784 protein-coding genes, 25 tRNA genes, 10 rRNA genes, 1 other RNA gene, 44 pseudogenes and 1 riboswitch (2 of these 865 running past the window's edge) are annotated in these 922746 nt (G+C 46.2%); of the genes and pseudogenes, 507 read left to right on the top strand and 357 right to left on the bottom strand.

Annotated features, from left to right (window positions below):
• Together ACT6PV_RS13660 and ACT6PV_RS13655 are read left to right on the top strand one after the other, a co-directional pair.
• Positions 1 to 1648: the 3' portion of a GGDEF domain-containing protein gene (locus tag ACT6PV_RS13660; RefSeq protein WP_445117124.1), read on the top strand. The gene continues 71 nt to the left of window position 1, outside the view; 1648 of the gene's 1719 nt are visible here — the last part of the coding sequence; its start codon lies off the left edge, out of view; its stop codon occupies positions 1646 to 1648.
• 566 nt (positions 1649 to 2214) lie between these two features.
• The gene (locus tag ACT6PV_RS13655) at positions 2215 to 2868 is read left to right on the top strand and encodes an IS1595 family transposase (RefSeq protein WP_445116826.1); all 654 of its coding nucleotides are present in this window, start codon (positions 2215 to 2217) and stop codon (positions 2866 to 2868) included.
• 24 nt (positions 2869 to 2892) lie between these two features.
• Here the strand turns inward: ACT6PV_RS13655 and uvrA are convergent, their stop codons facing one another.
• Positions 2893 to 5724 carry an excinuclease ABC subunit UvrA gene (uvrA, locus tag ACT6PV_RS13650; RefSeq protein WP_445116825.1) on the bottom strand — a complete coding sequence of 944 codons (2832 nt, stop codon included), beginning with the start codon at positions 5722 to 5724 and terminating at the stop codon, positions 2893 to 2895.
• A 293-nt stretch (positions 5725 to 6017) separates the two neighbouring features.
• Between uvrA and ACT6PV_RS13645 the strand changes: the two genes are divergently transcribed.
• On the top strand, positions 6018 to 6374 hold the full coding sequence (locus ACT6PV_RS13645) for a DUF1304 domain-containing protein (RefSeq protein ID WP_445117123.1): 357 nt from the start codon (positions 6018 to 6020) through the stop codon (positions 6372 to 6374).
• A gap of 77 nt (positions 6375 to 6451) precedes the next feature.
• On the opposite strand, the gene ACT6PV_RS13640 is transcribed toward ACT6PV_RS13645, so the two are convergent.
• Positions 6452 to 6826, bottom strand: coding sequence for a hypothetical protein (locus ACT6PV_RS13640; RefSeq protein ID WP_445117122.1), 375 nt, complete (start codon positions 6824 to 6826; stop codon positions 6452 to 6454).
• A gap of 343 nt (positions 6827 to 7169) precedes the next feature.
• Positions 7170 to 7838 carry a thiaminase II gene (gene tenA / locus ACT6PV_RS13635; protein ID WP_445116824.1) on the bottom strand — a complete coding sequence of 223 codons (669 nt, stop codon included), beginning with the start codon at positions 7836 to 7838 and terminating at the stop codon, positions 7170 to 7172.
• A gap of 232 nt (positions 7839 to 8070) precedes the next feature.
• Between tenA and ACT6PV_RS13630 the strand changes: the two genes are divergently transcribed.
• The 3 genes from ACT6PV_RS13630 to ssb all read left to right on the top strand — a co-directional run bounded on the left by ACT6PV_RS13630 (position 8071) and on the right by ssb (position 11288).
• Positions 8071 to 9156: a DUF475 domain-containing protein gene (locus tag ACT6PV_RS13630; RefSeq protein WP_445116823.1), complete on the top strand. Its 1086-nt coding sequence runs from the start codon at positions 8071 to 8073 to the stop codon at positions 9154 to 9156.
• Positions 9157 to 9295: 139 nt separating this feature from the next.
• Positions 9296 to 10660 (top strand): MFS transporter, encoded by a 1365-nt coding sequence (locus ACT6PV_RS13625; RefSeq protein ID WP_445116822.1) that lies wholly within the window; start codon positions 9296 to 9298, stop codon positions 10658 to 10660.
• A gap of 52 nt (positions 10661 to 10712) precedes the next feature.
• A complete protein-coding gene (ssb, locus tag ACT6PV_RS13620) occupies positions 10713 to 11288 on the top strand; it encodes a single-stranded DNA-binding protein (protein ID WP_445116821.1) in 576 nt (191 codons plus the stop codon).
• 255 nt (positions 11289 to 11543) lie between these two features.
• Here ssb and ACT6PV_RS13615 read toward each other — a convergent pair.
• Positions 11544 to 11648, bottom strand: a pseudogene (locus tag ACT6PV_RS13615) (JmjC domain-containing protein); the annotation flags it as partial.
• A 198-nt stretch (positions 11649 to 11846) separates the two neighbouring features.
• On the opposite strand from ACT6PV_RS13615, the gene ACT6PV_RS13610 reads away from it, so the two are divergent.
• Positions 11847 to 13247: a CAP domain-containing protein gene (locus ACT6PV_RS13610; protein WP_445116820.1), complete on the top strand. Its 1401-nt coding sequence runs from the start codon at positions 11847 to 11849 to the stop codon at positions 13245 to 13247.
• Between the two features lie 504 nt (positions 13248 to 13751).
• Here the strand turns inward: ACT6PV_RS13610 and ACT6PV_RS13605 are convergent.
• Together ACT6PV_RS13605 and mqo are read right to left on the bottom strand one after the other, a co-directional pair.
• Positions 13752 to 14234, bottom strand: a complete 483-nt coding sequence (locus ACT6PV_RS13605; protein WP_445116819.1) for a hypothetical protein — start codon at positions 14232 to 14234, stop codon at positions 13752 to 13754.
• Positions 14235 to 14500: 266 nt separating this feature from the next.
• Positions 14501 to 16135 carry a malate dehydrogenase (quinone) gene (mqo, locus tag ACT6PV_RS13600; protein WP_445116818.1) on the bottom strand — a complete coding sequence of 545 codons (1635 nt, stop codon included), beginning with the start codon at positions 16133 to 16135 and terminating at the stop codon, positions 14501 to 14503.
• Positions 16136 to 16668: 533 nt separating this feature from the next.
• Between mqo and ahpC the strand changes: the two genes are divergently transcribed.
• The 4 genes from ahpC to ACT6PV_RS13580 all read left to right on the top strand — a co-directional run bounded on the left by ahpC (position 16669) and on the right by ACT6PV_RS13580 (position 21159).
• Positions 16669 to 17232, top strand: coding sequence for an alkyl hydroperoxide reductase subunit C (ahpC, locus tag ACT6PV_RS13595; protein ID WP_445116817.1), 564 nt, complete (start codon positions 16669 to 16671; stop codon positions 17230 to 17232).
• Between the two features lie 483 nt (positions 17233 to 17715).
• Positions 17716 to 18591 (top strand): pirin family protein, encoded by an 876-nt coding sequence (locus ACT6PV_RS13590; protein WP_445116816.1) that lies wholly within the window; start codon positions 17716 to 17718, stop codon positions 18589 to 18591.
• Between the two features lie 432 nt (positions 18592 to 19023).
• On the top strand, positions 19024 to 20325 hold the full coding sequence (locus ACT6PV_RS13585; RefSeq protein ID WP_445116815.1) for an FAD-dependent oxidoreductase: 1302 nt from the start codon (positions 19024 to 19026) through the stop codon (positions 20323 to 20325).
• 3 nt (positions 20326 to 20328) lie between these two features.
• The gene (locus ACT6PV_RS13580) at positions 20329 to 21159 is read left to right on the top strand and encodes an SAM-dependent methyltransferase (RefSeq protein ID WP_445116814.1); all 831 of its coding nucleotides are present in this window, start codon (positions 20329 to 20331) and stop codon (positions 21157 to 21159) included.
• On the opposite strand, the gene ACT6PV_RS13575 is transcribed toward ACT6PV_RS13580, so the two are convergent.
• Positions 21101 to 22099 (bottom strand): LysR family transcriptional regulator, encoded by a 999-nt coding sequence (locus ACT6PV_RS13575; RefSeq protein ID WP_445116813.1) that lies wholly within the window; start codon positions 22097 to 22099, stop codon positions 21101 to 21103. The genes ACT6PV_RS13580 and ACT6PV_RS13575 overlap by 59 nt on opposite strands.
• Positions 22100 to 22252: 153 nt before the next feature.
• On the opposite strand from ACT6PV_RS13575, the gene ACT6PV_RS13570 reads away from it, so the two are divergent.
• Positions 22253 to 22918: a LysE family translocator gene (locus tag ACT6PV_RS13570; RefSeq protein WP_445116812.1), complete on the top strand. Its 666-nt coding sequence runs from the start codon at positions 22253 to 22255 to the stop codon at positions 22916 to 22918.
• 181 nt (positions 22919 to 23099) lie between these two features.
• Here ACT6PV_RS13570 and ACT6PV_RS13565 read toward each other — a convergent pair whose 3' ends face one another.
• On the bottom strand, positions 23100 to 23327 hold the full coding sequence (locus ACT6PV_RS13565; RefSeq protein ID WP_445116811.1) for a hypothetical protein: 228 nt from the start codon (positions 23325 to 23327) through the stop codon (positions 23100 to 23102).
• Positions 23328 to 24025: 698 nt separating this feature from the next.
• On the opposite strand from ACT6PV_RS13565, the pseudogene ACT6PV_RS13560 reads away from it, so the two are divergent.
• Positions 24026 to 24193, top strand: a pseudogene (locus ACT6PV_RS13560) (IS3 family transposase); the annotation flags it as partial.
• 139 nt (positions 24194 to 24332) lie between these two features.
• Here the strand turns inward: ACT6PV_RS13560 and ACT6PV_RS13555 are convergent.
• The 4 genes and pseudogenes from ACT6PV_RS13555 to ACT6PV_RS13540 form a co-directional block, all read right to left on the bottom strand.
• Positions 24333 to 26093 carry a DGQHR domain-containing protein gene (locus ACT6PV_RS13555; RefSeq protein WP_445116810.1) on the bottom strand — a complete coding sequence of 587 codons (1761 nt, stop codon included), beginning with the start codon at positions 26091 to 26093 and terminating at the stop codon, positions 24333 to 24335.
• Positions 26090 to 27352 (bottom strand): DNA-methyltransferase, encoded by a 1263-nt coding sequence (locus ACT6PV_RS13550; protein ID WP_445116809.1) that lies wholly within the window; start codon positions 27350 to 27352, stop codon positions 26090 to 26092. The genes ACT6PV_RS13555 and ACT6PV_RS13550 overlap by 4 nt, the downstream gene beginning before the upstream one ends.
• Before the next feature lie 185 nt (positions 27353 to 27537).
• Positions 27538 to 28260 (bottom strand): annotated as a pseudogene (locus tag ACT6PV_RS13545) (tyrosine-type recombinase/integrase); the annotation flags it as partial.
• 103 nt (positions 28261 to 28363) lie between these two features.
• A tRNA-Ser gene (locus tag ACT6PV_RS13540) sits at positions 28364 to 28453 on the bottom strand.
• Between the two features lie 120 nt (positions 28454 to 28573).
• On the opposite strand from ACT6PV_RS13540, the gene ACT6PV_RS13535 reads away from it, so the two are divergent.
• Entirely contained in the window at positions 28574 to 30454 is a 1881-nt protein-coding gene (locus tag ACT6PV_RS13535; RefSeq protein ID WP_445116808.1) for a potassium transporter Kup, read from the top strand.
• Between the two features lie 233 nt (positions 30455 to 30687).
• Here the strand turns inward: ACT6PV_RS13535 and ACT6PV_RS13530 are convergent, their stop codons facing one another.
• The gene (locus ACT6PV_RS13530; protein WP_445116807.1) at positions 30688 to 31311 is read right to left on the bottom strand and encodes an LOG family protein; all 624 of its coding nucleotides are present in this window, start codon (positions 31309 to 31311) and stop codon (positions 30688 to 30690) included.
• 347 nt (positions 31312 to 31658) lie between these two features.
• Here ACT6PV_RS13530 and ACT6PV_RS13525 point away from each other — a divergent pair, with 347 nt between their 5' ends.
• From ACT6PV_RS13525 to ACT6PV_RS13500, 6 genes are all read left to right on the top strand, one after another.
• Positions 31659 to 33248, top strand: a complete 1590-nt coding sequence (locus tag ACT6PV_RS13525; protein WP_445116806.1) for a TerC family protein — start codon at positions 31659 to 31661, stop codon at positions 33246 to 33248.
• The gene (locus ACT6PV_RS13520; protein WP_445116805.1) at positions 33248 to 33745 is read left to right on the top strand and encodes a YchJ family protein; all 498 of its coding nucleotides are present in this window, start codon (positions 33248 to 33250) and stop codon (positions 33743 to 33745) included. The genes ACT6PV_RS13525 and ACT6PV_RS13520 overlap by 1 nt, the downstream gene beginning before the upstream one ends.
• A gap of 39 nt (positions 33746 to 33784) precedes the next feature.
• Positions 33785 to 34429 carry a trimeric intracellular cation channel family protein gene (locus ACT6PV_RS13515; protein ID WP_445116804.1) on the top strand — a complete coding sequence of 215 codons (645 nt, stop codon included), beginning with the start codon at positions 33785 to 33787 and terminating at the stop codon, positions 34427 to 34429.
• 39 nt (positions 34430 to 34468) lie between these two features.
• A complete protein-coding gene (gene niaP, locus ACT6PV_RS13510; RefSeq protein WP_445116803.1) occupies positions 34469 to 35788 on the top strand; it encodes a niacin transporter NiaP in 1320 nt (439 codons plus the stop codon).
• 201 nt (positions 35789 to 35989) lie between these two features.
• Positions 35990 to 38212 carry a DNA topoisomerase IV subunit A gene (gene parC, locus ACT6PV_RS13505; RefSeq protein WP_445116802.1) on the top strand — a complete coding sequence of 741 codons (2223 nt, stop codon included), beginning with the start codon at positions 35990 to 35992 and terminating at the stop codon, positions 38210 to 38212.
• Positions 38213 to 38378: 166 nt separating this feature from the next.
• The gene (locus tag ACT6PV_RS13500) at positions 38379 to 40055 is read left to right on the top strand and encodes an AMP-binding protein (protein ID WP_445116801.1); all 1677 of its coding nucleotides are present in this window, start codon (positions 38379 to 38381) and stop codon (positions 40053 to 40055) included.
• Positions 40056 to 40628: 573 nt separating this feature from the next.
• On the opposite strand, the gene ACT6PV_RS13495 is transcribed toward ACT6PV_RS13500, so the two are convergent.
• Together ACT6PV_RS13495 and ACT6PV_RS13490 are read right to left on the bottom strand one after the other, a co-directional pair.
• Positions 40629 to 41516, bottom strand: coding sequence for an SDR family NAD(P)-dependent oxidoreductase (locus ACT6PV_RS13495; protein WP_445116800.1), 888 nt, complete (start codon positions 41514 to 41516; stop codon positions 40629 to 40631).
• A gap of 455 nt (positions 41517 to 41971) precedes the next feature.
• Positions 41972 to 42171, bottom strand: a pseudogene (locus tag ACT6PV_RS13490) (bifunctional O-acetylhomoserine aminocarboxypropyltransferase/cysteine synthase); the annotation flags it as partial.
• Between the two features lie 294 nt (positions 42172 to 42465).
• Between ACT6PV_RS13490 and ettA the strand changes: the two are divergent.
• Complete coding sequence (gene ettA / locus ACT6PV_RS13485; RefSeq protein ID WP_445116799.1) at positions 42466 to 44127, top strand: energy-dependent translational throttle protein EttA; 1662 nt, start codon at positions 42466 to 42468, stop codon at positions 44125 to 44127.
• 103 nt (positions 44128 to 44230) lie between these two features.
• Here the strand turns inward: ettA and ACT6PV_RS13480 are convergent, their stop codons facing one another.
• The 7 genes from ACT6PV_RS13480 to ACT6PV_RS13450 form a co-directional block, all read right to left on the bottom strand.
• Positions 44231 to 44599, bottom strand: coding sequence for a tetratricopeptide repeat protein (locus ACT6PV_RS13480; protein WP_445116798.1), 369 nt, complete (start codon positions 44597 to 44599; stop codon positions 44231 to 44233).
• Between the two features lie 208 nt (positions 44600 to 44807).
• Positions 44808 to 45107, bottom strand: coding sequence for a hypothetical protein (locus ACT6PV_RS13475; RefSeq protein ID WP_445116797.1), 300 nt, complete (start codon positions 45105 to 45107; stop codon positions 44808 to 44810).
• Positions 45108 to 45552: 445 nt separating this feature from the next.
• Positions 45553 to 45894: a hypothetical protein gene (locus tag ACT6PV_RS13470; RefSeq protein WP_445116796.1), complete on the bottom strand. Its 342-nt coding sequence runs from the start codon at positions 45892 to 45894 to the stop codon at positions 45553 to 45555.
• 102 nt (positions 45895 to 45996) lie between these two features.
• A tRNA-Glu gene (locus ACT6PV_RS13465) sits at positions 45997 to 46072 on the bottom strand.
• Positions 46073 to 46112: 40 nt separating this feature from the next.
• A tRNA-Ala gene (locus ACT6PV_RS13460) sits at positions 46113 to 46188 on the bottom strand.
• 57 nt (positions 46189 to 46245) lie between these two features.
• Entirely contained in the window at positions 46246 to 47754 is a 1509-nt protein-coding gene (gene gltX / locus ACT6PV_RS13455; RefSeq protein WP_445116795.1) for a glutamate--tRNA ligase, read from the bottom strand.
• 141 nt (positions 47755 to 47895) lie between these two features.
• Entirely contained in the window at positions 47896 to 48204 is a 309-nt protein-coding gene (locus ACT6PV_RS13450) for a DUF4179 domain-containing protein (protein ID WP_445116794.1), read from the bottom strand.
• A gap of 625 nt (positions 48205 to 48829) precedes the next feature.
• Here ACT6PV_RS13450 and rsmH point away from each other — a divergent pair.
• The 7 genes from rsmH to ACT6PV_RS13415 all read left to right on the top strand — a co-directional run bounded on the left by rsmH (position 48830) and on the right by ACT6PV_RS13415 (position 56847).
• The gene (rsmH, locus tag ACT6PV_RS13445; RefSeq protein WP_445116793.1) at positions 48830 to 49756 is read left to right on the top strand and encodes a 16S rRNA (cytosine(1402)-N(4))-methyltransferase RsmH; all 927 of its coding nucleotides are present in this window, start codon (positions 48830 to 48832) and stop codon (positions 49754 to 49756) included.
• Entirely contained in the window at positions 49753 to 50085 is a 333-nt protein-coding gene (gene ftsL, locus ACT6PV_RS13440) for a cell division protein FtsL (RefSeq protein WP_445116792.1), read from the top strand. Before rsmH ends, ftsL begins: the two co-directional genes overlap by 4 nt.
• A gap of 10 nt (positions 50086 to 50095) precedes the next feature.
• On the top strand, positions 50096 to 51934 hold the full coding sequence (ftsI, locus tag ACT6PV_RS13435) for a penicillin-binding protein PBP3 (RefSeq protein ID WP_445116791.1): 1839 nt from the start codon (positions 50096 to 50098) through the stop codon (positions 51932 to 51934).
• 10 nt (positions 51935 to 51944) lie between these two features.
• A complete protein-coding gene (locus ACT6PV_RS13430) occupies positions 51945 to 53447 on the top strand; it encodes a UDP-N-acetylmuramoyl-L-alanyl-D-glutamate--2,6-diaminopimelate ligase (RefSeq protein WP_445116790.1) in 1503 nt (500 codons plus the stop codon).
• A gap of 2 nt (positions 53448 to 53449) precedes the next feature.
• Positions 53450 to 54856, top strand: coding sequence for a UDP-N-acetylmuramoyl-tripeptide--D-alanyl-D-alanine ligase (locus tag ACT6PV_RS13425; protein ID WP_445116789.1), 1407 nt, complete (start codon positions 53450 to 53452; stop codon positions 54854 to 54856).
• Complete coding sequence (gene mraY / locus ACT6PV_RS13420) at positions 54857 to 55975, top strand: phospho-N-acetylmuramoyl-pentapeptide-transferase (RefSeq protein WP_445116788.1); 1119 nt, start codon at positions 54857 to 54859, stop codon at positions 55973 to 55975.
• A 68-nt stretch (positions 55976 to 56043) separates the two neighbouring features.
• Positions 56044 to 56847 carry a putative RNA methyltransferase gene (locus tag ACT6PV_RS13415; RefSeq protein WP_445116787.1) on the top strand — a complete coding sequence of 268 codons (804 nt, stop codon included), beginning with the start codon at positions 56044 to 56046 and terminating at the stop codon, positions 56845 to 56847.
• Positions 56848 to 57385: 538 nt separating this feature from the next.
• On the opposite strand, the gene ponA is transcribed toward ACT6PV_RS13415, so the two are convergent.
• Positions 57386 to 59929 (bottom strand): penicillin-binding protein PBP1a, encoded by a 2544-nt coding sequence (gene ponA, locus ACT6PV_RS13410; protein WP_445116786.1) that lies wholly within the window; start codon positions 59927 to 59929, stop codon positions 57386 to 57388.
• Between the two features lie 164 nt (positions 59930 to 60093).
• Here ponA and ACT6PV_RS13405 point away from each other — a divergent pair, with 164 nt between their 5' ends.
• The 10 genes from ACT6PV_RS13405 (at position 60094) to ACT6PV_RS13360 (ending at position 74231) form a co-directional block, all read left to right on the top strand.
• On the top strand, positions 60094 to 61152 hold the full coding sequence (locus tag ACT6PV_RS13405) for a pilus assembly protein PilM (protein WP_445116785.1): 1059 nt from the start codon (positions 60094 to 60096) through the stop codon (positions 61150 to 61152).
• Positions 61152 to 61784: a PilN domain-containing protein gene (locus tag ACT6PV_RS13400; protein ID WP_445116784.1), complete on the top strand. Its 633-nt coding sequence runs from the start codon at positions 61152 to 61154 to the stop codon at positions 61782 to 61784. Before ACT6PV_RS13405 ends, ACT6PV_RS13400 begins: the two co-directional genes overlap by 1 nt.
• Positions 61781 to 62509 (top strand): type 4a pilus biogenesis protein PilO, encoded by a 729-nt coding sequence (locus ACT6PV_RS13395; protein WP_445116783.1) that lies wholly within the window; start codon positions 61781 to 61783, stop codon positions 62507 to 62509. Before ACT6PV_RS13400 ends, ACT6PV_RS13395 begins: the two co-directional genes overlap by 4 nt.
• Positions 62506 to 63033, top strand: a complete 528-nt coding sequence (locus ACT6PV_RS13390; RefSeq protein ID WP_445116782.1) for a pilus assembly protein PilP — start codon at positions 62506 to 62508, stop codon at positions 63031 to 63033. Before ACT6PV_RS13395 ends, ACT6PV_RS13390 begins: the two co-directional genes overlap by 4 nt.
• Positions 63034 to 63053: 20 nt before the next feature.
• Positions 63054 to 65228 (top strand): type IV pilus secretin PilQ, encoded by a 2175-nt coding sequence (gene pilQ / locus ACT6PV_RS13385; protein ID WP_445116781.1) that lies wholly within the window; start codon positions 63054 to 63056, stop codon positions 65226 to 65228.
• Positions 65229 to 65264: 36 nt separating this feature from the next.
• Positions 65265 to 65807: a shikimate kinase AroK gene (aroK, locus tag ACT6PV_RS13380; protein WP_445116780.1), complete on the top strand. Its 543-nt coding sequence runs from the start codon at positions 65265 to 65267 to the stop codon at positions 65805 to 65807.
• A gap of 25 nt (positions 65808 to 65832) precedes the next feature.
• A complete protein-coding gene (gene aroB / locus ACT6PV_RS13375; protein ID WP_445116779.1) occupies positions 65833 to 66933 on the top strand; it encodes a 3-dehydroquinate synthase in 1101 nt (366 codons plus the stop codon).
• Complete coding sequence (locus ACT6PV_RS13370) at positions 66930 to 67796, top strand: hypothetical protein (protein WP_445116778.1); 867 nt, start codon at positions 66930 to 66932, stop codon at positions 67794 to 67796. The genes aroB and ACT6PV_RS13370 overlap by 4 nt, the downstream gene beginning before the upstream one ends.
• 439 nt (positions 67797 to 68235) lie before the next feature.
• The gene (gene gltB, locus ACT6PV_RS13365; RefSeq protein ID WP_445116777.1) at positions 68236 to 72711 is read left to right on the top strand and encodes a glutamate synthase large subunit; all 4476 of its coding nucleotides are present in this window, start codon (positions 68236 to 68238) and stop codon (positions 72709 to 72711) included.
• Between the two features lie 98 nt (positions 72712 to 72809).
• Positions 72810 to 74231 carry an FAD-dependent oxidoreductase gene (locus ACT6PV_RS13360; RefSeq protein WP_445116776.1) on the top strand — a complete coding sequence of 474 codons (1422 nt, stop codon included), beginning with the start codon at positions 72810 to 72812 and terminating at the stop codon, positions 74229 to 74231.
• 172 nt (positions 74232 to 74403) lie between these two features.
• Here the strand turns inward: ACT6PV_RS13360 and ACT6PV_RS13355 are convergent, their stop codons facing one another.
• The 9 genes from ACT6PV_RS13355 to ACT6PV_RS13315 form a co-directional block, all read right to left on the bottom strand.
• On the bottom strand, positions 74404 to 75021 hold the full coding sequence (locus tag ACT6PV_RS13355; protein ID WP_445116775.1) for a LysE family translocator: 618 nt from the start codon (positions 75019 to 75021) through the stop codon (positions 74404 to 74406).
• A 207-nt stretch (positions 75022 to 75228) separates the two neighbouring features.
• Positions 75229 to 75609, bottom strand: a complete 381-nt coding sequence (locus ACT6PV_RS13350) for a Na+/H+ antiporter subunit G (RefSeq protein WP_445116774.1) — start codon at positions 75607 to 75609, stop codon at positions 75229 to 75231.
• A 9-nt stretch (positions 75610 to 75618) separates the two neighbouring features.
• Entirely contained in the window at positions 75619 to 75894 is a 276-nt protein-coding gene (locus ACT6PV_RS13345; protein WP_445116773.1) for a monovalent cation/H+ antiporter subunit F, read from the bottom strand.
• The gene (locus ACT6PV_RS13340) at positions 75891 to 76415 is read right to left on the bottom strand and encodes a Na+/H+ antiporter subunit E (RefSeq protein WP_445116772.1); all 525 of its coding nucleotides are present in this window, start codon (positions 76413 to 76415) and stop codon (positions 75891 to 75893) included. The genes ACT6PV_RS13345 and ACT6PV_RS13340 overlap by 4 nt, the downstream gene beginning before the upstream one ends.
• Positions 76416 to 78224 (bottom strand): monovalent cation/H+ antiporter subunit D, encoded by a 1809-nt coding sequence (locus ACT6PV_RS13335; protein WP_445116771.1) that lies wholly within the window; start codon positions 78222 to 78224, stop codon positions 76416 to 76418.
• Positions 78224 to 78589 (bottom strand): Na+/H+ antiporter subunit C, encoded by a 366-nt coding sequence (locus tag ACT6PV_RS13330; protein ID WP_445116770.1) that lies wholly within the window; start codon positions 78587 to 78589, stop codon positions 78224 to 78226. The genes ACT6PV_RS13335 and ACT6PV_RS13330 overlap by 1 nt, the downstream gene beginning before the upstream one ends.
• Before the next feature lie 5 nt (positions 78590 to 78594).
• A complete protein-coding gene (locus ACT6PV_RS13325; RefSeq protein ID WP_445116769.1) occupies positions 78595 to 81432 on the bottom strand; it encodes a monovalent cation/H+ antiporter subunit A in 2838 nt (945 codons plus the stop codon).
• 352 nt (positions 81433 to 81784) lie between these two features.
• Entirely contained in the window at positions 81785 to 83182 is a 1398-nt protein-coding gene (locus ACT6PV_RS13320; RefSeq protein WP_445116768.1) for an AAA family ATPase, read from the bottom strand.
• 40 nt (positions 83183 to 83222) lie between these two features.
• Positions 83223 to 84716 carry an AAA family ATPase gene (locus tag ACT6PV_RS13315; protein ID WP_445116767.1) on the bottom strand — a complete coding sequence of 498 codons (1494 nt, stop codon included), beginning with the start codon at positions 84714 to 84716 and terminating at the stop codon, positions 83223 to 83225.
• A 182-nt stretch (positions 84717 to 84898) separates the two neighbouring features.
• Here ACT6PV_RS13315 and rrf (ACT6PV_RS13310) point away from each other — a divergent pair.
• From rrf (ACT6PV_RS13310) to ACT6PV_RS13295, 4 genes are all read left to right on the top strand, one after another.
• Positions 84899 to 85012 (top strand): 5S ribosomal RNA (rrf, locus tag ACT6PV_RS13310).
• Between the two features lie 189 nt (positions 85013 to 85201).
• Positions 85202 to 86902 carry a ShlB/FhaC/HecB family hemolysin secretion/activation protein gene (locus ACT6PV_RS13305; protein ID WP_445116766.1) on the top strand — a complete coding sequence of 567 codons (1701 nt, stop codon included), beginning with the start codon at positions 85202 to 85204 and terminating at the stop codon, positions 86900 to 86902.
• Between the two features lie 52 nt (positions 86903 to 86954).
• On the top strand, positions 86955 to 92498 hold the full coding sequence (locus ACT6PV_RS13300; protein WP_445116765.1) for a two-partner secretion domain-containing protein: 5544 nt from the start codon (positions 86955 to 86957) through the stop codon (positions 92496 to 92498).
• A gap of 2 nt (positions 92499 to 92500) precedes the next feature.
• Positions 92501 to 92737, top strand: coding sequence for a hypothetical protein (locus ACT6PV_RS13295; RefSeq protein ID WP_445116764.1), 237 nt, complete (start codon positions 92501 to 92503; stop codon positions 92735 to 92737).
• A gap of 263 nt (positions 92738 to 93000) precedes the next feature.
• On the opposite strand, the pseudogene ACT6PV_RS13290 reads toward ACT6PV_RS13295, so the two are convergent.
• Positions 93001 to 94074: pseudogene (locus tag ACT6PV_RS13290) on the bottom strand (IS3 family transposase).
• Positions 94050 to 95209, bottom strand: a protein-coding gene (locus ACT6PV_RS13285; RefSeq protein ID WP_445116763.1) for an IS3 family transposase whose coding sequence is annotated in 2 segments (ribosomal slippage) — positions 94050 to 94963 and positions 94963 to 95209 — 1161 coding nt in all. Because the reading frame shifts where the segments join, the coding sequence is not laid out codon by codon here. The pseudogene ACT6PV_RS13290 and the gene ACT6PV_RS13285 overlap by 25 nt, the downstream one beginning before the upstream one ends.
• 189 nt (positions 95210 to 95398) lie before the next feature.
• Here ACT6PV_RS13285 and ACT6PV_RS13280 point away from each other — a divergent pair.
• Positions 95399 to 96171 (top strand): annotated as a pseudogene (locus ACT6PV_RS13280) (IS110 family transposase); the annotation flags it as partial.
• 496 nt (positions 96172 to 96667) lie between these two features.
• Positions 96668 to 98701 (top strand): PhoX family protein, encoded by a 2034-nt coding sequence (locus ACT6PV_RS13275; protein ID WP_445116762.1) that lies wholly within the window; start codon positions 96668 to 96670, stop codon positions 98699 to 98701.
• A gap of 150 nt (positions 98702 to 98851) precedes the next feature.
• Here the strand turns inward: ACT6PV_RS13275 and ACT6PV_RS13270 are convergent.
• The 5 genes and pseudogenes from ACT6PV_RS13270 to fadB form a co-directional block, all read right to left on the bottom strand.
• Positions 98852 to 99157 (bottom strand): annotated as a pseudogene (locus ACT6PV_RS13270) (DsbA family oxidoreductase); the annotation flags it as partial.
• A 3-nt stretch (positions 99158 to 99160) separates the two neighbouring features.
• A protein-coding gene (locus ACT6PV_RS13265) for an IS3 family transposase (protein ID WP_445114756.1) occupies positions 99161 to 100308 on the bottom strand; the annotation gives its coding sequence in 2 pieces (ribosomal slippage) (positions 99161 to 100062 and positions 100062 to 100308; 1149 coding nt in all).
• A gap of 65 nt (positions 100309 to 100373) precedes the next feature.
• Positions 100374 to 100664 (bottom strand): annotated as a pseudogene (locus ACT6PV_RS13260) (DsbA family oxidoreductase); the annotation flags it as partial.
• A 221-nt stretch (positions 100665 to 100885) separates the two neighbouring features.
• Positions 100886 to 102058, bottom strand: a complete 1173-nt coding sequence (gene fadA, locus ACT6PV_RS13255; protein WP_445116761.1) for an acetyl-CoA C-acyltransferase FadA — start codon at positions 102056 to 102058, stop codon at positions 100886 to 100888.
• A 12-nt stretch (positions 102059 to 102070) separates the two neighbouring features.
• Positions 102071 to 104224 (bottom strand): fatty acid oxidation complex subunit alpha FadB, encoded by a 2154-nt coding sequence (gene fadB / locus ACT6PV_RS13250; RefSeq protein WP_445116760.1) that lies wholly within the window; start codon positions 104222 to 104224, stop codon positions 102071 to 102073.
• Positions 104225 to 104744: 520 nt separating this feature from the next.
• On the opposite strand from fadB, the gene ACT6PV_RS13245 reads away from it, so the two are divergent.
• Positions 104745 to 105839, top strand: a complete 1095-nt coding sequence (locus ACT6PV_RS13245; RefSeq protein WP_445116759.1) for a hypothetical protein — start codon at positions 104745 to 104747, stop codon at positions 105837 to 105839.
• Positions 105840 to 105970: 131 nt separating this feature from the next.
• Entirely contained in the window at positions 105971 to 106885 is a 915-nt protein-coding gene (gene lpxO / locus ACT6PV_RS13240) for a lipid A hydroxylase LpxO (RefSeq protein ID WP_445116758.1), read from the top strand.
• Between the two features lie 92 nt (positions 106886 to 106977).
• Here the strand turns inward: lpxO and ACT6PV_RS13235 are convergent, their stop codons facing one another.
• The 4 genes from ACT6PV_RS13235 to ACT6PV_RS13220 form a co-directional block, all read right to left on the bottom strand.
• Positions 106978 to 107871 carry a LysR substrate-binding domain-containing protein gene (locus ACT6PV_RS13235; protein WP_445116757.1) on the bottom strand — a complete coding sequence of 298 codons (894 nt, stop codon included), beginning with the start codon at positions 107869 to 107871 and terminating at the stop codon, positions 106978 to 106980.
• Positions 107872 to 107933: 62 nt separating this feature from the next.
• A complete protein-coding gene (locus ACT6PV_RS13230) occupies positions 107934 to 109229 on the bottom strand; it encodes an MFS transporter (protein ID WP_445116756.1) in 1296 nt (431 codons plus the stop codon).
• A 105-nt stretch (positions 109230 to 109334) separates the two neighbouring features.
• Positions 109335 to 110426 carry an iron-containing alcohol dehydrogenase PsrA gene (gene psrA / locus ACT6PV_RS13225; RefSeq protein WP_445116755.1) on the bottom strand — a complete coding sequence of 364 codons (1092 nt, stop codon included), beginning with the start codon at positions 110424 to 110426 and terminating at the stop codon, positions 109335 to 109337.
• A gap of 418 nt (positions 110427 to 110844) precedes the next feature.
• Positions 110845 to 111867, bottom strand: coding sequence for an AAA family ATPase (locus tag ACT6PV_RS13220; protein ID WP_445117121.1), 1023 nt, complete (start codon positions 111865 to 111867; stop codon positions 110845 to 110847).
• A gap of 241 nt (positions 111868 to 112108) precedes the next feature.
• Between ACT6PV_RS13220 and uvrC the strand changes: the two genes are divergently transcribed.
• The 3 genes from uvrC to pgsA all read left to right on the top strand — a co-directional run bounded on the left by uvrC (position 112109) and on the right by pgsA (position 115530).
• Positions 112109 to 113908, top strand: a complete 1800-nt coding sequence (gene uvrC, locus ACT6PV_RS13215) for an excinuclease ABC subunit UvrC (RefSeq protein WP_445116754.1) — start codon at positions 112109 to 112111, stop codon at positions 113906 to 113908.
• Positions 113909 to 114045: 137 nt separating this feature from the next.
• Positions 114046 to 114840, top strand: coding sequence for a thioesterase family protein (locus ACT6PV_RS13210; RefSeq protein WP_445116753.1), 795 nt, complete (start codon positions 114046 to 114048; stop codon positions 114838 to 114840).
• A gap of 99 nt (positions 114841 to 114939) precedes the next feature.
• A complete protein-coding gene (gene pgsA / locus ACT6PV_RS13205; RefSeq protein WP_445116752.1) occupies positions 114940 to 115530 on the top strand; it encodes a CDP-diacylglycerol--glycerol-3-phosphate 3-phosphatidyltransferase in 591 nt (196 codons plus the stop codon).
• Between the two features lie 209 nt (positions 115531 to 115739).
• Here the strand turns inward: pgsA and ACT6PV_RS13200 are convergent, their stop codons facing one another.
• Complete coding sequence (locus tag ACT6PV_RS13200; protein WP_445116751.1) at positions 115740 to 116756, bottom strand: CorA family divalent cation transporter; 1017 nt, start codon at positions 116754 to 116756, stop codon at positions 115740 to 115742.
• A gap of 158 nt (positions 116757 to 116914) precedes the next feature.
• Here ACT6PV_RS13200 and ACT6PV_RS13195 point away from each other — a divergent pair, with 158 nt between their 5' ends.
• The 9 genes and pseudogenes from ACT6PV_RS13195 (at position 116915) to ACT6PV_RS13155 (ending at position 126233) form a co-directional block, all read left to right on the top strand.
• Positions 116915 to 117514: an LOG family protein gene (locus ACT6PV_RS13195; protein ID WP_445116750.1), complete on the top strand. Its 600-nt coding sequence runs from the start codon at positions 116915 to 116917 to the stop codon at positions 117512 to 117514.
• Positions 117511 to 117918, top strand: a complete 408-nt coding sequence (locus tag ACT6PV_RS13190; RefSeq protein ID WP_445116749.1) for an NUDIX hydrolase — start codon at positions 117511 to 117513, stop codon at positions 117916 to 117918. The genes ACT6PV_RS13195 and ACT6PV_RS13190 overlap by 4 nt, the downstream gene beginning before the upstream one ends.
• Before the next feature lie 636 nt (positions 117919 to 118554).
• Positions 118555 to 120824 (top strand): annotated as a pseudogene (locus ACT6PV_RS13185) (type VI secretion system Vgr family protein); the annotation flags it as partial.
• 58 nt (positions 120825 to 120882) lie between these two features.
• Complete coding sequence (locus tag ACT6PV_RS13180) at positions 120883 to 121260, top strand: helix-turn-helix domain-containing protein (RefSeq protein WP_445114631.1); 378 nt, start codon at positions 120883 to 120885, stop codon at positions 121258 to 121260.
• Positions 121257 to 121787: an IS630 family transposase gene (locus ACT6PV_RS13175; RefSeq protein ID WP_445117120.1), complete on the top strand. Its 531-nt coding sequence runs from the start codon at positions 121257 to 121259 to the stop codon at positions 121785 to 121787. Before ACT6PV_RS13180 ends, ACT6PV_RS13175 begins: the two co-directional genes overlap by 4 nt.
• A gap of 22 nt (positions 121788 to 121809) precedes the next feature.
• Positions 121810 to 122271 (top strand): annotated as a pseudogene (locus tag ACT6PV_RS13170) (DUF2345 domain-containing protein); the annotation flags it as partial.
• A 23-nt stretch (positions 122272 to 122294) separates the two neighbouring features.
• Complete coding sequence (locus ACT6PV_RS13165; protein ID WP_445116748.1) at positions 122295 to 123365, top strand: T6SS immunity protein Tli4 family protein; 1071 nt, start codon at positions 122295 to 122297, stop codon at positions 123363 to 123365.
• A 35-nt stretch (positions 123366 to 123400) separates the two neighbouring features.
• Positions 123401 to 124459 (top strand): T6SS immunity protein Tli4 family protein, encoded by a 1059-nt coding sequence (locus ACT6PV_RS13160; RefSeq protein WP_445116747.1) that lies wholly within the window; start codon positions 123401 to 123403, stop codon positions 124457 to 124459.
• A gap of 1 nt (position 124460) precedes the next feature.
• Entirely contained in the window at positions 124461 to 126233 is a 1773-nt protein-coding gene (locus ACT6PV_RS13155) for a lipase family alpha/beta hydrolase (RefSeq protein ID WP_445116746.1), read from the top strand.
• Positions 126234 to 126661: 428 nt separating this feature from the next.
• Here ACT6PV_RS13155 and ACT6PV_RS13150 read toward each other — a convergent pair whose 3' ends face one another.
• Together ACT6PV_RS13150 and recG are read right to left on the bottom strand one after the other, a co-directional pair.
• On the bottom strand, positions 126662 to 127291 hold the full coding sequence (locus tag ACT6PV_RS13150) for a ComF family protein (RefSeq protein ID WP_445116745.1): 630 nt from the start codon (positions 127289 to 127291) through the stop codon (positions 126662 to 126664).
• Between the two features lie 97 nt (positions 127292 to 127388).
• Positions 127389 to 129434: an ATP-dependent DNA helicase RecG gene (gene recG / locus ACT6PV_RS13145; protein ID WP_445116744.1), complete on the bottom strand. Its 2046-nt coding sequence runs from the start codon at positions 129432 to 129434 to the stop codon at positions 127389 to 127391.
• 45 nt (positions 129435 to 129479) lie between these two features.
• Here recG and ACT6PV_RS13140 point away from each other — a divergent pair, with 45 nt between their 5' ends.
• Positions 129480 to 130295: an NAD-dependent epimerase/dehydratase family protein gene (locus tag ACT6PV_RS13140; protein ID WP_445116743.1), complete on the top strand. Its 816-nt coding sequence runs from the start codon at positions 129480 to 129482 to the stop codon at positions 130293 to 130295.
• 62 nt (positions 130296 to 130357) lie between these two features.
• Here ACT6PV_RS13140 and plsB read toward each other — a convergent pair whose 3' ends face one another.
• Complete coding sequence (gene plsB, locus ACT6PV_RS13135) at positions 130358 to 132934, bottom strand: glycerol-3-phosphate 1-O-acyltransferase PlsB (protein WP_445116742.1); 2577 nt, start codon at positions 132932 to 132934, stop codon at positions 130358 to 130360.
• 312 nt (positions 132935 to 133246) lie between these two features.
• Between plsB and ACT6PV_RS13130 the strand changes: the two genes are divergently transcribed.
• Both ACT6PV_RS13130 and ACT6PV_RS13125 read left to right on the top strand, forming a co-directional pair.
• Positions 133247 to 134122 carry an acyl-CoA thioesterase gene (locus ACT6PV_RS13130; RefSeq protein ID WP_445116741.1) on the top strand — a complete coding sequence of 292 codons (876 nt, stop codon included), beginning with the start codon at positions 133247 to 133249 and terminating at the stop codon, positions 134120 to 134122.
• A 166-nt stretch (positions 134123 to 134288) separates the two neighbouring features.
• Positions 134289 to 135518 carry a dicarboxylate/amino acid:cation symporter gene (locus ACT6PV_RS13125; RefSeq protein ID WP_445116740.1) on the top strand — a complete coding sequence of 410 codons (1230 nt, stop codon included), beginning with the start codon at positions 134289 to 134291 and terminating at the stop codon, positions 135516 to 135518.
• A 47-nt stretch (positions 135519 to 135565) separates the two neighbouring features.
• Here the strand turns inward: ACT6PV_RS13125 and yihA are convergent, their stop codons facing one another.
• The 5 genes from yihA to ACT6PV_RS13100 form a co-directional block, all read right to left on the bottom strand.
• Positions 135566 to 136384: a ribosome biogenesis GTP-binding protein YihA/YsxC gene (gene yihA / locus ACT6PV_RS13120; RefSeq protein ID WP_445116739.1), complete on the bottom strand. Its 819-nt coding sequence runs from the start codon at positions 136382 to 136384 to the stop codon at positions 135566 to 135568.
• Between the two features lie 97 nt (positions 136385 to 136481).
• Positions 136482 to 136919 (bottom strand): RrF2 family transcriptional regulator, encoded by a 438-nt coding sequence (locus tag ACT6PV_RS13115; RefSeq protein ID WP_445116738.1) that lies wholly within the window; start codon positions 136917 to 136919, stop codon positions 136482 to 136484.
• A gap of 163 nt (positions 136920 to 137082) precedes the next feature.
• On the bottom strand, positions 137083 to 138294 hold the full coding sequence (gene hmpA / locus ACT6PV_RS13110; RefSeq protein ID WP_445116737.1) for an NO-inducible flavohemoprotein: 1212 nt from the start codon (positions 138292 to 138294) through the stop codon (positions 137083 to 137085).
• A gap of 150 nt (positions 138295 to 138444) precedes the next feature.
• The gene (locus tag ACT6PV_RS13105; RefSeq protein WP_445116736.1) at positions 138445 to 139962 is read right to left on the bottom strand and encodes a helicase HerA-like domain-containing protein; all 1518 of its coding nucleotides are present in this window, start codon (positions 139960 to 139962) and stop codon (positions 138445 to 138447) included.
• Positions 139963 to 140000: 38 nt separating this feature from the next.
• Complete coding sequence (locus ACT6PV_RS13100; RefSeq protein ID WP_445116735.1) at positions 140001 to 141227, bottom strand: PLP-dependent transferase; 1227 nt, start codon at positions 141225 to 141227, stop codon at positions 140001 to 140003.
• A 160-nt stretch (positions 141228 to 141387) separates the two neighbouring features.
• On the opposite strand from ACT6PV_RS13100, the gene ACT6PV_RS13095 reads away from it, so the two are divergent.
• The 30 genes and pseudogenes from ACT6PV_RS13095 (at position 141388) to ACT6PV_RS12950 (ending at position 157614) form a co-directional block, all read left to right on the top strand.
• On the top strand, positions 141388 to 142140 hold the full coding sequence (locus ACT6PV_RS13095) for a type 1 glutamine amidotransferase (protein ID WP_445116734.1): 753 nt from the start codon (positions 141388 to 141390) through the stop codon (positions 142138 to 142140).
• Between the two features lie 249 nt (positions 142141 to 142389).
• Entirely contained in the window at positions 142390 to 142701 is a 312-nt protein-coding gene (gene rpsJ / locus ACT6PV_RS13090) for a 30S ribosomal protein S10 (protein ID WP_004725677.1), read from the top strand.
• A gap of 61 nt (positions 142702 to 142762) precedes the next feature.
• Positions 142763 to 143401, top strand: a complete 639-nt coding sequence (gene rplC, locus ACT6PV_RS13085) for a 50S ribosomal protein L3 (RefSeq protein ID WP_445116733.1) — start codon at positions 142763 to 142765, stop codon at positions 143399 to 143401.
• 11 nt (positions 143402 to 143412) lie between these two features.
• The gene (rplD, locus tag ACT6PV_RS13080) at positions 143413 to 144015 is read left to right on the top strand and encodes a 50S ribosomal protein L4 (protein WP_445116732.1); all 603 of its coding nucleotides are present in this window, start codon (positions 143413 to 143415) and stop codon (positions 144013 to 144015) included.
• Complete coding sequence (gene rplW, locus ACT6PV_RS13075; protein ID WP_445116731.1) at positions 144012 to 144332, top strand: 50S ribosomal protein L23; 321 nt, start codon at positions 144012 to 144014, stop codon at positions 144330 to 144332. Before rplD ends, rplW begins: the two co-directional genes overlap by 4 nt.
• A gap of 11 nt (positions 144333 to 144343) precedes the next feature.
• On the top strand, positions 144344 to 145168 hold the full coding sequence (gene rplB, locus ACT6PV_RS13070) for a 50S ribosomal protein L2 (protein ID WP_445116730.1): 825 nt from the start codon (positions 144344 to 144346) through the stop codon (positions 145166 to 145168).
• A gap of 19 nt (positions 145169 to 145187) precedes the next feature.
• Positions 145188 to 145463, top strand: a complete 276-nt coding sequence (rpsS, locus tag ACT6PV_RS13065; RefSeq protein ID WP_086189610.1) for a 30S ribosomal protein S19 — start codon at positions 145188 to 145190, stop codon at positions 145461 to 145463.
• 11 nt (positions 145464 to 145474) lie between these two features.
• A complete protein-coding gene (gene rplV, locus ACT6PV_RS13060) occupies positions 145475 to 145804 on the top strand; it encodes a 50S ribosomal protein L22 (RefSeq protein ID WP_445117119.1) in 330 nt (109 codons plus the stop codon).
• A 1-nt stretch (position 145805) separates the two neighbouring features.
• Positions 145806 to 146619, top strand: a pseudogene (rpsC, locus tag ACT6PV_RS13055) (30S ribosomal protein S3); the annotation flags it as partial.
• On the top strand, positions 146562 to 146975 hold the full coding sequence (rplP, locus tag ACT6PV_RS13050) for a 50S ribosomal protein L16 (protein WP_445116729.1): 414 nt from the start codon (positions 146562 to 146564) through the stop codon (positions 146973 to 146975). The pseudogene rpsC and the gene rplP, both read left to right, overlap by 58 nt.
• Positions 146975 to 147172, top strand: a complete 198-nt coding sequence (gene rpmC, locus ACT6PV_RS13045; protein ID WP_445116728.1) for a 50S ribosomal protein L29 — start codon at positions 146975 to 146977, stop codon at positions 147170 to 147172. The genes rplP and rpmC overlap by 1 nt, the downstream gene beginning before the upstream one ends.
• Positions 147169 to 147426, top strand: coding sequence for a 30S ribosomal protein S17 (gene rpsQ, locus ACT6PV_RS13040; protein WP_445116727.1), 258 nt, complete (start codon positions 147169 to 147171; stop codon positions 147424 to 147426). Before rpmC ends, rpsQ begins: the two co-directional genes overlap by 4 nt.
• 92 nt (positions 147427 to 147518) lie before the next feature.
• Positions 147519 to 147887, top strand: a complete 369-nt coding sequence (gene rplN / locus ACT6PV_RS13035; protein ID WP_004657680.1) for a 50S ribosomal protein L14 — start codon at positions 147519 to 147521, stop codon at positions 147885 to 147887.
• 9 nt (positions 147888 to 147896) lie between these two features.
• Positions 147897 to 148217 carry a 50S ribosomal protein L24 gene (rplX, locus tag ACT6PV_RS13030; protein ID WP_445116726.1) on the top strand — a complete coding sequence of 107 codons (321 nt, stop codon included), beginning with the start codon at positions 147897 to 147899 and terminating at the stop codon, positions 148215 to 148217.
• 15 nt (positions 148218 to 148232) lie between these two features.
• Positions 148233 to 148769 (top strand): 50S ribosomal protein L5, encoded by a 537-nt coding sequence (rplE, locus tag ACT6PV_RS13025; protein WP_445116725.1) that lies wholly within the window; start codon positions 148233 to 148235, stop codon positions 148767 to 148769.
• A gap of 9 nt (positions 148770 to 148778) precedes the next feature.
• Positions 148779 to 149084, top strand: a complete 306-nt coding sequence (gene rpsN / locus ACT6PV_RS13020) for a 30S ribosomal protein S14 (RefSeq protein ID WP_445116724.1) — start codon at positions 148779 to 148781, stop codon at positions 149082 to 149084.
• A gap of 11 nt (positions 149085 to 149095) precedes the next feature.
• A complete protein-coding gene (gene rpsH / locus ACT6PV_RS13015) occupies positions 149096 to 149491 on the top strand; it encodes a 30S ribosomal protein S8 (RefSeq protein WP_445116723.1) in 396 nt (131 codons plus the stop codon).
• Positions 149492 to 149504: 13 nt separating this feature from the next.
• On the top strand, positions 149505 to 150038 hold the full coding sequence (gene rplF / locus ACT6PV_RS13010) for a 50S ribosomal protein L6 (protein WP_445116722.1): 534 nt from the start codon (positions 149505 to 149507) through the stop codon (positions 150036 to 150038).
• 14 nt (positions 150039 to 150052) lie between these two features.
• Positions 150053 to 150403, top strand: coding sequence for a 50S ribosomal protein L18 (gene rplR, locus ACT6PV_RS13005; protein ID WP_002049741.1), 351 nt, complete (start codon positions 150053 to 150055; stop codon positions 150401 to 150403).
• A 2-nt stretch (positions 150404 to 150405) separates the two neighbouring features.
• Positions 150406 to 150903 (top strand): 30S ribosomal protein S5, encoded by a 498-nt coding sequence (gene rpsE, locus ACT6PV_RS13000; RefSeq protein ID WP_445116721.1) that lies wholly within the window; start codon positions 150406 to 150408, stop codon positions 150901 to 150903.
• A 6-nt stretch (positions 150904 to 150909) separates the two neighbouring features.
• Positions 150910 to 151086 (top strand): 50S ribosomal protein L30, encoded by a 177-nt coding sequence (gene rpmD / locus ACT6PV_RS12995; RefSeq protein WP_089605404.1) that lies wholly within the window; start codon positions 150910 to 150912, stop codon positions 151084 to 151086.
• 3 nt (positions 151087 to 151089) lie between these two features.
• On the top strand, positions 151090 to 151530 hold the full coding sequence (rplO, locus tag ACT6PV_RS12990; RefSeq protein ID WP_445116720.1) for a 50S ribosomal protein L15: 441 nt from the start codon (positions 151090 to 151092) through the stop codon (positions 151528 to 151530).
• A gap of 45 nt (positions 151531 to 151575) precedes the next feature.
• On the top strand, positions 151576 to 152895 hold the full coding sequence (gene secY / locus ACT6PV_RS12985) for a preprotein translocase subunit SecY (RefSeq protein ID WP_445117118.1): 1320 nt from the start codon (positions 151576 to 151578) through the stop codon (positions 152893 to 152895).
• Positions 152896 to 152915: 20 nt separating this feature from the next.
• Positions 152916 to 153032, top strand: coding sequence for a 50S ribosomal protein L36 (rpmJ, locus tag ACT6PV_RS12980; protein WP_039619814.1), 117 nt, complete (start codon positions 152916 to 152918; stop codon positions 153030 to 153032).
• 106 nt (positions 153033 to 153138) lie between these two features.
• Positions 153139 to 153495 carry a 30S ribosomal protein S13 gene (rpsM, locus tag ACT6PV_RS12975; RefSeq protein ID WP_445116719.1) on the top strand — a complete coding sequence of 119 codons (357 nt, stop codon included), beginning with the start codon at positions 153139 to 153141 and terminating at the stop codon, positions 153493 to 153495.
• A 19-nt stretch (positions 153496 to 153514) separates the two neighbouring features.
• Complete coding sequence (gene rpsK / locus ACT6PV_RS12970; RefSeq protein WP_001040166.1) at positions 153515 to 153901, top strand: 30S ribosomal protein S11; 387 nt, start codon at positions 153515 to 153517, stop codon at positions 153899 to 153901.
• A gap of 12 nt (positions 153902 to 153913) precedes the next feature.
• A complete protein-coding gene (gene rpsD / locus ACT6PV_RS12965) occupies positions 153914 to 154540 on the top strand; it encodes a 30S ribosomal protein S4 (protein WP_445116718.1) in 627 nt (208 codons plus the stop codon).
• Between the two features lie 17 nt (positions 154541 to 154557).
• Positions 154558 to 155565: a DNA-directed RNA polymerase subunit alpha gene (locus tag ACT6PV_RS12960; protein WP_445116717.1), complete on the top strand. Its 1008-nt coding sequence runs from the start codon at positions 154558 to 154560 to the stop codon at positions 155563 to 155565.
• An 18-nt stretch (positions 155566 to 155583) separates the two neighbouring features.
• Positions 155584 to 155961 carry a 50S ribosomal protein L17 gene (gene rplQ, locus ACT6PV_RS12955; protein WP_445116716.1) on the top strand — a complete coding sequence of 126 codons (378 nt, stop codon included), beginning with the start codon at positions 155584 to 155586 and terminating at the stop codon, positions 155959 to 155961.
• Between the two features lie 183 nt (positions 155962 to 156144).
• Entirely contained in the window at positions 156145 to 157614 is a 1470-nt protein-coding gene (locus tag ACT6PV_RS12950) for a flavin-containing monooxygenase (RefSeq protein WP_445116715.1), read from the top strand.
• Positions 157615 to 157778: 164 nt separating this feature from the next.
• Here ACT6PV_RS12950 and ACT6PV_RS12945 read toward each other — a convergent pair whose 3' ends face one another.
• A complete protein-coding gene (locus tag ACT6PV_RS12945) occupies positions 157779 to 158951 on the bottom strand; it encodes an acyl-CoA dehydrogenase family protein (RefSeq protein ID WP_445116714.1) in 1173 nt (390 codons plus the stop codon).
• Positions 158952 to 159135: 184 nt separating this feature from the next.
• On the opposite strand from ACT6PV_RS12945, the gene ACT6PV_RS12940 reads away from it, so the two are divergent.
• The 5 genes from ACT6PV_RS12940 to ACT6PV_RS12920 all read left to right on the top strand — a co-directional run bounded on the left by ACT6PV_RS12940 (position 159136) and on the right by ACT6PV_RS12920 (position 164469).
• A complete protein-coding gene (locus tag ACT6PV_RS12940; protein WP_445116713.1) occupies positions 159136 to 159393 on the top strand; it encodes an FAD assembly factor SdhE in 258 nt (85 codons plus the stop codon).
• A gap of 5 nt (positions 159394 to 159398) precedes the next feature.
• Complete coding sequence (locus ACT6PV_RS12935; protein ID WP_445116712.1) at positions 159399 to 159806, top strand: hypothetical protein; 408 nt, start codon at positions 159399 to 159401, stop codon at positions 159804 to 159806.
• A gap of 544 nt (positions 159807 to 160350) precedes the next feature.
• On the top strand, positions 160351 to 161460 hold the full coding sequence (locus tag ACT6PV_RS12930) for a hypothetical protein (protein ID WP_445116711.1): 1110 nt from the start codon (positions 160351 to 160353) through the stop codon (positions 161458 to 161460).
• Between the two features lie 49 nt (positions 161461 to 161509).
• A complete protein-coding gene (rrtA, locus tag ACT6PV_RS12925; protein ID WP_445117117.1) occupies positions 161510 to 162091 on the top strand; it encodes a rhombosortase in 582 nt (193 codons plus the stop codon).
• A gap of 179 nt (positions 162092 to 162270) precedes the next feature.
• The gene (locus ACT6PV_RS12920) at positions 162271 to 164469 is read left to right on the top strand and encodes a TRAP transporter large permease subunit (protein WP_445116710.1); all 2199 of its coding nucleotides are present in this window, start codon (positions 162271 to 162273) and stop codon (positions 164467 to 164469) included.
• A gap of 172 nt (positions 164470 to 164641) precedes the next feature.
• Here the strand turns inward: ACT6PV_RS12920 and ACT6PV_RS12915 are convergent, their stop codons facing one another.
• From ACT6PV_RS12915 to rnr, 4 genes are all read right to left on the bottom strand, one after another.
• Complete coding sequence (locus ACT6PV_RS12915; protein ID WP_445116709.1) at positions 164642 to 165067, bottom strand: hypothetical protein; 426 nt, start codon at positions 165065 to 165067, stop codon at positions 164642 to 164644.
• A 15-nt stretch (positions 165068 to 165082) separates the two neighbouring features.
• The gene (locus ACT6PV_RS12910; RefSeq protein WP_445117116.1) at positions 165083 to 165292 is read right to left on the bottom strand and encodes a YheV family putative zinc ribbon protein; all 210 of its coding nucleotides are present in this window, start codon (positions 165290 to 165292) and stop codon (positions 165083 to 165085) included.
• A 41-nt stretch (positions 165293 to 165333) separates the two neighbouring features.
• Complete coding sequence (locus ACT6PV_RS12905) at positions 165334 to 167388, bottom strand: M3 family metallopeptidase (protein WP_445117115.1); 2055 nt, start codon at positions 167386 to 167388, stop codon at positions 165334 to 165336.
• Positions 167389 to 167546: 158 nt separating this feature from the next.
• Positions 167547 to 169985 (bottom strand): ribonuclease R, encoded by a 2439-nt coding sequence (gene rnr / locus ACT6PV_RS12900; protein WP_445116708.1) that lies wholly within the window; start codon positions 169983 to 169985, stop codon positions 167547 to 167549.
• A gap of 264 nt (positions 169986 to 170249) precedes the next feature.
• On the opposite strand from rnr, the gene ACT6PV_RS12895 reads away from it, so the two are divergent.
• From ACT6PV_RS12895 to ACT6PV_RS12875, 5 genes and pseudogenes are all read left to right on the top strand, one after another.
• Positions 170250 to 170341 (top strand) — tRNA-Ser (locus ACT6PV_RS12895).
• A gap of 18 nt (positions 170342 to 170359) precedes the next feature.
• A tRNA-Arg gene (locus ACT6PV_RS12890) sits at positions 170360 to 170436 on the top strand.
• Positions 170437 to 170489: 53 nt separating this feature from the next.
• A tRNA-Arg gene (locus ACT6PV_RS12885) sits at positions 170490 to 170566 on the top strand.
• A 210-nt stretch (positions 170567 to 170776) separates the two neighbouring features.
• Positions 170777 to 171058, top strand: a pseudogene (locus ACT6PV_RS12880) (phage integrase central domain-containing protein); the annotation flags it as partial.
• A gap of 129 nt (positions 171059 to 171187) precedes the next feature.
• A complete protein-coding gene (locus tag ACT6PV_RS12875; protein ID WP_445116707.1) occupies positions 171188 to 172114 on the top strand; it encodes a helix-turn-helix transcriptional regulator in 927 nt (308 codons plus the stop codon).
• Between the two features lie 144 nt (positions 172115 to 172258).
• Here ACT6PV_RS12875 and ACT6PV_RS12870 read toward each other — a convergent pair.
• Positions 172259 to 172462 (bottom strand): annotated as a pseudogene (locus ACT6PV_RS12870) (IS5/IS1182 family transposase); the annotation flags it as partial.
• A gap of 361 nt (positions 172463 to 172823) precedes the next feature.
• Here ACT6PV_RS12870 and ACT6PV_RS12865 point away from each other — a divergent pair.
• From ACT6PV_RS12865 to ACT6PV_RS12850, 4 genes and pseudogenes are all read left to right on the top strand, one after another.
• A pseudogene (locus ACT6PV_RS12865) lies at positions 172824 to 175044 on the top strand (TonB-dependent receptor).
• Between the two features lie 40 nt (positions 175045 to 175084).
• Positions 175085 to 176308, top strand: coding sequence for an MFS transporter (locus ACT6PV_RS12860; RefSeq protein ID WP_445116706.1), 1224 nt, complete (start codon positions 175085 to 175087; stop codon positions 176306 to 176308).
• A 56-nt stretch (positions 176309 to 176364) separates the two neighbouring features.
• Entirely contained in the window at positions 176365 to 177489 is a 1125-nt protein-coding gene (locus tag ACT6PV_RS12855) for an SIP domain-containing protein (protein ID WP_445116705.1), read from the top strand.
• A 51-nt stretch (positions 177490 to 177540) separates the two neighbouring features.
• Positions 177541 to 178029 (top strand): annotated as a pseudogene (locus tag ACT6PV_RS12850) (MATE family efflux transporter); the annotation flags it as partial.
• Here ACT6PV_RS12850 and ACT6PV_RS12845 read toward each other — a convergent pair.
• Positions 178019 to 178477: an IS630 family transposase gene (locus tag ACT6PV_RS12845; RefSeq protein ID WP_445117114.1), complete on the bottom strand. Its 459-nt coding sequence runs from the start codon at positions 178475 to 178477 to the stop codon at positions 178019 to 178021. The pseudogene ACT6PV_RS12850 and the gene ACT6PV_RS12845 overlap by 11 nt on opposite strands.
• A gap of 68 nt (positions 178478 to 178545) precedes the next feature.
• The gene (locus tag ACT6PV_RS12840; RefSeq protein WP_445114631.1) at positions 178546 to 178923 is read right to left on the bottom strand and encodes a helix-turn-helix domain-containing protein; all 378 of its coding nucleotides are present in this window, start codon (positions 178921 to 178923) and stop codon (positions 178546 to 178548) included.
• Between ACT6PV_RS12840 and ACT6PV_RS12835 the strand changes: the two genes are divergently transcribed.
• From ACT6PV_RS12835 to ACT6PV_RS12820, 4 genes are all read left to right on the top strand, one after another.
• Positions 178883 to 179851, top strand: a complete 969-nt coding sequence (locus ACT6PV_RS12835; RefSeq protein WP_445116704.1) for an MATE family efflux transporter — start codon at positions 178883 to 178885, stop codon at positions 179849 to 179851. The two genes, ACT6PV_RS12840 and ACT6PV_RS12835, sit on opposite strands and share 41 nt — an antisense overlap.
• Before the next feature lie 263 nt (positions 179852 to 180114).
• A tRNA-Arg gene (locus tag ACT6PV_RS12830) sits at positions 180115 to 180191 on the top strand.
• 198 nt (positions 180192 to 180389) lie between these two features.
• Positions 180390 to 180890, top strand: a complete 501-nt coding sequence (locus ACT6PV_RS12825) for a YcxB family protein (RefSeq protein ID WP_445116703.1) — start codon at positions 180390 to 180392, stop codon at positions 180888 to 180890.
• 54 nt (positions 180891 to 180944) lie between these two features.
• The gene (locus ACT6PV_RS12820; RefSeq protein ID WP_445116702.1) at positions 180945 to 181583 is read left to right on the top strand and encodes a fumarylacetoacetate hydrolase family protein; all 639 of its coding nucleotides are present in this window, start codon (positions 180945 to 180947) and stop codon (positions 181581 to 181583) included.
• A gap of 86 nt (positions 181584 to 181669) precedes the next feature.
• On the opposite strand, the gene ACT6PV_RS12815 is transcribed toward ACT6PV_RS12820, so the two are convergent.
• Positions 181670 to 182914: a YihY family inner membrane protein gene (locus ACT6PV_RS12815; protein ID WP_445116701.1), complete on the bottom strand. Its 1245-nt coding sequence runs from the start codon at positions 182912 to 182914 to the stop codon at positions 181670 to 181672.
• A gap of 113 nt (positions 182915 to 183027) precedes the next feature.
• On the opposite strand from ACT6PV_RS12815, the gene wrbA reads away from it, so the two are divergent.
• On the top strand, positions 183028 to 183621 hold the full coding sequence (gene wrbA / locus ACT6PV_RS12810) for an NAD(P)H:quinone oxidoreductase (protein WP_445116700.1): 594 nt from the start codon (positions 183028 to 183030) through the stop codon (positions 183619 to 183621).
• A gap of 194 nt (positions 183622 to 183815) precedes the next feature.
• On the opposite strand, the gene ACT6PV_RS12805 is transcribed toward wrbA, so the two are convergent.
• The 8 genes and pseudogenes from ACT6PV_RS12805 to ACT6PV_RS12770 all read right to left on the bottom strand — a co-directional run bounded on the left by ACT6PV_RS12805 (position 183816) and on the right by ACT6PV_RS12770 (position 190748).
• Positions 183816 to 184181 (bottom strand): hypothetical protein, encoded by a 366-nt coding sequence (locus ACT6PV_RS12805; protein WP_445116699.1) that lies wholly within the window; start codon positions 184179 to 184181, stop codon positions 183816 to 183818.
• Positions 184182 to 184730: 549 nt separating this feature from the next.
• Positions 184731 to 186464, bottom strand: coding sequence for an esterase/lipase family protein (locus ACT6PV_RS12800; RefSeq protein ID WP_445116698.1), 1734 nt, complete (start codon positions 186462 to 186464; stop codon positions 184731 to 184733).
• 1 nt (position 186465) lies between these two features.
• On the bottom strand, positions 186466 to 187524 hold the full coding sequence (locus ACT6PV_RS12795; protein ID WP_445116697.1) for a T6SS immunity protein Tli4 family protein: 1059 nt from the start codon (positions 187522 to 187524) through the stop codon (positions 186466 to 186468).
• Between the two features lie 23 nt (positions 187525 to 187547).
• A pseudogene (locus ACT6PV_RS12790) lies at positions 187548 to 187703 on the bottom strand (hypothetical protein); the annotation flags it as partial.
• A gap of 688 nt (positions 187704 to 188391) precedes the next feature.
• Positions 188392 to 188502, bottom strand: a complete 111-nt coding sequence (locus ACT6PV_RS12785) for an integrase core domain-containing protein (RefSeq protein WP_445117113.1) — start codon at positions 188500 to 188502, stop codon at positions 188392 to 188394.
• Between the two features lie 10 nt (positions 188503 to 188512).
• On the bottom strand, positions 188513 to 189088 hold the full coding sequence (locus tag ACT6PV_RS12780) for a xanthine phosphoribosyltransferase (protein WP_445116696.1): 576 nt from the start codon (positions 189086 to 189088) through the stop codon (positions 188513 to 188515).
• 101 nt (positions 189089 to 189189) lie between these two features.
• Positions 189190 to 189894, bottom strand: a complete 705-nt coding sequence (locus tag ACT6PV_RS12775) for a DUF3108 domain-containing protein (protein WP_445116695.1) — start codon at positions 189892 to 189894, stop codon at positions 189190 to 189192.
• Positions 189895 to 190046: 152 nt separating this feature from the next.
• Positions 190047 to 190748: a hypothetical protein gene (locus ACT6PV_RS12770; protein WP_445116694.1), complete on the bottom strand. Its 702-nt coding sequence runs from the start codon at positions 190746 to 190748 to the stop codon at positions 190047 to 190049.
• Between the two features lie 233 nt (positions 190749 to 190981).
• Here ACT6PV_RS12770 and ACT6PV_RS12765 point away from each other — a divergent pair, with 233 nt between their 5' ends.
• Positions 190982 to 191863 (top strand): TonB family protein, encoded by an 882-nt coding sequence (locus ACT6PV_RS12765; RefSeq protein ID WP_445116693.1) that lies wholly within the window; start codon positions 190982 to 190984, stop codon positions 191861 to 191863.
• Positions 191864 to 192018: 155 nt separating this feature from the next.
• Here ACT6PV_RS12765 and ACT6PV_RS12760 read toward each other — a convergent pair whose 3' ends face one another.
• The 4 genes from ACT6PV_RS12760 to miaB form a co-directional block, all read right to left on the bottom strand.
• A complete protein-coding gene (locus tag ACT6PV_RS12760; RefSeq protein ID WP_445116692.1) occupies positions 192019 to 192321 on the bottom strand; it encodes an antibiotic biosynthesis monooxygenase family protein in 303 nt (100 codons plus the stop codon).
• Between the two features lie 79 nt (positions 192322 to 192400).
• Positions 192401 to 192886: an rRNA maturation RNase YbeY gene (gene ybeY, locus ACT6PV_RS12755; RefSeq protein WP_445116691.1), complete on the bottom strand. Its 486-nt coding sequence runs from the start codon at positions 192884 to 192886 to the stop codon at positions 192401 to 192403.
• 9 nt (positions 192887 to 192895) lie between these two features.
• Positions 192896 to 193993: a PhoH family protein gene (locus ACT6PV_RS12750; protein ID WP_445116690.1), complete on the bottom strand. Its 1098-nt coding sequence runs from the start codon at positions 193991 to 193993 to the stop codon at positions 192896 to 192898.
• A 40-nt stretch (positions 193994 to 194033) separates the two neighbouring features.
• Positions 194034 to 195488: a tRNA (N6-isopentenyl adenosine(37)-C2)-methylthiotransferase MiaB gene (miaB, locus tag ACT6PV_RS12745; protein WP_445116689.1), complete on the bottom strand. Its 1455-nt coding sequence runs from the start codon at positions 195486 to 195488 to the stop codon at positions 194034 to 194036.
• Positions 195489 to 195853: 365 nt separating this feature from the next.
• Here miaB and ACT6PV_RS12740 point away from each other — a divergent pair, with 365 nt between their 5' ends.
• The 4 genes from ACT6PV_RS12740 to ACT6PV_RS12725 all read left to right on the top strand — a co-directional run bounded on the left by ACT6PV_RS12740 (position 195854) and on the right by ACT6PV_RS12725 (position 200129).
• Positions 195854 to 197752, top strand: coding sequence for a transglycosylase SLT domain-containing protein (locus ACT6PV_RS12740; protein ID WP_445117112.1), 1899 nt, complete (start codon positions 195854 to 195856; stop codon positions 197750 to 197752).
• A gap of 35 nt (positions 197753 to 197787) precedes the next feature.
• Positions 197788 to 198456: a ribonuclease T2 family protein gene (locus ACT6PV_RS12735; protein WP_445116688.1), complete on the top strand. Its 669-nt coding sequence runs from the start codon at positions 197788 to 197790 to the stop codon at positions 198454 to 198456.
• Positions 198457 to 198618: 162 nt separating this feature from the next.
• The gene (locus ACT6PV_RS12730; protein WP_445116687.1) at positions 198619 to 199605 is read left to right on the top strand and encodes a malate dehydrogenase; all 987 of its coding nucleotides are present in this window, start codon (positions 198619 to 198621) and stop codon (positions 199603 to 199605) included.
• 266 nt (positions 199606 to 199871) lie between these two features.
• On the top strand, positions 199872 to 200129 hold the full coding sequence (locus ACT6PV_RS12725) for a DUF2789 family protein (RefSeq protein ID WP_445116686.1): 258 nt from the start codon (positions 199872 to 199874) through the stop codon (positions 200127 to 200129).
• Between the two features lie 120 nt (positions 200130 to 200249).
• On the opposite strand, the gene ACT6PV_RS12720 is transcribed toward ACT6PV_RS12725, so the two are convergent.
• Complete coding sequence (locus ACT6PV_RS12720; protein ID WP_445116685.1) at positions 200250 to 200777, bottom strand: hypothetical protein; 528 nt, start codon at positions 200775 to 200777, stop codon at positions 200250 to 200252.
• A 75-nt stretch (positions 200778 to 200852) separates the two neighbouring features.
• A complete protein-coding gene (locus ACT6PV_RS12715; RefSeq protein ID WP_445116684.1) occupies positions 200853 to 201455 on the bottom strand; it encodes a 2OG-Fe(II) oxygenase in 603 nt (200 codons plus the stop codon).
• A gap of 115 nt (positions 201456 to 201570) precedes the next feature.
• On the opposite strand from ACT6PV_RS12715, the gene ACT6PV_RS12710 reads away from it, so the two are divergent.
• The 11 genes and pseudogenes from ACT6PV_RS12710 to ACT6PV_RS12660 all read left to right on the top strand — a co-directional run bounded on the left by ACT6PV_RS12710 (position 201571) and on the right by ACT6PV_RS12660 (position 212685).
• Positions 201571 to 202428 (top strand): 23S rRNA (adenine(2030)-N(6))-methyltransferase RlmJ, encoded by an 858-nt coding sequence (locus ACT6PV_RS12710; protein ID WP_445116683.1) that lies wholly within the window; start codon positions 201571 to 201573, stop codon positions 202426 to 202428.
• Between the two features lie 48 nt (positions 202429 to 202476).
• Positions 202477 to 203304, top strand: coding sequence for a CDP-diacylglycerol--serine O-phosphatidyltransferase (gene pssA, locus ACT6PV_RS12705; protein WP_445116682.1), 828 nt, complete (start codon positions 202477 to 202479; stop codon positions 203302 to 203304).
• Positions 203305 to 203328: 24 nt separating this feature from the next.
• On the top strand, positions 203329 to 204411 hold the full coding sequence (locus ACT6PV_RS12700; RefSeq protein WP_445116681.1) for a DUF6670 family protein: 1083 nt from the start codon (positions 203329 to 203331) through the stop codon (positions 204409 to 204411).
• Between the two features lie 423 nt (positions 204412 to 204834).
• Positions 204835 to 206373, top strand: a 16S ribosomal RNA gene (locus ACT6PV_RS12695).
• A gap of 61 nt (positions 206374 to 206434) precedes the next feature.
• Positions 206435 to 206511: transfer RNA gene (locus tag ACT6PV_RS12690), tRNA-Ile, on the top strand.
• A gap of 48 nt (positions 206512 to 206559) precedes the next feature.
• Positions 206560 to 206635 (top strand) — tRNA-Ala (locus tag ACT6PV_RS12685).
• A gap of 349 nt (positions 206636 to 206984) precedes the next feature.
• Positions 206985 to 209876: ribosomal RNA gene (locus ACT6PV_RS12680) — 23S ribosomal RNA — on the top strand.
• Positions 209877 to 210051: 175 nt separating this feature from the next.
• A 5S ribosomal RNA gene (gene rrf / locus ACT6PV_RS12675) occupies positions 210052 to 210166 on the top strand.
• Together the 16S, 23S and 5S rRNA genes with 2 tRNA genes alongside form the textbook arrangement of a ribosomal RNA operon.
• A 462-nt stretch (positions 210167 to 210628) precedes the next feature.
• A pseudogene (locus ACT6PV_RS12670) lies at positions 210629 to 210778 on the top strand (hypothetical protein); the annotation flags it as partial.
• A gap of 110 nt (positions 210779 to 210888) precedes the next feature.
• A protein-coding gene (locus tag ACT6PV_RS12665; RefSeq protein WP_445114732.1) for an IS3 family transposase occupies positions 210889 to 212027 on the top strand; the annotation gives its coding sequence in 2 pieces (ribosomal slippage) (positions 210889 to 211147 and positions 211147 to 212027; 1140 coding nt in all).
• A gap of 151 nt (positions 212028 to 212178) precedes the next feature.
• Complete coding sequence (locus ACT6PV_RS12660) at positions 212179 to 212685, top strand: DUF2247 family protein (RefSeq protein WP_445116680.1); 507 nt, start codon at positions 212179 to 212181, stop codon at positions 212683 to 212685.
• A gap of 41 nt (positions 212686 to 212726) precedes the next feature.
• Here the strand turns inward: ACT6PV_RS12660 and ACT6PV_RS12655 are convergent, their stop codons facing one another.
• The 6 genes from ACT6PV_RS12655 to rplM all read right to left on the bottom strand — a co-directional run bounded on the left by ACT6PV_RS12655 (position 212727) and on the right by rplM (position 216356).
• The gene (locus tag ACT6PV_RS12655; protein ID WP_445116679.1) at positions 212727 to 212972 is read right to left on the bottom strand and encodes a hypothetical protein; all 246 of its coding nucleotides are present in this window, start codon (positions 212970 to 212972) and stop codon (positions 212727 to 212729) included.
• Between the two features lie 597 nt (positions 212973 to 213569).
• Positions 213570 to 214229 (bottom strand): hypothetical protein, encoded by a 660-nt coding sequence (locus tag ACT6PV_RS12650; RefSeq protein WP_445116678.1) that lies wholly within the window; start codon positions 214227 to 214229, stop codon positions 213570 to 213572.
• A 26-nt stretch (positions 214230 to 214255) separates the two neighbouring features.
• The gene (locus ACT6PV_RS12645) at positions 214256 to 214687 is read right to left on the bottom strand and encodes a ClpXP protease specificity-enhancing factor (RefSeq protein ID WP_445116677.1); all 432 of its coding nucleotides are present in this window, start codon (positions 214685 to 214687) and stop codon (positions 214256 to 214258) included.
• Positions 214688 to 214698: 11 nt separating this feature from the next.
• Positions 214699 to 215352 (bottom strand): glutathione S-transferase N-terminal domain-containing protein, encoded by a 654-nt coding sequence (locus tag ACT6PV_RS12640; protein WP_445116676.1) that lies wholly within the window; start codon positions 215350 to 215352, stop codon positions 214699 to 214701.
• A 176-nt stretch (positions 215353 to 215528) separates the two neighbouring features.
• A complete protein-coding gene (gene rpsI, locus ACT6PV_RS12635; RefSeq protein ID WP_010113617.1) occupies positions 215529 to 215915 on the bottom strand; it encodes a 30S ribosomal protein S9 in 387 nt (128 codons plus the stop codon).
• Between the two features lie 12 nt (positions 215916 to 215927).
• Positions 215928 to 216356 carry a 50S ribosomal protein L13 gene (gene rplM, locus ACT6PV_RS12630; protein ID WP_445116675.1) on the bottom strand — a complete coding sequence of 143 codons (429 nt, stop codon included), beginning with the start codon at positions 216354 to 216356 and terminating at the stop codon, positions 215928 to 215930.
• Positions 216357 to 216639: 283 nt separating this feature from the next.
• Here rplM and pdxA point away from each other — a divergent pair, with 283 nt between their 5' ends.
• The 3 genes from pdxA to ACT6PV_RS12615 are packed head-to-tail and all read left to right on the top strand — an operon-like array spanning position 216640 to position 219334.
• Positions 216640 to 217608, top strand: a complete 969-nt coding sequence (gene pdxA, locus ACT6PV_RS12625; protein WP_445116674.1) for a 4-hydroxythreonine-4-phosphate dehydrogenase PdxA — start codon at positions 216640 to 216642, stop codon at positions 217606 to 217608.
• 36 nt (positions 217609 to 217644) lie between these two features.
• Positions 217645 to 218469: a 16S rRNA (adenine(1518)-N(6)/adenine(1519)-N(6))-dimethyltransferase RsmA gene (rsmA, locus tag ACT6PV_RS12620; protein ID WP_445116673.1), complete on the top strand. Its 825-nt coding sequence runs from the start codon at positions 217645 to 217647 to the stop codon at positions 218467 to 218469.
• 1 nt (position 218470) lies between these two features.
• On the top strand, positions 218471 to 219334 hold the full coding sequence (locus ACT6PV_RS12615; RefSeq protein ID WP_445116672.1) for a symmetrical bis(5'-nucleosyl)-tetraphosphatase: 864 nt from the start codon (positions 218471 to 218473) through the stop codon (positions 219332 to 219334).
• A 49-nt stretch (positions 219335 to 219383) separates the two neighbouring features.
• Here the strand turns inward: ACT6PV_RS12615 and ACT6PV_RS12610 are convergent, their stop codons facing one another.
• The 4 genes from ACT6PV_RS12610 to hflX all read right to left on the bottom strand — a co-directional run bounded on the left by ACT6PV_RS12610 (position 219384) and on the right by hflX (position 222352).
• Positions 219384 to 219830, bottom strand: a complete 447-nt coding sequence (locus ACT6PV_RS12610; protein WP_445116671.1) for a DUF2147 domain-containing protein — start codon at positions 219828 to 219830, stop codon at positions 219384 to 219386.
• A 94-nt stretch (positions 219831 to 219924) separates the two neighbouring features.
• Entirely contained in the window at positions 219925 to 220593 is a 669-nt protein-coding gene (locus tag ACT6PV_RS12605; RefSeq protein ID WP_445116670.1) for an LrgB family protein, read from the bottom strand.
• A 10-nt stretch (positions 220594 to 220603) separates the two neighbouring features.
• Positions 220604 to 220975, bottom strand: a complete 372-nt coding sequence (locus tag ACT6PV_RS12600) for a hypothetical protein (RefSeq protein ID WP_445116669.1) — start codon at positions 220973 to 220975, stop codon at positions 220604 to 220606.
• A 36-nt stretch (positions 220976 to 221011) separates the two neighbouring features.
• Positions 221012 to 222352 carry a ribosome rescue GTPase HflX gene (gene hflX, locus ACT6PV_RS12595; RefSeq protein ID WP_445116668.1) on the bottom strand — a complete coding sequence of 447 codons (1341 nt, stop codon included), beginning with the start codon at positions 222350 to 222352 and terminating at the stop codon, positions 221012 to 221014.
• A 399-nt stretch (positions 222353 to 222751) separates the two neighbouring features.
• Here hflX and ACT6PV_RS12590 point away from each other — a divergent pair, with 399 nt between their 5' ends.
• Positions 222752 to 223615: a lysophospholipid acyltransferase family protein gene (locus ACT6PV_RS12590; RefSeq protein WP_445116667.1), complete on the top strand. Its 864-nt coding sequence runs from the start codon at positions 222752 to 222754 to the stop codon at positions 223613 to 223615.
• A 78-nt stretch (positions 223616 to 223693) separates the two neighbouring features.
• Here the strand turns inward: ACT6PV_RS12590 and ACT6PV_RS12585 are convergent, their stop codons facing one another.
• A complete protein-coding gene (locus tag ACT6PV_RS12585) occupies positions 223694 to 225325 on the bottom strand; it encodes a phospholipase D family protein (protein ID WP_445116666.1) in 1632 nt (543 codons plus the stop codon).
• A gap of 95 nt (positions 225326 to 225420) precedes the next feature.
• Between ACT6PV_RS12585 and ACT6PV_RS12580 the strand changes: the two genes are divergently transcribed.
• Positions 225421 to 226431, top strand: a complete 1011-nt coding sequence (locus ACT6PV_RS12580; RefSeq protein ID WP_445116665.1) for a metallophosphoesterase — start codon at positions 225421 to 225423, stop codon at positions 226429 to 226431.
• 173 nt (positions 226432 to 226604) lie between these two features.
• On the opposite strand, the gene ACT6PV_RS12575 is transcribed toward ACT6PV_RS12580, so the two are convergent.
• From ACT6PV_RS12575 to trhA, 10 genes and pseudogenes are all read right to left on the bottom strand, one after another.
• Positions 226605 to 226907, bottom strand: a complete 303-nt coding sequence (locus tag ACT6PV_RS12575) for a hypothetical protein (protein WP_445116664.1) — start codon at positions 226905 to 226907, stop codon at positions 226605 to 226607.
• A 59-nt stretch (positions 226908 to 226966) separates the two neighbouring features.
• Positions 226967 to 227925, bottom strand: a pseudogene (locus ACT6PV_RS12570) (IS3 family transposase); the annotation flags it as partial.
• Positions 227926 to 227973: 48 nt separating this feature from the next.
• A complete protein-coding gene (locus ACT6PV_RS12565) occupies positions 227974 to 228381 on the bottom strand; it encodes a hypothetical protein (RefSeq protein ID WP_445116663.1) in 408 nt (135 codons plus the stop codon).
• 598 nt (positions 228382 to 228979) lie between these two features.
• Positions 228980 to 229387 carry a hypothetical protein gene (locus ACT6PV_RS12560; protein WP_445116662.1) on the bottom strand — a complete coding sequence of 136 codons (408 nt, stop codon included), beginning with the start codon at positions 229385 to 229387 and terminating at the stop codon, positions 228980 to 228982.
• A gap of 234 nt (positions 229388 to 229621) precedes the next feature.
• Positions 229622 to 230002 (bottom strand): hypothetical protein, encoded by a 381-nt coding sequence (locus ACT6PV_RS12555; protein WP_445116661.1) that lies wholly within the window; start codon positions 230000 to 230002, stop codon positions 229622 to 229624.
• Positions 230002 to 230547, bottom strand: coding sequence for a type VI secretion system amidase effector protein Tae4 (locus ACT6PV_RS12550; RefSeq protein ID WP_445116660.1), 546 nt, complete (start codon positions 230545 to 230547; stop codon positions 230002 to 230004). Before ACT6PV_RS12550 ends, ACT6PV_RS12555 begins: the two co-directional genes overlap by 1 nt.
• Before the next feature lie 2 nt (positions 230548 to 230549).
• The gene (locus tag ACT6PV_RS12545) at positions 230550 to 231137 is read right to left on the bottom strand and encodes a PAAR domain-containing protein (protein ID WP_445116659.1); all 588 of its coding nucleotides are present in this window, start codon (positions 231135 to 231137) and stop codon (positions 230550 to 230552) included.
• Positions 231138 to 231191: 54 nt separating this feature from the next.
• Complete coding sequence (locus ACT6PV_RS12540; protein WP_445116658.1) at positions 231192 to 231329, bottom strand: hypothetical protein; 138 nt, start codon at positions 231327 to 231329, stop codon at positions 231192 to 231194.
• Positions 231330 to 231772: 443 nt separating this feature from the next.
• Positions 231773 to 233086 carry an MFS transporter gene (locus ACT6PV_RS12535; RefSeq protein WP_445116657.1) on the bottom strand — a complete coding sequence of 438 codons (1314 nt, stop codon included), beginning with the start codon at positions 233084 to 233086 and terminating at the stop codon, positions 231773 to 231775.
• A 139-nt stretch (positions 233087 to 233225) separates the two neighbouring features.
• Positions 233226 to 233867 (bottom strand): PAQR family membrane homeostasis protein TrhA, encoded by a 642-nt coding sequence (gene trhA, locus ACT6PV_RS12530; RefSeq protein ID WP_445116656.1) that lies wholly within the window; start codon positions 233865 to 233867, stop codon positions 233226 to 233228.
• A 99-nt stretch (positions 233868 to 233966) separates the two neighbouring features.
• Between trhA and ACT6PV_RS12525 the strand changes: the two genes are divergently transcribed.
• Both ACT6PV_RS12525 and ACT6PV_RS12520 read left to right on the top strand, forming a co-directional pair.
• Entirely contained in the window at positions 233967 to 235184 is a 1218-nt protein-coding gene (locus ACT6PV_RS12525; RefSeq protein ID WP_445116655.1) for a class I SAM-dependent methyltransferase, read from the top strand.
• A 37-nt stretch (positions 235185 to 235221) separates the two neighbouring features.
• Positions 235222 to 235659 carry a GNAT family N-acetyltransferase gene (locus ACT6PV_RS12520; RefSeq protein WP_445116654.1) on the top strand — a complete coding sequence of 146 codons (438 nt, stop codon included), beginning with the start codon at positions 235222 to 235224 and terminating at the stop codon, positions 235657 to 235659.
• Between the two features lie 53 nt (positions 235660 to 235712).
• On the opposite strand, the gene ACT6PV_RS12515 is transcribed toward ACT6PV_RS12520, so the two are convergent.
• The 4 genes from ACT6PV_RS12515 to ACT6PV_RS12500 form a co-directional block, all read right to left on the bottom strand.
• On the bottom strand, positions 235713 to 236042 hold the full coding sequence (locus ACT6PV_RS12515; protein WP_445116653.1) for a hypothetical protein: 330 nt from the start codon (positions 236040 to 236042) through the stop codon (positions 235713 to 235715).
• Positions 236043 to 236237: 195 nt separating this feature from the next.
• Positions 236238 to 238373, bottom strand: a complete 2136-nt coding sequence (locus ACT6PV_RS12510; protein WP_445116652.1) for a 3-hydroxyacyl-CoA dehydrogenase NAD-binding domain-containing protein — start codon at positions 238371 to 238373, stop codon at positions 236238 to 236240.
• 11 nt (positions 238374 to 238384) lie between these two features.
• Positions 238385 to 239590 (bottom strand): acetyl-CoA C-acetyltransferase, encoded by a 1206-nt coding sequence (locus ACT6PV_RS12505; protein ID WP_445116651.1) that lies wholly within the window; start codon positions 239588 to 239590, stop codon positions 238385 to 238387.
• Positions 239591 to 239845: 255 nt separating this feature from the next.
• Positions 239846 to 240856 carry an AraC family transcriptional regulator gene (locus ACT6PV_RS12500; RefSeq protein ID WP_445116650.1) on the bottom strand — a complete coding sequence of 337 codons (1011 nt, stop codon included), beginning with the start codon at positions 240854 to 240856 and terminating at the stop codon, positions 239846 to 239848.
• Positions 240857 to 241067: 211 nt separating this feature from the next.
• Here ACT6PV_RS12500 and ACT6PV_RS12495 point away from each other — a divergent pair, with 211 nt between their 5' ends.
• Positions 241068 to 242198 carry a CaiB/BaiF CoA transferase family protein gene (locus tag ACT6PV_RS12495; RefSeq protein ID WP_445116649.1) on the top strand — a complete coding sequence of 377 codons (1131 nt, stop codon included), beginning with the start codon at positions 241068 to 241070 and terminating at the stop codon, positions 242196 to 242198.
• 57 nt (positions 242199 to 242255) lie between these two features.
• The gene (locus ACT6PV_RS12490; protein ID WP_445117111.1) at positions 242256 to 243251 is read left to right on the top strand and encodes a DUF2804 domain-containing protein; all 996 of its coding nucleotides are present in this window, start codon (positions 242256 to 242258) and stop codon (positions 243249 to 243251) included.
• Between the two features lie 48 nt (positions 243252 to 243299).
• On the opposite strand, the gene ACT6PV_RS12485 is transcribed toward ACT6PV_RS12490, so the two are convergent.
• Complete coding sequence (locus ACT6PV_RS12485) at positions 243300 to 244175, bottom strand: metal-dependent hydrolase (protein WP_445116648.1); 876 nt, start codon at positions 244173 to 244175, stop codon at positions 243300 to 243302.
• A 179-nt stretch (positions 244176 to 244354) separates the two neighbouring features.
• On the opposite strand from ACT6PV_RS12485, the gene ACT6PV_RS12480 reads away from it, so the two are divergent.
• The 5 genes from ACT6PV_RS12480 to ACT6PV_RS12460 all read left to right on the top strand — a co-directional run bounded on the left by ACT6PV_RS12480 (position 244355) and on the right by ACT6PV_RS12460 (position 249758).
• On the top strand, positions 244355 to 245401 hold the full coding sequence (locus ACT6PV_RS12480; RefSeq protein WP_445117110.1) for an AraC family transcriptional regulator ligand-binding domain-containing protein: 1047 nt from the start codon (positions 244355 to 244357) through the stop codon (positions 245399 to 245401).
• Between the two features lie 295 nt (positions 245402 to 245696).
• Positions 245697 to 246500, top strand: coding sequence for a tryptophan synthase subunit alpha (trpA, locus tag ACT6PV_RS12475; protein ID WP_445116647.1), 804 nt, complete (start codon positions 245697 to 245699; stop codon positions 246498 to 246500).
• The gene (accD, locus tag ACT6PV_RS12470; protein WP_445116646.1) at positions 246497 to 247393 is read left to right on the top strand and encodes an acetyl-CoA carboxylase, carboxyltransferase subunit beta; all 897 of its coding nucleotides are present in this window, start codon (positions 246497 to 246499) and stop codon (positions 247391 to 247393) included. Before trpA ends, accD begins: the two co-directional genes overlap by 4 nt.
• Positions 247390 to 248676: a bifunctional tetrahydrofolate synthase/dihydrofolate synthase gene (gene folC / locus ACT6PV_RS12465; protein ID WP_445116645.1), complete on the top strand. Its 1287-nt coding sequence runs from the start codon at positions 247390 to 247392 to the stop codon at positions 248674 to 248676. Before accD ends, folC begins: the two co-directional genes overlap by 4 nt.
• Positions 248667 to 249758: an SPOR domain-containing protein gene (locus tag ACT6PV_RS12460; protein WP_445116644.1), complete on the top strand. Its 1092-nt coding sequence runs from the start codon at positions 248667 to 248669 to the stop codon at positions 249756 to 249758. Before folC ends, ACT6PV_RS12460 begins: the two co-directional genes overlap by 10 nt.
• Before the next feature lie 80 nt (positions 249759 to 249838).
• On the opposite strand, the gene ACT6PV_RS12455 is transcribed toward ACT6PV_RS12460, so the two are convergent.
• Together ACT6PV_RS12455 and ACT6PV_RS12450 are read right to left on the bottom strand one after the other, a co-directional pair.
• Positions 249839 to 250429 carry a dual specificity protein phosphatase family protein gene (locus ACT6PV_RS12455; RefSeq protein WP_445116643.1) on the bottom strand — a complete coding sequence of 197 codons (591 nt, stop codon included), beginning with the start codon at positions 250427 to 250429 and terminating at the stop codon, positions 249839 to 249841.
• A 342-nt stretch (positions 250430 to 250771) separates the two neighbouring features.
• Positions 250772 to 251413, bottom strand: a complete 642-nt coding sequence (locus ACT6PV_RS12450) for a peroxiredoxin (RefSeq protein WP_445116642.1) — start codon at positions 251411 to 251413, stop codon at positions 250772 to 250774.
• A 334-nt stretch (positions 251414 to 251747) separates the two neighbouring features.
• On the opposite strand from ACT6PV_RS12450, the gene secA reads away from it, so the two are divergent.
• From secA to ACT6PV_RS12410, 8 genes are all read left to right on the top strand, one after another.
• The gene (secA, locus tag ACT6PV_RS12445) at positions 251748 to 254471 is read left to right on the top strand and encodes a preprotein translocase subunit SecA (RefSeq protein ID WP_445116641.1); all 2724 of its coding nucleotides are present in this window, start codon (positions 251748 to 251750) and stop codon (positions 254469 to 254471) included.
• 132 nt (positions 254472 to 254603) lie between these two features.
• The gene (locus ACT6PV_RS12440; protein WP_445116640.1) at positions 254604 to 254975 is read left to right on the top strand and encodes a hypothetical protein; all 372 of its coding nucleotides are present in this window, start codon (positions 254604 to 254606) and stop codon (positions 254973 to 254975) included.
• 167 nt (positions 254976 to 255142) lie between these two features.
• Positions 255143 to 256363 carry a bifunctional glutamate N-acetyltransferase/amino-acid acetyltransferase ArgJ gene (argJ, locus tag ACT6PV_RS12435; protein ID WP_445116639.1) on the top strand — a complete coding sequence of 407 codons (1221 nt, stop codon included), beginning with the start codon at positions 255143 to 255145 and terminating at the stop codon, positions 256361 to 256363.
• 131 nt (positions 256364 to 256494) lie between these two features.
• A complete protein-coding gene (nadA, locus tag ACT6PV_RS12430) occupies positions 256495 to 257562 on the top strand; it encodes a quinolinate synthase NadA (protein ID WP_445116638.1) in 1068 nt (355 codons plus the stop codon).
• A 152-nt stretch (positions 257563 to 257714) separates the two neighbouring features.
• Positions 257715 to 257791: transfer RNA gene (locus ACT6PV_RS12425), tRNA-Pro, on the top strand.
• Between the two features lie 47 nt (positions 257792 to 257838).
• Positions 257839 to 257915: transfer RNA gene (locus ACT6PV_RS12420), tRNA-Arg, on the top strand.
• A gap of 41 nt (positions 257916 to 257956) precedes the next feature.
• Positions 257957 to 258032: transfer RNA gene (locus tag ACT6PV_RS12415), tRNA-His, on the top strand.
• Positions 258033 to 258061: 29 nt separating this feature from the next.
• Positions 258062 to 258138: transfer RNA gene (locus ACT6PV_RS12410), tRNA-Pro, on the top strand.
• 126 nt (positions 258139 to 258264) lie between these two features.
• Here ACT6PV_RS12410 and ACT6PV_RS12405 read toward each other — a convergent pair.
• From ACT6PV_RS12405 to ACT6PV_RS12395, 3 genes are read right to left on the bottom strand one after another with little or no spacing between them, the layout of a single operon-like run.
• Entirely contained in the window at positions 258265 to 258744 is a 480-nt protein-coding gene (locus ACT6PV_RS12405) for an OmpA family protein (RefSeq protein ID WP_445116637.1), read from the bottom strand.
• A gap of 16 nt (positions 258745 to 258760) precedes the next feature.
• Complete coding sequence (locus tag ACT6PV_RS12400) at positions 258761 to 259978, bottom strand: sensor domain-containing diguanylate cyclase (RefSeq protein WP_445116636.1); 1218 nt, start codon at positions 259976 to 259978, stop codon at positions 258761 to 258763.
• Positions 259979 to 259983: 5 nt separating this feature from the next.
• Complete coding sequence (locus tag ACT6PV_RS12395) at positions 259984 to 260400, bottom strand: YfiR family protein (protein ID WP_445116635.1); 417 nt, start codon at positions 260398 to 260400, stop codon at positions 259984 to 259986.
• 660 nt (positions 260401 to 261060) lie between these two features.
• Here ACT6PV_RS12395 and ACT6PV_RS12390 point away from each other — a divergent pair.
• The 5 genes from ACT6PV_RS12390 to rrf (ACT6PV_RS12370) all read left to right on the top strand — a co-directional run bounded on the left by ACT6PV_RS12390 (position 261061) and on the right by rrf (ACT6PV_RS12370) (position 266392).
• Positions 261061 to 262599, top strand: a 16S ribosomal RNA gene (locus tag ACT6PV_RS12390).
• Between the two features lie 61 nt (positions 262600 to 262660).
• Positions 262661 to 262737 (top strand) — tRNA-Ile (locus tag ACT6PV_RS12385).
• A gap of 48 nt (positions 262738 to 262785) precedes the next feature.
• Positions 262786 to 262861: transfer RNA gene (locus ACT6PV_RS12380), tRNA-Ala, on the top strand.
• Positions 262862 to 263210: 349 nt separating this feature from the next.
• Positions 263211 to 266102: ribosomal RNA gene (locus tag ACT6PV_RS12375) — 23S ribosomal RNA — on the top strand.
• Between the two features lie 175 nt (positions 266103 to 266277).
• A 5S ribosomal RNA gene (rrf, locus tag ACT6PV_RS12370) occupies positions 266278 to 266392 on the top strand.
• 71 nt (positions 266393 to 266463) lie between these two features.
• Here rrf (ACT6PV_RS12370) and ACT6PV_RS12365 read toward each other — a convergent pair.
• Positions 266464 to 267513: a 5'-methylthioadenosine/S-adenosylhomocysteine nucleosidase gene (locus ACT6PV_RS12365; protein WP_445116634.1), complete on the bottom strand. Its 1050-nt coding sequence runs from the start codon at positions 267511 to 267513 to the stop codon at positions 266464 to 266466.
• Positions 267514 to 267606: 93 nt separating this feature from the next.
• The gene (locus ACT6PV_RS12360; protein WP_445116633.1) at positions 267607 to 268998 is read right to left on the bottom strand and encodes a dihydrolipoyl dehydrogenase; all 1392 of its coding nucleotides are present in this window, start codon (positions 268996 to 268998) and stop codon (positions 267607 to 267609) included.
• A gap of 144 nt (positions 268999 to 269142) precedes the next feature.
• Here ACT6PV_RS12360 and ACT6PV_RS12355 point away from each other — a divergent pair, with 144 nt between their 5' ends.
• On the top strand, positions 269143 to 270804 hold the full coding sequence (locus ACT6PV_RS12355) for a hypothetical protein (protein WP_445116632.1): 1662 nt from the start codon (positions 269143 to 269145) through the stop codon (positions 270802 to 270804).
• 237 nt (positions 270805 to 271041) lie between these two features.
• Here the strand turns inward: ACT6PV_RS12355 and ACT6PV_RS12350 are convergent, their stop codons facing one another.
• Positions 271042 to 271377: a TIGR01244 family sulfur transferase gene (locus ACT6PV_RS12350; RefSeq protein WP_445116631.1), complete on the bottom strand. Its 336-nt coding sequence runs from the start codon at positions 271375 to 271377 to the stop codon at positions 271042 to 271044.
• 126 nt (positions 271378 to 271503) lie between these two features.
• Here ACT6PV_RS12350 and ACT6PV_RS12345 point away from each other — a divergent pair, with 126 nt between their 5' ends.
• From ACT6PV_RS12345 to ACT6PV_RS12335, 3 genes are read left to right on the top strand one after another with little or no spacing between them, the layout of a single operon-like run.
• A complete protein-coding gene (locus tag ACT6PV_RS12345; protein ID WP_445116630.1) occupies positions 271504 to 272400 on the top strand; it encodes an alpha/beta hydrolase in 897 nt (298 codons plus the stop codon).
• Complete coding sequence (gene trxC / locus ACT6PV_RS12340) at positions 272400 to 272837, top strand: thioredoxin TrxC (protein WP_445116629.1); 438 nt, start codon at positions 272400 to 272402, stop codon at positions 272835 to 272837. The genes ACT6PV_RS12345 and trxC overlap by 1 nt, the downstream gene beginning before the upstream one ends.
• Before the next feature lie 55 nt (positions 272838 to 272892).
• On the top strand, positions 272893 to 273261 hold the full coding sequence (locus ACT6PV_RS12335) for an acyl-CoA thioesterase (RefSeq protein ID WP_445117109.1): 369 nt from the start codon (positions 272893 to 272895) through the stop codon (positions 273259 to 273261).
• 60 nt (positions 273262 to 273321) lie between these two features.
• Here ACT6PV_RS12335 and ACT6PV_RS12330 read toward each other — a convergent pair whose 3' ends face one another.
• From ACT6PV_RS12330 to ACT6PV_RS12320, 3 genes are all read right to left on the bottom strand, one after another.
• On the bottom strand, positions 273322 to 273843 hold the full coding sequence (locus ACT6PV_RS12330; protein WP_445116628.1) for a nuclear transport factor 2 family protein: 522 nt from the start codon (positions 273841 to 273843) through the stop codon (positions 273322 to 273324).
• Between the two features lie 153 nt (positions 273844 to 273996).
• Positions 273997 to 274500: a DUF4442 domain-containing protein gene (locus tag ACT6PV_RS12325; RefSeq protein WP_445116627.1), complete on the bottom strand. Its 504-nt coding sequence runs from the start codon at positions 274498 to 274500 to the stop codon at positions 273997 to 273999.
• A 31-nt stretch (positions 274501 to 274531) separates the two neighbouring features.
• Positions 274532 to 275020, bottom strand: coding sequence for a YajQ family cyclic di-GMP-binding protein (locus ACT6PV_RS12320; RefSeq protein WP_445116626.1), 489 nt, complete (start codon positions 275018 to 275020; stop codon positions 274532 to 274534).
• Between the two features lie 91 nt (positions 275021 to 275111).
• Here ACT6PV_RS12320 and ACT6PV_RS12315 point away from each other — a divergent pair, with 91 nt between their 5' ends.
• Positions 275112 to 275426: a rhodanese-like domain-containing protein gene (locus ACT6PV_RS12315; protein WP_445116625.1), complete on the top strand. Its 315-nt coding sequence runs from the start codon at positions 275112 to 275114 to the stop codon at positions 275424 to 275426.
• A gap of 344 nt (positions 275427 to 275770) precedes the next feature.
• Here the strand turns inward: ACT6PV_RS12315 and ACT6PV_RS12310 are convergent, their stop codons facing one another.
• The 5 genes from ACT6PV_RS12310 to ACT6PV_RS12290 form a co-directional block, all read right to left on the bottom strand.
• Positions 275771 to 275866, bottom strand: a complete 96-nt coding sequence (locus ACT6PV_RS12310; protein ID WP_445117108.1) for a transposase — start codon at positions 275864 to 275866, stop codon at positions 275771 to 275773.
• 184 nt (positions 275867 to 276050) lie between these two features.
• Positions 276051 to 277961 (bottom strand): FAD-dependent 5-carboxymethylaminomethyl-2-thiouridine(34) oxidoreductase MnmC, encoded by a 1911-nt coding sequence (mnmC, locus tag ACT6PV_RS12305; RefSeq protein WP_445116624.1) that lies wholly within the window; start codon positions 277959 to 277961, stop codon positions 276051 to 276053.
• 37 nt (positions 277962 to 277998) lie between these two features.
• Positions 277999 to 278493 (bottom strand): hypothetical protein, encoded by a 495-nt coding sequence (locus ACT6PV_RS12300; protein ID WP_445116623.1) that lies wholly within the window; start codon positions 278491 to 278493, stop codon positions 277999 to 278001.
• Positions 278494 to 278497: 4 nt separating this feature from the next.
• Positions 278498 to 278800: a YciI family protein gene (locus ACT6PV_RS12295; RefSeq protein WP_445116622.1), complete on the bottom strand. Its 303-nt coding sequence runs from the start codon at positions 278798 to 278800 to the stop codon at positions 278498 to 278500.
• Between the two features lie 25 nt (positions 278801 to 278825).
• Positions 278826 to 279440, bottom strand: coding sequence for an inner membrane-spanning protein YciB (locus tag ACT6PV_RS12290; RefSeq protein WP_445116621.1), 615 nt, complete (start codon positions 279438 to 279440; stop codon positions 278826 to 278828).
• A 44-nt stretch (positions 279441 to 279484) separates the two neighbouring features.
• Here ACT6PV_RS12290 and ACT6PV_RS12285 point away from each other — a divergent pair, with 44 nt between their 5' ends.
• A complete protein-coding gene (locus ACT6PV_RS12285) occupies positions 279485 to 280336 on the top strand; it encodes a PHP domain-containing protein (RefSeq protein ID WP_445116620.1) in 852 nt (283 codons plus the stop codon).
• Between the two features lie 94 nt (positions 280337 to 280430).
• Here ACT6PV_RS12285 and ACT6PV_RS12280 read toward each other — a convergent pair whose 3' ends face one another.
• Both ACT6PV_RS12280 and radC read right to left on the bottom strand, forming a co-directional pair.
• On the bottom strand, positions 280431 to 281342 hold the full coding sequence (locus ACT6PV_RS12280; RefSeq protein WP_445116619.1) for a bestrophin family protein: 912 nt from the start codon (positions 281340 to 281342) through the stop codon (positions 280431 to 280433).
• Between the two features lie 59 nt (positions 281343 to 281401).
• Entirely contained in the window at positions 281402 to 282106 is a 705-nt protein-coding gene (gene radC, locus ACT6PV_RS12275; RefSeq protein ID WP_445116618.1) for a RadC family protein, read from the bottom strand.
• 114 nt (positions 282107 to 282220) lie between these two features.
• On the opposite strand from radC, the gene coaBC reads away from it, so the two are divergent.
• The 4 genes and pseudogenes from coaBC to ACT6PV_RS12255 all read left to right on the top strand — a co-directional run bounded on the left by coaBC (position 282221) and on the right by ACT6PV_RS12255 (position 285320).
• Positions 282221 to 283504 carry a bifunctional phosphopantothenoylcysteine decarboxylase/phosphopantothenate--cysteine ligase CoaBC gene (coaBC, locus tag ACT6PV_RS12270; RefSeq protein ID WP_445116617.1) on the top strand — a complete coding sequence of 428 codons (1284 nt, stop codon included), beginning with the start codon at positions 282221 to 282223 and terminating at the stop codon, positions 283502 to 283504.
• Positions 283505 to 283661: 157 nt separating this feature from the next.
• A pseudogene (locus tag ACT6PV_RS12265) lies at positions 283662 to 283751 on the top strand (cytochrome b562); the annotation flags it as partial.
• A gap of 120 nt (positions 283752 to 283871) precedes the next feature.
• Positions 283872 to 284720 (top strand): bifunctional transcriptional activator/DNA repair enzyme AdaA, encoded by an 849-nt coding sequence (locus ACT6PV_RS12260; RefSeq protein WP_445116616.1) that lies wholly within the window; start codon positions 283872 to 283874, stop codon positions 284718 to 284720.
• Positions 284704 to 285320, top strand: a pseudogene (locus tag ACT6PV_RS12255) (alpha-ketoglutarate-dependent dioxygenase AlkB family protein). Before ACT6PV_RS12260 ends, ACT6PV_RS12255 begins: the two are co-directional and overlap by 17 nt.
• Positions 285321 to 285452: 132 nt before the next feature.
• Here the strand turns inward: ACT6PV_RS12255 and secB are convergent.
• The 4 genes from secB to rsgA all read right to left on the bottom strand — a co-directional run bounded on the left by secB (position 285453) and on the right by rsgA (position 287807).
• Complete coding sequence (gene secB / locus ACT6PV_RS12250) at positions 285453 to 285911, bottom strand: protein-export chaperone SecB (RefSeq protein ID WP_445116615.1); 459 nt, start codon at positions 285909 to 285911, stop codon at positions 285453 to 285455.
• A gap of 60 nt (positions 285912 to 285971) precedes the next feature.
• A complete protein-coding gene (gene grxC / locus ACT6PV_RS12245; RefSeq protein WP_445116614.1) occupies positions 285972 to 286229 on the bottom strand; it encodes a glutaredoxin 3 in 258 nt (85 codons plus the stop codon).
• A gap of 12 nt (positions 286230 to 286241) precedes the next feature.
• A complete protein-coding gene (locus ACT6PV_RS12240) occupies positions 286242 to 286655 on the bottom strand; it encodes a rhodanese-like domain-containing protein (protein ID WP_445116613.1) in 414 nt (137 codons plus the stop codon).
• A 93-nt stretch (positions 286656 to 286748) separates the two neighbouring features.
• On the bottom strand, positions 286749 to 287807 hold the full coding sequence (rsgA, locus tag ACT6PV_RS12235; RefSeq protein ID WP_445116612.1) for a ribosome small subunit-dependent GTPase A: 1059 nt from the start codon (positions 287805 to 287807) through the stop codon (positions 286749 to 286751).
• A gap of 125 nt (positions 287808 to 287932) precedes the next feature.
• Here rsgA and orn point away from each other — a divergent pair, with 125 nt between their 5' ends.
• The 5 genes from orn (at position 287933) to ACT6PV_RS12210 (ending at position 291591) form a co-directional block, all read left to right on the top strand.
• Complete coding sequence (gene orn / locus ACT6PV_RS12230; RefSeq protein WP_445116611.1) at positions 287933 to 288484, top strand: oligoribonuclease; 552 nt, start codon at positions 287933 to 287935, stop codon at positions 288482 to 288484.
• Between the two features lie 230 nt (positions 288485 to 288714).
• On the top strand, positions 288715 to 289449 hold the full coding sequence (locus tag ACT6PV_RS12225; RefSeq protein WP_445116610.1) for a Bax inhibitor-1/YccA family protein: 735 nt from the start codon (positions 288715 to 288717) through the stop codon (positions 289447 to 289449).
• Positions 289450 to 289615: 166 nt separating this feature from the next.
• Entirely contained in the window at positions 289616 to 290419 is an 804-nt protein-coding gene (locus ACT6PV_RS12220) for an enoyl-ACP reductase FabI (protein WP_445116609.1), read from the top strand.
• Positions 290420 to 290693: 274 nt separating this feature from the next.
• On the top strand, positions 290694 to 291197 hold the full coding sequence (locus ACT6PV_RS12215) for a DUF6586 family protein (RefSeq protein ID WP_445116608.1): 504 nt from the start codon (positions 290694 to 290696) through the stop codon (positions 291195 to 291197).
• Positions 291198 to 291312: 115 nt separating this feature from the next.
• Positions 291313 to 291591, top strand: coding sequence for a hypothetical protein (locus tag ACT6PV_RS12210; RefSeq protein ID WP_445116607.1), 279 nt, complete (start codon positions 291313 to 291315; stop codon positions 291589 to 291591).
• A 94-nt stretch (positions 291592 to 291685) separates the two neighbouring features.
• On the opposite strand, the gene ACT6PV_RS12205 is transcribed toward ACT6PV_RS12210, so the two are convergent.
• From ACT6PV_RS12205 to ACT6PV_RS12190, 4 genes are all read right to left on the bottom strand, one after another.
• Entirely contained in the window at positions 291686 to 293401 is a 1716-nt protein-coding gene (locus ACT6PV_RS12205; protein ID WP_445116606.1) for a cation:proton antiporter, read from the bottom strand.
• Between the two features lie 144 nt (positions 293402 to 293545).
• Positions 293546 to 293701 carry a 50S ribosomal protein L33 gene (gene rpmG / locus ACT6PV_RS12200; RefSeq protein WP_001205031.1) on the bottom strand — a complete coding sequence of 52 codons (156 nt, stop codon included), beginning with the start codon at positions 293699 to 293701 and terminating at the stop codon, positions 293546 to 293548.
• Positions 293702 to 293713: 12 nt separating this feature from the next.
• Positions 293714 to 293950, bottom strand: a complete 237-nt coding sequence (rpmB, locus tag ACT6PV_RS12195; protein WP_445116605.1) for a 50S ribosomal protein L28 — start codon at positions 293948 to 293950, stop codon at positions 293714 to 293716.
• Positions 293951 to 294115: 165 nt separating this feature from the next.
• The gene (locus ACT6PV_RS12190) at positions 294116 to 295567 is read right to left on the bottom strand and encodes a coniferyl aldehyde dehydrogenase (RefSeq protein WP_445116604.1); all 1452 of its coding nucleotides are present in this window, start codon (positions 295565 to 295567) and stop codon (positions 294116 to 294118) included.
• A gap of 123 nt (positions 295568 to 295690) precedes the next feature.
• Here ACT6PV_RS12190 and ACT6PV_RS12185 point away from each other — a divergent pair, with 123 nt between their 5' ends.
• The 5 genes from ACT6PV_RS12185 (at position 295691) to ACT6PV_RS12165 (ending at position 299604) form a co-directional block, all read left to right on the top strand.
• Entirely contained in the window at positions 295691 to 296383 is a 693-nt protein-coding gene (locus tag ACT6PV_RS12185; protein ID WP_445116603.1) for a TetR/AcrR family transcriptional regulator, read from the top strand.
• Between the two features lie 85 nt (positions 296384 to 296468).
• A complete protein-coding gene (purU, locus tag ACT6PV_RS12180; RefSeq protein WP_445116602.1) occupies positions 296469 to 297335 on the top strand; it encodes a formyltetrahydrofolate deformylase in 867 nt (288 codons plus the stop codon).
• Positions 297336 to 297732: 397 nt separating this feature from the next.
• Complete coding sequence (locus ACT6PV_RS12175; protein ID WP_445116601.1) at positions 297733 to 298539, top strand: energy transducer TonB; 807 nt, start codon at positions 297733 to 297735, stop codon at positions 298537 to 298539.
• A gap of 34 nt (positions 298540 to 298573) precedes the next feature.
• Positions 298574 to 299200, top strand: a complete 627-nt coding sequence (locus ACT6PV_RS12170; protein ID WP_445116600.1) for a MotA/TolQ/ExbB proton channel family protein — start codon at positions 298574 to 298576, stop codon at positions 299198 to 299200.
• Positions 299200 to 299604: an ExbD/TolR family protein gene (locus ACT6PV_RS12165; RefSeq protein WP_445116599.1), complete on the top strand. Its 405-nt coding sequence runs from the start codon at positions 299200 to 299202 to the stop codon at positions 299602 to 299604. The genes ACT6PV_RS12170 and ACT6PV_RS12165 overlap by 1 nt, the downstream gene beginning before the upstream one ends.
• A gap of 60 nt (positions 299605 to 299664) precedes the next feature.
• Here the strand turns inward: ACT6PV_RS12165 and msrA are convergent, their stop codons facing one another.
• From msrA to thyA, 5 genes are all read right to left on the bottom strand, one after another.
• Positions 299665 to 300189: a peptide-methionine (S)-S-oxide reductase MsrA gene (msrA, locus tag ACT6PV_RS12160; protein WP_445116598.1), complete on the bottom strand. Its 525-nt coding sequence runs from the start codon at positions 300187 to 300189 to the stop codon at positions 299665 to 299667.
• Between the two features lie 119 nt (positions 300190 to 300308).
• Entirely contained in the window at positions 300309 to 300764 is a 456-nt protein-coding gene (locus ACT6PV_RS12155) for an META domain-containing protein (RefSeq protein WP_445116597.1), read from the bottom strand.
• A gap of 80 nt (positions 300765 to 300844) precedes the next feature.
• A complete protein-coding gene (locus tag ACT6PV_RS12150) occupies positions 300845 to 301927 on the bottom strand; it encodes an Lnb N-terminal periplasmic domain-containing protein (protein WP_445116596.1) in 1083 nt (360 codons plus the stop codon).
• A 26-nt stretch (positions 301928 to 301953) separates the two neighbouring features.
• Positions 301954 to 302466: a dihydrofolate reductase gene (locus ACT6PV_RS12145; RefSeq protein ID WP_445116595.1), complete on the bottom strand. Its 513-nt coding sequence runs from the start codon at positions 302464 to 302466 to the stop codon at positions 301954 to 301956.
• Positions 302467 to 302484: 18 nt separating this feature from the next.
• On the bottom strand, positions 302485 to 303327 hold the full coding sequence (thyA, locus tag ACT6PV_RS12140) for a thymidylate synthase (protein ID WP_445116594.1): 843 nt from the start codon (positions 303325 to 303327) through the stop codon (positions 302485 to 302487).
• Positions 303328 to 303694: 367 nt separating this feature from the next.
• Here thyA and ACT6PV_RS12135 point away from each other — a divergent pair, with 367 nt between their 5' ends.
• Positions 303695 to 304255, top strand: a complete 561-nt coding sequence (locus tag ACT6PV_RS12135) for a CHAP domain-containing protein (RefSeq protein WP_445116593.1) — start codon at positions 303695 to 303697, stop codon at positions 304253 to 304255.
• Positions 304256 to 304350: 95 nt separating this feature from the next.
• Here ACT6PV_RS12135 and ACT6PV_RS12130 read toward each other — a convergent pair whose 3' ends face one another.
• The 3 genes from ACT6PV_RS12130 to lgt form a co-directional block, all read right to left on the bottom strand.
• Complete coding sequence (locus ACT6PV_RS12130) at positions 304351 to 304689, bottom strand: hypothetical protein (protein ID WP_445116592.1); 339 nt, start codon at positions 304687 to 304689, stop codon at positions 304351 to 304353.
• A 47-nt stretch (positions 304690 to 304736) separates the two neighbouring features.
• A complete protein-coding gene (locus ACT6PV_RS12125; protein ID WP_445116591.1) occupies positions 304737 to 305123 on the bottom strand; it encodes a hypothetical protein in 387 nt (128 codons plus the stop codon).
• Between the two features lie 99 nt (positions 305124 to 305222).
• The gene (lgt, locus tag ACT6PV_RS12120; protein WP_445116590.1) at positions 305223 to 306041 is read right to left on the bottom strand and encodes a prolipoprotein diacylglyceryl transferase; all 819 of its coding nucleotides are present in this window, start codon (positions 306039 to 306041) and stop codon (positions 305223 to 305225) included.
• 93 nt (positions 306042 to 306134) lie between these two features.
• Between lgt and ACT6PV_RS12115 the strand changes: the two genes are divergently transcribed.
• Positions 306135 to 306920, top strand: a complete 786-nt coding sequence (locus ACT6PV_RS12115) for an NRDE family protein (RefSeq protein ID WP_445116589.1) — start codon at positions 306135 to 306137, stop codon at positions 306918 to 306920.
• A gap of 89 nt (positions 306921 to 307009) precedes the next feature.
• On the opposite strand, the gene ACT6PV_RS12110 is transcribed toward ACT6PV_RS12115, so the two are convergent.
• From ACT6PV_RS12110 to ACT6PV_RS12055, 12 genes are all read right to left on the bottom strand, one after another.
• Complete coding sequence (locus ACT6PV_RS12110) at positions 307010 to 309187, bottom strand: PhoX family protein (RefSeq protein ID WP_445116588.1); 2178 nt, start codon at positions 309185 to 309187, stop codon at positions 307010 to 307012.
• A 193-nt stretch (positions 309188 to 309380) separates the two neighbouring features.
• Positions 309381 to 310160 carry a twin-arginine translocase subunit TatC gene (gene tatC / locus ACT6PV_RS12105; protein WP_445116587.1) on the bottom strand — a complete coding sequence of 260 codons (780 nt, stop codon included), beginning with the start codon at positions 310158 to 310160 and terminating at the stop codon, positions 309381 to 309383.
• Positions 310157 to 310621 carry a Sec-independent protein translocase protein TatB gene (tatB, locus tag ACT6PV_RS12100; protein WP_445116586.1) on the bottom strand — a complete coding sequence of 155 codons (465 nt, stop codon included), beginning with the start codon at positions 310619 to 310621 and terminating at the stop codon, positions 310157 to 310159. Before tatB ends, tatC begins: the two co-directional genes overlap by 4 nt.
• A gap of 17 nt (positions 310622 to 310638) precedes the next feature.
• Positions 310639 to 310869: a Sec-independent protein translocase subunit TatA gene (gene tatA / locus ACT6PV_RS12095; RefSeq protein ID WP_445116585.1), complete on the bottom strand. Its 231-nt coding sequence runs from the start codon at positions 310867 to 310869 to the stop codon at positions 310639 to 310641.
• A 432-nt stretch (positions 310870 to 311301) separates the two neighbouring features.
• A complete protein-coding gene (gene rdgB, locus ACT6PV_RS12090; RefSeq protein ID WP_445116584.1) occupies positions 311302 to 311943 on the bottom strand; it encodes an RdgB/HAM1 family non-canonical purine NTP pyrophosphatase in 642 nt (213 codons plus the stop codon).
• A 97-nt stretch (positions 311944 to 312040) separates the two neighbouring features.
• Positions 312041 to 312631, bottom strand: a complete 591-nt coding sequence (locus tag ACT6PV_RS12085; protein WP_445116583.1) for a tetratricopeptide repeat protein — start codon at positions 312629 to 312631, stop codon at positions 312041 to 312043.
• Positions 312628 to 313221 carry a methionine biosynthesis protein MetW gene (metW, locus tag ACT6PV_RS12080; RefSeq protein ID WP_445116582.1) on the bottom strand — a complete coding sequence of 198 codons (594 nt, stop codon included), beginning with the start codon at positions 313219 to 313221 and terminating at the stop codon, positions 312628 to 312630. The genes ACT6PV_RS12085 and metW overlap by 4 nt, the downstream gene beginning before the upstream one ends.
• Entirely contained in the window at positions 313211 to 314380 is a 1170-nt protein-coding gene (gene metX / locus ACT6PV_RS12075; protein ID WP_445116581.1) for a homoserine O-succinyltransferase MetX, read from the bottom strand. Before metX ends, metW begins: the two co-directional genes overlap by 11 nt.
• Positions 314381 to 314461: 81 nt before the next feature.
• The gene (gene leuA / locus ACT6PV_RS12070) at positions 314462 to 316159 is read right to left on the bottom strand and encodes a 2-isopropylmalate synthase (RefSeq protein WP_445116580.1); all 1698 of its coding nucleotides are present in this window, start codon (positions 316157 to 316159) and stop codon (positions 314462 to 314464) included.
• 270 nt (positions 316160 to 316429) lie between these two features.
• Positions 316430 to 317539, bottom strand: coding sequence for an alpha-hydroxy acid oxidase (locus ACT6PV_RS12065; RefSeq protein ID WP_445116579.1), 1110 nt, complete (start codon positions 317537 to 317539; stop codon positions 316430 to 316432).
• Positions 317536 to 318219 carry a Fe2+-dependent dioxygenase gene (locus ACT6PV_RS12060; RefSeq protein WP_445116578.1) on the bottom strand — a complete coding sequence of 228 codons (684 nt, stop codon included), beginning with the start codon at positions 318217 to 318219 and terminating at the stop codon, positions 317536 to 317538. Before ACT6PV_RS12060 ends, ACT6PV_RS12065 begins: the two co-directional genes overlap by 4 nt.
• 122 nt (positions 318220 to 318341) lie before the next feature.
• Positions 318342 to 320576, bottom strand: coding sequence for a catecholate siderophore receptor Fiu (locus ACT6PV_RS12055; protein WP_445116577.1), 2235 nt, complete (start codon positions 320574 to 320576; stop codon positions 318342 to 318344).
• Between the two features lie 680 nt (positions 320577 to 321256).
• Between ACT6PV_RS12055 and tig the strand changes: the two genes are divergently transcribed.
• The 4 genes from tig to ACT6PV_RS12035 all read left to right on the top strand — a co-directional run bounded on the left by tig (position 321257) and on the right by ACT6PV_RS12035 (position 325648).
• Positions 321257 to 322588, top strand: coding sequence for a trigger factor (tig, locus tag ACT6PV_RS12050; RefSeq protein WP_445116576.1), 1332 nt, complete (start codon positions 321257 to 321259; stop codon positions 322586 to 322588).
• 193 nt (positions 322589 to 322781) lie between these two features.
• The gene (gene clpP, locus ACT6PV_RS12045; RefSeq protein ID WP_445116575.1) at positions 322782 to 323393 is read left to right on the top strand and encodes an ATP-dependent Clp endopeptidase proteolytic subunit ClpP; all 612 of its coding nucleotides are present in this window, start codon (positions 322782 to 322784) and stop codon (positions 323391 to 323393) included.
• A gap of 35 nt (positions 323394 to 323428) precedes the next feature.
• Positions 323429 to 324742: an ATP-dependent Clp protease ATP-binding subunit ClpX gene (gene clpX / locus ACT6PV_RS12040; protein WP_445116574.1), complete on the top strand. Its 1314-nt coding sequence runs from the start codon at positions 323429 to 323431 to the stop codon at positions 324740 to 324742.
• Positions 324743 to 324898: 156 nt separating this feature from the next.
• Positions 324899 to 325648: a DUF2846 domain-containing protein gene (locus ACT6PV_RS12035; protein ID WP_445116573.1), complete on the top strand. Its 750-nt coding sequence runs from the start codon at positions 324899 to 324901 to the stop codon at positions 325646 to 325648.
• Positions 325649 to 325812: 164 nt separating this feature from the next.
• On the opposite strand, the gene ACT6PV_RS12030 is transcribed toward ACT6PV_RS12035, so the two are convergent.
• Positions 325813 to 326349 (bottom strand): DUF2059 domain-containing protein, encoded by a 537-nt coding sequence (locus tag ACT6PV_RS12030; protein WP_445116572.1) that lies wholly within the window; start codon positions 326347 to 326349, stop codon positions 325813 to 325815.
• Positions 326350 to 326423: 74 nt separating this feature from the next.
• The gene (locus ACT6PV_RS12025; RefSeq protein ID WP_445116571.1) at positions 326424 to 327950 is read right to left on the bottom strand and encodes a fumarate hydratase; all 1527 of its coding nucleotides are present in this window, start codon (positions 327948 to 327950) and stop codon (positions 326424 to 326426) included.
• Between the two features lie 210 nt (positions 327951 to 328160).
• Here ACT6PV_RS12025 and ACT6PV_RS12020 point away from each other — a divergent pair, with 210 nt between their 5' ends.
• Positions 328161 to 328775 (top strand): class I SAM-dependent methyltransferase, encoded by a 615-nt coding sequence (locus tag ACT6PV_RS12020; protein WP_445117107.1) that lies wholly within the window; start codon positions 328161 to 328163, stop codon positions 328773 to 328775.
• Between the two features lie 213 nt (positions 328776 to 328988).
• Here ACT6PV_RS12020 and pta read toward each other — a convergent pair whose 3' ends face one another.
• The 3 genes from pta to ACT6PV_RS12005 all read right to left on the bottom strand — a co-directional run bounded on the left by pta (position 328989) and on the right by ACT6PV_RS12005 (position 334000).
• Positions 328989 to 331127, bottom strand: a complete 2139-nt coding sequence (gene pta / locus ACT6PV_RS12015; protein WP_445116570.1) for a phosphate acetyltransferase — start codon at positions 331125 to 331127, stop codon at positions 328989 to 328991.
• Between the two features lie 70 nt (positions 331128 to 331197).
• Complete coding sequence (locus ACT6PV_RS12010; RefSeq protein WP_445116569.1) at positions 331198 to 332397, bottom strand: acetate/propionate family kinase; 1200 nt, start codon at positions 332395 to 332397, stop codon at positions 331198 to 331200.
• A 337-nt stretch (positions 332398 to 332734) separates the two neighbouring features.
• Positions 332735 to 334000 (bottom strand): glutamate-5-semialdehyde dehydrogenase, encoded by a 1266-nt coding sequence (locus ACT6PV_RS12005; protein WP_445116568.1) that lies wholly within the window; start codon positions 333998 to 334000, stop codon positions 332735 to 332737.
• Positions 334001 to 334310: 310 nt separating this feature from the next.
• Here ACT6PV_RS12005 and ACT6PV_RS12000 point away from each other — a divergent pair, with 310 nt between their 5' ends.
• Positions 334311 to 335645, top strand: a complete 1335-nt coding sequence (locus tag ACT6PV_RS12000) for an alpha/beta fold hydrolase (RefSeq protein ID WP_445116567.1) — start codon at positions 334311 to 334313, stop codon at positions 335643 to 335645.
• A 25-nt stretch (positions 335646 to 335670) separates the two neighbouring features.
• Here the strand turns inward: ACT6PV_RS12000 and ACT6PV_RS11995 are convergent, their stop codons facing one another.
• Both ACT6PV_RS11995 and nagZ read right to left on the bottom strand, forming a co-directional pair.
• On the bottom strand, positions 335671 to 336534 hold the full coding sequence (locus ACT6PV_RS11995) for a class I SAM-dependent methyltransferase (protein ID WP_445116566.1): 864 nt from the start codon (positions 336532 to 336534) through the stop codon (positions 335671 to 335673).
• Positions 336535 to 336660: 126 nt separating this feature from the next.
• Positions 336661 to 337680 carry a beta-N-acetylhexosaminidase gene (nagZ, locus tag ACT6PV_RS11990; protein ID WP_445116565.1) on the bottom strand — a complete coding sequence of 340 codons (1020 nt, stop codon included), beginning with the start codon at positions 337678 to 337680 and terminating at the stop codon, positions 336661 to 336663.
• 189 nt (positions 337681 to 337869) lie between these two features.
• Here nagZ and ACT6PV_RS11985 point away from each other — a divergent pair, with 189 nt between their 5' ends.
• From ACT6PV_RS11985 to ACT6PV_RS11925, 13 genes are all read left to right on the top strand, one after another.
• A complete protein-coding gene (locus tag ACT6PV_RS11985) occupies positions 337870 to 340059 on the top strand; it encodes a carboxy terminal-processing peptidase (protein WP_445116564.1) in 2190 nt (729 codons plus the stop codon).
• Between the two features lie 200 nt (positions 340060 to 340259).
• Complete coding sequence (locus tag ACT6PV_RS11980) at positions 340260 to 342332, top strand: putative bifunctional diguanylate cyclase/phosphodiesterase (RefSeq protein WP_445116563.1); 2073 nt, start codon at positions 340260 to 340262, stop codon at positions 342330 to 342332.
• A gap of 163 nt (positions 342333 to 342495) precedes the next feature.
• Positions 342496 to 344088 (top strand): peptide chain release factor 3, encoded by a 1593-nt coding sequence (locus ACT6PV_RS11975; protein ID WP_445116562.1) that lies wholly within the window; start codon positions 342496 to 342498, stop codon positions 344086 to 344088.
• A gap of 116 nt (positions 344089 to 344204) precedes the next feature.
• Positions 344205 to 345029: a hypothetical protein gene (locus tag ACT6PV_RS11970; RefSeq protein WP_445116561.1), complete on the top strand. Its 825-nt coding sequence runs from the start codon at positions 344205 to 344207 to the stop codon at positions 345027 to 345029.
• A gap of 86 nt (positions 345030 to 345115) precedes the next feature.
• Positions 345116 to 346108, top strand: a complete 993-nt coding sequence (locus ACT6PV_RS11965; RefSeq protein WP_445117106.1) for an RsiV family protein — start codon at positions 345116 to 345118, stop codon at positions 346106 to 346108.
• A gap of 7 nt (positions 346109 to 346115) precedes the next feature.
• Positions 346116 to 346940, top strand: coding sequence for a TatD family hydrolase (locus tag ACT6PV_RS11960; RefSeq protein ID WP_445116560.1), 825 nt, complete (start codon positions 346116 to 346118; stop codon positions 346938 to 346940).
• 275 nt (positions 346941 to 347215) lie between these two features.
• Positions 347216 to 349918, top strand: coding sequence for an aconitate hydratase AcnA (gene acnA / locus ACT6PV_RS11955; RefSeq protein ID WP_445116559.1), 2703 nt, complete (start codon positions 347216 to 347218; stop codon positions 349916 to 349918).
• A 161-nt stretch (positions 349919 to 350079) separates the two neighbouring features.
• Positions 350080 to 350322 (top strand): hypothetical protein, encoded by a 243-nt coding sequence (locus ACT6PV_RS11950; RefSeq protein WP_445116558.1) that lies wholly within the window; start codon positions 350080 to 350082, stop codon positions 350320 to 350322.
• Between the two features lie 260 nt (positions 350323 to 350582).
• Positions 350583 to 351359: a tRNA threonylcarbamoyladenosine dehydratase gene (locus ACT6PV_RS11945; protein WP_445116557.1), complete on the top strand. Its 777-nt coding sequence runs from the start codon at positions 350583 to 350585 to the stop codon at positions 351357 to 351359.
• A 226-nt stretch (positions 351360 to 351585) separates the two neighbouring features.
• Positions 351586 to 352236 (top strand): hydrolase, encoded by a 651-nt coding sequence (locus ACT6PV_RS11940; RefSeq protein WP_445116556.1) that lies wholly within the window; start codon positions 351586 to 351588, stop codon positions 352234 to 352236.
• A gap of 244 nt (positions 352237 to 352480) precedes the next feature.
• Positions 352481 to 353152: a CsgG/HfaB family protein gene (locus ACT6PV_RS11935; protein WP_445116555.1), complete on the top strand. Its 672-nt coding sequence runs from the start codon at positions 352481 to 352483 to the stop codon at positions 353150 to 353152.
• 18 nt (positions 353153 to 353170) lie between these two features.
• Complete coding sequence (locus ACT6PV_RS11930) at positions 353171 to 353533, top strand: DUF4810 domain-containing protein (protein WP_445116554.1); 363 nt, start codon at positions 353171 to 353173, stop codon at positions 353531 to 353533.
• Complete coding sequence (locus tag ACT6PV_RS11925) at positions 353530 to 354216, top strand: DUF799 domain-containing protein (protein WP_445116553.1); 687 nt, start codon at positions 353530 to 353532, stop codon at positions 354214 to 354216. The genes ACT6PV_RS11930 and ACT6PV_RS11925 overlap by 4 nt, the downstream gene beginning before the upstream one ends.
• A gap of 43 nt (positions 354217 to 354259) precedes the next feature.
• Here the strand turns inward: ACT6PV_RS11925 and dusA are convergent, their stop codons facing one another.
• Positions 354260 to 355282 (bottom strand): tRNA dihydrouridine(20/20a) synthase DusA, encoded by a 1023-nt coding sequence (gene dusA, locus ACT6PV_RS11920; protein ID WP_445116552.1) that lies wholly within the window; start codon positions 355280 to 355282, stop codon positions 354260 to 354262.
• Between the two features lie 163 nt (positions 355283 to 355445).
• On the opposite strand from dusA, the gene ACT6PV_RS11915 reads away from it, so the two are divergent.
• Positions 355446 to 355667 (top strand): hypothetical protein, encoded by a 222-nt coding sequence (locus ACT6PV_RS11915; protein ID WP_445116551.1) that lies wholly within the window; start codon positions 355446 to 355448, stop codon positions 355665 to 355667.
• Between the two features lie 645 nt (positions 355668 to 356312).
• Here ACT6PV_RS11915 and ACT6PV_RS11910 read toward each other — a convergent pair.
• Positions 356313 to 356966 carry an IS1595-like element ISAbe5 family transposase gene (locus ACT6PV_RS11910; RefSeq protein ID WP_445117078.1) on the bottom strand — a complete coding sequence of 218 codons (654 nt, stop codon included), beginning with the start codon at positions 356964 to 356966 and terminating at the stop codon, positions 356313 to 356315.
• A gap of 175 nt (positions 356967 to 357141) precedes the next feature.
• Here ACT6PV_RS11910 and ACT6PV_RS11905 point away from each other — a divergent pair, with 175 nt between their 5' ends.
• The 17 genes and pseudogenes from ACT6PV_RS11905 to ACT6PV_RS11825 all read left to right on the top strand — a co-directional run bounded on the left by ACT6PV_RS11905 (position 357142) and on the right by ACT6PV_RS11825 (position 380505).
• Positions 357142 to 358887: a ShlB/FhaC/HecB family hemolysin secretion/activation protein gene (locus ACT6PV_RS11905; RefSeq protein WP_445116550.1), complete on the top strand. Its 1746-nt coding sequence runs from the start codon at positions 357142 to 357144 to the stop codon at positions 358885 to 358887.
• A gap of 52 nt (positions 358888 to 358939) precedes the next feature.
• A pseudogene (locus tag ACT6PV_RS11900) lies at positions 358940 to 363226 on the top strand (two-partner secretion domain-containing protein); the annotation flags it as partial.
• Between the two features lie 355 nt (positions 363227 to 363581).
• Complete coding sequence (locus ACT6PV_RS11895) at positions 363582 to 364544, top strand: Imm49 family immunity protein (RefSeq protein ID WP_445116549.1); 963 nt, start codon at positions 363582 to 363584, stop codon at positions 364542 to 364544.
• 20 nt (positions 364545 to 364564) lie between these two features.
• Complete coding sequence (locus ACT6PV_RS11890; protein WP_445116548.1) at positions 364565 to 365671, top strand: VENN motif pre-toxin domain-containing protein; 1107 nt, start codon at positions 364565 to 364567, stop codon at positions 365669 to 365671.
• Complete coding sequence (locus tag ACT6PV_RS11885; RefSeq protein ID WP_445116547.1) at positions 365671 to 366513, top strand: immunity 49 family protein; 843 nt, start codon at positions 365671 to 365673, stop codon at positions 366511 to 366513. Before ACT6PV_RS11890 ends, ACT6PV_RS11885 begins: the two co-directional genes overlap by 1 nt.
• A 112-nt stretch (positions 366514 to 366625) precedes the next feature.
• Positions 366626 to 371212, top strand: a pseudogene (locus tag ACT6PV_RS11880) (hemagglutinin repeat-containing protein); the annotation flags it as partial.
• A 75-nt stretch (positions 371213 to 371287) separates the two neighbouring features.
• Positions 371288 to 372223 (top strand): EndoU domain-containing protein, encoded by a 936-nt coding sequence (locus tag ACT6PV_RS11875; RefSeq protein ID WP_445117105.1) that lies wholly within the window; start codon positions 371288 to 371290, stop codon positions 372221 to 372223.
• A gap of 16 nt (positions 372224 to 372239) precedes the next feature.
• Positions 372240 to 372623, top strand: coding sequence for a hypothetical protein (locus ACT6PV_RS11870; protein ID WP_445116546.1), 384 nt, complete (start codon positions 372240 to 372242; stop codon positions 372621 to 372623).
• 129 nt (positions 372624 to 372752) lie between these two features.
• A pseudogene (locus ACT6PV_RS11865) lies at positions 372753 to 374285 on the top strand (hemagglutinin repeat-containing protein); the annotation flags it as partial.
• 12 nt (positions 374286 to 374297) lie between these two features.
• A complete protein-coding gene (locus ACT6PV_RS11860) occupies positions 374298 to 375128 on the top strand; it encodes a hypothetical protein (RefSeq protein WP_445117104.1) in 831 nt (276 codons plus the stop codon).
• A 4-nt stretch (positions 375129 to 375132) separates the two neighbouring features.
• Positions 375133 to 375468, top strand: coding sequence for a hypothetical protein (locus ACT6PV_RS11855; RefSeq protein WP_445116545.1), 336 nt, complete (start codon positions 375133 to 375135; stop codon positions 375466 to 375468).
• Positions 375469 to 375528: 60 nt separating this feature from the next.
• A pseudogene (locus tag ACT6PV_RS11850) lies at positions 375529 to 375933 on the top strand (VENN motif pre-toxin domain-containing protein); the annotation flags it as partial.
• A 469-nt stretch (positions 375934 to 376402) separates the two neighbouring features.
• Complete coding sequence (locus ACT6PV_RS11845; RefSeq protein WP_445116544.1) at positions 376403 to 376735, top strand: hypothetical protein; 333 nt, start codon at positions 376403 to 376405, stop codon at positions 376733 to 376735.
• Between the two features lie 51 nt (positions 376736 to 376786).
• Positions 376787 to 377934 (top strand): IS3 family transposase gene (locus tag ACT6PV_RS11840; RefSeq protein WP_445114756.1). Its coding sequence is split into 2 segments (ribosomal slippage): positions 376787 to 377033 and positions 377033 to 377934, totalling 1149 coding nucleotides; the frame shifts between segments, so codons are not numbered across the junction.
• A gap of 47 nt (positions 377935 to 377981) precedes the next feature.
• Positions 377982 to 378119: pseudogene (locus ACT6PV_RS11835) on the top strand (VENN motif pre-toxin domain-containing protein); the annotation flags it as partial.
• 886 nt (positions 378120 to 379005) lie between these two features.
• Positions 379006 to 379968, top strand: coding sequence for an immunity 49 family protein (locus ACT6PV_RS11830; protein ID WP_445116543.1), 963 nt, complete (start codon positions 379006 to 379008; stop codon positions 379966 to 379968).
• A gap of 102 nt (positions 379969 to 380070) precedes the next feature.
• Complete coding sequence (locus ACT6PV_RS11825; RefSeq protein WP_445116542.1) at positions 380071 to 380505, top strand: hypothetical protein; 435 nt, start codon at positions 380071 to 380073, stop codon at positions 380503 to 380505.
• 131 nt (positions 380506 to 380636) lie between these two features.
• Here ACT6PV_RS11825 and ACT6PV_RS11820 read toward each other — a convergent pair whose 3' ends face one another.
• The 3 genes from ACT6PV_RS11820 to ACT6PV_RS11810 form a co-directional block, all read right to left on the bottom strand.
• Complete coding sequence (locus ACT6PV_RS11820) at positions 380637 to 381827, bottom strand: MFS transporter (protein WP_445116541.1); 1191 nt, start codon at positions 381825 to 381827, stop codon at positions 380637 to 380639.
• Between the two features lie 18 nt (positions 381828 to 381845).
• Positions 381846 to 382274, bottom strand: a complete 429-nt coding sequence (locus tag ACT6PV_RS11815) for a RidA family protein (protein ID WP_445116540.1) — start codon at positions 382272 to 382274, stop codon at positions 381846 to 381848.
• Positions 382275 to 382390: 116 nt separating this feature from the next.
• Positions 382391 to 383317, bottom strand: a complete 927-nt coding sequence (locus ACT6PV_RS11810) for a DMT family transporter (RefSeq protein ID WP_445116539.1) — start codon at positions 383315 to 383317, stop codon at positions 382391 to 382393.
• A 691-nt stretch (positions 383318 to 384008) separates the two neighbouring features.
• Between ACT6PV_RS11810 and ACT6PV_RS11805 the strand changes: the two genes are divergently transcribed.
• From ACT6PV_RS11805 to ACT6PV_RS11795, 3 genes are read left to right on the top strand one after another with little or no spacing between them, the layout of a single operon-like run.
• The gene (locus tag ACT6PV_RS11805) at positions 384009 to 385136 is read left to right on the top strand and encodes a Re/Si-specific NAD(P)(+) transhydrogenase subunit alpha (RefSeq protein WP_445116538.1); all 1128 of its coding nucleotides are present in this window, start codon (positions 384009 to 384011) and stop codon (positions 385134 to 385136) included.
• Between the two features lie 11 nt (positions 385137 to 385147).
• Complete coding sequence (locus ACT6PV_RS11800) at positions 385148 to 385462, top strand: proton-translocating transhydrogenase family protein (RefSeq protein ID WP_445116537.1); 315 nt, start codon at positions 385148 to 385150, stop codon at positions 385460 to 385462.
• Positions 385463 to 385474: 12 nt separating this feature from the next.
• Positions 385475 to 386929 carry an NAD(P)(+) transhydrogenase (Re/Si-specific) subunit beta gene (locus ACT6PV_RS11795; protein ID WP_445116536.1) on the top strand — a complete coding sequence of 485 codons (1455 nt, stop codon included), beginning with the start codon at positions 385475 to 385477 and terminating at the stop codon, positions 386927 to 386929.
• Positions 386930 to 387144: 215 nt separating this feature from the next.
• Here ACT6PV_RS11795 and rsfS read toward each other — a convergent pair whose 3' ends face one another.
• The 5 genes and pseudogenes from rsfS to ACT6PV_RS11770 all read right to left on the bottom strand — a co-directional run bounded on the left by rsfS (position 387145) and on the right by ACT6PV_RS11770 (position 392562).
• Positions 387145 to 387540, bottom strand: a complete 396-nt coding sequence (gene rsfS, locus ACT6PV_RS11790; protein ID WP_445116535.1) for a ribosome silencing factor — start codon at positions 387538 to 387540, stop codon at positions 387145 to 387147.
• Between the two features lie 91 nt (positions 387541 to 387631).
• Entirely contained in the window at positions 387632 to 388426 is a 795-nt protein-coding gene (locus tag ACT6PV_RS11785) for a hydroxypyruvate isomerase family protein (protein WP_445116534.1), read from the bottom strand.
• A gap of 43 nt (positions 388427 to 388469) precedes the next feature.
• Positions 388470 to 388805: pseudogene (locus tag ACT6PV_RS11780) on the bottom strand (NAD-binding protein); the annotation flags it as partial.
• Positions 388806 to 388828: 23 nt separating this feature from the next.
• Positions 388829 to 389617 carry a crotonase/enoyl-CoA hydratase family protein gene (locus ACT6PV_RS11775; RefSeq protein ID WP_445116533.1) on the bottom strand — a complete coding sequence of 263 codons (789 nt, stop codon included), beginning with the start codon at positions 389615 to 389617 and terminating at the stop codon, positions 388829 to 388831.
• Between the two features lie 143 nt (positions 389618 to 389760).
• Complete coding sequence (locus tag ACT6PV_RS11770) at positions 389761 to 392562, bottom strand: GacS-like sensor histidine kinase (RefSeq protein ID WP_445116532.1); 2802 nt, start codon at positions 392560 to 392562, stop codon at positions 389761 to 389763.
• A gap of 153 nt (positions 392563 to 392715) precedes the next feature.
• On the opposite strand from ACT6PV_RS11770, the gene cysM reads away from it, so the two are divergent.
• From cysM to ACT6PV_RS11700, 14 genes are all read left to right on the top strand, one after another.
• Positions 392716 to 393645, top strand: a complete 930-nt coding sequence (gene cysM / locus ACT6PV_RS11765; protein WP_445116531.1) for a cysteine synthase CysM — start codon at positions 392716 to 392718, stop codon at positions 393643 to 393645.
• Between the two features lie 19 nt (positions 393646 to 393664).
• Positions 393665 to 394486: a 3'-5' exonuclease gene (locus tag ACT6PV_RS11760; protein WP_445116530.1), complete on the top strand. Its 822-nt coding sequence runs from the start codon at positions 393665 to 393667 to the stop codon at positions 394484 to 394486.
• A 20-nt stretch (positions 394487 to 394506) separates the two neighbouring features.
• Positions 394507 to 395898 (top strand): 23S rRNA (uracil(1939)-C(5))-methyltransferase RlmD, encoded by a 1392-nt coding sequence (gene rlmD, locus ACT6PV_RS11755; RefSeq protein ID WP_445116529.1) that lies wholly within the window; start codon positions 394507 to 394509, stop codon positions 395896 to 395898.
• 30 nt (positions 395899 to 395928) lie between these two features.
• On the top strand, positions 395929 to 398235 hold the full coding sequence (locus tag ACT6PV_RS11750) for a RelA/SpoT family protein (protein WP_445116528.1): 2307 nt from the start codon (positions 395929 to 395931) through the stop codon (positions 398233 to 398235).
• A 204-nt stretch (positions 398236 to 398439) separates the two neighbouring features.
• Positions 398440 to 399204 carry a nucleoside triphosphate pyrophosphohydrolase gene (gene mazG / locus ACT6PV_RS11745; protein ID WP_445116527.1) on the top strand — a complete coding sequence of 255 codons (765 nt, stop codon included), beginning with the start codon at positions 398440 to 398442 and terminating at the stop codon, positions 399202 to 399204.
• Between the two features lie 65 nt (positions 399205 to 399269).
• Entirely contained in the window at positions 399270 to 399689 is a 420-nt protein-coding gene (locus ACT6PV_RS11740) for a ComEA family DNA-binding protein (protein ID WP_445116526.1), read from the top strand.
• Positions 399690 to 399942: 253 nt separating this feature from the next.
• The gene (pcnB, locus tag ACT6PV_RS11735; RefSeq protein WP_445116525.1) at positions 399943 to 401418 is read left to right on the top strand and encodes a polynucleotide adenylyltransferase PcnB; all 1476 of its coding nucleotides are present in this window, start codon (positions 399943 to 399945) and stop codon (positions 401416 to 401418) included.
• Positions 401415 to 401903, top strand: a complete 489-nt coding sequence (gene folK, locus ACT6PV_RS11730) for a 2-amino-4-hydroxy-6-hydroxymethyldihydropteridine diphosphokinase (RefSeq protein WP_445116524.1) — start codon at positions 401415 to 401417, stop codon at positions 401901 to 401903. Before pcnB ends, folK begins: the two co-directional genes overlap by 4 nt.
• Positions 401904 to 401943: 40 nt before the next feature.
• Positions 401944 to 402753: a 3-methyl-2-oxobutanoate hydroxymethyltransferase gene (gene panB, locus ACT6PV_RS11725; RefSeq protein WP_445116523.1), complete on the top strand. Its 810-nt coding sequence runs from the start codon at positions 401944 to 401946 to the stop codon at positions 402751 to 402753.
• A gap of 2 nt (positions 402754 to 402755) precedes the next feature.
• A complete protein-coding gene (gene panC / locus ACT6PV_RS11720; RefSeq protein ID WP_445116522.1) occupies positions 402756 to 403601 on the top strand; it encodes a pantoate--beta-alanine ligase in 846 nt (281 codons plus the stop codon).
• 35 nt (positions 403602 to 403636) lie between these two features.
• On the top strand, positions 403637 to 404488 hold the full coding sequence (gene rapZ / locus ACT6PV_RS11715; protein ID WP_445116521.1) for an RNase adapter RapZ: 852 nt from the start codon (positions 403637 to 403639) through the stop codon (positions 404486 to 404488).
• Entirely contained in the window at positions 404485 to 404754 is a 270-nt protein-coding gene (locus ACT6PV_RS11710) for an HPr family phosphocarrier protein (protein ID WP_445116520.1), read from the top strand. Before rapZ ends, ACT6PV_RS11710 begins: the two co-directional genes overlap by 4 nt.
• Before the next feature lie 2 nt (positions 404755 to 404756).
• Positions 404757 to 405296 (top strand): ribosome biogenesis factor YjgA, encoded by a 540-nt coding sequence (yjgA, locus tag ACT6PV_RS11705; RefSeq protein ID WP_445116519.1) that lies wholly within the window; start codon positions 404757 to 404759, stop codon positions 405294 to 405296.
• A 350-nt stretch (positions 405297 to 405646) separates the two neighbouring features.
• Positions 405647 to 406111, top strand: coding sequence for an OmpA family protein (locus ACT6PV_RS11700; protein WP_445116518.1), 465 nt, complete (start codon positions 405647 to 405649; stop codon positions 406109 to 406111).
• Between the two features lie 225 nt (positions 406112 to 406336).
• Here ACT6PV_RS11700 and ACT6PV_RS11695 read toward each other — a convergent pair whose 3' ends face one another.
• The 3 genes from ACT6PV_RS11695 to ACT6PV_RS11685 all read right to left on the bottom strand — a co-directional run bounded on the left by ACT6PV_RS11695 (position 406337) and on the right by ACT6PV_RS11685 (position 410309).
• Complete coding sequence (locus ACT6PV_RS11695) at positions 406337 to 407806, bottom strand: amino acid permease (protein WP_445116517.1); 1470 nt, start codon at positions 407804 to 407806, stop codon at positions 406337 to 406339.
• A 24-nt stretch (positions 407807 to 407830) separates the two neighbouring features.
• Positions 407831 to 408844 carry a methyltransferase gene (locus tag ACT6PV_RS11690; protein WP_445116516.1) on the bottom strand — a complete coding sequence of 338 codons (1014 nt, stop codon included), beginning with the start codon at positions 408842 to 408844 and terminating at the stop codon, positions 407831 to 407833.
• 94 nt (positions 408845 to 408938) lie between these two features.
• On the bottom strand, positions 408939 to 410309 hold the full coding sequence (locus tag ACT6PV_RS11685) for a uracil-xanthine permease family protein (protein ID WP_445116515.1): 1371 nt from the start codon (positions 410307 to 410309) through the stop codon (positions 408939 to 408941).
• 173 nt (positions 410310 to 410482) lie between these two features.
• Here ACT6PV_RS11685 and typA point away from each other — a divergent pair, with 173 nt between their 5' ends.
• The 3 genes from typA to ACT6PV_RS11670 all read left to right on the top strand — a co-directional run bounded on the left by typA (position 410483) and on the right by ACT6PV_RS11670 (position 413859).
• Complete coding sequence (gene typA, locus ACT6PV_RS11680) at positions 410483 to 412321, top strand: translational GTPase TypA (RefSeq protein ID WP_445116514.1); 1839 nt, start codon at positions 410483 to 410485, stop codon at positions 412319 to 412321.
• Between the two features lie 299 nt (positions 412322 to 412620).
• A complete protein-coding gene (gene mscL, locus ACT6PV_RS11675; RefSeq protein ID WP_445116513.1) occupies positions 412621 to 413052 on the top strand; it encodes a large conductance mechanosensitive channel protein MscL in 432 nt (143 codons plus the stop codon).
• Between the two features lie 69 nt (positions 413053 to 413121).
• Positions 413122 to 413859 (top strand): HAD family hydrolase, encoded by a 738-nt coding sequence (locus tag ACT6PV_RS11670; protein WP_445116512.1) that lies wholly within the window; start codon positions 413122 to 413124, stop codon positions 413857 to 413859.
• On the opposite strand, the gene ACT6PV_RS11665 is transcribed toward ACT6PV_RS11670, so the two are convergent.
• The 5 genes from ACT6PV_RS11665 to ACT6PV_RS11645 all read right to left on the bottom strand — a co-directional run bounded on the left by ACT6PV_RS11665 (position 413827) and on the right by ACT6PV_RS11645 (position 418806).
• Positions 413827 to 414111 carry a peptidylprolyl isomerase gene (locus tag ACT6PV_RS11665; protein ID WP_445116511.1) on the bottom strand — a complete coding sequence of 95 codons (285 nt, stop codon included), beginning with the start codon at positions 414109 to 414111 and terminating at the stop codon, positions 413827 to 413829. The genes ACT6PV_RS11670 and ACT6PV_RS11665 overlap by 33 nt on opposite strands.
• A 6-nt stretch (positions 414112 to 414117) precedes the next feature.
• On the bottom strand, positions 414118 to 414945 hold the full coding sequence (gene mutM, locus ACT6PV_RS11660; protein WP_445116510.1) for a bifunctional DNA-formamidopyrimidine glycosylase/DNA-(apurinic or apyrimidinic site) lyase: 828 nt from the start codon (positions 414943 to 414945) through the stop codon (positions 414118 to 414120).
• A 373-nt stretch (positions 414946 to 415318) separates the two neighbouring features.
• Complete coding sequence (locus ACT6PV_RS11655; protein ID WP_445116509.1) at positions 415319 to 416140, bottom strand: tetratricopeptide repeat protein; 822 nt, start codon at positions 416138 to 416140, stop codon at positions 415319 to 415321.
• Between the two features lie 227 nt (positions 416141 to 416367).
• Positions 416368 to 417078: a DsbC family protein gene (locus ACT6PV_RS11650; protein ID WP_445116508.1), complete on the bottom strand. Its 711-nt coding sequence runs from the start codon at positions 417076 to 417078 to the stop codon at positions 416368 to 416370.
• A 285-nt stretch (positions 417079 to 417363) separates the two neighbouring features.
• A complete protein-coding gene (locus ACT6PV_RS11645; RefSeq protein ID WP_445116507.1) occupies positions 417364 to 418806 on the bottom strand; it encodes an NCS1 family nucleobase:cation symporter-1 in 1443 nt (480 codons plus the stop codon).
• A 202-nt stretch (positions 418807 to 419008) separates the two neighbouring features.
• On the opposite strand from ACT6PV_RS11645, the gene ACT6PV_RS11640 reads away from it, so the two are divergent.
• Positions 419009 to 419713 carry an aspartate/glutamate racemase family protein gene (locus ACT6PV_RS11640; protein ID WP_445116506.1) on the top strand — a complete coding sequence of 235 codons (705 nt, stop codon included), beginning with the start codon at positions 419009 to 419011 and terminating at the stop codon, positions 419711 to 419713.
• Positions 419714 to 419803: 90 nt separating this feature from the next.
• On the opposite strand, the gene ygfZ is transcribed toward ACT6PV_RS11640, so the two are convergent.
• Complete coding sequence (gene ygfZ / locus ACT6PV_RS11635; protein ID WP_445116505.1) at positions 419804 to 420526, bottom strand: CAF17-like 4Fe-4S cluster assembly/insertion protein YgfZ; 723 nt, start codon at positions 420524 to 420526, stop codon at positions 419804 to 419806.
• Positions 420527 to 420784: 258 nt separating this feature from the next.
• On the opposite strand from ygfZ, the gene acnD reads away from it, so the two are divergent.
• The 5 genes and pseudogenes from acnD to cpaB all read left to right on the top strand — a co-directional run bounded on the left by acnD (position 420785) and on the right by cpaB (position 426509).
• Positions 420785 to 423391, top strand: coding sequence for a Fe/S-dependent 2-methylisocitrate dehydratase AcnD (gene acnD / locus ACT6PV_RS11630; RefSeq protein WP_445116504.1), 2607 nt, complete (start codon positions 420785 to 420787; stop codon positions 423389 to 423391).
• A 229-nt stretch (positions 423392 to 423620) separates the two neighbouring features.
• A pseudogene (locus tag ACT6PV_RS11625) lies at positions 423621 to 423919 on the top strand (IS3 family transposase); the annotation flags it as partial.
• A 97-nt stretch (positions 423920 to 424016) separates the two neighbouring features.
• On the top strand, positions 424017 to 425384 hold the full coding sequence (locus ACT6PV_RS11620) for a metalloendopeptidase CpaA (protein ID WP_445116503.1): 1368 nt from the start codon (positions 424017 to 424019) through the stop codon (positions 425382 to 425384).
• Positions 425350 to 425814, top strand: a complete 465-nt coding sequence (locus tag ACT6PV_RS11615) for a zinc-dependent metalloprotease family protein (RefSeq protein WP_445116502.1) — start codon at positions 425350 to 425352, stop codon at positions 425812 to 425814. The genes ACT6PV_RS11620 and ACT6PV_RS11615 overlap by 35 nt, the downstream gene beginning before the upstream one ends.
• A gap of 2 nt (positions 425815 to 425816) precedes the next feature.
• Positions 425817 to 426509 carry a metalloprotease secretion chaperone CpaB gene (cpaB, locus tag ACT6PV_RS11610; RefSeq protein WP_445116501.1) on the top strand — a complete coding sequence of 231 codons (693 nt, stop codon included), beginning with the start codon at positions 425817 to 425819 and terminating at the stop codon, positions 426507 to 426509.
• Positions 426510 to 426654: 145 nt separating this feature from the next.
• On the opposite strand, the pseudogene ACT6PV_RS11605 reads toward cpaB, so the two are convergent.
• The 4 genes and pseudogenes from ACT6PV_RS11605 to ACT6PV_RS11590 all read right to left on the bottom strand — a co-directional run.
• Positions 426655 to 426795 (bottom strand): annotated as a pseudogene (locus ACT6PV_RS11605) (IS3 family transposase); the annotation flags it as partial.
• Between the two features lie 109 nt (positions 426796 to 426904).
• Positions 426905 to 427879 (bottom strand): formylglycine-generating enzyme family protein, encoded by a 975-nt coding sequence (locus tag ACT6PV_RS11600; protein WP_445116500.1) that lies wholly within the window; start codon positions 427877 to 427879, stop codon positions 426905 to 426907.
• A gap of 108 nt (positions 427880 to 427987) precedes the next feature.
• Positions 427988 to 429667, bottom strand: a complete 1680-nt coding sequence (locus ACT6PV_RS11595) for a sulfatase-like hydrolase/transferase (protein WP_445116499.1) — start codon at positions 429665 to 429667, stop codon at positions 427988 to 427990.
• 279 nt (positions 429668 to 429946) lie between these two features.
• Positions 429947 to 431094 (bottom strand): IS3 family transposase gene (locus tag ACT6PV_RS11590; RefSeq protein ID WP_445114756.1). Its coding sequence is split into 2 segments (ribosomal slippage): positions 429947 to 430848 and positions 430848 to 431094, totalling 1149 coding nucleotides; the frame shifts between segments, so codons are not numbered across the junction.
• Positions 431095 to 431373: 279 nt separating this feature from the next.
• Between ACT6PV_RS11590 and ACT6PV_RS11585 the strand changes: the two genes are divergently transcribed.
• The gene (locus tag ACT6PV_RS11585; RefSeq protein ID WP_445116498.1) at positions 431374 to 431718 is read left to right on the top strand and encodes a zinc ribbon domain-containing protein YjdM; all 345 of its coding nucleotides are present in this window, start codon (positions 431374 to 431376) and stop codon (positions 431716 to 431718) included.
• Positions 431719 to 431803: 85 nt separating this feature from the next.
• On the opposite strand, the gene ACT6PV_RS11580 is transcribed toward ACT6PV_RS11585, so the two are convergent.
• Entirely contained in the window at positions 431804 to 434008 is a 2205-nt protein-coding gene (locus ACT6PV_RS11580) for an OsmC domain/YcaO domain-containing protein (RefSeq protein WP_445116497.1), read from the bottom strand.
• 553 nt (positions 434009 to 434561) lie between these two features.
• On the opposite strand from ACT6PV_RS11580, the gene ACT6PV_RS11575 reads away from it, so the two are divergent.
• On the top strand, positions 434562 to 434957 hold the full coding sequence (locus tag ACT6PV_RS11575; protein ID WP_445116496.1) for a VOC family protein: 396 nt from the start codon (positions 434562 to 434564) through the stop codon (positions 434955 to 434957).
• Between the two features lie 126 nt (positions 434958 to 435083).
• On the opposite strand, the gene ACT6PV_RS11570 is transcribed toward ACT6PV_RS11575, so the two are convergent.
• Positions 435084 to 436202, bottom strand: a complete 1119-nt coding sequence (locus ACT6PV_RS11570) for an NAD(P)-dependent alcohol dehydrogenase (RefSeq protein WP_445116495.1) — start codon at positions 436200 to 436202, stop codon at positions 435084 to 435086.
• A gap of 582 nt (positions 436203 to 436784) precedes the next feature.
• Here ACT6PV_RS11570 and ACT6PV_RS11565 point away from each other — a divergent pair.
• The 8 genes from ACT6PV_RS11565 to ACT6PV_RS11530 all read left to right on the top strand — a co-directional run bounded on the left by ACT6PV_RS11565 (position 436785) and on the right by ACT6PV_RS11530 (position 444011).
• The gene (locus tag ACT6PV_RS11565) at positions 436785 to 437018 is read left to right on the top strand and encodes a hypothetical protein (protein WP_445116494.1); all 234 of its coding nucleotides are present in this window, start codon (positions 436785 to 436787) and stop codon (positions 437016 to 437018) included.
• 229 nt (positions 437019 to 437247) lie between these two features.
• Positions 437248 to 437619: a ribonuclease E inhibitor RraB gene (locus tag ACT6PV_RS11560; RefSeq protein ID WP_445116493.1), complete on the top strand. Its 372-nt coding sequence runs from the start codon at positions 437248 to 437250 to the stop codon at positions 437617 to 437619.
• Between the two features lie 197 nt (positions 437620 to 437816).
• A complete protein-coding gene (locus ACT6PV_RS11555; protein ID WP_445116492.1) occupies positions 437817 to 438263 on the top strand; it encodes an SRPBCC family protein in 447 nt (148 codons plus the stop codon).
• A gap of 18 nt (positions 438264 to 438281) precedes the next feature.
• Positions 438282 to 438632 (top strand): DUF488 domain-containing protein, encoded by a 351-nt coding sequence (locus ACT6PV_RS11550; RefSeq protein WP_445116491.1) that lies wholly within the window; start codon positions 438282 to 438284, stop codon positions 438630 to 438632.
• Positions 438633 to 439066: 434 nt separating this feature from the next.
• Positions 439067 to 439408 carry a YegP family protein gene (locus ACT6PV_RS11545; protein WP_445116490.1) on the top strand — a complete coding sequence of 114 codons (342 nt, stop codon included), beginning with the start codon at positions 439067 to 439069 and terminating at the stop codon, positions 439406 to 439408.
• Between the two features lie 208 nt (positions 439409 to 439616).
• Positions 439617 to 440081 carry a YybH family protein gene (locus tag ACT6PV_RS11540; RefSeq protein ID WP_445116489.1) on the top strand — a complete coding sequence of 155 codons (465 nt, stop codon included), beginning with the start codon at positions 439617 to 439619 and terminating at the stop codon, positions 440079 to 440081.
• A 165-nt stretch (positions 440082 to 440246) separates the two neighbouring features.
• On the top strand, positions 440247 to 441431 hold the full coding sequence (locus ACT6PV_RS11535; protein WP_445116488.1) for a low temperature requirement protein A: 1185 nt from the start codon (positions 440247 to 440249) through the stop codon (positions 441429 to 441431).
• Positions 441432 to 441776: 345 nt separating this feature from the next.
• The gene (locus tag ACT6PV_RS11530) at positions 441777 to 444011 is read left to right on the top strand and encodes a phosphocholine-specific phospholipase C (protein ID WP_445116487.1); all 2235 of its coding nucleotides are present in this window, start codon (positions 441777 to 441779) and stop codon (positions 444009 to 444011) included.
• Positions 444012 to 444097: 86 nt separating this feature from the next.
• Here the strand turns inward: ACT6PV_RS11530 and ACT6PV_RS11525 are convergent, their stop codons facing one another.
• On the bottom strand, positions 444098 to 445669 hold the full coding sequence (locus tag ACT6PV_RS11525) for a sensor domain-containing diguanylate cyclase (RefSeq protein ID WP_445116486.1): 1572 nt from the start codon (positions 445667 to 445669) through the stop codon (positions 444098 to 444100).
• Positions 445670 to 446260: 591 nt separating this feature from the next.
• Here ACT6PV_RS11525 and ACT6PV_RS11520 point away from each other — a divergent pair.
• The 8 genes from ACT6PV_RS11520 (at position 446261) to ACT6PV_RS11485 (ending at position 456037) form a co-directional block, all read left to right on the top strand.
• Positions 446261 to 447556: a sensor histidine kinase gene (locus tag ACT6PV_RS11520; RefSeq protein ID WP_445116485.1), complete on the top strand. Its 1296-nt coding sequence runs from the start codon at positions 446261 to 446263 to the stop codon at positions 447554 to 447556.
• Positions 447557 to 447786: 230 nt separating this feature from the next.
• Positions 447787 to 450537, top strand: a complete 2751-nt coding sequence (gene glnE, locus ACT6PV_RS11515; protein WP_445116484.1) for a bifunctional [glutamate--ammonia ligase]-adenylyl-L-tyrosine phosphorylase/[glutamate--ammonia-ligase] adenylyltransferase — start codon at positions 447787 to 447789, stop codon at positions 450535 to 450537.
• A 26-nt stretch (positions 450538 to 450563) separates the two neighbouring features.
• A complete protein-coding gene (locus tag ACT6PV_RS11510; RefSeq protein WP_445116483.1) occupies positions 450564 to 451490 on the top strand; it encodes a branched-chain amino acid transaminase in 927 nt (308 codons plus the stop codon).
• An 86-nt stretch (positions 451491 to 451576) separates the two neighbouring features.
• Positions 451577 to 452452 carry a mitochondrial fission ELM1 family protein gene (locus ACT6PV_RS11505; RefSeq protein ID WP_445116482.1) on the top strand — a complete coding sequence of 292 codons (876 nt, stop codon included), beginning with the start codon at positions 451577 to 451579 and terminating at the stop codon, positions 452450 to 452452.
• A 9-nt stretch (positions 452453 to 452461) separates the two neighbouring features.
• Positions 452462 to 453487, top strand: coding sequence for a glycosyltransferase family protein (locus tag ACT6PV_RS11500; protein ID WP_445116481.1), 1026 nt, complete (start codon positions 452462 to 452464; stop codon positions 453485 to 453487).
• Positions 453488 to 453489: 2 nt separating this feature from the next.
• The gene (locus ACT6PV_RS11495; RefSeq protein ID WP_445117103.1) at positions 453490 to 454245 is read left to right on the top strand and encodes a polysaccharide deacetylase family protein; all 756 of its coding nucleotides are present in this window, start codon (positions 453490 to 453492) and stop codon (positions 454243 to 454245) included.
• On the top strand, positions 454242 to 455018 hold the full coding sequence (locus ACT6PV_RS11490; protein WP_445116480.1) for a glycosyltransferase family 2 protein: 777 nt from the start codon (positions 454242 to 454244) through the stop codon (positions 455016 to 455018). The genes ACT6PV_RS11495 and ACT6PV_RS11490 overlap by 4 nt, the downstream gene beginning before the upstream one ends.
• Complete coding sequence (locus ACT6PV_RS11485) at positions 455015 to 456037, top strand: glycosyltransferase (protein WP_445116479.1); 1023 nt, start codon at positions 455015 to 455017, stop codon at positions 456035 to 456037. Before ACT6PV_RS11490 ends, ACT6PV_RS11485 begins: the two co-directional genes overlap by 4 nt.
• On the opposite strand, the gene ACT6PV_RS11480 is transcribed toward ACT6PV_RS11485, so the two are convergent.
• Complete coding sequence (locus ACT6PV_RS11480) at positions 456025 to 456906, bottom strand: glucosamine inositolphosphorylceramide transferase family protein (protein WP_445116478.1); 882 nt, start codon at positions 456904 to 456906, stop codon at positions 456025 to 456027. The genes ACT6PV_RS11485 and ACT6PV_RS11480 overlap by 13 nt on opposite strands.
• Before the next feature lie 102 nt (positions 456907 to 457008).
• Here ACT6PV_RS11480 and ACT6PV_RS11475 point away from each other — a divergent pair, with 102 nt between their 5' ends.
• The gene (locus ACT6PV_RS11475) at positions 457009 to 457773 is read left to right on the top strand and encodes a glycosyltransferase family 25 protein (RefSeq protein ID WP_445116477.1); all 765 of its coding nucleotides are present in this window, start codon (positions 457009 to 457011) and stop codon (positions 457771 to 457773) included.
• Here the strand turns inward: ACT6PV_RS11475 and ACT6PV_RS11470 are convergent.
• Positions 457758 to 458543, bottom strand: a complete 786-nt coding sequence (locus ACT6PV_RS11470; RefSeq protein ID WP_445116476.1) for a glycosyltransferase family 25 protein — start codon at positions 458541 to 458543, stop codon at positions 457758 to 457760. The genes ACT6PV_RS11475 and ACT6PV_RS11470 overlap by 16 nt on opposite strands.
• Before the next feature lie 532 nt (positions 458544 to 459075).
• Here ACT6PV_RS11470 and ACT6PV_RS11465 point away from each other — a divergent pair.
• On the top strand, positions 459076 to 459645 hold the full coding sequence (locus tag ACT6PV_RS11465) for a polysaccharide pyruvyl transferase family protein (protein WP_445117102.1): 570 nt from the start codon (positions 459076 to 459078) through the stop codon (positions 459643 to 459645).
• Between the two features lie 150 nt (positions 459646 to 459795).
• Here the strand turns inward: ACT6PV_RS11465 and ACT6PV_RS11460 are convergent, their stop codons facing one another.
• The 4 genes from ACT6PV_RS11460 to ACT6PV_RS11445 form a co-directional block, all read right to left on the bottom strand.
• On the bottom strand, positions 459796 to 460014 hold the full coding sequence (locus ACT6PV_RS11460; protein WP_445116475.1) for a hypothetical protein: 219 nt from the start codon (positions 460012 to 460014) through the stop codon (positions 459796 to 459798).
• Positions 460015 to 460174: 160 nt separating this feature from the next.
• A complete protein-coding gene (locus ACT6PV_RS11455) occupies positions 460175 to 461041 on the bottom strand; it encodes a lysophospholipid acyltransferase family protein (protein WP_445116474.1) in 867 nt (288 codons plus the stop codon).
• Positions 461042 to 461553: 512 nt separating this feature from the next.
• Positions 461554 to 463341 carry an aspartate--tRNA ligase gene (gene aspS, locus ACT6PV_RS11450; protein WP_445116473.1) on the bottom strand — a complete coding sequence of 596 codons (1788 nt, stop codon included), beginning with the start codon at positions 463339 to 463341 and terminating at the stop codon, positions 461554 to 461556.
• Between the two features lie 173 nt (positions 463342 to 463514).
• Complete coding sequence (locus ACT6PV_RS11445; RefSeq protein WP_445116472.1) at positions 463515 to 464285, bottom strand: DUF4184 family protein; 771 nt, start codon at positions 464283 to 464285, stop codon at positions 463515 to 463517.
• Positions 464286 to 464424: 139 nt separating this feature from the next.
• On the opposite strand from ACT6PV_RS11445, the gene znuD (ACT6PV_RS11440) reads away from it, so the two are divergent.
• The 5 genes from znuD (ACT6PV_RS11440) to ACT6PV_RS11420 all read left to right on the top strand — a co-directional run bounded on the left by znuD (ACT6PV_RS11440) (position 464425) and on the right by ACT6PV_RS11420 (position 473065).
• On the top strand, positions 464425 to 466563 hold the full coding sequence (gene znuD / locus ACT6PV_RS11440; RefSeq protein ID WP_445116471.1) for a zinc piracy TonB-dependent receptor ZnuD: 2139 nt from the start codon (positions 464425 to 464427) through the stop codon (positions 466561 to 466563).
• 288 nt (positions 466564 to 466851) lie between these two features.
• The gene (gene znuD / locus ACT6PV_RS11435) at positions 466852 to 468906 is read left to right on the top strand and encodes a zinc piracy TonB-dependent receptor ZnuD (protein WP_445116470.1); all 2055 of its coding nucleotides are present in this window, start codon (positions 466852 to 466854) and stop codon (positions 468904 to 468906) included.
• 101 nt (positions 468907 to 469007) lie between these two features.
• Entirely contained in the window at positions 469008 to 470471 is a 1464-nt protein-coding gene (locus ACT6PV_RS11430) for a phospholipase D family protein (protein WP_445116469.1), read from the top strand.
• A gap of 466 nt (positions 470472 to 470937) precedes the next feature.
• Positions 470938 to 471489 carry a hypothetical protein gene (locus ACT6PV_RS11425; RefSeq protein WP_445116468.1) on the top strand — a complete coding sequence of 184 codons (552 nt, stop codon included), beginning with the start codon at positions 470938 to 470940 and terminating at the stop codon, positions 471487 to 471489.
• A gap of 103 nt (positions 471490 to 471592) precedes the next feature.
• Entirely contained in the window at positions 471593 to 473065 is a 1473-nt protein-coding gene (locus ACT6PV_RS11420) for a hypothetical protein (RefSeq protein WP_445116467.1), read from the top strand.
• 64 nt (positions 473066 to 473129) lie between these two features.
• On the opposite strand, the gene ACT6PV_RS11415 is transcribed toward ACT6PV_RS11420, so the two are convergent.
• Complete coding sequence (locus ACT6PV_RS11415; RefSeq protein ID WP_445116466.1) at positions 473130 to 473552, bottom strand: hypothetical protein; 423 nt, start codon at positions 473550 to 473552, stop codon at positions 473130 to 473132.
• Between the two features lie 171 nt (positions 473553 to 473723).
• Between ACT6PV_RS11415 and ACT6PV_RS11410 the strand changes: the two genes are divergently transcribed.
• Positions 473724 to 474206 carry an RcnB family protein gene (locus tag ACT6PV_RS11410; protein WP_445116465.1) on the top strand — a complete coding sequence of 161 codons (483 nt, stop codon included), beginning with the start codon at positions 473724 to 473726 and terminating at the stop codon, positions 474204 to 474206.
• 38 nt (positions 474207 to 474244) lie between these two features.
• Here ACT6PV_RS11410 and ACT6PV_RS11405 read toward each other — a convergent pair whose 3' ends face one another.
• From ACT6PV_RS11405 to ACT6PV_RS11390, 4 genes are all read right to left on the bottom strand, one after another.
• Positions 474245 to 474748 (bottom strand): phosphate-starvation-inducible protein PsiE, encoded by a 504-nt coding sequence (locus ACT6PV_RS11405; RefSeq protein WP_445116464.1) that lies wholly within the window; start codon positions 474746 to 474748, stop codon positions 474245 to 474247.
• A 381-nt stretch (positions 474749 to 475129) separates the two neighbouring features.
• Positions 475130 to 476911, bottom strand: a complete 1782-nt coding sequence (locus ACT6PV_RS11400; protein ID WP_445116463.1) for an acyl-CoA dehydrogenase C-terminal domain-containing protein — start codon at positions 476909 to 476911, stop codon at positions 475130 to 475132.
• 167 nt (positions 476912 to 477078) lie between these two features.
• Positions 477079 to 478881: an acyl-CoA dehydrogenase C-terminal domain-containing protein gene (locus tag ACT6PV_RS11395; protein ID WP_445116462.1), complete on the bottom strand. Its 1803-nt coding sequence runs from the start codon at positions 478879 to 478881 to the stop codon at positions 477079 to 477081.
• Positions 478882 to 479183: 302 nt separating this feature from the next.
• Positions 479184 to 479816 carry a hypothetical protein gene (locus ACT6PV_RS11390; RefSeq protein WP_445116461.1) on the bottom strand — a complete coding sequence of 211 codons (633 nt, stop codon included), beginning with the start codon at positions 479814 to 479816 and terminating at the stop codon, positions 479184 to 479186.
• Between the two features lie 136 nt (positions 479817 to 479952).
• Between ACT6PV_RS11390 and baeS the strand changes: the two genes are divergently transcribed.
• Positions 479953 to 481608 carry a sensor histidine kinase efflux regulator BaeS gene (gene baeS, locus ACT6PV_RS11385; RefSeq protein WP_445116460.1) on the top strand — a complete coding sequence of 552 codons (1656 nt, stop codon included), beginning with the start codon at positions 479953 to 479955 and terminating at the stop codon, positions 481606 to 481608.
• Between the two features lie 15 nt (positions 481609 to 481623).
• On the top strand, positions 481624 to 482310 hold the full coding sequence (locus ACT6PV_RS11380) for a response regulator (protein WP_445116459.1): 687 nt from the start codon (positions 481624 to 481626) through the stop codon (positions 482308 to 482310).
• A gap of 76 nt (positions 482311 to 482386) precedes the next feature.
• Here the strand turns inward: ACT6PV_RS11380 and ACT6PV_RS11375 are convergent, their stop codons facing one another.
• The 5 genes from ACT6PV_RS11375 to ACT6PV_RS11355 all read right to left on the bottom strand — a co-directional run bounded on the left by ACT6PV_RS11375 (position 482387) and on the right by ACT6PV_RS11355 (position 488822).
• A complete protein-coding gene (locus ACT6PV_RS11375) occupies positions 482387 to 483832 on the bottom strand; it encodes a protein adenylyltransferase SelO (RefSeq protein WP_445116458.1) in 1446 nt (481 codons plus the stop codon).
• Positions 483833 to 484020: 188 nt separating this feature from the next.
• Entirely contained in the window at positions 484021 to 485187 is a 1167-nt protein-coding gene (locus ACT6PV_RS11370; RefSeq protein ID WP_445116457.1) for an acyl-CoA desaturase, read from the bottom strand.
• A gap of 258 nt (positions 485188 to 485445) precedes the next feature.
• Positions 485446 to 486168 carry a glycerophosphodiester phosphodiesterase gene (locus ACT6PV_RS11365; RefSeq protein ID WP_445116456.1) on the bottom strand — a complete coding sequence of 241 codons (723 nt, stop codon included), beginning with the start codon at positions 486166 to 486168 and terminating at the stop codon, positions 485446 to 485448.
• 110 nt (positions 486169 to 486278) lie between these two features.
• Positions 486279 to 486872, bottom strand: coding sequence for a cob(I)yrinic acid a,c-diamide adenosyltransferase (locus ACT6PV_RS11360; protein WP_445116455.1), 594 nt, complete (start codon positions 486870 to 486872; stop codon positions 486279 to 486281).
• Between the two features lie 111 nt (positions 486873 to 486983).
• The gene (locus tag ACT6PV_RS11355; RefSeq protein WP_445116454.1) at positions 486984 to 488822 is read right to left on the bottom strand and encodes a TonB-dependent receptor plug domain-containing protein; all 1839 of its coding nucleotides are present in this window, start codon (positions 488820 to 488822) and stop codon (positions 486984 to 486986) included.
• Between the two features lie 36 nt (positions 488823 to 488858).
• Positions 488859 to 489084: riboswitch (cobalamin riboswitch) on the bottom strand.
• Between the two features lie 155 nt (positions 489085 to 489239).
• Between ACT6PV_RS11355 and ACT6PV_RS11350 the strand changes: the two genes are divergently transcribed.
• From ACT6PV_RS11350 to ACT6PV_RS11330, 5 genes are all read left to right on the top strand, one after another.
• Positions 489240 to 489905 carry a phosphoribosylanthranilate isomerase gene (locus ACT6PV_RS11350; protein WP_445116453.1) on the top strand — a complete coding sequence of 222 codons (666 nt, stop codon included), beginning with the start codon at positions 489240 to 489242 and terminating at the stop codon, positions 489903 to 489905.
• Positions 489865 to 491109: a tryptophan synthase subunit beta gene (gene trpB / locus ACT6PV_RS11345; protein ID WP_445116452.1), complete on the top strand. Its 1245-nt coding sequence runs from the start codon at positions 489865 to 489867 to the stop codon at positions 491107 to 491109. The genes ACT6PV_RS11350 and trpB overlap by 41 nt, the downstream gene beginning before the upstream one ends.
• Before the next feature lie 217 nt (positions 491110 to 491326).
• The gene (locus ACT6PV_RS11340) at positions 491327 to 491875 is read left to right on the top strand and encodes a GNAT family N-acetyltransferase (protein ID WP_445116451.1); all 549 of its coding nucleotides are present in this window, start codon (positions 491327 to 491329) and stop codon (positions 491873 to 491875) included.
• Between the two features lie 205 nt (positions 491876 to 492080).
• Positions 492081 to 493724 (top strand): nitrite/sulfite reductase, encoded by a 1644-nt coding sequence (locus tag ACT6PV_RS11335; RefSeq protein WP_445116450.1) that lies wholly within the window; start codon positions 492081 to 492083, stop codon positions 493722 to 493724.
• Positions 493717 to 494202 carry a DUF934 domain-containing protein gene (locus tag ACT6PV_RS11330; protein WP_445116449.1) on the top strand — a complete coding sequence of 162 codons (486 nt, stop codon included), beginning with the start codon at positions 493717 to 493719 and terminating at the stop codon, positions 494200 to 494202. Before ACT6PV_RS11335 ends, ACT6PV_RS11330 begins: the two co-directional genes overlap by 8 nt.
• An 88-nt stretch (positions 494203 to 494290) precedes the next feature.
• On the opposite strand, the pseudogene ACT6PV_RS11325 reads toward ACT6PV_RS11330, so the two are convergent.
• The 3 genes and pseudogenes from ACT6PV_RS11325 to ACT6PV_RS11315 form a co-directional block, all read right to left on the bottom strand.
• Positions 494291 to 494781, bottom strand: a pseudogene (locus ACT6PV_RS11325) (VOC family protein).
• A 127-nt stretch (positions 494782 to 494908) separates the two neighbouring features.
• Positions 494909 to 496084 carry a thiolase family protein gene (locus ACT6PV_RS11320; protein ID WP_445116448.1) on the bottom strand — a complete coding sequence of 392 codons (1176 nt, stop codon included), beginning with the start codon at positions 496082 to 496084 and terminating at the stop codon, positions 494909 to 494911.
• 114 nt (positions 496085 to 496198) lie between these two features.
• Entirely contained in the window at positions 496199 to 496687 is a 489-nt protein-coding gene (locus ACT6PV_RS11315; protein WP_445116447.1) for a GspH/FimT family pseudopilin, read from the bottom strand.
• Between the two features lie 420 nt (positions 496688 to 497107).
• Here ACT6PV_RS11315 and omp38 point away from each other — a divergent pair, with 420 nt between their 5' ends.
• The 4 genes from omp38 to ACT6PV_RS11295 all read left to right on the top strand — a co-directional run bounded on the left by omp38 (position 497108) and on the right by ACT6PV_RS11295 (position 501814).
• The gene (omp38, locus tag ACT6PV_RS11310; RefSeq protein ID WP_445116446.1) at positions 497108 to 498142 is read left to right on the top strand and encodes an outer membrane protein Omp38; all 1035 of its coding nucleotides are present in this window, start codon (positions 497108 to 497110) and stop codon (positions 498140 to 498142) included.
• Positions 498143 to 498450: 308 nt separating this feature from the next.
• The gene (gene thrS, locus ACT6PV_RS11305) at positions 498451 to 500373 is read left to right on the top strand and encodes a threonine--tRNA ligase (protein WP_445116445.1); all 1923 of its coding nucleotides are present in this window, start codon (positions 498451 to 498453) and stop codon (positions 500371 to 500373) included.
• A gap of 5 nt (positions 500374 to 500378) precedes the next feature.
• Positions 500379 to 500930 (top strand): translation initiation factor IF-3, encoded by a 552-nt coding sequence (gene infC, locus ACT6PV_RS11300; RefSeq protein ID WP_445117101.1) that lies wholly within the window; start codon positions 500379 to 500381, stop codon positions 500928 to 500930.
• A 266-nt stretch (positions 500931 to 501196) separates the two neighbouring features.
• Positions 501197 to 501814 carry a glutathione S-transferase N-terminal domain-containing protein gene (locus ACT6PV_RS11295; RefSeq protein ID WP_445116444.1) on the top strand — a complete coding sequence of 206 codons (618 nt, stop codon included), beginning with the start codon at positions 501197 to 501199 and terminating at the stop codon, positions 501812 to 501814.
• A gap of 7 nt (positions 501815 to 501821) precedes the next feature.
• On the opposite strand, the gene ACT6PV_RS11290 is transcribed toward ACT6PV_RS11295, so the two are convergent.
• Positions 501822 to 502598 carry a TonB family protein gene (locus tag ACT6PV_RS11290; RefSeq protein WP_445116443.1) on the bottom strand — a complete coding sequence of 259 codons (777 nt, stop codon included), beginning with the start codon at positions 502596 to 502598 and terminating at the stop codon, positions 501822 to 501824.
• Between the two features lie 259 nt (positions 502599 to 502857).
• Between ACT6PV_RS11290 and rpmI the strand changes: the two genes are divergently transcribed.
• The 4 genes from rpmI (at position 502858) to ACT6PV_RS11270 (ending at position 504579) form a co-directional block, all read left to right on the top strand.
• On the top strand, positions 502858 to 503052 hold the full coding sequence (rpmI, locus tag ACT6PV_RS11285) for a 50S ribosomal protein L35 (protein WP_001096359.1): 195 nt from the start codon (positions 502858 to 502860) through the stop codon (positions 503050 to 503052).
• Between the two features lie 11 nt (positions 503053 to 503063).
• Positions 503064 to 503423, top strand: a complete 360-nt coding sequence (rplT, locus tag ACT6PV_RS11280; protein ID WP_004723060.1) for a 50S ribosomal protein L20 — start codon at positions 503064 to 503066, stop codon at positions 503421 to 503423.
• A 286-nt stretch (positions 503424 to 503709) separates the two neighbouring features.
• Positions 503710 to 503907 carry a hypothetical protein gene (locus ACT6PV_RS11275; protein ID WP_445116442.1) on the top strand — a complete coding sequence of 66 codons (198 nt, stop codon included), beginning with the start codon at positions 503710 to 503712 and terminating at the stop codon, positions 503905 to 503907.
• 186 nt (positions 503908 to 504093) lie between these two features.
• Entirely contained in the window at positions 504094 to 504579 is a 486-nt protein-coding gene (locus ACT6PV_RS11270) for a GNAT family N-acetyltransferase (protein ID WP_445116441.1), read from the top strand.
• Positions 504580 to 504634: 55 nt separating this feature from the next.
• On the opposite strand, the gene ACT6PV_RS11265 is transcribed toward ACT6PV_RS11270, so the two are convergent.
• Complete coding sequence (locus ACT6PV_RS11265; protein ID WP_445116440.1) at positions 504635 to 505666, bottom strand: hypothetical protein; 1032 nt, start codon at positions 505664 to 505666, stop codon at positions 504635 to 504637.
• Between the two features lie 349 nt (positions 505667 to 506015).
• Between ACT6PV_RS11265 and pheS the strand changes: the two genes are divergently transcribed.
• The 3 genes from pheS to ACT6PV_RS11250 are packed head-to-tail and all read left to right on the top strand — an operon-like array spanning position 506016 to position 509707.
• Positions 506016 to 506996: a phenylalanine--tRNA ligase subunit alpha gene (gene pheS / locus ACT6PV_RS11260; RefSeq protein WP_445116439.1), complete on the top strand. Its 981-nt coding sequence runs from the start codon at positions 506016 to 506018 to the stop codon at positions 506994 to 506996.
• Positions 506997 to 507029: 33 nt separating this feature from the next.
• Entirely contained in the window at positions 507030 to 509411 is a 2382-nt protein-coding gene (gene pheT, locus ACT6PV_RS11255) for a phenylalanine--tRNA ligase subunit beta (protein ID WP_445116438.1), read from the top strand.
• On the top strand, positions 509408 to 509707 hold the full coding sequence (locus ACT6PV_RS11250; RefSeq protein WP_445116437.1) for an integration host factor subunit alpha: 300 nt from the start codon (positions 509408 to 509410) through the stop codon (positions 509705 to 509707). The genes pheT and ACT6PV_RS11250 overlap by 4 nt, the downstream gene beginning before the upstream one ends.
• Before the next feature lie 139 nt (positions 509708 to 509846).
• Here ACT6PV_RS11250 and ACT6PV_RS11245 read toward each other — a convergent pair whose 3' ends face one another.
• The 3 genes from ACT6PV_RS11245 to trxA form a co-directional block, all read right to left on the bottom strand.
• Positions 509847 to 510122, bottom strand: a complete 276-nt coding sequence (locus tag ACT6PV_RS11245) for a hypothetical protein (RefSeq protein WP_445116436.1) — start codon at positions 510120 to 510122, stop codon at positions 509847 to 509849.
• Positions 510123 to 510562: 440 nt separating this feature from the next.
• Positions 510563 to 511831: a transcription termination factor Rho gene (rho, locus tag ACT6PV_RS11240; RefSeq protein WP_445116435.1), complete on the bottom strand. Its 1269-nt coding sequence runs from the start codon at positions 511829 to 511831 to the stop codon at positions 510563 to 510565.
• Positions 511832 to 512155: 324 nt separating this feature from the next.
• Complete coding sequence (gene trxA, locus ACT6PV_RS11235) at positions 512156 to 512485, bottom strand: thioredoxin (RefSeq protein ID WP_445116434.1); 330 nt, start codon at positions 512483 to 512485, stop codon at positions 512156 to 512158.
• Between the two features lie 293 nt (positions 512486 to 512778).
• On the opposite strand from trxA, the gene ppx reads away from it, so the two are divergent.
• Genes ppx through ACT6PV_RS11210 form a run of 5 tightly spaced genes read left to right on the top strand, consistent with a single transcriptional unit; the run spans position 512779 to position 517913 of the window.
• Entirely contained in the window at positions 512779 to 514299 is a 1521-nt protein-coding gene (ppx, locus tag ACT6PV_RS11230) for an exopolyphosphatase (protein ID WP_445116433.1), read from the top strand.
• A gap of 48 nt (positions 514300 to 514347) precedes the next feature.
• Positions 514348 to 515172, top strand: a complete 825-nt coding sequence (locus tag ACT6PV_RS11225; protein WP_445116432.1) for an acetyl-CoA carboxylase carboxyltransferase subunit alpha — start codon at positions 514348 to 514350, stop codon at positions 515170 to 515172.
• Positions 515109 to 516461: a tRNA lysidine(34) synthetase TilS gene (gene tilS / locus ACT6PV_RS11220; RefSeq protein WP_445116431.1), complete on the top strand. Its 1353-nt coding sequence runs from the start codon at positions 515109 to 515111 to the stop codon at positions 516459 to 516461. The genes ACT6PV_RS11225 and tilS overlap by 64 nt, the downstream gene beginning before the upstream one ends.
• A 25-nt stretch (positions 516462 to 516486) precedes the next feature.
• Positions 516487 to 517317: a pyrroline-5-carboxylate reductase gene (gene proC, locus ACT6PV_RS11215; protein ID WP_445116430.1), complete on the top strand. Its 831-nt coding sequence runs from the start codon at positions 516487 to 516489 to the stop codon at positions 517315 to 517317.
• 26 nt (positions 517318 to 517343) lie between these two features.
• Positions 517344 to 517913, top strand: a complete 570-nt coding sequence (locus ACT6PV_RS11210) for a YggT family protein (RefSeq protein ID WP_445116429.1) — start codon at positions 517344 to 517346, stop codon at positions 517911 to 517913.
• A 137-nt stretch (positions 517914 to 518050) separates the two neighbouring features.
• Here the strand turns inward: ACT6PV_RS11210 and polA are convergent, their stop codons facing one another.
• The gene (polA, locus tag ACT6PV_RS11205) at positions 518051 to 520816 is read right to left on the bottom strand and encodes a DNA polymerase I (protein ID WP_445116428.1); all 2766 of its coding nucleotides are present in this window, start codon (positions 520814 to 520816) and stop codon (positions 518051 to 518053) included.
• A gap of 163 nt (positions 520817 to 520979) precedes the next feature.
• On the opposite strand from polA, the gene ACT6PV_RS11200 reads away from it, so the two are divergent.
• Positions 520980 to 523670 (top strand): DUF2339 domain-containing protein, encoded by a 2691-nt coding sequence (locus ACT6PV_RS11200; protein WP_445116427.1) that lies wholly within the window; start codon positions 520980 to 520982, stop codon positions 523668 to 523670.
• Between the two features lie 225 nt (positions 523671 to 523895).
• On the opposite strand, the gene ACT6PV_RS11195 is transcribed toward ACT6PV_RS11200, so the two are convergent.
• Together ACT6PV_RS11195 and ACT6PV_RS11190 are read right to left on the bottom strand one after the other, a co-directional pair.
• A complete protein-coding gene (locus tag ACT6PV_RS11195; protein WP_445116426.1) occupies positions 523896 to 524825 on the bottom strand; it encodes a mechanosensitive ion channel family protein in 930 nt (309 codons plus the stop codon).
• A gap of 9 nt (positions 524826 to 524834) precedes the next feature.
• Positions 524835 to 525662, bottom strand: a complete 828-nt coding sequence (locus ACT6PV_RS11190) for a hypothetical protein (protein WP_445116425.1) — start codon at positions 525660 to 525662, stop codon at positions 524835 to 524837.
• Positions 525663 to 525756: 94 nt separating this feature from the next.
• Between ACT6PV_RS11190 and gspE the strand changes: the two genes are divergently transcribed.
• Entirely contained in the window at positions 525757 to 527244 is a 1488-nt protein-coding gene (gene gspE, locus ACT6PV_RS11185; RefSeq protein WP_445116424.1) for a type II secretion system ATPase GspE, read from the top strand.
• A 22-nt stretch (positions 527245 to 527266) separates the two neighbouring features.
• Here gspE and ACT6PV_RS11180 read toward each other — a convergent pair whose 3' ends face one another.
• The 5 genes from ACT6PV_RS11180 to ACT6PV_RS11160 form a co-directional block, all read right to left on the bottom strand.
• A complete protein-coding gene (locus ACT6PV_RS11180) occupies positions 527267 to 527695 on the bottom strand; it encodes an organic hydroperoxide resistance protein (RefSeq protein ID WP_445116423.1) in 429 nt (142 codons plus the stop codon).
• Positions 527696 to 527926: 231 nt separating this feature from the next.
• Complete coding sequence (locus ACT6PV_RS11175; RefSeq protein ID WP_445116422.1) at positions 527927 to 528751, bottom strand: carbon-nitrogen hydrolase family protein; 825 nt, start codon at positions 528749 to 528751, stop codon at positions 527927 to 527929.
• Between the two features lie 27 nt (positions 528752 to 528778).
• Positions 528779 to 529294 (bottom strand): anti-anti-sigma factor GigB, encoded by a 516-nt coding sequence (gigB, locus tag ACT6PV_RS11170; protein ID WP_445116421.1) that lies wholly within the window; start codon positions 529292 to 529294, stop codon positions 528779 to 528781.
• A 113-nt stretch (positions 529295 to 529407) separates the two neighbouring features.
• Positions 529408 to 530376 carry an RsbU family protein phosphatase GigA gene (gene gigA, locus ACT6PV_RS11165; RefSeq protein WP_445116420.1) on the bottom strand — a complete coding sequence of 323 codons (969 nt, stop codon included), beginning with the start codon at positions 530374 to 530376 and terminating at the stop codon, positions 529408 to 529410.
• Positions 530377 to 530510: 134 nt separating this feature from the next.
• Positions 530511 to 531428 (bottom strand): MlaA family lipoprotein, encoded by a 918-nt coding sequence (locus ACT6PV_RS11160; RefSeq protein ID WP_445116419.1) that lies wholly within the window; start codon positions 531426 to 531428, stop codon positions 530511 to 530513.
• Between the two features lie 585 nt (positions 531429 to 532013).
• On the opposite strand from ACT6PV_RS11160, the gene ACT6PV_RS11155 reads away from it, so the two are divergent.
• From ACT6PV_RS11155 to rrf (ACT6PV_RS11135), 5 genes are all read left to right on the top strand, one after another.
• Positions 532014 to 533552: ribosomal RNA gene (locus ACT6PV_RS11155) — 16S ribosomal RNA — on the top strand.
• A 61-nt stretch (positions 533553 to 533613) separates the two neighbouring features.
• Positions 533614 to 533690, top strand: a tRNA-Ile gene (locus tag ACT6PV_RS11150).
• 48 nt (positions 533691 to 533738) lie between these two features.
• Positions 533739 to 533814, top strand: a tRNA-Ala gene (locus ACT6PV_RS11145).
• A gap of 466 nt (positions 533815 to 534280) precedes the next feature.
• Positions 534281 to 537172: ribosomal RNA gene (locus tag ACT6PV_RS11140) — 23S ribosomal RNA — on the top strand.
• A gap of 175 nt (positions 537173 to 537347) precedes the next feature.
• Positions 537348 to 537462 (top strand): 5S ribosomal RNA (gene rrf, locus ACT6PV_RS11135).
• Between the two features lie 627 nt (positions 537463 to 538089).
• On the opposite strand, the gene ACT6PV_RS11130 is transcribed toward rrf (ACT6PV_RS11135), so the two are convergent.
• Positions 538090 to 538413, bottom strand: a complete 324-nt coding sequence (locus ACT6PV_RS11130; protein ID WP_445116418.1) for a DMT family transporter — start codon at positions 538411 to 538413, stop codon at positions 538090 to 538092.
• On the opposite strand from ACT6PV_RS11130, the gene ACT6PV_RS11125 reads away from it, so the two are divergent.
• Together ACT6PV_RS11125 and ACT6PV_RS11120 are read left to right on the top strand one after the other, a co-directional pair.
• Positions 538373 to 538750 (top strand): helix-turn-helix domain-containing protein, encoded by a 378-nt coding sequence (locus ACT6PV_RS11125; protein ID WP_445116417.1) that lies wholly within the window; start codon positions 538373 to 538375, stop codon positions 538748 to 538750. The two genes, ACT6PV_RS11130 and ACT6PV_RS11125, sit on opposite strands and share 41 nt — an antisense overlap.
• Positions 538747 to 539277 (top strand): IS630 family transposase, encoded by a 531-nt coding sequence (locus tag ACT6PV_RS11120; RefSeq protein ID WP_445116990.1) that lies wholly within the window; start codon positions 538747 to 538749, stop codon positions 539275 to 539277. The genes ACT6PV_RS11125 and ACT6PV_RS11120 overlap by 4 nt, the downstream gene beginning before the upstream one ends.
• Here ACT6PV_RS11120 and ACT6PV_RS11115 read toward each other — a convergent pair.
• The 5 genes from ACT6PV_RS11115 to ACT6PV_RS11095 all read right to left on the bottom strand — a co-directional run bounded on the left by ACT6PV_RS11115 (position 539264) and on the right by ACT6PV_RS11095 (position 543556).
• Positions 539264 to 539977: a DMT family transporter gene (locus tag ACT6PV_RS11115; RefSeq protein WP_445117100.1), complete on the bottom strand. Its 714-nt coding sequence runs from the start codon at positions 539975 to 539977 to the stop codon at positions 539264 to 539266. The genes ACT6PV_RS11120 and ACT6PV_RS11115 overlap by 14 nt on opposite strands.
• Before the next feature lie 311 nt (positions 539978 to 540288).
• Positions 540289 to 541032, bottom strand: a complete 744-nt coding sequence (locus ACT6PV_RS11110) for an amino acid ABC transporter ATP-binding protein (protein WP_445116416.1) — start codon at positions 541030 to 541032, stop codon at positions 540289 to 540291.
• Positions 541033 to 541045: 13 nt separating this feature from the next.
• Entirely contained in the window at positions 541046 to 541723 is a 678-nt protein-coding gene (locus ACT6PV_RS11105; RefSeq protein WP_445116415.1) for an amino acid ABC transporter permease, read from the bottom strand.
• Positions 541724 to 541725: 2 nt separating this feature from the next.
• A complete protein-coding gene (locus ACT6PV_RS11100; protein WP_445116414.1) occupies positions 541726 to 542568 on the bottom strand; it encodes an amino acid ABC transporter permease in 843 nt (280 codons plus the stop codon).
• 97 nt (positions 542569 to 542665) lie between these two features.
• Positions 542666 to 543556, bottom strand: a complete 891-nt coding sequence (locus tag ACT6PV_RS11095; RefSeq protein WP_445116413.1) for an amino acid ABC transporter substrate-binding protein — start codon at positions 543554 to 543556, stop codon at positions 542666 to 542668.
• Positions 543557 to 544049: 493 nt separating this feature from the next.
• Between ACT6PV_RS11095 and ACT6PV_RS11090 the strand changes: the two genes are divergently transcribed.
• The 5 genes from ACT6PV_RS11090 to hisG all read left to right on the top strand — a co-directional run bounded on the left by ACT6PV_RS11090 (position 544050) and on the right by hisG (position 548367).
• The gene (locus tag ACT6PV_RS11090; protein WP_445116412.1) at positions 544050 to 545501 is read left to right on the top strand and encodes an RNA polymerase factor sigma-54; all 1452 of its coding nucleotides are present in this window, start codon (positions 544050 to 544052) and stop codon (positions 545499 to 545501) included.
• A gap of 183 nt (positions 545502 to 545684) precedes the next feature.
• Positions 545685 to 546017, top strand: coding sequence for a ribosome hibernation-promoting factor, HPF/YfiA family (gene hpf, locus ACT6PV_RS11085; protein WP_445116411.1), 333 nt, complete (start codon positions 545685 to 545687; stop codon positions 546015 to 546017).
• A gap of 143 nt (positions 546018 to 546160) precedes the next feature.
• On the top strand, positions 546161 to 546412 hold the full coding sequence (gene ibaG, locus ACT6PV_RS11080) for a BolA family iron metabolism protein IbaG (RefSeq protein WP_445116410.1): 252 nt from the start codon (positions 546161 to 546163) through the stop codon (positions 546410 to 546412).
• Positions 546413 to 546418: 6 nt separating this feature from the next.
• Positions 546419 to 547681 (top strand): UDP-N-acetylglucosamine 1-carboxyvinyltransferase, encoded by a 1263-nt coding sequence (gene murA, locus ACT6PV_RS11075; RefSeq protein ID WP_445116409.1) that lies wholly within the window; start codon positions 546419 to 546421, stop codon positions 547679 to 547681.
• Positions 547678 to 548367, top strand: a complete 690-nt coding sequence (gene hisG / locus ACT6PV_RS11070) for an ATP phosphoribosyltransferase (protein WP_445116408.1) — start codon at positions 547678 to 547680, stop codon at positions 548365 to 548367. Before murA ends, hisG begins: the two co-directional genes overlap by 4 nt.
• Before the next feature lie 41 nt (positions 548368 to 548408).
• Here the strand turns inward: hisG and ACT6PV_RS11065 are convergent, their stop codons facing one another.
• The gene (locus ACT6PV_RS11065) at positions 548409 to 549281 is read right to left on the bottom strand and encodes a sigma-70 family RNA polymerase sigma factor (protein ID WP_445116407.1); all 873 of its coding nucleotides are present in this window, start codon (positions 549279 to 549281) and stop codon (positions 548409 to 548411) included.
• Positions 549282 to 549286: 5 nt separating this feature from the next.
• On the bottom strand, positions 549287 to 549718 hold the full coding sequence (locus ACT6PV_RS11060; RefSeq protein ID WP_445116406.1) for a carboxymuconolactone decarboxylase family protein: 432 nt from the start codon (positions 549716 to 549718) through the stop codon (positions 549287 to 549289).
• A 257-nt stretch (positions 549719 to 549975) separates the two neighbouring features.
• Between ACT6PV_RS11060 and hisD the strand changes: the two genes are divergently transcribed.
• Positions 549976 to 551265 (top strand): histidinol dehydrogenase, encoded by a 1290-nt coding sequence (gene hisD / locus ACT6PV_RS11055; RefSeq protein WP_445116405.1) that lies wholly within the window; start codon positions 549976 to 549978, stop codon positions 551263 to 551265.
• 65 nt (positions 551266 to 551330) lie between these two features.
• Positions 551331 to 552419, top strand: coding sequence for a histidinol-phosphate transaminase (gene hisC, locus ACT6PV_RS11050; protein WP_445116404.1), 1089 nt, complete (start codon positions 551331 to 551333; stop codon positions 552417 to 552419).
• Positions 552420 to 552426: 7 nt separating this feature from the next.
• Here the strand turns inward: hisC (ACT6PV_RS11050) and ACT6PV_RS11045 are convergent, their stop codons facing one another.
• Positions 552427 to 553803 carry an anthranilate synthase component I family protein gene (locus ACT6PV_RS11045; protein ID WP_445116403.1) on the bottom strand — a complete coding sequence of 459 codons (1377 nt, stop codon included), beginning with the start codon at positions 553801 to 553803 and terminating at the stop codon, positions 552427 to 552429.
• A gap of 247 nt (positions 553804 to 554050) precedes the next feature.
• On the opposite strand from ACT6PV_RS11045, the gene filA reads away from it, so the two are divergent.
• The 6 genes from filA (at position 554051) to filF (ending at position 562244) form a co-directional block, all read left to right on the top strand.
• Entirely contained in the window at positions 554051 to 554962 is a 912-nt protein-coding gene (gene filA / locus ACT6PV_RS11040; RefSeq protein WP_445116402.1) for a putative pilus system protein FilA, read from the top strand.
• 202 nt (positions 554963 to 555164) lie between these two features.
• Positions 555165 to 556001: a putative pilus system C39 family peptidase FilB gene (gene filB, locus ACT6PV_RS11035; protein ID WP_445116401.1), complete on the top strand. Its 837-nt coding sequence runs from the start codon at positions 555165 to 555167 to the stop codon at positions 555999 to 556001.
• 50 nt (positions 556002 to 556051) lie between these two features.
• Positions 556052 to 557284: a putative pilus system protein FilC gene (filC, locus tag ACT6PV_RS11030; RefSeq protein ID WP_445116400.1), complete on the top strand. Its 1233-nt coding sequence runs from the start codon at positions 556052 to 556054 to the stop codon at positions 557282 to 557284.
• Between the two features lie 12 nt (positions 557285 to 557296).
• The gene (gene filD / locus ACT6PV_RS11025; RefSeq protein ID WP_445116399.1) at positions 557297 to 558961 is read left to right on the top strand and encodes a putative pilus system OmpP1/FadL family transporter FilD; all 1665 of its coding nucleotides are present in this window, start codon (positions 557297 to 557299) and stop codon (positions 558959 to 558961) included.
• 23 nt (positions 558962 to 558984) lie between these two features.
• On the top strand, positions 558985 to 560283 hold the full coding sequence (gene filE, locus ACT6PV_RS11020) for a putative pilus assembly protein FilE (protein WP_445116398.1): 1299 nt from the start codon (positions 558985 to 558987) through the stop codon (positions 560281 to 560283).
• Between the two features lie 17 nt (positions 560284 to 560300).
• On the top strand, positions 560301 to 562244 hold the full coding sequence (filF, locus tag ACT6PV_RS11015; protein WP_445116397.1) for a putative pilus system protein FilF: 1944 nt from the start codon (positions 560301 to 560303) through the stop codon (positions 562242 to 562244).
• A gap of 26 nt (positions 562245 to 562270) precedes the next feature.
• On the opposite strand, the gene ACT6PV_RS11010 is transcribed toward filF, so the two are convergent.
• Together ACT6PV_RS11010 and ACT6PV_RS11005 are read right to left on the bottom strand one after the other, a co-directional pair.
• Positions 562271 to 562924: an IS1595-like element ISAbe5 family transposase gene (locus ACT6PV_RS11010; RefSeq protein ID WP_445117078.1), complete on the bottom strand. Its 654-nt coding sequence runs from the start codon at positions 562922 to 562924 to the stop codon at positions 562271 to 562273.
• Positions 562925 to 563052: 128 nt separating this feature from the next.
• Positions 563053 to 563601: an NUDIX hydrolase gene (locus ACT6PV_RS11005; RefSeq protein ID WP_445116396.1), complete on the bottom strand. Its 549-nt coding sequence runs from the start codon at positions 563599 to 563601 to the stop codon at positions 563053 to 563055.
• 125 nt (positions 563602 to 563726) lie between these two features.
• Between ACT6PV_RS11005 and ACT6PV_RS11000 the strand changes: the two genes are divergently transcribed.
• The 9 genes from ACT6PV_RS11000 to ACT6PV_RS10960 all read left to right on the top strand — a co-directional run bounded on the left by ACT6PV_RS11000 (position 563727) and on the right by ACT6PV_RS10960 (position 572198).
• Positions 563727 to 564350, top strand: coding sequence for a CoA pyrophosphatase (locus ACT6PV_RS11000; protein WP_445116395.1), 624 nt, complete (start codon positions 563727 to 563729; stop codon positions 564348 to 564350).
• 58 nt (positions 564351 to 564408) lie between these two features.
• Positions 564409 to 564939, top strand: coding sequence for a gamma carbonic anhydrase family protein (locus ACT6PV_RS10995; RefSeq protein ID WP_445116394.1), 531 nt, complete (start codon positions 564409 to 564411; stop codon positions 564937 to 564939).
• A gap of 142 nt (positions 564940 to 565081) precedes the next feature.
• Complete coding sequence (gene tsaB / locus ACT6PV_RS10990; RefSeq protein ID WP_445116393.1) at positions 565082 to 565747, top strand: tRNA (adenosine(37)-N6)-threonylcarbamoyltransferase complex dimerization subunit type 1 TsaB; 666 nt, start codon at positions 565082 to 565084, stop codon at positions 565745 to 565747.
• Positions 565748 to 565761: 14 nt separating this feature from the next.
• Complete coding sequence (locus tag ACT6PV_RS10985; protein WP_445116392.1) at positions 565762 to 566586, top strand: undecaprenyl-diphosphate phosphatase; 825 nt, start codon at positions 565762 to 565764, stop codon at positions 566584 to 566586.
• Positions 566580 to 567395, top strand: a complete 816-nt coding sequence (locus tag ACT6PV_RS10980) for a class I SAM-dependent methyltransferase (protein ID WP_445116391.1) — start codon at positions 566580 to 566582, stop codon at positions 567393 to 567395. The genes ACT6PV_RS10985 and ACT6PV_RS10980 overlap by 7 nt, the downstream gene beginning before the upstream one ends.
• Positions 567396 to 567525: 130 nt before the next feature.
• Positions 567526 to 568968 (top strand): C13 family peptidase, encoded by a 1443-nt coding sequence (locus ACT6PV_RS10975; RefSeq protein ID WP_445116390.1) that lies wholly within the window; start codon positions 567526 to 567528, stop codon positions 568966 to 568968.
• 31 nt (positions 568969 to 568999) lie between these two features.
• Complete coding sequence (fghA, locus tag ACT6PV_RS10970) at positions 569000 to 569836, top strand: S-formylglutathione hydrolase (RefSeq protein ID WP_445117099.1); 837 nt, start codon at positions 569000 to 569002, stop codon at positions 569834 to 569836.
• Positions 569837 to 570018: 182 nt separating this feature from the next.
• Complete coding sequence (locus ACT6PV_RS10965) at positions 570019 to 571131, top strand: YjgN family protein (RefSeq protein WP_445116389.1); 1113 nt, start codon at positions 570019 to 570021, stop codon at positions 571129 to 571131.
• A gap of 14 nt (positions 571132 to 571145) precedes the next feature.
• A complete protein-coding gene (locus ACT6PV_RS10960; RefSeq protein WP_445116388.1) occupies positions 571146 to 572198 on the top strand; it encodes a M48 family metallopeptidase in 1053 nt (350 codons plus the stop codon).
• A 49-nt stretch (positions 572199 to 572247) separates the two neighbouring features.
• Here ACT6PV_RS10960 and ACT6PV_RS10955 read toward each other — a convergent pair whose 3' ends face one another.
• Positions 572248 to 572526, bottom strand: a complete 279-nt coding sequence (locus ACT6PV_RS10955) for a DUF2218 domain-containing protein (protein ID WP_445116387.1) — start codon at positions 572524 to 572526, stop codon at positions 572248 to 572250.
• A gap of 219 nt (positions 572527 to 572745) precedes the next feature.
• Here ACT6PV_RS10955 and rpe point away from each other — a divergent pair, with 219 nt between their 5' ends.
• The 6 genes from rpe (at position 572746) to ACT6PV_RS10925 (ending at position 577965) form a co-directional block, all read left to right on the top strand.
• Complete coding sequence (gene rpe, locus ACT6PV_RS10950) at positions 572746 to 573432, top strand: ribulose-phosphate 3-epimerase (protein ID WP_445116386.1); 687 nt, start codon at positions 572746 to 572748, stop codon at positions 573430 to 573432.
• A gap of 326 nt (positions 573433 to 573758) precedes the next feature.
• A complete protein-coding gene (locus ACT6PV_RS10945; RefSeq protein WP_445116385.1) occupies positions 573759 to 574250 on the top strand; it encodes a hypothetical protein in 492 nt (163 codons plus the stop codon).
• A gap of 100 nt (positions 574251 to 574350) precedes the next feature.
• Positions 574351 to 576102: a copper resistance system multicopper oxidase gene (locus ACT6PV_RS10940; protein ID WP_445117098.1), complete on the top strand. Its 1752-nt coding sequence runs from the start codon at positions 574351 to 574353 to the stop codon at positions 576100 to 576102.
• Positions 576089 to 576895, top strand: coding sequence for a copper resistance protein B (locus tag ACT6PV_RS10935; RefSeq protein WP_445116384.1), 807 nt, complete (start codon positions 576089 to 576091; stop codon positions 576893 to 576895). The genes ACT6PV_RS10940 and ACT6PV_RS10935 overlap by 14 nt, the downstream gene beginning before the upstream one ends.
• Before the next feature lie 235 nt (positions 576896 to 577130).
• The gene (locus ACT6PV_RS10930; protein WP_445116383.1) at positions 577131 to 577448 is read left to right on the top strand and encodes a DMT family transporter; all 318 of its coding nucleotides are present in this window, start codon (positions 577131 to 577133) and stop codon (positions 577446 to 577448) included.
• A 31-nt stretch (positions 577449 to 577479) separates the two neighbouring features.
• Positions 577480 to 577965, top strand: coding sequence for a methylated-DNA--[protein]-cysteine S-methyltransferase (locus ACT6PV_RS10925; protein WP_445116382.1), 486 nt, complete (start codon positions 577480 to 577482; stop codon positions 577963 to 577965).
• 37 nt (positions 577966 to 578002) lie between these two features.
• Here ACT6PV_RS10925 and ACT6PV_RS10920 read toward each other — a convergent pair whose 3' ends face one another.
• Positions 578003 to 578770 (bottom strand): hydroxymethylpyrimidine/phosphomethylpyrimidine kinase, encoded by a 768-nt coding sequence (locus ACT6PV_RS10920; protein WP_445116381.1) that lies wholly within the window; start codon positions 578768 to 578770, stop codon positions 578003 to 578005.
• 101 nt (positions 578771 to 578871) lie between these two features.
• Here ACT6PV_RS10920 and ACT6PV_RS10915 point away from each other — a divergent pair, with 101 nt between their 5' ends.
• The 4 genes and pseudogenes from ACT6PV_RS10915 to ACT6PV_RS10900 form a co-directional block, all read left to right on the top strand.
• Positions 578872 to 579549 (top strand): HAD-IA family hydrolase, encoded by a 678-nt coding sequence (locus tag ACT6PV_RS10915; protein ID WP_445116380.1) that lies wholly within the window; start codon positions 578872 to 578874, stop codon positions 579547 to 579549.
• Between the two features lie 86 nt (positions 579550 to 579635).
• Positions 579636 to 580757: an acyltransferase family protein gene (locus ACT6PV_RS10910; protein WP_445116379.1), complete on the top strand. Its 1122-nt coding sequence runs from the start codon at positions 579636 to 579638 to the stop codon at positions 580755 to 580757.
• Between the two features lie 71 nt (positions 580758 to 580828).
• Entirely contained in the window at positions 580829 to 581077 is a 249-nt protein-coding gene (locus ACT6PV_RS10905) for a hypothetical protein (RefSeq protein WP_445116378.1), read from the top strand.
• A 594-nt stretch (positions 581078 to 581671) separates the two neighbouring features.
• Positions 581672 to 581902 (top strand): annotated as a pseudogene (locus tag ACT6PV_RS10900) (VENN motif pre-toxin domain-containing protein); the annotation flags it as partial.
• Between the two features lie 189 nt (positions 581903 to 582091).
• Here the strand turns inward: ACT6PV_RS10900 and ACT6PV_RS10895 are convergent.
• The 3 genes from ACT6PV_RS10895 to ACT6PV_RS10885 all read right to left on the bottom strand — a co-directional run bounded on the left by ACT6PV_RS10895 (position 582092) and on the right by ACT6PV_RS10885 (position 583600).
• Entirely contained in the window at positions 582092 to 582556 is a 465-nt protein-coding gene (locus ACT6PV_RS10895) for a hypothetical protein (RefSeq protein WP_445116377.1), read from the bottom strand.
• Positions 582557 to 582672: 116 nt separating this feature from the next.
• Positions 582673 to 583137, bottom strand: coding sequence for a hypothetical protein (locus tag ACT6PV_RS10890; protein ID WP_445116376.1), 465 nt, complete (start codon positions 583135 to 583137; stop codon positions 582673 to 582675).
• Between the two features lie 28 nt (positions 583138 to 583165).
• Positions 583166 to 583600 carry a hypothetical protein gene (locus ACT6PV_RS10885; RefSeq protein WP_445116375.1) on the bottom strand — a complete coding sequence of 145 codons (435 nt, stop codon included), beginning with the start codon at positions 583598 to 583600 and terminating at the stop codon, positions 583166 to 583168.
• Positions 583601 to 583699: 99 nt separating this feature from the next.
• On the opposite strand from ACT6PV_RS10885, the pseudogene ACT6PV_RS10880 reads away from it, so the two are divergent.
• A pseudogene (locus tag ACT6PV_RS10880) lies at positions 583700 to 583798 on the top strand (IS982 family transposase); the annotation flags it as partial.
• A 232-nt stretch (positions 583799 to 584030) separates the two neighbouring features.
• Here the strand turns inward: ACT6PV_RS10880 and ACT6PV_RS10875 are convergent.
• From ACT6PV_RS10875 to ACT6PV_RS10850, 6 genes are all read right to left on the bottom strand, one after another.
• A complete protein-coding gene (locus ACT6PV_RS10875) occupies positions 584031 to 584537 on the bottom strand; it encodes an IS630 family transposase (RefSeq protein ID WP_445117097.1) in 507 nt (168 codons plus the stop codon).
• Positions 584538 to 584557: 20 nt separating this feature from the next.
• Entirely contained in the window at positions 584558 to 584935 is a 378-nt protein-coding gene (locus ACT6PV_RS10870; RefSeq protein WP_445114758.1) for a helix-turn-helix domain-containing protein, read from the bottom strand.
• A gap of 37 nt (positions 584936 to 584972) precedes the next feature.
• On the bottom strand, positions 584973 to 585248 hold the full coding sequence (locus ACT6PV_RS10865) for a hypothetical protein (protein WP_445116374.1): 276 nt from the start codon (positions 585246 to 585248) through the stop codon (positions 584973 to 584975).
• Positions 585249 to 585367: 119 nt separating this feature from the next.
• Entirely contained in the window at positions 585368 to 585817 is a 450-nt protein-coding gene (locus ACT6PV_RS10860; RefSeq protein ID WP_445116373.1) for a hypothetical protein, read from the bottom strand.
• Between the two features lie 174 nt (positions 585818 to 585991).
• Positions 585992 to 586462: a hypothetical protein gene (locus ACT6PV_RS10855; RefSeq protein WP_445116372.1), complete on the bottom strand. Its 471-nt coding sequence runs from the start codon at positions 586460 to 586462 to the stop codon at positions 585992 to 585994.
• Between the two features lie 8 nt (positions 586463 to 586470).
• Entirely contained in the window at positions 586471 to 586860 is a 390-nt protein-coding gene (locus ACT6PV_RS10850; RefSeq protein WP_445116371.1) for a M15 family metallopeptidase, read from the bottom strand.
• 92 nt (positions 586861 to 586952) lie between these two features.
• On the opposite strand from ACT6PV_RS10850, the gene ACT6PV_RS10845 reads away from it, so the two are divergent.
• A protein-coding gene (locus ACT6PV_RS10845) for an IS3 family transposase (RefSeq protein WP_445114756.1) occupies positions 586953 to 588100 on the top strand; the annotation gives its coding sequence in 2 pieces (ribosomal slippage) (positions 586953 to 587199 and positions 587199 to 588100; 1149 coding nt in all).
• Between the two features lie 18 nt (positions 588101 to 588118).
• Here the strand turns inward: ACT6PV_RS10845 and ACT6PV_RS10840 are convergent.
• From ACT6PV_RS10840 to ACT6PV_RS10810, 7 genes and pseudogenes are all read right to left on the bottom strand, one after another.
• Positions 588119 to 589018 (bottom strand): annotated as a pseudogene (locus ACT6PV_RS10840) (LysM peptidoglycan-binding domain-containing protein); the annotation flags it as partial.
• Between the two features lie 2 nt (positions 589019 to 589020).
• Positions 589021 to 589572 carry a DUF2345 domain-containing protein gene (locus ACT6PV_RS10835; RefSeq protein WP_445117096.1) on the bottom strand — a complete coding sequence of 184 codons (552 nt, stop codon included), beginning with the start codon at positions 589570 to 589572 and terminating at the stop codon, positions 589021 to 589023.
• A gap of 151 nt (positions 589573 to 589723) precedes the next feature.
• Positions 589724 to 589996 (bottom strand): hypothetical protein, encoded by a 273-nt coding sequence (locus ACT6PV_RS10830; protein WP_445117095.1) that lies wholly within the window; start codon positions 589994 to 589996, stop codon positions 589724 to 589726.
• Positions 589997 to 589998: 2 nt separating this feature from the next.
• Positions 589999 to 590790 carry a hypothetical protein gene (locus tag ACT6PV_RS10825; RefSeq protein WP_445116370.1) on the bottom strand — a complete coding sequence of 264 codons (792 nt, stop codon included), beginning with the start codon at positions 590788 to 590790 and terminating at the stop codon, positions 589999 to 590001.
• Position 590791: 1 nt separating this feature from the next.
• Positions 590792 to 593602 carry a type VI secretion system Vgr family protein gene (locus tag ACT6PV_RS10820; RefSeq protein WP_445116369.1) on the bottom strand — a complete coding sequence of 937 codons (2811 nt, stop codon included), beginning with the start codon at positions 593600 to 593602 and terminating at the stop codon, positions 590792 to 590794.
• A gap of 261 nt (positions 593603 to 593863) precedes the next feature.
• Complete coding sequence (locus ACT6PV_RS10815; RefSeq protein ID WP_445116368.1) at positions 593864 to 594817, bottom strand: 3-hydroxyacyl-CoA dehydrogenase NAD-binding domain-containing protein; 954 nt, start codon at positions 594815 to 594817, stop codon at positions 593864 to 593866.
• A 73-nt stretch (positions 594818 to 594890) separates the two neighbouring features.
• On the bottom strand, positions 594891 to 595181 hold the full coding sequence (locus ACT6PV_RS10810) for a hypothetical protein (protein ID WP_445116367.1): 291 nt from the start codon (positions 595179 to 595181) through the stop codon (positions 594891 to 594893).
• 207 nt (positions 595182 to 595388) lie between these two features.
• Between ACT6PV_RS10810 and lptM the strand changes: the two genes are divergently transcribed.
• The 6 genes from lptM (at position 595389) to ACT6PV_RS10780 (ending at position 600508) form a co-directional block, all read left to right on the top strand.
• A complete protein-coding gene (gene lptM / locus ACT6PV_RS10805) occupies positions 595389 to 595634 on the top strand; it encodes an LPS translocon maturation chaperone LptM (RefSeq protein ID WP_445116366.1) in 246 nt (81 codons plus the stop codon).
• Positions 595635 to 595668: 34 nt separating this feature from the next.
• Entirely contained in the window at positions 595669 to 596913 is a 1245-nt protein-coding gene (gene lysA, locus ACT6PV_RS10800; protein WP_445116365.1) for a diaminopimelate decarboxylase, read from the top strand.
• A 12-nt stretch (positions 596914 to 596925) separates the two neighbouring features.
• Complete coding sequence (gene dapF, locus ACT6PV_RS10795) at positions 596926 to 597771, top strand: diaminopimelate epimerase (RefSeq protein WP_445116364.1); 846 nt, start codon at positions 596926 to 596928, stop codon at positions 597769 to 597771.
• 153 nt (positions 597772 to 597924) lie between these two features.
• Positions 597925 to 598461, top strand: coding sequence for a chorismate--pyruvate lyase family protein (locus ACT6PV_RS10790; RefSeq protein WP_445116363.1), 537 nt, complete (start codon positions 597925 to 597927; stop codon positions 598459 to 598461).
• An 8-nt stretch (positions 598462 to 598469) separates the two neighbouring features.
• Entirely contained in the window at positions 598470 to 599354 is an 885-nt protein-coding gene (gene ubiA, locus ACT6PV_RS10785; RefSeq protein ID WP_445116362.1) for a 4-hydroxybenzoate octaprenyltransferase, read from the top strand.
• A 341-nt stretch (positions 599355 to 599695) separates the two neighbouring features.
• The gene (locus tag ACT6PV_RS10780; protein ID WP_445116361.1) at positions 599696 to 600508 is read left to right on the top strand and encodes an undecaprenyl-diphosphate phosphatase; all 813 of its coding nucleotides are present in this window, start codon (positions 599696 to 599698) and stop codon (positions 600506 to 600508) included.
• Between the two features lie 74 nt (positions 600509 to 600582).
• On the opposite strand, the gene ACT6PV_RS10775 is transcribed toward ACT6PV_RS10780, so the two are convergent.
• The gene (locus tag ACT6PV_RS10775) at positions 600583 to 603477 is read right to left on the bottom strand and encodes a valine--tRNA ligase (RefSeq protein ID WP_445116360.1); all 2895 of its coding nucleotides are present in this window, start codon (positions 603475 to 603477) and stop codon (positions 600583 to 600585) included.
• A gap of 200 nt (positions 603478 to 603677) precedes the next feature.
• Between ACT6PV_RS10775 and ACT6PV_RS10770 the strand changes: the two genes are divergently transcribed.
• Both ACT6PV_RS10770 and ACT6PV_RS10765 read left to right on the top strand, forming a co-directional pair.
• Positions 603678 to 604346: a hypothetical protein gene (locus ACT6PV_RS10770; protein WP_445116359.1), complete on the top strand. Its 669-nt coding sequence runs from the start codon at positions 603678 to 603680 to the stop codon at positions 604344 to 604346.
• A 32-nt stretch (positions 604347 to 604378) separates the two neighbouring features.
• A complete protein-coding gene (locus tag ACT6PV_RS10765) occupies positions 604379 to 605185 on the top strand; it encodes an SDR family NAD(P)-dependent oxidoreductase (protein ID WP_445116358.1) in 807 nt (268 codons plus the stop codon).
• A gap of 425 nt (positions 605186 to 605610) precedes the next feature.
• On the opposite strand, the gene adeK is transcribed toward ACT6PV_RS10765, so the two are convergent.
• From adeK to sdsA, 6 genes are all read right to left on the bottom strand, one after another.
• The gene (gene adeK / locus ACT6PV_RS10760) at positions 605611 to 607077 is read right to left on the bottom strand and encodes a multidrug efflux RND transporter AdeIJK outer membrane channel subunit AdeK (protein ID WP_445117094.1); all 1467 of its coding nucleotides are present in this window, start codon (positions 607075 to 607077) and stop codon (positions 605611 to 605613) included.
• Positions 607077 to 610253 (bottom strand): efflux RND transporter permease subunit, encoded by a 3177-nt coding sequence (locus ACT6PV_RS10755; RefSeq protein ID WP_445116357.1) that lies wholly within the window; start codon positions 610251 to 610253, stop codon positions 607077 to 607079. Before ACT6PV_RS10755 ends, adeK begins: the two co-directional genes overlap by 1 nt.
• 12 nt (positions 610254 to 610265) lie before the next feature.
• A complete protein-coding gene (locus ACT6PV_RS10750; RefSeq protein ID WP_445116356.1) occupies positions 610266 to 611537 on the bottom strand; it encodes an efflux RND transporter periplasmic adaptor subunit in 1272 nt (423 codons plus the stop codon).
• Positions 611537 to 612169: a phosphatase PAP2 family protein gene (locus ACT6PV_RS10745; RefSeq protein ID WP_445116355.1), complete on the bottom strand. Its 633-nt coding sequence runs from the start codon at positions 612167 to 612169 to the stop codon at positions 611537 to 611539. Before ACT6PV_RS10745 ends, ACT6PV_RS10750 begins: the two co-directional genes overlap by 1 nt.
• 158 nt (positions 612170 to 612327) lie before the next feature.
• A complete protein-coding gene (locus ACT6PV_RS10740; RefSeq protein ID WP_445116354.1) occupies positions 612328 to 614382 on the bottom strand; it encodes a site-specific recombinase in 2055 nt (684 codons plus the stop codon).
• A 20-nt stretch (positions 614383 to 614402) separates the two neighbouring features.
• Positions 614403 to 615380: an All-trans-nonaprenyl-diphosphate synthase gene (gene sdsA / locus ACT6PV_RS10735; protein WP_445116353.1), complete on the bottom strand. Its 978-nt coding sequence runs from the start codon at positions 615378 to 615380 to the stop codon at positions 614403 to 614405.
• Positions 615381 to 615803: 423 nt separating this feature from the next.
• Between sdsA and rplU the strand changes: the two genes are divergently transcribed.
• From rplU to ACT6PV_RS10695, 8 genes are all read left to right on the top strand, one after another.
• On the top strand, positions 615804 to 616115 hold the full coding sequence (rplU, locus tag ACT6PV_RS10730) for a 50S ribosomal protein L21 (RefSeq protein WP_445116352.1): 312 nt from the start codon (positions 615804 to 615806) through the stop codon (positions 616113 to 616115).
• Between the two features lie 18 nt (positions 616116 to 616133).
• Entirely contained in the window at positions 616134 to 616391 is a 258-nt protein-coding gene (rpmA, locus tag ACT6PV_RS10725; protein WP_445116351.1) for a 50S ribosomal protein L27, read from the top strand.
• A gap of 211 nt (positions 616392 to 616602) precedes the next feature.
• The gene (gene lolA / locus ACT6PV_RS10720) at positions 616603 to 617292 is read left to right on the top strand and encodes an outer membrane lipoprotein chaperone LolA (protein WP_445116350.1); all 690 of its coding nucleotides are present in this window, start codon (positions 616603 to 616605) and stop codon (positions 617290 to 617292) included.
• A 212-nt stretch (positions 617293 to 617504) separates the two neighbouring features.
• Positions 617505 to 618221, top strand: a complete 717-nt coding sequence (locus ACT6PV_RS10715) for a hypothetical protein (protein ID WP_445116349.1) — start codon at positions 617505 to 617507, stop codon at positions 618219 to 618221.
• A gap of 96 nt (positions 618222 to 618317) precedes the next feature.
• Entirely contained in the window at positions 618318 to 619097 is a 780-nt protein-coding gene (locus ACT6PV_RS10710) for an RsiV family protein (RefSeq protein WP_445116348.1), read from the top strand.
• A 131-nt stretch (positions 619098 to 619228) separates the two neighbouring features.
• Positions 619229 to 620500, top strand: a complete 1272-nt coding sequence (gene serS, locus ACT6PV_RS10705) for a serine--tRNA ligase (RefSeq protein ID WP_445116347.1) — start codon at positions 619229 to 619231, stop codon at positions 620498 to 620500.
• 84 nt (positions 620501 to 620584) lie between these two features.
• Complete coding sequence (cysG, locus tag ACT6PV_RS10700; RefSeq protein WP_445116346.1) at positions 620585 to 621961, top strand: siroheme synthase CysG; 1377 nt, start codon at positions 620585 to 620587, stop codon at positions 621959 to 621961.
• Between the two features lie 48 nt (positions 621962 to 622009).
• Positions 622010 to 622486: a tRNA (cytidine(34)-2'-O)-methyltransferase gene (locus tag ACT6PV_RS10695; RefSeq protein WP_445116345.1), complete on the top strand. Its 477-nt coding sequence runs from the start codon at positions 622010 to 622012 to the stop codon at positions 622484 to 622486.
• Between the two features lie 63 nt (positions 622487 to 622549).
• Here the strand turns inward: ACT6PV_RS10695 and ACT6PV_RS10690 are convergent, their stop codons facing one another.
• Positions 622550 to 622951 (bottom strand): winged helix-turn-helix transcriptional regulator, encoded by a 402-nt coding sequence (locus ACT6PV_RS10690; protein WP_445116344.1) that lies wholly within the window; start codon positions 622949 to 622951, stop codon positions 622550 to 622552.
• 129 nt (positions 622952 to 623080) lie between these two features.
• On the opposite strand from ACT6PV_RS10690, the gene ACT6PV_RS10685 reads away from it, so the two are divergent.
• Entirely contained in the window at positions 623081 to 623635 is a 555-nt protein-coding gene (locus tag ACT6PV_RS10685) for a flavodoxin family protein (RefSeq protein WP_445116343.1), read from the top strand.
• A gap of 83 nt (positions 623636 to 623718) precedes the next feature.
• On the opposite strand, the gene ACT6PV_RS10680 is transcribed toward ACT6PV_RS10685, so the two are convergent.
• From ACT6PV_RS10680 to rpoD, 6 genes are all read right to left on the bottom strand, one after another.
• Positions 623719 to 625104 (bottom strand): APC family permease, encoded by a 1386-nt coding sequence (locus tag ACT6PV_RS10680; protein ID WP_445116342.1) that lies wholly within the window; start codon positions 625102 to 625104, stop codon positions 623719 to 623721.
• A 301-nt stretch (positions 625105 to 625405) separates the two neighbouring features.
• A complete protein-coding gene (locus ACT6PV_RS10675; RefSeq protein ID WP_445116341.1) occupies positions 625406 to 626590 on the bottom strand; it encodes an iron-containing alcohol dehydrogenase in 1185 nt (394 codons plus the stop codon).
• 3 nt (positions 626591 to 626593) lie between these two features.
• Positions 626594 to 627124, bottom strand: a complete 531-nt coding sequence (locus tag ACT6PV_RS10670) for a hypothetical protein (protein ID WP_445116340.1) — start codon at positions 627122 to 627124, stop codon at positions 626594 to 626596.
• Positions 627125 to 627207: 83 nt separating this feature from the next.
• Positions 627208 to 627906 (bottom strand): lipoyl(octanoyl) transferase LipB, encoded by a 699-nt coding sequence (gene lipB, locus ACT6PV_RS10665; protein ID WP_445116339.1) that lies wholly within the window; start codon positions 627904 to 627906, stop codon positions 627208 to 627210.
• A 132-nt stretch (positions 627907 to 628038) separates the two neighbouring features.
• Positions 628039 to 628326 (bottom strand): YbeD family protein, encoded by a 288-nt coding sequence (locus tag ACT6PV_RS10660; RefSeq protein WP_445117093.1) that lies wholly within the window; start codon positions 628324 to 628326, stop codon positions 628039 to 628041.
• A gap of 124 nt (positions 628327 to 628450) precedes the next feature.
• Complete coding sequence (rpoD, locus tag ACT6PV_RS10655) at positions 628451 to 630400, bottom strand: RNA polymerase sigma factor RpoD (RefSeq protein ID WP_445116338.1); 1950 nt, start codon at positions 630398 to 630400, stop codon at positions 628451 to 628453.
• Positions 630401 to 630739: 339 nt separating this feature from the next.
• On the opposite strand from rpoD, the gene ACT6PV_RS10650 reads away from it, so the two are divergent.
• The gene (locus tag ACT6PV_RS10650) at positions 630740 to 630940 is read left to right on the top strand and encodes a PA3496 family putative envelope integrity protein (protein WP_445116337.1); all 201 of its coding nucleotides are present in this window, start codon (positions 630740 to 630742) and stop codon (positions 630938 to 630940) included.
• A 69-nt stretch (positions 630941 to 631009) separates the two neighbouring features.
• Positions 631010 to 631534 (top strand): YecA/YgfB family protein, encoded by a 525-nt coding sequence (locus tag ACT6PV_RS10645; RefSeq protein ID WP_445116336.1) that lies wholly within the window; start codon positions 631010 to 631012, stop codon positions 631532 to 631534.
• A 67-nt stretch (positions 631535 to 631601) separates the two neighbouring features.
• Here ACT6PV_RS10645 and tmpT read toward each other — a convergent pair whose 3' ends face one another.
• On the bottom strand, positions 631602 to 632243 hold the full coding sequence (gene tmpT / locus ACT6PV_RS10640; protein WP_445116335.1) for a thiopurine S-methyltransferase: 642 nt from the start codon (positions 632241 to 632243) through the stop codon (positions 631602 to 631604).
• A gap of 280 nt (positions 632244 to 632523) precedes the next feature.
• Between tmpT and ACT6PV_RS10635 the strand changes: the two genes are divergently transcribed.
• On the top strand, positions 632524 to 633582 hold the full coding sequence (locus tag ACT6PV_RS10635; RefSeq protein WP_445116334.1) for an LLM class flavin-dependent oxidoreductase: 1059 nt from the start codon (positions 632524 to 632526) through the stop codon (positions 633580 to 633582).
• Between the two features lie 82 nt (positions 633583 to 633664).
• Here the strand turns inward: ACT6PV_RS10635 and trhO are convergent, their stop codons facing one another.
• A complete protein-coding gene (gene trhO / locus ACT6PV_RS10630; RefSeq protein ID WP_445116333.1) occupies positions 633665 to 634597 on the bottom strand; it encodes an oxygen-dependent tRNA uridine(34) hydroxylase TrhO in 933 nt (310 codons plus the stop codon).
• 91 nt (positions 634598 to 634688) lie between these two features.
• Here trhO and ACT6PV_RS10625 point away from each other — a divergent pair, with 91 nt between their 5' ends.
• Both ACT6PV_RS10625 and ACT6PV_RS10620 read left to right on the top strand, forming a co-directional pair.
• A complete protein-coding gene (locus tag ACT6PV_RS10625; protein WP_445116332.1) occupies positions 634689 to 635198 on the top strand; it encodes a DUF1289 domain-containing protein in 510 nt (169 codons plus the stop codon).
• 36 nt (positions 635199 to 635234) lie between these two features.
• The gene (locus ACT6PV_RS10620; protein WP_445116331.1) at positions 635235 to 635861 is read left to right on the top strand and encodes a LysE family translocator; all 627 of its coding nucleotides are present in this window, start codon (positions 635235 to 635237) and stop codon (positions 635859 to 635861) included.
• 85 nt (positions 635862 to 635946) lie between these two features.
• Here ACT6PV_RS10620 and panD read toward each other — a convergent pair whose 3' ends face one another.
• The 10 genes from panD to ACT6PV_RS10570 all read right to left on the bottom strand — a co-directional run bounded on the left by panD (position 635947) and on the right by ACT6PV_RS10570 (position 642339).
• Positions 635947 to 636327, bottom strand: coding sequence for an aspartate 1-decarboxylase (panD, locus tag ACT6PV_RS10615; RefSeq protein WP_445116330.1), 381 nt, complete (start codon positions 636325 to 636327; stop codon positions 635947 to 635949).
• 189 nt (positions 636328 to 636516) lie between these two features.
• A complete protein-coding gene (gene pth, locus ACT6PV_RS10610) occupies positions 636517 to 637107 on the bottom strand; it encodes an aminoacyl-tRNA hydrolase (protein ID WP_445116329.1) in 591 nt (196 codons plus the stop codon).
• 8 nt (positions 637108 to 637115) lie between these two features.
• Positions 637116 to 637745 (bottom strand): 50S ribosomal protein L25/general stress protein Ctc, encoded by a 630-nt coding sequence (locus tag ACT6PV_RS10605; RefSeq protein WP_445116328.1) that lies wholly within the window; start codon positions 637743 to 637745, stop codon positions 637116 to 637118.
• Positions 637746 to 637842: 97 nt separating this feature from the next.
• Positions 637843 to 638796, bottom strand: coding sequence for a ribose-phosphate pyrophosphokinase (locus ACT6PV_RS10600; protein ID WP_445116327.1), 954 nt, complete (start codon positions 638794 to 638796; stop codon positions 637843 to 637845).
• A gap of 36 nt (positions 638797 to 638832) precedes the next feature.
• Positions 638833 to 638907: transfer RNA gene (locus tag ACT6PV_RS10595), tRNA-Gln, on the bottom strand.
• A gap of 93 nt (positions 638908 to 639000) precedes the next feature.
• Positions 639001 to 639075: transfer RNA gene (locus ACT6PV_RS10590), tRNA-Gln, on the bottom strand.
• A 28-nt stretch (positions 639076 to 639103) separates the two neighbouring features.
• Positions 639104 to 639178: transfer RNA gene (locus ACT6PV_RS10585), tRNA-Gln, on the bottom strand.
• The gene (gene ispE / locus ACT6PV_RS10580; protein WP_445117092.1) at positions 639177 to 640013 is read right to left on the bottom strand and encodes a 4-(cytidine 5'-diphospho)-2-C-methyl-D-erythritol kinase; all 837 of its coding nucleotides are present in this window, start codon (positions 640011 to 640013) and stop codon (positions 639177 to 639179) included. The genes ACT6PV_RS10585 and ispE overlap by 2 nt, the downstream gene beginning before the upstream one ends.
• A gap of 24 nt (positions 640014 to 640037) precedes the next feature.
• A complete protein-coding gene (gene lolB / locus ACT6PV_RS10575; RefSeq protein ID WP_445116326.1) occupies positions 640038 to 640619 on the bottom strand; it encodes a lipoprotein insertase outer membrane protein LolB in 582 nt (193 codons plus the stop codon).
• 7 nt (positions 640620 to 640626) lie between these two features.
• Positions 640627 to 642339, bottom strand: a complete 1713-nt coding sequence (locus ACT6PV_RS10570; protein WP_445116325.1) for a tetratricopeptide repeat protein — start codon at positions 642337 to 642339, stop codon at positions 640627 to 640629.
• 79 nt (positions 642340 to 642418) lie between these two features.
• Between ACT6PV_RS10570 and hemA the strand changes: the two genes are divergently transcribed.
• Positions 642419 to 643705, top strand: a complete 1287-nt coding sequence (gene hemA, locus ACT6PV_RS10565) for a glutamyl-tRNA reductase (protein WP_445116324.1) — start codon at positions 642419 to 642421, stop codon at positions 643703 to 643705.
• A gap of 23 nt (positions 643706 to 643728) precedes the next feature.
• Here hemA and ACT6PV_RS10560 read toward each other — a convergent pair whose 3' ends face one another.
• Positions 643729 to 645621: a CHC2 zinc finger domain-containing protein gene (locus ACT6PV_RS10560; RefSeq protein ID WP_445116323.1), complete on the bottom strand. Its 1893-nt coding sequence runs from the start codon at positions 645619 to 645621 to the stop codon at positions 643729 to 643731.
• Positions 645622 to 645757: 136 nt separating this feature from the next.
• Entirely contained in the window at positions 645758 to 646162 is a 405-nt protein-coding gene (locus ACT6PV_RS10555; RefSeq protein ID WP_445116322.1) for a transposase, read from the bottom strand.
• A gap of 112 nt (positions 646163 to 646274) precedes the next feature.
• Between ACT6PV_RS10555 and ACT6PV_RS10550 the strand changes: the two are divergent.
• The 3 genes and pseudogenes from ACT6PV_RS10550 to ACT6PV_RS10540 all read left to right on the top strand — a co-directional run bounded on the left by ACT6PV_RS10550 (position 646275) and on the right by ACT6PV_RS10540 (position 651853).
• Positions 646275 to 649018 (top strand): annotated as a pseudogene (locus ACT6PV_RS10550) (type VI secretion system Vgr family protein).
• Positions 649019 to 649041: 23 nt separating this feature from the next.
• Entirely contained in the window at positions 649042 to 650097 is a 1056-nt protein-coding gene (locus ACT6PV_RS10545; RefSeq protein WP_445116321.1) for a T6SS immunity protein Tli4 family protein, read from the top strand.
• A gap of 4 nt (positions 650098 to 650101) precedes the next feature.
• Entirely contained in the window at positions 650102 to 651853 is a 1752-nt protein-coding gene (locus ACT6PV_RS10540) for an esterase/lipase family protein (protein WP_445116320.1), read from the top strand.
• Between the two features lies 1 nt (position 651854).
• Here the strand turns inward: ACT6PV_RS10540 and ACT6PV_RS10535 are convergent.
• Together ACT6PV_RS10535 and ACT6PV_RS10530 are read right to left on the bottom strand one after the other, a co-directional pair.
• A protein-coding gene (locus ACT6PV_RS10535; protein WP_445114676.1) for an IS5 family transposase occupies positions 651855 to 652668 on the bottom strand; the annotation gives its coding sequence in 2 pieces (ribosomal slippage) (positions 651855 to 652287 and positions 652286 to 652668; 816 coding nt in all).
• 217 nt (positions 652669 to 652885) lie between these two features.
• Positions 652886 to 653989, bottom strand: a complete 1104-nt coding sequence (locus tag ACT6PV_RS10530; RefSeq protein ID WP_445116319.1) for an outer membrane protein assembly factor BamD — start codon at positions 653987 to 653989, stop codon at positions 652886 to 652888.
• A 71-nt stretch (positions 653990 to 654060) separates the two neighbouring features.
• Between ACT6PV_RS10530 and rluD the strand changes: the two genes are divergently transcribed.
• From rluD to ACT6PV_RS10515, 3 genes are all read left to right on the top strand, one after another.
• Complete coding sequence (gene rluD, locus ACT6PV_RS10525) at positions 654061 to 655113, top strand: 23S rRNA pseudouridine(1911/1915/1917) synthase RluD (RefSeq protein WP_445116318.1); 1053 nt, start codon at positions 654061 to 654063, stop codon at positions 655111 to 655113.
• Between the two features lie 65 nt (positions 655114 to 655178).
• The gene (gene pgeF, locus ACT6PV_RS10520; RefSeq protein ID WP_445116317.1) at positions 655179 to 655919 is read left to right on the top strand and encodes a peptidoglycan editing factor PgeF; all 741 of its coding nucleotides are present in this window, start codon (positions 655179 to 655181) and stop codon (positions 655917 to 655919) included.
• A gap of 42 nt (positions 655920 to 655961) precedes the next feature.
• Positions 655962 to 656522: a flavodoxin family protein gene (locus ACT6PV_RS10515; RefSeq protein ID WP_445116316.1), complete on the top strand. Its 561-nt coding sequence runs from the start codon at positions 655962 to 655964 to the stop codon at positions 656520 to 656522.
• Between the two features lie 282 nt (positions 656523 to 656804).
• Here ACT6PV_RS10515 and ACT6PV_RS10510 read toward each other — a convergent pair whose 3' ends face one another.
• Positions 656805 to 657011 carry a hypothetical protein gene (locus tag ACT6PV_RS10510; protein ID WP_445116315.1) on the bottom strand — a complete coding sequence of 69 codons (207 nt, stop codon included), beginning with the start codon at positions 657009 to 657011 and terminating at the stop codon, positions 656805 to 656807.
• 634 nt (positions 657012 to 657645) lie between these two features.
• Between ACT6PV_RS10510 and ACT6PV_RS10505 the strand changes: the two genes are divergently transcribed.
• The 5 genes from ACT6PV_RS10505 (at position 657646) to ACT6PV_RS10485 (ending at position 663047) form a co-directional block, all read left to right on the top strand.
• Positions 657646 to 658179, top strand: a complete 534-nt coding sequence (locus ACT6PV_RS10505; protein WP_445116314.1) for a fimbrial protein — start codon at positions 657646 to 657648, stop codon at positions 658177 to 658179.
• 73 nt (positions 658180 to 658252) lie between these two features.
• Positions 658253 to 658978, top strand: coding sequence for a fimbrial biogenesis chaperone (locus tag ACT6PV_RS10500; protein ID WP_445116313.1), 726 nt, complete (start codon positions 658253 to 658255; stop codon positions 658976 to 658978).
• Between the two features lie 72 nt (positions 658979 to 659050).
• Positions 659051 to 661612 carry a fimbria/pilus outer membrane usher protein gene (locus ACT6PV_RS10495; protein WP_445116312.1) on the top strand — a complete coding sequence of 854 codons (2562 nt, stop codon included), beginning with the start codon at positions 659051 to 659053 and terminating at the stop codon, positions 661610 to 661612.
• Complete coding sequence (locus tag ACT6PV_RS10490; protein WP_445116311.1) at positions 661609 to 662622, top strand: fimbrial protein; 1014 nt, start codon at positions 661609 to 661611, stop codon at positions 662620 to 662622. Before ACT6PV_RS10495 ends, ACT6PV_RS10490 begins: the two co-directional genes overlap by 4 nt.
• A gap of 152 nt (positions 662623 to 662774) precedes the next feature.
• A complete protein-coding gene (locus ACT6PV_RS10485) occupies positions 662775 to 663047 on the top strand; it encodes a hypothetical protein (protein WP_445116310.1) in 273 nt (90 codons plus the stop codon).
• Between the two features lie 176 nt (positions 663048 to 663223).
• On the opposite strand, the gene ACT6PV_RS10480 is transcribed toward ACT6PV_RS10485, so the two are convergent.
• Both ACT6PV_RS10480 and ACT6PV_RS10475 read right to left on the bottom strand, forming a co-directional pair.
• Positions 663224 to 664228, bottom strand: a complete 1005-nt coding sequence (locus tag ACT6PV_RS10480) for an ABC transporter substrate-binding protein (protein WP_445116309.1) — start codon at positions 664226 to 664228, stop codon at positions 663224 to 663226.
• A 3-nt stretch (positions 664229 to 664231) separates the two neighbouring features.
• Positions 664232 to 664819 (bottom strand): ANTAR domain-containing response regulator, encoded by a 588-nt coding sequence (locus ACT6PV_RS10475; RefSeq protein ID WP_445116308.1) that lies wholly within the window; start codon positions 664817 to 664819, stop codon positions 664232 to 664234.
• A 535-nt stretch (positions 664820 to 665354) separates the two neighbouring features.
• Here ACT6PV_RS10475 and ACT6PV_RS10470 point away from each other — a divergent pair.
• The 13 genes and pseudogenes from ACT6PV_RS10470 to ACT6PV_RS10410 all read left to right on the top strand — a co-directional run bounded on the left by ACT6PV_RS10470 (position 665355) and on the right by ACT6PV_RS10410 (position 679825).
• A complete protein-coding gene (locus tag ACT6PV_RS10470; protein WP_445116307.1) occupies positions 665355 to 666695 on the top strand; it encodes an MFS transporter in 1341 nt (446 codons plus the stop codon).
• Positions 666696 to 666739: 44 nt separating this feature from the next.
• On the top strand, positions 666740 to 669280 hold the full coding sequence (gene nirB, locus ACT6PV_RS10465; protein ID WP_445116306.1) for a nitrite reductase large subunit NirB: 2541 nt from the start codon (positions 666740 to 666742) through the stop codon (positions 669278 to 669280).
• Between the two features lie 21 nt (positions 669281 to 669301).
• Positions 669302 to 670921, top strand: a complete 1620-nt coding sequence (gene nirD / locus ACT6PV_RS10460) for a nitrite reductase small subunit NirD (RefSeq protein WP_445116305.1) — start codon at positions 669302 to 669304, stop codon at positions 670919 to 670921.
• 50 nt (positions 670922 to 670971) lie between these two features.
• A complete protein-coding gene (locus ACT6PV_RS10455) occupies positions 670972 to 673758 on the top strand; it encodes a molybdopterin-dependent oxidoreductase (RefSeq protein ID WP_445116304.1) in 2787 nt (928 codons plus the stop codon).
• Positions 673759 to 673773: 15 nt separating this feature from the next.
• Positions 673774 to 673920, top strand: coding sequence for a hypothetical protein (locus tag ACT6PV_RS10450; protein WP_445116303.1), 147 nt, complete (start codon positions 673774 to 673776; stop codon positions 673918 to 673920).
• 147 nt (positions 673921 to 674067) lie between these two features.
• Entirely contained in the window at positions 674068 to 674265 is a 198-nt protein-coding gene (locus tag ACT6PV_RS10445; RefSeq protein ID WP_445116302.1) for a hypothetical protein, read from the top strand.
• Positions 674266 to 674322: 57 nt separating this feature from the next.
• The gene (moaA, locus tag ACT6PV_RS10440) at positions 674323 to 675339 is read left to right on the top strand and encodes a GTP 3',8-cyclase MoaA (RefSeq protein ID WP_445116301.1); all 1017 of its coding nucleotides are present in this window, start codon (positions 674323 to 674325) and stop codon (positions 675337 to 675339) included.
• A gap of 90 nt (positions 675340 to 675429) precedes the next feature.
• Positions 675430 to 675538 (top strand): annotated as a pseudogene (locus tag ACT6PV_RS10435) (hypothetical protein); the annotation flags it as partial.
• A gap of 24 nt (positions 675539 to 675562) precedes the next feature.
• The gene (modA, locus tag ACT6PV_RS10430) at positions 675563 to 676324 is read left to right on the top strand and encodes a molybdate ABC transporter substrate-binding protein (RefSeq protein ID WP_445116300.1); all 762 of its coding nucleotides are present in this window, start codon (positions 675563 to 675565) and stop codon (positions 676322 to 676324) included.
• Positions 676325 to 676391: 67 nt separating this feature from the next.
• Positions 676392 to 677075 carry a molybdate ABC transporter permease subunit gene (modB, locus tag ACT6PV_RS10425; RefSeq protein ID WP_445116299.1) on the top strand — a complete coding sequence of 228 codons (684 nt, stop codon included), beginning with the start codon at positions 676392 to 676394 and terminating at the stop codon, positions 677073 to 677075.
• Between the two features lies 1 nt (position 677076).
• Entirely contained in the window at positions 677077 to 677742 is a 666-nt protein-coding gene (locus tag ACT6PV_RS10420; RefSeq protein ID WP_445116298.1) for an ATP-binding cassette domain-containing protein, read from the top strand.
• Positions 677743 to 677836: 94 nt separating this feature from the next.
• Positions 677837 to 679069: a DNA cytosine methyltransferase gene (locus ACT6PV_RS10415; RefSeq protein ID WP_445116297.1), complete on the top strand. Its 1233-nt coding sequence runs from the start codon at positions 677837 to 677839 to the stop codon at positions 679067 to 679069.
• The gene (locus tag ACT6PV_RS10410; RefSeq protein ID WP_445116296.1) at positions 679070 to 679825 is read left to right on the top strand and encodes a hypothetical protein; all 756 of its coding nucleotides are present in this window, start codon (positions 679070 to 679072) and stop codon (positions 679823 to 679825) included.
• Positions 679826 to 679880: 55 nt separating this feature from the next.
• Here ACT6PV_RS10410 and ACT6PV_RS10405 read toward each other — a convergent pair whose 3' ends face one another.
• Positions 679881 to 680333 carry a very short patch repair endonuclease gene (locus ACT6PV_RS10405; RefSeq protein ID WP_445116295.1) on the bottom strand — a complete coding sequence of 151 codons (453 nt, stop codon included), beginning with the start codon at positions 680331 to 680333 and terminating at the stop codon, positions 679881 to 679883.
• On the opposite strand from ACT6PV_RS10405, the gene ACT6PV_RS10400 reads away from it, so the two are divergent.
• The 4 genes from ACT6PV_RS10400 (at position 680332) to ACT6PV_RS10385 (ending at position 684976) form a co-directional block, all read left to right on the top strand.
• On the top strand, positions 680332 to 680496 hold the full coding sequence (locus tag ACT6PV_RS10400; protein ID WP_445116294.1) for a hypothetical protein: 165 nt from the start codon (positions 680332 to 680334) through the stop codon (positions 680494 to 680496). The genes ACT6PV_RS10405 and ACT6PV_RS10400 overlap by 2 nt on opposite strands.
• A 112-nt stretch (positions 680497 to 680608) precedes the next feature.
• On the top strand, positions 680609 to 681805 hold the full coding sequence (gene sbmA / locus ACT6PV_RS10395) for a peptide antibiotic transporter SbmA (protein ID WP_445116293.1): 1197 nt from the start codon (positions 680609 to 680611) through the stop codon (positions 681803 to 681805).
• 516 nt (positions 681806 to 682321) lie between these two features.
• Entirely contained in the window at positions 682322 to 682846 is a 525-nt protein-coding gene (locus tag ACT6PV_RS10390; RefSeq protein ID WP_445116292.1) for a hypothetical protein, read from the top strand.
• A 270-nt stretch (positions 682847 to 683116) separates the two neighbouring features.
• Positions 683117 to 684976, top strand: coding sequence for an ATP-binding protein (locus ACT6PV_RS10385; RefSeq protein WP_445116291.1), 1860 nt, complete (start codon positions 683117 to 683119; stop codon positions 684974 to 684976).
• Between the two features lie 47 nt (positions 684977 to 685023).
• Here the strand turns inward: ACT6PV_RS10385 and gatB are convergent, their stop codons facing one another.
• From gatB to gatC, 3 genes are read right to left on the bottom strand one after another with little or no spacing between them, the layout of a single operon-like run.
• The gene (gatB, locus tag ACT6PV_RS10380) at positions 685024 to 686502 is read right to left on the bottom strand and encodes an Asp-tRNA(Asn)/Glu-tRNA(Gln) amidotransferase subunit GatB (protein WP_445116290.1); all 1479 of its coding nucleotides are present in this window, start codon (positions 686500 to 686502) and stop codon (positions 685024 to 685026) included.
• Positions 686502 to 687980 (bottom strand): Asp-tRNA(Asn)/Glu-tRNA(Gln) amidotransferase subunit GatA, encoded by a 1479-nt coding sequence (gene gatA / locus ACT6PV_RS10375; protein ID WP_445116289.1) that lies wholly within the window; start codon positions 687978 to 687980, stop codon positions 686502 to 686504. The genes gatB and gatA overlap by 1 nt, the downstream gene beginning before the upstream one ends.
• Before the next feature lie 51 nt (positions 687981 to 688031).
• Positions 688032 to 688346 (bottom strand): Asp-tRNA(Asn)/Glu-tRNA(Gln) amidotransferase subunit GatC, encoded by a 315-nt coding sequence (gatC, locus tag ACT6PV_RS10370; protein WP_445116288.1) that lies wholly within the window; start codon positions 688344 to 688346, stop codon positions 688032 to 688034.
• Between the two features lie 132 nt (positions 688347 to 688478).
• Between gatC and ACT6PV_RS10365 the strand changes: the two genes are divergently transcribed.
• The 6 genes from ACT6PV_RS10365 (at position 688479) to ACT6PV_RS10340 (ending at position 693231) form a co-directional block, all read left to right on the top strand.
• Positions 688479 to 689519 carry a rod shape-determining protein gene (locus tag ACT6PV_RS10365; protein ID WP_445116287.1) on the top strand — a complete coding sequence of 347 codons (1041 nt, stop codon included), beginning with the start codon at positions 688479 to 688481 and terminating at the stop codon, positions 689517 to 689519.
• A gap of 15 nt (positions 689520 to 689534) precedes the next feature.
• A complete protein-coding gene (gene mreC, locus ACT6PV_RS10360) occupies positions 689535 to 690392 on the top strand; it encodes a rod shape-determining protein MreC (protein ID WP_445116286.1) in 858 nt (285 codons plus the stop codon).
• Entirely contained in the window at positions 690379 to 690876 is a 498-nt protein-coding gene (gene mreD / locus ACT6PV_RS10355) for a rod shape-determining protein MreD (protein WP_445116285.1), read from the top strand. Before mreC ends, mreD begins: the two co-directional genes overlap by 14 nt.
• Complete coding sequence (locus ACT6PV_RS10350) at positions 690864 to 691430, top strand: Maf-like protein (RefSeq protein WP_445116284.1); 567 nt, start codon at positions 690864 to 690866, stop codon at positions 691428 to 691430. The genes mreD and ACT6PV_RS10350 overlap by 13 nt, the downstream gene beginning before the upstream one ends.
• A 39-nt stretch (positions 691431 to 691469) precedes the next feature.
• Complete coding sequence (gene rng / locus ACT6PV_RS10345) at positions 691470 to 692924, top strand: ribonuclease G (protein ID WP_445116283.1); 1455 nt, start codon at positions 691470 to 691472, stop codon at positions 692922 to 692924.
• Between the two features lie 130 nt (positions 692925 to 693054).
• Positions 693055 to 693231 carry a PA1571 family protein gene (locus ACT6PV_RS10340; protein WP_445116282.1) on the top strand — a complete coding sequence of 59 codons (177 nt, stop codon included), beginning with the start codon at positions 693055 to 693057 and terminating at the stop codon, positions 693229 to 693231.
• 34 nt (positions 693232 to 693265) lie between these two features.
• On the opposite strand, the gene ACT6PV_RS10335 is transcribed toward ACT6PV_RS10340, so the two are convergent.
• Entirely contained in the window at positions 693266 to 694648 is a 1383-nt protein-coding gene (locus ACT6PV_RS10335; RefSeq protein ID WP_445116281.1) for a WS/DGAT/MGAT family O-acyltransferase, read from the bottom strand.
• A 241-nt stretch (positions 694649 to 694889) separates the two neighbouring features.
• Entirely contained in the window at positions 694890 to 695510 is a 621-nt protein-coding gene (locus tag ACT6PV_RS10330) for a phosphoadenosine phosphosulfate reductase domain-containing protein (protein WP_445116280.1), read from the bottom strand.
• Positions 695511 to 695683: 173 nt separating this feature from the next.
• Here ACT6PV_RS10330 and thrH point away from each other — a divergent pair, with 173 nt between their 5' ends.
• Entirely contained in the window at positions 695684 to 696301 is a 618-nt protein-coding gene (gene thrH / locus ACT6PV_RS10325; protein ID WP_445116279.1) for a bifunctional phosphoserine phosphatase/homoserine phosphotransferase ThrH, read from the top strand.
• Positions 696302 to 696418: 117 nt separating this feature from the next.
• Here thrH and ACT6PV_RS10320 read toward each other — a convergent pair whose 3' ends face one another.
• The 3 genes from ACT6PV_RS10320 to ACT6PV_RS10310 form a co-directional block, all read right to left on the bottom strand.
• Positions 696419 to 697849, bottom strand: a complete 1431-nt coding sequence (locus ACT6PV_RS10320) for an OmpP1/FadL family transporter (protein ID WP_445116278.1) — start codon at positions 697847 to 697849, stop codon at positions 696419 to 696421.
• A gap of 566 nt (positions 697850 to 698415) precedes the next feature.
• A tRNA-Arg gene (locus ACT6PV_RS10315) sits at positions 698416 to 698491 on the bottom strand.
• Between the two features lie 140 nt (positions 698492 to 698631).
• On the bottom strand, positions 698632 to 700002 hold the full coding sequence (locus ACT6PV_RS10310) for an amino acid permease (protein ID WP_445116277.1): 1371 nt from the start codon (positions 700000 to 700002) through the stop codon (positions 698632 to 698634).
• 320 nt (positions 700003 to 700322) lie between these two features.
• Here ACT6PV_RS10310 and prpF point away from each other — a divergent pair, with 320 nt between their 5' ends.
• From prpF to ACT6PV_RS10295, 3 genes are all read left to right on the top strand, one after another.
• Positions 700323 to 701513, top strand: coding sequence for a 2-methylaconitate cis-trans isomerase PrpF (prpF, locus tag ACT6PV_RS10305; RefSeq protein ID WP_445116276.1), 1191 nt, complete (start codon positions 700323 to 700325; stop codon positions 701511 to 701513).
• Between the two features lie 289 nt (positions 701514 to 701802).
• Positions 701803 to 702765: a GGDEF domain-containing protein gene (locus ACT6PV_RS10300; protein WP_445116275.1), complete on the top strand. Its 963-nt coding sequence runs from the start codon at positions 701803 to 701805 to the stop codon at positions 702763 to 702765.
• A 135-nt stretch (positions 702766 to 702900) separates the two neighbouring features.
• Complete coding sequence (locus ACT6PV_RS10295) at positions 702901 to 703812, top strand: polyprenyl synthetase family protein (RefSeq protein WP_445116274.1); 912 nt, start codon at positions 702901 to 702903, stop codon at positions 703810 to 703812.
• A gap of 98 nt (positions 703813 to 703910) precedes the next feature.
• On the opposite strand, the gene ACT6PV_RS10290 is transcribed toward ACT6PV_RS10295, so the two are convergent.
• From ACT6PV_RS10290 to ACT6PV_RS10275, 4 genes are all read right to left on the bottom strand, one after another.
• Positions 703911 to 704765, bottom strand: a complete 855-nt coding sequence (locus ACT6PV_RS10290) for an SPFH domain-containing protein (protein ID WP_445116273.1) — start codon at positions 704763 to 704765, stop codon at positions 703911 to 703913.
• A gap of 30 nt (positions 704766 to 704795) precedes the next feature.
• Positions 704796 to 705263, bottom strand: coding sequence for an NfeD family protein (locus ACT6PV_RS10285; RefSeq protein WP_445116272.1), 468 nt, complete (start codon positions 705261 to 705263; stop codon positions 704796 to 704798).
• Positions 705264 to 705429: 166 nt separating this feature from the next.
• Positions 705430 to 706347, bottom strand: a complete 918-nt coding sequence (locus ACT6PV_RS10280) for a patatin-like phospholipase family protein (RefSeq protein ID WP_445116271.1) — start codon at positions 706345 to 706347, stop codon at positions 705430 to 705432.
• Positions 706348 to 706393: 46 nt separating this feature from the next.
• The gene (locus ACT6PV_RS10275; RefSeq protein WP_445116270.1) at positions 706394 to 707035 is read right to left on the bottom strand and encodes a 1-acyl-sn-glycerol-3-phosphate acyltransferase; all 642 of its coding nucleotides are present in this window, start codon (positions 707033 to 707035) and stop codon (positions 706394 to 706396) included.
• 370 nt (positions 707036 to 707405) lie between these two features.
• Between ACT6PV_RS10275 and ACT6PV_RS10270 the strand changes: the two genes are divergently transcribed.
• The 4 genes from ACT6PV_RS10270 (at position 707406) to ACT6PV_RS10255 (ending at position 712505) form a co-directional block, all read left to right on the top strand.
• Positions 707406 to 708686, top strand: a complete 1281-nt coding sequence (locus ACT6PV_RS10270) for an MFS transporter (RefSeq protein ID WP_445116269.1) — start codon at positions 707406 to 707408, stop codon at positions 708684 to 708686.
• A 128-nt stretch (positions 708687 to 708814) separates the two neighbouring features.
• The gene (locus ACT6PV_RS10265; RefSeq protein ID WP_445116268.1) at positions 708815 to 710476 is read left to right on the top strand and encodes a phosphoethanolamine transferase; all 1662 of its coding nucleotides are present in this window, start codon (positions 708815 to 708817) and stop codon (positions 710474 to 710476) included.
• A 17-nt stretch (positions 710477 to 710493) separates the two neighbouring features.
• Positions 710494 to 711174, top strand: coding sequence for a response regulator transcription factor (locus ACT6PV_RS10260; protein WP_445116267.1), 681 nt, complete (start codon positions 710494 to 710496; stop codon positions 711172 to 711174).
• Positions 711175 to 711185: 11 nt separating this feature from the next.
• Complete coding sequence (locus ACT6PV_RS10255) at positions 711186 to 712505, top strand: sensor histidine kinase (protein WP_445116266.1); 1320 nt, start codon at positions 711186 to 711188, stop codon at positions 712503 to 712505.
• Positions 712506 to 712672: 167 nt separating this feature from the next.
• On the opposite strand, the gene ACT6PV_RS10250 is transcribed toward ACT6PV_RS10255, so the two are convergent.
• The 6 genes from ACT6PV_RS10250 to ACT6PV_RS10225 all read right to left on the bottom strand — a co-directional run bounded on the left by ACT6PV_RS10250 (position 712673) and on the right by ACT6PV_RS10225 (position 719326).
• Complete coding sequence (locus ACT6PV_RS10250) at positions 712673 to 713425, bottom strand: phosphatase PAP2 family protein (RefSeq protein ID WP_445116265.1); 753 nt, start codon at positions 713423 to 713425, stop codon at positions 712673 to 712675.
• A gap of 365 nt (positions 713426 to 713790) precedes the next feature.
• Positions 713791 to 714978, bottom strand: coding sequence for an ammonium transporter (locus ACT6PV_RS10245; RefSeq protein ID WP_445116264.1), 1188 nt, complete (start codon positions 714976 to 714978; stop codon positions 713791 to 713793).
• A 283-nt stretch (positions 714979 to 715261) separates the two neighbouring features.
• Entirely contained in the window at positions 715262 to 716671 is a 1410-nt protein-coding gene (locus ACT6PV_RS10240; RefSeq protein WP_445116263.1) for a short-chain fatty acid transporter, read from the bottom strand.
• A gap of 151 nt (positions 716672 to 716822) precedes the next feature.
• Entirely contained in the window at positions 716823 to 717452 is a 630-nt protein-coding gene (locus ACT6PV_RS10235; RefSeq protein WP_445116262.1) for a CoA transferase subunit B, read from the bottom strand.
• Positions 717453 to 717469: 17 nt separating this feature from the next.
• Positions 717470 to 718165, bottom strand: coding sequence for a CoA transferase subunit A (locus ACT6PV_RS10230; RefSeq protein ID WP_445116261.1), 696 nt, complete (start codon positions 718163 to 718165; stop codon positions 717470 to 717472).
• Positions 718166 to 718438: 273 nt separating this feature from the next.
• Complete coding sequence (locus tag ACT6PV_RS10225; protein ID WP_445116260.1) at positions 718439 to 719326, bottom strand: LysR family transcriptional regulator; 888 nt, start codon at positions 719324 to 719326, stop codon at positions 718439 to 718441.
• Between the two features lie 765 nt (positions 719327 to 720091).
• Here ACT6PV_RS10225 and ACT6PV_RS10220 point away from each other — a divergent pair.
• On the top strand, positions 720092 to 721519 hold the full coding sequence (locus ACT6PV_RS10220) for a GntP family permease (protein WP_445116259.1): 1428 nt from the start codon (positions 720092 to 720094) through the stop codon (positions 721517 to 721519).
• Positions 721520 to 721596: 77 nt separating this feature from the next.
• On the top strand, positions 721597 to 722382 hold the full coding sequence (locus ACT6PV_RS10215) for a 3-hydroxybutyrate dehydrogenase (RefSeq protein WP_445116258.1): 786 nt from the start codon (positions 721597 to 721599) through the stop codon (positions 722380 to 722382).
• A 137-nt stretch (positions 722383 to 722519) separates the two neighbouring features.
• On the opposite strand, the gene ACT6PV_RS10210 is transcribed toward ACT6PV_RS10215, so the two are convergent.
• From ACT6PV_RS10210 to ACT6PV_RS10195, 4 genes are all read right to left on the bottom strand, one after another.
• A tRNA-Asn gene (locus ACT6PV_RS10210) sits at positions 722520 to 722595 on the bottom strand.
• Between the two features lie 4 nt (positions 722596 to 722599).
• A tRNA-Asn gene (locus tag ACT6PV_RS10205) sits at positions 722600 to 722675 on the bottom strand.
• Positions 722676 to 722820: 145 nt separating this feature from the next.
• Positions 722821 to 723447 (bottom strand): superoxide dismutase, encoded by a 627-nt coding sequence (locus ACT6PV_RS10200; RefSeq protein ID WP_445116257.1) that lies wholly within the window; start codon positions 723445 to 723447, stop codon positions 722821 to 722823.
• Positions 723448 to 723700: 253 nt separating this feature from the next.
• A complete protein-coding gene (locus tag ACT6PV_RS10195) occupies positions 723701 to 724459 on the bottom strand; it encodes a Nif3-like dinuclear metal center hexameric protein (RefSeq protein ID WP_445116256.1) in 759 nt (252 codons plus the stop codon).
• Between the two features lie 169 nt (positions 724460 to 724628).
• Here ACT6PV_RS10195 and ACT6PV_RS10190 point away from each other — a divergent pair, with 169 nt between their 5' ends.
• The 6 genes from ACT6PV_RS10190 to gyrA all read left to right on the top strand — a co-directional run bounded on the left by ACT6PV_RS10190 (position 724629) and on the right by gyrA (position 733062).
• Positions 724629 to 725807, top strand: a complete 1179-nt coding sequence (locus ACT6PV_RS10190; protein WP_445116255.1) for a S1C family serine protease — start codon at positions 724629 to 724631, stop codon at positions 725805 to 725807.
• Between the two features lie 261 nt (positions 725808 to 726068).
• Positions 726069 to 726962, top strand: coding sequence for a tyrosine recombinase XerC (locus tag ACT6PV_RS10185; protein WP_445117091.1), 894 nt, complete (start codon positions 726069 to 726071; stop codon positions 726960 to 726962).
• 188 nt (positions 726963 to 727150) lie between these two features.
• Positions 727151 to 727525: a hypothetical protein gene (locus tag ACT6PV_RS10180; protein WP_445116254.1), complete on the top strand. Its 375-nt coding sequence runs from the start codon at positions 727151 to 727153 to the stop codon at positions 727523 to 727525.
• A 530-nt stretch (positions 727526 to 728055) separates the two neighbouring features.
• Positions 728056 to 728808, top strand: a complete 753-nt coding sequence (locus ACT6PV_RS10175) for an electron transfer flavoprotein subunit beta/FixA family protein (protein ID WP_445116253.1) — start codon at positions 728056 to 728058, stop codon at positions 728806 to 728808.
• A gap of 17 nt (positions 728809 to 728825) precedes the next feature.
• Positions 728826 to 729758: an FAD-binding protein gene (locus tag ACT6PV_RS10170; protein ID WP_445116252.1), complete on the top strand. Its 933-nt coding sequence runs from the start codon at positions 728826 to 728828 to the stop codon at positions 729756 to 729758.
• Between the two features lie 343 nt (positions 729759 to 730101).
• Complete coding sequence (gene gyrA / locus ACT6PV_RS10165; protein ID WP_445116251.1) at positions 730102 to 733062, top strand: DNA gyrase subunit A; 2961 nt, start codon at positions 730102 to 730104, stop codon at positions 733060 to 733062.
• A gap of 61 nt (positions 733063 to 733123) precedes the next feature.
• Here gyrA and ACT6PV_RS10160 read toward each other — a convergent pair whose 3' ends face one another.
• The 3 genes from ACT6PV_RS10160 to ACT6PV_RS10150 are packed head-to-tail and all read right to left on the bottom strand — an operon-like array spanning position 733124 to position 736954.
• Positions 733124 to 735166 carry a GtrA family protein gene (locus tag ACT6PV_RS10160; protein WP_445116250.1) on the bottom strand — a complete coding sequence of 681 codons (2043 nt, stop codon included), beginning with the start codon at positions 735164 to 735166 and terminating at the stop codon, positions 733124 to 733126.
• 16 nt (positions 735167 to 735182) lie between these two features.
• Entirely contained in the window at positions 735183 to 736163 is a 981-nt protein-coding gene (locus ACT6PV_RS10155) for a glycosyltransferase (RefSeq protein WP_445116249.1), read from the bottom strand.
• Positions 736160 to 736954 (bottom strand): ChbG/HpnK family deacetylase, encoded by a 795-nt coding sequence (locus ACT6PV_RS10150; protein WP_445116248.1) that lies wholly within the window; start codon positions 736952 to 736954, stop codon positions 736160 to 736162. Before ACT6PV_RS10150 ends, ACT6PV_RS10155 begins: the two co-directional genes overlap by 4 nt.
• Before the next feature lie 632 nt (positions 736955 to 737586).
• On the opposite strand from ACT6PV_RS10150, the gene ACT6PV_RS10145 reads away from it, so the two are divergent.
• Both ACT6PV_RS10145 and ACT6PV_RS10140 read left to right on the top strand, forming a co-directional pair.
• Positions 737587 to 738285: a hypothetical protein gene (locus tag ACT6PV_RS10145; protein WP_445116247.1), complete on the top strand. Its 699-nt coding sequence runs from the start codon at positions 737587 to 737589 to the stop codon at positions 738283 to 738285.
• 26 nt (positions 738286 to 738311) lie between these two features.
• Complete coding sequence (locus ACT6PV_RS10140) at positions 738312 to 738884, top strand: PAAR domain-containing protein (RefSeq protein ID WP_445116246.1); 573 nt, start codon at positions 738312 to 738314, stop codon at positions 738882 to 738884.
• On the opposite strand, the gene ACT6PV_RS10135 is transcribed toward ACT6PV_RS10140, so the two are convergent.
• Positions 738874 to 739949, bottom strand: a protein-coding gene (locus ACT6PV_RS10135) for an IS3 family transposase (protein ID WP_445114685.1) whose coding sequence is annotated in 2 segments (ribosomal slippage) — positions 738874 to 739697 and positions 739697 to 739949 — 1077 coding nt in all. Because the reading frame shifts where the segments join, the coding sequence is not laid out codon by codon here. The genes ACT6PV_RS10140 and ACT6PV_RS10135 overlap by 11 nt on opposite strands.
• 72 nt (positions 739950 to 740021) lie before the next feature.
• On the opposite strand from ACT6PV_RS10135, the pseudogene ACT6PV_RS10130 reads away from it, so the two are divergent.
• Positions 740022 to 741073 (top strand): annotated as a pseudogene (locus ACT6PV_RS10130) (IS3 family transposase); the annotation flags it as partial.
• A gap of 296 nt (positions 741074 to 741369) precedes the next feature.
• Here ACT6PV_RS10130 and gltP read toward each other — a convergent pair.
• Positions 741370 to 742662: a glutamate/aspartate:proton symporter GltP gene (gltP, locus tag ACT6PV_RS10125; protein WP_445116245.1), complete on the bottom strand. Its 1293-nt coding sequence runs from the start codon at positions 742660 to 742662 to the stop codon at positions 741370 to 741372.
• A 477-nt stretch (positions 742663 to 743139) separates the two neighbouring features.
• Here gltP and serC point away from each other — a divergent pair, with 477 nt between their 5' ends.
• Positions 743140 to 744219 carry a 3-phosphoserine/phosphohydroxythreonine transaminase gene (gene serC, locus ACT6PV_RS10120; RefSeq protein WP_445116244.1) on the top strand — a complete coding sequence of 360 codons (1080 nt, stop codon included), beginning with the start codon at positions 743140 to 743142 and terminating at the stop codon, positions 744217 to 744219.
• A gap of 1007 nt (positions 744220 to 745226) precedes the next feature.
• Here the strand turns inward: serC and ACT6PV_RS10115 are convergent.
• The gene (locus ACT6PV_RS10115) at positions 745227 to 746156 is read right to left on the bottom strand and encodes a hypothetical protein (RefSeq protein WP_445116243.1); all 930 of its coding nucleotides are present in this window, start codon (positions 746154 to 746156) and stop codon (positions 745227 to 745229) included.
• 369 nt (positions 746157 to 746525) lie between these two features.
• On the opposite strand from ACT6PV_RS10115, the gene ACT6PV_RS10110 reads away from it, so the two are divergent.
• Positions 746526 to 747308, top strand: a complete 783-nt coding sequence (locus ACT6PV_RS10110; protein ID WP_445116242.1) for a DUF2726 domain-containing protein — start codon at positions 746526 to 746528, stop codon at positions 747306 to 747308.
• Positions 747309 to 747572: 264 nt separating this feature from the next.
• Here the strand turns inward: ACT6PV_RS10110 and ACT6PV_RS10105 are convergent.
• From ACT6PV_RS10105 to argG, 4 genes are all read right to left on the bottom strand, one after another.
• Positions 747573 to 747648, bottom strand: a tRNA-Glu gene (locus ACT6PV_RS10105).
• Positions 747649 to 747668: 20 nt separating this feature from the next.
• Positions 747669 to 748328 (bottom strand): ribonuclease T, encoded by a 660-nt coding sequence (gene rnt, locus ACT6PV_RS10100; RefSeq protein ID WP_445116241.1) that lies wholly within the window; start codon positions 748326 to 748328, stop codon positions 747669 to 747671.
• Entirely contained in the window at positions 748313 to 749347 is a 1035-nt protein-coding gene (pyrC, locus tag ACT6PV_RS10095) for a dihydroorotase (RefSeq protein ID WP_445116240.1), read from the bottom strand. Before pyrC ends, rnt begins: the two co-directional genes overlap by 16 nt.
• Before the next feature lie 253 nt (positions 749348 to 749600).
• A complete protein-coding gene (gene argG / locus ACT6PV_RS10090; protein ID WP_445116239.1) occupies positions 749601 to 750959 on the bottom strand; it encodes an argininosuccinate synthase in 1359 nt (452 codons plus the stop codon).
• A gap of 690 nt (positions 750960 to 751649) precedes the next feature.
• Between argG and lldR the strand changes: the two genes are divergently transcribed.
• The 9 genes from lldR (at position 751650) to cas3f (ending at position 765438) form a co-directional block, all read left to right on the top strand.
• Positions 751650 to 752399: a transcriptional regulator LldR gene (lldR, locus tag ACT6PV_RS10085; protein WP_445116238.1), complete on the top strand. Its 750-nt coding sequence runs from the start codon at positions 751650 to 751652 to the stop codon at positions 752397 to 752399.
• Entirely contained in the window at positions 752396 to 753550 is a 1155-nt protein-coding gene (gene lldD, locus ACT6PV_RS10080) for an FMN-dependent L-lactate dehydrogenase LldD (RefSeq protein WP_445116237.1), read from the top strand. The genes lldR and lldD overlap by 4 nt, the downstream gene beginning before the upstream one ends.
• Before the next feature lie 397 nt (positions 753551 to 753947).
• Positions 753948 to 755981 carry an FAD-dependent oxidoreductase gene (locus ACT6PV_RS10075; protein WP_445116236.1) on the top strand — a complete coding sequence of 678 codons (2034 nt, stop codon included), beginning with the start codon at positions 753948 to 753950 and terminating at the stop codon, positions 755979 to 755981.
• A gap of 1183 nt (positions 755982 to 757164) precedes the next feature.
• Positions 757165 to 758337, top strand: a complete 1173-nt coding sequence (locus ACT6PV_RS10070) for a hypothetical protein (RefSeq protein ID WP_445116235.1) — start codon at positions 757165 to 757167, stop codon at positions 758335 to 758337.
• Positions 758334 to 759221, top strand: a complete 888-nt coding sequence (gene csy2 / locus ACT6PV_RS10065) for a type I-F CRISPR-associated protein Csy2 (protein ID WP_445116234.1) — start codon at positions 758334 to 758336, stop codon at positions 759219 to 759221. The genes ACT6PV_RS10070 and csy2 overlap by 4 nt, the downstream gene beginning before the upstream one ends.
• Before the next feature lie 24 nt (positions 759222 to 759245).
• Entirely contained in the window at positions 759246 to 760307 is a 1062-nt protein-coding gene (gene csy3, locus ACT6PV_RS10060) for a type I-F CRISPR-associated protein Csy3 (protein WP_445116233.1), read from the top strand.
• Positions 760308 to 760309: 2 nt separating this feature from the next.
• Entirely contained in the window at positions 760310 to 760921 is a 612-nt protein-coding gene (locus ACT6PV_RS10055; protein WP_445116232.1) for a type I-F CRISPR-associated endoribonuclease Cas6/Csy4, read from the top strand.
• A gap of 19 nt (positions 760922 to 760940) precedes the next feature.
• Complete coding sequence (gene cas1f / locus ACT6PV_RS10050; RefSeq protein ID WP_445116231.1) at positions 760941 to 761894, top strand: type I-F CRISPR-associated endonuclease Cas1f; 954 nt, start codon at positions 760941 to 760943, stop codon at positions 761892 to 761894.
• Between the two features lie 313 nt (positions 761895 to 762207).
• The gene (gene cas3f, locus ACT6PV_RS10045) at positions 762208 to 765438 is read left to right on the top strand and encodes a type I-F CRISPR-associated helicase Cas3f (RefSeq protein ID WP_445116230.1); all 3231 of its coding nucleotides are present in this window, start codon (positions 762208 to 762210) and stop codon (positions 765436 to 765438) included.
• 148 nt (positions 765439 to 765586) lie between these two features.
• Here the strand turns inward: cas3f and ACT6PV_RS10040 are convergent, their stop codons facing one another.
• The gene (locus ACT6PV_RS10040) at positions 765587 to 765889 is read right to left on the bottom strand and encodes a hypothetical protein (protein WP_445116229.1); all 303 of its coding nucleotides are present in this window, start codon (positions 765887 to 765889) and stop codon (positions 765587 to 765589) included.
• Positions 765890 to 766022: 133 nt separating this feature from the next.
• Between ACT6PV_RS10040 and ACT6PV_RS10035 the strand changes: the two genes are divergently transcribed.
• Positions 766023 to 766763, top strand: a complete 741-nt coding sequence (locus tag ACT6PV_RS10035) for a 4'-phosphopantetheinyl transferase family protein (protein WP_445116228.1) — start codon at positions 766023 to 766025, stop codon at positions 766761 to 766763.
• 86 nt (positions 766764 to 766849) lie between these two features.
• Here the strand turns inward: ACT6PV_RS10035 and ACT6PV_RS10030 are convergent.
• The 4 genes and pseudogenes from ACT6PV_RS10030 to ACT6PV_RS10015 all read right to left on the bottom strand — a co-directional run.
• Positions 766850 to 767034: pseudogene (locus ACT6PV_RS10030) on the bottom strand (enterobactin transporter EntS); the annotation flags it as partial.
• A gap of 36 nt (positions 767035 to 767070) precedes the next feature.
• Positions 767071 to 768453: pseudogene (locus ACT6PV_RS10025) on the bottom strand (condensation domain-containing protein); the annotation flags it as partial.
• A 12-nt stretch (positions 768454 to 768465) separates the two neighbouring features.
• The gene (locus tag ACT6PV_RS10020; protein ID WP_445116227.1) at positions 768466 to 768681 is read right to left on the bottom strand and encodes an MbtH family NRPS accessory protein; all 216 of its coding nucleotides are present in this window, start codon (positions 768679 to 768681) and stop codon (positions 768466 to 768468) included.
• Complete coding sequence (locus ACT6PV_RS10015) at positions 768678 to 769238, bottom strand: hypothetical protein (protein ID WP_445116226.1); 561 nt, start codon at positions 769236 to 769238, stop codon at positions 768678 to 768680. Before ACT6PV_RS10015 ends, ACT6PV_RS10020 begins: the two co-directional genes overlap by 4 nt.
• 267 nt (positions 769239 to 769505) lie before the next feature.
• Here ACT6PV_RS10015 and ACT6PV_RS10010 point away from each other — a divergent pair, with 267 nt between their 5' ends.
• From ACT6PV_RS10010 to ACT6PV_RS09995, 4 genes and pseudogenes are all read left to right on the top strand, one after another.
• Positions 769506 to 770276: an SDR family oxidoreductase gene (locus tag ACT6PV_RS10010; protein ID WP_445116225.1), complete on the top strand. Its 771-nt coding sequence runs from the start codon at positions 769506 to 769508 to the stop codon at positions 770274 to 770276.
• Between the two features lie 50 nt (positions 770277 to 770326).
• Entirely contained in the window at positions 770327 to 771553 is a 1227-nt protein-coding gene (locus tag ACT6PV_RS10005; protein ID WP_445116224.1) for an isochorismate synthase, read from the top strand.
• A 13-nt stretch (positions 771554 to 771566) separates the two neighbouring features.
• Positions 771567 to 771737, top strand: a pseudogene (entE, locus tag ACT6PV_RS10000) (2,3-dihydroxybenzoate-AMP ligase); the annotation flags it as partial.
• 18 nt (positions 771738 to 771755) lie between these two features.
• Positions 771756 to 771944, top strand: a pseudogene (locus ACT6PV_RS09995) (isochorismatase family protein); the annotation flags it as partial.
• Between the two features lie 416 nt (positions 771945 to 772360).
• Here ACT6PV_RS09995 and ACT6PV_RS09990 read toward each other — a convergent pair.
• The 4 genes from ACT6PV_RS09990 to ACT6PV_RS09975 are packed head-to-tail and all read right to left on the bottom strand — an operon-like array spanning position 772361 to position 776950.
• Positions 772361 to 773368, bottom strand: coding sequence for a PLP-dependent cysteine synthase family protein (locus ACT6PV_RS09990; RefSeq protein WP_445116223.1), 1008 nt, complete (start codon positions 773366 to 773368; stop codon positions 772361 to 772363).
• Between the two features lie 20 nt (positions 773369 to 773388).
• Positions 773389 to 774765, bottom strand: coding sequence for an ABC transporter permease (locus ACT6PV_RS09985; RefSeq protein ID WP_445116222.1), 1377 nt, complete (start codon positions 774763 to 774765; stop codon positions 773389 to 773391).
• Positions 774762 to 776201 (bottom strand): ABC transporter permease, encoded by a 1440-nt coding sequence (locus ACT6PV_RS09980; protein WP_445116221.1) that lies wholly within the window; start codon positions 776199 to 776201, stop codon positions 774762 to 774764. The genes ACT6PV_RS09985 and ACT6PV_RS09980 overlap by 4 nt, the downstream gene beginning before the upstream one ends.
• Positions 776198 to 776950 (bottom strand): ABC transporter ATP-binding protein, encoded by a 753-nt coding sequence (locus tag ACT6PV_RS09975; protein WP_445116220.1) that lies wholly within the window; start codon positions 776948 to 776950, stop codon positions 776198 to 776200. Before ACT6PV_RS09975 ends, ACT6PV_RS09980 begins: the two co-directional genes overlap by 4 nt.
• Before the next feature lie 285 nt (positions 776951 to 777235).
• Here ACT6PV_RS09975 and ACT6PV_RS09970 point away from each other — a divergent pair, with 285 nt between their 5' ends.
• From ACT6PV_RS09970 to hisC (ACT6PV_RS09950), 5 genes are read left to right on the top strand one after another with little or no spacing between them, the layout of a single operon-like run.
• Positions 777236 to 779407 carry a TonB-dependent siderophore receptor gene (locus ACT6PV_RS09970; protein ID WP_445116219.1) on the top strand — a complete coding sequence of 724 codons (2172 nt, stop codon included), beginning with the start codon at positions 777236 to 777238 and terminating at the stop codon, positions 779405 to 779407.
• Positions 779408 to 779418: 11 nt separating this feature from the next.
• Positions 779419 to 780834 (top strand): alanine racemase, encoded by a 1416-nt coding sequence (locus ACT6PV_RS09965; RefSeq protein ID WP_445116218.1) that lies wholly within the window; start codon positions 779419 to 779421, stop codon positions 780832 to 780834.
• Between the two features lies 1 nt (position 780835).
• Entirely contained in the window at positions 780836 to 781840 is a 1005-nt protein-coding gene (locus ACT6PV_RS09960; RefSeq protein ID WP_445116217.1) for a hypothetical protein, read from the top strand.
• Entirely contained in the window at positions 781834 to 783237 is a 1404-nt protein-coding gene (locus tag ACT6PV_RS09955) for an MATE family efflux transporter (protein WP_445116216.1), read from the top strand. The genes ACT6PV_RS09960 and ACT6PV_RS09955 overlap by 7 nt, the downstream gene beginning before the upstream one ends.
• A gap of 21 nt (positions 783238 to 783258) precedes the next feature.
• A complete protein-coding gene (gene hisC / locus ACT6PV_RS09950; protein WP_445116215.1) occupies positions 783259 to 784380 on the top strand; it encodes a histidinol-phosphate transaminase in 1122 nt (373 codons plus the stop codon).
• Positions 784381 to 784800: 420 nt separating this feature from the next.
• Here the strand turns inward: hisC (ACT6PV_RS09950) and ssrS are convergent.
• The 3 genes from ssrS to ACT6PV_RS09935 all read right to left on the bottom strand — a co-directional run bounded on the left by ssrS (position 784801) and on the right by ACT6PV_RS09935 (position 785937).
• A non-coding RNA gene (gene ssrS, locus ACT6PV_RS09945) (6S RNA) lies at positions 784801 to 784986 on the bottom strand.
• A 103-nt stretch (positions 784987 to 785089) separates the two neighbouring features.
• Positions 785090 to 785374: a cell division protein ZapA gene (locus tag ACT6PV_RS09940; protein ID WP_445116214.1), complete on the bottom strand. Its 285-nt coding sequence runs from the start codon at positions 785372 to 785374 to the stop codon at positions 785090 to 785092.
• The gene (locus ACT6PV_RS09935) at positions 785371 to 785937 is read right to left on the bottom strand and encodes a hypothetical protein (protein WP_445116213.1); all 567 of its coding nucleotides are present in this window, start codon (positions 785935 to 785937) and stop codon (positions 785371 to 785373) included. The genes ACT6PV_RS09940 and ACT6PV_RS09935 overlap by 4 nt, the downstream gene beginning before the upstream one ends.
• Before the next feature lie 65 nt (positions 785938 to 786002).
• Between ACT6PV_RS09935 and ACT6PV_RS09930 the strand changes: the two genes are divergently transcribed.
• The 5 genes from ACT6PV_RS09930 to ACT6PV_RS09910 all read left to right on the top strand — a co-directional run bounded on the left by ACT6PV_RS09930 (position 786003) and on the right by ACT6PV_RS09910 (position 791065).
• On the top strand, positions 786003 to 786638 hold the full coding sequence (locus ACT6PV_RS09930; protein ID WP_445116212.1) for a UPF0149 family protein: 636 nt from the start codon (positions 786003 to 786005) through the stop codon (positions 786636 to 786638).
• A gap of 152 nt (positions 786639 to 786790) precedes the next feature.
• On the top strand, positions 786791 to 788116 hold the full coding sequence (gene pepP / locus ACT6PV_RS09925; RefSeq protein WP_445116211.1) for a Xaa-Pro aminopeptidase: 1326 nt from the start codon (positions 786791 to 786793) through the stop codon (positions 788114 to 788116).
• 81 nt (positions 788117 to 788197) lie between these two features.
• A complete protein-coding gene (locus ACT6PV_RS09920) occupies positions 788198 to 789409 on the top strand; it encodes an FAD-dependent monooxygenase (protein ID WP_445117090.1) in 1212 nt (403 codons plus the stop codon).
• On the top strand, positions 789406 to 790638 hold the full coding sequence (locus ACT6PV_RS09915) for an FAD-dependent monooxygenase (RefSeq protein ID WP_445116210.1): 1233 nt from the start codon (positions 789406 to 789408) through the stop codon (positions 790636 to 790638). The genes ACT6PV_RS09920 and ACT6PV_RS09915 overlap by 4 nt, the downstream gene beginning before the upstream one ends.
• 172 nt (positions 790639 to 790810) lie before the next feature.
• Positions 790811 to 791065: a hypothetical protein gene (locus ACT6PV_RS09910; protein WP_445116209.1), complete on the top strand. Its 255-nt coding sequence runs from the start codon at positions 790811 to 790813 to the stop codon at positions 791063 to 791065.
• 123 nt (positions 791066 to 791188) lie between these two features.
• On the opposite strand, the gene rsmI is transcribed toward ACT6PV_RS09910, so the two are convergent.
• Positions 791189 to 792028: a 16S rRNA (cytidine(1402)-2'-O)-methyltransferase gene (gene rsmI, locus ACT6PV_RS09905; RefSeq protein ID WP_445116208.1), complete on the bottom strand. Its 840-nt coding sequence runs from the start codon at positions 792026 to 792028 to the stop codon at positions 791189 to 791191.
• 12 nt (positions 792029 to 792040) lie between these two features.
• On the opposite strand from rsmI, the gene ACT6PV_RS09900 reads away from it, so the two are divergent.
• The 4 genes from ACT6PV_RS09900 (at position 792041) to ACT6PV_RS09885 (ending at position 795070) form a co-directional block, all read left to right on the top strand.
• The gene (locus tag ACT6PV_RS09900) at positions 792041 to 792985 is read left to right on the top strand and encodes a penicillin-binding protein activator (protein WP_445116207.1); all 945 of its coding nucleotides are present in this window, start codon (positions 792041 to 792043) and stop codon (positions 792983 to 792985) included.
• 16 nt (positions 792986 to 793001) lie between these two features.
• Positions 793002 to 793427, top strand: a complete 426-nt coding sequence (locus ACT6PV_RS09895) for a YraN family protein (protein ID WP_445116206.1) — start codon at positions 793002 to 793004, stop codon at positions 793425 to 793427.
• 91 nt (positions 793428 to 793518) lie between these two features.
• Positions 793519 to 794196, top strand: coding sequence for a BON domain-containing protein (locus tag ACT6PV_RS09890; protein ID WP_445117089.1), 678 nt, complete (start codon positions 793519 to 793521; stop codon positions 794194 to 794196).
• 10 nt (positions 794197 to 794206) lie between these two features.
• Positions 794207 to 795070 (top strand): alpha/beta hydrolase, encoded by an 864-nt coding sequence (locus tag ACT6PV_RS09885; protein WP_445117088.1) that lies wholly within the window; start codon positions 794207 to 794209, stop codon positions 795068 to 795070.
• 29 nt (positions 795071 to 795099) lie between these two features.
• On the opposite strand, the gene nudC is transcribed toward ACT6PV_RS09885, so the two are convergent.
• From nudC to dnaQ, 3 genes are all read right to left on the bottom strand, one after another.
• Positions 795100 to 795855, bottom strand: a complete 756-nt coding sequence (gene nudC / locus ACT6PV_RS09880; RefSeq protein WP_445116205.1) for an NAD(+) diphosphatase — start codon at positions 795853 to 795855, stop codon at positions 795100 to 795102.
• A complete protein-coding gene (locus ACT6PV_RS09875) occupies positions 795855 to 797510 on the bottom strand; it encodes a chemotaxis protein (protein WP_445116204.1) in 1656 nt (551 codons plus the stop codon). The genes nudC and ACT6PV_RS09875 overlap by 1 nt, the downstream gene beginning before the upstream one ends.
• Positions 797511 to 797637: 127 nt before the next feature.
• The gene (gene dnaQ / locus ACT6PV_RS09870; RefSeq protein ID WP_445116203.1) at positions 797638 to 799134 is read right to left on the bottom strand and encodes a DNA polymerase III subunit epsilon; all 1497 of its coding nucleotides are present in this window, start codon (positions 799132 to 799134) and stop codon (positions 797638 to 797640) included.
• Positions 799135 to 799351: 217 nt separating this feature from the next.
• On the opposite strand from dnaQ, the gene ACT6PV_RS09865 reads away from it, so the two are divergent.
• The 6 genes from ACT6PV_RS09865 to ACT6PV_RS09840 all read left to right on the top strand — a co-directional run bounded on the left by ACT6PV_RS09865 (position 799352) and on the right by ACT6PV_RS09840 (position 809467).
• On the top strand, positions 799352 to 802567 hold the full coding sequence (locus tag ACT6PV_RS09865) for a LysM peptidoglycan-binding domain-containing protein (RefSeq protein ID WP_445116202.1): 3216 nt from the start codon (positions 799352 to 799354) through the stop codon (positions 802565 to 802567).
• Between the two features lie 87 nt (positions 802568 to 802654).
• On the top strand, positions 802655 to 804451 hold the full coding sequence (locus ACT6PV_RS09860) for an extracellular solute-binding protein (RefSeq protein ID WP_445117087.1): 1797 nt from the start codon (positions 802655 to 802657) through the stop codon (positions 804449 to 804451).
• Between the two features lie 30 nt (positions 804452 to 804481).
• Positions 804482 to 805549: a microcin C ABC transporter permease YejB gene (locus tag ACT6PV_RS09855; protein WP_445116201.1), complete on the top strand. Its 1068-nt coding sequence runs from the start codon at positions 804482 to 804484 to the stop codon at positions 805547 to 805549.
• The gene (locus ACT6PV_RS09850) at positions 805549 to 806562 is read left to right on the top strand and encodes an ABC transporter permease (RefSeq protein ID WP_445116200.1); all 1014 of its coding nucleotides are present in this window, start codon (positions 805549 to 805551) and stop codon (positions 806560 to 806562) included. The genes ACT6PV_RS09855 and ACT6PV_RS09850 overlap by 1 nt, the downstream gene beginning before the upstream one ends.
• A complete protein-coding gene (locus tag ACT6PV_RS09845) occupies positions 806537 to 808123 on the top strand; it encodes an ABC transporter ATP-binding protein (protein ID WP_445116199.1) in 1587 nt (528 codons plus the stop codon). Before ACT6PV_RS09850 ends, ACT6PV_RS09845 begins: the two co-directional genes overlap by 26 nt.
• Positions 808124 to 808222: 99 nt before the next feature.
• The gene (locus ACT6PV_RS09840; RefSeq protein WP_445116198.1) at positions 808223 to 809467 is read left to right on the top strand and encodes an NADH:flavin oxidoreductase/NADH oxidase family protein; all 1245 of its coding nucleotides are present in this window, start codon (positions 808223 to 808225) and stop codon (positions 809465 to 809467) included.
• Positions 809468 to 809574: 107 nt separating this feature from the next.
• Here ACT6PV_RS09840 and ACT6PV_RS09835 read toward each other — a convergent pair.
• The 3 genes from ACT6PV_RS09835 to ACT6PV_RS09825 all read right to left on the bottom strand — a co-directional run bounded on the left by ACT6PV_RS09835 (position 809575) and on the right by ACT6PV_RS09825 (position 812331).
• A tRNA-Glu gene (locus ACT6PV_RS09835) sits at positions 809575 to 809650 on the bottom strand.
• Between the two features lie 215 nt (positions 809651 to 809865).
• On the bottom strand, positions 809866 to 810744 hold the full coding sequence (locus tag ACT6PV_RS09830; RefSeq protein WP_445116197.1) for a hypothetical protein: 879 nt from the start codon (positions 810742 to 810744) through the stop codon (positions 809866 to 809868).
• A 156-nt stretch (positions 810745 to 810900) separates the two neighbouring features.
• Positions 810901 to 812331, bottom strand: coding sequence for an amino acid permease (locus ACT6PV_RS09825; RefSeq protein ID WP_445116196.1), 1431 nt, complete (start codon positions 812329 to 812331; stop codon positions 810901 to 810903).
• 249 nt (positions 812332 to 812580) lie between these two features.
• Here ACT6PV_RS09825 and ACT6PV_RS09820 point away from each other — a divergent pair, with 249 nt between their 5' ends.
• Complete coding sequence (locus ACT6PV_RS09820; protein ID WP_445116195.1) at positions 812581 to 813051, top strand: YaiI/YqxD family protein; 471 nt, start codon at positions 812581 to 812583, stop codon at positions 813049 to 813051.
• Between the two features lie 15 nt (positions 813052 to 813066).
• Positions 813067 to 813981, top strand: a complete 915-nt coding sequence (locus tag ACT6PV_RS09815; protein WP_445116194.1) for a DMT family transporter — start codon at positions 813067 to 813069, stop codon at positions 813979 to 813981.
• A gap of 37 nt (positions 813982 to 814018) precedes the next feature.
• Here ACT6PV_RS09815 and ACT6PV_RS09810 read toward each other — a convergent pair whose 3' ends face one another.
• Positions 814019 to 814597, bottom strand: a complete 579-nt coding sequence (locus tag ACT6PV_RS09810) for a PilZ domain-containing protein (protein ID WP_445116193.1) — start codon at positions 814595 to 814597, stop codon at positions 814019 to 814021.
• A 22-nt stretch (positions 814598 to 814619) separates the two neighbouring features.
• Between ACT6PV_RS09810 and ACT6PV_RS09805 the strand changes: the two genes are divergently transcribed.
• The 3 genes from ACT6PV_RS09805 (at position 814620) to ACT6PV_RS09795 (ending at position 819068) form a co-directional block, all read left to right on the top strand.
• Positions 814620 to 815855 (top strand): lipoprotein-releasing ABC transporter permease subunit, encoded by a 1236-nt coding sequence (locus ACT6PV_RS09805; RefSeq protein ID WP_445116192.1) that lies wholly within the window; start codon positions 814620 to 814622, stop codon positions 815853 to 815855.
• Positions 815848 to 816531, top strand: coding sequence for a lipoprotein-releasing ABC transporter ATP-binding protein LolD (gene lolD, locus ACT6PV_RS09800; protein WP_445116191.1), 684 nt, complete (start codon positions 815848 to 815850; stop codon positions 816529 to 816531). Before ACT6PV_RS09805 ends, lolD begins: the two co-directional genes overlap by 8 nt.
• A gap of 95 nt (positions 816532 to 816626) precedes the next feature.
• The gene (locus ACT6PV_RS09795) at positions 816627 to 819068 is read left to right on the top strand and encodes a DNA internalization-related competence protein ComEC/Rec2 (RefSeq protein WP_445116190.1); all 2442 of its coding nucleotides are present in this window, start codon (positions 816627 to 816629) and stop codon (positions 819066 to 819068) included.
• Here ACT6PV_RS09795 and ACT6PV_RS09790 read toward each other — a convergent pair.
• On the bottom strand, positions 819057 to 820037 hold the full coding sequence (locus tag ACT6PV_RS09790) for a lysophospholipid acyltransferase family protein (RefSeq protein ID WP_445116189.1): 981 nt from the start codon (positions 820035 to 820037) through the stop codon (positions 819057 to 819059). The two genes, ACT6PV_RS09795 and ACT6PV_RS09790, sit on opposite strands and share 12 nt — an antisense overlap.
• A gap of 141 nt (positions 820038 to 820178) precedes the next feature.
• On the opposite strand from ACT6PV_RS09790, the gene sppA reads away from it, so the two are divergent.
• Together sppA and ACT6PV_RS09780 are read left to right on the top strand one after the other, a co-directional pair.
• A complete protein-coding gene (gene sppA / locus ACT6PV_RS09785; protein WP_445116188.1) occupies positions 820179 to 821198 on the top strand; it encodes a signal peptide peptidase SppA in 1020 nt (339 codons plus the stop codon).
• Positions 821199 to 821260: 62 nt separating this feature from the next.
• Positions 821261 to 822073 (top strand): alpha/beta fold hydrolase, encoded by an 813-nt coding sequence (locus tag ACT6PV_RS09780; RefSeq protein ID WP_445116187.1) that lies wholly within the window; start codon positions 821261 to 821263, stop codon positions 822071 to 822073.
• Between the two features lie 123 nt (positions 822074 to 822196).
• Here the strand turns inward: ACT6PV_RS09780 and ACT6PV_RS09775 are convergent.
• Positions 822197 to 822461, bottom strand: a pseudogene (locus ACT6PV_RS09775) (hypothetical protein); the annotation flags it as partial.
• Between the two features lie 415 nt (positions 822462 to 822876).
• Here ACT6PV_RS09775 and ACT6PV_RS09770 point away from each other — a divergent pair.
• The 4 genes and pseudogenes from ACT6PV_RS09770 to ACT6PV_RS09755 all read left to right on the top strand — a co-directional run.
• Positions 822877 to 824391 (top strand): aldehyde dehydrogenase, encoded by a 1515-nt coding sequence (locus ACT6PV_RS09770; RefSeq protein ID WP_445116186.1) that lies wholly within the window; start codon positions 822877 to 822879, stop codon positions 824389 to 824391.
• Between the two features lie 51 nt (positions 824392 to 824442).
• The gene (locus ACT6PV_RS09765) at positions 824443 to 826149 is read left to right on the top strand and encodes a GMC family oxidoreductase (protein WP_445116185.1); all 1707 of its coding nucleotides are present in this window, start codon (positions 824443 to 824445) and stop codon (positions 826147 to 826149) included.
• Between the two features lie 94 nt (positions 826150 to 826243).
• Positions 826244 to 827008 carry an alpha/beta fold hydrolase gene (locus ACT6PV_RS09760; protein ID WP_445116184.1) on the top strand — a complete coding sequence of 255 codons (765 nt, stop codon included), beginning with the start codon at positions 826244 to 826246 and terminating at the stop codon, positions 827006 to 827008.
• 124 nt (positions 827009 to 827132) lie between these two features.
• Positions 827133 to 827231: pseudogene (locus ACT6PV_RS09755) on the top strand (IS1595 family transposase); the annotation flags it as partial.
• Between the two features lie 130 nt (positions 827232 to 827361).
• On the opposite strand, the pseudogene ACT6PV_RS09750 reads toward ACT6PV_RS09755, so the two are convergent.
• Positions 827362 to 827579, bottom strand: a pseudogene (locus ACT6PV_RS09750) (transposase); the annotation flags it as partial.
• Positions 827580 to 827758: 179 nt separating this feature from the next.
• Here ACT6PV_RS09750 and folE2 point away from each other — a divergent pair.
• The 5 genes from folE2 to thrS (ACT6PV_RS09725) are packed head-to-tail and all read left to right on the top strand — an operon-like array spanning position 827759 to position 832937.
• Entirely contained in the window at positions 827759 to 828664 is a 906-nt protein-coding gene (folE2, locus tag ACT6PV_RS09745; RefSeq protein ID WP_445116183.1) for a GTP cyclohydrolase FolE2, read from the top strand.
• Positions 828658 to 829077, top strand: a complete 420-nt coding sequence (gene hisI / locus ACT6PV_RS09740; RefSeq protein WP_445116182.1) for a phosphoribosyl-AMP cyclohydrolase — start codon at positions 828658 to 828660, stop codon at positions 829075 to 829077. Before folE2 ends, hisI begins: the two co-directional genes overlap by 7 nt.
• 12 nt (positions 829078 to 829089) lie before the next feature.
• Complete coding sequence (locus tag ACT6PV_RS09735) at positions 829090 to 829650, top strand: gamma carbonic anhydrase family protein (protein ID WP_445116181.1); 561 nt, start codon at positions 829090 to 829092, stop codon at positions 829648 to 829650.
• On the top strand, positions 829640 to 830995 hold the full coding sequence (locus ACT6PV_RS09730; protein WP_445116180.1) for a dihydroorotase: 1356 nt from the start codon (positions 829640 to 829642) through the stop codon (positions 830993 to 830995). Before ACT6PV_RS09735 ends, ACT6PV_RS09730 begins: the two co-directional genes overlap by 11 nt.
• A gap of 31 nt (positions 830996 to 831026) precedes the next feature.
• Entirely contained in the window at positions 831027 to 832937 is a 1911-nt protein-coding gene (thrS, locus tag ACT6PV_RS09725; protein WP_445116179.1) for a threonine--tRNA ligase, read from the top strand.
• A gap of 348 nt (positions 832938 to 833285) precedes the next feature.
• Here the strand turns inward: thrS (ACT6PV_RS09725) and ACT6PV_RS09720 are convergent, their stop codons facing one another.
• The 3 genes from ACT6PV_RS09720 to purM all read right to left on the bottom strand — a co-directional run bounded on the left by ACT6PV_RS09720 (position 833286) and on the right by purM (position 836260).
• A complete protein-coding gene (locus tag ACT6PV_RS09720; RefSeq protein WP_445116178.1) occupies positions 833286 to 834062 on the bottom strand; it encodes an N-acetylmuramoyl-L-alanine amidase in 777 nt (258 codons plus the stop codon).
• 484 nt (positions 834063 to 834546) lie between these two features.
• Entirely contained in the window at positions 834547 to 835179 is a 633-nt protein-coding gene (gene purN, locus ACT6PV_RS09715) for a phosphoribosylglycinamide formyltransferase (protein WP_445116177.1), read from the bottom strand.
• 10 nt (positions 835180 to 835189) lie between these two features.
• Entirely contained in the window at positions 835190 to 836260 is a 1071-nt protein-coding gene (purM, locus tag ACT6PV_RS09710) for a phosphoribosylformylglycinamidine cyclo-ligase (protein ID WP_445116176.1), read from the bottom strand.
• A 135-nt stretch (positions 836261 to 836395) separates the two neighbouring features.
• Here purM and cxpE point away from each other — a divergent pair, with 135 nt between their 5' ends.
• The 7 genes from cxpE to ACT6PV_RS09675 all read left to right on the top strand — a co-directional run bounded on the left by cxpE (position 836396) and on the right by ACT6PV_RS09675 (position 845878).
• On the top strand, positions 836396 to 837601 hold the full coding sequence (cxpE, locus tag ACT6PV_RS09705) for a chloramphenicol efflux transporter CxpE (RefSeq protein WP_445116175.1): 1206 nt from the start codon (positions 836396 to 836398) through the stop codon (positions 837599 to 837601).
• Between the two features lie 21 nt (positions 837602 to 837622).
• Complete coding sequence (hda, locus tag ACT6PV_RS09700) at positions 837623 to 838330, top strand: DnaA regulatory inactivator Hda (RefSeq protein ID WP_445116174.1); 708 nt, start codon at positions 837623 to 837625, stop codon at positions 838328 to 838330.
• Positions 838331 to 838434: 104 nt separating this feature from the next.
• Complete coding sequence (rbtA, locus tag ACT6PV_RS09695; RefSeq protein ID WP_445116173.1) at positions 838435 to 840243, top strand: rhombotarget A; 1809 nt, start codon at positions 838435 to 838437, stop codon at positions 840241 to 840243.
• 48 nt (positions 840244 to 840291) lie between these two features.
• Positions 840292 to 842694 (top strand): CSLREA domain-containing protein, encoded by a 2403-nt coding sequence (locus ACT6PV_RS09690; protein ID WP_445116172.1) that lies wholly within the window; start codon positions 840292 to 840294, stop codon positions 842692 to 842694.
• 307 nt (positions 842695 to 843001) lie between these two features.
• On the top strand, positions 843002 to 843784 hold the full coding sequence (locus tag ACT6PV_RS09685; RefSeq protein WP_445116171.1) for a tellurium resistance protein: 783 nt from the start codon (positions 843002 to 843004) through the stop codon (positions 843782 to 843784).
• A gap of 9 nt (positions 843785 to 843793) precedes the next feature.
• Positions 843794 to 844921, top strand: coding sequence for a toxic anion resistance protein (locus tag ACT6PV_RS09680; protein WP_445116170.1), 1128 nt, complete (start codon positions 843794 to 843796; stop codon positions 844919 to 844921).
• A gap of 21 nt (positions 844922 to 844942) precedes the next feature.
• Positions 844943 to 845878, top strand: coding sequence for a hypothetical protein (locus ACT6PV_RS09675; protein WP_445116169.1), 936 nt, complete (start codon positions 844943 to 844945; stop codon positions 845876 to 845878).
• Between the two features lie 67 nt (positions 845879 to 845945).
• Here ACT6PV_RS09675 and ACT6PV_RS09670 read toward each other — a convergent pair whose 3' ends face one another.
• A complete protein-coding gene (locus ACT6PV_RS09670) occupies positions 845946 to 846554 on the bottom strand; it encodes a DsbA family protein (RefSeq protein WP_445116168.1) in 609 nt (202 codons plus the stop codon).
• Between the two features lie 342 nt (positions 846555 to 846896).
• On the opposite strand from ACT6PV_RS09670, the gene ahpF reads away from it, so the two are divergent.
• From ahpF to arsB, 4 genes are all read left to right on the top strand, one after another.
• Entirely contained in the window at positions 846897 to 848462 is a 1566-nt protein-coding gene (gene ahpF / locus ACT6PV_RS09665) for an alkyl hydroperoxide reductase subunit F (RefSeq protein ID WP_445116167.1), read from the top strand.
• A gap of 415 nt (positions 848463 to 848877) precedes the next feature.
• Positions 848878 to 849201: a metalloregulator ArsR/SmtB family transcription factor gene (locus tag ACT6PV_RS09660; RefSeq protein WP_445117086.1), complete on the top strand. Its 324-nt coding sequence runs from the start codon at positions 848878 to 848880 to the stop codon at positions 849199 to 849201.
• Positions 849202 to 849212: 11 nt separating this feature from the next.
• Positions 849213 to 849686, top strand: a complete 474-nt coding sequence (locus ACT6PV_RS09655; RefSeq protein WP_445116166.1) for an arsenate reductase ArsC — start codon at positions 849213 to 849215, stop codon at positions 849684 to 849686.
• A gap of 4 nt (positions 849687 to 849690) precedes the next feature.
• Complete coding sequence (arsB, locus tag ACT6PV_RS09650; protein ID WP_445116165.1) at positions 849691 to 850725, top strand: ACR3 family arsenite efflux transporter; 1035 nt, start codon at positions 849691 to 849693, stop codon at positions 850723 to 850725.
• A gap of 9 nt (positions 850726 to 850734) precedes the next feature.
• Here arsB and ACT6PV_RS09645 read toward each other — a convergent pair whose 3' ends face one another.
• On the bottom strand, positions 850735 to 851136 hold the full coding sequence (locus ACT6PV_RS09645) for a MerR family transcriptional regulator (RefSeq protein WP_445116164.1): 402 nt from the start codon (positions 851134 to 851136) through the stop codon (positions 850735 to 850737).
• Between the two features lie 65 nt (positions 851137 to 851201).
• On the opposite strand from ACT6PV_RS09645, the gene ACT6PV_RS09640 reads away from it, so the two are divergent.
• Positions 851202 to 851831 (top strand): cation transporter, encoded by a 630-nt coding sequence (locus ACT6PV_RS09640; protein ID WP_445116163.1) that lies wholly within the window; start codon positions 851202 to 851204, stop codon positions 851829 to 851831.
• Between the two features lie 244 nt (positions 851832 to 852075).
• Here ACT6PV_RS09640 and ACT6PV_RS09635 read toward each other — a convergent pair whose 3' ends face one another.
• Complete coding sequence (locus tag ACT6PV_RS09635) at positions 852076 to 852855, bottom strand: ferredoxin--NADP reductase (protein ID WP_445116162.1); 780 nt, start codon at positions 852853 to 852855, stop codon at positions 852076 to 852078.
• Between the two features lie 105 nt (positions 852856 to 852960).
• Between ACT6PV_RS09635 and tsaA the strand changes: the two genes are divergently transcribed.
• Positions 852961 to 853677: a tRNA (N6-threonylcarbamoyladenosine(37)-N6)-methyltransferase TrmO gene (gene tsaA, locus ACT6PV_RS09630; protein ID WP_445116161.1), complete on the top strand. Its 717-nt coding sequence runs from the start codon at positions 852961 to 852963 to the stop codon at positions 853675 to 853677.
• Between the two features lie 335 nt (positions 853678 to 854012).
• A complete protein-coding gene (locus tag ACT6PV_RS09625; protein ID WP_445116160.1) occupies positions 854013 to 855770 on the top strand; it encodes a GspE/PulE family protein in 1758 nt (585 codons plus the stop codon).
• Positions 855771 to 855890: 120 nt separating this feature from the next.
• Here ACT6PV_RS09625 and hemP read toward each other — a convergent pair whose 3' ends face one another.
• Entirely contained in the window at positions 855891 to 856061 is a 171-nt protein-coding gene (gene hemP, locus ACT6PV_RS09620) for a hemin uptake protein HemP (RefSeq protein WP_100241596.1), read from the bottom strand.
• Positions 856062 to 856204: 143 nt separating this feature from the next.
• Here hemP and ACT6PV_RS09615 point away from each other — a divergent pair, with 143 nt between their 5' ends.
• Positions 856205 to 857128: an NUDIX domain-containing protein gene (locus ACT6PV_RS09615; protein ID WP_445116159.1), complete on the top strand. Its 924-nt coding sequence runs from the start codon at positions 856205 to 856207 to the stop codon at positions 857126 to 857128.
• A 45-nt stretch (positions 857129 to 857173) separates the two neighbouring features.
• Here the strand turns inward: ACT6PV_RS09615 and ACT6PV_RS09610 are convergent, their stop codons facing one another.
• Together ACT6PV_RS09610 and mrcB are read right to left on the bottom strand one after the other, a co-directional pair.
• Positions 857174 to 857728, bottom strand: a complete 555-nt coding sequence (locus ACT6PV_RS09610; RefSeq protein ID WP_445117085.1) for a tetratricopeptide repeat protein — start codon at positions 857726 to 857728, stop codon at positions 857174 to 857176.
• Between the two features lie 29 nt (positions 857729 to 857757).
• The gene (gene mrcB / locus ACT6PV_RS09605) at positions 857758 to 860157 is read right to left on the bottom strand and encodes a penicillin-binding protein 1B (protein ID WP_445116158.1); all 2400 of its coding nucleotides are present in this window, start codon (positions 860155 to 860157) and stop codon (positions 857758 to 857760) included.
• A gap of 234 nt (positions 860158 to 860391) precedes the next feature.
• Here mrcB and ACT6PV_RS09600 point away from each other — a divergent pair, with 234 nt between their 5' ends.
• Positions 860392 to 861297 (top strand): NAD(+) kinase, encoded by a 906-nt coding sequence (locus ACT6PV_RS09600; protein WP_445116157.1) that lies wholly within the window; start codon positions 860392 to 860394, stop codon positions 861295 to 861297.
• Between the two features lie 2 nt (positions 861298 to 861299).
• Positions 861300 to 861572 (top strand): YeaC family protein, encoded by a 273-nt coding sequence (locus ACT6PV_RS09595; protein WP_445116156.1) that lies wholly within the window; start codon positions 861300 to 861302, stop codon positions 861570 to 861572.
• Between the two features lie 121 nt (positions 861573 to 861693).
• Here ACT6PV_RS09595 and ACT6PV_RS09590 read toward each other — a convergent pair whose 3' ends face one another.
• A complete protein-coding gene (locus ACT6PV_RS09590; protein WP_445116155.1) occupies positions 861694 to 862686 on the bottom strand; it encodes a glycosyl transferase family protein in 993 nt (330 codons plus the stop codon).
• A 318-nt stretch (positions 862687 to 863004) separates the two neighbouring features.
• On the opposite strand from ACT6PV_RS09590, the gene pheA reads away from it, so the two are divergent.
• From pheA to yaaA, 4 genes are all read left to right on the top strand, one after another.
• Entirely contained in the window at positions 863005 to 864114 is a 1110-nt protein-coding gene (gene pheA, locus ACT6PV_RS09585) for a prephenate dehydratase (RefSeq protein ID WP_445116154.1), read from the top strand.
• 9 nt (positions 864115 to 864123) lie between these two features.
• Complete coding sequence (locus ACT6PV_RS09580; RefSeq protein ID WP_445116153.1) at positions 864124 to 866370, top strand: bifunctional prephenate dehydrogenase/3-phosphoshikimate 1-carboxyvinyltransferase; 2247 nt, start codon at positions 864124 to 864126, stop codon at positions 866368 to 866370.
• A 112-nt stretch (positions 866371 to 866482) separates the two neighbouring features.
• On the top strand, positions 866483 to 866851 hold the full coding sequence (locus tag ACT6PV_RS09575) for a hypothetical protein (protein ID WP_445116152.1): 369 nt from the start codon (positions 866483 to 866485) through the stop codon (positions 866849 to 866851).
• 309 nt (positions 866852 to 867160) lie between these two features.
• On the top strand, positions 867161 to 867940 hold the full coding sequence (yaaA, locus tag ACT6PV_RS09570; protein WP_445116151.1) for a peroxide stress protein YaaA: 780 nt from the start codon (positions 867161 to 867163) through the stop codon (positions 867938 to 867940).
• 174 nt (positions 867941 to 868114) lie between these two features.
• Here the strand turns inward: yaaA and ACT6PV_RS09565 are convergent, their stop codons facing one another.
• From ACT6PV_RS09565 to ACT6PV_RS09550, 4 genes are all read right to left on the bottom strand, one after another.
• Positions 868115 to 868918, bottom strand: a complete 804-nt coding sequence (locus tag ACT6PV_RS09565) for a DUF4198 domain-containing protein (RefSeq protein WP_445116150.1) — start codon at positions 868916 to 868918, stop codon at positions 868115 to 868117.
• A gap of 298 nt (positions 868919 to 869216) precedes the next feature.
• Positions 869217 to 869699: an FKBP-type peptidyl-prolyl cis-trans isomerase gene (locus ACT6PV_RS09560; RefSeq protein WP_445116149.1), complete on the bottom strand. Its 483-nt coding sequence runs from the start codon at positions 869697 to 869699 to the stop codon at positions 869217 to 869219.
• Positions 869700 to 869855: 156 nt separating this feature from the next.
• Positions 869856 to 871142, bottom strand: coding sequence for an NAD(P)/FAD-dependent oxidoreductase (locus tag ACT6PV_RS09555; RefSeq protein ID WP_445116148.1), 1287 nt, complete (start codon positions 871140 to 871142; stop codon positions 869856 to 869858).
• Between the two features lie 146 nt (positions 871143 to 871288).
• Positions 871289 to 872557, bottom strand: coding sequence for a D-alanyl-D-alanine carboxypeptidase PBP6B (locus tag ACT6PV_RS09550; RefSeq protein WP_445116147.1), 1269 nt, complete (start codon positions 872555 to 872557; stop codon positions 871289 to 871291).
• A gap of 178 nt (positions 872558 to 872735) precedes the next feature.
• On the opposite strand from ACT6PV_RS09550, the gene ACT6PV_RS09545 reads away from it, so the two are divergent.
• The 5 genes from ACT6PV_RS09545 (at position 872736) to codA (ending at position 878976) form a co-directional block, all read left to right on the top strand.
• Positions 872736 to 874439, top strand: a complete 1704-nt coding sequence (locus ACT6PV_RS09545; protein WP_445116146.1) for a M61 family metallopeptidase — start codon at positions 872736 to 872738, stop codon at positions 874437 to 874439.
• Positions 874440 to 874607: 168 nt separating this feature from the next.
• Positions 874608 to 874835: a transposase gene (locus ACT6PV_RS09540; protein WP_445116145.1), complete on the top strand. Its 228-nt coding sequence runs from the start codon at positions 874608 to 874610 to the stop codon at positions 874833 to 874835.
• Positions 874836 to 875161: 326 nt separating this feature from the next.
• A complete protein-coding gene (codB, locus tag ACT6PV_RS09535; RefSeq protein ID WP_445116144.1) occupies positions 875162 to 876433 on the top strand; it encodes a cytosine permease in 1272 nt (423 codons plus the stop codon).
• Positions 876434 to 876467: 34 nt separating this feature from the next.
• Positions 876468 to 877685: a PucR family transcriptional regulator gene (locus tag ACT6PV_RS09530; protein WP_445116143.1), complete on the top strand. Its 1218-nt coding sequence runs from the start codon at positions 876468 to 876470 to the stop codon at positions 877683 to 877685.
• 25 nt (positions 877686 to 877710) lie between these two features.
• Complete coding sequence (gene codA, locus ACT6PV_RS09525; RefSeq protein WP_445116142.1) at positions 877711 to 878976, top strand: cytosine deaminase; 1266 nt, start codon at positions 877711 to 877713, stop codon at positions 878974 to 878976.
• Positions 878977 to 879077: 101 nt separating this feature from the next.
• Here codA and uraH read toward each other — a convergent pair whose 3' ends face one another.
• Both uraH and ACT6PV_RS09515 read right to left on the bottom strand, forming a co-directional pair.
• Complete coding sequence (gene uraH, locus ACT6PV_RS09520; protein ID WP_445116141.1) at positions 879078 to 879476, bottom strand: hydroxyisourate hydrolase; 399 nt, start codon at positions 879474 to 879476, stop codon at positions 879078 to 879080.
• Positions 879477 to 879665: 189 nt separating this feature from the next.
• The gene (locus tag ACT6PV_RS09515; protein ID WP_445116140.1) at positions 879666 to 880451 is read right to left on the bottom strand and encodes a pseudouridine synthase; all 786 of its coding nucleotides are present in this window, start codon (positions 880449 to 880451) and stop codon (positions 879666 to 879668) included.
• A 196-nt stretch (positions 880452 to 880647) separates the two neighbouring features.
• On the opposite strand from ACT6PV_RS09515, the gene icd reads away from it, so the two are divergent.
• Positions 880648 to 881901 (top strand): NADP-dependent isocitrate dehydrogenase, encoded by a 1254-nt coding sequence (gene icd / locus ACT6PV_RS09510; protein WP_445116139.1) that lies wholly within the window; start codon positions 880648 to 880650, stop codon positions 881899 to 881901.
• Between the two features lie 72 nt (positions 881902 to 881973).
• Here the strand turns inward: icd and ACT6PV_RS09505 are convergent, their stop codons facing one another.
• Positions 881974 to 882651 carry a hypothetical protein gene (locus ACT6PV_RS09505; RefSeq protein ID WP_445116138.1) on the bottom strand — a complete coding sequence of 226 codons (678 nt, stop codon included), beginning with the start codon at positions 882649 to 882651 and terminating at the stop codon, positions 881974 to 881976.
• Between the two features lie 470 nt (positions 882652 to 883121).
• Here ACT6PV_RS09505 and ACT6PV_RS09500 point away from each other — a divergent pair, with 470 nt between their 5' ends.
• The 3 genes from ACT6PV_RS09500 to ACT6PV_RS09490 all read left to right on the top strand — a co-directional run bounded on the left by ACT6PV_RS09500 (position 883122) and on the right by ACT6PV_RS09490 (position 888383).
• Positions 883122 to 884516, top strand: coding sequence for an L-cystine transporter (locus tag ACT6PV_RS09500; protein ID WP_445116137.1), 1395 nt, complete (start codon positions 883122 to 883124; stop codon positions 884514 to 884516).
• 101 nt (positions 884517 to 884617) lie between these two features.
• Positions 884618 to 885472, top strand: a complete 855-nt coding sequence (locus ACT6PV_RS09495; protein WP_445117084.1) for a PhzF family phenazine biosynthesis protein — start codon at positions 884618 to 884620, stop codon at positions 885470 to 885472.
• Positions 885473 to 885617: 145 nt separating this feature from the next.
• Complete coding sequence (locus ACT6PV_RS09490; RefSeq protein ID WP_445116136.1) at positions 885618 to 888383, top strand: M16 family metallopeptidase; 2766 nt, start codon at positions 885618 to 885620, stop codon at positions 888381 to 888383.
• A 157-nt stretch (positions 888384 to 888540) separates the two neighbouring features.
• On the opposite strand, the gene ACT6PV_RS09485 is transcribed toward ACT6PV_RS09490, so the two are convergent.
• Positions 888541 to 888942 (bottom strand): DUF3144 domain-containing protein, encoded by a 402-nt coding sequence (locus ACT6PV_RS09485; protein ID WP_445116135.1) that lies wholly within the window; start codon positions 888940 to 888942, stop codon positions 888541 to 888543.
• Positions 888943 to 889335: 393 nt separating this feature from the next.
• On the opposite strand from ACT6PV_RS09485, the gene ACT6PV_RS09480 reads away from it, so the two are divergent.
• From ACT6PV_RS09480 to ACT6PV_RS09460, 5 genes are all read left to right on the top strand, one after another.
• Positions 889336 to 892164: a type VI secretion system Vgr family protein gene (locus ACT6PV_RS09480; RefSeq protein WP_445116134.1), complete on the top strand. Its 2829-nt coding sequence runs from the start codon at positions 889336 to 889338 to the stop codon at positions 892162 to 892164.
• Positions 892165 to 893568 (top strand): hypothetical protein, encoded by a 1404-nt coding sequence (locus ACT6PV_RS09475; RefSeq protein WP_445116133.1) that lies wholly within the window; start codon positions 892165 to 892167, stop codon positions 893566 to 893568.
• An 855-nt stretch (positions 893569 to 894423) separates the two neighbouring features.
• Complete coding sequence (locus ACT6PV_RS09470) at positions 894424 to 894927, top strand: hypothetical protein (RefSeq protein WP_445116132.1); 504 nt, start codon at positions 894424 to 894426, stop codon at positions 894925 to 894927.
• 114 nt (positions 894928 to 895041) lie between these two features.
• Positions 895042 to 895755: a hypothetical protein gene (locus ACT6PV_RS09465; RefSeq protein ID WP_445116131.1), complete on the top strand. Its 714-nt coding sequence runs from the start codon at positions 895042 to 895044 to the stop codon at positions 895753 to 895755.
• A gap of 242 nt (positions 895756 to 895997) precedes the next feature.
• The gene (locus ACT6PV_RS09460; protein WP_445116130.1) at positions 895998 to 896360 is read left to right on the top strand and encodes a hypothetical protein; all 363 of its coding nucleotides are present in this window, start codon (positions 895998 to 896000) and stop codon (positions 896358 to 896360) included.
• A 120-nt stretch (positions 896361 to 896480) separates the two neighbouring features.
• Here the strand turns inward: ACT6PV_RS09460 and ACT6PV_RS09455 are convergent.
• Both ACT6PV_RS09455 and ACT6PV_RS09450 read right to left on the bottom strand, forming a co-directional pair.
• Positions 896481 to 896597 (bottom strand): annotated as a pseudogene (locus ACT6PV_RS09455) (transposase); the annotation flags it as partial.
• 165 nt (positions 896598 to 896762) lie between these two features.
• Complete coding sequence (locus tag ACT6PV_RS09450; RefSeq protein ID WP_445116129.1) at positions 896763 to 898223, bottom strand: CYTH domain-containing protein; 1461 nt, start codon at positions 898221 to 898223, stop codon at positions 896763 to 896765.
• Positions 898224 to 898523: 300 nt separating this feature from the next.
• Between ACT6PV_RS09450 and ACT6PV_RS09445 the strand changes: the two genes are divergently transcribed.
• The 5 genes from ACT6PV_RS09445 (at position 898524) to rapA (ending at position 904727) form a co-directional block, all read left to right on the top strand.
• Complete coding sequence (locus tag ACT6PV_RS09445) at positions 898524 to 898880, top strand: Mpo1-like protein (RefSeq protein WP_445117083.1); 357 nt, start codon at positions 898524 to 898526, stop codon at positions 898878 to 898880.
• 133 nt (positions 898881 to 899013) lie between these two features.
• Positions 899014 to 899640: a thiamine phosphate synthase gene (thiE, locus tag ACT6PV_RS09440; RefSeq protein WP_445116128.1), complete on the top strand. Its 627-nt coding sequence runs from the start codon at positions 899014 to 899016 to the stop codon at positions 899638 to 899640.
• A gap of 73 nt (positions 899641 to 899713) precedes the next feature.
• Positions 899714 to 901021, top strand: coding sequence for a glutamate-1-semialdehyde 2,1-aminomutase (gene hemL, locus ACT6PV_RS09435; protein WP_445116127.1), 1308 nt, complete (start codon positions 899714 to 899716; stop codon positions 901019 to 901021).
• 81 nt (positions 901022 to 901102) lie between these two features.
• Positions 901103 to 901747, top strand: a complete 645-nt coding sequence (locus ACT6PV_RS09430) for an RluA family pseudouridine synthase (protein ID WP_445116126.1) — start codon at positions 901103 to 901105, stop codon at positions 901745 to 901747.
• A gap of 142 nt (positions 901748 to 901889) precedes the next feature.
• Complete coding sequence (gene rapA / locus ACT6PV_RS09425; protein WP_445116125.1) at positions 901890 to 904727, top strand: RNA polymerase-associated protein RapA; 2838 nt, start codon at positions 901890 to 901892, stop codon at positions 904725 to 904727.
• Between the two features lie 107 nt (positions 904728 to 904834).
• On the opposite strand, the gene ACT6PV_RS09420 is transcribed toward rapA, so the two are convergent.
• Both ACT6PV_RS09420 and fabR read right to left on the bottom strand, forming a co-directional pair.
• The gene (locus ACT6PV_RS09420; RefSeq protein ID WP_445116124.1) at positions 904835 to 905851 is read right to left on the bottom strand and encodes an AI-2E family transporter; all 1017 of its coding nucleotides are present in this window, start codon (positions 905849 to 905851) and stop codon (positions 904835 to 904837) included.
• A gap of 316 nt (positions 905852 to 906167) precedes the next feature.
• A complete protein-coding gene (gene fabR / locus ACT6PV_RS09415; protein WP_445117082.1) occupies positions 906168 to 906854 on the bottom strand; it encodes an HTH-type transcriptional repressor FabR in 687 nt (228 codons plus the stop codon).
• A 164-nt stretch (positions 906855 to 907018) separates the two neighbouring features.
• On the opposite strand from fabR, the gene ACT6PV_RS09410 reads away from it, so the two are divergent.
• Positions 907019 to 908086 carry a ferredoxin reductase gene (locus ACT6PV_RS09410; protein WP_445116123.1) on the top strand — a complete coding sequence of 356 codons (1068 nt, stop codon included), beginning with the start codon at positions 907019 to 907021 and terminating at the stop codon, positions 908084 to 908086.
• 12 nt (positions 908087 to 908098) lie between these two features.
• Positions 908099 to 909193 carry a fatty acid desaturase family protein gene (locus ACT6PV_RS09405; RefSeq protein WP_445116122.1) on the top strand — a complete coding sequence of 365 codons (1095 nt, stop codon included), beginning with the start codon at positions 908099 to 908101 and terminating at the stop codon, positions 909191 to 909193.
• A gap of 104 nt (positions 909194 to 909297) precedes the next feature.
• Here the strand turns inward: ACT6PV_RS09405 and ACT6PV_RS09400 are convergent, their stop codons facing one another.
• Positions 909298 to 910065, bottom strand: a complete 768-nt coding sequence (locus ACT6PV_RS09400) for a TSUP family transporter (RefSeq protein WP_445116121.1) — start codon at positions 910063 to 910065, stop codon at positions 909298 to 909300.
• A 244-nt stretch (positions 910066 to 910309) separates the two neighbouring features.
• Positions 910310 to 911023 (bottom strand): SIMPL domain-containing protein, encoded by a 714-nt coding sequence (locus ACT6PV_RS09395; RefSeq protein WP_445116120.1) that lies wholly within the window; start codon positions 911021 to 911023, stop codon positions 910310 to 910312.
• A 481-nt stretch (positions 911024 to 911504) separates the two neighbouring features.
• Between ACT6PV_RS09395 and ACT6PV_RS09390 the strand changes: the two genes are divergently transcribed.
• Together ACT6PV_RS09390 and ACT6PV_RS09385 are read left to right on the top strand one after the other, a co-directional pair.
• A complete protein-coding gene (locus ACT6PV_RS09390) occupies positions 911505 to 912878 on the top strand; it encodes a diaminobutyrate--2-oxoglutarate transaminase (RefSeq protein ID WP_445116119.1) in 1374 nt (457 codons plus the stop codon).
• A gap of 6 nt (positions 912879 to 912884) precedes the next feature.
• Positions 912885 to 914414 carry a pyridoxal phosphate-dependent decarboxylase family protein gene (locus tag ACT6PV_RS09385; protein ID WP_445117081.1) on the top strand — a complete coding sequence of 510 codons (1530 nt, stop codon included), beginning with the start codon at positions 912885 to 912887 and terminating at the stop codon, positions 914412 to 914414.
• 639 nt (positions 914415 to 915053) lie between these two features.
• Here ACT6PV_RS09385 and ACT6PV_RS09380 read toward each other — a convergent pair.
• Positions 915054 to 915410 carry a hypothetical protein gene (locus ACT6PV_RS09380; protein ID WP_445116118.1) on the bottom strand — a complete coding sequence of 119 codons (357 nt, stop codon included), beginning with the start codon at positions 915408 to 915410 and terminating at the stop codon, positions 915054 to 915056.
• Between the two features lie 546 nt (positions 915411 to 915956).
• Here ACT6PV_RS09380 and ACT6PV_RS09375 point away from each other — a divergent pair.
• From ACT6PV_RS09375 to sohB, 5 genes are all read left to right on the top strand, one after another.
• Positions 915957 to 916982 carry a substrate-binding domain-containing protein gene (locus ACT6PV_RS09375; protein WP_445116117.1) on the top strand — a complete coding sequence of 342 codons (1026 nt, stop codon included), beginning with the start codon at positions 915957 to 915959 and terminating at the stop codon, positions 916980 to 916982.
• A gap of 101 nt (positions 916983 to 917083) precedes the next feature.
• The gene (gene pstC, locus ACT6PV_RS09370; protein ID WP_445116116.1) at positions 917084 to 918463 is read left to right on the top strand and encodes a phosphate ABC transporter permease subunit PstC; all 1380 of its coding nucleotides are present in this window, start codon (positions 917084 to 917086) and stop codon (positions 918461 to 918463) included.
• Entirely contained in the window at positions 918460 to 919854 is a 1395-nt protein-coding gene (gene pstA, locus ACT6PV_RS09365) for a phosphate ABC transporter permease PstA (protein WP_445116115.1), read from the top strand. The genes pstC and pstA overlap by 4 nt, the downstream gene beginning before the upstream one ends.
• Positions 919855 to 919867: 13 nt before the next feature.
• Entirely contained in the window at positions 919868 to 920785 is a 918-nt protein-coding gene (pstB, locus tag ACT6PV_RS09360; protein WP_445116114.1) for a phosphate ABC transporter ATP-binding protein PstB, read from the top strand.
• A 249-nt stretch (positions 920786 to 921034) separates the two neighbouring features.
• The gene (sohB, locus tag ACT6PV_RS09355) at positions 921035 to 921997 is read left to right on the top strand and encodes a protease SohB (protein ID WP_445116113.1); all 963 of its coding nucleotides are present in this window, start codon (positions 921035 to 921037) and stop codon (positions 921995 to 921997) included.
• A 108-nt stretch (positions 921998 to 922105) separates the two neighbouring features.
• Here sohB and ACT6PV_RS09350 read toward each other — a convergent pair whose 3' ends face one another.
• Both ACT6PV_RS09350 and ACT6PV_RS09345 read right to left on the bottom strand, forming a co-directional pair.
• Complete coding sequence (locus ACT6PV_RS09350) at positions 922106 to 922417, bottom strand: hypothetical protein (RefSeq protein ID WP_445116112.1); 312 nt, start codon at positions 922415 to 922417, stop codon at positions 922106 to 922108.
• Positions 922418 to 922665: 248 nt separating this feature from the next.
• A pseudogene (locus tag ACT6PV_RS09345) lies at positions 922666 to 922746 on the bottom strand (alkyl hydroperoxide reductase subunit F); its annotated part runs 141 nt beyond the window's last position; the annotation flags it as partial.

Raw genomic sequence — 922746 nt, 5'->3', positions numbered from 1 at the left:
CTTATTATGTATCTCTGTCCCCCTGATTGTGAGCAGTTATCAGCAATATGTCAAAACAAAACAGGCACTGATTGATATTCAGAGTCTGAGGGTGTTTGCTGAGACTTCAAATAAGATTTCCCGGGAGCGGGCGCCTTCCAACAGGGCGATGTCCAGTCCGCCGGAGACATTGCCGCAGAGAAGGCAGGAATTGGCTGAATATCGACAGGAAGTCGATCAGCAGATTGAAAGAACGGTGAAAACCCTGGATCGGGCCGGGCTGCATCATCTTGCCCGCGCTGTGAATTATCAGTTAAAGAAAGACTTGCGATCGGCCCGAACCGTTGTGGATGCCTATCTTGCAATGCCACAGGCTGCAAGAACATCCGCTCAGATGGATCGGGCGATTTTATCGCTTTTTAATGCCTGGGACAGTTGTCGGGCCATTTTTAAACAATTGATTGTTCAGTCCAAAAGTAAGAACAGTGAAGTCACCAATTATTCAATCCTGATTCTGATTCTGGCTGATCTGCGTGATCAGGCAGGACGTGTGGCATCCAACATTATGGCGCCGGTCACTTTTTCTGAGAAAATGCCCAGAAGAAATTATGCACATTCATTACAGACACAATTACAGGCCAGATATCTGTGGGGGCTGATTGACACCATTCAGCCGGAGAAGGCAAAAACTACTGAATATTTCCGACTGCATCAGCGGGTGAAATCTGAGTTTCTGGACCAGGGTATTCCGATCATCACCAGGCTGATGCAGGAGAGCAAAGATAATCAATCCTACTATTTAAGCGGTACACAACTGACCGAAGCCGTGGTGGATAAACTTGTGACCGTCATTGACCTGCAGACTTATCTGCTGGACTTCAATATTGCTGAGGCAAAGAAGAAAATGCATAGTGCCCAGCGACAGTTTGTGATTACTCTGTTTATTACCGGTTTTTCTTTGTTGCTTGCATTATTCACTATGATTTATACGCGCAGGAAGATTTTTTCGCCATTACTTCAGGCCCGGACATTAATTCTGGATTTATCTGATGCATCAGGTGAAGCGCTGCACGACGACCCGCAACGCAATCGTCTGAATGGAGAAATGGCATCATTATTTTCGGCTATTCACAGACTGCAGCGCAAACTGAAACAGCGTGATGTACTGGAATTTCAGCTGAAAAATATTGCCAATACCGATCCATTAACCGGGGTATCCAACCGCCTTGCATTGAAGGAATATCTGAAAATTCTCAAGCATCAGCCGCAGAAATTTCTGACCATGAGTCTGATGGTGATTGATATTGATGACTTCAAGCAGGTCAATGATCATTATGGTCATATTATGGGCGACCAGGTGATTACCACCATTGCCGGGCAATTGAAGACCAGCGTGAAGGCATCTGATCTGATTGTACGTTTTGGTGGGGATGAGTTTCTGATTTTATCGGAAGACATGCTCCGGGAAGAGGCTTTGCAGATCGCTGAGCGCATCCGCATGGTTGTGTCCGAAACGGAAATCTGTAATGAACAGTCGGGTCGGCCCATCCGGGTTTCAGTCAGTATTGGTGTGGTGGTCGGAGCGAAAAACTGGATGGAGTTACTGGAAAAAGCAGATCAGTCATTGTTCAGGGCCAAAGCAAAAGGAAAAAATGCAGTGGCCGGCTAAACTGCTGATATTTTGCGGTGACGTCTCTGAAAGGCTGAATTATAGTCAAACCACCTAACTATTCATACACTTGATTTGATTCAAACTATTGGCTATCAATTAATTTTTTGTACTTTTGAATCATGGATGGTTGTCCTACCGTGGGGCGACATGGATGTCGCCGTTGGGCGGACTTGCGCTGCCTTCAAAGCAGTGCTTTATAGTTGCTCAGGATGTACCCCTCGCCCAGCAGAAGATTTTTGTCATCTTTTCATCTCTGAAAAGTGAAGTATCGCCTACGCAAACTTATCCAAACTTTCAAAGCAAAATGTGGCAATGAAAGCTTTTTTATAATTAAACAATTCGTTTTCTCATGTAATTGATTTAATTAAAAATATTAATAAAGAGAAATTATATTCATGTGTGTGGGTTTTTTGACAGGTTGACTGTGTTGTATGCATTCAGAAAAAATAGGTTATTAAAAACATAACAGCAATAAAAAATGATGCATGCAGCATCATTTTATCATGGCACTGAAATAAAAAACTAGGGGCTGTAGTAGATTAGTATTGTGATAGTCTACTTTTATGAAGATAACCAGATGTAAATTAAATAAAAAAACTCAAAGAAAGCTGTTGGAGTTTTTTATTGCTGAAGTAACGGCCAGAACTGCTGCTGATTTACTTGGAATACAACCTAATTCTGCTGCATTGTTCTATAAGAAAATTCGTCAAGTCATTATGTTTCATCTTGATCGGGATGCCATGGAAATATTTGATGGGCTTATCGAACTTGATGAAAGCTATTTTGGTGGTTCCCGCAAAGGAAAACGTGGTCGGGGAGCTGCGGGCAAGGTGATCGTGTTTGGTTTGCTAAAGCGACATGGCAAAGTTTATACCATCATTGTTCCTGACACCAAATCTAAAACATTAATGCCTGTAATCACAAAGAAAATTACACCTGACAGTATTGTTTATACTGACCATTGGCACAGCTACAATGCACTGGACATTGCAGGATTCAGCCATCATAGAATCAATCACTCAAGCCATTTTGCTGATGGATTAAATCATATTAATGGTATTGAGAATTTTTGGAATCAAGCAAAAAGAGTCCTTCGAAAATACAATGGAATTGACCGAAATGCCTTTCCATTGTTTATTAAGGAATGTGAATTTAGATTTAATTATGGTAGTCCAAAACAACAGTTAAAAATTCTGTTAAATTGGACTGGAATTTAACCTTATCTACTACAGCCCCAAAAACTATTTCAGCAAGGGCTTTAAGAATTTTGCAGTATGTGAAACTTTTGATTTCACAACCTGTTCAGGTGTGCCTTCTGCAATAATCTGGCCGCCTCCGGTACCACCTTCCGGCCCCAGATCCACAACCCAATCGGCTGTTTTAATTACATCCAGGTTATGCTCAATCACCACAATGGTATTGCCCTTGTTGCGCAGCTCATGCAGGATATCCAGCAGCTTGGCAATATCATGAAAATGCAGTCCTGTAGTCGGTTCATCCAGAATATACAGGGTTTTACCGGTGTCGCGTTTGGCCAGTTCCCGTGCCAGTTTGACACGCTGAGCTTCACCGCCGGACAGTGTGGTTGCTGACTGCCCAAGACGGATATAACCCAGCCCAACCTGATGCAGTGTTTCCAGGCGGCGGTGAATCACGGGAATCGCTTCAAAGAAATGCATGGCATCTTCAACGGTCATTTCCAGCACATCAGAGATATTTTTACCCTTATAACCGACTTCCAGGGTTTCCCGGTTGTAGCGTTTACCATGGCAGGTATCGCAGGGTACATACATATCCGGCAGGAAGTGCATGGCCACCTTGATCATGCCATCCCCCTCACAGGATTCACAGCGACCGCCTTTGACGTTAAATGAGAAACGACCTGCACTGTAACCACGTGCCCGGGCTTCGGGGGTCTGGGAAAACAGCTCACGGATCGGGGTAAACAGACCGGTATAGGTGGCCGGATTGGAACGTGGTGTACGCCCGATTGGACTCTGGTCAATATCCACCACTTTGTCCAGAAATTGCAGGCCCTCAATGGAATCGAATTTTTCCGCAGTCAGCGTGGTTGCACCATTGAGCTGAGTTGCTGCCAATGGCAGTAAGGTTCGGTTGATCAGCGTGGATTTACCTGAACCGGATACGCCGGTGACACAGGTCATAATCCCCAGTGGAATGGTCAGGTCGACATTTCTGAGATTGTGGCCGGATGCACCCATCAGTTTAATCTGCTGTTCCGGTTTGGGGGGCTGGGTACGCTGTTCCGGGACCGCAATTTTTAATTTGCCGGAAAGATATTGCCCGGTCAGTGAGTTTTCATTTTTTGCCAGTTGTTCATAGGTCCCTTCGGCAATCACATGTCCGCCATGTATGCCCGCACCCGGACCGATATCAATAATATGGTCCGCTGCACGAATGGCATCTTCATCATGTTCGACCACCAGTACGGTATTGCCCAGATCACGCAAACGCACCAGGGTGTCCAGCAGACGGTCATTGTCACGCTGGTGCAGGCCAATGGACGGTTCGTCCAGTACATACATGACGCCCATGAGTCCTGCCCCGATTTGTGATGCCAGACGGATCCGCTGAGCCTCACCACCGGACAGGGTTTCGGCAGAACGTGAAAGACTGAGGTAGTTCAGCCCGACAGAGACCAGGAAATGCAATCGTTCACGGATTTCCTTAAAGATTTTATCGGCAATTTCACCTTTGGCCCCCGTTAAATTCAGCCCGCGGTAATAACTTTCTGCATCGCCAATCGACATTTGAGTAATTTCAGCAATGGTCTTGTCCTGAACACGGACATTGCGTGAAATTTCATTCAGGCGTGAACCGCCACAGGCGTCGCAGGCGGCATTGGAAAGATACTGAGCCAGGTCATCCCGGACATAGTTGCTTTCCGTTTCACGATAACGGCGTTCCAGATGCGGTATCACACCTTCAAAAGGCTGAATGCGATTGTGCTTGCGTCCGCGTTCATCAACATAACTGAGATCAATTTTTTCTTTGCCGGTGCCATACAGAAATTTTTTCTGGGTGTCTTTATCCAGTTCATTCCACGGCGTTTCCAGTGAAAAACTGAAATGCTCTGCAACTTTCTGAATCATGCTGTAATAATACGGACGCTGGCGGTCCCAGCCACGGATGGCCCCCTGGCTGATGGACACCTCAGTATTCGGAATGAGTTTTTCGGCACTGAAATGACTGCGGGTGCCCAGGCCATCGCAGACTGGACAGGCACCAAAAGGATTATTGAATGAGAACAGACGGGGTTCCAGTTCAGCAACTGCCCGATCACATTTCGGGCAAGAGTGTTTTGCCGAAAAAATACGATCCGGTTGTTCACCGTTCATCCATGCCAGAATGGCAAGATCACTGCCTAAGCGCAGTGCTGTTTCAAATGATTCAGCAATGCGGTTTCCCAGGTCATCGCGGACCTTAAAACGGTCAACCACCACTTCAATGGTATGTTTTTTCTTTTTATCCAGTTCTGGTGGTGTGTCGATATCAATAATTTCACCATCGACCCGGGCACGGACAAAACCCTGTCCCTGAAGCTGTTCGAACAAATGGGTATATTCACCCTTACGCTCACGGATTATCGGAGCAAGCAGCATTAAGGCGGTACCTTCTTCCAGCGCTTTTACGGCATCCACCATCTCTGTCACGGTTTGTGCCACCATGGGTAAACCATGCTCGGGGCAGTAGGGTGTGCCGACACGTGCATACAGCAGACGCAGGTAGTCATAGATTTCGGTGATGGTGCCGACAGTGGAACGCGGGTTATGGCTGGTGGATTTCTGTTCAATGGCAATGGCCGGGCTCAGGCCTTCAATGGAATCCACCTCGGGTTTTTCCATCTGGGACAGGAACTGGCGGGCATAGGCCGACAGGGATTCCACATAGCGGCGTTGCCCTTCGGCGTACAGGGTGTCAAATGCAAGGGAGGATTTTCCTGAACCCGAAAGCCCCGTAATCACCACGAATTTGTCCCGAGGGATATCAAGGTTCACATTTTTTAAATTATGGGTGCGTGCGCCTCGAATACGGATATGACTCTGGTTCATAAAACATCCCGGGAATAATCAATGGAAGGTTAGGGGGTGGCATTTCATGCTTGCTGCTCAGCTCAGCGGTTTATGCGTTGTCAACTGACCTTATATGATAGCGATTTAAAATTGTTCAAGTTGTAAAAAATAATTTTGAGCGACATTTTGTGTCGGATACATACGTCATTTGCAGAATTTCAGCAGGTTTCAAGGGCAGAATGGAAATCCGGATTGAAAAATGCCGGCATTTACGGCATAAATCATGTGGATTGATGTGAATGATTCATGATGGTTATAGCCGGGGAAATCAGATGATTGCTGCTAAAATTCTCATTGCACTGATTGCAATTTTACATGTCTATTTCCTGGTGCTGGAAATGTTTTTATGGGAACAGCCAAGGGGCTTGAAGGCATTTGGCAATACGCCTGAAAAAGCCGCGATCACCAGGGTGCTGGCTCAGAATCAGGGCCTGTATAATGGTTTTCTCGCTGCAGGACTGTGCTGGTCACTTTTTGCTCCTGCTGGTGAGGCAACAGCGCTGGCAAACTTCTTTCTGGCATGTGTACTGATTGCGGGAATTTACGGTGCGATGACTGCAAGTAAAAAGATTCTATATATTCAGGCCTTGCCGGCACTGGTGGCAATCATCGTGGTGAATCTCAACTGATAGGTTACTGGCATGCACGAACTGAGACGTCTTTACCACGTTACGGGAATTGGGCCGGATAAACAATATCTTACTTATTAGCATGCCAGTGAAAATGTTCGTTCAAAAACCGATTCCACATGTTCAAAAGCGAATGTCCGGGCCATCTCATGATGCTGACGTGCATAAAAATTGACTTCATTTTCCAGGGTCTGCAGAAAATCATTATAGGTCTCTTCAAAGTCATGCAAATCCAGCAGATCAAGACCTTTTGACAGGTGACAATTATAGCGATTGATAAATTTCAGCATTAAGCCCTGAATGTGCCTGTTGGTAAAATAAATCAGATAGGTGGCAGCAGAACCACAGTGCTGACAGCCCTTTTCCAGGTAAATTTCTTCATTGTTCAGCCAACAGCATTGCAGGGTGAAAAATGCACGAATGGCTTCAGTGCCCAGGTTATGTTGTTGCATCATGGTACCTCGCAGGAAAAGCAATACAGCAATCGGGAGTTTAATGCGATAAAGTTAATGATAATTGTTATCATTTATTGTGTTGAATTTTTCAGTCAATGTCCAGTACTTAAATGAGATTTGTTGCAGAATTTGTATCTGAAAATTTGATTTATATTTTAAAAATAATTCTTTGCCTGGCCGTGCAGGCAGTGGGTCAGTAAACAGCGATGAGCTGTTGCTGAATAACCATTCAGAAGCTCAGGCATTTTTATCCTGCGATCCTGTCAGACCTGGGGCCTGCTGAAATAGACATGCCGGCAGCGTAGCGGGAATGCTTCCCGGCACTGCGCAGAGGGATGGATTAATCCAGTCCTGGCCACTGTCGCTGATGATATGCGCCGTCCCAGAATAACCATTCCAGTTCAGCACCACGGGTATAGGCCTGATGCATTTTTTCAATGGTATCTGCATCGCAGTGTTCCGCCACCTGATCAATGGTCTGAATGACATGCTGAACAGCCTGATGAAATTCTTCACCGGAATAGGTGTCAATCCAGGCCTGATAAGGGTTGTTGGGCGCCGTCTGATGGACAATATCCTTGCCGACTTCTGCATAAATCCAGAAACAGGGTAATAGTGCGGCCAGCACGACCGGGTAGCTTTCAGCCCATGCGGTGGCAGTTAAAAAGCTGGTATAGTGATGACAGGCCAGCGTCTGGGGTGTGGTTTCGAACTGCTGACCGGAAATGCCAAAGCTTTTCATAAAGCCGTCATGCAGGCTGCGTTCAACCACAATGGCTTCTTTTGCGCCCTGGGTAAACTGAATGATGTCTTCTGTTGCAAAGGCTTTTGCCCCGCAGATGGCCAGGGCACGGCCATAGGCCACCAGATAATGTGCATCCTGAATGATATAGTGACTGAACACATCCTGCTCCAGGCTGCCCTGAGCCAGTTGCTGATTAAAGGGATGTGCCAGCGTTTGCCGGTATAAGTTCAGGTTGCGCTGCCAGACGGCCTGGGAAAAACGCATATCGGGTTCCTGTAAAGGCTATAAGTATGGATGGAATGACTATAACAGGACTGTTGCTGTGATTAAATGATTGTCGAAGGGGCAGGCTGACCGACTGGAACCGAAAAAACACAGAAAGAACTTTTAATCGGTCCCTAAAAGTCGTCATAATTGCTGCACTGAAAATTACGGCTTTTTTCCGGCGTTTACTCGATTTTCCTCTATTAAACTATTGTTCACAGGTCGATTTGTCATGATGAAACATTTTGGTTTCTCAATCATCTTCACAATCGTGTGTCTGGCGATTGCTGCATACTGGGGCTATGCACATGGTCCGGAAGCCGGTGTCAAAGCCATGCTTACAGCCTTTACGGTGACGGCAATTCTGGCGGTTATGGAAGTTTCCCTTTCATTTGACAATGCAGTGGTTAATGCATCTGTGCTGCGTGGGTGGGATCATTTCTGGAAAATGATCTTTCTGACCGTCGGGATTGTTATTGCAGTATTCGGTATGCGGTTGGTGTTCCCCATTGTGATTGTTGCAGTAACCGCAGATATGGGCATGCTTGAAGTGGTGCAGATGGCGCTGAATAAGCCACAGTTTTATTCTGAAAAACTGATGGCACATCATGCTGAAATTGCTGCCTTTGGCGGTTCATTTCTGTTGCTGGTCTTTCTGAATTTCTTTCTGGATGAAGGCAAGGACACCCATTGGTTCAGATGGCTGGAACGCCGTCTGGCCAGTCTGGCCAATGTACCGGCAATCTCTGTATTTGTTGCGCTGATTACCCTGTTGGTGATGGTGGCCTATGTGGAAGAAAGCAGCCGGCTGGTGGTGACCATGGCGGGGATCTGGGGAATTGTGGTGTATATCGGGGTTCAGGTGCTGAGTCATATGCTGGGGGGCGAACCTGAAATTGATGAACAGGGTAATGCTGTCGGGCATGATGCTTCCGGCGCATCGACCGGGATTATTAAAGCTGGTCTGGGGGGCTTTATTTACCTGGAAGTGCTGGATGCTTCATTCAGTTTTGATGGGGTCATCGGTGCATTTGCCATTACCTCTGATGTTGTGATTATTATGCTGGGCCTGGCCATTGGCGCAATGTTCGTGCGTTCCATGACCATTTATCTGGTGGAAAAGGGCACACTGGATGCCTATATCTATCTTGAACATGGTGCACATTATGCCATTGGTGCGCTGGCATTCATTATGCTGGCCAGCGGAACGGGGGTGCATGTGCCGGAAATTGTGACCGGATTGATTGGCGTGGCATTTATTGTCTGGGCGGTGATTGCCTCGATTCAGTACAGTAAGCGTCAGCAGCAGATCGGTTAAGCAGAACATGGATCGGACCGGTCCGGGTCGTACTCTCCGGTATGTCAGCATGTCTACAACCCTGCAGCAATATGAGATGATGGGAATGACACAGCGTCAGTCGGTTTTCAGTCAGCCAGTTTTTTAAAAGCCAGTAAATATGATGAATGCTTTAGAACGCCGTTCAACCTTTGCCTTAAGTAGTATTTTTGCCTTGCGCATGCTGGGGCTGTTCATGATTATCCCTGTATTTTCAGTGGCAGGACAGTCCTATCTGTATGCAACGCCAGCTCTGATCGGTCTGGCGGTCGGTATTTATGGTTTAAGTCAGGCCATCTTACAGATTCCTTTCAGTCTATGGGCTGACAGATTCAGCCGGAAGCCCTTAATTGTGATCGGTTTGCTGCTTTTTGCAGTGGGAGGCGCTGTTGCTGCGCTGTCTGAAAGCATCTATGGCGTTATTCTCGGACGGGCAATTGCCGGTGCCGGTGCTGTATCTGCGGTGGTCATGGCCTTACTGGCAGATGTCACCCGGGAAGAGCAGCGAACCAAAGCCATGGCCATGATGGGTATGAGCATAGGCCTGTCCTTTGTGGTGGCGTTCAGTATGGGACCGTGGCTGACCGGCCTGGTGGGCATATCCGGTTTATTCTGGATCACCACGGTGATGGGCCTGTGCGCAATGCTGATGCTGTTGATGGTGCCGAAGACCACGCGGCATCATCAGAATTTTGCACAGGGTTATCTGCGTCAGCTCAGGCAGGTACTGAAAATTGCAGATTTAAACCGCCTGCATATTTCGGTTTTTGCCCTGCATTTATTGCTGACTGCCATGTTTGTTTATGCACCGTCCCAGTTGATCAGCTATGCGGGTCTTCCATTGGCAAAACATGGTCTGGTATATTTACCGCTATTGTTCATCAGTCTGTTTGTTGCTTTTCCGGGGATTATTCTTGCGGAAAAATATAAAAAGATGCGCAGTATTTTCCTGACGGCCATTGCCGGTATTATCATCGGCTTGTTGTTGCTGATTTTTGGTTTTGAGTCGAAATATATTTTATTTGCAGGACTTGGGCTGTTTTTCATTGCCTTTAATGTCATGGAGGCATTGCTGCCTTCATGGTTGTCCAGGGCAGCGCCGATTCAGTCCAAGGCAACGGCAATGGGGGTCAACGCCAGTGCACAGTTCCTGGGCGCCTTTTTTGGCGGCACGCTGGGCGGGCAGTTATTGATGCTGCATAATACCGCACTGGGCTGGAGTGTTCTGGCTGTAATTGCTATCCTTTGGCTGTTGATCAGTGCCGGACTGGCTCAGCCGCGTTATCTGACGTCAGTGGTGCTGCGTTTACCGGCACTGGAAAAAAATGATGACTGGGCCTTTCAACTGCTTGCCATTCGTGGTATTGAAGAAGTCGTGGTAATGCCTGAACAGCAAGTGGCTTATATTAAGGTGGATAAACAACAGCTTGATGCTGCTGCGCGACATCATTTAACGTCCTTGTTGGGTAAAGAGGTGGTTATCTAAGCATAACTCTTATAAAGTAAAACACAGAATTGAAATAGGAAGATAAGCTCTGATGCGTGGTGTAAATAAAGTAATTCTGGTGGGTACCCTGGGCCGTGACCCGGAAACTAAAACTTTCCCAAATGGTGGGTCATTGACTCAGTTTTCAATTGCGACCAGTGAATCCTGGACAGACAAGACGTCCGGCGAAAGAAAAGAACAGACGGAATGGCACCGGATTGTGTTGCATAACCGTCTGGGTGAAATTGCACAGCAATATTTGCGTAAAGGATCCAAAGTCTATATTGAAGGTTCATTGCGGACCCGTCAGTGGACAGATCAGAATGGTCAGGAACGCTATACCACGGAAATTCGTGGTGAGCAGATGCAGATGCTGGATTCCAGTCGTCAACAGGGCGAACAGGGCGCAGGTGGTGACAATGCCGGATTTGGTCAGCCGCGTTTTAATAATAATCAGCAGAGTGGTTATGGCCAGCCGCAAAATAGCGGTTTCAATAACCCACAGGGTGGCAACCAGTCAGGTTATGGCAATGCCGGAAATGTCAATCAGGGCTTCCAGTCTCCAAAGTCGCAGCAGCCGGCAGCGGCGCCTGCTCCGGCAGACCTGGATGATGATTTACCGTTCTGACACTTACCAAAGACCTATATTTGTTAAGTGTAACTCTAAGTAATTGATTTAAATTAATTTTAAAGAAAGGTTTGCAGTTTTTAAATGAAGAAACTGTAAACTTTTTTAGTCTTTATCTGGTGTATTTCACACCTGGCGTTATTGTTAAGTCAGCTTATGGTCATTAAAAGATTTGTAATGGGTAGTGGTGAGAGATTTGTTATTCTTCTTGATGAGAATGGTCTTTTTAGCTTACCCAAATCTTTATTCAGTCATTAAATATTCAAATCCTGTCGGGGCGAATGTTGCAACTGCTAAATGAAAGGTTTCTTCGTCTAAAGGCAACGGGTCATGTCACCAATCACGAGGAATAGTAATTATGACCATATTAACAGTAATCATTAAGTATCTTATATTTAGTTAGTTAAAACATCAGACAATTATAACACTACCCAAACTATGAAAAATGCAATACCCCAGAATAAGATGAAATATTCTTCATCAGTATTGCTTATCAATTGCTGAGACTGAACAATACATATAACACGAAAAAAATGATGCTTTAAGAATGGAGTCCCAATGGTTATTTCAAAAACGTTTGCACCGGTATTGCTGACTGTTGCAGTCAGTCTGGTGATGGCAGGATGTGGCGGTGGATCAGGTGGTGATGGTGATTCATCCGCCGGTATGGCTCCAGCTGCGGCAGACAGTGTCAGTACACCGGATAACAGCGCTACTCAGAATGGCAGTAGCCCGGCTGGTGGTGCAGATCAGGGCAGCAGTGGATCGGCCACAGCAGCCAATGGCACAGCCACACAGCCAGACGGTTGCACTACGGCACAATATAATGAAAACGGCAGTTGTCACAACAAAACCGTACAGTCCATTCAACCGTTGGTCATCAAACGGTTTCTGACAGGACAGGCGTATACCCTGAGTCTGAAAACCAGTCAGAATTTGCCGGTGAAATTTGCCAGCACTGATTCAGTCGTCTGTGACTTTGTCGCCGGTGAACTGAAAGTATTCAGTACAGGGAAATGTATGCTGACGCTGACACAGGAAGGAACCAGCCGAATTCTGCCATTCAATGACAGCATGACGGTTGATGTGATTAGCCCTGATGCAGAGGCCAGTACAGATATAAACGCCTGTCAGGCAGGTCAGATCACAGAGGCAGAGCGGCAGACTTTTATCAATGCCATCAATGAGGTTCGTGCACTGCATCATCTTCCGAAAATGACATATGATTATGAACATGAAGACCAGATGATGCAGGCGGCATTGGTACTGACGGCCAATAACAGAATATCTCATTATCCTGATAGTGGCTGGACATGTTTCAGTGATATTGCTTACCAGGGGACAACGACCTCAAATTTAAATTTAGGCAGCTCAAGCGGTGTATTCAAAGATACCAGTGCCGGGCAACATGTACTGAACTGGTTAACAGAACAGTATTCAGCTGATCTTGGACATCGTCGGCATATTTTAAATCCGTTTCTGACCAAAACGTCTTTTGGTCAAGTGCTGAATAGCCGGGCAGCAGGTGGCGGCAGTGTCATGAGTGCGGCAATGAAAACCATTTATGCCGGGACTGACAGCGTCAGGACCACGGCTGCAAAAGGGGTGATTGCCTATCCTTACGAAAACTATCCGATCAGATACTTTCTCAAAAGCGTTCCTTTGTCGCTTTCCATTCTGGACAATCAATCAGGTGCATACAGTAATCGGACAGTCAATTTTTCCCAGGCGAAACTGACCGTCACCAGACGGGATACCGGTCAGGTTCAGACCATCAGCAATATTAAATATGACAATAGCTATACGGGATTGCCCAATAACCTGCAATTTAACTTTTCCGCAGTGGAGAATGACGTCATTTACGATGTCAAAGTCAGCAATGTACTGGTGGGTGATGTTGCGAAAGACTTCTCATACTGGTTTAAGATTGATAGCAAGGTGGAAAAGCCTGCACAGTAAAATGTAACAGGACCATTGATTCAACTGGAAGGCCAGCCTTGTGGCATTGATGGATGAATGATGGTCCTGTCCTTCCCGTGTTTTTTGTCTGACAGGACGTGTGCAGACCGGTTTTAAAATAGCTGCGCGATGCAGTGGGTGCTGGGTATAATTTTGTCGGCTTTATACCGGCTCTTATGCTGATTCAGCGACCAGGCTGGTCAGAATGTGATCTTCCTATTGGCCGTTCAGTTTCAGTAGCGTCGGTATAGCCTTGCTTTGAATCCCGGCCGGCGCAGCAGAGCGCCGCTGGATATTCTGAGGAGTATAGGCTGCCTCAGGTGTAATGTTTTCATCAATGGTTGAGACAGGGTTGTAAGGCTGCAGTCATTAATCCTTTATCCTGGTCAAGCGCATAGCCCGGACAGCAGGACTGAAAAGCACCGTAAGCTGATTTACAGACCATAACGCTATGATCGGATTTGTAGTTTGTTTCCCCGGGTGGTTTTTATTGTTTATGCGAGCTTATAAAGCGCCAAACTGTTGCCATGTTTCTCCATTGTGCAGCGTGCTGTAATAATTTTTGAGTTTTGCCAGTTCGTGGTGCTGAGTCGCAGCAAGGGTAATCAGTGACACAATTAATCCGATTTTCAGCGCATTTGAATATTTTTGCTTTTGCTGCCATGACTTCAGGCCCGGCAAGCTTAAAAAAATGGCAGGAATCAGTGCAACACATTTTAAATAGTTAAAAAAAGCAAACCCATGGGTGTTCCATAGGCAGAGCAGCAGCAGTAGAATGCCTACGGCACTGTAGTAGTATGGAATTTTTTTAATCAGCACCAGAAATGTCTGTATGATTAAAATCAGGGCAGCAAAAAAATAAAAACTCGTCCCTCCAATGATTGCGATATAACTTGCATTCAGTGCGCAGTAAGTTTCAATAATCGCAACAAGGGGGAAAAACAGGTAATAAAAAATCCTGTCAAAATGTGCAGTTATTTTAACCATGAGTTCTCTTTGTTTGCCCTCTTCTCACTGAGCACAACAGCATAACCATGTTGTGGGTGAAGGTCCATTCCGGAGCGTAAGTTTTTCTTTACAAAATAAGTCACGGATTAGCAGAAATTAAAACATCATTTAGCTGATATGGAATGGGGGCGAGAAATGTGTGCAATGAAGCCTGAAATGCAAAAGGGATGCGCCTGAGCGCATCCCTTTTTCAGTAGGTGGATCACTTTCCCTGCTTCAGGGTAAATGACGCTACTTTGGATCCGTTACTGTGCCTTTGCTACAGCTGCATGTTCATCATTTGCTGCTGTGGCGGGTGGCGTATATTTTAAGCCCAGCGTCTGACTGGTGTACTGACGGACCTGATTCAGTAATGCAGGGTCAGTGCTTAAATTCTGTTGATAGGACTGCACAATTTCATGCAGTTTTGGATTCCACTTACCTTTCACTTCCTGTGGGAAGGCTTTTTCAAGTAAGCCCAGCATAATGTATGGAGAGGTTGAGGCACCCGGCGAAGCACCCAGCAATGCGGTCACTGAACCATCCTGGGATGCAAAAACCTCAGTACCAAATTGCAGGCTTGCAGGTTTACCTGGTGTTTTCTTAATGATCTGCACACGCTGACCGCCCTGGTTCAGGCGCCAGTCTTCAGGTTTTGCATCGGGATAATATTTTTTCAGCTCATTGAAACGGTCCTGATCGGTCATCATCACCTGACTGACCAGGTATTTTACCAGGTCCAGATTTTCCATACCGACAGCAGTCATGGGTAATACATTGCTTTTAGTGGTGGAGTTCAGCAGGTCAAGCTGTGAACCATTTTTCAGGAATTTATTGGAATAGGTTGCAAAAGGCCCAAACAGCACATATTTTTTCCCATCAATGTAGCGGGTATCAATATGTGGAACAGACATTGGTGGTGCGCCCAGTTCAGCACGGCCATAGACTTTTGCCGTATGTCCGGTGGTGACTGCCGGGTTATCCGTCATCAGGAAAATACCGCCAACCGGGAAGCCTGCATATTGTTTCGCTTCAGGCAGGCCTGTCATCTGTAACAGCTTAATGGCAGCACCGCCTGCCCCGATAAAGACAAAACGGGTTTTGACATATTCGCTTTTACCGGTTTTTAAGTTTTTGAATGCAACGGTCCAGGTTTTGTCATCATTCTGACTGATGCCGGTGACTTCTGCGGAGGTTTGCAGTTTAAAGTTTGCCTGCTTATTCAAATGATTGACCAGCTGTGTGGTAATCGCGCCATAATTGACGTCTGAACCAATATCCATACGGGTCGCAGCCACTTTCTGGGCAGGATCGCGTCCCTGCATGACCAGCGGTGCCCATTGTTTGATTTCATCTGCATTTTCAGTAAATTTCATGCCACGGAACATGGGGTTCTGCACCATTGCAGCATAACGTTTTTCCAGGAATTTCACGTTATCTCCCCAGACAAAGGCAATATGCGGCACCGGGTTAATAAAGCTTGCAGGATTATTTAAAACACCCTGTTTGACCTGATAAGCCCAGAACTGCTTGGCGACTTCAAACTGTTCTGCCACGTTGACTGCCTTGGAAATATCCATCTTACCGTTCTTCTCTTCGGTATAGTTCATTTCCATAAAACCGGAGTGACCGGTCCCGGCATTGTTGAAACCATTGGAACTTTCCTGGGCAACCTGATCCATGCGTTCGTACATGCGAATCTGCCAGTCGGGTTCCAGTTCACTCAGATAGGTCCCCAGTGTTGCACTCATGATGCCGCCACCGACTAAAACGGCATCCACAACAGGTTCACTGGCTGTGGTCTGGATTTTTTTGGAAGCAACTGGCCTGAATAAGAATACAAGTGCTGCAATTAAAATAAGGATGATGAATACCAACAGGTATTTCAAAAATTTTTTCATGTGATTAATACCCTGGGAGATGTCATTCTGATTATTTTCAGATTAACTGGAAATAATGAAAACCAGCATGACAGATAAGGATGAAAATGGAGATGAACTGAATACAACAGACCCGGGCTGTCTTTATGATGATCACTGGATCATGGTTCAGTGAATTCAGACATTCATATGGATTTATTGTAGATCAATTGTTGACTGCCTTTATAATTTTTCTTATAAATGGCAATTAAAAAGCTATCAATTCTGATGATGTTTCTTTAAGTATTTTATATATTTAATTGATTAAATTAAATATTTTATATCATTTGGGTTGATTTTCCTGAAGGATAGCTGCCCTGAAATAATGCAATGCTGAGGTGGATTCCGTTGCCTGGCTTATGAGGTTTCCGGTGGAGATGTCGCACCTGATGAAAATTATAAATCTTATTTTTCGATTAATAATATAAAAAATTACTGTTTTACCGATTACGAAATCTTTCCTATCATGAGTTTCACATAGAGCAATCCCTGCAACTCTGAAAGAGGAAAACCAGATGAATCTGATGAATACTGAAGTTAAACCCTTCAACGCAACAGCATACAAAAATGGCGAATTTATTGAAGTGTCCGAACAGGACCTTCAGGGTAAATGGTCTGTGGTGTTCTTCTATCCGGCCGATTTTACTTTTGTCTGCCCGACTGAACTGGGTGACCTGGCAGATCATTATGCTGAATTTCAGCAGATGGGTGTGGAGATTTATTCTGTATCCACAGATACTCATTTCACGCACAAAGCCTGGCATGACAGTTCTGAAGAAATTGGTAAAATTCAGTATGCCATGATCGGTGATCCGGTATGGACACTGGCCCGCAACTTTGAGGTGCTGATCGAAGCTGAAGGTCTGGCAGATCGGGGGACATTCGTGATTGATCCTGATGGAAAAATTCAGATCATTGAAGTCAATGCCGGTGGTATTGGACGCGATGCTCAGGAGTTATTGCGTAAAGTGAAGGCTGCTCAGTACGTGCATACACATCCTGGTGAAGTCTGTCCGGCTAAATGGAAAGAAGGTGATGCCACGCTGGCTCCATCCATTGATCTGATCGGTAAAATTTAATAGTTGGTGAGTAGATATCTGGCTGGCCCGGAACCAGCGTTCCGGGAGGCTGGGTAGGTAACCGGAACGCTCCTGAGCCAGTTCCCTTGGGCCATTGACCAATAGATCAATCAGTTTTTCCTGCTAATGAGTGCATGAACCACGTGGTTCTTGTCTAAGCGAATATATTTTTTAGCCATTATTCTTTCCCCGGCATTTACTGTAAGTTCAGAATTACAGACACGGGCCGGTGTTAATGCCGGGTTATGAGATTCATCTTAGGGCTCATCTGAAGGAATAAGGAATTAAGCCTATATAAGAACAAACAATCATCTCTTTGAGATTATTTATCGAAAAACTGGTGCTGCATATCACGATAAATTGCCACTTTGCCTATGTTATTGTCCCGAAAATATGATGCTGTGTGCTGCATACGATGTGCTGGACAGGCTTTAAAAAGCAGTCAATGCCCACATAATATGATCAGAGAACAGGAGCTTTGAGATGAAAAAAATTACTGGCGTTTATCGGAACCGCGAGATGCACTGGGTCGGAGATGGCTTTCCTGTCAAAAATTTATTTTCCTATGAACGTCTGGGCCAGGTCATCAGCCCATTCCTGCTGCTGGATTATGTTGAACCGTATCAGTTTTCGCCAGTGACCACGTTACGTGGTGTGGGATCACATCCACATCGTGGCTTTGAAACGGTGACCATTGCCTATCAGGGTGAAGTCAGTCATAAGGACTCCGGTGGTGGTGGCGGAACCATCAGGACTGGCGATGTCCAGTGGATGACGGCAGGTGCCGGCGTGCTGCATGAGGAATTTCACTCCGAAGCATTTGCACAGCAGGGTGGTCCGTTTGAGATGGCGCAGCTCTGGGTCAATCTGCCGGCAGCAGACAAGATGACAACACCACGCTATCAGGCGATAGAAGCACAGCAGATTCCTGTGATTAAGCTGGAGGATAACGCCGGGCAGATCCGTGTCATTGCAGGCCGATATGCTGAGCAAACCGGCCCGGCTGCAACATTCAGTCCGGTCAATGTCTGGGACGGCACGCTAAAGGCAACGCATATTCAGCATATTCATGTGCCGGTAGATCACAACACGCTGATTGTGGTGCTGGAAGGTGAACTGCTGATTAATGGAACCCAGCATGTTCAGGGCAGCTCAATTGTGATCTTTGCCAATGATGGTGAAGCAGACATTCAGTTACAGGCTGTTCAGGATGTGAAATTCCTGGTGCTGACCGGCAAGCCATTGAATGAGCCGATTCAGGGTTATGGACCTTTTGTGATGAATACCAGTGATGAGATCAGGCAGGCATTTGATGATTTTAATCGTGGTAAATTCGGAGAACTTCCGGTCACGGTCTGATTGGTGCATCAATTGTATCGGACATAAAAAAAGGATCTCTATCAACGCGTAATAGAGATCCTTTTTACGCTGTAATTTCTTTATTATTTTTTTACTGTTGTTATTGTTGTGTTCTGTGAAATGAATCACGTTCTCTATTAAATGGTAAGTAAAGAAGTTTTTTTTGTAAATAGTGACTGTTAAGAAATATTGAATGGCAGATTTTTATTTTTTGGTGAAATTTATATAATATATTGAAAGTTAATAAATTTAAGTCGTATGGTGGTCGGGTTGAGTGATCATAATTTGTGCGGATACCTCTGCATTTTTCAGTGTGTCAGCAGGGTTTCCTGTCACGGGCAATGAAAAACCTGAAAACTGGTATTTTTTAATATCATATTTTCCACAGTGATCCCGCATAATAAAAAAATGATCAACATCTGGATAATAGTTTTGGATATTGCAGTGATTGGCAGTGGCATGGCAGGGCTTGCCACTGCAAGAATTCTTAAAAATGCCGGACATCAGGTGGTGATTTTCGAAGCGCTGCCGGGCAGGGGGATGGACAGCCACAGCATTGCTTTTGAAGGTGGCCTGATTGATGCCCCGCTGCGGGTGATGAATCCAAATTTATGGAAGAATACACTGAGCTTTGCAGCCTGGCTGGGCATCAAAGCCTTTCCGGTGCGCACCTACATGGCATGCAGCTGGCTATTTGAAGATAAAACGGAGACCTGGCTGACAACAGGCAGAACCCGGGTGGGGAATTTTCCCATCATCAATAACCGCAAGGGCGTTAAACAGTATGGCTGGCGGCTGGTCAAAGGCATGCTGCAATTAAAGACGGCTCTGCATCAGTTTTTTAAATCCAGTGATCAGCAGATCACACTTGCCGAATTTATCAATAAAAATGACATTGAAGAAGTGTTCTGGCACGGGGCAGTCATGCCGGTGCTGTATACCATTTGTACCTGTAACCCCCGAACGATTGGAGAGTGGCCGGCAAAACCACTGCTGATCTTTTTAAAACAGCTGACGGATGGGGATACGCTATTGCGTTTACATGGCGGTACGCCGGCACTTGTCGATAAATTGATTGATGGCATTGAAATTTACAGCGGTACAGCCATTACCCGGGTAGAGGAACAACAGGATCGTGTCATGGTGGAAACTGGGCGTGGGGAGCAACTCACCTTTGATCGCGCCATAATTGCCACACCCACTAATAAACTGGAAGATTTTCTGGATAAGACACAATTTGCAGAAGACCTGGCGCTGTTGAAGCAGTTTAAATTTGAACAGGGCGAGCTGGTCATGCACACAGATCCTTCGGTTATGCCGCCAAAACGTAAGGACTGGGCGGTACTCAGCTATATGATGGACCGTCAGTTTACCCGACAGCAGTTTACCGTGTGGCTGAACGCCATAGAACCCAGTCTGGTGGGGAAAACGCCGGTTTTTCAGACCTGGCGGCCTGTGACAACCATTGATCCCAGACTGATTATTTCCACGGTCAGCCTGACCCGGGCCGTGGTGGATTCGCACACGGTTGAGCTGAATAAACAATTACAGGCACGGCACCGAATGCCGAATCGGAAAGTGTTTTATTGCGGTTCCTGGTCATGTGACGGTTTGCCCATTCTAGAGTCAGCCGTTACATCAGCCATGCATATAGCCGAAATTTTTGGTGCGCCATTGCCATTTAAGGGATTAAAACCTACAGTTGAAATTGCGCCTCAGCTTGGTTATTCATGAACCGTGAAATTGCTTCAATATATTCAGCACCGATTGCCGCATAAATATGCCATTAATGCGCAGCAACTGGGAGATGATGCCGTACTCGCCTGGACCAGTCTGGGCTGGTGGGATGAGACAACGCTTTCTTATCCACAGGCATGCCGGCAGATGGCCGATCAGCTGGCGCAGCGCATCCGGTTAAATGCAGCTGACCGCCTGCTTGATCTGGGCTGTGGGCAGGGTGCCAGTCTGCAACACTGGCTGGGTCATTACCGGGTCCGACGACTGGAAGCGGTCGAGTTGCAGGCAGATTGTGTCAGAACAATTCAACAGCAGTCGCTTGCAATTGACGGCATTCATGTCCAGTCTTTTCTGAATTTAAAACAAATTGTCTTTCAGTCTGCATTTGATGCAATCGTGTGTCTGGATGCAGCTTATCATCATCCCCTGAATTCATTTCTCAGTGCAACAGGCACGGTTTTACATCCGGGCGGACGACTGGGATTTCATTATCTGATGCTGTCCGAACAATGGCATAGCTTAAATACGCTGCATCGGCAGAAATATACATGGCTGCTGCGGTCGGCAGATATCAATATCCGTAATTTAGCTACGGAGAGTCAGCTGAACCAGATACTTTGTCAGCATGCGTTTACCGACATTGAAATCCAGGATATCTCCGCGCAGGTATTCGGTGGTTTTTCAGCCTATATTTCCCGCCTGGAACATGATTTTTTCCATAAAAACAAAGGGTTGGACTGGATTAAAATACAGATGACCGCAAAATTATGCGCTAAATTGTATCGGGATGGTCTGATCCGTTATGTACAGATTGCTGCACGGCTGCAATAGCCGCGGCGCTGTGCTGATGCAGGGTGGGCTCCTGTGTCAGTTTATCCGTCAGAAACTGAATAAAGACTTTGAGCTTGGGCGGTAAATGACGGGTCGGTGGATACAGCACCCATGCGCCGCCACTGTAATGGGTTTTAAAATGCCAGTCTGACAGCACCTGTACCAGCTGACCGGTTTCAAGCGCATGCCGGGCCACAAAATGAGGAAGACTGGCAATGCCGATGTGTTTCAGGGCGGCATCCAGTCGGATTCCGGTATGATTGGCTGAGTAGCGGCCTCTGACTGCAACGGTCAATAATCTATTACCCTGCTGAAATTTCCATTTTGAATCCGCGGCTTGTTCTCCCAGATAGATACATTGATGATGCTTCAGATCATGTGGATGCACAGGCAGGCCATGTGTTGTCAGATATTCAGGTGAAGCGCAGAGTAGATGCTCAATATCAATCAGTTTCCTGCCCATTAAACCGCCGGGCGGATGCTCGGTGATACGAATGGCAAGGTCCACCTGATCGTCAATTAAGTCGATATAGCGATCTTCCAGTAAAAGCTGCAGGTCAATGCCGGGATAATGAGCCAGGAACTCCGGCAGGTGTGGATGAATCATAAAATGGCCGACGGCTTTGGGCACGCTGACGCGAATGGTCCCTTCCGGTTCTGCATGGAAATGCCCGGACTTCTCCATGACCGCATAGGCAGCATGCACCATATCCAGGCAGCTGGCATGAATCTGTTCGCCACTTTCACTTAAGCGCAGTTTACGTGTGGTCCTATGCAATAACCGGGTGCCGAGACTACGCTCCAGCCGTGCAATGCTCCGACTGACTGCTGAGGGGGTGGTCCCGAGCTGCCGGGCAGTTTCCGAGAAGCTTCCGGTTTCCACCACCTTGACGAAGGTTGCCATTTCATTCAACAGGGCGAGGCCTTGATTTGTGCTCATGAGGCAAAAGTCATTTTGATTTTTAATGGATTATCGCGATTATTTGCATGCCCTACAATACTTTTATGAAAAAGATCAAGGTGATCTGAGATGTATGGATGTCTGTGCATCATCCACTGTATAAGACTCAAGCAAAGGGGAAAGGGGGCTGCCATGTTTTTAAATCACGGGCATGAATTTCTGGCATTGGCGCTGGTCCATTTTATGGCTGTGGTCTTGCCGGGTCCGGACTTTGCAGTCACCGTCCGGCAGAGTGTTCGTTATGGTTATGTGACCGGCTGTGTTACCGCATTGGGCATTGGCATCGGAATCTCGGTTCATGTGCTGTATACCCTGATCGGTCTTGGCATTGTCATACAGAAAACGCCATGGTTGATGTCTGCGCTGAGTACATGCGGGGCATTGTATCTGCTGTATCTGGGCTGGTGTTTAATTCGCAGCAAAGCGATGGATCCGGCATTGCTGACGACTGAACGCCAGGCCGTGCAGCGGCCGGCACTATGGCAGGCTTTTATGACGGGTTTTCTGACCAATGCCTTAAACCCCAAAGCCACTATATTTTTCCTGGCGATTTTTACCACGCTGGTGAGTCCGGCAACGCCGCTGAAAATTCAGGCACTGTATGGGCTGTGGATGTGCATGGTCAATGCGCTGTGGTTTATATTGGTCAGTCTGCTGTTTTCCCGGCTCTGGGTCCGGCAGACTTTTCTGAAACTGGGGCACTGTTTTGAAAGTGTGATGGGTCTGGTGCTGATTGCGATTGCATGTAAATTATTATTTTCGGCATTCTTATTGTACAGGATCAGCATGTCTGTATAAATGCTGTATGAGGCATTGTACAGTGCTGCTGGGCAGGATAACTCACAGGACAATGGTGAGTTATCTCTGCATATCTGGAATGGATTCGGGTTTTATAACAACAGGTCGGCGTTTACCGGTTTTCGACATTGTCGGGAGAATGAGTATCTGCCTGAAGAAAATATTGCGGTCGTGGTCAACATTACTTACTCCTTAAAATCTGATCTAAATCATGTGCACAATCTTCAAGGGTCAAAGCCATGTCTATTTGCAGTTGCGGCTTAAGCTCGTCTGCCAGCTTTCTCCATTGTTCAATCAGCCTGATGGCTTTCTGAATCTTGTGCCTGTTTACATCCTTAGCAATTGTGGGGGTATAGCCACCACGTTTAGCATTCTTGACTTGTCTTACATAATTATTGCTGTTATTCATTCTTACTCCCGAATAGCAGTTTTCTATGTTTTCAATTTGCTTTATCGCTACCTGGTTACCGCATCATGATTGTAGGTGAGGGAAATGGCCTCAGTGTGAATATGTTGCTGTAATTCTAAAAATTTATCCTCCTTTTATAGCTTGCCGAATTTATCTTTTAAACTGATGGTAATGGATGAATTCAGCAATTGAAATACTGTGTTGCCATTTATTTGATGCGGTGCTGTATCATGATTGTTACGATAGTTATTTAATGCTGCTGTATGCGGTCAATTGCGGCTATACTGATTGTCCGGCTCTGGTTTTTACATCTGTAATTCCATTTTTATTTTAAAAATAATTGTTATATATTAGGGTCTTGTGTTTTTTCAATGAATTGCTGATCAAAATCAGACATTTTCCTGAAACGACTTTTATGGATGCAAGGCATTCAATTTCTTCGATATGTTCAATGCCACGTTTTAATTGCTCTTCATAATTTAGTTAAATTGCCATTTTTCAGTTTTTATTCCAGGCAGTTTTCTGCGTAGCATCATTAATTTACTCAGTTTTATCAATACTTTTAGTTTGATTTTATTGATTTAACTTATTTTCTGTTGCTGGAACAATATTCTGAGATTAAATTTTACCATGATCAGTATTATGAACCCATGTCCTCAAGTGTCCTATAGGGTCAAAAAACAAAAAGGCTTAAACCCTTTTTCAGCAGCCTGAAGAAGGAAAGAATTAAAAAGAGAATCTATAAAACTCGAGAAATGGCCCGTGCAGATGTGTTTGATTATATCGAGATGTTTTACAATCGAATCAGGCGTCATTCGCATCTTGATGGGATGAGTCCGGAAGCATTTGAGGCAGCTTCAAAATGAGACTGTCTCGTGTCCAGGAGAGTGGTGGCAGTCCAGAATAGACGATATTTGTCCAGGAGAGTGGTGGCAGTCCATTTCCTATATCAATGAGTCTATACTTTTAAAGTCATTTTAGCTCATAGAGTTGGATAGGGCTAACTCAAATATTATTTTTAAAAGAATGTTCATAAATTTCTACGCCAAGTTGATTCCAATGACTAGATTTAAAATTTTCAAATGGAAATTCTGAGATGTTTTTAAATTTATCTTTATAAAAATCTAAACTTCTCTCATCTTTATTTTCAATAATTAATCGTAGACATTTAAGAAATCCATTGATAGATGTTGGGGTAAGCATTTTACTTTCATGCCCTACTTTCCATCCTTCAGGAAAAGACATTCGCGCGGCATTTAAGATAAGATTTATTTCTGTTACACAAAAACTTAAATAGTCTTGCAAGTCCTCTGGACTCTTTTGAGCTAAGATATTCTTCTTTTTCACTTCCTCAGACCAGATAGTGAATAGTGAATTGGGACCATCTTTTTTTGTAAGAGGTTTAAGACCGTAGCTTACAATAGAAGAGACTTTTAATTTATCTATAGTATCGAATACGTGCTCTTCTAGCTTGTCTTTCAGAGCTCCTTTGCTAGAGAGTTGAGTAAGTACGGATTTTGCAATTGCTGTAGATGAGTAAGGATTAACAATAACTTCGATTTCTTGTATGAGAGCGGATTTAACACTTGTTTGCTTGCTATTAATCTCTAAGAATAAAGTAGCTTCGAATAATATTCGATCATGACTAGAAATATTATCTGGATAAATTATCCCTGTAACTAACAGATTTTGTTTTCGACGTAATTTACCAATTCTATCTTCATATGAATCTGAACCTTCATGATAGGAGTAGACACGATGTTGTCCATCAATTAAGCCCACGACATTATATTGATCGGGTAAAGTTATTTCTATTGGCTTCACTTCACCTTGTTGATCAGGAGGCAATTGGTCTAATGTATTGATATCACAGATTTTAGTGCTAGATGGTAATGTTGCTATGATATTTCCAAGATAGACTCTTTCATTATCCGATAAGTATTTTCTCATCAGCTTAATTTTTCGCATATCTAAAATTCTTTGATATGAAAGGTTTGGAGTTATCCAACTATTTTTGCGTAAGACAAAACTTTTTTTTAGAAGGGATGCTGGATCTACGTAAAATGAAACAACTTTGAATCCATCAGGATAACTACTATTTGCTTCTGGGAGAAGAAAGCCTTTATATGAGCTAAAAGCTCCCGAGCTTCCTCCAGATAACCTATTAGAACCTAGGGATGAGTAAGGTATTTCTAAAAACTTTAATAGTTCATATTTTGCAGAGGAAGCGATATTTTTAACTAAAGCATAAAAGTAATTTGTTAATGCTCTTTCAACGACTCTAATACCAATTCGATTAGCACTTTCTACATACTCCGAGTCAACAGGATGCATACTGAAATAAAGTGTTTTTAAAATATAATGTTCATTATCATAAAGTGCCTTGTCACAACTTTGTTTAAACTCAGGAATGTTGCTTTTTAAGCAGTCAATAAATTGATTTTTATTTCTTAATGCAAGATCAAAAATTATTTGTTTTTTAGACAAATGATTACCTGGAGAATTTGTACAAGTGTCTTCTACAATGACAACGACATTCTCATATATAAATATTCCATCAAGCTCAGTTGTACGAGAGCCTTCTAGGGTTTCAAAAATGAACTCTTTATTTTCAGATGTGATATAGTCGAAACCAGACCCTGTAAAGATTTCTTTTACCGAAGATCTAAATTTTTTTTCTTCTCTACTCTTTTTTGCAGCAGCGAGTCTACGTTTGCGTTCTTCAGTAGATATAGGTTTTTTTTTGGATTTCTGCGCTGCTGTCATTTGGTGTTCCTATAAATTTCTTCATTGATATTTACCGCAATAGTGCTGTAAATAAAGCTATTTGAAGCAGAAGGTTTTGCTACAAATTGATGAGTATTGTTGTGTGAATAAATAAATAATTCATTGTCAGGTAATAGTTCTGCAAATTCGTCAAGGTTACGGGATAGTAAAAATTTAGACGAAATTCCAAATTTGGAAAGAGGAGGAACACTTATTATTTCATTAATTACTGTAATAATATCTGCATCAGTGAGAGACGTATTATTCGGTTCAATTAGTAATAAATAATGTCCTGCAGCAATGTCATGCTTTTTATTTAGAGGTTCCTCAGAATGTTTAGTGAACATTTTCTGAACATTTATTCCAGATGACTTCATTTTTTTTGCTAATACACGACCATATTTAAGTATTCTCAGGTCAATAATTTTTTTCTTGAACTCATTCTCATCCAGAGTAATTCTTGAAGCTCTATAGGAATCTAAGCGAGTTACCAAGTTGGCTTCTAAGTAAGATTCAAACATCTGGAGATATTCAGGATTTAATTCAAATCCATAGTATTCTCTTTCCATAAATGCTGCTTGAGATGGTACAGTTCCTGAGCCAGAAAATGGATCAAAGACTAGGTCTCCTTCATCTGTAGTCAGAGTAATTATTCTTCGAACTAGATCTTCTGGAAGTGGGCAGAAATGGCGAATATATCCTTCGCCCCATGAACCTTGGGTAGGAATACTAAATTCCCATATTTCTTCTAAGCTTTTACCGTTAGGATTATAACGTTCAGGATAACGAATCCACCATTCTTTTAAATCAGTTATTTCTCTAGCTCTTTCTGAATAATATTTAAATTCATTACTCTTAGAAAAAAATAAAACATATTCAAAAATTTTTCTTGTAGCACCTTTTTTGCTCCAAGGTACGGTTTTATCTTTTTTCCAGATAATGATATCTTGCAATTTCCAACCAGTTTTACTTATTTCTCTAACAAAATCAAATGGTAGTGGGACGACTGCTCCATCTCTTTTGAATGTGTCGATGACTACCCATAAAGAGCCAGATTCTTTAGTTGCATCGTAGACATCTTTAAACACTTTTTGTAAATCATTTAAATATGCCTCATAAGACTGTCCAAAGCCAATTTGGTTAGTATGACCATAATCTTTCATGTCAAAATAAGGAGGAGATGTTATTGTGACGTCAATTGAAGATAATTTTATCTTATCTTTTAAGTTTCTAGCATCATCTAAAAATACTTTTGACATCTAACAGGTTCTCTATAACTGCCTAAAATTTATCTAATAAATAAATTTATTTTAAAAGCGAATTTTATCAGATTAATGCAAATATGAAAGAAATAGTTTTTAAAAAATAAACGCTATAATTCAGATTTAATTATTTTTTTCAATAGCTTATTCAAAAAATGTAGCCCATACCTAAACATATCTATTTAAATAGTTTTATATTTAGGAAAAGGAATGACTTTATTCCTCAAACCATCAATAAAATCAGACCAATCCTGCATCATCTTGATACGGTAGTCTAGGTGTTGAGCGTGGTTGTAAGCTTGAGAAACGGCATTACCCACTCTATGGGCAAGTTGGATCTCTATCGCATCATGCATATAACCTTGTTCATGTAAGGTTGTAGAAGCAAGCCCACGGAAGCCATGTCCTGTCATCTTACCGTTATACCCCATTGTACGAATTACGCATAAAAGAGCATTACTGCTCATAGGCTTAGCTGTACTGTGATTATAGAATACGTATTGCTTGTTTCCTGTAAGAGGGCGTAATCCCTCTATTAACTCGATTGCTTGTTTCGACAAAGGAACAATATGTGGTTGAGCCATCTTCATTTTATCAGCAGGTATACGCCACAATTTAGTTGCAAAATCAATTTCATCCCATTCCATCATTCTAAGTTCAGCAGTACGTACGGAAGTTAAGGTCATCAACTGAATCGCTGATTTAATCATTGTATTACCATGATAGCGATCCATACGCTCAAGGAATAGCGGAAACTCTGAAATATCCAAACGGGCCATATGCTTCACTTTACGAGGCTTTAAGGCATCATGCAGGTGAGGTGTTGGGTCATTCTCAATCATTCCTTTACGAATGGCAAAACGAAAAATACCTCCAGTCAGAGGAATTGAGCGTTTAGCCATCTCAGGATTCAATAGGGTAAATTGGAAAACATAAGGCAATAAAAAGGCTTAAACCCTTAAAATTTAAGCCTTTTAGAATTCCACGAGACATCGCAGGAATGAATCTTGGCGGTGAGAGAGGGATTCGAACCCTCGATACGCGCAAACGTATACACACTTTCCAGGCGTGCTCCTTCAGCCACTCGGACACCTCACCAAGGCCAGCGATAATAACCGGAAAAATCAATTCTGCCAAGCTGAAACAATAGATTTAAAGCAAAAGTTTTTCGCTGGTGCTATGATTGCGCAAAAATAGTGTCCAGTACGAAGACGAAATATGCAAAATACCGCAAAAAAAGCTGCATTGCCTGCGATTACCCTGGCCGCGCTGGGGGTGGTGTTCGGTGATATTGGAACCAGTCCATTATATGCCCTGCGCCAGTGTTTTCTGACCGCACACATTGCCATTACCGATGCAACAGTGCTTGGCATTCTGTCGCTGATCTTCTGGTGCATGATGCTGACCATCAGCTTTAAATATGTCACTGTGATCATGCGCGCGGACAATAATGGTGAAGGTGGGATTATGTCCCTGCTGGCCCTGAACCTTCGTTCAACCCGGATTGCCGAAAATAAAAAGATTTATCTGGTGGCACTTGGTTTTATCGGTGCCTCACTTTTTTTTGGTGATGGTATTATTACCCCGGCAATCTCTGTGCTTTCAGCGATTGAGGGCTTAAGCGTTGCAACACCGGTATTCAATAAGTGGCTTATGCCGCTGGCGATTGGTATTCTGACCGGATTGTTCCTGATCCAGCGACATGGGACCGGGACCATGGGAAAACTTTTTGGTCCTGTAACACTGCTGTGGTTTCTGGCCATTGGTGCAGCCGGTATTTTCAGTATTTTGCAGACGCCTTTTGTTCTGACCATGGTCAGTCCGCACTGGGCATTCAATTTTGTGTCCCATCAGCCGTATATCGCTTTTCTGACGATGGGTGCAGTGATCCTGACCATGACCGGTGGTGAGGCGCTGTATGCCGATATGGGGCATTTTGGACGGATACCGATTAAACTGGCCTGGTTTGTGATTGTATTGCCCTGTCTGTTGCTCAATTATGCAGGACAGGGCGCATTGCTGCTGCGTGATCCGAATGCCATAGAAAATCCGTTCTATCTGCTGGTGCCGGACTGGGCTTTATATCCGATGATCGGCCTGGCGACAGCAGCTGCGGTCATTGCCTCTCAGGCGGTTATTTCCGGTGTGTTCTCCATGGTTAATCAGGCGATCCAGCTGCGTTATTTACCGCGTCTGACCGTACATCACACCTCCGATGTGGAACAGGGGCAGATTTATATTCCTTTCATTAACTGGGTGCTGTTTGTTTCAGTACTGATACTGATTTTACTGTTTCACAACAGCGCCAATCTGGCCAGTGCATATGGTGTCGCAGTGACCATGACCATGTTGTGCGGGACTATTCTGATTTCAGTGCTGGCCTATGGTCTATGGCGATGGCCCGTCTGGAAAATTGCATTGTTTGCGATTCCATTTCTGTTGCTTGATCTGATTTTTGTGGCATCCACGTCACTGAAAATTGCAGCGGGTGGTTGGGTACCTATTCTCATTGGGGTTATTGTCTGTATCATTCTCATGACATGGAAGGATGGTCGTGCCATTGTGCTGAAACGACTGGCTAAGGATGCTCTGCCAATGGATTTGTTCATTAAGAGCGTCAGCCGGAGCCATGAATCACTGACCGTTCCCGGTGAGGCCATTTTTCTGACGGCAACGCCGGATATTGTCCCGCATGCGATGCTGCATAATATTAAGCACAATAAAGTGCTGCATGAGCGGAATATACTGGTGACCGTCATGACCCGTGATGTACCCTATGTTCCGACCATTGAGCGGGTCCGGGTGGAAAAAATGGATGATCGTTTTTACCGGGTTTTTATTTATTATGGTTTTAAGGATCAGCCCAATGTTCCGGATGCCCTGCAACTGGCTTATGATCAGCTCGGTTTTGAAATGGACATGATGCAGATGAGCTTCTTTATTTCCCGTGACCGTTTAATTCATACCGTTGGAGATGGAATGGCGCCGTGGCGTGAGAAACTATTTATTTCCATGCAGCGTAATACCAGTCCGGTCAGTGATTTTTATCAGATTCCACCGAACAGGGTGGTGGAGATGGGCAGTCAGATTGAAATCTGAGTCATTGTGGCGCAGAGGTCAGTCAGGGACCGTACATGCGTATTTTAAAAGTCAGTGATTTCGGTCACTGACTTTTTTATAAAGGGCCCGTTTTATAAAGGCCTGGATGTATAAAAACTAGGTGAGTTTGCCTGAACTGGAAGCGGCCATGTGAATTCCGGCCAGCTGGCCGGCACAGATGTCTGATGCGAGGGTTTGGAAGGGTTGAACGGACAGAGATTTAAATTACGACTTTAAATCGCAAATTGCCGGGGACTTTTCATGTTGTCAAGGGCATTCAGAATCTGATCTGCATGGTTGCATACAATGATCTTGGCCCGGTGCTGAGGCGGCAGAAAACCCTCCTGAACGGCATGGTCCAACTGAGCAATCATATGGTCATAAAAACCGTTGACGTTATACAGCATCATAGGTTTTTGATGCTGATTCAGTTGTCCCCAGGTCGCGACTTCCAGAATTTCCTCAAAAGTTCCCAGTCCACCCGGCAGCGCAATGAATGCATTGGCACGTTCCGCCATCATGGCTTTACGTTCGTGCATGGTCTGCACAATATGCAGTTCGGTTAAATTACCATGTGCAATTTCATAATCCAGCATAAACTCCGGAATGACCCCGACCACCTCACCGCCGTATTCAGTGACTGTATCTGCAACCTGGCCCATCAGTCCGATACTGGCACCGCCATAAACGATACCGAAGCCATGTTCAGCAATGCTTTGTGCCAGATAAATGGCTTTTTCCCTGTAAACCGGGTTATTGCCGGGGCGTGAGCCGCAGTAAAGTGCTATCAGGGATTGTGTGGCTTTAATTTTAATGTCTCTGGATTCGCTGGTCATCTGTATGGGTGCACTGATCATAATGTTTTCACCTTAAACCTATCACGTTCTTCTGCATTTCACTACTCTAAGTCACAAATATGACAGCGCTGTGGGGATTCAAATACAGTTTGCAATGTTTTGTAATGTGGGTGTAAAGAATGGAAATACGACTACGGAAGCACATAAAAAAAGATGAATTTGCTGGAAATCTTGCCTATACTGATCAGCAGGTTTTACAACAAATGAATGAACATGGGTAGTGGTTGTCGTCGCTCCGAAAATACACAATCTTCTGAAAGTATAAAATTTCAATATGATCTGAAGCCATCCTTCAGATTTCAGGCATTCAAAAAACAATATTCAGATCTTCTGCTGGAGAAGGGACCATGATACTGGAATGGATGTCGGACCCTTCAGCCTGGGTAGGCCTGGCCACCCTGGTGGTGCTGGAAATTGTACTGGGAATTGATAACCTGGTATTTATTGCCATTCTTGCCGAAAAATTACCGCCTGAACAACGCAATACAGCACGGATTGTGGGACTGCTGCTGGCGCTCTGCATGCGTATGGTGTTACTTGCGTCCATCGCCTGGGTGGTGACACTGACTGCACCGCTGTTTCATATTTTTGAGCATCCATTTTCCGGACGGGATCTGATTTTACTGTTCGGCGGGGCATTCCTGCTGTTCAAGGGAACCATGGAACTGCATGAACGTCTGGAAGGTGGTCAGCAGCTGAAAGAAGAAAATCCGGTACACGCGGCATTCTGGATGGTGATTGTGCAGATTATTGTGCTGGACGCAGTATTCTCACTGGACAGCGTGATTACGGCTGTCGGCATGGTCAAGGAGCTTTCGGTGATGATCATTGCCGTGATTATTGCGGTCGGTATTATGCTGTGGGCATCCCGGCCGTTAATGGACTTTGTCAATAAGCATCCAACCGTGGTGATTCTCTGTCTTGGCTTCCTGATGATGATCGGTTTCTCGCTGATTGTGGAAGGTTTTGGATATCATATTCCAAAAGGCTATTTATACGCGGCAATCGGTTTCTCTGTGCTGATTGAATTCATGAATCAGACCATGCGTAAAAATCAGGAAAAAATGGTGACTACTACCGATCTGCGTTTTCGGACGGCTTCTGCAGTATTGCGCATGCTTGGCGGTAAAAACACCGCTAATTCTGATGCTCAGGGCAAGCAGTCTGAAGATGTGCTGGCCACTCAGGCACTGGCCGATGAAATGTTTGATCCGGGAAATGGGATTTATCACAGCGTGATGGTGCAGGGTGTACTGGGATTATCTGAACGTCCGGTAAAGTCGGTAATGACACCGCGCCCTGAACTGGAGTGGATTGACCTGGATGATGACTCGATCAGCATCCGGGAACATCTCATGTCAATGACACATTCCCGTCTGATTGTGGCGCACGGTGAACTCGATAATATTGCCGGCATTGTGCCGACGCATAAAGTACTGAATGATTATATTGAAACCGGTGTACTGAATTTTGAAAAGCATCTGCGTGAACCGGTGATTGTGCATGAAAATGCACAGGTGCTGATGGTCATGGAACAACTGCGTCAGGCGCCGTTACAGATGGCAATCATTTTAAATGAATATGGCTCCATTGAGGGCATTGCCACGCCGATTGATGTGCTGGAGGCCATCGCCGGAGAATTCCCGGATGAAGATGAGCTGGAAGCTGCGGCGGAAAGTCTGGCAGATGGCTCATTGCTGTTGGAAGGTTCAACGGATATCCGTCATGTTTCGCTGTTGCTGGGGTGTGATCTGGTGGATGAATCGGAGCAGTATTCGACCTTGTCCGGTTATTTACTGTCGCATCTGGGCCGGTTGCCTGAAAGTGGGGAAACCCTTGAAGCAGATGGATATCGTTTTGAAGTGGTGACTATGGATGGTCATAAAATTGAGAAAGTACATATCATGGCGTTAGCGCGCCCCGGTGATGATGCGTAATGGCTGATCCGGCCTGTCCATGTGGTTCAGATGAACTGGTCAGCTATGTGGATTGCTGTCAGCGTCTGCATTCGGGCCAATCCATGGCTGCAACAGCAGAGCAGCTGATGCGCTCCCGTTACTGTGCCTTTGTCAAACATCAGGTGGATTACATTGTCCAGACCACAGCCACGGGTCAGCAGCATGGACTGGATCGTTCAGCACTGGAGCAATGGAGTGCTGTAAATCAGTGGTTAAGGCTTGAAGTGGTCAGCGTGCGGGGCAAACTGGATAAAACGCATGCATCGGTTGAATTCAGGGCACATTATCATGATGGTGAACAGTTGAGGGTTCATCATGAAGTGTCATATTTTGTCAGGCAGGGGGCGACGTGGTATTTCCTGGACCCGACCCTGGCGCTGCAGCTGACCATGAAACAACCCTGTCTTTGTGGTTCCGGCAAAAAATTTAAACAATGCTGTGCACAATATTTATTGTTTCCATCAGAAATATCTTAGAATAGCGCGCATCTTTTACCCATCAGTGGATTACAGGCCATGTTGCTCACGGTGATCTATATCATTGCAATTACAGCTGAAGCCATGACCGGTGCCCTGTCGGCCGGCCGGCGCAGCATGGACTGGTTCGGTGTGGTACTGATCGCGTGTGTGACGGCACTGGGCGGCGGTTCTGTGCGGGACGTGCTGCTTGGGCATTATCCGCTGACCTGGGTGAAGCATCCTGAATATCTGGTGCTGACCTGCTGTGCTGCTTTTTTTACCATTGTGATTGCCAAATGGATGCGCCATTTGCGTTCCATTTTCCTGTTACTGGACGCACTGGGACTGATTGGTTTTACCATCATTGGCTGTCAGATTGCTCTGCAGATGGGACACGGTTTTGTGGTTTCTGCAGTGGCGGGTGTGCTGACCGGTGTGTCTGGCGGTATTTTGCGGGATATTCTCTGTAATGATGTTCCACTGGTATTCCGCCGTGAACTTTATGCCAGTATTTCCTTTGCCGCAGTTATTTTTTACTGGTTCTGTATTCAGATTGGGCTGGCACTGGAAATCACCGTCATGTCCACCCTGGTTTTTGGTTTTCTGCTGCGCTGTGTGGCTATTTATTTTGGGCTGGAAATGCCTAAATTCATTTATAAAGAAGATGATACCGATTCAGCATCTTCAACCGATGCACATTAACTGATATAAGCATAGTTATAACCCTGACGAGTCCGGCGTATGGATTTAGTTTCACGTATACAGCGTTTACCCATTGGCAGGTTTCATTATACCCTGCTGTGGGTCATTGGCCTGGGGTGGATGTTCGATGCCATGGACACCGGGCTGATTTCCTTTATTCTGACGAAAATGGCTGAAGAGTGGCAGATGACGCCCGCAGAAAAAGGCTGGGTGGTGTCCATTGGTTTTGTCGGTATGGCTATTGGTGCAGTCTGTTCCGGTGGTCTGGCAGATCGCATCGGGCGCCGAAGTGTATTTGCAATGACGCTGGTGATTTACAGCATCGCCACGGCTTTATGCGCCTTTGCCCCGAATTTAAGCTGGTTGCTGATTTTTCGTTTTATTGTCGGACTGGGGCTGGGCGGCCAGCTGCCGGTTGCCGTGACGCTGGTCAGTGAATATATTCCGGCGCAGGTCCGTGGCCGTTTTATTGTGCTGCTGGAAAGCTTCTGGGGGCTGGGCTGGTTGCTGGCGGCATTGATCGCCTGGTTTGTGATTCCGGATTATGGCTGGCATATTGCATTTCTCATCGGTGGCCTGCCGGCAATTTATGTATTCATCATTCTGAAAAAAGTACCTGAGTCGATTCCATATTTAATTAACCGTGGCCGGATTGATGAAGCACATGCCCTGGTCCAGCGCATTGAACGTCAGTGTGGGGTTGAGGTCATTCAGCAGATTGAAGTCAAACCGGTGGCCGCCAGCCAGGATGTTTCATTTTCTCAGTTATGGTCTGCGGCATTTGCCCGGCGGACCCTGATGCTGTGGCTGATCTGGTTTGGTATTGTCTATTCCTATTATGGCATTTTCACCTGGCTGCCCAGTCTGCTGGTGGCGCAGGGTTATAGCATTGTGCAGTCCTTTGAATATGTATTGGTGATAATTCTGGCACAGTTGCCGGGTTATATTGCTGCGGCATGGCTGGTTGAAAAACTGGGACGTAAAGCCACGCTGTCCGGTTTTATTGGCATGTGCGCTGTATCTGCATACTTTTTCGGTCAGGCCAATACTGTCATGTTGATTATGATCTGGGGCTGTCTGATGTCATTTTTCAATCTGGGGGCCTGGGGAGTTTTATATACCTACACGCCTGAGCAATATCCTGCCAATATCCGGGCTTTTGGTTCCGGCTGGGCCTCTGCCATTGGCCGTATGGCGGGCATTGTCGCCCCATTGGTGGTGACGCAGATGATGGCCATGCAACATGGATTCAGTGCGGTATTCATGATGTTTACTGTGGTACTGCTGGCAGTGGCGCTGATTATTGTGGTATTGGGCGAGGAAACAAAAGGCAAAACGCTGGAATCCATTGGCCTGTAAAATATGTCTGGGATTTGATGGGCCGGGTTGATCATTGTCCTGAAAATAGCTATTTTTACGACACGAGACACAATATGTCGCAGAGTATGGCAGGTTACTGTAGTAGCGTGTAGAGTATAGCCAGGCCCGCTGGTGCAGTCTGATACTGCAATTCAGGATAAGCACTGATAAAAACCCATTCATTCAGGATAAAAGGTTGTTATGACAAGCCTTGTACATCATTCCACAGAAAACCGCTCTGTCGCAGAATTTACTGAACAGGCTTATCTCAACTATGCCATGTATGTGATTATGGACCGTGCATTGCCGCATATCAGTGATGGTCTGAAGCCGGTGCAGCGCCGCATTGTCTATGCCATGAGTGAATTGGGGCTCAAACACAGCGGCAAGCCGAAAAAATCTGCACGGACGGTTGGTGATGTACTGGGTAAATATCACCCGCATGGCGATTCGGCATGTTATGAGGCCATGGTGCTGATGGCTCAGCCTTTCAGTTACCGCTATCCGTTTATTGAGGGGCAGGGTAACTGGGGTTCACCGGATGACCCGAAATCATTTGCTGCAATGCGTTATACCGAAGCCAAGCTTTCACAGTACAGTGAAGTGCTGTTATCTGAACTGGGGCAGGGCACCTGTGACTGGCAGGACAATTTTGATGGTTCAATGAAAGAACCGGTCAGTCTGCCTGCGCGTGTGCCGAATATCCTGTTGAATGGTACGACCGGTATTGCTGTGGGCATGGCCACCGATATTCCACCGCATAATCTGCGGGAAGTGGTCAAGGGCACCATTGCCTTAATCCGCAATCCGAATTTAAGCGATGAAAAAATTGCAGAATATATTCCTGCACCGGATTTACCGACCCGGGCTGAAATTATTACTGCACCGGATGAATTGCTTAAAGTTCAGTCCTCCGGGCGTGGCAGTTATCGTATGCGGGCGGTTTATCGCATTGAAAAAAATGAAATTGTAATTACCGATTTACCTTACCAGGTTTCCGGTTCACGGGTGATTACCCAGATTGCTGATCAGATGCTGGCAAAGAAATTACCACTGGTCAGTGATGTGCGGGATGAATCTGATCATCAGAATCCAACCCGGCTGGTGATTATTTTACGTTCCAGCCGTATTGATGCTGAAGCAGTGATGAGCCATTTGTTTGCCACCACGGACCTGGAATCCAGCTATCGGGTCAATATGAATATGATTGGTGCGGATGGCCGTCCGCAGGTGAAATCAATCCGCCGGATTTTATTGGAATGGATTGAAATCCGTAAAAATACGGTGACCCGTCGTCTGCAATATCATTTAAATAAAATAGAAAAACGTCTGCATATTCTCGCAGGTTTAATTATTGCCTATCTGAATATAGATGAAGTAATCAGAATTATTCGTGAGGAAGATCAGCCAAAGCCTGTTTTAATGTCGCATTTCAATATTGATGACATTCAGGCGGAAGCCATTCTGGAACTCAAGTTGCGTCATCTGGCAAAACTTGAAGAAATGGAAATGCGCCGTGAGCAGGAAGAACTGGAGGCGAAAGCTGCGGTGATTCGTGAACAGCTGGGCAACCCTGAATCCTTAAAAGCATTAATTATTGATGAACTGAAGGATGATGCAAAGAAATTCGGTGATGATCGTCGCTCTCCAATTGTACAGCGTGCTGAAGCCACTGCAATCAGCGAGCAGGATTTAATGCCGGCTGAGCCGGTTACTGTGGTATTGTCCGAAGCGGGATGGATCCGTTCTGCCAGGGGGCATGATGTTGATGCGGAACATCTGAACTATCGTGCAGGGGATCAGTATTTAAGCCATGCGCAGGGCAAATCCAATCAGAAAGTGTATGTACTGGATGAAAGCGGGCGCAGTTATGCATTGGCCATCAGCAGTTTACCGTCTGCACGGGGGCTGGGCGAGCCGCTGAGTTCAAAACTTGCACCTGCCAGCGGGGTTGGCTTTATTCAGGTGCTGATTGCCGAGGATGACAGTGAAGTGGTCGCCGTCAGTTCTGCAGGCTATGGCTTTAAAACGCAGGCAAAACAACTGGAGACCAGCGCAAAAGCCGGCAAATCCTTCCTGACAGTGGCAGACAAAGCACATGCGCTGGCGCTGAATAAGGTGAATGACGGGACTCATCTTGCCATACTGAGTACGGCAGGGCGCTTGCTGATTATTGACCTGACGGAGTTACCGGTCCTGAATAAGGGCAAGGGAAACAAGTTGATACAACTTGAAGCCAAAGAACAGATTCTGTCCTTAACTGTATTGAAATTAAATGAAATTGTTCAAGTGGTTGCAGGATCACAACAGCTGAAAATCAAGGGTGATGATCTTCAGAAATATATCGGTAAAAGGGCAACCAGAGGGCACTTGTTACCACGGGGATATCAAAAAGCCAGTAAACTGTTTATTCAGGGGAAATAATATTGGCAGGGACAATAATACTGGCATCCGTGGGCTGAAATACGTTATAAATGGTGGGTATTCAGAATTATGGATATAATGTTGGACACAAAGAACGCAAACAAATTATGTTCGACATTGAAAAGCGGTTTAAAACCCGGGATTATTGACAGGAGAATATGGCATTATGGAAAAGATCTGGCTCGCTGAATACCAGAAGTATGGGATTCCAGAAACAATAGAATTACCGTCTGAAAACACATCACTGATTGATGTTTTTGAGCGTAGTTTTCGGGACTTCGGTTCACGTGATGCATTTATCTTCATGGATAAATCTATATCTTTCAGTGAGCTGGAGCATGAGAGCCGTAAATTTGCCACTTACCTGCAAAGCCTGGGGCTGGCAAAAGGCAGTCGTGTGGCGGTGATGATGCCAAATGTATTACAGTATCCTGTAATTACCCTGGGCGTGTTCCGTGCAGGTCTGATTCTGGTCAACGTTAACCCTCTGTATACAGCACGTGAACTTGAACATCAGCTGAATGATTCCGGTGCTGAAGTATTGGTGATTATTGAAAACTTTGCTTCTGTTTACCAGTCACTTGCGGGTAAAACTTCTGTGAAGCATGTTGTGGTCAGTTCAGTGGGCGATATGCTTGGCATGTTCAAGGGGACGCTGGTCAATTTTGTGTTACGCACAGTGCGCAAGCAAATTCCAGCCTGGAATATTCCTGGTCACATCAAATTTAATGCAGCAATGTCCGGTGTGAATCCAGGCAACTATAAACGTCCGGAAGTGATGCTGAATGACACCGCACTGCTGCAGTATACCGGTGGTACGACTGGGGTTGCCAAGGGCGCAGAACTGACGCATCGTAATCTTGTTGCAAACCTTTTACAGTGTGACGCACTTTTCCAGGAAACATTCGGCACAAGCGGCGAAAGTTCGGCCGATGAACGGGTGTTCTGTGCGTTGCCGCTTTATCATATTTTTGCATTCATGGTCTGTGCGCTGTATGGCATGTATACCGGCCGCGCCAATGTTCTGATTCCCAATCCGCGGGATTTACCGGCAGTGGTTAAGGAGTTGCGTAAACATCAGCCAGCTTTTTTCCCGGCAGTGAATACATTATTCAATGCATTGGTGCACAATGAAGAGTTCAAACAGCTGGATCACAGCAAACTGAAAATGGCTATGGGTGGTGGTATGGCGGTATTGCCTTCAACTGCCGAAGCATGGAAAAAAATTACGGGAACCACCATTATTGAAGGTTATGGTCTGTCGGAAACCTCTCCGGTTGCCACCGCCAATCCACCAACTGCTACAGAGTTCAGTGCCACCATTGGTATTCCATTGTCTTCAACTGAGGTTGCCATACTGGATGATGATGGTCACTTTATGCCGGTGGGTGAGCAGGGTGAGATTTCAATTCGTGGACCTCAGGTCATGAAGGGTTACTGGAACCGCCCGGATGAAACTGCAAAAGTGATGACGGCAGATGGTTTCTTCCGTACCGGTGATGTCGGCATCATGAATGAGCGTGGTTTTACCAAAATTGTAGACCGTAAAAAAGACATGATTCTGGTTTCAGGCTTTAATGTATACCCATCTGAAATTGAAGAAGTGATTGCAGCACATCCCAAAGTATTGGAAGTCGCCGCAATTGGGGTGCCTGATGAAAAATCCGGGGAAGTGCCTAAACTGTTTGTGGTGAAGAAAGATCCTTCTCTGACCACGGAAGAATTGCTGGCCTATGCAAAAGAAAACCTGACCGGTTACAAGCGTCCGCGTTATGTTGAGTTTATGGACGAATTGCCAAAATCCAATGTCGGCAAAATCCTGCGTAAAGATTTACGTAAGTAAGCAGGATGTCCTGAGCTGTTTTGATCCGCTTCCGGACGGGGAGTTAAGTCGGCAGTTTGTATAAAGAAAAGGCTGAGTTCTGTATCGCAGGGCTCAGCCTTTTTAATTGCTGATTTTTGTCATGAATTCGGATTAACGTGTTGTATAGTCAAACCACCTCATTATTTATACATGTGATTTGATTCAAATTATTAATTATAAATGAAACTTATATTTTTGTATGAGCTTTTAGAAACTATTGGTTACCCATTAGTTTTTGTACTTTTGAATCATGGATGGTTGTCCTGCCGTTGGCGGACTTGCGCTGCAAACAAAGCTGTGCTTTGTTTGCAGCGCAAGGTTTGGCATCCCCTACGCAAACTTATTTAAACTTTCAAAGCAAAATGTGGCAATGAAAGCTTTTTCATAATCAAACAACTCATTTTCTCATGCAATTGATTTAATTTAAAATATGAATCAAGAGAAATTATATTCATGTGTATGAGTTTTTTGAAAGGTTGGCTATATACTGAAACATGAAATACATTCAGCACAGTAAACCCATGCCCGGTCGTTTTTTCCGGGTATGTGCCCTTACCAGTGTTCGCCGGGAAATAATCGGGCATAGGCTCGCTGGATCAGATTCAGTTTTTCCTGCTGACCGACAGAGGCGGTTGAACTTGGGAATAAATTGAATCCGATGGACATCAGTTTATTGTTGACGCCGGGTGCAATTGAATACGTGATGGAAGCCAGTCGGCCTAAACCGGTGGCCACTTTCTTCGGTCGTTTTACAATGGCGTAGGCAATCAGGTCAGCGGCCTGCTCCGGTGAAAGGGTCGGGACATATTTATAAATTCTGGTCGGTGCAATCATGGGAGTGCGTACCAGCGGCATATAGACTGAGGTGATTGCAATTTTATGGGAGTGGACTTCCGCAGACAGGCAGCGGCTGAAGGCATCCAGTGCAGCCTTGGATGCTACATAAGCTGAAAAACGGGTTGCATTGGCCAATACACCAATCGAACTGATATTAATGATGTGGCCATCCTTCCGGGTCATCATCTGCGGCAGAATATTCAGGACCAGTCGCACTGCACCAAAGTAATTCAACTGCATGGTCCGTTCAAAATCATGAAACCGGTCAACGGATTCATGCACGGCACGGCGGATTGAGCGGCCGGCATTGTTAATTAAAAAATCAATATGATCAACCGATTGCAAAATTTTCTGTGAGATTTCATCAATTGCATCCATATCATTTAGATCACATGGGAAAATGCTTGCCTGTCCCCCCGCGGCCTGTATATCTGTCTGCACCTGCTGCAGGGTGTCTTCGGTACGTGCGACCAGTAATACATGAGCGCCTGCCGAAGCGAGTTTTTTGGCCATCGTTAACCCGATGCCACTGGATGCACCGGTGATCAGTGCGATTTTTCCCTGGACTTTTTGCTGAAACAGCTTCTCCATTTTTGGATTCATGTGCATTTCCCTGATGTGATGAAGCGTAACGGACCTGTATTTATTTTATGACGTGATCATTTTTTATTTAAGCGATGATCTGTTACTGCGAGTGAAAATAATAACAGAATATGTAAAAAAGAATGGAACTCAAGCACATGAATTTATAAATATTTTTAGAGTAATTGCTCTATTTTTCATGCTGTATCAAGTGATTTTTAACATGGATGATGAAGAAATCAAAGCCTGAAAATAAAAAAAGCTTCCCTGCCCGGGGAGGGAGTCGCCACAGACTGTGTGGTTAAACACTGGTTAAAGCCTGTTCCAGATCAGCCAATAAATCATCAATATGCTCAAGCCAACCGAAGGGTGAGCCATATTTGCATTGATCCCCGCCGCTGCCAGGTTCCTGCTCGTTTAACTGGCAATGGGTGGTTGTCGGATGACAAGAGAAATTATATTCATGTGTATGAATTTTTTGACAGGTTGGCTATAACTGTCGTAATGCATCCGGTGTAGATATCTACCTGTATTTTAAAATCAAATAAATCAGCACCATGCTGAGTGTTGTCAAATGCGTAGGATGTAGTCTGATAAATCGGGACAGCCACGGCTTTCGTGGTGGCTCAGGTGTGTATCCTGCATGAATGGCAAGGATTTCATCTTTATAAGTCATGATGCTGTCATCGTAATACGTTTAAATATCAATCAAGTGTGGCGTTAAACCCCATGAAATGAAGCGACAGAAATATGCAAATCTATGTATTTTGTTGCATCAGCGTGAATATGATTCCGACAGCACTGAATAACCCTGTCAGTATTTAAGCTGTCTGTTTTTTTAATGGCGATTTTCAGGGAAACAACTTGCATGATGCAAAGCATCCCTTATTTTTTCAGCGCTTTCATCGTATAATGTCCGCATTATTTTATCGCAATTGCGATATTCTGGTTTTCAGTTGAGGAGTCCTGCGTGGCCCAATATATTTATACGATGAACCGGGTGTCCAAAATGGTTCCGCCCAAGCGCGAAATCCTGAAGAACATCTCTTTATCATTTTTCCCGGGCGCTAAAATTGGGGTGCTTGGTTTAAACGGGGCAGGTAAATCGACCCTGCTGCGTATTATGGCTGGTGTGGATAAAGACTTTTCCGGGGAAGCCCGCGCGCAACCTGGCATTAAAATTGGCTACCTTGAGCAGGAACCACCACTGGATCCGAGCAAGGATGTACGTGGCAATGTGGAAGATGGTCTGCGTGAACCACTTGATGCCCTCGCCCGTCTGGACGAAGTCTTTGCTGAATACGCGGCTGAAGATGCCGATTTTGAAGCCCTGGCCAAAGAACAGGAAAAACTTGAATCGATTATTCATGCCTGGGATGCACATAACCTGAACAATCAGATGGAACAGGCAGCCGATGCACTGCGTCTGCCGGCCTGGGATGCGGATGTCACTAAACTCTCCGGAGGAGAGCGTCGTCGGGTGGCGCTGTGCCGTCTGTTGCTGTCCAGACCGGATATGCTGTTACTGGACGAACCGACCAACCATCTGGACGCAGAGTCGGTCTCATGGCTGGAACGCTTCCTGAAAGACTTTGCCGGTACCATTGTGGCCATTACCCACGACCGCTATTTCCTGGATAATGTGGCGGAATGGATTCTGGAACTGGACCGTGGACATGGTATTCCTTACGAGGGTAACTATACTGCCTGGCTGGAACAGAAAACTACCCGTCTGGAACAGGAACAGAAACAGGAAGAATCTTTTGCCAAGGCACTGAAGAAGGAACTTGAATGGGTCCGTTCCAATGCCAAAGGGCAGCAGAAGAAAAATAAAGCACGGATGGAGCGTTTTGAAGAGCTGAATTCCAAAGAGTTCCAGCAACGTAATGAAACCTCTGAGATTTATATTCCACCAGGTGCCCGTTTAGGCAACAAAGTGGTTGAAGTGGAAAATATCAGTAAATCATTTGGTGACCGTCTGCTGTATGAAAACCTGAGCTTTAATGTTCCGCCGGCGTCCATTGTTGGGATTGTCGGACCGAACGGTGCCGGTAAAACCACATTATTCCGCATGATGACGGAAGAGCAGAAGCCGGACACAGGAACGGTCAGCCTGGGCGAGTCGGTCAAGGTGGCGTATGTGGGCCAGATCCGTGATACCCTGGATGACAAAAAGACGGTATGGGAAGAAGTTTCCGGCGGTCTGGACATCCTGAAAGTGGGAGATTACGAAATTGCATCCCGGGCCTATATCGGTCGTTTCAATTTTAAGGGACAGGATCAGCAAAAACGTGTGGGTGAGTTATCCGGTGGTGAAAGAAACCGTCTGCAACTGGCGAAAATTCTTCAGCAGGGGGCAAATGTCATCCTGCTCGATGAACCCTCCAATGACCTTGATGTGGAAACGTTGCGTGCACTTGAAGATGCCATTCTGGTGTTTCCGGGTACAGTGATGGTGGTTTCGCATGACCGTTGGTTCCTGGACCGTATTGCGACACACATCCTGGCGTTTGAAGATGAAGGTCCGGTATGGTTTGATGGCAACTACTCTGAGTACGAAGCCTATCGTAAGAAAACCCTGGGGGATGAAGCACGGCCTCATCGAAGCAAATATAAGAAAATCAGTGGTTAATCGCTGATCTGTTATATGAAAAAACCGGCACGTACTGTACCGGTTTTTTATTTGCGGGTTGTTTTATCGCCTCTGTGAAGATCAATGCTGTCCCGGGGCAGGGCTAAACAGGAATCTGCGTGGTGCTGATTTTTAATAATTCATCGCGGGCCTCAGTATGTCCCTGACGGGCCGCCAGCATTAACCATTGTTCTGCCTTGAAGAGATTGGATGTCACGCCCAGCTGACCGTTTAAATAGCACTGCCCCAGTTTGAACTGTGCTGAACTGTAGCCGCGTGTTGCAGCAGATAAAAAACACCACATGGCATTGCGTTCATCTGAACAGGAGGGTGAGGTTCTATGGGGGTGAGGACGGCTGAAACCGTATTGTTTTGCCAGGAACTCATAATATCGGGCTTTCTGATAGTGCAGATAGGCATCGGAAACATGGCTGTGCTGGACACCGTGATTTTTATAATTCAGATAAGTCATGACACCATTTTTTATGAACGATATTATTTTGATTAGTTTCATCACCTGATCTTCTTGTGAAAATGATGAAAAGCGGTAACATTATTTTTATGTGTAGGCATTTCATCTGTATTTAAAAATAAAAGCCTATCAGGCTGGAAAACCAATGATAAATCAGTTTTCCAGGTATGCTTTCCATGTCAGCACAAGCCAGTCAGCAAGATGAAGATCAGGAAAAAGCAAGTTGATTATAGGCTTTCAGTAATTCCAGTCTGGCTTGTGGATGACCCTGATGGGCCGCCTGGACCAGCCATTTCTCGGCGTACGAATAATTACGATCCAGACCAAGCTGACCGTTTAGATAGCTTAAGCCCATTTTATACTGTGCTTCCTTATCACCTCTTAAGGCGGCACGCAGGTAAAACCACATGGCGTTGCGGATATCATGTTCCTCATCATCGCTGAGCAGTCCGGCATAGGATGCATGTGGGCTTGCAACGGCATTTCGTTCAGAGTGATAACTCTGCACGGAAGATCCATGATGCGGAGCTGTATCAGGCTGCCTGTCTGATACAAGTGCTGATTCAGAATGATATTTAAAACGTCTGAAAATATGTGTAAACATATATACCTCCCTGTTAATCCATTAACAAAGTATGTGAATAGCTGATCTGTATATATTGATTAGCTTCTCTTAATTTAGTTGTTTTTAGTGGCTTTGTGAATAATAAAATTGTAATTTGTCAACAGTAAAATATATTTTTTTGTATAACAATGATTTATTTTGAGTGGGTTTTTTGATTTTGCTATGGGGATATCGGCTTGCCGGCTGGGCATATTGCCCGGAGCTGATCCGGGGTAAATTTATGTCCGCAGACTTATTGAAGAAATAGGCCGGATTCTGCCTGGTGATTTATATGTGCAGTCCGCTGGACAGCGCATGCAGGGAATGATCTGTGTTGTGAATGCAGGGATTAAACCTGCCACTCGTGATGACAGTCCCGGCATTTCCAGTTCTTGTTGGCATTCATGAAGGCCTGCATGGAAATTTTAAAATCAGGCAGATCACGCCAGAACATGATTGCAGCCATGATGCAGATGAGAAAAACCACCACGGTGGCAATCTGTATAACCGGTCCGGCCCCATTGCCGAAAAGCCACATGGCGATACTGATGATGACCAGAAGTAACAGTACAAAAATAGCAGGTACCAGGACGACCAGGCTCCGGGGTACAACAGGACGGACCGCAGGTGCAGTGGCACTTGTGACGGGCAGAATTTTACGGCTCTGGCAGTTGGGGCACTGGTATTGCATGATGACTCCACAATTTATTTCGACTGAATTTTATAACAATGTGGTGCAAATCTAAAATTCAAAGCAATAAAAAACCACTGAAGATCAGTGGTTTTTTGAATTTGGCGTCCCTACGGGGATTCGAACCCCGGTTACCGCCGTGAAAGGGCGATGTCCTAGGCCTCTAGACGATAGGGACTTATGAGGCAAAACACAACGGAGGTTGGTTTATACATACATGGTGGAGCCAAGCAGGATCGAACTGCTGACCTCTACAATGCCATTGTAGCGCTCTACCAACTGAGCTATGACCCCAGTCTGTGTGAGCGCCATATTAGGGATATTCCGCCGGCACGTCAATAAAAAAATGACTTAAGTTTTATCAACTGCATCATTTTTCGGCAATTTCAGGCTTTCATTGAGTTTTTCCCATACTTTGCTCTCTTTTTTGCTCGGACCGCCGACAATTTCGAGGGCATGACGCAAACGGGCAAAGGTCAGATCAGGGCCAATAGTCACCATGGATTGCATGACCGGTGTGGAACTGGTGGAACCGGCAATGGCAATAAAGAAAGTCGGCATGAAATCACGCAGTTTAATTTCCATCTGCGTGGCCAGTTCCATCAGAGTCTGACTGACCGTGTCGTTGTTCCAGCTGAACAGGCTTTCCAGGCGCCAAATGGCAAATTGCAGACTCTGGCGCAGTTGTTCTTCAGTCAGTTTACTGCCGGCAAATTGTTCCTTTGAAAGCTGGGGAAACTGGTTGAAATAAAAGCCGGCCCAGTTGACAGCATCAGACAGCAGGTTAATCCGTGGCTGAATGGCCGCGGCAATTTCCTCGAGTTTATTGCGATCTGATTTCCATGCCAGCAGGGTGTTCAGTAACTCGGCAGGGGACAGCGCCTTGATCCATTGGCCATTCAGCCAGTTGAGTTTTTCAACATCAAAAATCGGGCCACCGAGGGAGACGCGCTGAATGTCAAAATGTTCAACCATTTCAGCCAAACTGAACTTTTCACGTTCATCCGGCATGGACCAGCCCATGCGTCCCAGGTAGTTTAACAGGGCTTCAGGCAGCACGCCGATGTCTTTGTAGTAATTAATCGATGTGGGATTTTTACGTTTTGACAACTTGGACTTGTCTGGGTTACGTAATAACGGCATGTGACACAGAACCGGCATTTCCCAGCCAAAGTACTGATAAAGCAACTGATGTTTGGGTGCAGAAGGAATCCACTCTTCGCCACGAATTACATGGGTGATTTGCATTAAATGATCGTCAACCACATTGGCAAGGTGATACGTCGGCAGACCATCAGTTTTCAGCAGAATCTGCATGTCGACCTGTGCCCAGGGGATTTCAACTTCGCCCCGCAGCATGTCATTGAACCTGCACACGCCTTCCTCGGGGACTTTCATGCGGATGACATGGGCAACGCCTGCTGTCAGGCGCTGCTGGATTTCATCTACCGACAGTTTCAGACCACGACCGTCATAGCGGGGTGTTTCTCCACGGGCCTGCTGTTCGGCACGCATCTGGTCCAGCTCTTCTGCCGTGGCGAAGCAGTAAAAAGCATGGCCATTTTCCACCAGTTGCAAGGCGTATTGTTTATAAATGTCCATCCGTTCCGACTGACGATAGGGCGCATATGGACCACCGACATCAGGCCCTTCCGACCAGTTTAGGCCCAGCCAGCGTAGTGAATCCAGAATCATTTTTTCAGATTCAGGGGTGGATCGCAGCTGGTCTGTATCTTCAATGCGAAGAATAAACTCTCCGCCATGCTGTCTGGCAAAGCACAGGTTAAACAGTGCAATATATGCGGTTCCTACGTGAGGAAAGCCTGTTGGAGAAGGGGCAATACGGGTACGGACAGTCATAACTAACAAAGATTCGGAAGGTAAATTGTGTTTATTATAACGAAAAAGCCCAGGTGCTTAAGGTTTTATTCACCATAAGCACCTGGGCTTTTTCCCGAATTTCAGGGGAGTAATGAATCCGGATTTATTCAGTGATATGAATCAGGAGTTGTGTGGCTGGAGAAAGGCCTGTACAAAACGTGAAAAGCGCTGATGCTGTTCAGCAAAAAAATTCTGAGTCGGTGCGGCCTTAATTGAGGTCAGAACCCTCAATTGATCATTGTCGGGGACAAGCTTGTTGTCTCCACGCTTTTGCTGGGTCAATGCTTTTTCAATTGGCGACAATTTTTCTGTGACAATTGGTGAGCTAATCTGCTTTTGTGTATCTTTAATGATCGCCGTATGTCCTGCCTGGACACATAGGCTCAGTAAAAAACTTAAACCGACTGTTTTATAAATCCGGGTATTCATTTCAAACATCCCCCCCATGGTTGATCGTTGTTTTTTTAACTTAACCAAAGACTTTTAATCCCAAGCTACATTTTAACCGCAAATGATAATAAAAATCATAAACAGGTCACATTTTTTTACAAAAAACATAAAACAATGGGTTGAATAGTGTGCTTTCTGTTGCGGGTACACATATTCAGGCTATTTTTTAACAAATAATTGTGGAGATAGCGTGAAGATATGCCCCTGGATAATGAGATATTTTCTCATTTATTATATACAAAAACAGGCAAGGGGTAATTTTAAAAACAGGTCTTCCTTACTCTTCTTTGTTTAAGTATTTGAGCATTAATTATAAAAAATAAAAATATAGTGCTGCAAATTATTAAAAAACGCGTGTAAACAAATAAAAAGATTTACGCTGCTGTCTGATCGGGTTAATCGGTCTTGAGCGGCACAGGCGGTAGCTATGCAGCAAGAGAGTTTTTAATTGCCTTCGCTGGGGAGGCTTTTTCATGCAGTCTGAAGGTGCTGCAACGATTTTTTCCATGAAAAGTAATATTTTCCTACAAAAAGTCGTTTGGTGCTTTGTTAAAACAGGGTAATAATGTGCAGTTACATTTTTCAGTCGAATTGAAATCCACTTATGTCCCATATTTCTGTATTACTACATGAAACTGTTGATGCTTTACTTGCAGATCGCAATACAGGAATTTACGTTGACGGGACATTCGGCCGCGGTGGACATACCCGTTTACTGCTCTCCAGACTGGATGAAAATGCCAGGGTGTATGCTTTTGATAAGGACCCGCAGGCTTTAACGGTTGCCGCCGCGCTGGAGCAGGAAGACTCACGCTTTAAAATGATTCATGCAAGCTTTGCAGATTTACAACAGCAACTCAACCAGCTTGGGGTATATGCAGTTGATGGCATTATGGCAGATTTAGGGGTGTCTTCACCGCAGCTGGATCAGCCGGAGCGGGGCTTCAGTTTTATGCATGACGGGCCATTGGATATGCGGATGGATAATTCGCAGGGGCAGACGGCGGCACAATGGCTGGTTGATGTGGATGAAGAACATCTTGCCAATGTAATTTTTCAGTACGGTGAGGAACGTTACAGCCGGCGCATTGCAAAAGCAATTAAGCAGGCGGGTTATATTGAAACCACCGGGCGTCTGGCGGAAATTGTCAAGCTTGCCCACCCGAAATGGGAAAAAAACAAACATGCAGCGACACGGACTTTTCAGGCGATTCGCATCGAAATGAATAAAGAGCTGGAAGATGTACATGCCTTTTTACCTCAGGCGGTGGATTTGTTAAAATCACAGGCACGGCTGGCGGTCATCAGTTTTCATTCGCTTGAAGACCGGATTATTAAACAATTCATTCAGAAAGAATCCACCCTGGCTGAAGATCATGGCTGGGGAATGCCGCAACAGCGGGAAGATACCCGTCGGCTGAAAAAAGTTGTCCGGACTCGGGCAAGTGACACAGAAGTAAAACAGAATCCCCGGTCACGCAGTGCGTGGCTCAGGGTTGCAGAACGCCTGGAATCAGAAGATGCAGCATGAAAGAAGAAACAGTTGAAACAAAAGGCAGTAAGCCGCTTTTGAAGCCCCTCCTGGTTTATGGTCTGCTGATTGTATTAGTGGTGGGCAGTGCATTTATGGTGGTGCTTCAGGTGTTTGCGTATCGCCATGATTTCCGGGATTTAAACGCCTATATGCGTGAACGGGAAGACATTAATGCCGAATGGGGACGGCTGTTGATTGAACAGCAGACTTTCGGTGCAACGGCACAAATCGGGACCCGTGCTGTTACCCAGTTGAGAATGTATTCTCCACCACCATCCCAGACAGTGGTCATTTCATTACCGACTGAAACAGAACAGAAGAAATAAGGCATGCTGTATGGTAAATAAACAGACAAAACAGACACGGCAAGCACAACCGCGCAGAAAACAGCAGTCGATTTCGGAAAAACCTTCCATTGCTGTTGATATGTGGCGCTTTTATCTGATGTGGGGTGTGGTATTGCTCTGCTTTGTTCTGCTGGTGGCCCGTGCTTTTTATGTACAGGTGGTGAATAAGGATTTTCTGCAGAATAAGGCCAATGCCAATATTTTAAGGACAGAAAAGCTTAAGGCCATGCGTGGTGTGATCAGTGACCGTTATGGTGTGCCACTGGCGATCAGTACGCCCATCATGAAAGTGGTGATTGATCCCCGGGAATATTTTGAAACCCGGGAAGAGTTCGATACAGTGACTGAGGCCCTGAAAAAAGAGCCGAATAATCGGAAGCTGAAACGTCAGCTGCCCAATAAAAATCTCAATCTGGATGAACTGGCCGATGCCGTGGGCATTGACCGGGCAGATCTGAAAAAGAAATTGAAAGAACGGCCACGTTCGCGCTATCTGGTACTGAAAAAGGAAGTGCCGCCACCGCAGTCAGATCTGATTGTTAAACGTAATTTTGCCGGCGTTTATGCTGAAAAAACCTATAAGCGTTATTATCCACAACCGCAACCGAATGCACAGATTATTGGCCTGACCAACAGTGAGGGCGCCGGGATAGAAGGGCTGGAAATGCAGCTCAATAAACGACTGGCCGGTATGGATGGCGAACAGAAAATTGCCCGTGATAAACATGGCAACCGGGTGAAGATTCCAGAAGTCATTAAGGAAGTTGAAGCCGGGGAAAACATGACTTTAAGCATCGACTCCCGTTTGCAGTACATCATGTATCGTGAATTGACCACAGTCGGGGTTGCCAACAATGCCCGTTCAGCTTCTGCGATTGCTGTGGATGTTAAAACCGGTGAAATTCTGGCCATGACCAGCTGGCCTTCCTATAATCCAAATGATAAAAATGGCCTGAAAAATAAGGATGCCATGCGGAATCGGGGCGCAATTGACATGTTTGAACCCGGTTCAACCATGAAGCCCTTTACCATTTCGTCGGCACTGGAAAGTGGAAAATACACGCCGAATACGATAGTCAATACCAGTCCGGGTTCCATGCGTATTGGTAATCATACCATTCGGGATACCCACAATTATGGTTCGCTGACGGTGACCGGGGTGATTATTAAATCATCCAACGTGGGCTCAGCAAAAATTGCCCTGTCCATGCCGTATTCCACGCTGCCGACCTTTTTTAAGCGAATTGGTTTTGGTGAACGTTCGGCGGTAAAATTCCCCGGAGAAAGTGGTGGCCTGATCTTACCGCCCACCAAATGGAATGTGTCAGAAGTCGGGACCATGGCCTATGGCTATGGCATTAACGCGACCATGTTGCAGCTCGCACAGGGTTATGCCATGCTGGCCAATCATGGCATGAAACATCCTTTAAGCTTATACAAGCTGGAAGGGGAACCGAAAGGCGAGCAGGTACTTGAACCTAAAATAGCCGATCAGGTTCTGCTGATGCTGGAACAGGTGACCATGCCGGGTGGTACCGCGACACAGGCCAATATTCCCGGTTATCGGGTCGGGGGCAAAACCGGGACTGCACATAAATTGCGCCCGGATCACCGGGGCTATTCCAATACTGAATATCGGGCCTTATTTGCCGGTGTTGCACCCATCAGTGATCCACGGCTGGCGATTATTGTGGTGGTGGAAAATCCACGTGGGCAATACTATGGCGGTCTGGTGGCCGCACCTGTGTTTGCCCGGATTATGCAGGAGTCGCTGCGTCTGATGAATGTGCCACTGGATAAACCGCTGAATACAGGAAAAGCTTCCTGATGGATAACATATGACAATCAGCTTTCAGGACATTGACCGTTCCATAGCAGGGCCGTTATGGGTGTCCGAGCCTTTTACGGGATTTTGCCTGGACAGCCGTGATGTGCAGCCAGGCCAGATATTTATTGCGCTGGACAGTTATTCCCAGCCTGGAAAAACCCTGCAGTTTGCACAGTCGGCCCTGGAACGGGGCGCACTGGCGGTCATCAGTGAAACGGACCTGGGTATAGCGGAGAGTCTGGCCTGCCCTAAAGTCCGTCATCTGATGGGCGGCTGGCAAAACACATATTTACAGGCAACAGATGCTGTACAGCCTGCCAGGCTGCTGGCGGTGACCGGAACCAATGGTAAAACCACCATTTCCCGCCTGATGGCAGAACTATTGACTCTGCAGGGACACAAATGTGCCGTCATGGGCACCACCGGCAATGGTATTCTGCCGCAGCTGGAAGTGTCTTCGCATACCACACTGGATGCTCTTCAACTACAGAATCTGCTACATGATTTTGCAAAAAACGGTGCAGAATTTGCTGCTATTGAAGCCAGCTCCCACGGCCTGGAGCAGGGCCGTCTGAATGGCTGTGAAATTGAAATTGCGGTTTACAGTAATTTAAGTCGGGACCATCTGGATTATCATGGCACGCTTGAAGCCTATGCCCAGGCCAAGGCTGAACTTTTTAAGTTTGCATCGCTGAAAGTTGCGGTCATTAATATGGATGATGAGTATGCGGCGGTCATGCTGGCGGCCGCACGCAGCAATCCGGCTGATCCGGCAATATTGACGTATTCAACCCGTCAACCGGCAGATTACCAGGTCCTTGCCGTCCAGTATGCACTGGAAGGTGTGCATTTCCGCCTGAAAACTCCCCAGGGTGAGTTTGAGGTGCAAAGTCCATTACTCGGGCATTTTAATATTGAGAATGTGGTGGCAAGTCTGATTGCAGTGCAACAGGCAGGCTTTGATTTACAGCAGTTGATTGACAGTGTGCCTCAACTGGTGGGGGCGCCGGGCCGTATGCAGGTGATCCGTGACCGTGAACGGCTGTTTGTGGTGGATTATGCGCATACACCGGATGCACTGACTCAGGTACTGCAAACGCTGAAACGGCATGTGTCCGGGCAGCTATGGGCGTTATTCGGCTGTGGTGGTGATCGAGACCGGGGCAAGCGTCCATTGATGACCGAAGCTGCGTTGGCGCAGGCCAATCCGGTCATTCTGAGTTCGGATAATCCACGAACAGAAGACCCTGAACAGATCTTTGCAGATATGAAACAGAGCGCGGATTTCAGTCAGCATACGGTGTATGAAATCCATGATCGCCGTGAAGCCATTAAATATGCGGTCAGACAGGCCCAGCCTGGTGATATCATTGTCATTGCTGGAAAAGGGCATGAGAACTATCAGGAAATCAATGGTATTCGTCACTGGTTTGATGATGCAGTGGAAGTGCAGTCAGCAATTGGTGCACAATCCCACACCACAGATTCAGCTTATCCAGCTCATCAGGAATAAGAATGCATACTTCGACGACAAGTACAGTCCCACTGGATCCCTGGTCAGCCGCTCAGTTGGCTGAGGCCACCGGCGGATATTGGTATTCAGGTCAGATCCCTCAGGGTGAAATTAAACGAATTTTAACCGATTCACGACATGCAGAAGCGGGGGATGCTTTTCTGGCGCTAAAGGGTGAACGTTTTGATGCGCATGATTTTATCCGGCAGGTTGCAGACCATGACTGTCAGATTGCCATTGTGAGTCATCCGGTTGATGTGGAAATCTGTCAGTTGGTGGTTAAGGATACCCGACTGGCATTGGGGCAGCTGGGGGCTTATCGTCGTGGCCAGCATCCTCAGCTGAAAGTCATTGCACTGACCGGCAGCAGCGGCAAAACCACTACCAAGGAAATGCTGGGCAGCATATTTTCGCAGCTGGCACCGACGCTGGTGACACGTGGCAACCTGAATAATGATCTGGGTGTGCCGATGATGCTGCTTGAACTGCGTGCAGAGCATCAGTATGCCGTGATGGAGCTTGGTGCAAGCCATCAGGGTGAGATTGATTATACCTCAAAGCTGGTACAGCCCCATGTGGCGGGGATTCTGAATATTGGTACCGCACACCTGGGCGAGTTTGGCGGTCGGGATGGAATTTGCCGGGCCAAAGCTGAAATTTATCGGCATATTGATGCAACCGGAACATCCATCATTCCGGCACAGGATGATTTCAGTGATGAGATCCGAGCTGCTGTGCAGACTGAAAAAGTCATCAGTTTTGGTGTGGGAGGCGATGTATTTGCAACAGACGTTGAATTGCAGACACAATCTGCACGTTTCCAGCTCAATACGCCAGAAGCAACGCATCCGGTCAATTTACCCTTTGCCGGCCAGCATAATGTACATAATGCCGAGGCAGCTGCGGCATTTGCACTGGCCGCCGGTGTGGGGATTGCAGAGATTATTCGTGGGCTTGAACAGGCGCAGGCTGCAAAAGGGCGGCTGAATTTTATTCAAAAGGGTCATCATTTGTTGATTGATGATACTTATAATGCCAATCCTGCCTCCATGCGTGCTGCTGCCGAAGTGCTTGCTCAGCAAGCCGGTATCAAAGTCATGGTGATGGGAGATATTGGTGAACTGGGCGCTTCGGCTGCACAGCAGCATTATTTACTGGGGCGTGATCTGGTTGCGCAGGCGGTGAATTTTGTAGTGGCGGTCGGAGAGTTCGCGCCGGCGGTGCTGGAAGGTGCGCGCAGTACCCAATATGGAAAAAAAATGCAGGCTTTCCTGACTCAGGAACAGGCCCTTCCTTTTTTAATTGATCTGGTCGATACACATCAGCCACAGTCCATGAGTTTCCTGTTCAAGGGGTCTCGCTATACCCATATGGAAACGCTGATGACGGATTTGATGGAGAAACTTTAAATGCTGTTATGGTTATTTGAACATCTGGCGGGCTATAACAGCACGTTTCAGGTGGTTCGATACTTGTCCCTACGGGCTTTACTGAGTGTTCTGACGGCGCTGATGATTGGACTAGTGTTGGGGCCCATCATGATCCGCAAATTACAGGCATTGAAATATGGTCAGTCGGTCAGTTCCTATGCACCTGAAAATCATGCCAGGAAAATGGGCACACCGACCATGGGTGGTATTTTAATCCTGCTGTCGATTGGTATCAGTACATTGCTGTGGGCAGATTTGTCCAATCCCTATGTGTGGATTGTGCTGGCTGTGATGATCATTTTTGGTGCCGTCGGCTGGGCAGATGACTGGATTAAGATTCGCTATAAGGATAATGCCGGTCTGCCTGCCCGCAAGAAATTCCTGTGGACGTCAATTGGCTCACTGGGTGCCGGTATAGCCCTGTATGTGATTGCAATACATCAATCCAATCCTGTACATACAGCCAATATGCTGGACCTGCTGATTCCATTCTTTAAAAATCTCAGTATTCCGTTGTCTGCCATTCCACTGGGAATTGGTTTTATTCTGTTTACCTATCTGGTGATCAACGGTGGGTCTAATGCTGTCAACCTGACCGATGGGCTGGATGGCCTTGCAATTATGCCTGTGGTGCTGGTGGCAGCCGGGCTGGGGGTGTTTGCCTATCTGGCTGGTGATATCCGTTTTGCAAATTATCTGCATATACCTTATGTCAAATACACTTCAGAGCTGGTTATTATCTGTGCGGCAATGATTGGCGCCGGCCTGGCATTTTTATGGTACAACGCACATCCGGCGCAGGTGTTCATGGGAGATGTCGGTGCATTGTCACTGGGAGCCATGCTGGGAACTATTGCGGTAATGGTGCGTCAGGAAATTGTGTTTGCGATTATGGGGGGCGTCTTTGTGGTGGAAGCCATTTCGGTTTTTCTGCAAATCGGTTCATTGCGCATGCGTAATAAGCGGGTATTCCTCATGGCGCCTTTGCATCACCATTATGAGAAAAAAGGCTGGCGTGAAACCCAGGTTGTCATCCGTTTCTGGATCATCACCATCATGCTGGTGGTGCTGGGGCTGATGACACTGAAATTACGTTAACTGGAATTGATTGTAAAAGTCGGCAGTTGTTTTGATCTGCCGACTTTTTTATATGCCGGAGTCAAAGAATGAATTTGCTGATGTGTCCTGTCTGTCGTCAGGGGTTAACACTTGCGGGCCACAGCTGGCGTTGTGTAAATAATCACCATTATGATGTGGCAAAACAGGGCTATGTTAATCTGCATGTGGTGCAGCATAAGCACAGCAAAAATCCGGGGGATACCGTTGCATCGGTACAGGCGCGCCGTGCCTTTTTAAGTGCCGGTTTCTATGCAACGCTGCAACAGGCTGTGGTCAGCAGGATCGGTGAGCTGCGCATTGAAAATCTGCTGGACATTGGCTGTGGCGAAGGCTATTACACTCAGGCCATGCAGGATCAGGTGATGCAATGTGTGGGCGTGGATATCGCAAAAAATGCAATTCAGGTGGCGGCAAAACTGAACCGGCAGGTCACCTGGGTGGTGGGAACTGGTGCAACATTGCCGGTATTGGATCACTGCATTGACTTGTGTACCAGTCTATTCAGCCCCATTCCCCGACAGGAAATATTAAGGGTTTTAAAGCCGAAAGCCTGGCTGATGGTGGTCACTCCGGCACCTGAGCATTTATTTGCTTTGCGTGAGGCATTGTTTGATGAAGTCAGAGTGCATGAGCCACAGAAATTTATTGCACAATTGCAGGATGACTTTGAACTGGTGGATCAGCAAGTGGTTGAGTCTGAGTTAAACCTGAGCAATGAACATCTGAAAAATTTAATTGCCATGACCCCCTATGCTTATAAGGCCCGGCCTGAGAAACGACAGTTGCTGGAACAACAGCAGTTATTGACGGTCAGGGCAAGTTTTCAGATGTATCTGTTTCAGAAGAAGTAAAATGTAAGATTGAGTCGCATAATAAAAAGAAGATGGGTTTATATTATAGTCAAACCATCTAATTATTTATACATGTGATTTGATTCAAATTATTGATTATAAATGGAACTTATATTTTTGTATGAGCTTTTAGAAACTATGGGTTATCAATTAATTTTTTGTACTTTTGAATCATGAATGGTTGTCCTTGCCGTGGGGCGATATGGATGTCGCCGTTGGCGGACTGCGCTGCCTTCAAAGCAGTGCTTTATAGTTGCTCAGGATGTACCCCTCGCCAAACCTTGCGCAAACTTATTCAGACTTTCAAAGCAAAATGTGGCAATGAAAGCTTTTTTATAATCAAACAACTGATTTTCTCATACAATTGATTTAATTGAAAATATGAATCAAGAGAAATTATATTCATATGTATGAGTTGTTTGACAGGTTGGCTATAACATAGGGGCTTAGGACGTTAAGCAATCAAAAGAAAAAAGCGCCATAAAAGCGTTATGGCGCTTTAAATAGTGATCAGTCTGACCACCAGTCCTTACTCACCTTACTCAATTTCATTGATCAGATTTTCCAGCGAATCATTGGATTCGCGTTTTGTTGTCGGTGCTCCGGGATTCATGGCCGGCGGTGTGGTACCGGACGGCTTCAGGGCTTTTTCATCAGGCAGATCTTCAAAATCACTGGATGGGTTAGGCGTTGGTGCAATCGGTGCCGGGCGATAAATTGGACGTGCCAGCGGCGGTGAGGAGCGGTTATTTTCCTTTTGTTCGATAACCTGCAATTGTCCACGCTGATCATGGGTCAGTGGTGCTCCGGCATTTTTATCGAACTGGACCCATGACGATGGTGTGCCTGCCAGCGACTTACTCATGAAGTTGACCCATAATGGCAGCGCTGCAATTCCGCCATATTCCCGACGGCCAAGCGTCGATGGCCGGTCAAACCCAACCCAGGTAATGGCCACCAGCTGGCCATTAAAACCGGCGAACCATGCATCCTTGGCATCATTGGTGGTTCCTGTTTTCCCGCCAATATCATCACGTCCGATTTTCAGTGCAGCACGTCCTGTCCCGTGGACGATAACGTCGTGCAGAATGTTGGCCATTTCAAATGCAGACTGTGATTTTAAAATACGTTGTGCCTGACGGTACTTACTTTGTTCTTCCCTGGATAAGGTTGTTTTGACCTGTTCCTTTTTCAGCGACTGACTGGTGATTTCAATCACTTCATCATCAGGTGTGGTGGCCTTCTGGTCCGCTATTGTGTTTTTTTCACTGATGCACGCAATACATGCATATTCGGGATTGGCCTCATAAATGGTTTTACCGTAGGCGTCTTCAATACGGCTGATAAAGTGTGGCTGAACCCGGTAACCCCCATTGGCGATGGTTGCATAGCCGGTAGCCATCTGAACCGGCAGGACCATCGGTGTTCCCAGGGCAATGGTAAAGTTGCGGGGAATATGATTTTCCTGAAGTCCGAAGTCCATCAGCAGCTGGCGGGCACGTTCCACACCCACACTCTGCAATAATCTGACAGAGACTGTGTTACGGGATAAATACAGCGCGCGGCGCAGGGGAATCATGCCCAGATAACGGCCATCAGAGTTTTTCGGTGTCCATTTGCCAATGGTAATCGGATTATCATTGACCATGGTGTATGGGGTCATTCCCCGTTCAAGTGCCAGTGCATAAATAAAAGGTTTGATGGTGGAACCCGGTTGACGCCACCCCTGTAAGGCACGGTTGAATTTGGACTGATAGAAATTATAACCTCCGACAACAGCTTCAATGGCACCATTATTGGGGTTGATGGCGATCAGCTGGCCCTGAACTTTGGGAACTTGTACCAGTGACCATGCTGTTCTGGTGGCATTGGGTCTCAGGCGGACAATATCCTTCACTTTTACAATCTGTGAGGGTCTACTGGGCGCAGCACCGGTGCTGTTTGCATTTCGGTAGGGTCTGGCCCAGGACATACCTGACCAGGGTACTGTAATTTTTGTACCATCCTGCATCAGCGCCTCAAAATTATTATTGTTGACTTTAATTACTTCAGCCGGATACGTATTGGCATAGGCCTGAAAATTCTGCAGCGGTTGGTCATGTGCTTCTGCGCCGCGCCAGCCATGTCGGCGGTCATAATCTTCCAGACCTTTCTGAACAGCTTCTTCTGCATAGGTCTGACGCTGACTGTCAATGGTGGTATAAACCCTATAACCTGAATCGACGGCCTGTTCACCAAATTTCTCAATCAGTTCAGAACGGACCATTTCACCGACATAGGGAAATCGATTGCTGATGCCACGGTCCGGCATGTTCAGGTTAATCGGCTCTGCAACGGCTTTCTGGTATTGCCCCTGGTTGATATAACCCAGTTGCAGCATACGTCCGAGAATCCAGTTGCGGCGCTCAAGGGCCCGCTCAGGGTTGACCACCGGGTTATATTTCGACGGGGCTTTGGGCAGACCGGCAATCATGGCCATCTGAGCAATGCTCAGCTGATCAAGGTTTTTGTCATAATAAATTTTTGCGGCTGCAGCGATACCATAAGCGTTTTTCCCCAGGAATATTTTATTGACATATAACGCCAGGATATCTTCCTTGCTCAGGTTCTGTTCTATTTTTCGGGCCAGGAAGACCTCGGTCAGTTTTCGTTTCAGGGTTCTTTCAGGAGATAAATAATAGTTTTTGGCCACCTGCATGGTAATGGTGGAACCACCGGTCTGTACATTGGAGCCGGTGACGCTTTCACTGACGGCTCGGCCCAGTCCCTTGAAGCTGATGCCATTATGCTCAAAAAATGAAGAATCTTCGGCAGCAAGGAAGGCCTGAATGAATGCAGGCGGGATCTGGTGATACTCAACCGGTACGGAAAGTTTGCCGCCATATTCGGCAATCAGCTGCTGATCTGCGGTATATACTTGTAATGGTTTCAGTAATGGTGCTTTTTTTAATGAGCCCATTTCCGGCAGGGATGGGGCAATATAGAGATACATGCCATAAAAACCCATTGGAATTGCAATTAAAATACTAATAATCAGTAAAAAAAAAGGATGAATGAGACCCAAACGAGATAGCTTTTTCATAACAAGTAAGTTTTAATAAGGGCTTATGGCAAACTAATGAATGGTCAGTATAGCTTTTCATTTAACGGATTGTTAGATGAGATATTGTATCTGTAAAAAAATTAGGATCAGTTTTAGTTAGTTTGTATCTTGCCTGGGGATAAAAAAATAATAGGAAGCATATTGTGCTTAGACTCTATCGTAAGCCAAATAAGGGGTTGATCGGGGTGGATATCAGTTCCACTTCTGTAAAATTACTGGAACTCTCTGTTAAGAACGGTCGTTACTGGGTTGAAAGTTATGGATTGAGTCCATTACTGGAAGGCAGTGTGGTTGAAAAAAACATTCTGAATCCGGAATCTGTTGCTGATGCAGTGGAGCGCGCATTCAATATTGCCAACCCGCAGTCACAGAATGCGGTCATTGCTGTTCCGACGTCCATGGTGATCCACAAGGTGATCGAGATGGATGCAGATATGCAGGATGAAGAGCGTGAAGTTCAGATCCGTATGGATGCAGAACAGTATATCCCTTTTCCACTGGACGAAGTCAGCCTTGATTTCGAGGTCCTGCCTGACCGACTGAACAGTCCGGGGCGGGTCAATGTGCTGCTGGTGGCCACCCGGACCGAAAATGTTGACTCGCGTGTGGAAGTGGTCGAGATCGCAGGTCTGACGCCGAAAGTTGCAGATGTGGACAGTTATGCGCTTGAACGGGCTTTTGAAGTATTTGCAGATACTTTACCCATTGGGGTCAATATGGTTGGCATTCTTGATATCGGCCATACCATGACCACGCTTTCCGTGATGCAGAAAGGCAAGATTATTTATACCCGTGAGCAGGTGTTTGGAGGCAAACAACTGACTCAGGATGTGCAGAGCCGTTATGGCCTGTCCTATGACGAAGCCGGACGGGCCAAAAAAGATGGAACTTTACCTGACGATTATGACATTGAAGTTCTGACCCCATTTCTTGATGCCGTGGTTCAGCAGGCAGCACGATCCCTGCAGTTCTTTTTTTCGTCTTCCCAGTTCAATGAAATTGACCATATTCTTCTGGCTGGCGGTAATGCCAATATTCCGGGACTGTCCCGATTGCTGCAGCAGAAACTGGGTTATCGGGTGACCATTGCCAATCCATTTCTACAAATGGGCTTCTCTCCGCAAATTGATCTGAAAAAAATTGAAAATGATGCACCGTCATTGATGATCGCATGTGGCCTGGCCCTGAGGAGTTTTGATTAATGGCAAAGATTAACTTACTCCCGTGGCGTGATGAACTCAGGGAACGGCGCAAGAAACAGTTTATTGTGATCTGTATTGGCGTGGCACTGCTGGGGCTGGTGGCGGTCATGCTGGCCTGGGCTTATTTTGATCATAAACTGAATGATCAGGAACAGGCGAATCAACTGATCAGTAGTACTAACCAGAATCTGGATACACAGCTGAAAACCCTGGATGGGTTGCAGGAACGCAGAAATGCCATTATTGAAAGAATGAAGCTGATCCAGGGGCTGCAGGGACAGCGACCGGTGACTGTACGGTTGGTGGATGAGCTGGTTCGGGTGATTCCGGCGACAATGTATATTACAAAGTTCAGCCGGGCCGGAGATAAGTTCACCATTGAAGGTAAGGCGGAAAGCCCGAATACCGTTGCTGAATTACTGCGTGGGCTGGAAGCGTCACAATGGTATAGAAATGCCTTTATGAACTCTTTCCTGGCGGCAGAAGAAAATAAGAATAAGCCGGTAAGTTCGATTGTACCCCGGGTGGAGGAGGCTTACGGCAGCTTTGTCGTCACTGTGGATCTGGGTGAAATTGCGATGCCTTCTGATCAGGGTTCGAAGCAGCAGAATCATCAGGGAGAGGTGAAATGAACCACGATGAATTCAATCAGCAGGACCCGGAAAACCAGAGGCCTAAAAATAAAAAAATGACAGTTGAAAAATTCTTCCAGCAGTTTAATACCCTGGACATGAATAACTACGGCAGCTGGCCGATTCCCGTGAAAATCACCTGTTGGTTATTTGTATTTTTCCTGGTGTGTGCTTTGGGGTACTTTCTGGTGATCAGACCCAAACTGGAGATTATTCAGACTGCTCAGGCGCAGGAAAAAAATCTATTGAGTGAATTCAGGGAAAAGGATTCAAAACTCAGGAACCTGCAGCAATATCAGGTTCAGTTGCAGGAAATGGAGGCAAACTTTGATCAGCAGCTTGAACAGTTGCCAAAAGAGACGGAAATACCCGGCCTGGTGGAAGATATTAATATTACCGGGGTCAGTGCCGGCCTGAAATTTAAAAATATTCGCCTGGAAAATGAAGTGAAACAGGAGTTCTTTATTGAACAGCCGATTTCCATTGATGCGACCGGGGATTATCATGCATTCGGCAGTTTTGTCAGCGGTATTGCTGCCTTGCCACGAATTGTGACCATGCATGATTTTGTGATTGATGCTGTATCGAGTCCGGACAGGAAAACTGATATTCCTGTGGTGAATTATTCATTAAAAGCAAAAACATATCGCTATATCGGGGCTGAAGATAAAAAGAATCCGGATGCGCAGACATCCGCCAGCCAGCCAGGGGGGGAAAAACAATGAAAGTCATCAAAATTGCCTGTGGTCTGATGATGGCAGTCAGTCTGACGGGGTGTGACTCGCGGATTGATGCAGTGAATCAGGAAATGGCCAATATCCGCAGTCAGCAGCCTTTGCCGATTGAACCGGCACCGGTATTTGCTGCAGTGCCTGTCTTTATTTATTCGGCACAGCAGCTGCGCAGCCCATTCCTGCCATTTTCACTGGCCAATGAATTAAAAATCATGTCGGGCAAGCGGGTTTATCCTGATGCTTCCCGACAAAAGCAGCCACTTGAAAATTATGCCCTGGAAATGCTGAGCATGAAGGGCAGTATGAAGGGCAATGGCGGACAGGTGACTGGATTGATTCAGACACCGGATGGTGAGATCGAGCGGGTCCAGCGTGGCAATTATATGGGGATGAATCAGGGGCGGATTATTGCCATAACGCCGACACGTATTGATCTGCTGGAAATTGTGCCCGATGGTCGGGAGGGGTATATCGAAAGACCGAGAAGTCTGGTGCTGATAGGGCTGACCGATTGAGCCTAAACTAAGGAATAAAAATGAAAAAAAGTGTGAAAAAATTTTGTATTGGGGACGGTGAATTCATGAGTTTTAATCTTCGACAGTGTTCAGTGGCGGCCGTGTCTGTGGCGGTCATGCAGGTTGCTTCGGCACAAATGACCATGACCCGTGTGGTGCCGATGCAGATTCCGGGCCAGGGTACAGAGATCCGGATCATGTTTAATGGTCTGCCACCGCAGCCACAGGCCTATGAACTGGAAAATCCTGCCCGACTGGTGCTGGATTTTGATCAGGCAAAACAGGGCCTGGGTCAGACGGTGATTCCCGTGGCAACCAGTGAAGCAAGTTCAGTCAATGTTGCATCGGATGATCAGCGTTCACGTCTGACCATCAATCTGAAAAATAAAAGTGCTTTTACCACCCGCGTGGAAGGCAATACCTTTATTCTGAAGATCAGTCCTGAAAGTCAGGGCAGTGATGCTGCACCGAATACACCGGTTGCCAGTCAGCAGCGTCAGGGGATTTCAGATATTGGTTTTCAGCGCGGCAATGCCGGTGAGGGACAGGTCAGCATTAATTTGCTGGGGGCCGGCACACCTGTGGATGTACAGCAGCAGGGAAGTAAGGTGGTGGTGCGTCTGCCGGGAAGCAGAATACCGGCACACCTGATTCGCCGTCTGAATGTCAATGATTTTGCAACGCCGGTGTCTGCAATTGATGCCTATAACGATGGTGCAAATGGGGTGATCAGCATCCAGTCATCCGGCAGTTATGAATACATGGCATATCAGGCAGAAGATAAACTGACGGTCAGTCTGAAACGGCCTGAAGAGAACAAACTGGTGCATCCTCAGTCGAGCCAGGCCTATACAGGCAAGAAAATCTCGCTTGATTTTCAGGATATTGAAGTGCGTCGGGTATTACAGTTGCTTGCCGATTTCACCGGCATCAATATGGTGGCCGCAGATACAGTACAGGGCAATATTACTTTGCGCCTGAAGGACGTGCCCTGGGATCAGGCCCTGGATATTATTCTTAAGACCAAAAATCTGGATAAACGTCGTAATGGCAGTGTGATCTGGATTGCGCCCGTTACTGAGTTAATCAAGGCTGAAGAAGAGGAAGCCCGGGCAATTGCACAGAGTGTAAAACTGGCACCGATTCAAACTGAATATATTCAGTTAAGTTATGCAAAAGTAGCGGATATTCTAAAGCTGTTGCAGGAATCCCGTGATGGTAAAGGGGCCGAGGCTAATCGTACTGCAAATTCAGATTCGCTTGCACTTGAAAGTTTACTGAGTTCAAGAGGAAGTGCAGTTGCTGATTCACGGACGAATACTTTAATTATTAATGATACTGCACAAAATATTGATAAAGTACGACGTATGATTGACTTGCTTGATGTTTCAATCCGGCAGGTGATGATTGAAGCCCGGATTGTACGTGCCACCACGGATTTTACCCGGGAAATGGGGGTGAAGTGGGGTATCCTTTCCCAGGGCATTACCCGGAATAACAGCCTGCTGGTCGGAGGTAGTGAGCGGACCTTATGGGATTTAAAAACGCCGGATGATGATGGTCGATATACAATTAACCGTGATGGTGGCAATAATTTAAATGTGGATCTGGGTGTGACTGGTGCCGGTGCAAGCAAGATTGCATTTGGTTTAATCAGTCTGTCCGATTTTATGCTTGATCTTGAATTATCGGCATTGCAGGCAGATGGCTATGGGGAAGTGATTTCAACCCCTAAAGTATTGACTGCGGACAAGCAGAAAGCCAAAGTGTCTTCAGGTCAGCAGATCCCTTATCAATCCACACAGACTGTGGGTGGTGCTGCTGCGGCAACCACGGAATTCAAGGATGCCCTGCTCAGTCTGGATGTGACACCGAGTATTACACCGGACGGTAAGGTGCAGATGCAGTTGCATATTACCAGTGATTCTCCGGCAGGGACTGCACCCAATGGTGAAATTATTCTGAATAAAAATGAGATTAACACCAATGTATTGGTGGATAATGGCGAAACTGTGGTATTGGGCGGGATTTTTGAGCAGGAATCCAAGAAAAGCCAGACCAAAGTCCCGTTCCTGGGGGATCTGCCCGGCGTTGGCCGCTTATTCCGTAAGGACGCCAAAACAGAGAATAAGCGTGAACTGCTGATCTTTGTGACACCAAGAATTGTTAATGACAGTGCTGACAGAAATCATTAATATAGTTTTAATGATAGCAATTCAATAGGTGACTCCTTGCCAGGCAAAGAGTTTGACACCCTGCCAAATATTTATCTGGTGGGGCCGATGGGGGCTGGAAAAACAACAGTGGGTCGGCACCTGGCCGATCTGTTGGGACGTGAATTTCTTGACAGCGATCATGAAATAGAAAAAAAAACCGGTGCGACCATTCCCTGGATTTTTGAAAAAGAAGGGGAACAGGGCTTTCGTTCCAGGGAATCGGTGGTGATTGATCACCTGACTTTAAAACAGCAGCTGGTAATCGCCACCGGTGGCGGTGCTGTAACGCAGGCCGTGAATCGTGAGTTTTTAAGACAGCGCGGCATCGTGGTTTATCTGTATACCCCGGTGGAGCTGCAGTTGCAGCGAACCTACCGGGACAAAAACCGTCCTTTGATTCAGGTTGAAAATCCAGAACAAAAACTAAGAGATCTGTTAAAGGTCCGGGATCCACTTTACCGTGAAGTTGCACATTATATTATTGAAACCAATCAGGGGGCTGCACGTGACCTGGCTGTCAGTATTTTGCAGCTCATTGTTTCAAAAGCGTTAAACTGAATTTAGGCTTCGAGTACTGGAAATCATGCAAACCTTATATGTTGAACTGGGGGATCGTCGTTATCCTATTTTCATTGGCAGTCAATTGAAACCACAGCAACTGCTTGAGCCTTATATCCCGGCGAAACAGCTGATGATTGTCACCAATACCACCGTGGGTGAGCTGTATCTGGATGACTATGTGACGGCCATTCAGCAGCTGGGAAAAACCGTGGCGACATGTATTTTGCCTGATGGTGAAAAATATAAGAATATTGAACACTTAAACTTAATTTTTGATGCGCTGCTCGAGGCGGGATTTAACCGGGATTGTACCGTACTGGCACTGGGTGGCGGTGTGATTGGCGATATGGCCGGTTTTGCATCTGCCTGTTTCCAGCGGGGGGTGTATTTTATTCAGGTGCCTACCACGCTGTTATCTCAGGTCGATTCCAGTGTGGGGGGGAAAACCGGCATTAATCATCCACTGGGTAAAAACATGATTGGTGCCTTTCAGCAGCCACAGGTGGTGCTGGCAGATATGTCACAGCTGGCCACTTTGCCGGATCGTGAGTTGTCTGCGGGACTGGCCGAGGTGATTAAATATGCGCTGCTGGGAGACATTGAGTTTCTGGCCTGGCTTGAGGCGCATATGGACGGGCTGGTTGGTCGGGATGCGACGCTGCTGGCCGAAGCGGTATATCGCTCATGTGCGCATAAGGCCGCTATTGTTGCCCGGGATGAAAAGGAACAGGGTGAACGGGCATTGCTGAATCTGGGGCATACCTTTGGCCATGCCATTGAATCCTATCTGGGGTATGGCGTGTGGCTGCATGGTGAAGCGGTGGCTACAGGCATGGTCATGGCCGCAGATTTATCACATCGCATGGGTTGGATTTCAGCTGAGGATCTGGCCCGTACAAAAAATATTATTCATCGTGCAAATTTACCTGTAGCATGTCCGGAAATTCCGCTGGATGACTTTCTGGCCTATATGGCCCATGATAAAAAGGTGCTGGATGGTCAGTTACGTCTGGTTTTATTGAAGCAACTGGGGCGTGCCATCATTACCCGGGATTTTGATACTAAACAGATGAAACAGGCCATTCTTGCAAATCAGAATGAACGTGACAGGGATTATTCATGACCACAACAGCGCACCTGAATTGGCAAACTATCCGACAATATATCTGGTTGATTGCCAGTGTGCTGTGTCTGGTGATTGCACTGATTTTCTGGATCATGACAGACAGCAGGGAACTGGTGAAAGTGGCCAGTCCGATTGAGGAAACTCAGACGCAGATTCAGCCGGAGAAAGTAGCTGCCAGTTCCCATCTGGGCAGTCTGACGGACGAAGTACGGCCACTTGAGCTGACTACTCGTGTGATCGCAGCCGGGAATCATGAAGCTGAATTTCAGGGCACAAAATTTATCCAGGACAATAAGAAAAACTGGACGCTGGAATTATTCCGGGTCACGGATGAAGATATCATCCGGAGTTTTCTGCAACGGCAGCAAAATCGCCATCCCTTTATTTATTTTCGTTTAAGCGGTGAAGATCAGGTTGCCCAGTATATCCTGGGTTACGGGGTATTTAAGAGTGAAGTCGATGCCGCCCATCAGCTGAAACAATTGAAACTGGGGTTGCCGGACTCAATACATCCCCGGGCCGTACAGCTGGAGCAGTTTGCATCGCTGGTGAATGATCTGAGTGCGGTGGAAATGCAGGGAACCAATAAACTGTATGAAGTCAGACTCCGGCCAGCGGCGTTGCCTGTGATTGATGAAAGTCTGATGGTTCAGCCTAAACCGGCTGCCCCTGCTGTAACGGATGCTGCCGATGCAACCACTAAAACCACCATTACCCGTAAAGACTCACAGGGGAATGTGGTGGATGTACAGCGTTCACATACGGCTGTGATGGATCAGCCTAAGCCCCAGGAATCCAGGCCCGCAGCACCGGTTGAGAAAAAGCCGGCGCCACAGGAAATCAGTGATCCTTTCAACTGACAGCAGTATTGGCGCATTATTGGAGTCAAAATGGCGCACTGTGGTTCAATAATTATAATTATGCACAAAATTGGTGCAAATAATACAATATAAAATAGCGCTTTTATTCTGCGTGTTTATTTATTTGTTTATATTTTAGTGATTTGCTAATATATTGTATCTTCTGGCATATTTTTTGCTTTATTGATGCGCTAATTGTGCTGGTTGTCCCTGTTTTGGCGCGAAACGAGCCGGTTAGTGTGCGATCTCAGCTGTTTCATCTGCTTTAAAGTGGTGCATGGATTGAAAATAATTCTTGCAATTAAAGTCAAAGTTGACTGGAAACGAGCCCTCTTTAAATGCTTTACTGATGAGTATCTATACTCTTTTAGTGTGAATGCTGAAATTTGAATGTTTTTTTGCCCGCCAGGGCCTGTTGAAGGAAGGGTACGCTATGCACATGCCATCGCTTAATACTGTAGCTCCCGCTCAGGGGTTATATCAACCTGATGAGTTTAAGGATAACTGTGGTTTCGGTCTGATTGCTCATATGCAGGGGGATGCAAGTCATGATCTGGTCAGGACCGCAATTCATAGTTTAAGTTCCATGACGCACCGTGGCGGTATTGCTGCAGATGGCAAGACGGGGGATGGCTGTGGATTACTGCTGGCCATGCCAAAACAGTTTTTCCGTGACGAAGCAAAGAAACTCAGTGACATTACATTGAGTGAAACATTTGCGGTGGGAACTGTATTTTTAAATACTGATCCTGCAATTGCACAGCATTCGAAACAGATATTAAGCCGGGAAATTGAATCCGAGGGGCTGAAAGTCCTTGCATGGCGTGTTGTGCCGACCAGTAACGACGCATTGGGTGAAATTGCACTCCGCTCATTACCGGCATTTGAACAGGTGATTGTCAACTGTCCAATGGGGCTGACAGAAGTTGAATTCAATCGTAAATTATTCCTTGCCCGCCGTCGTGCAGAGCAGCAGTTAAGCGCAGACACTTCATTTTATGTCACGACGCTGTGTTCAACTGTCATCAGCTATAAAGGCCTGATGATGCCGGCTGCGATTGCAGATTTCTATACCGATCTGGCTGATGAGCGTTTACAGTCGCATATTGTGGTATTCCATCAGCGTTTCTCCACCAATACCCTGCCCTTATGGCCATTGGCGCAGCCCTTCCGTTATCTTGCACATAATGGTGAAATCAACACCATTACGGCAAACCGTAACTGGGCAATGGCGCGGGTACCAAAACTTGAGAACCCGCTGCTACCGGGTCTGACTGAGCTGAAACCGATTGTAAATCGGACCGGTTCTGACTCGTCAAGTCTGGACAACATGCTGGAGATTCTGATCGGTGGCGGCATGGATCTGTTCCGTGCCTTGCGGATGCTGGTTCCACCTGCATGGCAGAACGTGGAAACACTGGACGCTGACCTGCGTGCATTCTATGAATTCAACTCCAAACATATGGAAGCCTGGGATGGCCCGGCGGGTCTGGTGATTCAGGATGGCCGTCATGCCATCTGTATGCTGGATCGTAATGGCCTGCGCCCTGCGCGCTGGGTAATTACCCGAAATGGCTATATTACCCTGGCGTCTGAAATAGGGGTCTGGGGTTATAAACCTGAAGATGTCATTTCCAAGGGACGTGTGGGTCCCGGCCAGATTCTGGTGGTGGATACCCTGACCGGCAAAATGCTGGATACGCAGGACGTCAGTACTCATCTGAAAAAAATGCGCCCTTATCGTGAATGGCTGCGTGAAAACTCATTCCGTCTACAGGGCAGTCCGGAACTTGAAGAATATCTGTGTGACCAGGGGCTGAAAGGCGATGCGCTGAAAGCCGCTCAGAAAATGTTCATGGTGACCTTTGAAGAGCGTGATCAGCTACTGCGTCCAATTGCAGAAAGTGGTCAGGAAGCTGTGGGGTCAATGGGGGATGATACGCCAATGGCAGTATTGTCACGTCAGGTCCGTCATGTGTCTGACTATTTCCGCCAGCAGTTTGCACAGGTGACCAATCCACCGATTGATCCATTGCGTGAATCGATTGTCATGTCGCTGGAAACCTACCTGGGCCGCGAACAGAACGTATTTGAACAGGGTCCTGAACATGCCGATCGTCTGATTATTTCCAGTCCGGTCATGTCCAATTCAAAAATGCATCAGCTGCGTACCCTGGGGCGTCCGGGATATGAAATTGTCGATATCGATCTGAACTATACAGAAAGTGAAGGTTTGCAGGCTGCGATTTCACGCATTTGTGAAGAATCTGCACAGGCAATCCGTGACGGTAAAACTTTACTGGTGCTGACCGATAAGAAAATTCGTGAAGGTTATTTACCGGCCAATGCCCTGATGGCGACCGGTGCAGTACACCATTATCTGATTCAGACCGGTTTACGTACCGATGCCAATATTATTGTGGAAACCGGCCTGGCGCGGGATCCGCATCAGTTCGCTGTTCTGCTGGGTTTTGGTGCGACAGCTGTTTATCCGTATCTGGCTTATGATGTGATTAATGACCTGGTTGCCAAAGGTGAGCTGCTGGGAGATCCGATTCATGCACAGGCCAATTTCCGTAAGGGCATTGAAAAAGGCCTGCTGAAAGTTCTGTCAAAAATGGGTATTTCCACCGTGGCGTCCTACCGTGGCGGTCAGCTGTTTGAAGCAGTGGGTCTGTCCAGTGAAGTGGTCGATAAGTGCTTCATTGGGGTGCCCAGCCGTATTCAGGGCGCAACTTTCAGCGATCTTGAAAATGACCAGAAAAAACTGGCGGATACTGCGTGGAAATCACGTAAGCCCATTGATCAGGGTGGTTTGCTGAAGTTTGTATTTGATAAGGAATATCATGCATTTAACCCGGATGTGATCAATGCGTTGCACAAGTCTGTCCGTTCAGGCAACTATGCAGACTTTAAGGAATATGCAGAGTTGGTCAATCACCGTCCGGTGGCAACGATTCGTGATTTATTCAAACTGAAAACCGGGAAGCCAATTCCACTGGATGCGGTTGAATCGGTTGAGGCTATTCTGCCGCGTTTTGACTCGGCCGGAATGTCGCTGGGAGCATTGTCTCCAGAAGCCCATGAAGCGATTGCCATTGCCATGAATACCATTGGTGGCCGTTCCAACTCTGGTGAAGGCGGTGAGGATCCGGCACGTTATGGCACCATCCGTAACTCGAAAATCAAACAGATTGCATCGGGTCGTTTTGGTGTGACTCCAGCTTATCTGACTTCTGCTGAAGTTTTACAGATTAAGGTGGCACAGGGTGCAAAACCGGGTGAAGGCGGTCAGTTGCCGGGTGGTAAAGTTAACGGGCTGATTGCGCGGTTGCGTTATTCGGTTCCGGGGGTAACGCTGATTTCACCGCCGCCGCATCATGACATTTATTCCATTGAAGACTTGTCCCAGTTGATCTTTGACTTAAAACAGGTTAATCCACAGGCTATGGTGTCCGTCAAACTGGTGTCTGAGCCAGGGGTGGGAACCATTGCAGCTGGTGTGGCCAAGGCCTATGCCGACTTCATTACCATTTCAGGTTATGACGGAGGTACAGCAGCTTCTCCACTGTCTTCAATTCACCATGCAGGTTCCCCGTGGGAGCTTGGATTGAGTGAGGCGCATCAGGCACTTCGTGTCAATGATCTGCGGGGTAAAGTCCGTGTTCAGACGGATGGTGGTTTAAAAACCGGCCTGGATGTGATTAAGGCTGCCATTCTGGGCGCAGAAAGTTTCGGCTTTGGTTCAACTCCAATGATTGCGTTGGGCTGCAAATACCTGCGGATCTGCCATTTGAATAACTGTGCGACCGGGGTTGCCACACAACAGGATCATCTGCGTCAGGAACACTATATTGGTGAACCTGAAATGCTGATTAATTTCTTCCACTTTATTGCAGAAGAAACCCGTGAATGGCTGGCTGCATTGGGCGTGGCCAGCTTAAAAGAGCTGATTGGCCGGGTTGATCTGCTTGAGGTCCTGCCGGGTGAAACGGAAAAACATGCTCACCTGGATTTAAGCGCTTTATTGGAATCACATCCGTCTGCTCAGGGCAAGGCGCAATACTGTGAAGTTCAGGGCAATGAACCCTTCGATAAGGGCATACTTGCCGAAAAAATGGTTGCAGAGATGCTGCCGGCCATTGAAGCGGGTACTGGCGGTGAATATCATTTCAGCATTGGTAACTGTGACCGCTCCATTGGGGCACGTATTTCCGGTGAAATTGCCCGTCGTTATGGCAATCTGAGCATGGAAGCACATCCGGTGAAAGTCAATCTGACCGGTACTGCGGGCCAGTCACTGGGTGTGTGGAATGCCGGTGGTCTCTATATTAAACTGGAAGGCGATGCCAACGACTATGTCGGTAAGGGTATGGCCGGTGGACGGATTTCCATTTTCCCGCCAAAGGGGTCGCCGTTCCAGACGCAAAATACCTCAATCATTGGTAATACATGTTTATATGGTGCAACTGGTGGTAAAATCTTCGCGGCTGGTATTGCCGGTGAACGTTTTGCTGTCCGTAATTCCGGTGCATTTGCCGTGATTGAAGGCGCAGGGGATCACTGCTGTGAATATATGACCGGTGGTATTGTCACAGTGCTGGGTAAAGTCGGACATAATTTCGGGGCAGGCATGACCGGTGGTTTTGCTTATGTACTGGATCTGGACAATGACTTTGTCGATCACTATAACCATGAGTTAATTGAGTTGAATCGTATTTCGACAGAAACGATGGAAGAGCATCAGGAGTTCCTGAGCCGTATACTGGATGAGCATATTCAGGAAACGGGCAGTGCCTGGGCATACAAGATCCGTAATGAGTTCGATTTTTACAGCCGTAAATTCTGGCTGGTTAAGCCAAAAGCTGCGAATTTGCAGACGCTTTTGAAAACAACTCAGGCAGATCCACAGTAAATTCCACTACTCAAATTTTAGGCAGGTGTGGATAAGTTCTGATTTATACACAGCAGTATAAGTCAGAGCAGCTTCACACTGACCCCACGGAGAGAGACATGGCAGAGCGCCTAAACAATGACTTTCAATTTCTGGATGTAGCGCGCCAGGATCCAGAGAAAAAAGATCTGACGGTCCGCAAAGCGGAGTTTGTGGAAATTTATAAGCCATATACAACGGAAATTGCAGCCAATCAGACGCATCGCTGTCTGGAGTGCGGTAATCCGTATTGTGAGTGGAAATGCCCGGTACATAATTATATTCCCAACTGGTTGAAGCTGATCACCGAGGGCCGTATTTTTCAGGCGGCAGAGCTGTGCCATCAGACCAATACCCTGCCGGAAGTCTGTGGCCGTGTCTGTCCGCAGGATCGTCTATGTGAAGGGGCCTGCACCCTGAATGACGGTTTCGGTGCGGTCACCATTGGTAATGCAGAAAAATATATTAATGACACAGCCTTTGCACTGGGTTGGCGCCCGGATATGTCTTCGGTCAAATGGACCGATAAAAAGGTGGCAATTATTGGTGCCGGTCCAGCCGGTTTGGGCTGTGCGGATATTCTGGTGCGAAATGGGGTCAAACCGGTGGTGTTTGACAAGCGTCCTGAAATTGGTGGTTTGCTGACCTTCGGCATTCCAGAATTCAAGATGGAAAAGGATGTCATGAAGCGCCGCCGTGAAATTTTTAATAATATGGGTATTGAATTCCGTTTAAATACAGAAATCGGTACGGATATCAGCATTGACCAGTTACTGGCAGATTATGATGCCGTATTTATGGGAATGGGGACTTATACCTACATGAAAGGCGGTTTTGCCGGTGAGGATCTGGACGGTGTTTATGATGCGCTGGATTTTCTGATTGCCAATGTAAACCGCTGTCAGGGCTGGGAAAAGGATCCTGCTGAATACATCAGTGTTGAAGGTAAAAAGGTGATTGTACTGGGAGGTGGGGATACGGCAATGGACTGTAACCGAACCTCCATTCGCCAGGGAGCGCTGGAGGTAACCTGTGCGTACCGTCGTGATGAGGAAAACATGCCGGGTTCACGCCGTGAAGTCAAAAATGCCGGTGAAGAAGGGGTTAAGTTCCAGTTTAACCGTCAGCCCATTGAAATTGTGGGTGAAAATGGTAAAGTCACCGGAGTTAAGGTGGTGACTACTCAACTGGGTGATCCGGATAGTCGCGGCCGCCGCAGTCCGGAGGCTGTGCCAGGTTCAGAAGAAGTATTGCCTGCCGATGCTGTGTTACTGGCGTTTGGTTTCCGGACCAGTCCGGCGGATTGGTTTGCTGATGTCAATATTCAGCTGGACGGTTCAGGCCGCGTGGTTGCAGCAGAACAGCAGACCTATAAGTTCCAGACCTCTAATCCAAAAATCTTTGCGGGTGGTGATATGGTGCGTGGTTCTGATCTGGTGGTGACAGCGATCTGGGAAGGCCGTCAGGCAGCAGAAGGTATTCTGGATTACCTGGATGTCTGAAATAAATCAACTACATGAAGTAACTCAGTAAGATTGAGTAAGCAATTATTCAGTTATTTACAAGGCCTGCAATCATGCAGGCCTTTTTATTGCCGGATTATTGATTTACTGGATTGAAGAGAAGATGGGTTGTGGACTGATTTATTGTGAAATGGTGTTGAATTGATACAGATCAGGACATGAAAAACTGAAACGTTTCCATAAGAGGCGAGACGATTGAAAGCACCAGTAAAATAGACATTGAAATATTAAACTTACGGACTTTCCCCGGATCATGAATAAATTTTTGCAGCTTATCTCCGGCATAGGCCCAGACGCCGACACAGGGAATACTGACAAGGCCATAAATCACGCCAATCATAATAAAAACAGTGATATCGCTGGTTGATGATGTATAGGTTGTCACAGCGCCCATGGCCATGATCCATGCCTTGGGGTTGACCCATTGAAATAATGCCGCCTGGACCAATGTCATTGGCTTTTGCGTACTATTGGTCGTATTGACACGATCTGCTTTGAATATCTGATAGGCCAGATACAGTAAATAACAGATACCGGCAATTTTAACCATCTCATATAAAAGTTTAGACGATGTCAGTATGGAACCAATTCCGGTGCCCACCAGAGAGACCATGAGCGCAAAGCCACAACCGATACCAAGAATATGAGGGATTGATTTTTTAAAGCCAAAAGTAAGGCCAGAAGAGATCAGCATGATATTATTGGGCCCGGGTGTAATCGATGTGACAAAAGAATAAATGAGAAAAGAAACCAATGCATAAACGGTCATGATTAAGAACACTCTGAATTCATCTTCATATTTCAAAATAGTCTATTTTTCAAGGGAAAATTATTGCTGTTGTCGTGCTGCTGTAATGGTGTGCTGAAATGAAGAAAAATCATGCGTACGTATCATGTTCTCCTCTCTGTCAAAAAATAATGGCAGATCTTAATCCGGGAAAGTGGCAGTCCATTTCTCCTCAGTGAACCATGCCATTTACATCTCATCCTTAAATTGTTTCATCCGCCGCCGGTTTTGCCATGGCAATGGCCGGTTCAATGCCTCGGGCACCTCACCACTGGTGGAGCGCAGTCTCAGATGAATGGCCGCCTGTGCAATTAAATTGGCAGATACCGGTGCTGTAATAAAGGCCAATAAACTGATCAGCAGTTCAGCCAGTCCCAGTCGGCTATGTGCGGCAGCATAGAGCATGGCTGCAATCAGAAAACTGCCCAGGCCGAGCGTGCTTGATTTGGTGGGCGCATGCAGCCGCATAAACAGATCGGGCAGTTTGATCATGCCTATTCCACCGACCAGGGTAAAAAAGGCCCCGATGATCAGAAATACGGAAATGGCGATTTCAAAAATAAGTTGCATATCATTCCCCTAGTCGATGACATGGCCTGTGGTAAAGTAACGTGCCAGTGCTGCGGTGGATACAAATCCGAGCATGGCCATCAGTAATGCACCTTCAAACATCAGGCTTGTGGCCCAGTAAATGCCCAGGATCACCACCAGACAGGTTGCATTCAGAAACAGGGTATCCAGTGCCAGCAACCGGTCAACAATGGAAGGTCCTGTCACCAGTCGGATCAGACACAGCAGCATGGAAATGGTGACTGCAAGCAGGCAAATTCCCAGCGTATAGGGCAGGATCATCATCTCTGTTCTCCCGGTTGAATATTGAAGATCGCTATCAGTGGAGTCTCATAGCGGGCCTTGATGTTCTGTATGTCCTGATCGGGATCATCTGAACTTAAGGCATGCACCAGAATATCACCGCGTTCCTGGTCGATTCCGGCACTGACAGTGCCCGGTGTGGTGGTAATGATCATCGCCAGCAGGGTATTGACATGTTCATGACTGGTCTCAAGCGGCACACGATACCATTTGGGATGGAGTTTACTGGTGGGACCAAGAACCTGTATGGCAATGCGGATATTGGAAACGATAATGTCCCACAGCACCACAAAAAACAGCTGCACAGCGCGTTTCCAGTGAATATTGGGGGTTCTGACAATGAATGGCTGGATCAGGTGCGGAATGATGAATCCCAGCACGATGGCCACCATGATGTCAAAGCCCTGCAGACTATGGTTCAGCATCAGCCAGCACAAAGCCACAATCACCGAAACAAAGGGGTGTGGCAGACAACGATCAATCAGCGAAAGATTTTCCTTCATTTATTGCTCCATTGGCTTCAGGCTGACGTTTTGATCAAATGTATGTTGCTCGTGTTCCTGCTGCTGGATCTGACGTTGTTTATATTCCGAGAGATGCTCACCTTCAAGGGTATTTTTATTGATCATATACGGAATGTAATGCGCATTGGGATCTTCAGTCTCACCGCCATATTTGGTTTCGGGTAAATAGTCGGGGTCAAATGGCTGGACACTGATCACCTGCTGATTTTCATCCCGTTTCAGAATGGTCTGAGCATATAAATCCGGCTGTTGAATCTGCTGCGCGGTCTGCTGAACATAATTCAGAATCGGGGCAGCACATAGCACATACAGCATGAGTGCGGTCAGTAACAGGTAAATGGCCTGATCATTCCTGGGGGGTGCTTTTTCCGGAAGCAACTGATAGGCAATATAGGCAGCCTCTTTCGGATTCTCTTCAGGTGAGGTTGCCCGCCAGAACAGAATGAATCCGACCCGGGTAAAAGCAATAATACTGAGCAGACTGACCGTTAAAATAAAGCCAATGACCCAGCCCTGATCCGGGAAACCGGCAGTGGCCTGCAATATCATGATCTTACCCAGGAAACCACTGAAAGGTGGTAACCCTGCCATCATTAATGCAATGATGAAAAATGTCGCGGCAATTATTCTATCCTGCTTCATTTTAGGCGCCACTTTCAGGTGGTCCTTGAATTCACCCCGCTGTGAGGTAATCCATCCGCACAACAGATAAAGTGAAGCAGCAATCAGGGTGCTGTGCACCAGGTAATACAGTCCTGCTGCCCAGGCAGCTGTACTGGACATGGATATTGCAATGAGAATGGTGCCAACCGATGATAGAATCATAAAACCGGCAAAGCGCCGTAAGCGTTCAGCGGCCAGTGCGGCAATCACACCATACAGTGAAGTGATCAGACCAATGGGCAACAGCCAGTGACTGAACAATGTCTGACCGGATTCACCACCGAACACCGTACCATTGACCCGTAAAATGGCATAAATACCGACTTTGGTCATAATGGTGAATAATGCTGCAACCGGGGTTGCGGCAACGGCATAGGTTTTAGGTAACCAGAAACCGACTGGCAGCATGGCCGCTTTGATTCCGAACACCACGAACAGCAATAGCCCACCTGCCACGGCCAGTTGATGTCGGTCATTTTCCAGCGTGGGCAACAGGCGGGCGACATCTGTCATGTTCAGGCTGCCGACACTGCCATAAATCATGCCGAGTCCAATCAGAAACAGTGCAGATGCAAGCAGGTTAATGGTGACATAGTGAATGCCAAGCTGAAAGCGGGCCTTGCCCTGTCCGTGCAGCAGCAGAACGTAGGATGCCATCAGCAGGATTTCAAAGAAGACAAATAAATTGAATAAATCTCCGGTCAGGAATGCACCGCAGAGCCCCATCAATAAAAAATGAACCATCGCATGAAAATAGCGTCCGCGTTCATCCCATTTTTTACTTGCAAACCACAGCAGCGGGACTGCCAGGCTGTAGGTCAGCACCAGCATGAATGCAGACAGGCGATCCAGCACCAGGACAATACCAAAGGGTGCGGCCCATTCACCGAGCTGATAGACATAAATGTGTCCGGTATTGCTTGCAATCAGATAGCTGACAGCGGTGACCAGCCCGCACAGGACAGAGACCAGGCTGATTGTGCGGCGCCATGGCTGACGCCAGTCGTGTGTCAGTGAGCCTGAACCTGGATTGCCCAGTAAAACCAGAATGAATGCCGTAAATGCAGGAATTAGTATACTCAAAACTGGCATATGCTGATGCCAGAAGTCCAGTGGCGTGATCATTATGGTTCATCCTCACGCGGGTCATAGTTACTCAGTTCTTCTTTGGAGTCGACATGATCACTTCCGGATTCATAGCGACTGCGCAGTGCCAGCTGTACAATAAAGGCTGTGGTTGCAAAACCAATGACAATGGCGGTCAGCACCAGCGCCTGAGGCAGGGGGTCGGTGACTCTGGTGGCGTCAGTCAGAATGGCCGGGGCACTGAGCTGAACTCTGCCCATGGCAAATAAGAAAAGATTGACGGCATAACCAATCAGGGCCAGCCCCATGACTACCGGAAAGGTCCGGGCACGTAACAGCAGATAAATGCCAGTTGCCATCAGTAATCCAATCCCGGAAGCCAGTAAAAATTCTATGCTGATCATGATGATTACTCCCTGGGTAGCGGACCGGACATGCCTGAGTGCCTGGAGTCGCCCAATACGGAAATTAATAACAGGGTTGCACCTACAACAGTTGCATAAACACCTAAATCGAAGGCTGCGGCAGATGCCAGATGCATTTTGCCGAAGAGGCCGGTTTCTACATAAATATGTGCACTGGTCAGGAATGGACGTCCCCACAGCCATGCAGCAATTCCGGTTAAGCCGGCAATCATCAGGCCGAGGCCAATCCATATTTCATACAGACGGCCGGATCGGGCTTTCAGCATTTGCTCGGCCTGATCCTGTCCCAGGGCAATATACTGAATCACCAATGCAATGGCCGTGATTAAACCGGCAATAAAACCGCCTCCGGGGTAATTATGGCCCCGGAAGAAAATATACAGGCTGACCACCAGCGCCAGTGGTAAAATCCATGAAGCCGTCATACGGAACATCAGGGGAGATGGGTTAAAGCGATAGGTCAGTCCCTGAGTTATGGTGGTGCCATGCGCCCGCATGCCATCCATCAGGCACAGGGCACCAATGGCGGCAATGCCCAGCACAGCAATCTCACCAAAGGTATCGAAGCCACGGAAGTCAACCAGAATCACATTCACTACATTTGAACCGCCGCCCAATGGCAGTGCCTGCTGCACAAAGAACCATGAAATGGAATCGTGGTCGCGTGTCAGCATCAGCCAGCTGATCCAGCCAATGCCCAGTCCACCGCCGATGGCAATAATGGCATCGCGCCAGCGTCGGGTACGGCTGGATTCATACGGAGTCAGCTGAGGCAATAATGACAGACTCATCAGCAGCAATACGGTAGTGACTACATCCACGGTGATCTGGGTCAGTGCCAGATCCGGTGCAGAAAGTATGACAAAGATCAGGGTGACGATCAGCCCGACAACACCACTGATCAGTACGGCTTTAATCCGTTCATGATGGAACCACAGCATCATCCAGCAGGCAGAGAACAGAATGAGCCACAGCACAATGGCAATAACTGGTGCATGACTGAGTTCACGGGTTCCAGTGCTTAAACCCTGATTGATGAAGGGTGTCGCCACCAGCACAAGAGTGAAGACTGCAATCCACAGCAGGTAATTCTGCAGTGAGCCGGTTTCGGTTTTTTGTTTGATTTTCCGGGAAACTGTCAGCAGTTGTTTCAAAAAAGCGTCGAAGATCAATCTGCCCTGCAGTTTGCCCAGGCTTGTGTCGAGGTCAATGTCACGGATCCGCCCACCTTTGGCCAGGGCAAAGTAAAAAATGACACCGCCTGCCAGTGCAATGAGACTCATCAGTAAAGGCAGGTTAAAACCGTGCCAGATGGCCAGATGTACCCCTTCAAAGCCGGCCAGCTGGGTGCTGGCCCGGGTGCCGGTATTGACAATATTCTGAACGAGTAATGCCGGAAGAATACCCACCAGTATGCACAGGCCAGCCAGCAGAATAACCGGTGAGCGCATGCCAATTGGAGGTTCATGGGCATTTTTTTTCGGGACTTTATGGCCGACATCTCCGTCAAAAAATACCCCGTGTACCAGTCGGGTTGAATAGGCAACGGCAAACAATCCGGCACAGGTTGCAACAATGGCTGCAAACACCATGAATCCGCCGGACAGACTGGCGAGTAATTCGGTAAAGAACATCTCTTTGGATAAAAAACCGTTGGTTAACGGCACACCTGCCATCGCGGCTGATGTAATCATGGCCAGGGTTGCTGTAAAGGGCAGCAGTTGCCATATGCCGCTGAGTTTTCTTAAATCCCGGGTGCCTGTTTCATGGTCAACAATACCGGCAATCATGAACAGTGCCGCTTTGAAGGTGGCATGGTTAATGATGTGAAAAATTGCCGCAGCCACGGCCAGTGGAGAGCCGATCCCCAGCAGACAGACAATTAAACCCAGATGGCTGATGGTTGAATAAGCGAGCAGACCCTTTAAATCTTCCTTGAAAATGGCAAAAAAAGCAGCCATGCACAGGGTCAGTAAACCGACGGTGGTCACCAGGTTATGGTAAAGCACAGATCCGACAAAAATCGGCAGTAAGCGCGCCAGCAGGAAAATTCCTGCCTTGACCATGGTTGCAGAATGCAGATAGGCCGAAACCGGCGTCGGTGCCGCCATGGCATTCGGCAGCCAGAAATGAAAGGGGAACTGAGCACTTTTGGTAAATGCCCCCAGCAGAATCAGCAACAATGCCGGAACAAACAGTGCATGTTGCTGAATGGCTGGAGCCATGGCCGTGATCTGATCAATCTGATAGGTGCCGGTGATCTGCCCCAGTAAGACAAATCCACCGAGCATGGCAAGCCCCCCCATACCGGTAATGGTCAGGGCCATGCGTGAACCCCGCTGGGCGGCTTCGTAATTACTCCAGTAACCCACCAACAGGAAAGATGAAATACTGGTCAGCTCCCAGAAGACCAGTAAAATCATCAGATTATTGGACAGGGAAATCCCGAGCATGGCCGCCATGAACAGCATCAATAAGGCATACAACTTACTGAGTGAATTTTTGGGGTTGAGGTAATAATAAGCGTAAATATAAATCAGCGTGCCGATGCCGGTGATCAGCAGGGCAAAGATCAGGCTGAGAGCATCAAGGCGGAAACTGAAATCGATTCCCATCTGAGGCAGCCATGACCAGCTTTGCAGGATGGGAATATCATTGAAGACTGATTCAGCCTGAGTCAGTAACAGGATGAAGCTGGTCAGGCTGACGCCGATTGCCCCCAGCGCCGTGGCACCACGGGAGAATTGTTTCAGCCATCTGACGAGGATTGTACCCAGTATGAGAGGGAACAATATAATAATTGGCAGCACGCTCGTATCCAATTTTATGAATAGGTCGAAACCCGGAGTAAAACTTATCTTTCAGGGATTGAAGGAACGCAAAGAGCATTCCAAAACGACTAAATCCTGAAAGCCGAAACTGAATTTGAACAGCAAAAAACCAGATTGTGTTGCGCAACCTGAAAAAGTAATTGCAAAAAAACCAACAGAATAAAACATCTGAATAAGGGTTTTATCTTATTACATGAGCAGAATAACATCAATGATTTTTGCCGATTTTGCGAACAGGCGCACACATGGTGCTATTGACGGTTTGTATGGGGAAAGAGCGTCATCATGCCCTTTAAAAACCCGGTTCATGCGGCAGTAGGTTTTTTAGCGTTGAATACTGTGCTTATATGGAAGGCTGGTGTAATGAACTGTCATCGCCTTCCTGTATCAGCCGGTACAGTTCCTGTCGTTCTGCTTCATTCATATGCTGAATCCGCTGAAAAACATGCTGTGCAGCCGAGGTTTCGACCGTGGAAGACGGTTCAATCAGGGGCGCAGGGTCTGAGTTGCCATGGGGATGCAGCAAATGCTCATAAATGCTGTCGAATGCAGAGCGGTTATGACTGAAATCAATTTCATGAACGCTGTGGTTTTCAATTTTAAAACACTGATAGGACTCTGCAGTTTCCAGCATGTCGCTGCGGTGGCTGGTCGCAATAATCTGCAGTCGGGGGAAGGTCTGATGCAGTCTTTGCAGAATGCTGTGTGCATGATCCTGATCCAGCTGCTCATCAATATTGTCGATCAGTAAAATACCTTCGCCTTCAATACATGGATATAAACTATGGGGATTTAACAGGCACAGACGCCGGACAATATCACCGGTCAGGGCAATCCAGTTCCTGACGGACGCCGGTAATTGCTGATACATAATGGTCTGCTGGTGATAGGTCACCATGAGTTGTAAGGTCGGCTGGTATTCCAGTCGGATGTCTGTCAGTTCCGGTATCATGCTGTTTAAGCTGCTCTTGAGTGCCTGCAGGCAGGGGCTGCGCAGTTGCATGCTGGTCTGAAGGAAAGCAGTTGAAAAATCCTGTGCTGGAACCTGCTGGTCTGTATCCTGGTTTTTTTTGTTGGAAGCCTGCTGGGAGATGATCTGCTGAAACAGTTGAGCCGCCTGTGCATTTTCAATATCACTGATTTCCCTGAACCATTCAAAAAAACGGGTAAACGTTGTAAAGGGAATTGCGATCAGCTCATAGGCTGTTGATGCATGAAAAATCCCGGGATTATTTTTATTCAGCAGATTAATGTCATTGACGAAGCGTTCAGCGGGATAATAAGCGATCATAGGCAGACCCAGTAAGGGATCCCGGGTAAGGGCCTGCATATATTTACGGGTCAGCTGTTCCATCTGCTGTACTTCAACTTTACTGATGCCCACTCCATTTGAGTTCAGGGTTTTATAGAGTTGCCAACTGCACAGCTGCGTATCGTTCTGGCGGGAATCACTGCTTTCTGCCAGTGTTCCGACTTCTGTCGGAATACGGACCTGGATATGTATACTGGACTGGTTGCGATGGTGCATGATGTCCTGATCCGGCATGACAATTCCCGGAGTGCGCAGGTCCTTAAAACGGGCCGGAAACCAGGACAGTGCCTGAAAGATATTTTTAATAATGGTGGTTTTACCTGCGGACTGATCTCCAATGATGAGGCTGACAGGCTGTTCCACATTAAAATTGATGCTTAAGTCGGAAAAATGACAGGTATGTCTGAGCTGAACAGATTGAAGTTTCATAAAATACCTATCAACTTACAATTTAATTTAAAGGGTTTATTTATGCGGGTGTTTTATTTTTCAGAGCAGGTCTGAGTTTAAGTTGTTGTACCAGCTCATGGATGTGGTGAATATTTAAGCTTACTTTAGCCCGTGTGCAGGCAACGTATAATAATCGTAACTCCTCATCGCTGATTTTATGTTCCAGTCCGTTTATTTTAAATTGATAGTCATCTTCCAGATGGACCCGGTTCCACTCCAGTCCCTTTGCTTTATGTGCGGTGGAAATGACGTAATCCGCCTGTTCAATGGGGGTGATTTTTGCCAGTGCTTTTTTCAGCGGATCGGTACCATGATCATCCACCAGTCGGACCAGCGGTTTAATATCACTGCCATCATGGGTTTCACAGTATTCATGTACATCATGCCAGGAATTGAACCAGGCCAGTTCAGGCACGTCCGTGACACGTTTGCCTTGTTTCAGCAGGCTGGCTGCATCTACAAAACGGTTCAGTTTGACGTGATCTGCCTGTAGGCTGACCTTATCGCCCTGAACCAGACCTGAGAGCAGCAGTTCCATGGCCCGGGCATTGGTCCGGCATAAAATGGCATCGCGCATCCGGGTATGTGGTTTATTGGTCACGGTGGATTTTGCATCAGGGTTTCCCAGCAAGGGAACAGTTTCATCCAGTGCGCCAAGCAGATGGTTGGCGATATCGGCAATGGGTTCACCAAAACGGAATGAGGTGGTCAGACGTGACTCGGGCAGTGGCATCTGCTGCATGGCATTCACTGCGCCCCGCCATGCGTAAATCTGCTGATGTGCATCACCGACATAAATCACCTGAGTGTTGCGCTGGCGAAGCAGAATACCCAGCATCAGCGGGTCTGCATCCTGTGCTTCATCAAACAGCACGTAATCCGAGGGAATCACAGGGTCTGACAATGCCCACAGCTTCAGATAAATGTCATGACCAATGCCGGCTTGATGACGGGTATCAATGGATTCCAGCCATCGTTTTTCCACAGCAGGATATAAATGTTTCTGCAGGGACTCCACATCATCTGCATGTAACCAGCCGGGCGCCTGGATATGTCGTGGAGCAGGATATTGTGAGTTTGTGGAGCAGAAATAGCTGACGGCATTGGCCACCAGGCTGGCCAGTCGGCTGGGCATCAGCACATATTTTTCATAACGGCCACCCATCATCCGGCGCAGGGTAATCGGTTCAAGCCGGTAGTCTTTGGCAATAAAGCCGGGGCTCAGACGTGGCAGGCGTAATTTGTCGGTGACTCCACGTGGAACGCTGCGAAAAGCCAGCGAGTGGAAGGTACGGCAGTCGACATTCCGGTGAAAGCGGCTCTGGGCCCCGGTTGCAATAGCTTTGTTAAATGCCAGATACATGCCGCGCCGTTCAGACATGGCATTGCTGATCAGCTGTAAGGTGGTTGTCTTACCGGTGCCGGCATAGGCAATCACTTTGAAGGATTGACCTTTTCGTGCTTCGCTGATTGCAAGGCTTTGCTCTGCTGTAGGGCTGGGGGAGTCGGACACGGTTATAGGAAATCTTATATGCGGATTATGGCTGTTCAGCAGTATAGCAAAAAATAAATCAGACAACAGGAGTATTGTTGGCCGCCTGTAAAACTGGAATTTTGCACTGAAGCTGGTATTTTACAATTCAGTTGAAGCTTAACTCTATAATAGGGGTTCCATGCCCGGGAAGTACGGTTTGTACTGGTTTTATAGCGAGAGTGAACCACCTGATCCCATCCCGAACTCAGAAGTGAAACCTCTTAGCGCTGATGGTAGTGTGGGGTTACCCATGTGAGAGTAAGTCATCGCCAGCTCATTATTTCCGCACCCCGGCCGAAAAGGTCGGGGTGTTTTTTTGTGAGGAAGTTAAATCTTAAAAAAAGCTTAATTTATTAGGTGTCTTTTGTAATATTATAATGTATCATTGCGGCTATTGTGTTTTATCTTTTATAAAAAATGTAATGCTAAAAAAAATAGTCACGATGGGTTTTATTTGTTGTTGTATGGATTCTGTCCATGCTGCCGATGATCCATCCCTTCCGGAAGTGGTACGTCAGGATCAGCGACTGAATGAGCTGGAAAAACAGCTGACGGATGGAAATGTACAGCTGAATCCGCAGCAGGCGAGGCAGAAACTCAGTGCTGAAAATATCATCGTAACGGAAACGCCCTGTTTCAGAATAGACCGACTGGAGTTTGTCCTGCATGACCCTGCATCACAGCCGGGCACTGATACATTCAGCAAATTGTTTTACGATCTGAACCGACCGGGATTCATTACCGGACAGTGCGTTGGAACGGAGAGTCTGCAGAATATTGTCAGATATGGACAGAATGAACTGATTCGGCAGGGCTACATCACCACGCAGCTGGCAGTTCAGCCTCAGGACCTGAATCAGGGGGTTCTGCGCCTGGACCTGTATCCAGGAAGGATTGACCGGATTATCTCACGGGATCACGCTATAACAAAAATAGGGCTGTACAGTGCCTTACCCTTATCGGGTGGTGAAATCCTGAATCTGAGAAAAATTGATCAGGGCCTGGAAAACCTGAAGCGGGTATCCGGGCGGGAGGTGGATATCCGGATTGAACCGGCTGTAGCCGAAGACGGCACGGAACGGGCAGGCTACAGTCATGTGGTGGTCAGTGCAAAGCCGTACCGGAAGGCTACGGTCAGCATTGGTGCTGATAATTCCGGCTATAAAAGTACCGGCAGATATTTGGGGAATATAGGGCTGACCCTGAATAATCCACTGCATCTGAATGATACCCTGTATATGAATGCCAGCCATTCACTGGACAATTGGGACAGTAACATGAACCGGAGCTGGTACATTAATTACGCTGTTCCTTTCAGAAACTATGACTTCTCTGCAAGTTTCAATGAATACACCTATGAGCAGAATACCCCGGGTTTCAATGGACCACCCATCACCTACGAAGGGAAAACCCGGCAGGGCAGCGCCACTTTGTCCCGGCTGCTGAGCCGTGGACCACAGCATAAAACCAGCCTGTATGGGCGGGGCTATCATAAAACCACGCGCAATACCTTTGGCGGCATACGGCTGAGTGAATCACAGGACAGGACCACCGCTGGCTGGAATCTGGGGATTCAGCACCGGCAGTACCTGGGCAGTGGTCTGCTTGACGTTGCACTGGACTACCGCCGGGGGACCGGAGCCTTCAATGCAAAACCTGCACCTGAAGAACGGATCCGGGATATTTATGGGAACCCCCTGCCGGTGGAAGGTTATGCACGTGCACCGCTGTGGACGGCCGACATCCGCTATACACAACCTTTTACGATCTCGGATCATCCGGTGCAGTACCGCCTGAACTGGCGTGGTCAGTATGCTCCGAAAATCCTGACACCGCAGGATCGCTTCTTTATCGGTGGTCGATACAGTGTACGGGGATTCAATGGAGAACTGATGTTGTCCGGAGATAATGGACATTACCTGCAGCAGGAGTTCAGCTGGAATATCCCCTTACCCTCAACACAGCTGTATGCAGGTATTGATCAGGGATGGGTCAATGGCCGTAACAGCAATCCCGGGCAACGCTGGCTGATGGGGGCTGTATTCGGTGCCCGCAGCTATTTCAGGGGGGTGTATGTTGACGCCTTTGCCGGGCATGGGCTGAGCGCCCCGGATGTCATAAAAAAGGAATGGAATACAGGATTCAGTATTAATTACAGCTATTAAGCTTAAGAAATACATTAACACACATACTCATAAAACTTAAGAGAACAGAACCATGAATAAGAACCGCTATCGTATTATCTTCAGTAAAAGCAAAAGAATGTTTATTGCCGTGGCAGAAAACATCAGCAGCAGGGGGAAGGCCTCGGGTCAGACGGCTGTAATGGGGCATCCGGCAGAGCCTGTCTCACAACCGTCGGCCACATCACTGCACCAATGCTGGCAGGTCAGGGGGTTGGTGGCCTGTATGAGCCTGCTGATGGCACTGACCCCGGTCTACGCCAATATTCAGGCTGATTCGGCTGCCGCTGCTGCCAGACAACCGGTGATTGCCGCCGGGACCAATGCACAGGGACAGCAGGTGCCGGTAGTGAACATTCAGACCCCTCAGAACGGTATCTCCCATAACGTCTACAACCAGTTTGACGTATTACAGCAGGGCGTTGTCCTGAACAACAGCCGTGGTGGTGCACAGTCGGTCCTTGCCGGACAGGTTGCTGCAAACCCCTTCCTGCAGACCGGAGAGGCCCGGATGATTCTGAACGAAGTGAAATCATCTGAAGCGAGTCGGTTTGAAGGTAACCTTGAAGTTGCCGGGCAGCGGGCAGATGTGGTGATTGCCAGCCCATCCGGAATTAATGTTCAGGGGGGTGGTTTTATCAATGTTAACCGGGCCACGCTGACCACCGGGCAGCCGCATTTCAATGAAGACGGCAGCCTGCAGAAATTTGTAGTGGATCAGGGGAAAGTCAGCATTAATGCAGCTGAAGGAAGCCACCTGGGACTGGGAGGGAACAATAACACTGCACAATATGTGGACATTTATGCAAAAGCGGTTGAGCTGAATGCAGAAACACGTGCCAGTCAAACCTTAAAGATAGTAACAGGATCAAACACCTTTGAAGGGGAAGATCAGGCGCAGATCACTGCAAACCAGCCTGGTAGTACCACAGAAAACTTTGCGCTGGATGTCAAGGCGCTGGGTGGCATGTATGCCAATAATATCTATATTGTCGGGACAGATAAGGGGCTTGGCGTCAGTAATGCCGGGTATACTCACTTTCAAAACAACCTTGTTATTACCAATGCCGGTAAAGTGGAGAACACGGGACAGCTTGCAAGCAATAATTCTGCAGCTAGTCTAATCAGTATCAATACTGATGAAGGTGCAGATATTGTTAACAATGGGAAAATAGCCGTAGCTTCCGGTTCCATATTATTGGATTCCGGTCAGAATATCAGCCTGGATGGAGGTGAGCTAGTTAAGAATGAAGCAGGTGACGCCAGTGCCATTTCAGTCAGTGCTCAGGGTGATATCAGTTTACAGAATGGCAGCAATATACAGAACCTTGTGGAAGGGGGTGATATCTATCTTGAGGCCGGAAATATTCAGGTCGGGAATGCTGATTCCACAGCCAGTGTTAGTGGCAACGGTCAGGTTCTATTAAATGCCCGGCAGAACCTCAGTACGGAATCTGTCGGCAATCTTTCCGGAAAGAGTGATGTAGGCCTGTATGCCGGAAACCAATTGTCCGTTAGTAATACTGATTTACGGTCCGATACCGGCAACCTGAACTTGGTCACTACGGATGAGAACTCAGCTGCAATGCTGAACAGTGTCGGTCTGAATGCAGCAGGTGATGTCAACATCAGCGGTACCGGAAATGTCAGCTTGAATCAGCTTAGGCTGAATAGGAATGAAACAGGGGATGCAACACTCAGCCGGAACTTCAGTGTTGAATCATGGGGAGATCTGAGCTGGCAGAATGCAGCAGACAGTATTCCGACGCTGAGTGGGAAGCTGGATCTGCGGAGTCAGGGTAAATTGGACATCTCCGGCAGTCAGTTCAGTGCCCGTGAGGGAATTAATCTGCAGGGTCGGGAACTTGCGGTTAACAGTAAGTTGAGGTCAGATCAGGGCATTAGCCTGACGGCAACTGAACAGGATGTTAACCTGAATTTAGGGATTGAGCTTTCCTCAGCAGCAGATATCAACGTGGCTGCACTGCAGGGCAGTATTAATACCCATAGCCTGCAAGCAAACTCATCAGAGGGCAAAATATCGATCCTGGCGAAAAATAATGTAGAACTGAAATCTCATCAAGCTATAGATGGTACAGATTCTTTTATCAAAGAAACAACCCCAACTACAATTAGTGGGGGAAATGGGATAACCATTGGTTCATTAGGAGATGGAGTGGTAGGTCTTACATCTGTAAACTTAAAGGCTACTAATGGAGATATTTATATTTTAAGCAATAATGGTATAAATTTTTATAATAATATAGATGGTTATTATGGGCGTCCTCCTGATTATAATCAGGAGGAGCCTTATATTCAAAATAATTTAATATCTAGTAATATTCTTATTGAAAACAAGAATTCTGCTACTAATATTTCTAATACATTATTAGAGGCAAAAGGGAATGTGGAAATTTTTTCAAATGATGATATGTATTTAAATGGAATGAATTTAAAATCAGGGTATCATACTGCAATTAATTCTAATGGTAATATTAGTAGTGGTGTTTTTAGTACAATCGATTCGTCAGGGCTTTTATCTTTAGTTGGTAAAAAAAGCATAAATGCAGCATTTTTGCTTACAGGGGGGAGCGTATTAGTAGAAGCGGATAATATTGATGCATCTAAAATTTCTGCAAAAACTATCGATAGTGATATTTTAAAAAATAATTTAGATTTAAGTGAGTTAAATGGTGATTTAACTATTCAGGCAAATCAAGAACTTATTTTTAATAAGAAAAAAATATATTCAGCAGGTGACCTTAATTTGATTTCTAAAAATGGGGCGTTGACTATAATTGGATTTGATGACTCTCCTTATGCTAAAGGAATAATTGATCTTTCAGAATTTCATGCTGATGGTAATATACTTTTTGAAGGTAATAGTGTTCAACTCAGTGGAGCTAAAATAAATGCTAAAAATGATATTAATATCATTTCAACACAAAATGATTTCAGGCTAGATGGGGCATCCCTTGCATATGACGATACAACTTATTTTTTCGCAGATAAAAGAAATATGGTAAATGGTGATCAAGAAAAAACTGATTTTTTATCAAGTTGGGTTATGGGGGGAGTGGAAAATTTTAATACACAATTAATCAGCTTGGAAGGTGATATTAATTTAGCATCAAAAAAAGGGTTGTCTATAACTGGAGCTGATATTGACGCAAAACAGGGTTATGTCAATATTCAAGCACAAGGTGCGTTAGATGGGTTTTATAAAACTACAGCTATAGAAAATGATAATACACCAAAAACTATGGGAGCTAGTATTATTATAGATGGGAATATTGATGCTTATGGAAAAGGAAGGGAGAGTGATCAAGACTATAGCTATAGGGAATATGTAAATCCAACGGATATTAATGGGGAAGCAGGCGTTAATATCCGTGCAATGGGGGAGTCTATAAATGATAATATTATTTTACAGGGGGTTGGAATTACCTCTAATAAGGGTGATGTTAATATAGAAGCGAATAAAAGTATATTATTTGATGTGGCGCTTGAAACTTTATATGATCGCTCTACAAAGATAGAAACAAAGCGTTCGTGGTATGGTAAGAAAAAAGTCATAACAACAACGGCTATTGGCGATGTAGTTGATCCAGCTTCTGTTGACATTTATGGAAAAAATATTAATGTGGTAAGTGCATTTAAGAACTCAATACGTTCAGATGGCACAAGAGACCCGAATTTAGATACATCAATAGATATTTACTCTGCACGTTTTAATGCAGATGGAGGACAAGTATCAATACAATCAGGTGGTAACTTAAATTTTTTAACGGTCTCTGCAATAAATAATTCTAATGTAAATACAGTAAAAAAATCTTCGTGGTTAGGTCTCAATCTTGGTACTTCGAAAACGAATGCTACACGAAATCAGACTACTCAACTCCCTGCTCAATTAAAGGCAGATTATATTGAAACTAAATCGGGTTATGATACTCGATTGGATGGGACTGAATTTGAATATTTGAAAACAGCAAAGATTCAAGCGGGTGGGACGATTACCCTAAATGCAATTATGGATAGAGTTGAAGAAACTCTTCAAAGAGAAAAAACATCTACTATTTGGCAGTCGATGCAGGACAAAGGCTCAATTACTGAAACAGGAAAACTACCGAGCTTTAATGGTCCGACCCCACCGGTATTTCATGCCGAAGGTGGACTGGAAGTTCAGATACCGATTGGGGAAAGAGATCAGAACCGGGTTGAGCTGATGGATGAAGTCCTGAAGTTGGCCCGCCAGCCTGGTAATGAATACCTTTCAGGATTGGTTGATCGTAATGATGTGGATTGGCAGAAGACTATTCTGACCCAGCAGGACTGGGATTATAAGCAGCAAGGTTTGACAGGGGCTGGTGCTGCACTCATTGTAATTATTGTTACTATCGTAACAATGGGAACGGGTACGGCAGCTGCCACATCTGTAGCAGGTGCCACTGGAAGTACAGCATTAGGGGCGGGAGCACAAGCTGCTGTAACAACACTTGCCTCACAGGCTAGTGTTAGTCTGATTAATAATGGCGGTGATATTGGAAAAACGCTCAAAGATTTAGGTAGTAAGGATAATGTTAAAGGGCTTGTTGCTTCAGTAGTTACAGCTGGATTATTAAATCAAGTAGGAACTACACTTGGTTTACAACCCGATAGTACTTTATTGTCAGACAGAATCATTAACAATTTTACTAATTCAGTAGGATCAACTTTAGTGCAAACGGCTGTAAATGGAGGGAGTTTACAAGATAATTTAGAAGCAGCATTTTTGTCTGGCTTGGTTGGAGTTGTACAAGGTCAGTTAGCTTTTGAAGTAAAACCATTAGAAAATATAGATTACGTTCTTCATAAAATTGCCCATGCTGCTGTAGGCTGTTTAGCAGGATCAATACAGAAACAGTGTGAAGCAGGAGCTATCGGTGCATCTATAGGTGAAATAGTAGCAAGCTATTTTAATGATGGTACTCGTCAACTATCTGAAAATGAAAAAGAACAGATAATTGGTAAAAGCAAGATTGTTGCAGCTACTATTGCTGCATACACTGGTCATGATGTAAATACTGCTGCAAATGCAGCGGATATAGCAGTTAGAAATAACAATATGGAAGTTATTTATCAAGCGGAGGTTGATAGTTTATGGGAGGACTCCAAAGGAAATAAAGATGCATATTATGAAGGTCTTCAAAAAATTGCGGAGAGAGATGCTCTCGCTTTAGATATTTTGATGTTGCCATTGGGAGGCGGTTTATATACTTTTAAAAGCTTCTTGAAAACAGCTGAAATATTAGTTAGTAAAGCAAATATAGTTGTAACTAAAGATGGTCTTACTGCAGCAGCTAGAAAGTTATCTAGTCATGCTCAAAGGACTGGTGGTACATTTCCAAAACCAACTGGAAATATAGCCCAACAAAATGCGCAAGCTGAAGAAATTTTAAGAAACATTTTAAACAACCCTCAAACAAGAGTGACTAATTTAACTAGAGGTGGTATAGAATATAGAATGCCAAATGGGCAAGGTGTCCGATATAATGCAGATGGATCATTTAGTTCTTTTTTAGACCCTAAACGGAGGTAAAAATGAATTCTTCTTTTGGTATTGATTATGTTTCTGATTCAGAATATGAAGAATTAACAGTAGAAATTTCTTTTGGAGGTCAAATTTTATGCCAAATTAGCCAAGATAAAGGTAAAGATAAATTAGAAATTGAGTTTTTTCATCAGTTCTATCTAAATAAAAATGATGAAAAATTTAAATTTTTTTTAAAGGATTTTTTAGATGTTGTTAATGAGGCAATAAGCGATTTATGGGGTTAAAAAAGTGTATTGAGGTGTAGTAGCTTGTATCTTACCCCTCATAGTGATTAGCTATCACTATATTGCAAATTACAGAGTTTCGTGTACTAGCAAAACATAAAGTTTGAGTTTGAGATAAAACCTGTAATTTGCCCTAATCACTTGCACAACTCTGGACGGTAACTAAGCACTCTGATGCTGTATTCACAAGAAAAGACAGTGATTATGCTAAAACAACAGTTGGTTAGATCAGGTAGTGACCTCCTCCCCAAAGTAGCTACAACCTAAACTGTAGACATGGCCTGTTGGTGATTCCTTACAAATTCGCTGGGGGTCATATAACCGAGTGAGCTATGGGGTCTTTCCCGGTTATAATCCTCACGCCACGCTTCAATCTTATTTCTCGCATCGTCCATGGATAAAAACCAGTGTGTGTTTAAACACTCATCCTGTAGCTTACCATTAAATGATTCTATATAGGCATTATCTGTCGGGGTTCCCGGTCGGGAAAAGTCCAGGATAACACCTTGCTCATACGCCCATTTGTCCAATGCCCTGGAAATGAATTCACTGGTTGTCCGTTCGTATTTTTGCCGGCAGCCGGCCATGTAACAGCCTGAGCTCCTCCATAGCCATGACCACATGTTCCCCCTTAATCGAAGCAGCAATATGAATCATAAGACATTCCCGACTAAAATTATCGACTACAGTCAAGGCCCTGAAACGCTGACCATTGAAGAGGTTGTCAGCGACGAAATCCATGCTCCAGCACTGATTGATATCAAAGACCGGATCACGCTGCATCCGGTGTTGCCCGCTGACATGACGGCGGGGACGTTTACGCCGCAAATGCAGCCCTTCCTGACAATAGATACGATAGGTTTTTTTATGGTTAATGAGCCAGCCTTCCCGACGCAGCAGGACATGAATACGTTCGTATCCGTACCGGGCCCGCGTTTCCGCAATTTCCCTGATCCGTTGTGTAATCACACGATCATCCTTACAGGATTGGTAGTGGTAAACCGATGTGCTTTGTTCAATCAGATTACAGCTGCGTCTCAGACTGATACGGTAAGCATCAGGCAAGTGATTGACCAACTGACGTTTCTGGGCCGGCTTTAAAACTTTTTTCGCAGGACATCCTGCAGCATTTCCTTATCCAGGCTCAAATCAGCTACCAGTCGCTTCAACCTCTGGTTTTCCTCCTCAAGCTGCCGCAATCTCCTCAGCTCACTGACTCCCAGACCGCCAAATTTCTTCTTCCAGTTATAAAAAGTCGCTTCTGATATGCCCATCTTACGGCAAACCTCAGCGACCAGGACGCCACTTGATCCTAGACAGTGTTGTGGACAGCCGATCCCTCTAAATTCTTAAAATATTTTTGTTCAAAGGCTTCAGGACTTAACCAGCCATTTGCTGAATGCCTTCTGATTCGATTGTAGTAAATCTCAATATATTCAAACAAGACAGAATTGGTCTCTTTTCGGGTAGTAAGCACACTACCGTGAACTACATGAGCTTTTAGTGTATGAAAGAAGCTTTCCGTCACCGCATTATCCCAACAGTTTCCTCGTCTAGACATGCTTTGAATGCAGTTATTCGTCAATAATAGCGATCTAAAGTCACGACTACAATACTGACTACCTTGATCAGAATGCACCATAACACCCGTTGGATACCCCTGACGAGCCATTGCATAATTAAATGCATCACACACCAATTGACGGTCTATTCGATGGCTGGTTTGCCAACCCACAATACGACGACTAAATAAATCCAGCATCACACATAAGTACAACCAACCTTCTTTGGTGTGGATATACGTTATGTCGGTTGTCCAAACTCTATTTGGCCGAGTGACTGTAAACTGGCGATCTAATAAATTCGGTGCCGTCGGCAAACGATGATTCGAATCAGTCGTATGCTTATATTTACGTGCAATCTTACTGCGTAAACCGAGCTTTTTTAACATCCTTCCAACTGTACGTTCACTCATGCAGTAACCTGAATCATGCATGTCGTGTACCAATGAAGGTGCTCCTAAGCGAGCATGGTGCTGCCAATATGCAACTGTTAAATCAGTATACTTCTGATTGACGTAAATCTGTTTCTTTCGCCAAGCATAGTAGCCTGAAGCACTAACACCCAGGCATTTACAGGCAGACGAAATCGTAATTTCAGTCATAGCCAGACCCTGGATTACCGTGTACTTTTCCTGGCATGATCTGTTAGGAAGTACACATGCGCCTTTTTTAAAATATCATTGGCTTCCCTGAGTTGTTTGACTTCTTTTTCTAAATCGAGAATACGCTGTTGTTCTGGCGAGAGTTGACGTTTGCTTGAACCCGCGGGATTAGCCTCACGAATCCATTTATCTAATGTTGAATAACCCACACCTAATTTCTGGGCGATTGCAGCTACAGACTCGTGTGAGTTTGAAAGTGCATAATCAATTGCTTGCTGTTTAAATTCCGGACTAAAGCGTTTAGCCATTTTTACATCTCCAAAGTTAACGTTACGTTATCTTTAGAGGGACTATGTGTCCATTATTTTGTCTAGGATCAACTTTCAGATTGCTTCAGTGCAAACGCGATTTGCTCTTCAGTAAATTTGCTTCTCTTCATCTTTGCATGCCTCTTAACATGAGTTAAATATACGGCATATCTCCAATTTTAAGTGAGCCTGTTTTCAGGGGGGAGGTCAGTCTGTGTAACCAATCCTGCCAGAGCTCGATATTTTGCTCAGAGTATGTCCAGGCTGAATAAAACAGACAAGGTAGATAGTGAAGTTTTAGCCAGATTTGCAATGACAGCAGATCTACATTTTTGGCAACCTTTGCCTAAACATATTCAATTGCTTAATGCCTTGCTAGAGAGAAGAGCTGTCCTTTACGAAGATTTACAACGTGAAAAGAATCGTTTGGAAAAAGCAAAGTCTACTTTTACTATGGAACCTGTACTCGAATCTCTTCATAAGAGTATTGCGCAATTAAACAAACACATACAAAATATTGATCAGCAAATTGATAATCATATTGACCAAAATCCCGATTTAAAAAATGACAAAGAACTGCTCAGTAGTATTCCTGCTATTGCAGATCGAACCAGCTTATTAATGCTTAGTTTCTTGCGTAGCCATACTTTTGAAAAAAAGCTAGTCAAGCAGCAGCCTTTATCGGCTTGGTTCCAATTCAAAAGCAATCGGGTAGCTCCATTCGTGGTAGAAGCCGCTTATCTAAAGCAGGCTCTTCCAAAATACGTGCTGGTTTATATATGGCAGCCGTTGTCGCAACTCGACATAACCCTCATATCAAAGAAATGAATGAACGCTTATTAGCGAATGGTAAAACCAAGATGATGGCGATTGGAGCTGCGATGAGGAAGTTAGCCCATCTTTGTTATGGTGTGCTCAAACACCAACAACCTTATCAAGCAAATTATTGCATCAATTCTTAATAATTTACTTGACAGTGGAGACGGTATCTCAAACCTGATCTGACAGTTACCCATTTTTTCGTGTGTCTGTCAGGTTAAATCTTGGCTTTAATGAACTGCAGGGGCTTGCGCGTTTGCCGGAAACCCTCAATGGTGGCCAGTTTTGAAGGATCAGCGGTCTGCGGTGGCTGATACAGGAGTTCGGCTGGAATTTGTGCATGAACCTGACTCAGCAGGGTAAGGATGAGCCCACTTATAATTATTTTAAAAAAGTACATATATTTTATTGTTCAGAATGCAGGTGCTTTATCATGCACTGTAATCTTATTAAAATCAAATTCCTGAATTCCTTTACACTATTCTGAGCTTGGCAGGTAAGGCATCTTTATTTGCAGGGCTGGCTGGTCTACCGGACGAACTCCTGCCAAATAAGTAGAAAGTGAAACATGAACGTCATAATTCATTCTTAAACTTGCGGGCAGGGGAAACACTCTATATTTAAATGATGGATTAATTTATGACAAATTCAGCCAGCCAGCATACCCGCCGTGAAGTGCTTAAATGGTTAGCCAGTATTCCTTTTTTACCACTTGGCGCCATGGCAACTTCTGCTGCATTAACCGGTTGCAATGACGATAACGATACAGTAGTGGTTAGACCACCAGTCAATCCTGCAAAACTGAAAACAGCAACATTTATTTCCATGGATGCGCCAACCAGATCAGCTGACTCACCGACTCCGGAAGATTTGGCTGCTATGGCGACCACAACAGTCACCTCAGGATTGAAAGTCGATTGGGATGATGGAGCGGAAACCACTTATGAGCTAGCCTATAAGACCTTCCTCCACACTGGCGAGATGGTCAGTGATGGTAAAGGCGGGCAGATTTTGGCAGGCGGCTATTACAATATCAAGAATCAGCCGATTATGGACAATTCTGTTCCGGGGAAAGAGCGTCAGTTTTTTTCTGACTGTCCGGATGGTACATCTCTGCTGACGGTGAAAGATGCAAAGGTTGATGGAGTCAAGGGTAACCCTGTATTTGCAGTGGTTCAGTTTGAATACACCACCCGTGATCAGGCTGAAAATGACATGTATGGCAAGATACCGTCGCCTATTGCGGTACTGACCCTGGATCAGGACCCGGCCACTGGTCATCTGTCATTGGTAAAATATCATAATGTGGATACCTCTGCAGCGCATGGTTTATGGATTACCTGTGGTGCCAGTTTGTCTCCGTGGGGAACCCACCTGTCCAGTGAGGAATATGAGCCGGATGCTTTCGGCCAGGGTCTGGGGACGGATATGAAGACGATGAAAGCCTACAGCTTAAATGTTTATGGTGATGAAGATTCTGCAAATCCATATAATTATGGACATTTGCCTGAAGTAACCGTGCATGCAGATGGCACTGGAACCGTGGTCAAGCATTACTGTATGGGACGTATTTCACATGAACTGATTCAGATGATGCCGGATAGACGTACCGCGATTATGGGAGATGACTATACCAATGGTGGTCTATTTATGTTTGTTGCAGATAAAGCGGAAGACTTATCTGCCGGAACATTGTATGTGGCGAAATATATTGATGAGTTGAATGAAACATCGACCGCCCGGATTCAATGGCTCAATCTGGGGCATGCCACCAGTCAGGAAATTGAAAATCTGGTGAATGTTGATCGGTTAAAATCGACTGATTTGATGGACAGCCTGGCTGAAGCTCCAAAAGACGGGCAGGAAGGCTATACCCGGATTATTCTGCAAAAAACGCCGGTGTGGGTCAAACTGAAACCAGGCATGGAAAAAGCAGCAGCTTTCCTGGAAACGCACCGTTATGCGGCCTTAAAAGGTGCAAGTATGGCATTTACCAAAATGGAAGGGACCACGGTCAATGTGAAGGATAAAGTCGCTTATTCCGCTCTGGCCAATATTCAGGATTCCATGGTCAAGGCGGCAGATGACTCAAAAGGATGGGTGGCTGAACACAATGTCGCGTTTGCAAAAACGGTGAAGGCTGGTGGAATCCTGGCACATGATCTGGGCGGCGGGCAAAAAGATGCAGATGGTAATGCCATTGACAGTGAATGGGCGCCCTACCAGTCACATATGCTAAGAATGGGGCAGGATATTGCTGCTGCTGATGATCCGTTAGAGATAGGCAATACGGCTGATCCGAATAATATTGCCAGCCCGGACAATCTGAAATTCTCTGAAACATTCCGGACGCTATTTATTGGTGAAGACAGTGGGAACCATGTCAATAACTATCTGTGGGCTTATAATGTGGATACCAGACAATTGGACCGTATTTTGTCCTGCCCGGCAGGTGCCGAATCCACAGGCCTGCATGCAGTTGATTCGATTAATGGCTGGACCTACATTATGAGTAATTTTCAGCATGCCGGAAACTGGGAACCATTGCATGACAAAGTAAAAGATCAGCTGGATCCGTTAATCCGTGCTAATTATAATGATCGTTTTTCTTCTGCAGTGGGTTACCTGACTGCGGACCCAATTGCGCCTTCAGTTGAGAAAAAAGGTTCCTGATACTGAAAAGCAGTTGATATTTCCTCATGAAAAAACCCGCATAATGCGGGTTTTTTCTGTCATAAGGTCGCTTGTTTTATTGTTGATCGGTTGCCTTTTCACAGAATTTTTCAGGGTGAAGTGATGCCATCCAGTTGCTCAGATATAGACTTAACGGTCCGTAGTAAGTACCTGTTTTAATACCTGTGCAAATACTTCACGGGGTTGAGCACCGGTAAGTACGAGCCGCTGATCAAAAACAAAGAATGGAACCCCTGTTATATGCAGTTGTTCGCGGGCAATTTTTTCATCCTGCCGGACAAAATCTGCAAACTCATCTGAATCCAGTACACGCTCTACTTCACTATGATCGAGTCCAATAGCTAAAGCGATATTTTTCACCGTTTCACGCTCCCCAATGGGCAGACCTTCGGTCATATAGGCATGAAAAAAAGCTTCTTCTGAATAGCCACTAAGAATCTAGATACACGCCAGCTTCATTTCATAAAACGTCTCGAAGTCCTTTGGCGACCGCTGGTCGTTAGCACCATGGCGACGTTTCACGTTGTAGAACATCTCAATATACTCAAATATATCTGATCTAGCTTCAGCACGCGTTGAATATATTTTCCGTTTAACTCTTTCTCGTTTCAGTAATTGGAAAAAGCTCTCTGCCACAGCATTATCGTGACAGTTGCCGCGACGGCTCATGCTGCTTTCCAAACCATGTTGCTTCAGAAAGGCTTGCCATTCATGACTGGTATATTGGCTACCTTGGTCAGAGTGAACCAATACTTTATTTGTTGGCGATCTACGCCAAACTGCCATCAATAAAGCATCAAGAACTAGCTCTTTAGTGATCATTGGTTTCATAGACCAGCCAACGACTAACCTTGAGAAAAGGTCAATCACAACAGCTAAATACAGCCAGCCTTCATGAGTACGGATATAAGTGATATCTGTTGCCCATGCTTGATTTGGCTGTGCAGGATTAAACTGCCGATCTAATGTATTGGCTTGAACAATAGGTTGATAGCCCTTTGAATATCCTGGTTTTCGATAGCCACGTTGGGATTTCAAGCCTTCCTGTCGCATCAGTCGATGTACACGATTAACTCCACAAGGCTCACCAATATCACGCAAGTCACAGAAAATCTTGCGATAGCCATATACACCGCCTGACTCTAACCAAAACTGTTTAATCAGGCCTGACAGTTGTTTGCTACGTTTGGCTGTAGCACTCAAAGGTTGTTTCAACCATGCATAATAGCCACTGGGATGAACCTCCAGTACCGAGCACATTCTATAAATTGACCAGACCTGCTGGTGATCCTTGATAAAGGCGTACCTCATTTTGACTGGCTGGCGAAGTACGCCGCGGCCTTTTTTAAGATATCACGCTCTTCTGTAACTCGTTGCAGCTCTTTCTTTAATCGAGCCAACTCTTTGGTTTGATCTTCAAGAGCAGTAGCTTGGGGTGTTTTAGGAAAGTATTTCTTAACCCAAGCATAAACACTATGGGTCGTTGTGCCTAATCTTCCCGCAACCTCTGCAACACTGTAGCCTTTCTCAATGACTTGCTGCGCTGCTGCAATCTTGAACTCTTCGGTAAATCGTTTGCCACTCATAAAAACACCTCTTAATTAGCTATTTTATCTAACTATTCGGTATCGACAAACTTAGTGGCTATTCAGAAGGTATTGCCTGAGCTGGCCTTCTGCCAGTTAAACTGGATACCTTCACTCAATGCTGCCTGGGCGATATTGCGTTGCATTTCTTCGCTTTGTTCCAGGCTGCGGTTATATTTTTGTGCCAGTCGTTCAGTATTGGAGACATTATGTTTTTCCGGGGCATTCGGATCCAGTTCAAAGCTATGCCAGATAATGTCAGGTTGAATGCCGGCTTCGGCGGCTGCATGTTCCAGTCGTTTTTTGCCGATATAACAAAAGGGACAAACCACATCTGACCAGATGTCTATGTGCATAAGGAAATCTCCAGTTTGATAGTTCAGACTGATGATGAAAGTAATTACAGCCAGATTAAAGCTGTAATTTGCAACAGTGAATGATGAAATTGCAACTCTGCGGTGTGTACTTCTAAATGGTACAGACCTGGCGCATCAAATAATCAGTTCAGTTATGTTTTGAGTGACATAAAAAATCCCCGCATGAAAGCGGGGACTTTTATCTGAACACATCGAAAAAATCAGACACGTTCAATAATGGTTGCAATACCCTGACCTAAACCGATACACATGGTTGCAAGGCCCACCTGGGTGTCCTGCTGTTCCATGACGTTCAGCAGTGTGGTGGTAATACGGGCACCGGAACAGCCCAATGGGTGACCCAATGCAATTGCACCACCATTTAAGTTAATTCTGTCCTGACGGTCATAGATGTTCAGTCCTTTCATTACAGACAGGCCCTGAGCAGCAAATGCTTCATTCAGTTCAATGGTCTGAATGTCATCTATGCTTAAACCGGCACGTTTCAGTGCTTTCTGTGTTGCAGGTACAGGACCGTAACCCATAATTGCTGCATCACAGCCGGCAATTGCCATGGAACGGATGACTGCACGTGGCTTAAGCCCCAGGTCCTGCGCACGCTGAGCTGACATGAGCAGCATGGCAGACGCACCGTCAGACAATGCAGAGGAGGTTGCAGCAGTCACTGTACCGCCTTTCGGATCAAATACAGGGCGTAATGCTTCAAAGGCTGCAAGGTTTGCATCCGGGCGAATCACTTCGTCCACATCGCAAAGTTCCAGGAAACCTTCCTGGTTGTGGCCCAGAATACCAACGATTTCATTTTTGAACAGGCCTTCCTGAGTTGCTGACCAGGCGCGGACGTGAGATTCAACACCGAACTTGTCCTGCTCCTCACGGGTGATGCCATTCATGCGACCCAGCATTTCAGCAGTCAGGCCCATCATGTTGGATGCTTTGGCATAGTGCCTGGATGCTTCAGGGTTCAGGTCAATACCATGCATCATGCCCACATGGCCCATGTGTTCCACACCACCGATAATGAACACATCACCCTGGCTGGTTGCAATCTGAGCTGCGGCTGTATGAATTGCCTGCATGGATGAACCACAAAGGCGGTTGACAGTCTGACCGCCAACAGTTTTTGGCAGGTCAGCCAATAATACGATATTACGGCCAATGTTCATGCCCTGTTCCAGGGTCTGGTTGACACATCCCCAGATGAGATCTTCAACTTCATTGGTGTCAAACGGGTTACGGGCAATCAGGGCACGGACCAGCTCAGCAGACATACTGTCGGCACGAACATTTCGGAACATGCCGTTTTTCGATTTGCCCATGGCGGTACGTACACCATCAACAATCACAACGTCACGTGGATTTAAAGTAGCCATTCACGTCGCTCCTTAACCGTAGAATTTTTTGTTGTTAGCAGCCATGTCACGCAACATCTGTGGCGCTTCATAAGCCTTACCTAAGTGTGCATATTTGTCGCACAGGGCAACATATTCAGCAACACCTGTCTGGTCGATGTAACGGCATGGACCACCACGGAATGGCGGGAAGCCGATTCCCATGATCATGGCCATATCTGCTTCAGAAGCCGTTGCAACAATGTTGTCTTCCAGGCAGCGAACTGTTTCGTTGCATAGTGCAAGCATCATACGGTCAATGATTTCCTGAGCATCAAACTCATGTTTTGCCGTAGTTGCCATGGAAGCCACAAGCTCATATGCTGCCGGATCGACCACTTTGGCTTTTTTACCCTTACGATCAAGTTCGTATTTGTAGAAACCGATGTCATTTTTCTGACCAAGGCGTTTGTTGTCGTACATGATTTCAATGGCGCCCTTGTAATCAGGCTTCATACGGTCAGGAAAACCTTCTGCCATGACTTCTGCACCATGTACGCCTGTATCGATACCCACCACGTCAATCAGGTAGGCAGGACCCATTGGCCAGCCAAATTTTTCCATGACTTTATCGATTTGCTGAAAATCAGCACCGTCTTTCAATAACAGGTCAAATGCGCCAAAGTAAGGGAACAGCACACGGTTGACCAGGAAGCCTGGACAATCGTTCACTACGATAGGTGTTTTACCCATTTTCTGGGCAAGCACAACAGTGGTTGCAACAGCTTCTTCAGAGGTCTGTTCACCACGGATTACTTCCACCAATGGCATCATGTGGACCGGATTAAAGAAGTGCATACCGACAAAGTTTTCAGGACGCGCCAATGCTTTCGCCAGGCGGGTAATGGAAATGGTTGAGGTATTGGAAGCAATAATTGTGTTGTCACGCACCTTGCTTTCCGTATCCTTTAATACTGCTTCCTTGATTTTTGGATTTTCAGTGACGGCTTCAATGACAATATCCACTTCCTTAAACTCATCATAGCTTAAAGTCGGACGGATACGGGCAAGGGTTTCACCCATTTTTGCCGGGGTGAGTTTTTTACGCTCAACCTGTTTGGTCAGTAACTTATTGGCTTCAGCCATCCCCAGCGCAAGTTGTGGATTACCAATATCCTTCATGATGATTGGTGTGCCTTTGCTTGCTGCCTGGTAGGCAATGCCGCCACCCATGATCCCTGCGCCCAGTACGGCAGCCTGGTTCACCGGATGTGCACCTTTTTCATGATGTTTGGATGCTTTCTTGACCACCTGGTCATTGATGAACAGACCAATTAAAGCGCCGGCCTGCGGTGTAACAGCAGCTTTTGCAAAACCTTCTGCTTCAACTTTTAAGGCTTCATTGCGTGGCAGACTGGCGCCGGCCTGAAGTGAGTCAAGCAGTAGTTTCGGTGCCGGGTATTGTGCCGGGTTGGCTTTGGCCAGTACCACCCCTTTGGATGAATTAAACGCCATCATCTGTTCAAGCATGTCCAGTTTAACCGGTTCAAGCTTTTCCTGACGTTTTGCTTTCCAGTCCAGACGACCGGCAATAGCCTGTTTAACCAGGTCAACGGCAGCATCCTGTAATTTGTCGGCAGTAACCACGGCATCCACCGCACCATCTTTCAGTGCAGCTTCCGGTTTTTTAGGCACGGCCATGGCCATCCATTCAATGGCATTGTCAATACCGATGATACGGCTTAAACGCACACTGCCACCAAAACCAGGGTAGATGCCCAGCTTGATTTCCGGCAGTCCAACCTGAGCAGTTTCAGACATGACCCGGTAGTCACAAACCAGGCACATTTCAAAACCACCACCCAGTGCCATACCATTAATGGCTGCTACTTTAGGAATCTCCAGATCTTCAAAGCTGTTGAAGACCTCATGAACGGGCATGAGCCACTCAACAATGGCTTTTTCACCCTGAGCGAAATTATCACCGAATTCTGTAATATCTGCGCCTACGATAAATGTAGATTTAGCTGAAGTGACAATTAAGCCTTTTACATTACTGTCAGCCTTCACTGCTGCAATGGCAGCCTTGAAATCTTCAATTGTTGCGCGGTTGAATTTGTTAACCGACTCACCCTGTAAGTCAAAGCGGAATTCTGCAATTCCGTCCGAAAGCATCTGGACGGTAATGGCATTGCCAGCGTGGATCATGCCCTGATCTCCTTTTTGGAGGACTTCTAAGTTAATGGTTTGAAGCGTGCGTGCATTTTTCACACACATTTTTGCTTCACTCATCTTACGATAACTATAGCTAAAAAGAACATAACAAGTTGTATCAAGCCGTGACGCAAGGGTCACCGATTTTATGACATGGAGATCACATAAAATGAAGGTTGCGTTGTATCTGAATTTTACTGCTTCAGCATAACCTGGTTTTATTGAGCTTTTGTGTCGATGCTGGTTTGAAATATCCGTTCGCAGCTTTTTATCCCGGAATATTCTGCGTGGATAACATGACCTGACTATTGCCGAAATTCTGATTCATGAGTTTTTTTATGAATCTTTCATGATCTTTTTCCGAGATACTCTGCATGACTTCCAGGGTGGATAACCTGCCAGGCTGAGTATCTCAGCGGTTGGGAAATATGGATGGATCTGTTTTCGCTCAGTTGATCAAATTGTGAAGAAAAGATAGACTTACTGCACGATTCAGTAAAAATAGAAGTAGTTTATGTTAAAAATAAAAAATTCCGTCGCACTAATCACATTGCCTTTCTTTATCGCTGCCTGTGGCGGCGGAGGTGGTTCAGACAGTGGAAATGCGTCTGCTCCCTCCTCCCCGGCCAGCAACAGAACACCTGTTCCACAAACATTGTTTGACGGAGAAAAAACACTGTATGCCTATAACGTGCAGCAGGATGATGATTTCTCTGTATGGGGCAGTACAAAAACAGAATGGTCCCTGGATCAGGGCGTATTGTACGAAAAAACAGCGAATCCTGCGTTTAATCCCTATATCGTGACTGAAAAGGGTGGTTTATATGTCCCGGAAACCCGGGAAAGCTATGATGCAATTCAGGGGTTCAGGCATGTTTTTGTTCAATCTGTGGGTGAGACTGAGTGGGTCACTACCCCGTATAATCAGGCCGGTCTGAGGGAGCTGAAGATGACCCGGACTTTTCGGGTGATTGATTTAAACGGCGTGCGTATTTCAGAACAACTGGTTCCGTTTGCACCGGTTTTATATGATTTGTGGACTGCCAGGGGAGAGCAGGCTGCCGATCCGGAGGCATTTATTTCCAGACTGGGTGCAAGTCAGGATGTATTTCCGGCCGGTGCAAAATGTATTCAGATGCAATCTGTAAAGGCCGGAGCGGTTTCCCTGCAATTTAATCCGGATCCGGCGCTGGCGATCACAGGTGTCCGGAATTTACAGGGTTGGGCTGAGCAGGAAAAAATAGCTGGGAATGTATCCAGTGCCAATCCAGTCATTGAAACATGGGGTGGTTTAAGGGTTGGTTATCTGGTGAAGGATGGTACAGACAACACTGGAACTGAGTATCTCTTTGCGATTGAATATCAGGGGCAGGTCTATCGTGCCTATCCGTCCGACGGCAGTTGGTCGCTGGATGCTTTTATTAATGCATTGAGCAATGAGCTGAAACAGGGTAACTCATATACTGAGCTGATCAATATTATGGGTGCCGACGATGCTGAATCCTATGTGAATCAGACCATTGAAGTGACCCGCAATAAATGTGATTTTTACAATACCGCAGCGGCAGAAAATATCGACACGCTGCTGGATAAACTGAACGGAAAATAAGTGTTCTGGCTATGACGTTAAGCCTGGACATTGAGTGCAAAAGCAACCACTTGCTTTTGCACTTTAAAAACTATTCCTGATTTCATCAGAAATAGTTAAAATATGCCTAATTTTTTTGTGGTGGATATTTGATGATTAAGTGGGTCATCCTGGCGATTTTTGTGATTTCGGCGTTGTATATTCAGCATCGGGGGAAAGTGCGCCATTCGTTTTATCGTCAGTTTTTTGATCATTCGACTATACTCGCACCTGTTAATTTTCTGATGTATATGTTCTCCAGGGTTCCAAACCAGCCGTATATTGAGGCGCAGCATTTTCAGGATCTCAAGGTGCTGGATGACAATTGGGAGATGATCCGTGATGAAGCGCAGAGCTTATATGACAGGGGCGGTATTAAAGCCTCCAGCAGCTATAATGATCTGGGCTTTAACTCATTTTTTAAAACCGGCTGGAAGCGTTTTTATTTAAAATGGTATGACTCTGCCCATCCATCTGCGGCGGAACTCTGCCCGAAAACCACGGCACTTTTAAAGACATTACCGACCATTAAGGCTGCGATGTTCACTGAACTTGCACCGGACAGCCGATTGGTACGTCACCGTGATCCTTATGCAGGGTCATTGCGTTATCATCTGGGGCTGATCACGCCCAATGATGATCGCTGTTTTATTGATGTCGATGGCGAACGCTATAGCTGGCGGGATGGACAGAGCGTGGTGTTTGATGAAACCTATATTCACTATGCCGAGAATAAAACGGATGAAAATCGGATTATTTTATTCTGTGATGTAGAGCGTCCCTTAACCACCCGATGGATGGAACGTTTTAACCACTGGTTTGGTAAAAAGGTCATGACAGCGGCCAGTTCTCCCAATGAAGCAGGAGATCAGACCGGTGGGCTGAACAAAGTATTCGGTTATGTGTATCAGATCCGAATTAAAGCCAAAGCACTCAAAGCGCATAACCGCAAGCTGTATTATGTTCTGAAATGGTTTTTGATGCTGGGTTTATTCTTTCTGATTTTTGTACGTCCCTATGTGTTTTGATGTGTTCTGATACGCGCTTTAACCCTGTAAATCAGTTGGTGCTTAAACGGCCGGGAATATGGATGATTCCCGGGCTTGTACGATAGCTGAATCTATGTAAGGTCTGATTGTGAAATGCCGGCACTGGATATGCAGTCATGAAACAGTTCAGCAATCATGGGGCGTTGTTTGCGAATGGCCAGGCAACACAGACGATATTCAATATGAAAGGGATGCTCAACAAAGGTGATGGCCCGGGTATTGGGTGTATCCATATACTCCACCAGTGAGACAAAGCCAATGCCGACTCCGTGGGCAATGGCATGTACAATCGCTTCACGGCTGTTCAGCCGCATGACACAGTCCAGTTCAATTCCTCTTTTTTTACAGTCCTCTTCCACAATTTGCCGTGTCCGGGATCCACTTTCACGCAGGACCAGCTTTTCATTGCGGATCTGATCAACCGTGATCTGTTTTTGCCGTGTCCAGGGATGATCTTCACGTACCACAGCAACAATGGGGCAGCGCTGATACAGACAGGTGTACAGGTCAGCAGGAAATTCCGGTTGCGCCAGAATGGCAACATCAATATCAAAGTTATACAGTTTTTCCAGAATGTCAGCAGCAGAAGACAGTGTGGTCTGCAATTCAATATCCGGGTATTGCTGTTTCAGTCTGTAGGTCAGATCCATGGCGATGGGTGGCGACACGGCACCAATGCGGAACATACCGGCCTTGCGTTGCCGGAAGCTTTGCAGCAATTGCACTGCTTCATCTTCCAGGGCAAACATGGGGCGGGTAATTTCGTACAGCTGACGTCCGGCCAGGCTCATTTCAATAAAGCTGCCGCGTCTGTGAAACAGTTCGACCTGGAAAACCTCTTCCAGCGCACGGACCTGCTCACTGACCGTGGGTTGGCCGATGCTTAAATATTCCGCAGCAAGTGTAAAGTTACCTTTATGTGCAACAGCATAGAAGGAGCGAAGCCATTTATGATATTTATGCATAGTTAACCTGGTTATTGAATCACAATTTCAGTTAAGCCCCTGAGCTGCTGGCTGCGTACAGGCTATCTGCGTACAAACAGTGCGACGAAGGCACTGCATATACAGGCAACTGCAACCACCATGAAAATCAGCGAGGTGTTGCCGGTGATATCCAGAATTCTACCAATAATCGGCTCTGCCATCCCGGCAAACAGATAGGATGAAAAATTCATGATACCGGTTGCTGTTCCTGCACGTCGGGCACCGACCAGATCAGGACAGAGTGCCCAGAAACTGGAGGCTGGTCCATAAACAAAGAAACCGCAGAGGAATAATGCAAAGATTCCGACCATGCTGTGGGCTGGCAGGCTCCACATCCAGATACTGGTGATTGCACCCAGAACCATATACAGCATTACCGCCAGATAGCGTTTTGAACCAAATAATTTATCGGATACCCAGCCATTGCTGAGCGCACCCACCGCCATGCCGACCGGTAAGGCCACTGTAATCCATTTTGGATCAATCAGACTGTCACCACTTTTCCAGTCAGCGCCCAGAAAATGTACCGGCACCCATATAATCAGACCATAACGGGCAGCATTCTGAAAACCCAGTGAAACAGCGGCAATCAGCAGACGTGCATTTTTCAGAACGGCCTTATAGCGCTGCCATGAACTTTCGGCTTGTGTGGTGGCTTCATGAACCTTATCTGCCGGGTTGGCAACACCGGTGTCCTTTAAGGGTTCAAACCCCAGGTCCTGCGGGCGTTCCCGGGCGACCAGGTACAGCATGATGCCCGCGGCCAGCATTAACAGGACCGGTAAACGGAAGATCCAGCGCCATTCGAGCCCAAGTACATCAATGATGACGACTGAGGTAATATAGGACAGGACTGATGAACAGCCTGCGGCAAAGGTATAAAAACCATAGACCTTACCACGTTCAGAAATACCCCACCAGTTTGACAGCAGCCGGCTGCCGGGTGCCCAGCCCAATGCCTGAAAATATCCATTGATACTCCACGGCATGAGTAAACTGAGAAAGCCGGTGCCAAAACTCATCATCCAGTTGGTACCGCATGACAATACAGCACCGCTTGCCATCAGTCTGCGACCACCGAATTTGTCGGTCAGGTTCCCGTTAATGGCCTGTCCGATGGCATAAGCCCACAGCATGGATGCAGAGATCCACCCCAGTGCGGTGCTGCTGAGGCCCAGTTCAGCCTGAATGCCGGGAATGGCAAAACCAAAGGTTTGCCGCCCAGTGTAAAAGAACAGATAGCAAAACATGACAGCCAGCAGCATGCGCCACTGTGCACGACGGAATACAGGAGGATGTTGTCCTGCAAAAGCGGGGATAGTCTGTGTACGGTCCATGACTTTTACCTTTTATTATCTCTGTGCCTGCACGGTGCAGGAAAAATGGTGTTGTTCTGAGGTATCTGTAAATAAGAAGGTGGCATTATTGCGGCCTTAAAATTTTCATGTGTTGTCTGATCCAATAAAGTTTTTTCCACGTGCACCCTGCATGGCAGATTGAATGATTTGCTCTGCTTCCGGTGCTGAAACACCATAGTCACTGAACTGGGTGGCAACATTCAGACGGTGTAAAAAGGATGTCAGCGCAGCCTGTGCATATTCACGATCCGGGCCGAACAGGCGCCGTAAAATCTGATCCCGTGAAGGGTCACATCCCCAGGCCAGCCCCAGCACATAGGGCAGGCAGAATGAACAGGCAATGCCATGTGCCAGACCATAGCGCAGCGTCATTTCATAGGAAATTGAATGTGCAAGTGCTGTCCGGGTGTTGGAAAACGCCAGTCCTGCCTTTAAGGCCGCCAGCGCCATATGTGAGCGTAACTGGAGATTTCTGGGATCCTGATGCAATTCCGGCAGATATCTGAGAATATCTTCAGCCGCGGCAATCGCCAGTGTGTCCGAGACGGGATTGGCATTGACATTCCAGATGGCTTCCAGGGCATGTGAAAGTGCATCCAGGCCGGTGGAAATGGTGATATGAACCGGCAGGGAAAGCATCAGCTCCGGGTCAATAATGGCAATACTCGGCCAGGTACATGGCAGGTGCAGGGAATATTTTTTCTGTCGGGCGTGATCCCAGATGGTGGCCCATGGGGTCACTTCACTGCCTGTTCCGGCAGTGGTTGGTACTGTGATCAGGGTTTTACAGTGTGTGGGGCTGAATGTCTGCTCCTCAGCCAGCCATGCCTGTAATTCATCAAAACGACCGGAAGCGGTACCGGCCATCAGGGCTTTGGCGGTATCAATGGTACTGCCGCCACCGACTGCCACAATCACCTGACAGTCGGCGGTCTGTTTCCAGAACTGCTGATAGGTCTGCGCCAGCTGACTGACATCCGGGTTGGGCTGAATATCTTCAACAATATATATCAGACGCTTTCCCAACAGCTTTTGAATCCGTTCGGTCAACCCCAGTTGTCGTGCTTCGGGAAAGATTACCAATGCGACTTTCTGACCCTCAGTCAGATCGGAAATCCGCTGAATACTGCCATTGCCGGAATATGTGGTGACCGGGTTATAAAACATCGTGGACATACAGTTTTGTCCGAGGGTTATTTATAATATCCGGTATAATTGTGCTTTATATAAATGGACTCAAATCGATAGATTTTAACTGGTTATCGCTTAAATCGATACCTGATTTTTATATAAAAATTTTCATCATGCTGAAATATTTATGTAATAAAATTCCAATTAAATTAATTATCTATTAAATATTTTTCATAATCATTTCTCTTGATAAATCAAATGGTTTTTGAGTGTTATAAAATACAGTTAACTGAATAAAATAATTGATAAAATAAAAAACCGCCTGGTAGATTAAACTAAAATATGCGACAAGTCTGGTCTTGATAAAACAATATAACTGAAATATTTCTGTCATTTTTAAAACATTCAGTAAATATTTTTAAAATAGAAATTTTTTGTAATTTCGCCCAATGAAGGAACGGAGTTATGTTGATGTGATGTCCAGTTGCCCGGCAACATCATCCACGACCAGTTTCCTTGTGTCGGGATATTTCAGAAAATGAACGGCCAGCAGAGGGTCCAGCTCAGTCCGCAGTCTCCTGGCCAGGTGCCTTGCGCCGAACCGGAGGTCATGATTGCGATAAAAACGAGCTTTGGCTGCATCGGTCAATACAATTTCACGGCGCTGATGCCGCAGACGCAGGTTGAGCTTTTCCAATTCAATCTCAACCAGTTGCGGCAGAACATCATTTTTTACCGGCTGGTAATGCAGGGTGCGTTCTATACGGTTTAAAAACTCCGGATCAAATTTTTTAAACAGGGCTTTTTCAATAATCCGTTGTGTCGGAATTTGCTTCAGGCATAAATTCTGAATTTTTCCGGGTAAAAATTTTAATTTGTCCAGATAGTGCTGAGCGGCCTGTGCGCCGGCATTACTGGTCATAAAAATCATGCAGTTGCGAAAGTCGATGGTTTTTGTTCCGGCGGTTAATGTCAGTTTGCCGGTATCCAGCACATTCATCAGTCCCCGCAGTACTTCAGTACTGGCTTTTTCCAGTTCATCAAATAACACAATACCCGGGTAGTGATGTGAACCCTGAATGGCGGTTTCATCAAACAGACTATGGCCTTCCCTGGAGCCAACATAGCCTGGCGGTGCGCCGGTGATGGCTGCTGCATAATGCTCCTGGGCCAGGGTATTCATGTCGATCCGGCAAAAAGCATCCGGACGGCCGTAAATGGCTTCACTGATGAGGCGTACAGTTTCAGTTTTTCCGACGCCGGTGGGGCCAAGCATCAGCGTAACGGACAGCGGGCGTTCAGGGCTGGAAAAGTCAGCTTTGACCACATGCAGCATTTTCTCAATTTCATTCAGTGCCGGGGCCTGCCCCAGAATGCGCTGACGTAAAAACTGCATGACCTGTGCCGGATCAAAATAAAAACGCGGCAGTTCAATCCGCTTGTCGCGCTGCAGGTCTGAGGAAGACCGGGCAACAGGGGGAAGCATGTCTGCAGTGGATTCAGCCTGGTTCATATTACGCACCCTTACATGTTCATAAAATCGATCAGATCATGATCTGTCAGTTGCATTATTTCAGCATAACAAAAACCCGGATGCGTGGGGAATTTTATCGCCCCGGGCGCTGTTAAAACCGCAATAGGGCACGTACAGTTGCTGTATGTCTGCTTGAAAAGCGTAGAATGAAGACTTATACATACACCACTATAGATGATCTGACAGGATGATTGTGAACACCAGTGCCCGCCCGCATATCGAAAAAATTCTGGCCAATATGACCCAGCTGCCCGGTATTTACAAAATGCTGGGCAAAGAGGGGGAGTTATTGTATGTCGGAAAGGCAAAGAATCTAAAAAACCGGGTGTCGAGTTATTTTTTAAAGAACATTGAACACCCTAAGACTCAGGCGCTGGTTGCCCGGATTTATGATATTGAAACCCTGGTGGTGCGTTCTGAAACAGAAGCCCTGCTGCTGGAACAGAATCTGATCAAACTGCATCATCCGCCGTATAACATCATGTTGCGGGATGATAAATCCTACGTCTATATTTTTGTGTCTGCTGATCAGCCATATCCACGGATTGCCAGTGGCCGGGGTAAGGGAAAACATCAGGTCGGGAAATTCTTTGGGCCTTATCCGAGTGCCTATAATGCACGGGATACGCTGCTGGTGGTGCAAAAATTATTCAATGTGCGGCAGTGCGAAAACAGTTTTTTTGCTCAACGTAAACGTCCCTGTCTGCAATACCAGATCAAACGCTGTACCGCACCCTGTGTTGGGTTAATTTCTCCTGAGGAATATCAGGAAGATGTTAATAGCTCAATTCGTTTTCTGAACGGGGACACCCGGGAGCTGAATCAGGAACTGATTGGGAAAATGGAAAAGGCTGCTGAACAGCTGGAGTTTGAAAAAGCCGTCTTTTACCGGGACCGTATGGCCTTATTGCGGGATGTACAGGCCCAGCAGGCCATTTATAAGCTCAGGGGGGAGGCGGATATTATTGCCATTGCCTATCAGGCGGGGGTGACCTGCGTCCAGATCATGCATGTGCGTAACGGTAAAATGCTGGGCGGCAAAAGTTATTTCCCCGATATGCTGGGCGATGACCTCGGGCAGATGCTCTCAGATTTTATGGCCAATTTTTATTTTCAGGTGGCCGATGAAGTTCCAGCGGAGTTGATTGTCAATGTTGATCTGCCCAATCGTAAGGATATGGAAGCTGCGCTGCGACAGCAGTTCGGGAAAAAAATACAGATTAAGCCACATGTCAGGGAAACCCGTGCCGAATGGCTGGAACTGGCAGAGATGAATGTGCAGCATGCCATCAGGGGCAAGCTGGCCAGTTATCTGGAACTGAATGAACGTTTTTATCAACTGGAACAGGTGGTGGGGCGTCCTGTGGACCGGATTGAATGTTTTGATATTTCCCATACCATGGGGGAAGCCACCATTGCCTCCTGCGTGGTGTTTGATCATGGCGGCGCGCGTAAGCGGGATTATCGCCAGTTTGCAATTCATGATATTACCGCCGGGGATGACTATGCTGCGATGCGTCAGGCTCTGACACGACGTTATAAAAAGGCAATGCTGCCGGATTTATTGCTGATTGATGGCGGTAAGGGTCAGTTGCATATGGCAATGGAAGTGATGCAGACACTGGGACTGGAGGCTTTCATGATCGGGGTATCCAAGGGTGAAGGCCGTAAACCCGGACTGGAAACCCTGCATTTTACCGACGGGACAAAAATTCAGTTACCGGAAGATCATAAAGCGCTGCATCTGATTCAGCAGGTCCGTGACGAAGCCCATCGTTTTGCCATCACAAAACATCGGGCAAAACGGGACAAGCGGCGGGGTTCATCCGTGCTGGAAGCGATTCCGGGACTGGGACCCAAACGCCGCCGTGATTTGCTGACTCATTTCGGTGGTATTCAGGGAGTGCTTAAAGCCTCGGAAAAAGAATTAAGCCAGGTCACTGGTCTGGGTGAGGTCATGGCCCGGACCATTTACAGCGTTCTGCATGAATAGCCCGGCCATTATCAGACCAGGGTTGCCGGCGGTCAAAAAAGATGGCCGCAATGCAGCTGACGCATAAGTCACTCATCAGTGATGGCACTGTGCTACATATACAGCATGAATGTATTGGCAAAAAATAGGGATCAGTTATGTCATTATCACAGATATTCAGCGAAATTGAACGCGGTGAGGCGGTCGGCCTTCCGGCAGGGTGGTTACAGGGCAGAACCATTTACGGTGGCCTGGTGGCCGCGATGCTGGTACATAAGGCAATACTCACCGTTAACGATCCTGAAAAATGTCTGTTGAGCACCAGTATCACTTTTGTTGGACCGGTACAGGAAGCCAGTGTGAGACTCACGGCTGAAATATTGCGCCAGGGCAAGTCGGTGACCAGTATTGAAGTCCGTCTGTGGCAGGATGATGCCGTACAGAGTATTCTGCTGGCCAGTTTTGGAACTCAGCGCGACTCGGCCATTGAGGTGCATCATGAAAAGGTTGCGCCGGCATATCCCGGCGTTGATCAGTTGATGATTGTGCCGGATAATCCATTTGCACCACAATGCTTTCAGCAGTTTGAACTGGCCTGGGCAGAGGGGAATTATCCATGCACAGCGAGCAAAATGCCGGATTTTGGCGGCTGGTTCCGTTTTGATCCGACCCTGCACGAAAGCCGGGACATGTCAGTGGCCGATCTCATGGCTCTAATGGATGTATGGCCGCCGGGTGTGCTGCCCATGTTAAAAATACCGGCCCCGGCAAGTTCACTGAACTGGCATGTCAGTTTTGTCAGCCCGATTCAGTACAATATGCATGACTGGTTTAAGTACAGGGTTGTCACGGATCATGCTGAACATGGTTATGCCATCGAATATGCCTGCATCTGGGATGCTCAGGACCGTCTGGTTGCCATTTCCGGGCAGACCGTGACTGTATTTGCCTAGTCGACAGCGTCATATGAATCGTTTAATATGACCGGGAATAAAGGGCTTTCTTTAAAATTTTTTGCCTGATAACAATAGGCGGATAGGGGACAAACTGCGGTGTCTACTACGGGTCGTATCCTGAACATACCAAATATTCTGACGCTGGCACGTATTGCGTTAATTCCTGTATTTCTGCTGATCGCCTATTGGCCGCCTGCAATTGGTGTGGGGGGACATGAGGGCAGTGTGACCCGTCATGGTATTCTGACGGCTGTTTTTGTATTGGCGGCAGTGACGGACTGGCTGGATGGCTATCTGGCCCGTACTCTGAACCAGACATCGGCTTTCGGGCGTTTTCTCGATCCTGTTGCCGATAAATTAATGGTGGCTGCTGCACTGATTGTATTGGTGCAATGGAAGCCGAATATTGCCATGGCATTTGCCGCCATTGTCATTATTTCCCGGGAAATCACGGTTTCAGCATTGCGTGAATGGATGGCGGAACTCGGTGCGCGGACCAATGTCGCGGTGTCCACTGTGGGTAAATATAAAACGGCATTTCAGATGATTGCCATTACGGTATTTCTGTTTAACTGGCAACCGCTTGAATTACTGGCGTATGCCCTGCTTTATACCGCGGTAATTTTAACGCTGTGGTCCATGTTCATTTATCTGAAAGCAGCCTGGCCTTATTTAAAGCGCCCCTGATCTGACGAATATTCAAATTTTTTTATTCCACAGGATGAACCAGGTGGGCGCTGTCCTGTAACGCAGTAAAACAATCAGACGATTTCATCTGAACCGCGAAAGTGGGCTGCAGTTGTTTTCCCTGGTTTTTTCAAAAAATAAATCAGTCCATCGGGACAGGCATATGGGGTGTCGCAAAACCGATTTTGATGTGATCTACCGGAACAGGTTTAAATCCATTTTTTCCATCGGAAGTAAATCAGTGGTCCGACAAGGAATGCCATGAGAATGGCAAATACCACGGTAAAACTGGTGGCGCCATGTGCAAACGGCAGAATCTCGGTATTCATGCCGTAGATACTGGCAATCAGCATGGGAGGTGCCAGCATGCTGGGTAAAATGGAGAATCGACGAATGGTGTCATTCTGTTCGGTATTAATGAATCCTGATGTGGTGTCGAGCAGGAACCGTACTTTCTGGAACAGGAATGCATCGTGTTCCACCAGTGAGCGGACATCTTCACTGAGCTCCCGGATATCGGCATCGTAAATATGACTGCCCAGTGCCCGGGGGCGGGCCAGAAAAGTCAGTACACGACGTAAATCGATCAGGCACAGCTGTGCTTTCCCCAGAATATCTTCTTTTTGTGCCAGGCGGGTGATCATGTCGTCCAGGTCCAGAATCGTTTCACGGTGACGGACGTTCAGTACTTCTGTGGAATACAGTTCCAGATCCTTGTGGATATCTTCCAGGATATCCGCAAGTTCATCCAGTTTGGCTTCAAGCAGGCCCAGCAGAATCCAGGTGGGATCCTTGTAGTCAATTTCATAGTCATTCCGGCGGGCCCTGGCTCGAAATGCCCGGAATGCCACCAGTTTTTCACCGCGAAGGGTAAACAGCCGGCTTTTATGCAGAATGAAGGCAACCGTCTGCACAGTGGCCAGCATGTTGGATGAGTCTTCAGGATCACTGCTTTCGACCTGATAATTTTTGTTTTTCGTTAAAAAATAGGTACTGATGTGTAAAATACCATCATCATCACGGTAAAATCGGGCAGATGATGAGATGTCTTCCAGCGATTTTAGGGTTGGCAGGTTCTGCTGGTAAGCTTCAAGGACCCATTCCTGTTCTTCCTGTGATGGAGCAATCAAATCCACCCATACCAGCTCGGGGTGCAGGTCGAATCCGCCATTAATCGTCGCATCTTCAAGGCTACCGCGCTCGGTGGCGTAAAAGGCTTCAAGCATTGTGTCTTTTTTCTCCCTTGCGCAGCAGGAATGAAATCGATGCGTGTATTTTAGACAAGGATGCGGTGAAAAACACAGATTACATCGCTATTTTTTTTAAAATCTCTCAGATAGTCTACTTTTAAAGCATGACAAAAGTACAACAGGGTTAAAGATATATGAAATCTATTGCTATTTTTTGCGGCTCAGCCTTAGGAACGGATCCGGTTTTTGAAAAAACAGCACGTCTGACGGGTGAAACCATTGCCAGTCAGGGCAAAACCCTGGTGTATGGTGGTGGGCGTTCAGGTCTGATGGGCGTTGTCGCAGACAGTGCACTGGAAGCCGGTGGTCGGGTCATTGGTGTGATTCCACAGGGACTGGTGGATCGGGAACTGGCACATCCTGAGCTGACAGAACTGCATATTGTGACGAATATGCATGAGCGTAAAAGCATGATGTCGGAACTTTCAGATGGATTCATTGCCCTGCCTGGCGGTGCCGGTACGATTGAAGAGATTTTTGAGCAATGGACCTGGGCGCAGCTGGGCATACATTTAAAACCCTGTGCATTTTTAAATGTGGAAGGCTTTTATGATGATCTGATCCAGTTTATTCAGCTCACTGCGGAAAAAGGTTTTTCCCGGACACGTTTTACTGAAACGCTGATTCATTCGAATTCCATTGCCACCGTGCTGGCATTATTTGAATCCTATGCAGCACCGGAACCCAAGTGGAGCAGCAGGGATCAGGAAGCATTGGTTCAGCTTGACTCATGAACAGCATTACCGTTGCAGCAGCCATCATTTTGAATGAACGGAATCAGTTACTGCTGGTCAGAAAACGCAATACGGCCTATTTCATGCAGGTGGGAGGTAAGCTTGAAGCCGGGGAATTGGCTGAAGTAGCCATGCTGCGGGAAATTCAGGAGGAAACCGGCAGCCAGGCAACCATCCGGCAGTTTATTGGCCGTTTTGAAACCAGGGCAGCCAATGAAGCGGATCATCAGCTGATCAGCTATGTTTATTGGGTTGATTTGCATCAGGCGCCATATATGAATGCTGAAATTGCAGAAATGAAATGGATGGGACTGGATGATGATCAGACCTTACTTGCCCCTTTGACCACGGAAGTGGTGATTCCGTGGTGTAAGCAGAATCTGTTGCATGCATCGCAAGTTTAGGCTGAGCCAGCTGTCCGGTCTGCTGTGCAGGCAGGATCCAGTCATCCAGTGTGGTACGGGCGATATTGAACGTCGTACAGGTATTTGATTTATGCTTACTCTTTTTGTAGGAGTTCATGACTTTCCTGTGTAAATCTTCTGAATATATCTTTGGCATGATAGCAGGCAATCCAAAAGGGTTTACCTATTGTAGTTCAAAAAATGTATCCAGCTATAATTGCAGGGCTTATCAACTGGATGATTAAAATATGATTTACGCAAGAAGTCTATTCAAAAGTACAAAAAACGAATTGATAGCCAATGATTTGAATCAAGTCACATGTATGAGTAATTAGGTGGTTTGACTATATTGTTATGGTGCAGCACCTGAAATATACAATTTCTTTTACTCATTTTTTGATTTATATTCCAGACCACCTGTCCGAAAAAACAGCGTATAAAATCCAGTCTGAAAAAGAGAAACTGATAAAATACTCATTAAAATAAATACACTGGTTTGAATATGACTTTTTGTAACAAAATGTCTGTAAAGAATTATTACCATTAAAATTAAAATGTTGATGGATAAACCGGCAATTCTGTTTCTATAATGCAGACAATGCATTGAATAACAATTAATTTCTGCTAATGAATTTCATATTACAACACATCCACGCCGAAATGGACCGGCTCGGGCTGAGTGCCCGCAACCGCAGCCTGCACATCCAGTTTTCAGACCCGGGCCTGAACCTGCAGCTGTTCCTGCAGCGCATCGACGCCGGACACGCCCTCAATGCCGGACTGAAGGCCGAACTGCTGTGCCTGTCCATCAATGCCCATATCGAACTGAAACAGCTGATCGGCTGCCGGGTGGCCGTGGACACGGTGACCGACCTGGGGCAACTGCACCGCATCAGCGGCATCATCACCGGGGCGGAAGCCGGCCAGTCGGATGGCGCGCTGAGCATCTACCGGCTGCAGCTGCAGGATGCCACGGCACTGTGGGAAAAACGCCGCAACAGCCGGGTGTTCATGAACAAAAGCGTACCGCAGGTGGTGGAGATCCTGTTCCGGGAATGGCAGCAGCGCAGTCCGCTGTTTGCCGCATCACTGCAGCTGGACACCCGGGGCCTGAGGGAGGATTACGACATCCGGCCCTTCATCATGCAGAGCATGGAAAGCGATGCGGCATTCATCCAGCGCCTGCTGATTTCCGAATCCATCAACAGCTTAATTGACGAAAGCGAGCCGGTCCCGGCAGACGTGACCAGCCCGATCCAGCCGCAGCTGCTGCGGCTGATTGACGACAACCGGCACTACCGCGCACTGGCACGGGGCAGCATCCGCTACCACCGCAGCGATGCCACCGAAGCCCGGGACAGCATCGACAGCTTCAGCGCACAGCGCAGCCTGCAGCCGACCGCAGTCCACATCCAGCGCTGGCAGGCGGAAGGCCTGTACCGGCAGGACGGCAGCGGTTCAGTGCCCAGCCTGCATCAGCACTCGGCCCAGCACAGCGTGGCCCGGCTGGGCCTGGAGGATGCCCGGCAGGACAGCCCGGCGTGGACCGCGGACCTCAACGGAGACGACGGCGCCACCCGCGCCGGCAACAGCCAGCCGGAACGGCTGAACCTGCACCTCAGCCGGCTGCACGAACTGCGGGCAAAACAGTTCACGGCAGAGGGCAGCGTACGCGATGCCCGGGTGGGCTACTGGTTTGAACTGGAACACCACCCGGAACTGCAGCGGCATGAGCGGTCTGAGCGGGAACTGCTGATCACGGCAAAAAGCCACTGGCACGAGAACAACCTGCCCAAAGCACTGCAGCAACAACTCAATGCCTTACTGACAGACCGGGAACGGCATACTCACAACAACAGCAACCGGCACCAGCGCAGCCGGCTGAGCCTGATCCGGCGGCAGATCCCGATGGTGCCGGAGACTACGACGCCCGGCAGCAGCCGGTGGCGCATCCGCAGCGGGCCCGGGTGGTGGGTCCGAAAAGCGAGGAACTGCACACTGACCGGTGGGGCCGCATCAAAGTCCGCTTCCTGTTCACCCGTGAAGACGACCATGCCCATGACGGCGGTGCCGGAACCAGGGACAATGACAGCGACTCCGCCTGGGTGGATGTCCTGACCCCGTGGGCCGGGGATGGCTACGGAGCACGCTTTCTGCCGCGGGTTGATGAAATCGTGGTGATCCAGTTCTTTGACGGCAACGTGGACCGTCCCTACGTGGCCGGACGTCTGAATGAAGGCCATCGCTCCCCGACCCGCTTTGACGGACTGGGCCAGCTGCCGGACACAAAAAAGCTCAGTGGCATTCGTTCTAAAGAAGTTGGCGGCGAAGGTTATAACCAGCTGCGTTTTGATGATACGACAGGGCAAATCAGTGCCCAGTTACACAGCAGTCATGCTGCAACCCAGCTGAATTTAGGCCATTTAAGTCATCCGAAAGACAAAGCTGAAAGTGAGGGTCGTGGTGAAGGATTTGAACTGCGGACGGACCGGTGGGGGGCGATCCGTGCGTCAAAGGGAATTCTTTTATCTTCAGAATCATCAGAGCAAGCGCAAGGCGAGCAATTAAGCAGATCCAGTATTCATGAAAATCTAAAGTTTCATAACGAAAGTAATCAATATTTTAAAGAACTTGCGTCAGCTCATGAAGTTGATGAACCTGACCTGGAATCACAAAACTCTCTTCTGGAAAAGGTTGCACAGTGGAATGAAGGTTCAGATGCTTTGGTCGCTTTACATAGTGAATCGGCCATGGTGTTCAACAGTAAAGAGAACATGCTGCTCGAAGCAAAACAAAATATTGATGTCAGTACACCGAAAAATCTTCAGTTCTTTACGGGTAAAAGCTGGATTGCAAAGGCACTGGATAAAATCAGTATTTTTGCAAAACATGCAGGGATCAGGATTATAGCAAGATGCACTTTTTGAGCTACAATAGACAAACCCCTTTAAATTGCTTATCCATATGCCAAAGATATATTCAGAAGATTTACGCCGGAAAGTCATGGAATTCTACCGAAAGAGTGGTCATAAATCGAATACCTGCACGACGTTCAATATCGCCCGCACAACATTGGATGACTGGATTCTGCTTGAACAGCAGACAGGACAGCTGGCTCAGCCTAAACTTGTCAATGTGGGCAGACCTTCAACCATTAAGGATCTGCCTGCTTTCAAAGTATTTGTTGAAAATACAAAGTTCTCACAGGCAAAAGACCTGGTTCCACTCTTTAAAAACCAGTTCGGATATGCAGTTTCCTATGATGTCATATTGGCAACGCTTCATAAACTGGGATGGACGCATAAAAAAAGAGTTTCCTCTACAGACAGGCCTGCAAAATAAGCAGAACCGTATTTCAGTGGATTCTTCCTCAGTGGGAACAGGAATATGGCAGGGAAAATATTCTGTATATCGATGAATCAGGAATCAATACAACTGACACGGCAGAATATGGCTGGTCATTTAAGGGGAAATGCTGTCAGGATTTAAAGTCAGGCGGTCATGGAAAAAGAATGAGTATGATCAGTGCGGTAAGGTCGAGTGCTCCCTGCAGTTTTCTATCACCGCTGGTTTTTCAGGGTTCATGTGACAGACATTTATTTACAGGGTGGCTTGATTATTTATTTCGGAATTTACCCGGGTCAGGGTATCTTTTGATCCTGGACAATGCATCCATTCATAAAGGCCGGGAAATAGAACAGCTTGCTGAAACGTATAATGTACGGATCGCCTACCTTCCGGCATATAGCCCTGATTTGAATCCGATTGAACAGGCATGGTCTGTACTGAAAAGGAAAGTCAGGAATATTGTAAGTCAACAGAATATTTCCATCTGTGAGGCTCTGGATATCGGATTTAAAGAAATGTAGCCCTTAATTTGCATGTGGCTATAAATCCGGTGAAGGTGATGTGGACGTCACAGCACAAAAAGGAAAAATGACATTATCTTCTAAACAACAAATGCATGTGTATTCACTCAATGACCTTGTAAGAGTGGAAAGTGGAAAAGGTATTCTCATTACATCAGGTGGTGGTGGATATATCAAAATCGAAGATGGAAATATTGAAATTGGCTGTCCGGGTCTGATGGAACTTAAAGCAGGCCAGGTAAAAATCAGTGATGGCGCATCACTTTCCAGTCAGCTTCCAGCAATGCCTGAGTTGAAATCCAGCTATGACGAACATTTTATTTTGTACTATCCAGATGGAGCACCTGTAAAAAATCTTAAATACAAAATCACGGCGGAAGATGGGCAGGTTTTTGAAGGGGTTTCCGGTGAGGATGGTAAAACGGATGTTTGTACAAAAGACGTAATGGCCGTACTGAATATTGAAGTATTTCCGCCTGAATAAGGAAGAATTATGGGATGTAATATATGAAATTATTTAAGAGTATAATTCTTTGTTTATTTACAATAATGTCTTTCAGTGCCTGTTCAAATGTTGAGAAACAGAAAGAAGGAATTCAAATGATTGATTATCATAATCCGAAGAAAGTATGTTTTGGTCGTATTGAAGTGACTGTACCGAAAGAAACAGAAGTGGAATATAGTAACTTTAACTACAACGGCAGTAATATTGAAGTTGTGGAAGATATAAAAAATTATGACGCTTTTAAAAAACTGATTGCAGATAAAATTCAGTATTTAAAGCATGAACCTCATGAAACTGAAGGGGTTTTATTAAAGCAGGAAATACAGGGTCCTGTAGATCCAACTAGTCGTATGATTAGCCATATTATTGTTTTTAGAGATGGAAAATACGTTACATCACTTTATGAAATTTATGCTTATTTATATCTCCGCCCCAATAAATTTCTTATTTTAAAAAGTGGGGCAAGTAATGACTTGTTAAATGAATCAATAGCAGATATGCAGCATACCCTAAAAAGCATAAAAATAAGATCAACCAAAGGTGAAGAGCAGGCTGGTCTCTGCTGGAAAGAGTTTTTTATCGCTGATGATATGAGCAAAAACCTACCATTTATGGGTGGCAATTTGTATTTAGACTTTCCAGGTTACCCGGGTGTACGTGCAAATATAGATCATCGGATTCGATTGACATCAGATATTCCATTAATTGATCTAATGCGGAAAAATCAACAGGAATTGCCTGTAATGTTAAAATTACACCTCGATATGAAAAACCTGAGAGAACATGAAAAAACCATTCATGGTCTAGCAGGTGAAGAAGTGCTGAGTCATGTTTCTCAACGTGGTCATTTTGAACGTGGTTCAGAACTCGGTGCATGGCAATATTTAGGTTCTTTAGACAACAAAAATGACCCATATATTTATTACACTTTAGTCAGTGCTGTAATGACGGATCCTGATGAACCTTTGAACTCAAATGTCAGTCAAAAAAATTTTTTACGGTTGAATGACTTTATTCTAAATAGTATCCAGGTTTCACCAAATAATAAGAAGGAAAATAAAATACAGAAATAATCTTAAATTTAATCTTATTTAAAAGTGTAATTAACATGGTCCAATTAAGAATAGTTATCCTCAGCCTATTAACAACAATGTCTTTCAGTGCCTGTTCAAATGTTGAGAAACAGAAAGAAGGAATTCAAATGATTGATTATAGTAATCCGAAGAAAGTATGTTTTGGTCGTATAGAAATGACCGTACCCAAAGAAACACAGGTTGAATATAGTAACTTTAACTACAATGGGAGTAATATTTCAATTGATGGGAGCATCAAAACTTATGAAGCCTACCAGAAACTCATTAATGATAAGATTCAATATCTAAAAACTGAACCTCACAAAACCGAAGGCGTTTTACTTAAAAGTGAAACACAAGGACCTGTACAACAAGTTGGACGTTCAATCAGCCATATTATTGTGTATAGACAAGATAAATATACTACTGAAGCGTATGAAATATATGGTTATCTTTTTATAAGACCTGGTAAATTACTGGTTTTAAAAAGTGGCGCTGATAATGATTTGCTAAATGAATCATTAGCAGATATGCAGCATACCTTAAAAAGCATAAAAATAAGATCAACCAAAGGTGAAGAGCAGGCAGGTCTCTGCTGGAAAGAGTTTTTTATCGCTGATGATATGAGCAAAAACCTACCATTTATGGGGGGGCATTTGTATTTTAAATTTCCAGCTTATCCGGGTGTACGTGCAAATATAGAGCATAGGGTTCGATTGACCTCAGATATTCCACTAATTGATCTAATGCGGAAAAATCAACAGGAATTGCCTGAAATGTTGAAATTGCATCTCAATATGAAAAATCTGAGAGAACACGAAAAAACCATTCATGGTTTAGCGGGTCAAGAGGTTTTAAATCATGCACATCGACGTGGTCATTTTGAACGTGGTTCAGAATTGGGTGCATGGCAATATTTAGGTTCTTTAGACAACGAAAATGACCCATATATTTATTACACTTTAGTCAGTGCTGTAATGACGGATCCTGATGAACCTTTAAATTCAAGTATCAGTCAAAAAAATTTTTTACAGTTGAATGACTTTATTCTAAATAGTATTCAGGTTTCACCAAATAATAAAAAGGACAAATAATATGGCACAAGCCGTCGTAAAATCGCAATCTGCAACCAGTCCGACCGCAAACAAGATGGGTACAATGGTTGAGGTGCCGTTAAATGACACTATTCCGATTATTTTTATCCCAGGCATTATGGGTTCAAATATTTGTGATTTAGCAGGGAACCCAGTCTGGAGAATCGGAAATAGTGCATTGCCATTAAGTACTGTATGGGATCGTATGCAAAAATCCCCTGCAGTTTTACAAGAGGAATTAGACCCTGAAAAAACCCGTTTAGACACCAGTGGGACAATTAAGGTTGATCCACGTTTAAAACTGACTGAAAAAACCTTGCGAGAGCGCTATTGGGGGACAGTGCATTGGGCAAGCTATGGCGGCATTTTGACTTTTTTACAATTGCATTTAAACAATATTGCTTTAAGCAAACCATCTCCACCTGAAATGAATAAAGTTTCTGGCGATTCAATGGATATGCGAGCTGAGAGAATGGTATATGCAAGACAATTAGAATACTACAACAAAGCAACTGAATATACCGATAACTGGCTCAGTCTTCTGAATAATCAGGAAATTCAGACATGGCACCCTCAACAGCTACCCTTTATTAACATCATACAGAAAGATATCGAGCATTTAAAAGCCTTCCATTTTCCTGTTTATGCCCTGGGGTATAATTGGTTACAGTCCAGTGAAATTGGTGCGGCGATAGTTGCAGAAAAACTCGATAAAATTAAAAAAGAGTATGGTACAAGATTTCATAAATTTATTGTGGTCACGCATTCGATGGGGGGCTTACTCGGTCGTCGCTTAGTTCAACTTCGAAGTAGTGATATTGCAGGTGTGGTGCATGGTGTTATGCCTGCTGAAGGTGCGCCTGCGGTGTATCGCAGATTTGTCGCAGGTTCTGTAGAAGGTGCAGGTGCTAAAGCATACGCAACAGGGTTGGTATTGGGGAAAGATGCCGAACATACTACCGCTGTACTTGCCAATGCACCGGGTGGATTAGAACTTTTACCCAGTAGAAATTACAATCAAGGCCAACCGTGGTTAACCTTGCAAGGCAGGAATGAGCGTAATCAATTAATGCAGATAAAACTCCCGACTAAGAATGTTCGCGGCGAGGTTGATCCTTATGAACAAATTTATAAGGCCGACAAAGTCTGGTGGGAAATGGTCAAAGAAGAACTGATTGATCCTGCTAATATGGTAAAAAGAGATAATCCTAAAAAGTCCGTCAAAAGTGTATATTTTCTAAAAATCAATGCTGTACAAACCTTTCACGACCAGATCGCTAACCAATACCACCCGCATGCCTATGTGAATTATGGCGATGATGCGAAGTTGATCGGTTTTGGGAGTTTAACCTGGACTTTAGACAAGTCTTTAAAAGGGTTAACGCCACAGCAAATCAAAACGTTGCCTCGAGTGAGCAAGAAAGAAATAGATGCTTATAATCATCAGGTTTATAAAGATACAGCATATATGGGACCAGGTGCATCGTCTTATATTAAGGCTAATGTAAAAGAGAATAATGGGTTGCGATATATTAAATTGACAAATGGGAAATTTGGAACGTTTAAAATCTCAGATCAGGATTCAACAGGTGACGGTACAGTACCCTGGCAATCAGGTCGTGCACCTTTGAACCAGGCAGGTGTAAAGCAGACATTTAAAATGACTGGATTTGACCATCAAGGTTCATATAACAATGATCATGTACGACGTTCAGTTTTATATTCAATTGTGAAAATTATTAAAGAAAATAATATTCAGCCGAAGTTTAGATAAACCTGGATGTGTGTGAAAATTAAAAAACTTCTGCTGACATTCTGGTACATTTTACTCATGTCACAGGTAATCCCCCCTAAAAATAAAAGAAATTCAAGTGATTGATTATCGTAATCCGAAGAAAGTATGTTTTGGTCGTATTGAAGTCTTGGAAGATATAAAAAATTATGACGCTTTTAAAAAACTGATTGACGATATAGCCACATGTGGATTAAGGACTACATTTCCTTAAAACCGATCTCCAGAGCCTCACAGATGGGAATATTCTGCTGACTGACAATATTCCTGACTTTCAGGTGCAAATCTTCTGAATATATTTTTGGCATGATAGCAGGCAATCTAATAAGGGTTTACTATTGTAGCTCAAAAAATATATCTGGCTATAAACGTTTATTTGAACTGCTGTGTGCGGTTCTGTGCAGCAGTTTTTATTCCGCAGCTGCAATGCAGGCCGCATAAATCTGCTGGCAGCCGAGTTTTTCGAGCGCCTGGCTTAAGGCATGCAAGGAGCTGCCGGTGGTGACGACATCATCAATCATTAAAACCCGTCGGTATTTGCGGCGCTGTGTCCGAATTATCTGAAATTGCCGTTCCATATTTTCCAGGCGTTCCAGCCGGGTCAGTCCTTTCTGCGAATGCTGTGCCAACCGGATCACCGGTTGCCACACCGGAACCTGTAATTGTCTGGAAAGGAGCCGGGCAATGATCAGCATCTGGTTATAGCCGCGTTCCGCCAGTCGTTCGGTTGAAATGGGCATGGGGACAATGGCCTGAACCCTGGGCAGTTTTAAGGCCAGCAGACTGTGCGCGAGTAAGGTCTGATACTGCAATTGCTGCTCATATTTATATTTCTGAATGATACGATCGACTGGAAACGTATAGTGGTGTGCGGTCAGAATCTGTTGTTGATGACGCTCCACCTGTTGTCCTAACCACGGTAATTGCGTCCAGCAGTCTGTGCAGAGCGAATGTGATTGCTGCTGATCCAGTCCGCACAGCTGGCAGGGGCTGATTCGCTGAATACCTTTGTGGAGCATTTGATGGATCAACTGGAACATGGTTTTTATGCTGATTTTAAAGAGATGGGATTATGTCGGTCCCTGTTAATTTTGCACAGTCAGGGCAGCAGTGCAATCGCTTTTAAGCACAGGCCTTTTAAACATAGGCATAGCGTGGTGCTTCAGGCAACCATCGTTTCAGCAGCGCTTCAGCATTTTCAGGGTGATGCTGTAATACCTGCTGAGCCACATAATGCGCCTGACTGAGCAAATGCTCATCCCGTTCAAGTTTTGCCACTCTGAACCCCATATCGCCGGTTTGCCGGGTGCCCAGCAATTCGCCGGGACCGCGGATTTCCAGATCCTTTTCTGCAATAACGAAGCCATCATTGCTTTCACGTAAAATACGCAGGCGTTCCTGGCCATGCTGTGAAAGTGGACTCTTGTACAGTAATGCGCAGAAACTGGCGGTTGCACCCCGACCGACACGACCACGTAACTGATGCAGCTGGGACAGTCCCAGTCGTTCTGCATTTTCAATCACCATAATTGAGGCATTCGGTACGTCCACGCCGACCTCAATTACCGTGGTGGCGATCAGCAGCTGTAAGTTATTGTCTTTGAACTGCTGCATTACCCGCTGTTTTTCATCTGCTTTCATCTTTCCATGCACCAGCCCAATATTCAGATGAGGAAAACGTTGTCTGATTTCCTGGAAAGTGGCTTCAGCGGCCTGAGCATCCAGGGTTTCTGACTGTTCCACCAGGGTACAGACCCAGTATGCCTGTCGGCCTTCGGCACAGTTGCTGGTGATGCGGTTTAAGACTTCCTCACGCCGTTCCAGTGGAATGGTTACCGTCTGAATGGGTGTCCGGCCTGGGGGCAGTTCATCAATGACAGAAGTGTCCAGGTCACCGTAGGCAGACATGGCCAGCGTACGTGGGATGGGTGTTGCAGTCATCACCAGTTGATGCGGTGTGGTGTGGTCAACGCCTTTATTGCGCAGTGCCAGCCGCTGGTCCACTCCAAAACGATGCTGTTCATCAATAATCACCAGGCCGAGACGGGAAAATTCGACGTTTTCCTGAAACAGGGCATGTGTGCCAATGATCAGGTGTGCGCTGCCATCGCTGATGCTTTGTTCAGCTGCTGCACGGGCTTTGCCTTTTTGTTTGCCGGACAGCCAGCAGACGGTTAGTCCGAGCGGTTCAAACCATTTCCTGAAATTTAAATAGTGTTGCTCTGCCAGAATTTCAGTGGGCGCCATCAGGGCAACCTGCCAGCCTTCTTCCAGCGCATGGCAGGCAGCAATGGCGGCTACCAGGGTTTTTCCGGCGCCGACATCGCCCTGAATCAGCCGTAGCATGGGTTTATTCTGTTTTAAGTCATCAACAATTTCTCTGGACACCCGTTTTTGTGCCTGGGTCATAGTGAAGGGCAGTGTGGCCAATAAGGCTTTTGCAAATTTCTGACTGGCTGAAAAAGCAGGAGCAGCAATCCGCTGGATATAAGCCCGCCGGGTCAGTAGACTGATCTGATGGGCGACCAGTTCTTCAAAAATCAGTCGTTGCTGGGCCGGGTGCGACCCCTGTGACAGCTGCAGCATATTGGCATCCATCGGTGGATGATGAATATATTGCAGTGCCTGCTTTAGTGCATAGCCATTGGTCAATTTTTCCGGGAGTAGTTCGGGTAAATTGTCACTGTACTGACTTAATGCCTGTCTGATATATTCCCGCAGTTTCGGCTGACTGAGGCCCTCTGTGGCCGGATAGATGGCGGTTAACTGGCTTGCCGGTAAGGGTGTGTGTTCCGTAATCAGCTGAATTTCAGGGTGGTAGAGTTCAAGGCCCCGGGCACCGACACGGACCTCACCAAAAATCCGTAAGCGGTTGCCGGCCTTTGCCCGATCTGTCAGCGCTTTATATATATGATAAAAACGCAGGGTGACCTTGCCGTAATCATCCTGTAGCAGAATTGCCATCGATTTGCGTTTACCAGGGGGCAGGTCAATGGACTTGACAATACCTTCAAGCAAATAGCTGCGGCCCACCACCAATTGGTTCATGGGAATGATCGTGCTACGATCTTCATAATCCCGTGGCAGATGAAACAGTAAGTCATCTGTTGTAAAGATATTCAGTTTTTCAAATAAAGCAGCAGAGGCAGTGCCAACGCCTTGCAATTGATGGATTGCAGCCATTTGCCCTCAACCAGGTTTTCGGATCAGCGCGAATCAGGACATTCAATGCATATTTTATTTATGGGTTATGGTCAAACATCCAGGCGTGTCGCTGAAGCATTATTTCAGTCAGGCCACCAGATTACCACAATTAGCCGCAGTCGGAAAAGTGATGATTTTGCACAGCATCTGATTCAGGATGTCCGTCAGCCTGATCTGAGCCGGTTCAAACCGATCGATATGGTCTATATTCTGCTGGCGCCATCACACAGTACAGTGGAGGCTTATCAGCAGACTTATGTGGATTCGGTTGCGCCGATGGTCAATGCACTGCGCCCTCACCCGATTCAGAGGATTATTCTGGTGTCATCGACACGGGTGTACGGACAACAGCAGGGTGAATATATTGATGATGATACCGCATTGGTCCCGCATGACTGGCAGGGACAGTTGCTGTTGCAGATGGAACAGCGCTGGCAGCAGGCCTATCCGGCACAGACTGTGATTGTACGGCCTGCCGGAATTTATGGAATATCTGTTGCCCGTATGCTGAAACTGGCGGAAACCACTCGAAGCTACCCGGGTATTCACTGGTCAAATCGGATTCATATGGATGATCTGGCGGGATTGCTGGTTCATCTGAGTCAGCTGCAACAGCCTGAAAAATCCTATATTGCAACGAATAATCAACCTGTTCCCCTGCATGAAATAATCCTGTGGTTTCAGACGCAACAGCATCTACCGCGGCTGTTATTACAAAGTGAAGCTGTTTCAGGGAAACGGATTCTTGCCGCACGTATGTCGGAGAGTGGCTTTCAGTTAAGTCATCCGGATTGTTTTGAGGATTATCAGGGCATGCTGGATGCGCTAAAGAAATTTTAAATCAATAATATATTTAGTAATTTTTTAAAAACGCCACACGGTTGCGTGGCGTTTTGCGCGAATTACTTCTTTTTGCGTTTTAAGCGTTTTTTCGCCTGCTGAGCCGCAACGGCATCCAGCGCCTCCTTTAATTCCTGGTCGGTAAATGAAGTAATGTGCTGCAACATCTGCAGGGTGACATCATCCAGCACCAGATTGGCATATTGAGCAACATGACTGAAATTTTCATCGAAGATGATTGAACCATCTTCACTGGTGCTGATATAGCCCTGTTGCGTCAGTACCCGCAGGAAACTCTGGAACAGGGCTTTATCAAAGAATTCAGGAGAGTTGAATTCGTAAAGCACAGACAGACGCTGTCCCAGCAGATGGCTTAAATCTTCAACCTGTTTTGCTGAAATATTGCCGGAACCCCGCTGTGTGATCAGTGCCAGGGTCATATAATAACGTTCAAGGCTCTGCATGACTGGTGCGGCAAGTACTGCCAGCTGATTGTGATCCTCGGAGTTGCGTATCGGACTGTGCAGACAATTGTCCTCACTGTCTATGCTCAGCAGCCCAGCCTGTGCCAGTGCCTGAACATATTGTGCAATCTGTTCCTTAATTTCACTGTCTTGCCATTTCAGGAACAATTCTGCTTTCAGGAATGGGTAGAGGGTGCGAATCACATTGATCAGATCATGCTGATGAATTTTACCGTTATGCTCCACCATGGCTGCAATCAGTGACGGAAGAATGAACGCATGCAGAATGTTATTGCGGAAATAGGTGAGTAGCACCGCCTGGTTGTCTTCAATGGCAATGATATCTCCCAGCACATGCTGTACACGCTTGATCAGTTTCAGCTTCAGACCGTAGGCAATAATTTCCTTGCCGGACAGTGGCGTTACCTGGGTGCGCTCATCATAGGGCAGGGCTGTCACCAGATTACGGTAAGTGTCCAGTTGTTTGATGCAGATTTCTTCATCCAGTGTGTGTTTTGGCGTGGCCAGTAAAATCAGTGACAGCAATGAAACCGGATTAATCACCACGGCACGGTTGATATTTTCCTGAATGGTATGTGCAGCACTGTTTACGGTTGCTGAAACCTCAGCAGGAATTGGGTCATCATTATGGGCAATTCTGATTTGATCGGCCTGATGCTCTTTCAGAACATCATCCAGGAAGACCGGTTCACCGAAATTGACATGGACCTTACCAAAGATCCGTTCAATTTTTCTTAAGGCCTGAATAATGCCAAAAATGGATTCTGCTTCCTTGGGTTTACCATTCATTTCCCCGACATAGGTTGCCCCTTCCATCAGACGCTCATAGCCGATATAGGTGGGAAGAAAGACAATGGGCTTGGCCCGGCCCCGTAAATGGCTGTGTACTGTCATGGCGAGCATGCCGGTTTTTGGCGGCAGCAGGCGCCCGGTGCGGGAACGGCCACCTTCAATAAAATATTCAAGTGGCGTGTTGCGTGACAGGATGCTGAATAAATATTCCTTAAAAACAGAAGTATAAAGTGCATTTCCCCGAAAGGAACGACGGATGAAGAATGCACCGCCACCGCGTAATAACTGCCCGACAAAGGGCATATTCAGATTATCGCCGGCGGCAATATATGGCACCATCAAACCACGCTTATAGATGACATAGGACAACAATAAATAGTCAATATGGCTGCGGTGACATGGGGTATAAATGACCTCATAGTCTTTTGCCAGTTCGCGGGCCGTGCTGAAATTATGGACTTCCACACCATCATAAAGCTGGGTCCACAGACGGGTTAATGCCATATCTGCAAAACGGATGGCTGAATATGAATAGTCAGATACAATTTCATTGACAAAGCCAATGGCACGTCGCTCAGCTTCAACCAGGCTGATTTTTGCACGAACACTTTCCTTGCTGATGGCATCCTGTACATCTTCAGATTTGATCAGTGACTGCATGACATTACGTCGATCAGATAAATCCGGTCCCAGTACCACTTCGCGCTGGCGATCCAGGTATTCGTTCAGCTCATTGACAATATAGGTGGCCGGGGAAACATTCGGATGGCGTAACCGGGCATGGTTGACCAGTGCCCTCAGCGACTGGGCCTTGTGAAACTCCAGATAGGACTGACGTCCATGCAGACCAATATTCATCAGCTGTTTGACTGTGCCGGGGGTTGCCCAGGTGTCGGTAAACAGCAATTTAAACCAGGAATCTTCTTTATCCGGTGAGCGGCCCCATAGTACAGTGACTGGAATCAGCTCGACATCATAATTCGGATATTGCTCCAGCAGTTCAATCAGACGCAGTAAGCGGGGGGGGAATGACGATGCGGTGGGATGAAGTAAATTATTCTCATCCTGATGCTGTAAAAATAAAACCGCAGCCTTTTCCCGGTGTGTATCCACCATCAGCGGATCCAGCGCCGCAGGCAGTTTTAAGCGGCGTGTTTCGCCGTCCACCACCAGTGCATTACTACGTGAATGATTCTGTAGGACATAGCACACGACTTTTTTTTCTGTCGGTGCATTTTCATCTGTGCCTGTTGCGGTTTCAGGTTCAGCCGGGACTTCACCAAGAACATGTGGCGTGACGACCAGATCAAGTACCTTACTGGACAGTCGACGATACAGTTGACCAAAACTGCTCCTGGACATAAAAACTCCTGGCGAATGATGAATATCGCAGCTAAGCGAATAAGGGCGGATATTTTATGAAATAAAAGTACAAAACAATATGTCATTTTCGGACAAATTGTAGCGATACTGGTAGATTTTGTCGTTAAAAATCGTATTTTTAGTGATTGCCATATGAAAATCCAGTCAGCGCCACAAGCGTGTCAGTGAGCTGCTGCTGCATTTTCGCTGAAATATATGGCAGAATACAATAGATTATTGCTGATCGCCTTGCTCCGGGGCAGGGAATGCATTGAAAAATTTATCTGTAAACCGTCAGGCATGGACCCATATATGAATCATTTAACTCAGGAACTGGTGGACCTTTTAACCCTGGAAAAACTCGAGACACATATCTTTCGTGGCCAGAGTCGCAACCTGGTCGGTAAGCGGGTGTTTGGTGGTCAGGTACTGGGTCAGGCATTGCGGGCAGCGTCTCATACGACGGACCGGCCTGCAAATTCCATGCATGCCTATTTTCTATATGGCGGCGATATCAATGCACCCATTGTCTATGAAGTGGATATTTTAAGGGATGGCAAAAGTTTTCAGAGCCGGCAGGTTCGTGCCATTCAACATGGACGGGTTATTTTTTCTGCCATGGTCTCTTTTGCCAGCCACGAAGAAGGGTTGGATTATCAGATTGCAGAGCCGGAATATCCGGCACCGGAAGACTTACAGTCCGAGCAGGAACTGAAAGAAAACCTGGTGAACTTCATTCCTGAAAATATCCGGACGGCTTTCATGCGTCCGCGGCAGGTGGAAATCCGTCCGGTGAATATTGGCAATCCGTTTCAGCCACAGCCTGAAGCGCCTTCCTATGCACATTATTTGCGTACCCATGAGCAGTTGCCACAGCAATTGGCTGATGATGCTTCTCTGCACCAGGCCATTATTGCTTTTTATTCGGACTATACCCTGATGATGACTGCTTTGCGGCCACATGGACTGAACTATTTATCGCCAAGTCTGCAATGTGCCAGTATTGATCACGCCATTTACTTTCATAAGCCGCTGCGTGCCGATGAATGGATGCTCTATGATATGGATGCCACGGTCAGTGCCGGTTCAAGAGGGCTGAACTTTGGTCGGATGTGGCAAAATGGGCAGTTGGTTTGCAGTGCCACCCAGGAAGGCTTAATGCGGTTGCGTGAAATAGAAACGCAATAATTGCATATATAAGTTGTGATTGCTGAGTGGGGTATGGATGAGTCATTTTCGGTTTTAGGCTCTGCTTTTTACAGGGCATTTAACAAAGCGCTTCATAAAATAATGTCGATCATTCCATGTATCAATGGCATAGTACTGAAATGGATCAATCATAAAGCATGCAAAGATGAGCTTAAATACCCGGATTCTTATTGCCGCAGTCATCGGTGTGGCATTTGGTTTTTTTCTGAATTTATTTCCACAGACCCAATTTTTTAACAGCAGTTTATATCTGCTGGGTGTGATCAGCAGTATTTTTATCGGTCTGCTGAAAATGCTGCTGGTGCCGCTGATCTTCAGTTCCATTGTGGTCGGTGTGTCAAACCTTGAAGCCGGCGGGCAGTTGGGCAGGGTGTGGAAAATCACGTTGGCCTGCTGTGTCACCACCACCACACTGGCATTGATACTGGGACTGGCCTGCGCCCATATTTTTCAGGTCGGGCAGGGCGTTGATATTGCACTGTTTAAGGATGCAATGAGTCAGCATCAAAGTCCGGATACACTGACACCGGGTTCATTTTTTACCAATTTCATTCAGAATACCCTGATCAATCCCTTTAAGGCTTTCAGCGATGGCAATGTGCTGGCTGTGGTGGTGTTTGCGCTGTTGCTCGGGCTGACCCTGGTACAGGGTGGAGCACGTTTTCAGACCATCCGGGAGATTTCACGGCAGTTTTTTGACATCATGATGATGCTGGTGTCATGGGTCATGAAACTGGCACCCATCGGTATATTTGCTCTGCTGGCAAAGTTGATTGCCACGGAAGATATTTCCATTTTAAGCCGATTGGCTGAGTTTGCAGCTGTTGTGACCGGAACCACCATTTTTCATGGGCTGGTGGTATTGCCTTTATTGCTGTGGATTTTTGGGCGAATGGACCCGATCACGTTTTTTAAGGGCACCCGGGCCGCATTAATCACAGCTTTTGCCACCAGTTCCAGTTCTGCAACGCTGCCACTGAGTTTAAAATGTACACAGGAAAATCTGGGAGTCAGACCACAGATCGCCGGTTTTGTGGTGCCCTTCGGTTCACAGCTGAATATGGATGGTACTGCACTGTATGAAGCAGCAGCGGCTTTATTTATTGCCAGTTTAATGGGCCTGGAGCTGTCATTGACCCAGCAGTTAATTGTCTGTCTGACCGCGATGATTGCTTCACTGGGCGCGCCGGGGATTCCCAGTGCAGGCATGGTGACCATGATTATGGTCTTACAGTCTGTGGGCTTGCCGGCTGAGGCCATTGCAATTTTGCTGCCGATTGATCGCTTGCTGGATACTGTACGTACCGTGGTCAATGTCCAGGGCGATATGATGATCAGTGTGGTGGTGGATCGGCATACCCGGGAGACCGGCTGACAACAGGAGCTGATCAGCCATTGCCGGAGATGGGCCGAATATGCAGTCTATTCAGCCGGATGGCTGTTGTTGTCAATATCTACCTGCTCAGGCTCAATATCTTCTTCAGAGGCCATTGGAATTGAGGCGAAATCAGGATTGGCAGGCTGGTCAAGGGTGTAATTCAGTCGCCCTGCCATGACACTGGCCAATTCTTCAAGCCCCTGTTTATTCAGTGAAGAGAACAATTGAATTGAAAACACCAGCTTCATTTTTTTCAATTGTTCCTTTACATCGAGCAGGGCTTTACTGGCCGGTCCCCGATTGAGCTTATCCGATTTGGTCAGCAGCACATGTACGAATAACTGACGTGAATAGGCCCATTCCAGCATCATGACATCAAAATGCTGCAGTGGGTGCCGGATGTCCATCAGTAATACCAGGCCCTGCAGGCTTTTACGATGAATCAGATAATTTTCCAGTTCCTTCTGCCATACGATTTTCATTGCTTCAGGCACGGCGGCATAGCCATAACCGGGTAAATCCACAAGACGCTGGTCCGGATTACCCAGGCTGAAAAAGTTGATCATCTGTGTGCGGCCGGGTTTTTTGGAAGCCCGTGCCAGCTGCTTTTGATTGGTCAGTGCATTAATGGCACTGGATTTACCGGCATTGGAGCGGCCGGCAAAGGCAACTTCATAACCACTGTCTTCCACACAGAGACTGAGTTTGGGCGCACTCATGAGGAATTCTGCCCGACGCAGCCAATTCAGCGAAGCAACAGCATAGGCGGTAATGGCAGAATCAACCTTTTTTTCGTAGCTGATTTTCTGCGCTGGTGCTCTGGTCGTTTTACTGTTTTTTGACTTCCCACTGCTGCGATGCATAATTCAACTTCAATAAAATGATTGACAGGCCGTATTATAAAGCAAGTCCATGGTTCAGGCGAACTTTCAGGGCCTGTTGATGCGGCAGTACTGCACCTCAGAGATTGATCAGTGCAATGGGGGAGCTTCTGGCGGGTTGTGGCGGCGCGGTCAGTACATCAGCAAGGGCATACTGATCTAGCTGATGGTAGAACTGCTCCACAGCTTCATCCAGAATTCCCTTTAAGCCACAACGGGAGCGTAAAACACAGGGTGGGGTATTGCATTCCACAATGGGGGTCTCCCCCTGTAGAATGCGGACGATTGAACCCAGTTTCAGCTGCAGGGCACCGGGATTCAGACGTATTCCACCGCCTTTGCCGCGGGTGGTCAGAATCCATTGCTGTTTGCCCATAAAATGTACAATTTTCACCAGGTGATTCTGAGAAACCTGCAAATCAGTTGCGATTTCTGCAATGGTATAAGGCGTATCTTTCGCACTGGAAATATACATGAGTATACGCAAGGCATAATCAGTGAATTTATTGAGTTGCATGGCATCAGTCAATCTATTGCTGTAAATAGAGAAGGTCAGGGTCTGCCGCATTTCACGGCTGCCTGTGCCAGGGGACACTTTCGGGTCGATGGCACAGGCAGGGCTGAAATGTCAGTAGAAGCTAGTTTATCACAGGCTGATCTGATGCAAAACGAGCAGGCGATCAGCTGAGTTTGACGCCGCCTGTACCAAAAGCTTCACTATGGATGTTTTCAGCAGGAATACCCCGGGCAACCAGTGCTTTATGCTGCTGGGTCATAAAGGCTGCCGGACCACATAAATAATAATCGGCATTGGCCGGGAGTAAAGCGGTATCGATGGTACTTAAATCCAGCCGTCCGGCCACATCATAATCCTGTCCTGGAATATCGCCTTCATGCGGGAATTCATAGGCTGTAAAGGTACTGAGCTGTGGATACTTTGCCCTGGTTTCCTGAATATGCTGTTTCATTGCATGCACCTGGCTGCTGCGACAGGCATGAATAAAGTTGGCCGGTTGGGGCATGTCCAGCGTAATCAGTTGATTGAGCATTGCAATCATTGGCGTCAGACCGACTCCGGCACTAATGAAGACATTGAGTTTGTTGCTGTCAATCAGGTGAAAGTTACCTGTAGGTGCCGACACTTCAATTTCTGAACCTTCTGCCAGTCCATGCAGTGTGCTGGACACCCAGCCGCCGGCCAGTTCCCCTTTTTGGTCTTCACGTTTTACCGAAATGCGTAAGTAGTCGGCCTGTGGACTGGTGGACAGACTATATTGCCGTGGTTGTTTTAAACCCAGTTCCTCGACAAACACACGCACCGAAATATATTGACCGGCCTGATACTGCGGTAAGGCTTCACCATCTACAGGTTTAAGATAGAATGAAGTGATTTCCTCACTTTCCATGACTTTTTCAGCAATTTTAAAATTCCGCCAGCCCAGCCAGCTGCCTTTTGTATGCAGGTGTTGTGCATAGATTGCCTGTTCTGTATTGATGAACAGGTCAGCCAGCTGACCATAAGCCGCTGCCCATGCAGCAATGAGTGGATCTTCCATGGAAATATTCAGCACTTCGCTGATGGAGTGCAAAAGGTTGTCGCCCACAATATTATAATCGGGTGACTGAATATTCAGACTGACATGCTTATGGGCAATCAGTTCAACAACCGGTAAAAGTACTGAGGGGTCTTCAATATTTTCTGCATAGGCCAGCACGGCTCCTGCAAGGGCCTGAGCCTGGGCACCACTGCGCTGATGTCCCATGTTAAAGGTTTCCTTTAATTCCGGATGATTGCCCAGCATGCGCTGATAAAAATATCCGGTTAATGCCACGCCATTTTCACGAAGGACAGGCACGGTTGCTTTTACAAGGTCGATTTGCTGTGGAGTCATGGCTGATCTCTCCTCACTTTTGTTTATAAGATGTATTTAAAATACATCTTATAAAGTGTATTTGCAATGCACTTTATAAAAATAACCCTAAAAAAATGAAGGGATATAAAAATATCCCTTCATTTTAAATCAGTTGTGAATGGTTGATCGTTAGCGTTTGCCAAACAGGGACCCCAGTAACCCCCGGACAATTTTCTGACCGGTGCTGCCACCCAGACTGCGGGCTGCGCTTTTGGCAAAGGTGCCAATCACATCCTGGGTCAGTTTTTCACGGTCACGCTGCGCTTTGTCGGCAGCTTTCTGCTGCTCTTTTGCCAGTTGCTCCTGTTCTTTTGCCTGCTGTGCTGCAACAGCATCTGCCTGTTGCTGTTGTTCACTTTCAGCGACCTTTTTCTGTAATGTCTCATAGGCACTGTCGCGGTCCACCATCTGATCATAGACGCCGGCAACAATGCTCTGTGCCATGTATGCCTTACGTTCATCCACACTGATTGGGCTGAAGGATGAATAAGGTGGCATCACCATGCCACGCTCGACAATCTGTGGTGTACCCTGTTCATCCAGACAACTGATCAACGCTTCGCCGACCGCCAGTTCGGTAATGGCCTGATCAACTTTAAACTCAGGGTTGGCCCGGAATGTATCGGCAGCAGTTTTGACGGCTTTCTGATCTTTAGGGGTAAAGGCACGCAAGGCATGCTGGACCCGGTTGCCCAGTTGTCCCAGTACACTTTCCGGTATATCAAGCGGGCTCTGGGTCACAAAATAAATGCCGACACCCTTGGAGCGGATCAGTCGGACCACCTGCTGAATTTTTTCCTGTAATGCTGCACTGGCATTGTCAAACAGTAAGTGGGCTTCATCGAAGAAAAACACCAGTTTAGGTTTGTCCGGATCACCGACCTCAGGCAATTTTTCAAACAACTCAGAGAGCATCCACAGTAAGAAAGTGGCATAAAGTTTCGGGGTGTTCATGAGTTTGTCGGCGGCCAGCAGGTTGATATAGCCGTGCCCCTGACTGTCGGTCTGGATAAAATCCATGATGTCCAGACTCGGCTCACCAAAGAACTGTTCTCCGCCCTGATCGGCCAATGCCAGCAGATTGCGCTGAATGGCGCCCAGGCTTGCAGGAGATAAATTGCCATATTCAGCCTTGAGGGCAGCAGCATTTTCACTGACATAGGTCAGCATGGCTTTTAAGTCCTTAAAGTCAATCAGTAACAGGCCCTGATCGTCTGCAATCCGGAACACTGCAGCAAGGACCCCTTCCTGGGTGTCATTTAAGTTCAGCATCTGGGCAAGCAGTAAAGGGCCGATTTCTGAAATGGTTGTACGGATTGGGTGCCCCTGTTCACCGAATAAGTCCCAGAAAATTACTGGAGACGGTGCAAAGGGAATGCTGTCGATGCCCAGGCTCTTAATCCGTTCCTGCAGTTTTGGGTTGTTTTCCCCGGCTTTGGCAATGCCGGAGACATCCCCCTTGGCATCTGCTAGGAATACAGGAACACCCAGCCGGGAAAAATTTTCAGCAAGTACTTTCAGGGTAACGGTTTTACCGGTCCCGGTTGCTCCCGCAATTAAACCATGACGGTTGGCAAACTGTGAATGCAGGACGATATCCTGAGATGAGTCTGAGGTCTTTCTGGCAATGACAAGAGGTGTGCCCATATGATTTCCCATTTCTGTTTATTAAAAAGTTTCAGTGTTTAAAGATCCGATATGACTGATGGCTGATCACTGTGTGATTTTAACTGATGCAGTGCCTGAGCAATATCCTGGATTAAGTCTTCGGGATCTTCCAGTCCTATGCAAAAACGGACCAGTAAGCCCTGTTGCAGATGTGCAGAAGTTGCTGTCCGGACCTGTTTCAGATCATACAGCATGACCAGGCTGATCGGGCCTGCCCAGCTGAAACCGAGTTTAAACAGGGACAGGGCATCGCAGAACTGACGTACGGCTATTAAATCATATTGCTGTTTAAAAATAACACTGATCAGTCCGGCACTTTTTCCGGTGGGGCAGTTTTCCAGCCAGAACTGATGACTGGCGACATTGTCCGGATTTGCCGGATGCAGGACCTGTGCAAACTCGGATTGTTGCTTCAGCCATTCCAGCAACATTCGGGCACTTTGTGCCTGGTGTTCATAGCGGATCTGCATGGAGGGCAGGCTGCGCTGAATCTGTGCAGCATCATCGCCCGAAATGGAAATGCCCTGAATGGCATGGACGCTGAGCAGGCGGTGATGCAGTGTTTTATTTTTTGTGGTTACAGCACCCATTAAAATATCGCCGCCGCCACTCGGATACTTGGTCAGTGCATGTACGCTGATATCCACACTTAAGTGTTCATCTGAGAAATCAAAGGCATGAAATGCAAGGCCGGCTCCCCAGGTGTTGTCCAGCGCAGTCAGAACCTGGGCCTGCTGAGCTTTTTGCACCAGTTTTTTCAAATCCGGAAATTCAAGTGTCAGTGAGCCTGCTGCTTCCAGCCACAGCAGCCTGGTCCGATCGGATGGGATAAAGCTGTTTGCATCCAGCGGATTATAGACTCTGACCACAATGCCGCAGTGAGTTTTCAGGTAACGCAGGTGTTCCATATTCGGGCTGTAAATATTGTCTGCAACCCAGACTTCGTCGCCGTGATTCAGAAAACTGGCATTGACCAGCTGAATGGCAGACAGGCCGCTGGGCGCAAGCAGACAAAAGTCACCACCTTCAATCCGGGCAATACTGTCAGCAAGTGTATAGGTGGTTGGTGTGCCATGCGTGCCATAACTATAGTCATAAGCATCGCTCCAGTGGCGGTTGAATAATGCATCGGTGTTTTTAAAAATAATGGTGGATGCACGATATAGGGGAGGCTGAATCGTGGAGATATATTGTGGCGCATTTCGGGGCGCATGCAGCAAGGCAGTCTGGGATTTTTTTTTCACGGATTTACTCAGAATTTCAGTATCGGGCCGGTATCATTAAGAAAAGCATAATAAATACAGAAGACAAAGCAAAGAATTGTGAACATTCATGAACACAAATGAGATTGGCTTCATTTTTGCTAGTACTTGGCTATATACGTAAAAAATCAGGGTGCTTAAAATGAAAAAATTAAAGGTGCATTATTTTCAGCATATTGCTGGTGAAGGTTTTGGCAGTTGTCACGATTATCTGAAAGCACAGGGCGCGGAGATCACCGCCACAGAGTTTTTTGCCCTGCCGGTAGAGCTCCCACTGGAAATAGAAGCATTGCCCCGTATGGAGGATGTTGATCTGCTGATCATCATGGGCGGGACCATGAGTGTCAATGACGAAGCCAATTTCCCGTGGCTGAAAATTGAAAAGCGCTGGATTCGACGTTATCTGGCAGCCGGAAAGTCTGCCATAGGCCTGTGTCTGGGCGGGCAGCTGATTGCCAGTGCGCTCGGGGCGGCGGTCGGCCATCATACTGATCCGGAAGTCGGATGGACAACGGTACACAGTGTCAAACATGCCCCGGATTATTGCTTTAAGCTGCCGGATCAGTTCCGGGTCATGCAATGGCACAATGAAACCTTTGAAATACCGAAGGGAGCGGTTCATCTGGCGGAAAACAGTGTGTGTCGTAATCAGATGTATCAGATCGGGACCAATGTACTGGGGTTTCAGTTTCATCCGGAAATGACACCACAGACGCTGGAGCTGTTCCTGGAGAATGAGGAAGAAACAGCAAGCTTCAGTGGCGACTTGCAGCCTTCCACGGAGCTGAAAAAATCTGATCGGCGCAGTTTTATGGAAGGCAATCAGTTGCTGAATAAGGCCATTGCCTATGTTACGGCATTTCATGCCGGTGCCGGTATGGCTTCCAGTGCCTGAGGGCTATACTGCGGATTGCAATGCATGCGGACTTTCAAAATAAAATTTTAAATCGAATTGCATAAGACTTAAACAGCCGTTATAATGAGCGGCCCTCAATATGGGGGGCTGTATGACGACAGTCATCAGATATCGTTACAGTCGTGGCATCGATCACGACCTTAGTGATTTTCACTGCCTTTGACACTTACCAATGGGTGAGGTGCGTCAAGGGTGATTCTTTATATATTTGGCTTGGAGTTTACTGGTATGTCTAACCAGAGAATCCGTATCCGGTTGAAGTCTTTTGATCATCGTCTGATTGATCAATCTTCCCAGGAGATCGTAGAAACCGCTAAGCGTACTGGCGCACAGGTGTGTGGTCCAATTCCGATGCCTACCCGCATCGAACGCTTCAACGTTCTTACTTCACCGCATGTGAATAAAGATGCGCGTGATCAATATGAAATTCGCACCTATAAACGTCTGATCGATATCGTTCAGCCAACAGACAAAACTGTTGATGCGCTGATGAAACTGGATCTTGCGGCGGGTGTTGATGTTCAGATCGCATTGGGTTAAGGCTTTCGGTTAATTAACATTCTGATAAGTTAATTAAGCCGCTTTTTTAGAGGTTACACACATGGCTATTGGTTTAGTCGGTCGCAAGTGCGGTATGACCCGTATCTTCACAGAAGCCGGCGTTTCTGTGCCGGTTACAGTGATCGAAGTTGATCCAAACCGCATCACACAGATCAAAACACTTGAAACTGATGGTTATCAGGCAATTCAGGTGACGACTGGTGAGCGCCGTGAATCCCGCGTTACCAGCGCTCAGAAAGGTCACTTTGCGAAAGCAGGTGTTGCTGCCGGTCGTCTGGTAAAAGAGTTTCGCGTTGCGGAAGCTGATCTTGAAGGTCGTGAAGTCGGTGGTACGATCGGTGTTGATTTGTTCACAGTCGGTCAAATTGTTGATGTTACCGGTCAGTCTAAAGGTAAGGGTTTCCAGGGTGGTGTTAAGCGCTGGAACTTCCGTACTCAGGATGCGACACACGGTAACTCGGTTTCTCACCGTGTTCTCGGTTCTACAGGTCAGAACCAGACCCCTGGACGTGTGTTCAAGGGCAAGAAAATGGCTGGTCACCTGGGTGATGAGCGCGTGACTGTACAGGGTCTGGAAATCGTTTCTGTTGATGCTGAACGTTCAGTTCTGGTGGTCAAGGGCGCGGTTCCTGGTGCAACTGGTGGCGACGTTATCGTTCGTCCTGCGATTAAGGCCTGAGGGGAAATAACGTGAATTTAAAAACTGTTTCCGGCTCTGCTGTTGAATTGTCTGAAGTTGCTTTCGGACGTGAGTTTAATGAAGCGCTTGTACATCAGGTGGTTACAGCTTATCTGGCTGGTGGTCGTCAGGGTTCAAAAGCTCAGAAATCACGTGCAGATGTTTCTGGTGGTGGTAAAAAACCATTCCGTCAGAAAGGTACTGGCCGTGCCCGTGCAGGTTCCATCCGTAGCCCAATCTGGGTGGGTGGTGGTAAAACTTTTGCTGCCCGTCCACAGGACTGGTCTCAGAAAGTGAACCGTAAAATGTACCGTGGCGCCATGCAGTGTATTCTGGCTGAACTTGTTCGTCAGGATCGTCTGGTACTGGTTGAAGAGTTTGCTGTTGCAGCACCTAAAACAAAGGAACTGCTTGCAAAACTGAATGACCTGAATGCTACACGTGCATTAATTGTAACTGATGCAGTTGATGAGAATCTGTATCTTGCAGCGCGTAACCTTCCACATGTTGATGTGGTGGATGCAACTGCAATTGATCCTGTGGGTCTGATTGCGTTTGAAAAAGTTGTCATGTCCGTTGCTGCTGCTAAGAAAATTGAGGTAGAACTCGGATGAACAACGAACGTATCTATCAAGTCCTGAAAGGGCCTGTATTCTCAGAGAAAGCACAAGTTTTAGGTGATACTGCCGGTGTTCAGGTATTTAAGGTTGCACTTGATGCAAACAAGCTTGAAATCAAAAAAGCAGTAGAACAGCTCTTTGGTGTGGAAGTTGTGAAAGTGAATACAACCATCACCAAAGGTAAGACAAAACGCTTTGGTAAGACATTGGGACGCCGTTCCGATGTTAAAAAAGCATACGTCACCCTGAAAGCCGGCCAGGATGTTGAAATGGCTGACTTGGGCGATACCGCTGAAAGCGCAGCGGAATAAGGACGAAAATTATGCCGATTCAAAAATGTAAGCCAACGTCTCCGGGGCGTCGCTTTGTAGAGAAAGTGGTTCATAGTCACCTTCACAAGGGCGCACCGTATTCACCATTGGTTGAAGCAAAAAAACGTACTGGTGGTCGTAACAATAACGGTCACATTACAACCCGTCACGTGGGTGGTGGACATAAACAACACTACCGTATCGTTGACTTTAAACGTAATAAGGACGGTGTTCCTGCGGTTGTAGAGCGTATTGAATACGATCCTAACCGTACTGCGCATATTGCTTTGCTGAAGTATGCTGACGGTGAGCGTCGTTATATTATTGCGCCAAAAGGCCTGCGTGCAGGTGATAAGGTTCAGTCCGGTAACGATGCGCCAATTCGTCCGGGTAACTGCCTGCCACTTCGCAATATGCCGCTGGGTTCTACACTGCACAACATTGAACTGAAAATTGGTAAGGGTGCGCAGCTTGTGCGTTCTGCCGGTACTTCTGCTCAATTATTGGGTCGTGACGGTTCTTATGCAATTATTCGTCTGCGTTCAGGTGAAATGCGCAAAGTGCATGTTGAATGCCGTGCCGTGATTGGTGAGGTTTCCAATCAGGAAAGCAATCTTCGTTCATTGGGTAAAGCCGGTGCTGCGCGCTGGCGTGGTGTTCGTCCTACCGTCCGCGGTATGGCAATGAACCCGGTTGACCACCCGCATGGTGGTGGTGAGGGGCGTAACAAGGGTATTCAACCTGTAAGCCCATGGGGTCAAAAAGCGAAAGGGTACAAGACACGTACCAATAAGCGTACGACTAAGATGATTATTCGCGACCGTCGCGTTAAATAACAAGTAAAGGAATCTGACAATGCCTCGTTCTCTGAAAAAAGGCCCATTCGTCGATGCGCACTTGTTTGCCAAGATTGAAGCGGCTGTTGCAAGTAATTCCCGCAAGCCGATCAAAACATGGTCACGTCGTTCGATGATCCTCCCGGATTTTGTTGGTTTAACAATTTCTGTTCACAATGGCCGTAATCATGTACCGGTAATCGTATCTGAGCACATGGTCGGTCATAAACTCGGTGAATTCGCGCCAACCCGGACCTATCGTGGTCACGGTGTTGACAAGAAGTCTAAACGTTAATGGGTGCTATGATGGAAGTAACTGCTAAATTACGCGGTGCCGCTATCTCGGCACAAAAAGCACGTTTGGTTGCAGATCTGATTCGCGGCAAATCTGTTGCGCATGCTTTGAATATCCTGAATTTCAGCAATAAAAAAGCTGCGGTTCTGGTAAAAAAAGCGCTGGAATCTGCGATTGCAAACGCTGAACACAATAACAGTTTAGATGTTGACGACCTTAAGGTTGCTACGATTTACGTTGATGAGGGCACAAGCCTGAAACGTATTATGCCGCGTGCCAAAGGCCGTGCGGATCGTATCACTAAGCGTACTTGTCACATCACCGTTAAGGTAGGGGTTTGATATGGGTCAGAAGGTTCATCCAATCGGTATCCGCCTGGGTGTTGTGAAACGTCATAACGCTAACTGGTATGCGAATCCGAAACAATACGCTGAATATTTGCTTAAGGATCTTCAGGTTCGTGAGTTTTTAACTAAAAAACTCAAGAGCGCGATGCTGAGCAATATTCTTATCGAACGTCCGACAGGCGCTGCTAAAATTACCATCAGCACTGCCCGTCCTGGTATCGTTATCGGTAAAAAAGGCGAAGACATTGAAAAATTACAGCGTGAACTTACTCAGATCATGGGTGTTCCTGCGCAGGTAAGTATCAACGAAATTGATCGTCCGGATCTGGATGCGCGTCTGGTTGCTGAAGCAATTGCTTCACAGCTGGAGAAGCGTGTGATGTTCCGTCGTGCCATGAAGCGTGCGGTGCAAAACACCATGCGTGCCGGTGCGAAAGGGATCAAGGTTGAAGTTTCAGGCCGTCTTGGTGGTGCAGAGATTGCGCGTACTGAGTGGTATCGTGAAGGTCGTGTACCTTTACATACGCTTCGTGCAGACATTGACTATGCAACCATGCGTGCTGAAACAACTTACGGTACGATTGGCGTTAAAGTGTGGATCTTCCGCGGTGAGATTTTAGGTGGCATGAAACAAGTCATGAACCCTGCGCCGCAAGAAGAACGTCCAGCTAAACGCGGTCGCGGTCGTGGTGAAGGTCAGGAGCGTCGTGGTCGTCGCAATGATCGTTCTGCTGATAAAGGAGAATAATCCATGTTGCAACCTAAACGTACTAAATTCCGTAAGGTGCAGAAAGGCCGTAACACTGGTCTTGCGCATCGTGGCAGTACAGTATCATTTGGTACGATTGCACTTAAATCGGTCGAACGTGGTCGTATGACTGCACGTCAGATTGAAGCTGCGCGTCGTACTATTAGCCGTCGTGTTAAACGTGGTGGTAAAATCTTTATCCGTGTATTCCCGGACAAGCCAATTACTCAGAAGCCTCTTGAAGTGCGTATGGGTAAGGGTAAGGGTTCTGTGGAATACTGGGTTTGTGAAATCAAGCCAGGTAAGATCCTGTACGAAATGGAAGGTGTGAACGAAGAACTGGCGCGTGAGGCATTTACGCTTGCTGCTGCCAAGCTTCCGTTTAAAACCACTATCGTGACTCGGACGGTAATGTAATGAAAACTAAAGATCTACGTGAAAAGTCGGTAGAAGAGTTGACAGCTTTGCTTGATGAGCAACAGTTAAACCAATTCCGTCTTCGTATGGCAAAAGCAACCGGTCAGCTGGGTAAGTCGCATGAAGTGCAGGTTACCCGTAAGACAATTGCTCGTATTAAGACACTCCTTACCGAAAAACAGGGGAACGGACAATGAGTGAAAAAACAGTCCGCACGTTAACCGGCAAAGTCGTAAGTGACAAAATGGACAAGTCTATTGTGGTACTTATTGAACGCCGCGTTCAACACCCGTTGTATGGCAAATCAATCCGCCGTTCAACTAAATTACACGCTCATGATGAGAACAACACTGCCAGAACCGGTGATGTTGTGACCATCAAAGAAAGCCGCCCAATTTCTAAAACCAAGGCCTGGACTTTGGTTGAAGTGGTTGAAGCTGCTACTGAGTAATTAGACGTTCTTGTTGCATCATCGGGGGATTTCGAGTACTCTTTGAGCCTTTCGAAATTTCGACCGGTGATGCTCGGTTTTGGAGTAGGGCAATGATTCAGACCGAAAGTATGCTCGACGTAGCAGACAACAGTGGGGCACGCCGCGTACAATGTATTAAGGTACTTGGTGGTTCACATCGTCGTTATGCTTCTGTTGGCGACATTATTAAAGTTACTGTAAAAGAAGCCATTCCTCGCGCACGTGTTAAAAAAGGTGACGTGATGAATGCAGTTGTTGTTCGTACCAAATTCGGTATTCGTCGTCCAGATGGTTCTGTGATCCGTTTTGATGATAATGCCGCAGTTATTCTGAACAATAACAAGGCTCCGATTGCCACCCGTATTTTCGGACCAGTGACTCGTGAACTTCGTACTGAACAGTTCATGAAAATTATTTCATTGGCTCCTGAAGTTCTATAAGAGGCAATCATGGCTAAGATTAAAAAAGGCGATCAGGTTATCGTGATCGCAGGTAAGGAAAAAGGGAAGCAGGGTACTGTACTGTCTGTTTCCAGTGACCGTGTTAAGGTTGAAGGCCTTAACCTGGTGAAGAAGCATCAGAAGCCGAACCGTGTAACTGGCGCCGAAGGCGGTATTGTTACTCAGGAAGCTTCGCTTCATATTTCGAACGTGGCAATTTTTAATGCTACAACCCAGAAGGCTGACCGTGTTGGTTACCAGATTGATGCAGAAGGCGTGAAAACCCGCGTTTATAAGTCAAATGGTGAATCAGTGGCGGTAGCGAAGTAATAGGTTGAAACGGCAATGGCCAGACTTAAAGCACGTTATAATGACGAACTCAAGACGAAGTTGAAAGAAGAACTTGGTCTTGCAAATGTGATGGAAACTCCACGCATTACTAAAATTACCCTGAATATGGGTGTTGGTGCAGCTTCAGCTGATAAGAAATTATTGGATGGTGCACTGGCTGATATGCAGGCAATCGCTGGTCAAAAACCAGTGCTTACTCTTGCGCGTAAATCAATCGCAGGTTTTAAAATCCGTGATGGTTGGCCAATCGGTTGTAAAGTGACCTTGCGTGGCGACCAGATGTATGAATTCCTGGACCGTCTGATTTCGATTGCAATCCCGCGTATCCGTGACTTCCGTGGTTTCTCTGCGAAATCATTTGATGGTCGTGGTAACTACTCGCTGGGTTTGAAGGAACAGATTATGTTCCCTGAAATCGATTTTGACAGGATTGATCGTATTCGTGGTATGGACATTACCATTACTACGACTGCTCGCACCGATGACGAAGGCCGTGCGCTTATGCGTGCATTCGGCTTCCCGTTCAAATAAGAGGTCGATATGGCTAAGAAAAGTATGATTAATCGCGAATTGAAGCGCGAGAATACAGTTGCTAAATATGCTGCAAAACGTGCCGAATTAAAGGCAACCATTGCAAATATCAATGCAACTGATGAAGAGCGCTTTCAGGCGATGCTGAAATTACAGGCGCTGCCGCGTAATGCATCTCCGGTACGTCTGCGTAATCGTTGTGGTCTGACTGGTCGTCCTCATGGTTACTTCCGTAAGTTCGGTTTAAGCCGTAACAAATTACGTGACACAGTAATGCAGGGTGATGTACCAGGCGTTGTTAAGGCAAGCTGGTAAGGAGCGACTAAATGAGTATGCAAGATACCGTTGCCGACATGCTGACCCGTGTTCGTAACGCACAAATGGCAAAGAAACAGACTGTTTCAATGCCGAACTCCAAGCTGAAGGTTGCAATTGCAAATGTTCTTCAGCAAGAGGGTTATATCTCAGATGTGGAAGTAGCTGAAAATGAAGGCAAACCTACACTGACGATTACGTTAAAATATTTCGAAGGCAAACCAGTTATTGAAACTGTGAAACGTGTAAGCCGTCCAGGCCTGCGCCAGTATCGCGGTAAAAATAAACTACCAAGCGTTAAGCAAGGTCTGGGTATTGCAATTGTTTCTACAAGCAAAGGCATCATGACTGATCGCGCTGCACGTGCTGCAGGCGTTGGTGGTGAAGTTATTGCTTTTGTTTCTTAATAGGTGATTCCTCATGTCTCGTGTGGCTAAAGCCCCAGTAACTGTACCCAATGGTGTGACAGTTACTCAGAACGGCCGGCAGGTCGAAGTGAAAGGCAGCAAAGGTACGTTGTCTTTCAGCCTGCATGCGCTGGTCGAGCTGAAACAGGAAGAAGGTAAACTTCAACTTGCTCCGGTAAAGGAGTCGAAAGACGCCTGGATGCAGGCTGGTACTGCTCGCGCTGTTCTTAATAACCTTGTAAAAGGTGTCAGCGAAGGTTTCGAACGTAAGTTACAACTTATTGGTGTTGGTTATAAAGCTGCGGTAAAAGGGAATGTTATTAACCTTAACCTCGGTTACTCACACCCGATCGATTATAAACTTCCTGAAGGTGTAACTGCTGAAACTCCAACTGCGACTGAAATCATTCTGAAATCAGCCAGCAAACATACGTTGGGTCAGGTAGCTGCAGATATCCGTGGATACCGTCCACCAGAGCCATATAAAGGTAAGGGTGTTCGTTATTCGGACGAAGTTGTTCTTCGTAAAGAAGCTAAGAAGAAATAAGGCGCGAGGTTCTTATGAACGAAAAGAAACAATCCCGTTTGCGTCGTGCGAAAAGCACACGCTTGCACATCCGTGCACTGGGTGCGACTCGTTTGTGTGTAAACCGCACGCCGCGTCACATCTATGCTCAGGTTATTTCAGCAGATGGTGGCAAAGTTTTAGCTCAGGCTTCTACTTTGGATGCATCATTACGTAGCGGTACTACCGGTAACGTTGATGCAGCAACTAAAGTTGGTGCATTAATCGCGGAACGTGCGAAAGCAGCAGGTGTAACCAAAGTTGCATTTGACCGTTCTGGTTTCAAATATCATGGTCGTATCAAGGCCCTGGCTGATGCTGCCCGTGAAAACGGTCTGGAGTTCTAATCATGGCTAAAGTTGAACAAAACGAAGGTCTCGTTGAGAAACTGGTTGCCGTTGATCGTGTAGCCAAAGTTGTTAAGGGTGGTCGTATCTTCTCTTTCACAGCACTGACTGTGGTGGGTGATGGTAATGGTCGCGTAGGTTTTGGTCGTGGTAAGGCGCGTGAAGTGCCAGCGGCTATTTCCAAGGCGCTTGAAGCGGCACGTCGCAACATGATTACAGTTGATCTTGCAGGTACAACACTGCAGCATCCTGTGAATTCCCGTCATGGTGCAAGTCGTGTCTATATGCAGCCTGCTTCTGAAGGTACCGGTGTAATTGCCGGTGGCGCAATGCGTGCCGTGCTGGAAGCTGCCGGTGTGCAGAACGTGCTTGCTAAATGTTATGGTTCTACCAACGCTGCAAACGTAGTTAACGCAACTTTTAAAGGTTTGCGTGATATGACTTCTCCTGAGAAAGTTGCTGCGAAACGTGGTCTGTCCGTAGAACAAATTCAAGGGTAATCAATCATGAAAACGATTAAAGTTACCCAGACTAAATCTTCTGCGCATCGTTTAAAAAATCATAAACTTTGCCTGCAGGGTTTAGGTCTGCGTCGTATTGGTCATACAGTGGAAGTTGTGGATACACCTTCCAACCGCGGTATGATCAACAAAGTCTACTATATGGTCAGTGTAGAGGAATAAGCCATGACTCTGCGTTTAAATGAGCTTGCACCTGCTGATGGTGCAAAACGTGACAATCGTCGTGTAGGCCGTGGTATTGGTTCTGGCGTTGGTAAGACCGGTGGCCGTGGTGTCAAGGGTCAGAAGTCACGTAAAAGTGGCGGCGTACGTCCGGGCTTTGAAGGCGGTCAGACTGCGTTATATCGCCGTCTGCCTAAATTCGGTTTCACCAGCCAGTTGGCATTGAAAACTGCTGAAGTACGTCTGTCCGAACTTGCCAAGGTTGAAGGTGATATTGTTTCACTTGAAACATTGAAAGCTGCGAATGTGGTACGTAAAGATATGGTACGTGCGCGCATTGTACTTTCTGGTGAAATCACCCGTGCAGTGACTGTACAGGGTGTTGCCGTGACTAAGGGCGCTAAAGCTGCTGTTGAAGCAGCTGGCGGCAAAGTCGAGGAGTAATCGCCAGTGACGATGTCTCCTGGTTCTTCTGGTCATGTTCACATGATGAAAGGCCAGCCATTTCATGTGAAATATCGTGAAATTATTCGCCGACTGATGTTTCTGGTCGGTGCATTGGTGGTCTTTCGACTGGGAGCGCATATTCCGTTACCGGGCATTGATAATGTTGCACTGGAACGTTTTTTTAAAGCCAATGAAGGTACTTTCCTTGGCTTGTTTAATATGTTCTCGGGCGGGGCACTCGAAAGAATGTCCATTCTTGCACTGGGTATCATGCCGTACATTTCTGCCTCGATTATTGTGCAGTTGATGTCGACCGTGGTTCCTTCGCTGGAAGCATTAAAAAAGGAAGGCGAGCAGGGTAAGCGTAAAATTAATCAATATACGCGTTATGGCACCTTATTCCTTGCATTGGTGCAGGGTATCGGAATGTGTGCCGGTCTGATCAGTCAGGGAATTACCCTGACTTCAGGTCTGGCATTTTATGTTCCGGCAGTTACCTCACTGGTTGCAGGAACAATGTTCCTGATGTGGCTGGGAGAACAGATTACCGAACGTGGTATTGGTAATGGTATTTCCATGATTATTTTTGCAGGTATTGTGGCTGGATTACCAAATCTGATTATCCAGTCATTTACATCGGTGCAAAATGGTCAGTCCAGCTTAATCAGCCTGGCGGTTTTTGGTTTGCTTTCCCTGGCTGTTCTTGCAGCGATTGTGTTTATTGAAAAGGCTCAGCGGCGCATACCTGTAAATTATGCCCAGAAACAGCAAGGCCGTCGTTTGTTTACGGCCCAGCAAACCCATTTGCCATTGAAAATTAATATGGCAGGGGTGATTCCGGCAATTTTTGCAAGTTCACTGTTGTTGTTCCCGGCAAGCCTGGGGCAATGGCTGGGAAGTACTGATCCGAATGCCGGTATGGTAAAACGCGGTCTGCAGGAACTGGCATTGGTGCTATCACCTGGACAGCCTTTATATCTGGTGCTGTTCGGTGCGTTAATCATTTTCTTCTGTTACTTCTATACTGCACTTGTGTTCAGTCCAAAGGAAGTGTCAGAGAATCTGAAACGCAGCGGCGCTTATGTACCGGGTATTCGCCCAGGTGAGCAAACTGCTCGTTACCTGGATCATATTCTTAACCGTTTGACGTTTATTGGTGCCATTTACATTACCATCATCTGTTTAATGCCGATGATTCTGCAAAGTTCGTTTGGTATTCCATTCCATCTGGGTGGAACCTCCTTACTGATTGTAGTGGTTGTTGTAATGGACTTTATGGCGCAGTTACAGGCACATCTGACTTCGCACCAGTATGATAATCAGACGTTAATGAGAAAAACGACTGCTCATCCCAAGGGATAAGCGCACTTAGAGGTTTCATCATGAAAGTACAGGCTTCTGTAAAGAAAATATGTGGTAACTGTAAAGTTATCCGTCGTAATGGGGTAATTCGCGTAATTTGCAGCGCAGAACCCCGTCATAAGCAGCGTCAGGGTTAATCTGATCAAGACCTGTTGATTTCAGTAGGCTAATTGGGTTATTATCCGCCCCTCAAGATTTTGTGGGGCGGTTGATTATCTCTACTGCCTTTTTGGAGAAGATTGAATGGCTCGTATTGCCGGTGTAAACATTCCGGATAACAAGCACGCTGTTATCTCCCTCACGTACATATTTGGTATTGGTCGTCGCACTGCTCAGAATATCTTAGCTGCTGCCGGCATTCAGACTACTACTAAAATTCGTGAATTGGATGATGCTCAGCTTGATGCGATTCGCGCAGAAATTGCCAAGGTTCCGACCGAAGGTGATTTACGTCGTGAAATTTCCATGAACATTAAACGTTTAATGGATCTGGGTTGCTATCGCGGCCTTCGTCATCGTCGTAGCTTGCCTGTCCGCGGACAACGCACCAAAACTAACGCACGTACCCGTAAAGGTCCGCGCAAACCAATTAAGAAATAAGATTTCTGGAAGCTAAAAGATGGCTAAAGATACTCGCACACGCAAGAAGGTCACCCGTACCGTCTCTGAAGGTGTTGCACACATTCACGCTTCTTTTAATAACACCATTGTGACTATTACTGATCGTCAGGGTAATGCACTGGCTTGGGCCACCTCAGGTGGACAAGGCTTCCGTGGATCACGTAAATCAACACCGTTTGCTGCTCAGGTAGCTGCTGAAGTTGCTGGTAAGGCAGCTCTGGATTACGGTTTGAAAAACCTGGACGTCCTTGTAAAAGGTCCTGGTCCTGGTCGTGAATCTGCGGTTCGTGCATTAGGTGCAGTGGGTTATAAAATTAACAGCATTACCGATGTGACTCCAATTCCGCACAACGGTTGCCGTCCACCCAAAAAACGTCGCGTCTAAGGAGAATCATTCATGGCTCGTTATATTGGTCCAAAATGCAAACTCTCTCGCCGCGAAGGGACAGACCTGCAACTGAAATCTGGCGTTAAACCATTTGACGTCAAAACTAAAAAAGCTGCTAAAGCTCCTGGCCAGCATGGTGGAGCTCGTGGTGGCAAACAATCTGAGTATTCACTACAATTACGTGAAAAACAAAAAGTACGTCGTATGTACGGTGTGTTAGAGCGTCAATTTAGTAATTACTATAAAGAAGCTGCCCGTGTTAAGGGTGCAACCGGTGAAAACCTGTTGAAACTGCTTGAAAGCCGCCTGGATAACGTTGTTTATCGTATGGGTTTTGGTTCTACACGTGCAGAAGCCCGTCAGCTGGTATCTCACCGCAGCATTACGCTGAACGGCCGTCGTGTAAATATCGCGTCCATTCAGGTGAAAGCCGGTGATGTAATTGCAGTTCATGAAGGTGCTAAGCAACAGTTGCGTATTAAAAACGCAATTGAATTAGCTGCTCAGCGTGGTACTCCTTCATGGATGGAAATTGACCATTCCAAGCTGGAAGGTACGTTTAAAGCTGCACCGGATCGTTCTGATTTACCTGCTGAAATCAACGAAAGCCTGATTGTGGAATTGTATTCTAAATAATCCTTGAGGTAGCAATAATGACGCGTACTGCAAACGAGTTTCTAACTCCGCAAGCGATTAAGGTCGAAGCGGCAAGCGGGACCTCGGCAAAAGTGATTCTGGAACCTCTGGAGCGTGGCTTTGGTCATACTCTTGGTAATGCTTTACGTCGTATCCTTCTGTCTTCTTTACCTGGCGCTGCTGTGGTTGAAGTTGAGATTGAAGGTGTCGAACACGAGTACAGTACTTTGGAAGGCTTGCAGCAGGACATCGTCGAGCTCTTGCTGAACCTTAAAGGATTGTCGATCAAGTTGTTCGATCAGAATGAAGCTTATCTGACATTGGAGAAACAGGGTCCTGGCGATGTAACTGTTGCTGATCTTCGTTTACCTCATAATGTTGAAGTGGTTAATCCTGACCATCTGATCGGTACATTGAGTGCTTCAGGTTCATTGAAAATGCGCCTGAAGGTTTCTCAGGGTCGCGGTTATGAAACATCTGACTCACGTTTTCCTGAAGGGGAAACACGTCCTGTAGGTCGCCTGCAGCTGGATGCTTCCTATAGTCCGATCAAACGTGTTTCCTACACCGTTGAAAATGCGCGTGTGGAACAGCGTACCGACCTTGATAAACTGGTCATTGATCTTGAAACCAACGGGACGGTTGATCCTGAAGAAGCAATCCGCAAAGCGGCAACAATCCTGCAACAGCAAATTGCAATTTTTGTTGATCTTCAGAAGGACCAGGCGCCTGTTGCTCAGGAACCACGTGAAGAAGTTGATCCGATCCTGCTTCGTCCAGTGGATGATCTGGAACTTACTGTTCGTTCTGCCAACTGTTTGAAAGCAGAAAATATTTACTACATTGGTGATCTTGTTCAACGTACTGAGGTTGAGTTGCTGAAAACGCCTAACCTGGGTAAAAAATCGTTGACTGAGATTAAAGATGTGCTGGCTTCAAAAGGCTTGCAACTCGGCATGCGTCTGGAAAACTGGCCACCAGCCAGTCTGCGCATGGACGATCGCTTTGCCTATCGTAGCCGTTAATTAAGTAGGACTATCACCATGCGTCATCGTAATAGTGGTGTGAAATTAGGCCGTACCAGCAGTCATCGTAAAGCGATGTTCCAAAATATGGCGAATTCTTTGTTTGAACACGAGTTGATTAAAACAACTGTGCCTAAAGCGAAAGAGTTACGTCGTGTTGCTGAGCCTTTAATCACTTTAGCTAAAAACGATACTGTAGCAAACCGTCGTCTGGCGTTTGCTCGTACTCGTTCAGCCGCAACTGTAGGTAAATTATTTACAGTGCTTGGCCCTCGTTATAAAGAACGTAACGGCGGTTATCTGCGTGTTCTTAAAGCAGGCTTTCGTGCAGGTGATGCTGCGCCGATGGCTTATGTTGAACTCGTGGATCGTGAAGTTAATTCTTCAGCAGAATAATTGCTGATGATTTTAAAAAAGGCCGGTTATTTAACCGGCCTTTTTTATGCATATTGTCGGACAGTTTCCAGCAATTGTCCTGAAATGACATGAAATATACTGGAATAATGCAAATCTGACATTGCACATTGTCAAATTTGTGTTTTAATGAAAATGTATTGATGAACAGGTTATAAAAATAGCATGGAAAAGCAAGTTGATATTCTGATTGCAGGTGCCGGGATCTCGGGTATTGGTGTTGCAGTACACCTCTTAAAAAATTGTCCGGGCCGGCAATTTGAGCTGCTGGAACGACGTGAAAATATTGGTGGGACATGGGATCTGTTTAAATATCCCGGCATTCGTTCGGATTCAGACATGTCGACATTCGGCTTTAATTTTAAGCCATGGCGGAAGGCCAGTGTATTGGCGGATGCTGGTTCAATTAAACAATATCTGGCAGAAGTGGTGGATGAATTTCAGCTGCATAATAAAATTCATTTTAAACACCGGGTGTTGTCAGCGAATTATGATTCATCCATTAAAAAGTGGGTGGTGCAGATTGAAGATGATCAGCAGCAACAGCAGACCTGGATGGCAAATTTTGTCGTAGGGTGTACAGGTTATTATAATTATGATCAGGGCTTCCAGCCGAATTTCCCGAATCAGGAGACTTTTAAGGGCCAGTTGATTCATCCGCAGCACTGGCCGGAACAGCTGGACTATGCCGGTAAAAAGGTGGTCATTATTGGCAGTGGTGCAACGGCAATTACCCTGGTACCGGCTATGGTGAAGGGTGGCGCACAGCATGTAACCATGTTGCAGCGTTCACCCACCTATATTACGTCCATTCCGTCCATCGATTTTGTTTATGACAAAATGCGTAAAGTATTGCCAGAAGATGTTGCCTATAAACTGACTCGTGTACGTAATATCGGAATTCAGCGTGGCTTATATGCTTTGGCACAGAATCATCCTAAAACCGTTAGAAATTTTTTACTGAGGCGAATTGAACGTCAATTAAAAGGTTCAACTACTGATATCAAACATTTCACGCCAAGCTACAATCCCTGGGATCAGCGTCTGTGTGTGGTTCCCGATGGAGACCTGTTTAGAGCTCTGCGTTCAGGTCGAGCCAGTGTTGAAACAGATCAGATTAAGAAATTTACTGAAACAGGCATTCAGCTGAAATCCGGCCAGCAATTGGATGCGGATATCATTGTGTCGGCAACCGGTCTTGAAATCCAGATTTTAGGGGGCATGAAAGCTTCGATTGATGGCCGGCCACTGGATACCTCAAAGAATATGTTGTATCACGGCGTCATGGTCAGTGATGTGCCGAATATGGCCATGATTATCGGCTATATTAATGCGTCGTGGACGCTTAAGGTTGATATTGCCGCTGATTACATTTGCCGCCTGATCAACTATATGGATCGTCAGGGCTATGATGAAGTAATCGCAGCGGCGGATCAGGGTGAGCGCATGGAAGAGACCGTCATGGGTGGCCTGAGTTCCGGTTATATCGCACGAGCAGCGCATGTTATGCCGAAACAGGGTAGACATGCTCCCTGGAAAGTGACCAACAACTATCTTGCAGATCGTAAGGCATTAAAAAATGCCAGTTTTAATGATGGCATATTGAAGTTCCACAAACGTGCCGCTGCGGTATGATCTCAACAGGAGTGCGTGACTGATCCTGTTGACCATCATCATAAGTCAGTAAAAGTCACGTAACCATGAGCATCAGTCATCAGCTCTGATCAGTGCCCGTGGCAGTAATGCTACGGGTTGCTGCGATTTTGGGTACTCAGCCAATGCCACCCCTGAATGGTTGACTACAATGAACGTGAAATTAACTCTTTCATAATTTCATTGGTGCCGGCGTAAATCCGGTTGGCCCGGTTGTCAATATAGGCACGTGCAATGGGATACTCCAGCATATAGCCATAACCGCCATGCAGTTGCAGACATTCGTCCACGACCGAAGAAAACATGTCGGAAATTTTATATTTTGCTGCAGCAGCAGCGTCAACAGCCAGTTGTTCTGTCAGTTGCAGTTCCATGCAGCGATCCAGATAGGCGCGACAGAAGTCAATCTCTGTACGTAATTCTGCAAGTTTGAAACGGGTATTCTGAAAGTTGCCAATCGGCTTGCCGAAAGCTTTGCGATCCCGGGTGTACTGTACTGTGTGTGCAAATGAGGCTTCAGCACCTGCCTGGCAGATGATGGCGACCAACAGGCGTTCCCAGGCAAGTTCCTTCATCAGCATGATAAAACCCATGCCTTCCATGCCCAGCAGGTTTTCCCGGGGAACACGGACATTGTCGAAAAATAGCTCGCAGGTGTCCTGGCCTTTCATGCCAATTTTGTTTAATGGTTTGCCCTTACTGAAACCTGCCCGGTCTGCTTCAACAATCATCAGGGACAAATTGGCGGAACCTTTTTCACCTGCACCGGTTTTGCACACCACAATAACCATGTCGCACAGGTAGCCATTGGTAATGAAGATTTTGGAACCGTTAATGACATATTCATCTCCCTCCAGTACCGCAGTGGTACGTACTGCCTGTAAATCAGAGCCGGTGCCGGGTTCTGTCATGGCAATGGCAGTGACGGTTTCACCCGATGCCATTTGTGGCAGCCATTTTTTCTTCTGTGTGTCATTGCCAAAATGATTAATGTAGTTGGCAACAATATCGGAATGTAGAGAAAAGCCGGTTGATGAATCCATGGCATAGGCCTGCTCTTCAATCAGAATCATGCTGTAGCGCCGATCCACACCCGAACCGCCATATTCTTCAGGCATGGTGGCGCATAACAACCCCATGTCACCGGCCTTATTCCACAGCTCACGGTCGACATGCTGCTGCTGTTCGTACTTCGCGATGTTGGGAACCACTTCCTTTTCATAAAATTTGCGTACAGTTTCACGAAAGGCGTCGTGTTCAGCATTGAAAAGAGTGCGTGGTAACATGTTGGCCAGTGGTCGGATTGCGCCTGATTGCATTTTTGCTATCCTTATGCAGTGTTATGGTGTGATTAAAGAAAGTAAAAGAAGCGCCTGACCGCTACAATGAGATGAATGCTCATTTATTTCACAGAAATGATCGATCCGGCCATTCGATCAATTTATTTGCTGTGTCGGTGGCTGAATCGGTTAAACTTGGATAGGAATAATTCGGGGAAATAACATGTCTGATGATATAACGCTGGAAGAACGCAAGGTCATTTATCGTGCACGTCGTGGTTTAAAGGAAATTGATGTGTATTTTGATCCTTACGTCAAACAACATTATTTGCAGGCGGATGACGAAGAAAAAGCCTTATTTAAAATGCTGGTGGATCAGGAGGATCCGGATCTGCTGGATTGGTTCATGGAAGTTTCAGCGCCACCGCGTCCTGAATTAAAACAACTGATTGTCAAACTGAAACACTATGTTCATGGCTGAAGTGGATGATTGAGCGGGATGAGTCGCCGGCCTATTCATGTTTTACCCTGACACGCAGCCGCATGGCCATTGTATTTCAGCTGAGTTCCCTGGTGCTGACTGGTTTTTGTCTTTATGCTGTGCTGACGCCGGTTATATGGTTGCTTTCCCTGCTGGTGGCATGCGTGGCCTGGTTTGTCCTGCTTAAGCGTGCCGGGGTCAGACAGTTCAGGCAGCTGGATCATCAATACTGGTCGTTGATTTTTGAGCCGTCCGGTCAGACATACCGGGTGGAAATGGTTAAAATGACGGATCATCATTTTTATGCAGTGATCCGTTTTCGTTCAAAAAAGGTGGATTCCCTGTTGGTCTGGCGGGATCAGTTGCCGGAAAAACAGTGGAAAATGCTGAAAACAAGAATAAAACTGGGGTAATTGTCTGACAATTAAAATATAAATTATTTTTAATAACTATTAAAAATCATATACTTATGTTTAATCTGGATGTATTTTGATATTTTTGTCCAGTCAGATCAATAGAAAATTCCCGGAAAGACAAATTGTCAGACAATTATGTCTGCATATTTCCTGATCCGCATGTACATTAAAAAAACCAACAGCGAATGAGGAATCTCAGATGGGTGAAGTTCATACGTGGTTGTTCCTGGTGGTTGCCATATTTATGGCGATAGTCGTAGGGAGACTGGGAACCGTGTTGAGGGAACGAATTGAACAATCTAAAACCAGACTAAAGAAACTCTCCTAGAGTTTCATCAGTTAATAAGTAGCATGTGCTGAACCGTCGCAATGCTACTTTTTTTTGCCTAAAATTTTTATAAAATTCGAATTGGGTCAATTCCTGGCAGCATGATCAATGCTAGATTGGCAAGCTATAATCAGGGTAGGTACGCTTTAATTCAGATGCTGTCTGATACTTGAAGCAAAAAAGGAATAAACAATTATATTGAGGACAGGAAGTATGTCTAAGCTTCTTCAGGCAGGCCGTTTTATGGTGACTGCCGTCATTGCATCATCTGTTTTATCCGGTTGTTCCTATGTGGTGAAAACAGGGGCAAATGCAACGCTGGCATTCAGTGAAAAGCATGTCGTTCCGCCAATCCTGGCGATGGGTGATACCGATATGACCTGTAATTCAGGCAATGCGCTGACGCCTGCGGTGATGGCAACAAAAGGTATGGGCGCAGACCCGACAAAGATGGCTGTGCTGCTGTATGCGTCGGCGGGAATGTGTGCTGAAAATCATGCACTGGAGGCTGAACTGCGTTATTTACGTGCCTCAAAAGACGGTAAAGTCAGTGAAGCACAGGATGCGCGTATAGAACAAAAACGCTGGGCGGCAATTGCCGCTGAACGTCAATATACCGGTTATCAGCTCTTTGCAGAACGCTGGCAGGCGAAATATAAATATAAACTGGGGGATTCCTGTCCGACCATGCATAAGGACCTGGATCAGACCGTGTATCTGCTGGGGATGCTGAGTGGCCTGCAGTCCATGACCAATGATATTAATTCCGGTGGCCAGGCCAACGTACCTAAAGATATTGCTGCGATTGTTGAACGCGGCATGACCTGTCTGGACAACACTAAATTCTGGGGTGCGCCCAATGCAACCCGTGCCGTGATCTGGACATTATTGCCGGGTGCCGGTGAAGGCAAACCAGATCCGTATCAGACATTGAAACAATCCATGCAGATTGGTGAGCAGAAAGGCGTGCGTCTGTCGCATGCATTGTATGCCGTGGCTGCTCAGGCCAGTGGCGATGACACGAAAATCCGTGATGCATTACGTGCCTATGCTGCATCCCGGGCAGAAGAGAAGCCGGTAAACCCAGAGTTTCGTCTGATTGACAGTATGGCCGGTCAGATGGTGCAGGGTATTGCAGACCGTTACTGGACAGAGCATACCGGCGTCAGGGCTGCCGATGACGGTATGAGCACTTTCTGGGATGATCAGACCAGTTCAGCAGACGATGAATTATTTGAAGCGCCACCATCCAGTGAGAGTGATACGCCAGATTCAGCACCAGCAGACACGGGGACTTCAACTCAGCCACCGGTGAAGCAATAACGGATATGAACATTGGGATATTTGCCTGATGAATGCAGGGCGAAGCTGGATGAATGATCAGGCGTGGATCAGAAAAATTGTTTTTCTGGCAGTCTGCCTGTGTATTTCTGCTTGTTTACAGGTATTTCAGCGGTTTTTTATTTATTGGCGCCCTCATTTTTTTGCAGAACCGTGGCGATGGTGGACGGCGCACTGGGTGCATGTTGGCTGGGTTCATTTCCTGCTGAATATGCTGGCATTTGCCTGCCTGCCTTTTATTTTTCCGCAGATTAAACAGCGTTATTTAATTTTGTTGCTGTTGACGCTGTCACCGCTGATCAGTCTGGGATTTTATTATTTTTATCCGCATATTGAAGCGTATGCGGGGCTGTCGGGAGTGTTGCATGGGCTGTATGTGGCCTGTGCTGTTTTTTATCTGCAATTTAAGCGGGAGCGGGGCTTTGCTTTGCTGGTACTGTTGCTGGTGCTGGCAAAAATTGCCTGGGAGAATACCTTCGGTTCATTGCGGACGGCTGAATTAATTGGCAGCCCTGTACTGGTGGAAGCGCATTTACTGGGCGTCATCTGGGGAGCGGGCTGTGCTGTGGTCTATCTGGCATACCGATACAGTCTGCAACGCTTGCGTGGTTGACCGGTAAATTTAAAACCATGCAATCAGAGTCATTATATTTGTATTGAATCTGGTCCAGATTGATGCAGATTAGATGAAAATATATCCGGGGCCGTGAGGTCTCATAATTTTAGTGAATCAAACGTTGATTTTATTGACTGAAATGGATTCAGCAATGAAGAATAATAGTGGAAAAGGATATGAAGACAAGTCATGAACAAAGATCGGGCTTAGGTCTTATCAGCCATTTGTGGAATCAGTGGATTTCTACATTTGCCATACTGATGCTTTTATTGCTGACCCTGATCATTGGGACAGGAGACATGATTCATGGGCAAATGCTTCGTTTAGGTGAACGCCTATATGGAGATGACAAAATAGGAATGCAATATTCCTTTTTACGCGCTGAGCCCAAAAAACCTTCATGTGACCGCAATGTAGATATCGATAAGCTTGTCAAAGAAAAAATGCAACAGGAAGCCAGTGATCCTGATGCGGCATTTTTTGGTTTAACACCAGAGGCCGATGTTCGCGCTTCATTCGTTTCAGCTCAGACGGATTGTGAACAAAAATATGTGTTCTATGATAAGTTGATCAAACATATGGAAGATCATCCTTCTCTTCGTTCATATCGTTCGATGGAAACGGGTTTCTTCTGGATATTGAAATGGGGTTCTGAACATCGCGTACTCATCCTGATTTTGATGGTCGTGATTGCTGCAATTACAGCATCATTGAAGATGCATCATATTGGGCTACGTCCAGCACGTACTAAGCTTGATTTTAAAGTCTACAATATTGCGATGGTGTTGGGTAATACGTTACTGAGTTTCTCAGTCATTAGCCAATATCGTTCAGTGTTAAATTCCGGTGTTGAATCCACCTTTGAAACGATCGGGGTCTATTGGCTATGGATGATCCTGTTTGTTGTCCTAACAGTCATCAGTCTGTTTAAATTATTCCGTACACCAGAAAATGCTGAAGAAGGCGGTAAATTTGGGCTTGCGTTGTTGAGCATACCTTTATATGCCTTTATGGCAATTGTGACGGGTATTGCGTTTACTTTCTTTATGGACTACCCAATGGGACAAGGTATTTACCTTGGCTTATTGACTGAATTTTCAAATATCTTCCTCAACTTGGCACTGTTTATCTGGGCTGGTATGTTATTGACCCAGACACGTGTGATGGATCTTTTCCTGGCGATTCTTCGTCCCTGGAACCTGGCGCCTGAAACGTTGACGTGGATCATTTTGATTGGTGCTGCAATTCCAACAGCATATACAGGTGCTTCGGGAATCTTCGTTGTTGCTGCCGGTGCAATTATCTATAAAGAAGTGTGGAACTCAGGCGCACGTCGTCAATATGCCCTGGCTGTTTCAGCAATGTCAGGTTCATTGGGTGTTGTATTACGTCCGTGCCTATTGGTGATCTTAATTTCAATGCTGGATAGCCGTCATGTCACTTCAGATGAGTTATTTAATCATGGTATTTATGTATTCTGGCTGACATCGCTGATTTTCCTGAGTGTTTCGCTGTTCCTTGCTGAGGAAAAATTCAGGATTAATCCACCGGTTGTGGCCGTGCCGGGAATGTTACGCGCCATGATTCCGGTGATTCCCTACGTGCTGATTATTCTTGCCATTGTCGGATTCTATAAATTTGGTCTGGACACGAAAATGGATGAATTTACAGCACCTGTAATTCTTCCAGTCATGTTATTGGCATTTATTTTATTTGATAAGTTATTGGGTAATAAATTACCGATACCAGAAAATCCAAATAAAGCACTTGCCCTGCAGCATGAAAAAAATTCTGAATACTTACGTGAGCATGGTGAAACTGCTGAAACGAAACGTAGCTTCCGTAGCGCAATTCGTTTTGCAACATCTGAAAGTGTTGGTCATATTGGTGCGTTAATTATCCTGATGGCGTTGTCTGCAAGTGTTGGTGGTCTGATTGAACGCAGTGAAATCGTGACCATGATTCCAACGCACCTGGGTAGTATATTAGTGACTCTTGGCTTTATGGCATTGTTACTTGCATTAATTGGTATGACAACAGATCCATTTGGTGCGGTGATCCTGGTGGCTGCAACCATTGCACCGGTCGCCTATGAAAATGGGATTCATCCGATCCATTTCTGGATGATTGTGCTGGTGGCATTTGAGTTCGGCTATGTGGCTCCGCCGGTTGCACTGAATCATCTGCTGACCCGGTTGTCTGTCGGCGACGAGGAAGTGGCCGCAGCAGATGCGGAGGCCAAAGCCATGTACAGCAGTTTTTATTATCGTTATGAACGCTGGATCTTGCCGATTATTGTCTTATTTACTTCGCTGGCACTGGTCACATTTGTCCCTTATCTCCTCAATTTATTTGACTGGTATTCCGGTAAATAATGAAGGGACCCAACTGAAAAAACACCTGCGGGTGTTTTTTTGTGCCGCTATAACAGGGAAATGATGTCTGTGTGTCAGGGCATGGCACTGATCTGCACAGTTGCTGAAATAAAAAAGGGCCTGAAAATACAGACCCTTTCTGTTGCCGCTTTTTAAATGTGGCTGATGAGTATTACTGCTGCAGATTCTGCTGTTCTTCCAGTAATTTGATCTGTTCTTCCTTTAACTTGATTAATTGATCGGCATCACCATGCTGAGCTTTCAGGATTTGCTCATGTAAATCCAGTTGCTTTTTAATCTCCTGTAGTCGGGCAAGTTCTTCATTTGCAAGACTGGCGTTCTGGGGGACTTCATCACTCAGGGCTTTTTCATTGATCAGTTCCTGATTTGCCGGTTCAGAAGCCGTGGTCTGTTCAACGGGCTGCGGAGGCGCGGGAACCGCCTTTTCAGCAATGGCTGGTGCAGGTGTTGCGGTCTGCTGTGGTTTATCATCCGGTTTCAGCAAGATAAAAATCAGGGCAAGCAGTACGATGACGACAGTCAGCCCGCCGGCAATGATCCACATCAGTCCGGGATTATCTCTTTGTGTTTTATTCATTGTTCTGGATCCAGTTTATTTTGCGGAGCGGGGACGGAACTGGATGACCCCAATTTCATCTGCAATTTCCGGCTCCGCTGGGGTGTCAACATGTGTGGGACGATTTTCAGAATAACCGCATTCGACGCATTCAATCCATTCAGCATCGGCAGTGGTGAGCATGACAATACGATCCACTGCGTTACACTTCGGACACTTTGCCCCCGCAATGAAACGACGTCTGATTTTCATATCCTCACCACACCTGAATGAATTGCTGACTTAGTTTAAGTGCTCTCAGGGGTGTTCGTCCAACCCTGATGACGCAACAATGCATCAATTTCAGGCTCCCGTCCACGAAAATGTACAAAAGCATCCAGTGCCGTGTCCTTGCCGCCAACCGCTAAAATTGCCTTACGGAACTCAGCACCGGTAGCGGTGTTGAATATACCTTCGTGTTCAAAGCGGTCAAAGGCATCACTGGCCAGAACTTCGGCCCATTTGTAGGCATAATATCCGGCAGCATAACCACCTGCAAAAATATGGCTGAAACTGTGCTGGAACCGGTTGTAACTGGCGGTCGGTGCAACTGCAAACTGTTCACGGATCCGGTTCAGGCTGTGCTGGATCTGCCTTGCTTTCAGGGCCGGGGTCTGTCGATGAATGGTCAGGTCAAACAGTGCGAACTCAACCTGACGCAGGGTCTGCATACCGGACTGGAAGAAGCTGGCATCCAGTAAGGCTGTCAGTAAGTGCTGGGGAAGGCTTTCACCGGTTTGAATATGCTGACTGATCAGTGCCAGACTTTCAGCGTCCCAGGCCCAGAACTCCATGAACTGGCTGGGAAGTTCAACCGCATCCCAGGCCACACCGTGTGTGCCCGCCACTGAAATATTGTCTACTTCGGTCAGCAGATGATGCAGGCCATGTCCAAACTCATGGAATAAAGTCACTACTTCATCATGGGTCAATAAGGCCGGCTGGTCACCGACAGGCGGGGTGAAATTACCCACCATGTAGCAGATCGGTTTTTGTAAACCGTCTCTGGTCTGCATACGTGAACGGAAACCGCTCATCCAGGCACCACCGCGTTTGCCATTTCGGGCATACAGGTCAAAATAGAATCCGCCGGTGACTGTACCATGATCTTCCACTTCGAAATAATGGACATCCGGATGCCATAATGGTGCTTCACGCTCCACAATGCTGATGCCGTACAGGCGATTGACAATGCTGAACAGGCCCTGGATGACCCTGGCTGCCGGGAAGTAGGGTTTCAGCGATTCCTGAGAAAGATTGAACTGCTGTTGTTTTAACTTTTCAGAATAATAAGCGGTATCCCAGGGCTGTAACTGGTCAATTCCATCTGCTGTGGCAATGGCGTTCAGTTCTTCAATTTCCCTGAGTGCCGGTTTATGGGCATGTTCAGCCAGATCGACCAGAAATTGATCTACAGTTTTGACATCCGGCGCCATCTTACTGGCCAATGAATAGGCGGCATAATGGTCAAAACCGAGCAATGCTGCAATTTCCTGACGCAGGCTTAAGATTTCTTCCATCACCGGTGTATTGTCAAATTCAGTCTGTGTCGACTGGTCAGAAGCCCGAGTGGTATAGGCTTTATACAACTCTTCCCTTAAAGCCCGGTCATCTGCATACGTCATAATGGCCAGGTAGGATGGCATGTCCAGGGTGGCCACAGCCTGGTCCAGGTCACGCTGCCGGCCATATTGTTTTAAAAGCTCAACACTGTTTTGTGACAGGCCCTGAAGCTGTTGCTCTGTCAGCGGTCTGGCATAGGCCTGTGTGGCATCCAGTACATGGTTGGAAAAGTCTGAAGACAGTTGTGATAAACGCGCGGAAATTTCCGCAAAGCGTTTTCTGGCTGCTCCCTGCAGTGCTACACCGGACAGTCGGAAATCCCGTAATGCCAGTTTAATGGCACTCTGCTGTGCCGGAGGCAAGCTGCTAAACAGCGCAGCATCATGAATATGCTGATAGGTCTGATAGAGCACCGTGTGTTGTCCCAGCTGTGTGTAATATTCACTCAAGGCAGGTAACAGGGACTGATACAGTTCGCGGGTTTCGGCATTGTTCATGACGGCATTCAAATGCGATAGAATTCCCCATGACTCATTCATGCTGTTTTCAAGCGTATCCAGTTGTTCCAGTAGCTTCAGCTGTTGCTGGATACTTTCCGGGACCTGAGTCAGCTCTGACAGAAAGGTCTGACCCTGCTGAATGTTCTGTTCAATCTGCTGTTTTAATGTTTCCAGACGAAGCTGGTCAAAGCGGGGAACCGGCAGGGTTGCCTTGTCTAATGTCATGTGTTGGTGCCAGATGATTTCCTGAGTTATCTGTAGATGTAAGGGCTTTGTTCAGGGAAATCAAGCCTGGAGGGTGATTTTAATTGTCATATGATGGACGGAAGCTTATCGGTATTGATCTGCAACAGGCGAATGATCAAAAAGCCCTGCATTGGCAGGGCTTTCGGTGAAAACTAATCCTGTTTTGCTTTCGCATTGGATTTTTTCTTTTTCGGTCTGGATTTTTTCCTGTCTTTTTCCTTTACTTTGCTTTCGGATTTCGTCTCCGTTTTTTTGACAGGCTTTCCGGTATAAGAACTTGGCTTACCGGGGGCCTTCTTTTTACGGACCGGTTTTTCACTGTCGTTACTGAGCTTTGCTTTTGCCGGCTGCTCTTTAAAGCTCTCTTCTTTCGCTGTAGGGGCTGCCGCTTTTGCAACACGTGGCGCACGACTGCGAATGACACGACCCGCATGAGACAGTTGCTGGATCAACTCAAAGTCAATTTTACGGTCTTCAAGATTAACCCCGGCGACTTTGACCCTGACCTCGTCACCCAGGCCAAAGATCTGGCCACGGTTCTGACCGATCAGACTTTGACTGGCCTGATCAAAAACAAAGAAGTCATCACCCAGCTGACTGACGTGAATCATGCCATCGACATATAAGTCTTTCAATGTGACAAATAAGCCGAATTCAGCAGTTGCGCTGATGGTACCGGTAAACTCCTCGCCCAGATGCTGTTGCATATAATGACATTTCAGCCAGGTGGTGACGGAGCGTGAGGCTTCATCTGCACGGCGCTCAGTGGCAGAATAATGCTCTCCGGCATCATCCAGTGCTGCTCCGGACAGCGGATAGGGTTTTTTCGCCAGTTGCGCCTTAATGGCACGATGCAGCAACAGATCAGGATAGCGGCGAATCGGTGAGGTAAAATGAGTATAGGCTTCATAGGCCAGACCATAATGGCCGGCATTCCTGGCACCGTAATAGGCCTGCATCATGGAACGTAACAGTACAGCATGAATACTTGGCGCATCAATACGATCTTTCGTGGCTTCGATTACGGCCTGATAGTCTGCCTGTGTCGGTTGTTCCGGAAAGTTCAGCCCCAGTAATTTCACAAAGTCCCGGACTTTCTGAATCCGGGAAAACTCAGGGGCTTCATGCACCCGGTATAGCATGGGAATATCATGTTTTAACGCATATTCCGCTGCAGCCACATTGGCCAGTAACATGCATTCTTCAATCAGTTTGTGGGCATCATTGCGGGTGCGGGGCAGAATCTGGTCGATGCCGCCCAGCTCGTCAAAGGTCATGTAGGTTTCGACGGTTTCAAATTCCATTGCATGGCGCTGTGCACGTAGGCCTTTCAGGGTCTGGTACAACTGAAATAACGTATTCAGTGATTTCTGGATATTACGGTCCGCCGGAATTGCGGCACTGTCTCCCTCAAAATATCGGGCCACCTGGTCATAGGTGAGCCGGGCTTTGGAGTGCATGACCGATGGATAAAATTCAAAACCGGTGACACGGCCAGTGCGTGACAGCGTCAGATCACAGACCATACATAACCGGTCCACATGCGGGTTTAAGGAACATAGACCATTGGACAATGCTTCAGGCAGCATCGGTAAAACAAAGTGGGGAAAGTATACAGAGGTTCCACGGTCCTGTGCTTCATTATCCAGCGGCTGGTCCGGGCGGACATAATGACTGACATCGGCAATGGCGACCACAACCCTGTAGCCACCACCCGGACGTTTTTCTGCATATACGGCATCATCAAAATCCCGGGCATCTTCACCATCAATGGTCACCAGCGGTAAATCACGCAGATCGATCCGCCCTTTACGATCCCTGGCCCCGGGTTCCTTAAAGCTTTCTGCTTCCTGCACAACCTCTTCAGGAAACTCATAGGGCAGTCCATATTCCAGAATGGTTTGTGGAATAATAATTTCCGTATCGGCTTTGTCGGCCATGGACTGGATAATATGACCGGTTGCGAATTCCTCACGGGTTGGAAAATCATCAATTTCTATCCGCAGCGCATCGCCTGTGCGGACCTGCGCATGTTCAATGAGTTCCTTTTCCAGTGGAATTGGCTGATGTGCATTGGGACCGGCAGGCTGAATGAAGTATTCACCTTCATGCTCTGCCAGTTTACCGATGATCTGTCTGACACGGCGCTGGGTGACTTCGGTAATATATCCCCAGGCCTTGCCTTTGCGGTCCACGGAAGTCTGCTGGACTTTGACGCGGTCTCCATGGAAGACCAGTCGCAGTTCACGCTCCGGCAACAGAATTTCATCTTTTTTACCATCCAGACTGGCAGACCCCAGGCCTTTGGCATTGATATAAACCGTGGCATCATAAGTCGGCTGATCTGCCATTAACTGAAACTGGAAACCGTCCTTCATCAGTTGACCATCACGAACCATGGCACTTAAGCGGTGACTCAGGGCGTCTATGCTCTTTTGATCGGCAATATCAAAATGTTCCACCAGGTCAGCATGTGAGACCGGTGTCTGTTTTTGCTCAATTATTTCCAGGATCAATGTACGACTGGGAATAGGATTGTCGTAACGTTCAGCTTCCGTCCTGGCTTCAGGATCGTCCCAGTTTTTCATCATGTTTTTAGCTTTATGTCAGAAGATGTGTTTAGCATAAGTCATGCAGACGCAGACTGCACGTAAATGATTGCAATATTATGTTTTATGGCGTTATTTTTTTAATCAGTATGAATCAGGGCTATGTGGAAAATACGGCATTGCAGACCCGATAAATGCAGTACCTGCATATTGTTTAAAAAGTATCTGATTGATCAAAAAAAACAGATATTTTTTAAATGTGACTTGAAGATTCAGTGTTTAATTTGTATTATGGCGGCTCGTTACGGTGAGGTGGCCGAGTGGCTGAAGGTACTCCCCTGCTAAGGGAGCGTGGGCTTTAACTCCCACCGAGGGTTCGAATCCCTCTCTCACCGCCACGTTTATTTACCTTATTTGCGCTCATAGCTCAGCTGGATAGAGCACTTGGCTACGAACTAAGGGGTCGGGAGTTCGAATCTCTCTGAGCGCACCAGGTAAAGAAACGAACACTGACGAAGCGGCCATGCATGATCAGGCTGCAATTTTGCGCTCATAGCTCAGCTGGATAGAGCACTTGGCTACGAACTAAGGGGTCGGGAGTTCGAATCTCTCTGAGCGCACCAGATAAAACATCAAACAATGAACCGCTGATCAGGCGGTTTTTTTGTGCCTGGTCCAGGCATTTCCCGGATATTCCGGCCCTGTAAATGCTGTAACATGTAATATTGCTGCTGTTTATGGTTCATGGATATGACACTGGCGCTTGTCCTGAATTCGTCTGGATACCAGGCATTCAGTATAAAATGGGCAAAATAGTACTGACCGGGCAGGGGGAAGATGAAACGATCCGTCGTTTAAGGCACGATGTTTATCCCTGCATTGGTGATTTGACCTTTCCACAGCTTTACCCCCTGAAAATACTTGAGATTAAGGTCCTTAAGCGGATTATCGAACGTGGTGCATTGTCTGTTGTCAAACGTCTTAAGCCAGACTTTAACCAGATATTTAGGTCAGCACGTAAGAAAAAGCTGATTCAGTATGATCTCATTGAGGATATTGAACTACAGAAACCACAGAACGGAAACTTTGCGGTAGTGACTAGGGCTACTGCGTTACATCAGTTATTCATAGTTTATCTTTATTCTTTTGACACAAATTCACTTTTTCTTACTTATTTTACCATTGACAATAATAACGCAAAAAATGAAAATAATTATCATTAACCTTTGAAAAGAACTCTTAAAATGTCGGTTTATATTGACTCTCATAAGGTAGTGTTGAAACAAGTAGGCGATATATTTTTAGATTCATGTTCTCCTCTGCCCAACCATCATTTGAATCATTTCAACCCATCTGATGGAAACGGTTATAGTGAAATTTATGATTTTGGTAAACTTTGTGTAGGTAGAGGAAAATATTGGATAGATCATCCACTAAAGATGAGTGCTGAGACACCCGCTCATTCTTTGGGGATCACGATACTTCTTTCTGGAACACATCATATAAAAAATCACAAAAGTAATCATAAATATGAAATTCGTTCCCCGATGATTATTTTGCGAAAAGGAAGTCTGGGCTTACAAACAATTTACCTTCAAGAGCATAAAGAAATGTCTTTAGTTTCTTTAGATTTTAATAAAACTTTCCTTGAAATCATGAAAAGTAATTCCCTGCATTCTGATTTTGCCAAATTCTTTTTGATTGAGCCAGGGCCGGCATTAAAAACTATAAATATCCCTAATAAAAATGTGTTGCATCAAGCCCATTATTTACTAAATATTCCGTCAGCCCAGTCATCAATTGATCTTCTTCATTTGGAGGGAGCGGCATTAGAGTTAATCAGTCTATTGCTGGGTAACAATCAAAAATCGAACGAAATACCTTCATCAGTCAAAAAAACGATCTTTATTTTAGAGAATGAATTTGAAAAAAAGATCACAATTCGCACTTTAGCCAAACAAGTCGGGATTAATGAGTGTGATTTAAAAAAAATATTTAAGGAATACACAGGCAAAACTATTGGACACTATTTATTGGAAATTCGAATGAAATGCGCGCAAATTTTACTTAAAGAAGGTGTTTCAATTGAAAATGTCGCCAATCAAGTCGGGTACAGTAGTACTCAGTATTTTAAAAAAACTTATGAACGTTATTTCAGCTATAGTTGTTAGTCATGTGCGTTGAAATTACAAGAGAATGTAACTTGAGAGATTTTAGGCAGTCAACAGGTTTTGTTGCACAAAGATTTAAAAGTTAAATTTCCCCCTGATCGAGTCAAATTTAAGTCACAACCTGGATGTGAGGTCGAGCTAATAGCGCTTAATTGTTCGAAGCAATTTATTTCTCTGCTGTGGACTGATTCCTGTATCTTTCCAGGCTCTGGGATTTCTTTAGGATGGAATCACTGCATGCGCTTGTCGATCTGAAATCACCTGTCGGCAGCATTTCGTATCATAAGCTCCATCGATATAGACAGAATCAATCGGTTCATCCTGTGGAATTTGATCGAGTAAATCGTCGAATAATCCGGTATTCCCCAACCTCAACCTGATAACTTAATCAGGCTTTGAAAAAAGCCTGTGGCTATTTCATTTGAGAATTATATTACTGAATAAGCCCTTAACTGTAGGTTTGTGCAACAAAGCCCTGGAAGGATAGAACCAAATATTAAATGAGAATTATCTGTCACTTTAAAATAGCAGTCATTTCCAAAATGTCAAATTTTCTGCAGTTTATATATTTCTTGGTTTTGTAAATATTTAAATTAAATCAACCGCTTTCCTGATTTTATAAATTTATTTCGGATAGTTTCGTTAATTGAGAATGATTCTTGATAATATTCTTGCTCTTAAACAGGAGTCTTTCTATCCAGGGTGAAAAATGAATAGTTCATATCAATTTAAAAGATCTGTTTTGTTTGTCAGTTTAGCTTTACTTTCGACACAATATGTTTTGGCTGGGGGATGGACTGGATACAATTAATTCTCAAACTATTAATAGTTTAAAAACAGAAACAAATGCAGCAGTGATAAATGGTAATGCTGTCAAAGAGACGAAAGAACAAACACTGCCAACAATCGTGATATCTGCCGCCCATGACCAAACATTATCTGGCGGTCAAATTAGTAAAATAAGCCAGGTAGGTATGTTGGGTGATAAGTCTGATATTGATACGCCATTTAGCATTACCAGTTATACCTCAAAATATATCGCAGATCAGCAAGCGACTTCTGTTGCTGAGGCGCTTAAAAGTGAGCCTTCGGTGCGTAGTGTGTTCTCTAAAGGTGGCATAGGCGAATACTTCAATATTCGTGGTTTGTATACCCAGAGTCATGAATTGGCCTGGAATGGTTTATTTGGTTTATTGCCCCACAACCGTGTACCAACTGAGTTTTTAGAACGTATTGATGTCTTTAAAGGGACCAGTGCCTTACTCAATGGCATGTCGATTGGTGGTGCTGTTGGTGGTGTCATTAATGTCGTTCCAAAGCGCGCAACATCCGAAGACATTACTCGTTTAACTACGACTTATGAGTCTGATGCCACTTTTGGTGCGCATATTGATGTAGGTCGTCGCTTCGGTGAAGGTGATAAATTTGGTGTTCGTGTTAACGCACTGAAGTCTTATGGCGACACGGCACTCGATGGACAAGAAGAAAACCGTTACCTGGGTTCTATTGCACTTGACTATAAAGGTGAAAAACTCCGTGCCAGTTTGGATTTATACGACATCAATGAGAAACTGGACGGCGGTCAACCCTTAATGGTGTCATTCGCGACATCGGTTATACCTAAAGCTCCGGATTCTAAACTTAATCATCAACCGGGATCATACTCGCATACCAAAACTCGTGGGGTGATTGGACATTTAGAGTATGATTTTTTGCCTGATTGGACTGCTTTTATTTCAGCTGGGACTAAACGACAAGACGGTGTGGGGGTAATTGCCAACAATGCTTTAGGTAATGCAGCACAGCCCAATGGTGACTATATGGCCATGTCACGGATGAATGCCAACAAAACCAATGCTGATTCAGGTGAATTGGGTATTCGAGGCCAATTTAACACAGGTGCGATTAAACATAATGTAGTCATCAGTGCCAATTCATTGGACCAGGATACGCATATGGGGCTGGTGATGGGCACGCCCTGGGCATCGAATATTTATCGACCGACTCGCCCTTCATTAAATGCACCACGTCCAACTTATGTTCCCAAAACTTTAGATACCACACTGACCAGCTTTGCAGTGGCAGATACATTGTCGAGTCTGGATGATAAGTACCAACTCACCCTGGGTGTTCGTCATCAAAATGTGAAATCTCAAAGTTACAGCATCCTTGATGGTGCTCCGAACAGTCCATATTATGATGAAAGTGCTGTAACGCCGATGGTCGGTTTTGTGGTTAAACCCTGGGACAATTCACTGTCACTTTATGCGAACTATATAGAGGGTTTATCTCAAGGCGATACGATTACAGACCCTACTAATCCACTTATTGCTGAAGAAACGCTTAAACCTTATAAGTCAAAACAATATGAAATTGGCACTAAATGGGATATGGGTAAATTTAAAAACACCTTCAGTGTCTACCAAATTACTAAAAATGGTTTAGTGCAAGACGCTAATCGTAATTACAGTGAAAGTGAACAACGTAACCGTGGTATAGAATGGACCACGGCTGGTGAAATTATCAAAGACGTGCGCTTATTAGGTGGTGTGTCTTATTTGGAGGCTGAATGGGAAAAAACCGCAGGCGGTGAGATGGATGGCAATGATGTAAAAGGCATTCCGCACTGGCAATCAAACCTTGGACTTGAGTGGGATGTGCACGCGCTTGAAGGGTTAACCTTGACTGCCAATACGATTTATACAGGTAGTCTGTATGCCAATGATACCAATACGCAAAAAATTCCGGATTGGTTTGTAGTCGATTTAGGTGGACGTTATGCTACCAATATTGCCAGGCATAATGTTGTATTCCGTGGCGGTGTTGACAATGTTTTTGATAAAAAACACTGGGCAGGAGTATGGAATGGTTATGTTGGTGTCGGCGGTGACCCTCGTACGTATAAACTTTCAATGCAAATTGATTTCTAAAAACAAACAATATTTGAAAAGGGTCCAGGGGCATCACAATATGAATAATACGTCAAAGCCATGGGTTTTATTGATCAGCACTTATACTACGCAATATATTGGTGTGGCATTTATCATGTCTGCTGCATTTGCCATTTTAAGACAAAGTGGTATAGCACTCAATCAATTGGCTTTGCTGAATCTTATTGCGATTCCAATGCTTTGTAAAATTTTATATGCGCCATTTGTGGATAGCTTTCGTTTATTTACCCAGGGGCAGTATCGAAGCTGGTTGATTTTTGCACAGATGTGTATGGCCGTATTGTTATTGATTTGTGGGTGGCTCGACATTCAAAATCAATTTTCCATCGTATTGGTCTTATTTATTGTTTACACCTTGTTTATGAGTATTCAAGATGTTGCCAGTGATGGTTTAGCCAGTAAGATTTTCCAGGCATCTGAACGTCAATTTGCCAATAGTATTCAATATGCCAGTAACTTACTGGGCAATATTATTGGTGGTGGTTTGCTTTTAATTTTGTATCCATGGTTACAGTGGAAAGGTGCGTTATGTGCACTTGCCATACTAACCGCGATCACCTGTATTCAATTGCTGTTTTATCGTGAACCTGAAGATATTTATATCAATCCACATCACACTATTGCTTCGCAATTTAAAAGCCTGGGACAACAACTCAAGGTCTTTATATATGAATATCGGCGTTGGTTTTTATTGTTGTTTATTTACCCGATCGGTTTTACCGCTGTCTTTGGCATTTTAAATCCCTTACTTGTAGATGCCAAATGGTCCCTGGATGGTATTGGCTTTGCCACCAAAGTCTTTGGATCCATTATTGGCATATTATCGGCATTTCTTGCCACACTTTTGATCAATCAATTACAGCGTAAAAAAGCCCTCATTACTTTAACTATTATGCAAGGCTTGACCCTATTGTTATTTGTTCCTTTGACTCTGGGCTACACCTCAAAACCAATGGTGTATTTGGCAATTTTTGGCTATTTCATTGCCAATCCGGGGCTAATGGCAACGCTCTCTACACTCATCATGGATCGTGCAGCCAGTATGCCGGCCAAAGCAACATTTTTTAGTTTGCAACTTAGTTTGGTCGTCTTTATGGGTTTTGCGTATTCAGCACTTGGTTTAACTTTGGCTCAGCATATTGGATATACCGCTGTAGTGATTTTGACCTTTATTTGTGCTTTAGGTGTTGCAGTTTTGGCGTGGAAATTATTGCCATCTGATGATCAAAAAGCCTCGATTTAGTATTTTGAGCATCCAGTCACTTTTATTTGTTTTATCTGAGAAATTTAGGCAGCTTTATGAAACACTTCACCACGATTAAAGACCAGGACCGTAAGCTTGATATTATGGATCATGTGAATCAGGATCACCATAAAGAGTTACTAATCATTGCGCAGACTTATGGTAAAAATAATGCGATTCATGATGCTGTTATTGTCGATATTTATGAAGAAGGCATTCTGCTACATACCCAGGATCCTTCTTCAGCATCAAAACAAGATTTATTTATTCAGTTTGAATTAAAAGGCGATTTAGAAGAACAAATTTTGTATTTAGCTTATAATTCATTTGCCAAACAAAAAATTGAATTTAGCAACAACGCCAAACAGTTTTTTGAAGTGATTGCGAAATCGCAAGTCAGCCCAAACATGACAAGACTCACCATTAAAAGCCAGACACCGCTTCCCGAATACTATGCTGGTTATGCCTATGGTTTTATTTTAAAATTGTTAGAAAAAGCACCTGTGGTACAAACCAATACGTCTAACCAGAGTGGTACATTAAAAAATTTATTTGACCGTGGCTTTTTATGGGTAATGAAGCATTTATCTACGCAAAAACGTCAAAAATTGATGAAAAACATGAATAAAGATGTGCGTCTTTATACTTTAAGGCAAGCATTTGCATCGGGTTCAGATGAACAGGGTTTGTATTTTGGTTATGTAGATGTGTTTACACATGGCACCAGTCCTGGTAGTCAGTGGGTTCAGCAACTGAATACAGGCTCTTTAATTTCAAGCCGCACTGAAACTGATGATAAGCATGATCATTTGCATGAAGGACAGGCAGTTTTAATTGCAGATGAAACAGCATTTCCTGCGCTTGCAGGTATTCTGGATTTTTGGAAAAATCCAATTCCGCCGATTATTATTCTACTTTGTGCAGATGAGGTGGATTTTGCGTATTTTGATGATTATGTATTTCCTGAAAAAGCCAACATTAAAAAAATCACAGGTATTGTCAATGAACAAGGTCAGAAAACTATTGAGCTGCTCAGATTATTGACTCAATTGGATCAGGTTTGGGGGGCTTTAGAAAATAATGCCGCTAAACAGATTCGCCACTATTTCCGTAATGAGCGTAAATTGGCAGGTAAAAATAATCACATTAAAGGATATTGGCGCTTAGATAAAAAGCATTAATTGGGTAATTTGTTTTTTTCGTATTTTCCTGGGCTTTAAGATTTGAATGATATGAATATTTTAAAAGACATTTCCTTACCTGTATTAAAGTTGGCACTCCCTTTAATTTTAATACAAATTTGCCAGGCTTCTTTAGGCGTGATTAATACCATGGTGGCAGGTCGTTATTATTATATCGATCTGGCAGGTGTTGGTTTGGGAAGTAATATGTGGACGCCTGTATTTATTTTATTTACAGGAATTTTATATGTGCTGGTACCTAAAATTTCAGCGATGCAACAGAGCAATTCAAAGGATATTGGTTCGCTCATTCAGCAAGGGAAAAAAGTCGCTTTTTTACTGTCGATATTTGGTTTTGCTCTGATTCAATTGCTGGCATTTCTATGTCCCTGGCTTATTGAAAATCAGCAAGTTGCACAAATTGCCAAACAATATCTGCATTTTATCGCTTTTGGTGCGCCAGGCCTTGTATATATGACGTTATTTCGTTTTATTAGCGAAGGTCATATAGCCACATGCAAATTAAGGGCTACATTTCTTTAAATCCGATATCCAGAGCCTCACAGATGGAAATATTCTGTTGACTTACAATATTCCTGACTTTCCTTTTCAGTACAGACCATGCCTGTTCAATCGGATTCAAATCAGGGCTATATGCCGGAAGGTAGGCGATCCGTACATTATACGTTTCAGCAAGCTGTTCTATTTCCCGGCCTTTATGAATGGATGCATTGTCCAGGATCAAAAGATACCCTGACCCGGGTAAATTCCGAAATAAATAATCAAGCCACCCTGTAAATAAATGTCTGTCACATGAACCCTGAAAAACCAGCGGTGATAGAAAACTGCAGGGAGCACTCGACCTTACCGCACTGATCATACTCATTCTTTTTCCATGACCGCCTGACTTTAAATCCTGACAGCGTTTCCCCTTAAATGACCAGCCATATTCTGCCGTGTCAGTTGTATTGATTCCTGATTCATCGATATACAGAATATTTTCCCTGCCATATTCCTGTTCCCACTGAGGAAGAATCCACTGAAATACGGTTCTGCTTATTTTGCAGGCCTGTCTGTAGAGGAAACTCTTTTTTTATGCGTCCATCCCAGTTTATGAAGCGTTGCCAATATGACATCATAGGAAACTGCATATCCGAACTGGTTTTTAAAGAGTGGAACCAGGTCTTTTGCCTGTGAGAACTTTGTATTTTCAACAAATACTTTGAAAGCAGGCAGATCCTTAATGGTTGAAGGTCTGCCCACATTGACAAGTTTAGGCTGAGCCAGCTGTCCTGTCTGCTGTTCAAGCAGAATCCAGTCATCCAATGTTGTGCGGGCGATATTGAACGTCGTGCAGGTATTCGATTTATGACCACTCTTTCGGTAGAATTCCATGACTTTCCGGCGTAAATCTTCTGAATATATCTTTGGCATATGGATAAGCAATTTAAAGGGGTTTGTCTATTGTAGCTCAAAAAGTGCATCTTGCTATAGTTTGCTCAAACCGATTATGTCGACCTATTTTATTTTACTGATCTGTGATGCTTCACTCTGTGTCGCATTGGTCAATGGCATCGGATTTGTTCCTGAAATGGGAGGGGTAGGTGCAGGACTTGCTACAGCGATCAGTGCTTATATTGCTTGTTTTTGCATGTATCAATTTGTGAGCAAGGCCGTTCCTGAGCTTAAAACCACAGAAGCGAAAGTGAGTTTTAAAGAAAGCTTAAAATTGTTACAGCAAGGTTTACCAATCGGGATTACCCTGGTCCTTCAAATTTTAGCCCTGGCAACACTCGCGTTCTTTGCTTCACAACTTGGCGCGAAAACCATTGCAGCACATCAGATTGTGATTAATATTGCTATGCTGATTATCATGATTCCGATTGCCATTAGCAGTGCAACGACTATTCGAGTCGCTCATTTTTCAGCAACAAACAATCAGCAAGGCAAAATGTCTACGAGCCTTTTTGTGGCTGTGATTACCTTGATTTATGGTGCTGTGATTGCCTGTTTTTTGGTTGGCTTTGCGCAGCAAATTGCAAGTTTATTTACCCAGGATACAGAAGTTTTACAGATTGCTATGGGTTTGATGTTGTTTGTAGCGATTTTCTTGATTTTTGATGCGGTACAAACGGTTGCTTCAGGTGTGTTGCGTGGTTTACATCAGTTTATGCAGCCTTTATTTGTGATTTTGTTTTGCTATTGGTTCATTATCATTCCGATGAGTTATTTCATGGGGGTAAAAGGGTGGTTGCAGGCACGTGCCAATGTGGATGTGATCTGGATGGTATTGATCTGGGGGATTAGCCTGGCAGCAGTTTTATTGACTATTCAAAGTTACCGTTATTTAGCCCGAAAATGAATGAAAGTAATTGAAAAGGATCCAGGGTAATCCCCCCTAAAAATAAAAGGATCTAAAAGTAGAATTTTCTCTTAAAGTACAGGCAGGAGATTTTGCATGAAAATATCACGTTTTACTGACAGTCAGATTATGTCCATCCTGAAATCGGCTGAATCTGGTATGCCTGTCCTGAATTCGCCTGGATACCAGGCATTCAGTATGAAATGGGTAAAATAGTACTGACCGGGCAGGGGGGAAGTGCGTATAATGTGCTGCATCTTGTCGCGCTCATAGCTCAGTTGGATAGAGCACTTGGCTACGAACTAAGGGGTCGGGAGTTCGAATCTCTCTGAGCGCACCAGTCGGATCAATATTTAAAAACCGCATTGAATGCGGTTTTTTATGTCCATTATATTCTTTGGATATTTAAATATGATTGCATTTGAATGAACCGAATATGAACGAAGCGATGGTGTAAATTGCTGCGGAAGCGCTGAAGAAAGTTCTTAATCCAGTGTAATATTCTGCTCATCTGTATTGAAATGTGTTGAATCAGTCTATGTCAGACAGCAAAGCTGCATTATTTTTACGCTATTATCTGAATCTGGATGAGTCTCAGGATGGCTTTAAGCTGGCGACCTCCGGGAAAAAGCAGTTGACCCGGTTTTTTACCCCATTGGTCAGTATTGCCATTGTCCTCTGGGGCTTTTATCTGGGCCTGGCAGGCGTGGGGCGTTATTATGTCATGCTGGGCATATTCTTTTTAATGTTACAGGCGATCATGCGTTATTGGTTATTGCCCATGATCTTTAAGCGTCAGTTTGTCAAATATCAGTTTGGCCAGAGTGAACAGGGCATTGAGTTGTTTCAGGACCATGCAGAACTGTTCAGCAGTGGCCGTCCTAAACAGCGCTTTCATTATACTGAGGTGCAGAATTTTGCAGTGGGTAAACTGACCTATATGATTGAGCTGAAAAATCGGACGGTGGTGATTGTGCCAAAACGTGTGTTTGCCTCGGCAACAGATCAGTATATATTTGAAAATACCTTTAAAAAATAAATGGAAATCAGCATTGCATGACACTGAAATGTCAACAAGCCATAAGGAAAATTTATGAATACGCCTCCATCTAAAATTATTTGTGTCGGTCGTAACTATGCAGATCATGCGCGGGAGCTGGGAAATGAAATCCCGGATCGTCCGGTTTTATTCATTAAGCCACCGAGCAGTCTGGTTGCGCTGGAAGCGGGAATCAGCTGGAACACGGCCTGGGGCAGTTGTCATTATGAATGTGAGCTCAGCCTGCGTATTGACCGGCCTTTGCAAGGTGAAACGGATGCGCAGAAAGCCTTGCAGGCTGTGGGTGCTGTCACGCTGGGGCTGGATCTGACCCTGCGTGATTTGCAGGATCAGTTGAAGAAAAAGGGACAGCCCTGGGAACGGGCCAAGGCATTTGATGGTGCCTGTATGCTGGCAGACTGGATTGATGTCAGTGAGGTAAAAGCCTGGGATCAGCTGCGCTTTAATTTTCAGGTCAATGATGAAATTCGTCAACAGGGGGATACATCATTACTGATTTTTAATATTGCTGATTTATTGGTGGATATTAATCAGGTGTTCTCATTGCAACCGGGTGATGTGATTATGACGGGTACGCCGGCCGGTGTGGCCGCACTGACTTTTGGTGATCAGCTGACCATGACCCTGCATGGACAGACCCAGGACTTTGTATGGAAAACCTTTGTAAAATAAAAATATTTACAGGCTGATCTGAATCAGCCCGGTGGTCTTTATCTGGTTGATAATATCCAGAAAACACAGCAGTGATGCTGTGTTTTTTATTTTTCCTCAAGGATGGTCGACAGAGGAATGGACAGTTTTGCTGCCAGGTACTCATCCGACTCAATCAGCATTGGACCAATATGCTGGACCCAGAGATCATCTGAATGGATATTCTCGACATCCTCACGGCGGGGCAGGGTAAAGGGCAGGGTTTTGTAAAAACTCCAGAAATCGACCTGGTCCAGGTTACGTACCAATACATATTCATTATTTTCAGTGCGTTTAACCAGGTTCTGTTTTTCAAGCATGCTGACATAGGCAGGCCAGCGTCCAATTTCACCACGCCCCAGGATATCCAGCGCTTCTGCATCGGTCACCACTTCGCCGGTCTGTTGTTTCTTATAAAATAATTCCAGGATATCCAGCAGGGTCATCACAGGATGTCGTGTCTGAATTTTCCCGGTATGAAAGGCGGTCAGGGCATAACTGATTTCCACACCCAACAGAACAATATTCCATGACAGGAAAATCCATAACAGGAAAATGGGGACTGCGGCGAAAGCACCGTAAACAAGCTGATAACTGGTGAAATTGGTCATCACAAAACCGAACAGGCTTTTTAATAGCGTAAAGACAGATGCACTGAAAAGAGCTGCAATTGCTGCTGATCTGGCAGGCACTGTCCGGTTGGGAATGGTCCAGTACAGAATAAAAAAGCCCAGCGTGGTCAGTGCAAAGGGAATAATGGACAATAATGCAGTACGGTCCACTTCATAACCTGTAAAGTTATTGCTGAGAATACTCATGGAAGCCAGGGTGGAAGAAATGACAAAGGCGCTGCCCAGTAAAATCGGACCCAGGGAAATAATGGTCCAGTAGCGCATAAACCCGATAATGCCATTGCGGGTTTCCTCAACGCGCCAGATCCTGTTAAACACTGCTTCAATATTGGTCAGCATCATTACGGTTGTGACGAATAGAAACAGCACCCCAATGACGGTTAAATTACTGGAATTCTGAGTGAATGCATTAAAGGCTTTGTCAAAGGCAATGCTGGTTTTTGGCAGAAAGTTGCTGTAAACCAGTTGCTGTAACTGCTGACGGGCAGGTTCCAGTGCTTTAATTGAAGAAATAATCACCAGGAAAACAGTCAGCATGGGTACCACGGCAAACAGCGTGGTATAGGTGAGAGACCCGGCCTGGTCCCTGCAACGGTCTGCCTCAAAACGTTTCAGGACAAACAGGATAAACTGAAACCAGCTTTTGTCATAAAAGGGTAGTTTCTTCAACACATCCATCATAAATATAAAGTCTCTGTTCTTTTATTCATATTGTTACAATTTCAGCCGTTAGCTTAACCAGAAACCAGGAAAAATACCGTATAGTTTTCTTTTTCGGTTATGTCATAACAACTATGCAAGCATATGTACTGGTCTTATATTACAGCAAATCCGGCTCAATTAAGGAAATGGCGCATTTAATTGCCAATGGCATTGAATCCACTGGCCTGGCGGTTAAAATTCGGACGGTACCGGAGATTTCCACGGTAGTCAGGCAGGCAGAGCCGAGTATTCCACAGGAAGGTGATATTTATTGCAGCCTCGGAGATCTGGAAAACTGCTCAGGACTGGCGTTGGGTTCTCCCACCCGTTTTGGCAATATGGCTGCTGAAATGAAATATTTCTGGGATCAAACCTCAGAACTGTGGCTGAATGGCGCACTGCATAATAAGCCGGCATGTGCGTTTACTGCATCGGGTTCCATGCATGGGGGACAGGAAAGTACCGCACTGAGTATGTTTCTGCCGCTGTTTCACCACGGCATGATCATTATGGGCTTAACCAATGCCAGTCCGGCACTGGCCAATACAATGTCCGGGGGCACGCCTTATGGTGCAAGCCATGTCAGTGGTCCACTCAGTGACCGGGGCATCAGTGAGGATGAAAAAGTATTGTGTGAGGAGCAGGGCAGGCGACTCGGTGAAATTATCAGAAAGTTACAGGCATAATTCACTGAGGCGGGCAGACTGAAGACTACAACTGCCCCGCTTTGTTCCGTTGACTGAATATATTGATCTGCGGACTGATCTGAACGAGTGATATTGACTGATTTGCATCAGTATCAGGTTTTGTAACAATGGCCTTTTATCGTCTGATCAGACGCTGATTTGCAGCGAAACTGGCATGATGCCGGATTCTGACATTAAGCCTGTATGTTTTGTTTGAATCGATAGCCGCATTTTAAGCATCGGAAATCCTGAAAAATATTTTTGTCGATCATGACGCCGGCTTTCTTGCCAAAAATATTGCCCACGACACCGCCGGTAATGCCCACACTGATTGCACCGATAAAGGTTCCCACGGTTCCACCGACAATGACTCCCAATGGACCGGCAACCGTGCCAATGGCTGCGCCCACTGAGGCACCGGTTGCTGCACCGCCAACAGTTCCTGCCGTTGTTCCTGCTGCGGTCAGCAAAACCCCACCTGTGGTTCTGAGTAATTGGTCATGATCACGTTTTTCAATTTCTGTGGAACCACATTTTGGACATTGCATAACTTTTTCCATCAACTTTTATCAACGCTCTGTGTTTTGGCGATTTTGCATTATACAGGCTGAAATCTGATTTATATTGACCACAGGAGGTACTTTATTGTTGTTTATTTTTTATTTGTTATTTCAATAAGTGTCTATATTTCATGTGAATAATTCTCTAATTTTGACTTGCTGAAAAACAGATCAGTTTTTTAGTTTGTTTTAAAGCGATAGGTTTGTAAGCCATTTTTCAATCCCACTGGTGTTGGTATAGCTGGATACATTTTTTGAGCTACAATAGGTAAACCCTTTTAGATTGCCTGCTATCATGCCAAAAATATATTCAGAAGATTTGCACCTGAAAGTCAGGAATATTGTCAGTCAGCAGAATATTCCCATCTGTGAGGCTCTGGATATCGGATTTAAATAAATGTAGCTTTTGATTTACATGTGGCTATGCGGGAATGCCGGGTCAATCCCGACTTTTTATTTCATAATCTGTGAAAATTCAAACTCCTGTGGCATGAGGAAAATGTACCAGAATGTCAGCAGAAGTTTTTTAATTTTCACACACATCCAGGTTTATCTAAACTTTGGCTGAATATTATTTTCTTTAATAATTTTCACAATTGAATATAAAACTGAACGTCGTACATGATCATTGTTATATGAACCCTGGTGATCAAAACCTGTCATTTTAAAAACCTGTTTTACACCACGCTGACCCAATGGCGCATAACCAGACTGATAAGGTACCGTACCATCGCCATCTGAGTCTTTATCAGATATTTTAAACGTTCCAAATTTACCACTGGTCAGTCTGATATACCTTAATCCATTATTATCTTTCATATTTCTTTGCATATAGTAACTTGCGCTTTGCCCCATTTTCATCGCATCCCTGGCTACGCCCTGATTATAGGCTTCCACCTCTTGTGCACTCACCCTCGGTAATCTTTTCATTTGCTCAGCGGTTAAACCTCGCAATGCCTGGTCTAAGGTCCATGTCAGTGTCCCAAAACTTGAATGTTTGGGGTCATGCCCATAATTGACATAGGTACATGGATGATATTTATTAATAATTTTATCGTGGAATTCTTTCACTTTATCAATCTTTTTAAAATATACATCTTTTATTCTTTTACCTGGATTTTTACTTTTTACCATCTTAGCAGGATCAATTAGCTCCTCCTTAACCATCTCCCACCAGACACCATCAGCTTTATAAATTTCTTCATAAGGATCATTTTTAGGCAAAGAGACTACATTGGTGTGTAAATCCTTACCATTCATCAAGCCTGAACCATTTAAAAATAACCAGGGTTTACCGTTATTATAGGCCTTACCTGGTAATAGCTCTAAGCCACCAGGGGCATTAGCCAGCACTGCTGTGACATGCTCAGTATTTTTACCCAGTACATAGGCTGGTAAGGCACCCACGTCGGCGGAACCTGTTACAATCCGACGATACGCAGCCGCTGCACCCTCAGCAGGCATTACCCCATGCACCACGCCCGCAATATCAGCACCGCGCAATTGAGCTAACCTCCGTGTAAGTAAACCGCCCATTGAATGGGTGACCACAATAAATTTATGAAATCTTGTACCATACTCCTGTTTAATTTTATCTAACTTTCCAGCAACAATAGCCGCACCGTTTTCACTGGATTGTAGCCAGTTATAGCCCATCGCATACACAGGAAAGTGAAAACTACTTAAATGATCAATATCCTTTTGATCTATCGGTGTAAAACCTTCCTGTGGGTGCCATTTTCCAGATTCTGACTTACTTAACAGACTCTTCCATTCATGTACAAATTCCTGCAATTTCATCTGTTGATACATGCCATACCCTGCCGTAGCCCCACTGAAGTTAGGCGTAGCATCGTCTGCTTTTTTCTCTACCTGAATATTATTTAAGGCAAGATGCAGATAGGTGAGAATCCCACCATAACTATCCCAGTGAACCGTTCCCCAATAGCGCTCTCTAAGTACTTTTTCTGTCAATTTAAGTCGCTGATCAACTTTGATATCTCCATCAAGGTCAACTCTTGTATTTAATGGATCCAGTTCCGTTTGTAAATCAGCAGGAGTTTTTTTCATTTGTGATGTTACGGTATCCACTCGACCAGTAATACCATTACCAATTCTCCAAACTGGTTTCCCTAAATTGGTATTAAAAATATTTGATCCCATAATGCCTGGGACAAAGATAATGGGAATGGTGTCGAGTAATGGAATCTCAACATAGGTGCCTGTTTTATTGGATGTCGGACTGGTTGCTGATATGGCTTGAGCAAGAATATTGTTCGCCATCTTATTGCTCCTTCTTATTATTTGGTGAAATTTGGACGCTGTTTAATACAAAATCATAGAGCTGCAAGGCATTTTTTTGACTTACCGTAGAGGTTAGAGATTCATCATCATGAACTAACTCAGCACTTTCAAAATCAAATTTAATATATGGGTCATTATCATTATTTAAATCACCTAAATATTGCCATGCTCCATCTTCAAACCCTCTTTCAAAATACCCCCGCCGTGATATATGGTTCAGAACTTCTTCGCCCACCAAACCGTTAATGACTTTTTTATACTCTCTTAAGTTCTCAATTTTCATTTTAGCTTTTACAATCCCTGGTAAATCATCTTTATTTTTTTTCATAAGCTCAATCAATGGTACATCCGACTCTAAGCGAACGCGATGATTTATATCCACTCTGACTCGAGGATAGCCAGGAAATCTAAAGTGTAAATATCCTCCTGTAAATGGGATGTTCTTGCTCATATCATCTGCTATAAAAAACTCTTTCCAGCAAAGACCAGCCTGTTCTTCCCCCTTAGATGATCTTATTCTTATACTTTTTAGATTATGTTGTATTTCTGCTATTGCTTCATCTAAAAGATCATTACTTGCACCACTTTTAAAAATAAGAAATTTATTGGGGCGGAGATATAAATAAGCATAAATTTCATAAAGTGATGTAACGTATTTTCCATCTCTAAAAACAATAATATGGCTAATCATACGACCAGTTGGATCTACAGGACCCTGTATTTCCTGTTTTAATAGAACCCCTTCAGTTTCATGAGGTTCATGCTTTAAATATTGAATTTTATCATCAATCAGTTTTTTAAAAGCGTCATAATTTTTTATATCTTCCACAACTTCAATATCACTGCCGTTGTAGTTAAAGTTACTATATTCCACTTCTGTTTCTTTCGGTACAGTCACTTCAATACGACCAAAACATACTTTTTTCGGATTACTATAATCAATCACTTGAATTCCTTCTTTCTGTTTCTCAACATTTGAACAAGCACTGAAAGACATTGTTGTAAATAAACAAAGAATTATACTCTTAAATAATTTCATATATTACATCCCATAATTCTTCCTTATTCAGACGGAAATACTTCAATATTCAGTGCGGCCATTACGTCTTTTGTACAAACATCCGTTTTACCATCCTCACCAGAAACCCCTTCAAAAGCCTGCCCATCTTCCGCCGTGATGTCGGCTTTCAGCCCGGCATTGAGGGCGTGTTCGGCATCAATGCGCTGCAGGAACAGCTGCAGGTTCAGGACCGGGTCTGAGAACTGGATGTGCAGGCTGCGGTTGCGGGCACTCAGCCCGAGCCGGTCCATTTCGGCGTGGATGTGTTGTAATATGAAATTCATTAGCAGAAATTAATTGTTATTCAATGCATTGTCTGCATTATAAAAACAGGATTGGCGTTTTATCCAGCATCATTTTAATTTTAATGGTAATAATTCTTTGCAGACATTTTGTTACAAATAATCACATTCAAAATAGTGTATTTATTTTAATCAGTATTTTATGTATTTCTCTTCTTTCAGCCTGGATTGTATACGCTGTTTTTTCGGACAGGTGGTTTGGAATATAAATCAAAAAATGAGTAAAAGAAATTGTATATTTCAGGTACTGCACCATAACAATATAGTCAAACCACCTAATTATAGTTGGATACATTTTTTGAGCTACAATAGATCAACCCCCTTTAAATTATTGCCTATCAAATGCCAAAAATATATTCAGAAGATTTACGCCGGAAAGTCAGGACTATTGTCAGTCAGTAGAATATTTCCATCTGTGAGGCTTTGGCTATCGGATTTAAAGAGATGTAGCCTTTAATTTTCATGTGGCTATGAGTATATAACGATGCGTAAATCTCTGAAAAATAATCTGACCTCCCCCCCCCAAAAAAAAAGTAGCTACACCCTAAACTGGAGACATGACCTGTTTGTGATTCCTTACAAATTCGCTGGGGGTCATATAACCGAGTGAGCTATGTGGTCTTCTCCGGTTATAATCCTCAGGCCAGGAAGAAATAGTTTTGTGCTTATTCCTTTACAAAAGTGACCAGGCCTTCGGCCAGTGACTCAATCCGTGCCAGTGATTCGACCCGGTAGCCTTGATCCAGTAGCAACTGGCGGCCTGGCTGAAATGATTTTTCAATGACAATGCCAATACCGATCACTTCCGCATTGGCCTGATGAATCAGGTCAGCCAGGCCCAGCGCAGCCTGGCCATTGGCCAGAAAGTCATCAATCACCAGGGCTCTGTCATGTGCGGCGAGGTGCTTCCTGGAAATGGCAATGGTACTTTCGGTCTGTTTGGTGAAAGAAAATACTTTAGAGCGATATAGGTCATCTTTTAGAGTCAGGGATTGGTATTTACGTGCAAAAATAACCGGCACGCCAAGCTCCAGGCCGGCCATCACCGCAGGAGCAATCCCCGATGCTTCGATGGTAATGATCTTGGTAATGCCGGTATTTTTAAAACGACGTGCAAATTCCTGACCAATCTGTTGCATTAATACCGGATCAATCTGGTGGTTTAAAAATGCATCGACTTTCAGAACCTGATCAGATAGGACGATACCTTCATCCAGAATTTTTTGTTCCAGGGCTTGCAAGGGAGAATCCTCCAGGGCGGGGTGCTTTTTCAGGAAAAGCGTATTTTAAAAAGCCCTCGAAAAAATGCAAGTCGAATTTGTACCGGCTACGGATATTTCGCTTAATTTTTATATCCGGTCAGGGACATGCTATATGAGGTTTTTCCATCCTGGTGCGTCATTTTGACTGGCAGATAGTCCAGTTTCGGCGCCAGCCAGAAGACGGAGTTTTTACCGGCTTTATCATGTTTCATGACCACTTTGATGGTATCGAAAGTACCAAAGGCAGTTTTGACCGTTTCATTGCCCTGTTTGACAAATTGTCGGCTCTCCACCTCTTTGGCATCTGCAATCGCATAACCGTTTTTCAATCCACCATTTTTTAAGTCTTCACGGACCTGCAGTTCTGCATTCAGCTCATCCAGTACACCGGCTTGCCACGGAAAAGAACGTGCTTTGTCATCTTTTCGGGTATTGATGGTTTTGGTTGCCGGGTTGAAATTAATGTTCATGGTGCTGTTATGTATCAGCACTTTACTGTTGCGGCTGAAACTATTTGCGCTGATTTTTCCATTGTCAAAGCTGAAACGGCTGGTCTCGCTTGCAGAGGCCAGTGCAGCAGCTTTTGCAGCAAAAACATAAGTCCAGTCATTGCCGTTTTTACTCAGGGTGCGTGTTGCAGAACCTACATTTTTGCCGTTATAGGCAAACTGATAACTGGCCTGAAATGGGCTCATGGCAAGTACATTGCCGGAAACGCCGGCCAATAGCAGGCTTGTCAATATACCGGTCGCCATACGCAGTGTTGTTAAAATATTTTTTGCCATCTGTATATATCCTGTCCTGTGCAATAGCACTGATGTTTTGCAGTCAATGTCTATTATGCCGCTCAAATACGGAGAAAAAATCAGCTTTAAAGTCAAAACTGTATACTTGTGTATCTGTTCTGAGTGGAAAACAGACAGGCGAAAACAGGAGATCAGGCTTGTTTCTGCTGGATTGGCGTGACGGTGGATTCTTCGGTGATGAGCTCACTGTTATCTTCATCATCTTCCTTGAGTGCTGCCCTGGAATTACTGTATTTACCAAAGAGTGCAGTTAAATTGACGTTGCCAATCACCACCAGTTCCGCTTCACGCAGTTCCGCATGATTCACATGGACCTTGCGTAATGTGTCCATAATGGAGCGGTTTTTACCCAGCCAGCGGTTCAGATCCAGATGCAGTAAATCATCTTTGACCTGAATAACCTGGTATTTTTCCAGAACTATGCCCAGTGGATCTTTACGTAATACTTTCTGATAGAAAAACAGGGCACATCTGAAGCCCATTTTCATCCATACATTTTTAAATTGGGCTTCAATCACCTGCGTGTCACTGATCTGTTCAAATACAATCAGCTGCATATCCTTATTCAGCTCCATCTGCAGCAGTTTTAAATCAACAGAAAGAATGGTATACAGCCCTTTCACATTCAGGGTTGCATAGAGTCTGAGCCAGTCATGATGCAGGTCGGCATGCAGATCTTCTAAAATGTTAACGTTATTGGTGACGAAACGTTCAAATGTCGCATTCAGGAAAATCTGGGAAACAGGGAACTCGCGCTCTTCTTCTATGAATCCTTCAGCCTTCTGGTATGCTTGTCGAATACGTCGGGCAATATTGGTAATCAGCATTGGCATAAGTGTTGTTCCGGAGACATCGTGATTTGATCAGGCAGTACTTTTGCCGATTTGTTTAAAATTTTCAAGTCTGGTGATTGCAGTTTAGCAAAATTCCATGCACTATTTTATCAATTTAAAATAACGGTTTCAAAACTTACAGTGGGTCACAGATGAACCGTGAAAATGTCAGAATATAGCTATTTTAAATTATTTTAAATGTTCAGTCCGGGGTGCTTTGTCAGTTTAATGTCATGATAAAAAGTAGAATGAGTGGTCCAGAACAGACAATCCAGTGGTGGCAGGACCCACTGTTTATTGGCGCAGTGCTGGCTGCGGGACTTTTGCATCTTATATTTTTATCATTGCAATTTGCCATGCCCCGGCAGAGTGATGCTGCCAGTAAGGAAATTGCAGTGGCGATTCGCCCGAGTACAGATAAAGTCAGGGACGCTGACTTTCTGGCACAGGCAGATCAGCAGGGTTCGGGAATGTTCAGAAAAATGCATCGGATGTCCAGTGAAATGCCGGCACAGTCTCAGGAGCTGAGTGCTGGAGACCAGCAAATGCAGGCACTGGAAAAAGTACAGCAGCAGCGTGAACTGAAATTTGAAGAAAAAGTACTGATGACGGTGTTGAGTTGGCAGAAACAGGCGGAGCAGAACGAACGGAAAAAGGCCATGGATGAACTGCAGAGTCAGTTTCAGGCCAAAGCTGCCATGGTGGCCAGTCTGGAAGCACAATATCTGCAGAAACAACAGAATTTCAGTCGACAGCAAAAAATTAAAACGGTCGATGGCATTCAGGCCAGACAGGATGCTTCGGCGGGTTATCTGGACAAATTCCGGGAAAAAGTCGAATTATATGGCAACCGCTATTATCCGGAGCAGGCGAAACTTCAGCGGCTGGCAGGTGAGGTCCGGCTGATGGTGATTCTGAACTCATCCGGCGGGATTCGTGCTATTCGTCTACTGGAGAGTTCAGGACATCCCATGCTGGATGAAGCAGCGAAAAATTCAGTGCGCAAAGGCGCACCATTTGGCCGTTTTGACCCGGGAATGAAGGATATTTCCGAATTGCGGATTATTCGGACCTGGCGGTTTGATCCGGCCGAGGCTGAGTTTGAAGTGCATTGATAAATGGATTTTAAGCAGTAATCAATTCATCATCTAAGCATGAGCCTGGTCACGTTCAATATCATCCTGATCATAGGGAAAGACTTTTTCCTGTAAAAGTTAAAGATAAAAATAGCAGGGTTGGACGATCTGTAAAGTGACAATATTTTTGGAGTTTATTTTAATTTTGGGGCTGTATAGGTTCTTAAAACTTCACAGATTTCAACACTAAAGTATTGGTACCATTGACCTTTGCCGAGTTGTTGAGCCACCTGATGTTCAGCATCTTTATGCCAGGCTTGAATACCTTCAAGTGAATTCCAATAAGATAAGGCAATTTCAAAATCATTTTCGGAAATCGCTTCAAATTTCTGACAACTAAATTGAGTTAAGGCTTTTTCATGTAGTTGATTGGCTGTATCAAAGTATTCTTGATCAAGAGATTGTATTTTTGCTTTGAAAATAACGACGTATTTCATATTTTTTAGATTCAGATTTGTATTTGAAGTAGTACTGAATTAGCCCTCTCCCGAAGAAAAGGGATGAGTTTTCATTAAATCAGCTTTCTTTTACAGTATATGGATTTTCAAATCCTAATTTTTTCAAAATCTCTATTTCTAAAGCTTCCATTTCTTCAGCATCTGCATCAGACGTTTCATGGTCATAACCCATCAAATGCAAAGTACCATGTACTAACATATGAGTAAAATGCTCAATCGGTGATTTTTGCTGTTCAATGGCTTCTTGTAAAACCACAGGAGTGCAAATCACCAAATCACCAATCGGCAAAGCATCCAGCATCGGTAAAATTTCTTCTGGAATATCGCTGGGAAATGATAACACATTGGTGGGTTTGTCTTTTTCACGATATTCGAGATTGAGCTTATGACTTTCATCATTGTCGACACAGGCAATCCCGATTTCACAATCTTGATCGACATCGATATAGCGTAAAGTTGTTTCAATGACTTTTTTTAAATAAGCACGTTTGAGCACCAATTCAGGTGCTTCAAACGATTGCTGCAATGACAGACTGAGTTTCAAATCGATTCCTCAGGCATTTCCCTGTTGTCCAGCCTGATGCTGTGCATCGGCAGCGGAATCATTTTCAGAGATCAGTGCGTCCTGGCGGGCTTTGCGTTCAGCGCGCCCTTCGGCACTCAGACGATGTTGTTCACTGTCCCAGCCTTCGTAGGCTTCGACAATTTTCTGTACCAGCTGATGTCGGACCACATCCCGGGAGTGAAAACGGGTGATGTGGATTTCCTTAATCGGTTCCAGTACACGCAGGGCATGAGCAAGACCGGATTGCTGACCACGGGGCAGGTCCACCTGGGTAATGTCTCCGGTAATCACTGCACGGGAACCGAATCCCAGTCGGGTCAGAAACATTTTCATCTGTTCCGGGGTGGTGTTCTGTGCTTCATCGAGAATCACGAAGGCATGGTTCAGCGTCCGGCCACGCATATAGGCCAATGGTGCAACTTCAATAATCTGACGTTCCACCAGTTTTGTGACTTTCTCGAAACCCAGCATTTCGTACAGCGCATCATAAAGCGGGCGCAGATAGGGATCAATTTTCTGGCTTAAATCGCCGGGCAGGAAGCCGAGTTTTTCGCCGGCTTCAACAGCGGGGCGCACCAATAGAATGCGCTGGATTTCATTGCGTTCCAGCATATCCACGGCAGCGGCAACCGCCAGATAGGTTTTACCTGTTCCGGCAGGGCCGATACCAAAGGAAATATCACTTTGCAGAATACGCTGTACATAGCGTTTCTGGTTGGCGCCCCGGGGGTTAATGCGACCCTTACGGGTCTGGAGCCAGACTTCATCAAGACCGGTATGTTCCTGGTCCGGATCAACCTGTAATTCCAGATCGGTCTGGCTGCCCTGAATCATCACATGCAATGTATCTGCGCTGATCTGCTGGGTGTGTTCTGCTTCAGCGTGCAGACGCTGCAACAGACTTTCTGCTCTTTCGACGGCATCAATTTCACCATCGATAAAAAAATTATCCGCCCGCTGGGCGATTTTGACATCTAAACGTTGTTCGATTTGTTTCAGATGATCGTTATAGGCACCCAGCATGCTTTTTAACCGCTCTACTGAAATACCTGGAAAAGCCACTGTACGTCGAATCGCTGCAGTCAAGAGATATCCTTTTTTTAAAAGTTAATTTTATCCCTCTACATTACGCCACGTCAGGCTCCAGATTCAAGAGTTCTCCGTAAACTAAATTCAGGGTCTGAATTGCTGTAATCTCAATGTTTGCAAAGCGTCCGATCCAGTTTGCGTCTCCTGCAAATGTTACTAAACGTGTATTATCTGCTGTTCCGACCAGTAAATCCGGATTTTTCTCTGAGACATTTTCAATCAGCACGCGCTGCGTTGTACCCAGCATGGCATCTGTTTTCTTAATACTGGAGCGTTTGATCCATTGCTGAACTCTGGCCAGCCGTTCTTTTTTCACTGTTTCAGGTGTGTCATCAGCCAGTTCAGCCGCAGGTGTCCCGGGACGTCTGGAATAGATAAAGCTATAGGAGTGATCAAAGTCCAGGTCCTGAATGAAGCGATAGGTTTCTTCAAAGTGTGCGTCCGTTTCTCCCGGGAAACCAATAATAAAGTCGCTGGACAGATGCAGATCCGGGCGGATTTCACGCAGTCGGGAAATTTTGTCAATATATACGTCAATGCTGTGATTGCGTTTCATAGCCTGCAGTACATCGTTTGAGCCACTTTGTACCGGCAGATGCAGATGGGAAACCATTTGTGGCAGATCCCGGTAGCATGTGATCAGCTCATCGGAGAATTCCAGTGGATGTGACGTGGTATAGCGGATACGCCCAATGCCGGGAATTTCAGCGGTCAGCCGCAGTAATTCTGCAAAAGTACAGATGCCGCCTTCAAAGGTTTCGCCGCGGTAACCATTGACGTTCTGGCCGAGCAATGAAATTTCACGCACGCCTTTTTCCGCCAGTCCGGCAATTTCCGCCAGTACATCGTCCAGCGGGCGGGACACTTCTTCACCACGGGTATACGGTACCACGCAGAATGAACAGTATTTTGAGCAGCCTTCCATAATGGAAACAAAGGCCTTGTAGCCTTCGACACGGGGTTCTGGCAGGAAGTCAAATTTTTCAATATCCGGGAAGGAGATATCCACCAGCCGGATTTTTTCCTTTTTCGGTTTTTCAAGCTGATCATGATGCTGATCCAGCATCTGAGGCAGGCGGTGCAGGGTTTGCGGACCGAAAATCATATCCACATAGGGTGCACGTTTCTGGATATTATCGCCTTCCTGAGAGGCCACACAGCCACCGACGCCGATCACCAGCTCCGGATTTTTTTCTTTCAGTTTGCGCCAGCGGCCCAGTTCAGAAAATACTTTTTCCTGGGCTTTTTCACGGATTGAGCAGGTATTCATCAGCAGAATATCAGCTTCGGCGGGATCGGCGGTGAGTACATAACCGTGTGAGTCACCTAAAAGATCTGCCATCCGATGACTGTCATACTCATTCATCTGACACCCCTGCGTTTCGATATACAGTTTTTTGACTGCTGTATCGGCTGGGGTGTGCTGTGGCTGGAGAACAGTTTTTTCTGAGGCAGCTTTGGCACGGGCTGGAATGAAGGTCTGAACCGTCATGAAGGCTCCTGTTGAGATCTAAAGGGGCATATATATTGTTTGAGCTGGGTCAGATTATCGCACAGACTCAATAAAAGCTGCATATTTTACAGTATTTAGTCTCAAAGAAATAATAAATCTCCATACTGTTTTCTGCCGGAAATCAGGAACAAAAAATGTAACTGATTAATGGTGATGAATCATAAGGTTACACAACACAACAGTAGAAATGCGTTAGACTAATTAAACTATATCCAAATCAATACCCATACCGGTAACAGGCAAATGGTCATAGGCACATCATGCAGGATGAAAAAACGGTTGTGAAAAAAAATGTGTTGCAGCAATTAAATCAAAAAAAATTAAGGATTTATTTTTTCAGTCTGATGGCTTGCGGCAGCGTACAGATTTCCCATTCGGCAGAAGAGCAGTTCAATGAAGCATTGCGGGCCGCAGATAATCCGGCATTACTGGAGCAGTACCGGGCTTCCATGCAGAATGATGTGCTTGGTTATTATCCGGCGTACTGGGCCTTAAATTCCAATCTGGGTTTTCAGCCATCGGCCAGTATTACCGCTTTTGCGCAGCGTTATCCCGATTCTGCGATGGCGGAGAAACTGGCGGCCGATTATGTCGAGGAAAAGGTCAAACAGGCTGATTTTGCCAGTGCCCAGCCGGTATTGCCCTATGTGACCAATCCGGATCGGGCTGAAAGCTGTGCAGTGGCTCAGGTGCGTGCCAGAACAGGAGACGCGCTGGTATTTGCAGAGTATAAGGACGTCTGGCTGGCGACTGACTCACAGCCTGAATCCTGTGCAGGTCTGGGCAGAATGATGCTGTCCAGTCCACTGATGACCACGGGAGACCGTCAACAGCGTCTGTATGCACAGCTGCGTGCCGGGCAGGCCGGAGCTGCGATGGCGACAGCACAGAGTCTCGGGCTGAATCTTTCACTGGCGCAGCTGAATCAGATCCAGGCGGGACCATTAAACTATTTGTGGTCTGCGCCTAAAAATAATGTGCAGGATTATGCCTACCTGGTTTTTGCACTCGGTCGTGCAGCAGATAGCGACCTGACTTCTGCCTTGCAGTCGGTGCCTAAGCTGGTACAGGGCGTGCCTGCCGATGTGCAGAAATATATTTATCGGACTGTCGGTTATATCGGCGGAACCACAGTGATGAAAAATAACTTTAACCGTGAAGTGCTGAATAGTTTTGATGCCAGTTACGGGGTGCCTTTCAGCCCGGAAGAGGCTGAGATTTATGCCCGTCAGGCCATCCGCTTTGGTCAGTGGGAAAGTGTGATCCGTGCTGTGGACAGCATGAGCGTGACGCAGAAGCAGGAAGAACGCTGGCAATACTGGCTGGCCCGGGCAATGGAACAGCGTAAGGACAGTCAGTCTGGTAAAGATGCTCAGCAGATCTTTAAACGACTGGCCATGTCCGGTGATGATTACCATAATCTGTTGGCAAAAGACCATCTGGGGCAGCGCTATAATGATTCTCCTGCAAAAGAGCAGCCATCGAGCAGTGATTTACAGCGGCTGGACCAGGACATTCACTTCCGGCGGGCATTTGCCCTGCGTAATATTAATGCGCCGGCAAATTACACCAATCGGGAGTGGAACTGGGCAGTACGACAGGCTTATCTGAAACATGATGATGGTTTGTTATTGGCTGCATCCCGGCGTGCAAGTGATATGGGGTGGTATGATCGTGCCATTTATGCTGCGGAGCGGACCGAAAAGAAACATAATTATCTGTACCGTTATGCAACACCGCATCAGGCAACCGTGGTCAACCACAGCCGTAATGCAGGTATAGACCCGGCCTGGGCATATGGTCTGATGCGCCAGGAAAGCCGATTTGTCGGTTCGGCTCGTTCGCATGTGGGGGCCGGCGGTCTGATGCAGATTATGCCGGGGACCGCGAAACTGATCGCACGGCAAATGGGAGAAACCTATAATCCTGCTGCATTGACTGATGTCAATACCAACATCCGTTATGGGACCTTTTATCTGTCCATGATCCAGAATCAGCTCAGCAACAATCCGGTACTGGCCACGGCAGGATATAACGCCGGTCCGAATCGGGCAAAACGCTGGCAGCCGGATAGTCAGAATCTTTCTGCAGATCAGTATACCGAGTCAATTCCCTTGAATGAAACACGTGATTATGTCAAAAATGTCATGACCAACGCAGCGCATTATGGAATTTTACTGGGGCAGGGGCCTCAGGCCATTGAAAGTCGGATGCCTGTTATTCCTGTGCGTAGTGCACAGTAAGTTTTTTAAATTAAATCAATTCAGTGCCTGAATGAATGAAAGACAGAATATCTCGAAAACTGAACAAAGCCTGGCTGATAGGTGGGGTCGCCTGTGCTGCATTTCCTGTATTGGATGTGCAGGCGAATACTGCCGGAGCACGGTTACAGGGCTATGTCATGCAGGTACAGATGACACCGGCTGTCTGTGCGCTGGATTCAAATAAACGAAAACAGCGTAAATGTCTTGAAGGCTATTCCCTGATTGTGACGGGCTTATCTCCGGAGACCAGTCAGAATGACTGTGCCACGCGTTCCTCTGCGGCACTATCGCCTTTGCAGTCCCGGGTTGTAGCCAAAGTGATGCCTGAAGAAAATGCACGCATACAGCTATGGCACAGTGTTGGAGGCTGTGTTCCCATGAATGCAAGTCAGTATTTCAGAACCGTGACCAATTTTGCGGAAAAACTGAAGATTCCAGCTGATCTGACCGGTTCTGAAAATAAAAACATACAACAGACAGCATTAAGGTCGCAGTTTCTGAAATTGAACCCGGGCATGTCAGGCAACAGTATCCATTTTAATTGCAGTTCCAGCCGTTCCGGTCCCAATACCATACTGACTGAGGTGCAAGTCTGCTATCGGGTGAATGGACGCTACAGGCAGTGTTCAGCACAGGTGGTTTCAAACTGTCCGGATTCCTTCGCAATTCAGGGCGCTTATTGAGCCTTTTTTATTTGTATTTCTCATGACAATTTTGTGGCAATTCATCCTCTTTTACATGCATCTGTCGACGTATTGGAGTACAATCTTTGCCGTTTATGCTAATTCGATTAAATGGAAATTACTGTTTAGTCACATTAACGATCCTCAATTGGAGATAATTACATGAAGCAACCCGTTCGTGTTGCCGTTACTGGCGCTGCAGGTCAAATTGGTTATAGCTTATTATTCCGTATCGCAAGCGGTGAGATGTTAGGTAAGGACCAACCGGTTATTTTGCAAATGCTTGAAATCCCAGTTGAGAAGGCTCAACAGGCGCTGAAAGGCGTGATGATGGAACTTGAAGATTGTGCATTCCCATTACTGGTCGGTATGGTGGGTACAGATGATCCAAACGTGGCATTTAAAGATGCTGACTACTGCTTGCTGGTAGGTGCGCGCCCACGTGGTCCGGGTATGGAACGTGCTGACCTGTTACAGGAAAATGCAAAAATCTTTACTGTTCAGGGCAAGGCCATCAATGATCACGCCAGCCGTGATGTTAAAGTGCTGGTTGTGGGAAATCCTGCCAACACCAATGCCTATATTGCAATGAAATCTGCACCGGACTTAAACCCGGGCCAGTTTACTGCAATGCTGCGTCTGGACCATAACCGTGCGTTAAGCCAGATTGCTGCAAAAACCGGTAAAGCTGTCAAAGACATTAAAAATCTGACTGTATGGGGTAACCATTCTCCAACCATGTATGCAGACTATCGTTTTGCAACCATCAATGGCGAAAGCGTAAAAGACATGATCAATGATCAGGACTGGAACGCCAATGTATTTCTGCCGACAGTCGGTAAGCGCGGTGCTGCAATTATTGAGGCACGTGGTCTGTCGAGTGCTGCTTCTGCTGCGAATGCTGCCATTGATCATATGCGTGACTGGGCATTGGGTACAAATGGCGAATGGGTCACCATGGGTATTCCTTCTGACGGTTCCTATGGAATTCCGGAAGGCGTCATGTATGGTGTGCCTGTGACGTGTGAAAATGGGCGATACACCCGTGTTGAAGGTCTTGAAATTGATGCATTCAGCCGTGAACGCATGGATTCCACTTTAAATGAACTGGAAGAAGAGCGTGCAGCAATTGCTCACCTGTTCAACTGATCTGATTCAGTTACTGCACTGAATTGGATGAGTAAAAAGCACCTCTCAAGAGGTGCTTTTTTTATGCAGAACGTAAAGCAATCAGACAGAGCAGTCTTGAGTGTATTGTTGGGAGAAGTGTTATTGATTTATGGTATTGTCATGCATGATTAAAATTTGAACACAAATTAAAACAACAAAACCGGACTGAAATGCTGTTTTTTTAGTCGGATTTCTTATAACTTAAATGGATGTTGAACAACAGTTTAACTGATAAGGAGAATCTTATGCTCAGGACGAACACTGCATCCATGCAATCACTGTTTGCTCAGCTGGGGCTGCCCAATAGCCTGGCAGCAATTGAACTCTATATACGCACCCATCAGTTACCGGCCAGTCAGTCATTACATGATGCACCCTTCTGGAATAAATCACAGCGGGATCTACTGATCAGTCATCTGATACAGGATGATGACTGGGCCATCTGGATTGATGAGTTAAACCAGCAATTACATCTGGATGCCTGTAAATTCCGTACGGTCTGACCCGGATGCTTTCAGTATTCTTTTCTTTCCTGGACGCAACACTGCATAAAACGACAAACTGAATAAAATGAAGCGCCGTACATAAAAAACTCTCCTGCCACCGGGAGAGTTTTTATGGATTTAATGCAGCCGCTCCTGAATCAGCTGGACAAACCAGGCATCTTCCCTGAAAGCATCAAAGGCAGAGTGTTGTTTCAGTGCGACGGGATCAAACTCTGCAGTCCTGCTGTATTTGGTGAGCCAGTAACGGGTCAGGGCGTTTTCCTGTCTGACCGCACAGGCATAGGCCAGCAGCAGGTAAATATCCCCATGCTCATGGACTGTCATTGGTTTTAGAATCTGTTGGGTAATCAACGCAAAGCGTTGCTCCTGCGTGATTTTAAAATACAGCATATAGGCTCTGGCCAATTGCAGGGATAAATCCACAAACAGGCGTATTGGCATTTCTTCATATTCAAAGCGTGCCTGTTCCAGCAGGACAATACCTTCCTGTAAAAAATGAATCTGTTCCTGGCGTGAATGACTGATGTTGACCAGTTGTAAACGCAGACTGGCGCGCTCCAGTGCAAGTTCAGGTGTGTTGTCTGTCAGATACAACTGGTCTGTTTCGCCAATCCGTGCAATTACCTGTTCAGTATTTTCAAACATAAGCCCTGCCTCGCCTCATTGATGAATATGGCTTTATATGTGGTCAAAAAATGTAATTTAAAGGCAGATCTGCTGTCAAAACAGGGAGCTGCCACTGCGTAACCATGCGGTAATGGATAAGCGTTGATGGCGGGCTTCAATCACTTCGTGCAGTAAATTACTCTGAAACAGGGCAAGACGGTTGGGCTGCGGCTGAATATCATGCCATTGACCCTGTTTATCCTGTAGGTGCAGGGTGCCGCCCCAGTCCTCCTGCCAGTTGTCATGTAGATAATAAACCGTGGAAATGACCCGGTTGTTTTTATGGTGTGGATTATCCCGGTGCCGGGCGTAGAATTCGCCCGGGTGATAGCAGGCAAAATGTGCTTCGACATCCTGAATTCCCAGGTAAAAATACTGATTCAACTGCTGGGACAGTGCTTTTAAAGACTGAATATGTTGTCCGGCCAATGGAAAGCTGTCATTGATCCATAAAATATGATCACTGCGGATATTGCTGACCATGCCATGCTGAATGGCGGCTTGCCGGAAATGACTCAGGCGGGCTGTGCATTCCTGGTTCAGCTGATGCATATAGCTCAGTGAATAGGCATCATCAATGATTGCAACGCCATGCTGCTCCAGTGCTTCAGTGATCTGATCAATATTCCAGCCAGCAGGCAAGAAGGGACCTTCCATAAAATTTCATCAACCGCATAAAAGAAAATTCAGGGATATCTTAGAACAAAGGACAGGCAGTGAAGAATATTTTTTCATGCTAAAATGCAGCTGAATATGAGGAATTAAATTTACAATGAATTATCGTCACCATTTCCATGCCGGCAATTTTGCCGATGTCATGAAGCATGTGCTGTTATTGCAACTTCTGACGCGTTTGAATGCCAAGGATAAACCCTATCGTTATATTGATACACATGGTGGTGCCGGTAAATATGATTTATCCACAGCGGCTGCACAGAAATCAGGTGAGTTTTTAAATGGTATCCATCGGTTGGTCAAACTGAATGATTCAGTTACCCGTCAGGCGCCGGAAGGGGTTCAGCAGTATCTGAAAATTGTGGAGCGGTTACGCAGTGGATCAGGACAGGGCGCATACCCCGGTTCGCCGTGGTTCGCACTGGAAGGTATGCGTGATATCGATCAGGCTACGATTTTTGAAATGCAGCGTGACGTATTTCAGCAGCTGTACATGAATATTCGGGACCGTCGTGCCGGCCTGCATGAGCGTGATGCCTATGAGGGTTTGCTTGGTGTGATTCCACCGAAGGAAAAACGCGGCCTGGTGATGATTGATCCGCCCTATGAACTGGAGCGTAAGGATTTTCCACAGTTGGTTGAACTGCTGGTGGCGGCACATAAAAAATGGCCCACAGGTGTTTTTGCGGTATGGTATCCGATTAAGGATCGCGCCATGATCGAGCGTTTTGAAAAGAAAATGTTTAAAACAGGAATTCGCCGTCAGCTGATTTGTGAAATTTGTGTATGGCCGGATGATACACCGGTCGGATTAAATGGCTGTGGTTTACTGGTAATTAATCCACCGTGGAAATTTTCCGAAGATGCTGATCAGGCATTACAATGGCTCTTTCCACATTTGCGTATGAGTGAAAATGGCGGCCATGCTGCTGTGCGCTGGCTGGTGGGGGAATAAGTCAATGCGCCTGGAGAATCACAGGATCATATATTGGGGTCAGCAGGAATGACAGATACAAACAAACCGCAGGGCGAATCTTCTGTGCATGATGATCACAGTTTTGATGGCATCACCTTTGAGGTGGAAGAAGAGGAACATACCCATGAGGGGGAAAAGGTCAGACGCCGTGGAATTTATCTGTGGCCGAATCTGATTACGACGGCTGCATTGCTGTCTGGTTTTTATTCGATTATTGCCAGTATGAATGGTGATTTTACCCATGCGATTTACGCCATTCTCGTGGCGGCCCTGCTGGATGGGCTGGATGGTCGGGTGGCACGTGCCATTGGTGCGCAAAGTGCTTTCGGTGAACAATTTGATTCACTGTCTGATTTACTTGCCTTTGGTGTCGCTCCGGCAATTCTGATGTACAGCTGGAGCCTGCATGACCTTGGCCGGATCGGGTTGGCCTGCTGCTTTGTCTACACGGCCTGTGCTGCATTCCGGCTGGCGCGTTTTAATGTGCAGATTGGTGTGGTGGATAAACGGTACTTTATTGGTGTTGCAAGTCCATTGGCGGCCATCATCATCATCTCACTGGTTTGGGTGGGACGTGATTTTCCTGAAATTTTTGATTTAAGGGAATTCGGTATTCAGATCGTCAACGCAGTCATTATTGTGGCTGTGGGTTTACTGATGATCTCCAATATGAAATATTATTCATTCAAGCAGGTGGACCGTAAGCGGGTTCCTTTTGCGGTGCTGCCCATTGCCGTTTTTATCCTTGCTGCGATGACCTATAATATCCCTGTGGGCATTCTGGTGATTTCCATCATTTATGCACTTTCAGGATTTGTCACCACATTTTTTGCCAGAAATAAAGTAAAAACATAGAGCATGCAGTAAAAGGAGCCGGGTATGCAGTTGCTGATGAATCTGGAAGATCATGCGAGACAACTGAATCAGGCCCGGCCTTCATTGGAGCTCAGCTGTTCTCCTCCAGGAGGATGGTTTAAAATTGTTTATCAGGGGCTGATTCTACCCGGGCTTGCTGCCCCGCTGCATTATTTCAATTTTCAGACCCTGATGGGGCAGCCGAATATTCCCATATTGCGTAATGCGCAGGCCATAAAAACTACAGCATTGGACACCGCAGCAGTCATCAGCAGTGTCAGCCCTCAGATGACGGGGCATTTTAACTCCTACGGCATTGAAACAGAATGCAGTTTGCAGTGCGAAGAATATCAGTTCGGTGAGCGGGAACGACTGACGGGAACATTTCCTGAATTTACACTGCAAAGACAGGATGAAGAACTCAGTGTTTATTTGAATATCAGGACGCAACCGGTTGTTTCACATTTTTCCAGAATGAAACTGGGATTGTTTGAACACTGGTCTGTGCTGTGTCAGTGCAGGGGTGAAATTACTTACCGGCATCAGCGTTTTCAGATTGATCAGGCCGGGGCTTTCGAATATGCCCGCGCCATTAATATTCCATATTTGCCCATCTGCTTTTTTATTTACCAGATTATTAACCTGAAAGACCAGCGGCAATTACTACTGACCCAGTTAAGAAATAATTTTAATCAGGTGATCCAGTCCAGAATTTATTTGCGGGATCTGAGCACTCAGACATCGGAACTGTTTGATGAACAGGTCTACTTTAAAGTGCATCGTGTGTATCCCTGTGTGACTACACCGAACCGGCAGGATATGTACTTACCGCGCGAATTTGAGTGGAGTTATAGCGATGGAAAGCGAAAAATACAGGTCTGTGGTCAGAGTCGTGGGGATTTTAAATCTGGCCTGACAGCAGGCTATGTCGGGAGTTTCCGTTATCAATTGCAGATAGATGACCATCAGGAGCAGGGTGTTGCAGGATATTGTGAATATATTGATTGCCGTCCGCTGAAGTGGCAGGAAAAAAACAGTAAAGAAAGTAAAATGGCACATCTGGTTCAATCTGCACCGGCAGCATTAAAAAACAAGCAAAAACTGTAAAATGGAACAATAAATAAGCAGTTGCATAAAAAGTCCTGAAACAACGCTTGCAAGGCATTTGAAATGCTCTATAATGCACATCCATTGGCGGTGACCTGATAAAAAATCTGTTGAATAACAGGTAGATGGCTTAAGTGCTGAGTTTTTATCCGGGCTGGGTATTTCTTAAAAACCTGACAGATACCTGTTGACATTTAAGAGATAGCGAGTAATATAGCCGACCTGTCCTGATGCTGCTGAGGCATTGGGTTGATCATTAAGAGCTTATGAAGAACAACTTGTGTGGATTTTCACTGATTGATTGATCGAAATATTATCATTGATTGATTGGTTTAAATTACTCGAAGTTTATTTGAGAGAATTTGTCAGTAATTGATGAGCCGGAATTGGCACCTTGTCTTTAAATAAGGTGCAAAATGATTTTAACTGAAGAGTTTGATCATGGCTCAGATTGAACGCTGGCGGCAGGCTTAACACATGCAAGTCGAGCGGGGGATGTTGCTTCGGCAACTGACCCAGCGGCGGACGGGTGAGTACAACTTAGGAATCTGCCTGTTAGTGGGGGACAACGTTTCGAAAGGGACGCTAATACCGCATACGCCCCAAGGGGGAAAGGATGGGATCACTTGTGACCATTCGCTAACAGATGAGCCTAAGCCGGATTAGCTGGTTGGTGGGGTAAAGGCCTACCAAGGCGACGATCCGTAGCGGGTCTGAGAGGATGATCCGCCACACTGGGACTGAGACACGGCCCAGACTCCTACGGGAGGCAGCAGTGGGGAATATTGGACAATGGGGGGAACCCTGATCCAGCCATGCCGCGTGTGTGAAGAAGGCCTTATGGTTGTAAAGCACTTTAAGCGGGGAGGAGACTGCATTGGTTAATAGCTGATGAGAGTGGACGTTACCCGCAGAATAAGCACCGGCTAACTCTGTGCCAGCAGCCGCGGTAATACAGAGGGTGCGAGCGTTAATCGGATTTACTGGGCGTAAAGCGTACGTAGGCGGCTGATTAAGTCGGATGTGAAATCCCCGGGCTCAACCTGGGAATTGCATACGATACTGGTCGGCTTGAGTATGGGAGAGGATGGTAGAATTCCAGGTGTAGCGGTGAAATGCGTAGAGATCTGGAGGAATACCGATGGCGAAGGCAGCCATCTGGCCTGATACTGACGCTGAGGTACGAAAGCATGGGGAGCAAACAGGATTAGATACCCTGGTAGTCCATGCCGTAAACGATGTCTACTAGCCGTTGGGGCCTTTGAGGCTTTGGTGGCGCAGCTAACGCGATAAGTAGACCGCCTGGGGAGTACGGTCGCAAGACTAAAACTCAAATGAATTGACGGGGGCCCGCACAAGCGGTGGAGCATGTGGTTTAATTCGATGCAACGCGAAGAACCTTACCTGGCCTTGACATACTAAGAATCCCGTAGAGATACGGGAGTGCCTTCGGGAATTTAGATACAGGTGCTGCATGGCTGTCGTCAGCTCGTGTCGTGAGATGTTGGGTTAAGTCCCGCAACGAGCGCAACCCTTTTCCTTACTTGCCAGCATTTCGGATGGGAACTTTAAGGATACTGCCAGTGACAAACTGGAGGAAGGCGGGGACGACGTCAAGTCATCATGGCCCTTACGGCCAGGGCTACACACGTGCTACAATGGTCGGTACAAAGGGTTGCTACACAGCGATGTGATGCCAATCTCAAAAAGCCGATCGTAGTCCGGATTGGAGTCTGCAACTCGACTCCATGAAGTCGGAATCGCTAGTAATCGCGGATCAGAATGCCGCGGTGAATACGTTCCCGGGCCTTGTACACACCGCCCGTCACACCATGGGAGTTTGTTGCACCAGAAGTAGCTAGCCTAACTGCAAAGAGGGCGGTTACCACGGTGTGGCCGATGACTGGGGTGAAGTCGTAACAAGGTAGCCGTAGGGGAACCTGCGGCTGGATCACCTCCTTAACGAAAGATTGACGATTGGTGAGAATTCACAACAGGTTGTTCTTCATGACGATGTATCTGAGGGTCTGTAGCTCAGTTGGTTAGAGCACACGCTTGATAAGCGTGGGGTCACAAGTTCAAGTCTTGTCAGACCCACCACTACTGACGAAGTACGGAAAATCAGACACATTGACTTATTGATAAGTCGGGGACTTAGCTTAGTTGGTAGAGCGCCTGCTTTGCACGCAGGAGGTCAGGAGTTCGACTCTCCTAGTCTCCACCACTGATTACAAACTGAGAGATTACAGAATTTAATGAACATTCAGTTTATTAACTTCTGTGATTCATCACGGATACCTACCTGCTGACGAGGCGGTATGGAATCATTAACAGCATATATTTGAGTTGAAATAATTGTTTAGCTTATTTTATGAAGTTTTAACAGAGAACTGTTGATGCTGAATGAAATGAGCACTAGCGAACAAACTGAATCAAGCGTTTTGGTATATGAAATTGATTGAAGCTGTACAGTGATTGAATTCACAGTACTTCAGACTGTAGGGGATTGATGAGCAATCATTGTCCCTGTCTTATTACTCCTTGTAGGTAATAACGACTGTTTGGGGTTGTATGGTCAAGTAATTAAGTGCATGTGGTGGATGCCTTGGCAGTCAGAGGCGAAGAAAGACGTGACAGCCTGCGAAAAGCTCCGGGGAGGCGGCAAATATCCTTTGATCCGGAGATATCTGAATGGGGAAACCCACTTACCATAAGGTAGGTATCGCATGATGAATACATAGTCATGCGAGGCGAACGGGGGGAAGTGAAACATCTCAGTACCCCCAGGAAAAGAAATCAATTGAGATTCCCTGAGTAGCGGCGAGCGAACGGGGAACAGCCCATAAAGTGATGCATGTTCTAGCGGAATGCTCTGGGAAGAGCAACCACAGAGGGTGATAGTCCCGTACACGAAAGGGCATGCATGATGAAGACGAGTAGGGCGGGGCACGAGAAACCCTGTCTGAACATGGGGGGACCATCCTCCAAGGCTAAATACTCCTGACTGACCGATAGTGAACCAGTACCGTGAGGGAAAGGCGAAAAGAACCCCTGTGAGGGGAGTGAAACAGATCCTGAAACCGCATGCATACAAGCAGTGGGAGCCGACTTGTTCGGTGACTGCGTACCTTTTGTATAATGGGTCAGCGACTTATATTCAGTAGCAAGGTTAACCGTCTAGGGGAGCCGTAGGGAAACCGAGTCTTAATAGGGCGCATAGTTGCTGGGTATAGACCCGAAACCAGGCGATCTATCCATGAGCAGGCTGAAGGTCAGGTAACACTGACTGGAGGGCCGAACCCACTGTCGTTGAAAAGCCAGGGGATGACTTGTGGATAGGGGTGAAAGGCTAATCAAGCCTGGTGATAGCTGGTTCTCCCCGAAAGCTATTTAGGTAGCGCCTCGGACGAATACCACAGGGGGTAGAGCACTGTTTCGGCTAGGGGGTCATCCCGACTTACCAAACCGATGCAAACTCCGAATACCTGTGAGTACTATCCGGGAGACAGACTGCGGGTGCTAACGTCCGCAGTCAAGAGGACAACAATCCAGACCGCCAGCTAAGGCCCCAAAATCATGGTTAAGTGGGAAACGATGTGGGAAGGCACAGACAGCCAGGAGGTTGGCTTAGAAGCAGCCATCCTTTAAAGAAAGCGTAATAGCTCACTGGTCGAGTCGGCCTGCGCGGAAGATGTAACGGGGCTAAAACCATGTGCCGAAGCTGCGGATTTGACTTATGGTCAAGTGGTAGGGGAGCGTTCTGTAAGCTGATGAAGGTGTGTTGAGAAGCATGCTGGAGGTATCAGAAGTGCGAATGCTGACGTGAGTAACGATAAAACGGGTGAAAAACCCGTTCGCTGAAAGACTAAGGGTTCCAGTCCAACGTTAATCGGGGCTGGGTGAGTCGACCCCTAAGGCGAGGCCGAGAGGCGTAGTCGATGGGAAACTGGTGAATATTCCAGTACTTCTGTGTAATGCGATGAGAGGACGGAGAAGGTTAGGTCAGCCTGGCGATGGTAGTCCAGGTGAAAGGTTGTAGGCATGTATCCCAGGCAAATCCGGGGTGCTTTATGCTGAGAGCTGACATCAAGTAAGTTTTACTTACGAAGTGGCTGATACCCTGCTTCCAGGAAAAGTCTCTAAGCTTCAGTTACACAGGAATCGTACCCGAAACCGACACAGGTGGTCAGGTCGAGTAGACCAAAGCGCTTGAGAGAACTCTGCTGAAGGAACTAGGCAAAATGGTACCGTAACTTCGGGAGAAGGTACGCTGCTGACGGTGACGGGACTTGCTCCCTGAGCTGTTGGCAGCCACAGAAACCAGGCCGCTGCAACTGTTTATTAAAAACATAGCACTCTGCAAACACGAAAGTGGACGTATAGGGTGTGATGCCTGCCCGGTGCTGGAAGGTTAATTGATGGGGTCAGCGCAAGCGAAGCTCCTGATCGAAGCCCCAGTAAACGGCGGCCGTAACTATAACGGTCCTAAGGTAGCGAAATTCCTTGTCGGGTAAGTTCCGACCTGCACGAATGGCATAATGATGGCGGCGCTGTCTCCAGCAGAGGCTCAGTGAAATCGAAATCGCTGTGAAGATGCAGTGTACCCGCGGCTAGACGGAAAGACCCCGTGAACCTTTACTGCAGCTTGACACTGAACTTTGACCTTATCTGTGCAGGATAGGTGGGAGGCTATGAAGATTGGACGCCAGTCTGACTGGAGCCATCCTTGAAATACCACCCTGGTAATGTTGAGGTTCTAACTCTGTCCCGTTATCCGGGACGAGGACCGTGTCTGGTGGGTAGTTTGACTGGGGCGGTCTCCTCCTAAAGAGTAACGGAGGAGTACGAAGGTGCGCTCAGCGTGGTCGGAAATCACGCGTAGAGTATAAAGGCAAAAGCGCGCTTGACTGCGAGACCCACAAGTCGAGCAGGTACGAAAGTAGGTCTTAGTGATCCGGTGGTTCTGAATGGAAGGGCCATCGCTCAACGGATAAAAGGTACTCTGGGGATAACAGGCTGATACCGCCCAAGAGTTCATATCGACGGCGGTGTTTGGCACCTCGATGTCGGCTCATCTCATCCTGGGGCTGAAGCAGGTCCCAAGGGTATGGCTGTTCGCCATTTAAAGAGGTACGCGAGCTGGGTTTAGAACGTCGTGAGACAGTTCGGTCCCTATCTACCGTGGGCGCTGGAAATTTGAGAGGATCTGCTCTCAGTACGAGAGGACCGGAGTGGACGAACCCCTGGTGTACCGGTTGTGACGCCCGTCGCATCGCCGGGTAGCTATGTTCGGAAGGGATAACCGCTGAAAGCATCTAAGCGGGAAGCCCACCTCAAGATAAGATTTCCCTTGAACTTTATGTTCACTAAAGATCCGTTCGAGACCAGGACGTTGATAGGCTGGATGTGGAAGCACGGTGACGTGTGAAGCTGACCAGTACTAATTGATCGTGAGGCTTGACCATACAACACCCAAGCGGTTGTTTATGAGGCATTGATTGATTTCATGAAAAGGATCAAAGTTAATTGATTCAGTTAAAAAGCCGGATACAATATTCAACTCAGATATTCTGTTAATACTCTTTTGGCTGAAAGCTGTGGCATTTAAATAAGACCGCAGTGAGTATCCATAACAGTTGTGCTGGCGACCATAGCGAGAGTGAACCACCTGATCCCATCCCGAACTCAGAAGTGAAACCTCTTAGCGCTGATGGTAGTGTGGGGTTACCCATGTGAGAGTAAGTCATCGCCAGCTCATTATTTAAACACCCCGATCTCTAACCAGATTGGGGTGTTGCTTTTTGGGTGTATGCAGGATCGAAACAGGGAAAGAAAAATAACAGAGTAGTTTAGTTAAAATATATCTAATAAATTATCGGATATAAAAAGAAAACCCCATCATCCTGATGGGGTTTTCTTCGTATTGGTAAGAATGTAATGTTAAAAAATAGTGACTATGGGTTTTATTTATTGCTGTATGGGTTCTGCTCATGCGGTAGATGATTTATCTCTCCTGTGTTGTCCGACAAGATCAGCGTTTAAATGAATTACAGAAGCAGCAATTGGATGAGCGGAGGCTCTTGTCGCCTCAGAAAAAGCAACAGTATAGCCTTGAAAATATTTTGGTTTTTGAACAGCCGTGTTTTGAAATTAAACAACTGGAATTTATAATCAATGATCCCGTACACGATGAAAATTTATCAAAATTTAATGCATTTCAAAAACCAATAGTACCCGTGTTCAGCTCACGGAACTTCCTGCCAAATTAAAAGCAGATTATATCAATGTTAAAGCGGATGATATCCGTTTAGTGGGAACTGAATTTAATTACCTGCAGGGTGCCACCATTGAAGCAGGTCAGCCCCTGTCCTTGTTTGGACTGCCACCACTCTCCTGGACAAATATCGTCTATTATTTGGACTGCCACCACTCTCCTGGACAAATATCGTCTATTATTTTTGCATAGGAGAGAACATTATGAGCGGACAACGATACACCCCGGAATTTAAAGATGAAGCTGTTAAATTGATTACTGAACGTGGATATTCTGTCACTGATGTCGCAGAACGTTTAGGGGTATCACAGCACAGCATTTATAAATGGCTAAAGGCAGTACAGCCTTTACGCAGCAACCCGGATGAACATGAACTGCTTGAGGCAAAGAAAGAAATCCTGCGTCTTAAAAGTCAGCTTAAACAGACTGAAGAGGAACGGGATATCTTAAAAAAGGCCGCAAGGTACTTTGCAAGCCTGCCCGAGTAAAGTATCAGTTTATTCTTGAATACAGCCATCAATTTAAGATTAAAACGATGTGTCGGGTTCTTGGGATTGCCCGTGCTGGCTATTACGTTTGGTTGCATGAACCTGAATCAGGCAGGACTATTGAAGATAAGCGATTATTACAGCTCATCCGTTCTTCTTATGATGCCAGTTATGGCATCTATGGTTATCGTCGCATCACGCTGGATCTTAAAGAGCTGGGTGAAAGCTGTGGACCTAATCGTGTGCTGAAGATCATGAAGAACAATGGTATTACCGCTGTTCGAGGATATAAGAAGCATAAAAGCCATAGTCACGGTCGTCCTCAGATTGTTCCACCAAACCATTTAAATCGAGAGTTTGTCGTAAACACACCTGACACCTCCTGGGTGACTGATATAACTTACATTCGCACCTGGCAAGGCTGGTTATATCTGGCTGTGGTTCTTGATTTATATTCGAGAAAAGTTATCGGTTGGTCAATGAAACCTACGCTTGCCAGGAATATCGTATTGGATGCGCTTTTAATGGCAGTATGGCGACGCAGACCCAATGAACCTGTGATCATACACTCAGACCAGGGCTCACAATACAGCAGCGCAGACTGGCAGAAATTCTGTCAGAAGCATAATTTGGTTCCGAGTATGAGTCGTCGCGGAAATTGCTGGGACAATGCCGTTGCTGAATCCTTTTTCAGCAGCCTGAAGAAGGAAAGAATTAAAAAGAGAATCTATAAAACTCGAGAAATGGCCCGTGCAGATGTGTTTGATTATATCGAGATGTTTTACAATCGAATCAGACGTCATTCGCATCTTGATGGGATGAGCCCAGAAGCATTTGAGGCAGCTTCAAAATGAGGCTGTCTCGTGTCCAGGATACTGGGAGCAGTCCAATTTTTGCATAGGAGAGAACCTTATTGTAAGTTGAAGGAGGTTTTAATGATAAAAAGAGTATATTTGATATATTATTGATAACAAAAGAAATATTTATACCTGAAGGTGCAGTGACATGAATTTATATCCAATACCTGTTGAGTTTATTGATCAAACAGTGAATCTTTCGTGGTGTGATATCAAATGGGGTTATGAAAATAATCTGATTACTTCAGAAGTAGCAATAAAAAAAGCAGAAAAAAATGTATTAACAGGGAGCTATACTAAAGCTGAACTTGAACTATCATTTGTTATACCGAATGAATTAAATTATATGCCCTCTTTTTTTAATGAATTATGTCCGGATTTTAAAGAGGGGGAGGTTTTGATAATTAAACAAAAGTGGCTTTATCTAATTCTTGGCTGGCTTTGGATTAATCGCGCTGGCTTTGAAGATCCATTAACTGAAGTTGAAACCATTTATGCTGATTTTGACTATCCTTCCGAAATAGAGGGTTTTATTAAATATATGCCTCCTACTGATGGGTACAACCCATCAATACATTCGCATATGGAAAATATTAATCATTTAATGAATAATTGGGAAAACTATTTAAAAAAGAGTGCTGTCACATTCAAATAGATGCATTGTGTCAGATTAAGTCGGAACTAATACATATTAAGCTACTCTTGATTTCCACCTTTACAAAAATCAATATGTTTTAACTCGTCTGGAATTAAATCCGGTCTTTTACAAAAAACCGTTCCTATAGCATTGTTTAAGTCTGTTACAGCATAAGCAATTTGCAGACGGATTTCTTTCTTCTCATTCTGAAGTTCATCGCAGTGATTCAAAGAAATCATTATTTTCTCCAATTCACTAATAGAAGAATAAAGATTACGTACAATGTCTTCGGATAATAGTTCCATAAATTATAAAACCGATTTAATTCTGTCAAATAATGATGCTGGTTGACCAGGGGGAAAACCACTCTCTGTAAAATTGAAATTTGCCTGCATTCTTAAAACTAATCCTTCTTGCACTGCCGCTTTTGAGTAAAAATATTTTAGAGCGAACTATCTGATTATTTTAGCAAGGATCATTCCATGTAAAATAGAAAAATCAGGCCCAATCTAAATAGTCTTCACCATTCTTTTTCTGCCATTTCCAAACAGGAGAAATGGACAAAATTCTGGCTCATAAATTACCAACCATGTACTCCCATATTTAAAACATCTCCCTCTGATTCAGGAAATATTTTTCTAAACCGATTTGGCTGTTCACTAATAGAAATATCAACAACAATTGGATAAGAAATACTATATTACCTAAGCTCCTTAGGCTGGACCAGATGCTACTTAAGCCATGCCCTTTCGGGCCATAAATTATTCTTCTATTAAGAATGTTGATGATTTCTTTCATCTGTGGATTGTCGTAGATTAACTGTTCTTATGACAAAGTTTATAGCGAAAGAATAAAACGGCCAGAATGTAGTTTACATGACCGTTTTTATTGTCATCCGGGTTTTAAAAAATATGCTGTAGGGCATTCCATAAGATCAGTAATACAATCAGTGCAACTACGGGCTCAGCAATTTTAGACCAGACCGGTTGTTCAGGTTGAAGCACTTCATCTGCAGCATGATGAGTTTCGCTGTGCAGATCAGGCTGTTGATTAATCATCTGATTAAATTCCTTCATGCTTTCATCGAGTGACAGTTCTTCTGTAACAACAGGCTGAGAACCAATCAGTTCAGACAGTTCATTGGTTGACCAGACCCAATCACCGGCCTGGCCGGATAAATGTTCGATTTGTCCCAATAGCAGCTCCCGCATGCCATTCTGACCGAAATGTCCGGTTTCATCCAGTTGCTTCAGTTCTGCAAATTGCAGGCTCAGTATTTCAGTGCTTGCCTGCTCCAGTTCGGCTTTTGGCAGGCTTGATTCATTTTTGCCGGATGTGGTTAAGTGCCTGGCAATTTCCTGAATATACAGATGATCCTGGGCATGAATTTCCTGATATATCCGCGTGTCATCTTTTCGCCATAGGGTAATGAGTCTTCCAAGGCTCAGTGCATTAATTTCTGAAAAATAATGCTGACGATCTTCTGCCGAATACTGACTGAGGAGCTGAGGCTTTTGAAGCTTAATCTGCTCAGTAAAATATTGCACTAAATCAAAAGCCATAAATTGCTTCCTCTCCCACCTTTAAATTAATCCAGAATTCTTAAACCTGGATTTTTCTTTGGTTTTTCTGGTTCCTGTGATTCTCTGGCCGTTTCTTTTAAAGGCTGATCAGATTGCACATTAGCATATTCTTCAGGGTCAAAGAACATTCCCTGACCATTTTCACGGGTGTAGATCCCGAGCAGGGCATCCATTGGTACAAAAATTTCTCTGGGAATACCACCAAAACGTGCCGAAAAACGAATGGCTTCATTGCTGATATGCAGCTGATGAACGGCATGAGGTGCAATATTCAGAACAATCTGGCCATCCTGTACAAATTGAGTCGGGACATCGGTATAGGGGCGTGTTGCATCCACCAATAGGTGAGGGGTTAAGTTGTTATCGCAAATCCATTCATATATTGCGCGTGCAAGATATGGGCGAGTCGGACTTAAATTCAGTTCTTGTTCAGCCATCGAAAAGTACTCTATTGATTTGCCAGAAGTTCACTATAACGGTTTTTTTCCTGAAAAGTCATCGACTTTATAAATGCAGGGCGGTTAAAAATACGTTGACAGTATAGCAGAATCGGACGGCTCTGCTGACGGGGTAACTCAACTCCCATCTTTTTTAACCGTAGGAAAACCGGTGCCAGCATGCAGTCCAGGATATTCAGGGATTCAGACATGAAATAGGGATAATGCTGAAAAAGTGGTGTCAGGGAAATCAGTGTATCCCTGAATTGCTGTTGTGCTTTTTTTTGCTGGTTTTCATCCAGGCTGTCCGGATGCCGTAACATCAGATCAGCGAGTTTCAGCCAGTCCTGTTCAAAACGCCAGATATACTGGCGTTGTTCCGAACGTGGCGCAGGAGCATCTGCATAAAGCTTGTTCTGACGATAACGGTCGTCCAGGTATTCAGAAATAATGGCGGCATTGTATAGTTTTAAGTCATTTTCAATCAGCATGGGTAGCTGATTATAGGGATTCAGGCTGGCCAGATCTTCATCGCCTTCTTCTGCAATAATCAGGGTGTATTTAATTTGTTTCTCAGCAAGAACATAGCGGATCCAGTGTGAACGGAAGTCATCTGCATGACTGTAAAGTGTGATTCCCTGATGAGGTGTATTTTCGGCAGACATATTCCAGGAACTGAGCGGCGTAATAGCACAGGATACTAAAATTACAGATTAAAATCACGGTGCCAGTCGGGAAATGTTGTAATCAGGGTACTTGAGAGGGTGGATCTGCAATTCTACTGCGGATATTAAAAAACCCCGGAAAATCCGGGGTTTCTGGTACACCTTCGCTAAACGGATTAACGTTTAGAGAACTGAGGACGCTTACGTGCTTTACGTAAACCAAGTTTCTTACGTTCAACTTCACGGGCATCACGGGTAACGAAACCAGCCTGACGCAGTGCAGGTTTCAGAGTCTCGTCAGCAGCAATCAGCGCACGGGTAATACCGTGACGAATCGCACCAGCCTGACCACCGATACCACCACCGGCAACGGTGATGTAAAGGTCATATTTTTCAGTTGCGTCTAAAAGCTCCAGTGGCTGACGGACAACCATGCGGGCAGTTTCACGACCGAAATACTGTTCAAGTGTACGGTTGTTGATGACAAGTTTACCTGTACCGGCTGATAGGAAAACTCGTGCAGTTGCGGTCTTACGGCGACCTGTACCATAATTAGTAGCCATGTGCTGTATCCCTTAGATGTCCAGAATTTGTGGCTGTTGAGCAGTATGAGGATGCTCAGTACCAGCGTACACTTTCATTTTTTTGATCATTGCATAACCAAGAGGACCCTTCGGTAACATACCTTTAACAGCACGCTGAAAGATTTCTTCCGGTTTGTGGGCAACCAGCTTTTCAAAGTTGGTTTCACGGATACCACCAGGGTAACCCGTATGGCGGTAGTATTTCTTATCCAGTGATTTGTTACCAGTCACATGAACCTGTTCAGCATTGATCACCACGATGTAGTCACCGGTGTCAACGTGAGGGGTATAAGACGTTTTGTGCTTACCGCGTAAACGGCGAGCGATTTCAGTCGCAAGACGACCTAAAGTTTTGCCAGAAGCGTCAACAACATACCAGTCGTGTTGAACTTCAGCTGGCTTAGCGCTGAGAGTTTTCATTAAACCACTACCTATTATAGTTGGTTTGGACGATACAATCTGTCCAAACAAAAAGGAGAGCGAATTCTACCCGAAAGACGGCTGAATCACAATCGAAATATAAAATTTCAGGTGCGCCATTTTATCCGATTCTGCCCGGAATGTGAAGTGTTGCTGCGGTATTCAGGGAATATCATGTGCGTATGCTGAGGATTGGCCTGAAAATGAAAGATTTACAGTAAATTGCCGATGAGCTGCGGATCTGGATGTATAATTGACAGATATCTTTTGTTCAGAACCTCACATGCTGCCTTTGTATATTACGAGTGGTGAACCTGCCGGTATTGGTCCGGATATCTGTTTAAGCCTGGCTGAACGTATGGATCTGCGGCCTGTGGTGGTGCTGGCCGACATGCAGATGCTGGGTCGGCGTGCTGAAATGCTCAGACAGCCGATTGAGCTGATTGAATATAGGGGCCAGACGGATGCAGCTGCTTCGGGACAGCTGTATGTGGAGCATATTGCCCTGAATGAAGATGTGGTGCCGGGCAGACTGAATGCCGGGAATGCCGGTTATGTCATTGAACAGCTGCGTCGTTCAGCCGATTATGCCATGCAGGGGCGCAGTGCCGGTGTGGCCACTGCTCCGGTTCAGAAATCGGTGATCAATGATGCAGGCATCCATTTCAGCGGACATACGGAATATTATCAGCAATTTGCCGGTGTGGAACGGGTGGTGATGATGCTGGCAACCCGCACTTTAAGGGTTGCCCTGGTCACCACTCATCTGCCGCTGCGTGAAGTGCCGGACGCGATTACAGCACAGCGGCTGCATCAGGTGATTGATATTCTGATTCATGACCTGAAAACAAAATTTAAAATTGAGAATCCACGGATTGCTGTTTGTGGTTTAAACCCACATGCCGGTGAAGATGGCTATCTGGGCCGTGAGGAAATTGAGGTGATCAATCCGGTGCTGCAGCGTTATCGGGCGACGGGAGTCAATATCAGCCTGAGTCTGCCCGCCGATACACTGTTTACACCGGAGCATTTAAAGGGCGCGGATGCGGTATTGGCAATGTATCACGATCAGGGCTTACCTGTGTTAAAATCACAGGGCTTCGGTGAAGCCATTAATATTACCCTGGGTTTGCCATTTATCCGCACCTCTGTCGATCATGGCACGGCACTCTCCCTGGCAGGCAGTGGACTTGCAAAAAGTTCCAGTCTGCATGTCGCTGTGGATGCAGCACTGAATCTGGCGCGTCAGTAATCTGGCCGGACCATCACTTCATACTGGAAATGTTTTATGTATCAGATTAATGCCCTGAACCCAAAAGAAGAGGGGCATCAGGCTCGAAAACGATTTGGTCAGAACTTTTTGCATGATCAGCGGGTGATTGCAAAAATTGTGCGTTCGGTGAATCCTCGGGCTGGAGAAAATATTGTTGAAATCGGACCGGGACTGGCAGCACTGACTGCTCCGTTAATCGGGGAATGTGATGCGCTGACTGTGGTGGAGCTGGACCGTGATCTGGCTGCCGGCTTGCCGGGGCGTGTGCCGTATCCGGAGCGTCTGAGCATTATCGAAACTGACGCACTGAAATATGATTTTACTGAACTATTTCAGGAAGGACGTCCTTTACGGGTGGTGGGTAATTTACCCTACAATATTTCAACTCCGCTGTTATTTCATCTGCTGGCGTTTGGTGACAAAGTCAGGGATATGCACTTTATGCTGCAAAAAGAAGTGGTGGACCGCATTACCGCACAACCGAATACGAAGGAATATGGGCGATTGTCGGTGATGATTCAGTATTTCTGCAAACCGACATTTCTGTTTGAGGTACCGCCTGGCTCTTTTAATCCGCCACCGAAAGTGACATCTGCGGTATTTCGACTGGAGCCCTACGCAGAAAAACCGATTGTGGCAAACAATGAAAAAGCACTGGCCCGGCTGGTCTCGCATGTGTTTACTCAGCGCCGCAAAACTCTGCGCAACAGTCTGAAAGCGATGCTGGTGGAAGATGGCTTTGAGAAAGCAGGTGTGGATCCGATGGCACGTCCGGAAACGTTAACCCTGGCTGAGTTTGTCTCCCTGTCAGATCAGATGGTGATGGGGCAGGTGGGATAAAATGGCACGCTATAATTATGTGATTGGTGACATACAGGGCTGTTTTGAGGCGCTTAAGGCCCTGCTGAAGCAGATTCAGTTTGATGCGGATCAGGACTTCATTTGGTTTGCCGGGGACCTGGTGGCACGTGGGGAGAACTCACTGGGGGCATTGCGTTTTATCAGGAAGCTGGTGGAAGCCGGTTCTGCCGCCACGGTACTGGGCAATCATGACTTAAATCTGCTGGCGTGTGCACGTGGAATTAAGCCTGTCAAAGCCAGGGACAAAACCCAGGAAGTAATTGATGCAATTGACAGTGATGAACTGATTGACTGGCTGCGTAAACAACCGCTGTGTTTATTCCCGGATGAGCAGACTATTTTAACCCATGCCGGTATTCCCTGCATCTGGACCGCAGAACAGACGGCAGGTTTTGCCGGGGAAGTTGCAGACGTACTGGCAGATGATGATTTTACGGTTGTGGATGATTTTCTGAAACAGATGTATGGCGCAGAGCCTGATCTGTGGTCGGATGATTTAACCGGCAATACCCGATTGCGGGTGATCACCAACTATCTGACCCGTATGCGTTTAACCGATGAGGCTGGCCGTCTGGAATTCAGTTTTAAAGATGAGCTGGATGCACCGATGCCGAAAGGTTTTCAGCCCTGGTTTGAATATCCGTCAAAAGCCGCTGAGACGCATCAGATTATATTTGGACACTGGGCTGCACTTCGGGGTAAAACCATCAGTCCGAACATTCAGAATGTCGATGGTGGGGTTGTGTGGGGCAATCAGCTGATTGCCTGGCGTCTGGAAGACCGGCAGCTTTTTCAGGTGGATAATCCTGTCCTGCAGGATATATCCAGTGGGAATGCCGTTTAAACACCAGCACCACGATGTTGAGGCACTGGCTTTGGATGGACTGAAACACTCAGTTTTCACGGATCCAGGTCTGACTGCGCCCCAGCGCGGAGACACCAATATAGCCTCTGAGCTGTAAGCGTTTGCCGTTGGCACTGAGTTTTGCCTTCATGGCGTAAATTTTCCCGGTTAATGGGTCAAGAATACGGCCACCGCTATATTCATTGTCTTTCCCGCTTTTCAGACCGGTGATGACATCCAGTCCGAGAATGGGTTGATTGGTATAGGGGGCGGGGCAGTGTACGCAGGTTTCTTTCGGCGTATATCCGGGTCTTGGTGTGACCTTAGTGATTTTCCCACTGAAAGTCCCGTTGCTTTCCTTGCGAATTTCAATAATTGCTTTGGATGAACCGGTTTTATCATCAATACTTTTCCATGTACCGCTGATGTCCTCTGCAAAAACCCCACCACTGAACGTTGCAAACAATAATGCAAATAAAAATTTATTCTGGCCCATTTTTGAGTCCCTGGCTGAATTGAATAAAATGGAGCTTTGATATTAAGACGAATAATGATCAGATGCAATCATCATTGTTTTTTATAACTGTTTGTTATTGAATGAAAAGCATGAATGCAGGTAACCAGATGGCAGTAAAGACTGCATTGACCGCCATCCCAAATGCAGCATAGCGTCCTGCAACGGCACCACGTTGCCAGGCCTGTGCTGTGCCAATGGCATGTGCGGCCAGTCCCAGTGCCAGGCCGGATGCCCGTTCATCATTAATATTCCTGAGGATGATGGGGGAAAAGGCGGCACCAATAACGCCGGATAAAATAACGATTAAAGTCACCAGGCTGATGGGCGAATGCAATACTGTGGCGATGTTAATGGCAATAGGCGTGGTGACGGCACGGGTAGCGAAGGCCAGAATGGTGGGTTCGGACATATGCAGTAAATAAGCCAGGCTCATGGGCAGGGCAACGGCACTGATGCTGGCAAATACCAGGATGCCGATAATGGACTTCAGTGGTAAATCATCGTAGCGCATTGCTGCAAGTGGAATGGCCAACGCAACAGTGACATAGCCCAGCAGATGACTGAAAATAGCATTCATCCGGGCATTGTAGACTTCATAGGGAATTCTGAATAACAGCAACAGCCCGATGACAAAAAACATGGCAATCACCAACTGAGGTAGCTGGGGGAAGCGCCTGTTTACCGGTCTGGCCGCAAGATAGGCCACCAGCGTGATGAGAAAACCGATAAAAACACTGAACATGCGACGGCTCCTACAGCCATTTCCTGGCCATGCGGGCATAGACCCACAGGGGAATCAGAGTACTGATCAGCAGGACCAGCAGAAACAGGGGAACCTGTTTGCCCATGGTGACCAGCATCAGTAGAGAGCCTGCGCTGATGGGTAAAAAGGCAAAGCTGCTTTCCTTCATCAGTTTATTGTTGGTATCTACCAGGCGGGGCGGGATTTTTTTAAATCTACGCCACAGGGTCAGCACCAGCAGCAGACTGAGCAGTCCGGTCAGGTTCCCCAGTTCAGGATGATTAAACTGGGACATGAGCAGTACTGAAGCTTCACGAAAGAAGATAATCAGTGCCAGGGTCAGTCCCCAGGCCTGCCAGTCGATATGTCTGAACGCATCCATGTTTTGACGTGATATGAAAATTTACTCTTTCCCGTTTTAACCGATCTCATGCTTAATTTCAAACTCTTCGAGTGTCCGCTCAAACATTTTTGCTCCGGTACCAAGTATTTCCTGCAGAGGTAAGTGTGCCTGCTTAATCAATTGTTCCAGTTTATGAGGTGCCATGCTGACCTGTAAATGTAGATCACCCTGTTCATCATAATGTTCGGTCTGAATCACATTCAGTGCATAGAGCTGGGTTCGCAGTTTGCCATAGGCCGGTTTGAGGACCAGTTCAAACTGCTGCAGCTGCCCCATCAGACATTCCTGTACCGCCTGACGCAGCAGATCGATTCCCTGGCCTGAGTGTGCAGAAACGTAGACACGTTCCGGTAAATGCGGTGTGCTGTATATGATTTTTGCTGCCTCGCCGGAGACATCTATTTTGTTGTACACCAGCAGGGTGGGTACATCTGCCCCAATTTCCTTCAGCACACGTTCTACCGCATCAATCTGTTCCATCATGTCTGGACTGGAGGCGTCAATCACATGCAGCAGCAAGGTGGCTTCCAGGGTTTCTTCAAGCGTGGCTTTAAAGGATTCCACCAGCGCATGTGGCAGGTTGCGTACAAAGCCTACGGTATCTGCCAGCACCAGTGCGCCAATGCCATCCCAGTTCAGGCGTCTTAAGGTGGGGTCAAGGGTTGCAAACAACTGATCAGCGGCATAAACACTGGAACTGGCCAGCAGGTTGAACAGTGTGGATTTTCCGGCATTGGTATAACCGACCAGTGATACGGTGGGAATCGCTGCTTTTTGCCGGGCTGCCCGGCCCTGAATACGCGTCTGGCGGACTTTTTCCAGTTTGTCCTTTAACTGTCCCATACGTACACGCAATAAACGTCGGTCCGTTTCCAGCTGGGACTCACCGGGGCCACGTAAGCCGATTCCGCCTTTTTGACGTTCCAGATGCGTCCAGCCCCGGACCAGTCGGGTGGATAAGTGTTGCAGCTGTGCCAGTTCAACCTGCAGTTTCCCTTCGTGGGTCCGTGCCCGTTGTGCAAAAATGTCCAGGATCAGTCCGGTCCGATCGACGACACGACACTGTACAATTCTTTCAAGATTACGTTCCTGAGCCGGTGACAGTGCATGATCAAAAATCACCAGTTCGGCATCAAGCGATTTGACCAGTTCAGCAATTTCTTCTGCCTTACCGGAACCGATAAATCGTTTGGGGTCCGGTTTAATGCGTTGCGCCTGAATGTGCGTTAAAATTTCAGCACCTGCGGATTGCGCCAGCAATCGAAATTCTTCTGTGTCCAGGTCTTCCAGCAGCTGTACGGATACACTGACTAAAATGGCACGCTCACCGCCCTGATAGCGATCAAAATATTCCACAGATATTCAGGCTCTTTTATCAATTGAAAGATTTATTTTAAAGGAAATATACCGGCAAATGGGGAAACTGGCCTTAAAGAACCGATATAAAAAACCTGGACAGCAAAATCAGGCTGCCACAAAACAGGATCAGATAGCCCAGTATCAGGTTGATACGGATTCTGGTCAGGAGCTGATGAATCAATTTAACGACTTTATGGATGTGCATGCAGTGTGGCTCATTATCCGGCTCTGAAAATCAGGGGGAGTTCAGGAACATAACACGAAAAAATGAATCGATGAAGGGATGTGAATCGGATAATCGGATGATTCTGCCCTGATGGTCAATGCAACTTTTTATGGATATGTATACAATGTGCCGCATGAAATTTAAAAAATATTCTGTATCAGTGAAGGTTTATGACTCAACAACAGCCTATTGTAAAGCCAGCTTCAGCTGCTAAATTAAGTACGTTGTCCAGACTGGCTTTGTACGGTAAAAAGACCATTTCAGGGACAACGGTGATTGCAGAAGGTTTTTACCTGGTTTTCCGGCATCAGTTATATAAAAATCCCAATAATCCGGCAAACACCCGTTATGTCCAGTATTTCTGTCGCCGTCTGTGTGATGTGTTTAATGTCGACATACGCATTCATGGTGAGATTCCAAGAGAACCCGCTCTCTGGGTCAGTAATCATATTTCCTGGCTGGATATTGCTGTATTGGGTTCTGCGGCGCGGGTATTTTTCCTGGCGAAAGCAGAAATTGAAAAATGGCCGGTATTGGGCCAGCTGGCAAAAGGGGGAGGAACACTGTTCATCCAGCGGGGGTCAGGAGATTCAGTACGTATTCGCCAGCAGATTGCCACATTCCTGAGTCAGGATATTCCGGTTTTATTTTTTCCGGAGGCAACCACCACCGATGGTACAGCAGTCAAAAAGGTGCATGGACGCATCCTGGGCGCGGCCATAGAAGCGGGCAGGCCGGTTCAGATCTGTCTGATCTGTTATGTGAACCAACAGGGGCAGCTGGATCAGGTGACGCCATTTATTGGTGAAACCACGTTTATGGAACATATTCAGTCGATACTGGAAATGCCAAAAGTCACGGCCCATTTAAAGGCATTTCCGGCAATTTCAGTTGAGGGGCATACCGTTGAAAGTCTGACCCGGCAGGTCCAGCAGGTCATGCGGGATGGCCTGGCTGATTTACAGCGGGATGTACTGGGTGCAACACCAGCCCTGACAGTCCGGGTAAATGCATTGTCCCGTGTGGATGATTGATGTAAGGGAATTTTCTTTGAGGCTGATCTGCCGGATGTGACCAGCTGGCTGGCAGAGATGATTGCAGGGATGCAGAGCTTACATAAAGCCTTCGATGGGCAACCAGGAAATAATCTTCAGACCGGCTTTTTTCCACCATTTCATTTTGGGTTCGTGGTGATAGGTGACTACACCTTTCGGGGTCTGACGTTGCCAGTTAATGTTTTGCTGCGAATCCAGCACCAGTTTATAGGCATATTTTTTTAGAGTGTCGTCCATGGTGCTGTGTACGGCTTTGGCCAGTGGCGGGCTGTTGATGATTACGCCAATTTCCGTGTTTAAATTGGCAGATCTCGGGTCAAAATTAAAGGAACCGATGAACACCTGTTTTTCATCAATTGCCATGAGTTTGGCATGCAGGCTTGAACGGCTCAGGCCCTTCAGACTGATTCTGGCTTTTTTGGACAGTTCATGCAAATTTTCGCTGATCTCGTCATCGGAGAGTACCGGCAGGAACTCATAAAGCTCCACGCCGTGTTCCAGCAGGTTTTTTCTGTATTTTGAATAGAACGCATGCACCAATGGCACATCATTGGCCTTGAATGAATTGGTCAGGACCCGGACCTGGACCTTGTTTTCTGCAAGCCCGATCAGTCGGTCTTCCCCTTTTTTCTGAGGGACAAAATAGGCAGAAATCAGATCAACACTGTGTTCCGGAGTTTCCAGCCGTTTGACCATCTGGAAATTGAGGTGTTGTTCCTTCTTCGCTTTGTCCTTAATTTTTTCTGGGGAGTCCTTCACCACTTCAGCCTTGACCCAGTCGAGCTGAATGTGATTGTTTAACCAGTTGTCAAAATCATTGGAGCGATTGCTTAAGTCCAGGTAATTCTGAACGGTGATTTCCTTATAGTGCCGGGTCAGTTGTTCCTTAAGGTCTGGATAACGCAGGGTGTATTGGCTGGCATTGACAATCTGTCGGACCGGATAGGCATAATTATCATTCCAGTATTCATCAAAAGAGTGACTGATATCATCTACAGCCTGGCCGGCCAGCATGACATCGACATCTGAAAACTGGTAGTTGTCGCTGACGTTGTAATACTGATTGCTCATGTTGCGGCCACCGATCAGTGCAATCTGATGGTCAGCAATAAAGCTTTTATTGTGCATCCGCCGATTGATTCGTTTTAAATCCAGCACCATGTCAATGGGACGGACACGTCTGAAACGATAGGGGTTAAAAAGCCGGACCTCAATATTGGCATGCTGATCCAGTGCCAGGTAAATGGCTTCCATGGATTTTGCATTATTGTCGTCAATTAATAAGCGGACTTTGACCCCGCGATCTGCAGCCTGAATAATTTTATATAAGGCTAGTGAGCCGATTCTGTCGTTATCCCAGATGTAATATTGCAGGTCCAGGTTTTTTTGTGCCTTGTCGATCAGATGAATACGTGCCGCGATGGCTTCCAGTGGCTCATAAAGGACATGGTATCCGGTCAGATTGGGATTCTGTTTTTTTAAGGGTTCTACAATGCGGGCCAGATCGGTATGGGAGGTGTCGGTATCATAGGCATATTGTGGTGCATGCACTTCCTGCCGGGGAAGCGTGCTGCATGCCGGCAAACCGCACACCAGGCATGCACTGAAAATCAGCATTGTGCGGGGAGATAACTTCCGTGTGTTATTCAATTGAGGTAATTGAATAGGCGTATTGAAGGTTTGCGTCATAATATATTCAGAGAGGTCACTGAGCCAGAGTATACTTGTCATGACCTGAAAGATAAATACAGAGATGTCAGGCATCGTTAGCTCAGAGATTCAATATGTGGATGACCAATTCAATCATTTTGTACTTTTACATCAGTTTTGCCGTACTGACGGTATGGGGTGTAGCACAGGCCTGGATCAGTCAGTCCAGGACGGAAACCATTCATCCCTTTAAATCTTTTGTACATTTGCTCGCATTTTACCTGTCTTATTTGTTATTTCCGTTGTTGTTGTTTAGTGTCTATGCTGGCTGGGTCAATATATTTTCCAGGCAGGAGAGTATTTTTCTGTTTTTACTCAGCTGTGTGCTGATTTATGCGCGGTTTATTGAACCACAGATGCTGCATGTCCATCATGTTCAGTATCAGCTGGCGCAGGACAGACCTTTTAGCCGACCTGTACGGGTGGCATTGATTGCAGATCTGCATATCGGTTTGTTTTCAGGCCATGCCCGGCAACTGAAAGCCATTGTTAAAAAGATCAATCAGCAACAGCCGGATTTTGTTGTGGTGGCCGGTGACTGGACCTATGAGCCTGAAAACACCCTGGCTGAAGCGCTGGCTGTGATCAGGGAGATACAGGCCCCGGTGTATTCTGTCAGGGGCAATCATGATGAACAGTATCCGGGACCGCCGATTCAGACCTTATTGGCCCATGCGCTTGAGGTAAATCAGGTGATGGATATTGAAGGTAAAATTGTTGAATTTGATGATTTTCGTCTGATTGGGGTGGGAGACTTATGGGCCGGCAGGACCGATATGCGGGATATGCCGGATTTACCGCAGGATAAGCCGTGGCTGATTCTGTCGCATAATCCGGATACGGTGGACATGGTGCCGAATTTACCGACACGTCCACTCATGCTGTCCGGGCATACGCATGGTGGACAGGTGGAGCTTCCCTGGGTGACCAGTTATATTATGAGGCGTGTGTCCATTCTGGGCCATAAACGCGGCTTGTACCAGCATGACAATGCTGATGTTTTTGTGAGTGTCGGAACAGGAATGGTAGGGGTTCCGTTTCGTTTTCGGGTGCCGCCCAGTATTGATATTATTGAGTTGCTTTAAGTGAAAAAGAGGACCCGAAGGAATGCATCATCTTTTTACTTTGACAATACAGATGTTTCTTACTGAAACAGAATCATGCTCAGGCCTTTTTTCATTCAGGCAATGCCGGTATTGGGGTACATAGTTATCAATGAGGCTTTAGATATCGGATTTAAAGAGATGTAGCTCTTAATTCACATTTGGCTATGTCTCTTAGTTTCACCGAATATTGCATCCTCATACCAGATATTTGCATTTATTTTTATTGATTCATCTGTTATTGATGAGAGGGATTCTTGCATTTTTTCCTTATATTCAAGATGTCCAGCCCTATACATTTCTAAAAAATATGTGAATTCAGCATAGCTATACATAGGGTCACTTTTAGAAATACGATTTAATTCTTTTTTTATTGATTTAGCTGATATTTCATAACATTGTTTTTTTATATTTTTTTCTTTCTTTAAAAATTCCAGAAGCTGGTGTCCACTTCCCATTTATTGAGACACTTCTAAACTGGAGTTTTCCAGTTTCACCCTGTACACCGCAGGGGGTAATACGCATTGAGAAACTCCCGCCTAAACGAACCATTAAATCGCTCAATAAAAGCATTCTGCTGTGGCTTCCCAGGTTGTATATGCACCACTTCAATGCCTTGATCTTTACACCAGTCCAGCAATCGCGCAGATATCAGTTCGGGACCATTATCAACACGAAGCTGCTTCGGCAAGCTACGTTGTTGAGCCAGTCGATCCAATACTCTGACAACACGCTCAGCCGGTAACGAGGTGTCTACTTCTATATCCAGACATTCGCGAGTCCCCTCATCAACTATATTCAAGGTACGGAATCGTTTACCGCAATACAGACTGTCACTCATAAAATCCAGCGCCCATTGATGGTTGGCTTGTGCAACCACTTGCAGTGGTCGTGCAATACGCTGGGGCAACGTTCGTTTCTGTCGACGGGGTAAGTTCAATCCCATCTGGCAGTAAACCCGATAAACACGTTTATGATTCCAGTCATAACCCTGCCGACGTATGCGACCAAAACACTTCCAAAAGCCAGACTGGGGAGATTGTTTTAACACCTGATTTAATGCATCAATGACAGCAGCATCCCGTTTGCGCCAGCTCGTGCTTTGCCGATAATAGCTGGCTCGACTTAGTCCACTCAGGCGACAGGCCTGTAATACAGTTAACCCAAGTGAAGCCAGAATACGAACGCATTCTCGCTGATCTGCTGTCACCAACCCTTTTTTGAAAACAGTTCCTTCATGGCATGGTTCTCCAGACTGAGTTCCGCAAACATCCTTTTGAGTCTGGCATTTTCTTCTTCCAGCTCACGCATGCGCTTAACGTCAGATGCTTCCATACCGCCGTATTTGCTTTTCCAGACATAATAGGTGGCATTGCCAATACCATGCTTACGGCAGATATCATCCACTTTCATCCCAGCATCTGCTTCTTTCAAAATGCTGATGATTTGGCTCTCGGTAAATCGTGATTTCTTCATGACTGTCTCCTGACCTTATTTAATCAGAAAACTCCAGTTATGGATGTCTCAGTTTAAGGGAAGTCGACACTGGCATCTAAATGCTATTTTATTTGCTGTTGGATTTTGTTCTATTTGTAGTTCATTCAGCTTATAAGCCTCACCATATTGCTCAGTTTGCATATAAATATTCATAAGAATATTATTTCTTTCTTGATTGTTCTGTATTTTTAGAGCTTTAGGTAAAAACAGTCTTAATTCTTGATGAAATTTTATTTCATCTCCATTTTTTAAATGCTCACTAATTTGGTTGTATTCTTCTATGGATTTTCGATCACTGGCAGATAACTTACTTTTTTTCTCTAAATCTGATGCTAACTTATTTTCAAAATTATTTTTTTCATACCCGCAAGCAAAACCACCACTAATAACTATACTTAGTAAGCATAACTTTAATACTCTTTTTTTTAAAAGCATTTTTATATTTTCCTGGCAACAGAGCTTATGCTAAATACGTAAGATACAGACGATGGCATGGGAATTACTTGCCCAACAGCTCCATTATATTGTGCCGTATATCCTAAAGTAAGTTTTACTTTTACAACTTGTAAATCAGGCGGCTTTGTTGCGAAATTGCATAAGATATTGATTTTAATATATTTAATCTTTGGCTGAAAATAAATCAAATTTTTTAAAATTATATGGTTACAAAATATTTATGCACAAAGCCTATCAGATTTAAAGAGATGTAGCTCTTAATTCACATGTGGCTATATTCGTGAAAAATACAACGCTTCCACAGGCAAAAGACCTCGTTCCACTCTTTAAGAATCAGTTCGGATATACAGTTTCCTATGATATCATGCTTGCTGCATTTCATAAATCAAGCTTGGACCCATAAAAAAGAGTTTCCTCTACTACAGACAACCCTGCAAATTTGGAGCAGTGCCATCCCTTCTTATAAGCTTTCACAAATCAAATCATTTAAAGGGTTGTCAATGTCTCCTATGATATCTTCAATTTTTTGTTGCTCTGACAAAGAATTTTCAATCAATTCATTTTGGTCTTCAGAAATTTATATATTTTTTTCTGATTTCGTTTTTGAGTATTTTTTAAGAAATTTATTACTTATACACAATGAATCTAAGGCATCTATAGTCATCTTACTTTTTTTACCTAAAGACATTAGTTTCAAATCATTTTCAAAATTTATTCCTAAAGATTCATATGTGATTTGTATTGAGTGCATTTGAAAAGCTGCAAAATTAAATAATTGATCATTAGTTTCAGAAATTTGAGTTGCATCTTTATACGCAGCTTTAAAAATATATTTAGTGTAATAAAGTTGATTAAATTGAGCATATAAAGAGGCTTCACTTGCTTGTTCAAAATCTTTTTCTGTTATTTCATTTGATTTATTGGCTTGAGTACACCCAGTAGTCAAGCTTAGTGATAAAATTATAGATATTTTAATATTTTTCAATTATTAGTCCCCCATTTTTCTCATTTCAGATAATAGTCTAAGATTTCGACACATGGTTTCGTAGATTTGTTTATGATCTTCAGTTTTTTGGGAACTCACCAAATTTTTAAGTTTTTCCTTATGACCTGCCTGACACATGGCAATATAGTTCCAATAGTGGCATTTTTTATTATATCATCTTAGGCTAAGCATAAACCATATTATGTTAATTTCAGGAAAACTAGCTAATTTCACCTATTGGTTCTTTATTATAAATTCTTTTTGTTTTTTTACTTTTTTAAAGTAACTTAAAGAATTATATAGTTCTAAACACTGAATAAGATAGGAAGGTTTTCCCGTACTTTGATAGGTGCTGTTTTTTCCTGCCATATACTTATCTATATGGTTCTTAATATTTAAATACGCATCTTCAGTATAGTTTCCAAGCTGGAAGTACCCTCCCATTGCCAAAGATGCTTCAGCTTTTAGAGCTGTATCATCAGCTTTACTTAAGCAATAAGTAAAACCAAAATTTTTTAAGTTAGATTCATCTGTAGTTAAGGAGGCTATAGTATTTGTTTGAGCATAGCAATCATTTAGTAAAAATATTGACAATATAAAAAAAATGATTTTCATTATCTTAAGTTCCAAAATAGAATTTCTGTAGTTCTTACAGATGGTCGATCATGTATAAAATAACAACTGTCACCACAATCAGCACCATTCCATAAAGTAACATGCCCAGTAGCATCGTCCCAACCAGTTACTCTAAAAATAATAATTCCCTGTTTCCCTTTCAACTGAGAAGATACATCTTCATTCTTATTTGGTTTAAAAAAAGTATCAGCCTTACCAAAGTTTTTCTTAACAAATGTGATCATTTCACGAACGCGTAAAAGATATGGCTTATTGTCAGCTCCTTTTACTTTATATCCTTCTGTCGATGGTTTTATCGGCATTCCACCATAATTTAATGATCGGCTTAATCTAAGGGCACACGCATTTGCATAACCTATAGGATTCTCTACATATAAGGCATTAGCTTGTCCTCCAACCATTCCATAAACATCGCCTGCGGCCATTTTTACTGGATAGTTTTTCCATAAATCTGTAAATAGTGGTCTATTTACCTGGACTCTTGCTGTCTGACCACCGGCGCTTGCTCTTATACCTGTACCCATTATTAATATTCCGTATCAATTAACATTTTTTTGCCATGAAAAACATTTTTGAATATTCCACTACCATCACTTTCTATTTTTATAGACACAGTAAACTTTTCAAAAGTGTTAATATCTGATTCTTCTGGCTCGATAGTTAATATTACTGATTCCCCAATTAAATAGCCTGTTGTTTCAATATGTATATTTAAATCATCATAATATCTGGACTTTTCATTAAGAGTTGCTAATTCCTCTCCATAACTCCATGAAATTTTATTTATATTTTTGGGTAATTTATTTTCACCTATAAAGCTATTACTCATATCCTTATAAGAGGGACTCCCACTATCTCCAACCACATGAGATTGTTTAGGTAAAATTCTCGCACCACAACTGAGTAAATCATCAACATAAGCGACTGGTTGACCATACATAATAATATGATTATGACTTGGCTGTATTGTTGACCAGCACTTACACTGAGGACAGTAGTGACCATCTCCTGCACGTAGAAATAAATTCCCCATTTGAGATGCACGTTGCTGTGTTGCCTGAATAATTCCACCGTGAGTAGTCATGGAATTATGAATCGCAAAACCTTTAACCATGTTGAACATCCTCTTCTCGTTTTAAGAAATTTTCATTCCTGGTTTTAGCCCCATTTATAGCAAGGTGATAAAGATTTCTGGTCTATATTGGACATAAAGCTGTTCTGCTTTAATTGTCTGTTCAATATCTTCTTGAGACATTTGTTTTAATTGTCCAATGGGTAGTTCATTTAGAAAAATAGGACTGGTCATTTTTATATCCTTAAAATTATTCTAATCAAAATAACATACAAAAAGTGAGATGGCTATGGCCTATACACCTTATTCCATAAATCAACAGCTTAACAAAGTGAGTGAAGCGAGGTTAAAACATCCGGGCTTTAGCAGGGCACGACTGCTTTTCCTTTTTAGTTTTTAAAATTTTTTAAAAGCTTTTCGGCCCATTATATATAGCTGATGCACTTTTTGAGCCACAAAATGGATAAAACCCGAGTATGGCTTTAATCATCGCCATGCTAACTTATACCTCAATTTGCTTTAAATTACTCTGTAACAATCCTTTTTAACGTTCTAAGGCCCTTATTTTTATTGTACATTATTTCAGCTTTTTTACAGGATTGTTGTCTGGTTCAGCATCAATTGCCGGTTTCATTAAAAAGCCAGCAATCATGCTGGCTTTAAGGTTCAGATCAGCTTTAAATTTGATTATTGACATCATCATGGCGGGTTTCACGAATCGCCAGGAAGGCCAGCAATGACAGAATGGCTGCTGCGCTCAGATAGTACCCCACCGCCTGTAAGCCATATTTGGTTGCTAGTTCAGTGGCAATGACCGGTGCAAAGGAAGCACCGAAAATACCGGCCAGATTAAAGGCCAAGGCAGAACCGGTATAACGCACGGACACTGGAAACTGTTCAGAAAGCACTGTACCGATTGGACCATAGGTCATACCCATGATGGCAAGCCCGGTACACAGGAACAGGAATACGATCATGGTATTGCCGGACTCAAGCATGCTGGAAAAGACTAGGCCGAAGAGTGCCGCAATAATACAGACACCAATGGATGTGGTTTTACGGCCAAATTTTTCGGCAAAAATGGCAGAGAGAGGAATAAAACCTGCAAAGCACAGGGTTGCCACCAGCTGAAGTTCCAGAAATTCAGTACGTGAATAGCCAAGTTGATTGGTTGCCCAGTTCAGTGAAAATACCGTGGTCAGATAAAAGACCACAAAGGTACAGATGGCAGCAATGGTACCCAGTGCCAGGGTCCGGAAATGCTGAGTTACTACGGTTTTTACAGGGATTCTGACTTCTTTCTGCTGGTTTAGAACCTTCTGGAATGCCGGTGTTTCATGCAGTTTCAGACGAATCCATAAACCAACAATGACCAGCAGGGCACTGGCAATAAATGGGATGCGCCAGCCCCATTGCAGAAAGTCCTGTTCAGACATGAATGCACCCAGGGTCAGGAATGAGCCGGTGGCCAGAATAAAGCCAATCGGCGCGCCCAACTGGGGAAACATGCCGTACCAGGCGCGTTTCCCCTCGGGTGCATTTTCAGTGGCCAGCAGTACGGCACCACTCCATTCACCGCCCAGCCCGAGTCCCTGTCCAAGACGGCACAGTGCAAGCAGTAAAGGTGCAACAATACCAATTTGTGCATAAGTGGGAAGCAAACCAATACATACGGTGGAAACTCCCATGGTCAGTAAGGCGGCAACCAGCGTGGCTTTACGGCCAATCCGGTCACCCAGATGGCCGAACAGCGCGGCACCAATGGGGCGGGCAATGAATGCGATGGCAAATGTCGCCAATGACTGGATGGTTGCAGTCATTGGGTCTGTACCTACCGGGAAAAACAGGTGCGGGAAGATAATGACAGCAGCTGTTGCATAAATATAAAAATCAAAAAATTCGATGGTTGTGCCGACGAGACTTGCGAAAAGTACCCGGGCCTTGGAGTTTTTTATAATTTCAGTCGTGGTGGTATCGGATAAAATCGTCATGGTAGACCTTACACTTTGAAAAAGTAAAATGATTTCTAAGGACCCATCTTTTTAAATAAAGATGTGATTTTTAAAAAAATAAGGGAATTAATCCGGATTTACCCCTTTTCAGGATGGCTGAAACTGAGAGATTTAAGGATTAAATCACATAAAGATAGATCGCCAGGAAATGTGATCCAGCACCTATCAAAACAAAAATATGCCAGATGGCATGAGTGTATCTTACTCGTTTTAAGGCATAAAACAATGCACCGATGGTATAGGCAAGTCCGCCGACGATGAGCAGCTGAATGGCTTCCGGACGTAAAAAACGTTGCATGTCATCCATGACCAGCAGTGCAAGCCATCCCATGATCAGGTAGGCAAGCAGTGAAATTTTCTGAAAACGATGAATGAACACCAGTTTGAACAATGTACCGATTGCCGCAATAACCCACAGTGCAATGAGCAGGCCATGTGCTTTTGCCGTGGGAATGGCAATCGCCAGAAAAGGGGTGTAGGTCCCGGCAATCAAATAATAAATGGCAGTATGGTCCAGTTTTTTATACCAGTTGCGTTTTGCTGGATCCACTGCAAAGTGATAAATGGCAGAGCTTGTGAACAGCATGATCATACTCAGTCCATAAATGACCAGGCCGGTGAATTGCCAGCTCGGCAGGCCATTGCCCTTTATCAGCATGAAAATTGTGCCAATCACGGCGAGGACCGCGCCACATGCATGACTATAGGCGTTAATCTGTTCTTCCAATGGATCATAGGACTGTATTGGGGCTGTTGGCATAGTTTCTGGATGATTAAAAGTACAAATGTATAGTAATGCAGTTTTACCTTTTAGGTAAGAGGCTTTAAAATCACGGCTTCATTTATTCGGATGCAGCCTATGTCTCAGCCGGTTTCGCCCTCAGTTGAGGAACAGCAATTCCTGGCGCTTGTTCAGCAAGCCATTGAAACGCAAAATTTTGAGCGGATGGTGTTCAGCCAGTTTCAGGGTGAACAGGAGCCGCCCGAAAAAGTCAGTCTGCGGATGATTCAGCTTCAGAATGAACCGGCCCTGAGCTGCCTGTACCGCTATAAAACCCGGGATGTGACCAAAAACCATCCGCTTGCAGAAGCTGAATTGCAGATTGCCGAATTACTGGCGCAGTGCCGGCAGGCCAATTTGCTGACCCGGGACCAGGACATCCAGCTGAAGAAAAATAAGAAGAAAGCCATGCTGAGTCACAGTAAGATTAAAACATCCAGTCAGGCCGCACCGATACAGCAGCATGACCGCGAGAAAAAACGCTATGTCGATCAGCACAGCCCGTTTCTGTATGATCTGGGCGTTACTGATGCCGGTCAGCAGGTCATTCCCGCAATGGCGCGTAAGTGGAAGCAGATCAATAAATTCATCGAAATTTTCTCTGGCGCATTGCAGCAGATTCCGCAGCCGGACAATGGGTTGCGTGTGGTGGATTTCGGTTCGGGGAAGGGTTATCTGACCTTTGCTTTATATGATTACCTGGCAAAACAGCATCAATTACCCTTTGTGACCGGCGTGGAGCTGAGTGAAAAAATGGTGGCGTTCTGCCAGCAAGTGGCCATGGACAATCAGTTCACGCAACTGGATTTTTTCCAGGGTGATGTCAGAACCTACCAGCCTGAGCATCTGGACGTCATGATTGCCCTGCATGCCTGTGATGTGGCGACGGATTTTGCCATTCATAGCGGTATTCGTCTGAATGCATCAATGATCATGTGCGCGCCGTGCTGTCATAAGGAATTGCGTCCACAATTAAAAAGCCCGAAGGTCTTGCAGCCAATGTTACAGTTTGGCATTCATGCCGGACAGCAGGCTGAAATGCTGACTGATACCCTGCGTGCCTTATTGCTGAAAGCCTATGGTTATGACACTCGGGTGTTTGAATTTGTGTCACTGGAACATACCAGTAAAAATAAAATGATTCTGGCCACCAGAAATCAGCATGCCGTTGTACCTGATCCTGCTGTGCTGGCGCAGATTCAGGCACTTAAGGACATGTATGGCATTCAGCGGCATTCGCTGGAACTGTTGCTGAATCATCAGTGGGACCAGCAGAATGTTGGTTTGAAATGCTGATAGTGTTTTTAAAATCAGTGGGTTTATGGGTGAGAAGATGAATCCTGTGTCTCAGTTTACAGTCCGTTCAGGCAGCTGGCCTATATTGCAGCAGGATGCACGATTTATTCGTGAACAGGTGTTTATTCAGGAACAGCAGATTGCCGCTGAGGATGAATGGGATGACCAGGACGCCGTCAGTCTGCACTTTATTGTCTGTCATGAGCAACAAGCCATTGCCACGGCAAGACTGTTGCCGAACAACAGTATTGGTCGGGTGGCTGTACTGAGTGCTTATCGTGGAAAAGGTGCAGGCATGCTGCTGATGCAGGAGATTATCCGTCATGCTGAAAATGAACAACGGGCAAATCTGATTCTGTCTGCTCAGGTGCATGCGATTCAGTTCTATGAACATTTCGGTTTTAAGGTTCAGGGCGGACAATATCTGGACTGCGGCATTCCCCATGTGGATATGGAATTAATTTTACAGTCCTGAAAAGATTTCATTGCCGGCAGAACCCAGGCACAGAACAGGGATGCCCGGGGGGATTAGTGCGTCTGTTCTGAATGCGTACCGTGTTGCATATGGCTCATGTCCTGATCAGACATCTGCATCTTATCCATTTTTTCGTCAGACATTTGCATCTGCATTGCAGCTTGCTTGTGCTGCTGTGCTTCAACCAATGCTTCCTGAGACATGACCGGGGCATTTTTAAACGCCGTCTGATGGGTGTGCTGCTGCTTTTGGCTTGGCATGTAATCAGGTTCATTGCTGACGGCAAGGTAGAAAAAACCCAGGAAAAATGCGCTCAGGATAAAAGCAATGATCAAGGCTTTCCAGCCCCACGGTGATTTTTCAGGAGAGGTCATGTCATTCATGAATGGATTCCAGCGGGAAAAAATCGGAGATTCGTTTTATTTATAGCACAATCTGCCCCAAAAATCAGGTCAAAACAACAGGATCTACAACGAATGGCGCTGCGGATACTGCAATATAAGGCCTGACAGAGGAACATTCATTATTCCTCTGTCAGCAGGATCAGTATTGTATGAACACAGGCCATTGGCCGATGCTCACTGGATGACTCCACCGGACTGCGCCGTGCTCTTTAGCATTTCAGGTGCTTTGAAACGTGCCCCATATTTTGCTTCCAGTCCATTGGCACGGGTCAGTGCCCTGTTTAAACCATACTGGTTCAGGAACTGTAAGGCACCGCCACTCCACGGCGCAAACCCGATACCGAAAATGGAACCGATATTGGCATCGACAACTGACTCAAGCACACCTTCTTCATAACAGCGTAGGGTATCCAGTGCCTGAACAAACAGGAAGCGATCAATCATTTCCTGCTCAGAAATATCAACTTCTTTTTTCCAGTGACGCAACCCATCCCATAAATGCTTTTTACCGCCTGCTGGATAGTCGTAGAAACCGGCACCTGCGGTTTTGCCTTTGCGGTCAAACGTGTGGATCATGGTTGCAATGACTTCATCGGCATCGGAGTGCGGTAAATCCCTGCCTTCTGCCTGGAGTGCCTTGCGTGTTTCAGCCACAACATGTTCAGACAGTGTCAGTGAGACTTCATCCTGAATGGCTAATGGCCCAACCGGCATGCCTGCTTTCAGGGCTGCCATTTCAATCCGCGCCGGATGAACTCCTTCGGCCAGCAGGCGCAGGCCTTCCTGTACAAAGGTTCCAAATACACGACTGGTGAAGAAACCACGGCTGTCGTTGACCACAATCGGGGTTTTACCAATCTGCTGCACATAGTCATAGGCTTTTGCCAGGGTCTCCGCAGAGGTATTGTGTCCCTTGATAATTTCAACCAGTGGCATTTTATCGACCGGGCTGAAAAAATGCAGACCAATAAAGTGCTGATCATTTTTACTTGCTTCGGCCAGACCGGTAATAGGCAGCGTGGAGGTGTTGGACGCCATGACGCCTCCCTCAGCCAGGAAAGCTTCTGCTTCCTGGGTCACTTTTGCTTTCAGTTGCTGGTTTTCAAACACGGCTTCAATGATCAGATCACAGCCTTTTAAGTCTTCAGCACTGGCGGTTGCTGTGATCAGGCTGAGAATCTGATTGCGTTTTTCAGCGCTCATCCGCCCTTGTGAAACTCGTTTGTCGAGCAGCTGCTGGCTGTAGGCCTTGCCTTTTTCTGCATTTTCAGCAGAGACATCCTTCAGGACAACAGGAATCCCTTTGACAGCGGTAGAGTAGGCAATCCCAGCGCCCATCATGCCAGCCCCCAGTATGCCGACACGGGTGGCCTGCCAGTGGGCAATATCTGCCGGTCGGCTTGCACCGGCTTTAATTGCATTCAGGCCATGCCAGAAGGTGCCAATCATATTTTTGGCGATCTGACCGGTGGCCAGTTGTGTGAAGTGACGTGATTCAATCCGCAATGCCGTATCAAAGTCAACCTGGGCACCTTCAACCGCCGCTGCCATAATCGCTTCCGGGGCAGGATAGCAGCCTTTGGTTTTATCACGCAGCATGGCTGGTGCAATCGCCAGCATCTGAGCAACTGCCGGTGTTTTCGGGTCGCCTCCTGGAATTTTATATCCTTTGACGTCAAAAGGCTGTTGTGAGCTGGCATTGGCTTTGACCCAGGCCGTGGCTTTATCCATCAGTTCCTGTTCAGTGTCTGCCGTGTCCTGAACCAGCTCCAGTGATCTGGCTTTATCGACATTAAATTGCTTGCCTTCCAGCAGAAAGGGAAAGGCATTCTGTAAACCCAGTAACCGCACCATGCGGGCAATGCCGCCACCGCCTGGCAGCAGGCCCAGTGTGACTTCAGGCAAACCGAACCGGGTTCTGGAGTCATTCAGGGCAATACGATAATGACAGCTCAGAGCAAGTTCCCAGCCGCCACCAAGCGCGGTACCATTCAGTGCTGCAACCACAGGAACGCCCAGGGTTTCGATATAACGAAGCTCAGCCTTCAATTTTTCCACCATCTGGAAAAATTCAGTGGCATCTTCCGGACGCACCTGAATCAGCTCATCCAGATCCCCACCGGCAAAGAAAGTCTTTTTTGCTGAACGGAAAATAATACCGCTGATTCCGGTTTCCGCTTTCAGCTGTTTTACAGTCTGTTCCAGCGCTATCCGAAAGTCAGCATTCATGGTGTTTGCAGATTGGTTGGGGGAGTCCAGGGTCAGAATAACAATGCCGTCAGCATTTTTTTCAAATTGAATTGCGCTCATTGTTTTTCTCCTTATACCCGCTCAATAATGGTGGCAATACCCATACCGCCACCAACACACAGGGTGGCCAGACCACGTTTTTTACCCTGACGTTCCAGTTCATCCAGCAGGGTGCCCAGTATCATGGCGCCTGTTGCGCCCAATGGGTGCCCCAGTGCGATTGAGCCACCGTTGACATTGACTTTTTCAGCAGGAACCTGCAGCTCATTCATAAACCGCATCACCACCGAGGCAAATGCTTCATTGACTTCAAAGAGGTCAATATCATCAATGCTCAGACCTGCCTTTGCCAGTGCCTTACGGGCAGCCGGGGCCGGGCCGGTAAGCATGATGGTTGGATCTGTGCCCACCAGTGCAGTGGCCAGGACTCTGGCGCGGGGTTTCAGCCCCTGTTCCCTGACGGCTTTTTCTGAAGCCAGTAAGACCACAGCAGCACCATCGACAATGCCGGAGGAATTTCCGGCATGATGCACATGCCTGATTTTCTGTGCTTCAGGGTATTTCTGCAAGGCCACGGCATCAAAGCCCATCTGTCCCATCATTTCAAAGCTCGGGTTCAGTTTTGCCAGTTCTTCGGCTGTGGTGGACGGCCTGATGAATTCGTCTTTTGCCAGAATAGTGACACCTGCAGCGTCTTTAATGGTCACAATGGAGCGATCAAAATAGCCATTGGCCTGGGCGGCAGCTGCCTTTTGCTGGGAACTGGCGGCAAATGCATCGACATCTTCACGACTATAGCCGTCCAGTGTTGCAATCAGATCTGCACCAATACCCTGTGGGACAAAGCCCGATTTTAAGTTGGTCTCAGGATCCAGCGCCCAGGGGCCGCCATCGGAACCCATTGCAATACGTGACATGGATTCCACGCCTCCTGCCACCACCAGGTCTTCCCAGCCGGAACGGACTTTCTGTGCCGCAAGATTGACCGCTTCCAGGCCGGAGGCACAGAAACGGTTAATCTGAACACCGGCGACATCATTGTTCCAGCCTGCAGCAATGGCCGCAGTTTTTGCAATATCACCGCCCTGATCGGCAATGGGTGTAACACAGCCGAGTACAATATCGTCCACGCTGGAGGTGTCCAGCTGATGACGCTGCTGTAGCTCATTGAGCAGGGTGGTCAGTAAAGTGATGGGTTTCACTTCATACAGTGAACCCTGTTTTTTTCCTTTTCCGCGTGGGGTGCGAATGGCGTCAATGATGTATGCCTCGCTCATGGCTGTTCCTTATTGATGATTTTTAAATTGATGCGCTTAATGGAGGGATAAAAACCAATAATACTGATCTGAGTGTAGCGAGTGGATGACAGAGTGCAATGGCGGGAATGTCTTGCTGGCCTGATGTTTTTTGCCATGCTGGCAGATTTGTTACAGGATATCGGTGCTGTATGGAACCGATGAAGGCAGATGGGCTGCTGGCTGAATATACAGATAAAAAAAGCCCGGCTGGTGCCGGGCGGGGAAACCGAAAACTCAGTGATAACCGTGTAACTGACGGTACAGGCCAGGTGTTACGCCGGTCCATTTTTTGAAGGCGCGATGGAAGGTGCTGGTTTCACTGAAACCGACCTGTTGAGCAACATCTTCAAGGGTCAGGTCGGGATTCAGCAGTAAGTGAATGGCGGCATCACGGCGCAGTGCATCCTTAACCCCCTGATAACTTTTGCCTTCTGTTGCCAGTCGACGCCGCAGGGTTTGCGGTGACAGATACAGCATGGATGCAACATCATTCAGCGTTGGCATTTCCTCTCCAATCTGGCTTTTCAGAACTTCGCGGATGCGTGAGGTCAGGGAATTGGTGTTTTTGAACTTGACCAGTAACTGGGCCGGTGCGGCTTTCAGAAACTCTTCCAGTGAAGCCTCGTCCTGACGGATGGGCAAATCCAGATAATCTGCGGCAAAGGTGATTTCAGTGCGCGGCATGTCAAATTGCATGACCGGTGCGAAAAACAGGGCATCGTATTCATCGGCATGCGGTGGACGTGGATAACCAAAATGCACACGCTCCAGTGGAATTCGGCGTCCGATTAACCACGAGGCCAGACCATGCCAGATCATCAGCATACTTTCGGTAATGAAATGATCCGGATCCATACTTTTCGGGATCAGTGGAACCAGTCGTGCTTCGTGTTTATCCCGTGCAAGGGATACCGACCATTCATCCCCAAACAGCTGATAAAACTGCGAGGAAAGTTCCAGTGCCTTGCCCAGGGTTTTTGCATGAATGATCAGTTGACACATAATGGCGAAGGTCCCCAGGCGGCGTGGCTGGATATCGAATCCGGCATGTTCGTCCTGAGTGACCATCCATAACATTTTAATAAAACGGGTGTATTGTTCGGGTGAAATTCGGGCTTTGGGCTGGTACAATAATTCAGCTTCTATGCCGACATGCGAAAGCAGGGTCTCGACATCCATGCCAAGGCGTTTAGCCCCTGTGAGCGCCGCGTTGACAAAATGGATACTGATTGTATCGCGGCTCATGCTAAATCCTTCAGTCTCTTTGATATTCACTTGTATTTGACCTAAATGACGCTAAAAAATATTCAACCGGCAATTTACAAAGATGTAAATGACCTGATCCGCCATGTTAAATGGCGGGAATGATCAAGGTAAATGGCTGAACATGACATTGTTTTGTTGATTTTATATTTCTAATATGAGGTAAAAATCAACAGAATACAGGTAAAAAAGTATGACAGCTGCGCTGAATGGACTAAAAATACTGGATTTCTCAACCTTGCTGCCTGGCCCCTTCGCCACCTTGTATCTTGCGGATATGGGCGCGGACGTGGTGCATGTTGAATCACCAGCCCGCCCGGATCTGATCCGTTTGCTGCCGCCGTATGCGCATGGTCAGGCGACTGCACACAGTTATTTAAATCGGAATAAGCAGTCCATTGCACTGGATTTAAAAAATCCGCAAAGTATTGCGCTGATCAGACAGAAAATTTCAGAATTTGATATTGTGGTGGAGCAGTTTCGTCCGGGAGTTATGCAGCGTCTGGGGCTGGATTATGCAACACTGGCTGAAATCAATCCGCGTTTAATTTATTGTTCCATCACCGGTTATGGACAGACGGGCAGTTACAGCGATAAAGCCGGGCATGACATTAACTACATGGCATTGTCCGGCATTGCAGGGCACAGCGGACGTCAGGTCAGTGGACCGCCGCCGCTGGGGATTCAGGTGGCGGATGTTGCCGGTGGCTCCCTGCATGCAGTGATTGCCATTCTGGCGGCAGTGATTGAGCGTCAGGTCAGTGGTCTGGGGCAGTCTATTGATATTGCCATGACCGATTGTGTGGTGCCCATGAATACCATGGCGGCTGCGGCAGTACTGGCCGGTGGTCAGCCCCAGTATGCAGAGCAGGCACATCTGAATGGCGGCACTTTTTATGATTATTATGAAACTGAGGACAGTCATTATTTATCGATAGGCAGCCTTGAACCTCAGTTTATGTCAGGACTGGCAGCCGCGCTGGAGCTGCCTCTGCTGCTGGAAAAAGGGGCTTCACTGCATGCTGAGGACCGAAAAGCTGTGAAGCAGGCAATTCGTGAGAAAATAAAAACCCGCTCACTGACTGCATGGCAGCAGATTTTTGCAGGGCTGGATGTCTGTGTGGAACCGGTGCTGCAACTGGATGAAGCCCTGTATTCCACCCTGGCAAAAGAAAGACAGTGGGTGGTGGATGTACCTCTGGCGGTGCGTGCTGAAAATGATGCTGAAACAATGGAGCCACAACTGGCTTGTCCGATTAAATTTTCACGGTCTGAAATGCAGTATGGACATACCGGTCAGCAACTGGGCGCCGGGACGTGGTAACCTGATTGTGGAATACGGGCCAGCGACGTGCAGGACAGAGAAAGTGAAGTACTGGAAATGGATTTAATACAGTCAAATGGACAGCCCCGTTATGGGCGTTTTACCGAATTGCCCACAGCCATCAGCGTGGAGCGCTGTATTTACAGGACCGCTTACGGTAAAACCCTGAGTGGATGGCGTAAAAAGCTGAGATATAAAAAATTTAAATTTTGCAGCATTCAGCACGAACATTTCAGCATTGGCGTTGCCATGGCTGATATTGGCTGGGCAGGGCATGGATTTATTTATATTTATGACCATCAGACGGGTCAGGCGGTGGAATGGCGTACCAGTACATTGCCCGGACGGAATACCGTGGTGGATGAACAGCCGTTAAGCAGCCATAGCCATTTTAACTGTGCTTCTTTTCAGATAGAGATGCGGCATGCCAATGATGTGCGTTATATTCGGGTCAGACAGCGTGGCCAGGAAATCCTGAACGTCCGGATTTTCTGTGCCGGTACAGCGCCATTGAGTCTGAGCAGTCCCAATGGCATTAATGGCTGGACCTATACACAGAAACTTACCACCCTGGCTGTAGAAGGTTGTTTTATGGGCCGGCAGGGCAGGCGTATTGAATTGAATGAGCTGAGCTTTGCCATGCTGGATGACAGCTGTGGTTTCCTGCGTCCGGAAACTGCATGGTTCTGGCTTTCGGCCAGTTTTCGGGATGTGCAGGGAAACCGGATTGGTCTGAATCTGGCCTCAGGGGTCAATGAAAGTTTTGGCAATGAAAATGGTGTATGGGTCAATGGCGTGCTGTATCCTGTTGCAGATGTTCTGTTTGAACAACAGGATGAACAGTGCTGGCAGATCCGCAGCCTGGACGGGCAATTGACGCTTTCGGTCCAGACAGGGTGGTGCAGTCAGGAGAATCTGAATCTGTATGTGGTTGGAAGCCGGTTCAGTCAATGGCAGGCCAGCATCAGTGGACAGATTCAGGTCGGGGGACTGGAAATCATCCGGCCCGATCGGGCCCACGCTCTACTGGAACAACATTATGCAAAATGGTAATGCTGTTCCATTTTGAGTTTTATACCTGCTGTATGGCTGTGCTGAGTTTTACAGAGCCGCCTGCCAGAAGGCATCGCCTGCCGCAATCGGATCATTTGTTTTTTTCAGGGTTTCCAGCCAGGTGTCATACTGGCGGATAACAGGATGCTGTGAGGGATGAAAATCCCTCTTGAACCAGTCCAGGTATTGACCTTTCATAACAGATAACGTGCCATGTTTGCCGAAGAACCACGGCAGGCCCCGGTAGATCAGGCCTATACGTTGCCATGTTGTAAAACCATCATATTTCAGCATGATATTGGTGCGGTACAGGGTCAGGCTAAAAAGCATCAGGGATATAAAAATCAGAGCAAATCTGCGCAGAAGCTCCGGAACTTCCCCGACCTGTTGCATGACATCAAAAGTGACATCACGGTGTTCCATTTCTTCAATGGCATGCCATGCAAATAAGGCACGAACATAAGGATGGGCGTCCTGCAAAGTGGTTTTATGCCGATAAAAGCTTTCAGCCATCAGTGCGGTCAGGTGTTCAGTCGCCGCAGTCATGGCAATATTGTATTGAGCAGAGCGCTTGTTGAGTTCAAATTGTAGAATCTTTTTGATCATGGCTACAAACTGATCGACAGGCATGCCCTGATCTTTCATCATTTGATTCATTTTGTCATGGGCAATGCCATGCTGGGCTTCCTGCCGAATAAAGGCCCTGACCTTTTGCTGTAACTCAGGATCGGTAATTTTATGCCTGAACAGCCGGACACTTTCAATAAAATAGCGCTCACCTTCAGGAAAGGCCAGGCTTAAGGCATCGAACATGCGTGTCCGGAATGGATCACCGCCAAACCAGAAACGCGGGACTTCATCCAGCCTGAAATCCAGCTGGGTACGAATCACAGGATCAACCTGATATTTGACAGATACATTCATTTTATTTTACGGATCTGGTTTTTGATGCTTTCAGTATGGGTGAGCTTTACAAAATTGTTTTGACAGATATCGCCATTTTTTATACATTTTACGACAAATTGAAAATATACCATGTCACTTAAACCTGTCATGGTAGCCTGGCGTGCAGCGCGCGTAGTGTGTAGGGTAGTGTGATGGTCATGCAGGATTTACAGGTCCCCAATGGTTATTTTCATCTGTGGCAAATCTATTTGTCTGCACGGGGTGCAGATGAGCGGACACTTGATTTGTCAGACCATGAAAAAGTTCAATTGCAATATATCCTCTCGCTGCCCATCAATGCTCAGGTGCCGTATTCATTTTTTGCCAGGGTGATTGAAAAAACCCGGCAGGCCCTGAGTTGTCCCCAGCTGGTTTTTGAGATGGCAGAATATGTCAGACCGGAGCATCTGGGTGTGCTTGGTTATATGGCTTCACTGAGTCATACCGTGGCAGAAGGTCTGCAGCACATTTTGCGTTTTAGTCGGTTGCTGATTGATGGCGATGATATTCTTGCTCCGGTACAGATGGTGCATCAGGGGCGGTATATTTATTTAAGCTGGGCATTGGTCGATGACAAATACAGCCTGCTTCATGAGTTGAGTATTGCATTATTGGTGAATCTGGCCCGACACACGCTTTTTCCGCTTCACCTGGCATTGCATGGGGTGCATTTTGCCCATTCGCCACAAATGGCCGTTTTTCATTATCAGAAATTTTATGGCTGTGACGTATTATTCAACCAGCCTCAGCATGGTATCGTGTTCAATGCGGAGAGTCTGAATTTAATTTCACAGCAGGCAGATCCTGCTCTGATGCAGCTATTGGTCAAACAGGCAGAAGAAGCACTTGCCTCCAGACCCGGTTTTGCGACCATTGTTCAGCGTTTACAGCTGATTGTTGCCGAATATTTAAGGGTGCGTAAACAGGCACCGAAAATTGAACAGATTGCCCGGGAACTGAATATTTCAGTCAGGACGCTGCAAAGACAATTGGGTGATGCAGACACATCATTCAGGGAAGTGCTGGAACAGGAACGGATGCAGCGTTGTGAACAGTTACTGCATCAGTCGCTGAGTCTGACTGAAATTGCCATGCAACTGGGTTATTCTGATCAGTCAGCGCTTGCACGGGCCCATAAGGCATATAACGGGCAGACGCTGTTACAGCGGAAACAGCTACAGAAAAGAAAACAGCAATCCGAATAGGTACAGCGTATCCCGGAAACAGTTTTCAGTAATAGGGGCTGCTGTGTTGCTGACCGTTGTTTATTCGGTTTTATCGGTCGGGTCAGAAAAACAGGAAGTTTTGATCATTGTCCGCTCACGCAAAATAGCGCTAAATAGGGCACTCAGGCCGTTGTCTGAATCCGGAATATGGGATGTCGGTCTTTGATGGGGGCATGTGTGCTGTTCAATGGATAAAAAATAGCGTTACAATGCAGTCTCTTGTCTTGTGAACCCAAGCCGTTTCACATTTTAATCATTCAGGAATGTACCATTCATGTCACGTTTAGCCACCCGATTTGCACAGCTTCAATCACAACAGCGCAAGGCGCTGGTGTCCTATGTCATGGCAGGGGATCCCCTGCCACAGGTGACTGTACCGCTGCTGCATCGAATGGTCGAAGCCGGTGTGGATGTGCTCGAGCTTGGGTTGCCATTTTCCGATCCGATGGCAGATGGTCCGGTGATTGCGCTGGCCGCAGAGCGGGCGCTGGCCGCAGGCACCAATACACTGGATGCACTGAATATGGTGAAACAGTTCCGTCAGCAGGACAGCACCACACCTGTGGTATTGATGGGTTACTTAAATCCGGTGGAAGTGATTGGCTATGAAAAGTTTGTCACCCTGGCCAGTGAAAGCGGTGTGGATGGTGTATTGCTGGTGGATTTACCGCCTGAGGAAGCACAGGATCTGGGCGAAATATTGAAAAAACATGAGATGGACCAGATTTTCCTGCTTGCACCGACCACAACGGATGCCCGGATTCAGCATGTGGTTCAGCAGGCCAGTGGTTTTATTTATTATGTCTCGCTCAAGGGCGTGACCGGTGCAGCCAGCCTGGATACCTCAGAAGTGGCCGCACGTATTCAGAAGATTAAATCATTTACAGATATTCCTGTAGGGGTTGGGTTTGGCATCAGTGATGCCGCTTCTGCCAGGGCAGTCGGCCGTGTTGCAGATGCGGTGATTGTCGGCAGTGCTTTTGTGAAACCCTTTGCAGAGCAGACACCGGAACAGGCGGTGGAACTTACAGTCAATAAAGTCAGGGAGCTTCGGGCTGCGCTCGATGAATCAGTATGAATCAGGAAGTGAAAGCAGGAAAAATACTCAGTGCATCGGCGCCGTGGACAGATCGTTCCATTCCGGGCATTCGTGTACCGGATCAGCAGCAGACGCTCAAGGCAACCTTTACCGAACCCACCATTGAATGCCCTGAATGTCATGCGCTGGTGACACGCACTGCAATGTCCTTTAATGCCTATGTCTGTCCGCAGTGTGATGAACATCTGAAAATGAAGGCCCGTGATCGTTTAAACTGGTTCTTTGACCAGGTGACGGCAGAGCTGGGGCAGGAATTTGTGGCAAAGGACCCACTGCGTTTTGTTGACAGTCGGCCGTATCCTGAGCGCATGAAGGAAGCTCAGCAAAAAACCAGTGAAACTGAGGCACTTGTGGTGATGGAGGGTCAGTTAAAAGGACTGCCTATGGTCGCCTGTGCCTTTGAGTTTGATTTTATGGGGGGTTCCATGGGCACAGTGGTCGGAGACCGCTTTGTCCAGGCCGCTGAAAAAGCCATTGCAACCCGGGAGCCGCTGATCTGTTTTGCTGCTTCAGGCGGCGCCCGGATGCAGGAAGGCATGCTGTCCCTGATGCAGATGGCGCGAACTTCAGCAGCCATTCAGCGCTTGAAGGATGCCGGACTTCCCTACATCGTGGTGCTGACGCATCCGGTTTATGGTGGGGTTACCGCATCACTGGCCATGCTGGGAGATGTGCAGATTGCAGAACCGAAAGCCATGATTGGCTTTGCCGGTAAACGGGTCATTGAACAGACCGTGCGTGAAAAACTGGATGAGCCGTTTCAGCGTGCAGAATTCCTGCTTGAACATGGCGTCATCGATCAGATTGTTCATCGTCATGCCTTACGTGATACAGTATACCGTATTGTTGCTAAACTGATGAATTTGCCTTGAATCCAGCCGCACCTTCAGCGACCGATGATTTACAGACATGGCTCAACTACTGGGGCCATGTTCACGTTACGGGTATTGATCTTGGCCTGGACAGGGTAATTCCTGTTGCTGAGCGACTGGGGGTGACAGCGCCGGCTGCAAAAGTGCTGACTGTAGCAGGCACCAATGGCAAGGGATCCACCACCACCGCACTGGCCGCCATCTTAAATGCTCAGGGCTATAAAGTCGGTTTGTATCAGTCTCCGCATATTTATCAATTCAATGAGCGCATCACACTGGCGGGCCAGCCGGCAGATGATCAGATGCTGATCAAGGCATTTGTTTTGGTCGATCAGGCTCGCCGGGACTGTGGTTTAAGTCTTTCCTTTTTTGAAGCCACGACGCTGGCGGCTTTTGTTATTTTCAAACAGATGCGTTGTGATGTCTGGGTCCTTGAAGTCGGTCTCGGTGGGCGTCTGGATGTGGTGAATGTCATTGCCCCTGATGTTGCAGTCATTACCAATATTGGCCTGGATCATACAGAGTGGCTGGGGGACAGCATTGAACAGATTGCATATCAAAAGGCCGGAATTATCCGTCCGGGAATTCCGGTCATTTTCGGTGGACTACAGGCCTTGCCACAGGCCATACAGGAAAAGGCGGATGGTTGTCAGGCCCGGCTTTATGTTGTAAATCGGGATTATTTTTATGCAGATGCCGGAGATGGGCTGAGCTGGAATTTTGCCAGTCCGGGAACGACCATGCGGTTGCCGCTGGGGGCGCTGGCCCTGGAAAATATCTCGACTGCGGTGGCAGCAATACTGGTCAGCGGGCTGATGGTTTCCCGGCAAGCCATGGTACAGGGGATTCAGGCTGCCCGCTTACAGGGCCGTTTTGAAATCTGTAAAATTGCCGATAAAACCGTTGTACTGGACGCAGGGCATAACCCGCATGGTGTAGAATTTTTGTTAAAGCAATTGCGAAAATTGCTGGAATACAATAAACAGTACACAGAAGTCGTTGCTGTTTTTTCCATGCTGGCAGATAAAGATATGAAAACCGTTGTCAAATTGTTGAAAAACACTGTATTAATGTGGAAAATTGCACCGCTGGCTGTACCCCGTGCAGCTTCGCTGGCACAATTGCAGTCCGCATTGCAGGGGGAAACAGTACAACCGTTTCAGAATGTGCAGGCCGCATTTCAATCCGCGCTTGAGGAATTAAAAAATAATCAGCTGATTCTGGTGTGTGGTTCATTTCACACCCTGGAAGCGGTCTGGGAGTATCTGGAAGAATGTCAATGAATAACAGGCAACGCTGGCTGGGAAGTGTTGTTTTATTGAGTGGTGGTGTTTTACTGGCGGCATTGCTTCTCAAAGGCCGGGAAGAAATACATGACATGCAGCAGGCACAGAACCCACCGGTAAAACAGGCTCAGCAGCAGAATAAGGCTCCAGCCGGTGAAGCGGTGCAATTGCAGCCTCTGACTGTGGATGTTGCAACAGAAAAACGTCTGCTTGAAGAGCAAAAACGTTCCCGTGAAAGGGCAGTGGCTGAGCAGGAAGCAAAAACGGCAGAATTTCTGAGGATGCAGCAACAGGCTGAAGCAGATGCAGCGCGTAAGGCAGCTGAGGAATACGCTGCAATGAATGCCCGGCGTGGTGGCGCGCAGGAAAGTTCTGATAATATTCCGCCGGAACTGGTTCAGGATGAAAAAGCAAAAGTACAGCAAAAATCGCCTGAACAGCAGAAATCGCCGCAGCAAAAGCAGGACATACAGAAGCAGGATCAGCTGAAACAGGACCAGCAAAAGGCAGACGCTGAACAAAAACTGGCAGAGCAGAAACGTCAGCGTGCTGAGGCTGAAAAGAAAGCAGCCGAAGATAAACGCAGAACTGAGGAAGCGGCGAAGAAAAAAGCTGCTGATCAGGCTGCCGCAGATAAAGCCGCTGCTGATAAGAAAAAAGCGGATGCAGATAAAGCTGCAGCAGAAGCCCGAAAAGCAGAAGAGACTAAAAAAGCAGAAGAGGCAGAACGTAAGGCTGCTGAAGATAAAAAACGCAAAGCTCAGGATGAAGCCCGTAAAAAGGCTGAAGCAGATAAGGCACGTGAACTGCTGGAAGGTGGTGACCGTGGCAATAAACAGTGGATGGTTCAGGTGGCGCTGGCTGCAAACGAGGCTAATGCAGATGCGCTGGCGTCAAAACTGCGCGCCAAAGGCTATAAGGTAACCAGAAGCCCGACATCCAAAGGGATCCGTATTATGGTTGGGCCTGCGAAGGATCGGGATACTGCAGATGCCACCCGTAAAAAAATTAATACGGATGAAAGCCTGGGGATGAAATCTGCCTGGGTCATCGACTGGACACCACTGGAGCAGCGTTAATCTGCAACGAAGTTTTCGGTTGCTGATTTCAGGATTGTAAATTTCAGGATTCTGATTTTAAAACGCCTGTTTTAAGATGTTCAGGATGGATTCGCCAGGTGCTGGCGAATCCATCGTATATTTTCAGGACGGAATAATTTTTCAATATTGATCCAGACCGGATGAAAACCGTAGCCACCCTGTTTCATTTCAGCCAGTGCGTCGTCCACTGACCAGTGCTCAAAAATAATTCGATACATGGCAATGCCGGCACCGGTACGGTCCGAGCCGTGGTAGCAGTGAATCAGTACTTTCTGCTGATGCTGTCGGGCGGTCTGAATGGCTTGCATGACCTGCAACAGATCATTCCGATTCATTGCCCAGGTGTGAATCGGGATATGCACCAACTGGAATTGCTGTTGATCCAGCAGTAATAACCGGTCCTGATCACGGCTGCGTAAATTAATGATGGTCTGAATGCCATACTGATTTAATTGTGGAATGAGTGCGGTGTCCGGCTGTTCACTGCGGTAAACCGTCTCACTGATTTTATAAAAATTGTGTGATCGGCTGATGGGCTGACCCCACTGCTGTGGCCGTTGAAGGTCCGGCAGGGCCGGCGTGGTGATACAGCCTGTCAGCTGGACTGAACAGCAGCCAATCAACAACAGTACATAAATGCTTTTCTTCATGACCGGATTTTAAATATATTTTCCTATTTTAAACATATTTTCCCGGATCATAGGGAGTATGTGCAGACGTCTGGCAACGCTATACGCTATTTATTTAACTGGCAGAAGCGATGATTTCCGTAAATCTGATTTGTGGGAATGCTGAGGATAAAGGTATCGTAAGACCGGTAAGCGATGGTTCCATGTCATATTTTAAATTATGTTTTGAAATGTAAAACCAGAACGTTCAGTTGCCCTGTTTTTGGGGAAAATCGGCGGCGTTGAACAGACGGTTTAAAAAATGGTCGATAAAAAGCCCATCAGCTGATGAGCGTCAGCTCAGATCATCTGTGATTTCCGTCTTCAGGTTTTATCCGGTTGTGGAGTCAGACGCAGATAAGGCTTAACCGCCGTATATCCTTTGGGGAAACGCTGTTTCAGTTCAGCCTCATCCTTGATGGATGGGACAATCACTACATCCTGGCCCTGTTCCCAGTTGGCCGGTGTGGCCACTTTATAATTGTCTGTGAGTTGCAGTGAATCAATCACCCGCAATACCTCATTGAAATTACGGCCTGTGGACGCTGGATAGGTAATGATTAATCGCACCTTTTTATGTGGATCGATAATCACAAGGGAACGTACAGTCACCGTTTCACTGGCGTTTGGGTGAATAAAATCATACAGCGTGGAAACTTTTCTGTTCTGGTCTGCAATGATTGGGAAGTTCACCGTGGTGTGCTGGGTTTCATTGATATCGCTGATCCAGCCCTGGTGTGATTCCACATCATCCACAGATAATGCAATGGCTTTGACCCCCCGTCGTGTAAACTCATCCTGCAGTTTTGCGGTGTACCCCAATTCTGTGGTGCATACCGGTGTATAGTCAGCAGGATGTGAAAACAGAATGCCCCAGTTGTCTCCCAGGAAATCATAAAAGCGCAGTGTGCCCTGACTTGATTCCTGTTCAAAATCCGGTGCGGTATCGCCTAAACGTAATGTCATGATGTCTGATCTCAGAATTGATGATGGTCAATGGCTCGTCGCTCACACTATTACGCAAATTATTTATAATGAAAAATAGTGTTTTTATATTTTCTTATCTGTTATTTGACTATAGGACTGCTTTAAAAGCGGATTTTTTCAGTATTCCTCTGAATCTGCTATGTGTGTCCTGCTTAAATTTGCTACATTAATGCGCCCCGGATGACTTATTGCTGGAGCCGGCTGCCACAATTTTTTATCTGGTTTTGTGTAAAAGCCTTGTACTTCGAATTTCCGGCAGCATAATAACGTCTGGGAAAAATTTATTTTGACAAGCAAGTTTTAGAGAGTCTATATGTTGGCAAGTCTGATCGGAGGAATCTTCGGTACAAAAAACGAGCGTGAACTGAAACGCATGCGTAAAATTGTCGATAAGATCAATGCGCTCGAGCCGACGATATCAGCCTTAAGTGATGCAGACTTATCTGCAAAAACCGAAGAATTCAAACAACGATATAAAAATGGCGAAAGTCTGGATGCCCTGTTAGCTGATGCATTTGCAGTATGTCGTGAAGCGGCGAAGCGTGTCATGGGGATGCGTCATTATGATGTTCAGCTGATCGGTGGTATTACCCTGCATGAAGGCAAAATTGCTGAAATGCGTACCGGTGAGGGTAAAACCCTGATGGGAACGCTGGCGGTTTACTTAAATGCCATCAGTGGTCAGGGCGTACACGTGATTACCGTGAATGACTATCTGGCACAGCGTGATGCTGAATTAAACCGCCCTTTATATGAGTTTCTGGGGTTGACGATTGGGGTGATTTATTCCATGCAGTCACCGATGGAAAAATCCGAGGCCTATCGTTCAGATATTACCTATGGGACCAACAACGAATTCGGTTTTGACTATCTGCGGGACAATATGGTGTTCTCCATGGCGGAGAAAAAACAGCGCGGTCTGAACTATGCGATTATCGATGAGGTCGATTCAATCCTGATTGATGAAGCACGGACGCCGTTGATCATTTCCGGCCAGAGTGAGGATTCATCACAGCTATACGCCGCAATCAACAGCATTCCGCCTAAGCTTCATCCACAAAAAGAAGAAAAAGTCGCAGATGGCGGACACTTCTGGATTGATGAAAAACAGCGCTCCGTGGAAATGACCGAAGTCGGTTATGAAGCAGTGGAACATGAACTGATTCAGATGGGGCTGCTGGCAGAGGGTGAAAGTCTCTATTCTGCAACCAATCTGAATCTGGTGCATCATGTCACAGCGGCCATTCGGGCACATTTCCTGTATCAGCGTAATGTGCACTACATTGTTCATGACGGTGAAGTGATTATTGTCGATGAAAATACCGGTCGGACCATGCCGGGGCGTCGCTGGTCAGAAGGCTTGCATCAGGCAGTGGAGGCAAAGGAAGGACTGGATATTCAGCCTGAAAACCAGACACTCGCCACCACGACATTCCAGAACTATTTCCGTTTATATAAAAAGCTTTCCGGTATGACCGGTACTGCAGATACTGAAGCTGCGGAAATGAAAGAAATTTATGGCCTGGATGTGGTGATTATTCCAACGCACAGACCCATGATCCGTGAAGACCTGAATGATCTGATTTATCTGAATCGCAATGGTAAATATAACGCCATTATTCAGGAAATTAAAAAAATTCATGAGTCCGGTGTGGCACCGATTCTGATTGGTACAGCAACCATTGAGGCCAGTGAAATTCTGTCAGATAAACTCAGGGATGCCGGCATCAGCCACGAAGTACTGAATGCCAAACAGCATGAACGTGAGGCGGACATTATTGCGCAGGCGGGTTCGCCGAACGCGGTGACCATTGCCACCAACATGGCAGGTCGGGGGACCGACATCCTGCTGGGGGGGAACTGGAAAGCACGGCTGGCAAAAATTGAAAACCCGACTGCTGAAGATGAAGCACGTCTGCGGGCGGAATGGGAAAGACACAATGAAATGGTGCTGAGCTCGGGTGGTCTGCACATCATCGGTTCTGAACGCCATGAATCACGCCGTATTGACAACCAGTTGCGTGGTCGTTCCGGTCGTCAGGGAGATCCGGGTGTGTCCCGTTTTTTCCTGTCTCTTGAAGATGACCTGATGCGTATTTTTGCCGGTGACCGGGTGGTGGCCATGATGCGGGCAATGGGCTTGCAGGAAGATGAAGCGATTGAACATAAAATGGTTTCCCGCTCCATTGAAAACGCACAGCGCAAGGTTGAAGCCCGTAACTTTGATATCCGTAAGAACCTGCTGAAATATGATGATGTCAATAATGAGCAGCGTAAGATCATCTATTCACAGCGTGATGAGGTGCTGCAGGAGCACACACTTCAGGAATACATCGAAGAAATGCATCGTGAAGTGATGAAAGGAGTGATTGCCAATTATATTCCACCTGAATCCATTCATGATCAGTGGGATATCAACGGTCTCGAAAATGCCCTGCAGGTCGATCTGGGGATTAGCCTGCCGGTCAGCCAGTGGCTGGAGGAAGACCGCCGTCTGGATGAAGAAGCCCTGACTGAACGTATCAGCGATGAAATCGTTGCACGCTACCGTCAGCGCCGTGAACAGATGGGTGATGAATCTGCTTCCACACTAGAGCGCCACTTCATGCTCGGTTCACTGGACCGTCACTGGAAAGACCATCTGGCAGCCATGGATTATTTGCGTCAGGGTATTCATTTGCGCGGTTATGCCCAGAAGAACCCGGAACAGGAATATAAAAAGGAAGCCTTTAACCTGTTCATTAACATGCTTGGTGTGATTAAATCTGATGTCGTGACTGATCTGTCCCGTGTACATATTCCTACACCTGAAGAGCTGGCCGAAATGGAGGCACAGCAACATGCGCAGGCAGACGCAATGCAGTTGTCCTTTGCGCATGATGAAGTGGATGGGTTGACCGGTGAGGTGACTGCCGGGGAAGTGCTGAATGAAGAAAAGCCCTTTCCGAATGGCAGAATCGTCGCACCTGAAAGCCGCAATGCGCCCTGCCCATGTGGTTCAGGTCTGAAATACAAACAGTGTCATGGTAAAATCTAAACCGGACATACAGAACAGCAGAACTTTTGTTCTGCTTTTTTTCTGAGATTTATACAACTTGTGAATAAGCATTGCAGAATGGGCCGGTAAATGGTATTTACTTGCACATGCGATATGTGATCAGGACACACAATGAAAAAATTATTAAAACCTTTATTTGTATTTATGCTGGTTTTGCCGACGCTGGTATTTGCAGAAGCGACCGCGCCACAGAAAACCACGGTTGCAAAAGTGCAGGCAGCGACTGGTGTTGCGGCTGCACAGACTGAAGTAAAACATGAGTCCACCACAGTGATCAGCCCGCGTACCGGCATTCGGTATACCTTGGGAAATACCGGTGGTCGTCCCATCATTTTAAAAACAGCCGGCATTGCTGCGGTGACACCTGCTACGGTTAACCGTGTGGTGGCATCCAACCCGGCGTTGTCAGCTGTCAGCCAGGAAAAAGTCAAACAGGCATTACTGGGTGACACGGTAGCTGCAGAGACTGCACAGTCTCAGTAATATCATCCGGAATCAAAAAAATGGTTCGTCAGTCAGGATCTTATCCGGCTGGATGGTTTGTGAGTGCAGGGAACGCATTTGATTGTATATTGGCTTTCTATATTCACTCGATTTCCGGCATGATTTCTAATAAGCTGTGCATTCCTATTTTAAGGCTGGTGTTTTAAATGGCTGTTGGTGACGTGACAATGCCACATATGCATGTGGTGCAAGGGGTGAAAATTGGTTCGGCTGAGGCATATGTCCGTTATCCGAATCGACGGGATCTGGTCATTTTTGAACTCGCAGAAGGCTCACATGTTGCCGGTGTGTTTACCCAGAGTGCCTTTGCTGCAGCCCCTGTCATTTTGTCAAAACAGCATCTGGCAGAAAACGCTGCCCGTTATCTCATTATTAATACCGGCAATGCCAATGCTGCAACGGGGGAAACCGGTTTAATCAATGCCGGGGCCATCTGTGCAGCGCTGGCTCAACTGGCCGGTGTAAAAGAAAATCAGATTTTACCCTTTTCAACGGGTGTCATTGGCGAACAGCTTCCTGTTGAACGCGTACTGCAGGGTATACAACCGGCCCTCGACCAGCTTAAGCATGATGGCTGGGTGGAAGCGGCCACCGGGATCATGACGACGGATACCACGCCCAAAGGTGCTTCTGAGCAGTTTGAGCTGGATGGTGTGACCTACAGTATGACCGGCATTTCCAAAGGTGCCGGTATGGTCCGCCCCAACATGGCGACCATGCTGAGCTTTGTGGCAACAGATGCGCCATTGAGTCATGCATTGGTTCAGAAATTACTGGCCAGCACGGTTGAACACTCATTTAACCGGATTACCATAGATGGCGATACATCGACAAACGATTCATGTGTTTTTGCTGCGACCGGTCAGGCCGGCGGTCAGCCAGTCAGCACTGAAGATGACCACCGTTATGCGAAGATACAGAATGTATTGGCCCGCATAATGAACCGTCTGGCACAGCTGATTGTTCGTGATGGTGAAGGTGCAACCAAATTTATTACCGTGGCAGTTGAAGGGGGTGAAAACACCCAGGAATGCTGTGATGTTGCATACAGTATTGCCCAGTCACCTTTAATCAAAACCGCAGTTTTTGCCTCGGATCCGAACTGGGGGCGCATTGTCATGGCCATTGGTAAAGCCGGTGTGCCACAGCTGGATCACAGCAGGGTCCAGGTCTGGCTGGATGAGGTACAGATCTGTCGGGATGGCGGTGCGGCAGAGGATTATACAGAAGAGGCCGGAGCCCGGGTCATGGCTCAGCCGGAAATGACCATTCGGGTCGATCTGGGACGGGGTGAGGCAAAAGATACAGTATATACCTGTGATTTTTCTTATGATTATGTCAGGATTAATGCTGATTACCGGTCATAATTCCGCTGCCCGGAAAGCATCTGCTGAGAGATGTTCCCCTATATGGCAGTGCCGGATATGAATGAGATAAAACATGGGCCACATGCCAGCGCCAGCAATACAGCAAGCGAAAAGATCAGAGAACACCGATTATGAATGATGCGACCAATTTAATTGCCAATGAAGCAAAGTCGGTTGTCACAGCACATCTGGACCGTCTGGGGGAGCCGAAGGACAACACGCTGAGCCCTGAGGAAAAACAGCAGAAATTTGCACAGATTCAGGCTGAATTAAAACAGCGGAATGCGGTACTTGTTGCACATTATTACTGTGATCCGGATGTTCAGGAACTGGCAGAGGCAACAGGAGGATGTGTGTCTGATTCACTGGAAATGGCACGTTTCGGGCGGGACCATGCTGCATCCACACTGGTGGTGGCAGGTGTGAAATTCATGGGAGAAACCGCTAAAATCCTTTCCCCTGAAAAAACCATTCTCATGCCGACGCTGGAAGCAACCTGCTCACTGGATCTGGGCTGCCCGGTGGATGAGTTCACCCGCTTTTGTGATGCTCATCCTGAACATACCGTGGTGGTGTATGCCAATACATCTGCGGCAGTCAAGGCGCGTGCAGACTGGGTGGTGACCTCCAGCTGCGCTGTGGAAATTATTGAACATCTTGATGGCCTGGGTGAAAAAATCATCTGGGCGCCGGACCAGCACCTGGGACGATATATTCAGAAAAAAACCGGCGCAGATATGCTGTTATGGGATGGATCATGCATTGTGCATGAAGAGTTTCGTTCCCGTGGTATCAGCCAGATGAAAGCACTGTACCCGGATGCAGCGGTGCTTGTACATCCGGAGTCTCCGGAGTCGGTGATTGATATTGCAGATGCTGTCGGCAGCACTTCCCAGTTAATTAAAGCCGCTCAGACATTGCCGCATAAGACTTTGATTGTGGCAACGGACCGGGGGATTTTTTATAAGATGCAGCAGGCTGTGCCGGATAAAAAACTCATTGAAGCACCAACAGCCGGTGAGGGAGCAACCTGTCGCTCATGTGCACATTGTCCGTGGATGGCCATGAATGAACTGGATGGCATTCTGCAGGTTCTGCAAAAAGCTGACCAGCAGATATTTGTCGATGCAGCCCTTGCAGAACGGGCAAAATTACCGCTGGATCGGATGCTGAATTTCAGTGCAGCACTGAAGCGTTAAGGGCAATATGAAAGCGTCTGAAATGCCTGATAAATATACATATGGCCTGTTTTTTCCACTTTTTTTAACGATAGGTGTTGACGTCTATGGGCGTCACGCCTAGAATGCACTCCGTACCGCACAATGTGCGATACAATGAAGCTGAGACGAATCGGAGTATGGCGCAGCCTGGTAGCGCATCTGGTTTGGGACCAGAGGGTCGTAGGTTCGAATCCTACTGCTCCGACCAATTCTTCAAGGCAAAGGTATCGCGTGATATTGATTATCATCGGTTACGCGCCTGTAGCTCAGTTGGATAGAGCATCCGCCTTCTAAGCGGATGGTCACAGGTTCGAATCCTGTCAGGCGCGCCATTTCATGGTAGCTTGATCTTGCCGAACCCAAATTTATGACGGTGGATGTAGCTCAGTTGGTAGAGCCCCGGATTGTGATTCCGGTTGTCGCGGGTTCGAATCCCGTCATTCACCCCACACCCCGACTTTTATTTAAAAGTTGACCCCGGAGTATGGCGCAGCCTGGTAGCGCATCTGGTTTGGGACCAGAGGGTCGTAGGTTCGAATCCTACTGCTCCGACCAATTAAAATTCAGTATCATTTCAATCATCCGCTGCTCAGCGGTTTTTTTATGCCTGAATCAGGCTCTTCCGACGCCAAAGGCCTCAGAAAGAGGCCGGTCATATATGTTGCATCTGTTCATTGATGATTACGGAATAATCACGATGGAAACACGACGATTGGCTGCCCGGTGCTCCTTTGTGTCATTTTCCAGAATCGGTTGCTCAGCCCCTTTGCCGATCACATATACATTCTGTGAACTGAATCCATTGGCCAGAAACAGATTTGCAACACTCTGCGCGCGCTGTCTGGACAATTTCAGATTGTAATCTGCACTGCCGATATTATCGGTATGCCCGACAATTTTAACTCTGTTTAAATTGTAGCCATGCAATTGTGTGGCCAGACGGGTAATTTTGTCTTCCTGTCCCGGTGCAATGTTCGCTTCATTGAAGCCGAACAGCAAACGTTCCGGAAGACCCAGACTCCACCCTTCCTCGGTCAGTACAAAACCTTCCTTTTTCAGAATGCGGACCTGTTTATGGCTCAGCGAACCCAGGCTCAGGCATGCCGATAATGCAATGCACAGTGCACTGGAAAGCAGTACTTTTATTGCTTGATTGAACATTTTTTACCCCGGGAGATTATGAGTGGTAAATATACCAGTGGTGTTGTAAGGATTTGGCCTTATACATGGCCTGATCAGCCTGTGAGATCAGATCCTCAGGATTGGCCGCCTGACTTGACAGAGAGATACCAAGGCTGAAACTGAAGTAAATCGCCTGATTTTTATACATCAGCGGCTCATCAGAGCATTTAACTAAATTTTCAGCAATGGAGATCAAATGCTCTGATTTATCAATATGTTGTAGAATAATGGCAAATTCATCTCCGCTGAGACGTGCAACAAAATCCCCCTGTCGGATATTGTTCTTTAGACGGTAAGCCATTTCTTTCAGTACGGCATCACCGACCAGGTGTCCATATTGGTCATTGATGGCCTTAAAGTTGTTATTGTCGATAAAAATCAGTGCAGATTGATGACGTTGTCTGGAATCTTCAAATATATTGCATAAAATCTGGTAAAAATAATTGCGATTGGGCAACTGCGTCAGATGATCATGCTGGACCTGATGAGAAAGTTGATGGTTTTCATTCTGCAGATGCGTATGCCAGGACTGTATTTCTTCCAGTAACTGATTAAATACAGAATTGAGGTTATGAAATTCCTTGATGTCATTTTCAGGAAAGCGCAAATTGTAGGCTTTCTGGCTGCTGAGCAATTGGGCAATCTGTGTGATCGGTGAGATGGATTGCATAATATGACGATAAGTTGAATTCACCGACCACCATAAAGCAAAAATCATAAAGAGCATGCCGATTCCAAGACCAACAAAAATTTTGATCATAAAAATAAGTATTTCATTGGAACTGCCATATAAAACAACTCTACCAACCTTTTTTTCACGGTGCAGTACCTGCAGATTAATGGCATCCTTCAAAAAAATATGATCAAACAAATTTTGCAGATATGAATAATGCTCAACGCTTTTTACACTTTGTGCGAGCAGCGTGCCTTCATCGTCATATACCTGGATCAGGCGGATGGAATGCTGATGGGTGTATTCGGTTAAAATCTGGGATAATGCAAACTTATCCTTAAAAACCAGTGCGGGTTGAATACGCTCTGAAACGGTGCGGCTGATCAGCAATAAATTCTGTTTTGCATAAGATTCGATGGTAAACACCGATATGGATGCAAAGGTAAAGGTACAGATAAAGAAAGTAATGGCAAAAATCGTAAACTGGGATTTGCGGAACAACACCTGCAGGGATGTGGATTTATATAATTTATCCATCATTGTCATTACTCCTGCTCCGAATTTCTGGCCAGAAGCAGGACACGGGGGTCAACATGCACCTTGCTGCGTGTAAGGCTGTCCAGGTTGACTTTAAACAGAGTATTGTCACTTTTTGATGAATACAGGCAAAACGAACTGCCAATTTCACATTCAGCGTTATTGGTACTGAAGGATAAAATGGACTTATTCTGGGATGTATTCAACAGTTTTTGTTCAGATATGGGTGTGCTGTTGGTAAAAAAAACAGCGTCGCAGTGTGTTTTTCTCAGATCGGCATTCTGAATGGGATTTATTGCAAAGGGGTATTTATTCTGCCGGGTAAGATAACTGAATTGAGTGGCCGTTGGTTGGTTGCCCGCAATACATAATACGGGATTGGGTGTGTTCCATTGAACATAGCTGAGAATGGACAGCGTCGTCATGTAAATATTATGAGATGAATTGGCTGAGGAGAAAGTACTGATCGACAGTAATATTCCCAGACATAAAAGCCTTTTGTTGATTAAAAAATCAGCCATTTTAATAATAACAGTTCATAAATGTTGTTGATGAAGACTAGTTTAATAAAAAACCGTGCAGATAGACAGTTTAAGTTTTAAATAGCACATTGATGGTTGTTCGATCTATTTCGGGGGAATACGCCGAAAAAAACAGCGTTTGGTATGCGGTGTTAAAAAAAAGAGTTGCGAGTTGGGGATATTGGCCTATAATGCGAATCCTGAGTTGGTGTTATTGTATAAAACATCTTATAAATCAGATGCTTGATTTGGTCACTGGGATTCCTGAAGGAATTTTATGTGCTGAACCTGCTGAAGATTGAACAGATAAAAAGATGACAGCATATATTGACTTTCTGCAGATAGCGAGTAATATAGCCGACCTGTCCTGATGCTGCTGAGGCATTGGGTTGATCATTAAGAGCTTATGAAGAACAACTTGTGTGGATTTTCACTGATTGATTGATCGAAATATTATCATTGATTGATTGGTTTAAATTACTCGAAGTTTATTTGAGAGAATTTGTCAGTAATTGATGAGCCGGAATTGGCACCTTGTCTTTAAATTAAGGTGCAAAATGATTTTAACTGAAGAGTTTGATCATGGCTCAGATTGAACGCTGGCGGCAGGCTTAACACATGCAAGTCGAGCGGGGGATGTTGCTTCGGCAACTGACCCAGCGGCGGACGGGTGAGTACAACTTAGGAATCTGCCTGTTAGTGGGGGACAACGTTTCGAAAGGGACGCTAATACCGCATACGCCCCAAGGGGGAAAGGATGGGATCACTTGTGACCATTCGCTAACAGATGAGCCTAAGCCGGATTAGCTGGTTGGTGGGGTAAAGGCCTACCAAGGCGACGATCCGTAGCGGGTCTGAGAGGATGATCCGCCACACTGGGACTGAGACACGGCCCAGACTCCTACGGGAGGCAGCAGTGGGGAATATTGGACAATGGGGGGAACCCTGATCCAGCCATGCCGCGTGTGTGAAGAAGGCCTTATGGTTGTAAAGCACTTTAAGCGGGGAGGAGACTGCATTGGTTAATAGCTGATGAGAGTGGACGTTACCCGCAGAATAAGCACCGGCTAACTCTGTGCCAGCAGCCGCGGTAATACAGAGGGTGCGAGCGTTAATCGGATTTACTGGGCGTAAAGCGTACGTAGGCGGCTGATTAAGTCGGATGTGAAATCCCCGGGCTCAACCTGGGAATTGCATACGATACTGGTCGGCTTGAGTATGGGAGAGGATGGTAGAATTCCAGGTGTAGCGGTGAAATGCGTAGAGATCTGGAGGAATACCGATGGCGAAGGCAGCCATCTGGCCTGATACTGACGCTGAGGTACGAAAGCATGGGGAGCAAACAGGATTAGATACCCTGGTAGTCCATGCCGTAAACGATGTCTACTAGCCGTTGGGGCCTTTGAGGCTTTGGTGGCGCAGCTAACGCGATAAGTAGACCGCCTGGGGAGTACGGTCGCAAGACTAAAACTCAAATGAATTGACGGGGGCCCGCACAAGCGGTGGAGCATGTGGTTTAATTCGATGCAACGCGAAGAACCTTACCTGGCCTTGACATACTAAGAATCCCGTAGAGATACGGGAGTGCCTTCGGGAATTTAGATACAGGTGCTGCATGGCTGTCGTCAGCTCGTGTCGTGAGATGTTGGGTTAAGTCCCGCAACGAGCGCAACCCTTTTCCTTACTTGCCAGCATTTCGGATGGGAACTTTAAGGATACTGCCAGTGACAAACTGGAGGAAGGCGGGGACGACGTCAAGTCATCATGGCCCTTACGGCCAGGGCTACACACGTGCTACAATGGTCGGTACAAAGGGTTGCTACACAGCGATGTGATGCCAATCTCAAAAAGCCGATCGTAGTCCGGATTGGAGTCTGCAACTCGACTCCATGAAGTCGGAATCGCTAGTAATCGCGGATCAGAATGCCGCGGTGAATACGTTCCCGGGCCTTGTACACACCGCCCGTCACACCATGGGAGTTTGTTGCACCAGAAGTAGCTAGCCTAACTGCAAAGAGGGCGGTTACCACGGTGTGGCCGATGACTGGGGTGAAGTCGTAACAAGGTAGCCGTAGGGGAACCTGCGGCTGGATCACCTCCTTAACGAAAGATTGACGATTGGTGAGAATTCACAACAGGTTGTTCTTCATGACGATGTATCTGAGGGTCTGTAGCTCAGTTGGTTAGAGCACACGCTTGATAAGCGTGGGGTCACAAGTTCAAGTCTTGTCAGACCCACCACTACTGACGAAGTACGGAAAATCAGACACATTGACTTATTGATAAGTCGGGGACTTAGCTTAGTTGGTAGAGCGCCTGCTTTGCACGCAGGAGGTCAGGAGTTCGACTCTCCTAGTCTCCACCACTGATTACAAACTGAGAGATTACAGAATTTAATGAACATTCAGTTTATTAACTTCTGTGATTCATCACGGATACCTACCTGCTGACGAGGCGGTATGGAATCATTAACAGCATATATTTGAGTTGAAATAATTGTTTAGCTTATTTTATGAAGTTTTAACAGAGAACTGTTGATGCTGAATGAAATGAGCACTAGCGAACAAACTGAATCAAGCGTTTTGGTATATGAAATTGATTGAAGCTGTACAGTGATTGAATTCACAGTACTTCAGACTGTAGGGGATTGATGAGCAATCATTGTCCCTGTCTTATTACTCCTTGTAGGTAATAACGACTGTTTGGGGTTGTATGGTCAAGTAATTAAGTGCATGTGGTGGATGCCTTGGCAGTCAGAGGCGAAGAAAGACGTGACAGCCTGCGAAAAGCTCCGGGGAGGCGGCAAATATCCTTTGATCCGGAGATATCTGAATGGGGAAACCCACTTACCATAAGGTAGGTATCGCATGATGAATACATAGTCATGCGAGGCGAACGGGGGGAAGTGAAACATCTCAGTACCCCCAGGAAAAGAAATCAATTGAGATTCCCTGAGTAGCGGCGAGCGAACGGGGAACAGCCCATAAAGTGATGCATGTTCTAGCGGAATGCTCTGGGAAGAGCAACCACAGAGGGTGATAGTCCCGTACACGAAAGGGCATGCATGATGAAGACGAGTAGGGCGGGGCACGAGAAACCCTGTCTGAACATGGGGGGACCATCCTCCAAGGCTAAATACTCCTGACTGACCGATAGTGAACCAGTACCGTGAGGGAAAGGCGAAAAGAACCCCTGTGAGGGGAGTGAAACAGATCCTGAAACCGCATGCATACAAGCAGTGGGAGCCGACTTGTTCGGTGACTGCGTACCTTTTGTATAATGGGTCAGCGACTTATATTCAGTAGCAAGGTTAACCGTCTAGGGGAGCCGTAGGGAAACCGAGTCTTAATAGGGCGCATAGTTGCTGGGTATAGACCCGAAACCAGGCGATCTATCCATGAGCAGGCTGAAGGTCAGGTAACACTGACTGGAGGGCCGAACCCACTGTCGTTGAAAAGCCAGGGGATGACTTGTGGATAGGGGTGAAAGGCTAATCAAGCCTGGTGATAGCTGGTTCTCCCCGAAAGCTATTTAGGTAGCGCCTCGGACGAATACCACAGGGGGTAGAGCACTGTTTCGGCTAGGGGGTCATCCCGACTTACCAAACCGATGCAAACTCCGAATACCTGTGAGTACTATCCGGGAGACAGACTGCGGGTGCTAACGTCCGCAGTCAAGAGGACAACAATCCAGACCGCCAGCTAAGGCCCCAAAATCATGGTTAAGTGGGAAACGATGTGGGAAGGCACAGACAGCCAGGAGGTTGGCTTAGAAGCAGCCATCCTTTAAAGAAAGCGTAATAGCTCACTGGTCGAGTCGGCCTGCGCGGAAGATGTAACGGGGCTAAAACCATGTGCCGAAGCTGCGGATTTGACTTATGGTCAAGTGGTAGGGGAGCGTTCTGTAAGCTGATGAAGGTGTGTTGAGAAGCATGCTGGAGGTATCAGAAGTGCGAATGCTGACGTGAGTAACGATAAAACGGGTGAAAAACCCGTTCGCTGAAAGACCAAGGGTTCCAGTCCAACGTTAATCGGGGCTGGGTGAGTCGACCCCTAAGGCGAGGCCGAGAGGCGTAGTCGATGGGAAACTGGTGAATATTCCAGTACTTCTGTGTAATGCGATGAGAGGACGGAGAAGGTTAGGTCAGCCTGGCGATGGTAGTCCAGGTGAAAGGTTGTAGGCATGTATCCCAGGCAAATCCGGGGTGCTTTATGCTGAGAGCTGACATCAAGTAAGTTTTACTTACGAAGTGGCTGATACCCTGCTTCCAGGAAAAGTCTCTAAGCTTCAGTTACACAGGAATCGTACCCGAAACCGACACAGGTGGTCAGGTCGAGTAGACCAAAGCGCTTGAGAGAACTCTGCTGAAGGAACTAGGCAAAATGGTACCGTAACTTCGGGAGAAGGTACGCTGCTGACGGTGACGGGACTTGCTCCCTGAGCTGTTGGCAGCCACAGAAACCAGGCCGCTGCAACTGTTTATTAAAAACATAGCACTCTGCAAACACGAAAGTGGACGTATAGGGTGTGATGCCTGCCCGGTGCTGGAAGGTTAATTGATGGGGTCAGCGCAAGCGAAGCTCCTGATCGAAGCCCCAGTAAACGGCGGCCGTAACTATAACGGTCCTAAGGTAGCGAAATTCCTTGTCGGGTAAGTTCCGACCTGCACGAATGGCATAATGATGGCGGCGCTGTCTCCAGCAGAGGCTCAGTGAAATCGAAATCGCTGTGAAGATGCAGTGTACCCGCGGCTAGACGGAAAGACCCCGTGAACCTTTACTGCAGCTTGACACTGAACTTTGACCTTATCTGTGCAGGATAGGTGGGAGGCTATGAAGATTGGACGCCAGTCTGACTGGAGCCATCCTTGAAATACCACCCTGGTAATGTTGAGGTTCTAACTCTGTCCCGTTATCCGGGACGAGGACCGTGTCTGGTGGGTAGTTTGACTGGGGCGGTCTCCTCCTAAAGAGTAACGGAGGAGTACGAAGGTGCGCTCAGCGTGGTCGGAAATCACGCGTAGAGTATAAAGGCAAAAGCGCGCTTGACTGCGAGACCCACAAGTCGAGCAGGTACGAAAGTAGGTCTTAGTGATCCGGTGGTTCTGAATGGAAGGGCCATCGCTCAACGGATAAAAGGTACTCTGGGGATAACAGGCTGATACCGCCCAAGAGTTCATATCGACGGCGGTGTTTGGCACCTCGATGTCGGCTCATCTCATCCTGGGGCTGAAGCAGGTCCCAAGGGTATGGCTGTTCGCCATTTAAAGAGGTACGCGAGCTGGGTTTAGAACGTCGTGAGACAGTTCGGTCCCTATCTACCGTGGGCGCTGGAAATTTGAGAGGATCTGCTCTCAGTACGAGAGGACCGGAGTGGACGAACCCCTGGTGTACCGGTTGTGACGCCCGTCGCATCGCCGGGTAGCTATGTTCGGAAGGGATAACCGCTGAAAGCATCTAAGCGGGAAGCCCACCTCAAGATAAGATTTCCCTTGAACTTTATGTTCACTAAAGATCCGTTCGAGACCAGGACGTTGATAGGCTGGATGTGGAAGCACGGTGACGTGTGAAGCTGACCAGTACTAATTGATCGTGAGGCTTGACCATACAACACCCAAGCGGTTGTTTATGAGGCATTGATTGATTTCATGAAAAGGATCAAAGTTAATTGATTCAGTTAAAAAGCCGGATACAATATTCAACTCAGATATTCTGTTAATACTCTTTTGGCTGAAAGCTGTGGCATTTAAATAAGACCGCAGTGAGTATCCATAACAGTTGTGCTGGCGACCATAGCGAGAGTGAACCACCTGATCCCATCCCGAACTCAGAAGTGAAACCTCTTAGCGCTGATGGTAGTGTGGGGTTACCCATGTGAGAGTAAGTCATCGCCAGCTCATTATTTAAACACCCCGGCCAAAAAGGTCGGGGTGTTTTTTTATATGCATGAGAAAATGACTGAACAGGACTAATTCGTAGCAGTCCATTCCTGAATGAAGTTCATGGTCAGTCTGGCGGCATTGCGCTGTGCTACGCCTGAACTGAAAAAAGCAGCTACATTGGGGTCATGGTCTGCACCTGCAAGGTCGGAAAGACTGCGAAAGGCGATGAAGGGAATGCTGTTGGAGTAAGCAACCTGAGCGACTGCTGCGGTTTCCATGTCGACGACATCCCCGGCCATTTGCTGATGTAAGTAATTACGATATTCAGTATTTGCAAGAAATGCACCACCGGATACACCCCGCTGCCCCATGATAATTTTAGGTTGATAACAGTCGTTACTGGTCTGGCAAATGGCTTCCAGATGACGCTGTGTATCATGTTGTACTTTACTGGCAATGCTCAGCATTTTCGCATCAACAGGGAAATCAGTTTTCATTTCACCATATGCAACAGGAGTTTCACCGTGATCATCCTGGGTACTTAAAGCCACCTCCTGGTAGTTGTTTGCATTGATGACGTTGGTCTGACGAAAAAACTGAGTGCCATAGGCGGGAATTGTTTCATCAAGTTTTAAACCCAGGCAGGAAATATCTCCGGCTTTCCCGCAGGCGTCAGGTAATTCCTGATTTGCAGCATAATAAACCTCGTTGGGTGCGATCCAGCTGCGGGCAATGACAACATCGCCAACCTGCAGATCAGGATTTAAACTGCCTGCAATTCCACTGAAAACAAGACCTTTTAACTGAAAGTGGTCAGTCATCATCTGGGTGGTCATTGCTGCATTGGTCATGCTGATGCCGCTGAGCGTAATCACGACGTCGGTATTTTCCAATTGTCCGGTTATAAATTTCCGGCCATTAATTATGTATTGTTTTCTATGCTCTGTTGATTGTATGAGTAAGTCAGCTTCCTGACCAAATGCCGCAATAATACCGAGTCGGGGCGTATCATCTGTTAAATGGCTGGTGCGGTTATCCGGTTGCGAGGCCTCAGCTGAAGAGGATTTGCAGGCTGTCAGGTAGATGGCTGGAACGGCGGCACAAAGGACAAGCAGGGATAATTTGAATAAATGCATGGCAGACCCATAAATGTAAAAATTAAAAATAGATTAAAAGTTAAGCAAGCAAAAAATATTCCAATGCCAAATATTCTCTGCTTTATGATTATGTTATGGTTTTGATGATGATTGATCCAGTTGCCGCCTTGCATGCTTCAGTGCGGTGCGTAAGCCTTCTTCCAATGTTGGATGAAAAAATGGCTTTTTCAGGATTTCATCAATGCTGAGTGCTTCGCCCATGATCCAGCTCAGCAGGTGTGCCATATGTTCGGCATCTTCAACAAAAAGTTCTGCCCCCAGCAGTTTGCGTGTGTGCTTATCGACATAGACTTCTGCAGCCCCTTTGTTTTTTCCGGTCAGAATTGCACGGCCCTGTCTTTCATAGGACACAAATCCGGTCACGAAATCTGTATCAGACTCACTCAGGTTTGCATAATTCTGCCCTATGCGGGCCATTTCAGGAGAACTGAAAACAATGGACAGCGGAATCAGTGTCTTAATATTCTGAATTTTTGGGTAATTCAGGCAGTTATGCACAGCGAGCCGGCTTTCTACAGCGGCTTCATGCTGGATGGGTGTTTCGGTAAAAGCATCTCCGGTAATAAAAATTGGATAATCACCCAGTTGTTTGGTCTGGGGATCAACGGGCAGCCGGGTGCTATCACTGAATTGCGGATCCAGATTGCCAAGATTCAGATGGCTGAGATTACTGCTTCTGCCGATTGCACTGAGAACATAGTCTACTTGCAGCTGGTGCTCTTCCTGGTCCTGCTGATACTGGATTGTCACGCCTGCTGTAGTCTTTTTGACAGTATGTGGCAATGTTTTGAGTTTAATATCCAGTTCTTTTGATATTTCTGTCTGAACCAATTGCCGTAAATTCGGGCTGGTTAATGGGCCGATTTTCGTACTGCGTGTAAACACCGTGGTTTTTACTCCAAGCCGGTGCATGGCCTGGGCCAGTTCTATGGCAATGACGCCACTGCCGATGATGGCCAGTGTTTCGGGGAGTGACTCAAGTTCAAAGATTTCATCTGAAGTGACCAGTCTGTCTCCCAGCTCCTGCTGCCATTCCGGTTCAATGTTGGGCGTGGAGCCTACGGCCAGAATAAAGCTCCTGGCCTGGTACTGGTTTCCATTGACTTCTATGGTGTCAGCATTAATAAATCGGGCTTCACCTGAGACTTTGTGGGCTGGGTTCCAGCTGTCGACATCCTTCAGGGTTGCACCGGTAAAACGATCCCGCAGTGCCCTGACCTGTTGCATGACAGCCGATGTATCAATTTCAGCTTTGACGTTCAGGGAAAGTTCATTTGCATGCTGGATATCATTCATTCGATTGGCAATGGAGATCAGTGCCTTGCTTGGCATACATCCTGTACGGGCGCAGGTGGTATCCCAGCTGCCTTTATTTACAATCAGTAAATTGGATGTATATTTTATGGCTTCTTTGTAGGCACTGATTCCTGCTGTACCTGCACCGATGATGATGATATCAAACATGAGCTGAATCCTGATTCTGACTTGTTCACAATAAAAAACATTTTTTGCATGATGTTTACAGTTTCCATGAACTGTGTTTACATATCAGCAAATATTTACAACATAACAAACTTTCTTTGTGTAATGGGGAAATCGGGGAATTAAATGGATACAAAAAAATTTACTGCAAAACTTTCTGCAATTGCTATATCTATTTTGTTGGTCAGTTGTGGTGGTGGTGGAAGTGAAGGCTATTACAGGGCGGAGCCTGTGCAAAGCCCGGCCGGTAATGGCTCAGAAAATGGTTCTGAAGGAAGTGAAGGCACTATCCAGGATTCTGGTAACTACTATGTCAATGCCTCAGCTGCAAAAACAGCGTTATTATTGACGGGGGATACCGCTGTCTTAAATGTCAAATTACTGGATGCAGATACCGGCGGCGCCATCAGCGGGGGAACTGTCAAATTACAGATTGTGAATGCTCAGGCGCTGGGGGCTTCTTTTGAAGGTACGGCCGAACAGACAACAGATGAAAATGGTTATGCTGTTTATACGGTTCGGCTGGCACAATCATCCAATCGGGCCTTATTGTCCGATGGTATTCAGATCAGAATTATGAATGCAGAAGATCAGCAGATTGGTGAATATAAATTTACAGTTGTTGAGTCTGAGGCAGAAAAGCCGCTTTATGATTTATTTATCCAGTCCAATAAAAATAATTTATCGGTGAAAGGGGATAACGCCTTCATTACGGTGAAGGCGCTTGATGCCGGTGCCGGTTCATTGGCAGGTCAGACGGTTTCACTTGCTGTGCTGGATTATGATAACAACAGGGTGACTATAGAAGGGCCTTCCACGGGTGTGACAGACCAATATGGGAATGCAGGCTTTAATATCCGATTACCCATGACGACAGGATCTGCTGCTACTGCATTAATGTCGCAGGGGATCAGCCTGGAAGCGACCATTACTGACCCGAATGGTGTCAAAGTCATGAAGCCGCTGAAGCTGAATGTGATTGAGGGCAATACGGTTACGCCGGTAGGAAATATTACTTTTGGTAATTCCAATGAGCTTTCTTCAAATCCAGCGCGGACTTTCTATTCTGAAAATTTTTCAGCGCAGGTTGTTGATATCGATGGTAAGCCCTTAAAAGACCAGAAAGTTACAATGACCATAGATATTGTGTCCGGTACCCGAGGGCAGTTTGTTACCGGGGAAACAGTCGAGCGTTTAAGAAATGCTGATATTCTGGACATTGATATCCGTGAATTACAGCCATTACAGCAGCGTCTGGGTGGATTGCAGTCCGAATTGGTTGCTCTGAACAGTCAACTGGCTGCAGGGGCAGATGAACTGGAAAAGAGGCGTATTCAGGGGCAGATTGATGCAAAGAATTATGAAATCAGTATGGTGAATAATTCAATCGCTGAAGTGGAAAGCCGTAAAAGTCTGATTGAGCGTTATGAGATTTCTCCACGGACTCAGGTGGTCTGTGGGGCAGTGGCAGAAGCGAGCAATGCATCGCTGGCCACAAGTCTGGTTGATCAGAATAACAATGAAGTCGCAAATGAATATACCTACACCACAGATGCATCAGGTAAGTTTGACTTTAAGGTGAATTACCTGAGAAGGTATGCCGGATGGCAGACTGTTCAGATCAGGGCAACATCAACGGTAAGTGGTAAAACGATCGAATCAGCCATGATCTATGTTTTAAATGCCACACGGACTGACATGGAGTCAGTAAGCGGACAGCCCTTTGATTCAAGCCCATACGGTTCATCCGGTTGCTCCTTTATCAAGCCGTGGACTGCATTGCTGTAGTCCCTTACATGAATACAGGTGATTGAATAAAAAAACAGCGCTGAGGCGCTGTTTTTTTATTCTGGTTCAGGCAACGGTGTTATAGCGGTGTTCCCATGCTGACCCCAACGGTCGGCCTGACATTCATAGAGCTGCATGAAGCAACGGCAAAACAACACAGCATGATCAGTAATATTCTATTCACGTATGCATCCTCAATTCAATGTCTGCCAGTTTCAACTGGAAGTGACGTATGTTTCAGTCATCCAGCAGATCCATTTGCCTGGCCAGCTGGAATAAATTGTTCGAGCGGTTACCGGTACGACAGAACATCAGAATGGGTTTGGGTAATTCATTAAAGTGATTGGCAAAGGTGCGGACATCGATTTCAGTGATCTGTCCGGCCACCACCGGCTGATAAACATAATCCAAGCCTGCGGCACGGGCCGCTTCTTCAATCTGTGCGCTGGCCGGTTGCTCAGGACCACCTTCCATATCCGGGCGATTATTAATTACGGATTTAAATCCTTTTTCAGCAACCTGTGGGATCTGTTCAGGGCCAATCTGACCTGCAAAACCTACATTTTCACTCATGGTGTCACTCCGGCATCCAGCAAAAACAATTATGCTAATATAATAACATTAAGCCTGGATCTGAGTTTAAATGACAAAGCATATTGATAAAAGAATACCAGAAAAATATAACGCAATGGAGCGCGTATGTATGCTTATACCGTAGAACCTCTCTATATTCAGAGTGGGCAGAATATTATTGCTGGGGATTTCTATCAACCGGAAGCTATCAAAAAACCAGCTGTGATTATTATGGCACATGGTTTTGCTGCGCTGCGTCAATTTAAACTGGTTCAGTATGCACAGCGCTTTGCCCAGGCCGGCTATGCCGTGGTTCTGTTTGACTATCGTTTCTGGGGAGGCAGTACAGGATATCCCCGTGAGCTGGTCTCCATTAAGCATCAGCTGGACGACTGGAAAACCGTGGTGACGCATGTTGCTGCTCAGAAAAATATCAATCATCGGAAAATTGTGCTGTGGGGGACGTCATTAAGTGGCGGCTATGTACTGACGCTGGCGTCGGAGCTGAAGAATGTGCAGGCTGTCATGGTACAGATGCCATTTGTTGATGGTGCAGAAAGTGCAAAGTCCTATTCGATTCAGCAGCTTCCACGGGCATTGAAATTATCAAGCCAGGATTATATGGGGTCTGGCGTGGGTCTTGCTCCGAAAAAACTACCTGTAGTTCATCCCTTTGATTTATGTTTTATCCCCGGCCAGGACAATTACCAGGGCTATATGTCGATTGTCAGTTCTGAATATTACTGGAGTGGCGAAGTCCCGGCCCGGGTATTTCTGAATCTGATCCGTTACCGACCTGTTCAGACCGTCAGGAAGATTAATATTCCGGTGCTGTTTATTGCAGCACTGAAAGATCAGTTTGTTCCCATTATTTCCAGCCGTGAAGCAGCAACCAATATTGCACCATTTGTACAGTATCATGAATGGGATCTCTCTCATTTTGATATTTATCATGGTCAGTGGCGGGAAAAAGCCATTGCAACGCAGCTGGAGTTCCTGCATCAATATACCGGAGTGAGGTGATGATTATTGTCTGTCCATCCTGCCATGCAAAAAATCGTGTGCCTGAAGAAAAAATTGATTCCAGTCCGAATTGCGGCCAGTGTCATCATACATTGATTCCATTGGCTCCGATTGAATTGAACGAACAGAATTTCAGTGATTATGTGACCTATAGTGACTTGCCCATTCTGGTTGACCTGTGGGCCGACTGGTGTGGCCCGTGCAAAATGATGGCCCCGCATTTTGCTGAGGTTGCAAAACATAATCCGCATGTGGTATTCGGCAAAATTGATACCGAAGCCAATCCACGGCTCAGCAGTGCTTTTCATGTACGCAGTATTCCGACGCTGGTGCTGATGAATAAAACCACGGAAGTTGCTAGAATAAGCGGAGCGCTGCGCTCCAGTCAGTTACAGGAATGGCTGGACCAGCAATTGAATGTCCATGCCCGGAGCTAATGTGTCAGATTCTCAGATAAAACCTGAAGGTACATTGTCCCTTCAAACGATTGCAATGCCGGCGGATACCAACTGGAGTGGTGATGTATTTGGTGGCTGGATTGTTTCACAGATGGATCTGGCAGGAGCAATTCATGCGGAGCGTTTCAGTCAGGGACGCTGTGCAACAATCTCAATTAATCAGATGACTTTTCTGGTCCCGGTGAAGGTGGGTGATGTCATTAGTTGTTATACCCGAATTTTAAAAGTCGGCAATACATCCATCCAGATGCAGATTGAGGTCTGGGACAGTCATGACAGCTCCCGGATACCCAAACGTGTTACAGCAGGGGTGTTCACTTTTGTTGCTGTGGATGTCAAAGGGGAGAAACGTCAGATTACTGAAGAGGTCAGGCAGAAATATCTGGCATACGAGGGAAGTTAACCCTGTGCTGATGATCTGCTGAATGAAAAAATCCCGGCCATTGCCGGGATTTTTGCTTGATCAGAACATGGTGTTGTTATTGGCGCTTTGTTCAGGAATCGGCTGGATGACATCCCAGAGTTCCACGATTTTGCCATTTTTCACTCGGAAAATATCCATGATTGCAGCTCCACGGTCCTGCTTATTCCGAGTGGAATGCACATGTAATACAACCAGATCTCCCTGTGCAATCACACGTTTGATGGAGGTAGTTGCATCTGGATTTTCTTTGAAGTAAGTCGTAAAGTATTCTATAACTGCGTTCTTGCCGTCAGGAACAGATGGATTATGCTGGGTATAGGTATTGCTAATATAGCGGTCCGCATATTCCTGTACTTTATGTTTGAGAAATATGCCTTCATAAAAGTCAATCACGATGGCTTTATTTTGTTGTGCCTGTTGGGCTGCTGAAATCGCTGATAATGTGTTGCCCGTTGCAGCTTTAGCCACTTGATCTGGATTCTGGGCACATGCAGTGAGAAATAAAAGAGGGCTTAGAATTAGGCTAAGTGCAATAAATTTTCCTGGAGTAGCTGATCGCATGACTATTCTCAATAGTTCGGTGGTCGTGGAATAACACCATTTTGATGAGTAAATAGGTATGAATACAGTGAATAATCGTCACTGATTATTTGTGCTTTGGTAAATTTTATACTTACTAAACAGTAAGTTTTATTTACATTTCCAGATTTATCCTTATTTCTTTTTCAGACGTTCTTTTGACACCCATGCCCACACCATCTGGCATTCTACAGGCTCTTTTCCAGACTCATCCATAAGGGTGACTGGAACCAGTGTTTCACCTTTTTCAGAGCTTTGCATTTCTAAGATTTGTTCCTTGCTCAAAGTCGCTGTTGCAGTCATATCACCTTTAGATGGTCGTTTATATTCAATATGCATGCTTTTAATCAGGACAATACAGGAGTCCGGGACATTCATGCCTGTGACAAAACCTGTTGCTGTTTCAGCAATCAGCGCCATTGCAACAGCGTGTAATTGTCCAATATGGTTTTGCATGGCACGGTGGTTTTTAATTTCTACCACAACTTTTGAATGGCTGACTTCCAGGTATTTAATATTGGCTGTACCCACCATAGGCACAATTCGACCAAACGCCTTACTCCACAGCGTACTGCGAATGCCTTTAGGGAATTTAGAGGTCGCTTTTACAAGTTTGGATAAACGGTTGGTCTGAGTCATGATAGTGGGTCCACCTGATATGAAAAGACGTTCAGTCTTTAAAATTATTAAACTGTAATGGAACGCCAAATTGCTGTTCTTTCAGAAACGCCATGACCTGTTGCAGGGTATCGCGTTTTTTGTCTGTAATCCGAATTTTGTCGCCCTGAATGGATGATTGCACTTTAATGCCACTTTCTTTAATGGCTTTATTTATTTTTTTTGCGGTGTCAGAGTCAAGTCCATCCTTGAGTTTAATCTGCTGGACAATGTGTTTGCCAGAAGCGGTGGCTGGCTGAGGGTCAAGCGCCTGAATATCGACTTTACGTTTAAAGAAATGACCTTCAAGCATGCTGTACACCTGTTCACACTGGAAATCGCTTTCCGTGCTGATTTTAATTTCCTTTCCCTTTTCGTTCAGCTCAATGGAAACGTCCTGCCCACGGAAATCAAAGCGTGTTGCAATTTCTTTTTGTGTGTTCTGAACTGCATGATTGACTTCAAAAATTTCTAATTCAGAGACAATATCGAATGAAGGCATCGTTTAGACCTTTACAAATGGAAAGAATATCTGAGATGCTAGGGATGTTTTCTTCATTTGCCAAGTGTTGTTTACATCAAAGGAGTGCACAATGATCCGTAAACAAGAAATTACAACATTTGAGTTCCCGGAAAATGCAGTCATATGGGATGTCCGTGATGCAAAATCATATGCGGAAGGCCATATCAGGGGGGCGGTAAATCAACCCATTGATGATTTGAATGCAGACAGTCTGGCTCAGGTGAATTCGGATCAGTCCATTTATATTTTATGTGGTGGTGGCAGTAAGGCGCCACGTGCTGCGGAAAAAATGGAAAACCTTGATAGCTCACGTGATTATGTTGTTCTGATGGGCGGAACACGTGCCGCACGTGCTGCAGGCTTACCCCTGGAAGAGGGTGTATAGGAAAAGAGCGCCGCAAGGCGCTTTTTTATGGCCAATGAAAGCATCTGTTTTGTATGCACACGGCATTGAATTAACCAGACAGCACTTTTAAAGTATATCTGATTTTTAAATACATCCTATTTCAAAATACCTCATATTCGCTTACGCCCGATTCAGGCTCAAATATTGTAAGGTCGCTTTGCTCGGTTCATCCGGTTAGAGAAAGCTTTATAATCAGAAAAAAGCAATGGGAATTTTTATGCTGCTCAATCACTCGTAGATACTCGCCCTATTTCAGCTGAGAATTGTTGTATAGCCACATGTAAATTAAAAGCTACATCTCTTTAAATCCGATGTCCAAAACCTCACAGATGGAAATATTCGCTGACTTTCCTTTTCAGTACAGACCATGCCTGTTCAATCGGATTTAAATCAGGACTATATGCCGGAAGATAGGCGATTGGTACATTATACGTTTCATCAAGTTTTTGTATTTACTTGACTTTGTGAATGAATGCATTGTCCGGGATCAAAAGATGCTTTGACCTGGGTAAATTCCGGAATAAATACTCAAGCTATCCGGTAAATAATTTTCTGTCACATGAATTCTGCAAATAAGCTGGATCAGAAAGCCTGGCACCTGAATCAGGACAGTGATCTGCGGGATTTCCTACGCTTTTCAAAGCGCAGCGGGTCCAGCTGTAGGAACAGTTTTTCCGGAAGCGGGCAGGCTTCACCCAACAGGAGGGCCATCAATAGTTCACTGCATAGCGGGGCATACAGGAAGCCTTTTGAACCGAGCCCGGCCAGGGTGTAAATTTCAGAATCCGGCTGCAATTTCCCCACCAATGGAAAAAAATCCGGACTTTGTGCGCGGATGGAGGCACGGCCCTGCCATTGTTCCACGGGGCTCAGTTGTTCTGCATACTGTGGAAATACCTTGTGGATAAGATCATGGTTATGCACATGGTCTTCGATCAGTACTTCATCATCTTCCCGCCCGGGGTGGAAGGACGCCCCTAAAATCAGCTGTGCAGGATCCAGTTGCATGCAATACCCCCCATAACTATAGGCCTGATCAGTATTTAAAACCGATTGCTGATTGTTGAGCCAGCTGATCTGCCCTCGGATCGGTCTCAGTATTGGGTAGTTTTCAAAAAATGCATGGCTGTGCCTGGCACAGCAGACAATGGCATGATCAAATATGCCCAGTGAATGCTGATCAGTATCCGATACGGTCAGGCGGCCATCCGGCATTTTTGTTATGGCGCCAGCATGGGCCTGCTGAAACTGGATCAGGGGATGATTCAGCATCTGATCGCTTAACTGATGCGGGCGGATGGTGCCGGCCTGTGTCAGGTATAGACTGGCATAGGCTGTTGTCATGTCCAGTTCACCGGCTTGTTGGGCTTTGAGCAAGCCCTCGGGATATTCTCCGGCAAGACCCAGCAATTCATCCGCTTTTTTCAGTGCAAGCTGATGCACTGCAATTGGACGAAAGGCGTCAAATTGCATGTAATGATTCAGTGCAAACTGCCAGGCCACGGTCATCAGATGCACTGAACTCTGTTCAATTGGACTGAGTCTGGGGGTGAGCAGTGCCAATGGGTTGCCGGATGCACCTGCCAGTGGGGCTGTCTGATCGTACAGTACTACTTTATGGCCCCGCATGGCCAGTGCCCATGCGCAGCTTAAACCGGCAATTCCAGCACCAATAATGGCAATCTGACGCTGAGCATGGACCATTGATTGCTGTTGAGCAGAAACGGCATCTGTACTGGTGCCGGCATCCAATGTATTCACAGTCAATGTGTTTTCCGGAGCCGTTACAGGCCAGATGGCTTTCAGCATTTCCCGTTTGTGCCCAAAGCCGCGGGGGCTTGAAACCTGTATACCGTGCTGTCTCAGACCGCGTTTTAATACACCGGCTACGCTGAAAGAGGCAAAGGTGCTGCCAGGTGCTGAGAGACGCACAATATGCTTTAGAATATTGTCCTGCCACATGTCCGGATTACATGCAGGCGCAAAACCGTCCAGAAACCATGCATTGACGGCTTTTAGTACTGGAATGACCGGGAAAACAGTGTCTGCATCCCCCAGCCATAAATCCAGCGAAAAACGTTGTTCAGGGAAATTCAGGCGGTGGCAACCCGGAATGGGCAGGGGATATTGTTCAGTCAGCTGCTGTGACAATGGCTGTAACTCAGGCCAGGCGTTTAAGGCCCGGATCAGATCATCCCGGGTCAGGGGGAACTTTTCAACACTGATGGCATGCAGATGGCTGTGATTATCCGGTCGGACCTGCTGCCATAACTGCCATAATGCCAGGATATTCAATCCTGTGCCAAATCCTGTTTCACCGACGCAGAAATATTCATGGTCCTGTAGATATGTAAGACGGGTGGATAAATCATTGCCATTTAAAAAGACATGCCGGGTTTCTTCCAGTCCATTGTCCCTGGAAAAATAAACGTCGCCAAACTGGCGGGACACTGGAATTTCAATACCGTCGGCAATTTGCCAGTCCAGTAAGGCAGTTTGAATGGCTTCAGACAAAACAGGAGAACCTTTCAGAGATCAGGACGTAATACCATCACCACTGGCGGCGGCGTTTGGTATAGATATAGCTGGCAATGAAGAAGCCCAATAGGACGCCGATTGCAATGGTCGCAGCACCATAAAGAAACATCTGTGCGCTGGTTTCACTTTGCAGGACCTGTAACTGTACGCCCAGGTTGTCATTTTTCAGCTGTAATTCCTGATTCTGTGACAAAGCTTCCAGATTGGCTCTTTCCAGTTGTTGCAGGCGGATCCCCTGATCTTTCAGCTGTGCTTTGACCTTTGCATCCTGGGAGGTTTTTTCGCGGTTGATCTGTTCTGCTGTCAGCGGTTTATCCTGCGGAGCCTGTACCCGGGGGCCGGTACCTGCAACCGCAGGAATAATGCCGGGCCTGGACGCAGGCTGACCGGCATCGGCTGTTGTTGCAGTTGTCGTCTGTGCAGTTGTGGTATTGGGGGGGGACGGTTCTGCCCAGGCCAGCGAGCAAAGCAATAAGGAACCCATGAGGCTTTTGAGCAGAATATGCATTATTTTATCCTTCCGGCAGCGCTTTATTGAAAGGTTTGACATCAATATGCGCATAAACGCCTTCCCTGAGAAAGGGTTCTTCAGCCAGCCAGGCGTCCAGGGCTTCACGGGTTTCAAAATCCAGGATCATGGTACTGCCATAGAAACCGGCCTGTGGGTTTTCCCGGTCTTTTGGCATGGCACCTGCAACAATGACACGACCTTCGGCATCCAGTAAGCGGATACGGGCTAAATGCTGTGGACGGACCGCTAGGCGTTTTTCAATGGTCCCTTCGTGATCCGTGCAGGTAATTACAAATAAAGGCATGTGATTTCTCTGGTTTGATAACACATTATTCATCAGTCGATTTAAAGTGTTTACGTAAGACAATAAACTGGATAATGATAAAGGAAAACATCACAATCATGTCACCAAAAGCAGTAAATTCACCCCAGTATTTTCCATTCATGAAGATAAAGGCGAAAAAGGTATGCAACAGGGACATGACAATGAACATAATGACCCAGGCATAATTTAAATTCATCCAGCCTTTGGGGGAGAGTTCCAGTACCGGACCGAATAACCGCTGGATCAGTGGTTTTTTATCGCTTCCAAAATAAGGGGACAGCAGGAAAGCACCGGCAAAAACCAGGTTCAGGAGAATGGCTTTTAATTTGATATAGGTTGCATCCCTTAAGGCCAGTGTCACACCACCCAGCACAATGGTCAGTAATAAGACAATCCATTGCTGTTTTTCAAGTCTGAATTTCTGGTAAATAAACAAACCACCGTAAATGACCAGCATGGAAATAATTAAACCCGCAGTTGCAACAAGAATGTCATTATTATTTGCCCCCCCGGAATAGTCGATCAGTTGTAGCAAAGGATGGTGGTTATCCTTGGGGTCAACGGTTTTCAGTAAATAATAGAAAATAATGATTGGCACAAAGTCCAGGAGTGCTTTCATGTTAGAGTATCTGATCTGTTCAGGTGGATGGGATAGTATAAAAGATGCAGGGCGTGGATTTACATACACACAGTAATATTTCTGATGGAACGCTGTCCCCGGCAGAATTGGTTGCTGCTGCACTGGAAAAAGGGATTCATACCCTGGCACTGACTGACCACGATAGCATGGATGGCTTAATTCAGGCCGAACAGATTGCAAAAAGCCAACCAATCCGGCTGATTTCCGGTGCGGAAATTTCCTGCCAGTGGGCAAGGCCTGCCACCCGGAAAAGTTATGGGGTTCATATTGTGGCGCTGAACATGCAGAACCCGGAACCCCTGCAGCAATTGCTGGCGCAGCAACAGAAGATTCGTGCTGAACGGGCCAGGCAGATTTGTAATTTACTCATCCCCCTGACAGGTCAGGACATTTATGCGGATGTGATGGTCCAGGTGGATGGTCAGGCGGACCGGATTACCCGGACACATATTGCCCGTGCACTGGTGGAAAAAGGTGTTGTGGCACGACCTCAACAGGCATTTGATAAATACATTAAGGAAGGGAAAAAGGCCTACGTAAAATTTGATGGGCCGGGATTGGCTGAAACCATTGCAGTGATTCATCAGAGCCAGGGGTTTGCAGTATTGGCGCATCCAACCCGCTATGATCTGTCGGCAACCAATGTCCGTTATCTGATTGAACTTTTCGCCGGGCATGGTGGCGACGCAATTGAACTTCCTCCTGCAACGGAGCCTGCATCGACCCGGCAGATGGTGGATCGGATGATCGCTCAGTTTAATTTAAAGGTCTCCGTGGGCAGTGATTTTCACGGGGAAAATATGCCGTGGATTAAACTGGGCAATGTCCCGAAAGTGCATGAAGGGCAGGCAGGGATCTGGGAAAGCTTTCAGTAAACTGGCCGGTACTTTAAGTTTGTACTCAGGCTGTTCCGGCCCGGCTTTGCTGTTTGTGCGGCATGCAGTGAACAGTGGCCAGGGCATGCGGAACTCAAAGCAGGTTATGATCCTGGGCCTGAATTGGTGGTGGCGTCGGTTTACCCAGGGTTCCCAGTAATTCAATTTCAATGGTTCTGACCATTGAATCCAGCGGAAGGTCATTACTCTGGGTGCCAAACGGTTCTTCAATTTCGGTACTCAGCGCATCCAGCCCAAGAAAAGTATAAGCGAGGATACCCACCAGCAACGGCGTTGCCAGTCCAAGCAGGGAACCCAGGCTGAAAGGCAGCATAAAACAGAAAAAATAAACCGTGCGGTTCAGCAGGACCGAATAGGCAAAGGGCAGGGGCGTAGTGGCAATACGATCACAACCGGTTTGTACCAGGCTCAGCTCGGCAACATATTGATTTATCTGGGTGTAAATAATGTCGGAAATTTCATTTTCCTTCAGCGCCTGCATCAATTCCCACTGAATCAGGCTGAGGGTGTATTGCGGTGCATTGTTCTGCTGATACAGCTGGGCCAGCGCCTGCTGGCTCATGCCGCTGGCTTCCACCAGTGACATGGGGTTGGCGGTCTGGTGCCTTAACCGGTCCCGCAGTACATTGGCAAAAACAATCACATGCTGAATTACACGTTCGCGTCGGCCCTGAGGCAGAATACGGCAGTCACGGTCAAAATGACGGGCAGTGGCAATCAGGCTTCCCCACAGTTTGCGGGCTTCCCACCAGCGGTCATAGCAGGCAGTATTTTTAAAGCCCAGAAAAATGGAAAGTACGACCCCAATCAGGGTAAAACCCACCAGCGGAAGTTCAGGAAAGCGATATAGATCTGCATATTCAACCCCGCCGACCACAGCGGAAATCAGCATCACAAAACCAAGCGGCGGCAGTACTTTGGGTAGAATGGTGCCACGCCATGAAAAAAGCAGTCTCAGGGTGTCATTCTGTTCGCGGACAATCATGTGATCTGTTTCTGGATATTTTTCATCTGATCCTACTGGTTCATGTCATTTTGTCAATATCATCCGGCATCCAGCAGCAGGGGTTTGATTAGATTATGTTCAGCAAAGGAAAAAGTCTGCTCAGTTGCAATAATCACATGATCCATCAGCCGGATTTCAACCAGTTCACAGGCACTGGCAATTTTCCGGGTTAACTGCAGGTCCTGCTCGGAGGGCTGTGCCATGCCCAGGGGATGATTATGTGCAATCACCAGGTAAGTGCTCTGTTGCTGAATGGCATGTCTGAGCAACTGGTTGATGGAGATATCACAATAATTGACCGATCCGAAAAACAGTTTTTTAAAACTCAGGTTGCGTAGCTGACTGTCCAGGCACAAGACTGCAAAAACTTCCCGGGATTCGCCCAGCAGTTCATAACGCAGATAATCCTGAACCAGGTCTGAACGGCTTAAGTCCGCTTTGTGAGCAATATGATGTTTTAAATAACGTCGTCCCAGTTCCTTGACCGCCATCAGCTGGGAATATTTGGTGGCGCCAATGCCATGAAACTGGCTTAAGTCGTCCAGTGAGGCATCAAAAACCGGATTCAGTCCACCGAAATGCTGAATCAGTAAACGAGCCAGTTCCACAGCGGAATGTTGTCTGGAACCTGAGCGCAAAAAGATGGCCAGCAGTTCTGCATCAGACAGACTGGCGGCCCCCTGTTGTAATAGCCGTTCTCTTGGCCGTTCCTGTTCAGGCCATTGTTTAATTGAATTATTCATTGTAGGTCACTGTATTGATTTATATTACTTTTCATAATTGCAGACCGAAGGTCTTGGGTCCCGGATTATTTAATGATATTGTGAGCGCCACTGCAACAGAAAGGTGGTCTGATAGTGAGTTTCGATCTCAGTGTGATTTCCAGTAAAAATATTATTCTTGCGGTTACCGGCGGCATTGCGGCCTATAAAAGTGCCATACTGGTACGCCGGTTGAAGGATTATGGTTTTAATGTCCGTGTGGTCATGACCCAGGGGGCTCAGGCCTTTATTACGCCGCTGACATTTCAGGCATTATCGGGTAATCCTGTGCATACTGAATTACTGGATCCGGCTGCTGAGGCCGGCATGGGACATATTGAGCTGGCGCGGTGGGCAGATCTGCTGTTGGTGGCTCCGGCAAGCTGTGACACCATGGCCAAATTTGCAGCCGGTCTTGCCGATGACCTGCTCAGTACCTTATATCTGGCCACCAGTGCCCCAGTCTGGGTGGCACCGGCCATGAATCAGCAAATGTGGGCGGCCAGGGCAACACAGCGTAACCTGAATACCCTGGTGGATGATGGTGTACACGTGATTATGCCCGATGCCGGTGCTCAGGCCTGTGGGGATGTCGGTCTGGGGCGGATGCCGGAACCTGAGGATGTGGCACGGCAGGTCATGCAGTATTTTCACAGAGCGCAGCGGGCTGTTGCAGAAAAATTCGGGCTGCTGGCAGGCCAGCATGTGGTGATTACCGCAGGTCCGACCCGTGAAGCGATTGATCCGGTTCGCTATATTTCCAATCACAGTACCGGGAAAATGGGATTTGCCATTGCCGCGGCCTGTTATGCCGCCGGTGCAAAAGTGACTCTGATTGCCGGCCCGGTCAGTCTGGAGACGCCGAATGGCGTGCGGCGTATCAATACTGCATCTGCCCTGAATATGCTGGATGAAAGCATGAAACAGTTGAAGGAAGGCTGTGATATTTTTATTGCCACTGCTGCGGTGGCGGATTATCGGGTGGCACAGATCGCTGAACATAAAATTAAAAAAACCGGTGATGAACTGCAGGTTTCACTGGTCAAGAATCCGGATATCGTAGCCGCCATTGCTCAGCAGCAAAAGCGTCCATTTATGGTGGGTTTTGCTGCTGAAACCCGTGATGTGGAAAAATACGCAAGCGAAAAACTGGTGGCAAAAAAACTGGATATGATTGCCTGTAATGACGTCTCCCGTCCGGATATTGGTTTTGCTTCAGATGAAAATGCCATGATGGTGTTTTTTGCGGCGCAATACCAGATGGAAAAACGGGAACTGGAAAAAGCATCCAAACAGGAAATCGCACAGCAACTGGTGGAAGCCATTCATGATGCCTTGCATTATGAGGCTGGATCCGCCCAGTCTTCGTCACTTTTATAAAAATATAAAGATGCTGATCGGGGCCGGGCCGACAGCATTCAATGGATATTTCATCTATACAGACCAGCCACAGTGTTCATTTGATGGGACATTGATATGATAAAAAACGATAACTGCAGTTTTTATGCTGACATTCTTTGTGTTGCACAGTATGGCGCTGGTACAGGCGGGAAAGCTGGATGAAGTGAAGCAGCAGGGCAGGAAACTGGCAGAGATCCGGGATCCGGGGCATCAATATTATCGCTGATTTTTGTGGCTGTTTGCACGACACAATCGGTCTAAAAAGCTGAACTCAGCATGATTCGGATTTTCAGTCACGGCCGGCACTGTTAAAGTGCATGCATACAGGTTTTTTCAGGATATCAATATGCGCTCACAGATGAATTATGACCGTATTGCTACAGCGATTGACTATATACAGCGTAATTTTCAGCAACAGCCGGGGCTGGAAGAAATAGCGGAATATCTTCATTTAAGCCCGGCACATTTTCAGCGCCTGTTTACCGAGTGGGCAGGGACCAGTCCAAAGAAATTCCTGCAATATATCAGCCTGGCGCATGCCAGGAAGATGCTCAGACAGGAACATGACAGTAACGTCCTGGATGCGGCTTATGCAACAGGGCTGTCCAGTTCCAGCCGGCTGCATGATTTATTTATACAGATTGAAGGCATGACCCCGGCTGAATATAAAAATGGCGGCAAAAATTTACAGATCAGTTATGACCTGGATATGACGCCTTTTGGTCCGGTGCTGATTGCGTCCACATCGCGGGGAATTTGTCATCTGGCTTTTATTGATGATGCACAGAATGCGATTGAGCAGCTGCGGCAAAAGTTTCCGGCGGCTGAGTTTCAGCAGCAGTCTGACGACATGCAGCAGCATGCACTGCAGATTTTCAGATATGAGCGGAGCCAGTTGAGCCAGATCAAGCTGCATTTAAAAGGCACCGATTTTCAGTTGAAAGTCTGGGAAAGCCTGCTCAGAATTCCCATGGGACAACTGATGAGTTATGGCGATATTGCACAGCAGATGGGACATCCGAAAGCATTTCGCGCGGTGGGAACCGCCATTGGCAATAATCCGGTTGCTTTTTTAATTCCCTGTCACCGTGTGATTCAGGCAACAGGAACACTGGGCGCATACCGATGGGGCAGCATTCGCAAAACGGCAATCATTGGCTGGGAAGGAGGTCATCTGCATGCAGAAAACAGCTGAAGGCGCCCAATTGTATCCAAACCTGCTGCCCTGTGATGGGATGGTACATTATTATGGGAAAATCCTGAATGCGGCGCAGGCCGATGATTTTTTTGAACAGTTGCTGCACAGTATTGCGTGGCAGCATGACGAGGCCGTCATTTTTGGTAAAAGGATTGTGACCAGTAGAAAAGTGGCCTGGTATGGCGACCAGGCATTTGAGTATACCTATTCCAATACTTCGAAATATGCCTTGCCCTGGACCAGAGCCTTACTTGAGCTGAAAGGGATGATTGAACAGTTCAGTGGTGAACAATTTAATTCATGCTTACTGAATCTGTACCACAGCGGCAGTGAAGGCATGGCCTGGCACAGTGATGGTGAAAAGGATTTAAGAAAGGACGGTGCCATCGCTTCGCTGAGCCTGGGGGCGGAACGAAAATTTGCTTTTAAACATAAAAAGACACAGGACAAAGTTGATATATGGCTACAGCATGGCAGTCTGCTGATCATGAAGGATAAGACACAGACTTACTGGCTGCATCGTTTGCCACCGACAAAGCGGGACAGACGGCCCGCATCAATCTGACCTTCAGGACCATTGAAAACTTTACAACATGAGTAGTGCTGCATGAATGTTGACACATGAGACCAACAAAAAAAAGGCTGAAATGATTTCAGCCTTTTTTGTTCAGGACGAGGCAGGCACAACAGACAACATTGATCCTGGCAATGTTTGAGGCCTGTGGTTTTTTAAGCCTGACCTTCAGCAGCAGTTTCGCTGACACGTTGTACATTTGCCTCAAACTCTGCATCAAAATTGATCGGAGTCAGCAGTAATTGAGGGAAGCTTCCACGGGTCACCAGATCATTGACTGCTTCACGTAAGAACGGGAACAGAATGTTCGGGCAGTACGCACCCAGAATGTACGGCAGGCGGTCTTCATCGATATCACTGATCAGGAAAATACCGGACTGAGTGGCATCGACAATAAATGCCGTATCACCGGCATTATTGGCCTGTACCACAACTTTTAAGGACACTTCATAATGGGTCGGGTCAACCTGTTCAGCAGCAGAAGACAGGTTAATGTTCAGCTCAGGCTGCCATTCTTTGGTAAAAACGCTGGCCCCTGGGACTTCAAATGACAAGTCTTTGGTGTAAATACGTTCTAAAGCGAGTTGTGGCTGCGCCTGTTGTTCTTCACTCATTCTTTATTTCCTTAAATATGAAGCGGATGATTTTATGATAAATGTCTGGATGGTCAGTGTTCAGGTCAGCATCTGGTCAAGTTTGCCATCACGCTCCAGCGCGTATAACTGGTCAAAACCGCCAATGAACTGATCATTAATGAAAATCTGAGGCACCGTCCGGTGACTGGTTTTCTGGGTAAGTTCCATACGGACTTCCGGTGCTTCATTGGAGAGATTGATTTCTGTATAAGCAACACCTTTACGCTCGAGAAGCTGTTTTGCACGAACACAGTATGGACAGAAAGTTGTTGAATAAACTTTTACTTCAGCGGTCATGATTCTGACTCCTTAAGCCTTTTTCGCTTTAATCAGGGGCAGGCCCTGAGCTTTCCAGTTGCTGACACCGCCATCGAGACGATAACTGTCTGCATGACCGACCTTCTGCAGGGCACTGCCTGCAACCTGGCCCAGATTACAGATGAAGACCAGGGGGCGGTCTGCTGATTTTAACTCATCAATATGACTTGAAATCTGGCTGAATGGAATATTACGGCTGCCACTGATATGACCATCGCGGAAATCCTTGCCATCCCGTAAATCAATCAGCATGGCATTTTTAGCCTTGACCAGAATACCCAGTGACTGTGGTGAAATCTTACGCCCATTGCGCTGTCCTTCAAACACAAAGAACAGAACAATCAGCACCCCTAAAATACCAAATAAAAAGGGGTGATTCCCCATAAATTCCAACCAGCGTTCCACAAGCCACCTAAATTACAAATCAAAATTGGGTTTGAGTATAGCGTATATATATGGTGATCAAAATCATCGCTTCAAGGGCTGCGCAAAAGAAAACTAATTTTTTTGTTGTGCCTCAGTAATTTCTTCAATCAGCTGCAAATAGCTGTTCAGGCGTCGTGGCAATATTTCCCCGGAGGCAGCGGCCTGTTTTAAGGCGCATTGTCTTTCATGGGTATGGGTACAGTTTCGATACTGACAATAACCGATCCGGTCGGAGATTTCCGGGAAGCCCTTTTCAATTTTTTCCATGTCCAGATGCCACAGGCCAAACTCCCGGATACCGGGTGAGTCAATCAGTGCGCCATTTTCACCAAAACCGATTAAACGGGTGGATGTGGTGGTGTGCTGCCCGAGGGCAGAATTCTCAGAGATGATATTGGTCTTTTGTGCAGCATCCGGCACAATGGCATTGATCAGTGAGCTTTTACCGACACCAGACTGGCCGACCAAGGCAACTGTTTCACCATCCAATCGCTGAATGAGCCCATTCAGATCACCGTCGGACTGACATTGCATGACTTCATAACCCAGGGACTGATATTCTGCCGTCAGTTGTAAAATCGGGTCATCCGGTTGCAGCAGATCGGCTTTATTCAGCAGCAGCAGTGCCGGGATGTCAGCATCTGCACAGGCCACCAGGTAGCGGTCAATCAGTGTCGGTGCCGGTTCCGGCAGGGGTGCAAAGACAATCACAATTAGACTGATATTGGCAGCCACGGGTTTGACTTTATGATAGCGATTCGGCCGTGTCAGCAGTGATGTGCGCGGGTGAATGGCGGTAATGATCCCTAAACCGGTATTGGGGTCTGCCTGCCATTTGACTCTGTCACCAGTGACCAGCAGTTCCAGGTTGGTGCGGGTGTGACAGCGCCATATACTGCCGATTTCAACCGGTTTCCATGCGGCTTCGGGCTCTCCGTTCCGGGCTTCCGGTTTAATGGATGGCACATCTGGAACCGACAGGGCCTGTACTTCAAGCTGCCGTCCATAATGCTGAACCACCAGGCCTTCCAGGTCGCTGGAGGTGTCCATGTCCTGCTGGCGTGTCTGCTGCTGTTTCTGAATGCGGCGCTGCTGTTGTTCAGTTAAACGACGCTTACGGATTAAAGCCATTCATGTCCTGAAAAACCATAGTTTCTGTAAGGCAAAAATAGCATGATGAGGGTATTAATTACAGCGAAGATACAGGAAATTTGCTACCATAGCCGTTTTTTAACCTGTATTAAGATTGCACATTTATGAGCAGCACGCCGGATACCCGCCTGATTTGGATTGACCTTGAAATGACAGGTCTCGACACGGACAACGATCAGATTATTGAAGTTGCCACGATTATCACTGATAACCAGCTGAATATTGTAGCGGAAGGTCCGGTGCTTGCAGTGCATCAGCCTGATCGGGTGTTGAATGCAATGGATGAGTGGAATACCCGTCAGCATGGTCAGTCCGGCCTGACAGAGCGGGTCCGTCGCAGTAAACTGACTGCACAGGATGCAGAGCAGCAGACGCTGGAATTTCTGAAAAAATGGATCAATCCGAAAATATCGCCAATGTGTGGTAACTCCATCTGCCAGGACCGCCGTTTTCTGCATCGTTTAATGCCGGAACTGGAACAGTACTTTCATTACCGCAATCTGGATGTTTCTTCAGTGAAAGAGCTGGCAAAGCGCTGGCGTCCTGAGATTATGGATGGCCTGAAAAAAAATGCGTCACATCTGGCGATGGATGATATCCGTGACTCCATTGTTGAACTGAAATATTATCGTCAGTACTTTTTTATTGCCTCATAGTTTATTGCGTCATGGTTTATCTTGTCATGGTTGATGCATCAGGGGCACAGCAGTGTCCTGGAATCATTTCTGAATGCAGGTGGATTGGCTGTCAGGCATTTTGCAGTGTGTATTTTTAGGCTATACTGATGGAGTTTGTATGTTACAAAAAGATGCGTGCTGTTCATCAGTCTGAAAATAAGCCGTTTTAAAATTTTCCTATCTTTTAAATTATTACAACGAGTTGAGCTATGCAAAGTAATAACCCTATTTTAAATCGTGTTGAAACTTACAGCGATATCAGTCAGCCCATGACGGTCCAGGGCGCCATTCAGAAATCAGTGTTATTGACGGTGATTGCTGCCGTTATTGGCATGGGTTTATTTTTCTACAGTTTTGCGACCACGAATTTTTCCATTGCCTATGCAGCTGCCATGGTCGGGGCCATCGGTGGTCTGATTCTGGCCCTGATCGCGACATTCAAGCCCACTACAGCACGAGTGCTGGCCATTCCCTATGCATTGTTTGAAGGTGCATTCATTGGCGGTATTTCGGTGATTTTTCAGCTGAACTACCCGGGGGTTCCATTGCAGGCTTTACTGGCAACATTTGTTACCACACTGGTAATGTTTGGTCTGTACCGTTTCCAGATCATCCGTGCGACTGAAAAATTCAAATCCGTAGTGATGTCCGCAAGTATTGCCATTGCGCTGGTCTTTGTGGTGCAGTTTGTGATGCGATTGGCCTTTGGTTCCAGTATTCCCTACATTTTTGAAAGCAATTGGCTGGGCCTGGGCTTCGCTGCATTTGTTGCGGTCATTGCTGCATTAAATTTAATCCTGGATTTCGATTTAATCGAATCTGCAGCAGCACAGCATGCCCCTAAGGCATTTGAATGGCTCTGTGGTATTGCGCTGCTGGCAACACTGGTGTGGATGTATTATTCATTCCTGCGTCTGCTCAGTCTGCTGCGTGGTGATGACTGAATCAGTCTTTATACATGCTGATGTATGGAAGCCGGACAGAAAGTCGTTCCCGTGAGGGGGCGATTTTTTTATGGTCAGGTCAGAGTTGAAAAAAGATGCATTATGCAATTTCGTAATGTGTCTGGACCTGACATGATGTAGATCTATTATTTGAAGTGAGATTCTCATGGCGCAGGGACTTCTGGCGGGTAAACGCTTTCTGGTTGCAGGTATTGCAAGTAAATTATCCATTGCATTCGGTATCGCTCAGGCCTTACACCGTGAAGGTGCTGAACTTGCATTTACTTACCCCAGTGATAAGCTGAAAAAACGTGTGGATGACTTTGCAGAACAGTTTGGCTCGACACTGGTTTTTCCCTGTGATGTTGCCAGTGATGCAGACATCGAAGCTGTTTTTACCGAACTTGCAACGCACTGGGATGGGCTGGATGGGGTGATACATTCCATCGGTTTTGCTCCGGCACATACACTGGATGGTGATTTTACCGATGTAACCGACCGTGAAGGTTTTAAAATTGCCCATGATATCAGTGCCTATAGTTTTGTGGCGATGGCACGTGCTGCAAAGCCATTGCTGACGGTCCGTCAGGGATGCCTGCTGACACTGACCTATCAGGGTTCTGAACGTGTCATGCCAAATTACAATGTCATGGGCATGGCCAAGGCTTCATTGGAAGCCAGTGTCCGTTATCTGGCTTCCAGTCTGGGCGCTGAAGGCATTCGTGTCAACGCCATTTCCGCAGGTCCGATTCGTACCCTGGCGGCATCCGGTATTAAATCTTTTCGTAAAATGCTGGACGTCAATGAAAAAATCTCTCCGCTGAAGCGCAATGTCAGTATTGAAGATGTCGGCAATGCGGCATTGTTTCTGTGTTCGCCGTGGGCCAATGGCATTACCGGTGAGATTTTATATGTGGATGCCGGTTTTAATACGGTTGGCATGAGCCCGGATCTAATGGATGAAGATTAATCCATAATTGATACGGATGCGCAGTCTCCCTGAACTAATGATGCGCTGACCAGGCTTGGATGACGGATAAAAATTATGGTGGGGCCATATATTTTATCTGTGATCCGGGCCTTTTACTTATAGTGACCTGATGGGGAAAAGTGGCTCGGAAAGCTGTCTGACCAGGGCTGGAAATCATGTTTTTATGCCGACGCGATGAAAAAAATATATTCAAATGTCTGAGAGGGCGGTAATCTAGGCAGATACCGGTTGTTGTTTGTGTAAAGGAAAAATCATGTCCCGTGTTGCCCGTTATCATGCTGATCGTACCAATCAGAAGCTTTACTTTGCACGACTTGCATGTCAGCAGGCAGAACAGACCGAGCATATTCAGCAGGTTCAGGCCTATCGGGAGTCTGCGGTATTTCATCTGCATGGTGCTGTGCTGGCTTTTTTACAGGAACTTGCCCGTTATTATCGCCTGAATGATCTTCAGCCGACCCTGAAATCCATTGAAGAAAATATGGAGGAGAAAGGCCAGATTTCTCCTGAGGTGTCTGTCATGCAGCAGCTGGCAAAGGATGGATTTATTGCAGAACTGAAACGCGCTTATCGCATGTGTCAGTATGCACCTGAGCCGAGCATTCCCGAGCCGGAAGATGAAACATCTTCCAATCTGATCATTAAAGTCACACAAACCCCGCAGGCTTGGCTGCCTGATATTAAAATCCTGCGTGAGTGGCACCGGGACCTGACTCATTTAATTGACGGTTTTCGCAATGAAATGGTCGAATTCTGATCTTTTTTTGTGATCTGTCTTGAAATTCAGCATCTGATACCGATATAACATGTTTAAGAGTTGCAAAGTGTCATACGGCATTTTGCCCCATGTTGAGCATGGAGGGGATGTATATATGTCTATAGAACAGTTAAAAGAGTTATTTGGTAATCAGGAAGCGATTCTCGAGCTGGTTCAGCTTGAAAATGGTGAATTGGCATTACGCAATTCCGGTTCCGAACAGGAACCACTGGTAACCATTCAGTTTAATGAAGAGATAAAGGCCCTGTTGGGGGATCAGACTCCTGTCATTGCTCAGCATATGGTTCAGGCGGCTTTATTTGCCCTGATGGAAAAACAGGTCAGTCAGTGGCAGGCTGAGGTGGTCGATGAAGAACCCAGATATATGAGCTAGGTTCTATTTTTCAATAAAAACGCACCTCCGGGTGCGTTTTTATATGCTGTAACCTTTTGACTGATTCAGTTGTAACGACCTGTCATTCAGCCATTCAGTGGGTAGGGGGATGTCGGTGGGCAATCTGAATCTGATTTAAAATATGATTGCTCATATTTTTCGCCATTTCCTCTTTGGCATAATACACCTCGCCAATCTGCTCAGCACGGATGACCTCGGCTTCTTCCTTGCTTTCTGCGCAAAGCAGTACCTGAATCTGTGGGTTCAGCAGTCTGGCTGTTTCCACAATTTTATGAATGTTGACAATATCCGTGGGTGAAATCACCAGCAGACGGGCATGCTGAATATGTGCCTGAATCAGGACGCCCGGCTCGGTGGCCTGTCCGGAAACAGCGGCAATTCCCTGGTCGCGCAGATCCTCGACTTTTTCCCGGTTTTCTTCGGCAATCACCACTTTAATGCCGTCATTCATTAAGGTCTGGGTAATGCGTCGGCCCACGCCGCCATATCCGATAATCACCACCTGATCACGCAGATACTCCTGATCGACTTCGTCGGGTAACATGGCCAGTGGGTCACTGCTGCGTTCCAGTAAGCGGGCCAGTTGCGAACGTTCACGGATCCAGTTCTGTATGGGTTCAATGGCAGAAAACAGAAATGAGTTCAGGGTAATGGAAAATAGTGCACCTGCCAGAATAAGATTCTGTGCCTCATGGGTCAGCAGACCGAGTGACAGCCCCATTGTGGCCAGGATAAAGGAGAACTCACCAATCTGTGCCAGGCTGGCCCCCACAGTCAGTGCGGTATTGATGGGATAGCGGAAGAACAGTACCAGTGCCATCGCCGCCAGGGTTTTACCAACCATAATAATGGCAATCACGGCCAGAATATGGAGCGGTTGTTCAAAAATAATCCGTGGATCAAACAGCATGCCCACCGAAATGAAAAACAGGATGGAGAACACTTCACGCAGGGGCAGGGTTTCTTCTTCTGCGCGGTGACTGAAATCTGACTCCCGGACCACCATTCCGGCAAAAAAAGCCCCCAGTGCCATGGACACGCCAAAAATGGCATAGGAACCGTAGGCAATGGAAACGGCAGCAGCAACCACCGTCAGGGTAAATAGCTCTCTTGAACCCAGCCGTACCACAAATTGCATGATCATGGGAACCAGCCGCTTGCCAATGACCAGCATGAAGGCGATAAAGCCTGTGACTTTCAGTAAGGTCATGCCCAGTGTCAACCAGAGATTATGGCTTTCATGACCGATTGGTGAATGGCCCCCCATTAGTACTGCTGTTGCAGGTAAAAGCACCAGCACCAATACCATGACCAGGTCTTCAACCAGCAGCCAGCCGACGGCAATTTTACCATTAATGGAGTTGAGCAGGCCTTTGTCACCCAGTGCCTTGAGCAGGACCACGGTACTGGCACAGGACAGGCTCAGACCGAATACCAGTGCTGAACCGAAACTCCAGCCCCAGCACATCGACACTGTCATGCCAAGCAGGGTGGCAACGGCAATCTGTAGAATGGCACCGGGCAGTGCAATACGCCGTACCTGCATCAGATCATTCAGGGAAAAATGCATGCCGACCCCGAACATCAGGAACATAACACCAAGCTCTGCCAGCTGATTGGCAAGTGTGATGTCAGCAACAACACCCGGGGTATTGGGGCTGATCATCATACCGGCAATCAGATAGCCGATCAGGGGCGGGAGGCGTAACCGTGCAGCAATATAGCCAAAAAGAAGGGCTATACCAAAACCGACTGCAAGTAAAATGATCAGATCGACATTATGAGGCATCGAGCACTCCTTTTATGGCTGGAGGAATTCTCAGGAAAGCATGATGCATGAACAATGCCGGTAGCCCTTCTGAAAAGTCTGACAGGACGGGAAAAAAGCGAAAAAAAACGACCTCGCAAGAGATCGTTTTTCTGAAAGCAAAAATTATTTAATTTTTGCTTCCTTGAAAATAACATGCTGACGAATTTTTGGATCAAATTTTTTGATTTCCATTTTTTCCGGCATGGTACGTTTGTTCTTGGTGGTGGTATAGAAGTAACCTGTACCAGCAGAAGAAACCAGGCGAATTTTGTCACGCATTGTACTGACTCCTTAGATCTTTTGACCCTGAGCACGCAGATCTGCAACGACCTTTTCAATGCCCAGCTTGTCGATAATACGCATACCTTTTGGTGTCAAGCGAAGACGTACAAAACGTTTTTCACTTTCCAGCCAGAAACGGTGATGGTGCAGGTTCGGCTCGAACCGGCGCTTGGTTTTGTTGTTGGCGTGTGAGACGTTGTTACCAACGACTGGACGCTTGCCGGTAACCTGGCAAACCTTAGACATGGTGTTCTCCATTGATTCAGCCAACAGCAAATCTGTATGGCCAGTCATATAAATAAATAGATGAATTCATTCAAGGGGCGTTTTATACCAAAAATCCGATCAAAAGACAAGCGGAAATGGTGAAAACTCAGCATGATTGTGTGTAACAGATCATGCCTTGACCAGCTATCGGAGAAAGGTTTTCTCCAATACTTTGAGCGCTGCTTTTTTGTTGAATGGCGGTAGGATCAGTTTAAGGCTGAAAAGCTTTGGAATAGACATGACGGAGCGTTCATTGGACAAACTGAAGAACCCCTCCGGGCCGTGATATTTGCCCATGCCGGAAGCGCCCACGCCGCCAAAAGGTAAGTCATCCTGTGTCACATGGGTCAGCACGGCATTCTGACCAAAATGACCTGAATGTGTGCGCTGTGAAATATAATCTGCGCGCGCGTTATCAAAATCAAAATAATATAATGCAAGCGGGCGTGGGCGACTGTTAATAAAATCAATCACCTGGTCAATCTGATCATATTCCATGACCGGCAGTACCGGACCGAAAATTTCGTGGTTCATGATCTCCATGTCTGCAGTCACACCGGTCAGAATGGTCGGTGCGATTTTGTGTACACCGGTCAGGTCTTCATGTGCCGGGTTGATTTCAGTCAGCTGAGCGCCCTGTTGCTGCGCTTGCTGGACATAATGCTGTATCCGTTGATACTGTTTGTCATTGATGATAGCCGTGTAATCCTGGTTGTTCTGCAGGTCCGGGTACATGCTGCTGACAACATCCTTATAGTTTTCGATGAATTCGGCAGTTTTCCCTCTGGGCAGAAACATATAGTCCGGTGCCACGCAGGTCTGACCGGCATTCCATAATTTCCCAAAGGCAATACGCTGAGCAGTTTCTTTCAGATCACAGGATGGATGTACAACAACCGGAGATTTTCCGCCGAGTTCCAGGATTACAGGCACCAGGTTTTCTGAGGCTGCTGCCATGACAGTTTTACCGACAGCGGTTGAACCGGTAAAAATGATTTTATCAAAGGCCAGATGGCTGAATGTGTCAGAAATCACTCCGCCGCCAGTCACCACGGCAACCAGTTCCTGTGGGAAGGCTTCAGACAGAATGTTTTCAAGCACCTGACCAAAATGCATGGAAGCACTGGAGATTTTGAGCATGGCGTGATTGCCGGCAGCCAGTGCACAGATCAGCGGTCCAACAGAGAGCAACAACGGATAATTCCACGGTGCGATGATGCCGACCACACCCATGGGCTGGTACTGTACCCAGGCTTTGGCCGGCTGGTGAATGAGTCCGACGTGACGCCGGGACGGTTTCATCCAGTTTCCCAGGTGTTTGCTGTAATATTTGATGTGCTCCACACAGGTGAGCAGTTCACCAATTTTTGTTTCTGTAATGGAACGGTTACCATAATCCTGATCAATTGCATCAGCAATTTGATCCTGATATTTTACAAGGACTTTCTTGAGGCGTGTCAGTCGTTCGATCCGTTCTTTTGCCGTAGGCAGAGGATAATGCTGATAGGCTGATTTCTGCAGAGCCAGTAACTTATGCAGGCGCTGAACTTCGGGTGGCAGGGATGTCAGGTTTCCCATATCTGTCGGACTGTTCATGGTAAGTACCATTGACGGAAAATTAAAATATATATAATTTTAGAGTAAATACTCTAATTGGAATAGTCAAGTCACTTCAACCTGATGTGACAAGTTGAATTAACGGTTAAAAACGGTATCTGGATGTCAAGCCCTAAAACACTGAAAACGAAAGATCGGATATTGCAGACCAGTCTGCAATTATTCAATGAGCGGGGTGAGCGCTCGGTCACTACCAATCATATCGCAGCAGAACTGGGGATCAGTCCGGGCAATCTTTATTATCATTTTCGCAATAAACAGGAAATCATCAGGCAGCTGATGGAACAATACCAGCAGGAAACGCTGGCGATGATGGCACTGCCCGGTGACCGTGTGGTGAATGCCAATGACAAAATCCATTATTTTCAGGTTTTGAGTAACCAGTTGTGGGGGTACCGTTTTTTGCATCGGGATGTTTATCATCTTGCTGAAAACAATAAATATTTCAAAGAAAAATATTTGTGTTTTGCCGGTCAGATCATGCAGCAGGGGCAGAAAATTTATCATGCCTTTGTTGATGCAGGGCTGATGCAGATGACCGCCTCAGAGATTGAAGCACTGATTATTAATATCTGGATTGTACTGACCAACTGGACCAATTTTCTGTACATGTCCGGCCATCTGAATGATTCCGGTCACCTGGACGAAAAATGGGTGTGGCAGGCGCTGCGGCAAATGGTGTTTCTGGAGGGTCCTTACCTGCGTGGGGAAAGTCGAGAAACTTATGAGCGCCTGCTGGATACCCTCGGTTCGTCGACATTATTTGCCAGTTTATCCGGCATAAAACAGCACTGAACCGGTTGTGGGCGTTGAAAGCAGTGTAAAAAGCGTTAGAATAGCTGCGCTGTTTTTTCAAATTATATAAGCGATATCAATCAATATGAATATGACGACTGCCTATACAGCCCGTTTACTGATTACCTGTGAAGACAAACCCGGGATTGTGCAGGCTGTATCGAGTTTTCTGTATCATCAGGGTGCAAATATTACAGCACTGGATCAGTATGCAACAGCGGCTCAGGGTGGGCGCTATTTTATGCGGGTTGAGTTTGAGCTGGAGCATTTGCAGGCCCGTAAGGAAACCCTGTTGCATACCTTTGCCGCGAATGTTGCGGAGCGCTATGCCATGCAATGGCGTCTGGCGCTGGTGAGCGATGTCAAAAAAGTGGGGATTCTGGTGTCCCGGGTGGACCATGCCCTGCTGGAGCTGTTGTGGCGGCATTCCCGGGGAGGACTGCCCTGTGAGATTACCCGGGTGATTTCCAACCATGAAGATTTGCGTGAGTCTGTGGAAAACTTTGGCATTCCTTTTATTGTGGTGCCTGTGGAAAAAGACAATAAAGCGGAAGCCTATGCAGAAATCAATGAATTGATGCAGGACAATGACCTGCTGATTTTAGCCCGCTATATGCAGATTCTGAGTGAAGACTTTGTGTCCATGTGGCCCATGACGATCATTAATATTCATCATTCGTTTCTGCCGGCCTTTGTCGGTGCCAATCCCTATAAGCAGGCCTATGAAAAGGGTGTGAAACTGATTGGTGCCACCGCGCATTATGTAACGGCTGAACTGGATCAGGGACCGATTATTGAACAGGATGTCGAACGTGTCAGTCATGATTTTACCGTGGAGCAGTTGCGTGAACTGGGACAGGATGTGGAGCGTAATGTACTGGCCCGTGCCGTGAAATGGCATCTGGAGGATCGGGTCATTGTCGATGGTCACAAGACGGTGGTGTTTCAGTAAGTTCAGGTAAAACGACTTGTCATCAATGCCGGAAACATATGCTGATGAAGCAATGCAGGCAGGTATACGGGGGGATGCGGATGGGCATCCCTTTTTATCTGTTCGGTTTGTCATGTCGTCTGTATCAGCGTGACTGTACACGCCAGTGATGATGCTGAATGTGGCTCTGGATTGTATTACTTTTTGTTATGCAGATCATGTATATGACTGAATTCATAACGCTTACAACGGGTGCCAATGCAACAAAAAAGCATCCAAATAGGGGTTGCAAATGAAAACACTTCTCATTTATTATAGCTGCACTTCAATTGTTCCAACCGATGAGCTGGATCCGCAAAACCGTTTTGTGTGACGGTAATGTGTGGTATTCAGCCCAGTTTCAGGTATCCAGATTCATATGAGTCAGTCTTCCACCGCCAGCCTTAAGACGTCACCACCAGCGAAGAAAAGAATTATGATTGCACTACTGACAGTCATGATTGGTCATTTGGTGGTGCTGTGGGTGGTCAGCCACATGAAAGTGCCTGAGTTAACGCCCATTGAAAAGAAACCGTTAAACGTCAAGTTTGTAAAACTGAAGGAAGATGCGCCACCACCGCCACCCCCTGTGGAACCGGTCAAGCCGAAAGTGGAACCAAAACCGGAACCTAAAGTGGTTGAACCACTACCAAAACCTGTGGAAAAGCCGAAGGTGATTGCCCAGAAACCTGAGAAAAAGCAGGAAAAGGCAATTCAGCAGGACGATACACTGGAAAAGCAAAAACTGGAACAGCAACGCCAGGAACAGCAGTTAAAAGAACAGCAACAGCGCGAGCAGGAACAGCGTGAGCAACAGCAGCGGGAACAACAGCGTCGTGAGCAGGAACGGCTGGATCAGCAGCGCCGTGAGCAGGATAATCAGAATAAGGCCCGCAATGTCAGTAAAGGGGATCTTTCCTGGAAATTCAAACCCAGAATTGATCCTGAGAAATTAAGTAAATATATCAGTAAGGGGCAGCAGGTCAGTATTGTATTGTTGTTTGAAGCAGATGCAGAAGGCGCGGTAAAATCAGTCAGACTGCAGAAATCCACAGGCATTCCGGAACTGGATAACTACATTGTGGGTCAGGCTCAGAAATCGACGTTTAAAGCTTACCGGGAAAATGGCGTTAAGGTCCCATTCAAGGTCATTCAGGATTTTATTCTGGAAGGTCCCAAGTCGTAACAGATTAAAGATTTGATCAGATCAGGAAATGAATATGAATTTTTCAGTCTATTGGCAACATGCAGATGCAGTCAGTAAAACGCTGTATTTTATACTTCTGGCGATGTCTATTGCGACATGGACTATTTTTGTGCTGCGCCTGATGGGTACACGCCAGTTGAAACAGCAGGCCAGTACTCAGCTTGCCCAGGCCATGACCCGTCTGAAAACCAGGCTTGCGCCATTGGCACTGGAACAACGCAAGGCTGTTGCAGAACAGGCATTATTGCGTCAGATTTCAACAGAGAAATCTTCTGCTGAAAAAGGGGTTTCCGTATTGGGGACCATTGCATCACTGGCACCGTTTGTGGGCTTGTTTGGTACTGTGTGGGGAATTTTCCACGCGCTGGTGGCCGTCGGTAAAAGCGGCCAGGCCGGACTGGCACAGGTGGCAACACCGGTCGGTGAGGCGCTGATTATGACCGGCCTTGGTCTTGCTGTCGCCATTCCTGCCGTATTGGCCTATAACATCTGTCTGCGTGCCAACCGTGCATTGTCGCATGCATTGCAGGATCAGGCGCATGGTTTGTTGATTGATACCATGCTGCAACAGGATTCTTCTGCGGTGCAGCAGGTGGAGACCACTGCAACTGAGCAGGGGCTGGCTGGAGGTCAGGTTTAATGGCTTTTCAACTGGGTGAAGACAACGATTCGGGCATGAATGAGATGAATCTCATTCCATTGATCGACATTATGCTGGTATTGATGATTATCTTTCTGGTGACAGCAACCGTTGCGAACCCATCAATACCATTAACACTGCCAAAAACGACTGCTGAGATTGTGGATCCGCCACCGGAAGCGATTACGGTCAGCATCAACGACAAAAATCAAGTTGCATGGAATGATCAGGTCGTCACACTGGAAGAATTGCAGAGGCGTTTTGATGAAGCCGGTCAGAAGGAAACCAAACCTTCAGTACAGCTCAGGGCTGATAAGGATGCGCGTTATGACACCGTGGCTCAGGTCATGTCCCGTGCCAGTGAGGCAGGCCTGACTGACCTGGCTTTTTTGAGCGATAATTAATTCTGCATATTGTCTAAAGCGTCTGCGATGTTTTAAAAGTGATTCCATGGAGTCACTTTTTTATTGTGCTTTTAAAAGGTCCTGAAACTTAGTGCGAAGTTTCAGCAGTTTGGGGGGGATGGAAAAATTACAATAGCCCTGAGCCGGATTACGGGCATAAAAGTTCTGGTGATAGGCTTCAGCCGGATAAAACACGGGAGCGGCCGCCAGCTCGGTTACAATATCCAGGCCTTCCGCCTTTAAGTCTTCGATATAAAACTCGGCCTGTTGTTTCTGTTTGTCATCCAGCCAGAAAATAACCGAGCGATATTGTGTACCGACGTCATTGCCCTGACGATTCAGGGTGGTGGGATCATGGGTGGCAAAAAATACATCCAGTAACTGCGGATAACTGATCTGCTGTTCGTCAAAGTCAATCAGAATCACTTCTGCATGCTGGGTATTGCCCTGGCAGATTTCTTCATAGACCGGATTGGTTGTATGTCCGCCTGCATAGCCACTGACAACCTTTGTAACGCCTCTGAGCTGTAAAAAAACCGCTTCTACACACCAGAAGCATCCACCGCCCAATAGTGCCTGTTGCATTGCTGAATCCTTATGATGATGTTAAACGGGTCATGTGGAAATGATGGCTGATGTGATCATCATGTCATTTTATGGTGAAAATGAAAAGGCCTGAAATTCGTTCAGGCCTGACTGGAGGATCAGTGAATCTGCGCTGAATGCGTAAATTGCAGCACCGGATTGCCGTGATTGTCCAGCAGTTTCAGCGTTCTGCCATAAACCTGATAACCGGTGACAGTGTCCAGTGCTTCGGCATATTTGTTGGCCAGTTCCATTTTACCCTCGCAATACATCCGGGTGGTGGCCAGTGGTCCCAGTTCAAGATGATTGTCCTTAATGAGATAGGTCCCGGCCATCCGGTTACAGCCGTCTGAGCCATTGACCTGCATGGATGCTGCATTAAAGCGGATGCTCGGTGTGGCCGTGTGTGTGGCCGGATCATTTGCGTATTCAGTCGCGCCAATATGGGTCATGCTCCAGTCCTTATTCTGCAACAGGGATAAGTTTTTCTGCTGGAGTGCGCTGTGTGTTGTGGCACAGCCGGTAAAAGCGAGCGTGCAACCGAGTAAGCTGACGGCAATGATTTTTTTGAACATGCGGGTCTCATGAATACAGTGATTTTCATTATATAAACAGAAAAACAGGGAAATCACCACATCTGACCGTGATTGCCGCGTTATTTTTTGAATGAATCCGCAGGGGCTGAAACCGGCATTAAACCGGTTCGGATCAACCTGGAGAAATGTAGGCTGTCCGGGTGGTCGGTGTGGTCAAATCCTGCAGTTTTCGGATTGATATGTGCATGCTGGTACCATTCCCTGATGCTCCAGTGATGATCAAGTGCACCCAGGTCATATAAATAATTCGGTAAATAACCCGAGGCGAGCAGCCGGTAATCTCGGGGCAGTTTATGTGGATCAATTGCCTGAATCATGTCAAAAACCAGCGTGGTGCAGTTACTGGTCAGCGTGTTATACCATCGGGGCTGTGCCCGTAATTCATCCGATTTTTTTAAATACTCAAGAAACAGGGCCTGCATTTCTGCTTTGGGCATATTAATGGGGAAAAAATAAACCTGTTCTCCCCGGACATTGCTGCGGGTGTAGATAATATCTTTTTCATCTGCAGCAATCAGGCTCAGCTCAAACTGACGGAAAAACCCGCCAATGGCAGAAAAACCTTCGGTCTTTTCCTTGCGCACCTCAATGGAGAATACCAGTGGCCGCTGGTCCGTAAAGTCAAAACTGACCAGGGTATGTGCAATCTGCGGCCCCATCCAGTAAGAGGTGATGATGTTGATACCGCGGATATGGTTCAGGTTATAGGTCCGGCTGTCCCAGTGCGGGTCAGACTGATCTTCACTGTACCATGTAAAATTACGGATATTGTGCAGTGTGACAATGCCGTTTCCGTGTTTTTCATAGCTCAGTATCCGGGCGACGTCCGGACTCCAGTCGCGGTCCTGTCGGGCGGGAATATTAAAATACCAGACCAGGCTGCATGCAATGGCGATCATATAGACCGAAATATCCTTGCGACGGCTGAAAAAGTGCTGGCTGATATAAATGCCCAGTATACTCAGTGCAAAGGCAATCCAGAGGCCAATGATGATTCGGCTGAGCAGCCATCCGCCGGGTTGCTGAATCCATACTGCAAGGCACAGCCAGATGGAGGACAGGATCACAAACAGGCTGAACAGGGAATGAATCAGCCCGGTGCCCAGCGCGCGCAGGAATTCCGTTTTTCCTATGTTATGCATGACAGGTAATGTGTTTTGAACATGGTTTATCTGGTATAGCTTGCAAATTCAAAGGCAATGCCGCTTTTGTCATCGACATGCTGTTCGGAGAATACTTTTTTAAACTCAGCCGGAATTTGTGGATAATGCGTGTCCCCATGCACATCCAGGTTGACATGGGTCAGCTCCAGACGGTCTGCAATGGCGATGGTCTGTTTAAAAATCTCACCACCGCCAATGACAAAAATACGTCCGGGTTGCGTGGATGCCTGAACATCGGCTGCTGCCTGTTCAAAAGCGGCTTCAATACTGCGTGCTGTTTTCACGCGATCAAATGACCATTCTGCATCCCGGGTGACCACCCAGTTGACACGACCAGGCAGGGCCCGTCCCATCGATTCCAGGGTTTTACGGCCCATGACCACGACACCGCCGTGGGTAATTTGCTTAAAATGTTGCAGATCTGCCGAAAGATGCCACGGCAGGTTATTGCCCTGACCAATACAGAACTGTCGGTCCACAGCCACCACATGTACAATTTCAGAATTCTGATAAGCCATTGATTATTCCTCAACTGATTAAACAGCGACGGGTGCCTTGATGCCCGGATGGGATTCATAGCCGATGATTTCGATATCTTCAAACTGAAATGCCGAAATATCTTTAATGTCAGGGTTCAGTTTGAGCTGACACAGTGGCAAGGGTTCGCGACTGAGCTGTAATGCCGCCTGCTCAAAGTGATTGGTGTATAAATGTGTATCGCCGCCGGTCCATACGAAGTCCCCCACGTCCAGTTCACAGACCTGTGCAATCATATGGGTCAGCAGGGCATAACTGGCAATATTAAATGGCACGCCCAGGAAGACATCTGCGCTGCGCTGATATAGCTGGCAGGAAAGTCTGCCATCCTGTACAAAAAACTGAAACAGCGTGTGGCAGGGTGGAAGCGCTACCTGGCCGGCTTCGACCGGATTCCAGCCGGATACAATTAAGCGTCTTGAATCTGGATTGTTCTTAATTTCATTGATCAGCCAGCTGATCTGATCAAAACCATCCTGTTCATATAAACCGTCCTCTTTTTTGGTTGCACCGAAATTTCGCCACTGATGGCCATAGACGGGTCCAAGCTCGCCTTCGGGGCGTCCAAAACGGGCAGTTTGTTCAGCGGTCGACCATTCATCCCAGATGGAGACCTTATTTTCCTGTAGATACTGAACATTGGTATCGCCTTTTAAAAACCACAGCAGCTCAATCACAATGGAACGGAAATGCACTTTCTTGGTGGTCAGCAGAGGAAACCCCTTTGAAAGATCAAAGCGCATCTGGTAACCAAATACGGAGCGTGTACCTGTACCTGTACGGTCACCCTTGTCACCGCCGTTGTCGAGGATATGTTGTAAAAGGTCTAAATATGCTTTCATAAAAATTCCAGATCAGGTCTTTTGCTGCATTGCAGGTGTTAAAAGGCATGAATCACCTTGAACAGGCCGCCATAGAGTTTATACTAAAGCACGCAGGTTTTTAAGAGATGATCCGGTGAAAGCCGGCACAGATTAAAATTTGCAAGGGATCAGGCCGGGGCAGGGAATTTTCCGGGACTGAAATACAGACGGCTGAATGGTCGGTTGTTACATTATAACAACAAATTTACTGCGATAGTTTTATAGGAAAATTCAGGATTCAATGAATACTAGTCTGATTTTATTTATTTGAGTTTTGATTGAATAATGAGGTTGGGCTTTTGTAGCTGGATCTGCGTTGTTTTTGAAAGAAGCCAGAGGTTAAGGAATGCTTATTGATCATTATGCATCGGATGTAAATGAAACAACCCGCGTTGAAAATCAGAATAATATCGTCATTCATCAGAATGAATCTTCAGGAAATAATCGGTTTAACCCGGAACTGTTCCTCAGGAACAACCAACCGGCAGCACAGACAGCGAATGCAGATTCAGAGGACGAAGACTCATCGCCGAAAAGCAGTCACCGGATTGATATCAGCAAATTCATTAAAAAACTGGAAAGTATTTCTGCAACCAGAAGTGCGCAGCGCTGTGCCAGAAGTATCAGAATTGCGTTGGAAACTGCCGGTGCCCGGATTTTAAATCACCCGGTTGCCGCTGCAGACTGGGGCCGCACCCTGACGCAGATTGGTTATAAACAGATCAAGCCGGCATTTGATAATCCTGAAAAAGGTGATATCTATATCATCAATAGAACCAGAGGCCATAATTACGGGCATATTGCCGGGTTTACCGGAACGGAATGGGTCTCGGATTTCAGACAGAGAAGCTATGACGTTTATAAGAGTGATAATGTCAGCTACCAGTATTACAGACTCGGTTTGTAAGTGATGCCGGGTCATACCGGCAATGAAATGAATGAGTTGAATTCAGTGATCTGTTTTTGCAGATCAACAGTTTACAGTTGTTTGATGTAAAAAATTTAAAATGATTCAGAACGTCTGGTCCGGTTTTCATAAATTGAAACAAGAAATAAACCGATACAGATAAAGCCGAGACACTGGAGAGTGGTATATAACCGATGTTCCGTTGGCAGGAACAAAATTAGCAGGCCCAGCGCACTCAGCGGAAAGACCAGTAGCAGCACCTTAAACCCCGCATCACAGTAACGACAGTGGGGGCCGCCGGGAAATTTCAGGCTTAAATTGCGCAGTATATGCATCACAACCCCTATGGCAAGACTGATCCCGGCGAACAACGGCGTCAGCTGCTGAATGCCGGCGCAATAATAGATGATGGCGCAGGTGATGATGCAGATCATGAGTCTGACCTGCCGGTTGCACCGTGCCGAATACCAGTAATCCAGCATTACTCAGACCCGGAAGCTGAAGCATTTTTGTGCAACAGGGATAAGGGTGACAGCAAACAAACCGTCAGTGCCATAAAGCCAATGCCCTGTGCGCCGGGAAGCAGGATCTCCCCATTTTTCATCTGCATAAAAATCAATGCCAGTAACAGCGCAATGGGAATCCAGGTCAATAAACGATACAGTATGCCGGTGGGATGGGCTGCCGCAAAATGCAGCTTGCAATAACGGCAAATTAAAAAAATGATGCCAATTCCGCAAAACATCAGAATTGTGTTCAGTGCCAGCGGCAGGATGTTATAAAGAATTGCAGTCACAATTGCAATCAGTACAAAACTCAGAACTCTTTTACTCAGTGATGTCTGTGGGTCAAACCAGAATTCAAACATAATTCATTCAGATCATGGGTGGTGTTTAACTTTAGCATAAAAAAGGTGAAGCATTGCTTCACCTCTGAGACTGGATCAGTCTGACAGTTTAAGGCCAGTTCAGGGGTTTTTCTGTGGACCCCAGTCAAAAATTCTTCTGTGATAAGCATACCAGATCATCCATAAACCAACCAGAATCATCGGGAAGGATAAAATCTGTCCTTTGGTCATCCATCCGAACAGGATATAACCCTGATCTGCATCCGGTTCACGGAAAAACTCCATAAAGAAACGGGCACAGCCATAACCCATTAAAAATATTGCGGATACGGCCATTCTCGGGCGGGGTTTTGTACTGAACCACCAGAGAATAATAAACAGCAGTAAGCCTTCACACAGCGCCTGATAAATCTGGGAGGGATGGCGGACCAGTTGCAGTGGGTCTGTCGGGAAAATCATACCGAAAGGAAAACCGGGGTCACTGACCTGACGTCCATACAGCTCTCCGCCAATAAAATTGCCAATCCGGCCGAACATGAGTCCGGTGGGTACGCAGGGTGCAATGAAATCAAGGGTTTCAAACCAGGTCTTCTGATATTTGTGGCACCAGAGCAACATGGCAATCATCACCCCGAGAAAACCGCCGTGAAAGCTCATGCCACCAGTCCATACTTTGAATAGCCAGACGGGATCTGCCAGGAATTTATCAAATTCATAAAACAGCACATAACCAATACGGCCACCGAGGACTACGCCCAATGCACCGTAGAAAATCAGGTCGGAAATCATTTCAGATCCCCAGTTGTCCCTTTGTCTGGCACGGTAGGTCGCCAGGCCCCAGGCACATAGAAATGCGAGTAAATACATCAGCCCGTACCAATGGACTTTCAGTGGCCCCAGTGAGAGGGCAACGGGGTCAATATTCGGGTAGGTCAGCATGCCTGTTCCTTGATTTTCTATTTTGCAGAGATTTTAGCGGAAAGAGATGAAAAATGTTGTACATTCAGTGTGTACAGTTCAGGGGAATCCTATATGTGTATTGTGGCACTGGCGTGGCAGGTTTTTGAAGGAATGCCTGTCTGTCTACTTTCAAATCGTGATGAATTTTATCATCGTCCTGCCAGTCAGTTACATCGCTGGCCGGACAGTCCAATTATTGCCGGTCAGGACTTACAGTCCGGTGGGACATGGATGGGCGTGACTGCGCAGGGGCGCTGGGCACTGGTGACTAATTTTCGTAATGCCACAGACCGGCAAAAGTACCCGACTTCCCGTGGAGATCTGATCCGCACATTTCTGGAGTCTGAACAGACGCCGATCCGATTCGCCCGGGAACTTGAAACAAGACAATGTGATTATGCCGGCTTCAATCTGTTTGTTGGAAATATGGAACAGTTGGTTTATATGAGTAACCGCGGCCAGTCCCCGCAGGTTTTGCCGAAAGGGGTGTTTGTGGTTTCAAATGGTCTGATGTCGGATCACTGGGAACAAACACAGCATTTACGGCAGCGTTTTACTCAGGAATTTATCCCTCTGATCTCATTGCCACATGTCTCTGAATCCGATCTGACCCATACAGCATGGGACTTACTGGAAGATCAGCGGAAAATTATACCGGAATTACTGCCACAGACCGGCGTCAGTCCGGAAATGGAGGAGTTGCTGTCGTCCACGTTTATTCAGAGCCCGCTTTATGGAACCCGTTGTTCCAACCTGTTGATGGTCAGGGACAGCCAGATCCAGTGGACTGAGAAAACGCAGCAGGGCGAGCACAGCGGTGAGCAGGTGATGGAAATCATTCAGCGTGAATCATCATGAAAAAAGCCATGCCGGGCATTGACCGGCATGGCTGCTGTTAAGCCTGGAGGTCACCAGGCTGTCAGTAGAGTTATGAGGAGGTCATCAACTTAACCGGCAATGACGCCACCATCCTTACGGGTAATGACCACGGTTGCCGAACGTGGGCGGGCCGTACTATTGCCGGCATCGGTCTGTGTTGCCGGCCAGTGACTGGTTGGCGTTGCATAACTGCTTGACCTTTCACCCGGATGCTGGACATTAATAAAGATTGCCTTGTAGTCCGGTGTCATGGTGACGCCAGTGATTTCACATTCTTTGGGTCCGGTCAGGAAGCGGCGTAAGTTTTCATCATTTACCTGAGCACCGACAATGGTTTCCTGACCTGAGGAAGTGGTGGCTTTTATCCCATCGCCAACATTGCCTGGCAAAGCTGCCAGCATCATACAGTTGGTGACATCGGTATAGGCGCTGTCATCAGTCTGGATCCATAGCACACCACGCGGGTCAAACCACATGCCGTCCGGTGAGGACAGATCATTGTTGTCGGTTAGGCCAGATAGGTTGATGTTGCTGGCCATACGGGCTTCTGCACCAAACAGGTAAATGTCCCAGTTGAAGGACTCAGCCGTGGTCTTATTGTCTGTTTCCTGAAAGCGGATAATATGACCATTGACGTTGCCTCGCCCACCTTTATCATTGCTGTAACTTCGTGGATTTGCTGCATCGAGGGTATCGCGGGTACCACGGTTTGAGTTGTTGGTCAGTGTGACATAGACTTCACCGTTTTCTGGATTCACAGCGACCCATTCCGGGCGATCCATTTTGGTGGCACCGACCGCGTCACCGGCAAGACGGGCAAAGGTGGTAACTTCAGCCTGAGACCTGAATGGATATACGGTACTGGATTCATCCAGTCCATTTTTGCCATAGCTCAGTTCGATCCACTGACCGGTGCCGTCACTGTTGAATTTTGCTACATACAGTTTGCCTGAGTTCATGTACTTATCACCGGCAGCATAACCGCCGTTGACATCCCTGGCGTCCCATTGGGCATCGGAAACGAACTTGTAAATGTATTCGCCAGTTGAATCATCTCCCATATAGAAGGCAAGATTTTCACCTTCAATCAGACGACTGGAACGACAGTCTTCGTGTGCAAAACGTCCCAGTGAGGTGCGTTTCACGGGGTTCTGCTGGCTGTTAAATGGATCAATTTCCACAATCCAGCCAAAAGTATTGGCACTGTTGCGGTAATCCTGAGCCGCTGAGTCTGCAATAACCGATGAATTCCAGCGATCATAAAGGTCCTGGCTTTCCAATTGGCCGACAGCTGTTTCCCAATCGTAGCGGGAGCTGGAGCCTTCCCTCAGGCCATAGCGGTTCAGAGCAATAATTTCAGCTGGAGAACGTCTGGCATTATCTCCTGTATTGCGGATGAAATAACCAATGTAGTTTTCTTCGGTGGTTAAATAGGTTCCCCACGGCGTATAGCCATTACCACAGTTATTATGGGTGCCGCGGGTTTTTCGTGCAGCAGGTGAGTATTTGGTCTGAAGCAATTCAGAACCTGCAACAATACCGGTAAAATCCATTTCGGTAGAGGCGGTAATACGGCGGTTGAAAGGGGAGTTTTTGACAACCTCCACCTTTTGTGTGGCTGGGTCTTTTTTCAGTTCAATAATGGATACGCCGTGAGCGTTGACTTCACGGATGACCTCGTCTTCGGGACGATGATCATCTACAAAGGTTGCACCTTGTGGATGCAGAAAAGTCTGATTGATATATTCATGGTTCATCACCAGCAGACCACGGTCTGAAGCCTGTGCGCTGTATCTCAGTGTGTCTTGATTCAGGCCAAAAAAACTCATGCCGTCATGACAGTCGCCTGAACGGAACTGGAAGCTCGGTCCGGAAGGAATATTGTTGTCATCCCAGTCAGAATAGGCCGCATTCATCGGATCACCCAGGGCATACAGAATATCGGCCTGATAGCCTTCCGGTACAGTGACAATATCATCCCGGTTTTTTGCCACAGGGCTGAAAGTGAGTGTTTCCGGGCGTTTTGCCGGGTCTACAGGGGTGATCGGTGCTGTGTTGTTTACAGAATTGTCATCATTACAGCCTGTCAGACCTGACACCATGGCCAATGCAGCAGCACCACTTGCAGTTTTAGTAATTAAGCTGCGACGGGTAATCCGTTGTTCCAGAATATCCCGGAAATGAATGTTGTCGGAAGTGTTATTGTCGAGTTCCTGATCTTCATGATATGGCGTCAGCTCTGTCATGGAGTTTCCCCTGATTATATAATATGGCTTAATAAAGAAAGCCCTAGTCTAGGATGGGGACGTGTAAGTAGCTTGACAGTTTAATGACAGAATAATGACGGTTTACATATTTTAAAAAAATGAAACCTGTTGGTGACCTAAAAAAATTTATTTAATTTTAAAAAAATCGAATGATTCAGTTGTTTAATTTGAATCATTCAACAGCTTTGCGCTTTTCTACAACTTTCCCGAATAACAGCCCCAATTCAAAAAGCATCCACATGGGAACGGCCAGCATGATCATGGAAACCGCATCCGGTGGTGTCATAAACATGGCAATAAAGAAGCAGCCAACTACAATAAAGCGCCTTTTTTCTGCGAGGGTTTTGGTGGTGACCATGCCAATCAGGATCAGAACCAGGGTAATGACCGGGATTTCAAAGGTAACGCCAAAGACCAGAAACAGTTTTAAGCAGAAGGTCAAATAACTGTTAATGTCGGTCATGGGGGCGACGGTATCAGGAGAAACACTGATAAAAAAGTGCAGTATTGAAGGCAGTACAATAAAATAGGCAAAAGCAATGCCGGAGTAAAACAGGAAGATACTGCTGAATAATAATGGAAATGCCAAGCTTTTTTCCTTTTCATACAGTGCAGGTTTAATGAAGGCCCACAACTGATAAATAATGAACGGCATGGCCAGCATGAGTGCAATAAAAAAATTCAGCTTAAAAGGTGCCATGAATGTCGCAGTGACATCGGTTGCGATCATGGACGAATTGGCCGGCAACTGTGCTCTGAGGGGAGCTGACAGAGTTGAATAAGTTGTATTGGCAAAGGGCAGCAGACAGAAAAACAGTACGATCAGCACCCCGACAATTTTAAATAAATGCTGACGCAGCACCATTAAATGTCGGGTAATGGGCATGGACTCAAGCTGGGGTTGGTCATCCTGTGGCTGATTCTGTACCTGGGGAGTCAGTGAAGATGTCATACAGCAACCTTTAATTGCAGTGTATTCTGCAGTTCAGAGGGGAGCTGATAGAGCTCCTGATGGGAATGCGTTATTTTTTTCAGCCAGGCTAATGGCAGGTAACCGGCAGGAACCGTGAACTGGACGTAATGATAGCTGGGACAGGTGCTATGAGACTCTGTTGCTGTGGTCTGTTTTTCTTTTTCCGCAGCCAGGGCTGACTGTTGTTGCAATTCCTGCATCTGAGTCTGCATCTTCTGCTCAAGCTCTTCAATGCGCTGCATTTCCTTTTGCATCTGGTCACGCAGTTCTGACAGACGTAATTCACGGTCAATGTCATTCTGGACATTGTTGATGACCCGCTTAAATTTGCTGTACCATTTTGCAGCAGAACGGATGGCTTCCGGTAATTTCTCGGGTCCCAGGACCAACAGGGCGATAATACCGAAAACCAATAGTTCGGAAAATCCAACATCAAGCATGATTTACGTCTCTCAGCTCAGCGTTTTACTGTGGAGTTCACATCATTATTGCTGTTCTGGTGTTCCAGAGTGCGTGGTTCATTGATGGATGCAGCAGTTGTTGCTTCATCATCATCCTTAATGGACTTTTTAAAGTCCTTGACTGCACCGCCAACATCCTTACCCAGGTTTTTCAGTTTGGATGTGCCGAACAGCAGGATTACGACAATTGCAAAAATCAGTACATGCCAAATAGATAATCCGGCCATAATGGTTACTCCTGTTTGATTAACGCTATCTCAACAGCTATTTATGACAACAAGGTGACATTTTACTTCATTTTAAAAACGAACCCAACAATCAATTGTTTTAACATGACTATGCTGTTGCATGCCACCATTAATTTTCAAAGAAACTGGCATGTCTGTCCATAGCTTTGTTGTTACTAATTTTTTCGTTTATCTGTGGTCTGATTCCCGCATCAACAGCACTGATATCAGCAGCATATTCCATACTGTTAAAGTCATTGTTTTCAGTACCGGTGGCCGGTGTATGTATTCATTCCTGTGGTTATGCTCTACAACCATGAAAGGACCACACCGGGCAAACAAAGGAAGGCCACCTCTGATGGCTGCTTAACCTCTACTTTTACTTCCTTTTATTTTCAGGGGGGGAGTCACACCATAAAAGAGAAGGCCAGGTCAGACAGCGTGGTCCTGTACTTCCAGGCTGGCTTTAAATAGTCGCATGGCCTGGCCACGATGACTGATCTTATTCTTTTCCTGTTTTGACATTTCAGCACTGGACATGTGCAGTTCAGGCAGCCAGAACAGCGGATCATAGCCAAAACCCTGTTCACCCCGGGCAGATTCCAGTATTTCACCGTGCCAGATGCCCTGAAAAATCTGTGGCAGTGGATCATCTGCATGCTGCACCAGTGCCAGTATGCAGACAAACATGGCTTTGATGGTCTGACCTTCCTGACGATAAGGCCTCAGTTCAGTCAGTAATTTCTGATTGTTGGCTGTATCATTGCCATGTTCACCGGCATAGCGGGCTGAATAAATGCCGGGTGCACCGCCAAGGACCGGGACACAGATTCCCGAATCATCGGCAATTGCAGGTTTGCCGGAAATACGGGAGGCATGGCGGGCTTTAATGATGGCATTTTCAACAAAGCTCAACCCGTCTTCAACTGCATCTTCTATATTCAGCTTGCCCTGGGCAATGACTTCAACAGGCAGGCAAAGCTGTTCAAAAAGTGTTTCAAACTCGGCGATTTTACCTGTGTTATTACTCGCCAGGACCAGTGTTCCCTGAGACAGCCATTGCGGTGCAGACATGATGAAAAGCTCTGATTTTTAAAAACAGCATGGATTTTAACTGATTTCATGTAATAAAAAAGCACCCGGAGGTGCTGTTGCAATGTATCTGTTGCTATTACTGCGCCTGAATCCATTTGTCTGCACGGTCACGGGCAGTACGGATCTGTTCAGGGGTCAGGTTGGCAGCCAGTGCTGTTTTTTTGCTTTCAGACATGTTTATGACTTTGTTGTCGAGCATGCCATCGCGGGTGGACAGTTCATACCATTGGTAGGCGCCCATGTAGTTTTTCTTCTGCTCTTCCATTACTGCAAGATTGAAGCTTGCGCGGTTATCACCATGACTGGCTGCTTTTTCAAAGTACTGGCGTGCCAGCGTTTCATTTTTTGAAGTCCCGAGGCCGTCTGCATACATACGACCGACATTCAGCTGGGCAGAGGAGATGCCCTGGTCAGCTGCGGCTTTGTACCAGGTAAATGCCTGTTTCAGGTCCCGGGGTAAGGTTTTGCCTGACTGGTAATGTGTTGCCAGGTAAAACTGAGCAGCGGGCTGGCCTGCTTTGGCCGCTTTCTGCAAATCAGCAACATTCATATGGGCATACTGGGCGGCCAGGGCAGATGTTGATTGCTGTTGCGGGACATAATCTGCATGGGCCTGAAAACTCAGCAGCCCAAACAACAAGGTACTGCCTGTCAAAAATTTCTTCATAGTGCGCTCACTCGATAAATTGCGACTTCACCGAACAAGTTGGGCATATGCCTGCTGAGCAGACTTCCCTGTTGATTCCCATTTACGGCGAGTCTATTAATAATCTGTATCTGATTTTCTGCACAGAGTGCTTCAAAATCGCGAAAAGTACATAAGTGGATGTTTGGCGTATCGTACCACATATACGGTAAAGCTTCAGAAACAGGCATTTTCCCTTTTAAGGCCAGGAAGGATCGGGTCTTCCAGTACGCAAAATTCGGGAAAGTAATAATGGCTTGTTTCCCTACACGCACCATGTCACGCAACAGCACATCAGGTGCATCTACAGCCTGCAGCGCCTGTGCCATGACCACATAGTCGAATGACTGATCAGCAAAGCGTCCCAGACCGAGGTTCAAGTCTTGTTGTATGATATTTAACCCTCGACTGACAGCAATTGCAATCTTTTCCTGATCAATTTCCAGTCCATAGGCCCGAATTTGCTGTTTTTTACCCATCTGTGACAATAATTCGCCATCACCGCAGCCTAAATCCAGCACACTGGAACCCGGACTGATCCATTTATCTGCCAGTTGCTGATCAATACGCATCTGTCATCCCCTCAGGTGTAGTCTGCAGGTGTTCACGGCCCCCCAGGAATGCCCGCAGTGTTTTGACATAAAGCGGAATGGGGAACAAAAATGAATCATGGCCCTGTTCGGCGTCAATGTCGACATAACTGACCGATTTGTGGCTGCTGATCAGCGCATTGACAATTTCCTGGGAGCGTTCAGGACTGAAGCGCCAGTCCGTGGTAAATGAAATCACCAGAAAACGGCACTGGGTCTGGGCCATGGCATCGGTCAGCGACTGTTCATATTCACGGGATGGATCAAAGTAATCGAGTGCCTTGGTCATGATCAGATAGGTATTGGCATCAAAATTACGGCTGAATTGTTCGCCCTGATAACGTAAATAGCTTTCAACCTGAAATTCCACATCAAAACCGTACATGAACTTACCGGATTTTAAATCCCGACCGAATTTCTGTTTCATGGCTTCTTCGGATAGATAGGTGATATGACCGACCATGCGTGCCAGAATCAGACCGCGTTTAGGCGAACTGTCGTGTTCCAGGTAGCGCCCATGATGAAAGTCAGGATCCGACAGAATCGACTGTCGGGCCACTTCATTAAAGGCAATATTCTGTGCAGAAAGTTTGGGCGCGCTGGCAATGACCACACAGTTTTTTAAACGGTGAGGATAATCCACGGACCATTGCAGGGCCTGCATACCGCCCAGTGAACCGCCGATAATGGCATACCAGCAGTCTATGCCCAGCCGATCTGACAACATGGTCTGAGTTTTCACCCAGTCACGTACGGTGACCAATGGGAAGTCCGGACCATAAGGGCGATCATCATTTTCCGGGTTGGGGGAGGTCGGGCCTGTGGAACCGTTGCATCCGCCTATATTATTCAGCGCCACCACAAAAAAGCGGGAGGTATCAATGGCTTTTCCCGGACCGATACAGGCGTCCCACCAGCCGGATTTTTTGTCATCTGCATGATGATAGCCGGCTGCATGATGGTGCCCGGAGAGGGCATGGCAGATTAAAATGGCATTGGAACGGTCTGCATTTAAACTGCCGTAGGTTTCAACCATCATTTCGAAACGTGGCAGAACCCGGCCACACTCCAGCGCTAAGGGTGCTTCAAACTGGAATTTTTGTGGTGTAACCAAACCCACCGAATCAGCTGGAAAAGACACGGAAATAATTCGTCCTAAATCTTTAATGTGAATAAATAAAAGGATACCACCCGTGGTATCCTTTCCAAAGTCTTTTATCGTTTAAACAGCGGCAGCAACGACCTGCTCCGTGCTGAGGATACCCTGTTCAATCAGACGGTTAATACTGGCGATAATGGCTTCGATGGATGAGGTGACAATGTTGTCATGCACCCCGGCGCCAAATGCAGATTTACCGGTACCCTGTACCTGAAGTTCAATCAGTGCCAGTGCTTTGGCCCGGGCACCTGCACTGATGCCGCGTTCTTCATAATTCAGCACGTCAATGGGAAGCTGCAGAGCATTCAGAATGGCGGAAATCGGTCCATTTCCTTCCCCCCGTAAATGCTGGCTTTCACCGTTGATTTCCAGTTCAAGCTCAATCACCTGATTGCCATTTTCATCTGACAGTCTGTAATTTCTTGCAGAATAATGATTGTCTTTTGCAGCAACGTAGGTGTCCTGAAATAAGGTCCAGATGTCCTGTGCTGAGACTTCTGTTCCCTGTTCGTCGGTATGTTGCTGAACCGTCTGTGAAAATTCAATCTGTAGTCGGCGTGGCAGTACCACGTTGTAATTTGATTCAAGCAGATAGGCAATACCGCCTTTGCCGGACTGCGAGTTGACCCGGATTACGGCATCATAGTCACGACCTAAATCACGTGGGTCGATCGGTAAATAAGGCATATCCCAGATTTCTTCGTCTTTCTGGAACTCAAAGCCTTTTTTAATGGCATCCTGATGTGAACCGGAAAATGCGGTAAAGACCAGGTCGCCGGCATAGGGGTGACGTGGATGCACAGGCAAACCGGTACATTCTTCAACAGTGGCAATGATCTCGTTGATATTTGAGAAATCCAGTTCAGGCGCAACACCCTGGGTATACATGTTCAGGGCCATGGCGGCAATGTCGACATTACCGGTGCGTTCGCCGTTACCGAATACACAGCCTTCGACCCGGTCTGCACCTGCCATGATAGCCAGTTCAGAGGCTGCAATCCCACAGCCACGGTCGTTGTGACAATGCACGGAAATAATTATCCCGTCACGACGGGCAAGATTACGATGCATCCACTCAATCTGATCGGCATAAATGTGCGGGCCCGAAACTTCCACCGTTGCCGGTAAGTTCAGAATGACCTTTCGGGATGGCGAAGCTTGCCAGATTTCGGTCACTGCATCGCAGACTTCCCTGGACACGTCCAGTTCCGTTGCTGAAAAACACTCCGGGCTGTACTGAAAAATCCAGTCGGTTTCAGGTTGTTCTGCTGCATATTCCCTGACTTTCTCTGCGGCATTGATGGCCAGCTGCCTGGCTCCGGCGGCGTCAACATTCAGCACTTTTTTACGGAAAGTCGGAGAGTTGGCATTATAAATATGTACGATGGCACGCTTAGCCCCCTGCAGGGCTTCAAAAGTACGCTGGATCAGATGATCACGTGCCTGGACCAATACCTCAATATAGACATCGTCAGGAATATGGCCTTCTTCAATGAGTTTGCGGGTGAAGTCAAAGTCAACCTGTGATGCTGAAGGGAAACCGATCTCAATATGCTTAAAGCCAATTTTGACAAGCATCTGGAACATTTTGAATTTCTGTTTCGGATTCATGGGTTCAAAAATGGCCTGGTTACCGTCACGCAGGTCAGTACTCATCCAGATGGGTGCTTTGTTGATTTCCTTATTCGGCCATTGACGGTCGGGCAGGTCAACACGCTGGTACATACGACGGTATTTTTTACTGGGATCTGCCAACATCATGTGAAAACTCCTTGCACAGCAATTGGTTCCGGGCTGGGATAAAAAGTGAAGCGCCTGTTATCTGAACTGTATCCATTTTCGGTGATGGACCGGTTTTTTTGAAGCAGGATCACCTGCCAGTCAAAATGATCGGTGAATTCCGCTCAGTATATCAGCACGGAAGCCCACGAATCTGTAAATGGATTGATTCCATGATTATATTAATGCAATTCAACCGGAAATTTTTCCCTCAATTTGCATATAAAATTTAAATATGGAAAATATTTACCGTTAAAGTGTGAAATTATGGGAAATATAGTGCTTACTAATCTCTTTTATGGTTGGTGTTCCCATAAGTGCCATGGTGATTTCAAATTCTTCCTTTAAGATTCTGATGACATGAGCAACCCCTAAAGCCCCGGCCACTGCCAGGCCATAAATGTAGGGGCGACCAATCAATACGGCGGAAGCGCCTAAGGCAATGGCCTTGAAGATATCTGAGCCGCGTCGGATACCGCCATCCAGCAGCAATGGGAAGCCGGTGGGGGCAAGCTGCTGAATGTGATATAAGGCTTTCAATGGTGAAATGGTGGTGTCGAGTACACGTCCGCCGTGGTTGGAAATAATCAGACCCTTGACGCCATACTGAATTGCCCGTTCCGCATCGCCGGGATGTAATACACCTTTTAAAACCACAGGCAAGTGGGTATTTTCAACCAGCCATTGAATATCATCCCATCTGGGGGCAATCTGCATTAAGCCGTCAAATAGCGGGTGCTGATTGTGCTGAATTTCAGGCAAGGGCATAGGAGGACTGTGTGGATGCTGCATGTTTTCAGGCAACCGGAAAAAAACACGTCTTTCACGGTCACGGATGCCGCTGTGTGGTGCGTCGATGGTGATGACCAGTGCTTTATACTGGTGTTGTTCTGCCAGCCTGACCAATGCCAGTGAGCTGCTGCGGTCGCCCTGCCAGTAAAGCTGGAACCATTTATGAAGATTTTCAGGGGGCATTGCAGTTAAATCGGTATTGGTCAGTGTGCTTAAAATCAGATTGCTTTGCAGTACCCCGGCGGCCAGTGCAGAGGCTTGTTCAGCCTGGGGATGAAACAGCGCCTGGTGTCCGATGGGGGCCAGAAAAACAGGATGCGGGAATGTCTGCCCGAGGATCTCACAGCGTGTATTGCCCTGGCGCAGATCATTCAGGTGCCGTGGAATCAGTTGTATCTGCTGGAACTGAGTCAGATTTTCTGTGACACTGATTTCACTCATGGCACCGCCCTGTAAATAGTGCCAGCTATTTTCAGGCAGATGTTTCTGCGCCTGCTGCTCATAATCTGCAATGGTCTGTAAATAGGCAGGAATCTGCTCCAGCGGTGGCAATGGTTCAGGAAAGCTCATAGCTCTCCCCACTGACGCAGCAGATTGTGATAATGACTGGTTAAATGCAGCACCTCTTCGCTGTCTCCGACTTGTTGTCTGAGTTTCAGAATGGTCATGTCCAGGTTGAACAGCATATTGCGTTGCCAGTCATCCCTGACCATGCTTTGCAGCCAGGTAAAGGCGGCCAGTCGCGTGCCCTGAGTGACTGCTTCGACACGATGCAGACTGGTGGCCGGGTAGAGAATGGCGTCTCCGGCATCAAGTTTGACTTCATGGCTACCGTAGGTGTCTTCAATAATCAGTTCACCACCTTCATATTCATGGGGTTCCGATAAAAACAGGGTAATTGAAATGTCTGTTCTGATTGCCTGACCGTGTTCAGCGCAATATTGCACCGCGCTGTCGACATGATTACCATAGTTGCCCTGTTCCTGGTAGCAATTAAACAAGGGAGCAAGAATATGTTTTGGCAAGGCAGCAGATCGGAGCAGCGGATTTTGCTGCATGGCCTGTAAGATGACCGGAGATATTGACTGATATACAGCACTGTTGATATCCAGTTGCAGATTTTTTTTAATTTGTCTGGCCTGTTCGCCGGCACTGGTTTGTCCATCCGTCCAGGCATGACTGTGATCCAGTTGCTGGCGCAGTGGCTTAAGCTGTTGTGACGTCAGTAGGGCTGGAATATGTAACATCATCAGTTTTCATGCACTCCCTGGATGAGTTGAGTGGATTGAGTCGAATTGAGCGTATGCCGGACTGGAAAGTCATGTGTCAGATGATATAACACACGACTTCAGTCAAAAGATAAAACGGCGCTTTAAAACGTGTAGTTAAAGGTCAGGGCAGCCGAGCGTGGCTGGCCTGAAATCAGACGACTGCCACCGTTATTCAGAGTGCTGATATATTCTTTGTCTGCAAGATTATAGAGATTCAGGTTCAGGGAAGCATGTTTGTTGAAGCTGTAAGCTGCCATCACGTCGAACACTACATAACCGGGAATGGACGGCATTGCAGCTGCCGCGGTGCTGTCGGTAATCACCCGTTTCTGATCATCGACATAACGGGCACCCAGACCGAGTCTGAAACCTGCAATATCATAGGTTGACCATAGACTTGCGGTCCATTCCGGTGACCAGCGGACATTCCTGGTGGTGGTAATTGCACCGGTGTCTGCATTGACACTGATCTGATCTTTCTGTTCAGTTTTCATATGGGCAATACCGGCTGAAATATTCCAGGCTTCGGTCATTTTACCCACAGCACTCAGTTCCACACCTTTGACGGTGGTTTTACCTTGCTGGATGGATTCCTGAGTGATGGCATCCTGCGTAAACTGGTTTTCATTTTCAGTATAGTAGACGGCGGCATTCAGGGCCAGCTGGTCATTCAGAACATCCCACTTGGTGCCAATTTCATAGTGATTGGTCTGCTGAGGCTTTGCTGCTGAACTGTTGATCCCGCTGCTGGATAAATTAAAGTTGGCACTGCCGGGTGGGGTCAGTGATTTCGCATAGGATGCATAAATACTGCTGGATTTTGTCGGTTTAAATAAGCCACCCAGCTTCCAGCTGACCAGTGTGTCATGTGCGCCCAGCACCGAAGGCACCAGTGCATTGCTCCCGGAAGGCAGGGTTAAGGCGTCATATTCGGTGTCGTAATAGTCGACACGGACACCGCTATTCAGCTGAAACTGTTCATTCAGTTTTACGGTATCAAATAAATAAACTGCTGCTGTATTGGTCTGACCATCTGTATAGCCGCCATTGTAGATTAACGCTGGCACGCTTTCATGACGGTCCGGGTGGTAGAGATTGGCAGTGACTGTCGGGATGGGCTGTCCCGGCATCTGAGTGGCCATGGTTTTGTTGAATTGCTGTTCCTGTAACAGTTCCAGTCCGGCCGCGAAATTATGTTCGATGGCCGCTGTTTTTACATTGAAATTCAGTGTGGTCTGACTGGCCAGAATTTTATTGTCCTGATCAATCCCCTGACGTGAGCGGTTGACGGTCCAGTCCTGCGGATTGGCTGAACCATTGCTGTTCAGGGCATTGACACCGGTCAGCACACGCTGCATTTCAGTCCTGCCAAAACGGGTCAGGTTGGTCAGTTTTAAATTTTCGGTAAGATCACTTTCTATTTTTGCCGTAACCATGTCTGCATCAACATCTTCATGGTCATTGACATTGCCGTAGTAGTTTTCAGGGTTGACTTTCGGTGCATTATCCAGGATTGAAGCGGCATTAAAAAAACCTTTCATACCAATGGCTGGAATACCGCCATCCGGTATGTTGCGCTGACGGATATGCTGTGAATACAGGTAAAAACGTGTGTCGGTATTCAGACCAAAGGCGATGGCGGGTGCAATGGCGTAACTGTTGTTTTCAATATAGTCACGACCTTCAATACCACCTTGCTGCCCCATGGCATTTAAGCGGACTGCGGTATTACTGGAAATGACCTGGTTGATATCTGCAGCCAGACGGCCATGTTCAGCTGTGTTGTAGTTTGCGGAAAGTTCACGGCTGTTGTCAGCGGAGGGAAGCTTGCTGACCAGATTGATATAACCGGATGACGCACCACGGCCTGCCTCGGAACCGGAAGGCCCTTTAACTACTTCAATCTGATCCAGGTTAAAGACATCACGGCTGATGGCGCCTAAGTCCCGGATACCATCTACATAGGTGGAGGTCTGTGTTGAAAAACCACGCATTTGAAAGGCATCACCGACACTGGTATTGCCATTTTCACCCAGTTGCAGGGTAATTCCCGGTGTATTTCTCAGTGCTTCAACCAGGGAAGTGGCACCCTGTTCCTGTAAAATTTGCTTTTTAATGACAGAAATTGTCTGAGGTGTGTCGACCAGTGGCTGAGTATATTTGGCAGAGCTGAGCTTGTCAGTCTTATAGCGGTTTTCTGTTTTTGACTGAACTGAAATGGTGGGTAGTCTGCTGATATCTTCCTGCTGTGCCGCATGTGCCATAAGTGGGAGCGAAGCCGCCAGTACTGCAAGCTGAGTGGTTCTGTGGTGTTTGCGGCTTTTAATCTGTGCCATTGTGGGGATTCCCTGATGTGATGAATACAGTGTGATTCCATTTGTTGCCCATCATGTTTGCTGGTCTGATCCAACATGCAAAAATGGAGTGATTGTTATGGCCAGTAACAAATGCGGATTTTAGTGATAATCGTTATCATTCACAATTGGTTGTGATCTAAATATTTTGTTGAAAATAATGGAAAAAATGTTTAATTGCGTCATTTTTATTTGGAAAGGCAATCATGAAGAATGAAAAGTAAGATAATTGCGAATGTTTTTATAAATCATAAAGTTAGGATTGTGGTGTTGTGTTTTTAAAATAAGTAATTAAAAATCAGTTGAAATCTGAATCCTGCGTTGTTTTTATCCATGTGTGAATTACAATAATGAAGAAAAAATTAATAATTGTTTCAGTATTTTTACATTAAATTGAGATGCTGCGGTGTCTGGATGATTGATGCAGAAATTTTTGAAAACAGAAAAGAGCACAGTACATTAAATTGCATAAGTGGTTCATTCTGTTGCCGGGTCTGCAAAAGCCGGCTGAGTGTGTAAAATCAGCACAGGACTGAACGGTATGCAGGAAAATGCTGAAAATTGCCGGGTTCAGCGATCGTGCTTTGTATATCTTCCAATGTTGTCATATAATGTGACACTTTTTTAAAAACTGTAATGACTAAAATTCTATCGAGGAAGCCATGCAAGTAACTTCTGAAGCGGTTTCGGGCGTCGCCCGTCGTTTAAATGTATCTGTACCGACGAGCCGTGTGAACGAGCAATTTGAAGCCCGTTTGAAACGCACTGCCAAAACTGTGAAGATCAACGGCTTCCGTCCGGGTAAAGTGCCATTGAATGTGGTACGCCGTGAATATGGTGCAGGTATTTACCAGGATGTGGTGAATGATGTGATCCGTGACACAGTGTTTGAAGCGATCCAGCAGGAAAAAATCAATGCGGTGGGAATGCCAAACATTGAAAAAGTCGAAAATACTGATGACGCGCTGGTCTATGAAGCCACTGTGGAAATTTATCCTGAAGTTGACGTGAAATTCAAAAAGCTTGAAGTTGAGCGTAAAGCGACTGAAATCAACGACAAAGATGTTGATACCATGCTTGAAAACCTGCAGAAGCAGCGTCAGGGCTGGGTTGAAACCAAAGGCATGGCGAAAAAGGACATGCAGGTCACTTTCGATTTTGAAGGTTCCATCGACGGTGAAAAATTTGAAGGCGGTTCTTCTGAAGACTTTAAACTGGTCCTGGGTTCAGGTCGCATGATTCCGGGCTTTGAAGACGGCATCATCGGGATGAAAAAAGGCGAAGAGAAAGTCATTGATGTAACTTTCCCGGAAGATTACCAGGCTGAAAACCTTGCAGGTAAACAGGCTCAGTTCAACATTAAAGTGAAGCAGGTTGAAAAACCGAAACTGCCTGAAATTGATGCTGAATTCCTGCAGATTTTTGGTATTGCAGAAGAAGAAGGCGTAGACAAACTTAAAGCGGACGTGCGTAAAAACATGGAACGTGAAGTGAAAAATGGTCTGCGTAACCAGGTGAAGGGTGCAGTTTTTGATGCATTGGTTGCTGCAAATGACGTGGAAGTTCCGGCGTCCATGCTGGCTCAGGAAGTGGACCGTCAGCGCCAGCAGATGATTCAGCAGTTTACTCAGCAGTTTGGTGCGCAGGGTGCCGGTGCATTTGACAGCAGCATGCTGCCGGATGATCTGTTTAAGGAACAGGCTGAAAAATCCGTAAAACTGGGGATTCTGGTCAGTAAAATTCTGGCGGATGCGAAAATTGAAGTGGATCCGGCACGTGTCGATGCTTATATCGAAGATATGGCCTCCTCCTATGAAGATCCGGCTGAAGTGATTGAATACTTCAAAACCGACAAACAGCAGCGTTCACAGATTGAAGCGGTGGTGCTGGAAGATCAGGTGGTGGATCATATTCTGGCTGAGGCAAAAGTCACTGACAAAGCTGTCAGCTATGAAGAGTTGCTGAAAGAGCAGCAGGCCCGTCAGCAGGGGTAATGCTCCGATGAACATGAAAAAGGCGCACTGGCGCCTTTTTTTATACAGGATTCAGATGATTGAATTTCCCCGATATAGTAGGTACATACCGGCAAATGTCAGACATTTATTGGGGAATATTTTGCATTTTCATTCATTATCCCTCATATTGTGGACATGAGTGAAGTAACAGAAATTCAGGAATAAATGACATATGTATGTTCCAGCAATTGAAAATGCCCTGGTGCCTGTGGTCGTGGAACAATCTTCCCGTGGCGAGCGTTCTTTTGATATTTTTTCACGTCTTTTACGTGAACGGGTGATCTTTCTGACCGGCGAGGTGGAAGATAACATGGCGAATCTGATCGTTGCGCAAATGTTATTCCTTGAGGCTGAGAATCCGGAAAAGGATATCCATTTATATATCAACTCACCGGGCGGTTCTGTCACAGCCGGTATGGCGATTTATGACACCATGCAATTCATTAAACCGGATGTGGTGACCTACTGCATGGGACAGGCAGCCTCAATGGGTGCGTTTCTGCTGAATGCAGGAGCAAAGGGTAAGCGCTATTGTCTGGAAAATGCCCGGGTGATGATTCATCAGCCTCTGGGTGGCTTTCGGGGGCAGGCGTCAGATATTGAAATTCACGCCCGTGAAATTTTATTTATCAAAGAGCGCCTGAACCGTCTGATGGCAGAACATAGTGGTCAGGACTATGAGCGTGTTGCCCGCGACACCGACCGTGATAACTTTATGACTGCACAGGCTGCAAAAGACTATGGTCTGGTGGATGAAGTCCTTTCCAAACGTCCGCAAAACTAAGTTATTCAATTAAAGATACAGAATCTGGAGTGAAAATGTCCGAATTTCCTCAGGGACAAAAACATTGTTCATTTTGCGGTAAACCGCAGTCTGAAGTCGGGAAACTGATTGCAGGTGAGGACGCCTATATTTGTAATGAGTGTGTGGATGTATGCATGGACCTGGTACAGACCAGCCAACAGGTGGAAATAGGCGACTGGGCAACCCGGCCGCTGCCAAAGCCGCACGAGATTCGTGAAGCGCTGGATCAGTATGTGATTGGTCAGGATACGGCGAAAAAGACTTTGTCTGTTGCGGTTTATAACCATTACAAGCGTCTGAAAGTGACGCAGTCATCTGCACATAAATCCAGGGATGCCATAGAAATTGCCAAGAGTAATATTCTGCTGATTGGGCCGACCGGTTCCGGTAAGACATTACTAGCCCAGACGTTGGCACGCCTGTTGGATGTTCCTTTTGCCATGGCCGATGCAACCACTTTAACTGAAGCCGGTTATGTGGGTGAAGATGTTGAAAACATTGTGCAGAAATTACTGCAAAAAGCAGACTATGATGTGGAAAAGGCCGAGAAGGGCATTATTTATATTGATGAGATTGACAAGATTACCCGCAAATCTGAAAATCCATCAATTACCCGTGATGTTTCAGGGGAAGGTGTTCAGCAGGCCTTGTTGAAAATGATTGAAGGCACTGTGGCATCCATTCCGCCACAGGGTGGCCGTAAGCATCCACAGCAGGAATTTATCCAGATTGATACGGCAAATATTTTATTTATTTGTGGTGGTGCATTTTCCGGGCTGGAGCGTATTGTCCAACAGCGTCAGGAAAAGGGTGGCATTGGCTTTACTGCAGATGTCAAAAGTAAGGATGATGCCAAAAAAACCTCAGAACTGTTCCGTCAGGTTGAGGCGGCCGATCTGGTCAAATTTGGTCTGATCCCGGAATTTATTGGCCGTTTACCGGTGATTGCAACGCTTGAAGAACTGGATGAAGATGCGCTGATGCAGATTCTGACTGAGCCGAAGAACGCACTGACCCGTCAGTATCAATATCTGTTTGAGATGGAAGATGTCGATCTGATTTTCGAGGACTCTGCATTGCGTGCGGTGGCTAAAAAGGCATTGGAACGTAATACCGGTGCCCGTGGTCTGCGTTCAATCCTGGAAAATGTCCTGCTTGAAACCATGTATGATCTGCCGGCGCGCAGTGATGTCGGTACTGTCATTATCAATGAAGCGGTGATTAATGATAAGGCAGAACCGGTATATCAGGCCGAACGTCAGCCCAGGGTACAGCAGGATGTAGACGACAAGGCAGAATTGAAGGTGATTGACAGCAAATCTGCCTAGGCAGATGGCAGGCGTTCATGTAATTCGTCTGAAACGTGTAGGAAGTCTGACTTTTTACACGTTTTTTTATTTTTAAAATGCCAGCGGAATGTTAAGCTCGGTATACAGGGAGAGGGGTTAAAAAGCAAAATAACAAATACGCGGTGAGGGAAAATCATGCGTTACTTCGGGATCATACTCACCATCGGTTGTGGGCTGGTGGGGTGTCAGAGTCATCAGGTGATGAAGCAGCCATCAAATCAGGTTGTTTCAACATTGGATACCATTCATTTTGAAAAAGAAAACACGTTTTTTTCAGCGAAACGGGACCAGTACAGAATTGGTAAATTTTCAGTCGGTTCGTGGGTCAATCAGCAGCCGGGTCAATATTTTAAACTGGTCAGACCTCAGAATCCGCAGGCGGCTGTCGTGTATTTTTATCGTCCGGACAGTCGCTGGAACAGGCAGGAAATTATAGCCACCAGTTTCTTTTTAAACGGGAAGCGCATTCCAAGTCTGATCAGTAATCATTATTATTGGGTGGAACTGGCAGAAGGGGACTATAAATTAAGCCTCAGCCGGCCATTGGGGGTCATTCACTTTCAGAAACCCAGAATGGCTTACTTCAGTGTAAAAGCCGGGCAGCAGTACTTTGTCAAATATGAAGAAGAGCAATTCCGGGGTGGACCGAATGGCGATGCCGGATTACTGCGGGTGGGTCCTCTGATGCAGATGCCGACCCGTCAGGCGCTGAAGGAAATAGGCATGACGCAGCTGAAGACACCAGGGCTGAATTTTGTGGCGCAGCTGAGCGAAGATGGTAAGCTGATGAAAAGTCCTGAAAAAATTGACAGTGGTAAATACAGAGCCAGTGACGATGTGCATATGACGACGCCATTTAAAATATGGAATCCCCTGACCTGGTAATCCTGGTTTTCTGGATCAATGCAATTTCTCATCAATGCTTGCAGTTGTCTCCGGACGGATCATCATCCTGTCTGCTCCTCATGTTATATACACATTTTATGCATGTGTTGTTGATGCATATCTGCTGACAGAAGGACATTCGGTCCTTCTGTTCAGGGATTACATTATTTATTTTCACCCGCCTTTTTCTTCAGCTCGGCAAGCTGTTTGTTGATTTCCTGAAAATCCTTTTCAGCAGATTGCATGGTTGCAGCCATGCGGGTGTTCATAATTTTCATGGATTCCTGTGCGACCAGCGGGGTCTTTTTTAAAATGGATTGACCTATCGCTGACGAATAGAAATCGATCTGTGCCTGAACTTCTTCCGCAGTATAGGCCTGTTTATAAATTTTTTGCCAGACCGGTTGCATTTGCTGCCAGGAAACGGCCTGTTTGCTTTGCTCAAACAGTTTGTTCGCCAGTTGATTGGCAATGACCTGTTCCTGTGGCGTCAGTTGTTCATGTTTTACAATATTCTGCACAATGGCATAAGCCTGCTGATCCATTTGCGGCCGGATCTGCTGCATGGTTTCCTGCAATAACTGATTCATATTCATGACCTGCATCAGTTTCTCAATGGCCTGATCCGAAGGAGGCGCTGCCATGGCAATACAAGACAGGCCATTGAGACTGCACGCCAGTATCCATGATGTAATTTTCATTTTTATATTCCGGAATTAAAAAAGCACCCTAATCTTAGAGTGCTTTCCATACCGCTTTCAAGTTTTAATCCGAATTAAACCGCTGCAGCATCCACCACCGGAATTTTTCCGATTTTTGCCTGCCAGATTTTAGGTGCAATGGCATGAATGGAGGTGCCATTGACATCCACAGCGACAGAAACTGGCATATCTTCAACCACAAATTTATAGATTGCTTCCATTCCCAGGTCGGCAAAGGCCACTACTTCTGCTTCACGCACTGCTTTGGACACCAGGTAGGCTGCGCCACCGACAGCCATCAGATAAGTGGCCTGATTGTCCTTAATGGCTTCAATAGCCGTCGGACCACGGTCTGCCTTGCCGATCATGCCGAACAGACCGGTATGTTCCAGCACCTGACGGGTAAATTTGTCCATGCGGGTTGCTGTGGTCGGACCGGCAGGGCCAACCACTTCATCACCGACTGGATCAACCGGACCGACGTAATAAATAAATTTGCCTTTCAGATCGACTGGTAACTCCTCACCATTGTTGATCATATCCACCATGCGTTTATGTGCAGCATCACGACCGGTATAGATGGTGCCGTTCAGCAGCAGGGTGTCACCCGGTTTCCATGAATTCATTTCTTCCTGAGTGATGCTGTCCAGGTCAACACGGCGGGACTGGGATGAGTCCCAGGTCACTGCCGGATAATCTTCCAGTTTAGGGGCCTGAATGTGTGCAGTACCTGAGCCATCCAGCTGGAAATGTGCATGACGGGTTGCAGCACAGTTTGGAATCATACCGACAGGTTTGCCGGCTGCATGACATGGATAATCCTTGATTTTAATATCCAGTACGGTGGTCAGACCGCCCAGACCCTGCGCGCCAATTCCCAGCGCATTCACCTTTTCAAAGATTTCAATACGCAGCTCTTCCATGTTGTTCTGTGGACCACGGCGCAACAGTTCATCCATGTTGATTTCTTCCATTAATGCTTCCTTGGCAAGCATCATGGCTTTTTCGGCGGTTCCACCAATGCCGATACCAAGCATGCCCGGCGGACACCATCCGGCACCCATGGTCGGTACGGTTTTCAGCACCCAGTCCACAATGGAGTCAGACGGATTCAGCATGGCCAGTTTGGATTTGTTTTCTGAACCACCCCCCTTGGCGGCAACGGTAATATCAACTTTATTGCCGGGGACCAGTTTGTAGTGGATGACCGCCGGTGTGTTGTCTTTCGTATTCTTACGGCCAAAAGCCGGGTCTGCCAGTACGGAAGCGCGCAACACGTTTGAACTTTCCAGATAGCCCTGGCGTACGCCTTCATTCACAGCATCGTCCAGACTCATGCTCAGCTCAAATTTAACCTCCAGTCCCACTTCAAGAAATACATTGACAATACCGGTATCCTGACAGATCGGACGATGCCCTTCGGCACACATGCGTGAGTTAATCAGAATTTGTGCAATCGCATCCTTTGCGGCCTTGTTCTCTTCACGGTCATAGGCACGGCTCATGGCCTGAATGAAGTCCTGTGGATGGTAATAGGAAATAAACTGAAGTGCATCCCTGATCGAAGTGATCAGGTCGTCCTGCTTGATAATCGTGGTCATATCAAAAAAACTCCTGAGCTGGCTGTTGGCTGGCGGATCAAATTATACGGGATAAAGCCGTTTTTGTGGGCATTTTACTCAGAGGAAGGCTTAAAAATTCAGTCCATTAGCTCGCGTGAGCGACATGGTGAATGTGGTGTGAAGAGGATGGTTTGCTGGCTTCGGTTTGCTATGATATGAGACATCAGCTGATTCAGATGTATGAAGAAAATGACAGATCAGGCGCATTTTGCTAAAAATATTATTGAAATTTATAAAAAACATGGTCGTGCATGGACAGAAAAGCGCGGGCAATGTCTGTATGAAAAAGCATGGCTGGATCATTTTCTTGCATTGCTGCCTGAACATTCAGCTATATTGGATCTGGGCTGTGGTTCAGGCCGGCCGATTGCGGCTTATCTGATTGCGCAGGGGCATTGCATCACGGGAATGGACAGTTCAGATGTCATGATTGATATGGCCCGCAATAACTTTCCGGAACAACACTGGGTTCAGGCCGATATGCGGCAGATTGATCTGAATCAGAAGTTTCAGGGCATTCTTGCCTGGGACAGTTTTTTTCATTTAACTGCGGATGATCAGCGGCAAATGTTTCAGCAGTTTTCACAATCTGCGGAACGGGGTACTGTACTGATGCTGACCACTGGACCCGAGCAGGGGGAAGCCATGGGCGATATGTTTGGTGAGGTGTTGTACCACGCCAGTCTGTCACAGGATGAATACCGTGAATTGCTGAAAACGCATGGTTTTAAGGTGGTAAATATGATCGCAGAAGATGCTGAGTGTGCAGGGCATACTGTATGGCTGGCACAATATGTTGCATGATTGACAGTGGTATTTTATACCCTGGTTTTAAAACAGTGATCTTAAAGCAATGATTTTAAGATGTTGAGGCATTCAGGCGTCAGCTGCTTAGTCAATTGAATGATTGTACCGGATGATCATCAGATTCGTTGTGCTTTCACCTGATGGATTTTATCTGAGCTCTCCGCTAAAAAACCACCCGATCCTTCAATCGGGTGGAGATCAGACGGCTGGTTATTCCGCCTGTTGTTCAGCCTGAATCGCGGTTAATGCAATGGTAAAGACGATATCATCCACCAGCGCACCGCGGGACAGATCATTCACAGGTTTATTCAGACCCTGTAGCATTGGGCCGACACTGACCACATTGGCAGCACGCTGTACTGCCTTATAAGTGGTATTTCCGGTATTTAAGTCAGGGAAAATAAAAACATTGGCACGTCCGGCAACCGGGGAGTCCGGGGCTTTGGAATGCCCGACACTCTCTACGGAGGCCGCATCGTATTGCAGTGGGCCGTCAATCAGTAAATCAGGGCGGCGCTGTCTGGCAATCTCCGTCGCTCTGGCAACTTTTTCGACATCTGCACCGGCGCCTGATGTTCCTGTGGAATAAGAAATCATGGCGATACGTGGGTCAATGCCAAAGGCTTTTGCAGAGTCGGCAGACTGAATGGCAATTTCAGCCAGCTGCTCTGCATCCGGGTCCGGGTTAATTGCGCAGTCGCCATAGACATAGACTTCATCCGGCAACAGCATAAAAAAGATGGATGAAACCAATGAGTAGCCGGGGGCGGTTTTAATCAGCTGAAACGCCGGGCGCACGGTATTTGCCGTGGTATGCACCGCACCTGAGACCAGACCATCCACCTGATCCAGTGCCAGCATCATGGTGCCGAGTACCACCGTATCCTGCAGCTGCTCCCGGGCCTGTAACTCATTCAGTTTGCCCTTGCGCAGTTCAACCATTCGGGCCACATAATTTTCACGGATCAGGTCCGGATCAATAATTTCCAGTTCGGATGGCAACTCAATATTGCGGGCCCTGGCGACATCCAGTACGGTCTCCGGCTTTGCCAGCAGTACACACTGGGCAATGCCGCGGGACTGACAGATGGCAGCCGCCTGAATGGTGCGTGGCTCATCACCTTCCGGCAGGACGATGCGTTTTTTTGCTGCAATGGACTTCTGTACCAGCTCATGACGGAATGCAGAAGGTGACAGACGTGGGGTGTAATCACCATTCATAATCCGGGTCAGCCATTCCGGATCAATATGGCTGGAGACAAAACGGGTGACCTGGTCGGCACGCTCTATATCATCCACCGGAATTTCATTACTCAGACTGGACAGTTGCTGGGCTGTTTCAAAGGTGCTGCATGTCGTATGCAAAATGGGTAAGCCGTTTTTAATGGCAGACTGGCAGAATTTCAGGACCTGGGCATTTGGTTCATGATGTTCAGTCAGTACCAGTCCTGCCAATGGAATACCATTACTGGTGGCCAGGCTGCTTGCCAGCAGGACGTCTATCCGGTCTGAGGCGCTGATAATCAACTCACCCGCCACAAATTTATGTAATTCGTGTTCTATATTGGAGGCAATCAGGCTGCTGTGCAGCACTCTGCGCTTACGGGCACTACCTTCATTGATCCACACGGCCTGAATCTGCGCGGCCAGATCTGAGACACGAGGCACACTTAAGATATCACTGAAAGGTACCAGTCCGATGATGGGAAACTGACTGCTGCCAATATGTGGATGTGTGGCCTGGATGGCGGCTGTAAATTTATTGATCTCCGTGATCAGGCGCAGGTCGGTATCCATGGTGACTGGAATCTGTGCCGAATCTGCGGGCAGCCCACGGGTACGCATGAACAGGACACCTGCTGTCCGTGTCGAACTGGCACCACCGAAATGACGCAACTGGGAGTCGATTTTTTCAGCCGCATATTTAGCCTGATGAATATCTGCATTGCTGACAAAGATTACCTGGGCATCCAGCGCCTGTGCCAGTGAGGTGTTGACTTCACTGACAAAGGTATCCCGTGCATTGGGTGCCAGGCCTTCAACCACAATAAAATCATGGGCTTTTGCAACCTGACGATGCAGGCTGACGGCTTCTTCAAGCAATTCATCTGTTTCATCGGAATTCAGCAGGTGCGTCAGCTGAGCGTAGGGAATAGGCTCCACTGTTTCTGACTTTGAAACGTGACGATACAGTGCTGTGGTACGGTCAGCATCTGTGGTGAGTTCCTGGGAAAAGGGTTTCAGGAAACCGGCACTTATACCCTGGCATTCCAGTGCGTAAACCATGCCCAGACATGCGGATGTTAAACCTACACCTTCCCCGGTGGGGATCAGTAAAATTGTTTTCATATGCTTTTTCTTAATTCACTGGATATTGAAAGAATTGCTGATCAGGCTACGTAACATCATAGCATCTGATTCAGTTCTGCTGTAAGTCGGAAGGTTGAGTGACCACCTGTCCGGTCTCATGGGCAATCCGGCCTTCTTCATCTGTGGGAATGACCCAGATCTGAGGGCCATTACCCTGATCAACCCGTCCTTCAGCACCACGTTTTAAGCTGTAATTACCTTCCTTGCTCAGATTGAAACCGAAGTGCGGTAAATGAGCGATGGTTTTTTCACGGATATAGGCTGAGTTCTCGCCAATACCACCGGTAAAGATCAGACCGTTAATATGCGGCAGGGCACAGCTTAATGCTGCCAGTGATTTTGCAAGCCGATAACAGAATACTTCAAGGGCAAGTACAGCATATGCATTGCCCTGCTCAGACGCTTCGATGACCGTACGCATATCATTTGAAAGTTCAGATAGTCCCAGTAATCCACTTTGCTGATTCAGCATGTGATCAACCTGATCAATGTCCCAACCCAGGTTATGTACAAGGAAACCGTGCAGGCTTGGGTCCACGTCACCGCTGCGGGTGCCCATGACGACGCCTTCAAGCGGGGTCATGCCCATGGAGGTGTCCAGGCTCTGGCCATTCCAGACGGCACAGGTTGAGCTGCCATTACCCAGATGAGCGCTTAACCATCCGCCCTGTCTGAAGTGACCGGCGAGACTGGATGCACGTTCTGAGACATAGGCATGGCTGGTGCCATGAAAGCCATAGCGCCGGACATTGTGCCGGGTATATAAAAAACCGGGGATTGCATAGCGGTAAGCATGTGCAGGCATGGTCTGGTGAAATGCGGTATCAAATACCGCCACCTGCGGCAATTGTGGAAACAGGCGCATGGTTGCATCAATGCCCAGTAAATGGGCAGGGTTGTGTAATGGTGCCAGCGGGGTTGCTTCACGAATACGTTCAATGATTTCAGGGGTCAGTAATTCTGCTCTGGTCAGGGTGCCGCCATGGACTACACGATGACCAATCGCCTGAGGTTTGTACTGGGAGAGATGACTGAGGATGGTTTCCAGTGCCTGCTCATGGTCGGCATGGGGAATGGCCAGCTCAAGCGGCTGATTGTCTGCTGTAGTTCCCTTAATCCGGGCATCGGCAGAACCTAAATTTTCTGCCAGGCCGGAGATCCGGCTTACATGCTGGTCAGGCTGTTCTGTAATCAGCGCATATTTGATGGATGAAGAACCGCAATTGATGACTAAGACTGGTATGGACACGTTAATTACCTGAATGAATGGAAGAAGTCACTGTTCTGATTGATCAGACTATTATTGTGCAATATTTGGGCGTACTGTTCAGAGTGGACTTCAGGAGATTAAGTTTAACGACTGATCTGATTTACAACTTTTTCATATTTATCAGTATGTGAGTTAACTTATCACAATTAGGGTGCAATAAAAGTACCGGCAGACGAAGAAAGGAAATTTTTTGTTAATCAGCCCTGAAATGGGGCAGGATGGTTCAGATGGCAGACTGCCATGGTGCGATGGGTGATGGTTTTCGAATCGGGGTGCAGCCGGAGGCTCAGTCTGAATCTCCGGTCTTTAAACTGATTTACTGACGAATTTGGCCGTCTCCCAGGACAATCCATTTCTGCGATGTCAGACCTTCCAGCCCCACCGGGCCACGGGCATGAATTTTATCTGTGGAAATACCGATTTCCGCGCCCAGACCATATTCAAAGCCGTCAGCAAAACGGGTCGAAGCATTGACCATGACTGAACTTGAATCCACACGAGTCAGGAACTGACGGGCCAGGCTGAAATTTTCAGTGATAATCGCATCGGTATGGTGTGAACCATATTGATTAATATGCTGAATGGCTTCTTCAATGCCACCGACCACCTTAATGGCAAGAATGGGCCCCAGGTATTCGGTGTACCAGTCTTCCTCACTTGCCGGTTGCACAGCAGCACCCAGAATTCGCTGTGTCTGCAGGCAGCCGCGCAGCTCCACCTGTTTTTCAGCATAAAGTTCAGCAATGCGTGGCAGAAACTCTTCTGCGACTTTTTCATCGACCAGCAGGGTTTCCATGGCATTACAGACACCATAACGGTGTGTTTTTGCATTCAGTGCAATGGGCAGCGCCTTATGCAGATCAGCCTGAGCTTCCACGAAGACATGACAGTTGCCATCCAGATGTTTAATGACGGGAATGGTGGCTTCATTGGTAATGCGTTCAATCAGGCTTTTGCCGCCACGGGGTACAATGACATCCACATATTCAGACATGGTAATCAGTTGGCCGACGGCTGCCCGGTCAGCAGTATTGATCACCTGAACGCAGCTTTCCGGTAAACCGGCTGTTTTTAAGCCATGCTGTATGGCCTCGGCAATGGCTTTATTGGATTCCAGCGCTTCTGAACCACCACGCAGAATAATGGCATTGCCGGATTTCAGGGCAAGCGATGCCGCTTCCAGGGTAACATTCGGGCGTGATTCATAGATCATGCCGACCACACCCAGTGGAACCCGCATTTTCCCAATCTGAATGCCGCTTGGCCGATAGGTCAGATCGGTAATTTCACCAATGGGATCAATTAGGCTGATGACGTCCTTTAAACCCTGAAGCATGCCTTTGAAGCGTGCCGGAGTCAGTTCCAGTCGGTCAAGCAATGCACTGTCCAGCTGATTGGCATGCGCCTTTTGCATGTCTGTCTGATTGGCAGCCAGAATAAGGGGTTCATTGTTTTGCAGGGCAGTATAAATTGCAGACAGGGCATTGTTTTTCACCAGTGTAGAGGCAGCAGCAAGTGTGGCTGACGCCTTGCGTGCCTGCTGTCCAGTGGTTTGCATATATTGCTCAATTGAGTCTTGCATGATGATTTGTCTGAATTACCGGAAAATTTCCATTTGATATTAACAGTCTGTGCCATAACAATCCATGCTTATTCAGCGGGAAAAATCAGGGGTGGATCGGACTGGCAATCATTTTTTTGTATCCTGGCCCCTAAAACTGGATAAATGGTCAACATTATGATTGCGGAGAAAACAGACTATTCTATAGAATGAGACAATAAGGATATTGACCTCATACAATTTTAATTGCCCGCGCGGACTGGAAGAGCGGACAATACAGCTCGTACAGGACTTGCACAGTAAAAGAATAATGCAGGGATGGAGGAAGGGAATGAATTCCATTATTCAGATGGATACGGAAGTGCACCAGGCCGGTTCAGGTTTCGGTTTTTTCGATATCTACAACAGAAACAGCTTTAAGCAACCTGCGCGCATCACGTGGATTGATGGCTGGAAAATTGAATACATGGCGATCGCGGACCCGCGGACCATGTATGAAACACCGATTATCATTGTCGGCGGTGCTTTTCAGAATTTTAACTCATACAAATATTGTGTCGAGCAACTGTTTGAAAAGGGGCCTGTCATTCTGATTGATCTACCTTCACTGGGATCCAATCAGCAGATCAGCAACCGGGATAGTGGTGTTTCGGCCGGAAGCCTGGAGCTACCGGATTTATCCGCAATGCTGGGAGCATGGCTGGATATTGTCGGCATTGCAAAAGTTTCGGTGATGGGAATGTCACTTGGATCGGTGGTGGCGTCCTGTTTTGCGGTGCAGCGCCCTGAACTGGTTGACCGTATGATCCTGATGGGCGTCATGCAGAAGACTCGCAAAAGCTGGCGTATGCTGCTGGAAGAGTCTTTGTTGCTGATGAAGGAACAGCGCATGGATGAATTTGGCCAGGCAGTGATTCTGTATCTGGTGAATCATGCAAAACTGGATAAAACCCGGATGTCTCCGACCGCAAAGCGGCTGTTTTTCAGGCAGATGGCTGAATTCTCTGCAACCGAACAGCAACGCTATGAAATTAACTGCAATCGTTTGCTGCGTCTGCAGAATGTACCGGTACCGCAATGTAAGACGCTGGTGGCCTGTGGAGAGTTCGACAGTTTTACCCTGCCGCATGAAAATGCCAATTTTGCCCTGCAATGTCCGGATATGGAATTTGCACTGATTGCCAATGCTGACCATGTGCCGCAATTACAGCGTCGCAAGGAAACCATGAATTTGTTTACCACTTTTTTAAAGGAAGAATCCATTCAGAAAGTTGAAGGGATTATTTGCCTGACACGTGAACAAATGCAGTACATGGAGCGGCGGGGTGAAGAGCGTATTGCGGTGCTGGAGGCGGAGACGGTGTTAACCCATCGGCACAGACCGGATCAGCTCAGCGTAAATATTGTGGATATCAACTACTTTGGTGTGTTGTTCAGTCTTCAGAATACGCAGCAATTGCATTTTGTAAATCAGTTCCCGCGTGATTTGGCCTTGCATCTGAGTGATGCTGAGGGCGAATTTAAAATTGAATGTCTGATTTTTGAAGCCGATGAAAAACAGGTGCGGGCGTTGTTTAAACATGGCAGTTTTGATATTGCGGACCGATTGCTGCGCTTTATTGCACGTCAGAAACAGACGATTGCTGAAGTGGAAGTGGTGGTGTGAGCCACCACTGATCAGTGCTGAATGCTCAACTGGATTGTGCGTGTATGACCCAGACCAGATCACCCTGATGCTGTTCAGGATCTGTGTTGTCAGGCGGGGTGGTCTGAGGTGAATGTTCACTGACATATAACCGTGGCTGTATTACTTCCACCTGTCTGAAACCTGCCTGATGAAAGAAATCACGAACTTCTGCCGGACGGGTAAAATGAAAACTGAATGCACTGCGGGACATCAGTTTTAAGAATCTGCTGCTGCTCCAGATGAGTCGGGCCAGTTTATGCTGGACCGGTTCAGGATAGAGGTCGGTTAAATAATGCAGTGCCTTGAATTGCTGTCCATATCGGACAATTGATTGAAGCAATTGCTGCAATAAGGGCTGATCAAAATAATTGATTAGCCCTTCACTGATAATCACCAATGGCCGCTGTTGATCAAAAACCTCAAAAGCACGCTGGAAATCTTCAGTAAATAGATCGGCTGAAAGCACATTCGGGCTGTTTTGATCCATACGTTGCAGGGCCGCCTGTTTGGTGCTGGCCATGTCAGGCAGATCCAGTTCGCGGTAATCGATATCAGGAAAATGCTGTCTGAACCACCAGCCCCGGGGAGACAGTCCGGCTGCAATTTCCAGCACCTGCATATCGGGATACTGCAGGATCAGCTGAGTCAGTTGTTCATCCAACAGGCGATGCCGGGTTTTTAAGGTGGTGCGCATACTGCCACCGATATATCGCTCCGCCAGGCTTTCCACAGGATGTATAAGGCCGGCGAGGAATTTGCCTTTTGCCGTTGCAAGCAATGGATGAGAGATGCCCATTTGATACCAGATATAACCGGTATAGTGTGCTGTAAAGGAAATATGGCGATGTCGGGAAAGTGGCTCAGTCATGATCATCCCTTAAATGACTTTGTTGTTTTGTGGGTGTCTGCCTGTGGCAGCTCCTGTTTTATGGCGATATGAAGGCAGGTTGTATACCATGCCGGGAACAGCAGGCTTTTGCTGTTCCCTTTCTTTTTATAAGGAATCTGTAAATTTTTCAATGGTCTTTTTGACAGATTGCCATACCGGCCCCAGTTCGGGCGGTGAGCAGTTCTGTCGCGGTGGAATGGTGCCGCGCATACGTTCCAGGCGTTGCTGATTTGGCAGCGGGAAATGCGCAATACTGTTCAGGGCCAGCAGGGCAGCCTCGCGGTTATTACAGACCAGGCCCATATCACAGCCAGCCTGCAGGGCGGCCTGAATGCGTGCATCAGCGCCACCGGCGATACCGGCAGCTTCCATGCTTAAATCATCGGAAAAAAGCACACCATCAAAATTCAGCTGCTGACGCAACACCTTCTGCAGCCAGAAGGAGGAAAAACCGGCAGGATTCGGGTCGACATTTTCATAAATGACATGTGCCGGCATCAGGGCATCCAGTTGTGGCTGTAAGTGGATAAAGCTCTGCATATCGTGGTCATGAATGTCCTGATAACTGCGTGGGTCAATTGCAGCAGCAACATGTGAATCTGCCTGGACTGAACCATGTCCGGGGAAATGTTTGCCGGTCGTGGCCATACCGGCAGCATGCATGCCTTTCATGAAAGCCCGTGCCAGTGGAATGATATCGTCCATATTGCTGGAAAATGCACGATTACCGATGACATCACTGATGCCATTGATATCCAGTACCGGCGCAAAACTGAAGTTAATACCGACGGCAAGGACTTCTGTGGCCATCAGCCAGCCGCATTGTTCGGTTAAACTCAGTGCCTGCTGTGGTTCGGTCTGGTAAAGTCTGCCAAAATCCCCCATCGCCGGCAGTGTGGTAAAACCAGACCTTAAGCGCTGAACCCGGCCACCTTCCTGATCAACGGCAATTAAAATTTCCGGACGGATCTGACGCATATGATCGGTCAGGGCGCGGACCTGTTGTGGAGATTCGATATTACGGGAAAATAAAATCATCCCGCCGACTTGCGGAAACCGTAATAGTTCAATATCTTCCTGAGTAAGTTCTGTGCCTGCAATATCAAGCATCAATGCGCCAATCATGGGAAATCCGTCATTGTATTTTTTAAAAGGAAACAATACTCGAATTTTGCAATGATTTGCTACATTTTATTGGTACAGATTATGATAAAACTACACGACACAGATCGATAAAGTTGTTTAAGATTTTGAATCTGTTGAATTCAGACTGAAAACCATGCAACTGGAAACCTCGAGGAAGTATTAGGATTTATGAAACTTCAAACAATTGCCTGCGCCGTTGCCGTTGCAACTGGTGGTTTATTTTTTACGCACACCATCAGTCAGGCTATGGCAGAAACCAGGCCTGCTTCCGTTTCCCGTTCAATTCAACCGACTCAGGAGCAGGCATTGGTTGCGCGCCAGCTGGCTACACTGGTCGATCGTCAGCATTATCTGAATATGCGTCTGGATGCCAATACCTCAAACCGGATTCTGGACATGTATATTGACAGTCTGGATCCGGAACACACGCTGTTTCTGGCGTCAGAAGTTACCGCTTATAAAAAGCAATATGGGGCGACGCTGGGGGCATCATTGAAGGCAGGTGATTTATCCGGTCCCTACGCCATTCATGCAAAATACCGGGAGCGTCTGAAAGCTTTCTATACATTTATGCTGGCAGAGCTGAAGAAACCACAGAATTTAAATCAGCCGAATAGCTATATTGACACAGACCGTGAAAAGGCAGCGTTTTTCAGCACGCAGGGCGAGCAGGAAAATTACTGGCAAAAAATGCTGGTGTCGCAGCTGATCAATCTGACCATTACCCGGCAGGAAGAGCAGGCGAAGCAGAAGGCACTGAAAGCTGACCCTTCGCTGGCGGATGGCCAGGACTTAACGGCTTCAGAAGATCTGACCCCGGTTCAGACCCTGACTAAGCGTTATAGTCGCCAGATGGAACGCATTGGACGCATGAAAAGCGATGATGTGCTGGAAAAAATTCTGAATTCGATGACGCTGACCTATGATCCGCACAGCAACTATTTCCCGCCACTGGATGCAATTGAACTGAATCGTCAGACGACGCTGCAACTGGAAGGGATTGGGGTATCCATTCGCCCTGAGCGCAGTAATGAAGACTACACCCGTATTGAAACCATTGTGGAAGGTGGTCCGGCCAGCAAATCCGGTCAGGTGAAATCCGGAGACCGGATTATCGGTGTTGCTCAGGACGGCGATAAAAAAATGGTGGATGTTATTGGCTGGCCAAGTTCGGAAATTGTTGGATTGATCCGGGGTAAACGCGGTACAAAAGTTACGATTAAACTGCTTGGTTCGGGGGCATCCATGAATCAGGCACGGTCAGTGACACTGACCCGGGATGTGATTCAGGAAGAAGATGCCGGTGTGCGTTCCCGTACTGTTGAAGTCAAACGCGATGGCAAGGCACATAAATTTGGCGTGCTTGAAATTCCGTCTTTTTATCTGAATTACCGTGCGCGCCGTGCAGGAGGAGAATACCGCTCGGTTGCAGAGGATACCAATAAGGCACTGAAGTCCCTGGCGGCTCAGAATGTAGAAGGTATTATTATCGACTTGCGTAATAATCCGGGTGGCTCACTGGAAGAAGTTGCAAAAATGATTGGTCAGGTCATTAAACAGGGGCCTGTGGTGCAGATCCGTGATGGCAATGGCAATGTCAGTGTTTTTGAAGATTATGATAATGACGCACAGACCTATGCCGGTCCACTGGCGGTGATTATCAACCTCGCATCTGCATCTGCCAGCGAAATTTATTCAGCTGCGATTCAGGACTATGGTCGTGGGGTAATTATTGGCAGTACCACCACCGGAAAGGGAACCGCGCAGGTGCAGCTGGATAGTCTGGCCTATGGTCAGGCGACATTGACCCAGCGTAAGTTCTACCGGGTCACCGGTGGCAGCACCCAGAACAAGGGGGTGATTCCGGATATCAAACTGGTGGATATCTATGATGAAGAGTTTGGTGAACGCAAGGCAAAAAATGCGCTGAAATGGGATACCATTCCGACTGCACCGTTTAAACGCGATGGTGTCATCCAGCCCTATGTCCAGCAATTGGATGGATTTTCGCAAAAACGGGTGGTTCAGGACCCGCAATTTCAGTATCTGAAAACACGTAAGGCCATTGCACAGCAAACTAAGGATCAGAAAAAAATTGTGCTGGATATTGACCAGCGCAAGGCTGAACTGGAAGCGCTGGAACTGAAAACACTTCAGGCAGAAAATAAACGCCGGACTGAAACCGGGCTGAAGCCTTATTCCAACTGGGAAAGTTATCAGGCCTCGCTGGATGCACTGGCAGAATCACGTGCCAAAATGAAAGCGACTCAGCGTCCGCCACTGCCGGAAGAGGAAGCTTTTGTAACGGAATCGGCAAATGTACTGATGGATCTGGCAAACATCAGGAAAAATAACTAGATTCTGTTTTTAGTTATATGAAAAGAGTGTATTCTGATATGCTCTTTTTTATATAGATTGATAAAGAACTTGATCTTCAATGAGATAGTGATATTTTAAAAGGATTCAACATTCCTTAAAAAAAGCGAAGCTTTCGCGGTTTTCCGTCATTTTTTTGTTGCCAATAACAATAATGAGTTCACTTTCGGAAGTGTTTTTTTATGATTCATATGGATTATGACAGTCATCTTGTAGTTGGTTCTGCAATTGTTGCAGTCATAACCTGTTACCTGGCGATTTCGCTGGAGCAGCGCATTTTTAATCATGCCCGTCCCGGCTACCGGAAGCTGATGTCAGTGATTTGCGGTATGCTTTTAGGTCTGGTGATCTGGGCCATACATTTTATTGGAATTTTTGCCTGTCATCTGCCGTCGGGTTACTCCTTTGACCCCGGACTGACGTTCTTTTCCTACGTTATTGCAATGGTTGCTTCTATTTTTGCCATATGGCTGATCATCCGGGATACCCTGCCGCTGGCACGGCTGGTACTGGGGGCAATACTGATGGGCGGCGGGATTGCCGGTGTGCATTATGTCGGCATGCTGGGGCTGAATATTCCGGACCGTGAAATCCGCTATGATGCCTTATTGGTGGTATTTTCAATTTTAATTGCCATCAGTGGTTCCGGTCTGTCTTTCTGGCTTTCCTTTAAATATAAAAAAGCCCAGCAATATAGAAATATTTTTAGACTGGCCGTGGCCTGCATGATTACACTGACCATTCTGGGCATGCACTATACCGGAATGGCGTCATCGTCCTTTTCTCCGTTGCAGGACAATGAGCTGCTTTTTCGGGATTATCAGGACAGTCAGAATCAGGCCTTATTTGTTGCCATTTTTATTACCAGTCTGATTATGGTGGCTGCTTTTTCTGTGGCGATTCTGGAATTGCGGCTGGAAGAACGCAACCTGCAACTTCTAATGGCCAACCGGGAACTGGAAAATCAGGCGCTGCAGGACAACCTGACTAAATTGCCCAATCGTTTCTTCCTGCTGGATTATACCAACTCATTATTTGCTTCCTTTAAGCTCGGTGAGCATAAAATTGCATTCATGTATATCGATCTGGATTTGTTTAAATCCGTGAATGATGCCTTCGGGCATCATATTGGCGATGAGTTACTGGTGAAACTTGCACAAAGACTGCATGCCCTGTTGCGGGAAAATCAGAAACTGATCCGCATTGGGGGGGATGAGTTTCTGTTAATTCTCAAATGCTCATCACAGGCGCAGGTCGAAGAAATGGCCAGCCTGGTTTTACAGCGGATTCAGGAAAGTTTTTTAATTTCAGAAAAGGAAATTAACATTTCGGCCAGCATTGGGATTGTCTTTTATCCGGAACATGGCAATAACCTGCAGGATCTGCTGATGAACGCAGATGCTGCCATGATGCTGTCCAAGGAACAGGGCCGTAACACCTATAGTTTTTTTAACCATTCCATTGACCGGCAACAACTGAACAGAAGTCAGTCCAAATTGATTAACGACCTGTATAAAGCTGTTGAAGAACAGCAATTTATTCTGTTTTATCAGCCGAAATTTACAACGGATTATAATATTTGCGGCCTGGAAGCACTGATCCGCTGGAAACATCCAACCCTGGGCTTGCTGGCACCGGGCATGTTTATTGATGGTGCAGAACAGACGGGTTTAATTATCCGGATGGGCTATTGGACCCTGGAACAGGCCTGTAAGCAAATTCAGACCTGGACAGAAAAGCATTTTAAGTTTTATTCCGTTGCTGTGAATTTGTCTGCTGTTCAGTTTGAACATAAGCATCTGATTGAAACACTGGAAAGGCTGATTCAGAAGTATCAGTTACAGGATGGCAGTCTGATGATTGAAATTACTGAATCAACGGCTATGCATCATATTGAAACCAGCATTCAGACCTTTGAGAAACTCCGCGAACTGGGGATTCGGCTGGCGATTGATGATTTTGGAACCGGTCATTCAAGCTTCCTGTATTTAAAGGATTTACCGGTGGATGAGCTGAAAATTGACCGGGAGTTTATCCGTGATTTATCAGTTGGATCCAAGGAAGAAATGATTCTGGAAAGCATTATTCAGCTGGCCGTACGACTGGGGTTGATTGTGACTGCAGAAGGCGTGGAGACGGAGCAGCAGGCAGACATTTTAAAACGTCTCGGGTGCCAGCAGTTACAGGGGTATCTGCTGGGTATGCCGCTTCCTGTGGACCGTCTTGAAGAAAACTATCGTATCCAGTGGAACTGAGGTCATGCAAAATGCCCGAATGTGGGGATTGCAGTGATTGATTCATTTTTTGTCTGATCGGCCATGTGATTCAAAAACAGTATTGATCTGTTACAATATGGCCAGTTCTTAATATTGATCAGCGTTTGATCCTGATGCTGCACTTTTGCAGTAGGTATCCCCCATGAGTTTTAAAGATCAACTGGCGGCACAGGTCGCCCAAAGACGAACCTTTGCCATCATATCGCATCCGGATGCCGGAAAAACCACCATGACAGAAAAATTGCTGTTATGGGGAAAGGCCATTCAGGTGGCGGGGATGGTCAAAAGCCGCAAATCTGACCGTGCTGCCACATCTGACTGGATGGAAATGGAAAAGGAGCGTGGTATCTCAATCACCACCTCTGTGATGCAGTTTCCATTCAGGGAGCATGTGATTAACCTGCTGGATACGCCAGGGCATGAAGATTTTTCCGAAGATACCTATCGGACACTGACCGCTGTTGATTCTGCGCTGATGGTTATTGATGGTGCCAAAGGGGTCGAGGAGCGAACCATCAAATTGATGGAAGTGTGCCGCATGCGTGACACGCCAATCATCTCTTTTGTCAATAAAATGGACCGTGAAATCCGTGAGCCGCTGGAATTACTGGATGAGATTGAAAACGTCCTGAATATCCGCTGCGTCCCGATCACCTGGCCACTGGGCATGGGGCGGGACTTTGCCGGGGTATACAACCTGCTGGAAGAAAAGCTTTATATTTATAAGGCTGGTTTTGGCTCCACCATTACCGATATTGAAGTACGGGAAGGTTATGATTATCCGGATATCCGTGAGAAAGTCGGTGAACTGGCGTTTGCAGCATTTGAAGAATCACTGGAACTGGTGCAGATGGCCAATGAACCGCTGGATCCTGAACTGTTCCTGCAGGGCAAGCAGACACCGGTACTGTTCGGTACTGCTTTAGGTAACTTTGCCGTGGATCATGTATTGAATGCCTTCATTCAGTGGGCACCACAACCGAAAGCACATCCGGCCCAGGAACGTGCAGTCGAATCTGCCGAAGAAGGGTTCAGTGGCTTTATTTTTAAAATCCAGGCCAATATGGATCCGAAACACCGGGACCGGATTGCATTTATGCGCATCTGTTCAGGTAAATACGAAAAAGGCCTGAAAATGAACCATGTTCGTCTGGGCAAGGATATCCGCATCAGTGATGCACTGACTTTCCTGGCCGGTGAGCGTGAACAGCTGGAAGAAGCATGGCCGGGCGATATCATAGGTTTGCATAACCACGGCACCATTCAGATTGGAGATACCTTTACTTCCGGTGAAAATCTGCACTTTACCGGTATTCCACACTTTGCACCTGAAATGTTCCGCCGGGTGCGGCTGAAGGATCCATTGAAATCCAAACAGCTGCAGAAAGGCCTGAAGGAACTTTCAGAAGAAGGTGCGACTCAGGTGTTCATGCCACAGATCAATAATGATCTGATTGTCGGTGCTGTGGGCGTACTGCAGTTTGATGTGGTGGCCTATCGCTTGAAGGAAGAATACAAAGTGGATTGTATTTATGAACCGGTTAACATTAATACCGTGCGCTGGGTGTCCTGTGACGATGAGCGTAAATTCAATGAATTTAAAAAGAAAGCACATGATCAGCTGTCACTGGATGGCGGAGGGCATCTGACCTACCTGGCGCCCAGCCGGGTCAACCTGCAGCTCATGCAGGAGCGTTATCCGGATATTCAGTTCCGGGCAACACGGGAACATTGATCATGTCAGGTTTCGTGTTGCAGTAAAATGTAAATGCAGCTTCCTCGGGGAGCTGTTTTTGTATCAAAATAGTCGATCTTGAGATTTTAAGCACCGTAAATACAGGAACACAGATCATGCGGAAGACCGGATTACAGAAGAATAAGATCAAAATCAGATGGGTGCTGTGTCTGAGTGTGTTGGCCGTCAGTGCCTGTGACTCCGGGAAAAATCATGATCAGCAGACTGCACAGGACAAGGGTACTTCGTCAAAAGCCTTGCCGCATTTAACGCTGAAGGAAACCCGGGCGGCTTATGCCCTGCCATTTTGTGAAAAGAAAGACTGTATTGAGATGGATATTCAGACCATTCAGACGCAGGATGCATGGCTGAATCAGTGGATTACAGATCACCAGGCCATGGTGGTTCAGAGCCAGATTGGTTTAAGGCAGAACATGACGCTGCAACAGGCGGTGGATGCCTATATCAAAAAATCAGATGCCTGGCAGGCAGAGTTTGATCAGAATCCGGCTTATGAATTGCATATGCAGACGCGAATTGCATCGCAGCGAAATCAATATGTGCTGTTGCAGATTTCAGTCAACAGCCGACAGGCAGATACATCAATACAGGAACGACAGTATTTCTTTGTAGCTGATCGCAAAATGAAGAAAAATCTGAAGGTTCTGGATGTCATTCAGGCCGGTGAGCAGAATAAAATGAATGGTTTTATTCAGACACAATATCTGCAATGGCTGAATAAGCAGGACAGTCATATCAAACAGGCGGCACCGAAAAAACTCTACTGGGGACAGTCCGACTGGTTCTTTGACGGTGAAGGGGTAGGGTTGCATTATCGGACCAGTGAAATCACTGATGATGGCAGCCAGCTTGATATTTATCTGTCGAAGGAACAAACTCAACAGGTATTAAAGCCTGAAGTTTATAAGCAAATGTTTTAGGGGATGTGGTGGCTGGTGGCGGATGTGCATCGCTCTGGCCCGGCGAAAAAGTTGATGGATTCTGGAACAGGTATAGGGTTGGTATGATGTTAAATGATAGAACGGCTGCGGCACTTGGCGTATTGATTTCAACACTGGCATTGCTGGCCTGTCAGCCAAAGGCTGATCAGAAGCAGCAGGATACTGAGCAGCAAAGTGTTTCAGAAGTACAGGATACCACACTGACATTACAGGGAAATGCTGAAAAATTACCATTGGAGATCCCTGAATGCGGTGGTAACAGTTGTCCTGATTTTTCAGTGGACCGGCTGCATACGAATCAGTTTGTGGTGGATGACATCATTGACCGTGAGATTCTGAAAAATCTTGACCGGATCCTCGAAATCAGCAATCAGAGCCCGCGTATTCAGGCTGAAAAAGCCAGAACCGTCAAGCAGATTGCAGCAGTCGATCAGCAACTGTCCGCCAGTGCCGCCATTGAAAAAAATGCAACCAGAACAGCCGCTCAGCAGATGGCCGGGCAGGTACAGCCTTATGTGACGGCATTTCTTGCACTGGATCAGGAATTGAAAACGCTGGGGGCAAGTGGCCGGATCAATTTAATGGTCAGCCCTAAAATCCTGAATTCGGGTGTCAATGGGCCACTGGCAACCGTGGTGCTGAACACCACCAGTTACCTGGGAGGCGCACATGGCTCATCATCACAGACGTATTTAAATTTTGATTTAAAACATCAGAAACAGGTTGAATTGAATGATTTGCTGTTGCCGGATCAGAAGCCGAAGCTGGAGCAACTGGCACATGGGGTATTTAGCCAATGGGTGACTGAATCGAAACTGGCGGACAGTGTGCCTGAATATGAGCAGGTGTGGAAATTTAAATTATCCAGTAATTTTTATCTGGCGAAGCAGGGGCTGATTCTGCAATATGGCGAGTACGAAATTGGCCCTTATGTGGTGGGTTTGCCCCGGCTGGTAATTCCCTATGCACAATTGAAAAATGTCCTGAAACAACAATATTTGCCTGCTGAGGTATCGGTTGAGCAGGCGCAGGCCTCCGTTGCTGCCGGAAAGGGCTAGCTAGGCAATGGCTGAACTGGCGTTGTTTGATACGCATACCCATTTTGATGTTTCTGATTTTGATGCAGATCGGAAGCAGCTGGCGTATCAGGCAAAAGCGGCCGGTGTGGAAAAACTGATATTGATCGGATTTATTCAGCAGAGGTTTCAGTTGCTGACGCAGACCCATCACTTTCTGAATCAGCTTGCCTGCGCACCACGGAGTTATCTGGCGCCAGGGTTGCATCCTTCCTATATTGAACAGCATCAGACAGCGCATCTGACGGAACTGGAAAACCTGCTGCGTACAGAGGATTGTGTGGCTGTGGGCGAAATAGGGCTGGACACCTATCTGAAACAGCATAAGCAGGCAGATATTTTCCAGAAGCAAAAAGATTTTTTTTCAGCACAGCTGGAAATGGCCCGGCAATTTCAGAAACCTGTGCTTTTACATATCCGCAAGGCACACGCTGATGTGATTGGCTTACTCAGACAGCATCAGTTTAAACAGGGCGGAATTGCCCACGCCTTCAGTGGTGGCGTCGAGGAAGCCCGTGCCCTGATCAGACTCGGTTTTAAAATCGGGGTGACCGGACAGATCACCAGTCCCAATGCAAAAAAACTGCATACGGTGGTTCAGGCCATTGGCGCAGAACATGTAGTGCTGGAAACGGATTGCCCCGATATGACACCGCTATGCTGTCAGACGTCGCATGAACACCGGACCCGCAATGTTCCGGCAAATTTACCCTATGTACTGGATGGACTTGCCGCCACCCTGAATCTTCCCCGCCAGCAACTGGCACAGATGGTCTGGGATAATGCGCATCAGGTGCTTGGCCTGGCGATTTAATGGTCAAATCATCTGAAATGCCCGAATGATTCCAAAACAACACTTTTCATCTTTTTGGTGGCGGGAATACCGGTCAGTTCAGCACCATTTTAAAATGATTAACGGTCAGCATCAGAAATGAAATTCTGAGTCTTTCCAGTGAGATGCTGTTATTTGAAAATAATTTGAAAATTAACCAATAAGTAACACGGAAGGCCCGAATTTGGCATAAATTAGAATGGTATCCACCTCGTTAGCCGAATGATCATTTCATGCCAAGCCAGAGGAGCAGATTCATGGCGAAATATACCGATATTAATAGCTTTAATGCGCTACAGACATTACAGGTTGCTTCAGAAAGTTATCAGATCCTCAGTCTTAAAGTAGCCCAGCAGCAACTGGGTGACATTTCCAGACTTCCCAAATCCCTGAAAGTGCTGCTTGAAAACTTATTGCGTTTTGAAGACGGTCAAACTGTAAAAGTGAAGGATATCCAGGCGATAGTTGACTGGCAGAAAAACAGAAGCTCTGATCAGGAAATTCAGTATCGGCCTGCGCGTGTACTGATGCAGGATTTTACCGGTGTCCCTGCCGTGGTTGACCTGGCTGCAATGCGTGCAGCGGTTGAAAAAGCCGGAGTGGATCCTGAAAAAATTAATCCACTTTCACCGGTGGATCTGGTGATTGATCACTCTGTTATGGTCGATTATTTTGCCACTGAAAAAGCCTTTACACAGAATGTGGATGTTGAAATGCATCGTAATGGCGAACGTTATCAGTTCCTGCGCTGGGGGCAGTCTGCATTTGATAATTTCAGTGTGGTTCCGCCGGGGACCGGGATCTGTCACCAGGTGAATCTTGAATATCTGGCACAGGCGGTCTGGCTGGGCGAAAGTGATGGGCAGCGCTTTGCATTTCCGGATACCCTGGTTGGCACAGACTCACATACCACCATGATCAACGGGTTGGGTGTACTGGGTTGGGGTGTCGGCGGAATTGAAGCCGAAGCGGCCATGCTGGGCCAGCCGATTTCCATGCTGATTCCGGAAGTCATTGGCTTTAAGCTGACCGGTAAATTAAAGGAAGGCATTACCGCAACAGATCTGGTGCTGACCATTACGCAGATGCTGCGTAAAAAAGGCGTGGTGGGTAAATTTGTTGAATTTTATGGAGACGGCCTGGCAGATTTACCATTGGCGGACCGGGCAACCATTGCCAACATGGCACCGGAATATGGTGCAACCTGCGGATTTTTCCCAATTGATGAGGTCACACTGGGCTATATGCGTTTAACCGGGCGTAAGGACGAACGTATTGCGCTGGTTGAAGCCTATTGCAAGGAACAGGGTTTATGGCGCCATGCCGGCGACGAACCGGTCTTTACCGACACCCTGAATCTGGATATGGGAACCGTGGTGGCGAGTGTTGCCGGACCAAAACGGCCACAGGATCGTGTTGCCTTGCCGGACGTACCCCGGACGTTCAGCGCATTGATGGAACTGGATTTAAAACCGGCCGATGCTCAACCCAGGGCCGCCGCAGATGAATCACACTATGTCATGGAGGGGCAGCGTTATCCGTTGATCCATGGCGATGTGGTGATTTCCGCAATTACTTCATGCACTAACACCTCCAACCCAAGTGTGATGCTTGCAGCTGGTTTACTGGCGAAAAAAGCAGTGGAAAAAGGCCTGCAGCGCAAACCGTGGGTGAAAAGCTCACTGGCGCCGGGCTCCAAAGTGGTGACGGATTATCTGCTTGCCGCAGGCCTGACCCCTTACCTGGACCAGCTTGGCTATAACCTGGTGGGCTATGGCTGTACCACCTGTATCGGTAACTCGGGTCCGTTGCCAAAACCGATTGAAGATGCTGTCCAGTCCTATGACCTGAACGTGGCGTCAGTACTTTCGGGAAACCGGAATTTTGAAGGTCGGGTACATCCGCTGGTCAAAACCAACTGGCTGGCTTCGCCACCACTGGTGATTGCATTTGGTCTGATGGGCAATATCCGTCAGGATATCACTTCCGAACCGCTGGGTGTGGATCAGCAGGGACAGCCTGTTTATCTGAAAGATATCTGGCCGACTCAGCATGAGATTCAGGATGCCCTGCAAAAGGTCGATACTGAAATGTTTCATAAGGAATATGCGGCAGTTTTTGATGGGGATGACCAATGGCAATCGATTCAGATTCCACAGAGTCAGACCTATGAATGGGCCGGGGATTCAACCTATATCCGCCATCCACCGTTCTTTGATCGCATCAATGAACCGGCGGCATCCATTCAGAATATTGAAAATGCCCGCATTCTTGCAGTGCTGGGTGATTCGGTGACAACTGATCATATTTCTCCGGCCGGAAATATAAAAAAGGACAGTCCGGCGGGGCGCTATTTACAGGCGCAGGGGGTTGATCCGAAAGATTTTAACTCCTATGGTTCCCGTCGTGGTAACCATGAAGTGATGATGCGCGGTACTTTTGCCAATATTCGGATTAAAAATGAAATGCTGGGTGGAGAAGAAGGCGGCAATACTATTTATGTGCCCAATGGTGAAAAACTGGCGATTTATGATGCCTCCATGAAATATCAGCAGGACGGTACCCCACTGGTGATTATTGCCGGGAAGGAATATGGCACCGGTTCATCACGTGACTGGGCGGCAAAAGGGACCAATCTACTCGGTGTCAAAGCAGTGATTGCCGAAAGTTTTGAGCGGATTCACCGTTCAAATCTGGTGGGCATGGGCGTTCTACCACTACAGTTTGTGGAAGGTCAGACCCGCCAGACCCTGAATCTGACAGGTCATGAACAATTGTCCATTCACGGTTTATCTGATGATATTCAACCGCATCAGCCACTGGATATTGAAGTGAAGCGTGTGGATGGGACTACGGATCGTTTTAAGGTGTTGTGCCGGATTGATACCTTAAATGAAGTGGAATACTTTAAGGCAGGCGGTATTCTGCATTATGTATTACGTAATCTGATCGCATCTTAATTCATCATGGATGACAGGCCCTGTAACAACAGGGCTTTTTTTGTGCCGGATTTTTTCAGGGTGCCGATGTTCGATTGATACAGGGTTCTGAAATGTAAGATTGCTATAGTCAGACTACTTAATTATTCATCACGTGATTTGATCCAATATATTGATTGTAAATGAAAAATATATTTTTATATGAACTTTTAGAAACTATGGGTTATCAATTAATTTTTTGTACTTTTGAATCATGGATGGTTGTTCTACCGTGGGGCGACATGGATGTCGCCGTTGGCGGACTTGCGCTGCCTTCAAAGCAGTGCTTTATAGTTGCTCAGGACGTACCCCTCGACCAACATGAGCAAAAACAAAGCACAGCTTTTGTTTGCAGCGCAAGGTTTGGCATACCCTACGAAAAGTGAGGTATCGCCTGCACAAACTTATTCAAACTTTCAAAGCAAAATGTGGCAATGAAAGCTTTTTTTAAATCAAACAATTCACTTGCTCATGCAATTGATTTAATTGAAAATATTAATTAAGAGAAATTATATTCATGTGTATGAGTTTTTTGACAGGCTGGCTATAGTCGGAAAAATCATGCGTGGACCCGATACATGATTGCATCCTTTCCAGTGTGAATTCCGGTAAAATGGTGCTGAATTTCCCGGACTCATGATGTGCAATGACAGACCTTCTCCCTGACGATGAATATGACCGCCGTTTTGCCGGTGCTGCCACAATTTACGGAGACGATGCCTTTCATCATTATGTGCAAAGTCATGTCATGGTCATCGGCATTGGCGGTGTTGGTTCCTGGGCGGTGGAGGCACTGGCCCGGACTGGTATTGGTGAACTGACACTGGTGGATATGGACTCGATTGCAGCGTCCAATATCAACCGGCAGTTACCGGCCCTGACCACCACACTGGGACATGAAAAGATTGAAGTCATGGCAGAGCGCTGCCGTGCCATTAATCCCCGCATCAGGGTTAACCTGGTGGATGACTATCTGAGTGCTGATAATGTCAGGGATCTACTGCAAAATACGCCTGATCTGGTGCTGGATTGCATGGATGATGTTAAAGCGAAACTGGCGCTGATCCTGCATTGCCGTTTTAACAAAATCCCATTGATTGTATCCGGTGGAGCCGGTGGGAAACTGGACCCGCTGAAAATTCGGGTGGCAGATTTGTCCCAGACTGAGCAGGACCCAATGCTGGCAAAATTACGGACGCAGTTGCGTACACTGGGCATCTGTAAAAAACCAAAGCAAAAGTTTGGTATCAGCTGTGTCTATTCCACCGATAACCCTTTTTCCGGTGCAACACTTTGTGCCGGTGCGGGCTTGCGTTGTGGAGGCTATGGTTCCGCTGTCGTGGTGACCGCCAGTTTTGGAATGGTCGCCGTGGCTGAAGTATTAAAAAAACTGGCGTTAAAAAAAGTAGATCAGTCTATCTGAGCTGCGATTATTGACGGACATGGATTCTCTAAAGTGCGGGATGTGCAGGATGCAAACGCAGAAATCAGATCGGCCCAGGCTGACAGATCAGGAATATTCCTCCAGGTTACTCTTTTTACCCTTGTTGCCTTATTGTTAATTTATATGCGTAATTAGTTTTTTTTGCCAAACGGTCAACATTTTTTGCCAGCATGTGTAGACAATTAAATGAGATAGGATAAAGAAAATGTCTACTCCAGCTAATTTTAATGGTCAGCGTCCAGTGATTGATCCTGCTGATTCCGTCATGCTGCTTATTGATCATCAGAGTGGTTTGTTTCAGACGGTTGCAGATATGCCCATGATTGAGCTGCGTCAGCATGCGGCGGCACTGGCGAAAATGGCTTCGCTGGCCGAAATTCCGGTTATTACTACAGCATCTGTACCGCAGGGACCCAATGGTCCACTGATTCCCGAAATTCATCAGAATGCTCCACATGCAAAATATGTTCCCCGTAACGGCGAAATCAACGCATGGGATAATCCGGCATTTGTGGAAGCGGTAAAGGCGACCGGGAAAAAAACCCTGATTATTGCAGGGACAATCACCAGTGTCTGCATGGCTTTCCCGGCGATCAGTGCCATTGCAGAAGGCTATAAAGTCTTTGTCGTGGTGGATGCATCAGGCACATACAGCAAAATGGCTCAGGAAATCACCCTGGCCCGGGTGGTTCAGGCCGGTGCGGTGCCGATGGATACTGCAGCCGTTGCTTCTGAGATACAGAAAACCTGGAACCGTGAAGATGCAGAGGAATGGGCAACAGTTTATACGCAAATTTTCCCGAGCTACCAGCTGCTGATCGAAAGTTATAAGGAAGCACAACAAGCCGGATCATGATGAATGACATAAAAAGCCACCCGTCGCATGCGGGTGGCTTTTTATTATTTTGAATATACAGGTTTTTTGGAGATTATCATCAATGACCATTCAGTTGTACCGAGTGCTGACTGGATGCATTGCACCGATGCATCTGTTTCATTCAGTATTTGCTATGCAACTTTTAACAGATAGTGTATAACTTTGTTTAAAAATAGAGTTATATCATTCAATTTATTTTAGAAGTGATTGTGTAAGGGTAAAAATGAAAAAACAATTGATTGTCATTGGTTTAATGGGTTTTGCACTCAGTGCCTGTTCTACAACGGAAACATCCAGAAGCATTCAGAGTCCTCAGGTTGCAGCAGCAATTGCGCAGGTGAAATATACCGGTGTGAAGGTTCCTGTGTCCATTGGTAAATTTGATAACCGCTCCAGTTATATGCGTGGGATTTTCTCGGATAATGTAGATCGCCTGGGTGGGCAGGCTAAAACAATTCTGGAAACGCATTTGCAGCAGACCGGATATTTTACAGTGCTGAATCGTGACAACCTGTCTGAGTTAAAACAGGAAGTGGGTTATGCCAATACCAGTCAGGCGATTAAGGGTGCACGCTACGTGATCACCGGTGATGTCTCTGAATTTGGTCGTAAGGAAGTGGGTGATCAGCAGCTTTTCGGTATTCTGGGGCGTGGTAAACAGCAGGTTGCCTATGCCAAAGTCAATCTGAATATTGTGGATGTGCGGACATCTGAAGTGGTTCATTCGGTACAGGGTGCAGGGGAATATGCATTAAGTGCCCGTGAAGTACTGGGATTTGGTTCAACAGCATCTTATGACTCCACACTGAATGGTAAGGTACTGGATCTGGCGGTGCGTGAAGCAGTGAATAACCTTGTGACTGATATTCAGAATAATCGCTGGTCGGCTCAATAATTCAGGCTTGTTGTACTTATGAAAAGAATTTTATTTTGCGTTGTATTGGCGCTGGGGGGATGTGGGACTGCGCCTGAATCGTTATATGGCTGGGGCAGTTTTCCACAGCAGACATATTTAATGTACAGTGCGCCAGGGAAAGCCTTGCCATCGGAACAGATTATTCAGCTGGAGTCAGAACTGGAGAAATCCAGGGCAAAAAGTCTGGCGGTTCCTCCGGGTCTATATGCACATCTGGGCCTGATGTATTTACAGATCAATAACGCTCAGAAAGCAGGTGAATATTTTCAGCTGGAACGTCAGGTTTATCCGGAATCCACGGTACTGATGGATCGTATTTTGAAAAAAATGAATATGAAAAGTGAGCCGCCACAGTCATGATCAGAAAAATTTTAGTCCTTTTGGTGGTTTTATCAGGGCTGTCATTTGGTGGATGTGCGGTATCTCCTGCCGTGAACAACAAGGATATTTCCGCTTTCCAGACACATATGCCCAGATCAATTTTAGTCTTACCACCGGTCAATGACTCACCGGATATCAAGGCAACCTATGCGTACTGGCCGACAGTCACCATGCCTGTTGCTGAAGCAGGTTATTATGTTTTTCCTTTATCTGTCGTGGATTATATGTTTAAGGAAAATGGTATTACCACCAGTCATGATGCCCAGGAAATTCCACCTCAGAAATTGCAGGAGATTTTCGGTGCAGATGCTGCGTTATATATCAGAATTAAGGAATACGGTTCTAAGTATCAGGTGATTCAGAGTGTTGCTACGGTGTCTGCTGAAGCGAAACTGGTGGATTTAAAAACCGGCGATACGCTGTGGACCGGAGAAGACAGGGTGGTTCAGTCCAGTAATAATGGCAATAATGGCCTGGTGGTGGCGCTGGTTGGAGCATTGGTCAATCAGATTGCCGGGAGCCTGAAGGATGCTTCCTATCCATTGGCTTCGACACTGAATCAGCAGTTATTTACACCGAGATCATCCCGTCCGGGTGTGGGGTTGCTCTATGGACCACGTTCACCGCATTATCAGCAGGATGGCCTGGCAAACCGCCGATAACTTCTATTATGATTTGTCCCTGGAGTCCGATCCTGTATCGGTTTCAGGGGAGTTGTTTTTCCTGTAAATACGTTTCCGTGCGCTGAATGGCGTCCTGAATGTTACGGATTGCATCATACACGTTGGTCATAGTGGTGGCATTGCCACCGCTTAAAGCCTGGCGCCATTTACGTGCGCCGGGTAAATGCTGAAACAGGCCCAGTATATGTCGTGTAATGATGGAAAGCGGTGCGCCTTCCTGCAGACGGTTCTCAATATAGGGCAACATCCGGTCGATAATTTCAAAGCGATCCGGTGCGTCCAGATTCCACAGTTGTCCCAGTTCAGCCAGCAGATAAGGGTTGTGATAGGCTTCACGGCCAATCATTACACCGTCCACATGTTGTAGATGCTGTCGGGTCTCGGCAAGTGTCTTAATCCCGCCATTGATCTCAATGCTTAACTGTGGCCGTTCCTGCTTTAAACGGTAGACATCTTCATAGCGCAGGGGCGGGACATCACGGTTTTCTTTGGGAGACAAGCCCTGTAACAGGGCAATGCGGGCATGTACAATAAAGTTATGACATCCGGTCTGGGCAACGGTATCAACAAAATGCAGCATTTCCTCATAAGACTGCATCTCATCAATCCCAATACGGTGTTTAACAGTCACGGGGATATCCACTGCATTCTGCATCTCTGCGATGCATTCGGCCACCAGTTCCGGCTCAGCCATCAGACAGGCCCCGATTTTATTGTTCTGTACCCGATCACTGGGACAACCCACATTCAGATTGACTTCATCGTAGCCCCAGTCCTGTGCCATACGGCTACAGGTGGCCAGATCTTTCGGATTTGAGCCGCCCAGCTGCAATACAACCGGATGTTCTTCGTGGTTATAGTCCAGGTGACGGTTTGCGCCGCCAAACAAAATGGCACCGGTGGTGACCATTTCTGTATACAGGATAATATTCGGGTTAAATAAACGGGCAAAGAAACGGTAGTCGCGCGTTGTCCAGTCGAGCATCGGGGCGACGGATATACGTGGAAGCTTTGATATATCTGCGTTTTGTTTTAAATTAGTCATTTAAACACCTATGATAACCCGTAACATTTACGATAAATTTGTATCTTTCCCTATCTTTTTTGCAACTCTTGCAACTCATTCAGCGGTTAATCAAAAATAGTTGCAGGTATGAGCGATATCACAGAGTTAAAAATCCAAAACCCAGGGTGCCAGCTACAAGGCTGTGATCAATATTCGTAAGCCAGGTGAGGGTATTGGGTACTTTGATACTGAAATATCCAGTACCAGCGCTTTGGCAAAAGCGCGGCTAAAAAGAGAAGAGGACAGATTAGAAAAGAATCCTCACTTGCTGTCAACAGATAAAGATGCGGTTGCATCTGCCGTCATGTCGTTGTCGTTGGCAATGACCAGGTATAAATCCGAAATTTCAGACTATGAGGGCTAAGGCATTCACATTGGATATGCTGAAAAAGTTCGATATTTCTCAAAAGTCACTGTCAGCTCAGGTTTGAGCTACTACAATGCTAAAGTCTGTACTTGATCATGCAGATATATGGCTGGGCCTATACACAGGTCGTCATTTGGGTGAACTTGCCACGGCTTGAAATACAGCATTATGCTTGTGAGCACCAAAAATGGTATTTGGAAGGCATTAAACATTCAGCGAAATAGAATAATGATAAATAAATGGTTTATGGTGTCTGATGAAGTAGCAGAAATTATTGCTGAATTGCTGAATTGCTGAATTGCTGAATTGCTGAATTGCTGAATTGCTGAATTGCTGAATTGCTGAATTGCTGAATTGCTGAATTGCTGAATTGCTGAATTGCTGAATTGCTGAATTGCTGAATTGCTGAATTGCTGAATTGCTGAATTGCTGAATTGCTGAATTGCTGAATTGCTGAATTGCTGAATTGCTGAATTGCTGAAGCCTGAAATCCGTAAAAAGATGCTGTTACGTGGTAGTTAGCGTGCTGCTACAAAGCGGCTCGTCGTGAACAGCCGGTACAACAAAGGGCCTGTGATCTTCTGGATATGCAGAATAGTCTGTATGAAAAGATTTATTTTTTGGGGCTGTACTAGATAAGGTTTAAATTCCAGTCCAAAATCGCAAAACTTTCAATTGTTGTTTTGGGCTTCCATAGTTAAATCTAAACTCGCATTCTTTCAAAAACAAGGGAAATGATTCCTTCGGAATACCATTATATTTTCGCAGTATTCTTTTCGCTTGATTCCAAAAATTTTCGATCCCATTAATATGATTTTTCCCATTTGCAAAGTGAGTAGAATGATTAATTCTATGATGGCAGAACCCCGCAACATCCAAAGCATTGTAACTACGCCATTGATCAGTATAGACGATGCTATCAGGTGTTATTTTCTTTGCAATTACAGGCATTAAGGTACTGGATTTAGTGTCTGGAACAACAACGGTATAGACCTTTCCATTACGCTTTAATAATCCAAAAACTATCATTTTATCAGCAGCACCACGACCACGCTTACCTTTACGAGTGCCGCCAAAATAGCTTTCATCTAACTCAATCTCACCATCAAATATTTCGAGAGCTTCCATCTCTAAATAATAAGCAATAATTTTACGAACTTTAGTAAAGAAAAGAGCAGCCGAATTATGATGAATTTCTAATAAATCAGCAGCAGCTCTTGCAGTTACACCGAGCACGAAAAACTCCAGCAACTTTAATTGAGTTTTCTTATTTAATTTACAATTGGTTAGCTTCATTTTCATAGATTAGCACATTGCTAATCTAGTACAGCCCCTATTTTTTTATTCAGCAGAAAAAATGTGATTTAACACGGACATCAATGGATTCCCCCTTTTTGTAACATCGCTTTACAGTATTTAACACATTTGGAATAATAAATAGTCAAGTATGTTACAATTTTATAATTATCTAATGAAAAAATTTAAAAGAACCCCGGTTGCGATCAGTTTATTTTTGTTGGTTGCCTCTTCTTTCGCATACACTGCTGAACCACCACCTCGACCTGAGTTTGAAGCTGATGCGATTATACGCCAACAACAACGTGATCAGGCTTTAGAACAACAAATTCAACCTGAAGTATCGGTGAGTGCTGGTTTAGAACAACAACTGCAAAAGTCAGCTCAACTGCATAATTTACAATCGCACAGTGAAACCCCCTGTTTTGAAATTAAAAAAATTCTTCTGGAAGGGGACGAGGCTCATCAATTTATTTCTGATTTTAATGTCATTACGGTTGGTGAAGATAATATTATTGGGCGTTGCCTGGGAGTGAATGGATTAAACCAGGCACTTGACCTGGTTCAGAACAAGATTATAGCTGACGGTTATGTGACGACACGGATCTTGCTTCCTCAACAGAATATTGCATCTGGTGTTGTACGCGTCCGTGTCATTGCCGGTCGGGTTGATCGGATCAGGTTCGTGGAGGGTACTTCAAAACGTGCACATAAATTCAATGCCCTCCCTGTAAAAGCAGGCGATTTGCTCAACATTCGTGATATTGAACAAGGCCTGGAAAACTTTAAACGCGTGCCTACGGTTGAAGCTGATTTTAAAATCGAACCCTCTGTAAATAATACAGCTCCAGGCTATAGCGATCTGGTTTTGGCATGGCAACAATCTAAACCGTATCGATTACATTTAGGTGTGGATGATTCAGGGTCAAATGCCACAGGAAAATATCAGGGCACAGCGACATTATCTTTAGATCATTTACTGACGTTAAACGATTTATTCTATGCCAGTTATAACCATGACTTAGGTGGTGGGGACTCGGGGAAGCGTGGGACGGATGGCTACTATATCAGCTATAGTATTCCTTTTGGTTATTGGATGCTGACCAGCAGTGTCAGTCGTTTTAATTATAATCAAAACGTCGCTGGTGATAGTCAAAGCTATAACTATAGCGGTGAAAGTACATTGATTGGTACAGATGTATCCCGTGTACTGTATCGGGATTCACACCGTAAAACGATGGCTTCCTTTGGGGGCTGGTATCGCCAGTCACACAACTATATCAATGATGTCGAAGTTGAAGTGCAACGCCGAAAAACTGCGGGTTGGAAAATCAGCCTGGATCATAATGAATACCTATCCACTGCGACCTTAAATGGTAATGTCACCTATAAACGCGGTACGGGTGCATTTAATGCGATGCGTGCCCCGGAAGAAGAATTTGGTGAAGCCTATACCCGCGTTGGTATTTTACAAGCCAATGCCAGTTTGCAAGTGCCATTTCGGGTTGGGCAACAGAACTTACAATATCTTGCTGAATGGCGTATGCAACACAGCAAGAAAGCCCTGACGCCACAGGACCGGTTCTCGATAGGTAACCGTTATACCGTGCGTGGCTATGACGGTGAGCAAACGCTGATGGCCGATAATGGTTTTTTGATTCGCAATGAACTAAGTGGTTCGATTGCGAAACTTCCAATGCAATGGTACAGCGGTATTGATTATGGTGAAGTGGGCGGAACCACCGCACATTATCCCAATCCATTGGTGGGAACCAGCTTGTTAGGCGCAGTGATTGGTTTACGCGGACAGCTCGTTAAGTCGGTCAGTTATGACGTATTTGTTGGTGTGCCGTTGAAAAAGCCTGACTATTTTAAAACCGATGATTTCACCACAGGGTTCAGTGTGAACTGGATGTACTAGGCCGCACGTTTGATTGTTTTTTAATTAAATAAATAAAGATTGAGTATTGGGTATGAATAAGAATCGATATCGCGTTATTTTTAGCCAGGCGCGTGGCATGTTTATAGCAGTTGCTGAAAGTGTAAAAAGCCGTAGCAAAACAGCCGGACAACGCGATTCTGTTGCAACCGATTCGATGGTCATGCCATCGCTTACTTCTTATAAGAAACTGAACCCACTGAATTTTGCTGTGATTGGTTTGCTTGGTGCTGTGATTTATACACTGCCATTAAGCAGTCTTGCCAATACCCAGATTATTGCAGATCGCTCAGCACCGACCAATCAACAACCACAGATTCTAAACTCAGCCAATGGCACGGCACAGGTCAACATTCAGGCCCCAAGTGCAGGCGGGGTATCGCGCAATACCTATAGCCAGTTTGATGTGGGGCAAGAAGGCGCGATTTTGAATAATGCACGTAATAACACGCAAACTCAGATTGGTGGATGGGTACAGGGCAACCCACAGTTGGCCAGAGGTGAGGCGAAAGTTATTTTAAATGAAGTGAATAGCAGTAATCCGAGTCAGCTAAGAGGTTATCTCGAAGTTGCCGGTAAGTCAGCACAGGTGGTGATTGCCAACCCATCGGGTCTGGTGTGTGATGGCTGTGGTGTCATCAATGCGGAACGCTTTACGTTAACCACGGGACAGGCGGTGATGAATCAGGGTTATCTTGAATCGTTTCGGGTGCGTGAAGGGCAAGTGACCCTGGACGGTAAGGGCCTGGACGGAAGTTTAACGCCGTATACTGACATTTATACGCGCGCATTAACTGTCAATGCCGGATTGTATGCCAATGAGCTCAAGGTGGTATTGGGCCAGAATGAGATTAATGTAAACGACCCAACAGCACCACAGGTCAACGCAGTATCATCGATTACAGACACGGATTCAAACAGGCCTGGCTTTGCGCTGGATGTCGGGCAGCTGGGCGGAATGTATGCAGGCAAGATTTTCCTGGTGGGTACTGAACAAGGGCTTGGAGTACGAAATGCGGGTTCAGTCAATGCACAATCAAACCAGCTGATTTTAAATGCCAATGGTGATCTGATCAACAGTGGAAATCTGATTGCCAATAAAGATCAGTTGCACCTGAACGCCGAAAATATTAAAAATACCGGCAATATCAGTAGTGCAACCTCACAAGTCAGCGTGCAGAGCCAGAATCTGGATAACTCAGGACTTATCAGTAGTGCGGATGAATTACGCATCCTGCAACAGGATCACCTCAACAATAGTGGAACACTCAATGCGGCACGTGTGATGGTGGATGCAGGCAGTTTAAGGAACAGTGGTTCGATTGAACAAACAGGGGCGCAGGCATTAGATCTTAACGCGGGTCAAATGAGTAATCTGGGGGGTAAAATCGGGATTGCCCAGGCGAATACTTCAGGTGGTAATGGCAGTGAATCGGGCGGAACATCACAACCTGTCGAGCCAGCCAATCCAGCTCAGGATGGTGGAAGTCTTGAGGTGGCGACATCGCCTGAAACAGCACCAAAAACATATGATATTGGGGTTATTCAGGTCACAGGGACGTTTAATAATGATGAAGGTGCGATTGTTGCACAAGGTGGAATTGATCTTGAGAGCAATAACGGTCTGGATAATCAGGGCGGACAGCTTAACTTGCGTACCGTTAAAGTTCAGGGTGAACACTTTAAGAATGATCAGGGGCAATTAACGGTTAAGCAGGCGGAAATTCTGACAGATCAATTCACCAATCAACATGGTTTACTGCAGTCATCAACGTCTTTGAATATAAGTACCCGGAAGATTGATAATCAGGGGGGTAAAATCAATGCGCTTCAGAATATTGATCTTACTGCCAGGCAGAATATCAACAATCAGGCTGGACAAATTGCGAGTCTGGCCGATTTACGCTTACAGGGCCAGAATTTAAATAATACTGAAGGTGATCTTGAAGCTGGACAGTTATTGCAACTAACACTTTCTGGACGTGCGAATAATCAGCACGGCAAGATGATTAGTTTGAGCAGCATGGATGGGTCAATGTCGGGTCTGGAGAATGATCAGGGTGAAATTACTGCAAGAAATATCTCCCTTCAAACTAACGATCAGGGGCTTAATAATGCAGCTGGAAGCATCCATGCCGATCAGAATCTCAATATTCAGACAGCATCTTTAGACAATGCAGGCAATGGCGTGATCTCCAGTCATGGAAATCTCCAGATCAATAGTCAGCAGTTATCCAATCAGGGCTATATCCGTGCTGATCAGCAATTACAGCTGTACAACGCAGGAACATTCACTCAACAGAATGGAATCATTTCTGCACAGGGTGATGTTAAGTTAATCAGTCAGCGTCTGGTGAGTGATAAGAACAGTATTATCGCGGCAGGTATTAATGCACAGGGCGAACAGGATCAGGGTACTCCAGCCGATTTAACGATACAAACAGATCAGGCGCTTGAGCATCATGGGAAATTACTGGCAAGTGCGAATATCGACTTAAATGGATCAAGCGTAGATGTGTCTCAGGGGGCCGTGGCAGCCAGGAATATCCAGATCACGGCACGAGAGGGTGATTTAAATAATCAGTCTGGTCAATTACAGGCTGAATCCATCCAACTCAATGCCGCACAAAAAAATCAAAGCCTGATCAATAAAAATGGACAGATTCTGGCTCAAAAACTAAATCTGAAGATTGGACAGGATATCCACAACCAGCAAGGTGTGATCCAGCATACGGTAAGCGATGATCTCAATCTGAATGTACAGGGAAGCATTCATAACCAGCAGGGTCGTATTCTGACCAACGCAAATCAGTTGAATATTCAGGCACAGGAGTTCAACAGTGATTCTGGTCTGATCCAGCATGCAGGTCAGGGGGTGCTGAATCTGGATGTACGCAACCTTCATGCTCAAAATGCTGAACTGAGTACCAATGGTCTCTTTAAACTCATGACAGATCAGGCGGTATTTGATCAATCGAAAGTTTATGCAGCACAAGGCGATATTCAGGCCAGTCAATTTGCTGATCGCAATGGCGAAATGCTGTTTAGCGGGAAAAATGGTCCAAGCTCAATTCGGGTTAGCGGGGATTATCAGCATCAGGGGGGAGTATTGCAAAGTAGCCATGATCTTGAAATTAAGGCTGCTTCGGTGAACAATCAAAATGGCGTGATTCAGGTTGTTCAGAAAGATCCTTTAACGCCGGTTCAACTTAAGATCAGTAGCCAGGAGGAGATGAATAACGACCAGGGCCGCATCCTGAGTGAAGGACAACTTGCCGTTCAGGCAGGCAAAGGTTTGAGTAACCAGCAAGGCGCACTCATTAGCGCCGCTGATCTGGACGTGAACACCGATCAGGCAGTGAATAACCAGCAGGGACAACTACAGGCAAAAAATATCCAGGTGTCTGCATCTGCACTGGAGAATAGTTCGGGGCAGATGATTGCTCAAACTGGGGATCTATCCCTGAATATTACAAATGAATTAAATAATGGCCATGTAGAACAGGAAAAACAGGCGGGCATTATTCAGGCGGCAAAAAATATCAGTATTCAGACGGGTCAATTCGATAATCGTGGTTTGGTCTATGCCGGTCAAAATCAGACACTTGAGGTGAATCAAAGCCTCAAAAATGCCGGTCAGCTGGCTGCTCACAATAACCTGAATGTAAAGGCAGGCAGCCTTGCACAGACCGAAACAGGTTCGATGATTGCGGGATTGGCATCAGCGGGTACATTGGCGAAACAGGGCAATCTTGTTCTGAGTACGACAGGTGATGTGAATGCTCAGGGACAATTGGTTGCAGGCGGTGACTTAACGAGTCAGGCAGCGAGCCATGTACTCGATCAAAGCCTTGTTCAGGCAAAAACTATCTCACTAAACAGTCAGTCTGGACAGCTCAGTGCGCAGCAAAGTTCGATTCAGGCAGCCGAACAACTGAATTTAGTTACACCGGATACCCTGAACACGCAGCAGGCAACGCTTAAGGCGAATCGGATTCAAATTAATGCACAGGATTTGAATAATCAGTCTGGACATATCCAGCAAACAGGCACAGATGAGACCGATATTCTGCTCTCAGGTGCCTTGAACAATCAAAATGGACAGATTGATAGCCAGGGGCAACAACTTCAAATCAATGCACTCAACATGACGAATCAAAATGGTCTGATTCAGGCCAGTGCGGCGGATGGTCAACTGATACTGAACGCATCCAATACCCTGAATAACGATCAGGGTACGATCAACGCGGCGGGTCGCCTCCAGAGCACCAGTCAAAAACTTCATAATGATGCCGGAACCATACAAAATGGATTTACGGTAGTAAAAGGCGGTAAATATGGTTCAAATAACGGCTTTGACCATGTCTGGGTTGCAAAGGATGGCAGTGTAACGATTCTTTCAGACAGTAAACAAATTACCAATGGAACTGTAAAACTATCTTCTAATGCGGCAGGCGGTAATACACAGTTATCAGATGCTTGGATTAATAAGGTTCTAGATAACTTACCTCTAAATGATCCTGCTGGAATCGCAATTCAAAAAGCTAAAGATTCAGGCAAGCTGAAGACAGCTGTAACGGGTATTGATCGCTCAACAGGTAAAGCAGTGATTATTCCTGTTAATGTACCGTCTAAACCAATAAATTCTAAGATTTTGAAATAAAAGGAAGCTATCTATGCAGATGAATATGATGTGTGCGCGACGAGAATTTAGAAATGCACAGCAACGCTTTGACCATATGACAATGGTTATTAATAGTTATCGAGAAAGTGGAGAAATCATTTCTATAGATTCATTGCCTTATATACAAGAGAGAAGGGGTAATCCTTTTGCTGCGATGCAAAGTATTGCTAGGAGATTTGACGCTCATATGGCAGGTGCCTGGTTATTTAATAAAGATTTGAAAGTTTTTAAAAAGTTAGCTTATGTTTACTCAAAACTTGTGATTCTTCAAAGTGTTGGGGCTGATGATCCAATGCCGTTCTTTTTTCCAGCCTCTAACAATAATGTAAAAAGCCCAATGTTTCATATGTTAATGAGCGATAGTACTGAAGTAAGGGATTTTTTAATACGAAATATTGAAGAAGTCGCAAATAATACAGAAGATTTAGATGATGAATATGATTTAAACCGTCAAATGATTTACAACACTTTACTCATGCTGGAAGGAAAGCAATTAGAACGCTTAAAACAGCGTAGCCAGAAAGTGCTCGATGCTCCGATACCAAAAATTAAGCAATTTGCTAAAGAACTTGAATTAAGAAAATATGATTTTCAATTTTTTTTGGCTTTTGCAGAGCGAGATTTAGAAGGAATGAAAAAGGCATTGGCCCCTTTTTTTACAAAGAAGATAGCTCAGGATGCAGCTAAACATACGCTTGTCTATTATGATTTTTATTTACAACCTCAGGTTGTGGTCTATGCAAAACTGGCGTCATTGCATGGTTATGATTTAGGCATTGATCATGAAATTGCACCTAAAGAGTTGATCCAATACCAGCCGCTTCCTGAAGAGGAATATCATGATATCGTTGATTTTATGAAACCATACAAGTTGTCTTATCCGTATGCATACCTTCAAAACTGGATTGATTACTATACTAATAAAACAGAGTATCTTTTATTTCCACAGTCGTAGGAAGACAGCTTAAGGGTTCAATGGCTGGCAGTGATCTAACTCATTATCGATTTAGGGGGGGTAGTGCGGTTGGTGATTCAGCATTTAATGCGCAGTTGAGTGGTGTAGTTGCACAGAATGCGGTGGAGAATAATAAAACCTCATATAAGCAGGATATTCAACATGCCTTAACCTGCTGGGGGGCAGAATGCCGTCAGAAATATAACGAGATGGATGCAAGACAAGAGGCGGCCTATCAGAAAGGTGCGGATCAGGCGATGACGAAATTTACTGATGATCTGAAGAACTTACCCAATGTACCCCAGGAACTTTATGACGCTTTGAAAAATGATCCAAAAGGTCTGGCGAAAGCCCTCTATGAAGGGGTAAAACAAATCCCTGGAGACCTTATAGACACAGGTAAAACCATAGCTACTGTGAATACTGCAGGAGATACCCCAGCCGAATTTGAAAAGTTAGGTAATGTAGAAATGACAGTAGCTTTAAATACTCTTACAGCGGCAATTAGTGCAGGCACAGTTACAGTTGCTAAAAAAGGCGGTGGAGTTGTCATTGAGGCTGCTAAGGATGCCCGGAGAGTATTACAGAATGATCCTGCGAAATTACCGCCAGTAAAAGCATCCACTTCAGGGAATATTAGTGCAAACCAAATCACAACAAATGGAAAAATTATTGATCCCCCAAAAGAAGTACTAAATAAACAGCAGCAATTGCTCAATAATACTGATAACAATAAATCGGGGATTTTACGTGAAGAAATTGCAGACAGCTATTTCAAAAGCAGTGGCTATACGAAACTTGAAAGTAAGTGTGGGAGTAACTGTTTTGATGGTGTTTACACAATGAATGGTGAACTTTATATTGTTGAGGTAAAGCCATTAAAAGAGAGAGGCTCGATTAAACTCTCAGCTGAAAACACTAAAACTGGTTTACCAACACAAATGACAGATAAGTGGATTAAAAGTAGGGTGGTTGCATTAAAAGATACAGGGAAAATGGATGCAATTAAAACGGCGAATCAAATTGAAGCAGCAATTAAACAAGGTAAACCAATTAATAAAATTGTTGTGGGTGTCAATGATAGTCGAGCTATTACTGTGAATTTAGGAAATAAGGTTGGAAAATAATGAAAGAAGTTAGTTTGTTGCAACGTTTAGAAATATCAATGTTATCGTATGAGAATAATGAATGTGATGATATTAAGTTGATTGAAAAAGGTATAACTAAAGGTGATTTGAATGGATATATTTATGAATCATTGACCATTGGTAGTATTCGTAAAGGTTTATTTTCTTTAGTTGGTGAAAATAATATCAATAAACTAAAACAATGGTTTTACGTATCCGGTTTATTACGGGAGGAAAGTTGTAAATATTCAGGTGGCTGGGATATGTGGACACCACATGCATTTATATTTCCATTACTAACAGATCATCAGGCTTTAATTAAAGAATATAGTACATTGACAACAGTGAATGACAATGATCACCATAAATCATTGTCGGAGGCAATCAATTATCCAGGAGAGGGGCGTTTTGAAGTTTTAAGATTTCAGGCTGTATTACGCCAGGATTGGAATACTGTCAATCAAATGAAAGCTCTCTTTTTTGAGAAAGTAACTAAACCAAAGAATTTTGATTTATGGGAAATAGGTTTTTATGAAGCTTTGCAAAATAAGGATAAAAATTCAGCAAAAGATATCATTTATGAATATTTGAACCCGAAAGTACATAAATATTTAAATCAGCATTTAGTTGAAGAGTTCAGTGGAGATATTTGGTCCCACCACCCTGTGATGTTTACCAAATTGGCATGGATGAATGGATTGGAAATCGAAATAGATAACCCACTTGTTCCTATGGAACTCATGCCGGTAAAGCCATTAGAACATTACGATTATCACTATGACTTTTTAGACCCGAACTGGAGACCCAAAAGCTTTCTGGGAAAATTGTTTGGCAGGAAATAGAAATATGTGAAAAAACAGATGCATTGCCCTGCAAGCAGGCAATACCTACAACCAGCAGGTTGCAGATGTGGCCGCTGCTAAAGACATCAATATTACAGCACAAACGATTAACGTGGCGAATAATGCTTTGTATAGCCGGAATCCGGATAGTCGTGCGGGATATCTGGTTGAGACTGACCCGAATTTTACCCATTACACCCAATGGGTCTCGTCGGACTATATGCTGGATGCACTGGGGCTGGACCCTGCGTTACAACAAAAACGGCTGGGTGATGGTTACTACGAACAACGCATGGTGCAGGACCAGATTGCCCATTTAACAGGCTATCGTTTCCTTGAAGGGCATGCAAACGATGATGAGCAGTATAAAGCCTTAATGAATAATGGGGTGAGTTATGCCCGGCAATACAATTTGCGCCCGGGTATCGCCCTCAGTCCGGAACAGATGGCGCAATTGAGCAGCGATATTGTGTGGCTGGTTGAAAAAGAGGTGATCTTAGCCGATGGTACCCGGACAAAAGCACTGGTTCCGCAGGTTTATGTCAAAGCCCGGGTCGGTGACTTAAAAGGGGACGGGACCTTAATCAGTGCTGACAGTATCCACTTAAACCTGAGCAAGGATCTGAGCAATGCAGGAAGCATTGCCGGGCGACACGTGGTTCAGATAGACAGCCAGAATATAAATAATCTGGCAGGAACGATTCGCGGTGGGGTGGTCAGCCTTGCGACCGAAAAAGACCTGAATACGATCGGTGGATTGCTACAGGCCGATCAGGCCATGAATTTACAGGTGAAAGGCGACCTGAACATTCACAGCACGACACAAAGTAATCAGAATACTGCAGGGCAGAGCAACTACAGCTGGACAGGCCTGGATCGTATAGCTGGACTTTATGTTGGACCGGCACAACAGCAGGCACTGCAGGATCAGACAACGCTGGTGGTCAACGTGGGGGGTGATACGAGCTTACAGGCAGCCACGATCCAGAACACCAGTGGTGGACAAAGCGTGATCCGCAGCGGTGGCAACCTGAAGGTCGGTCATGTCACTACCGAAACAACCAGTAATGTGATTCGCGACCCGGCATCCTACCATCTGGATAGCCGTCAGGTGGAGGTTGGAAGTCAGATTCAGAGTCAGGGAGATTTGATTTTACAGGGCAGGAACATCCAGATTCATGGCGCACACCTCAGCAGTGCAGAAGGACTGACTGCACTGCAGGCCGGCGAACAACTTCAGATTGAGGAAGGCCGTAATCGAATTGACCAGCAGGATCAGTCGAGCTTCAGCAAAAAAGGCACATTCAGCCGTTCGAGCACCAGTGACTTCAGCCATCGCAGTTCAGACCGTGCGGTTGGCAGCATTATTGAAGGGAAGAACGTATTACTGGATGCGGGAACGATGCATGTACGGGGCAGCGATATTGTTGCAGATGAACAAACCCGGTTGCAGGCCAGAGAGAACGTGCAGATTGAAGGGGCACAAAACCAGTACACCAGTGAAACCAGGAGTGTCGTTAAAAAATCAGGATTGACCGCAAGCCTCTCAGATGGTGTAGCCAGTATGGGTTATGGCAAATCCAGTATAAATAGCAAAGATAACCATCAATCCACTGCCCTGGTTCAAAGTGCGATCCTCAGCAGAAATGGTGATACAAATATCATTGCAGGCAAAGACCTGACGACCGAAGCGGCTATTTTAGGTGCAGGTAAAGACCTGAATCTACAGGGTGAAAATGTCAACTTGAATGCAGGCTATGAAACACTGAATCAACACACACAGGTACAGAGCAAAAACTCAGGCGTTTCGGTGGGCATAACCTATTCACCATTAACCGCAGCGGCATCGACCTATCAAAAAAATACAGACAATCATCAGTACTCAGACAGTGCTGTCGGTCAGGTCATGTCACAGGCGGATGCAATTGATAAATCCCTTATGGCAGCTCAGACCCCTATAGTGATGACTGCGGGTCGACAAAAAACCAATGAGACCAGTGATTACAGCCATACACAGGCGGTCGTGACCCAGGCCTCAGCACAGGGCAAATTAAATATTATTGCCACGAACGGAAACATAAACAGTCAGGGAGCACAGCTTGCAGCGGAAGGAGATGCCCTGCTGCATGCAAAAGACCGTATTAACCTGAGTTATGTGACTGATCATGAAGCCCAGACGGCCGGCAGCCAGCAAACCGGCTTCAGTCTGGACAACCGTAACTGGACTGCACCGGCCGGGGTGTATAACAACAAAAACCAGGGCGCAGGCACCATAGACAAAGTGACCGGAACACAGCTTTCAGTGGGTGGAAAAACCACACTGCAGACAGAACAGGGTGACATCAACATTCTGGGCAGCTCGGTTGCATCACAAGGTGATGTGAAGATCAATGCTGCGAATGATATCAATATCAAATCAGCACAGAGTAGTCAAAGCCAGAGTCAAAGCAGCGCGAATAAAGGAATTGGCAGTGCACAGATCTCCGATACAGAACAATTCCATGGCTACATGAAAGGTCAGAGCCAGAGCAATAGCAATGACATGGAACAACAGCGCAGTCAGGTCGGCAGCCTGGCGGGGAATGTCAACATACAGGCAGGCAATACCTACAACCAGCAGGTTGCAGATGTGGCCGCTGCTAAAGACATCAATATTACAGCACAAACGATTAACGTACTGGAAGACCACAATACAGGCAGTTCCAGCCAGTCTGCGGATGATCTAAAAATCGGGATATTCAAACGAATCAGCTCACCGATACTGGACCTGCTGGGTGCAGGAGATAAAGTTGCAAACAGCAAAGCCGATGACCGAACCCAGGCCCTGCAGGCTTTAGCAACAGGTGCACAGGCGTATCAGAGCTACAGCGACATCCAGGGCGGGGCATTATTCAAAGCCGAAGCCGGCATTGGATTCAGCACCAGTGAAAACCAGCAAAGCAACAGCTATGCAGCATCACAGCAAAACAACATCACCGCAGGGAACAACGTCAACCTGAACAGTACAGAGGGCAATATCCACCTGCAAAATACCCAGGTTAAAGCGCAGGACACCATCCGGCTGGATTCAGCCAGGGATATCCTTTTAGAATCCGGCCAGAGCCAGGAACAAGCCGATGGCAGCAACAGCAACGCAGGCCTGAGTGTGGGTTATGGCGTCTCTGTCGGTGCGCAGACGGGTGTCTACATTTATGGCGAAGCGGGCTATGGCAAAGGCAGTACCCATCAGGACAGTACCCGCCACAGCAATACCCGCCTGGATGCAGACCGGATCAGTCTAAAGAGCAAAGGCGATACCACGCTGAATGGCGCACAGGCAACGGCGAAGCGAATAGATGCGGATGTGGGTGGCCAGCTGAGTGTGATCAGTCCACAGGACAGCGAAAACCGGCAGATAGAACAAATGGGCGTTGGTGGCCGTGTACAGGCGTCCTTAGGGACAGCATGGCAAGCCTCAGGCAACTACAGCAGCAGCGAAGCCAATGGCCAGTCGAATAGTGTGAAACAACAGACAGGCTTATTTGCAGGCGATGGCGGTTACCATGTCAAAGCAGACAGTGTCGACCTTCAGGGTGGTGCCATTGTTTCAACAGCAACGAAAGAAAATAACGATTTAACAGCAAATAGTCTGACCTTCAGCGACATTCAAAACCGGAGTGCCTATGATGCAAAAAGCGTCGGTTTATCCGGTGGCACCAGCTCCAGCTTTAACAAAGACAAGTCAGGAACAGGGACTCAGACCACCAAAGCAGCCAATCCGACCAATAACGAAAACTGGCGCAATGCAACCAGCTTCAGTCCAGTCCTGCCACAATATGAATCGGACAAAGACAGCAGTGTCACCCGTGCAACCCTGAGCGAAGGCAACATCACCATTGGCGGTCAAAAAACCACCACGACAGCGCTTGGGATTCACCATGATGCCGCTACAGCACATCGCAGTGTAGACACACTACCCAACTTACAGGAGATCCTGGACAAACAGAAAAGCATAGCCGATGCGACCTCAACCATTGCGGCAGCCACCAGAACCTATAGTCAGAATCAGCAACAACAGGCGGAAGCGGAGAAACAGGCTCAAAAGCAACAGATACTGTCACAAATTGGACAAAACAGTGAGGCACTGGACTATTACCAAAGTCTTGATCCAGTCAAACAGGAAGAATATTTACGCCAGTATTCCCCTGACTATGAAGCTGCTTCAAAAACAGCCCGGGCCTGGGGCATGGGTGGAGACAGGAGCCGTGCACTGAATGCAGTCACGATGGTTGTTACAGGAGCACTCGGCGGACAGACGGATATCCAGGTTGCGGCGAATACCCTTGCACCGTATATTGCACAGGGGATTGGCGAGCAGTTCGGGCATGGAGAAGATAAAAACACCGCAGCGCAACTGGTCAATCATGCGATACTGGGCGCAGCACTGGCCTATGTCAATGGCGGTAACCCGGCGGCAGGCGGCAGTGCGGCGGTTGCAAGTGAAGCGGCGGCGGATTATCTCACCAGTCAATACAAAGACAAAAAGCAGTATCAGGATGCCAATGGAGAGTTTCAGCCGAACCTTTTACCGGAAGATGTGAAGACTCAGATCCGGGATCTGACTGCAGCGATAGGCGCAGTGGTTGGAGGAACAGTGGGTGATTCCGCATTTAATGCGCAGCTTGCGGGTGTGGTCGGGCAGAATGCGGTGGAGAATAATAAAACCTCATATAAGCAGGATATTCAACATGCCTTAACCTGCTGGGGGGCAGAATGCCGTCAGAAATATAACGAGATGGATGCAAGACAAGAGGCGGCCTATCAGAAAGGTGCGGATCAGGCGATGACGAAATTTACTGATGATCTGAAGAACTTACCCAATGTACCCCAGGAACTTTATGACGCTTTGAAAAATGATCCAAAAGGTCTGGCGAAAGCCCTCTATGAAGGGGTAAAACAAATCCCTGGAGACCTTATAGACACAGGTAAAACCATAGCTACTGTGAATACTGCAGGAGATACCCCAGCCGAATTTGAAAAGTTAGGTAATGTAGAAATGACAGTAGCTTTAAATACTCTTACAGCGGCAATTAGTGCAGGCGCAGTTACGGTAGCGAAGAAAGGAGGGAAAATTGTATTAGGACTTAAAGCTGATTTTGATCCGAATCTGAATGTTCAAGTGAATGGAGCGTCTGGTGGGAAATCTAAAACAAATTCTATTGATGAGGAAAAGAAAGCCTTAGAAAAAATCAAGAATAATCCTAAGGGGGAAAATTTATCTAGTAAGCTAAATGATACGGTTATTAATCAGCAAGCTAGCAAACGAGTAAATCAAGTAACAGCCCCGATTGATTTCGACGGACATATTTTAAGTGCAGAGGTTAAACCAAATGGTAGTGTTGTTGGTGGACATTCTACGGCAACTGGAAATATTAAAGTTCTGCAAGTTATAGGGAAGCCAGATAAAAATGGAGTTTACCAAGCTAGAGTTGCGGTATCCGATAAGTCTGGACAATATGTGAATAAGACCAATAATGGTGGTGTTTCAACTATGTTCCCAGATAGTTGGTCTGCTGATAGGCTTAAGGTTGAGGTAGATGCTGCCTATAAGAATCGTCAGCCTGTTCCTAATAGACCTAATATGTGGCAAGGAAAAACACCAAGTGGGGTTGAAGTTGCTGGTTATTTACAACCTAAAACTACTGTTTATCCAAAACCTCCGACGCAATAGAAGATTGGAGCTATATATGAAGATAAAGTTTTATTGGTATTCTGATGGTATTGAACAACATAAATTACTGCCTGCAGTTGAAATTAAATGTGTAGATGAGCAGATAATTAATTGTTTGCATGGTGTATTAACTGACGATGCAGGAATAAATTCAATCGCTTGGTTAGAAAAAGGGGGGGGGATATTTGAAGATGCAGAAAATAGTCATACTCCAATAATATGGGATCGTGATTCTTGGGGGAGTGAGTATGTTGATGGCAGAGTTAAGTTATATTCACTCTATGATGATGAATACTATGTTTATTTATCTTTAGAGAATTTTAGGAAAATTTTAAATGCATGGGTGGATTTTAATAAATCATCCCCAGATTTAGAAAATTATATTTATTTGGAAATCTAATTTCTAATAAAGGTGGAATGGAACGCCAAATTTAGTATGGGCAGGTTATCAGCAGGAAAGAAGATAAGACAAGAATGCCAGCCACTGGCAAAAAGCGGGTATGCTATTAGATGTGGTGTCGGCAGGTTTGTCTACATTTATGGCGAAGCGGGTTATGGCAAAGGCAGTACCCATCAGGACAGTACCCGCCACAGCAATACCCGCCTGGATGCAGACCGGATCAGTCTAAAGAGCACAGGCGATACCACGCTGAATGGCGCACAGGCCACAGCCGAGCGCATAGATGCGGATGTGGGTGGCCAGCTGAGTGTGATCAGTCCACAGGACAGCGAAAACCGGCAGATAGAACAAATGGGCGTTGGTGGCCGTGTACAGGCGTCCTTAGGGACAGCATGGCAAGCCTCAGGCAACTACAGCAGCAGCGAAGCCAATGGCCAGTCGAATAGTGTGAAACAACAGACAGGCTTATTTGCAGGCGATGGCGGTTACCATGTCAAAGCAGACAGTGTCGACCTTCAGGGTGGTGCCATTGTTTCAACAGCAAAGAAAGAAAATAACGATTTAACAGCAAATAGTCTGACCTTCAGCGACATTCAAAACCGGAGTGCCTATGATGCAAAAAGCGTCGGTTTATCCGGTGGCACCAGCTCCAGCTTTAACAAAGACAAGTCAGGAACAGGGACTCAGACCACTCAAGCAGCCAATCCGACCAATAACGAAAACTGGCGCAATGCAACCAGCTTCAGTCCAGTCCTGCCACAATATGAGTCGGACAAAGACAGCAGTGTCACCCGTGCAACCCTGAGCGAAGGCAACATCACCATTGGCGGTCAAAAAACCACCACGACAGCGCTTGGGATTCACCATGATGCCGCTACAGCACATCGCAGTGTAGACACACTACCCAACTTACAGGAGATCCTGGACAAACAGAAAAGCATAGCCGATGCGACCTCAACCATTGCGGCAGCCACCAGAACCTATAGTCAGAATCAGCAACAACAGGCGGAAGCGGAGAAACAAAGAACAGAACAGACAGCGATAGCCGAACTACAGGCCAGAGGCGGAAAAGAATGGGATGAATACCGGAACTCCACCAGTGAAGCAGAGAAACAGGACATTCTGAAAAATAACTCAGAAAGCTATAAATCAGCCTCTGACCAGGCCCGGGCCTGGGGCATGGGCGGAGATAAGAGTCGTGCATTGAATGCGGTGACCATGGCAGTTACGGGAGCACTCGGCGGACAAACGGATGTACAGGTTGCAGCGAACACCCTTGCGCCATACGTTGCCCAGGAGATTGGCGAGCAGTTCGGGCATGGGGAAGATAAAAACACCGCAGCGCAACTGGTGAATCATGCGATACTGGGCGCAGCGCTTGCGTATGTGAATGGAGGGAATCCTACGGCAGGCGGCAGTGCGGCGGTGGCGAGTGAGGCCGCGGCGGATTACTTAGCGAAACGCTATAATGATGGCAAAACAGCCATTAATCCACAGACGGGTCAATTCGATCCGAACTTATTGCCGGAGGATGCCAAGACCCAGATCCGGGATCTGACTGCAGCGATAGGCGCAGTGGTTGGAGGAACAGTTGGCGATTCCGCATTTAATGCGCAGCTTGCGGGTGTGGTCGGGCAGAATGCGGTGGAGAATAACGCATTGGAAAATGTGTTAATGCCACATGAGATAGATGAAATTAAAAATGATAAAACTGGGCAATATGGCCAGGAGCAGTTACAAGCGATCAAGGATAATAGTACATACAAAATTAATGGAGATGGAGACTTTATTGTTTGTATTAAAGTTGCAGGTTATTCATGTGCTCCAAGAGTAGGTGAACGTTATGCAACAGAAAAAGAGATATTGGAAAAAGGTGGTGAAACAATAGCTACAACAGCTGTATCATGGGGCGCGGCTAAGCTATTAGAGCCAATTGTTGTTGTGGCAAGTAAATCAGGAGTTTGGACAAAAGTAACAGATACTGTTCAAGGGTGGTTTGGAAAAAACAAAATAGATGTAAATCAAAATCAAATTATAAAAAATGCAGAAGACGTAAAAGAAATAAAGGTTACCGACACGCCTTTAGAAGGGCAAGCTAGATTAAATACAAAAGATGTAGGGGGGAATGGTAAATTAAATCCGGCGGAAGCAGCAACAGCAGCTCAGCTTGAGAAAGTTTTGGGGAAAATGGAGCGTGCCCCAGCAGGAGCAGATTATGATTTTATAACAGCGAGTGGGAAAAAAGTTGATATTATATACAGTACAAAGAATCTAAGTCAGAAGGAAATAGATGGGTTAAATAAGTTTTATGAAAAAAATATGACGCAATCAATTGTTGAGGGTAGTTTACCACCAGGTAAACAGCAAATAATTGATCATCTTAATAAGGCTGATGTTGTGCCTGTAGACTTTAGAGTTCTAGATCCCCATAATCAGGTAATTTTTAATGACTTTATGAAAAGCCTATCTTCTTCACAACGAGAAAAAATTTTAATAGTGAGATAAAAATATGAGTATGACCTATATTATTGGTAAGGAAAAAACTCTTTCTGATAAAATATTGTTAAGTGTTAATATTAACTCAACAGCTGATGATTATATATCCAATCTGATTTCATACCTCTTTGAGGATAAGTATCCAACAATATATGAAAAAATAGTTGAACAAACCATTTTTATGCGTTTTGATGAATTAAATAAAAACGAGTTTAATTTTGTTTTAGATCAAATAGATTCTTTATTCGACCATTGTTATGATTTGCCTGAGAATATAAGGGATGGTCTTTACTGGTGGGGAGAGTTAATAAAACCAATTGTTGATAGAGATGAAAGACGGTGTAATTAAGCTTTGTTACAAAATAACATTATTTATAGGGGCTTATTTAGCAAGATAATTATCTAATCAATAAGCCCCTATACACTTGCACCGTATATTGCACAGGGGATTGGCCAGCAGTTTGGACATGGGGAGGATAAAAACACCGCAGCGCAACTGGTCAATCATGCGATACTGGGCGCAGCGCTGGCCTATGTGAATGGAGGAAATCCTGCGGCAGGCGGCAGTGCAGCGGTGGCGAGTGAGGCCGCGGCGGATTACTTAGCGGAACGCTATAATGATGGCAAAACAGCCATTAATCCACAGACGGGTCAATTCGATCCGAATTTATTGCCAGAGGGTGCTAAGACGCAGATCCGGGATCTGACTGCAGCGATAGGCGCAGTGGTTGGAGGAACAGTGGGTGATTCAGCATTTAATGCACAGCTTGCGGGTGTGGTCGGGCAGAATGCGGTGGAGAATAATGGGCTTACAATTTTCCCTGTTCATCCAGATCGGATGGCTGCAGCTCAATCATTGGCTGAATATGGAATTGAGAATGGATGGAGTGATAAAAAATTACAAGAAGAAGTTAATAAAAGCTTAAGAGGAAATGGAGTTGAAATCACAAATGAAGATGCAGTTGAGGTCTTAGATAAGGCGGGTAAAGTTTCTACAATTATTGGTGCTTATCCCTCACCATATACAAAGCCTATAGGTGCTGCAGGCGCAGCTTTAGGAACATTAAGTATCTTGGTTGATAATAAAAAAACACAGGAGCAAAAAGTTTTAGAAATATTTGGCTCAGCACTAGGTTCATTTGGTTCGGGAGCGGTATTGAAAAATGTTCCCGTGTCACAGGGAGCAAAAAATATCCATAATGCTATATCCGGCGAAATTGGTGGTAAAGCAGGTGAGGCTATTTATCAATGTAAGCAAGATCCAAAACAACCAGGATGCTAAAATGTTAAAAGATTTATTATTAAATTACATCATGGGGAAATATCGTAAATATCTTACTATTTTTTCAATTGTATTTTGTACACTATGTACAATAAGGTATTACTTTGTTATGAATTTACCGATTTATATCCCTGAAATGATTATTCTTCTGTTTACTCCTGCGCCATTTGTATTAACACTCTTTAATGTTCCTGTGTTAGGTATGCCTTCAATAAATAAAAGTTCAAGTGGCTTGGATGTTAATTTAAGAGTTTGTGGTTTAATGGCAACATTGATCTTAATGTGTTTATATGCGTTATTTACTTTTTGTCCGAATTGTTTGAATAGCCACTAAGTTTGTCGATACCGAATAGTTAGATAAAATAGCTAATTAAGAGGTGTTTTTATGAGTGGCAAACGATTTACCGAAGAGTTCAAGATTGCAGCAGCGCAGCAAGTCATTGAGAAAGGCTACAGTGTTGCAGAGGTTGCGGGAAGATTAGGCACAACGACCCATAGTGTTTATGCTTGGGTTAAGAAATACTTTCCTAAAACACCCCAAGCTACTGCTCTTGAAGATCAAACCAAAGAGTTGGCTCGATTAAAGAAAGAGCTGCAACGAGTTACAGAAGAGCGTGATATCTTAAAAAAGGCCGCGGCGTACTTCGCCAGCCAGTCAAAATGAGGTACGCCTTTATCAAGGATCACCAGCAGGTCTGGTCAATTTATAGAATGTGCTCGGTACTGGAGGTTCATCCCAGTGGCTATTATGCATGGTTGAAACAACCTTTGAGTGCTACAGCCAAACGTAGCAAACAACTGTCAGGCCTGATTAAACAGTTTTGGTTAGAGTCAGGCGGTGTATATGGCTATCGCAAGATTTTCTGTGACTTGCGTGATATTGGTGAGCCTTGTGGAGTTAATCGTGTACATCGACTGATGCGACAGGAAGGCTTGAAATCCCAACGTGGCTATCGAAAACCAGGATATTCAAAGGGCTATCAACCTATTGTTCAAGCCAATACATTAGATCGGCAGTTTAATCCTGCACAGCCAAATCAAGCATGGGCAACAGATATCACTTATATCCGTACTCATGAAGGCTGGCTGTATTTAGCTGTTGTGATTGACCTTTTCTCAAGGTTAGTCGTTGGCTGGTCTATGAAACCAATGATCACTAAAGAGCTAGTTCTTGATGCTTTATTGATGGCAGTTTGGCGTAGATCGCCAACAAATAAAGTATTGGTTCACTCTGACCAAGGTAGCCAATATACCAGTCATGAATGGCAAGCCTTTCTGAAGCAACATGGTTTGGAAAGCAGCATGAGCCGTCGCGGCAACTGTCACGATAATGCTGTGGCAGAGAGCTTTTTCCAATTACTGAAACGAGAAAGAGTTAAACGGAAAATATATTCAACGCGTGCTGAAGCTAGATCAGATATATTTGAGTATATTGAGATGTTCTACAACGTGAAACGTCGCCATGGTGCTAACGACCAGCGGTCGCCAAAGGACTTCGAGACGTTTTATGAAATGAAGCTGGCGTGTATCTAGATTCTTAGTGGCTATTCAGTTTGTTGATGTAAAGATTATCAAATTTGAAAGATGTGAAGACCCATATCCGGGATCTGACTGCAGCGATAGGCGCAGTGGTTGGAGGAACAGTGGGTGATTCAGCATTTAATGCGCAGCTTGCGGGTGTGGTCGGGCAGAATGCGGTGGAGAATAATACTGTTTCTGATATGGTTAATGCACATTTGAAAGGCAAGACACTGGCTCAGGAGGCAGAAGACCTCGTTAAAGAACAAGATGAATTATATAGAAAAAATAATTGTTCAGGTTTGAGTGCATCTGCTTGTTCTGCTCAGATGTATAATGAGCGCCGGGAAGTACTTTGGATAGGAACTGGTTTTATACCTGTAATTGGTGATATTCAAACCTTTGCACAGGCACAATCTGCAGCTGACGTACTTTGGGGAGTCGCTGGAATTGTACCCGGACTTGGCGAAGCACGTAACGCTTATAAAGTTGCTGAAAAAGCTGGCGACTTAGCCGAAATGAAAAAAGCCCTGGAAAAAGGCGTAGCAGTAGCAACAGAGAAAGGGCATGTAAATAAGGCGAAAGTAACAGCAAATCAAACAACGTTAAAAGTCGATTCTAAAGCTGATCAAAATTTAGTGAATAAAATTGCTAAAGGTGAAGATAAAGGTGGGCAGTTAACAGAAGAGTTATTTAGCTCTTTAGCCAAACAAAATGGATTTACGGTAGTAAAAGGCGGTAAATATGGTTCAAATAATGGTTTTGACCATGTCTGGGTTGCAAAGGATGGCAGTGTGACGATTCTTTCCGACAGTAAACAAATTACCAATGGAACTGTAAAACTATCTTCTAATGCAGCAGGTGGTAATACACAATTATCTTCAGACTGGATTATGGCAGTTATCGGGGAATTACCTACAAATGATCCTGCTAGAATTGCTGTTTTACAAGCAAGAAGAGCAGGAACATTAAAAACAGCAGTAACAGGTGTTGATCGTGCCACAGGTAAAGCGGTGATCGTTCCTGTTCAAGTTCCTTCCAAACCTGCAGTTTCTAAAAAAGTGATGAAATAAAAGGAAGCTACCTATGCAAATGAATATGATGTGCGCGCGACGAGAATTTAAAAATGCGCAGCAACGCTTTGACCATATGACAATGGTTATCCGTAGTTATTTTGAACGTGGAGATATTATTGCTAAGGATGCCCTACCTTATATAAATGAAAGAAAGGGGAATCCATTCGCAGCTATCTCGGAAGTTTTGATGGGGATAGGTGCATTTATGTCAGGTTATTGGTTATTTGATAAAGATTTAATCAAATTTAAGCAATGTGCCTATGTCTATTCGAAATTGGCAATACTCGAAAGCGTGACCTATGATGATCCAATGCCGTTCTTTTTTCCAGCCTTTAACAATAATGTAAAAAGCCCAATGTTTCATATGTTAATGAGCGATAGTACTGAAATACGAGATTTTTTAATACGTAATATGGAGGAAGTTGCTAACAATACAGAAGATTTAGACGATGAATATGATTTAAACCGTCAAATGATTTACAACACTTTACTCATGCTGGAAGGAAAGCAATTAGAACGCTTAAAACAGCGTAGCCAGAAAGTGCTTGATGCTCCGATACCAAAAATTAAGCAATTTGCTAAAGAACTTGAATTAAGAAAATATGATTTTCAATTTTTTTTGGCTTTTGCAGAGCGAGATTTAGAAGGAATGAAAAAGGCATTGGCCCCTTTTTTTACAAAGAAGATAGCTCAGGATGCAGCTAAACATACGCTTGTCTATTATGATTTTTATTTACAACCTCAGGTTGTGGTCTATGCAAAACTGGCGTCATTGCATGGTTTTGATTTAGGCATTGATCATGAAATTGCACCTAAAGAGTTGATCCAATATCAGCCACTTCCTGAAGAGGAATATCATGATATCGTTGATTTTATGAAACCATACAAGTTGTCTTATCCGTATGCATATCTTCAAAACTGGATTGATTACTATACTAATAAAACAGAGTATCTTTTATTTCCACAGTCGTAGGAAGACAGCTTAAGGGTTCAATGGCTGGTAGTGATCTAACTCATTATCGATTTAGGGGGTAGTGCGGTTGGCGATTCGGCGTTTGAAGCGCAGCTTGCGGGTGTGGTCGGGCAGAGTGCGGTGGAGAATAATGGTTTTTCGATTATTGATGAGAATTATGGAAAGGTAGTCAAAGAAAATACTGAAGAAAAATTTTCTTGTCCGACTGGATATGTTTGTCCAATACCTGAGAAAACTTTGGATCAAAAGGCTGTACATTTCATAAATGATATGACTGTCCGTCAACTTGCAGCAGCTTTAGGTGCTGATAATGATCCATTAACAGGAGAATATATTACTCCAAACGAAAGACAGCTGGCTAAAGCCTCGATGCTGAGTTTGGGTTTTTCTAAAACTTTATCTGGGCCGATAAAATTAACAGATAATGCATTGATTGCGATTGAGAAGAAATATGGTAAGGATATTACAAAGACTTTAATGGAACCTGAGGCAGATTTTGCTGGACGTATTCCTATTCGCCCAAGAGATGGAATATAGCAAAATGCACTTTTTGAGCTACAATAGACAAAACCCTTTAAATTGCTTATCCATGTCGCCACGGTAAGGCAACCATCCATGATTCAAAAGTACAGAAAACTAATGGATAACCAACAGCATTTGCCTGGAAATTAACTTTTCTGCAATCTGGCAGCATAAAAGTAATCGAGCAGAGAGAAAGCTGCGGCACCCAGCACCAGACCAAGCCCGACCAGGCAGGCCATGTTCCAGCCGCCATGATACCAGGCATATACACCCAGGATAGAACCGCATGCACCACCCGTGAAATACAGAGTCATGTAAATGGCATTAATGCGTGACCTGGCATCTGGTCTGATGCGGAAAATAATATTCTGATTACTGCTGTGAATCATGGCCAGTCCCAGGGCTATCAACCCATAGCCCGCAATATAACTAACCAGTATATGTCCACCTATGTAGAGAAAATACCAGCTGATAGCCATAATAACGCATCCCAGCGTGGTCAGAATGCCGGTCAGACCGCGATCAGCCAGTTTGCCGGCGTACTGGGTGGATAAGGCACCAAATACACCGGCCAGCGTGATCACACCGACAAAGACATCGGCAAGCTGGAAAGGTTCGGACGTGAGCAGCAGGGCAATGGTGGAAAATAGAATGCTCATGGCCGCAAAGGCACAGCCACCGACAACTGAACGTAAGATCAGGCGCCTTTCCTGTCGGAGTAACTGACCCATTGAGCGGAATACCTGAAAATAGCCCATTTTGTAGGCCATAACATAGGGTAAGCGTGATTTCAGTAAAAACGCCAGCAGCAGCATCAGCGCGCCACTTAAACTATAAATCAGCTTCCAGTGAAAGAGGTTGGACAACAGTCCCGATAAGCTGGTGGACAATAACAGGCCGACCAGTAAACCGCTCATGAGAAAACCAATCACTTCACCGGTTTTTTCCGGTCGGGTGGCCATAACAGACAGGGGAATCAGCACCTGGGCTGCAACAGAAAATAATCCGGTGATGACGGTACCCAGCCATAGCATGGGTAGATTGATTGCAAAGGCACAGATCAACAAACCGATGGCCGTAAAAGACATGAGCAAGGGAATGAATTTAGTTTTGTTGACAATATCCCCGGCAGGAACGATCAGCAATAACCCCAGCGCATAGGAAATCTGGGCAAAAGTGACGGTCAGGGCGACCTGTGATTCGGGAACATCAAAATATTGCTGGATGGAGTGAATCAGCGGCTGACAATAATAGTTGGCTCCTGTAGACAGACCACAGGCAATTGCCATCAGCCAGAGCAGTGACTTATTCTGGCTGATATCGGGTGAAGATTTCATAGTGCTCCATGAGTTCCGTTAACGACAGTAGGCCGTTGCTTCAATTTCAATCAGCATCCCCTGTATGGCAAGGCACGGCACAGGAATCAGTGTACAGGCCGGGAAAGCCTGATCTTTCCATAATTGCTGTATTTCCTGAATTAAAAACTGATGTTTTTCAGGACTGTGGTCAACAACCAGGATTCTTAAAACAGCGATATCCCCTAAAGCTGCATCCACATGTTGCAGCGCATGCTGGACATTGCAAAAAGCCTGATGCAGTTGTTCTGAAAAATGACTGGATAAATGTCCTTCACTGTTTTCGCCGCCCTGGCCTGAGATATGAAGGATACGCAGGAAATTTTTTACTTCGGCGATATGACTATACGCAAAAGGGCGTGGATTATAAAGTGTATTCGGGTTAAGCAATTCAAATGGTGCTGAGCGGGGTGCCGGCTGATTTTTCATTCTGATTTTCCTTTGACAGGTGAAATGATTCATGCATAAAAGATACTGGCGATCTGTACTGTACCCCGGGACTTTGATCACAGGGGAATTATATTGATACAGCCGGAAATCTGTCTTTAATGCACTGGCTTTTTTTTCGACAGCGTGATCATCATCACACCCATAATATTCAGCAGACAACCGAACCATTGCAGAGTGTTCAACTGTTCATCCAGGAAAATAACCGCCAGTACAATGGTCAGGATGGGGCCGATGGATGCAATCATTGCAGATTGTGAGGCGCCCACCCGCTCAATGCCCTGCATCAGCAATATTGTGGGCAGCAAGGTCACCAGCAGGCCCAGTCCGATACCATACCAGATGACGCTGGTCGGTAACTGGGTCAGTAGAGTGATCGGTTCCGGTGTAACCATAAAATAATGGACCAGCATGCCGATACAGGCCGTAATGAGGGTCAGCCCGGTAAAATTCCAGGAGCCGAAGGTTCTGATCAGGGGCGGAGAGAGTAACAGATATGCTGCAAAGGCGATGGCACTGGCAAACACCAGGCTGACACCCAGCCAGAAATTATGTTGATGCGGCATATTGCTCTGCTCCTGCAACATGACCAGCACTGTACCGCCATAACTTAATGCAATGGCAAATACGCTTTTCATGTTTAAGGGCTGTTTATAAATAAAACTGGAAGCAATGACTGTTAACGTGGGGTACAGAAATAAAATGATTCTTTCCAGTGAAGCACTGATAAACATCAGGCCTGCAAAGTCCAGCCAACTGGCCAGATAATAGCCCAGTAGTCCGGCCAGGAACAACAGGCCCCAGCTTTTTTTGCTTACACCACGGTTACGATGACGTGAAAACCAGCAAATGATCAGAAAGAAAGGCAAGGCGCAGGCCATTCTCAGCGTCAGCAAAACTGTGCTGTCAACCAAAGGGGAAAGTGCGTAGGCCTGTTTAATGAAAATAGCTTTAATACTGAATAAAAAGGCTGCGCACAGTGCAAACAAAGCACCTGCCTGGCTGCGGGAAAGTGAGATGTTCATGTGATCCGTCTGGCTGAGTCCGTATCCGTGGCTGGACGTTCTGGAGGGTATGCACAGTATAAAGTTTTTAATTTTTCAGGTGAAATGCAAAAAAAGAATCAACTCCATGAAAAAAGGTCATATAACAGATCATCATGTTGCGCTGTTGCCGATTGTCAGTTGTATGCCGCCTGATTCATGTGTTGTAAATAAAAGGTCGATATACATTCAGATGATGAGTGGGCAGGGTGGTTATAGGTTAGTGTGCTGGAGGATGGTATTGAATGCTTTAAAAGGGTGCATTCCAGGTGGTGGTATGTTGCTTCAATTGCAGCACTATCATGCGGGGAAATGATGGCTGAATTATTTTTCATGAATTTATAAAGAAAAGGATGACTGTCTATGAAAGAATAAAATCATTCTGCTGAATGCTGAGGCGGTAGAAAAAATCCGTATTTCTCAGGAGGATGATAGGAAGCTGAAAGGACTGCTTCAATAGATTTTAACGGTGCAGGCAAACCGATACATATTATTTCATATAATGATGTTAGTGAATCATCAGTTAAAAATATAGGTATTTATTAAATAAATATTGGGTGGTAATTTTAAAAAGTTCAATTAGAATCCAAAAATTCAACAAAGAATGCATCCTGGGGGAGGCATTGTTTATCCACGATGTCTACTTTAAGAAAACTTAGCTTGAGGAATGCTCATGCAGATCGGAATTCCAACCGAAACAGTCGTCGGTGAAAATCGTGTAGCTGCTACGCCAGAGACGGTAAAGAAGTTGACTGGCGCTGGCCATAGTGTCGTCATTGAACGTGGAGCAGGTGTCAGGGCTGCTTATATTGACAGTGCTTATGAACAGGCCGGTGCAAAAATTACGGATGATGCCTATACAGGCAGTCAGCTGATTCTGAAGGTTCGTGCACCGAAGGGTGAAGAGATTCAGAAACTGGCTGCAGATACCGTCGTTGTGGCCATGTTTGATCCATACCGCAATACTGAGCTGGATCAGTTTGCATCACAGCAGCTGTCTGCATTTGCACTTGAGCTTCTGCCGCGGACGTTGTCCCGTGCGCAGAATATGGATGTGCTGTCTTCTCAGGCCAACCTTGCCGGTTATAAGTCTGTACTGCTTGCTGCTGCGGAATATCAGCGGATGTTCCCCATGCTGATGACCGCTGCCGGGACGGTAAAACCTGCCCGTGTGGTGATTATGGGGGTGGGTGTTGCAGGTCTGCAGGCGATTGCAACGGCGAAGCGACTGGGTGCTGTGGTTGAAGCCACTGACTTGCGTCCGACTGCACGCGACCAGGTTGAATCACTGGGCGGTAAATGGCTGGATGTGCCAATGTCGGATGAAGAAAAGCAGAAAGCTGCCGATGCGGCCAGAAATGGCTATGGCTGGATGCCGGGTGAACAGTACATCCGTGATCAGGCAGTTATTGTGGATAAGGCGGTTGCCAATGCAGACATCGTGATTACCACAGCATTGCTGCCAGGGCGTGATGCACCGCGTTTAATCAGGGCGGAAACCGTTGCTAAAATGAAACCGGGATCAATTATCCTGGATATGGCGGTTGAAAGCGGCGGTAATGTTGAAGGCTCAAAATGCGGTGAAAATGTCGTCACAGATAATGCTGTGACCATTCTGGGCATTCCGAATATTCCATCGACCGTATCGACTGAAGCGTCGGCACTGTATGCACGCAATGTTTTTAATTTCGTTGAAACCCTGTTTGATGCAGAGAAAAACCTTGTTCTGAATCAGGAAGACGAAATTCAGAAAGCCCTACTCGTAACTCATGGCGGCCAGGTGCTGTTAAAACGTGGTTAAGGAGACTATTCATGGTTGAAACTATTACAATTTTTGTCTTAGCCATTTTTGTTGGTTACTACGTGGTCTGGGGCGTGACCCCGGCATTGCATACGCCATTAATGGCGGTGACCAATGCATTGTCTTCGATCATTATTGTCGGAGCAATGCTGCAGACTGTGGGTATGCCGGTCCTGGGTGTGGATGCAAATGCGGCATTCCAGAGTGTGAACGTGGTGAGCGTACTGGGTGCGGTTGCTGTATTTCTGGCAAGTATTAATATTTTCGGTGGATTCGCAGTCACTGCGCGTATGCTGGAAATGTTTAAGCCTAAGCAAAAGAAATAAGAGGGCATTGACATGGAATTTATTCAGGAAAATGCGAATTGGTTGTACCTGGTTGGGGCAATCCTCTTTATTCTGACCCTGCGTGGTTTATCCGGTCCGAAAACCGCAATTCAGGGAAATCGTTACGGTATGATCGCCATGGCGATTGCCGTGATCACCACTTTTTTTGTGGCCAGTCATCCGGTGATCTGGATGATCGGCGGTGCCATGATATTAGGGGCAATTGTCGGTATTGCCCGTGCCCGCACGGTGCCGATGACACAGATGCCGGAAACAGTGGCGCTGATGCACTCATTGGTGGGTTTGGCGGCAGTTCTGATTGCCATTGCGGCTATTTTGCATAATAACCAGCTGACTGCGTTATTTGCGCAGAATGAAGCTGCTTTGACCGCGGCCGGTGCTGAGCATGCTCACATGAGCAAGGTGCATTTGTTCGAATTGTTTGTCGGATGTTTTGTCGGTGCCATTACCTTTACCGCTTCGGTTTTTGCCTATGGTAAACTGGCTGCCAAAAAATGGGCGAAAACCATTTCCGGTGCATGGGTGAAACCGGTTCAGGCCATTGTTTTCCTGGCCATGCTGGTGTCTGGCATTTACTTCTTCACCACGGGCAATATGAGTGCATTCTGGGCAATGACAGCGCTGGCGCTGGTCTTTGGCTGGGTGTGGATTGCACCGGTCGGTGGGGGCGATATGCCGGTGGTGGTGTCCCTGTTGAACTCATTTTCAGGCTGGGCTGCCGCAGGGATTGGTTTCACACTTGAAAATAACATGCTGATTGTTGCCGGTTCACTGGTGGGGTCATCCGGTGCGATTTTGTCCTACATTATGTGTAAGGCCATGAACCGTTCCATCATCAATGTACTTTTCGGTGGTGCAATGGGGGGCACTGTCACGGCAGCGGCAAATAGCGGTGAACAGGTTCAGCGCAATTACCGCTCCGGTTCTGCTGATGATGCCGGGTTCCTGATGTCAAATGCTGACAGTGTTGTGATTGTTCCGGGTTATGGAATGGCACAGGGCCGTGCGCAGAATGCTGTGAAGGAATTGTCTGAATTGCTGAAAGAGCAGGGCGTCACGGTTCGTTTTGCCATTCATCCGGTTGCCGGTCGTATGCCGGGTCATATGAATGTCCTGCTGGCGGAAGCAGATGTGGCCTATGAAGATATCCTGGAAATGGATGAGATTAACTCTGATTTCCCGGCAACAGATGTGGTGCTGGTCATCGGTGCAAATGATGTGGTTAACCCTGCTGCCAAGGATGATCCGAGTTCACCGATTTATGGCATGCCTATTCTGGAAGCCCATAAGGCACGGACCATTATGGTGATCAAGCGTTCCATGGCAACCGGTTATGCAGGCCTGGACAATGATCTGTTCTATAATGAAAAAACCATGATGATCTTTGGGGATGCCAAGAAAGTGGTGGAAGATATGACCAAAGCTATTAATGGTGGTGGTCACTGATCTGAATCAGCCTGGTAAAAAGTCACCTTAGGGTGGCTTTTTTATGATTGATAGCGACATTCCTGATTGCTGGTTTGTCGCCTTACCGTCTGTGGTGGTTTATTGGCTGTGATGGTTTTATGAACTGAACAGACAGACCAGACTTTGAATGCTAAAAAAGCGACCAATCGGGTCGCTTTTGCTGCATGACAATGCTGTTATTCAATAGCTGTCATTCATACCATTGGGTTGGTACGCCACAGGCTTTCAAGATCATAGAATTTGCGTGCTGTTGGAAGCATGACATGCACCACCACAAAGCCGAGATCAATCAGGATCCATTCGGCATCACGTTCGCCTTCGACACCCAGAGGACGGAAACCGGCTTTGCGTGCTTCATCAGCTACATGGTCGGCAAGTGCTTTGACATGACGGGTGGATGTGCCGCTGGCAATCACAATGGCATCTGAGACATTGCTGATGGTGCTGACATCCAATTCAAGAATTTCTTTGGCCTTTACATCAAGCAGGGCCTGATGGATGACTTTTAAACAGGTCTGAACATCTTTGTTTGAAGAATTCATTACGGGTTCGTGAGAATTAGAAACGCTGGGCGATGGTTCTAAATTCATATGAAGTATATTTTCCTGACAATTACTCACTGTCTAATATAGCGCCTTTCCACTGGAAATTCAAATGATGGAATCAGCCGTTTCAATTCATCTAAATGGAGTGGTTGTTGCTGAAGTATTTATTTTTCCAGGCAAAAGATTGATTTGACTGATATTGGGGTTTGTATTCTGCCGCAATATAACCCGTATATGCACTGTGTTTCAGCCATTCAAAAATGGTCTGAAAGTTAATTTTCCCGGTATCCGGTTCGTGACGTCCGGGGCAGTCTGCAAACTGAATATGCCCAATCTGCTCAAGATTTTCCTGGAGTGCCTCAAGTACAGGTTCACCCATCATGGCCATATGATAACAGTCATATTGCATTTTTAAGGCGGGATGCTGTACTGCTTCCAGCATTTCCTGCGCCTGTGCAACATTCTGCACCAGAAAGCGGGGCATATCTGTGCCATTCACCATTTCAAATACCGGCTGAATCTGTTGTTCTGCCAGCAGATGACTGGCGAGTTTCAGGTTGCTGGCCAGTGTGCTCAGGCAGGGCAGCAAGTCGCTGTCTTCCGGTTGTCTTCCAGCCAGTATGTTGACACTGGGCACCTGGAGTGCAGTGGCATATTCAATGGCCAGTTCCAGCGCCTGATGAAAGGCAACTTCACGTCCGGGAATACCGGCCAGGCCATTTCCACCCTGCATTAAGTCTCCAACAGGGACATTAATCAGGCAGAGTGTCAGGTCATATTGTTGCAGCTGAGCACGGATATCATCAATGCTCAGTTCATAGGGGAACTGAATTTCAATATGACTGAACCCCTGGGCATGTGCCAGTGCGAATCGTTCAATCAGGGGGACTTCGGTGAAAATCATGGATAGATTTACTGCAAGTTTGATCATCGTCGGCTCTCCATGCACTTTGTAATCATGTTCAGGACTGGATTTAAAATTCAACCTGCTGAATGAGGGTGGCTAAATCTGCTTCAGCATAACCGCTGTCCTGATGTGCTTTCAGTTGTAACAGAGCGCTGCTGGCCACGGGAATGTTCAGTTTAAATTTTTGTGTCAATTGTATGGCATTGTTTAAATCCCTGGAAAGTGTCTGTACTTTCCATTGTACAGGTTCAAAACTATGCGTTGCCATGCGTGGTGTCAAGATCTGAAATGGTTTTGAATCAGCAAAGCCATCTGCCAGTGTCGGTGCAAGCAGGGTGGTATCCACACCGGCCTGCTCAGCCAGCGCCACGGCTTCGGCAATCAGGGTGCTGCTGGCGGCCACGCCGAATCAGGTGCAGGCGCGGGTTATTTGTATTGACGTGCCAGAAACTGCACTTCAGGATTTTTATCTTTTTTGCGGGCCAACTGACTGTTTTTGCCGATCAACAGTTTCAGTTGCCAGATTTTTTCAAGACGCAGTGATTTGCGCGGCTCAAGTTGCATGGCATCCAGGACACGCTTGACTGCAACCAGCGCGTCCGGTGAACGCTGCTGCATTTCTGCGGCAATTGCTTTTGCCCTGGCCAGTGGATGTTCATCCAGATGCGTCACCAGTCCGATGTCCCGGGCATAGTGACCATCGAATATTCGGGCGGTCAGCGTCAGTTCCTTGGCCAGGTCAAGCCCGATGGTTCCTCTGAGGGTCCGGCTGAGTCCCATATCCGGCACTAGCCCCCAGCGGCTTTCCATGATTGACATTTTCGTGTCCGGATGCGCAATACGGATATCTGCGGCCAGCGCCAGCTGCATGCCGGCACCAAAGCAGAACCCTTCCACTGCGGCAATCACCGGGACCGGAAGTTCCTGCCAGATCAGGAATGCTTTCTGGAACAGGCTTTGCCCCGGTTTGATCAGTTCCCAGGCGGCATAAGCGGTATTTTTCGGGTTGTTTAAGTCGGACAGGTCAATTCCAGCACTGAATACCCCGGCTTCACCGGTCAGAATTACACAGCGGATGCTGCGATCCTTTTTGAGTTGTTTTGCCGTGGTGATCAGTGCCTTTAACATTGCAAAACTCATGGCATTGCGCTTTTCAGGGCGGTTTAAATACACGGTTGCAATACCATCCTGTTTTTCCACACGTAATAGCGTCATGGTGTTCCTTTTGCCGGTCTTGTCAGTTCGTCAGTATGCCATGTATTGTGGATGGATCCATAGCAGAAATGTGCGGGGAATCAGTCATCAACGCCATAAGGTTGCTGATGCTGACAGGTTGTTTTTGCAGTGCTGAACATGAATCAGTTATTCAGAATCTGCTGTGCAGCACTGCTGACTTCATGAATGACCAGTTGCAGCTCATCCAGCCGGTGCAGAGTGTCCTGGATGAATTGCCCATCCGCCTTACGACGTTCTTTTCTCAGGGTGGAAATGAACTGTTCAAAATCCCCTGTTACCTGCTGTAATCTGGGGGTGCCGACATAGCGGGTTGCCCCATACAGCCGATGCAGCACATGCTCCAGTTGCGGAAAATCTTCAAGTTCGATCAGCTGCTGTATTTCCGTCAATTCCGTAGGGAAACTTTCCACCAGCATACGCAGTAAATCCTGGGCAAGGTCTTCCTTGCCGGCAGCCAGCTGCAGACTCTGCTTCCAGTTTAGAATATCCGGATTCAGCCCGTCGATGTACGGAGTCCGATCGGCCTGCAGGGCAGGATGAGCAAATTTGTCTGTGGTCCAATGGGTCAGAATCTGAATCAGCTGTTCAATCTGGATGGGTTTGGTGACATAGTCATCCATGCCCACTTTCAGCAGTTTTTGCTTTTCATCGGCCAGTGCATGGGCAGTCAGGGCAATAATCGGCATACGCATGCCATCCAGGGTGGATTCCAGTGAGCGTATTGCACGGGTGGTGTCAATGCCTGACATGACCGGCATCTGAATATCCATAAACACAAGATCAAAGGGCTTCAGGCCCTGATCGATATTGTGCTGCAGGATATTCAGTGCTTCCTGACCACTCAGGGCACGGGTGGTTTTGACATTCAGTTCACCCAGTAAGGCTTCCAGTACAATTAAATTCGGTAAGTGGTCATCTACAGCCAGTACATGCAGATCACGATCCTTAAAGTCATCATGTTGTTCCAGTTCAAACAGCGGTTTGTTATCCAGTAAATGAATCAGTGCAGTACGGCTCAGTGGCTGATACACCGGCCTTGCCCTGAACTCTGTCAGCATGGATGGGTCCAGCGTCATCTGATAGCCATACACGGCCAGATTGCCCTGATAGCGGCCCCGGATTTCCTTTAATAATGCTTCGGTATCGCCACTGTGGTCAACAATCAGCCAGGTGTTTTCCGGGTCATGTGACAGTGAATTCAGACGGCTGAACAGATCCAGGATGGATTGTGTTTCAGTATGCCGGACCTGATAATTTTCAAGATAAGAGCGCAATACATTGGCCGTTGCAGGATGCGCCAGATACGATACCACGTGGATCTCCGGGAACTCTGGATGCTGAATGCCGGATTCGGCTCCGGTACCGAACATTGCTGTAAACCAGAAGGTGGACCCCTTTTCAGTGGGGGCACGTTCCTGGTTGTCTTCAAAACCGATCTGACCATGCATGAGGCTGACCAGTTGCTTTGAAATGGCGAGACCCAGTCCGGTACCGCCAAACTGACGGGTGACGGACGCATCTCCCTGAGAGAAGGACTCAAACAGACGTTTGCGGTCTGTTCCACTTAAGCCAATGCCACTGTCCTGCACACTGAAATGCAGCAGGCACTGTTCAGGATCACTATGTTCCATGCGGACACGGACGATAATTTCACCATCCGGGGTGAATTTAATGGCATTGGAAATCAGGTTGGTCAGAATCTGCTTGACCCGCAGCACATCACCGGTGACATGTTGTGGAATATTGGCGGCATAATAAAATGCCATATCAATCTGCTTCTGTGCTGCCAGTGGGGACAGCATGTCCATGACATCAAAGATGACTTCTTCCAGATCAAAGGGTGCTGTTTCAAGCTCCAGTTTGCCGGCATCGATTTTGGAAAAATCAAGCACATCATTGATCAGGGCCAGTAAGTGCGCCGAAGACTTGCGGATGGTCTGTAAATATAAACTCTGATCATTGCTCAGATTTCCCTGACGCAGCATCAGATGAATAAAGCCATCTATACTGTTCAGTGGTGTGCGTAGTTCATGGCTGATATTGGCCAGGAAAACCGATTTTGCCTGGTTGGAGGAAATGGCCTGATCGCGTGCCTGTTTATAGGTAATGTTCTGAACCTCCAGCGTGTCCAGTGTGCGGCGCAGATCGTCTTCAGTCTGTTCGGTATGTTCCCGGAGCTCCAGAAAGCTGAAATGCAGGCGTTTGACCACATTGGCGATATCTCTTTGCAACAGGCGCAACTCGCCGGTACTGTTAATCACCATATGCTGATCAAGCGTATCGGCATTCAAACGCTGTAACTGCATCCGGATTTCATACATCGGCGCAATCCAGCGTCTTGAATAAAAATTCAGGCAGATCAGCAGCAGTAACAGGGTCAGCAGGCCTGTGGTAATCAGGACAATCATCACCCGGTAATGTGAAATCTGTAAAGGCTGGTTGTCCAGTTTAATCACCAGCCACATGTTCTGATGCGGGCCGGTATTCAGCCGCAGACCGTAAATATTATTCTGTTTGTCCGGCAATGGGCCAAAAAAGCTTTTTTGTGTGGGAATTCCGGGCCATTTACTTTTGCTCAGATAACCGACACTGGCATGATTATTATTCTGTGCATCCAGGATGGCAGCGCTGAGCAGATGCTTTTCATTGAGCATATTCTGTAAAATATTTTCTGCGTCAGACTGCGTGGTGGCCGATGTTGCAAGGCGTTGCATCAGTTGTTCGGCAGTGGGCTGATAGCGGCTGAGAATGGCAATTGCGGCAAAACGCTGCTGGGCTTTTGCCGAGCTTGAGATTTCAGAAAGAACGAGCGCGGCTCCGACACAGGCCAGAATCATGATGGGCACAAAAATCAGTGCAATTAATTGCCCATAGGCATGATTCAGCCTCAGACGTTTAAAGAGTTTGTTGTTGAAATTCGACATGGATTCAGCTGCTCATTCACCATAGCGGGCATATTAACACGCTTTATAAAAATGAGAATGTTTTGCCCTGTATTCAATAAAAAGGCTCGGAAAGATGTGCAGGGTGAGGTATTTTTTCATACAATAAGTCCACCTCGATATAGGTGCATATGGATGAGTAATACACAACCTGATTTTCTGGCAGACGAATTTTTACTGGACCATTATGTGGGCAAAACGCCGCTGGTGCGTTTACAGCGGCTGGCAGATCATACTCAGGCAACGGTGCTGGCCAAACTTGAAGGCAATAATCCGGCGGGTTCGGTCAAGGACCGCCCGGCCTATAATATGATTATGCAGGCGGAAAAGCGTGGTCAGATCAGGCCGGGAGATACCCTGATTGAGGCGACAAGTGGCAATACAGGCATTGCACTGGCGATGGTGGCGGCCATGCGTGGCTATAAAATGCAGCTGATCATGCCGGACAACATGAGCCAGGAGCGCAAGGACGCCATGCGCGCCTATGGCGCTGAACTCATTGAAGTGACAAAGGCGCAGGGGATGGAGGGCGCACGGGATCTGGCACTGCAGATGCAGCAGGACGGCAAGGGTTTGGTGCTGAATCAGTTTGGCAATCCGGACAATGTTGAAGCGCATTACCTGACCACAGGTCCGGAAATCTGGACACAGACTGGCGGTAAAATTACGCATTTTGTCAGTTCCATGGGCACCACCGGGACCATTATGGGTGTATCGAAATATCTGAAGGAAAAAAATCCGGACATCCAGATCATTGGTCTGCAACCGGAAGATGGTGCCAGTATTGCCGGAATCCGTCGCTGGCCGGAAGCATACCTGCCGACCATCTTTGACCGCAGCCGGATTGACCGGGTGATTGACATTCCACAGCTGGCCGCAGAAAAAACCATGCGCCGACTGGCCCGGCTTGAGGGAATCAGCGCCGGGACATCTTCCGGCGGGGCTGTATGGGCTTCCATCCGTCTGGCAGAGGAAAATCCGGATGCCGTGATTGTATGTATTGTCTGTGACCGTGGCGACCGCTATCTTTCAACCGGTTTATTTTCTGTCATCGACCCGGACTGATTGAGGGAGCACTCCATTCATGCGTCTTCCTGTACTGGTGTTTGATATAGAAACGCTGACTGATCTGAAAGCCGGCGCACATTTATATGGTCTGAATCTTTCTGCGGAGGATACCGGACAGGCCCTGACCAAATTGCGCCGTCAGGAATCCGGAATGGAGTTTCAGCGCTTGCCATTGCATGAAATTGTCTGTATTTCGGGTTTATGGATTGACGAAGACAGCAGCATCAAACTCTTTTCATTCAGTCGTGAACAGTATACCGAAGCAGAAATTCTGAAAAAGTTTCTTTCCATTTTTGATAAGCGCCATCCGACCCTGGTCAGCTGGAACGGTTCACAGTTCGATTTGCCGGTGATTCTGTTCAGGGCCATGTATCATGGTCTGTCAGCACCGGGATTATTTGATCAGGGTGAGATTGATACACAAAAAAGATATAATAACTACCAGAATCGGTATCACCATCGCCATGTCGATCTCATGGATGTGATGGCCATGTTCAATGGACGGCATTTTCAGAAACTGGATGATATTGCTCACCTGCTCGGTTATCCGGGCAAGCGGGGGATTTCAGGCTATTTTGTACCTGAATATGTCAGAAATCAGCAGTGGCTTGAACTGACCCGGTATTGTGAGGGTGATGTGCTGAACACATGGCTGATTTATTTACGGTGGCTGTTGCTCAAGGGCCAGCTGCTGGCAGCGGATCATCAGTTGTGGATTCAGGCCACCATTCACTATTTGCAGGGCCAGCCGCAGCAACAGACATTTTTGCAGGCATGGCGTGACACCTCTCAGCAGACTGAATTCAGCGCAACAGATTTTTCCTCCATATCCAATTAGTATCCAGTTAGGTTATTTCCTTGAAATCCAGAGCCAGGCCACGATATAGCAAACCCCAGCAGTATGTTTTCAGGGTTGAGGCGTTTTCACATGAAGGGCGGGGAATCGCCCATTATGGTTCTGAAACGGATCATCCACCGGAAAAACGTGGTAAGAAAGTCTTTATTCGTTATGCCCTGCCGGGTGAAACGATCCGTTCCCGGATGATACATCAGGCTAAAAATTTCGAGGAAGCAGATGGCATTGAGTTGTTGAGTGAGCCGAATCCGTACCGTGTGGAGCCGATCTGTCCGCATTTTGGGATTTGTGGCGGCTGTAATATGCAGCATATCCATCCGGATGAACAGATTCGCTTAAAGCAGAATACCCTGCAGTCACATTTTGAGCATTTTGCCGGACTGGCTCCTGAACAATGGCTGGAACCACTGCGTTCAACCCGGACTGATTATCGTCACAAAGCCCGGATCGGTGTACGTTATCTGGCGGCACGTCAGAAGTTGCTGATGGGTTTTCGCACAGCCAGAAGTAATGATCTGACTGAAATACAGACCTGTAAAATACTGGATCAGCAGCTCGATGCAGCCTTGCCCGAACTGCGGGTATTACTCGAAAGTCTAAGAGGCAAAGCCGACATTGGTCATATAGAATTAGCCAAAGGGGATCACGACGTTGCCCTATTGGTCCGGCATACTGATCGCCTGGCGGAGATTGATGTCAACCAATTGCGTCAATATGCGTTACAGAGACAGTGGCAGTTGTATTTGCAGCCGGCAGGCACAGCCAGTCTGCATCGGGTTGATGATGCGCAGGCAGCCATGCAGTTGCATTATCGCCTGGACAGTTTTGATGTGGATTTTGCATTTAATCCAGTCGATTTCACGCAGGTGAATCCATCGGTAAATACTCAGATGGTGACACTGGCATGTGATTTGCTTGATCTGCGACATGGCGAAAGCGTACTTGATCTGTTTTGTGGGCTGGGAAATTTTTCCCTGCCGCTTGCGGTAAAGGTGGGGCCGACCGGTAAAGTCGTTGCGGTTGAAGGCAGTGAGGAGATGGTCAGGCGGGGTACAGAAAATGCACTGAACAATGGCCTGAACAATGTTAAATTCCATATGCAGGATTTGACCAGGGATTTTTCACAGCAGGCCTGGGCCAGTCAGGGATTTGATGCACTGTTAATTGATCCACCACGGGCAGGTGCTGAAGAGGTGATGCATTATGTGCCTAATTTTGGGGCAAAAAAAATCGTTTATGTGTCGTGTAACCCGGCAACGCTGGCACGGGACGCCGGTATTCTGGCGAAATACGGTTACCAGCTGAAAAAAGCAGGAGTCATGGACATGTTTCCGCATACCGGGCATGTTGAATCCATTGCTTTATTTGAGAAGAAACAAGAGATAAACGATTAAAAATGAACAGTACAGTCAGAGGAGAATGGTATGGTCACAGTACGTGAACAGTTACCTGGTCAACTCACAGAGTTATCTGAGGAAGCGACTGTAGGACATGCCGTTGAGGCACAGCAGGGCCTGGTGGCCTGGCTGGAACGGGTCAGTGAAATTCTGGACGGTATTGGTCTGGATCAGCTCAGGGACGTTGCTGAATTAATATTAGAAAAAGAGTTAAAGGTCAATACCAGCCACCGGACCAGTTCCTTTGCCATCGGCCTGGGCCTGGCAGATATTCTTGCACATTTGCATGTCGATGAGGACACTCTCTCTGCGGCGTTGCTGTACCGCAGTGTCCGTGAAGGCCTGGTCCCAATGGAAGAGGTTCAGCAGAAATTCGGTGAACAGGTGTATAACCTGGTCAAGGGCACCCTTGCGATGGGGAAACTGTCTGAGCTGATCGAAAAGAATAAACGATTGGAAGATCATTTTAATAATAATCAGCGTGAGCATCTTTCCGGAATCTATAAGATGCTGATTTCTGTGACCGAAGATGTCCGGGTGGTGCTGATTAAACTGGCTGAGCGGACACATGCCCTGCGCGAACTGGCACATTCTTCCAGGGAGCGTCAGGAACGTGTGGCCCGTGAAATTCTGACTATTTATTCACCCCTGGCACATCGGCTGGGGATTGCCCAGCTGAAATGGGAGCTGGAAGACCTGGCATTCCGTTATCTGGCGCCGGAGCGCTATAAGGAAATTGCCGCACTGCTGAATGAAAAACGGCTGGAACGTGAGCAATACATTCAGTTCGTGGTGGAAAAACTGAAGAATGAATTGGCTGACCATCAGATCGAAGCTGAAATATCCGGTCGGGTGAAACACATTTATTCGATTTATCGAAAAATGAAGAGTAAAAACCTCAGCTTTGATCAGTTGTACGATATCCGTGCGGTTCGGGTGCTGGTGAAAAACGTGTCGGAATGCTATCACGCTCTGGGGATTGTGCATCAGATCTGGCGACATATCCCGCATCAGTTTGATGACTACATTACCAATCCGAAAGCCAACGGTTATCGTTCCCTGCATACTGCGGTCATTGCAGAAAATAAATCGCTGGAAATACAGATCCGCACGCTGGAAATGCATAAAGAGGCTGAGTTGGGGGTCTGTTCACATTTCAACTATAAGGAAGGTTCAAAAACCACGGATTATTCATTTAATCATCGTTTGCATTCATTACGTGCGGTACTTGAACATTACCAGGAACGGAATGAAAGCAGCGCACATCCCACAGAAGATGAAACCGAAGATTTTGAACAGATTCAGGATTTCGAAGGTTTTGAAAAAATTTATGTGTTCAGCCGGGATGGTGACATTAAGGAGTTGCCGCGTGGTTCCACCGTACTTGATTTTGCCTATCATGTGCATACCGAGGTTGGCAATAAGTGCTATGCGGCGCGGGTAAACCAGCGTTATGTGCCACTGACTTACATGCTCAAAACCGGTGAGCAGGTTGAGATTCTGACCAAGAAGGATCGTGAGCCGAATCGTGACTGGCTGGTGAATTCACTGGGCTATATTAAAACGGCCCGGGCAAGAGATAAATTGCGGCACTGGTTCAGACAGCAGGATCGCAGTAAAAACCTTGAGGTTGGGCGGGAAATCCTGAACAAGGAACTGTCCCGATTGGCAATTCATCCAAAAAGCATTGATTTAAATGATTATTGTACGCATTTTAATGTCAGGGCGGGTGATGATATCCTGATTGCACTGGTGAATGGCGACATCAGCCTGCATGCACTGATTAATCAGGTGAATCGGCATATGCATCTGGATCAGGATGAACCTGAACTGGTGCTTAAGCCGGCGCTGAATCCACGGGCAAGCCATACGCTGTCTGCACATGGCATTCTGATTGATGGCCTGGACAATGTCGAGTTGCATATTGCACAGTGCTGTCAGCCGGTGCATGGTGAGTCAATTGCCGGCTATATCACCCTGAATCGCGGGGTCAGTATTCATAAGGTCGCCTGTCCGGATTATGTGCGCATGATCGGCCTGGAACCTGACCGGGCGGTTGAAGCCGACTGGGAAATGCAGCCGACCCGTGGCCAGAGTGTGCAGATTGTAGTGGAAGCCTACGACCGTCGTGGTTTATTGAAGGACCTGACCCAGGTGGTTTTTTCAGATCAGATCAATATCCGCCAGGTGAATACCATTTCAGAAGCCGATGGAATCGCCAATATGAAATTGCTGATTGAGGTCAAGGGCCTGGCGCAGTTGTCCCGTTTACTGGCCCGTCTGGAGCAGCAACCGGGAATTATCAGTGCCCGGCGTCTGATTCAGGGCAGTTGATTTAAAGTGGATGAATGATCAGATCTGGGCTTTTTAACGATATTCGGTTAAAAGGCCCTGTATTTCCTGCAAGGTAAACACATGAATCGATTGAATCAAATCAATGCTGAATTAAAATTGATGAATACAGGCCGGATTTAACCAGGAATACATAAATTTTTACTACAATATTAGCGTCTTAGCCCGGCTACACAGGACCTGCATATGGAACAGCTACTGGCAATTATGAAAAAACTCAGGGCTGAATGTCCCTGGGATCAGGCACAGACGCCGGAAAGTCTGACCCGATATACCATTGAAGAAGCCTATGAAGTTGAGGAAGCCATCCGTTCGGGCAATAGCAATGATATTCGTGATGAACTGGGCGATCTGTTATTACAGGTGGTGTTCCAGGCAGAGCTGTACAGTGAACAGGGTGTTTTTGATTTTCAGGATGTAGTGACAGCCATTTCACAGAAATTGATACGTCGCCATCCACATGTATTTAAAGCAGATCAATTTAAGGACTTAAGCGCAGATCAGGTTGCTGGGTTATGGAAAGAAATCAAGCAACAGGAAAAGCAGGGGAAACCGCCGCGTCGTCTGGATGAGATCAAAAATGGTCCGGCCTTGAGTCAGGCCGAACAGATTCAGCAAAATGCAGCCGGCATCGGTTTTGATTTTGCGACCATGCAGGATGCCTATGGCAAATTTGAAGAAGAACTGAACGAATTTAAGCAGGCTGTGGCAGATCAGAATACTGATGAAATCATGGCGGAATTCGGTGATTGTTTATTTTCCCTGGTGAATGTCGGGCGTAAACTTGGCTTGTCCAGCGAAATGGCGTTATTGCGTACGATTTATAAATTTAAGACACGTTTTGCCTATATTGAAGATCAGGCCAGGCAACAGCATAAATCGCTGGAAGGTATGAGTCTGACGGAGATGGATCAGTTGTGGGAGCAGGCTAAACATTGCTCAGGGCAGTAAAATCTGGACGAGTGAATTTAAAATACGACATTGAAAATACAACACTTAAAAATAACAGGCATGGCATGAAAAAATATTTGATTCAAAAGGTTTTCTATCTGATGGTGCTGATGCTGGGCGCAGGGCAGGTGAGTCATGCTCAGAAGTTTGATCAGGCTTATCTGAAATGGAAAGCTGAACAGCAGGCACATGATGCCCGGTTAAAACAGCAGGAGCATGACAATCATTATCTGTCAAAACCATCTTCAGGCCGTTCCGCCGGAGCGGCTGGACACATAGTTCAGGTGACAGCTCAGAAAATCAGTCTGAATTCGGCAGATGTGATGCAGTTGCAGCAGTTGAGTGGTGTTGGCGCAAAAAAGGCACAGGCAATTATTGAGCATCGCAATCAGCATGGGAAATTCAAAAGCATTGATGAGTTAAAACATGTCAAGGGCATCGGTCCGGGGCTTTTTGAAAAAAATAAGGCGCAGCTGAGTTTATAGAATGGACGTCGGGCATGATCATTGTTACAGATTGGGACATCAATCTGTAAAAATGAAAAACAGCGTCATGAATCACACAGTGAATCCATGTTTCAGGATGGGTGACCGAAGTAGACCATGTTGATTTGATCAAACAGAAAATAATGTCAGTATTGAGAATCAGATTGTGATAATCAAATTGCCCTTTAATGGTGTTAGGGATATGATTAGCATAATTATGATTTTTACGTCCTGACGTAGGAGACAGTGTCTTTTGCAAACTTTGCGTGCGTCAAAGTGTGGATTATCCACCTCCCGGTTACCTTCTTCCATTCTGGATGTTATTGATTCTTTAACCAAAGCAGGCTATGAGGCATATATCGTCGGTGGCGGTGTGCGTGATCTGATGCTTGGGCTGAGTCCCAAGGATTTTGATGCCGTGACGGATGCCACGCCATCACAGATTAAGGAAGTGTTTGGCCGACGCTGTAAAATTATCGGGCGTCGTTTTGAATTGGCACATGTGTATTCAGGACGTGAGCTGATTGAGGTTGCCACATTTCGTGCACCACCCAAAAAAGCAGTGACCTCTGCAACAGGCATGATTTTACGGGACAACAACTGGGGCAGCATAGATCAGGATTTTGTCCGTCGCGATTTTTCAATCAATGCCATGTACTATCAGCCACGCAAGGGTCAGGTATTGGACTTCTGTAATGCAATGGCGGATATCCAGTGTAAAACACTGCGTTTATTGGGTGATCCGGTATTGCGCTTTGAGGAAGATCCAGTGCGAATGCTGCGTACGTTGCGTTTTGCAGCCAAACTGAATTTCAGTATTGCACCTGAGATTCTGGATGTTTTTACGCCTGAGATGACCCAGTTATTGCGGGATGTGTCGCCGCATCGTCTGTATGATGAATCACAGAAACTATTTACCATGGGACATCTGCATCAGGTACTGCCCATGCTGATTGACTTTGGTATATGGAAGCAATTATTTGCGGATATTCCACCGCAGATCACGCCGTTTATTGAACGGGCAGCTAAAAATACTGATCAGCGTATTCAGATTGGAAAGACCATTAATCCGGCATTTTTCTATGCCGTTTTATTGTGGAAACCGTTTCTGGAACGTTGTGATTTTTATCTGTCCAAAGGGGTGGTGGCCGTTGAGGCACGTGCTCAGGCCGGTATGGATGTATTGAAGCGTCAGGCGACCCGGACCATTATTCCCCGTTTTGCAGAAACATTTGTACGTGAAGTCTGGGAAATGCAGAGCCGGTTATTGAATCCAAAACCACAGCAAATTGAAGCTTTATCGGTACATGCACGTTTCCGGGCGGGTTTTGACTTTTTATTGTTGCGTGAAAAATCCGGCGATGAAACGACGCAGGGCATGGGTGAGTGGTGGGAGTCCTATCAGAACTTATCCGCAGATGAAAAAGAACGGACCATTCACCAATACAACCGGCAGCGTACCAGAAAACGGCGAAAGTCTGCGGAAGTGGCCGAAGCGCCGGAGTCCGTTGTCAGTGATGCGACTGAGATTGAACCATTGGTCAGGGAGTCGGAGTCACGCAGTAACCGTCGCTCCCGCAACAGGACACAGAGCGGTTCAGGCGGCAGAGACAGAACGGTAATGAAAAATGGTGCTGAATCCGGTGTTGATACAGATCATCCAATTTTAAAACGCAAGCGTGTACAACGTGATTTAGCTCAGGTGACCTTTGGGCCCATACAGCCATGAGTACTACCACTTATATCGGTCTGGGCAGTAATCTTGGCGATTCCCGGCAGTTAATGGCTGAGGCCGTACATAAACTGGCACAGCTGGGCGGCGTGAGAGTGTCCCGACTGTATCAGAGCCTGCCGATGGGACCTCAGGATCAGCCGAGTTATCACAATGCGGTTGCCCAGTTGCAGACAATGCTGGAGCCGCTGGCTTTACTGGATGAATTACAGCGTTTTGAGCAGGAGGCCGGACGTGTGCGTCTGCGTCACTGGGGGGAGCGCAGCCTGGATCTGGATCTTTTGCTTTATGGTGAAAAAAATATTATAAATGAAAGGCTCATTGTGCCGCATGTTGGAATTTTTCATCGTGATTTTGTCATTATTCCGTTACTCGATCTGAATCAGAACCTTGAGATCAAGGGCCATAAACTCCATGATCTGGAGATTGTACAGCATTCAACTTTGACAGTACTTGCTGATTCAGACTGGGCGGAAATTTAAGCCTGTTTTATCCGGAACGCTCATTGATAGAGGAATCGTCATGATCAGCCTAAGTGATTTAAGACAATTTAAGCAGCAGGGACGTAAGTTTTCATGCCTGACCTGCTACGATGCGAGCATGGCAAAGGCCATGGAGCTTGCTGAAATTGACAGTATTTTAGTTGGCGATTCGCTGGGAATGGCAATCCAGGGGCGTGACTCCACGTTGCCTGTGACGGTTGCTGACATGGCTTATCATACTGCTGCAGTACGTCGTGGGAATCAGCATGCATTTTTGCTGACCGATCTGCCCTTTATGAGCTATGCCACTTTAAATGATGCATTGGTCAATGCCCGCACGATGATGCAGGCCGGTGCACAGATGGTCAAGATGGAAGGCACCGCCTGGCTGGCGGAAACCGTACAGGTCCTGACCCGTAACGGGATTCCGGTATGTATCCATCTGGGGCTGATGCCTCAGTCGGTACATGTGTTTGGCGGTTATAAACTACAGGCCCGGACCCGGGCCGCTGCGGATCAGCTGATTGCAGACTGTCAGGCCGTTGTGGATGCAGGCGCTGCACTGCTGTTGCTGGAATGTGTGCCTGCACAGCTGGGTCGGGAAATTGCTGAGTTATTCCCTGGGGTTCCGGTCATCGGGATTGGTGCTGGTGTGGATACTGACGGCCAGGTGCTGGTGGTACAGGACATGCTTGGACTGACCTTCGGCCGTGTTGCACGTTTTGTCCGTAACTTTATGAAGGAACAGTCCGGTGAGACTGCAATTACGGATGCATTCAGGGCATTTCATACAGCGGTGCAGGATCAGAGCTTTCCTGCAAAAGAACATACATTCCAGGTTGAACTGTAAATATGAAAACTGAAACAACCATCCAGGGGTTGTCTGCCTCTTTGAACCCTGCCCGGGCAGCACGCAAAATTATTGGCTTTGTTCCGACCATGGGTAATCTGCATGAAGGTCATTTAAGCCTGGTCCGTGAAGCCAGAAAGTTATGTGATGTGGTGGTGGTCAGTATTTTTGTGAATCCCATCCAGTTCGGTCCCGGTGAAGATTTTGACAACTATCCCCGGACGCTGGAGCAGGACAGTCATCTGCTGGCGGAAGTGGGCTGCGATATTTTATTTGCACCATCGGTTGAACAGATGTACGGCAACCGGCCGAATCTGACCAGTATCAGTGTGGGTGAAGTCAGCAGCGGCTTATGTGGTGCACAGCGTCAGGGGCATTTTGATGGTGTGGCTGTGGTGGTGACCAAGCTGTTTAACATCGTTCAGCCGGGCTTTGCTTTTTTTGGGCAAAAGGACTACCAGCAACTGATGGTGATCAGACAATTGGTACGGGATCTGAACATGCCGGTTGAAGTGATTGGCGTCCCGATCAGCCGGGCTGAGGATGGTCTGGCTTTAAGCTCACGTAATGGTTACCTGTCCGATGCAGAACGTCAGACGGCCCCGGAAATATACGGAACCCTGAAAACGGCTGAAGAGCATCTGCATCAGGGCCAGGCGCTGCAGGATGTACTGGCGCAGATACGAACCAGTTTAACTGATGCCGGCTTTGTGGTGGACTATATTGAAGCCCGCAACCCTAAGTTACAGATGGTTGACCGGTTTGATCAGGACCTTGTCTTGTTTGTTGCTGCAAAACTGGGTAAAACACGTCTTATAGACAACTTACAGGTGAAGTATTCCGCCTGAATTTCCATTGAGAATCCATTGAGGGTTACCTGAGCATGAAGCGTATACTTATCGTCACAGGACAGTCCGGCTCAGGGAAGTCATCTGCATTGCAGGTACTTGAAGACCTGGGTTATTACTGTATCGATAATTTACCATTGGTCCTGTTGCCTGAAATCGTGGAGAAACTGGACAAGGAAAACAACCTGGAACAGCTCGCCCTTGGGGTGGATGTCAGAAGTACCCGGGAAGATTTACAGGGCTTTGACCAGGTTTTTCAGCATTTACAGGAACATGGTGCGGTGGATGTGATTTACCTGACCACCCGGGATCAGGAGCTGATTGCCCGTTTCAGTGCGTCACGGCGTCCACATCCATTATCGACACGCTATCAGAGTCTGAATGAATGCATACAGGAAGAAAAAAGTTTACTGTTGCCCATTCAGCTGCGTGCGACGGTGCATATTGATACCACAGACAAAAGTGTACACGATTTAAAGGATACCTTATTGTCGAAACTGGGGCAGTCCGATAAACTCATCCTGATTTTACAGTCATTTGGCTATAAGCATGGCATTCCACTGGATGCCGATTTTGTATTTGATGTCCGGCATTTGCCTAATCCACACTGGGATCTGGAGCTGCGTAAGTATTCAGGTCTGGATGAGCCCGTACGTAAATTTCTGGAAGACAGTGAGCAGACAACGGAGATGTTTCAGGATATTTATCAGTTCCTGAACAAATGGTTGCCTGCCTTTGCAGAAGGACATCGTCACTATCTTACGGTATCCATTGGTTGCACCGGCGGCCAGCACCGTTCGGTTTATATTGTGGACAGACTGAAAGAGGCGCTGGCGTCAAAATGGTCTGTTCAGGTTTTACACAGGGAAATGAAGCACTGGTCATGATTGACACAACTGTTGATGTAATTAATAAACTGGGATTGCATGCGAGAGCGTCTGGAAAACTGATTGAAGTCACGACGAAATTCCGTGCATCCATTCAGATTGGCAAGGGTGAAAAACTGGTGGACGCCAAAAATATTCTTTCCCTGCTGATGCTGGGGGCGGGTAAAGGCACCACTTTGCGGCTTGTGATTGAAGGCACAGATGAAGAACATGCCTTATCTGAAGTTCAGGCACTTTTTGCAGCAAAATTTTACGAGGCAGATTAATCGTGGCACGTCGTCCGCAACGTTTTACCGAAGATGATTTTGAGTCTCTGGAAGGACGTGCAAGTAAAACCGAACAGAAGAAAGCCGTGCAACGCATGGCAGCACTGGGAGAACAGCTTGCAGAGCTGTCAAAAAAGCAAATTGAACAGTTGCCTGTCGAGCAGCGTCTGATAGAGGCGCTGCTGGATGTGCAGTTGATCACGTCATTTGAAGCCCGCCGGCGTCAGTTTCAGCGGATTGGTAAATTATTGCGCAATGAAGATGAAACCATTGTGCTGTCCTATCTGACCCCGAAGCAGGGCGCCAAAAAAACGGCACAGCTGCAACGCTGGGTGGATCGGATTATTGTCCAGGGCGATCCGGTGATTCACGAATTTGCCAAAATTTACAATGCTGCAGAGCGACATACCCTGCGTCAACATTTACTGCGGATCCAGCGGGACATGAGCCGGCAGGCACCGGAAGCTGAACTGGATGAGTCAAAACTCAGGCTGTTCAACTATGTCCAGCAGGTGGCCCTGATTTCGGATAACGCCAGATAAACAGCATTCATCCACAGTTTTCATAGCCATTGTTTTATGTATTTGTCTTATGCATTTCAGGAAGCAGATACGCCGGTAAAGCATGCTAAGACCTGTCGGACATGCAATGGAAAGACTTAATTGTATAAATTTTGCTGTATGAATTATTGTATATTTCTGCATCCCTAAAGTGATTTAAAGAAAAAACTATCCAGATATACGCCACTTTTTTTTACCACCGATGGTGGATGACGATGTTATGGGAATATTCCGAAGCTGGAAAATGTCGGAATCAGCTTCCCATTTTTGTTTTTTACATGTTAGACTTTAAAAGTAATATCTAATAAAAATCCATAGTTAAGAGAATATTCATGAAACTTATTATTCCGGCACTGATATTGACAGCTTTGTTTTTAGGTGGATGTACCACGACTAAACAGACGACAAAACCCAGTCAGACCATCAGCCCTGAACATCAGAAAGTTATTGATGAGTTGCGAAAGGGCGCATCCATATATTTCAACAAAAATTCATCTGATATTGATCCCCGTTATGAAAGCTATCTGGCCACAGCGGCAAGCATGCTGAACCAGAATACGCATTATGTTGTGGCGTTGCAGGGGCATACGGACAGCAGTGGTTCAGCCACCACCAATTCCCGTATTTCCTATACACGTGCAAATACCATACGCAATCTGCTGGTGACACAATATGGCGTGGATCCTGCGCAGGTGACAGCGGAAGGTGTGGGCTCAGCAGATCCGGTGGCTTCAAATGACACACCGGATGGCCGGGCTCAGAACAGACGTGTTACCGCAACCTTGAAAATCCGATAACCGGTTTGATTGAATCGGGTGATTTTCCGGGCTTCATGTGGAAGGCCCCGATGCTTTGAGTGCTCCATACTCAATTACTGTTGATCGATCTATTCCCGCAAATTGCTGTTGATCTCTGTAAGCCAATGAAAACTTTCTGGCAGCACAGAGCGATGAAGTATCGTCAGGACAGCGATGACATGAAATATAAAAAAGCAGCCGGCAAGGCTGCTTTTTTTAAATGGATCAGGATGATTCCTTATCGACCTCAACAGGTCTGACATCCATCTGTTGATAGGCAATAAGCTTAGTTTTATTTTTCCATTTATAGCCCAGCCAGATCACCAGGAACAGTGGAATGCTGATATATGTGGAGAGCACGGACAGCCATTCACCCTGCACAATGGCCTGATAGTTCTGCCCGAGTACCACAATGGAACAGAGAATAAAGGCAAACCACGGTGCAAAGGGGAAGAATCTGGCACGGTAGGCCAGGTCTTCAAGCCTGTAACCTTGCGCCAGATAGCCTTTTCGGAAACGATAGTGGGAAATTGCAATCCCCAGCCAGACAATGAAACCGCACATTCCGGACATATTCAACAGCCAGTTGAACACCTGCTGTTCTCCAATGAAGGTGGTCAGGAAACACAGTGCAGCAACTGCCGTGGTGGCATACAGCGCATTCATGGGCACGCCACGCATGTCCAGCCGGGCAAACCACTCTGGTGCACGGCCCTTGCGTGCCATGTCAAACAGCATACGGGTGGATGAATACATGCCTGAATTACCCGCAGACAGAATGGCTGTTAAAATGACGGCATTCATCAGGCCTGCAGCAAAGGCCAGACCAGCTTTTTCATACAACAGGGTAAACGGAGACAGGGTAATGTTGCCATCGCCTTCTGCTGCCAGCGAAAGATTCGGGTCGGTATAGGCAACCAGGGTACCGATAATAAAAATACACAGGATATAGAACAACAAAATGCGCCAGAAAATCTGCTTAATTGCCAGGGGAATGGTCTTTTTCGGATCCCTGGATTCACCGGCCGCAACCCCTACCATTTCAGTGCCCTGGAACGAGAATCCGGCAATCATGGCAACACCGATCATGGCCTGTAAACCACCGACAAAAGGGGCATCTCCAATGGTCCAGTTTTTCAGAATGGTGTCCTGTGGATCCAGCATGATCCGGCCGATCATGAAGAGACCAATGCCAATAAAGACAATAATGGCAATGACTTTGACCAGTGAAAACAGGAACTCGGTTTCACCGAAACCCTTGACGGTCATGGCATTGATAAAAAAGATAATGCCCAGGAATAAGGCGCTCCACCAGAAGCCGGCAATATCCGGGAACCAGAATTTCATGATGAACTGGACGGCGACCAGCTCAAAAGCAACGGTAATGGCCCAGTTGTACCAATAGTTCCAGCCCAGGGCAAAGCCAAAACCTTCTTCAACATATTTATTGCCGTAGGTAAAAAATGCGCCGGAAGTCGGATTATGAGTGGCCAGTTCGCCGAGGCTGGTCATGAGAAAGTAAATCATCACACCGATCAGCATATAGGCAAGCAGTGCACCACCGGGACCTGCAGTGGCAATGGTCTGGCCTGAAGCAAGAAATAGACCTGTACCGATGGAGCCACCAATGGCGATCATATTGAGATGTCGGGCGCCAAGCTTACGCTTGAGCTGCGGGTGATGTGTTTCGCTCATTGCGATTCCTTAATCTTGTCGTTTTCAGGCATGGGCATATAGCACCTTAAAGCCCTGCTGATCAGCTTTAATGGTACATTGACCAAAACGCTGCTCAATTAATGCTGGATAGTTTAAAAAACGATTGGCAACAATCCACAACTCACCACCGGGTTTCAGGTGTGATCTGGCTTCATGACACAAAGCTTCACTCACATCATAACTGGTGTGAATTCCCTGATGAAAAGGCGGATTGCTGATAATGGCATCCAGTCCGGTCGGTGCATCACCGAAGCCTGTTACGGCCTGAAGATGCAGTTGCTCTGCTGGAATGGCATTATGCTCAAATGTCTTTTGTGTGGAATACAGTGCAAATGCATCGACATCCATGGCGTAAATGAGATTGGCCGTATTTAATTTTGCCAGATAGCAGCCAATAATTCCCGCACCACAACCAAAGTCGGCGAGTTTACCTGATTTTACCTGATTCAGGTAAGTTAAAAGTACTGTAGTGCCCGTGTCTGGACGATCCTGACTGAATACACCGGGCAGGGCGTGGATCTGAAGTTTTTCGTTATTGACTTGAATTTCATAGTGTTTAAACCATGAATCCAGCGGTTTAAGCACGGTGGTCTGTTCAAGTGTCATATGCCAGAACTGGCAGTGACGGGCGCTGTCGAGTTTGACGGTTTTGCCAAAGGGTTGCAGTTGTTTTGCAGCGCGTTCCACACCGCCTTTTTTCTCGCCGACCAGAAAAATATCAGCCCCTGCTGACAAATGACCGGCAACCGTATGCAGAATATAGTTCAGCAGTTCCCTGGATTTCGGCACAAAAATAACGACCTGGTCCACGCGCTGCGCCGGGAATTCAACTGAAAAATGGGCATGCAGACCTGCTCTGAGATGGGCCTGATATTCACTGAAATTCCAGCTCCAGAGGGTGGCCTGAATCTGTGGTCCCAGGTGCTGAATCAGTTGATCCGCAGGCGCATTAATGAACAGGACTTGTCCTTTCAGATAACTTTTTTGCCGGATAACCACTTCACTTTTTGGATCCATGTAAACCACTCATTGTTAATCACTGGAATAATATTGTTCGACCATCATCAATCAGGCCCGGCGGGAACCGGGTACATTACAGGGAATCAGTCAGTTATTTCTGGGATATCGGTAAAATAATATTCAGAATCAGTGCGGCAATGCCACCGGTTGCCACGCCGGAGCTGAAAATATTGCGGATCAGTTCCGGCATATGCTCCAGAATCTGGGGTACCTGAGCAACACCCAGTCCCAGGGCCAGCGAAACTGCAATAATCAGCAATGCCCTGCGGTCAAGATGAACGCCGGACAGAATATTAATGCCGGAGGCAGCCACCGCGCCGAACATGACCATGACTGCGCCGCCTAATACGGCCTGTGGAACAGCCTGAATAACTGCCGCAACCGCTGGAAAGAGTCCCAGGATGATCAGCATCAGGGCAATCCAGATGCCGACATAACGACTGGCGACGCCGGTCAGTTGAATCACGCCATTGTTCTGGGCAAATACCGAGCTTGGAAAAGTATTGAAAATACCGGCCAGCAGGGAATTTGCACCATTGACCAGTACACCGCCCCTGATCCGCTGCATCCATTGGGGGCCGTCAACCGGTTGACCGGAAATTCTGGAGGTGGCGGTAATATCGCCAATGGCTTCCAGTGATGTCACCAGATAAATAAAGGCAATGGGAATAAACAGTCCCCAGTCAAAACTGAGACCGAAATGCATTGGCATCGGGATCTGTATCAGTGGCGCATCGCTGGGACCGGAGAAATCCAGATATCCCATAAAACCGGCCAGGATATAGCCGGTGATCAATGCAATGAGGATGGCTGAACTCTTAATCCATACAATAGAAACCCGGTTCAGCAGAATAATGATTGCCAGCACGCTGCATGACATGATCAGATTATCCGCATTGGCAAAAGTTTTGCTTTCCATGGCCTGATAACCGCCCCCCATGCTGATCAGTCCCTCCTTGATCAGTGTCAGGCCAATCAGTAAAACCACAATACCGGTCACCAGCGGGGTAATCAGTTTTTTAACCCAGGGTAAAACACGCGATACGCCCATTTCAATAAAAGAACCGGCAATGACCACCCCAAAAATGGCTGCCATCACCTGATTGACCGGAACACCGGATGCGGTCATGGCTGAACCGATGGCAATAATGGGACCGATGAAATTAAAACTGGTGCCCTGGACAATCAGCAGACCGGCACCCAATGGTCCTATTTTTTTGCATTGCAGGAATGTGGCAATCCCGGAAATCACCAGTGACATGGACAAAATCATGCCGGTGTCCTGTCTGGAGACACCCAGCGCCAGACAGATCAGCAAGCCCGGTGTAATAATGGGAACAATAATCGCCAGCAGGTGTTGCAGGGCAGCAAAAAAAGCAATCAACGGTCGGGGATGGTCATTCAGACCGTAGACAAGATCACTGTGATTTTGCCGGTCTGGGGGAGTGTGTGAGTCAGCCATAAAGAAATGGAACAGCAGTAATTTGCTGTTATTCTAATCGAGTTACATGACTTTACGGAATAAAAAAGCGGAATAATCATCAAAAAAACTTGTAACTGTCAATAAACTGTCACTACTCAAAGGCATCATTTTTTTGTATAATTTGCCCTCAAATTTTAGGCGTATCGAAATTCATGTCAGATATTAAAAATCTCCGCAACATTGCAATTATTGCACACGTTGACCACGGTAAAACCACTCTTGTCGATAAACTATTACAACAATCAGGCGCACTCGGTGAACGGGCGGGTGAGATTGAGCGTGTCATGGATTCGAATGCGCTGGAAAGTGAGCGCGGTATTACCATTCTTGCAAAAAACACCGCCATTAAATGGCTGGATAAGCGTACCGATACCGAGTACCGCATTAATATTGTCGACACACCGGGACACGCAGACTTCGGTGGCGAAGTGGAACGGGTCATGTCGATGGTGGACTGTGTGCTGCTGCTGGTGGATTCCCAGGAAGGTCCGATGCCGCAGACCCGTTTTGTAACGCAGAAAGCATTTGCACGCGGGCTGAAACCGATTGTCATCATCAATAAAGTGGACAAGCCAAGTGCACGTCCGGATTGGGTGATTGATCAGGTATTTGATTTGTTTGATAACCTGGGCGCATCGGATGAGCAACTGGATTTCCCAATTGTTTATGCATCCGGTCTGCGTGGTGTTGCCGGTCCGGCACCGGATCAGCTTGCCGAAGATATGACCCCATTATTTGAAACCATTGTGGACATTGTTGAACCACCTGCGGTGGATGCAGACGGTCCATTCCAGATGCAGATTTCATCACTGGATTATAACAGTTTCGTTGGGGTAATCGGTGTCGGTCGTATTCAGCGTGGTTCAGTCAAAACCAACACCCCGGTCACTGTGGTGGATAAGGAAGGCAAGACACGTAATGGCCGGATTCTGAAAATCATGGGTTATCACGGTCTGGAACGTGTGGATGTGGAGTCTGCACAGGCGGGTGATATTATCTGTATTACCGGTATTGATGCCCTTAATATTTCCGACACCATCTGTGATCCAAAAAATGTTGAAGCATTGCCGCCGTTATCTGTGGATGAACCAACGGTTTCCATGACATTCCAGGTCAATAATTCACCATTTGCAGGTCGTGAAGGTAAATTTGTAACATCACGTAACATTCGTGAGCGTCTGGATCGTGAGCTGATTCACAACGTTGCACTGCGTGTGGAAGACACGGATTCTCCGGATCGTTTCAAAGTATCTGGTCGTGGTGAACTTCATCTGTCCGTTCTGATTGAAAACATGCGCCGTGAAGGTTTTGAGATGGGGGTATCCCGTCCGCAGGTGATCATGAAGGAAATTGATGGTCAGATGCAGGAACCCTATGAAAATGTAACCTTTGATGTGGAAGAGCAGCATCAGGGCGCCATCATGGAGCAAATGGGCAACCGTAAGGGCGAATTGACCAATATGGAAGTGGATGGCAAGGGCCGTATCCGTATTGAGGCAACTGTTCCATCCCGTGGTCTGATTGGTTTCCGTTCTGAGTTCCTGACCATTACCTCCGGTACCGGGATCATGACGTCCAGCTTTTCGCACTATGGTCCTGCGAAACAGGGCGCAGTTGCAAAACGTCAGAATGGTGTACTGATTTCCATGGTCAATGGAACCTGCCTGGCATTTGCCTTATTCAGCCTTCAGGACCGTGGCCGTCTGTTTGCAGAGCCACAACTGGAAGTTTATGAAGGGATGATCGTCGGTATGAACTCACGTTCAGACGATATGGTGGTTAACCCGACCAAGGCAAAACAGTTAACCAACATGCGTGCTTCCGGTACGGATGAAGCGCTGATTCTGACCCCTGCCATTAAATTCACGCTTGAACAGGCACTTGAATTTATTGAAGATGATGAACTGGTTGAAGTCACGCCGAAATCTGTACGGATCCGTAAGAAATTCCTGACGGAAAATGAGCGTAAACGTGCTTCACGTGGTATGTAATATGCTTTGATCCGCATTTGGTCAGGCTGATTTAAATCAGCCTCGCCGGGTTTGTTGACAGATCATATCCTGCCTGCATGATGAGCTGAATATTTGCGGCCTTGGCCGAAAGGCTGACAAATGCTGAGCCGGATGTGTGACAAAAAGCCGCAATCTTTAATTGAATTGCGGCTTTTTTGTATAAAAATCACTACAACGCATTGGAAAATAAAAAAAACGCTGTAAATTATGTCAAAATGTATATGTCAAAAATTATACTGCGTCAAAAAAATAGAGAAGCAAAAATTCTGGAGATTTAAATGAGTATTATTAATGAGTTCCGCGAATTCGCGGTGAAAGGCAACATGATGGACATGGCGATTGGTGTGATCATCGGTGGTGCCTTTGGTAAAATCATTGATTCGCTGGTCAAGGATATCATCATGCCGTTAATTTCCGTCCTTACCGGCGGTGGTGTGGATTTTACCCAGAAATTCGTTGTGCTTGGAGACAACCCCAATAACCTGCAATCGCTGGATGAACTGACCAAGGCCGGTGTCAACGTACTGACCTATGGTAACTTTATCACCATCTTCCTGAATTTCCTGATTCTGGCATGGGTGGTGTTTCTGATGGTGAAAGTGATTAACCGTATCCGTACGCCGGCTGAAGTTGAAGCAGCTGCAACACCTGAAGATGTGACACTGCTGCGTGAAATCCGTGATGAGCTGAAAAATCGTCCTCAGGCTTGAGGGTCTGTCAGATGAATAAAAACGGCACTTAAATTTAAGTGCCGTTTTTTTATAAAAAATAAAAGTTAAATGTCTCATTTATCTGTTGATCAGGTGATTATTTTTGATCTGGACCGGACCATTTTTGACTGGGACCGGGTGCAGCAGTTTGCCAGGCAACAGGTGAATCAGTTACTGGCTGGCCATTATATTGATGCCGATAATTTCTGGCAGCGTTATGATGTAATTCAGCCACAACTGTGGCAGCGTGTGCAGGATGGTAAGATCACGATTGAGGCATTTCGCAGATTACGTTATGTCCGTCCACTGGAAAAAATGGGTGTGGATGTACAGCTGGCCGATCAGTTGAATGCATGTTTTGTTGAACATGCATTGAATACCGCATTATTTTGTGAAGGGGCCACTGAGCTGCTCGACTGGCTGCTCAGCCAGCCGGTGCAACTGGTGCTGTTGACGAATGGTCCGAGTGATGGACAGCGTCAGAAAATCAGAAATTTACAACTGGATCGATGGTTTAAGCATTATTTTATCAGCGAAGAAACCGGACATTCCAAGCCGGCACCCGCAGCATTCATGCAGATCTGTCAGCAGCTGAACGTTGTTCCGGCGCAATGTTTAATGGTGGGGGATGATCGGGCGCTGGACATTGCAGCGGCCATGCAGTCTGGTATGGCAGTGTACTGGGTCAGACCACCGGGGGGTGTTACAGCAGATGAGCATTTGCATATACGACAGGGTAGCCTGAGCGAGTTGAAGCATGTATTGCAGCGTCGCCTAAAAATCCATCCGGAATTTAATTTCCACTAAATGAAATCCAAACTGACTTTTAACCGGTCCATGCAGAATCCGTTCTGCACCGGTGAAGACCAGTTTGTCGATGACCGGAACCATTTGCCCCTTTTTGACTTCGCCCAGTTCACCCCCTTTTTTTGCAGAATTACAGGTTGAGTATTGCATGGCAATTCTGGAAAAATCTGCGCCGTCATGAATTTTCTTTTTTAACTGCTCAGCCAGATTTTTTTCTTTCACCAGAATATGACGGACAATTGCTGTCTTCATTTTACTTTACCTCATTGGATTTGTTTTCCTGAACGGCTGGCACTGGGGGCAGAATACACTGGCCCGTTGTCCCAGTTTCAGGTTTTCCAGTGTGGTTTCGCAATTGACGCACATCTCACCGGCCCGGCCATAGACCAGCAGGGTCTGTTGAAAATAGCCATTTTCACCCATCGCATTGCTGTAGTCTCTCAGGGAAGAACCCCCCAGCTCAATGGCCTGTTTCAATATGCGCTTAATCTCCATGACAAGCGTGTGAATCTGTTCAGTGCTCAGACTTGATGCAGGCTGAGCAGGATGGATCCCTGAATTGAATAAACTTTCGCTCGCATAGATATTGCCGACACCCACCACTGTATGGTTATCCATTACTGCAACTTTTATGCCGACATTCTTATTTCTGAGTTTTTGCACCAGATATTCGGTATTAAAGGCTGCACTGAGTGGTTCAGGTCCCAAAGGATCCAGTAGCTTGCTTTGAGTCTGCGCATCGCGCCACAGAATACAGCCAAAACGCCGGGGATCATGATAACGCAGTTGCATGTTTTCAAACTGAATGATCAGATGATCGTGTTTTCTGGTTTCAGTATTGGCCTCACATAATCTGAAACTGCCGGACATTCCCAGATGCCACAGCATGCTGTCCTGTTCAAATTCGGCCAGCAGGTATTTGGAGCGACGGCTCAGACTGAGCAACCGCTGGCCCTGAAGCTTATGCATATCGGCTGGAATGGGCCAGCGCAGGCGGGATTCACGGACCTGAACAGAAACCACCTTTTGTCCAGTCAATGGCAGCAGACTGGTTCGGGTGGTTTCAACTTCGGGTAGTTCAGGCATGTCATTCTCAATATTCAGATTTTCCGTTAAGGGTCATTGTAGCCAGGAAAAAATGATCAATAAAGCGGATGGAGGATGGTAAGTGATACACCATTAAAATGGGTATATGATTAAGCTGGAATCAATATTAGACTTCTTTTGCAAGTATCATTTTTAATGATTTTGGATATTAAAAATTCCTGAAAAATCATAACTTATAGAGGCTTTGTTGCACAAACCTATTCTTGACGGTTTATTCAGCAATATAATTTCCGAATGAATAAACTTAAATCTAAAATTTATCGTACAACCAATAGAAAATTATATCCTGATTGCAGCAAAAAATAATAAAAAAAACTCTCCGAAGAGAGTTTGATCAGGGAGAGCAGCTGGGTTATTTTTTTGTCGGTGTTTTTTCGGCAGTTTTTGCCGGCGCCTTTGCCTGTTCAGCAATCATTTTGTTGACCACATCCAGCGACTCTCTAGCTTTGGGCACATTGTCCTGTGCCAGTGCGGTATAGATTTTTTTCGCTTCAGGCAGGTTCCGATCTACAATATTGCCATTGGTCATCATATTGGCAACAGCCATTAATGCCGGAATATAACCTTTTTTCGCAAGGTCCTGAATAGCTGTTAAGCCCTGTTTAATCAATGCTTCATTTTTGGTTTTAAAGCCATTGGTAATGTCATACAGTGCTTTGGCATGAATGGCCTGATAGTTGCCTTTTTTCAGCAGGGGATCAAGTTTCTGTAAAGCCTGTTTATCTGACTCAGGTTTTCCCTCGGCAAATAACATAACAGCCCACTCTACGGTGGCATCATCCAGTCCCTGGGCTGAAGCTTTTTCCAGATATTCCCTGGCTTTTTTCTCGTCTTTTGTCAGGCCCAGTGAACCGGTGCCATAACTCTGAGCAAGCAGGTAACTGGCGATCGAATAACCCTTATCTGATGAATCCTGATAATATTTCACCGCTTTTTTATCATCTTTAGCAGTGCCCTGGCCTGTATGCGTCAGGTAGCCGAGATTGTACATGGCCTGCGCATTACCGGCCTTTGCCAGTTTATCCAGTTCCTGATAGGCCGCAGTAAAATTTTTAGCCTGAACCAGCGCTTCGATTTTTGCAAAAACAGGATCAATGCCTGTCTCGGGTGCATCCGCTGCAAAGCTGCCGGCAGCAGACAGGGAAAGCAGTGTCGCGAGTAGAATTTTTTTCATACAGTGTTCTTACCTTGTTGTAACGTCAGCATTATTCCATTGATGCAGATCGGAAAAATATTTTAAGCCCTTTCAATCTTAATTTGAATGTTGTGAATGTAAATAGGGCAATTGTATGGGATGCTGTATTTATGTCATATTTTTATTAAATAAAGTGGATGAAAAATTATGTCTGATGACATCCGCAGGGTCAGCATACAGGCGCGTGCGAGTGGTGCAAATCCGTATTATTTTACCGCATTCAAAAGCCGTTCAATGTCGCTGGCACTGCGTGCCCCTGAAATACGACTGCCATCGCTGAGGAAAAATGTCGGTGTGCCGCTGATCTGCAGTTGATTGGCCAGCTGGATGTTCTTTTCAACCGGTGTGGTGCAGTCCGCAGTTTTTTTCGGTTTTTTCTGATGGATCAGATAATCCTGCCAGCTTTGATACGGATCCTTTGAACACCAAACCTGACGGGCCACATTGGCTGCATTGGGATGTAATCCGGTGATTGGGTATAAAAACAGATAAATGGTGACATTCTCAACTTTCGCCAATTCCTTTTCCAGTTTCTGACAGTATGGACAATCCGGATCACTGAACAGATATAACACCCGTTCCCCCTTGCCTTTAACATGTTTGATGGCCTGATCCAACGGCAGGGTTTTGACATCAATGCGCTTTAAGATCTGTTCACGTTGTTCGGTAATATTTTTCTGTCCTTTGACGTCAATCAGATTCCCCACAAGAAAATATTTGGCTGTTTCATCGGTATAGACAATTCGTCCTCCCATATAGACTTCGTAAATGTCCTTAAATGGTGATGGATTGACTGATTTCACCGGAATTTCAGGATACTGCGCCTTGAGGTTCTGTTGCAGGGTTTTGATATCTGCATGTGCTGTGGCAGTGAAGCCGATTATACTGAAGAGCAGGGCGGTCAAACGGATTTTCATGGACAATACTCAAAAAATACTGCTTTTATCCTGCTGGAAATCGGATGCCGGATATAGCTCAGTCGTGTAACTTTTCAGATTTTTTCCGATAAGATTGAGCGTTGATATATGTGTCCTGGATGTTCTGACAACGCTGACAGCATATATAAGGTCATTATCATATCAAACATCCTCTCTAAATCTCCTCCCACCTTTAACCGGTCTGTCGTCAGACCTTGTGACCGGTGGGGCGTGTAACAGTGGGCTGGAAATGAGCTAAAAGTACGATGGGAATGGTCATTGAGATTATTTACCTGAGATTTTTGAAAGCGCTGTTTGTGTGACGGTAGCGGGAACACGTGCCAGGAAGTAATAAAATGATGAACCCAGCAGTGCGCCAATAAACCAGTTAAACGGTGCCAGATGCTGCAGGGCAGGGACCAGGGTAAACACCAGACCGATGACGACTGCAGGCAGTAACGCAGCAATGGCTTTGGGATTAAAGCCACCTTTATACCAGTATTGTCCTCCGGGCTGATCATTGAACAGATCATCCACAAGCACCTGCTGTTTTTTAATGAAATAAAAATCTGCAATTAAAATGCCGAACAGCGGGCCGATAAAAGCAGCAAGTACATCCAGGGTGTAATGGATCAGTTCAGGAGAGTGAAACAGATTCCAGGGGGTGATCAGCACAGAACCTACGGCAGCGATCATACCGCCGGTTCTGAAACTGATTTTCCGTGGAAAAATATTGGAGAAATCAAAACCGGCGGATACAAAATTGGCGACAATATTAATGCCGATGGTTGCTGTCAATACGGTCAGCAGGCCGAGAATCACCACAACAGTATGATCAATCATGGCCACCGTTTCCAGTGGATCGGTCACCATTTTTCCATACAGGCTATAGGTACCGGACACAGTGACCACGGTAATCAGTGAAAAGAAAATAAAATTAAAGGGCAATCCCCATAAGTTGCCTTTTTTAACCTGTTGCATGGATTTTCCATAACGGGAAAAGTCACCAAAATTTAATAATGGGCCTGAGAAATAGGAAACCACCAGTGCAATGGCAATCATCAGCTGACCGAACTGTTCTGTTGCGCTCAGTTGTTTCTGACTTAAATTAAAGGAAATATTATGCCATCCCACCTGACTGACCAGCCAGGCGGCCAGAGCGAACATTACCACGTAAACCATGGGGCCGGCCCAGTCAATAAAGACTCTAATGGCCTGCATGCCTTTCCAGAACACCAGTGCCTGTAAGATCCACATGAACACGAAGCATATCCAGCCAATTGCAGAAAGGCCGGCAAAGCTGGACTGTGTCAGCGGCGCAAGCTCAGGAAAGAATTTCAGCAACATCAGCATCAGTGCATTTGACGCAAGCCAGGTCTGAATTCCGTACCAGGACAGGGCAATTAACCCCCGGATCAGTGCCGGAATTCTGGCGCCATAAACACCGAATGCCTGGCGGGCAATGACGGCATAGGGCACACCACTGAGCTGACTGGGTCTGGCCACTAAATTGGCACAGAGCTGAACAATGACAATGCCGATGATCAGTGCGGCAAATACCTGCCAGCTGGCCAGTCCAAGGGCAAATAGACTGGCGGCCACTACATAACCACCGATACTGTGTACGTCTGACATCCAGAAGGAAAAAATGTTGTACCAGGACCAGTTTTGCCGGGATGGTGCAAGATCGGCATTGGTCAGTTTTGGGCTATAATTTTTGTTCTGCATGGCAATTCCCTGGGTGAGCGCTTGTTATGTTTTGAGCAGGAATTGTGCCAATTGGTGATTTTTAAATTTAACTTATTGAAATGTATTGATTGATTCTTTCATGGACATAAAGTGGTTTAATCCTTGCAGGGTGAATGACCATGATGGGTTGTTATTTTTATATTTTTAAAAACTGATTAGAAAACAAAACAGTGGAGTTGTTATGACCATCAGAATACAGGTAATTAATCCCAATACCAGTCAGCAGATGACGTCTTCAATTGGTGCAGTGGCTCAAGATGTTGCAGCAGCGGACACGGAAATTATCACTGTATGCCCACAGCATGGTGTGGCGTCCATTGAAGGGCATTATGATGAGGCGATTTCAGCCGCAGGAGTACTGCAACTGGTGCAGCAGGGAAAACAGCAGCAGGTGGATGGTCATATTATTGCCTGTTTTGGAGATCCGGCATTGCATGCTGCACGTGAAGTTGCAGACGCTCCAGTGATTGGAATTGCAGAAGCGGCTTTTCATATGGCCAGCCTGGTGGCAACGAAATTTTCCATTGTCACCACGTTGCCACGGACCCGCATTATTGCAGAACATCTGCTACAGCAATACGGTTTTGACAGGCATTGTGCCCAAATCCGTTGTATCGACCTGCCTGTACTGGCGCTGGAGAGTGAACGGGAGTTTGCTTACATCAGATTGCTGGAAAACTGCCATCAGGCCCGTGAGCAGGACGGAATCGGGGCGATTGTGCTGGGTTGTGGTGGTATGGCTGACATGGCAGAAGAAGTCAGCCGGGAGTTGAATATTCCAGTGATTGATGGGGTGCGTGCGGCGGTAAAACTGATTGAAGGCTTGCATGGTATGGGGTTAAAAACCAGTAAATGGGGTGATTATGCCTATCCGACGCAGAAGTAAAGAAGAACACCCTTCAAGTTAGACGAATTCGTGTCTAACTTTCGGGTGCAATTCACGAGAGACTTTAGACTATAATAGTTCAACATAAATTTACTGTGGTCTGGCTACATCACCATTCAGGCCTGCCGGTAGATCCAGTACCTGAACATTCAGATCAAATAAATTGGCCGGACGGGCAATGACCAGGCCATACCAGCCATTCACCACGTTAATGCTATTGACCACTTCAATGCCATCCACCAGTGTTTCTCCGGCTGCAGGCGCAGCCCCTTCACCGGATACCAGCTGTAGCCATTGTTTCGGTTTGGCCTTGAACCACAGGCGGGCAATAATTTCCTGACCGATATAGCAGCCCTTGTCATAGTGCACACCTTCACGCTGGTGTAAACGTAACTCCTGAGGCTGGAACTTTTCTGCGGTGATTGCACTGATCCAGGCCTGCCCGGATCGGATTGCCTGTTGCTGCCATGCAATGACATCTGTTTCAGTGGTATCAAAATCAGTTGTATCCGCATGAATGACGGGGAATACCTGAGCATCCTGCGTCAGTTGCATTTTTGAAAATGCCCCGTACTTTCGGATATGTGCGGCAAAATCATCGGCCTGATCCTGAGTGGTCACAATGACAAAGCTTTCCGCATTCAGTTTTTTCAGCCATAGACCAAATTGAATCCGGCCCTTTAAATTACAGATGGCAGTATAGCGTGTGACGTTTTCAGCCAGTGCTTCAGCATTCAGGGTGACCTGACCCTGCAGGAATTTCTGTGCATCCACACCATTTAAAGTGAAAGAAGAAAAAGCTAAATCGCTCATGGGATGATCTCAAAGCCGGTATTCAGGACAAAATATTGCTGTCTATTTTGCGCCATTTTGTAAAAAAAATCAGCTTTGGCACAAAAAAGCTGAAATATATGTAAATGGATGTTTCTTAAATCCCTATTTTTATGCCTAAGATAATGAAATATAAAACATTTGGGAAATGGGCTTGCAGCAGCGTACAATGCCAGGGATAAAGATTGCATGCAATCGACAGGAAACACGCAGTCCCGATGATTTAAACGCAGGTACGCTATGAATAACAATTACCGTAAACCACTAAAATCCACCCAGCTCGAATACTTTGACGTGCGTCAGGCCGTTGAAGACATCCAGCCAGGCGCATATGCGAAACTTCCCTATACTTCAAAAGTACTGGCGGAACAGCTGGTACGCCGTTGTGATCCTGCCATTTTAGTACAGTCTCTGAAACAACTGATTGAGCGTAAGCAGGACCATGATTTTCCCTGGTATCCGGCACGTGTGGTATGCCATGACATTCTGGGGCAGACTGCACTGGTTGACCTGGCCGGTTTGCGTGATGCCATTGCAGATCAGGGTGGGGATCCGGCCAAAGTGAACCCGGTGGTTCCAACCCAGCTGATTGTTGACCACTCGCTGGCGGTGGAATATGGCGGCTTTGACCCGGATGCCTTTGCAAAGAACCGTGCGGTGGAAGACCGTCGCAATGAAGACCGTTTCCATTTTATTGAGTGGACCAAAACAGCATTTGAAAATGTCGATGTGATTCCGGCCGGGAATGGCATTATGCATCAGATTAATCTGGAAAAAATGTCACCGGTGATTCAGAACCGTGATGGCCTGGCTTTCCCTGATACCTGTGTGGGAACCGACTCGCATACGCCGCATACCGATGCACTCGGTGTTATTTCAATTGGAGTCGGTGGGCTTGAAGCTGAAAATGTCATGCTGGGCCGTGCGTCCTGGATGCGACTGCCGGACATGATTGGTGTGGAACTGGTGGGTCAGCGTCAGGCAGGTATTACGGCAACCGATATTGTGCTGGCTTTAACTGAGTTCCTGCGTAAGGAACGTGTGGTGGGTGCATATCTGGAGTTCTTTGGTGAAGGTGCAGACACCATGTCTATTGGTGACCGGGCCACCATTTCCAATATGACACCGGAATATGGTGCAACTGCGGCCATGTTCTATATTGATCAGAATACCATTGACTACTTGACCCTGACCGGGCGTGAAGCAGATCAGATCAGCCTGGTTGAGACTTATGCGAAGGAAACTGGTCTGTGGGCCTCTGACATGACGCAGGCTGATTACCCACGTGTTCTTCGTTTTGATCTGTCCACGGTGACCCGGAATATTGCCGGTCCATCCAACCCGCATGCACGGGTCTCTACGGCTGATCTTAAAGAAAAAGGCATTGCCGGTGTGGTGGAACAGCGCATGGATGGCTTAATGCCGGATGGCGCCATCATTATTGCGGCCATCACGTCCTGTACCAATACTTCTAACCCACGCAATACAGTGGCGGCTGGTTTACTGGCACGTAAGGCCAATGAACTGGGTCTAACCCGTCAACCCTGGGTGAAATCATCTTTTGCACCAGGCTCCAAGGCTGCGGCTTTATATCTTGAAGAAGCGGGTGTCATGAAGGATCTGGAAAAACTGGGTTTTGGTATCGTGGCTTATGCCTGTACCACCTGTAACGGCATGTCCGGTGCGCTGGATCAGGACATTCAACAGGAAATCATTGACCGTGACCTGTATGCAACTGCGGTACTTTCAGGGAACCGTAATTTTGATGGTCGTATCCATCCCTATGCCAAACAGGCATTCCTGGCGTCTCCACCACTGGTGGTTGCCTACGCCATTGCCGGAACCATCCGTTTTGATATCGAAAAAGATGCTTTAGGGCATGACCAATCCGGTCAGCCGATTTACCTGAAGGACATCTGGCCATCTGATGCTGAAATTGATGCCCTGGTAAAAGAGGCGGTGAAGCCTGAACAGTTCCGCCAGGTCTATATCCCAATGTTTGACCTGGGGGAATCGGAAAAATCCGAGAGCCCATTGTATGACTGGCGTCCACAGAGTACCTATATCCGCCGTCCGCCGTATTGGGAAGGTGCTTTAGCTGCACCACGGACCCTGGCCAATATGCGTCCACTGGCGATTCTGGGGGATAACATTACCACTGATCATTTATCGCCGTCCAATGCGATTCTGCTGGATTCAGCTGCAGGTGAGTACCTGCATAAGATGGGCGTACCTGAGGAAGATTTTAACTCCTATGCAACACACCGTGGTGATCATCTGACGGCCCAGCGTGCGACATTTGCCAACCCGAAATTGTTCAATGAAATGGTGCGTCGTTCTGACGGCACGGTTAAGCAGGGTTCCAGAGCACGTGTAGAGCCAGAAGGCGAAGTGATGCGGATGTGGGAAGCGATTGAAACCTATATGAACCGTAAACAGCCACTGATTATTGTTGCAGGCGCGGATTATGGCCAGGGGTCCAGCCGTGACTGGGCCGCCAAAGGCGTACGTCTGGCCGGGGTGGAAGCCATTGTCGCAGAAGGTTTTGAGCGGATTCACCGGACCAATCTGGTGGGGATGGGCGTTTTACCGCTTGAATTTAAGGCTGGGGTAAACCGCAATACCTTAAAACTGGATGGAACTGAAACCTACAGTGTCATTGGTAATATTGCACCACGTTCCGACCTGACCCTGGTGATTGAGCATTCAACGGCAGAAGGCAAGGAGGAAATCATTGAAGTGCCTGTGACCTGTCGTCTGGATACTGAAGAAGAAGTGTCTGTATACGAAGCGGGTGGAGTTCTGCAACGGTTTGCACAGGACTTTTTGCAAGGGCAGGTGGTCTGAATACTCAAAGCTGAATTGATCGTAATTATATTGCAAAAGCTCTATCTTGATGGTGGAGCTTTTTTGTTACTGGAGTCGGTGTAAGTGAATAAAAAAATTAGAAAAATAGGGTGTCACGGCAGAGTCATCCGAAAATTGCAGCGACTAAACAATTGGATGTGTCAGGTGGTGATGCATGGCGTCAAATCATAAAGTTGCAGACTAAACTGGCATTAAGGATGTGCAGTTTCGCTATGCCAATCGGCTGGAAATAGTGAATTTGAGAGCATCAGCTGGTACAACAGGAGGCTCACATGACAATGCTTTGGCTAAAACAGTGAATGGCTTGTATGAATATGAAATGGAGGTCATTGAATATTTAAAATCAGACTGATCAGGTTCAGCTGATGTTGAATTGACAGCATTACACCGGGTAGGGTGGATTGGTTCAATAAAAAACGATTACACAGTGCAACTGGATATGTCTCGCTTTTTCAATTTGGAGCAATGTACTATGCTAGGATTGAACCGTCAGGCTTGGTCGCCTGACTTAAATAAACTGTCTCCGATATAATCGGTACGGTTCAATACATTCCACGCCATTATTACTATAAATTTGCAAAATTAAATATAGCAGGAAAATCAAATGAATAAAGTAAAAGTTATAATAGCACTCGTTACAAGCAGCCTGGTTACGTTTGCTATAGCTGCAACAACCCTGTCACCCAACCAGAATAACCAGAGTGGTATTATTCCTGGTGGTTATGATGATCTTATATTTAGTGTTTCTAATGGCAATTGGGTAAAAACTATTTCTTTACCGGATACTGCAAAAGAAGATGCCCTGTTAACCCTGAGTTCAAGAGCAGGCTATGACAGTGAATTTGATTTAAGCAATATAAGAATCAACAAAACAGGCTATCTTCCGCTAAAGGCTGGTAATACATATCAATTTAAATTCCATAACGGCAAGTGGGAGTTTTACGTATCTGAATCAAATAGTCTGAACCCAAAAAAAACTGGAAGTACAATCCCGGCATTTGAAGAATCTTTCACGAAATATACAATCGATGATACGGCCTGGACTGATATTGTTCATTTGCCACAAACTGCTAAAGATGGACAACTCATTGTTATAGAGTCAAAGGCTTCAGCAGCAACAAAAATTGATTCACAATACACATTATTCCCCAGTACCTTAACTTTGCATAAAAATGACCTCTATATATTCCAATACAATCTAGAACTAAATAAATGGGTGCCCTTCTCAACACCTACTCGCATATTCAATGTTCAGGGTGACACAGCGACCTTCAACCAGAAACTACAAAACTTAACCGCGCCTAAAACAGAAATTCGCTTTGCAGATGGGGCATGGATTCCTTCATTAAAACTACCACAGTCCGCCAATGATAGAGATCGTCTGATTATTACTTCCTCAGCAACCTGGCAATCTACTATTGAAAATGAAAATACCGATACTACTGCTACAATGAAATTGAACTCAGGTGATCGATATGAATTTATTTATATTGCAGATAAGGCTCAATGGATTTTAATTTCTTCCCCTAAAACAGTATTGACTGCAAAAAAAGCGGCTCAGGGCTTTACATTCAAAACCCCTATTGTCGAAATCATAGCTGATAATACAGAATGGGTATCAACGATTAACCTACCAAATATAGCTCAGTCAGGTGATAAAGTAATTTTATCCAATTCTGCTGACACGGCATTTAAAATCACAGGGAATAATATAGCGGCGACGCTAAACAAAGGAGATAAGATTCGTTTTGTATTCAAAAACAACGTATGGAATATCGATAGTCATCAAATTGATTTATTGATCGTCAATAGTCCTGTTGTAAATGAAAAACTTGGTGCAACAGCTGCAAAGATAAGAGCGCGTGAGGCTCTGCGATTGACGAATGAAGCGTTAGAGAATTCCCAGGCCAGAGCTTATTTCAGGGAAGTCGGCTATTTTGGATTATCGCATTCCAGGTACAACTTTAGGTGATGCAATAAACTTAGGTCGATCAGACGATATTGTGCAAGCAGAAAGAACCCGAACAGGTGCTGATGCAGTGTATACATTTACAGATCATACGGGTTGTGGGTTGGCATACATAAACACAAAACCAAATAAAAACAATATGATAGGTTCGGAAAACTACGGATGTGGTATCACAGCCATGCGACATGAGCTGGGACACAATATGGGAATGGGTCATGGGCAGTCAGAAAGAACTTCTGGCTACCATCGGGGTTTTACCCATCCATTAGGCAGTACAATCATGGCCGGTAATAGTATTGGTCTTTACTCCAGTCCCAATCATTATAGTCCAGAATATGGCGTTCGTTTAGGAGAAGCCGAAAAATATGATGGGTTGAGAATAATTAATGAAAATGCAGAAACGGTTTCTAAATTTTTAGTTGCGGTTAAATAAATATGAAAAAACAGACATACATTGTTATTTTTGTCGTGTCATTGATTGCTCTTTTGGTTTGGCTGATGCCAAACCAAAAGAAAGTCCAGGATAAAGCAGAAGCGAATACAGTTAGAAAAGAAATTGAGCTTAAATATCTATCACAACAAGTATCGACCCTGCATTTCACAGAAGCGGAGGTGCAGGCAAGGGTTCAAAAAAGTACGGCCAGGCGTAAACTTGTAAACCTGGATGAAAATAAATTACGTCAAGGCATCTCAGAAAAGGAGATGTTTTATACAAGTGATGTAAATAGGGTGACTAAACATAATCCGATAGAACTTAGTGAAGCACAAAAAAATGATGGGCGTATCTTTTTAGGTAATAATATTTATACACTGGAGGGAAAAACTATTGGCGACCGAGTTGGATTTACTGTTCCAGCATATGGATTAAAACGAGAAGCAATTATTGAAAAAATTGATGTAGATCTTGATGATGATATTGTCAGTTGGTCTGGGCACCTGGAAGGTGGTGATAAAAATAATGAAACTTTCCATATCACTCAAACTGTTAAAGATAATTTCACAATAGGAACGATTAATTCCGAAGGTCGAACATATGCAATGCTGATGAAAAATGGATATGGATGGATAAATAATGTAGAAAACGAATCTGCTGCAATTTTAGCAGGAGAAGGTCACCATGATCATTAGATTGAATATGTTGTTTTGTGTATAACTCCGGGAGAAAAGTTATCTTCCCATAAATAACCGAAGTTAAAAGTAGGGGTTAAGCAGCCATCAGAGGGTGGCCTTCCTTTGTTTGCCTGGCGTGGTCTTTCATGGTTGTAATGCCAGTACGAAGTGTTTCAGGAGTACAACCAATCTTAGAAGCAATTGCTGTGATTGCGGCCCAGGTAGAAGGGTAATCTTTTTCAGATTCAAGAACCAGGCGAACAGTTCTTTCTTTGATTTCAGGGGTATATGTTGGTTTTTTCATCGCGACATTCTCTTGGGAAAATTAGTCTCCGACAATCTCGGTACGGTTCAGTCGGGATTGACTGATCAGCGTACTGCCTGTGTGATAAGGGCGATTTATGCTACATATATTATAGCCGTTGAATACAGCGAAATCCTATATGACTGGTTGATGTATCGACTGCTTGAGGTTGTCGCGCTGCAGGTCGATAACGACGACAATAGTTTGCTGCACATAAATGAGAACCACCTTTTACCACCATACGAGCAACATTTGGTTGTTGTGGATCATAGCTTTGTTTTTCAGCTATATTACGTGGGTTTTTGGGAGTACAACACGTTTTACCCGTATGAGCAGTATGCGTATTTTGATAAAAATCACTGGTCCATTCCCATACATTCCCAATCAAATCATAAATTCCAAGTGCATTGGCAGGAAATGTTCTAACCGGAGATGTATATGCATAATTCCCCAATGTTAAACGCTCATAGGGAAATTCTCCATACCAGATATTAGCTAATTGTTTGCCCTCCGGAGTCAGCTCACTTCCCCAGGCAAATTCTTCAGGTACTTCAACACCACCAATAGCAGCAAACTCCCACTCAGCCTCACTTGGTAATACTTTCCCTGCCCATGAAGCATAGGCTAATGCATCAGTATAGCCAATATGCACCACAGGATGCTTTTCTAACCCTTCTAAAGTGCTTCCTTTTCCATAAGGAGATTGCCAATATGCACCAAACTCAAAACCCCACCATGCGGAAAAATCATTAAGTGTTACCTGGTGTTGCGGAGATTTAAAAATAACTGATCCTGCCTTTAACATCTCAGGAGGAGCATGAGGATAATCTTCGGCTTTGGGTGCGAACTCAGCGAAGGTGATGTATCCTGTTTCCACTACAAATTGGGCAAACTGCTCATTGGTTACTGGCGTTTCATCCATCCAGAAACCATCGACGCGAACCCGATGTGCTGGCGATTCTTCAGGGTAATGATGGTTGGATCCCATTATAAATTCACCGCCAGGAACCCATACCATATGGTTTGGTGATGGTGTTCTCCGAGAAAGATGATGGGGAATTTCCCTTTTATTTTGTTGAGCCATGGTTAGTTCTTCGTGTTAAATATCATATTTTTAATAAACTTTCCGCAGGAAAGCAATTAAGTTTCTATTTGTAAGGGGAAATTAAACAATTATACAAATTGTCTAATTTTATAGTGGTTTTTTTCGATAATCAGACGTATTTTCCTGAATAGTTGATAATAAATTATCCAGCTCTTTAAGACGAAGCTCATTTTTTTCAGCAAGATTAGTCTGTTCTCCTGGATCTTCATCTAAATTATAAAGTTTGTTCTGATTCGAATATCCAGTTTCTACACCGGCCACAAATGACCGCTTATTGCTACTGGGTGGAATTAATTTCCAATTGTTTTGACGAATTGCCAGTCCTTGTGCATCAAGTACAACACTACTGCGTCCTGTATTTTTTATACCTGTAAATGCATCCCATAAATTAATACTATCCTGAGGTACACCAGATGTCAGACTCCCGACTGGTAATGTTTGTTTTGTTGCTGCGGCAATAGAGGCGACAAAATCCACCTGGCTGACAATCGCATGACTCACTTTACCCTGCGGAATTCCACCTTTTGGCCAGCTGATAATTAATGGAATACGTGTTCCTGCTTCAAATTGGCTGTATTTACCTCCTCTTAACGGACCTGTTGGATTTTTCCCCCCATAAAAGCTGACGGCTTGGTCCGTATAGCCATCATCCAATACAGAACCATTATCACTGGTAAAAATAATAATGGTGTTATCTAATACTTTATGATCAGCCAGAATTTGTTTAATTTGTCCTACAGTCCAATCTAAACGCAGTAGCGAATCACCGCGTGCACCATAGCCGGATTTACCAGCAAAACGCTCATCCACTAAACGTGGTACATGAACATCTTGACTGCTAAATCCTAAAAAGAAAGGTTTAGACTTATTATTTTGGATAAAGTCATTGGATTTCTGTAGAAAATTATCGGTCATAGTGTCGTCACTCCACCGCGCACTATTCCCTCCAGTCATATAACCAATGCGTGGAACACCATTAATAACCGTGCCCTTATGACCTGAGTCACTTGGTAATTGCCGAAGCTGATTTGTTTTTCCTTGCTCAATATAATCCTGATAATCTAAAGTGTCCCCGCGTAGCCGACTTTTGTAGCTGATCGTGATTGGATCATTCGCATCCAAATTGGCCACTTGATGATTTTCGACATAGACAGTGGGAACACGATCATTGGTTGAAGGCATGATATAGGCATAGTCGAACCCAACCTCTAATGGTCCAGGCGATAAAAAGCCATTCCATTGAGGCCCCTCTTCTTTTGTGCCTAAACCTAAATGCCATTTACCCACAATTCCTGTAGTATATCCCGCTTTCTTTAATAAAGAAGGAAGCGTTGTGGTATGAGGCTGAATAATAGCAGAAGCCTCCCCACTGGCGACATTTGTCCCAGCCTGTCGCCAGGCATAAGTCCCTGTAAGCAATGAAAAGCGCGACGCGGTACAGGTCGCAGCCGTCGCATAGGCATCTGTAAATCTTACACCTTCTTCAGCTAAAGTGTCTAAGTTAGGTGTGGGAATATTTTGCTTACTGTTATAACTTCCCAACTCTCCATAACCCAGATCATCAACTAAAATCAAAACAATATTTGGCTTGTTTTCTACTAATGAAATTGATTTTTCAGGATTCGCTAATGAGATTAATTTTGCCTTAGGGGTTACTGCAAATGAATCATCGTTATTTCCACATCCAGCACTGAAGATGCTCACTGAAAGTAATGATCCAAAAATAAGTTGCTGATTGAATGATTTTGTATAAGGCAGGAGTTGCATCCTATATGTCTCATGATACTAAGAGCATCAAAAGTATCAAACAGGGAATAACGTTCCAAATAATAAATATTAATAAATATATATGTAATCGATAATTTTAAAATCAACAAATTAAAGCTCTTGCAAAAGCCAGAATTTGCATTAAGAGCTACATTTCCTTAAATCTGATATTCAGAGCCTCACAGATGGAAATATTCTGCTGACTGATAATAATCCTGACTTTCCGGCTCAACTCTTCTGAATATATTTTTAGCATCCGATTGAATAGCCACTAAGAATCTAGATACACGCCAGCTTCATTTCATAAAACGTCTCGAAGTCCTTTGGCGACCGCTGGTCGTTAGCACCATGGCGACGTTTCACGTTGTAGAACATCTCAATATACTCAAATATATCTGATCTAGCTTCAGCACGCGTTGAATATATTTTCCGTTTAACTCTTTCTCGTTTCAGTAATTGGAAAAAGCTCTCTGCCACAGCATTATCGTGACAGTTGCCGCGACGGCTCATGCTGCTTTCCAAACCATGTTGCTTCAGAAAGGCTTGCCATTCATGACTGGTATATTGGCTACCTTGGTCAGAGTGAACCAATACTTTATTTGTTGGCGATCTACGCCAAACTGCCATCAATAAAGCATCAAGAACTAGCTCTTTAGTGATCATTGGTTTCATAGACCAGCCAACGACTAACCTTGAGAAAAGGTCAATCACAACAGCTAAATACAGCCAGCCTTCATGAGTACGGATATAAGTGATATCTGTTGCCCATGCTTGATTTGGCTGTGCAGGATTAAACTGCCGATCTAATGTATTGGCTTGAACAATAGGTTGATAGCCCTTTGAATATCCTGGTTTTCGATAGCCACGTTGGGATTTCAAGCCTTCCTGTCGCATCAGTCGATGTACACGATTAACTCCACAAGGCTCACCAATATCACGCAAGTCACAGAAAATCTTGCGATAGCCATATACACCGCCTGACTCTAACCAAAACTGTTTAATCAGGCCTGACAGTTGTTTGCTACGTTTGGCTGTAGCACTCAAAGGTTGTTTCAACCATGCATAATAGCCACTGGGATGAACCTCCAGTACCGAGCACATTCTATAAATTGACCAGACCTGCTGGTGATCCTTGATAAAGGCGTACCTCATTTTGACTGGCTGGCGAAGTACGCCGCGGCCTTTTTTAAGATATCACGCTCTTCTGTAACTCGTTGCAGCTCTTTCTTTAATCGAGCCAACTCTTTGGTTTGATCTTCAAGAGCAGTAGCTTGGGGTGTTTTAGGAAAGTATTTCTTAACCCAAGCATAAACACTATGGGTCGTTGTGCCTAATCTTCCCGCAACCTCTGCAACACTGTAGCCTTTCTCAATGACTTGCTGCGCTGCTGCAATCTTGAACTCTTCGGTAAATCGTTTGCCACTCATAAAAACACCTCTTAATTAGCTATTTTATCTAACTATTCGGTATCGACAAACTTAGTGGCTATTCAGATAGGCAATTTAAAGGGGTTTATCTATGGTGGTTCAAAAAGTGCATCTGGCTATACCTGTGAAGCCATTTCTTTAATAATGTGAATTTTTCATAAAATTACTTACTATAACCCCTGATTTTTCATGTGTTTTAACTGCATGAAAACCATAACAATGCTATATTTCAGCCTGATACTTTATATTTACCGGGTTTTTTATCTTCTGAGGTTTTTTATGTCCCTGCCAGATTGTCCGGAATGTCAGTCCGAATATACGTATGAAGATGGTGAGCTGCTGATTTGTCCGGAATGTGCTCATGAATGGAAGGAAGGGGAGCAGACCGCCGCTGAAGAACAGCATGTGATTCAGGATGCTGTCGGTAATGTTCTGAGCGATGGTGACACGGTGACGGTTATTAAGGATCTGAAAATAAAAGGTTCTTCATCTGTGGTGAAAGTGGGAACCAAAGTAAAAAGCATTCGTTTATTGCCGGATGCCAGTGACGGCCATGATATTGACTGTAAAATTGAGGGTATTGGCGCCATGAAGCTGAAATCTGAGTTTGTAAAAAAAGCTTAGCAAGTTTTTAGTCATTTTAATGAAAGCGATGATGGCTGGAGCAAACCGGCAGTATGCCTGGTTGCTCCGCCGTTGATTGACCCTTTTAATCGGATAAAGCTGCCATTCTGGCACGGGCCATATGCAGTTTTTTGTAGCTGTCAATGAGACGCAGATGCCGATCAAGCCCTTCCAGTTTCATGCTGGTCGGTGTCAGTCCGAAGAAACGGACATTACCATCTACAGACCCCATGACAGCGTCCATGCGTTCGTTGCCAAACATGCGGCGGAAATTGATTTCATAATCACTCAGTTGCAGTTCATCGTCCAATAGCACGTCCAGCACCACATTCAGGCACTGATAAAACAGGCCACGTTCAACTGTGTTGGTGTTGTATTGAAGGAAAGCTTCCACCAGCTCCTTCGCTTCTTCAAACTGTTGCAGGGCCATATAAATCAGCAGTTTTAATTCCAGGATTGTGAGCTGGCCCCACACGGTATTGTCATCAAACTCAATGCCGATCAGGGTTTTAATTTCGGTATAATCGTCCAGTTCACAGTCTTCCAGCCGTTCTGCCAGCGCTTCAAGTGCGGCGTCATCCAGCCGGTGCAGATTCAGGATATCTTCACGGAATGTCAGGGCTTTATTGGTATTATCCCAGATTAAATCTTCCACCAGATAAACTTCTGAATAACCCGGCACCAGAATACGACAGGCGGTTGCACCTAAATGCGTATACACAGCCATGTACACGTCCTTATCCATCTCCTTAAGGATGTTAAACAGGGTTGCAGCTTCTTCTGCATTGGCATTTTCACCCTGAGCGCTAAAATCCCATTCAACAAAATCAAAATCAGCACGGGCACTGAAAAAGCGCCATGACACCACACCGCTGGAATCAATAAAGTGTTCAACAAAGTTATTTGGCTCAGTGACGGCATTGCTGCTGAAGGTTGGCTGTGGTAAATCATTCAGACCTTCAAAGCTGCGCCCCTGCAGCAATTCGGTCAGGCTGCGTTCCAGGGCGATTTCAAGGCTTGGGTGTGCTCCGAATGAAGCAAATACGCCACCGGTACGTGGGTTCATTAAGGTGACACACATGACCGGGTATTTCCCGCCCAGTGAGGCATCCTTGACCAGTACCGAAAAACCCTGTTCCTCAAGGCCCTGAATGCCTGCCACAATACCCGGATATTTCGCCAGTACTTCCTGTGGAACATCAGGCAGAGCCATTTCAGCTTCAATAATTTCCCGTTTCACTGCACGTTCAAAAATTTCGGACAAACACTGTACCTGAGCTTCAGCCAGGGTGTTACCTGCACTCATGCCGTTACTTAAATACAGGTTTTCAATTAAATTCGACGGGAAATAAACAATTTCACCATCCGACTGACGGACAAAGGGCAGGGAGCAGATTCCCCGTTCGGTATTGCCCGAATTGGTATCATATAAATGTGAGCCGAGCAGTTCATCTTCCGGGTCATAAATGCTCAGGCAGTATTCATCAAGAAGTTCTTTCGGAAGCTCATCATTCGGGCCTGGCTGAAACCATTTTTCATCCGGGTAATGCACAAACTCAGCCTGGGCGATCTCTTCACCCCAGAATTGATCGTTATAGAAGAAATTACAGTTTAAACGTTCGATGAATTCACCCAGTGCCGAAGCCAGCGCGCTTTCCTTGCTCGAGCCCTTACCGTTGGTAAAGCACATCGGAGATTGTGCATCACGAATATGCAGAGACCACACGTTCGGCACAATGTTACGCCATGAGGCGATTTCAATCTTCATGCCAAGACCCGCCAGAATGCCGGAGATATTGGCAATGGTTTCTTCCAGTGGCAGGTCCTTACCCGGGATACAGGTTTTGCTTTCTGCAGTCAGAGCTGGCATCAGTAAGGCCTGTGCATCGGCATCAATGCTTTCAACATCTTCAATCACAAAATCCGGGCCGGTCTGCACCACTTTCTTGACTGTACAACGGTCAATCGAGCGCAAAATCCCCTGACGGTCCTTATCGGAAATATCAGCCGGTAACTCAATCTGTATCTTAAAAATCTGTTTATAGCGATTTTCCGGATCAACAATATTGTTCTGAGACAGGCGGATATGTTCGGTGGAAATATTACGGGCCTGGCAATATACCTTGACAAAGTAGGCCGCACACAACGCCGATGACGCCAGAAAGTAGTCGAATGGCCCCGGTGCCGAACCATCTCCCTTGTAGCGGATGGGCTGATCAGCAATGACAGTGAAGTCATCAAACTTCGCTTCAAGCCGAAGATTGTCGAGATAATTGACTTTGATTTCCATGCGGGCACCTGATTATTCCTATGGATCCATGCGAAATACATAAGAATTTGAATATTGAAATGCAACCTGAATCGGGGTTGAATGAGTCTGATTCTACCGTGAATTACGGATAAGACGCTGACTTTAAAAAAGTAATGGTCACTGAATATCGTTCAGTGAGCCCTGTTGAGCGGTTAATTCTGTCAACAGGCATACACTATATAGGCCGCATTTTACAGAATTATTGGTGTGCGTTGATGACTTTTGTCTGCCTTTCCGGTTGATTTATGAGAAATACTGAAAACAGACAGCTGTCATGGTTTTAGCTGTGATTGATCGCAGAAAGAATATTCAGGATAAAAGAATATTCAGGATATATGGCTGAATAAATTGCAGAGAAAGCTGAGTGAGCAAGATATCAATATGTAATAACATTGTAAAACATCGGCTTAAGTGATTGTTTGATGCCGAAAGAAAAGATCCTGAACTGAGTATTTGCTTAAAAATTTCAGAAAATAACACAGCTGATGCTTTGGGATGTTATAAAACCTTAATTCTGTTATTGGACCAGAACATGAAAATCTACGTGACCAGCGTCCTTGTGGACGATCAGGAAAAAGCCCTGGACTTTTATACCCGGAAACTGGGGTTCCAGAAAAAACATGATGTTCCAGTCGGTGAATATCGCTGGTTAACGGTTGTTTCACCGGAACAACCTGGTGGGGTGGAACTGTTGCTGGAGCCGGATGTACATCACGCTGCAAAGCCTTTTAAAGCGGCAATGAAGGCAGACAAAATTCCATGGACTTCCTTTCAGGTGGACAATATTGAACAGGAATATGAACGGTTGAAGGCACTGGATGTGGAGTTTACTCAACCCCCCATGCCGGCCGGAAATGTTAAGATTGCTGTGTTTGATGACAGCTGTGGCAATCTGATTCAGATCATGCAATTGTCTGAACAGGAATAAAAATGCTGTAAAAGCCAGTCATTGCGCAAAGAATACTGAAGATGCGAGGCAAAATAAAGAAAGGTTTCCCCTCATGATGAAGAGAAACCACGCTGAAAGGAAAGCAGGTATTATGAATGCAGCGTTTTAGCTGGCAATTCTGATAATGGGTTTCAGGGTAATACCGCTCTTGCTGTCTGCAACCGCCTGGTTGATTTCATCAAAAGCATAAAATTTAACCAGTTTGTCAAATGGGAATTTGCCCTGCAGATACAGTTCGACCAGTTCCGGAATGAACTTTTTAGGTGAACCATTGCCTTCGACCACACCCATAATGGATTTACCGCCGAGCATTAAATCATTGACATCAAATTCAGCAGTTGTACCCAGCGGTGGCGCGCCGACAATTGCCAGTTTGCCCTGAAGGCCAAGTGCGTCAATGCCCTGTTTTAAAATTTCCGGACGCCCGGTACTCTCCAGTGCGAAGTTGGCACCGCCCTGGGTGATTTCCTTAATGCGTGCCACAGGATCCGTATCCTTGCTGTTAATGGTATGGGTTGCACCCAGTTCCTGTGCAAGTTCCAGTCGGGAGTTGACAATATCCACGGCAATAATGGTGGACGCTCCGCAGATTTTAGCGGCAAGTAAGGCACTTAGCCCGACAGCTCCGGTTCCCCACAATACAAAGCTGCTGGCAGGTGTTACTTTCATGGCATTAATGACCGCGCCGGCGCCGGTCTGAATGCCACAGCCCAATGGACCGAGGTATTCCAGTGGTGCTGCTTTACTGACTTTAATGGCATTGTTTTCACGACTGAGGGCATAGGTGGAAAAAGACGACTGGGCAAAGAAATGATCATGGATGCCGTCGCCATGATGGTTGCAGATGGCCATTTGCCCATCTATATCTGCACCGCTGAAATTACGATTATAAAAATCGATGCAGTAGGCCGGGCTGCCGGAAGTACACTGGGCACACTCACCACAGTGACCATAACTTAATACCACATGATCACCGACTTTAAGATTTTTAACCGCAGGGCCAACGGCCTCAACAATACCTGAGCCTTCGTGCCCCAGGACCACAGGCAGTGGAACCGGATAATACTGATCGCGAATAATGACGTCGGTGTGGCACATGCCGGTCGCAACAATTTTGATTAAAACTTCATCCTGCCTGGGTTCACGAATTTTTAAATTCTGCAACTTAAAATCAGCCCCTTTGGTTTCCACGACGGCTGCAATAATATCTTTTAATACAGTCATGACTGAGTTCCTTTGAACGTATAAAATTAGATGGATTCTGGGTGGATCATATGTTGATTGATATTCCCGGCTCGGGGGGCGCAATGTTCATTCACTGCCGCATGTTAAATTTTGTTTTAAAATATTCTAAACAATCTAAAGCACCCTGCTGGATATTTATTGCTGTTCCCTCAGAATGATCAACACGCTAAAGGTGATGGATGAACATATGGTATATCGCTGAGCCATTCAGTTGTAGCTGAATAATTGTGACGTTGCCTCCCTGTGTCTGACCGGACTTCACTGACCGGAAATTTATGATTATGTTGTGTTTCAGTACGTGCTGATTATTAAGTTATCGGATTAAATATCCTGTGGCAATATGTTTTTTATGCCAACTTTTTGCTATGCCGTATTACCGGCCGGGTTGATGCGGATCAGAGATGGCCGGAGTGATGGCATCTGGCTGGTGAGAACACTCATCAGATTTTTCTAAAAGAATCAGGTTTTACTCTAAAATAAAACAGCACATTATCGGGGGAATTATTTTTTCAGGTTTCGGCATCATTAAAGGATGGACTTGAAGCAGTGTGGGTGGTACGTATGTTACAGCAGCGTTATGTCCCGGTGGACTTGCTGGTGACCATTGCTGCCAGTGTTGCCCGCTGTCTCAATTACTTTTCAGCTAACGATCTGCTGGGGACCGATCCCGTGTATGAAGACAACCTGGCATTGGCTACGGATCCTCAGCAATATGTTGAAAATATTCATTTCCCGGCACAGGATCGGGTTTCACATATGGCCATTTCCAGGATCGGCCCCTCCGGCGAAGGTTAATGCCCAGCTACAGCAATTGCCGTTGCAGCGACTGCTGGATGAACTTGCCATATGGGCCTGTATGTCCAGGCTGCAACTTTTATTGTGCCGGGCTGTTGTATTGTACAAGGCTGTTTATTTTGTACAGGACTGCGCTGGTCAGCACGGTGAGCAGAAATTATCTCCAAATTGAAACAAAACTGAGCTAATCTAGTTCGGAAATGACAAAAGCATAACAAGGAATACGCCCATGACCCGCGATTATGAACAATTTCCAGATGACGATAACGGCAATGTCCTCTGGCAGATGGTTGAAGATGGTGATGATTTAACAGAATCCCACGATATTGAATTTTCCATTGCATTTACAACGCAGGAGCAGGCAGAAAAATGTGCGTTGTACCTGTTGCAGGAAGAGCAGAAAATCACCCTGTTTGCAGATGAAGATGTGGACCCGGTGGAGTGGATTATTACTATTTATGTGAATATGGAACCTGAGTATTCAGACATTGTTGATCTGGAAGAATGGTTCAGCAAAATTGCTGAGCAGCACGGCGGTGAATACGATGGCTGGGGCTGTATGGCTTATGTCTATGATGATGAAGATTCAGAAGACGAATAAAAAGCAATTTTAACAGTTGTCAAAGCTGAGTGAGACAGCAGGATAAAACAGCATGTTGCACGGGTGGCATGCTGCGGTTACCTTTATTGTGAATCGGGTTGTTGCGAATCAGGGATTCAGTATCAAAAAAATACAAAATGGCCGTGTGAGCAGCAGTAAACTGAGGCTCCGACAATAATAAATCTTATGGAAAAGACATGACCAATACTGTGAAATTACATCGTGTATTCAGTGCGCCTCCTGAACGGGTCTATAAAGCCTTTCTGGATCCGGACGCGTTGGTAAAATGGATGGCACCGCATGGATTTACTGCAAAGGTTCACCATCTGGAGGCCCGGGAAGGAGGAAGCTATAAAATGTCCTTCAGCAATTTTTCCACAGGTTCCACACATTCCTTTGGTGGTGAGTATATTGAACTGATTCCGGGTCGGTTAATCCGTTATACCGATCAGTTTGAGGACCCGAATCTGCCGGGGCAGATACAAATGACCATTGAGCTTAAACCGGTACTGGTGGGAACGGAAGTTCATATTACACAATCCGGTTTGCCCGAGGTAATTCCGGTTGAAGCCTGTTATCTGGGTTGGCAGGAGTCGTTACAGTTACTGGCTTTGTTGGTAAATCCGGAAATCCCTGATCAATAGCCTGAATGGATTATAGGCATGGATATCCGCATTAAAAGAGCTTATGTTGCGCCATCAGCAGCTGATGGCAAGCGTATGCTGGTTGACCGTCTGTGGCCACGCGGCATAAAAAAGCAGGATGCTGATATTGATCTATGGCCAAAGGAAATTACGCCGTCAACTGAATTACGCAAATGGTACCATGAAGATACTGTGCAACGATGGGAAGAGTTTCAGCAGCGTTATCGGGCTGAACTGATGCAGTATTCGGACAGGATTCGGCAACTCAGAGAGATGGCAACCCGGGAGACCGTTACACTGATTACCGCTGCGAAAAATGAAACACATAATCATGCCACGGTGCTGAAACAGCTGCTGGAAGAAGGTTAAAGTTGGGCTTTAAATATAATGTACTGGTAACTTGATGCAGTACAGCGCTATATTTTATCCCTTCCCGGGCAGACCACTGTCGATTTCCATCTGAACAGTGCTGTCAGAATAGCCGGATCCGACGCTGTTCGCGCTGGAAGCTGAAGACATTCATCTGATGTTGTGGTGATAAAATACTTTTTTGCTGATCGGTACACTGACTGCAAGTAGGTCACAAGCGCTGTCGGGTGTTTATGGTTTATACAGGCGGTTGATTTATAATGGATTATTTTTTATCTGTCTGTGGAAGTTATGGCATCTGCATATACAAAAGAAATAACAATTTCAGCTTTTGAAATACTTGAAAGTCATTTATATTCAGTGTGAGTGGCGTAATTTTTATTCAGAGAAGCGCCGTATATCTACAAAAATGTTAAAATAAACAGAGGTCGAATATGTCAGGATGGTATGAAATCAGTCAGGCGAAAGATGGTCAGTATCACTTTGTACTTAAAGCGGGTAATGGTGAAGTGATTCTCAGCAGTGAACTGTACAAGGCGAAAGCTTCTGCCCAGAATGGTATTGCATCCGTTCAGAAAAATAGCCCGGATGATGCACATTATGAGCGTCTGGTGGCAAAAAATGCTAAACCCTATTTTAATCTGAAAGCTGCCAATCATCAGATTATTGGGACCAGTCAGTTCTATTCAGGCGAAGCCGCCCGTGATAATGGCATTGAGTCTGTCAAGAAAAATGGACCATCGGATAAAATTAAGGATCTGACTCTGGACGCCTGATCTGCGTTTTATATATAAAAGCATGTTTCAACATGCTTTTTTTATGTGTTGTAGTTCTGTCTGAATGCGTGTCGGTTGGTTCAGATGTAAAGCGGCAATTTTATTTTTCAGCATAAAACATAAAAATAAACATAAAAATGTTAACACTCTGGATTAAAAGTGATAACTTAATCACAAATATATGAGAATCAGCAGAGGTTTGTGATTGATGCGTGTCGAAATTGAGGGTGACCGTAATATCGCAGCTGAAGTACTTCAGCAAATTCAACGCTGGGATCGTGCTATTGCCGGGAAGCATATTGATGACCTCATGCATCAATGTGCTGATGATATCCGCATGTTCGATGTCAGTTCTCAGCTGAGTGGCGCGGTACAATATAAAACTGCATGGGAGAAATTCAGCCCATATTTCAATGACAATATGCAGATTATACGGCGGGATGCCAAATTATATGCGGAGGAAGGACTGGCGATTCTACATTGTTTTTCCCGGGTCGAAGACGGCGATGGTCAGGGTGAATTACAGATGCCCTGGTGCCGCACGACGCTGTGCCTGCACAGGAAAGAGGGGCAGTGGCAGGTGATACACCAGCATATTTCCATCCCCGTCGATATGCTGACAGGTAAAGCCATCCCGTTGAAGGATCAGTCAAAATTAAGACTTGTGGTTTAGTCGGGAAAATAACTGCATGTGTGTCAGCGTTGTCTTTAAGCTGTCGCTGTTTCCACATAACCCAGCCTTTTGTTGAGCCTTGCGGGGTACAGCCCCGAAATTGGGCTTGTATCCTATGCCCGGATTTGAAAAAATTGGATTAAATAACGCAAAGTCTGCCAGCACATGTCAAATTCCTTTTTAACAAAATATGAATGGCTGAAGCCATTAATGCCCAGAAATCCATATGAATCACATCGGGCTGCCACACCACTGGAACTATTGTTTGATCTGATTTTTGTGGTTGCCATTGCCACAGCCGGACAACAGTTTCATCACAGTATGATCGAAAACCATATCAGTTCAGGTTTAATCAGTTATCTGATGGTTTTCTTTGCCCTGTGGTGGGCATGGATGAATTTCACCTGGTTTGCATCGGCCTATGATAATGATGATGCCTTTTACCGGATCATGACCTTTGTACAGATTACCGGTTCAATGGTGATTGCAGCAGGGATCCCGGCGGTTTTTCAGCATCAGGATTTTCATGTCATTATCATTGGTTATGTGATTATGCGACTGGCACTGGTGACGCAATGGTTCAGGGTTGCCCGACATGATCCGCTGCGGCGGAAAACGGCAATCCGCTATGCAACAGGCATCACCCTGGTGCAGACAGCCTGGCTGTTCTTCTATTTTTCGTCCATTGATTTTACTTTTTATATGTTTATTGCATTGGTGATTGCTGAATTGAGTGTGCCGATCTGGGCCGAGTCACATAATGCAACGCCCTGGCATGCACACCATATTACTGAGCGTTATGGTTTATTGACCATTATTGTACTGGGTGAATCCATTGTCGGCAGCTACACCGCAATTGCCGATGCCCTGAGCAATCAGCTGTTCAGTATTGAGTTATTATTTTTGATGGCGGGTGGCCTGCTCATGATGTTCAGCATGTGGTGGGCTTATTTTGATCATAAGGCGGTGGATCGGCTGAACAACCGCAGGCGGGCTTTCAGCTGGGGATATGGTCATTATTTTATCTTTATCAGTATTGCTGCTGTGGGGGCAGCACTGGCAGCATCTGTTGATGTTGTCACTGGCCATGCGGAAATTTCAGTTCAACTAACCTCGTGTCTGGTGGCCATTCCATTGATTATTTACACCGCAGGCTTATGGATTTTATACGAAGTCCATCATTTAAGCGGCATGAGAAAATGGCTGTATCCGCTGACCATTATTATTGTGCTGAGTATTCCACTGTTGCCGATGGGGATTGGCTACAGTGTCTTTGCAATGGCGGTGGTTTATGCCCTGCGTTTGTTTTTATCCCGGTGTTTTTTAATTCGTTCAGTCCAGCCGGAGTGAAATGTCGCCATGCGATGACATGAGGAGTGGCATGGTGGCTGAGCGATGCCTTGTCAATGTAAGCAATTTTAAGGACTGCCATTTGAGAATAACCGGATTGCAATAATTCGTTCACTCATTGGTCATAACTCAAAAATATAGTGGTGAGCATCGTTTTTGATGAGCAACACCAGTGAAATCCTTTCCGTACAGATCCAGCGTTCTGCTGCTATTACCGGTGCTGCTGATGTCGGTGCTGGTGGCAGGCTGTCATGATGACAGTCAATCATCTGCTTCCCCGCCAGAACAGTCCGGAAAACCACTGATGCGTTGTGCCCCCTGATCCATTTCTGAAATTTAAATATCATGATTACAAGACGTAAATTTTTAGGCCATAGTTTAAAAACAGGTATGGGCATTGCGGCCTTATCTGCATTTCCCGAGAGTATCCAGAAGGCATTGGCGATTCCTGCAAACAATCAAACCGGAACCATTCAGGACGTGGAACATGTGGTGATCCTGATGCAGGAAAACCGGTCCTTTGACCATTATTTTGGAACTTTAAAAGGGGTGCGTGGTTTTGCTGACCGGCTGACCATTCCCTTGCCGGGTGGCCGCAGTGTCTGGCAACAGCAACGGAAAAATGGCAGCCTACTGACGCCATATCACCTGGATGGAACCCGCAATAATGCCCAGCGTGCCGATGGCACACCACATGGCTGGGATGACAGTCACAGAGCCTGGGACAATGGCCGCATGACGGACTGGCCAACCCACAAAACAGATACCTCAATGGGTTATTTCAGGGAGCAGGAAATTCCGTACCAGTTTGCATTGGCGAATGCCTTTACCCTCTGCGATGCCTACCATTGCTCCATGCACACCGGGACGGATCCAAATCGCTCATTTCATTTGACGGGAACCAACGGACCGACCGCCACCAATACCTCCTTTGTTAATAATGAATGGGACTGGATTGATGGAGATCCGGCCACGGCTGACCGGGGTTACAGCTGGATGACCTATGCTGAGCGACTGGAAGCGGCCGGGATCAGCTGGATCTGTTATCAGAATATGCCGGATGAATGGGGCGATAATATGCTGGGGGCATTCCGTAACTTCAGAAAAGCCAATATTGCTTCAGGTTTCCCGGTTTCAAGTGGCGGTAAGCCTGGAGAGCCTTATGCTTCCACAGGTCAGCCACTGCCGTACCATGCCTATGATCATGCCACGGACAATGATCATAATCCGCTTTATAAAGGTATTGCAAATACACTGCCGGGTTCTCAGCCGGAACAGTATCTGGATGCGTTTAAGCGGGATATCCGGGAAGGAAAATTGCCTCAGGTTTCCTGGGTTAATGCACCGTCCATTTATTGTGAGCATCCGGATCCATCCAGTCCTGTTCAGGGCGCATGGTTCATACAGGAAATTCTGGATGCACTGACCGCTGTGCCGGAGGTGTGGAGCAAGACCATTTTTCTGGTTAATTTTGATGAAAACGATGGTTATTTTGACCATGTTCCATCTCCGTCTGCCCCTTCAATGCACGTGGATGAGCCAGGCGGCTATGCCGGTAAAAGCACGCTCAGTGATGTAGATATGAGTTATGAGTATTTTGTACATGATGCACCGCCGGGCAGTACCGGTCAGCAGAAAAAAGACAACCGGGTCTATGGTCCGGGGCCACGTGTCCCGATGTATGTGATTTCGCCCTGGAGCCGGGGTGGATGGGTCAATTCACAGGTTTTTGATCATACTTCTGTACTGATGTTGCTGGAACAGCGCTTTGGGGTGAAGGAAGATAATATCAGCCCATTCCGCAGGGCAGTCTGTGGTGACCTGACCACTGCATTTAACTTTAAAACGCCGAATGAAGCACCGTTAGCGGAATTAAATGGCAAACTTTCCCGTACAGACGCAGACATGCTCCGTCAGAATCAGGAGGCCCTGCCGGCAGTACCATTGCCGCAGGATGCGAAACTGCCGATACAGGAGAGTGGCATCAGACGTTCACGGGCCTTGCCTTATGAATTGCACACCAGTGCTCAATGTTCCGCAGATGGCCGGGTAAAACTGATGTTTTCCAATACCGGACAGCAGGGTGCAGTGTTTCATGTCTATGATCGATTGAATCTGGAACGCATGCCGAGACGCTATGTTGTTGAAGCCGGTAAACTGCTGGAAGATGACTGGGATGTGCTGAAGGACAATCTGGGGCAATATGATTTATGGGTATTGGGACCCAATGGTTTTCACCGTCATTTCTGTGGAGACACGGTACGTATTCAGGACAGTCGGACTTTGCCTGAAATCCGGGTGTGTTATGACATTCATAACGGCGATGTCTATCTGGACCTGATGAACCCGGGGACCGAACCGGTTACATTTACAATTAAGCCGGTCGCCTATCGCAATGATGCCGCAGTCCAGCTGTCGGTCAGGGCTGGTGAAACCGTGACCCGGCACTGGGCGCTGGCCGATGTCGGTTACTGGTATGATTTTGCTGTCAGTACGGACAGTGATCTGAAATACTATCGGCGCTTTGCCGGTCGTATTGAAACCGGGCAGGACTCCTACAGTGATCCGGCCCTGGCATAGAAAAACCTTCTGAGGCAATCAGAGAATATCTGAATGAATCGCTGACAGACTGTCCCGCGTCTGTCAGCGGTTGTTGGGCAGGAGTTTTATCGAATACGGTTTCTGCCCGCAGATTTTGCAAGATACAGCCGTTTATCTGCCAGTTTGAATGCGCTTTTGACATCCGGAGACAGTACCGGATCACAATAGGCGATGCCAATGGAAATGGTAATATAGCCGACCGAATCGATAACACTGGTTTCCATATGCTGCCGCAGCCGTTCTGCTACAGAGCGGGTCATGGGTTCACTCAGGTCCGGCACAAGTACAATAAACTCCTCACCACCGGCACGGCAGCAAATATCCTTTTCCCTGAAATTGGACTGGATATGCCGGGCGATGGCCTCCAGTACCACATCGCCCTTATCATGGCCATATAAATCATTGACCAGTTTAAAATGATCAATATCAATGGCAATAATGGAAAAAGGCGTTTCAGATTTCACAAACTCATCCACAAAAGTATCCATACCCCTCCGGTTATAAAAACCGGTCAGTGGATCCGTGTTGACATAAAAATTAAGTTCGCTGATTTTTTCTCTGAAATGCCGGGTGCTGGTCAGTAAGGAATGTCTGAATTTATAGACTTCAAAATACCAGGGATTGACGGTTCTGATTTTCTGATCCATTAATGGTTCATTCAGGTGTCCTGCCATATTTGCCAGGTCAAAGAGCGGTCTGGAAATAGCATTGGAAAACCGCCAGACCAGCAGGAAAATAATGATATAAAAACAGGCCATGCCCAGAATGATTTTATAAATAATGGCTGAGGCCTGGTCCAGTAATTCATGAATGGGCTGCTGGGAAACCACAATCCAGTCTGTGGTGGGCACGTGTGCGAAGCCGGCAAGTTGTTTCACGCCTTTGTGATTGGTAAAAATCACTTTGCCTGATGGATGTTCCGCCATGAATTTCAGGTAGGACCCGGCAGTGGCGGGGGTACCGATACGCTCTTCACTGGGATGAAAAATAATGGTCTTTGACTTGTCCAGTACATACATAAAGCTATTTTTGTAGCCGTACTTAATGGTCAGTAACTGATGGATAATGTTGTCTTCCTTCAGATAAATCATGGCTCCGATGAATCCAAGATATTTTTTATGCGGGTCAAAAACCGGCTGGGTCAGAAAAATCACCAGATTGTTATTGATGGAATAATGAGGTAGCGGGATCAGCGGTTGTTTGTCATCAAGCGATAAATGAACATCCAGTGTATTATTAATGACATATTGATTAATTTCAAAGTCGTGTGGTGCATAATTCAGAACGTTGCCCTTATAATCAGCAATCACCACACTGTTAAAGGAGGTGGACTGACCTTTTAAACGCTCCACTTCACTCCGTCGTATGTGCTCATCATTAAATGAAGTCTCCAGCTGTTTTGCGCTATAGCTCAGCTCCTGCATAATTGCCTTGAGATGACTGTCTGTTCCATTGGCAATTTTAATCGCGTACTCCATGTTGACGGAGAGTGAGTTTTCAATGAGTTGATTTTTCTGAATAAAGTAGTTAACCAATAGTGTGGCGATAAATAAGCTGAATACACTGAATACTGTCAGAAACAGAATAAGTTTTCTAAGATTGAGGTTCAGGTTATAAATAATTTTTTTTAATGACATATAAGAACAAATTGGACATATATAGAGTATTAACACATCTTTTGGATGGTTTCCGGGATATCTTATTCCACCTGGGAATAATGCATATGGGTAAAATGAATATGCCGATAAATTTGATCTGTAACCTGTAATTAAAAATCATGGGTGTTAATTTTACAACATTAACGTGTGACTCTCAAAGTAACTTTTAATGTCCTGCCTGCTGTCTGGGAGGAAAATTCTGTTGACCCGGATGCCGGGCAGCTGGTGCACACAGTATATTCTAAATTTGTGGTATGAATAAAAAAGGAATCATTAAAATAAATTTTTATATAGTCACAGGGGTGCCGGTGCTTTATATTCTGCCATGTGAAGTTATGCAGCATGGCTTAACAAAGTGATGGAGTGTTGAGGTTTTTCATGAAACTATTTCAATATTCTTTTAAGTATTAATAGCTTATTCTGATTTTTTTGGGCTGTGCTGATCATGGTCACTGCTTGAAACAGTATTAATTTAAAAATATTGCTGTTATATTGTTTTATGTGAGATTTTGTAAAAATCAATAATAATTGAAATCGGCATATAACATTGGATCAGACAGAGAGGTGAGCATGAAGTTGCAATTGCTTGAAATAGATCAGGCGGACCAGCTCGGTGCTTGTTCACTGTCTTTATTACTGGGGGTCTTTACCGAAGAGAATCGCATTGCCGGCTTTCTGAGATTTGCACGCGGTATTCTCCAGGCTGAGTGTGCCATTCTGGCTTTTCATCATGAGCCGTACATCTGGTATTCGTCTCCACAGGGTTTTAAGGCCTTGCAGGTCAGCAAGGACGTCAATCTGAATGCCTATTTTGCCGGGGAGACTGTGCTTGGGACCCAGCATGTCAATTATCAGAAATTCTCCGATTATATTCAGACACTCGGTATCAAACATCAGCGTATCATTGCTTTTGACTTAAAAACCACCAGCATGGATTCAATTGGTCAGGTGCTGTTATTTGATCATCAGACTGAGCCTTATCAGCATGACCAGCTGGAACTGGTGCGTGAATTTGCCATGAGCCTGATCAATATTATTGAACTGCGCTCAGACTATGCAGAGTTAAAGGATTTATATGAACAGCAGTCGGCACTGAATTTCAGTAAAACCAAATTTTTTCAGATTATTGCCCATGACCTGCGTGCGCCGTTCCATGGTTTGCTGGGCTTTTCTGAAGTACTGGCTCAGGAAAGGGACACGCTGGATGAATCCAATGTCCAGAATATTGCGGATTATCTGCATGATACAGCACAATCCACCTATAACCTGCTGGAAAGTCTGTTGAACTGGGCCATGGCAGAGGGGGGGCGTTTTGTTTACCATCCGATTAATTTTAAACTGCAACAGGTTTCAAAAATTGTCTTTGATGTATTGAATACACTGGCGGTAAAGAAAAATATTGAGTTAATTGAAGATGTTCCGGAAGATCTGCGGGTGTTTGCCGATATTAATATGATCACCTCTGTGGTGCAGAACCTTGTTTCCAATGCGCTGAAATTTACCCGGGTTGATGGTTCCGGAAAGGTGTTTCTGCGGGCCATACAGGCAGAACATGAGGTTGAAATTTATATTCAGGATACGGGGCTGGGGATGAATGAGCAGCAGATTCAGCAAATATTTGATCCAAGTATTAAAGTCAGTTTCAAGGGCACGTCAGGCGAAAAAGGAACCGGTCTTGGCCTGGTTCTGTGCAAGCGCTTTGTCGATTTGAATCAGGGCAGGATTTCAGTCAGTTCAAAAGAAGGTGAAGGCACGGTTTTTAAAGTAGTGTTACCAGCTGCGTCAGCTTCACATCATGCGCTGCCCCCTGCTGAAAGCATACCGTGCGGTGTGGAATTGATGGATGGGAAGGTCCAGGCCATATAATTTTTTTAATGGTTTTCAGCATGATGCGTATTGAACAATGAACACCGGATTTTTAAAGCATTGTACAGGTCCTGGAGAGACTGTGCCGGTACTGAAGCTGATATGGTCATGGCAGCTGTGAAAATTATCTGAAATGCTGAAAAAATACAACGTCCTTCTTTCTGTACGCTGTGGTCAGCTGTCATAAACTGTTATAAATAACGGTATAAATGAGAGCAATGGTTTTTTTGATGAATGCGGAACAATTACAAAAAACGTTAAGGGCAAGTCAGTATGCAGAGCAGGTACTGAGTTTACATCAGGCTGTACTGGAACAGGACTATGTTGTGGACCGGTATCAGTCCGCACTGTCGACACAGCAGATTCAGCAGCTTGTTCAGGACACCCTGGCGCCCATTCATGATGAAAATGAATGGATGCGGGTGATTCGTATGTTACGTGCCCGTTTAATGTTCCGCTGGATCTGGCAGGATGCCAACCGGCAGACCAATGTGGTGACGCTGACCCGGGAGCTGTCAGATTTTGCAGATGCCAGTATCCATGCGGCAAAGGATTTTGCCCGGGCACCATTGGTCAGTAAGCATGGTGAACCCATTGGTTATGGTGGCAAAGTTCAGGACCTGATCGTGATTGCCATGGGGAAACTCGGGGCACAGGAGCTGAACCTGTCCAGTGATATTGATCTGATTTTTGCCTTTGATGAACAGGGTGAAACCAATGGCCGAAAATGTATAGATGTTCAGCAGTTCTGCATTTTATGGGGCCAGAAAATTATCCATTTGCTGGAACAGATCAGTGCCGACGGTTTTGTATTTCGGGTGGATATGCGTTTGCGTCCGTGGGGCGATGGTTCTGCGCTTGCCATCAGCCATGCCGGGCTGGAAAAATATTTAAGTCAGCATGGGCGGGAGTGGGAACGCTATGCCTGGATCAAGGCCAGGGTGGTTTCCGGTGGAAAGCAAGGCGATGAGCTGCTGGAAATGACCCGCCCTTTTGTGTTCCGTAAATATGTCGATTACACCGCTTTTGAAGCCATGCGTGAAATGAAGACCATGATTGAAAGGGAGGTGGTGCGTCGTAACATTCCGGAAGACATTAAGCTGGGTGCCGGTGGTATTCGTGAAATTGAGTTCATTGTTCAGGTGTTCCAGCTGATCTATGGCGGAGCCAGACGGGAGTTGCAGGATCGGCAGTGCCTGGTCAGTCTGAAGCATCTGGGTGAGGTGGGATTGCTGGATGAGCAGGCGGTCACTGACCTGGAAGATGCCTATCTGTTTCTACGCCGTGTTGAACATGCTATTCAGGCGCTGAATGATCAGCAAACCCAGTCCTTGCCTGTTGAACCTGATTTGCGGGAGCGGATGGTGGATACGCTGGGTTTTGACAGCTGGCAGGCGTTTTCTGAGGTACTGCATCAGAAACGCAGTAAGGTTACCTATCAGTTTGAGCACCTGATTAAGGAAAAAGGAACGGATTCTCCTGCGGAAAGTTTCAGTCAGCTTGAACAGCAGCTGAATGACGTACTGGATGAGCATAGCCGGAATCTGATCCGGGAATTCTGGTCAGGGCATGCCATTAAAAAACTGCCGGTGAAGGCTGCTCAGCGGCTCAGGGAGTTCTGGCCACATTTAATTGAAGCCATTCTGCAATCGAGCCAGCCACAACTGGCCTTGCTGCGTCTGATGCCGCTGGTTGAATCGGTGATGCGCCGTACCGTTTATCTGGTGATGCTGATTGAAAGCAAGGGCGCTTTGCAGCGCCTGGTTAAAATGGCAACCGTCAGCCCCTGGATCTGTGAGGAGTTGACCCATTACCCGGTACTGCTGGATGAGTTTCTGTCCATGGATTTTGCATTACCACGACGGCAGGATTTACAGGACTCGCTGCGTCAGCAATTACTGCGGATTGAAATTGATCAGGTTGAAGATCAGATGCGGGTGTTGCGCCTGTTTAAAAAGTCCAATGTGCTGACTGTGGCCGCCAGTGATGTACTGGCAGAAAGCCCGCTCATGAAAGTCTCGGACGCCCTGACTGATATTGCTGAAGTCTCGGTGATGGCTGCGCTGAAACTGGCCTGGCAAATCGTTGCCGGAAAATATGGTTATCCATTGGATGCTGAAGGACAGCGCTGTTCACAGGAGCAGATGGCTTTTGCCGTGATTGGCTATGGCAAGGTGGGTGGTATTGAACTCGGTTATGGTTCTGACCTGGATCTGGTGTTTATTCATTATATGGACGAACAGGCAGATACTGACGGCACAAAGCCAGTCAGCGGTTTTGAATTTGCCATGCGGGTGGCGCAGAAGTTTATCTCGCTGATGACCACCCAGACCCTGGATGGCCGTGTGTATGAAGTTGATACGCGGTTGCGTCCGTCCGGGGAAGCCGGTCTGTTGGTGACCAGTTTAAAGGCCTTTGAGCAATATCAGCTGAAAAGTGCCTGGCTGTGGGAACATCAGGCAATTGTCCGCGCTCGCTCAATTGCCGGTGAACCGACCTTAAGAGAAAAATTTGAGCAGTTACGCCGTCGTGTTCTGACCCGGATCCGGGATGAAGCAACCGTGCGTCAGGAAGTGCTGAAGATGCGTCAGAAAATGAGAGATCATCTCGGTTCGTCAAAAGAGCAGAAAGAAGGTGGAGTTTTTCATTTAAAACAGGATGCAGGAGGTATCGTTGACATCGAATTTATGGCACAGTATGTGGTATTGGCCTGGAGTGGGACGAATCCTGATCTCGCCCATTATTCCGACAATGTAAGAATCCTCGAAGATGCTGAAAAGGCAGGTCGCTTATCCAGTGACGATGTGTCAGCACTGATTCAGGCTTATCTCAGTGAACGCGCCGAGAGCCACCGTTTAGCCCTTGCAAATCATAATATGCAGGTCAGCGCTGCGGATTGGCACGATACCCGGGTGATCGTTTGCAAGTTATGGCAAAGATTAATTGATCCAGCTGAACAAATTCTGCTGGAGCGTGAATAATTGTGTAAAAATTTGGAGTGTGTGCCATGAATCTGGCCGATCGTGATGGTTTTATCTGGCAGGATGGACAACTGGTTGACTGGCGTGATGCGAAAATTCACGTCTTAACCCATACCTTACATTACAGTATGGGGGTTTTTGAAGGGGTCCGTGCCTATGAGACTCCTGACGGTACTGCAATTTTCCGTCTTCAGGATCATACAAAACGGTTGTTGAATTCTGCAAAAATTTATCAGATGAAAGTCCCGTTTGACCAAAAGACCCTGGAACAGGCGCAGATTGATGTGGTACGTGAAAATAAACTGGCATCCTGCTATTTACGGCCCTTAATCTGGATTGGTTCTGAGAAACTCGGTATTGCAGCCACCGATAACACCATCCATGCGGCTGTTGCTGCATGGGGATGGGGGGCTTATCTGGGGGAGGAAGCGATGGCCAAAGGCATTCGGGTAAAAACCTCGTCGTTTACTCATCATCATCCCAACGTGACCATGTGTAAGGCCAAAGCCTGCGGTAACTATACCGTTTCCATTCTGGCACATCAGGAAGTGGCACATTCCGGGTATGATGAAGCCATGCTGATGGACCCTCAGGGTTTTGTCTGTCAGGGCTCCGGAGAGAACGTTTTCCTGGTGAAGGATGGTGTGCTGCATACACCGGATCTGGCCGGTGGTGCATTGGATGGAATTACCCGTCAGACGGTGATTACCATTGCCAATGATCTGGGCATTCAGGTCATTGAACGTCGGATTACCCGGGATGAGTTTTATATTGCCGATGAAGCATTCTTTACCGGAACAGCTGCGGAAGTCACGCCGATCCGTGAATATGATGATCGTGAAATCGGTTCAGGCTCACGCGGTCCAATCACTGAGAAAATTCAGAAGATCTTTTTTGATGCAGTTCAGGGCAGGAACCCGAAATATGCCCATTGGCTGACTTACGTAAAATAAGTCGATCGGTTAAGATCAGGGGCGAAACATCAGTTTCGCCTTTTTTTATTGTAATGAGAGTCTCAGGGTTTAAACAGGATGCGTTTATGCATATTGTCTATGTAAGTGACGGCAAGGCCGGCCATCGTTCTCAGGCGCTTGGCCTATACAGGGCAATGCAGGAACAAAGTATGGATGAAGTATCCTTTGAAGAGATTGCAGTCAGTGATTTACCCTTATCCGGTTTGCTTGCGGGTGTATTCAAAAAGACAGTCCCTGCTGTCACTGCGCAGCCGGATTATATTTTTGGGGTGGGCAGTCATACCCAGCTACGGGTTCTGCTACTTGGAAAAGTGTATCGCCACGCAAAAACCGTGATTCTGATGAAACCGAATTTTCCATCCAGTTGCTTTGATTATGCGGTTATTCCTGAACATGACGGTGTTACCGCATCTGAGCGGGTGATTACCACCCAGGGCGCATTGAACCCGATTGTGAATCAGCAGCGTCATCAGCACAACCGCATACTGATTGCATTGGGCGGTTCGTCAAAACGGCACCGGTGGAATGCACAGAAGGTACTGCAGGCCATTGGGAATATTGCTGAAACCAGTCCGCAGGTGCAGATCATTCTGACCACGTCACGCCGCACCCCTGAACCATTTCTGGCACAATTGCAGCAGCAGGAATATTTGCCACGGCTTCAGATCTGCCCCGTTGAACAAACACCGCAGGGCTGGATTTATGAGCAAATGCAGCAGGCAGAAGTGGTCTGGGTGACCGAAGACAGCGTCTCCATGATTTATGAAGCATTGACTGCAGGCTGTTGTGTGGGCGTGATTCAGATGGATCGTGTGAAATCTGATAGAATTACCCGCGCTGTTGATCAGTTGCTGCTCCGTTCAGATGAATCGCAGGGAAACCTGTTGAGGCTGGAGTTGAACGAGGCAAGCCGGGTGGCTGATATTTTATTGAAGACATAGAGATATTTTATGAAAATATTACATATTGCGAACTTTGGTTTTAATAAACAGGGGGCTCATTTTTATTGTACTGACCGCAAACTGTCTGCGGGACTCATTGAAAATGGCCATTTTGTTTATGATTTCAGCTTTCGTGATATGGCCAGAATGGGAACGGTATTTAAGACCAAAAAACTGGGGGCCAGCTGGGCAAACCGGGAAATTTTAAAAATTGTCGATAATATTGAACCGGAACTGGTGCTGATCGGGCACAGTGATTTAATGAACCCGAATGTGCTGAAACAGATTAAACAGCAATATCCACAGACTAAAATAGCTTTCTGGTATGTCGACCCGTTGTATCTGGAGCATAAACTCGGTTTTGTTCATGATTTTTCCCCCTATCTGGATGCCATTTTCTGTACAACCGGTGGCGCGTCGCTTGCAAAATTAAAGCAGCCACATCTGCGAGTGGCCTATATGCCGAATGTCGGGCATGCAAATGTGGAACAATTAAAGCAGTTTGAGGCCAGTACAACAGAGCAGGAATTTATTTTCTGTGGGGTGGTCTATAAAGAGCCGGAACGGGAGAAATTTTTAAGTGACCTGGCCGACACCCTGAAAAAATATCAGATTCAGCATCAGTATTACAGCTGTTTTAACCAGCCTTGTGCTTATGGTAAGGGCTACTTGAATGTGCTTTCCCGGGCACGGATGGGCCTGAACTATTCACGTAAAAATGACATTACTTTATATAGTTCGGACAGGATTGTGCAATTAACCGGAAATGGCTTACTGACGTTCAGTCCGAAAATCCCGGGCTTTGAAAAACTGTATTCTGCACAGGAAATAGTCTATTTTGATGATCAGGTTGATCTGGCAGAAAAAATCAGATTTTATACTGAGCATCCTGCTGAGGCAAAACGGATTGCTGAAGCCGGGTGGCATAAAACCCGTTCAGCCTTTAATGCAAAACGGATTAGCCGGTTTATGCTGGAAATCATTATGAATCAGCCGTTATCGGAAGATTATGAATGGTCGCATGAGGTGTACTGATGATGATGTGGGCGTTGTATATATTCACAGGTCTGGTTGTGCTGGCCGCCGTACTTTATCTGATGGGGAATTATACCTTCTGGCTGCCTTTTCGCGGTGCCGGACTCCCAAGGATTGTCATGCTGCATCAGGTGACGCCACATACAGCAGCTTCCGGGATGAACATGCCACCACAGAAGTTTGAACAGCTGTTGCAGTACCTGGTAAAAAAAGGCAGCGTATTCTGTTTTGTTTCCGAGCTGGAGCAATATCAACATCAGAAAAATGTGGTGGCTCTTAGTTTTGATGATGGTTTTATGGACAATTATCAGTATGCCTATCCGTTATTAAAAAAATATGGTGCAAAAGCGACGATTTTTCTGGCCACTCAGATTGAAGGCATTGAAAAACTGACGGCTGAGCAGATTGTGGAAATGGCTGAATCAGGCGTGGTTGAGTTTGGCGCACATACACAGCATCATGTAAATCTACTGAAGTTAAGTGACGACGAGGCTTACCGGGAAATGCAATTGTCCAGGCAGGATGTGCAGGCACTGACGGGTGACTGTCCCAGCTTTGCCTATCCATTTGGCCGGTTTAATGAGCGGCATCAGCAAATGGCCAGGCAGATCGGATTTAAAAATGCAGTATCCACACGTAAAAAAATTGAAGCATATAGCGCTGAAAATCAGTTCAATTTACCCCGTGTCAGTACGCATGGGGCAATGAATGCCCTGCAGATGCGCATTGCGCTGGCGAAAGGACGCTACAAACTATGAATATTCCGTGCAGTGTCTATATCGTTACCCTGAATTGCGGTAAGTGGCTGGAAGACACCTTAAACAGTGTTGCTGATTTCGAAGAAGTGATTATTCTGGATTCAGGAAGCACCGACAATACCTATGCCATTGCACAGCAATTTCCGAATACCCGGATTTCCCACCAGGACTGGCAGGGTTATGCACAACAGAAAAGCCTGGCCCTGGCCGTATGTCAGCAGGCGTGGGTACTGAATCTTGATGGAGATGAAGTGCTTTCGGCAGAGCTCCGGCAGGAGATTGTGGACACCATTCAGGCGGATCAGATTGATGCATTAATTACACCGATTAATGACGTATTTCTGGGCGTGCCGAACAGCAAACATACCAAAAAGCATGCAAAAGTCCGCTTCTTCCGCAGGGACAAAGGGCATTATGACCCTGAGAATAAAGTGCATGAAAATGTGATTGTGGATGGTGACAGTGCGCGTGCCCATGGGGATATTTACCACTACGGGGAATCCAGCATTTTTGTGAAAGTGGAAAAAAATAATCAATATTCAGAGTTAAAGGCAGCCGAGAAATTTCAGAAGGGAAAACATCCCGGCATCCTGAAACTGGCGCTGGTTATGCCGCTGACTTTTCTGAAGTCATATTTTATCCGGCGGAGTTTTTTAAATGGATGGCGTGGTTTTGTCAACAGTATGATTAATGCCTTTTATGCCTTTCTGAAGGAGGCCAAACTATTTGAGCAATATCAGCAGGCCCGTAAGCAAAAGCGGGATGATTCATGAAAATTGTGCAGGTCATGGCCACCAGTGGTGGAGGCATAGGTGGGCTGGAAAAGCACACTTTTGATTTGTGCAAAAGCCTGACGGACCTGATGGAAGTCCATCTCATTCTGGATAGGAAGTATGCTGAACAAAAAAATATTTTGCCACAGGTACAATGCCATTATGTTGATTTCTCCAGAAATCGATGGAGTATCGGACTTTTATTTAAGATTTATGGAATAATCAGAAAAATACACCCAGACATTATTCATGCACAAGGTGGTAAAGCATCGGGAATAGTATCCTTCCTTTCCGTTTTTTTTCAGATCCCAACGGTTGCAACGGTCCATGGGATGAAAAATCACGTTCGTGATTATTTAAGTTTTACACAGGTCATTGCTGTTAGCTCTAAGGCGGCAGAGAAAATCAAGGCTCATCGTATGGTACATATTATTTATAATGGTATCGCTGAGGATACATTTATAAGATCTCAGGAAAGTTATATCTCCGATAAATTAAAGCCGCAAAAGGCTCTGGCAATTGGCAGACTTGATGCGGTCAAGGGTTTTGATCTGTTGATTCGGGCCTGGAAAGGCATAGATCTACAATTGGAAATCTGGGGTGAAGGAAAGGAGCATGAATATTTACAGGGGTTAATTGAACATGAGCAATTACAGAATAAAATTAAATTGATGGGCTTTTCAGATAATATTCTACAGCACCTGTCCTCGTGTGATTTTGTGATCGTTTCTTCCCTTAAAGAGGGAGGGCCGTTGGTTGTTGCTGAAGCTTTGTTACAGCATAAACCTGTTATTGCAACTGATGTGGGAATGGTCAGAGATTTTATACCTGAAAAATATATTACAAAAACAAATGATGCTGATGCTTTACATCAATTAATTCAATTGACTATTCGGGGATCTGATGATTTATCCCATGATTTCAGGGAATCCTTTGTAAAAGCGGAAAGAAATCTGACATTGAAAGCAATGAGCGAAAATACATTTCGTGTTTATAAGGAATGTTTTCAGCGGGTTTGAGTCAGGCGAATTGCATCCAATACAACAAAATTTTCCTGAACATTTATGGTATGACAGCCATCATCCTCTTTATTCCAGTCGGGCAGCATTATTTCCAGGAGTTGCTCTTTATAGGTTGTTGGACTGAGCTCCTGGATGAACTTGAATTCAATATTACCGCCATAACGTTTCAGCGAGTCCTGACTGGGGCGTATTAATTTATCCTGATAATGAAAAACTTTCCCTGCCATACGGTATTGAAGAATACCCTTACAGACAGGATTCAGGGGATGTTCTTTCCAGTCTGGATTCAGAATATCTTCTGTATGGAAAATATCCAGACGGTCACCAAATTTTTTGCAGTTACGTCGGGTGGATGTAAATAAGTACCAGCGATCCTCATGATAAAACGGGGTGCTGTCAACGGCCTCAATATTTTCCATCAGATTGGAGTGTTTTTCCCATTTGAGTGGAAAGTCGGTACATTTCCAGAGTTCTATGGTCTTATTGGCACTGGTTTCAGGAATCATATACCAGTCATCTCTGATCTGAAAGACACAGGGATAGGACAGGTGATAATCCAGCTTTAAGACGGGTTGCGGTTCAGTATGGGTTCCGTCCTTAAAGACCTCGAATACCGAGAGGAAGCCAACCGGATGCTGATCATCCACTTCTTCAAAAAAGATATAGTGCCGGTTATCATGCGCTGCATAAAAGCAATCGGCAAAGGTCAATTTATTGGGGGAATGCACCTCATATAACTGTTTCAGCTGATCCAGCTGTGTGAAGGGCTGGTCCAGCCAGCCGAAACGGATGTACCAGTGGGAGTTAAAGTGGCGTATCTGCTGTTTTTGTTTAAATTTATACCATTTTTTTAATAATGAGCGCATTTTAGTCCAGACAGATAACCTCAATAAAATGGCATTATAACTAAGTTCTCGCTACAAAATCAGGTAAAATAACGGATCTGTCCTGTTTGCTCTTGTCCTGCAATGAAAAAATATATTATCAGTATTGAGCCTGCTGAAAGTCCTAGAATCAGTAAGCTCTTTGCTCAGAAGACCTTCAGTCAATATAGGGATGACTTTAAGTTTTTTGGTGTCCTGGGTAAGGCGTTGACCGTCAGTGAATATTTTCAGCAAGGGGTTGCCGGAAAGCAGAAGCCCATGACTCCGGGAGAACTGGGATGTACTTTATCGCACGTGGCTGCATTAAAGGACTTTCTGATTTCTGATGAAGCATATGCCATTATCTTTGAAGACGATGCCATTGAGCGTTTTGAGCTGAATCTGGATGAGCTTGAACAACGTGTCAGACAATTGGAGCTGGCACCGTGCTTCTTGCTAAGTCTTGGTGGCATACAGATGAAAATCTGTAATCGGGTGCGTGGAGCCCAGTTGTCGGATCAGCTTTATGATCAGAAAATATTAAAAGTAGATGATGATTTCCTGGACAATCTGTCTTATGCCTATGCTTATATTGTTGACAGGAAAATGGCAGAAATGCTGATTCATTATCACCAGCCACCACGCATCTACGACCATTGGCAGGATTTACTGGTGTTGGATACGCCTGTTCATTTTTATGCGACCTTTGTGTTCGATCATCCTGCGATTGAACAGGATGAAAACCTGAGCTATCTGGAGCAGGAGAGGAAAAATATGGAGGTATATGGAAATCAAAAAAATGATCAATTTCGATATTTAAGAAAAAAAATGAAAAAATATATGCTTAAAAAATATCAACTACGGGGGTAGTTCTGTGTAAAAAAGCGTTTGATCCGCTTTTTGTAAAGCTTTTTTTTCTGCTTAAAATAAATGGTCAGCAATGCGAAAAAGGAGGATGGAAGACTCGACGGTTTTAAAATGCTCAGTCGTTCATTTTCTATGGAGCTTTGTGTATTATTGATAAAGTTCAGCTCAGGATGATTAAGGAGATCCGTGAAATAAAAATGGATGCCTGGATTTTCTGCTAAAAAACCTTGCCAGTCATCGGCCAATTGAATGGTCTGATGGTATTTGATATAAGCCTGAGCTGCTCTTTTATCCATGATATAACCCATCGCATAAAATGCTTTATCGCTAAAATAAGGGTGCAGTTTTAATATGGGTTGATCTGCATACGTTTGTGATAATAGACTTCCTCTTGCTTTACGGCATAAAAATAAGTTAATTCCCCCAAGACTTAAAATAAATCCTTCATTTAAAAAGCTAAGATCTGTATCAAAATCGATATCTTTTTTAAATGTTACATCATCCTCGAACACATAAGCATATTCAGCATCAGAGTTTATAAAATCCTTCAAAGCCTGCAAATGGGATAATGTGCATCCCAGTTCGGCAGGTGTAAGTGGAGTTATATGGTTACCAACAGCCAGTTCAAAGTAGTCTCTGGTGGAAAGTTCGATACCTTTTATACCGTAAATATTAAAGTCACTTTCCTGGAAATTATTTTTCTCAAAAAAAGCATCGTATCGGCTTTCTCCCTTTTTCTGAATGGAAATTAAGTATTTTTTATGATTTTTCATTTCTGCTCACAGATATATAACCGGATTATTTATTGTCCTGATTCCATTGAGTGATAATAGTATGACTAATACTTGGAACCATGTGGCGAGAGTTCAGCTGTAACGTGAATGCCTTTATTATTATGCCATTTCAAGGGATTAATCTCAATGCAATCTGAAATCATGGAAGATCAATGATGGAGAACTTCCTATTGGGAGGATTCACATGGAAAAGTCAGGTATATGCAGGTCAACAGTAATGTCGTGCTGGGGATTGATGTACTGCAAACGGTATATTGAACAACTATAATCATCTGTTCAAATTTTCCTGTATCAGATCCCCATAAAGCAAATTGAAATTTCCAACTTTGGTGATTGGATCGGACCTTATTTACTTGCGAAGATAACTGATCGGCTTATGGTGAATGTAAAAGACCATAAAAGAGAGAATGCACTATTTTCAGTGGGATCCATTCTGGAACACATTGACCGGGATTTTTATGATGCGGAGGTATGCGGGAGCGGATTGATTCAGCCACCTCACTGAAAACGGATCAGAAAACTGAATAAATTTATTAAAAAATTTCATGTTGTCCGTGGTTTAAAAACATTTAATGCACTCTGGGACCATACCGGTTTTCATGTTGCTGAAATCTTCGGTGATCCGGGATTAATCATGCCGAAATTTTATGAACCAAACATGAGTTTAATGAACAGCAAAATTTCAATTTACCCATATTTTCCCCATTTTCATCACTTTTCAGCTTTCCAGGACTCGACTCATTTTGAGTTGATTGATGTTCAGCAATCCCTGTATAAGATCGTAGATCAAATTATAAGCTCCAATATGTGTATCTCCAGTTCATTGCATGGTCTTATTATTGCTCAGGCCTATGGTATACCGTGGGTCTGTCTCAATTTATATGAACCATCACTGGATGGTCATGATTTTAAATTTGAAGACTTTTATTTAACATTGAAATATCCTGAAAAGGTCTGTAGAAGTCAGTTCTTATTGAAGGATTTAAATGAAATGAACCTTAAGGCACTTAGTAGAAATGCCGTAGTGAATGAGTTTAAATATGATCTGGATGCCTTGCTGGAAAGTTGCCCTGGCTATTGAGGTATAATTTTTATAGTCTGCATTCTCAATGACTTTTATTTGTGTCCGGTTGGCTTTAATCCAACCCGGGAAAATATTGGGATATTGTGATCAAGGTGTTGGAATGATCTTTAATTTTAAAGCAATTGATTGATTTATAATAAAATTTGGTTACCCTTCCTCCTGATTCCCCTTAATAATCATATAAATCACAGCACCAAAAATTAAGAAAGCGCCACCAAAACTGCTCAGACAGAAATATAGAATACGTTGTGATGTATCCAGGTTAAACAGCTGATGATTCAGGATATAACGCATGAAACCCCACTGAATTATGGCAAAAGCAATCAAAATAAGTGTATGACGACGGACATCTGAACGCATGGCCATGAGAGTTTACCTGTAAGATGAGCGGCTTCATTATGCCATTTCTGAGAATTAATCTCAATTCAATCAGCCATGCGAAAAATCAATCCGGCTGGACGGATCAGTGATCAATGTACAGATGAAATGGCTGCCAGTCCTGTCTCAGCTTTCTTGATATTGAGCATTATCGATGATAGATACTCGATTGCCCAGGAATATTCCGAAAACGCTTATAGGACCAGATGTACTGTTCCGGTGCAACATTGATCATGTCCTGCATATCCCGGTTCAGACTATTGACCGAATGCTGTAAGTCGGTGGAGAGGATGTCATCGGACAGGCGCAGGCAATGTACATCAAAACTGGAAATGTCGTCGTTGCGAATACAGCTGAGCCCGATCACATTGCACTGGGTTTTACTGGCCAGCCTCGAGACCAGTGTGCTGGACAGGATATTCTGTCCAAAGAATTCAGAATAAATACCGCCGGAGGGTTTGGGTAAATGGTCCGGCAGGATCACGGTCAGGCCGCCCTGTTTCAGATGTCTGAATATGGCACGTACGCCACGGTCATCAATGGATACCAGCGTGGCATTGGATTTCTGGCGGGCTTCCAGCATATAACGGTTAATGCCCTTATTTTTACCGGGTTTATACATGATGACCGGAGCGCTGGATAAATTCAGCCAGGCATTCAGTAATTCCCAGCAGCCGAAATGGGGAATCACTACAATGACACCTTTCTTATTGGCCAGTGCCTCAGCAAGATAATGGGCGCCATCAATATTTTTGAGCAGACTCAGGCTGTATTCAGATGGCATTCCCCAGCATTTTAAGAATTCAGCATAGGTTCTGCACTGACTTGTTAAACTGTTCTTAATCAGCAGTTGTTGCTGTTGACTGCTCAGATCAGGATAAACCAATCCAATGTTAATGCAGGTAATGTGTTTGAGTGATGAATCATAACGGTACAGAATCATGGCCACCCAACAGGCCAGCAACTGTAATAAACGCAGTGGAAGTAACGCGATAACCTTGAGGATAAAATACATAAATAAACTGCTGACGGCCTGATTGCTGTGAAATGTGTGTGAAAGGGGAAGTTCTGGGAAGATTTACAGCACATCAGATCCTGTCTGACGCTGGATCATGCAGGGGAATGAGAAAATCCTGAGAACAAAATCATATGGGGGGAATGAATGTCTGCCAGGGGCTTGTTCAGCAATCAATCCACTGGAAATACAACATGTATTCAGATGAGCGGATGCATTTTCAATGGTTTCCGGTGTTCAGCTGATGTACAGAGTCGATATAAGTACATTCGTTTGGGCTGAATATGCATGCTATAGCACAGAGCTCAGTTTTAAAGTACTGGAAACGTAATTTGTAAGATGGGAGAGCGTTTATGGGTGCGGTGATGATATATCGATGATCATCAGGAGCTGTTGCCGGGTTTGCCAGTGTTTTCTCTCCAATAAAAAGACGCTGCCAGTGCAGCGTCTTTTTTATGTCATTTTTTAATGTTACTGAACCAAAATCTTTGAATCAAAGTTACTGAATCAAATCAGGTATTTTTGTCTTCAGCTTTGGGTTTTTCACGCAGGCGAATGCCCAGGTCACGCAGCTGACTGGCTTCAACCGGTGCCGGTGCCTGAGTCAGCGGACATTCAGCAGTTTTGGTTTTCGGGAAGGCAATCACATCACGAATGGAAGATGCACCTGTCATCAGCATCACCAACCGATCCAGACCAAATGCCAGGCCACCATGCGGCGGTGCACCGAATTTTAAGGCGTTCAGCAGGAAGCTGAATTTCTCTTCAGCTTCTTCTTCACCAATACCGAGGGCTTCAAAAATGGCTTTCTGCATGTCCAGGGTATAAATCCGCAGTGAACCACCGCCGATTTCAGTCCCATTCAGGACCATGTCATAGGCAACGGAGAGTGCCTGTCCCGGGTTGTTCCTGACCTCTTCCACACTGCTTTTTGGCAGAGTGAATGGATGGTGAACAGAGGTCCATTTGCCATCATCAGTTTCTTCGAACATCGGGAAATCAACAACCCACAGTGGCGCCCATTCACAGGTCGACATATTCAGATCGTGACCAATTTTAACCCGTAAAGCGCCCATGGCATCGTTGACAATCCTGGCTTTGTCGGCACCAAAGAATACGATGTCGCCATTTTCTGCGCCCACCCGCTTCAGCAGATCAAGTACGATTGGCTCAATGAATTTTACGATTGGAGACTGAAGCCCTTCAACGCCTTTTTCAAGTTCATTGACTTTAATATAAGCCAGGCCTTTTGCACCGTAAATTCCAACAAATTTAGTGTATTCATCAATCTGGCTGCGTGGCAGTGAACCGGCACCCGGAACACGCAAGGCGACAATACGGCCTTTCGGATCTTTGGCAGGTCCGGCAAATACCTTGAATTCAACGTCCTGCATCAGATCCGCAACGTCAACCAGTTTCAGCGGAATACGTAAATCAGGTTTATCCGAGGCATAATCACGCATAGCATCTGCATAGGTCATACGCTGAAATTTATCAAACTTCACGTCCAGTAGCTCATTGAATAATTGAACAGTCATGCCTTCCATCAGGTCCATGATGTCTTCATCGTTCAGGAACGATGTTTCAATGTCGATCTGGGTAAATTCAGGCTGACGGTCAGCACGTAAATCTTCATCACGGAAACATTTGGCGATCTGGTAATAACGGTCAATACCACCGACCATCAGCAGTTGCTTAAACAGTTGCGGCGACTGCGGCAGTGCATAGAAACTGCCATTGGATACACGGCTTGGCACCAGGTAGTCACGGGCACCTTCTGGGGTTGCACGTGTCAGAATAGGCGTTTCAACATCCAGGAAACCATGATCATCCAGATAATTACGGATTAAGGTGGTGACACGGGAGCGAAAACGCAGGCGATCCAGCATTTCAGGGCGACGGATGTCCAGGAAACGATATTTTAGCCGGAGCTCTTCAGATACGCTGGTGTTTTCATCATTTAACGGAAATACAGGGGTTTCAGATACGGCAAGAACGTCGATGTCTTTTCCTAAAACTTCAATCTGACCACTGACCATGCCGGCATTTTCTGTGCCTGCATAGCGGCGACGCACCCGACCGGTTATTTTCAGTACATATTCAGAGCGGGCTTTGTCTGCGGTTGCAAAGGCTTCAGGAGTATCCGGGTCAATGACCACCTGAACCAGACCATCACGGTCGCGCATATCCAGAAAGATGACACCACCATGATCACGGCGCCGGTGGACCCAGCCGCATAGTGTTACGGTCTGGTCAATTTCGGCTTCAGTCAGTGAGCCGCAGTAATGAGTTCGCATCATAGCGTAAAAAATCCAACTATATGGGTTATGGAAAGCGTATACGTAAACAGCGTACCGCCTTTGGATGTAGGATTATGCCTCTTTGAGCATTCAGTCACAAGAAGCAGATTGAAAAACAGCACAATTTCAAAGTATCGGCAGCAAAGGCGCTGCGCAGGAAATAGATGTTCAGATCAGGCTTGATTCAGGCGTTGTTTGTGATCCATGATCCAGAAGATCATACAGCCCAGACTGAAACTGAGCAGCCAGCCCCGGGCAAACTGATTGACTGATTTGCCAATATACCAATATAGATCATTCAGCCTGGGATCATGCTGAATCTGCTGGCTAAAATGGAGATAGCACAGGCAGCCACTGAAAAAAGCAATGCTGAACAGGCTCAATGCATAAATTCTGATGCCGGAAGGGACCGGTTGTGGCTGTTTATGTTGCTGATAATAATGAACGCACATCCAGGCCAGAAATGGCAGCGCAATGACTGACGATGCAATTTGCAGTATCCGGTGTACGGGGTAAGGCTGTCCCCATAAGCTGATATGACGGTCCAGCAGGTCTGCAAATGCAATGGTCCGAAAGTCTGAATGTGTCAGTCCATCCCACAGCAGGTGCGTTGCAATGCCGATCAGTGATGCCAGCAGGGTACTGAGGATAAAGCCGGCAATCTGATTCAGACTGGTCAGATTCAGTGGCTGATGCAGTCCCAGAAATCTGAAAATTGCTGTTCTGTACAGGCCATACCACAATAGACAGAAACCGGCTGCAATGAGTAAATTGGGGATAATCAGCCCTGACCATTGATGAGTGAGATGGACATCATCTGTGGTAAATAAACGATACAGATCAGGCGTCATACAACCGATGGCCAATGCAGCAACAGGCAGGCGGTTTCCGCTCAGACGGGCAAGGGGTGGTGCAAGTACAGCATGGGAAATGGTAAAGGGCATTTAAACCGACGGGGATATGGGGTGAGCAATCATCATACAGTTTAAAGAAAAAATGTTCAGGCAATGTTTTTTATTGCAAATATAATGAAATGTTATAATATAACGAAAATTTAAAATATCGAGCTTTGAGAGCCATTCTATGTCATTGACTAAAAGTGTTCTGACACTTTCCATTTCAGCGATTGTTTCAACTACATTGTGGGCTGAAGAAAATACCGAAGAGCAGCAGACTGATGTGCAGAAATTGCCGGCGATTGTCATCAGCGCACATCCATTGTATCGGTCTGATGCTGATTTTGGTGTAAAGGATCTGAAGGTCAGCCGTGAAAAGCTACAGCAGGTGGGGACCACACTGGGTGAGGCATTGAAGGATGAACCCGGCATTTACTCCAATACCTTTGGTGCAGGGGCAAGCCATCCGGTGATCCGTGGTCAGGAAGGTGCCCGGGTCAAAGTCACTCAGAACGCAACTGAAACCATGGATGTCTCTGGATTATCGCCGGATCATGCCGTGACCATTGATCCACAGCTGGCAGAGAATATTGAAGTGATCCGTGGGCCATCTGCACTGCTTTATGGTGCCGGTTCGGTGGGTGGGCTGGTGAATGTCACCGATACTAAAATGCCGACTAAAATGCCTGAGAATGGCTATGAGGCAAATGTGGGTGCCCGCTATAATACGGGCAATGATGAGAAATTGGCACATGCCGGCGTAACAGTTGGCCTGAATGACAATATTGCCCTGCGTGTTGAAGGTCTGAAGCGTGATGCCAACGAGTACATTACGCCGAATTATATGGTGACGGATGACCACGGGAACACTAGCAGACAGCGTCGGGTGAAGGATACTTTCTCTGAATCCGACAATGTCAATGTCGGTCTGTCGTGGATTGGTGCCCGTGGCTTTGCCGGGATTTCCTATGGCAAGCGTGAAGACAAATATGGTTTGCCGGGGCATAACCATGAATATGAATCCTGTCATCGTCATGGTATGGAATTACATTGTGGTGAACATGAGGACGGCGGCGGTACAGCAGCTGTAACCGATCCCGCAACAACGCCGGCAGCAGGTGGACATAGCCATAATCATGGTCCAAGCCAGGGTGCTGAGGAAGAAGAAGCCGGTCCGTGGATTAATCTGAAATCCGAGCGTTATGACTTTCGTTCCGAACTGGAAGAGCCCTTTGCCGGCTTTAAAAAGTTAAGGGCACAGGCCAGCTATACCGACTATACCCATGCTGAAATTGAAGGTGATGAAGCAGCCTCAACCTTTAACAGCAAAGGTTATGAAGGGCGGATTGAACTGGTACACCATCCGGTTGCCGATTGGGAAGGGGTAGTTGGGGTACAGGCCAGTCAGCAAAAACTGGATATTACTGGTGAAGAAGCCATTCTGGCGCCGAACAAAACCCAGAAGTACAGCGTTTTTGGGCTGGAACATAAACAATGGAATGATTTCCACTTTGAACTGGGGGCCCGATTTGACCATCAGAAAGTGGATATCAATTCAGACCAGCAGGATTTTGACGGCAACGGCTTCTCCTACTCCGGGGCGGTCAACTGGGAATTTGCACCGAATTATAAACTGTCGCTGGTGGGCTCACATGAAGAGCGTCTGCCACTGGCTCAGGAACTTTATGCAGACGGCGTACACCCCGCGACCAATACCTATGAACTGGGGAATGACCAGCTGAGTAAGGAAAAATCCAATAATGTGGAGCTCGGTCTGCACTACAATGATCAAAAACTCAGCTATCACCTGCATCTGTATCACAACTGGTTTGACAACTATATTTATGCCAGAACCCAGGATCGGTACAAAGATTTCCGCCTGATTCAATACGCTCAGGACAGTGCGAAATTCTACGGGACCGAGGGTGAAGTAGCGTATCAGTTGACATCGGTTTATAACGCCAGCTTATTTGGTGATTATGTACGGGGTAAAATTGATGGTGAAAATGCACCACGTGTTCCTTCAGGACGGCTGGGAACCCGGGTCAATGCCAGTTTTGATGATCACTGGTCAGGTTCGGCGGAGTACTATCATGTCTTTAAACAGGATGATATTGCCTCCTTTGAAACCGAAACCTCAGGTTATAACATGTTGAATGTCGGCGTAGCCTATAAAGGAAAATATGGCAGTGATCAGCAGGATTACCGCTTGTTCTTCAATGCCAATAACCTGCTGGATGACAATATTTATGAGCATTCATCCTTCCTGGCCAGTATTCCACAAATGGGACGTAATTTTGTCATGGGTGTGGATTTTAAATTCTGATTTTGCATGAGTGGCTCTGTATCGCCTGATGTGTATTGATTATTACGAAATCAGGGTTACAGAATCAATGTAAAAGCCCCGGTCTGATCATCAGGCCGGGGCTTTTTTATGTATGAACAGTAAAATTATCTTGATGATTTCATTGTTGATGGCATATGTTTAAAGCTGTTTGTTATTTTTATATAAGTGTAACCGGCACAGGGTTTTCGGGGTGTTTTTATTGCAAACGGTAAGGAATGTTATAACATAACAAAAATTCCGGGTGCATTACCCTCTGAGAGCATCACCATGTCCTTTACCAAAAGTGCTTTAACCATTTCAATTCTGACGATTGTCTCAACTGCCATCTGGGCGGACGATACGCCAGGTGCAGGTGATACAGGTTCGGTGCAGCAATTATCACCGATTATTCTCAGGGCACATGCCCCGGATCAATCCCGGGAAGATTTGCTGGATAAACAGGTTGTCAACTCAGCAACGCTGATGAAGGGTGGAACAACGATTGGTGATGCAGTCAATGGCTTACCGGGCGTTTATGCAGGACAATACAGTGGTGGTGTCAGCCATCCGGTTGTGCGTGGACAGGATGGTTCCCGCGTTAAAATTGTACAGAACGGCGCAGATATTCTGGATGTCTCTTCACTGTCCCCTGATCATACAGTGACTGTAGAGCCGACTTCTGCTGAAAAAGTTGAAGTCCTTCAGGGGCCGGCTGCACTTTTATATGGTGCCGGATCTGTTGGCGGGCTGATTAATGTCATTGATGAAAAAATTCCGGTCAGAATGCCGGACCAGAAAGTCGAAGGAAAAATTGGTACCCGATATAATTCGGGCAGTGACGAACTACTTAGTCATGCGCAGGTCACCGCTGCACTGGGCGATCAGTTTGCACTGCGTCTCTCCGGTTTAAAACGTGATGCCAATGACTATATTGCACCGAATTATATTGAAAATGGTGAGTCACAGCGCCGGGTTGACAGTACTTTTGCTGACTCAAAAGATTTTGATGCCGGGCTGTCCTGGATCTATGACCGTGGCTATACCGGGATTTCATTCAGCCGGCGACATGACAAATATGGTATACCGGCAGACAACGAGCTTTATGGCGCCTGTGAGTTAAACAGTCTAAGACTGGATTGCCCATCTGCAACCGAAGGCGGAGATGACGCCGAAACGGTACGGGACAATACCTGGATTAATTTAAAATCAAAAACATATGCCCTGAAAAGTGAATTACGTGATCCGTTTAAAGGCTTTTCAAACTTAAAAGTCCAGGCAAGTCACACAGATTATCAACATCAGGAAATGGATGGTGACGAGGCCGATACTACTTTTAAAAGTAAGGGAACGGAAGCCCGGGTAGAGCTTGTCCATCAACCGCTTGCCAATTGGACAGGTACAGTCGGGGCACAATACACCCAGCAGAAATTAACGATTGGCGGCGAAGAAGCATTGATGGCGCCAACGGATAACAAAAAATACAGCCTGTTTGCGCTGGAACACAGACAATTGGGTGATGACTGGCATCTTGAACTGGGTGGCCGTCTTGATCATCAGAAAACTGAGATTGACTCTGACCAGAAAAACTATGATGGCACTGCGTTTTCAGCTTCAGCCGCAGCCACCTGGAACTTTATACCTGACTATAATCTGACCCTGACTGCATCTCACCAGGAACGTTTACCGATGGCTCAGGAGCTTTATTCCAATGGTAAACACATGGCAACCAATACCTATGAATTGGGTGATGACAGCCTGGACAAAGAAAAATCAAATAACCTGGAACTTGGTCTGCATTATGATCATGATAAATTGAATTACCAGGCGCATATTTTCCACAGCTGGTTTGATAACTTTGTTTATGCCAGAACGCTGGACCAGTTTCAGGACTTCCGTCTGATTCAGTACAGTCAGGATCATGCCAGATTTTATGGTGCGGATGCTTCGGTCAGTTACCAGCTTTCACCGATCTACACGGCTACGCTATTTGGCGATTATGTCAGAGCAAAACTGGATGATGAAGGCAATGCACCACGTATTCCGGGTGGTCGTGCCGGGGCGCGGGTCAACGCAGAGTTCGGCAATGGCTATTCAGGTCTGGCAGAGTATTATCATGTGTTTAATCAGGATGATATAGCGCACTATGAAACGGAGACGCCGGGTTATAACATGCTCAATTTGGGATTGGCTTATTCAGGCAAGTGGTCCAAAGCAGAAGATTATAAACTCTATGCCAAAGCCAATAACCTGCTGGATGATGCTGTTTATCAGCATGAATCATTCATTGCGGCAGTGCCTCAGGTCGGGCGCAACTTTACAGTCGGCCTGGAAGTCGGTTTCTGATCTGACCGCTGTAGTCGGGGTTTTCTGAATCCACACGAAAATCCTCTTGAAAAATCAACTGATAAAACCTAGTCTGATCACATTGGACTGGGTTTTTTCTTATGCGCATTTTTCAAAGAATTCACAACAAACTGAACTGGTCATCACGAGGCTATGTCATGCTTATTGTCGGTATACTGGTATTGGGTTATCTGGCGTCTGCCATTTATCATAGCTACAAACCGCTGCCTGAGGGGCTGGATTATACCGGTCCATTACGCCATGCAGATGTTAAATTGCTGGTGGATCAGACCTATATCGATGCTCAGGGCAAACAGCAGATGGATCAGCAGATCTTTGATCAGATTCTGAAGTTGATTGGAGAGGCACAAAGCACCATTGTGCTTGATATGTTTCTGTTCAATCAGGAAACCGGTGATTCCAGGCTGCCGCAGAGACCACTCATGCAGCAATTGACCGATGCACTGATTCATCAGCGGGCCATGAATCCGAACCTGGAAGTGAAGTTTATTACCGATCCCATCAATTCAGTTTATGGTGGCATTTTACCTGAACAATATCGTCGCTTGCGTCAGGCGGGTGTGGATGTCATTGAAACCAATCTGAAACCATTGCGGACACCGAATCCGGCCTGGTCCGGCTTTTGGTATATCTGTTGTCAGACCGCGGGAAATAACCCTGAAAAAGGCTGGTTGCCCAATCCTTTTGGGCAGCAGAAAATTACACTGCGCAGTTATCTGGAATTATTGAATTTCAGGGCCAATCACCGTAAGACCATTGCCGTGGATACGGTGGATGGATGGAAAAGTATAGTCACTTCGGCCAATCCGCATGATGGCAGTTCCCGGCATTCCAATGTTGCACTGCTGGTATCCGGTTATACAGCAATTGACCTTTTGAAATCTGAACAGCCCGTGGCGCATATGTCCGGTGGCGAGACGCCGTTTATTGTGATTGGTGATATTGATGGTCGGGCGACTGATCCTCAGATTCAGGTGTTGACGGAAGCTGCCATTTACAAAGCAGTGCTGAATTTACTGCAAACCGCCAGCGCGGGTGATCAGATTGATATGGCGATGTTTTATCTGTCTGAGCGTAAAGTTATTCAGCAGCTGATCGCGGCCCGGCAGCGTGGTGTCAGACTGCGTGTGTTACTGGATCCGAATAAGGATGCATTCGGTCGACAGAAGAATGGCATTCCCAACCGTCAGGTGGCTTCAGAGTTGCATCAGGCGGGTATTGATGTACGCTGGTGTAATACGCAGGGTGAGCAGTGTCACAGCAAACTGATTGTCAAACAGAATACAGCGGCTGCGGAATTGATGTTGGGATCAGCAAATTTTACGGCACGTAATTTAAAAAATTACAATCTGGAAACTGATCTGCGTGTGATCGGTCAGCCACAGCAGCAGGTTTTTGTGGATGCGACCCGGTATTTTGACTCAGCCTGGTCAAATTTAAATGGCCGTCAGATGAGTGTGGATTACAGTACATATGCGGACGAATCCATTGTGAAATACTGGCTCTATCGTTTTATGGAGTGGTCAGGACTGTCGACATTTTAAGGTATTTTAAAGCCATCTATCTGACATTGATCAGTGCCACTATTCTCTGAATTGCGTTCAATCTGAGGTATCGGAACCGGGGCAACAACGTTGTTGTCCCGGTTTTTTTAGTGTGTTATGCATATTTTAATGAAACCTTTTATCTGAAAGAGTCCCTATGACTACGGTTTTGGTATTTTATTTAAAATAATTAAACGATATGAGGGTGAGGTTGTGTTCTGGGTAGTCATTCCTACCAGTCAGAGATACAGCATCAATCGATTTTTATTTCTTTATTTTCGGAATATTCTTGTTTTTTTATTAATTTTTAAAGTTTTCTTTATTTTTCACTATGATATTTTTACATTAAATCACCTAAAGATATTTAATTTCACATAATGAAATATAGGGTTACATTTTAATTTTTTCTAAAATATTAAGAATATGTTAATAATCTGAAGTGTAAGCATAAGTGCCGGAATAAATTGTGAAGCTGATAAAAATCCTTACACTGGTTGTTTTAAGTGGTGTCGCCGTGCTGTTGCTGGTCAATGGTTGCAGTGCCCGGTCTGTAAAAAATGAGCAGCAGACCATGTCTGCTCCACCGCAGGGGGCAGTCACATCTTCCTCCGCTATAAAGAATAATGTTCGGGCAGACCAGCGGCATTCTGCCCGCTTGAAGGGGGAGGATAAAAATAATGATGGGATCAGGGATGATATTGAGGAGGTGATCGTGACTGAATTTCCTGATACGAAACAACGTCAGGTTGCGTTCAGAGGTGTTCGGATTTTGCAGCATGTTTTTGATTTACCTGACGAACAGATTGCTGATCAGCTGAAAAAATATGATTGTTCGGTACTTCCACTGACTCAGAGTGATCAGACGCTGATCCGGGCGATGGTCTTCAATACTGAAGATCGTAAACAGGTAATCCGTAACGCAATGGCAGGATATGTTCCCCCTGTAAGCGTTGAAATTCAGATTGATGCGAATGGCAATGCAATTCACCCATGCCGGGCTGACATGATTGCCGGATAGATATCCATATGGCCGTATTTTTATAAGGAACAGATAGATTATGAATATTTTGTCTTCTTTTACATCCTACAAAAGTAAATTGTCATTTGCAGTATTTACAAGTATGAATTTATTGGTGTCAGGCAGTCTGCATGCCATGCAGTCTCCTCCAGCTGCACCGACGGTGGTTGAGTCCGGGATTTTTGATTGTCTGAATACGGGCGAGAATGTTGAACAGCCTGCAACCATTGTTTATTTCCTGAATGGTATCTCTACCACAGATATTCAGGCACAGACCGGCGCAATCGGGATCTTTAATCGATTAAAGGAAGAATCACTGTTTAAGGATATGGTGGACCAGCAGCAGGTCAGAATGAAGACCCTGTATAACCCGACAGATCCTGTATTTGGAGATTATATTGAGCTGTTTGTAGAAAATTCAATTCAGCAGACAGCCACCGATGCGACAAACCGATTGATGGAAGAGCCGGAATATAAGGATCTTACAGGGACAGCACGGGAAACCGTCCGGCAGGCGATTTATGATGAACAGCTTGACCAGGCTTACCATACCTATTGGGCCCGGAGTTTCGGCCAGTTATCATTCCTGGTTTCGGATGGGCAGCGTCTGATTTCCCAGTATCTGATGCTGGCGAATGAAGTGGCGAGTACTTTACTGGCTGGGAATAAAGTCGTTATTGTGGCGCATTCTCAGGGGAATTACGTTGTTCAGGGCATTGCCGCATTCCTGACACAGCAATCGGTATTATCTGATCTGCTCAAAAGTTCCCTGCGTGTGGTGGGGGTGGCAAATGTTGCTGCCACCACACCGAATGACAGATATACTACGATTGATCAGGACAAGGCTGTATTTTTCCTGCATAAGGATTTACAGGGCGGCCACCCAATGGAGGGTAACTTTGATGCAGTTTTTGCAAATGGCGAAGACCTGAGTGGTTGGTGGCCGTGGCCATCACAGGCGCAACAGCAGACAGACATCAATAATCATGGGATTATAGACACCTATATGTCAGCCAGATTCGATGACAAGGCTGAGTTTATCCCACATGATCCGACGATTGTGGCGCGTGATAAACGTGATTTCCCGCTGTACAGGAAAATAACCGGTCAGGTCATGGACAGTCTGAGGGAAATCCGGTGGCCAAAAAAAGTGACATCTCAGGGGGTAATCAGTTCGACCCTGACCTGGTTTGGTGATTCCAATCTGAACTTACAGGTGAATGAGCCAAAGGCAAAGGTTGATGAAGACGCTCCATCGGGTGTGCTGGGAAAATTGGATTTACACAATAACAATGGAACCGGTGCGGAATATTATGGCGTAACCTGTTCAAGTTTAAATACGCTGATCAGTGATAAAAATCAATCACTTGATTTTTCAATTGAGGCACCACAACGCAGCAGCGTTTCTCAGAATGCAACCCTGGGTCTGAAAATAGGATCCTACCCATTGGTTCAGCGTGGCGATTTAAAGGCAAATGATGACCAGAGTCTGGGTAAACGTTATCAGCTGGACTTGAGCTTGTCAGAACGAACCCGGGACAAATCGAAGTACCAGTTCACTCTGACTGAGTTTTAATTATGGTTAAACCGTACGATATTGATCAATATTGTACGGTTTTTTAGGCATGCTGATGTTTTGCCTATGCTTCAGGCAGAATCAGCTGATCCAGCTCCGCCAGATCAGTTTTGATGTTCCACTGTTTTTCATCTTCCACGGGGGTGGGCAAGCGGGCTTCCAGCCAGTCGCAAATCACATCCGGACTGAAATCGGGATGGTTGCACTGAATCACCCAGGCCAGGAACTCCCTGGCTTCCCCATTCATATAGGGGGGTGGGGACACCGGCAGAAACTGTGTTGGCAGGCGCTCACTGGTCGATAAATAATTGAGTACATGTCCCAGCTCCTGGACAGTCTGCCATGCCAGTGGATGATCAATATTAATCTGGAACTTAAACCACCATGCATGGGCACCATCGGTTCCATAGGCATCAATCAGGGACTGCTGAATTGCCGGGACCTTACAGAAAAATTGGTGCAGACGATCAAAATTCAGCTCAGCCACAATACATCATCCACTCAGTAAAAACGTTATCTTAGCAGAAGCTTTTATCTTCTGTAGCCGTCATGGGGGCTTTTGTCATGAGAAATCACCAGCATGCCGGTTTTTTATTCATGGTTTCTGCTGAATTTAAGATTAGAATAAAAACATCAACAGCACAGGCAAGGGGGGAGCATGTATAAAATAATGATGCTGATGACAGCGGGACTGTTTTGCATGCTGCCTGTTTCAGGGATGGCAGATGCAAAGGACTGGAATAATTATCGGGCGGTGGAGCGCCATTCACATACGGATAAAAGTCCCTATACTTCGTCCTATCAGGGCTATGCAACACCTTATGGTCATTCCTTTACTCAGCAGTATCCGGTACGTCCGTCACAGTATCTGCGGCCATTGCCCCGCAGCTATGCAGACCGGCCTTATACTGTTTATCCGCCGAATAATGGGGTGACTATCATTTATAATCATCAGTTTCCGACACAGACTGAGTATCATAGCGACAGCCAGGCCTTTGTCAATGGAGATGGTCATGCTTCCATTGAAAGCTCAACCTATACCCTGATCAGTGACTGGCGGCGATATAACCTGCCGGATCCGGCTGTGGGCATGCACTGGATTTTTCAGCATGGCCGTTATCTGCAGGTGCCCAATGACTGAGTAAAAAACTGGAACTGAATATGTACAGGCTCAGGTTTTCATGCCAGTTCATCATCTTCAGGGCGTGGTGTTTTGCCCTGGGTCAGTGGTTCGTCGGTACTATGCTTGTCGCGAATGACCGATGGATAGTTCCATGAAGCAAAGCGGACCACCAATATGGCCACAGCAAGGATCAGCACTGAACCGGTGATAATGATCAGATCCATATCGGCCTTATGGTCATGGTCGTGCTGGATATCGGAAATCAGTAACCGGGTCAGGGCGGTAATGGCAATGTAGATCAGAAAGCGAACCGGCATGTGATTGGTTTTAAAATAGATGCCGACCATGGCGCCCAGTTCCAGATAGATGAACAGCAGCAGAATATCGTCAATGGTGGCATATGGCTTGATGGTCAGCATGTCAATCACGGTATGTACCGCGGACCAGGCAATCATACAGCCGATAATAAACAGGGCAATATAATGAAAGGCTTCCACCGCAATGTTGCCATAGCGATCAAGCCGTTTTTCCATTTTTTTCATATCGGGAGCTTTATTCATTTATTTTTACTTCTGTGGAATGGTTGATCTGGTTTCAGTAAAACTCATGCAAATTTCATGCATATTAAATGGCTGCTGACTCATGCCTGAATCTATTACCTGTCTGTCAGTATTGAGCCATTGCCCCTGTATCATTATGGAGTTATAGCCAAACCACCTAATTATTCATACACTTGATTTGATTCAAACTATTGGTTATCAATTAGTTTTTTGTACTTTTGAATCATGGATGGTTGTCCTATGTATGAGTTTTTTGACATGGGTGGATGTGTCCGATTCTCCCATGGTGAAATTCATCCGTGAGTTTCATCCTGCACATGGTAAAAAAGAAAAACGCCTGATATTTCAGGCGTTTTAATGGTGGTTGACTATGGCTGCAGATTAAGACTGATGGGTAAAGTAATCTTCACTGAAATTCATAATTACTTCTGAACCCGCTTTGATTTTAGCAATACGGGCATGCAAATCAGGCAGAATTCGCTGAATAAAATAATGTGTCAGCGCCAGTTTGTCCTGATAGAACGCTCCGGTTTTGTGCTGAGCAGCATTGGCAATTTTTGCGAACATATAGGAGAAGCTCAGCAGCCCCACAACATGCAGATAGTCGACAGCAGCGGCATTCGGGAATTCTGGATTTTCCTTCGCACGTTCCAGAATATACTGAGTGATCATTTCCACTTCGGTGGCGACATCCAGGGTTGCGTCCTTAATGAAGTTCAGGTCAGTATCCAGGCTGTTGGTGAAGTCACGGATTTCAGCAATGTATTCAGCAATGAATTCACCATTGGATTTAATGGTCTTACGACCGATCAGGTCCTGTGACTGAACACCGTTGGTGCCTTCATAAATCTGAGCGATGCGTAAATCACGGACGCATTGTTCCATGCCCCATTCACGGATATAGCCATGACCACCAAATACCATCTGTGCGTCAATGACGGCGTCAAAAGCGGTATCGGTTAAATAGGCTTTGGCAATCGGGGTTAGCAGGGCAACACGGTTATTGGCCTGAGCAACAGCCTCTGAGTCGGTTGAAAATTTGGTAATATCGAGTTGCTGACCGACATAAACTGCAAAGGCACGTGACGCTTCGTTGTTGGCACGGGCATTTAACAGCATGCGGCGTACATCACCGTGTACCAGAATGCTGTCAGCCGGTTTGTCCGGTGACTGCGGTCCGGTTACACTGCGGCCCTGTAAACGGTCAGTTGCATACTGAGCGGCATTCTGGTAGGCATATTCAGATGCTCCCAGGCCCTGAATACCCATGGACAGACGTTCATAATTCATCATGACGAACATGGCTGCCAGTCCTTCATTTTCCTTGCCGACCAGATAACCTTTTGCGGCATCAAAGTTCATGACACAGGTTGCAGAGGCCTTAATGCCCATTTTATGCTCAATGGAGCCCGGACCTGCACTATTGCGCTCACCAGGTGAGCCATCTGCATTGACTATGAATTTAGGTACGATGAATAGGGAAATGCCACGGGAACCGGCAGGCGCATCCGGAGTTTTTGCCAGTACCAGGTGAATGATGTTTTCAGTCAGGTCATGGTCACCACCGGTAATGAAGATTTTGGTTCCGGTAATGTTATAGCTGCCATCTGCATTCGGTTCGGCTCTGGTTTTAATAATCCCCAGATCGGTACCGGCATGCGGTTCGGTCAGGCACATGGTTCCGGACCATTCACCGGTGTAAATCTTCGGCAGATAGGTTTGTTTCTGTTCCTGAGAAGCATAGCTGTTCAGTGCCATACCGGCACCAACGGACAACAGTGGATACAGCATGAAGGATGGATTGGTGGCAAACAGCATTTCATCGGCAAGTACAGTCAGCATTTTGGGCATGCTCTGTCCGCCCCATTCCTCATCTGCTCCAAGCCCAATCCAGCCGCCTTCGGCGTATTGTCTGAATGCTTCCTTAAAACCGGCAGGTGTGGTGACTGCGCCATTTGCATAGTGCGCACCTTCTTCATCACCGGAACGGTTTAAAGGCAGGGTGACGTTCTGGGCAAATTTTGCCATTTCCTCAAGAATGGCTTCAGCGGTTGCCGCATCAAGATGTGCAAGGTTTTCATTGGCCTGCCAGAATTGTTCTGCATTGAATACATCGTTAAGGATGAAACGCATATCTGCAAGAGGTGCATTATAAATTGGCATAGGGAATTACCTGTTTTTGTTTGAATCAATCAATTGAAACGCTGTCTTGACCTTTATTTTATCAGGATCAGAGGGCTGAATTTAAGCGCTATCATATCATTTATAAAGAAAAAGGACTGCCAGATTCATGGCCGTCCTTTTCTTTTATCACTGAATGAATGCAGACATCAGAATACGAAATGTTCTGCATCAAGTGACATCAATGGCTCCAGTCCACCTGCAATGACTTCAACATGCGAGCGTACACGTGGCAGGATCTTTTTGAAGTAGAAGCGTGCAGTGGCAATTTTTGCATTGTAGAAATCTACATCCGTTGTGCCGGCAGCAAGCTTTTCCTGCGCAGTCAGTGCCATGCGTGCCCACAGGTAAGCCAGGGTGACATAGCCTGAGAAATACAGGTAATCCACCGCAGCAGCACCGACTTCATCTGGATTCTGCATGGCACGCATACCAATTTGCATGGTCAGATCACCCCACTCTTTGTTCAGGGCAGCCAGGGGTTCAACAAATTCTTTCAGATCTGCATTGTCCTTGTTGGCTTCAGCAAATTTGTGAATGATTCTGGTGAAATCCTTCAGCATGGCACCCTGAGTCTGCAGGACTTTACGGCCCAGTAAGTCCAATGCCTGAATTTCAGTGGTTCCTTCATACAGACAGGAAATACGGGTATCACGGACAATCTGTTCCATGCCATGTTCTGAAATAAAGCCATGGCCACCGAATACCTGTACACCATGTTTGGCAGATTCAGAACCGGTTTCAGTCAGAAATGCCTTGGCAATTGGTGTAAGCAGGGACAGGATATTGTCTGCAAATTTACGGTCTTCTTCGGTGACACCCTGTTCAACGATGTCTGCGTACTGAGACAGGAAGTACACCAGGGCGCGGCCACCTTCAGCAAATGCCTTCTGTGTCATCAGCATATTACGTACAGCAGGATGAACAATAATTGGGTCGGCTTCTTTTTCAGGCGCTTTAGGCCCTGAAAGTGAACGCATGGCCAGGCGGTCTTTTGCATAGGCAAGCGCTCCCTGGAAAGAAGATTCAGAAGCGGTCAGCCCCTGTACCGCAGTCCCGATACGTGCAGTATTCATGAACGTGAACATGGCATGCAGGCCACGGTTTTCAGGTCCGATCAGGAAGCCCCGGGCATTATCAAAGTTGATAACGCAGGTGGCATTACCATGAATTCCCATTTTGTGTTCAATGGAACCACAGCGTACAGCATTGCGATCACCCATTGAACCGTCAGCGTTGACGTTGAATTTCGGTACGATAAACAGTGAAATCCCTTTGGTGCCTTTCGGCGCACCAGGCAGACGGGCTAAAACGATGTGAACAATGTTGTCCGCCATGTCGTGTTCGCCGGCAGAGATAAAGATTTTTTCACCGGAAATGGCAAAGCTGCCATCTGCATTCGGTTCTGCTCTGGTACGGATAATCCCAAGATCTGAACCGGCATGTGATTCAGTCAGACACATGGTACCGGTCCATTCACCTGAAACCAGTTTAGGCAGATAAGTGGCTTTCTGTTCGTCTGAACCATGATGTTCAATGGTACGTACTGCACCATGTGACAGGCCCGGGTACATACCCCATGCCCAGTTGGCAGCACCAACCATTTCAGAAATTGCAGTGCCAAGTGAACCTGGCAATCCCTGGCCACCATGCTGTTCCGGTACAGAAAGGGACGGGAAACCCAGTTCGATATATTTTTGATAAGCTTCTTTAAAGCCTGTTGGTGTAGTGACGACACCATCGTTCCATGTACAGCCTTCACGGTCACCGCTCTGGTTCAGTGGAGACAGTTCATTTTCACAGAAATCAGCAGCAGCTTCCAGATATTGGTCGACCAGCTCACGACTTACGTTTTCCTGGAATGCAGGCAGTTTTGCATAGTGTTCTTCGGCATTTAATAATTCATGCAAAACGAATTGCATATCACGTAAGGGCGCTTTGTATTGTGGCATATCGGTTTCCTCAATACTGGTTAAACCAGATTTATAATCCTAATAACAAGAAAAAGTGTCTTCAGTGACACATTTTTGTGTCGCTACATCCTGCAACATCTTATGGCAGCGTACAAGATTTCGCAGTGGTTTCTCTGTGACTGTAAAGTCAGAGATTTTCCCGGCAGCCATCTTACGCCTGTCAAGTGTATAGCGATTTGTTTAAGAAATGGTGAAACCAATGGCAGGAAATCGTAAAAAGATATGTTGAAAAAAGGCGCTTCTGCGCCTTTTAAAATCTCATACTGCAAACAATCAATGGATCAGGTTTTATTTTGCTGTGGTGCGTTGAGTAAAGCCGATGGGGCTTTGTCCGCTGATCGCTGGACCTGAAATCTCATGACACAGCGTCCGTCAATCAGCTTGTCTCCCAGTTTGACCTGAAGGGCTTTGCCATTGCTCTGGCTACTGCAGGCGTTCTGAACTGCTTGCCATTGTGCACGGCGTTCGGTCCGTTTCTGCTGGAATTGCTGTTTCATTTCAGCACGCTGTTCATCCGTCATGTCCTGCATGGCTTCAGCACGTTGCTTATAGTTCATGCGGCCTTCATGATTGCGGAAACCGGCTCTCATTTCACGCATGGCCTTATGGTCCGGTTGGAACACGACATGACAGGACCCGGCAATGGTTCTGTCACCGCTTTGAATCTGTACACTTTCACCGATTGCTTTACCATCGCAGGCCGTTTTCATCTGACGGGCAATCTGTTTGCGCTGTTCACGGAATTTTTTCCATTGTTCACGTTGTTCAGGGGTCATGTGGCGGCCATGTTTATCCGCATGCGTCATGCGTGCATCATAATTTTCCTTTGGTGCACCGGTTGACTGACAGGCGGTCAGTGCACCTGCACTGATCAGGCTGGCGGTTACAACTGCAATTTTTGTCATTGTCTTCATGTGGATGACCTCGGGTAACGTTTTGTGTCTGTCGATGCGTTAAAGATTAGGTAATAATGATGTAGAAACAATGGAGAGTATTTTGGGTGACTGTTCTGTACAATGCTGAATTAAGAAGGAAAACGAGAGAGCTGTTTTGAATATACGCCGGGTCCCCATCGCATTGCGTTTATTCCTGACCGTGTTGCTGACCATGCTGGTGATCACAACAGTCAGTCTGAGTGTATTGCACTGGACCATGCAGAAAAACTTTGCCCGCTATGTTGCAGATGTTGAAATGCAGAAACTGGATCATCTGATTGAAAATCTGGCAGGGGTGTATGGCGTCTATCAGGACTGGGGAAATGCAGTACAGGCACAGATTCTGCAAATGGAAGGAACTGCAGCACCGGATGATTATGACCGGTTGTCCCGCTGGTGGCTGAGACGTCAGTATGATATTGCATTGCAGCAGGGTTATTTCAAGGAACATGGCCTGATTAACCGATTGCAGGGCGATACTCCGACTGAGCAAAAAATGGATGATGAGGAACTCAAGATACTGGAGGAGAATTTGCCTTCGGAATATCAGCCATTTGAAGGTTTAAACTTTCCCTTAAGCTCAAATCAGCATTTATTTAAATCGTCCGATAAAAAGAAAAAAACACTGACGATGGTAACCATAGATCAGAAAAATGGTAAAAAGCGCTTTATTTCCATGCCGGATCGACTGGGATTGGGCGGTCGTCTATCTTTATATGATGCAAAACAGCAGTTCATTCTGGGGGAACCGTCTGAGGATCCGGTGTCGTACCGGCCGATTGTGGTCAACAATAAAGTTGTGGGTTACCTGGGACTGAAACCTGTATTGGATCAGGATGATGCCCTGAGCATCAATTTTTTCAGTAATCAGAAGCGTTATCTGGTGCTGATCTATATTCTGACGGTATTTGCCAGTCTGATGGTTGCCCTGCTGCTGGCGGCATATTTCAGAAATCCCATCCGGCGCTTACTGGGAGCAACCCGTGAGTTGACCCGCGGTAATTATCAATACCAGATGCAGGTCAAGCGTAATGATGAACTGGGGGATTTATCCAATGAAATTAATCAGCTGGCGGTCATTCTGGATCAGCATGAAAACTCGCGGCGTCAATGGGTTGCAGATACTTCACATGAATTGAAAACACCATTGGCGGTATTGCAGGCGCAGATTGAAGCCATGCAGGATGGTATCCGTAAGCCGACAGCAGAGCATTTTGAATCCATGATGCGTCAGGTGATCAGCCTGAAAAAGCTGACTCAGGACCTTGCTGATCTGGCACAGGCTGAAGCTCAGCAATTAAAATGTTATTTCGCTGAAATGAATCCGTGGGATGTGGTCCTGCAGGAAATTGAAAACTTCAGACCAAAATTTGAACAGGCTGGTTTGTCTGTCTCTGTTGCCGGAGAAGGTGCGAAATTACAATTGGATATAGATCGTTTTAAGCAAATTATGGTCAACTTGCTGAGTAACAGTATTCGCTATACAGAAGCCGGTGGTGAGGTAAAAATTCACACTGAACAGGATGACCGCAGCTGGAGCATTTATGTGGATGACAGTCCGCTGGGTCTGAGTGATGAACAACTGGCCCGTCTGGGAGAGCGTTTTTACCGGGTGGATGATTCACGGACCCGCAGTACCGGGGGGACCGGACTGGGGCTTGCACTGTCCTGTAAAATTGCCGAGGCACTGGGAGGGACGCTCCGCTTTGAACACTCACCATTGGGCGGTTTGCGCTGCAAACTGACCTTTCCAAAACATACAGAAGTCTGAAAGGAATAAGTACCTATGAAACATATTATGCTTGTGGAAGATGAAGTGGAACTTGCGCAGCTGGTCCGGGATTATCTGGAAGCAGCAGGCTTTGAAGTCAGTATGTTCCATGATGGTCAGGATGCCTATGAGAGTTTTCAGCAACGCAAGCCGGGCCTGATGATCCTGGATCTGATGGTCCCAGGAATGGATGGTTTAACCATTTGCCGGAAAGTGCGGGAACAGTCTGATCTGCCCATTATTATGGTCACAGCACGTACCGAAGAGATTGACCGTGTACTGGGCCTGAATATGGGAGCGGATGACTATGTCTGTAAACCGTTCAGTCCAAAGGAGCTGGTGGCTCGGGTGCAGGCGGTTTTACGCCGGCTGGAACGTAAGGCAGAACCTGAGGAAAATAACCTGTTCCGGATGGACAAGGCTCAGCAAAGAATCTGGTATAAACAGAAATCGCTGAATTTAACACCAACGGAATTCCGCTTGCTGGAATTATTCCTGGAACATGTGGGGCAGGTCTATTCGCGGGCGCAGCTGCTGGATCATATTAATCCGGACAGTTTTGATGTGGCAGATCGGGTAATTGATAGTCATATCAAGAACTTAAGAAGAAAAATATCTGAAGCAGCAGAGACAGGAAACCGGCATGAATGGGTCCAGGCAGTCTATGGTGTGGGCTATCGTTTTGAATACCCGGAAGATTAATATGCAGTCTGGGTCAGACTTATACTGTGGATAAGCACAGGCTTATCCACAGGAAATGTGTATAACTGCGATTAATTTACGACGAACAACTCACAACGATTTCAGGCACATCTGATGGCAAGGGCGCCAGGTCTTCAGGTTTTTCCAGCATCGTCTGTTTTACATAGGGCTGACTGAGCAGCTGGAACAGTCGGTCAACTTCGGAAAAATCATCCTGTTCAGCCAATTCAATGGCTTTTTGCAGCATATGATTGCGCAATATGTAGATGGGATTGGCCGAAAGCATGTCGGTATTCAACTGGTCGGTATCCTGATGCGTCCGGATCTGTTCATATTGGGTCAGGAAAGTTTCAAATTGATGCCGATCCAGGCAGTCATCCTTGATTGCGTCGTATTCCTGTTGCTGTAAACGAATAAAATTCTGCGTGTAATCCAGCTGTTCCGATTGCAGAATTTTCAGGAAGGCCATGCCACAGTCAAAGCTGTCTGTATGAAACTGCGGTAGTCCCATTTTCTGACAGAGTCCAATACGGTAGTGCTCCAGGAAGGTCGGTTCAAACTGTTCTAGGCTATGGGCAAGATCTGCTTTGAATTGTTCTTTTTCAGCAGGGTCTGTGGCCAGTGGAATTAAATTATTCAGCCAGTTCCACAGATTCCAGTGTGCGATACCCGGTTGGTTCTGGTAGGTATAGCGACCATTATAATCGGAATGGTTATTAATCCAGTCGGGCCGAAAGCGTTCCATAAAGCCGTAAGGACCGAAATCCAGGGTTGAGCCGGTAATATTCAGATTGTCGGTGTTCATCACACCATGTGCAAAGCCGACCAGTTGCCATTTTGCGATCATAATCGCGGTGCGCTGGATCACCTGAGTGGCAAAGGCCAATATGGGCTGTTCCGCGGTCAGGCATTCAGGATAATGCCATTCAATGCATTTTTGTGTGAAGGATGACAGTAAATCAGGCTGATATTGGTTAATCCATTCAAAATGTCCAAGGCGGATATGGCAATCTGCGGTTCTGAGCAGCATGGCTCCAGGTTCCAGTTTTTCCCGCTGGACACCCTGGGTGGATGAAGTAAAACCAACGGCGTTGCTGGAGCAGACCCCCAAGGCATTTAACGCATGTCCTGCCAAGTATTCACGAATGACAGAGCGCAACACAGCGCGGCCATCTCCCATGCGTGAATAAGGGGTTAAACCCGCGCCCTTCAGGTGCAGGTCTATGGTTTGTCCCTGCCGATCCACAATTTGAGCAATCAGCAGTCCCCGGCCATCTCCCAGTTGTCCGGCCCATTGTCCAAACTGATGGCCGGCATACACCATTGCCAGTGGCGGAAACTCAGGAAAGGTTTTCTGACCACTGCAAATGGCAACCCAGTCCGACTGCTCTTCGGCTGACCATTGTAATTGCTCAGCCAATGGCTGGTTGAAATGACCAGCTTTGGCACCTTTTAAAGGAAGCGGCATTTGCTGATGATAAAGCCGGGCATCGAGTTCAGGATAGCGTGGATTGAATTGCATGATGAATACACAGAAGCGGGTTGAATTTCAATATAGCAAAGTTATGTCCTGGAATGTGTGACTGTGTAAAATGGGGTTCTCCACATGGGATGGTCGGATCAGAGGGGAGATGGGCGGTGCATAAAATATATGGCTGAAAGGAAAAAAGAAAAGCTCCCGAAGGAGCTTTATCACAGCTGGATCTGATCTCAGTCAGAAATCATATTTTTTTTAACGTTACGCATCAGCGTTTCCAGTCGCGCGCGGTGATAACTCAGTTTTTGCTCTACCAGCTGAAAGTCGACTTTCAGTTTGTCATCAATCTGGTGAATTTTTTCAGCAACAGAAGCTTTCTTCGCCTGTAACTCCTGTTCCTTCAGTCTGGCCCAGTCATTCAGTGTGTGGCTGAATGCTTCGTACTCCTGCGAAATACGCTGTTTCATTGCATGAATATCGGCATTGACGTCATGACCATAGACCGCCAGATCCTGTTCGGCATATTTAAATCTCATGGCCAGTTCAGCTTTTTTAATATTGAAGCTTGGGATCCGGCGTAGATTTTTTGCCAGGCCCACTTTTGAACAGGACCAGATGAGCCATTTGGTCGGATCATATTGCCACCATTTTACGCCATTACGATAATCGTACTGGAAAATATGATGATAGTTATGATATCCCTCACCCCAGGTGGCAATTGCCAGCCAGAAGTTGTCACGGGCTGTATTTTCATCGGTATAGGGCCGTTTACCCCACATATGGCATAGCGAGTTGATAAAGAAGGTCACGTGATGGCTGATAATCAGACGCAGTAACCCGCCCAATAATACTACGCCCCACACGTCACCGACCGCCCAGCCGACTGCTCCGAGAATCACAATATGCACTGCAACCGCCAGTAACACATAGTATTTGTGCTGGAACATCACCAGTTTGTCATTCAGTAAATCCGGTGCATTTTTATAATTTGCTTCTGCTGCCGGATAGTTACGGAGCATCCACCCGATATGTGCATACCAGAAGCCGTTATTAATTGAATACGGGTCCTGGTCGACATCGTCGACATGACGGTGATGGGTACGATGGCCTGAAGCCCAGAACAAAACACTGTTCTGAACGGCAAAGGTGCCCATGATCATTAAAATAATTTTCAGTGGCAGGGTGGCTTCGTAGGCACGGTGCGCCCATAAGCGATGATAACCTGCGGTAATACCTAAACTACTGACACCCAGCAATACAACCAGACTGATCCAGGCACCGACACTGAAATCCCGGTAATATGCGTAAATCGGAATGGCAATGAGGGTGATAAGTGGAATGATGATCAGTGCAACCATTGCATTCCAGTTGATCGGGGCTTTGGGTAGGGGAGCATTCATCTCCGGCAGCACTCCTGAGACCTTGAAAAGGCAAAAAAACGGAATCATAGCTGACTGTTTTTATAAGGCTATGACTTATACCATATTAGCACGGGAAAACAAATGTTCACCACTATTATTGTACATCTGTATTGAATAAAACAGTAACAGAATAAAACCCCGCATTGATCAGGCCTTATCCGCTGATGTCGCTGTATATTTTAATGTTTTAAAATAATGAGATGGGTTTAATATTCAGTGTAACATATGCATAACAAATTATTTGATTTGTCCCAGCTGCTGTTGCATCAGGCTGGGAAAGTCAGTGATTAGCCCCTGAATTCCCATTTCCCGAAGCTGCTGAGCCCGCCTAGCATCGTTGACGGTCCATACGCTGATGTTCAGCTGTGCATCCTGAGTGGCACGAATCATCGCATCACTGGCCAGTGCATTCATCCAGCCGATCTGAGCACATTGCAGTTGCAGCGCCTGTTCGATGGCAAGTTGCTGAATATCATGCTCGATGAGCAGACCGCGTTTAAATACGGAAGCCTGCTGTTGCAGTGCCTGATGAATTTTTAAATCAAAACTGGTGATGATGGCGGTATTTTCAAAGCCGGCCAGCTGTTGCTGTAAGGCAGACACGATTTTTTCGGCATCAGCCATGTGGTCGACGGCCTTGACTTCCACTTCAATGTGTTCAAAGTTCTGGATAATGTTGAGGGTCTGACGCAGGGTCGGTGTGATCTGTGGGGGCCAGTCCATCCAGATGTGTGCCTGGTTATGGGCTTCCAGTTCTATGGCTGCACATTCATAGAGATTTTTGTCCACACCGGTGGTACGGATAAAGTTGTCGTCATGCATAATGACGAGTTCACCATCCTTCAGCTGGCGGACATCAAATTCAACAGCCCGGATCCCTGAGTCGTGGATGTACTGAAAACCGCCCAGTGTATTTTCCGGTGCCTCACCACGTGCACCACGATGACCGATAATTCTCATATTCAGCTCACTATTTCAAACCAGTCTGAAATCTGATTTTTGACCTGCGTCCATCTTAACGCCAGATTAATTCAGTTGAAAAGTATTGGCACTGTGAAATGGCACAATGGTTAAAACAGTTTAAGATTTTCATTGATGTTCTTTTGCCACAGTACTTCACTGCCATGTTCGGCACGTTGCAGGCTGCGTGATGCGACAAAGAGCCAGTCAGATAAGCGATTCAGTAATTGCAGGGCAGTGGCCTGAATATTCTGATCCCGGCCATGCACAGTCATCAGACTGCGTTCAGCACGACGACACACTGCACGGGCCTGATGAGCGTGGCTGCAGGTCAGTGTACCGGTGGGTAAAATAAAGTCCTTCAGCATGGGTAAATTTTCATTCATGCGGTCAATGTCTTTTTCCAGGAATTCAATACAGGCCGGTTGCAATAAGTGATAGTCGGGAATGCAGACTTCACCCCCCAGGTCAAATAACCAGTGTTGAATGAGACTCAGCGAGTGATCCCAGTGTGCCTTATGTTCAGCTTCAAGTGAACTGAGGGTAATCTGCGCGCGCAATACGCCAATGACTGAGTTCAGTTCATCCACATCGCCCAATGCGGTAATGCGCAGGTCGTCCTTGGCCACACGGGAACCATCTCCAAGTCCTGTGGTTCCCGTATCCCCGGTGCGGGTATAGATTTTACTTAAACGATGGCCCATGCGTTGTCCTGAATTTTATGAAATACATCAAAAAGATCATGCTACATAGGAATGACATGATCCCGGGGGGCATATCCGGAGAATCAGATTCAGAAAAATAGCACCGGAAACTCAGTATTTAAAGGTGACACCTGCTGTCGCCAGTCGTCCGCCATTGATATAGTAACTGCCGCTGCTGTATGCGGTGCGGTAATTTGAATCACCGACATTCTGAATGTTGGCAAAAAGCCTGACATTGTCATTTAAATTGTAGTGACCATGCATGTCAATGCGAAGATGTCCCGGAACCCTGATGTCATCAAAGGTACTGTTGTCATAGGCACTGTTTGCCATCAGGGTGGTGGAAAAGCCGTAACGTTCATCCTGCCAGCCTGTGGTCAGTGAAATATTCTGACGTGGACGACGGCTCAGGTTTTCATCCGTCTGATCATCCTTAGCACGGACATAGTTGTAGCCGGCATTGGCATAAAGGTTTTCACCCTGCCATTTGACATAGACTTCACCACCTTCCATTTTTGCCTTGTCAATATTTTCCATCTGGTTGTTGTTGAAATTAATCAGGTTGTCTGTGCGGGTGCTATACAGCGACAGACCGGTTGAAATGTTATGTGCCAGTTGCTGATCCAGGCCGACTTCATAAGAAATACTTTCTTCCGGCTTTAAGTCAGGATTGCCGCCAAAGCCATACATATCATTCAGTTTCGGTGCACTGAATGCGGAACCAATGTTGGCATAAACGCTGGTCAGCGGCAAAATCTGATAGCGGACTGCACCCTGTGCAACCGTATGGGTCCCAAAATTTTCATTGTCTTCGACACGGACCCCCAGCTGGGTATTCAGGCCGGCATGGTTATACTGATGCTGAATGTAGTAACCGGTTGAATCGATATTTTCACTGTAGGGGGTGCCAAATGAAAGAACGTCTCCGTCCATATTGCTGTGTGTCACACCAAGCAGAATGTTCTGATGAGCGCTAAAGTCCCACTTACCATAAAGTTCTGCTTCCTGGGTTTTGCTGTGTGCAAAATCATCTGATTGTTTCTGATCAAGCTCGTCTTTGAACTGGGAAAGGCGTGCATTCAGTTCCACGCTGTCAATGGGTTTGATTTTTGCCTTTACATTAATGATTTCATTTTTAAAGTCCTGATTGACCGGGTTGCCAAAGTTGTCATAGGCACTGTTGCCTTCATTCTGACTATAGTCTACAGAAGCTGCATAACTGTCTTTTTCAACACCTATTTTTGCACTGTAGCCTTTCTGGTCATATGAGGCATCGGGAGCACCGGGCATATCGTTTACAGGTGTGCCATCCGTTTCAAGGCGCTGTCCACGCAGCTGAGCATAAAAACCATTTTCTGCCAGGTCGGCACCAATGACTGACTTATAGGTTTTATTTTCTCCGGCTTCGGTGCTGATGAAGGCTGAGGTCCTGTCAGGGGTGCTGGACAGCAGCTGTACCACGCCACCGATTGCATCTGTGCCATACAGGACCGATGCCGGGCCTTTCAGAACTTCAATCTGTTGAATATCCGTTGTGTCAATCAATGGCAGGGAGGCCATGCCGGATGTGGCGGAATTCAGCCGGACGCCATCACGTAAAACAAGGGCCTGATTTGAATTGGTTCCACGCAGGAATATAGAGCTGATCTGACCATAACCGCCACTTTGCACCATGTTAATGGCAGGATCGGTCATTAAAAGATCCGGCAGGGATGCCACCGGAGACTGTTTGATAATCTGAGGTTCAATAGTGGAAATACGTGCCGGCACATTGCCGATTTTTTCTCTGGAGCGGCTTGCCGTGACGACAATGGTGTCCAGTGCAGTGACTGACTGGTCTGCAGTCGGGGCAGATTGTGTTGACGGCTCCTGCGCAAAAACAGTGGATGACAACCCCATCGCAACTGCGACGGCCCCTACAAGTGTGGCAGGTTTAAAAAAAACAGACATGATATGCTCCATACATTCACCCCTCGTGAATGACTGAGTTTAAGGACACAACAAGCTGGTATCCGGACTTGAATATAATATCCGCTGTATTTCAGCCGATATGGGCATATCCACCTTCTCACATGTATGCAGTGGTGTTGTTTCGCCGCTAAGCAAACTTTGTAATGATATGATTTTCGTTCTTACCGTTGCGGGGGCAGTGCTGGATTTTAACCGGCTTCCCTGAGCACCTGGTGACTCGACTTGTTGCATTTTCGCGCAGTATAAGGTCTGATTGATGTTTAAACAATGACAAACAGATATTCGTGCTGAACTTTAACGCAGCCGGCTGAATTTGCATTACAATGGTGTTGTTTTGAATGCCTTCCTGAACATTGGGGGAATGGCATCAGCAAGCCAGTTATTGAGTCAGAATATATGCGCACCCGTGCCAAAATATGTGGAATCACCCGATCGGAAGATGTGCTGGCCGCTGTTCATGCCGGGGCAGATGCCATTGGTTTTGTTTTTTTTGAAGCCAGCCCGCGTTATGTTTCCATCCTGCGTGCACAGGAACTGGCCCGCTCTATTCCGGCCTATGTCAGCATTGTCGGTTTATTTGTCAATGCCGATCAGGATGAAATCATACGGGTGGTGGATCAGGTGCCGCTGGATATTTTACAATTTCATGGTGATGAAACGGCCGAACAGTGCCGGCAGATTGCACAGCATACCCGACGGCGCTGGTATAAGGCGATTCAGGTACAACCGGATGTGGATGTGGTTCCGGCAATCCTGCAATACCGGCAGGCGGGGGCAAGTGCCATTCTATTGGATGCATGGCACCCGGAACTCAAAGGTGGCACAGGACAGCAGTTTGACTGGTCGAAATTCCCGAGTCTCGAAATTCCCCTGATTCTGGCAGGTGGCTTAAAACCTGAAAATATTGAAGATGCCATCAGAATAACGCAGGCCTATGCGGTGGATGTCAGCGGAGGCGTGGAATCTGCAAAAGGCATGAAAGACCGACAACTTATTGAACAATTTATGCAAGGAGTCCAGCGTGGATCAGCAAAGTACGAATCACAACAGTCAGGTGGTTGACTACACCCGGTTTCCGGATGCACATGGGCATTTTGGCATTCATGGTGGACGTTTTGTGTCAGAAACGCTGATGGCGGCACTGGAAGATCTGGAAAAACTCTATTTCCGCATGAAGGATGATGCACAGTTTCTGGCAGAATTTGACCGTGATCTGGCCTATTATGTGGGGCGTCCGAGCCCGTTGTATCATGCTGAACGCTGGTCGGAGGCATTGGGTGGCGCACAGATTTATCTGAAGCGTGAGGACCTGAACCATACCGGCTCACATAAGGTCAATAACACAATCGGACAGGCTTTACTGGCGAAGCTTTCAGGTAAAAAGCGCATTATTGCTGAAACTGGTGCCGGTCAGCATGGTGTGGCCACAGCCACCATTGCTGCACGCCTGGGGCTTGAATGTGTAGTGTTTATGGGATCTGAAGATGTCAAACGCCAGGCCATGAATGTATACCGCATGCGTTTGCTGGGCGCGACTGTCGTGCCGGTGGAAAGTGGCTCCAGAACGCTGAAGGATGCAATGAATGAGGCCATGCGTGACTGGGTGACCCATGTCGACAGTACGTATTATGTCATTGGGACGGTTGCCGGACCGCATCCATATCCACAGCTGGTACGTGATTTTCAGTCGATTATTGGCCGGGAAGCCCGCAAACAGATTCAGGAGCAGGCAGGGCGCTTACCCGATGCGCTGGTGGCCTGTGTCGGCGGTGGTTCAAATGCAATGGGACTGTTTTATCCATTCCTGAATGATGCAGACGTCAAAATGTACGGGGTCGAAGCCGCCGGTTATGGGGTGGACACAGGAAAGCACTCGGCACCGCTGAATGCTGGTCATGTCGGTGTGCTGCACGGTAACCGGACTTATCTGATGTCTGATGAGCAGGGGCAAATCATGGAAACGCATTCCATTTCTGCCGGTCTGGATTATCCGGGAGTCGGGCCGGAACACAGCTTCTTAAAAGACATGCACCGTGTGAATTATGTCCCGATTGATGATACGGAGGCACTTCAGGGGTTCCGGGATTTAACCCGTATCGAGGGGATTATTCCCGCGCTTGAAAGTTCGCATGCCATGGCTTATGTGACCAAACTTGCACCGACCATGTCGAAGGATCAGATTATTATTGCAACTGTATCCGGTCGTGGGGATAAGGACCTGATGACGGTCGCCCGTATTGATGGTGTGGAAATGGTGGAGATGTAAATTCTCCGTTTTCTGTATTTATATATCTTCTGAAATGATCAGCAATCGTGTCCGGTAAACGCCGGGCACGATTTTTTTATGGCGAATGATTTGCTTTGATGGGGAATGGCAGGATCGTTAGTCTTTTGGATTGGTCATCAGTTCAGCTGATTCATATTCCGGAAGGATTCAGCGGTTAAAGTAACAATATCAGGGGACTGATCTTTCGGGGTTTGACATGGATATTATTTTTCTTGAAGAATTTAAACTGGATTCAGAGACAGAGGCACACATTTCAAACCTGCTCAGGCTCTGTTTTCCTCAGCAGAATTTTGAAGGGCGGAGCTATTTCAGGCAAAGGCCGCATTATCGCCTATTAATGACTGTTGATGACCGACTGGTTGGACAGATGGGACTGGATTACCGGATGATGTGCCTGAATCAGCAGCCAGTTGCTGTGCTGGGAATCATCGACCTGGCCATTGATCCTGAATGCCGTCATAAGGGTTATGCAACATTATTATTGAAAGCGCTGGATCATCTTGTGGATAAATTCCCTCATAATATTGATTTTTTATTGCTTACATCGGAACCGGAACAGCATCAGTTTTATCAGAAGTTCGGGTTTCAGCGCACACAACAGACAGTACGGTGGCTGGCGATAGAAAACCACAGCAGTTATGGCCTGAAAGAAGAGTTGATTGAAGATCAGCTGTTGTATAAACAGACCGGATATAAAAAGTGGGTGAACCATTCAGTGCTGGATATGCTTGGGTACTGGTATTGAGCTGTTATTGTAAATTCAGATCAGTATTCAATACCGGTATTCCTGGCTGAATCATGGCAATACTGCCGGGAAAAGTTTTCAAAACAATGCCATATATTTTACTTATCAATAAAATCGCTATTGAGTATGTAAAAAATATATTTTATTGATAGATCAAATCCCGTTATGCTGTGCATCGTTATCATGAAATTACTAGCTGTACGCCATGTATTTATATACTGATTTCGACCAGCAACTGGTCAATGAACGTGTCGCTCAGTTCCGTGATCAGACGGAACGTTATTTAGCGGGTAAACTGACAGAAGATGAATACCGCCCGCTTCGACTGCAAAATGGTTTATATGTACAACGCTATGCGCCCATGCTGCGCATTGCGGTGCCCTATGGGCTGATGAATTCAAGGCAGTTGAGAAAAATTGCTGAAATTTCAAAAGAGTATGACCGTGGTTATGCTCATGTATCCACACGTCAGAATATTCAGTTGAACTGGCCGGCGCTGGAAGATGTGCCGGACATCCTGGCGGAGCTGGCCACGGTGCAGATGCATGCCATTCAGACCTCAGGCAACTGTATTCGCAATACCACCACAGATCAGTATGCCGGTGTTGTTGCCGGGGAAATTGCAGATCCGCGTCCGACCTGTGAGCTGATTCGTCAATGGTCAACATTCCACCCTGAATTTGCCTTTTTACCGCGTAAATTTAAAATTGCGGTGTCGGCTTTGACAGAAACAGACCGTGCTGCGGTTTCTTTCCATGATATCGGCGTATATATCGTACGTAACGACGCGGGTGAAATCGGTTATAAAATTAAAGTGGGTGGCGGTCTGGGGCGGACTCCGATAATCGGCAGTTTCATTCGTGATTTCCTGCCGCGTGAAGATCTGATTGCCTATCTGGAAGCCGTATTGCGTGTCTATAATCTGCATGGCCGCCGGGACAATAAATACAAAGCCCGAATTAAGATTCTGGTCAAGGCGCTGACACCGGAAGTATTTGCAGAGAAAGTGGAAGCTGAATTTGTACATACGGTACAAAGTCTGAAAATTCAGCCTGAAATTCTGAGAAAACTTGATGAAGAGTTCAGGCCGTTTGCGTATCAGGATTATGCAGATGAAGATTTCACTGAATTGTTTGCAGCGCATCCGAAGTTTAAGCAATGGTTTAATATCAATACCAGTCCACATAAGGTTAAAGGTTATCGTATTGTCACGATTTCCCTGAAACGTGCCGGTATTGCACCGGGGGATATGACCACCGAAGAAATGAATTTCATTGCCGACCTGGCGGATCAATACACATTCGGTGAGTTACGCACCACACATGAGCAGAATATCTCGCTGGTCGACATACCACAGAAAAATCTGTTTGAGGTATGGCAAACCCTCGAAGCACACAATATGGCACGGGCACACATTGGTTTTATTACCGATATCATTTGCTGCCCGGGCGGGGACTTCTGTTCGCTGGCCAATGCCAAATCCATTCCGATTTCCGAAGCCATTTCACGCCGTTTTGAGGACCTGGATACGGTCTATCATCTGGGGCATATCGATCTGAATATCTCTGGCTGTATGAATGCCTGTGGTCACCATCATGTCGGTAATATCGGGATTCTGGGGGTCGATAAAAAAGGTGCGGAATTCTACCAGATTACCCTGGGTGGCAATGCTGATCATGATGCATCCATTGGTGATATTCTGGGGCCATCATTTGCCGCTGAAGCGGTGCCGGATGTGATTGATGAAATTCTGAATACCTATCTTGATCTGCGCAGTGAAGGTGAGGAATTCATAGAAACCTACCGCCGTGTCGGAATTCAGCCATTCAAGGAGCGTGCATATGCTTAATACTGCCTTACAGGTGTTGTTTAAGGATGGCACGATTGCGGACAACAGCTATCAGCTGATTGCTGAGGATGGAACAGTGCCTTCGGGCGATGTGGTGCTCAGCACGACTCAGCTTGATCAACTGGCCGCTGTTCAGGGTAAAAAGGCCCTGTACATTACTGTGGAAGACTCGCCTGAAGTAAACGAATTTCCCCTGGATCAGTTTGATGCAATTCTGATTGAATTTGCCGGGTTCAATGATGGCCGTGGCTATTCATTTGCTGCCTTATTACGCCGTCAGGGCTATCAGGGGGAGCTGCGGGCTGTCGGAGATATCTTTAAGGATGTCCTGAATTATCTGAAACGTTCCGGCTTTGACAGTTTTGTGATTAAGGAAGGCAAGGATATTCAGGAAGCCGCCGCTGGGCTGAATGATTTTAAACATCCCTATCAGGCATCAACTGCGGTGACTGAAGCGCATTATCAGACGGGTGCTTAATTTTTTTCGATGATTATTCGGCTGTGAGGTCAGAATATTAAAAAAGCTGGATATCTTATCCAGCTTTTTTGTGTTGGAAATTATGACATTACATTTGTTCAAGCTGACAATTCACCATCCATTTCACCCCGAACTGATCTGTAAAGGCGCCATATAAAGCACCCCAGAAGGTATTGGCCAGTTCCATTTCAATCTGGCCATTCGCCGACAGGGCATCAAAAAGGCGTCGGGCTTCATCTGATTCATGTGCTTCCAGATTAATGGAAATATAGTGATTGTTGCCTTTGGTAAATACGGTATTCATCGGAGAACAGAACTGATCACTGGTGTCGGAGCCCATCAGTACAGTGAATTCATTGACCGGCAGTGAAACATGCAGAATATAATTTTTTTCCTGCTCTGAAAGATTGACACCACTTTCGGGTGGCAGTTCTCCATAGCGTTTCAGAAATGCAAAGTCTCCGCCAAAGACAGACTTGTAAAAGTTAGAAATGCAAAGTCTCCGCCAAAGACAGACTTGTAAAAGTTAAAGGCTGCTTCGGTTTCGCCCTGAAAGTTGAGGTAGTGGTTCAATTGCATCAGATATTCCCTTATTGTTGTTGTGGAGCGCTTAATTTAACAGCTACATTCTGATGCTTTTATGAATATTTGTAAATTTTGCCATTAAAAAATCCCGTAGAGTACGGGATTTTTTAATGCTTTGAAATTAAAGCAGTTCAATAGCCACAGCTGTTGCTTCTCCACCACCGATACACAAGGTGGCAATGCCTTTTTTTGCACCGGTACGCTTCAATGCGTGGATCAGCGTCAGAATAATGCGTGAACCGGTTGAACCGACAGGGTGGCCCAGGGCGCAGGCACCGCCATTGATGTTGACCTTTTCAGCATCCAGCTGGAACTCATCCATGGCAGCCATGGTGACCATGGCAAAGGCTTCATTGATTTCCCATAATTCAACTTCCTGAGAAGTCCATCCAGCCTTGTCCAGCACTTTCTGAATGGCGCCTACGGGAGCAATGGTGAACTCTGACGGGTGCTGTGAGTGCGATGCAGTGGCAATAATTTTCGCCAGTGGCTTCAGTCCGCGTCTGGTGGCTTCATCGGCTGACGTTAACACCAGTGCTGATGCACCATCGGAAATTGAACTGGCATTGGCTGCGGTAATGGTTCCATCTTTGGCAAATGCCGGGCGCAGGGTTGGAATTTTATCAATATTGGCGTTTAAAGGCTGTTCATCCTGATTGACAATGACATCTCCCTTACGGCCTGAAACGGTTACCGGTACAATTTCATCTGCAAAATAACCTTCGGTAATTGCCGTCTGGGCCCGTTTCAGGGAACGGATGGCAAAATCATCCATCTGCTCACGGGTATATCCCCGGGTGTTGGCCATGTCCTGGGCAAAGGATCCCATCAGGCGGCCGGTTTCAGCATCTTCAAGACCATCCAGAAACATGTGGTCCTTGATGTCACCATGCCCCATGCGATAACCGCTGCGTGCTTTGGTGAGGATATAGGGCGCATTGCTCATGGACTCCATGCCACCTGCAACCACAATTTCAGCAGAACCGGCCTGAATCATATCGGTTGCCTGCATCACGGCTTTCATACCGGAGCCACAGAGTTTATTAATGGTGACCGCACCTGTTGAGTCCGGCAAGCCGGCCTGTCGCATTGCCTGACGTGCAGGACCCTGTTTTAAACCCGCCGGAAGCACACAGCCCATAATGACTTCCTGAACATCGCCGGGTTGCAGTCCGGAACGTGCAATGGCCTCTTTAATGGTCGCAGCACCAAGCTCAGGTGCTGTCACACCGGTCAGACTGCCCTGAAAACCACCCATTGCTGTACGGGCGCCATTTACAATTACGATGTCTGTCATTGTTTTCATCTCCACAGTTTAACTTTTGTTCCACAGAACAATTTCAGCAGTATATTGCAATTTGCATGGGAATAAAGCGTCATTGTTTCATCTTCCTGAACGGTCGGTCATGCATTAACATTTCAGGGCTTTATCTGCTCTGAGATGCCCCATGCTGCCAATGGCAAAATACTGATTGTTTTTTGCATGCCGGAAACTGCAGTAATGAAAGCCGCCCTGTGCTCCTCTTGGCAGCCCGGTATCTCCTTTAAAGGTCAGGGTATGCGGGCTGGAAACACCGCCTCTGAATTCAAGTGTCCCATACTGAATATTGGTCTGGATCCGCGAAAGTATGATCTCACCGGAATCGGGTTGTCTGTTTCTGTTCAGATCCTGAAATATCAGCATGCCGGTGTGCCATTGATCATGCTGGCACTGCAGCATGTCTCCGGAGGCACAGATCATGATGTCTGAGCGGTGGATCCGGGCATGATTTTTGGCTGAACTGATCTGCTGACGGAGCAGGGAGTGCAGATGTGAAGTCTCCTGGCGCTCCCTGAAATGCTGCCAGGCGGGTAGGCTGATAACGGCAATTATCGCCAGTATGGCGATGATTGTGACCATCTCAACAAGTGTAAAAGCGCTTTCTTTACAATAAAAATACATGGTCTGGTCTGTTTTTAAGTTATGCAGTCATATGAATAGTCAGGATTTTTATTTATATCATTGCGTGATACGCATGATAATGAAATATTTATTACTATCGTTTTCGATTGCTGTTAACATATGCAAAGTGAAAAGATAAGCTATTCACAACAGGCGATTGAGTAAAAATTTACCGAATTACAACGGAAATTGTAAGTAATTTTGTCAATAATTTACTTGATTAAAATTATCAAGCACTTGGAAAAAAACTCAAGTGTTTGTATGATTCAACGTGAGTAGCTTAAAAAATAATACTGGGGTAAATACAAAGCCTATCTCAGGAAGCCAAAAAATTTTAGGCTGAGCTTGAACAACAATTGTTATCTCTGGAGGATATCCATGAAATTGAGTCGTATTGCACTTGCTACTATGCTTGTTGCCGCTCCATTTGCTGCTGCTAATGCTGGTGTAACGGTTACTCCGTTACTGTTAGGTTATACCTGGCAGGACTCTCAACATAATAACGGCGGTTCTGATGGTGAGCTGACTAACGGCCCAGAGCTTCAGGACGATTTATTCGTTGGTGCGGCATTGGGTATTGAATTAACCCCGTGGTTAGGTTTTGAAGCTGAATACAGCCAGGTAAAAGGTGACCTGGATGGTACGGCTGATCAGGGTGCTGAATACAAGCAGAAACAAATCAATGGTAACTTCTATGTTACTTCTGATCTGATCACTAAAAACTATGACAGCAAAATCAAGCCATACGTATTATTGGGTGCTGGTCACTACAAATACGAAATGGATACCCTTGCAGACAAGGAAGGTACATTGGGTAATGCCGGTGTTGGTGCTTTCTGGCGCTTAAATGATGCATTGTCTCTTCGTACTGAAGCTCGCGGTACCTATAACTTTGATGACAAATTCTGGAACTATACAGCGCTTGCCGGTCTGAACGTTGTTCTTGGTGGTCACCTGAAGCCTGCTGCTCCTGTAGTGGAAGTTGCTCCAGTTGAACCAACACCAGTTCAGCCTGAGCCACAACAGCTGACTGAAGATCTGAACATGGAACTTCGTGTGTTCTTTGATACAAACAAATCAAATATCAAAGATCAGTACAAGCCAGAAATTGCTAAAGTTGCTGAGAAGTTAACTGAATACCCGAATGCAACTGCACGTATTGAAGGTCACACAGATAACACTGGTCCACGTAAGTTAAACGAACGTTTATCCCTGGCTCGTGCTAACTCTGTTAAATCAGCACTTGTCGGTGAATACAACATCGATGCATCCCGTCTGTCCACTCAGGGCTTTGCGTGGGATCAACCGATTGCTGACAACAAAACCAAAGAAGGTCGTGCTATGAACCGTCGTGTATTTGCGACGATCACTGGTAGCCGTACCGTAACTGCAGAACAGCCTGCTGCTCAGTAATCTGAGTTTTTCAGGAAAGAAGAAGCGGCTCAATTGAGCCGCTTTTTTTATATGTTTTTTATGTATTGCTGATATGAGCTGGAGGTTTATCGCTGTAGAGTGGGTCATGGGGTACATGAGTCGTCTGTAAACGATATCATTTAATGGATAAATTTCCCGCAGAGGTTTATAAAAACAATATTACCGTGTAGAATTCTGAACACTTTTTATTTTGTTCCACCGATTTTATCTTTTGAGCTCAGTCTCGATCATAATCTCGCGGTGACATGCTCCATTGTACGGGGCATCACTCCTTAAGGATTTTTCTTATGCCGATTATCACATTGCCAAATGGTGATCAAAAAAGTTTTGGGCAAGCAGTTTCCGTGATGGATGTTGCACTCAGTATTGGACCAGGTCTTGCAAAAAATACAATTGCGGGCCGTATCAATGGTCGCCTTGTTGATGCAAGTGATTTAATTACCGAAGACGCAACCCTCCAGATCATTACCCCTAAGGATCCGGAAGGGCTTGAGATTATCCGTCATTCATGCGCTCATCTGGTGGGGCATGCGGTAAAGCAGTTATTTCCGGATGCAAAGATGGTGATTGGCCCCGTCATCGAAGAAGGGTTTTATTATGATATCTGGATGCCACGTCCACTGACCCTGGATGATATGGCAGCAATTGAAGAGCGTATGAAACAGCTCATCAATCAGGATTATGATGTCATCAAAAAAATGACACCGCGTGATGAAGTCATCAAAATATTTTCTGAACGTGGCGAAGACTATAAATTGCGTCTGATTGAAGATATGCCCGACGAAACTCAGATGGGGCTGTACTATCACCAGGAATATGTGGATATGTGCCGTGGTCCGCATGTGCCGAACACCCGGTTTCTGAAATCATTCAAGCTGACTAAAATTTCCGGCGCATATTGGCGCGGCGATGCCAAAAATGAGCAGTTGCAGCGTATTTATGGTACTGCCTGGGCAGATAAAAAAGAACTGGCGGCTTATATCAAGCGTATGGAAGAAGCAGAAAAGCGTGACCATCGTAAAATCGGTAAGGCGCTGGATCTGTTTCATATGCAGGAAGAAGCACCGGGTATGGTGTTCTGGCATCCAAATGGCTGGACCATTTATCAGGTGCTTGAGCAGTACATGCGCAAGGTTCAGCAGGAGAATGGATACCAGGAAGTCAGAACGCCACAGATTGTGGACTTCAGTCTCTGGGAAAAATCAGGACATGCGGCGAACTATGCAGAAAACATGTTCACCACGCATTCTGAAAATCGTAATTATGCTGTGAAACCGATGAACTGCCCGTGTCATATCGAGGTGTTTAATCAGGGTCTGAAATCTTACCGTGACCTTCCGATTCGTCTGGCTGAATTCGGTTCCTGTCACCGTAATGAGCCTTCAGGATCATTGCATGGCATTATGCGTGTACGTGGTTTTACTCAGGATGATGCACACATTTTCTGTACCAAGGAACAGATTGGTCATGAGGTTGCTGATTTCATTCAGTTGACGCTGGATGTTTATAAGGACTTTGGATTTGAAGAAGTCCAGATGAAGCTCTCAACACGCCCGGAAAAGCGTGTCGGTTCAGATGAACTGTGGGATCTGGCTGAGAAATCACTGGCGGATGCGCTGGATGCAGCAGGTCTGGAGTGGCAGGAACAGCCGGGTGAAGGTGCATTCTATGGTCCGAAAATTGAATTTTCACTGAAAGACTGTTTGGGACGCATCTGGCAGTGCGGTACCATTCAGTGTGACTTTAACTTACCCGTGCGTCTGGATGCGTCTTATGTCACAGAAGATAATGACCGCGATCACCCAGTGATGTTACATCGTGCAATACTTGGCAGTTTTGAGCGTTTTATTGGTATACTTATCGAACATTACGCCGGTTTTATGCCGCCATGGCTGACACCTGTTCAGGCATGCGTCATGAATATTACCGATGCTCAGGCAGGAGCCTGTGAACAGGTGGTCGCAAAACTCAGGGAAAATGACATTCGGGTCATTTCGGACTTGAGAAATGAGAAAATCGGCTTTAAGATTCGTGAGCGTACTTTAGAGCGTATTCCTTATCTGCTGGTGCTTGGTGACCGTGAGGTGGAAGAAGGTACGGTGAATGTTCGTACCCGCTCAGGGAAAAACTTAGGGACTATGTCAATTGATGCATTTATTGACCTGGTGAAAACAGCCGTAGCCGAACGCGGCCGGTATATTGTGGAGTAAGAAAGATTAAACAGCCTGACCGTAATCAGCAACAAGGTGCTAAAAGCAATCGTCCTGCATTAAATGACGAGATTCGTGCAAAAGAGGTACGTCTCGTTGGTGCAGATGGGGAACAAAAGGGTATCGTTTCATTGGCTGAAGCGTTGCGTGCTGCCGAAGACGCTGATCTTGACCTGGTTGAGATTGTGGCAAATGCAGAACCGCCTGTTTGTAAAATCATGGATTTCAACAAACATTTATTTGATCTGAAGCAAAAACAGAAGGATGCCAGAAAGAAACAGCATCAGGTTCAGGTCAAGGAAATTAAGTTGCGCCCAGGCACGGATATTGGTGATTACAATGTTAAGTTGCGCGCCATTCTTCGTTTTCTGGAAGAAGGGAACAAAGTCAAAATTACGTTGCGTTTTCGTGGGCGTGAAATGGCGCACCAGCAACTGGGTCTGGCTCAGTTGCAGAAAATTGAGACTGATGTGGCTGAGTTCGGTGTCGTTGAACAGACACCGAAAATGGAAGGTCGCCAGATGGGCATGCTGCTTGGACCGAAAAAGAAAAAGTAAGTATGTTTTTGTGTGAAATGAGCACCGCCCTGAGCGGTGCTTTTTTATGGTCTTTATTTAAAAAAATATGTTATAAAATATTGATTTTATTTTATATTTTATGGAGCTTTGTGGGTATTTCGCTGTCTGGCAGATCCAGGTAATGCCGGTCTGCTGTTGAATTGTATGTATCCTTTACTGTGTTATCACATGAAAACATGCTATAAAAAACGGTGCTGTGGTTGCACAAAAGATTCAGAATCTGTAGTAAGGGAAAAGGATTTGACATGATAGATCTCTATTACTGGGGTACGCCCAATGGTCAGAAAATCACTATCGCACTGGAAGAAATGGGGCTGGAATATCAGATATTTCCAATTAATATTCTGGAAAATGACCAATTTCAGCCTGATTTTTTAAGAATTTCTCCCAATAATAAAATTCCTGCAATTGTTGATCAGAATGGTCCGGGCGGAGAGCCCATTTCCATTTTTGAATCCGGTGCCATTCTGCAATATCTGGGGCGTAAAACGGGGCTTTATTACCCGGTGAATGAACAGGAGCGGGTTGAGGTGGAACAATGGCTGATGTGGCAAATGGGTGGTTTTGGGCCGATGCTTGGGCAGAATCATCATTTCAGCCAGTTTGCCAGGGAAAAAATTCCCTATGCCATTGATCGCTATGTCAATGAGACCCGGCGCTTATATAATGTGCTGAATCAGCAGCTGATCGGTCAGAAGTTTGTTGCCGGTGCTTATTCCATTGCAGACATGGCAATTTTGCCGTGGATTATGCGTTATGAATGGCAGCAGATTCAGCTGGAAGACTATCCATATGTGCAGGACTATGTAGAACGCATGATGGCCCGTCCGGCGGTGCAGAAAGCCATGTCACTCAAGCTTTGACCGGGATTTACTGACAACTGCCGGCCTTGAATTGAATCTCATCACTCAGGGTGGATTTTTTATAGAGCCATAAAGTGGCTGCAGTTCTGTTGACCTGAACCTGACTGTGGGAAAGTGCTTCAATTACCTGCTGATCAATTGCATTGACCCCTGAGCGTTTTTTCAGTTTCACATGGGTGACTTCACCCTGTTTGTTGACCCTGAATTTAACTTTGACCACGCGTGTACTATTCTTCAGCGCTGTTTCGTGGATCTGAAGCTGAGGTTGTTGCCGGTAGCTGAAAGGGACCGATTTATTCTGCTGCTGTCTTAACCAGTTGGCAGAGTCAAAGTGATAAACGCACGGTTGCCGGGCATTGGCCTGGTCTGCTGAATCCTTTAATTTCAGGGTAAAGTTCTGATAGCCGATAACTGATTGCGCTGTACCGTTCTGGAGATGAGGTTTGATTTTTGCCTGGGACACTGCGGCAATCAGTTTTTGATCCAGCGCCTTGACTCCGGTACTTTCCTGAACAGTGGTGCCGACCACATGACCGGTTTTGTCTGCCTGTATGCGGATAATTGCAGAGCGATCCTGACCGGCCAGTTCTTCAATTTTATATTGCAGATGCGGGTATTTGATCCATTGGATACGTGTTGTCAGGTGAGCAGGTTCAGCAGTAATGGTTTCGGTCGTCAGTCGTTTAATGCGGGAAGGTTCTGCAGCGTGTATTGTGGTCAGGGGAAGGCACATCAGTAACGTAAGGTAAGAGAGTCTGTTCATATTCAGGTAGGGTTGATTCATCCTGCAGCTGCAGGGTGTTTTTGATTTAAATTGTGCCAAGTATTTCCTGGATTGACCGATCCCGCAATAGAAAAAACAGTGTAATCGTTATGGATTGGTGAAATGTGACCGGGATTGCTGAAAGGCCGGTCAGTCCTGAAAATATCATGGTTTTTGCTTTTGTTTTATACAAAGATGATTTAGAATACTGCCTTCCTTACCTGCAGGTCGTGATTGCAATGGTGCAAACCGTGCCGAACAGGTGCTTAAAGAGGTTGTTATGGCTAAGTTAAAAACTCGCCGTGGTGCAGCTAAACGTTTCAAAGCGACTGCAAACGGTTTCAAGCGTAAACAAGCGTTTAAACGCCACATTTTGACCAAAAAATCTGCTAAGCGTATCCGTCAATTGCGCGGCTGTGTAATGGTTCACGTCAGTGACGTTGCTTCAGTTCGTCGTATGTGCCCATACATCTAAGGAGATTATAAATGGCTCGTGTAAAACGTGGTGTACAGGCTCATCGCCGTCATAAAAAAATTCTTGCTCGTGCTAAAGGTTACTATGGCGCGCGTTCACGTGTTTATCGTGTAGCGTTCCAGGCAGTAATTAAAGCAGGTCAATACGCTTACCGTGACCGTCGTCAAAAGAAACGTCAATTCCGTGCTTTATGGATTGCGCGTATCAATGCTGGTGCCCGTCAAAATGGTTTGTCGTACAGCCGTATGATCGATGGCTTGAAAAAAGCGCAGGTTATTATTGACCGTCGCGTACTTGCTGACATCGCTATGCATGACTCAGTTGCATTTGCTGCTTTAGCTGAAAAAGCTAAAGGCGCATTAGCTGCTTAATCATCGCTGATGACTGAAAAGACCGCTGAATGCGGTCTTTTTTATTTGCCGGATGCATGCACAGCCATCAATGCTGGTAGATCGGATATTGCTGTAGACGGGAATGGTGGATAGCAGTGCTAATTCACTCAGATTAAAGTGGGCATTGGGTCCGGTTGAATGTGGATGAAGAAGCGATCGTCTGCGATGAATGCAAAACATGACTGATACAATCCTGTGTAAAAACTGGATCTGCTTTGGGTTAATCTTGAAGTTATGTCTCATCAATAACAAAACGGGAGTTCTTATGCAGGTACATATCGAAGGTCTGGATCAGGGTGCAATCGAGGTTACGCTGGAGGTTCTGCCGCGTCAGGGTGAATATCTGAAAATTATGTACGGTCCGGATGCAGAGGTTGAGGGGGAAGTGGCCTCAGTCAGTCATTATATTAATCAGCATGCAAATGAGCAGAAGGTGACCATTACACTTAAGCCCAGTTACTGAGTATTGATGAATGATCTGAAAAAGCAGCGAATAAGCTGCTTTTTTTCTGAGCGGGATATTGTGCCGGAGATAAAGTTTATTGAGGGCGGTGGGAACCGGAATAAAGCATCAGAAGAAGGGCAAATGTGCTGACGCCGGCGGTCAGATCGATTATTGTAAAGCTTTCTTATCTTCATCTTCTAAAAAATGATCGGACTTGCAAAAAGCCATGATGCAGTACAAATTGCAAAGCTACATGTGCAAAGCTGGCTGGAAAGCTATGAGGGCATGGTCCGACCTGAAATTTTGCTCAGTCTGGACGTCAGCCAGAAGCAGCAGTTGTGGGCTGAACTTTGTGAAAGCCCGGTGCATAAAATTTTTGTCTATGAGCAGGACGGCGAAATTCAGGGTTTTCTTGATGGATATTTGCCTGACACACTGCCGGTTGCTCAGGTGATGGCTTTTTATCTTTTAAAACGGGTACAGCGCAAAGGCGTTGGGATGCAATTATTTCACCATTTTTTGCGTGAGATCAGACCAGAGAGATACCATGCGTTGCAACTGGAAGTATTTGATCTGAATTCAGCCCGTTATTTTTATGAAAAACTGGGCGGGGAAATCATTGCCGAACAGGATGCTTCAGATTATGGCGAGAATCTGAAAACACTGCATTATCAGTGGCGCCTGGGTTAAGCTGTAACATGGTGGTGATGTTATGTCTGGCCTTGATGGTGGTCTGTACAACAGCTCAGAGCCCAAAATAATAAGCACACAGGCAGAGAATCAGAGTAACGATGATTAAGGTCAGTACACCTGACTTACTGGCTTTGTGTGTACCGGGTTTTTGTGGTGTGTGAAACGTCTGTTTTTTCTCAGTGGCGTCGGTATCAAAAGGTGAAGGGGGGACTTTGGGCGTCAGTCGTGCAGACGGGTAGTGGTTGGCAGCCTTCACAATGAATCTGGCGGCCAGTTCATCCGTTTTCTGGGCAAAATGCCGCAGATCCAGCTGTTCATCCGGTGCCAGTATTTCGCCGTTGTCATCATAAGGGTGTCTGATCCTTGTCTGAATAAACGCAGACAGTGCATCCAGTCGGTGCAAGGTCTGATGAACATAATCTGCCGGATGATCGTCAGGTAACAGCGGTAGATACTGACTGTCTGCATGTGGATCATCAGGGGCATCAATGGGCCTGGTCTGGCCGTAAAAGGGCAGGTTAAGTTCCGCTGGTTGCTGAAATTGCTGTGCATACCGGGAGTTGAACAATTCATGGTCCATATAATGCTGAATCTCATCCCAGTCAGGCTGTTGCAGATCAGCTTCCACACGCTTAATCAGTTTAGGACTGAGTTGAAAACGCCAGAATGTTTCATGGCGAACTGTGGATTGTTGTTGTAGCGGTGCCTTGAAATCATCCTCCGAGTTATACCATTCCGCCAGTTCCTTGCCCAGGATCCAGGCGGATTTCTGCTGCTGTTGATGGCTCACTATAAAATGTGCAAAAGCCAGCAGTTCAACATTGGCATTGGGGTTCTGTTCATCATTTAAAATTGTTGAACTATGCAGGCTGATCCGGGAAACGCCCTGTTGTTTCAAGCCTTCAAGCCAGACCTGAAAATGCTGTGCCAACAGATGCTGTGACAACAGGTCACGAAATGCCAGCACATGTCGGTTGAAAATAGCATGTCTGTGCCATTGATTCAGACTTAAATTCTGACGCAGAAATGCATTGCCATAAGTGACAAGGGCGAGCTGTTGTTTCCAGATTTGATCGAGTGCCATTGGTTATCCGTCTCAGTGACCTTTATCTCAGTGCAGATTGAATTATTTTATAGCGCAATTTTATGAATAACTACTCTATTTTCGCAGAATGCGATGAGTTTTCTGACAGGGTCATGCCGTAAAAAGTGACATGAATGGGCTGGACAGGGTACCTGTGAATGGATGGATACCGGTATCGATACGGTAAACAGCGGATTGTTGTTGTCATTTTGCCCGCTTGTCACTCTGCTATTTTTCCAGGGGAGCACGGCACGGCTAATTTTCCTGTTCAGTGCTTCATCCCTTAGTATAAAAACTGTTAGAATAATCAGTTATATTATTTTCTGAATTTGTTGCCCTGAGAGTTACTATGTCACTGGAAGTCCTGACCACCGAAGCGCTCGCTGCGATTGCCGCAGCCCAAGAACTTGCTGCACTTGACCAGGTGAGGGTGCAATTTACAGGGAAAAAAAGCCAGCTGGCGGAACAGTCCAAAGCATTGGGGAAAATGGATCCTGAGGAGCGTAAAATTCAGGGTGCGGCGATTCATGCGGTACGTGAAGCGATTACTTCTGCGTTGGCTGAGCGCCAGACTGTCCTCCAACAGGCTGCATTACAACAAAAACTGGCCAGTGAAAGCATTGATATTACCCTGCCGGGCCGCGGGCAGCAGGCCGGCAGTCTGCACCCTGTGACTCAGGTGCAGGATCGTATCTGTCAGTTCTTTACCAAAGCAGGATTCACCATTGCAAATGGTCCGGAAGTTGAAGATGACTATCATAACTTTGAAGCGCTGAATATCCCGGGGCACCATCCGGCACGTGCCATGCATGACACTTTTTATTTTGATGCCAGCCATTTGCTGCGAACGCACACGTCCGGGGTGCAGATCCGTACCATGGAAACCAGTCAGCCTCCGATTCGTATCGTCTGTCCGGGGCGGGTCTATCGCTGTGACTCCGATCAGACACACTCTCCGATGTTTCATCAGGTTGAAGGCCTGTACGTGGCTGAACACACCAGTTTTGCAGAGTTGAAGGGCTTGCTGGTCAATCTGTTAAATGAATTCTTTGAAAAGGATCTGCAGGTTCGTTTTCGCCCATCCTATTTCCCATTTACCGAACCCAGTGCCGAGGTGGATATTATGGATGAACGTGGCCGCTGGCTGGAAGTGCTGGGATGCGGCATGGTGCATCCGCATGTTCTGCAGGCAGCCGGGATTGATCCTGAAAAATATAAGGGCTTTGCATTTGGCCTGGGGGTTGAGCGTTTTGCAATGCTTCGCTATGGCATTAATGATCTGCGGATGTTCTATCAGAATGATGTGCGTTTTTTACGCCAGTTTGCTTAAACAGAATTTCAGAATTTTTAAGGTTTTATAGATATGAAAATTAGCGAAAATTGGCTGCGCACGTGGGTGAATCCGGAAATTGACAGCGAAACCTTATCGGACCAGCTGACCATGCTGGGTCTGGAGGTGGATGAAATGCTGCCGGCGGCTCAGCCTTTCAGCGGGGTGGTGACGGGTGAAGTGCTGACGGTTGAGCAGCATCCTGATGCAGATCGTTTGCGGGTAACCACCGTCAATATCGGTTCTGCTGAACCTTTACAGATTGTTTGTGGTGCGCCGAATGTGCGTGTTGGTATGAAAGTGCCGGTTGCAACCATTGGTACGGTATTACCAGGTGATTTTAAAATTAAGAAAGGCAAGCTGCGTGGCGTTGAATCACAGGGGATGCTGTGTGGTGCATCGGAAATTGATCTTGAAGATAAGATTGATGGTCTGCTTGAGTTGGCTGCGGATACACCGGTGGGGCTTGATATTCGTGAATATCTGAAGCTGGATGATCATGTGATTGATATCAGCATTACACCGAATCGTGGTGACTGTTTCAGTATTCGTGGGGTGGCCCGTGAGATTGGCGTCATTAATCAACTGCCGGTGACTGCACCTGAAATCAGCGAAGTGGCTGCAACCATTGCTGATCAGAAAAAGGTGGTGGTCAGCAGTGAAGGTTGTCCACGCTATCTGGGGCGTGTGATCCGTAAGGTCAACACCAGGGCGGCTACGCCGGAATGGATGGAGCGTGCGCTGGCCCGTTCTGGCATTCGCCAGCACAGCATTCTGGTGGATATTACCAATTATGTGCTGATCGAGCTGGGTCAGCCATTGCATGCATTCGATGCGGATAAAATACAGGGTTCGGTACAAGTCCGTCAGGCAACGGCCACGGAGAAACTGGTACTGCTCAATGAGCAGGAAGTGGAATTGTCTGAAGATGTGATGATCATTGCTGATGATGAGAAAGCACTGGCACTGGCCGGGATTATGGGCGGATTGTCATCTTCGGTGACAGATGAAACGACGGATGTCTTTCTGGAGTCGGCATTCTTTGCACCATTGCATATTGCCGGTCGTGCCCGCCGTTATGGTTTGCATACCGATGCCTCCCAACGCTATGAACGTGGTGTGGATTTTGAGTTACCGTATCTTGCCATGAATCGCGCCTCGCAGCTGATTCAGCAACTGGCAGGCGGGGAGTTTGGTCCGGTGACGGTGGAGGAACAAATCCCGTTATTACCGAAACGCGAAGTAATGGAACTGACTCAGCAGCAGGTTGATCAGCTGCTGGGTTATGCTGTTGATGGTGAATTTATTGCTGATACGCTACAGCGTCTGGGGTGTGAGGTCACCGTAAAAGCGGTGGGAGAATGGCGTGTGGTTCCGCCATCATATCGTTATGACATGAGTATTTACCAGGACCTGATTGAGGAAATTGCCCGTATTCATGGCTATGACAATATCCAGATGAGCCTGCCGGTGATGGATATCAGACTGGCGAAGCATCAGGACCGGTTTGAGCAGGTTCAGCTGACACAGACCCTGGTCACATTGGGGTATCAGGAAGCGATCAGTTTCAGTTTTGCCGATGCAAAACTTGAAAAGCAGCTGAATCCGGATGTCAGACTACTCATGTTGGCCAATCCAATTTCCAGTGAGCTGGCAGCGATGCGCTCCACTTTACTGTCCAGTCTGATTCCATGTGTACAATACAACATGAATCGTCAGCAAAATCGGGTGCGTTTCTTTGAACTGGGCCTGCGTTTTGATTATCAGCATGCCCGGGATATTCAGGACCTGAAACAGATTCCGACGCTGGCGATGATTGCAGTCGGTGCAAAAACGACTGAATCATGGCATGGTAAAGCGCAGCCGATGGATTTCTTTGACCTGAAGGGGGAAGTGGCAGAAATTCTGGCTGCGGCACGGGTTCATGCAACCTATGTCCCTGCTGAGCGTGCATGGCTGCATCCGGGACAATCTGCTGAAATTATGGTCAACGGACAGTCCATCGGCTATCTGGGGCGTTTGCATCCATCACTTGAAGATATGCTGGATTTGGGGGTTACCTGGGTTGCAGAGCTGGATCAGACTGCTGTTTTGCAAACTTATGTATCTAATTTTACAGAATTATCACGTTTTCCATCAGTTAAACGTGATATTGCGCTTTTAATTAATGATAAGATTAATGTCAGCGAAATTCAGCAACTTATCGAAAAGACCGGTGGTGAGCTTTTGGACTCTGTCTGGTTGTTCGATGTGTACACTGGTCAGGGTGTTGAAGAGGGCAAGCGTTCTCTGGCGTTTGCCTTGTTGTGGCAGCATCCATCACGTACCCTTGAAGATGCTGAAATAAAGTCCGGTATGGATCAAATAATTCAGGTGCTGGAAAGCACTTATCAAGCGACATTGAGGGCCTCATGACAGCATTAACAAAAGCAGAAATGGCTGATCATTTAAGTGAGCTGACGAGTTTAAACCGTCGGGAAGCAAAACAAATGGTTGAGCTGTTCTTTGATGAAATCAGCCAGGCGTTGATTGCCGGTGAACAAGTCAAACTTTCCGGATTCGGTAATTTTGAGCTGCGTGATAAACGTCAGCGTCCGGGACGTAATCCCAAGACAGGTGAGGAGATTCCGATTTCTGCCCGTCGTGTTGTGACTTTCAGGGCTGGTCAGAAGTTCAGGCAGCGTGTGGGTATTGAACAGAATGAGGGCTGATTGATCGGCCCGGAACAAAGCTTCAGGTGTGCAAATGCCTGGAGCTTTTTTGTTGGTTGGCCTGAATTAACAATAAAAATGACAGGCATAAAAAAAGAGAACCATTGGTTCTCTTTTTTTGTAACCGCCGAAACGATTATTAGTGAGCAGCTTCAGAAGCAGCAGCAGTTGCGTCAGCAGCAGCATCAATAGCGTCAGAAGCAGCAGCTACAGCAGTGTCAGCAGCAGCAGTCGCGTCAGAAGCAACTTCCTGAGTAGCAGCATCAGCAGCAGCAGTCGCTTCAGAAGCAGCTTCTACAGCGTCAGAAGCAGCAGCGTTTGCATCAGCAGCAGCTTCGTCAGTTTTTTTAGCACAACCAACGAAAGCTAGAGTAGTAGCAACTGCAGCAGCAATAGCAATTTTTTTGAATAACATGGCATCACTCTCATAAAATAAATTGAGACAAAAAACCCAGGTCAGTCTGTTGTGTGCCTTTATTATGTTTGACCTGTTATAAATAACAGGTGAACAACACATGCACAGGCTAACCGGTACGGAGTTATGCTATCACTGCACATGGCTAATTTCTACTCCCTGAGTGAAAAAAAACAAGGAAAATGATGAAAATAAGCTGTTTTTTAACAGGAAATTACAATGAATGCGGTGGTTTTACATTGATTTGCTGATGATTAAATTGCTAAAAAACATAGGGTTTTATAGGGTAGGTATTGAAAAATCATTCACTTAGCAACAGAAGTTACATGAAAAATGTCCAAATTGTATATTTATGTAAGAGGTGTCAACCCATAAAAAAGCCATCGTTGTGCGATGGCTTTTTCCAGATCAGGATGATGATTTAAATGACTTTAAATCACCTAGTTGGCAGCTTTACGTTTCATCTGGTCAAAGAAATCATCATTGGTTTTGGTTTCCTTCATACGATCCAGCAGGAACTCCATGGCAGCCAGTTCATCCATTGGATGAAGCAGTTTACGCAGGATCCAGACTTTACGCAGATTGTCTTCATCCATGAGACGTTCTTCACGGCGGGTACCGGATTTCTTAATGTTCATGGCCGGGAATACACGTTTTTCCGCAATACGGCGGTCCAGGGTAATTTCCTGGTTGCCGGTACCTTTGAACTCTTCGTAGATCACTTCATCCATTTTACTGCCGGTTTCAATCAGGGCAGTGGAAATAATGGTCAGTGAACCACCTTCTTCAATATTACGGGCAGCACCGAAGAAACGTTTTGGGCGTTCCAGTGCATGTGCATCCACACCACCGGTCAGTACTTTGCCTGATGATGGAATGACGGTGTTGTATGCGCGGGCCAGACGGGTAATGGAATCCAGCAGAATCACCACATCCTTTTTATGTTCAACCAGCCGTTTGGCTTTTTCAATGACCATTTCGGCCACCTGAACATGACGGGCAGGGGATTCATCAAAGGTGGATGCAACCACTTCACCACGGACGGTACGCTCCATCTCTGTGACTTCTTCAGGACGCTCGTCAATCAGCAGTACAATGAGGAATACTTCCGGATTGTTGCGAACAATTGACTGTGCAATATTCTGCAATAACATGGTTTTACCGGCTTTTGGCGGCGCAACAATAATTGAGCGCTGGCCTTTACCAATCGGCGCGACCAAATCGACAACGCGTGCGGTCAGATCTTCCGTGGTCCCATTGCCCAGTTCCATGATCAGTTGTTCTGTCGGAAATAACGGGGTCAGGTTTTCAAAAAGGATTTTGTTGCGGGAGTTTTCCGGAGTGTCGTAGTTAATCTGGTTGACTTTTAATAACGCAAAATAGCGTTCGCCTTCCTTGGGTGGACGGATGGTACCGGTAATGGTATCACCGGTCCGCAAATTGAAGCGGCGAATCTGTGAAGGACTGACGTAGATATCGTCAGGACCGGCCAGGTAGGAACCTGCAGCGGAACGTAAGAAGCCAAAACCGTCAGAGAGAATTTCCAGTACACCATCGCCGAAAATTTCTTCACCATTCATTGCATGACGTTTCAGGATGGCAAAAATAATGTCCTGCTTACGGTTACGTGCCATTCCTTCAAGGCCCATAAATTCAGCAATCTTAATGAGTTCGCCAATCGGTTTTTTCTTGAGTTCAGTTAAATTCATAGATGATCAGATTGATAAGGATGTGTGATACACAGATAAGGATAAGAAGCAAAAGACGTCCGCAGTCAGTAACTGAGCTGCAATTGTATGAATACAACAACAAACCCAGACTCTAATTCATTTTTTCGAGGAGAAATGCATACAACAATTTCTGTTGCCGAGCGGCGATCTTATGTTTTGTGTCTTTAAAGAAACGTGAGAGAAAAATCCTGATGTTTCCTGAAAACGAAATATAAGTGAGATCAGGCGATTTGTCAATTTAACTGGAGAAAAATGCGCCATAAAAATATAACGCATTTCACCGTTTGCTGCGCCTGCGTGAATTCAGATGTTTCCTTCGATGAATTCAGTCAGTTTTGATTTGGGTACAGCACCAATCTGCTGTGCAACCACTTCACCATTTTTGAACATGAGCAGGGCAGGGATGTTGCGGATATTGTAGTTGACAGCAGTTGCTTCACATGCAGTGACATCAACCTTGACAATTTTTACTTTGCCTTCGTATTCATCTGAAAGGACTTCAAGCACAGGAGCAATTGCCTTACATGGCGCACACCACCCTGCCCAGAAGTCCACCAGTACAGGGACTTCAGAATTTAAAACATCTGCTTCAAAGTTTGCATCAGTTGTATTTACAATTGTATTGCCGGACATGGATTCAGCTCCAGGAATTTAAATTAGGGATGATGGTCATTCATCCGTTATTGACATGTACCATGCAGCTTAGTATTGCACAGCCATGTTTAACAAAGTAGGGTCATGAGTGAATTTTCGATTTTAATTGTGGAATTGTCCAATTGATCCTCACGATATCGATAATCGGTGTAACACAATGGTCATAATGCGAAAAAAATAATGGCATGGCACTTCTGTCTGCATAAATGGCTTTTAAATTGCATGTATGTGAATTAATCTAAGCAGCAATTCTTAACGGGTTTGTATAAATAATGTCTGATTTTTTGATTGATGAAGAATTACTTGCTGCCATCGATATGGGGTCAAACAGTTTCCATCTGGCCATTGCCCGTGTAGATCATGGCGAAGTTAAGAAAGTTGCTTCAATGTCAGAAAAAGTTCAGCTTGCAGCCGGTCTGGATGAAAATAAAAATTTAACCGAAGCCGCACAACAGCGCGGTCTGGCCTGCCTGGCCAGATTTGTGGGGCGTCTGAGTTCCGTACAGTCAAATCGGTTGCGGATTGTGGCCACCAATGCCCTGCGTCAGGCAAAAAATGGACATGAGTTTATTCAGAAAGCCGCAGAAATATTACCCAAACCCATTGAGATCATTGCCGGGCGTGAAGAAGCACGATTAATCTATCTGGGCGTTTCACATACCATGGTCAACAGTGGCCGCCGTCTGGTGATTGATATCGGTGGTGGGTCAACAGAGTTGATTATCGGGGAAGCGTTTGAACCGATTCATACCGAATCCCTGCAAATGGGGTGTGTTGCTTATACCCAGGCGTATTTCCCGACCGGGGAAATTAATCAGCGCAATTTTGATCGGGCGGTCGTTGCTGCACGTAAGGAACTTTCCGCCATTGCCAACACTTATAAAGCCGAAGGCTGGGACACTGCGGTGGGTTCAAGCGGTACCATCAAGGCATGCAGACAGATTACCGTGAATATGGGATGGAGTGATGAGCAGGAAAATCTGACACACGACGGACTGGAAAAACTAAAAGATAAATTGCTGAAATATAAAAATGTTTCAGATATGGAATTTGAGGGACTGAAGGAAGACCGCCGGGCAGTGTTGCCTGCGGGGCTTGCGATTCTTTATGCTATTTTTGAGGTATTGCATATTGATAAACTGGTGTATTCCGATGGTGCCCTGCGTGAGGGGGTCATGTATGACCTGTTGGGACGTTTTCAGCATGAAGATGTCAGGGATCGCAGTGTGCAGGCGATGATGGGGCGTTATGGTGCAGATCTGAAACAGGCTCAGCGTGTGGTGGACACGGCACAGCATTTATTTGAAGGCGTGGCGAATCGGCTGAGACTGGACAGTGATGACAGTGATCTGCTGCGCCGGGCAGCTTATCTGCATGAAATCGGACTGGCCATCAGTCATGGCGGCTATCATCGTCATGGTGCCTATTTGTTGCAGCATTCTGATATTCCCGGTTTCTCACAGATTGATCAGAATCATTTGTCCCTGCTGGTGGCACATCATCGCCGTAAATTACGCAATGATGCTAAAATTGATGTCATGCGCATGGGGGGAAACAAGCTGATTTATCTCAGTCTGTTACTCCGTCTGGCGGTGCTGCTGAATCACAGCCGCAGTGATGAGATGCTTCCTGCCATTGAATTGAGCGTATCAGGTGAGCAACAATGGCAACTCAGCGTTTCCGGCGATGCCAGACAGTGGCCTTTGCTTGTTGCTGACCTGTATGATGAACAGGTGCAATTTCAGCATTGGGATATTGAACTGAATATTCAGTCGGAACAATTTATCGATTAATACTCCATCGGTGAATGATTTATTGATGGATCTGGAAGTGCAAGACTTATGAAAAATAAAGCTGCTCAATCTAAAACCTGGAAAACGGTGCAGATTGCACGTCATCCTGACCGTCCGCAATTCCTGGATTATGTGGGTGACATTTTCACCGAGTTCGACGCCCTGCATGGTGACCGTGTATTTGGCGATGACGGTGCAATGGTCGGTGGTCTGGCACGTTTTGAAGGTCAGCCTGTGATGGTGATTGGCCAGCACCGTGGCCGCAGTACCCGTGAAAAATTACAGCATAATTTTGGCATGAGTAATCCGGAAGGTTACCGTAAATCGCAGCGCTTACTGCATATGGCTGAGCGTTTCGGCCTGCCGGTTTTTACCTTTATTGACACCATGGGCGCATACCCGGGTGTGGGTGCAGAAGAGCGTGGCCAGGCGCAGGCCATTGCTGCCAGTCTGGCGCAGCTGTCCAGTTTAAGGGTTCCTGTTGTTGCGACCGTACTGGGAGAAGGCGGTTCAGGCGGTGCATTGGGCATTGGGGTGGCAGATCGGGTGATTATGCTGTCACACAGTATTTATTCGGTGATTTCACCGGAAGGCTGTGCGTCCATTTTATGGAAAACTGCGGAAAAAGCGGAACAGGCCAGTGAGGCGCTGGCGCTGACTGCAGATAAACTGATGGAACTGGGTGTGATTGAACATGTGGTTGATGAAGGTGAGGGAGCACATCTGCATCCTGAACAGGTCATGAACCAGTTGAAAATTGTACTGAAACAGGTCCTGGATGAACTACAACCCATGAGTGCTGAAGAACGATGCGAAGCACGTTACCAACGTTTAATGAAGTTTGGCAGCAACAATTCAGGCTTGATGTCCTAAAACAATCCAGCCTGCTTGCTGAAAACAGCACTTTTCTGATCGGGTGCAGTGGTGGCATGGATTCCATGTTACTGCTGCATCTGATGTCACAGCTTTTCCCCGGGAAAATCCGCGCGATTCATATCAATCATCAGTTACAGTCCGTCAGTGATGATTGGGCGCTGTTTGTCCGGCAGCAGTGCCGGCAGCTGAATGTGCCCTGTATGGTTCAGTCTGTTCATGTGGCTGGAGGAAATCTGGAAAATCAGGCACGTGAAGCACGGTATCAGGCATATCGGCAGCATTTGAATCCGGATGAGATACTGGTACTGGCGCACCATCAGCAGGATCAGGCTGAAACCGTCATGTTGCGCTTATTGACCGGTAGCGGGGTGCGTGGCTTATCTGCCATGCAAGCGGTGGATGCCCGTGACTGGCTGATGATCTGGCGCCCCTTGCTGGACATCAGTCGTGAGCAGATTGCTCAGTGGACACAGCAACTGCGGCTGGATTATGTCGATGATCCGACCAACATGGATACGCATTATGACCGGGCATGGTGCAGACAGGAACTGTGGCCGGTTTTACAGCATCGTTATCCCGGCATGCAGCAGGCACTGGCACGCAGCAGTTATCTGATGCAGGATGCAGACGAGATTCTGAACGACGTGCTGAAACAGGATCTGGCAGCATGCGGTCATGCCGGGCAACTGCAACTGGAAAAACTCAGCCAGCTGTCTACTGCCCGACAACGGCAATTGCTTTCGGCATGGATGCAGGGAGAACATAGGTACCGGCCCCCCTTTGATATGGTGCAACGGCTTCAGCATGAAGTCATTCATTCCAGAGTGGATGCACAGGCCGCATTGCACTGGAATGGCTTTTATTATGTACGTTTTCAGCAGGTGCTGTACCGGCTGGACAAAGCCGTTTATGAGGCAGAAAGGTCTATGCAGCAGGTACCGGACCAGCAGGTTAAGTTTTTGCTGGATCAGTCGATACGGCTTGACTCAGGTCTGTTTCAGATTGAACGTATGCGGATGGGCTTGTCTGTTGCGTTGCTTGGTGAAAAACTCAATTTAAAACATCGGGCTGGTGGTGAGAAAATTCACCTTTATGGCCGGACGGGCAGTCGGCCACTGAAAAAAATCATCCAGGATGCACATATTTTTCCGTGGATGCGTCATACAATTCAAATATTAAGTATGGATAATGTTATGCTTGGTGTTTTTACACCGGAAGGTTTCTGGCTGGCGCAATCCAGGTATTGTGAAGCGGGGGGATGGCAGCCGGATTTGATCGATGGGTGAAGGAATTTAATGTCGAGTGTGATTCATGGGTACAGCTTTAAATTGTAATATCGGTTTCATTGGTGGCGGGAATATGGCGCAGGCCTTAATTGGCGGCTTGATCAGTCGTGGTCTGCCGGCAACCCGCATCACAGTTTCAGATCCTGCTGAAAAAATAAGGCAATTATTACAGGAAGAAGATGTACATGTCACCGATGATAATGCAGCTGCAATTCTGCATGCAGATGTGGTGGTACTTGCAGTCAAACCGCAGGTACTGACCTCAGTCCTGCAGCCATTGAAGGGTCTGTTTCAGGGGAAGCTGATTGTTTCAATTGTGGCAGGTGCTGAGATTAAGACCATTGCCGTGCTGACCGGTACAGGCCGGGTTGTTCGGGTCATGCCGAATACCCCGGCATTGGTTCAGACAGGAGCACATGGTATTTTTGCAACAGATGCAGTGAATGCTCAGGACCGTGAGCTGGCCAGCCAGATATTGGCTGCGACAGGTTTTACCATCTGGGTTGACAATGAAGCACAGATTGATGCGGTAACCGCAGTTTCCGGTTCAGGTCCGGCCTACTTTTTTTATATGATGGAAAGCATGATCCGTGCTGGAAAAAATATGGGCCTGGACGAAAAAGTTGCAACAGCATTGACGTTGCAGACAGCACTTGGGGCTGCACAGATGGCAATTACCAGTCCGGATTCGCCCTCAGAACTACGAAAAAATGTAACCTCACCCAATGGGACAACCCAGGCGGCGCTGGAGGTTTTTGATCGTGCTCAGATTTCACAGAACATTCAGACTGCGCTGGCGGCTGCACAAAAACGCAGCCAGGAGCTGGCGCAGGAATTAAGTGACAGTACGAAATAATTTGATTTAATTAGGAAAATTTCTTTATGGGTGCAAGTCCTGCTGACATTTATGGCATTGTTCTTAACGTGGCGATTTTACTCGTATTCTTCCGATTTTTAATGCAGCTGGCGATGGTCAGCCCATATAATCCAGTGGTGTTGTCGACTGTAAAGGCCACCCGGATTGTCGATATCTTCAGTCGTATTTTTCCGGCGTTGGGCAAGGGGCGTGTCAATACAGCAGCTTTAGTATTAGTTGTAGTGTTATATCTGCTGAAAATCTTTGGCACGATGTATTTGCAGGGTGCGATACCAAATAGCCCAGTACATTTAATTATTCTGACTTTTGTGACCATGATTCAGGATTTAATTCGTTTTTGTCGTTATTTAATTTTTGCGACAATTATTTTGAGTTGGGTGGTGATGTTTACTCAGTCCAGATCACCTTATATTGAAGTGATTCAAGAGCTGGCTGAGCCTTTATTGGCGCCGTTCCGCCGTATCATGCCAAATATGGGTATGATTGATCTTTCTCCAATTCTTGCTTTCCTGGCATTATGGATTGCTGAAATATTAATGAATAAAGTGGCAGAGATTCTACTTATCGGTCTTTAATTCACCAGTTCAAATAGCAAAAGGACTCAATAGAGTCCTTTTTTATGAATGTTAAAATATAACATTAAGTATATTTTCAACAAAAGATGATCTCTCCCTAACCCTGTTCCAGAAAGTTAGGGAGTTTTTTTAAAGGCTTAATGCGCTTCGCCCCAGTTTTTGCCCTGACCGACTTCCACCACCAATGGTACCGAGAGTTTGACTACATTTTGCATGACCTCTGCAATTTTTGATGTAAGTGTATTGGCAACAGCTGCATCCACTTCAAAGACCAGTTCATCGTGGACCTGAAGCAAAAGTTTAGCTTGATTGCTGGGTAAGATTTTATTGACTTCTATCATCGCCATTTTAATGATTTCAGCCGCAGAGCCTTGCAGTGGCGCATTAATCGCAGCACGCTCAGCACCTTTGCGGACCATCATATTTCGAGCATCAATATCTGGTGTGTATAAACGACGACCTGTAATGGTTTCTACAAAACCTTGTTCCAATGCGACTTGGCGGGTACGTTGCATATACTCATAAATACCCGGATAACGATGGAAATATTGTTTGATATAGTTTTGCGATTCTTCACGGGTAAAGCCCAGTTGACGAATCAAGCCAAACTCAGACATACCGTACAATAAGCCAAAATTCACTGCTTTGGCCTGGCGGCGTTGGTCAGAAGTCACATTTTCCAGCGCGACACCCAAGACCTCAGATGCTGTACGACGGTGTACATCTTGCCCATTTTTGAAGGCATCAACCAATGCATCATCCTGGGAAAAATGGGCCATAAGACGCAGTTCAATCTGGGAATAATCGGCTGCCAGCAGTACACGACCTTGCGGTGCAATAAAGGCTTTACGAATCTGACGACCAATTTCTTCACGTATTGGAATGTTCTGTAGGTTGGGATCGGTTGAAGACAAACGACCTGTTGCTGTTAAGGCTTGATGGTAACTGGTATGTACGCGGTGGGTATCGGGATTTGCTTGTTTGACTAAAGCTTCAGTATAAGTACTTCGCAGTTTGGTTAAACCACGATACTCAATGATCAGTTGTGTAATTGGATGGTCAATTTTTTCCAAAATAGCTTCAGAGGTACTATATTGTCCAGTTGCTGTTTTTTTGCCACCTTTTAATCCCAGTTTTTCAAATAAAACTTCACCGACTTGTTTGGGTGAGCCGACATTAAAAGATTCGCCGGCGATTTCGATAATTTGATTTTCAAGATTTTGAATGGTATTGGCAAAGTCCACACTGAGCTGATCCAGGAAGCCCAGATCAAGTTCAATCCCATTTTCTTCCATGGTCGCCAGAACACTGGCTACAGGCATTTCAATATGATGCAGAATATGGGACAGCTCAGGAATCTGTTTCAGTTTATGGTCAAGAACTTCGTACAGGCGCCAGGTGACATGTGCATCTTCAGCGGCATAATGTGCTGCTGTTTCGATCTCAATCTGATTAAAACTTTTCTGTTTTGCCCCTTTCCCCGCCACCTGTTCATAGGTGGTGGTCAAGTGACTGAGATAAACCCGGGCGACGTCATCCATGCCATGACGTGTAACCACGGCATTCAGTACATAGGAGGCCAGCATGGTATCAAAATACCAGCCCTGTAAATGGATGCCATGATTTTCAAAAATATGTGCATCATATTTTAAATGATGACCAATTTTTTCAATTCCGGCATTTTCCAGAATGGGTTTGATCTGAGCCAGGATCTGTTCACGATTGAGTTGTTCAGGTGCGCCTTCGTAGTCGTGCGCCAGCGGAATATAATAGGCATCCATTGCATCAAAGGCCACGGAAAAGCCCACCATTTCAGCTACACGATAATCAAGGCTGGTGGTTTCAGTATCAATGGCAAAGCGTTTTGCACTGTTCAGGCGGGCAAAGAACTGTTCCCAGTCTGCCTGGGTCAATATAGTGTGGTAGGTGGCCTGTCCCAGCTGATCATCCACACTGGTGAGGATGGCCTGGTCTTCGGTCACCATGTCACTGGTCTGCTGTGCAGCTGTTTCAATCACGGTGGAGGTCTGTTTGTAGACCGTACTGTTCGGGTTGTTTGGATGATCCAGCGATTGCAGCTGATTACGGAACTCAAGTTCAGTATACAGGCGACGTAATTCGTCTGTATTCGGATCACAGAGTTTCAGGTCCTCATGCGTCAGTGCGATGTCCAGATCACAGACAATGCTGGCCAGTTGATGATCCAGTGCAATGCCTTCGACATTATCCCGGATACTCTGACCGACTTTTCCCTTAATCTGCTCAATATTTTCCAGGATGCCGCCAATGGAACCATATTCGGTCAGCAGTCTGGCCGCAGTCTTGGCACCGACACCGGGAACGCCGCGAATACCATCAGAGGCGTCTCCCATCAGGGTCAGATAATCGATGATCTGATTGGGCCACACCCCAAATTTTTCAAATACCCCATCCACATCCATGGGTTTGTCCTTGAAGCTGTCTTCCAGGGTGACCTTGTCGGTGACCAGCTGTGCCATGTCTTTGTCACCGGTGGAAATCAGCACCTGGTGGCCGGCTTTTTCTGCACGTTTGGCCAGTGTGCCAATGACGTCATCTGCTTCAGCACCGGGCAGGGTGTACAGCGGAATGCCCTGTGCACGGATCAGAGCGTGCAGGTAGGGAATCTGCTGGGAAAGTTCATCCGGCATGCTTGGCCGATCCCCCTTGTAAATGGGCGAAAGCTCATGCCGGAATGTCGGTTCAGGCGTGTCAAAAATAACCGCCATGTGGGTCGGCTGAATGCGGCGCATCAGTTTCTGAATGGCAGAGATTGCACCACGAATTGCATTGGTATGCAGCCCGGTTGATGTGGTCAGTGGTGGCAGCGCATGATAAGCGCGAAACAGAAAATATGAACCATCAACCAGTACAAATGGTGGCATTGAAAAAATCCTAATTCAGATAACGGTTTTATTGTACGTGATTTTTATGAAGTTGCGCAGAAACATGCTTACTGAGCGTTACTGAATATCTGATGAAAGCCCAGTCACTGCGGAAAACACTGATGTTATGATCGGGGACATAAAGGAAAGAGATAATCATAAAATGCTGAAAGGGCAGAGTGAAATTCGCATGATCTGGCTGATGTTACTGATCATTGCAGCGGTCGGGGCCTGGTTTCTGGATGTACACGCACTGACTTATATCTGTGGTCTGGCATTGATCATGAGTGTCATGCAGTTTGTGGATGCGATTGAGAAACCTGTAGATGCACTGGCAGATCAGACTCACTTGCCGGTTCAGACCACATCCAGGGTTCCACTTTATCTTTCTTCTATTGTTATTGTCACCGGCGGGCTCATGAACTGGGGCTGGATGACCGGCCTTGGCATTACGGTCTGGATTTATTTCCTGCTGCGATGGCTCAGGCGGCTTGAAACCTATTTAAACCAGATACAGTTTCAGTTGCAACAGACACCTTTCACGGCTGCACCCGAGGTTCGATCAATGGATGTATCCGGGCATCGGCCTGTGGCAGCATCGACAACACAGGAGAGTGGGCTGACTGATCAGCTCCGGCAATGGTTTTTACTGGGCAATCCGGTTTTAAAAGTCGCCATTTTAATCTTGGTGATGGGCATTATTCTGCTGCTGCGTTTTGCCACGGAACACTGGCAGTTCAGCCTTGGTCTGAAACTTGCCATTGTTGCCGGAATCAGCTGTATGGTGACCGGACTGGGCTACTGGACTGAAGTCAGGAATCGCAGTTTTGGTCTGGCACTCGAAGGACTGGGCCAGGCAGGATTGTTTCTGACACTATTTTTTGCGTATTACAATCAGGTGCTGGGTTCGTTTTTTGCCGTCAGTCTGTATTTTGCCGGCATCATGCTGGTGACTCTGATCTTAAGCCTGCGTCAGCAGTCGATTGAACTTGCTTTAATGGCGCTGATGATTGCCGGTCTGGCACCATTTACCCTGCCGGTTCGCAATGCCACAGCGGTTGAATTGATTGCTTATTATCTGGTGATTAATCTGGCCATTGTTGTTTTAAGTACATTGCGTCCCTGGAAAATTCTGAATCAGATGTCCTTTTTAATGACAGTGCTGGTCGGTGGAAGCTACGCATTTTTATATGGTGATGTACAGCAAAGAAGCGCATTGAGCGGGCTGGTATTGGCGCATGCCGCAGTTTTTATATGGCTGAGTTTTCGATTCAGCCAGCTGATTGCCAGGCAGGATATTGAACGGTTCAGACTGAAACCTGCATTGGATATTGCGTTGATTTTTGGTGCACCGATCATTGCCTATATTTTTCTTTATCTGATGTATTTCCAGGAAGCAACCATACAGGCTGCATTCAGTGCTGGATTTGCCCTGTTGTATGCAGGACTGTATCAGCTGGCGAAAAAAAACCAGTCAATTCAGCTGATTTCCCAGAGCTATTTCAGTCTGATGTTGATTTTCCTGACCCTGATCCCGCCGATTCTGCTGCCTGAACCATGGAGCGTGGCTGGCTGGGCAGTTGAGGGATTGATTATCTTCATTTATGCACTGCATAAAAATGCTGTGATCAGCCGTTATCTGGCGATGGGCTTACTGGTACTGGCCGGATTGTCCGCGCTGTATGATCTGGTAGAACAGCAGGCATTTCCAGACAGCATCCACTGGATTCTCAGCCTGAGTTATTTTGCCGTGGTGATTATTGCCAACAGTCTGGAACGCTTCCGTCAACAACTCAGCACGGCGACTGTGGTGTTTTTCAGTATGCTGACATTGTCGGCAACATCCATGCTGCTGGCGTTGTTGATGGATCAGTTCACAGGTCCCGGCCAGTATGTGATGAGCCTGCTATTGGTTAGTTTATTCCATTTTATAATCAATGAGTTGCTGTTGTTTCGTCAGGCAGGGTGGTCATGGCTGGCTCCCAAATGGCTAGGGCTGGTTCCCGTATTTATCTTTGCACTGGTGCTGCTGATTGATCGCAGTGAACAGGGCATGCTGATTTGGCATTCGGCATTTGAGCGATGGGGCTTTGCTGTGGCCGGTGGCCTATTAACGGTCGTGTGGCTGAGGCCTGTCAGTGCTGTGCATTCGGAAAAGGAATGGGTCAGTGCCGGTGTATTTGCCAGTCTGAGTATGATGAGTCTGAGCCTGATTCCTGCAATGCCCTATATCAGCATTGTCATTTTACCGCTGCTGTTCTGTGCATGGTGTTACTGGCGTAGAGCGGATGACTGGCAGATGTTCTGGCAGAGTAAAAGCAGTCTGGTGTTCATGATCATCTGGATGATCTGTTCACAATTGTTTTCTCGGCAGGCCTTTGTGGGGTATTGGTTTCCGCTGTTGAATGCCTTCGATCTGGTCAGTTTACTGATGCTGGCCGGTTTTATGTGGGCGCTGTCCGTACAGCTGAAAAACGGGATGGAGCGGGGGATTGTGGCAGTCATGGTGGTGCTGAGCCTGCTATGGTTAAGCAGTTATGTTGTTCTACGGGCGCTGCATGTCTACCTGGGTACGCCGTATAATGCACTGGCGCTGTGGCAGAGTGCGACCGTTCAGCTGAGTCTGACCCTATTGTGGGTCAGTCTGGCATTGGTGACCATGCGGCTGGCCAGTCAGAAGCAGTTGCGTTCCATGTGGATTCTGGGCGGCAGTATACTGGTGTTGGTGACGTTGAAGCTGATCCTGCTGGATCTGTCTCATATCGGTACACTGACCCGGGTCATTTCATTTCTGGGGGCTGGTTTTGTCATGCTGATCATTGCCTATATTGCACCTGTTCCCGAAAAACTGTAGCGGTTGTTATAGCTGAATTTTTATCAGACAGCGTGATGAGATTTGAAAAAGCGTTTTGTTATTTCTATTTATGGTCTTTCTGATCAATTTCTGTCGGGAATGTAAGTGATGAGTAAAGTGTCTCCAGGACAGACCTGAATCGATCAGATTTTCGATTGACGGAACGCATATAAGGTCCATGCTCCGGAGCTGACAGCAATCCGGAGCATACTCAGATCAAGCCAGTCAGGTCCTGGGTTCGCGTTTCACTTCACTGTTGTTGCTGTATAGGTCAATATCTTCATTGCTGAGAGCGCTATGCGGGGTCAATGGACGGTTGGCAAAACCAATTTTAGGCACTGGAATTTCAATCTGATTGTCCATAAAACCATTGCGGATCAGCTCATGAATTTCATCTCTGACCCGTATGAAATTTTCCTGTCTGCACCAGGGGGTAAATAGCAGCTCAATGGACGAATCACCAAAAGCAGTCACACTGACCCGCGGTTTCGGGTCTGCCAGTACCAGTGAGTAATCACTGGCGACCTTGAGCAGGACTTCACGAACCTTAATGATATCTTCATTGAAGTTGATGGCCAGGCTGATGGGAATACGCCGTATGGGAAATTTGGATAGATTGTGTACCGGTGCCCGGATCAGCTGTTCATTGGGTAACCGTATATAAATATTGTCCCAGGTCAGTAATTTGACGGACAGCAGGTCAATGGAAATCACATCTCCCTCAATGGTATGACCACGGATCAGGGTGATCTGAATGGTATCTCCGACTTCAAAGGAACCCTCACCAATCAGAAATAAACCGCTGATCAGGTTACTGGCCGAGGTCTGGGAGGCAAAACCCAGCGCGACGGTTAAAATGCCTGCCGCCCCCAGGAATACACTGAGCTTAAAGCCGGCCTCCTTTAAGCTGGCAATGACAAATAACAGGAAAATAAAATAAAAAATACCGCGTCGCCACACCAGTTGCTGATGTGCATTAAAGCGGGCGCCCATGGTCCGTACAAAGGTGTTGGAAACCAGCCGTGCCAGTAAAAAGCCCAATAAGGCCAGTGAAAATGCAACCAGGATTTCACTGAGACGATCGGTATTGATATTGGTGAAAATCCCTTTCAGGCTGCTTGCAATATCCTGAGGAATACTGATTGAATTTGCCATGCCGGACTCCTAAAAAAATGAATCAAACATATTGAAAAGGGCACCACCCGGAGAACGTGGTGGGTGAACATAAATCACTTCACCTGCCAGTGGTGGAGTACGGGAATCAATTTTAATTCTGGGCAGACGGTCACTGCCTTCATGGAAGACTTTTATCTGGGATGTCCATAAACGTCCGGTACTTTCACTGTAAAATAAGGGCAGAGCCGGAACTGGAACATTCATCCGGTCAAAACGCAGCTGATGATGACTGATATTATGAAAAATAATGGGAGTGACCGCGCGGAATGCTCTTGGGCGCAGTAAATTCAGTTCGGTCCGGCCATCCACAGCGGTGGCATAGCACATCTCACCGGTACGATGATTGGGGCCGAACCATGTATCCTTGGGTAAAATGACCGGAAAATCAAACAGGGGTTCCTTTTGATCCGGGGCAAATCCTGAAATCCATAATGGCGTGCTGATATACAGCGTACCCCGTTGCCCGGCAGGAATATAAATCGGATCAACCGGCCGGATCACCACAGAGCGGTCAGCCAGGCGTGGCATCAGCTGGAAGGTGTCATGGGTTTCCCGGAACATGTAGCGTTCAACATGTACCGGCTGAGGGAATGCAAAATTCACATCCTGAATATGATTCCAGCGCTGCTCGTAGTCATATTGGAACTGTGGACGATGATATTCCAGGCGCCACTCCTGAAGTCCGCGGGTCAGGCGCACGATCATTGAACCGAATTGCCATGCCCTGGCCTGATTCAGCTCAAATTTCTGTTCCCCCCACCATTTTAAGTTGGAGAGTTCCGGTTCCAGGTGTTCATGATTGCTGGACAATGGCATTTATCCTTATATTACATTCTTTAAAAAACAGACTTCACGCTGCAATATGCTTAGAGTACACTGAAAGCTATTTTAATGATCATTATAAGATGTAATGCAAGTACTCAAACAAATACAAATTCCCTATAGTTTCGCAAAACGGCACGGTGTGCTGCTGCGTTACGAAGGTGATCAGGTTTATATCGTACGCCGTCAGGATACCGCGCCTATAGCCATTCAGGAAGCGCGTCGTTATCTGGGGTGTTCTGCACAGCATCAGTTATGCAGTGAAACTGACTTTAATCATATGCTCAGTTCCAGCTATGCAGGTGAGACCGGAGAATCCCAGCAGGTGGCTGCCGGACTTGAGGATCATCCTGATTTACTCAGTCTTGCCGATCAGGTGCCAGAAATGGAAGATCTGATGGATCAGGAAGACGATGCGCCGATTGTCCGCTTAATTAATGCCTTACTGTCTGAAGCCATTCGTGTCAGTGCTTCCGATATTCATATTGAAGCCTTTGAGAAAAAGCTTTCAGTACGTTTACGGGTGGATGGCCAGTTGCGTGAGATTGTACAGCCGCGTCGTGAACTGGCACCCTTGCTGGTTTCACGGATCAAAGTCATGGCGAAACTGGATATTGCAGAAAAACGTATTCCACAGGATGGTCGTATTTCGCTGCGCCTTGCCGGGCGTGAAGTGGATGTGCGGGTATCAACCTTGCCTTCATCACATGGTGAACGTGTGGTGATGCGTTTGCTGGACAAGCAGGCCGGAAGACTGAATATGACACATCTGGGGTTAATGCCGGATGACTATGCCCGTCTGACACAGCTTGTGCATCGCCCGCATGGGATTATTCTGGTGACCGGTCCGACAGGCTCAGGTAAAACCACCACACTTTATGCGGCGTTATCAGACTTGAATGATGGCTCCAGGAATATTCTGACAGCAGAAGATCCGATTGAATATCAGCTGGAAGGTATTGGACAGACTCAGGTCAATACCAAGGTGGATATGACCTTTGCCCGTGCCTTAAAAGCCATGCTGCGTCAGGACCCGGACGTGGTGATGGTCGGGGAGATCCGTGATCTTGAAACGGCTGAAATTGCGGTTCAGGCATCACTGACCGGTCACCTGGTCCTGTCCACTCTGCATACCAATACGGCCATTGGCGCTGTGACACGGTTAAAGGATATGGGTATTGAACCCTTCCTGCTGGCCAGTTCATTGATTGGTGTGATTGCACAGCGGCTGGTGCGGACTCTGTGTTCACATTGCCATGGCTGGCGTGAGGCGGATGATTTTGAAAAGGGGGTGTTTCTGCATCTGGATGCCAATGCAAACTTAAAGTTGCCTGTTCCGAATGGTTGTGATCATTGTTCCCATACCGGATTTATGGGACGTACCGCGATTTATGAAATTGCGCCTGTTGATGATCAGATGCGCCGTCTGATCCATGGCAATGCCGCGGAATATGAGCTGGAAAATTATGCCCGGAAGCAATCAGGTTCGATCCGGGATGATGGTTTGCGTAAAGTTTTGGCAGGTAAAACGACGATGGAAGAAGTGCTGCGTGTGACCAATGAATCAGCAGAATAAGCTGATCCATTGGTGACAGGGTTTATGAGGTGATGACATTCAGGGTCACATCAATATTGCCACGGGTGGCATTGGAGTATGGGCAGACAATATGTGCGGCATCCACCAGTTTATGGGCTTCGTCAGCATTCATGCCTTCCAGGTGAATGTTTAACTTTACCTGAATACCAAAACCGGTTGCAATGGGGCCAATACTGACTTCACCTTCAATGCAGGCATCCTGGCTGATGTTGAATTTATCCCGGTTGGCCACAAACTTCATGGCACCGAGAAAACAGGCAGAATATCCTGCTGCAAACAACTGTTCCGGGTTGGTGCCACCACCGGCACCGCCCATTTCTTTGGGCACCGCCAGTTTGATATCCAGAATTCCATCTGATGAGGTCGCACTGCCATCACGTCCTCCGGTTGCTTTTGCGTGGGCGGTATATAAGATCTTTTCTAAAGACATGTGATTTATCCCAATAGCATTTGACGGACTTTTATCCTGTCGGATTTTATGGGGAAATTAAGCGGTGTTTTTGTAATTTTTATCCATGCTATATCCATTGGTGGCTTTGATCAGATCCGGAAAATTGAAAACGCAATGGATGCTGTAAGCCTGCTTAGCCATTGATGAGGGGAAGCAGTGGTCTTAGGACCCATCATGTTAAAGCTGGCGGCCTGTCTGGTGTGAATGTCGCTAAAATCTGATCAGTTGATGATGTTGTATAAGGGGCATGGATCTGCGGATTTTATCCTGTTTTTCCATATCGAATGGAACAGTAATCAATCCGGTTCCTTCGGTCTCAATCATATCCATCAGCTGCCCCAGGCTGTCAGTGGCTGCTGAGTGTCCCCAGGTCTGACGTTTTTCACCATGCCAGCCCTGCTGAGCTGCGCCCAGCAACTGGCATTGACTGTCCATGGCACGGGCCTGCAACAGCAATTGCCAGTGCATCTGACCGGTGGTATGGGTAAATGCCGAAGGCGCCGTTAAAATATGTGCGCCTTTTGCGCGCAGCGCCAGCGCCAATTCAGGGAAACGCAGGTCATAACAGACCATCAGGCCAATATCACCGAATGGTGTGCGGGCGACCACAGGCTCTGTTCCTGGTTCAAAATATTTTGACTCCTGATAACCACCGACTGCATCATCCACCTGCACATCAAACAAATGAATTTTGTCATAGCGGGCTTCAGTTTTTTCAGGGCTGATGCATAGACTGACCGTACGGACACGGCCATCGGTAATGGCAGAACCATCAGGACGGAATGGACAGGGCAGGGTTCCTGCGATAATCCATATCTGATAGCGATGGGCCAGCTGTTCCAGGCGTTGCTGAATGACTTCAAACTGTTCTGCGGTTTCCCGTTGTCTTCCGGCGGCAAAACAGACAAAATTTTCAGGAAAGACAATCAGGGAAGCTCCCTGCGTCTGACTTTGTTGCAGCAATGATTCAATGATACTGAAATTCGCTTCAATGTCATTCTGGGCATTCATCTGGGTAACACAAAGAAAAGTCATGGGCTCATACCCGTGTGATGACTGGGCTTACTTGCCTGCTGATACCGGTTCCATGGTGTCCTGTTGTTTTTCAAGCTGTTTGACCAGGGGTTCAAACATGTTCTGATTACTCTGGTTGAGTTTCATCAGGGTTTTGTGTGCATCGAGTACGGTACACAGCATGTTGTTGTGAGTGATATTGTCATCAATCAGTGTCCGGGTACATACGGTTGGATCACTGCAATAATTCAGGATGACAAAAACCTGCCCGAGCCCCATGCTATTGGCCAGCGTAGTGATATCGGGATTGGTAGATAACATGACAGCCTGGATATGGTGAACCTGTTTCAGCTTTAAGCCTAACTTTGCCAGAATACCTAAAACTGTGCTGTCGATAAATGTGGTTTCGGTTAAATCAACAATGGCGCCAATGACGTTTTCCTGTTGTTCAATCCTTGCCAGTAGTTTGTCCAGACTTATACAAGATTGGGCACGCACTTCACCAATAAGTTTAAAAATATGCGTTCCATTCAAGCTTGCATATTCAACATGACCTGTTGACATATAAATGCCATTTGCAGAGAAGGATGGCAAAATTATCCCATAGCCGAACATGATTCTCAAGTATCCAGTAACAATAGAATCATCGGTGTTGAGGTATGCTTTTGATTATAAAATTAATTCATTCTTCTTAAACTGAGAATGGCGATATCATCCGGCACATGATCCGGTGTCTGGAAGGACTGATTTTGCAGGTGAAAAACCAGTTGTGAAAATTGTTCATTCAGACCGCCATCAAAGGGTTCAAGTGCACCATCTGAACAAATGATGAACCGGGCCTGGTGGGTCAGGGAACATTCATACTCTTCAACTTCCAGATTTTCAGTCAGGCCCAGTGGAAAACTGCTGGTGTTCAGTATCCTGGGGGGCTGACTGGGCTCAAGAATGATGGGCGGAGGATAATGACCGGCGCTGGACCATGTTAAAACATGCGTTTCCAGATTCAGGACACCGGCAATCATGGTAATGTGTTTTTCAATATTTTCCTGAACCAGCATGCCATTCAGCTTTGTAATCAGTTCACGGACTGTTTTTGCACGGCCATGGAAAGCAGCCATCCATGAAGTCAGCAAGGAGCTTGCCACACCGTGGCCGGAAACATCGGCCAGGTAAAAAAGTACTTCCTGATCACTGATTTTCCAGTAATCGTACCAGTCTCCGGACAAATAAGCGGACGGTTTAAATAAGGCTTCAACCTGATAATTCTGTAATTCCACCGGATTGGGCAGTAATTTTTTTTGCAGTGCCGCCGCGGTAGGCAAGTCACGACTGTCCTGATTACGTTTATATTGTGCATCAATCCTGGAAAGTGCATGCTCAGGATGGTCTGGAAGGTGATCCCATATCCAGCCGGCAAGCGCACCTGATTCCCATGCCTGGGAGAGTGCAGCCCCCTCATTTTCACCAGCAATGACCACGGTGGGCAAATGCCATTGATGCTGCAAATAATCATGAACATCCGCAATTACAATAATGGTTGGATCATAAAGATGGATATTTTCGATATGAATCATTTGCAGGCCTGGAAGTGCATTCAGTATCTGATCTGAATTCGGGATGTCACGGGTGGGCTGAATGAAATACATAAAGTTGATCAGTGATTCCTGAGTGATTGATTATCAAGGCAAGATATGAATAGTAGATGTACTATAGATCACAGGATTTTGCCAGCAAATGACTGCAATTTGCTGGCAATTAAGTTTAACAAAATATGTGAAAATTACTGACCGGAGCCGGTAGGTGTACCCTCAGTGCTGTCATCTTCGTCATCATCAACAAATGAAATTGCCTCAGCACCCTTGCCTTTTTTCTCGGCAATCTGGAAATTTTTCCGTTGCAGATAAATGTCACGGATGGCGGAATATCTGTCTCCCTGAAGCACATCTTCCACATCCAGCAGTTGTGCACGGGCATCTACACCACGCCATAACTGTTCAGACCAATACAAACCATTCTGATCATCCAGAATGTATTTCTGTGGCCGGGCCTGGCTGTCTACAAGCAAGCCAAAGCCGTCACGGAAAGTACTTGGACCCAGAATCGGCAACATCAGATAGGGACCGGACGGCACCCCGTAATAGCCCAGGGTTGTACCAAAATTCTCCTCTTCCGGTGTCATGCCCAGTCGTCCGGCCGGGTCTGCCAGTCCCAGTGAAGTAACGGTATTTACCGTAAAACGCCCCAGAGTTTTGGCTGCACGACTAAAACGGCCCTGTATCACCTGGTTGACGGCATTCCAGGGTTCCATCAGATTTTTTTTGAAAGAACGGTAAGAACCACGAACTTCGGTCGGCACTTTTTTTACATATTGAACAGCCAGTGGGCGGGCAACATATTGATCCAGCTTATCGTTGAACACATAAATTTCACGGTTCAGGGGTTGTAATGGATCTTTAATGCTATCGGACTGTGCTGCATTGGCATTGACCTTCAGGTCATTGACTTTAATATTTTTGAGGTCTGTCAGGGCTTTCAGGCGGGGATGTCTGGCAGATTGCTGAGAATCATTTTCACCGATGGGTTGTATTGTTGTCTGAGCCTCGGAACTGGTTTCTGCTGTCGATAAGTCCTGAGCAAAAACTTGAGATGTAAAAACAGGAATAAGCATGCTTGCCCATAATAAAGTAAATCGATGCATAATAAAGTCCTGAAATTATACAAAAAAAGGGGGTTGCCTGAAATTATAGCAAAGGAATAGATCAGAGTTTATTCTATCAGCTGTTAAAGTCTAAGTGTTATTCAGGCAATTTTGATGAAAATATGTGAACAACCATAATATACGCCGAAAAAAACAGCGTTTGGTATGCGGTGTTAAAAAAAAGAGTTGCGAGTTGGGGATATTGGCCTATAATGCGAATCCTGAGTTGGTGTCATTGTATAAAACATCTTATAAATCAGATGCTTGATTTGGTTATTGGGATTCCTGAAGGAATTTTATGTGCTGAACCTGCTGAAGATTGAACAGATAAAAAGATGACAGCATATATTGACTTTCTGCAGATAGCGAGTAATATAGCCGACCTGTCCTGATGCTGCTGAGGCATTGGGTTGATCATTAAGAGCTTATGAAGAACAACTTGTGTGGATTTTCACTGATTGATTGATCGAAATATTATCATTGATTGATTGGTTTAAATTACTCGAAGTTTATTTGAGAGAATTTGTCAGTAATTGATGAGCCGGAATTGGCACCTTGTCTTTAAATTAAGGTGCAAAATGATTTTAACTGAAGAGTTTGATCATGGCTCAGATTGAACGCTGGCGGCAGGCTTAACACATGCAAGTCGAGCGGGGGATGTTGCTTCGGCAACTGACCCAGCGGCGGACGGGTGAGTACAACTTAGGAATCTGCCTGTTAGTGGGGGACAACGTTTCGAAAGGGACGCTAATACCGCATACGCCCCAAGGGGGAAAGGATGGGATCACTTGTGACCATTCGCTAACAGATGAGCCTAAGCCGGATTAGCTGGTTGGTGGGGTAAAGGCCTACCAAGGCGACGATCCGTAGCGGGTCTGAGAGGATGATCCGCCACACTGGGACTGAGACACGGCCCAGACTCCTACGGGAGGCAGCAGTGGGGAATATTGGACAATGGGGGGAACCCTGATCCAGCCATGCCGCGTGTGTGAAGAAGGCCTTATGGTTGTAAAGCACTTTAAGCGGGGAGGAGACTGCATTGGTTAATAGCTGATGAGAGTGGACGTTACCCGCAGAATAAGCACCGGCTAACTCTGTGCCAGCAGCCGCGGTAATACAGAGGGTGCGAGCGTTAATCGGATTTACTGGGCGTAAAGCGTACGTAGGCGGCTGATTAAGTCGGATGTGAAATCCCCGGGCTCAACCTGGGAATTGCATACGATACTGGTCGGCTTGAGTATGGGAGAGGATGGTAGAATTCCAGGTGTAGCGGTGAAATGCGTAGAGATCTGGAGGAATACCGATGGCGAAGGCAGCCATCTGGCCTGATACTGACGCTGAGGTACGAAAGCATGGGGAGCAAACAGGATTAGATACCCTGGTAGTCCATGCCGTAAACGATGTCTACTAGCCGTTGGGGCCTTTGAGGCTTTGGTGGCGCAGCTAACGCGATAAGTAGACCGCCTGGGGAGTACGGTCGCAAGACTAAAACTCAAATGAATTGACGGGGGCCCGCACAAGCGGTGGAGCATGTGGTTTAATTCGATGCAACGCGAAGAACCTTACCTGGCCTTGACATACTAAGAATCCCGTAGAGATACGGGAGTGCCTTCGGGAATTTAGATACAGGTGCTGCATGGCTGTCGTCAGCTCGTGTCGTGAGATGTTGGGTTAAGTCCCGCAACGAGCGCAACCCTTTTCCTTACTTGCCAGCATTTCGGATGGGAACTTTAAGGATACTGCCAGTGACAAACTGGAGGAAGGCGGGGACGACGTCAAGTCATCATGGCCCTTACGGCCAGGGCTACACACGTGCTACAATGGTCGGTACAAAGGGTTGCTACACAGCGATGTGATGCCAATCTCAAAAAGCCGATCGTAGTCCGGATTGGAGTCTGCAACTCGACTCCATGAAGTCGGAATCGCTAGTAATCGCGGATCAGAATGCCGCGGTGAATACGTTCCCGGGCCTTGTACACACCGCCCGTCACACCATGGGAGTTTGTTGCACCAGAAGTAGCTAGCCTAACTGCAAAGAGGGCGGTTACCACGGTGTGGCCGATGACTGGGGTGAAGTCGTAACAAGGTAGCCGTAGGGGAACCTGCGGCTGGATCACCTCCTTAACGAAAGATTGACGATTGGTGAGAATTCACAACAGGTTGTTCTTCATGACGATGTATCTGAGGGTCTGTAGCTCAGTTGGTTAGAGCACACGCTTGATAAGCGTGGGGTCACAAGTTCAAGTCTTGTCAGACCCACCACTACTGACGCAGTACGGAAAATCAGACACATTGACTTATTGATAAGTCGGGGACTTAGCTTAGTTGGTAGAGCGCCTGCTTTGCACGCAGGAGGTCAGGAGTTCGACTCTCCTAGTCTCCACCAGAGTTTCGGATCAGCAAAGCAACGCTTTGCCGAAACGCAAGACAAGCAGCTATGCTGCGCGTAGTATTTGATTTTACATGACAGTGAAAGAAAAATATTGCAGGAAGCTGTGCTTCGCGCAGGCACCCATTTGAAAGACAGGATTGATTATGGAATTTAATGAACATTCAGTTTATTAACTTCTGTGATTCATCACGGATACCTACCTGCTGACGAGGCGGTAGTGAATCATTAACAGCATATATTTGAGTTGAAATAATTGTTTGGCTTATTTTATGAAGTTTTAACAGAGAACTGTTGATGCTGAATGGAATGAGCACTAGCGAACAAACTGAATCAAGCGTTTTGGTATATGAAATTGATTGAAGCTGTACAGTGATTGAATTCACAGGCCACAAATAGTAGCGATGAATAATCGCACGGACAACACTCACTTGTAGGTGTTGACGACTGTTTGGGGTTGTATGGTCAAGTAATTAAGTGCATGTGGTGGATGCCTTGGCAGTCAGAGGCGAAGAAAGACGTGACAGCCTGCGAAAAGCTCCGGGGAGGCGGCAAATATCCTTTGATCCGGAGATATCTGAATGGGGAAACCCACTTACCATAAGGTAGGTATCGCATGATGAATACATAGTCATGCGAGGCGAACGGGGGGAAGTGAAACATCTCAGTACCCCCAGGAAAAGAAATCAATTGAGATTCCCTGAGTAGCGGCGAGCGAACGGGGAACAGCCCATAAAGTGATGCATGTTCTAGCGGAATGCTCTGGGAAGAGCAACCACAGAGGGTGATAGTCCCGTACACGAAAGGGCATGCATGATGAAGACGAGTAGGGCGGGGCACGAGAAACCCTGTCTGAACATGGGGGGACCATCTTCCAAGGCTAAATACTCCTGACTGACCGATAGTGAACCAGTACCGTGAGGGAAAGGCGAAAAGAACCCCTGTGAGGGGAGTGAAACAGATCCTGAAACCGCATGCATACAAGCAGTGGGAGCCGACTTGTTCGGTGACTGCGTACCTTTTGTATAATGGGTCAGCGACTTATATTCAGTAGCAAGGTTAACCGTCTAGGGGAGCCGTAGGGAAACCGAGTCTTAATAGGGCGCATAGTTGCTGGGTATAGACCCGAAACCAGGCGATCTATCCATGAGCAGGCTGAAGGTCAGGTAACACTGACTGGAGGGCCGAACCCACTGTCGTTGAAAAGCCAGGGGATGACTTGTGGATAGGGGTGAAAGGCTAATCAAGCCTGGTGATAGCTGGTTCTCCCCGAAAGCTATTTAGGTAGCGCCTCGGACGAATACCACAGGGGGTAGAGCACTGTTTCGGCTAGGGGGTCATCCCGACTTACCAAACCGATGCAAACTCCGAATACCTGTGAGTACTATCCGGGAGACAGACTGCGGGTGCTAACGTCCGCAGTCAAGAGGACAACAATCCAGACCGCCAGCTAAGGCCCCAAAATCATGGTTAAGTGGGAAACGATGTGGGAAGGCACAGACAGCCAGGAGGTTGGCTTAGAAGCAGCCATCCTTTAAAGAAAGCGTAATAGCTCACTGGTCGAGTCGGCCTGCGCGGAAGATGTAACGGGGCTAAAACCATGTGCCGAAGCTGCGGATTTGACTTATGGTCAAGTGGTAGGGGAGCGTTCTGTAAGCTGATGAAGGTGTGTTGAGAAGCATGCTGGAGGTATCAGAAGTGCGAATGCTGACGTGAGTAACGATAAAACGGGTGAAAAACCCGTTCGCTGAAAGACCAAGGGTTCCAGTCCAACGTTAATCGGGGCTGGGTGAGTCGACCCCTAAGGCGAGGCCGAGAGGCGTAGTCGATGGGAAACTGGTGAATATTCCAGTACTTCTGTGTAATGCGATGAGAGGACGGAGAAGGTTAGGTCAGCCTGGCGATGGTAGTCCAGGTGAAAGGTTGTAGGCATGTATCCCAGGCAAATCCGGGGTGCTTTATGCTGAGAGCTGACATCAAGTAAGTTTTACTTACGAAGTGGCTGATACCCTGCTTCCAGGAAAAGTCTCTAAGCTTCAGTTACACAGGAATCGTACCCGAAACCGACACAGGTGGTCAGGTCGAGTAGACCAAAGCGCTTGAGAGAACTCTGCTGAAGGAACTAGGCAAAATGGTACCGTAACTTCGGGAGAAGGTACGCTGCTGACGGTGACGGGACTTGCTCCCTGAGCTGTTGGCAGCCACAGAAACCAGGCCGCTGCAACTGTTTATTAAAAACATAGCACTCTGCAAACACGAAAGTGGACGTATAGGGTGTGATGCCTGCCCGGTGCTGGAAGGTTAATTGATGGGGTCAGCGCAAGCGAAGCTCCTGATCGAAGCCCCAGTAAACGGCGGCCGTAACTATAACGGTCCTAAGGTAGCGAAATTCCTTGTCGGGTAAGTTCCGACCTGCACGAATGGCATAATGATGGCGGCGCTGTCTCCAGCAGAGGCTCAGTGAAATCGAAATCGCTGTGAAGATGCAGTGTACCCGCGGCTAGACGGAAAGACCCCGTGAACCTTTACTGCAGCTTGACACTGAACTTTGACCTTACCTGTGCAGGATAGGTGGGAGGCTATGAAGATTGGACGCCAGTCTGACTGGAGCCATCCTTGAAATACCACCCTGGTAATGTTGAGGTTCTAACTCTGTCCCGTTATCCGGGACGAGGACCGTGTCTGGTGGGTAGTTTGACTGGGGCGGTCTCCTCCTAAAGAGTAACGGAGGAGTACGAAGGTGCGCTCAGCGTGGTCGGAAATCACGCGTAGAGTATAAAGGCAAAAGCGCGCTTGACTGCGAGACCCACAAGTCGAGCAGGTACGAAAGTAGGTCTTAGTGATCCGGTGGTTCTGAATGGAAGGGCCATCGCTCAACGGATAAAAGGTACTCTGGGGATAACAGGCTGATACCGCCCAAGAGTTCATATCGACGGCGGTGTTTGGCACCTCGATGTCGGCTCATCTCATCCTGGGGCTGAAGCAGGTCCCAAGGGTATGGCTGTTCGCCATTTAAAGAGGTACGCGAGCTGGGTTTAGAACGTCGTGAGACAGTTCGGTCCCTATCTACCGTGGGCGCTGGAAATTTGAGAGGATCTGCTCTCAGTACGAGAGGACCGGAGTGGACGAACCCCTGGTGTACCGGTTGTGACGCCCGTCGCATCGCCGGGTAGCTATGTTCGGAAGGGATAACCGCTGAAAGCATCTAAGCGGGAAGCCCACCTCAAGATAAGATTTCCCTTGAACTTTATGTTCACTAAAGATCCGTTCGAGACCAGGACGTTGATAGGCTGGATGTGGAAGCACGGTGACGTGTGAAGCTGACCAGTACTAATTGATCGTGAGGCTTGACCATACAACACCCAAGCGGTTGTTTATGAGGCATTGATTGATTTCATGAAAAGGATCAAAGTTAATTGATTCAGTTAAAAAGCCGGATACAATATTCAACTCAGATATTCTGTTAATACTCTTTTGGCTGAAAGCTGTGGCATTTAAATAAGACCGCAGTGAGTATCCATAACAGTTGTGCTGGCGACCATAGCGAGAGTGAACCACCTGATCCCATCCCGAACTCAGAAGTGAAACCTCTTAGCGCTGATGGTAGTGTGGGGTTACCCATGTGAGAGTAAGTCATCGCCAGCTCATTATTTCAACACCCCGATCTCTAACCAGATCGGGGTGTTTTTTATGTGAAAAGAGAGTAAAAAGAGTATAAGAAATGGCAGGTGATGGACGATATAGTCAAACCATCTAATTACTCATACATGTGATTTGATTCAAACTATTGATTATAAATGAAACATATATTTTTTTATGAACTTTTAGAAATTATTGGTTATCAATGAGTTTCTTGTACTTTTGAATCATAGATGCTCGTTCTACCGTGGGGCGACATGGATGTCGCCGTTGGCGGACTTGCGCTGCCTTCAAAGCAGTGCTTTATAGTTGCTCAGGACGCTACCCCTCGCCCAACATGAGCAAAAACAAAGCACAGCTTTGTTTTTGCAGCGCAAGGTTTGGCATCCCCTGGGAAAAGTGAGGCAGCGCCTACGCAAACTTATTCAAACTTTCAAAGCAAAATGTGGCAATGAAAGCTTTTTTATCATCAAACAACTCGTTTCCTCATACAATTGATTTAATTGAAAATATTAATCAAGAGAAATTATATTCATGTGTATGAGTTTTTTGACAGGTTGACTATAGTAACTGCAACTCTTTGCCCTCACGAAGGCCCAGAGTGATGGATGTAAGCTTTTCAGGCTCATAAGCTCACTCTTTTAACTTAATGTTATGTTGATTAATCTGCTGTATCTTTCTGGATTGATTGCAAATAAATACGCCCAGAATTACCACACCTCCACCCAGGATCATGGAATGGCTTATTGTTTCCTTGAGTAATAACCAACCGAAGAAAACACCAAAAACAGGGACTAAAGATACAAATACTCCAGCGGATGAAGCGCCAATTTTATCTATTGCAGAATAATATAACGTATAGCAAAATGCATTTTTTGAGCTACAATGGGTAAAGTCCTTTAAATTGCTTATCCATATGCCAAAGATATATTCAGAAGATTTACGCCGGAAAGTCATGGAATTCTACCGAAAGAGTGGTCATAAATCGAATACCTGCACAACTTTCAATATCGCCCGGACAACACTGGATGACTGGATTCTGCTTGAACAGCAGACAGGACAGCTGGCTCAGCCTAAACTTGTCAATGTCGGCAGACCTTCAACCATTAAGGATCTGCCTGCTTTCAAAGTATTTGTTGAAAATACAAAGTTCTCACAGGCAAAAGACCTGGTTCCACTTTTTAAAAACCAGTTCGGATATGCAGTTTCCTATGATGTCATACTGGCAACACTTCATAAGCTGGGATGGACGCATAAAAAAAGAGTTTCCTCTACAGGCAGGCCTGTCAAATAAGCAGAACTGTATTTCAGTGGATTCTTCCTCAGTGGGAACAGGAATATGGCAGGGAAAATATTCTGTATATCGATGAATCAGGAATCAATACAACTGACACAGCAGAATATGGATGGTCCATTAAAGGAAAACGCTGTCAGGATTTAAAGTCAGGCGGTCATGGAAAAAGAATGAGCATGATCAGTGCCGTGAGATCGAATGCACCCTACAGCTTTTTGTCACCCCTGGTTTTTCAGGGTTCATGTGACAGACATTTATTTACAGGGTGGCTTGATTATTTATTTCGGAATTTACCCGGGTCAGGGTATCTTTTGATCCTGGACAATGCATCCATTCATAAAGGCCGGGAAATAGAACAGCTTGCTGAAACGTATAATGTACGGATCGCCTATCTTCCGGCATATAGCCCTGATTTAAATCCGATTGAACAGGCATGGTCTGTACTGAAAAGGAAAGTCAGAAATATTGTGAGTCAGCAGAATATTTCCATCTGTGAGGCTCTGGATATCGGATTTAAAGAAATGTAGCTCTTAATTTGCATGTGGCTATATAAGCGAGCGCTGAACCAATGGAGCCCAGAAATAACAACATGGATAATGACTGGTGGTCCAGGATTGCCAGGTCAGATTGTATTTGAGTGGGATTGGAAAGGTTGAGTAGAAGCAGAATAATCGTTCCAATAATGGCTGAGTAGTATACGGCATGGATTGAACCTATGACAGGCACAACTTTTTTTGAAAATACTGTATAGATCCCCCAGCTTAAAACCCCTCCAAAAATCCATAGTTCTCCGATAAAATGATTATTCATATGGACAGCGGAGGGATCTTTTGAGCTGATGACGATATAACATCCCAAAATACAACATAAAATCCCCAGTATTTTATAGCCATTAAGGCTCTCTTTCAGAAAGAGGAAGGAGAGTAGGGCAATGACGGCTGGGTTCATTGCGACAATGAGTGATGCACTGGAGGCTGGAATCAGGTTCAGACCTTTAAAAAAGCAGATGTTATAAATCACAATTCCAAAAATACCCAATAAAGTCAGCCACAGCAGGTCCGATGCTTTTATTTTGATGATCAGACTTTTACCCATTATGATGATTAACAGTGATAATGAAATTGAAGCGATAAAAAATCGGATAAAAGAAGAAAACAAGGGGGATATGCCGGGATCAACTAACCTGCCTGCAATAAAAGTTCCGCCCCATATGGCAGCAACTACAATAAGTTTTGAATAGCTGATGAAGTTCTTGATTTAATAACTGGATGATTGGAATATATTCGTTTATTTGAAAAAATGCGAAAACTCACTCATTCATACTGGCTTTATTCCCGGTTTAAGATTCATACCTGACATTTGTTCCGATATGTTCAATGTATTATTGTGATCGTATTTAAAAAGGTAAAGAGATGGTTAATATCTGTATTGCTGCATAAATAATTAACCCGATGATTGATCCAATCTATTTTTGGGTTAAAATTTATACAGCTTACTTGAAATCATGGTTTTATATTATGCTGATGTAAAAAGCCTGACTAATGTACCATCGAAATTTTTTCCAGGAAGTGTTTTGTCCTTTCATGCCGTTCTTCAGGCTTATTAAAGAAATCATCAGTTGCACAGTCCTCCAGGATTTTGCCCTGGTCCATGAAAATTACCCGGTTGGAGACCTTGCGGGCAAAGCCCATTTCATGGGTGACACACATCATGGTCATGCCTTCTCTGGCCAGGGTGCTCATTACTTCCAGTACTTCTCCGACCATTTCAGGGTCAAGTGCAGAGGTGGGTTCATCAAACAGCATGCAGACCGGGTCCATACATAACCCTCTGGCAATGGCCACGCGTTGTTGCTGACCGCCTGAAAGCTGTCCCGGGAATTTGTCCTTATGTGCCGATAAGCCGACACGATCCAGGTATTGCAATGCTTTTTTCCGGGCTTCGTCTTTTGATCGATTCAACACCTTGAGCTGCCCAAGGGTTAAATTGTCCAGCACTGTCATATGGGGGAACAGTTCAAAATGCTGGAATACCATGCCTACACGTGCACGGAATTTTGCCAGGTTGGTTGTGGAATCTTCCAGTGAAGTGCCATCGACAATAATATTGCCTTTCTGAAAAGGCTCAAGAGCATTCACGGTTTTGATGAGTGTGGATTTTCCTGAACCGGAAGGGCCACAGACCACAACCACTTCGCCTTTTTCAATGGATGTGGTGCAGTCAGTTAACACCTGAAAATCTCCATACCATTTTGAGATATGTTGTATTTCTATCATCGGCATATCGATTCTCCAATTATCGTATTATTGCTATTTTTTGATGCAAACGTTTCACCAGGCGTGAAAGTGCAAAGGAAATACAGAAATAAATGACAGCAACAATCAGATAGAAGGTCGCTTTTGTTTCTGAACCATAGGTGTTGGCCAGGGTGTTTGCATTCCCCAGGAAGTCGGGTGCGCTGATGACATAGACCAGGGAAACGTCCTGAAATAGCACAATGGATTGTGTCAGTAGTACCGGCAGCATGTTTCGGAATGCCTGGGGTAAGACCACACTGGACATGGTCTGGCCATAGCTCAACCCCAGTGCATAACCTGCATTGACCTGTCCCCTGGAGACAGACTGGATGCCTGAGCGAACGATTTCCGAGAAAAAGGCCGCTTCAAAAATCGCAAAGGTCACCACACTGGAAAACAGGGGGCCGTAGTAGGTACTGGACTGGAATTCAAAAAACTTGGGCAATAAGAAGTAAAAAATGAAAATGACCTGTATCAGGGGAACGCCGCGGAAGAAATCCACATAGAATTTGGCAAAACTGCTTGCGGCTTTATTGCCTGAGAGTCGCATCATGGCCAGTGGTGTGCCAATGAGAATCCCGCCAATGATGGATAAAACCGTAACCGTAATCGTAAATTTGAATCCGGCCAACAGTGCTGAGACAACATCGTGATTTTGTAATATGCTGAAATCCATGATTATCTATCTCCCGAGCCCAGTCCGGGCACGGACATGCGTTTTTCGATCCAGGCCATGAGGTATTTAATACAGTAAGTGATGATCAGATAAACTGGTGTGGAGAGGACCAGAATAACAATATCCTGTGAGGTTTCTTCACGCATGGTTTTGGTGTATGCAAAGAAATTCAGGATGCTCAGTGCAAACAGAACAGCCGAATTTTTAAATACATTCATTGCTTCAGAAGTCAGCGTTGGCCATACAATACGATAAGCCACAGGCAGAATAACGTAGCGATAGCTCTGGTTCTGGGTCAGGCCAATGGCATAGGCTGCATTTTTCTGTCCGGTGGAAACGGTATTGATCCCGGCGCGGACCTGCTCGGCAATTCGGGCTGCGGTATAGAGGCCCAGTGCAAAAACACCAATAATGGCAGGGTTGTCATTCAGGATGTTCTGCCACCAGCCGCCATGAACCATTTCACCACTGCCGGTACTCATACTGAGTGGTAATAACTCGGGAAACACAAATGCCCAGAAGAATAACTGTACGATTAGCGGGATATTGCGAAACAGCTCAACATAGCAGGTGCCAATAAACGCCAGTGGTTTATTGGGCATGGTGCGGATAATGCCGATCAGTGACCCCAGAATGAATGCAACGGCAAAAGCTGCAATGGCTGTCCAGACCATGGTCCACACACCGGACGCCAGTAATTGCAGCCAGGTGGGCGCATCTGCTACAGGGGAATAGCTTTCCCCCCCAATTGCATGGCAGATTGATTCCGCCCAGGCGGCCTTGTCCAGGCTGTATTCATTGGAAGGGAGGCAAAATGCTGTCCAGTTCAGTGAGCCTGTTGACATGCGTGCTCCTTATATTTTTATCATTTTTAAATGTTTTATGGACCGGAACATGGTCATGTCCCGGTCCATAAGCAGTGGTTTTACTCAGTATGCACGATCAGTTAATGCCGGCATCTGTTGGTTTGGCTTTCAGTTTCAGATATGAAGTGCTCATTGGCATATTCAGATTGACATTTTTAGGTGGAATGGCTGACTGGAACCATTTTTTATACAGGGTTGCCATCTGTCCATTGTTCCACATGGTGGTGACGACACGATCGGCAATTGCCTTGTAGGCTACATCACCTTTTGGAAGCATGATACCGTATGGTTCAGATGACAGGACGGGACCAACGATTTTATAGGCTTTAGGGTCGGATGATTTGGCAATCAGGCCGGCGAGAATATTGTCATCCATAACGAATGCCGCAGCACGGCCGGAAGTCACCATTGCAAATGAGTCAGAATGGTCTTTACCGTAAACGTTGTTGACATTCACTTTCTGACCTTTCTCATTCATTTTGATGTATTTGTCTGAGGTGGTTCCCTGGGTGGTCACCACAGCCTTACCGTTCAGATCCGCAATGGATTTAATTGGTGAGCTGGCTTTGACTGCCATACGGACTTCAGTGGCATAGTAGTTGGTTGAAAAAGACACCTGTTGCTGACGTGGGATGGAGTTGGTGGTAGTGCCACATTCCATGTCAATATTCCCGGCCAGCATTTCAGGGATGCGGGTGGATGAAGTCACAGCCTTATACTGCACCTTAAGGTCTGGCATTTTCAGGGATTTTTTCAGCTCATTGGCAAAATTGTTACAGATGTCAATGGCATATCCCATAGGCTTACCACCTGAGACATATGAAATCGGATCTGAAGACTCACGATAACCAATGGTGACTTTACCGGTCTGTTTAATCTTTGCAAGGGTATCTGCTGCCTGAACCTGTGAAAATGCACCACCCGCCATTAAAATTCCAAGGCACATTGTCAATGTTTTTGTAGACATCGTCTTCATCATGAAGTCTCCGTTTTACTATTATTAATAAATGATCAGTTTCCTGGATTGAATTCTGCTCTGTCTAATTGTGTGGGCTCCATGTCTCATTCAAAAGAGGATGATCCTTCATGGTTTCCTCATTTATTTTTATACTTTCGCTTTGTATAAGTAAAGAATAAAAAATAATTAATTCAGATAAGCTCCGGTTGTGCTTCTGCTGTGGTATGGGCTGGACAGTACTGCTTTTACTGGCAGGATTGGTGTGGAGTGAGCACTTTTGTGGTTATATCTTTTTGAAATACAGTGTGATTTTTCAGCATTTTCCGGGTTAAAAATATGCAGCCATGTCATGGGATCAGTGTGACTGGTTCTGTAGGGGAAATGGCAACAGCACATAATTTCTTGAGTTTTTACTGTAAAAATTTGATTGGCTATGCTATATAAAGCCTGAATAGGCATAAATTTTGCTTGTAAATATCCGCCTTGAGGGAAGGTTCTGTTTATGAAGTTATCGGTTGGTCTGAAAGTTGCAAATTCGTTGTCGCTCACACCGCAACTGCAACAAGCCATTCGATTGTTGCAGTTGTCGAGTCTGGAGCTTGAACAGGAAATACAGGTTCAGCTGGACAGTAATCCACTGCTTGAAAAAGTGGAGGATGAAAATGCGCCTGAAAGTCTGGACAGCATACAACAGGATCAGCAGGAACAGGAATTATCGGAATCGCTGAATGCCGATCATTTGCCGGATGAACTCCCGGTCGATACAGACTGGGATGATGTGTATACGCATCAGTCCACTGCCATGGAACGTCCTGGTTTTGAAGAACGCGAAGATAACCGCCAGGGACAGACTTCATTAAAGGAACACATGTTGCAACAGGTCAACCTGCTGCATTTTTCACCTGTGGATAAGCTGATTGCCTATTGCATTGTCGATGCGCTGGATGACAAGGGTTATCTGGAGGCTGAAATTGAGGAAATTATTGAATCGGTACAGCATCTGTTAAATCAGATGGATTATGAAATTGATGTGGAAAAAGATGAAGTGCTGGTGGTGCTCAAGCATATTCAGCGACTGGAACCGGTTGGGGTGGGTGCACGCAGTCTGGCGGAATGTCTGTACATTCAGGTTGACTCTCTGCCTGTTACTACTGTGTTTCGCAGGGAAGCCATGTTGTTGCTCCATGATTATGAATTACTGATTTCCAATGATCTGAACCGATTGATCAAACAGACCGGGCTGAATGCAGATCAGCTGAAATCTGCAGTGGAGTTGCTCAGGACATTGAAGCCTTATCCCGGGCTTGAATTTGAAGATAAAGAGTCAGATTATCAGGTGCCGGATGTAGTGGTTTTTAAAAAGAATGACACCTGGCATGTTCAGTTGAATCCGGATGTGGTGCCTAAGCTGCGGATTAATTCGTTTTATTCCGGAATGATCCGCCGGGCTGATCGCAGTGAGGATAATCAGTATCTGCGGAATCAGATGCTGGAAGCCAGGAATTTTATCAAGAGTGTCGACGAGCGCCATAAAACCCTGTTGAAAGTGGCAAGCTGTATTGTCAGGCATCAGCGGGAGTTTCTGGAAATTGGTGCTGAAGGTATGAAACCGCTGGTCCTGCGGGAAGTCGCCGAAGAAGTTGAACTGCATGAATCCACTGTTTCCAGGGTGACCACCAGTAAATTTCTGCTGACCCCGCGCGGCTTGTTTGAGCTGAAATATTTTTTTTCCAGTCATGTGGGAACCACGACCGGTGGAGAAGCGTCTTCCACAGCAATCCGTGCCAAGATTAAAAAACTGATTGCCGATGAAAATCCGCGTAAGCCTCTGTCCGATAATATTATTGCCAGTATGCTGAAGGAAGGTGGCATTGATGTGGCCCGGCGGACCGTTGCGAAATATCGTGAATCGTTACATATTCCATCATCTTCTGATAGAAAAGTCTTGATCTGAATTTTAAAGTGTGACTATTCTAGGGGTTCATTATGACGAAATAATGAATCTCTTTTTTGTTTATTTGGAGTGGCTGAAATGATTGCATGATGCTGTAAAAGCAGAATTTCCCGAAAAGGGATCTGTCATGACATTGTTTCAGCTATGATTGGTCACATCCTGAAAAAGGAGAGGGATATAATTATGCAAATTACAATTCGTGGACATCATTTAAGCATTACCCCGGCAATTGAGGATAATATTCGTTGTAAGTTCAGCCAGATGACCCGGCACCTGGATCAGGTGAACAGTCTGCAGGTGAAACTGAGCAAGGATCATCAGCAGGACCGGCGATCGAAAAAAGGCAGTGCCAACCACATTGCAGAAGCAATTTTACGTTTGCCGGGTGTTGAGCTGTTTGCTCAGGCCTCGGCAGATGATATGTATACTTCAATCACTAAGCTGACTGAAAAACTGAAAAAACAATTGAATCGGCATCGTAAAATGCAGCTGGATTATCAGCCGATTGCAATTTAAATTTTACAGTGCTGCTTAAAAGAGAGGTTGAAATATACCTCTTTTTTTATTCATAAAATTTGTACCGGCTGATGAATTATTCTCATGAGTTATAGTAAAATAGCCAATTTTTACACTGTCAGTCCCATAATGAGGTCGATGTAATGAATAGTGAACAGCTAACCGAGATATTAAAGGCGGCTTTTCCTGATGCTGAAGTTGCTGTGAGTGGACAAGCCGGTAAATTTGACCTCCGTATTGTGGATGACCAGTTTGACGGGAAAAGAACCGTGGCTCGTCAGCAGGCTGTATATGCGCCATTGAATCCGTATATTGCAAGTGGTGAAGTGCATGCTGTGACCATTCGCGCAATGACAAAGGAAGAGTGGCGTCAGGCTAGTCTGTTTGGAGCTTGAGCGTTAATGGATAAATTTTTAATCAACGGTGGTGTGAAACTTGAAGGTGAAGTGCGTATCTCCGGCGCCAAGAATGCTGCACTGCCTTTACTTGCAGCCATGATTCTGGCGGACTCTCCGATTACCCTGACCAATGTTCCAAACCTTAAGGATGTCAACACCCTGGTAAAGCTGATTGCCGGTCTGGGGATCAAAATCAGTTATGAAGGGGATACGGTTGTTGCTGATACTGCGACCCTGGACAATCAGTTTGCGCCCTATGAGCTGGTTAAAACCATGCGCGCTTCCATTCTGGTCCTGGGGCCATTGGTGGCGCGTTATGGCAGTGCAAAAGTTTCCCTGCCGGGTGGCTGTGCCATCGGCTCACGTCCTGTCGACCAGCATTTAAAAGCGCTGGAAGCGCTGGGGGTACATATTGAAGTTGAAGCCGGTTATGTCCATGCCAGTGTTGACGGTCGTTTGAAAGGCGGCGAAGTCATTTTTGACATGGTGACCGTCGGGGGGACTGAAAATATTCTGACTGCTGCGGTACTGGCAGAGGGAGTGACCACCATTCGTAATGCAGCACGCGAACCGGAGATTACCGATCTTGCGAAAATGCTGATCAGGATGGGGGCAAAAATTGAAGGCCTGGATACCGACACGCTGGTGGTGACCGGTGTGGAAAGCCTGCATGGCTGTGAGTATGCAGTGGTTGCTGACCGTATTGAAACAGGTTCATATCTGGCCGCAGCGGCAATTACCGGAGGCAGGATTAAAACCACTCATACAGATCCGAATTTGCTGGAATCAGTATTGGATAAGTTTGAGGAAATGGGTGCGGAAGTGACCCGTGGTGAAGACTGGATTGAACTGGATATGATGGGCAAGCGTCCAAAAGCCGTCAGTTTCCGGACCTTGCCACATCCTGAGTTTCCGACAGATATGCAGGCGCAGGTCATGGCGGTGAATGTCATCGGTCGTGGCTTTGCCACCATTTCTGAAACGATTTTTGAAAATCGATTTATGCATGTCCCTGAATTGTCACGTATGGGGGCGAATATTCAGGTGGAAGGCAATGATGCCGTGGTGACCGGTGTGGAAAAACTTTCTGCGGCACCGGTTATGGCAACCGATTTGCGGGCGTCTTTTTCGCTGGTGCTGGCTGCACTTGCGGCGGAAGGTGAAACATTGATTGACCGGATCTATCATATTGACCGTGGTTATGAAAATGTTGAGGAAAAACTACAGGCGCTGGGGGCTCAGATTAAGCGGGTGGTTAATTCATGAATGATATGCGTAACAATGATCCAAATTTTGATGTCATGGGTAATTTTGATCATGGATTGACTCTGGCATTAAGCAAGGGACGTATTTTAAGGGAAACTTTACCTTTGCTGGAGACAGCGGGTATTCAGCTGCTTGAAGATCCCGATAAGTCCCGTAAATTAATTTTTCCGACCACACACCGACAGGTCCGGATTCTGATTTTACGTGCCTCTGATGTGCCGACCTATGTGGAAAATGGTGCTGCTGATCTGGGCGTAGCCGGTAAGGACGTGCTGATGGAACACGGTGCACAGCATGTATATGAACCGCTTGATTTAAAAATTGCCAACTGCAGGCTGATGACCGCCGGCAAGGTCGGTATGCTCCGTCCAAAGGGTCGTTTAAAAATTGCGACTAAATACGTCAATTTAACTCGTCAATATTATGCGAGCTTAGGTGAGCAAGTTGATGTGATTAAGCTTTACGGGTCAATGGAGCTTGCGCCATTGGTTGGTTTGGGTGATTACATTGTTGATGTGGTGGATACAGGGAATACCTTGCGTGCCAATGGTTTAGAGCCATTAGAAGAAATCTGCAAGGTTTCTTCACGTTTAATTGTAAACAAGGCCAGCTTTAAGCGTAAACAAGTGGTTTTAAATCCAATTTTGATGCAACTTGAGCAAGCTGTTAAAGCACGTCAAAACTAAGTTTTAGGATGGATCTAAAAGGTCGGCTTCGGTTGGCCTTTTTATTTGAGTTTTTCTGGGTTACGTAAAGCATAGATATTTTTCAGCTGTTGCTGATTATTGAAAGCGAAAGTAAGTACCATGACACAACAATGGTTTGAGTTATATAATTTGAAACCGGCACCGCCATTGATATGACACATTTCCCAGGATAATTCAGTCCATGCCTGAAAGAGTAAGCGTTGGAAGAAACGTAAAATAGCTGGGAGATCATTCAAAGGTTCCCGAATCGCAGATACTTTTCCACCACCATCTGCTGCAAACTGAATATCGTCACTGAGTAGTTGTTTCAATTGATCCAGATTGTGTGAATGAATAGCCGCTTTGAAGGCATTCAATAAGAGGATTTGCTGATCAGTTGGATGGGTCGAAAGTATATTGGGTTCATCTGAGATGCGTTTTCTGCTACGGGTCACTAATTGTCGACAATTACTTTGCTGTTCTTGAAGAATCCCGGAAATCTCAGCATAGTCAAGATTAAAGATATCATGTAATAAATACGCTGCTCGCTCTTTGACGGAAAGCTTCTCAAGAACTAAAAGAAAGGCAGTAGAGAGTGTATAGTCCGACTCTATCGAGAACGTTTCTGTATGGTGATAGGGTTCAGGTAACCATGTTCCAGTATATTCAGTTCTGGATCTATGATGCGAGCGGAGTAGATCAATACAGTGGCGTGTACATACAGAGGTCAGCCAGGCTTGAGGATTGGTAATATCTTGTTTAGGTTGCTGCTGCCATTTTATAAAAATATCCTGTAAGACATCTTCGGCATCACTTGTTGAACCTAACAACCGATAAGCGAGACCAAACAAAAATGTTCGACTCGCCTGAAATATCCTGAAGTCCTGTTCAGTCAAAACTGTTCCCGTTTTCATTGATGTTAATGCTGTGAAATTGCAATCCGATTCCATAGATTAATCATGCCGGTCAGTAAAGTTAAAGCTGAAATCTGTTGCTCACTGTAATATTTTAACAGCGTTATACGTAACGGTTCATAATCAGTGAGTGCATGTAAAGTGGTAAGCGCCTCAACCCAGGCAAAAGCCGCTTTTTCCTGCTCAGTATAATCATTGCAATGTCGCCATACCACCAGACGATCCAGGCGTGATTGTATTTCACCATCCGCCGGCGCTTCGGCAATATGCATCTTCACGCAAAAAGCACAGCCATTGATTTGTGAGGCGCGTAATAGAACAAGGTGGTAAAGAGAGCGGTCAATCAGTGCCAGGTCGAGAATATTTTGATGAACCTGATAGAGGTAATTAATTGACTGTGGTAAATGTTTTTTCGGATCGATGTTGTGAGTCGACATGTTCTATTCCTCATCTGAATTAATATGGACGTTAAATTGACGAATCGGCTCTGAGGTTTGTGACATAAAATATGAATATAAGTTTCAACCAATTGTTTTTGTTTGTTAAATAATTTTACTGACCGCTGTAAATTAAGAAATATGCCTTGATCGGAAAGCTGAGTCTTTTTGATGGGTTTTTTCGCCTATATTCCATCCACAAGCCTGGCGAAAAGGAGTAAACTTAGCGCTCTCTTATTCGTCTTGTGGGTAAATTGATGCGACGTTTATCGACTCAGGATCAAAACTTTAAACAGGCTTTTGCTGAACTTCTGGCATTTGAAACTGTGAATGATCCTCAATTAGTACAAACTGTAGACCAGATCATTGCTGATGTTCGTCAGCATGGTGATGATCATGTACTTAAATTAACGCAGCAGTTCGATCGACATCCAGCGCATCAATTCTCTGACTTAGAGCTAACCCAGGAACAGCTGAAAACTGCATTTGACGGTTTAAGTACTGAAATTCGTCAGGCGCTGGAGCTGGCAGCAAAACGTATTCGTTCTTTCCATCAGGCGCAAAAGCAAGAGGGATGGACGTATGTGGATGAGCTGGGTAATACCCTGGGCCAAAAAATAACTCCGCTTGATCGTGTCGGAATTTATGTGCCTGGTGGATTAGCATCTTATCCATCATCTGTACTTATGAATGCTTTGCCTGCACATGTAGCGGGTGTATCTGAAATCATCATGGTGTTTCCAGCACCGGATGGTGAATTGAATCCATTGGTACTGGCTGCTGCATATTTAGCAGGGGTGAGCCGGGTATTTACCATCGGTGGTGCACAGGCCGTTGCGGCATTGGCTTATGGTACACAAACCATCCCAGCTGTCGATAAAATCACAGGACCAGGCAACCGTTTTGTTGCCGCAGCAAAAAGAGCTGTTTTTGGTCAGGTCGGTATTGATATGATTGCGGGGCCTTCGGAAATTCTGGTCTATGCCGAGGGTGAAAATAATGCTGAATGGCTGGCGATGGATGTATTGTCTCAGGCAGAGCATGATACTGTCGCACAGGCCATTTTTATTACCCCTGATGAAGCATTGTTAAATGCAGTCGATGCTGCGATTGAAAAACATTTAACTGAGTTACCAAAAGCGGAAATTGCCAGGACTTCAATTCAGAATCGCGGTGCATTGGTGTTGGTTAAAGATCGTGCAGAAGCCGTTGAACTGATTAATCAGGTTGCACCTGAGCATTTGGAATTATGTCTCGATGATGCGGAATTGATGAGTCAGGATATTCGTCATGCGGGTGCGATCTTTATGGGGCGTTATACCCCTGAAGCGATCGGCGATTATTGTGCAGGTCCAAACCATGTTTTACCGACTTCTGGCACAGCACGTTTTTCATCGCCACTCGGTGTTTATGACTTCCAGAAACGCTCGAGCCTGATTATGTGTTCGCAGGAAGGTGTTAGAACACTGGCCAAAGCAGCCGATGCACTTGCTGTACAGGAAAACCTTGATGCCCATGCGCGCTCAGCACGTTACCGTTATCAATAACCGATTCGAAGCATGGATGGGGGCTGATAAGAGCCCCTTTTTTTGAGATATATGAGGGTGGAACAATGACGTTTACAACAGAACAAATGCGTTTTTGGAGTCCGGAAGTTCGTGAATTAGAGCCTTATGTGCCAGGCGAGCAACCCAGAATTCAGAACGTACTCAAATTGAATACGAACGAGAATCCATATCCGCCATCGCCAAAAGTGGTGGAAGCAGTCCAGGCTGTTTTAGTGGATCATGCAGATGCTTTACGTCTATATCCAGACCCGGATGCAACTGCTTTAAAGCAGGCAATTGCTGTTCAGCAACATGTTGATATCGGCCAGGTCTTTGTCGGCAATGGTTCAGATGAAGTGCTGGCGCATATTTTTAAGGCATTTTTTATTCAGGAACATCCCATACTCTGTCCGGACATCAGTTATAGTTTTTATCCGGTATACAGCCAGTTCTTTGCAGTTCAGACCCGTAAAGTGGCATTGAATGATGACTTTGAAATTGTGGTGGCGGATTATCAGCAACCCAATGGCGGTATTATTATTGCCAATCCGAACGCACCCACCAGCATTGCATTGGGGTTGGATGCCATTGAAAGTCTGTTGCAGGCAAATCCGGATTCCGTTGTGGTGATTGATGAAGCCTATGTGGATTTTGGTGCAGCATCCGCTGTTACCCTGGTGCGTCAGTATGAAAATCTGGTGGTGTGTCAGACCACCTCAAAATCCCGTTCGCTTGCCGGACTGCGTGTTGGATTTGCCATTGCACAACCACATTTGATTGCCGCATTGGAGGCTGTGAAAAACAGTTTCAACTCATATCCGATTGACCGTTTTGCCATTGCCGCAGCGGTGGCGTCATTTGAGGACCAGGCCTATTTTGCAGCGCAGTGTCAGAAAGTGATACACAGTCGTGAACAACTGGTGGCAGACTTAAGGGCACTGGGGTTTAAGGTGTTGCCTTCACATGCCAATTTTATTTTCGCATCATTGCCTGGCCGTGATGCAGGCGAGCTGGCGAAACAATTGCGTGAGTCCGGCATTATTGTCCGTCATTTTAACCAGCCGAGGATTGACCAGTTCCTGCGGATCACCATTGGGACTGATGTGCAGAATCAGCGATTGGTGGATACCCTGAAACAGCAGATTGCGGTTTAACCGGGGTTTAGTGCCATGTGTTGATTAAATCCAGCATGGCTGAGACTTTATCAAAACATTCCTGATATTCGGCATCACAATCGGAAGCAACGGTAATTCCACTACCGGCCCATAATGACAGCTGGTCCTGTTGTTTTTGAATGGTACGGATTAAAATATTCCATGATCCGCTGCCATCAAAGTTAAAAAAGCCCATAGAACCGCAATAGGCACCCCGTGGTGCGGCCTCCAGTTCCTCGATAATCTGCATGGCCCGGATTTTGGGAGCGCCGGTGATCGAACCACCAGGCAGCGCGTCCATCAGCATCTCTACAGGATGGACATCCTGCTTTAGGGTTGCAGTGATTTCACTGACCATATGATGCACCTGGTTAAAACTTTTAATTTCAAATAAGCCCGGGGTTTTGACCGAGCCGGTTTCAGCATGCACACTCAGGTCATTGCGCAGTAAATCCACAATCATGACATTCTCTGCCTGATCCTTGGCGGAATGCGCCAGCATCTGCCTGGATTGTTCATCCAGGATCGGATTGTCATAACGTGGCGTGGTGCCCTTAATCGGCCTGGTCACGATGTGCCGATCCGAATAAAAATTGATGAACAATTCCGGTGAGCAACTGAGTAATTCGAAATCATCGAAAGCGAAATAACCTGCATAGGGTGCCTGTGTCAGTTGCCACATCTGATCGGCAGTGTCCAGCAGTGTACCTTCAACAGTTGCAGTAAACTCCTGAGTCAGATTGACCTGATAACAATCTCCGGCCCGGATATAGTCCTGCACCTGTTCAAAGGCCTGACTGTATTGTGATCTGGACCATAATGGCTGACAGGCAGTGTGTAATTTAAATGGCGTGGGCGTGGATGGCGCAGCTTCGGATAACAGCAGTTCAGTCACCTGTTGCAGTATCTGGCTGAAACTCTGTTCATCGGCGTACAATATCCATTGATCATTTTCATATTTCAGGAACGTGCTGTAGCGTCCCAGGAAAAAGCCTGGCTGCATGCGGTGATGGTTATCAATCTGTTGTGCTGCTGCAAAGTCATAGTCAAAAAAACCAAGATATCCACCTTTAAAATCAATTGTCCGGCAGTTGGCTGCTGTTCTGTCATCAGGGGCAGCAAACTGAACAAATTCAGGAATGGACAGGGTGTGGACGCTTTGTCGGTATTGAAATTTTCTGGTATGCGGATCACTGATCCGGTGATATTGCCGGGTGTGTTGTCCGCTATGTATCAGAAAAGCTGAGGGTAATAGTCCAATGACCGGCATATCATTATTTTTCAGATAAATACATCCAGGCAGGCGGTTCAGCCGTTTCAGGATATCGGCAATGTCAGATCCGATATGTAATGGATGTCTTTTTAGGAATGAATCACTGGACATGATGGGCCACAATGCTGAATTTACGCTATTTTACAATAAAACTGTAGATAAGATGGCATGCGGATACCGTCTGTCGGTTAAATAGTTTTTTTGATCAATAGCAGTTGAACAAAAAATAACATACGGTTAATTTAAAAGGGCAAAACGGACTACTCAAGGATTGAGGTTACTGTTGTAGAAAAAGAAAAACAACAGGCGCTGCGGAGAGTGGTTAAAAATGAAAAAAATACTCTTGGGAGGAGTGTACATGAAATTATTTACTCAACTTGCTTTGGTTTCAGCCGTGGCGATCAGTTCAAATGCAATGGCATTACAGGCTATGGATGACAGCGCTCTGAGTGCAACAACAGGGCAGGATGGTATCTCGATTGGTATTGGTATTTCCAAAGTGCAGATTGATAACCTGAACGTATTTGATGGTGATGGTCTTGCAACAACAGCAGGTACTCCACCAGTCAGTACGGCAGGTGCAGCCGGTGCGATTAATCTGACTGATGTTGTGGTCAGCGCGCCTTTAAATGCAGCAGGTACAGGTCCGGATACTACCCGTATGCTGGCTTCACATAACCTTGCAGATCTGAAAATTGACACTGATGGTGGTAATGGTGCGCCGTTCCTGAATGTTGCAGCAGCAGTTTCCGGCCTGGATATTCATCTGGGTCCGATCTATGTGGCTGAAGCGACTCAGGACAGCACAACAGGTTTATATACAGCAGACACCGGTGCATCTTCTACCAGAGCGGAAATTTTAAGTGGTCTGTCTCTGAAAACCGGTATCACCACTGCAAATATTCAGTTGGGTAATACACCACAGGGCGCAATGATTAAACTGGACGGTTCAATGATTGGCGGTCTGGAAATCAGTAACCTCTCACTGAAAGATGCTTCTGCCGGTGGTGGTGGTTCAATCGTCATGGGTAAAATCAAAGTTAACGATACAGGTTCAACAGACCTGGCTCTAAATGCTGATGTGGCTGTACGTCCGGAAGGTCTGCAGATCACTGCAATGAAAAATGCTCAGGATATTTATATCCAGAACATTCGCCTGGGCAGCGCATCATCCAGCTCAATTGGTGATGTTCAGGTCAGTGGTTTGAAAGTATTTAATGGTGCTACAGGTACAAATCCTGGTGCAATTATTACTATTGCTGGCCACTAAGACTTTAATATATAAAGGAAAACGCGTGTCCGCACGCGTTTTTTACAAAAAAAACCTGAAATTCATGCAAAAAAATAAAAAAAAGCTGTATTTTTAAAAAAAAACGGGTATCTTTTAATCACAGGGATGTAGAGTATTTACTCTAAAAATAAAATCAACTCTATTTGGCAATTGATACGCCGATACATGAATAGTTAACATTATGTTGGAAATTACTTTGGGGTCGGCATTAATTTATTATTTTGCCAGCCATGCACTGGATGTAAAACAAAAACCGGCAGATGCTGTTTATTATACTGAGCTTGCGGATCCAAGGAATCAATCATTTTCCCGATTCCACCGTGAAGCGGTTGAAATTAAACCTGCGGTTGAAAATCAATTCAGAGGCATTGTACGCCAGGCTTATGACTATAGTTGCGGCTCTGCTGCATTAACCACCCTGCTCAATGGTCATGTGGGCACTCAGCTGACTGAACTGCAAACCATGGAAGGCCTGCTGAAATTCGGTGAATATAATCGGATTGTCGAGCGGCGCAGTTTCTCACTATTGGACATGAAACGTTTTGTGACGGCACTTGGCTATGAAAGTGGCGGTTATAAAGGCGAACTCTCCGATCTGGTCCAGCAAAAACAACCTGCAATTGTCCCAATTTCCTACGCGGGTTTTAAACATTTTGTCGTATTTAAGGCTTATAAAAATGGCCGTGTCTATGTGGCCGATCCGGCACTGGGCAATATCAGTTTTGATCAGGAAAGATTCAAGCAGATCTGGGAAAATAACACCCTGTTTATTGTCAGTGTTCCAAAAGAGCAACAAAAGGATTTACTGGCCTTGCAGGATGCAGATTTAAGACATGTGGATGATGCAACCATCAACCGTTATGCATTGGTCGATGCACAATTTTACAATGATCAGCACATCAATAAAATTGCAGATAAAGCATCGACCATGAGACGTATTATTGATCCGGATAGGAACTCGAGTACGTATGGTCAGCCCGTTACATCTTTTATGCGTCTGTATTATAAACGCAAATAAAAGATCAATAAAAAACGCAAATAATCAAAACTGTTTCTGGTGGGAAAAAGATGAATAATCATTGGATGAAAAAAACACTGCTTGTGCTCAGCATTCAGCTGGTTACCGGTGGAGTCTATGCAGCTGAAACTGCGGATGCTGTGGCAGCCAGTGCCGACCATGCGAATGATCAGACAGATCAAAGTCCGGCAACCCATGCGAAAAGTGTGGAAAGTAAGGCGGTCAGTACGGCAAGTCCGGATCAGCAGGTTCAGCCTGTTGCCGAACCTGCCAGGATGAATCAGGATGAAACACCGTCACTGGTGCCTGCAGCCGGTAGTCAGGCGGCTACTGCCCTGCAGCAACAGGAAGGTGATGCAACCCAGGAAACCAATTTGCAGGAAGTCTTCACCTCTAATGAACGTCAGTATTCATTGATTAAGAAAGGTGATCTTTCAACTTTTTATGATCTGGATTATTCCTACTATCGGGATACGCAGATTAATGCGGCCATCAATAACGGCACGCCATTCCAGCTGCGGGTGGATGAGGATGCCAACCATACGCTGTCCAATACCTTTACGATGCAGTATGGGGTGCTGGATAATCTGACGCTCACTGCATCCGTGCCGCTGATTGCAAAATCAGACAATCTAAAAGATACCAGCACGGCAGGTCTCGGAGATATCAGTTTTGGTGCACGCTGGGAACCCTTTCCGCTGAAAACCGGTCGTTTGCCTTTAATCCTGTTTGGTAATGTTTCGACCAAAACCGGCGACAGTCCGTATGAAATTAATCCACAGACCGATCTGTCAACAGGTAAGGGCTATTACTCTGTCGGTCTGGGTGCCAGTACCCGTAAATATATTGACCCGGTGGTTCTGTTTGCATCTGTTTCAGCCAACTATGGCTTTAAGGAAAGTGGACTGGATCAGCCTCGGGGTGGCGATGAAAACGGACCGCGTTACCTGGAGGAGTTTGATCCGGGCGTGACCGGTGGTTTTTCTTTTGGTTTTGCCTATTCGTTTAACTACGATGTGTCGATGACCATGTCTTATCAACAGTCCTTTAACACCAATACGTCGTTTACCTATAGACCACGTGAGGACGGCCGGGTTGAATCCTATAAGGCTGCTGACCAGACCAGTGCCATGTTTTCCATTGCCCTGGGAGTGCGTGTTTCACCTGAAACCATTGTTAACGGAACGCTGGGGATTGGTTTGACCGAAGATTCTCCTGATGTGTCATTAGGGTTGTCTTTCCCACTGGATATTCTGGGTCTCAGTAAGAAAAAAGCACGCTAAAAGGGAACTGGTATGAAAAACATACGTTTGCGCCCGTTAGTCACTGCAATCTTCTTAACGGGATGTTCTACTCAGGCCTTTGCTCACCTGGGCCTGAACCTGTCTGTGGATGTACGCTCTTTAGCCCTGGGCAATGCTGTGACAGCAGATCCGCCCGGGATCAGTGCCATTCATTTTAACCCTGCCGGTTTAACAAAGCTGAAGGGACTACAGACGGATGTGCAGGGAATTGTTGCAAACTTTGATATACAGCGGAGTTTTTCAGCCCCGGCGGGATACAATGTTTTTGGCTATTCAGATGATCCGCTGGTCTGTAATGACAGTCCGGATAATCCATCCAACCTGTGTACTGACTACAAGGGCGAAGTCCGCGGCGATGTGGAATATGCCAGTCTGTATGTGCCTTTTTTAAAAAAGATTGTTGATCTTGGAGAAGGCTGGCCGGTTCTGGCTCCGACAGGTGGCGTTTCATATAATCCGCCTGGCTCCAGGCTGACCTATGCAACTGCGGCATATGCGCCCATGGTTGCAGGCTTTGGTTCTGAAAATGGCAATCCCGGAAACTATATGGGACAACAGGTGGCCATTGAGCGGGTGACTTATTTGTCTCCTTCCATTGCCTACCAGGTGAATGATGAGCTGTCCATCGGTGCATCCATCGGCATGTCCTATAATGCGATGGCTTTAAAGAGCGATCTGCGTTTCCCGAATGAAATGATCGGGGTTCTGCGTATGATGGATGAATCCGTTTGCGCACCATTCCGGGAAAACTCCAATGTCATTACCGATCTGCTGCTGTTCGGTATCTGTAATGCAAAAGAAGGCATGAATCCTTTTAGTAAGTTTGGGCAGTTGCAGCTTTCCATGGAGCAGAGCCTGAGTCCAAGCTATAACCTGGGGCTTATGTGGGAGCCGAATGATGAATTCGGTTTCGGTATGGTGTACCAGAGTGCCGCAAAAATGCGTATGAAAGGCAAGTACTACATTGATAACGCCAATGCGCCGCGTGAGTTGATTAAAGGATTGAATTCATCTGCAACCGGGCAGATTCTTGCTGCAATATTAGGATTCCCCAATAACATTCCGGCTGCGGAATCTGGTTTAGTGGCCATGGATCTTGAATATCCGGCACATTTTCAGGCCGGGATCAAATATAAGATTTTACCTGACTTACAGGTGAATTTTGATCTGGGATGGACTGATTTTAAAGCCTGGGATAAATTCAAATTTGAATTTGACCGACAGGTTTCGGCCTTGAAAATTGCAAAACTGCTGTCCAGTGATGTCACGGACACCAGTCTGTCATTGCCACTTGGATTTAAGTCTCCGTGGAGCTGGGGCATCGGCTTTGAGTATTCGGCCACGGATCGTTTAAAGCTACGGGTCGGTTATGAACCCCGTGCCAGTGCGATCCCTGATAATAAACGTAACACAATGGTGCCGATTAACAATGCCCAGTTGTTCGGTCTCGGATTGGGCTATCGCTTTGATGAAGATACAGATATTGACCTGTCGGTCGGCTTCCTGCGCAGCCGCGATAATATTCCGGCCAATACCAGTGATTTAGCCAATAGAACAGGTGTGGATAATCTTTTACTGAATCCCTATGCCGGACTGGATGTCAAGACCAACACCAAAGTTACTATTCTGGGCCTGAACTATAGAACGAGATGGTAATGTCCTTAAAAATGGAAAGAATCATGACATATCGACAGGCTGTGATGTCCCTTTGCCTGGGAGTGACTCCAATGGTCTGGGGTGGTGGTTTTTATACGATTATCGGGCCGGATGGTCGTCCAATCGTGGTTCAGCAGCGTGTTGAAGTGCAGCAGAAAACTGTTGAACCAACGAAATTGCAGCGTGAAATTGCCAGGCAGCCGCTGCCGGTAGAGCAAAAAGAAGAAAAACCAGCGGTAAAAAGTGTGCCGCTACAACATGAAGCAGAACCATCGGGGGCTGTGCTTAGCCCAGCTACAGTGGTTGAGCAGAATACGGTCACTGAAAAAAATACGGTAATAAAAAGCCCGGTGATTGAAGTTGAAAAGGCAGTAACAGTAAAAACGGATCATTCTGCGGCTCAGTCTATGGATGCTTTGAAAAGCCAGCAGCCCCTGCATGAACATAACACACCATCCACGGCAATGGTACCGCCGGCGATTGCTTCATCCAGTCAGATGAATCAGCAGGCTGTTGCTCCTGCAGTGCCGATTCAATCCGCTGAATCACAACATGCTCATGCTTCCCGGCCATCCGCAGTGGTAAAAAAGAATGATGATCAGGCTGGACCGGCATTGGCTGCAGATAAAAACTTTACCGTGATTGACGGGGTGAAATATGTCAATAACGAATATCTGGAAGAAAAGGAATTTAACCTGGAAGGCAAAAAACGTTTTTATGTCATGCCGGAAATGCCCGGAGTGGGCAGTGCAGGGCGTCTTGAAAGCGTAGAAAGGGAAAAGGGCGTTGGGCGTTCCACGATTGACTGGATCCGTGGCAGGAAATCTGAACAGCATGCACCCATGGCACTTTCATCCAGTTATTACAGATTGCCACGTGCAGAAGTGGTCCAGACGCTGGGTCAGTCCTGTTTCAGTGGGAAAAAAATAGACAAGGCCAAATCCCTGAGTCTGAAAAACCAGCAGATTGGTTTCTGGCCAGTGCCGCCAATTAAGGAAAATTTTGCTTTTGAAATCGTAAAGCTTGATCCGGGGGTGCAGGACATTTTATTGACCTCCTATGCATCATCCAGTCGGGAGCCCAGCTACTACTGGCCACTGGTGGTGTTTCTGGATCAGCAGGGTTGTGTGATTGAAGGGGTCAGTGGATTTAAAAATCAGGAAATTAATGCAAACCATCTGCAACATGCTGCACTTGAAGGCCTATTGAAAAAACCGGCTTCTGCAGCCTATCTGTTCATGACCCCCTTGTCTGCGGCCATTGATGCTGAAAACAAACAGCTGACCAATCAGGGACAAATCAAATTGAGTGTCATACGTTAAATTACAGGATCGGGATAATGAAAAATCAACTAATTTTACCTTTTGCCCTGAGTACTTTACTGACCGCACTTTCCGGGTGTGGTGGTGAAAGTGCCACCATTTTTGAGGATCCGACCACTGGGGTAAAGACGTCCACCAATGGCTGTCTGGCATCTGCAGATAAATGTCTTTCATTTGTACTGGATTACCCGGTTGAAGGGCTGAATTTCGATTGCAGCAGTGATGGCAGAAATCACTTTGTGACGGAGAACATTAATAATACAGTCACCGGAGGTTGTACCGTCGGTGACAAGGTGAAATTTTATATCCAGGGTTCCCAGACGGCACATCAAATCTCCCTGGGTGAGGTTGATCTGAACAGAATCAGATCAGTCAGGATCGATCAGCAGCCGGCTCAGATCGGGCTGCTGGACATTGCTGCTGCAATGACCGGAAAGCCTGTTGCTCAGCTGTCCATGAGTGATGACACATTCAGGGTCATGGTGGGGCTGGTACGTATTTTCCAGGCTGTTTCCGTGGCACAGGATGCAGGTATTGAAGGCGATATACAGCCGATTGGCTTGACGGATACACTGAAGAATGACCTGAGTAAGATTGAATCATCCATTGATGTCAACAATCTGCTGAACGGAAGTTATGTTTCAATTTTAAAACCGTGGATGGATGTCAGCAGCATCAGTGAGGCATCTGCACAACAGGTGGCAGAGCGGCTGATCAGACTGGCCAATGTCAGTAACTACACCACCAACTTTCTGATCCTGAGCACGGCGCTGGTGGATATACAGGGGTTCAGTGGCAAGGGGGTATTAAATACTGACCAGGAAGCCCTTGCAAATATGTATTTATTGACCACTCGCGAGGGATATACGCTGGGCTATGCGGTGCAATGGACCGGAAAACCGGTGAGTGTTCAGGGTCCCGTCAGCAATTTCCTGACAAAATATCAATTACTGAGTCAGGTGCCGCCACAGAAATTAAATGCAGATGCCCAGAGTGGATGGATCAACCCACTGACGAAGAAGATAGAAAGTGGGCAGCCATTGGTGCTTCGTTCTGCTGCAAATCTGGCGGATCATTTAAATATCTATCAGGGCACTTTGTTGAATGGTACCAATATTGTCGGTACAGAGTTCATGTATAAAAATGTCACAGGAGACAGCCGGGCGCCCGCGGATACCAATATCTATGGTCGATGGACCCAGACGCTGAATAACGAAGAATATGCCGGGTCAATTGATGTTTTCCGCTCAAATCCTGCCACCTATCTGGATAAGCAGGTATTTCGCAGTATCAATACGGTGAAAACCGGAGAACAATATGTTTTCCCGCTGTATGCAAATTTGATTTTTAACTTTGCAGATAGCACGATCCCAAGTGTAAAACTGGGCGTGGTCATTGATGAAAATGGTGATATACGGACTAATATTGGCGCGAACCCGACGGCGACGGATCTTTCATCTTCACAATGTACGAATGTGGATCCGGTCACTTATCAGGATACCACTACAGGGGTGCAGCAATACCGTATCGGTACGACAGGTATTGCCACCGCTGCTGACCGCAATAAATTATTGACCATCCGTATGATTCTGTCGAATCCGGTTTTTGGGAATATAGATGGCGCCCTGGTGGGTTTAAATGAAGCACTGGTTTCTTTGCCGACCCAGTTGTCTGATAATAATGCAGGTGAAAATGTGGTGACTGTCGGTGGAGTCCGTCTGAATCTGCAGAACCTGATTGTTGATCCGTCAACATCACGTGGAATCAATATCACAGGCTGGTCGGGGGATACTTCAGTGGTTGCGGAATGGACCAATATGCATGCTGCTTATCAATTCAGCTATAATACGAATCCTGATAATGCAGCGAAAGTCAGTGATGCTCAGCGGGAACTGGCAAAACGCCAGCGCGGGACGCTGGGGATCGAATTACCGGGTTGTTATAGCATTAAAACTAAGTAATAACAAGGGGCTGTACTAGATAAGGTTTAAATTCCAGTCCAAAATCGCAAAACTTTCAATTGTTGTTTTGGGCTTCCATAGTTAAATCTAAACTCGCATTCTTTCAAAAACAAGGGAAATGATTCCTTCGGAATACCATTATATTTTCGCAGTATTCTTTTCGCTTGATTCCAAAAATTTTCGATCCCATTAATATGATTTTTCCCATTTGCAAAGTGAGTAGAATGATTAATTCTATGATGGCAGAACCCCGCAACATCCAAAGCATTGTAACTACGCCATTGATCAGTATAGACGATGCTATCAGGTGTTATTTTCTTTGCAATTACAGGCATTAAGGTACTGGATTTAGTGTCTGGAACAACAACGGTATAGACCTTTCCATTACGCTTTAATAATCCAAAAACTATCATTTTATCAGCAGCACCACGACCACGCTTACCTTTGCGAGTGCCGCCAAAATAGCTTTCATCTAACTCAATCTCACCATCAAATATTTCGAGAGCTTCCATCTCTAAATAATAAGCAATAATTTTACGAACTTTAGTAAAGAAAAGAGCAGCCGAATTATGATGAATTTCTAATAAATCAGCAGCAGCTCTTGCAGTTACACCGAGCACGAAAAACTCCAGCAACTTTAATTGAGTTTTCTTATTTAATTTACAATTGGTTAGCTTCATTTTCATAGATTAGCACATTGCTAATCTAGTACAGCCCCAATAACAAAAAACCAGGCCATAACAGACCCGTAAAAAAACCATCCGAGAGGATGGTTTTTTTACGGCAGAAGCATTGCCGTGCATGAAGGTCAGCCGGTCTGATCCAGTCGGGACCCGAGGGTTTCCAGGTGCAGGGGATAACAATTGTTCCTGCGGTCTTCAAAATAATGACGCAGGGTACGTTCCACACTGGGAAAAGCCAGCTCATTCCAGGGAATTTCATGTTCTTCAAACAGGCGGCTTTCTATGGTTTCCTCACCGGCACCAAACTGACCGTCGATAATGTCTGATTTGAATAAAACGTAGATCTGACCAATGCGTGGAATATTGTACATGCAGTATAGTTGTTCAATGTGCACTTCCGCTTCAGCCTCTTCGCGGGTTTCACGTGCGGCCCCCTGTTCCATGGTTTCATTCAGTTCCATATAACCGGCGGGCAATGTCCACAGACCATAGCGGGGTTCGATTGCCCTTCTGCAGAGCAGGACTTTATTTTCCCAGAGTGCCAGGGCGCCGCAAATGACTTTAGGGTTAATATAATGAATGGTGCCGCAGTTGGGACAAACCTGGCGAATTCTGTGGTCACCCAAAGGCATTTGTTCTATGGTTATATGTCCGCAGGTCGTACAAAAACTCATAAGCGTCATGGAAAATATCGGATGGTTCAGCATAACTGAAAATCTTTGGTTTCGCATCATTTATAGCCTAATCCATAAAATTTCATATATGATGTCCTTCATGCTCAAAAGAGATATGACAACAGATGCCGGATCATCCATTAACACAGGTATTACAGCAGCGGTTACGATTTTCAAAGCGTATTCAGCCTGCATCTGCCGCAGTGTTAATCGCCATTACGGATGAGCCTGATGCTAAAGTTTTACTGACCCGCCGTTCCACTGCCCTGAACAAACATGCCGGTGAGGTTTCCTTTCCGGGAGGGAAACGTGATCCGGGGGATACCAGTAATATTGTGGTGGCATTGAGGGAAGCCTGGGAAGAAACGGCACTGAATCCATTTGATGTCCGGTTGCTTGGCGATTTACCCATGCAAAGGGCCGTCAGTGGCATGTCGGTGAAACCGGTGGTGGGGCTGATCCCGCCTGGTGTTCAACTGGTTGCACAACCGACTGAAATTGACCGTATTTTTTTCGTGCCTTTAAAACAGTTGATGGAGTCACCTCCCACTCCGCATGAAGTACGGTTGAGCCGTCAGCCGGTCCATTTCCCCAGTCTGAGTGTTGAAGGTGAAGTGATATGGGGGCTGACCGCACGTATTCTGATGACACTGTTTCAGTACGGGCTGGATTATCATAAAGAATGGCCATTTTTACTGAATCCGCCGGATTTTAACCCGGAAAATTCTGACGGATCTGCATCTTCATAAAAACGAAGTATGATTTAAATCATCGGAGACGTGGTCTGTATTCAGGGAGTTTAATTTGATGATGTATACATTTCAGGGACATTCACCCATTGCCATGACTCAGCCCTGGGATGGCTGGATTGCGGAAAATGCAACCGTGATTGGTCAGGTGGAGTTGGGTCGGCAAGTGAGTGTCTGGTTCGGCGCAGTGATACGTGGTGATAACAGCGTGATCCGACTGGGAGATTTCAGTAATATCCAGGAAAATGCAGTACTACATACTGATCCGGGAATTGAGTTGAATATTGGCCGTTATGTCACCATTGGGCATCAGGCGATGCTGCATGGCTGCACGATTGGAGACAATACGCTGATTGGCATTAACGCGGTGGTACTGAATCATGCCGTGATCGGTAAAAACTGCGTCATCGGCGCAAATGCCTTAATTCCGGAAGGCAAAGTGATTCCGGACAACTCCCTGGTGATGGGGTCACCCGGCAAGGTAGTGAAAAGTCTGGATGCAGATGCAGAGGTCCGTCTGAAAATGAGTGCCATGCATTATGCTGAACATTTTAAACATTTCATGCACCTGGAAAAGTTTGAGTTTTAGCCATATAGCAATTGTCGGTGGATATGCCGGCTTTTTTGTATCGGCATCATGAGGAATTTTTTGTACGACGTAAACGCTATGTAAATGAGTGAAGCAGTGGGGTATTATAGGCGTTATTTTAAAAGCTTCGCTAAGGTTGTGCATGAAATTGCTGGCACTGGAAACTGCCAATGAGCAGTGTTCTGTTTCTATTGTTGACGAAACCCGGGGACTGTTTTTCCAGTCGGATGAACGGGCAAAAGCACAGACACAGGCCATTTTGCCCATGATTGAACAGGGTTTACAGCAGACCGGGCTGCAGATTTCAGATCTGACGGCAATTGCTTTCAGTCGTGGTCCGGGTTCCTTCAGTGGAGTGCGCATTAATGCTGCAGTGACACAGGCATTGGCCTGGTCAAATGATTTGCCAGTGATTCCAGTCTCCACTTTACAGGCAGTTGCTCAGGCGGCATTCCGGCAAGCCGGGCTGCAACAGGTCACAGTTATGCTGGATGCCCGGATGCAGGAAGTCTATATTGCCAGTTTTCAGCTGGATCAGCATCAGCTGATGCAACTGGTCGACGAGGAAAAACTACTGGATTATCAACAGGCAGCAGCATATCAGAAATTTACAGTGGTCGGTTCAGGTTCGGTTCTGATTCAGCCTGATCAGGAGCAATACCGGCAAATCAGTGCAAGTGCAGAAGACATTGCCGTGATTGCACGGTTTGATGCCATGCAACAGCAATGGGTCAGTGCTGAACAGGCGTTGCCGGTTTATTTGCGTGATAATGCCTGGAAAAAAATTTCAGAACAGGGTAAACCCTGACTTTAGGATACGACATGGATCTTTTACTGCTGCTGAAGGCAGCAATTATGGGAATTGTGGAAGGAATTACCGAATTCCTGCCAATTTCCAGTACAGGACATCTGATTCTGGCATCAGAGCTGATGAGTTTCTGGACAAAGGAAAAAAGTGACGTGTTTGTGGTCGCCATCCAGATTGGCGCCATTGCTGCGGTCATCTATGAATACTGGACAAAACTGTGGGGCGCCGCACTTGGCTTATTGACCGGTGAGAAAAAAGGTCGTCATCTGGGGATCAGTCTGATTGTGGCGTCCATTCCCATTATGCTGGTCGGGCTGACCTGCGGTCAGAAAATAAAAGAACTGTTATTTAATGATATTTCTATTGCCCTGGGCCTGATCATTGGCGGTTTGATCATCTGGTGGGTGGAAAAAAATCCGCCGAAAGTCAATGCCGAAGAAGTGGAACAGATTTCCATTAAGGAAGCCATTTATATTGGCTTAATTCAGGTGCTGGCGCTGGTGCCCGGGACTTCCCGTTCAGGTGCTACCATTATTGGTGCCATGATGCTGGGGGTTTCCCGTAAGGCCGCCACGGAGTTTTCATTTTTTCTTGGAATTCCGGTGATTATCGGGGCCGGCTTGCTGGATTTGTATCAGAGCTACCATGTATTTAACGGTGCACAGGATTGGCTGGTACTGGGGCTGGGGACATTGGTCTCGTTTATTTCGGCATTGCTGCTGATCCGGGCGCTGGTGGCTTATGTGGCAAAACGTGATTTTATGATTTTTGCCTGGTATCGCATTGCCTCGGGTCTGATCATTTTATTGTTTGCTTTCACAGGCTGGACCTTATGGTAAGCGGGATGCGCTTATTGACGGAAGACCGGTTTATGGAAAAAGCACAGGCTTATCAGGCAGTGCTTTTTTCACGTGGTGTGGATGTGAACATTGAGGTTGTGAATCAGCTTAATGCCCGGTTTCTGCGGCTGAACCCTGACATGGCATTGTGTGTGGATGCCTCCGGGTTGTGGCTATGTGGCAATGGCATGAAAATGCAGCCCGACTGGACAGCAGAAGTACCCCGTTTAAAAAGAGCCAGCTTAAAGTCGGAAATGATTGCACGCGCCTGTCATCTCAGTGAAAAACCTGCTGTGATTGATGCAACCGCCGGATTGGGCCATGACAGCCTGCTGATGGCTCATCTGGGTGCCAGGATTACCCTGATTGAACGGCATCCGATTCTGTTTACCCTGCTGGAAGATGCAAAAAATCAGGCAGAGTCAGATCCATTTCTTGGGCAGGTTGTTGCACGAATTCAACTGGTATTTTCAGACTCAGCAGTTTATCTGGATCAGTTGATTGCCCGGCAGCAGATGACGGATGTGGTTTATCTGGACCCGATGTTTCCTCAGCGGGATCAGCATCAGCAGGTGCAAAAAAAACAGGCTCAGGTCAAAAAACAAATGCAGTTATTGCATTTGCTGTTGCCGGAGCAGGGCGAAATGGACCTGGGAGATCATCTTTTAGTCTTAGCCCGGAAAATAGCGAAGCGGGTTGTGGTAAAACGTCCACGTCTGGCGGTTTTTCTTGCAGCGCAGCAACCGGATCATCAATGGCAGGGTGACACCTGTCGCTTTGATGCCTACTTTAATGAAAACATGTATTGAGTAATTTGGTAATTGTTTCAATAATAGCCGGAAAGTTGTTATATAGTTGAAAGCAATACTGATAAAGCCTTCACAGGATATTAACCACGGATGCTGATCTCAGCCGACCACCCACCATAACTGAATTTCTATGATAGACCTTAAACCCTCCATTAACTTCTGGCATGATTTGAAAAGTAACCAGCGTGCGGGAATGTGGTTATTTCTGGGGTCGCGTAAGTCATTGCAGATTGTCCATCCGTCCATCATGCAGCTGATTTTCTGGGGCATCCTGGGGGGCAGTGCCAATACACTGTTCAGTTGGTTGGTGGCCGGAGATGGCGGTGTTTTTAACCGACAGGGATTGGTCAGTTATGCGCTGTGGCCTTTTATTGCCTTGATTGTCGGCATTTTTCTGTCTCAGCGGATTAATAATTCAAGGCTCATGCTGGTGCCTGCCCTATTGTGGCTGGTGCTGGATACCCACATTATGCTGTTTCAGTGTCTGATTCAGTATCTGGGGAACCTGGATTATCTGCCGGGTGTGTTGTATGACTTTGTTCCGGTGCTGTTTGTGGTGCTGTTTGTGTGGCAGAGCCTTGCCGTGGTGTGGGTGTTTTCACGTGAGCTGAAGTGGCCCTGGTGGGAACGGGCACTGATTATGCTGGCCACCTTTTGTACCCTGTTGGTCTGGCAGGTGTCCATTAAGGAACAACCAATCTGGAAAGTGGAGGAAACGCCACCGACACTTTCTGAAAATGCATTTTATGCACAAAGCCGTTTGTTGAATAAAGCATTGGAACAGGTTCAGTTCGGTGAGTTTGCACAGACACACTGGTATTTCCTGGGAGTGGCCGGTGCCAGTTATCAGGATGTTTTCAAGCTTGAAATTGAACGGATCAGGGAACAGTTTGACACCCGTTTTGGGACCTATGGTCGTTCCCTGGCGCTGGTGAATAACCCGGAAACCCGGACAGAACTTCCAGTTGCATCCCGGACCAGTATGGAAATGGCACTGCGCCGTATTGGTCAGCAGATGAACCGTGAAAGTGATGTGCTGTTCCTCTATATGACCTCACATGGTTTACCCAACCAGTTTGAGATGGAAAATGAGCCGATTGATCTGAAAGATGTCGATCCGACATGGTTAAGGGCAGCGCTGGATAGATCCGGCATTCGCTGGAAAGTCATTGTGATTTCTGCGTGCTATTCAGGCAGTTTTATACCGGCCTTACAATCTCCGGACACGCTGATCATTACGGCTTCTGCCGCAGACCGGGCTTCATTTGGCTGTTCCAGTGACACGGACTCCACTTATTTTGGCCGGGCCTTTTTTGATCAGGCCATGCGTGAACATAACAGTTTGAGGGCCGCTTTTCAGCAGGCAGTTGAAACGGTGACAAAATGGGAAAGTAGTCAGGGTTTTGAACCCTCTGAGCCGCAGTGGGTCATGGGTAAGAATATGGAGCTGATGCTGCCACAGCTGGAACAGCATTTATTTCCACAAACCGGTGTTCAGCCGATCAGTCACCCGGCATCGGGTGGGATGACTGAGCAGAAAACAAAACTGAAAGCAATCAGCTTAATACATTAATTGTTAAGGCACTGAAAAAGGAGGACATGTGATGGAACTTATACAGCGCAATACCTGTTTTGAAGGGGAGCAGCGGATTTATCAGATCTCCTCATCTGCTTTGAAAGGCCAGACCCGATTTGCCCTGTATTTACCGCCGCAGGCCTTAAAAGCACAAAAATGTGCCGCGGTTTTTTTCCTGGCAGGACTGACCTGCACCGAAGAAACCTTTGTTATCAAGGCACATGCCCAGCGTCTGGCGGCCCAGCTGGGACTGATCCTGATCAGCCCGGATACCTCACCACGCGGTGAAAATGTGGCCAGCGCGGATTCATGGGATCTGGGGCAGGGGGCTGGCTTTTATATCAATGCCACACAGGCACCGTGGGCAGAGCATTACCGGATGGAAAGTTATCTGGTGGATGAATTATATCCACAGCTACTTGCTGAATTTCCCATTCGGGATCAGGCAGTAGGAATATTCGGTCATAGCATGGGCGGACATGGTGCCCTGACACTGGCCTGGAAATATCCACAGAAATTCCGATCGGTTTCTGCGTTTGCACCGATTTGTGCACCCAGTGAATGTCCATGGGGAGTCAAGGCATTTTCCAGTTATCTGGGCAATGATCCGGTTGAATGGGCACAGCATGATGCCACGCAACTGCTGTTACAGAAAGGGGCATTATTTGATGAGGTGCTGATTGATCAGGGTCTGGCCGATCAGTTCTATAGCCAGCTGAATCCTGAACTGTACCGGCAGGCCTGTGAGCAGGTCGGGCAAAAACTGACTTTAAGACAGCATGAAGCCTATGATCATGGGTATTATTTTATTCAGAGTTTTGTGGATGATCATCTGCAATTTCATGCATTGCAATTGCAGAAATAGCCGGTTTAGCTGGCAGATTCAGTAATAGCGGCAGCCACCGAGCGCTCTGCTATTTCATTTGCATTCAAAAAGATATAAACTTTCTCTTTATTATTTGCACTTAAAAAACCAGTGATTCAAGTCAATCATGCAGACATTGAAAATCACCCTTGTCCCGATAAATTTAAAAAAAGAGAACATACATGCAGGAACAGAATTCCCCGCAACAGCCAGACCGTTTTTCCACAGCTGCTGATACCGGATTGCCTCCAGTTAAGGTACCATTTCAGTTCTCTGCTGATTCAGGTCAGTTGCATCGATTTAAATTTCACGGTCAGGCGATGGAATATTTCAGAATCTGGATCGTCAATATTTTATTAACCATTGTGACTTTAAGTCTGTATGCGCCGTGGGCAAAAGTCAGACGGCTGCGTTATTTTTATGCAAACACTGAATTCTTTCAGCGCTTTTTTGATTTTACCGGATTACCGGTCAAAATTTTATATGGCCGTCTGATTGCACTGGGGATATGGGCTGCATTTGCAGCATTCGGCTATCTGGAACCGAAGGTTGCCATTTTTGGGTTTTTATTTATTTATCTGGCGATTCCGTGGTTACTCAGAGCGACCTTACGTTTTGCTTCAAGAAACAGTAAATATGGCAACAGTCGTTTTTATTTTGAAGGCACGACCGGAACCGCCTATAAACAGTTTTTCCTGGGGCTGCTGATTATTATTTTTACACTGGGATTATTTACTCCGGTGGCGGTGTGGTTGTACAAACGCTATACGTTGGACCATCTGTATGCCGGGCAGTTGCGTTTTAAGCTGAATAATTCATGGTCAGATTACATGACCGCCGTGTATGTGCCGGTTGTGCTGTTTATCGTGCTATTGATTGTGATTGGCGTGTTGATAGTTACGTTAATCCCGATGGTAGGCAGTGGCTTGGGGCAAGCCGGTGTTTTCCTGTTTTTTGCGGCTTATCTGCTGGGGATTATTTTTGTTGGCCCGCTGATACAGGCCCGTATTTTTATCACCAGCTGGAACCACACCACGCTTGGACAGAGCCAGTTTGAGACAGACTGTAATCAATGGCGCTATGCCTGGATTGTGGCAAGTAACTGGATTGTGAAACTGCTCAGTCTGGGATTGATGTCAGCATGGGCTGCCATTCGTCTTGCCAGATATCAGATTGAGTCCTTAAGCTTGTCGCTGGCGGATGATCCTGATCAGATGGTGAATATGCTACAGACGGATCACAGTGCCATTGCGGAAGAAATCAGTGATATTTTTGATTTGGATATTTCATTGTAATCCAGGATGATCCTATGCAGTCAGTTTCCGTCATTTTCTACGATGGCCTTGTTTCAAAACCGCATCATGCAGAATTGATTGCAATTGATGCAGATTCGATGATGGTCAGTTATGACGATCAGGGCAAAAAGCAGCAACGGCTGAAGACGGAACAGATGACGCTGATTGGTGCACTGGGGAAAAAGCCGCCGGTTATTGAACTGGATAATGACGCACGTATTGAATTTCTCAGTCATGAAGTACCGGACTGGTTGCCTGTGCAGAAGAATCAGTTTCAGCACCGTGTCTGGAAGCTGGAAAAATCACCTGCCTTGATTGTATTCAGCGTAATTGTGGTGGTTGCACTGGCATTCGCTGTACTGAAATGGGGAATTCCTGCGACTGCCCGGCTGGTGGCTTTCCAGTTGCCTGAAAATACCCTGATGCAGGTGGGAAATCAGGCAGAAAAATATATTGTTGAGGACTGGACCCGGCCCAGTCAGTTGCCGCAGAGTCGTCAGCAGCAGATTCGGTCTGAATATCTGCAGAAAATTGCCGGGGACAAGGCTGCGAAACTGATTTTCCGTCAGGGCAGTAAACTGGGGGCAAATGCAGTGGCATTGCCCAATCACACCATTATCATGACCGATGAACTGGTGAAAATGACTGCCAGTGATCAGGAAATTCTGGCGGTGCTGGCACATGAGCAGGGCCATCTGGTGGAGAGGCACAGTTTGCAGCAGGCACTGTCCAGTCTGGGCATGAGCATACTGTATATCGCCATGACCGGAGACAGTTCGGACCTGTTGACCTCACTGCCGATTGCCATCATTGGTTCCGGCTATTCACGTAAATTTGAACAACAGGCCGATTTTTATGCGCTGCAATTGATGGATCGGCAGAAGATTGATGTCTCACATTTTGCAGACTTTCTGCAACGTATGAGTGAAGAAACTGCCACTGAGAGAAAGGAGAAAAAACAGCAGGCCACCGGCAGTGGGATGTCTGATATTTTTTCTTCTCATCCGGCAACGGCTGAACGCATCAGAATGGTCCGTGATTTTGAAAAGCAGCAGAAACGACGCTGAGAATCATCGTTTTTCCTGTGTGGCCATGATCCTCATCATTTGGGCAGTATCAGTTTTGGTGCTGCCATTCCACATCGAATTGCTGCTGCGCCATTCGGTTCAGATGGTTAATAACAACCTGCTCCAAGTGTAAATAATCTTCACGTTGTGTATCAATCTGAACGGCCAGTTGATCTGCAAGTGGTTGCATAATGACAGTCGCATCCGGCATAAAAATGCTCAGAGATGTTCCAGTTTCCTCTACTTCAAATTTATGCTTCCAGTGATTCAGCAGCCGTTTGGCAATACGTTGTGATTCATGGGTCAGAATAGCTGTATTACTTTTCATTTTCATTTACTCCTGAGCTGAAAGTTAAACATAGCAAATGTAATAGGGGCAGTGTAGGGGGCGAATGGAGCCTTTGGTTGGTTTTTTTTTGCGATACTGTTCCTGCAATGATAGATTTGAAACAGGGAGGGGATTTGAATTGGAAAGCTGAGACCATCCTGATGATTGACTAAATTTGTTATACTTGTGTCATCAGAAAGTTCACAGCCAGGTAAGTCCATGTCCAAGCCCTATCTAATCGCACCTTCCATTTTATCCGCAGATTTTGCCCGTCTGGGGGAAGAGGTGGAACATGTACTGAAGGCCGGTGCAGATGTGATCCATTTTGATGTCATGGACAATCATTATGTCCCAAACCTGACCTTTGGTGCAGGGGTGTGCAGGGCCTTAAAGAAATATGGGATTCAGGCGCCGATTGATGTGCATTTAATGGTGTCTCCGGTAGATCGTCTGATCGGGGATTTTCTGGATGCCGGTGCAGATATTATTACGTTTCACCCGGAAGCGTCAGACCATATTGACCGTTCCCTGCAACTGATTCAGGCGGGTGGCGCAAAGGCAGGCCTGGTATTTAACCCGGCGACGCCGCTGCATTATCTGGACTATGTGATGGATAAGGTCGATCAGGTTTTATTAATGAGTGTCAACCCGGGCTTCGGTGGACAGAAATTCATTCCGATTACGCTGGAAAAACTCCGTCAGGCACGTCGTATGATTGATGCATCCGGCCGGGATATCCGACTGGAAGTGGATGGCGGTGTGGGGCCGGGGAACATCCGTGAAATTGCAGAAGCGGGTGCGGATATGTTTGTTGCAGGTTCTGCAATTTTTGGACAGCCCGATTATAAAGCTGTCATTGACGAAATGCGTACTGAGCTTGCCCGCGCCGGTGCCGTAACTGCATAAAATATTCCACAGTTCAGAGCGGCAAGTTGTGGATAACTCTGATGATAACTCTGTGGATAACTGTGTTGATAACCCGATGTATAAATTGGGTATAGATTAAAAAGAATTACATCAGGCATTTATGAAAGGGCTGACAGCCTGTTGGAAACAGCATGATTTCATGTGAATTCCGTGTGTGGGCTGTGTAGTATGCATAAAAAATATGGGATTCAATAGTTTTGCAAATGCATATGGTTATTGTGGAAAGGCTGATGCCCGGATTTGCGCCTGCTGGCCATACGGGTTATGCTTGGCACCTTACTATTCAATGCTGAGTCGGATTGATCTTGCTGACACAACCTGTTAAACCGCTGTGGTTTATCTGTCTGATGGCGTTTGTCATTGGGTGGAGCAGTGTGTCCATGGCTTCCGTTAAAAGCATGCACCTGACCATGCAGGGTCAGCATCAGCAGATGCTGCATGAAATGTCCGGTATGTCGCAACAGCAAATGCAGCAGCATTGCAATCAGACCCCGGCAACTGAAACTGTTGACCGGCAGCATATATCACATCAGCAACATGCATTACATCAATCGCAGAGGTCACATCAGCAGCTGGATTGTATGTCCGGTATGTCGCAACAGCAAATGTTACAATCCCACCATTGTCAGGATTGCAGCCTATCCATGTGTCAGTCGCTGATTACATGGCTGAGTATTGAGGCACTGTATCTGTCTGCACCTTTGAGTTCACAGGCTGTCCAGCCGATTATTACTGATTATCAGATGCGGCATCTGAGCGGCTTCTGGCAGCAAATTTTACGTCCCCCAAAAGCTTAATCCATTTTTAAAAACTATCTTTTTTAAAGATCATTGTTTAAAAAATCAGGATTAAGTTATGTCTATTCAATTATTTAGAAGCCTTTTATTGGGCATTTGTATGTTTTTTTCATCGGGTCTATTCGCCGCCGTGAAGCAATATCACCTCAATATCGATGAAACCACTGTCAATGTTAACGGGAAACCATTCAAGCGGATTACGGTCAATGGCCAGTTTCCGGCTCCCTTACTTGAATTTGAAGAAGGGGATGAAGCGGTGATCCATGTGCATAATCATCTAAAAAATCAGGATTCATCCATTCACTGGCATGGTCTGCTGCTGCCTGGGCTGATGGATGGTGTCCCGGGTTTCAATGGCTTTCAGGGGATCCAGCCGCAGGGGGATTTCAGCTACAGATTCAGGGTCCGTCAGAGTGGAACCTACTGGTACCATGCACACAGTAAGGGGCAGGAACAGGATGGGCTATACGGCCCGCTGGTGATTTATCCCCGTGGCAGACAACCGCTTGCAGCATATGAAAAAACGGACCGTGATGAGGTGGTGATGCTGTCGGACTTCCATGAAAATACCAGTGCTCAGATCATGAGTAATCTGAAAAAATCAGCTGAATATTATCAGAATCGGCGGGAAACCGTGTCTGATGTATGGAAGCAGTTGCAGCGGGATGGACTGAAGTCCACATGGCAGGACCGTTCGATGTGGAATCGGATGCGGATGCTGAAAACTGATTTGTCAGATGTGACCGGCTATACTTTTCTGGTGAATGGCAAAACCCCTCAGCAAAACTGGACCGGGTTGTTTAAACCCGGTGAAAGTATCCGTTTGCGTTTTGTGAATGCTTCAGCCATGTCTTTTTTTGATGTGCGGATTCCAGGGCTGAAGATGACAGTGGTCAGTGCCGATGGGCGGCCTGTACAGCCTGTACCGGTGGATGAATTCCGCATTGGCACCGCTGAAACTTACGATGTGATTGTAAAGCCTCAGGCTGCGCATTATCAGATTGAAGCTGAATCCATTGATCGCTCCGGTTATGCCCTCGCAAGCCTGCACAATGAAAATACGCCATTGACAGAGGCTGTGCATATGCCTGCGCCACGTCCGCGTGCCTTACTGACCATGGAGGATATGGGACATGGTGGAAACAATGACAGTCTGAATCATTCCGGTATGCAGCATCAGCCTGGGCAGGCACAGATGCCGGCTATGTCAGCGCCGGAGACATCGACTGAACATATGGGGCATTCTTCTGCTGATTTATCCAGGAAAAGTGATTCATCTCAAAAAATTGATCCATCTCAGAAAAATGACGCAGTTGTTTATGGCTGGGCCAATGCCGCTGTACCTCCCGGGATGAAGGTGCTGCAATACAGTGACCTGAAAGCACTGAGACCACAACCGGATACCCGTGAGGCAGAAACTGAACTGGTGATTCGCCTGGGCGGTACGATGGAACGCTATATCTGGACCATGAATGGTCAGAAATTCAGTGATGCAAAACCGCTTAAAGTAAAATATGGTGAACGGATTCGTCTGAAATTTATCAATGACAGTATGATGGCGCATCCAATGCATTTGCATGGGATGTTTATGCAGCTGGAAAATGGTCAGTCTGCGGCTGACATGCCGGATAAACATACGATCATTGTCCCGCCGGGTCAGACAGTAACTGCCTTATTAACCGCCAGTGAAATAGGGGAATGGGCCATTCATTGCCATCTGTTGTACCACATGAACGCCGGGATGATGAACAAACTGATTGTTGTCCGTGTTGCTGAAGTCGGGGAATCAACTCAACCCACACAGCAGACCAGTCACACGGCTGTACAGGGAGATCAGCATGCGCATCATTAAACTTTTCTCAATAGCGGTTTTCAGTGGCTCATGTCTGTTGTTCAGTGCGATGGCTTTTGCTCATGAAGGGCAGGTTGTACCGATGCAGGATGGTATGACGTCTTCTGAAACTCCTGAACACCAGGCTCATGATCATCGGAAGGATCATGGCGCACAGATTCACCAGCTCACTACTGTGGAAAGCAAATGGACACTGGATGACAGTGGCCAGGGCACCCTGAAATCTGAACTTGAAACACGGGTGGGTTCTGATGAAAATCGATTATTCATTAAAATCAATACCGATCAGCCAGAATCACAGCAGACAGCATATAAGGCCAAAGCATTGTACAGTCGCATGATTTCAGATTTCTGGGATGTTCAGGCCGGGGTTCAGTACAGTCATGATCAGGGCAGGACGGTGGATCGGCATCAGACCAGTGCTGTGCTGGGGTTATATGGCCTGGCGCCGTATTTTTTTGAAACGGAAGCTTATGTCTATATTGGAGAGGACCGGCAGCTTTCGTTCAGTCTGGAAACTAAGCGGGACGTACTGCTGACTCAGCAACTGATTTTAAAACCGCATCTGGATTTCAACGTTATTTTCAGTGATGATTCTCCACATGCTGTCAGAACCGGATTGAACAGTGCCCAGGCGGGACTGGAAATCCGCTATGAAATCAATAAAAAAGTGATGCCATTCATTGATGTTGCCTATGCATACCACAGGGGCAATCAGCAGACGGAGTGGCAGCATGCGTCATCCTCAGAACAGGGTGGTTTATATGCTGCCGGGATACGCTTTAAATTCTGACTGGTCGGTGGCGGCATAAGCATGAATAGCATGCATTATTCTGATCTCTGATCGTTCTTTTATTTCTGGCAATAGATGGGCGAACCATATATTGCCTGCACTGAAGTCAGATCACCGTGATTCGTTGTATGTTTATACGATATAATGATGCATGCTCAGGAGGAACGACCTCCCTCGCGGGTGCGGGAAAATTTTTCAGGACGTCCTGATCCCATTAATACATGTGGAGGGCGTGATGGCCTGGATTATCCTGATTTTTGCGGGTCTTTTTGAAGTGGTGTGGGCATATTCCATGAAACTGTCAGAAGGTTTTACCCGACTTACACCGGCAGTGGTTACCCTGGTTTTTATGGTACTGAGTTTTAGTCTGCTCGCCTATGCAATGCGGAGCTTACCATTGGGAACCGCCTATACCATCTGGACCGGAATTGGTGCGATCGGTTCATTCCTGGTCGGTATTTTTATACTGGCGGAACCGGTGACGGCCATGCGGATGCTGGCTGCAGTACTTATTGTTTCCGGTTTAATTCTGATGAAGTTATCATCGTCCTGACGTATGGGTGGAACGAACAGAAGCAATGGCAATGCAGCTTTCATATATGGAAATCAGCTCCCCGGTCGGTTTGTTAAAACTCGTGGCGACACAGACGGCACTGGTTGCAGTACTGTGGGAAAATGAAAATCCGAAACGGGTACGACTGGCAGAGCTGATCGAAGACAGACAACATCCGGTTTTGCTGGCAACTCAGCAGCAACTGAATGAATATTTTGTCGGGCAGAGAAAAGTATTTGATTTACCACTGGAGTTTGAGGGCACGGAATTCCAGCAGAAAGTCTGGCAGGCCCTGCTGACGATTCCCTTTGGAGAAACCCGCAGTTATCAGCAGATTGCGGAGCAGACCGGCAATATCAAAGCGGTACGGGCTGTTGGTGCTGCCAATGGTAAAAATCCCATTTCCATTATTGCGCCCTGTCATCGGGTGGTGGGGGCAAAGGGTCAGCTGGTGGGTTTTGCCGGTGGCCTGGGCAATAAGCAGACGCTTTTAAACATTGAAGCCGGCCTATTTTGACCGATTCAGCAAATAAGCGCTGAGTTGAAGCAGAAAACTAAAACCGTTTTGGAATTTTCTGCCCACCGGGAACGGGTGTTTCTGCATTTTTCAATGCACCAGATAACCAGATTTCGGCATGCTGAACCGCTTGTTTCAGATGGTCTCCCTGTGCCAGACGCCCGGCAACAAAGCTGGCCAGTGAACAGCCTGAACCATGATATTCCCCTGGCAGACGCGGGTATGTGCTTTCAGAGACCATTTCCATATTGATATACAGAGCATTGCGGATATGGTCGGGGGTGTCTTCATGGCCGCCTTTGACCAGAACTGCTTTTGCACCCATTGCGAAAAGTTTCCGGGTGGCTTTTTCCAGATCCTGCTCGCCGGTCAGGGCCCGCAGTTCCACTGTGTTGGGGGTCAGCACCGTTGCCAGCGGAATCAGTTCAGCAAATGCCCTGACCAGGGTTTGCTGGTCCCCCAGTGCGCCGCCACTGTTTGCAACCAGTACGGGGTCCAATACGTACAGATAATCCGGGTGTTCTCTTAAAAACTGAGCCAGTGCGGCAATGTTGTCTGTGGTTCCGAGCATGCCGGACTTTACACAGCGAATGGGTAAATCACTGACTACGGCATTGGCCTGAGCCAGTAATAACGGACTGGAAACGGCTTCAAAGCCAAAAACCTGCTGTGAGTTCTGAATGGTGAGCGCAGTACAGGCAATTGCTGCATGTGCGCCACTTTGACCAATGGCTTCAATATCTGCCTGTAAACCTGCACCACCGGAAGGATCCAGGCCAGAAAAACACAACACAACAGGGCGCATACCGATGTCCTTATTTCACAGAGTTCAGGTTAGTATAGGTAAATTCGCTGTAAGTCTCGAATCATTTCTTAAGGTCAGAATGGAAATAACAGGGGGGTAATATGATTAAGAATCTGCTGATTGATCTGGACGGAACGCTGACGGACCCTAAAGTTGGGATTATCACTTCGGCACGCTATGGTCTGAGTAAAGTAGGCTGCGTGGTGGCTGAAGATGAAAATCTGGACTGGATGATCGGACCGCCCTTAAAGGCATCCTTTGCCCAGATATTAAATGTGTCGGTGGACGATGCGCTGGCAGAGCAGGCTGTACAGGGATACAGGGAGCGTTTTTCGGTGACGGGATTATTTGAAAATGAAGTTTTCCCGGATGTTGCAGCAACTCTGCAGCGGTTACAGGAACAGGGCTATCGTCTGTTTCTTGCCACGGCCAAGCCGGAAATTTATGCCAGGCGGATTCTCGAGCATTTTCATTTAATCCAGTATTTTGATTATCCCTATGGCAGTGAATTAACAGGAGAACGCACCAATAAAGGTGACTTAATTGCCTATATTCTGGAAAAAGAGCAACTGAACCCGACAGAGTGTTTAATGATTGGTGACCGTGAACATGATATTCTGGGGGCACGTCGTCATGGTATTGACACCATTGCCGTAGAGTATGGCTATGGTGTGGCGGCAGAACTCGATGCAGCCAGGCCACTGGCACGGATTCAGCAGTTTTCAGCGCTGATTGCACTGCTGGATCAGCACCGTGCCATGCAGGCTGATAACCGCTGAGTTCTTCATCTGCTCGTTAACGCTCAGCAGCGGTTTTATATCAGGCCGCAGCATTATTTCAACAATTGCAGCAATGAATGGATCTGATGCGAAATTATAAGATTGATGTATTGCGTGGGCTGGCCATTCTGCTGGTACTGATTCATCACTTTAATATTCCCTATACATTGCAGGATACCGTGCTTGGCATAGCGGTTTTCGGGGAAAGTCTGAGTACGTTGATTGCCAGGAATGGCAATTATGGTGTGACCTTATTTTTTGTGATTTCAGGTTTTTTAATCACGCAGCACACTTTACAGCGCAGTGCTTCGCTGGTGCAGATCAACATCAGGGATTTTTATATTCGTCGCATTGCCCGGATTATTCCCTGTCTGATTTTACTGGTGGTGATGGTCACCCTGCTGGGCAGCCTCGGGCTTCAGCCATTTGTGAACCATGCACCAAAGGGTGCAGAGGTCTCCTATGGCATGACTGTATGGTCTGCATTGACCTTCTGGATGAATCTGCTGATCATCAAATATGGCTGGGTGAACTATGCATTGGGGGTGTTGTGGTCACTTTCTGTTGAGGAAGTGTTTTATCTGGCTTTTCCGTTGCTCTGTGTGCTGCTGGGGCGTGGCCGGGGGCTGATTTTATTGCTGGTGGCAACGATTGCCTATGCGCCGTATTTCCGGTTTTTACATGCCGGCGAAGACAGCGAAGTATGGCTTTATCATTATTTTGTCAGTTTTGATGGTATCGCAATGGGTTGTCTGACCGCATTAATCCGGCAGAAATGGCAGTGGCATCACGGTTCAAATCCCTGTGTGCTGATGCCGGTGGTCATATTGATGTGTGCCTTATACCTGTATGCACCCATCCGGGAGGTCAGCACATGGGGGATCAGTGCTTTTGCATTATTGTCCGCAGTGCTGATTTATGGTCTGGCAGATAACCGTCGGATTGAACGTCCATCCCGGAGGGTTGCAGGCCTGGTGTGGGTGGGGCAGCGCAGCTATGAGATGTACCTGTTTCACCTGATTATTCTGGGAATCATGAAGGTTTTTTATGCGCCTAAGCTCATCTTGCCTGGGGAAAAATTATTGCTGTTTCCGATTTTTCTGATGACAACTTTTCTGTTGAGCTGGTTCATTGAAAAATATTATTCAACGCCGTTGAATCTAAAAATAAGAACCAGACTGCTGCAATCGACAAACAGCAAATGGTAATTCCCCCGAAAACAGGCCATGTTTACAGTTTAGAGTGTATCGACTTTGGGGAGGAGATCAGTGCAGGCGGTATGGTTATTACCAATTGGTTAAAAGGGGATCCTATTTTGAAAGATGTACCTAAATCTGCTGTTGTAGGAGCCTTAATTCCGACTATTAGTGGTGAGGCAGCGGTTGTTGCTGCTGGAAAAACCAGTAAAACCATTGAAACTGTTGTGGGGATAAATTCAGGTATTGTAGGAGTGGGTGCTGAAGCGATTCAAAAAGTAAAGCCCAAAGAATTACCAAAAAATGAGCAACACAAGAAGGAAGGGAAATAATAATGGATGAATTAAATTATTCGGAACCTTCTTATGTGCATAAAGATTCAGATCGTATCACGGTTTTACTATCTTCATTATTTTTTCTTGGATTTTTAGTCAGTATCCCGATATATATATAAGGTTGGATGGGAGCATGCTTTAGCCGGTTCAGTTTTAGAAAGAGTTTTTGGAGTGGGATTGTTATTTGGTATAGTGTTCATGACTCTTTCAGGATTATCCTCGGTATTTCCAATTTATATTAATAATGGGGGAGGAAAGTATCGAACGCTATTTTTAAGAAGAAAAAACCTTAAATGGGAAGATGTTGATAAAATTGTTATTTTGAAACTAAGATATAATTGGAGGATAAAGTATCATGTAATTATTATTGGCAAACAAAAAAAATAAGATGGGGCGTTGAAACGTATAAAGGCGATGCTTATAGTGAGTTATATACAGTGATAGATTATTATGTTAAAAAATATAAAATTAAAATAATTATGAAAAATATATTGGATAATAGTGTCCAGGAATTAAAAGAAATGCCTGAGGAACTGAATTTCTTGGGATAAATTTTGAAGATGAGAAAAGGCTCGGGTCTGACATGGCACAGCGGTTGCAAGTGAAGCGGCGGCGGATTATCTCACCAGTCAATACAAAGACAAAAAATAGTATCAGGATGCCCATGGCGAGTTCCAGCCGAACCTTTTACCCGAAGATGTGAAAACTCAGATCCGGGATCTGACTGCAGCGATAGGCGCAGTGGTTGGAGGAACAGTTGGTGATTCAGCATTTAATGCGCAGCTTGCGGGTGTAGTTGGGCAGAATGCGGTGGAGAATAATGGGCTTACAATTTTCCCTGTTCATCCAGATCGGCTGTCCACAACACTGTCTAGGATCAATTGAACGTCGTGCAGGTATTCGATTTATGACCACTCTTTCTGTAGAATTCCATGATTTTCCGGCGTAAATCTTCTGAATATATTTTGGGCATATGGATAAGCAATTTAAAGGGTTTTATTTAAATTGTTTTTAAGAACATGACTTTAATGTACTTTCCTTTAGAAACTTTCGATAGTTCATAAAATCTTTATTTAGTTCTTTCTGAACTTCTGAATCATTTATTCTTTCAATATATTTTGTCTTATTAGTCCTTTTACTTTCATCATTATTCAAAAAAACATAAGCAAATGTATTAAGGTAACCTGATCTATATTTTAAATTATTGAAATATAAAATTCTCTCTGTTCCATAAACTCCAGAATCTCCATCTATCTTAGAAATAATAACGCATAATTTTTTATCGATCTTATAGATGCTAATATTATCCTCATAAATAGCACCATCATTTTCAGCCTCAAAATCTAAAGTAGACTCTTGTATTTTTTTAAATTTTTTATTAATTTCTTCGCCTGTATATTTCTCATAATTGATACTCATAGTAAAACAACTACTAACCATTAGACTTATAAAAAACAATATATAAATATTATTCACGAATATTCCTCACACTAAAAAGTTATTTTTTTATAGTTTCCAACACCTAATTTTAAAAGCTAGGGCTTTAAACTACGCCATGTTTTTCCATTAGGATGTAATTAAAAATTTAAACACTAATTAGAACAAATGTTTAAAGTTTTTTGATTAATCTTATTTATATATTTACCAAATTCCCTATTTAGTTCAACCAGTGATCTTTTAATTTTAGGCTTTTCATAATTTACTTTATTCAATTTAATGGAATCATCGCTATTTGAAAATATATAATTGTAATTTACATAGTATCCAAATGAAACTTTAGAGTTATAAAAATATAAAATGGTTTCTGTCCCATACACCCCAGAATCACCATCTATTCTAGAGACCATAATACATTGGTTTTCACTTGCTTTGTAAATACTTACATCACTATAAAAAACAGGACCTCCATTTTCCACTTCATAATCAGTAATAAAATCTTGTAATACGGTAAATTTATACCCGATCTCATAACCAGTATATTTATACTTACCATTAGCCTGAGCTATACAACTGCTAGATAGTAAAGAAAGCGAGATTGTAATTAAGAAAAACTTCATTCCATACCTCAAATATCAAAAAGCGCATCTAGCTATAACATTGCTTTAGTACTTTATTTGGTATCCTTTTTTTATAAATATTGAACTTTTTAAATAATGCTCTATTTTGGTTTGCTCCATATGTTCTATCAAAATCCACAATTATTTTTGTATCAGGCTTCATTTCATAAACATTTACAGGATATTTATAACCAACATGCCGCGTATTTATTAATCTCTTTTGGTTAAATCTAAATGCATATTTTTCCTGTCCCATTTCTCCATATAAGTTCAATACCAATATACAATAATTCTTAGATTTTAAAACTTCAATGTCTCCTCCTTGAGTGGAAACTCTTTCATCGGTTAAATCTAATTCAAAAATCTTTTTTGGAATATTCTGTGTTCCTACAGCATATATATCCGGGCTTACAAAAAACAAGAGAACGAATATATATTCTACTATTTTTCCAAAAATTATCATATATTTAATTTTCCACATATTTAACTTTTAAAGGATCACCACCTGCACTACTAACTGCTTGTCTTAATTGAACCAATGATAACCCAGTCTTGAGTTCAAGTCGCGGATTATTTTGCAGGGATTTATGCATCGTTATGTCCCCATCAGGTTTGTCACCAAAATAAGCCGACCATTCACATTATAAAAACATCGGATTAAGCAGGACTTAGGTTAACTACATTTACTCAAAGTTTTTTTGTTCATTTGCTTTAAATAGCCTTGAAAGCTTTCTTCTAACATAGATTTAACTTCATTATCTGGAAAAGGTTTTAAGTAATTAATTCCATCATCTTTCCGCCCCAATCCAGTAAATGGTCTCAAGCTGGCAGAAAGTAGTTTTTTATTTTTGAAAAAAATTAAAGTTTCACTATAGCCACATGCAAATTAAGAGCTACATTTCTTTAAATCCGATATCCAGAGCCTCACAGATGGAAATATTCTGCTGACTCACAATATTTCTGACTTTCCTTTTCAGTACAGACCATGCCTGTTCAATCGGATTTAAATCAGGGCTATATGCCGGAAGATAGGCGATCCGTACATTATACGTTTCAGCAAGCTGTTCTATTTCCCGGCCTTTATGAATGGATGCATTGTCCAGGATCAAAAGATACCCTGACCCGGGTAAATTCCGAAATAAATAATCAAGCCACCCTGTAAATAAATGTCTGTCACATGAACCCTGAAAAACCAGGGGTGACAAAAAGCTGTAGGGTGCATTCGATCTCACGGCACTGATCATGCTCATTCTTTTTCCATGACCGCCTGACTTTAAATCCTGACAGCGTTTTCCTTTAATGGACCATCCATATTCTGCTGTGTCAGTTGTATTGATTCCTGATTCATCGATATACAGAATATTTTCCCTGCCATATTCCTGTTCCCACTGAGGAAGAATCCACTGAAATACAGTTCTGCTTATTTGACAGGCCTGCCTGTAGAGGAAACTCTTTTTTTATGCGTCCATCCCAGCTTATGAAGTGTTGCCAGTATGACATCATAGGAAACTGCATATCCGAACTGGTTTTTAAAAAGTGGAACCAGGTCTTTTGCCTGTGAGAACTTTGTATTTTCAACAAATACTTTGAAAGAAGCCAGATCCTTAATGGTTGAAGGTCTGCCGACATTGACAAGTTTAGGCTGAGCCAGCTGTCCTGTCTGCTGTTCAAGCAGAATCCAGTCATCCAGTGTTGTCCGGGCGATATTGAAAGTTGTGCAGGTATTCGATTTATGACCACTCTTTCGGTAGAATTCCATGACTTTCCGGCGTAAATCTTCTGAATATATCTTTGGCATATGCATAAACAATTTAAAGGACTTTACCCATTGTAGCTCAAAAAATGCATTTTGCTATACCACCAAAACCAGAATCACCAAAAGTTTTCCCTACAATTGCGCATTGTTGATTATTGATCATATAAATATCAACTTTTGTTTCCGTGATTGCTCCATCTTGCTCTTCATTTTCAAAAAAATAAATAAAACTTTGCAGTTTATTATGTCTTTGCTCTATATCTTGTCCAGTTATATTCTTAGAAGTCATATTAGTACTTGTACAACCGAATAAAACCACTAATAAAAACATTGAAAATGCATTAGTTTCTTTCATAGTTTCACCTAAGGATCTCCATCAGCATATTTAGTTAATTGTCTAAGCTTAGCTATAACGATTTTTATATGTGCCAAACATGGATGAAATAGAAAATACAGCCTAAACATTAAAAAATGTTAACTACATTTATTTAACGTATTTTTATTAAACTTTTTTCTATATTGAATAAAATCTTCTTTTAAGCCTTGCTGAACATCTCTCCCATTTAAAAAATCACCATATTTTATTTCTTTAGACTTTATTTTTGCATCATCATCCAAGAATATAGAAAAAAAACTTTGTTTTGAGTTGCGCAGCATAGTTCCTTTTTTAAAATAAATAATATCTTCATAGCCACCGAAATTAGACTCATTATCCAACCTGGAAACGACAACACATTGATTATTCATTTTGTACACACGAGCGTATTTATTTAACACCATTCCATTGTCATAAATTGCAGGTATCTCCATAGATTGCAGTAATTTATAATTTTTTTTAATTTCAACCCCACTATACAGCTTTTCTTTTGCTTCAATATTTGTACTTACAACAAATAAAAATATAGTGAGGACTCTTAAAAACATAATAAATTCCATCGCTTAAAAAGTTAACTTTTTATAATTTTTTACACCAATCTTTAAAAGTTGGGGTCTTAAAACCCTTCATGTTTTCCCAATTTTCATTTATTTGATAGTAAATAAACAGAGCTGTCGAGAAGTTACTCAATTTTAAAACATGACTTTCTGTAATTTTAGATTTTACGGTGTAACACTACAACTTTTCAGAGTATTTTTATTCATTTGCTTAAGATAGTTTTTGAAGTCTATACGTAACTCGTTTTGACTATCAGAATCATTCATAAACTCATCATATCTTATTTTTTTCGCTTTTTTCATTGCGTCTTTATCTATGAATGTAGAAAAAAAACTCCTCGTATATCCTGATTTCATTTTTTTATTCGAAAAATATATAACATCTTCATAGCCACCAAAGTTTGATTCATTATTCAAAATAGCAACAATCGCACATTCCCTATTTTTCATTTTATATATTGTTGCATTTTTATCTGAAATCCTTCCATCTTCATACTCATAAGGAATAATTATGGATTGTAATCTATTAAATTTATTGCTTATTTCAACACCTGTGTAAGTAAAAGCCAATATTTGACTATTAATACAACCAACTATAGAGAACATTAGAGTTAAATAGCCTATAACTTTTTTCATGATTTCACCTAAAACTTTAAATTTTTATAATTTTTTACACCTAACTCCAATAGTTGAGGCTTTAGTTCTCTCCAAGTTTTACCATTTGGAGATAGTTGGAAATGTGGCCAATCTTTCTTTTTCCATGATCCTCCCCATTCTAATCCCAACTCTTGACCTATTGGTCCTATTTTTTGACTATCAAGTTTAGATTGATTGTCATCAGAAAGGTACGTTATCTCCCCCTTTCTGACAGAAACAATGTCTATTGCCAATCCATATTGATGATAGCTTTGCAGGGCTTTAGCATTAGTATTAGCACGTGGTAAAGCGTCTTGTGCTGATGGGCTTCTATAACCATCTGTAATGACCCAAGTTATTCCAAGCCGCTGATATGCAGTATTTATTAGTTTAATCACATAAGGTTGGTAAATCGGGTGAAGCTCTGAATAGCCACTAAGTTTGTCGATACCGAATAGTTAGATAAAATAGCTAATTAAGAGGTGTTTTTATGAGTGGCAAACGATTTACCGAAGAGTTCAAGATTGCAGCAGCGCAGCAAGTCATTGAGAAAGGCTACAGTGTTGCAGAGGTTGCGGGAAGATTAGGCACAACGACCCATAGTGTTTATGCTTGGGTTAAGAAATACTTTCCTAAAACACCCCAAGCTACTGCTCTTGAAGATCAAACCAAAGAGTTGGCTCGATTAAAGAAAGAGCTGCAACGAGTTACAGAAGAGCGTGATATCTTAAAAAAGGCCGCGGCGTACTTCGCCAGCCAGTCAAAATGAGGTACGCCTTTATCAAGGATCACCAGCAGGTCTGGTCAATTTATAGAATGTGCTCGGTACTGGAGGTTCATCCCAGTGGCTATTATGCATGGTTGAAACAACCTTTGAGTGCTACAGCCAAACGTAGCAAACAACTGTCAGGCCTGATTAAACAGTTTTGGTTAGAGTCAGGCGGTGTATATGGCTATCGCAAGATTTTCTGTGACTTGCGTGATATTGGTGAGCCTTGTGGAGTTAATCGTGTACATCGACTGATGCGACAGGAAGGCTTGAAATCCCAACGTGGCTATCGAAAACCAGGATATTCAAAGGGCTATCAACCTATTGTTCAAGCCAATACATTAGATCGGCAGTTTAATCCTGCACAGCCAAATCAAGCATGGGCAACAGATATCACTTATATCCGTACTCATGAAGGCTGGCTGTATTTAGCTGTTGTGATTGACCTTTTCTCAAGGTTAGTCGTTGGCTGGTCTATGAAACCAATGATCACTAAAGAGCTAGTTCTTGATGCTTTATTGATGGCAGTTTGGCGTAGATCGCCAACAAATAAAGTATTGGTTCACTCTGACCAAGGTAGCCAATATACCAGTCATGAATGGCAAGCCTTTCTGAAGCAACATGGTTTGGAAAGCAGCATGAGCCGTCGCGGCAACTGTCACGATAATGCTGTGGCAGAGAGCTTTTTCCAATTACTGAAACGAGAAAGAGTTAAACGGAAAATATATTCAACGCGTGCTGAAGCTAGATCAGATATATTTGAGTATATTGAGATGTTCTACAACGTGAAACGTCGCCATGGTGCTAACGACCAGCGGTCGCCAAAGGACTTCGAGACGTTTTATGAAATGAAGCTGGCGTGTATCTAGATTCTTAGTGGCTATTCACTCAGCTATTCGAGCTAAAGTTCTCTTATAGTGTTTTTCTCCTCCACAGGCTTGAGGTAACAACCCTTTTGCATTGACTGGTGCAGGAGATTCCACTTTTGCTACAGGTGTTTTTTCCTTATTCTTTGATGCATCTTGTTTTACTGTCGGAGGTCTAACAGGCTTGTTCTCTTCTTTTTTCTTCTCAGGCTGTGATTTAGATACCGCAGATGCTATTTTACGGTCATAAACTCTTAATTTTTGATTTTGACTTAATTTATCGCTGTTTAGCCCGCTTAATTTCTTAATCTCATCAACTGTATTACCAGTCAATTTAGCAATCAACGATAGAGTATCTTTTTGCTGAACAACAATAATCTTCGTTTTTTCTTGCTGACTTTGTTTTTCTGGCTGTGGTTTTGGCTTACTTTCAGGTGGTGGCGTTGGTGTTTCTGATTTTTTGGGAGGGAGCTTTAGAATTTGACCGGCACGAATATCTGTATCATCCTTGAGGTTATTAATTCTAACCAGTTCATCAATAGTCGTAGCGTTATCAACAGCAATTCGCCCTAAATAGTCGCCCTCAGCAACAATGTAGGTCGATCTGACGTATGTACCTGTTGCGACATCTCTGGCAGAAAGATTTAGCCCTTTAAGTAGCACTTTTGGGCTACGGACAATAAAAACTGTTTTTTCACCAATGAGTTGTATTTTAACTTTGGATTTATACTCTCCAGAAGTAATACTTCTAACCCGAACATCAATAACTGTACCAATTGGACGTTTAATCCAGACAGATTCACCACTGGCTGGAGTAACATAATCAGAGATTAACGTTGGGCCTACCCAGAGTTGATGAACTAAACCATTAATCGGCTGATCAAGCGCATCCAGGAATTTAATATTTGCTAAGCAATCCATAATTATATTTCCCCCTCATGCTCATGATATTCATGTGAGCCACAACTACAGTTATACTCAAAATTATCATCATTACTGCCATCATCTACTGAAATACTCCAGTCATCATCAGTACCAATGAGCATGTCATAATCTTCATTATTGGCTGTATTCATTCGCTGGGTTCGCCCATGTTGATCCAGTCCACCTGAAACATAGGTATTATTTTTATTATTGATTAATTTATATTTTACTTCTGAAAAATCAGCCTCATAAAATAAATCGTAAAAATCCCACTTATTGGTAAAAGTTTTGATTTCATTCACAATAGGTAAATGGGGCATTTCTACAGCAACCTGTTCCCCTGGTCCAAAATCATACTGCGCCGCATAAATGGTGCATTTCCCCTTGGTAATCAGGTAAATTCCCGAACCATTTATTATCACCTCAGAATTCAAGGACTTGATGCTGATTTCATGGGCCGCACTGAAATCAATATGTTCTTCCGTCGAATCGATCTGCATGTCGTTACGGGAAATCAGGTCAATGCCATTGCTATGTGCCCGGATGTCCACCTTGCTTGATCTCAGGCACAAAAACTTTCAGTGTTCCCGTTGGGCTTTTGTACTCAAAATTGAAACTCCTATGACATGAGGTAAAATGTACCAAAATGTCAGTAGAAGTCTCAATTTTCACAAGAAATGATATGGTTTTTTGAAAACCACCTTATTTACTTTGTTTTTTACATTCAGGTAAAAATTTTTCTATCATAAAGTTAACTATATCTGTTTCACCTCTAGCCTCTCTAACTTTTTCGGAATTATAAGTTTCCCATGCATCATCCCAATGATTTTTAATATAATTAACCATACACTCCTTATAAGGTTCTGGAGTATTTTTATGAACATGCTTTAGAAAGTTTTCTTGCTGTTTAATTTTAGAGCTTGTACAACCAAACAAAGATATCATAATAACCACTCCTATGCTTAATCTTAATATTTTCATTTTTTAATATATCCTTCTGCAACAATAGGATCTTTCTCTTTCGGGTTTAAAATCCAAGAGTTATTTAAATGAAGTCCATCGCTAGATAAAACAGCTTTACCCGAAGTTTTAGCTAAAGAAGGATAAATAATTTCAGGCTTTGCAAATTTTGATTGAGTAAAATTGTAGTGCCACATGTAAGGATTAATAACTTTTAAAACTGGAGCCCCACTTTGTTTTACAGCACCAACACCTTTAGGTAAGTTGCTAATATAATTAACTAAAATATCATATGCTGTTTCAGCGCATGTATCGTTAACCCATGCAGTATACTTTTGATCACCACTTACAATTTCTGTTCGTACTTTATTGGTTTCTTCTATAATTTTTTTTGCAATTTTTTCACTAACCAACATTCTATACAAGGTTGTTTTTTCACTAATACCATAATCTGGTGTCCCTGGTCGGCTACTGGCGTATCCATTTTTTACAACTGCACCTGTATTCCAACCATTCGGTGATTGGCTATTGCCTTGATTGAACCATCCATCCTTTCCAGCCCCCTTGGGACCAAAACTAAAAAAAACTTCAACAATATCGTTTTTTGTAACATAAAAAAAAGCATGACCATAATCAATATCTAGTAGTTGAGTTCTTTCATTACTTTTTGTGATCCAACCATTATCCTGGATTACAAAAGCATTTGGATAGTTAACTTCAAAACCAACAACAATAGCATACTCATTTAAGGTTACCGTTACTGTGGGTTTATTTATTTCTGTATTACTTTTATGTGTATTTCCAAGCATATTAACTTAATCCGAGTTGTTCCATTTTTTCTATAGCTTCAGCTGCATAAAAAATTTGCAGCACACTTTTTTTTGCATAAAACACACGTTTTGTTAAACCATCTTTATCCGTTTTTCCTATATGAAATTGACTATTCTCATCTAAAATAAGGTAATCAATGTTCTCTTTGGGGTTATTATTTTCATCCACTATTTTAAATTGTTGACTCTCCTCATAAGGAATCAACATTGGTAAAATTATTGCAGGCGAAACGACTTTCTCCCCACTCTCAAACTTATGCTGCGCCGCATAAATGGTGCATTTCCCCTTGGTAATCAGGTAAATTCCCGAACCATTTATTATCACCTCAGAATTCAAGGACTTGATGCTGATTTCATGGGCCGCACTGAAATCAATATGTTCTTCCGTCGAATCGATCTGCATGTCGTTACGGGAAATCAGGTCAATGCCATTGCTATGTGCCCGTATGTCCACCTTGCCGCCGGCGGCTACGGCACTGAGGTCACTCTGTGCTGCATACAGGCTGATTTTGTTCTGTGCCTGAGCCGTCAGGTCCTTTTGCGTGCTCAGGTTAATGCTGTCACCGGCAGTCTGGCTGATCTGGGTATCTGCACTCAGATGAATATCCTGACTGCTGCTCAGCGCCGTGGATTGACCCGAGGCCAGTAGCATGATCCGGGCCTTGAAGGCTTCTGCCTGCGCTGGATCTTCCACTTTCAGCTCTGCGATGCAGCCCAGCAGTTCATTCAGCATGGCCAGCGCCGGCAGGGGATCCATCTGCTGACTTTCTGCACTTTCACTCAGCGCCGTGGCACTCTCCAGCCCGGACTGTAACTGCTGCCGGGCTTCTGCTGCATCCAGGTGGCTGCCTTCAGCCCGCCTGCGTGCATGCGTACTCAGCAGCAGTCCTTCACCGGCCCGCAGTGCTCCCCACCGGTCCGTCCGCAGCTCAAAGCCTTCGCCGCGGCCGGGACTCCTGTCAGTGCCGTCCTGTAACGTGTCCTTCGGATGGCTTAAATTACCCAGGTTCAGCTGACTCGAGGCATGGCTGCTCTGTAGCTGTGCACTGACCTGGTCCCGGGTGTCGTCAAAGCGTAGCTGGTTCCAGTCCGTGCCATCCACTTCCCGGGTACGGATGCCGCTGAGCTTTTTTGTGTCCGGCAGCTGGCCCAGCCCGTCAAAGCGGGTCGGGGAGCGATGGCCTTCGTGCAGCCGACCGGCCACGTAGGGACGGTCCACGTTGCCGTCAAAGAACTGGATCACCACGATTTCATCAACCCGCGGCAGAAAGCGTGCTCCGTAGCCATCCCCGGCCCACGGGGTCAGTACATCCACCCAGGCGGAGTCGCTGTCGTTGTCCCTGGTTCCGGCACCGCCGTCATGGGCATGGTCGTCTTCACGGGTGAACAGGAACCTGACTTTGATCCGGCCCCACTGGTCTGTGTGCAGTTCTTCGCTTTTCGGACCCACCACCCGGGCCCGCTGCGGATGCGCCATCGGCTGCTGCCGGGCGTCGTAGTCCGGCACCATCGGGATCTGCCGCCGGATCAGCTTCAGCCGGCTGCGCTGGTGCCGGTCGCTGTTGTGATGGTTGTTGTGAGCGCTGCTGTCACCGAGCAGGCGGTTCAGCTGTTGCTGCAGCGCTCTGGGCAGGTTGTTCTCGTGCCAGTGGCTTTTTGCCGTGATCAGCAGTTCCCGTTCGGACCGCTCATGCCGCTGCAGTTCCGGGTGGTGTTCCAGTTCAAACCAGTAGCCCACCCGGGCATCGCGGACGCTGCCCTCTGCCGTAAATTGTTTTGCCCGCAGTTCGTGCAGCCGGCTGAGGTGCAGGTTCAGCCGTTCCGGCTGACTGTTGCCGGCGCGGGTGGCACCGTCGTCTCCGTTGAGGTCCGCTGTCCACGCCGGGCTGTCCTGCCGGGCATCCTCCAGGCCCAGCCGGGCCACACTGTGCTGGGACGAGTGCTGATGCAGGCTTGATACTGAGCCGCTGCCGTCCTGCCGGTACAGGCCTTCCGCCTGCCAGCGCTGGATGTGGACTGCGGTCGGCTGCAGGCTGCGCTGTGCGCTGAAGCTGTCGATGCTGTCCCGGGCTTCGGTGGCATCACTGCGGTGGTAGCGGATGCTGCCCCGCTTCAGTGCACGGTAGTGCCGGTTGTCGTCAATCAGCCGCAGCAGCTGCGGCTGGATCGGGCTGGTCACGTCTGCCGGGACCGGATCGCTTTCGTCAATCAGGCTGTTGATGGATTCGGAAATCAGCAGGCGCTGGATGAATGCTGCATCGCTTTCCATGCTCTGCATGATGAAGGGCCGGATGTCGTAATCCTCCCTCAGGCCCCGGGTGTCCAGCTGCAGTGACGCGGCAAACAGCGGACTGCGCTGCTGCCATTCCCGGAACAGGATCTCCACCACCTGCGGTACGCTTTTGTTCATGAACACCCGGCTGTTGCGGCGTTTTTCCCACAGTGCCGTGGCATCCTGCAGCTGCAGCCGGTAGATGCTCAGGGCACCATCCGACTGGCCGGCTTCCGCCCCGGTGATGATGCCGCTGATGCGGTGCAGTTGCCCCAGGTCGGTTACAGTGTCCACGGCCACCCGGCAGCCGATCAGCTGTTTCAGTTCGATATGGGCATTGATGGACAGGCACAGCAGCTCGGCCTTCAGTCCGGCATTGAGGGCGTGTCCGGCATCGATGCGCTGCAGGAACAGCTGCAGGTTCAGGCCCGGGTCTGAAAACTGGATGTGCAGGCTGCGGTTGCGGGCACTCAGCCCGAGCCGGTCCATTTCGGCGTGGATGTGCAATGGCTTGATCATGTTCGGCATGCTGATTATTTTTAAGCAGTTTTTTATAATTATGGGTGGTTTGATCGGCAAGTCCACCCCATAAATTGTAATACTTTATGACAGTTAAACAATAAGGGAATCCATGATGGATTTCCTTATCTTTCAGCAGGATGTTTTTACCAGTTTTAAGCGATATACGCAGGGCTGTAAGCTGCCTGCTCATTTATGCACCATAAAAGATGCAATGAACGAACCAATAAGGACTTTTACAGGTTTTATGAACAGCAGCGTTTAAGGTAAATCAAGTTTTTTCCTCAGATTGAGAATCTCTATCAGTGCTTCATCCCGCTTGCCCTGTAAATCATAGCCATCCCCAAGCTTGTCGATGAAGTTCTGAGTTTCCTGTCCCAGATGTTCAATTTCTTCGTCATTGAGGCTATAGCTGTGCATATCGCCCCACCACTCCATCATTGGTCCCCCCAGATGATGCATGGCGGCTTTAAAGCCCTGCTGATTGGCCAGTTGCATATTCAGATACGGCCCGAATACGGCCCAGCGGATGCCAGGTCCATTGGCAATGGCGATATCAACATCTTCAGCGCTGCACACGCCTTCAGAGACCAGATAAAAGGCTTCCCGCCACAAGGCGGATTGTAATCTGTTGGCGACGTGACCCTTGACTTCCTTATGGATCAGAATCGGTTTTTTCCCAAGGCTTGCATAAAACTGATATGCGTCATCAATAAACGAGCGCTCGGTTTTTTTCCCACCAATAATTTCAACCAGCGGCAACAGATGCGGCGGATTAAATGGATGCCCCAGCAGCACGCGCTCAGGATGGATGGCATCTTCCTGGATGTCTGAAACCTTCAGGCCTGAAGAACTGGATGCAATAATGGTGTCACCAGGGCAACTCTCTGTAATCTGTCGATAGAGTTCCTGTTTTAATTCCAGCCGTTCCGGGCCACTTTCCTGAATGAAGTCCGCATCATGAACTGCTTTGGCAATGTCTTTTTCAAAGGTTAATTGGGTAAGCAGGCGCTGGACCTGTTCATCTATTGCATCGACACGGTCCAGTTCAAACAGGTCCTGTAGAAATACGGTGACTCTGGCTTTCAGATTCTCTTCTGCATTTTCTGCCGGATCATAGGCACTGACCGCATATCCTTTATACAGAAAAAATGTTGCCCAGCTTGCGCCAATGACACCGGTTCCAACAATTGCAACCTTTTGCACCTGTTTCATAACTCACCTCTATAAATGATGACTACGGGAATAATCTGTGACCCGTCTATAATAGAGCATTAATGGAATAGTATTACAATATTGTTTTTTTATAGCAGGAGAGAAGCATGGTGGTTTTTTTGGATTTATGTGATTTAACTGTATAAAAAATAAATAAAAAATAAAAAGTCCGGGCAAATATTTTTTTATTTTTCCGGTAAGTTGAGCTAATTTTTCCAGATTCAACGACCGGAAGAATGAATACAATGCCAGACGGAAATATTACAAAATCCGTAGAGAATGGCTCATCATCCTGGCGATTGGATATTTTGGTTTTTACAGACCAAAGCAAAAATGAATGCTGAACATATCCATCAGTATGCATCGTACATATTCCCGGGAACGTCAGTCTGCGACTGGCGTTTTTTTATGTGCAGAAGTTTGATGTGGAGTAGCATGATGGAAGGAATTATTTGAGAGGAGCTATCAGGAGAAGAATCGTCATAAGCGGCCACATCTCCTGTTTTTAATACTTCAATGCCAGCCCCAATCAGGGTTATACTGCCTGAAATTTAATTTTTAGGGTGGTCAGATGCGTTTTGTCATGTGCTGCATGAGTTTACTTACAACGACGCTGGTGATGAGTGGCTGTGGCCAGTCGGGTGCTTTACAGCTGCCAAATGATCCGAATCATGACGATAGGGCAAAATATTTGCTTTATTCAAATAAGCAACAGGCAGTTCAGCCAGAGCAAAAAGCAGCAGAAGCAAAAGTAGTGGAAGGAAAAGTAGAAGACCGTGCAGAACAATCAGCTGCATCTGAGACAGGCACAGATTAATCCGGATGCCGGTTGTCATTGAAAGGATAGATTCATGAGTTTTACCCGAATTCAAGGGACCCTGCATGCAGAGCAATGTTCGCTGCAACAGCTGGCACAGCAATTTGGCACACCACTTTATGTTTATTCAAAGGCTGCTTTTGAAAAACATTATTCACAGATGGATCAGGCCTTTGATTTTATTGACCACCAGATCTGCTTTGCGGTGAAGTCCAATTCCAATATTGCAGTGCTGAATGTACTGGCCCGTCTGGGTTCAGGTTTCGATATTGTCACAGGCGGAGAGCTTACACGGGTGCTGGCCGCCGGTGGCGACCCGGCAAAAATTGTGTTTTCGGGACTGGGGAAAACAGAAGCCGATATCCGGCGAGCCCTGGAGGTCGGGATTGCCTGTTTTAATGTGGAGTCACATGCAGAGCTGGACCGGATTCAGCAGGTTGCTGTTGAAATGGGGCTGAAAGCGCCGGTATCGTTACGTGTCAATCCGGATGTCGATGCAGGGACACATCCCTATATTTCGACCGGTTTAAAGGAAAATAAATTTGGTATTCCGTCCGATGCGGTGCTTGCAACCTATCAATACGCCGCGTCATTGTCGGCACTTGAAGTGACTGGCATTGACTGTCATATTGGTTCACAGCTGACCGAAACCCAGCCTTTTGTCGATGCGCTGGATCGGGTCATCAGCATGATTGATCAGCTGAAGGACATGGGAATCCAGCTGAAACATATCGATATTGGTGGTGGACTTGGGGTGACCTATAAGGACGAAATACCGCCGACGGTTCAGGAATATGCCAGTGCACTGCGGCCGGCACTGGAAAAACTGGGTTTAAAGGTTTATATGGAACCTGGCCGCAGCATTTCGGCCAATGCCGGTGTACTGTTGACCCGGGTGGATTTGTTGAAGCCAACCAGTTATCGTAATTTTGCAGTGATTGATGCTGCCATGAACGATCTGATTCGCCCGTCGCTGTATGAAGCGTGGATGGATATTCAGCCGGTGATACAGCAGGCAGCAGTGGACAGTAAATGCTGGGACGTGGTCGGGGCCATTTGTGAAACCGGCGATTTCCTGGGGAAAGAGCGTGACCTGGCCATTCGTGAAAATGATTATCTGGCTGTGCTGGGGGCCGGTGCCTATGGTTTTGTCATGAGTTCAAATTACAATAGCCGTGGCCGTGCCGCTGAAGTGATGGTGGATGCTGACCAGGCACATTTGATTCGTCAGCGCGAAACGATCGAATCACTCTGGGAAAATGAATATTTATTGCCATAGGAGTCATTCAGAATGTTACTTGAATTTACAAAAATGCATGGTCTGGGCAATGATTTCATGGTCATTGATGCAATCAGCCAGCGCATACATCTGGATAAAACCATCATCCAGCGTATGGCAGACCGTCATTTTGGCATTGGTTTTGATCAATTATTGATTGTTGAACCGCCTGATTTTCCCAATGTCGATTTTAAATATCGTATTTTCAATGCTGATGGTTCTGAAGTTGAGCAATGTGGTAACGGCGTACGTTGTTTTGCGCGGTTTGTGCATGATCGTCATCTGACCAATAAAACCCGGTTCAGGGTGCAGACCTGTGCCGGAATTGTCGAGCCTGAGCTTGGAGCAGATGGCAGAGTCCGCGTCAACATGGGCTATCCAAAATTTTTACCGGAAGAGATTCCATTTATTGCAGATGAACCCGAAAATCTATATGACATTGTGCTGGCGGATGCTAAAAAACTGAGCATTGATGTGGTCAATATGGGAAATCCGCATGCGGTGACCATTGTGCCGGATGTGCTGACTGCCGATGTGGCAACACTTGGCCCGCAGATTGAAGCACATGAACGTTTCCCTCAGCATGTGAATGCCGGATTCATGCAGATTATGGATGAAAAACATGCCCGCTTACGTGTGTTTGAACGGGGTGTCGGTGAAACACTGGCATGTGGAACGGGAGCATGTGCTGCTGCTGTTTCAGGGATGCGCCGTGGTTTGCTGGCCAGCTCGGTGGACATTGAACTGGCGGGGGGGAAACTGCAGATTGAATGGCAGGAAGGCGGCGTGGTGTGGATGACTGGCCCGACGGCAACTGTTTATGAAGGCCGCCTGGATTTACGTTATTTCCAGGGGTGACGTTCAGAATGAATACTGAAAGCCCTGATGGTTCGGGAGCTTTATCATGATGATCCGTTCTGTTCCTGACATGGGAATAATCATCTGAATGCCCTGCATTATTCAGCAGGGTATTTTGGTCCGACTGGAAACGGGTTTCTAGGTGAGTAGCTTATGCGCAGACGGCAACCGATACAGCAGCAGAATTTGAGTCCTGAGCTCAGGACCTGGTTATATGCATCCGGTTCCCTGACGCAGCAGCTGACAGAACTGGCCCATGGTGTGTTTCGGGTTCAGCTGACCGGAGAGCGATTTCAGCGTCTGACGTTTATGGACAGTCAGTGGCTGCAGATGCCGCATCAGCATACTTCCTGGGTGCGTGAAAGTGATCTGTACGGCAGCAGTGAACAGCCCTGGGTTCGTGCCAGGAGTATTTTTCCGATTCTGAGTCTTCAGCGCCGGGCACGCCTGTTCCCCCATATCGGCGAGCAACCGATTGGCCGGTTCCTGTTTCAGCGGACCTGGCCGCAGTTTGAGCGGCGTGTCATGCTGCTGGATGAAGGATGGACCCGTCAGAGTTGTTATGTGTGGCATGGCTGTAAGTTTATTGTACAGGAAACATTCCTGCCTGCTTTTGAGCAGTTTATTGCAGAGCAGCAGACCGAAAAACAGCGGCTTGCAACGCAGAACATCGACCGATCGGACAATTAGGAACAGGCATGGTAAATCCAGTGACCAATACAGTGACATGGCGTGAACGTTTGATTGCGTATGCTCATCTGTGCCGTTTTGATAAACCCATTGGAACAGAATTAGTGCTCTGGCCAGCTATGTGGGCTATGTGGATTGCAGCAAAGGGGATGCCCGACTTTAAGGTTCTGGTCATCATGCTGCTGGGTGTTCTTTTTATGCGGGCTGCAGGTTGTGCAATCAATGATTTTGCAGACCGCAAGGTGGATGCTCATGTGGCAAGAACCCGTGAACGTCCGTTGGCCACCGGGGTGATCAGTGCCGGGGAAGCGATTGGTGTATTTTTGATTCTGATTACAGCAAGTGCCTGCTTACTGTTTTTTTTACCGATACAGACCTTTTACTGGTCATTTGGCGCTTTGCTGCTGGCCTTTATTTACCCGTTCATGAAACGTTATACGCATTTGCCGCAGGTTTTTCTGGGGGCTGCATTTTCATGGTCCATTCCAATGGCTTATACCGCAGTGGGCGCAGAACCGGATCTGAGCTGTGCATTGCTGTATTTGGGCAATCTGGCCTGGACGATGGCCTATGATACTCAGTATGCAATTACTGATCGTGAATATGACCTGAAAATCGGGGTGAAATCCACTGCAATTTTATTCGGTCAGTATGACATTCAGATCATTGGCATGTTACAGGCCATCAGTGTGTTGTTGATTGGTACAGCACTATATCGGGAACAGCTTTTATTTCCTTATGGCATGCTTGCGCTGATGGTGGTGGTTGCAGACTTTATATATCAGGGCTATATAACCCGTGATCGTGATCCGCAGCGCTGTTTCTGGGCATTCCGGCATAATCGCTGGATTGGCCTGATCATTTTTGTGGGCATTTTTATAGCACTGCTTTGAATGTTGCATGGCTTTGAATGTTGCGTAGCTATGAAATGCATGGGCATCGTGTCATGCTCAGGTTTTTGCATGATCCTGCCCTGGTCTGCCTGTTAATTGCACAGCAGTTGATGGCAGGTCTGGATCAACTGTCAAGATTTTTTCTTTATTTTATATAAATCAGAACCTTAAAAAAATCTATCCTACAGAAAAAATGGTGCGTACGATGGCCTGGGGTTAAAAGCAAGTTGTTGTTACATATGTAACTATTTTCAGATTGAAAATTGCAATGCAAAGCATATTATTTCCCTCTGTTATACAGGGCTTTCACATCGCATCCAGCATTTGCATTGAGTTGATCTATGGAATTATTAAAGGCATTTTTTTTAGGGTTAATTGAAGGATTAACCGAATTTTTACCGATCTCCAGCACCGGGCATCTGATTTTATTTGGTCAGATGATCAATTTCCACTCAGACAGTGGTCGTGTCTTTGAAGTCGTCATTCAGATGGGAGCGATTCTGGCGGTGTGCTGGCTGTACCGAAAAAAAATCTTTGATTTGTTAAAGGGGTTGTTCAGTCAGGATGCCGAAGCCCGGCATTTTGCCCTGAGTGTGATTCTGGCGTTTATTCCTGCGGTGATTATTGGGGTGCTGGCGGTCGATTTTATTAAAAAAGTATTGTTCAGCCCCATTGTGGTTGCAATTGCCCTGATTACCGGCGGGTTGATTATTTTCTGGGCCGAATCGCGGCAGTTTGAAGCCACCACGACAGAGTCAACCCGAATCACCTTTAAACAGGCCATTCTGGTGGGGCTGGCGCAGTGTGTTGCCATGATTCCTGGAACTTCCCGTTCGGGTGCCACCATTATCGGTGGGATGTTTGCCGGTTTGTCGCGGAAAGCGGCGACTGAGTTTTCATTTTTCCTGGCCATGCCAACCATGCTGGGCGCAGCGACTTTTGACCTGATTCGTAATGCCGGCAGTCTGACGGAAAGCAATTTACTGAATATTGCGATGGGTTTCATTGCGGCATTTATTGCGGCGTTATTTGTAGTCAGGGCATTGGTTATTTTTGTAGAAAAGCATACGCTGAAAGTGTTTGCCTGGTACCGGATTATCTTTGGCGTCATTATTCTGGTGGTATTTGCAGGTGGTTTTCTCAGTTTTCAGTAAATGAGTGGCAAAAAATCAGGGGCTGATTTCAGCCCCTGATGCTATTGGAGGAATTTGTGATGACAGGTGATGCCTTAAAGCGCAGCGATCTGGTCCATATTCGCTTTGATTTTTGCTAACTGATCAGCAAATTCTGCCAGTTTCACTTTTTCACCGTCAACCACCGCTGCTGGTGCCTTACTGACAAAACCTTCATTGGACAGTTTCCCGGCAATCTGGTCGTGCTGTTTCTGAACTTTATCAAAGTCCTTCTGCAAACGGCCCAGTTCTGCTTTCGGGTCAATCAGTCCCTTCATGGGTACCAGCACAGAGGCGTGGCCCACTACAGAAGAAGAAGACAGGGGTGGTGTTTCCTGCTGAGTCAGAAAGCTGATGCTTTCCACTTTGGCCAATGCTTTAAACAAGGGCTCAATACGGGAAATCTGCGCTTTCTCTGCATCGGTGGTGTTCTGTAGCAATACCGGCAACAGACGTGCATTGCCCAGCCCCATTTCACCACGAATGTTACGTACCGCACCAATTAAGCCCTGTAACCACTGCATGTCTGCTTCGGCCTGTTCATTTATCTTTTCAGGTGATGAAACCGGATAGGGTGCGGTCATAATGGTGTCACCCCCCAGACCAATCATTGGCGCCAGTGTCTGCCAGATTTCTTCAGTCAGGTATGGCATGATCGGATGGGCCAGGCGCAGCGATGCTTCCATCACCGCCAGCAGTACACGCCTCACTTCCGCCTTACGCTCAGAAGGAACCTCCGGATCATTCAGAACCGGTTTGGTCAGCTCTACATACCAGTCACAGTATTCATTCCAGATGAAGTCATACATTGCCTGTGCTGCCAGATCGAGTCGATAGCCTGCAAATGCCTGATGCACACTGGCTTCTGCTTTTTGCAGCCGGCTCATGATCCACTGTTCAGGCAGTTCCCATAAGTCAGGACGTGCCGTCTGGCCAATCGGCTGCTCTTCGCAGTTCATCATGACGAAACGGGTGGCATTCCAGATTTTGTTACAGAAATTACGATAGCCTTCAACCCGCTTCATATCAAACTTGATATCACGACCGGTATTGGCCAATGCACAGAAGGTAAAGCGGACTGCATCGGTACCATAGGCCTGGATGCCTTCCGGGAACTCTTTCCGGGTCGATTTTTCAATTTTCGCTGCCTGTTTCGGATTCATTAAACCGGTGGTGCGTTTTTGAACCAGGGTTTCCATATCCACACCGTCAATCAGATCCAGCGGATCCAGTACGTTGCCCTTGGACTTGGACATTTTCTGGCCTTCACCATCCCGGACCAGGCCATGAACATAGACAGTTCTGAACGGAACCTGAGATGTGCCGTCTTCATTTTTCATGAAGTGCAGGGTCATCATGATCATCCGGGCAACCCAGAAAAAGATGATGTCAAAACCGGTCACCAGGACATCGGTCGGGTGGAAGGTGTTCAGGAAATAATTTTCCTGATCCTTTGCCTCATCACCGGTCCAGCCGAGGGTGGAGAAAGTCCACAGTGCAGAAGAGAACCAGGTATCCAGCACATCTTCGTCCTGTTTTAATTCAACAGCAGCATCCAGTTTATTGTCTTTACGGACTTCTGCTTCGTTACGGCCGACATAGATATTGCCATCTGCATCATACCAGGCGGGAATGCGGTGCCCCCACCATAACTGACGTGAAATACACCAGTCCTGAATGTTGTTCATCCAGGCCATATACATATTGCTGTACTGTTCAGGTACAAATTTGATGTCGCCATTCTTAACCGCTTTAATGGCAGGCTCTGCAAGTGGCGCAATTCTGACATACCATTGATCTGTCAGTAATGGTTCAACGATAACACCGGAACGATCACCACGAGGTGGTTTAAGTGTATAGGGTTGAATCTGATCGAGCCAGCCTTCAGCTTCAGCTTGTTCGACTAATTTTTTACGTGCAGCAAAACGCTCTAAACCAATATATTCTGCCGGTGCAGGAATGACCCTGGAAATCGCTTCACCCGCTCTGGCAATGTATTCAAACTCAGCCAGGATTTCAGCATTTTTGTTAAAAATGTTGATAATGGCGAGCCCACAGCGTTTACCCACTTCATAGTCATTGAAGTCGTGTGCAGGTGTGATTTTTACACAGCCGGTACCAAATTCTTTATCAACATACTCATCCTGAACAATTGCCACAGTACGACCGGTCACTGGCAGGATAATATTTTTACCTGTAAGGTGTGCATAACGTTCGTCATCAGGGGCAACAGCAACAGCAGTATCACCGAGCAATGTTTCAGGACGTGTGGTTGCAACGACGATGTAATCCTTACCATCGTGAGTACGAAGTGACTTATCTTCAAAGAAATATTTAAAGTGCCACAATGAACCTTGTTCTTCCTTATCTGATTCGACTTCAAGGTCTGACAGGGCAGTCTGCAGTTTTGGATCCCAGTTGACCAGGCGTTTACCGCGGTAAATCAGACCGTCCTGATGCAGACGGACAAAAACTTCCTTTACGGCAGTAGACAGACCTTCATCCATGGTGAAGCGTTCACGTGACCAGTCTACAGATGAACCAAGACGACGGATCTGACGGGTAATGGCGCCACCGGATTGCTCCTTCCATTCCCAGATTTTTTCAATAAATTTTTCACGGCCCAGGTCATGCCGGTTGATATGCTGTGCCGCCAGCTGACGTTCAACCACCATCTGAGTGGCAATACCGGCATGGTCGGTGCCAGGTTGCCACAGGGTGTTTTTACCCATCATACGGTTAAAGCGGGTCAGAGCATCCATAATGGCATTGTTAAACCCATGACCCATATGCAGACTGCCTGTGACATTGGGCGGTGGAATCATGATACAGAAGGCATCACCGTGCCCGGATGGCTTGAAATAGCCATTATTTTCCCAGATGCTGTACCATTTTTTTTCGATCTCAGCCGGGTCATAGGTAGTTGCAATATTTTGTGCCGAATCAGCCATAGTAAAACAGACCAGAGGTGTATAAAAAATTGCATCCATTGTAGCAAAAAAATGCTGTGATGAGCGCTGTTGGGCAAATGCTTTCCTCGGGGAATTCATACACAATGCACAAATGGACAGGGCATTTCAGACGCCGACACAAAAACAGCAGCGGGAATTGCCGATTTTTCAGAACATAGCACAAAGCTCAGGACGAAATCATGACACAAACCATTATACTCAGACTTAAACCGGATACGTATCAGCGTTTTCAGGACATTCACAGCAGACTGAATGCAAATGAGAAAACAGCACTGGCAAAACCACTGGGTGAAAATCTGGCGGATATTGCCTGTGAGGTGATTGATCAGGTTTTTGGTTCGCTGGCAAAAATGTCCGGCGCCGGTGACCGGGAGTCTGAAAAAATACTGAAACAGATCTCGGAAACCTTACACAAATATATGCCCTGGTCAGTTTCTTTCTTTGGTAATGAGCGTTTAACACCGATGGTGAATTATCTGGAAAAACTGACGTATCAGAAAGATGGTCAGCAGTATTTGACCTACCAGGTGGAACAGGCCGTAATTGATGAGCTGATGGATTGTGTCAGGCATCTGAAACAGGATGATAACAGTTATGTTGCACCGACGCTGAAAATATTTACCCAGGTGGTGGATCAGGGGGTGACCAGTCTGATCCGGGAACCGAAAAAAATGCTGAAATTTAACCTGGTGGTGGATAAAACCCTGAATGGTGTGATCAATGTCACAACAAAGCTGGGATATAAGCGTTTTGATCAGTTGGGAACTGTATATGATGCACAGACAATGAGTAGTTTTTTTAATCATTTTCTTGATTTTCTGGACAATGCACCTAAAAATACGACTTAACCATCGGCTCTAAAAAATGCAGGAATGAACAAATGGCAAAACAGGATCGTCTGGAAAATAAAGTGGTCTGGATCACAGGCGCGTCTTCCGGTATTGGAAAAGCGATTGCTGTCGAATGTGCTGCGCGTGGCGCTGAAGTGATTTTAATGGCACGCCGTTTTGAAGAACTGGAAAATGTACGTGCCAGCCTGGCAAATCCCGAGCGTCATCTGTCTATTAGTGCTGATATTACCGATGAATCTCAGGTGCGTCATGCCTATGAGCAGATACTGGAAAAGAAAGGTCGCATTGACTGGTTGCTGAATAACGCCGGGCTGAGCCAGCGTGCCTTAATCTCAGAAACCACCATGCAGACTGAAAGAGCGATTATGGAAATCGATTACTTTTCACAGGTGTTTTTAACCAAGCTGGTATTACCGACATTCCTGAAACAGAAATCAGGCCGTATTGCCTATGTTTCAAGTGTGGCCGGTCTGTTGGGAACACAGTACCGTGCGTCCTATTCGGCAGCAAAATCTGCAATTCATATGTGGGCCAACAGTCTGAGGGCAGAAGTGGCGGATGAGGGTATTGGCGTTTCAGTAATCTTCCCGGGTTTTATCAAAACCAATGTGTCTGTCAATGCCCTGAATGGAGAGGGTAAGGCACAGGGGTATGACAATGAAGCAACAGCCAATGGTCTGGAGGCCGAGGATTTTGCCAGACAGTCGGTTAAAGCTTTGATGAAGGGCAAGGAATATATTGTAATTGGTGGCAGCAAGGAAAAAATGGGCGTGATTATTTCGCGTCTTTCACCATCCATGCTGTATGGCGTTATTCGTAAGACGAAGGTGAAATAGCCGCCGCAATGGATCTTCCAGTCTGAATCTGTTGCCGTCAAAAAGTAGATTACTGGAAGGCTGTTTGCTGAAATATTTTCATGTTTTTCCCTGACCCGGCCGATGCCGGGTTTTGTTTTACTGAATTTCTCTATCACCCTGGATTCAGATCACACATTTCAGGTCATCATGTCATGTATAGTCAACCTGTCAAAACACTCATACACATGAATACAATTTTTTTTGATTCATATTTTTAATTAAATCAATTGTATGAGAATGAGTTATTTGATTATAAAAAAGCTTTTATTGCCACATTTTGTTTTGAAAGTTTGAATCAAATTACATGTATGAATAATGAGGTGGTTTGACTATAGTGTGGCAGTCCATTGTTCAGGTCATAAAAAAGCCCACCGAAGTGAGCTTTGATGAACCACAGATCAATACTAATTTGCCGACGTATTGCCGTTTCTTAACTCTGCTGTGGAAGGTTGCCGAACCACCTGATCAGCAGTATTGGCTTTAATACCGCCCCCCAGGGTTTTATACAGTTCCACCTGATTATTCAGGTCTGCCTGTTCAAGTAACAGCAGGCCCTGTTCAGCTGAATAGGAAGAACGCTGTGCATCCAGTACTGTCAGGAAGTTGTCAATACCGGCACGGAAACGGGCATTGGACAATTTATAGGTAGTATTGGTTGCATCGACTAAATTACGTTGTGCTTGCAGACGGTCACCGATATTGTGGCGGGTTGCCAGGGCATCATTGACTTCACGGAAAGCAGACTGAATGGATTTTTCATAATCAGATAAGGCAATTTGCCGATCCGTTTCAGAAATTTTCACATTTGCCCTGCGGGTTCCCCAGTCCCAGATCGGCAGATCCAGACTTGGACCGACCGACCACAGGAAGGCGCCGGATTTGAATAAATCACTGAGCTCAGTAGAGGCATAGCCGGCTGAACCGGTCAGACTGATGGTGGGGAACATGCGTGCTTTGGCAGCACCCACATTTGCACCGGCTGCTGAAAGCTGATATTCAGAAGAACGTACATCCGGCCGGTTGTTCAGCAGATCGCTGGGTAAGCCGGCAGCCAGTGCTGTGGTACTGGTAATGCTTGTCACACGCTGAGCAGGCAGCAGATCATCCGGAATGCTTTGTCCGACCAACAGTACCAGCAGGTTTCTGGCTTGCTCAATCTGAGTTTTATAGTTGGCAACATCATTGCGGGCAGTTTCGACAGAAATCTGTGCCTGACGAACAGGTACTTCACTGTCGATACCGACATCGAAACGTTTTTTGTTGAGCGTATAAGATTCAAGCTGTGCTTTCAGGGTCTGATCAGCAAGTTTCAGATTGGCATTGGCAAATGAATAGCTCAACCAGGCCTGAGCAACCTGACCGATCAGTGAAATCTGAGTCGCATCACGGGCACTTGCAGTGGCCAGGTAATTATCCAGTGCATTGTCCTTCAGACTGCGGACCCGCCCCCAGAAATCCAGCTCATAGGCTGTAACACCCAATCCCACCTGATAAGTCGAGTAGGGGTTATTCGGATCACGGGTTGGCGTCACCTGACGCAGTGCCTCTCCGGAGGCCCCAATGGTCGGCAGTTGATTATTTTTAGTAATCTGATATTGCTGCTGTGCGCGCTGGATATTCAGGGTTGCAGTACGCAAATCACGGTTATTGGCTAAGGAAAGATCAATGACCTTAAGTAAACGCGGATCTGAGAAAAAGTCTTTATAACCTTGTTCTGCAATTGAAGTACCGGAAGCGCTGCCAGAATAACCTTCTGGAATGCCTGCCTGAGCTACGGGTTCTGGGCCACGCATGCTCTGACATGCTGTCAGAGCAAGCGCAAGTGCCGATACCGCAATGCTACGACCTGGAATAGACCATATATTATGCATCACGATGATTGCTCCTGATGATTAGTTTGCTTGGGTTTGTACTTAAAGATACTACGGATCCATACGAAGAATACAGGAATAAAGAAGATACCTAAAAGTGTGGAACTGAGTACACCACCGAGTACACCATAACCGACCGAGTGCTGACTTCCTGCGCCTGCACCGTTTGCCAGGGCAAGTGGAAGTACACCGAAGCCAAAGGCAAGCGTGGTCATGATGATGGGACGTAAACGCATTCTTGCAGCATGCAGGGTTGCTTCAAACAGGTCCTCACCTTTTTCCTGGAGTTCTTTGGCAAACTCCACAATCAGAATCGCATTTTTTGCAGAAAGACCAATAACAGCAACAATTGCGACCTGAAAGTAAATGTTGAAGGAAAGGTTTGGGTCGCCTTTAATGGTCATGCCCAGCCAGGTTAAAGTAAATGCACCGACAACACCCAATGGTACCACCAGCAATACAGACACTGGAATGGACCAACTTTCATATAATGCTGCAAGGCACAGGAATACAATCAAAAGCGAAAGAATCAGCAGTGGAAGCGTCTGGCTGCCGGAATCACGTTCTTCCAGTGAAAGCCCCGTCCATTCATAGTCAAAGCCAGGCATGCCCATGGATGGTAACTTATTGATGATTTCCTCCATGGCCGCCATTGCATCACCGGAACTGACGCCCGGTGCAGGGGTACCCTGAATGTTGACCGAAGAAATACCATTATAACGTTCCAGGCGTGGTGAGCCATAGCTCCATTCACCGGTTGTAAAGGCCGAGAACGGAACCATGGTGCCCTGGTTATTACGTACATACCACTTATTCATGTCTTCCGGCATCATCCGGGAGTCAGCCTCACCCTGGACGTAAACCCTTTTCACACGGCCGCGGTCAACAAAGTCATTGATATAGGAACTACCCCATGCAATACCCATGGTGGAGTTAATATCTGCAATGCTGACACCCATTGCACCGGCCTGAGCGTTATCCACCGTAATTTGATATTGCGATGTATCTTCCTGACCATTCGGACGTACCGAGGTCAGGCGTTTGTCCTGAGCAGCCATGCCTAAAATTGCATTACGCGCAGCCATCAGTTTTTCATGTCCCTGACCGGAGACATCCCTCAATTGCAGGTCAAAACCGGACATGACACCCAGCTCCGGCATGGCCGGTAACTGCAGTGGCAGGACGTAGGATGCATCCTTAATCATGTTCAGTGCCATACCGCGCTGAATGACTGCACCGATCTGTTGTTCCGGTGTGGTCCGTTCACTCCAGTCCTTCAGCCTGACAAATGCCAGACCTGCGTTCTGACCGATACCGGTAAAAGAGAACCCGGCAACAGTAAAGATGGAGCGGACCGATTCCTTCTCTTTATTCATGAAGTAATCGGTCATGGTGTCCAGGGTTTTTCCGGTGCGGTCCAGGGTTGCATTCGGTGGCAACTGAACCAGGGTCATGACCACACCCTGATCTTCTTCCGGCAGGAATGAAGTCGGCATGACCTTATACAGAACGGCCAGCACGACAATAACAGCGATGTAGATCACACCGGAAAATATTTTGTGGTGGGTCATACGGTTGACGCCGTTTTTATATTTTTCCGCTATGTTCTCAAAGCTGTTGTTAAACCAGCGGAAAAAACGCGCAAAGATATTATTACTCTTTGCCTTGTTCGGATCATGCTGTCTCAATATGGTAGTACACAGTGCCGGTGTGAATGTCAGCGCAACAATGAGTGACAGGACCATTGCCGTAACCAGGGTAATGGAGAACTGACGGTAAATCACCCCGGTGGTTCCTCCGAAGAAGGCCATGGGAACAAATACCGCACTCAGTACACTGGTAATACCGACCAATGCGCCTGAAATCTGTTTCATGGAAACTTCAGTGGCCGTCACCGGATCCAGATGTTCTTCCTGCATGACCCGCTCAACGTTTTCGACCACAACAATGGCATCATCCACCAGTAGACCAATGGCAAGCACCATTGCGAACATGGTCAGCGTGTTAATGGAGAAACCGAAAACGTTAATGACTGCAAATGTTCCCAGTACCACGACCGGGACTGCAAGCGTTGGAATAATGGTTGCACGCCAGTTCTGCAGGAACAGGAACATGACAATAAACACCAATACAATCGCTTCAATCAGGGTATGAATCACACTTTCAATGGAAAGACGAATGAACGGTGTGGTGTCATATGCAAGGGTATCTGCCATGCCTGACGGATAGTTCTTGCGTAATTCGACCAGTCGTTCTTCCACGGCTTTGGCAGTGTCCAGCGCATTGGCACCGGTTGCAGGTTTAATGGCGACACCACCTGCCGGTTTGCCATTGAATTTGGAATCAAACTGATAAACCTCAGAACCCAGTTCAACCCGTGCCACATCAGAAATGCGGACCTGTGCCCCGGATGGTGTGTTTTTCAGGAAAATGTTTTTAAACTGTTCAGGGGTTTGCAACATACTCTGTGCATTAACCGTTGCGTTCAGAACCTGCCCCTCAACTGAAGGTGCTCCACCCAGCTGACCGACGGCAACCTGAGCATTCTGTGCACGGATTGCATTGGCCACATCATTTGGTGTGACCTGAAGACTGTTCAGTTTTGCAGGGTCCAGCCAGATGCGCATGGCATAGGAAGAACCAAATACCTGAATTTCACCCACACCGGTAACCCGGCTGAGTGGTTCTGAAATGTTGGAGTTTACATAGTCTTTAATGTCATTTGCAGACATACTGCTATCCGGCGAGTAAAAAGCAAGTACCTGAAGGAAGCTTGCTCCGGACTTGGTGACTTTTACACCCTGACGCTGGACATCCTGCGGTAACAGGGGGGTTGCAGACTGGAGTTTGTTCTGAACCTGTACCTGAGCGATATCCGGGTCAATACCCTGTTCAAATCTCAGTTCGATGGTTGCCTGACCGTTACTTGCACTGTTTGATGTAATATAGCGCAAGCCGTCCAGACCATTCATCTGTTGTTCAACAATCTGTGTGACTGTGTTTTCCACTGTCGAGGCAGAGGCTCCCGGGTAAGTTGCCGAGATGGTGACTGTTGGAGGAGCGACTGTCGGATACTGGGAAATAGGCATCTGGGTCAGTGTAATGACACCCGCCAGCATAATCACCAACGCAATCACCCAGGCAAAAATAGGGCGATGAATAAAAAAATGAGCCATTTTATCTACTCCTTATGTGTTTGAAGTAGCTTTTTGTTCAGCTGGTTTTGTTTCTGCCGCTTGCGCTGGCTGGCCGGTATTTCCGGATTTAGCTCCTTCAGCAGCCGGCCCCTGTGGCGGTGCTGCCTGAGGTTGATATGGCTTGGCAACAACCTGCTGTTCAGGTTTCACTTTGGCAATGCCATCCACAATTATTTTTTCGCCGGATTTTAATCCGTCAGTGACAATCCAGTCTTTACCCTGGGTTCCGGAGGTTGTAATTGCACGACTTTCAACCTGCCCCTTGGCATTGACAATCATTGCCGTTGCCTGACCTGTCGGGGTACGGTTGACCGCAGCCTGTGGAATCAGAATCGCATTTGGAATAATACCCTGTACAATCTGTGCATTGGTAAACATACCTGGCAGCAGTAAATGATTCGGGTTGGAGAATACCGCACGCAAGGTGACTGTGCCGGTATCCGGGTTTACGCTGGCATCAGAGAAAGCAAGGTTGCCTTCAATCGGATACTGGCTGCCATCTTCCAGCTTCAGGCGGACTTTGGTGTTGTTACTGCGGTCAATGCTGCCCTGGCTTAATTGCTGACGTAAGCGAAGCAATTCTGCACTGGACTGATTGATATCCACATAAATTGGATCAAGTTGCTGGATGGTGACCAGCGCGCTGGCCTGGTTTGCCGTAACCAATGCACCGGCTGTGACGGAAGAACGGCCTGACTGACCTGAAATCGGTGAGCGGACAGTGGAATAACCGAGATCAATCTGCGCAGTTTTCAGTGTTGCCTGAGAAGCGGCAACATCGGCCTCTGCAAGTTTGACCTGTGCGACCAGATCGTCATATTCCTGTTTGGATACGGCATTGATGCCGATCAGCTGACGATAGCGATCCGTCTTTACCCGAAGGGCATTTAAGTTGGCTTGCTGACGGACCAGTGCAGCTTTGGCACTGTCCATGCTGGCGCGGTTTGTACTTGGATCAATTTCGTACAAAGGCTGACCTTCACGCACGAAGCTTCCTTCAGTAAACAGACGTTTCAGGATCACACCATTGGTCTGAGGACGCACTTCAGAAATCTGATAGGCCGAAGTCCTGCCGGAAAGTTCAACGGATTGTTCAACGCTTTGTGGCTGAGCAACAATGACACCAACTTCTGGCGGCGGCATTTTTTGAGCATCAGCACCTTGCGGGGCTTCATTGGTATTTTTGCTGCAACCCACAAGTGCAATACTTGTTGCTAAAGCACAAGCAGTAAGGGCAGGGGCCCAGAGCTTTGCCGACATCATTATTTCACCTCGTTTAGATTTTTATCTAAAAATAATTTATCAGTACTCAGAAAGTGTGGAAACACCACTGTGAGTATAGTTATCCAGATCAGACCAATACTCCATCCTGCCAGTACATCCGTAGGGAAATGCACGCCAAGATAAACTCTTGATACCCCCATGACCAACCACCACAGACCAGCAATACAGCCAATTATCTTAATCCGGGAATGTTTATAAAATAAGAACAGTAAATATGCCGTGACCACTGCATAAATACTGTGTGCACTTGGGAATGATGCACCATGGGTCTCCACCATCTGATAAACAGCATCAGGACGGGGACGGTTGACCAGATATTTCAGTATCCAGCCGATTGCTGAACTCCCCAGAATACCAAGACCAGCAAATACAATGCCTGTATACTTCTTTAAGTGAATCTGTTGCAGGCACCATATTCCATATATCAGCAATATAGAGGGCAAACCGCCAATATGGGACAGAGCAATGGCAATTCCATCAGAAAATGTGGAACGATGCTGGCTCATCCAGATTACAGCTGACGCATCTAATTTCTGTATATAGGGAATATTCAGTCCAATACTGCTTATACTTAATCCAATACAGCCAATTACAAGTATCAAGTAAGGCATAAGTTAACCTTGATTATATTAATCCGGTATCCGGGATTAATGATGTGTTAAAGTGTACTAGTCAGTACACTTTTTTTCAAGTGAGCAATATTGAATAATTGATACTAAATTCTTTTCTCAAAATTTTTAATAGTTTGCACAAAATAATAACAAAATGACTAATGGCTGTTTTTCTGATTTGCTGTATCGTCTTCTTCCATTTGCAGGGTTTGCGCAGGGGGCCAGAAAAAGTCGGCTGGCCGGGTAAAAAAATGAGTAAATACAAGTTTTGCCAATGGTTTCCATTGGGCAAAACGAACCTGTCTTGCGCGCAGTGCGACAATAATCGTCAGTGAAAAACTGACAAAAAGGTTGGTCAGGCCAATCAGGATCACCCCCAGGAATGAGACAATAATCAGGCCAATTTCAGGACTGCCATTAATGGTCATCAGCCCCTGAATAAAGTTTGCAGATGCAAAGGCAATATGGCGGATATCAAGTGGCAATCCCAGAATAAAACCGATGGTTCCCATACTGCCGAGCATGATCCCGAACAGAAAGTTACCGGCAAGTGCACCCAGATTGCGTTCAATATAGTCTGCAAATTTATTCAGTTTCTGCTGCCCCAGCATCTGTTTCAGGCGGGAATGTTCCTTCAGACGTGGTCCGACTTTGCGGTACACTGCCATATTGTCAAAATAACCGGCCACCAGGCCTGACAAAAACAGACAGACTCCGGCAATTGCCGCATGCAGGACAGCCAGTGAGGTAAACGGGTTCAGGCTGTGCAGCAGACTTGTTGCCTTGGCATGCGTCAGTAAGGGTTCGTGCATCATGGCCTGCCACAGAAAAGTGATCAGGGCTGCTGTTGGAATGGCAATGGAGATATTTCCCAGTATGGCAACAAACTGGGTGCGGATGATATTGATGATCAGTGCTGCAAGTTCAGCAATCTGAGCCGTTTTGGAGCCTTTTCTGTGCTGGACTGTTGCTGCCAGTGCGGCAGCAGTCATTGCCGGCTGTTTGGTGGCAACCGTAAAGTGCAATACATGAATCAGCATAAAACCGAGTGAGTAATTCATGCTGTAGATGAAGGCATGCATGAGGGGCGCCAGCGCCAGTCGGGTTGCCAGAATCTTAATGGTGGCCATGATGGCAATAATGACGCCTGCACCGGCAGCCGCCTTATACATGCCCAGGAAGCCCTTTTTGTCAGTGCTGACATAATGCTCGCCGGTTTTGCTGGCATTTTCAGTAACCTGTAGTGAAATCAGTTCGCTGTTGGTTCTGAGTAAATCACGGACACTGGTTTCACTGTAATGCGCCTGAACAAAATCGGTCAGCAGTTCGCCACAAGCCAGATAAAGCGCTTTGTCATCTTCCACAATCAGGCTGAGCAGCAGTTCTATCCGATCCAGGCACTGTTCCAGCAGGGACAGCAGATAAGTCAGACTCAGGCTGACGCCAATGCGTTTGGTGGACCGCCTGATTTTAAGAACAACATCCCGGCATTGTTCAACCATGACCAGCGCCTGATCTGCATCAGGCGGAGCGATGACTGCAATATCATCTGTGCTGCGATGCTGCTTTTTATAGGTCTCAATGAACTCAATAATTTCCCGGTTCTGTACCAGAAAAGGGGATTCATATTCGGTCAGTTCAGGCTGTGCGTTAATAAATTCCGGGTATAGACCAATACCGCTGATCCGATAGGACAGGATGGTAATGGCCTTGATGATTTCTTTCTTGATGCCAAGCCTGGCGGAGTTATGACTGTGCCCCTGATTCAGTAATTGAAATAACTGAATCCAGCAGCTATTTTCAACGTTTTCCAGCCAGTATTTGTCACTGCGCTGATGAAATACCTTGCCGACCAGGTCCCTTAAGTCCGTTTCATCTTTCAGCAGTGGCAGAAAATGCGCACCGAGGCGCTGACTCAGCTGGTTCCAGAAACCATCCAGCGAGAGAATGCCACTGTCTGCATACAGGCTGGTTTGTTTGTGGTGGTTGATCAGTTTGAGCAGATAACCCTGAAAATTGATGGCAGCGGTGGGCGTACGTAATAAGCTCTGAATCAGGGCCTGTAGTTTTTTCTGAATTTCTGCAGTGTTGTCAGGGCTTTTCGGTCTTATTCTGTTGACCAGTTCAATGAGGATGTTTTCATCAGGCGTCACTTGCTGATGGACAAGCTGTGCCTGCATTTGCTGGAAGAGATCGTTAAAATTTATATGCATAAGCCAGGTTGTGTTCAGATTTATTGGATGCGGTGTAAGGCAAACTGGGTCAGATTATACAGTGCCTGCCGGTATTGGCTTTCAGGGAGTTGATTCAGGGCTGCCACTGCTGACGCTGTTTCCTCATGAGCCCTTTTTCGACAGTAATCCAGCGCACCTGAACTGTGAACAATGTCAATGACACGGTCAAGCTGTTCGGTACCGCCCGTTGCAATACTGTGGCGGATCAGCTGGTGTGCTTCGCCGGTGGTATTCTGTAATGCTGAGATTAAAGGTAAAGTGGGTTTGCCTTCCATTAAATCATCACCAATATTTTTACCTAATGTTTCAGCGTCGGAAGTGTAGTCTAAAATATCATCAATAATCTGAAAAGCATTACCAAAATGACCGGCAAACAGACGTAAGGGGCCACGGTATGCCGGTTTCCCTGCAAGAATGGCGGCACCTTCCGTCGCCAGTTCAAATAAGCGGGATGTTTTCCCGTGAATAATACTTAAATAAGTGGTTTCATCTGTTTCAGGCTGATGCTGTGCCTGAAGCTGCAGTACTTCGCCTTCTGCAATTTCGCAGGTGCCGGTTGAAAAATCCTTGAGCAATACCATGTCGTTTAAATCAACCAGCAAGTCAAAAGCACGTGAAATCAGGAAATCACCGACCAGTACGGCCGTCTGGTTGTTCCAGGTGGCGTTTGCAGTCGGTCGGCCACGGCGTAGCCCCGATTCATCCACCACATCATCATGCACCAGCGTTGCAGTATGCAGCATTTCGATAATGGCCGCCAGTTGCCTGGCCCGACTCAAGTCTGTTTCACCACAGGCATGGGCAGCAAGCAGGCACATGATTGGACGCATGCGCTTGCCGCCGGCTTCAACCACATGTTTACTGACTGCCATGACCAGCGCGACTTTTGAGCTGATGCCTTCATTGATCAACTGGTCCATTGCAGCAAAGTCTGACGCAACAGGAGCGAGAATATCCTGCTTGAAATCGATGGTCATATGAAGGTATTCCTCTGTGCTGATGTGTTCAGTGGTGCTGACTGATGATGACAATACAACATTGGGTCATGCTGCAAAAGTAAACAGCGATCTTTGAAAACTATAGTGATTTATCATGAATTTGTCCAAAAGACAGATGAACGCTGCATCTGTATCATCATTCAGGGTTACAATAGTAGCGGATTTGTTTTAAAAATCTATTCCATTTTCATATAAAAAACAGCTAAATCATTTACTAATGATCCATTATGTAAGGATCGGTACAAATAATCTGCGGCCAGTGTCATTAATTCATTAAAAATGCTTGTTGTTTAGCCGATTTTCACTTAAAATCCCCGGTCTTGTATAAGCCCCAGTGGCGTTCGTTTTAAGATCGGTATATTCCTTTACCGACACGACGACACGGGTATGTTGGAGTACATTATGTACGCGGTAATCCAGAGCGGTGGTAAACAGCACCGTGTTGTTGAGGGTGAAACCCTTAAAGTTGAACTGCTGAAGGCTGAAACCGGCGCAACACTTACATTTGATGATGTATTAATGGTTGTGAATGGTGACAGTGTTCAAATTGGTGCTCCAGTTGTTGCTGGCGCAAAAGTAACTGCAGAAGTGATTGGTCATGGCCGTCACGACAAAATCCGTATTATTAAAATGCGTCGTCGTAAACACTACCGTAAACAACAGGGTCACCGTCAGTGGTTCACCGAGTTGAAAATTACGGGCATTGCAGGCTAATCACGAGGAGTAAGAGACATGGCTCACAAAAAAGCCGGTGGTTCGACACGAAATGGTCGTGATTCGAATCCTAAAATGCTGGGTGTAAAAATGTATGGTGGCCAGGCTGTTGTTGCCGGTAACATCATTGTCCGTCAGCGTGGTACAGAGTTCCATGCCGGTGCAAATGTTGGTATGGGCCGTGACCATACGTTATTTGCAACTGCTGATGGCGTTGTAAAATTTGAAGTGAAGGGTCAGTTTGGCCGTCGCTACGTTACTGTTGAAACTGCATAAGTTTAAACGGTCGGAAAAAACCCACAGTTGCTGTGGGTTTTTTTATGGCTGAACCATGATAAAAAATCTTCATCATGATGAATGAAAGTCTACATTGTGAATTAATAACAATACAAAAGCGCTTATTTCTTCAATGATTAGCACGAAAAACTGGTTTAAGATGACACATCAGACAAATTGCAATAGCGCAAAACAGAGCAAAGGTGAGGATATGAATATGCTGCGTAAAACGATGCATGCAGTGATGATGGGTGCGGTCATTTCTGTACCGGTTATGAGCTATCCTGTGTTCGCAGCAGCAGCTTCGGAACAACAGGCAACGGCAGCACTGGTCAGACAGCTGAGTGGTATTAAAAGTCTGAGTGCAGATTTTGAACAGACCACAAAAGTGAGTGATGGCAGCAAACCTGCTCAGAAAAAAGGTTTGTCCGCACAGCATATGAACCAGACCTTTAAAGGGGTTATGAAAGTTGCCCGCCCTGGAAAATTCTACTGGGAAACCACCACACCGGCAAAACAGACCATTGTGACCACAGGCAAAACGGTGTGGATTTATGATCCGGATTTACAGCAGGCCGTGCGTCAGCAGCTGGATGAACAGGTTGCAAATACTCCGGCGCTTTTGCTGTCCGGCAATGCAGATCAGATCATGCAGTCCTATCGCATTACCCAGCCGGATGCAGCAAAGACCTATTACACCCTGTATCCGAAGCGGGATGGTGCTTTTCAGAGTCTGACCATCAGTTTTGGGGTCAATAAGGCACCAAGCCTGATGATCCTGCAGGATTCACTGGGGCAGACCACGACCGTGCGGTTTAACAATGTGAAAGTCAACTCTGCCATTGCGGCAGCAACGTTTAATTTTACACCACCCAAAGGCACGGATATTATTGATCAGTAAGCATTGATCAGTAAGCATTGATCAGTAAGTACTGGTCAATCAACAGGGTCAGTTACTGATGGTGCATCAGATATGGCTACAGGCAAAGCCATAGTCCTGTAATCCGGGTATGCCGTCTTGCGGTTTACAGGGAGAAACCGCATTGCCATGCAGGGAAACCGAGCAGGGAATCCAGGTCTGGAACCGGGTTATTTACGAAGGGGGAGCTGGTTATGATGCACTGCAGTGATGGCGACCATCAGGTCATTCATTATATTTCTGATTATAAAATGACGATTCTGGGGCGCTATGTTCCAGATGAATTGGGGCGGACCGTTTTTGAAACCTTCTGGGTCGGCGGGGGCGCTATTACTTCCCATACGCCGGGGCCCGTGGTATTTGTTTCTGCCCTGGATGCTGAAATCATACGTCAGCTGGCTAATCAGGAACTGGCTGCCGATGAGAAAGAATGGTTGTGCTATGATCTGAATCTCCTTGATCTGCCTCAGATGATGACGATGCTGAATGGATTGGTGACATTACATATTTTTGTTGCCTATTTGGCGACACAGCTGAATACACTGGTTACCTCACATGTGGTTTCACCCCGGATGAGCCTGATACCTTTCAGCTTCAGTCGTCCTCCCGGGGGGTTCCCTGAAGATGGCAGTCAGGTCACATTTGAGTTTCATCCCCGTCTGTTCAGTGGCCTGCGTGAGTACTGGAGCGGTATTACCACAGATGACTATGCCGACTCACTGGCGCTCATCAACAATAGGGATACCGAAGAATTGGTTATGCTCGCACAACAGGCCATTCAATCCATTCAGATTTTGCCGATGGAACAGGTAAAGTTTGGATTGATTGACCAATTGGCCGTGTTCTCGTTAACTGCTGGAATATGGCGATTCGGGGAGGATCGTTATGAGCAGCCGCCAGGTGTGAGTTAGGGCAGCCCATTCATTGATCGGATACATTTTTTAAATTTCACTGGATTATCAGGCTTGTATAATGGTCAGATCAGGGAAATGGGGTCTTGAAATAAAATGGCACAAATGAACAAACAATGGTTATGGGCAATTCCGGTCTGTGCAGCGGCGCTGATCATGGGAGGCTGTCAGGAGAAACCGGCAACTCAGTCAGAAAAAAGTCAGACTGAGGCAACCCGGAAAACTGCAACCATTCCGCTGATTCAGGCAAAAGTGGTGCGTATCAACATACCGCAGAAGCAGTTTTGTGATGAACAGGGCTGTACCCAGTATGATTTACAGACCATTCAGACCAATGTGCAATGGATTGATGACTACTTTCTGCAACGCATTAAAAAAGATGTCCCGGATGCATTTATCCGGCAGGAACAGACAAAAAATACAGTTGATACCCAGGCAGGCCTGAATGAGAATTCAATTTTTGTGCGCTTTGTTGCACAACAGTACAATCTGGCCACATTTGCCATACAGTCCTATAACTATGCTGCAGGGGCTGCGCATGGCATGCATCATGAGGAATTTGTGACCTTTGACTTAAGTACTCAGAAACGACTGGCGTTAACGGATCTGTTAAAACCGGGTGTGGAAACCCAGGTTGCAGAAGCTCTGTATGATGAAAATTCAGTCTGGTTGCAGCAGCACAGCATAGAGCGCAGCAAATTACAGTTGAGTGATAACTATTATTATGGTGCAAACGGCATTGTTTTCGTCTATCCGCTGTATGAACTGGCGTCCTACGCAGAAGGCATGAGCGAACTGACTCTGCCTTATATGGTGGCAAAGGACTTAATTAAAACTGAATATCTGCCGGTTTTACCTGAGTACGATACCCCTTGATTTACTGCACAATAGCGCAGCAATGGCTATGATATTGTGCTGAATATCTGCGGCAGTCTGTCCCGGTTACTATATTTTTTGTAATGAAGGGCTTACACTATGTTCAGTTTTTTCTTTCCTGATGACTGGCTATGATTGACCCGAAACTACTCAGAAATAATATTGAAACTGTAAATCTGGCACTGGCAAAACGAGGCATACAGCTGAATGCAGAAGAGTGGGCATCCCTTGAATCCCGCCGTAAGGAAATTCAGTCCAGCACTGAAGCGCTGCAGGCAGAGCGTAATGCGGGTGCAAAACAGGTGGGGCAGATCAAAAAATCAGGCGGTGATGCTTCAGACATCATGGCACGCATGACGGCAATTGCTGATGAAATTAAGGTCGCTGAACAGGCACTGACTGAGCTGCAGGCTGAAATTGAAGCAAAGGCACTGAGCATTCCCAATCTGCCGCATGAATCTGTACCGGAAGGTCGGGATGAAAACGATAATGTTGAAATCCTGAAATGGGGAACACCCCGTCAGTTTGACTTTGAAATTAAGGACCATACCGATCTGGGCGAATGGATGGGAGGACTTGAGTTTGAAACAGCAAGCAAACTGACCGGCTCACGTTTCAGTGTACTGAAAGGACCATTGGCCCGTTTGCAGCGGGCACTGACTCAGTTCATGCTGGACACGCATACCTTAAAGAACGGTTATACAGAAACCTATGTACCCTATCTGGTTAATGCAGATTCGCTGCGTGGAACCGGCCAGCTGCCGAAGTTTGAAGAAGACTTATTTAAGATACAGGGTGAAAAGGAATATTATCTGATTCCGACGGCTGAAGTGCCGGTGACCAACTTTGTGCGTGATGAAATTATTGATGCAGATCGCCTGCCCCTGAAATATACCGCTCATACGCCGTGCTTCCGCAGTGAGGCCGGTTCCTATGGTCGTGATACCCGGGGTCTGATCCGTCAGCATCAGTTTGACAAAGTGGAAATGGTGCAGATTGTCAAAGCTGAAGATGCTATGCAGGCGCTGGAAGAACTGACAGGCCATGCCGAAGGGATTCTCCAGGCACTGGAGCTGCCGTACCGTAAAGTGATTCTCTGTGGTGGTGACCTTGGTTTCAGTGCAGCGAAAACCTATGACCTGGAGGTCTGGGTGCCAAGCCAGAACAACTATCGTGAAATTTCCAGTTGTTCATGGGTGGGCGATTTCCAGGCACGCCGTATGAAAGCCCGCTATCGTATCGATCAGAAAAAAACAGAATTACTGCACACCCTGAATGGTTCCGGCCTTGCCGTCGGACGGACTTTACTGGCGGTGATGGAAAACTACCAGCGTGCCGATGGTTCCATTGAAATTCCGGCCGTATTGCGTCCGTATATGGGGGGTACAGAATTTATCGATTAATCGATAAATGACAGCGTACTGTGCACAAAACTTGCTTAAGATAAAACAAATAGACAATCAGATTTTATGTGATCGAGGTACCCTGTGGATATTTTTCCAGTCTCTTTAAAGTTGCAACAGCAACTTTGTCTGATTGTCGGCGGTGGGCATATTGCCCGTCGTAAAGCCGTGTTACTGGCCAGGGCAGGAGCAGTGATTGATGTACTTGCCCCGGACATAGACCATGATTTACTGGACATTGTCGGGCAGAGCAAGGGGCAGTACTTTGCATCTTCCTTCGATCAGCATCAGCTGACGCTGCGCGGTTATCGGCTGGTGATTGCTGCGACGGATGACCCTGCTGTGAACCGTGCCGTTTTTGACGCATGTGAAGCGGAAAATGTGCTGGTCAACAGTGTTGATGATCCACCGCACTGTCGTTTTATGGTTCCTGCAATCATTGACCGGTCACCATTGGTGGTTTCCATTGCGACCAATGGTGCATCGCCGGTTTTGTCACGGCAGCTCAGAACCCAGCTGGAAGCAGCCATTCCACAGGGTATGGGCAGACTGGCTGAGTTTTCAGGAAAATGGCGGCCCACAGTGAAGGAAAAAATCATCAGCCCGGATGAGCGCCGTATTTTCTGGGAAGAGCTGTATGCAGGTCCGCTGAAGGAACAGGTTTTCAATGACAATCTGGCCGAGGCTGACCGGCTGATTCAGCAGGCACTGACTGAATGGCATACGCCGTCAGGTGAAGTCTATCTGGTGGGTGCAGGTCCGGGAGACCCTGAGCTTCTGACACTGAAAGCATTGCGTTTAATGCAGCAGGCGGATGTCATTATTTATGATCGACTGGTGTCTCAGCCCATTCTGGATCTGTGCCGCCGTGATGCAGAGAAAATTTATGTAGGGAAAGCCCGTTCCAGTCACAGTGTTCCGCAGGATGGTATTAATGCGTTATTGGTGCATTATGCCGCACAGGGCAAACGGGTGTGTCGCTTAAAGGGCGGAGATCCGTTTATTTTTGGGCGTGGCGGTGAAGAAATTCAGGAATTATTTGCTGCGGGGATCACCTTTCAGGTTGTTCCTGGAATTACAGCTGCTTCCGGTTGTTCGGCTTATGCCGGGATCCCGCTGACACATCGTGATTATGCCCAAAGTGTCAGGTTTCTGACTGGACATTTAAAGGAAGGTTCTCCTGAACTGCCCTGGCATGAACTGGTGTATGAAAACCAGACGCTGGTCCTGTATATGGGATTGGTCGGGTTGGAAACAATCTGTGAGCAGCTGATTGCACACGGTCAGCGTTCAAGTATGCCGGTCGCCCTGGTGTCAAAAGGCACAACACCTGAGCAGAAAGTGGTGGTTGGGACTCTGGCAGATATTGCGTCAAAGGTCTCTGAACATCAGATTCAGGCGCCGACTCTGACCATTATTGGTGAAGTGGTCAGCCTGCGTGAACAATTGCAATGGCAGTAAAATGGCCACTCATTGAGTTTTTATTGAAAGATTAAGTTGAGAACTGCCGTGATTCATGTGGTACTGTTTGAGCCTGAAATTCCCAGTAATACTGGAAATATCATACGTCTGTGTGCAAATACCGGGGCTCAGTTGCATTTAATCAGACCACTGGGTTTTGAGCTGGATGACAAAAAACTGAAACGTGCCGGGCTGGATTATCATGAATGGGCACGGATGCAGCTCTGGGATAACCTGCAGGCCTGTCTGGATTTCCTGAAGACGCAGGGCATAGACCGTGATGCGGTTTATCCGCTGACCACCAAAGGTACTGAAACGCCGCATACTTCAGACTTAAACCGTCCTGTGGCTTTGCTGATGGGACCTGAAACCCGTGGGTTGCCTGAGCAAATACGTCGTTTATTCCCGGAGAAACAGTGGATTCGGCTGCCCATGGCAGCAACATCACGCAGTCTGAATCTGTCCAATGCCACTGCGGTGATTGTATATGAAGCCTGGCGTCAGCAGGACTTTAAACCATTATAAAATATGGGTGAAGTGTAAATTCATCATGCGCGGAAACAGGGACTTCTGAATCATACAGCTGATCTATGAGCAGACCGTGTCAGTCGTGATCGGATGGGCTTGTATTGCATCATAATGCTGCTGTGCTTTCTGCACTTTCTGCATATTGCTTTCCGCCCATAACCTGAACTGAAAGGCAGCCTGGCCCAGCTCACTCCCCAGCAGAGTAAGTGAATATTCAATACGGATGGGGCGGGTATCCAGCATTTTTCTGATGATAAAACCATTACGCTCCAGCATTTTCAGCTTCTGTGAAAGCACTTTGGGAGAAATACCGCTAATGTGCTTTTTCAGCGAGTTAAAGTGTTGTGGTTCACTTTTCAGTGTGTCCAGTATAAATAATATCCACTTATCTGCCATATTTTCAAAAAATAACCGTGAAGGGCAGTCTGGGTGGTAAGCGTTAAAATTCAAAGGTTTATTCATAGGTCTGACGCTGAATTACAGATTTTCCCGATTTTAGCATTATAGTTACCCGCAGGTAACTCATTGACAGTTAGTTTCTAAAATATATTATTAAATCTGCATTTAATCCAGTCATCAAGGAAATTTTATATGTCGAATATCGCAGTGGTCTATTTTTCAGGTTACGGTCATACCAAAGTGGTTGCAGAAACTTTTGCCGGTGAAATCCAGGCGACACTGATTGAAATCAATCAGGATGGTGAGATCAATGAGCAGGACTGGCAGGCACTGAACAGCGCCAGCGGAATCGTATTCGGTGCGCCAACTTACATGGGCGGTGTGCCTTGGCAATTTAAAAAATTTGCCGATGCATCATCCAAAATCTGGTTTACACATGGGTGGAAAGATAAAGTCTTTGCAGGATTTACCAACAGTGCCAGTCTGAATGGCGATAAGCAAGTGACGTTAATTTCGTTACAGACCCTGGCAGCACAGCATGGCGGTATCTGGGTCAGCCTGGGGTTATTACCGGCCAATACTAAAGCTGCTACACGCAATGATATTAACAGCCTGGGGGGATCAGTCGGTTTGCTGGTTCAGTCACCATCTGATGCAGGTGTTGATGAAATTCCGGCCGGTGACCTGGAAACAACGAAACTGTATGCCAAACGTGTGCAGTCCATTGTGGACAAATTTTCTGCATAAATAAGAAGTCAGAAGATAAGAAAGGCGCTCTGGGCGCCTTTCTTATTTGAGTCTGAATGGTGGTTCAGTTGCAATGACGCATTTTATTCATGCTCATTATGCTGTGGTGCCGGGTAGCGGAAGCCCCTGGTTTTATAGGCCAGGTAACCGACACCGATTGCTGCCCAGATCAGACCGGTTTTTAATGCGGACTGATCAATTTCAAGCCACATGAGGAACACACTGGCAAAACCAAGCAATGGAATCACCATATAGTTGATGATATCCCTGAGTGATTTATTGCGGCCATCACGTAGCGCATAACGTGAAATCACCGAAAAATTCACGAAACTGAATGCCGTTAATGCACCGAAGCTGATCAGATTGGCAATGTGTTCAAAATCAAAGAATCCGGCAGTCAGGGCAACTGCACCTACAATCAGAATATTATAGACCGGTGTACATAGCTTAGGGCTGATATGGCCAAAAACCTTCTTATTGATGACCCCATCACGGCCCATGACATACATCAGACGTGATACGCCGGCATGGGCGGAGATCCCGGAGGCCATGACCGTGACAATGGCAAAATAAAGAATGACGGTCTGGAAGGTGATGCCGCCGATCGCCAGTAATATTTCGGGCTGAGTCTCATCAATCTTGCTGAAATAACTGGCCGGATCGCCCGGGAAATAAATCTGCATGAAATAGGTGCTGATAATAAAGATAATGCCGGCAATTAAAGCGGTCAGGAATATTGCACGTGGCAGTACTTTTTCAGCATCCCGGGTTTCTTCTGCAAGAGAAGACAGCGCATCAAAACCGGTAAAGGAGAAACATAGAATGGTTGCTCCGGTCACCAGCGCACCGACCGAGGTCATTTCATTCCAGAAGGGTTCCATACTCCACAGCTGGTACTTTGCCTGGTCCAGGCTGCCATCTGCATTCAGGCCCTGGGTCAGCAGTAAGTAGACTTTATAGCTGAAATAGAAAATGACGCCAATCTGTATAAAGACAATGGTGCTGTTGAAGCGTGCAACAAAACGGGCACCAAACAGATTCACAATGGTCATGATCAGCGTTAAGCTGATGATCCAGATCCAGTTGTTGACGTCCGGGAATAAGGCCCGAAGGTAAATATCAGCCAGAATGATATTGACCAGCGGGGAGAGTAAATAATCCAGCCATGAAGACCAGCCCACCATAAAACCGACATTGGGATGAATTGATTTCTGCGCATAGGTATAGGCAGAGCCGGCTGAAGGGTAACGTTTAATCATGTGTCCATAACTGATGGACGTTAAAAGAATGGCAATCAGCGCAAAGATATAGGATGTCGGTACATGAGAATGACTGTCCTGAGAAACCAGTCCAAATGTATCAAATACCGTCATGGGCTGAATATAAGCCAGACCAATAATGATAATGTGCCACAGCACAAGATTTTTTTGCAGTTTAGCCGCAGGTTGAGTCCCGGAATGTGTGGTCAACGGCGTTATCCTCATAATCGTTGATCAAGGATCAGCTGGATCTTTCAGGATCGTTTGAGACCAACGATCCCCCCTGTTGTGATAAAACAAAGTGCGTCAATCTACCCCAGATGATGCTTTTTGTCAGTAACTTCGTTTATTTTTTTAGCAGAATCCATGCCATTTTATTCAAATATCCCTGTCCGGATTCTGCAGAATGCTTTTGCGATATGGCGCTGCATCAGTCTGTAACATAAAAGCCCGATGTTTATAAAACACCAGGCTGGTTAAGACGGATTATCCTGACTGATTTTCTGAACAATTACCAGGCTTTTTCCAGGATTGTTTTTAAATCATTGAGCGTGGCTTCTTTGGGGTTATAAATGATTGAGCCATCATTCAGTGCTTTTTCTGCAACCTCATCCAGTTGCTGCCTGGACACTTTAGCTGTTTCGCTTAAGCTGCGCGGCAGTCCGGTTAAGTTGTATAAATGGTCACGAATGTTGTACAGCGTTGCAATCATCTTTTCAGCACGCTGGTTGACCGGTGTTTGTGCATAGATATCAGCACCTGCCAGTGGCAATAAAAGATCGGCAATTCTGTCGCCGTTTACCTCCCGGTTGTATTCCAGCACATAAGGCAGAAACAGATTCATGCACAGGCCATGCGGCAAATGGGCAACTGCACCCAGTGCATGTCCGAGTGAATGTACGGCACCCACCATTGAATTTGAAAATGCGATACCGGCCATGGTGGACGCCTGGGCCAGTTCCAGCCGGGCCTGGGCATGATCCGGCTGTTTCAGCACCTGAAACAGGTTATTGCTGATTTTCTGAATGGCAGCAGTGGCATAGGCGTCGCTGACTGGATTGGCGGCCATGCAGGTATAGGCTTCAATGGCATGGGTCATGGCATCCATGGCGGTCATTGCTGTGATATGCAGTGGCAGGGTCTGGGTCATGCGTGGATCCAGAATGGCTGCATGTGGCATTAAATAGTATGAGGTAAATGGAATTTTTACGTTGCGCTGATTGTCGGATACCACCGCGACCATAGTGACTTCGGAACCGGTTCCGGAGGTGGTCGGAACCACAAAGAGTGGTTTTAATGGGCGGGGTAAATTATGCGCACCTGAATATTTCAGCAGATCATCACCGCCTTCAGAGACCAGAATATTGGCGGCCTTGGATGTGTCAATGACTGAACCGCCGCCAACGGCAATAATGGCATCACACTGGTTGGCGCGATGTGCTGCTGCGACAGCACGTACGGTTTCCAGGCTTGAATCCGGTGGGACATCATCAAAAATAAAGCCGATTTCAATATCGGTGGATGCAAAGGCGGCTTCAATCGGTGCCAGCAAATGGTTGGCCCGGACCCCTTTGTCGGTAATGATCAAAGGACGTTTTGCGCCCAGTGTCGTCAGTTCAAAGGGAATATGTTCCAGTGCAGCATGACCGGCAATGATTTTGACAGGACAAAAAAATTCGTAATAAGGCTTGGCCATGATTTATACACTCCCTTTTAAATATGATTGCGCGACTTTGACGTAAATACTGGCAGCACCACTGAGCTTTTCTTTCAGGTTCAGTTGTTGTGGATAGGCTTTGACCGCAAATCTGGCGATTGGTCTCGGTAGAATCAGCGCTTCCAGTTTATTCAGACAGCGTACCAGCCGGATGGCATGACTGACGTCACCATCAGCAATCATGCGGTCATTGGCATAGGCTCGGGCAGTCCCTTCCTGAAACGAAAAAACCATGAAGGCATGATGTACATGCTTGAACATAATGCTGAGATCGGGCTTGCCTGCTGCCGGCTGAACCAATTCCAGCTGATGCTGATCAGTGACACGGGCAATAAAGGATGCACCATCAGGAAATACCTTCATGGAGAGCGTAAAGCCGACAGGAAAGCTGGAGATTTCGTGCCTGATCTCCTTGTCGACCTGACTGGCCATGACCAGGCTTCTGCCAATGATGTCCATCATCAGTCTGACATAGGTTTGCTCAAAGGCGGATTTTACTGATGCGGTTATCATTATGGATTTATCCCTTTAATCATCAATTTCAGTTCCATTTAGAGTAAATACTCTAATTTATTCAGACCTAAAAATAAAGCGGTTTATTGCTGTACAGACTGAAGCTGACCAAAGTGAGCGCTGTTGCTGATGTACTGAATGACATCGTCACACAATTGTGCATAAGTCGGTGGGTGCTCCAGCAGATCACAAAGGCGGACCATTTCCAGTCCGGCATAACCACAGGGATTAATGCACTGGAATCCGCTCAGCTCACAGTCAATATTCAGTGCCAGGCCATGATAGCTGCGCCCCTTACGGATTTTAAACCCTAGTGAGCCGATTTTGCGCTGAGCGACATAGACACCCGGTGCATCGGCACTGGCATAGGCTTCAATCCGGTATTTTTTCAGTAAATCAATCATCAGGTTTTCGGCAAAGGACACCAGGCTACGGACATTCCATCCCAGCCGGTTCAGATCAAACATAAAATAGATCACCATCTGCCCCGGTCCATGCCAGGTGACCTGACCGCCACGATCGGTCTGTACCACTGGAATATCACTGTTCATCAGAATATGTTCCGGTTTACCGGCCTGTCCCTGAGTCAGTACCGACGGGTGCTGTAAAATCCACAGCTGATCGGCTGAATGTTCATCCCGTTGTTCAGTCAGCTGTTTCATTTCCTGAAAACGGTCGTCATAGGGGCTGGGTTCAGCGTACCGACGTATGATTAAAGCGGGTTTGAGTGCAGCATCCACGGGTTTATCGGTCTCTGAAAAGGATTGAAGTCTGTCTGTCATTATAATGAAATCACGGTGGGATAGGGAACAGCATCAGCATGTGGGAAAATTTATGTCAGTGCTGTTCATGCTGCATAAAAAAGCACGCCACTATAAAATAGATGACGTGCTTTGTAATCCCTGAGGATCTGTTTACAGTGCAGTACGGATATGCGGGCAAGCTGCCAGGTCAGCATAAAGAGAATGCACCTGCTCCAGTTCATCAAAACGCAGCTGTGCAGTCAGGGAGTGATATTTCCCTGTACGTGAAGCCTGTACAGCCAGGGTGGCTTCATCAAAATCCGGGAAATGTTTCACCAGGATCTCAACCACAGCATCACGTAATTCTTCTCCGGCGTTACCAATCAGTTTAATTGGATAATCCATCGGGAAAACCCATAGATCTTCACGCAGTTCACGGGATGGTGTACGGTCTAACATAGTCATGAGAGTCAGTCCCCCTTATATGAAACGCCTGCGAGAGTGCAGGCGTTATTTTATCGCTTGAATAAATAATGGGGTTGAATCATCATTTTTTCAAGTTCTCATGATCATATCCCGGATATCAGTCATTTTCCAGGAATGAGCGCAGGTGTTCAGAGCGGGAAGGGTGGCGCAGCTTACGCAGTGCCTTGGCTTCAATCTGACGGATCCGCTCGCGTGTCACGTCAAACTGTTTGCCCACTTCTTCCAGTGTGTGATCGGTCGGCATGTCAATACCGAAACGCATTTTCAGCACTTTTGCTTCACGTTCAGTCAGATTTTCCAGCACTTCACGGGTCGCTTCCTTCAGGCCTTCAGAGGTGGCTGCATCCACCGGCGAGGTGATATTGCCATCTTCAATGAAATCCCCCAGATGAGAGTCTTCATCATCTCCGATCGGTGTTTCCATGGAGATTGGTTCTTTGGCAATTTTCAGCACTTTACGGACCTTGACTTCATCCATTTCCAGCCGTTCGCCCAGTTCTTCCGGTGTCGGTTCACGGCCCATTTCCTGAAGTAACTGACGTGACACACGATTAATTTTGTTAATGGTTTCAATCATGTGGACCGGAATACGGATGGTCCGTGCCTGATCGGCAATGGAACGGGTAATGGCCTGACGGATCCACCAGGTGGCGTAAGTGGAAAATTTATAACCACGACGATATTCAAACTTGTCCACGGCTTTCATCAGACCGATGTTGCCTTCCTGAATCAGGTCAAGGAATTGCAGACCACGGTTGGTGTATTTTTTCGCAATGGAAATCACCAGTCGCAGGTTGGCTTCCACCATTTCCTTTTTGGCACGGCGGGCTTTGGCTTCACCAATAGCCATGCGTTTGGAAATGTCCTTGATATCCCGGACATGCAAATCCAGATCATTTTCGATGTCAGCGATTTTTTGCTGAAATGCCTGTACATCCGGACGGACTTTTTCCAGATGGCCTTTCAGTTCATCCGGAGTCAGGGCAATCTGTTCATCCAGCCATGCCGGATTGGATTCCTGACCGGGAAATGAGTTTCTGAACTGAGTACGGTCCATACGGCCACGACGTACGGCATAACGCATGATTTCGCGTTCGGACGTACGAATCTGATCGTGGGTACCGCGAATCATATCGGCAATAATGTCAAATAAGCGCGGGGTAAACTTGAACATCATAAACACGGTCGCCAATGCATTCATGGCTTCTTCTGCTTCAGCACTGTTACGGCCACGTTCAGCGATGGTTGTTCTTGCAGTCTGCCAGACGGCTTCCAGTTCTTCAAAACGTGCTTTGGCTATTTCAGGATCAGGGCCGGATTCACCTTCGGAATCATCATCGCTGTCAGATTCTTCTTCGTCATCATCTTCGTCCAGTTTGACCTCCTTGGCCGGACTGGATGATTTGGCATTTTTATCATCACTTTCTTCTTCAAGCTCGGCTTCTTCCAGCACTTCCGGAATTTCTTCATCTGATTCAGGGTCGAGGTAACCGGACAGAATATCGGCCAGACGACGTTCACCGCTTTCGTAATCCTTATATTCCTGTAACACCACTTCAACGGCATTCGGCCAGTAAGCGATGGAATGCAGTACGTCACGGATGCCTTCTTCAATCCGTTTGGCGATGTTGATTTCACCTTCACGGGTCAGCAGTTCAACCGTTCCCATTTCACGCATATACATACGCACCGGGTCAGTGGTCCGGCCCGGTTCATTTTCTACAGAGGCAAGTACTGCGGCAGCTTCTTCTTCGGCAACTTCATCGGCAGCTTCGGCATTGTCTTCAAACATCGTATCATCAGATTCAGGCGCGCGTTCGTGTACGGGAATGCCGACATCCTGAAGCATCTGGATGATGTCTTCAATCTGTTCGCTTTCTGTGATTGAGTCCGGGAGATGATCGTTAACTTCAGCATAGGTTAAGTAACCCTGTTCCTTGCCTCGGCTGATCAGAGCTGCTACCTGTGAAGTAGGGGAATGCATATCGCTCATCTTTGCTCTCTTCTCGTTGAATCTGTGGCGGTGAAAAACCGTGCATGATAGCACAGTTCGTTAAAATAGTATCTGAATTGACAAGCCTGTTCTGTTTGAAAAATATGCTTCAATTGAATGGTTATTTCCCAATATTGGGCTGAATTTATTATTTTCAAGTTCATGGTCCCGGCTTGCCGTTTTATTTCGGTTATTTCAGATTTCTGTCATGGTTGCCGCAGCTCTGCCACTGACTGAAGTCATCTGCTTCATCATGACATAAAATTTATACAGAAAAAAAGTACAAACTGATCTTTATAAACAGAAAAATTAAATAAAACTTGACAAGTTTTTAGAAGAAAGATAAATAGCGCCTAGACCCATTCACATTTTTTCGTTATTGAGGTGGTTTTAGTGTCTTCTACAGATTTTGAACTGGATGATAACTATGGAGATGATGATGCCGGTTTCGATGAGGCATCAGGTAAAATCAGTGCCAGGGAATCACTGGAAAAGCGTCGTCTGATTGATGATCTGCTTGCCCAGCGCCGACTGGATCGTGAATTGAAAGACTTTGATTACGATCTGGACGATGATTTTGATGATGATGAATAAATCACATTGCACAGCATCTGAAAATGCTATGCTATGCCTCACTGCTGATTCAAATAGACTGGAAATAAGATGAGTGTGCTGAATTTAGAGCTGTTGAGTGATTTTCTGGATGGCGACCAGAATGAATATGGTCTGGATTTTGCGGCGACTCACGGTTTTCTGTGCGCCATTGCCGTTGGTCCGGCATTTGACCGCTGGCTGACGGAACTGTTTGATGGTAATCAGAATAAAGCACCGTCTGAGGTGATTGCACAGATTAAATTATGGCTGGATGACATTCGCCAGAAACTGGCCAATGAAGAAGGCATTGAATTGCCCTTTGAAATTGAAACAGCAGAAGTTGAGTCGAGTCTGGGAGACTGGAGCATTGGTTTTGTCGATGCCATGTTCCTGAACGAAGATGCCTGGTTTACCCCTGAATATGAAGAACAACTGGTTGATTTAACCCTGCCGATCATGGTGTTCAGTGGCATTGATGAAGAAGATCCGCAAATGGAGTCCTTCCGCCGTAATGGACAACTGATGGATGAACTGGCAGAAGAAATTCCGGATAATCTGAATGAATTGTATTTGATGTATCACACACCGGCTTAATCCGGTTTCGGTACAACCGATAAAATTTGCATTTGTGAGTAACACCTCAGTATACTGAGGTGTTTTTTTATTTTTCGGCTATGGGTTTTAAAGACCATACTTTTTCTGTGGCATTTTCGCCTTTAAAATTTCCGGTCAGATCAATTTGTTGCAGTAGTTCAATCTGATGGGTGGCATGATAATGCCGCTGGATCTCTGCTGCAGAAACAGAAAAAGGCGGGCCTGCATAACTGCCCTGATCATATTCATAACTGATCAGCAGCTGAGGGACATGGCCCGGTCCAATCAGATGCCGGGTATAGCGGTCACGCATGGGGGCGGGTAGGGCGACCATGGCGGCCCGGTCATAAATGGCGTCGACAGAACCGAGTAAATCCAGGTTTAAATGAAAAAAATCACCGACAAATAAATCTACCTGCTCATGATGATAATGAATCAGATCACCGGTCTGCTGCCGATTGAACTGAAGTGACAATTGCTGGATCAGTTCATTTATGGCTGTCTGATTCAGCTCAATGGCAGCCACACGGAAACCCTGAGCAAGCAACCAGCCAATATCCAGGCTTTTGCCACTTAAGGGAACAAAAATACGACTCTGTGGTGGCAGTGAAAGAGCAGCAATATGTTTCACCAGTAATGGGTTGGGTTCAGGCTGATGAAAGCCGATCTGATTTTCCCGCCAGCGCTGATGCCAGAATTCATGATCCATGAAAGCCCTCTCTGATTTTTACAGGTCATACAACAGGATTTGCCGCAGTGGGTCTGGGGCGGTCAGCAATATGTAGTCCATCAACACTTCGCCGCGCCTGTATTGAGTATATGGAAATTAAAAAAAACATGTTGATCTTAAACATACGGCGCAACGCCATAAATTTCTATTTTTAAATGTTGCCGATGCAGCAAATACGTTGCATATATGCAACACAATGATGCATATAACGGGCTTGCGCAGTGGCTGGAATGTACATAATGTCAGGAGGGTCGCGATAATGACAGAAAAGAGGATTGACCCCATGCAGCTTGGCATTACCATGTTTGGTGACTCACGTATTGATCTTAAAACGGGCAAGATCCAGTCGCCTGAAATCAGAATGAAGGAAATTATTGAAGAAATTAAACTGATGGATGAGGTCGGACTGGATTATTTTGGTATTGGTGAGCATCATCGGGCAGATTATGTGGTGGCTGCGCCGGAGATTGTCCTGGCGGCGGCTGCAACGCAGACCAGGCAGATCATTTTAGGCAGTTCGGTGTCGGTACTGAGTTCGGCGGATCCGGTTAAATTATTTCAGGATTTTTCAATGATCGACTTATTGTCGGATGGCCGGGCTGAGATTATGGCGGGCCGCGGTTCTTTCATTGAATCTTTTCCGCTGTTCGGTTATGACCTGGCACAGTATAGTGAAATTTTTGCTGAAAAACTTGATTTATTATTGGCGATTAACCAGCAGAACCCAATCAGCTGGACAGGGGAGTTCCGCCCTGCACTGGAGAATCAGGATATTTTCCCACGTCCGAAACATGGTAAATTGCCGGTCTGGGTAGCTGTCGGTGGAACACCGCAATCAGTTGAGCGTGCAGCACGCCTGGGCTTACCGGTCATGTTTGCCATTATTGGCGGCGAATATGCCAACTTTAAGCCGTTGTTTGAATATTACCAACAGGCTTATCAGGCCTATGGACATGACATGAAGGATTTTCAGGTCGGTGTGGCCATGCATTCATTTTTTGTGGATGATGTCAGTGAACTGATGCAGATCCATTACCCAACCTATGCTGCACAGATGAACCGTATCGGTGCTACACGTGGCTGGCCGGCATATCATCCGGCACAGTACGACCAGGGGCGCAGTAAAAATGGACATTTAATTATGGGTGATGCGCCTTATGCGGTGGATAAAATCCTGGAAATATCCGAGACCTTCGGACAGACCCGTTTTGCTGCGCATCTGGATACCGGAGCGGCTGAACATCAGCATATAATGCGCGCAATTGAAATTTATGGAACAAAAATTGCCCCTGAAGTGAGAAAGGCTCAGAAATCCTGAACTATACCGGGCACAGCCTGAGCCCGCAGCCCGGGTTGATCATCATCGTCAGAGCGGTAGTTGCTCTGACGATGATCCGGGTTTATAGCCGTTTGCGTTTTGCTGCAGCAATCTGCGACTGGCGCATACGAAAACCTTCTTTTTGCTTTTCTGTGGTTTTTTCAATGCAATAAACGCAGGACACTCCATGCTCATAGCTGGATAATGCGGTTTCCTGCGGAGTCAATGGCCAGCCACAGGCATGACATTTGGTGTTGTGACCTTCTTCCACACCGTGAGTGACGGCTGTACGGCCATCAAAAACAAAACACTCACCCTCCCACAGGCTTTCTTCGGCCGGGGTTTCTTCCAGGTATTTTAAAATGCCGCCTTTCAGGTGATAAACTTCATTAAAGCCTTCCTGTAACAGCAGCGACGTGGATTTTTCACAACGGATGCCACCGGTACAGAACATCGCAATTTTTTTATCTTTATGTTGTTCCAGCTGCTGTTTTACATATTCGGGAAATTCCCGGAAGGTTTCTGTGCCCGGGTCAATGGCTCCCTGGAAGGTGCCGGCCTTGTATTCATAGTCATTGCGTGTATCAATCAGGATGACATCGTCACGGGCAATCAGTTCATTCCACTGTTTCGGGTCCAGGTAGTGACCGACCAGATCACGTGGCTGAACGTCAACACCCAGGGTGACAATTTCTTTTTTGAGCTTGATTTTCATTTTTCTGAAAGGCTGCTCAAGGCTATGTGACTCTTTATATTCCATGGAATGAAAGCCTTCATCCAGCAAAAACTGATGAATCACATCAATTGCGTTACGATCGCCTGCAACCGTTCCATTGATTCCTTCCCCTGCAACAATTAAAGTACCACAAAGGTTAATCGTTTTAACCAGTGCCAGCAGACGTTGCTGAAGATCAGCAGCATTCTGGATCTCCCTGAACTGATAAAGTGCAGCAACGACCCAGCCAGAGGGCGCTTGCTGTTCTACAGGTGCAAGCTGTTCTACAGTAGCGTTCATGGAGTACTCCAGATGTATGAGGATAAGGCAAAATCAAGGCGCATATTTTAGCGCGAATTATAGCAATAAGCGAGAAAACCATACGATAAATATGGTTTTGAATGAGGGTTCAGATTTGAGTAATAACCGTCGAATACCTGCGTTAACGCCGTGTGCAGGACGATGCTCCACGGTATTTGGTGACTCGATATGCCGTGGTTGCCGGCGTTTTAACCATGAGGTGATTCAATGGAACACTTATACATTGGAACAGCGGCTGGCGGTATGGAAACGCCTGGATGTGCAGCTGGATCAGATTCTGGTTCCCATGCTGCCACTGGCAGATTTACAGCATGTGGAAGGATTTATCCTCAGCAAGCGGGTACGGGTACTGGACAGTGCCAGTCAGGGCCGCAAGTTATACCATGCTCTGAAACTCTGTGAAAAAAATAAACATTTTGCGCATGAAAGTGGTCTGGGCATCACGGAGCAACAGGTCCGGCCTTTATGGCAGGAGTTTGAGCGGCGGGTGCTGGCACTGGCGACAGCCAGCTATGAGCTGGCGTTCTTACGGGCGGATGGAATCAGCCACAGTTTACTGCAGATGATGGAAGAAGAGTGAGTTCATCTGTAAGTCTGTATTGTTTAGTGTATATGCATGAATATTGCTGAATATTTTTTATATTGTTTTGCTGTCGTGATTATGATTGCCACACCCGGCCCGGTCATGCTGCTGGTGGCCAGTGCAGGTTTGAAGGGCGGTTATAAAAAGGCACTGTATACTATCTTTGGGACCAATGCTGCTTCACTGGTTTTAATTGCAGTTTCAATCCTGATACTGAAAGGCGTGTTGGATATTGATCAGCAATGGTTCAATGCCATAAAAATACTGGGCTGTTGCTATATTGCTTATCTGGGCATTCAGACCTTAAGGGATGCCTGCACTCAATTGCCTGAACCGGCCGCTGTAACAGGAAAAGTCAGTTCTGCTGACGGTGGTGGCTTCCGGCAGGGTTTACTGGTCGGCATATCCAATCCTAAGGATATTATTTTCTTTGCATCTTTCTTCTCGCAGTTTATTCATATAAGTCCGGATCTGAATTTAAGCCTGGGTATTCTGACGCTCAGCTGGATCGTACTTGATTTCAGTACCCTGTCCATTGTCTATCTGCTGTTTAATCGATGGTCTGCATCCCGCAGCTATAAAAAACTATTGGCTGTTTGTGGCGTGGTACTGGTGCTGATTGCCGTCTATGGTCTATCGACAGTTTTCACAGGCAGCTAAGCAGGGGAAGGCTATATCGTGTTACGTCCTGAAATAAAAAAAGCCCGTAAATCCGGGCTTTTTCAGTATTGATCTGTTGCTGATATCAGGCAAGTTGTACAGGAATGCAGTTCGCCGTATGGTTGACCGTATTATCCGGGTTGGCATAGACCAGGCGTGGCTGATGAGCGCTGGCTTCAGCTTCATTGAAATCACCAAACGTGGCAATAATGACTAAATCACCGATGCTGGCCTGATGTGCTGCACCGCCATTGACGGAGATAATGCCTGAATGCTCTTCACCACGAATGGCATAAGTGGTGAAACGTTTGCCGTTGGTGACGTTCCAGACATGGATTTCTTCGTATTCACGGATACCGGCTAAATCCAGCAGGACACCATCGATTGCACAGGAACCTTCATAATGAAGTTCTGCCTGTGTGACCACTGCACGGTGGATTTTGGCTTTTAATAAACGGGATAGCATAAATCGCGTCTCCTTGGTTGCCCTAAGAGGTTGTCTCTTATTGCTCAGCAATTTACAGGGGGGATGCATTGGAAAGCGCATTTTGCCCTTAAAAAAGCATTATTGCAATAAAAAATTACGGGACAAAAAATTGGGGTTTATCAGCAGATTATTTTATGCTGTTCGCCCTGCTTTTCATTCACAGTTCATTTACGGTTTGTAGGCGTTAATCTGATTCATGGCCTGCTGAATGTCACCATTGACCAGTAATTGAATACGTCCTGCAGCATGGTGGATTGCGTCATCCATAAGTGATTGTTCACTTGCAGGAGCTTTACTTAAAACATGTCCGGAAACACGCTCTCTGGCACCCGGGTGACCAATACCGATACGTAAACGATGAAAATCCGGACCTGTATGTGGCACAATGTCACGCAGTCCATTATGACCGCCGTGTCCGCCACCGGTTTTTAAGCGGATTATGCCTGGATTCATATCCAGTTCATCATGGGCGATGAGCATGTGCTGGGGGCTGATCTGATAAAATCGGGCGAAGGGAACAACACTCTGACCGGAACGGTTCATAAAGGTTGTGGGTAATAACAGACGAACGTCCTGACCTTCAATATGACCGCGACCACTGATACCGTGGAATCGTGGATCAGCTTTTAAAACAATGCCATACTGTTCTGCAAGGCGCTCAACAAACCAGCAGCCTGCATTATGGCGGGTCTGGGCATATTCCTTACCGGGATTACCCAGACCGACAATCAGTGATATCGAAGTTTTCCGATCACTCATTATAACGATTACTCGTCTTTGTCTTCTTCAGTTTCAGCGTCAGTAGCTTCTTCTTTCTCTTCGTGAACAACGACGATTGAAACAACCGCCTGATCATGGCCTTCCTGAGCAAGTGCAGGGATGGTCACGCCCTTAGGCAGTTTCAGGTCAGATAGATGAATTACCTGGCCAATGTCCAGCTGAGCAATGTCCACATCAATGGCAGATGGTAAATCACGTGGCAGTGTTTCCACATGAATTTCAGTCAGGTTCACAGAAGCAATACCACCTGCTTTCACACCGACAGAAGTTTCCTGGTTCAGAATGTTGACCGGTACATTGACGGCAATCACTTCACCTTTTTTCACACGAAGAAAGTCAGCGTGCATTGGCGTGTTTTTCGCAGGGTGACGTTGTAATGCCTTGATTACTGCCTGTTCTTCCTTACCATCGACGTTCAGGGTGATGATTGAAGAGAAGAAGCTGTTGTCTTCAAGTGCCTTGATCAGCTCGCGCAGTTCCAGGGTAATGGATGCAGGTTCTTTATCTGCACCATAAATAATTGCCGGAACCAGTGCTTCACGACGAAGGCGGCGGCTCGCACCTTTCCCTTGTTTGTCATCAGCACGCACCTGCGCGTTTAATGAAAAGTTTGACATGAGATATCCTCAATGGAGTTTAAATAAACTGAACTTGCGACCAGTTCAGTGATGAAAACCCTGCCTTATGACAGGGTTTTGTAAAAATTCGGCGTTATTATAGATAACTATCGAACATTGCGCTAATGGATTCTTCGTTATTAATACGACGAATTGTTTCAGCAACCATGCTGGCGACGGAAACCTGACGAATTTTGGTGATTTTCAGCGCTTCAGCAGATAACGGAATGGTATCTGTGACCACCAGTTCATCAATCACGGATTTTTTCAGATTTTCCAGTGCTTTACCTGAGAGTACCGGGTGGGTTGCATAGGCAATCACACGACGGGCACCAAAGGTTTTCAGGGCATCTGCTGCCTTGCACAGTGTACCGGCAGTATCGACCATGTCATCGACAATAACGCAGTCACGGTCTTTGACATCACCAATCAGATGCATGACCTGAGATTCATTGGCTTTCTGACGACGCTTGTCAATGATGGCAAGATCAATATCGCCCATTTGCTTGGCAACAGCACGGGCACGAACCACACCACCGACATCAGGTGAAACCACCATCAGGTTATGGTGCTGCTGCTGACGCAGATCGGCCAGCAGGGCTGGAGTACCATAAATGTTGTCGACCGGAATATCGAAAAAGCCCTGAATCTGATCCGCATGCAGATCAATCATGACCACACGGTCAATACCCACTGTGGTCAGCATGTCTGCAACGACTTTAGCCGTAATCGGGACCCGGGTTGAACGTGGACGACGATCCTGACGTGCATAACCGAAATAAGGAATTACAGCAGTAATACGGCCGGCACTTGCACGGCGCAGTGCATCTGCCATGACCAGGATTTCCATGAGGTTATCATTGGTCGGGGCACAGGTTGGCTGTACAATAAATACGTCTTTACCCCGTACATTTTCGGTAATTTCGACAGTGATTTCACCATCGGAAAATTTACCTACAGCAGCGGCCCCTAAAGGGATATGCAGGTGACTGACGACTTTTTGAGCGAATTGTGGATGTGCAGTTCCACTAAAAACGACAAGATTGGGCATGAAGCACCCTTGGCGGTTGGCGGTTTTGAAATAAGATGGCAGGGGCGGCTGGATTCGAACCAACGGATGCCGAGATCAAAACCCGGTGCCTTACCACTTGGCGACGCCCCTAATGCGGCAGAACTTTAATATTTTTTACCCTTGTCTGTCAAGGTTTTTGACAAAGAACGGCCTGCGTAATCTGTTGTGCAATTGCGAACAGAATGGCAGGGGCGGCTGGATTCGAACCAACGGATGCCGAGATCAAAACCCGGTGCCTTACCACTTGGCGACGCCCCTTTAACATACGCATTTACAGATGAAGGAATGGCAGGGGCGGCTGGATTCGAACCAACGGATGCCGAGATCAAAACCCGGTGCCTTACCACTTGGCGACGCCCCTATCCTGTCAGCCTGAGATGATTTAATGGTGATTCATTTAAACTATTGACCAGGTAAGCCTTACATGGTGAATAAGTTAAAATGGCACCAACATTCATGCCCTCAGTAACTTCAGTAAAAACACAGGCACCTGTACCTGTAAGCTTTGCTGTACCGAACTGATTCAGGTACTGCATGGCTTCGTCAACTTCAGGGTATAGGCTTCTTGCCAATGGCTCAAAACTATTTCCAAAATCTGACGGCTTGCGCTGATAGGCGCAAAATTTAGTAGGCTTCGTGTTTCTTGTCAATGTTTTTTGTGAAAAAAGCAATTGAGTGCTGATAAAACAGTCAGGTTTCAGTACGATGTACTGCGTCGGATCTAAGTCTATGAATGTTAAGTATTCACCAATTCCTTCAGCCCATGCATTACGGCCATGTACAAAAATCGGTACGTCAGCGCCGAGGGTGATTCCCAGGGCTGTAAGCTGTTCAATACTGAGCCCGCATTGCCACAGCTGGTTGACAACCATCAGGGTTGTGGCCGCATTGGAAGAACCGCCCCCCAGTCCGGCACCCATCGGAATATTTTTTTCAATGCTGATATTCAGTCCGGTCAGTTGCCGGGCAAAGGGGCGCAGCAGCTGAGCGGCTTTATAAATCAGATTCTGTTCCAGCGCCACATCATTCAGTCCCATAACGGAGACCGCTGTGCTGTTTTCTGTTGCAGTAAATTCCATCCAGTCATATAAATCAATCAGCTGAAAAATACTTTGCAGTTCATGATAACCGTTGTCACGGCGACCGGTAATATGTAAAAACAGATTCAGTTTTGCAGGAGAGGGGACTCGAATCATGGGCATCGGTAAGTGTATGAGGAATTAACGGTTCTGAATGATCATTGTAATACGGTTTTCCTTGCCTGCCTCAGTTTGTTGTTTCAATATCAGTTTATTCGGCAAAACAGCAGTATCGTTATAACTGAGGTTGACCACCCATCCATCTTCTTCAAGCTCAGTCATCCGTTGTCCTGAGTCCCGCTGGATTTTTGCGTTCGCTGTGGCAGGTCTGGCCTGAACCCAGTTGACGATGTGTGTAATGGGGGCCACCCAGCCGGTGGCTTTTTCCAGTAATTCTTCCGGACTTGCTGCTGTGATTTCACCGGTTTTGGCACTGTTCAGGGTGACCTGACCCGGTTGTCCTTCAATGATGGTTTTGCCGATTCCCAGTATACCGGACAACTGCAGGTTGAAATGGTCCTGATTTTGTTGCCAGTCAAAAAATGCACTGCCGGATTGTTGCGGTGTTCTGACACCGATTTTCCCCTGCAGATGAAACTGGCGGGCCTGCTCAGTCCCCGGCATTGCCGTGCCGGATACAGGTTTGACCACCTGCTGACAGGCGGTCAGGCCCAGACTGATGACTGCGGTGGATGCGAACATAAATTTGCGGAACGGGGACATAAAACGTTTAACTCTTTTTCAGGTGTTTCGGTAACAATAAGGCGTCCAGTTGATTTAACTGAGGATCATCTGGATGCTTTTGCCGGAGTTGTTGTAACACATCGTTAAATTGATGCATGGCGCCCTGCATATACAGTGATTTTGCATAGCGGATGCCAATCTGGGTATTTCCACTGATCTGCCAGGCTTTTTCCAGGATGCCGGAGGCCGTTTCAAAGTCATTTTGCAGAAAAGTAATGTAACCCAGTGTATCCAATATGGAAGCCTGTTCGGGTGCATAATCCAGCGCCCGTTCTGCATAGCGTCGGGCTTCGTCCAGACGGCGGTTCTGCAGGGCCAGGGTATAGGCATAGGCATTCAGATACGTGGGGCTGTTGGGTTCCAGTTGTAATAACTGTTTCAGTGCCTTGTCCAGCTGATTCCGGTCCTGAAAGGGATCCAGTAATAAAACTTCGGAATACAGAATTTCCGGGTCGTCCGGTAGATTTTTGACCGCTTCTGTGAGCAGTCGCAAAGCTGCCTTTTTATTGTCCATTTTTTTTAATATTTCTGCCTGGGCCTGATAAAGGAAACTGGCGTGCTGCGGATAATTGACCCGTTCCTGGGTTAAAAAGCGCAGGGCATCGTTTAACTTGCCCTGGCGGCGATAAATGGCAATCAGGTTCTGGCGGGAGACGGTATATAAATTGCCATCCACCAGCCGGTAGTAGGCTTTTGCTGTTTCATCGTGTTGTTTACGTTCTGCATTGACCGCCAGATAATAATAGGCATCATTCTGATATTGCGATGAATAACGCAGCTCAACCAGGTATTGTTCTGCCTGGTCATACTTTTTTAAGTCGATGGCAGTCAGACCGGCAATAAACAGGGCTTCTTCTGCATCCGGCCAGGTCTGAATAATTTTCTGCAGTTTTTCCAGTGCCTGTTCCGACTGGTTGAGCTTAATCAGATAGCGGACTTCTGCAAGACGGACTTCCAGGTTGTATTTATGCTTTCTACTGCTGTGTTCATACCATTTCAGGGTGGCGGTTTCATCACCGGATGCCATCAGTAAATTGGCTTTCATTAAAATAAAACCAGTGACGGCCGGGCGTTTTCTCAGCGCCTTGTTGACGTTTTTCAGCGCCTGCTCAATCTGATTGTTCTGAGCTTCAAGGCCTGCAATCAGAATCAGTACGGAAGGATTATTTTTTTCCTTGCTGGCGGTCAGGGTATTTAGCAGATCCTGACGGTCTGCCTCGGACTCGGGCGAAATTCCCGCAAGAATTCTGTCCAGGTCTGCGTCAGGATCAATGGTTAAAATACTGTCCAGGGTTTCTGCGGCCAGCTGGTATTGATGGGATTTCAGGGCAATGTGCGCCAGGTAAAATTTGGCCGGCACATCTGCGGGCTCCTGCACCACCCAATGGGTGGCAATATCGAGTGCAGCCTGCAGGTCATTCTGTTCAATGGCGACGTTCAGGGCGCGCTGTTTGATCGAGGTGGAATTACTGCGGATCGCCAGTACTGTATAGTTATGCAGCGCTGTTGAGGTGTCATGTGCGGCCAGCGCAAACTCGGCAATCATGCTTTGTTTCATGGCGTCAGTATTGAAATGGGGATGATATCCTGGTTCGGATGCTCTAATATGGGCACTGGAAGCCATGCTACCCACCAATAAGAGTGTGGTAGAATACTGCTTGATTGTCAGGCCGTTGATCCGGCTATACATTTGACGCAATTTTTCTTTAATCCAAGTAATGCTTTTTATGACACCGTTATTGCACAATAGCATAAATTTAGCGAAATGATGATCTGATATGTCTTTCTTTGCATTGGGTGTCAACCATCAGACTGCTTCTGTTGCGCTGCGTGAGCAAATTGCCTTTAATTCAGAACGGCTGAAGGCATTGCTTGCAGAACAACGGCATCATCATAACCTGAATGATCTGGTTGTGGTGTCGACCTGTAACCGCACCGAAGTTTATGCAATGGCTGAAAATGCCGATATGATATTGGACTGGCTGGCTCAGACCAATGGCATTGATGTAAGGCAATTATCAAACCATGTATACCGCTATGAAAACAGTGATGCCGTTTCCCATCTGATGCGTGTTGCCAGTGGGCTGGACTCGTTGATGCTGGGGGAACCTCAGATTCTGGGGCAGGTCAAGACTGCCCTGTCGGTGGCCCGGGATGCAGAAGTTGTTTCTCAGGATTTAAACCGGATTTTTGAATATGCGTTCTACGCAGCAAAACGGGTCCGCTCGGAAACAGCGGTTGGCAGCCATGCAGTTTCAATGGGCTATGCCGTTGCCCGGCTGGCGCTGGAGGTTTTCAGTGAACCTGAAAAACTGACGGTCATGGTGGTTGCCGCCGGTGAAATGAATCGTCTGGTGGCGAAACATCTGGCAGATATGGGTGTGGCAAAAATTCTGATCTGTAACCGCAGCCGGGAACGGGCTGATCATCTTTCACAGGAAATTGCACATGAGGTGGATGTGGAGATTATTCCATTCTCAGATCTGGCTGCGCATCTGCACCGTGCCGATGTCATTTCCAGCTGTACCGGGAGTCTTTATCAGGTGATTTCATTTGCAGATGTAAAATCGGCATTAAAAAAACGCCGTTATCAGCAAATGCTGGTGGTCGATCTGGCGGTTCCCCGCGATGTGGATGCCAGGGTTGAAAGTCTTGATGGGGTGTATTTATACGGGGTTGATGATTTACAGAGCGTGATTGACGAAAATCTGGCGCAGCGTCGTCAGGCGGCTGTTGAAGCCGAAGTCATGGTCAATCAGCTGGTGACCCGACTGGTGACGCAGCAAAAGATTTACCGGGCTGGCAGCACCATTCAGCATTATCGTGATCAGGCGGAACAACTGAGCCATGAAGAACTGAGCCGTGCGCTGGAGAGTATGCATTCAGGCGAGAATGCCGAAAAAGTACTGACAGATTTTGCTTATCGTTTAACTCAGAAACTGTTACATCCGACATCCATTCTGCTGCGTCATGCTGCACAGGATGAAGATCCGTCGCATTTTGAATGGCTGGAAGAAAATTTAAGCGAAGTTTTTCAGAAGCAGCGTAAACCGGGCATTAAATAACCCGTCAAGGTCAGGCTACAGGGCTAACCATGGGTCAGTTTTAAACCAATTTTCCGGGTTAATTCATTTAATTGCTGTCTTAGATTACGGGATTCGCTTAAGGAGACCGGAGCTTTCAGTTTCTGCCGCAGATATTTTTCCTGCAGTGAAAGTGAATATTCAGATGCCAGTTTATCGGCCATTTCCGGTGCCTGGGTCAGGGCCTGAATATTGGTGCGTTTCATAATTTCCGATAATTCCTGATGATATGCACTGCATGCGCCTAAAATATAATAGGTCGCCAATTCATGGTCATCCGGCAGATCATCAAAAACCCGGTCAAAGGTGACCAGAATCTGTGCCAGTAGTTCACCTGGGTGAATAAAGGCACGCAATACTTCAAAATGAATATATAGAAATGGATGATGCATTAGAATTGCAACAGCAAAATCTTCATCCCGGGTGCGGATATTAAAGGACAGAGAGGCATCCAGGCTGACTTCCGGTTGCCATTTTTTATTGAAGCCCAGTTTCTCCCGAAAGAACTGGCGCAGCAAATAACGGTAGGAACCCTGCTTTGGCAGCAATTCTGTCAGCTGGTTCAATTCGGCCATCACCTGACTTTTACCTTCCGGAGAGGTAATATCGTATTGCTGGCTCAATAAGGCAAATACAAAGTCGGACAGCAGTGGGGACTGTTGCCACAGACGATGAAAGGTTTCAATGCCTTCCTTGCGGATCAGGGAATCCGGATCGTGTTCTTTCGGTAACACAAAGAATTTCAGCTCACGGCCATCATTCAGCAAAGGCAGTGCAATTTCCAGTGTGCGCCGTGCTGCTTTCTGACCTGCGGCATCTCCATCAAAGGCAATGGTCAGCTGATTATGCTGTTTAAACAGGATATTCAGGTGTTCAGTATTACTTGCGGTTCCCAGGGTGGCCACAGCACCGGCCACACCGGCTTGCTGCAGTGCGATGACATCCATATAGCCTTCAACCATCAGCCAGTCCTGCGCTTTTTGCTTGCGTCCTTCATAAAGCCCATAAAGTAACTGGTTTTTATGGAACACCTCAGAATCCGGGGAGTTGATATATTTGGGTTTGATCTCGTCATTCAGGGCACGGCCACCAAAACCGACAATACGGCCCCGGGCATCGCGGATGGGAAAAATAACCCGGTCACGTAACAGGTCAAAATCACGCCCACTGTCACTGGAACGGATTAGCCCCACCAGTTTCAGGCCTTCAATATCCTGTGGAAAGGCTTTTTCCAGGTGTTGCCAGTCTTCGGGTGCATAGCCCAACCGCCAGAATTGCAGGGTTTCAGCACTGAGTCCGCGTTTTTTAAAATATTGCTGTGCGGTCTGACTGTGTGGTAGCTGACGCTCATAAAACTGTGCGACGTTTTCCAGCAGATCGTAAAGATTACCTTCCTGGGCTGCCTGTGCCGGGTCGGTGGCATGCTCAGATACGGTGGAATAATCTTCCAGTGGATGGTGCTGAAAGGTTTCGAATGGATCGATAGGGGCGGCGGCCGGAACAGATTGCTGTTGTACCGGTTGTACCGTCTGTGGATGGTCCGGTTCTGCAGGTGGCGTTTCAGCGGGTGCGCGTTTATAGGATAAATGTTTTGAGTCCCGATTATCCTTTGGCAACTCAATACCGGTCTGGCTGGACAGGTCTTTCATGACATCAATAAAGTTACGGTTATCGATGTCCATAAGAAAACGGATGGCATTTCCATTGGCCTGACAGCCAAAACAGTGATAATACTGCTTGTCCTGGTAGACATGAAAAGAAGGCGTTTTTTCCTGATGAAACGGGCAGCAACCCGAGTAGGTTCGCCCGGTTTTTTTTAGTTTGACACGCTGACCGATCAGTTCAACCAGATCGGTCCGATCCAGAATCTGATCTATCGTATGCTGTGGAATCGCCATGGAAGCCGCCCGATTTCAAACTGGAATGAAGTCATTCACTGCAAGTTTAACCCAGTTTGCAGTTTAAAAATATCCATGCATAAAAAAGACGGGAAAATCCCGTCTCTGGTTTGTATAGCCACATGCAAATTAAGGGCTACATTTCTTTAAATCCGATATCCAGAGCCTCACAGATGGAAATATTCTGTTGACTTACAATATTCCTGACTTTCCTTTTCAGTACAGACCATGCCTGTTCAATCGGATTCAAATCAGGGCTATATGCCGGAAGGTGGGCGATTCGTACATTATACGTTTCAGCAAGCTGTTCTATTTCCCGGCCTTTATGAATGGATGCATTATCCAGGATTAAAAGATGCCCTGACCCGGATAAATTCTGAAATAAATACTCAAGCCATCCGGTAAAACTATCCATAAAACCACCATTTGCCCATTCATTGCATTTTTTTATGGTGCATGAATAAGCAGACAGATTACAACTCTGCGCATATCGCTTAAAATTGGTAAAAACATCCTGCTGAAAGACAAGGGAATCCACCATGAATTCCCTTATTGTTTAACTGTCATAAAGTATTACAATTTATGGGGTGGACTTACCGATCAAACCACCCATAATTATAAAAAACTGCTTAAAAATAATCAGCATGCCGAACATGATCAAGCCATTGCACATCCACGCCGAAATGGACCGGCTCGGGCTGAGTGCCCGCAACCGCAGCCTGCACATCCAGTTCTCAGACCCGGTCCTGAACCTGCAGCTGTTCCTGCAGCGCATCGACGCCGGACACGCCCTCAATGCCGGACTGAAGGCCGAGCTGCTGTGCCTGTCCATCAATGCCCATATCGAACTGAAACAGCTGATCGGCTGCCGGGTGGCGGTGGACACGGTAACCGACCTGGGGCAACTGCACCGCATCAGCGGCATCATCACCGGGGCGGAAGCCGGCCAGTCGGACGGCGCGCTGAGCATCTACCGGCTGCAGCTGCAGGATGCCACGGCACTGTGGGAAAAACGCCGCAACAGCCGGGTGTTCATGAACAAAAGCGTACCGCAGGTGGTGGAGATCCTGTTCCGGGAATGGCAGCAGCGCAGCCCGCTGTTTGCCGCGTCACTGCAGCTGGACACCCGGGGCCTGAGGGAGGATTACGACATCCGGCCCTTCATCATGCAGAGCATGGAAAGCGATGCGGCATTCATCCAGCGCCTGCTGATTTCCGAATCCATCAACAGCCTGATTGACGAAAGCGAGCCGGTCCCGGCAGACGTGACCAGCCCGATCCAGCCGCAGCTGCTGCGGCTGATTGACGACAACCGCCACTACCGCGCACTGATGCGGGGCAGCATCCGCTACCACCGCAGCGATGCCACCGAAGCCCGGGACAGCATCGACAGCTTCAGCGCACAGCGCAGCCTGCAGCCGACCGCAGTCCACATCCAGCGCTGGCAGGCGGAAGGCCTGTACCGGCAGGACGGCAGCGGTTCAGTGCAAAGCCTGCATCAGCACTCGGCCCAGCACAGCGTGGCCCGGCTGGGCCTGGAGGATGCCCGGCAGGATAGCCCGGCGTGGACAGCGGACCTCAACGGAGACGACGGCGCCACCCGCGCCGGCAACAGCCAGCCGGAACGGCTGAACCTGCACCTCAGCCGGCTGCACGAACTGCGGGCAAAACAGTTCACGGCAGAGGGCAGCGTCCGCGATGCCCGGGTGGGCTACTGGTTTGAACTGGAACACCACCCGGAACTGCAGCGGCATGAGCGGTCCGAACGGGAACTGCTGATCACGGCAAAAAGCCACTGGCACGAAAACAACCTGCCCAGAGCACTGCAGCAACAACTCAATGCCTTACTGACCGACCGGGAACGGCATACTCACAACAACAGTACCGCTCCACAACACCAGCGCAGCCGGCTGAGCCTGATCCGGCGGCAGATCCCGATGGTGCCGGAGACTACGACGCCCGGCAGCAGCCGGTGGCGCATCCGCAGCGGGCCCGGGTGGTGGGTCCGAAAAGCGAGGAACTGCACACTGACCGGTGGGGCCGCATCAAAGTCCGCTTCCTGTTCACCCGTGAAGACGACCATGCCCATGACGGCGGTGCCGGAACCAGGGACAATGACAGCGACTCCGCCTGGGTGGATGTCCTGACCCCGTGGGCCGGGGATGGCTACGGAGCACGCTTTCTGCCGCGGGTTGATGAAATCGTGGTGATCCAGTTCTTTGACGGCAACGTGGACCGTCCCTACGTGGCCGGACGTCTGAATGAAGGCCATCGCTCCCCGACCCGCTTTGACGGACTGGGCCAGCTGCCGGACACAAAAAAGCTCAGTGGCATTCGTTCTAAAGAAGTTGGCGGCGAAGGTTATAACCAGCTGCGTTTTGATGATACGACAGGGCAAATCAGTGCCCAGTTACACAGCAGTCATGCTGCAACCCAGCTGAATTTAGGCCATTTAAGTCATCCGAAAGACAAAGCTGAAAGTGAGGGTCGTGGTGAAGGATTTGAACTGCGGACGGACCGGTGGGGGGCGATCCGTGCGTCAAAGGGAATTCTTTTATCTTCAGAATCATCAGAGCAAGCGCAAGGCGAGCAATTAAGCAGATCCAGTATTCATGAAAATCTAAAGTTTCATAACGAAAGTAATCAATATTTTAAAGAACTTGCGTCAGCTCATGAAGTTGATGAACCTGACCTGGAATCACAAAACTCTCTTCTGGAAAAGGTTGCACAGTGGAATGAAGGTTCAGATGCTTTGGTCGCTTTACATAGTGAATCGGCCATGGTGTTCAACAGTAAAGAGAACATGCTGCTCGAAGCAAAACAAAATATTGATGTCAGTACACCGAAAAATCTTCAGTTCTTTACGGGTAAAAGCTGGATTGCAAAGGCACTGGATAAAATCAGTATTTTTGCAAAACATGCAGGGATCAGGATTAAATCCGGTGAAGGTGATGTGGACGTCACAGCACAAAAAGGAAAAATGACATTATCTTCTAAACAACAAATGCATGTGTATTCACTCAATGACCTTGTAAGAGTGGAAAGTGGAAAAGGTATTCTCATTACATCAGGTGGTGGTGGATATATCAAAATCGAAGGTGGAAATATTGAAATTGGCTGTCCGGGTCTGATGGAACTTAAGGCAGGCCAGGTAAAAATCAGTGGTGGCGCATCACTTTCCAGTCAGCTTCCAGCAATGCCTGAGTTGAAATCCAGCTATGACGAGCATTTTATTTTGTACTATCCAGATGGAGCACCTGTAAAAAATCTTAAATACAAAATCACGGCGGAAGATGGGCAGATTTTTGAAGGGGTTTCCGGTGAGGATGGTAAAACGGATGTTTGTACAAAAGACGTAATGGCCGTACTGAATATTGAAGTATTTCCGCCTGAATAAGGAAGAATTATGGGATGTAATATATGAAATTATTTAAGAGTATAATTCTTTGTTTATTTACAACAATGTCTTTCAGTGCTTGTTCAAATGTTGAAAAACAGAAGGAAGGAATCCAGGTGATTGATTATAGTAATCCGAAAAAAGTATGTTTTGGTCGTATAGAAATGACCGTACCGAAAGAAACAGAAGTGGAATATAGTAACTTTAACTACAACGGCAGTGATATTTCAGTCGATGAAAGCATTAAAACTTATGAAGCCTACCAGAAACTCATTAATGATAAGATTCAATATCTAAAAACTGAACCTCACAAAACCGAAGGCGTTTTACTCAAACAGGAAATATCAGGTACGGTTCAACAGGCTGGGCGTTCTACTAGTCATATTATTGTTTATAGACCAACAGAATATACCAAGAGTGCCTTCCTAATGTACGGTTACCTTTATTTACGGCCTGGAAAACTTATCATTTTAAAAAGCGGTGCAAGTAATGATCTTTTAGATGAGGCAATCGCGGAAATAGAACATAATTTAAAGAGTATAAAAATAAGATCAACTCAAGACGAAAAGCAAGCTGGGTTATGCTGGAAAGAATTCTTTATAGTGGATGATATGAGCAGGAACATTCCCTTTACAGGGGGGCATTTGTATTTTAAATTTCCAGGTTATCCGGGTGTACGTGCAAATATAGAGCATAGGGTTCGATTGACCTCAGATATTCCACTAATTGATCTAATGCGGAAAAATCAACAGGAATTGCCTGAAATGTTGAAATTGCATCTCAATATGAAAAATCTGAGAGAACACGAAAAAACCATTCATGGTTTAGCGGGTCAAGAGGTTTTAAATCATGCACATCGACGTGGTCATTTTGAACGTGGTTCAGAACTCGGTGCATGGCAATATTTGGGTTCTTTAGACAACGAAAATGACCCATATATTTATTACACTTTAGTCAGTGCTGTAATGACGGATCCTGATGAACCTTTGAACTCAAATGTCAGTCAAAAAAATTTTTTACGGTTGAATGACTTTATTCTAAATAGTATCCAGGTTTCACCAAATAATAAAAAGGATTAATAACATGGCACAAGCCGTCGTAAAATCGCAATCTGCAACCAGTCCGACCGCAAACAAGATGGGTACAATGGTTGAGGTGCCGTTAAATGACACTATTCCGATTATTTTTATCCCAGGCATTATGGGTTCAAATATTTGTGATTTAGCAGGGAACCCAGTCTGGAGAATCGGAAATAGTGCATTGCCATTAAGTACTGTATGGGATCGTATGCAAAAATCCCCTGCAGTTTTACAAGAGGAATTAGACCCTGAAAAAACCCGTGTAGACACCAGTGGGACAATTAAGGTTGATCCGCGTTTAAAACTGACTGAAAAAACCTTGCGAGAGCGTTATTGGGGGACAGTGCATTGGGCAAGTTATGGTGATATCTTGACTTTTTTACAATTGCATTTAAACAATATTGCTTTAAGCAAACCATCTCCACCTGAAATGAATAAAGTTTCTGGCGATTCAATGGATATGCGATCCGAAAGAATGGCATATGCAAGAAAATTAGAACACTACAATAAAGCAACTGAATATACCGATAACTGGCTTAGTCTTCTGAATAATCAGGAAATCCAGACATGGCACCCTCAACAGCTACCCTTTATTAACATCATACAGAAAGATATCGAGCATTTAAAAGCCTTCCATTTTCCTGTTTATGCCCTGGGGTATAATTGGTTACAGTCCAGTGAAATTGGTGCGGGTATCGTTGCAGAAAAACTCGATAAAATTAAAAAAGAATACGGTGGTCGTTTTCATAAATTTATTGTGGTTACGCATTCGATGGGCGGTTTACTCACACGTCGACTGGTACAACTGCGCGAAAGTGATATTGCAGGTGTGGTGCATGGTGTTATGCCTGCTGAAGGCGCACCTGCGGTGTATCGCAGATTTGTCGCAGGTTCTGTAGAAGGAGCAGGTGCTAAATCATACGCAACAGGGTTGGTATTGGGGAAAGATGCCGAACATACTACCGCTGTACTTGCCAATGCACCGGGTGGGTTAGAACTGTTACCGAATGCAGAATATAATAATCGCCAACCCTGGTTAACCTTGCAAGGCAGGAATGAGCATAATCAATTAATGCAGATAAAACTCCCGACTAAGAATGTTCGCGGCAAGGTTGATCCTTATGAACAAATTTATAAGGCCGACAAAGTCTGGTGGGAGATGGTCAAAGAAGAACTGATTAATCCAGCTCAAAAAGTTAATGCTGAGTATCCCAAATTGCCAGCTAAAGAAGTTTATAAAATTAAAATTGACCTAGTAAAAAAATTCCATGAAAAAATCACCAACAAATATCATCCTCACACCTATGTAAATTATGGCGATGATGCGAAGTTGATCGGTTTTGGGAGTTTAACCTGGACTTTAGACAAGTCTTTAAAAGGGTTAACGCCACAGCAAATCAAAACGTTGCCTCGAGTGAGCAAGAAAGAAATAGATGCTTATAATCATCAGGTTTATAAAGATACAGCATATATGGGACCAGGTGCATCGTCTTATATTAAGGCTAATGTAAAAGAGAATAATGGGTTGCGATATATTAAATTGACAAATGGGAAATTTGGAACGTTTAAAATCTCAGATCAGGATTCAACAGGTGACGGTACAGTACCCTGGCAATCAGGTCGTGCACCTTTGAACCAGGCAGGTGTAAAGCAGACATTTAAAATGACTGGATTTGACCATCAAGGTTCATATAACAATGATCATGTACGACGTTCAGTTTTATATTCAATTGTGAAAATTAGACTTCTTGCGTAAGTCATATTTTAATCATCCAGTTGATAAGCCCTGCAATTAAATTCATTCTTAAGCCAAATCTTCTCCGCCTGTTTCTATATCGTTCACTAAGAATACGAAATACTTTTATTCTTCTATTTAAATGTTCAATTGGAATTCGGCGGCGGCTTATTTCCTTATTGATCAGTTTCGCCTCTGGAGAGAGCTCCTTTTTCTTTAACTTTTTTATTGGAATTAGTAACTTACTGCTTATCTCTTTAAAACCCTTATAAGCCAGATCACCTATAACAAACGCAAAATTCGCTAATTCCTTTGCATGTTTACGGGCTATTGTAAGGTCATGGGTTGTTCCTGGATCGATCTGGATACTGATAATTTGATTCAATTTCGTACTAAAAATAACCTGTGTCTTAAGCGTATGTTTCTTCTTTTTCCCACTATAGTACATTTTCTGTTTTTTTAGGGCGTTCTATTTGTGATTCGGTGACATCAATCAGCACAAAGTCATCATTTTCAATCTCCTGATTTCTCTTCGGTAAAACAAAATGGCGGGATTGAACAAGTGCATTCTCTATTTTCTGAATCGTTCGATTCACATTACTTTCAGCTAAGCCATAATCAGCAGATAATTCAATCTGAGTTCGATATGAGCGTAAGTAATTCAAAGTTAATAGTAATTGATCTTGCAGAGTCAGGGAATGAGGGCGACCGGATTTCTTCTTCGCACGTTCTGCCTCTTCCAAAATGCTCAACATTTTAGAAAATAAAGGGCGCGGAACTCCAACCAGACGTTTAAATTCCAGATCATCAAATCGCGTTAAATTTTCATATTTCATTCTCAAATTATAAACCCATTTTATACTTTCGCAAGAAGTCTATTATTAAAGATAATAATATTCAGCCGAAGTTTAGATAAACCTGGATGTGTGTGAAAATTAAAAACTTCTGCTGACTTTCCGGTGCAAATCTTCTGAATATATTTTGGTAATAGCAGGCAATCCAAAAGGGTTTACCTATTGTAGCTCAAAAAATATATCTGGCTATACGGAATGATTATTCAGCCTGATCCGTCTCTGTTTCACTGCCTGGTTCAACTGCAGGTATTGATGTAACAGGCGTCGCGGGAGCCGCCTGTTGCTCAGACTGAGGCGTCTGAGGAATGCTGGCGGGTTGAGCATTGCTTGATTGAGTGCTGGCCGGTGCTTCGGGTTTGTCCAGCAAACCCAGACTCAGACGGTTTAACCAGCTGTGCCTGGTCGCAGAAGAGGATTCCTGAATGACGGATTCATCTGCTTCATTTTTGGCACGTTCGCCTAAAACGCCCAGTGTGGCACGATTCCACCAGCTGCCTTCCTTACGTGCAGCACGTAAATTGACTTCGCCATTGGATTTGACCAGATCCGGATAATTCAGTTTCAGCATTTCAATATATTGCTGTGATGTTGCCTTATCGCCCAGTTTGTCGTAACCCAGCGCCATGGTGGCCAGGGCTTCAGGAATCTGCGGCGTCTGCGGATAATGTTCAATGACCCATTGCGAGCGTTCAACAGCAGCCAGCCAGGCTTTCCGTTTCAGGTTGAAACGGGCTGCATTCATCTCACTTTCCGCCAGTTCCTCTCCGATATATTTCATACGCTGAGCGGCATCCACCGCATATTGACTGCTTGGATAACGACGGATGAAATCCACAAAATTCTGGTAAGCAAGCTTTAAGTAACTGACATCACGGTGTGACTGCTGTAAAGAGGTATAGCGCAGCAGGCTGTCGTAGTTTTGCTCCATATTGGCAACACCGCGGATGTAATAGGCGTAGTCCGTATTGGGATGCTGAGGATTCATCCGGATAAAACGGTCTGCAAGCGCAATGACGCCTTCATAGTCCTTTTGCCTGAATTTGGTATACAGTAATTCCAGTTGAGCCTGCTGAGCATATTGTCCGGTCGGATAATAGGTATCAAGCGCTTCAAGTGATTTTGCTGCGTCACTATATTGTCCACGATTCAATGCTTTCTGAGCTTTATCAAAATAAATCTGCTCACTGGATTGTGGACCGGTATCAACAACTTCCTTCTTAGGATTGCTGCTACAGGCCACTAATGCAGTTGCTAAACTTAAAGATACAGCAAGCATCGTAACTTTATAACGTGGTAGCGACATAAAAATTCCTCTGTTTATACGGGCAATAGGCTACAATTGCACTATTAAACCACTTTTGTCCGAATGAGCAAATGACTTCAGCACAATCTTCCAATCCTGATTTCTCAGAACACGATTTCAATTTATCTGAAGATTCTGAGGATGCAGATAATCATACTTCAGCTGTGACTGCAACACGTTTATCGTTGCAATTTCAACTGGATGAAAGCTATCTGGGACAACGCATTGATCAGGTCGCGGCATTGGTCTGGAACGAATTTTCCAGAGAAAAACTCAAGCAATGGATGAAAGACGGCCATTTGTTGGTAAATGGTAACATTACCAAGCCCCGGTACAAATGTGAAGGCAATGAATTACTGACACTTGAGGTGGAACTGGAAGCGCAGACTTCAGCCCAGCCGGAAAATATTCCATTGGATATTATTTACGAAGATGACGACATTATGGTCATCAATAAACCAGTGGGCATGGTGGTCCATCCGGGGGCAGGCAATCCGACAGGAACCCTGGTCAACGCCATTTTGTACCATTATCCGAAAGCCGCTGAACTGGCAAGAGCCGGTCTGGTGCACCGTATCGATAAGGACACCAGTGGTCTGCTGGTGGTTGCAAAAAATCTGGAGGCACAGTTTTCACTCAGCAAGCAACTGGCTGATAAGACGGTCTATCGGATTTATGATCTGATCAGCTATGGCAATATTATTGCAGGTGGCATGATTGATGAGCCGATTAAGCGTCATCCGGTGGATCGTATCCGAATGTCCGTGTTACCGGGTGGCCGGGATTCGGTGACCCGCTACAACGTTAAGGAACGCTTTCAGCACTTTACCCGTGTCCAGGCTCAGCTTGAAACCGGCCGGACCCATCAGATTCGGGTGCATTTTACTTATATCGGCTATCCACTGGTGGGGGACCCGGTTTATGTCAGCCGGGTTCGGGTACCGGCCGGAGCATCGGAAACACTCAGCGATGCGCTGCGTCATTTTAAGCGTCAGGCCCTGCATGCATCCAGGCTTGGTCTGGTGCATCCGCGTACCGGCGAAGAAATGATGTTTGAAGCGCCGTGGGCGGATGACTTTACGGAACTGGTGAATGTGTTGCGTGCTGAAAATAAAGCATATTAATGGTTGTTGATCATATCGGTTCTGTCGGTGCGGCTTTGCAGGTTTAAATCAACTGGAGACAGCCTATGCAATTTGTTCAGGGATTACCGGAAGGAGTATATGCAGGCCAGACCCGGATTCAGCATCCACAGGCTCAGCCTGCTGAAAAGGCGGAACTGACCGGGTTTAACCTGGCGTTGCATGTTCAGGATAACCCGCTGCGGGTACAACAGCACCGGATGGCGCTGTTAAATGAGTTTTCTGAATATGGGGTCAGTCAGCTGACGTGGATGAATCAGACCCATAGTACGATGTGTCATGGCATTAATGAACAAATGCCGTTTGAAGCCTGGACGGGGGATGGCCTGGTGACGCAGTCCCACGGGCATGCCCTGATGATGATGACGGCCGATTGTCTGCCTGTGATACTGGGCAATGCCGAGGGCTCGGAGGTGGCCAGCCTGCATGCAGGCTGGCGTGGCCTGGCCGGAGGAATCGTGGAAAATACCCTGAATGCCATGAAAACCGAGGCCAGCTGGGCATGGCTGGGGGCCGCTATAAGTCAGCCCTGTTTTGAGGTCGGGGCAGAAGTCAGAGAAGCGTTCTGTTCAGGCTATGCTGAACTGACCTCTGCTTTTAAAGCCGGCGAAAAGCCCGGGAAATACTATGCTGATCTGTATGCCATCGCCCGCTTTATTTTAAGGCGGCAGGGTGTGGAAACCGTGCTCGGTGGAGATCAGTGTTCCTGGCGGCAGAATCAGGATTATTATTCTTACCGTCGTAGTGCTGTGACCGGTCGTATGGCAGCCTTTGTGTTTATACGCTGAATTAATGTTAAACTTGAGCGAAATCCTCTGTCTTTGATGAATATGTCACACTCTCCCAGATCCCTTGCCATTGTTTACCACAGCCCATTTGGCCATACCGCAAAAGTTGCTGAATTTATTGCGCAGGGAGCGCAGAACATGCAGGTTCAGGTTCAGGTCATGAATATTGAACAGATTGACTGGGATGTGCTGGATCAGGCAGATGGATTGATTTTCGGATCTCCGGCGTATATGGGAAGTGTAACCGGCGCCTTTAAATTATTTATGGATACCACCTCAAAACGCTGGAAAGATCGGACATGGCAAGGCAAACTGGCGGCTGGATTTACCAATTCCGGTGGTTTGAGTGGTGACAAACTTGCGGTATTACAGCAAATTAACCTGTTTGCCATGCAGCATGGCATGTTGTGGGCCGGCCTGCCTTTAATGCCGACCGGTATACAACCGACAGATCTGAACCGTCTGGCGGGCTTTCTGGGACTGATGACCCAGTCTGATAATGCACCTGTGGAGATTACCCCGCCTGAAGGTGATCTGAATACTGCGCTCTGGTTTGGGGAATATATTGCAGCCATGCTCTATCGGCTGAATTCAGGCCAGTAAGCTTTTTCATATCAAGTGATATTTTAATTTCAGCAAAGTAAACCGGGCTTCAACAGCATCCGGAAATGATGGGTCATGCTTGCAGACGGATTAGTCCGGTATTCAAAAGAACTGCGGATGTTTTCAGATAAAGTTGCCAGGGCGTGTTCTCATTTCATTTAACGAAGCAAATTAGTCTGTATTTTGTTTAATAAAGCAGCAATTTGCTCATTAAATATTCCATCTGAAGCATGTGAGCAGTCATTTTTTAAGCTCATTTACCAAATGAGGACAGCCCCCTGGTCATTTTTTACTTAGAGAATCTTTTAATTCTGGATTGTGTTCATAAATATTTTTTTGAATTAAGAAGATGTTACTCATTGCTTGAGCGATAAGAAGAATATTTTCTCTGTTTTCCAGTTCCGGTGCCATCTGGATTTTATGTGTAATTTGATATAAAATTATAGATGCTTGATTTAATTCTGAATTTATCTTTTCTAATAAAGTCATTTTGTGCCATCTTAAGGCTATAGGGGTTTTAATTATATTTGATTAAAACCCCTTTTTTAGATAGTTTTTGCTTTGCCTAAAATATTACGATTTTTAAAAATAGTAATACCAATAAGCAAAATGAATGCCATGTTTCTGCATATGGATGACCGTTCGTTAATAAAACAGTGCAACCGGGTCGGGATGGCGCTGCAACTGCGGAATTCTGCCTGGATGAATCGGAATATTACAATTGATAACAGTAATCCAGCGGTGAACCCTGTTGCCGTTTTTCGCTGAAATGTGTGGCTAAAATCAGCAAAATATATGCTTTATCAAAAAGTTTGACTGTCAGGTCATTATAAAAATCAGCCTGGATGTCATGTCGCGGGAGCCGGCAGTTTTTTTGTGCTGAAATTTATATTTTAAAATTAATTATTTTATTTTCATTTATTTATCTGGTCATTGCCGGCTGGTATTTATCCATCAATATCGGGTTACAAAATGCAGCAAAACAAAATGTTTTTATTATTTTGCACACAAAAAGTTTGAACTGGTTTACTTTTTTGAACATAAATACTAATATTGTCACACCATTCTGGGGTGTCAAACCCGTGGTGTTGAATCTTTCTTTCATATTTTATGGGTAACCAAAATGAAAAAAATTGCTTTTCTTGCATCTGTAACCATCCTGGGCATCACAACTGCTTATGCTGCTGATGGCACAATCACAATCAATGGTCTGGTTACAGACAAAACCTGCGATATCGTAACACCACAGGGTAAAGATTTTACGGTGACTTTACCGACTGTTTCCAGACAGACGCTTGCTCAGGCAGGTGATGTCGCAGGTCGTACGCCATTTACAATTAATCTTGCAAACTGTTCAGAAGGTAAAGTTGCAACTTACTTTGAACCAGGTGCAACTGTAGATTTCGCGACTGGTCGTTTAAACAACCAGGACACTGCCGGCGCTCAGAATGTCAAAGTTCAGTTACTGGGTTCAAACAACCAGTTCATTCCTGTACTGGCAGCTGGTGCTTCAGGTGCACAAACTAACTCACAGTGGGTGAGCGTTGCTGATGCCGGTTCTGCAGACATGAACTACTATGCAGAATACTATGCAACAGATGCGTCCACTGCCGGTCAGGTGGCAACTTCTGTTCAATATACAATTATCTATCAATAATCTGCATAATGCGGATTTGGGCTAAGATGGTCATCATCTTAGCTCTTCATTTTATTGAGTTAGAGATATTGTTATGTTGCTGAATCGCTCTTTTTTCCAGAAAAGTCTAATTGCCTGTCTCATCCCTTTCAGCTGTGCAAATGCTGAAATTATTATTCATGGGACCCGTGTCATTTATCCATCAGATGCACGTGAAGTGACCATGCAGGTGAGCAATAACGGAAATAAACCTGCTCTGGTTCAGGCATGGATTGATGAAGGTGAAGCAAAAAGCACACCGGACCAGTCTAAGGCACCTTTTATGATTACACCGCCGATTTCGCGGGTGGATGCTAAAAAAGGACAATCATTACGTATTTCTGCTTTGCCACAGACCAGTGGACTCAGTAAAACTCAGGAAACACTGTATTGGTTAAATGTGCTGGATATTCCACCAAAACCAACAGCAAAAAATAAGGATGATGTGCCGGAAAACTTTTTACAGCTGGCTATCCGTTCCCGAATTAAATTCTTTTATCGCCCTGCAGGTCTTAAGGATGTTTCCCTTGCACCTGAAAAATTACAGTGGTCAAGTCAGGGTGCTGTGCTGACCATTAAAAATCCAACACCATTTCATGTGACCCTGACATCAATCATGCAGGACAACGCCGGAAAGCGTGTGGATATTTTGTCTGAAGGTCTCATGCTGAAACCATTTTCAGAAGAAAAAGTCAGTCTGAAAACATCCGGTACAGCAAAGATGACTTTTACAGCAATCAACGACTATGGGGGTCGTGTTGAGCACAATATCAGATTCTGATTATTGACTCAGTTCATTCATTGGATTTACCAGTTAGCACACCTATTCAGCGGTTAATGGGCGGTTTTTGTTATGCAGAAAAAAGAGCAAAACTACAAGTGGGTCAAGCGTCATGTGAGCTATTATTTAGCTTGTGGCGCCATTACACTGACCGTGCCTGCGCTTGTACACGCTAATGAACCACAGCAGCCTCAGATTGCTGAAGAGGCGGAATTTGACTCGGCCTTTTTAATTGGTGACGCTAAAAAAATTGATGTGGACCGTTTTAAATACGGGAATCCGGTTTTACCGGGTGACTATAATGTCGATGTCTATGTCAACGGAAACTGGTTTGGTAAACATCGTATGCTGTTTAAGGCATTTGATAACAAGGAAAATGCCTTTACCTGTTTTACTCAGAATAAATTACTCGAATACGGGGTAAAACCGGAAGTTCTTAAGCTTAAATCAGCTACCATGACGCCAACGGCTGACTGCCAGAAGATTGAGCAGTGGATTGATGATGCATTTTATGAGTTCGATACCTCACGATTACGTATCGACGTGTCCATTCCTCAGGTGGCCATGCAGAAAAATGCGCAGGGCTATGTTGATCCGAGTGTATGGGATCGTGGCATCAATGCTGCATTCCTGTCCTATAATGCCAGTGCCTATAAGACATTTAATCGGTTTCAGGGCAATGAAGAACGTACCAATGCCTTCACTTCCATTGCCACAGGTGCCAATCTTGCCGGTTGGCAATTCCGTCATAATGGCCAATGGCAATGGCAGGATGAAGCCACTGAGGGTGAGTCAAAATCAAGTTATGATGCCATCAGTACCTATGTACAGCGGGCCTTTCCTGAATACCGAGGTGTTTTAACCCTGGGGGACAGCTTTACTGACGGTGAAATTTTTGATTCATTCGGCTATCGTGGTGTCGATTTCTCCAGTGATGACCGGATGCTGCCAAACAGTATGGTCGGTTATGCGCCACGTATTCGTGGTAATGCCAAAACCAATGCCAAGGTTGAAGTCCGCCAGCAGGGTCAGCTGATTTATCAGACCACAGTAGCACCCGGCAGTTTTGAAATTAACGATCTTTATCCTACGGGTTTTGGTGGCGAGCTTGAGGTTTCCGTTCTGGAAGCAGATGGTGAAATCCAGCGCTTTTCCATTCCCTATGCTTCCGTAGTGCAGATGCTGCGTCCGGGCATGAGCCGTTATGCTGTGACTGCCGGTAAGTTCCGCGATAAGGACATTGATCTGGATCCGTGGATTGTACAGGGTAAATACCAGTACGGGATTAATAACTATATTACCGGTTATGGTGGTGTTCAGGTATCCGAAGATTACGCGGCGCTGACAGTGGGGAGTGCATTTGCGACCCCGATTGGTGCAATTGCACTGGATATGACGCATTCAGAGGCGGATTTCAGTCGCCGTAAAAAGGAATCAGGTCAGAGTTTCCGTCTCAGCTACAGTAAATTAATTACCCCGACCGATACCAACCTGACCCTGGCAGCATACCGCTACTCCACCGAAAACTTTTATAAATTACGTGATGCCTTACAGGTGCAGGATCTGGATGACAAAGGCATCAGTTCCACTCATGTGGGTAAACAGCGCAGTGAATTTCAGATTACCCTGAACCAGGGATTACCTGAAAAATGGGGCAATATTTATGCAACCGGTTCATGGGTTGATTACTGGAACCGTCAGGAAACCACACGTCAGTATCAGGTCGGCTATAGTAACTCCTATCAGGGATTGACCTATGGACTTTCTGCAATCAGACGTATTGTGGAAGATAATGCATCCAATCAGCGCAGCAATGATACTGAGTATATGCTGACACTGTCGTTGCCATTGACGTTTAAGAAACATTCCATGAACATCAATTCCGTCACCACCCGTGATGATACGACGCTGGGGGTCAGTGGTACAGTCGGGGACCGCTTCAATTATGGAACTTCCATGTCAGACCGTTTTGGAGATAATCCGAGTCTGAACATGAATGCTCAGTATCGGACCAACTTTGCAACAGTTGGAGCATCCTACAGTATTGCTGACCAGTATGAGCAGGCCATGCTGTCTGCACGGGGTAATATTGTGGCGCATGGCGGTGGTGTTTTATTCGGTCCGGATCAGGGCCAGACCATGGTATTGGTTCATGCACCTGAAGCAGCCGGTGCCAAAGTCAACAATACAACCGGTTTAAGTATCAATAAATCCGGTTATGCGGTTATTCCTTATGTTACACCGTATCGTCTGAATGACATTACGCTTGATCCTCAGGATATGTCGACTGAGGTGGAGCTGGAAGAAACCAGCCAGCGTATTGCGCCTTATTCCGGTGCCATTGCTCAGGTCAGTTTTGCAACCAAAAGCGGGAAGGCGATTTATATTCATGGTCTGACGCCGCAGGGTGGTACACTGCCATTTGCCGCAGAAGCTTATGATTCAAAAGGTGAAAATATCGGTATGGTTGCACAGGGCAGTATGGTTTATTTGCGTACCAATGCCACAGCAGATACAGTCACTGTAAAATGGGGTGATGAAGCGGATCAGCAATGTCAGATCCGGTATGATGTAACAGCGCAGGCTGCAGACAGGAAACAAAGTATGTTGATGGCAGAGGCGGTATGTCAATGAACTATAAAATTTTAAACAGTATTTTATTTATTGCCGGAAGCGCCTGTATTAGCGAGGTGCAGGCAGCTTGTAATATGACGAATTACAGTGCAATTGATGTCAGTATGTCTGTGGGTCGTGTCGTGGTGCGCCCCAGTGATGAAGTAGGTAAAATTTTGCGTAAGGCGACGTTCTCTTATCCAAGGGGCAGTACTTGGACCTGTGATCGAAATGGCGGTGTCAATCGGGCAATTCTTGATCAGAACAATTCCGCCAGCCCTTTAGGCAATAATATTTATAATACCAATATTCCAGGAATTGGCATTCGTCTGTATCGTGAGTTGCCTGCAGATGATACCTTTTCAGGCTATTATCCTTATCGTGTGAGTTCTCCACGAGGGAATAAAGTATTGGGTGCGGGTTTCTTTGTTGTTGAAATTATAAAAACTGGATCGGAAACCGGCTCTGGAGCATTGGTTCCCGGGCGCTATAGTAATTACTATGAAGAGAGTATGGGCGCAGGCAGGCCTTTACTGACCAGTACGGTCTATGGTAATGCCATTACCATCGCATCATCATCATGTGAATGGCAGGGGAACATCAATAAAACCGTGCAGCTTCCAACAGTGAATAAGGCGGACTTCAAGGGTATTGGTTCCACTCAGGGTGAACAGGCATTTGACCTGAATATTCTATGTAATGGGGGTAAAAGTCCGAGCGATTATACAGAAAGTAATAAGATCAGCCTGAGTTTTGACTATAACGCAGCAACGGGAACCAATAACCAGGTGCTGGCCAATGACGCACCGGCACGGACCCGGGCCAATGGCGTTGGGGTACAATTGGTATGGGATTATCAGAAACAAAATAAAGTGATTGCCAAAAACGACAAACTGACATTGGGGACACTGAGATCCAACCAGAGTATTCAATATAATGTGCCAATGAAAGCACGTTATTATCAGACTGCGTCAAATGTTTCACCGGGTACAGTCAGAGGAATGGCAACAGTCACAATTGAATATGATTAAAAGAATTGAATCACAATTTATAATTTTTTTTCATATGAAAATTTAAAAAGTGTTGTTTTGTTGATATAGATATGTAATTAATTGGCTTCCGCATCTCTGAATAAAATAAGGGGAATGAGATGAAGCGAATAAAATTACTATCATATATTTACATGGGTCTGGTTTTAAGTGGGTTTTTCAGTATGGTCGGTTATGCAGAGCAGATCGATTTTCAGGGGAGAATTTCAGAATTCAGTTGTGCAGAAAATTCCCATACTGCTGATTGCAGGGCGATACAGGGAACGGTTGCAGATATTCGGGACATGAAAACCCCGGATGCTGTAAAACTGGTTCAGCTATTGAATGGTCATAATGAAATTGCCACATTAAAATTGGAGAATCTGCAGACCAGCCTGCATCAGGTATTGGTCATTAATTATCATTAAATGTTCTGCATTCATTGCTCAGCTCTCTGTCAATGCATGCGCTTAATGAGTTTGATATCAGTACCAGGTTCTGAACGTTTTGGACATGACGAAAAATTAATGATGAAAAATCCCGGAATGATGATTCCGGGATTTTTCATTTCAGTCCTCTGCCGTGTGATACAGCGATATGATGATCAGGAACTGGCCGGTGTTTCAGGACAGATCACGCATTGTTCAATAATGTTTTGTGTGTCCTGTTCACTGATTTCTACACCATCCCATTTTTTCATTTGCTGAATGAGCCAGTAAAAATCATCTGTGCTGGGTACGGCGGATTGACAGATGAAATGATGAACAATATTCCGGATTAAATGATATTTTCTGACATGAACGGCCTCTGAACAATTGAACTGAATAATCTGATAATCCATCAGCAGTTGCCATACGGCACTGAAGTCTTCAATTTTCTTCAGTTCATCCTGCGCCCTTATAATGGCTTCGGTCAGCGCGGTCAGACTATTGGGGTGCTGCCTCGCCCAGTCAGCGGTCACGGCCAATACTTTATCGGCTACTTCTGGGATAATCGCCTGACTGGATGCCACAATCTGGCTGACGCCCAGTAATTCCCCCTGGGTATTCCACGGTTCACCGACACAAAAGCCGTCAATGCTCTGTTTTGAAATGGCTTCAACCATGTAAGGTGGTGGCAGGGTATGCAGTTTGATCTGGGCTGCGGTCTGTTCACAGGCAAGCGCCAGCCATTCCCGCAGGCAATAATGATGAATGGAATGTTTAAACACATGGGCAAATTGCAGGTCATGCTGTTTCAGGGCCTGTACAATTTTTTCTGCAGATTGTCCGGGAGAGAGGCTGGCATGAATATCCAGCTGAAAACACAGCTGCTGACTCAGACTGATAAATGCACGATTAATACTGAGCACCAGCGGTGTTTTAAAGGGAATACCCAGTTGGTCAATTCCCATTGCAGCAGCAGGTAACATGGCAGACAGGCAATGCGCTGCATCCAGAAAACCATAGGCGAGGCGATCCCTTAAACTTGCCCAGGAGGCTTCCCGGACCAGGGTAACATCCAGACCGGCTTCGTCAAAGAAACCACGCTGCTTTGCCCATAAAATGGCAACACAATCAAGTAAGGGAATATAGCCCAGCTGAATCGATGTTTTTTCCAGGTGCCTCATAGCTTAATCCTTGAGTTGATTCTGTAGCAGTTGCTGTGCATCCAGCAGACGGCGTGCCATTTCCCCAATGGTCATGCGATGACTCATGGCATTTTTGCGGAGTAACTGAAAGGCCTGTTCTTCGGTCAGCTGGTGCAGTTGCATCAGTAACACTTTGGCTTTTTCAATTTCCTTTCGATCCGCCAGTTTATTTCTGGTTTCCTGTAAATCTGTCAGAAGTTTTTTATGTTTTTTAAATTGCTCAATGGAGATTTCCAGAATGCTTTCCAGTCTGGCAGGATCAATGCCATCAACAATATAGGCCGTGACCCCGGCATCAATGGCATTTTTAATGGTTTCTTTCTGCGTGTTTTTGGTAAATAACACGGTTGGCAGGTCAAACTGGCTGACACAGCTTTCAATAATATCACGCTGTGGATGGTCCATATCCAGCAGGATCACGTCGGCATGCAGCTGTTCAAGGCGGAACAGATTTAAATGGTCAAGCGTCAGGCAGGCGACCACCTCGAAACCGTGTTCGATTAATGTCCCCTGAATAAACTGGGCGCGATCATGATTATCATCGATCAGCGCAATTTTTAATTTTGGCATATGGGCTAAATGATCAGGCGCAAGCGATACGTCGCTCAGTTGAATGTATTATAAAGCAAATAAAATGCCAGTACCGGTTTATTGATTAATGGTGTATCACATGGTCATCCAGCCATATGGTCCATCGCCTGGCTGGGAAATGTAAGGGGTGCTTCATCATGTTGCATACATCGTGCTGCATAACCTCACAATAAATAGTGATCAACAGGTGCAGGACTGGCTATTCAAATAGCTGTGCGATGCACCTGAATGATTCGGCATGCGCAATGATAAAGCACTGAAAAATGGTGCTGATCTGCTGATTCAGTCCGCTACAGTGCTGGGTGGATATGGGGTTAAAATAAATTTTATGAAAAAATACAATTATTTATTTAAATATATTAAAAGCTGGCACGCTCATTGCTATATCTAAGATGAGTCAAAGAAGACTCTAAAAATTTGTAAGACGGCCAACGACGTCCGCTCTGATCGATCTGTGATGTAGTGACATGCATGACAGAAAACCCAATACGTTCAGTTCAGGTAGGAGATGGCAATGTCTACAAATTTAAATGCCAAAAAAGCGACAAAAATAAATCTATTCAGTTTTAACAGTGCAGCGATGCGGGCCTTCCATATGAGTTGGCTCGCTTTTTTTATCTGTTTCTTTGCCTGGTTTGCCTGTGCACCATTAATGCCGGTAATTGCAGGGGAATTTCATCTGACCAAAGACCAGATTGCCAACATTAATATTGCCGCAGTTGCCATTACCATTCTGGTGCGTCTGATTGTGGGACCGCTGTGTGATAAATACGGTCCGCGTAAAACCTATACCGCATTGCTGCTGATTGGCAGTATTCCTGTGTTTGGAGTTGCTGCGGCCAACAGCTATGAATCCTTTTTATTTTTCCGGCTATTGATCGGGGCAATTGGCGCAAGCTTTGTCATTACTCAGTACCACACCAGTATTATGTTTGCACCGAATGTTGTCGGTACGGCCAATGCGACCACAGCCGGTTGGGGGAATGCCGGTGGTGGTGCAACCCAGGCGCTGATGCCGTTATTGCTGGGTGCTATTGTCATGTTTGGTGTTGAACAGGCCATGGGCTGGCGTATTGCCCTGCTGGTTCCGGGTTTACTGATGGTGGTTGTGGGCATCATGTACTGGAAGCTGACGCAGGATAGTCCGCAGGGGAACTTTAAGGAACTGCGTGCCCAGGGAATCAGTGTCGGTAGTGACAAAAAAGGCGGGATGGCTATTCTGATGCACGCCGCACGTAACTATCGGGTGTGGATTCTGTTTGGTGCCTATGCAGCCTGTTTCGGGATTGAAATCTTTATTCACAACATTGTGGCGATGTATTACGTTGAAAATTTTAACTTCGGCTTGAAGGAAGCCGGTCTTGCAGCAGGAATTTTTGGTCTGCTGGCATTGTTTGCACGTGCCCTGGGCGGGATTGTTTCAGACCGGGTGGCGCTGAAAAATGGTCTGGATGGGCGCACAAAAGTGCTGTTTGCCATGATTCTGATGGAAGGTTTATTCCTGGTGGTATTTTCACAGATGAACAGTGCCATGCTGGCGATTCTGACCATGACCATTTTTGCCTTATTTACCCATATGGCCTGCGGTGCAACCTATGCGCTGGTGCCTTTTATTGACCGTGATGCGCTGGGGGGCGTGGCCGGTATTATTGGCGCCGGAGGTAATGTTGGCGCCGTGGCAGCAGGTTTTCTGCTGAAGGGAATGCTGGATATTCAGACCTGTCTGATGGTACTGGGCGGTCTGGTGGTGATTGCTGCAAGCTTTGTTCTCATGATTCGATTCTCGGTTGAACACAAGGAAAAGGAACAGCGTCTTTTTGAACAGGCGATCCTGGATCGTAACAACGCTGCCTGATTGTGGTTTGAAGCAGATAAAACAGGGAATTTGAGGGAATTAAGATGAAACTGGTCATGATTGGTCATGGTATGGTCGGCCACAAGTTTATTGAATCTGTGCTTGAGCATGCAGATGATGAACTGGAAATTACCATTCTTGCGGAAGAGCCCCGTCTGGCATACGACCGCGTACATTTAACTGAATATTTCTCCGGTAAATCTGCAAAGGATTTATCGCTGGCGCGTGCGGATTTTGCAGATGCCTATGGTATTGATCTGCGTCTGAATACCAAAGCGACTGGTATTGACACCGCCAATAAAACCGTGACCACCAGTCAGGGTGATGTGGTGACTTATGATAAACTGGTGCTTGCGACCGGCTCCTATGCCTTTGTGCCGCCAATTCCGGGTAATGACCGTAAAAACTGTTTTGTTTACCGAACCATTGAAGATCTGGATGCCATCCGGGCCGCAAGCCTGCATGCAAAATCAGGAGTGGTCATCGGTGGTGGATTGCTGGGACTGGAAGCAGCTAAGGCACTGCGTGATTTAAACCTCGAAACCCATGTGGTGGAATTTGCCCCCCGGCTGATGGCGGTGCAGATTGATGATCTGGGCGGTAAGGTTCTACGTTCAAAAATTGAAAATCTGGGGGTGAAAGTACATACCCAGAAAGCCACACAAAGCATTGAAGATGGCACATCAACCACGCATGTCATGAAATTTGCGGATGGCTCTGAACTGGAAACTGACATTGTTCTCTTCTCTGCGGGCATCCGTCCGCGGGATGAGTTGGCACGTCAGAGTGGTTTAAACATGGGGGAGCGTGGTGGTATTGTCATTAATGACTACTGTCAGACTTCAGACAGTGACATCTATGCCATTGGTGAATGCGCATTGTGGAACAACAAAATCTACGGGCTGGTTGCTCCGGGTTATGACATGGCCCGCATTGCTGCTAAACATGTGATGGCGGAAAACTGCGGCGAGTTTTCCGGCGCAGATATGAGCACCAAACTGAAACTGATGGGGGTGGATGTTGCATCCGTCGGTGACGCGCACGCAACGGTGCCCAATGCCTTAAGCTATTTCTATGCTGACGAAGATGCCATGATTTATAAGAAAATCGTGGTCAATGCCGAAAAAACCAGATTACTGGGTGCCGTACTGGTGGGCTGTGCAAAAGAATATAACGACTTATTACAGATGATGCAGAATGGCATGGAGATCCCGGAAAATCCGGAGAGTCTGATTATGCCGGGCTATGCACAGTCTTCGGCCAAATCAGGCGGCAGTGGGGTGGATCTGCTGCCTGACAGTGCCACCATCTGTTCCTGTAATAATGTATCCAAGGCTGATATCTGCCAGGCGATCAGTGATGGTTCGACCTCGCTGGGTGCATTGAAGAAATGCACCAAAGCGGCAACCGCCTGTGGTGGCTGTGCGCCACTGGTGACTCAGGTGTTGAAATCTGAATTACAGCGTCAGGGCGTAACGGTCAATAACCACATCTGTGAACATTTTGCCTACTCACGTCAGGAGCTGTATCACCTGATCCGGGTCAATGAAATTAAAAGCTTTGATGATCTGATCAGTCAGCATGGTCATGGACTGGGCTGTGATATCTGTAAGCCGACGGTGGCCAATATCCTGGCCTCCTGCTGGAATGACTTTGTCCTGAAAACAGATCATGCCGGTTTGCAGGACAGCAATGACTATTATCTGGGCAATATTCAGAAAGACGGTTCCTATTCCATCGTTCCGCGCATTGCCGGTGGTGAAATTACCCCGGAAGGGCTGATCACCATTGGTCAGGTAGCCAAAAAATATAATCTGTATACCAAAATTACCGGTGGACAGCGGATTGATATGTTCGGTGCGCAGGTACATCAGCTGCCACAGATCTGGGAAGAGCTGATTAATGCCGGTTTTGAGTCCGGGCATGCCTATGGTAAATCATTGCGTACGGTGAAGTCCTGTGTGGGCAGCACCTGGTGCCGTTATGGTGTGGATGATTCAGTCGGTCTGGCCATTTATCTGGAAAATCGCTACAAGGGACTGCGTTCACCGCATAAGCTGAAAATGGCCGTCTCCGGCTGTACCCGTGAATGTGCCGAGGCGCAGGGCAAGGATGTCGGGGTGATTGCCACGGAAAAAGGCTGGAATCTGTATGTCTGTGGTAATGGGGGTATGAAGCCGCGTCATGCAGAACTGCTGGCATCAGATCTGGATACCCAGACGCTGGTGCGCTATATCGACCGTTTCTTTATGTTCTATATTCAGACGGCGGACCGTCTGCAGCGGACCAGTGTATGGCGTGACAATATGGAAGGTGGTCTGGACTATCTGAAAGCAGTCATTGTCAACGATTCACTCGGGCTGGCAGAAGAGCTGGAACGCCGTATGGCACATGTGGTCGGTACTTATCAGGATGAATGGCGTACTGCGGTTGAAGATCCGGAAGTCCGTAAGCGTTTTAAAACCTTTATTAATGCTGAAAATCAACAGGATCCACATATTCAATTTGCTGCTGAGCGTGGTCAGATTCGCCCGAAAACAGCGGCTGAGCGTGATGCAAGCCGCATTGCCATGGTCCAGGCCTGAATGCATTAAGGAACAAATGAAATGAATGTATTCAGAGAAATCAATACGATGGATGAGCAGCAATGGTTTGAAATCTGCGCGCTGGAAGACATCACGCCGAATACTGGTGTGGGTGCCATGATTCATGATCAGCAGATTGCGCTGTTTCGGGTAGGCACTGAACAACGTGTTTATGCACTGAGCAACCAGGATCCGTTCAGTCAGGCTTTTGTCATGTCCCGCGGTATTCTGGGTGATTTGCAGGGTGAGCGGGTGGTGGCCTCACCTATTTATAAACAGCATTTCAGCCTGGCGACCGGACGTTGTCTGGAAGATAAGGATCAAAAACTGCTGGTTTTTCCGAGTAAAATTGAAAATGGTCAGGTATGGGTCAGTCCGACGCCACAAAAAACTTATATCACCAATACCGGGACTCAGCCGGACAGACTGAAACTGGTACTGGTCGGAAATGGCCTGGCCGGTATGCGCTGTCTGGAAGATTTGCTGGACATGGCGCCCGACCGCTACGATGTTACCGTCATTGGTGAAGAGCCGTGGGGCAACTATAACCGCATTATGCTGTCACCGGTTCTGTCCGGTGAAAAAACCATTGACGACATTATGCTGCATCCGCATGCCTGGTACAGTGACAGAGGTATTCAGCTGATTGCCGATGATCCTGCGGTGAAAATTGATCGTCCGCGTAAGCAGGTGTATACCCGCAGCGGTAAAATGGTGGACTATGATCGTCTGATTCTGGCAACCGGTTCCAGGCCATTTATTCCGCCTGTTCCAGGTGCAGGGCTGAAAGGCGTCATCAGTTTTCGTGACATTTATGATGTCAATACCATGCTGGATTACTGTCAGAATAAGCGGAATGCCGTGGTGATCGGTGGTGGGCTACTGGGGCTGGAAGCGGCCTATGGTTTAAAACGCCGGGGAATGAATGTGACCGTGCTGCACCTGATGGATCGTATTATGGAGCGTCAGCTTGACGTCAGAGCCAGCAGTATGCTGCGCCATAGTATTGAGCAAAAAGGGATTGCAGTTGTGACCGAAGCCAATACCGAGCAACTGATCGGAGTCGATGGCTGCGTGACTCAGGTCCGTCTGAAGGATGGTACGCTGCTGGATGCCGATCTGGTGGTTTTTGCAGTGGGCATCCGTCCCAATATGACGCTGGCACAGAGTGCCGGGCTACGCTGTAACCGTGGTGTCATGGTCAATGACACCATGCAGACCTTTGATCCGAGTATTTATGCTGTGGGTGAATGTATTGAACATCGCAATCAGATTTTCGGACTGGTGGAACCTTTATGGGGCCAGGCGTTTATCTGTGCCAGTCATCTGGCAGAACATGGCCGGCTGACCTTTAAGGCACCTACGGTACCGACCCAGCTGAAAGTCAGTGGTGTGGATGTTTTCTCGGCAGGTAATTTTGAACCGGCAGATGACTATGAAGATATTATTCTGAATGATGAGAAACGTCAGATTTATAAACGGATTATTATCCAGCAGGATAAGGTGATTGGTGCCGTACTGTTTGGGGATACAGAGGATGGTGCATGGTATGCAGAGTTGATTGCAGATCAGACGCCGATTTCTTCAATCCGCAATAAGTTATTGTTTGGTCGGGATTTTGCACTGAAAAAAGTCGGTTAGCATTAGGCAGATTTTTCAGTCAGAAGATTCAGATGAATGAAGGAGCGCAGATGAATAGTATCCCCGTTGTGGAACTGAATAGCTCCACCGGATTACCGGCCATGACCCGTGTCACTCAAACCACCTGCCCGTATTGTGGTGTGGGTTGTGGCGTGACTGCCCACGTGACTCAGACCGGTACGGGTTCGCAGGTCAGAATTGAGGGAGATGCATCGCATCCTTCCAGCTATGGCCGCCTGTGTATTAAAGGCAGTCATCTTGCTGATACCCTGGGGCTGGAAACACGTGCGCTGTATCCGATGCTGGGCAGAAAACCGGTGCGGGACGTCAGCAGCTGGGATACTGCCGTTACGACCATTGCAGATCAGTTTGAGCGCTGTATCCAGCAATATGGGCGTGACAGCATTGCCTTCTATGTCTCCGGGCAATTACTGACCGAAGACTATTATGTGGTCAATAAATTCGTCAAGGGCTGGCTGGGCACGGCCAATATTGATACCAATTCACGGCTGTGCATGTCATCTGCAGTGGCAGCACATAAACGTGCCTTTGGTGAAGATGTTGTCCCTGCCAGTTATGAAGACTTTGAACATGCAGACATGGTGGTGCTGGTCGGTTCCAATACGGCATGGTGCCATCCGGTGCTGTATCAGCGCATTATGAAAGTCCGGGAACAGCGTGATGTGTTTGTTGTTGTGGTGGATCCACGGTTTACCAGTACCTGTGAAGCAGCTGATCTGCATTTGCCGATTCTACCGGGGCAGGATGTCACATTGTTTAATGGTTTATTGCAGTACCTGGCGCAAAATGGTTACCGGGATCAGGACTTTGTTACGCAGCATACCCAGGGGGTGGACCAGGCGCTTGAGCTGAGTCAGCCTGAACACTGCCTGGAAGATGTTGCCGGCAGAACCGGGATTTCGCTGGAAAAGCTACAGCTGTTTTATCAGAAATTTGCGCAGACCGAAAAGGTTATGACCCTGTTTTCCATGGGGGTCAATCAGTCGTCTCAGGGCGTGAATAAAGCCAATAGCATTATTAACTGTCATTTGTTTACCGGGAAAATAGGCAAACCGGGTGCTGCCCCATTTTCCATGACCGGGCAGCCCAATGCCATGGGCGGACGGGAGGTCGGTGGACTGGCCAATATGCTGGCGGCACATCTGGAGCTGGAGCATGCCGGGCACCGTCAGCTGGTGCAGCAGTTCTGGCAAAGTCCACATATTGCAGATCAGGCCGGTTTAAAGGCGGTGGATTTATTCCATGCTGTGGAAAGCGGAAAAATCAAGGCGATATGGATTATGGCCACCAATCCGGTGGTCAGTCTGCCGGATGCCGATCAGGTCAAGCGGGCACTGCAACAATGCGAGTTTGTGGTGGTGTCTGATATTTGTCAGGACACTGATACCACGCAGTATGCCGATGTATTGCTGCCTGCATTGGGCTGGGGTGAAAAGGACGGTACCGTCACCAGTTCTGAACGCCGTATTTCCAGACAGCATGCTTTTCTGGAGGCACCGCAGCAGGCCCGGGCCGATTGGTGGGCCATCTGTCAGGTGGCAAAAAAAATGGGCTTCGATGGTTTTAATTTCCAGAACAGCCATGACATTTTTAAGGAACATGCCCAGTTGTCGGCTTACCAGAACTCAGAGCTGGTGCATCGCAGTGAAACCGCACATTTTCGTTATTTTAATTTGCAGGGACTGGCAGATTTAAGCCCACAACAGTACCACAATCTGCAGCCGGTACAATGGCCGGTATGGCACAGCGATCAGCCTCAGAACCAGGTCACCCGACTCTACGGCAATGGGCAGTTCAGTCATGCAGATGGCCGGGCACGCTTTCTGGCCATCCCGGTGATTGATCCGGTTCATCCGGTGTGCAGTGAATATCCACTTATTTTAAATACCGGTCGCATTCGTGACCAATGGCATACCATGAGTCGTACCGGTCTGTCAGCCAGTTTAAGTACTCATCGTGCGGAACCCTATTGTGAGATTCATCCACTGGATGCACTGAAATTCGGGGTCAGGGAGGGTGAACTGGTTGAGGTGAAATCAGCGTGGGGCAATTGTGTATTACGGACCACGGTCAGTGAGGATATTCGTCGTGGTCAGATTTTTGTACCAATTCACTGGAATGACCAGGTGGCCTCTGATGCCCGTATTGGCAAGGTGGTCAATCCGGTGGTGGATGCCATTTCAGGGGAGCCGGAATTTAAGCATACGCCAGTGGTGATCCAGCCTTTTTATACACAATGGCAGGGTGTGTTTTATGTACGTCAGGGCTTCGAAAAAACCGTACAGGCCTCGATTGAATCCAGTGTCTGGTGGACACGGATCACCACCGCCAGAGCGATCCGCTATGAACTGGCAGACCGCAGGAAATTTTCTCAGGTCACTGAGCAGCTGAAGGTACTGTTACCGTTTCAGGACGAAAGTTTTGAATGGCTGAATGTGGATGACCAGACGGCACACATCAGCCATAGTCTGGTGTTACAGGACGCTCAGTTAATTGCCAGTCTGTATATTGCCCCTCAGGCCCTGTTGCCGGATCGGGACTGGGTTGCCGGGCTGTTCCGGCGCGAACGTCTGAGTGCCATGCATCGTAAAGCACTGTTGGCCGGGCAGCCGATGTCCATGAGCAATCATGACGGTCCATTGGTCTGCAGTTGTTTTAAAGTGGGTAAAAACCGGATTATTGAAGCCATTAAAACCCAGAACATCAGTCATGAGAAACAGGTCACCGCATGTTTAAAGGCCGGAGGCAACTGTGGTTCATGTCTGCCTGAAATTCGTGGCCTGATCAAGGCCTGTCAGACGGAGGCAGCAGAATGAAAAGCATATCCGAGCGTGCGTTTTGCTGGAATTTATCGGCAACTGAAATCGCAGACCGGGCATGGCTGGATTAAAAGTCATCATGATTATCCCATTTATCAAAAGCTGATTCCGGGCATTGGCGGCTATCAGGATGATGAACATGGCTTTCAGGGACCGTGAATGGGTATGAAAAGTGCCTGGTCACATGCACAGACTGGCTATATTCTGTTTGTGCCCTGTGATGTTATATTCTGCCCCGTGTGCTGATGAGGCTGCATCAGGTTTTACAGCAGACTGATCAGGCAGAAGTGGCTTATGTAGTGATCAATGACCGGCCGCTATACCCGTTCTGTTTATTACGACGCAACAGCCCTGTCGGTGCTGGTTCGTCATCTGCAACAGCAACAGCGCAGTTTAAAATACTGTTTTACGACACTGCATGCAGAGTCGGTGTATTTTAAAATCAGGCGCTGTTTTTCCGTAGCATTAATTCCCCGGATGAGTTACAACAATATCAGCAGCTGAAATTTCTGCATGAACCAATGCGCAGAAACGACAGTGCCCTGAAAATGGAAGTTCAATATGAATAGCATGGCAATGACGCATCAGCCTCTACTGGTTGACCAGTTTGGTCGCCACAAGCGCAAACTCAGAATTTCAGTGACGGATCGCTGTAATTTTAAGTGTGTCTATTGTATGCCGGAACATCCGGAATGGATCAAAAAACATCAGCTGTTAAGCTTTGAAGCGTTGTACCGGTTCTGTGAGTTCATGGTTCATCGCGGCATTGAGCATCTGAGAATTACCGGTGGTGAACCCTTAATGCGTCAGGGCGTGGTGCATTTTGTGGCGCAATTGCAGCAGCTGAAGCAAATCGGCCTGAAACGTATTTCCATGACCACCAATGGCCATTATCTAAAGCGCTATGCAGAGGCATTAAAACAGGCCGGTCTGGATGATCTGAATATCAGCCTGGACAGTCTCGATCCGCAGCAGTTCCGCCAGCTCACACAAAAAGAGCTGACGCCGGTACTGGAAGGTATTCAGGCCGCACAGGCGGCAGGCTTAAACATTAAAATTAATACAGTGCTGATCAGGGGGATGAATGATGACCAGATTCTGCCACTGGCCCGCTGGTCGAAGCAGCATGGACTGATGCTGCGTTTTATTGAGTTCATGCCCCTGGATGGTGACCGAAAATGGTCAGCAGAACATGTGATCAGTGAACATGAAATTCTGGCTATATTACGGACTGAATTCCGGGTACAGATGAAAAGCACCGCGGCATCTGATCCGGCACGTCAATATCTGATGGATGACCATCCGGTTGGTCTGATTTCCACCATTACTCATTCATTCTGTGGCAGCTGTGATCGGGTCCGTCTGACTGCGCAGGGTGAATTTTATAACTGTCTGTTTGCGACACAGGGTTTAAATCTGAAAGAAGATATTGTCGCGCTGGCGGCATTAGAGCCACAGCGTGAACGGGCCTTACAGAATAAACTGCTCCGCTGTATCTGGCATAAGGAAGCGGGTTTTCATGCCATTCGGCAAAAACAGCAGTCCCGGAAAATCAGCATGCATATGCCTGGAGGCTGACATGCAGCATTTAAAACAATTTCCACGTATTCAGGACACCGTACTGGCTCAGCAGAGTTTTGATGGAAAGGAAGAGTTTTACAGTGATGGCAGCAGTCGCATATGCTCAGTAATTTAATGCAGGCCAATTGCCTGGTGCGTATTCCCCGGGGAAAGCATATCCGAAGGTATGCTTGTCCAGGGTGTGTTTATCGATTGATCGGGTGATCAGAGGAAGACCAATATGAAAAAACAACTGGTTTTAGCTGTGTGGATGGCTGCATGGGTCAGCACGGCCCATGCCGGCACCGTGAAAATATATGCAGCAGCCAGCCTGACCAATGCGGTGACAGACATCGCAACAATTTATCAGGCACAGCATTCCTCCACAAAAATTATTCCTGTGTTTGGCGCTTCTTCCGCATTGGCCCGGCAGGTGGAAGCCGGTGCGGCCAGTGATCTGTTTTTCTCGGCGGATCAGGACTGGATGGATTATCTGGTGCAGAAACAGCAGGTGAGTTCATCCAGCGTCAGGCCGTTATTGTTGAATCAGCTGGTGGTGATCAGTCCAAAGGCATTGAATATACCGTTCAGGGCAGACCCCGGTTTTAATTTCCCGGCAGCATTTAAGGGACATTTATGCACAGGACAAATGGAGTCTGTGCCTGTGGGTAAATATGCCAGACAAAGTTTAATCAAACTGAACTGGCTGGACAGTTTACAGCGTAGAATTGTCGGTACGGAGGATGTGCGTTCGGCGCTGGCCTTTGTGGAACGTGGTGAGTGTCAGGTTGGTATAGTCTATAAAACCGATGCGCTGATCAGTCAGAAAGTCAGGATTATCGGGACCTTCCCGGAAAATTCCCATCGTCCGATTCTGTATCCACTTGCGCTGACCAGGCAGGGTGAAAAAAATGCTGAGGCGGTACAGTTTGCAAAGTTTCTGACTGACAGTGGTCAGGCCCGGGCGGTATTTAAAAAATATGGTTTTGGCGTACAATCCTGAATAAACCCGCTGGATCAGTGATCTGCTGTATGAATGATCTGAATAAATGGAATGGATGTTTTGAACCATGTTGAGTCCGGCAGAACTGGAGGTATTGTACCTTTCGGCCAGAGTGGCCATGTTTGCAACCCTGTTCAGTCTGCCCTTTGCAGTCCTGCTGGCATGGTATTTGGCACGGCATGAATTCCGGCTGAAATTTATGGTGGAGGCCCTGCTGCAATTACCCATGGTGCTGCCGCCGGTGGTACTGGGCTATCTGTTGCTGGTGCTTTTTGGCAATCAGGGCGTGATCGGGCAATATTTAAATGCACTGGGATTTCAGCTGGCGTTTAACTGGAAAGGTGCTGTGCTGGCCTCCATGATTGTGGCATTTCCGCTGATGGTGCAGCCCATCCGGTTGTCATTTCAGATGATGAATCAGCAATTGGAGCAGATTGCGGGCTCACTGGGGGCAGGTCCATGGAAGGTTTTTTACAGTATCAGTTTACCGCTGGCATTACCCGGAATGCTCATTGGCAGTATTCTGTGTTTCAGTCGCAGCCTGGGGGAGTTTGGTGCAACCATCACTTTTGTGGGTAATATCCCGGGTGAAACCCGGACCATTCCCATTGCAATCTATACATTTTTACAGCAACCCAATGGTGAGGACATGGCCATGCGACTGGTGATCCTGTCCTTGTTACTGGCATTTTCTGCTCTGATTGCCAATTATTTTATTCTGCAAAAATACCAGCGTAAATTGAGGGACTGACATGCTGATCTGTGATTTTCAGTATCAATGTGCTGATTTCAGTCTGGATATTCAACTGGAGATGCAGAGCCAGTCGCTGGGGATTGTCGGTGCATCGGGCAGTGGTAAAAGCATGCTGTTAAAAAATATTGTCGGACTGGTCCAGCCTGATGAAGGATATATTCGGTTTAATGGCAGAATCCTGGCAGATACTGAGCAGCAGATTCACATTCCCATGCACCGACGGAAAGTTGCCCTGATTTTTCAGCAGGCCTTGTTGTTTCCGCATATGAATGTCATGCAGAATCTGAAATATGCTGAACGACTGATTCCATTTCCAGCGCGAAAATTTGAATTCAGTGAAATTGTGCAGTTACTTGAATTAAATCCACTGCTGCAGCGCAAGGCCCATCAGCTTTCAGGAGGTGAGGCCCAGCGGGTCTGTATTGGCCGGGCTTTGTTGTCCTCACCGGAGTTATTGCTGCTGGATGAACCATTGACCGGGCTGGATCTACGGCTGAAACAGCAAATTCTACCGTTTTTAAAGCGCATCCGGCAGGAACTGGACTTGCCGATGATCTATGTAACCCATCATGTCGAGGAACTGGCATTCCTGCAGTCAGAGACGCTGATTCTGGAGGCGGGAAAACTGAGACCATCTGTGGATTTACAGGTCAACAGGCACTGATTACAGTGGTTTGATCAACTTCACTGAAAAGTACCAGCATTTTATGCCGGGGAACGCTATAATCGCTGCAGTGATTCACTGATATATGTCCTGAATGCAAAAATTTACCTATATTGACCTGTTCGCAGGGTGTGGCGGGTTGTCTGAGGGCTTTTCCCAGTCCGGTCATTTCGAAGGCATTGCCCATGTGGAGTGGGAGTTGCCAATGGTGGACACCCTGAGAAACCGACTGGTTGAGAAGTGGGGCTATGATGTGCAGACGGCACAGAAAACCGTGGTGCATTTTGATATCCAGAAAACGGATGAATTACTGTCCGGTAACTGGAGTGATGCATCAAAAGCTGTGTTTGGCAGCACCAACCATGAAGCGGTGCAGCGTCAGGGTTTACAGGGTCTGGCTGCCGGCAGAACGGTGGATGTGGTGATTGGCGGGCCGCCCTGTCAGGCCTATTCCATTGCCGGTCGGGCCCAGGACAAAAACTCCATGAAGGATGATTACCGTAATTATCTGTTTGAAAGTTTTGTTCAGGTGGTTAGGGCTTTTCAGCCCAAAATATTTGTTTTTGAAAATGTTCCGGGAATTCTTAGTGCAAAACCGGGGGATGTGCCGGTCATTGAACGTATTTATGCAGCATTTAAGGACATTGGTTATCAGATCAAGACCCCGGATACCCTGAAACAGGCGCAATATACCGCTTCAGATTTTGGTGTGCCTCAGAAAAGAAACAGGGTGATTATTGTTGGACTCAGAGCAGATTGTGATTTGCAGCTGGATCAGGTTTATGCAGCCATTGATCAGCAGAAAACTGAGATGGTGCAGACGGTTCAGGATGCGATTGGACATTTACCGGGCTTTTTCCCACTGGAACAACCGCTGCGGATAAAGTCCAGAAATATCTCGCATCAGGGCAAGGGTGAACCGATTGCACAGCACCAGCCGCGCTATCATAATCCGTCAGATATTCAGATTTTCAGGCAATGGGTGCAACGTGGAATGAACCGCCTGCCCAATGAAGAAAAGATCGGTTTTTACAACCAGCTCAAGGGAAAGACTTCGCGGCATGCCAAATATCGCAGCCTGGAATGGGATCAGCCTTCTCCGACCATTGTGGCGCACTTGTATAAGGATGGCCTGATGTTTATTCATCCCGATGCAAAACAAGCCCGCTCCATCAGCATCAGGGAAGCTGCATTATTACAATCCTTTCCGGTGGATTATCAGTTTATGGGCAGTGCGGGGTATTGTTATAAGATGATTGGCAATGCCGTACCGCCACGCATGGCTGAAAAAATCGCGCAGGGGATTGTCAGGTTCCTGGATCAATAAATGATGAAAATTTTAGTCGCCTGTGAAGAAAGCCAGGCAATTACCAGAGAGTTACGGGCATTAGGCCATGAAGCTTACAGCTGTGATTTATTGCCATGCAGTGGTGGACATCCTGAATGGCATTTCAATGTTGATGTATTTGAAATTATTAAAAATAATGGCGGGATACTGCAAAATGGTCAGGCGACGTTTGTCAGCGGCTGGGATATGATGATTGCACATCCACCCTGTACGTTTCTGGCGGTCAGTGGTGCGCGCTGGTATTATCATCCCGAAGATAAGCATTTGCCCATGAATCAGCGGCGTCCGCATCCTCGCTTTCCGACCCGGGCCAGGGACCGGGATGACGCCATTGCATTTTTTAAAGCGCTCTGGAATGCGCCGATTAAACGGATTGCCATAGAAAACCCCATTGGCATTATCAGTTCCCATATGGGCAAACCCACACAGATTGTACAGCCTTATATGTTTGGTGATGAAGCCACCAAGACCACCTGTTTATGGATGAAAAACCTGCCGTTGCTGCAACCGACCTGTATGGTGGGTAAAGGGGAACGGGTCATTTTTGGCAGTGGCAAGTCAATGCCGAAATGGTATGCCGATGCACTGGTCAAGGCAAAAACACCGGAACAGCGGCGTAATCTGCGCAGTAAGACTTTCCAGGGCATGGCAAGAGCGATGGCTGCTCAGTGGACCGCACCTGAAAACGAAGATGAAAATGCGGTGGGTTCATCACCGGATAAAAAAACCGTATAGAAAACAATATGAAAATGGCATAAAAAACAGAGTACAGTATCATCATTTCAGCCATTCATAATTCAATATACTGGCTTTTGGCGTTGTGGATCCATTCCCTGAATCGTACCAGTGACCATTGAAAATCATCGGCATTGCGGGTGGCACATTCCCACCAGATACAGACTTTCCAGCCTTGTTCCAGCAGCAAATGAATATTTTTTTCATCTCTTGCCACGTTCGACATGATTTTGTTTTGCCAGAATTGTTGATTGGTTTTAGGCCATTTAAAATATGCACAGGAATGTTTATGCCAGAAACAGCCGTTGACGAATATCACGGTATGGTACTTTTTGAGAATAAGATCGGGTTTCCCCGGTAATTCCCTGTGGTACAGCCGGTATCTGAAGCCCTGACGATGCAGGGCTTTTCTGATCATCATTTCGGGTCGGGTGTTTTTGTCCCGAATTGCTGACATATTCCTGGAGCGGGCAGGATCAACATTTCGTTTGACCTGGGGGGCTGACATGAAACTTCCATACATGATTACGGGGGATGACGGGATTTATCATAACCTGAAAATACCGAATTCAATAGAAACGACTGGATCAGACAGACCCCGGTGGATGGCCGGTGATGTGCGGATGGGCCAGGACACCCTGAAACTGGATATTATTGTAAATAAAAGCTGAAAAACCGGAGAAAAACGAACAATAAATTAAAAAAATACATTGGTTTGTCTGGTGCTTTGCGCTTTACTATTGCCGGGAGTTTATTTAGAAAATAAGGGATTATTCACTGCTCATGTTCAAGTCATTTTTTCCATATCCAAAGTGGTTCTTTTTATCTGTCATTCTCTGGTTCATCATCAATATGGTTGTGTGGTATCTCGGTGGAAATAGCTGGGGAGAGCTGATGGGTTTCCCCACAGGCTATGCCAGTGCAGAGTTACCGGTGGGTGTCAGCCGCTTATGGTCAGCCTCATTTCTATGGTTTTATTTATGGTTTTTTATCTCTACCGCAATCTTTGCTGCGTTCTGGCGTTTCAGGTCGGATAATCGCTGGCAAGGATGGTCGATTTGGGGGTCCGCATTTATCTTGTTTAATATTTGGTTTTCAGTCCAGGTCAGTGTAGCCATCAATGCATGGTATGGTCCGTTTTGGGATATTATTCAAAAAATGCTTGCAAATGGTGGTGGGGATATTAAAGAGCTTTATATGGGAACGTTAACATTCCTTTATATTGCAATGGTTGCAGTGACTTTGGCTGTTATAAATGCTTTTTTTACCAGTCATTATGTTTTCCGCTGGCGTACAGCGATGAATGAGTATTATACAGCTCATTGGGATCAATTACGCCATATTGAAGGTGCAGCGCAGCGTGTACAGGAAGATACCATGCGTTTTGCTACGATTCTTGAGGATTTAGGGGTGGAATTGATTAAAGCTATTATGGTTTTAATTGCATTTTTACCCTTATTGTTCCAGTTTTCAAAACATGTTCCAGAACTTCCAATTGTAGGCGAAATTAGTCACTCATTGGTTTGGGCAGCAGTTATTTGGGCAATCTTTGGTACGGTTTTGCTCATGGTGGTCGGTATAAAATTGCCTGGTTTGCAATTCAATAATCAAAAGGTTGAAGCAGCTTACCGTAAAGAGTTGGTTTATGGTGAGGATCATGCGAATCGTGCCGATCCACTGACGCTAAAAGAATTATTCTCAGGGGTGCGTAAAAATTATTTCCGCTTATATTTTCATTATGCTTATTTCAATCTCGTCGCAATTTGGTATAAACAGCTCGATATCTTATATAGTTTGATGGTGCTATTTCCTGCAATCGCCTCAGGCAAAATGACTCTGGGTTTAATCAATCAGATCGGTAATATTTTTGATAAGGTTCGTGAGTCCTTCCAGTATCTAATTAGTTCATGGAAAACCATTATTGAATTGCTCTCAATTCATAAACGTTTAAAAGCCTTTGAGTCGGTGCTGAATAAGTAAATTTAAAATTTGGGGTGGTTTCCCCTGAATTTGTTTCCATGACAGGCGACATGGAAGTCGCCAACGGGCAGAGGTTATATGGAAGTATCCTCTGCCTGACGAGGGATTTTTATTACTTTCGGTCCTTCAAAAGTCAGTAAAGCCTTCGCAACGTGATCCAATTTTATGATGAAAGTGGAGGCAGTGAGTCTGTTTGGGTGTATCCACGCCGGAGTCTTGCCGAATATGGTTCACTGTCAGGAGCTCATGGATTACTTTGGTTTCGTCCAGAGTAATCAAAAGGCATTGTTCATTCGCAGAACTCGTCGGATTGCGTCATTTGATTCAATATTTCGCGGAACCATTTTTGATTGATGCAGTCCTGCCTCGAACAACTGCGAATGACGGGGTCAAGTAATTTGAAACTGGTTATGAAAAGTGGTTTTTTAAAGCAGTTTGTGTCGTTTACAGCGTCATAACAGATGATCTGGACAGAGCGTGGTACAAAGGGAAAGATTGCAATTTGGAATTCCGCTTATGTCACGTTATGTTTATGCATTCAGCCGCCGCAAATTTGCTTATTTAAGTCGTTCATTGTTGATGGCAGCAGCAGTATTGGGGACCACACAAATGGCGATGGCAGGGCCAACAGTAGACCAGTTGAGTGATTGTCTGGTGAAAGCAACGACTGCAGCAGATAAAACCACAGTGCTGCAATGGACTTTTACTGCTTTGGCAGCACATCCTGATTTAAAGTCTTTTAGTAATGTTACGCCTGAGCAGAAAACTCAGTTGGATCAGAAATTGGCACAGGTGTTACAGCGTGTGATTGTAGAGCAGTGTTCGGCACAGACTAAAGCTGTGATTCAAGCAGAGGGTATTCAAGCAGTTGGAGAGGCTTTTCAGCAGTTAGGTCAGAGTGCAGGGCAGGATATTGTCAAAGACCCAGCGGTAAGACAGCAGTTGCAAGGTACCTTGCGTTATATTGATTTAAATAAATTGGTCACGACTTTTTTAACACCTGATATCTGGAATAAGTTGGGTGTGTTAAGAGGGGAGTGATGAGCTCTTGTTAGAGATTTTTAAAACTTTCTGGAAGTAATGAATCTATAGAATAGACTTCTTGCGAAAGTCTCATTTTTAATGATTTTGGATGCCAAAAATTCCTGAAAAATCATAGTTCATGGTTGTATAAAATTTGACTTTTGCAAGAGCTCTAATGAATGCGACATAAATTTTCGTGCCGATGGAGACATAAGAGGTTATAAAAGATACTTTTGAGTTATGATATTTCAAAGAGTAACTAACTATTGAGATATTTGGAGGGAGTAGATGGAAATCGAAACAAGTAGTGCCATTAGATTGTTTTTCCACAACTCCTCATTACAATTAGTTTACTTTGAAGCATTGGCTAATGCTTTAGATGCTGATGCAACTGAGATCCACGTTGAAGTGGATATACCATTATTTAAATCAGCTGAAAGATTGAGTATAAAAATTATAGATAATGGAACAGGATTTAATGAAGAAAATTTTATTAGATTTAAAACTCTATTGAAACCTCGTGATGATCTACATAAGGGCTTAGGTCGTTTAGTTTTTTTGAAATACTTCAACAAAGTAGAAATTGTTAGTACATGGGATAAATTTCGAAGAGAATTTATTTTTAAAGATGGTTTTGATGGTGCATCAAATTTAACAACTTCAAATATTGATCAAAAAAATAAAACAACATTATTTTTTACTGGTTTTTCGAATAAAAAAATTAAATCTTATGATGACTTAATACCTTCAGTATTAAAGTCAGAAATAATAAATCATTTTTTACCTACTTTGATTTCGTTCAAAAGCCAAAAAAGAGATTTTAGAATTACTGTAAAATTAAATACGCAAGATAAAAATTTTGATAGAGGGTTTTTCTCTCATGAAGAGATAGTAACTGCAGATGATTTACCTCGAATGAGTGCGGTTATTGTTGAGGATCATGGATTGGATCTTCACTCAGAGATTAAAATTTACTACCACGTAAACTTGGATGTTAAAGCTAAAGGTACTTCATTGGTAGCATTTAGTATTGATGGGCGCACAATTCCTATCAATAATTTAATACCTCACTCTTCGTTTCCTTCTGATTATCATTGTATATTTCTATTCGAGTCAGAATTATTTAATTCACATTCAGATAGTGCTCGTCAAAAAATAATTTTTCCTGATCATATTGATGAAAAAAAGCTATATCAGATTCTTAGAGGGGAAATAGGTAAAATTTTATCTGAAAAAATTCCTCAGATTAATGAACTTAATAAGAAGACTCAAAAAGAGTTTGAAGCTAAGTTCCCCCATCTTTTAGGTTTTTTTGAGACGGATACAATAGGTCTTATAGATAAAGATTCTGCTCTTAATACTGCACAACAAAAGTTTTTTCAAAAACAGAAAGAAGTTTTACAGAGTGATCATTTGAGTGATAGAAATTATGAAAAAGCTTTAGAGTTATCATCAAGAGCTTTAACGGAGTACATTTTATATCGTGAAAAAATAATTGACAAAATGACAGAATTTTCAGAAGAAAATAAAGAATCAGAAATTCATGATCTCATTGTGCCAAAATTTAGTGAGTATTATGGAGATGAAGTTAGCTCAAATGTCTATCAAAATAATGCTTGGCTTTTAGATGATAAATTCATGGTGTTTAGAACTATTCTTAGCGAAAAAAGAATGGACAAGGTCATAAATGCTATCCGTTTAGATGACGAAAAAGTAGATGACAATGGACGCCCAGATATAACAATGATCTTTTCAGCTGATCCATTAGACGTAGAAGCGGTAGATGTGGTGGTCGTTGAAATCAAGAAGAAAACTGATGATGAAAAAGAAAATCAATATGCTGTTAATCAGTTGATGAAACGTGCTAGGAAACTAGTGGAATATTGTCCGAAAATTCAAAGAGTTTGGTTCTATGCTGTAATTCAAGTGAATGATGAGATGGCAATTGGATTACGTCAGCAAAATTGGTCTCCATTATATTCTAGAGGTAAAGTTTTCTATCAAGAGTTCAAAACAGAAAAACCAAATGGTCACTTAGTACCAACACCAACTTTTATTATGTCTTTTGATGCAATCGTAAATGATGCAAAAAATCGCAATCATATATTCCTGGAAATTCTTAGAGATAGCATGAAGAAATTTTCTTAATAAGAAAACCTGCTCTAAAGCAGGTTTCCTTTTAAAATGAGTTCAGCTTAACCAATCAATTTCTTCATCAACTCATTCACTTGAGCAGGGTTGGCTTTACCCTTGGATGCTTTCATCACTTGACCGACAAGACCGTTAAAGGCTTTTTCCTTACCAGACTTGTATTCCTCAAGCATTTTTTCATTGGCTGCAAGCACGTCTTTGATGATCGCCTCAATCGCACCCGTATCGGTTTCCTGTTTCAAGCCTTTTTCAGCAATGATGTCATCTGCAGTTTTGCCTTCTTCCCACATAAAGCCAAACACTTGCTTAGCAATCTTACCGCTAATCGTGTTGTCAACAATACGTGCGATCATCCCGCCAAGTTGTTCTGCTGAAACAGGAGAGTCTTGAAGTTCAAGGCTGGCTTTATTTAAAGCACCTGAGAATTCACCCATCACCCAGTTTGCAGCAACTTTACCTTGAGCTGCGCCGCCAGAAGCAGTAACAACCGCTTCATAGAAGTCAGCCATTTCGCGTGACAGCGTCAATACATGCGCATCGTACTCAGTCACAGCAAAGTCAGCGATAAAGCGTGCACGGCGCGCTTTAGGCAGTTCTGGAAGGGCAGCACGCGCCGCTTCGATCTGCTCATCAGCAATGATCACTGGCAACAAGTCTGGATCTGGGAAGTAGCGATAGTCGTTCGCTTCTTCTTTCGAACGCATTGAGCGAGTTTCCATCTTGTTCGGATCGAACAAACGGGTTTCCTGATCGATCTTGCCGCCGTATTCCAGAATTTCCATCTGGCGTTCAATTTCAACATTAATCGCCTGTTCAATGAAACGGAATGAGTTGAGGTTTTTCAGCTCGCAACGCGTACCAAAAGGTTGACCCGGACGACGGAGTGACACGTTACAGTCAGCACGGAATGAACCTTCTGCCATGTTACCGTCAGAAATACCTAACCAACGCACTAGGGTGTGAATCGATTTGATATAAGCAACCGCTTCTTCAACTGAACGCATATCAGGCTCAGATACGATTTCAAGCAATGGTGTGCCCGCACGGTTTAAGTCAATACCCGACATACCTTCGAATTGGTCATGGATCGATTTACCTGCATCTTCTTCAAGATGGGCACGAGTCACGCCTATACGTTTCACAGTGCCATCTTCAAGCTGAATGTCGATATGACCCAGGCCGACAATCGGATTGTCCATCTGGCTGATCTGGTAGCCTTTTGGCGAATCTGGATAGAAATAGTTCTTACGCGCAAATACCGAAGCTTGGTCGATATAGGCATCAATTCCCAAACCGAAGCGAATCGCAAGATCAACCACTTCTGCGTTCAATACGGGCAACACGCCCGGCATGGCTAAATCAACCAGGCTGGCTTGCGTATTTGGGTCCTGACCAAATTCAGTCGATGAACCAGAGAAGATTTTAGACTGAGTGGCAAGCTGAGTGTGGATCTCAATCCCGATAACGACTTCCCAGCCGTCAATCAGTTTGGCTGAAGGAGCTAACTTTTGAGCGTCAGTCATTATGCATTCTCCTCAGCAATAGCCGCACGTCTGGTATGCCAATCTGTATTTTGTTGATATTGATGCACAATCGAAAGCAATTGTGATTCTGACCAATAGTTACCAATCAACTGTAAGCCAACGGGTAAGTTGTCTTTATCAAAACCAACCGGTGCGTTGATGGCTGGCAGCCCCGCCAGATTTGCAGCCAGGGTATAGATATCACCTAAATACATTTCAGTTGGGCTAAGGTTGGCACCGATTTTATATGCTGTGGTCGGCGCAGATGGCGCAGCAATCACATCAACATGTTCAAATGCTTTGAGGAAATCCTGCTGGATCAGGCGACGGACTTTCTGTGCTTTGACATAGTAGGCATCATAATAACCGGCAGATAGGGCATAGGTCCCAATCAGGATACGACGCTGGACTTCGGCACCAAAACCTTCAGAGCGTGAACGTTTGTATAAGTCCATCAGGTCCACTGGGTTTTCACAACGGTAACCATAACGCACACCGTCAAAACGTGACAGGTTTGATGATGCTTCCGCAGGTGCGATCAGGTAATAGGTTGGAACATAGCTTTCGGTCATGTTGAGATCAATCTCAATCAACGTTGCGCCCATGTCTTCAAGCTTTTTCAGTGATTCTTCAACGCGTGCTTTCACCTCGGCATTCAGCCCCGCAACATTGAAATATTGTGCTGGAATACCGATACGTAAGCCCTTGACCGATGTCTTGTTCAGGTTTGCAAGGTAGTCATCCACTGCTTTGTTGACTGATGTGGAATCTTTGTCATCATGACCGGCCATGACATTCATCAGGTAGGCACAGTCTTCCGCAGAACGTGCCATGGGGCCACCCTGATCCATTGAGGATGCGAAGGCAATCATGCCAAAACGTGACACACGGCCATAGGTTGGTTTTAAGCCGGTTAAACCGCAGAATGAGGCCGGCTGACGGATTGAACCGCCGGTATCTGTTCCTGTTGCAAATGGTGCGAGATCTGCAGCAACAACAGCTGCTGAACCACCTGAGGATCCTCCCGGCACATGTTCCAGATTCCACGGGTTTTTAGTTGCGTCGTAGAATGAACTTTCAGTGGTTGAACCCATCGCGAATTCATCCATGTTCACCTTGCCCAGTGTTACAAGCCCTGCGGTTTTTGCTTTGGCAATCACGGTTGCATCATAAGGTGAAATGAAGTTATCCAGCATTTTTGAACCGGCCGTGGTCTTAATGCCCTGGGTACAGAAAATATCCTTATGCGCCAGTGGAATTCCGGTCAGAAGATCAGCCTGTCCGGCCTTGCGCAAGTGATCCGCCGCTTCTGCCTGAGCCAGTGCCTGTTCTGAGGTCACGGTGATATACGATTTGACCTGCGGGTCAATACGGGCAATGCGGTCTAAGTAGTGCTGGGTTAATTCACGTGCAGAGAACTGAGCGGTGTTCAGGCCCTCGGTCATTTCACGAATCGATAAACGATGTAAATCAGTCATGAGTACAATTCTTTACGATTAAATTTAAAAATAAGTTCAACTGATTAAATATTATTCAATCACACGCGGTACAAGGTACAAACCATCCTGTACAGCAGGGGCAATGGCCTGATATTGTTCACGATGACTGGTTTCAGTCACGGTGTCCTGACGCAGTGGCTGAGGATGATCAAATGGGCTTTTCAGGGGATCAACACCATCGGTATCAATGCCTTTCAGGGTTTCCATCATCCCCAGGATTTTATTTAAACTTTGAGCGTATTCAGCAGATTGCGTCTCGTTCAGTGACAATCGGGCCAGACCGGCAATGGCCGAAATGGTTTCTGCATTTAAGTCTTCAGCATGCCGGGCATCTGATGTTGACATGATGTCTCACCTAATCAGTATCAAAAAAATAAAAATATCGTACGTTATAATAAGCGATTGACTTGTTCAAAGCATCACATTTAGTTAAAGTTGCCATCTTGCATCCACATAAAGTTTAACTGAGAACGACCCGTGATTCTAAAACGACTAATTGGCTTGTTTTCGCCAGATCTTGCCATAGATTTAGGCACCGCAAATACGCTTATTTATGCGCCTGGACGGGGCATTATATTAAATGAACCCACTGTTGTGGCAATTCGTCACAGTGGCTCACAGAAAATTGTTGCTGCGGTAGGCCTGGATGCCAAGCAAATGCTCGGCCGGACGCCAGCCAATATTTCTGCAATCCGTCCCATGAAGGATGGGGTCATCGCAGACTTTGAAGTCACTGAAACCATGTTGAATCGATTTATCAGTAAAGTCCATGAAAAGCGCCTGTTTCCACCTGCACCGCGTGTTGTGGTGTGTGTGCCGTGTAAATCGACACTGGTTGAACGCCGCGCCATCCGTGAAGCGGTATTTAATGCCGGTGCCCGTGATGTCCGTCTGATCGAAGAGCCGATGGCTGCTGCAATTGGTGCGGGTATGCCAGTTGAACAGGCATGCGGTTCCATGGTGGTGGATGTTGGTGGCGGTACCACGGAAATTGCCATTATTTCACTCCAGGGCTGTGTGTACGCAGATTCATTGCGTATTGGCGGGGATGTCTTTGATGAACAGATCATTAACTATGTGCGTAAGGCACATGGCTGTGTAATTGGTGAAACTACTGCTGAAACCATTAAGAAAGAAGTGGGTATGGCGGTGGCTGATGGAACCACGCTGGAAATTGAAGTACGTGGCCGTAATCTGGCAGAGGGTGTACCCCGCGCCATTACCGTAACATCAGACGAAATCAGCCAGGCTATTTCAGATCCACTGCAAAGCATTGTTTCTGCTGTTAAATCTGCACTTGAACAGACGCCTCCGGAACTGTCTTCCGATATCGCAGAGCGGGGTATTGTGCTGACGGGTGGTGGCGCCCTGCTGCGCAATATGGATAAATTACTGGCACAGGAAACCGGTTTGCCGGTGGTTGTGGCTGAAGATCCACTGACCTGTGTGACCCGTGGTGGTGGTAAAGTGCTGGAATTTTTTGATCATCCCAACCATGATATGTTGTTTGTAGGTTAAGCGAAGGACGGGGCGGTGCAACCGAATATTTTTTCAAGGCAACCGCCATCTTTTCGTTCATTCATCATTGCGGTCATCACATGTTTTGTTGTGTTATTTTTCAATTGGCGCATGCCTCATGTGATTCAGCCTGCAAGAGACGTTTTGTATGCGGCCTATAATCCAATATATGCCCTGGCAAGCTATCCGGTGTTGTCGAAAGAGTGGCTGAATCAGCAAACCAAATCTGAAGCACAGCTGCGCCGTGAAAATACCGCGATGAAAGCTGAACTGTTACAGGCACAGGTACGTCTGCAAAAACTTTCTGAACTGTCTGCTGAAAACACCCGTTTACGTGGTCTGCTGGATACGCCGCTGATTATTGATGGCCGTATGGAAATTGCGGAAGTCATTGGCACTGATGCAGACCCATTGCGTCATATTATTGTGATCAATCGCGGTTCAAGCAGCCATCTGAAAGTGGGGCAGACCGTGCTGGATGACAAGGGCATTATGGGCCAGATCATCAGTGTGTATCCACACAGCAGCCGTATTATGCTGCTGTCTGACAAGGAACATGCCCTGTCAGTGCGGCTGGAAAACTCGGGGTTACGCGCCATTGTGGTGGGAACAGGTGATCTTGGACGTCTGAAAATGGAATATGTACCGACCAGTGCCAATATCAAGGCCGGCGATAAAGTCTACAGCTCTGGTCTGGGACAGCATTTTCCGGCAGGTTATCTGGTGGGTACGGTATCTGCGGTGACCCGGCATAATTCGGGTGAATTTGCACAGATTGATGTCAAACCTGCGGCGCAACTTGCCGGCGGGCATCATGTGGTGGTGCTTTTTTCAGATTCACTGGCGATGGAGCAACCTTATGCTGATCGCTAAAAAATTATCTTCGGAAACACAGCGCAAAGATCCACTGTTTGTGATTGTGGTGTCGATTATTATTGGTTCCATCCTGATGGTTTATCCATTGTCCTATTCTGTCGCAGGATGGCGTCCACTCTTTATGATGCTGATTACCCTGTTCTGGGTATTGTGTCAGCCGTCATGGTGTGGGGTATGGTTTGCTTTCAGTATTGGGCTTTTTACCGATCTTTTACTGGATGCACCCCTGGGACTGAATGCCTTAAGCTATGTGCTGATCACATTTTTTGCACGTTATTTTGTGCGTGAAAGACGGATTCTGACATTTGGTAACCTGTGGGTGATTGCAGCTTTTGCCATTGTCGCGCATTTGTTATTCATGTTTATGGCGCAGGTGATTTCAGGGGTGCATTTCCCGATTGCCCGGCATTGGCAACCGTTATTGACCAGTCTGTTTTGCTGGCCTGTGCTGTATTCCCTGTTGAGAAGATGGCGAATTTAATCCTGGCCTCCGGCTCCCCACGACGCCGGGAACTGCTTCAGCAGCTGGGGCTGGTGTTTCAGATTCATGCTCCGGATATTGATGAGTCAGTCCATGAAGGGGAGTGGGCGGATCACTATGTCAGCCGGCTGGCAGAAACCAAGGCGCGCACTGTGCTCAGTACTTTCCCTGAAGCCTGTATTATTGCCGCTGACACCAGTCTTGCTGTGGATGGTCAAATTATTGGCAAACCAGAAAGCAAACAGCATGCGTTTGAGATATGGCATTTATTGTCTGGCCGGCAGCATGATGTATTGACCGGGGTCTGTGTGGCGACCCGTGAAAAAATCGTCAGCTGTGTGGTATGGACCCAGGTGGAATTTCAGCAACTCAGCCTTAGTGAGATGGAAGACTACTGGGCGACCGGTGAACCGCTGGGCAAGGCCGGCGCCTACGCAATCCAGGGGATCGCAGCACAATTTATTCCCCGTATTGCAGGGAGTTACAGCAATGTGGTTGGCTTGCCCTTATATGAGACGAAACAGTTATTAAAAGCGGTCAAGGCATTCAATTGACTGGCTGAACAGAATTTTTATCATCTTTTGAGCTTTGTTATGTCTGATGAATTATTGATTAATGTCACACCGATGGAATGTCGTGTGGCATTGATCCAGAATGGCACCGTCAATGAATTATTTGTTGAACGCACTGCAAGACGCGGTCTGGTGGGTAATATCTATAAGGGCAAAGTGGTCCGTGTGTTACCGGGCATGCAGGCAGCATTTGTGGATATTGGTTTGTCCCGGACGGCATTTTTACATATCAATGATATGGTCTGGCCACGCAACCAGCCGACACCGAATGTTTTTGAGTTGTTACAGCCTGGGCAGATTCTGACGGTACAGGTCATGAAGGATATGCTGGGTAGTAAGGGCGCCCGGTTAAGTACCGATCTTTCCATACCGTCCCGTTATCTGGTACTGATGCCCTATGGTCATCATATTGGTGTGTCACAGCGGATCGAATCAGAAGAAGAGCGTGATCGGCTGCGCTCCATGATTGAGCAGATTCAGACTGAACACCAGTTACCGGGCTCAGTGATTGTACGAACTGCTGCGGAAGGCATAGAAGAAGTGGCCATTGCTCAGGATATGGCTTATCTTGCGAAACTCTGGGAATATATTCAGCGCAGACAGCAGAATGTCGTTGTCCCTTCACTGATTTTTGAAGAGTTGCCTTTGCCGCAGCGGGTCATTCGTGACCTGGCCAGTGAGGACACTGCAAAAATTTCTGTGGACTCACGTGAAGTTCATGCAAAACTGAAGGAATTTGTCGATGAATTTGTGCCGATTATGCAAAATCGATTGATTCATTATCCGGGTGAAAAACCCATTTTCGATTTATACAATGTCGAAGAGGATATCCAGAAGGCCTTACAGACCCGTGTTGCCCTGAAGTCCGGTGGTTATCTGATGATTGATCAGACCGAGGCCATGACCACCATTGATGTCAATACCGGCTCCTATGTCGGTGGGCGCAGTCTGGAAGACACAGTGTTTAAAACCAATATGGAAGCGACTCAGGTTATTGCCCGTCAGCTGCGTCTGCGTAATCTGGGCGGCATTATCATTATTGACTTCATTGATATGCAGGAAGCCACGCATCGGGATGAAGTCATGCACCAGTTTGAAAAAATGCTGGAACGTGATCATGCCCGGACCAAAATCACCCAGGTGTCTGAACTGGGGTTGATGGAAATGACCCGCAAGCGTACACGTGAATCACTGGAACATTTATTATGTGAAGCGTGTCCGACCTGTCAGGGACGTGGATATGTGAAAACAGCAGAGTCAATATGTTACGAAATCTTTCGGGAGATCCTCAGATATACTCGCGCATTTGAATCACAGACTGGCTTTACTGTTATTGCTCATCCCTCAGTGATTGATCGATTGTTAACTGCAGAGGCCCCGGCTGTCGCGGATCTTGAGCATTTTGTCAATCGCGTTATCAAATTTCAGGTGGAAAATTTATATACGCAAGAGCAATACGATATCATTTTAAGTTGAAATTGTAACAAAATATCACTAAACACTTGTTACAACTGAAATTTTACATTCATTACAGATTTCACAATACTATAGACAACAAGTAGCCAAAGACAGTCTGTCAGATTGATTCTTAGCAAGTGAGGTCAGAATGAGTAGTGTAAGTGAAAAAATAATTGTACGTGGATTCAAACATGTGATGGACAGCCAGCAAAAAAATACCTGTGTCATGGTGGATGATGAAGGCCGTGAAGTTCAGATCACTAAAGCGATGGTGGTTTCGGTCTGTCATCAGCTGTTGAAACAGTGCCGCAGCATCAAAAACTAAGGGGACACGTTCGATCCCCTTGTTTTTCTGTGTTTTAAGTAGAAGTTTCTGTTTTTTTGTCAGATAAATCTAAAATAATAAGCTCAAACTGCCGGATTTCGTCTTCCAGATGGGTCAGCAGATTCTGCATTTTGGGTAATGCATGGCGGCAACCGGTCAGACCTACTTCCAGTTTGTCCAGATAGCTGGTCATGGTGATATTTAAAGCCTGTCCATCCAGCACAATGGAAGCCGGGTAGAGTGCATCCAGTCTGGCGCCGTTCCAGTATAAGGGTTCCCGTGGGCCTGGTACGTTTGAAATAATCACATTAAAGGCCTGACGTTTAGGCATTATGCCTGATGCAATATTAAACCCTGCCGGACCATAAACCAGTGCACTGTAGTTCAGAATCTGATTGGCACTCATCCGCTTGAAACGGTTTTTGGCATTCTGCACACTGCGTCGAATAGTCTCCAGTCGTTCCAGCGGACTGTCCTTATGGGTGCCCAGGTTGGCCAGGATCATGGTGATGCGATTACTCATATCGGAGTCATCATCACGTACAGACGCAGGGACCATGGCAATCAGTGGTTTCTTTGGCAAGGCCTGCTGGGAAATCAAATATTCACGCAAAGCACCGGAACATACCGCCAATACCACATCATTAATGGTCACGCCCAGCGCTTTTGAAATTTTTCTGAAACGATCCAGTTCAAATGACTGGGCTGCAAAGCGGCGTGAAGCACTGACCCGTTGGTTAAATAAGCTGGCCGGTGCCTGAAAACTGGAGACATAATCCGGATTTTTGCCCATTTCCTTAAAAACCGTCTGAAATAATTCCTGCGTTACCCTGGAGGTTGCTTCAAGCGGCCCCTTGAATGTGCTGAACAGGGATTTAAATTTTTTCGATTTCGGTTCTTTCAGGCGTTTCGCCCGGGGACCTTCCACACACCAGGGGGGAACAATACTCTTGGCTTCCGGGTCCCTGGACAGGGATTTTTCAATCAGACGCATGCCGGCAATACCATCAATCATGGCATGATGGATTTTAAAATACATGGCAAAGCGATTGCCTTCAATTCCTTCAATGATATGGCAGGTCCACAGCGGCTTGGCCCGGTCAATCAAAGCACTGTGTTCCTGTGAGATATATATCAGTAATTCACGGATACGACCTGGATGCGGCAGTGCGATGTGTCTGAAATGATGGTCAATATCAAACTCTGCATCCTCATCCCAGAAAAGGCCATTTAAACGATTATTGAAGGGCGGGATGGGAACAGATCGTGAGTTACGGATATCGGCGACCAGATCCTGTATGAATGTCGTCGGGGCATGATCCGGAATCTGAAATAAAAATAAGCCTCCAACATGCATGGGCTGTTGTCTTTTTTCCAGCGACAAAAAAATAAAGTCAATTGGATGTAACGGTCGCATAGCGTAGATTGCCTCACTGCAATAAATATCAATAACCCTTTGATGAGCTACGTCTCTGGAATCATAAAACTGAGTGTTTAGTATATAAGCATTGGTCGGTGGAAATCTAATGAATTATGAAGAACGGTAATTGATATACTTGGGTATTCCAATTGCCGATCTGCCGGAATGTATAATCTGCAGAATGAAAAAAGCAGACTGGCATGATGACAGACTGCCTTTTTTATCCTTCGCTGTAGGATTAATGGCTCAGATGCAGACCGCATTCACGGTGTTCTTCACCCTTGGTTGGATCAAAGTAATCTTCATTGTCCGGCAGCTGATGCTTCTGCATATATTCCCATAAATCACGGGAGGTCCATTTTAACAGTGGCGCTACTTTAATCAGCCCATCCGGATTAATGCTGACGGGATCCATTTCAGCACGAACTGCCGTATCGGTTGCACGTAAGGCGGTAAACCAGACTTTTGGTGCAGTTTCACGCAAGGCGCGCTCAAAGGGTTCAAGCTTGACTTCGGCAGTAAAAGCCTCGTGCTCAGGCGCGTCCAGTGCAGGTACCCCACCCAGCAATGCTTCGCGATGCGCACGCGAACGCTTTGGCAGGTAAGTGAGCAGATTAAGGTTTAGCAGCCGGGTGATTTCATCAACATATTGATAGGTGACATCGGTGTTGTAGCCGTTATCCATCCATACCACCTGAATATCGGGTTTCACACGGGTCAGCATATGCAGGATCACTGCTTCAAAAGGACGGAAATTTGTGGTTACAATGGCTTTTTCATTCAGGCCAAGTGCCCATTCAATTAATTTTTCAGCATCATTGCCGAACTCTGCATTGATGCGATCCAGATCTAAACTCATGACAGTACTGCCTTGAAAAATGTTGAATATCCTGTAGTCGATTATACTTTATCCGGCAGGTAAATCTGTAATAACTTTGAGTCAGTTCAACACAAAGCTGATTAAAAAAGACCGATAGCGGTCAGGTTGCACATGTTAAACTATGACCATTTAAAAATGATGCTGGAGTAAGCATGGAAATTGTTTGTTTGGATCTGGAAGGGGTGCTGGTTCCGGAAATCTGGATTAATTTTGCAAAAAAAACCGGGATTAAGGCATTGGAAGCGACTACCCGGGATATCCCGGATTATGATGTGCTGATGACCCAGCGGCTTAATATTTTAAAGGAACATGGGCTGGGGCTGAATGATATTCAGGAGGTGATTGCAGACATGGGGCCGTTTCCGGGGGCTGCGGAATTTGTGGAATGGGTGCGCACTCATTTTCAGTTGATTATTCTGTCAGACACGTTTTATGAGTTTGCCCATCCATTGATGAAACAACTGGGCTGGCCGACTATTTTCTGCCATAAACTTGAGACCGATGAAAATGGCATGATCACTGCCTATAAATTACGCCAGCCTGATCAGAAACGCCAGGCAGTGAAGGCGTTGCATGGGTTGAATTTCCGGGTCATTGCAGCAGGGGATTCCTATAATGATACCACGATGCTCGGTGAAGCCGATCATGGTTTTTTATTTGATGCGCCTGATAATGTCATTGCAGAATTTCCACAATTTCCTGCCATACACGGCTATGCGGCATTAAAGGAAGCCATTCGCAATGCTTCTGTACGGGATATTCCTGCCTAGGATCCATGTTTTCGTATTACTGTCCCGTTCTGAAACCGGCTGACACTTATTTCAGGAGGGCGACACAAAATAAAAAAGGCGCTTTAAGCGCCTTTTTTATTGAATTGAAACATTGGCTTAGAATTTATAACCGATTTTTAAACCATAAGCGAGTGCATGGTTGTCTTCATCGAAATCAGCAACATAGTTGCTGGTTCCAGCCTGAGCACCTGTCTGTGCTTTAGCGTCACCCAGCCAGAAGTATTTAACACCACCGGCAATGAATGTGCTTGGTGTCGGGCTGTATTGCAGGCCCAGACCAATATTCCAGTAACCTTCGGTTGGACCCAGTGTAGTGACAGGATTACCCGCACCTGAATCCCAGCCAACAGAGACGTTACCTGCCCATTGGTCATTCAGCTTACGGCCAATACCTGTGGTAATGGACCATTGGTCATCTGAATATTCAACCAGGTTAAAGCCATCTGGTTTACCAACCAGTCCACCTATAGCTTCTGATACTTTACCGAATTTATATGGCTGAAGGGAAACGTCTTTCCAGTTAACCCAACGGACATTGGCAAAGGCAACGGTGTTGGCCATGATACCTGTCTGGAAGTCCAGATTGACAGACTGTGGCGTGGTAATAGTGGTTTTTTCAGAACCATTCATCGCCTGCATTTGTTCAGCACTAACGCCCAGACCACTCAGTACTGCATTAAGGCCAGGGAAGCTCATTAAGGATAGGTTTTCCTGGATATTGACATCGTGATCAATTTCCGAACGATAAGTCAGCGACGCTTTCAGGGCAATGTCAGGAATCTGGTAAGCCACACCGGCTAACCAGCCCACACCGCCGGTTTCCTTGATATTGGCATCATAGCCGTTATACAGGCTGTATGCCGTACCACGAAGGCTGACATTACCTTTAATGGTCTGGTATACACCACCACCGTAAATATTAAAGTTTTCGGTTGGCTGATAACCAAAAATCATAGAGATGTTCTGGGTATCCAATTCAGCTTTGGTATTGCCTGTTCCCAGGAATCCATTTGCTGCACTTAAAGCACCTGAGAGTTGTTGAAATCTAGTACTATTTAAAACGCCCGTTCTTGCCTGAGCTAAAGTCTGTTCATTGACTGGTAAACCCTGCGCCTCCAGTGTCTGAACTGCGAATGAGTTAACAATTCCATCAACTGTTGAAGCCGGTAATACGGTATCACCTGGTCTTGAAACGAAAACATTGTCGCCTTTATATTCAGCGTCCGCGCCAAATGGCTGGTCATATAGCAGACCAAAAGAAAACTTATCTGTCAGTTGCAGTTTCAGAGCAGCTGATGGGAAATAATAGTCATTTGCCATATCTGAAATATTACGGCGTGTTGCAGATGTCCCTGCTTCCTTACCTTCTACCGTTGGATCAAGGACAGAAATTCCTGCTTCAAAATAATTGTTAGGTTGTAAAAATGCAGAAATGGATTGGCCAGAACGATCCATGGCGGCGGCAAAAACGCCAGTTGCCGGTAAGGCAGTAGCAAGAATAGCCGTGGTTAATGCTTTTAATTTCATTCTAATCTTTCCCTAAGCGTATAAAATGAACAGTTGTACGATTTTTTTGGAATAAACTGACTTTATTTGATTCAGAACCGAATTTACTTCCGCTTACAAAATATCATATAAAAATTAAGAGTAAATACTCTAAGCATGGAAAACAGGAAAAAAATGTAAACACAGGGTTTATTTTTTTCAGCGATTATACGATAAGAACAGCATAAGTTATTGATGGCAGGTGGCGCTGTAGCCCACAACAAATGACAGAACAGCAATCTTATTCATACTTGCTTTATTGAATTGCCAGATAGAGAGTAGTGTCGGATCTGATTCAGCCTGCTGCAGGTATGCAGTTCTCTGCTTCTCTGTCCGTAGGTAACAGTGAATGACACTATTTTCAACCAGTGTTATTTTGAAAAGTGTGGCTTTAACTTTAAATAGTATTCTGGTGATACCGTCAAAGATACTGCTAAAAACACAAGATTAAGTTAAACTATCATGGACTATTGAAAACTAAAAAACCAATATTTACAAGGGTTATAACACATCAATTAGACTATGTTATACGTTGTCATAATGTATATTGGTGCGCTCTGCGGGACTCGAACCCACGTCGGTCGCTTAGGAGGCAACTGCTCTATCCAGTTAAGCTAAGAGCGCAGCAGGGTCAGATCCGGGACAATCGTCAGAAGGCATGTCTCAGCCTGACCAAGGCTTCCGCATTATAAGGCAGAATGCCCGGAAAAGAATAAATTTCAGCTTAAATGCCCAAAAAGTAGGCATTTAAGCTGAGCTGGGAATTATTCAATTTCTTTAACATCTTTCGGATTCAGATAATCATAAAAAAGGATCATCAGGGTAATCCAGATGGGAATCATCAGCACGGACTCGATAAAGCCCTGCGTCCACATGATATACAGCACCACAGCAATAAAAATCAGCACCAGCCAATTACTGAACGGTGACCATAACGCCTGATATTTCGTGGTTTTCTGATTGATACGCATGGCACGTCTGAATTTCAGATGGGTCAGACTGATCATGGCCCAGTTCAGCACCAGCGCACCAACGACGATATACATTAAATGACTCAATGCGGCTTCGGGGGCCAGGTAATTAATAATGACGCAGCCAAAAATCAGCAATGCAGAAAACAGAACCGCCGGAATGGGAACGCCCTGTTTATTGACCTTCAGGAATAGTTTTGGTGCATTTCCCTGTTGCGCCAGGCCATACAGCATGCGGCTATTGGCATACATGCCGCTGTTGTAGACAGACAGTGCTGCGGTCAGAATAATGAAGTTCAGTAAATGTGCTGCCCAGTTAATGCCCAGCTGACTGAAAATGATTACAAATGGGCTTTTGTCCATTCCACCCAGTTCCAGCTGATTCCACGGCACCAGCGATAACAGAATGGCCAGAGAGCCAATATAAAAAATCAGAATTCGGAACACGACCTGATTAATGGCTTTGGGAATATTCTTTTCAGGGTCCCTGGCTTCAGCTGCTGCCATGCCGATCAGCTCAATCCCGCCGAATGCAAACATCAGAAAGGCCAGCATATAAAACAGGCCGTCAAAACCATGCGGAAAAAAGCCGCCCTGGTTCCACAGATTAGTGAAGGATGCGGTGGAACCGGTATCTGCGGTGAGCAGTAAATACAGTCCAAAGACGATCATGGAAATTACCGCGGCTACTTTAATAATCGCCAGCCAGAACTCTGATTCACCATAGAATTTGACATTGGCCAGGTTAATGACGGTAATCACTACAAAGAAAAACAGCACTGAAATCCAGGCAGGAATATGTGGCCACCAGTAATTGATATATTTGGCAACGGCAGTCAATTCAGTCATGGCAACCAGTATATAGAGAACCCAGTAATTCCATCCGGTCAGAAAGCCGGGGAATTTTCCCCAGTATTTATTGGCAAAGTGACTGAACGAACCGGCAACGGGTTCATGTACAATCATTTCCCCCAACTGACGCATGATTAAAAAAGCAATCAGACCGCCAATGGCATAGCCGAGGATAATGGATGGGCCCGCAGACTGAATGACCTGGGCAGAACCTAAAAATAAGCCGGTACCAATTGCACCGCCCATGGCGATCAACTGAATGTGACGATTTTTAAGCCCACGCTGTAATGTTGTTGTAGACTCGTTGCTCAATGTATTCTGCTCAAAAGAGAATAAAACAGCGATTGTAATGGATTGGTCACGCTTAGCCTAGTATATCTGTGCAGCATTTATGGCCATGCTGAGTCTGATGTGGTTGTGCAGTATTTACGCTAATGCTGCTGTTTACAGGCCGGATTGCCCTGTAGTATGGGGATGGGTCGAAGTCCTTTAATGGACTTCAAATGACTTCAGTCCTTTAAAGCCTGTAAAATATAAAGTCTGTAAAATATTCAGTATAGTAGCCTGATACAGACATTGAAATGTGTAGACGTTGAAGTGTCAGGAGCGCCAATATGGAAAGGAAAAAATCAATGAGTTTTGCAGCGCAAATTAAAATACCGGCAACCTATATGCGTGGTGGAACCAGTAAGGGTGTGTTTTTTCATGTGGCGGATCTGCCCGAAGCTGCTCAGGTTGCAGGTGAAGCGAGGGATCGTTTATTGCTGCGGGTGATTGGTAGCCCGGATCCTTATGGCAAGCAGATTGATGGTATGGGCGCGGCAACCTCCAGCACCAGTAAAACAGTGATTCTGGCGAAGAGTACCCAGTCGGATCATGACGTGGACTATTTATTTGGTCAGGTTTCCATTGACCGACCATTTGTTGACTGGAGCGGTAATTGCGGCAATTTAACCGCAGCTGTGGGGTCGTTTGCCATCAGCAATGGTCTGGTGGCAGCAGAGCGCATTCCTGAAAATGGACAATGCACGGTGCGAATCTGGCAGGCTAATATAGGAAAAACCATTATTGCACACGTTCCGATCAGCAATGGTCAGGTGCAGGAAACTGGAGATTTTGAACTGGATGGTGTGACTTTTCCAGCAGCAGAAGTACAGATTGAATTTCTGAACCCGGCAGAGGATGAGGGAGACGAAGGGGGAGCCATGTTTCCGACAGGAAATGTGGTGGATCGGCTGGATGTTCCTGAAATAGGCAGTTTTCAGGTCACGTTGATCAATGCCGGTATCCCGACTATTTTTTTGAATGCAGAAGAGATCGGCTACCAGGGAACCGAGTTGCAGGATGATATTAACAGCGATGTTGAAGCCCTGGCCAGATTTGAAAAAATCCGTGCTTATGGTGCCATGAAAATGGGGCTGATTCAGCATATCGCAGATGCAGAAACCCGACAGCATACCCCCAAGATTGCTTTTGTTTCCAGCCCCCGTGATTATGTTTCTTCAAGTGGCAGCAGGGTTGCTGCCGCTGAGACAGATCTGCTGGTGAGGGCTTTGTCAATGGGGAAATTACATCATGCCATGATGGGCACTGCTGCAGTTGCCATAGGCACGGCTGCTGCGATTCCGGGCACCCTGGTCAATCTGGCTGCCGGCGGTGGCATACGGGAAGCAGTTCGGTTTGGTCATCCGTCAGGAACCCTGCGGGTGGGCGCACAGACAGCACTTGAAAATGGGCAGTGGGTGGTACAGAAAGCCGTGATGAGTCGCAGTGCAAGAGTACTGATGGAAGGCTGGGTACGCATTCCCGCAGACAGTTTTTAAATGGCTGATCCTGTTAAAATATTTATACTTTCTGGAATTGCTGATCCATCCGGTGTCAATAGGATGACTGAATCCTTTCCCGGCATCTTGGACATGACTTCATTCGAAGGTCCGGGTGAGGCTTCCTGGCAAAATGAAAATAAATACATCATCAGCTGCTGGTGAATATGCTATTGTATGTCAACAGAATATATCGATTAATGATGATCGGTCCCATGAGAATCCTATGCAGGTATCGGGGCAGTTTCAGGTGTCGGAATGAAAACAGCAAAAGTTGACGGGGCATGTCATGGCGCAGCACGATCAATCAGATTTTAAAGAATTCATTGATACAGAGCATTTTCTTGAGTTATTACAGAAATCAGAAAAACTGGAACTGGTCTCTCTTATTTCACAATTACCCTTACCGATTGCAGTTTTAAATGAAAATTCGCGTTTTATCGGGGTCAATCAGAAGTTTGCCGATATTTATGAAAGTGATGCACTGTATTTGAATGGGAAATTACTGAATAATTTTTCCCCGGTTGTCTATACGCAGTTTGTCGAGGTATTGCAGGCTTTTGGCGCCGGGGAAAGTCAGGTTGATTTTGAGTTCTATGCACAGGGACATTTTTATTTGTCCTATTTTCAGGCGCTGCGCAACAGGAACCATCAGCTGATGGCTGTTGTGGTCATCTGTGCCGATGTGACCCGGTTAAAACGGCGTGAGCATGTGCTGCTACTGAATAATAAAAAATTACATGATCATCTATATCTGGATGCTGTGACCGGCTTGCCCAATAAACTGGCATTTGATCGTTTTGTGACCGATCTGATGCATGACCATCAGCTGACCGAACTGACCTATGCATTTCTTAAAATTGATCTGGATGCATTCAGGCAGTTTAATCAGCTCTATAGTTATAGCCGTGGTGATAAGGTACTGGCCCGGATTGGGACCATGCTGAGTGATGAAATGTCCCAGGATGTGATCAACATTTTCCGGTTGAATTCTGCCAGTTTCGTTGTGGTTGTGGAAAATTCGACCGAATGGGCAGTACTGACCCTGGCTGAGCGTCTGAAATTTGCAATCTATCAGCAGAATATTGAGTTTAAGGATGGCCTGGAAGATAAACTGACGGCGTCCATTGGCATCTGTCATATCAAATCCGGGACCTTACTGGCTGAAATTGACTTTCTGCAGCAGTTGGACTGTGCCGTACACCATGCAAAATTGAAAGGTAAAAATTCAATTTATGCACTGAATTTATAGGAGCTGCCGGACAGTTTCTGCCGTTGGTCTGTTGTGGATTTACAGGATGAGAAGCACGACAATTCATTGTAGAATGATACAGATGAATGAAGATCAGTCAGCATTGGCTGTAACATAAAGAAAACTGAGGCAAATGTGACATCAATTCCAAATGTGAACGCAGACGTTTTGCAGCATGCTCAACAGCAGATGCAACAGGATTTACAGACCGCGCTTGAGGCCTTCTCCCTGCCTGAGCCGCTGAAGTCAGCCGTGCACCATGCAGTTATGCTGGGCGGGAAGCGTGTCAGACCTGCACTGTGTTATGCGACTGCATCGCTGAAGTCAGAACATCTGAATTTTGCTGCTGTACGCCGTGCAGCGGTTGCAGTTGAACTGATTCACTGTTATTCACTGGTACATGATGATTTGCCCTGCATGGACAATGACCTGCTCAGGCGGGGGCAACCCACCTGCCATGCAGCCTATGGTGAAGACACGGCTTTGCTGGCCGGAGATATTCTGCAATCCATGGCTTTTGAAATATTGGGCAGTCGTCTGTTTGATCAGGGTCGTGAGGTCGCTGCGCCTGTGCTGTTAAGGCAGATGCAGATTCTCGCCACGGCAGCGTCCCGGATGGTCTGCGGACAGGTGCTGGACTTACAGGCAGAAGGGCAACATGTGGATCAGACACAGCTGGAAGATATTCATTGCAATAAAACCGGCGCCCTGATTCAGGCTGCGATTATGCTCGCCGCAGTAACTGTTTTTGAGGGAACTGATCCGGCAATTCCACAGCTGCGTCAGTTCGGTCAGGCCATTGGACTGGCTTTTCAGGTGCAGGACGATATCCTGGATGTGATTTCAGATACTCAGATGCTGGGTAAAACCGCAGGAAGGGACCAGCAGTTGCATAAATCAACCTATCCGGCATTGATGGGGCTGGAGCAGGCTAAAGTTTACGCACAGCAATTGCATGATCAGGCATTTCAGGCATTGGCCGGTTTTGGTGAAGATGCCGCAGCACTGAATCAGATTCTACGGTTTTTACTTTCACGTCAGCATTAACAACAGACTGGCATGAGAACAGTATTAAAAAAACAGGCGTCATATGGACGCCTGTTTTTATGTCAATTTAAACCTGACTGGACTGGACGTACAGACGATTAATTGTTACGGCCCATCACACCACGGATGGTATTCATGATATCGGCAGGCAGAACCACAGTTTTGGCATTGTTTGATTTGGCCATATCCTGCATGGCTTTGACATATTGTTCACCCAGCAGGTAAGCCACTGGAACTTCCTTGTCACCGACCGCAGAAGTCACCATGGTAATGGCTTTCTGGGAGGCCTCAGCAAGGACCACCTGCGCTTCTGCATCACGGCGTGACGCTTCAAGACGACCATCAGCTTCCAGAATGGCAGCCTGTTTTTCACCATCTGCCCGGGTAACGGTTGCACGACGCTGACGTTCTGCCGCCGCTTGGGCTTCCATTGCGGACTGCATGGTCTGTGAAGGTTGAATATCCTGAATCTCAACGGTTTTCAGGGTAATTCCCCAGTCAGAAATGTCATCTGAAATAGCGGCTTTCAGTTTCGCCTTAATATGGTCACGTGAAGACAGGGCGTCATCCAGGTCCATTTCCCCGACAATTGAACGCAGCGAAGTCTGTACCAGATTCTGAATGGCCCAGGTATAGTTTTCAATACCATAAACGGCTTTTTCAGGGGTGGTCAGATTGATGTATGCCACCGCATTCATCAGCAATACTGCATTGTCACGGGTAATCACTTCCTGCGAAGGAATATCCAGTACAATATCTTTGGTGGTGATTTTATAGGCGACTTCATCCACATAGGGAATAACGAAGCTGAGCCCCGGGTTGAGTGTAGTGTGGTATTTCCCCAGACGCTGTACAATCCATTTATAACCCTGTGGAACAATACGAACACCCTTGAAAATGGTAATACCCACAAAAGCAAGTAATGCCAGCACAACAATTGAACCAAAACCCATTTATTATTCCTCTCTGTTAAGTCATTTAATTTATGTAATGGAAGCGTGATATGGCTGTACAACCAGGTCATTGCCCAGGATATCCGTGACACGGACCCGGTCACCGACCTGAACTGCTGTCATGCTCCGGCAGTTCCACTCATCTGCACCCAATACAGGCAAGGGAAAACGGACCCGGATCTGATCATGTTCCAGACCAGTCTGGATCACCATGCCAACCTGACCAATGGTGGCCTCACGGGGAAGTCCCGCCCTGGTTTTATCGATGGATAAAGGCTTAATATATTTAAACCACAATACGGTACAGGCAATTGACAGGATGATCCAACAGATGACCTGGGCTGTAAAACCCAGGCCGGGAACGATCCAGCAAATAATACTGACCAGAATGGCGGCAATACCAAACCACAGTGCAGCAAATGCAGGTAAGATTAATTCTGATAAAATGAGCACGATGCCCAATACAAACCAATGCCAGGGTTCAAATACAAAGTCCATATATCTACTCTGGTTGTTATCGTTGATATCGATGACCAATCATCCATATCAATGTAACAGAACAGAGTTCATCTGAACATAAAAACCTGGATTTTCTGATATTTATTCCTGTTTTATGGGCTTCCGGGCAGGCAGCAGGTTGCCTGCATCAGAATCAGCGCCTGAATTAAAACCTGGCACGTGGAGCCGGTTTCAGGGCCGCCGGAGATTGTCTGAAATTACGGATGGCCGTCTGAATGGCATTAATTTTCAGCTGAGTGGCTTTTTCACCTTCCAGGATTGCCTGATTACTGGCTTTCAGATCAAGCGCGCCCAGATGCCCGACTTTCGGCTGGATCACTACAGTGGCCTGGCTCAACTCATGCTGAATACTCTGTTGTCCCATGATGTTAATGGTCTGATCCAGCAATCCCCACATATTGACCGGCTGATTTCCTTCAGGACGTGCAGAAATATCCACTGCAATGACAATATCGGCTCCCATATCCTTTGCGGTCTGTACCGGGATCGGGCTGACCAGTCCGCCATCCACATATTTGTTCTGGCCAATGGTGGTCGGAACGAACACATTGGGGATGCTGCATGAAGCACGGACAGCCTGTCCGGCATTGCCTTTTATAAAATTGGCTTTTTTGCCATTATCAAGTCGTGTTGCCACTGCAGCAAAGCGAATCGGGAACTGTTCAATGGGTTTGTTGCCAACATTGCGATTGACATAATCCTGCAATTTCTGACCCAGGATAACGCCCTGACTACTGAGGGTCAGGTCACGGATATCGGATTCCTTCAGTTGCAGGGCAATCTGTTGCAGCTGATAGGGAGATTTGCCACTTGCATAGATGCTGCCCACAAAACTTCCAGCGCTGGTTCCCGTCACAATGGCCGGTTTAATGCCATGAGATTCCAGCACCTTAATCACACCAATATGTGAAAAACCCTTGGCACCGCCGCCGCCCAGTGCAATGGCAATCACCGGTTCACGCGGCTTAACGGTGGAAACAGGTGCCGATGTTTTACTGATATAGCTGCATCCAGCTAAGCTGAGGCCAAGTAAACCGGCCAGTCCGAGATGTTTGAAATGCATGCCTGATCTGTCTTTACTGCCGAAACATGTTGCACATATCAGCAGATTACTGCTGATCTTTCCAGTGATTTTCCAATAGTTTTTGTAAAGGTTCTGACAGCCATTGCTGATTTTTTGCTGAAAATTTTCCCTGGTAACAGGACAGAATATCATCCAGATCCTGTTCATAGTGACCGGTCGGCTGAAATATACCCAGACAGTGAATGGTTTTCTGGTCATAGTCAAAGGACAGCATCACCACCGGAATGCCGGCACCGCAGGCAATGTGGTAAAAACCGCTTTTAATTTCCCCGGCTTTTTTGCGGGTGCCTTCAGGGGCAATACCAATCCATATATGGTCCTTCCGGTTGATGACCTCAATGATCTGCTGGGTCAGACCATGTGCTGAATGGCGTTGCACCGGAATAACTCCCATCCATTCAAATAATCCTTTAAGGGGGGTATTAAACAGACTGGCTTTACCAAAAATGGTCAGTTTAATGCCCATACCGAGCATGGCCAGGAAAGCATACCATCCATCCAGATTGGAGGTATGCGGCGTAATGATGGCCACGGCTTTGGGCAGGTTGGGAAGTTCGCCTTCAAAACGCCAGCCCTGCGCCAGATATAGTTTTTTAAAAAAATTGCGACTGGCCGGTGTTCCTCGTTGCGGAACCTGATCCGGCAGTACTGGAAAACACTGGGACATTGTGGTGATGCTGAAATTTGAAAGACCCTGCATATTAATGCTTTGTTGAATTTGTCGCATTGGCAGAATATCATGGCAATCAGGCTGTAAGGATCATTTCTGCCAGGCTGAATATTCCGGGAACTCCGTGCCATTTAAACATGACCAAAGCATTGCCCCGGGCAGGAAATAGCTTCGCTGATGAAACCACATATATTTATTTGAAAATAGTTGATTAAAGCAATTTGGTTTTAAGGTAACTCAGTTTGAAAGCAGCTGAATTGATGAAAATAACCTGATTCATGAGAACAACCTTACTGATGAATCTCATTGAATGTGCCATTCCGGCCGGCCATAAAACCCGGGTGGGCTGACAGATGATGAAATAACAATGCATAAAACACCACAACTGTATTTACTGCTGTTCACTTTATATTGGGCGCAGGGCCTGCCGGTCGGATTTATGACGCATGCCTTACCGGTGATCCTGCGGGCGCAGGGTGTGTCGCTGGCACATATTGGTGGTTTCGGTCTGTTGATGCTGCCCTGGGGAATTAAAGTCTTATGGGCACCACTGGTGGATCGCTATGGATTACAACAGATCGGGCATTATCGCAGCTGGATTTTACCGGCGCAGTTTTTCAGTATTGTCATTTTAATTATCCTGTCTTTTCTACCCATACAGGCTTTGAATCAACCCGTGTATTTACTGGCTTTTTTTATGGCCTTATTCCTGATGAACAGCACGGGTGCAACACAGGATATTGCAACCGATGGTCTGGCGGTGCGTATTTTAAAGGGCGATCAGCAGCACTGGGGCAATATGTTGCAGGTGGCGGGTTCCAGGCTTGGGTTTATTGTTGGTGGCGGGGCCATTCTATGGGTACTGGACTGGCTGACATGGCAAACCACCTTTCTGTTACTGGCGGGAATGGTCAGTTTAAATACCATTCCACTGTTATTTTATCGGGAACCGCATCATTTCAGCCCGACAGATCGTGCTCGGAAAGCATCTGTGCCGGCTTCCTTTTCTGTGCTGGTTCAATCCTATCTCCGCTATTTTCTGAGCAGCAGAACCATGTTGTGCTGGCTGGTGGTGTTATGCACCCTTAAAATTTCAGATGGTTTGTCAGGGCCGATAATTAAGCCCTTAATGGTGGATCTGGGGTTGTCCCTGTCACAGATTGGTTTGTATATCACCATGCTGGGGGCAGCTGCGGCACTGTGCGGAGCCGGAGTGGCCAGCCTGATTTTAAATTATATGCAGCGTGCAGCTGCATTGGTGATTTTTTCCTTATGCAAACTGGGCAGCCTGGCTGCATTTGCGGTATTGGCAATGCAATATGAAAAAGGCATCAGCGTTCAACCGTGGCTGATTTATCTGGTCAATGCGCTGGAGGATATGTTCGCGTCCATGCTGCTGGTGGTGATTCTGACACTGGTCATGCAATACAGCCGCAGCAGTCATGCCGGGACAGATTTTACCTTTCAGGTTTCGGTAATGGCGCTGGTGAGTGGCAGTTTATATACCCTTAGCGGCATTGCCGGGGATCAGCTGGGCTATCAGACCTATCTGTGGCTGATCGTCATGATGGCAACGTTATGTTTACTGCCGATTTTTATGTGGAAACGCAGTCTGGCCGGAAGTGTCATGTCAGAACAGGATGATTGATCCCGGTTGAGGAGCGACAGGGATGATTCATGCATGGGTCTGGGTGGCGGCTTTATTTGCTTTAATTTAAGTTGTTTTTAAGTTTGATTTTTTAGATTAAAGCATCATTAAAGATTGTACAGAAGATCATGCTGAGTTTTATTTCATGGGTTAGACAACGTAATGCCGTGGTTTCCCTGACGGTGTTTAATTTTATTGTGGCTGTATGGTTGGGCCTTTGTCTGAATTATGGTTTTCTGCACCAGATTCAGAAGTTGACTCCTTATCATGGGATAAAAGCAAGCTTATTTCTATTGGCGACCGCAGTGGTGCTGTTTGCGATCTACAATTTTGTGATGCAGCTGCTGGGCTGGAGATGGACAGCAAAGTTCATTGCAATTGTACTGGTGGTGATTGGTGGTTTCAGCGCTTATTTTGTCAATTCACTGGGGATTACCATTTCAGCCGATCAGGTGCAGAATATGTTGCAGACCGATACGGCTGAAGTCACTGACTTATTGTCATTGCGTCTTGTATTGTGGACTGTGGCTTTTGTGGTTTTCCCCGTTGCCTTTATTGTCTGGGTGAAAATCAGACGGGAAGGCATTGCAATATCGCTGATTAAGAAAACAGTCAATGTGCTGGGTTCGCTGATGCTGATTGGTAGTCTACTGTTTGTATTCTATGTCGATTATGCCGCTATTTTCCGGGAAAACCGGACGTTAAAGGGCATGATTTCCCCGCAGAATTTTATTGCCTCAGTGGTGTCCTATTATCATCATAAATTACCGGCCCAGAATTTACCGCTGATTCCCTATGGGGAAGATGCACATAGGGCTGAACAGATCGCTGCGCAGCGCTTGCCGAAACTCATGGTGCTGGTGGTCGGTGAAACCGGCAGGGCTGAAAGTTTTTCATTGAATGGTTATGCAAAAAATACCAATCCGCAATTGTCCAGGCAGACGGATCTGATCAATTTCGGTCAGGTCAGCTCCTGTGGTACAGCCACCGCGGTTTCGGTCCCCTGCATGTTTTCAGGCATGCCACGCCTGCATTATGATGAGCGGCTTGCAAGCCATCGGGAAGGGTTACTCGATATCGCCCAGCGTGCAGGATATAAGGTGACCTGGATTGACAATAATTCCGGTTGTAAGGACACATGTAACCGGGTTGAGCAATACAGCATTCCCGAGTCATTTAAACAAAAATGGTGTAAGAATGGAGAATGTCTTGATGCTATACTGGTGGATAGTCTGACTGATTATCTGGCAAAAATACCGGCAGCTGATCAGTCACCGCGTTTAATTGTCCTGCATCAGGTGGGCAGTCATGGTCCTGCTTATTACAAACGTACGACACCTGAATTTCAGCCGTTTAAACCGACCTGTGACACCACTGCCATTCAGGGATGTTCACGGGAAGCGCTGATCAACAGTTATGACAATTCCATTGTTTATACCGACCATATTCTGAATCAGGTCATTGAAATACTGAAAAAGCAGCAGCGTTACCGTACAGCTTTCTGGTATTTGTCCGATCATGGTGAATCAACCGGAGAGCATGGCATGTATCTGCATGGAGCACCGTATGCGATTGCGCCGGTACAGCAGACTCATATTCCCATGCTGATGTGGTTTTCAGCGCCGTGGAAGCAGACTGCATCTGCTCAGATCGGCTGCCTGACACAGCAAAAAAACAGTACACTGAGTCAGGATAATCTGTTTCCGACATTATTGAGCCTGCTGGATGTGAAAACGCGGGTGATTAATGAAAACAACAATATGCTGCACCAATGTGCAATTCATGGCTGAAAATGAGGAGTTGAATCATGACGAAAATCCTGATGATTGAAGATGACTTTATGATTGCTGAATCAACCATGACCTTACTGCATTTTCATGGCTTTGAGGTGGAGTGGGTAAACAATGGTCTGGATGGATTGAAACAGCTGACTCATGCTGAATACGATCTGATACTGCTCGATCTGGGGTTGCCGATGATGGATGGCATACAGGTATTGAAACAGATTCGTCAGAAAATGCTGATTCCGATTTTAATTATTTCGGCACGGGATCAATTACAGAATCGGGTGGATGGTTTAAATCTGGGTGCGGATGACTATCTGATCAAACCGTATGAGTTTGATGAGTTAATTGCCAGAATCCATGCTTTATTGCGCCGTAGTCGTGGTGAAAAACAGCCGACCGGTGATTCCATTTTATCCAATGGGGATGTGGTGCTGGATGTTGAACAGCATATTGCCAGATTCAGGGGAGAGGAAATTGAGCTGTCCAACCGGGAGTGGGCCATTCTGATTCCACTCATGTCACACCCCGGTAAAATTTTTTCCAGGGCCAATCTGGAAGATAAGCTATATGCTTTTGACAGCGAGGTCAGCAGTAATACCATTGAAGTCTATATTCACCATATCCGTTCCAAATTCGGTAAGGATATCATCAGAACCATTCGGGGCCTGGGCTATCGCCTGGGTCAGACCGTAAAAGTATAAAAAGCAGGCATATGTCCACACATTATTCTCTAAAAAAGCGACTGATCAGCTACACCAGTCTGTTCAGCCTTATATTGGGCTGTGTACTGGGAGGGGGAGCATACAAGATTTCACTGGAAGAAATTACCGAAATTCTGGATGCACAGATGGAATATATGGCAGAGCGGGTGGCGCTGGATGTCGAACCGGTACAGAGTCATTTTGATGTGCATAAACGCTATCATGAAGAAGATCTGTTTGTGGATGTCTGGGCCTATGCAGATCACAGTGATGTCAATCATGAACACCATTTGCTGGTCGGACCGAAACAAAAGGCGGGATTTTATCCGCATAAGACCGCACATAATGCATGGATTACCTATGTTTTGCCGGCTAAGGATTATCAGATTCAGATCAGCCAGCAACAGGTGGTCAGACAGCGGGTGGCGCTGGAACTGGCAGCCAGTATGTTTCTGCCTTACCTGGTGATTATGCCCTTTGCGCTATTTGGACTGATTCTGATTATTCGCCGCAGTTTAAAACCGCTGGAAGATTTTAAGTCTGAACTGGCGCAACGGGATTCCAGTTCACTTGCTGCCATTCAGCATGCCAGTTATCCGGAAGAGCTGGTGCCGACCATTAGTGAAATGAATCATTTGTTTGAACGTATTTCAGTTTCGCAGCAGGAACAGCAGCAATTTGTGGCAGATGCAGCACATGAGCTTCGCACGCCCATTACCGCATTGAATTTACAGGTCAAGATATTAATCAGCCAGTTTCCGGGAGAGCAGAACTTATTGAATCTGAGTAAGGGACTGGCACGTATACAGCATCTGGTGGCACAGTTGCTGGCGCTGGCAAAGCAGGATGTGAGCGTGAATTCCAGTCTGCAATTGTCTGAATTTAAGCTCAATGATGTGGTGCTGCATTGTGTTGAACAAATCATGAATATGGCTGTGGAAAAAGAAATTGACCTGGGGTTTGAGCGCAATATTCCAACGGATATGTACAGTATTGAACCGAGTATTCACTCCATTGTATTTAACCTGATTGACAATGCCATTAAATACACGCCGTTTTCAGGGATCGTCAATATTTCAGTGTTTAATGACCAGCATTTTGCCTATGTTCAGATTGAGGACAGTGGCCCGGGAATCGATTCTTCCATGTATGGTAAGGTGTTAAAACGTTTTTATCGGGTCCATCATCATCTGGAAACCGGCAGCGGCCTGGGGCTGTCCATTGTGGATAAAGCAATCCAGCATCTGGGCGGGGAATTGTTTCTGACCCGGAGTATTGAACTGGGCGGCCTGAGTGTATTGGTAAAACTCCCGCAAAAACTTCCAGGCTGAAGTCATTTGCCTGTCGGCCTGATGTATGGCGTGGTCTGACTGTTAGGCATTGATTGTATTGCCCAGATGGAATAGGGAAGTTGAACGGTTTAAAATGGCTGAATTATTGATTTCAGAATGAGATTTGTTCTTAAAAGACTTAAAACAATAGGATTTATATTACATTTTTATTTTTTCGAGACTGCAGATGACTGTCTTTGATGGTGCTTTCTGTGGAAAACCGGATAAAATCCAGCAGACTGTATAATGGTTTTTTGATTGGAATAAGATCGAACAAAGGCATAAACCGTGACATTCAATGCCCAGATGACCCACAGGGTCCATAGGTTGTGGCTCAGGAAATGAGCGCCGCGCATCATCTGTGCCCACCCCATTGCAAAGCCCAGTACAGCCCCTGCAATAAGATAAAACCTGGCCCGTGCCGGATACTGAAGACGATAGACAAAATAGCCGGTCATCAGTGCAAAACCACTGCTTGCATGTCCGCCGGGGAAGCAGTGTCCCTGTGTTGCAGAAAAATCCCAGATAAAACCGGTCGCTGTGGCATGTGTCATATTCCAGGGGCAGGCATGGGCCGCCTGTGATTTCAGCAGGCCGACCACGCAGGTTCCCAGTATACTGACCCAGAACATGTATCCATATTGCCAGCGTTGTGCACGGAATGTTTCAATTTTAAATGAAGCACACCACAACAGGAAAAACAGGCTGTACACAGCAATGACCAGGTCTTTGACTATGCGATGGTTGAGGGTGCTTAAATACCAGTTGTCCCGTTCAGGGAAAATACCTGATGCATTGACCCAGGGCTGAATCAGATATAGATCAACTGAACCACCGACAGGTACCACACTGAGCAGAATGATCATGCTGATCAGTAAAATAAAAATCTGTAGCGATAAAAAGCGGTTTTGAGCGGTCATTACAGTTTATAAAAAGATGAATACACAGCGATATTCTGGAGTGTCCGGCTTAAGAACCACTTAAAAACGGCTTAAAAAATGGGACCGGTGCGGAATGTTCCCAGTCCGGTAGGACGGCCTGCAATTTATTTTTAAATGCTGATGTCTGATGTGTAAAAGGATCGGGTTTTAAAAGGATGTAGTTTTTTCAGAAGTTTTAATTTTTCAAAGCATGCATTTTAAAAAAATATGCAATCAACCCGCTGTCATGCCATTGCCTGGAACCATGATCGCTGTAGATCAGGTACTTATATGGTCTTAAATTGAATGATCATTGCACCCAGGCGATCCAGGGCGCAGTGATCATTCAGGCTTTCAGAAACAGCTTAAAAAATAGCATCTTCTGAGTTTGCAGAAATCTTATGAATGGACAAATCTGCTCCACGGAATTCATCTTCCTGTGTCAGACGGATGCCCATGCTTATTTTTAAAATACCATATACCAGTAGTCCACCGGTCATGGCTATGACAATGGCGAGCAGGGTACCGATCAGCTGCGATATCATGGATACACCGCCAAGACCGCCGAGCCAGCTCTGACCAAAAAGACCGACAGCAATACCACCGAAGGCACCACAGACGCCATGCAGTGGCCATACGCCCAGTACATCGTCAATTTTCAGCCTGTTCTGGGTATAGGTGAACAGCCTGACAAAGGCGAACCCGGCAAAAGCACCAATGACCAGAGCACCGATCGGATGGACAATATCCGAACCTGCACAAATGGCCACCAATCCGGCCAGTGGACCATTATGCAGAAAGCCCGGGTCTTCCTTGCCAAAGAAATTTGCAGCAATGGTTCCGCCGACCATTGCCATCAGGGAGTTAATGGCAACCAGTCCTGAAATGGCATCCAGTCGCTGGGCACTCATAACGTTGAAACCAAACCAGCCGACAATCAGAATCCACGATCCCAGTGCCAGGAACGGAATTGAGGACGGTGGGTGTGCACTGACCCGACCATCTTTTTTATAGCGGCCGTAGCGTGCACCGAGTAATAACACCGCCACCAGGGCAATCCAGCCCCCCATGGCATGCACGACAACAGAACCGGCAAAGTCATGAAAACTGGCGCCAAAACTGGATTCCAGCCATTTTTGCAGGCCCAGATTGCCATTCCAGGCAATGCCTTCAAAAAATGGATAGACCAATGCAACCAGGAACAGGGTGGCAATGGCCTGAGTCCGCATTTTGGCACGTTCAGCAATACCGCCGGAAATAATGGCCGGTATGGCTGCCGCAAAAGTCAGCAGAAAAAAGCAGCGCATCAGGTTATAACCATGCTCATGCGCCAGTTCTGCACCACTATGGAAAAAGTGTTCACCGTATGCGATGTAATAACCAATAAAAAAATAGGCAATGGCAGAAAGAGAAAAATCGACCAGGATTTTACTCAGTGCATTGACCTGGTTTTTATGGCGGACAGTGCCCAACTCCAGAAATGCAAAGCCTGCGTGCATGGCCAATACCAGGATTGCGCCGAGTAGAAGAAAGAGTAGATCTGTATTTTGCATAGATGTTTATTTCTGGTGCCATGTGTTACAAATTGGGTCAAGTATAACGATCCATCTGCTGATGTGAAGCATTTTTGCATTGGGAAAAATTGATCATGCGATTTGAAAAATATGCATGACTCGATATAGCACAGTTTATGCACCATAACAGTTCTTGTGCACAATAATGATGCCGATCTGGAGCGGTGTTGACTGACGTGTTATAGCAGAAAAGCCAGAACAAATAACACTGCTCCGGCCTGTATGTGATTGAGTTTTTGTATATAATTTGGCTGAATGTGATTTACATGACCGGTGGTGTGTAGCTCAGGGTTCTGCCCAGAATCCATAGCAGGAACAGCACCAGCGGCAGATGTACTACCAGCTGAGTCACGGTAAAACCGATCACGTCCTTTGCTTTCAGTTTTAAGATGCCCAGCATGGGCAGCATAAAGAATGGGTTAATCAGATTAGGCAATGCTTCTGCTGCATTATAAATCTGTACCGACCAGCCCAGATGCACCTGCAGGTCATTCGCGGCCTGCATGACATAAGGTGCTTCAATAATCCATTTGCCGCCACCGGAAGGTACAAAGAACCCCAGTACTGCTGAGTAAATGCCCATGACAATGGCAAAGGTTTCCCTGGAAGCAATTGAGACAAAAAACTCTGCAATATAATGAGAGAGCGATAAACCCTCACTGTTTATGGCCTGAGTCATGATATAGGCAATACTGCCATATAACGGAAACTGAATCAGGATTCCCGAGACGGCCGGAACGGCCTTACTCACCGCATTCAGGAAATTACGTGGTGTCCGATGCAGGGCGAGTCCAAGCATTAAAAATACAAAGTTATAGGTGTTCAGGCTTGAAATGGCGATGATCGGATTGGTTTTTGAAAATTCAAGAATCATCCAGATCAGCCCCAGCAGCACGATAATAATCGTCAGCAGCGGAGAGTTCTCCAGCCAGTCACCCGGTCGGGTGGATGCGGTTTCGCTCTGTTCTTCATCATCAAAATCGAGGCTGAAATCCTGCATGGTTTTGACATTATCGCCTTTGGGTGCGGACCAATAGGCGATCAGCAGCGACACAACCACCAATACGGCGGTCATCACCAGCGATTGCCATAGGAAAATGGTTTCCGTAAAGGGAATGACACCGGTCAGCTTGTAAATGGATTCCGGCAGGCTGGCTTTATTGGCCTGTAATTGTGCCGCAGATGAACTGATGCCCAGTGCCCAGGTTGCCCCCATGCCAATAATGGCCGCCGCGGCAGCTGCACGATAATCCATATGCAGTTCTTTGCGTTTTGCCAGCGCAATCACCAACAGGGCGGTCAAAATGGTACTGACCGCCCAGTTGACCAGTGAAATCATCAGGCTGACCGCAGCCACCATCACAATTGCCCCACGTCCGGAGTCCGGGATGCGGGCCATTTTCTGAATCAGCTTTTTCACCGGGGCAGAGACAGAGACTACATAGCCGACAATAATCAGCATGGTCATTTGCAATGTGAATGGAATCAGACTCCAGAAACCGTTGCCAAATGAGCCGGCAACGTCCTGTATCGGTGCGCCCATAAAAATTGCGGCTATTGAAACAATAATCACACCAAGCAGGGCGAAAATATAGGAATCGGGGAACCATTTTTCTGACCACTGGCTGATGTGTAATGCGAAACGTTCCAGTCGTGCCGGTTGTTTATTCATAGTCAAAGTCCATTTTTAACTGATGATATCTGTCCATTGATCCATCATGGATTGATCGGGGGAAAGCTGTTGAAATCTTCGTAAGCGTTGTTGTCTCAGGATAAAAGCAGGACAGTTCTGATCTTGATCTTGTCCTGCGGGTTATGATGCATCAGATGATTAAATTCACACCTGTGGCGGCCTGAATCTGTTCATGTGTGACATGGTCTGCAAGTTCAACCAGATGAATGCCTTCAGGTAAAACATCCATGACACCCAGGTCGGTGATAATGCGGTGAACCACTTGCTGACCTGTCAGCGGCAAACTGCACTGGCTGACAATTTTGGGACTGCCGTCCTTTGCATTGTGTTCCATCAGCACCACAATTTTCTGGACGCCGACCACCAGGTCCATTGCACCGCCCATGCCTTTGACTTTTTTACCGGGAATCATCCAGTTGGCTAAATCGCCTTTTTCTGAAACCTCCATTGCGCCCAGAATGGCAATATTGACATGGCCGCCACGGATCATGGCAAAGGATTCACTGCTTGAGAAAAAAGCAGCGCCGGGGCGTGCGGTTACGGTTTGTTTTCCGGCATTAATCAGGTCGGCATCCACCGTTTCTTCGGTAGGAAATTCTCCAATGCCCAGCAAGCCATTTTCAGACTGTAGCCAGACGTCCATATTTTCAGGAATATAGTTGGCCACCAGTGTGGGCAAGCCAATACCCAGATTGACATAAAAGCCATCCTGAAGTTCCTGAGCGGCACGTTGTGCCATTTGTTCACGTGTCCATGCCATGACTGCGCCTCCTATGCCTATGCTTTCAGGGTTTTTTGTTCAATGCGTTTTTCAGGGGATGCATTGACCACGATCCGGTTGATATAAATGCCCGGCAGATGAATGCTGTCCGGATCCAGTTCACCGATTTCAACAATCTGTTCCACCTCAACAACGGTAATTTTCCCGGCCATTGCACATTCCGGGTTAAAGTTTTGTGCGGTTTTTCGGAAAATCAGGTTACCGGCTTTATCTGCCTTATAGGCCTTTATCAGCGCAACATCTGCGGTCAGTGATGTTTCCATAATATAAGTTTTATCACCAAACTCACGGTGCTCTTTGCCTTCAGCAATCAGCGTTCCCAGGCCTGTGCGGGTATAAAAAGCAGGAATTCCGGCACCGCCGGCACGTAATCTTTCTGCCAGCGTTCCCTGTGGGGTCAGTTCAACCTCCAGTTCCCCATTGAGATACTGGTGTTCAAACTCCTTATTTTCACCCACATAGGATGAAATCATTTTTTTGATTTGCCGGGTTTTTAACAACACACCCAATCCAAAGTCATCAACACCGGCATTGTTGGAAATACAGGTCAGCCCTGTAGCACCGGTCTGTTTTAAGGCCTGAATCAGAGCTTCGGGAATGCCGCTTAAACCAAAACCGCCTACAGCAAGGGTCTGGTTATCCTGAATGATATCCTGTAGCGCCTCTGTGGCGTTTGAATAGAGCTTGTTCATCTGTTCACCTGTAAAGTTCCCTGGTTTTTTTATTAGTAACACCCTGCAATGGTTTGAAGAAGTATAAAATTCAAAAGGATTGATGAGGAAAACTCATTAATGGTGGTGTGGTTTGGTGTTAACTGATTGAAAATAAATATATTCAAAAATGATCGGGTTTTAATGAAACAGAGGTTTTCATATATGACACGATGATTGTCGGAATAATCGCTGTTTTATTAACAACAGATGATTCACGACGGGATATCGGGCGAAAATATTGATGAATACATTTTATGGCTGAAAAGTGTGCTGAGACAGCATTTCAATAAACTGCGCTGAAATATTGGACAAAGCCAGGTCTTTTTTATATACAATGCCGACCGCATGATGAAGTGCTCCATCTTCAATTTCGATCAGAACATTATGTTGTTTATCAATAAAATGCTGGAAATGGCGTGGAATGATGCTGACGCCGATGCCCTGTGCAACGAAACTGGACAGTGAACTGATCTGATGACATTCCACTTTTAAATCCAGGGTCAGATTATTTTTCAGACAGTTCTGTTCGATCAAGTGCCGGAGAATGGAAGGGTGTTGCAGCGTGATAAAAGGATTGTCACACAGGCGTTTCCAGCTGATTGCCGTGGCTTGCGCCTGAGCATGACTGCGTGGCAGCAATGCCAGGAAATCTTCATCGAACAGGGGAATGAATTCCAGCTGATCGTTCAGGGCAGGCTCAAAGCAAATGCCAATTTCAAAGATACCATCCAGGACATTTTCGATAATTCTTTCATTGGGAATATCATGGATGGAAAAGCTGATGTTGGGGTGGTCTTTCAGAAAATGATTGACGACTTCAGGTAAAATTGCATGGGTGGCAAAGGGCATGGAGGCAATATTCAAAGTCCCGCGATTTAACCGGAATCTCTGTTTGACATCTTTTTCCATGTCTTCCCAGTTGGCCAGCAGTTTTCTGGCGTAGGGAATCAGCGATTTTCCCTCCTGAGTGATTTCCACACGGCGTGTGTTGCGTTTAAACAGTTTCCCACCCAACTCTTCTTCCAGTGATTTAATGCTCAGACTTAAGGCCGACTGGCTTAAATGTAATTCAGCAGATGCACTTGCATAATTGAGGGTGCGGACCAATGTCAGAAAAGCTTTCAGTTGCTTGAGGGTCATATAGGGAGCGCCTGGGAAAAGGGGTTGAGTCAATGGGTTCAGGGAAAACTGCTGATATCTGACATCCTTCAGGGCCTTTGATCAGGCAGGCGTGATGAAACAGACCCTTGACGCGTTGTCAGCAGATCTCATTGTAATTTATAAAAAAAAGCAGGGGATTGTTAGCCATTTTTTGTTAAGAATAATCGGCTGTCAACCCGCATCTCAGCCTATAAATAGGAATGATGGGTTGTGTAAATGATAATTTGAATGATTGGGATAAACATGATCCGGTTATTTTAGTTGCATGTTTTAATCAGATATTTGAATTATCTCCCGATAAAATCGACTGGTTTTATATTGATTAATGAGTTTATTTTAATAACTGATATATTTTTTTAAATAAACCGTTTCGGCAATAAAATATTATTTAAATTTATTTTTATTATCAATAAATTATCTTTCATTTTATTTTTGATAGCTTATGTTTTAACCCTGAATGAATATTTGAATTAAATTCATAATTAAAAATCATGTATATTAAAGAAATAACGATATATAATTTTCCAGCTGAATTTATGGTTAAGGATAATCTTTTATTGAATAGACTTCTTGCGAAAGTATCATCTTTAATGATTTGGGATATTGAGAATTCCTGAAAAATCATGGTTTATAGTTGTACAAATTCTGACTTTTGCAAGAGCTCTAATATTAACTGATCCGGGTGGGAAATCCGGAATGTATTCCCTGTAAGGGTAGGAAAAAGGAAAGGGTAGGAAAAGGAATATGTGGGATCTATTTGTTATTTTACTGTCGCTTGGACTGTTGATGTACACGGCTTATCGTGGGTTTTCCGTGATTCTTATGGCACCGATCTGTGCCTTACTGGCTGTTTTTTTAATGAATCCGGGCAATGTACTGCCATTTTATTCCGGTGTGTTCATGCCGAAAATGGTCAGCTTTATTAAGGATTATTTCCTGGTTTTCCTGTTGGGTGCCATTTTCGGTAAAGTGGTTGAAATGTCGGGTATTGCCGAATCCATTGCCCGAACCATTGTTCGGGTGATTGGTGCAAAAAATGCAACTTTAACCATTGTATTGCTGGGTGCCATTTTAACCTACAGCGGCGTCAGTCTGTTTGTTGCAGTGTTTGCCATTTATCCATTTGCCAATCAATTGTTCATGCAGGCCAATATTCCCAGACGTCTGATTCCGGCAACCATTGCCCTGGGAACATTTACATTTACCATGGATGCCTTACCGGGAACACCACAGATTCAGAATGTCATTCCGACCACGTTCTTTGGGACCAATATTTATGCCGCGCCGTGGCTTGGGATTATTGGTGCAATTTTTGTGCTGTGTATGGGCATGCTTTATCTGAGCATGCGCCGTCGTGCTGCGGTCAGGGCCGGTGAAGGCTATGCAGGATTTGCAGGTGAAACTGCTGAAAAATCGGTAGAAGTCAGCACTGAACGTGATGCTGTACAACTGCACAGTTCAGCCTCCCGCCAGCTACTGGCTTTTGTTCCGCTTATTCTGGTTGCGGTGATGAATAAATATTTATCCACCGCCATTAAGGAATGGTACCCGAATGGTTTCGACTTCAACGCAATTGGCCTGGCCAGTTATAGTATTGATGTGGCAAAAACAGGTTCAATCTGGGCTGTAGGTATGGCATTGGTGGTGGGTATTGCTGCGGCAATACTGTTTGACTATCAGCGGGTGATTGAAAAATTCAGGGAAGGTGTCAATGCCAGTATTGGCGGTGCGCTGCTGGCCGTGATGAATACTGCTTCTGAATATGGTTTTGGCGCGGTGATTGCTGCATTGCCGGGTTTTGCCCTGGTGAGCCATGCACTGGGCCATACTTTCAGCAATCCACTGGTCAATGGTGCACTGACCACCACCATCCTTTCAGGGATTACCGGTTCAGCCTCCGGTGGTATGAGTATTGCCCTGAGTGCGATGGCAGAACAATATAATGCGGCAATCCTGGCCGCGGGAATTCCGCCGGAAGTAATGCACCGTGTTGTCTCAATGGCATCCGGTGGTATGGACACCCTCCCGCACAATGGCGCAGTCATCACCTTGCTTGCGGTGACAGGATTAACACATAAACAATCCTATAAGGATATTTTTGCAATTACCATCATCAAAACCATTGCAGTATTTGTAGTGATTATTGCATTTACATGGTTTGGTATTGTCTGATTTTTATACGGCTGTTTTGTTTCATAGTCATCTGAAACCTATTGCCAGGTGAAATCTGAAGCTATTGGAGAGAACAAGTGAGTAAACAACTCGTAGCTAAAGTGGCATTTATTACCGGTTCAGCCAGCGGTATCGGTCTGGAAGTTGCAAAAAAATTTGCAACGGAAGGGGCGAAGGTGGTGATTTCGGATATGAATGCTGAAAAGTGTGAACAGGTTGTTGAACAATTGAAAAAAGGAGGTTTTGAGGCACTGTCTGCACCGTGTGATGTGTCAGATGAACAGGCGTATAAAGCAGCCATTGAATTAACGCAAAAAACTTTTGGTGGCCTGGATATCTTAATTAATAATGCAGGCTTTCAGCATGTTGCGGCCATTGAGGATTTTGAAACGGCTGTTTATCAGAAATTACTTCAGGTAATGCTGACGGGTTCATTCATTGGAATCAAGCATGCTTTTCCAATCATGAAAGCCAAAAAATATGGTCGGATTATTAATATGGCGTCCATTAACGGTTTGATTGGTTTTGCCGGGAAAGCAGGTTATAACAGTGCCAAGCACGGCGTGATCGGACTGACCAGAGTGGCCGCGCTGGAATGCGCGCACGATGGCATTACTGTCAATGCGTTGTGTCCGGGTTATGTAGACACACCACTGGTTCGTGGTCAGATTGCCGATCTGGCTAAAACCCGCAATGTCAGTGAACAAAGCGCACTGGAAGAGATCATCCTGGGCATGGTTCCACAAAAACGACTGCTGACGGTTGAAGAAATTGCCGATTATGCCATTTTCCTGGCCAGTGACAAGGCAGGCGGTGTGACTGGGCAGGCGGTGGTCATGGATGGTGGTTATACTGCACAATAAGCGTTGCCGTGTAATAACTGATCATGACTTGGAAGATGGTCTGCCCATCTGTAAATGAGGCTGATTGGTCCATCAACATCCTGATCCATAAACATCGCCCACAAAAAAGCCCACTTTTCTGTGGGCTTTTTAAATACTGGCTCTTCCACCTGGGCTCGAACCAGGGACCTGCGGATTAACAGTCCGTCGCTCTACCGACTGAGCTATGGAAGAATAGTGGCTCTCCAACCTGGGCTCGAACCAGGGACCTGCGGATTAACAGTCCGTCGCTCTACCGACTGAGCTATTGGAGAATCTGTGACGCATTTTAGGGATGAAAACTCAGGTCGTCAACACGTAAATATAAAGAAATGAACTATTTGCTTTAGAAATACCCGTTTAAGTTGCACAATTAAAAAAATCACCCGGATGGGTGATTTTTCAGGGACTACGGATCAATTATTTCTCTACGCCGGCTGCCTGACCTGCATATTTTGCATTTGCATAGTCCCAGTTCACCAGGTGTTCGGTGAAGGTGGAAATATATTTAGGACGGGCATTACGGAAGTCGATGTAGTAAGCATGTTCCCAGACATCGATAGTCAGAACAGCAACTTTACCGTGAGCAAGCGGGGTGTCTGCATTGGATGTTTTCAGAATGGAAAGTTCGCCGTTGACTTTGTCGGCAACCAACCATGCCCAGCCGGAACCAAATTGAGTGGTCGCAGCAGCAGCAAATTCTTCAGCAAATTTTTCATATGAACCGAAAGCTTCGTCAATTTTAGCAGCCAGAGCACCTGTTGCTTTACCGCCACCATTTGGAGTCATGCAGTTCCAGTAAAAGGTATGGTTCCAGATCTGAGCCGCATTGTTGAAAATACCTGCTTTAGACGCATCGCCAGCTGTAGTGGTGATGATTTCCTCCAGGGTTTTGCCTTCAAGATCTGTTCCCTTGATCAGGTTATTCAGATTGACCACATAAGTGTTATGGTGCTTATCGTGGTGAAACTCGAGGGTTTCTTTACTGATATGAGGAGCAAGATCTTCATAACCATAAGGAAGTGCAGGTAAAGTAATGGTTGTCATGTTCAAATTCCTTGCATTGTGCTGGGTTCTAACATTAAGTGATTTTATTGTAATGGATTATCCGGGCGATTGTGCATTATTTTTGAGTAACAATACATAACCGATGATGAATAAGGCGCCTATATCCGGGAATATGCAGGACTTTTTACAGCAAAAGCCGACAGGATACAGGCTATGGCGCATGGCAGGATTCAATTGCACGAATCAGCCCAGCGCACAGGCACTGATTCAGAAGATCAGATCAGGCCCAGGGTTAAATCGGGTTGTTCAGCTCAAAATAACTGAATTCAATATTGAATTGTTCCGCAAGTGCAGCGGCCAGGCGTTGTACCCCATATTTTTCGGTTGCATGATGCCCACAGGCATAATAATGAACATTCAGTTCACGGGCCTCATAAAAGGTCCTTTCACTGACTTCGCCGGAAATATAGGCATCACATTGCTGATGTGCGGCTTTGCTGATGAAGTCCTGGGCACCACCGGTACAGAATCCTATTTTCTGAATGAATTCTTTTTCTGCCGGCAGGTGAATGGCATTAAAACCCAGTCGTTCAGTCAGATATTGTCTGAAATCAGTTGGTGTCATGGCATGTTTCAAATAACCGATATTGCCAATCGGGTTGCGTTCAGCCGGATCCAGCGCGCCGATATTGTCCAGTTCAAGAATTTCTGCAATGGCTGCGTTATTGCCCAGTGTCGGATGTGAGTCCAGCGGCAGGTGATAGGCCACCAGTGAAATATCCTGCTGAATTAGGCGCCTGATACGTTTGCCGCGCATTCCGGTGATTTCAGGAGCTTCACCTTTCCAGAAATAACCATGATGCACCAGTAACAAATCGGCATTCTGCAGAATGGCTGCATCTATGGCCTCCTGTGCGGCAGTTACGGCACACAGGATTTTTTTTATTTCAGCCCGTCCTTCTATTTGTAGGCCGTTGGGTGCATAATCCTTAAACTCTGAGGACTTAAGCGTCTGGTCACACCAGTTGATAATGTCGTTTAATGAAGCCATGATTGATCCGGATTAAGCTGAAAATTAAAATAATTTACACATAATATTGATTGTAACTAAAGCTGAACAAATTTTTGCTGTGAATTTTATGTATCTTGTCAGATTTTGATTACAATAGGGAAAATATCAGTGTCATCAACACATTAAAAAAATCTCAGAGGGAAATATAGTGCGCCGGTCCTTTACATGGTTACCATGGGTGTTGCTCGTTATTGTTATTGTCAGTTTTATTGGCTGGCAACGGTTCCATCAGCCTAAGGCTCCTATTGCCGCTGACGGTGTAAAAATGCCGGCAGAAAAGGTTGAACCATTGGTCAATACTTCCCGGACGGGTGGTGTGGTGTCATACAATGCAGCCGTGAAGGTTGCCGCACCTGCCGTGGTGAATATTTTTACCACCCAGAAAGTCAAAAAGAAGCATCCATTGCTGAATGACCCGGTGTTCAGGGAGTTTTTTGGCAATCAGATTCCAGATCAGAATCAGGGGCAGGATGAAAACAGCCTGGGCTCCGGGGTGATTGTGCGTCCTGATGGCTACATACTGACCAATAACCATGTGATTGCACAGGCCGATCAGATTGTGGTCGCGTTGCAGGACGGGCGGCGTGCAGAAGCAAAAGTGATCGGGACTGATCCGGATACGGACCTGGCGGTGATTAAAATTGAACTGGATAAATTACCGGTATTGCCATTTAAATTAAGTGGTAATGAAGTCGGCGATGTGGTGCTGGCGATTGGTAATCCATTCGGTGTTGGTCAGACTGTGACTCAGGGCATTATCTCTGCGACAGGACGTTCTGATCTGGGTATTAATACCTATGAAGATTTTATTCAGACGGATGCTGCTATTAATCCGGGTAACTCGGGTGGCGCGCTGATTGATGTGGCCGGAAATTTAATTGGTGTCAATACAGCCATTTTCTCTCAGTCAGGCGGTTCACTGGGTATTGGTTTTGCCATTCCGGCGAAAGTCTGTCAGCAGGTGATGAATTCGATTCTGAAGGATGGTCGGGTGATCCGTGGCTGGCTGGGCATCAGTCTGATGCCGCCAAAGCAGGACGATGTATTGCAGCCACGTGAAGCAGGGGCGATTGTTGCAGACGTCATGAAAGGTGGCCCTGCTGCTGCTGGCGGGATTAAAGTCGGCGATAAAATTGTGAAAGTGAATAATGAAGTCATGACTTCGGCTGCACATCTGATTAATTACGTTGCCTTACAGCCACCGAATTCGACCATTCAGATTGAAGTGGTCCGCGGTGATCAGAACACTGTACTGAATGTTCAGGTTGGGGAAAGAAAGCCACAGAGCAATGACAGCCAGTATATTCCATTACCGAGACGTCAATGAACTGATTGATTGTTAAAGCCCCGATGATTCATTGTCGGGGCTTTTGCATTCTGACGATGTTCGATGTTCAGGTTTTTTAGCGTATGATGACGATTATGTGATGCTGGTTATATGACGCTGTGGGTTATGTGGTCATCATGACTTTATCTTGTGGGTCATTTTGCCAGCCGATCAGAGCCGGTCATTGCAAATCAGTTCGTTAATCCGCCATTAAATCAGGAGGGTCAGATGCAGCAGCAGGATGCCATGCAATTACTCTCTATGTGGCTCAGGGAACGGCAAATTCAGAATCAGTCTGCACATACCCTGAGCGCTTATTTTCGGGATGTCGCAGATTTTATTCATTTCTGTGATGAACGGCAGCTGGCCCTGCAACAGGTTGAAGCCGCTGATCTGCGGGAATATCTGGCCATCCGGGTGGAAAGGGATCAGCTCAGTTCAGGCAGCCTGCAACGGCAGCTGACCGCCATCCGTCAGTTCATGAAATGGGCGGAGCACGGAAATTATCTGGCCATGAATCCGTCGGATGACTTACAGTTTAAGCGTCAGCCCCGGCCATTGCCGGGAATGATTGATATTGAAACAGTCAATCAGATTCTGGACCAGCCGACACCTGAAAAACCACTGGAACAACAGCTGTGGCTGCGCGATAAGGCGATGCTGGAATTACTGTATTCAAGTGGTTTGCGACTGGCTGAAATTCAGGGGCTGCAAGTCAGGGATATTGATTTTAACCGTCAGCTGGTGCGGATTACCGGTAAAGGCAATAAGACACGTGTGGTGCCATTTGGCAGCAAAGCACGTGAGAGTCTGCTGCAGTGGCTGGAAATTTTCAGATTATGGCAGGGTGGATTCAGCGCAGACTCCTCTGTTTTTATTACTCAGCGCGGTAATAGCATCAGTCCACGGCAGATTGAAAACCGGGTAAAATTTCAGGCCCGGCGTGCCGGCGTCAATGTTGACCTGCATCCGCATCTGTTACGGCATTGTTTTGCCAGTCATATGCTGTCCGGCAGTGGTGACTTACGGGCTGTGCAGGAAATGCTCGGACACAGTAATTTAAGCACGACTCAGATTTATACCCATGTCGATTTTGATCATCTTGCACAGGTCTATGACCGGGCACATCCCAGAGCCAGTAAGCGCAGGGACTGATCCACACTGGGCCGGATTGTGCAGATATCATCATTAAAATATGCAACATATGATCATGAAAAAAAATGCTCACCGATTGTTTTTAGGCAGGTACTGCTGTATATGTTTTAAATATGACGTGTGACTCATCTGATTGAACAATGACAGGTTGCAGAGAGAAGATAGAAAATTGAGTGTTAGGTTGAATCATGATTCCTGAGTTAGAACAGAAATACCAGCAGCTTTCTGAACCGCAAAAAGAAATTTTTTGTGGCTATGGCCTGCGTCAGGTAAAACATTTTGTTGAATTAAGTTTGCCCCGGGTTGAGGCGGTCTTACCCGGAGCCGCCGGCGTACAGGGTATTAACAGTCACGGGAAAATCCAGGCGCTGGATGCTGTATCGGGGAAAAGCTATGTGTGGGATGAGTTCATGTGGGTGGAGCAGCCGCATATGAGCAATCAGGGAGTGGATCAGAAAGCAGACTTCATTGCCGTATGGCAGGCTTTTGCACTGGATAAAATGGATCTAATTGACCTCAGTCATATTCACCGGGATTTTCTGAAAAATAATCAGTGTAAATGAGTAATTTCCGGCATGGCATGTGCAACTGACTACAATTGCACATGTTTCAGCTGGTTGTGAGGCTTGCATGGTTTGAATGGACGGTTCAGATGACAGGGCTGCATGGGTGACCTGGGTAAACATCCAGGAAGAAGAATAAAAACGGGCAGCGATTTGCGGTATTTATCTGAAAATGACATGATCTGTCTTAAATGACATTCCTGGATTCTGAAACATCATTGTGGCATCTGATGAAAAAAATAATGATGCATGATACCGGTTTTGTTTTAAATCAGAAGGATGAATAAGAAAAAAACAATAAAAAACAAGATATAATATAGTTTTTTTCGGTTACTCATTTTAAGTAATGGTGGACATTTTTTTATGAACGGCCCGTTCAATGATTTTTACGCTTTTTTACAGCTCTTTTATGAATTGTGACTTGACCGAAATGCCGATCACATTGCAAGATAGGGCACCTAAAAATTTAAAACGAAGGGTTATAATCACTCTTCACAACATTTACTTTTGCTAAAACAGCCGAGGATTACATGAAGGCTCTTGTTGCTGTAAAACGTGTGGTTGATGCCAACGTTAAAGTCCGCGTTAAACCGGACAATAGTGGGGTAGACCTGACGAATGTTAAGATGTCAATTAACCCATTTGATGAAATCGCAGTAGAAGAAGCGGTTCGTTTAAAGGAAAAAGGAACAGTTTCAGAAATTGTTGTTGTTTCTATTGGTCCAAAGGAAGCTCAGGAGCAGATCCGTTCTGCCATGGCGCTTGGTGCAGACCGTGGGATTCTGATTGAAGCCAGTGACAGTGAGCTTGGCGCACTGGAGGTTGCCAAAATTCTGAAAGGCGTTGTTGATGCTGAACAGCCTCAGCTGATCCTGTTGGGTAAACAGGCCATTGATGATGACTCCAACCAGGTGGGACAGATGCTGGGTGCCTTACTGGGTGCCGGTCAGGGTACTTTTGCCTCAGAAGTTAAAGTTGAAGGCGATAAAGTACAGGTGACCCGTGAAATTGACGGTGGTTTACAGACGGTTGAGCTGAATCTTCCTGCCATCATCACGACTGATCTGCGTCTGAATGAACCACGTTATGCAGCGCTTCCAAACATTATGAAAGCACGTAAAAAGCCATTGGATACCAAATCTCCGGCTGATTTCGGTGTGACGCCTGCAACAAAACTGAAAACAGTGAAGGTCGAACCACCTGCTGAGCGTAAAGCGGGTGTCCAGGTGAAGTCTGTTGATGAATTAATCGACAAACTTAAAAATGAAGCGAAAGTGATCTGATACAGAAGGATAAAATCATGAGTATTTTAGTTATCGCTGAGCACGACAATAAGACACTGAATGGTGCAACTTTGAACGTTGTTGCTGCGGCGCAGAAAATCGGTGGTGATATCACTGTACTGGTTGCAGGTTCTGGTGCTCAGGCAGTTGCTGATGCTGCTGCAAAAGTTTCAGGTGTAAGCAAGGTGTTACTGGCGGACAATGCTGTCTATGCAAACCAGCTGGCTGAAAACGTGGCGGAACTGGTTGCGGAACTGGGCAAAAGTTATTCACATATTCTTGCTGCTTCCACAACGACAGGTAAAAATGTTCTGCCACGTGCAGCTGCATTGCTGGATGTCAGCATGATTACCGACATTATTGCTGTTGAAAGCCCTAAAACGTTCAAGCGTCCAATCTATGCAGGAAATGCCATTGCCACTGTGGAATCTGCTGAGCCGATTGTTGTTGCTACAGTCCGTGGTACAGCATTTGACCCGGTTGCGGCAGAAGGTGGTTCTGCTGCAGTTGAAACCGTTGCTGACGTGAAGGATGCAGGCATCTCGAAATTCATCAACGAAGAAATTGTGAAATCTGAACGCCCTGAATTAACCGCTGCCCGTATTGTTGTATCCGGTGGTCGTGGTGTGGGTTCAGGTGAAAACTATCACAAAGTACTGGATCCATTGGCAGACAAACTGGGTGCAGCACAGGGTGCTTCACGTGCCGCAGTTGATGCCGGCTTTGTACCGAATGACATGCAGGTTGGACAGACCGGTAAAATCGTTGCCCCTGATCTGTATGTTGCTGTGGGTATTTCCGGTGCGATTCAGCATCTGGCAGGTATGAAGGATTCCAAAGTGATTGTTGCCATCAATAAGGACGAGGAAGCGCCAATTAATGCAGTGGCTGACTATTGGTTAGTGGCTGACTTAAATACTGCTGTTCCTGAGCTGGTTTCTAAACTTTAAGTTTTGCTGAAGACTGAAAATGCCCCTGTACAGGGGCATTTTTTTTGTGCGTCTGCATAGGCTGAGCTGTACGGATTTTCAGCACAGTGGCGACAACAAAAAAATACAGCGATCGGTATTCGAAAGATCAGAGTTGCATGAGTTTATCCTGTTGAAAAGATATATAAATTAAGGCGGCTCAAATACAACAAAACAGCCGTCATGATCTAACAAAACAGCCCGGTTTATGCTATGATTCAGAGCTGAATTTCAGATTTTAACTCAGCATTTTCTGAGTTGATTTTTTTGCAGAATTGATTATATAAATCGGGCAGTCTGAGACTGTCTGTCATAAGGAGTATGCATGAGCGTATCGGAAATCAGACCGATTGCCATTGAGGATGAACTTAAAAGCTCATATCTTGATTATGCCATGAGCGTCATTGTATCCCGGGCATTACCTGACGTGAGGGATGGTCTGAAACCAGTTCACCGTCGTGTGCTTTTCGCCATGCACGAATTAGGCAATGACTATAACAAGGCCTATAAAAAATCTGCACGTGTGGTGGGTGATGTCATCGGTAAATATCACCCGCATGGTGACAGTGCTGTTTACGAGACCATCGTTCGTATGGCACAGGATTTCAGTCTGCGTTATCAGCTGGTGGATGGTCAGGGTAACTTTGGTTCTGTCGACGGTGACAGTGCAGCAGCCATGCGTTATACCGAAGTCCGTATGCGTAAGCTGACCCATGAATTACTGGCAGATCTGGAAAAAGATACCGTTGAATGGGAAGATAACTACGATGGCTCTGAGCGTATTCCTCAGGTCATGCCAACCCGGATTCCTAATCTGCTGATTAATGGTGTGACAGGGATTGCAGTGGGGATGGCAACCAACATGGCGCCGCACAATATGACGGAAGTCATTCATGCCTGCCTGGCCTATACCGATAACCCCAATATTGCTGTGGAAGGGCTGATGGAGCATATTTCCGGCCCGGATTTCCCGACTGGCGGTATTATCTATGGTAAATCAGGGATTGTGGATGCATACCGCACCGGTAAGGGCCGTCTGCATATCCGGGGTAAATATCATTTTGAGGAAGATGCAAAATCCGGTCGTACCACCATTGTGTTTACCGAGATTCCGTATCAGGTCAACAAGGCAAAAACCATTGAGCGGATTGCTGAACTGGTTAAAGAGAAGAAGCTTGAAGGAATTTCAGAACTGCGGGATGAATCTGACAAGGAAGGGATGCGGATTGCCATTGACTTAAAGCGTGGTGAAAACGCTGAAGTGATTGTCAACAACCTGTTTTTAAATACCCAGCTGGAAAACTCATTCAGCATCAATATGGTCTGCCTGGACAATGGTCAGCCGAAATTGATGAACCTGAAAGACATTATTGCCGCATTTATCCGTCATCGTCAGGAAGTGGTGACCCGCCGGACTATGTTCGAACTGCGCAAAGCACGTGAACGTGGCCATATTCTGGAAGGTCTGACGGTTGCACTGGCGAATATTGATGCCATTATTGAAACCATTAAAACCTCAGCGAACCCGACTGAAGCCCGTGAGCGTTTACAGGCAGGTGAGTGGGCCGCAGGGGGTGTGGTTGCATTACTTGAAAAAGCCGGTTCCGTATCTGTGCGACCGGATGAAATTGAAGGTGAAGATCCGGCGAAACCATTTGGCCTGGCAAAAGAGATTTACCGTCTTTCCCCGGCACAGGTGGGAGCGATTCTGGAGCTGCGTTTGCACCGTTTAACCGGGCTGGAGCAGGAAAAACTGCATGCTGAGTATACGGAAATTCTGGGGCAGATCGCTGAATTGACGGCCATTTTAAATGACTTTAACCTGCTGATGAATGTGATTCGTCAGGAGCTTGCAGAGGTTCTGCAACAGTATGGTGATGCACGTCGTACCGAAATTGTGGAATCCCGTGTGGATTTCTGCCGTGAAGATCTGATTCCCGAAGAACAGGTGGTGCTGACGGTTTCCAGAACCGGATATGCCAAGACTCAGCCATTGTCTGATTATGCGGCACAGCGTCGCGGTGGTCGTGGTAAGTCTGCAACCTCCATGAAGGATGACGATTATATTCAGCATCTGATTGTGACATCGAATCATGCCACGGTGCTGTGCTTTACCAATGTCGGTAAAGTGTATCGACTGAAAGTATTTGAAGTACCGCAGGCATCGCGTGGTGCCAAAGGCCGTCCGATGGTGAACCTGCTGCCACTGGATGCAACGGAAACCATTACTGCGATTCTGCCGGTGATTGATGCGCCGAAGAAACTGACGGAGCGTCTGGCTGAATTCCGAAGCTTTGTCACCTCCAATGTCACTGAACTCAGAAAAAATACGGTCATTGACGCACATTATACGGCGCTGGAAGCCGCCCTGTCTGGTCTTGCAGATGACGCCGATGATTTGTCAGATGCCTTGCGTACGCAGTTAAAACAACTGGGAACCGAGCTGACCGCTGTGGATCTGGATGAGCCATTGATTGCAGATTTTGCTGAACAGGCTGAGTGTGTCCGTAAAAACTATTATGTATTTATGGCAACAGCGTCCGGTACTGTGAAGCGGGTTGAACTGGAGCAGTTCAGTAATGTCCGCTCCAACGGTTTACGTGCGATTGAGCTGAATGAGGAAGACACTTTAATTGGTGTTGCCATTACCGATGGCGAGCAGCAGATTATGTTGTTCTCCAATGAAGGTAAGGCCATCCGTTTTGCTGAAACAGATGTCCGTTCAATGGGACGTTCTGCGAAGGGTGTGCGCGGTATGCGTGTTGCACTGGCCGCGGCTCAGGCAGAAGACGTGGAAGAGAATGATGCGGCAGATGCTGATGATGAAGATTCTTCCGATCTGAATCTGGTCAGCCGTATTGTATCGCTGGTGGTGGTGCCGGAAACCGGTGAGGTGCTGTGTGCATGTGCCAGGGGTTATGGTAAACGGACACCGGTTGATGATTTCCCAACCAAAAAACGTGGCGGTAAAGGCGTTATTGCCATTAAGACTTCTGCCCGTAATGGTGAGCTGATTGGGGCAGTTTCCATTGATGAATCCAAAGAATTGATGTTGATTTCAGATGGCGGTACCCTGGTGCGGACACGTGCTGCGGAAGTTGCGACAACGGGTCGAAATGCACAGGGCGTACGTCTGATTCGTCTTGGACAGGAAGAGGTACTGGTGGGCGTAGTTTCCATTGAGGCGGTCGAAGAAGACGAAGCACTGACTGAACTGGAAGAGCCCGAAGTGACTGAGACCTCTGAAGATGCGGCCTCCAGTGCAGAGGATGAGCTCGAAGAATAACCCAGGTTACTGAAACAAAAAAGGAAGCAACGGCTTCCTTTTTTGTTGATTGGGGGTGCCGTTATGACGGACTGTTGAATAGGAATACATCATAATTCCGATAATGCAGGATTTTTACATGCTTGTCGGTAGTGCTGAAATTATTCGGGCGACTGAGCAGAATGAAGGGTTGTTTTGATGCCAGGGCAGTCTGAAGTTGTTGTTCATTCCATAAATATTGTTTCAGCTGCGGTTCAAATAACAGACCGTCTTTCAGTTCCAGTGATGAACCATCAGAATGAACATTTTCCCAATTATCTACAATATATACCGGCTTTTTCAGATCAAGCAGAAAGGGTACGTCATAAAAATAATAATGATAAAAAATAATTTGAGAGGATGGCTGTATATACTGGGAAAAATCGATCTGTGTGGCATTGTTTTTCGTGTCCAGCAGGCGTGTTGCATATGAAACAGAAGTGCATAGTACAATCAGACAGATAAAAACATAGCTGAAATATTCCAGCTTTTTGTGTTGATATCGCCACAATAAAATCAGTGGCAGACAGATTAAGACTGCAGCCACAGCATAGATCTGCGACGATTGCTGTAGATAAAAAGCCTGTTTGCTGCCGGCCAGCTGAGGGGTCAGTGCAATACCGGTACCCAGAATCAGCAGGAAAACAGCAATGCCATAGACCTGTAATCGGTTTTTATCGGGTTGCATCAGCACACAACTGATCATGACGGCCATACAGACTGCCAGTGGAGGAACCGCCGGTAAAATATAGCCCGCCAGTTTGGAGGGTGGAATGGAAAAAAACAGGGTTACGGAAAGAAGCCACCAGAGCCCTAAAACAGACAGGGAGGATGACAGCTGTTCCTTTAGTGTGGCTTTTGAAAATTTAAAGCCACTGACCAATAACCACGGCAAGAAACTGGCCGCCAGAATAAGTAAATAATAAAACCAGGGCTGTTTATTATTGAACTGGGTTGAATTAAAGCGGCTGAATTGCTGATCAATAAAGAAATAATGTAAAAACTGCGGATACCTGAGCTGAACCATATAGAGCCAGGGCAGTGTCAGTGCCAGGAATAACAGGATACCGGCGGGATGCAGTAAGGACGGTATTTTTTTCCACTGCCCGGTATATAGCAGCCACGGCAATAAGACCATACCTGGAATGAGAATACCTATCAGCCCTTTACTTAAAAATGCTGCTGCACCGGCAAAATAACCGAGCAGTAAGATGGATCTGCGGGCTGAAATGCTAAAGTCAACAAAACATAAAATACTGACGGTCATCCATGCAGCAACCAGTAAGTCATGGTTAATATATTCACTGCTTCCAAAAAACAGCAGATTCGTTGCCAGGATAATGATGGTCAACTGGGCAATATGTTCAGATATATGTTTTCTGACAAATAAAAACAGACTGACCAGCATGACAGTGCCTGCAAGGACAGGCACAAGTCTGAGCGTCCAGATATGAACCCCGGCAATTTCCATAAAAACAGAGCTGAGCCAGTGCAGTAATGGCGGTTTATGCATAAACGGCAAGCCATTTATGCGGGGAATCAGCCAGTCGCCTGACTCAACCATATGGCGGCTGATATCACCATAACGGCCCTCATCCGGTACCGACAGATAGCGTATACAGGATGAAGCAAATAACCAGATAGGTAAAAAAACAATCAGAAATCTGGATGAGCGGAGCCATTGCTGCATGTGTGGAATCCCCTGGTGATGAAAGGCAAAGCGTCGATTAAGCAAAAAGGTCACAATGGATGTCAGTAAAATGGCCATAATGACCTGCATGGACAGTGCGTTATGCCAGTAAAGACTGGCCAGCAGTAAAAAGCTTTCATTGAACAGAAAACCGATTCCGGCCACCAGTATGAATCTGGGGAGCGTCTGCCGATGCGGAATCTGCTGTGCTTTAAAGGTCAGTATGCGATGACCGAAATAGCTGACCCAGAATGCCGTGAGAAAAGCAAAAAAATTGGCATATTGCAGTGGTATGTGCTGCTGTTTAAACAGCAGCATCACCAGGCAATAGTGAATGAATCCAGCCAGCACACCGACAGTGGCAAACCGGATCAATTGTGATATGGGGACAGGCATATGGGACACGGATGGATTAATAATCGGAGAAAGTCTTTTCCCGGTGATGCGCCGGATATTTCTGTCTGCTGTGGGAGTGTTCCTCGGCTACAATATATTTGGGTCTGTTTTTGACTTCGGCATAAATACGGCCAATGTATTCACCTAAAATGCCAATAAACAGCAACTGAATGCCGCCCAGCAGGGTAACCCCCGCGGCCAGTGTGGCCCAGCCCGGTACTGAAACGCCTTCAATCAGGGTTCTCAGGATAATCCAGCCGCCATAGCCCATGGCACTGAAGGCCAGCAAAGCACCCAGATAGATACAGATCCGTAAGGGTAAATCCGAGAAACCAGTGAGTCCGGACATGGCCAGATTCAGCAGCGACTTCAGCCGGAAACTGGATTGTCCATGCTGACGGATCTGTTCAGAAAAATTGATTCCAATGCTTTTGAATCCAACCCATGCATATAAGCCTTTCATATAACGGTTTTTTTCAGGCAGCTGCTGAATTGCATTGACCACCCTGGCATCAAGTAAGCGAAAATCACCTGCATTTTCAGGGATATCAATGGGGGAACTCAAATTCAGAATTCGATAGTAGGCCTGAGTCAGCACACGTTTCAGCCAGGATTCCGTGGTGCGGTTACGAATGCCATAGACCATATCATAGCCATTTTTCCACAGGTTAATCATGGTGGGGATGGCATCAAATGGATGCTGAAAATCAGCGTCAATCAGCAAGCTGACCTCACCTTTAACATGATCCAGCCCGGCACTGAGCGCAGCTTCCTTGCCAAAATTACGGGAAAGCTCAAGCACTGTCAGCGGATAACCATCCATCAGGGTCTGTAACACGGGAATGGTGTCATCCCGGCTGCCGTCATCGACCACAATAATTTCATAGCTGAGATTTTGTTGCTTTAAACTACTGGCCAGGGCGGGAATAAATGTTTTTAGATTTTCTGCTTCGTTGTAGGCAGGAACTACACAGGAAATAAAAGGTTTTATGGTCATTGAGTTGCCCCGATTCTGGTCAGGTTAATTTGATAGCGTTCACAGTCCCGATGAAATTGTTCAGAGCGCAGGTATTGGTATTCATGAACCCGGGCATGTTGAATTGCATCATGTTGCCGGGGCGTGGTCATTGCAGGGTGACACATGATCAGCAGATGCTCCCGGGCGTGGCTGAGCCAGTGCTGATTTAACCTGGCGTAATTGGTATTATGGAAGTCGTAAATTCCTGCAAAATATTGATTTTGCATTATTTCATGGTGCCGGCATGCCCTGGCCAGTGCATTTGAACCGAGCGCGGAGAGCAGGTGTGTTTTCAGGCGATAGGCCGGTAGATGGATGGGATGCTGTAAATTCCGTATCCAGCCTCTAAAATTTTTTTCCTTTAGGAATCTGAGCAGAATTTCCCGAATGACCGGGAACTGATGGATATGCTGATGTCCATCAATAAAGTCGGGTTGTTTCCCCATGATGGATACAAAAAGCTGCCATTGTTCTTCAATGGACTGAATAATCAATGCCGGATTTAAGGTTGCAGACCATGCACGGAGCATCAGCTGTGTCAGGGAAAAGGTGGTGTTGCCGCATGCAAATCGATGGGTCAGATTCAGATGTAAACCGATATCAACCTGATCCAGAAAAGGTTTCAGTTTCACAGCGCTTGTTTCCCAGAGTTCCGATTGCGTCATACAGGAGGTTGCATGAAGCACACCCTGTTCAATCAGCTGAATAATCGCACTGGAGATTTCAGCATTCATTGCAAAATCATCCGCACAATAGCACACCTTGACCATATTGAGATTCCATTATCAGGGCAGTGTATGACCACCCTTTGCATTGTTCTGCTGAAAATTAAGACATCTCTACTATGGTGATACAGCCTTAATTGCAACTTAAATTCCAATTAAGCCTCTGTGAAATTTTTTTAGATTTAATCTTTTGTATTTAAATGTTTTTTTTAAAACTTTTGAAAATAAACTTTAAGAAAACCAGGATTGCCCGGTATCTTTGCGAAGGTTGCTCCAACATACAACTTAACCAACCTATACAACGACTCTTAACGCTCCGCCTATGTGGGATTCCCCTGTAAGGGCTTAGCTTTTCGATTATCGCTACGATGCACCAGTGACATTTATCTATATACACTGCATATCTGCCTGAAAAGGATGTACAAAAGTAGACAAGACTCGCTCCATAAGGGACTTATTTGATGATTTAAGCTATTGAGTTGACGAAGGACTTCAAATTCAGGCTTGTAAAACAGGTTCTTTTCTTTAAAATAAATAAGGATACGAATAGGTGAATATAAATATGAGTGGGTCGCTCTGCCGATCATTCGTTAATCGATGCCAGTAACATCAGATAACTATACTCCTCGAGTTTAAACGACTGGATTTTAATAAGACCGATAAAAGAGAACCTCATTATGTTGCACTGTGGTGGCAAAGATCATCCCATTCATTATATTTCTGATTATAAACTGACAGTTCTTGCCCGTTATGATACTGACGAATCAGGACGGACTGTTATTGAGACTTTCTGGGCAGGAACACCTAATTTTAATGCAGGGCCTGTAGCTTTCCCATCCGCTTTAGATGCTGAAATTATTCGACAAATAGAGAATAAGAACTTAGAGCCACATCAGGCTGAATGGGAACGCTGGAATCTATCAGCGATTGATCTTCCTCAAATGATGTCTATTTTAGGGGGAAGGGTGACTGTGAATGTTTTTAATGCTTATGTTGCTTCACAGGAAAATACATTAGTAACATCTCATGTGAGTTGCCCCCGTATGAGTTTAATTCCGGCTAATTTCAGTAATGATGATATTCCCAGGGATACACAGCATATAACAATCCAGTTTGGAGATTATATTTTCAATGGTCTAAGAGAATACTGGAATAACATCACATCCGATGAATACGCACGTTCCATTGAACTAATCAACAGTAAATCCGATAAGGAACTTGCGACATTGGCTAAGCAGGCGATTAAAGCGATTTCAATCATGCCAATAGACCAGATAAAATTTGGAACAAATGATCGGCTCGCTCTTTTTTCACCACCTGGTAGAAGGTGGAAATTTACAGAGGATGTTGACACTCATCCACAAAGATTAAGCTAAATAATAGAAAATTCTGGAGAATAACAATGGTGAAAGGTTTTGCAATTCATAACTCTATGACTACTCACGGTGGAATTATTCAGGCAACACAGCAACGTGCATCTCAAATGGGGAATTTATTTCTACGTGCAGGGGATGGTCACTATTGTCCTCAGTGTAAGTGCTGGTCCACAATACAGCCAAGTCATAACCATATTATTATGTATGGTCAACCCGTAGCTTATGTTGATGATTTACTCAGTTGTGGTGCGAGAATTTTACCTAAACAAGTTCATGTTGTTGGAGATAGTGGTGGGATTAGCCTACGTTTTTCGACTCCTGTTGTTCAGCCTATTAGTTCTCAGCAGTCTTTAAATAATAGCTTGGTGGCTGAAGATAAAAAGCTATTAAATGGTCATTATTATAATGTTGAAACAGGTATTTTTGAAGGTAAAATTACTAATGGTACAGGGCAAATAGAAGACTTATACGCATGTAATCGAAAAGAGGGAAATGACTATAAAAATAAGAAAAAGTTAGAAATGACACATTCTGAGGTAATACCCCCATTTTTAATTGAATTAATGGGTAGAAAATCCAAAGCCCCTGTTATTGTTTAAAAATAGGTGGACAGCCATTTACTGACATATGAGGCCGTTCATGATTATAAAAGTACTGCCAGCCAGTTGTATAGTCCTCAACTTCGCTCAGATCTCGAAATAAATACTGATTTAGACACTCATAACGTACTGTACGGTTAAATCGCTCAACATAGGCATTTTGCTGTGGATTGCCTGGCTGAGTAAATACATGCTCAATACCATGCTGATCACACCACGTTTCCATTAGCTCACTGATATATTCCGGACCATTGTCGCTTCTAATACGTTTAGGTTTACCTCGCCATTCAATCAATTGATTAAGCCCTCTCAGCACACGTTCTGCGGGTAATGAAAAATCAATCAATATATCCAGTGACTCGCGATTATAGTCATCAATCACGTTGTGTACTCGATAGCTACGCCCATCACTGAGTTGATCATGCATAAAGTCCATGGACCATGATTCATTCTTAGCTGTCGGTACTGCAAGGGATTCAGGCTGTTCCCGTTTAATGCGCCTCTTTGGCTTGATACGTAGATTAAGTTCCAATTCCTTATAAATACGATAGATACGTTTATGATTCCAACCATATCCCCTGACATTGCGAAGATACAAAAAGCAAAGTTTAAAGCCCCAGGTCTGATGGTCCCTGGTAAGCTTTATTAGCCAGTCTGCGATCACCACGTTCTGCTGCTTTAATTGAGCTGCATAGCGATAGCACGTTTGACTGACATCAAAGATCAGGCAGGCCTTACTCACAGAGACTTGATATTGCTCAACAGCTTGTTGAGCAAGTAGTTTACGTTGAGCTGGCCTCACAACTTTTTTGAAAGTGCATCCTGAAGGATATCTGTTTTAAGGCGCTCATCAGCATACATGCGTTTAAGGCGGGCATTCTCGGCTTCAAGCTCTTTCAGTCGGGTTATCATGGAATGATCCATACCGCCATATTTGCTCTTCCACTTGTAGAACGTAGCAGAGCTCATACCGTGTTCTCGGCACAAATTCGGTACCGGGGTACCTGCTTCTGCTTGTTTCAAAATACTCATGATTAAGCTGTCTGAATATTTAGATGTTTTCATGGAAAATCTCCTTAAATCAAGGGTATTCGATTTTCTACCCATTAATTCAATTAAAAATGGGGGTATTACCATGCTGGGATGAAAGTGGATGATATCTGCCGTAAGCATGGTATTGGCAATGCCACCTATTATGTCTGGAAAAGCAAATACGGCGGTATGGAAGCATCTGACGTTAAGCGCATGCGTGAGCTGGAAGAAGAAAATGCCAGACTCAAAAGGATGTTTGCGGAACTCAGTCTGGAGAACCATGCCATGAAGGAACTGTTTTCAAAAAAGGGTTGGTGACAGCAGATCAGCGAGAATGCGTTCGTATTCTGGCTTCACTTGGGTTAACTGTATTACAGGCCTGTCGCCTGAGTGGACTAAGTCGAGCCAGCTATTATCGGCAAAGCACGAGCTGGCGCAAACGGGATGCTGCTGTCATTGATGCATTAAATCAGGTGTTAAAACAATCTCCCCAGTCTGGCTTTTGGAAGTGTTTTGGTCGCATACGTCGGCAGGGTTATGACTGGAATCATAAACGTGTTTATCGGGTTTACTGCCAGATGGGATTGAACTTACCCCGTCGACAGAAACGAACGTTGCCCCAGCGTATTGCACGACCACTGCAAGTGGTTGCACAAGCCAACCATCAATGGGCGCTGGATTTTATGAGTGACAGTCTGTATTGCGGTAAACGATTCCGTACCTTGAATATAGTTGATGAGGGGACTCGCGAATGTCTGGATATAGAAGTAGACACCTCGTTACCGGCTGAGCGTGTTGTCAGAGTATTGGATCGACTGGCTCAACAACGTAGCTTGCCGAAGCAGCTTCGTGTTGATAATGGTCCCGAACTGATATCTGCGCGATTGCTGGACTGGTGTAAAGATCAAGGCATTGAAGTGGTGCATATACAACCTGGGAAGCCACAGCAGAATGCTTTTATTGAGCGATTTAATGGTTCGTTTAGGCGGGAGTTTCTCAATGCGTATTTGTTTGAGAATTTGACTCAGGTCAGAGAAATGGCGTGGTTATGGCGTTTGGATTATAACGAGCAAAGACCACATGAAAGTTTAGGCAATTTACCCCCTGCGGTGTACAGGGTGAAACTGGAAAACTCCAGTTTAGAAGTGTCTCAATAAATGGGAAGTGGACAGTAATAAGGAAATTAAAATGATTAAAGAGTTTATATTTCTATTTTTTCTTTTCATTGGTATCTTATGCAAATACAGATGTAGTGGTCAACAAATATTGATCCCAGTCAAAACAATGGACACACAGTCCCTCTAAAGCTAACGTAACGTTAACTTTAGAGACCTAAAAATGGCTAAAGGCTTTAGCCCTGAATCTAAACAATAAGCAATTGATTATGCACTTGCTGATTCACATGTGGCTATAAAAAAGGAAGCCGAAGCTTCCTTGGTTTCAGATGGGCAGATTACAGTGCATCATTGGCCTTAAAGTCATAATTTTTCTGTTTTTCAGCATCAAACTGACCTTCCCATTTACTGACAACCAATACCGCCAGTGCATTACCAATAACGTTTAAGGCAGTACGGGCCATATCCAGAATACGGTCAATACCGGCAATAAATGCCAGTCCTTCCAGTGGAATACCGACCGTTCCAAGTGTAGCCAGCAACACCACAAAGGATACCCCGGGAACACCGGCAATGCCTTTGGAGGTAATCATCAAGGTCAGGATCAGAATAACCTGCTGAGACAGACTCAGATCAATACCGTATAATTGGGCAATAAAGATTGCAGCAATACTCTGGTATAGGGTAGAGCCATCCAGGTTAAATGAATAACCAATGGGAATGACAAAACTGGTGATGGATTTGGGTGCACCATATGCTTCCATTTTTTCCATGATCCGGGGCAGAACGGTTTCAGAACTTGCTGTGGAATAGGCCAGGATCAGTTCGTCCTTTAAAATCCTGATCAGCGTAAAAATATTGAAGCCACAGCATTTTGCAACAAAGCCCAGCACAATCAAGGCAAAGAAAAGAATTGTGGCATAAACCAGTATGGCAAGTTTGATCAGGGGAACCAGTGAGCTGAAGCCAAAGTTGGCAACCGTTACTGCAATCAGGCCGAATACCCCAAATGGTGCAAACAGCATGATCATGTGGGTCACTTTAAACATGGTCTCGGAAACCGCTTTTAATACATCAATTAAAGGCTGTCGGGTTTCCTTTGCCAGTGAACCGAGGCCAATACCGAAAATCACGGCAAAGAAAATAATGGGCAGCATATGTCCATCATTCATGGCCGAAAAAATATTGGAAGGAATCAGCGAAAGAATGGTATTGACCAGGCCATGTGCATGCTGACTGACTTCCTGGGTAGTCTGTTGATATTGGGAAATGTCGCTCTGGGTCAGACGGGACATATCAATACCGATACCGGGTTTAAATATATTGGCAGCAAGCAGGCCGACAATAATCGCAATGGTGGTGATGACTTCAAAGTAGACAATGGTTTTGACACCCAGTTTGCCGACACTTTTACTGTCTCCTGCATTGGCAATGCCCAGGATCAGCATGGACAATACCAGGGGAATAACGATCATCTTGATTAAATTAATAAAAATTTTACCAAGTGGATCCAGCAGGTTGTGGATCAGAAAATCACGGTATTCAGGGGAGTGGTGTAAAACTGAACCGACTACGACACCCAGAATCAGTGCAATTACAATTTGCCAGGCAAGGCTAATTCTCATTTCCATTATGCATATGCTCTTAAACTCAGATCAGATGAATTCCATTGTTGCTCCAGACGGTTCTTCCACCACACCTGTTGTCGATGTAATGCAATCAGAAACGAAAAAAGGGGCGGAGGAATCCAGCAAGCGCGGTATTTTGGCGTTATTTATGAGCGTTATCTAATAGTTTTGTGTAAAACATGTTTGATTAATTAAACAGTTTCAGTTTTATTAAAATATCTACCATATATTTTTAATTTTACTTCCTAATTGGGGCTGTTAAAAATGATCGACCGATGTATCAGATACAGGGGGATATGGAGAAAGTATGGCTGGAGCGTGGTACAGGTCATGGATGAGACTGTGTCGGTAGCTGGCCCATCGGCTGTAAATATCTGTGCAGACTGAAATATTGATGTGAGAAGATACTGCAAGAAAATACAATATGTGGTTAAATTTCAGCATCTCATTGCTTTTATTTTATTCAGGGAACAACATAGTATGCGCGCATACAATTTTTGTGCGGGTCCTGCCGCATTGCCGACTGCCGTTCTGGAAAAAGCCCAGCAGGAAATGCTTGACTGGCATGGTAAGGGGCTATCCATCATGGAAATGAGCCACCGCAGTCAGGACTATATCGCTGTTGCGGAAAAGGCTGAGGCTGATTTACGGCAACTGATGAAAATTCCTGAAAATTACAGCGTGCTGTTTTTACAGGGCGGTGCGTCATTACAGTTTTCAGCGATTCCCCTGAATCTGCTGGGTAAAAAAAGCCAGGCCGATTATATTCATACTGGCATATGGTCTGAAAAAGCGCTGAAAGAAGCACAGCGTTATGGTGACATCAATGTCATTGAAGCCGGAACCCGACTGGAGGGCAAACTGGCCATTGCTGAGCAAAGCACATGGCATTTGTCTGATCATCCGGCATATGTACATTATGTGGAAAATGAAACAATCGGCGGTCTGCGGTTTGCCGGTATCCCGGAGGTGAATGCACCGTTGGTTTGTGATATGTCTTCCTGTATTTTATCTGCACCGCAGGATGTCTCAAAATTTGGTCTGATTTACGCCGGTGCACAGAAAAATATTGGCCCTGCCGGCTTAACCCTGGTGATTGTCCGTGAAGATCTGCTGGATCAGGCCAGAGCTGATATCCCGGGGATTCTGAAATATTCCGCCCAGGCTAAAAATGATTCAATGGTCAATACCCCATCGACCTATGCCTGGTATCTGTCCGGTCTGGTTTTTGAATGGCTGCTTGAACAGGGGGGGGTGGATGCCATACATCAGCGTAACCTTGAAAAGGCAGGCTTGCTTTATGGTTATATTGATTCAAGTGAGTTTTATCATAACCCGATTGCGTTGCAGAACCGGTCCATTATGAATGTTCCATTTACACTGGCTGATGCAGCACTGGAAACTCAGTTTCTTCAGCAAGCAGAAGAAAATCATCTGCTGAATCTGGCAGGTCACCGTTCAGTGGGGGGCATGCGCGCCAGCATTTATAATGCAGTACCGCTGGAGGGTGTTCAGGCACTGGTTCATTTTATGGATGATTTTGCAAAACGTTATGGTTGATGTCTGTTCAAAATCACTGCGTATAAAAAAGCCCCGGTGATCGGGGTTTTTTTATATTTCAGTGTGTTGATACTGAACTGATGATTTCAATTCATTTAAAGGGCTGGGAATATCCCCAGGTAACGGAAAATCATAGCGGCCAGGAACATACCAAGAACAAAAAAGCACAATGCTCCCTTATCCATGCGTAAGTGGAAACCACTATTTTCATTGATCAGACTGGTTGAGTGTTCAGGTATAATTTTCATTACTGAGCCCGGATTTTAAAATTTATAGTTAAATCCTAATTGGTGCTGTATTTGTAACATAAATAATTGGCTAAATAAAGTGCTAATTTACATTAATATAAAGGAACTCATCATTTAAGATGACGATCCATAAATAATGAAGACCGTGGTTTTGAATTTAAAATAGTAGTTTCTGGATTAAATTGTGGATAAGCCTGTTGATAACATTATCTTCATTCTGATGTTTATTATGTGTTCTGATATTGGAGCTTATTTATATATTTGAAATTAAATAAATTTTTTATTTTAAATGTTGGGGTGTTTTGAATTTAAAATATCGGTAAATAATGTTTGTATAAATTCATTTCGGCAGACTGCATTTTATCTGCATATTGATATGCGGTGCATGAATCGGATTTGATCAGAGTTATTTACAGGAATACATTTGCTGGATAATGCCGATGTGTTTGCGGGTAAGTGATTTAAAACCTGGATGATTCAATATGTTATTCTGCATATCTGAACAATAAAATGATATTTATGATGATCATAAAAAGGCTGTTGCAACTTTCAGGAAAATACTTGTAGTCTACGGGCAAAAATATGAATCCGGAGATATTTGTGCATTCCAGTAAAATGCTGGTTTAAAAGTAAATTTATTGCGTTGTTACCCAGGTGTCAGCCCATGACTGGCCTGACTGAATGAGCGGGTTCTGATGATTTTTTGTCCGTGGCAGGCGTGTCACGGAGCGGGTGGCAATGAACAGGAATTTAAAACATTCAGGCTTTTGCGTAAATACTGGCCTGAATCCAGATATTGCCACGGATATACTGGCCAATTTCAAAGTCTTTATATTGACTGTTCTGAGTGGCAATTCGGATCAGGGTTGCAGGCTGATCTTCTTCAAGCATTAATGTCACATCGTACAGGGTATATGATTGCTGCATAAACAGCATCTGGGTTTTACCGACAATTTTCCCTTGGAACCATGCTTCATCCTGCTGACCGATGGTTTCACCATATAGATAAGCCACCATTCTGGAAAAATTAACCGTCACGGGTGCCTTGTCATCCTCAGACTGGGGTTGCCATGCATCAATCAGTTCCTGAAGATTCGGCGGAGCGACACCCTGATGCTCAGATAAAATGGCATTCAGTGCGCGATGATGTTTAATGGAAGCCGGATCATCGACAATAATCTGCTCCTGGTCGGACACTTTTTCCAGCAGATAAGCCCAGCCATTCAGGCGGACTTTATAAGGCTGGTCTTTTTCATACAGATCATGATTGACACTGTACAGGTTGTCAAAGGCATAAATGGTGCTGTTTGGACCCAACTGCAGACTCAGGACTGCCTGGGTTTCTGATGACCCGCTGATAATGCGGTTAATGGTTGCGTCAACGGTGTATGGGCTGTCAAAAACAGGGAATGCAGTTTTGACCGCACGGGGCTTGCCATTTTCTACTGCAATGACCTGAGCAACCTGAATGGCCTCCGCCTGTGGCCCCTGAATTAACCAGGCATTCTGATCCATGTCAGATTCCTGCTTGCAGATTCCCATTGGCATGACCGGAGCTTCCAGTGCCAGTCCCAGCCATCTGGGAACATCCGTTGTCGGTTGGTCTGTCAACAGACTCCAGTGTTCTATATGGCTTCCAAAGCTTTGATCTTCAATGTGAATGGTTTCAGGTCTGTTTTGATTATTCATAGGTCCAGCGGGTTAACTGAGTTAATTTCATATATTAAATCGAGGGTAAAGGCTGGATTTCAAGTCCCGAAATGTAAATTTACGATTTAAAGCAAATATTTATGAAAATTTTCAGGTCCAATGAGGGGAGTCGGCATATGGATCATCCGGTCAGTTCATAAACTAGGTCAGGTTGTTTGTCGTACATCGGGGTGGAGGGCTGAAATACAGCATATGGTGCAATTCATGGCAGATTCGGCAATGCGATAGCCCTGATGCTGGTGCCTGTTGGCAGTGCTGAATGGATGGATATATCTGAGCTGTTTTTGTCGTGTATTTTAAACTTTTCATTTACAATGGATCTCATAATCTGGATAAAATGGAGAATATATGTCCTTATTATTAACTATCATTGGAATAATAATCTTAGGAATAATTGCAATCGTACTGGTTAAACCAAAAAAATTAACAGGTGCAGAAAAGCGAGAACAGGCAAAACAAAGAATGCTTGAACAGGACAAACGAGAACGGGAAAAAAGACTCAAATTAGAGGGTGAAGCAAAATTTAAAGCCGAAGAGGAAGAAAGACCTGAATTGGAGGTTGAAGCAAAATCCGGGGAAGGACAGGAAGAACGACCTGAGTTGGGAGCTGCAATTTTATCCAGGAAAGAGCAGGAGGAACAACCTGGGCTGGAAGCTGAAACTCAATCCAGGGAAGAGGAAGAAGGGCTTAAGTTGAAAAAAGTTGATTCTGAATCAGAACAGGATGAATCAGAAGTTACCAGAAAACCCCTGGAAGAAGTAATTAAAGGCAAAATACGTAAAAGCAGACCATTAAGTATGAATGAGCAACCAACATTTAAAAGACTCAGAGAAACGCTGGAGCCCGAGTATGTTGTTTTATCACAAGTATCATTCAGTGCTATTTTATGGACATGGTCAAAATCCGTAAGAAACCGATATAACCGTAAAATTGTTGATTTTGTTATTTGTGATAAAGGCTTTAATGTCGTAGCTGTCGTGGAACTTGATGATTTAAGTCACAAAGGCGAAGAAGAGCGGGATACGGAAAGGGATTTACTCTTCAGGGAAGCAGGAATAACTGTATTCAGGTATAAATTGACTCCGGAATCCTCCAGGATTCTTGAGGACATAAAATCTATTCAATTATAAGTCTGCATATATTTTAGAAGTGCAGAGGGTGACCAATGCCTAAAGAAATGACTGAAATGTGTAAACAAAGTCTGAGACTTATGAGAAGTTATTCCGGGAACCCGGAGTTTTCCCCGCTTTAATTTTTCTGATTGGAAGTACAAAAAACCGAATGCCGTTCAAAGAATGCAAATGGCTGATTTTATGGGATATGAAAAGTCTCATGTACGCTGTTTGTCCATGAAGGAACCAGACACAAAAAATGCAGAGCTATGCAGCAGAAAATGGCGACCCTACGGGGATTCGAACCCCGGTTACCGCCGTGAAAGGGCGATGTCCTAGGCCTCTAGACGATAGGGTCGTTCAGAAGATGACGGTATCTTATTGATCGGACAGTAGTGTGTCAAGTAAGTGCGGGGCGAGTTTGTTCAAAATATAGCAAAACAGTTCAGCGGTTTTCTGGGTATCGTACAGGGCTGAATGCGCTTCCTTGCCGTTAAATTCTATCCCGGCCTGAATACAGGATTTTGCCAGTACTGTCTGACCAAACATCACCGCACTTAAGGTGACGGTATCAAATACTGAAAAACTGTGAAAAGGACTCTGATTCCGGGTTCCGGTACGTGTAATGGCGGCCTTAATGAAACCCAGGTCAAAGTGGGCATTATGACCGACCAGGATGGCGTGTGTGCACTGCTGCTGTTTTCTGACATCCGTAATGGCTTTAAAGATGCGTTTCAGCGCAGTTTTTTCATCTTCTGCCATGGCAACACGGATCGGGTTGAATGGATCAATGCCGATAAAATCCAGCGAACGCTGATCCAGGTGTGCACCTTCAAAAGGGTTGATATGGGCATGATGTGCTTTTCCAGGCACAAATTTCCCGTCAGCATTATAGACAATGGGAATACACGCAATTTCCAGTAATGCATCGGTATCAGCATTAAAACCGGCAGTTTCAACATCAACAACGACAGGCAAAAAACCACGGAAGCGTTGTGCGATGACAGGTTCTGTTGCTGTGGTCACACCTTTCTCCATTGAATGGTTTTCCCTGCATATAAGGGAATAATTTTTTCACCATCCATATAATCCAGTTGCTCTGGAACGACCTGTTCCTCCCGGACCAGACTGATGGTGGTGCTGTTGCGCGGCAGACCGTAGAAGTCGGCACCAAAATGGCTGGCAAAGCCTTCCAGTCGTTCGATTTTACCGACCTGATCAAATGCCTGGGCATAGAGTTCAATGGCGATGGGGGCGCTATAGCAACCGGCACAGCCACATGCATTTTCCTTGGCATTTTTTGAGTGTGGTGCACTGTCAGTGCCCAGGAAAAACTTGGGATTACCGCTGGTTGCCACTTCAAGCAGGGTTTGCTGATGGGTCTGACGCTTTAAAACCGGCAGGCAGTAAAAATGTGGCTTGATGCCTCCGACCAGCATATCATTGCGGTTAAACAATAAGTGCTGTGGTGTAATGGTTGCAGCGACATTACGATCCTGCTCCAGGATGAAATGGGCAGCTTCACTGGTGGTAATGTGTTCCAGCACCAGTTTCAGTTTTGGAAATTGCTGTAACAGGGGGGAGAGGACTTCATCCAGGAAGCGTTTTTCCCGGTCAAAAATATCAACATGGTGATGTGTCACTTCGCCGTGCAGTAAAAGTGGAACCTGATGTTCCTCCATCTGTTCAATCACGCCATAAATATTGCTGATATCCGTAACGCCATGTTCTGAGTTGGTGGTGGCACCGGCCGGGTACATTTTAATAGCATTGACATAGTCAGATTTTTTTATTTTTTTGACTTCTTCGGGTGAAGTGTGATCGGTAAAGTACAGCACCATGCGTGGATCAAAAGACAGTCCTGCCGGAACATGAGCCATGATCCGTTCACGATAGGCATGTGCTTCTTCTACAGTTTTTATGGGTGGGACAAGATTGGGCATGCAGATGGCACGGGAAAACTGCTTTGCCATATCGGGAACTGTGCGTTGAAGTGCAGCGCCATCACGAAGGTGTACATGCCAGTCATCGGGCTGGAGTAACGTAATTTTATCCAAGGCGATTTATTCTTGCTGAAAAATAAAATAGATGATAATCGATAACGCAGCAAATGGTAACAGCTATTTTCCAGATGGTCGAAAAGAAGTCAGATTCAGCTGAAAAAAGTGTAGGTGGATAAAAATAACGCTGAATAATAAATCACAATAAAGCCGTAGCCTGTATGGAGCAGTTCGGGCAGATTCAGTTGCCGAAAACTAAAAAACCGTCTGAAATTTCAGACGGTTTTTTAGTTTTGAATCAGGAGCAATATCAGCTGTTTTTGTCTTTCAGCTGAGGAATTGCAGAGCCCTGCCCAATGGAAAGCAGGCCAGCATCGGTATAGATGGCCAGTTTTGTGCGGGTATCACTGATGTCCAGGTTGCGCATGGTCAATTGACCGATACGGTCCATCGGTGTAAATGTGGATTCACCTTTTTCCATGGTTAAGCGTTCTGCCTCATAGGTCAGATTCGGAGATTCGGTGTCCAGAATGGTGTAGTCATTGCCACGACGCAGTTCCAGTCGAACAGTCCCGCTGATGGCTTTGGCCACCCAGCGTTGTGCCGTTTCACGCAGCATCAGCGCCTGTGAGTCAAACCAGCGGCCCTGATACAGCAGACGTCCCAAACGCAGGCCATTGATGCGGTATTGCTCAATGGTGTCCTCATTATGGATGCCGGTCACCAGACGCTCGTAGGCAATGTGCAGCAGCGCCATGCCCGGGGCTTCATAAATACCCCGGGATTTTGCTTCAATAATCCGGTTTTCGATCTGATCAGACATACCCAGACCATGACGGCCGCCAATCCGATTGGCTTCCAGAATCAATTCAACCGGATCATTAAAGGTCTGGTTATTTAAGGCAACCGGAACTCCTTCTTCAAAGGTGATGCTGACTTCTTCAGGCTTGATTGCGACATCATCTTTCCAGAAGGCCACACCCATGATCGGTTCAACAATTTTGATTCCGGCATTTAAGTATTCCAGATCCTTGGCTTCATGCGTTGCGCCCAGCATATTGGAGTCGGTGGAATATGCTTTTTCTTTCGACATTTTATAGTCAAAACCATTGTCGATCAGGAATTGTGACATTTCTGCACGGCCCCCCAGTTCATCAATGAACTGCTGGTCCAGCCATGGTTTGTAAATTTTCAGCGCAGGGTTGGTCAACAGGCCATAACGATAGAAGCGTTCAATATCGTTACCCTTATAAGTTGAACCATCGCCCCAGATATTGACATCATCTTCCTTCATGGCTGTAACCAGCATAGTGCCGGTCACTGCGCGTCCAAGAGGAGTTGTATTGAAGTAAGGTACACCGCCGGTACTGATATGAAAGGCCCCACATTGAATAGCCGCAATGCCTTCAAGTGCAAGCTGTAAGCGGCAGTCGATCAGTCGGGCTTTTACTGCACCATACTGTTCTGCTTTTCTGGGAATGGCATCATAGTCATCTTCATCCGGCTGCCCCAGATTTGCGGTATAGGCATAAGGTTCTGCGCCTTTTTGTTTCATCCACAATAAAGCAGCCGATGTGTCCAGACCACCCGAGAAGGCAATTCCAACTTTTTTGCCTGCGGGTACATGCTGCAGAATAGTTGCATTATCAGTCATTGCTTGTCCTAACAATTTCAAATAGGCACCACATGTGTATATTGCGTATAGATGCGGGTGGCCAGGGTAAATTTATAACGCAGTATGATAGCACTTTTCGTTACATTTGTTTTTGTAAAACCGGTGAAATAGACAAAAAATGGCGGCAGAAAGATGTACTGATATTTTTTACTATGCACTGAAAAACAGAATATGGCGACTGAAAAGTGCAGTGCCATTAATCTATTGGGGGGCATGAATTGTCTGAAAAATCAGGCTTTCAATTGACTATTTCCGGCAATGAAATTTTTCCTTATAAAAACTGAATAAAAAACAAATAATTTTCAGTCAGGTCAGTTTTGGCTGTAAGCCGATGATTTGAGTGTTAATGTCTTAGAAATAACATAAATTGGTCATACCAATAAAAATATATTCAAACCAATGTTGATCTTTAGTGAGCTAAAAATTACTATTATGGGGTGATGGCAAAATTGTTCTGAATCTTTTGTTGTTATTGGTCATACCAATTTTAATTTTTTTGGATGATTGTCTGACCATTTATCTGTTCTGCAGGCATTTCAGGGAGATGACAATGCTTCAATACGGGAAACAGACTGATGAGGCAATAACCGGCATATTGATATCCGGTATTACTCTGATACCGGCCTTTGCATTCATTACCGGGTCATTCAGGGATGACGCCATCAGTGCATTGAGGGCAGCAGTATGAAAGTCTCCGACAAAGTGGTCCAGAAACTCCGTATGCTGATTGAACAACAAAATATACAGCCTGGAGAACGTTTGCCGGCTGAACGTAAATTATGCGAAAAACTGGGCGTATCACGGACTTCGCTGCGTGAAGCCATCCAGCAACTGACCAGTACCGGCATGCTGGTCAGCAGGATTGGTGCAGGTACATTTCTGCAGCAATTGCCGTTGAACTGGTCGCAATACCGGATTGTTGAGCCACTGAGTCATCTGATTGATGAAGACCCGGCCTATCGTTTTGATGTACAGGAGGCCCGGATCGTGCTGGAGGGTGGAACAGCGTGGTATGCCGCACAGCGGGCTACCGCGGAGGATATCAGCCGAATCCGTCATTATTATGATCAGATCAGTCATTTTCAGTCACTGGGAGACGGTGATCAGGCTGCTCAGGCGGATGCCAGATTTCATTTAGCCATTGCCGAAGCGTCACATAACCTGGTGCTGATTCAGATGATGCGTGGGCTATTTGACCTATTACAGTTCAATGTGGCATTGGGCCGTCGCAAAGTCTGGTCCGAACCACATCGTTTTGATCAATTGCATGACCAGCATCGTCAGGTGATGGAGGCAATTGAGCATCAGGATCCAAAGGCTGCCCGCAAGGCGGTCTGTGGACATATTGAGTTTGTAGTGCAACAGGTACGTCTGATCAGTGAGGAAGAAGCCCGCCGTCAGCGTGCAAGTCGATTAAACAGGATATCACCATGATTATTTCTTCTGCGAATGATTACCGCGAAGCCGCAAAACGTCGTTTACCGCCATTCCTGTTTCACTATATTGATGGTGGTGCCAATGCAGAATACACGCTGAAACGTAATGTGGAAGATTTATCAAAAATTGCGCTCAGACAGCGGGTTTTGAATGATATGTCGGAACTCAGCCTGGAAACCCGGCTTTTTGATGAAACATTGTCCATGCCTGTCGCCTTGTCGCCGGTCGGATTAACCGGCATGTATGCACGGCGTGGTGAGGTTCAGGCAGCGGTAGCAGCAGATAAAAAAGGAATTCCCTTTACTCTGTCCACTGTTTCAGTCTGTCCGATTGAAGAAGTGACTCCTGCAATTCAGCGTCCAATGTGGTTTCAGTTGTATGTGCTGCGTGACCGTGGCTTTATGAAAAATGCGCTGGAACGGGCAAGGGCTGCGGGTTGTTCCACGCTGGTTTTTACTGTGGATATGCCGGTCCCGGGTGCCCGTTATCGTGATGCGCATTCCGGGATGAGTGGGCCGAATGCTGCCATGCGCCGTTATATGCAGTCGTGTTTTCATCCCCACTGGGCATGGAATGTCGGCTTGATGGGACGTCCGCACGATTTGGGCAACATTTCAAAATATGTGGGGAAACCGACCGGTCTTGAAGATTATATCGGGTGGCTGGGAAATAATTTTGATCCCTCCATTTCATGGAAGGATCTGGAGTGGATTCGAGAATTCTGGGATGGCCCGATGCTGATCAAGGGGATTCTTGATCCGGAAGATGCAAGGGATGCCGTACGTTTTGGTGCAGATGGCATTGTAGTATCCAATCATGGTGGCCGTCAGCTGGATGGTGTTTTATCCACGACACGTGCTTTGCCCCCCATTGCTGATGCAGTGAAGGGTGATCTGAAAATCCTGGTGGACTCCGGTATTCGTAATGGGCTGGATGTGGTGCGGATGCTGGCGATGGGGGCTGATACCTGCATGCTTGGTCGTGCTTTTATTTATGCACTGGCAGCGGCAGGAGAAGCCGGGGTCAGTAATCTGCTGGAGCTGATTGATAAGGAAATGCGCGTGGCCATGACATTGACTGGTGCAAAAACCATTCAGGACATTAACTCAGACTGCCTGGTGAAACTGGAAAAAGCAGTGGCTGAATAATGGCATATGACTGATCGCGCTCATCGAAACCTGGCGTATTTGGCACAGTCCTATTCAATGTCATAAAGCAGTGCCACAGCGATGGTAACAGGCGATGATGCAGCGCCTGGCCCAGTCCGGGATTCTGACGGCTTCATTGGGAATGAAAAGTCATCGGAATCCAGCATTTCGTCCTGGCTTGATGAATGTAAAAACATCGTGCATCTGTCCCGGAAATATTCAGTGGCATACTCTCGTCAGCTTCCTGGCGGTCTCACACTACTGTGGGGGGATTTCCCTGTATTCGCTCATTGACTTTATTCACCATGAAAATTTAAACATGAGCCATCCCAAAAAAATCAAAATCCGATAAAGTAATATGCAACAAATTGCAAAGCCAATGATTTGAAGGATTCATATGACAACCAGCTATGCAAATCTGCTCAAGCCGCTTCATTTGGGGTTTACAACCATTAAAAACCGCGTTGTCATGGGTTCCATGCACACCGGACTGGAAGATCGTTTTTATAATTATCCAAAACTGGCGGCTTATTTTGAAGAGCGGGCCAGGGGTGGCGTGGGGCTGATGATCACTGGTGGTATTTCACCGAATCGTCAGGGGTGGCTCTTGCCGGCAGGGGGTACCATGAATACCCTGGCGGATATTGTGCCACATCGTCTGGTGACACATGCGGTACATCAGCATGGGGCAAAAATCCTGATGCAGATTCTGCATGCCGGGCGTTATGGCTATCAACCCTTTGTGGTCTCTGCCAGTCCGATAAAGTCGCCCATTTCACCCTTTAGACCCCGTCAGATGAGTGAAAAACAAATTCTGGAAACCATTGATGATTATGCACGTACCGCAGGGATTGCCAAAAAAGCCGGTTATGATGGTGTGGAAATTATGGGTTCGGAAGGCTATCTGCTGAATCAGTTTCTGAGCCGGCATGTCAATCAGCGTGAAGACCGCTGGGGAGGCGATATTCATAACCGGATGCGTTTTGCTGTGGAGATTGTCCGGGCAATCCGGGAAAAAGTCGGTGAGAAATTCATTGTCTGTTTCCGTCTGTCCCTGCTGGATCTGGTGCATGATGGCAATACCATGAATGAAGTGATTATTGTGGCGCAGGCGTTGGAAAAGGCTGGAATTACGTTGCTGAATACCGGGATCGGGTGGCATGAAGCACGGATTCCAACCATTGTGACTTCGGTACCCCGGGCTGCATTTGTGGATTATACCGCTGAGGTTAAAAAGCATGTTTCGGTGCCGGTCATTGCATCCAACCGGATTAATATGCCGGAAACGGCTGAGCAGATTCTGGCGGCCGGTCAGGCAGATATGATTCAGATGGCACGTCCTTTACTGGCAGATGCATTCTGGGTCAACAAAACCGCAACCAACCGTGTGGATGAAATTAATACCTGTATTGCCTGTAATCAGGCCTGTCTGGACCATACCTTTAAAAATCAGCGTGCAAGCTGTCTGGTAAATCCCAGAGCGGCTTATGAAACTGAGCTGGTGTTTGTCAAAGCCAGAAAAACGAAAAGAATTGCCGTGGTGGGCGGTGGTGTGGCCGGCATGTCTGCTGCAACTGTGGCAGCCAGTCGTGGTCATCAGGTGACTTTATTTGAAGCCAGTCATGAAGTGGGTGGGCAATTCAATCTTGCGAAAGTTGTTCCCGGTAAGGAGGAATTTCACGAGACCATTCGCTACTTCAAAGTTCAGCTTGAAAAAACAGGCGTGGATCTGCGTCTGAATACCCGGGTCAACCGTGAGCAGCTTGAGCGTGAGGGTTTTGACGAGGTGGTCGTGGCCACCGGCGTGATTCCACGTGGTCTGAACATTGCTGGCAGTGATGCACCTCAGGTGTTGTCCTATGCAGAAGTGTTGCGTGGTGCACCAGTTGGAGATAAAGTCGCCGTGATTGGTGCCGGTGGAATTGGTTTTGACGTGTCGGAATATTTACTCAAACCTGAGCACCAGCCTCAGCCACAACCGCTTGCAGACTGGAAACGTGAATGGGGTGTGGACCCGCATGCCAACTATGTGACCGAAGGGGGAATGCAGCCGGCAGAGGTAGAAGTACCGGTTCGTCAGATTTATTTAATGCAGCGTAAAACCACACCGTTGGGCATTGGATTGGGGAAAACTTCAGGATGGGTACATCGGGCACAACTGAAAAAACATGCCGTCAGAATGTTGCGTGGTGTGCAATATAAGTCTGTGACCACTGAAGGTTTATGGATTGAAAGCAATGGCCATGATCAGTTGCTGCGGGTGGATACCATTGTGGTCTGTGCCGGTCAGGAGTCTGTGAAGGATTTAATGCCGAAAGAAGGAGAGTCCACGCTGGCCCGTTATCATATTATTGGCGGGGCCAAACTGGCTGCAGAGCTGGATGCAAAACGTGCCATTCGTGAAGGAGCTGAACTGGCGGCTAAGTTATAAGTGATCAGCTTGTGAGGGGTGAATAAAAAGAGAAGCAGTTTGCTTCTCTTTTTATTCACCAGGGTTTAAATCTAATCATCTGGGCGATGATAAACACATATTAATGAATGCTAAGCATCAATTTCTCAACTATCTGTACGACAGCAAACTGTACGTTAAATACCGCTTTTAAATCATAGCAAATCCAGGCGTATGATCCTTCATTTGTAACAATTATAAAACTCAATTTAAATCTTTTCCTTGATACTTAGAAATATTTTAATATAAAAAAAGTGTTGACAAGATCCTTTGGGTTAAGCTAGCTTTAATAGCGAATGGGCATAAAAAAAGCAGATATTAGGCCTTGGAAACTTCATATCTGCTTCTTGTCCATTCCTTAAATCGTCAATTACCTAAGTGAGGACTGTCTTTATGGTAGCACAATATACCGCTTTATTACCATTTCATATGCAACAGCAAAGTGTTATGGGCAATACAATATCCTGGATTTCATTTCTCTTTTATGCCCTGCAATATGCAGCAGATTCTGTGGAGGAGTGAAAGATGTCAGTATTCATTGTTAACAAACAGTCGCAGTTTAATGGAGATCATGAAGTTCATAATCTGACAACAGGTTGTCGGTATATGCCACAATCCCAGAATAGAGTTGAGTTGGGGGAGCATCCCTGTTGCTACGATGCTGTTTTATTTGCGCACCGGAATTGGCCCCAGAGCAGAATTAATGGATGTTATTACTGCTGTAATGAATGTCATACCGGGTAGGAAGATGTGATGGCCCTGACTGTGCTGTTTTGTGGCACAGTCAGGGCCAGCCAGGCATATTGTTAAAAAGTAAGTAGCCTGGAAAACACCACAGGATGTAAATGATCAATTTGGAAATGCAGGTATAATGTGGAAACAACCGGGTTGTTTTTAACATTGGCGGTAATAAATATTAAGCGTCAGGTCAGTCAGTATAAACATGATCAGGAAGAAATTGCATAATGGTTTAAACATTCCTTATGAAAGTTTAATCTGTTAATTTTTTTGAAGTATTCATCTGCCATATTTTTATTTTCCGGTTATTCATAAAGTTCTGAAGCTGAGTTTTTGTGGGGAATTATGTCGTCCAAATATCTGTTATCTCTTTTATTTTCAATATAGTAATGTCATAATTTAAGTAACAATTAAAAAGGGGATCATCATGAGTAAAACAATTGAAGATGATGTGTTTCAGAATAGCTTAAAAGAATCTGTACATTTTAGCTTCAAAACCATCAATTCCAATATTGAAAAAGGCGGGATCCGTTTAAGTAAAAAACAGGCGCTGGATTTACCCTACATCAGTGCACGTACATTACTGAATGAAGATTTTCTGATTCCAACGGATTATCAGGCCAATGCCGGAAAAACGGCTTCTATTTTCAAAGTGGTAAAAGCAGCTATGCTGGATGATGACATCAGCTCAGAAGAGGTTGAATTTCAGCATCAGGTTGAACAACTTAAGTCATCTATTCATACTGTTTTTGATGAGCCCTACCAGGCAGGTACTGAATATATCGATATCCGTATGCGTCAGGTGTTGATTCCCAAAAAAGATGGTGAATATCTTTCCATTAGTCCATTAACGGCGGCCGGAGTCAATTATCTGATTAATCAGGAAGTTGACTTCATTAATGAAGTTCGTAAAGAAAAAGACAGTGAATTTAACCGAATTCAGACCGCAGTTTTTGGAATCGGTGGGGCGAATCCACAAAACGTTGGTAGTCTGGTTCGGGCCATGCAGCGTCCAGTCACGCTGGGATCACCCCAGGCCAATGAGAAGACTCGGCAGGCTTTTGCGGTTTTCTATAATGGATTTAAATTCAATATATTATGTAAGATAAAAATTTCAAAAGGTGAAAAACAGGCTTTACAGGCTTTGGAAAAATGGGCTGGTATCCTGAATCGGCAGTTGATTATTACTGTAAATAATGTGATTCAGAATTGGCATGATTTAGAGATTTTTGCCCCAACCACCAATAAAAAAATACGCGAACAGGAAATTTTATTTCTTGAAATTATTGTTCATGATGTGCTGCATCAGGCAAGCATTCAAAAAAATATTCTCGAAGAGGCTGAGTCCATATTACCTGCAATGGATGAAATCGAACGTCCTTCGTTCTGGGTACACCCGAGTCTTTCATTGGTGGTTCAGGGACTGATTGACCCTGAACTGAGAGATGACCACTGGCGCATCAAATTTGCTGACCATTTGGCTAGGAAAATAACCAATACAACCTTTAGTGTGGAAATGGAGAGTCAAACGGTCGAAATCACGCTTGATCATCACGCAGAGGGCTATATTACCCGCCGTTTACGGGAGATGATCCGATGAGTTGTTATGCGGTTATTCCCCGGATTCGGGTACAAAATGCCAATATGCAGACCAATGGCTTTTTACTGGGCGGTGTGCCACTGATGGCGGCTAATATGTTTGCACATCATCTGGCCAGGCAATTGAGCACTCAGGATCAGGGGCTGATTTATATTCATCATGATCTGCAGCGCCTGGGGGGACAGGCCTACGGTCGCTTTACTCCGGCTCAGCGGCGTGGTGCGGTATTTATTGGCAAAAAGGATTATTCCTCTAAAAATAAATATGCGCTGTCGCTGCAGCCGACCGCATCCTGCCATCTGGAATTCAGTCTGGTCATTAAATTTGCCAGTTCACGTCTTAGTCCTGAAAAACTGGCCAGTATTCTCAGCCGCAGTCGTTTTGCCGGTGGTCAGATTGTCGAGTTTTCAAAGATTAGCACGCATAGTGAAAATGAATTGGAAACAGCGTTAAAGAAAATTAAAACAGGTTTTGTTGTGCTGGACCGACAGGATTTACTGATTCAGTATCAGCAGCGCAAACAACTCAATCGGGTTCAGGCTTTTACACAGTTGCTGGCCTTAAAGTCCGAACAGCTCAGGACATTCTTTGCTGATCAAAGCCTGAGCTGGATCTCTGCTACCTGTCTGGGGTATGCGCTGCTTGAACCTGTTAATGAGCAACGTGCAGGCATCCGTCAGGCGCAGGATCAGCATATTACACCTCATGCTTATGCTGAACCCCTGACCGGTATGGTGCAATATTTTTCGCTTGGTGAAATTCTACGCAGGTCAACTGATGCAGAAGACAGCAGTTGGCATGATCTGGAACAGCTGTTGTGGAGCTATCATTGGCCATATGATGATATTTTTCTTTTAAAACAAAATCACGCAATCACACATTAACCGTTAAACATAAGGAATTTTAAAATGACAATTTTCAAAAAATTACCCGGTAGTCTTGCTTTACAGCGTGGAACCGTTATAAGTGATGGGGCATTTTTCAATTTATTTGAAGATGGCACACAGGAAGTCCTGCATGTGATGTATCACGGCATTCGCGGTACACAGAACGTAGCGGGAAATAAGGAAAAAGGGGCGGCTGCCGGGAACTCACTTGCCCGTGAAGTCAACAATATTCAACTGACTGAATCGGCAAAACTCCAGTCAGGAGCCAGGCTTTTGGTGAAATGGGATTTCCGTTTTATTGACTTAGGTTATGTGCTTTTTGCCAGTGCATCCAAGGCAGGTGCAGATAAAAGTGAAGAATATAATTTCCGTCAGGCATTTCTGGGTTTTGTGGATCGTGCAAAACAAAGTGACGGTTTAAAGGAAGTGGTACGCCGTTATGTGCGTAATATTGTGAATGGTCGCTGGTTATGGCGCAACCGTATTGTCGCTGAAAGTATTACCATTCAAGTGACTGCTCAAGACTACCCTGAAGCATTTAGCTTTAATGCCCTTTCTTACAACCTTAAAAGCTTTGATGAAACTTCTGAAAAAGAACAGAAACTTACCGATATTCTGCTCAGGGGGATTACTGGCGAATCCACGAATGCAGGATTGCACATTGAGGCCACTATAGATTTCGGGATGGGTGGTGTTGAAGTGTTCCCATCTCAGAACTATCTGGAGGATAAGCCCAAAGGTTTCTCTCGTTCCCTCTATCAATTAATACCGAAAAGACCGGATCACAAAGCAAATGACAACCAATATCTGGGTCAAGCTGCATTACGTGACCAAAAAATTGGAAATGCTTTAAGAACCATTGATACCTGGTATCCGCTATTTACAGAAAATGATGGAAAGCCAATTGCGGTTGAACCGAATGGTGCAAATCTGGAAGGTCAGATTTTCTATCGTGTCGGGAAAGATAAAGTTTCGGCATTCGATATTTTAAAAGAAGTTGCTGAGCTTGATCCTGACAGTGAAAAAGGCATGTTCCTGATCGCGTGTTTAATTCGTGGTGGCGTGTACTCTGAGGGTGAATAATCATGGATGTTAATTATTATCTGGATATCCGTGTTATTGAATCATCAGGTGATACGGATTTAAAACTTGGCCATATTCGTAATCAGATTTATACCGTCATTCATGGAGCATTTCGGAAATTACCCGCACATTATGCACTGGCGTTGGAGATATCTGATAAATTGAAAGCCAGACAGGAACAATTTGTACAAAAGCATGGTCGTTCAGCTAAGCCTAACTTTGATATTTTGCGAATTTTTGCAGAAAAGCAGGATGAGTTAGATGAACTTATTGAGGCAATTAAAGGACACTGGAAAATACGCGACTATACCGTTTTAGGCGTCGCAATTCCTGTTCCTACTGCCAAAATTTCGGGTTGGAAAAGTTATCGGCGTTTTCGGATTCCGACCCGAAAAGCGGAGCGGACCCAACTGTCAGAGCATAATGAGCCTTTGCGGGATCGACGTTTAAAAACAGCCAGGGATAAACCTTTTTTTCAGGTCAGAAGTCAGAGTACGGGACAGGGGTTTACGGTCATTGTCGATATTCTGGACAGTGAAAATGCCGGACCAGGCTTTCCAGATAGTTATGGACTTGCCCGAAAAGAGAGTCCATTTGCTTTACCAGTTTTTTAAGCCAATATCAGGAAAATTGATGAGTCAGCTTCGTCAGGAACGCAGTCGTCCCTTAATGCTTTCAAAACGGGCCTGTGTATTTTATCTGGAAAAAGTCCGTGTCATTTTAAAGGATGACCGAATCGTCTATCTGACAGAAAATCTGCAGCCAATTGAATATTTTTATAATATTCCAGAGAAAAATACGGCCTTTCTGCTACTTGGGAAAGGCAGTTCTCTGACCGATGCTGCTGCCCGGCGACTGGCTGAATCAAATGTGATGGTCGGTTTTTGTGGTTCCGGTGGGTCTCCTTTATTTTCATCATTGGATTTAACTTTTCTGGCTCCTCAAAGTGAATATCGTCCTACTGAACATATGCAAATCTGGATGAAAGCCTGGTTAAATGATGATGCCCGGTTGTTGATGGCAAAAATTTTGTTACTTGAGCGGATTACCCTTGTCTCAGAGAGCTGGAAAAAGAATCAGGATTTGATTCAGTATGGTATTCGTGTAGATGAAAATGCTGTGATCTCTTTTCGTCAGGCGATAGATCCGGCTGTAACACAGCAGGAACTACTTGCAGCTGAAGGGCGCTGGGCAAAGTCGTTATATAAACAACTTGCTCAGGGCTGTAATTTTCAGTTTACCCGGGATGAAGGGAAAAACTCTCATGACAGTACGGCTGACATTGCCAACAACTATCTTGATCATGGCAATTATATTGCCTATGGTTATGCTGCCGTGGCTCTAAATGGTATGGGCATTAGTTTTGCTTTGCCTATTCTGCATGGGAAAACCCGTCGGGGTGGTTTGGTCTTTGATATTGCGGATTTAGTCAAGGATGCGTTTGTGATGCCGCTCGCTTTTGTATCGGCCATGAGAAACCACAATCAAAAAGAGTTTCGTATGCAGCTCATTGAAACCTGTCAGGATCAGGAGTTATTGGATTATATGTTTGGCTTTATTTCTGAGACATGTAATAAAATTAAATAATATCAGTCACTTACTTGGTTGTCTTTTTTTGAAGTATTTTTATTCTTTAAAAGCTTATATCATTGATTTCAGGAGTTTTGTTTATGCTGAATTCCAGTGTGTCATCGCATAGATGATTTAGAAATTCGTGAAGCATTGGGGGTGAAGCCATGAACAGTGTGTCATCGCATAGATGATTTAGAAATGTCGTCCAGGCGCTACCGTATTGGGCGATAAAGTATTGCTGAATAACAATGTATGGGAAAAGGTTTCTTCTTGATTATGCAGGAATGGATTATATTGATGATGTCTAATCTTTAGCAATAATTAAAAAATGCATATTATCCTGATCTCAGCTTGCGAAAAAAGAGCACTAAAAAAGACCCGGGCAATTCTGGACAGCTATGCCATACGTACAGGACAGACTTCCTGGCAGGCCCCTATGACAATGGAGGGACTGAAAGAAATCCGCAGCGCCTTAAAGAAAGTAGCAACCCGACAGACTGCTGTTGCAGCCTATGTTAACTATGGTATGCGCCGTATGAAACTGGCGTGGGTTGTCGGCGCAAAATATAAATTTGCAGGCGATGGAGCCTATCCGGTTGCTTCAACCAGAAAGCAGCAAGAACAACGGATGCTGGAAGCATGGGTCAAAGTGAGCAGTCTGCTTGCCGGGGCAGCAGGAGATATGCATGATATTGGCAAGGCATCTGTTCATTTTCAGCATAAGCTCAGTCCGGAAATGGCAGGGCAAAGAATTAGGGATGATGTCCGCCATGAATGGTTGTCCATGAAGCTTTTACAACAGTTACGACACAATGGCTGGAATTGGGAACTGGCATGGAAAAACCTGGCCAGGGGCCTGGACAGATTTACATTGGGGGAGCGGCAGGAAATTGAGGCGGGCATACAGAATGAACGGGAAGCGGTGGATTATCTGATTGTTACGCATCATGGTTTACTGGGGATTGAAGAAGGACAAAAAGATAATGCGCTGGCCCTGCCGCATTATGCAAATCACGTGCGGACAGTTGTACCGAAACCTGAACAACTCCGCTGTGCCGGTGAGTTACCGGCTTCTATTTTTAAAAGCTACCAGAAACGCATGCAGCGTTTAACTGGATTATTGACACAGCAAAAAGATACTCAGCTTTTATACTGGAAAGCTCAGGCTTTACATGCCAGGGCTGCGCTGATTCATGCGGATCATATTGTCTCTGCACAGCAGTTCCCGGCGGTTCAACGGGAAAATGTGCAGTTATTTGCCAACACCAAATTAAAACGCACAGAAAAGGGGATAATGGAAAAGCAACAGGATCAGCCTTTGGAATGGCATTTGCATCAGGTGGGTGACCGGGCTGCACGTATCGCTGTACAGATGATGACCGATCTGAATTTATCCGGTTTATCTGAACAAACGGTTGAATATATCTGCCAACCTACTGTAAACCCACGTTTTCAGTGGCAAAATATTGCTGCAAATGCCTTACAGAAACAGATTCAGAAAATCCCTGAAACGCCTGCTTTAATTCTGAATATTGCCGGAACGGGCAGTGGTAAAACCCGCATGAATCTTCGGGCCGCCTGCACGTTACGCCCCGATGATCCACGCGTCAGCATTGCATTAAATCTGCGTTCATTAACTCTGCAAACTGGTGAAGCATTGAAATCATCCATGAATTTATCGGATGATGAAATTGCGGTGATTATTGGTGATACGGTGACTCAGACTTTATTTGATGCTGCCCGGAGGGAGTATGCTGATGATGATGAAAATCGACCTGAACCGATTTTTGATGCCCTCGGTGAAGATTATGCGTTGCCTGAATGGTTACATCCGTTATTTATGGTGGAGCGAAAAGGGCAAAAAGTGCCGGATTTACAGGGCAGGACTGTTCTTGCTTCGCCCTTACTGGTGTCGACCATTGATTATCTGATTGCAGCAGGTGAACCTCATCGCCAGGGACATCATGTAAAAGCGTTGCTTCGCATAATCAGCAGTGATCTGATACTGGATGAAATTGATGGCTATGAACCCAGGGCCCTGATTGCTGTGTTACGGCTGGTGCAACTGGCAGCACTGTATGGTCGTCATGTGATCTGTTCCTCGGCCACATTATCCTTAACGGTTGCAAAAACCATTCATCGGGCTTTTGAGTCGGGCATACAGATGCGGGCTGCCTTATATGACAAAGAACAAAAATCACTGATTGCGATAATCGATAATGAACTGACGCCCCGGGTCTGGCTGGACCATTCAGATCAGACTTCAGATTTTACAGTCAGGTACCAGCAACATCTGGATGATTTACAAACTCATCTACTGACAAAAACGACGTATCGCCTGGCACAGTGCATTCCTTTTAACGAAACAACAGTATTGAGCTGGAAACAGTCAGTGCTGCAAGCGGCCCGGCAATTACATGACCATCATGGCTGGCAATTTAAAAAGACGGATAAAAAAATTTCATTGGGACTGATTCGGGTTGCCAATATTAAACATGCCATTCGCCTGGCGCAGTTTCTTGCTGAGTACTGGCCTGAAGCAAAAATTGCCTGTTACCATGCCAATGACTGGTTGATTTCACGGTTTTATAAGGAGCAGCGCCTGGATCAGTTACTGACCCGTCATAAAGATGGCAGGAAACGAAAAACAGGCAATGAACAGATTGAACAGGATACAGAAATCATTCAAATGGTTGAGCAAGCTCAACAGACAGATATCCCCCTGATTGTTGTGGCGACGCCCGTTGAAGAGGTCGGACGGGATCATGACTTTGACTGGGCTGTGATTGATGCATCCAGTGTACAGTCGATTGTGCAGACTGCGGGGCGGGTCAACCGGCATCGGCTGGAGCAGATCCGGCAACCGAATATCATGATTCCGCAGTGGAATTACCGCTATTGTAATGAACGGGATCGGGAGCGTCACAAGCAGCAATCCCGGCAGCGTAAAAGTGTTTTTATTGATCCGGGTTACGAAGGCTATGGGTCTTCATCCACCTTTAGCTATCCTTCCCAGGATCTGGCTGAATTATTGCCCTGGGATGAAAATAAACAGCTGGTGGTGAATGCCTGTCTACGTTTTGATCAGCAGAATTGTTTGTTTGCACAACTGGATGATCGACAGATTGGAAGTTTCTGTAAAAATTATTTTTATGATCAGGGTGAGCAGATGTTTTCCCGTGCAGATGTCGATGCATGCATTATGACGGAGCAGATTTATAATGGAACCTCGTTGCGGGAGAATCCGCATCAGGAAATTTATACCTTTAAATGGGACGGCGACTTAATTATAGAAAAGCAATCTTATGGGATTGATACCGAGGCCACTGGAAAACTGAAATATCCTGTCTATGGTTTTGGTTGGAAAACCGTGAAATTTGAAGAAATATTGCCCCGGCCACAAGCCTGGCTGGCCCTTACCCCACCGCAAATGCTTGCATATTGTCAGAAACATCCCATTTCAGATCAACAGGGCTGTCAGGTGTCACTGACCTGCTATGACCAGAACGAATCCCCGCGATGGTGTTATGATCATGGCTTTGGATTGTTCGAAATGTAATTACAGTGAGTGTGATGATATATCTGCCAGCACCTCTTTGTCGCCTGAATTACGTTCAACCCGGCACAGACCGGTTATCACCATGCAGCATGCTGAAATTTATTCTGAAAAACTGAAGTCTCGGTTTGTTAACTATTTCCTGTGCTCTTTATATCTTTTGGCTTTCTGATGGCATATGGATCATTCTGTCCATAAAGAGCCGGCTGTTGCGGTATAAGGCACAATCCCTGCTGATAAAACCGCAGAAAAGCCCGTGCAAACAGCAGAGGTTAAGGATCAGTACATCGCCCCCATAGACCGCTTTGTGGAATAAATATGCAATGACCGAGGTCAGGGGAATTGCAGACAAGACCATCGCAATTGAAAATAACGGCTGAGGTAATGCCGGGGCATAACCGATGAGAAAGGTATAAACAGTATTGAACAGGAAAATGGCATAATCACCATACATAAAGAATTGGATGTTATATAAGGATTAGTATATGGAAATGATAACTGTTATTAAATGGCATCTATAATTATCTTCATTTGTGAATTCGGTTTTTAATGTGTGTCTTCCATGAAATTTTTTATAGGCCTGTTCGATGAGTTTTCTGAAATTTCCTGAACATCTGTCTGCTGAGGTGATGACACTTGCCCGGCCGCTCAGCATTGATACTGCACTGCGCATGTACCACCTGGACCTTGCACGGATCGGTGACACATTGCAGCATGCTGAACTGGATGTACCGGATTATCTGCTCAGGGCCAACAGACAGCGCAAACAGGAATTTTATGTGGGACGTCTGCTGGCGCAATCCATTGTGCAGCAGGACTTTGCCCGCCAGGAACCGATAACCTGTCTGCAATGTCGCTTACCGCTATGGCCTGCGCCATTGCTGGGCAGTATCAGCCATTCAAAAGATCAGCTGTTGGTGGCTGTGTCGGATACGGGCCATTGTCTCGGGGTGGATATCGAGCACTGGGTGGATGGTACATTTGCCCGTGACAGTGCCGGATTGATTCTGACTGAATCTGAATTGCAGTTGTGGCATGCCGGTGCCATCTCAGGCCTGAGTTTCAGCCAGTATGTTACTTTGCTGTTTTCCATGAAGGAGAGTTTATATAAGGCGGTGTATCCGGTTGCACAACACTATATCGATTTTTTGGAAGCAGCGTTAGTGGATATTCATTTGCAACAGCAGAAGGCAAAATTATGTTTTTGTGATGCCGTACAGCAGCGTTACGGTTTATTCGGTGAATATGAGGGGGGTTATAAAATGGAGCAGGACTATTTAATTACGTGGATCTTTAAAGCAAAGGGTATTCAGGACAGTGGTGATTGAAAGCATACTGAATTTCAAAAACTGAATTTAAAAAGAAGGTGATTTGCCTTCTTTTTAAATTTAAATGCCGTAAATCAGGATGGAATTTATGCGCCTTCCTGGAGATTAGGATCATTAAAACTTGCTTTGCGAGCACCGTGGAAATTCATTAGAAAGATAATGCCCAACAGCAGGCTGATGCTGCCAAAACAGAGGATACTGCCGGAGCCAGCCAGATGGTGTTGATCCGCTTCAGATATTCATCCGGGGTATGTCCCTGGACAATGCTGTAATGCTTTCCAGCAGTGCAAGCGGATCACAGTGTGTATCCGCATGCAGCCAGTGTACTGTCTTGCTGCTGAGGGGTGATGTTAAATGGCATGCAGGGTTGCTTTGGGTGCAACAGGCATTGTTCCAGTAACAGGGTCAGGCGCTGGCCATGCATCAGCAGTTCATGCTGGCTGTATCGCAGTGCGTCGGCACGTAATTCAATGATCAGCTCATGATTCTGCACAATAAATGAAAATTCAAAATCATCAATCGGGCCGGTTGAAATATGATGGATTTTGACCGGTTGCCGGTCAATTTGCAGATCCTGATCAAAAGCTTTGTAGTTCAGGATAGAGCTATAAATCCGTTCATGAATGTCAATGGAGTTCAGATCACGCAGAATCTGTTCAGCATCGTATTTCTGATGGGGCTGGATCAGTTGTAATTGCTGCTGGACATGTTTTGCCAGGCTGAGCCAGCTGTCATCTGCTGTAACTGAAAACTTCACAGGCAGCACATTGACGGTGGGAATCAGTGAGCGGATGGCTTTTGACCCGAGTCGGCGCATAAACGGAATGCCCATTACCAGCTCGGATTTATCCGTCATGCCATGTAGATAATGCAGGGAAAGTGACATCATCATGTCGGGCAGGGCAAGCCTGGCCGCGGTGGCCAACTCCTGAATCTGTATTAAAATACCTGTAGAGCAATGCAGCTGATGCCTGACAAAACGGGCTGTGGTTCTGGGCGGTAGATGGTGGGTGCTCAGGCTGACCGGCGTCGGCAGGTCCTGACAGTATTGCTTCCAGAAGGTCTGATCCAGCTGGAATTGTGGACTGTTTTCATAGTCCTGTCTTTCCTGAATAACTTCATTCAGCGCAATGAACGGGGTCGCCGTCAACGGTGCCTGACTGAGTAACTGATGATAAATTTCAACAATGCGTTTTGTCAGGTTAATGATACTGAAACCATCTAGCATAATATGGTGGTAACGCTGATACCAATAGACCCGGTTATGGCAGATGAATAATGCCTGTCGATATAGATGTGTATGACCGGCTTTCAGTGATCGGGCATGCCCGCGGTCGGTCGGCATCCAGTCCCACAGTCGCTGCTGCGACTTTTTCGGGGAAAGGTGACGAAAATCAAATTCTTCAATATGGATCCGGGCCTTGGGATTCAACTGTAAAAATGGCTGAGTCGGATCAGATGAATAATGGGCAGTTACGGTATCTGCCTCACTCAGTCCCATCTGAATGGCCTGTTTAAATACCGGCAGCTCAATGCTTTCAGGTAATTCAAGACAATGTGCAATGGTGTACAAATCTTCAATATGACTTAAATGATCTGCCAGGAAAATACCCTGTTGTGTGGATAACAGCTCCAGGTATAAGGGCTGAGTCGGGTCCTGCTGAAACGCATGCTGTAATGGCTTATTCATGGGAGAACTCCATCAGGATTGCTGGAATGGGTTGATTGCAGCCCAGTGTTTTTCGACATGAGTGATACAGGATGCACGTGTATCCGGTTCGAACTGAACATCCCGGTCTGACGGGACAGGGTTCATGACCGGCCATATGCTGGATTCACCTTTTGAATTTTTCAGTACCTGAAAAGATAATGTATCGTTATCAAAAGGATTGATATAGTTGTCCTGTGCAGTGCTCATACGGATTTACTCATTGTGTAAATGGGGGAATCTTTCAGCGAAAGAATGGACGCTAAGGTCTGGATTAAATCGTGCTGCCAATTGACTGCGTTATGATCACCCTGGAAAAGATGCAACCGGGCCGCAGTGGATGGAGCAAGTAATGTGTGCAGATCAACGGGACAACTGCATTGCCGCAGATGGCTTTGCCAGTCGAGTTCCCGGCTGAGCGGTGGATCATTCACTGTCGCAGCACTGTGATTGGTGTACTGATTTTCGGTGTTCATCTGGCCCGGATGAAGTTGACTGACCCACCGGGCAAGCTGAGTGGCATAGGGCGGGTGCCGGCTGAAAGGGTCGGCTTTTGCGTGTTGTTGCAGCTGTGACTGCCACCCTTGTCGGCGCTGGGAAGCAGTCTGGGTGTGTGGTGCCTGTTGCCACAGGAAAATGCAATGCAGATGTACCTCATACCTTGTAATCAGTGGATTACCATGCGCCTGAACAGCTTGCCACCATGCCCCGGAACCACGATCAGTCTGCTGGAAAAGGGGATGTAATGGATGAATATCGGGCCTCATCTTGAAACCATATAACAAAAGGGAGAGCAAACCCAAAGTACCAAAATGATTCTTATTAGTAAATGGTAATAATTATCATTATAACCAATAAAGAAACTGGCATATTCCTGATCTTATCCAAAAACAATCATTTGCCCCCATTTTATGTGGCATAAGTCAGCAGATTTATTGATCTGGCAACAATTTCACTCATTGCTGACTTGATAAAAATGATAATTATTTGCAATTATGTGCCTGGCACGAATCATTTACCAGAGTCAACCAATTATGAGTACCACCATCATGGTTACCGGTGCGGCCAGAGGAATAGGCGCCGCTGTTGCAAGGACATTATTACAACAGGGTTATCGGGTTATCGGTATTGATCTGCAGGCTGATCCACCGCAGTGGGAAATTACACAGCAAATCAGTGCAGATGAACACAGCAGGTGGCAGGGGGTTACTCAGGACATCACTGAATCTGAACAGACCTACCGGCTGATTGCCGGGATATTGGAACAGCATCAGGTCACGGGCCTGGTGAATGCTGCGGGTATTCTCATTATGGGTTCCCTGCTTGAAGCCACGGAACAGGACTGGCAACGTACACTGGCAGTCAATCTGTTGGCCCCTGTTGCAGTCAGTCAGCAGGTGGCCCGGCATTTCTGCCGGCAAAAGCAGGGCAGTATTGTCACGGTCAGTTCAAACAGTGCGCGCATGCCTCGCATGCAGCTGGGCATGTATGCCACCACCAAGGCTGCCTTAAGTCACTTTTGCCGCAATCTTGCGCTGGAAACAGCGCCATACCAGGTCCGGGTCAATATTGTTTCTCCTGGTTCGACACTGACCCGGATGCAGAAACAACTGTGGACGGATGATCAGCCTCCGGCCGCCGTCATGGAGGGTGATCTGCAGCAATACCGTACCGGAATTCCGCTGCGGAAACTTGCTCAACCTGAAGATATTGCTAGTACGGTGAGTTTTTTACTTTCAGATCAGGCGGAGCAGATCACCATGCAGGAAATTGTGGTCGATGGCGGGGCAACCCTGGGCGTTTAGTCGAATTATTCACTGTTCATCAACAGGTCAGCAAATGAAGGAGCCGTGTGATGTCTGTACAACATCCCTATTTTATTCAGAAAGAAAACTTTACTGAAAGCCGTGTCGCACTGGCCAGTGAAATTCTGCAATGCAATGAGCAGCCGGGGTTTCTGTTTACCACGCCAGGCTATGTCATTCACAGTCATCAGAAACTACAAGATATTCAGGTGGCTGAGCACAGTCAGTTGCGTGACTGGTTACAACAGGCACGACTACAGCTGGAGCAGGCTATTGAACAGGGCCATCGTAACGCCAGCATCATGGGCGGGATTCCATTCGGCAATGCCGGAGATCTGAATCTGATGCTGATGCAGGACGCCACCATTCATCAGAAAGTGCTGTATCTGCAAGCGGATTATGCCTTGCAGCATGATGCTGATTTACAGCAGGCGAGTTTTATTCCTTCGGGAGCAGAATATCAGACGCAGGTGGCGTATCTGGTACAGCAGATGCAAGCCGGGCAATTGGATAAGGCTGTACTGGCGCGGATTCTGCAACTGGACTTTAGCGCGCAGATTGCTGTTTCCGAACTGTTTTATAACCTGGCCAGGCATAATCAGGAGGGGTACAATTATGCGGTGTCACGCAATCCGGGCCAGGAAGGCTGGTTTGTCGGGGCAAGTCCTGAACTACTGGTGGCAAAACAGGGCGCGCAGATATGGAGCAAACCGGTGGCAGGGACCCTGGCCCGGGATGACGACCCTGTGCAGGATCAGCACAATGCAAAACAGCTGCTGGCCTCTGCCAAGGATCAGCATGAACATGCCGTGGTCACTGAAATGATTGCGGATCAATTGAGCCCTTTCTGCAAAAAATTACATATCCCGAGACAGCCTTCGCTGATCAGGACCCGGCGTTTATGGCATCTGGCCACCCGTATTGAGGGCGAACTGAAACATGCTGACACACATGTATTTGATCTGGTGGAGCGTTTGCATCCGACGCCGGCCATTTGTGGACAACCGACCGACATTGCCCGGTCACTGATTCAGGAACTGGAGCCGTTTAATCGTGAGTTATTTGCCGGAACAATGGGCTGGGCAGATGGACAGGGCAATGGTGAATGGTCCGTGACGGTACGCAGTGCGCGGATTTACCGCAATATTGCACGGCTGTTCGCCGGAGCAGGCATTGTTGCTGCATCCAGCCCACAGGCAGAACATGCTGAAACGGCTGCAAAATTCAGGACAGTGCTGGATGGTTTTGGGCTGACGCCGACACAGATTACACCATAACGGGATGAATAAAATGCAACAGAATGATTTGCGGGACGCCGTGGCATATCCGGCAGATTTTGCTGCAAGATATCGTGAAAAAGGCTATTGTATCGGGCGGAATCTCAGTGACTTTCTACGGGAAAGTGCTGAAAAATATCCGGAAAATATTGAAATTTATGATACAGATCAAAGTATCAGCTATTGGTAATTCAATCGGCTGGCATTTATGCTGAATATCCAGCCGTTTTTATGTGGTGATTCACTGGCTGATTTCAGTCGCGAAGAATATGATATGGCTTTGAAGTATACCGGCAAACACTGTGGGCAGACCATGACAATCGGTCAGGTCCTGTCTGGTTGCCGGCATCAGCACTTGGTGTATAAAGGGCATGTTTGGCTTCATTTTTAAGATGTGAAATAAAGTTAAATTATATCAGTTGGTTACATAATTAATTTTTTTTGAAGTATTTTTGCTCATTAAAAGCTTATATGATTGATTTCAGGTGTTTTGTTGATACTTAACGCTGTTTGTCATCGCACAGATGATTTAGAAATTTAGGTGAACGTCTAATCACAATTGAAGATGGTTTGTCATCGCACAGATGATTTAGAAAACACGCAAAGTGCGACAAATAATATCAAAAATGTTTGTCATCGCACAGATGATTTAGAAATGGCAATAAAAAACCCCATTTAAGGGGCTTATGTTTGTCATCGCACAGATGATTTAGAAAAAGAATCCGGCATTGATGTATCAATGCCGGATTCTTACTCTGGTGATGTTCAGTCGTTTAATTAGTGATCCATTGTATTTTCATGATATTTTTAGGACAGTAATTCATTTAGTTCTTCGGTAATCTGCTGATCAAGCAGATTCTTATTTTTCATCCACTGATCATTAAAAACCGTGTGTACATATTTTTCACCGCCATCACAGACCAGAATTACAATAGTACTGCCCTGTGGGACGGATTTGCTCAGTTGCAGCGCCTGATAAATCACACCGCCAGCGGAACCACCGACAAATATGCCACAGTGTCTGGCCAGATACCGGGCTGTTTCAAAAGCCTGGGTATCAGACACTTTCTGACCGGAATCGATGATATCATAATCAATCAGATCACCAATTTCCGCTTCCTGTGGAGTGCCGGTGCCAGACTGATAGTAATCTGAACCCGGGCCGCCAAAAATAATGGAACCGACGGGTTCCACACCGACCACCTGCAGGGCGGGTACCTGTTGTTTCAGCGCACGGGCAGTTCCGCACAGTGAGCCACCTGTACCAACAGCACCTACCAGATACTGTATCTGGTCCCCCAGGGCATAATAAAGTTCGTCTGCCAGTTGTACATATGCATTGGCATTGGCTGGATTATTATGCTGTTCAGTCCAATAGGCGCCATTTTCCCGGGCAATTCTTGCAGCGGTGGCATCACGATCAGCAGTGGCCAATGCACCATCTGCACCGCCGACATAGTGTAATTCTGCGCCCAGCGCCTGCATAGCGTACAGTTTGTCTGCACTGGCGTGTTTATCTACAACCGCAGTAAATTTATAGCCACGTTCTGCAGCAATCAGTGCCAGTCCAAGTCCGGTATTCCCGGAAGTGGATTCAACAATCCAGCCTCCGGGTCGCAGTTTGCCCTGTGCTTCAGCCTCATCAACCATCTGTCTAGCCATGCGGATTTTTGCGGTACCTGTCGGGTTGAATAACTCCATTTTCAGCAACAGGCGGACCTGAGTGACTTTAATGGGCAGTTCCAGCAAAGGCGTGTTGCCAATCAGTTGCGAGATCCTGGATTTAATGGGAGAAGGTGTGGATGTCATATTCATTGTCTGACCTGAATTAAATTTTAGCTGACACGGGGAGACTGAACCTTGAATATTTTTAGGCTGAGCAAAAAAATAATGAAGGAAATCAATATAAAGGGAATTGTGTTTTTACCGGGGAACGCCGGTTCTACATCAATGGCTTGCCAGGACGGACGCTGGTCAAAATCATGTCGGGTAAATGGTGTGTCATTGAACAGGTATGGATAGTAGAAATTCCTGATCTTTTCATGAAAGGCAATGATCTGATCCTGATAATCCAGCTGTGCATCCAGGTCTGTATGCGCAAGCTGGTGCAGGGCAGACTGAGCCGCGACACCCGGCAGGATCCAGCCCAGATAGTTGGTCCATTGCTGGCGTGTTTCCAGGCCATGACGGTATTGCCGGAACAGCGGTTCTACACTTTCATCACCGACCTGATGGAAGGCAAGATACCATTTCCAGTGAAATGTACTCGGCAGCGGTGCTGTATTTTTCCATTCCGGATGATGTTTAAAGAAGTTCTGCATGGTGGTTTCACGCGGGATTTCCCATGCGCCATGTATATTGTCACGCTGTTGCAGCATGAGATCGACGCCCTGGACAACAGGGACTGAACGTATCAGCAGTAAATTGACCAGTGTCGGTAAAATCAGGGTCAGTATCACCCATGTCCCGACGAGTGCAGTTGCATTGGCAACAGACAGCCACTGTCTGCTGGCGATCAGAATATTCAGACCAAACCAGAAGGCAAGGTAGGCAAGAATAATCAGCAGGAAAGACAGAGTGCTGAGCAAAGGAGTTCCGGCAAATATCGCTCCGGCAATGAACGGCAGGCCCAGTGCGGCAAAAACCAGGCTATAACGCAGCATAATTCGTTGTATCCAGCGTTTTTTGCCAAACTCAGGCAGCGACAGCAATAACGGCAGTCTGCCGGCCTGTCGCTCACTGGACACCAGATCATGCATGAGCGCAATAATGAATAAAGGCGACAGATAAATCAGAACAAAGGCAAAATCAAAACGACCGGGCAGCACCAGTTCAGGGTTAAATACTTCGCCGTCATACAGCTGTGACTGTAAGCCCAGTGCGCGTACTCTTAAGACATAAGGTGCGACATCACGTAAACCCAGTGCAGCAAATGCTGACCGGGAAGGCTGATCCCAGGTGTAGTAAAACGTATAGTAGGCTGCAGATCCTGCATCGCCGCCAGCCCGGGGGTCCTGGAACAGCTGACTGCTGACCAGTCTGACATCCTGTTCGTGCAGAGGCGCCAGTCGGGCAATGGTCTGCTGCTGTTTGTGGACTTCCTGCAAGCCGAACCATACAGACAGGCCTGCCAGTGTGGCAAGAAAAACCAGCGCAATGACCGACAGTTTTGAACGCAGAATAAAGCGCAGTTCAGAGCGGATCCAATTCATTTTACTTTCCTCTCCATTCGCTTACTGACAGGGATAATCAGGAAAACCAACAGTAAAAACCAGCCGCAGAGCACCATCATGGACGGTATCATGGCCTGAATACGTGCTGCTGATGACATGGCCTGAAAATGGAAGGGCGGAAATTCCTGCCAGTGCTGATGGTTAAGCCGATTTTCCTTATTGTCGTCTGTGTCATTGTTATAGCTGATTTCCCTGGTCTGCAATTGGTTCAGATGCTGGATCAGGTTGTAGCGATAGTTCTCGGCCTCCTGCATAAACAGGTTGAAACTTTTTAAATCGGATGCCGTGGCAATCATGGACAGCCGCCGCAGCGACAGGACCGGACTGATGCCTGCAAACCAGTCCATACTGCTGTTTTGTCGTTGCTGTTGTTCTGTGGATTGCCGGACATACTGGTTAAACAGCTCGGATGTCAGCCGTTCACCTTCAGCCATCAGTAAACCCTTATAATTGACAGGCAGGTCTTCGACACGACTCACGCCGTATTGCGCCAGTACTTTCTTTTTAAAGTTTTCAAAATAAGGGTCATCCGGGTTATGACTGTCACCGATCTGGTTGATGTCATGTTCCACGGCAATGTGGGTTTCAATATGGGTGCTGAGTGGAAGATATTTACTGATGATATCCGGCGCAATCCGGGGCAGTACAATAATACTGAATGTCCAGATCGCAAGCAGCCCCAGCAGGGCATCACGGCCATTGGCGACCAGGGCGGAAACCAGTACCACACCGACCACCCACAACAATAGCCACAGCAGATAGGCACCAGTCAGCATACTGACCAGTCCGACAGAAAGCTGTTGACTGATACCGATCCAGATCAGGGCAATGGCAGCAGGTAAAAAACTAAGTATTGCAACACCGGACAACGCAATCAGCTTGCCTGCAATAAAGGTACGGGCACTGATGCCCTGACTGAACAGCAGACGTAATGTACCACTCTGCCGTTCACGGGAAATGGTGGCATGCCCGACAAAGATCAGCAATAACGGCACAAGCACCTGTAAAATAAAGGCAGGTGTCAGCTGTCCAAAACGCACCAGCAGGGATGACTGTCTGACATCGCTGAAATTGGCGCTGTTCTGACGGTGTGCTTCCAGATACAGCGTATGTCCGGTATAGGTATCCACCCCGGCATCAAAAGCAGCCAATGGGTCCAGCGGCCGGAACAGGAAATGACCGAAATGGGCAACCCGGTGTGGATGCCGGTCAGGCTGTGCTTCAAATTCATGATTGGCCTGCGACTGATAATGCAGCCGCTGCTGATTGACGGACCGCTGATATTCATAGGAGGTAAAAACGGAGATGAGGGTCAGTGAGATCAACAGGAAAATGGAAATCAGGGCGACTTTACTGCGTAGAATAAAACGCCATTCATCCCTGGCCACAGCCCCCATGCTGGCGAACTGGCTCATGAAACAGCCCATCCCACATAGCGCTGATGCAGGCTACTGACATCAAAACGCTGTGCTCCGTCATGCGCTGCGACTTCTTCTGCAAGTTGTCCGCCGGCAATAAAACCAATACGGTCAGCAATTTCTGCTGCCCCCAGTAAATCATGCGTCACCATTAAAATGGCGACGCCCTGATTGCGTAATATTTCCAGTAGCTGGTTGAATTCCCCTGTGGCTTTCGGGTCAAGACCGGAGGTGGGCTCATCCAGTAACAACACGGGTACCTTACGGGTAAACGCCAGGGCAATGGCAACCTTTTGTCGCATGCCCTTGGAAAAATCACTGACCCGCTGATGAATGGCTGTTTCCTGTAAACCTGCAGACAGCAGTGACCGGCTGATTTCTTCCGGGGCAGCAGTCTGTCCTGCCAGTTCAAGTAAATAGGCAATATTTTCCTGTGCGGTCAGATGCTCATAGAGTGCAACACTTTCAGGAATGTAGGCAATTTGCTGTAAGGCGGCTTTTCTGGAGGTGGTGACATCAATCTGATTCACAAAAACCTGCCCGGAAATGGGGGTCAGAAATCCCAGGAAAAGGCTGAGCGTTGTGGTCTTTCCTGCACCATTTGCCCCCAGTAAGGCATAAATTTCTCCTGCATGAATGCTCAGATTCAGCTCATGCAGGATGACTTTATTTTTATAGCCTGCTGTGACATTAACGGCATTGAGCAAAGGTATCTGCGGGTTTGCAGGGGCTGGATTTTCTGACATGTTTCCTCCGTATATCACAGCAAATCGTTGTATTGACCATTGGTTGATTTAATTAGGAAATCTAATAAATTTTTGATTGTGTACTATTTATGTTGTAGCATATATCGACTTAAGTAATGAAATGATATAACGTATCAATATGTAACATTTATCTAAAATACACTTTAAGTGCGGTGTAAATACCGTGAAATGCAGCTGGTTTTTTATTTCCTGTTTTTGACCAGTTATTTTTAGATTTCATCCGCTGTTTAAAAAATAGTGAAGTAATAAAGTTCCGGGGTAAAAATGATGTTGTGGCATGTAAAAAGGCATAAAATATTTAAACTTACAGCACTGGCAGGTATGCTGCCGGTATTGGGTGGGGCGCCGGTATTTGCAGCGGATGAATCAGCTGTTCAGGAGTCAGCCAGTCGTGAATTACCGACCATTATAGTGCAGGCTACGCCCCTGAATTCGACCCGGGTGGTCAATGCAGGAGGGTTCGGTGCAAAGGATCCGATGGAAATCCCCATCGCTATTCAGAGCTATAATGCTGAAGATATTCGTGATCAGGCCGCCAGAACCGTGCAGGATATCTTAAATAAGGATGCCTCCATTTCGGGGGCTTCCTATGGCGGAGCTTTTGACAATTTCCGCTTGCGTGGCTTTATCATGGACAATTTTAATACCATCCGCAGGGACGGTTTAACGCTTGCCGCCCACCATGATGTCGGTCTGGAAAATATTGAACGGGTTGATGTACTCAAGGGACCTTCTGGATTTTTGTATGGAATTAACTCACCTGGTGGAACGGTCAACTATATTTTAAAGCGGCCGACCCTGGATCCGTTTACCAGTGTTACGGTGCAGGGATCCTCCCGTCAACAGGGCTATATTGCAGTCGACAGCAGTAACTCAACCAAAGATGAACGTTTTGGTTATCGTCTGAATGCCGCTTATGAGAAAAAGGGCGATTTTGACCATGCCGGGGATCTGGAACGGAAAATGATTGGCCTGGCCACTGATTTTCGTTTAACGGATCAGACTTTATTGCAACTGAATGCTGACTGGTCGGAAAAGTCGGTGATCAGTGACCCATTGCTGCGTGCCGATCAGAGCGGCAGGGCAGATCCACTTGATCCTGCAAGTTATATACGTCCACCTAAGGTTGACCGCCGTGATTTACTCAGCCCTTCCTGGTATCGGCATAAAACCGAAGGTCTGAATGCCGATGCCAGATTACAGATCGATCTCAATGATGACTGGCAATCTGTCACCCAGGCCAACTATTCCCGGGCGGAACGTCATGGTGGTTATAACGATTTATATAATATTCAGCCGAATGGGGATATTGGTTCGGCTGGTTATTATCAGTCCCGTGGAGAAGTGTTTACAGCTTATACCTTACAGTCCTATCTGGCCGGTAAGCTGAATACCGGCGTAGTCAAACATGATGTGTTCCTTGGCGCAGCCTTTAAAAGACAGGGTGATCGCAGTCCATATTGGGATGATAAAGCCAGTACATCTGCGAGTGATGTTGGCCTGTATTCAGTGGGTAATATCCTGAATCCGGTACAGCCGCCACGTTATGATTTTGGTGCTAAGCAAGCTATTCGGTATAATGGTCATATGACGGAAAGCTCGGTTTTTGCCAGTGATCTGATGACATTCAATGATTATATCCAATTATTGCTGGGTGGTCGTTATGTCTGGTATAAGGCACGTGACTTGGATGTGGATTACCCGCCGCACGATCAGAATAATTTTATTCCTTCAGCCAGTCTGATGTTCAGGCCGACTGAAAATGTCATGACTTATGTGAGTTATACTAAAGGGATTGAGCGTGGTATGAATGCACCATCTAGTACTCTCAATGCCGATCAGCCAACGGGTCTGCTTAAGTCTGAACAATATGAAGTAGGTTTAAAGGCAAATTTAACGCCGAAACTGAATCTGGGTATTGCAGCATTCAATATCACGCGTGATGCGCTTTATACCAATCTGGATAACTACTATGTCAAAACGGGTGAGTTCCGGCATAGAGGAATTGAGGCTGAACTGAAGGGAAGGCCGACAGAATATTTGCAGGTACTGGCCAATGTCGCTTATCTGGATACAGAGTTAAGAAAAGTCCAGGATCAGGATACACTGGGTAAACGTAATGAAGGGGTACCAAAATGGAAGAGCTATGTCGGGGCAAGTTATAGCATTCCACAGTTACCTGAGTTGTCTGTAGATGGTTCGGTCAGTTATGTGTCCAACCGGGCAGTCGATGCACAGAACAGTGGTTTTATTCCGAGCTATACTTTGGTGGATGCTGGCCTGAAATACAACACCTATATTCAGAAAACGCCGGTCACTTTCAGAGTACTGGGTAAAAACCTGTTGAATAAATACTATTACTCAAGTGTTTATGAAGGTGGCCTGGCTGTTGGTCAGTCACGGGAAGTGGTGTTTTCTGCACAGTTCCAGTTTTAGGCGAATGCTTCATGCATCGTTTAACCGCACATCAGCATCCGCTGGTCAGGCAACTGCTGCAACAGCATGAGCACACCCTGCTGACGCTGATCAAAGGGCTGGGTTCTCCCCTGCATGTGGTGTTGCCGCAGCTGTTTGCTGAAAATATCAGTCATTTTCAGCAGGTATTAACCGAAGCGGATATACAGCACAGTATTTTATTTGCCAAAAAATCCAATAAGGCAAATTGTTTTGTGCAAAGCTGTCTGGAACATCAGATTGGTATTGACGTCGCCAGTTGCGGTGAGCTGAACAAGGCGCTTGCACTGGGTATGACCGGGACGCAGGTTGGTGTGTCAGGACCGGATAAGGACGCAGCGCTGTTACAGGCTGCCATGCAGCATGGCTGTCTCATTGCTGTGGATTCACTGGGGGAGTTGCAACAGCTGCAACAACAGGCCTGTCATTATCGGAAACAGTGCCGTATCCTTTTGCGCTGTCAGTCAGCGGATCAGCCGCACAGTCGGTTTGGTCTGACTGCGGAAATGCTGGTACAGGCACTGCACTATTGCGCTGATTTCATGAACGATCTTCATTTGCAGGGCTTCAGTTTTCATTTGTCCGGTTATGACCCTGTCGCCCGGGCAAACATGGCCAGTCAGCTGATCGATTTATCTGTACAGGCCCGGCAGATGGGTCTGACGGACTGCTGCTGTGTCAACATTGGTGGTGGTTTCAGCGTTGAATATGTCGATGGGCAGGCCTGGCAGCACTTTCAGCAGCATAATCATCCTGCGCATTACCATGCCCTGAAAAATTTTACCGATTTTTATCCATACGCCGGTCAGGCGGGCGGTGCCGATGGACTCAGGCAACTGCTGGAGACGGAAGTCAGCCCTGGTCTGAAATTAAGGCACAAAATCAAACAGCAACAGATTCATCTCATGCTTGAACCCGGTCGGGCATTACTGGACCAGGCGGGTTTGAGTGCATTCAGGGTTCAGGGGTTAAAACCCCTGTCAGCAGATTATGCAGTACTTACTGTGGCAGGAACCAGTTTCAGCCTGTCTGAGCAGTGGTTTAACAGTGAGTATTTGCCGGACCCGGTGATTATTCCACAACGTGCTGCATCCGGTCAGGAGTTCATTGCCTGTGTCGGTGGCGCCAGTTGTCTGGAGGCCGATATGCTGAGCTGGCGCAAAATCCGTTTTCAGCAACCGGTGCAGGTGGGAGATGCCTGCGTGTATCTGAACACCGCCGGCTATCAGATGGATTCCAATGAATCATCATTTCATGAGGCGAGTATTCCATTCAAGGTTGTCATTGAACTACATGACTATGGTCTGGAATGGTATCTGGATGAGCAGGCTGCATATGCCAGGCCTTTGATTCACCCCGATGGTCCACAGTATACAAAACATCAATATCATCAGAAAAGTGAGACATAATATGCGTGGTGATGCAGAACAACACCCGATAAACGATAATGAACTGGTTATTTTGTCGCAGCATGTGCTGGACAGCCTGCAACTGAATCTGCAGGATGTGCTGAAGGTGGTGCAATCTGCATTCACCGGCCTGAGACAGGGCTCAGATAATCCACAGAAAACCATTGTTCAGCCACCGGAACAACAATCAATTTCCTATTCCATGGTCGGGCGTGACAGCATCAGCCAAACGGTTGGCTTTAAGGTGGTGTATGAGTTTGATCCTTACCGTAAATTCAATAACTATAATTTTCTGTCCTTTATTTTCTTGTGTGACGACCAGACCGGGCGACCAATTGCCCTGATGGATGTGGTCAAACTCGGTCCGCTGCGGACAGCAGCAAGTTCGGCATTGTTTGCCAGGGCAGCCTGTCCTGAGGCAAAACGGGCGCTTGTGGTCGGTACCGGCGCGCAGGGACAGATGGCTTTACCCTTATTGGTTGCCGCCATGCCGCAATTACAGACCTTACAGATCTATGGTCACTATGAAGCCGGTATTCAGGCAGCACAGCACAATCTGAAACAGTATTTCCCTGATCGTAATATTGAAGTGGTTCAGTCACTGGAGCAGGCCGCGGGTCAGGCCGATATTATTATTGGTGTGGCCGGTGCTTCAGCCCGGGAGCAGGTGCGTCATCAATGGATGAAACCGGGATCAGTGGCTATTCTGGTGGGTTATGGCATTGATGCAGATGTATTTCAGCAGGCAGATTGCCTGATTACTACGGATATCGAACAAATGAAAGTCACTTGTCATGATTTACTGGCTGCGGATGGTGTCATGCCACCGGTACATGCGGAATTGCCTGATATTCTGACCGGACAGAAACAGGCCAGAAATCATGAACAGGACATTGTGTTTGCCTATAACAGCGGCATGGTGGTGACGGATATTGCACTGGGGCGCTATCTGGCTGATCAGGCTGTCTTACAGTCAGATCTGGGACAGAGAGTACAATTATGGTAAGTCATCACAAGTCATCTTCTTTATCAGTGGCATGGCGGCCCGATGCTCAGGCCATTATCTGGCTGGCGTTGCCGTTGATATTAACCAACTTTGCCCATGTGGCATTGACCACCATCGATATTCTGTTCATGGGTGCGCTGGGAGTGAAGCAAATTGCTGCCGGCGGATTGGCGATTGCCTTGTTTAATCAATTACGGACCACGGGAACAGGTCTGGTGACCAGTGTCAGTAATCTGGTGGCAGAAGCCAATGCCCGTAAGGATCAGGCGGCCATTCAGGCATTACTGGTCAGTGGGTTCTTCTGGGCAACGGTAGCCGGGGTAGTGTTTATTGTGCTGATTGCGCTGCTGGAACAGCCTTTGATCTGGATTGGACAGGATCCTGAGGTGGCTGCCCTGACTGTGCATTTCTTAATGATTATTGCACCTGGCTTTTTACCCTGCCTGTGGTTTCAGACCTTAAGACACTTTACGGTGGGGCTGAAGTATCCCGGCCCCTTGCTGGCGATCACACTGATTTCCATTGGACTGACGCTGGCACTGAACTATGTATTGGTGTTTGGAAAGCTGGGCCTGCCTGCACTGGGGCTGACCGGGATTGCCCTGACCACTGCCATTGTATTTTTCCTGTCATTTTTTATGTTTTTTGCCGTAGTGCTGCTGAACCATAAGTTATCTGCCTATTTTAAGCTGAGTGAATTAAAACTGGATAAGACAGCGATTGCATCGGTATGGAAACTGGGGCTGCCAATTGCTGGAACCTATGCGTCAGAAGCCGGTTTTTTCAGTGTGCTGACTCTGCTGATTGGTACACTGGGCGTGAATGCACTGGCCGCGCAGACCATCATTAACCAGATTGTCTACATCGTCTTTATGATCTCAGCCGGGATTTCCCATTCAGCCTCTATTTTAATCAGTGAGGCATACAGTATTCAGGATTACCGACGGGCCAGACGACTCGGCTATCTGGGGGTGATGATTGGCTGTATCAGCATGCTGGTGATGGCCATTCCATATCTGACCATTCCGGAACATATCATCAGTTTATTTATTTCTGCGGATGCTTCATCACAGCAATCCATGATGAGCCTGATGGTCAGCGGTCTGGCCATTGCTGCATTACTGCAGGTGTTTGATGCCACTCAGAATATCGGCAATGGCATATTGCGTGGTATTGGCGATACGGTCAGTCCATTTAAATTGTCCATTATCGGTTATTGGCTGGTGGGGCTGCCTGCTGCCTGGCTGCTGGGTAAAGTACTGGCTTTCGGGGTGTATGGCATATGGTTCGGTTTAATGGCTGGACTGGCCTTTACGGGTGGTCTGCTGTTGTATTCATTTCATCGGCGTCTGAAAACCCTGTCTGCAGCAAATGGGTCCAGTGTGGTCAATCACTGAAATATTCCGGGAGATCATGATATGTTAAAAGCAGACAATGACCTGACACAGCAGTTGCTCAGACCGGAAATGCTGCATTTGCCGGTCTATGATGCAGGTGCGGATCAGCATATGATTCAGGCGCAGTATCAGCTGACTTCGGTGGCACGGCTGTCCTGTAATGAAAATCCCCTGGGGATTTCACCGAAAGTGGCGGGCTTATTGTCACAGAAAATGGACCTGGTTGGTTGTTATCCGGATCCGGCTTCCCGCGGTTTATGTCAGCAACTGGCAGAACGTTTCAGGGTACAGGCAGATCAGGTGATCATCGGGAACGGCTCTGAGAATATTCTCGAGCTGTTGTGTCTGGCTTTTTTAAACAGAAATGATCGGGTACTTACTCAGTCGCCCTGTTTTGGCCTGCATGAGATTTTCCCATTGATGATGGGCGCTCAGGTCCAGAAAATTACCTATGATTCTGTATTTCAGGTGGACCTGGCTGGCTGGCTGCAGGCACTGCAACAGCCGGTAAAAATGCTGTTGATCAGTAATCCTTCCAATCCAGTCGGTAATATTTTTAATCATGCCCAGCTGGCACAGATCATTGCAGCTGCTGCGCAGGATACGCTGCTTGTCATTGATGAGGCGTATTATGAATATGCCATTCATGACGCGGATTATCCCGATGCGCTGGAATTGCTGAGAGAGCAGAAGCGTCCCTGGATTGTGCTGAGAACATTTTCCAAAGCCTATGGCCTGGCCGGGTTAAGAGTCGGTTATGGCATTGCGTCTGATCATCAGCTTATCAGGGCGCTCCATCAGGTGCGGACGCCCTATAATATTAACTGCCTGGCGCAGGAAGCGGCCCAGCTGGTGCTGGACGATCATGCACATTTGCATCGAAGTGTGCTGCATGCAGAGACTGAACGCCAGTATGTATCGACTGTTTTAAATGAGCATGGTTTTTTTGTTGCGCCGTCATATACCAATTTCCTGTTTCTGAATACTGAAAAAAATGCGGTGGACATTGCGCATCAGCTGAATGCCACGGGTGTCATGGTCAAGGGATGGCGGGAGCGGGGTTATGAGCCGTTTCTGCGGATGTCGGTCGGTCACCGTCATGAGAATGATCGCTTCCTTGAGGGCCTGCTGGCGCTTTGCTGAATAATGCTTTCAGGGCAGTGGAACATGCTGGTGTCCTGGATCATAGAGACTGAGATCATAGTAAGTCAGGCTGAATTTTTCATTGGAATCATGGTAATCCTCCCATAAATAACTGAAGTTAAAAATAGGGGTTAAGCAGCCATTAGAGGTAGCTTTCCTTTATTTGCTTAAAGATTTGTTTGAATGAGAGAGATGGATCTTATCTTTTCGCGTGTATTTATTTTTCAGAACATCAGGAGAAATCAATTCATTAATATCCTAGTGAATTTTGAGTCTGTGGCATTCAGGCATTATTTAGACTTTGTGAAGCAATATAGCGCAATATTTGCAACGCCTGCCATGTGCCTGCTTTTTTAATATTTTTGAGTTTGATATGTGGGGCTGATATTTTACTTTAAGTGGCTGTTTTAATATTAAATAAATCACTCCGAAGATGCCGCTGCATGTCGTTACCCTTGAACCCTTAAAGTTCAAGGTGGACGCGACGCATACTTCCCGGGTTTCCTGCTCAGGGCAGGCATACGCTCTAAATATGCAGAACACAATCCAAAAGTGTTGATATCGGCTCAGGGGAATCGGACCCGCTGGCAAACATCCCAGAGAGGTGTTCAGTATAACCTGTCTGATACGGGCTGGTAAATCACTAATTCTGTGAATTTGCCCTGCATCCGGGCAGGGCAATGAATCATTTGCACAGAAAAAAGGCGGTTTATATTACTTTTTCAACATCTTCCATGATGTTGCTGAGCAAGCGTTCACAATGCGCATATTCCTGTAATGATTTGTTCAGGGTCAGCACTTCCTGCATCAGTTCCAGTGCCACCATGATCATCAGTTTATTGTGCTCTACATTGGGCGCTTTACGGCGGAATTCCTGAAATTTCTCATTGAGCAGCAGACCTGCACGTTCCAGCTCGGCTTTTTTGTCTTCGGTGGTGGCCAGTCGGAAAACCTGTTCAATTAAACGTAGCTCAACCGTGACGTTCTCACTCATGATGATGTTTCCTCACTGCTGTCAGATGTTTCAGATGGATGAGCAAGCTGCTGAATCTCCTGGGCATGCTGGTCCTGTTCGGTACCTAAAATGGCAAGGCGCTGGATAATCGCTTCAACTTTTGCGCGGGCGTGATCATTTTTCTGGATCAACCGTTCACGTTCAGACTGTAAGTCCTGAATTTCCTGCTGCGCATGCCGCTGTTCATTCAGCATTTTTTCTTTTACCACACGCAACTCATTACGCTCAGTCAGAATTTCCTGAAAGCGGTTTTTTAAATCGGTACAGCTTTTTTCCAGTCGGCCGTAACGCTCAGCAAGTGCGGTTGCATCGCCATTTAAGTGCTGAAACTGGTTCTGTAACTGGGAAAGCTGTTCAGTCAGGCTTTCAATTTCATCCTGTTTCTGCGTGATTATGCCGTTCTTTTGCATAATCTGAGCATGTAACTGTTCTTCACTGCTGACTTTGTCGGTTAACAGCGAGGCATGCTCTTTCTCTGTTTTTTCAAGGCGTGTTTTTAAGACACCGATATGCGTCTGTAGACGCTGTAATTGTTCTAACATAACGTAGTCGCACAGATCTGCAATCAAAGGTAATATATACAGAAGTATAGAGATTGGATAAGCGAATGCAAGATGATATTTCAGGTTGGGCAGAATGGGAACGTAATTTCAGGGGTATTGAAGAAATTTCAAGCCCCAGTGAGTTACATGGCCTGTTGACGGGTATTGTTTGTGTTACCCAGGCGCCGGGTCGTGATGAATGGTTACAAATCTTATCAACGCTGTATGTCCCGGCAATGAACGATGAAGCGATGGCTCTGCTTGAAGAAGAGGCTGACGATGTATCGCATGCATTGCGTGAAGATGAGCTCGATTATCTGCCGATGCTGCCGGATGACAGCCATCTGTTGTCTGAACGGGTCCAGGCACTGGCAGACTGGTGTGCCGGTGTGGTGCTGGGTTTTGGTCTGGCATCCGGTCATATCCGCAGCGATGAGCAGGAACTGATTGAACATTTGCAGGATGTGGCTGCGGTGGAATTTGATGCATCCGATGATGACGAAGAAGGTGAGATCAGCTATCAGGAACTGTACGAATTTGTTCGCCTGATTCCGGTGTCACTGTCCACCGGTCGTCAGAAAATTCCAGTGGCTGAAAGTTCATTGCTGCAGAATTTTCACAGTAAGTTGCAGCAAAAAACTGAAAATTCAGAAAATGCCGGCAATATTGTTGAAATGTTTACACCACACCGACCGAGCTGAAGTTGATTGTGTAACTGCATTGAACAGCTGCATCAAACGGCTGGTTTTGGTGTGCAAATGTTCTCCACTCGGTGGCATTGCTGCATTTTAACTGAATGTTTTACGCTAAGATGACTTATATTCTTAAGGTCTGAGACACAAGCTGATAAAGAATGAAACTGACTCAAGCAGATTTTCAGGAACGCCGTGACCGCCTGGCAGAGCAAATGGGTCCGCACAGTATTGCAATTATTGCCACCAGTCCGGTTGCAATGCGTAATCACGATGCTGATTATAAATTCCGGGCAGACAGTAGCTTTTTCTATCTGACCGGATTTCCCGAACCTGAGGCTGTTGCCATACTGGAAACAGGAGAAACAGGCAATGACTACAGCTATAGTCTATTCTGTAGGGAGCGTAACCGCGAACTGGAAATCTGGAATGGGTATCGCGCTGGAATTGATGGCGCGCTGAATGATTATGAAGCCGATGAAGCCTATGCTATTGAACAGTTGGATAAGCAAATCATCCAGAAAATAACAGATAAGCAAAGGCTTTATTATCGAATGGGGCAGCGTGCTGATTTTGATGCACGGGTCAGTGGCTGGATCAGACAGGCCGGTGAGCAGCGCCAGGGCAATGGTGCACCTGCTGAAATGGTGCAGCTTGACCGGATACTCGATGACATGCGGCTTTATAAATCTGCCCGGGAAATTGAGCTGATGCAGCTTGCAGCCGATATCAGCGCTCAGGCACATAGCCGTGCCATGCAGCGTGTCCGACCAGGTATGATGGAATATGCGCTGGAAGCTGAACTGAATTATGTGTTCGGTCAGCAGGGTTGTGTACCGGCGTATAACAGTATTGTCGGTGGCGGTGCCAATGCCTGCATTCTGCATTATGTGGAAAATAATCAGCCCCTGAAAGACGGTGATCTGGTGCTGATTGATGCAGCATGTGAATATGAATGCTATGCATCCGATATTACCCGGACCTTTCCGGTCAATGGTAAATTCAGCCCGGAGCAACAGGCCCTTTATGAGGTTGTACTGGCTGCACAGCTGGCAGCAATTGATGCTGTGCGTGTGGGCAATTCCAGTCGGGAACCACATCAGCTTGCGATACGTATTCTGGTTGAGGGATTGCTCAGGTTGGGTCTCATGCAGGGCGATGTCGACCAGCTGATTGAAAGCGAAGCCTATCGTCAGTTCTACATGCATGGCACCGGACACTGGCTGGGCATGGATGTGCATGATGTCGGCAGCTATAAAATCAATGGTGAATGGCGCAGCTATGCAGAGGGCATGGTGGTGACCGTGGAGCCGGGACTGTATATTGCCCCGGATGACGAAACCGTGGATGTAAAATGGCGTGGTATGGGGATCCGGATTGAAGATGATGTCGTAGTGACTGCAAATGGCCCATTGGTACTGACCAGGAACGTTGTAAAGTCGGTTGCTGATATTGAACGGCTTATGGCGCAGGTGGTCGCTGTATAATTTCGTATTTTTCAACATTATTCAATCGTGCAGAAATAACAGACAGGCTTTACAGGCTTAAACGTCAGAGGAATTATTGTGATGCAGCAGCAAGTGATCATGGTCGGTGGGGGAATGGTTGGACTGAGTCTGTCACTGATGCTGGCAAAAGCCAATATTGCGGTGAAGTTACTTGAAGCTGTGAAATATCCGAATGATGATCAGGTCGGACCTGCCGCTTATCATTCAGGTTTTGACGCCCGCAATACCGCACTTTCACGTCGCAGTGTACAGATTTATCAGCAGCTGGGTTTATGGGATGCCCTGCAACAGCATGCTACGCCCATCCTTGAAGTACATATCACTGAACAGGGTAGTTTTGGTAAGGCCCGACTGATGGCAGCACAGGAAAAAGTCGAGAGTTTTGGGCAGGTGATTGAAAATGCCTGGCTTGGACGGGTTCTGTTGGCTCAGGTCCAGCAGCAGCCTTTGATCGAGCTGATTGATGGCGTCCGCGTGACTTCCCTGAAACAGGATGCAGATCAGGTCTATGTCGAAGCAACCCGGAATGGTGAGCCGATTCCGCCGCTGACCTCCAGATTGCTGATCGCAGCGGATGGCCGTGATTCATTCTGTCGTCAGGCGCTGGGTGTTGGTGTCGACGTGCATGATTATGATCAGGTTGCCATTGTAACCGCAGTCCAGACGTCAAAACCGCATCATCAGGTGGGTTTTGAGCGTTTCAGTCCACGGGGGCCACTGGCGTTGTTGCCATTGCCGGGTGAGTTTCGCCGCTCTGTAGTGTGGCCGGTCAAAAAAGGCACCGAGCATGAATGGCTGGGTGCGGAAAATGATCAGCATTTCCTGGATGCCCTGCAGCAGACTTATGGTGACCGGGCCGGGAAGTTTCTGAAAACCGGACAGCGATTCAGTTTTCCATTGTCTCAGGTGCTGGCAGAGAAACAGGCGGTGGGACGTGTGATTCTGATGGGCAATGCTGCGCACACCATTCACCCGGTTGCGGGTCAGGGTTTTAACCTGTGTCTGCGGGATGCAGACGTGCTGGTGCGTTTTATAACCGGGCAGCTGGTAAAGTCAGATGATATTGGCGAGCCTCAGATGCTGCTGGCTTATGAACAGGCCCGGCTGATTGATCAGCAGCGTGTGATTCGGTTTTGTGATTCGGTGGTGCGTGGTTTCAGCCATCCGAACCCATTACTGAAACTGTTGCGTAATACCGGATTGGTGGCTTTTGATGTGATTCCCGGAATTAAACCGCTGGTCGCCAGTTATGCAATGGGGTTAAAGGCATGAGTGAAATGCGGGATGTGGTGATTGTCGGAGGGGGACTGGTCGGTGGTTTGACTGCATTGCTGCTGGCACAGGGTGGCGTACAGGCCACCGTGCTTGATGCGGCGCCCATTCTGGATCAGAACAGGGTGCTTGCTGTTGCCAACCCAAGGGTACTGGCGCTGAGCCAGGCGAGCATACACCTGCTGAAAACTGTGAATGTGTGGGAGCAGATTGCCCGATTGATGCCTTATACCGGCATGCAGGTCTGGAATAAAAATGGCTATGGCGAAATTAATTTTGGTCATGCCTCTGAACACATACCGTCTGCAGAACAATGGCTGGGGGCAATGGTTGAACCCAGTTTACTGAATCTGGCCGTTCAGCAGGAAATGCTGGCGCAGGTTCATGATTATCGGACTCAGGTTCAGGTGGTCCGGGTTGAACGGGGTGTCGATTGCTGGATCATCCAGCTTGCAGACGGTACTGAGCTGAAAACCCGATTGCTGATTGGCGCGGATGGAGCAAACTCCTTTGTCCGGGAACAGGCGTTTATTGATCTGGATGTACTGGACTATCAGCAGGCCGGTCTGACCTGTGCCATAAAGACAGTACAGCCACACCACCATGTGGCCCGGCAGCTGTTCCTGGATACCGGTCCACTGGCGTTTCTACCGATGGCCAGTCTCAGACCGGAAGAAAATAAACACTGGATTTCCATTGTCTGGACATTGCCGGATGATTATGCCGATGAATATGCCGCGCTGGATGATCAGGCCTTTACCCAGCTGCTGACCCGCGAAAGCCAGCATATGCTGGGTGAAGTACTGGCGGCGACATCACGGGCTAAATTTCCGCTAAAGGCCAGGGCTGCAAAACAATATGTACAGGATGGACTGGCATTGATCGGTGATGCGGCACACGTCATTCATCCATTGGCGGGGCAAGGGGTCAATATTGGCTGTCTGGATGCGGCGGTTCTCTGTGATGTGCTGTTGCATGACCGCAAACGCGGGGTATGGGCACATGAACAGAGCCTGAAACGTTATGAACATTCCCGTAAAAGCCAGAATGAGGCGATGATGCATGCCATGTCTGCCATTGGCTGGGTGGAGCGCAGTGATTTTTTCCCGTGGGTCTGGGCAAGAAATACTGCTTTAAAACTGGTGGAAAATCAGTCTGTGCTCAAGGATGCTTTTATGCAGCAGGCGAATGGTTTAAACGCTTTGCAATCTACACGTTATGCGCTTTAAGTCAGAAAGAGCCAGATTTTGATCATCATTTCAATATTATGATTAATCCGGTTAAAAAAAATACAAATTTTTGTTGTCTGACTCTAGGCGAAAGCAAAAGAGCTTGGTACATTTCTCCTAAAACCTAAAGTGAGTTTCAAGGGTAAGTAAAAGTCGTTCAGGGGAGTTGAAAATGACAGATGCAAAAAACGACTACGATGATGCTGAAGATACTTCTGTAGATGATGATGAAGCAAAAGCCGCCGAAAAGGGCGCGACAGATGCAGATTCAACCGTGTCAGATGCTGATCTGGCTGAAGCTGAAACTTTAACCGTTACAGCCAAGAATAAGCAGCGTCAGGCGCTGGAAGATGAAGTTGCTGAATTTCTTGCACGTGGTGGTAAAATTACCGAAGTGCCGCCGGACGAATCTGCAGATGATCTGTGAAAAAAAGCATCACGCGGGTGATGCTTTTTTTGTGATGGTCGGGAGCAACCGGAAGAGTGACCAGGATACAGGGGCGCAGTAATTCAATGTATGTCAGAAAAGTGCTATGGCTGTGTGATGAGCTCAGTCTTTTCCGGTCAGTTCCAGCGCCCGCTGATAGGCGACTTTTTTCTTGATGCCGGTCAGGTCGGCAGCCAGCTGGGCGGCAGCTTTAACCGAAAGATCCTGTAACAGGCGCAGTAATAACTGATCCAGCTGCTCCTGCCCCGGGTCTTGCTGTTCGGTCGCACCACCAACTACCACGACAATTTCCCCCTTTTGCTGATGGTGGTCCTGTTCAATAAATGCCACCAGGTCTGCAAGAGTCATTTTTTTAATGGTTTCAAAGGTCTTTGTAATTTCACGGGCAAAACCAACCGGTCGGTCCTGGCCGAAAACTTCCGCCATGTCCCTGACGGATTCCAGGATACGGTGCGGTGCTTCATAAAAAATCATGCTGCGGGTTTCATGTTTCAGCTTCTGCAACTGATTGATGCGCTGAGATGATCGGGAGGCCAGAAAGCCTTCAAAACTGAAACGGTCACTGGGCAGTCCCACTGTGCTGAGTGCTGCAATGGCTGCACAGGCCCCGGGAATAGGAATGACCCGAATACCCTGCTCCTGGGCGGCACGGACCAGTTTAAAACCCGGGTCGCTGATCAGTGGCGTGCCGGCATCGCTGATCAGGGCAATATCTTCTCCGTTTTTTAAACGTTCCAGCAGAATATTAATTTTGTTACTTTCATTATGATCATGACACGCCGTCAGAGGTGTGGCTATGTTATAGTATTTTAACAGCTGGGCAGACTGACGGGTGTCTTCTGCCGCAATAACAGCCACAGACTTTAAAATTTCAATAGAACGTAAAGTCATATCATCCAGGTGCCCAATCGGGGTTGCGACAACAAATAATTGAGCACTCATTAAGGTTTCTCCATGATACAGAAGTTGAATAATAACAGCATATTGCTGGGTTTGGGATTATTGGGCATCATGAGCGCTGCTCAGGCAGAGATTCTGATCATTCTACCTGAATCAGGTCCAATGGCACGGGCAGGTATCAGCATTAAACAGGGTATTCTGAGTGCTTATCAGTCTTCCGGGGGCAATATTCCCCTGAAATTCATGAATTCTGACCAGCAAACCATACCGGATATCCTGAAAACCGGGGTGAATAAAAAGACCCGGATGGTCATTGGTCCGCTGGCAAGAAGCAATGTCGAGGCCCTGATCAGACAAAAGCCCGGAGTGCCGGTACTGGCGCTGAATGAAGTTCCCCTGCAGCATAAAAATGTGTGGCAATACAGTCTATCCAAGGACGCAGATGCCTCTGCGCTGATCGGTGTACTGGAAAAAGACTGGATTTCCCGGGTGTCCATTTTAAGGCAGGCCGGGGCAGAGGCAGAATCACTGACTTTTCTGAATGCATTGCATGGTAAATATGCGGATCAGGTTGAAATGGTGGATTCGATTCCTGCAAAACTGGATAAACATCAGGGTTTGCTGATACTGGGAACCAATCAGTGGATGAATCAGATTAAAAAATTACCCAGACAGCAAATCTATACATCTGCCAGCGCTGTTGAAGATCGTAAACCGCTTCCCCGGGGACTTAAGTTCTGTGATGTTCCGGCGCTGTATGAAGCCAGATGGCAGGATGTGATCGGGGCCTATCAGAAAAATCCGGTTTCCATGCCGTATCAGCGCTTACTGGCTTTCGGTGGGGATGCCTGGCATATTGCCGCACAGTTTGTGCTTGAGCCACGAGTGCGGAATCTGAGTTTCAGTGGGCGGACCGGGCAGATTTTTGTGCAGGATCATCGGGTACAGCGGACACCGCAATGTTTTGAAAATACCGGCAAGGGCCTGGTGACTTTATAGACGGACGGTTTTACAGATGGTCAGACCGTCACGGATGGGACAATGGGCCGAGCAGCAGGCAGCGCAGCTGTTGCAACAGGCCGGATTTACGGTGATTGATCAGAACTTTCACAGCCATTACGGGGAGATTGATATTATTGCCTGTGACCATCAGAACAGCGAATTGATTTTTACCGAGGTCAAAGCCCGCTCGGCCACCCGGCATGGCTCTGCCATTGAAACGATCACCGCAGCGAAACAACGTAAAATTATCAGGACCGCCCTGAGCTTTGTGGAGAAAAATCCTGATTTTCATGACTTATATTATCGTTTTGATATTATTTGTTTTGATTTTCATCGGGAATTTGCAAAAAATGTACAGCATGACTTTTCCAAATACCCGTATGATCAGCAATGGATTGAAAATGCGTTTACTCTGGATGCGGAGTTGTTTAATCTGTGAATGGCTGATTGAAGCGCAGTCGTTTAAAAAATATAGAAATATTGAATTCAATGAGGAGTCTTGCTCAGTGTTTAACCGTATTGTATTGACGATGCTTTGTGTGGCAAGTTTATCTGGCTGTGCGAGTTTTATTTCTGGCGGAACAGGCAGTCAGCCTGTTGGTACGGAAAGTGGTGTCAGATCACTGGGTCAGGTATTTATCGACTCCTCCATTCAGCGGACTGCAAAAATCAATCTGTATAAACTGGATGCTCGTTTTAAGCAGTCGCGGATTAATATCAACAGTTTTCACAGTAATGTCCTGCTGACCGGGCAGGTCCCTGATGCGCATCTGAAGCAACTGGCGGAAGATAATGTACGGGCGATGAGTGATGTCAAGGCTGTACATAACTATATTACGGTCGGCAATCAGATCAGTTACTCCACCATCATGCAGGACGCCGCAGTCACTGCCAATACCCGGGGGCTGATTATGAAGGCAACCGTGATTTCAGACAATAAAGTCATGGTGCATACCGAAGATGGCATATTGTATGTCATGGGGCGTCTGAACAATGCTGAAATTGCAGATCTGAACAGCGTGCTGCAAAAAGTGGGTAATGTCACAAAAATTGTGACCCTGATTGATAATACAGAACAGCCGGGGGCAGCCCAGACCTCATCATTTGCATCTCCGGTGGTCTCATCCGGCACTCAGGCTGATGTACAGACACCGGTTGCGATTGACCCGGATGCCACAACTGGATCGGGCAATAGTGTTCAGCAGTAAGTTCAGTCATCTGCAAAACAGGTTGCTGAAAAAATACAGTGAGCTCAGCACGTTTTATCGGGAATTTCAGCTGCACGATCTGGGCAGCCTGGCCATCAATCGGCTGACGCCCAGGCGGGGCTATACCGTGCGTCAGAATATTGCCTATGGTTTAAAGGCCAGACAGCGCCTGGACCTGTATCTTTCCAGTCAGACCGGGACGAAGCCGCTGATTGTCTTTGTACATGGCGGTTCCTGGCAGCATGGTGATAAGCGCGGCTACAGATTTGCAGGTGAAGCCTTTACCCGCTATGGCTATGATGTGGCTGTCATCAATTATCATCTGGCCCCTGAACATAGATTTCCGGGTTATGTGGATGATGTGGCCGCAGCGCTGAATTTTCTTGATCAGCAGCAGGGCAGACTCGGTATTTCCACGGAACGCATTGCCCTGATTGGTCATTCTGCCGGCGCATTCAATATTGCTTCATTGCTTTATCATCCCCGGAAACTTGAGCTGAACGTCAGGCAAAACATCAGGACCATGATTGGTATCGCAGGGCCATATCACTTTGATTATAAAGGTGATCCGCTGGCAGAACATGCATTTGACCCGGATGTGCCGTATCAGCAGGTCATGCCTTGTTATTTTGTTGAAAAAAATCATATTCAGCATTATCTGTTCCTGGCGGAAAAGGACAGGATTGTAAAGGACAGTAATGCACTGGATCTGCAACAGAAACTGGTGGAACTGGATAATCATTGTGAAATCAGGGTGATTCCCGGAACAGGACATGTTTCCATTATGGGCAGCCTATCCAGTCTGTTCAGCCGTTTTTTCAGTACCCGGTCGGCCATGATCGAAATTCTGGACCGGACTTTAAAAGTTCATTGAATTCATCTGAGTCCGGAAAGCCGGACGCTTTATTCAGATATTGCCCGATTGTGAATGACATGCTGAATCATGGCATGTGCAATACTGCCACTGAAAGGGATCTCAGGTAACTGATCAAATTTAAAAAATTGCGCATCGCTGATTTCCTGTTCCTGAAGAACCAGATCACCGGATTCATATTCGGCCCGGAAGGCAATCATTAAATTGCTGGGAAAGGGCCAGGGCTGACTGGCCAGATACTGAATGTTTTTAATGTTTAAACCGACCTCTTCCAGCGTTTCGCGCTGAACGGCTTCTTCCAGGGTTTCACCGACTTCAACAAATCCGGCAATTAACCCGTAAATATTACTGCTGTTACTGGCATTTTTTGCGAGCAGGATTTCATCCTCTCCCCGGGTGATTACGGTAATGACGCAGGGCTGGACCCGGGGATACTGATGATAGTTGCATGCCGGGCAGACCATGGCATATTCAGTTGGGTGGACTTCGGTTGCATGTCCACAGTGACTGCAGAATCCATGATTCCTGCGCCACTCGAGCAGCTGTAAGGCGCGACTCGCTTTTTCAAACTGTGGCTTACTCCACTGGGAAATCAGCTGCCGGATTGGAACCAGCTGATAACCTTCGGGAATGGCTTCCTGCACATGCAGGTCCCGGGCAATTACTTGTTCGTCACAGCTAAAACTGAGATCGTCGGCCAATTGTTCAACCCTGGGCAACTCAAGATTGTCATCCACCATCAGTTGATGGTTGTGAAAAATATAGGCAAGTGATAATTCTGACATCAGGCGACTGGCTGCAATTGCTGGCTACCTGATAATGCTATATGAAACATGGACTGCAGCACAGGTTGTTTGTTTTGCAAATTGTTAATCATCATGTCTGCACTGGCCAGTACGTCCAGCATGATATTGATCTGTGCTGTATCCGGGTTTAATTGCCGCTGAAGTAAATGCTGTAAAAATTCAGCACTCAGGATAAATGCCTGCTGGGCATCCTTCTGTCCAAGGAATAGCATGGCACCGCTGATTTCTTTCAGTTGCAGCGGAATGGTCTCAAGACTGGTGGTTTCATCATGCTGAATGAACTGGATCAGGGCCTGGCTGCTCAGTTCAATCAGGGCACTGGATTCATTCAGTAATACCTGATGGGCTTCGTCCAGCCGGTCAAGTGAGATGTTGATATTATTGACAGGAATCTGTAATCGACTGGAGGTGTGGTGTCTCTCCAGAATACCAATGGAATTCATGGCCGAAAGAATACTGTTCATCAGTTGCTGAGCATAGTTTTCATTGCGCAGCATATTCTGCTGGGAAAGCAGTTCTGACTGCTGTTTTAACTCCTGGCAGGCTTCATTCAGATTCAGGACTTTAAATACATTGGCCAGGCCGGCAAGTTTGTTTTTCAGTTCCAGGCTCTTTTCTTCGGACATATTCTGATAGTTATATTCAATGTCATTTCTGATCTGGGTCATTTCTTCGGTAATCAGTTGACTGATACTGTGGATGGTATGGTAGTCGGGACCATATAAATGACGGCTGAGGACCTGTAGCTGAGTATCTGTCAGCTGCTCATCGGAAATGTTCAGCTGGTGGCGGATGTGCCCGGCGGTCTCATCTTCCTGGCTGATGCATAAACTGAGTATATTGGCCAGCGTTGTCGGGGAGGCCTGAAACCGTTCCGGTGCCTCTAAAAACCGCGCCATATTACTTTCAATGTCAATCAGACTTCTTAAGCGAGCTTCATTCAGAATGAGCTGATCAATATGACTGAATGCCACATGAACCAGATTCCAGTACTGGGCAGAGGCGGTGTGGAGGGACAGACTGGCAAGATAAGCACCGGTCAGTCGGATACCCTGCAGATCAAGTTCGGTTTCACGTTGTCCGAGTAGTTTACGCAGGCTTAATTTATAGAGTTTATGCACATAAATAGACTTTTCCTGCTCAGCAGGCCGGGGCAGTTCAAAGGTTGGCTGATTATGGTCCAGATTATGGTCCAGTAAGGGGAGAATAGCTTGTCCTTCTGGTGTCAGTGCCTTACCCAGATGAATTTCAAGACGGTTCAGGGTATCCAGTAAAAACTGGGGAACCCTGACTTCACGTAGACAGCTGAATTCAATATAGCGTTTCAGCATGGTGGTCCCCTCACTTAAGGTGATCACGTCTGATGTTTTGATCTGTTGGGGTTGCTGCATGATTTTACGCATCAATATCGCACAATATTCAGTAATCCGTGCAAGGTGTGGCATATCAATCAGGATCAGCACATGTGCGCATTGTTCCAGCTGTGTCAGAGCATCATCAATATCAAAAGGCAGGCGCTGGTCTTCAACCAGACTGCTGACCGCAGACTCGACCAGCTGAACGGAATTGTCGACTTCTTTTTTTATGATTAATAAGGCCGTCGGGTCAAAATGAATTGAACTCTGGTAAGACATGATCTGCACCTTTCCTGGGTATCTGGATGTTTTTTGCCCCAGCCTCGGTATGAGGCTAATTTTTCTATGTTTTAATACCATCTCAGTATAAAAAATTTACAGGAAAAGTACATATTTAAATATGATTTTATTTCGCAAACAGACAGGCTTCACCATTTTTTTCCTGAAATTGTCTGATCCAGTCCTCATGGGCCTGTAATTCTTCATCTGAAGGTGGAATTACAGGCAGTTCAATGTCAATGCTGTTTTGCAGGTTTTGTGCATGCTGTTGCTCAGAAAGCAGGGGCTGGGTGTCAATATCCAGTGAAACCTGCCCGCCGGTCATAGCTAAATAGACGTCAGATAAAATTTCCGCATCGAGTAAGGCACCGTGGAAAGTACGATCACGCTGTACAATTTCATAACGTCTGACCAATGCATCCAGTGAGTTTTTCTGCCCGGGATGCTTGCTTTTTGCCATGGCCAGCGTATCAGTCACCGTGCAGACTTCAGACAGGGCCGGCAGGCCGCTCTGTTTAAACTCCATGTCCAGAAAGTTCATATCAAAGCTTGCATTATGGGCAATAATTTCACTGCCTTTCAGCCAGTCAAATAAAGTCTGGGCAATTTCATGGTATTTCGGCTTGTCTTTCAGAAAATCATCGCTGATGCCGTGCACTTCAACAGAGTCGCCGACTGGTTTTTCCGGGTTGATGTAGATATGAATGGAGCCGCCGGTCAGTTTGCGGTTAATCATTTCAATGGCACCGACTTCAATAATCCGGTCGCCGTCCTGATAATAAAACCCTGTGGTTTCCGTATCCAGAATCAGTTGCCGTGGGCCCTGGAGTTTCAGATTTGCAGGGCTGATGACAATCTGCGGGTGGATCTGGACAGCAGCCGCTGCTGCTGAACTGGACTCTGAACCTGGTGTTGAGTCAGGCGTTGCATCTGACTTTGAATTGGGACTGGAAGCCGGATTAGCAATTGAAACGACTTGAGCCTCCATATGTACAGGGGGCTGTGTTTTAGCCGCCGGGTCCTGAGGTCCTGCATCATCAGTGGTTTCAGTATCCGGTTCAGGGAGCTCTGCATTCATCAGATCCAGACCGAAAGGATCACTCAGTAGCCAGTCATCCTCTTTTTTTTTATCGGTGGGGACTGCGGTGAGTTCTGTTGTCGTGAGCGGTTTTTGCGTGGTCACAGGAGCATTTTTCCCCTGTTCCAGCAGTTGTGTTACCCCCAGGTTCGCTAACTGATCTGCCATTTCATTGCCTTCATGACCGGCATGGCCCTTAATCCAGTGCCATTCAATCTCACGATTCTGGCAGATGGCATCCAGTTTTTTCCATAAATCGGTATTTTTTACATCTTTCCAGTTTTTCTTTTTCCAGCCGCTGATCCACTCGGTAATCCCCCGTTTGACATAGCTTGAATCTGTCCAGATGATCAGTGCCGCATCGACCGGACAAAAGGCAATGCCCTCAATTGCTGCAGTCAGTTCCATGCGGTTATTGGTGGTTTCCGGCTCGCCTCCGTACAATTTGTGCATTTCTGTTTCAGTGATGATATATGCGCCCCATCCGCCAGGACCAGGATTACCTTTGCATGCACCATCAACATAAAGCGTGATTGTCTGAGCCATGATCTGAACCATTGAATTGAATTAAGAGTTGAACAAGCGGGTTGAAGAATTTATTGTATACGCAAATCGGCAACTTTTAGTGCCTGATCTTCATCATTTTAATTTTTTGTAACATTTATATGCAAATAGCATCCAGTTTTTGGCTTGTGTCAGCGCTGAGCTCCACTAAAATGGCATGCATATAAAGTAATTTACAATGCGTTGTCCGGAACCCAGTATGTATAAAACAACCACCGCAGTGTGGCAGCCATCTGCAGCAATTCTTTTCAAATTTTCCATACTGACGTCAGCGCTGGCAGCATTTGGTCTGATGACAGGCTGTTCATCCTCTCAGAGCGCAAGTAAACCCCACAGCTCCAAACAGCTGGGGATGCTGGATGCCAATAGTCTGGACTCACTGGAGGATTTGCTTTCGGCGACTGATATGCGTGCCGTGGAAGGGGATCGCTTACTGATTTTGAAACATGGTGATGTGTGGAAGCGCATGGCGGTCGGTTTTAAAATGGATGAGGATCACTGGGATCCGCGGATTGAGGCACAGCGCAGCTGGTTTGTATCGCGTCAGCCGTATATTGACCGTTTAAGTGCCCGTGCCAGTCGTTATCTGTACCATACCGTTAAGGAAGCTGAACGTCGTGGCTTACCGACAGAGCTGGCATTGTTACCCATCATTGAAAGTTCCTATGACCCTGCGGCAACCAGCAGTGCATCAGCAGCAGGGATGTGGCAGTTTATTCCAAGTACCGGGCGCATTTATGGTTTAAGGCAGAGCGGTTTATATGATGGCCGTCGTGATGTGGTCGAATCCACTCGTGCCGCCTATGAGTTTCTGGGCAGTCTGTACAATCAGTTTGGTTCCTGGGAGCTGGCACTGGCGGCCTATAATGCCGGTCCGGGACGGATTCAGCAGGCGATTAACCGTAATCAGGCGGCAGGTTTGCCAACGGATTACTGGTCATTAAAATTGCCGCAGGAAACCATGAACTATGTTCCGCGGTTTATTGCCGTGGCGCAGATTATTAAAAAACCGCAACAATACGGCATCAGTCTGCCGCCAATTGCCAACCGTCCGCACTTCAGGGAAGTTTCGGTCCCGGCAGGTGTGCAGTTTAATCAGATTGCTTCGCTGACAGGCCTGAGTCGTGCAGAGTTGTATGCACTGAACCCGGGTTATCGGGGTGAGATTGTCGACCCGGCCAGTCCAATGCGGATTCTGATTCCGGCTGATCTTAAACCGACGATTGATGCTAAATTAAAGGCACTGAAACCGGCGTCAGGTGGATTCTGGGCTTCGTCAACGACACCTGCAACCCCTCAGCAGCCGGCTGTATCAACCACTGTGACGAAAGTTACTCCGACCAGGACCCCTCCGCCGACTTTAACTGCGGGTAATACGACAGTCTCCCGTACGCCTGCAGCCAGTACATTTGCGCATCGGACAACTCCTAAAGGATCTGATGCCCTGGCGGCGTTTGCGGCAAATGCTGATATTCCAAGTGCGCCACGGATTCCGGTTGCCGTGACGCAGGCCGCTGGTGTTAAAAAACCTGTTGCTGTGGAACCCCCTATTTCAAGCCGCGAGCGTGAACAGATTCTGGCAGCGGTCAAGGCAGAAGGTGAGCAGGAAACGGTCAGACAGGTGCTTGAGCCTCAGGCGACCCAGGCAGAAAAAGATGAAGTGATCAAGGAGATTCAGGCGATTGCGCCACAGGGGACGGAAATTGTTGATCCTTATGATGGCAAGATTAAACTGACGGCAATCCAGACCAGTCGTTCCGTTGCTGATCAGCAGGGGCAGGATGTCAGTCTGGGCTTTGCTTATCCGAAAGGGATGGTGGATAGCACATCGGCCACATCAGAAGAAGCCAGGCTGAATCAAGGCAAAACACTGACCAAAACGGAAAATGAAGTGGTGGTGGCCCCGCCTAAGGGTAAACGCAGTACCTATACTGTGTTACCCGGTGATACGCTTGCCATCATTGCCATGAAAAATGGTGTGAACTGGCGGGATATTGCAAAGTGGAATCAGGTGGATCCGAAAGGGACTCTGTTTGTCGGGGCAACTTTATACTTATATGATGCCAGGCCGAAGGCCACTGACAGCGCTGCAGCCAAAGAGGAAAAACCGGTTTCATATACGGTCCGGTCCGGTGACAGCCTGACCAGTGTGGCGGCACAGTCCGGACTGTCTGTTGCACAGCTTGCTGCGTATAACAATCTGTCAGTAACCAGTAATTTACTTGCAGGTCAGAAGCTTGCGCTGACAGACACGGATTCCGGGAGCAAAAGCAATAGTCTGAATGCCCGGGAACAAAAGCAACGTACGGCAAGTGACAGTAAAGTCAAAACCCGGGTGTATGCCGTTAAACGGGGTGAATATCTGAAACTGATAGCAGATCGTTATGCTTTATCCAACCAGGAGTTGGCTGCACTGACCCCGGGGATTTCTGCAGGAAGTAATCTGCAGGTGGGACAAAAAATTAATGTGCCATTACAGGATGTCAATGTCACTGAAACAGATCTCCAGAAAGGCAGTAAAGCTGAAGATGCCAAAGCCGCAGTGACGGCCAAAACTGAAAATTACAGAGTCCAGCGTGGGGATACTTTATCCAGTGTGGCAGCACGTTCAAAAATCAGCGTGTCTGAACTGGCAGCATTAAATAAGTTGTCCGCATCCAGAAATCTGGTGAGTGGGCAGACCATTAAAATTCCAGCGGGCAGTACAGTACCGGACAGTTATACGGTACAGTCCGGTGACAGTCTGATCGGGATTGCCGGGAAATACAATTTACCGCTCAGTCAACTGGCAAATCTGAATGGATTATCGCCATCGGCAGGGCTGTTTGTCGGGCAGAAACTGAAGCTGACAGGAGAGGCTGAGCTGTCTGCGAAATCCAGCGCCACCACAGGTCAGCAATTAGATGTACACGTGGTAAAATCCGGTGAAACGGTTGCAGGCATTGCCAGAAAATATCGCTTACAGCAAAGCTATCTGCGTGACTTAAATGGACTGTCACGCAATGCAACAGTTCGGGCGGGGCAACGTCTGAAAATTGAAGGTGATGTGGTTGCTGCCGACACGGAACAGAGCAAAGCTGCGGCTACGGCAAAAGCTGCTGCGGTTTCCACAAAAAATACCGAAAAATATGTGGTGAAATCCGGTGAATCGCTGAATCTACTGGCCAGTCGTGCCGGTATGACGGTTCAGGAACTTGCTACACTGAACAATATCAGCGCACGTACCGGGCTGAAGCGTGGTCAGAGTATTATCATGCCGAAAACCGTGACCGAATATAAAGTCAAAAGTGGCGACTCCCTGATTCGCCTGGCGAGTAAATTTGGCCTGAACAGCAATGAGCTGGCTGAAATGAACGAGCTGAAGCCAGGAACCCAGTTACGGATTGGTGATGTGATCAAAGTGCCGAATCTATAAGCACCGATCATTATAGACTTGCTCAGGGACGAGGTAGGCATGCAGCGGGAATTTTCCAGTATTAAAATCGTGTTGCTGGTTGTTGCCATGGGGCTGCTGAGTCCGGCCGTGCAAGCTGCCCTGCAGACCACACCCTATATTGCCATTCATGCCACACCCGACTATGCCCGGCTGAAAGTGATGCCCTATGCAAATCCGAATGCACCAAAAGGCGGTTTGTTCAGCCGTGCCGGCAATGGCACCTTTGATAATCTGAACAGTCTGAATGGTAAGGGCAGTGCCACCGAAGGAGTGAATTATCTGTTTGACAGTCTGATGGACAGTTCACTGGATGAACCAACCGTCATGTATCCCTTACTGGCCGAGAAAGTCACTTTTGATCCGGCTCACAGCAATTTCATTATTTATCATATTAATCCCAGCGCCCGTTTCAGCGATGGCAGTGCTGTCACGGCAGATGACGTTAAATTTACCTTTGATACTTTTCAGCACAAAGCCAGCCTGGGTTTGCAGATGTATATTTCGGATCTGGACAGGACGGAAGTTTTATCCAGATATCAGGTCAAGGCGATTTTTAAGTCAGATAACAATTCTGAAATGCCGCTGATTTTGTCCACTTTACCCATTTACTCCCGGGCTGACTGGAAAAACAGGGACTTTAGCCGGGTCAGTCTGCGGCCGATTCTGGGGTCAGGTCCCTATCTGATTGACCGTATTGATGCTGGTCGCAGTATCAGCTATAAGCGTAATCCGAATTACTGGGGACGTGACTTAGCGGTTAATCGCGGACGCTATAATTTTGATCAGCTGAAATATGTGTATTATCGCAACCTGGAAACAGCATTTGAAGGCTTTAAATCGGGTCAATACACCGTATATGACGAGAAAATAGCACGGAACTGGATGACGGAATATGATTTCCCCGCTGCCCGGGCAGGTCTGGTGAAACAATATCGTTTTAAACTGGCCACACCGGCCGCCACTCAGAGTTTTGTGTTCAATACCCGTCGTCAGCCTTTCAATGACATCCGTTTTCGTCAGGCGTTGTCATATGCCTATGATTTTGACTGGATGAATAAAGCCATGTTTTATGGGCAATATCAACGCTTACAGAGCTATTTTCAGAACAGTGAACTGGCCGCCACAGGTCAACCGACGCCCGCTGAGCTGAAAATTCTGCAACCGTATTTAAGTCGTCTGAATCCGGTTCAGCGTCAGGGGGTATTGTCGGAATGGAAATATCCGGCTACAGATGGCAGTGGTTTTAACAGAAATGGTTTGCTGGCCGCCCGCAAAATTTTACTGGATGCCGGCTATCGTTATAAAAATGGTGTGTTGCTGGATCATCAGGGGCAGCCGATCCGCATTGAATTTTTGATTCATCAGGATGGTTTACAGCGTGTGCTGATGTCATTTGTACGTCAGGTCAAAAAGCTGGGCATCAGTGTGAATATCCGTCAGGTGGATGAGCCTCAGTATATTGAACGGATGCGCCGTGTGGATTTTGATATGACCACGAATGTTATGCCGCAGTCACTGACACCTGGCAATGAACAGGCACAGATGTGGGGCAGTAAGGCCGCAGATGAAGTCGGCAATTACAATTATGCCGGTATTAAAAACCCTGTGATTGACGAGGTGATTCAGCAGTTGATCCGGGCACCGGATCGGGAACAGCTGGTGATTCGGACCCGGGTGCTGGATCGTCTGCTACGAGCCGGTCATTATCATATTCTGACCTATGCCAGGGAAAATGAGTGGATGGCGTACTGGAATATGTATAAACAGCCTGAAACGCTGCCAAAACTTTCTTCCGGTGTTGAATACTGGTGGGTGGATCCGCAGCAAGCTCAGAAAGTCAGCAGTTATCTGCGCAGACACTGAATATCTGAAATCACAGGGAGCGTCATTGCCATGGGCACATATATACTGAAAAGACTGCTGCTGATGATTCCGACCTTATTTTTTATTCTGCTCATCAACTTCGTCGTGGTTCAGGTTGCACCGGGTGGCCCGGTGGAGCAGGCCATTCAGCAGGCTGAAAATTTTCAGGGGAGTAAAGACAGGAGCGGTGCGGAAACAGTGACCCCGGACAGCCATTATCGGGGTGCCCGTGGGCTGAGTGCGGAGATGGTGGACAAAATCAGGGCGCAATATGGCTTCGATCGACCGGCATATGAACGTTTCTGGTTGATGCTGAAAGGATATTTAAGCTTTGATTTCGGCACCAGTTTTTTTAAGGATAAACCGGTGACCCAGTTGTTGTGGGAAAAAATGCCGGTCACGGTTTCACTGGGTTTATGGAGTACGTTGCTGATTTATCTGGTGTCCATTCCACTGGGCATCAGAAAAGCCCGGCAGCATGGCATGCTGTTTGATCGGTCCACGTCGTTATTACTGGCGGTCGGTTATGCTGTACCGACATTTGTTTTTGGTGTTTTACTGATTGTCTTTTTTGCCGGGGGCTCATATTTCCAGTGGTTCCCACTACAGGGACTGGTGTCAGATGGTTTCCATGACCTCAGCCTGATGGGGAAGATCAGGGATTATGCCTGGCACATGGCGCTGCCGCTGGTGACCATGCTGCTGGGGGGCTTTGCGGCATTGACCTGGCTGACCAAATATTCCTTTATGGAAGAAATGAGCAGGCAATATGTGCTGGCTGCCCGTGCCCGGGGCCTGACTGAACGCCAGGTGATGTACCGCCATGTATTCCGCAATGCCATGTTGATTGTGATTGCGGGGTTACCGGAAGCACTGGTGGGTATTTTCCTGGCCGGTAATTTATTTATCGAAATTATTTTTAATCTGGATGGGTTGGGACTGTTGGGTTTTGAAGCCATTCAACAGCGGGATTATCCGGTCATTTTTGGCACACTGTTTTTATTTACCCTGCTTGGACTGATTCTGCGCCTGATCAGTGATGTGATGTACCAATGGGTTGATCCACGAATTAATTTTGAGTCACGGGGAGCAAAATAATGTCACCCGTCATGCAGGCCCGTATTCAGCGATTTAAACAGAACCGTTCCGGTGTGCTGTGTTTTATTTTACTGATCATTATTTTTGTCTTGTCGCTGGCCTCTGAGCTGATTGCCAATGATAAACCGATTCTGGTCAAATATGAGCATTCCTGGTATTTTCCGGTATTCAGGTCATATCCGGAAACCACATTCGGCGGTGTATTTGAAACAGAAGCAGATTATAAGGACCCGGTTGTCCATCAACTCATTGACGATAAGGGCTGGGCGGTGTGGCCGGTCATTCCCTATGCAGATCAGACACCGGATCTGATGCTTGCAGTGCCTGTTCCATCCGCGCCGAGCCGTCAGCACTGGTTGGGAACCGATGATCAGGGCCGGGATGTCGTGGCCCGTATTTTATATGGATTGCGGGTGTCGCTGCTGTTTGGACTGGTACTGACCTTTCTGACTTCAGTAACAGGCATCATCGTGGGTGCAATTCAGGGTTATTATGGTGGCTGGGTGGATTTACTTGGTCAGCGGATACTGGAAGTGTGGGGCGGTTTGCCGGCATTATTCATGGTGATGATCCTGGTCAGTATGTTTACCCCAAACGTCTATTGGTTATTGCTGATCATGCTGTTGCTGGGCTGGCCGGCGCTGGTGGGACTGGTGCGTGCTGAATTCCTGCGGGCCCGTAATCTGGATTATGTACGGGCCGCCCGGTCGCTGGGGGTACGGGACAGCATTATTATGTTTCGTCATATTCTGCCCAATGCCATCAGCTCGAGTCTGTCACAGTTGCCGTTCATGCTGACTGCAAACATTACCGCCCTGACAGCACTGGATTTTCTGGGCTATGGCTTACTGCCGGATGCCGCGTCCATTGGTGAGTTATTATTACAGGGTAAAAATAATCTGAACGCTCCCTGGCTGGCGTTGTCAGGCTTTTTTAGCCTGGCGCTGGTGCTATCTTTATTGATCTATATTGGAGAGGCGACACGTGATGCATTCGATCCACGACGTCAATAAGGATACACTGTTATCAGTTCAGCAACTGCATATAAAAAGTGGGCAGCAGTCATTGGTTCAGAGTTTGAATTTTGAATTGAACAGTGGCGAGATCCTTTCCATTGTCGGAGAAAGTGGTTCTGGTAAGTCCATCAGTGGCCTGGCATTGCTGGGGCTGTTACCTCAGCAGCTGAAGGCCAGTGGGCAGGTGATGCTGCAGGGTCAGAATTTACTGCAGCTGGATGACGTGCAGCTACAAAAAATCCGGGGTCATCGCATTGCCATGATTTTTCAGGAGCCCATGACCGCATTGAATCCATTGCACCGGGTGGAAAAAATTATCGGTGAAACGCTGCTGTTACAGGGCTGGAGCAGGGAAAAGGTCCGCAAGCGGGTGATTGAACTGTTGCAGGATGTCGGGATCAGCGAAGCGAAAGACAAGTTGAGGCGGTATCCCCATGAGCTGTCCGGTGGTCAGCGGCAGCGGGTCATGATTGCAGCAGCATTGGCGCTGGAGCCGGATATCATCATTGCAGATGAACCCACGACGGCCCTGGATGTGACGTTACAGGCACAGGTATTGAATCTATTGCAGTTACTGGTACAGAACAGCCATATGGGCATGATTCTGATCAGTCATGACCTGAACCTGGTCAGATGTTATTCGGATCAGCTGATTGTGATGAATCAGGGCCGGGTGGAAGAACAGGGCGAAGCCCGACAGATTTTTCAGAATCCGCAGTCTGACTATACCCGGCATTTGCTGAATCATGATTTTGGTCAGGCAAACCCTGTTTCAGACCAGACAGAGCAGATTCTTGCTCTGTCTGGTCTTGGGGTGAAATTCCCGGTTAAATCGGGGGTGCTGAATCGGGTCAGGGATTATTTTGTTGCAGTGCAGCCGCTGAATTTAAAACTAAATCAGGCTGAATCGATTGGTATTGTGGGCGAAAGTGGTTCAGGGAAGACCTCAATGGCCCTGGCGATTGCCCGTCTGATTGAAAGCGATGGCCAGATTATGCTGTTGAATCAGGATTTAAATAAACTCAGTGAAAGAAAGCTCAGGCCGTTGCGTTCAGCGTTTCAGATTGTTTTTCAGGATCCATTTTCAAGTCTGAACCCACGCATGACGGTGGAGCAGATTGTTGGAGAGGGGCTGACGCTGCAAAATATCAGTTCGGCGGATACCGGTAGACGAATAGACGAAGCACTGCTGAAAGTGGAATTGTCTGTGGATTTCAGACAACGCTATCCCCATGAGTTGTCCGGTGGCCAGCGGCAGCGGATTGCGTTGGCACGTGCGCTGGTGTTACGGCCGAAACTGATTATTCTGGATGAACCGACATCCGCGCTTGACCGGACCACTCAGCGCGCTATTGTAAAATTGCTGAGACAGTTACAGGCGCAATATCAGATCAGTTATTTATTTATCAGTCATGATTTGCAGGTCGTTCGGGCGCTGTGCCAGCGGGTGATGGTGCTAAGGCAGGCCAATGTGGTTGAATTTCAGGAAACCGAGGCTTTATTTTCCGCACCTCAGAGCGATTATACCCGGAAGTTAATTGCTGCAAGCCAGTATTAAGCAGACACATGTGTTAAATTGACAGAGAGAATTGTCAGTTTTACACTGCCTTGACTCAATTGGAGCAAATACGCTGAAACAGGACAAGAGATGATGACCATGAGCCATATCGCAGAACCATTAACAATACGGAATGTCACGTTTAAGAATCGAATTATCAAGGGTGCAATGAGTGAGGCCCTGGCCAATAATGCAGGCCAGCCAGGCCAGTTGCATCTGGGGTTGTATGAGGCCTGGGCAAAAGGTGGTCTGGGCTGTGCCATTACCGGTAATGTCATGGTGGATTATCGGGCAAAAAATGAGCCGGGCGTGGTGGTGATTGAAACAGAACGGGACCTGGGAAAATTACAGGAATGGGCCGGTGTCGGTAAAAAGCATGGCATGCTGCAACTGGTTCAGCTGTCACATCCTGGTCGTCAGTGTCCCAAGGGTCTGAATAAGGAAACTGTTGCACCATCTGCGGTGCCGTTCAGTCCGGCACTGGCCACCACATTTGGTACGCCACGGGCACTGAGTGAAGATGAAATTCTGGATATTATTCAGCGCTTTGCCGAATCAGCCCGGATTTGTGAAAAAGCCGGTTTTGAGGGGGTACAGCTACATGGTGCACATGGCTATCTGATCAGTCAGTTTTTATCTCCACTGACCAATAAGCGCCAGGACCAGTGGGGTGGTTCAATTGAGAACAGGATGCGCTTCCTGCTGGAAATTTATCAGGCAGTACGTGCCAGTACTTCTGATGATTTCATTGTCTCGGTCAAGCTGAATTCGGCTGATTTCCAGCGCGGTGGCATCAGTGAAGAAGAAGTGATTGACGTGTTCAAAGCCATTGATGCTGCCGGGATTGATTTAATCGAGATATCCGGCGGGACCTATGAAGCGCCGGCGATGGCCGGGGTAAAGGCAGAGAAGCGCAAGGTCAGCACCATTGCCCGTGAAGCTTATTTTCTGGATTTTGCAGAGAAAATCCGTCAGCAGGTGAAATGTCATTTAATGGTGACAGGGGGATTTCGGACGGCACAGGGCATGAATGCGGCACTGGACAGCGGCGCATGTGAGTTTATTGGTATTGCACGTCCACTGGCGGTGGAAACGGATGTCAGTAATCGTTTGATTGCGGGCCAGGATGTCCGCTATGCAGTGGCACCCATTAAAACCGGGATTGGATTTGTGGATAAAATGGCGATTATGGAAATCATCTGGTATGCCGCACAATTTAAGACCATTGGTGAAGGGAAACAGCCGAATCCCGGGCTTTCACCCCTGAAAGTATTTCTGAAGTATGCAAAGAATAACGTCAAGGCCATGATTAAGGGCCGGATGAACTCCCGTAAAAGTGCATAAGTGGGATAAGAATGCTCACTGGTTCAGTCTTGGCAATTGATCCGGATAAAAAAGCCTGAGTCATCGTGCTCAGGCTTTTTTTTGTGGAACGTCAGCGTTCCGAATATTGGCGACCCTACGGGGATTCGAACCCCGGTTACCGCCGTGAAAGGGCGATGTCCTAGGCCTCTAGACGATAGGGTCGTTTCAGAGGTGGGCGTATATTAGGGGGAATCCCTGGGGGTGTCAAATTCTTTCTGCAATAAAAATAAAAAAGGACAATCAGCGTATGAATATTCATCAATCATGGATTATTTTATTCATGCATCAGTCAGACCATTAAACAATGACCTGATCCTGAATGGATTTAAGTGCCCGGGACTATACGTATGTCTTCATAGCCACATTTGCTGAATGTGCTATGCAATCAGCTCCAGCACCTTTTTAACCACGGAGGGATGTTGCAGGTAGCCTATAATTTCATGTGGCTTACTGATAAATGTGGAAATAGGCTGGTTGATGATGGCCGGCTGAAAGTCAAACGGGGTACCGGCTAGTGGAAATGTGGTTAAAAAATCATCATGTGAGTAAAAGTTATACCAATCCCCCTGTAAGGTCTCAGGACGGGTGACCGGTTGAGTCAGTCTGGACTGAATCACCCTGAAAGCCAGTGGTGAACCCAGGGTAATAAAGCGCCGGACCTGAAACAGCGGTTGTCGGCAATGTAAAAGATTATAGGCAATCACACTGCCCAGCGAATGTCCGATAATCATCAGTTCTTCATCTGCTCCCACACTCAGCAGAATTCGCTGGTGAACCTCTTCCATAAAATCAGGATTGGCCAGATACATATAGGTTTCGATCAGGAATTTATGAATCAGGCTTTCATGCAATCTGGGAAAATGGTTCAGCACAATCGCAAATTCCCTGAGCGCTCTGTCCTTCGCCAGCTGGGAGCTCAGATAAAGACGCCGGGTAAAGGTTAAATTTTTTTCCTTCAGAAAATGAGGCAGAACGGGAATGGTTGCCGCTTGGGCAGCGATGGGTTCCTGGACAGCCGGTGCAGGATGCCGTCTCAGCAGTGGTTTGGGTAAAAATGCTTCCAGATCAAAACTGTTATTGAATTGGTGTTTCAGAATCAGGTCGCCGTAAAAGGGAACCTCAATATTCAGGTCATTGCTGCATACGTCCAGCTGCAGTGCATTAATTCCCGATTGGAAGATATTCAGCCAGTGATTTTTTAAGGTTTCAGCATTGTGATTCTGTTGGTTCATCCCATGAATGAAAATAATTTTCATCGTGTTGTATGTCGTACTGTGATTACCGATAGCTTTAATTTAGCTGCTGATGCTCAGATATGCCACTGTATAAAACAGAAAAAGTGTAGCAAATTACTACACTTTTACTGGAATCAGTCCGATTCTCCACTCAGGGCATGTACAGCATGATGCTGATTACTGGGTATTCTTTGATTTATATAACACACCGTAACTGATATAGCATCCGGCAATAAAAATCAGACACCCAATAAATCCGGGCAGCATTTCATGGTCCGTGGCCATGCTGATACAGGTGATCAGACAGAATACAAAGCCTAGAATGGGAACAACCGGAAAAAATGGTGCGACAAATTTAAGTTCGGCATTGCTATGGCCATCCTTATACCAGCGACGGCGGAAGTTGAACTGAGACAGACAGATGCTCATCCACACCACTACCATGGTAAATGCAGCAACCCCCAGCAAATTTTTGAAAATGGTTTCAGGTGCAAACTGTTCCGACAGCAGTCCAGGCAGGGCACCGAACATGGTCACGATAATCGCAATAAATGGCGTACCGGATTTCGACAGTCTGGAGAACAATTGTGGCAGCTGTTTTTTTACTGACAGTGAATACATCATCCGTGAAGCAGCATATAAACCTGAATTTGCCGCTGAAAGCAGGGCGGTGATAATTACAAAACGGATAATGTCTTCAGCATGTGGAATACCAATATAGGAAAATACCGTGACAAAAGGGCTGTTACTGATGCCATGATCGGCATTTAAACCCGCCTGTTGGTAAGGCAGCAGGGCACTGATGACAATAATGGTTCCAACAAAGAAAATTAATAAACGCCAGATGGCCGCATTAATGGCTTTGGGAATATTTTGTGCAGGATCTTTGGTTTCCCCGGCAGCGACCCCGATCAGTTCTGTACCGGAAAAGGCAAAATTCACAATCAGCATGGTGGCAAAAATCGGGAATATGCCCTGAGGGAACCAACCCTGAGCGGTCAGATTACTGAACAATGGCGCAGACTGATAGCCTTCAAACGACAGCAACCCCAGAATGGCCATAAAACCCAGCACAATAAAGCTGATCACGGTAATGACCTTGACCAGTGATAACCAGAATTCAGATTCGGCAAACAGGCGTGTTGAATTGATATTCAGGACAAAAATGATCGCAGCAAAAATAAGGGTCCACAGCCAGACGGAAATTTGCGGAAACCATTCCTGCATGAGCAGTGCCGCGGCTGTAAACTCTGTTCCGAGTGTTGCAGTCCATGTTAGCCAGTACAGCCATGTCACCATATAGCCTGTGGCCGGACCAATAAACTGATTGGCATAGCTGCCAAAGGAGCCGGAAACAGGCATATGCACAGCCAGTTCACCCAGGCACAGCATCACCATATACGCGATTAACCCGCCCAGCATATAGGCAATAATTGCACCGATGGGGCCGGTCTGGGCAATGACTTCACCTGAGCCCAGGAATAAACCGGTACCAATGGCACCGCCCAGCGATAACATAATCAGATGACGCGTACTCATGGCACGTTTCAGTGGCGCGGTCGAATTTGCCTGATGCACAGCATCCTGCTGAGATTGGGGTGAATGCATAATTGAAAGCGTTAAAAGCAGTGAAGCGGCTTATTGTAGAGAAATTCATGAATTGTGCAATTGGCAAGTGTAATAAGATGCTGAGCCGGGACAGATCAGCAACCAGGTAAAGACGCTGTAATTCACCTGACTGCAAAGTTTCAGCCCTGTGATGGCCTGAAATATTTTTCAATGCAGTGACGGTTTTATTGGTTATTCAGGGGCTGGCATTTGCTACACTATGACCATATCAGATTGCCGGGATAGGTCGTGCTGCCTTTCAAACTCTGGGTGGATGCCGATGCATTGCCCAAACTATTAAGAGAAGTCATTTTGCGGGCTTCCGACCGTTATCAACTGGAGGTTATCTTTGTTGCCAACCAGCCAGTCGGCATTACGCCTTCAGTCCGTATCAGTTCGATTCAGGTGATGCATGGTGCTGACCAGGCTGATCAGGAAATTGTGGATCGCATGCAATGTAATGATATTGTCATTACGCAGGATATTCCATTGGCGGCACAGGTGATTGAAAAAGGCGGTATTGCCATTCACCCACGCGGTGAAATTTATACTGCATCCAATATCAAGGCACGTCTGCACTTGCGTGATTTTATGGATACCCTGCGGGGCGCCGGGGTACAGACCGGCGGGCCTCCGCCCATATCTGAACGGGATAAGCGGGAGTTTTCTGGTAGCCTGGATCAGACCATTATGAAACAAAAACGCAAGACTTCTGCGTAACCACCGGACCATAACATGCCATCCAGAAGCAATATTATGATGACCTATATCTTACTGGTTTTCATATGGGCAACCACTCCGCTGGCCATTGTATGGAGCGTTTCAGACCTGCATGTCATGTGGACATTGGTGATCCGCTTTTTTATTGCATTGCCGATTGCCGTTTTTCTGCTGATGATCCTGAAAATCAGATTTCCGGTTGACCGGATCGCCTGGTACAGTTATCTGGCCGGTTCCCTTAGCCTGATCGGTTCACAGGTGTTTACCTATGCAGCAACCGTTTATCTGAGCTCTGGCATGATTGCGCTGATGTTCGGTTTTGCACCGATTATGGCTGGCATTATTGGCCGGCTGGGCTTTCATCAGAAACTGCAGACCATACAATGGCTGGGCATGCTGACTGCTGTCTGTGGCCTGGCAATGATCTGTATATACGGTGGGAAAAGTCAGCATGTGCATCCTATCGGGATTGTGTTGATGCTGATCAGTGTGCTGATTTATTCGCTGTCCATTTTCTGGGTCAAAAAAGTCAATGCCACAGTTGAGCCGATGGCTCAGGCAACCGGTTCCATTCTGGTTTCCACGCTGGCGGCCATTTGTATGATTCCATTTATCTGGCAGCATGCACCGACACATATTCCTGAAGCAAAGTCACTATTTGCCTTGCTGTATACCGTGATTATGGCTTCATTACTGGCCATGTTCTGTTATTTCAAGCTGGTGCAGAATATTCAGCCGACTACTTTGTCACTGACCACGGTGATCACCCCGATACTGGCCATGTTTTTTGGGGCAGTACTGAATCATGAGCGGCCGACTGCCAGTGTATTTATTGGCGCTGCAGTACTGTTAATCGGGTTGTTTCTCTACTTTTATCGGGATTTACAGGCGAGTCGCAATCTTGCACATAAATTAAGACATCGGGTTTAGTCCGGCCGGTATGCTGTGGCAGGAGTATGCAGAAAAGTCATACAGAAAAGGTGCTGCCCATCTGGATGCATTCAGCCAGTTTTACTTTGTCCTGTGGGTGCAGGGTGATAAAGTAGGCACCGATCCGGTAAGTTCCTGCTTCATCGGTGGGCTGGGCATAGGCGATCTGCGCCACAGCAGCAATATGAAAAAAGTTTTCAGGGTGGCTTAAAGTCACATGAATATAGCTATCCTGTTTCAGCGGCTGATCGCTGTGAAAGCTGAAACCGCTTTCAGAAAAGTTGACCTGCTGGGGCGTTGGTAACAGGCTTTGTACAATTGAATCATAAAGAGAACCGGTGATCAGGTTTAATTTCTGATTAAATAAGGATAAGATTCGAGCAATTTGTTGATCTTTTTCACTTAATTGTTCCAATTGGTATTGAAGTGCGTGATCAAATTGATCTAATTCTGCAAGTAGTAGAAAATAGCGCGGCAATACAAAATTCGGATCGTATGGATCATTAAGGGCAACATGGTCAGCAATGACCTGATAGTTAATTCTTAGGGCTGCATCGATCCGGGACATGACACGACGCTCGTTTCCATCATATTGATGCTGTAACGTTTCTTCCATAAAACACCTCGGACTGGATGGTATGTTTAAACCAATCTCGCTGTACATCGGGTTGAGATACACCCGTGCACGGCGTAGTAATCACTTTATTTCTTTTATTGCGCTGGTTTCCATGATCGGTCTGACCTTAGGGGTTGCCGTCCTGATTACCGTATTGTCTGTGATGAACGGCTTTGACCGGGAGCTGAAAAATCGTGTATTGGGCATGGTGCCACAAGCTACTGTTTCTTCGACACAAATTTTAACAGATTGGCCTGTGCTTGCAAAGAAAATTGAAGGGCATGAACATGTGGTCGGCATTGCACCCTTTACTCAGTTGCAGGGCATGCTGACGGCACAGGGTCAGGTGGCCGGAATTATGGTCACCGGAATTGAGCCTGAATATGAAAGAAAGGTTTCCATTATTCAGAATCACATGGTGCAGGGCAGTATTGATCAGCTGAAAAAGGGTGAGTTTGGTATTGTACTGGGCAAGCAGATGACCGATGCGCTGGGGTTGAGTCTGAATGATAATGTCACGCTGGTCCTGCCGGAAGCCACGCCGTCTCCGGCTGGGGTGGTACCACGTTTCAAACGCTTTAAGATTGTCGGTATTTTCAGTATTGGTGCAGAAGTGGATTCAAGCCTGGGTTATATTGCCCTGAATGATGCCGCGACGTTATTGCGTCTGCCTGACGGTGCTCAGGGCATCCGCATGAAGCTGGACAATATTTTCATGGCACCGCAGGTGGCCAATGAGATAGTCAGGGAACTGCCTGGCAACTTTTATGCTTCTGACTGGACTTATACACATGGCAATCTGTTCAGCGCCATTCAGATGGAAAAAGCCATGGTCAGCCTGTTATTGTTTCTGATCATCCTGGTGGCGGCTTTTAATATTGTGTCTTCACTGGTGATGCTGGTGACCGATAAAAAGTCTGATATCGCCATTTTACGGACGCTCGGGGCATCGCCGACAATGATTACCCGGATTTTTATGGTACAGGGAACAGTCATTGGCGTTGTGGGAACCATTGCAGGGACGGTATTGGGTGTGATTTCTGCATTGAGCATCAGCAAGCTGATTGACGGGCTGAACAATCTCTTTGGCCTGCATTTGTTTGATGCCTATTTTATTAATTATCTGCCGTCCTATTTACGATGGCAGGATGTGGTGGTGATTGTCGGCTTATCTTTATTATTGAGTTTTCTGGCCACGATTTATCCGGCGATACGTGCTGCGAAAATTCAACCAGCGGAGGCACTTCGTTATGAGTAATATGGTGCTGCAAGCCAGGGAAATTCATAAATCATTTACCGATGGTAAATCCACTGTAGACGTTATTAAGGGGCTGTCCCTGCAGATAAGCGAAGGTGAGTTTGTTTCAATTGTCGGCGCAAGTGGTTCAGGTAAGAGTACCTTATTACATATTCTGGGTGGGTTGGACCGTCCAAGTCAGGGGCAGGTGGACCTGAACGGACAGCGTTTTGACAATCTGGGGGAAGCTGAACGTGGATACCAGCGCAATCAGTATCTGGGGTTTGTTTATCAGTTTCATCATCTTTTGCCGGAGTTTTCAGCGCTGGAAAATGTGGCCATGCCGTTGATGTTGCGTAAAAATGCTGAATTTAAGCAGGTCAGGGAACATGCCGAGCATCTGCTGGAGCGGGTTGGACTGTCACATCGTTTAACCCATCAACCGGGTGAGTTGTCCGGAGGAGAACGTCAGCGTGTTGCACTGGCCCGTGCGCTGGTAACGCAGCCAAAGCTGATGCTTGCAGATGAACCGACAGGGAATCTGGACCGGAAAACTGCTGTGGGAATTTTTGAGTTACTGGCAGGTCTGCGTCAGGAACTGAATATGGCCATGTTGATTGTAACGCATGACGAGCAGCTGGCAAAATCTGCGGATCGGATTCTGCACATGCAGGACGGTTTGTGGGTGGATGTTTAAAAAATCTGTAAAATCCAGGTGATCCCTCTGTTAAAGCTCATGAAAATGGGCTTTAATTGTTTTTATAAATAAACAATAAAATCTGATGCTTGCTTATGGGGTTATTGGTCATTCTGATCGGATGGATTGCCGGTGTTGCATCGATGGGGCGGAGTTTAGCTGACGCCCTGACGGGCAGTGCACCTGCGTTGCTGATACTGACAGCATGTCTGTTCTGCGGTGCTGTTTTCAGGCCTGGGCTCAGACAATCTACAGTTTATCGCTGCCTGCTGGTGGTCCTGATGGGCATCAGCAGTTTTCTGGTGGGATACCTGTATGCAGATCATCAGCTGGAACAGCGTTTACAGTACAGAGTCCAGCAGCCCGAACAGGTCAGGGTTATCGTCTATATCCGCTCGCTGAACCGGCTGGTGGCCGATGGAACCGACGATCGGCGGGTGAGACAGACAGCTGTGGTTCTGAACCGGCATCAGCAGCCCGTGCTGTGGTTGTTGAATACAAAATATACCTGGCCGACCGGCAAGGATCCTTTTCAGCCTGGACAATACTATCTGGTCAGTGGCAAAGTCCGTCCGGCACACAGTTATGCTGTTGCCGGTGCTTTTGACCAGGAGCGGTGGCTGTTGCAGAACAATATTATGGGAAGCATGCAGGTCCAGTCCATTCAGCCACTGACCGGGCAGCAGGTCAGTTCATCTGGCCATTCTGTATTTGTCAGACAGCAGCGTGGTGCCGTTGCGGCATTTCAGTTATACATTGAACAAAAGCGGCTGTATTTCAGAACATTGATCAATCGGGAGTCATTTGTACATCAAGGCTTGTTGCTTGCATTGCTGAGCGGTGATGAAAGCCTGCTCTCCACTGAGACCCGGGAACAATTCAGGCGACTGGGCATTTCACATTTGCTGGCGATATCCGGTCCGCATGTGCTGATTTTTGCCGTGATCTTCTGTTTTGCAGTCAATCAGCTGATTCGGCGTTTTTATCCGCAGCTTTTTCTGACCCTGCCACGACCTGATCTGCTGTTGATTCCATTTGCCGGCTGTGTGTGGATGTATACCGCATTTGTCGGTTTTGAAATTCCGGCCATGCGGACTTTTTTAACAGTCTGTCTCATGAGTCTGATCATGCTGTTCAGACAGCGTATCCAGCCGTTGACCATGCTGTTACTGAGCGCCGGTTTATTGTTGCTGTTTGACCCGTTCAGTATTTTATCGGCTGCTTTCTGGCTGTCTTATGGGGCATGCTTTATTCTGATCCGGGTCTATCAGACTGTTCAGCAGCAAAGCATCAATGTGGTTCAGGGCTGGACAGATAAATTCCGGCAGTTTTTCAGCATCCTGATTGAAACTCAGTGGAAGATTTTTGTTGCCTTATTTCCATTGATCCTCTTTATTTTTCAGCAGATTTCCTGGGTTGCACCCGTGGCCAACATCATCGCTATTCCCTTTATTGGCATGCTGGTTGTGCCGCTGGCAGTGGTGGGGGCATTTCTCAGTCTGGCCATTGAGCCGGTGGGCGTTTTATTGTTTCATCTGGCTGATTGGGCACTGTCGTGCACGGTTTATGCTTTAAGTCTGCTTGATCGGCTGTTCAGCCCTGAATTGCAGTGGCTGGCCATGACACCGTGGATGTTGATCTGTCTGACACTGGCGGTGATTATTCTGTTTTTACCCAAAGGCGTATTGCCCAGAATATGGGCCTTGCTCTGTCTGTTTCCGCTGTGTATTCCGGCAAAGCAGCAGAATCAGTTTCAGTTGACGGTACTTGATGTTGGGCAGGGACAGGCTATATTGATGCAGCTGCCGGGGCAGAATATCCTGGTGGATACTGGCGGTTCCCCTGACGAAACAAAATTCAGTATTGGCCGGCAGGTGGTGATTCCTTATCTGACTGGTCAGGGCGTGAACCGGCTTGATCAGGTGATTCTGTCGCATCTGGATCAGGACCATAGCGGTGCTTTCAGTGCAATTCAGCAACAGCTCAGGATCGGGCAGGTCTATTCCAATGAATGGGATCAGCGCTTTGCACAATCCGACTTTCATTATTGTCATGCCGGTCAGCAGTGGCAGTATGGTCAGATTAAAGTTCAGATACTGGCACCTGAGCAACAGCACCTGAGCCGTGTTGCTGACAATCAGAACGAATTGTCCTGTGTGGTTTACATTCAGGTACCGCAGTCCCGGGGCTATCAGAACTTTTTAATTATGGGGGATGCCGGTTGGGAAACAGAATATCAATTGTTGCAGAAATATCCCGATTTAAAGGTGGATGTGCTGATACTCGGGCATCATGGCAGCCAATACAGCTCTTCGTTTACTTTTTTACAGAGTTTACAGCCGAAACTTGCGGTTGCCTCAGCAGGGTTTGATAACCGTTATGGACATCCACATCTGCTGGTGACAGCAAGATTAACAGCACTGTCCATTCCGTGGCTGAGTACCATTCAGCAGGGCAGTATTCAGTTTGAACTGGACCATCATGCAAAGATGCAGATCAGGTCCCGGCGTGAAACCCGGAAATGGTTACAGCGCTGAATCGGTATTTTTGATATGGGTATGGTCTGTATCCGTATTGCCTGTACGGATTTGTTCGATTTTTTTCATGGCATCCTGATGCGGTAAATGATACAGACCGTCCAGTGCTGGATTGGCTTTAAAGCGTTTATAGCTCCAATGATAATGTTCAGGATAACGCCGGATCAGACATTCAATACTTTCATGAATCATGCGTGTACCGTCTTCGGCAGACCCCTGATAAATTCTGTCATCAAACGGTTCAATGAACATATTGAAGCCATCGCTGTCATTGCGTATAGCATAAAGGAATAGCACACTGGCCCCGGTTTTCTGGATTAGTTTTGCACTTAAACCGCTGGACGCCAGGGGAATACCGAAATATTCGATCATGTCGCCTCCGGTATGCGGGGTATGATCGGGAAGAATGACCGTGGTGCCTCCCTGTTTCAGCGCTCTGAAAATCTGACGCACGCCGGATTCATCGGTGGGCACCAGATGTGCCTGTTCACGGCTGCGCGCCTGACGGACAAAGCGGTCTGCGTCATCATTTTTAATGGGTTTATACATAATGGTCATCTGGGTGTATTGTGCAAACCAGCAATTCATGATTTCCCATGTGCCGAAATGCGGAACAATCAACACCAGACCCTTGCCACGGGCCAGCGCTTCGTGAAAATAGTGTCCACCTTCTATGTGATGAATTCTTGCCAGATTGGCCTCTGCACTGCTGCCCCAGATACTGAAAAATTCCATATAGGATTGCAATTCATTGCGAATGGCGGCCTGGGTGATTTTCCCCCGTCGCTGTTCATTAAGCTCCGACAGGCAGATTTCCACATTCAGACGAATAGCCCGGGAGGTTTTGGTGATGTGCAGTAAATTGACAACCCAGGCCAATGCCCGGGCAAACAGTCTTGAAAAAAGAATGGAACGGCGACCGAAAAAATTGAGGAGTCGGGTTGTAGTGGAGTTTGTTTTTTCAGTCATCTGTGATCAATGTGTAATGCTGAGGTCAGGGAATGTAGTGATCTGGCAAATAATATTATAAGTTAATTCTCTGAGATTAGACAGTTTAACTGTATTCATTGTATATAATGAACCTTTAAAAGTTAATCTGGATGCTGATAAATGTCCGACTGGCCACCGAAACCACAAAATGAAAATGTACCTTCCAGCCAGCAACCTACGGGTCAGGAATGGCGAATACTGGAAAAAGCTGTACTTGCCTCCGTGGAAGAACAGCGTCGCAGTCGTCGCTGGGGAATATTCTTTAAGATTCTCACGTTCCTGTATCTGTTAATTGTGCTGGCGCTGATGGGTAAAAGTTGTTCCATGACAGACAGTGATGAGACAACGGGAACCACAGATCCGCATCTGGGTGTGGTCAACATTGTTGGAACCATTGACTCCGGGAATCAATCTGTCAACAGTACCGATACCATCAAGTCGCTGCGACGTGCATTTGAAGCAAAATCCAGCAAGGCTGTTGTCCTGAATATCAACTCTCCCGGTGGTTCCCCTGTGCAGTCAGATGAAATCTGGCAGGAAATCCGGTATCAGAAAAAACAGCACCCTGACACAAAAGTCTATGCAGTGATTGGCGATATGGGCGCATCCGGTGCTTATTATATTGCTTCGGCAGCAGATGAAATCTGGGTTAACCCGTCCAGCCTGGTCGGCTCCATTGGGGTGATTATGCCAAATTATGGTGTCAGTGGCCTGGCACAGAAACTCGGGGTGGAAGATCGGACTATGACTTCGGGCAGCAATAAGGACATTCTGAGCATGACCAGACCGGTGAAACCGGAACAGAAGGTACATATTCAGTCGGTACTGGACAACGTACATGAGCATTTTATCAATGCAGTCAAACAGGGCCGTGGTGATAAACTGAAATCTACGGACCCGGCCATCTTCTCCGGATTATTCTGGACCGGTGAACAGGCTATAAAATTGGGCATTGCCGATAAAGCCGGTAATATTGAAACCCTGAAGCGTGAGCTGAATGTGAAAAAGGCGGTGAATTATACCGTTGAAAGAAGCCCATTTGAGTCTATTTTAGGCCGTATCGGATCTGAAATGGGGCAGGGACTGGGCACGGCAGTCAGTCAGCAGCTGGGAACACAGCAGGATGTGAAAATGCAGTAAATACCTCTAACCACTGGTGCTCAGGTGACAGTGGTTGATGTTGAATGAACACAAGGAAACCCATGACCAGCCAGAAGCCACTGATTCATTTTGCACATGCCAATGGTGTACCTTCCAGGGTATACCAGCAATTATTTGATCAACTGAAGGATGAATACGACATTATTTATGTCCCGCTGATTGGACCGGACCGACGCTATCCGATCAGCAGTAACTGGCCCCATCTGGTGGACCAGATTGTGGACAGCATCGTCCAGCAGTCACAGGGACGTAAAGTCATTGGCCTGGGGCATTCGCTGGGTTCGGTGCTGACTTTTATGGCATCCTGCAGCCGCCCTGAACTGTTTTCTCAGGTGATTATGCTGGATCCCCCTCTGATTCTGGGAAAGGCCTCTTTTATCTTTCAGATGGCAAAGCTGTTTTCCCCGAAAATGGTGGACCGGATTACACCGGCAGGACTCAGTATACGCCGTCGTGATCATTGGGAAAGTCGTCAGCAGGCCTATGCGTTGTTACGTAACAAAGGTTTTTATCAGCATTTTGATGAGGCCTGTTTTCAGGCTTATATCGACTATGCATTAAGTCATGATCCTGCTCGTGGTGGCGTGACTCTGACCATTCCCCGGGCAGATGAAGTGGCGATTTTCAGGACCAATCCATCATTGTGGTGGTTGCCAATGCCGGGACCCAGGGTTCCGATCCATCTGATGACCGGAGACCAGAGCCCTTTTTATCAGAAAGGGTTTCCTCAGATTGCAAAACGTAAACTGGGCATTGCATTCAGTGTGACGGAGGGTGGACATATGTTTCCACTGGAACGGCCTGTGCAGGTGGCGGAGCTGATCAGGCACAGGATCAGGGAACAGGCGGGCTGAGCCGAAGATGACAGCATGGGGCATGGGTTCCCAGGTAAATCAGCTCATATGGGGTACAACAAAAAAGTCAATATAACCAATTTATTTTATGCGAAAAACACATGAACTTTATTTTTAAAAAACTTAGGGGCTGTCCTGGATAACTACTCCATTTCCTTCCTTGCTCATTGTTTTAGACTTGCTCATTGTTTTTAGAATATAGAATTGAACTTTAGGATCACTGTGGTTAAAACGCCATTCGCACTCTTTTTAAAAATAAATAAAAATGCTCTCCAGGAATACCATTAAACTTTCTCAAATGACCTTTAGCTTGATTCCCGGGATTCTCAGCTCCGTTAACGTGATTTTGTTTATCAGCAAATAATTTACTATGGTTTATACGGCAGTGTAATAATCACAATAGGCAGCCACACAAAAAATACTCATTTTTATACTGTCCCTTTGGCCTGGTTCTGCACAAATGTCTTCCATCTCATATTTAACTCAGTAAGTGATGCATTCAACACGTATTCATTTACAGTCTTTATATGGAATTAATTTCATACTGAATAAATACTTTTCTGTGAGCATTTATAGCTCATCTTACGGTGTACTCAACTGGAAGGTTGCTGTATTCAATGCCCAATCTTGCAGTCTTGTTGTCACCATAAGGTGAAATATATGCCTTAAAGCTGCATTATTGATAAATTTACAATAAATTTACAATAAAATCTCAATAATAATTACGTATTATCTAGCATATTGAGAATTCTAGGCATATAGTATGGCTACTACCTACACAAATTATGAAACCGGAGTAAATTATGTTGAGTTCAGATAAAAGTCTTGCTGAGTGGAAACAGGTTGCAGAAACTCTTCAGATAGAAACACGCGCTTTCATCAATGGGCAATATGTCAATGCGATTTCGGGAAAAACATTTGAAAATCGAAGCCCAATTGACGGTAGATTACTTGGAAACATTGCTGACTGTGGTGCAGAAGATGTTGATTTAGCCGTTGAAGCTGCTAAACAGGCATTTGAGTCTGGTGTATGGTCACGCCGTACTCCTGCTGAAAGAAAAAGCGTGCTTTTAAAATTGGCTGACCTCCTCACTCAACATGAAGAAGAACTTGCGGTACTTGAATCTCTTGATATGGGAAAAACAATTCGGGAATCCCTCGATATGGACATGAAAGATGCGGCAAGTGCAATTCGCTACTATGCTGAGTCCATTGATAAAATTCATGATCTCATTGCCCCGACAGGTGAGGCATTCCATGGCACAATTACCCATGAACCTATTGGCGTTGTTGCTGCAATGACACCGTGGAATAACCCATTAATGATTGCTTCATGGAAAATTGCTCCAGTTTTGGCAATGGGTAACTCTCTTGTATTCAAGCCTTCAGAAAAAGCATCGTCAACAGTCATTCGACTCGCTGCTCTTGCAAAAGAGGCAGGCATACCGGATGGTGTTTTCAATGTTGTTACTGGAATGGCTGATGTTGGTAAGCGGTTGGGTCTACATCCAGACATTGGTGCTTTCACCTTTACTGGCTCTACAAATGTAGCGAAACAGCTCCAGATTTACTCTGGTGAGTCAAACATGAAACGTATGTATCTTGAAGGTGGTGGTAAAAATGCCCATATCATTTTTGCAGATACGCCTGATCTTGCTAAGGTCGCTAAATTTGCAGCATTGGGGTTTTGTGCCAATCAGGGTGAAGTTTGTGCCTCTGGTACACGGTTACTCGTAGAAGAATCAATTAAAGATGAGTTCGTTAAACTGCTCGTTAAAGAATTACAAGGCTGGAAACCAGGACACCCTCTGGACCCACAAACAGCTGTAGGTGCACTTGTAGATGAACAACATCTTGAACGGGTAAAACGCTACGTTGATTCCGCAGCACCAGAAGGTGCCTCAATTGCAACCGGTGGAAAACGTTCTTCTGTAGAAGAAGGTGGTGTTTATTTCGAGCCTACACTCATCGACAATGCAACACCGGAAATGACAGCCTCACGTGAAGAAATATTTGGACCTGTGGCTTCAGTGATCACCTTTAAAACTGAAGAAGAAGCAGTTCATCTGGCCAATAATACGACCTATGGTTTAACCGCTGGATTCTGGACACCTGATCTGGCGAAAGCACACCGTGTCGCTCGTCAGTTGGAAGCAGGAACTGTCTGGGTAAATCATTTCTTAACCCGGGATATTCTTTCACCTTTCGGTGGCTATAAACAGTCTGGAATAGGCAAGGATCTTTCTATTCTCGCTTTACATCAATATACGAATACCAAAGCAACCTGGTATGCATTAAAAGACGTTCAGGGACATTAAATAATGTCCTTTACGATCAGGCTTTCATTTTCCTAAAAAAGAGAAACAACTATGAGTGATAAAGACCATTTAGACGCACTTGAAAAGCATATTGATGCAGACCGTCGTAGTTTTATTAAAACTGCTTTAACTACTGGTGCAGCCATTGCAGCAGTAGGCAGTATCGGGATTTCGAGTGCCAGTGCCAAGAAACAACCCGCTTCACAGGCAAGTAAAACGGGGCAAAAAGGGGATCATTTTGATTATGTGATTGTTGGTGCCGGTTCTGCGGGTGCTGTTCTCACACGACGTCTCGTTGATGCTGGTTTTAGTGTCCTGCTGCTTGAAGCAGGTCCGACAGATAAACTCCCTGCTATCCATAATCCGCCAGATGCGCTTTCTCTGTCGTATACCCCTCAGGTTGCCTGGCAATTTAATACACAAGAGCAAAAAACGGCAGGCGATCAAAAAATTTTTTGGCCTCGCGGAAAAACATTGGGCGGCTCAAGTGCAATCAACGGCATGATGTATGTTCGTGGTCTTCCTGTCGATTACGATACGTGGGCCTTCATGGGAGCAGATGGCTGGGGCTGGAAAGATGTCCTGCCTTATTTTCAAAAGGCGGAAAATTGCCACATCACAGACCTGTCAGATTCACACGGAAAAGGTGGACTTCTCCAGGTTTCACGCCCAAAACTTACTGAATTGGGTGAAGCCTTTTGTGAGGCAGCACAACAATACGGTCTGCCTTATGTAAAAGACTATAATGATGGCAATGACAGTACAGGTGTCAGTAGACCACAATACACAATAACCGCAGACGGCAAACGGGCCAGTAGCTGGGTATGTTATGGTCAGGCTGTTGCCAATGCACCTAATCTAACGATTGCAACAGGGGCACGTGTCTTAAAATTATTGATGAGCAATACACGTACAACAGGCGTACGTTACGCATTTAACGGCGAACAACGTGACGTCTATGTAAACAAAGAAGTTCTTCTTTGTGCGGGTTCACTCATGTCACCTGCTATTCTTATGCGATCAGGCATTGGGCGAGCTGATGATCTACAAAAAGTTGGGATCAAAGCTGTACAAAACCTATCTGGCGTCGGTGAAAACTTACATGACCATCTGGTTTGTCCATTTATCTGGGAATCCAAACTTGCCGTGCCTGTAGGAAAAGCCTCCAGTATTGAGGGTAATATTTTCCATAAATCCCATCCGGATATGATTGCACCTGATACTCAGTCGCTTCTATTTACCGTGCCATTTCCTCTTCCAGGTTTTCCAGAAGTTAAGCAAGGGTTCTCCGTTGTCGCCGGTCTTGACCGTCCACGAAGCCGTGGTCGCTTATGGTTGGCTTCAGCTGATCCAATGAAAGATCCATTGTTTGATCCACGCGTTTTCTCGGAAAAACAGGACTTAGAGGTTATGACCGATAAAGCGTTATTGTTACGGGAAGTCATGAAGCAACCAGCATTAGCGCCATGGCGCGGTAAAGAAGTCGCTCCAGGCAATACCGCTCTAACACGTGAAGCAGTCCGGGATTATGTAAATCGCTACACTGGTTCTTATCACCATCAAGTGGGTACTGCCCGTATGGGACGTGATGAAATGTCTGTTGTTGGCCCGGATTTGAAAGTACATGGTATTGAAGGGTTGCGCGTTGTTGATGCATCGGTAATGCCTGTAATTACAACAGGAAATACAAATGCCCCAACCATCATGATTGCTGAAAAAGCTGCTGATATGATTCTTTCCAGCGCGAAGTCATCTTAATCATTCATACAACTGGCATGTGACGTGAAAGTGCATATTCATATGCCAGTTTTTTAAATTCATCGATGATATGTCTTATAAAAGGAGAAAAACCGTGGTTAATAGCTTCTTACTCCATGGTGAAGGGCCTGTACACGCTATTTTGCTGAATGGATGGTTTGATCACAAAGAAGATTGGCAAGCCGTTCTTGCTCATATAAATCCAGAGCATTTTACATTGGCTTGTATGGACTATCGTGGCTATGGTGAAATGCAGGAAAGCGAAGGGCCTTTCACTCTTCAACAAATCGCAGAAGATGTCTTGGCATTGGCCGATTTTCTTAAATGGCAAAATTTTTCTTTGATTGGTCATTCTATGGGAGGAATGGCAATTCAAAAAACGTTGCTTATAGCACCAGATCGAATTAACAAACTCATTGGCATTGCCCCTGTACCCGCAAGTGGAGTGCCTCTTGACCCAGACGCATTAGCATTATTTCGTAATGCAGTACATGACATTAAACTACGACAGGCCATTCTTGAGGCTTCTGTGGAAAGCCGACTGCCTCCAGAGTGGGCGGAAGAACGTGCCCAAGCCTCCTGGCAGCAATCATCAGCAACCGCATTTGGCAGTTATTTAGAAGAATGGACAACCAGGCAAAACTTCTCAGCCGAGCTTATAGGCCTTAACCATAAAATAAGCTGCATCATTGGTAACCATGACGCAGCAATTAATCAGGAACTGATGCAAAAAACCTTTTCTCAATGGTACTCAAATGTACATCTTATCACTCTTGAAGGCAGCGGACATTATCCAATGGACGAAACGCCTCTTGCACTCGCTTCTATTCTGGAACAGGAACTTTCTCCGTTATCTTGATGTTTCTTAAGTAAAAGATTGAAGCATTATATGCAACAAATTTTTATATTTGGATCTGGTCGTGGATTAGCATTATAATCAGCTACTTTTACGAATATAACTGTTTGTAAATTAAATATATTTTATGAGGTGCTTAGAGTTTTTTGTCGCTGGAGTTACTATTGGAACTGTTGCTGATTTATTGGAAATACGACCTAATTCAGCAGCACTGTTCTATAGGAAATTCATCAAATTATTATATATCCTCCTGGTCAGGATGCGCTTGACATATTCCAGGGACAAATTAAATTAGATGACATTTAATGGTGGCTTAACCTCTACTTTTAACTGTGGTTATTTATGGGAGGATTACCACGTAAAGAGAGTCGAAATAGGGATTTAATCATTAGGCAGCATTGGATAGCTGTATCAGAATAGGTTTGATTTCTTCCTTGTCTGTCTTTTGGTTGAACATACCATTTGGTGGCAGAATCAAACCAGATCGAAATGTTTCCTTGACGAATTAAAGCCTGATTGTAGGTGGACCAATTCAATTGGTTGTACGATAAATTTTAGGTGCAGGCTTATTCATTTGAGCATTATATGACTGGATAAGCCCTTAACCGTAGGTTTGTGCAACAAAGCCTTGCAATAATAAAAAGTAAATTTTACCAGCTAATATAGTATTTCCTCAAAACGAACTGTTCATATCGATAATTAAGTGTTATGTTATAACATAACATTTAATCCATCCAGGTTTATCCTTTTCACATGACTGCTCCTTTACTGCCTGACGTTTCATTGGAATCTTCGCCGGTGCCTTATGCTTACCCTCTGGATTGGGTGGGTATGGAAAATATTGCCTTACCAATCTATTTACACAACACTTTATGTCCCAGCAAAGCCAATGCTTATGTCAGTTTAGACAATCCGAATGCCAAGGGCATCCATATGTCGAGGTTATATACTCGGCTACTGGATTTTTGCAAGATTAAGGATTTATCTTTAGGCCATGTAAAAGATGCGCTACAGGATTTTTTAGCCACTCATCACGATTTATCTCAACATGCCAGAATTGAACTACAAGGTGAGTTCCTGTTTGAACAACCTGCGTTAATCAGTGATTTAACAGGCTGGAAAAGTTACCCATTTCGTTTGTCCTGTCAGTTAAAACAACAAAAATTCGAGGCGGAATTATACCTGGAAATAACTTACTCCTCGACTTGTCCATGTTCGGCAGCACTGGCTCGAGATTTAATCCAGAAAAGTTTTCAGGACGCCATCAATAAAGAAAAATTAAATCCCAGTCAACCTGATGAGATTTTAGCGTGGTTAGGCACAACCGATGCCATTGTTGCCACACCGCATAGCCAGAGAAGTTTTGCTCAACTCAGGTTTGCTTTATCGCCTGATATGCAGTCGATTCCCATCAAGCAGTTGATCCATCATGCAGAACAAGCGTTAGCAACCCCTGTACAAACCGCAGTTAAACGTATTGATGAACAAGCATTTGCTTTGGCAAATGGTCAAAACCTAATGTTTTGCGAAGATGCCTTACGTCGTTTATATCATGCCTTTGTCAATTATCCTGACATTACAGCCTTTGATTTTAAAGTGATTCATGCCGAAAGTCTGCACGCCCATGATGCGGTTGCACAAGGATCCTGGCAATGCTGAATCCATCAATCTTTTTACAAATGGAGCAAGGAAAATTAGGGGAAAACTATGACCTTACACAGGTGATTGATGCGATTCCCTGGAATCAGGACAGTTTAATCACAGCTATTACACAGGATATTAAAACTAAAGATGTGCTGATGCTGGCATGGGTCAATCGTGATGCTTTATTGGAAACATTAACAACAAAACAAGTCTGTTATTGGTCACGTTCCCGTCAATGTTTATGGCGAAAAGGTGAAAGTTCAGGACACCGACAAAAATTGGTTGAAGCCCGACTGGATTGTGATGGTGACAGTATTTTGTTTTTGGTGGAACAGTCTGGGGCAGCCTGTCATACCTATCGCCCCAATTGTTTCTATATTGGTTTAGTGGGTAATCACGCCACGATTCTAACCCAACCCATGATTTAAATAAGTGAAGCTATGATTCGTAAAAATCCATCTGGACATCTCCCTGTCATTGACCAATCCGCCTATATTGACCAAACCGCTATTATTTGTGGCAAAGTCATTGTGGAAGCCAATGTTTTTGTTGGACCTTATGCTGTGATTCGTGCCGATGAAGTTGACGAGCATGGTGAGATGCAACCGATTATTATTGGGGCAAATTCCAATATTCAGGATGGGGTGGTGATTCATTCCAAAGCAGGGGCACAAGTCACGATTGGGCGTAATTCATCTATTGCCCATCGTTCAATTATTCATGGGCCTTGTGAAATTGGCCATCATGTCTTTGTTGGTTTTAATAGCGTGCTGTTTAATTGCAAAGTTGGTGATCATAGTGCTGTTCGTCATAACGCTGTAGTTGATGGACGGGATTTACCCGCACATTTTTATGTTCCTGCAATGAGTCATATTCACGCTAAAACCGATTTAAGCCAGTTTCCACCTATTGATATTTCTATCAGTGAATTTTCGGAAAGTGTGGTGAGTACCAATATTGAGCTGGTACAGGGTTATAAGGCATTACAAAATGAATTTTAGACAGTTACCTGATCTCATTATTCGCAATGCCAATATAGTGAATGAGGGACATTGCCAGATTGGGGATGTACTCATTCAGCAAGGACGAATCAGTAAAATCCAGCCTGGCATTACAGGAGTCCACAATGCCAGGTCAATAGAGGCAAATGGTGCATGGCTTATCCCTGGTATGATTGATGACCAGGTGCATTTTCGTGATCCAGGTTCACCACAAAACGGCTGTTTTGAATCTGAATCCATGGCTGCGGCTGTGGGCGGTATTACCAGTGTGATGGATATGCCAAATACCAATCCGCCCACACTTGATCTAACCGCTTTACAGCAGAAAAAAGAAATTGCCGCCAGGCATAGCATGACCAACTATGCTTTCCACTTTGGCGTAAGCGCCGATAACTTAGCGATTATTGAGCAGCTCGACCCTAAATCAGTAAGTGGTGTAAAAGTCTTTATGGGAGCATCAACAGGCAATATGCTGGTGGATGATCCGAAAATTCTGGAACGTTTATTTGCAAATGTTCCCACTATTTTACTTACGCATTGTGAATATACACCACGCATCAAGCAGCTTGAACAACAGTATCGCCAGAAATATGGTGAGAATATTCCTGCGGTTTTTCATCCGGAAATTCGGGATGAACAAGCGTGTTTTGAGAGTTCACGTTTAGCTGTTTCCTTAGCAGAAAAATATGGCACGCAATTACATGTGCTGCATATCAGCACAGCCAGGGAATTATGCTTATTTAAGAATCTGCCTCTGGATAAAAAACATATTACCGCTGAAGTTTGTATTCATCATTTAAGTTTTGATGATGGGGATTATGCTGATTTAGGACACCTGATTAAATGTAACCCCGCCATTAAAACCGTAAATGATAAACAGGCGTTGATTGAAGCTGTCGCTCACAGCAATCGGCTGGATATTATTGGTACAGATCACGCACCGCACACATGGCAGGAAAAACAGCAATCCTATTTCAATGCTCCATCAGGTTTACCTTTGGTACAACACGCTTTACCTGCCTTAATGGAGTTAGTAGCAGACCAACAGCTTTCGATTGAAACACTGGTACAGAAAACCTCACATCAGGTTGCCGATTTATTTCGTATAAAAGAGCGTGGTTATATCCGTGAGGGTTATTGGGCAGATTTGGTCTTGATTGGGGAAAATCGGAATCAAGAGGCTGTTTCAGAGCAACCGAATTTTATGCGATGTAACTGGACACCTTTCCAGGATAAAACGTTCCGCTATCTGGTTGATAGCACCATTATTTCTGGACAACTGGCATGGCATCAGCAACAGCTTTTTCTGAATTGTCGGGGACATGCATTAGAGATTGACCGCTAGATTTTTAATTGATTGATTTAGATAATTTTTTATGAATATTCAACTTACTTTATCTGGTATATTGCACCAGCTTGAATTGCCACAATCATTGTCGATTGCCGAAATTTTAGCGCAGCATAAACCACAGGGCTATAAAAAAGCTTTTCTGGCTAAAGTTGACCAACATTATGTTGATTTGCATCATCTGATTGAAGATAATTGCCATATCGAATTGCTTCATCTAAATGATGAACATGTACTCAATATTTTACGTCATTCCTATGCCTATTTACTGGCACAGTCGGTGCAGCAATTATATCCATCGGCTCAGGCGGTAGAATATGAGATTACTGAATATGGGCTGTATTATGATTTTGCTGATACGCCACATTTTAATCCCGAAGATGTACAGCAAATCGAACTAAAAATGAATGAGTGGGTACAACGACATGTCGGGATAATGACCCAGGCCATCGATAAAGAACAAGCGATTAAATACTTCCAACAGCAAAATTTTAAATTGCAATCTTTACAGAAAATCCCGGATGCAACACCTTTGTACCTTGTGAAGCAACAGGATTTTTCTGATGTTTATTTTTATCCATTGGTTAGCCATTCTGCATTACTGGAACATTTTAAAATCACCCATGTTTCAGGGGCTTATTGGCAGGGCGATGCCAGTCAACCAATGTTGCAGCGAATTTATCTCACCTGCTGGGCAGAACAAAAACAATTAAAACACTATCTTAAACAACAGGAAGAAGCGGCTAAACGGGACCATCGTAAACTGGCTCAACAACTTGACCTGCTACATTTTGATGATAAAGCACCTGGAGCAGTATTCTGGCACGCAAAAGGCTGGAAATTATTTCAGCTTTTAACTGATTACCTGCGCCGGCAACAGGATGATGCAGGTTATATCGAGGTCAATACTCCTGATGTCATGGATCGTGAGCTGTGGGAAATTTCGGGACATTGGCAAAATTATCGTCAGAATATGTTCACCACACAAACCGAGGATCATCGGGTGTATGCTCTTAAACCGATGAGTTGTCCTGGTGCGGTATGTTTATATGCTCACGGATTGAGAAGCTATCGGGACTTACCATTACGCATGGCGGAATTTGGTAAAGTCCATCGCTATGAACCGTCTGGGGCATTACATGGCTTAATGCGTGTACGACATTTTACCCAGGACGATGCTCATATTTTCTGTACACAGGCACAGCTTTTATCGGAGTGTGTGGATACTATTGCCCTGATTTATAAAATTTATCAGCAATTTGGTTTTCATGATATTTCGATTAAATTATCTACTCGCCCTGAAAATCGTATTGGTTCGGAAGAGATCTGGGATTTTCTCGAAGATACTTTAATACAGGCATTACAGCAGCTTAATATCGCCTATACCTTAAATATTGGAGAGGGGGCATTTTATGGTCCTAAACTGGAATTTACCCTGAAAGATGCCATCGGCAGGGAATGGCAATGTGGCACGATTCAGGTCGATTTAAATTTACCTGAACGCTTTGACTTGAGTTACATTGATGAAAATAACCAGAAACAACGACCAGTAATGTTGCATCGTGCCTTGTTTGGTTCGCTGGAGCGTTTTATTGGGATTCTGATTGAACATTATATGGGACGTTTTCCGTTTTGGTTAGCTCCTGTGCAGATGGTGATTTTACCAATCACTGATGCTCAACAGGACTATGCAAGGCAGCTTTATAAAACATTGAAACAACAGGGTTTACGAGTAGTTCTGGATTTGACCCAGGAAAAACTCGGTTATAAAATTCGGCAAAATACGCTGCAAAAAATCCCTTATCTCATCATTGTTGGGGAACAGGAAATGCAACAATCTACTGTTCGCATACGTTCTCTGGATGGGCAGGATCTGGGGATTTTCCCAATTACAGATCTGCACAGGTTTTTTGCGACTCAGGCAGATCTTGTGGATTGATTGCCTATATCGCATCAGACATACTTTGTATCGCCTGATTTGCGCTTAGTAAAGTCCTGAAATCCCAGATACAGTATTTGGTCACAATGTATCATCACGCCAACGGGGCGGGGTAGCCAGTTGGATTTACACCAGGGCATTGAAAGGCAAATTTAATGCATATGTCAGCTATGCTTAAGCCCTGAATTACCGTGTACTTTTCTTGCTTTAATCTGTTGGAAAGTACACATGCGCCTGGTCTGGAATATTTTGTTCCGTCACAATATTCCATGGGATTTCTTGAGTTTCCAGTAACGACGTTCAATTTCGGGTTTTTCAGTCTGTCATTTCCTCATCCAGCTGGTCGGCTTATTCAGCCGGGAAATATTTCTCCACCAATGCATAGATGATTGCAACTGTTTCCCTGTCAGGAACCCCATCATATTTTTCCTGTCTAAAATGAAGCTGAAAAGCTCTGATTAACTGGGTAAATCCTTGTTCTGTGTCTGCACCGGCCACATCATAGCCATATTTGTTCAGCTGTACTTTTATATCAGCGGATGATGGCAGGCCTGCCGCATCAAACTGCTGTTCATAATTATTTTTAATGTCTTCATCATACCAGGCGCCAATCCCGGCATCATACAACTCTTTCCAGGGAAAGGACGGGCCTGGGTCACTTTTACGACCAATTGCAATATCAGAATGCGCGACCACCTGGGGCGGGGAAATATCAGGATAACGCTGAATAATATTCAATCCCAGTTGTTTCATTGCTTCAATCTGCAGTGCATTGAACGGTGGGAAAGTAAAAACACCCTGATCTTCGCTGGCCAGGTTGACAATTTCAATGCCAATGGAGCTATCGTTCAGATTATTACGTCCGGCCCATAAACTTGCACCTGCATGCCATGCCCTATCCTGTTCATCGACAAGATTAAAAATGCGTATGTCATTAAAGCCTGCAGCCTTATAACTGTCCTCTGTCGGATCGGGAATAAGGTAATGTGAACTCACGCCACCATCGCCACTTAATAATTTAACGGATGTCGCAAAATCTGCCGCTGTAAAATGTATGACAAGAAAACGTGTGCGACGGTTGAATCCTTTCACAGAGCGGTGGGAATTATAATCAATCGTAAACATATAACTGCCCTCGTTTTATGAGAATATCTTTGTTGCAAATAAAAAGAGTATCTGAGCACGCTATAAAAAATTCACTTATCAAAAAATGAAATTACTGATATGGGTTATCTCAGGCTGGTGGCATTTCTTGATGCCTGGATATAGACTGTTACAGATGGCCTGCGACTTTTCAGGTGATGTTTAAACGATAGACTGTGCAATTTAGCCAATCTGCATAATAGGTGGCATTGTTTCGCAAGACCACAACCCGGACTATGGATGAATGGTTGGTAAACCCTGATATATGCGTGTATTTTAAGTGCAATGACTGAATATTGCGTGAAATAAAAATCCCATCAAATGATGAGTTTTTATCAGTTTTTTGTGATTGATGGAATCTCATCACTGTATGAAAAATATATCCTGATTCCCGGGAAAATGAAACCAGGGCTATCTGGACTTTTGTAAGTATTGTTTAAATATGGCATTGCAGTAATACATCATTTTAAAATTTACAGAATTGGATGGGTTGCAGCAAAGGCTGGCCCTTATGCATAACCTGTCCATCAGCGCTGTGCTGAACCGTTCCATTGCAAACCCACTCCACAGCACGTGGGTAAATCATATGCTCAAGTGCATGCACACGGTTGGCGAGTGATTCGGCATTATCATGCAGACTGACTTTCAGCACACCCTGAGCAAGCGCAGGTCCTGCGTCCAGTTCGGCGGTGACATAGTGAACGGTACAGCCATGCAGGACATCTCCGGTATTTAATACCCGTTGGTGGGTGTGCATTCCTTTGTAACAGGGCAGCAGTGAAGGGTGGATGTTAAGCATTCTCCCTTGCCATGTCCGGACAAATTTTGCGCTCAGAATGCGCATGAATCCTGCAAGAATCACCAGGTCAATATCCCAGGCCAGTAATTGCTGATGCATTGCATCATCAAAGCTTTCCCGGTCAGGATATTGCCGGTGTTCAATGACCGCTGTCGGAATGCCTGCATGTCGGGCACGGGTCAGTGCATATGCGCCGGGTTGATTGGAGAGAACCCCTGCGATCTGACCTGAAAGACGGGCGTCAATCAGTGCCTGCAGATTACTGCCATTCCCCGAAACCAGTACAGCAATTTTGATCATATGGCCATTCTTAGGCAAAAAGCACACGGATTTTTTCGTCTGCGCCTTTGACAGATTCAGCATTGCCCTGAATATGACCGATTTTCCAGGCGTTTTCACCCTGTGCGTTCAGTACGGCAATGGCTTTGTCAGCGTCAGTTGCATCAAGGGCAATGACCATACCGACACCACAGTTGAAGGTACGGTACATTTCAAACTGTTCCACACCACCTTCACGCTGAAGCAGTCTGAATAATTCAGGCCATTGCCATGACGATTCATCAATCACAGCCTGGGCACCATCCGGCAGGACGCGGGGTAAATTCCCAGGCAGGCCGCCACCGGTAATGTGCGCCATGGCATGCACATCCACCTGTTTGCAGAGTTCGAGAACTGAACGGACATAAATGCGGGTGGGTTCCATGGCCACATCTGCCAATGGGCGACCATCCACCTGCTGGTTCAGATCGACATTTTTAACATCAAGAATTTTACGCAGCAGTGAGTAGCCATTGGAATGCGCGCCACTGGAGGCCAGGCCAATGAGTACATCGCCTGCCTTGACCTTACTGCCGTCAATAATTTTACTGTGTTCAACCACCCCAACGGCAAATCCGGCAAGATCATAGTCTTCACCTTCATACATGCCCGGCATTTCGGCAGTTTCTCCGCCCACCAGTGCACAGCCGGCAAGCTCACAGCCCTGGCCAATGCCGGTCACCACATTTGCAGCAACATCAACATTCAGATGACCGGTTGCATAATAATCCAGAAAAAACAGGGGTTCGGCACCACAGACCAATAGGTCATTGACACACATGGCCACCAGATCCTGGCCTATGGTGTCGTGACGGTTCAGATTGAGTGCCAGGCGCAGTTTAGTGCCTACGCCATCTGTGCCGGATACGAGTACAGGTTCTTCATAACCTTTGGGAATTTTACAGAGTGCGCCAAAACCGCCTAATCCGCCCATGACTTCGGGACGCGCAGTACGTTTGGCAACAGATTTGATCCGGTCGACAAGTGCGTCGCCCGCTTCAATATCGACACCGGCATCTTTATAGCTTAAACCGGTATTTGGGGAAGAAATTGAGTTGCTCATAATGAAGTCTCCGCATTCGCGCGGCGATTATAACCTGAATATACGAAATTCTTATGTTATTTCTCAGCCAAAATGCTATCTTTGACTGAAAATCTCTCATTTCATAATGATTAAATCTGAATAAGGCGTGATTGCATGCATGATCGTACATTAAAACGTATTTTTATCCTTGCCGGACTAGCGCTGGTGTTGTGGGTTTTATATCTGTTAAAACCTGTGGTCATCCCTTTTGTTGCCGCTTTTCTCATTGCCTATCTATTCAGCCCACTGGTTGAGGTGCTGGATCGGTTTCTACCCAGATGGCTGGCGATTTCCATTGTTTTTATTGGAATCGGGATGGCAATTACCTGGGCGATGTGGTTCCTGGTGCCATTGGTCTGGAAACAGCTGATGTATGCCCGGGACAGTATTCCGGCGGGCATTCACTGGATTAATCATACGTTCCTGCCGTGGGTCGCAAATACCTTTAATGTAGACCATATGGAAATTGATGCAGATCAGATTTCCGTTGCGGTGATGAGTTATATCCAGACCAATTACAGTACAGACAGTATTCAGGCCATGGCACTGAAAATTGCCCAGTCCGGTCTGAATTTTATTCAGGTCGGCGGAACAGTGGTATTGATCCCGATCATTACATTTTACTTCCTGCTTGACTGGAATAAGATGTTACGCAGTTTAAAAAATCTGATTCCAGGCCAGTATAAACAGGGCACGCTGACGATTGTCGGTGAATGTCACAGTGTATTGGGCGCATTTGTCAAAGGGCAGTTTCTGGTGATGATCCTGTTGGGCATTATTTATGCGGTAGGGCTGCAACTGATTGGGCTGGAAGTCGGGTTAATCATTGGCATGGTGGCTGGACTGGCCAGTATTATTCCTTACCTGGGTTTTGGTGTGGGAATTATTGCTGCAGTCATTGCCACTTTGTTTCAGTTCGGACTGGACTGGACCCATCTGGCGCTTGTGGGCGTGGTGTTTATGATTGGTCAGGCCATAGAAGGTTATATTCTGCAACCTTTCCTGCTGGGCGATAAAATTGGTCTGTCGCCGGTGGCTGTGGTTTTTGCAGTACTGGCTGGTGCACAACTGGGTGGCTTTGTGGGAATGTTGATTGCATTGCCCGTAGCTGCGGTGATTGTTGTACTGCTGAAACATGTGCGGCAATGGTATGAGCAGAGCCAGTTTTATCAGACCAGCCCATCTTCCGTTGTTGTGGTGCAGAATGATACGGACACAGGTGTGATTTCAGTGGAAAGTGATCAGGTTAATCTTGATATTGCCTTTAAAAAACCTCAGGATACAGCGCAGACATCTGAAATTGAGGATGACAGCAAATAATTTTCAGGGTTTAAGACATTTATGCGTCAATTGCAGCTGGATATAGAACCGCAACTGGATGCCAGAATTAGTGATTTTTCTGGCCCGGGCTGGGGGCCTGTCATTGACGCAATCAGGCAATTGCATGCCGGTCTGATGAACCGGTTTTATATTTACGGGGGAGCGGGCACAGGCAAAAGCCACTTATTGACTGCAATCTGTGACTCATATCTTGAGGTGGGGAAATCGGCAATTAAGGTGTCTTTACTGGAACTGCTGGATGCACCGATTGAGGCCATTACTTCGCTTGAAAGCTATGATCTGGTGGCCCTGGATGATATTGAAGCCATCAGTGGTGTGCCGCACTGGCAAAAAGCGGTATTTCATTTAATCAATAATAGTAATGAAGATGGCGGGCAGCTGGTCTTTTCATCCCGTTTTGCCCCGCTGGAATTAAAACTGGAGCTGCCGGATCTGCAATCACGCTTAAACCAGGCGGTCAGTGTACAGGTGCCCAGTGGTCATGCCCATGCAGACCGTCAGGCATTGCTCCATTCAGTACTTGAACGCCGGGGTGTACATTTTGACCCGCAGATTATTGAATATCTGCTATTACATGGACCGCATCAAACCAGTACACTGCTGCAATCAGTGGATCGGCTGGAAAAATTGCTGAAGGGTGAAAAGACCCGATTATCACATGCAACACTCAGACAGATTTATGCCTTGATTGATGAATATCATCAGTAATGAAAATTTGTTGAGAATTTTTTAAAGCTGTGACAAAGTACGTCAAAAGGATTCATGGCAAAGTATTGCGCTGATCAAAACTAAAATAAATCAGGGAGACCATAATGTTCAAACGGGGCATCGGCTTAGGCTTATTATGCATTACAGGCCATGTATACAGTGCAAATATTACAGTGACGACCACAGCAGATGTGGTCAGCGCAGATAATCAGTGCTCACTGCGTGAAGCCATTGAATATGTCAATCAGGGCATGCCGGAAGCCGGTTATAATGGCTGTGGCGGCAAGGGCGCCAATAATGTCATTGAATTAAAGGGCAGGACGGAATACAGGCTGGATCATCAGATTCCAGTGGCCAGAAGTGTGCAGATTAAATCAACCTATGACAGTGCCCTGGGTGATAATTCCAGAGCGAAAAATAATGCGGTCATTAAAATGGCAGGCAGGGACCGTCTGTTTCTGATAGACCGGAGTCAGGTGCCATTTGCTGAAGGTGAAAGCGCTGAAAGCAATCAATTAATTTCTATTGTTTTTTATGAAACAACACTGGATGGCTGTGCCCAGACCAGTTGTGCAGATCAGGGTGGCTTAATTTACAATAAGGAAAACCTGAGCATTCAATATGGGCAGTTACTCAATGGTGTCGCCCGTCAGGGGGGGGCAATTTATAATGCCGGTGTATATGAGGCCAGTAAGCAACTCAGCGCAGTATCTGTGGTCAATAGCCTCATTAAAGGCAATAAAGCCAGTCAGGGTGCGGTCATTTACAGTGAAATTCCACAATTTGTGGTTTCTCAGTCTGTGGTCCGGGACAATGAAGTCACGGAGGCAGATGCATCGTTATTTGATAGTCGTGATGCCTTTGATGAGGCAGCCCTGAAATCGCTGGGGAGCACGCTGACCCGGGGAATCTGGAACAGTACCATTTTTAATAATACAGGCCATATTATAAAAGTCATGGATGGTATGCTGGTCAACAATATCACCATGATTCTGAACAGCATGGGCCTGATTTTTAATGCACCATTCAGTAATGCCTATGTGAGCAACAGTATTCTTGCCCGCAATGGGGCCGAAGATTGTAAAATTGTGGCCGGGGCCGATGCGCTGCATATCAGTAATAACCTATATTCAGCCGGTTGTGCCGGAACAGATTCACAGCAACTGGGCAATATTCCACTGATTGCAGGCAGTAATACCGAAGGAAAATGTGATATCAATTCAGATGGCATCCTTTGTCCGTTCAGTGAATCGGCCAATACAGCTGTCGGTTATTTCAGGCCAAGACTGTTGTCCAGTTATCAGAAACTATCCGATTCATTGATTGTCAATCATGGACCACAGAAAGCCGGCAGTAATTTAATGTCATGTGAGAGTACGGATCAGCGCGGTGGAAAAAGGCCTGAAACTTCTGAATTGTGTGACATTGGTGCTGTGGAGCTGGCGGTGGATAGAACGACCACATCCGGTATTGGGGCGGACCTGTTTTATGGTGAAACAGCAAAAATGACCATTGCAGATCAGCTTCAGGATGGAGAATTAATCACTGCTGAACAGTGCCAGGCGCTATTGGGGAATTCACCGGATGGTCAGCCCTGGCAGCCGGGATGTCTGAGACTGGTACAGACCAATACGGTCTCCAAAGGAAAGACTACCTTGAGCCAGGACGGTGATGTCAGCTATGTCCCGAATGGGAACTGGCATGGTTCAGATGAATTTAAAATACTGGTGATTACCACCACCACACGTTTTAATGACTCGGAAAACCGTTATATTGAAATTCCGGTAAAAATTGTACAGAATCCACCATCGGATTTTGAGGATAAAAAGGTCAAGACATCCGGTGGAAGTGGCGATTTAATAAGCCTGCTGGGGTTAATGGCTTTACTGGGTTTCCGCCGATTCAAAAAATAAAACCGGGAAAAATCAGCGGATATGCTGTGTAATCAATAGGGATCTGCAATGAAAAACTATAAAAAAGCAATATTGACTGTTGCCATACTGTCGACCATGTCTCTCATGGCGGCAGATGACAAAACCATTTATGTCAATACCTTTGCTGATGAAGATGGTGAAAACACCAACCAGTGTTCGCTGCGTGAAGCGGTCACCGCGGCTTCCACCTATAAAGCCTATGGGGGGTGTCCTGCCGGGCAGCGTTCGGTCACCAATATCATTCAGCTGCAGGCCGGTGAGTATAACCTGACCCGGGAGTTGCAACCGGATACGGCGCTGATCATACGTGGTCAGGCACCTGTTGATTACAGTCGGCCGGACGGGTTGAGTAACAGTTATCCTGCTGCAACACCCCTCAAAACCACCATCAGTGGTCAGGGACAGTCAAGGATTATTAATAGTGCCCTGAGTAAACCGTCCCTTACACTGGCTAACCTGATTTTAAAGGATGGTTTCAGTCCGACAGTGGGTGGTGCCCTGTATGTGAGTGGCTCAACCACATTAAATAATGTATCTGTTGAAAATTCAAAAGCTCAGCAGGCCGGCGGAGCGATTTACCTGAGTGACAACAGCAGTCTGACTATTGTCAATGGTAATTACCACGGCAATGATGCGGTGCGGGGCAGTGTATTTGCCATGAGCTGTCTTGACAATCTGGATAATATTTCCCGGAATGTAACAGTCAGCAGTACCAGCCTCATTGGCAATGGTTCTGCAAATAGCCTGAGCAGTTTTGAGTTCTGCGGGAAAACAACTGTGAATTTTACAGCCAGTACCATTGCTCAGAATACTGCCAGTGCAGCATCGGGCAGCATCTTTCAGTTCAGTTCCAATACTCCCCGGGGGAAAGTCGGGCTTGTGGATGGTTCAAGCCTGGTGTTGCTGAGTAACACCATTGTACAGAACTCAGCCTGGTCGACATTATTGTATAATTCAACCGGCAGCAAAGCACTGAGTAATAATGTGCTGGCATACAATGGGCCGGGAAAATCCTGCCGTTATGCAGATGGAGATGTCTCAGCAGTTGAAAACAGCGGGATCAGTCTGGTCAACAACGCCATAAAACTGGCTCCGGGTGAAGATCGCTGTGACTTACCGAATAAAACTGTGGAGGACATTACAGCAAGCACCCTTGATCTGAGTACCATCAGTTTTTCCAGTGTGCTTAGTCCATTGCAGCAGCCAAATGAAAATACCGGTTTTATGGCGCTGTATTTCCCATTGGATATTGGGACCAATAAGGATCTGGTGGATACCGGAGCCTTTGGATGTAGTGCCCGGGATCAGCGGGGAGCAAAAAGAACCGCCTCGGTCAACTCCACCGGACAGAATGAAGTGGAGAACAACTGTGATATCGGAGCAACCGAATTATTACGTCTGACTGCATACAATAATGTAAAAACCAATTCATCCGTAGTAACATTATTGGACAACTATCAGCAACAGTATGATACCTATACGTCGTTAATTGCCAACCCTGCGACCAATCCTGACTTTTTACCGTATTACAGACTTCAGCAGACTTATTATGACAACCTGAAACGACAGACGCAGTCCAGACAGAAATACAGAACCATCTTTGTCGATCCATTTGCAGAAAACTCACCGGACGAAGAAACTCAGGCAGATGGCACGCGTAAAATCAGGCCGCTGTCAGCAGAGAATTATGAGGTTTCCGTAGAAAAGCTGGGGACAGGTAAACTGGATGCGAATAGTCAGTATACCGGCACGAGCGATCCAAATCTAAGATGTGAGTGGAGTCCGGAGCTGCAGCAGATCATGATGTGGCGTGTGGATGATCTGAGGACTGCAGATGGCGATGCTGAGTTTTGTCGTTATACCTTAAAGTTAAAGAATTCGAGTCCTGAAAAAACTTCCAGTGCCTACGTTGTGGGGAGTTTTACAAATATTGCCCCCATTGCTGAAAATACCAGCTATGACATTCAGTATGGCACACTGCAGAAAATTTCAGTGAATTTACTGGACCATGCCAGTGATGATGGGGATGGATTAACCAGTGCCCTGACAGATAAACCCAATAAACCTGCATTTTATGTGGATGCCAGTGGCCAGCAGCTTGCGGTCCGGGTGGACGGCCTGCCGGATCCGGTTGCATTGACTGCGGAACATAGCGGGCCTTGTCCTGATGACAGTAAACTGACCTGCTATGGCGGTAAAATGCAGCTTCAGATTAAAAATACGTTTGATCCGTTTAACTATAACTTTAAATATTATGTTTATGATGCAGAAGGGAAAGTTTCCAATGAAGCGACAGTCACCTTAAACAATTCAGCATCTGCACCGGGTTCTCCTGCCATTGGCGGCGGCGGTTCAGTCGATTGGCATGGCTTATTGGGATTGCTGGGTTTAATGGGCCTGCGACGTTTTTATTCCCGGAAGAAAGTTTAAAAGATCATGTGAATCCAGTCCGATGCAATGATTGATGCAGAAAAGCATTGCCGGATTGGATTGATGCTGAGCATGATTATGGTCGTGTCCAGCTGCTGATATGACGACTGGCAGCAGACTACTTTAATCAGGCTTTGTCAGTCGTTTTCAGGCCAGGGATCCGTACGGTAAAGAACCGGTTTTTCAAGGTTAACGGAATTCTTCTATAAAACAATCAGCACAGACTTGTGTTTTTTTATGTGGCCGCAATTTGCAATTTCCCGGGCTGAGCCTAATATAAGTATAAAATCCATATTGACTAGTATCAATGCGCCAATATCAGGTACTGACTCCACTGGAGCAAATTGAAATTCATCCGGATGCATTATTGTCCATTAAGCGCAATGATCTGGTCCCATTGCTGGATGATCAGTTCAGGCTGAATCACTATGCAGATCAGGTTGTACAGGCACAGGCTGTGCTGTTAAACGGCATTAACCCGCAGCTGACCCAGCAATTAAGCCAGGTGGTGAAGCAGATTGTGCAGCATTTGTCTTCATCGGCATCCATTTTCAGACAGCGTAAATTTAATGCCCTGCAAACATGGCTGGGACAGGAGCTGGAGTCTGATGCCCGTCAGCTGAATTGTTTAAAGGCGCTGGAGGAGCTGATCCAGCAGGCAGATTCGCTGAGTGGTCAGTTACGGGTGGAGTTACAGAAATCACAGATGCGTTTTTTACAGGCAACCGGATACAGAGAAAAAATGGCATTATATATCAGGGCCGCTCAGGAGTTTTTACAGGAGTACCCTGATTTTATGCATACCAGGCAGCTGCAGGATCATTTTTCAGAGCGGCTTTCAAAGAAAATTAACACATTGCAGACCCTACAGACCGGGAACGATATTACACTGGTGCAGATGCAGCTGGCACACCGGCTTTCCCTGGACCTGATGGATCGTTTTAAGGAAGCACAGCAGGTATTGATCCCGGCCTGGCAATACCATTTAAAGCAAAGCAGACAACAGCAGTCACTGGTTGCATCGGCAGAACTGGATAAAAGCCGTGAACAACTGATCCGGATATTACAGCAATCATCAGAGAAAAAATAAGGTGTCCCCATGATTGAACAGCAGCGGAACTTAGTCACCGAAGATTCGAAACAGTTGCAGCAGGAATTTGAAAATCTGAATTTAAGGGAAATCGGGCTGCAGCAACATGATTTTGCAGAGGTGCTGGCCGCGTGTCAGGAGCTGGCAGAAATCAATCAGTCATCAGTTGCAGATTATGGTAAAAATATTGCGGCCAGGACATCCTCTTATACAGATGAATTATTAAATCTGGTGAAAAACAGGGATCTGGATGAAACCGGACAGAAATTGAATGAAGTGGTGCAGGTGGCCCGTCAGCTGAATACCTCGGGTCTGCTGAAGCAATCAGGAAACTCTGGCATACTGGGCAACATCCTCAACAAATTCAAGGGAGCAAAACAGAGTTTTGATCAGCATTTTAATAGCACCAAAGAACAGATTGATGGCCTGGTCAGGGAAATAGAAACATCACAGCAGGGCCTGAAGGCACGTGTGACCACGCTGGATAAAATGTTTGACGGGGTACAGGATGAATACCGGCAGCTGGGGATCCATATTGCTGCCGGACAGCTGAAACAGCAGCAAATTCAGCAGGATATTGCGGTACTATCTGGGCAGGAACAGGATCAGCAGACCACACAGCGGGTCTATGATTTAAATCATCTGGCCGGGAATCTGGAAAAGCGCGTCAGTGATTTGCAGATTTTACAGCAGTCCGCCATGCAGACACTGCCCATGATCCGGATGATTCAATCCAATAATATGATGCTGGTGGATAAGTTTTATGCGATTAAGAACATCACACTGCCGGCGTGGAAAAATCAGATCAGTCTTGCAATTTCGTTGCATGAGCAAAAAAACAGTGTGCAACTGGCCAATAGCATTGATGATGCCACCAATGAACTGTTAAAACGCAATGCTGATTTATTGCACCGGAATTCGGTAGATACCGCCCGGGCTAATCAGCGCTCTGTCATTGACGTGGAAACCCTTGAACATGTGCAGCAGAGCCTGATCAAAACAGTCAATGATGTTCTTCAGATTCAAAAAGACGGCATGCAGAAACGGGAAGAGGCATCAGCCCGCATCCGTACCCTGCAAACCGGTTTACAGCAGCTGGTGCTGGGTTCCGGTCATTCCGACACGGGTACATCATAAAACCGTTCAAAGCAGGAGAATATGCTGAGCATGGAAAATAATGATCCGGTTGCCACACAGCAGATTGAACGGGGCCTGGCGCTACTGAGGCAAAAACAGCGTAAAATCAGGCTTTTTGCACTGATGATGCTGACGCTGTGTGTGATCAGCCTGGCCTGTCTGTTTATACAGCAGGATGTGGTGTATGGTTTGTTCGAATTGAACCGGCAAGTGGTACAACTCCATGTGCCGTATAATCTTGATACCAGTTTTAAAAATGCGGTTGATCAGCCTGATTATCTGCTGAATCTGCTGTCCTGGTTTGGGTGGCTGATGCTGAAAGGCGTCACGGCCTTTATCGGGGCTTTTGTGATGGTTGGTTTTTTAAGGAAATTCCGTTTCTTTCTGATTCGTTTCCAGTCATTTGTATTGAAGTCTGTGGCATGGCTGATTGCGTTCATACTCATCTGGTCAGGCCTGGCCTATATTCAGCATGGTTCAGGGCGCAGTGAGCAGACCTATGCTGAGCTGATCCAGTATGAACAGGATATTCGCCAGAGTCGGATCTATGCGTATCTGCAACACTCGGATTCGGCTGAGCCGGTACAGGCTTATCTACTGGCTCAGACGGCTTTACTGCATCAGCCTGTAGATAAAAATGCGGCACTGGCCTATACATCAGAACTGATACAGGCAGAACGGGCTGATCCGCATTTTCTGGAATATGGTTTCAGACCGGAACAGCTGTGGAGCATGCAGCAGCAACTTTATGGAAAAGCCGTGACTCCCGTCACCGAAGTGCTGACCCACCGCGCATATCGGGCGGCGCAGTGGTCTGAAATGGTCAAGTGGATCATACTGATGATAATGGCAGGCACTCTGCTGATGGCATTGGTCGGTTATCTGTTGTCTGCAAAACTCGATAAAAGGGTGTTACGGATTGCTCAGATGTCCAGTAAAGCTGACGCTTTACAATAAAAAAGCCATGGAAATGATGCAATTTCCCCCTGATGCAGTGTCATTGCACTACATCAGGGGGAGGGATTTATCCGGCCTGCTGAAGCAGTTGTTTCAGTTCCAGTGTTGAGAAAGTCTGATCCCAGATCTGCTCATCGACCAGATAATACGGAACCGGGTGTGAGCCGATATGATTGACGTATTGTGTAATTTCATGCTGTTTATCGGCAATTTCCTTATGCTGAATGGAGCGTAAAACAGCGTTGCCATCCAGTCCCATGCCTTCTATGATATCCTTCAGGACTTCCGGGCTGGCAATGTCTTTACCATGTGCAAATACCGCATGAAATAACGCCTGAGTCAAAGCAAACTGATCGAAATTATTGTCCAGTGCCAGAATCGCCTGATGTGCAAGACGACTGTTGGGCATGCATTTCATATGTTCAATGTCCACCACCAGGTCTTCACTGTAGGCTGCAAATTTTGCCATATCAAATTTACGATAAGCTTCTGCTGAGCCATAACGTTCCGTCAGGTACTCCAGTACATTCAGGCCCTGTTCAGGAATATCAGGCAGAATCTGTATGGGCAATAACTCAATTTTTCTGGCAGTGGGCTGGTTCCAGTGCTGTTTTAACTTCTGGAACGCAATGTAGCTCATTGGGTATACAATATCGAAAACAAATTCTATTTTCATTTTTTGCCTCAGGTGTTTTAAACATGCCAGTGTTGAAAACAAGAGCATAGTGGATATATGCAGACAGGTCGAGTCCCTGTTGCGTTGGAAATGCAGCGTTCTATTTCTGGATGGATCATCTGTATGACATGGCTGGGTGGAAATGGCTCAAATTTTTAATGGATATTGATCATTTGCCGGGTTCAGATCAACGGGGACGATTGAAAGGGTATTTTTAATTCAAAAACCCGATCACTAGTATAAAAATAACCTGTTTTATCTATTTATGAAACTGTCCTATGATGAATCTCATATTCAGACATTCAATATTTTATTTATATTTCATCTTTCAGGAGAGATCAGATGCTTGACCAGACCACCTCCACCCAACTGAAAACACTGCTTGAACGCCTCGAAAGCCCGATCGAACTGGTGGCTTCACTGAATGAATCAGCACAGTCCGATAAAATCCGGGAGCTGGTGACCGAGGTGGCAGCATTGTCCGATCAGGTTACGGCACGCTTTGATGGCAGCAACACCCGCAGACCGGCCTTTGGTGTGGCCCGTAGCGGTGAACAGCCGCGAGTATTCTTTGCCGGCCTGCCGATGGGTCATGAATTCACCTCACTGATCCTGGCACTGCTGCAGGTTTCCGGCTATGCACCGAAAGTGTCGGATGAAATGCTGGCCCGGGTAAAGGGACTGAACCTGACCGCAGACTTTGATGTATTTGTCTCACTGAGCTGCCATAACTGTCCGGATGTGGTGCAGGCGCTGAATTTGATCGCCATCAACAATCCGGGGACCACCGCCACCATGATTGATGGTAGCTTCTTCCAGGATGAAGTGGAGGAACGCAAAATCATGGCGGTGCCGATGCTGTTCCGGGATGGTGAACACATTGGTCAGGGCCGCATGACGCTGGAAGAAATCATTGCGAAACTGGACAGTGGTGCTGCTGCCCGGGATGCAGCTGCGTTGAATGCAAAACAGGCCTTTGATGTGCTGGTGATCGGCGGAGGTCCTGCCGGTGCCACAGCTGCGATGTATGCCTCCCGCAAGGGCATCCGGACTGGCATGGTGTCGGAACGCTTTGGCGGCCAGGTACTGGACACCATGGACATTGAAAACTTCATTTCAGTGGTGAAAACCCAGGGCCCAAGATTCGGTGCAGACATGGAAGGCCATGTACGTTCCTATGAAGTGGACCTGATGAACCTGCAGAAAGTGAAGAAGGTGGTGGGTGCGGATCAGACCGCCAGCGGACTGGTTGAGGTTGAACTGGAAAGCGGCGCCACTCTGGAATCGAAGACGGTGATTCTGTCCACCGGTGCACGGTGGCGTGAAATGAATGTGCCGGGTGAGCAGGAATACAAAACCCGGGGAGTGGCCTACTGTCCGCACTGTGACGGACCACTGTTCAAAGGCAAGCGTGTTGCGGTGATCGGCGGTGGTAACTCTGGTGTTGAAGCGGCCATTGACCTGGCCGGGATTGTTGAACATGTCACGCTGGTGGAGTTTGATACCCGACTGCGTGCGGATCAGGTGCTGCAGGACAAGCTGAACAGCCTGCCGAACACCACGGTGATTCTGAATGCACTGTCGACGGAAGTGGTGGGTGACGGCAGTCAGGTGACGGGTCTGAAATACCGGGACCGTGCTGATGACAGTGAACACAGCCTGGCGCTTTCAGGCATCTTTGTGCAGATTGGTCTGCTGCCGAACACTGAGTTTTTGAAATCGGGTGCGGTTGAGCTTTCCGGGCGCAATGAGATTGTGGTGAATGACCGCAATGAAACCAGTGTGAAAGGGGTATTTGCTGCGGGGGACTGTACCACGGTGCCGTACAAGCAGATTATCATTGCTGCCGGTGAGGGGGCCCGGGCGTCGCTGTCTGCGTTCGATTATATTATTCGCTCGGGAGCGTAACTGAACGGATGCTGTGAAAATCAGTTTGAATACGATCGGTGTAACGTTGTAACAAAGAAGTTATAACAATGAAATTGAGCTGTCCGCAGCTCAATTTTTTTGTCTGAGTTTTATCCGTGTTGCTGACTGATATAGTCAACCTGTCAAAAAACCAATACACATGAATATAATTTCTCTTAATTAATATTTTAAATTAAATCAATTATATGAGAAAACGAGTTGTTTAATTATAAAAAAGCTTTCATTGCCACATTTTGCTTTGAAAGTTTGAATAAGTTTGCGTTTGAATAAAATCACATGTATGAATAATTAGGTAAGTTTGACTATATACGGTTGCATTTATATATGGATATACGTATATTTAAATAATTAAATATCATGAACCGGGATTGGGAATCATATTATGAGTCAAACTGTGAACCAGACAGATTTTTTTAAATGCCTGTCTGACTCGACCCGTCTTGAGATCCTGCGGCTGGTGATGGCAAGACAGCGTGTCTGTGTCTGTGAGTTCACTGAACTGCTTGAGCTGAGTCAGCCGAAAATTTCCCGGCATCTGGCTTTGCTGAGAAATTTATCCATTTTGCTGGATCAGCGCCAGGGACAGTGGGTGTATTACCGACTCAATCCTGAACTGCCTGGCTGGGCGGTGGATGTACTGGAGATTGTGTCAAAACAGGGGCAGGCGTTGCCGGTTTCAGGAAATGGCGTTTCATCTGTCGATTTTCATTGTGATTAGTGGGTGGTTTTATGCATTTTTTATTTCTCTGCACAGGCAACAGTTGTCGCAGTATTCTGTCTGAGGTTTTGTTTAACAGTCGTGCACCCGAAGGCTGGAAAGCATATAGTGCCGGCAGTAAACCAACAGGCCGCGTTCATCCCCTCACCATGAAGACACTTGAAAACCTGGGCTTGCTGACAGAAGGGTTATGGAGCAAGACAATTGATGACTGCGAGCAATATCAGCCTGATGTGGTGATTACTGTTTGTGATCAGGCCGCACAGGAAGCCTGCCCACTGTACCTGGGGACTGCCATCAAAGCCCACTGGGGATTGGCTGATCCATCTCATCTGAATGTCTCTGAAAGTGAAAAACTGGACGCCTTTTTAGTGACTGTAGCTCATATTAACCGGCGTCTGGATGCATTATTTTCGCTGGATCCAAATACATTAACCCGTCCTGAGCTTATTGCTGAAATCAATAAAATTTCAGAGGTCGGCTAAGCCCATGACCACTTCAAAACTGTCATTACTGGATCGTCATCTAACCCTGTGGATCTTTATCGCCATGGCATCCGGCATTGGGATCGCGGTGTGCTTTCCTCAGGTTTCCGTCACACTGGATCAGATGAGTGTTGATTCAGTCAATATTCCCATCGCCGCAGGGCTGATTCTGATGCTGTATCCACCATTGGCCCGGGTGGATTATGCGGCATTGCCACAGGTATTTAAAGACAGGAAAACACTGGCATTATCACTACTTCAGAACTGGTTGATTGCACCGTGTCTGATGTTTGCCCTGGCCATTATTTTTCTGCACAGCCATCCTGAATATATGACAGGTTTAATCCTGATTGGCCTGGCACGCTGTATTGCCATGGTACTGGTCTGGAATAACCTTGCGTGTGGTGACCATCAATATGCTGCTGCGCTGGTTGCCTTTAACAGTATTTTTCAGATTCTGTTTTTCAGCAGCTATGCCTGGTTTTTTCTGACTGTTCTGCCGCCTTATTTTGGCGTAAGCGGGCAGATCATTCATGTAGGTTTCTGGACCATTACCCATGCCGTACTGGTTTATCTGGGCATCCCATTTTTATTGGGGTTTCTGACCAGGCTGATGCTGGTAAAACAAAAAGGTCTGGACTGGTATCAAAGTACATTTCTTCCCAGGATCGGTCCTGTCAGTCTGCTTGCCTTGCTTTTTACCATTGTCGCCATGTTCAGTCTTAAAGGGGCTGACGTGTTGAGTTTGCCACTGGATGTGGCCCGCATCGCAATTCCGCTGGCGATTTATTTTATTGTAATGTTTTTCATCAGTTTTTTTATGAGCCGATGGATGGGCAATGATTATCCGAAAACCACGGCGATTTCCTTTACGGCGGCGGGAAATAATTTTGAACTGGCGCTGGCGGTTGCCATTGCCACATTCGGACTTGCATCACCGGTTGCATTCACCACGGTTATTGGTCCATTGGTGGAAGTGCCGATTCTGATCCTTCTGGTCAGGGTATCCCTGGGTTTGAAGGCAAAGTATTTTAAATGAACAGGCTGTTTATTCCTTTTCAAGTTGTTTTAAAATCTGACAGTGGTCAACGGTACTGTTACCGGAACAGGATTGACGTAATTCCTGTAACTGTGCCTGAAAGGACTGTAATTCCAGCAGACGCTCCTCAACCTGCTGGAGATGTTCTTCAATCATTTGATTTACTATCTGACAGCCCTGTCTGGGTTGTTTGACCAGTTCAGTCAGTTGTGCAATTTCCTGCAGCGATATATCCAGTGAGCGGCAGTGTTTAATAAAAAACAGCCGTTTCAGGGCCTCTTCGTTATAGTAGCGGTAGTTATTTTCGGCACGGAAACTGGGCTTTATGAGGTGTTTTTTCTCATAAAAGCGAATGGTGTCAGTACTTAGTTGAGTCTTTTTTGATAATTCACTGATTAAATACTGTTGCATGGCTTGACCCTGGAGTGACTTCATGGTTTCAAATGACAGCATAATCTAAATTGTGGAGTATTGAAATGGCATGTAGTTGCACTCCGACACCGCCTAAAGTGAACAGTAAATTCAGAACAGCCTTATGGATTGCGTTAATCATTAATGTGGTCATGTTTCTGGTTGAAGTGACAGGCGGGATGTATGCATATTCTTCGGCATTATGGGCAGATTCGCTGGATTTCTTTGGAGATGCGCTGAATTATGGTATTTCACTGGCAGTACTGGGCGCCAGCTTATATCACCGGGCCACTGTGGCATTGTTTAAAGGGCTGACCATGGCCAGCTTTGGTTTTATTGTGATTGGCAAAACCGCTTATGCCTATTTCCAGGGGATTCCACCCGAAGCGATTACCATGGGCATCATCGGTTTAGTGGCCCTGGTGGCCAACGTGATTTCCGCAGTGGTTCTATATGCTTTTCGGGATGGCGATTCCAATATGCAATCAGTATGGTTATGCAGTCGGAATGACGCCATTGGTAATGTGGCAGTGATTCTGGCAGCGATTGGTGTCTTTGGCACCGGCGGCAGCCTGCTCCCGGATCTGATTGTGGCATTGATCATGTCGGTGCTGGGTGTCAGTGCAGGTTACCAGGTGATTCAAAAGGCATTGAAGGAAAGAAAAGAGAATAAACCCGGCATTGTGCTGCATTGAACTGGGCAGCCCTGAGCAGAAGCAGGCTATTGCTTTGTTTACCGTGCAGGGCACATTCCGGCTAAGAATAACAATAAACGGACGGCAATCCAGGGCAGTGATGAATAACGATGATGTTTTAAATAAAGTGTTGTAAATAAATTCTGTTTTAGAAAGTGCAGTGTGAAAAAACCGGGGCGCAGTTTAATTTTACCCCGGTTTTATCATACTGATGTGTTTATATCAGTGGCGTTGATTTTCAAGCTTATTTTTCCACAAAGGCGCGTTCAATCACGTAGTCGCCCAGTTCACCCATGCGAGGAGATTCCTTCAGACCATGCTGATCCAGCAGAGCTGCAACATCCTTCAAAAAGGCAGGGCTGCCACAGAGCATGGCACGGTCGACTTCAGGGTTGAAACGTTGCAGGCCAATTTTTTCAAATAAGTCACCACTTTCAATTGCCGTGGTGACCCGACCCTGAGTATGGAAATCTTCACGGGTCACGGTTGGGTAATACACCAGTTTTTCCTGAACACCCAGCTCCTGGAAAAACTCATGGCCTGGCAGTTCACTTAAAATCAGGTCCTGATAGGCCAGTTCAGAAATGAAACGGGTACCATGCACCACAATGACTTTTTCATAGCGCTCATAGGTTTCAGGATCACGAATAATCGCCAGGAAAGGTGCAAGTCCGGTACCGGAAGACAACAGGTATAAATTTTTCCCTGGGTTTAAGTCATCATGCACCAGGGTTCCGGTTGGTTTCTTTGAAATGAGAATTTCATCGCCGACCTGTACCTTTTGCAGGATTGACGTTAAAGGACCATCCTGTACTTTAATGGAAAAGAACTCCAGTTCTTCTTCATAGTTGGCACTGGCAATTGAATAAGCACGCATTAAAGGCTTACCATTGACTTCAAGTCCAATCATCACAAATTGACCATTTTTATAACGTAACGCGGTATCACGTGTCGTTTTAAAACTGAATAATGTGTCATTCCAGTGGTGTACGTGAGTAATCTTTTCGACGTTGAAAGCTGCCATTAAAGGTCTCAATAAATTATCAGATTAGAACAGGTTACTATTCTAATCTAAAATCATTCCCGATAAACTGAATATATTGAATTGTATTTATCAGAAAAAGTGATGATGCCTGAACTGAATTTGCCCATAATTGGTTATATGCAATCGCCCTATAAGGAAAAATTCGGTATTCCACGCCAGCCCAATCTGGTGCCGGTTGAATCCTTTATCGAGATGCAGGCCCCTTATAATGATCTGCTGGCATTTGAGGGGATCGAGGAATTCAGCCATTTGTGGCTGGTCTGGCAGTTTCATGACAATAAACATCCGCAGCACCCGCATATTTTCCGGGCACAGGTGCGGCCACCACGACTGGGTGGGAATAAAAAAATCGGGGTATTTGCCACCCGCAGTATGTACCGGCCGGCACCGATTGGTCTGTCCGTGGTTCAGTTACAGGCTGTCAGAAAAGTCGGGGCATCGGTCAGGGTGTATGTGACTGGCAGTGATCTGCTGGATGGAACCCCGGTGCTGGACATTAAACCCTATATTCAGTATTCAGATGCAATCCTGCATGCCCGCAGTGGCTATGCACAGCATGAACCTGAACGTAAGCAGGTCAGCTGGACAGCCCAGGCCACGCAGCAGAAGCTGACATTAATGGAGCGTGGGCAGAGTGACAGCAGGATAATGCATGAACTGGAGCAGGTTTTATCGCTTGATCCACGACCGGCTTATCAGGACGATCAGGCACGCATTTACGCCATGCGTTTTGCAGCGCTGGATGTACGTTTTCGGGTCAGTGCAACACAGATTGAGATTGTGGCTGTTGTGCTGTTGTAAGGTCCGAAGATGCAATAGGTGCCAATGCCAAGGCTGGTAATGTTGGTGTCGATCAATGACCCGGTAACAGGTTCAAAGTAGCTGTTCCACGCTATTTGTCTTTTACTGGCCTGGCGATCAGCCACCTCAGGTTCCACTTTGTAAGCGGTGACCATCATTTTATTTTGTATCCTGCAAATTTCATGGCATTTTACGGGTATATTGTTGTATTTATTTCAGTCATGACTACAGCCGGTCGATAATAGAATAAACAGCCGGGCGCTTTGGAGTGCAGTATGCAGGATGATTGAACGTTTTGCGATTATGGTGTCGATGATGATCTGGGGTGTTGAATCATGAATTTTAATTTTGAAATTGATACCACCTGGTGTCTGGAACAATTATTAAAAGATGGGCGTATTACTGAACGCAATAAGTTACTCATACAGACCACACATAGACAAAAAGAACAGCTGAAGTGGCACCCCTTGCAGTGGATTGCCCATTTCAGTTTAAGTGATCAGGCACAACCACAGCACAGGCTGACTTTAACTGTGTTGTGTCAATGGCTGGCCGAAACGGCACAGATGCCTTTATATACCATTGACCCCCTCAAGGCTGATGTGACGGCACTGACCGGTGTCATGTCGCAGGAATTTGCGCTCAGAAATAAAATCCTGGCGGTGGAAGTGGCTGCCGATAAAATTCTGATTGGTACCGATCAGCCCTTTGTCATCGATTGGATAAACAATCTTGAACGCAGTCTGAGACCGGGAAAAATTGAACGTGTTTTGCTGAGTCCGGATCAGTTACAGCGATATTTGACTGAATATTATCAGGTCAGCCGGGCGGTCAGTTCTTCTCAGAAGTCGGGGAATTATGACCAGGAAAATAAAGGTGTGGAAGCACTGTTACAGTTGGGCGATACGCAGAATCCGGATGCCAATGATCAGCATATTGTCAAACTGGTGGACTGGGTGTTGCAATTTGCCTTTGAACAGAGCGCCAGTGATATCCATCTTGAGCCACGAAAAGACAACGGCAAGGTCAGATTCCGTATCGATGGCGTATTGCACACTATTTATAATATGCCGGCCAGTACACTGACTGCAGTGATTTCACGTATTAAGATTCTGGGGCGAATGAATGTGGCAGAAAAGCGCAAGCCTCAGGATGGGCGCTTAAAAACCCGGACTCCCAGGGGACAGGAGACGGAATTACGCTTATCCACCTTACCCACTGCCTTTGGCGAAAAGATGGTGATGCGTATATTTGATCCAGAGGTACTGGTGCACAGTTTTCAGCAGCTGGGTTTTGATGAACATCTGCTGAAGGACTGGCGGGCGATGACCGCGCATAGTCACGGTATTATTCTGGTGACAGGGCCGACAGGTTCAGGAAAAACCACCACGCTGTATTCCTCACTGAAGCAATTGGCTACAGAGCAGGTCAATGTCTGTACCATTGAAGATCCGATTGAAATGCTGGAACCGAGTTTTAACCAGATGCAGGTCAATCAGGGCATTGAGCTGGGGTTTGCAGATGGTGTCCGTGCACTGATGCGCCAGGACCCGGACATCATCATGGTGGGGGAAATACGTGATCAGGACACGGCCAATATGGCGATTCAGGCGGCGCTTACCGGTCATTTGGTTTTATCGACCCTGCATACCAATGACGCACCCTCCAGTCTGACCCGATTGCACGATCTGGGGGTGCAGCCATTTTTAACCGCTGCCACCATTCTGGGCATACTGGCGCAGCGGCTGGTGCGCAGATTATGTCCGCACTGTAAGCAACTCGGACCAGTCAATGCGCAGGAATGGGAACATCTCACCTTTGATTATATTATGGAAATGCCTGAGCAGGTTTATCAGGCCAGAGGCTGTGAAAAGTGCCGTCAGACCGGATATAAGGGGCGGGTGGGAATTTATGAGTTCATGCCGATCAGTCTTGAAGCCAAACAGAAAATCAGTGCCCATGCCACATTGGATGATCTGCGGGCGCAGGCCAAAAAAGAAGGTGTGGAACCTTTGCGTATTGTCGGGGCACGTAAGATTACAGAAGGCGTGACCACTCTGGAAGAAGTGTTAAGAGTGGTGCCACTGCATTGAAAAATAAATCGTTTCATTGGGCAAACCATCCAGGATGGTCTGCCCAATGAAAATATAAAAGCAATATGCGCTGATTCATACTGCCTGTTCCCACGTTTATTATTATTGAAATTATTTTTATTATTTCGTCAGAATAAGACGGTTATTACGTGTTAAACGTAAACGGTATTCCTCTCCTGCATGCATGATCCGGATTTCACGGCCTAAAGCAAAAAGGTTATTGGAGTGCAGCATCGGTAGTGCATGTGCGGATTCTGTATTACGGGTAAATAAGCTAAAAGGTGCGTTCATTGTTATTGCTCCATCAGTGGGGTATTGTGCTGAGTGATTTAAATGATAATCATTATCGAATAGGCCTGTCAACGATAATTTTGGTGATTTTCAAAAAACTTTAAATTGCTTACACTCTGTAAAATTTATTCATGTTTATTGCTATGTCAAAACCATCTGTTCATGTTGCGATTGCAGTGTTGTTTCATCAGGGAAAAGTGCTGGTCGGATGGCGCAATAGCCATCAGCATCAGGGAAATAAGTCTGAGTTTCCCGGTGGGAAAGTGGAGCAGGGGGAAACTCCGGAGCAGGCCTGCCGCCGGGAAGTGCGTGAAGAAGTGGGCATGGACATTCAGCACTGGCATGCGTTTGATCTGCTTCAGCATGACTATGATGATATTCAGGTCAATCTGCATTTATTTCATGCAGTTGTCCCGCAACAGCAGCTGTCCCGTGTACAGGCGCCCTGGGCCTGGTATCGCCGGGAGCAGTTATCCGGGTTAAATTTTCCGGCGGCCAATCAGGCGATTATTCAGCGCCTGCAATGGCCGCATTATATTAAAATTTCAGATGATCTGTCCGCTATGCAGCAGTTGCCTGAAGATACTTTGCTGTACTGGCGCAATGATCAGAGTAGCATCAGCGCTGACGGTGTCATTCATGGGGTTACGCATGAGATTACTCAGTCTGGCAATGCTTCAGTGCAGCAGTTGATTTTAAATATTGATCACTGGAAGGTACTTAATCCGGGGCAGCAACTCCGGATTGCAGCCGTACATTTTAAGCACAGTCAGCTCATGGCAGCAGCAAAGGGTGATTTACCGGTGGGAATTCGCTGTATTGCTGCATGTCATGATCAGCTTTCGCTGGCACGGGCGCAGCAGCTGGGATTTGATGCGGTATTACTCAGTCCTGTGCAGGGGACCGCAACACATACTGATGCTCAGGTACTGGGCTGGGGACAGTTCAGCACACTTGCCGCACTGTGTGATATTCCGGTGTTTGCCCTGGGCGGATTAAAACCTGCGGATCTGCAATATGCTCAGCAGCAGCATGCCTATGGTGTGGCGGGGATTCGGCATTTCTGATCCATTACGGGCTTAATGGCATCACATCAGCCCGGCCTGGAAGGTTTAAAGTGATTTTAAGCGGGCCTGGGCTTCCTGAACGGTGCCGGCCTTGTTCTGGGATTGCCCGGCCTTTAAGATGATCTGCCACAGTTGTTTTTTCATGGCATTGGACTGTGCATAGCTGAGTCCGCGCCGTGCCAGTGATTCTGCATTGGCCGGTTGATTTTTATGACCGGCAATTAAGGCCAGGTATAAAAAAGTTTCTGCAGACTGGGGCGCCAGTCGCTGGGCATGCATGGCAGATTTTTCTGCTTCATCCCATTTTCCCTGTTTAAACGCGGTCTGGGTTTCCTGCATCAATTGTTTAAACACAGGAAGCTGGCGGCCATCATCAAATTTCTGCAGCTGCGTTTTTTGCTGCGGGACAATCACCTGAAGCTGTTTGCGCTGGATTTCCGGGCGATCATAAGGGGTGATTTTTACACCATCCGGTGTTTCCACTCCCGGTTTTTTGCCGGGTTGGGCAGGGGACGGTGTTGGGGAGGTGTGCTGGGTCGGGAGAGACTGACAGCCTGCCAGGCTGATCAATCCCGCCACCAGAATAACTTGCTTCAACAACATATAATTTAAACTCATGCTCAATGCCGTTAATCGTGATAACTGCCGCTGGAAATGACGTTCACCTGAGGATTCAGGTCCCGCTGCATATCATGTTCACTGTCACGGATATAGTCTTCAATATTATCGTGGGAGGCCGACTGGGAAGCGTTATTTTGCGTATCCGGTGTGTAAGTCGGCTCCACCTGGTAGTGTGGCATGCCACATGCCGTAGCGCGGTTGGGTATGGTGCGCCGTAACAGGGGAATATACATACTGCCTTCACAGCCTTCAGCAGATAACTGGCCGCTTGCCGGGTCAAGCCATTGCCATTGTACTTCATCTGTCTGTCTCAGATTGACCGGTTTCTGACGTAATTGTTTCATGACATTGGTCCAGACCGGTAAAGCGCCGGTGGATCCGGTCAGGCCGGTGATTTTATTGTCATCCAGTCCCAGCCAGACCACGGCCAGGTGGTTGCCCGAATAACCGGCAAACCATGAGTCACGGGTGTCATTGGTGGTGCCTGATTTTCCTGCCAGCTTCAGTTCAGGAGAAAGCGCATTATAGGCAGATTTACCGGTACCGGAGGACATCACCTGTTGCAGGCCGTAATTCAGAATATAGGCCGCAGAGGGATCAATGGTCTGCTGAACATTTAAACTGTAACGGTCCAGAATCCGGCCATTGGAATCCACCACGGAACGGATGGCTTTCACCGGATATTTAAAGCCACCGGTGGCAAAGTTTCCATAAATACTCATCATTTCCATCGGCGACATATTGACAGCGCCCAGCAAGGCGGAAGGGTAAGCGGGCACGGTGGAGGTGACACCAAACTTCGTCAGCTGATTGCTGAATGCCGCCAGACCAAATTCCTGCCCCAGACGTACTGCAGACAGGTTATAGGAGTTTGCCAGGGCCTGTACCATAGGCACCAGTCCATGGCCTTCACCACTGTAGTTTTTAGGGGTCCAGGACTTATTGCCTGCAACCGGAATGCTGATGGGACTGTCTTCAATCTGACTGGCCCAGTTATAGCGGCCTGATTCAATCGCACTTAAGTAAATGACGGGTTTCAGCAATGAACCGACCTGACGTTTGGCATCGATGGTACGGTTAAAACCGGTAAAGTCCTGAGTGGAACCCACTGCTGCAATCAGCTCACCATTTTCAGGGTGAGAGACCAGTACAGCACCCTGCAGATCCTTTAACCGTGCCGGACTGGCTTTTGAAAGTCTTGACACTGTTTCACGGAAACTGGCCTGAACGCGGGTCTGTGCAATCGGATCCAGTGTGGTGAAAATACGCAGTCCCTGATTGGTTAAATCAGATTCCTGATACTCGGTTTTCAGCTGACGACGGACAATGTCCAGGAAATCCGGGAAACGGGCAGTGCCAATTCCTGGTTTCTCTACAATATTTAACGGGCGGGCCGCTTCTTTGTCATACTGCTCCTGAGTCAGATAGCCCATGATCAGCATATTGTGTAAAACCACGTTACGGCGCTTCTGGGCCGCTTCCGGGTTTTTCCACGGATTATATAAAGTCGGCCCCTGTACCAGACCCACTAAAAATGCCTGTTGGGCAATGTTCAGCTCACGTAAGGGCAGGCCAAAATAAAACTGAGAGGCCAGACCGTAGCCATTGACCGAATAATTACCACTTTGTCCCAGGTTGACTTCATTCAGGTAGGCTTCCAGAATTTCGTCCTTACTGTAATGTAACTCAAGCAACAGCGACATCAGTGCTTCATTGACTTTCCGCTTCAGGGTTCTTTCCGGGGTCAGGTAGAAATTTTTCACCAGCTGCTGGGTCAGGGTGGAACCGCCCTGACGCTTACCACCGGTAATGTTGCTGACCAGTGCACGTGCAGTTCCACGGAAGGAAATACCATGATGATGATAGAAATTTCGGTCTTCCGTGGCAATCAGGGCCTCAATCAGGGATTTCGGGACTTTATTGAGCTTAATCAGCACCCGGTCTTCATTATGCTGTGGGTAAATTCCACCAATCAGCATGGGTTCCAGTCGGGCGATACCGGTATTGGATGGTTTGGTGGCTCGAACATCCACCACCTGGTCGCCGCTAAAGGAAACCTGTAAAACCTGTTCAGGGTCCGCGCTGTCGCCATAATCAAAGCCGCGGGTATGCACATACATGGAGCTGGCCTGAATCACGTAACTGCCCGGTTTGGCATAGCTGTCACTGCTTTTATAGCCCAGCAGTTTCAGTTCCTGTTCAAACTCTTTCTGAGCAACCGGCGCATTGGCATAAATTTCCAGCGGCCGTGCAAAAACCTTGGCCGGAATGTCCCAGCGATTGCCTTCAAACTTTTCACGGATAATATTATCCAGCCGGACTAAATACACACTGAATGCCAGAAATGCCACGATGACCAGCACAGAAAAAATGAATGCTATAAAACCAATACCGCGTTCAGACTTCATATATAAAGCTAAGACCCTGATTATTTTTGTCAATCATGCGAAGCTTTTCTTAAATTTGCAATAATTAAACTGTGAAATAAGCACAATTCAGGATACAAAGTTAAGCAATTTGTTATATGAATGTGTTTAACCGATTGTGATGGCTGAGCATGCATGAATAATCCCGGAGTGTATATCAACAAGCTCCGGTGTTAGTGCTATCATAATCGGAATTACTGTGGAGCCCGGGCATACGTGCAAATATCAGCAAAGACCTTTCGCAATATCGGATTAATCGGGCGACCCGACAAATCTTCTGTAGTCGATACTTTATGCCTGATTCATGACCATATTCTCAGTCTTGGTCTGCATCCTGTTTTCGACGCGGAAACGGCTGAACTGGTTCCCCATGAAAATACCCAGACCGTCAGCCGTCACCTGCTGGGTGAGGTGGTGGACCTGGTGATTGTGGTCGGTGGGGATGGTTCCTTACTGCATGCAGCACGGGCACTGGTCAAATATCATACCCCGGTGATTGGGGTAAACCGTGGCCGACTGGGTTTTTTGACTGATATTACCCCGGCAGAAGCAATTTATAAGCTGGATCAGGTCTTACAGGGGCATTTTCAGCTGGATCGTCGTTTTCTGCTGGAAATGGAAATCCGCACCGGCAATGAAGTGGTTTATAATGCCATCGCGCTGAATGATGTGGTGCTGCATTCGGGAAAATCGGTACATATGCTGGATTTTGAACTGAATATTGATGGACAATATGTTTATCGGCAGCACAGTGATGGCCTGATTGTTTCCACACCGACCGGTTCCACCGCCTATGCGTTGTCAGGCGGAGGACCGATTGTGCATCCGGGTATGGACGCCATTGCCCTGGTTCCCATGCATCCGCACACCCTGTCTTCCCGGCCAATTATCGTGGGCGGGCAGAGTGAAATTAAAATCAGAATTCGTGAAAATCGGGTATTGCCGATGGTCAGTGCCGATGGTCAGCACAGCGTCTCACTGAATATCGGGGATTGTTTACATATACGTAAACATCCCTTTAAACTCATTTTATTACATCCACCAGGTTACGACTTTTATATGGCCTGTCGTACCAAACTTGGCTGGAATCAGGATTTTGATTCATTGCAACAGCAGGATTGACCATGAATATTGAACAGATGCTTACGGTACTGGATGCTGATATCGTAGAGCGATTAAGGACTGCGGTGGAAATCGGTAAATGGCCGAACGGTATTGCCCTGACCCAGGAGCAGCGTCAGATCTGTATGCAGGCTGTGATTGCCTGGGAAATTCAGAATTTACCGGAAACCGAACGCAGCGGTTATATTGACCGGGGCAAAAAAGAAGAAGGTGAAGTCTGTGAAGATGACCATCACCTGCATGAACCGGAATTCAAACCGATTCGTTTTATCTGACGGACTGCTGCCTGTCATTTGATCGCCCCGCAGCTTAGATATGCTCAGATACAGACGGGGCCATACAAGGACGTTAGAATGCATGGTGATACAGGCCATGCACTCTAGTCCGGGACATCAATTATCGGCTTTGCCACAGTTCCCCGGCTTTCTGCATGGCCTTATCATAATCGCTGCAGACGCCCATGGTGTATAGGGCAATGCCAATGGTTTCAGTGACTGCAATTTCCCCATATGGATGGGTCTGTCGGCCTTCCCATACTGCTTTAAATATACTCAGGTCCAGTGCTTCCTCTACCGGGCTGCGGTTCTCTGTCAGTTTGGGAAGTTCGTGCTGGTATAATGTGCCCTGTCTGATACCGCATATCAGGGTTCTGGCATCCGGATTACGCTCAAATTCGCCACCTTCACCTTTAATGACTGCGCTGTTCTGATAGCCGAGCTGAAACGCTGCCTGCTGATGGGAGCTGCGATAGGCCGGGTGGAAAATAGCCTGCAGGGTTGCCGGAGCATTAAAGGGGTTGATCAGTCGTGCCAGTGTGTGAATGGGTGAGCGCAGGCCCATGACATTTCTTAAGGCGATTAAATCGCTGAGCACTGGAGAAATGACATGCAGCGGTAAATAGGCAAAATGCTGCTGTGCTAATTGTGCTGCAACGTCAGATTCATGTTCGCAGATGGGATAGCCCAGATATTGCAGTACCTGTTCGGTATATATTCGGTTCAGGGTGTGGCCTGATGCGCCATGCATGACAATGTTATAGCCGTGCTTTGCCAGGGTCAGGGCAGCCAGTAGGAACCACGGATAATGCTTGCGTTTTCCGGCATAGGATGACCAGTCCAGGTCAACATGCAGTGGTTTGAAATTCAGCTGGTCCTTTGTGGCTTGTACAAATCCGGTCAGTTCGTCCACGGATTCCTCCTTGACCCGCAGTAACATGAGAAATGCACCCAGCTGCACATCCAGCACTTCATGGTTTAAAATCATGCTGAATGCCTGATAAGCTTCTGCATGGGTCAGTGACCTGGCGCCATTTTTGCCTTTTCCGATGATACGGACATACTGGGCAAAAGGATGTTCGAAGTCCTGGTATAAGTTTCTTTTGTTGTCCATGAGTTCCGGGGCATTTCAGATAAAATGAATGTTCATACTATGCCATAAAAATGGGCAGGACATAAAACCAGTCGGCATAAAGATGAAGCAACATAAAAACAAATGACATAACAATCAAACGAAGCAAAAGCATGCTTCATGGCATCAGACCGGCAGGGGATCAGAGGTTGTCAGCGACAGTGGAAATGACAGGCAACGCAGGCACAGTTTACCGGGCTGGATTTTTTAATCAATTTGCTGAAAAAGTTGTCTTGTCTAACATCTGAAAGCTGACTATTGTTATACTGTCTAAATTCCGTTTTGCAGAGCGACATAATAATGATCAACGATGATCAAAATACGACGACTTCTCTTGACCTTTCTAAAATACGTGAAGATATTGACTCTGTTGATCAGCAGATTCAGCAACTGATCAACCGTCGGGCACGGCTGGCAGAAGCAGTGGCAAAGGCGAAATTTGCTTCTGAAGAAAATCCGATGTTTTATCGTCCTGAACGCGAAGCCCAGGTCTTGCGTAAGGTGATGGAACGTAATGAGGGCCCCTTGTCTGATGTGACCATGGCCCGTCTGTTCCGTGAGATCATGTCGGCCTGTCTGGCACTGGAAGCACCACAGAGTATTGCTTTTCTCGGTCCGGCCGGCACATTTACCCATTCTGCGGTGCTGAAGCATTTTGGTCAGGATGCCCTGATCCGTCCCTTACCGACCATTGACGAAGTGTTCCGTGAAGTGGAAGCCGGCAGTGCCCACTATGGCCTGGTACCGGTGGAAAACTCGTCTGAAGGTGTGGTGAATCACACTCTGGACTGTTTTAAGGCGTCATATCTGAATGTGATTGGCGAGGTGGAACTGCGGATCCATCATCAATTTCTGATTTCTGCCCATACCCGCAAGGACAGCATCAAGCAGATTTATGCACATCAGCAGACACTGGCGCAATGCCGCAACTGGCTGGATGTACATTATCCGGGAGTGGAGCGTGTAGCGCTGAGTTCCAATGCCGAAGCTGCCCGCCGGATCCGTAATGAATGGCATTCTGCGGCAATTGCCTCCGATGTAGCCGCAAATCTTTATGAGCTTGAAATTCTGCATGGCAATATTGAGGATAATCCGGAGAACACCACACGTTTTCTGGTGATCGGCCGTGAGAAAGTGCCCGAGAGCGGCAATGACAAAACGTCATTATTGATTTCTGCACATGATCGTGCCGGCGCCTTACTGGAAATTCTTGCCCCATTTGCAAAACATAATATCAGTCTGACCAGTATTGAAACCCGCCCGGCGCTGCCGGAAAAATGGGCCTATGTGTTCTTTATTGATCTGAAAGGTCATGTTGAACAGGATAATGTCAGGGCTGCCATTGAAGACATCCGTCCATTGGTCAAGGAAGTGCGGGTATTGGGCTCCTATCCTGTGGCTGTACTGTAAGATTCAGTCATGGCACAGCGATTATTTAAAAAAGTTGCATTTATTGGGTTTGGACTGATTGGTTCAAGCCTGGCACGGGTGATTGCGGCACAGCAGCTGGCAGATCAGGTGGTGGCATGCACACGTTCAGCGCAAACCCTGGAAGATGCACTGGCCCTGGGGCTGATCCAGCAGGGATTCAGCAATCCGGCTGAGGCGGTGCAGGGGGCAGATCTGGTGGTGCTGGCCTTGCCGGTACGAGCCACGCAGCAGATGCTGGAAAATATTCAGTCTGATCTGTCCGAACAGACCATCATTACCGATGTCGGCAGTACCAAAGGCAATGTTGTGGATGCTGCACGGGCAGTATATGGCGATATGCTGCCTGCCGGATTTGTGCCGGGGCATCCGATTGCCGGCAGTGAACATACCGGTGTACATGCCGGAAAAGTGGATTTATTTACTGGTCATAAAGTGATTCTGACGCCTCTGGTCACCAGTGCGGATTGGGCTGTGGAAAAACTGACGCTGTTATGGCAGGCTGCCGGTGCAGAAGTGATCTGTATGGATGTGGAAAAGCATGATGAAGTGCTGGCACATACCAGTCATTTACCGCATCTCATGGCGTTTAACCTGGTGGAGCAACTGGCGAACCGGGAAGACAATCTGGATATTTTCCGTTATGCCGCCGGCGGTTTTCGTGATTTCTCACGTATTGCAGCCAGTGATTCGCACATGTGGCATGACATCTTTTTTGCCAATAAAAAAGCGATATTAAAGGCAGTGGATGGCTTTGAAGCACAATTGTCCACTTTAAAAACATTGATTGAAAATGAAAACTCACAGGCATTGATGGGATTGCTCGGGCATGCACAGGCAGCACGTCAGCACTTTAATCATATGCTCGCCAATAAACCCCTGATGGAGAACAACAAGGTGACACAGCAATTTACCATTTTGCCGGGTGCTCATACATTTAAAGGTGAATTCAGCGTACCCGGGGACAAATCCGTGTCGCATCGTTCCATCATGTTCGGGGCGATTGCAGAGGGTACAACCCATGTCACCGGTTTCCTGGAAGGTGAGGATGCGTTGGCAACTCTGCAGGCATTCCGGGATATGGGGGTCAGTATTGAAGGGCCGAAAAATGGCGAAGTCACCATTCATGGTGTGGGAATGTATGGTCTGAAAGCACCGGCTGGTGCGCTGTATATGGGGAACTCCGGTACGTCCATGCGCCTGTTGTCAGGCATGTTGTCTGCACAGCAATTTAACTCGGTCATGACCGGCGATGCGTCACTGTCCAGACGTCCAATGGAGCGGATTGCAAAACCGTTACGTCTTATGGGTGCACAGATTCAGACCACCGGTGAGCGGGGTACGCCACCGGTGTCCATCACCGGCGGTCAGCATTTACAGGGCATTCACTATGATCTACCCATGGCGTCTGCTCAGGTCAAATCCGGGATTCTGCTGGCGGGGCTGTGGGCCGAAGGTGAAGTTTCAGTAACAGAACCGGAACCGACCCGTGACCACACCGAACGTATGTTACGTGCCTTTGGTTATGAGGTGAAAACCGAAGCTAACCGCATTTCATTGCAGGGCGGTGGTCAACTGACAGCAACTGAAATTCAGGTGCCTTCAGACATTTCCTCGGCAGCATTCTTTATGGTGGGTGCGGCCATTACTGAACATTCAGATATTACCCTGCAGGCGGTGGGTATTAATCCCACCCGTACCGGTGTGATTGAAATTCTGAAACAGATGGGGGCAGATCTGACGGTTGAAAATGAACGGATGGCCGGTGGTGAACCGATTGCTGATATCCGTATCCGGGGAACCCGTACGCTGAAGGGCATTCATATGCCGGAGGATCAGGTTCCGCTGGCGATTGATGAATTCCCGGCATTATTTATTGCAGCAGCATGTGCAGAAGGGCAGACCATTTTAACCGGTGCCGCCGAGCTGCGTGTCAAGGAATCTGACCGTATTCAGGTGATGGCGGATGGGTTGAAAACCATGGGAATTGACTGCACACCGACTGAAGACGGCATTATTATTCAGGGCCGGGGTAAATCCGGCGACTGGTCACCGATTTTTACAGGCGGTAAGATTGAATCGCATCATGATCATCGTATTGCCATGAGTTTCAGTATGGCAGGCCTGCGGGCTTCGGGTGAAATTAACATCCTGGGAACTGAAACAGTTGCCACCAGTTTTCCTGATTTTACCCAGCTGACCCGTCGGGCAGGGCTGGCCATTCAGGTCAGTGAATAAATCGGTTTGATTTTGTAAAATTTGTCAGACAACAGTCAGGCTTTCGCTTGGCTGTCTGGCTTTTATTGCTTATGCTCATTGCATACAATGATAACGTCTTTTGGATGAAGCAATGAGAAAATTACAATTTACAGCAAACTGTAAAAATCATACTCAGGGAGCGAATGCCTGTCATGTAACACAGGCTTATGTCACGGATTTACTGTCTGCACAGTTGTCTCAGTATGGTTTTAAAACGGACACAATGGCTTCGGATGAAAATCTTGTCGTGAGTGTGGAAAATCATCCAATCGATCTGGGCGTATCCTGTTGTGTAAATCAGGACGGTTTACTGAGTTGTGAAATTTCCGCCCATGCAGATGAGCAACAGGCCTGGTTTAAAAAAATTGAAACGCAGAGCGTGATTAAGCAACTGGCGAATGCAGTTGAAAATACCTTAAAAAAAGATGAAACCTTCAGCGACTTTGAATGGAAAAATTAATTGAATGAATCATTCACTTTACAAACAATGGTTACTTTATAAATAACTGTTACTTTCTAAAATATGGTTTGTTTTTGAATTTTAAAGTGTGGTGAAAATGAAGCTGGCGGCCGGCGGTATGCCTGAGTGTTCCTGGTTCAGTGGCTATGATTTTAGAGTCAGGGTTTTAAGTCTGTCGCACCTCATGTTTGAATTCGCTCAGACTTTTGCGATGATATTCAGCGGAAACATGAATTGGAATTCAGGTCATGCTGCTGTTATAGTTATTCTTCTTCGTATTTCAGCCATTATTTTCCGATCAGGATGTCCATGCTCGCTTTAATTTCTCCTGCCAAGACCCTCGATTATGTTTCTGCACTGCCTACGGATCAGCACAGTTTACCCCGATTACTGAATGAATCCAGTCGGTTGATTGAAGTCAGCCGTCAACTGTCTGTGTCAGACATTGCCCGTTTGATGAGTGTCAGTGAAAAAATTGCCCGTCTGAATGTAGAGCGGTTTCGTGACTGGCAGCCGGATTTCAGTTTTGCCAATGCCCGTCAGGCAATATATGCCTTTAAGGGAGACGTCTATACGGGGCTGAATGCATATGACCTGTCGGCAAAGCATGTTGAGTTTGCACAAAAGCATCTGCGTATGTTATCTGGTCTGTATGGACTGTTACGTCCACTTGATCTGATGATGCCTTACCGGCTGGAGATGGGAACCCGATTACAAAATCCCCGTGGGCATAATCTTTATGAGTTCTGGGGGGAGCGAATTACCGATTTAATTCAAAAGGATCTGGAACAGTCAGGCTCACAATTACTGGTGAATCTGGCGTCAGATGAATATTATAAAGCGGTGAAGGAAAGTAAAATCCAGGCTGAAATCATCAAACCGGTATTCCTGGATCAGAAAAATGGTCAGTATAAAGTCATCAGCTTTTATGCCAAAAAAGCCCGTGGTTTAATGGCACGTTATATCATTGAAAATCAACTGGACAAAGCGGATGGATTAAAGGATTTTCGTCAGGAGGGTTATTATTTCGATGCAGACAGTTCCTTAAAAGGCGAACTGGTGTTTAAGCGGGATGAACGGATAGCATAAATCAGATGCACATTTAAAAATGATGATCTGAAAAATAAAAATTTGAACAATGAATGCCCAGAAAACCAGTGTCTGGAAAATGAAAACTTTTAGCCAGAACCGTCTGGTTACTGAAATAGTGGCGGCAGAGCTTTTCAGTTCTGCCCCCGTTTATTAACTCAGTGTTAAGGAAATTTAAGGCGCGACCTGTAAGGAAATAATGGTGTAATACTGATTTTCAGGTTTTTTCCCTGGATCGGTTTTCCGGGTCACTTCCACAATATATTGACCTGTAGTAGGGAACTGTACTTGTGCTACACCTTCTGTATTTGTGGCAGTCTGAATAGCCTTGTCTTCCTCACCGCCCTGTACCAGTATCCGGATCTGAGCGTCCTGTACCGGTTGCTGACTGTTTTGCAGCACCCGGATGCTGACAGGTGTATTTGCCCTGATTTCATTGGGATGTACTGAAAAACTGACATTCAGTGCTGTATCGGTCTTTTCCGCAATGGCTGATGTTTTGTTTTTTGACACATAACTCTGGATGGTCCATTCACGTGTCACACTTTCAGGTTGCGGTGCTTTTCCCTTTTTAAAATCATCAGGAATCAGATAGGGGCGATCAGCAATGGGACCGGCCTGCTCAGCACTGACTTCGTGAAATTCTTTCCAGACCTTGTTATGCAATGCATATTTCAAAGGAAAGGACACCCGGGAAGAAATGGCATAAGTGCCTTCTTCAGGCAGGGGAAGATCAAAAACGGTTACAGACTTCAAGGCAGTCTCAGGTTTAATGGTCGTGCTTTTCTGTGTCGGTGTCACTACGATAAAAGAAGGTTCCCGCAGGGCATATTCACTGCTGAAGGTATGTTCTGCAAAGCCGGATATGATAGGAATCTGAGTGTTTTTAGTCAGGTAGGCCAATGGTGCAACATAGGGTTCGTGTGCCCAGCAGACTGTGGAAATCAGTGTGGAGGTAAATAAGAGAAATTTTTTCATATCAGGCCTGTAGGTGATGATAATTGATTGGATTTTGCAAATAATATTCATTATCATTATAGGGCACGGAAACGATTATGCAAGTTTTATAAAGAATGATCAATCACTTAAGAGCGCATGACTCTGCTGTATATATCGTATATAGCCGATTAAAGGCCCGAATAGACTGCAGATCAGCTGGGTCAGGTATCTGACGGAATGTATGGAACATAAAAAAAGGCAAAGTCGGAACTTTGCCTTTTGATGATCAATACTTATCAGTGTCTAATGTCTGTCAGTACTCATGCCTGTATGGCGATCAGTGATGATGCCCGCCGGCACCGTGAACATGACCGTGTTCCAGTTCTTCAGCAGACGCATCACGGATTTCGATGATTTCAACTTCAAAAGTAAGGTCCTGACCGGCCAGTGGGAAGTTGGCATCCACCACAATATTGTCACCTTCAACTGCTTTTACAGTGACAATCTGCACACCGTCATCGGTCTGTGCCTGGAACTGCATACCCGGTTCAATGTTTTCTACACCCTGGAACATCTGTGCAGGAACTTCCTGGACCAGATCCGGGTTGTATTCGCCATAGCCTTCAGCGGCAGGAACATTGACGGTGAATTTATCTCCCAGGCTTTTACCTTCCAGTGCTTTTTCCAGTCCAGGAATGATATTACCTGCGCCATGCAAATAGGCAAGTGGTTCTCCCTGGGATTGATCGAGGGTCTCACCCCCAGCGTTGGTCAATGTATAGTGGAAAGAAACCACGTGATCATTTGCAATAGCGGTCATGTTATTGATCCATTCAATATTTTAAGGGTATATCATAAAGTGAAAAGCCCTTTTTGTAGACCGGAATTACTAAAAAGTAGACCAGTATTACTAAAAAAATGCAAATTCAGCCTTTTTATGATGGTTTTTTCATAAATAAGGGCAAAAAATTAAATTTCAATGTAATTTAATTTTTGGTGCAATCTTCCGTGTAACAAAATCCTTGACCGTCAGTATACCTGCCTGGGTATAACCGTAAATAGCGGCCTGATGTATACGGTACAAAGACACATACATGGATTTTGCAATAAAGCCCTGCACATTGACCTGGCCGAGTAATTCACCCACCGCTTTGTTTTTGCTTAATGAGACCAGGGAGCCCCGGTCTGAAAACTGAAACATCGGCTGCTGTTTTCCCCTGATCCGGGCTTTCATGGCATCCACCAGGAAAGCGGCTTGCTGACTGGCCACCTGGGCACGGGGTGCCAGGGCAGCTTCACGGGCATCCAGCACGCAATGTGCGCAGTCTCCAAAGGCAAAGATATTCGGGTCGGATCGGGTTTGCAGTGTAGCATAGACGATTAAACGGCCCATCCGGTCCTTTTCAAATCCTTTCAGGTTTGAGATGACCGGTGGCGCCTTAATGCCGGCAGCCCAGACTTTTAATTCGGCGGTAATGCTGTGGCCATCATTGAAATAAATTTTTTCGGCATCAATTTTTTCCACACGCCTGGCAGTCAGGACATCAATATCCATCTGTCTGAGCTGTTCGGTAGCATGATCAGCTATTTTTTCCGACAGGGCGGGCAGAATACGTTCAGCTCCTTCAATCAGGGAAATTTGAACGTGCTGCGGATTGATTTTATTTAAGCCGTACTGATAAAAATTTTGTTTGGATTCGACCAGTTCCGCAGCCAGTTCCACGCCGGTGGCTCCGGCTCCGATAATCGCAATTTTTAAGTCACGTTCGATATTTTTATTCTGGGCGTCCAGGTATAAATGCAGTAAGTCCTGCTGAAATATTTCCGCCTGAGCCATGCTGTCCAGAAAATGACAATATTGCTGCACGCCGGGGGTGTTGAAATCGTTGGAAACGGAGCCGACTGCCAGAATCAGGGTGTCATAGCTGAGTGCTATGGGTGCTGTTGTGGATTCATATTTGCTGGATTGTGTTCTGCTTAAAATAATCTCTTTCCGGTCGGGATGGACATCTTCCAGCTGCCCCAGTACAAACTCGTAATAATGTCTGGCGGCATGCGCATAGTAATTGGTTTCTTCAGCGCTGGGATTCATGGTGCCGGCGGCAATTTCGTGCAGCAGCGGCTTCCAGATATGGGTCAGTTTCTGATCGACCAGGCTGATGCGGGCTTTTCTGGATTTGCCAAGGGTGTTACCCAGCTGGGTCGCAAGTTCCAGACCACCTGCGCCACCACCGACGATAACAATATGATGAAGTTCAGACATATGTTTTACCCGATTGTTTTTTGAAAATAGGAGAGGTTTAATTTGCCATTGCATGTGTGCTTTATCCAGTATTCTGTCATGCAGTTTATTTATTTACAATAAAACCGACTGATTCAGTCGGTTTTATTGATGCTGCAAATAATCGGTTAAAATACAAAAAAGCTTTTAATCCATAAGATAAAACGTTCAAGCCATGAGGCCTGTTCGATATGTACCTCATCCTGAATGTCAAAGCTTTGCAGCAATTGATCGTTCTGATAGACATTGATTTTTGCAAGATGCATCATTCTGGCCAGCGGGGCGGTCAGTGAGGCTTCGTTCAGTTCAACATTGATCTGTGTCTGCGTGTTCCGCAGTGGTTCAATGACTGACGCAAGGCCATTTGCATCACTGAGCATGACTTTATGATTGACATTATCAAAGCTCATCAGGTCAATGGGTGCCGGATAGTTGTACAGTGAGGTGGTGACAATCTGCGGCTTTCTTGCTTCAACCCTGAACATTTTCAGGGTGGATTTAATCACAGGCAATTCGGCAATGAGTTGTCGGTCCTTAATGGCTACTTCGTTGCGGGTATAGGCATAGGCCAGATTCAGTAATTTATGTGCAACCTCAGCACGTTTTGTTGCGCTTTGGGTGCCCAGTACCACCACAATCAGGCGCCGATCCGGCTGTTCCGGCAGTGCTGTAGGACGGTGTGCTGTCAGCGCAAGATTATAACCTGCGGCTTTGGTAAAACCGGTTTTTAAGCCGTCAACACTGCTGTCTTCCTTTAAGACCAGATTGGTTGCATGGTGAAAACGTTGTTTATAGCTGAAATTCGGTTGTTGTGAATAATAGAGATATTCAGGGGTTTCAGTGGTCACAGCCTGTCCCAGCCGAGCCAGATCATGCGCTGAAGAATAATGATCCGGCATGCTGACACCGGCTGGATTGCTGAAATGAGTGTCTTTCATACCCAGTGCCTGAGCTTCCTGGTTCATGCGTGCTACAAAGGCCGGCACATTGCCGGAAATCCGTTCTGCCAGGGTGACTGCTGCATCGTTGGCGGACATGACAATCAGGCCTGTGATCAGCTGATCAATGGAAATCTGTTCGCCCTGTTTCAGATACATCTGGGATTCATCCCATTGCACCATCTGTACCACAGGTGTGGCCGTTAAAATTTCATCACGGTGTAAATGCCCGGCCTTTATTTCCTTTAATGTAATATAGGCCACCATCATTTTGGTCAGGGAAGCCGGCGCGCGCTGGACATGGCTGTTATATTCAGCAAGGGTCTGTCCGGTCTGCGGGTCAAGAATGGTCCATGCTTCGGCTTCAACCGTTGCAGGATTGATATTCAGCAGTGCGGCATGGACAAGGGAGGTGCATAAAATGCTGACGAACAAAAATATACGGGTGAAAATTTTCAACGGAAATACCTTTAAAGCCGATCCAGTGGCGATGAATGCATAAAACTGTGCGCATGCTATGCCTTTTTTTTTCTCCTGGCTAGTCGCTTTTGTAGCCAGGCAGGACAGTCCCCGCATTATTTTGTAAAAAGTGATAATCTAAGAGTTCATCTATCTGCTGAGTTTCTGAATATCAATTATGTTGCATTATCAGATCGAATTTGACGATTATCGTCAGCATCTCATTCACGTCACTGTACGTTTCCTTGCCAATCCGACTCAGGTGCTGTGGTTGCCCACCTGGATTCCCGGCAGTTATCTGATTCGTGAGTTTTCAAAACATATTGAATCGGTACGGGCATATGATGAAGCGGGACGTCCACTTCAAATCAGCAAATTTGAAAAGAACAAATGGCGTTTGTTTAACACCGATCATGAGCTGATCACAGTGGAATACGATGTATATGCCTATGATCTGTCGGTCCGTGGTGCCTATGTTGATCAGACCCGTCTGTATGTCAATCCGGCCTGTGTCTGCCTGGGCCTGGAAAACCAGCAGGATAAAGCTGTTGAACTTGAAGTGTTTTTGCCGGAAGGCCTAAAGCATTTTCAGCTGGCTACGGGGCTGAAGGCCAGTAGTCTGGTCAGGGGGCGCTATACCCTGAAAGCAGATGATTATATGCAGCTGATTGACAGCCCATTTGAACTGGCGGAACAGACCCGTTTCGGTTTTGAAGCGTATGGAATTCCGCATGAATTTGTGGTGTCCGGCACGCATGCCATGAATGCAGAACGTATGCAGCAGGACATTGAAAAAATTTGCAGGACTGAAATTTCCATGTTCGGTTCAGCACCGTTTAAAAATTATACCTTTATGACCATGGCCACCGGCAACAGTTATGGTGGACTGGAGCATCCCAACAGCACCAGTCTGATCACGCCACGCAAGGACCTGCCAAAGGCTGATGAGCCGACCGAGCCATCGCCGGATTATCAGCGGTTTCTTGGTTTGTGCAGTCATGAATACTTTCATTCCTGGCTGGTCAAATTCATCCGACCTGAAAATTTTGTCAACTATGATCTGCATCAGGAAAGCTATACATCACTGTTGTGGATTTTTGAAGGATTTACCTCGTATTACGATGATCTGATTTTACTGCGCAGTGGGGTGATTTCCCAGGATTCCTATCTGAAATTATTGAAGGCTCAGATTGATCGTTATCTGCAAAACCCGGGGCGTCTGATTCAGTCGGTTTCCGAGTCCAGCTTTGACACCTGGGTGAAATTTTACCGTCAGGATGAAAACTCAAACAATGCCGGCACCAGTTATTACAATAAGGGTTGTCTGGTGGCACTCTGCCTGGATCTGGGCTTGCGGATTCGCGGTTCCAGCCTGGATGCGCTCATGAATAGGTTATATGCAGATGCTCAGCAGGGAATTCAGGTTAATGAGCGAACCATTTATGATCTCTGTGAGGAACTGACAGGGGACAAATGGGAAGAGCAGATTACACACCTGATTAATACCACTGACGAATTGCCGCTGGATCAGTTATTACCTGAGTTTGGTTTAAGCTACGCACTGAATCAGAAAGAGTCATTGCCTTTAGGCTTAAAAGTTGTCGATAAACCGGAAGGTCTATTGGTACAGCAGGCCCGTCGGGATGGTTCGGGTACGCTTGCCGGGCTGTCCGCCAGTGATGTGATTATTGCGATTGATGGTTTAAAGGCTTCGGTGAAGTTATTGCAAAAATATGCCGCCCAGCAGGAGCCATTTAAGGTGTTTGCATTCCGTCGTGATGAATTGATGCAGTTTGATGTTCAGGGTGGCGTCACCGATTTAAGCTCGGTTGAGCTGAAAGTTGAAGATCAGGCCAGTGCAGATCGATGGTTAAAAGGATAAAGCTTTCAAAGCATGAAGTTTTAAAGGAGCAATGCTTTAAAAGGACAGTCATACGACTGGCAGGTACCGCAGATTCATTCCCCGGGCAGGGGAGTGAATCCACTGGATGATCAAAACGGGTAAGATTATTCTGAAATGATGAGTTGAAAAATCAGCTTTGGTTAAAATATGAACGAAGTGTTTAAATCATTTTGTAATCAGGATGGTTCTCGCGATTGTCCCATACAGTTTTCTGTCACTGATCGTTTTCAGGGTCCCTGTGACAGGAAGTTATTTATAGGATGGCTTGATGATTTATTTCAGAATTTACCCAGGTCAAGGCACCTTTTGATCCTGGACAATGCATCCATTCATAAAGGCCGGGAAATAGAACAGCTTGCTGGAACGTATACTTAGTCGAAATTAATCAATATATTAAAATTAATGAGCTTTTCCTCCTTCACATTGTACTTGCCAGGGTTGCGCTGCTGCTGAGTATCCTCACATCTTATGGCGAAGTATAAACATACGTCAGTCCGGTGGTCTGATGATGGGCGTGGTGCACAGTAAAAAAGCACAACATTGTGGAGTTTATGCATGAAAATATGCGATTTGCACATTTTTATCAGTAAAAACAGTTAAAATACTGTGCAGTTTTAATCGGCACAGCTTTTGCAATTCAGTTCCTGCGAAGTGAAGTCTTATTAATAAACCGTAATGTAATATGTGCAGGAGTTGTGATTATGGGCGCAGCAGATGAAAGTCCACTGACAGAAACACCGCAGTCTGAACGTAAGGGATTTATTTCCATTGCCCTGGTGTTGTTCAGTTTTACCTTTTTTACGGGCACAATGTTTGCCGGCGGTAAAATTGGGGTTGCCTTTGATTTTATTGACATCCTATGGATTACAGCTGTTGGTAATCTGTTGCTTGCTGTGTATGCCGCTTCACTTGGACTGATTTCCGCACGCAGTGGACTGAATACTGTATTAATGGGGCGTTTTTGTTTTGGAAATATCGGCAGTAAGCTATCCGATTTCCTGCTGGGCTTTGCAGAATTGGGATGGTATGCATGGGGAACCGCAACGCTGGCTATTTCACTGGTAAAAATTGTTCAATTACCGGACAGCTGGACCGTACCGCTCATGGTTCTGTTTGGTCTTGGTTTTTCCATTACGGCAATTATCGGCTTTAAGGGACTGGAATATTTATCCCGGGTGTCCATTCCGCTGATGTTTATTTTGCTGGTCACTTCCATTGTACTGGCTACCCGGGAGATTGGCGGGTGGACCGGCCTGAACAGTGTGCAGCCTACCGAGACACTAACCTATGCAACGGCAATCACCATGGTTTTTGGTACTTTTGCCAGTGGTGCAACGCAGATTACCAATTGGACGCGGATGTCACGCAGCGGTCGGGTTGCAGTATGGGCCTGTCTGATCAGCTTTGTGATTGGCAATGGTGCAATGGTACTGGCGGGCGCATGGATGGCCGTTGTATATCAGCAACCGGATATTGTTGAGGTACTAATTTTACAGGGATTGTCCGTTGCGGCAGTGATTATGCTGTGTCTGAATTTGTGGACGATTCAGGGACCGACCATTTACAACGTTTCGGCGGCCGCCTGTCATCTGGTTCGCAGTGAACGCAGAAAAACCATGGTCATTTTATCTGCCATTGCCGGCATTATTCTTGCTGTTGCCGGCATGTATGAGTTTCTGATTCCTTTCCTGATTTTGCTGGGGGCGATTATTCCACCACTGGGGGGAGTGATCATGGCGGATTACTGGATTCGATATAAAGGGCAGTACCCGTTGCTCAGCCAGGTGTCATTGGTGAATTTTAACTGGAATGGACTGATTGCCTACAGCCTGGGTGCCATTGTGGGCTATAAGTCGCCGTGGATTGCACCTATTGTGGGCATTGCGGTATCCATTGTCTGTTATGTCATTCTGATCCGGCTGTTTCCGGTGAATGCGTCGCGGGCCAGGGCTGAGACGGGCTCAGGCGACTGAATACAGCAGCAACTGAATACAGGAAGATGAAATCATGACCATGACTGTTCAGGATGTGTTGAATCTGCCCCGATTGTTTGAGCTGAAACTGAGGGCAGGGTTTGACAGTGTGCATCGCCTGGTGCGCTGGTTTTATGTGGCCGAGAATGAAGGGATTGCTGAATGGGTCAAAGGTGGTGAACTGATCTTTATTACCGGGATTAACCACGCCCGTGATGAAAAAAACCTGCTGGATCTGCTGGAGCAGTCCTATGCAAAGAAAGTTGCCGGCATTGTGATTCTGACCGGTCCTGACTTTATCCGCCATATTCCTGACAGTGTGTTGAACCGGGCCAGTGAATTGCATCTGCCACTGATTGAGCAACCCTATAACCTGAAAATGGTTGAGGTGACCCAGGTCATCGGGACCACGCTGGTTCAGCTGTCGCAAATAAAAAAATCAGCTGAGGATGTACTGAGTCAGTTGCTGATGGGAAATTATCCTTCACTGGATACCGTGCAGCTGCGGGCCAGGCATCTGCATTTACCGTTGCTGGGTCAATATGTCATTGCTGTGATCCGGTTCAGTAATGTACAGGCGTTTTTTTATGAAACGGCTGTGCAGAACAGTGAAGCGTATCTGTATCAGAAAAAACAGGATGGTTATGATCTGCTGGAAAGCTGGCGCAAGCAACACCATCAGATTTTCCCCATTATTGCCCAGGGGGAGCAGTTCAGTCTGGTACTGTCCACTGAAAAACATAAAACCGGGTTCTGGGCAAATGCCCTGTCTGAAATCATTCAGAAGCTGCGCGATCCGGAAACCGGTTTAAAACTGTTTGCCGGTATTTCTGGGGATGTAAAATCCGTTGTTGCCTTTCAGCGGGGGTATTGGGAAGCCTGTCAGGCACAGGAAATTGCTGCAGATTTAAATACCGGCCTGGGTGTTTGCCTGTATCGGGAACTCGGGGTTTTAAGGTTGATCAAGGCCATTCCGGATCAGTCGGTGACTCAGCAACTGATGCGTGAAACATTGGGTCCTTTAATGGCGCCGGATAAAAAACATCCCAATATTTTGCTGGAAACCCTGGATGCCTGGTTAAAGGAAAATGGCAATTTAATACATGCAGCAACCCGACTGGGCATTCACAGAAATACGCTGAACCAGCGGATACAGAAAATTGAAGCACTTACCGGGCAGTCACTGACGAATGCCAATTTCCGCCTGAACGCAGCAATTGCATTGCTCATCTGGCAAATATCACACGATTGAAGTCACTGCGATCAGCACAGGCAAAATGAAAGAGAAGAGAATGATGAAAGTAATTAATGCGGTGCTACGGCATCAAACAGGTTTATACAGTATGACCTGCAGGCATGGCGTGATTGAAAAAATAGAAGCACAGTCTACTGTTCTGACAGAGCAAGGTGAAGATGTCATTGATGCCAGACAACAATTATTGATGGCGCCGCTGGTTGAACCGCACATTCATCTGGATGCAGTCCTGACTGCAGGCGAGCCGGAATGGAACATGTCCGGCACACTGTTTGAAGGAATAGAACGCTGGGGTCAGCGTAAACAGACCATTACCTTTGAAGACACCGGACAGCGTGCCAGACAGGCGGTGGATATGCTGGTTGCTCATGGAATTCAGCATGTACGGACCCATGTGGATGTCACTGACCCTGAACTGACGGCTTTACATGCCATGCTTGAGCTGAAAAAGGAGATTCAGGACGTGGTCAATCTACAGATTGTGGCTTTCCCTCAGGAGGGGATTGAATCGTATCAGAATGGCCGCGAACTGATGGAGGAAGCCATGCGATTGGGCACAGACGTGGTTGGCGGCATTCCCCATTTTGAATATACCCGGGACAAGGGCGTGAGTTCAGTACATTTCCTGATGGATCTGGCTGAAAAATATGACCGGCTGGTTGACGTGCATTGTGACGAAATAGATGATCCGGCTTCACGCTTTCTGGAGGTACTGGCTGACGAAGCCCGGGTACGTCAGATGGGAGAAAGAGTAACCGCCAGTCACACCACGGCAATGGGCTCATATGACAATGCCTATTGTTATAAACTCTTTCGACTGTTGAAAAAATCAAAAATCAATTTTGTTTCATGTCCGACTGAAAGTATCCATTTGCAGGGCCGTTTTGACCAGTATCCAAAACGTCGTGGCTTAACCCGGGTGCCTGAAATTGACCGTGCCGGCATGAATATCTGCTTTGCCCAGGATTCCATTCGCGATCCCTGGTATCCAATTGGGAATGGTAATATTCTACGGATCCTTGATGCAGGACTGCATATCTGCCATATGCTGGGCTATGAAGATTTGCAGCGCTGCCTGGATTTTGTTTCGGACAATTCGTCGAAAACCATGTATCTGGGGCAGGACTACGGTCTGGAAGTCGGCCGGCCAGCCAGTTTCATTCTATTTAATGTCAGTAACGACTACGATGTACTGGCCAGCCAGGCGAAACCGATTTTAAGTGTGCGCAATGGCCGGGTGATCATGCGCAGACAGGAAGATCAGGTACAGTTGATCAGGTCGAATTGATCAGCAGATTCCATACAACAGCCCGCATTGTGCGGGCTATTGGTTACTTCAAATACGGTTACTTTAAGAGCGACTAAAGGTGACTGGCGCTGGCGAATGCCTTAACCGGCTTTATACAGCGAATAACCATAAGGGCTGACCAGCAATGGAATATGATAATGTTCCTGCGAACCGTCAATGACAAAAACGACAGGAATTTCGGGAAAGAAAGAACGCTGATTTTTTGCTTTATACCAGTCCCCGGTTTTAAAGGTAACTTTATAGATGCCTTTTTGCAGGGACTTATTTTCAGGGTACAACGCATTGATCTGACCACTGTCATTGGTGGTTCCGGTACTGATCTCCACCCATTTATTGTTTTGCTGCGCTTCAAGCGTGACTTTTACATTGGCCGAAGGCTGCCCGGTTTCCAGACTGATGACATCAACACTTAAGGGGTTCTGTGCAAAACAGACGCCAGATAAACCCAGACCTGAAATCATGATGGCAACTTTTTTCATTTGAATTGTCCCGTAATTTTAAGAGGGTGGTCCTTCTGTTTTTATCACAATATTGCGGCGATGGCATTAGCATAAATGAAGTGCTGTCCCTGGCTGCTGCCCATAATGTCGTGAGACAGTTGCCACCTGGGCTATGGCATGGTCAGGAACATGCTGATCAGTCCGATCCCACTACAGGACCATGAGGTTTTAACGGGGTCTGCGGCCACGGCTTTTGGTGTTGGGGCGGGTCGTCCCATTGGTTTTACGGCGTGGTTTCTCACTTTCATCCATCTGCCAGATACGTCTGGTGCCGGATGACTTTTTCTTTTCACCATCTTTCTGATTTTTATGCTGCATGGGTTTGCCGCCGGTGCCTCCCGGTTTTTTCACATAGGAACGTGGACGATACGGTTGATCTGCCGGCACATCCCTGAAATCCGGATACAGCAAAGGTTCAATTTCCGTCTGTTCACCGGGCTGCAATTTCAGCTGGATCAGATCAATTGAACCGATTTTAGTCCGGATCAGGCGTAAGGTCGGGAAGCCAACCGCAGAGGTCATGCGGCGGATCTGACGATTACGGCCTTCACAGATCTGAATCTCCACCCATGAGGTTGGAACCGTTGCACGATAACGTACAGGTGGCGTACGCTCCCATAACCACTCAGGTTCATCCACTTTCTGCACTTTGGCGGGCAGGGTCATGCCATCATTGAGTTCCACACCTTTACGCAATTGTTCCAGGGTTTCTTCGCTGATATCACCTTCAACCTGTGCCAGATAGGTTTTATATTTTTTATTGGCAGGATTGGTAATAAACTGATTCAGTCCGCCGTGATCGGTCAGGAAAATCAGACCTTCCGAATCCAGGTCCAGACGCCCGGCAATTCTGAGCGCAGGATCCTGAACAAAATGAGACACTGTCAGATGTGTGTCATCTTCGCGAAACTGGGAGAGAACATCATAGGGTTTGTTGAGGATGACGATTTTCATAGGAAATTACTGCTTTGATTCTGATCAATAAAAATAACAATGTGTCTTATTCACCTGGGAAATGTTGTTATTTCCCATATAAATCTCAAAGAACACTGGAATTCGATTAGAATATTATGCGTTAAGAGAAGTTGAATGTATTGTCAATTGACAATTATTTTTTAAATTCGCCAGCTACATAGGGAGAACCTGCACAATGGGTTATCAGAAGATCGTAGTACCTGCGGATGGTACCAGAATTACCGTTAATGCAGACTTGTCACTGAATGTTCCAAATCATCCAATTATTCCTTTTATTGAAGGAGATGGTATTGGTGTCGATATTACACCAGCAATGAAAGCTGTTGTCGACGCGGCGGTTCAGAAAGCTTACGGTGGCAAACGTTCGATCGAGTGGATGGAAGTTTACTGCGGCGAAAAAGCAGACAAAATTTATGGCACTTACATGCCGGAAGAAACCTTTGAAGCATTACGTGAGTTTGTGGTTTCAATTAAAGGTCCATTAACCACACCGGTGGGTGGTGGTATTCGTTCCCTGAACGTTGCGCTGCGTCAGGAACTGGATCTGTATGTATGCGTGCGTCCGGTCCGCTGGTTTGAAGGTGTTCCTTCTCCGGTGCAGCACCCGGAACTGACTGACATGGTGATCTTCCGTGAAAACTCCGAAGATATTTATGCCGGTATTGAATGGAAAGCGGACTCTGAAGAAGCGAAGAAAGTCATCAAATTCCTGCGTGAAGAAATGGGTGTCACTAAAATCCGTTTTCCTGAAGGCTGTGGTATTGGTGTGAAGCCTGTATCCAGAGAAGGTACACAGCGTCTGGTACGTAAGGCCATTCAGTTTGCAATTGACAATGACAAACCTTCTGTAACCCTGGTTCACAAGGGTAATATCATGAAGTATACCGAAGGTGCGTTTAAAGAGTGGGGCTATGAGCTTGCTGTTGAGCGTTTCGGTGGTGAATTGATTGATGGCGGTCCATGGGTCAAAATTAAAAACCCGAAAAGTGGTAAGGACATCATCATTAAGGATGTAATTGCAGATGCGTTCCTGCAACAGATTCTGATGCGTCCGGCGGATTATTCCGTGATTGCGACACTGAACCTGAATGGTGACTATATTTCTGATGCACTTGCAGCAGAAGTGGGCGGTATTGGTATTGCACCGGGTTCCAACATTGGTGGTGCAATAGCGGTTTATGAAGCCACACATGGTACGGCACCGAAATATGCAGGTCAGGACAAAGTTAACCCGGGTTCAATCATCCTTTCTGCTGAGATGATGCTACGTGACATGGGATGGACTGAAGCTGCTGATCTGATCATCAAAGGTGTATCGGGTGCCATTGAAGCTAAAACAGTCACTTATGACTTTGAACGTCTGATGCCGGGTGCAACGCTGTTACGTTGTTCAGAATTTGGTGAGGCGATCATCCAGCATATGGAATGAGATATCAGGTTCTGGTGAAGAAAAACCCGCACTTTTGTTGCGGGTTTTTTAATGGTGTAGAGTGAGTGGCTTTTAATTTCCGGTTGTTTCTACAAGGGGTGACAGGGGCTGAATATATTGTTCAGGCAATATGGTTCTTATTTCATAATCATTAAGGCTTATCATAAGACATTTATGACTGCCGCATGTAATTTTCTTTATCCGTTTTAAGAGGTAGTCATCTTTCATATAACCTTCATTATATTCACATTGATAGGAAGTTATGGTTTTTCTTAGTAATTCAGTGGCTTCTTTTTCTCCTTGTTTATACTTAATTAAAACAGGATAAAGCGAAAAGATAAAAAATATGAATAAAAGATAGATTGCAGCAGGAATGCTGTTTATATTTTTCAGCCATGATAATTTGTTGTTTTTAGAAAATTTATGAATCCTATGCTGTAAAAAATCAAATTTACTTTTTAATTTTTCACGTGAAGATGAGTGCGTTCCGAAGAAAAGGCAAAGATAGCACGCAAGGCAATAAAGTGTGATATATAAAATAATTCTGAGTAATTTGTTTAAGATTTTAAGTACATCAGTAGATAATTCAAAATAGCCTAAAAATAAATATTCTGAATAGCTTATTCCTAAAGAGGAAGGTCTGCTTGCGAAAGTTTCAGTTACTCCATACATATATGCCAGATAATAACCAAATATAATTGGAGGTGAAAAAATAAATATTCCGGAAATTATGGTCGTAAGAAACTTCATATTAAGTTTTGCCTGGAGGTGTATTTTTCTTTAGTTTATCGTATGAAAAATTAGGAATAGTAATAATCTATAACTATATAATGCTATAAGTAGAGCAGTTGCACAACCGGGTTTTATTTGAGTGCTTTTGAAGCGTATTATAGGGGAAATATTGTGGCCTTCTTTTTGGGGGGCGAATGAAACTATTCGTTGGGTTGGTGCTTATCATATTTTCGTTCTGTTTATGCCACTTGGTAGCGCAGATAAATAATACTAGCTTAAATATCAGACTCAGGTATTTAATTGAACATGAATGCCTTAGCACTTTTCCTGAAAACGCGTGCCGGATGATGTACCAGGCGGTTATCAGGTTGTTTTTTAAATAGATAAAATGAATAAAAAAGAACCAATTTCATCTGTAAAAATGATAAAGGCTGTTGGCTTGGTTGCAGTTCGCTTATAATCTGGAGAACAAAACTTATGGAACTCAAATGAACTACCCACTCATTCTGAATATCGTCATATTCATTGCATTGATCTTACTGCTAATGCAGACCCGAAAAACGGACTGGAATCTGGCGAAAAAAGTATTTGCAGGTTTGTGTCTGGGTGTGGTGTTTGGTCTGGGTTTGCATGTTGTTTACGGTACCAGCAATACAGCACTGCTGACGGAGTCCATTCAATGGTTCAATATTGTGGGCAATGGGTATGTCAAACTGTTGCAAATGGTGGTTATGCCCCTGGTTTTCGTGTCCATTCTCAGTGCAGTGATTAAATTACATAATGTGTCGTCACTGGGGAAAATCAGTATATTCAGTATCGGAACCTTGCTGGTGACCACGTTTATTGCAGCACTGGTCGGAGTTTTCGTCACTCAATTATTTGGTCTGACAGCCGCCGGTCTGGTACAGGGAACCCAGGAAACTGCACGGCTGGATGCCATAAATTCAGATTATATGGGCAAGGTGACGGATCTGAGTGTGCCGGATTTCTTTCTGTCCTTTATCCCCAGTAATCCATTTGCAGAACTGACAGGGGCCAGTCCGACCTCAATTATCAGTGTGGTGATTTTTGCCACTTTTCTGGGAATTGCCGGCATAAAGCTGATGAAGGATGATGCAGAAAAAGGTCAGCGCATCGTCACGGCTATTGAAACATTGCAGAGCTGGGTGATGAAACTGGTACGACTGGTGATGTCGCTTACACCCTATGGGGTATTTGCACTGATGACCAAAGTGGTTGCCAGTTCAAAAATGGCCGATATTGTGAATCTGGGGGGCTTTCTGGTGGCCTCTTATGTGGGACTGGCCATTATGTTTGTAGTGCATGCCGTGGTGCTCAGCCTGAGCGGTGTCAACCCGGTCCGTTTCTTTAAAAAGGTGCTGCCCGTCTTAACTTTTGCATTTACCAGTCGTTCAAGTGCAGCAAGTATTCCACTGAATATTGAAGCACAGACACGTCGACTGGGCATACCGGAATCCATTGCCAGTTTTTCGGCATCATTCGGTACTACCATTGGACAGAACGGCTGTGCCGGTTTATATCCGGCCATGCTTGCGGTCATGGTCGCGCCAACTGTCGGCATTAATCCACTGGATCCGCTCTGGGCGCTGACGCTGGTGTGTGTGGTAACGCTCAGTTCCATTGGCGTGGCCGGTGTGGGAGGGGGTGCTACCTTTGCTGCATTAATTGTACTGCCGATTATGGGCTTGCCTGTGACGCTGGTGGCATTGCTGATTTCCATTGAACCGCTGATTGATATGGGACGGACTGCTTTGAATGTGGATGGTTCCATGACCGCCGGCATGGTGACCAGCCAGATGATGGGGCAGACAGATCAGCACATTTTACAGACAGATGATCAGGAAGAGCTCAGGCACGGTTAAAAGCGCTTTGGCGCCCTGGGTGTATCCATTTTTCAGGAATGACTGTATCTGTAATCCTGCATGCAATACGCTAAACTCAGTCAGAGGAAGGAGAACAGATGATGAAAATGTATCAGGTGGATGCCTTTAGCACCCAGTTATTTAAGGGAAATCCAGCTGCGGTACTGGTGCTGGATGAATGGCTGGAACCAGCGCTCATGCAGAAGATTGCACTGGAAAATAATCTTTCAGAAACAGCCTTTGTGAAAATAGTTCAGCAGGACAATGACACGGCCAGTTATGAAATCCGCTGGTTTACTCCGACGGTTGAAGTGGATTTTTGTGGTCATGCCACACTGGCCAGCAGTTTTGTATTGTTTGAATTTTATACTGAGGCGACCACCATTCAGTTTCATGTCAGAAAACTGGGAGTTTTTACCGTTCACCGGGAATCGGACGGTAAAATCCGCATGAATTTTCCTGTACGGAAAGCCACCCGGCTCATGCAATATCCGGCATTGCTGAATGATGTGGTCGATTGCCCGATTAAAGAAGTCTACCAGAACGAACAGGCCTTTATTCTGGTCTGTGAGTCTGAAACAGATGTGATTCAGGCCAGACCGAATCTGGCCAATATTCAGGCCATGGCTGAAGCCTATGCCATCAGTACTGCCATTACTGCGGCAGATGGAGATGGCCCGGATGTGACTATCACAGCTGATTCCGCACGGTATGATTATGTGGCCCGCTATTTTGCACCGCATAAAGGTATTAATGAAGATCCGGTCACCGGTTCCATGCACACTGGGCTTGCGCCATTATGGGCGGAAAAGCTCGGTAAGCATCAACTGCTGGCTTATCAGGCCTCTGCCCGGGGTGGCGAGCTGTTTTGTGAACTCAAGCCTGAAGACCACATTGAAATTTCAGGTTATGCACGACTGTATATGCAGGCGGAAATTAATATTCAGCAGCAGTAAGCACACAGCGGACCTGTACAGGACGAGCCATGGCTGCTGAAATAAACAGCTATTTTTTCAAAACTTTACTATTCAACTGTGAATGTATTTCTTAAGATAAACCGGCTGTCATTTCTTTACATCCTCTGAGAATCTGGAAATATCTATGTTGATACGGTTTAGGACACTCACACTGACCCTGTGTATGGCTGGAGTCAGTGCGACTGCAATGGCACAGACCATACTGGTCAAATCTGAACATAATATTGAAGAATATCAGCTGGATAATGGTTTTAGAGTGTTGCTGGCGCCCAATGATAAAGAGAATAAGGTTTTTATCAACACGGTCTATCTGACAGGTTCGCTGAATGATCCACAGGGCAAGGGTGGGCTGGCACATTTACTGGAACACCTGGCCTTTAAAGGGACTGAAAATGTCAGCGGGGAAGAGTATCAGCGCCGACTGGATCAGCATACTTTAATGAGCAATGCCAGTACCGATTATTATTCGACCCGTTATACCAGCATTGTTCGTCCGGAAAAATCTTCACTGGATGAGGTGATTTATCTGGAAGCGGAACGTATGGATAAACTGGTTTTACAGGAAAAGTTTGTTCCTTCGGAACTGGCAATTGTCATGCGCGAACGGGAAGTCCGGATGGATCAGCCATTTTCGGTGCTGATGGATCAGATGTGGAAAGCGGCTTATGGCAATCAGTCTCTCGGGCGCTCACCCATTGGTGATCTGGATGAGCTGAAATCCATCAGGATGGGTGAATTGAATCAATTCTACCGAACCTGGTATGCGCCGAATAATGCAGTCATGATTATTGCCGGTAAATTTAACAAAGCTGAAGTACTGCAGCAGATTGACAAAAATTTCAGCAGCATTCCTGCCCGGAAAATACCGGCGCAGGCGCAGGTGCCTTTGCTGGATGCCGCCAGTATTAAAGTCCGTGATTTTATAGTGAAAAAGGGCAGTGATCTGGCAAAATTCCACATTTATCTGAATGGGAAAAATGAAAAGATCCAGCCGGAATTGGCGCTGACACCTTATTTGTATACCCTGCAGCCAAGTGGGCATTTATATTCAGATATGGTGGAAACAGGCATTGCCACCAATGTGCAGTCAACCACCTGGCTGGATCAGAACTTTAATCTGGTGTTTATGGGAGCGATTTATGCCCCGTCACATGATGCAAAGCAGATCGAAAATTCACTGATTGCAGGGGTGGAAAAAACCAGGGCATTTAATCAGACTGAGCTGAACCGGGTGAAAAACCTGCTGAAAAACGCTCAGGAAAGCATGCTGAGCAATGCCACTGCGGTGGGAACCATACTGAGTGACTATGTGGTTTCTTCCAATGGTCAGTGGTCACAATATTTTAAGGACCAGCAGGCGATTCAGCATTTAACGGTGGATCAGGTCAATCATACATTAAAGGCATTTTTAACGCCTCAGCACCGGATTGTGGGAGATATTCAACCGACACCGGAAGATCAGAAAAAGGCACTGGAGCAACAACAGGCTGCTGAACAACCGAAAACCCTGGATCAGCAGAATGCTGAACCGGAGCCATTGAAGGATACCGGTGTTTACAAGGCAGAAGTTGCAGAATATGTTGCAACGTCAAAGCAATATCTGGATGCAGCAGAACAGAAAATTCAGCGTGGCACTCTGAAAAATGGTATGCAATATGCGTTATTTCCGGTATCGACCCGGGATGATAAGACCTATGCCACCATTTCAGTCAATTTTGGTACTGCTGCATCGTTGTTCAATCAGACTGAAATCCTCGATTTAACGGCATATTTACTGTTACGTGCTTCAGATCAGTACAGTCTGCAGAATATTGCAGACAAAAGCATTGAAGCCAATGGTACGGCTTCTGCATCGGCGGTGGATAATGGCATGCTGATTCAGATTTCAGCGCAGAAAGAAAAATTTGAAGACTACTTTAAATATATGATGCAGGTCATGCAGGCACCGAAGTTTGAGCAGTCTCAGTTTGATCTGATCAAACTGCAGAGTCTGTCCAGTCTGGATCGCCCGTATACAGAACCTGAAACAGTCTCTGCACTGACTATGGCGCGTTTGATTGAAACCTATCAGCCTGGTGACCTGCGCTATCATTTTGAACCGGAACTGGCGAAAAAACAGTATCAGGCGGCTACGGTGGAACAGGTCAGAAAACTGTACAAGGATTTTTTTGCCATGGACCATGCGCAGATTGCGGTAACCGGACAATATGATCCGAAGCGCATGAAAAAAATCCTGAACCGTGAATTTTCCTCCTGGAAAGGCAAGCAGCCCTATCAGCGGCTTCCGGTTAAACATGAACAGTATAAAGCGCAAAAAGTGCATGCGCTGGCGGAACAGCGTGAATTTGGCAGTTACCAGGGCTTGCTGACCCTGCCTGTGGGGGTGGATCATCAGGATGCGGCTGCATTGATTGTTTTCAGCTATATCCTGGGGGATTCACAACTGTCTTCACGGCTGGGACAGGAATTACGTGAAAAGAATGCACTGGTTTATGGTTTTGGCAGTGATCTGAATCTTGATTCATTCAGTGATGTCGGCGCCCTGACCATTGAGGCCAACTACACCGCGGGCAAATCTGCCCAGGTGTCTCAGGTGGTTCATAAGGTTTTGAATGATCTGTTGAGCAATGGTGTGACTGAGCAGGAGCTTGAAGCTGCAAAAGCCAGTATTATGAAACAGCGGGTGACCTCACTGGAAGATGAACGTATCATTCACCGCATGCTTAACAGTCAGCTGGAACGCAATAAAAAAATGCAGAGTCGTGCTGCTCGTGATCAGGAGTTTGCAAAACTGACCCGGGAAGATGTGAATGCAGCCATCAGAAAATATATTCAACCGGATCAGCTGGTGGAAGTGATGGCTGACCAATATGGCCAGGCTCAGAAATAAAGCATCAGCACTGAACTTTCTGGTTTAAGTTAAGGGTGGCTGAGTCAGGCAAATTGATAGCGGTTTTTAACACGGAAAAATCAGTACCTGGATTATATCTGTGGCACTGATTTTTTGTCATGAACGATTTCATCTGAACTCAGGCAGTTAGTCTGAATCAGTGTTTATGATCATGTTCTGCATCATGTTTATGGGTGTGGAAATCTTCATTTTTACGAAAGCGCAGATAGTTTTCAAATTGTTCACAATATTCATCATAGTTGTCTTCCATCATCATCTGGAATTGCTGCAATACATAGGACATGACCTGTTCCCTGGCATCGCGCATTTCATCACCGTTCTGAAAGGTATTGGCTGCAACCCAGGTATTAAAGCGTGCGGTTGCAAACAACATGGCAGCACTGACCTGGCCACGCAGTTCGACAGGGTCGGCCGGCTTGCCTTTGGGCGGGCGGCAGAATTCATTGGCCTGTTTGATAAATTCATCGGCACGCTCAAAAAAGACAGCATTCTGGGCTTCTTCTTCGGTGACATCGGTCGAATCAATTTTTTGAGACATGACAAATTCCACAAGTAAAATACCCCTGCATTATAGGCAAAGGTCCGCAGAAACTGAACCTTTGTCTTCATCTGAAATCGTATGGGAATCAATGGGTCTGTTTTGCAGGATACGACTGTTGTGGTTCAGCACCTGAAATATACAATTTCTTTTACTCATTTTTTGATTTATATTCCAGACCACCTGTCCGAAAAACCAGCCTATAAAATCCAGTCTGAAAAAGAGAAACAGATAAAATACTGATTAAAATAAATACACTGGTTTGAATGTGACTGTTTGTAACAAAATGTCTGTAAAGAATTATTACCATTAAAATTAAAATGTTGATGGATAAACCGGCAATTCTGTTTCTATAATGCAGACAATGCATTGAATAACAATTAATTTCTGCTAATGAATTTCATATTACAACACATCCACGCCGAAATGGACCGGCTCGGGCTGAGTGCCCGCAACCGCAGCCTGCACATCCAGTTTTCAGACCCGGGCCTGAACCTGCAGCTGTTCCTGCAGCGCATCGACGCCGGACACGCCCTCAATGCCGGGCTGAAGGCCGAGCTGCTGTGCCTGTCCATCAATGCCCATATCGAACTGAAACAGCTGATCGGCTGCCGGGTGGCCGTGGACACGGTGACCGACCTGGGGCAACTGCACCGCATCAGCGGCATCATCACCGGGGCGGAAGCCGGCCAGTCGGATGGCGCGCTGAGCATCTACCGGCTGCAGCTGCAGGATGCCACGGCACTGTGGGAAAAACGCCGCAACAGCCGGGTGTTCATGAACAAAAGCGTACCGCAGGTGGTGGAGATCCTGTTCCGGGAATGGCAGCAGCGCAGTCCGCTGTTTGCTGCATCACTGCAGCTGGACACCCGGGGCCTGAGGGAGGATTACGACATCCGGCCCTTCATCATGCAGAGCATGGAAAGCGATGCGGCATTCATCCAGCGCCTGCTGATTTCCGAATCCATCAACAGCTTAATTGACGAAAGCGAGCCGGTCCCGGCAGACGTGAGCAGCCCGATCCAGCCGCAGCTGCTGCGGCTGATTGACGACAACCGGCACTACCGTGCACTGGTACGGGGCAGCATCCGCTACCACCGCAGCGATGCCACCGAAGCCCGGGACAGCATCGACAGCTTCAGCGCACAGCGCAGCCTGCAGCCGACCGCAGTCCACATCCAGCGCTGGAAGGCGGAAGGCCTGTACCGGCAGGAGGGCAGCGGTTCAGTGTCCAGCCTGCATCAGCACTCGTCCCAGCACAGTGTGGCCCGGCTGGGCCTGGAGGATGCCCGGCAGGACAGCCCGGCGTGGACAGCGGACCTCAACGGAGACGACGGTGCCACCCGCGCCGGCAACAGCCAGCCGGAACGGCTGAACCTGCACCTCAGCCGGCTGCATGAACTGCGGGCAAAACAATTCACGGCAGAGGGCAGCGTCCGCGATGCCCGGGTGGGCTACTGGTTTGAACTGGAACACCACCCGGAACTGCAGCGGCATGAGCGGTCCGAACGGGAACTGCTGATCACGGCAAAAAGCCACTGGCATGAGAACAACCTGCCCAGAGCGCTGCAGCAACAACTGAACCGCCTGCTCGGTGACAGCCAGGTTCACAACAACCATCACACCAGCGCCAGTCCACAACACCAGCGCAGCCGGCTGAGCCTGATCCGGCGGCAGATTCCGATGGTGCCGGACTACGACGCCCGGCAGCAGCCGGTGGCACATCCGCAGCGGGCCCGGGTGGTGGGTCCGAAAAGCGAGGAACTGCACACAGACCAGTGGGGCCGGATCAAAGTCCGCTTCCTGTTCACCCGTGAAGACGACCATGCCCATGACGGTGGTGCCGGAACCCGGGACAACGACAGCGACTCCGCCTGGGTGGATGTACTGACCCCGTGGGCCGGGGATGGCTACGGCGCACGCTTTCTGCCGCGGGTTGATGAAATCGTGGTGATCCAGTTCTTTGACGGCAACGTGGACCGTCCCTACGTGGCCGGTCGGCTGCACGAAGGCCATCGCTCCCCGACCCGCTTTGACGGACTGGGCCAGCTGCCGGACACAAAAAAGCTCAGCGGCATCCGTACCCGGGAAGTGGATGGCACGGACTGGAACCAGTTACGCTTTGACGACACCCGGGACCAAGTCAGTGCACAGCTACAGAGCAGCCATGCATCAAGCCAGCTGAACCTGGGTAATCTGAGCCATCCGAAGGACACGCTACAGGACGGCACGGACAGGAGTCCCGGCCGCGGCGAAGGCTTTGAGCTGCGGACGGACCGGTGGGGAGCACTGCGGGCCGGTGAAGGCCTGCTGCTGAGTACGCATGCACGCAGGCGGGCTGAAGGCAGCCATGTGGATGCAGCAGAAGCCCGGCAGCAGTTACAGTCCGGACTGGACGGTGCCACGGCGCTGAGTGAAGTGGCGAAAAACCAGCAGACTGATCCAATTGAACATCTGCCGCACTTAAAGGCCTTTATCGCCGGACTTTCCGGCCCGGACAGTTCCGCAGAAGACCGGGACCGGGTTGCCCGCTTCAACGAAGCACTGCTGCTGTTGTCCAGTCGGGACAGTATTGCACTGAGCAGCAACCGGGACATACACCTGCGTGCAGCCGATCAGATCAGCCATACCGCCGGTGACAGCATCAGCCTGAGTACGCAGAAGGACCTGAATACTCAGGCTCAGCAGAAAATCAGCCTGTTTGCGGCGCAGGGTGACATTAGTGCCGTGGCGGCCAGTGGCAAGGTGGATATCCGTGCACATAACAACCGCCTGGAAGCCATTGCCCAGCAGGATGTCAGGATCCGCTCAAAGGAAGGCCGCATTGAAATCAGCAGTGACCGTGGGGTTATCATTAAGGGAGAAACCTCCTGTCTTGCAGTGAACCCCGACAGTATTGAATTGATCACCGGTAAAGTGCTTCATCCGCAGGCCGCGCAGCATGATTTCAGGCCGGGGGAATGGGTCAGCATGAAACAACCTGTGCTGCCGGATCCGGACAACCCCTACATACTGCAATATCTGGTAAAAAACAAAGAAAATATTCCAGTGGCGGATAAATCGTATTTCATCATTGATGAAGATGGAGCGATCAAAAAAGGCAAAACAGACGCCGACGGCTATATGAATTTAAAAACCACAGCATCTGCACAGGCAGTTGCCACCTACGTCATGCTCAATGACACTGCAGAAGCAGACGAAACAGGTGGAGAGCAGGAATAAATGAAAGCATCCTACAGCAGACTACAACTGAAAGTTTCCGGTCCATTAAAATTTCAGGATCTGACCTTTAAATTTACCGTACATAACCTGAGCAGCAGTAAACGCACTGAATTTGAAGGCCGATTTGATGGTCAGGGTTTTACCCAATGGTATCAGATTTATAATCTGAATACGCTATTAAGCTATAAAGTCTATATCCGCGGAGAGCTTCTACAGACCATTTTAGTAAAAGCGTACCCGGATAAAAAGAAATGGAGCCTGTTTACCATAAAAATGACCACGGAAAAGACACAGAAAGTAAAAAATAATATCCGTGAAATCTATCTGAATGATGGAGAAGTGGCGTGGTACCTGATCAAAAAAACAGAAACCATGCTGGACTGGTCAAAAAGAGTCTTTCAGAAACCCCTGGTTGCTTCGGACTGGGATATGCTCAGGGCCAATAATCCACATATTTCCAATATTGCAGCCATCAGATTGCTGACACCCGGAATGGTGGTTGTGCTCTCAAACTCGACGACAGCAAAGAAACTGCCACAGTATAAGAAGGATGCTCAGGAAGCCCAGAGAAACCTGGATGAAATGAAAAAGGACAAGGATTTTGATGCTGAATTTTTTGCTCAGAATTATGAATTTTTTTATGATGCGCTGAATGACAACAGGACTGAAATTACCCGGACCAATGTCTTTGCGAATAACGATCATCCTTTGGTTCAGCCATTCAATCATCCCGGAAATGATAGCGGTGCAGCGTGGGGAGCCATTACCAAGGGAGGTATTGATGGCGTATTAAACTTTTCCGATGGAGCAACCAAAAGAATATATAAAATACATGGTGAGCTGGCTCAGAAACTGGCAGAAGAAAAGGCAAAAGGTTCAGGTCTGGCCAATCCCAAGAATTTTAAAGAATTCAGGCGGAAGTATGCACATCTGTATGATCAGCTGGACCGGGAATCTGCAAAGAAATTATTTAAATGGGATCAATCCATAAAAACCAGTAATATGCGTCGTATGATCAGTCAGTCCACGCTGGCAAGAGGAACGACTTACAAAGGTGGGATGAAGGAATATGTTAAAAAAATGAGTGAAATTGGGAAGATGAGTAAAGTAGTAAAGGGAGGAGGTTATCTGTTTCTGGCCCTGGATATTTATAATGCCGGAGATGCCATTGCCCATGCAAAACCTGGAGAAAAGGCCAGAACCACTGTGGTTGAAAGCTCTAAAATTGTTGGGGGCTTAGGTGGTGCAGCACTAGGTAGCTTTATTGTATTAACTGTTGCGACTGGAGGTACCTCATTGCTTGTATTGGGTGTGGCAGCTGGCACTTCTGCATTGCTCGGGTGGGGATTTAGTGAAGGAGCTGGACAACTTACAGAATATATATATGATAAAGTGAGTAAATAAATGATCCATTTTGTTAACTTACTTATTGAAGATAAAAAATTTATTTTCGCTGTTCTTTCATTTCTATTTCTATTTCTTTTCTTTTCTTTTTATTTGATACAATACATTTATATTTCTTATAATTTGAAAAGTATTTGTAGAATTATATTTAGTGATGAAAGGCACTTTAGACTTCCATTGGAGCCATTTGATTGTTTTTTTATTAGTGTTTTGCCTATAGTTTTTTGGAGAGAAACTTTAAATATTAAAAAAAATATAAAATTTAAAAAACTTTATGATAAAGAATTTTATTATCCAGTAGATAAAACCCAATTAAAGAAAATGTTGACTAATCATCCCGCATTTTTCCACCTTCAATATTTAATATATTTATTCGTAGTGCTCTTTGCAGTGTTTATGGTAATGGCTTATATTTTAATTAAATACTCCTAGTATTGGGTGTGGCTACCGATGTTGATACAATCGTTGGGTGTTTTGTCATGGGTGTGGGTTGGGTGCTGGTGAAGCATATGATTTTTTTCATAAAAACAACAATTATTCTATTTTTGGGTCTGTTTAGTGTGTCTTTCATTTATGCGGAAGATAGATTTAAATTAAATGAAACTCAATGTATTGATTCAAAGGTTAATGATGGAAAGTTGGATATATATCTAAGTGATTGTATAGCCAAATGCACTTTTTGAACTACATTGGATAAACTCCAAGCTCTTCCTCAATGGAAAATTGACTATGGTTATTTCTAAGAATGGGCTTTTGGTGTCGAATTTAAAGAGATGTAGCCTTTAATTTGCATGTGGCTATAATAAAAAATTAAATAAAATTGATTCAATAGAAGTTCCTAATGATGTTGCGCAAGTGGAATATGTTTTTTTTAATGGGAAATATATATATATTGCATTTTCATATAATGAGATTTATAGGGATTTTAATGAAACTTATAATTATGATAATAAATATTTTTTGATAAATTCTTATGGTTGTAATAAAAACAATTATTGCAAGTACAGCTCTATTTTATCAAATTATTTTGGTAATGGTGGTGATATTGTAAATGAAAGAACAAAGAAGGTAGTCTATAAGTACCCATATTCAAAAAAGGAATTTTTAATAAAAGAACTAAAATCCAACAGGTTTAATAGTTGGGTTAACGGTAAGTTAACTGGTGGAAAAGTAATGGAAAAAACATTTATTAATGATGTTAATAATTTTTCAACTGAACATAAAGGCTATTTAATTAAGGGGGATGTTTTTAAGGTTAAAGATATAAGTTCCGGATGGTTAAATATTATTTATACAAATAAGAGAGGAAAGACAACCATTGGCTGGATCCCATGTAAAAATACGGATATTTGTAATTAACCCGAACCTCTGCTTAAGCCAATGTCTCATACACTTGAATTGTTGGCTTATTTTATGGCAAAAAGGAAAATTAAAAATAGCAACTGAGTTTATAGCTAAATACAGAGAGTGTAAATGAGAAGATATATATGGGTTTTATTTGCATTTCTATCTTTTGATGTATATGCTGATACAAATCAGTGCATTGCTTTTAAAAAAGATTATAGTCAGTATAACAATGAAAATATGTATGATTTGGATGCTTACATAACTGATTGTCAGCAGAGTTTTAAAAAAATAGAAACTTTTGGGTATTTTGGGGATAGCCCCAAGGTGAATTATTATTTTTTCCAAAAAAATAATGGCTTTAATCGTTTATTTATTTCCACTCATGTTTTAACAGATCAATACGAAGAAAAACCTAAATATGTATATGAAAATGGTAAGTATAATTTCATGAAAGTATATGACTGTTTTGATTTCATTTGTAAAATCAACAATAAAGTGACAAATTTTTTTGGTGATGGGGCAAATTTAGTTGAAATTAAAAATTATAAAATAGTGTGGGAATATCCTTATGCGACAGAAAATAACGTAAAAAAAGACTTAAACTCTAATTTTTTTAAAAATTGGCTAAATAATAAATTAAAAAATGGAATTATAAAAAACAAAACTAAAATTTATAATGATTCAGGTTTAAATTCTGAAAAATTAGGTTACCTTGTTCCTGGTGATAATTTTAATATCATAGATATTACGTCAAAATGGCTTAAGGTTTCTTATATAAGGAGTAATAAAAAAATAATAATTGGTTGGGTTCGCTGTGAAGACACAAATGTTTGCAATTAATACTTTTTGACAACAATTTTTTTAGCTATGATTAATTAATGGAGTCGTTCCAATAGAAAAATGAATATAATAAAATTTTGTTAAAAAATCAGCTATGATGAATTTTTAAATAAAATGGTGTGTGATGCTATGAAGAAAATAATATTGATTTTAGTAACTATTTTTTTTCATCCTGCTCTTATGCAAATAAGAGTGGTGATTTAGTAGGGAAGTCTGAGTGTGTATCAAAGGGTAGTGTCTGTTTGAAAAGAAAAGATGAGGATATTTTTTTAATTATAAATAATCATATATATCCTTCCATTAACTACTATGATGATGTAAAACTTAAAGCTATAAATGCAAATTATTTCCAGGTTATAAATAACTATAGTGAGAAGTCACCGGTTACAATTTATAGCACTTTTGTATATCAAAAAGGAGTTGTTAAAATATATTCCATAAAAACGATATCTTATCCAAATATTTCTCCGCAAGGTGATAGGCAGGAATGTAATATTTTGATAAATAGGATTTTTGAGAGACCATTATTGGAATATATTGATGATAAAGTTTTTAACTTAAATGAAAAACAAAAGCTAAATTTATGCGTGACAAGTAAAAATTAGAACCTGTAAATAATTTTGTGTAATTGCTTTTATTAATTAAAAGTGATTGCTTAAGCGATCACCAAACTCAATAATTAAGCGGTTTCACTACAACTATATTTTGAGCTTTATTTCCAATTTTATTTTTTGGGCTGTATCTAAAGCACGACAGGCTTGCGAAATTGAATAGCCTTGATCAAGCACAAGGCTTGCTGCTTCCAATTTGAATTCTGGAGTGAATGTTCGTCTTGTTCTCATTGAGCACCTCTTTGGTGAATACATTATCACCTAATTTGGTGTCCAACTTTATTAAACCACTACATAACCATAAAATCTGATGCCCATGTTGCTCTAATAATTCCTGTGTATCTGACTTTTTATTTTTAGGGGGGGATCCCCATCTCCCATGTCATTCTAAAAGCATCATTTTAAAAACTTACGGCTGACCAGAAACTGTTCAGTTGCCTCCAGTAAGGTCTGTGCATAGACGTCCTGTTTTGCTGTGAGCCAACCCAGGGCAAACCAGTCGCTTGCCTGCAATTCTGCCTGTTGCAAATAAGATGCAGAAGAGGTCAGTAACTGGTATTGTTCAGATGCCTGTTGCGCGTCGTTCAGGTGCTTGCCGTATTTCTGCAGGTTTTTTATATCGTAAATACTGGTCAGCACAGGAAAACTGAATTTCAGGGCATTCAGCTGCTGCGCCAGCTCATCAAAGCTTTCTGCATGGGCACTATCTGCCTTGTTGACAGCATTTTGCAAGTGTTTGTATTGCTGTTGCAGGCTATGCTGGGCATACCATTTTAAGTCGTGTGACTGAGCCTGATCTGTGGCGCTCAGACTGAACAGCAATAGTTCCAGGTAATGCTGAACATTCTGAGTGGACTTCACCAGGTTATAGAGTTTTTCCCTGGCATATAGAATGTCCTGGCTCAGACTCTCAGCAGTTTTCGGGTTTTGTAACAGGGCAGCCAATGTGCTCTGCATGTGTTCAATCTGTTGTAAATTTTCAAAATGACTTTTAAATGCCGAAAGCTGGTGTGCCCATTTATCTGAAACATCATCGCTCCATTCTCTGAACAGGGACAGGGTCAGATGCAGATGATGCAGTGCTGTCTGTGCCTGTTCAATGTGTTCCTGTTCTGCAACCTGAGCAGAAATGGCAGCAATATTGGGCAAAAGGTGCTGCAGTTGGCTGGCAATCAGCAAACGCAGGTTTTTATTGGCGGCTTCTTTTTTATTTAACTGAAACTCGCGGCTTCTGCGGGCAGGGCTGACCATTTGCCCGGTCACCAGCAAATTTCCGAATTCTGCCTTACTACGTACGTCCAGCCACAACTGATATTTTTTGACCCATTCAAAGCTGAATTTCAGCAGGGACTGTACGGTGCCGCTTTTTAATTCAAACTCAACTTCATGAACGTCCAGCTGTGCGGATGCAGCACGGATTTCACCAACATCCAGGCTGATTTCAATTTCAGCATCTTCAAATTGAATGACACGTCGGGTACGTCGGATGTCTGTTTCAAATTGCAGGCTGAGTGCTGTGATCGGTTCTCCCAGGGCAGTTTTCAGCAGCTGCTGTGCTTGTGGCTGATCTGCATAAATCTCCAGTTTCAGTTCAGGAGGCTGCTCCAGTTCGCCCAGTTCATAATTATGTTCAAAGCGATGTAAATGACTTTGACCGGCAGCTTTCAGAGTCTGAATCCATTGACTGCCTTCAAGGCGCTGGCGCAGGGCAATGCCATGTCTGGACAGGGCCTGATCTTCGCTGTCGTAATATCTGGCCTGTAGTTGAATGATTTCAGATTTTGAGGGGTCAATCGCTTTCTGAATGGCATTGCGACGGGCTGCCGGAATCTGAAATTTTAATTCAACTTCAACCATGATGTTATCCTGAGGTGTTGTCCTGAAAAGTGTGTTGTGATCTGAAAATGGATCAATTCAGTCATCACAATAAGAGCAGGGTTTTGCATTGGCATCTTATCGTCAGACTAAAAAAGTCAGCATTGTAGCCTGAATTGTGTGAATCTCAGCGTAGCAAATGCAGAAAATTCATCATCAGCAGGTTAGTTTTACGGTTCTGCTGTTGTATCCGGCTTTTGTTTGCCCCTAATATTGAAGGCGGACAGAACTATCACAGGGATGATGATTATGAATATCGATATAAAATCAAGGCAGACACAGATGCCGACACTCAGATTACCGCAGCAGCCACCTATTCAGAACTATTCCGAATTCTATCGCTTTTATCTGAGTGAACACCGCAGCATCATGAGCCGGCGTTTACATGCAGCAGGAAGCAGTGTCGGTATTTATTTTTTCAGTAAGGCAATCCGTCACAGAAAAGCAAAATACATTGCCTATGGGCTGCTGTCCGGCTATGCCTGTGCATGGGTGGGGCATTTTGTGTTTGAAAAGAATAAGCCCGCCAGTTTTAAACAACCTTTATATAGTTTTATTTCAGACTGGCGGATGCTTTCCGATATTGTCCGCGGTAATCTGAGTCTGAAGGATCGAAAATTTGACCGGATTGACAGCTGATTGCCCAGTCAGTGCTGTATAAAAAGCGAATTGTTGTTTTTATGGGAGCATCAGGGAAAGCATTGCAACTTTGTGCGGCGTATAAGCCTATAATACAGTAACTGATACAGCAGGGCTTTTTATGGGAAATGGCATGCGTGGCTTATATCTGATTACCAATGATGATCCGATGGAATTACTGGTGCAGAAACTGGAAGCCGCCCTGGCGACACGGCAAATTGCCATTTTACAATATCGCCGTAAGAAAACAGCCCGTCAGCATCAGCCACAGGAAGTGGCCCGGATCAAACTGCTCTGTGAAAAGTACCAGACGCCTTTTGTGATTAATGACAGCCTGGCACTTGCTGAACAGTTCGGTGTGGGCGTGCATCTGGGGCAGGATGATGGAGACATTGCTGATGCAGTGACCCGGTTGCAGGGTGGTGCGATCATTGGGCGGACCTGTCTGGATTCAATTGCGCTGGCTGAACAGGCCATTGCTGCAGGAGCGGACTATGTGGCTTTCGGTGCGATTTATGCCACTGCAAGCAAGCCGGAAGCGGGTCAGGTGGGGCTGGATATTCTCCGACAGGCTTCACAGCAGTTTAATGTACCCATTTGTGCCATTGGTGGATTAAGCGTTGAAAATTCAGCAGCTGTCATTGCTGCCGGTGCTGACCTTTGTGCCGTGATCAGTGATATATTAGGCCGGTCGGTTGAAGACATTCCCGCACGTGTTGCAGCATGGGCACATGTGTTTGCGGAAACTGCCACATATTGAAGATTTCAATATTCAGGACCTCAATATTTAATTATTTCAAATCCACTGGATTTCATTCAGGTTGCGTAAATTTATGAGCTTATCTTTGAAGCAGGAACAATTATTTAAACAAGCCAGCAAGCATATTCCAGGGGGAGTGAACTCGCCGGTACGTGCTTTTAATGGTGTCGGTGGTACGCCTGTATTTATTGAAAAAGCCCGTGGAGCTTATCTGTATGATGTCGACGGCAAACGCTATGTTGACTATGTCGGTTCCTGGGGGCCCATGATTCTGGGGCATGCGCATCCGGACATTGTACAGGCGGTACAACAGGCTGCGGTGGATGGTCTGAGTTTTGGCGCACCCACCGTGCATGAAACCACGCTGGCCGATATCATCTGTGAGATCATGCCCTCAATTGAGATGGTGCGGATGACCAGTTCCGGGACTGAGGCAACCATGACGGCCATCCGTCTTGCCCGTGGCTATACCGGTCGGGACAAAATTATAAAATTTGAAGGCTGTTATCATGGCCATTCAGATTCACTGCTGGTGAAAGCCGGTTCAGGCATGCTGACGCTGGGGGAACCGACTTCAAAAGGTGTTCCGGCAGACTTTGCAAAACATACCCTGACATTGCCATACAATGACATCGATGCGGTTAAGGCCTGTTTTACAAAATTCGGCAATGAAATAGCCGGTGTGATTGTGGAGCCGGTTGCCGGTAATATGAATCTGGTAAAACCGATTGCAGGCTTTCTTGAAAGCATCCGCGAACAATGTGACCAGTATCAGTCCGTATTTATTATGGATGAAGTCATGACCGGATTCCGGGTCGCGCTGGGGGGGGCACAGGCATATTATGGCGTTCAGCCGGATTTGACCACGCTGGGTAAAATTATTGGTGCCGGTCTGCCGGTGGGCGCATTCGGCGGCAAGCGTGAAATCATGCAATGTATTGCGCCGCTGGGCGGGGTTTATCAGGCGGGAACACTATCCGGGAATCCGCTGGCGATGCGTGCCGGTATTGCCATGTTCAGACATCTGCGTCAGCCTGACTTTTATAGTCAGCTGACTGCGAAACTTGAGAAACTGCTGTCAGGTTTGCAGGCGGAAGCTGATCAGGCCGGTATCGCATTTAAAACCCAGCAGGTCGGTGCCATGTTTGGACTGTATTTTACCGACCAGCAGGACATCACCAGTTTTGATTCCATGCTGGCCTGTGATGTGAATGCATTTAAGGCATTCTTTCATGGCATGTTAAAACGTGGCGTCAATCTGGCCCCTTCAGCTTTTGAAGCCGGATTTATATCCAGCGCGCATCAGGATGACGATATTAAATTGACCATTCAGGCAGCCGGTGAAACATTTGCAGAAATGAAATCACAGGGAATCGAATAAAGTTGCTGTGATGCATTGTAATTTTATGCCAGGCTTCCTATCATTGCCGGTTGATTCAGATGACCCGTCCAGGATTGAGTTTTGAGTAATTTTCTAACTGAGCAGCTGATCCACCGTGATGAGGATTTTATGGTGATTCATAAACCGGCAGGCCTACTCACGGTTCCGGGGAAAACCGAAGATTTGCAGGATTGCGTCATCAATCGGCTATTGTCCATTGAACCCAGAACCTTGCTGATCCATCGTCTGGACCGGGATACCTCAGGTATTCTGGTGTTTGGCCTGAGCAGGTGGGGGCAGAAAAATATTTCCCGTCAGTTTCAGGAGCGCCGCACGGCCAAAATTTATCAGGCATTGGTTGCAGGTCAGCTGACCGGCGAAGGAACGGTTGATGTTCCTGTCAGTTACGATCCATCCCGTCCGCCCATGCACATTGCCGATCCTGATCATGACAAACCGGCACTGACGCACTGGCAGGTGATGGAACATTCTGAAATTCAGCAGCAGCCGGTCAGTCGGGTCAGACTGACGCCCATTACCGGGCGGTCGCATCAGTTGCGTGTCCATATGCAGTATCTGGGGCATCCTATTCTGGGCGATACATTGTATGCCACAGCTGAGCAGCAACAGCTTATGCCACGGCTGTGTCTGCATGCAGAACAATTGAGTTTTATGCATCCGCAGACAGGGGAACCGTTGCAGTTCAGCTGCCCGGTTCCGTTTTAGGGGAAAACTTTTTAACAAATATTGAATCTGCTCATTTTTTAGTGAGCTTTATGTCAAAATGTATTGCTTAATGGCGTAAAACTTTGTTCAAATTATCTCCAGTTTTTGTGCAACAGTTTTTCGGTCCCAACCAGAGATAAAGGTGGAAAAATTGCAGGAATTTGCTATTGGTCAGCGTTGGTTATCAGACACTGAAACTGAACTTGGACTGGGGGTACTGATTGATACTGATGAGCGGTCCATCAGCATTCTGTTTCCAAAAAGTGATGAAACACGTGTCTACGCACGTAACAATGCACCTTTGTCACGCATTATCTTTAACGTCAATGACGAAATACAGGACCAGGAAGGTCATCACTGGCAGGTGGAGTCACTGGATGACCGTCATGGCGTGATCCGTTATAACGTGGTCAGAATACTGCAGGATGGCACTGAAGAACGCAAAGCCCTGAACGAAACCCGTATTGGTGCATCAATCCAGCTGTCCAGACCGCTGGACCGATTACTGGCCAGCCAGGTGGATTATAAGGAGTGGTACGACCTGCGTATTGAAGCCCTGCAAATGCAGGCCAGTATGCAGAACAGCCCGCTGCGTGGCATGATCGGTTCACGTGTCGGCCTGGTGCCGCATCAGCTGTATATTGCTCATGAAGTAGGCAAGCGTTTTGCGCCCCGCGTTTTACTGGCCGATGAAGTCGGTCTGGGCAAGACCATTGAAGCGGGACTGATCATTCATCAGCAACTGAAAACCGGGCGTTCTGAACGGATACTGATTCTGGTGCCGGATTCACTGCAATATCAGTGGATGATTGAAATGCGTCGCCGTTTCAATTTGCAGTTTTCGCTGTTTGATCTGGCCCGGACGGCATCCATTAAGGAACATGACCCTGAACTGAATCCGTTTCTGACCGAACAATGCATGATTGCCAGTATTGATTTGCTGATCGACCATGAAGATTTACGTGAGCAGGCTGTGGCTGCCGGTTTTGATCTGCTGGTGGTCGATGAAGCACATCATCTGATGTGGAGTGAGGAAGAAGGCGGTAATGACCGTTATGACCTCATTGAAGAACTGGCGCAGCAGACTCCCGGCGTGCTGCTGTTGACTGCCACACCGGAACAGCTGGGCGTGGAAAGTCATTTTGCACGTTTACGCCTGCTGGATCCGCAGCGTTTCAGTTCGCTTGAACGTTTCCTGGATGAAGAACAGCAATATCATCACACGGCGCAGATTGCCGAAGTTTTAATGTCAGACATGCCGCTTGAAGCGGTGCATCTGGAAGCGATTGAAAAACTGCTGGGGCATCAGATTGCAGATGATCCGGAACAGCGCTTTCGTGCCATTCACGAACTGCTGGATCGTCATGGTACGGGGCGTATTCTGTTCAGGAACACCCGTGAAGCGATCCAGGGTTTTCCGGGGCGTGACTGTCAGCCAGCCCCATTGGTGGCGCCTGAAAACTGGTCGATGGATGGCAAGCTGCGTGAGCAGATGTGGCCTGAAGAAGCCCAGCTGGATGGTGCATGGATGCAGACTGATCCACGGGTGCTGTGGATTATGGAAATGCTGCGCAGTCAGCTGAAACATAAAAAAGTATTATTGATTGCACGCAGTGGTCCGGTGGTTGAAGCACTGGAAAATGCATTACGCATTCATGCCGGAATTCGTACCGCCATGTTTCATGAAGGCATGAGTTTGCTGGAGCGTGACCAGGCTGCTGCTTATTTTGCCGAAGATGCTTATGGCGCACAGATTTTACTGTGTTCTGAAATTGGTTCCGAAGGCCGTAATTTTCAGTTTGCCTCCGATCTGATTCTGTTTGACTTACCGGCGAATCCGGATGTACTTGAACAACGGATCGGGCGTCTGGACCGGATTGGCCAGGAAAACCGTATCCAGATTCATGTGCCGTATCTGATGGGAACTGCCCAGGAGCGTATGTTCCGCTGGTATAACGAAGCCCTGAATCTTTTCAGCAATATTTCGCCTGCTGCTCAGACCTTACAGGAAAACTTTATTGTTGAACTGAAAGACTGCTTAGTGGCGGATCTGGGACAGAAGTTTGAAGATCTGCTGGAAACAGTGAATGTGCAGCGTCAGGGACTGGAGGAAGAACTTCAGGCCGGTCGTGACCGTCTGCTTGAATATAATTCCTGCCGTCCGATGGTGGCACAGGAGATTGTGCAGGCGCTTGAAAACTATGATGACAATACCACCTTGCCCATGTTCATGAAGCGCTTTATGGCGTCGACCAATATTGATTTTGATGAACAGAGTAATGGCACGGTTATTATCAAACCGACGGATCAGATGCAGGTTCAGGGACTGAGCATTGATGAAGAGGGCATGACGGTCACTTTCTATCGGGATCAGGCTCAGATTCGTGAGGATGCACAATACCTGACACTGGAACATCCATTTACCGAAAGTGTCATGGAGATGATCCAGACTCAGTCGTTTGGCAGTACCAATGTCGCATTGCTGAAAACCAATGCGCTGAAACAGGGAACGGTGCTGCTGGAGGTCTGGTTTAAAGTGGAAGTGATTGCACCGAAGGCGCTGAATCTGCCATCGAGTTTACCGACTCAGCTGATCCGGATATTGCTGACTGAAAATGGTCAGGATTTATCGGCAAAACTGGATCCTGACATTATCCGGCCGTATCTGTATCATCTGGACAGCAACAGTTGCCGTCAGGTGGTCAAGGCACGTCGTGAAATTATTGAACAGCGTTATGCCCAGGCATTGGATATCGCCAGGGCATCCCTGCCTGAACTGAAACAACAGGCCAGGGAAATATATGGCAATAAATGGCAATACGAAATTGATCGCCTGGGTTATTTAAGACAGTTCAATCCAAGTATTCGGGCAGATGAAATTGAACATCTGCAAAAATTACAAAAAGAAGGTCTGAACCTGCTGGATGGTTTATCTGTCACGCCGGAAGCCATTCAGGTACTGGTGATTGTCAAACCATAAACAGGTTGAATGGATTAACGGATGCTGAAATAAAAAACCCCTGTCAGACCGGACATTGTGCCGAATCTGAAGGGGTTTTTTATTGCGGGTGGGTCTGATATGACGGTCTATATCAGTTCCGCTTCTTTCAGTTCCAGTTTGATATAGGCATAAAAAATAGGCGCAACAATGAGTCCGGCCAACCCAAAAATTGCTTCAAACACCAGCATGGCCAGCAGCACTTCCCATGAATTGGCATGAATTTTTGTACCAATGATCCTGGCATTAATAAAATATTCCAGTTTGTGGATAAAAATAAGATAAATCAGTGCTATCCCTGCAAGCGTCACTGAAATGGTCAGCCCGGCAATGACAATCAGGGTATTGGAAATCAGATTGCCGACAATGGGGATCAGGCCAAAGACAAAGGTCAGTATGGTCAGTGTTTTGGCAAAAGGCAGCTGCACACCAAACAATGGTAATACGACATGGGCAAACAGCATAAACAGGACGGTGTTAATCACGGAGATTTTGAACTGGGCAAACACCACATTTTTAAAGGAGGTCGACAGATTTTCGATGCGTTTGATCAGCGCCGTTTTAAAGGCCGGATGGTCCGGATTGTGACGTAACTGATTGAGTGACACCAGAATCCCAATAATGATCCCGATCAGCATGGTGGCAAGATTATGCAGTAAATCACTGCCGGTATGTTTCAGTGTGGACAGATTATTTTTCAGGAAACCCAGGGTATGATCCTTCAGTTCAGTCAGACTATATGGAATAAAACCCGGAATATACTGGGCAATTTCCATCTGCAGTTTCTGCAGGGTCTGATCCATCTGATCACTGATGGCACCGACTCCCGCGCCCTGTAAATCATGCTGCACCAGCGACGTCAGCCCGGTCACGGCCAGCCCGATAAAGGTTATGATCAGAATGCCCAGTACGACACTGATAGTGATACGTGCCTGCTGGCCATCAATATATTTTTCAAGTATGGAACCAAGACTGTTAATAATTTCGTAGATCACAAAACCGGCAAAGAAACTGACCAGTAAATGCAGGGGAATCATCAGCAGCAAAAAGATAAACATCAGCAGATAGCTGGCGATAATCGCTTGTCGATCGTTCAGAATTTTCATGGATATTGACCTGGGCAGGCATCAGTATGTAAACATTGGTATAGGGAAGTGATTGTCACAACTCATCAATAAGCACTGTGAAGGCAGAATTATAGTCATATGAAGTCTGAACTTATCAGGTCTTTTTCTGGTGATGATCATTTCCGTTATCTTTATATGATGATTTGATAACAGGGTCTGTTGACATTTCGTCTATGCCTGCAGTATCAGCCATATCGGGTCTGAGTTTTGTCCGGACCAGTCCGTGGCCTGAACGGTAAAACAAAAACATGGAACATGAAAAAATATGAGTGGAAATGTTCAGAAACCGGAATGATTAATCATGGCCGGATTTCATATGCCGTGAACCTTCCAGCAACATACGAATCATGATGATGGTCTGTTTCGAAATTTCCCCGCGTTCATCTGAGGGCATATCAATTACCCGTGCCCCCATACTGAATACCAGCTGGGTAATGGCCCGGGCTACCAGTTCCGGGTGGACCAGCCGGCTGTTGTTCAGATGAGCCTGCTGTATCAGGTCTTCCTGTAATTCCTGCTGAAAATAATTCAGCTGATGGTCAACCGCCTGTTTATATGATTTGGAGCCGGTATAACCTTCACGGAGTAATAAACTTAAATTGCCTTCATCGGCATCCAGCTGTTCAATAAAAACTTCAACTGAAACCCGGACAATACTGTGTTTGCCAGACTTTGCCTTAAGGCGTGCCTGAGACAGAATCTGACGCAGCACCAGGCCGGAACGTTCAATCAGTTCAATTGCCAGTTCATCAATATCCCGGAAATGACGGTAAAAACTGTTGGGTGCAATGCCGGCTTCCCTGGCGACTTCCCTCAGACTTAAGGAGGCGATACTTTTCTGCGGACCAATCAGATGCAGCGCTGCCTGGAACAGTTCATCCCGGGTAATGGTTGCCTTTCTACCTGCAGTTCGTATAGGCGGCTGTTCCTGAATTATTGGGTTATATTCAGGTTCCAGGACATCGTGATCTGCATGGGGCATATGATTCATGGTTTCGGTTGACATGATTTAAGTTGATTCGTTTTCTTTGGAACAGTATAGCGGTTGCCATCACAGTTGTGAAATAAACAGATACAATCTGATCGTATATGCAATATATATACATGTGTATAATAATTAAAACACAGTGATATGGTGGTTGTTTCATGCAGGTTCTGGAAAAAATAAAGCGTCCTGTAGACCGGCTGATAGACGGCATTTATGACCAGACTACGGTCGATTTCTGGTTACAGCAAGTCAATCCGCTGTGGTCCGTGGGACAGGCCCTGGGAAAAATTGTCAAAAAAGAACATACAGCGGCGGATGTCGTTAGTCTGACCATTCAGTGCAACCGTAATTTCCAGCAGGGGCAGGCAGGTCAGCATCATCCGGTGATTGTGGAATATCAGGGACGTCGTTATGAGCGAACTTATAGTCTGACTCAGGTGGATTCCCGTCACGTGCTGCTGACGGTGAAAAAGGTCAGTCAGGGTATTGTCAGCAGTTGGCTGGTGGAACAGGCCAGACCGGGAGATATGATTGGATTTGGATCTCCTTATGGCGATATGCAGATTCCGGATGAAAATGCCCCCATGATATTGCTGGCTGCAGGCAGTGGGATTACCCCAATGTATAGTTTAATTCAGCAACTGATACAGACCGGTGAAATGAGCAGACGCCAGCTGCAATTGCTTTACTGGAGCAAAACCCGTGAAGATGCGGCATTTAGACATTGTTTTGAACAGCTTGCGGCGCAATATTCGTCTTTTAAATTTCAGGCATTTTATACCCGGGAGCTGAATGCAGATGCACGGTTGAATGAAACACATATCGCCGATATATCTCATCTGCCTGCAGCGATAGTTTATGCATGTGGTCCTGGCGGTTTTGTGGCAAGCGCGGAAACATTGTGTGCGCAGGCCGGGCAGCTTAAAACAGAAGCCTTCAGTCTGAACCCCGTGATATCGGCTGAAACAGGCTTTGTCAATATTACACTGACACAGTCCGGCAGGACGGTTGCAATTCCGGTTGGACAGTCCATTCTGGCAGGCCTTGAACAGCAGAATATTAAACCGCAGCATGGCTGCCGTATGGGTGTCTGTAATAAATGTGCATGCAATAAACGCCAGGGGGCGACCAGAAACCTGATTAATGGCAGTGAAAATACCGAACCCGGCAATCTGTTGAAACTCTGTGTTAACTCGGCTCAGTCTGACCTGATGATCGATCTTTAAGGAATTTAAGTCATGAATATGCCCCTGAAAGTTCAATATTTTAAAAATCCCAAAAATCGTGAATTGACCCAGCAGGAACTGGATGCACTGGCCACAGAGCTGGATGCGATTAAACAGGAAGTACTGGATGACCTGGGTGAAAAAGATGCCCGCTATATCCGGCGTGTTTATTCAGTGATCCGCTACAGCAGCATGCTGGGGCGGGCCTGTCTGTTTGCAGGCTGGTTTCCACCGGCCTGGTTACTGGGCACCGGGTTGCTGGGTTTCGCCAAAATTATGGAAAATATGGAACTGGGCCATAATGTCATGCATGGCCAGTATGACTGGATGAATGATCCGAAATTCAATGGACAGCAGTACGAATGGGACACCGTTGGCACCTCTGACAACTGGCGTCAGACGCATAACTACAGGCATCATACTTTTACCAACATCAAGGGTATGGATGATGACATTGGCTATGGTCTGCTGCGTCTGTTTCCGGAACAGCGCTGGAAACCCGGCTTTTTATTTCAGCCAGTTTACAGCATTCCTTTCTGTTTACTGTTTCAGTGGGGGGTGGCTGTTCAGAACCTGGAAATTGGCCTGTTGTTATACAAACGGAAAACCATGGCTGAGTTTATACAGCAATGGAAACCGGCGCAGAAGAAAATAGCGAAACAGCTATTTAAGGATTATGTGTTTTTCCCGCTGATTGCTGGTCCGGCAGCATTCCCGGTGTTTGCCGGGAATGTTGTGGCGAATGGCCTGCGGAATATATGGACATTCAGTATTATTTTCTGTGGCCATTTTACAAAGGATGTAGAAGTATTTCCAAAATCTGTGCTGAACAATGAAAGTCGCGGGCACTGGTATATGCGTCAGATCCGTGGCTCTTCAAATCTGACGGGCTCTGAGGCATTTCATATTTTAACAGGGCATTTAAGCCATCAGATTGAACATCATTTGTTTCCGGATATTCCTGCACGTCGTTACCGGAAAATGGCGCCAAAAGTAGAGGCCGTATGTCGCAAATATGGCATCAACTACAATAATGCAAGTCTGGTCAGACAATACGGTCAGGTATTGGGGCGGATTATCAAATATGCATTGCCATTCAAAAAATGATCAAATGTAAGTCACTATATTTTAGAAAGTCACTTTTGCATATAAAGTGACTTTCTGCTTCATATTCAAACCACGGAATGGCGACCCGCAAAAGACAGTCCACTTCAAAAAAACAGCGTGTATCCCATCCGGCCAATCAAAAAGATCAGCAGAATTAAAAATAGAATACGGATAAACCCACTGCCAAATTTCAAAGCAAATAAGGTTCCTGCAAAAGCCCCGGCGATGCTGCTCAGTACCATATAAAACCCGGTGCCCCACAGCACATGCCCTGCAGGTATAAAAAACAGCAATGCTGCTGTAAATGTTGCCATGTTGACCAGTTTTGCAGAGGCAACAGCATGCAGAAAATCGAAGGCAAAGATTCTGATAAATAAAAACAGTAAAAAACTACCGGAACCGGGACCAAACACACCATCATAAAAGCCAATGAGACCGCCCAGTATGATGCCTTTCAGAATCTCTTTTAGACCGGTCTGAAGCTGAGTATGAGTGCGGCCCATTTCCTTTTTTATAAAGGTATATACCGCCATGAAAATTAGCAGAAAAAACACGCAATATTGCATGAACTGCTTTGGAATCAGTGCTACGGAAAGTGCCCCGGCATAGGCACACAGAAAAGCAGAAAGCATGGTGGGCAGAATTAAGCCCCAGGGGATTTTCACCCGCTTGATATAGGCCAGTGCTGAAGATGTTGCACCGGCCAGCGCTGTAATTTTATTGGTACCGAAAATGGTGGCGAGGTTTGCAGCCGGATAGGCATACATCAGTGCCGGAACAACAATCAGGCCACCCCCTCCCACAGTTGCGTCAACAAAGCCCCCACAAAAAGCAAAGAAAATCAGTGAGAAATTGATGGGTTCTAAAAACATTTTTATATTGGTGATTGAGTCGTTTCAGGCGACGTTATCATGGAATGAACCATATTCATATGATTCATCAATAAAACAGTTTGCCAATTGCCCGTGGTTTGGGCATAGTGCCCGTTTCTAAGCCTGAACCTGTTTGGTTAAAGCGGGGGGATTGTGACTTCTAAAGATGGGGGATTAAAACCGGGAAAACCAGCATTATAAAAAACCGTGCCTCGGCACGGTTTCCGATGGGGATGAATTGTTTTTATTTAAACTGAATGGAGCCATTTGCAGTGACTGTAATGCTGGATTCACCTGCTGCAACATCCTGGGCAGGCGCCATTTCAGCAGTAGCGAACTTGGCCATGCTGGAACGCATCATGATCGGTTGTGGAGATGAGCTGTTGGTATTGATGTTCAGACTGACCAGCTGATAGGAAGATTTATTCCATGCCTGTGTCAGCAGCTGTGAGCGTTGCTGGAAGTTTTTTGAAGCTTCAACAATTAACTCATTTTCAACTTTTTTACGCTGTTCGTCAGATACCGTGAAATTAATTGATTGTGTCTGAAAATTCTGTTGTAACTCACTGATCAGCTGACTGGCGGCCTTAAAGTCCTTACTTTCAATCCGGACTTCGGCACGACCGCGCCATTCCTTCAGTTTACGATTGTCATTGTCATAAACCGGGTAGGTACTCTGCGCACCGGTTTCAACCTTTACCTTTGGATATTTGCTGGATGTGGCAATCGCCTGATTCATCAGCTGGCTGATCTGTGCTGCAAGTTCAGCAGGTTGCCGGTTGCTTTTTTCAATATATAACACCGCATGCATTTCATCATTGGACACCTGACGGGTCGCATCGGCCTGAACATTGGCAATATTGTAGTTTAAACTTTCAGTGGATGTGGTCTGTGCTGCAAAGGTCATGGTGCTGATTGCCGTACCTAAAAGAATGGATGAAAGGGCTGAATAACGCATGAGGATTTTCCTGTTGGATTTATTGTTGAATCTGTATGATTTCATACTGAAAATACTAAGCATAAGTACAGGATTGCTTTTGCAGAATTTGTGGTGCTTTTGTAATATTTTAATATGTTTTTGAAATACGTTTCTGTTTAAATCATGATGTATATCATTGTGTTGTGTATATTCTGGTCTGAGGAGGGCATTAATGTTCATTCAAATAAAAAAATCAGATAAAAAATCGGCTTTTCTTTGCTTTGTCACATAGTATGATGATAATTCTCATTTATGGCCGAATGCGCATTATTTTTAATCAACTGAACCTTGATAAGTACATAAAAGATATTTATTTTCTTGAAAAAAACTGTATCATCGCGCTTTTGGTTATGACTGTATTAATGACGTTCTGACCAGATGTTCAATTCAAGCACCGAGTCAAAGGACCGCAAGTCACCCGACTTATTTCTTCAACCCATATCAGAGATGGTAATTCGATATGAGCGTTTCTTCTGTAAGCCCTGCCATGAACTCTACTAACGAATACTACCTGACTCGCCAAAGTCAGATGGAATCCAATGTTCGTAGCTATCCACGTAAACTGCCACTGGCGATAGCAAAAGCTTCAGGATGCTGGGTTACCGATGTTGAAGGTACAGAGTACCTCGATTGTTTAGCTGGCGCAGGAACCCTGGCATTGGGCCATAATCATCCTGCTGTGATTCAGAGTATCCAGGAAACCCTGACCAGTGGTTTGCCATTGCATACCCTGGACTTAACCACACCTTTAAAGGATGCATTCACTGAAGCATTACTGGAACAGTTACCGGGTGGTAAAGAAGAATATTGTCTGCAATTCTGTGGTCCAACGGGTGCAGATGCAACGGAAGCCGCAATTAAGCTTGCAAAAACATATACCGGGCGCAGTTCGGTGATCAGTTTTTCCGGCGGTTATCATGGCATGACACATGGTGCCTTGGCCATGACCGGAAACCTGTCTGCCAAAAATGCAGTCAATGGTTTAATGCCGGGCGTACAGTTCATGCCGTACCCGCACGAGTACCGCTGCCCACTGGGTCTTGGGGGTGAAGCCGGTGTCGACGCGCTGACCTATTATTTTGAAAACTTCATTGAAGACGTGGAAAGTGGTGTCACCAAGCCTGCGGCAGTGATTCTTGAAGCGATTCAGGGAGAAGGCGGTGTGGTGACAGCACCGGATAAATGGTTGAAAAAAATCCGTGAAGTGACTGAAAAGCATAATATTGTACTGATTCTGGATGAAGTCCAGGCTGGTTTTGCCCGCTCAGGAAAAATGTTTGCCTTTGAACATGCCGGAATTGAACCGGATGTCGTGGTCATGTCAAAAGCTGTTGGTGGCAGTCTACCACTTGCCGTGCTTGGCATTAAGCGTAAGTTTGATGCATGGCAGCCTGCCGGACATACCGGGACTTTCCGTGGCAATCAGTTGGCCATGGGAACAGGCCTGGCAACCATTCAGACCATTCAGGAACAGAACCTTGCAAAAAATGCACAGGAACGTGGTGACTTTCTTCAGGCTGAACTGAAAAAGCTGACTGCTGAATTTCCATGTATCGGTCATGTCCGTGGCCGTGGTCTGATGATTGGCGTTGAGATTGTGGATGAGCGTCAGCAGGCTAATCATCTGGGAGCATATCCTGCTGATTCACAACTGGCGGCGGCCATTCAGACAGCCTGCTTCGACAATAAATTACTGCTGGAAAAAGGCGGTCGTGGGGGTACGGTGATCCGTTTGCTGTGTCCACTGATCATTCAGCAGGATGAATGTGTAGAAGTCATTGTTCGCTTTAAAAAAGCAATTGCTGAAGCTTTAGTTGCAGTGCGGGGCGCATAATATATGGTGGATTTTGCAGAACATCGTAAAGCATTACTCTGCAATGATGCTGAATCCATTGCTGACTATCAGGCAGCAATGGATGAGGCGGTAAAAGCCGTTTCAGCATGGTTGCAGAATGATCAGATGTATACCGGAGGGAGCATTAAGGAGCTGCGTAAGGCAATTTCCTTCAATCCTTCCCGGGACGGTCTGGGTGTACAGAAGTCACTTGAACGAATGGTTGAGCTTTTTCTGAATAAAAGCCTCAAAGTTCATCATCCGCATTCACTGGCACATTTACACTGTCCGACTATGGTGATAAGTCAGATTGCTGAAGTACTGATTAATGCCACCAACCAGTCAATGGATTCGTGGGACCAGAGCCCGGCTGGCTCACTGATGGAAGTCCAGCTGATTGACTGGCTGCGTCAGAAAGTGGGTTATGGTGCGGGTCAGGCAGGGGTATTTACTTCGGGTGGCACACAGTCCAACCTGATGGGCGTACTGCTTGCGCGCGATGCATGTATTGCAAAGCACTGGAAAGATGAAAATAACAATCCGTGGTCTGTGCAGCGTGAAGGCATTCCTGCGGATGCCATGAAGAACGTCAAAGTCATCTGTTCTGAAAATGCGCATTTTTCTGTGCAGAAGAACATGGCCATGATGGGGATGGGCTTCCAGTCCGTAGTGACGGTTCCTGTCAATGACAATGCGCAAATGGATGTTGATGCACTGGAAAAAACCATGGCACATCTTCAGTCTGAAGGTAAGATTGTGGCTTGTGTGGTGGCGACTGCCGGTACAACAGACGCAGGGGCCATTGATCCACTGAAGAAAATCCGTGAAATTACCACCAGATATGGTTCATGGATGCATGTTGATGCTGCCTGGGGTGGTGCGTTGGTTCTTTCCACTGACCATCGTGCAATGCTGGATGGTATTGAGCTGTCAGATTCCATTACCCTGGATTTCCATAAGCATTATTTTCAGAGCATCAGCTGTGGTGCTTTCCTGCTGAAAGACGAAGCGAATTATCGTTTTATGCATTATGAAGCAGAATATCTGAATTCTGCCTATGATGAAGAACATGGTGTACCCAACCTGGTGTCCAAATCATTACAGACAACCCGTCGTTTTGATGCATTGAAATTGTGGATGACGGTTGAGGCGCTCGGTGAAGAATTGTATGGTTCAATGATTGACCACGGTGTAAAGTTAACACGGGACGTTGCTGATTATATTCAGGCAACGGATGGTCTTGAATTACTGGTTGAACCGCAGTTTGCCTCAGTTTTATTCCGTGTGGTGCCCGAAGGTTATCCGGCTGAGCTGCTGGATACACTGAATCAGAATGTTGCCGATGAACTGTTTGCCCGTGGTGAAGCCAATATTGGTGTGACCCGGGTCGGCCGTGTTCAGTCACTGAAAATGACAACACTCAGTCCGGTGGTTACCGTGGATAACGTCAAAAACCTTCTCAGGCTGGTATTGGAAGAAGCAGAACGGATCAAGGGACCCATTCAGCAAGGGACTTATACACCGGCAATTGATTAAATTCAGCCATTGGATAAGTGGAAAAAGAGGTCCGTTCAGGGCCTCTTTTTTATGACGTATTTATTTCTTTTCATTTATTTCTATAGTCAAACCACCCAATTATTAATACACGTGATTTGATTCAAATTATTGATTAAAAACGAAACTTATATTTTTATATGAATTTTTAGAAACTATTGGTTATCGATTAGTTTTTTGTACTCTTGAATCATAGATGGTTGTCCTACCGTGGGGCGACATGGATGTCGCCGTTGGGCGGACTTGCGCTGCCTTCAAAGCAATGCTTTATAGTTGCTCAGGATGTGCCCCTCGCCCAACATGAGCAAAAACAAAGCACAGCTTTGTTTGCAGCGCAAGGTTTGGCATCCCCTGCGAAAAGTGAGGCATCACCTACGCAAACTTATTCAAACTTTCAAAGCAAAATGTGGCAATGAAAGCTTTTTTATAATCAAACAACTCATTTTCTTATGCAATTGATTTAATTTAAGAAGATGTATGCTGAAGAGCGATTAAAGGCAGAGGTCATTCAGGAGGCGATGGCAAAAAAGTGGGGAAGCCATCCTGCCGGCGTCAGATGGTTTAGTAGCCCCCCTCGGAGCAGGCCTGAAATGGGATGAAGATATCAGATGTGGATGATGATTAACGATAATAATCGTTCAGCATTTTACTGAAACTGATTAGAAATGAACTGAGAATGATCAGGATCATGGAAAAACTACAGCAGAAAAAAATGATTTTCTGGTAGTTCTGATGACAACTGTCCATCAACGGCAGATAAAAGACATGATACATGGAACGTAAAGTCTGTAAAATTAAAATGCTCAGTGAAATAAAGCTGCAACTGATCAGCAGGTTCTGCAAAATGAAATAATGCGATGCCTGATGCATGAGTACGTAAATGATCAGGGCACTGACACTGATCAGCAGGGTGATGGTACCTGTGGTACCAATCATTTTTAAAAATGTCTTATGCCATTCTTCACGCTTTAGGGTCATGGGCAGTTTATCTTCAGGGGTTTTAAATGGAGAAGTTTTTAGTGGATGGCTTATCTATTTCTATCTAATGGGGAATTTAAAATACCGGACAATCAGATACTGATCATTGTGTGGTATTGCCGATGGTACATTGTGACAGTATGGTGCAGGGTAGGTAACAGTGTGCTAATCATAAAACATCCGGTGATTTTCTGGTAATCCTCGGCGGCCCTGGCGATGGTTCGGGGGCTACTCGATCTGATGGTCGTATATTTTTTGTATAATATTTGATCATTTATTGACTCATACTTATGACAATAAAATGAAATATTACAATTTCAATAAAAGAGACGGGATTTAAACATATTTTTAAACAGTGGATGACATACTGAATTTTAAGGAATTTTAATTAAATCAATTGCAAATCATCAACAATCATCAAAGAGTCATCAAATTGTAACTTATTTGTCATATTTTAAAATCAAAATGCAATTAGCCGAAAAGTACAATACGACCTGTTCGCGTACTTTTTAGAATTATAAGCTTATTCAGTTAAGAGAGAAAAGAATGCGCTCAAATCACATCGCACTTGCTTTAGCCGTTTTTGGGGCAGCTGTAGCAACTACTGCAAATGCAGCTCGTGACACCATCCAGATCGCGGGTTCTTCAACCGTACTTCCATACGCAAGTATTGTTGCTGAAGAATTCGGCAACACTTTCCCGCAGTTTAAGGCACCTGTTGTGGGTTCCGGTGGTAGTTCTGCTGGTTTGAAGCAATTCTGTTCAGGTGTTGGCGATAATACCATTGATATCGCGAATGCTTCCCGTAAAATTAAGGATACTGAAATTGCAGCTTGTAAAAAAGCAGGCGTTAACCAGATCCAGGAAATTAAAATTGGTTATGACGGTATCGTATTTGCATCCAATGCCAATAAAGCTGCTTATAAATTAAAGCCATCCCATGTGTTTGCAGCGCTTGCAGCTGAACTGCCATCCAAAGGTAAATTGGTACCAAACCCATATACTCGTTGGAATCAGATTGATAAATCACTGCCGAATGAGCCAATTACCCTGGTGATTCCTGCATCTAACCACGGTACGCGTGAAGTGTTCCAGGAAAAAATGATTGATGCCGGTTGTGAATCTTATGAATACTTTAAGGCCCTGGACAAAGATGCTCAGAAGAAAGCATGTTCAACTTTCCGTAAAGACGGGAAGGTGATTGAAATTGCCGGTGACTATACTGAAACCCTGGCACGTCTGAAAACTGCACCAAGCGCAGTTGGCGTATTTGGTCTTGGCTTCTATGATCAGAACCGTGACAAGTTACGTGTGGCAACTGTAAATAACGTTGCTCCTTCTGAACAGACTGTACTGAATGGCACATATCCTGTTTCCCGTCCATTGTTTTTCTATGTGAAAGGCGAACATTTAAAATCAATTAAGGGTTTACCTGAATATACTGAATACTTCCTGAGCAAGAAAGTATCAGGTAAGGGTTCCAAATTGGATAAAGCTGGTTTGATTTCACTTTCTGACTCAGAACGTGCACAGATCCTGGCTGCGTTCAAAGCTGGTAAAGCATTGAAATAATCCGATGAGATGTGAGGCTGATGGTGGGAAACTGCCATCGGCCTTTTTTGCTAAGTAAAGTTTATTTCCAGGTAAACCGCTGGAGAAACGGTGGAGAGTACATGAATCTGCTACTTATTGGCGTGTTGTTAGCCCTTGTGGCCATTGCATATCAAATTGGGCTACGCAAAAGCCGAAGCTTGGCAGGTAAGGGACATAATTCTGCTGCATTGCATTCACGTCCAGGTTATTACGGGGCATTGGTTGCACTGTGGTGTGGTATCCCTGCTTTTTTAATTTTAATGGTCTGGAATCTGGTTGAACCGAATATTTTAAAACAACTGATCCTGAATCATGTTCCGGCCTCTGTTGCTGCATCTGCGGATCAGGCAGGTCTTCAGGTATTGGTTGAACGTATCAAGGCGATTGCTTCCGGATTTGGTGTCAGTGATCAGCCACAAGCCTATGAAGTGGCCGCTGCGGCAGAACTGAAAAAATTTCAGACCATTGGTTCATTTGCAAAATTTGCAGTGGTGGTTTGTGCTGCGTTACTGGGCCTGGTATGGGCGAAAAAACGTGTCGGTCAGAAATATCGGGCGCGTAACCAGGTGGAAAAAGTTATTAATGTCAGTCTGATTCTGTGTTCGGGTGTGGCAATTCTGACCACAATCGGGATCGTGATGTCCATGTTCAGTGAAGCAATGCGCTTCTTTAACTTTGTCAGTCCGGCCGATTTCTTTTTTGGAACTGAATGGAATCCCGGTTTCAGTACATCGGGTAGTGCAGAAGGCAGCTATGGTTTACTCCCTTTATTATGGGGTACGCTCATGGTCAGTATTATTGCTCTGCTGGTTGCCGTTCCAGTTGGATTGATGATTGCCATTTATCTGGCAGAATACGCTTCTTCACGTCTCAGATCGTGGGCAAAACCGGTGATTGAAGTGCTTGCCGGTATCCCAACCATTGTTTATGGCGTATTTGCCCTGATGGTCATTGGTCCTTTCTTTAAAATGGTCGGTGATTCAATCGGACTGCATATAAATGCGACAAGTGCCCTGACCGCCGGCTTTGTCATGGGAATTATGATTATCCCATTTGTTTCCTCCCTGTCAGATGACATTATCACTCAGGTACCACGCTCGTTGCGTGACGGTTCGCTTGGGTTGGGCGCAACCAAATCGGAAACCATCCGCCGTGTGGTCATGCCGGCTGCATTACCCGGAGTTATCGGTGCATTTCTCCTTGCGGCCTCACGTGCCATTGGTGAAACCATGATTGTGGTACTTGCCGCAGGGAATAGTCCCTTGCTTCATGTCAACCCGCTTGAAGCGGTCTCGACAGTGACTGTCACCATTGTGAATCAGCTGACCGGGGATACCGACTTTGCAAGCCCGCAGGCGCTGGTTGCCTTTGCACTTGGTCTGACGCTGTTTGTCATTACGCTGGGCTTAAACATTGTGGCACTTTATATTGTGCGTAAATATCGGGAGCAGTATGAATGAGTACATCAAACACCTCTCCTGTGGATCAAAACGTATTCGATCCCCGTGTTGCAGCCGAGTTGCGTGAAAAACGTAAGGCAAAAATCAAAAGCTCACTGGCAAAACGCCATCGGACTGAAAAAAGTTTTCGTTTCTTTGGTTTTTCTGCGGTTGTTATCGGTCTGGCGTTCGTTGCACTGTTGTTTGGCAGTATTCTGTATAAGGGATTGCCGGCATTCTGGCAAGCCAGTATGAAAGTGCCGGTCTATTTTGACCCGCAAATTATTGATGCCGGTGCAAAACCTGTGCAGAGTGCAGGGGAAAGTCCTGCACATTATCAGGAGCGTTATATTGCCTGGCAAACTAAAATGGGCATGGTGGACTGGGATGCACTGATCGTCAATGCGCTGATTGCAAAAGATCCCGCACTGGCGGACAAGCGTGATGATCTTGGCAGTCTGTATACCAGTTCAGAAGCGTATCGCTTGCGTGATATGGTCTTTAAAAATCCATCATTGATCGGTAAGAAAGAAGACATTAAATTTCTTGCAGATGCCAATGTTGATGTCTGGCTTACAGGCAATATTGACCGCAGTTTACCGGATGAGCAGCAACAACTGAGTCCTGAAATCCGTCAGCTGGCGGACAGTCTCAAGGCAAATGGTATTATTGAACGTACCTTTAACACACAGTTGTTTTTCAATCCTGACTCACGCAGCTCACCTGCAACAGCAGGCCTGGCCGGGGCATTCATGGGTTCATTATTCATGATGCTGATTGTGATTTTTATCTCAATTCCAATTGGGGTGGCCAGTGCGGTTTATCTGGAAGAGTTTGCAAAACAGAACTGGCTGACTGACGTGATTGAGGTTAATATTAATAACCTGGCTGCTGTACCGTCCATTGTATTTGGTTTGCTGGGTGCTTCAATTTTTATCGGCTGGATGCATCTGCCGATTTCAGCGCCGCTGGTCGGTGGTCTGGTGCTCAGTTTAATGACCCTGCCAACGGTGATTATTACCACGCGCGCCTCACTGAAAGCAGTGCCACCATCCATCCGTCAGGCTGCGCTGGGTCTGGGAGCATCCCGGGTACAAACCGTTTTTCATCATGTTTTACCATTAGCCTTACCGGGTATTCTGACTGGTGCCATTATTGGTGTTGCTCAGGCGTTGGGTGAAACTGCACCTTTACTGCTGATTGGTATGAGTGCGTTTGTTGCAAATATTCCTTCGTCTCCACTGGATCAGTCAACGGCACTGCCTGTACAGATTTTCCTGTGGCAGGGCAATGAATTGCGTAACTTCTTTGAAGGCCGTACTGCTGCAGCCATTATTGTGTTGCTTGCACTGATGATTGGATTAAACAGTCTTGCGATCTGGTTACGTAAGAAATTTGAAGTGCGCTGGTAATTGAGGGCAGGATATGAGTAGTATTGAAACCAAGAATTCCTTAGAAAAGGATAAAGCCGTGAATCAAGATCACACACAATTTACGTCTGCAAATGCAGAACAAAAGCGTCAGGGCAGTTCATTTGTCTCCTCTCAGTTTGAGTCAAATGCATCTTCAAAAAAAGAAAAAAACAGCACGGTGAAATTAAGTGCGGAAGATGTGCATGTCTATTATGGCGATGCTGAAGCCATTAAGGGTATTGATCTTCAGGTTTATGAAAATGAAGTGATTGCATTTATTGGACCATCCGGTTGTGGTAAATCCACATTTCTGCGGACTTTAAACCGTATGAACGATACCATTGACAGCTGCCGGGTCACCGGGAAGGTTACCCTGGATAATCAGGATATTTATGATCCGAGTCTGGATGTCGTGTTGTTGCGTGCGCAGGTAGGTATGGTTTTTCAGAAGCCAAACCCATTCCCAAAATCCATTTTTGAAAATGTTGCCTATGGTCCTAAACTGCATGGCTTGGCCCGTGATAAATATGACCTGGAAGAGATTGTTGAAAACAGTCTGCGCAAGGCCGGGTTATGGGATGAAGTCAAGGACCGTCTGAGTCAGCCGGGAACAGGACTTTCAGGTGGGCAGCAGCAGCGTCTGTGTATTGCACGGACCATTGCTGTCAGTCCTGAAGTGATTCTGATGGATGAGCCGTGTTCTGCCCTTGATCCGATTGCAACAGCAAAGGTGGAAGAGCTGATTTCCGAGCTATCCAATCAATATACCATTGCCATTGTAACGCACTCCATGCAACAGGCGGCACGTGTCTCTGACCGGACTGCTTATTTCCATCTGGGTGATTTAATTGAAGTCAATGCAACGGAAAAAGTTTTTACTCAGCCGGATCATCAGTTAACTGAGGCGTATATTACCGGTCGTTTTGGTTAATCCGACAGATCAATTTTAAAAGGGCCTACGGGCTCTTTTTCTTTGCATATTGATCCGGTGGTTATAGTCGTGTGATTGTTACAATCTGTCATTTTATGGCATGGACAGCATTCGATGATTTCCTTTAAAGACAGAAACCATGATGGTACCAGCGAGCAGAATGGTTATTATTTTCAAAAGGGATATTGAAATTTTAAACGATTGACCGCATGTTAAGGGGGAAGGTCCGACCCTGAGAGATATCAACCTATGTTATTCCACCTGCCTAAATTACCAGCAGAAATCCGGATCAGTCATTTGAATGCACGGATGAATGAGCAAAGAAAACGGATTGCACAGAGTACTGCAACGAAATTTGAACTGTTACAGCTAAGTCAGCAATTTATCAAAGAGGCACGTGCCCGTAAAAAGAAAAATGAGAAAATTTATGTACTGGATTTCAAGGGAGATGTTCAGGCATCTGCTGTCGAAAACTTACGTGAAGAAATTACGCTGATTCTGGCAACAGCCAGGGCAGGGCGCGACCAGGTCGTACTTCGTCTGGAAAGTCCGGGTGGAATGGTACATGGCTATGGTTTGGCGGCGGCACAATTGGTACGTCTGCGGGATGCCGGATTCCATTTGACGATTTGTGTTGATAAGGTTGCCGCAAGTGGTGGTTACATGATGGCCTGTATAGGCAGTGAAATCATTTCTGCACCGTTTGCGATTGTCGGATCAATTGGTGTGATCGCACAACTTCCCAATTTTAACCGTTTGCTGAAAGAGCATCATGTGGATTTTGAACTGTATACCGCAGGACAATTCAAACGGACTGTGACCATGTTTGGTGAAAACACTCTGGAAGGGAAGGCTAAGTTTGAGGAAGAATTACAACAGACGCACATGCTGTTTAAACATTTTGTGGAGAAGTATCGTCCTCAGCTGAATGTCGAAAAAGTGGCAACCGGTGAACACTGGTACGGTCAGGACGCCATGAATCTAAACCTGGTGGATCAGTTAAGAACGTCAGATGAATATTTACAGGGATTATTGTCCCAGCATGATGTGTATCTGATTCAGACCCGCCGTAAACCGACATTGGGTGAAAAACTGGGTTTACAGGCTGCACAGATGGCAGACTCGCTGTTACCCTCGGTGGTCAATAAAATCGTGGATGGGCTGGCAAAAGCCAATTCATCACTGGTCCAGTTGCGGGATCCGAAACTTTAGTTGTTGTTATGTATTGCCAGATACAGCTGAAACCTGAAATACGGGATTGTACTGTTGATGGGCTGAACCCAGGTTCAGTCCATCAGGTTTGTGGTCAGCAAAAATGACTTAATGTGCTGCTGCTTCCTTCACATGCTGAGCACCATCTTCAACAGCACCGGCCACAGTTGCCGTTGCATCTTTTGCTGCCCCGACAGTTGCATCTGCAGCTTTTGCTGTGGCGCTTGCAGCCTGGTCAGCAGCTGTTGCTGTAGCACTGGCTGCATCCTGTACCGCATCATGCACATCATGTCCGGCCTGAGTTGCAGCATTTTCTATATGTTCGCCGGTAGTCGCACCGGTTTCAGGTGTTTTCGCCTTATTACAACCCACCAGTACAACTGTTGCAGTTAATCCTAAAACCACAAGTAATTTATGCATTATATTGATCCTTTACGAAGTTGATTATTGCAAATCCATAGCATATGGATACTGAAATATAACCATAATTTGCACTGAAATGTAAGACATCCGATTTTTTCAGAATACTTTTACTGTATCGGTGGCTGTATACACAGGATTGATGAAGATGATGCATGCCTCTGGCCGAGGTATTGAGACAGATGAATTGAATATAAAAATTCCTGTTATTAGCTGATGATAGCGGGGTGTTGTGATGACGGGAAGTCTTAGCTGCCTGAGCGAATAATATAATCGAATACAGACAGCGACGCCAGGGCTCCCTTACCGGCAGTAATGATGATCTGCTT

The sequence above is a fragment of the Acinetobacter sp. WZC-1 genome (genome assembly GCF_052544965.1).
Note: the sequence above shows the minus strand (reverse complement) of the source record. Positions and strands in the feature narration are given on the sequence as shown.

Coding starts and splice junctions, on each gene's coding strand:
- ACT6PV_RS13655 (WP_445116826.1), top strand. CDS start 2,215: ATGAAGATAACCAGATGTAAATTAAATAAAAAAACTCAAAGAAAGCTG.
- uvrA (WP_445116825.1), bottom strand. CDS start 5,724: ATGAACCAGAGTCATATCCGTATTCGAGGCGCACGCACCCATAATTTA.
- ACT6PV_RS13645 (WP_445117123.1), top strand. CDS start 6,018: ATGATTGCTGCTAAAATTCTCATTGCACTGATTGCAATTTTACATGTC.
- ACT6PV_RS13640 (WP_445117122.1), bottom strand. CDS start 6,826: ATGCAACAACATAACCTGGGCACTGAAGCCATTCGTGCATTTTTCACC.
- tenA (WP_445116824.1), bottom strand. CDS start 7,838: ATGCGTTTTTCCCAGGCCGTCTGGCAGCGCAACCTGAACTTATACCGG.
- ACT6PV_RS13630 (WP_445116823.1), top strand. CDS start 8,071: ATGATGAAACATTTTGGTTTCTCAATCATCTTCACAATCGTGTGTCTG.
- ACT6PV_RS13625 (WP_445116822.1), top strand. CDS start 9,296: ATGATGAATGCTTTAGAACGCCGTTCAACCTTTGCCTTAAGTAGTATT.
- ssb (WP_445116821.1), top strand. CDS start 10,713: ATGCGTGGTGTAAATAAAGTAATTCTGGTGGGTACCCTGGGCCGTGAC.
- ACT6PV_RS13610 (WP_445116820.1), top strand. CDS start 11,847: ATGGTTATTTCAAAAACGTTTGCACCGGTATTGCTGACTGTTGCAGTC.
- ACT6PV_RS13605 (WP_445116819.1), bottom strand. CDS start 14,234: ATGGTTAAAATAACTGCACATTTTGACAGGATTTTTTATTACCTGTTT.
- mqo (WP_445116818.1), bottom strand. CDS start 16,135: ATGAAAAAATTTTTGAAATACCTGTTGGTATTCATCATCCTTATTTTA.
- ahpC (WP_445116817.1), top strand. CDS start 16,669: ATGAATCTGATGAATACTGAAGTTAAACCCTTCAACGCAACAGCATAC.
- ACT6PV_RS13590 (WP_445116816.1), top strand. CDS start 17,716: ATGAAAAAAATTACTGGCGTTTATCGGAACCGCGAGATGCACTGGGTC.
- ACT6PV_RS13575 (WP_445116813.1), bottom strand. CDS start 22,099: ATGAGCACAAATCAAGGCCTCGCCCTGTTGAATGAAATGGCAACCTTC.
- ACT6PV_RS13570 (WP_445116812.1), top strand. CDS start 22,253: ATGTTTTTAAATCACGGGCATGAATTTCTGGCATTGGCGCTGGTCCAT.
- ACT6PV_RS13565 (WP_445116811.1), bottom strand. CDS start 23,327: ATGAATAACAGCAATAATTATGTAAGACAAGTCAAGAATGCTAAACGT.
- ACT6PV_RS13555 (WP_445116810.1), bottom strand. CDS start 26,093: ATGACAGCAGCGCAGAAATCCAAAAAAAAACCTATATCTACTGAAGAA.
- ACT6PV_RS13550 (WP_445116809.1), bottom strand. CDS start 27,352: ATGTCAAAAGTATTTTTAGATGATGCTAGAAACTTAAAAGATAAGATA.
- ACT6PV_RS13535 (WP_445116808.1), top strand. CDS start 28,574: ATGCAAAATACCGCAAAAAAAGCTGCATTGCCTGCGATTACCCTGGCC.
- ACT6PV_RS13530 (WP_445116807.1), bottom strand. CDS start 31,311: ATGATCAGTGCACCCATACAGATGACCAGCGAATCCAGAGACATTAAA.
- ACT6PV_RS13525 (WP_445116806.1), top strand. CDS start 31,659: ATGATACTGGAATGGATGTCGGACCCTTCAGCCTGGGTAGGCCTGGCC.
- ACT6PV_RS13520 (WP_445116805.1), top strand. CDS start 33,248: ATGGCTGATCCGGCCTGTCCATGTGGTTCAGATGAACTGGTCAGCTAT.
- ACT6PV_RS13515 (WP_445116804.1), top strand. CDS start 33,785: ATGTTGCTCACGGTGATCTATATCATTGCAATTACAGCTGAAGCCATG.
- niaP (WP_445116803.1), top strand. CDS start 34,469: ATGGATTTAGTTTCACGTATACAGCGTTTACCCATTGGCAGGTTTCAT.
- parC (WP_445116802.1), top strand. CDS start 35,990: ATGACAAGCCTTGTACATCATTCCACAGAAAACCGCTCTGTCGCAGAA.
- ACT6PV_RS13500 (WP_445116801.1), top strand. CDS start 38,379: ATGGAAAAGATCTGGCTCGCTGAATACCAGAAGTATGGGATTCCAGAA.
- ACT6PV_RS13495 (WP_445116800.1), bottom strand. CDS start 41,516: ATGAATCCAAAAATGGAGAAGCTGTTTCAGCAAAAAGTCCAGGGAAAA.
- ACT6PV_RS13480 (WP_445116798.1), bottom strand. CDS start 44,599: ATGACTTATCTGAATTATAAAAATCACGGTGTCCAGCACAGCCATGTT.
- ACT6PV_RS13470 (WP_445116796.1), bottom strand. CDS start 45,894: ATGCAATACCAGTGCCCCAACTGCCAGAGCCGTAAAATTCTGCCCGTC.
- gltX (WP_445116795.1), bottom strand. CDS start 47,754: ATGACTGTCCGTACCCGTATTGCCCCTTCTCCAACAGGCTTTCCTCAC.
- ACT6PV_RS13450 (WP_445116794.1), bottom strand. CDS start 48,204: ATGAATACCCGGATTTATAAAACAGTCGGTTTAAGTTTTTTACTGAGC.
- rsmH (WP_445116793.1), top strand. CDS start 48,830: ATGTCCCATATTTCTGTATTACTACATGAAACTGTTGATGCTTTACTT.
- ftsL (WP_445116792.1), top strand. CDS start 49,753: ATGAAAGAAGAAACAGTTGAAACAAAAGGCAGTAAGCCGCTTTTGAAG.
- ftsI (WP_445116791.1), top strand. CDS start 50,096: ATGGTAAATAAACAGACAAAACAGACACGGCAAGCACAACCGCGCAGA.
- ACT6PV_RS13430 (WP_445116790.1), top strand. CDS start 51,945: ATGACAATCAGCTTTCAGGACATTGACCGTTCCATAGCAGGGCCGTTA.
- ACT6PV_RS13425 (WP_445116789.1), top strand. CDS start 53,450: ATGCATACTTCGACGACAAGTACAGTCCCACTGGATCCCTGGTCAGCC.
- mraY (WP_445116788.1), top strand. CDS start 54,857: ATGCTGTTATGGTTATTTGAACATCTGGCGGGCTATAACAGCACGTTT.
- ACT6PV_RS13415 (WP_445116787.1), top strand. CDS start 56,044: ATGAATTTGCTGATGTGTCCTGTCTGTCGTCAGGGGTTAACACTTGCG.
- ponA (WP_445116786.1), bottom strand. CDS start 59,929: ATGAAAAAGCTATCTCGTTTGGGTCTCATTCATCCTTTTTTTTTACTG.
- ACT6PV_RS13400 (WP_445116784.1), top strand. CDS start 61,152: ATGGCAAAGATTAACTTACTCCCGTGGCGTGATGAACTCAGGGAACGG.
- ACT6PV_RS13395 (WP_445116783.1), top strand. CDS start 61,781: ATGAACCACGATGAATTCAATCAGCAGGACCCGGAAAACCAGAGGCCT.
- ACT6PV_RS13390 (WP_445116782.1), top strand. CDS start 62,506: ATGAAAGTCATCAAAATTGCCTGTGGTCTGATGATGGCAGTCAGTCTG.
- pilQ (WP_445116781.1), top strand. CDS start 63,054: ATGAAAAAAAGTGTGAAAAAATTTTGTATTGGGGACGGTGAATTCATG.
- aroB (WP_445116779.1), top strand. CDS start 65,833: ATGCAAACCTTATATGTTGAACTGGGGGATCGTCGTTATCCTATTTTC.
- ACT6PV_RS13370 (WP_445116778.1), top strand. CDS start 66,930: ATGACCACAACAGCGCACCTGAATTGGCAAACTATCCGACAATATATC.
- gltB (WP_445116777.1), top strand. CDS start 68,236: ATGCCATCGCTTAATACTGTAGCTCCCGCTCAGGGGTTATATCAACCT.
- ACT6PV_RS13360 (WP_445116776.1), top strand. CDS start 72,810: ATGGCAGAGCGCCTAAACAATGACTTTCAATTTCTGGATGTAGCGCGC.
- ACT6PV_RS13355 (WP_445116775.1), bottom strand. CDS start 75,021: ATGACCGTTTATGCATTGGTTTCTTTTCTCATTTATTCTTTTGTCACA.
- ACT6PV_RS13350 (WP_445116774.1), bottom strand. CDS start 75,609: ATGCAACTTATTTTTGAAATCGCCATTTCCGTATTTCTGATCATCGGG.
- ACT6PV_RS13345 (WP_445116773.1), bottom strand. CDS start 75,894: ATGATGATCCTGCCCTATACGCTGGGAATTTGCCTGCTTGCAGTCACC.
- ACT6PV_RS13340 (WP_445116772.1), bottom strand. CDS start 76,415: ATGAAGGAAAATCTTTCGCTGATTGATCGTTGTCTGCCACACCCCTTT.
- ACT6PV_RS13335 (WP_445116771.1), bottom strand. CDS start 78,224: ATGATCACGCCACTGGACTTCTGGCATCAGCATATGCCAGTTTTGAGT.
- ACT6PV_RS13330 (WP_445116770.1), bottom strand. CDS start 78,589: ATGATCAGCATAGAATTTTTACTGGCTTCCGGGATTGGATTACTGATG.
- ACT6PV_RS13320 (WP_445116768.1), bottom strand. CDS start 83,182: ATGAAACTTCAATCTGTTCAGCTCAGACATACCTGTCATTTTTCCGAC.
- ACT6PV_RS13305 (WP_445116766.1), top strand. CDS start 85,202: ATGGATTCTGTCCATGCTGCCGATGATCCATCCCTTCCGGAAGTGGTA.
- ACT6PV_RS13300 (WP_445116765.1), top strand. CDS start 86,955: ATGAATAAGAACCGCTATCGTATTATCTTCAGTAAAAGCAAAAGAATG.
- ACT6PV_RS13295 (WP_445116764.1), top strand. CDS start 92,501: ATGAATTCTTCTTTTGGTATTGATTATGTTTCTGATTCAGAATATGAA.
- ACT6PV_RS13275 (WP_445116762.1), top strand. CDS start 96,668: ATGACAAATTCAGCCAGCCAGCATACCCGCCGTGAAGTGCTTAAATGG.
- fadA (WP_445116761.1), bottom strand. CDS start 102,058: ATGGCTACTTTAAATCCACGTGACGTTGTGATTGTTGATGGTGTACGT.
- fadB (WP_445116760.1), bottom strand. CDS start 104,224: ATGATCCACGCTGGCAATGCCATTACCGTCCAGATGCTTTCGGACGGA.
- ACT6PV_RS13245 (WP_445116759.1), top strand. CDS start 104,745: ATGTTAAAAATAAAAAATTCCGTCGCACTAATCACATTGCCTTTCTTT.
- lpxO (WP_445116758.1), top strand. CDS start 105,971: ATGATTAAGTGGGTCATCCTGGCGATTTTTGTGATTTCGGCGTTGTAT.
- ACT6PV_RS13235 (WP_445116757.1), bottom strand. CDS start 107,871: ATGCATAAATATCATAAATGGCTTCGCTCCTTCTATGCTGTTGCACAT.
- ACT6PV_RS13230 (WP_445116756.1), bottom strand. CDS start 109,229: ATGGACCGTACACAGACTATCCCCGCTTTTGCAGGACAACATCCTCCT.
- psrA (WP_445116755.1), bottom strand. CDS start 110,426: ATGTCCACGATGTTTTATAACCCGGTCACCACATATTCCGGCAATGGC.
- ACT6PV_RS13220 (WP_445117121.1), bottom strand. CDS start 111,867: ATGCTTCCCCCTGTTGCCCGGTCTTCCTCAGACCTGCAGCGCGACAAG.
- ACT6PV_RS13210 (WP_445116753.1), top strand. CDS start 114,046: ATGTCATTATCACAGATATTCAGCGAAATTGAACGCGGTGAGGCGGTC.
- ACT6PV_RS13200 (WP_445116751.1), bottom strand. CDS start 116,756: ATGCTTGAAGCCTTTTACGCCACCGAGCGCGGTAGCCTTGAAGATGCG.
- ACT6PV_RS13195 (WP_445116750.1), top strand. CDS start 116,915: ATGAAATCTATTGCTATTTTTTGCGGCTCAGCCTTAGGAACGGATCCG.
- ACT6PV_RS13190 (WP_445116749.1), top strand. CDS start 117,511: ATGAACAGCATTACCGTTGCAGCAGCCATCATTTTGAATGAACGGAAT.
- ACT6PV_RS13180 (WP_445114631.1), top strand. CDS start 120,883: ATGCCAAAGATATATTCAGAAGATTTACGCCGGAAAGTCATGGAATTC.
- ACT6PV_RS13165 (WP_445116748.1), top strand. CDS start 122,295: ATGAAATTATTTAAGAGTATAATTCTTTGTTTATTTACAATAATGTCT.
- ACT6PV_RS13160 (WP_445116747.1), top strand. CDS start 123,401: ATGGTCCAATTAAGAATAGTTATCCTCAGCCTATTAACAACAATGTCT.
- ACT6PV_RS13155 (WP_445116746.1), top strand. CDS start 124,461: ATGGCACAAGCCGTCGTAAAATCGCAATCTGCAACCAGTCCGACCGCA.
- ACT6PV_RS13150 (WP_445116745.1), bottom strand. CDS start 127,291: ATGTTCCAGTTGATCCATCAAATGCTCCACAAAGGTATTCAGCGAATC.
- recG (WP_445116744.1), bottom strand. CDS start 129,434: ATGGCTGCAATCCATCAATTGCAAGGCGTTGGCACTGCCTCTGCTGCT.
- ACT6PV_RS13140 (WP_445116743.1), top strand. CDS start 129,480: ATGCATATTTTATTTATGGGTTATGGTCAAACATCCAGGCGTGTCGCT.
- plsB (WP_445116742.1), bottom strand. CDS start 132,934: ATGTCCAGGAGCAGTTTTGGTCAACTGTATCGTCGACTGTCCAGTAAG.
- ACT6PV_RS13130 (WP_445116741.1), top strand. CDS start 133,247: ATGAATCATTTAACTCAGGAACTGGTGGACCTTTTAACCCTGGAAAAA.
- ACT6PV_RS13125 (WP_445116740.1), top strand. CDS start 134,289: ATGAGCTTAAATACCCGGATTCTTATTGCCGCAGTCATCGGTGTGGCA.
- yihA (WP_445116739.1), bottom strand. CDS start 136,384: ATGCATCGCAGCAGTGGGAAGTCAAAAAACAGTAAAACGACCAGAGCA.
- ACT6PV_RS13115 (WP_445116738.1), bottom strand. CDS start 136,919: ATGCAACTCAATAAATTCACTGATTATGCCTTGCGTATACTCATGTAT.
- hmpA (WP_445116737.1), bottom strand. CDS start 138,294: ATGACTCCACAGCAAATCGACCTTGTAAAAGCAACCGTGCCTGTCCTT.
- ACT6PV_RS13105 (WP_445116736.1), bottom strand. CDS start 139,962: ATGGGCACACCTCTTGTCATTGCCAGAAAGACCTCAGACTCATCTCAG.
- ACT6PV_RS13095 (WP_445116734.1), top strand. CDS start 141,388: ATGAAAAAATTAAAGGTGCATTATTTTCAGCATATTGCTGGTGAAGGT.
- rpsJ (WP_004725677.1), top strand. CDS start 142,390: ATGTCTAACCAGAGAATCCGTATCCGGTTGAAGTCTTTTGATCATCGT.
- rplC (WP_445116733.1), top strand. CDS start 142,763: ATGGCTATTGGTTTAGTCGGTCGCAAGTGCGGTATGACCCGTATCTTC.
- rplW (WP_445116731.1), top strand. CDS start 144,012: ATGAACAACGAACGTATCTATCAAGTCCTGAAAGGGCCTGTATTCTCA.
- rplB (WP_445116730.1), top strand. CDS start 144,344: ATGCCGATTCAAAAATGTAAGCCAACGTCTCCGGGGCGTCGCTTTGTA.
- rpsS (WP_086189610.1), top strand. CDS start 145,188: ATGCCTCGTTCTCTGAAAAAAGGCCCATTCGTCGATGCGCACTTGTTT.
- rplV (WP_445117119.1), top strand. CDS start 145,475: ATGGAAGTAACTGCTAAATTACGCGGTGCCGCTATCTCGGCACAAAAA.
- rplP (WP_445116729.1), top strand. CDS start 146,562: ATGTTGCAACCTAAACGTACTAAATTCCGTAAGGTGCAGAAAGGCCGT.
- rpmC (WP_445116728.1), top strand. CDS start 146,975: ATGAAAACTAAAGATCTACGTGAAAAGTCGGTAGAAGAGTTGACAGCT.
- rpsQ (WP_445116727.1), top strand. CDS start 147,169: ATGAGTGAAAAAACAGTCCGCACGTTAACCGGCAAAGTCGTAAGTGAC.
- rplN (WP_004657680.1), top strand. CDS start 147,519: ATGATTCAGACCGAAAGTATGCTCGACGTAGCAGACAACAGTGGGGCA.
- rplX (WP_445116726.1), top strand. CDS start 147,897: ATGGCTAAGATTAAAAAAGGCGATCAGGTTATCGTGATCGCAGGTAAG.
- rplE (WP_445116725.1), top strand. CDS start 148,233: ATGGCCAGACTTAAAGCACGTTATAATGACGAACTCAAGACGAAGTTG.
- rpsN (WP_445116724.1), top strand. CDS start 148,779: ATGGCTAAGAAAAGTATGATTAATCGCGAATTGAAGCGCGAGAATACA.
- rpsH (WP_445116723.1), top strand. CDS start 149,096: ATGAGTATGCAAGATACCGTTGCCGACATGCTGACCCGTGTTCGTAAC.
- rplF (WP_445116722.1), top strand. CDS start 149,505: ATGTCTCGTGTGGCTAAAGCCCCAGTAACTGTACCCAATGGTGTGACA.
- rplR (WP_002049741.1), top strand. CDS start 150,053: ATGAACGAAAAGAAACAATCCCGTTTGCGTCGTGCGAAAAGCACACGC.
- rpsE (WP_445116721.1), top strand. CDS start 150,406: ATGGCTAAAGTTGAACAAAACGAAGGTCTCGTTGAGAAACTGGTTGCC.
- rpmD (WP_089605404.1), top strand. CDS start 150,910: ATGAAAACGATTAAAGTTACCCAGACTAAATCTTCTGCGCATCGTTTA.
- rplO (WP_445116720.1), top strand. CDS start 151,090: ATGACTCTGCGTTTAAATGAGCTTGCACCTGCTGATGGTGCAAAACGT.
- secY (WP_445117118.1), top strand. CDS start 151,576: ATGAAAGGCCAGCCATTTCATGTGAAATATCGTGAAATTATTCGCCGA.
- rpmJ (WP_039619814.1), top strand. CDS start 152,916: ATGAAAGTACAGGCTTCTGTAAAGAAAATATGTGGTAACTGTAAAGTT.
- rpsM (WP_445116719.1), top strand. CDS start 153,139: ATGGCTCGTATTGCCGGTGTAAACATTCCGGATAACAAGCACGCTGTT.
- rpsK (WP_001040166.1), top strand. CDS start 153,515: ATGGCTAAAGATACTCGCACACGCAAGAAGGTCACCCGTACCGTCTCT.
- rpsD (WP_445116718.1), top strand. CDS start 153,914: ATGGCTCGTTATATTGGTCCAAAATGCAAACTCTCTCGCCGCGAAGGG.
- ACT6PV_RS12960 (WP_445116717.1), top strand. CDS start 154,558: ATGACGCGTACTGCAAACGAGTTTCTAACTCCGCAAGCGATTAAGGTC.
- rplQ (WP_445116716.1), top strand. CDS start 155,584: ATGCGTCATCGTAATAGTGGTGTGAAATTAGGCCGTACCAGCAGTCAT.
- ACT6PV_RS12950 (WP_445116715.1), top strand. CDS start 156,145: ATGGAAAAGCAAGTTGATATTCTGATTGCAGGTGCCGGGATCTCGGGT.
- ACT6PV_RS12945 (WP_445116714.1), bottom strand. CDS start 158,951: ATGCAATCAGGCGCAATCCGACCACTGGCCAACATGTTACCACGCACT.
- ACT6PV_RS12940 (WP_445116713.1), top strand. CDS start 159,136: ATGTCTGATGATATAACGCTGGAAGAACGCAAGGTCATTTATCGTGCA.
- ACT6PV_RS12935 (WP_445116712.1), top strand. CDS start 159,399: ATGATTGAGCGGGATGAGTCGCCGGCCTATTCATGTTTTACCCTGACA.
- ACT6PV_RS12930 (WP_445116711.1), top strand. CDS start 160,351: ATGTCTAAGCTTCTTCAGGCAGGCCGTTTTATGGTGACTGCCGTCATT.
- rrtA (WP_445117117.1), top strand. CDS start 161,510: ATGAATGATCAGGCGTGGATCAGAAAAATTGTTTTTCTGGCAGTCTGC.
- ACT6PV_RS12920 (WP_445116710.1), top strand. CDS start 162,271: ATGAAGACAAGTCATGAACAAAGATCGGGCTTAGGTCTTATCAGCCAT.
- ACT6PV_RS12915 (WP_445116709.1), bottom strand. CDS start 165,067: ATGAATAAAACACAAAGAGATAATCCCGGACTGATGTGGATCATTGCC.
- rnr (WP_445116708.1), bottom strand. CDS start 169,985: ATGATGAAAAACTGGGACGATCCTGAAGCCAGGACGGAAGCTGAACGT.
- ACT6PV_RS12875 (WP_445116707.1), top strand. CDS start 171,188: ATGTCGGTTTATATTGACTCTCATAAGGTAGTGTTGAAACAAGTAGGC.
- ACT6PV_RS12860 (WP_445116706.1), top strand. CDS start 175,085: ATGAATAATACGTCAAAGCCATGGGTTTTATTGATCAGCACTTATACT.
- ACT6PV_RS12855 (WP_445116705.1), top strand. CDS start 176,365: ATGAAACACTTCACCACGATTAAAGACCAGGACCGTAAGCTTGATATT.
- ACT6PV_RS12835 (WP_445116704.1), top strand. CDS start 178,883: ATGACTTTCCGGCGTAAATCTTCTGAATATATCTTTGGCATATGGATA.
- ACT6PV_RS12840 (WP_445114631.1), bottom strand. CDS start 178,923: ATGCCAAAGATATATTCAGAAGATTTACGCCGGAAAGTCATGGAATTC.
- ACT6PV_RS12825 (WP_445116703.1), top strand. CDS start 180,390: ATGTCAGACAGCAAAGCTGCATTATTTTTACGCTATTATCTGAATCTG.
- ACT6PV_RS12820 (WP_445116702.1), top strand. CDS start 180,945: ATGAATACGCCTCCATCTAAAATTATTTGTGTCGGTCGTAACTATGCA.
- ACT6PV_RS12815 (WP_445116701.1), bottom strand. CDS start 182,914: ATGATGGATGTGTTGAAGAAACTACCCTTTTATGACAAAAGCTGGTTT.
- wrbA (WP_445116700.1), top strand. CDS start 183,028: ATGCAAGCATATGTACTGGTCTTATATTACAGCAAATCCGGCTCAATT.
- ACT6PV_RS12805 (WP_445116699.1), bottom strand. CDS start 184,181: ATGGAAAAAGTTATGCAATGTCCAAAATGTGGTTCCACAGAAATTGAA.
- ACT6PV_RS12800 (WP_445116698.1), bottom strand. CDS start 186,464: ATGGCGAACAATATTCTTGCTCAAGCCATATCAGCAACCAGTCCGACA.
- ACT6PV_RS12795 (WP_445116697.1), bottom strand. CDS start 187,524: ATGAAATTATTTAAGAGTATAATTCTTTGTTTATTTACAACAATGTCT.
- ACT6PV_RS12775 (WP_445116695.1), bottom strand. CDS start 189,894: ATGGCAAAAAATATTTTAACAACACTGCGTATGGCGACCGGTATATTG.
- ACT6PV_RS12770 (WP_445116694.1), bottom strand. CDS start 190,748: ATGCCAATGCTGATTACCAATATTGCCCGACGTATTCGACAAGCATAC.
- ACT6PV_RS12765 (WP_445116693.1), top strand. CDS start 190,982: ATGATAAAAAGTAGAATGAGTGGTCCAGAACAGACAATCCAGTGGTGG.
- ACT6PV_RS12760 (WP_445116692.1), bottom strand. CDS start 192,321: ATGAAATACGTCGTTATTTTCAAAGCAAAAATACAATCTCTTGATCAA.
- miaB (WP_445116689.1), bottom strand. CDS start 195,488: ATGACGGTTCAGACCTTCATTCCAGCCCGTGCCAAAGCTGCCTCAGAA.
- ACT6PV_RS12740 (WP_445117112.1), top strand. CDS start 195,854: ATGGCTTGCGGCAGCGTACAGATTTCCCATTCGGCAGAAGAGCAGTTC.
- ACT6PV_RS12735 (WP_445116688.1), top strand. CDS start 197,788: ATGAAAGACAGAATATCTCGAAAACTGAACAAAGCCTGGCTGATAGGT.
- ACT6PV_RS12730 (WP_445116687.1), top strand. CDS start 198,619: ATGAAGCAACCCGTTCGTGTTGCCGTTACTGGCGCTGCAGGTCAAATT.
- ACT6PV_RS12725 (WP_445116686.1), top strand. CDS start 199,872: ATGCTCAGGACGAACACTGCATCCATGCAATCACTGTTTGCTCAGCTG.
- ACT6PV_RS12720 (WP_445116685.1), bottom strand. CDS start 200,777: ATGTTTGAAAATACTGAACAGGTAATTGCACGGATTGGCGAAACAGAC.
- ACT6PV_RS12715 (WP_445116684.1), bottom strand. CDS start 201,455: ATGGAAGGTCCCTTCTTGCCTGCTGGCTGGAATATTGATCAGATCACT.
- ACT6PV_RS12710 (WP_445116683.1), top strand. CDS start 201,571: ATGAATTATCGTCACCATTTCCATGCCGGCAATTTTGCCGATGTCATG.
- pssA (WP_445116682.1), top strand. CDS start 202,477: ATGACAGATACAAACAAACCGCAGGGCGAATCTTCTGTGCATGATGAT.
- ACT6PV_RS12700 (WP_445116681.1), top strand. CDS start 203,329: ATGCAGTTGCTGATGAATCTGGAAGATCATGCGAGACAACTGAATCAG.
- ACT6PV_RS12660 (WP_445116680.1), top strand. CDS start 212,179: ATGAATTTATATCCAATACCTGTTGAGTTTATTGATCAAACAGTGAAT.
- ACT6PV_RS12655 (WP_445116679.1), bottom strand. CDS start 212,972: ATGGAACTATTATCCGAAGACATTGTACGTAATCTTTATTCTTCTATT.
- ACT6PV_RS12650 (WP_445116678.1), bottom strand. CDS start 214,229: ATGGCTTTTGATTTAGTGCAATATTTTACTGAGCAGATTAAGCTTCAA.
- ACT6PV_RS12645 (WP_445116677.1), bottom strand. CDS start 214,687: ATGGCTGAACAAGAACTGAATTTAAGTCCGACTCGCCCATATCTTGCA.
- ACT6PV_RS12640 (WP_445116676.1), bottom strand. CDS start 215,352: ATGTCTGCCGAAAATACACCTCATCAGGGAATCACACTTTACAGTCAT.
- rpsI (WP_010113617.1), bottom strand. CDS start 215,915: ATGGCTACTAATTATGGTACAGGTCGCCGTAAGACCGCAACTGCACGA.
- rplM (WP_445116675.1), bottom strand. CDS start 216,356: ATGAAAACTCTCAGCGCTAAGCCAGCTGAAGTTCAACACGACTGGTAT.
- pdxA (WP_445116674.1), top strand. CDS start 216,640: ATGCTGCCTTTGTATATTACGAGTGGTGAACCTGCCGGTATTGGTCCG.
- rsmA (WP_445116673.1), top strand. CDS start 217,645: ATGTATCAGATTAATGCCCTGAACCCAAAAGAAGAGGGGCATCAGGCT.
- ACT6PV_RS12615 (WP_445116672.1), top strand. CDS start 218,471: ATGGCACGCTATAATTATGTGATTGGTGACATACAGGGCTGTTTTGAG.
- ACT6PV_RS12610 (WP_445116671.1), bottom strand. CDS start 219,830: ATGGGCCAGAATAAATTTTTATTTGCATTATTGTTTGCAACGTTCAGT.
- ACT6PV_RS12605 (WP_445116670.1), bottom strand. CDS start 220,593: ATGTTCAGTGTTTTTATCGGTTTTCTCATCACGCTGGTGGCCTATCTT.
- ACT6PV_RS12600 (WP_445116669.1), bottom strand. CDS start 220,975: ATGGATGCGTTCAGACATATCGACTGGCAGGCCTGGGGACTGACCCTG.
- ACT6PV_RS12590 (WP_445116667.1), top strand. CDS start 222,752: ATGACTCAACAACAGCCTATTGTAAAGCCAGCTTCAGCTGCTAAATTA.
- ACT6PV_RS12585 (WP_445116666.1), bottom strand. CDS start 225,325: ATGACGCAAACCTTCAATACGCCTATTCAATTACCTCAATTGAATAAC.
- ACT6PV_RS12580 (WP_445116665.1), top strand. CDS start 225,421: ATGTGGATGACCAATTCAATCATTTTGTACTTTTACATCAGTTTTGCC.
- ACT6PV_RS12575 (WP_445116664.1), bottom strand. CDS start 226,907: ATGGGAAGTGGACACCAGCTTCTGGAATTTTTAAAGAAAGAAAAAAAT.
- ACT6PV_RS12565 (WP_445116663.1), bottom strand. CDS start 228,381: ATGCTTTTAAAAAAAAGAGTATTAAAGTTATGCTTACTAAGTATAGTT.
- ACT6PV_RS12555 (WP_445116661.1), bottom strand. CDS start 230,002: ATGAAAATCATTTTTTTTATATTGTCAATATTTTTACTAAATGATTGC.
- ACT6PV_RS12550 (WP_445116660.1), bottom strand. CDS start 230,547: ATGGGTACAGGTATAAGAGCAAGCGCCGGTGGTCAGACAGCAAGAGTC.
- ACT6PV_RS12545 (WP_445116659.1), bottom strand. CDS start 231,137: ATGGTTAAAGGTTTTGCGATTCATAATTCCATGACTACTCACGGTGGA.
- ACT6PV_RS12540 (WP_445116658.1), bottom strand. CDS start 231,329: ATGACCAGTCCTATTTTTCTAAATGAACTACCCATTGGACAATTAAAA.
- ACT6PV_RS12535 (WP_445116657.1), bottom strand. CDS start 233,086: ATGACGATTTTATCCGATACCACCACGACTGAAATTATAAAAAACTCC.
- trhA (WP_445116656.1), bottom strand. CDS start 233,867: ATGCCAACAGCCCCAATACAGTCCTATGATCCATTGGAAGAACAGATT.
- ACT6PV_RS12525 (WP_445116655.1), top strand. CDS start 233,967: ATGTCTCAGCCGGTTTCGCCCTCAGTTGAGGAACAGCAATTCCTGGCG.
- ACT6PV_RS12520 (WP_445116654.1), top strand. CDS start 235,222: ATGAATCCTGTGTCTCAGTTTACAGTCCGTTCAGGCAGCTGGCCTATA.
- ACT6PV_RS12515 (WP_445116653.1), bottom strand. CDS start 236,042: ATGAATGACATGACCTCTCCTGAAAAATCACCGTGGGGCTGGAAAGCC.
- ACT6PV_RS12510 (WP_445116652.1), bottom strand. CDS start 238,373: ATGAGCGCAATTCAATTTGAAAAAAATGCTGACGGCATTGTTATTCTG.
- ACT6PV_RS12505 (WP_445116651.1), bottom strand. CDS start 239,590: ATGAGCGAGGCATACATCATTGACGCCATTCGCACCCCACGCGGAAAA.
- ACT6PV_RS12500 (WP_445116650.1), bottom strand. CDS start 240,856: ATGAGCCGCGATACAATCAGTATCCATTTTGTCAACGCGGCGCTCACA.
- ACT6PV_RS12495 (WP_445116649.1), top strand. CDS start 241,068: ATGACAGCTGCGCTGAATGGACTAAAAATACTGGATTTCTCAACCTTG.
- ACT6PV_RS12490 (WP_445117111.1), top strand. CDS start 242,256: ATGGATTTAATACAGTCAAATGGACAGCCCCGTTATGGGCGTTTTACC.
- ACT6PV_RS12485 (WP_445116648.1), bottom strand. CDS start 244,175: ATGAATGTATCTGTCAAATATCAGGTTGATCCTGTGATTCGTACCCAG.
- ACT6PV_RS12480 (WP_445117110.1), top strand. CDS start 244,355: ATGCAGGATTTACAGGTCCCCAATGGTTATTTTCATCTGTGGCAAATC.
- trpA (WP_445116647.1), top strand. CDS start 245,697: ATGTCACGTTTAGCCACCCGATTTGCACAGCTTCAATCACAACAGCGC.
- accD (WP_445116646.1), top strand. CDS start 246,497: ATGAATCAGGAAGTGAAAGCAGGAAAAATACTCAGTGCATCGGCGCCG.
- ACT6PV_RS12460 (WP_445116644.1), top strand. CDS start 248,667: ATGTCAATGAATAACAGGCAACGCTGGCTGGGAAGTGTTGTTTTATTG.
- ACT6PV_RS12455 (WP_445116643.1), bottom strand. CDS start 250,429: ATGAAGAAAAGCATTTATGTACTGTTGTTGATTGGCTGCTGTTCAGTC.
- ACT6PV_RS12450 (WP_445116642.1), bottom strand. CDS start 251,413: ATGACATTACGTTTAGGCGATACCGCACCGGATTTTGAACAGGAATCA.
- secA (WP_445116641.1), top strand. CDS start 251,748: ATGTTGGCAAGTCTGATCGGAGGAATCTTCGGTACAAAAAACGAGCGT.
- ACT6PV_RS12440 (WP_445116640.1), top strand. CDS start 254,604: ATGAAAAAATTATTAAAACCTTTATTTGTATTTATGCTGGTTTTGCCG.
- argJ (WP_445116639.1), top strand. CDS start 255,143: ATGGCTGTTGGTGACGTGACAATGCCACATATGCATGTGGTGCAAGGG.
- nadA (WP_445116638.1), top strand. CDS start 256,495: ATGAATGATGCGACCAATTTAATTGCCAATGAAGCAAAGTCGGTTGTC.
- ACT6PV_RS12405 (WP_445116637.1), bottom strand. CDS start 258,744: ATGTTCAATCAAGCAATAAAAGTACTGCTTTCCAGTGCACTGTGCATT.
- ACT6PV_RS12400 (WP_445116636.1), bottom strand. CDS start 259,978: ATGATGGATAAATTATATAAATCCACATCCCTGCAGGTGTTGTTCCGC.
- ACT6PV_RS12395 (WP_445116635.1), bottom strand. CDS start 260,400: ATGACGACGCTGTCCATTCTCAGCTATGTTCAATGGAACACACCCAAT.
- ACT6PV_RS12365 (WP_445116634.1), bottom strand. CDS start 267,513: ATGCATTTATTCAAATTATCCCTGCTTGTCCTTTGTGCCGCCGTTCCA.
- ACT6PV_RS12360 (WP_445116633.1), bottom strand. CDS start 268,998: ATGTTTGATATCATCATCATCGGTGCAGGTACAGCAGGAATCAGTGCC.
- ACT6PV_RS12355 (WP_445116632.1), top strand. CDS start 269,143: ATGGATACAAAAAAATTTACTGCAAAACTTTCTGCAATTGCTATATCT.
- ACT6PV_RS12350 (WP_445116631.1), bottom strand. CDS start 271,377: ATGAGTGAAAATGTAGGTTTTGCAGGTCAGATTGGCCCTGAACAGATC.
- ACT6PV_RS12345 (WP_445116630.1), top strand. CDS start 271,504: ATGTATGCTTATACCGTAGAACCTCTCTATATTCAGAGTGGGCAGAAT.
- trxC (WP_445116629.1), top strand. CDS start 272,400: ATGATTATTGTCTGTCCATCCTGCCATGCAAAAAATCGTGTGCCTGAA.
- ACT6PV_RS12335 (WP_445117109.1), top strand. CDS start 272,893: ATGCCGGCGGATACCAACTGGAGTGGTGATGTATTTGGTGGCTGGATT.
- ACT6PV_RS12330 (WP_445116628.1), bottom strand. CDS start 273,843: ATGCGATCAGCTACTCCAGGAAAATTTATTGCACTTAGCCTAATTCTA.
- ACT6PV_RS12325 (WP_445116627.1), bottom strand. CDS start 274,500: ATGACTCAGACCAACCGTTTATCCAAACTTGTAAAAGCGACCTCTAAA.
- ACT6PV_RS12320 (WP_445116626.1), bottom strand. CDS start 275,020: ATGCCTTCATTCGATATTGTCTCTGAATTAGAAATTTTTGAAGTCAAT.
- ACT6PV_RS12315 (WP_445116625.1), top strand. CDS start 275,112: ATGATCCGTAAACAAGAAATTACAACATTTGAGTTCCCGGAAAATGCA.
- ACT6PV_RS12300 (WP_445116623.1), bottom strand. CDS start 278,493: ATGCATATTCTGCTCAAAAGCCTCATGGGTTCCTTATTGCTTTGCTCG.
- ACT6PV_RS12295 (WP_445116622.1), bottom strand. CDS start 278,800: ATGCCTTTATTTGTAATTACCTGCACGGATCACGAAGGGACCATTGAA.
- ACT6PV_RS12290 (WP_445116621.1), bottom strand. CDS start 279,440: ATGAAAGCACTCCTGGACTTTGTGCCAATCATTATTTTCTATTATTTA.
- ACT6PV_RS12285 (WP_445116620.1), top strand. CDS start 279,485: ATGCAGGGCGTGGATTTACATACACACAGTAATATTTCTGATGGAACG.
- ACT6PV_RS12280 (WP_445116619.1), bottom strand. CDS start 281,342: ATGATTGTCCGCGAACAGAATGACACCCTGAGACTGCTTTTTTCATGG.
- radC (WP_445116618.1), bottom strand. CDS start 282,106: ATGAATAATTCAATTAAACAATGGCCTGAACAGGAACGGCCAAGAGAA.
- ACT6PV_RS12260 (WP_445116616.1), top strand. CDS start 283,872: ATGCGCTCACAGATGAATTATGACCGTATTGCTACAGCGATTGACTAT.
- secB (WP_445116615.1), bottom strand. CDS start 285,911: ATGAGTGAAGAACAACAGGCGCAGCCACAACTCGCTTTAGAACGTATT.
- grxC (WP_445116614.1), bottom strand. CDS start 286,229: ATGACCGCTGAAGTAAAAGTTTATTCAACAACTTTCTGTCCATACTGT.
- rsgA (WP_445116612.1), bottom strand. CDS start 287,807: ATGGCTTTAATCCGTAAGCGTCGTTTAACTGAACAACAGCAGCGCCGC.
- orn (WP_445116611.1), top strand. CDS start 287,933: ATGAGCAGCACGCCGGATACCCGCCTGATTTGGATTGACCTTGAAATG.
- ACT6PV_RS12225 (WP_445116610.1), top strand. CDS start 288,715: ATGCAAAGTAATAACCCTATTTTAAATCGTGTTGAAACTTACAGCGAT.
- ACT6PV_RS12220 (WP_445116609.1), top strand. CDS start 289,616: ATGGCGCAGGGACTTCTGGCGGGTAAACGCTTTCTGGTTGCAGGTATT.
- ACT6PV_RS12215 (WP_445116608.1), top strand. CDS start 290,694: ATGTCCCGTGTTGCCCGTTATCATGCTGATCGTACCAATCAGAAGCTT.
- ACT6PV_RS12210 (WP_445116607.1), top strand. CDS start 291,313: ATGTCTATAGAACAGTTAAAAGAGTTATTTGGTAATCAGGAAGCGATT.
- ACT6PV_RS12205 (WP_445116606.1), bottom strand. CDS start 293,401: ATGCCTCATAATGTCGATCTGATCATTTTACTTGCAGTCGGTTTTGGT.
- rpmG (WP_001205031.1), bottom strand. CDS start 293,701: ATGCGTGACAAAATTCGCCTGGTTTCTTCTGCTGGTACAGGTTACTTC.
- rpmB (WP_445116605.1), bottom strand. CDS start 293,950: ATGTCTAAGGTTTGCCAGGTTACCGGCAAGCGTCCAGTCGTTGGTAAC.
- ACT6PV_RS12190 (WP_445116604.1), bottom strand. CDS start 295,567: ATGAACAGTCCGACAGATATGGGAAACCTGACATCCCTGCCACCCGAA.
- ACT6PV_RS12185 (WP_445116603.1), top strand. CDS start 295,691: ATGTCAAGCCCTAAAACACTGAAAACGAAAGATCGGATATTGCAGACC.
- purU (WP_445116602.1), top strand. CDS start 296,469: ATGAATATGACGACTGCCTATACAGCCCGTTTACTGATTACCTGTGAA.
- ACT6PV_RS12175 (WP_445116601.1), top strand. CDS start 297,733: ATGAGTCAGTCTTCCACCGCCAGCCTTAAGACGTCACCACCAGCGAAG.
- ACT6PV_RS12170 (WP_445116600.1), top strand. CDS start 298,574: ATGAATTTTTCAGTCTATTGGCAACATGCAGATGCAGTCAGTAAAACG.
- ACT6PV_RS12165 (WP_445116599.1), top strand. CDS start 299,200: ATGGCTTTTCAACTGGGTGAAGACAACGATTCGGGCATGAATGAGATG.
- msrA (WP_445116598.1), bottom strand. CDS start 300,189: ATGCAACAGGCACTATTGGGCGGTGGATGCTTCTGGTGTGTAGAAGCG.
- ACT6PV_RS12155 (WP_445116597.1), bottom strand. CDS start 300,764: ATGTTCAAAAAAATCATTGCCGTCAGCTTACTCGGTTGCACGCTCGCT.
- ACT6PV_RS12150 (WP_445116596.1), bottom strand. CDS start 301,927: ATGCATAACATAGGAAAAACGGAATTCCTGCGCGCGCTGGGCACCGGG.
- ACT6PV_RS12145 (WP_445116595.1), bottom strand. CDS start 302,466: ATGGCTTATCAGAATTCTGAAATTGTACATGTGGTGGCTGTGGACCGA.
- thyA (WP_445116594.1), bottom strand. CDS start 303,327: ATGAAAGCATATTTAGACCTTTTACAACATATCCTCGACAACGGCGGT.
- ACT6PV_RS12135 (WP_445116593.1), top strand. CDS start 303,695: ATGCTTATTGATCATTATGCATCGGATGTAAATGAAACAACCCGCGTT.
- ACT6PV_RS12130 (WP_445116592.1), bottom strand. CDS start 304,689: ATGATCTGCATCATCACCTGCGCCATCATCTATTATTGCGCCGGCATT.
- ACT6PV_RS12125 (WP_445116591.1), bottom strand. CDS start 305,123: ATGTTTGAATTCTGGTTTGACCCACAGACATCACTGAGTAAAAGAGTT.
- lgt (WP_445116590.1), bottom strand. CDS start 306,041: ATGCTGACCTACCCGAATATTGACCCCGTTGCCCTCTCACTGGGGCCA.
- ACT6PV_RS12115 (WP_445116589.1), top strand. CDS start 306,135: ATGTGTATTGTGGCACTGGCGTGGCAGGTTTTTGAAGGAATGCCTGTC.
- ACT6PV_RS12110 (WP_445116588.1), bottom strand. CDS start 309,187: ATGACAGAGCTGACGCCATATCATGAAGATCAGGAACTCGACAATAAC.
- tatC (WP_445116587.1), bottom strand. CDS start 310,160: ATGACATCTTCACTGACTCCCCAGGTACAGAATCAGCCACAGGATGAC.
- tatB (WP_445116586.1), bottom strand. CDS start 310,621: ATGCTTGATGTTGGATTTTCCGAACTATTGGTTTTCGGTATTATCGCC.
- tatA (WP_445116585.1), bottom strand. CDS start 310,869: ATGGCCGGATTATCTATTTGGCATGTACTGATTTTTGCAATTGTCGTA.
- rdgB (WP_445116584.1), bottom strand. CDS start 311,943: ATGTCTGCACCGCAATGGCTGTCTCAGGGAACACTGGTCCTGGCGAGT.
- ACT6PV_RS12085 (WP_445116583.1), bottom strand. CDS start 312,631: ATGAAGAAATTTTTGACAGGCAGTACCTTGTTGTTTGGGCTGCTGAGT.
- metW (WP_445116582.1), bottom strand. CDS start 313,221: ATGCGTATTGATCAGCAACTGGCAGATAAATGGATCAGTCCGGGTTCC.
- leuA (WP_445116580.1), bottom strand. CDS start 316,159: ATGATGTTGGCAGATCCCAGTAAAAAATACCGTCGTATGTACCAGCGT.
- ACT6PV_RS12065 (WP_445116579.1), bottom strand. CDS start 317,539: ATGAGCTTTCCTGAACCATTGCCACCGCTGGAGCAGATTCCTGCCTAT.
- ACT6PV_RS12060 (WP_445116578.1), bottom strand. CDS start 318,219: ATGATGTTACATATTCCAGCCCTACTGACGTCACAACAGCTTAAGCCA.
- ACT6PV_RS12055 (WP_445116577.1), bottom strand. CDS start 320,576: ATGGCACAGATTAAAAGCCGCAAACACCACAGAACCACTCAGCTTGCA.
- tig (WP_445116576.1), top strand. CDS start 321,257: ATGCAAGTAACTTCTGAAGCGGTTTCGGGCGTCGCCCGTCGTTTAAAT.
- clpP (WP_445116575.1), top strand. CDS start 322,782: ATGTATGTTCCAGCAATTGAAAATGCCCTGGTGCCTGTGGTCGTGGAA.
- clpX (WP_445116574.1), top strand. CDS start 323,429: ATGTCCGAATTTCCTCAGGGACAAAAACATTGTTCATTTTGCGGTAAA.
- ACT6PV_RS12035 (WP_445116573.1), top strand. CDS start 324,899: ATGCGTTACTTCGGGATCATACTCACCATCGGTTGTGGGCTGGTGGGG.
- ACT6PV_RS12030 (WP_445116572.1), bottom strand. CDS start 326,349: ATGAAAATTACATCATGGATACTGGCGTGCAGTCTCAATGGCCTGTCT.
- ACT6PV_RS12025 (WP_445116571.1), bottom strand. CDS start 327,950: ATGACCACGATTATCAAGCAGGACGACCTGATCACTTCGATCAGGGAT.
- ACT6PV_RS12020 (WP_445117107.1), top strand. CDS start 328,161: ATGACAGATCAGGCGCATTTTGCTAAAAATATTATTGAAATTTATAAA.
- pta (WP_445116570.1), bottom strand. CDS start 331,127: ATGAAAACAATTTTACTGATCCCCACCGGGGAAGGTGTAGGTTTAACA.
- ACT6PV_RS12005 (WP_445116568.1), bottom strand. CDS start 334,000: ATGCAAGACTCAATTGAGCAATATATGCAAACCACTGGACAGCAGGCA.
- ACT6PV_RS12000 (WP_445116567.1), top strand. CDS start 334,311: ATGAATTCCATTATTCAGATGGATACGGAAGTGCACCAGGCCGGTTCA.
- ACT6PV_RS11995 (WP_445116566.1), bottom strand. CDS start 336,534: ATGACTGAGCCACTTTCCCGACATCGCCATATTTCCTTTACAGCACAC.
- nagZ (WP_445116565.1), bottom strand. CDS start 337,680: ATGATTGGCGCATTGATGCTTGATATTGCAGGCACAGAACTTACTCAG.
- ACT6PV_RS11985 (WP_445116564.1), top strand. CDS start 337,870: ATGAAACTTCAAACAATTGCCTGCGCCGTTGCCGTTGCAACTGGTGGT.
- ACT6PV_RS11980 (WP_445116563.1), top strand. CDS start 340,260: ATGATTCATATGGATTATGACAGTCATCTTGTAGTTGGTTCTGCAATT.
- ACT6PV_RS11975 (WP_445116562.1), top strand. CDS start 342,496: ATGAGTTTTAAAGATCAACTGGCGGCACAGGTCGCCCAAAGACGAACC.
- ACT6PV_RS11970 (WP_445116561.1), top strand. CDS start 344,205: ATGCGGAAGACCGGATTACAGAAGAATAAGATCAAAATCAGATGGGTG.
- ACT6PV_RS11965 (WP_445117106.1), top strand. CDS start 345,116: ATGTTAAATGATAGAACGGCTGCGGCACTTGGCGTATTGATTTCAACA.
- ACT6PV_RS11960 (WP_445116560.1), top strand. CDS start 346,116: ATGGCTGAACTGGCGTTGTTTGATACGCATACCCATTTTGATGTTTCT.
- acnA (WP_445116559.1), top strand. CDS start 347,216: ATGGCGAAATATACCGATATTAATAGCTTTAATGCGCTACAGACATTA.
- ACT6PV_RS11950 (WP_445116558.1), top strand. CDS start 350,080: ATGAAAAATATATTTTTATATGAACTTTTAGAAACTATGGGTTATCAA.
- ACT6PV_RS11945 (WP_445116557.1), top strand. CDS start 350,583: ATGACAGACCTTCTCCCTGACGATGAATATGACCGCCGTTTTGCCGGT.
- ACT6PV_RS11940 (WP_445116556.1), top strand. CDS start 351,586: ATGTCTACTCCAGCTAATTTTAATGGTCAGCGTCCAGTGATTGATCCT.
- ACT6PV_RS11935 (WP_445116555.1), top strand. CDS start 352,481: ATGAAAAAACAATTGATTGTCATTGGTTTAATGGGTTTTGCACTCAGT.
- ACT6PV_RS11930 (WP_445116554.1), top strand. CDS start 353,171: ATGAAAAGAATTTTATTTTGCGTTGTATTGGCGCTGGGGGGATGTGGG.
- ACT6PV_RS11925 (WP_445116553.1), top strand. CDS start 353,530: ATGATCAGAAAAATTTTAGTCCTTTTGGTGGTTTTATCAGGGCTGTCA.
- dusA (WP_445116552.1), bottom strand. CDS start 355,282: ATGACTAATTTAAAACAAAACGCAGATATATCAAAGCTTCCACGTATA.
- ACT6PV_RS11910 (WP_445117078.1), bottom strand. CDS start 356,966: ATGAAGCTAACCAATTGTAAATTAAATAAGAAAACTCAATTAAAGTTG.
- ACT6PV_RS11905 (WP_445116550.1), top strand. CDS start 357,142: ATGAAAAAATTTAAAAGAACCCCGGTTGCGATCAGTTTATTTTTGTTG.
- ACT6PV_RS11895 (WP_445116549.1), top strand. CDS start 363,582: ATGCAGATGAATATGATGTGTGCGCGACGAGAATTTAGAAATGCACAG.
- ACT6PV_RS11890 (WP_445116548.1), top strand. CDS start 364,565: ATGGCTGGCAGTGATCTAACTCATTATCGATTTAGGGGGGGTAGTGCG.
- ACT6PV_RS11885 (WP_445116547.1), top strand. CDS start 365,671: ATGAAAGAAGTTAGTTTGTTGCAACGTTTAGAAATATCAATGTTATCG.
- ACT6PV_RS11875 (WP_445117105.1), top strand. CDS start 371,288: ATGGATGCAAGACAAGAGGCGGCCTATCAGAAAGGTGCGGATCAGGCG.
- ACT6PV_RS11870 (WP_445116546.1), top strand. CDS start 372,240: ATGAAGATAAAGTTTTATTGGTATTCTGATGGTATTGAACAACATAAA.
- ACT6PV_RS11860 (WP_445117104.1), top strand. CDS start 374,298: ATGCCACATGAGATAGATGAAATTAAAAATGATAAAACTGGGCAATAT.
- ACT6PV_RS11855 (WP_445116545.1), top strand. CDS start 375,133: ATGAGTATGACCTATATTATTGGTAAGGAAAAAACTCTTTCTGATAAA.
- ACT6PV_RS11845 (WP_445116544.1), top strand. CDS start 376,403: ATGTTAAAAGATTTATTATTAAATTACATCATGGGGAAATATCGTAAA.
- ACT6PV_RS11830 (WP_445116543.1), top strand. CDS start 379,006: ATGCAAATGAATATGATGTGCGCGCGACGAGAATTTAAAAATGCGCAG.
- ACT6PV_RS11820 (WP_445116541.1), bottom strand. CDS start 381,827: ATGAAATCTTCACCCGATATCAGCCAGAATAAGTCACTGCTCTGGCTG.
- ACT6PV_RS11815 (WP_445116540.1), bottom strand. CDS start 382,274: ATGAAAAATCAGCCGGCACCCCGCTCAGCACCATTTGAATTGCTTAAC.
- ACT6PV_RS11810 (WP_445116539.1), bottom strand. CDS start 383,317: ATGAACATCTCACTTTCCCGCAGCCAGGCAGGTGCTTTGTTTGCACTG.
- ACT6PV_RS11805 (WP_445116538.1), top strand. CDS start 384,009: ATGCAGATCGGAATTCCAACCGAAACAGTCGTCGGTGAAAATCGTGTA.
- ACT6PV_RS11800 (WP_445116537.1), top strand. CDS start 385,148: ATGGTTGAAACTATTACAATTTTTGTCTTAGCCATTTTTGTTGGTTAC.
- ACT6PV_RS11795 (WP_445116536.1), top strand. CDS start 385,475: ATGGAATTTATTCAGGAAAATGCGAATTGGTTGTACCTGGTTGGGGCA.
- rsfS (WP_445116535.1), bottom strand. CDS start 387,540: ATGAATTTAGAACCATCGCCCAGCGTTTCTAATTCTCACGAACCCGTA.
- ACT6PV_RS11785 (WP_445116534.1), bottom strand. CDS start 388,426: ATGATCAAACTTGCAGTAAATCTATCCATGATTTTCACCGAAGTCCCC.
- ACT6PV_RS11775 (WP_445116533.1), bottom strand. CDS start 389,617: ATGACGCTATTACGTGTGGAAAAACAGGATGGTATTGCAACCGTGTAT.
- ACT6PV_RS11770 (WP_445116532.1), bottom strand. CDS start 392,562: ATGTCGAATTTCAACAACAAACTCTTTAAACGTCTGAGGCTGAATCAT.
- cysM (WP_445116531.1), top strand. CDS start 392,716: ATGAGTAATACACAACCTGATTTTCTGGCAGACGAATTTTTACTGGAC.
- ACT6PV_RS11760 (WP_445116530.1), top strand. CDS start 393,665: ATGCGTCTTCCTGTACTGGTGTTTGATATAGAAACGCTGACTGATCTG.
- ACT6PV_RS11750 (WP_445116528.1), top strand. CDS start 395,929: ATGGTCACAGTACGTGAACAGTTACCTGGTCAACTCACAGAGTTATCT.
- mazG (WP_445116527.1), top strand. CDS start 398,440: ATGGAACAGCTACTGGCAATTATGAAAAAACTCAGGGCTGAATGTCCC.
- ACT6PV_RS11740 (WP_445116526.1), top strand. CDS start 399,270: ATGAAAAAATATTTGATTCAAAAGGTTTTCTATCTGATGGTGCTGATG.
- folK (WP_445116524.1), top strand. CDS start 401,415: ATGAGTACTACCACTTATATCGGTCTGGGCAGTAATCTTGGCGATTCC.
- panB (WP_445116523.1), top strand. CDS start 401,944: ATGATCAGCCTAAGTGATTTAAGACAATTTAAGCAGCAGGGACGTAAG.
- panC (WP_445116522.1), top strand. CDS start 402,756: ATGAAAACTGAAACAACCATCCAGGGGTTGTCTGCCTCTTTGAACCCT.
- rapZ (WP_445116521.1), top strand. CDS start 403,637: ATGAAGCGTATACTTATCGTCACAGGACAGTCCGGCTCAGGGAAGTCA.
- ACT6PV_RS11710 (WP_445116520.1), top strand. CDS start 404,485: ATGATTGACACAACTGTTGATGTAATTAATAAACTGGGATTGCATGCG.
- ACT6PV_RS11700 (WP_445116518.1), top strand. CDS start 405,647: ATGAAACTTATTATTCCGGCACTGATATTGACAGCTTTGTTTTTAGGT.
- ACT6PV_RS11695 (WP_445116517.1), bottom strand. CDS start 407,806: ATGAGCGAAACACATCACCCGCAGCTCAAGCGTAAGCTTGGCGCCCGA.
- ACT6PV_RS11690 (WP_445116516.1), bottom strand. CDS start 408,844: ATGGATCCAAAAAGTGAAGTGGTTATCCGGCAAAAAAGTTATCTGAAA.
- ACT6PV_RS11685 (WP_445116515.1), bottom strand. CDS start 410,309: ATGGCTGACTCACACACTCCCCCAGACCGGCAAAATCACAGTGATCTT.
- typA (WP_445116514.1), top strand. CDS start 410,483: ATGTCAGATATTAAAAATCTCCGCAACATTGCAATTATTGCACACGTT.
- mscL (WP_445116513.1), top strand. CDS start 412,621: ATGAGTATTATTAATGAGTTCCGCGAATTCGCGGTGAAAGGCAACATG.
- ACT6PV_RS11670 (WP_445116512.1), top strand. CDS start 413,122: ATGTCTCATTTATCTGTTGATCAGGTGATTATTTTTGATCTGGACCGG.
- ACT6PV_RS11665 (WP_445116511.1), bottom strand. CDS start 414,111: ATGAAGACAGCAATTGTCCGTCATATTCTGGTGAAAGAAAAAAATCTG.
- mutM (WP_445116510.1), bottom strand. CDS start 414,945: ATGCCTGAACTACCCGAAGTTGAAACCACCCGAACCAGTCTGCTGCCA.
- ACT6PV_RS11655 (WP_445116509.1), bottom strand. CDS start 416,140: ATGAAAAAAATTCTACTCGCGACACTGCTTTCCCTGTCTGCTGCCGGC.
- ACT6PV_RS11650 (WP_445116508.1), bottom strand. CDS start 417,078: ATGAAAATCCGTTTGACCGCCCTGCTCTTCAGTATAATCGGCTTCACT.
- ACT6PV_RS11645 (WP_445116507.1), bottom strand. CDS start 418,806: ATGCAGAACAAAAATTATAGCCCAAAACTGACCAATGCCGATCTTGCA.
- ACT6PV_RS11640 (WP_445116506.1), top strand. CDS start 419,009: ATGACCATCAGAATACAGGTAATTAATCCCAATACCAGTCAGCAGATG.
- ygfZ (WP_445116505.1), bottom strand. CDS start 420,526: ATGAGCGATTTAGCTTTTTCTTCTTTCACTTTAAATGGTGTGGATGCA.
- acnD (WP_445116504.1), top strand. CDS start 420,785: ATGAATAACAATTACCGTAAACCACTAAAATCCACCCAGCTCGAATAC.
- ACT6PV_RS11620 (WP_445116503.1), top strand. CDS start 424,017: ATGAATAAAGTAAAAGTTATAATAGCACTCGTTACAAGCAGCCTGGTT.
- cpaB (WP_445116501.1), top strand. CDS start 425,817: ATGAAAAAACAGACATACATTGTTATTTTTGTCGTGTCATTGATTGCT.
- ACT6PV_RS11600 (WP_445116500.1), bottom strand. CDS start 427,879: ATGGCTCAACAAAATAAAAGGGAAATTCCCCATCATCTTTCTCGGAGA.
- ACT6PV_RS11595 (WP_445116499.1), bottom strand. CDS start 429,667: ATGCAACTCCTGCCTTATACAAAATCATTCAATCAGCAACTTATTTTT.
- ACT6PV_RS11585 (WP_445116498.1), top strand. CDS start 431,374: ATGTCCCTGCCAGATTGTCCGGAATGTCAGTCCGAATATACGTATGAA.
- ACT6PV_RS11580 (WP_445116497.1), bottom strand. CDS start 434,008: ATGGAAATCAAAGTCAATTATCTCGACAATCTTCGGCTTGAAGCGAAG.
- ACT6PV_RS11575 (WP_445116496.1), top strand. CDS start 434,562: ATGAAAATCTACGTGACCAGCGTCCTTGTGGACGATCAGGAAAAAGCC.
- ACT6PV_RS11570 (WP_445116495.1), bottom strand. CDS start 436,202: ATGACTGTATTAAAAGATATTATTGCAGCCGTCGTGGAAACCAAAGGG.
- ACT6PV_RS11565 (WP_445116494.1), top strand. CDS start 436,785: ATGTTACAGCAGCGTTATGTCCCGGTGGACTTGCTGGTGACCATTGCT.
- ACT6PV_RS11560 (WP_445116493.1), top strand. CDS start 437,248: ATGACCCGCGATTATGAACAATTTCCAGATGACGATAACGGCAATGTC.
- ACT6PV_RS11555 (WP_445116492.1), top strand. CDS start 437,817: ATGACCAATACTGTGAAATTACATCGTGTATTCAGTGCGCCTCCTGAA.
- ACT6PV_RS11550 (WP_445116491.1), top strand. CDS start 438,282: ATGGATATCCGCATTAAAAGAGCTTATGTTGCGCCATCAGCAGCTGAT.
- ACT6PV_RS11545 (WP_445116490.1), top strand. CDS start 439,067: ATGTCAGGATGGTATGAAATCAGTCAGGCGAAAGATGGTCAGTATCAC.
- ACT6PV_RS11540 (WP_445116489.1), top strand. CDS start 439,617: ATGCGTGTCGAAATTGAGGGTGACCGTAATATCGCAGCTGAAGTACTT.
- ACT6PV_RS11535 (WP_445116488.1), top strand. CDS start 440,247: ATGTCAAATTCCTTTTTAACAAAATATGAATGGCTGAAGCCATTAATG.
- ACT6PV_RS11530 (WP_445116487.1), top strand. CDS start 441,777: ATGATTACAAGACGTAAATTTTTAGGCCATAGTTTAAAAACAGGTATG.
- ACT6PV_RS11525 (WP_445116486.1), bottom strand. CDS start 445,669: ATGTCATTAAAAAAAATTATTTATAACCTGAACCTCAATCTTAGAAAA.
- ACT6PV_RS11520 (WP_445116485.1), top strand. CDS start 446,261: ATGAAGTTGCAATTGCTTGAAATAGATCAGGCGGACCAGCTCGGTGCT.
- glnE (WP_445116484.1), top strand. CDS start 447,787: ATGAATGCGGAACAATTACAAAAAACGTTAAGGGCAAGTCAGTATGCA.
- ACT6PV_RS11510 (WP_445116483.1), top strand. CDS start 450,564: ATGAATCTGGCCGATCGTGATGGTTTTATCTGGCAGGATGGACAACTG.
- ACT6PV_RS11505 (WP_445116482.1), top strand. CDS start 451,577: ATGCATATTGTCTATGTAAGTGACGGCAAGGCCGGCCATCGTTCTCAG.
- ACT6PV_RS11500 (WP_445116481.1), top strand. CDS start 452,462: ATGAAAATATTACATATTGCGAACTTTGGTTTTAATAAACAGGGGGCT.
- ACT6PV_RS11495 (WP_445117103.1), top strand. CDS start 453,490: ATGATGTGGGCGTTGTATATATTCACAGGTCTGGTTGTGCTGGCCGCC.
- ACT6PV_RS11490 (WP_445116480.1), top strand. CDS start 454,242: ATGAATATTCCGTGCAGTGTCTATATCGTTACCCTGAATTGCGGTAAG.
- ACT6PV_RS11485 (WP_445116479.1), top strand. CDS start 455,015: ATGAAAATTGTGCAGGTCATGGCCACCAGTGGTGGAGGCATAGGTGGG.
- ACT6PV_RS11480 (WP_445116478.1), bottom strand. CDS start 456,906: ATGCGCTCATTATTAAAAAAATGGTATAAATTTAAACAAAAACAGCAG.
- ACT6PV_RS11475 (WP_445116477.1), top strand. CDS start 457,009: ATGAAAAAATATATTATCAGTATTGAGCCTGCTGAAAGTCCTAGAATC.
- ACT6PV_RS11470 (WP_445116476.1), bottom strand. CDS start 458,543: ATGAAAAATCATAAAAAATACTTAATTTCCATTCAGAAAAAGGGAGAA.
- ACT6PV_RS11460 (WP_445116475.1), bottom strand. CDS start 460,014: ATGGCCATGCGTTCAGATGTCCGTCGTCATACACTTATTTTGATTGCT.
- ACT6PV_RS11455 (WP_445116474.1), bottom strand. CDS start 461,041: ATGTATTTTATCCTCAAGGTTATCGCGTTACTTCCACTGCGTTTATTA.
- aspS (WP_445116473.1), bottom strand. CDS start 463,341: ATGATGCGAACTCATTACTGCGGCTCACTGACTGAAGCCGAAATTGAC.
- ACT6PV_RS11445 (WP_445116472.1), bottom strand. CDS start 464,285: ATGCCCTTTACCATTTCCCATGCTGTACTTGCACCACCCCTTGCCCGT.
- znuD (WP_445116471.1), top strand. CDS start 464,425: ATGTCATTGACTAAAAGTGTTCTGACACTTTCCATTTCAGCGATTGTT.
- znuD (WP_445116470.1), top strand. CDS start 466,852: ATGTCCTTTACCAAAAGTGCTTTAACCATTTCAATTCTGACGATTGTC.
- ACT6PV_RS11430 (WP_445116469.1), top strand. CDS start 469,008: ATGCGCATTTTTCAAAGAATTCACAACAAACTGAACTGGTCATCACGA.
- ACT6PV_RS11420 (WP_445116467.1), top strand. CDS start 471,593: ATGAATTTATTGGTGTCAGGCAGTCTGCATGCCATGCAGTCTCCTCCA.
- ACT6PV_RS11410 (WP_445116465.1), top strand. CDS start 473,724: ATGTATAAAATAATGATGCTGATGACAGCGGGACTGTTTTGCATGCTG.
- ACT6PV_RS11405 (WP_445116464.1), bottom strand. CDS start 474,748: ATGAATAAAGCTCCCGATATGAAAAAAATGGAAAAACGGCTTGATCGC.
- ACT6PV_RS11400 (WP_445116463.1), bottom strand. CDS start 476,911: ATGCCAATTTATAATGCACCTCTTGCAGATATGCGTTTCATCCTTAAC.
- ACT6PV_RS11395 (WP_445116462.1), bottom strand. CDS start 478,881: ATGCCACAATACAAAGCGCCCTTACGTGATATGCAATTCGTTTTGCAT.
- ACT6PV_RS11390 (WP_445116461.1), bottom strand. CDS start 479,816: ATGAAGACAATGACAAAAATTGCAGTTGTAACCGCCAGCCTGATCAGT.
- ACT6PV_RS11380 (WP_445116459.1), top strand. CDS start 481,624: ATGAAACATATTATGCTTGTGGAAGATGAAGTGGAACTTGCGCAGCTG.
- ACT6PV_RS11375 (WP_445116458.1), bottom strand. CDS start 483,832: ATGCAATTCAATCCACGCTATCCTGAACTCGATGCCCGGCTTTATCAT.
- ACT6PV_RS11370 (WP_445116457.1), bottom strand. CDS start 485,187: ATGAATGCTCCCCTACCCAAAGCCCCGATCAACTGGAATGCAATGGTT.
- ACT6PV_RS11365 (WP_445116456.1), bottom strand. CDS start 486,168: ATGAGAATTATCGGTCATCGTGGTGCACGTGGTGAGGCACCGGAAAAT.
- ACT6PV_RS11360 (WP_445116455.1), bottom strand. CDS start 486,872: ATGGGCCATCGTTTAAGTAAAATCTATACCCGCACCGGGGATACGGGA.
- ACT6PV_RS11355 (WP_445116454.1), bottom strand. CDS start 488,822: ATGTCTGTTTTTTTTAAACCTGCCACACTTGTAGGGGCCGTCGCAGTT.
- ACT6PV_RS11350 (WP_445116453.1), top strand. CDS start 489,240: ATGCGCACCCGTGCCAAAATATGTGGAATCACCCGATCGGAAGATGTG.
- ACT6PV_RS11340 (WP_445116451.1), top strand. CDS start 491,327: ATGGATATTATTTTTCTTGAAGAATTTAAACTGGATTCAGAGACAGAG.
- ACT6PV_RS11335 (WP_445116450.1), top strand. CDS start 492,081: ATGTATTTATATACTGATTTCGACCAGCAACTGGTCAATGAACGTGTC.
- ACT6PV_RS11330 (WP_445116449.1), top strand. CDS start 493,717: ATGCTTAATACTGCCTTACAGGTGTTGTTTAAGGATGGCACGATTGCG.
- ACT6PV_RS11320 (WP_445116448.1), bottom strand. CDS start 496,084: ATGACAGACATCGTAATTGTAAATGGCGCCCGTACAGCAATGGGTGGT.
- ACT6PV_RS11315 (WP_445116447.1), bottom strand. CDS start 496,687: ATGGTCACAATCATCGCCATACTGGCGATAATTGCCGTTATCAGCCTA.
- omp38 (WP_445116446.1), top strand. CDS start 497,108: ATGAAATTGAGTCGTATTGCACTTGCTACTATGCTTGTTGCCGCTCCA.
- thrS (WP_445116445.1), top strand. CDS start 498,451: ATGCCGATTATCACATTGCCAAATGGTGATCAAAAAAGTTTTGGGCAA.
- ACT6PV_RS11295 (WP_445116444.1), top strand. CDS start 501,197: ATGATAGATCTCTATTACTGGGGTACGCCCAATGGTCAGAAAATCACT.
- ACT6PV_RS11290 (WP_445116443.1), bottom strand. CDS start 502,598: ATGAATCAACCCTACCTGAATATGAACAGACTCTCTTACCTTACGTTA.
- rpmI (WP_001096359.1), top strand. CDS start 502,858: ATGGCTAAGTTAAAAACTCGCCGTGGTGCAGCTAAACGTTTCAAAGCG.
- rplT (WP_004723060.1), top strand. CDS start 503,064: ATGGCTCGTGTAAAACGTGGTGTACAGGCTCATCGCCGTCATAAAAAA.
- ACT6PV_RS11275 (WP_445116442.1), top strand. CDS start 503,710: ATGCAGGTACATATCGAAGGTCTGGATCAGGGTGCAATCGAGGTTACG.
- ACT6PV_RS11270 (WP_445116441.1), top strand. CDS start 504,094: ATGATCGGACTTGCAAAAAGCCATGATGCAGTACAAATTGCAAAGCTA.
- ACT6PV_RS11265 (WP_445116440.1), bottom strand. CDS start 505,666: ATGGCACTCGATCAAATCTGGAAACAACAGCTCGCCCTTGTCACTTAT.
- pheS (WP_445116439.1), top strand. CDS start 506,016: ATGTCACTGGAAGTCCTGACCACCGAAGCGCTCGCTGCGATTGCCGCA.
- pheT (WP_445116438.1), top strand. CDS start 507,030: ATGAAAATTAGCGAAAATTGGCTGCGCACGTGGGTGAATCCGGAAATT.
- ACT6PV_RS11250 (WP_445116437.1), top strand. CDS start 509,408: ATGACAGCATTAACAAAAGCAGAAATGGCTGATCATTTAAGTGAGCTG.
- ACT6PV_RS11245 (WP_445116436.1), bottom strand. CDS start 510,122: ATGTTATTCAAAAAAATTGCTATTGCTGCTGCAGTTGCTACTACTCTA.
- rho (WP_445116435.1), bottom strand. CDS start 511,831: ATGAATTTAACTGAACTCAAGAAAAAACCGATTGGCGAACTCATTAAG.
- trxA (WP_445116434.1), bottom strand. CDS start 512,485: ATGTCCGGCAATACAATTGTAAATACAACTGATGCAAACTTTGAAGCA.
- ppx (WP_445116433.1), top strand. CDS start 512,779: ATGTCTGATTTTTTGATTGATGAAGAATTACTTGCTGCCATCGATATG.
- ACT6PV_RS11225 (WP_445116432.1), top strand. CDS start 514,348: ATGAAAAATAAAGCTGCTCAATCTAAAACCTGGAAAACGGTGCAGATT.
- tilS (WP_445116431.1), top strand. CDS start 515,109: ATGCGAAGCACGTTACCAACGTTTAATGAAGTTTGGCAGCAACAATTC.
- proC (WP_445116430.1), top strand. CDS start 516,487: ATGGGTACAGCTTTAAATTGTAATATCGGTTTCATTGGTGGCGGGAAT.
- ACT6PV_RS11210 (WP_445116429.1), top strand. CDS start 517,344: ATGGGTGCAAGTCCTGCTGACATTTATGGCATTGTTCTTAACGTGGCG.
- polA (WP_445116428.1), bottom strand. CDS start 520,816: ATGCCACCATTTGTACTGGTTGATGGTTCATATTTTCTGTTTCGCGCT.
- ACT6PV_RS11200 (WP_445116427.1), top strand. CDS start 520,980: ATGCTGAAAGGGCAGAGTGAAATTCGCATGATCTGGCTGATGTTACTG.
- ACT6PV_RS11195 (WP_445116426.1), bottom strand. CDS start 524,825: ATGGCAAATTCAATCAGTATTCCTCAGGATATTGCAAGCAGCCTGAAA.
- ACT6PV_RS11190 (WP_445116425.1), bottom strand. CDS start 525,662: ATGCCATTGTCCAGCAATCATGAACACCTGGAACCGGAACTCTCCAAC.
- gspE (WP_445116424.1), top strand. CDS start 525,757: ATGCAAGTACTCAAACAAATACAAATTCCCTATAGTTTCGCAAAACGG.
- ACT6PV_RS11180 (WP_445116423.1), bottom strand. CDS start 527,695: ATGTCTTTAGAAAAGATCTTATATACCGCCCACGCAAAAGCAACCGGA.
- ACT6PV_RS11175 (WP_445116422.1), bottom strand. CDS start 528,751: ATGACTTTTCTTTGTGTTACCCAGATGAATGCCCAGAATGACATTGAA.
- gigB (WP_445116421.1), bottom strand. CDS start 529,294: ATGTCAACAGGTCATGTTGAATATGCAAGCTTGAATGGAACGCATATT.
- gigA (WP_445116420.1), bottom strand. CDS start 530,376: ATGTATTTCATTCAGCCCACCCGTGACATCCCGAATTCAGATCAGATA.
- ACT6PV_RS11160 (WP_445116419.1), bottom strand. CDS start 531,428: ATGCATCGATTTACTTTATTATGGGCAAGCATGCTTATTCCTGTTTTT.
- ACT6PV_RS11125 (WP_445116417.1), top strand. CDS start 538,373: ATGCCAAAGATATATTCAGAAGATTTACGCCGGAAAGTCATGGAATTC.
- ACT6PV_RS11130 (WP_445116418.1), bottom strand. CDS start 538,413: ATGACTTTCCGGCGTAAATCTTCTGAATATATCTTTGGCATATGGATA.
- ACT6PV_RS11110 (WP_445116416.1), bottom strand. CDS start 541,032: ATGCCGATGATAGAAATACAACATATCTCAAAATGGTATGGAGATTTT.
- ACT6PV_RS11105 (WP_445116415.1), bottom strand. CDS start 541,723: ATGGATTTCAGCATATTACAAAATCACGATGTTGTCTCAGCACTGTTG.
- ACT6PV_RS11100 (WP_445116414.1), bottom strand. CDS start 542,568: ATGTCAACAGGCTCACTGAACTGGACAGCATTTTGCCTCCCTTCCAAT.
- ACT6PV_RS11095 (WP_445116413.1), bottom strand. CDS start 543,556: ATGTCTACAAAAACATTGACAATGTGCCTTGGAATTTTAATGGCGGGT.
- ACT6PV_RS11090 (WP_445116412.1), top strand. CDS start 544,050: ATGAAGTTATCGGTTGGTCTGAAAGTTGCAAATTCGTTGTCGCTCACA.
- hpf (WP_445116411.1), top strand. CDS start 545,685: ATGCAAATTACAATTCGTGGACATCATTTAAGCATTACCCCGGCAATT.
- ibaG (WP_445116410.1), top strand. CDS start 546,161: ATGAATAGTGAACAGCTAACCGAGATATTAAAGGCGGCTTTTCCTGAT.
- murA (WP_445116409.1), top strand. CDS start 546,419: ATGGATAAATTTTTAATCAACGGTGGTGTGAAACTTGAAGGTGAAGTG.
- hisG (WP_445116408.1), top strand. CDS start 547,678: ATGAATGATATGCGTAACAATGATCCAAATTTTGATGTCATGGGTAAT.
- ACT6PV_RS11065 (WP_445116407.1), bottom strand. CDS start 549,281: ATGAAAACGGGAACAGTTTTGACTGAACAGGACTTCAGGATATTTCAG.
- ACT6PV_RS11060 (WP_445116406.1), bottom strand. CDS start 549,718: ATGTCGACTCACAACATCGATCCGAAAAAACATTTACCACAGTCAATT.
- hisD (WP_445116405.1), top strand. CDS start 549,976: ATGCGACGTTTATCGACTCAGGATCAAAACTTTAAACAGGCTTTTGCT.
- hisC (WP_445116404.1), top strand. CDS start 551,331: ATGACGTTTACAACAGAACAAATGCGTTTTTGGAGTCCGGAAGTTCGT.
- ACT6PV_RS11045 (WP_445116403.1), bottom strand. CDS start 553,803: ATGTCCAGTGATTCATTCCTAAAAAGACATCCATTACATATCGGATCT.
- filA (WP_445116402.1), top strand. CDS start 554,051: ATGAAATTATTTACTCAACTTGCTTTGGTTTCAGCCGTGGCGATCAGT.
- filB (WP_445116401.1), top strand. CDS start 555,165: ATGTTGGAAATTACTTTGGGGTCGGCATTAATTTATTATTTTGCCAGC.
- filC (WP_445116400.1), top strand. CDS start 556,052: ATGAATAATCATTGGATGAAAAAAACACTGCTTGTGCTCAGCATTCAG.
- filD (WP_445116399.1), top strand. CDS start 557,297: ATGAAAAACATACGTTTGCGCCCGTTAGTCACTGCAATCTTCTTAACG.
- filE (WP_445116398.1), top strand. CDS start 558,985: ATGACATATCGACAGGCTGTGATGTCCCTTTGCCTGGGAGTGACTCCA.
- filF (WP_445116397.1), top strand. CDS start 560,301: ATGAAAAATCAACTAATTTTACCTTTTGCCCTGAGTACTTTACTGACC.
- ACT6PV_RS11010 (WP_445117078.1), bottom strand. CDS start 562,924: ATGAAGCTAACCAATTGTAAATTAAATAAGAAAACTCAATTAAAGTTG.
- ACT6PV_RS11005 (WP_445116396.1), bottom strand. CDS start 563,601: ATGAGTTTTTGTACGACCTGCGGACATATAACCATAGAACAAATGCCT.
- ACT6PV_RS11000 (WP_445116395.1), top strand. CDS start 563,727: ATGCCGGATCATCCATTAACACAGGTATTACAGCAGCGGTTACGATTT.
- ACT6PV_RS10995 (WP_445116394.1), top strand. CDS start 564,409: ATGATGTATACATTTCAGGGACATTCACCCATTGCCATGACTCAGCCC.
- tsaB (WP_445116393.1), top strand. CDS start 565,082: ATGAAATTGCTGGCACTGGAAACTGCCAATGAGCAGTGTTCTGTTTCT.
- ACT6PV_RS10985 (WP_445116392.1), top strand. CDS start 565,762: ATGGATCTTTTACTGCTGCTGAAGGCAGCAATTATGGGAATTGTGGAA.
- ACT6PV_RS10980 (WP_445116391.1), top strand. CDS start 566,580: ATGGTAAGCGGGATGCGCTTATTGACGGAAGACCGGTTTATGGAAAAA.
- ACT6PV_RS10975 (WP_445116390.1), top strand. CDS start 567,526: ATGATAGACCTTAAACCCTCCATTAACTTCTGGCATGATTTGAAAAGT.
- fghA (WP_445117099.1), top strand. CDS start 569,000: ATGGAACTTATACAGCGCAATACCTGTTTTGAAGGGGAGCAGCGGATT.
- ACT6PV_RS10965 (WP_445116389.1), top strand. CDS start 570,019: ATGCAGGAACAGAATTCCCCGCAACAGCCAGACCGTTTTTCCACAGCT.
- ACT6PV_RS10960 (WP_445116388.1), top strand. CDS start 571,146: ATGCAGTCAGTTTCCGTCATTTTCTACGATGGCCTTGTTTCAAAACCG.
- ACT6PV_RS10955 (WP_445116387.1), bottom strand. CDS start 572,526: ATGAAAAGTAATACAGCTATTCTGACCCATGAATCACAACGTATTGCC.
- rpe (WP_445116386.1), top strand. CDS start 572,746: ATGTCCAAGCCCTATCTAATCGCACCTTCCATTTTATCCGCAGATTTT.
- ACT6PV_RS10940 (WP_445117098.1), top strand. CDS start 574,351: ATGTTTTTTTCATCGGGTCTATTCGCCGCCGTGAAGCAATATCACCTC.
- ACT6PV_RS10935 (WP_445116384.1), top strand. CDS start 576,089: ATGCGCATCATTAAACTTTTCTCAATAGCGGTTTTCAGTGGCTCATGT.
- ACT6PV_RS10930 (WP_445116383.1), top strand. CDS start 577,131: ATGGCCTGGATTATCCTGATTTTTGCGGGTCTTTTTGAAGTGGTGTGG.
- ACT6PV_RS10925 (WP_445116382.1), top strand. CDS start 577,480: ATGCAGCTTTCATATATGGAAATCAGCTCCCCGGTCGGTTTGTTAAAA.
- ACT6PV_RS10920 (WP_445116381.1), bottom strand. CDS start 578,770: ATGCGCCCTGTTGTGTTGTGTTTTTCTGGCCTGGATCCTTCCGGTGGT.
- ACT6PV_RS10915 (WP_445116380.1), top strand. CDS start 578,872: ATGATTAAGAATCTGCTGATTGATCTGGACGGAACGCTGACGGACCCT.
- ACT6PV_RS10910 (WP_445116379.1), top strand. CDS start 579,636: ATGCGAAATTATAAGATTGATGTATTGCGTGGGCTGGCCATTCTGCTG.
- ACT6PV_RS10905 (WP_445116378.1), top strand. CDS start 580,829: ATGGTTATTACCAATTGGTTAAAAGGGGATCCTATTTTGAAAGATGTA.
- ACT6PV_RS10890 (WP_445116376.1), bottom strand. CDS start 583,137: ATGAAGTTTTTCTTAATTACAATCTCGCTTTCTTTACTATCTAGCAGT.
- ACT6PV_RS10885 (WP_445116375.1), bottom strand. CDS start 583,600: ATGATAATTTTTGGAAAAATAGTAGAATATATATTCGTTCTCTTGTTT.
- ACT6PV_RS10870 (WP_445114758.1), bottom strand. CDS start 584,935: ATGCCAAAGATATATTCAGAAGATTTACGCCGGAAAGTCATGGAATTC.
- ACT6PV_RS10865 (WP_445116374.1), bottom strand. CDS start 585,248: ATGAAAGAAACTAATGCATTTTCAATGTTTTTATTAGTGGTTTTATTC.
- ACT6PV_RS10860 (WP_445116373.1), bottom strand. CDS start 585,817: ATGTTTTTAAGAGTCCTCACTATATTTTTATTTGTTGTAAGTACAAAT.
- ACT6PV_RS10855 (WP_445116372.1), bottom strand. CDS start 586,462: ATGAAAAAAGTTATAGGCTATTTAACTCTAATGTTCTCTATAGTTGGT.
- ACT6PV_RS10825 (WP_445116370.1), bottom strand. CDS start 590,790: ATGCTTGGAAATACACATAAAAGTAATACAGAAATAAATAAACCCACA.
- ACT6PV_RS10820 (WP_445116369.1), bottom strand. CDS start 593,602: ATGATCAAGCCATTGCACATCCACGCCGAAATGGACCGGCTCGGGCTG.
- ACT6PV_RS10815 (WP_445116368.1), bottom strand. CDS start 594,817: ATGAAACAGGTGCAAAAGGTTGCAATTGTTGGAACCGGTGTCATTGGC.
- ACT6PV_RS10810 (WP_445116367.1), bottom strand. CDS start 595,181: ATGCATACTGATGGATATGTTCAGCATTCATTTTTGCTTTGGTCTGTA.
- lptM (WP_445116366.1), top strand. CDS start 595,389: ATGCGTTTTGTCATGTGCTGCATGAGTTTACTTACAACGACGCTGGTG.
- lysA (WP_445116365.1), top strand. CDS start 595,669: ATGAGTTTTACCCGAATTCAAGGGACCCTGCATGCAGAGCAATGTTCG.
- dapF (WP_445116364.1), top strand. CDS start 596,926: ATGTTACTTGAATTTACAAAAATGCATGGTCTGGGCAATGATTTCATG.
- ACT6PV_RS10790 (WP_445116363.1), top strand. CDS start 597,925: ATGCGCAGACGGCAACCGATACAGCAGCAGAATTTGAGTCCTGAGCTC.
- ubiA (WP_445116362.1), top strand. CDS start 598,470: ATGGTAAATCCAGTGACCAATACAGTGACATGGCGTGAACGTTTGATT.
- ACT6PV_RS10780 (WP_445116361.1), top strand. CDS start 599,696: ATGGAATTATTAAAGGCATTTTTTTTAGGGTTAATTGAAGGATTAACC.
- ACT6PV_RS10775 (WP_445116360.1), bottom strand. CDS start 603,477: ATGGCTGATTCGGCACAAAATATTGCAACTACCTATGACCCGGCTGAG.
- ACT6PV_RS10770 (WP_445116359.1), top strand. CDS start 603,678: ATGACACAAACCATTATACTCAGACTTAAACCGGATACGTATCAGCGT.
- ACT6PV_RS10765 (WP_445116358.1), top strand. CDS start 604,379: ATGGCAAAACAGGATCGTCTGGAAAATAAAGTGGTCTGGATCACAGGC.
- adeK (WP_445117094.1), bottom strand. CDS start 607,077: ATGCATAATATATGGTCTATTCCAGGTCGTAGCATTGCGGTATCGGCA.
- ACT6PV_RS10755 (WP_445116357.1), bottom strand. CDS start 610,253: ATGGCTCATTTTTTTATTCATCGCCCTATTTTTGCCTGGGTGATTGCG.
- ACT6PV_RS10750 (WP_445116356.1), bottom strand. CDS start 611,537: ATGATGTCGGCAAAGCTCTGGGCCCCTGCCCTTACTGCTTGTGCTTTA.
- ACT6PV_RS10745 (WP_445116355.1), bottom strand. CDS start 612,169: ATGCCTTACTTGATACTTGTAATTGGCTGTATTGGATTAAGTATAAGC.
- ACT6PV_RS10740 (WP_445116354.1), bottom strand. CDS start 614,382: ATGCATATAAATTTTAACGATCTCTTCCAGCAAATGCAGGCACAGCTT.
- sdsA (WP_445116353.1), bottom strand. CDS start 615,380: ATGACCATCGATTTCAAGCAGGATATTCTCGCTCCTGTTGCGTCAGAC.
- rplU (WP_445116352.1), top strand. CDS start 615,804: ATGTACGCGGTAATCCAGAGCGGTGGTAAACAGCACCGTGTTGTTGAG.
- rpmA (WP_445116351.1), top strand. CDS start 616,134: ATGGCTCACAAAAAAGCCGGTGGTTCGACACGAAATGGTCGTGATTCG.
- lolA (WP_445116350.1), top strand. CDS start 616,603: ATGAATATGCTGCGTAAAACGATGCATGCAGTGATGATGGGTGCGGTC.
- ACT6PV_RS10715 (WP_445116349.1), top strand. CDS start 617,505: ATGATGCACTGCAGTGATGGCGACCATCAGGTCATTCATTATATTTCT.
- ACT6PV_RS10710 (WP_445116348.1), top strand. CDS start 618,318: ATGGCACAAATGAACAAACAATGGTTATGGGCAATTCCGGTCTGTGCA.
- serS (WP_445116347.1), top strand. CDS start 619,229: ATGATTGACCCGAAACTACTCAGAAATAATATTGAAACTGTAAATCTG.
- ACT6PV_RS10690 (WP_445116344.1), bottom strand. CDS start 622,951: ATGAATAAACCTTTGAATTTTAACGCTTACCACCCAGACTGCCCTTCA.
- ACT6PV_RS10685 (WP_445116343.1), top strand. CDS start 623,081: ATGTCGAATATCGCAGTGGTCTATTTTTCAGGTTACGGTCATACCAAA.
- ACT6PV_RS10675 (WP_445116341.1), bottom strand. CDS start 626,590: ATGGCCAAGCCTTATTACGAATTTTTTTGTCCTGTCAAAATCATTGCC.
- ACT6PV_RS10670 (WP_445116340.1), bottom strand. CDS start 627,124: ATGATAACCGCATCAGTAAAATCCGCCTTTGAGCAAACCTATGTCAGA.
- lipB (WP_445116339.1), bottom strand. CDS start 627,906: ATGACAGACAGACTTCAATCCTTTTCAGAGACCGATAAACCCGTGGAT.
- ACT6PV_RS10660 (WP_445117093.1), bottom strand. CDS start 628,326: ATGTTAGACCGTACACCATCCCGTGAACTGCGTGAAGATCTATGGGTT.
- ACT6PV_RS10645 (WP_445116336.1), top strand. CDS start 631,010: ATGAGTGTGCTGAATTTAGAGCTGTTGAGTGATTTTCTGGATGGCGAC.
- tmpT (WP_445116335.1), bottom strand. CDS start 632,243: ATGGATCATGAATTCTGGCATCAGCGCTGGCGGGAAAATCAGATCGGC.
- ACT6PV_RS10635 (WP_445116334.1), top strand. CDS start 632,524: ATGACAGAAAAGAGGATTGACCCCATGCAGCTTGGCATTACCATGTTT.
- trhO (WP_445116333.1), bottom strand. CDS start 634,597: ATGAACGCTACTGTAGAACAGCTTGCACCTGTAGAACAGCAAGCGCCC.
- ACT6PV_RS10625 (WP_445116332.1), top strand. CDS start 634,689: ATGGTTTTGAATGAGGGTTCAGATTTGAGTAATAACCGTCGAATACCT.
- ACT6PV_RS10620 (WP_445116331.1), top strand. CDS start 635,235: ATGAATATTGCTGAATATTTTTTATATTGTTTTGCTGTCGTGATTATG.
- panD (WP_445116330.1), bottom strand. CDS start 636,327: ATGCTATCCCGTTTATTAAAAGCCAAAATCCACCGTGCAGTGGTCACA.
- pth (WP_445116329.1), bottom strand. CDS start 637,107: ATGAGTGATCGGAAAACTTCGATATCACTGATTGTCGGTCTGGGTAAT.
- ACT6PV_RS10605 (WP_445116328.1), bottom strand. CDS start 637,745: ATGTCAAACTTTTCATTAAACGCGCAGGTGCGTGCTGATGACAAACAA.
- ACT6PV_RS10600 (WP_445116327.1), bottom strand. CDS start 638,796: ATGCCCAATCTTGTCGTTTTTAGTGGAACTGCACATCCACAATTCGCT.
- ispE (WP_445117092.1), bottom strand. CDS start 640,013: ATGATTCGAGTCCCCTCTCCTGCAAAACTGAATCTGTTTTTACATATT.
- lolB (WP_445116326.1), bottom strand. CDS start 640,619: ATGTCCCCGTTCCGCAAATTTATGTTCGCATCCACCGCAGTCATCAGT.
- hemA (WP_445116324.1), top strand. CDS start 642,419: ATGTCTTTCTTTGCATTGGGTGTCAACCATCAGACTGCTTCTGTTGCG.
- ACT6PV_RS10560 (WP_445116323.1), bottom strand. CDS start 645,621: ATGGCGATTCCACAGCATACGATAGATCAGATTCTGGATCGGACCGAT.
- ACT6PV_RS10555 (WP_445116322.1), bottom strand. CDS start 646,162: ATGGTGGATTCCCTTGTCTTTCAGCAGGATGTTTTTACCAATTTTAAG.
- ACT6PV_RS10545 (WP_445116321.1), top strand. CDS start 649,042: ATGAAATTATTTAAGAGTATAATTCTTTGTTTATTTACAACAATGTCT.
- ACT6PV_RS10540 (WP_445116320.1), top strand. CDS start 650,102: ATGGCACAAGCCGTCGTAAAATCGCAATCTGCAACCAGTCCGACCGCA.
- ACT6PV_RS10530 (WP_445116319.1), bottom strand. CDS start 653,989: ATGTCGCTACCACGTTATAAAGTTACGATGCTTGCTGTATCTTTAAGT.
- rluD (WP_445116318.1), top strand. CDS start 654,061: ATGACTTCAGCACAATCTTCCAATCCTGATTTCTCAGAACACGATTTC.
- pgeF (WP_445116317.1), top strand. CDS start 655,179: ATGCAATTTGTTCAGGGATTACCGGAAGGAGTATATGCAGGCCAGACC.
- ACT6PV_RS10515 (WP_445116316.1), top strand. CDS start 655,962: ATGTCACACTCTCCCAGATCCCTTGCCATTGTTTACCACAGCCCATTT.
- ACT6PV_RS10510 (WP_445116315.1), bottom strand. CDS start 657,011: ATGACTTTATTAGAAAAGATAAATTCAGAATTAAATCAAGCATCTATA.
- ACT6PV_RS10505 (WP_445116314.1), top strand. CDS start 657,646: ATGAAAAAAATTGCTTTTCTTGCATCTGTAACCATCCTGGGCATCACA.
- ACT6PV_RS10500 (WP_445116313.1), top strand. CDS start 658,253: ATGTTGCTGAATCGCTCTTTTTTCCAGAAAAGTCTAATTGCCTGTCTC.
- ACT6PV_RS10495 (WP_445116312.1), top strand. CDS start 659,051: ATGCAGAAAAAAGAGCAAAACTACAAGTGGGTCAAGCGTCATGTGAGC.
- ACT6PV_RS10490 (WP_445116311.1), top strand. CDS start 661,609: ATGAACTATAAAATTTTAAACAGTATTTTATTTATTGCCGGAAGCGCC.
- ACT6PV_RS10485 (WP_445116310.1), top strand. CDS start 662,775: ATGGGTCTGGTTTTAAGTGGGTTTTTCAGTATGGTCGGTTATGCAGAG.
- ACT6PV_RS10480 (WP_445116309.1), bottom strand. CDS start 664,228: ATGAGGCACCTGGAAAAAACATCGATTCAGCTGGGCTATATTCCCTTA.
- ACT6PV_RS10475 (WP_445116308.1), bottom strand. CDS start 664,819: ATGCCAAAATTAAAAATTGCGCTGATCGATGATAATCATGATCGCGCC.
- ACT6PV_RS10470 (WP_445116307.1), top strand. CDS start 665,355: ATGTCTACAAATTTAAATGCCAAAAAAGCGACAAAAATAAATCTATTC.
- nirB (WP_445116306.1), top strand. CDS start 666,740: ATGAAACTGGTCATGATTGGTCATGGTATGGTCGGCCACAAGTTTATT.
- nirD (WP_445116305.1), top strand. CDS start 669,302: ATGAATGTATTCAGAGAAATCAATACGATGGATGAGCAGCAATGGTTT.
- ACT6PV_RS10455 (WP_445116304.1), top strand. CDS start 670,972: ATGAATAGTATCCCCGTTGTGGAACTGAATAGCTCCACCGGATTACCG.
- ACT6PV_RS10445 (WP_445116302.1), top strand. CDS start 674,068: ATGACCGGCCGCTATACCCGTTCTGTTTATTACGACGCAACAGCCCTG.
- moaA (WP_445116301.1), top strand. CDS start 674,323: ATGAATAGCATGGCAATGACGCATCAGCCTCTACTGGTTGACCAGTTT.
- modA (WP_445116300.1), top strand. CDS start 675,563: ATGAAAAAACAACTGGTTTTAGCTGTGTGGATGGCTGCATGGGTCAGC.
- modB (WP_445116299.1), top strand. CDS start 676,392: ATGTTGAGTCCGGCAGAACTGGAGGTATTGTACCTTTCGGCCAGAGTG.
- ACT6PV_RS10420 (WP_445116298.1), top strand. CDS start 677,077: ATGCTGATCTGTGATTTTCAGTATCAATGTGCTGATTTCAGTCTGGAT.
- ACT6PV_RS10415 (WP_445116297.1), top strand. CDS start 677,837: ATGCAAAAATTTACCTATATTGACCTGTTCGCAGGGTGTGGCGGGTTG.
- ACT6PV_RS10410 (WP_445116296.1), top strand. CDS start 679,070: ATGATGAAAATTTTAGTCGCCTGTGAAGAAAGCCAGGCAATTACCAGA.
- ACT6PV_RS10400 (WP_445116294.1), top strand. CDS start 680,332: ATGAAACTTCCATACATGATTACGGGGGATGACGGGATTTATCATAAC.
- ACT6PV_RS10405 (WP_445116295.1), bottom strand. CDS start 680,333: ATGTCAGCCCCCCAGGTCAAACGAAATGTTGATCCTGCCCGCTCCAGG.
- sbmA (WP_445116293.1), top strand. CDS start 680,609: ATGTTCAAGTCATTTTTTCCATATCCAAAGTGGTTCTTTTTATCTGTC.
- ACT6PV_RS10390 (WP_445116292.1), top strand. CDS start 682,322: ATGTCACGTTATGTTTATGCATTCAGCCGCCGCAAATTTGCTTATTTA.
- ACT6PV_RS10385 (WP_445116291.1), top strand. CDS start 683,117: ATGGAAATCGAAACAAGTAGTGCCATTAGATTGTTTTTCCACAACTCC.
- gatB (WP_445116290.1), bottom strand. CDS start 686,502: ATGACTGACGCTCAAAAGTTAGCTCCTTCAGCCAAACTGATTGACGGC.
- gatA (WP_445116289.1), bottom strand. CDS start 687,980: ATGACTGATTTACATCGTTTATCGATTCGTGAAATGACCGAGGGCCTG.
- gatC (WP_445116288.1), bottom strand. CDS start 688,346: ATGTCAACATCAGATGCCCGGCATGCTGAAGACTTAAATGCAGAAACC.
- mreD (WP_445116285.1), top strand. CDS start 690,379: ATGCTGATCGCTAAAAAATTATCTTCGGAAACACAGCGCAAAGATCCA.
- ACT6PV_RS10350 (WP_445116284.1), top strand. CDS start 690,864: ATGGCGAATTTAATCCTGGCCTCCGGCTCCCCACGACGCCGGGAACTG.
- rng (WP_445116283.1), top strand. CDS start 691,470: ATGTCTGATGAATTATTGATTAATGTCACACCGATGGAATGTCGTGTG.
- ACT6PV_RS10340 (WP_445116282.1), top strand. CDS start 693,055: ATGAGTAGTGTAAGTGAAAAAATAATTGTACGTGGATTCAAACATGTG.
- ACT6PV_RS10335 (WP_445116281.1), bottom strand. CDS start 694,648: ATGCGACCGTTACATCCAATTGACTTTATTTTTTTGTCGCTGGAAAAA.
- ACT6PV_RS10330 (WP_445116280.1), bottom strand. CDS start 695,510: ATGAGTTTAGATCTGGATCGCATCAATGCAGAGTTCGGCAATGATGCT.
- thrH (WP_445116279.1), top strand. CDS start 695,684: ATGGAAATTGTTTGTTTGGATCTGGAAGGGGTGCTGGTTCCGGAAATC.
- ACT6PV_RS10320 (WP_445116278.1), bottom strand. CDS start 697,849: ATGAAATTAAAAGCATTAACCACGGCTATTCTTGCTACTGCCTTACCG.
- prpF (WP_445116276.1), top strand. CDS start 700,323: ATGAGTTTTGCAGCGCAAATTAAAATACCGGCAACCTATATGCGTGGT.
- ACT6PV_RS10300 (WP_445116275.1), top strand. CDS start 701,803: ATGGCGCAGCACGATCAATCAGATTTTAAAGAATTCATTGATACAGAG.
- ACT6PV_RS10290 (WP_445116273.1), bottom strand. CDS start 704,765: ATGGGTTTTGGTTCAATTGTTGTGCTGGCATTACTTGCTTTTGTGGGT.
- ACT6PV_RS10285 (WP_445116272.1), bottom strand. CDS start 705,263: ATGGACTTTGTATTTGAACCCTGGCATTGGTTTGTATTGGGCATCGTG.
- ACT6PV_RS10280 (WP_445116271.1), bottom strand. CDS start 706,347: ATGCATTTCAAACATCTCGGACTGGCCGGTTTACTTGGCCTCAGCTTA.
- ACT6PV_RS10275 (WP_445116270.1), bottom strand. CDS start 707,035: ATGTCCCAGTGTTTTCCAGTACTGCCGGATCAGGTTCCGCAACGAGGA.
- ACT6PV_RS10270 (WP_445116269.1), top strand. CDS start 707,406: ATGCATAAAACACCACAACTGTATTTACTGCTGTTCACTTTATATTGG.
- ACT6PV_RS10265 (WP_445116268.1), top strand. CDS start 708,815: ATGCTGAGTTTTATTTCATGGGTTAGACAACGTAATGCCGTGGTTTCC.
- ACT6PV_RS10260 (WP_445116267.1), top strand. CDS start 710,494: ATGACGAAAATCCTGATGATTGAAGATGACTTTATGATTGCTGAATCA.
- ACT6PV_RS10255 (WP_445116266.1), top strand. CDS start 711,186: ATGTCCACACATTATTCTCTAAAAAAGCGACTGATCAGCTACACCAGT.
- ACT6PV_RS10250 (WP_445116265.1), bottom strand. CDS start 713,425: ATGACCGCTCAAAACCGCTTTTTATCGCTACAGATTTTTATTTTACTG.
- ACT6PV_RS10245 (WP_445116264.1), bottom strand. CDS start 714,978: ATGCAAAATACAGATCTACTCTTTCTTCTACTCGGCGCAATCCTGGTA.
- ACT6PV_RS10240 (WP_445116263.1), bottom strand. CDS start 716,671: ATGAATAAACAACCGGCACGACTGGAACGTTTCGCATTACACATCAGC.
- ACT6PV_RS10235 (WP_445116262.1), bottom strand. CDS start 717,452: ATGGCATGGACACGTGAACAAATGGCACAACGTGCCGCTCAGGAACTT.
- ACT6PV_RS10230 (WP_445116261.1), bottom strand. CDS start 718,165: ATGAACAAGCTCTATTCAAACGCCACAGAGGCGCTACAGGATATCATT.
- ACT6PV_RS10225 (WP_445116260.1), bottom strand. CDS start 719,326: ATGACCCTCAAGCAACTGAAAGCTTTTCTGACATTGGTCCGCACCCTC.
- ACT6PV_RS10220 (WP_445116259.1), top strand. CDS start 720,092: ATGTGGGATCTATTTGTTATTTTACTGTCGCTTGGACTGTTGATGTAC.
- ACT6PV_RS10200 (WP_445116257.1), bottom strand. CDS start 723,447: ATGACAACCATTACTTTACCTGCACTTCCTTATGGTTATGAAGATCTT.
- ACT6PV_RS10195 (WP_445116256.1), bottom strand. CDS start 724,459: ATGGCTTCATTAAACGACATTATCAACTGGTGTGACCAGACGCTTAAG.
- ACT6PV_RS10185 (WP_445117091.1), top strand. CDS start 726,069: ATGTGGCTCAGGGAACGGCAAATTCAGAATCAGTCTGCACATACCCTG.
- ACT6PV_RS10180 (WP_445116254.1), top strand. CDS start 727,151: ATGATTCCTGAGTTAGAACAGAAATACCAGCAGCTTTCTGAACCGCAA.
- ACT6PV_RS10175 (WP_445116253.1), top strand. CDS start 728,056: ATGAAGGCTCTTGTTGCTGTAAAACGTGTGGTTGATGCCAACGTTAAA.
- ACT6PV_RS10170 (WP_445116252.1), top strand. CDS start 728,826: ATGAGTATTTTAGTTATCGCTGAGCACGACAATAAGACACTGAATGGT.
- gyrA (WP_445116251.1), top strand. CDS start 730,102: ATGAGCGTATCGGAAATCAGACCGATTGCCATTGAGGATGAACTTAAA.
- ACT6PV_RS10160 (WP_445116250.1), bottom strand. CDS start 735,166: ATGCCTGTCCCCATATCACAATTGATCCGGTTTGCCACTGTCGGTGTG.
- ACT6PV_RS10155 (WP_445116249.1), bottom strand. CDS start 736,163: ATGACCATAAAACCTTTTATTTCCTGTGTAGTTCCTGCCTACAACGAA.
- ACT6PV_RS10150 (WP_445116248.1), bottom strand. CDS start 736,954: ATGGTCAAGGTGTGCTATTGTGCGGATGATTTTGCAATGAATGCTGAA.
- ACT6PV_RS10145 (WP_445116247.1), top strand. CDS start 737,587: ATGTTGCACTGTGGTGGCAAAGATCATCCCATTCATTATATTTCTGAT.
- ACT6PV_RS10140 (WP_445116246.1), top strand. CDS start 738,312: ATGGTGAAAGGTTTTGCAATTCATAACTCTATGACTACTCACGGTGGA.
- gltP (WP_445116245.1), bottom strand. CDS start 742,662: ATGGAAATGAGAATTAGCCTTGCCTGGCAAATTGTAATTGCACTGATT.
- serC (WP_445116244.1), top strand. CDS start 743,140: ATGCGCGCATACAATTTTTGTGCGGGTCCTGCCGCATTGCCGACTGCC.
- ACT6PV_RS10115 (WP_445116243.1), bottom strand. CDS start 746,156: ATGAATAATCAAAACAGACCTGAAACCATTCACATTGAAGATCAAAGC.
- ACT6PV_RS10110 (WP_445116242.1), top strand. CDS start 746,526: ATGTCCTTATTATTAACTATCATTGGAATAATAATCTTAGGAATAATT.
- rnt (WP_445116241.1), bottom strand. CDS start 748,328: ATGGAGAAAGGTGTGACCACAGCAACAGAACCTGTCATCGCACAACGC.
- lldR (WP_445116238.1), top strand. CDS start 751,650: ATGAAAGTCTCCGACAAAGTGGTCCAGAAACTCCGTATGCTGATTGAA.
- lldD (WP_445116237.1), top strand. CDS start 752,396: ATGATTATTTCTTCTGCGAATGATTACCGCGAAGCCGCAAAACGTCGT.
- ACT6PV_RS10075 (WP_445116236.1), top strand. CDS start 753,948: ATGACAACCAGCTATGCAAATCTGCTCAAGCCGCTTCATTTGGGGTTT.
- ACT6PV_RS10070 (WP_445116235.1), top strand. CDS start 757,165: ATGAGTAAAACAATTGAAGATGATGTGTTTCAGAATAGCTTAAAAGAA.
- csy2 (WP_445116234.1), top strand. CDS start 758,334: ATGAGTTGTTATGCGGTTATTCCCCGGATTCGGGTACAAAATGCCAAT.
- csy3 (WP_445116233.1), top strand. CDS start 759,246: ATGACAATTTTCAAAAAATTACCCGGTAGTCTTGCTTTACAGCGTGGA.
- ACT6PV_RS10055 (WP_445116232.1), top strand. CDS start 760,310: ATGGATGTTAATTATTATCTGGATATCCGTGTTATTGAATCATCAGGT.
- cas1f (WP_445116231.1), top strand. CDS start 760,941: ATGAGTCAGCTTCGTCAGGAACGCAGTCGTCCCTTAATGCTTTCAAAA.
- cas3f (WP_445116230.1), top strand. CDS start 762,208: ATGCATATTATCCTGATCTCAGCTTGCGAAAAAAGAGCACTAAAAAAG.
- ACT6PV_RS10040 (WP_445116229.1), bottom strand. CDS start 765,889: ATGTATGGTGATTATGCCATTTTCCTGTTCAATACTGTTTATACCTTT.
- ACT6PV_RS10035 (WP_445116228.1), top strand. CDS start 766,023: ATGAGTTTTCTGAAATTTCCTGAACATCTGTCTGCTGAGGTGATGACA.
- ACT6PV_RS10020 (WP_445116227.1), bottom strand. CDS start 768,681: ATGAGCACTGCACAGGACAACTATATCAATCCTTTTGATAACGATACA.
- ACT6PV_RS10015 (WP_445116226.1), bottom strand. CDS start 769,238: ATGAGGCCCGATATTCATCCATTACATCCCCTTTTCCAGCAGACTGAT.
- ACT6PV_RS10010 (WP_445116225.1), top strand. CDS start 769,506: ATGAGTACCACCATCATGGTTACCGGTGCGGCCAGAGGAATAGGCGCC.
- ACT6PV_RS10005 (WP_445116224.1), top strand. CDS start 770,327: ATGTCTGTACAACATCCCTATTTTATTCAGAAAGAAAACTTTACTGAA.
- ACT6PV_RS09990 (WP_445116223.1), bottom strand. CDS start 773,368: ATGAATATGACATCCACACCTTCTCCCATTAAATCCAGGATCTCGCAA.
- ACT6PV_RS09985 (WP_445116222.1), bottom strand. CDS start 774,765: ATGAATTGGATCCGCTCTGAACTGCGCTTTATTCTGCGTTCAAAACTG.
- ACT6PV_RS09980 (WP_445116221.1), bottom strand. CDS start 776,201: ATGAGCCAGTTCGCCAGCATGGGGGCTGTGGCCAGGGATGAATGGCGT.
- ACT6PV_RS09975 (WP_445116220.1), bottom strand. CDS start 776,950: ATGTCAGAAAATCCAGCCCCTGCAAACCCGCAGATACCTTTGCTCAAT.
- ACT6PV_RS09970 (WP_445116219.1), top strand. CDS start 777,236: ATGATGTTGTGGCATGTAAAAAGGCATAAAATATTTAAACTTACAGCA.
- ACT6PV_RS09965 (WP_445116218.1), top strand. CDS start 779,419: ATGCATCGTTTAACCGCACATCAGCATCCGCTGGTCAGGCAACTGCTG.
- ACT6PV_RS09960 (WP_445116217.1), top strand. CDS start 780,836: ATGCGTGGTGATGCAGAACAACACCCGATAAACGATAATGAACTGGTT.
- ACT6PV_RS09955 (WP_445116216.1), top strand. CDS start 781,834: ATGGTAAGTCATCACAAGTCATCTTCTTTATCAGTGGCATGGCGGCCC.
- hisC (WP_445116215.1), top strand. CDS start 783,259: ATGTTAAAAGCAGACAATGACCTGACACAGCAGTTGCTCAGACCGGAA.
- ACT6PV_RS09940 (WP_445116214.1), bottom strand. CDS start 785,374: ATGAGTGAGAACGTCACGGTTGAGCTACGTTTAATTGAACAGGTTTTC.
- ACT6PV_RS09935 (WP_445116213.1), bottom strand. CDS start 785,937: ATGTTAGAACAATTACAGCGTCTACAGACGCATATCGGTGTCTTAAAA.
- ACT6PV_RS09930 (WP_445116212.1), top strand. CDS start 786,003: ATGCAAGATGATATTTCAGGTTGGGCAGAATGGGAACGTAATTTCAGG.
- pepP (WP_445116211.1), top strand. CDS start 786,791: ATGAAACTGACTCAAGCAGATTTTCAGGAACGCCGTGACCGCCTGGCA.
- ACT6PV_RS09920 (WP_445117090.1), top strand. CDS start 788,198: ATGCAGCAGCAAGTGATCATGGTCGGTGGGGGAATGGTTGGACTGAGT.
- ACT6PV_RS09915 (WP_445116210.1), top strand. CDS start 789,406: ATGAGTGAAATGCGGGATGTGGTGATTGTCGGAGGGGGACTGGTCGGT.
- ACT6PV_RS09910 (WP_445116209.1), top strand. CDS start 790,811: ATGACAGATGCAAAAAACGACTACGATGATGCTGAAGATACTTCTGTA.
- rsmI (WP_445116208.1), bottom strand. CDS start 792,028: ATGAGTGCTCAATTATTTGTTGTCGCAACCCCGATTGGGCACCTGGAT.
- ACT6PV_RS09900 (WP_445116207.1), top strand. CDS start 792,041: ATGATACAGAAGTTGAATAATAACAGCATATTGCTGGGTTTGGGATTA.
- ACT6PV_RS09895 (WP_445116206.1), top strand. CDS start 793,002: ATGGTCAGACCGTCACGGATGGGACAATGGGCCGAGCAGCAGGCAGCG.
- ACT6PV_RS09890 (WP_445117089.1), top strand. CDS start 793,519: ATGCTTTGTGTGGCAAGTTTATCTGGCTGTGCGAGTTTTATTTCTGGC.
- nudC (WP_445116205.1), bottom strand. CDS start 795,855: ATGTCAGAATTATCACTTGCCTATATTTTTCACAACCATCAACTGATG.
- ACT6PV_RS09875 (WP_445116204.1), bottom strand. CDS start 797,510: ATGTCTTACCAGAGTTCAATTCATTTTGACCCGACGGCCTTATTAATC.
- dnaQ (WP_445116203.1), bottom strand. CDS start 799,134: ATGGCTCAGACAATCACGCTTTATGTTGATGGTGCATGCAAAGGTAAT.
- ACT6PV_RS09865 (WP_445116202.1), top strand. CDS start 799,352: ATGTATAAAACAACCACCGCAGTGTGGCAGCCATCTGCAGCAATTCTT.
- ACT6PV_RS09860 (WP_445117087.1), top strand. CDS start 802,655: ATGGGGCTGCTGAGTCCGGCCGTGCAAGCTGCCCTGCAGACCACACCC.
- ACT6PV_RS09855 (WP_445116201.1), top strand. CDS start 804,482: ATGGGCACATATATACTGAAAAGACTGCTGCTGATGATTCCGACCTTA.
- ACT6PV_RS09850 (WP_445116200.1), top strand. CDS start 805,549: ATGTCACCCGTCATGCAGGCCCGTATTCAGCGATTTAAACAGAACCGT.
- ACT6PV_RS09845 (WP_445116199.1), top strand. CDS start 806,537: ATGCATTCGATCCACGACGTCAATAAGGATACACTGTTATCAGTTCAG.
- ACT6PV_RS09840 (WP_445116198.1), top strand. CDS start 808,223: ATGAGCCATATCGCAGAACCATTAACAATACGGAATGTCACGTTTAAG.
- ACT6PV_RS09830 (WP_445116197.1), bottom strand. CDS start 810,744: ATGAAAATTATTTTCATTCATGGGATGAACCAACAGAATCACAATGCT.
- ACT6PV_RS09825 (WP_445116196.1), bottom strand. CDS start 812,331: ATGCATTCACCCCAATCTCAGCAGGATGCTGTGCATCAGGCAAATTCG.
- ACT6PV_RS09815 (WP_445116194.1), top strand. CDS start 813,067: ATGCCATCCAGAAGCAATATTATGATGACCTATATCTTACTGGTTTTC.
- ACT6PV_RS09810 (WP_445116193.1), bottom strand. CDS start 814,597: ATGGAAGAAACGTTACAGCATCAATATGATGGAAACGAGCGTCGTGTC.
- ACT6PV_RS09805 (WP_445116192.1), top strand. CDS start 814,620: ATGTTTAAACCAATCTCGCTGTACATCGGGTTGAGATACACCCGTGCA.
- lolD (WP_445116191.1), top strand. CDS start 815,848: ATGAGTAATATGGTGCTGCAAGCCAGGGAAATTCATAAATCATTTACC.
- ACT6PV_RS09795 (WP_445116190.1), top strand. CDS start 816,627: ATGGGGTTATTGGTCATTCTGATCGGATGGATTGCCGGTGTTGCATCG.
- ACT6PV_RS09790 (WP_445116189.1), bottom strand. CDS start 820,037: ATGACTGAAAAAACAAACTCCACTACAACCCGACTCCTCAATTTTTTC.
- sppA (WP_445116188.1), top strand. CDS start 820,179: ATGTCCGACTGGCCACCGAAACCACAAAATGAAAATGTACCTTCCAGC.
- ACT6PV_RS09780 (WP_445116187.1), top strand. CDS start 821,261: ATGACCAGCCAGAAGCCACTGATTCATTTTGCACATGCCAATGGTGTA.
- ACT6PV_RS09770 (WP_445116186.1), top strand. CDS start 822,877: ATGTTGAGTTCAGATAAAAGTCTTGCTGAGTGGAAACAGGTTGCAGAA.
- ACT6PV_RS09765 (WP_445116185.1), top strand. CDS start 824,443: ATGAGTGATAAAGACCATTTAGACGCACTTGAAAAGCATATTGATGCA.
- folE2 (WP_445116183.1), top strand. CDS start 827,759: ATGACTGCTCCTTTACTGCCTGACGTTTCATTGGAATCTTCGCCGGTG.
- hisI (WP_445116182.1), top strand. CDS start 828,658: ATGCTGAATCCATCAATCTTTTTACAAATGGAGCAAGGAAAATTAGGG.
- ACT6PV_RS09735 (WP_445116181.1), top strand. CDS start 829,090: ATGATTCGTAAAAATCCATCTGGACATCTCCCTGTCATTGACCAATCC.
- ACT6PV_RS09730 (WP_445116180.1), top strand. CDS start 829,640: ATGAATTTTAGACAGTTACCTGATCTCATTATTCGCAATGCCAATATA.
- thrS (WP_445116179.1), top strand. CDS start 831,027: ATGAATATTCAACTTACTTTATCTGGTATATTGCACCAGCTTGAATTG.
- ACT6PV_RS09720 (WP_445116178.1), bottom strand. CDS start 834,062: ATGTTTACGATTGATTATAATTCCCACCGCTCTGTGAAAGGATTCAAC.
- purN (WP_445116177.1), bottom strand. CDS start 835,179: ATGATCAAAATTGCTGTACTGGTTTCGGGGAATGGCAGTAATCTGCAG.
- purM (WP_445116176.1), bottom strand. CDS start 836,260: ATGAGCAACTCAATTTCTTCCCCAAATACCGGTTTAAGCTATAAAGAT.
- cxpE (WP_445116175.1), top strand. CDS start 836,396: ATGCATGATCGTACATTAAAACGTATTTTTATCCTTGCCGGACTAGCG.
- hda (WP_445116174.1), top strand. CDS start 837,623: ATGCGTCAATTGCAGCTGGATATAGAACCGCAACTGGATGCCAGAATT.
- rbtA (WP_445116173.1), top strand. CDS start 838,435: ATGTTCAAACGGGGCATCGGCTTAGGCTTATTATGCATTACAGGCCAT.
- ACT6PV_RS09690 (WP_445116172.1), top strand. CDS start 840,292: ATGAAAAACTATAAAAAAGCAATATTGACTGTTGCCATACTGTCGACC.
- ACT6PV_RS09685 (WP_445116171.1), top strand. CDS start 843,002: ATGCGCCAATATCAGGTACTGACTCCACTGGAGCAAATTGAAATTCAT.
- ACT6PV_RS09680 (WP_445116170.1), top strand. CDS start 843,794: ATGATTGAACAGCAGCGGAACTTAGTCACCGAAGATTCGAAACAGTTG.
- ACT6PV_RS09675 (WP_445116169.1), top strand. CDS start 844,943: ATGCTGAGCATGGAAAATAATGATCCGGTTGCCACACAGCAGATTGAA.
- ACT6PV_RS09670 (WP_445116168.1), bottom strand. CDS start 846,554: ATGAAAATAGAATTTGTTTTCGATATTGTATACCCAATGAGCTACATT.
- ahpF (WP_445116167.1), top strand. CDS start 846,897: ATGCTTGACCAGACCACCTCCACCCAACTGAAAACACTGCTTGAACGC.
- ACT6PV_RS09655 (WP_445116166.1), top strand. CDS start 849,213: ATGCATTTTTTATTTCTCTGCACAGGCAACAGTTGTCGCAGTATTCTG.
- arsB (WP_445116165.1), top strand. CDS start 849,691: ATGACCACTTCAAAACTGTCATTACTGGATCGTCATCTAACCCTGTGG.
- ACT6PV_RS09645 (WP_445116164.1), bottom strand. CDS start 851,136: ATGCAACAGTATTTAATCAGTGAATTATCAAAAAAGACTCAACTAAGT.
- ACT6PV_RS09640 (WP_445116163.1), top strand. CDS start 851,202: ATGGCATGTAGTTGCACTCCGACACCGCCTAAAGTGAACAGTAAATTC.
- ACT6PV_RS09635 (WP_445116162.1), bottom strand. CDS start 852,855: ATGGCAGCTTTCAACGTCGAAAAGATTACTCACGTACACCACTGGAAT.
- tsaA (WP_445116161.1), top strand. CDS start 852,961: ATGCCTGAACTGAATTTGCCCATAATTGGTTATATGCAATCGCCCTAT.
- ACT6PV_RS09625 (WP_445116160.1), top strand. CDS start 854,013: ATGAATTTTAATTTTGAAATTGATACCACCTGGTGTCTGGAACAATTA.
- hemP (WP_100241596.1), bottom strand. CDS start 856,061: ATGAACGCACCTTTTAGCTTATTTACCCGTAATACAGAATCCGCACAT.
- ACT6PV_RS09615 (WP_445116159.1), top strand. CDS start 856,205: ATGTCAAAACCATCTGTTCATGTTGCGATTGCAGTGTTGTTTCATCAG.
- mrcB (WP_445116158.1), bottom strand. CDS start 860,157: ATGAAGTCTGAACGCGGTATTGGTTTTATAGCATTCATTTTTTCTGTG.
- ACT6PV_RS09595 (WP_445116156.1), top strand. CDS start 861,300: ATGAATATTGAACAGATGCTTACGGTACTGGATGCTGATATCGTAGAG.
- ACT6PV_RS09590 (WP_445116155.1), bottom strand. CDS start 862,686: ATGGACAACAAAAGAAACTTATACCAGGACTTCGAACATCCTTTTGCC.
- pheA (WP_445116154.1), top strand. CDS start 863,005: ATGATCAACGATGATCAAAATACGACGACTTCTCTTGACCTTTCTAAA.
- ACT6PV_RS09580 (WP_445116153.1), top strand. CDS start 864,124: ATGGCACAGCGATTATTTAAAAAAGTTGCATTTATTGGGTTTGGACTG.
- ACT6PV_RS09575 (WP_445116152.1), top strand. CDS start 866,483: ATGAGAAAATTACAATTTACAGCAAACTGTAAAAATCATACTCAGGGA.
- yaaA (WP_445116151.1), top strand. CDS start 867,161: ATGCTCGCTTTAATTTCTCCTGCCAAGACCCTCGATTATGTTTCTGCA.
- ACT6PV_RS09565 (WP_445116150.1), bottom strand. CDS start 868,918: ATGAAAAAATTTCTCTTATTTACCTCCACACTGATTTCCACAGTCTGC.
- ACT6PV_RS09560 (WP_445116149.1), bottom strand. CDS start 869,699: ATGACCGCTATTGCAAATGATCACGTGGTTTCTTTCCACTATACATTG.
- ACT6PV_RS09555 (WP_445116148.1), bottom strand. CDS start 871,142: ATGTCTGAACTTCATCATATTGTTATCGTCGGTGGTGGCGCAGGTGGT.
- ACT6PV_RS09545 (WP_445116146.1), top strand. CDS start 872,736: ATGTTGCATTATCAGATCGAATTTGACGATTATCGTCAGCATCTCATT.
- ACT6PV_RS09540 (WP_445116145.1), top strand. CDS start 874,608: ATGAACGAAGTGTTTAAATCATTTTGTAATCAGGATGGTTCTCGCGAT.
- codB (WP_445116144.1), top strand. CDS start 875,162: ATGGGCGCAGCAGATGAAAGTCCACTGACAGAAACACCGCAGTCTGAA.
- ACT6PV_RS09530 (WP_445116143.1), top strand. CDS start 876,468: ATGACCATGACTGTTCAGGATGTGTTGAATCTGCCCCGATTGTTTGAG.
- codA (WP_445116142.1), top strand. CDS start 877,711: ATGAAAGAGAAGAGAATGATGAAAGTAATTAATGCGGTGCTACGGCAT.
- uraH (WP_445116141.1), bottom strand. CDS start 879,476: ATGAAAAAAGTTGCCATCATGATTTCAGGTCTGGGTTTATCTGGCGTC.
- ACT6PV_RS09515 (WP_445116140.1), bottom strand. CDS start 880,451: ATGAAAATCGTCATCCTCAACAAACCCTATGATGTTCTCTCCCAGTTT.
- icd (WP_445116139.1), top strand. CDS start 880,648: ATGGGTTATCAGAAGATCGTAGTACCTGCGGATGGTACCAGAATTACC.
- ACT6PV_RS09505 (WP_445116138.1), bottom strand. CDS start 882,651: ATGAAGTTTCTTACGACCATAATTTCCGGAATATTTATTTTTTCACCT.
- ACT6PV_RS09500 (WP_445116137.1), top strand. CDS start 883,122: ATGAACTACCCACTCATTCTGAATATCGTCATATTCATTGCATTGATC.
- ACT6PV_RS09495 (WP_445117084.1), top strand. CDS start 884,618: ATGAAAATGTATCAGGTGGATGCCTTTAGCACCCAGTTATTTAAGGGA.
- ACT6PV_RS09490 (WP_445116136.1), top strand. CDS start 885,618: ATGTTGATACGGTTTAGGACACTCACACTGACCCTGTGTATGGCTGGA.
- ACT6PV_RS09485 (WP_445116135.1), bottom strand. CDS start 888,942: ATGTCTCAAAAAATTGATTCGACCGATGTCACCGAAGAAGAAGCCCAG.
- ACT6PV_RS09480 (WP_445116134.1), top strand. CDS start 889,336: ATGAATTTCATATTACAACACATCCACGCCGAAATGGACCGGCTCGGG.
- ACT6PV_RS09475 (WP_445116133.1), top strand. CDS start 892,165: ATGAAAGCATCCTACAGCAGACTACAACTGAAAGTTTCCGGTCCATTA.
- ACT6PV_RS09465 (WP_445116131.1), top strand. CDS start 895,042: ATGAGAAGATATATATGGGTTTTATTTGCATTTCTATCTTTTGATGTA.
- ACT6PV_RS09450 (WP_445116129.1), bottom strand. CDS start 898,223: ATGGTTGAAGTTGAATTAAAATTTCAGATTCCGGCAGCCCGTCGCAAT.
- ACT6PV_RS09445 (WP_445117083.1), top strand. CDS start 898,524: ATGCCGACACTCAGATTACCGCAGCAGCCACCTATTCAGAACTATTCC.
- thiE (WP_445116128.1), top strand. CDS start 899,014: ATGCGTGGCTTATATCTGATTACCAATGATGATCCGATGGAATTACTG.
- hemL (WP_445116127.1), top strand. CDS start 899,714: ATGAGCTTATCTTTGAAGCAGGAACAATTATTTAAACAAGCCAGCAAG.
- ACT6PV_RS09420 (WP_445116124.1), bottom strand. CDS start 905,851: ATGAAAATTCTGAACGATCGACAAGCGATTATCGCCAGCTATCTGCTG.
- fabR (WP_445117082.1), bottom strand. CDS start 906,854: ATGCCCCATGCAGATCACGATGTCCTGGAACCTGAATATAACCCAATA.
- ACT6PV_RS09410 (WP_445116123.1), top strand. CDS start 907,019: ATGCAGGTTCTGGAAAAAATAAAGCGTCCTGTAGACCGGCTGATAGAC.
- ACT6PV_RS09405 (WP_445116122.1), top strand. CDS start 908,099: ATGAATATGCCCCTGAAAGTTCAATATTTTAAAAATCCCAAAAATCGT.
- ACT6PV_RS09400 (WP_445116121.1), bottom strand. CDS start 910,065: ATGTTTTTAGAACCCATCAATTTCTCACTGATTTTCTTTGCTTTTTGT.
- ACT6PV_RS09395 (WP_445116120.1), bottom strand. CDS start 911,023: ATGCGTTATTCAGCCCTTTCATCCATTCTTTTAGGTACGGCAATCAGC.
- ACT6PV_RS09390 (WP_445116119.1), top strand. CDS start 911,505: ATGAGCGTTTCTTCTGTAAGCCCTGCCATGAACTCTACTAACGAATAC.
- ACT6PV_RS09380 (WP_445116118.1), bottom strand. CDS start 915,410: ATGACCCTAAAGCGTGAAGAATGGCATAAGACATTTTTAAAAATGATT.
- ACT6PV_RS09375 (WP_445116117.1), top strand. CDS start 915,957: ATGCGCTCAAATCACATCGCACTTGCTTTAGCCGTTTTTGGGGCAGCT.
- pstC (WP_445116116.1), top strand. CDS start 917,084: ATGAATCTGCTACTTATTGGCGTGTTGTTAGCCCTTGTGGCCATTGCA.
- pstA (WP_445116115.1), top strand. CDS start 918,460: ATGAGTACATCAAACACCTCTCCTGTGGATCAAAACGTATTCGATCCC.
- pstB (WP_445116114.1), top strand. CDS start 919,868: ATGAGTAGTATTGAAACCAAGAATTCCTTAGAAAAGGATAAAGCCGTG.
- sohB (WP_445116113.1), top strand. CDS start 921,035: ATGTTATTCCACCTGCCTAAATTACCAGCAGAAATCCGGATCAGTCAT.
- ACT6PV_RS09350 (WP_445116112.1), bottom strand. CDS start 922,417: ATGCATAAATTACTTGTGGTTTTAGGATTAACTGCAACAGTTGTACTG.